The organism is Paraburkholderia fungorum (genome assembly GCF_900099835.1).
GTDB classification, from domain to species: Bacteria; Pseudomonadota; Gammaproteobacteria; order Burkholderiales; family Burkholderiaceae; genus Paraburkholderia; species Paraburkholderia fungorum_A.
Map to the genome: position 1 here is coordinate 2,238,724 of NZ_FNKP01000002.1, position 772,377 is coordinate 3,011,100.

Annotated in this window: 719 protein-coding genes, 6 pseudogenes and 1 riboswitch (1 of these 726 only partly in view); of the genes and pseudogenes, 340 read left to right on the forward strand and 385 right to left on the reverse strand. The window is 60.9% G+C overall.

The features are described from left to right. The 13 genes from BLS41_RS25865 to BLS41_RS39165 all read left to right on the forward strand — a co-directional run. Window positions 1-350, forward strand: the final stretch of a protein-coding gene (locus BLS41_RS25865) for a hypothetical protein (RefSeq protein WP_074770012.1). 1,639 nt of this gene lie to the left of the window's left edge; the window shows 350 of its 1,989 coding nt (coding positions 1,640-1,989); the start codon falls outside the window, past its left edge; its stop codon occupies window positions 348-350. Window positions 351-392: 42 nt separating this feature from the next. After that, window positions 393-839 carry a hypothetical protein gene (locus BLS41_RS25870; protein ID WP_074770014.1) on the forward strand — a complete coding sequence of 149 codons (447 nt, stop codon included), beginning with the start codon at window positions 393-395 and terminating at the stop codon, window positions 837-839. 3 nt (window positions 840-842) lie between these two features. Next, complete coding sequence (locus BLS41_RS25875) at window positions 843-1,226, forward strand: hypothetical protein (protein WP_074770016.1); 384 nt, start codon at window positions 843-845, stop codon at window positions 1,224-1,226. 169 nt (window positions 1,227-1,395) lie between these two features. Beyond that, on the forward strand, window positions 1,396-1,872 hold the full coding sequence (locus BLS41_RS25880) for a phage virion morphogenesis protein (RefSeq protein ID WP_074770018.1): 477 nt from the start codon (window positions 1,396-1,398) through the stop codon (window positions 1,870-1,872). Window positions 1,873-2,140: 268 nt separating this feature from the next. Next, window positions 2,141-4,042 carry a hypothetical protein gene (locus BLS41_RS25890; RefSeq protein WP_074770023.1) on the forward strand — a complete coding sequence of 634 codons (1,902 nt, stop codon included), beginning with the start codon at window positions 2,141-2,143 and terminating at the stop codon, window positions 4,040-4,042. Then, the gene (locus BLS41_RS25895) at window positions 4,039-5,007 is read left to right on the forward strand and encodes a LysM peptidoglycan-binding domain-containing protein (RefSeq protein WP_074770025.1); all 969 of its coding nucleotides are present in this window, start codon (window positions 4,039-4,041) and stop codon (window positions 5,005-5,007) included. The genes BLS41_RS25890 and BLS41_RS25895 overlap by 4 nt, the downstream gene beginning before the upstream one ends. 3 nt (window positions 5,008-5,010) lie before the next feature. Beyond that, window positions 5,011-6,129: a hypothetical protein gene (locus BLS41_RS25900; protein ID WP_074770027.1), complete on the forward strand. Its 1,119-nt coding sequence runs from the start codon at window positions 5,011-5,013 to the stop codon at window positions 6,127-6,129. 41 nt (window positions 6,130-6,170) lie between these two features. Next, on the forward strand, window positions 6,171-6,824 hold the full coding sequence (locus BLS41_RS25905; protein WP_143026364.1) for a phage baseplate assembly protein V: 654 nt from the start codon (window positions 6,171-6,173) through the stop codon (window positions 6,822-6,824). After that, complete coding sequence (locus tag BLS41_RS25910; protein ID WP_074770031.1) at window positions 6,824-7,225, forward strand: phage tail protein; 402 nt, start codon at window positions 6,824-6,826, stop codon at window positions 7,223-7,225. The genes BLS41_RS25905 and BLS41_RS25910 overlap by 1 nt, the downstream gene beginning before the upstream one ends. Window positions 7,226-7,228: 3 nt before the next feature. Beyond that, on the forward strand, window positions 7,229-8,362 hold the full coding sequence (locus tag BLS41_RS25915; protein WP_074770033.1) for a baseplate J/gp47 family protein: 1,134 nt from the start codon (window positions 7,229-7,231) through the stop codon (window positions 8,360-8,362). Between the two features lies 1 nt (window position 8,363). Next, window positions 8,364-9,050 (forward strand): hypothetical protein, encoded by a 687-nt coding sequence (locus BLS41_RS25920; protein WP_074770035.1) that lies wholly within the window; start codon window positions 8,364-8,366, stop codon window positions 9,048-9,050. A gap of 95 nt (window positions 9,051-9,145) precedes the next feature. Then, window positions 9,146-10,927 carry a hypothetical protein gene (locus BLS41_RS25925; protein WP_143026365.1) on the forward strand — a complete coding sequence of 594 codons (1,782 nt, stop codon included), beginning with the start codon at window positions 9,146-9,148 and terminating at the stop codon, window positions 10,925-10,927. Between the two features lie 2 nt (window positions 10,928-10,929). Then, window positions 10,930-11,106, forward strand: a complete 177-nt coding sequence (locus BLS41_RS39165; protein ID WP_171910311.1) for a hypothetical protein — start codon at window positions 10,930-10,932, stop codon at window positions 11,104-11,106. On the opposite strand, the gene BLS41_RS25930 is transcribed toward BLS41_RS39165, so the two are convergent. From BLS41_RS25930 to BLS41_RS25945, 4 genes are all read right to left on the reverse strand, one after another. After that, complete coding sequence (locus BLS41_RS25930) at window positions 11,082-12,146, reverse strand: acyltransferase family protein (RefSeq protein ID WP_074770039.1); 1,065 nt, start codon at window positions 12,144-12,146, stop codon at window positions 11,082-11,084. The genes BLS41_RS39165 and BLS41_RS25930 overlap by 25 nt on opposite strands. A 160-nt stretch (window positions 12,147-12,306) precedes the next feature. Then, complete coding sequence (locus tag BLS41_RS25935; protein ID WP_074770041.1) at window positions 12,307-13,149, reverse strand: phytanoyl-CoA dioxygenase family protein; 843 nt, start codon at window positions 13,147-13,149, stop codon at window positions 12,307-12,309. Window positions 13,150-13,334: 185 nt separating this feature from the next. Next, on the reverse strand, window positions 13,335-14,054 hold the full coding sequence (locus BLS41_RS25940; RefSeq protein ID WP_074770043.1) for a hypothetical protein: 720 nt from the start codon (window positions 14,052-14,054) through the stop codon (window positions 13,335-13,337). 2 nt (window positions 14,055-14,056) lie between these two features. Continuing rightward, window positions 14,057-14,359, reverse strand: coding sequence for an XRE family transcriptional regulator (locus BLS41_RS25945; RefSeq protein ID WP_253189762.1), 303 nt, complete (start codon window positions 14,357-14,359; stop codon window positions 14,057-14,059). Window positions 14,360-14,382: 23 nt separating this feature from the next. Here BLS41_RS25945 and BLS41_RS25950 point away from each other — a divergent pair, with 23 nt between their 5' ends. Together BLS41_RS25950 and BLS41_RS25955 are read left to right on the forward strand one after the other, a co-directional pair. Continuing rightward, window positions 14,383-14,742, forward strand: coding sequence for a hypothetical protein (locus BLS41_RS25950; RefSeq protein ID WP_074770045.1), 360 nt, complete (start codon window positions 14,383-14,385; stop codon window positions 14,740-14,742). A gap of 9 nt (window positions 14,743-14,751) precedes the next feature. Further along, a complete protein-coding gene (locus tag BLS41_RS25955; RefSeq protein ID WP_074770047.1) occupies window positions 14,752-15,237 on the forward strand; it encodes a glycoside hydrolase family protein in 486 nt (161 codons plus the stop codon). Between the two features lie 5 nt (window positions 15,238-15,242). On the opposite strand, the gene BLS41_RS25960 is transcribed toward BLS41_RS25955, so the two are convergent. After that, window positions 15,243-15,449, reverse strand: coding sequence for a hypothetical protein (locus tag BLS41_RS25960; protein WP_074770049.1), 207 nt, complete (start codon window positions 15,447-15,449; stop codon window positions 15,243-15,245). A gap of 79 nt (window positions 15,450-15,528) precedes the next feature. Here BLS41_RS25960 and BLS41_RS25965 point away from each other — a divergent pair, with 79 nt between their 5' ends. Genes BLS41_RS25965 through BLS41_RS25985 form a run of 5 tightly spaced genes read left to right on the forward strand, consistent with a single transcriptional unit; the run spans window position 15,529 to window position 17,424 of the window. Then, window positions 15,529-15,960: a hypothetical protein gene (locus BLS41_RS25965; RefSeq protein WP_074770051.1), complete on the forward strand. Its 432-nt coding sequence runs from the start codon at window positions 15,529-15,531 to the stop codon at window positions 15,958-15,960. Beyond that, window positions 15,957-16,166 (forward strand): hypothetical protein, encoded by a 210-nt coding sequence (locus tag BLS41_RS25970; protein ID WP_074770052.1) that lies wholly within the window; start codon window positions 15,957-15,959, stop codon window positions 16,164-16,166. The genes BLS41_RS25965 and BLS41_RS25970 overlap by 4 nt, the downstream gene beginning before the upstream one ends. After that, window positions 16,163-16,363: a hypothetical protein gene (locus tag BLS41_RS25975; RefSeq protein ID WP_074770054.1), complete on the forward strand. Its 201-nt coding sequence runs from the start codon at window positions 16,163-16,165 to the stop codon at window positions 16,361-16,363. Before BLS41_RS25970 ends, BLS41_RS25975 begins: the two co-directional genes overlap by 4 nt. Window positions 16,364-16,384: 21 nt before the next feature. Beyond that, window positions 16,385-16,828: a hypothetical protein gene (locus BLS41_RS25980; RefSeq protein ID WP_074770056.1), complete on the forward strand. Its 444-nt coding sequence runs from the start codon at window positions 16,385-16,387 to the stop codon at window positions 16,826-16,828. Further along, the gene (locus tag BLS41_RS25985; RefSeq protein ID WP_074770058.1) at window positions 16,828-17,424 is read left to right on the forward strand and encodes an alpha/beta fold hydrolase; all 597 of its coding nucleotides are present in this window, start codon (window positions 16,828-16,830) and stop codon (window positions 17,422-17,424) included. The genes BLS41_RS25980 and BLS41_RS25985 overlap by 1 nt, the downstream gene beginning before the upstream one ends. Window positions 17,425-17,885: 461 nt before the next feature. Here the strand turns inward: BLS41_RS25985 and BLS41_RS25995 are convergent, their stop codons facing one another. Continuing rightward, window positions 17,886-18,179 carry a hypothetical protein gene (locus BLS41_RS25995; protein WP_074771184.1) on the reverse strand — a complete coding sequence of 98 codons (294 nt, stop codon included), beginning with the start codon at window positions 18,177-18,179 and terminating at the stop codon, window positions 17,886-17,888. 217 nt (window positions 18,180-18,396) lie between these two features. After that, window positions 18,397-18,666 (reverse strand): hypothetical protein, encoded by a 270-nt coding sequence (locus tag BLS41_RS26000; protein WP_143026366.1) that lies wholly within the window; start codon window positions 18,664-18,666, stop codon window positions 18,397-18,399. An 87-nt stretch (window positions 18,667-18,753) separates the two neighbouring features. Here BLS41_RS26000 and BLS41_RS26005 point away from each other — a divergent pair, with 87 nt between their 5' ends. Next, window positions 18,754-19,416 (forward strand): SOS response-associated peptidase, encoded by a 663-nt coding sequence (locus BLS41_RS26005; RefSeq protein WP_074770065.1) that lies wholly within the window; start codon window positions 18,754-18,756, stop codon window positions 19,414-19,416. A gap of 299 nt (window positions 19,417-19,715) precedes the next feature. Here BLS41_RS26005 and BLS41_RS26010 read toward each other — a convergent pair whose 3' ends face one another. From BLS41_RS26010 to BLS41_RS26035, 6 genes are all read right to left on the reverse strand, one after another. Continuing rightward, window positions 19,716-20,543, reverse strand: coding sequence for a transglutaminase family protein (locus tag BLS41_RS26010; RefSeq protein WP_074770067.1), 828 nt, complete (start codon window positions 20,541-20,543; stop codon window positions 19,716-19,718). Between the two features lie 11 nt (window positions 20,544-20,554). Then, on the reverse strand, window positions 20,555-21,505 hold the full coding sequence (locus tag BLS41_RS26015; RefSeq protein WP_074770069.1) for an alpha-E domain-containing protein: 951 nt from the start codon (window positions 21,503-21,505) through the stop codon (window positions 20,555-20,557). Between the two features lie 193 nt (window positions 21,506-21,698). Beyond that, window positions 21,699-23,108, reverse strand: coding sequence for a circularly permuted type 2 ATP-grasp protein (locus BLS41_RS26020; protein ID WP_074770071.1), 1,410 nt, complete (start codon window positions 23,106-23,108; stop codon window positions 21,699-21,701). 384 nt (window positions 23,109-23,492) lie between these two features. Further along, window positions 23,493-23,945 carry an HU family DNA-binding protein gene (locus BLS41_RS26025; protein WP_074770073.1) on the reverse strand — a complete coding sequence of 151 codons (453 nt, stop codon included), beginning with the start codon at window positions 23,943-23,945 and terminating at the stop codon, window positions 23,493-23,495. Window positions 23,946-24,450: 505 nt separating this feature from the next. Then, window positions 24,451-25,929, reverse strand: a complete 1,479-nt coding sequence (locus BLS41_RS26030; protein WP_074770075.1) for a MocR-like pyridoxine biosynthesis transcription factor PdxR — start codon at window positions 25,927-25,929, stop codon at window positions 24,451-24,453. A gap of 252 nt (window positions 25,930-26,181) precedes the next feature. Continuing rightward, entirely contained in the window at window positions 26,182-27,723 is a 1,542-nt protein-coding gene (locus tag BLS41_RS26035; RefSeq protein ID WP_074770077.1) for a peptide MFS transporter, read from the reverse strand. A 929-nt stretch (window positions 27,724-28,652) separates the two neighbouring features. On the opposite strand from BLS41_RS26035, the gene BLS41_RS26040 reads away from it, so the two are divergent. After that, entirely contained in the window at window positions 28,653-29,225 is a 573-nt protein-coding gene (locus BLS41_RS26040; RefSeq protein ID WP_074770079.1) for a cupin domain-containing protein, read from the forward strand. Between the two features lie 56 nt (window positions 29,226-29,281). Here the strand turns inward: BLS41_RS26040 and BLS41_RS26045 are convergent, their stop codons facing one another. The 8 genes from BLS41_RS26045 to BLS41_RS26080 all read right to left on the reverse strand — a co-directional run bounded on the left by BLS41_RS26045 (window position 29,282) and on the right by BLS41_RS26080 (window position 36,249). Then, window positions 29,282-29,581 (reverse strand): hypothetical protein, encoded by a 300-nt coding sequence (locus tag BLS41_RS26045; protein WP_074770081.1) that lies wholly within the window; start codon window positions 29,579-29,581, stop codon window positions 29,282-29,284. Between the two features lie 98 nt (window positions 29,582-29,679). Further along, complete coding sequence (panE, locus tag BLS41_RS26050) at window positions 29,680-30,615, reverse strand: 2-dehydropantoate 2-reductase (RefSeq protein ID WP_074770083.1); 936 nt, start codon at window positions 30,613-30,615, stop codon at window positions 29,680-29,682. 247 nt (window positions 30,616-30,862) lie between these two features. Then, on the reverse strand, window positions 30,863-31,834 hold the full coding sequence (locus tag BLS41_RS26055) for a nucleoside hydrolase (protein ID WP_074770085.1): 972 nt from the start codon (window positions 31,832-31,834) through the stop codon (window positions 30,863-30,865). Then, window positions 31,831-32,220: a cytidine deaminase gene (locus BLS41_RS26060; RefSeq protein ID WP_074770087.1), complete on the reverse strand. Its 390-nt coding sequence runs from the start codon at window positions 32,218-32,220 to the stop codon at window positions 31,831-31,833. Before BLS41_RS26060 ends, BLS41_RS26055 begins: the two co-directional genes overlap by 4 nt. Window positions 32,221-32,235: 15 nt before the next feature. Further along, complete coding sequence (locus BLS41_RS26065; protein ID WP_074770090.1) at window positions 32,236-33,513, reverse strand: NupC/NupG family nucleoside CNT transporter; 1,278 nt, start codon at window positions 33,511-33,513, stop codon at window positions 32,236-32,238. 223 nt (window positions 33,514-33,736) lie between these two features. Further along, window positions 33,737-34,495, reverse strand: a complete 759-nt coding sequence (locus tag BLS41_RS26070; RefSeq protein ID WP_074770092.1) for an SDR family oxidoreductase — start codon at window positions 34,493-34,495, stop codon at window positions 33,737-33,739. A 103-nt stretch (window positions 34,496-34,598) separates the two neighbouring features. Then, on the reverse strand, window positions 34,599-35,402 hold the full coding sequence (locus BLS41_RS26075) for a shikimate dehydrogenase family protein (protein ID WP_074770094.1): 804 nt from the start codon (window positions 35,400-35,402) through the stop codon (window positions 34,599-34,601). A 49-nt stretch (window positions 35,403-35,451) separates the two neighbouring features. Further along, on the reverse strand, window positions 35,452-36,249 hold the full coding sequence (locus BLS41_RS26080; protein WP_143026367.1) for a carboxymuconolactone decarboxylase family protein: 798 nt from the start codon (window positions 36,247-36,249) through the stop codon (window positions 35,452-35,454). Between the two features lie 125 nt (window positions 36,250-36,374). Between BLS41_RS26080 and BLS41_RS26085 the strand changes: the two genes are divergently transcribed. From BLS41_RS26085 to BLS41_RS26095, 3 genes are all read left to right on the forward strand, one after another. Beyond that, a complete protein-coding gene (locus BLS41_RS26085) occupies window positions 36,375-37,283 on the forward strand; it encodes a LysR family transcriptional regulator (RefSeq protein ID WP_074770096.1) in 909 nt (302 codons plus the stop codon). A 162-nt stretch (window positions 37,284-37,445) separates the two neighbouring features. Next, window positions 37,446-38,459 carry an aldo/keto reductase gene (locus BLS41_RS26090; RefSeq protein ID WP_074770098.1) on the forward strand — a complete coding sequence of 338 codons (1,014 nt, stop codon included), beginning with the start codon at window positions 37,446-37,448 and terminating at the stop codon, window positions 38,457-38,459. A 277-nt stretch (window positions 38,460-38,736) separates the two neighbouring features. Beyond that, entirely contained in the window at window positions 38,737-38,928 is a 192-nt protein-coding gene (locus tag BLS41_RS26095) for a hypothetical protein (RefSeq protein WP_074770100.1), read from the forward strand. Between the two features lie 115 nt (window positions 38,929-39,043). Here the strand turns inward: BLS41_RS26095 and BLS41_RS26100 are convergent, their stop codons facing one another. The 6 genes from BLS41_RS26100 to BLS41_RS26125 all read right to left on the reverse strand — a co-directional run bounded on the left by BLS41_RS26100 (window position 39,044) and on the right by BLS41_RS26125 (window position 44,681). Next, on the reverse strand, window positions 39,044-39,439 hold the full coding sequence (locus tag BLS41_RS26100) for a VOC family protein (protein ID WP_074770104.1): 396 nt from the start codon (window positions 39,437-39,439) through the stop codon (window positions 39,044-39,046). A gap of 100 nt (window positions 39,440-39,539) precedes the next feature. Then, entirely contained in the window at window positions 39,540-40,973 is a 1,434-nt protein-coding gene (locus tag BLS41_RS26105) for an efflux transporter outer membrane subunit (protein WP_074770108.1), read from the reverse strand. 10 nt (window positions 40,974-40,983) lie between these two features. Further along, a complete protein-coding gene (locus BLS41_RS26110; RefSeq protein WP_074771186.1) occupies window positions 40,984-42,555 on the reverse strand; it encodes a DHA2 family efflux MFS transporter permease subunit in 1,572 nt (523 codons plus the stop codon). Window positions 42,556-42,562: 7 nt separating this feature from the next. Then, entirely contained in the window at window positions 42,563-43,672 is a 1,110-nt protein-coding gene (locus BLS41_RS26115) for an HlyD family secretion protein (protein WP_171910312.1), read from the reverse strand. 82 nt (window positions 43,673-43,754) lie between these two features. Then, window positions 43,755-44,177 (reverse strand): MarR family winged helix-turn-helix transcriptional regulator, encoded by a 423-nt coding sequence (locus BLS41_RS26120; RefSeq protein ID WP_074770112.1) that lies wholly within the window; start codon window positions 44,175-44,177, stop codon window positions 43,755-43,757. Between the two features lie 81 nt (window positions 44,178-44,258). After that, a complete protein-coding gene (locus BLS41_RS26125; protein ID WP_074770114.1) occupies window positions 44,259-44,681 on the reverse strand; it encodes a MarR family winged helix-turn-helix transcriptional regulator in 423 nt (140 codons plus the stop codon). A 665-nt stretch (window positions 44,682-45,346) separates the two neighbouring features. Between BLS41_RS26125 and BLS41_RS26130 the strand changes: the two genes are divergently transcribed. Beyond that, on the forward strand, window positions 45,347-46,972 hold the full coding sequence (locus BLS41_RS26130; RefSeq protein ID WP_074770116.1) for a DUF2957 domain-containing protein: 1,626 nt from the start codon (window positions 45,347-45,349) through the stop codon (window positions 46,970-46,972). Window positions 46,973-47,048: 76 nt separating this feature from the next. Here the strand turns inward: BLS41_RS26130 and BLS41_RS26135 are convergent, their stop codons facing one another. Genes BLS41_RS26135 through BLS41_RS26145 form a run of 3 tightly spaced genes read right to left on the reverse strand, consistent with a single transcriptional unit; the run spans window position 47,049 to window position 54,129 of the window. Beyond that, window positions 47,049-47,939: a transglutaminase family protein gene (locus tag BLS41_RS26135; RefSeq protein WP_074771187.1), complete on the reverse strand. Its 891-nt coding sequence runs from the start codon at window positions 47,937-47,939 to the stop codon at window positions 47,049-47,051. Continuing rightward, window positions 47,936-50,614 carry a circularly permuted type 2 ATP-grasp protein gene (locus BLS41_RS26140; protein WP_074770118.1) on the reverse strand — a complete coding sequence of 893 codons (2,679 nt, stop codon included), beginning with the start codon at window positions 50,612-50,614 and terminating at the stop codon, window positions 47,936-47,938. Before BLS41_RS26140 ends, BLS41_RS26135 begins: the two co-directional genes overlap by 4 nt. Before the next feature lie 29 nt (window positions 50,615-50,643). Further along, complete coding sequence (locus tag BLS41_RS26145) at window positions 50,644-54,129, reverse strand: transglutaminase family protein (protein ID WP_074770120.1); 3,486 nt, start codon at window positions 54,127-54,129, stop codon at window positions 50,644-50,646. A gap of 428 nt (window positions 54,130-54,557) precedes the next feature. Here BLS41_RS26145 and BLS41_RS26150 point away from each other — a divergent pair. After that, window positions 54,558-55,622, forward strand: a pseudogene (locus tag BLS41_RS26150) (zinc-binding metallopeptidase family protein); the annotation flags it as partial. Window positions 55,623-56,074: 452 nt separating this feature from the next. Here BLS41_RS26150 and BLS41_RS26155 read toward each other — a convergent pair. The 3 genes from BLS41_RS26155 to BLS41_RS26165 form a co-directional block, all read right to left on the reverse strand. After that, a complete protein-coding gene (locus BLS41_RS26155; protein ID WP_074770124.1) occupies window positions 56,075-57,352 on the reverse strand; it encodes a DUF3443 domain-containing protein in 1,278 nt (425 codons plus the stop codon). A gap of 11 nt (window positions 57,353-57,363) precedes the next feature. Further along, complete coding sequence (locus tag BLS41_RS26160; RefSeq protein WP_171910338.1) at window positions 57,364-57,813, reverse strand: DUF2844 domain-containing protein; 450 nt, start codon at window positions 57,811-57,813, stop codon at window positions 57,364-57,366. A 598-nt stretch (window positions 57,814-58,411) separates the two neighbouring features. Beyond that, a complete protein-coding gene (locus BLS41_RS26165; RefSeq protein WP_074770128.1) occupies window positions 58,412-58,837 on the reverse strand; it encodes a phasin family protein in 426 nt (141 codons plus the stop codon). A 349-nt stretch (window positions 58,838-59,186) separates the two neighbouring features. Between BLS41_RS26165 and BLS41_RS26170 the strand changes: the two genes are divergently transcribed. Next, the gene (locus BLS41_RS26170; RefSeq protein WP_074770130.1) at window positions 59,187-59,639 is read left to right on the forward strand and encodes a hypothetical protein; all 453 of its coding nucleotides are present in this window, start codon (window positions 59,187-59,189) and stop codon (window positions 59,637-59,639) included. 354 nt (window positions 59,640-59,993) lie between these two features. Here BLS41_RS26170 and BLS41_RS39395 read toward each other — a convergent pair whose 3' ends face one another. Beyond that, the gene (locus BLS41_RS39395; protein WP_216350619.1) at window positions 59,994-60,134 is read right to left on the reverse strand and encodes a hypothetical protein; all 141 of its coding nucleotides are present in this window, start codon (window positions 60,132-60,134) and stop codon (window positions 59,994-59,996) included. Window positions 60,135-60,389: 255 nt separating this feature from the next. Here BLS41_RS39395 and BLS41_RS26175 point away from each other — a divergent pair, with 255 nt between their 5' ends. Next, entirely contained in the window at window positions 60,390-61,166 is a 777-nt protein-coding gene (locus BLS41_RS26175) for a DUF4410 domain-containing protein (protein ID WP_074770132.1), read from the forward strand. 73 nt (window positions 61,167-61,239) lie between these two features. On the opposite strand, the gene BLS41_RS26180 is transcribed toward BLS41_RS26175, so the two are convergent. The 4 genes from BLS41_RS26180 to BLS41_RS26195 all read right to left on the reverse strand — a co-directional run bounded on the left by BLS41_RS26180 (window position 61,240) and on the right by BLS41_RS26195 (window position 64,534). After that, window positions 61,240-61,917, reverse strand: coding sequence for a RibD family protein (locus tag BLS41_RS26180; protein WP_074770134.1), 678 nt, complete (start codon window positions 61,915-61,917; stop codon window positions 61,240-61,242). 113 nt (window positions 61,918-62,030) lie between these two features. Further along, on the reverse strand, window positions 62,031-62,654 hold the full coding sequence (locus tag BLS41_RS26185; RefSeq protein ID WP_083380082.1) for an RNA polymerase sigma factor: 624 nt from the start codon (window positions 62,652-62,654) through the stop codon (window positions 62,031-62,033). A 25-nt stretch (window positions 62,655-62,679) separates the two neighbouring features. Next, a complete protein-coding gene (locus tag BLS41_RS26190; RefSeq protein ID WP_074771189.1) occupies window positions 62,680-63,717 on the reverse strand; it encodes a MerR family transcriptional regulator in 1,038 nt (345 codons plus the stop codon). Window positions 63,718-64,102: 385 nt separating this feature from the next. Next, window positions 64,103-64,534, reverse strand: coding sequence for a response regulator (locus BLS41_RS26195; protein WP_074770136.1), 432 nt, complete (start codon window positions 64,532-64,534; stop codon window positions 64,103-64,105). A 339-nt stretch (window positions 64,535-64,873) separates the two neighbouring features. Here BLS41_RS26195 and BLS41_RS26200 point away from each other — a divergent pair, with 339 nt between their 5' ends. Then, window positions 64,874-67,084, forward strand: a complete 2,211-nt coding sequence (locus BLS41_RS26200; RefSeq protein ID WP_074770138.1) for a TonB-dependent receptor — start codon at window positions 64,874-64,876, stop codon at window positions 67,082-67,084. Window positions 67,085-67,347: 263 nt separating this feature from the next. Here BLS41_RS26200 and BLS41_RS26205 read toward each other — a convergent pair whose 3' ends face one another. From BLS41_RS26205 to BLS41_RS26235, 7 genes are all read right to left on the reverse strand, one after another. After that, window positions 67,348-69,033: a PepSY-associated TM helix domain-containing protein gene (locus BLS41_RS26205; RefSeq protein WP_366486738.1), complete on the reverse strand. Its 1,686-nt coding sequence runs from the start codon at window positions 69,031-69,033 to the stop codon at window positions 67,348-67,350. Window positions 69,034-69,080: 47 nt separating this feature from the next. After that, window positions 69,081-69,395 carry a hypothetical protein gene (locus BLS41_RS26210; protein ID WP_074770142.1) on the reverse strand — a complete coding sequence of 105 codons (315 nt, stop codon included), beginning with the start codon at window positions 69,393-69,395 and terminating at the stop codon, window positions 69,081-69,083. Further along, window positions 69,392-69,670 carry a hypothetical protein gene (locus tag BLS41_RS26215; RefSeq protein ID WP_074770144.1) on the reverse strand — a complete coding sequence of 93 codons (279 nt, stop codon included), beginning with the start codon at window positions 69,668-69,670 and terminating at the stop codon, window positions 69,392-69,394. Before BLS41_RS26215 ends, BLS41_RS26210 begins: the two co-directional genes overlap by 4 nt. 254 nt (window positions 69,671-69,924) lie before the next feature. Next, window positions 69,925-71,079 carry a porin gene (locus BLS41_RS26220; protein WP_074770146.1) on the reverse strand — a complete coding sequence of 385 codons (1,155 nt, stop codon included), beginning with the start codon at window positions 71,077-71,079 and terminating at the stop codon, window positions 69,925-69,927. Window positions 71,080-71,210: 131 nt separating this feature from the next. Continuing rightward, on the reverse strand, window positions 71,211-72,056 hold the full coding sequence (locus tag BLS41_RS26225) for an ABC transporter ATP-binding protein (RefSeq protein WP_074770148.1): 846 nt from the start codon (window positions 72,054-72,056) through the stop codon (window positions 71,211-71,213). After that, window positions 72,053-73,096 (reverse strand): FecCD family ABC transporter permease, encoded by a 1,044-nt coding sequence (locus tag BLS41_RS26230; protein WP_429251915.1) that lies wholly within the window; start codon window positions 73,094-73,096, stop codon window positions 72,053-72,055. The genes BLS41_RS26225 and BLS41_RS26230 overlap by 4 nt, the downstream gene beginning before the upstream one ends. Before the next feature lie 38 nt (window positions 73,097-73,134). Beyond that, window positions 73,135-74,355, reverse strand: coding sequence for an ABC transporter substrate-binding protein (locus BLS41_RS26235; RefSeq protein WP_074770152.1), 1,221 nt, complete (start codon window positions 74,353-74,355; stop codon window positions 73,135-73,137). A gap of 194 nt (window positions 74,356-74,549) precedes the next feature. Here BLS41_RS26235 and BLS41_RS26240 point away from each other — a divergent pair, with 194 nt between their 5' ends. Next, window positions 74,550-75,263, forward strand: a complete 714-nt coding sequence (locus BLS41_RS26240) for a response regulator (protein ID WP_074771190.1) — start codon at window positions 74,550-74,552, stop codon at window positions 75,261-75,263. 13 nt (window positions 75,264-75,276) lie between these two features. Then, a complete protein-coding gene (locus BLS41_RS26245) occupies window positions 75,277-76,695 on the forward strand; it encodes an ATP-binding protein (RefSeq protein WP_083380140.1) in 1,419 nt (472 codons plus the stop codon). Between the two features lie 18 nt (window positions 76,696-76,713). Here the strand turns inward: BLS41_RS26245 and BLS41_RS26250 are convergent, their stop codons facing one another. The 12 genes from BLS41_RS26250 to BLS41_RS26305 form a co-directional block, all read right to left on the reverse strand. Beyond that, window positions 76,714-77,157, reverse strand: coding sequence for a DUF3331 domain-containing protein (locus tag BLS41_RS26250; RefSeq protein ID WP_074770154.1), 444 nt, complete (start codon window positions 77,155-77,157; stop codon window positions 76,714-76,716). Between the two features lie 44 nt (window positions 77,158-77,201). Next, a complete protein-coding gene (locus BLS41_RS26255) occupies window positions 77,202-78,191 on the reverse strand; it encodes an MBL fold metallo-hydrolase (RefSeq protein WP_083380084.1) in 990 nt (329 codons plus the stop codon). 78 nt (window positions 78,192-78,269) lie between these two features. Beyond that, a complete protein-coding gene (locus BLS41_RS26260; protein ID WP_074770156.1) occupies window positions 78,270-79,997 on the reverse strand; it encodes an FAD-dependent oxidoreductase in 1,728 nt (575 codons plus the stop codon). Between the two features lie 57 nt (window positions 79,998-80,054). Continuing rightward, on the reverse strand, window positions 80,055-81,539 hold the full coding sequence (locus tag BLS41_RS26265) for an alginate export family protein (protein ID WP_074771193.1): 1,485 nt from the start codon (window positions 81,537-81,539) through the stop codon (window positions 80,055-80,057). 7 nt (window positions 81,540-81,546) lie between these two features. Next, on the reverse strand, window positions 81,547-82,497 hold the full coding sequence (locus BLS41_RS26270) for a glyoxalase (RefSeq protein WP_074770158.1): 951 nt from the start codon (window positions 82,495-82,497) through the stop codon (window positions 81,547-81,549). A gap of 70 nt (window positions 82,498-82,567) precedes the next feature. After that, window positions 82,568-83,311: a YoaK family protein gene (locus BLS41_RS26275; protein WP_083380085.1), complete on the reverse strand. Its 744-nt coding sequence runs from the start codon at window positions 83,309-83,311 to the stop codon at window positions 82,568-82,570. After that, window positions 83,292-83,561 (reverse strand): DUF1427 family protein, encoded by a 270-nt coding sequence (locus BLS41_RS26280; protein WP_074770162.1) that lies wholly within the window; start codon window positions 83,559-83,561, stop codon window positions 83,292-83,294. The genes BLS41_RS26275 and BLS41_RS26280 overlap by 20 nt, the downstream gene beginning before the upstream one ends. 59 nt (window positions 83,562-83,620) lie before the next feature. Next, a complete protein-coding gene (locus BLS41_RS26285) occupies window positions 83,621-84,262 on the reverse strand; it encodes an HD domain-containing protein (protein WP_074770164.1) in 642 nt (213 codons plus the stop codon). A gap of 60 nt (window positions 84,263-84,322) precedes the next feature. Beyond that, the gene (locus BLS41_RS26290) at window positions 84,323-85,144 is read right to left on the reverse strand and encodes an alpha/beta fold hydrolase (RefSeq protein ID WP_074770166.1); all 822 of its coding nucleotides are present in this window, start codon (window positions 85,142-85,144) and stop codon (window positions 84,323-84,325) included. 121 nt (window positions 85,145-85,265) lie between these two features. Then, window positions 85,266-86,735 (reverse strand): mechanosensitive ion channel domain-containing protein, encoded by a 1,470-nt coding sequence (locus BLS41_RS26295; protein ID WP_074770168.1) that lies wholly within the window; start codon window positions 86,733-86,735, stop codon window positions 85,266-85,268. A 54-nt stretch (window positions 86,736-86,789) separates the two neighbouring features. Next, window positions 86,790-88,658: an amidohydrolase gene (locus BLS41_RS26300; protein ID WP_074771194.1), complete on the reverse strand. Its 1,869-nt coding sequence runs from the start codon at window positions 88,656-88,658 to the stop codon at window positions 86,790-86,792. Between the two features lie 179 nt (window positions 88,659-88,837). After that, window positions 88,838-89,473 carry a hydrolase gene (locus tag BLS41_RS26305; protein WP_074770170.1) on the reverse strand — a complete coding sequence of 212 codons (636 nt, stop codon included), beginning with the start codon at window positions 89,471-89,473 and terminating at the stop codon, window positions 88,838-88,840. Window positions 89,474-89,781: 308 nt separating this feature from the next. Between BLS41_RS26305 and BLS41_RS26310 the strand changes: the two genes are divergently transcribed. Both BLS41_RS26310 and BLS41_RS26315 read left to right on the forward strand, forming a co-directional pair. Next, window positions 89,782-90,300, forward strand: a complete 519-nt coding sequence (locus tag BLS41_RS26310) for a Dps family protein (RefSeq protein WP_074771195.1) — start codon at window positions 89,782-89,784, stop codon at window positions 90,298-90,300. A gap of 1,030 nt (window positions 90,301-91,330) precedes the next feature. Then, window positions 91,331-94,258, forward strand: coding sequence for an ATP-binding protein (locus tag BLS41_RS26315; RefSeq protein WP_171910313.1), 2,928 nt, complete (start codon window positions 91,331-91,333; stop codon window positions 94,256-94,258). 87 nt (window positions 94,259-94,345) lie between these two features. On the opposite strand, the gene BLS41_RS26320 is transcribed toward BLS41_RS26315, so the two are convergent. After that, window positions 94,346-94,816, reverse strand: coding sequence for a ribonuclease (locus tag BLS41_RS26320; RefSeq protein WP_074770172.1), 471 nt, complete (start codon window positions 94,814-94,816; stop codon window positions 94,346-94,348). A 278-nt stretch (window positions 94,817-95,094) separates the two neighbouring features. Here BLS41_RS26320 and BLS41_RS26325 point away from each other — a divergent pair, with 278 nt between their 5' ends. Further along, window positions 95,095-96,285, forward strand: a complete 1,191-nt coding sequence (locus BLS41_RS26325) for an Ig-like domain-containing protein (protein WP_074770174.1) — start codon at window positions 95,095-95,097, stop codon at window positions 96,283-96,285. 109 nt (window positions 96,286-96,394) lie between these two features. Further along, the gene (locus BLS41_RS39170; protein WP_171910314.1) at window positions 96,395-96,550 is read left to right on the forward strand and encodes a hypothetical protein; all 156 of its coding nucleotides are present in this window, start codon (window positions 96,395-96,397) and stop codon (window positions 96,548-96,550) included. A 100-nt stretch (window positions 96,551-96,650) separates the two neighbouring features. On the opposite strand, the gene BLS41_RS26330 is transcribed toward BLS41_RS39170, so the two are convergent. From BLS41_RS26330 to BLS41_RS26360, 7 genes are all read right to left on the reverse strand, one after another. Next, window positions 96,651-98,966 (reverse strand): xanthine dehydrogenase family protein molybdopterin-binding subunit, encoded by a 2,316-nt coding sequence (locus BLS41_RS26330; RefSeq protein ID WP_074770176.1) that lies wholly within the window; start codon window positions 98,964-98,966, stop codon window positions 96,651-96,653. Next, the gene (locus BLS41_RS26335; RefSeq protein WP_074770178.1) at window positions 98,966-99,952 is read right to left on the reverse strand and encodes an FAD binding domain-containing protein; all 987 of its coding nucleotides are present in this window, start codon (window positions 99,950-99,952) and stop codon (window positions 98,966-98,968) included. Before BLS41_RS26335 ends, BLS41_RS26330 begins: the two co-directional genes overlap by 1 nt. Continuing rightward, entirely contained in the window at window positions 99,952-100,482 is a 531-nt protein-coding gene (locus tag BLS41_RS39400; protein WP_074770180.1) for a 2Fe-2S iron-sulfur cluster-binding protein, read from the reverse strand. Before BLS41_RS39400 ends, BLS41_RS26335 begins: the two co-directional genes overlap by 1 nt. A gap of 480 nt (window positions 100,483-100,962) precedes the next feature. Continuing rightward, on the reverse strand, window positions 100,963-101,883 hold the full coding sequence (locus BLS41_RS26345) for a class I SAM-dependent methyltransferase (protein WP_074770182.1): 921 nt from the start codon (window positions 101,881-101,883) through the stop codon (window positions 100,963-100,965). Between the two features lie 333 nt (window positions 101,884-102,216). Further along, entirely contained in the window at window positions 102,217-103,080 is an 864-nt protein-coding gene (locus BLS41_RS26350) for an ABC transporter permease (protein ID WP_074770184.1), read from the reverse strand. Between the two features lie 16 nt (window positions 103,081-103,096). After that, on the reverse strand, window positions 103,097-103,891 hold the full coding sequence (locus BLS41_RS26355; protein ID WP_007178237.1) for an ABC transporter ATP-binding protein: 795 nt from the start codon (window positions 103,889-103,891) through the stop codon (window positions 103,097-103,099). 39 nt (window positions 103,892-103,930) lie between these two features. After that, window positions 103,931-104,950 (reverse strand): ABC transporter substrate-binding protein, encoded by a 1,020-nt coding sequence (locus BLS41_RS26360; RefSeq protein WP_074770186.1) that lies wholly within the window; start codon window positions 104,948-104,950, stop codon window positions 103,931-103,933. A 249-nt stretch (window positions 104,951-105,199) separates the two neighbouring features. On the opposite strand from BLS41_RS26360, the gene BLS41_RS26365 reads away from it, so the two are divergent. The 8 genes from BLS41_RS26365 (at window position 105,200) to BLS41_RS26400 (ending at window position 113,444) form a co-directional block, all read left to right on the forward strand. Continuing rightward, window positions 105,200-105,877, forward strand: a complete 678-nt coding sequence (locus tag BLS41_RS26365) for a response regulator (RefSeq protein ID WP_074771196.1) — start codon at window positions 105,200-105,202, stop codon at window positions 105,875-105,877. Continuing rightward, a complete protein-coding gene (locus BLS41_RS26370; RefSeq protein ID WP_074770188.1) occupies window positions 105,867-107,261 on the forward strand; it encodes a sensor histidine kinase in 1,395 nt (464 codons plus the stop codon). The genes BLS41_RS26365 and BLS41_RS26370 overlap by 11 nt, the downstream gene beginning before the upstream one ends. 159 nt (window positions 107,262-107,420) lie before the next feature. Continuing rightward, window positions 107,421-108,461 (forward strand): ABC transporter substrate-binding protein, encoded by a 1,041-nt coding sequence (locus tag BLS41_RS26375; RefSeq protein ID WP_083380086.1) that lies wholly within the window; start codon window positions 107,421-107,423, stop codon window positions 108,459-108,461. A 47-nt stretch (window positions 108,462-108,508) separates the two neighbouring features. Continuing rightward, the gene (locus BLS41_RS26380; RefSeq protein WP_074770190.1) at window positions 108,509-109,891 is read left to right on the forward strand and encodes a sensor histidine kinase; all 1,383 of its coding nucleotides are present in this window, start codon (window positions 108,509-108,511) and stop codon (window positions 109,889-109,891) included. A 33-nt stretch (window positions 109,892-109,924) separates the two neighbouring features. Then, window positions 109,925-110,620 carry a response regulator transcription factor gene (locus tag BLS41_RS26385; protein WP_074770192.1) on the forward strand — a complete coding sequence of 232 codons (696 nt, stop codon included), beginning with the start codon at window positions 109,925-109,927 and terminating at the stop codon, window positions 110,618-110,620. A gap of 182 nt (window positions 110,621-110,802) precedes the next feature. Beyond that, complete coding sequence (locus BLS41_RS26390; protein ID WP_171910315.1) at window positions 110,803-111,930, forward strand: porin; 1,128 nt, start codon at window positions 110,803-110,805, stop codon at window positions 111,928-111,930. A gap of 287 nt (window positions 111,931-112,217) precedes the next feature. Next, on the forward strand, window positions 112,218-112,973 hold the full coding sequence (locus BLS41_RS26395) for a COG4705 family protein (protein WP_074771199.1): 756 nt from the start codon (window positions 112,218-112,220) through the stop codon (window positions 112,971-112,973). A 51-nt stretch (window positions 112,974-113,024) separates the two neighbouring features. Further along, window positions 113,025-113,444, forward strand: a complete 420-nt coding sequence (locus BLS41_RS26400; RefSeq protein ID WP_074770194.1) for a histidine kinase — start codon at window positions 113,025-113,027, stop codon at window positions 113,442-113,444. Between the two features lie 75 nt (window positions 113,445-113,519). Here the strand turns inward: BLS41_RS26400 and BLS41_RS26405 are convergent, their stop codons facing one another. Beyond that, window positions 113,520-114,308, reverse strand: coding sequence for a metallophosphoesterase (locus BLS41_RS26405; RefSeq protein ID WP_074770196.1), 789 nt, complete (start codon window positions 114,306-114,308; stop codon window positions 113,520-113,522). Between the two features lie 319 nt (window positions 114,309-114,627). Between BLS41_RS26405 and BLS41_RS26410 the strand changes: the two genes are divergently transcribed. Next, the gene (locus BLS41_RS26410) at window positions 114,628-115,251 is read left to right on the forward strand and encodes a LysE family translocator (protein WP_074770198.1); all 624 of its coding nucleotides are present in this window, start codon (window positions 114,628-114,630) and stop codon (window positions 115,249-115,251) included. Between the two features lie 15 nt (window positions 115,252-115,266). Here the strand turns inward: BLS41_RS26410 and BLS41_RS26415 are convergent, their stop codons facing one another. Beyond that, the gene (locus BLS41_RS26415; RefSeq protein ID WP_074770200.1) at window positions 115,267-116,682 is read right to left on the reverse strand and encodes an aminotransferase-like domain-containing protein; all 1,416 of its coding nucleotides are present in this window, start codon (window positions 116,680-116,682) and stop codon (window positions 115,267-115,269) included. Window positions 116,683-116,866: 184 nt separating this feature from the next. Here BLS41_RS26415 and BLS41_RS26420 point away from each other — a divergent pair, with 184 nt between their 5' ends. Then, window positions 116,867-118,195: an omega-aminotransferase AptA gene (locus tag BLS41_RS26420; RefSeq protein ID WP_074770202.1), complete on the forward strand. Its 1,329-nt coding sequence runs from the start codon at window positions 116,867-116,869 to the stop codon at window positions 118,193-118,195. Window positions 118,196-118,377: 182 nt separating this feature from the next. On the opposite strand, the gene BLS41_RS26425 is transcribed toward BLS41_RS26420, so the two are convergent. After that, entirely contained in the window at window positions 118,378-118,902 is a 525-nt protein-coding gene (locus BLS41_RS26425; RefSeq protein ID WP_074770204.1) for a DUF6496 domain-containing protein, read from the reverse strand. A 314-nt stretch (window positions 118,903-119,216) separates the two neighbouring features. Between BLS41_RS26425 and BLS41_RS26430 the strand changes: the two genes are divergently transcribed. Continuing rightward, on the forward strand, window positions 119,217-119,468 hold the full coding sequence (locus tag BLS41_RS26430; RefSeq protein ID WP_007178046.1) for a hypothetical protein: 252 nt from the start codon (window positions 119,217-119,219) through the stop codon (window positions 119,466-119,468). Window positions 119,469-119,579: 111 nt separating this feature from the next. On the opposite strand, the gene BLS41_RS26435 is transcribed toward BLS41_RS26430, so the two are convergent. The 11 genes from BLS41_RS26435 to BLS41_RS26485 all read right to left on the reverse strand — a co-directional run bounded on the left by BLS41_RS26435 (window position 119,580) and on the right by BLS41_RS26485 (window position 133,747). After that, window positions 119,580-120,788: an ABC transporter substrate-binding protein gene (locus BLS41_RS26435; RefSeq protein WP_074770206.1), complete on the reverse strand. Its 1,209-nt coding sequence runs from the start codon at window positions 120,786-120,788 to the stop codon at window positions 119,580-119,582. Window positions 120,789-120,895: 107 nt separating this feature from the next. Beyond that, window positions 120,896-124,516 carry a molybdopterin cofactor-binding domain-containing protein gene (locus BLS41_RS26440; RefSeq protein WP_074770208.1) on the reverse strand — a complete coding sequence of 1,207 codons (3,621 nt, stop codon included), beginning with the start codon at window positions 124,514-124,516 and terminating at the stop codon, window positions 120,896-120,898. Continuing rightward, the gene (locus BLS41_RS26445) at window positions 124,513-125,037 is read right to left on the reverse strand and encodes a (2Fe-2S)-binding protein (protein WP_074771200.1); all 525 of its coding nucleotides are present in this window, start codon (window positions 125,035-125,037) and stop codon (window positions 124,513-124,515) included. Before BLS41_RS26445 ends, BLS41_RS26440 begins: the two co-directional genes overlap by 4 nt. A 31-nt stretch (window positions 125,038-125,068) precedes the next feature. Then, complete coding sequence (locus BLS41_RS26450) at window positions 125,069-126,268, reverse strand: amidohydrolase family protein (RefSeq protein WP_074770210.1); 1,200 nt, start codon at window positions 126,266-126,268, stop codon at window positions 125,069-125,071. 76 nt (window positions 126,269-126,344) lie between these two features. Further along, window positions 126,345-127,058: an ABC transporter ATP-binding protein gene (locus tag BLS41_RS26455; RefSeq protein ID WP_074770212.1), complete on the reverse strand. Its 714-nt coding sequence runs from the start codon at window positions 127,056-127,058 to the stop codon at window positions 126,345-126,347. After that, a complete protein-coding gene (locus tag BLS41_RS26460) occupies window positions 127,055-127,864 on the reverse strand; it encodes an ABC transporter ATP-binding protein (RefSeq protein ID WP_074770214.1) in 810 nt (269 codons plus the stop codon). The genes BLS41_RS26455 and BLS41_RS26460 overlap by 4 nt, the downstream gene beginning before the upstream one ends. Then, window positions 127,861-129,813, reverse strand: coding sequence for an ABC transporter permease (locus BLS41_RS26465; protein ID WP_074771201.1), 1,953 nt, complete (start codon window positions 129,811-129,813; stop codon window positions 127,861-127,863). Before BLS41_RS26465 ends, BLS41_RS26460 begins: the two co-directional genes overlap by 4 nt. A gap of 170 nt (window positions 129,814-129,983) precedes the next feature. Then, window positions 129,984-130,568, reverse strand: coding sequence for an amino acid synthesis family protein (locus BLS41_RS26470; RefSeq protein ID WP_074770216.1), 585 nt, complete (start codon window positions 130,566-130,568; stop codon window positions 129,984-129,986). 48 nt (window positions 130,569-130,616) lie between these two features. After that, the gene (locus BLS41_RS26475; protein WP_074770218.1) at window positions 130,617-131,207 is read right to left on the reverse strand and encodes an amino acid synthesis family protein; all 591 of its coding nucleotides are present in this window, start codon (window positions 131,205-131,207) and stop codon (window positions 130,617-130,619) included. Next, window positions 131,183-132,109, reverse strand: coding sequence for a UPF0280 family protein (locus BLS41_RS26480; protein ID WP_074770220.1), 927 nt, complete (start codon window positions 132,107-132,109; stop codon window positions 131,183-131,185). Before BLS41_RS26480 ends, BLS41_RS26475 begins: the two co-directional genes overlap by 25 nt. Before the next feature lie 27 nt (window positions 132,110-132,136). After that, window positions 132,137-133,747, reverse strand: a complete 1,611-nt coding sequence (locus BLS41_RS26485; RefSeq protein ID WP_074770222.1) for a 6-hydroxynicotinate reductase — start codon at window positions 133,745-133,747, stop codon at window positions 132,137-132,139. A 399-nt stretch (window positions 133,748-134,146) separates the two neighbouring features. On the opposite strand from BLS41_RS26485, the gene BLS41_RS26490 reads away from it, so the two are divergent. Then, window positions 134,147-134,884: a TetR family transcriptional regulator gene (locus tag BLS41_RS26490; RefSeq protein WP_074770224.1), complete on the forward strand. Its 738-nt coding sequence runs from the start codon at window positions 134,147-134,149 to the stop codon at window positions 134,882-134,884. Between the two features lie 57 nt (window positions 134,885-134,941). Here BLS41_RS26490 and pcaC read toward each other — a convergent pair whose 3' ends face one another. From pcaC to BLS41_RS26515, 5 genes are all read right to left on the reverse strand, one after another. After that, window positions 134,942-135,346 (reverse strand): 4-carboxymuconolactone decarboxylase, encoded by a 405-nt coding sequence (gene pcaC / locus BLS41_RS26495; RefSeq protein WP_074770226.1) that lies wholly within the window; start codon window positions 135,344-135,346, stop codon window positions 134,942-134,944. After that, a complete protein-coding gene (pcaD, locus tag BLS41_RS26500; RefSeq protein WP_074770228.1) occupies window positions 135,343-136,134 on the reverse strand; it encodes a 3-oxoadipate enol-lactonase in 792 nt (263 codons plus the stop codon). Before pcaD ends, pcaC begins: the two co-directional genes overlap by 4 nt. 5 nt (window positions 136,135-136,139) lie before the next feature. Beyond that, the gene (locus tag BLS41_RS26505) at window positions 136,140-137,519 is read right to left on the reverse strand and encodes a 3-carboxy-cis,cis-muconate cycloisomerase (RefSeq protein WP_074770230.1); all 1,380 of its coding nucleotides are present in this window, start codon (window positions 137,517-137,519) and stop codon (window positions 136,140-136,142) included. A gap of 306 nt (window positions 137,520-137,825) precedes the next feature. Then, window positions 137,826-138,485 carry a 3-oxoacid CoA-transferase subunit B gene (locus BLS41_RS26510; RefSeq protein ID WP_074770232.1) on the reverse strand — a complete coding sequence of 220 codons (660 nt, stop codon included), beginning with the start codon at window positions 138,483-138,485 and terminating at the stop codon, window positions 137,826-137,828. Window positions 138,486-138,499: 14 nt separating this feature from the next. Further along, complete coding sequence (locus BLS41_RS26515; protein ID WP_074770234.1) at window positions 138,500-139,207, reverse strand: 3-oxoacid CoA-transferase subunit A; 708 nt, start codon at window positions 139,205-139,207, stop codon at window positions 138,500-138,502. A 454-nt stretch (window positions 139,208-139,661) separates the two neighbouring features. On the opposite strand from BLS41_RS26515, the gene BLS41_RS26520 reads away from it, so the two are divergent. From BLS41_RS26520 to BLS41_RS26530, 3 genes are all read left to right on the forward strand, one after another. Further along, window positions 139,662-140,591, forward strand: a complete 930-nt coding sequence (locus tag BLS41_RS26520) for a LysR family transcriptional regulator (protein ID WP_074770236.1) — start codon at window positions 139,662-139,664, stop codon at window positions 140,589-140,591. A 133-nt stretch (window positions 140,592-140,724) separates the two neighbouring features. Continuing rightward, entirely contained in the window at window positions 140,725-141,360 is a 636-nt protein-coding gene (gene folE / locus BLS41_RS26525) for a GTP cyclohydrolase I FolE (RefSeq protein WP_074770238.1), read from the forward strand. 322 nt (window positions 141,361-141,682) lie between these two features. Continuing rightward, complete coding sequence (locus BLS41_RS26530) at window positions 141,683-142,732, forward strand: VTT domain-containing protein (RefSeq protein WP_074770240.1); 1,050 nt, start codon at window positions 141,683-141,685, stop codon at window positions 142,730-142,732. Window positions 142,733-142,795: 63 nt separating this feature from the next. On the opposite strand, the gene BLS41_RS26535 is transcribed toward BLS41_RS26530, so the two are convergent. Both BLS41_RS26535 and BLS41_RS26540 read right to left on the reverse strand, forming a co-directional pair. After that, window positions 142,796-144,370 (reverse strand): sensor domain-containing diguanylate cyclase, encoded by a 1,575-nt coding sequence (locus BLS41_RS26535; protein ID WP_074771202.1) that lies wholly within the window; start codon window positions 144,368-144,370, stop codon window positions 142,796-142,798. A 210-nt stretch (window positions 144,371-144,580) separates the two neighbouring features. After that, window positions 144,581-145,462, reverse strand: a complete 882-nt coding sequence (locus tag BLS41_RS26540) for a CHAD domain-containing protein (RefSeq protein WP_074770242.1) — start codon at window positions 145,460-145,462, stop codon at window positions 144,581-144,583. Between the two features lie 353 nt (window positions 145,463-145,815). On the opposite strand from BLS41_RS26540, the gene BLS41_RS26545 reads away from it, so the two are divergent. Beyond that, on the forward strand, window positions 145,816-147,402 hold the full coding sequence (locus BLS41_RS26545; RefSeq protein WP_074770244.1) for an inorganic phosphate transporter: 1,587 nt from the start codon (window positions 145,816-145,818) through the stop codon (window positions 147,400-147,402). A 116-nt stretch (window positions 147,403-147,518) separates the two neighbouring features. On the opposite strand, the gene ppk2 is transcribed toward BLS41_RS26545, so the two are convergent. Both ppk2 and BLS41_RS26555 read right to left on the reverse strand, forming a co-directional pair. Next, a complete protein-coding gene (gene ppk2 / locus BLS41_RS26550; RefSeq protein WP_074770246.1) occupies window positions 147,519-148,445 on the reverse strand; it encodes a polyphosphate kinase 2 in 927 nt (308 codons plus the stop codon). Between the two features lie 291 nt (window positions 148,446-148,736). After that, on the reverse strand, window positions 148,737-149,144 hold the full coding sequence (locus BLS41_RS26555; protein ID WP_074770248.1) for a VOC family protein: 408 nt from the start codon (window positions 149,142-149,144) through the stop codon (window positions 148,737-148,739). A 318-nt stretch (window positions 149,145-149,462) separates the two neighbouring features. Between BLS41_RS26555 and BLS41_RS26560 the strand changes: the two genes are divergently transcribed. Then, entirely contained in the window at window positions 149,463-150,524 is a 1,062-nt protein-coding gene (locus BLS41_RS26560) for a S1C family serine protease (RefSeq protein WP_074770250.1), read from the forward strand. A 143-nt stretch (window positions 150,525-150,667) separates the two neighbouring features. On the opposite strand, the gene ggt is transcribed toward BLS41_RS26560, so the two are convergent. The 6 genes from ggt to BLS41_RS26590 all read right to left on the reverse strand — a co-directional run bounded on the left by ggt (window position 150,668) and on the right by BLS41_RS26590 (window position 157,683). Further along, entirely contained in the window at window positions 150,668-152,401 is a 1,734-nt protein-coding gene (gene ggt / locus BLS41_RS26565) for a gamma-glutamyltransferase (protein ID WP_074770252.1), read from the reverse strand. A gap of 314 nt (window positions 152,402-152,715) precedes the next feature. Next, window positions 152,716-154,119 carry an MFS transporter gene (locus BLS41_RS26570; RefSeq protein ID WP_074770254.1) on the reverse strand — a complete coding sequence of 468 codons (1,404 nt, stop codon included), beginning with the start codon at window positions 154,117-154,119 and terminating at the stop codon, window positions 152,716-152,718. 218 nt (window positions 154,120-154,337) lie between these two features. Further along, a complete protein-coding gene (locus tag BLS41_RS26575) occupies window positions 154,338-155,102 on the reverse strand; it encodes a phosphocholine cytidylyltransferase family protein (RefSeq protein ID WP_074770256.1) in 765 nt (254 codons plus the stop codon). 27 nt (window positions 155,103-155,129) lie between these two features. Further along, window positions 155,130-156,149, reverse strand: a complete 1,020-nt coding sequence (locus BLS41_RS26580) for a flippase-like domain-containing protein (RefSeq protein ID WP_074770258.1) — start codon at window positions 156,147-156,149, stop codon at window positions 155,130-155,132. Further along, window positions 156,146-156,973, reverse strand: a complete 828-nt coding sequence (locus BLS41_RS26585) for a HalD/BesD family halogenase (RefSeq protein WP_074770260.1) — start codon at window positions 156,971-156,973, stop codon at window positions 156,146-156,148. Before BLS41_RS26585 ends, BLS41_RS26580 begins: the two co-directional genes overlap by 4 nt. Further along, window positions 156,970-157,683 (reverse strand): CDP-alcohol phosphatidyltransferase family protein, encoded by a 714-nt coding sequence (locus BLS41_RS26590; protein ID WP_074770262.1) that lies wholly within the window; start codon window positions 157,681-157,683, stop codon window positions 156,970-156,972. The genes BLS41_RS26585 and BLS41_RS26590 overlap by 4 nt, the downstream gene beginning before the upstream one ends. A 239-nt stretch (window positions 157,684-157,922) precedes the next feature. Here BLS41_RS26590 and BLS41_RS26595 point away from each other — a divergent pair, with 239 nt between their 5' ends. Next, window positions 157,923-158,357: a hypothetical protein gene (locus BLS41_RS26595; RefSeq protein WP_074770264.1), complete on the forward strand. Its 435-nt coding sequence runs from the start codon at window positions 157,923-157,925 to the stop codon at window positions 158,355-158,357. A gap of 280 nt (window positions 158,358-158,637) precedes the next feature. Here the strand turns inward: BLS41_RS26595 and BLS41_RS26600 are convergent, their stop codons facing one another. Next, window positions 158,638-159,174: a hypothetical protein gene (locus BLS41_RS26600; protein WP_074770266.1), complete on the reverse strand. Its 537-nt coding sequence runs from the start codon at window positions 159,172-159,174 to the stop codon at window positions 158,638-158,640. A gap of 672 nt (window positions 159,175-159,846) precedes the next feature. Between BLS41_RS26600 and BLS41_RS26605 the strand changes: the two genes are divergently transcribed. From BLS41_RS26605 to BLS41_RS26615, 3 genes are all read left to right on the forward strand, one after another. Further along, a complete protein-coding gene (locus BLS41_RS26605; RefSeq protein WP_074770268.1) occupies window positions 159,847-160,998 on the forward strand; it encodes a porin in 1,152 nt (383 codons plus the stop codon). A 198-nt stretch (window positions 160,999-161,196) separates the two neighbouring features. Further along, on the forward strand, window positions 161,197-161,694 hold the full coding sequence (locus BLS41_RS26610) for a hypothetical protein (protein WP_074770270.1): 498 nt from the start codon (window positions 161,197-161,199) through the stop codon (window positions 161,692-161,694). A 178-nt stretch (window positions 161,695-161,872) separates the two neighbouring features. Beyond that, window positions 161,873-162,388 (forward strand): metal-dependent hydrolase, encoded by a 516-nt coding sequence (locus BLS41_RS26615; protein WP_074770272.1) that lies wholly within the window; start codon window positions 161,873-161,875, stop codon window positions 162,386-162,388. Window positions 162,389-162,545: 157 nt separating this feature from the next. Here the strand turns inward: BLS41_RS26615 and epsC are convergent, their stop codons facing one another. Both epsC and BLS41_RS26625 read right to left on the reverse strand, forming a co-directional pair. Further along, window positions 162,546-163,472: a serine O-acetyltransferase EpsC gene (epsC, locus tag BLS41_RS26620; RefSeq protein ID WP_074771203.1), complete on the reverse strand. Its 927-nt coding sequence runs from the start codon at window positions 163,470-163,472 to the stop codon at window positions 162,546-162,548. A gap of 211 nt (window positions 163,473-163,683) precedes the next feature. Then, window positions 163,684-163,917 carry a hypothetical protein gene (locus BLS41_RS26625; RefSeq protein WP_074770274.1) on the reverse strand — a complete coding sequence of 78 codons (234 nt, stop codon included), beginning with the start codon at window positions 163,915-163,917 and terminating at the stop codon, window positions 163,684-163,686. Between the two features lie 335 nt (window positions 163,918-164,252). On the opposite strand from BLS41_RS26625, the gene BLS41_RS26630 reads away from it, so the two are divergent. Both BLS41_RS26630 and BLS41_RS26635 read left to right on the forward strand, forming a co-directional pair. Continuing rightward, on the forward strand, window positions 164,253-164,705 hold the full coding sequence (locus BLS41_RS26630) for a DUF3005 domain-containing protein (protein ID WP_074771204.1): 453 nt from the start codon (window positions 164,253-164,255) through the stop codon (window positions 164,703-164,705). 247 nt (window positions 164,706-164,952) lie between these two features. Continuing rightward, the gene (locus tag BLS41_RS26635; RefSeq protein WP_074770276.1) at window positions 164,953-165,558 is read left to right on the forward strand and encodes a short chain dehydrogenase; all 606 of its coding nucleotides are present in this window, start codon (window positions 164,953-164,955) and stop codon (window positions 165,556-165,558) included. A gap of 123 nt (window positions 165,559-165,681) precedes the next feature. Here BLS41_RS26635 and araD read toward each other — a convergent pair whose 3' ends face one another. The 6 genes from araD to BLS41_RS26665 all read right to left on the reverse strand — a co-directional run bounded on the left by araD (window position 165,682) and on the right by BLS41_RS26665 (window position 172,853). After that, window positions 165,682-167,457 carry an L-arabinonate dehydratase gene (gene araD, locus BLS41_RS26640; protein WP_074770278.1) on the reverse strand — a complete coding sequence of 592 codons (1,776 nt, stop codon included), beginning with the start codon at window positions 167,455-167,457 and terminating at the stop codon, window positions 165,682-165,684. Between the two features lie 60 nt (window positions 167,458-167,517). Further along, window positions 167,518-168,444: an ABC transporter permease gene (locus BLS41_RS26645; protein ID WP_074770280.1), complete on the reverse strand. Its 927-nt coding sequence runs from the start codon at window positions 168,442-168,444 to the stop codon at window positions 167,518-167,520. Further along, the gene (locus BLS41_RS26650) at window positions 168,444-169,322 is read right to left on the reverse strand and encodes an ABC transporter permease (RefSeq protein WP_074770282.1); all 879 of its coding nucleotides are present in this window, start codon (window positions 169,320-169,322) and stop codon (window positions 168,444-168,446) included. Before BLS41_RS26650 ends, BLS41_RS26645 begins: the two co-directional genes overlap by 1 nt. Continuing rightward, a complete protein-coding gene (locus tag BLS41_RS26655) occupies window positions 169,319-170,401 on the reverse strand; it encodes an ABC transporter ATP-binding protein (protein ID WP_074770284.1) in 1,083 nt (360 codons plus the stop codon). The genes BLS41_RS26650 and BLS41_RS26655 overlap by 4 nt, the downstream gene beginning before the upstream one ends. Before the next feature lie 75 nt (window positions 170,402-170,476). After that, window positions 170,477-171,646 carry an extracellular solute-binding protein gene (locus BLS41_RS26660; RefSeq protein ID WP_074770286.1) on the reverse strand — a complete coding sequence of 390 codons (1,170 nt, stop codon included), beginning with the start codon at window positions 171,644-171,646 and terminating at the stop codon, window positions 170,477-170,479. Window positions 171,647-171,914: 268 nt separating this feature from the next. Next, window positions 171,915-172,853 carry an SMP-30/gluconolactonase/LRE family protein gene (locus tag BLS41_RS26665; protein WP_074770289.1) on the reverse strand — a complete coding sequence of 313 codons (939 nt, stop codon included), beginning with the start codon at window positions 172,851-172,853 and terminating at the stop codon, window positions 171,915-171,917. 836 nt (window positions 172,854-173,689) lie between these two features. Here BLS41_RS26665 and BLS41_RS26670 point away from each other — a divergent pair. Continuing rightward, window positions 173,690-174,394 carry a helix-turn-helix transcriptional regulator gene (locus tag BLS41_RS26670; protein WP_074770291.1) on the forward strand — a complete coding sequence of 235 codons (705 nt, stop codon included), beginning with the start codon at window positions 173,690-173,692 and terminating at the stop codon, window positions 174,392-174,394. Here the strand turns inward: BLS41_RS26670 and BLS41_RS26675 are convergent. After that, a complete protein-coding gene (locus BLS41_RS26675) occupies window positions 174,378-174,695 on the reverse strand; it encodes a helix-turn-helix domain-containing protein (protein ID WP_074770293.1) in 318 nt (105 codons plus the stop codon). The genes BLS41_RS26670 and BLS41_RS26675 overlap by 17 nt on opposite strands. A 149-nt stretch (window positions 174,696-174,844) precedes the next feature. Between BLS41_RS26675 and BLS41_RS26680 the strand changes: the two genes are divergently transcribed. Beyond that, the gene (locus BLS41_RS26680) at window positions 174,845-175,438 is read left to right on the forward strand and encodes an acyl-homoserine-lactone synthase (RefSeq protein ID WP_074770295.1); all 594 of its coding nucleotides are present in this window, start codon (window positions 174,845-174,847) and stop codon (window positions 175,436-175,438) included. A 230-nt stretch (window positions 175,439-175,668) separates the two neighbouring features. On the opposite strand, the gene BLS41_RS26685 is transcribed toward BLS41_RS26680, so the two are convergent. Further along, a complete protein-coding gene (locus tag BLS41_RS26685; protein WP_074770297.1) occupies window positions 175,669-176,358 on the reverse strand; it encodes a FadR/GntR family transcriptional regulator in 690 nt (229 codons plus the stop codon). A gap of 316 nt (window positions 176,359-176,674) precedes the next feature. Between BLS41_RS26685 and BLS41_RS26690 the strand changes: the two genes are divergently transcribed. From BLS41_RS26690 to BLS41_RS26705, 4 genes are all read left to right on the forward strand, one after another. Next, entirely contained in the window at window positions 176,675-177,154 is a 480-nt protein-coding gene (locus tag BLS41_RS26690) for a universal stress protein (RefSeq protein WP_074770299.1), read from the forward strand. A gap of 562 nt (window positions 177,155-177,716) precedes the next feature. Continuing rightward, window positions 177,717-178,919 (forward strand): efflux RND transporter periplasmic adaptor subunit, encoded by a 1,203-nt coding sequence (locus tag BLS41_RS26695; RefSeq protein WP_074770301.1) that lies wholly within the window; start codon window positions 177,717-177,719, stop codon window positions 178,917-178,919. A 10-nt stretch (window positions 178,920-178,929) separates the two neighbouring features. Then, on the forward strand, window positions 178,930-182,130 hold the full coding sequence (locus BLS41_RS26700) for a multidrug efflux RND transporter permease subunit (RefSeq protein WP_074770303.1): 3,201 nt from the start codon (window positions 178,930-178,932) through the stop codon (window positions 182,128-182,130). After that, entirely contained in the window at window positions 182,123-183,541 is a 1,419-nt protein-coding gene (locus BLS41_RS26705; RefSeq protein WP_074770305.1) for an efflux transporter outer membrane subunit, read from the forward strand. The genes BLS41_RS26700 and BLS41_RS26705 overlap by 8 nt, the downstream gene beginning before the upstream one ends. A 51-nt stretch (window positions 183,542-183,592) precedes the next feature. Here BLS41_RS26705 and BLS41_RS26710 read toward each other — a convergent pair whose 3' ends face one another. Next, window positions 183,593-185,023 (reverse strand): Do family serine endopeptidase, encoded by a 1,431-nt coding sequence (locus tag BLS41_RS26710; protein ID WP_074770308.1) that lies wholly within the window; start codon window positions 185,021-185,023, stop codon window positions 183,593-183,595. A gap of 728 nt (window positions 185,024-185,751) precedes the next feature. Between BLS41_RS26710 and BLS41_RS26715 the strand changes: the two genes are divergently transcribed. Together BLS41_RS26715 and BLS41_RS38610 are read left to right on the forward strand one after the other, a co-directional pair. After that, window positions 185,752-187,071, forward strand: coding sequence for a phospholipase A (locus tag BLS41_RS26715; protein WP_083380088.1), 1,320 nt, complete (start codon window positions 185,752-185,754; stop codon window positions 187,069-187,071). Between the two features lie 200 nt (window positions 187,072-187,271). Then, the gene (locus BLS41_RS38610) at window positions 187,272-187,454 is read left to right on the forward strand and encodes a hypothetical protein (protein ID WP_143026368.1); all 183 of its coding nucleotides are present in this window, start codon (window positions 187,272-187,274) and stop codon (window positions 187,452-187,454) included. A gap of 37 nt (window positions 187,455-187,491) precedes the next feature. On the opposite strand, the gene BLS41_RS26720 is transcribed toward BLS41_RS38610, so the two are convergent. Beyond that, entirely contained in the window at window positions 187,492-188,823 is a 1,332-nt protein-coding gene (locus tag BLS41_RS26720; protein WP_074771205.1) for a sensor histidine kinase, read from the reverse strand. 193 nt (window positions 188,824-189,016) lie between these two features. Here BLS41_RS26720 and BLS41_RS26725 point away from each other — a divergent pair, with 193 nt between their 5' ends. Then, window positions 189,017-189,700 carry a response regulator transcription factor gene (locus BLS41_RS26725; protein WP_074771206.1) on the forward strand — a complete coding sequence of 228 codons (684 nt, stop codon included), beginning with the start codon at window positions 189,017-189,019 and terminating at the stop codon, window positions 189,698-189,700. Window positions 189,701-189,797: 97 nt separating this feature from the next. Here BLS41_RS26725 and BLS41_RS26730 read toward each other — a convergent pair whose 3' ends face one another. Beyond that, window positions 189,798-190,097, reverse strand: a complete 300-nt coding sequence (locus tag BLS41_RS26730) for a hypothetical protein (RefSeq protein WP_074770312.1) — start codon at window positions 190,095-190,097, stop codon at window positions 189,798-189,800. Between the two features lie 301 nt (window positions 190,098-190,398). On the opposite strand from BLS41_RS26730, the gene BLS41_RS39175 reads away from it, so the two are divergent. From BLS41_RS39175 to BLS41_RS26745, 3 genes are all read left to right on the forward strand, one after another. Further along, entirely contained in the window at window positions 190,399-190,587 is a 189-nt protein-coding gene (locus tag BLS41_RS39175; protein WP_171910317.1) for a DUF3563 family protein, read from the forward strand. Window positions 190,588-191,271: 684 nt separating this feature from the next. After that, window positions 191,272-191,928 carry a helix-turn-helix domain-containing protein gene (locus BLS41_RS26740; protein WP_074770316.1) on the forward strand — a complete coding sequence of 219 codons (657 nt, stop codon included), beginning with the start codon at window positions 191,272-191,274 and terminating at the stop codon, window positions 191,926-191,928. A gap of 119 nt (window positions 191,929-192,047) precedes the next feature. Then, the gene (locus BLS41_RS26745; protein WP_074770318.1) at window positions 192,048-193,343 is read left to right on the forward strand and encodes an SUMF1/EgtB/PvdO family nonheme iron enzyme; all 1,296 of its coding nucleotides are present in this window, start codon (window positions 192,048-192,050) and stop codon (window positions 193,341-193,343) included. A 248-nt stretch (window positions 193,344-193,591) separates the two neighbouring features. Here BLS41_RS26745 and BLS41_RS26750 read toward each other — a convergent pair whose 3' ends face one another. Together BLS41_RS26750 and BLS41_RS26755 are read right to left on the reverse strand one after the other, a co-directional pair. Beyond that, window positions 193,592-194,563 carry a DMT family transporter gene (locus BLS41_RS26750; RefSeq protein ID WP_074770320.1) on the reverse strand — a complete coding sequence of 324 codons (972 nt, stop codon included), beginning with the start codon at window positions 194,561-194,563 and terminating at the stop codon, window positions 193,592-193,594. Between the two features lie 84 nt (window positions 194,564-194,647). Continuing rightward, on the reverse strand, window positions 194,648-195,277 hold the full coding sequence (locus BLS41_RS26755; RefSeq protein ID WP_074770323.1) for a TetR/AcrR family transcriptional regulator: 630 nt from the start codon (window positions 195,275-195,277) through the stop codon (window positions 194,648-194,650). 316 nt (window positions 195,278-195,593) lie between these two features. Then, a riboswitch (Fluoride riboswitch) is annotated at window positions 195,594-195,664 on the forward strand. 80 nt (window positions 195,665-195,744) lie between these two features. Here BLS41_RS26755 and BLS41_RS26760 point away from each other — a divergent pair. Both BLS41_RS26760 and BLS41_RS26765 read left to right on the forward strand, forming a co-directional pair. Further along, window positions 195,745-197,121 (forward strand): voltage-gated chloride channel family protein, encoded by a 1,377-nt coding sequence (locus BLS41_RS26760; protein ID WP_074770326.1) that lies wholly within the window; start codon window positions 195,745-195,747, stop codon window positions 197,119-197,121. Next, a complete protein-coding gene (locus BLS41_RS26765; RefSeq protein ID WP_074770329.1) occupies window positions 197,118-197,519 on the forward strand; it encodes a putative PII-like signaling protein in 402 nt (133 codons plus the stop codon). The genes BLS41_RS26760 and BLS41_RS26765 overlap by 4 nt, the downstream gene beginning before the upstream one ends. Window positions 197,520-197,739: 220 nt before the next feature. Here the strand turns inward: BLS41_RS26765 and BLS41_RS39180 are convergent, their stop codons facing one another. The 3 genes from BLS41_RS39180 to BLS41_RS26775 all read right to left on the reverse strand — a co-directional run bounded on the left by BLS41_RS39180 (window position 197,740) and on the right by BLS41_RS26775 (window position 199,307). Further along, the gene (locus tag BLS41_RS39180) at window positions 197,740-197,916 is read right to left on the reverse strand and encodes a hypothetical protein (RefSeq protein WP_171910318.1); all 177 of its coding nucleotides are present in this window, start codon (window positions 197,914-197,916) and stop codon (window positions 197,740-197,742) included. After that, window positions 197,913-198,746, reverse strand: coding sequence for a class I SAM-dependent methyltransferase (locus BLS41_RS26770; RefSeq protein ID WP_074770332.1), 834 nt, complete (start codon window positions 198,744-198,746; stop codon window positions 197,913-197,915). The genes BLS41_RS39180 and BLS41_RS26770 overlap by 4 nt, the downstream gene beginning before the upstream one ends. 126 nt (window positions 198,747-198,872) lie before the next feature. Then, window positions 198,873-199,307, reverse strand: a complete 435-nt coding sequence (locus BLS41_RS26775; protein WP_074770334.1) for a GFA family protein — start codon at window positions 199,305-199,307, stop codon at window positions 198,873-198,875. A 149-nt stretch (window positions 199,308-199,456) separates the two neighbouring features. Here BLS41_RS26775 and BLS41_RS26780 point away from each other — a divergent pair, with 149 nt between their 5' ends. Then, window positions 199,457-200,590: an AraC family transcriptional regulator gene (locus BLS41_RS26780; protein WP_083380090.1), complete on the forward strand. Its 1,134-nt coding sequence runs from the start codon at window positions 199,457-199,459 to the stop codon at window positions 200,588-200,590. 197 nt (window positions 200,591-200,787) lie between these two features. Here the strand turns inward: BLS41_RS26780 and BLS41_RS26785 are convergent, their stop codons facing one another. Then, the gene (locus tag BLS41_RS26785; protein WP_074771207.1) at window positions 200,788-202,461 is read right to left on the reverse strand and encodes an electron transfer flavoprotein-ubiquinone oxidoreductase; all 1,674 of its coding nucleotides are present in this window, start codon (window positions 202,459-202,461) and stop codon (window positions 200,788-200,790) included. Window positions 202,462-202,700: 239 nt separating this feature from the next. Here BLS41_RS26785 and BLS41_RS26790 point away from each other — a divergent pair, with 239 nt between their 5' ends. Then, window positions 202,701-203,705: a LysR family transcriptional regulator gene (locus tag BLS41_RS26790; RefSeq protein ID WP_074770336.1), complete on the forward strand. Its 1,005-nt coding sequence runs from the start codon at window positions 202,701-202,703 to the stop codon at window positions 203,703-203,705. 72 nt (window positions 203,706-203,777) lie between these two features. Here BLS41_RS26790 and BLS41_RS26795 read toward each other — a convergent pair whose 3' ends face one another. The 3 genes from BLS41_RS26795 to BLS41_RS26805 are packed head-to-tail and all read right to left on the reverse strand — an operon-like array spanning window position 203,778 to window position 207,566. Further along, entirely contained in the window at window positions 203,778-205,349 is a 1,572-nt protein-coding gene (locus tag BLS41_RS26795; RefSeq protein ID WP_074770338.1) for an AMP-binding protein, read from the reverse strand. 12 nt (window positions 205,350-205,361) lie between these two features. Then, window positions 205,362-206,432: a hypothetical protein gene (locus BLS41_RS26800; RefSeq protein WP_074770340.1), complete on the reverse strand. Its 1,071-nt coding sequence runs from the start codon at window positions 206,430-206,432 to the stop codon at window positions 205,362-205,364. Window positions 206,433-206,489: 57 nt separating this feature from the next. After that, on the reverse strand, window positions 206,490-207,566 hold the full coding sequence (locus BLS41_RS26805; RefSeq protein WP_074770342.1) for an ABC transporter substrate-binding protein: 1,077 nt from the start codon (window positions 207,564-207,566) through the stop codon (window positions 206,490-206,492). 372 nt (window positions 207,567-207,938) lie between these two features. Between BLS41_RS26805 and BLS41_RS26810 the strand changes: the two genes are divergently transcribed. From BLS41_RS26810 to BLS41_RS26825, 4 genes are read left to right on the forward strand one after another with little or no spacing between them, the layout of a single operon-like run. After that, window positions 207,939-209,126 carry an NAD(P)/FAD-dependent oxidoreductase gene (locus tag BLS41_RS26810; protein ID WP_074770344.1) on the forward strand — a complete coding sequence of 396 codons (1,188 nt, stop codon included), beginning with the start codon at window positions 207,939-207,941 and terminating at the stop codon, window positions 209,124-209,126. Between the two features lie 10 nt (window positions 209,127-209,136). Further along, the gene (locus BLS41_RS26815; RefSeq protein WP_074770346.1) at window positions 209,137-209,736 is read left to right on the forward strand and encodes a HutD/Ves family protein; all 600 of its coding nucleotides are present in this window, start codon (window positions 209,137-209,139) and stop codon (window positions 209,734-209,736) included. Window positions 209,737-209,754: 18 nt separating this feature from the next. Then, complete coding sequence (locus BLS41_RS26820) at window positions 209,755-210,504, forward strand: electron transfer flavoprotein subunit beta/FixA family protein (protein ID WP_074770348.1); 750 nt, start codon at window positions 209,755-209,757, stop codon at window positions 210,502-210,504. Then, window positions 210,505-211,434 carry an electron transfer flavoprotein subunit alpha/FixB family protein gene (locus BLS41_RS26825; RefSeq protein ID WP_074770350.1) on the forward strand — a complete coding sequence of 310 codons (930 nt, stop codon included), beginning with the start codon at window positions 210,505-210,507 and terminating at the stop codon, window positions 211,432-211,434. A gap of 170 nt (window positions 211,435-211,604) precedes the next feature. On the opposite strand, the gene hutG is transcribed toward BLS41_RS26825, so the two are convergent. From hutG to dapA, 8 genes are all read right to left on the reverse strand, one after another. Then, window positions 211,605-212,408: an N-formylglutamate deformylase gene (hutG, locus tag BLS41_RS26830; protein WP_074770352.1), complete on the reverse strand. Its 804-nt coding sequence runs from the start codon at window positions 212,406-212,408 to the stop codon at window positions 211,605-211,607. Beyond that, on the reverse strand, window positions 212,405-213,601 hold the full coding sequence (locus BLS41_RS26835) for an alpha-hydroxy acid oxidase (RefSeq protein ID WP_074770354.1): 1,197 nt from the start codon (window positions 213,599-213,601) through the stop codon (window positions 212,405-212,407). The genes hutG and BLS41_RS26835 overlap by 4 nt, the downstream gene beginning before the upstream one ends. Then, entirely contained in the window at window positions 213,602-215,050 is a 1,449-nt protein-coding gene (locus tag BLS41_RS26840; RefSeq protein WP_074770356.1) for an FAD-binding oxidoreductase, read from the reverse strand. A 7-nt stretch (window positions 215,051-215,057) separates the two neighbouring features. Next, window positions 215,058-216,161 (reverse strand): ABC transporter ATP-binding protein, encoded by a 1,104-nt coding sequence (locus BLS41_RS26845; RefSeq protein WP_253189763.1) that lies wholly within the window; start codon window positions 216,159-216,161, stop codon window positions 215,058-215,060. A gap of 92 nt (window positions 216,162-216,253) precedes the next feature. Further along, window positions 216,254-217,108, reverse strand: a complete 855-nt coding sequence (locus BLS41_RS26850; protein WP_074770358.1) for an ABC transporter permease — start codon at window positions 217,106-217,108, stop codon at window positions 216,254-216,256. Next, on the reverse strand, window positions 217,105-217,941 hold the full coding sequence (locus BLS41_RS26855; RefSeq protein ID WP_074770360.1) for an ABC transporter permease: 837 nt from the start codon (window positions 217,939-217,941) through the stop codon (window positions 217,105-217,107). Before BLS41_RS26855 ends, BLS41_RS26850 begins: the two co-directional genes overlap by 4 nt. Before the next feature lie 60 nt (window positions 217,942-218,001). Then, window positions 218,002-219,072, reverse strand: coding sequence for an ABC transporter substrate-binding protein (locus tag BLS41_RS26860; protein WP_074770362.1), 1,071 nt, complete (start codon window positions 219,070-219,072; stop codon window positions 218,002-218,004). 28 nt (window positions 219,073-219,100) lie between these two features. Further along, window positions 219,101-220,000, reverse strand: coding sequence for a 4-hydroxy-tetrahydrodipicolinate synthase (gene dapA / locus BLS41_RS26865; RefSeq protein WP_074770364.1), 900 nt, complete (start codon window positions 219,998-220,000; stop codon window positions 219,101-219,103). Window positions 220,001-220,279: 279 nt separating this feature from the next. On the opposite strand from dapA, the gene BLS41_RS26870 reads away from it, so the two are divergent. Then, the gene (locus BLS41_RS26870; protein ID WP_074770366.1) at window positions 220,280-221,623 is read left to right on the forward strand and encodes an MFS transporter; all 1,344 of its coding nucleotides are present in this window, start codon (window positions 220,280-220,282) and stop codon (window positions 221,621-221,623) included. 95 nt (window positions 221,624-221,718) lie between these two features. Here the strand turns inward: BLS41_RS26870 and pruA are convergent, their stop codons facing one another. The 11 genes from pruA to BLS41_RS26925 form a co-directional block, all read right to left on the reverse strand. Continuing rightward, window positions 221,719-223,329, reverse strand: a complete 1,611-nt coding sequence (pruA, locus tag BLS41_RS26875; RefSeq protein WP_074770368.1) for an L-glutamate gamma-semialdehyde dehydrogenase — start codon at window positions 223,327-223,329, stop codon at window positions 221,719-221,721. 234 nt (window positions 223,330-223,563) lie between these two features. Then, the gene (locus tag BLS41_RS26880) at window positions 223,564-224,565 is read right to left on the reverse strand and encodes a LysR family transcriptional regulator (protein ID WP_074770370.1); all 1,002 of its coding nucleotides are present in this window, start codon (window positions 224,563-224,565) and stop codon (window positions 223,564-223,566) included. A gap of 95 nt (window positions 224,566-224,660) precedes the next feature. Next, complete coding sequence (locus tag BLS41_RS26885) at window positions 224,661-225,515, reverse strand: N-formylglutamate amidohydrolase (RefSeq protein ID WP_074770372.1); 855 nt, start codon at window positions 225,513-225,515, stop codon at window positions 224,661-224,663. Between the two features lie 250 nt (window positions 225,516-225,765). After that, the gene (locus tag BLS41_RS26890; RefSeq protein WP_074770374.1) at window positions 225,766-226,920 is read right to left on the reverse strand and encodes a porin; all 1,155 of its coding nucleotides are present in this window, start codon (window positions 226,918-226,920) and stop codon (window positions 225,766-225,768) included. A gap of 325 nt (window positions 226,921-227,245) precedes the next feature. Further along, window positions 227,246-228,496 (reverse strand): NAD(P)/FAD-dependent oxidoreductase, encoded by a 1,251-nt coding sequence (locus BLS41_RS26895; protein ID WP_074770376.1) that lies wholly within the window; start codon window positions 228,494-228,496, stop codon window positions 227,246-227,248. 45 nt (window positions 228,497-228,541) lie between these two features. Then, window positions 228,542-229,798, reverse strand: a complete 1,257-nt coding sequence (locus BLS41_RS26900) for an FAD-dependent oxidoreductase (RefSeq protein WP_074770378.1) — start codon at window positions 229,796-229,798, stop codon at window positions 228,542-228,544. After that, a complete protein-coding gene (locus BLS41_RS26905) occupies window positions 229,798-230,178 on the reverse strand; it encodes a RidA family protein (protein WP_074770380.1) in 381 nt (126 codons plus the stop codon). Before BLS41_RS26905 ends, BLS41_RS26900 begins: the two co-directional genes overlap by 1 nt. Before the next feature lie 53 nt (window positions 230,179-230,231). After that, window positions 230,232-230,885, reverse strand: a complete 654-nt coding sequence (locus BLS41_RS26910; protein WP_074770382.1) for an amino acid ABC transporter permease — start codon at window positions 230,883-230,885, stop codon at window positions 230,232-230,234. After that, on the reverse strand, window positions 230,882-231,568 hold the full coding sequence (locus tag BLS41_RS26915) for an amino acid ABC transporter permease (protein ID WP_074770384.1): 687 nt from the start codon (window positions 231,566-231,568) through the stop codon (window positions 230,882-230,884). The genes BLS41_RS26910 and BLS41_RS26915 overlap by 4 nt, the downstream gene beginning before the upstream one ends. 1 nt (window position 231,569) lies before the next feature. Then, window positions 231,570-232,373 (reverse strand): amino acid ABC transporter ATP-binding protein, encoded by an 804-nt coding sequence (locus BLS41_RS26920; RefSeq protein ID WP_074771209.1) that lies wholly within the window; start codon window positions 232,371-232,373, stop codon window positions 231,570-231,572. Between the two features lie 24 nt (window positions 232,374-232,397). Beyond that, entirely contained in the window at window positions 232,398-233,417 is a 1,020-nt protein-coding gene (locus BLS41_RS26925) for a transporter substrate-binding domain-containing protein (protein ID WP_143026370.1), read from the reverse strand. Between the two features lie 177 nt (window positions 233,418-233,594). Here BLS41_RS26925 and BLS41_RS26930 point away from each other — a divergent pair, with 177 nt between their 5' ends. Then, window positions 233,595-234,308 carry a helix-turn-helix domain-containing protein gene (locus BLS41_RS26930; RefSeq protein WP_074770386.1) on the forward strand — a complete coding sequence of 238 codons (714 nt, stop codon included), beginning with the start codon at window positions 233,595-233,597 and terminating at the stop codon, window positions 234,306-234,308. 31 nt (window positions 234,309-234,339) lie between these two features. Here the strand turns inward: BLS41_RS26930 and BLS41_RS26935 are convergent, their stop codons facing one another. The 5 genes from BLS41_RS26935 to BLS41_RS26955 are packed head-to-tail and all read right to left on the reverse strand — an operon-like array spanning window position 234,340 to window position 240,975. Beyond that, on the reverse strand, window positions 234,340-235,689 hold the full coding sequence (locus tag BLS41_RS26935; protein WP_074770388.1) for a neutral/alkaline non-lysosomal ceramidase N-terminal domain-containing protein: 1,350 nt from the start codon (window positions 235,687-235,689) through the stop codon (window positions 234,340-234,342). Continuing rightward, window positions 235,686-237,338 carry a tannase/feruloyl esterase family alpha/beta hydrolase gene (locus BLS41_RS26940; protein WP_074770390.1) on the reverse strand — a complete coding sequence of 551 codons (1,653 nt, stop codon included), beginning with the start codon at window positions 237,336-237,338 and terminating at the stop codon, window positions 235,686-235,688. The genes BLS41_RS26935 and BLS41_RS26940 overlap by 4 nt, the downstream gene beginning before the upstream one ends. Window positions 237,339-237,353: 15 nt before the next feature. Continuing rightward, window positions 237,354-238,901, reverse strand: a complete 1,548-nt coding sequence (locus BLS41_RS26945) for an MDR family MFS transporter (protein ID WP_074770392.1) — start codon at window positions 238,899-238,901, stop codon at window positions 237,354-237,356. A gap of 56 nt (window positions 238,902-238,957) precedes the next feature. Continuing rightward, window positions 238,958-240,253 carry an ATP-binding protein gene (locus tag BLS41_RS26950; RefSeq protein WP_074770394.1) on the reverse strand — a complete coding sequence of 432 codons (1,296 nt, stop codon included), beginning with the start codon at window positions 240,251-240,253 and terminating at the stop codon, window positions 238,958-238,960. Continuing rightward, a complete protein-coding gene (locus BLS41_RS26955; protein WP_074771211.1) occupies window positions 240,253-240,975 on the reverse strand; it encodes a response regulator in 723 nt (240 codons plus the stop codon). Before BLS41_RS26955 ends, BLS41_RS26950 begins: the two co-directional genes overlap by 1 nt. A 473-nt stretch (window positions 240,976-241,448) precedes the next feature. Here BLS41_RS26955 and BLS41_RS26960 point away from each other — a divergent pair, with 473 nt between their 5' ends. Further along, a complete protein-coding gene (locus BLS41_RS26960; RefSeq protein WP_253189764.1) occupies window positions 241,449-242,399 on the forward strand; it encodes a helix-turn-helix domain-containing protein in 951 nt (316 codons plus the stop codon). A 170-nt stretch (window positions 242,400-242,569) separates the two neighbouring features. Here the strand turns inward: BLS41_RS26960 and BLS41_RS26965 are convergent, their stop codons facing one another. After that, a complete protein-coding gene (locus tag BLS41_RS26965; protein WP_074770399.1) occupies window positions 242,570-244,339 on the reverse strand; it encodes a hypothetical protein in 1,770 nt (589 codons plus the stop codon). A 412-nt stretch (window positions 244,340-244,751) separates the two neighbouring features. On the opposite strand from BLS41_RS26965, the gene BLS41_RS26970 reads away from it, so the two are divergent. The 3 genes and pseudogenes from BLS41_RS26970 (at window position 244,752) to BLS41_RS26980 (ending at window position 251,258) form a co-directional block, all read left to right on the forward strand. Beyond that, a complete protein-coding gene (locus BLS41_RS26970) occupies window positions 244,752-245,549 on the forward strand; it encodes an SGNH/GDSL hydrolase family protein (protein WP_074770401.1) in 798 nt (265 codons plus the stop codon). Between the two features lie 619 nt (window positions 245,550-246,168). Next, window positions 246,169-248,487 (forward strand): annotated as a pseudogene (locus BLS41_RS26975) (GH92 family glycosyl hydrolase); the annotation flags it as partial. A gap of 110 nt (window positions 248,488-248,597) precedes the next feature. Beyond that, on the forward strand, window positions 248,598-251,258 hold the full coding sequence (locus tag BLS41_RS26980; protein WP_074770405.1) for a GH92 family glycosyl hydrolase: 2,661 nt from the start codon (window positions 248,598-248,600) through the stop codon (window positions 251,256-251,258). Window positions 251,259-251,330: 72 nt separating this feature from the next. Here the strand turns inward: BLS41_RS26980 and BLS41_RS26985 are convergent, their stop codons facing one another. Further along, window positions 251,331-252,281 (reverse strand): TetR/AcrR family transcriptional regulator, encoded by a 951-nt coding sequence (locus BLS41_RS26985; RefSeq protein ID WP_253189765.1) that lies wholly within the window; start codon window positions 252,279-252,281, stop codon window positions 251,331-251,333. Here BLS41_RS26985 and BLS41_RS26990 point away from each other — a divergent pair. The 3 genes from BLS41_RS26990 (at window position 252,201) to BLS41_RS27000 (ending at window position 255,853) form a co-directional block, all read left to right on the forward strand. Then, window positions 252,201-253,049, forward strand: a complete 849-nt coding sequence (locus BLS41_RS26990) for a fumarylacetoacetate hydrolase family protein (protein WP_074770409.1) — start codon at window positions 252,201-252,203, stop codon at window positions 253,047-253,049. The two genes, BLS41_RS26985 and BLS41_RS26990, sit on opposite strands and share 81 nt — an antisense overlap. A gap of 84 nt (window positions 253,050-253,133) precedes the next feature. After that, window positions 253,134-254,078, forward strand: coding sequence for a VOC family protein (locus tag BLS41_RS26995; RefSeq protein ID WP_143026371.1), 945 nt, complete (start codon window positions 253,134-253,136; stop codon window positions 254,076-254,078). 140 nt (window positions 254,079-254,218) lie between these two features. Next, window positions 254,219-255,853 carry a bifunctional 3-(3-hydroxy-phenyl)propionate/3-hydroxycinnamic acid hydroxylase MhpA gene (locus BLS41_RS27000; RefSeq protein ID WP_074770413.1) on the forward strand — a complete coding sequence of 545 codons (1,635 nt, stop codon included), beginning with the start codon at window positions 254,219-254,221 and terminating at the stop codon, window positions 255,851-255,853. A 99-nt stretch (window positions 255,854-255,952) separates the two neighbouring features. Here BLS41_RS27000 and BLS41_RS27005 read toward each other — a convergent pair whose 3' ends face one another. Then, window positions 255,953-256,525: a nuclear transport factor 2 family protein gene (locus BLS41_RS27005; RefSeq protein WP_074770416.1), complete on the reverse strand. Its 573-nt coding sequence runs from the start codon at window positions 256,523-256,525 to the stop codon at window positions 255,953-255,955. 128 nt (window positions 256,526-256,653) lie between these two features. On the opposite strand from BLS41_RS27005, the gene BLS41_RS27010 reads away from it, so the two are divergent. The 4 genes from BLS41_RS27010 (at window position 256,654) to BLS41_RS27025 (ending at window position 259,845) form a co-directional block, all read left to right on the forward strand. Continuing rightward, window positions 256,654-257,556 (forward strand): LysR substrate-binding domain-containing protein, encoded by a 903-nt coding sequence (locus BLS41_RS27010; RefSeq protein WP_074770418.1) that lies wholly within the window; start codon window positions 256,654-256,656, stop codon window positions 257,554-257,556. A 160-nt stretch (window positions 257,557-257,716) separates the two neighbouring features. Next, entirely contained in the window at window positions 257,717-258,052 is a 336-nt protein-coding gene (locus BLS41_RS27015) for an ArsR/SmtB family transcription factor (RefSeq protein ID WP_074770420.1), read from the forward strand. Continuing rightward, window positions 258,049-258,510 (forward strand): SRPBCC family protein, encoded by a 462-nt coding sequence (locus tag BLS41_RS27020; RefSeq protein WP_074770422.1) that lies wholly within the window; start codon window positions 258,049-258,051, stop codon window positions 258,508-258,510. The genes BLS41_RS27015 and BLS41_RS27020 overlap by 4 nt, the downstream gene beginning before the upstream one ends. A gap of 285 nt (window positions 258,511-258,795) precedes the next feature. Further along, window positions 258,796-259,845 carry a DUF2278 family protein gene (locus tag BLS41_RS27025; RefSeq protein ID WP_074770424.1) on the forward strand — a complete coding sequence of 350 codons (1,050 nt, stop codon included), beginning with the start codon at window positions 258,796-258,798 and terminating at the stop codon, window positions 259,843-259,845. A gap of 14 nt (window positions 259,846-259,859) precedes the next feature. Here BLS41_RS27025 and BLS41_RS27030 read toward each other — a convergent pair whose 3' ends face one another. After that, the gene (locus tag BLS41_RS27030; RefSeq protein ID WP_074770426.1) at window positions 259,860-261,665 is read right to left on the reverse strand and encodes a cytochrome P450; all 1,806 of its coding nucleotides are present in this window, start codon (window positions 261,663-261,665) and stop codon (window positions 259,860-259,862) included. A gap of 407 nt (window positions 261,666-262,072) precedes the next feature. Between BLS41_RS27030 and BLS41_RS27035 the strand changes: the two genes are divergently transcribed. The 5 genes from BLS41_RS27035 (at window position 262,073) to BLS41_RS27055 (ending at window position 265,986) form a co-directional block, all read left to right on the forward strand. Further along, window positions 262,073-263,068 (forward strand): fatty acid desaturase family protein, encoded by a 996-nt coding sequence (locus tag BLS41_RS27035; protein WP_074770428.1) that lies wholly within the window; start codon window positions 262,073-262,075, stop codon window positions 263,066-263,068. 163 nt (window positions 263,069-263,231) lie between these two features. Further along, window positions 263,232-263,612 (forward strand): NUDIX hydrolase, encoded by a 381-nt coding sequence (locus tag BLS41_RS27040; RefSeq protein ID WP_074770430.1) that lies wholly within the window; start codon window positions 263,232-263,234, stop codon window positions 263,610-263,612. 92 nt (window positions 263,613-263,704) lie between these two features. Then, window positions 263,705-263,893, forward strand: a complete 189-nt coding sequence (locus BLS41_RS27045) for a hypothetical protein (RefSeq protein WP_074770432.1) — start codon at window positions 263,705-263,707, stop codon at window positions 263,891-263,893. Window positions 263,894-264,013: 120 nt separating this feature from the next. After that, window positions 264,014-265,162, forward strand: coding sequence for an FAD binding domain-containing protein (locus BLS41_RS27050; RefSeq protein ID WP_074770434.1), 1,149 nt, complete (start codon window positions 264,014-264,016; stop codon window positions 265,160-265,162). 161 nt (window positions 265,163-265,323) lie between these two features. Next, on the forward strand, window positions 265,324-265,986 hold the full coding sequence (locus BLS41_RS27055; RefSeq protein ID WP_074770437.1) for an acyltransferase: 663 nt from the start codon (window positions 265,324-265,326) through the stop codon (window positions 265,984-265,986). A gap of 139 nt (window positions 265,987-266,125) precedes the next feature. On the opposite strand, the gene BLS41_RS27060 is transcribed toward BLS41_RS27055, so the two are convergent. The 4 genes from BLS41_RS27060 to BLS41_RS27075 form a co-directional block, all read right to left on the reverse strand. Further along, entirely contained in the window at window positions 266,126-266,782 is a 657-nt protein-coding gene (locus BLS41_RS27060) for a TetR family transcriptional regulator (RefSeq protein WP_074771212.1), read from the reverse strand. Between the two features lie 61 nt (window positions 266,783-266,843). Then, window positions 266,844-270,224 (reverse strand): efflux RND transporter permease subunit, encoded by a 3,381-nt coding sequence (locus tag BLS41_RS27065; protein ID WP_074770439.1) that lies wholly within the window; start codon window positions 270,222-270,224, stop codon window positions 266,844-266,846. A gap of 9 nt (window positions 270,225-270,233) precedes the next feature. After that, complete coding sequence (locus tag BLS41_RS27070; protein ID WP_074770441.1) at window positions 270,234-271,490, reverse strand: efflux RND transporter periplasmic adaptor subunit; 1,257 nt, start codon at window positions 271,488-271,490, stop codon at window positions 270,234-270,236. 75 nt (window positions 271,491-271,565) lie between these two features. After that, complete coding sequence (locus BLS41_RS27075; protein WP_253189766.1) at window positions 271,566-273,050, reverse strand: efflux transporter outer membrane subunit; 1,485 nt, start codon at window positions 273,048-273,050, stop codon at window positions 271,566-271,568. A 330-nt stretch (window positions 273,051-273,380) separates the two neighbouring features. Here BLS41_RS27075 and BLS41_RS27080 point away from each other — a divergent pair, with 330 nt between their 5' ends. After that, entirely contained in the window at window positions 273,381-274,025 is a 645-nt protein-coding gene (locus BLS41_RS27080; RefSeq protein WP_074770445.1) for a glutathione S-transferase family protein, read from the forward strand. A gap of 451 nt (window positions 274,026-274,476) precedes the next feature. Here BLS41_RS27080 and BLS41_RS27085 read toward each other — a convergent pair whose 3' ends face one another. After that, window positions 274,477-274,893 carry a DUF6632 domain-containing protein gene (locus BLS41_RS27085; protein ID WP_074770447.1) on the reverse strand — a complete coding sequence of 139 codons (417 nt, stop codon included), beginning with the start codon at window positions 274,891-274,893 and terminating at the stop codon, window positions 274,477-274,479. 434 nt (window positions 274,894-275,327) lie between these two features. Here BLS41_RS27085 and BLS41_RS27090 point away from each other — a divergent pair, with 434 nt between their 5' ends. After that, complete coding sequence (locus BLS41_RS27090) at window positions 275,328-276,524, forward strand: GGDEF domain-containing protein (protein WP_074771213.1); 1,197 nt, start codon at window positions 275,328-275,330, stop codon at window positions 276,522-276,524. Window positions 276,525-276,550: 26 nt separating this feature from the next. Here BLS41_RS27090 and BLS41_RS38615 read toward each other — a convergent pair whose 3' ends face one another. Then, window positions 276,551-277,009, reverse strand: a complete 459-nt coding sequence (locus BLS41_RS38615) for an FAD-dependent monooxygenase (protein ID WP_143026373.1) — start codon at window positions 277,007-277,009, stop codon at window positions 276,551-276,553. A 64-nt stretch (window positions 277,010-277,073) separates the two neighbouring features. After that, complete coding sequence (locus BLS41_RS27100) at window positions 277,074-277,964, reverse strand: AraC family transcriptional regulator (RefSeq protein ID WP_074770449.1); 891 nt, start codon at window positions 277,962-277,964, stop codon at window positions 277,074-277,076. A 141-nt stretch (window positions 277,965-278,105) separates the two neighbouring features. Here BLS41_RS27100 and BLS41_RS27105 point away from each other — a divergent pair, with 141 nt between their 5' ends. Beyond that, window positions 278,106-278,885: an SDR family NAD(P)-dependent oxidoreductase gene (locus BLS41_RS27105; RefSeq protein WP_074770451.1), complete on the forward strand. Its 780-nt coding sequence runs from the start codon at window positions 278,106-278,108 to the stop codon at window positions 278,883-278,885. A gap of 89 nt (window positions 278,886-278,974) precedes the next feature. Here BLS41_RS27105 and BLS41_RS27110 read toward each other — a convergent pair whose 3' ends face one another. Continuing rightward, window positions 278,975-279,379: a VOC family protein gene (locus BLS41_RS27110; protein ID WP_074770453.1), complete on the reverse strand. Its 405-nt coding sequence runs from the start codon at window positions 279,377-279,379 to the stop codon at window positions 278,975-278,977. A 260-nt stretch (window positions 279,380-279,639) separates the two neighbouring features. Here BLS41_RS27110 and BLS41_RS27115 point away from each other — a divergent pair, with 260 nt between their 5' ends. Beyond that, on the forward strand, window positions 279,640-280,635 hold the full coding sequence (locus tag BLS41_RS27115) for a TauD/TfdA dioxygenase family protein (RefSeq protein WP_074770455.1): 996 nt from the start codon (window positions 279,640-279,642) through the stop codon (window positions 280,633-280,635). A gap of 152 nt (window positions 280,636-280,787) precedes the next feature. On the opposite strand, the gene BLS41_RS27120 is transcribed toward BLS41_RS27115, so the two are convergent. The 3 genes from BLS41_RS27120 to BLS41_RS27130 all read right to left on the reverse strand — a co-directional run bounded on the left by BLS41_RS27120 (window position 280,788) and on the right by BLS41_RS27130 (window position 282,880). Further along, on the reverse strand, window positions 280,788-281,195 hold the full coding sequence (locus BLS41_RS27120; RefSeq protein WP_074770458.1) for an RcnB family protein: 408 nt from the start codon (window positions 281,193-281,195) through the stop codon (window positions 280,788-280,790). A gap of 70 nt (window positions 281,196-281,265) precedes the next feature. After that, window positions 281,266-281,850, reverse strand: coding sequence for a glutathione binding-like protein (locus tag BLS41_RS27125; RefSeq protein ID WP_074770460.1), 585 nt, complete (start codon window positions 281,848-281,850; stop codon window positions 281,266-281,268). Window positions 281,851-281,941: 91 nt separating this feature from the next. After that, window positions 281,942-282,880 carry a LysR family transcriptional regulator gene (locus BLS41_RS27130; protein ID WP_074770462.1) on the reverse strand — a complete coding sequence of 313 codons (939 nt, stop codon included), beginning with the start codon at window positions 282,878-282,880 and terminating at the stop codon, window positions 281,942-281,944. Between the two features lie 130 nt (window positions 282,881-283,010). Here BLS41_RS27130 and BLS41_RS38620 point away from each other — a divergent pair, with 130 nt between their 5' ends. The 4 genes from BLS41_RS38620 to BLS41_RS27145 all read left to right on the forward strand — a co-directional run bounded on the left by BLS41_RS38620 (window position 283,011) and on the right by BLS41_RS27145 (window position 286,087). Further along, window positions 283,011-283,232, forward strand: a complete 222-nt coding sequence (locus tag BLS41_RS38620) for a hypothetical protein (protein ID WP_143026374.1) — start codon at window positions 283,011-283,013, stop codon at window positions 283,230-283,232. 68 nt (window positions 283,233-283,300) lie between these two features. Continuing rightward, window positions 283,301-284,737 (forward strand): NAD-dependent succinate-semialdehyde dehydrogenase, encoded by a 1,437-nt coding sequence (locus BLS41_RS27135; protein ID WP_074770464.1) that lies wholly within the window; start codon window positions 283,301-283,303, stop codon window positions 284,735-284,737. Between the two features lie 13 nt (window positions 284,738-284,750). Further along, on the forward strand, window positions 284,751-285,089 hold the full coding sequence (locus tag BLS41_RS27140) for a carboxymuconolactone decarboxylase family protein (protein WP_074770466.1): 339 nt from the start codon (window positions 284,751-284,753) through the stop codon (window positions 285,087-285,089). Further along, on the forward strand, window positions 285,086-286,087 hold the full coding sequence (locus BLS41_RS27145; RefSeq protein WP_074770468.1) for an NAD(P)H-quinone oxidoreductase: 1,002 nt from the start codon (window positions 285,086-285,088) through the stop codon (window positions 286,085-286,087). Before BLS41_RS27140 ends, BLS41_RS27145 begins: the two co-directional genes overlap by 4 nt. A gap of 43 nt (window positions 286,088-286,130) precedes the next feature. Here the strand turns inward: BLS41_RS27145 and BLS41_RS27150 are convergent, their stop codons facing one another. From BLS41_RS27150 to BLS41_RS27200, 11 genes are all read right to left on the reverse strand, one after another. Then, on the reverse strand, window positions 286,131-286,961 hold the full coding sequence (locus tag BLS41_RS27150) for a heme ABC transporter ATP-binding protein (protein WP_074770470.1): 831 nt from the start codon (window positions 286,959-286,961) through the stop codon (window positions 286,131-286,133). 39 nt (window positions 286,962-287,000) lie between these two features. Continuing rightward, window positions 287,001-288,101: a FecCD family ABC transporter permease gene (locus tag BLS41_RS27155; protein WP_143026415.1), complete on the reverse strand. Its 1,101-nt coding sequence runs from the start codon at window positions 288,099-288,101 to the stop codon at window positions 287,001-287,003. 115 nt (window positions 288,102-288,216) lie between these two features. After that, on the reverse strand, window positions 288,217-289,128 hold the full coding sequence (locus tag BLS41_RS27160) for a heme/hemin ABC transporter substrate-binding protein (RefSeq protein WP_074770474.1): 912 nt from the start codon (window positions 289,126-289,128) through the stop codon (window positions 288,217-288,219). Further along, the gene (locus BLS41_RS27165) at window positions 289,125-290,219 is read right to left on the reverse strand and encodes a hemin-degrading factor (protein ID WP_074770475.1); all 1,095 of its coding nucleotides are present in this window, start codon (window positions 290,217-290,219) and stop codon (window positions 289,125-289,127) included. Before BLS41_RS27165 ends, BLS41_RS27160 begins: the two co-directional genes overlap by 4 nt. Window positions 290,220-290,372: 153 nt before the next feature. Further along, window positions 290,373-292,709, reverse strand: a complete 2,337-nt coding sequence (locus BLS41_RS27170; protein ID WP_074770476.1) for a TonB-dependent hemoglobin/transferrin/lactoferrin family receptor — start codon at window positions 292,707-292,709, stop codon at window positions 290,373-290,375. Between the two features lie 449 nt (window positions 292,710-293,158). Then, window positions 293,159-294,781 carry a sulfite reductase subunit alpha gene (locus BLS41_RS27175; protein ID WP_253189820.1) on the reverse strand — a complete coding sequence of 541 codons (1,623 nt, stop codon included), beginning with the start codon at window positions 294,779-294,781 and terminating at the stop codon, window positions 293,159-293,161. A gap of 8 nt (window positions 294,782-294,789) precedes the next feature. Then, window positions 294,790-295,914 carry an FAD:protein FMN transferase gene (locus tag BLS41_RS27180; RefSeq protein ID WP_083380143.1) on the reverse strand — a complete coding sequence of 375 codons (1,125 nt, stop codon included), beginning with the start codon at window positions 295,912-295,914 and terminating at the stop codon, window positions 294,790-294,792. A 15-nt stretch (window positions 295,915-295,929) separates the two neighbouring features. Further along, window positions 295,930-296,751 (reverse strand): DUF4198 domain-containing protein, encoded by an 822-nt coding sequence (locus BLS41_RS27185; RefSeq protein ID WP_074771216.1) that lies wholly within the window; start codon window positions 296,749-296,751, stop codon window positions 295,930-295,932. A 121-nt stretch (window positions 296,752-296,872) separates the two neighbouring features. Next, window positions 296,873-297,397: a DUF2271 domain-containing protein gene (locus tag BLS41_RS27190; RefSeq protein WP_074770477.1), complete on the reverse strand. Its 525-nt coding sequence runs from the start codon at window positions 297,395-297,397 to the stop codon at window positions 296,873-296,875. A gap of 25 nt (window positions 297,398-297,422) precedes the next feature. After that, complete coding sequence (locus tag BLS41_RS27195) at window positions 297,423-298,073, reverse strand: PepSY-associated TM helix domain-containing protein (RefSeq protein WP_253189767.1); 651 nt, start codon at window positions 298,071-298,073, stop codon at window positions 297,423-297,425. A 147-nt stretch (window positions 298,074-298,220) separates the two neighbouring features. After that, window positions 298,221-298,721: a MarR family winged helix-turn-helix transcriptional regulator gene (locus BLS41_RS27200; protein ID WP_171910319.1), complete on the reverse strand. Its 501-nt coding sequence runs from the start codon at window positions 298,719-298,721 to the stop codon at window positions 298,221-298,223. Between the two features lie 227 nt (window positions 298,722-298,948). Between BLS41_RS27200 and BLS41_RS27205 the strand changes: the two genes are divergently transcribed. Continuing rightward, entirely contained in the window at window positions 298,949-300,103 is a 1,155-nt protein-coding gene (locus BLS41_RS27205) for a M20 aminoacylase family protein (RefSeq protein ID WP_074770479.1), read from the forward strand. Window positions 300,104-300,136: 33 nt separating this feature from the next. Then, complete coding sequence (locus BLS41_RS27210; protein ID WP_074770480.1) at window positions 300,137-301,456, forward strand: MFS transporter; 1,320 nt, start codon at window positions 300,137-300,139, stop codon at window positions 301,454-301,456. 14 nt (window positions 301,457-301,470) lie between these two features. On the opposite strand, the gene BLS41_RS27215 is transcribed toward BLS41_RS27210, so the two are convergent. Beyond that, the gene (locus BLS41_RS27215; RefSeq protein ID WP_074770481.1) at window positions 301,471-302,103 is read right to left on the reverse strand and encodes a LysE family translocator; all 633 of its coding nucleotides are present in this window, start codon (window positions 302,101-302,103) and stop codon (window positions 301,471-301,473) included. A 151-nt stretch (window positions 302,104-302,254) separates the two neighbouring features. Here BLS41_RS27215 and BLS41_RS27220 point away from each other — a divergent pair, with 151 nt between their 5' ends. Then, window positions 302,255-302,743 (forward strand): BON domain-containing protein, encoded by a 489-nt coding sequence (locus tag BLS41_RS27220; protein WP_253189768.1) that lies wholly within the window; start codon window positions 302,255-302,257, stop codon window positions 302,741-302,743. A 75-nt stretch (window positions 302,744-302,818) separates the two neighbouring features. Here BLS41_RS27220 and BLS41_RS27225 read toward each other — a convergent pair whose 3' ends face one another. Further along, a complete protein-coding gene (locus tag BLS41_RS27225) occupies window positions 302,819-303,298 on the reverse strand; it encodes a carboxymuconolactone decarboxylase family protein (protein ID WP_074770482.1) in 480 nt (159 codons plus the stop codon). Between the two features lie 65 nt (window positions 303,299-303,363). On the opposite strand from BLS41_RS27225, the gene BLS41_RS27230 reads away from it, so the two are divergent. The 3 genes from BLS41_RS27230 to BLS41_RS27240 all read left to right on the forward strand — a co-directional run bounded on the left by BLS41_RS27230 (window position 303,364) and on the right by BLS41_RS27240 (window position 305,734). Beyond that, entirely contained in the window at window positions 303,364-303,846 is a 483-nt protein-coding gene (locus BLS41_RS27230; RefSeq protein ID WP_074770483.1) for a MarR family winged helix-turn-helix transcriptional regulator, read from the forward strand. Window positions 303,847-304,355: 509 nt separating this feature from the next. Next, window positions 304,356-305,195: a metallophosphoesterase gene (locus BLS41_RS27235; protein ID WP_171910320.1), complete on the forward strand. Its 840-nt coding sequence runs from the start codon at window positions 304,356-304,358 to the stop codon at window positions 305,193-305,195. 107 nt (window positions 305,196-305,302) lie between these two features. Then, on the forward strand, window positions 305,303-305,734 hold the full coding sequence (locus tag BLS41_RS27240; protein ID WP_074770485.1) for a PRC-barrel domain-containing protein: 432 nt from the start codon (window positions 305,303-305,305) through the stop codon (window positions 305,732-305,734). Between the two features lie 37 nt (window positions 305,735-305,771). On the opposite strand, the gene BLS41_RS27245 is transcribed toward BLS41_RS27240, so the two are convergent. Together BLS41_RS27245 and BLS41_RS27250 are read right to left on the reverse strand one after the other, a co-directional pair. Beyond that, complete coding sequence (locus BLS41_RS27245) at window positions 305,772-306,734, reverse strand: substrate-binding domain-containing protein (RefSeq protein ID WP_074770486.1); 963 nt, start codon at window positions 306,732-306,734, stop codon at window positions 305,772-305,774. Further along, complete coding sequence (locus BLS41_RS27250; protein ID WP_074770487.1) at window positions 306,731-308,122, reverse strand: leucine-rich repeat-containing protein kinase family protein; 1,392 nt, start codon at window positions 308,120-308,122, stop codon at window positions 306,731-306,733. Before BLS41_RS27250 ends, BLS41_RS27245 begins: the two co-directional genes overlap by 4 nt. A gap of 302 nt (window positions 308,123-308,424) precedes the next feature. Here BLS41_RS27250 and BLS41_RS27255 point away from each other — a divergent pair, with 302 nt between their 5' ends. Beyond that, a complete protein-coding gene (locus BLS41_RS27255; protein WP_074770488.1) occupies window positions 308,425-309,039 on the forward strand; it encodes a methylated-DNA--[protein]-cysteine S-methyltransferase in 615 nt (204 codons plus the stop codon). Between the two features lie 75 nt (window positions 309,040-309,114). On the opposite strand, the gene BLS41_RS27260 is transcribed toward BLS41_RS27255, so the two are convergent. Then, a complete protein-coding gene (locus BLS41_RS27260) occupies window positions 309,115-309,993 on the reverse strand; it encodes a LysR substrate-binding domain-containing protein (protein WP_074770489.1) in 879 nt (292 codons plus the stop codon). A 200-nt stretch (window positions 309,994-310,193) separates the two neighbouring features. Here BLS41_RS27260 and BLS41_RS27265 point away from each other — a divergent pair, with 200 nt between their 5' ends. Both BLS41_RS27265 and BLS41_RS27270 read left to right on the forward strand, forming a co-directional pair. Next, window positions 310,194-311,081 carry an alpha/beta fold hydrolase gene (locus BLS41_RS27265; RefSeq protein ID WP_074771219.1) on the forward strand — a complete coding sequence of 296 codons (888 nt, stop codon included), beginning with the start codon at window positions 310,194-310,196 and terminating at the stop codon, window positions 311,079-311,081. A gap of 54 nt (window positions 311,082-311,135) precedes the next feature. Continuing rightward, on the forward strand, window positions 311,136-311,882 hold the full coding sequence (locus BLS41_RS27270) for an SDR family NAD(P)-dependent oxidoreductase (protein WP_074770490.1): 747 nt from the start codon (window positions 311,136-311,138) through the stop codon (window positions 311,880-311,882). A 117-nt stretch (window positions 311,883-311,999) separates the two neighbouring features. On the opposite strand, the gene BLS41_RS27275 is transcribed toward BLS41_RS27270, so the two are convergent. From BLS41_RS27275 to BLS41_RS27290, 4 genes are all read right to left on the reverse strand, one after another. Next, window positions 312,000-312,707 carry a dienelactone hydrolase family protein gene (locus BLS41_RS27275; RefSeq protein ID WP_074770491.1) on the reverse strand — a complete coding sequence of 236 codons (708 nt, stop codon included), beginning with the start codon at window positions 312,705-312,707 and terminating at the stop codon, window positions 312,000-312,002. 88 nt (window positions 312,708-312,795) lie between these two features. Beyond that, window positions 312,796-313,239, reverse strand: coding sequence for a cyanase (gene cynS, locus BLS41_RS27280; RefSeq protein ID WP_074771220.1), 444 nt, complete (start codon window positions 313,237-313,239; stop codon window positions 312,796-312,798). An 803-nt stretch (window positions 313,240-314,042) separates the two neighbouring features. Next, window positions 314,043-315,107 carry a porin gene (locus tag BLS41_RS27285; protein ID WP_074771221.1) on the reverse strand — a complete coding sequence of 355 codons (1,065 nt, stop codon included), beginning with the start codon at window positions 315,105-315,107 and terminating at the stop codon, window positions 314,043-314,045. Window positions 315,108-315,320: 213 nt separating this feature from the next. Further along, window positions 315,321-316,214, reverse strand: a complete 894-nt coding sequence (locus tag BLS41_RS27290) for a LysR substrate-binding domain-containing protein (protein WP_074770492.1) — start codon at window positions 316,212-316,214, stop codon at window positions 315,321-315,323. 116 nt (window positions 316,215-316,330) lie between these two features. Between BLS41_RS27290 and BLS41_RS27295 the strand changes: the two genes are divergently transcribed. Both BLS41_RS27295 and BLS41_RS27300 read left to right on the forward strand, forming a co-directional pair. After that, window positions 316,331-317,209 (forward strand): NmrA/HSCARG family protein, encoded by an 879-nt coding sequence (locus BLS41_RS27295; protein ID WP_074770493.1) that lies wholly within the window; start codon window positions 316,331-316,333, stop codon window positions 317,207-317,209. Window positions 317,210-317,496: 287 nt separating this feature from the next. Next, window positions 317,497-318,564, forward strand: a complete 1,068-nt coding sequence (locus tag BLS41_RS27300) for an SDR family oxidoreductase (RefSeq protein ID WP_074770494.1) — start codon at window positions 317,497-317,499, stop codon at window positions 318,562-318,564. 14 nt (window positions 318,565-318,578) lie between these two features. On the opposite strand, the gene BLS41_RS27305 is transcribed toward BLS41_RS27300, so the two are convergent. Further along, window positions 318,579-319,358: an IclR family transcriptional regulator gene (locus BLS41_RS27305; protein WP_074770495.1), complete on the reverse strand. Its 780-nt coding sequence runs from the start codon at window positions 319,356-319,358 to the stop codon at window positions 318,579-318,581. A gap of 336 nt (window positions 319,359-319,694) precedes the next feature. On the opposite strand from BLS41_RS27305, the gene BLS41_RS27310 reads away from it, so the two are divergent. The 3 genes from BLS41_RS27310 (at window position 319,695) to BLS41_RS27320 (ending at window position 323,423) form a co-directional block, all read left to right on the forward strand. Further along, window positions 319,695-321,071 carry an MFS transporter gene (locus BLS41_RS27310; protein WP_074770496.1) on the forward strand — a complete coding sequence of 459 codons (1,377 nt, stop codon included), beginning with the start codon at window positions 319,695-319,697 and terminating at the stop codon, window positions 321,069-321,071. A 57-nt stretch (window positions 321,072-321,128) separates the two neighbouring features. Next, window positions 321,129-321,584: a type II 3-dehydroquinate dehydratase gene (locus BLS41_RS27315; protein ID WP_074770497.1), complete on the forward strand. Its 456-nt coding sequence runs from the start codon at window positions 321,129-321,131 to the stop codon at window positions 321,582-321,584. 330 nt (window positions 321,585-321,914) lie between these two features. Beyond that, window positions 321,915-323,423: an MFS transporter gene (locus tag BLS41_RS27320; protein ID WP_074770498.1), complete on the forward strand. Its 1,509-nt coding sequence runs from the start codon at window positions 321,915-321,917 to the stop codon at window positions 323,421-323,423. Between the two features lie 111 nt (window positions 323,424-323,534). On the opposite strand, the gene kdgD is transcribed toward BLS41_RS27320, so the two are convergent. The 3 genes from kdgD to BLS41_RS27335 all read right to left on the reverse strand — a co-directional run bounded on the left by kdgD (window position 323,535) and on the right by BLS41_RS27335 (window position 327,400). Next, window positions 323,535-324,452, reverse strand: coding sequence for a 5-dehydro-4-deoxyglucarate dehydratase (gene kdgD / locus BLS41_RS27325; protein ID WP_074771222.1), 918 nt, complete (start codon window positions 324,450-324,452; stop codon window positions 323,535-323,537). Between the two features lie 100 nt (window positions 324,453-324,552). Then, complete coding sequence (gudD, locus tag BLS41_RS27330; protein WP_074770499.1) at window positions 324,553-325,905, reverse strand: glucarate dehydratase; 1,353 nt, start codon at window positions 325,903-325,905, stop codon at window positions 324,553-324,555. Window positions 325,906-326,056: 151 nt separating this feature from the next. After that, the gene (locus BLS41_RS27335) at window positions 326,057-327,400 is read right to left on the reverse strand and encodes an MFS transporter (protein WP_074770500.1); all 1,344 of its coding nucleotides are present in this window, start codon (window positions 327,398-327,400) and stop codon (window positions 326,057-326,059) included. A 481-nt stretch (window positions 327,401-327,881) separates the two neighbouring features. On the opposite strand from BLS41_RS27335, the gene BLS41_RS27340 reads away from it, so the two are divergent. The 5 genes from BLS41_RS27340 (at window position 327,882) to BLS41_RS27360 (ending at window position 332,632) form a co-directional block, all read left to right on the forward strand. After that, window positions 327,882-328,592, forward strand: coding sequence for a FadR/GntR family transcriptional regulator (locus BLS41_RS27340; RefSeq protein ID WP_074770501.1), 711 nt, complete (start codon window positions 327,882-327,884; stop codon window positions 328,590-328,592). Between the two features lie 329 nt (window positions 328,593-328,921). Continuing rightward, window positions 328,922-329,668 (forward strand): SDR family oxidoreductase, encoded by a 747-nt coding sequence (locus BLS41_RS27345; RefSeq protein ID WP_074770502.1) that lies wholly within the window; start codon window positions 328,922-328,924, stop codon window positions 329,666-329,668. A gap of 78 nt (window positions 329,669-329,746) precedes the next feature. Then, window positions 329,747-330,868, forward strand: a complete 1,122-nt coding sequence (locus BLS41_RS27350; RefSeq protein WP_074770503.1) for a Gfo/Idh/MocA family protein — start codon at window positions 329,747-329,749, stop codon at window positions 330,866-330,868. A 132-nt stretch (window positions 330,869-331,000) separates the two neighbouring features. Beyond that, a complete protein-coding gene (locus tag BLS41_RS27355) occupies window positions 331,001-331,585 on the forward strand; it encodes a TetR/AcrR family transcriptional regulator (RefSeq protein ID WP_074771223.1) in 585 nt (194 codons plus the stop codon). A gap of 15 nt (window positions 331,586-331,600) precedes the next feature. Continuing rightward, the gene (locus BLS41_RS27360) at window positions 331,601-332,632 is read left to right on the forward strand and encodes a LysR family transcriptional regulator (RefSeq protein ID WP_074770504.1); all 1,032 of its coding nucleotides are present in this window, start codon (window positions 331,601-331,603) and stop codon (window positions 332,630-332,632) included. On the opposite strand, the gene BLS41_RS27365 is transcribed toward BLS41_RS27360, so the two are convergent. Further along, complete coding sequence (locus tag BLS41_RS27365) at window positions 332,629-333,768, reverse strand: alkene reductase (RefSeq protein WP_074770505.1); 1,140 nt, start codon at window positions 333,766-333,768, stop codon at window positions 332,629-332,631. The two genes, BLS41_RS27360 and BLS41_RS27365, sit on opposite strands and share 4 nt — an antisense overlap. A 238-nt stretch (window positions 333,769-334,006) precedes the next feature. Further along, window positions 334,007-335,266: an MFS transporter gene (locus tag BLS41_RS27370; RefSeq protein ID WP_074770506.1), complete on the reverse strand. Its 1,260-nt coding sequence runs from the start codon at window positions 335,264-335,266 to the stop codon at window positions 334,007-334,009. A gap of 238 nt (window positions 335,267-335,504) precedes the next feature. Here BLS41_RS27370 and BLS41_RS27375 point away from each other — a divergent pair, with 238 nt between their 5' ends. The 4 genes from BLS41_RS27375 to BLS41_RS27390 all read left to right on the forward strand — a co-directional run bounded on the left by BLS41_RS27375 (window position 335,505) and on the right by BLS41_RS27390 (window position 339,666). Then, window positions 335,505-336,425, forward strand: coding sequence for a LysR family transcriptional regulator (locus tag BLS41_RS27375; RefSeq protein WP_074770507.1), 921 nt, complete (start codon window positions 335,505-335,507; stop codon window positions 336,423-336,425). Between the two features lie 222 nt (window positions 336,426-336,647). Then, window positions 336,648-338,150: a DASS family sodium-coupled anion symporter gene (locus BLS41_RS27380; RefSeq protein ID WP_074770508.1), complete on the forward strand. Its 1,503-nt coding sequence runs from the start codon at window positions 336,648-336,650 to the stop codon at window positions 338,148-338,150. 42 nt (window positions 338,151-338,192) lie between these two features. Next, on the forward strand, window positions 338,193-339,014 hold the full coding sequence (locus BLS41_RS27385) for an alpha/beta fold hydrolase (RefSeq protein WP_074770509.1): 822 nt from the start codon (window positions 338,193-338,195) through the stop codon (window positions 339,012-339,014). Between the two features lie 421 nt (window positions 339,015-339,435). Continuing rightward, window positions 339,436-339,666, forward strand: a complete 231-nt coding sequence (locus BLS41_RS27390; protein WP_074770510.1) for a hypothetical protein — start codon at window positions 339,436-339,438, stop codon at window positions 339,664-339,666. Window positions 339,667-339,835: 169 nt separating this feature from the next. On the opposite strand, the gene BLS41_RS27395 is transcribed toward BLS41_RS27390, so the two are convergent. Further along, a complete protein-coding gene (locus tag BLS41_RS27395) occupies window positions 339,836-342,064 on the reverse strand; it encodes an NADP-dependent isocitrate dehydrogenase (RefSeq protein WP_074770511.1) in 2,229 nt (742 codons plus the stop codon). A 410-nt stretch (window positions 342,065-342,474) separates the two neighbouring features. After that, complete coding sequence (locus BLS41_RS27400) at window positions 342,475-343,386, reverse strand: LysR family transcriptional regulator (protein ID WP_074770512.1); 912 nt, start codon at window positions 343,384-343,386, stop codon at window positions 342,475-342,477. A gap of 349 nt (window positions 343,387-343,735) precedes the next feature. Here BLS41_RS27400 and BLS41_RS27405 point away from each other — a divergent pair, with 349 nt between their 5' ends. Further along, window positions 343,736-345,241, forward strand: coding sequence for an MFS transporter (locus BLS41_RS27405; RefSeq protein ID WP_253189822.1), 1,506 nt, complete (start codon window positions 343,736-343,738; stop codon window positions 345,239-345,241). A gap of 97 nt (window positions 345,242-345,338) precedes the next feature. On the opposite strand, the gene BLS41_RS27410 is transcribed toward BLS41_RS27405, so the two are convergent. Beyond that, window positions 345,339-346,010, reverse strand: a complete 672-nt coding sequence (locus tag BLS41_RS27410; RefSeq protein ID WP_074770513.1) for an RNA polymerase factor sigma-70 — start codon at window positions 346,008-346,010, stop codon at window positions 345,339-345,341. A 480-nt stretch (window positions 346,011-346,490) separates the two neighbouring features. On the opposite strand from BLS41_RS27410, the gene BLS41_RS27415 reads away from it, so the two are divergent. Further along, on the forward strand, window positions 346,491-346,799 hold the full coding sequence (locus BLS41_RS27415) for a putative quinol monooxygenase (RefSeq protein WP_074770514.1): 309 nt from the start codon (window positions 346,491-346,493) through the stop codon (window positions 346,797-346,799). After that, window positions 346,799-347,959 (forward strand): iron-containing alcohol dehydrogenase, encoded by a 1,161-nt coding sequence (locus tag BLS41_RS27420; protein ID WP_074771225.1) that lies wholly within the window; start codon window positions 346,799-346,801, stop codon window positions 347,957-347,959. The genes BLS41_RS27415 and BLS41_RS27420 overlap by 1 nt, the downstream gene beginning before the upstream one ends. A gap of 357 nt (window positions 347,960-348,316) precedes the next feature. Here the strand turns inward: BLS41_RS27420 and BLS41_RS39690 are convergent, their stop codons facing one another. Next, a complete protein-coding gene (locus BLS41_RS39690; RefSeq protein ID WP_253189769.1) occupies window positions 348,317-349,219 on the reverse strand; it encodes a highly repetitive protein in 903 nt (300 codons plus the stop codon). Between BLS41_RS39690 and BLS41_RS39695 the strand changes: the two genes are divergently transcribed. Together BLS41_RS39695 and BLS41_RS27430 are read left to right on the forward strand one after the other, a co-directional pair. After that, on the forward strand, window positions 349,131-350,264 hold the full coding sequence (locus BLS41_RS39695; RefSeq protein ID WP_253189770.1) for a collagen-like triple helix repeat-containing protein: 1,134 nt from the start codon (window positions 349,131-349,133) through the stop codon (window positions 350,262-350,264). The genes BLS41_RS39690 and BLS41_RS39695 overlap by 89 nt on opposite strands. 90 nt (window positions 350,265-350,354) lie before the next feature. Then, on the forward strand, window positions 350,355-351,620 hold the full coding sequence (locus BLS41_RS27430) for an isoprenylcysteine carboxylmethyltransferase family protein (RefSeq protein ID WP_074770516.1): 1,266 nt from the start codon (window positions 350,355-350,357) through the stop codon (window positions 351,618-351,620). A 174-nt stretch (window positions 351,621-351,794) separates the two neighbouring features. Here the strand turns inward: BLS41_RS27430 and BLS41_RS27435 are convergent, their stop codons facing one another. Then, window positions 351,795-352,658, reverse strand: a complete 864-nt coding sequence (locus BLS41_RS27435) for an EAL domain-containing protein (RefSeq protein ID WP_074770517.1) — start codon at window positions 352,656-352,658, stop codon at window positions 351,795-351,797. 401 nt (window positions 352,659-353,059) lie between these two features. On the opposite strand from BLS41_RS27435, the gene BLS41_RS27440 reads away from it, so the two are divergent. Together BLS41_RS27440 and BLS41_RS27445 are read left to right on the forward strand one after the other, a co-directional pair. Next, window positions 353,060-353,338, forward strand: a complete 279-nt coding sequence (locus BLS41_RS27440) for a transposase (protein ID WP_143026377.1) — start codon at window positions 353,060-353,062, stop codon at window positions 353,336-353,338. A gap of 325 nt (window positions 353,339-353,663) precedes the next feature. Next, window positions 353,664-353,981: a DUF4148 domain-containing protein gene (locus tag BLS41_RS27445; protein ID WP_074770518.1), complete on the forward strand. Its 318-nt coding sequence runs from the start codon at window positions 353,664-353,666 to the stop codon at window positions 353,979-353,981. 347 nt (window positions 353,982-354,328) lie between these two features. Here BLS41_RS27445 and BLS41_RS27450 read toward each other — a convergent pair whose 3' ends face one another. Beyond that, complete coding sequence (locus BLS41_RS27450) at window positions 354,329-354,577, reverse strand: hypothetical protein (protein ID WP_074770519.1); 249 nt, start codon at window positions 354,575-354,577, stop codon at window positions 354,329-354,331. A gap of 268 nt (window positions 354,578-354,845) precedes the next feature. Next, on the reverse strand, window positions 354,846-355,892 hold the full coding sequence (locus tag BLS41_RS27455; RefSeq protein WP_074770520.1) for a phytoene/squalene synthase family protein: 1,047 nt from the start codon (window positions 355,890-355,892) through the stop codon (window positions 354,846-354,848). A 370-nt stretch (window positions 355,893-356,262) separates the two neighbouring features. Between BLS41_RS27455 and BLS41_RS27460 the strand changes: the two genes are divergently transcribed. From BLS41_RS27460 to tehA, 3 genes are all read left to right on the forward strand, one after another. Beyond that, complete coding sequence (locus BLS41_RS27460) at window positions 356,263-357,783, forward strand: ATPase domain-containing protein (RefSeq protein ID WP_436972035.1); 1,521 nt, start codon at window positions 356,263-356,265, stop codon at window positions 357,781-357,783. Between the two features lie 6 nt (window positions 357,784-357,789). Then, entirely contained in the window at window positions 357,790-358,140 is a 351-nt protein-coding gene (locus tag BLS41_RS27465; protein WP_074770522.1) for a response regulator, read from the forward strand. 300 nt (window positions 358,141-358,440) lie between these two features. Then, window positions 358,441-359,448 carry a dicarboxylate transporter/tellurite-resistance protein TehA gene (gene tehA / locus BLS41_RS27470; RefSeq protein WP_074770523.1) on the forward strand — a complete coding sequence of 336 codons (1,008 nt, stop codon included), beginning with the start codon at window positions 358,441-358,443 and terminating at the stop codon, window positions 359,446-359,448. A gap of 127 nt (window positions 359,449-359,575) precedes the next feature. Here the strand turns inward: tehA and BLS41_RS27475 are convergent, their stop codons facing one another. After that, on the reverse strand, window positions 359,576-360,067 hold the full coding sequence (locus BLS41_RS27475) for a DUF4126 domain-containing protein (RefSeq protein WP_074770524.1): 492 nt from the start codon (window positions 360,065-360,067) through the stop codon (window positions 359,576-359,578). 322 nt (window positions 360,068-360,389) lie between these two features. Here BLS41_RS27475 and BLS41_RS27480 point away from each other — a divergent pair, with 322 nt between their 5' ends. After that, window positions 360,390-361,268 (forward strand): LysR family transcriptional regulator, encoded by an 879-nt coding sequence (locus BLS41_RS27480; protein ID WP_074770525.1) that lies wholly within the window; start codon window positions 360,390-360,392, stop codon window positions 361,266-361,268. On the opposite strand, the gene BLS41_RS27485 is transcribed toward BLS41_RS27480, so the two are convergent. Together BLS41_RS27485 and BLS41_RS27490 are read right to left on the reverse strand one after the other, a co-directional pair. Beyond that, entirely contained in the window at window positions 361,265-361,519 is a 255-nt protein-coding gene (locus BLS41_RS27485) for a hypothetical protein (protein WP_074771227.1), read from the reverse strand. The genes BLS41_RS27480 and BLS41_RS27485 overlap by 4 nt on opposite strands. Before the next feature lie 26 nt (window positions 361,520-361,545). Further along, the gene (locus BLS41_RS27490) at window positions 361,546-362,040 is read right to left on the reverse strand and encodes a lecithin retinol acyltransferase family protein (protein WP_074770526.1); all 495 of its coding nucleotides are present in this window, start codon (window positions 362,038-362,040) and stop codon (window positions 361,546-361,548) included. 481 nt (window positions 362,041-362,521) lie between these two features. Between BLS41_RS27490 and BLS41_RS27495 the strand changes: the two genes are divergently transcribed. Continuing rightward, the gene (locus BLS41_RS27495) at window positions 362,522-362,809 is read left to right on the forward strand and encodes a hypothetical protein (protein WP_074770527.1); all 288 of its coding nucleotides are present in this window, start codon (window positions 362,522-362,524) and stop codon (window positions 362,807-362,809) included. A 5-nt stretch (window positions 362,810-362,814) separates the two neighbouring features. Continuing rightward, on the forward strand, window positions 362,815-363,585 hold the full coding sequence (locus BLS41_RS27500) for a PP2C family protein-serine/threonine phosphatase (protein ID WP_074770528.1): 771 nt from the start codon (window positions 362,815-362,817) through the stop codon (window positions 363,583-363,585). A 16-nt stretch (window positions 363,586-363,601) separates the two neighbouring features. Here the strand turns inward: BLS41_RS27500 and BLS41_RS27505 are convergent, their stop codons facing one another. The 9 genes from BLS41_RS27505 to BLS41_RS27545 form a co-directional block, all read right to left on the reverse strand. Continuing rightward, the gene (locus tag BLS41_RS27505) at window positions 363,602-364,957 is read right to left on the reverse strand and encodes a sigma-54 interaction domain-containing protein (protein WP_074770529.1); all 1,356 of its coding nucleotides are present in this window, start codon (window positions 364,955-364,957) and stop codon (window positions 363,602-363,604) included. A 2-nt stretch (window positions 364,958-364,959) separates the two neighbouring features. Continuing rightward, on the reverse strand, window positions 364,960-368,016 hold the full coding sequence (locus BLS41_RS27510) for a peptidase domain-containing ABC transporter (RefSeq protein ID WP_074770530.1): 3,057 nt from the start codon (window positions 368,014-368,016) through the stop codon (window positions 364,960-364,962). A 1-nt stretch (window position 368,017) separates the two neighbouring features. Further along, a complete protein-coding gene (locus BLS41_RS27515; RefSeq protein WP_074770531.1) occupies window positions 368,018-368,770 on the reverse strand; it encodes a peptidylprolyl isomerase in 753 nt (250 codons plus the stop codon). Between the two features lie 48 nt (window positions 368,771-368,818). Continuing rightward, window positions 368,819-370,192 carry a beta-barrel domain-containing protein gene (locus BLS41_RS27520; RefSeq protein ID WP_074770532.1) on the reverse strand — a complete coding sequence of 458 codons (1,374 nt, stop codon included), beginning with the start codon at window positions 370,190-370,192 and terminating at the stop codon, window positions 368,819-368,821. After that, window positions 370,170-372,761: an FHA domain-containing protein gene (locus BLS41_RS27525; protein ID WP_074770533.1), complete on the reverse strand. Its 2,592-nt coding sequence runs from the start codon at window positions 372,759-372,761 to the stop codon at window positions 370,170-370,172. Before BLS41_RS27525 ends, BLS41_RS27520 begins: the two co-directional genes overlap by 23 nt. A 228-nt stretch (window positions 372,762-372,989) precedes the next feature. Further along, on the reverse strand, window positions 372,990-374,402 hold the full coding sequence (locus tag BLS41_RS27530; protein ID WP_074771228.1) for an efflux transporter outer membrane subunit: 1,413 nt from the start codon (window positions 374,400-374,402) through the stop codon (window positions 372,990-372,992). A gap of 290 nt (window positions 374,403-374,692) precedes the next feature. After that, window positions 374,693-374,974: a hypothetical protein gene (locus tag BLS41_RS27535; protein WP_074770534.1), complete on the reverse strand. Its 282-nt coding sequence runs from the start codon at window positions 374,972-374,974 to the stop codon at window positions 374,693-374,695. Between the two features lie 267 nt (window positions 374,975-375,241). After that, window positions 375,242-375,676, reverse strand: a complete 435-nt coding sequence (locus BLS41_RS27540; RefSeq protein WP_074770535.1) for a DUF4399 domain-containing protein — start codon at window positions 375,674-375,676, stop codon at window positions 375,242-375,244. 46 nt (window positions 375,677-375,722) lie between these two features. Next, window positions 375,723-376,208 (reverse strand): DUF4399 domain-containing protein, encoded by a 486-nt coding sequence (locus BLS41_RS27545; RefSeq protein ID WP_074770536.1) that lies wholly within the window; start codon window positions 376,206-376,208, stop codon window positions 375,723-375,725. A 392-nt stretch (window positions 376,209-376,600) separates the two neighbouring features. Between BLS41_RS27545 and BLS41_RS40310 the strand changes: the two are divergent. Continuing rightward, window positions 376,601-377,299, forward strand: a pseudogene (locus tag BLS41_RS40310) (caspase family protein); the annotation flags it as partial. 18 nt (window positions 377,300-377,317) lie between these two features. Then, the gene (locus BLS41_RS40315; RefSeq protein ID WP_436972044.1) at window positions 377,318-378,517 is read left to right on the forward strand and encodes a formylglycine-generating enzyme family protein; all 1,200 of its coding nucleotides are present in this window, start codon (window positions 377,318-377,320) and stop codon (window positions 378,515-378,517) included. A gap of 45 nt (window positions 378,518-378,562) precedes the next feature. Here BLS41_RS40315 and BLS41_RS27555 read toward each other — a convergent pair whose 3' ends face one another. Continuing rightward, window positions 378,563-380,740, reverse strand: coding sequence for a serine/threonine protein kinase (locus BLS41_RS27555; protein WP_074770538.1), 2,178 nt, complete (start codon window positions 380,738-380,740; stop codon window positions 378,563-378,565). Between the two features lie 415 nt (window positions 380,741-381,155). Here BLS41_RS27555 and BLS41_RS27560 point away from each other — a divergent pair, with 415 nt between their 5' ends. From BLS41_RS27560 to BLS41_RS27600, 9 genes are all read left to right on the forward strand, one after another. Next, the gene (locus BLS41_RS27560; protein WP_074770539.1) at window positions 381,156-381,434 is read left to right on the forward strand and encodes a hypothetical protein; all 279 of its coding nucleotides are present in this window, start codon (window positions 381,156-381,158) and stop codon (window positions 381,432-381,434) included. 88 nt (window positions 381,435-381,522) lie between these two features. Continuing rightward, a complete protein-coding gene (locus tag BLS41_RS27565) occupies window positions 381,523-381,807 on the forward strand; it encodes a hypothetical protein (protein WP_074770540.1) in 285 nt (94 codons plus the stop codon). 183 nt (window positions 381,808-381,990) lie between these two features. Then, window positions 381,991-382,209, forward strand: a complete 219-nt coding sequence (locus tag BLS41_RS27570) for a hypothetical protein (RefSeq protein WP_074770541.1) — start codon at window positions 381,991-381,993, stop codon at window positions 382,207-382,209. A 316-nt stretch (window positions 382,210-382,525) separates the two neighbouring features. After that, complete coding sequence (locus BLS41_RS27575; RefSeq protein ID WP_074770542.1) at window positions 382,526-382,738, forward strand: hypothetical protein; 213 nt, start codon at window positions 382,526-382,528, stop codon at window positions 382,736-382,738. Between the two features lie 209 nt (window positions 382,739-382,947). Continuing rightward, entirely contained in the window at window positions 382,948-383,562 is a 615-nt protein-coding gene (locus BLS41_RS27580; RefSeq protein WP_074770543.1) for a TetR/AcrR family transcriptional regulator, read from the forward strand. Window positions 383,563-383,650: 88 nt separating this feature from the next. After that, window positions 383,651-384,892 carry a YbfB/YjiJ family MFS transporter gene (locus tag BLS41_RS27585; RefSeq protein ID WP_074770544.1) on the forward strand — a complete coding sequence of 414 codons (1,242 nt, stop codon included), beginning with the start codon at window positions 383,651-383,653 and terminating at the stop codon, window positions 384,890-384,892. A 155-nt stretch (window positions 384,893-385,047) separates the two neighbouring features. Beyond that, entirely contained in the window at window positions 385,048-385,203 is a 156-nt protein-coding gene (locus tag BLS41_RS27590) for a DUF3309 family protein (RefSeq protein WP_074771229.1), read from the forward strand. A gap of 184 nt (window positions 385,204-385,387) precedes the next feature. After that, window positions 385,388-386,188, forward strand: a complete 801-nt coding sequence (locus BLS41_RS27595; RefSeq protein WP_074770545.1) for an SDR family oxidoreductase — start codon at window positions 385,388-385,390, stop codon at window positions 386,186-386,188. Window positions 386,189-386,851: 663 nt separating this feature from the next. After that, on the forward strand, window positions 386,852-387,199 hold the full coding sequence (locus BLS41_RS27600) for a hypothetical protein (RefSeq protein WP_253189771.1): 348 nt from the start codon (window positions 386,852-386,854) through the stop codon (window positions 387,197-387,199). Between the two features lie 81 nt (window positions 387,200-387,280). Here BLS41_RS27600 and BLS41_RS27605 read toward each other — a convergent pair whose 3' ends face one another. After that, a complete protein-coding gene (locus tag BLS41_RS27605) occupies window positions 387,281-387,901 on the reverse strand; it encodes a LysE family translocator (protein WP_074770547.1) in 621 nt (206 codons plus the stop codon). A 390-nt stretch (window positions 387,902-388,291) separates the two neighbouring features. On the opposite strand from BLS41_RS27605, the gene BLS41_RS27610 reads away from it, so the two are divergent. Beyond that, entirely contained in the window at window positions 388,292-388,765 is a 474-nt protein-coding gene (locus BLS41_RS27610; RefSeq protein ID WP_074770549.1) for an Lrp/AsnC family transcriptional regulator, read from the forward strand. A 306-nt stretch (window positions 388,766-389,071) separates the two neighbouring features. Here BLS41_RS27610 and BLS41_RS27615 read toward each other — a convergent pair whose 3' ends face one another. Beyond that, the gene (locus tag BLS41_RS27615) at window positions 389,072-390,325 is read right to left on the reverse strand and encodes a YbfB/YjiJ family MFS transporter (RefSeq protein WP_074770551.1); all 1,254 of its coding nucleotides are present in this window, start codon (window positions 390,323-390,325) and stop codon (window positions 389,072-389,074) included. A gap of 336 nt (window positions 390,326-390,661) precedes the next feature. Here BLS41_RS27615 and BLS41_RS27620 point away from each other — a divergent pair, with 336 nt between their 5' ends. From BLS41_RS27620 to BLS41_RS27630, 3 genes are all read left to right on the forward strand, one after another. Then, window positions 390,662-391,321 carry a nitroreductase family protein gene (locus BLS41_RS27620; protein ID WP_083380096.1) on the forward strand — a complete coding sequence of 220 codons (660 nt, stop codon included), beginning with the start codon at window positions 390,662-390,664 and terminating at the stop codon, window positions 391,319-391,321. A gap of 171 nt (window positions 391,322-391,492) precedes the next feature. Further along, window positions 391,493-391,972 carry a hypothetical protein gene (locus BLS41_RS27625; protein ID WP_074770553.1) on the forward strand — a complete coding sequence of 160 codons (480 nt, stop codon included), beginning with the start codon at window positions 391,493-391,495 and terminating at the stop codon, window positions 391,970-391,972. A 12-nt stretch (window positions 391,973-391,984) separates the two neighbouring features. Further along, window positions 391,985-392,806 carry a hypothetical protein gene (locus BLS41_RS27630; protein WP_074770555.1) on the forward strand — a complete coding sequence of 274 codons (822 nt, stop codon included), beginning with the start codon at window positions 391,985-391,987 and terminating at the stop codon, window positions 392,804-392,806. A gap of 16 nt (window positions 392,807-392,822) precedes the next feature. On the opposite strand, the gene BLS41_RS27635 is transcribed toward BLS41_RS27630, so the two are convergent. Both BLS41_RS27635 and BLS41_RS27640 read right to left on the reverse strand, forming a co-directional pair. After that, window positions 392,823-393,521 carry a 4'-phosphopantetheinyl transferase family protein gene (locus BLS41_RS27635; protein ID WP_074770557.1) on the reverse strand — a complete coding sequence of 233 codons (699 nt, stop codon included), beginning with the start codon at window positions 393,519-393,521 and terminating at the stop codon, window positions 392,823-392,825. Between the two features lie 83 nt (window positions 393,522-393,604). Beyond that, window positions 393,605-394,504 (reverse strand): annotated as a pseudogene (locus BLS41_RS27640) (MFS transporter); the annotation flags it as partial. Between the two features lie 124 nt (window positions 394,505-394,628). Between BLS41_RS27640 and BLS41_RS40000 the strand changes: the two are divergent. From BLS41_RS40000 to BLS41_RS38630, 7 genes are all read left to right on the forward strand, one after another. Then, the gene (locus BLS41_RS40000) at window positions 394,629-394,760 is read left to right on the forward strand and encodes a hypothetical protein (RefSeq protein WP_290439534.1); all 132 of its coding nucleotides are present in this window, start codon (window positions 394,629-394,631) and stop codon (window positions 394,758-394,760) included. Window positions 394,761-395,347: 587 nt separating this feature from the next. Further along, window positions 395,348-396,019, forward strand: a complete 672-nt coding sequence (locus tag BLS41_RS27645; RefSeq protein ID WP_143026378.1) for a PAAR domain-containing protein — start codon at window positions 395,348-395,350, stop codon at window positions 396,017-396,019. 202 nt (window positions 396,020-396,221) lie between these two features. Continuing rightward, complete coding sequence (locus BLS41_RS39700) at window positions 396,222-396,746, forward strand: PAAR domain-containing protein (protein WP_074770561.1); 525 nt, start codon at window positions 396,222-396,224, stop codon at window positions 396,744-396,746. Then, a complete protein-coding gene (locus BLS41_RS27660; protein WP_074770563.1) occupies window positions 396,747-397,307 on the forward strand; it encodes a PAAR domain-containing protein in 561 nt (186 codons plus the stop codon). Window positions 397,308-397,309: 2 nt separating this feature from the next. Beyond that, on the forward strand, window positions 397,310-398,116 hold the full coding sequence (locus BLS41_RS27665; protein WP_074770565.1) for a hypothetical protein: 807 nt from the start codon (window positions 397,310-397,312) through the stop codon (window positions 398,114-398,116). A gap of 12 nt (window positions 398,117-398,128) precedes the next feature. Further along, window positions 398,129-398,407 (forward strand): glycoside hydrolase family protein, encoded by a 279-nt coding sequence (locus BLS41_RS40145; protein WP_083380097.1) that lies wholly within the window; start codon window positions 398,129-398,131, stop codon window positions 398,405-398,407. Between the two features lie 16 nt (window positions 398,408-398,423). After that, window positions 398,424-398,834, forward strand: coding sequence for a hypothetical protein (locus BLS41_RS38630; RefSeq protein ID WP_143026379.1), 411 nt, complete (start codon window positions 398,424-398,426; stop codon window positions 398,832-398,834). Here the strand turns inward: BLS41_RS38630 and BLS41_RS39185 are convergent. The 4 genes from BLS41_RS39185 to BLS41_RS27685 all read right to left on the reverse strand — a co-directional run bounded on the left by BLS41_RS39185 (window position 398,831) and on the right by BLS41_RS27685 (window position 402,151). Continuing rightward, window positions 398,831-398,998, reverse strand: coding sequence for a hypothetical protein (locus BLS41_RS39185; protein ID WP_171910252.1), 168 nt, complete (start codon window positions 398,996-398,998; stop codon window positions 398,831-398,833). The genes BLS41_RS38630 and BLS41_RS39185 overlap by 4 nt on opposite strands. A 142-nt stretch (window positions 398,999-399,140) precedes the next feature. Continuing rightward, window positions 399,141-399,377 (reverse strand): DUF2783 domain-containing protein, encoded by a 237-nt coding sequence (locus tag BLS41_RS27675; protein WP_074770569.1) that lies wholly within the window; start codon window positions 399,375-399,377, stop codon window positions 399,141-399,143. Window positions 399,378-399,431: 54 nt separating this feature from the next. After that, the gene (locus BLS41_RS27680) at window positions 399,432-401,144 is read right to left on the reverse strand and encodes an FAD-dependent oxidoreductase (RefSeq protein WP_074770571.1); all 1,713 of its coding nucleotides are present in this window, start codon (window positions 401,142-401,144) and stop codon (window positions 399,432-399,434) included. Window positions 401,145-401,191: 47 nt separating this feature from the next. Further along, window positions 401,192-402,151: an MBL fold metallo-hydrolase gene (locus BLS41_RS27685; RefSeq protein ID WP_074770573.1), complete on the reverse strand. Its 960-nt coding sequence runs from the start codon at window positions 402,149-402,151 to the stop codon at window positions 401,192-401,194. A gap of 266 nt (window positions 402,152-402,417) precedes the next feature. On the opposite strand from BLS41_RS27685, the gene BLS41_RS27690 reads away from it, so the two are divergent. Beyond that, on the forward strand, window positions 402,418-403,278 hold the full coding sequence (locus BLS41_RS27690; RefSeq protein ID WP_074770575.1) for an IclR family transcriptional regulator: 861 nt from the start codon (window positions 402,418-402,420) through the stop codon (window positions 403,276-403,278). After that, entirely contained in the window at window positions 403,275-404,195 is a 921-nt protein-coding gene (locus BLS41_RS27695; protein ID WP_074770577.1) for an IclR family transcriptional regulator, read from the forward strand. The genes BLS41_RS27690 and BLS41_RS27695 overlap by 4 nt, the downstream gene beginning before the upstream one ends. On the opposite strand, the gene BLS41_RS27700 is transcribed toward BLS41_RS27695, so the two are convergent. The 3 genes from BLS41_RS27700 to BLS41_RS27710 all read right to left on the reverse strand — a co-directional run bounded on the left by BLS41_RS27700 (window position 404,192) and on the right by BLS41_RS27710 (window position 407,046). Next, complete coding sequence (locus BLS41_RS27700; protein WP_074770580.1) at window positions 404,192-405,055, reverse strand: MurR/RpiR family transcriptional regulator; 864 nt, start codon at window positions 405,053-405,055, stop codon at window positions 404,192-404,194. The two genes, BLS41_RS27695 and BLS41_RS27700, sit on opposite strands and share 4 nt — an antisense overlap. A gap of 63 nt (window positions 405,056-405,118) precedes the next feature. After that, entirely contained in the window at window positions 405,119-406,201 is a 1,083-nt protein-coding gene (locus tag BLS41_RS27705) for an ABC transporter ATP-binding protein (RefSeq protein WP_074770582.1), read from the reverse strand. A gap of 71 nt (window positions 406,202-406,272) precedes the next feature. After that, the gene (locus BLS41_RS27710; protein ID WP_074770584.1) at window positions 406,273-407,046 is read right to left on the reverse strand and encodes an SDR family oxidoreductase; all 774 of its coding nucleotides are present in this window, start codon (window positions 407,044-407,046) and stop codon (window positions 406,273-406,275) included. A 341-nt stretch (window positions 407,047-407,387) separates the two neighbouring features. Here BLS41_RS27710 and BLS41_RS27715 point away from each other — a divergent pair, with 341 nt between their 5' ends. From BLS41_RS27715 to BLS41_RS27725, 3 genes are all read left to right on the forward strand, one after another. After that, on the forward strand, window positions 407,388-408,620 hold the full coding sequence (locus tag BLS41_RS27715) for an ABC transporter substrate-binding protein (protein ID WP_074770586.1): 1,233 nt from the start codon (window positions 407,388-407,390) through the stop codon (window positions 408,618-408,620). 178 nt (window positions 408,621-408,798) lie between these two features. After that, the gene (locus BLS41_RS27720) at window positions 408,799-409,689 is read left to right on the forward strand and encodes a carbohydrate ABC transporter permease (protein ID WP_074770588.1); all 891 of its coding nucleotides are present in this window, start codon (window positions 408,799-408,801) and stop codon (window positions 409,687-409,689) included. Beyond that, window positions 409,686-410,537, forward strand: coding sequence for a carbohydrate ABC transporter permease (locus BLS41_RS27725; protein ID WP_074770590.1), 852 nt, complete (start codon window positions 409,686-409,688; stop codon window positions 410,535-410,537). Before BLS41_RS27720 ends, BLS41_RS27725 begins: the two co-directional genes overlap by 4 nt. A gap of 105 nt (window positions 410,538-410,642) precedes the next feature. On the opposite strand, the gene BLS41_RS27730 is transcribed toward BLS41_RS27725, so the two are convergent. Then, window positions 410,643-410,936 (reverse strand): DUF1330 domain-containing protein, encoded by a 294-nt coding sequence (locus BLS41_RS27730; protein WP_074770592.1) that lies wholly within the window; start codon window positions 410,934-410,936, stop codon window positions 410,643-410,645. A 737-nt stretch (window positions 410,937-411,673) separates the two neighbouring features. On the opposite strand from BLS41_RS27730, the gene BLS41_RS27735 reads away from it, so the two are divergent. After that, window positions 411,674-412,024 carry a DUF4148 domain-containing protein gene (locus tag BLS41_RS27735; RefSeq protein ID WP_074770594.1) on the forward strand — a complete coding sequence of 117 codons (351 nt, stop codon included), beginning with the start codon at window positions 411,674-411,676 and terminating at the stop codon, window positions 412,022-412,024. 243 nt (window positions 412,025-412,267) lie between these two features. Beyond that, complete coding sequence (locus tag BLS41_RS27740; protein WP_074770596.1) at window positions 412,268-413,269, forward strand: flippase-like domain-containing protein; 1,002 nt, start codon at window positions 412,268-412,270, stop codon at window positions 413,267-413,269. A 5-nt stretch (window positions 413,270-413,274) separates the two neighbouring features. Here the strand turns inward: BLS41_RS27740 and BLS41_RS27745 are convergent, their stop codons facing one another. After that, window positions 413,275-414,036, reverse strand: a complete 762-nt coding sequence (locus BLS41_RS27745) for a glycosyltransferase family 2 protein (protein WP_074770598.1) — start codon at window positions 414,034-414,036, stop codon at window positions 413,275-413,277. Between the two features lie 324 nt (window positions 414,037-414,360). Here BLS41_RS27745 and BLS41_RS27750 point away from each other — a divergent pair, with 324 nt between their 5' ends. Next, window positions 414,361-415,509, forward strand: a complete 1,149-nt coding sequence (locus BLS41_RS27750; RefSeq protein WP_074770600.1) for a peptidyl-alpha-hydroxyglycine alpha-amidating lyase family protein — start codon at window positions 414,361-414,363, stop codon at window positions 415,507-415,509. Between the two features lie 12 nt (window positions 415,510-415,521). Here the strand turns inward: BLS41_RS27750 and BLS41_RS27755 are convergent, their stop codons facing one another. The 6 genes from BLS41_RS27755 to BLS41_RS27780 form a co-directional block, all read right to left on the reverse strand. Further along, a complete protein-coding gene (locus tag BLS41_RS27755) occupies window positions 415,522-415,962 on the reverse strand; it encodes a hypothetical protein (RefSeq protein WP_074770602.1) in 441 nt (146 codons plus the stop codon). 208 nt (window positions 415,963-416,170) lie between these two features. Then, window positions 416,171-417,868, reverse strand: coding sequence for a fibronectin type III domain-containing protein (locus BLS41_RS27760; RefSeq protein ID WP_074770604.1), 1,698 nt, complete (start codon window positions 417,866-417,868; stop codon window positions 416,171-416,173). Window positions 417,869-418,224: 356 nt separating this feature from the next. Next, complete coding sequence (locus BLS41_RS27765) at window positions 418,225-418,449, reverse strand: hypothetical protein (RefSeq protein ID WP_074770607.1); 225 nt, start codon at window positions 418,447-418,449, stop codon at window positions 418,225-418,227. A gap of 177 nt (window positions 418,450-418,626) precedes the next feature. Continuing rightward, window positions 418,627-419,046 (reverse strand): hypothetical protein, encoded by a 420-nt coding sequence (locus BLS41_RS27770; RefSeq protein ID WP_074770610.1) that lies wholly within the window; start codon window positions 419,044-419,046, stop codon window positions 418,627-418,629. 21 nt (window positions 419,047-419,067) lie between these two features. Beyond that, window positions 419,068-421,017 (reverse strand): putative bifunctional diguanylate cyclase/phosphodiesterase, encoded by a 1,950-nt coding sequence (locus BLS41_RS27775; protein ID WP_074770612.1) that lies wholly within the window; start codon window positions 421,015-421,017, stop codon window positions 419,068-419,070. Between the two features lie 240 nt (window positions 421,018-421,257). Continuing rightward, a complete protein-coding gene (locus BLS41_RS27780) occupies window positions 421,258-422,232 on the reverse strand; it encodes a hypothetical protein (protein WP_074770614.1) in 975 nt (324 codons plus the stop codon). A 507-nt stretch (window positions 422,233-422,739) separates the two neighbouring features. Here BLS41_RS27780 and BLS41_RS27785 point away from each other — a divergent pair. Together BLS41_RS27785 and BLS41_RS27790 are read left to right on the forward strand one after the other, a co-directional pair. Continuing rightward, window positions 422,740-423,060: a pyrimidine/purine nucleoside phosphorylase gene (locus BLS41_RS27785; RefSeq protein WP_074770616.1), complete on the forward strand. Its 321-nt coding sequence runs from the start codon at window positions 422,740-422,742 to the stop codon at window positions 423,058-423,060. 394 nt (window positions 423,061-423,454) lie between these two features. Further along, on the forward strand, window positions 423,455-423,952 hold the full coding sequence (locus tag BLS41_RS27790; protein WP_143026380.1) for a hypothetical protein: 498 nt from the start codon (window positions 423,455-423,457) through the stop codon (window positions 423,950-423,952). An 80-nt stretch (window positions 423,953-424,032) separates the two neighbouring features. Here the strand turns inward: BLS41_RS27790 and BLS41_RS27795 are convergent, their stop codons facing one another. Then, on the reverse strand, window positions 424,033-424,362 hold the full coding sequence (locus tag BLS41_RS27795; protein WP_074770620.1) for a hypothetical protein: 330 nt from the start codon (window positions 424,360-424,362) through the stop codon (window positions 424,033-424,035). Between the two features lie 138 nt (window positions 424,363-424,500). Here BLS41_RS27795 and BLS41_RS27800 point away from each other — a divergent pair, with 138 nt between their 5' ends. Both BLS41_RS27800 and BLS41_RS27805 read left to right on the forward strand, forming a co-directional pair. Continuing rightward, entirely contained in the window at window positions 424,501-424,929 is a 429-nt protein-coding gene (locus BLS41_RS27800) for a MarR family winged helix-turn-helix transcriptional regulator (protein WP_074770622.1), read from the forward strand. Beyond that, the gene (locus BLS41_RS27805) at window positions 424,926-426,317 is read left to right on the forward strand and encodes a DHA2 family efflux MFS transporter permease subunit (protein ID WP_074770624.1); all 1,392 of its coding nucleotides are present in this window, start codon (window positions 424,926-424,928) and stop codon (window positions 426,315-426,317) included. Before BLS41_RS27800 ends, BLS41_RS27805 begins: the two co-directional genes overlap by 4 nt. Before the next feature lie 43 nt (window positions 426,318-426,360). On the opposite strand, the gene BLS41_RS27810 is transcribed toward BLS41_RS27805, so the two are convergent. Further along, entirely contained in the window at window positions 426,361-426,816 is a 456-nt protein-coding gene (locus BLS41_RS27810) for a hypothetical protein (protein ID WP_074771232.1), read from the reverse strand. Between the two features lie 153 nt (window positions 426,817-426,969). Further along, the gene (locus BLS41_RS40005; protein WP_074770626.1) at window positions 426,970-428,502 is read right to left on the reverse strand and encodes a methyl-accepting chemotaxis protein; all 1,533 of its coding nucleotides are present in this window, start codon (window positions 428,500-428,502) and stop codon (window positions 426,970-426,972) included. Window positions 428,503-429,967: 1,465 nt separating this feature from the next. Here BLS41_RS40005 and BLS41_RS27820 point away from each other — a divergent pair. Continuing rightward, window positions 429,968-430,597 carry an aspartate/glutamate racemase family protein gene (locus tag BLS41_RS27820; RefSeq protein ID WP_253189772.1) on the forward strand — a complete coding sequence of 210 codons (630 nt, stop codon included), beginning with the start codon at window positions 429,968-429,970 and terminating at the stop codon, window positions 430,595-430,597. A gap of 130 nt (window positions 430,598-430,727) precedes the next feature. After that, entirely contained in the window at window positions 430,728-431,069 is a 342-nt protein-coding gene (locus BLS41_RS27825) for a HigA family addiction module antitoxin (RefSeq protein WP_253189773.1), read from the forward strand. Window positions 431,070-431,241: 172 nt separating this feature from the next. On the opposite strand, the gene BLS41_RS27830 is transcribed toward BLS41_RS27825, so the two are convergent. From BLS41_RS27830 to BLS41_RS40010, 3 genes are all read right to left on the reverse strand, one after another. Further along, window positions 431,242-432,714 (reverse strand): chitinase, encoded by a 1,473-nt coding sequence (locus tag BLS41_RS27830; RefSeq protein ID WP_083380146.1) that lies wholly within the window; start codon window positions 432,712-432,714, stop codon window positions 431,242-431,244. 262 nt (window positions 432,715-432,976) lie between these two features. Continuing rightward, on the reverse strand, window positions 432,977-433,201 hold the full coding sequence (locus tag BLS41_RS39710) for a cupin domain-containing protein (RefSeq protein WP_290439539.1): 225 nt from the start codon (window positions 433,199-433,201) through the stop codon (window positions 432,977-432,979). Between the two features lie 3 nt (window positions 433,202-433,204). Next, entirely contained in the window at window positions 433,205-433,330 is a 126-nt protein-coding gene (locus tag BLS41_RS40010; RefSeq protein ID WP_290439535.1) for a hypothetical protein, read from the reverse strand. Between the two features lie 278 nt (window positions 433,331-433,608). Between BLS41_RS40010 and BLS41_RS27840 the strand changes: the two genes are divergently transcribed. Continuing rightward, window positions 433,609-434,373 (forward strand): hypothetical protein, encoded by a 765-nt coding sequence (locus BLS41_RS27840; protein ID WP_074770632.1) that lies wholly within the window; start codon window positions 433,609-433,611, stop codon window positions 434,371-434,373. A gap of 4 nt (window positions 434,374-434,377) precedes the next feature. Here the strand turns inward: BLS41_RS27840 and BLS41_RS27845 are convergent, their stop codons facing one another. The 3 genes from BLS41_RS27845 to BLS41_RS27855 form a co-directional block, all read right to left on the reverse strand. Then, complete coding sequence (locus tag BLS41_RS27845) at window positions 434,378-435,550, reverse strand: lactonase family protein (protein ID WP_253189775.1); 1,173 nt, start codon at window positions 435,548-435,550, stop codon at window positions 434,378-434,380. Between the two features lie 333 nt (window positions 435,551-435,883). Then, complete coding sequence (locus tag BLS41_RS27850; protein WP_253189776.1) at window positions 435,884-436,879, reverse strand: helix-turn-helix domain-containing protein; 996 nt, start codon at window positions 436,877-436,879, stop codon at window positions 435,884-435,886. Between the two features lie 1,247 nt (window positions 436,880-438,126). After that, window positions 438,127-439,152 (reverse strand): porin, encoded by a 1,026-nt coding sequence (locus BLS41_RS27855; RefSeq protein ID WP_074770638.1) that lies wholly within the window; start codon window positions 439,150-439,152, stop codon window positions 438,127-438,129. A 1,228-nt stretch (window positions 439,153-440,380) separates the two neighbouring features. Here BLS41_RS27855 and BLS41_RS27860 point away from each other — a divergent pair. The 4 genes from BLS41_RS27860 (at window position 440,381) to BLS41_RS27875 (ending at window position 445,809) form a co-directional block, all read left to right on the forward strand. Continuing rightward, the gene (locus tag BLS41_RS27860) at window positions 440,381-441,319 is read left to right on the forward strand and encodes a helix-turn-helix domain-containing protein (protein WP_083380099.1); all 939 of its coding nucleotides are present in this window, start codon (window positions 440,381-440,383) and stop codon (window positions 441,317-441,319) included. Window positions 441,320-441,881: 562 nt separating this feature from the next. Beyond that, a complete protein-coding gene (locus BLS41_RS27865) occupies window positions 441,882-442,865 on the forward strand; it encodes a hypothetical protein (RefSeq protein WP_074770640.1) in 984 nt (327 codons plus the stop codon). 268 nt (window positions 442,866-443,133) lie between these two features. Then, window positions 443,134-444,276 (forward strand): MFS transporter, encoded by a 1,143-nt coding sequence (locus tag BLS41_RS27870; protein ID WP_253189777.1) that lies wholly within the window; start codon window positions 443,134-443,136, stop codon window positions 444,274-444,276. A 96-nt stretch (window positions 444,277-444,372) separates the two neighbouring features. Next, on the forward strand, window positions 444,373-445,809 hold the full coding sequence (locus tag BLS41_RS27875) for an aldehyde dehydrogenase (NADP(+)) (RefSeq protein ID WP_074770644.1): 1,437 nt from the start codon (window positions 444,373-444,375) through the stop codon (window positions 445,807-445,809). A gap of 168 nt (window positions 445,810-445,977) precedes the next feature. On the opposite strand, the gene BLS41_RS27880 is transcribed toward BLS41_RS27875, so the two are convergent. From BLS41_RS27880 to BLS41_RS27920, 9 genes are all read right to left on the reverse strand, one after another. Then, window positions 445,978-447,882 carry a hypothetical protein gene (locus BLS41_RS27880; RefSeq protein ID WP_253189778.1) on the reverse strand — a complete coding sequence of 635 codons (1,905 nt, stop codon included), beginning with the start codon at window positions 447,880-447,882 and terminating at the stop codon, window positions 445,978-445,980. Between the two features lie 180 nt (window positions 447,883-448,062). Then, window positions 448,063-448,956, reverse strand: coding sequence for a substrate-binding domain-containing protein (locus BLS41_RS27885; RefSeq protein WP_074770648.1), 894 nt, complete (start codon window positions 448,954-448,956; stop codon window positions 448,063-448,065). A 27-nt stretch (window positions 448,957-448,983) separates the two neighbouring features. After that, the gene (locus BLS41_RS27890; protein ID WP_074770650.1) at window positions 448,984-450,534 is read right to left on the reverse strand and encodes an acetolactate synthase large subunit; all 1,551 of its coding nucleotides are present in this window, start codon (window positions 450,532-450,534) and stop codon (window positions 448,984-448,986) included. Beyond that, the gene (locus tag BLS41_RS27895) at window positions 450,535-451,392 is read right to left on the reverse strand and encodes an HpcH/HpaI aldolase family protein (RefSeq protein ID WP_074770652.1); all 858 of its coding nucleotides are present in this window, start codon (window positions 451,390-451,392) and stop codon (window positions 450,535-450,537) included. Between the two features lie 47 nt (window positions 451,393-451,439). Beyond that, a complete protein-coding gene (locus BLS41_RS27900) occupies window positions 451,440-452,426 on the reverse strand; it encodes a DODA-type extradiol aromatic ring-opening family dioxygenase (protein ID WP_074770654.1) in 987 nt (328 codons plus the stop codon). Between the two features lie 80 nt (window positions 452,427-452,506). Then, a complete protein-coding gene (locus tag BLS41_RS27905) occupies window positions 452,507-453,757 on the reverse strand; it encodes an MFS transporter (RefSeq protein ID WP_253189779.1) in 1,251 nt (416 codons plus the stop codon). Between the two features lie 131 nt (window positions 453,758-453,888). Beyond that, window positions 453,889-454,734: an amidohydrolase family protein gene (locus BLS41_RS27910; protein ID WP_074770658.1), complete on the reverse strand. Its 846-nt coding sequence runs from the start codon at window positions 454,732-454,734 to the stop codon at window positions 453,889-453,891. A gap of 83 nt (window positions 454,735-454,817) precedes the next feature. Further along, entirely contained in the window at window positions 454,818-455,843 is a 1,026-nt protein-coding gene (locus BLS41_RS27915; protein WP_074770660.1) for an amidohydrolase family protein, read from the reverse strand. A 133-nt stretch (window positions 455,844-455,976) separates the two neighbouring features. Continuing rightward, window positions 455,977-456,954, reverse strand: a complete 978-nt coding sequence (locus tag BLS41_RS27920) for a PhnD/SsuA/transferrin family substrate-binding protein (RefSeq protein ID WP_074770663.1) — start codon at window positions 456,952-456,954, stop codon at window positions 455,977-455,979. Between the two features lie 742 nt (window positions 456,955-457,696). On the opposite strand from BLS41_RS27920, the gene BLS41_RS27925 reads away from it, so the two are divergent. Further along, window positions 457,697-457,951 carry a hypothetical protein gene (locus BLS41_RS27925; RefSeq protein ID WP_074770665.1) on the forward strand — a complete coding sequence of 85 codons (255 nt, stop codon included), beginning with the start codon at window positions 457,697-457,699 and terminating at the stop codon, window positions 457,949-457,951. Here BLS41_RS27925 and BLS41_RS27930 read toward each other — a convergent pair whose 3' ends face one another. Then, window positions 457,952-458,584: a glutathione binding-like protein gene (locus BLS41_RS27930; RefSeq protein ID WP_074770667.1), complete on the reverse strand. Its 633-nt coding sequence runs from the start codon at window positions 458,582-458,584 to the stop codon at window positions 457,952-457,954. A 143-nt stretch (window positions 458,585-458,727) separates the two neighbouring features. Here BLS41_RS27930 and BLS41_RS27935 point away from each other — a divergent pair, with 143 nt between their 5' ends. From BLS41_RS27935 to BLS41_RS27955, 5 genes are all read left to right on the forward strand, one after another. Next, a complete protein-coding gene (locus tag BLS41_RS27935; protein ID WP_074770669.1) occupies window positions 458,728-459,090 on the forward strand; it encodes a winged helix-turn-helix transcriptional regulator in 363 nt (120 codons plus the stop codon). A 172-nt stretch (window positions 459,091-459,262) separates the two neighbouring features. After that, window positions 459,263-459,520, forward strand: a complete 258-nt coding sequence (locus BLS41_RS40320; RefSeq protein ID WP_216350621.1) for a hypothetical protein — start codon at window positions 459,263-459,265, stop codon at window positions 459,518-459,520. Window positions 459,521-459,541: 21 nt separating this feature from the next. Further along, window positions 459,542-459,781 carry a hypothetical protein gene (locus BLS41_RS40325; protein WP_074770671.1) on the forward strand — a complete coding sequence of 80 codons (240 nt, stop codon included), beginning with the start codon at window positions 459,542-459,544 and terminating at the stop codon, window positions 459,779-459,781. 277 nt (window positions 459,782-460,058) lie between these two features. Then, window positions 460,059-460,451, forward strand: coding sequence for a tlde1 domain-containing protein (locus BLS41_RS27950; protein WP_083380147.1), 393 nt, complete (start codon window positions 460,059-460,061; stop codon window positions 460,449-460,451). A 1-nt stretch (window position 460,452) separates the two neighbouring features. Next, window positions 460,453-460,686 (forward strand): hypothetical protein, encoded by a 234-nt coding sequence (locus BLS41_RS27955; protein WP_074770673.1) that lies wholly within the window; start codon window positions 460,453-460,455, stop codon window positions 460,684-460,686. Window positions 460,687-460,861: 175 nt separating this feature from the next. On the opposite strand, the pseudogene BLS41_RS27960 reads toward BLS41_RS27955, so the two are convergent. Next, window positions 460,862-461,185, reverse strand: a pseudogene (locus BLS41_RS27960) (glutathione S-transferase C-terminal domain-containing protein); the annotation flags it as partial. A gap of 187 nt (window positions 461,186-461,372) precedes the next feature. Between BLS41_RS27960 and BLS41_RS27965 the strand changes: the two are divergent. From BLS41_RS27965 to BLS41_RS27975, 3 genes are all read left to right on the forward strand, one after another. Then, window positions 461,373-462,083, forward strand: a complete 711-nt coding sequence (locus BLS41_RS27965) for an SDR family NAD(P)-dependent oxidoreductase (RefSeq protein ID WP_074770675.1) — start codon at window positions 461,373-461,375, stop codon at window positions 462,081-462,083. Between the two features lie 47 nt (window positions 462,084-462,130). After that, window positions 462,131-462,367, forward strand: a complete 237-nt coding sequence (locus BLS41_RS27970; protein ID WP_074770677.1) for a tautomerase family protein — start codon at window positions 462,131-462,133, stop codon at window positions 462,365-462,367. Window positions 462,368-462,660: 293 nt separating this feature from the next. Then, window positions 462,661-463,572, forward strand: coding sequence for a LysR family transcriptional regulator (locus tag BLS41_RS27975; protein ID WP_074771236.1), 912 nt, complete (start codon window positions 462,661-462,663; stop codon window positions 463,570-463,572). Between the two features lie 38 nt (window positions 463,573-463,610). On the opposite strand, the gene BLS41_RS27980 is transcribed toward BLS41_RS27975, so the two are convergent. Continuing rightward, window positions 463,611-464,225, reverse strand: coding sequence for a TetR/AcrR family transcriptional regulator (locus BLS41_RS27980; protein ID WP_074770679.1), 615 nt, complete (start codon window positions 464,223-464,225; stop codon window positions 463,611-463,613). 81 nt (window positions 464,226-464,306) lie between these two features. Here BLS41_RS27980 and BLS41_RS27985 point away from each other — a divergent pair, with 81 nt between their 5' ends. Further along, a complete protein-coding gene (locus BLS41_RS27985; RefSeq protein ID WP_074770681.1) occupies window positions 464,307-465,431 on the forward strand; it encodes an MBL fold metallo-hydrolase in 1,125 nt (374 codons plus the stop codon). Window positions 465,432-465,497: 66 nt separating this feature from the next. Here the strand turns inward: BLS41_RS27985 and BLS41_RS27990 are convergent, their stop codons facing one another. Next, on the reverse strand, window positions 465,498-465,929 hold the full coding sequence (locus BLS41_RS27990; RefSeq protein ID WP_074770683.1) for a CBS domain-containing protein: 432 nt from the start codon (window positions 465,927-465,929) through the stop codon (window positions 465,498-465,500). A gap of 658 nt (window positions 465,930-466,587) precedes the next feature. Here BLS41_RS27990 and BLS41_RS28000 point away from each other — a divergent pair. The 5 genes from BLS41_RS28000 to BLS41_RS28020 all read left to right on the forward strand — a co-directional run bounded on the left by BLS41_RS28000 (window position 466,588) and on the right by BLS41_RS28020 (window position 471,824). Beyond that, window positions 466,588-467,604 (forward strand): alcohol dehydrogenase, encoded by a 1,017-nt coding sequence (locus BLS41_RS28000; protein ID WP_074771238.1) that lies wholly within the window; start codon window positions 466,588-466,590, stop codon window positions 467,602-467,604. Window positions 467,605-467,819: 215 nt separating this feature from the next. Beyond that, window positions 467,820-468,098 (forward strand): hypothetical protein, encoded by a 279-nt coding sequence (locus BLS41_RS28005; protein WP_074770685.1) that lies wholly within the window; start codon window positions 467,820-467,822, stop codon window positions 468,096-468,098. 42 nt (window positions 468,099-468,140) lie between these two features. Further along, window positions 468,141-468,500, forward strand: a complete 360-nt coding sequence (locus tag BLS41_RS28010; protein WP_074770687.1) for a superinfection immunity protein — start codon at window positions 468,141-468,143, stop codon at window positions 468,498-468,500. Window positions 468,501-469,103: 603 nt separating this feature from the next. Then, complete coding sequence (locus BLS41_RS28015; protein ID WP_074770689.1) at window positions 469,104-469,982, forward strand: ATP-grasp fold amidoligase family protein; 879 nt, start codon at window positions 469,104-469,106, stop codon at window positions 469,980-469,982. A gap of 216 nt (window positions 469,983-470,198) precedes the next feature. Beyond that, window positions 470,199-471,824 carry a methyl-accepting chemotaxis protein gene (locus tag BLS41_RS28020; RefSeq protein WP_074770691.1) on the forward strand — a complete coding sequence of 542 codons (1,626 nt, stop codon included), beginning with the start codon at window positions 470,199-470,201 and terminating at the stop codon, window positions 471,822-471,824. A gap of 19 nt (window positions 471,825-471,843) precedes the next feature. On the opposite strand, the gene BLS41_RS28025 is transcribed toward BLS41_RS28020, so the two are convergent. The 4 genes from BLS41_RS28025 to BLS41_RS28040 all read right to left on the reverse strand — a co-directional run bounded on the left by BLS41_RS28025 (window position 471,844) and on the right by BLS41_RS28040 (window position 476,201). Beyond that, window positions 471,844-472,806 carry an AraC family transcriptional regulator gene (locus BLS41_RS28025; protein WP_074770693.1) on the reverse strand — a complete coding sequence of 321 codons (963 nt, stop codon included), beginning with the start codon at window positions 472,804-472,806 and terminating at the stop codon, window positions 471,844-471,846. Window positions 472,807-472,881: 75 nt separating this feature from the next. Further along, a complete protein-coding gene (locus BLS41_RS28030) occupies window positions 472,882-473,976 on the reverse strand; it encodes a porin (protein ID WP_074770695.1) in 1,095 nt (364 codons plus the stop codon). Window positions 473,977-474,262: 286 nt separating this feature from the next. Next, window positions 474,263-475,039 (reverse strand): IclR family transcriptional regulator, encoded by a 777-nt coding sequence (locus BLS41_RS28035; RefSeq protein ID WP_074770697.1) that lies wholly within the window; start codon window positions 475,037-475,039, stop codon window positions 474,263-474,265. Window positions 475,040-475,079: 40 nt separating this feature from the next. After that, the gene (locus tag BLS41_RS28040; protein ID WP_074770699.1) at window positions 475,080-476,201 is read right to left on the reverse strand and encodes an FAD-dependent monooxygenase; all 1,122 of its coding nucleotides are present in this window, start codon (window positions 476,199-476,201) and stop codon (window positions 475,080-475,082) included. 291 nt (window positions 476,202-476,492) lie between these two features. Between BLS41_RS28040 and BLS41_RS28045 the strand changes: the two genes are divergently transcribed. The 3 genes from BLS41_RS28045 to BLS41_RS28055 are packed head-to-tail and all read left to right on the forward strand — an operon-like array spanning window position 476,493 to window position 480,299. Continuing rightward, window positions 476,493-477,809 (forward strand): aromatic ring-hydroxylating oxygenase subunit alpha, encoded by a 1,317-nt coding sequence (locus BLS41_RS28045; RefSeq protein ID WP_074770701.1) that lies wholly within the window; start codon window positions 476,493-476,495, stop codon window positions 477,807-477,809. Window positions 477,810-477,845: 36 nt separating this feature from the next. Then, on the forward strand, window positions 477,846-478,835 hold the full coding sequence (locus tag BLS41_RS28050; protein ID WP_074770703.1) for a PDR/VanB family oxidoreductase: 990 nt from the start codon (window positions 477,846-477,848) through the stop codon (window positions 478,833-478,835). A 51-nt stretch (window positions 478,836-478,886) separates the two neighbouring features. Continuing rightward, on the forward strand, window positions 478,887-480,299 hold the full coding sequence (locus BLS41_RS28055; RefSeq protein ID WP_074770705.1) for an MFS transporter: 1,413 nt from the start codon (window positions 478,887-478,889) through the stop codon (window positions 480,297-480,299). Between the two features lie 56 nt (window positions 480,300-480,355). Here BLS41_RS28055 and BLS41_RS28060 read toward each other — a convergent pair whose 3' ends face one another. After that, complete coding sequence (locus tag BLS41_RS28060; RefSeq protein WP_074770707.1) at window positions 480,356-481,252, reverse strand: helix-turn-helix transcriptional regulator; 897 nt, start codon at window positions 481,250-481,252, stop codon at window positions 480,356-480,358. A gap of 98 nt (window positions 481,253-481,350) precedes the next feature. Between BLS41_RS28060 and BLS41_RS28065 the strand changes: the two genes are divergently transcribed. After that, on the forward strand, window positions 481,351-482,241 hold the full coding sequence (locus BLS41_RS28065; protein ID WP_074770709.1) for an SDR family oxidoreductase: 891 nt from the start codon (window positions 481,351-481,353) through the stop codon (window positions 482,239-482,241). Between the two features lie 181 nt (window positions 482,242-482,422). Beyond that, window positions 482,423-482,794 (forward strand): MmcQ/YjbR family DNA-binding protein, encoded by a 372-nt coding sequence (locus BLS41_RS28070; RefSeq protein WP_074770711.1) that lies wholly within the window; start codon window positions 482,423-482,425, stop codon window positions 482,792-482,794. Here the strand turns inward: BLS41_RS28070 and BLS41_RS28075 are convergent. Continuing rightward, window positions 482,776-483,648 carry an AraC family transcriptional regulator gene (locus BLS41_RS28075; protein ID WP_074770713.1) on the reverse strand — a complete coding sequence of 291 codons (873 nt, stop codon included), beginning with the start codon at window positions 483,646-483,648 and terminating at the stop codon, window positions 482,776-482,778. The two genes, BLS41_RS28070 and BLS41_RS28075, sit on opposite strands and share 19 nt — an antisense overlap. Window positions 483,649-483,847: 199 nt before the next feature. On the opposite strand from BLS41_RS28075, the gene BLS41_RS28080 reads away from it, so the two are divergent. The 3 genes from BLS41_RS28080 to BLS41_RS28090 all read left to right on the forward strand — a co-directional run bounded on the left by BLS41_RS28080 (window position 483,848) and on the right by BLS41_RS28090 (window position 485,737). Continuing rightward, on the forward strand, window positions 483,848-484,504 hold the full coding sequence (locus BLS41_RS28080) for a DUF429 domain-containing protein (RefSeq protein ID WP_074770715.1): 657 nt from the start codon (window positions 483,848-483,850) through the stop codon (window positions 484,502-484,504). Window positions 484,505-484,526: 22 nt separating this feature from the next. Next, entirely contained in the window at window positions 484,527-485,174 is a 648-nt protein-coding gene (locus BLS41_RS28085; RefSeq protein WP_074770722.1) for a hypothetical protein, read from the forward strand. 134 nt (window positions 485,175-485,308) lie between these two features. Next, window positions 485,309-485,737, forward strand: a complete 429-nt coding sequence (locus BLS41_RS28090) for a YciI family protein (RefSeq protein WP_074770724.1) — start codon at window positions 485,309-485,311, stop codon at window positions 485,735-485,737. An 87-nt stretch (window positions 485,738-485,824) separates the two neighbouring features. On the opposite strand, the gene BLS41_RS28095 is transcribed toward BLS41_RS28090, so the two are convergent. The 3 genes from BLS41_RS28095 to BLS41_RS28105 all read right to left on the reverse strand — a co-directional run bounded on the left by BLS41_RS28095 (window position 485,825) and on the right by BLS41_RS28105 (window position 488,589). Continuing rightward, the gene (locus tag BLS41_RS28095; RefSeq protein WP_074770726.1) at window positions 485,825-486,817 is read right to left on the reverse strand and encodes a TRAP transporter substrate-binding protein; all 993 of its coding nucleotides are present in this window, start codon (window positions 486,815-486,817) and stop codon (window positions 485,825-485,827) included. A 415-nt stretch (window positions 486,818-487,232) separates the two neighbouring features. After that, a complete protein-coding gene (locus tag BLS41_RS28100; RefSeq protein WP_074770728.1) occupies window positions 487,233-487,616 on the reverse strand; it encodes a nuclear transport factor 2 family protein in 384 nt (127 codons plus the stop codon). Between the two features lie 31 nt (window positions 487,617-487,647). Further along, complete coding sequence (locus BLS41_RS28105; RefSeq protein ID WP_074770730.1) at window positions 487,648-488,589, reverse strand: aldo/keto reductase; 942 nt, start codon at window positions 488,587-488,589, stop codon at window positions 487,648-487,650. A gap of 576 nt (window positions 488,590-489,165) precedes the next feature. Between BLS41_RS28105 and BLS41_RS28110 the strand changes: the two genes are divergently transcribed. Both BLS41_RS28110 and BLS41_RS28115 read left to right on the forward strand, forming a co-directional pair. Next, a complete protein-coding gene (locus BLS41_RS28110; protein WP_253189781.1) occupies window positions 489,166-490,848 on the forward strand; it encodes a glycoside hydrolase family 43 protein in 1,683 nt (560 codons plus the stop codon). Window positions 490,849-491,072: 224 nt separating this feature from the next. Further along, a complete protein-coding gene (locus BLS41_RS28115; RefSeq protein WP_074771239.1) occupies window positions 491,073-492,329 on the forward strand; it encodes an MFS transporter in 1,257 nt (418 codons plus the stop codon). A gap of 141 nt (window positions 492,330-492,470) precedes the next feature. On the opposite strand, the gene BLS41_RS28120 is transcribed toward BLS41_RS28115, so the two are convergent. The 12 genes from BLS41_RS28120 to BLS41_RS28175 all read right to left on the reverse strand — a co-directional run bounded on the left by BLS41_RS28120 (window position 492,471) and on the right by BLS41_RS28175 (window position 503,777). Continuing rightward, the gene (locus BLS41_RS28120; protein ID WP_083380102.1) at window positions 492,471-493,787 is read right to left on the reverse strand and encodes a pilus assembly protein TadG-related protein; all 1,317 of its coding nucleotides are present in this window, start codon (window positions 493,785-493,787) and stop codon (window positions 492,471-492,473) included. Window positions 493,788-493,821: 34 nt separating this feature from the next. Further along, window positions 493,822-494,277, reverse strand: coding sequence for a TadE/TadG family type IV pilus assembly protein (locus BLS41_RS28125; protein WP_074770736.1), 456 nt, complete (start codon window positions 494,275-494,277; stop codon window positions 493,822-493,824). 76 nt (window positions 494,278-494,353) lie between these two features. Then, complete coding sequence (locus BLS41_RS28130) at window positions 494,354-494,806, reverse strand: TadE/TadG family type IV pilus assembly protein (protein WP_074770738.1); 453 nt, start codon at window positions 494,804-494,806, stop codon at window positions 494,354-494,356. A 90-nt stretch (window positions 494,807-494,896) separates the two neighbouring features. Beyond that, entirely contained in the window at window positions 494,897-495,868 is a 972-nt protein-coding gene (locus BLS41_RS28135) for a type II secretion system F family protein (RefSeq protein ID WP_074770740.1), read from the reverse strand. A gap of 46 nt (window positions 495,869-495,914) precedes the next feature. Continuing rightward, window positions 495,915-496,892 (reverse strand): type II secretion system F family protein, encoded by a 978-nt coding sequence (locus BLS41_RS28140; RefSeq protein ID WP_074770741.1) that lies wholly within the window; start codon window positions 496,890-496,892, stop codon window positions 495,915-495,917. Between the two features lie 52 nt (window positions 496,893-496,944). After that, the gene (locus tag BLS41_RS28145) at window positions 496,945-498,312 is read right to left on the reverse strand and encodes a TadA family conjugal transfer-associated ATPase (protein WP_074770742.1); all 1,368 of its coding nucleotides are present in this window, start codon (window positions 498,310-498,312) and stop codon (window positions 496,945-496,947) included. 17 nt (window positions 498,313-498,329) lie between these two features. Beyond that, on the reverse strand, window positions 498,330-499,538 hold the full coding sequence (locus tag BLS41_RS28150; protein ID WP_074770743.1) for a CpaE/TadZ family protein: 1,209 nt from the start codon (window positions 499,536-499,538) through the stop codon (window positions 498,330-498,332). Between the two features lie 82 nt (window positions 499,539-499,620). Continuing rightward, window positions 499,621-499,935, reverse strand: a complete 315-nt coding sequence (locus BLS41_RS28155) for a hypothetical protein (protein ID WP_074770744.1) — start codon at window positions 499,933-499,935, stop codon at window positions 499,621-499,623. A gap of 20 nt (window positions 499,936-499,955) precedes the next feature. Then, window positions 499,956-501,863, reverse strand: coding sequence for a type II and III secretion system protein family protein (locus BLS41_RS28160; RefSeq protein ID WP_074770745.1), 1,908 nt, complete (start codon window positions 501,861-501,863; stop codon window positions 499,956-499,958). Between the two features lie 79 nt (window positions 501,864-501,942). Further along, window positions 501,943-502,767, reverse strand: coding sequence for a Flp pilus assembly protein CpaB (gene cpaB / locus BLS41_RS28165; RefSeq protein WP_074770746.1), 825 nt, complete (start codon window positions 502,765-502,767; stop codon window positions 501,943-501,945). Between the two features lie 113 nt (window positions 502,768-502,880). Next, window positions 502,881-503,408, reverse strand: coding sequence for an A24 family peptidase (locus tag BLS41_RS28170; protein WP_074770747.1), 528 nt, complete (start codon window positions 503,406-503,408; stop codon window positions 502,881-502,883). Between the two features lie 198 nt (window positions 503,409-503,606). Next, entirely contained in the window at window positions 503,607-503,777 is a 171-nt protein-coding gene (locus BLS41_RS28175) for a Flp family type IVb pilin (RefSeq protein ID WP_074770748.1), read from the reverse strand. Between the two features lie 1,005 nt (window positions 503,778-504,782). Here BLS41_RS28175 and BLS41_RS28180 point away from each other — a divergent pair. The 7 genes and pseudogenes from BLS41_RS28180 to BLS41_RS39720 all read left to right on the forward strand — a co-directional run bounded on the left by BLS41_RS28180 (window position 504,783) and on the right by BLS41_RS39720 (window position 511,311). Further along, window positions 504,783-506,021: a glycosyltransferase family 87 protein gene (locus BLS41_RS28180; protein WP_253189783.1), complete on the forward strand. Its 1,239-nt coding sequence runs from the start codon at window positions 504,783-504,785 to the stop codon at window positions 506,019-506,021. 41 nt (window positions 506,022-506,062) lie between these two features. Beyond that, window positions 506,063-507,304 carry a glycosyltransferase family 87 protein gene (locus BLS41_RS28185; protein ID WP_171910321.1) on the forward strand — a complete coding sequence of 414 codons (1,242 nt, stop codon included), beginning with the start codon at window positions 506,063-506,065 and terminating at the stop codon, window positions 507,302-507,304. Window positions 507,305-507,317: 13 nt separating this feature from the next. Then, window positions 507,318-508,379 (forward strand): glycosyltransferase family 2 protein, encoded by a 1,062-nt coding sequence (locus BLS41_RS28190; RefSeq protein ID WP_074770750.1) that lies wholly within the window; start codon window positions 507,318-507,320, stop codon window positions 508,377-508,379. Between the two features lie 27 nt (window positions 508,380-508,406). Further along, window positions 508,407-509,168, forward strand: a complete 762-nt coding sequence (locus BLS41_RS28195; RefSeq protein ID WP_074770751.1) for a class I SAM-dependent methyltransferase — start codon at window positions 508,407-508,409, stop codon at window positions 509,166-509,168. A gap of 18 nt (window positions 509,169-509,186) precedes the next feature. Continuing rightward, window positions 509,187-509,291, forward strand: a pseudogene (locus BLS41_RS38635) (IS6 family transposase); the annotation flags it as partial. Between the two features lie 400 nt (window positions 509,292-509,691). Further along, window positions 509,692-510,642, forward strand: coding sequence for a bifunctional helix-turn-helix transcriptional regulator/GNAT family N-acetyltransferase (locus tag BLS41_RS28205; RefSeq protein ID WP_074770752.1), 951 nt, complete (start codon window positions 509,692-509,694; stop codon window positions 510,640-510,642). Window positions 510,643-510,900: 258 nt separating this feature from the next. Further along, window positions 510,901-511,311 (forward strand): DMT family transporter, encoded by a 411-nt coding sequence (locus BLS41_RS39720; protein WP_253189824.1) that lies wholly within the window; start codon window positions 510,901-510,903, stop codon window positions 511,309-511,311. Window positions 511,312-511,432: 121 nt separating this feature from the next. On the opposite strand, the gene BLS41_RS28215 is transcribed toward BLS41_RS39720, so the two are convergent. Next, the gene (locus BLS41_RS28215) at window positions 511,433-512,179 is read right to left on the reverse strand and encodes a response regulator (RefSeq protein WP_074770754.1); all 747 of its coding nucleotides are present in this window, start codon (window positions 512,177-512,179) and stop codon (window positions 511,433-511,435) included. Window positions 512,180-514,329: 2,150 nt separating this feature from the next. Between BLS41_RS28215 and BLS41_RS28230 the strand changes: the two genes are divergently transcribed. The 16 genes from BLS41_RS28230 to BLS41_RS28305 all read left to right on the forward strand — a co-directional run bounded on the left by BLS41_RS28230 (window position 514,330) and on the right by BLS41_RS28305 (window position 530,514). Further along, entirely contained in the window at window positions 514,330-516,702 is a 2,373-nt protein-coding gene (locus tag BLS41_RS28230) for a bifunctional salicylyl-CoA 5-hydroxylase/oxidoreductase (protein ID WP_074770758.1), read from the forward strand. Continuing rightward, entirely contained in the window at window positions 516,699-517,475 is a 777-nt protein-coding gene (locus tag BLS41_RS28235; protein ID WP_074770759.1) for an SDR family NAD(P)-dependent oxidoreductase, read from the forward strand. The genes BLS41_RS28230 and BLS41_RS28235 overlap by 4 nt, the downstream gene beginning before the upstream one ends. Continuing rightward, entirely contained in the window at window positions 517,472-518,032 is a 561-nt protein-coding gene (locus BLS41_RS28240; RefSeq protein WP_074770760.1) for a MarR family winged helix-turn-helix transcriptional regulator, read from the forward strand. Before BLS41_RS28235 ends, BLS41_RS28240 begins: the two co-directional genes overlap by 4 nt. Before the next feature lie 25 nt (window positions 518,033-518,057). Then, entirely contained in the window at window positions 518,058-518,909 is an 852-nt protein-coding gene (locus BLS41_RS28245) for an enoyl-CoA hydratase family protein (RefSeq protein ID WP_074770767.1), read from the forward strand. 1 nt (window position 518,910) lies between these two features. Continuing rightward, window positions 518,911-520,119 carry an acyl-CoA dehydrogenase family protein gene (locus BLS41_RS28250; protein ID WP_074770768.1) on the forward strand — a complete coding sequence of 403 codons (1,209 nt, stop codon included), beginning with the start codon at window positions 518,911-518,913 and terminating at the stop codon, window positions 520,117-520,119. Then, window positions 520,116-520,559 carry an acyl-CoA thioesterase gene (locus BLS41_RS28255; protein ID WP_074770771.1) on the forward strand — a complete coding sequence of 148 codons (444 nt, stop codon included), beginning with the start codon at window positions 520,116-520,118 and terminating at the stop codon, window positions 520,557-520,559. The genes BLS41_RS28250 and BLS41_RS28255 overlap by 4 nt, the downstream gene beginning before the upstream one ends. Then, window positions 520,556-520,951: a RidA family protein gene (locus BLS41_RS28260; RefSeq protein ID WP_074770773.1), complete on the forward strand. Its 396-nt coding sequence runs from the start codon at window positions 520,556-520,558 to the stop codon at window positions 520,949-520,951. Before BLS41_RS28255 ends, BLS41_RS28260 begins: the two co-directional genes overlap by 4 nt. A gap of 86 nt (window positions 520,952-521,037) precedes the next feature. Continuing rightward, a complete protein-coding gene (locus BLS41_RS28265; protein WP_074770775.1) occupies window positions 521,038-522,678 on the forward strand; it encodes an AMP-binding protein in 1,641 nt (546 codons plus the stop codon). Window positions 522,679-522,702: 24 nt separating this feature from the next. After that, window positions 522,703-523,926, forward strand: coding sequence for a dienelactone hydrolase family protein (locus BLS41_RS28270; protein WP_074770777.1), 1,224 nt, complete (start codon window positions 522,703-522,705; stop codon window positions 523,924-523,926). 113 nt (window positions 523,927-524,039) lie between these two features. Further along, a complete protein-coding gene (locus tag BLS41_RS28275; RefSeq protein ID WP_074770779.1) occupies window positions 524,040-524,717 on the forward strand; it encodes a glutathione S-transferase in 678 nt (225 codons plus the stop codon). A 169-nt stretch (window positions 524,718-524,886) separates the two neighbouring features. Next, window positions 524,887-526,377: a DHA2 family efflux MFS transporter permease subunit gene (locus BLS41_RS28280; protein WP_074770780.1), complete on the forward strand. Its 1,491-nt coding sequence runs from the start codon at window positions 524,887-524,889 to the stop codon at window positions 526,375-526,377. 80 nt (window positions 526,378-526,457) lie between these two features. Beyond that, window positions 526,458-527,291 carry an AraC family transcriptional regulator gene (locus BLS41_RS28285; RefSeq protein ID WP_074770781.1) on the forward strand — a complete coding sequence of 278 codons (834 nt, stop codon included), beginning with the start codon at window positions 526,458-526,460 and terminating at the stop codon, window positions 527,289-527,291. A 353-nt stretch (window positions 527,292-527,644) separates the two neighbouring features. After that, the gene (locus BLS41_RS28290; protein WP_074770783.1) at window positions 527,645-528,760 is read left to right on the forward strand and encodes a SpoIIE family protein phosphatase; all 1,116 of its coding nucleotides are present in this window, start codon (window positions 527,645-527,647) and stop codon (window positions 528,758-528,760) included. A 14-nt stretch (window positions 528,761-528,774) separates the two neighbouring features. Next, the gene (locus BLS41_RS28295; protein WP_074771241.1) at window positions 528,775-529,338 is read left to right on the forward strand and encodes a SiaB family protein kinase; all 564 of its coding nucleotides are present in this window, start codon (window positions 528,775-528,777) and stop codon (window positions 529,336-529,338) included. An 18-nt stretch (window positions 529,339-529,356) separates the two neighbouring features. Beyond that, the gene (locus tag BLS41_RS28300; protein ID WP_074770784.1) at window positions 529,357-529,743 is read left to right on the forward strand and encodes a DUF1987 domain-containing protein; all 387 of its coding nucleotides are present in this window, start codon (window positions 529,357-529,359) and stop codon (window positions 529,741-529,743) included. Window positions 529,744-529,755: 12 nt separating this feature from the next. Continuing rightward, on the forward strand, window positions 529,756-530,514 hold the full coding sequence (locus BLS41_RS28305; RefSeq protein WP_074770786.1) for a GGDEF domain-containing protein: 759 nt from the start codon (window positions 529,756-529,758) through the stop codon (window positions 530,512-530,514). Between the two features lie 213 nt (window positions 530,515-530,727). Here BLS41_RS28305 and thrS read toward each other — a convergent pair whose 3' ends face one another. Next, complete coding sequence (gene thrS / locus BLS41_RS28315; RefSeq protein WP_074771242.1) at window positions 530,728-531,942, reverse strand: threonine--tRNA ligase; 1,215 nt, start codon at window positions 531,940-531,942, stop codon at window positions 530,728-530,730. A gap of 373 nt (window positions 531,943-532,315) precedes the next feature. Between thrS and BLS41_RS28320 the strand changes: the two genes are divergently transcribed. Further along, window positions 532,316-532,801 (forward strand): GNAT family N-acetyltransferase, encoded by a 486-nt coding sequence (locus BLS41_RS28320; RefSeq protein ID WP_074771243.1) that lies wholly within the window; start codon window positions 532,316-532,318, stop codon window positions 532,799-532,801. A gap of 60 nt (window positions 532,802-532,861) precedes the next feature. Here BLS41_RS28320 and BLS41_RS28325 read toward each other — a convergent pair whose 3' ends face one another. From BLS41_RS28325 to BLS41_RS28335, 3 genes are all read right to left on the reverse strand, one after another. Then, window positions 532,862-533,443: a flavin reductase family protein gene (locus BLS41_RS28325; protein WP_074770788.1), complete on the reverse strand. Its 582-nt coding sequence runs from the start codon at window positions 533,441-533,443 to the stop codon at window positions 532,862-532,864. A gap of 131 nt (window positions 533,444-533,574) precedes the next feature. Beyond that, window positions 533,575-533,907: a hypothetical protein gene (locus tag BLS41_RS28330; RefSeq protein WP_074770789.1), complete on the reverse strand. Its 333-nt coding sequence runs from the start codon at window positions 533,905-533,907 to the stop codon at window positions 533,575-533,577. Between the two features lie 267 nt (window positions 533,908-534,174). Then, complete coding sequence (locus BLS41_RS28335; protein ID WP_074770790.1) at window positions 534,175-535,707, reverse strand: MocR-like pyridoxine biosynthesis transcription factor PdxR; 1,533 nt, start codon at window positions 535,705-535,707, stop codon at window positions 534,175-534,177. Window positions 535,708-535,828: 121 nt separating this feature from the next. Between BLS41_RS28335 and BLS41_RS28340 the strand changes: the two genes are divergently transcribed. Then, complete coding sequence (locus BLS41_RS28340) at window positions 535,829-536,560, forward strand: GNAT family N-acetyltransferase (protein WP_074770791.1); 732 nt, start codon at window positions 535,829-535,831, stop codon at window positions 536,558-536,560. 25 nt (window positions 536,561-536,585) lie between these two features. Here BLS41_RS28340 and BLS41_RS28345 read toward each other — a convergent pair whose 3' ends face one another. Continuing rightward, window positions 536,586-537,122 (reverse strand): GNAT family N-acetyltransferase, encoded by a 537-nt coding sequence (locus BLS41_RS28345; protein WP_074770792.1) that lies wholly within the window; start codon window positions 537,120-537,122, stop codon window positions 536,586-536,588. 213 nt (window positions 537,123-537,335) lie between these two features. Here BLS41_RS28345 and BLS41_RS28350 point away from each other — a divergent pair, with 213 nt between their 5' ends. Further along, window positions 537,336-537,986, forward strand: coding sequence for a VC0807 family protein (locus tag BLS41_RS28350; protein ID WP_074770793.1), 651 nt, complete (start codon window positions 537,336-537,338; stop codon window positions 537,984-537,986). Window positions 537,987-537,993: 7 nt separating this feature from the next. Here the strand turns inward: BLS41_RS28350 and BLS41_RS28355 are convergent, their stop codons facing one another. After that, complete coding sequence (locus BLS41_RS28355; protein ID WP_074770794.1) at window positions 537,994-538,860, reverse strand: LysR family transcriptional regulator; 867 nt, start codon at window positions 538,858-538,860, stop codon at window positions 537,994-537,996. 122 nt (window positions 538,861-538,982) lie between these two features. On the opposite strand from BLS41_RS28355, the gene BLS41_RS28360 reads away from it, so the two are divergent. The 6 genes from BLS41_RS28360 (at window position 538,983) to BLS41_RS28385 (ending at window position 543,690) form a co-directional block, all read left to right on the forward strand. Further along, the gene (locus tag BLS41_RS28360; RefSeq protein WP_074770795.1) at window positions 538,983-539,927 is read left to right on the forward strand and encodes an AEC family transporter; all 945 of its coding nucleotides are present in this window, start codon (window positions 538,983-538,985) and stop codon (window positions 539,925-539,927) included. Between the two features lie 118 nt (window positions 539,928-540,045). Continuing rightward, window positions 540,046-540,855, forward strand: a complete 810-nt coding sequence (locus BLS41_RS28365; protein ID WP_074770796.1) for an AraC family transcriptional regulator — start codon at window positions 540,046-540,048, stop codon at window positions 540,853-540,855. Window positions 540,856-541,002: 147 nt separating this feature from the next. Continuing rightward, window positions 541,003-541,968: a quinone oxidoreductase family protein gene (locus BLS41_RS28370; protein ID WP_074770797.1), complete on the forward strand. Its 966-nt coding sequence runs from the start codon at window positions 541,003-541,005 to the stop codon at window positions 541,966-541,968. A 63-nt stretch (window positions 541,969-542,031) separates the two neighbouring features. Further along, on the forward strand, window positions 542,032-542,208 hold the full coding sequence (locus tag BLS41_RS28375) for a DUF1427 family protein (protein WP_074770798.1): 177 nt from the start codon (window positions 542,032-542,034) through the stop codon (window positions 542,206-542,208). 209 nt (window positions 542,209-542,417) lie between these two features. After that, the gene (locus BLS41_RS28380) at window positions 542,418-542,996 is read left to right on the forward strand and encodes a DUF4337 domain-containing protein (protein WP_074770799.1); all 579 of its coding nucleotides are present in this window, start codon (window positions 542,418-542,420) and stop codon (window positions 542,994-542,996) included. 76 nt (window positions 542,997-543,072) lie between these two features. After that, window positions 543,073-543,690: a LysE family translocator gene (locus BLS41_RS28385; protein WP_074770800.1), complete on the forward strand. Its 618-nt coding sequence runs from the start codon at window positions 543,073-543,075 to the stop codon at window positions 543,688-543,690. Window positions 543,691-543,726: 36 nt separating this feature from the next. Here BLS41_RS28385 and BLS41_RS28390 read toward each other — a convergent pair whose 3' ends face one another. The 4 genes from BLS41_RS28390 to BLS41_RS28405 form a co-directional block, all read right to left on the reverse strand. Continuing rightward, entirely contained in the window at window positions 543,727-545,001 is a 1,275-nt protein-coding gene (locus BLS41_RS28390; RefSeq protein ID WP_074770801.1) for an RNA polymerase sigma factor, read from the reverse strand. Between the two features lie 3 nt (window positions 545,002-545,004). Continuing rightward, the gene (locus BLS41_RS28395; protein ID WP_074770802.1) at window positions 545,005-545,436 is read right to left on the reverse strand and encodes a VOC family protein; all 432 of its coding nucleotides are present in this window, start codon (window positions 545,434-545,436) and stop codon (window positions 545,005-545,007) included. 51 nt (window positions 545,437-545,487) lie between these two features. Continuing rightward, window positions 545,488-545,904, reverse strand: a complete 417-nt coding sequence (locus tag BLS41_RS28400) for a YciI family protein (RefSeq protein ID WP_074770803.1) — start codon at window positions 545,902-545,904, stop codon at window positions 545,488-545,490. 147 nt (window positions 545,905-546,051) lie between these two features. Then, a complete protein-coding gene (locus tag BLS41_RS28405) occupies window positions 546,052-546,405 on the reverse strand; it encodes a YciI family protein (protein ID WP_074770804.1) in 354 nt (117 codons plus the stop codon). A gap of 430 nt (window positions 546,406-546,835) precedes the next feature. Here BLS41_RS28405 and BLS41_RS28410 point away from each other — a divergent pair, with 430 nt between their 5' ends. Next, on the forward strand, window positions 546,836-548,788 hold the full coding sequence (locus BLS41_RS28410) for a hypothetical protein (protein ID WP_074770805.1): 1,953 nt from the start codon (window positions 546,836-546,838) through the stop codon (window positions 548,786-548,788). Window positions 548,789-548,898: 110 nt separating this feature from the next. Here BLS41_RS28410 and BLS41_RS28415 read toward each other — a convergent pair whose 3' ends face one another. The 3 genes from BLS41_RS28415 to BLS41_RS28425 form a co-directional block, all read right to left on the reverse strand. After that, window positions 548,899-549,372, reverse strand: a complete 474-nt coding sequence (locus tag BLS41_RS28415) for a hypothetical protein (RefSeq protein WP_074770806.1) — start codon at window positions 549,370-549,372, stop codon at window positions 548,899-548,901. A gap of 1,004 nt (window positions 549,373-550,376) precedes the next feature. Further along, window positions 550,377-550,646, reverse strand: a complete 270-nt coding sequence (locus tag BLS41_RS28420; RefSeq protein ID WP_074770807.1) for a DUF1488 family protein — start codon at window positions 550,644-550,646, stop codon at window positions 550,377-550,379. 123 nt (window positions 550,647-550,769) lie between these two features. Next, window positions 550,770-551,177 carry a hypothetical protein gene (locus BLS41_RS28425; RefSeq protein WP_074770808.1) on the reverse strand — a complete coding sequence of 136 codons (408 nt, stop codon included), beginning with the start codon at window positions 551,175-551,177 and terminating at the stop codon, window positions 550,770-550,772. 410 nt (window positions 551,178-551,587) lie between these two features. Between BLS41_RS28425 and BLS41_RS28430 the strand changes: the two genes are divergently transcribed. Both BLS41_RS28430 and BLS41_RS28435 read left to right on the forward strand, forming a co-directional pair. Next, window positions 551,588-552,061, forward strand: coding sequence for a GNAT family N-acetyltransferase (locus BLS41_RS28430; RefSeq protein WP_074770809.1), 474 nt, complete (start codon window positions 551,588-551,590; stop codon window positions 552,059-552,061). A 35-nt stretch (window positions 552,062-552,096) separates the two neighbouring features. Then, entirely contained in the window at window positions 552,097-552,447 is a 351-nt protein-coding gene (locus tag BLS41_RS28435) for a DOPA 4,5-dioxygenase family protein (protein ID WP_074770810.1), read from the forward strand. 28 nt (window positions 552,448-552,475) lie between these two features. Here BLS41_RS28435 and BLS41_RS28440 read toward each other — a convergent pair whose 3' ends face one another. The 6 genes from BLS41_RS28440 to BLS41_RS28465 all read right to left on the reverse strand — a co-directional run bounded on the left by BLS41_RS28440 (window position 552,476) and on the right by BLS41_RS28465 (window position 562,694). Continuing rightward, a complete protein-coding gene (locus tag BLS41_RS28440) occupies window positions 552,476-552,787 on the reverse strand; it encodes a high-potential iron-sulfur protein (protein WP_074771244.1) in 312 nt (103 codons plus the stop codon). 54 nt (window positions 552,788-552,841) lie between these two features. Further along, entirely contained in the window at window positions 552,842-553,531 is a 690-nt protein-coding gene (locus BLS41_RS28445) for a nitroreductase (RefSeq protein ID WP_074770811.1), read from the reverse strand. 104 nt (window positions 553,532-553,635) lie between these two features. Beyond that, window positions 553,636-558,573, reverse strand: a complete 4,938-nt coding sequence (locus BLS41_RS28450) for a response regulator (protein WP_253189784.1) — start codon at window positions 558,571-558,573, stop codon at window positions 553,636-553,638. Window positions 558,574-558,933: 360 nt separating this feature from the next. Beyond that, a complete protein-coding gene (locus BLS41_RS28455; protein ID WP_074770812.1) occupies window positions 558,934-559,656 on the reverse strand; it encodes a PepSY-associated TM helix domain-containing protein in 723 nt (240 codons plus the stop codon). Then, window positions 559,653-560,336, reverse strand: a complete 684-nt coding sequence (locus tag BLS41_RS28460) for a Fe2+-dependent dioxygenase (RefSeq protein ID WP_074770813.1) — start codon at window positions 560,334-560,336, stop codon at window positions 559,653-559,655. The genes BLS41_RS28455 and BLS41_RS28460 overlap by 4 nt, the downstream gene beginning before the upstream one ends. Before the next feature lie 108 nt (window positions 560,337-560,444). Then, complete coding sequence (locus BLS41_RS28465; protein WP_074770814.1) at window positions 560,445-562,694, reverse strand: TonB-dependent receptor; 2,250 nt, start codon at window positions 562,692-562,694, stop codon at window positions 560,445-560,447. Between the two features lie 454 nt (window positions 562,695-563,148). Here BLS41_RS28465 and BLS41_RS28470 point away from each other — a divergent pair, with 454 nt between their 5' ends. Beyond that, window positions 563,149-564,144, forward strand: coding sequence for an aldo/keto reductase (locus BLS41_RS28470; RefSeq protein WP_074770815.1), 996 nt, complete (start codon window positions 563,149-563,151; stop codon window positions 564,142-564,144). 41 nt (window positions 564,145-564,185) lie between these two features. Here BLS41_RS28470 and BLS41_RS28475 read toward each other — a convergent pair whose 3' ends face one another. The 4 genes from BLS41_RS28475 to BLS41_RS28490 all read right to left on the reverse strand — a co-directional run bounded on the left by BLS41_RS28475 (window position 564,186) and on the right by BLS41_RS28490 (window position 571,761). Continuing rightward, window positions 564,186-564,944 (reverse strand): ROK family protein, encoded by a 759-nt coding sequence (locus tag BLS41_RS28475; RefSeq protein WP_074771246.1) that lies wholly within the window; start codon window positions 564,942-564,944, stop codon window positions 564,186-564,188. 138 nt (window positions 564,945-565,082) lie between these two features. Beyond that, window positions 565,083-566,696 carry a glucose-6-phosphate dehydrogenase gene (gene zwf, locus BLS41_RS28480; RefSeq protein WP_074770816.1) on the reverse strand — a complete coding sequence of 538 codons (1,614 nt, stop codon included), beginning with the start codon at window positions 566,694-566,696 and terminating at the stop codon, window positions 565,083-565,085. Window positions 566,697-566,911: 215 nt separating this feature from the next. Continuing rightward, on the reverse strand, window positions 566,912-569,722 hold the full coding sequence (locus BLS41_RS28485) for an MGH1-like glycoside hydrolase domain-containing protein (RefSeq protein WP_074770817.1): 2,811 nt from the start codon (window positions 569,720-569,722) through the stop codon (window positions 566,912-566,914). A gap of 50 nt (window positions 569,723-569,772) precedes the next feature. Further along, a complete protein-coding gene (locus tag BLS41_RS28490; RefSeq protein ID WP_074770818.1) occupies window positions 569,773-571,761 on the reverse strand; it encodes an amylo-alpha-1,6-glucosidase in 1,989 nt (662 codons plus the stop codon). 220 nt (window positions 571,762-571,981) lie between these two features. Here BLS41_RS28490 and BLS41_RS28495 point away from each other — a divergent pair, with 220 nt between their 5' ends. From BLS41_RS28495 to BLS41_RS28505, 3 genes are all read left to right on the forward strand, one after another. Further along, window positions 571,982-572,347, forward strand: a complete 366-nt coding sequence (locus tag BLS41_RS28495) for a hypothetical protein (protein ID WP_074770819.1) — start codon at window positions 571,982-571,984, stop codon at window positions 572,345-572,347. A 76-nt stretch (window positions 572,348-572,423) separates the two neighbouring features. Beyond that, window positions 572,424-574,574, forward strand: a complete 2,151-nt coding sequence (locus BLS41_RS28500) for a phosphocholine-specific phospholipase C (RefSeq protein ID WP_074770820.1) — start codon at window positions 572,424-572,426, stop codon at window positions 574,572-574,574. A 132-nt stretch (window positions 574,575-574,706) separates the two neighbouring features. Beyond that, window positions 574,707-574,973, forward strand: a complete 267-nt coding sequence (locus tag BLS41_RS28505; RefSeq protein WP_074770821.1) for a cupin domain-containing protein — start codon at window positions 574,707-574,709, stop codon at window positions 574,971-574,973. Window positions 574,974-575,054: 81 nt separating this feature from the next. On the opposite strand, the gene BLS41_RS28510 is transcribed toward BLS41_RS28505, so the two are convergent. Together BLS41_RS28510 and BLS41_RS28515 are read right to left on the reverse strand one after the other, a co-directional pair. Beyond that, a complete protein-coding gene (locus BLS41_RS28510; RefSeq protein WP_074770822.1) occupies window positions 575,055-576,170 on the reverse strand; it encodes a succinylglutamate desuccinylase/aspartoacylase family protein in 1,116 nt (371 codons plus the stop codon). A 40-nt stretch (window positions 576,171-576,210) separates the two neighbouring features. Then, the gene (locus BLS41_RS28515) at window positions 576,211-576,978 is read right to left on the reverse strand and encodes a transporter substrate-binding domain-containing protein (RefSeq protein WP_074770823.1); all 768 of its coding nucleotides are present in this window, start codon (window positions 576,976-576,978) and stop codon (window positions 576,211-576,213) included. Window positions 576,979-577,096: 118 nt separating this feature from the next. Between BLS41_RS28515 and BLS41_RS28520 the strand changes: the two genes are divergently transcribed. Further along, a complete protein-coding gene (locus BLS41_RS28520) occupies window positions 577,097-578,017 on the forward strand; it encodes a LysR family transcriptional regulator (protein ID WP_074770824.1) in 921 nt (306 codons plus the stop codon). 20 nt (window positions 578,018-578,037) lie between these two features. Here the strand turns inward: BLS41_RS28520 and lysA are convergent, their stop codons facing one another. Then, on the reverse strand, window positions 578,038-579,279 hold the full coding sequence (lysA, locus tag BLS41_RS28525; RefSeq protein WP_074770825.1) for a diaminopimelate decarboxylase: 1,242 nt from the start codon (window positions 579,277-579,279) through the stop codon (window positions 578,038-578,040). Window positions 579,280-579,386: 107 nt separating this feature from the next. On the opposite strand from lysA, the gene BLS41_RS28530 reads away from it, so the two are divergent. Together BLS41_RS28530 and BLS41_RS28535 are read left to right on the forward strand one after the other, a co-directional pair. Continuing rightward, complete coding sequence (locus tag BLS41_RS28530) at window positions 579,387-580,322, forward strand: LysR family transcriptional regulator (protein ID WP_074770826.1); 936 nt, start codon at window positions 579,387-579,389, stop codon at window positions 580,320-580,322. A 215-nt stretch (window positions 580,323-580,537) separates the two neighbouring features. After that, window positions 580,538-581,392, forward strand: coding sequence for an oxidoreductase (locus BLS41_RS28535; protein ID WP_074770827.1), 855 nt, complete (start codon window positions 580,538-580,540; stop codon window positions 581,390-581,392). 31 nt (window positions 581,393-581,423) lie between these two features. Here BLS41_RS28535 and BLS41_RS40015 read toward each other — a convergent pair whose 3' ends face one another. From BLS41_RS40015 to BLS41_RS28580, 9 genes are all read right to left on the reverse strand, one after another. Next, entirely contained in the window at window positions 581,424-581,840 is a 417-nt protein-coding gene (locus BLS41_RS40015) for a rubredoxin (RefSeq protein WP_074771247.1), read from the reverse strand. 79 nt (window positions 581,841-581,919) lie between these two features. After that, the gene (locus BLS41_RS28545; protein WP_253189785.1) at window positions 581,920-582,129 is read right to left on the reverse strand and encodes a hypothetical protein; all 210 of its coding nucleotides are present in this window, start codon (window positions 582,127-582,129) and stop codon (window positions 581,920-581,922) included. Next, a complete protein-coding gene (locus BLS41_RS28550; RefSeq protein WP_074770828.1) occupies window positions 582,129-583,199 on the reverse strand; it encodes an alpha/beta hydrolase in 1,071 nt (356 codons plus the stop codon). Before BLS41_RS28550 ends, BLS41_RS28545 begins: the two co-directional genes overlap by 1 nt. A gap of 189 nt (window positions 583,200-583,388) precedes the next feature. After that, window positions 583,389-584,627, reverse strand: coding sequence for an aromatic ring-hydroxylating oxygenase subunit alpha (locus BLS41_RS28555; protein WP_074770829.1), 1,239 nt, complete (start codon window positions 584,625-584,627; stop codon window positions 583,389-583,391). 306 nt (window positions 584,628-584,933) lie between these two features. Continuing rightward, the gene (locus tag BLS41_RS28560; protein ID WP_074770830.1) at window positions 584,934-586,385 is read right to left on the reverse strand and encodes a glycosyltransferase family 2 protein; all 1,452 of its coding nucleotides are present in this window, start codon (window positions 586,383-586,385) and stop codon (window positions 584,934-584,936) included. A 61-nt stretch (window positions 586,386-586,446) separates the two neighbouring features. Then, window positions 586,447-587,046 (reverse strand): cytochrome b, encoded by a 600-nt coding sequence (locus BLS41_RS28565; RefSeq protein ID WP_074770831.1) that lies wholly within the window; start codon window positions 587,044-587,046, stop codon window positions 586,447-586,449. Between the two features lie 351 nt (window positions 587,047-587,397). Further along, complete coding sequence (locus BLS41_RS28570; RefSeq protein ID WP_074770832.1) at window positions 587,398-588,501, reverse strand: SAM-dependent methyltransferase; 1,104 nt, start codon at window positions 588,499-588,501, stop codon at window positions 587,398-587,400. Between the two features lie 54 nt (window positions 588,502-588,555). Next, entirely contained in the window at window positions 588,556-589,332 is a 777-nt protein-coding gene (locus BLS41_RS28575; RefSeq protein ID WP_074770833.1) for a DUF1295 domain-containing protein, read from the reverse strand. 99 nt (window positions 589,333-589,431) lie between these two features. Next, entirely contained in the window at window positions 589,432-590,049 is a 618-nt protein-coding gene (locus BLS41_RS28580; RefSeq protein ID WP_074770834.1) for a lipocalin family protein, read from the reverse strand. 182 nt (window positions 590,050-590,231) lie between these two features. Between BLS41_RS28580 and BLS41_RS28585 the strand changes: the two genes are divergently transcribed. Then, the gene (locus BLS41_RS28585) at window positions 590,232-591,125 is read left to right on the forward strand and encodes a LysR family transcriptional regulator (RefSeq protein WP_074770835.1); all 894 of its coding nucleotides are present in this window, start codon (window positions 590,232-590,234) and stop codon (window positions 591,123-591,125) included. A gap of 28 nt (window positions 591,126-591,153) precedes the next feature. On the opposite strand, the gene BLS41_RS28590 is transcribed toward BLS41_RS28585, so the two are convergent. Beyond that, complete coding sequence (locus BLS41_RS28590) at window positions 591,154-591,996, reverse strand: DMT family transporter (RefSeq protein ID WP_074770836.1); 843 nt, start codon at window positions 591,994-591,996, stop codon at window positions 591,154-591,156. Window positions 591,997-592,099: 103 nt separating this feature from the next. On the opposite strand from BLS41_RS28590, the gene gcvA reads away from it, so the two are divergent. From gcvA to BLS41_RS28610, 4 genes are all read left to right on the forward strand, one after another. Beyond that, entirely contained in the window at window positions 592,100-593,020 is a 921-nt protein-coding gene (gene gcvA, locus BLS41_RS28595) for a transcriptional regulator GcvA (protein ID WP_074770837.1), read from the forward strand. Between the two features lie 295 nt (window positions 593,021-593,315). Further along, a complete protein-coding gene (locus BLS41_RS28600; RefSeq protein ID WP_074770838.1) occupies window positions 593,316-593,519 on the forward strand; it encodes a DUF3562 domain-containing protein in 204 nt (67 codons plus the stop codon). 154 nt (window positions 593,520-593,673) lie between these two features. Then, window positions 593,674-594,777, forward strand: a complete 1,104-nt coding sequence (locus BLS41_RS28605; RefSeq protein WP_074770839.1) for an NAD(P)/FAD-dependent oxidoreductase — start codon at window positions 593,674-593,676, stop codon at window positions 594,775-594,777. Between the two features lie 27 nt (window positions 594,778-594,804). Next, on the forward strand, window positions 594,805-595,266 hold the full coding sequence (locus tag BLS41_RS28610; RefSeq protein WP_074770840.1) for a GNAT family N-acetyltransferase: 462 nt from the start codon (window positions 594,805-594,807) through the stop codon (window positions 595,264-595,266). A 125-nt stretch (window positions 595,267-595,391) separates the two neighbouring features. On the opposite strand, the gene BLS41_RS28615 is transcribed toward BLS41_RS28610, so the two are convergent. Genes BLS41_RS28615 through BLS41_RS28680 form a run of 14 tightly spaced genes read right to left on the reverse strand, consistent with a single transcriptional unit; the run spans window position 595,392 to window position 608,805 of the window. Continuing rightward, window positions 595,392-596,795, reverse strand: a complete 1,404-nt coding sequence (locus BLS41_RS28615) for an MFS transporter (protein ID WP_074770841.1) — start codon at window positions 596,793-596,795, stop codon at window positions 595,392-595,394. Between the two features lie 25 nt (window positions 596,796-596,820). Continuing rightward, window positions 596,821-598,086, reverse strand: coding sequence for an NAD(P)/FAD-dependent oxidoreductase (locus tag BLS41_RS28620; RefSeq protein WP_074770842.1), 1,266 nt, complete (start codon window positions 598,084-598,086; stop codon window positions 596,821-596,823). Next, window positions 598,079-599,044 (reverse strand): VOC family protein, encoded by a 966-nt coding sequence (locus BLS41_RS28625; protein WP_074770843.1) that lies wholly within the window; start codon window positions 599,042-599,044, stop codon window positions 598,079-598,081. The genes BLS41_RS28620 and BLS41_RS28625 overlap by 8 nt, the downstream gene beginning before the upstream one ends. 18 nt (window positions 599,045-599,062) lie before the next feature. Beyond that, window positions 599,063-600,553: an aldehyde dehydrogenase gene (locus BLS41_RS28630; protein WP_074770844.1), complete on the reverse strand. Its 1,491-nt coding sequence runs from the start codon at window positions 600,551-600,553 to the stop codon at window positions 599,063-599,065. A 44-nt stretch (window positions 600,554-600,597) separates the two neighbouring features. Next, window positions 600,598-601,428 carry an aspartate dehydrogenase gene (locus BLS41_RS28635; protein WP_074770845.1) on the reverse strand — a complete coding sequence of 277 codons (831 nt, stop codon included), beginning with the start codon at window positions 601,426-601,428 and terminating at the stop codon, window positions 600,598-600,600. Continuing rightward, window positions 601,421-603,079 carry a thiamine pyrophosphate-binding protein gene (locus tag BLS41_RS28640; RefSeq protein WP_074771248.1) on the reverse strand — a complete coding sequence of 553 codons (1,659 nt, stop codon included), beginning with the start codon at window positions 603,077-603,079 and terminating at the stop codon, window positions 601,421-601,423. Before BLS41_RS28640 ends, BLS41_RS28635 begins: the two co-directional genes overlap by 8 nt. Further along, the gene (locus BLS41_RS28645) at window positions 603,072-603,878 is read right to left on the reverse strand and encodes an SDR family oxidoreductase (RefSeq protein ID WP_074770846.1); all 807 of its coding nucleotides are present in this window, start codon (window positions 603,876-603,878) and stop codon (window positions 603,072-603,074) included. The genes BLS41_RS28640 and BLS41_RS28645 overlap by 8 nt, the downstream gene beginning before the upstream one ends. Further along, window positions 603,878-604,762, reverse strand: a complete 885-nt coding sequence (locus BLS41_RS28650) for an IclR family transcriptional regulator (protein ID WP_074770847.1) — start codon at window positions 604,760-604,762, stop codon at window positions 603,878-603,880. Before BLS41_RS28650 ends, BLS41_RS28645 begins: the two co-directional genes overlap by 1 nt. Beyond that, complete coding sequence (locus BLS41_RS28655) at window positions 604,763-605,653, reverse strand: alpha/beta fold hydrolase (RefSeq protein WP_074770848.1); 891 nt, start codon at window positions 605,651-605,653, stop codon at window positions 604,763-604,765. It abuts the gene before it with no gap. Between the two features lie 53 nt (window positions 605,654-605,706). Further along, window positions 605,707-606,234: a cupin domain-containing protein gene (locus tag BLS41_RS28660; RefSeq protein WP_074770849.1), complete on the reverse strand. Its 528-nt coding sequence runs from the start codon at window positions 606,232-606,234 to the stop codon at window positions 605,707-605,709. Window positions 606,235-606,260: 26 nt separating this feature from the next. Beyond that, on the reverse strand, window positions 606,261-607,028 hold the full coding sequence (locus tag BLS41_RS28665) for an SDR family oxidoreductase (RefSeq protein ID WP_074770850.1): 768 nt from the start codon (window positions 607,026-607,028) through the stop codon (window positions 606,261-606,263). Beyond that, window positions 607,021-608,118, reverse strand: coding sequence for an aromatic ring-hydroxylating oxygenase subunit alpha (locus BLS41_RS28670; RefSeq protein WP_074770851.1), 1,098 nt, complete (start codon window positions 608,116-608,118; stop codon window positions 607,021-607,023). The genes BLS41_RS28665 and BLS41_RS28670 overlap by 8 nt, the downstream gene beginning before the upstream one ends. Before the next feature lie 59 nt (window positions 608,119-608,177). Next, on the reverse strand, window positions 608,178-608,489 hold the full coding sequence (locus BLS41_RS28675; RefSeq protein WP_074770852.1) for a recombinase-like helix-turn-helix domain-containing protein: 312 nt from the start codon (window positions 608,487-608,489) through the stop codon (window positions 608,178-608,180). 1 nt (window position 608,490) lies between these two features. Further along, window positions 608,491-608,805 carry a non-heme iron oxygenase ferredoxin subunit gene (locus tag BLS41_RS28680; RefSeq protein ID WP_074770853.1) on the reverse strand — a complete coding sequence of 105 codons (315 nt, stop codon included), beginning with the start codon at window positions 608,803-608,805 and terminating at the stop codon, window positions 608,491-608,493. 440 nt (window positions 608,806-609,245) lie between these two features. On the opposite strand from BLS41_RS28680, the gene BLS41_RS28685 reads away from it, so the two are divergent. Beyond that, window positions 609,246-610,319, forward strand: a complete 1,074-nt coding sequence (locus BLS41_RS28685) for a porin (RefSeq protein ID WP_074770854.1) — start codon at window positions 609,246-609,248, stop codon at window positions 610,317-610,319. Between the two features lie 100 nt (window positions 610,320-610,419). Here the strand turns inward: BLS41_RS28685 and BLS41_RS28690 are convergent, their stop codons facing one another. Next, the gene (locus BLS41_RS28690; RefSeq protein ID WP_074770855.1) at window positions 610,420-611,388 is read right to left on the reverse strand and encodes an IclR family transcriptional regulator; all 969 of its coding nucleotides are present in this window, start codon (window positions 611,386-611,388) and stop codon (window positions 610,420-610,422) included. Window positions 611,389-611,745: 357 nt separating this feature from the next. Between BLS41_RS28690 and BLS41_RS28695 the strand changes: the two genes are divergently transcribed. Beyond that, complete coding sequence (locus tag BLS41_RS28695) at window positions 611,746-612,033, forward strand: hypothetical protein (protein WP_074770856.1); 288 nt, start codon at window positions 611,746-611,748, stop codon at window positions 612,031-612,033. 67 nt (window positions 612,034-612,100) lie between these two features. Here the strand turns inward: BLS41_RS28695 and BLS41_RS28700 are convergent, their stop codons facing one another. Beyond that, the gene (locus tag BLS41_RS28700; RefSeq protein WP_253189786.1) at window positions 612,101-612,724 is read right to left on the reverse strand and encodes a DUF4410 domain-containing protein; all 624 of its coding nucleotides are present in this window, start codon (window positions 612,722-612,724) and stop codon (window positions 612,101-612,103) included. Between the two features lie 222 nt (window positions 612,725-612,946). Between BLS41_RS28700 and BLS41_RS28705 the strand changes: the two genes are divergently transcribed. The 5 genes from BLS41_RS28705 (at window position 612,947) to BLS41_RS28725 (ending at window position 615,883) form a co-directional block, all read left to right on the forward strand. Continuing rightward, window positions 612,947-613,306, forward strand: coding sequence for a DUF3564 domain-containing protein (locus BLS41_RS28705; protein WP_074770858.1), 360 nt, complete (start codon window positions 612,947-612,949; stop codon window positions 613,304-613,306). Window positions 613,307-613,676: 370 nt separating this feature from the next. Continuing rightward, the gene (locus tag BLS41_RS28710) at window positions 613,677-614,426 is read left to right on the forward strand and encodes a DNA/RNA non-specific endonuclease (protein WP_074770859.1); all 750 of its coding nucleotides are present in this window, start codon (window positions 613,677-613,679) and stop codon (window positions 614,424-614,426) included. After that, window positions 614,419-614,679, forward strand: a complete 261-nt coding sequence (locus tag BLS41_RS28715) for a hypothetical protein (protein WP_074770860.1) — start codon at window positions 614,419-614,421, stop codon at window positions 614,677-614,679. Before BLS41_RS28710 ends, BLS41_RS28715 begins: the two co-directional genes overlap by 8 nt. Window positions 614,680-614,930: 251 nt before the next feature. Next, window positions 614,931-615,308: a hypothetical protein gene (locus tag BLS41_RS28720; RefSeq protein ID WP_074770861.1), complete on the forward strand. Its 378-nt coding sequence runs from the start codon at window positions 614,931-614,933 to the stop codon at window positions 615,306-615,308. A 212-nt stretch (window positions 615,309-615,520) separates the two neighbouring features. Then, window positions 615,521-615,883: a hypothetical protein gene (locus BLS41_RS28725; RefSeq protein ID WP_074770862.1), complete on the forward strand. Its 363-nt coding sequence runs from the start codon at window positions 615,521-615,523 to the stop codon at window positions 615,881-615,883. Here the strand turns inward: BLS41_RS28725 and BLS41_RS28730 are convergent. Further along, a complete protein-coding gene (locus BLS41_RS28730; RefSeq protein WP_074770863.1) occupies window positions 615,880-616,605 on the reverse strand; it encodes a Crp/Fnr family transcriptional regulator in 726 nt (241 codons plus the stop codon). The genes BLS41_RS28725 and BLS41_RS28730 overlap by 4 nt on opposite strands. Before the next feature lie 91 nt (window positions 616,606-616,696). On the opposite strand from BLS41_RS28730, the gene BLS41_RS28735 reads away from it, so the two are divergent. Beyond that, window positions 616,697-617,236, forward strand: a complete 540-nt coding sequence (locus tag BLS41_RS28735; protein WP_074770864.1) for an Mpo1 family 2-hydroxy fatty acid dioxygenase — start codon at window positions 616,697-616,699, stop codon at window positions 617,234-617,236. 31 nt (window positions 617,237-617,267) lie between these two features. Here the strand turns inward: BLS41_RS28735 and rarD are convergent, their stop codons facing one another. Beyond that, complete coding sequence (gene rarD / locus BLS41_RS28740; RefSeq protein ID WP_074770865.1) at window positions 617,268-618,164, reverse strand: EamA family transporter RarD; 897 nt, start codon at window positions 618,162-618,164, stop codon at window positions 617,268-617,270. Window positions 618,165-618,768: 604 nt separating this feature from the next. Between rarD and egtD the strand changes: the two genes are divergently transcribed. Beyond that, a complete protein-coding gene (egtD, locus tag BLS41_RS28745) occupies window positions 618,769-619,749 on the forward strand; it encodes an L-histidine N(alpha)-methyltransferase (RefSeq protein ID WP_074770866.1) in 981 nt (326 codons plus the stop codon). 108 nt (window positions 619,750-619,857) lie between these two features. Here the strand turns inward: egtD and BLS41_RS28750 are convergent, their stop codons facing one another. Continuing rightward, window positions 619,858-620,151: an acylphosphatase gene (locus tag BLS41_RS28750; RefSeq protein WP_074770867.1), complete on the reverse strand. Its 294-nt coding sequence runs from the start codon at window positions 620,149-620,151 to the stop codon at window positions 619,858-619,860. Window positions 620,152-620,327: 176 nt separating this feature from the next. Here BLS41_RS28750 and hpnA point away from each other — a divergent pair, with 176 nt between their 5' ends. Together hpnA and BLS41_RS28760 are read left to right on the forward strand one after the other, a co-directional pair. Beyond that, window positions 620,328-621,347 carry a hopanoid-associated sugar epimerase gene (hpnA, locus tag BLS41_RS28755; protein ID WP_074770868.1) on the forward strand — a complete coding sequence of 340 codons (1,020 nt, stop codon included), beginning with the start codon at window positions 620,328-620,330 and terminating at the stop codon, window positions 621,345-621,347. A gap of 126 nt (window positions 621,348-621,473) precedes the next feature. Then, window positions 621,474-622,037, forward strand: a complete 564-nt coding sequence (locus BLS41_RS28760) for a hypothetical protein (protein WP_074770869.1) — start codon at window positions 621,474-621,476, stop codon at window positions 622,035-622,037. A gap of 66 nt (window positions 622,038-622,103) precedes the next feature. On the opposite strand, the gene BLS41_RS28765 is transcribed toward BLS41_RS28760, so the two are convergent. Together BLS41_RS28765 and hpnC are read right to left on the reverse strand one after the other, a co-directional pair. Next, the gene (locus tag BLS41_RS28765) at window positions 622,104-623,276 is read right to left on the reverse strand and encodes a glycosyltransferase (RefSeq protein WP_074770870.1); all 1,173 of its coding nucleotides are present in this window, start codon (window positions 623,274-623,276) and stop codon (window positions 622,104-622,106) included. Then, window positions 623,276-624,142, reverse strand: coding sequence for a squalene synthase HpnC (gene hpnC / locus BLS41_RS28770; protein ID WP_074770871.1), 867 nt, complete (start codon window positions 624,140-624,142; stop codon window positions 623,276-623,278). Before hpnC ends, BLS41_RS28765 begins: the two co-directional genes overlap by 1 nt. A gap of 332 nt (window positions 624,143-624,474) precedes the next feature. On the opposite strand from hpnC, the gene ispH reads away from it, so the two are divergent. Next, entirely contained in the window at window positions 624,475-625,419 is a 945-nt protein-coding gene (gene ispH, locus BLS41_RS28775; RefSeq protein ID WP_074770872.1) for a 4-hydroxy-3-methylbut-2-enyl diphosphate reductase, read from the forward strand. Window positions 625,420-625,546: 127 nt separating this feature from the next. Here the strand turns inward: ispH and BLS41_RS28780 are convergent, their stop codons facing one another. Continuing rightward, entirely contained in the window at window positions 625,547-626,152 is a 606-nt protein-coding gene (locus BLS41_RS28780; protein WP_074770873.1) for an MlaC/ttg2D family ABC transporter substrate-binding protein, read from the reverse strand. 210 nt (window positions 626,153-626,362) lie between these two features. Here BLS41_RS28780 and BLS41_RS28785 point away from each other — a divergent pair, with 210 nt between their 5' ends. Both BLS41_RS28785 and BLS41_RS28790 read left to right on the forward strand, forming a co-directional pair. Continuing rightward, window positions 626,363-628,978 (forward strand): hopanoid transporter HpnN, encoded by a 2,616-nt coding sequence (locus tag BLS41_RS28785; RefSeq protein ID WP_074770874.1) that lies wholly within the window; start codon window positions 626,363-626,365, stop codon window positions 628,976-628,978. A 2-nt stretch (window positions 628,979-628,980) separates the two neighbouring features. Continuing rightward, window positions 628,981-629,958, forward strand: coding sequence for an MlaA family lipoprotein (locus tag BLS41_RS28790; protein WP_074770875.1), 978 nt, complete (start codon window positions 628,981-628,983; stop codon window positions 629,956-629,958). Between the two features lie 201 nt (window positions 629,959-630,159). Here BLS41_RS28790 and BLS41_RS28795 read toward each other — a convergent pair whose 3' ends face one another. Then, on the reverse strand, window positions 630,160-630,645 hold the full coding sequence (locus BLS41_RS28795; protein WP_074770876.1) for an acyl-CoA thioesterase: 486 nt from the start codon (window positions 630,643-630,645) through the stop codon (window positions 630,160-630,162). A gap of 162 nt (window positions 630,646-630,807) precedes the next feature. Here BLS41_RS28795 and BLS41_RS28800 point away from each other — a divergent pair, with 162 nt between their 5' ends. From BLS41_RS28800 to BLS41_RS28815, 4 genes are all read left to right on the forward strand, one after another. Then, window positions 630,808-632,058: a tyrosine-type recombinase/integrase gene (locus BLS41_RS28800; protein ID WP_074770877.1), complete on the forward strand. Its 1,251-nt coding sequence runs from the start codon at window positions 630,808-630,810 to the stop codon at window positions 632,056-632,058. 103 nt (window positions 632,059-632,161) lie between these two features. Beyond that, window positions 632,162-632,440, forward strand: a complete 279-nt coding sequence (locus BLS41_RS28805; protein WP_074770878.1) for a helix-turn-helix transcriptional regulator — start codon at window positions 632,162-632,164, stop codon at window positions 632,438-632,440. Window positions 632,441-632,548: 108 nt separating this feature from the next. Beyond that, window positions 632,549-632,968, forward strand: coding sequence for a hypothetical protein (locus tag BLS41_RS38650; protein ID WP_143026381.1), 420 nt, complete (start codon window positions 632,549-632,551; stop codon window positions 632,966-632,968). A gap of 3 nt (window positions 632,969-632,971) precedes the next feature. Then, window positions 632,972-634,999, forward strand: a complete 2,028-nt coding sequence (locus BLS41_RS28815; RefSeq protein ID WP_074770880.1) for a hypothetical protein — start codon at window positions 632,972-632,974, stop codon at window positions 634,997-634,999. Window positions 635,000-636,447: 1,448 nt separating this feature from the next. Here the strand turns inward: BLS41_RS28815 and BLS41_RS39190 are convergent. From BLS41_RS39190 to BLS41_RS28885, 19 genes are all read right to left on the reverse strand, one after another. Further along, window positions 636,448-636,624 (reverse strand): hypothetical protein, encoded by a 177-nt coding sequence (locus BLS41_RS39190; protein WP_171910323.1) that lies wholly within the window; start codon window positions 636,622-636,624, stop codon window positions 636,448-636,450. A gap of 175 nt (window positions 636,625-636,799) precedes the next feature. Further along, window positions 636,800-636,967 carry a hypothetical protein gene (locus BLS41_RS39195; RefSeq protein ID WP_171910324.1) on the reverse strand — a complete coding sequence of 56 codons (168 nt, stop codon included), beginning with the start codon at window positions 636,965-636,967 and terminating at the stop codon, window positions 636,800-636,802. A 39-nt stretch (window positions 636,968-637,006) separates the two neighbouring features. Next, window positions 637,007-638,299: a hypothetical protein gene (locus BLS41_RS39730; protein WP_074770881.1), complete on the reverse strand. Its 1,293-nt coding sequence runs from the start codon at window positions 638,297-638,299 to the stop codon at window positions 637,007-637,009. Further along, entirely contained in the window at window positions 638,286-638,849 is a 564-nt protein-coding gene (locus BLS41_RS28825; protein ID WP_074770882.1) for a FecR/PupR family sigma factor regulator, read from the reverse strand. Before BLS41_RS28825 ends, BLS41_RS39730 begins: the two co-directional genes overlap by 14 nt. Before the next feature lie 93 nt (window positions 638,850-638,942). Further along, the gene (locus BLS41_RS28830) at window positions 638,943-639,200 is read right to left on the reverse strand and encodes a hypothetical protein (RefSeq protein WP_074770883.1); all 258 of its coding nucleotides are present in this window, start codon (window positions 639,198-639,200) and stop codon (window positions 638,943-638,945) included. 63 nt (window positions 639,201-639,263) lie between these two features. Continuing rightward, on the reverse strand, window positions 639,264-640,490 hold the full coding sequence (locus tag BLS41_RS28835) for a hypothetical protein (protein ID WP_074770884.1): 1,227 nt from the start codon (window positions 640,488-640,490) through the stop codon (window positions 639,264-639,266). Continuing rightward, window positions 640,487-642,442: a lytic transglycosylase domain-containing protein gene (locus BLS41_RS39410; protein ID WP_074770885.1), complete on the reverse strand. Its 1,956-nt coding sequence runs from the start codon at window positions 642,440-642,442 to the stop codon at window positions 640,487-640,489. The genes BLS41_RS28835 and BLS41_RS39410 overlap by 4 nt, the downstream gene beginning before the upstream one ends. A 61-nt stretch (window positions 642,443-642,503) precedes the next feature. Then, entirely contained in the window at window positions 642,504-642,770 is a 267-nt protein-coding gene (locus BLS41_RS28845; RefSeq protein WP_143026382.1) for a hypothetical protein, read from the reverse strand. Window positions 642,771-642,780: 10 nt separating this feature from the next. After that, window positions 642,781-643,275 carry a hypothetical protein gene (locus tag BLS41_RS28850; protein ID WP_074770887.1) on the reverse strand — a complete coding sequence of 165 codons (495 nt, stop codon included), beginning with the start codon at window positions 643,273-643,275 and terminating at the stop codon, window positions 642,781-642,783. Continuing rightward, entirely contained in the window at window positions 643,272-643,442 is a 171-nt protein-coding gene (locus BLS41_RS39200; RefSeq protein WP_171910325.1) for a hypothetical protein, read from the reverse strand. The genes BLS41_RS28850 and BLS41_RS39200 overlap by 4 nt, the downstream gene beginning before the upstream one ends. Before the next feature lie 18 nt (window positions 643,443-643,460). Next, the gene (locus BLS41_RS28855; protein WP_143026383.1) at window positions 643,461-643,859 is read right to left on the reverse strand and encodes a hypothetical protein; all 399 of its coding nucleotides are present in this window, start codon (window positions 643,857-643,859) and stop codon (window positions 643,461-643,463) included. A 119-nt stretch (window positions 643,860-643,978) separates the two neighbouring features. Beyond that, entirely contained in the window at window positions 643,979-644,398 is a 420-nt protein-coding gene (locus tag BLS41_RS28860) for a hypothetical protein (protein ID WP_074770889.1), read from the reverse strand. Between the two features lie 21 nt (window positions 644,399-644,419). Further along, complete coding sequence (locus tag BLS41_RS28865; RefSeq protein WP_074770890.1) at window positions 644,420-644,683, reverse strand: hypothetical protein; 264 nt, start codon at window positions 644,681-644,683, stop codon at window positions 644,420-644,422. A 12-nt stretch (window positions 644,684-644,695) separates the two neighbouring features. Next, a complete protein-coding gene (locus BLS41_RS28870; RefSeq protein WP_074770891.1) occupies window positions 644,696-644,938 on the reverse strand; it encodes a hypothetical protein in 243 nt (80 codons plus the stop codon). Window positions 644,939-644,948: 10 nt separating this feature from the next. Beyond that, complete coding sequence (locus BLS41_RS28875) at window positions 644,949-645,275, reverse strand: hypothetical protein (protein ID WP_074770892.1); 327 nt, start codon at window positions 645,273-645,275, stop codon at window positions 644,949-644,951. 10 nt (window positions 645,276-645,285) lie between these two features. Continuing rightward, window positions 645,286-645,513, reverse strand: coding sequence for a terminase small subunit-like protein (locus BLS41_RS38660; protein WP_143026384.1), 228 nt, complete (start codon window positions 645,511-645,513; stop codon window positions 645,286-645,288). A 220-nt stretch (window positions 645,514-645,733) separates the two neighbouring features. Beyond that, entirely contained in the window at window positions 645,734-645,883 is a 150-nt protein-coding gene (locus BLS41_RS39205; protein WP_171910326.1) for a hypothetical protein, read from the reverse strand. A gap of 10 nt (window positions 645,884-645,893) precedes the next feature. Continuing rightward, entirely contained in the window at window positions 645,894-647,096 is a 1,203-nt protein-coding gene (locus BLS41_RS28880; RefSeq protein ID WP_143026385.1) for a hypothetical protein, read from the reverse strand. Window positions 647,097-647,257: 161 nt separating this feature from the next. Then, a complete protein-coding gene (locus BLS41_RS28885) occupies window positions 647,258-647,446 on the reverse strand; it encodes a ribbon-helix-helix domain-containing protein (RefSeq protein ID WP_074770894.1) in 189 nt (62 codons plus the stop codon). A 366-nt stretch (window positions 647,447-647,812) separates the two neighbouring features. On the opposite strand from BLS41_RS28885, the gene BLS41_RS28890 reads away from it, so the two are divergent. Next, window positions 647,813-648,568 carry a hypothetical protein gene (locus BLS41_RS28890; RefSeq protein ID WP_143026387.1) on the forward strand — a complete coding sequence of 252 codons (756 nt, stop codon included), beginning with the start codon at window positions 647,813-647,815 and terminating at the stop codon, window positions 648,566-648,568. A 596-nt stretch (window positions 648,569-649,164) separates the two neighbouring features. Here BLS41_RS28890 and BLS41_RS28895 read toward each other — a convergent pair. From BLS41_RS28895 to BLS41_RS28925, 7 genes are all read right to left on the reverse strand, one after another. Further along, a complete protein-coding gene (locus BLS41_RS28895; RefSeq protein WP_074770896.1) occupies window positions 649,165-649,896 on the reverse strand; it encodes a phosphorylase in 732 nt (243 codons plus the stop codon). Between the two features lie 3 nt (window positions 649,897-649,899). Beyond that, the gene (gene shc / locus BLS41_RS28900) at window positions 649,900-651,945 is read right to left on the reverse strand and encodes a squalene--hopene cyclase (RefSeq protein WP_074770897.1); all 2,046 of its coding nucleotides are present in this window, start codon (window positions 651,943-651,945) and stop codon (window positions 649,900-649,902) included. Next, window positions 651,942-653,210 (reverse strand): hydroxysqualene dehydroxylase HpnE, encoded by a 1,269-nt coding sequence (gene hpnE / locus BLS41_RS28905; protein ID WP_074770898.1) that lies wholly within the window; start codon window positions 653,208-653,210, stop codon window positions 651,942-651,944. The genes shc and hpnE overlap by 4 nt, the downstream gene beginning before the upstream one ends. Window positions 653,211-653,214: 4 nt before the next feature. Next, complete coding sequence (gene hpnD / locus BLS41_RS28910; protein WP_074770899.1) at window positions 653,215-654,066, reverse strand: presqualene diphosphate synthase HpnD; 852 nt, start codon at window positions 654,064-654,066, stop codon at window positions 653,215-653,217. A 215-nt stretch (window positions 654,067-654,281) separates the two neighbouring features. Next, window positions 654,282-655,220 carry a sensor domain-containing diguanylate cyclase gene (locus BLS41_RS28915; protein WP_074770900.1) on the reverse strand — a complete coding sequence of 313 codons (939 nt, stop codon included), beginning with the start codon at window positions 655,218-655,220 and terminating at the stop codon, window positions 654,282-654,284. Next, on the reverse strand, window positions 655,217-655,840 hold the full coding sequence (locus BLS41_RS28920; RefSeq protein WP_074770901.1) for a chemotaxis protein CheC: 624 nt from the start codon (window positions 655,838-655,840) through the stop codon (window positions 655,217-655,219). Before BLS41_RS28920 ends, BLS41_RS28915 begins: the two co-directional genes overlap by 4 nt. Further along, entirely contained in the window at window positions 655,833-656,201 is a 369-nt protein-coding gene (locus BLS41_RS28925; RefSeq protein ID WP_074770902.1) for a response regulator, read from the reverse strand. The genes BLS41_RS28920 and BLS41_RS28925 overlap by 8 nt, the downstream gene beginning before the upstream one ends. A 537-nt stretch (window positions 656,202-656,738) precedes the next feature. On the opposite strand from BLS41_RS28925, the gene BLS41_RS28930 reads away from it, so the two are divergent. Together BLS41_RS28930 and BLS41_RS28935 are read left to right on the forward strand one after the other, a co-directional pair. Beyond that, window positions 656,739-659,021 carry a hybrid sensor histidine kinase/response regulator gene (locus BLS41_RS28930; RefSeq protein WP_074770903.1) on the forward strand — a complete coding sequence of 761 codons (2,283 nt, stop codon included), beginning with the start codon at window positions 656,739-656,741 and terminating at the stop codon, window positions 659,019-659,021. A gap of 275 nt (window positions 659,022-659,296) precedes the next feature. After that, window positions 659,297-660,316, forward strand: coding sequence for a hypothetical protein (locus tag BLS41_RS28935; protein ID WP_074770904.1), 1,020 nt, complete (start codon window positions 659,297-659,299; stop codon window positions 660,314-660,316). 71 nt (window positions 660,317-660,387) lie between these two features. On the opposite strand, the gene BLS41_RS28940 is transcribed toward BLS41_RS28935, so the two are convergent. Then, a complete protein-coding gene (locus BLS41_RS28940) occupies window positions 660,388-660,942 on the reverse strand; it encodes an NADPH-dependent FMN reductase (protein WP_074770905.1) in 555 nt (184 codons plus the stop codon). A 384-nt stretch (window positions 660,943-661,326) separates the two neighbouring features. On the opposite strand from BLS41_RS28940, the gene BLS41_RS28945 reads away from it, so the two are divergent. Beyond that, window positions 661,327-661,533 carry a hypothetical protein gene (locus BLS41_RS28945; RefSeq protein ID WP_074770906.1) on the forward strand — a complete coding sequence of 69 codons (207 nt, stop codon included), beginning with the start codon at window positions 661,327-661,329 and terminating at the stop codon, window positions 661,531-661,533. Window positions 661,534-661,672: 139 nt separating this feature from the next. Here the strand turns inward: BLS41_RS28945 and BLS41_RS40150 are convergent, their stop codons facing one another. The 4 genes from BLS41_RS40150 to BLS41_RS28960 all read right to left on the reverse strand — a co-directional run bounded on the left by BLS41_RS40150 (window position 661,673) and on the right by BLS41_RS28960 (window position 664,939). Next, the gene (locus tag BLS41_RS40150) at window positions 661,673-661,957 is read right to left on the reverse strand and encodes a DUF6723 family protein (protein WP_074770907.1); all 285 of its coding nucleotides are present in this window, start codon (window positions 661,955-661,957) and stop codon (window positions 661,673-661,675) included. A gap of 515 nt (window positions 661,958-662,472) precedes the next feature. After that, window positions 662,473-662,604 (reverse strand): hypothetical protein, encoded by a 132-nt coding sequence (locus tag BLS41_RS40020; protein WP_268960526.1) that lies wholly within the window; start codon window positions 662,602-662,604, stop codon window positions 662,473-662,475. A 451-nt stretch (window positions 662,605-663,055) separates the two neighbouring features. Continuing rightward, window positions 663,056-663,346 (reverse strand): DUF1272 domain-containing protein, encoded by a 291-nt coding sequence (locus BLS41_RS28955; protein ID WP_074770908.1) that lies wholly within the window; start codon window positions 663,344-663,346, stop codon window positions 663,056-663,058. Window positions 663,347-663,562: 216 nt separating this feature from the next. Then, window positions 663,563-664,939 (reverse strand): GntP family permease, encoded by a 1,377-nt coding sequence (locus tag BLS41_RS28960; RefSeq protein ID WP_074770909.1) that lies wholly within the window; start codon window positions 664,937-664,939, stop codon window positions 663,563-663,565. Between the two features lie 226 nt (window positions 664,940-665,165). Between BLS41_RS28960 and BLS41_RS28965 the strand changes: the two genes are divergently transcribed. Next, a complete protein-coding gene (locus BLS41_RS28965) occupies window positions 665,166-666,149 on the forward strand; it encodes a sulfonate ABC transporter substrate-binding protein (RefSeq protein ID WP_074770910.1) in 984 nt (327 codons plus the stop codon). Between the two features lie 91 nt (window positions 666,150-666,240). Here the strand turns inward: BLS41_RS28965 and arsC are convergent, their stop codons facing one another. Further along, entirely contained in the window at window positions 666,241-666,600 is a 360-nt protein-coding gene (gene arsC, locus BLS41_RS28970) for an arsenate reductase (glutaredoxin) (protein ID WP_074770911.1), read from the reverse strand. A 298-nt stretch (window positions 666,601-666,898) separates the two neighbouring features. Continuing rightward, window positions 666,899-667,096: a hypothetical protein gene (locus tag BLS41_RS28975; protein WP_143026388.1), complete on the reverse strand. Its 198-nt coding sequence runs from the start codon at window positions 667,094-667,096 to the stop codon at window positions 666,899-666,901. A 549-nt stretch (window positions 667,097-667,645) separates the two neighbouring features. Between BLS41_RS28975 and parA the strand changes: the two genes are divergently transcribed. Then, on the forward strand, window positions 667,646-668,308 hold the full coding sequence (parA, locus tag BLS41_RS28980; RefSeq protein WP_042326592.1) for a ParA family partition ATPase: 663 nt from the start codon (window positions 667,646-667,648) through the stop codon (window positions 668,306-668,308). Between the two features lie 25 nt (window positions 668,309-668,333). After that, window positions 668,334-669,389 carry a ParB/RepB/Spo0J family partition protein gene (locus BLS41_RS28985; RefSeq protein ID WP_074770913.1) on the forward strand — a complete coding sequence of 352 codons (1,056 nt, stop codon included), beginning with the start codon at window positions 668,334-668,336 and terminating at the stop codon, window positions 669,387-669,389. Window positions 669,390-669,462: 73 nt separating this feature from the next. Here BLS41_RS28985 and BLS41_RS28990 read toward each other — a convergent pair whose 3' ends face one another. After that, entirely contained in the window at window positions 669,463-670,815 is a 1,353-nt protein-coding gene (locus BLS41_RS28990) for a replication initiation protein (RefSeq protein WP_074770914.1), read from the reverse strand. A gap of 2,028 nt (window positions 670,816-672,843) precedes the next feature. Between BLS41_RS28990 and BLS41_RS28995 the strand changes: the two genes are divergently transcribed. Then, the gene (locus BLS41_RS28995; protein ID WP_074770915.1) at window positions 672,844-674,070 is read left to right on the forward strand and encodes a DNA-binding protein; all 1,227 of its coding nucleotides are present in this window, start codon (window positions 672,844-672,846) and stop codon (window positions 674,068-674,070) included. Window positions 674,071-674,121: 51 nt separating this feature from the next. Here BLS41_RS28995 and BLS41_RS29000 read toward each other — a convergent pair whose 3' ends face one another. The 3 genes from BLS41_RS29000 to BLS41_RS29010 all read right to left on the reverse strand — a co-directional run bounded on the left by BLS41_RS29000 (window position 674,122) and on the right by BLS41_RS29010 (window position 676,417). Next, on the reverse strand, window positions 674,122-675,204 hold the full coding sequence (locus tag BLS41_RS29000) for a tyrosine-type recombinase/integrase (protein ID WP_074770916.1): 1,083 nt from the start codon (window positions 675,202-675,204) through the stop codon (window positions 674,122-674,124). Between the two features lie 70 nt (window positions 675,205-675,274). Next, a complete protein-coding gene (locus tag BLS41_RS29005; protein ID WP_074770917.1) occupies window positions 675,275-675,673 on the reverse strand; it encodes a DUF2471 domain-containing protein in 399 nt (132 codons plus the stop codon). A gap of 105 nt (window positions 675,674-675,778) precedes the next feature. Then, window positions 675,779-676,417, reverse strand: coding sequence for a helix-turn-helix domain-containing protein (locus BLS41_RS29010; RefSeq protein ID WP_074770918.1), 639 nt, complete (start codon window positions 676,415-676,417; stop codon window positions 675,779-675,781). A gap of 189 nt (window positions 676,418-676,606) precedes the next feature. On the opposite strand from BLS41_RS29010, the gene BLS41_RS29015 reads away from it, so the two are divergent. After that, window positions 676,607-677,806 (forward strand): glycine C-acetyltransferase, encoded by a 1,200-nt coding sequence (locus tag BLS41_RS29015; RefSeq protein WP_074770919.1) that lies wholly within the window; start codon window positions 676,607-676,609, stop codon window positions 677,804-677,806. Between the two features lie 12 nt (window positions 677,807-677,818). Next, on the forward strand, window positions 677,819-678,850 hold the full coding sequence (gene tdh, locus BLS41_RS29020; RefSeq protein WP_074770920.1) for an L-threonine 3-dehydrogenase: 1,032 nt from the start codon (window positions 677,819-677,821) through the stop codon (window positions 678,848-678,850). Window positions 678,851-678,896: 46 nt separating this feature from the next. Here tdh and BLS41_RS29025 read toward each other — a convergent pair whose 3' ends face one another. After that, a complete protein-coding gene (locus BLS41_RS29025; protein ID WP_074770921.1) occupies window positions 678,897-679,547 on the reverse strand; it encodes a YceI family protein in 651 nt (216 codons plus the stop codon). A gap of 121 nt (window positions 679,548-679,668) precedes the next feature. On the opposite strand from BLS41_RS29025, the gene BLS41_RS29030 reads away from it, so the two are divergent. The 3 genes from BLS41_RS29030 to BLS41_RS29040 all read left to right on the forward strand — a co-directional run bounded on the left by BLS41_RS29030 (window position 679,669) and on the right by BLS41_RS29040 (window position 681,602). Continuing rightward, a complete protein-coding gene (locus BLS41_RS29030; RefSeq protein WP_074770922.1) occupies window positions 679,669-680,364 on the forward strand; it encodes a TetR/AcrR family transcriptional regulator in 696 nt (231 codons plus the stop codon). A 14-nt stretch (window positions 680,365-680,378) separates the two neighbouring features. After that, window positions 680,379-680,858, forward strand: a complete 480-nt coding sequence (locus BLS41_RS29035; RefSeq protein ID WP_074770923.1) for a nuclear transport factor 2 family protein — start codon at window positions 680,379-680,381, stop codon at window positions 680,856-680,858. A gap of 225 nt (window positions 680,859-681,083) precedes the next feature. Then, window positions 681,084-681,602, forward strand: a complete 519-nt coding sequence (locus tag BLS41_RS29040; RefSeq protein ID WP_074770924.1) for a hypothetical protein — start codon at window positions 681,084-681,086, stop codon at window positions 681,600-681,602. 411 nt (window positions 681,603-682,013) lie between these two features. Here BLS41_RS29040 and BLS41_RS29045 read toward each other — a convergent pair whose 3' ends face one another. Then, window positions 682,014-683,696, reverse strand: a complete 1,683-nt coding sequence (locus BLS41_RS29045; protein ID WP_074771249.1) for a Na/Pi cotransporter family protein — start codon at window positions 683,694-683,696, stop codon at window positions 682,014-682,016. An 878-nt stretch (window positions 683,697-684,574) separates the two neighbouring features. Between BLS41_RS29045 and BLS41_RS29050 the strand changes: the two genes are divergently transcribed. After that, on the forward strand, window positions 684,575-684,769 hold the full coding sequence (locus BLS41_RS29050; protein ID WP_074770925.1) for a hypothetical protein: 195 nt from the start codon (window positions 684,575-684,577) through the stop codon (window positions 684,767-684,769). A gap of 78 nt (window positions 684,770-684,847) precedes the next feature. Here the strand turns inward: BLS41_RS29050 and BLS41_RS29055 are convergent, their stop codons facing one another. After that, window positions 684,848-686,095 carry an ATP-binding protein gene (locus tag BLS41_RS29055; protein ID WP_074770926.1) on the reverse strand — a complete coding sequence of 416 codons (1,248 nt, stop codon included), beginning with the start codon at window positions 686,093-686,095 and terminating at the stop codon, window positions 684,848-684,850. Then, window positions 686,079-686,816, reverse strand: a complete 738-nt coding sequence (locus BLS41_RS29060) for a response regulator (protein ID WP_074770927.1) — start codon at window positions 686,814-686,816, stop codon at window positions 686,079-686,081. Before BLS41_RS29060 ends, BLS41_RS29055 begins: the two co-directional genes overlap by 17 nt. Before the next feature lie 797 nt (window positions 686,817-687,613). Between BLS41_RS29060 and BLS41_RS29065 the strand changes: the two genes are divergently transcribed. The 7 genes from BLS41_RS29065 (at window position 687,614) to BLS41_RS29095 (ending at window position 695,125) form a co-directional block, all read left to right on the forward strand. Next, on the forward strand, window positions 687,614-690,004 hold the full coding sequence (locus tag BLS41_RS29065) for an ATP-binding protein (RefSeq protein ID WP_074770928.1): 2,391 nt from the start codon (window positions 687,614-687,616) through the stop codon (window positions 690,002-690,004). 32 nt (window positions 690,005-690,036) lie between these two features. Beyond that, entirely contained in the window at window positions 690,037-690,771 is a 735-nt protein-coding gene (locus tag BLS41_RS39735) for a methyl-accepting chemotaxis protein (RefSeq protein ID WP_074770929.1), read from the forward strand. Then, window positions 690,768-691,307 carry a hypothetical protein gene (locus tag BLS41_RS29075; protein WP_074770930.1) on the forward strand — a complete coding sequence of 180 codons (540 nt, stop codon included), beginning with the start codon at window positions 690,768-690,770 and terminating at the stop codon, window positions 691,305-691,307. Before BLS41_RS39735 ends, BLS41_RS29075 begins: the two co-directional genes overlap by 4 nt. A gap of 17 nt (window positions 691,308-691,324) precedes the next feature. After that, window positions 691,325-692,296 carry a chemotaxis protein CheX gene (locus tag BLS41_RS29080; protein ID WP_074771250.1) on the forward strand — a complete coding sequence of 324 codons (972 nt, stop codon included), beginning with the start codon at window positions 691,325-691,327 and terminating at the stop codon, window positions 692,294-692,296. 34 nt (window positions 692,297-692,330) lie between these two features. Next, window positions 692,331-692,696 (forward strand): response regulator, encoded by a 366-nt coding sequence (locus BLS41_RS29085; RefSeq protein ID WP_074770931.1) that lies wholly within the window; start codon window positions 692,331-692,333, stop codon window positions 692,694-692,696. A 258-nt stretch (window positions 692,697-692,954) separates the two neighbouring features. After that, on the forward strand, window positions 692,955-693,812 hold the full coding sequence (locus tag BLS41_RS29090) for a class II glutamine amidotransferase (RefSeq protein ID WP_074770932.1): 858 nt from the start codon (window positions 692,955-692,957) through the stop codon (window positions 693,810-693,812). Window positions 693,813-693,958: 146 nt separating this feature from the next. After that, the gene (locus BLS41_RS29095) at window positions 693,959-695,125 is read left to right on the forward strand and encodes a porin (RefSeq protein WP_074770933.1); all 1,167 of its coding nucleotides are present in this window, start codon (window positions 693,959-693,961) and stop codon (window positions 695,123-695,125) included. 637 nt (window positions 695,126-695,762) lie between these two features. Here the strand turns inward: BLS41_RS29095 and BLS41_RS29100 are convergent. Together BLS41_RS29100 and BLS41_RS29105 are read right to left on the reverse strand one after the other, a co-directional pair. Next, window positions 695,763-696,530: an SDR family oxidoreductase gene (locus tag BLS41_RS29100; RefSeq protein ID WP_074770934.1), complete on the reverse strand. Its 768-nt coding sequence runs from the start codon at window positions 696,528-696,530 to the stop codon at window positions 695,763-695,765. Between the two features lie 93 nt (window positions 696,531-696,623). After that, window positions 696,624-697,586 (reverse strand): GlxA family transcriptional regulator, encoded by a 963-nt coding sequence (locus tag BLS41_RS29105; protein ID WP_074770935.1) that lies wholly within the window; start codon window positions 697,584-697,586, stop codon window positions 696,624-696,626. A gap of 260 nt (window positions 697,587-697,846) precedes the next feature. Between BLS41_RS29105 and BLS41_RS29110 the strand changes: the two genes are divergently transcribed. The 7 genes from BLS41_RS29110 (at window position 697,847) to BLS41_RS29140 (ending at window position 703,805) form a co-directional block, all read left to right on the forward strand. Beyond that, window positions 697,847-698,485 carry an HD domain-containing protein gene (locus tag BLS41_RS29110; protein ID WP_074770936.1) on the forward strand — a complete coding sequence of 213 codons (639 nt, stop codon included), beginning with the start codon at window positions 697,847-697,849 and terminating at the stop codon, window positions 698,483-698,485. Window positions 698,486-698,552: 67 nt separating this feature from the next. After that, window positions 698,553-698,840 carry a YlcI/YnfO family protein gene (locus BLS41_RS29115; protein ID WP_074770937.1) on the forward strand — a complete coding sequence of 96 codons (288 nt, stop codon included), beginning with the start codon at window positions 698,553-698,555 and terminating at the stop codon, window positions 698,838-698,840. Beyond that, entirely contained in the window at window positions 698,837-699,145 is a 309-nt protein-coding gene (locus BLS41_RS29120) for a type II toxin-antitoxin system RelE/ParE family toxin (RefSeq protein ID WP_074770938.1), read from the forward strand. The genes BLS41_RS29115 and BLS41_RS29120 overlap by 4 nt, the downstream gene beginning before the upstream one ends. 21 nt (window positions 699,146-699,166) lie before the next feature. Then, window positions 699,167-700,117, forward strand: coding sequence for a LysR family transcriptional regulator (locus BLS41_RS29125; RefSeq protein ID WP_074770939.1), 951 nt, complete (start codon window positions 699,167-699,169; stop codon window positions 700,115-700,117). Between the two features lie 128 nt (window positions 700,118-700,245). Beyond that, complete coding sequence (locus tag BLS41_RS29130; protein ID WP_074770940.1) at window positions 700,246-701,439, forward strand: CaiB/BaiF CoA transferase family protein; 1,194 nt, start codon at window positions 700,246-700,248, stop codon at window positions 701,437-701,439. Continuing rightward, window positions 701,436-702,386, forward strand: coding sequence for a hydroxymethylglutaryl-CoA lyase (locus BLS41_RS29135; protein ID WP_074770941.1), 951 nt, complete (start codon window positions 701,436-701,438; stop codon window positions 702,384-702,386). The genes BLS41_RS29130 and BLS41_RS29135 overlap by 4 nt, the downstream gene beginning before the upstream one ends. Window positions 702,387-702,464: 78 nt before the next feature. After that, window positions 702,465-703,805 (forward strand): MFS transporter, encoded by a 1,341-nt coding sequence (locus BLS41_RS29140; protein WP_074770942.1) that lies wholly within the window; start codon window positions 702,465-702,467, stop codon window positions 703,803-703,805. Window positions 703,806-704,256: 451 nt separating this feature from the next. On the opposite strand, the gene BLS41_RS29145 is transcribed toward BLS41_RS29140, so the two are convergent. Further along, entirely contained in the window at window positions 704,257-704,982 is a 726-nt protein-coding gene (locus BLS41_RS29145; protein ID WP_074770943.1) for a GntR family transcriptional regulator, read from the reverse strand. Between the two features lie 162 nt (window positions 704,983-705,144). Here BLS41_RS29145 and BLS41_RS29150 point away from each other — a divergent pair, with 162 nt between their 5' ends. From BLS41_RS29150 to BLS41_RS29165, 4 genes are all read left to right on the forward strand, one after another. Then, on the forward strand, window positions 705,145-706,365 hold the full coding sequence (locus tag BLS41_RS29150) for a pyridoxal-phosphate-dependent aminotransferase family protein (protein WP_074770944.1): 1,221 nt from the start codon (window positions 705,145-705,147) through the stop codon (window positions 706,363-706,365). Window positions 706,366-706,628: 263 nt separating this feature from the next. After that, window positions 706,629-707,915 (forward strand): MFS transporter, encoded by a 1,287-nt coding sequence (locus BLS41_RS29155; protein ID WP_074770945.1) that lies wholly within the window; start codon window positions 706,629-706,631, stop codon window positions 707,913-707,915. Window positions 707,916-707,954: 39 nt separating this feature from the next. Next, entirely contained in the window at window positions 707,955-708,704 is a 750-nt protein-coding gene (locus tag BLS41_RS29160; RefSeq protein ID WP_074770946.1) for a 2-keto-4-pentenoate hydratase, read from the forward strand. A 46-nt stretch (window positions 708,705-708,750) separates the two neighbouring features. Further along, window positions 708,751-711,771 carry an FAD-binding and (Fe-S)-binding domain-containing protein gene (locus BLS41_RS29165; RefSeq protein WP_074770947.1) on the forward strand — a complete coding sequence of 1,007 codons (3,021 nt, stop codon included), beginning with the start codon at window positions 708,751-708,753 and terminating at the stop codon, window positions 711,769-711,771. A 6-nt stretch (window positions 711,772-711,777) separates the two neighbouring features. On the opposite strand, the gene BLS41_RS29170 is transcribed toward BLS41_RS29165, so the two are convergent. After that, window positions 711,778-712,671 carry an AraC family transcriptional regulator gene (locus BLS41_RS29170; RefSeq protein WP_083380107.1) on the reverse strand — a complete coding sequence of 298 codons (894 nt, stop codon included), beginning with the start codon at window positions 712,669-712,671 and terminating at the stop codon, window positions 711,778-711,780. A 185-nt stretch (window positions 712,672-712,856) separates the two neighbouring features. Between BLS41_RS29170 and BLS41_RS29175 the strand changes: the two genes are divergently transcribed. The 7 genes from BLS41_RS29175 (at window position 712,857) to BLS41_RS29205 (ending at window position 720,726) form a co-directional block, all read left to right on the forward strand. Beyond that, window positions 712,857-713,759, forward strand: coding sequence for a DMT family transporter (locus BLS41_RS29175; protein WP_074770949.1), 903 nt, complete (start codon window positions 712,857-712,859; stop codon window positions 713,757-713,759). A gap of 597 nt (window positions 713,760-714,356) precedes the next feature. Further along, window positions 714,357-715,073 (forward strand): ABC transporter permease, encoded by a 717-nt coding sequence (locus BLS41_RS29180; protein WP_074770950.1) that lies wholly within the window; start codon window positions 714,357-714,359, stop codon window positions 715,071-715,073. Window positions 715,074-715,114: 41 nt separating this feature from the next. Next, window positions 715,115-715,966: a glycine betaine ABC transporter substrate-binding protein gene (locus BLS41_RS29185; protein WP_253189826.1), complete on the forward strand. Its 852-nt coding sequence runs from the start codon at window positions 715,115-715,117 to the stop codon at window positions 715,964-715,966. Between the two features lie 14 nt (window positions 715,967-715,980). Next, on the forward strand, window positions 715,981-716,634 hold the full coding sequence (locus tag BLS41_RS29190; protein ID WP_074770951.1) for an ABC transporter permease: 654 nt from the start codon (window positions 715,981-715,983) through the stop codon (window positions 716,632-716,634). Beyond that, a complete protein-coding gene (locus tag BLS41_RS29195; protein WP_074770952.1) occupies window positions 716,631-717,818 on the forward strand; it encodes an osmoprotectant ABC transporter ATP-binding protein OsmV in 1,188 nt (395 codons plus the stop codon). Before BLS41_RS29190 ends, BLS41_RS29195 begins: the two co-directional genes overlap by 4 nt. Window positions 717,819-718,133: 315 nt before the next feature. Beyond that, entirely contained in the window at window positions 718,134-720,317 is a 2,184-nt protein-coding gene (locus tag BLS41_RS29200; protein WP_074770953.1) for an NHL repeat-containing protein, read from the forward strand. A gap of 151 nt (window positions 720,318-720,468) precedes the next feature. After that, on the forward strand, window positions 720,469-720,726 hold the full coding sequence (locus BLS41_RS29205; RefSeq protein ID WP_074770954.1) for a hypothetical protein: 258 nt from the start codon (window positions 720,469-720,471) through the stop codon (window positions 720,724-720,726). A 50-nt stretch (window positions 720,727-720,776) separates the two neighbouring features. Here BLS41_RS29205 and BLS41_RS29210 read toward each other — a convergent pair whose 3' ends face one another. The 6 genes from BLS41_RS29210 to BLS41_RS29235 all read right to left on the reverse strand — a co-directional run bounded on the left by BLS41_RS29210 (window position 720,777) and on the right by BLS41_RS29235 (window position 728,550). Beyond that, complete coding sequence (locus BLS41_RS29210; RefSeq protein ID WP_074770955.1) at window positions 720,777-722,000, reverse strand: winged helix-turn-helix domain-containing protein; 1,224 nt, start codon at window positions 721,998-722,000, stop codon at window positions 720,777-720,779. 283 nt (window positions 722,001-722,283) lie between these two features. Beyond that, window positions 722,284-722,562, reverse strand: coding sequence for a hypothetical protein (locus BLS41_RS29215; protein WP_074770956.1), 279 nt, complete (start codon window positions 722,560-722,562; stop codon window positions 722,284-722,286). Between the two features lie 175 nt (window positions 722,563-722,737). Next, a complete protein-coding gene (locus tag BLS41_RS29220) occupies window positions 722,738-724,468 on the reverse strand; it encodes an FAD-dependent oxidoreductase (protein WP_074770957.1) in 1,731 nt (576 codons plus the stop codon). A gap of 90 nt (window positions 724,469-724,558) precedes the next feature. Next, window positions 724,559-725,551 (reverse strand): DedA family protein/thiosulfate sulfurtransferase GlpE, encoded by a 993-nt coding sequence (locus BLS41_RS29225; RefSeq protein WP_074770958.1) that lies wholly within the window; start codon window positions 725,549-725,551, stop codon window positions 724,559-724,561. A 407-nt stretch (window positions 725,552-725,958) separates the two neighbouring features. Next, window positions 725,959-726,210, reverse strand: a complete 252-nt coding sequence (locus BLS41_RS29230) for a hypothetical protein (protein ID WP_074770959.1) — start codon at window positions 726,208-726,210, stop codon at window positions 725,959-725,961. 627 nt (window positions 726,211-726,837) lie between these two features. Continuing rightward, window positions 726,838-728,550, reverse strand: coding sequence for a methyl-accepting chemotaxis protein (locus BLS41_RS29235; RefSeq protein ID WP_253189787.1), 1,713 nt, complete (start codon window positions 728,548-728,550; stop codon window positions 726,838-726,840). A gap of 259 nt (window positions 728,551-728,809) precedes the next feature. On the opposite strand from BLS41_RS29235, the gene gltS reads away from it, so the two are divergent. Continuing rightward, window positions 728,810-730,015: a sodium/glutamate symporter gene (gene gltS / locus BLS41_RS29240; RefSeq protein WP_074770960.1), complete on the forward strand. Its 1,206-nt coding sequence runs from the start codon at window positions 728,810-728,812 to the stop codon at window positions 730,013-730,015. Between the two features lie 13 nt (window positions 730,016-730,028). Here the strand turns inward: gltS and BLS41_RS29245 are convergent, their stop codons facing one another. Both BLS41_RS29245 and BLS41_RS29250 read right to left on the reverse strand, forming a co-directional pair. Further along, window positions 730,029-731,222, reverse strand: coding sequence for a phytanoyl-CoA dioxygenase family protein (locus tag BLS41_RS29245; RefSeq protein ID WP_074770961.1), 1,194 nt, complete (start codon window positions 731,220-731,222; stop codon window positions 730,029-730,031). Between the two features lie 328 nt (window positions 731,223-731,550). Further along, window positions 731,551-732,951, reverse strand: coding sequence for a GntP family permease (locus tag BLS41_RS29250; RefSeq protein WP_074770962.1), 1,401 nt, complete (start codon window positions 732,949-732,951; stop codon window positions 731,551-731,553). 310 nt (window positions 732,952-733,261) lie between these two features. Here BLS41_RS29250 and BLS41_RS29255 point away from each other — a divergent pair, with 310 nt between their 5' ends. From BLS41_RS29255 to BLS41_RS29320, 14 genes are all read left to right on the forward strand, one after another. Further along, a complete protein-coding gene (locus BLS41_RS29255) occupies window positions 733,262-734,731 on the forward strand; it encodes a sigma-54 interaction domain-containing protein (protein ID WP_074770963.1) in 1,470 nt (489 codons plus the stop codon). 92 nt (window positions 734,732-734,823) lie between these two features. Beyond that, window positions 734,824-735,090: a hypothetical protein gene (locus BLS41_RS29260; protein WP_074771252.1), complete on the forward strand. Its 267-nt coding sequence runs from the start codon at window positions 734,824-734,826 to the stop codon at window positions 735,088-735,090. A gap of 517 nt (window positions 735,091-735,607) precedes the next feature. After that, window positions 735,608-735,811 (forward strand): hypothetical protein, encoded by a 204-nt coding sequence (locus BLS41_RS29265; protein ID WP_074770964.1) that lies wholly within the window; start codon window positions 735,608-735,610, stop codon window positions 735,809-735,811. Between the two features lie 155 nt (window positions 735,812-735,966). Then, complete coding sequence (locus BLS41_RS29270) at window positions 735,967-737,166, forward strand: serine hydrolase domain-containing protein (protein WP_074770965.1); 1,200 nt, start codon at window positions 735,967-735,969, stop codon at window positions 737,164-737,166. Between the two features lie 122 nt (window positions 737,167-737,288). Continuing rightward, entirely contained in the window at window positions 737,289-737,585 is a 297-nt protein-coding gene (locus tag BLS41_RS29275; protein ID WP_074770966.1) for an H-NS histone family protein, read from the forward strand. 628 nt (window positions 737,586-738,213) lie between these two features. After that, a complete protein-coding gene (gene fae, locus BLS41_RS29280; RefSeq protein ID WP_074770967.1) occupies window positions 738,214-738,738 on the forward strand; it encodes a formaldehyde-activating enzyme in 525 nt (174 codons plus the stop codon). Window positions 738,739-738,809: 71 nt separating this feature from the next. Then, complete coding sequence (locus tag BLS41_RS29285) at window positions 738,810-739,847, forward strand: aldo/keto reductase (protein WP_074770968.1); 1,038 nt, start codon at window positions 738,810-738,812, stop codon at window positions 739,845-739,847. After that, complete coding sequence (locus BLS41_RS29290) at window positions 739,844-741,283, forward strand: NAD-dependent succinate-semialdehyde dehydrogenase (protein ID WP_074770969.1); 1,440 nt, start codon at window positions 739,844-739,846, stop codon at window positions 741,281-741,283. The genes BLS41_RS29285 and BLS41_RS29290 overlap by 4 nt, the downstream gene beginning before the upstream one ends. A 122-nt stretch (window positions 741,284-741,405) precedes the next feature. Beyond that, entirely contained in the window at window positions 741,406-742,788 is a 1,383-nt protein-coding gene (locus BLS41_RS29295; protein WP_074770970.1) for an MFS transporter, read from the forward strand. 326 nt (window positions 742,789-743,114) lie between these two features. Further along, window positions 743,115-744,716 carry a peptide chain release factor 3 gene (locus tag BLS41_RS29300; protein ID WP_074770971.1) on the forward strand — a complete coding sequence of 534 codons (1,602 nt, stop codon included), beginning with the start codon at window positions 743,115-743,117 and terminating at the stop codon, window positions 744,714-744,716. 864 nt (window positions 744,717-745,580) lie between these two features. Further along, window positions 745,581-746,126 (forward strand): fimbrial protein, encoded by a 546-nt coding sequence (locus BLS41_RS29305; RefSeq protein ID WP_074770972.1) that lies wholly within the window; start codon window positions 745,581-745,583, stop codon window positions 746,124-746,126. Between the two features lie 6 nt (window positions 746,127-746,132). Then, on the forward strand, window positions 746,133-746,930 hold the full coding sequence (locus BLS41_RS29310; protein ID WP_366486865.1) for a fimbria/pilus periplasmic chaperone: 798 nt from the start codon (window positions 746,133-746,135) through the stop codon (window positions 746,928-746,930). Between the two features lie 164 nt (window positions 746,931-747,094). Further along, window positions 747,095-749,647, forward strand: a complete 2,553-nt coding sequence (locus BLS41_RS29315) for a fimbria/pilus outer membrane usher protein (protein WP_074770974.1) — start codon at window positions 747,095-747,097, stop codon at window positions 749,645-749,647. A 182-nt stretch (window positions 749,648-749,829) separates the two neighbouring features. Then, entirely contained in the window at window positions 749,830-750,816 is a 987-nt protein-coding gene (locus tag BLS41_RS29320; protein WP_074770975.1) for a fimbrial protein, read from the forward strand. Between the two features lie 188 nt (window positions 750,817-751,004). Here BLS41_RS29320 and BLS41_RS29325 read toward each other — a convergent pair whose 3' ends face one another. Then, window positions 751,005-751,886, reverse strand: coding sequence for a LysR family transcriptional regulator (locus BLS41_RS29325; protein ID WP_074770976.1), 882 nt, complete (start codon window positions 751,884-751,886; stop codon window positions 751,005-751,007). Continuing rightward, a complete protein-coding gene (locus tag BLS41_RS38665) occupies window positions 751,865-752,161 on the reverse strand; it encodes a hypothetical protein (RefSeq protein WP_143026390.1) in 297 nt (98 codons plus the stop codon). Before BLS41_RS38665 ends, BLS41_RS29325 begins: the two co-directional genes overlap by 22 nt. A 111-nt stretch (window positions 752,162-752,272) precedes the next feature. Between BLS41_RS38665 and BLS41_RS29330 the strand changes: the two genes are divergently transcribed. Then, on the forward strand, window positions 752,273-754,774 hold the full coding sequence (locus BLS41_RS29330) for a bifunctional acetate--CoA ligase family protein/GNAT family N-acetyltransferase (RefSeq protein WP_074770977.1): 2,502 nt from the start codon (window positions 752,273-752,275) through the stop codon (window positions 754,772-754,774). A 161-nt stretch (window positions 754,775-754,935) separates the two neighbouring features. Here BLS41_RS29330 and BLS41_RS29335 read toward each other — a convergent pair whose 3' ends face one another. Next, window positions 754,936-755,481, reverse strand: a complete 546-nt coding sequence (locus BLS41_RS29335) for a hypothetical protein (protein ID WP_074770978.1) — start codon at window positions 755,479-755,481, stop codon at window positions 754,936-754,938. A gap of 132 nt (window positions 755,482-755,613) precedes the next feature. Further along, entirely contained in the window at window positions 755,614-756,402 is a 789-nt protein-coding gene (locus tag BLS41_RS29340) for an IclR family transcriptional regulator (RefSeq protein WP_074770979.1), read from the reverse strand. Window positions 756,403-756,674: 272 nt separating this feature from the next. Here BLS41_RS29340 and BLS41_RS29345 point away from each other — a divergent pair, with 272 nt between their 5' ends. The 9 genes from BLS41_RS29345 (at window position 756,675) to BLS41_RS29385 (ending at window position 765,824) form a co-directional block, all read left to right on the forward strand. Further along, complete coding sequence (locus BLS41_RS29345) at window positions 756,675-757,733, forward strand: sugar ABC transporter substrate-binding protein (protein ID WP_074770980.1); 1,059 nt, start codon at window positions 756,675-756,677, stop codon at window positions 757,731-757,733. Further along, a complete protein-coding gene (locus BLS41_RS29350; protein WP_074770981.1) occupies window positions 757,730-759,253 on the forward strand; it encodes a sugar ABC transporter ATP-binding protein in 1,524 nt (507 codons plus the stop codon). Before BLS41_RS29345 ends, BLS41_RS29350 begins: the two co-directional genes overlap by 4 nt. Continuing rightward, window positions 759,243-760,298, forward strand: coding sequence for an ABC transporter permease (locus BLS41_RS29355; RefSeq protein WP_074770982.1), 1,056 nt, complete (start codon window positions 759,243-759,245; stop codon window positions 760,296-760,298). Before BLS41_RS29350 ends, BLS41_RS29355 begins: the two co-directional genes overlap by 11 nt. Before the next feature lie 31 nt (window positions 760,299-760,329). After that, complete coding sequence (locus BLS41_RS29360) at window positions 760,330-760,656, forward strand: UxaA family hydrolase (protein ID WP_074770983.1); 327 nt, start codon at window positions 760,330-760,332, stop codon at window positions 760,654-760,656. 42 nt (window positions 760,657-760,698) lie between these two features. After that, on the forward strand, window positions 760,699-762,033 hold the full coding sequence (locus tag BLS41_RS29365; protein WP_074770984.1) for a UxaA family hydrolase: 1,335 nt from the start codon (window positions 760,699-760,701) through the stop codon (window positions 762,031-762,033). Window positions 762,034-762,212: 179 nt separating this feature from the next. Further along, window positions 762,213-763,253: an aldo/keto reductase gene (locus BLS41_RS29370; RefSeq protein WP_074770985.1), complete on the forward strand. Its 1,041-nt coding sequence runs from the start codon at window positions 762,213-762,215 to the stop codon at window positions 763,251-763,253. Window positions 763,254-763,263: 10 nt separating this feature from the next. After that, the gene (locus BLS41_RS29375; protein WP_074770986.1) at window positions 763,264-764,094 is read left to right on the forward strand and encodes an amidohydrolase family protein; all 831 of its coding nucleotides are present in this window, start codon (window positions 763,264-763,266) and stop codon (window positions 764,092-764,094) included. A gap of 86 nt (window positions 764,095-764,180) precedes the next feature. Next, a complete protein-coding gene (locus BLS41_RS29380; RefSeq protein ID WP_074770987.1) occupies window positions 764,181-764,924 on the forward strand; it encodes an SDR family oxidoreductase in 744 nt (247 codons plus the stop codon). A gap of 51 nt (window positions 764,925-764,975) precedes the next feature. Beyond that, window positions 764,976-765,824, forward strand: coding sequence for an ureidoglycolate lyase (locus BLS41_RS29385; protein ID WP_074770988.1), 849 nt, complete (start codon window positions 764,976-764,978; stop codon window positions 765,822-765,824). A 107-nt stretch (window positions 765,825-765,931) separates the two neighbouring features. Here the strand turns inward: BLS41_RS29385 and BLS41_RS29390 are convergent, their stop codons facing one another. Continuing rightward, window positions 765,932-766,366 (reverse strand): PaaI family thioesterase, encoded by a 435-nt coding sequence (locus BLS41_RS29390; protein WP_074770989.1) that lies wholly within the window; start codon window positions 766,364-766,366, stop codon window positions 765,932-765,934. A 267-nt stretch (window positions 766,367-766,633) separates the two neighbouring features. On the opposite strand from BLS41_RS29390, the gene BLS41_RS29395 reads away from it, so the two are divergent. Continuing rightward, window positions 766,634-768,256: a methyl-accepting chemotaxis protein gene (locus BLS41_RS29395; RefSeq protein ID WP_074770990.1), complete on the forward strand. Its 1,623-nt coding sequence runs from the start codon at window positions 766,634-766,636 to the stop codon at window positions 768,254-768,256. A gap of 121 nt (window positions 768,257-768,377) precedes the next feature. Here the strand turns inward: BLS41_RS29395 and BLS41_RS29400 are convergent, their stop codons facing one another. Then, window positions 768,378-768,581: a cold-shock protein gene (locus BLS41_RS29400; RefSeq protein ID WP_007178724.1), complete on the reverse strand. Its 204-nt coding sequence runs from the start codon at window positions 768,579-768,581 to the stop codon at window positions 768,378-768,380. Window positions 768,582-768,800: 219 nt separating this feature from the next. On the opposite strand from BLS41_RS29400, the gene BLS41_RS29405 reads away from it, so the two are divergent. Continuing rightward, on the forward strand, window positions 768,801-769,076 hold the full coding sequence (locus tag BLS41_RS29405) for a hypothetical protein (protein ID WP_074770991.1): 276 nt from the start codon (window positions 768,801-768,803) through the stop codon (window positions 769,074-769,076). Window positions 769,077-769,191: 115 nt separating this feature from the next. Here the strand turns inward: BLS41_RS29405 and BLS41_RS29410 are convergent, their stop codons facing one another. Together BLS41_RS29410 and BLS41_RS29415 are read right to left on the reverse strand one after the other, a co-directional pair. After that, window positions 769,192-769,515: an HNH endonuclease gene (locus tag BLS41_RS29410; RefSeq protein ID WP_074770992.1), complete on the reverse strand. Its 324-nt coding sequence runs from the start codon at window positions 769,513-769,515 to the stop codon at window positions 769,192-769,194. 51 nt (window positions 769,516-769,566) lie between these two features. Then, on the reverse strand, window positions 769,567-770,673 hold the full coding sequence (locus BLS41_RS29415; protein ID WP_074770993.1) for an AGE family epimerase/isomerase: 1,107 nt from the start codon (window positions 770,671-770,673) through the stop codon (window positions 769,567-769,569). A gap of 249 nt (window positions 770,674-770,922) precedes the next feature. Here BLS41_RS29415 and BLS41_RS29420 point away from each other — a divergent pair, with 249 nt between their 5' ends. Then, entirely contained in the window at window positions 770,923-771,609 is a 687-nt protein-coding gene (locus tag BLS41_RS29420) for an MgtC/SapB family protein (RefSeq protein WP_074770994.1), read from the forward strand. 415 nt (window positions 771,610-772,024) lie between these two features. Continuing rightward, on the forward strand, window positions 772,025-772,246 hold the full coding sequence (locus BLS41_RS29425; RefSeq protein WP_253189788.1) for a hypothetical protein: 222 nt from the start codon (window positions 772,025-772,027) through the stop codon (window positions 772,244-772,246). The last annotated feature ends 131 nt before the right edge of the window (window positions 772,247-772,377 follow it).

Here is a 772,377-nt window from a genome sequence, read left to right on the forward strand (position 1 = left end):
ACTCGGAAGCGTACACGTCGATGACGAACTTCCTCGCGCTTACGCTGGCGTCGAATTTCGGCTGGGTTGTCGGCAATCCGCAGACGACCGATCTGCGGCAGGAAGTGAACGACGCGATCACCGGCTTCCTGTCGAATCTCTGGCTGAATCTCGGATACATCGGCAATGTTAATGCGCCGACGCAGATTCCGTTTTCGGTGCAGACGAACGCTGCCAACAACCCAACGGCACAGGTCGCAACCGGCTTGATGCAGACGCTGGTCAAGGTCACGTACTTGTCGATCGTCCGCGTGTTCGTGATCTCGCTGCAAGGCGGCTCGACCGTGCAGGTCACAGTCAGCAACGCTTAACCCGTCGCCCCGCAAGGGGCTTCTTTCATTTAGGAGCGCCGCATGGGTGCTAGTAGTTTCAATATCGGCCGCGACGGGTCGCAGATCACGATCTTCGATTCTGTCGCTGGTCAGGTCACGTTCGGTGGGATGACCTCATTCGATTCACGCGCTCGCACGAAGGAGTTGGAATCGGAGCAGATCACTGGCAACACGATCTTCCGCAATGTTCCCAATGGGCATGAAGGAACGTTCGAATTCGACCGGCAGGACTCGAGCATCGAAGCGTACTTCGCCCAGCTCGAAGCCAATTTTTACGCCGGGTTGCCCCCTCCGGTTGCAGTCATTACGCAAACCATCCAGGAATTGAGCGGTGGCCTGACCCAGTTTCAGTACACCGGTGTCCAATTGAAACTGGATGACGCTGGGGCATGGAAGGGGTTGGATAAGGTCAATCCGAAAGTGGGTTGGAAAGCTTCGAAAAAAATTCCGCTGAGTGTGGGCTTCTAAACAATGTCAAAAGTTACCATCAAGCCGCACACCGAGGCACCCACGCCGACGCAGGAAGTGCTGCGCGCCACGAGTGAGGAGTTTTCAGTAACCGACTCGCTTGGCCGTGTCATCGTTCTGAAGAAGCCCGGCGTTTTAGCCCAGTTCGATCTGATCGAGGCGCTGGGCGATCTGGCCAAGAACGACGTCTACCGGGTGATGTGCATCCCTGCCATCTACGTGATGTCGATCGATGGCGCATTTGCCCCGCCGCCGAGCAACAAAACGCAGATGCGTGCCCTCATCGCGCGCCTTGGCGAAGAGGGTTTTGAGGCGATCAACAAGGGAATCAGGGAGCGTTTCCCGCAGGAAGCAGAAAGCGAAGGAGACGAAGTAGTAAAAAAATAGTCGGCGCCACACCCATCCGGCAATGCCTATGGCTTGTGAAAAATGGCATTCCGTTTGATGTGGCGTTTGCTGTGGATGACGCGAAGCGTACCGCCTGGTCGATCATCTTCTCTGAGATGGAGAGTGGAAAGACCTACAACTTTGACTCTCATGCCTACGAGGTGCGGCCATGAGGGAGTTCAGAAGTTTTGGTGCCTTTGCTCAACATCTCGAGATGCTGGCAGTTCGTGGCCCGGAAATCACTCACCTGATGGTCGAGGCTGGCGCGGAGGAGATCAAGGAAACTGCGCAAGGCGAGATCGGGTTTTACCAGCATGACATCGCGCCCTTTCCAGACTGGGCGGAATTAAGCCCGGAATACGAAAAGTCCAAGGTCGCCGCCGGCTTTGAGCCCGATGCGCCACTGTTGCGTACCGGCGAAATGAAGAAAAGCATTGGCATGTCGGTCGAAGGTCACGAGGCAGTCGTTGGCTCGAACGACAAGGTGCTTGAGTATCACGAATTTGGCACCGACAAGATGCCGCCGCGGCCGGTTCTTGGGCCTGCCGCGCACTTCAGCAAGCCGCGCATTTTCTCGATGATGGCAAAAACCACCTTCGCATGGCTGGCCGGCGTCCGGCTAAGAAAAGTTCAGCGCTTGAAATAGGCGAACAGAAAGATCACAGCGCCGATCGACAGAAAGATGCCTATATACGGGATAAACAGGCACATCGTCGGTAAGCACAGCGCAAACGCTTTGTTCATAGGCGGTCGTGCCTCCCACTGCGCACGCCAACCGTACGAATGTCCGCTCACGCTTCTGACGCGCGGTTTCGGATACTGAATCCACGAAAACCGGTCGGCTAGCCATTCCTGCGCACGAAAACGCCAGTCCATATTGATCCCTCCCGTTAAGCCATTGAGTTTAAACCAGAATGATTGACGTCTACTCGATCGGCACGACGCTGAGACTGCACGATCTCGTCACGCCACAACTGCTGAAGCTGTCCGAGCAGTTCGCGAAGGTTGATGCGTTGGCCCTGCAGGTCAATAAGCGCCTCAAGGCAATGGGCGCCGAAGTCGTCGGCATGAAGAATCTCGCGGCAGCGGCAGGAAAACTCGATCTCGGCCTGAAGGGCGTCAAGGATCAGGCTCTAATCGCCGAAAAGGCTATGGGATCCCTTAAGGGGTCTTTGCCTTCGGGCATTGGCATCGAGAGGGAGTTGATAGCCGCCAATGCTGAAGCCGTCCGTCTTGAGGCGCGGCTTGCGGGCATGCGGTGGAATCGCGTTCCGGGTGGTGGCGGCATGTTTCCGCCTCTTCCTCCAGGTCCCGGCGGTGGTGGCGGCGCAGGCGGTGGTGGTCGCAGGCACGGTCCTCATGGCGGCAATCTGCACGTTGGATCCGGCGGATTTGGTGTCGGCGGCGTCGGCATGGGTCTCGCCGATAGCGCGATGATCCCTCTGGCCGCTGGATTCGCCGCTGCCTACGTTGGGCACGCCTTTTACGAAAGCGCCAAGGAGTATCAGGACGAGTTCATGCGATTCAAGTCGCTGAATCTGGGCGATAAGGTCAATGACGAAGCTGACAAATTCGTCAAGGCTACGAAGACCTTCGGCGTTTCGCAGTCCGAGTTGATGAAGGCGATGGCCGAATCGGTCGGCTTGTTTGGATCGTTTGACGAAGCCTCGAAATACACGCCCGCTCTGGTGTCGCTCGGCAAGGCAAATGCTGGCATTTTTGGCGACAAACTTGGCGCAATGGATGAAGAAGGTCTTAAGAATCTTCTGAAATTCATCGATCGACGTGGCGGCTTCAAGAATGAGGAAACATTTCAACGTAACCTCAATCTCGCCGAGAAGATGGTCACTGGGTCCGGTGGCTTTCTAAAGTTTCAGGATCTGGGCACTTTTTCCCAGAATGCCGGAACCGCCTTCCGCAGCCTGTCAGACGAAGGCCTCTTGCACATGGAAGGCCTGATGATTGAGCAAGGCGGCCAGAAGGCTGGTACAGCGCTCATGAGCCTGTATCAGAACCTCGTTGCAGGTCGTACGCCGATCAAGACGATGCACCTGCTCGAGGATCTGGGCATCGGTCGCACAGTCGAACACGTGACCGGGACCGTTGGCGGCAAGAAGTCGACAAGCACATCGTTTGAGCTTTCCCCTGAGTACGCGCCAATGATTCAGGCAGATCCCGCTCAATTCTTTGGCGCTGTACTTCCAGGACTGTTGGCCAAGAAAGGAATCAAATCTGAGTCAGGCATCCTGAAGGCCGTCAACGACATTCTGTCGAACCGAAACGCGTCGAACCAAGGCTCCATCATGACGGCACAGGAATTCCAGGTGCTGCGTGACTACAAGCTGGCCAAAGGTGCGATGGGCGCGAATGATGTGATGAAGATGTATGAGGGATCAGCGTCCGGTGCTGAAAAGGATTTTGCGGCAGCTTGGGCTGATTTCAAGAACCAGTTTGGCAAGACAATGCTTCCGACCATCACCAACATGCTGAAGGTCGGAACCGCCGCATTGCGGTCAATAGGTCAACCAGTCGACGAAGCGAAGCTCGACAAGGCCATCAAAAACGATCCCTCGGTGCAGAGCGGCAGATGGGGCAAGCTTGGCGACATGCTCGGCTGGAATGGCAATTCGCATTCTTCATCTTCCGTGCCGTCCGGTTCCAGCAAGGATAGTGGGGTGGTCCATACGACGATCAACATTGATGGTCGTAAAGTGGCTCAAGCCGTCACCCCTTATATATCCGGCCCGCTCGGCTCTGGCCTCTACGCGGGAGGCGTCGATAACACAGTTAGCCTCCCAATGCCGGGCCTGAAATGAGCGATATCAAACTGATTCTCGGCGACTTCACGTTTCAGGACATGGAGATTCCTGAGTCGATAGGGTTTGGCGGTGATCAGCGGCTGTCGATCAAGAAGCTGGTCGGCGGTGTACGAGTCATCGACGCGATGGGCGGTGATGCGCGTCCATTGGAATGGTCGGGTGTCTTCTTCCCAACGCAGAGTGGCCAATCTGCGCTTGATCGCGCAGAAGCTGTTCAGTCAATGCTTCTGACTGCGCAGCCTATCACGCTGAGTTGGGACAGGCTGCAGTTCTCGGTTTTTATCAGAACTTTCGAGCCCGATTACCGCTTCGCCCGCATCCCATACAAGATCGTCTGCGAAGTTTTGCAGGATCTGACACTGCCGAACGATATTGCCGCTGGTCCGAACGCGGATGACCTTATCAACGGCGATCTGAACTCAGCTAACACGCTGACGTCCGCAACGGGCGACAGTACTCTCTCAGGCCTGATGAGTTCCGTTTCTACTGCGGTATCGAACGTCAAAACATTCGTAGGCGCATCACTCAGCACAGTGGCGTCCGTGCTCGGCCCGATTCACCAGGCGGTTTCCTACGTAACGTCGTCTATCGGGACGGTCGACAACATCCTCGCCAGTGTCGGCGTTCCGGCGGGCGTGCTGCCGTCCGTTTCAGTCCTGCAAAACGTCGGTGTTTTCTCGTCTATCGTGAATGCGACCACGCTTCAAGTTCAGTATTCGCAGATCGGTGCCCTGCTCGGCCGCATGCAGACCAATCTCGGTCAGATCAACTCCAGTGGCCGGGTGATCACGGTCGGCGGCGGAAATCTGTTTGACGTCGCCTCGAAACAGTATGGCGATCCGAGTGCGTGGACGCAGATTGCGCAAGCTAACAACCTCAGCGATCCGACGCTTGTCGGTGTTTCGACTCTCATCATCCCGCCGTATAACAACGGCGCCAGTGGCGGCATTCTCTCCTCGTGATCTATGACAGCATTCCTTTCTCCGTCCGGGCGGCAACCGCGGGGCGCAGTGAAGGTCAACGGGGAACTGATTACGGGTTGGCTCGACTTTGAGCTGGACAACAACACGTACTATGCCGCTGACACGTTCCGTTGCAAATTCGCTGGCGCGCTTCTCCCTGTCGACCGGAACGCCATCTGGTTCTCAAACCAGCAGGACATGTTTGTCGAGTTGTTCATCGGCTTTCCCAAAGACGTCAACTCCTTTAGCCCAAGCGACCTCACCAGTTGGATATATGGGCAGGTCGATCACATCGAGATTGATCCGGTTACCAACACAATCGACGTCGACGGCCGGGATCTTACGAGAGTATTTATTGACGAAAAGACCACGCAGAAGTGGCCGAATCAGACCTCCAGTCAGATCGCTACGGCACTTGCCAAGAAGCACGGTCTTACGCCAGTCGTTACCGCGACGACCACGACTGTCGGAAAGTACTACGAGATCGATCACGTCAATATGACGGATGAGCGGTCGGAGTGGGACATCCTCAACTATCTGGCAGACCTGGAGGGGTTCAAGGTTTGGGTACGCGGCCAATCGCTGTACTTTCAGCCCGCGCCAGATCCGACGAAAGCAACGCCCTACCCGATCGTTTGGCAGCCTGCCAGCACAAGTTCGGGGCCGAAAGCTAACTTCGAAGCGATCAAGTTGCAGCGGGCGCTTACAGTCTCCCGCGGCATACAGGTCAAGATCCGCTCGTGGAACAAGAAGTACGCAAAGGGCTTCACAGTCAACTACCCCTCGTCCGTTAAAACGATCAAGGTCGGCTCGTCGTCGATCGGAAGCGGCGGCCAGATTTACTCCAAGACAGTTGCCAACTTGACTCAGGACCAGGCGCTTCAGTACGCACAAAACTGGTACAAGCAGCTCGTCGCGCACGAGATGAAGATCGAAGGGCTGACGATGCCGGGCGATAACGATCTGGACATCACGTCGATCATTCAGTTTGACGGGACAGGAACAGCTTTCGATCAGCAGTATTTTCCTGACAACATAAATCGCTCGATGAGCTTTGACGGCGGCTATTCAATGACCGTTAGCGCAAAGAACCATGCGCCTAATTCAGAGGTAGTTGTATGAGCGGTGCACGCCTGGCCAATGCCATTCGTCAGCAGGCCCGCATGTCGACGAATGACTTCGCCTTACCTCGCCTCGCGACGATCAGTAGTTACGACGCGTCGAATCACGCTGTCAAGGTGCAGCTTCAGCCGGAAGATCCCGAAATTGGACCGCAGGAATCCAACTGGATGCCCCTCGGAGCGATCGGTATCGGCAATGGTTGGGGCTTCGCTGTTGGACCGCAGATCGACGATCAGGTGCTAGTCGTCTATGAAAACGGCGACTTCAGCAGCGGGACGATTGTCGCGCGTGTCTTCTCAGTTGCTCAAAAGGCAATAGCGGTGCCATCTGGAGAGATATGGGCAGTTCATCAGACCGGCTCATTCGTGAAGATGGTAACCAATGGCGACATCGATGTAAGCACTGCGGGAAATCTTAACGCGAATGTCGCTGGAAACATGACGGCCAACGTGACTGGGAATGCCAGCACTAGCGCGACCAACGCCTCTGTGACCGCCACTGGCACCGCATCCGTGACCGCTCCATCGATCAGTTTAGGTGCGACGGGTCAAAGCCTGATGAGTTTTGTCACGTCAGCAATGGTTGCGTTCTTCAACGCGCACACGCACACGTCAACGACACCCGGCACACCGACCAGCACGCCCAATCAGACGATGGGAAGTGGGCAACTCACGAGCACTGTTAAAGGCGGCTGATGGTGGACATCAATCATTACTGGGGCGGCGATCTTTCGGTCTCCGCCTCTGGCGACCTATTGCTCGCCGATCAGCCGACTACTGGCACGCAGCGCGTCTATCGGCGCCTTCTAACCAATCCGGCTCTTTCGGATGCCTCCGGCAACCCGATCGCATCGCCCGACTACACCTGGCATCCGACTTATGGCGCTGGCGTGCCGCGCAAAGTCGGCTCACCCGGCAATGTGCCTGTTACACGTGCCCTGATACGCGGGCAGATGTTGCTTGAGTCGGCTGTCGCTCAATCGCCTTCACCCACGATCGAGCTGACGCAGGTCAACAACGCCGTAAGCGCCAGTATCAAGTACACCGACGCCAACACGGCGACGCCGCAGTTTCTTGAATTCGACGTCAATACCTGATCGATGGCAAATCTCAATACACAATCGTTCTCATCGATCGTATCGAACTTCGCGGCAGCCGTTCAAGGTTCCGCGACATCGCTGATCGACTTCACTATTGGTTCGGTGCTACGTGCGATTGCGGAAGCCATGGGTGGCGTCGCTCTGTGGTTGCAAGGCCTGATTCTGCAAGTTGCTGCGCTCACGCGGGCAGCTACGTCGAACGGTACAGATCTTGATTCATGGTTTGCGCAGTTCAATTTCGCACGCCTGCCAGCAGTCTCCGCCAGCACACAGGAGACCTTCGCCCGCTACACGCCAACCAACCAGGCAGTCATCCCGGTTGGTGCAGTTGTGCAGACGAACGATGGCGCGGTGATGTTCGAGGTGATCGTCGACACGACGAATGCGGCTTATAGCGCGTCCAGCAACGGGTACATCCTGCCAGCCGGTCAGGCAAGTGTGAACGTTACGGTCCAATGCACGACCGCGGGAACGACAGGAAATGTCGCAGCCGCTGCGCTCAACACGCTCGGGACTGCCATTTCGGGCGTCGATTACGTCACCAACAGTGCTGCGGTCATCAATGGCGAGGCTGCCGAAACCGATGCTGCTGCGCGCGCCCGATTCGTGCTCTACATCGCGAGTCTCGAGGCCGCAACATTGCTCGCAGTGATGAACGCCATAGCGAGCGTCCAGAGCAACATGACCGGCATCATTGCCGAGAACACGCAGTACAACGGATCGACGCAATACGGGTACTTCACGACCATCATTAACGATGGCAGCGGCTCGGCCACCTCGACCGAACTGGAGAATGCATCGAATGCCATCGAGGCAGTCAGGCCATTGACTGTGACCTACGGCGTACATGCGCCAATCCCGGTTACGGTCACGGTTTCGCTCACCATCACCACGTCCAGCAGCTACACGCACTCGACCGTGGCCGCAGCGGTGCAGTCTGCGATCAACACCTATATCGAAAGCATCGACACCACGTCATCTGGCGCGACGCTGCCGTACACAAGCATCGCGGCGCAGGCCTACGCCGTTGCGGGCGTCACCAATGTGACGGCCGTTCTTGTCAATGGGGGAACGTCCGATCTGACGATCACGTATCAACAGTCCTTCGCGCCTGGCGCAATTGTGGTGACTTGATATGGCTACAGGCGATCAGTCTGACATTCTTTCTCGCCTCCAGTCTTACCTGCCGCGCGGCTGGTTTGGCGACTGGAGCGAGTCGCCCATCATTACAGGGCTGCTGACCGGCATTTCGTCTGTTTTCGCGACGATGTACCTGCTGGTGATGTTCTTCTGGGCACAGACCCGGCTGGATACGTCGACAGGTGGCTGGATCGATATTTGGGCATCTGACTTTCTCGGCACATCACTGCCGCGCAAGCCCAACGAGACCGACGCCAGCTACATCGCGCGTATCAAGCTCGCGATCTTCGGTGCGAAGGGCACCCGACCGGCAATGGTTACGGCGCTCACGAACCTGACGGGACGCGCGCCGATCATCTTCGAGCCGGCGCGACCTTTAGACAGCGGGTGCATGGGTGCAAATACAGGCGTGGCGAGTTTCTGCGGCGTCTCGCGCATGGGCTCGATTGCATGCCCTTTTGGCGCACTAATCACCGCTTTCCGGCCGCTCGTCAGTGGCGGCTCCGCCGGCGCTGCGTATGCGAATGCGCCAATGTGGTCTGCAATGGCCGCACCCCTGTCGCATGGGTACACCGGGTCGCTCGCCGACGAAACAACGGCCGCTACTGACGCGGACATTCTGGCGCTGATCAACATCATTCGGCCGATCGCCACGAACATCGGCGTCGCGATCACCAACTGATACACAGCAATTCATGACTAGGCCGCCATAGAGCGGCCTTTTTTCTTTTCATTTGCCAAGCCCGCCATCGTGCGGGCTTTTTTTATGGGTGAGCCATGCGGCGCATTGAAACTTACGTAGGGCAGCAAGTTTATGAGTGGGCCTTCTCTGCCCCCTCACAGTATGCGATGACGGCAATGGCGAAGGTGTGCGCCGCCATGATGGGCACGAGCGGCACCATCAATGGTCTGGCTTGCACTCCGACGAGCCCTGCGACTATGACGGTACAGATCGGTGCCGGTGAGTTGTATCAAAACGCTCCGCTTGAGGCGACGGCGTGCGGAACTTTGCCGGCCGACACCAGCCACACGATTCTGAAGCAGGGGATCCAGCTCAATACCTACACCACGTCGACCTTCGCGGCCCCGACGACCAGCGGCCAGTCGATCAACTATCTGATCGAAGCTCAATATCAGGATTCGGACATCAGTCTTGATCCGACAACCGGCAATACGCCCGTTGTGCTCCAGTTCTACAACGCTAACACCCCAGCCAGCCCTTGGTCGGGACCGAACAATAGCGGTGCTACGAGCAACACGTTCCGCGATGGCATCGTTGCGTATCAGATCAAGGCAGGCGTAGCTGCAACGACTGGATCGCAGGCAACTCCATCGCCGGACACTGGATGGATTGGCCTTTGGGTGGTGACCGTGCCGTTCGGCGCCACGTCGCTGACGTCGTCGAATATCAGCCAATACTCCGCGGCGCCAATCCTGCCGACCGGCATGTTGCAGTCGATCATGAGCGGCAACCTCGCTTATGGCGTCGACGGCGGGTCTGCCAACACAATTCAGGCATCGTTCCCGATCCCCGTCACTACGGTGACGGAAAACATGGATCTGTGGGTCAAGATCAAGGCCGCTAATACCGGCGCTACCACGTTCACGCCTAACCCCGGCACCATCAGCGCATCGCCTGTTGTCGGAGCCGCCCACGCTGCGCTCCAGGGGGGCGAACTAGTCGCAAGTGGCCGAGCTAACCTGATCTGGCGTCAGGACATCACTTCGTGGGTGTTGGTTGAGTGTACTGGCGCAGCGATTCAGGTTGCTCCTGCCACGCAGAGCGCACACGCGGTTCAGTTTTCTCAGATTCCCGCGATCGTTGGGCAATTCTCGAATTTGAAGGCATCCGCTGCTAGCGGAGCAACGTCTGTCACTTTCACGGCTGACACGATCGTCGTGGGGACTGCGTTGAATGGGTTGACGTATCGACTTACCGGCTTTAGTCAAACATTCACGCCCAGCACAGCAGGCGCAGGCGGGATGGACACGGGAAGTGCGACAGCCGGAACCATCGTTGCTGTTTATGCTGGATACAATCCGTCGACAGGCGCAACGACGATTTTCGGTACGCTCGAAGGATCGGCCGCAGCCCCTACCGTATATGCAAAGGCAAACGCACCGTCAGGCTATACCGCGACGTCGCTGCTCGCAGTCGTACCAATTAGCACGACAGTCAACGCATTTGCGCCGTTCAATGTGACTAATCGCGCAACCGCAGCCGCATCGACGCTGTTCCTGAACGGAACAACTTCTGCCACCAGCCTCACTAGCTACACATCGTTCACGACGGCGTCGGTTCCGAAGACTGCGGCATTCATGACGGGTAGCATTTCCGTCACCAACTCTATTTCGTCAAATAGTCATGTGCTGCTAGCCTCTTCGACAGCAGGTACGGGGGCGTATGACATAGCCTGCAACAGCAATGGCGTCGGTGGCACCAGTAGCGCGTTCCGTTTGGCGCTTAGCACGCCGCAAACCATTGCATACGCGGCGTACGGAAGCTCGGCGAGCAACGTTGTTACCTACGGGCTGCTGGTGAACGGATGGGAGATTTAACGATGATCTACGTTCAATTCGCAGACAGCACCGACGCCGTCATCATTGCGTACTTCAGCAACGCGCAGGACGCTTCGGCGTTTCCGAATCAAGGCACGGTGGCGGCCAGCGACGCTCGCTGGAAGACGTTCTACAGCGCATCGCCGTTACAGAGTTACTTGCCGGCCCCGACCGCATAATGCTTTCTCTTGATGCGCGGCAGTCGGTTCTTGAGCGTCAAGGCCGGCTTCTCGAGCAGGTGCCACGAAGCGAAGGAGATCACCAGCACGATCGGCAGGCTGATCATTGATATGGTTGCCGCCTCCGGGTGTGGTCCCAGAGCATGCGCGACAGTCTGCTGCACGGGAAAGGCGTAAAGGTAGACGCCATAGGATACGTCGCCTACCTTACTGATCGCTGCGGAGACCTTTGAATGCATCTGGGCTGTGATTAGCGAGATCAAAGGCAAGGTGATGATGGCCACTACCTCGGCGATCGATGATTGAGCGAAAAATGCGAACGCCAGAATCGATACGAACAGCACTTCCTTGTTCTTGACCCAATGATCTGGGGCGAATGCGAAAGCTGCGCCGATGAAGTACAAAATGCCCAGTCGCATCAACTGGGAATACAGCATGACCCGAAGGACGACGCCGTTATCCGTGAAAACCGTCGACGGGACGGCGAAGTGCAGCCATGCGAATGTCAGCGCTATCAGCACGCAGCCGCGAAAATTCAGGCATCTCGTTATGCCTGCGACCGCGACCAGAAGGTACATGAACGCCTCTAGCGGGAGCGTCCAGAGCGATCCGTTCACAACGTTCGGAATGGGGTTTGTCGCAAAAACACCAGGCAGCTCGTACCTGATGTCCAGAAGCAGGGTTCGCAGATAATCGGCCGTCTTCGCGTGGGTAAAGTATTGATGCAAAGACAGCGGCGTCAGAATCGGGCCCAGCACAAATACGCTGAGCAGGACCACGCAGAAAAGCGCTGGGAAAAGCCTGAGCAATCGCTTGACGATAAATTCGACCGCCCCGGAACTGCGATAGTAAGACCCAGCAATGAGATAGCCGCTGATGACAAAGAAAACGTCGACAGCAAGTTCTCCGCCTGATCCGTAACGCGTAAAAGCAGCGACAGGTTCTGATGGGGCGGTGGCAGACAGCGGGAAACTGTGGCTCAGAAGGACCGCGATGGCTGCAATGAGGCGTATCAGGTCGAAGCTATTTTTTCTGTTCATGGTGGGTCTCTAGAACCGTAAATCTTACACCACGTTTCCCCATGAAACGGTCGCCAATACCGAGTAAGTATTGCCCCTGGATTGACAGGGGCGTTACTTTACTTCCTGGCCAATCACTATCCGGACTTGCTCCGCTCAAGCAGCCGTTGCAAATTGACGATTAAACCAGTTCAACGGCTTGTGAAGCTTTGATCGAATTGATTTGTTCGACGACTTCTGGCGGGATTGTGTGGTGTGCTCGATCAATCCAGAAACCGCATCCGCTCGGAACCAGCGACCGGCCTGAAGTGATGACGTCGGGTTCTGAGTAGTAGTGGAAAACCAGCGATTTTCTTGTTTTCGACTTGTCGTTGATCGGGCTGCCACCGTGAAGCAAGTGGGCATGCCAAATCAGCACGTCGCCCTTCTTGGCGGAGAAGCGAGTTTTTGTCAGCGCAGCTTCAGCTACAGAGCGGTCCATATAGGCATGCCACTCGCCCATCTCCGCCGGCACGCTGGCAATGCTACCGGTACTGAAGCGCATTTGTTCGATCTTGTGGCTGCCCGGATAGTACTCGAGTTGGCCAGCATCTTCATGCGCATCTTCCAGGGCGACCCAGATGGCAATTAGATGGCCATGGGTGATGGGCGTGAGATACAGGGTGTCGACGTGGGCCGGCTGGGCGCTTCCCTGCTCAAAATACAAGCTGCCTTCTAGGGCGGGGGCGAAGCCTAGCAAATCGCGCAAAACCGGGAGAATTCGGTCGTCAAGAGCCAAGCCTCTGACTTCTTCCATCTCGAGATGCAGGTCGTTTATCTTGACGCGACCGTTTCGGAGTTCGTCATCGGATATAAGTCCGAGAACGGTTCGCTTCCCGTGTTCGACCACATCGACCGGAATTGAAAGAGGACGCTCCTCAACCTTTGCCCGGATTGAGGCCAATACCGCGTCAACTTCTTCACTGGAAAATACAGAAGGCAGGACGGCAAAGCCGTCTCTATGAAATTGATCTTTTGGGTCCATTTTCTGGGGTTTTTTAAAAGGCGGTTGATTTTATTTAGTAAAAACTCGCGCCAAGTCATTCCCGCATAAACGGGGTTCCCGACCAGACTTGGTCGACCGCGATTATGGCATGTCTTTCCGGCACTTCAATCAACCGGTAACAATGACGTGGCGTCACAGACACGCTAGGTCCATCGGCGAGATTTTCAGAATGTATAGTTCGCCGACAGCATGAATTCGCCCTTGATGCCCGCCGGCACGTTCTTTCCCTGCCATGCTCCGATCGGTGCATAGAGATAGTTTGCGCGCACCGAGAATGGACCTTTGGCGATGGACGCGCCGAACAGCGCTCCGAGCTGAATTCGCGGCGGGTGCGTGAGCGTTTCCTGAGTCCCTGCAGGCCCGAAAATGCCGTCCGACTGAGCGGTGGCAATTGCCGTCCACGTGCTCTTGTAGAGCGCCGGCCCAGCTTCGACGCCGATCTGCCATCCAGAGCCGAGATCCCAATATGGCTCAAACGTCAATGAGATGGCTTGCATGCCGCCGGTGCTGTCGAACTTGCGAAAGTCGCCGCAATTATTATCGACGCAAGACTGAGTGACGACGCTGTAGCCACCCTGCTGGCCGACATTTGAGAAGTCTGCCGCGTCCTGCGGGTTCATCGATGACCATTTGACCTTGCCGAAGTTGGAGTAAGTCAGGTGGAAGCGCAGCCCCGGCTTCCATGAGCGCGGCGGTGCTTCGATGGCATTGAGGACGATGCCAGCGCGGCCGCCGTAGCTGCCGTTAGGCGTCGAGTGGCTGAAGCCTTTAGAGAAGTAGACGCCGTCGCCAACGGGTGTGGCTGAAGTGACGCCAAGCCCTGCCTCAAAGCCGAACCAGCTTTGTTCGGCGTGCGCGCTTGCTGCGGCACAGCCGAGCGACATCGCTATGGCTGCGGCTCTCCATTTGTATCCAGGTCGATCGTGGCTCCGGCCTGGCGCATACGTTCCAAAACGCGGTCGATAGCCTCTGCGCCCAGCTCGATGCGTGCGAGGCCGAAGAACAGCGTCTGCGCTCCGATGTCCCTCCGCTTCTCCCCCGCTTCCGTGTATCCCCGCCAATGACGTCCGCTCGACAGTCCGAACAGTTTTGCCATCTGCGCGCTCGACAGGCCGAGTTCGTCCTTGAGGCGCTGAAGCTCTTCCGCAGAAGGTGCCTTGTACTTCATGTCGAAGTGATCCAGTGCCATTAAAGGCGCGAAAAAATCGGTTCATGTTTTTCCTCTCGGAGATGGTGGCCGCGCCAAGTGCGCTTCCAGTAGTTCTCAGGGTAGGCGCAATGCGCCTACTTGTCAATCATCAAATCACACGACCAGTAGCCGCCATCGAGCGGCTTTTTCTTTTTCATCCGGGGTTTCTCCACATGTCCATTGGCGAACAACTCGCAGACATCAGCCGCAGCGACGTCATTGCGAGCGCGGCAAAAGTCACGCCTCCCGTTTCAGTCGCCAGCCTGACCCTCTTGGGTTATCCGATTGCCGATTGGGTCTTGTTGCTAACGGCTCTTTACACAGGTCTACAGATTTGGGTCCTTGTTCGCGACAAGTTTCTTTTGAGGCACCGCAAGCATTAGGAGTTATCCATGAACCTCGTCTTGCTCGAAGCCGAGCTGCGCCGCGATGAGGGTGTGCGGTACACGCCATACCTCGATACTGCAAAGCCACCGAAGCACACGGTCGGCGTCGGCCACAACATCGACGTCTCCCCCCTTCCTACTGACTGGACGTTCCCGCTCAGCGATGCGCAAGTGAATCAACTTCTCGCGCGCGACATATCAACCAGCGTGGCCAAGCTCAACGCGGCGCTGCCGTGGTGGCAACATCTGGATGATGTCCGTCAACGGGTCGTAGCCAACATGTGTTTCAACATGGGTATTGGTAACTCTGCGACTGGGACTGGCTTGCTCGGCTTCAAGAGTGCTTTGGGCGCAATGCAGCGCGGTTCATATGCAATCGCTGCTGCTGCCATGAAAAACAGCGCGTGGTACGGCCAGGTGGGCGCCCGCGCACAACGTCTCTGTCAGGCGATGGAGACCGGAATAATGCCGATCATTGCCGGCGTCGCCTGACGCCCTCACCACATCCCCGCCTTGAACTCTTCCTCATCCCATCCGTATTTCCAAGCGGCGTGCCGCGGCGTTCCTGCTGAGAACGGGTTCTTCTTGTCGCCTCGGGCATGCGCCTCACGGCCTAACTGAACGGCCCGCTCCTCTTCGTCAGTGAATGAGAGGGTTGGTGGATCGACATCGCCAAAAATCAAATTCCTGAGACGTTTCAACACGCTTGCCTCCGGCGTTTGTAATCCCGGGAGTATGCCACTTTGAATAACACAGCCGCCTACGGGCGGTTTTTTTACGCCTATGAAAATCGCACACGAACACGAACAGAAGGAAACGTTGGCGTTCTCGGTCTTCTACCCGGACCACCCGCCTCGCACCGAGTCAGCGCTGTTCCGAAAGACAAAGCATCACCTTGTCGCGGTGCTTGACACCCCATGTTGGGTATGCGGCACGAAGGAGAAACGCGAGGTCCATCACTGGCACGCCGAATGGGCAGACAGCGAAGGAATCGACTGGGACAAGATGCGGGCGCTTCATCCGGCCTTCCCATGGTCGACGTTTAACGAGCCGTCCGACTTCATCGACAGTGAATACAACATGCGCATTCTCTGCGAAAAGCATCACCGCGGAGTCGGTCACGGCATCCACATGGTTCCGCTACCCATCTGGGAAATGCAGCGCATCAAGCGCGACGATTTCATTTTCAGCGAAGACGAAAAGGAGCAAGCATGAACCCCACATCAAGCATCCAAACCGGCGCGATCACAATGACCGCCGCCTCGCTTGTGCCGATCATCGATTGGATCGCTCAGGCTATGCACGTTGTCATTCCGATGGAAGCGCAGCTGCAGATTTCGGCATTGGTCATCACGGCTGGCCACGCGGCGTACAACTACGCGATCGCGCGTGCTGCCGCGAAGTCTGCTCCCGCCGCATGATCCGCCTCGCGCTCTGCCTGCTGCTGGGCGGCTGCACGTCGATTCAAATCCTTCCGTCGCTCAATACCACCACCTATGACGTCAACGGTGCGCTGATCTATATCGAGCCCGATCCGATGACCAACTACTCCGCTGCCGTCACCTATTCCACTACGACCGGCTACAAGTTGAAGCTGGGCGCGAAGTGGAAATTCTGAATCCCACCTGAAGGAACCACCATGAAGAAGATCATCGCCGCTTTTGCGGCTGGCATCGTTGCGCTCGCTCTTGGCGCATGCTCGACGTCGCAACTCTCGACCGCTCAGCAACTCTTCGCATCCGATTGCTCGGTTGTGAATGCTGACCTGCAAGCGCTCTCGACGTCGACGCTTTTGAATGCCGATCAGCAAGGCAAGATCACCCAACTACTGACCGCGAACAAAGCGGTGTGCTCGGCAGTCGCATCTGCTGACGTGTCGACGTTGAAGAACATCAATGACTCGTTGCTGCCGGCCGCGATCATCGTCGTGTCTGCTGTCCCGGCGATTCCGAATCAGCCGGCGATCCTGCTTGCACTCAACACGATTGGACCGGTCCTGCAGCAGCTCGTAGACCAAGCAATCACAGCGTCGACTGCCTCGAGCGCTACTGCCGCATCGGCTCCGGTTGCTGCGAGTCAGTAATGACTCCGCGCGACTTCGCGCTGTTGGCCCAAGAAGCGTACGCAGCGACTCCAGATATTGGCGTCGCCGATAGCGCCTCGCGGGCTATCGTGCGCCATACGGCTGATGGACTTTGCATCGCGTTTCCGGGCACTGACAACCTCGACTGCTGGGGAGCTGATTTCGACGTCGCGCCGATCACGGTTCCGGGCATCGGTGTCGTGCATCGCGGCTTCTGGCAGTCGTGGCAGGCGATTGCCGCACAGGTCATCACGACAATCGGCGATCAACCGGTGACACTCGTCGGGCACTCCCTCGGCGCCGCTATCGCAATCCTCGCGGCAGCATCAATGACTGTCGCTGGCAACCCGCCAGTGGCCGTCTATGCGTTCGAGCCTCCGCGCATCAGCCCTGACCTTGCCGTCAGAACGCTGCTCGTCAAAGTGCCGTTGCATCTCTACAAGAATGGCAATGATCTGGTCACGGATGTTCCGCCTGGTTGGCAGCATGCAGGGCTGTTGACTCACATCGGTACGCCAGCGTTGCCCTTCTCGAACATCCGCGACCATGCAATCAGTCGCGTCATTAACGCATTTCCGTCTGGAGCGCCAGTCTAGTCCAGTCGTAATTTCAGTAGGAATCCTATTGATTTTATCTATGACGACAGGCGAACGGCTGTAAACCCGCTTAACAAGCGGTATGTTGTACGTGGAGTGAATGCCTAGGAGACGTCCTAGGCAAGATAGGTAGGCGATGCCATAGGACTAGCATCGCTCGCCGGTTCGAATCCAGCCACTCTGCATCTGTTGCATCCCGTCCGAGGCATTGCGCTTCGGACGGCACCCCTCTCTAGCTCGCTTCGTGCGACGCGCCAATTTCCATAAGTCGAGCCATCACCCGCCCACGATAGTCAATATCCGCCTCGTCTGTTCGACGCTTGATATTGACCATGGACAAACACCCAATTCCATCCAGAGCGTAGCCGCTCACAATCGCGGCCATACCAATCAAGTCCCTGTCGTGCCAATCCTTTTCGCCGCACGTGAACATCCCGCCTCCCGCGCATAGTGCACATCAATCAGCCCGCCTCATGCGGCGGCGCATCCTTCAGCCATTCCAAAACTTCTGGGTTCACAGAAAACACAGGCTCCGTCGCCCAAGTCTCGAGCGCATCTGCCCACTGCTCAAACTCATGCTCAGTGAAGTCGAATTCGCCCTCAATTCGTCCGCATCCTTCGTCACGCAGAAACGCATATCGCACCCGCTGGCCGTCCCAGTAGGCAACGGCAAAGTCAGTGAGATTGGCGACGGTGCCGAGTGGCTTGTCGCGCAATTGCTCGGCTAGTTGTTTGTGGAGCTGGTCGGGTGTCATCGTATCCTCCCTATCTATCTGCGAAGCCGTCCTGTTCGTCATCGGACCCTGTTGCCCTGACCCAGTGAACACAACCTTGATCCGGCATCGCCTGAACATACTTCCGATCACTGCGCATACAAAGGCAGCACGCACCGCCTGCGAGTTCGGATGCCCAATGCTCGCATCCTCGGCATGGTCTGGGTGTCCCATATGGATTGGCTAGTGCCATGGCGCGTCATTCCTTCGGCCGCTCATCCATCGTACCGTCTCGCCAGCCTTCCTCAAGCAACAGCACTCGCAACTCTTCCAGCGCAACCAGATTGCCGCCACCCTTCTCTTTCCAGCACTTGTCGATCACCCGATGCAACTCCTGGATCGCCCGGATACGACGGCGCGTGCGCTCAATCTCGAGAATCAGGTTGCGGACTTCTCGGTCCCCTTTGCGTTCAACCCATAGTCGGCGCAAGTCATAAAGCGTCGGGAATTCGAAGTCTGGAAGCGGCATGGCAAAACACTGTATAAAAACACAGTATAGCCAGGATTCTCGGCATTGCATCTGACACTATCATGGGAGTGTTCCTAGGAGGCTCCCATGTGCACCAGCTATGAACCCGCTCAAGGCGATCTGTTCGAGGCATTCACCGATTTCCCGGTCCCGAGGTTCGAATACAAGCGCGAGACGTACAAAGACTACGTGGCCCCAATCCTCAGGCTGAGCGAAGGCGAGCGGCGCACCGATCCCGCCACCTTCGGCATGGTGCCGAGGAAACACATTCCGCCTGGCGTGAAGGTGTTCGACACGATGAATGCGCGCGCGGAGACGATCGGCGAAAAACGTAGCTTCAGCGGCGCATGGAAAAAGCTGCAGCTTTGCCTGATTCCTTGCGCGTGGTTCTACGAGCCGAACTACGAGACTGGCAAGCCGGTGCGCTGGAGGATCGGACTGGACAACAGGCCGCTGGCGATTGCCGGGCTGTGGCGAACATGGGATGAGCCGGAAGGCCTAGCCATGTCATTCACGATGCTGACAGTCAACGCCGATGATCATCCGCTGATGAAGCGCTTCCACCGGCCCGGTGCCGAGAAACGTTCGGTCGTCATCTTGCGGCCCGAAGAATACGACGATTGGCTGGGCGCTCGGTCGACCGATGAAGCGCGGTCATTCCTAAACCTGTTCCCGGCTGATGAGATGAAGGCAGAGGCTTATCCGTTGCCGCCGCGAACGTCTAAAGAGACGCTAGACCTATCTATATAGTAGGGGCCAATTTCCAGTGGCCTACGCTACGGTAGCTAGGGTGGTAGCTAAATACGAAAATCGCGACATGGATCCGCTGAAATCGTTGCCAGATATACCGCCAATTGGTTTAACCACCTACCGACACAGTAAGTCATAGGAAAGTCCCGCAAAAAACCACTGAACGGCGCTATTGTAATGCGGCGCGCATGCGCCTCTGTTCCGTATTACGGCCTTTGCGGACTCAATCTGAAGAGATGTGAGCGCTGCCGCTCGCCAGAGTGGACGGCGGCACGCTCACGTGCAGCTCAAATAACCGCCTACTGCGTCTGTTGGGCGCTAACGGTCACCGACACCTTCAGTTCCTCTTCCAACCCGCCTATGCGTCGCCCACGCACCGGCGCAGCCGCTTCATAGTCGCGAGCGACCGCCAGACGGCAATAAATCTCGCTGGCAAACGCGGCGTGCGTGACGTCGATGGAAATCCAGCCCTTACCCTCGAGCCACACATCCACCCACGCATGGCTCGCGCCGTGAGGCGCCTCGACCGATGCCGCAGCCGGAGAAATCTCGCCCGGTTCGATATAGCCGCTCACGTAGCGCGCCGGAATTCCGCGCGCGCGGCAGCAGGCCAGCATCAGATGCGCATGGTCCTGACACACGCCGTTGCCCAACGCCAGCGCCTGCGCGGCCGTGCTGGTGACTTCGGTAATGCCCGAGTTGTACTTCACGCGCTGCACGATCTGCTCGGACAGCGCGATCAGGCTGCTCGAACTGTCGAGAGCCGGCACCGCTTGAGCGAGTTCGCGGATCGCCGCGTCGGCCTCGGTCAGCCGCGTTGCGCAGGTGAAATGTTCGAGCGGAATCGGGCCGACCGCGTCGCGCAAAAGCCCGTCGACGAGAGGAATCGTCTCCACTTCGCCCGACACATGCAGGCGGATCTCGTTATGCGGCTTGTTGATCACCAGCGTGTGCAGCACGTTGCCGTACGCGTCGAAGGTCGCGTCGAGCTTGCCCGGCGCGTCGATGTGCCAGCGCCGCACCACCTGCGCGGCGCCGCTTGCAGGCGTCAGACGCAGTTGCTGGATCGAATAGTGAACGGTCGCTTCATAGCGATAGGAAGTGTCGTGGCGGATCGTCAGGTACATAAAAAACTCCGTCAGGCGACTGGCAGCATCAGATACGTACGCGCCACCATATTGCCCAGCTCGAACACGCGAGCCAGGAACTGTGTCAGATAGGCGTGCAGGCCGGCTTCGAAAATCTGCCGGATGTCGGAATACACGAGTTCGGCGCGCAGCTTGCCGGCGAAACGTTCGCACTGATTCGAGCCCGAAGTGCGCAGCATCGCCAGGTTCGCGCAGACGCCTTCAAGCGACGCAAGCAGCGAACGCGGCATCTGCTGGTTCAGGATCATCAGTTCGACCACGCGCGCGGGCGTGACCACATCGCGATACACCTTGCGATAAATTTCCAGCGCGGACACCGAACTCAGGATCGAGGTCCAGTAATAGAAATCTTCGAGCTGACGCGCGGCGTCGCGTGAATTCGGTTCGACGTCGGCGAAACGCACGTCGAGAATCCGCGCGGTGTTGTCGGCCCGTTCGAGGTAGGTGCCGAGCTGCGTGAAGAAGAACGCGTCGTCCTGCAACGCAGTGCCGATCGTCACGCCGCGCGACAGATGCGAGCGGAACTTGACCCACTCGAACAGCGCGCCCGGATTACTCGCCGCCTGCCCCGACGAAATGCGCTCGTTGAATTCGAGCCACGTATCGTTGATGGTCTCCCACCATTCGGTCGTCAACGTGCCGCGCACGGCCCGGGCGTTTTCGCGCGCGGCCTGCAGACACGAATGAATGCTCGACGGGTTGGTCGAATCCGCGACCATGAAATGCAGCACGTGTTCGTGCGTCGGTTCGTCGTAGCGCTGCGCGAACGCGGTTTCGAGTTCGGAGATGCGCAGCACCGAACGTTGCGCGCGCGCTTCCTGTTCGGTCGTCTGCGGCAACAGCAGTGCCTTCAGATTGATGTCGAGCATGCGGGCGGTGTTCTCCGCGCGCTCCATGTAGCGGGCCATCCAGAAAAGATGATCGGCAGTGCGGCTTAGCATGACGGCGTTCCGTATCTGATGACGCGAGGCCTTAAGTCGAAGTAAGAAGGCTCGCGCTGGTTATCCGTGTGCGCCGGCGGCGTGCTGCATGTTGCGTGTCGCATCGTGCGAGCTACCCCGGCGCGCTGGGTTGGCGAAGCGCCAGCCTGGCCGCCCGGCTGCGGACGGCATGGCGAGCGCATCGGCAACTGCGTCAGTCGACCATCCACGTATCTTTGGTGCCGCCCCCCTGCGACGAATTGACGACCAGCGAGCCCTCCTGCAACGCCACGCGCGTGAGTCCTCCGGCCACCATCGTGACGGTCTTGCCGGACAGCACGAACGGCCGCAGATCGATATGGCGCGGCGCGATGCCCGCTTCGACAAACGTCGGACACGCGGACAACGCCAGCGTAGGCTGCGCGATATAACCGGCCGGACGCGCGATCAGACGTTCGCGGAACGACTCGATTTCAGCCTTCGTCGAGGCCGGCCCGACCAGCATTCCGTAGCCGCCCGCGCCGTGCACTTCCTTGACGACCAGTTCCGGCAGATGCGCGAGCGTGTACGCGAGGTCTTCAGGCTTGCGGCACTGGAACGTGGGCACGTTATTCAGGATCGGTTTCTCACCGAGGTAAAACTCGATCATTTCCGGCACGTACGGATAGATCGATTTGTCGTCGGCGATACCGGTGCCCATTGCATTCGCGAGCGCCACGCGGCCCGCGCGATACGCAGTGAGCAGACCCGGCACGCCGAGCGCCGAGTCGGCGCGGAACGCGAGCGGGTCGAGAAAGTCATCGTCCACGCGACGGTAGATCACGTCGACGCGCTTGGGCCCCTGCGTCGTGCGCATGAACACATAGTTGTCGTCGACGAACAGGTCTTTGCCTTCCACCAGTTCCACGCCCATCTGCTGCGCGAGGAAGGTGTGCTCGAAATACGCGGAGTTGTACATGCCCGGCGTGAGCACGACGACCACCGGATCGTCGACGCCTTCGGGCGCGACCGAACGCAACGTATCGAGCAGCAGATCGGGATAATGCGCGACCGGCGCAATGCGGTTCTGCACGAACAGCTCGGGAAAAAGCCGCATCATCATCTTGCGGTTTTCGAGCATATAGGAGACGCCCGACGGCACGCGCAGATTGTCTTCGAGCACGTAGAACTCGCCCTCGTCGCCGGCCCGCACCACGTCGACCCCGGCAATATGCGCGTAAACACCGAGCGGCACATTCACGCCCTGCATCTCGGGCCGGTACTGCGCATTGGTATAGACCTGCTCGTCCGGAACGATGCCCGCGCGCACGATATTGCGATCGTGATAGACGTCGTGGATGAACAGATTGAGCGCCTGCACCCGCTGGCGCAGGCCGGCTTCCAGCGTGGACCATTCGCCGCGCGGAATGATGCGCGGAATCAGGTCGAATGGAATCAGCCGCTCGGTGCCGGACAGATCGCCGTTCACTGCGAACGTGATTCCGACCCGGCGAAACAGCAGATCGGCTTCCGCACGCTTGCGTGCGATCGCCTCGTTGCCCTGCTGGACCAACCATCGCTCGAAGCGCGAATAGTGTGGCCGCACGGCATCGTCATGATGACGCATCTCGTCATAGCATCGCATGTCACGCCCCGCTCTTGTTGTCGGATAGAAGGCGAATGCGCTGCGCATTCGGTGTTCGACAATCGATCAAGCAAGCGCTATGCCATTGAGCTTTTAGCGTGTTGAAACACGTTGCATGCACGCTAACGGCGCATCCCGACCGGCACGGCTTCGCCGCCATCGTACTGCGGCGGATCACGATGCGCTAGTACGGTGCATACGTAGCACCGCGGTGCGCATTCGCACAACGCGCACGACGCATAAAACATGACGCTTCTGTGAACGGACATAAAAAAATCCCCGTGGATTTTCACCCACGGGGATTCAGACTACTTGCACTGCGGATCTGCTCAAACGTCAAACGCGATTGAAGAAAACTTCGAAGCGCGCCAACGGATGAAACGATCAGCCTGCTGCAGCGTCTTTCAGCTTCTTCAGCGGACGTGCCTTGATGCGCACGCTAGCCGGCTTGGCCGGGAACCAGCGCTCTTCACCCGAGAACGGGTCTTTGCCGAAGCGCTTCTTCTTCGCCGGAACAGCTTGCACGACGATCTTCAGAAGACCCGACAGCGTGAATTCGCCAGCGCCCTTCTTGTGCACTGCGCCGAGGATGGTGTCTTCGAGCGCGGCCAGAACAGCCTTGGCGGTCTTCGGTTCCACAGCGGCTTTTTCAGCGACGTGAGCAGCCAGCGAGGCCTTCGTGAAGGTGTCCTTGATCGGCGACAGTGCGCTGGAAGCCTTCACGGCGACCTTCTTAGCTGCGACGGCTTTCTTCGCAGGAACTTTCTTTGCAGCAACCTTCTTGGTCGGTACCGGGGCAGCAGCCTTCTTGGCCACCTTTTTTGCGGAAGTCGGCATGTTTCTCCTACCTGTAGTGGTCAGTGAATTGCACGAAGCGCATACGGTATGTGCACGCTTCAACGCCGGATTCTACAAGCGCTAATGCGATTTGCGCGACTCTTTTGTGTATCAGCGCGAAGGTTTGTTGCGCGGCGCTGACTCCGCAACACATTTTGAGCCTTGTTTTAGCGGGTAAACGTGCGTTGTGCGAGCTGGCAACACGAACACGTAACGCTCGTTACAGATCGTTTCGATGCATGAATAAAGACACTTTTCGTCTTCGGGATAGGTTCGACAGAAGTCGGAAGATCGTCAAAAGATGGCTGCTTGTCAGCTTTCGGGTGGCCGATGAGAGACGCATGAATCGCGCTCGGGCGACTGATGTTTCAGCCGCCGTGTCGTGGCGTTTCCGTCGCGGCCCGCGCCCGCTGCATTCACAATCACGCTTCATACAGCGGAGAAAATACGGTCGCAGCAGCGCGACGCGGGCGATCGTCGGCACCATTCTCGCATCGGCCAAACGCTATTTCACGAGGCGCGGCAGAAGCCCGGCGAGCTTCGCGAGCGCCGCGTCGATATGCTCGACCGCGATGCTGCCGTAACCGAACATCAAGCCCGGCTGCGGTTTCATCTCCCGATGAAACGGCGCCAGCCCGTACAGTCCGATCGATGCCGAACGCGCCGCGTTGACGACCGCGTCCTCCATCAACGGCGCTTTCAGATACGCCGCCAGGTGAATGCCCGCAGTCGGCACGATCGGCTCGAACCATGCGGCGAGATCGCCTTGCAGATGGTCGAGCAGCGTCGCCCGGCGCGCCGCGTAGGTCTTGTGCATGCGTCGCAGGTGCTTGGCGAAGTCGCCGTTGAGCATGAACGATGCAAGCGCGGTTTGCGTCAGCGTGCAGCCGTGACAGTCGGCAATCTGGCGTGCCTTGAGCAGCGGACCGTAAAGCGACGCCGGCGGCACAACGTAACCCATCCGCAATTCCGGGAAGATGGTTTTGGAAAACGTCCCCACGTAGGCGACGAGCCCCGCGCGATCCAGGCTTTTCAGCGGCTCCATGGGCCGTCCTTCGAAGCGGTATTCGCAGTCGTAGTCGTCCTCGATAATCACCGCGCCGCGCTTTTGCGCCCATTCGAGCAGTTCGACGCGACGCTCGAGACTCATCGGCATGCCGAGCGGAAACTGGTGCGAAGGCGTCACGTAGACGAGCCGCGCCTTGTCCGGCAGCTGGCCGACGATCAGTCCTTCGCGATCCACCGGCACCGGCACGACCCGCGCGCCGGTCGCCGTAAAACATGCATGCGCAGGCGGATAACCGGGGTCTTCGATCGCGGCGATCTCACCTGGGCGCAACGTGATACGCGCCATCAGGTCGAGCGCATGCTGAGCGCCTTGCGTGACGATGACGTCCTCCCAATTGCTCGTCACGGCCCGGTTGAACGCCAGGTAGCGCGAAATCGCGAGGCGCAACTCCTGCTCGCCCGCCACCTCGCGATACATGCCCGTACCGCGCGCCTGCGTACGCAACGCGTGATTCACACAGCGGCGCCACACGTCGAACGGAAACAGCGACTTGTCGGTTGCACCGCCCACGAAGTCTTGCGGCGACGGCACCGACGGACGCGGCAACGGGAAGCTCTCGGGCATCTGCTCCCACAGCGGCTGCGGACGCGCGGCAGCGTCCCGCGCCTTCTTCGTGCGCTCACGCGACGACTCGGCCGCCTTCGCATGCGACGAGCGCTCCAGCGGCAAACGCTGCAAACCATCGGCAACGAAGGTGCCCGACCCGGCGCGCGTGCTCAGATAGCCTTCAGAAAGCAGGCGCTCGAAAACGTCGAGCGTGGTTTTGCGCGACACGCCCAGTTGCGTGGCGAGATCGCGCGTGGACGGCAATCGCGTGCCGCCCGCAAGACGTCCTTCGAGGATACCGGCGCGCAACTGGCGATAAATCTGTCCGGACAGATCGTGATGCCCTTCGACAGCGATATGAATGTCCATGCGAGTGGCTACCTCGACGATCGGGAAAGGAGTTTTTCTGATGACCAGATTGAAGGCGTTAGCTTAACGCCGGTCGATGCCGTCCGGCGGACTTTTACGATCTGCGCTATTCCCATGCGGAAGTACGCGTGAAAAGCGATGTCGTTCACGAATCGATGCAGACGTATAGACAAAAGTCCGGCCGCCAGAATGCAAAATGGCGCGCCTCAAATGAAGAGGCGCGCCATTTTTTTAAGCCGACTATCTGTCGAGTTACTCCGCTACAGCGGCATGCGAAGCGGCATTTTGCCGCTCGTCCTCACGCGCCTGCGCGGAGCAACGCTGATGCTCACGCGAGAGTTTGCCCATCAGCGGCAACAGCAGAATCGCCACCAGTGCGCCCGCCGCCGCCAGCCAGCCGAGGCCGGTGAACAGCTTCGTATAGAGCGGCAGCGATTCGAGCGGATCGAGATCGCCGGCCGGCATCTGCGCGAAATTCGCCACCACGCTGCCCAGATACTGCGACACGCCGGTCGCCACGAGGTACGCGCCCATCATGAAACCGCTCATTCGCGCGGGGACGTAGCGCGCGATCATCGCGAGACCCAGGCCGCTCACCAGCAGTTCGCCGAGCGAGTACAAACCGTAGCCGCCGACCATGAACCACGACGACACGCGGCCGTTCACCGCGTATTTGCCGCTCGCTGCATAAACGAAGAAGCCCGCCGCGACGACCGCGAAACCGAACGCATATTTCACCGCGACCGGCACGTCCTTGCCGCTGTTCGCGAGTTTCGTATAGAGCATCGCGAGCAACGGGCTCAGCAGCATGATCCAGATCGGATTGAGCGCCTGAAACTGCGCGGCGCTCCACGTGAACCAGGTCTGCCCGAACAGCACGAAACGCGGATCGACATTGCGCAGCGCGAACAGCGTGAGCGACGTCGACATCTGCTGATAGAACACGAAGAACAGGATGACCTGGGCGGTCAGGATCAGCGCGGCGGCGAGACCCGAACGCTCCGAGCGCTCCGCTTTCATCAGCATGTAGCCGAAGATCGCCAGAATCGCGACGCCCGCCGTGTACACGCAGGCCACGGCGATCGCCTTGTGCTGCAGCACGAACATCGTGCCCGCGCCAACCGCGATGCCGCCCAGCGCCACCGCGCCGACGCGCGTCCAGCGCACCGGTTGCTCGTCCGGCGCCGAGCCGATGTGCGCGAGCGTGCGGAACATGATGAAGTAGTTCACCACTGCCAGCAGCATGCCCGCGCAGCACACGGCGAACGCGGCGTGCCAGCCCCAGTGATCCTTGATCCACGGCGTCGCGAGCATCGACACGGTCGAGCCGACGTTGACCGCCATGTAATAGATCGTGAACGCGCTGTCGATGCGCGCGTCGTCGCCTTCGTAAATGCGGCGCACGAGGTTCGCGGCGTTCGCCTTGAAGAGGCCGTTGCCGACCACGATCACGCCGAGCGACGCGTACATGAACGACAGTTGGTCGTTCGGCAACGCCAGCATCAGATAACCCGCCGACAGCACGATCGCGCCGAAAATCATCGTGCGGCGCGCGCCCAGAACCTTGTCGCCGATCCAGCCGCCGATCGACGGCGCCGCGTACACGAGCGCGGTGAACGCGCCCCATGTCAGCGTCGCCTGGCTGTCGGCGAACTTCAGCTTGTCGATCATGAACAGCACGAGCAGCGCAGCCATGCCGTAGTAGCCGAAACGCTCCCACATCTCGATCAGGAAGACCGTCGAAAACGAACGGGTCTGCGAGACGCGTGCGCCCGGCGGATGGGATGAAATCATCGTGTACCTCTAGTTCAAACGGTTACGGCGTCGCACGGTCTGGCCGCGCGGCGCGAAATACGGGATCTGGAAAAACAGTCGGCGAAGATTGCGCCGTTCGGCTGGCAAGTCGGCGCTGTCCGGCACGTCGTCATCGACGCAACGGTCACGCGCTAATTCGCCAAGGCCAGCGGAAAAACCAGAAGATGGGGTATGGAGGCCCGCCTCGCGGCAAGCTGCGCCGGATTGGACTCAGGCGCGGGTTCAAGCTCGGCCTCAGGCTCCGGCCAGCGGAGCGGGCTCAATGATAAAGCATCGCGGAAAACCGGGCTCCGGCGAGGGCTTTGGCGGGCTGTACGCCCGCGCGGGGAAGTGTCGGCAGTAATGATCGTGTCCTTACGCCCGGCACCGTTCGGATGGAACGTGCCGGACAACGCTCCGCCCCGCAGGATCGCTGCGGGCGGAATGATAAACAGCGGTCGGATAGCCGTGCGATTCGACAGGCAATTTTGCCTCCGCTTTGCTCGCCGGCATCGTTCCGCAAACGGCGCCAATTCTGCAAATAAGACCCCGCTGACGTCACTCAGGGAATCCACTGATTTGGAGTTCATTACTTGTCGTTTCATTCGCACACGTAGCCGAAGCGTGGGCTTGCCTTTGAAAAAATCTCTTTTGCATCAATCCGTTAGGCCGATTTATATTCACGCCTCTTAAATCGGACTTACACGGCGGATACTCCCGCTTTTACCGAATGCCCTTACGACGACCTGAAAGCCGCCGGTCAATTCGTCTGATGCGAGTTTCAATTCTGGCAACATAAGCGTATTGCTTCAAAATAATGCGTTGTTTGCATCACCGGAGCCAGCCGGCCGACCGGCTCAAAACCGTCACCGTATCAAAACATATTTACCTTTACCAAACAAATTTTGACGGGCTCACTTCCACTCGCTATGGCTACGACAATTCAAACAAGCAATCCCGCACTCGAAATCGGCAGCAAGATTCGCGCGCTGCGGCAACGGCTCAAGCGCACGCTGGACGACACCGCGACTGCGGCAGGCATTTCCAAACCGTTTTTGTCGCAGGTCGAGCGCGGGCTGGCGTCGCCTTCTCTCACGTCGCTGGCGGGAATCGCGCACGCGCTCGGCGTCAACGTCCAGTATTTCGTCGACACCCCGAGCGAAGAACGCAGCGTGAGCCGGGGCGATCATTTGAAGTTCTTCGGCTTTGCCGATTCGGCGAATCTGTTTGCGCGCCTCACCAACCTGACAGGCGGCCGTCAGCTCGAAGCGATCCTCGTCAAGATGCCGCCGGGGCAGAAGCGTTCGGAGGTCACCACGCACGCGGGCGAAGAATTCCTTTACGTGCTGGACGGAGAGATTTCGCTGACGCTCGAAGGCAAGACGTTCGTGCTGGCAGCGGGCGACACCGCGCACTATGAATCGACGGTGCCGCACAGCTGGGCGAACACGGCGCGCAAGGAGTCGGTGGTGGTGTGGGTAGGAACGCCGCGCCTGTTTTAACGGGCAGTTGAAAACCGCTGGGCACGTTCCACGCGTTCAGCGGATAACCGCGCCGTTCAGAAGATCACCGACAGCGCCACCGCGAGCCAGAGCGCTATCACGCCCGACAGAAACAGATGTCGCGCAATGCGAACGCGCGAATCGCTGGTTTCCGGCTCGACCGGACTCGTGGCCATCCAGGGCACGAGTCCGAGACAGGCGAAGCCGATCAGCGCAAACACGAAAACGAAAATGTCGATGACGCGCCAGCGTGTCGGCTCATACATGCCCCAGTAGCCGAGAAACACGATACCAATCGAGAAGATGGTTGCCGACGCCCCACTGAGTGCGGGCACGGATCCGGCTGGACTCGGCATGCTTCACCTCCGGTGATTAAGCTGTGACAAGCTTCCTTCTCCGCTTTGCTCGTGCTTTCCTCGTGCTTCCGTCATGCTTCCCGCGCTACCTCACCCGCTCAGGACGTGCGGGTCTGCCGCGCTTCATACGTCTTCAGATGACTATAGGCGATACGCAGCAACGACACGCCATGCTCGCCCTTTTGCGCATCGCCGCCGCGCGAGATCAGGTCGCCGAGAATGTGATCCGCCTCGGTATGCGAGTGATTTTCGACGTCGCGCAGCATCGACGCAGTGAGCGGCGTCGGCGTAAAGAGCGTTTGCGTGGCGCGGGTGTCGAAATCCGGGCCCATCGTGAAGCCCTGATGCTCGGCCACCGCGCGGCACTCGCCCAGCAGATTTTCTATCACGCGCTTGCCGTCGGGCGCAGCCAGAATATCGCCGATCGAACCACGCATCAGGCACGTGCTCGCCGCGAGCGTCGCGAGGAACACCCACTTTTCCCACATGCGCAGCAAAATATTGTCGCTGACCGACACGTCGAAATTCGCGCCGGCCATCGCGTCGGCAATCGCCTGAACGCGTTCGGACGTGCCGCCCGTCAGTTCGCCGAATGTGACGGCCTGCATGTCGTTCAGATGCACGATCTGCTGCTGCGCGTTCAGCGTCGCGGCAATCACGCACTGGCCGCCGAGCACGCGCGACGCGCCGAACTTCTCCTTGAGCACGTCGATATGGCGCATGCCGTTGAGCATCGGCAGAATCAGCGTCGACTCGCCGACCAGCGGCGCGAACGAATCAATTGCGTCGTCGAGGCTATAGGCTTTGCAACTCAGCAGCACGAGATCGAAAGGCTCGGCATTGACGCCCGCGAGAATGGTTTTGACGCCGTGCAGCGTGAGATCGCCGCGCACGCTTTTGATGACCAGTCCATCGCGCTGCAGCTTTTCCGCACGGCCGGGGCGCACGAGAAACGTCACGTCTTCACCCGCCGCCGCGAGACGTCCGCCGAAGTAACCGCCTACCGCGCCCGCCCCAACTACTAGAATTCGCATCTTTGGCCTCTTGATAGATTTCAGTCACGCGCGCTGCGGCGATGATCTCCTGCTGGCCGCGCGCGCAGTGCGTGTGCTGAAATGTAGCAAAGAATGACGCAGGGCATCGCGCACGATTGCGGGCTTCGACATGCTGCAATGCACTGTTGCGAAAGGCGGCTTAAATCAGATCAATCGTGCGATTGTGCTGCGCGGCACGTTGCAGCGATCGCCGCGCGCGAAACGGGCCGTGTGCAGTTCCAGCGCATCAAGCCGGAAGCGTGCCGCAGATCGTGTCTTCGTAGAGCGCGAGCATGCCGGGCACGTCCACCGCGATACACACTTTGCAGTCGGGCCGGCTGTCCCACTCCGGCGCGGGAACGGGCAGGGTCGACGGCTTCTGGATGGTCTGCCCGACCGCGATGCCGTCGGTCAGCACGCGCACCGGACCGCTGCGCGTCGTATAGAGATGCGGTGCGATGACATACGCAACCGCTGACGAATCGTGCACGTAAATGCCTTGCAGTTGCGCGCTCTGTTCGTGAAAAGCCTCATAGTGCCGCGACACTTGCCACACGAACTCACCGGGCACGCCGCCGCGATCGCGCAACGAAGCGAGATACTCGCGACTCATGATGGTGGGTTGCGTGACATCGAGCCCGACGATCGCAACCGGCCACGCTGCGCCGAGCACGATATCGGCCGCATCGGGATCGCCGAGAATATTGGCCTCCGCTGCAGGCGACACGTTGCCGAGCACGCCGTCGATGCCGAATGCGCCGCCCATGATCACCACCTGCTTGACGAGCGGCGCTATCTGCGGATCGTCGGCGAGCGCAAGCGCGAGATTCGTGAGCGGCCCCACCGCGAGCAAGGTCACCTCGCCCGGATGCGCGCGTACGGTGTCGATGATGAAGCGATGCGCGGGACGGGCGTCGAGCGGCGCTTCGTCCGTTGTATCCAGTTCGATATTGCCCAGACCGTTGTCGCCGTGAATCCATGCGAGCGGTTCGGGCGCTACGCGCCTGAGCGGCGCAGCGGCGCCCTGCGCAACCGGCACGCCCTGTGCGAAACGTCCGGCCAGAAAACGCGCATTACGTGTGGTCGTTTCGATCGTGGCGTTGCCGAATACGCTCGTCAGCCCCAGCAATTCGACATCGGGATGCAACGCCTGAAACACGAGCGCCATTGCATCGTCCACGCCGGGGTCGGTGTCGTAGATGATCTTGTGCTTGCTCATAGATAGAACGCGTCCGGTAATTGCTCGCGCGCGGTGGTGTCGCGTGTCGCGCCGTGCAGATTGCCGAGGCGGATCGGCAGATCGGGGCCGCCCAGTTCGATGATCACCTGACGGCACGCGCCACAAGGCGAAATCGGGCCGTCCGTATCGCCGATAACAGCCAGTGCCGCAAACTGGTCACGCTGATACCCCGCCGCAATTGCGCTGAAAAACGCGGTACGTTCCGCGCAATTGCACAAACCGTACGACGCATTCTCGACATTGCAGCCGTCGAATACCTTGCCGTCTTTAGTCAGCAGCGCAGCACCGACCTTGAATTTCGAATAAGGCGCATAGGCCTTTTCTCGCGCGACGCCCGCGCGTTCCAGCAATTGTTCCATCTTCATACAGCGATCCTCGATTCAGTTCAGCGTCAGGAACATGCCCGCAATCGTCGCGCTCATCAGGTTCGAGAGCGTCGCGGCGAGCACGACACGCAGTCCGTAGCGCGCGACTTCGGCGCGGCGTTCGGGCGCGACGGCGCTAAAGCCGCCCGTCAGCACCGCGATCGACGCGAAGTTCGCGAAGCCGCACAGCGCGAACGACAGGATAGCAATGGTACGCGGATCGAGCACCTGCAAACCGGCCGCCGTCACGCTCGCGGCGTCTTTCAGATACGGCGACAGCGACGCATATGCGACGAACTCGTTGAGAATCAGCTTCTGCCCAAGAAAATTACCGGCAATCGCGGCCTCGTTCCACGGCACGCCGATCAGATAAGCGAGCGGCGCGAACACGGTGCCGAGGATCGATTGCATCGACAGTTGCGGATGGCCGAACCAGCCGCCGATGCCGCCCACGATGCCGTTCACCAACGCAATCAGCCCGACGAACGCAATCAGCATCGCGCCGACCATCACAGCGATTTTCAGGCCGACCGTCGCGCCGGAACTCGCTGCTTCGATCACGTTGGCCGGGCGCTTCTCGTCGAAGCTGAGGTTCTCCAGATGCACGCGGCTCGGCTCGGTGGTCGGGTGAATGATCTTTGCGAACAGCAAGCCGCCGGGCACCGCCATGAACGACGCGGCGAGCAGGTACTGGATCGGTACGCCAAGGCCCGCATAACCGGCCAGCACCGAACCGGCGACCGCCGCCATACCGCTCGACATCACCGTGAACAGTTCGGCGCCGGTCATGTCGCGCGCAAACGGCTTGACCACGGCGGGCATTTCGCTTTGACCGAGGAAGATGGTTGTGACCGCCGAAAACGATTCGAGCTTCGATACACCCAGCAGTTTCTGAAACACCGTGCCGAGTACGATCACGATCCAGCGCATGATACCGATGTAGTACAGCACCGAAATCAGCGCGGTGACGAAGATGATGGCCGGCAGCACGCGCACCGCGAAAACGAAACCGCCGTCGCCGAATACCTCGAACATTTTCGATTGAACGAGTCCGCCGAACAGGAACTCGATACCGGCATTGCCGTAGCCGAGTACATCGTTGACGCCGGACGCGGCGGCCGAAAGAATCGTCTTGCCCACCGGCACAAAAAGAATGAATGCGCCGATGCCGATTTGCGCAAGCAGCGCACTGATTACAGTTCGTAAGCGAATCGCCCGGCGATTGGTGGAGAAGAGGTAGGCAATGAATAGCAATACGACTATAGCCAGAAGGTTTCGCGCGATAAGTGCCATGTCTCGTGATCTTTTCTTGTTTGTTTAAGTGGCACTGATGCTAAACGAAACCGGCGCGGATTAAAAAACTTTATCCAGATCTTTTGGCTCTATTCGACTCTATCTGGCAGAGAATTTTTACGGTTGATGCGTAGCGAATTTTCGACTGAGGTGTTTGAGGTTTCAGGGCGTGGCACGAACCGGAAGCCTGCAATGGAGCCTCCGGCCGCGCAGTTCCAAAACCTCAGTGTGCGACGAAGCCGCCATCCACGGGCAACGCTACGCCGACAATCAGACTGGCACCGGGGCTGCATAACCAGAGCACGGCCGCCGCAACCTCTTCGGACCTCCCCATCCGACCGATAGGCTGATCCTTGAGGAACACTTTCATCGCCTCTGGATCGATCTCGCCGCCCATCGGCGTGTCGATGCAACCCGGGCAGATTGCGTTCACGCGTATGCCCTGCGCCGCGACGTCGAGAGCGGCGCTCTTGGTTAGACCGATCACGCCGTGCTTACTGGCGTGATACGCCGCGCGACCCGCGAGGCCGACCAGGCCGCCGAGCGACGAGCAGTTCACGATTGCGCCGCTACCCTGCTTCTTCATCTGCAGCAGTTCGTGTTTCATGAAGGTCCAGATGCCGCGCAGATTGACGGCCAGCACTTCGTCATAACCGTCGGCGGGTTCCGCTGACATCTCGCACATCGGGCCGAGGATGCCGGCGTTGTTATAGGCCATGTCGAGGCGGCCGAACTCCGCGACGGTGCGATCGACTGCGGCCTTGGCCTGCGCTTCATCGGTGACGTCGCACACAATGCCGATGGCCCGGTGTCCGGCGGCTGTCAACATCCCGGTTGCCGTGTTGAGTTTTTCCGCGTCGCGGTCGACGAGTGCAACGGCAGCGCCTGCTTCGGCGAAAGCCTTGGCCGTTTCCAAACCCATTCCCGAGCTGGCGCCCGTCACTAGCGCGACCTGACCTCTGAAATCGTAGGTGGGATTCATATCAATAGTCCTGGAGGTTGATGTTGTCGTCAGCGCATGGGCTGACGTTCCCCCAATTGAATTGGGGCTGATTAGATATGGCGCGAAGCGGTTTGGCCGGCTCTTACCCGGCCCGCTTGCACAGCAGAAAATCCAGCATCATTTGCTGGACCGCATCGACCATCTGCGCGCCGTTCGCTGTCTTGCAGCCTGCCGACTGAGCCGCTTTCAGAAACGGCGTCACGCCGTGCCCGGCAATCACGTCGCCGACGAACATGGATGAATCCAGCAGATCCGCGCCAACAGGAAGAGGATCGGTGTCGGCGAATCCCATTGGAGTCGCGTTGAATACCAGCGTGCATCCTGTTGGATCGGCGGGGCCGACACGCACACGCCCCTCGCTAACACGCGACACGATCTCCGTCAGATGTATTGCCCGGGATTCATCTGTATCGCTAATGATCAGTTCGTGCACACCCGCTTTGAGCAATGCGATTGCTATCGCGCTACCCGCCGCACCGGCGCCGACCAGCAATGCGCGGCCATCCTTCACGTGAGCGCCGTGGTCCGTTTGCGCTTTCACGAACGCGAGACCGTCGAGCATGTCGCCATGCCATGTACCGTCCACGTTGCGGCGCATGACACTGACACAACCCAGCAGCCGTGCGGTATCGGAAGTGGTGGCGCAGTAGGCGAACGCCGCGGATTTGTGCGGCATCGTGACCAACAGTCCGTCGACGTTCGCTGTCAGCGTCAGTGCCTGCATGGCCGTTTGCAGATCGGCCTTCGCGACCTGCATCGGCACGCATAAACCGTTGTAGTTGCGAGCTGCGAAACCACGGCTCAACTGCTGCGGTGATTTCACGAACCTGATCGGATCGCCGATGATCGGAAACAGACGCGTCGCGCCATCGAGCTTTTCAGGCATCCGGTTTCTCTCTGGTCGAGCATTGCAAGCCGTGTTCGCTTCAAGCGGATCAACCGGGTCTCTTTTCAAGCACGTCCTTCACCACAGGAAGCGCAGTGAAAACATTCGGCCAACCCGTATAGAACGCCAGTTGCGTCATGACTTCAGCGGCCTGTTCTTTGGTCAGTCCGTTATCCATTGCCCGGTTCAAATGGTAAGTCAGTTGCGCGACCTGCCCGCTTGCAACCAGCGCGCTGACCGTCACCAGGCTACGGTCGCGCGGCGCAAGTCCCGGTCGCAGCCACAGGTCGTTGAACAGCGCGTCTCGCGTGAATTGAACGACACCTGGCGACACCGCGCCGAAGTTGTTTTGCACCGTGCTCTCACGTTGTGCTTCTGCGGCCTTGTCGAGGGGAAGAAATTCAACGGACGCCTGCGGAAGCTGCGCCGTCGTAATTCCACGCCTTTCGAATACGGTGCTCGTTACCTTCACAGCCGCAGTCGCATTGGCCCAACCGGAATAGAACGCGAGGTGCGTGACGATCTCTGAAATCTCGCTGGGCTTGAGACCGCTGTCGAGTGCGAGATCGAGGTAGAACGGCAACTCCGTGCTCTGATTGCGCGCGATCAGCACCGACAGCGTGACCACGCTTCGATCCCGTGCCGAAAGTTGCGGCCGCTTCCAGAGGTCGCCCAACACTATGTCAGTCGTATAGCGCTCGAGAGCGGGGGAAACGGCGCGCATTCCTTCGAATGCGTTCGCGGAGGTGGAGCGGTTCGAATTATCCATATCAGTCTTCCTATCGATTTGCGAACAGGCGGCGACGCCGAGCGCGAGCGTCAGCATCGTTACAACGAGTGATTTCATGAGTCGGCTCCTCATTGGTGCTCGCGCGTCCCTGCGATTCACCGCCTACCCTTGCAAATGTAATGTACTCACTCATGTACGACTAGGCGCTAGAATCGGCAAACACCTATGAAGTGAGTTCATCAATGCGTCGCGAAAGTTATAACGATCTGCTGGCTCTCATCGTCGTCGCGCGGGAGCGCAGTTTTACGCGGGCCGCCGCGCAACTCGGCGTATCGCAATCAGCGCTGAGTCACACCATTCGTTCGCTCGAAACCCGTCTCGGGCTGAGGTTGCTGACCCGAACTACACGCAGCGTCGCGCCGACCGAAGCGGGCGAGCGCCTTCTTCAAACCATCGCGCCCCGGTTTGAAGAGATCGATGCGGAACTGGCGGCCGTCACCGAGTTCCGGGACAAACCGGCGGGCACGATCCGCATTACCGCGACTGACTACGCGACCGAAACGGTCCTGTGGCCGAGATTGTCGAAAGTCCTGCACGACTACCCGGATATCAAGGTCGAGATTACGACGGACTATGGTCTCTCCGATATCGTCGCGGATCGCTATGACATAGGCGTTCGCCATGGCGATCAGGTCGCCAGGGACATGATCGCGGTACGCCTCGCGCCGGAAATGCGTATGGCCATCGTGGGCACGCCGGAATACCTCGCGAAACATGCGCGGCCGAAGAAGCCGCAGGACCTGACGCGACACCAATGCATCAATTTGCGTTTGCCGACGCTGGGCGGGTTCTATCCATGGGAACTCAAAAAGGGCAGCCGGGAAGTGCAGGTCCGGGTCGATGGACAACTCGCGTTTAACGGGACCTACCAGATGCTGGCGGCTGCGCTGTCGGGATATGGCCTCGCCTATATCCCGGCCGACCTGGCCCAGGAACACGTCGAAGCGGGTCGTCTCGTCAAGGTACTCGAAGAATGGTGTCCGGTCTTCCCCGGCTTGCATGCCTGCTATGCAACCCGGCGCGAATTCTCGCGGGCGATGACAGTAGTGATCGACGCAATCCGTTATCGCCATGACGAATCGAAAACATGAAATACGATTCATGAACTCAATTCATGGGAGCTTGCAGTTTTAGGGGCTTTATCGCTAGATATAGGCTCTCTATCATCTCTCTCTAACGACGAACGGGCGCTCACGGCATCGAGCACGAAGCGCTCTCGCAACCGCAGGCCCACCCTGCATGGAGAGATGATGATGGACTATGGATATCTGGGTCGCAGCGCCCTCAAGGTTTCGCCGCTCTGCCTGGGCGCGATGATGTTCGGCGGCGAAACGGATGAAGCCACCTCGCGCCGGATTATCGACAAGGCGTTCGATCAGGGCGTGAATTTTATCGACACCGCCGACGTGTATCACGCCGGCCGGTCTGAAGAAATCGTCGGACGCGCGATTGCGCAGCGACGCGACGATTGGGTCGTGGCGACCAAGTTTGGTTATCCGGCTTCCGCTACTGCTCGTCCCAACGAACAGGGACAGTCGCGCAAATGGATTTGCCAGACAGTCGATGCGAGCCTGAAGCGTCTGGGCACCGACTACATCGACGTACTTTATTTTCACCGCTCGCTGAACGATGCGCCTCTCGAAGAGGGATTGCGCGCGATTAGCGACCTGATTCGCCAGGGCAAGGTGCGTTACTTCGGATTGTCCAATTTCCGCGCGTGGCGTATTGCGGAAGTCGTGCGTCTCGCCGATCAGCTCGGCATTGATCGCCCTGTTGCACTCGAACCGGTGTACAACATGGTCGACCGCACGGCCGAGGTCGAGCTGATGCCTGCTGCGGGACACTACGGCATTGGCGTCGTGCCCTACAGCCCGCTCGCGCGCGGGGTGCTGACCGGCAAATACGCGCCCGACGGCGCGCCGCCTGCCGATTCGCGCGCGGGTCGCGGTGACAAGCGTATTCAGCAGACGGAGTGGCGTCCCGAATCGCTCGCTATTGCGCAGAAAGTCGCGGCACACGCTGCTGAACGCGGAACGACTTCGATCGCGTTCGCTATTGCCTGGGTGTTGAAGAACAAGCTTGTGAGTTCCGCTATTGCCGGTCCGCGCACGGAAGCGCATTGGGACAGCTATATGGATGCACTGACACTGCAACTCGGTCCTGACGATGAGAAGTTTGTGGACAGTCTGGTGCCTCCGGGTCATGCGTCGACGCCGGGATATACGGATCCCAACTATCCGGTTGAAGGCCGACAAGTGACGGGTTGATCTGCTGGTTTGCGCAAACCGTAGCAGCCTGGTACAGCAAAGATGTGATTGTGCGTTGCTGCTACGAGGACTTAATGCGTGGCTTTTTTTGGCAATTCATACTTGAAATCATCGAATAACTCGATGTACCAAGGAATTTGTTACCGCATTAATCCAGGTCGTGTATTGCACAATTGAATCAATGCAATTAGCGACGGAAAAATCGTGCCTGCACCGCTGTATGGGTATACAGTCCAAGCATGGATCGCACCCGGTGGTCCTCATTTCTGGAGACATCATGCGACCATCGACTAAAGGTATTGCACATACGGCGGATAAAGTGAGCGAGTTTGCTCTGTCGCGACAGGCCCAGGCGCAAGCGCTCGACAAGGCCGACCGCGCAAGAGCAGAACAACGAAGCGCCAACGATGCGCGTATCGATTCCAATGCGAGCAAATGGCGCTATGCGGTAGCAGAAGAGAAGGCTTGATGTTGCGAAGCCGAAGCTCATGTCCTGAATGATGTGGGCACCTCTTCGGTTCGCCGGTAAATAACATCGCACCATTGAACCCTGTCGACAGCGGCTCTACACGTGCCGATTCGCCTTAACGCTGCGGATCGTGGCAGCAAACGCAAATCTTGTTTCCTTCCGGATCGCGGAAATACGCGCCATAGTAATCGGGGTGGTACTCGGTTCGTAGACCGGGTGCCCCTTCACAAGCACCCTCGTTATCCAGCGCGCTAGCGTATGTGCGGTCCACCGTTCGTCGATCGGGCGCGAGCAACGCCACCATTTGCCCGTTTCCATGTTCTGCCGCATTGCAGTCGTGTGGCCTGCCAATCAGAAACAGTGGGCGAGTTGCCCCATCGGCCACCCAGCCTGCCCATGGTCTACCGGGCTCGCAGAACTTCAGCTTGTGCCCGAGCGAATTCATGATGCTCGAATAGAATTTGAAGGCACGATCAAAATCGTTCACGCCGATAAAAACATGTGAAATCATCGTGTACGTCTCCAGAGCAGGCAGTGATGTTGATCCACATTACCACGGCGGAACTGGAGTCGACTTCCATCATCGTTCCTGCGCTCCGCGCGCTATTCCCTCACTGACCTGTCGATGCCGTGGCCACCGTTTCCGCCGCATCCCACCCGCCTCCGAGCGACCGATACAAAGCAACCGCCGCAAGTGCGTGTTCGCGCTTCGCCTGGTTTAGCGACTCCGAGTCACGCAAAAACGCCTCCTGTGCAGCGAGAACATCGAGGAAACTGGATGCACCATTCTTGTATAGTTCCGTCGACAACTTCAGCGCATGATTCGATGCATCCAATGCGCCACCCAGCCGTTGCACCTGAACTCCACCACTCACCAGATCGCTACGGTTGTCCTCGATTTCCTTTAGCGCCTGCAACATCGTCTGTTGCAAACCGAGTTGCGATTCGCGCATGCGACTCTCGCTTGCGTCGATGTTAGCGGTAATTCGACCGGCGTTGAAAATCGGACTCGCTGCATTCAATGCGGCGCTAAAGAGATTGTCGGTCAGCGTCGGCATGCCGAGATACGACGAAGCAAGCAGGCCGTCCACGAGATTGATCTTGAACTGCGGATAGCGCTGCGCTTTCGAAACCCCCACTTCCGCCGCACGCTGTTCGACCGTCGCATATGCGGTGCGCACATCGGGGCGCTGCAATAGCGCGTCGGACGGCAGCACCTGAGGCGCGCTCTGCGCGGGCACGGGAATATCGCGGGCATTGGCGAGCAGCAAACTGTCGATGCTCTCGGGCGTACGCCCCGAATACACCGCAATCAAACTCAATTGATGTTGCACGGCAGACTGAATCCGCGGAATCTGCGATTGCAAATCTTCGAGTTGATTCTGCGCACGCGCGACGTCGAGTTGCGTCGACAGTCCGTAGTGCAGCCGCTCCTGCGTGAGCTTCAGCGCGCGAGCGCGAATCTGCTCGTTGTCGCTGAGAATCTGCAATTGCGATTGCGCCCAGCGCAGATCGATATAAGCTGCTGCGGTGTTGGCCGCGAGAGCAAGCCTCACCTGATTCAACCCGGCCTGACGTCCCGACACTTGCGCCTGAGCCGCGAGAACCGCGAGACGTTCGCCGCCGAACACATCAGGCGTCCAGCTCGCCGTCAGTCCAATACCCGCCTGACGCACATAGCCGAGCGGTGGCGGCGTGTTCTGCCGTGTGTTCGACGCGGTGGCGTTCGCATTCAATTCGGGCAGCAATGCCGAGCGATTCTGCGTGACCAGATCCTGTGCCTGCTTCACGCGCTCCACTGCCGCTTGCACATCGAGATTACCCGTCAATACCGACTCGACCAGTTGATGCATCACGGGGTCGCCGAATTGCTCCCACCATGTATTGGCATTCACACTGTCTTGCGGCGCATCGACACTCCACGCGGCCGGCGCGATGGTCTTCACGGTTTGCGGCAAATCCGCGTGCGTTGCCGGTTGCACCGCGCACGCAGCGAGCGTCAACAATGCAGCGCTCGCCAGTACTTTCATCAGAATGGGCTTCATGTCGATTTCCTCAGTGAGCTTCCGGCGGCGGCGCGGTATTGCCGAATGGGCGAGAGAACAGCACGCTCAACAAACCCACCACGAAACAAAGTGCTACGGCGAGAAACGCGTCGGAGAAAGTGAGCACGAGTGCTTCGCGCATCAGTACCGAATGCAATTCGCCGAGTCCCGCGTTGGCCGCATTCAACACGTTTCCGCCAACCGATGCGAGATAGTCGGCCTGCTTCTGCAAGATGGATTCGACTACGGGGCGTCCCGCGTTCAGATGTTCATCGAGACGTTCATAGTGAAAGTTCAGGCGATCGTTGAGCATCGTGCTACTCACTGCAATGCCAATCGCGCCGCCCAGATTACGCATCAGATTGAAGAGACCGCTCGCGGAGCGCAGCCTCGACGGCGGCAATGCGCCGAGCGCCATCGTCACAATCGGCGGAATACAGAATTGCTGGCCGATACCGCGCAATGCTTGCGGGATCAGCAACTGTTGCCAGCCCCAGTCACTCGTCAACGGTACATACAGGTAGCAGCCGATGCCGAACAGCGCGAGTCCGAACACCATCAGCAGGCGCATATCGACAAAGCGCGCCAGCATCGAATAAGCTCCCAACGCCAGCAACTGAAAACAGCCGACCGATAACAACGCGAGGCCAATCTGCAACGAATCGAAGCCACGTACCCGCGCTAAAAACACCGGCGTCAGAAACACCGTGCAGAAAATTCCAATGCCAGTAATGAACGACAGCAAACTGCCAATGCCAAAATTGCGGACCGCGAGTGCGCGCAAATCGACAATCGGCTCTTTAGCGGTGAACGCATGCACGAGAAAAAGAAAGCCGCATATCGCCGACACCCACGCACAGAAAACGATCACGTCGTCGCCGAACCAGTTCTTGCGCGGCCCTTCTTCGAGCACGTATTCCAGGCAACCGAGAAAGCCCGACATCAGCAGAATGCCGAGATAGTCGCCTCTTTTCAGCAGTGAAAGATCGACCCTGTCGATGTGGACATACTTCGGCACCAGTACCGTGACGGCAATACCCGGCAGCAGGTTCAGATAGAAAAGCCAATGCCACGACCATTGCGACGTAATCCATCCACCGATCACAGGCCCGATAGTCGGCGCGAGCGACGCCAGTGCGCCGATCGTGGTCGACGCAATCAGACGCTGTTTGCCGGGGAAAAGAACGAACGCTGTCGTGAACACGGTAGGAATCATCGCGGCGCCGAGCGCGCCTTGCAAACCGCGAAACAGGATCATCGAATTGATGTCCCACGCGAGGCCGCACAACATGCTGGTAATCGTGAAACCGAGTGCGGAAAACGTAAATAACCAGCGCGTCGAGAACACACGGGTGAGCCACCCGGACATCGGAATCACGATGATTTCCGCGATCAGATACGACGTCTGCACCCACGAGAGTTCATCCTGACTCGCGGACAAACCGCCGCCAATATCTCTGAGCGATGACGCGACGATCTGGATATCGAGTGTCGCCATGAAAAAGCCGACGCACATCAGCGCAAACGCCAGTACTTTGGTGCGCGTCGGTTGGTCGGCGGGATTGTCGAGAACCTGAGTCATGATCGTGTTATCCATGAGCGGGGGCATTGCTGGAATCGCCGGCACCGAGGTGGACTTTCACCGTGGCCGAGAGGCCGGGCCGCAACACGCCTTGCATGTCTTTCGGAACATCGAGACGCACTCGCACCGGCACGCGCTGCACGATCTTCGTGAAGTTGCCGGTGGCGTTTTCGGCGGGCAGCACGCTGAAAGTTGCACCGGTCGCGGGAGCCAGGCTTTCGACCACGCCGTGAATCCGCTTGCTCGATGCATCGAGATCTACATCAACCCCATCACCGACACGCATTTTCTTCAACTGGTCTTCCTTGAAGTTCGCGTCGATCCACAACCCGCTCGACGGAACCACCGTGAGCAGCGAAACGCCCGTATTCGCCAGCAGGCCCACGCGCGCGGTGCGATTGCCTACATAACCATCGATTGGGGAGCGGATCGTGGTGTACTCGACATTCAGCGCTGCAACGCGCTGAGCGGCCTGCGCGGTGGCGATGCGCGCCTCGGCGTCGCCGATCTGCGCATCGAGCACCGCGATCTGCCGCTGCGCTGCGATCAATGCCGCGCTGCTGCGATCCACGGCGGCGTGCGCCTTGGTCAGATCGGCGTCGGCCCGCTCGACCACCTGGCTCGATACCGCGTCGTCTTTCACGAGTTCGCGATAACGCGTCTGATCGGCGGCGCTGCGGGTCAATTCCGCGCCCGACGCGCGAACCTCGGCGGCCTGTTCGTTGATCGTCGCAAGCTGCAGCGATTTCTTCGCCTGCAACTCGGTGACGGCCGCCTGCGCGCTCTGAACTTCCGCGCTGGCTTGTGCGAGGCGGGCATCGTAATCGCGTGCATCGAGCCGGATCAGCACCTGGTTCGCGTGCACGAACTGGTTGTCCTGCACCAGCACGTCCGTGACGAAACCGTTCACCTTCGGTGCCATCACGGTGACGTCGCCCCCTACGTACGCATCGTCGGTGGTTTCGACGAAGCGGCCGACGAAGAACCAGTACGACACGGCCAGCGCCAGCGCGATCAGGACCGTGATGACCGAGAGCAGCATCCACGGAATGCGTCTTGCCTGTCTGGCGGTCTGAGCCGCGTTGGGCGGCGCGATAGTCGAAGGTGTAGTGGACATGATGTCGATATGTGCGTATGCACTCGGTGCGTTGAAAAAAACGGCGCAATGCGCCGGCCTTCTTTAACTCTTCATTCGTGCTTCAAACTGAATCGCGCGTGATCGCGAACAATTCCCCGCGCAACGCCGCCGCGCGCTGCTCGCCGAAGCGGTTTTCAAACTCGGCTTGCGCGGCATACCAATGCGTGCGCCCCGCTTTCAGGCGCTCCTCGCCTGCCGCCGTGAGCACGATTGAAAGCGTACGTCCGTCTGCGCCGAGGGTCTCGCCCGAGATCAGGCCATTGCGGCGCAGCGGCTGAATCGTGCGGACCAGCGTGGTGCGTTGCATCCGCATCGCTTCGGCCATTTGCTTCATCGTCATCGGACCTGTGCGTTTCAGGCGGCCTAGCAACGAAAACTGCGTGATGGTCAGCCCAACATTCGCCAGATGCCGGTCGTAAAGCTGCGAGACGTAACGCGCGGCCTGACGTATCGCAAAGCAGTCGTCGTCGAATAGACCTTCCATTGCCGTGCTTCCCGGTTCATGAGTGCGTATGCACATAACAGCGCGAAATAAAGCCCGCCGGAACGGGCATATACGTGCCGACTAACCTGTGATGCTGAACAACTCAGCGCGCAGTGTTTTAGCGCGCCCCTGTCCGAACTTCTGCTCAAACTCGTCCTGCGCCGCGCGCCATGCAATCGCGGCCTGATCGAAGGTCGCTTCGCCTTTCTCCGTGAGACTGAACAGAAACGTACGACCGTCATGTTCCGCCGATTCAGTCGACACCAGGCCATCGCGCTGCAACGGTTTCATTGCGCGGACCAGCGTGGTGCGTTCCATCACCATCGCGTCGGCGAGATCCACCATGGCGAGGTTCGGCGTGCGCGCGAGCTTGGCGAGAATCGTGAACTGCGCAGCCGTCAGCCCGACCACGCCGAGATGGCGCTCGTAGATTTGCGTGACGTGCCGCGCCGCCTGGCGCAGCGCGAAACAGTTGCATTCGTCGTAAGAGATGGGACGTGTCATGAAAAGCAGTGTATGTGTGCATACGCACAGAGTCAAGTTTCTTTTGAATCTCGACGCTGACTGCTGACCTGCGAACCCACGGCCTACCCGCGCATCAAAAACGGCTCTTCATACATACGTCCGTTTGAAATTTCGCCGCAAGCCGCACCGCGCGTAGCGACAACGCACGCCCGGAGTTTGGATTAACGCCACTATATACAATTGCTCAGTAGCGGCTTAATGTTCAGCCCGCCAACATTAAAAATTAAAAACAGATCAAGGAGACGTTAATGTCATCCCACGCCGCATCATCGAGGACCGCAATCCAGGTGGCATATGCCGATGCGGATTTCCGTATTAATACCGCTTCAACCGCATTGATCCCCCACTGGTTTACCTGAGAAAGGCGTAATCACCGGTATTGCCGGTGGCCATTGGTGCGTAGGGTTCATCACGCCCGCCAGTCATGGCTCCGCGTATTTGAGAACTGCAAACCGTGCCGATCCGGCCAGCACTCACGGTAATCGTTTCGCGCGCATTTTCAGCCGATTATCCCGCGACTCGCCCGCCAATCCGCGCACGTCGCCACTTGGGCAATTAGCATTCGCCGAATAACCAGAAGTATTCGCATGGTTCAGATATTCCATGCGCATTAATAACGAAAGACAGCATCGAGGAGACACACCATGACATTCAGACTGCGGAAAGCGTTATCCGCTCCAACTGTGCTCAGCGCACTCGCGCTGTCCGTATTGCTAGCAGCTTGCGGCGGCGGCAAACCCGACGATCCGGCCGCTGTCGCGGTCCCGCAATGTTCGGGCAGCACCTGTCCGGCCCAAGGCCAGCCGCCGAGCACGCCGGCAGTCGCCGCGAAGCTGTGCCCCGACACGCTCGACTACTCGACCACCTATACCGGCGGCTCGGGCAGCGGCGAATATGTGAAGGTGAAATTCGACTCGACGAAGAAGCAATACCAGATGACCTTCATCGATTCCGCCGTGCCGACCTCGGCGGGACAGGTGAACACCACGCGCGCGGGCCTGACGATCACCGGCGACTACGACAACCCCAGCGGCGCGCTCGCATTGCCGACCGCCGAACAGAATCGCTGCGCGATCGTGCTGAAAAACGGCGCGACCGCCGACGGCAGCTATAGCGTCACGATCAATCCGCAAGATCCGCCGATGCTGTTCGTCGGCCAGGGGATTCTCGGCGGCGGCATTCCAGGCGCGACGATCCAGTTCGACGGCATCAGCACACTCGGCTTCCCGATTGGCCTGGTGCCGTCGCGCACCTTCGACTCATATCCGTTCCTCGGCTTCAGCGAGACCGTCACCGATTTCACGCAGGTTGCCGGCACCTATAACGAAGTCGGCTTCCGGGTGAATCCCGAAGGCTCGACCGTGCAGAGCACGGACGGCGGCATCACCATGACCGGCTGGGCGCCGACCGCCATTCAGACCACCGAGACGCTCAACGCTGACGGCACCTGCACGTCGAGTTCATCGCTCTACTCGTGCTCGCTGACCGGCACGCCGTGGACCTTGCGCACCAATGCCGACGGCACGCCGGACAATGTTTTCATCAGCAATACGCCAGCCACTTCGCCGACCCTCGGCTACCCGGCAGTCGGCGTGGGCACCGAGCAGGTGCTGTTCGCGCAGAGCCTTGCGCACGGCATCATGATTGTCGGCAAAGTGAACAACCAGCTTGTGCCGGTGATGATCCGCGTCGGTTACGCGCACACCGATGCCGGTACCGATATCGCCAGCATCTTCAACAACGCGCTCGACGATCAACTCGGCATATCGCTGCTGGCACCCGCGACCACGGTCGATCAGACCACGCTGACGGGCGGCTATATCGGCGCGAATAGTGCGTCGGCGTGCGGCGCGGTGACCACGATCGGCCAGAATCCGTCGACCATTTACGACAACGGTACCTACGTCTATGCGGCGACGGGTTCGTGCAGCGACGGCAGCGCGTCGTTCAATGCGGGCGTGAACTACGGCGCCACGTTGTTCCAGAATCCGACGGCGGCGTTGCTGAATCCGTTCACGTCATCGGTATCGAGCAATCTCGCGCTCGATTACACGCAGACGCAACCGGGCTTCATCAACGTGACCGCGAACAAAGACCTGATGTCCGGCAGCACGTCCATCTTCAAGGCGGGCGATACCGGCGTGATGGTCAAGGTCGGTCCGGTGTACGGGCTGCTGATGAACGGCATCAACCCAACGTACCTGACCAACGACCCGAGCAACGTCTACCACGTCAACCCGTTCCTCGCGATCGGCGCGTTTGTCGAGTAAGTCCGCATCGGCCTACTCGAAATGAAAACGGCTCGTCGGGATAAACCGGCGAGCCGTTTTTTCATTCACGCCAAACTCAAAGCGCGAGTACCGTCACCCCTACTTCCACGCGATGCGCGCCGCCGCCGAGAATCATCCCGCGCAATAGAGACACGTCGCTGTAATCGCGGCCGATGGCGAGCGTCACATGATCGAGGTCGGCGAGCACGTCGTTGGTCGGATCGAGATCGATCCAGCCGCTGCCGGGACAATACACCGAGACCCACGCATGCGACGCGTCCGCACCAATCAGGCGTGGCTGCCCCGGCGGCGGATCGTTACGCAGATAACCGCTCACGTAACGCGCGGGCAACCCTAGCGAACGCAGACAGCCGATCATCACCTGCGCGAAATCCTGACACACGCCGCTCTTCAATTCGAAAGCGCGCTCGGCCGGCGTATCGAACATCGTGGCCGACGGCTTATACGCGAAGTCTTCGTGAATGCGATGCATCAGATCGATCGCGCCCGCCGCCACCGGCTGGCCGGGCGGAAAACTCGGCAACGCATAGTCGCGCAGCGACGCACGCAGCGCGATATTCGGCGACGCGAAACAGAACTCGACCTCCGCCCGAAACTGACCGCCGACACGAAACCGCAATGCGTCGGCCACTTCGTCCCAGGCGGGCGTCGCGTCGGGATCGAGATCGGTCCAGCGCGGCGTGAGCGCCACCGTCGTTTCGCTGACGAGTTGCAGGCGCTCGTGCGGCGTATCGAGTGCGAAGTACAGCACGTCGTTGCCGAATGCATCGATACGGCTATTCAGATACGACGGCTCCGGCTCGATCCGCTCGTCGTGCGAGACGACACGCTGCCACGAACACGCAATCGGACGGATCGTCGCGAGATGCTGCGCGGTCTCGACATACGTGGAATAACGATAAGTAGTGCGGTGCGAAACCGACAGGACGACGGGTGCGTTTTTCATGACCATACCTGTGACGCCACCGTGCTCGCGTGACTGAAATAGCGCGCGCTGATTTCATGCGCGGCCGCGCCGACGAAGCCGCCGATCAGATCGCACACGCCGGTCAGACGCTCGTACGAACCGTTTTCGTCGACGCTGCACAGCGATTCGAGCGACGGCAACGACGAAGCCGGCGGCATCAATTCCGCAAACGGGCGATGCCGCGTGCTGCCCGCCGCCACGGCGATCTCATCGAGCTTCTTGCGCAAACGGTCGTACACACCGTAGATGCCGCGCGGATTGGTCGGCTCGATCACCAGCAGGTCGAGCAACGCCGGCACTTCGAAACGGCCCGGATACAGCGAGCGATACGTCAGCGTGCTGTCGAACAATTGCAGCAGCAGGTCGAAACCGGCGGGCGTCGCGAGCTGACCTTTGTCGGCGATGACGCGCAGAAACGATGCCATCGACGAAACGCGCTCGATGTGACGTCCGACGAACAGCAAACGCCATGCTTCGTCGCGTGTCATGCGGTCGCCCTGCGCGCCGCTGATCGCCGATAGCTGCACCGACAGGTGTTCGAGCGCATTCACCAGCGTGACGCGGTCGTAGCGGTCGTGACGCTCGCCGCGGCCATTGCTCTGCGATTGAGATTGGGATTGAGACTGCGCCTGCGCTTGCGACAAACCACCGCCGTTCAACCCGGCAGCCACCGGCATCAACGTCTGCAACGCATCGCGAAAATCGTTACGCGCGGCGAGAATCGTGCGCCAGTGATCGTTCGACAGCCGCCCGCGCACTTCGCCGTTCGAGCGTGCCTGACAATTCAGGTTCTGGCCGATGCTGGCCATCCCCGCGCTTTCGCTCAGATTCGCGATCAGCGCGCGTTCGAAGTGTTGGGGCGAATGCGGTGAAAACAGGTCGCCGGATTGCACCAGCCCGCACTGCATTGCAAGTTCGACCAGGGTCGGGAACATCGCGTCGGCGTCGTTGCCTTCCAGCGAGCCGAGAATCAGCCGCAGCAGGCGCACGTTGTTTTCCGCGCGTTCGCCATAACGTCCGGCCCAGAACAGATTTTCCGCCGCGCGGCTCGACACGGTGCGATGCTTGCGCGCGAGGTCGGCGGGTTGCATCGGCGAAGGCAGCAGCGTGAAGGTCGAAGTCGGCTGGCTCGACAGCACCCATGTATCGACGCTGCTGCCGCCGTACTGCATCGATACCGTGGTCTGCCGCTCGGCGGCCATCCGCGTGAAGCCGCCTGGCATCACATGCCAGCCGCCGTTGGCGTCGGCGATTGCATAGACGCGCAGCACACTCGGACGACGCCCAATAGTGCCCTCTTCGTAACGCGGCGTGCACGAAAAGCGCTGCGGCTGCTGGATGGTGAACGTATCGGGCAGCGCTTCGATCCGCTCTCGCCATGCGTCCAGCTTCTGCCGGCCCTGCTCGATGCCCGGCGGTGCATCGCGCCCGCTGACCGGCCATGTCGGCACGATGAACGCCTCGTCCAGCCGCGCGAACGCGTGCTCGCGCGCCGCCGTTTCGCCGCACCACCAGGTCGCGACGCTCGGCAATACGAGGTCTTCGCCAAGCAGCGTTTCGGCGATGCCGGGCAAAAACCCATGCAACGCGGGCGACTCGACAAAACCCGACCCCGGCACGTTCGATACGATCACGTTACCCGCGCGCATCACCTGCAACAAACCGGGCACGCCGATGCTCGAATCGGCGCGCAATTCGACCGGATCGCAGAACGCGTCGTCAAGACGGCGCAGCACCACATGCACGCGCTCCAACCCCGCCAGCGTCTTCAGATACAGCTTGTCGTCGCGCACGGTCAGGTCCTTGCCTTCGACCAGCGTGACGCCCAGATAGCGCGCCAGAAACACGTGCTCGAAATACGTTTCGCTATACGGCCCTGGCGTGAGCAACGCGATATGCGGCGACGTATCGGCGCGGCTGCCCTCGGCGCTGTCGTCGTGCCGCATCGTGGCCTGGGCCGCCTGCGCGAGCGTCGCGATCAGTTGCGAATAGGTTGGCGCGAGACGGCTCACGCGCATCGAACGGAACGGATCGGCGAACAGCGACGACACGATGAGCCGGTTTTCCAGCGCATAACCGAGACCGGACGGCGCTTCGGTGCGATGCTGCATCACCGTCCAGTCGCCGCCGGGCGTACGCGCGAGATCGACCGCGACGACCTGCAGATACTGGCCGCCCGGCGGCGTATAACCTTTCACCGGGCGCAGATAGCCGGGATGCCCGAACACCAGCGCGGGTGGCAACTGCCCGCGTTCGAGCAGGGTCTGCGGCCCGTAAATATCGGCGACGATTGCATTGAGCAGATGCGCGCGCTGCATCACGCCCTGCTCGATATGCGCCCACTCGTCCTCGCTGATCAGGAACGGCAGCAGGTCGAGCGCCCATGGACGCGACTCGCCGTTATCCGCGTAGACGTTGTAGCTGATGTCGTTATCGCGGATCTGCTGCGCGACCGACGCGACGTGATCCTCCAGCCGCGCCACGCCATCTTCGCCGAGCCGCTCGAAGAACTGACGCCACGGTTCGCGCAGTGCGCCCGTGGCGTCGCGCAACTCGTCCCAATGTCCCTCGTAGCCCGGCAACAGGCGTAACAGGGACGAAGCGTCCGCGTGGGCCGCGGACGTTTCGAAGGGAAAAGTCGATTGAAAAGCCAAGATGGTGTCGTTTTAAGAGTGGTTGGATTTCACCAGTAGCGCAGATCGAGCGTGAACGGAAACTCGAGACTGCGATGCGGCGCATCGGCCCTGAGCGGTCCCGGCGTATGACCCGACGCAAAGAAACGCGAGCGCCGCCGGCTTTCCGCCTCGTAGGCGTTCACCGGGAAGGTCTCGTAGTTGCGCCCGCCCGGATGAGCGACATGATACTGGCAACCGCCCACCGAGCGGCCAGTCCAATTGTCAACCAGGTCGAAGGTGAGCGGCGCGTCGACCCCGATCGTCGGATGCAGCGCCGAAGGCTGCGCCCACGCCCTGAAGCGCACGCCCGCCACATACTCGCTGACGCGGCCGGTCGGCTGCAACGGCACCGGCACACCGTTCACCGTCAGCACATGACGGTTCCCGTTCAGCCCGAGCGCGTGTACTTCGAGCCGCTCCACCGACGAATCCACATAGCGCACCGTGCCGCCCGGCGAGCCCTCTTCGCCCATCACATGCCAGGGTTCGAGCGCATTGCGGATCGTCAGCGACACGCCGTTCACCGTGGTCTCGCCGACCAGCGGAAAGCGGAATTCGAAGTGCGGCGCGAACCAGCTGCTGTCGAACGCGAAACCGGCGCGGTTCAGTTCACCGATCACATCGTCGAAATCCATCTTGACGAAGGTGCCGAGCAGGAAGCGGTCGTGCAGCTCGGTGCCCCAGCGCGTGAGCCGCTGCGTGTACGGTGTGTGCCAGAAACGCGCCACCAGCGCGCGCAGCAGCAGTTGCTGGACGAGGCTCATGCGCGCGTGCGGCGGCATTTCAAAACCGCGCAATTCGAGCAGGCCGAGGCGGCCGGTCGGGCCGTCGGGCGAATACAGCTTGTCGATGCAGAATTCGGCGCGGTGCGTGTTGCCGGTCACGTCGATCAGGATGTTGCGCAGCGAGCGGTCGATCATCCACGAAGGCAGGTTCGCGCTGTCGCGTCCGCCGAGCAGGTCGATCTGGCGCTGCAATTCGCGGAACGCGACTTCGAGTTCATACACCTGGTCGTTGCGTGCTTCGTCGACGCGCGGCGCCTGGCTGGTCGGCCCGATAAACAGCCCCGAAAACAGATACGACAGCGACGGATGGTTGTGCCAGTAAGCAATCAAACTCGCGAGCAGATCGGGGCGTCGCAGGAACGGACTGTCCGCGGGCGTCGCGCCGCCGAGCACGAAGTGGTTGCCGCCGCCGGTGCCGGTGTGCCGGCCGTCGGTCATGAACTTTTCGCTGCTCAGATAGGTTTCGGACGCCGACTGGTACAGATACTCCGTGTGATCGACCAGCTGCTCCCAGTTCGCGGCCGGATGAATGTTCACCTCGATCACGCCCGGGTCCGGCGTCACCTGCAGCACTTTCAGACGCGCATCGCGCGGCGGCGGATAGCCTTCGAGCACGACCTGCATCTTCAGATCGGCGGCTGTGGCTTCGATCGCGGCGAGCAGGTCGAGGTAATCGTCGAGTTCGGTCAGCGGCGGCATGAACACGTGCAGCAGCGTGCGACCGCTGCCGAAGGTCTTCTCCTCGGCCTTCGGACCGGCTGCGCGCTTCGGATCGCGCGCCTCGACGCAAATGGCCGTGCGCAACGTTTCCTTCGACGACACGCCGCGCGCCGGCGGCTGTTCGCCCGGCTGACGGGCATAAGCCAGCACGCTGCTGCCGGGCATCCCGCTCAGCAGATCCCCCGCGGACAACGACAACGCGGCGGCCCGGCGCGCGTTTTCCGTAGTGAGCGCGGGGCGCTGACCGGCGGCTTCGGTGCCGTCGTATTGCAGACGCAACTGTGAGGCGGCGCGCAACGGCACCGGCGGCGCGAACGGATCGTGCGCGTGCTGATACGGATAATCGGTCTTCGACACCCACGGCAGCGAGTCGAGCGGCAGGCGGTAGCCCATCGGCGAATCGCCGGGAATCAGGTACATGCGTTCGTCGCGGAAAAACCAGCGGCCGCTCACCCACTTCGGCGCTTCGCCCGGGATATCGCGCTCGCGTCCGAGCGGCAGCACATAGCCGGTCACGCCGCTCAAACCCGCATCGAACACGCGACGCAGGCGCAGGCGCTCCAGTTCGTCGTCGAGTTTGGTGTCGAACGGATCGACGTTGACCGGCAGACGGCGCTCGCGCCACAGGTAGTACCAGGTGTCCTCGTAGCCGGGCTGGATGGTGTCCGTTTCGAGCGACAGCTTGCCTGCCAGATGCGCGAGGAAACGCTGCGCGTCGGCGGCGGTGTAGCGGCCCGGCTCGCGTTCGTCGGCGAACAGCGACGGGTCGTGCCAGCACGGCTCGCCGTCCGCGCGCCAGTAAAGCGACATCGCCCAGCGCGGCAATTGCTCGCCCGGATACCACTTGCCCTGGCCGATATGCAGGAAGCCGTTCGCGCCGTAGCGCGCGCGCAGCTTTTCCATCAGCGCGACCGCGTAGCCGCGCTTGGTCGGCCCGAGCGCGTCGGTGTTCCATTCGGCGGCGTCGCGGTCGCGCACCGACACGAAGGTCGGCTCGCCGCCCATCGTCAGGCGCACGTCCATATTGGCGAGTTGCCGGTCGACCTCGGCGCCCATCTTCAGCACGTCGCCCCACACTTCTTCCGTGTACGGCCTGGTGACGCGGGGCGTTTCCAGCACCCGCTCGATCGACATCTCGTGGCTGAATTCGACCTCGGACTCATCGACCGCGCCCGAAATCGGCGCCGCGCTGCCCGGCTCCGGCGTACACGCGACCGGAATATGCCCTTCGCCCGCCAGCAGCCCCGAGGTCGGATCGAAACCGATCCAGCCCGCGCCCGGCAGATACACCTCGCACCACGCGTGCAGGTCGGTGAAGTCGACTTCGGTGCCGCTCGGGCCGTCGATCGATTTGACGTCGGGCGCAAGTTGCAGCAGGTAACCGGACACGAAACGCGCGGCCAGTCCCAGTTGCCGCAACGTCTCGACCAGCAGCCAGCCCGAGTCGCGGCACGAACCCGCCGCGCTCACCAGCGTTTCCTCCGGCGTCTGCACGCCAGGCTCCATTCGGATCAGATAGCGGATTTCACGTTGCAGCCGCTGGTTCAGCGCGACGAGGAAGTCGGCGGTCACGGTCGGCGTCAGGTCGATACTCGCGACGAACTCGGCGAAACGCGGCGTCATCGGACGCTTGATGCGGTACGGCGCCAGTTCGACGGCGAGCCCTTCCGAATACTCGAACGGGAACTGCTCGGCCGACGGCTCCAGGAAGAAGTCGAACGGGTTGTAGACCGCCATCTCGGCGATCAGGTCGACGGTGATCTTGAACTCGCGCGTCTTCTCGGGAAAGACCAATCGCGCCTGATAGTTGGCGAATGCGTCCTGTTGCCAGTTGATAAAGTGTTCGGCCGGTTCGACTCGCAGCGAATACGAGAGGATCGGAGTACGGCAATGCGGCGCAGGCCTGAGACGCACGACCTGGGGCGACAGCGCGACCAGCCTGTCGTAGCGGTAATGTGTGACGTGATGCAACGCGACGCGTATGGACACACCGGACTCCTGGATGAAGGATGGCAGCCCGCCAAAAAGCAAGCTTCATGCCGTTGATCGAAAACCGCGTGAACTGTGATGAACTGTCGTACCGCTTCTAGCTTGCCTTATCTGCCCGGATCACCGCCTGTTGCGAAGTGTGCCGCATGCCATGCGCGCCCGGTCGGACGATTAACGCAGCTTTTCCCCGCCTTTTGCGCCACTGCGGCGACACTGATGCAAGACCGCCGCGAGCCCGCCTCGGGACTTCTGCAAGACCGCCGCCGCGCCACGCACCAAAGCGGCGCAGCGCCCGTGCACGATCATGCACGTAATGTGCGTTAAACGAGTGACGGATGGCAAACGCGGCATGAAGATTGCGGCCTCATCGGCTCGTTCACGTTATTCATCCCACTTACGACTGCCACCCATCACCCCGGGCCCGATCGATGAAAACTTTCCACTGCAATCATTGCTCGCACCTCGTTTTCTACGAAAACGTCCGCTGCGAACGCTGTGAGTCATTGCTCGGCTATGTGCCTGAATGCGAGGAAATCAGCGCCTTCGAAGATGCCGGCGAAGGCCGCTGGCGCAGCCTGCATCCAGCCGCCGAGGGCGCGCTGTTCCGCCAGTGCCACAACTACGCGGTCGAGAACGTCTGCAACTGGATGATTCCCGCCGATTCGCCCGACACATTGTGCCGTGCGTGCCAGTTGACCCGCACGATTCCGAACCTGAGCGCGCCGGATAACCGGCTCTATTGGTATCGGCTGGAAATGGCAAAGCGGCGCCTGCTTTACACGCTCGCGGAACTCGGTCTCGATGTGAAATCGCGTCAGGCGGACCCGGAGCACGGCCTCGCGTTCGAGTTTCTCGAAGACGGCGGCGACGGCGCGCACGTGATGACCGGTCACGACAACGGGCTGATCACGCTGAACATCGCCGAGGCCGACGACGCTTACCGCGAAAAGGTGCGCACCGCGATGGGCGAACCGTATCGCACGCTGCTCGGCCATTTTCGTCATGAGACAGGGCACTACTATTTCAGCCAGCTGGTGGAGAACAATCCGCGCTGGCTCGAACCGTACCGCAAGCTGTTCGGCGACGAAAGCGCCGACTATGGCGAGGCGCTGAACGCGTACTACCGCGACGGCGCGCCGGCCGACTGGCAGGCGTCGTATATCAGCGCGTATGCGACGATGCATCCGTGGGAAGACTGGGCGGAGACGTGGGCGCACTACATGCTGATCGTCGACGTGCTGGATACGTCTACTTCTTACGGCGTCGCCCTGCTGCCGGACGATCCGAGCGAGCCGACGCTGACGGACCGTACGCCGGTCGAAGACGCGAGCTTCGAGAATCTGATGAAGCGCTGGTTTCCGCTCACTTATGCATTGAACAGCCTGAACCGCAGTCTCGGCATGGCGGACGGATATCCGTTCACGCTGGCGGTTCCGGTGGTGGAAAAGCTGCGTTTCGTGCATCGCGTGATTGCGGGTGCGGGGGACAAGTCGCAGCCAAGGGAAGCGGCGACGCCTGCGGGTGAGGTGGCGCAGGGGAAGGTTCAGCTCGACGCTGCGGCTGCGGTTGCGCCGGTTGCGGTCGCGGCGCCGAACGCAGGGCAAGCAGATGCTCAATCCGGCGCACAGGCTGTCGTGCCGCCATCGCCACCACCGGCGCCCGCGCCCGCAACCAATTCAGCGCCGGTCGCTCCTGTTCAGCCTCCGGTTGACCCAGCTGCACCGGTCGCGCCATCGGCATCGGAGCAAACCGGCGCACAACCCCAAACGACACCGCCCGCCACCGGCGAAGCTCCTGTGCCGCAGAGTCAATGACGCAAAGGCATAGCTTCTGCCGAGGCTTTTATCGAAGCCTCCATCAAGCCGCCATGCCAACAAGAAAGCCCGCCGCCGGATCAACCGGCAGCGGGCTTTCGTCATCAGGATGAACGCTTGACAACCATCAATCAGTAAGCCACGTATGGCCCCGTTCCACCGGGCGTCGGCTGCTGCTCGACGGCGGCGTAGACGGTGCGGCCATAAAAGAACGGTAGCCCCCAATCGAATACCGACGACGTCACGAAAGCCGGACCGGCCAGCAAAGGCAGCGCCGAGTCGCCCGCATAAGTCTGCGCGATCGACGTCGCATTGCCCACCGAGAAGCTCACCGCGCTCGTCACGCCGTTCACGCCTTCGATCGTCGCGCCCAACTGCACCGTCGACAACGGACAGTAATACGCGCTGTTCGGGCTGGCACACGCAGGCATCTGACTGGTCTGGAAGAACAGCCCGGTCGAGCCGCTGTCGAGGATACTGCGCAAATACGTCGTGCCGTTCTGCACCGTTGTGAACGTGCCATTCGACGCACTGACGCCGATCACCTGCGCACCGCCCAACGTGTTGTTGCTCTGCGTGCCGATGCCGAATATGAGTTGACCGCTGACCGATTGCGCGCCGCCCGAAACCGTCGGCAGGCTCAGCAACGAGCCGTTGTTGTCGGTCGCAAAGTACGGGATCGGATTGGCGACCTGATATTTCTCGGCGAGCGGAATCGACGTACAGGCGGTGCCGGTGCAACCGTAGTACGTACCCGCGAGTGCCTGCTGCACGCAGTTCGCGCCGCAGTCGTGCTTGAATACGCCGATGCCGAGAATCCCGTTGGCCTGCAACGTGGACGGCGTATTACGCGACGCGCCGACGCTCGCGCAATCGGAAGGCACCGACGCGTAGCTCGGGTCGATCACCTGAATCGGCAACGACGCGGCAGTTTCGCCCGCAATCTGCACGTCGGCGAGCTTCACCGAACCCCACGTGTAGCCGTCGAAAAACTGCATGCACTCGGCCACCAGATTGCCGGACGCGTCCTGCTGCTGCGGCAGGGTCATCGACGCGGGCAACTGATTGGCGAACACCCGCACTCCCCACGAACCGGTATCGACCAGCATATGGTCGATGGTCTGACAGGTGCTCGTGCCGGGCGCGCAAATCGTCACGCTGACAAACGGCATGTTGGGCACGTTGCTGACGCCGGAATCGACCGTCACGCGCACCGCATTGGCCGCGAGCACCTGAGACGAAGGCGCCGCGCTGGTCACGCTGGACGTCGTCGACGAACCGGTCGAGTTGCTGGAATTAGCCGTGGTGCTGGCGCCGCTGGAACCACCGCCTCCGCCGCCGCAAGCGCTGACCACCAGCGCGAGCAGTGCCGCGCCGACCAGGGTAATGAACGAAGAGCTATGACGCATGATCTGCTCCGTTATTGAATGACGCTGACGTCGACGCCAGCGGGCACGGCTTGCGGCAGATACGCGTGGCCGGAAAACGCCCGCAGATGTCCGCTGGAGAAAATCACCAGGTCGCTGTTCGACACCGCGAGCGGGGTGCCGCGCCGGGTCGCGGTAGCCGCGACGTAGGTGTCGAACGAAGCGCCGAGCATCGACTTCAGATCGGGCAGCGTCGGGCCGTCCCACGCGACCCCGAACACGATCCCGTTCGACGCGACGTATTCGCGAACCTCGGTGCCGGACGGCATCGTGATCAGATGCACCGAATACGCGCTTTGCGTAATTGCCGAATGAGCGACGGCGCGCAGGCGCGTCTGGTCGCTATCGACGGTGCTGACGTTCTGGCCAAGCGTGGCGTGCGCGGCAAACGACAGCGCACAACCCGCCCCGAGCATTGCGCGAGCAATGCAGGTAAGGAGCATCGGTTTCAAGAGATTTCCTTCGACGTGAAACGCTCGCGGCCCTGGCGATAAAAACGGATCGCGAGCGTGAATTCAGGGGCGCTCGACTGACCGGGAATACCGTGACTGCTGTCGGGTCAGTCGAGCTGCGTGAATGCGTCTACGGAGTGGCGGCGCGAAACTTTAGTGGGTGTGAGCGCCTCGGGCAATCGTTTGCGGGACGATTCAAACCTTTGCAGGTTGCCGCACCGTTCGAACACGTGCGGTCGCACGGGTCGTAACCAGCCGGGGCTGGCGATGCAGCGGTTTTTGATGCGTTTCGTGGCGTTTGAACCAAACAGCCGTTAGGTATGGCGAGGGCACATCAGAAATAATTCCATCCGTCCCGCATAAGTTGCAATTTGTAAATATATATTTAAAAGATAGGCCGAAAACACGGTTTTCCTCTGACAATACGCGGCATTCAAAAGGGTTTTGTGTGAAGAGAAACTAGCCCCATGAGCATCTCTTTCTACACGCAAAAAAATGCCGCGAATGACCTGGCGGTCATTCGCGGCTGGCATCTTTTTGTAACGACACTCGCCGTGCTCGAATCACCGATTCGAGCACGGCAGGCGCACTACTTCTTCTGCTGCTGCAAAAGCGATTTCAGCTCCTGCACATTCTCTTCTACGCGTTTTGCGATCACCGCATACGACTCCGCCTGCGTCTGATACGCCGCTTGCGCGAGTTGCTGCATGTCGGCGAGCGACTTGTGCAGGCTTTGCTGAATCAACTCCGCCGTTTTCGTCGAAGGCGATGCGCCGCCGGCCGACAACTGCCCGGTGAGCGACTGCAATTCGCCGAGCGTCGAGCGCAACATGTCGGCCTGCTTCTGCGCGAGCGACTGCATGCCCTGAAAAGCCGTCTGATTCGCCTGAACCAGCGCTTCCATGTCCTTGCGTCGCGCTTCCATGATGGCGGGTACGTCGAAGCCGGGGAGCTTGAACTGCTCCAGCATTTTGGTGAAATCGCCAAACGGATTGGCGGCGTCAGGTCGGTCCATGCGAAATCCTCCTTAACGGTTAAATACTCGCTGCCCGTACATCGTCGTGACATGTTTCTGTGACGTACACGTGGCCGCGACGTGTGCCGCGCGACCCGCAAAGCCTTGCCGGTTCTGGGGTCGGACGGCACATCGGGTCAATCATGCGCTATCCGGAATTATTGCGCCAGCGGACTCTCCCTGGCTCGCCCGCGTCATTGCGCCGGGCCGGTCCGCGCAAGATGCGGCACATGCAAGGCTTGGTAAGTTACATAACGGCTTCAGTAACCCTACGAATCCGCAGGTCGTCTATCGTTGCTCATGTGTTGGCGCACTGTGGCGCCGACGTTGTCCCGAAGGGAGCGACATCATGAAAAAAGCAATTTTCGGCGCGGCAGTAGCCGCCTTTCTGAGCATGGCCGCGACGGCCGCATTCGCGCAGGATGCGTCCGCGCCTCCTGCTCCGCCTCAAATGCACGGCGGTCCCGAACACGGCGACGGCCCGCATGAACAACATGGTCCGATGGGTCCGATGATGGGACCGCGCGGCCCCGGTTTTGCGGTCATCAACGATCTGGAACAACTGCGCCGCCTGTACGCAATGAGCGGACATGAAGGCGAGATCATCGCGGTATATCACGACGTGTTGAGCAAAACGCAGGACCCGATGCTGCGTCACTACGTCTACGATTCGCTGGCTCGCGAGCAGCTGAAGCCGGCCAATCCCGAACAGGCGATTGCCACGCTGCGTACCAGTCTCGCCGAAGACCTGACGGCGGCGAACAAGCCGCCTCATGGCGCGCCGCCGGCTCAGCCTCAGTAAGCAAAAAAGCGCTGTACAGAAGAGGTGCGCCGTTCGTGCGCGCCTCTCTCGCTTCAGTTGCAAGCGCTCGTTGTGACGACGCTCGACCGCATCAAAATCCCCACCCGATGCGCGCCCTTTTTCCCCTGCAACCTCTCGCTGTTCAGTCCTTCTTTTCCGTTTTGCGAAACAGGAAACGGCAATTCCGATCCAACAACCGTTTGATCTGAAGCGCCCCGCCGACTCGCGCGAAGAACATTGGGTTAATGCGTTAGCTGCCCCACACTACCGATTACTGGCGACTTTTCATCTTCGTTCAGCTGGCTAGGATAAGAGCACTGCAACGTGAGTGCCTGGTGAAGAATGCGCTATCCGCTAAATCTGATCGTCGCTGCCGTGCTGCTTGTTTTTGTCCTTGGATGCATCGTCAAGCTCGCATTGAACTGATCGTCGAACCCGCTCGCCAACCTCCTCCCGATTCACGACCGCATCCAGCGCCTGGCTGAAGGCGGTCAATCCAAACTCCCCTGTTTTCGCCTTTACGTCCGTTCGTTTTTCGTCGCGACATCGCGCGAAATAATTGTTGAATGGAGTTCGGCAAGCGGCTCGCCCATACTTCGTTTCGCTGCCGGTGCGCGAGAAACAACGCGCATGAGATCAAGAGTGCTTCACGTGCGAATCGCTTCGCCGATGATCAACGATCCTACGGTTGCCCGATCATCGGCGAGTGCGTTCGAACTACCGGCATTGCGTGCCGAGCCAGGAATGACCATGTTTAATTCAGTGAATTTCATCAGAAAAAATGCCGCACGTTTTGTTGGCGTGACGATGGTTTGTTGCAGCGCGCTGCTCACCGGTTGCGCCGGCAGCGCGATCACGAATGCGAGCACGGCAAGTTCGGCGAGTGTGCAAGCACCCGTGCGCCCCGACACCATTTACGTCTACACGTTCGACGCCAATCCCGATCAGGTGAAACTTGACGGTGGCATGTTGCAGAAACTGAAAACGCAACTCGAAGGTTCTTCTGCCGCGCAAAAACAGGTCGCCGATGCGGACCAGGTGCGTGAACAGGTCGCGAACGAAATCGTGAACCAGTTGCAGTCGATGGGCCTGCAAGCGATTCGCTCGGACGTCCCCGCTCCCGCCGATCAGAACGTGCTGCTGGTGCAAGGCAGCTTCGACACGATCGACTCTGGCAATCGCCGTCGCCGCATGTTGATCGGCCTCGGCGCGGGCAAGAGCCAGGTCAGCAGTTCCGTGCAGATTCTGTACAAACCGGCGGGCGGCGCAGCGCGTCTGGTGCAAAGCTTCACCGCCGATGCCGACAGCGGCAAGGCGCCCGGCATGGTGGAGACCGCGGGCGTGGGTGCCGCAGCGGGTGTTGTCGCGACATCGGCGGCAGTGGGTGGCAGCTTGCACGCCGTATCGGAAACGAAACGCGCGGGGGTGTCGGCGGATGCAAAACGTCTCGGCGATGCCGTCGCGAAACAGATCGCGCAGATTGGCGTCGCCGGTGGATGGCTTTCTACCTCACGTATGAAGGGCTGATCGCGGCGAATCGCATCACACACAAGCGCGCGTTGGGCAATGCAGCACTCGCCCAGGCGCGCTTCATTCAATTTCAAGCCTTCGTATAGCGCAGCCACACAGCATCGTGTTGCTGCTTCTCGACCGAGGTCAGCTTCAGATAAGCGGGTTTCTGCCACTTCTCCATCGCCACCTCGAACGACGATGGATGCTCGCTTCGACCATCCACCAACGGCACGATCAGCACGCTGACTTCGTCGACGAGACCGGCGTTCACGAACGCACCGCTCACATGCGCGCCGCCCTCGACAATCAGCTTCTTCACGCCGAGTTCGCTGGCCAGCGTTTGCACCACCTTGCCGAGATCGATCTCGCTCTTGCCGCCGAACACGTAAGACACGCCGATCGATTGCAGGTACGCGAGGAAGTCGTCGGGAACCTGCTCGGTCAGCACTTCGATCACATGCGATTTCAGCGCCGTGTTGCTCTTCCACGCGACACGTCCCTGCGGATCGATCGAAATCGCGTATTGCGACGCGTCGCGTTCAACGAAATGATCGGTGCGCGGAATCGCGCATTTTGCGAGGCCCCTGGGATAATCGGTGCCGTGCGAAATCTCCTGCATCGTCACGCGACCGCAGATCCAGCCATCGGCTTCGAAGGTGGCGGCGGTGGTTTCGTAGAGATCGCTGGCGAAGTCGAGGTTCCAGCCGTCAGTCAGACTGCGACCGTCGAGCGAGGACATCATGTGAGCGATGATATAGGGTTTCATGCGGGAGCCTCCGTGTAAGGTCGACGCGCGGGTTTGCGCGCAAGTCGATGAAAAGACCTTGCAGCAAGGGCTGTTCCGCGATCGACCGGCTACCCGGAAGCACAGCGTTTAACTCAGTACGACCCGCCATGATGCGGCGCGGGCCGTGCGTCGATCATCACGCGCAACGATTCGAGCCCACGACTGATCCAGCTTTTGACGGTGCCGATCGGCGCATCGAGCGCGTAGGCGATTTCCGATTGCGATTGCCCCCGAAAATACGCGAGCGCAATCGCCTGCCGCTGAACCGGCGTCAGACGGCCGAGATAGAGCGACAGCCGTTCGGCGTCCACGGAAAACTGCAGCGCAAAATCGTCGTCGGGATCGACCGGTGCGAGGTGCTCGTCGATATCTTCGACATAGAAACCGGAATACGCGTTGCGCCGCAAATAATCGAGCGCCTGATTCTTGACGATGGCCGACATCCACGTAGACGGCGACGACATCGCGCAATCGTACGTGCCGGCAAAGCGCCAGATTTTGATAAAGCCATCCTGCACCACTTCTTCCGCAGATTCGGTGGTGCGCGTCACCCGCAACGCGAGCCCGAACAGCGATTTCGCGGAGACGCGGTACAACGCCTCGAACGCGCCCGCATCGTGCTTCGCGACGCGCCTGAGCAGCGCCGCGAGATACGCGTTCTTTTCCTGCAGCCCGAGCGCGCCCGCGGCCGCATCCTGCGAAGCATCATGTTGCATGGCGCCTCCTGTGCGACGGTGCGTGCTACTCGTGAGCGTCGTGAGCGGACTGCGGCGGCTGCGGTTCGGCGAACCCGAACCAGCCTTCTTCGCGCGCGACCCGTTCGAGCGCGGCTTCGACCATCGCGCAGGCCCGATTGCTGACGTCGCCGAGGTAGCGATGCAGCGCGGCGTCCTGAGCGGAGCGCGATGTGCATGTGTCGCTATAGCGTTCGAACGCCGACAGCTTCATCACCAGTTCTACGAGGTGGCGCGGACATTCGCATGCAATCGTCGACGAGCGGGTTGCCATGGATTCGAGTTCGCTGTCTTCGTAACGGCGGCCGACGCGCGACCACACGACGTCGTCGCCACTACGTTCCTGAAGATGGACGCGCTCGCACAGGTCGGCCAGCATCTGGCGGAATTCGGTGCGGCTTTCCGCCTCGCGATGCAGACGCACACCCGCCGCGCGCAATATTTCCGCTGCCGGGCCGGTGCCGAAGCCGTAGACCACGGCGATCGCCTTCGCGCGAACCACGCCGCCGAGCGCGATGATCTGCGTGGCCACGTCTTCCTGCAGCGAGTCGACGCTCACCAGCAGCGCGTCGAGCGCCCCCGGGCGTTCGCCGTTGTCGTTTGCGGCGGTGGCTTCAGCGAGATCGTCAAAGGTGGTCAGCGTGGTTACGCCGTATTGCTGCAAGTCGACACCCGCACTTTGCAGATGCTGCGCAAGCTGACTACCGACGAAGGCCATGCGGATTTCGCCCGGCACGCCGTGGTCCACGTGCGCAGAAGCGCCGTCACCCGGATTACGCGATGCGAGCATTTGCAACTGTTCACGGTCGAGCCGCGCAATCGCGCCGATTGCGTGACCCCGGTTGACCAGCAATTTGATCAACGTGAGTCGCCGGACGTCGTCTTCCGAATACAGACGCTGACCTGATGCGGTCTTGGCCGGCCCGACCACTCCGTAACGACGCTCCCAGATGCGCAGAGTCGTGACCGGCATTTTTGCCAGACGGGCTGCTTCGCCGCTTCGGTAGCTGTGCTTATCGGAATTACGCTCGATATTTGAAGTCATGATGAAACGTCCCATAATTCGTTTTTCGATTCAAGAATACGCGAATTAGCGGTCTTTTGAAACGTTTTATCGATTCAATATCGATATTGAAACGGGGTTTTGATGCACCGGTGTTTCGAAGGCTGTTCTGCTTAAGACGCGCAGGCGCAGCCAGCCGGGATGGTCGCGCGGAGCAAGAGACCGCGCGGTCAGATTGGGCTACCTGGAGGGCTTTAGATTTCGTAACGCCGCCGCGAGGAGTGGCGAGCAAATGAAGGTCAGGCGGCCGAGCGCGTTGCGTCCGCAATCTCAAAATCGCCACCGAAAGCGATTCAGCGAAACAATTACGAGTCATGACGAAACGCATTACGAGACACAGCGACCACACTCATATCAAAACAATTTTTTAACCCCGCCAGAGATTCCGCATCAACGCCAGCAACGCAGTCGGCGCCGTGCCTTTTTGACAATAACCATCGAAATTGTGGCGCGCCTTACCGGTCTCCTTGACGTGATCCTCGTCGAGCGACGTAAACGCGACGATCCCCAGACTGGGCGTCGGCAGATAACTGCGTAGCGCACTCGCGGTTTCGTAACCGTCGCGCTCCGGCATCATGATGTCGAGCACCACCACGTCGGGCACCCAGTCTTTCACGCAGCGCAGCGCCGCCGCGCAGCCATTGGCCGAGCGGGCCTCCACGCCTTCATAGGACAGATAGGTGGCGAGCGCCTCGGCCGCACCCGCGTTGTCGTCGACGACAAGAACGCGCGGCACTTCGTGTAACAACCGGACCTCGCGGGCGCTCCATCTTTTGCAGGTAGACGGTGTTCGGGACATGCAGGCAACTCGCGATCAAAAAACGTCTGTTGCAACCAGCAAACCACGTGCCAACTTGTCTTCCCCGCAGGCCCCGACACGCTCTCCGCCCACCAGCGCAGCGCACCGGAAGCGCTTCCAGACTAGCCATGTTGCATAGCCGCAACATAAGCGACGTCAACGTTATTTTCAATAATAATGATTCGCATTTGCACTATAATTCTCGCCGACCACGAGTTGTAAGCGTGTACAGAATCGCGCGAAAGCCGTGCCAGTACGCGTAAGCAGCCAGAAAAATGCCGCCCGGATTCCACACGCGCCCCGGGACGGAAGATCGACGACCACCCAAATTTCCACTTCATGTCAGCTTCACGTTTGCACGAACCGCAGGTTGCGCCTGCCAAAACGGCCGCCAGCCGCGCCGCTATCCTCGCCGCCATCGCAGTCGCGTTCAGCATGCCGGCAGTGGCATTTGCCCAGTCGACCGACACGACTTCCGCTCCTAACAGCACGTTGCCCGCCGTCAAGGTTCAGGCTGCTAAAGACACGCTCCCCGGCGATCTGTCGCGTGCGCTGCCAGGTGGACAGGTTGCGAGTGGCGCGCAAATCGGCGTGTTGGGTCAGCAGAAGCTGATTGACGTGCCGTTCTCGGTCACAAGCTATACATCCAAGCTTATTCAGGACCAGCAGGCGCACACGATTGCCGACATCGTCGCCAATGACCCTGCCGTCCGCACTGCGTTGGGTTACGGCAACTTCGCCGAGACTTACATCATTCGTGGCTTCGAAGTCTATTCGGACGACATCGGCCTTAACGGCATGTACGGCCTGACACCGCGCCAGATGCTCAACACGGGCGCAATCGAACGTGTCGACGTCTTCAAGGGCGCCAACGCTTTCGTCAACGGCGCAGCGCCCGGCGGTTCGAACGTCGGGGGAAGCATCAACGTTCAGACGAAGGTGGCTGACGACAAGCCGCTGACTCAGGTCACGGTCGAGGGCAGCGCATCCGGCGAGCTTGGCACGCATGTGGACGTGGGTCGCCGCTTCGGCTCGAATGACCAGTTCGGCATTCGCGTCAATCAAACCGTCGAAGGCGGCGACACGGCCGTGGACCGCGAAAGCCGCAACGATCAGCAGACCGCCATTTCGCTCGACTACCGCGGCGACAAGCTGCGTCTGTATGCCGACTTCCTTTATCAGAAGGAGCACATCACAGAAGGCCGGCCTGGCGTCTTCGTGACGGGTGACGAGGTCCCGTCCACCCCCTCCGCGAGCTATAACTACGCGCAGCCGTGGACCTACTCGACGATGGAAGACACCGTCGGCATGCTGCGTGGCGAATACGACATCGCCCCGAACTGGACCTTTTACGCAGGCCTTGGCACGCGCCACACCACTGAAAATGGTGACTACTCGACGGTGGCCTACGACGAAGGCAGCGCGCTCGGCTATCGCATGGGCACGATTCACAAGGAGTACTCGCTGGCGGCGCAAACCGGCGTGCGCGGCAAGTTCGACACGGGTCCGGTCACGCACGCCGTGAACTTCGGCTGGCAGATCAATCGTCTCGCGGCATATAACGCGTACAACTTCTCCGATTTCGGCGCCGAGTTCCCGACCAGCCTGTACAACACGCCGATGGTTCCGCGTCCGGAAACCGCATCGGGCGCGGGCGATTTCGCGGACCCGGGACTGACCAGCACGACGCTGATGCGCAGCTTCGTCGTGTCGGACACGATGGGCTTCTTCGGCAACCGCTTCCTGTTCACAGTGGGCGCGCGTCATCAGAACATCGTCCAGAACGGTTACGACTACGGCACCGAAGTACAGAACGCAGCGTACAACCAGTCGGCCACCACGCCGATTCTCGGCGCGGTCTACAAGATCCAGCCGAATCTGTCGGTCTACGCGAACCGCAGCGAAAGTCTCGTGCAGGGCGGCACCGCGCCGAGCACCGCGATCAACGTCGGCGCGATCACGTCGCCGTTCCGCGCGAAGCAATATGAAGCCGGTATCAAGTACGACGCCAATCATTTCGGCGGAGCCTTCGCGATCTACCAGATCAAGCAGCAGGTTGCTTACACGGACAGCGCGACGGGCATCTACGGCGCCAACGGCGAGCAGCGTCATCGCGGCATCGAGTTTTCGATGTACGGCGAACCGCTCAAGGGCTTGCGCCTGATCGGCGGTGTGTCGTATATCAACGCGACGCTGCAGGACACGGACGGCGGCACGGAAAACGGCAATCGCCCGATCGGCGTACCGGCATGGACGTTCAATGCCAACGTCGAGTACGACATTCCCCACGTCAACGGTCTGACGCTGATGGGACGCGCGCTCTGGACGAGCACGCAATATCTCGATCAGGCAAACACCCAGCAGGTGCCGTCGTGGACGCGCTTTGATGTCGGTGCGCGCTACCAGACCAGCGTGTTCAAACACAACACCAGTTTCAAGGTCATGGTGACCAACCTCGCCAACCGATCGTACTGGTCGTCGGCCCTGGGCGGCTATCTGACGCAGGCTGAGCCTCGTACGGCCTGGTTCTCGGTCACGACGGACTTCTGATGCAATTGATGCCAGGGGGCAGCATTGCCCCCTGGCATCAGCCGCGTACCGTACCTGAACATCGGTCCACGGTTCGCGGTTTCAGCCCGAACCAAAGGCTTTAGTTTTGTTCGCGTGAAGACCGGGTCCGGTCCGCGCATTGTTTCTTTTCTGTGCTTTCACGAATCGCGCAATGAGTTGCGAGTCACTCGCGTCGCTCACGTTCGTATGATTCGACCGCCGGCCCAAACGTCGAGCAGTCACAGCAGTCTGCCGAATATCGCTCACCGCCCTTGGCGCGTTTCAAGAGCTTCCTGCACGTCGCTTCTCTCCGCCTCATCCAGCACTGCGCCCCTCCCCCGCACCGACCACACACTATCCCCCCGACCCTCCCCAACCCGCTGCCGCGTCTTCCACCCCATCCACGCGAAACACAGCGCGCCGATTGCCGCGCCGAGATCGACACCAAGCGGCCCGGCATTCGCGGAAAACCATAATCCGCTCGACGGCGCCAGCGCACCGATCACGCTCAGCAGAGGAATCGCCGCCGTCGAAACAGTCGCCAGCGCGAGCAATTCCACCGAGCCGCGCGCCGCGCCGCGCACCATCGCCCAGACGATCGCGGCGATGAACGTCGTGTAGTAAATCCACACATGCCACGCGTGCAGCGTGTCCACGCGTCCGGCGAGCAGCTTGCCCGCCGCCAGCGTCAGCGAGATTCCGCAGATGCAGCCGAGCGCCACGCCCACGGTCAGCGAGGCCATCACGAACGTCGCGCGACGCTGCGTGACCGGCACGCCGTCGCGCCGCATCGCCTTGCGCCGGCTTTCGATCCACAACAGGTTGCCCGAGTAGAACAGGAACGCGCCCGCGAGCCCGAGCGCGAAATAGCCCCATTGCACCGGCGCGCCGCCATAGGTGCCGAAATGCAGCGCGTAAAACGCGCTCGTCGCCGACGACCAGTTCGTGCCGCCGCCTCCGTCGGGCAGGAATTGCGCATTCAGGAACTTGCCGCTGAACGGGTCCATCAGCGCAAAGCCGCCGTCGCGCGCAAGAAAACGCGCATCGTCTCCCGCGACGAACACGGTTGCGCCCGCCTCGCCCGCGCGGCGATAACGCAGCGCCGTGGGTTCGAAACGCGGCGCGCGTTCACGCACGCGGGCGAGCAGTTGCGCCGGCGGCAGCATCGACGGAGCGGGTTCGGACGCGGCATGCGTCGCGACCGGCGCCTTCGCGAAGTACGGGTTTTGCGCGACCATCATCGGCTGGAGTGCGCCTTCGTAGATCAGCTTGTCCTGCACGTCAAAGATATAGTCGCTCAGCCCGAACGCGACCACCGAGAGCGCCATCACCAGATGAAACGGCAGGCTCAGAATGCCGACCGCGTTGTGCGCGTCGAGCCACATCCGCTTCAGATTTTTGCCGATGCGCAGCGCGAACAGATCCTTCACCAGCGTCGGCAGCAGCACGATCACGCCGGACACCAGCGCCAGCCCGTACAGCAGCGACACCACGCCCATCACGCCGACGCCGACGTTGTAGCCGCCCGGCACGCCGCCCGTCATGTGGATGAGGTCGATAAAACTCGCCGCGTCGGATGGACGGCTGGGTGTCGTCTGCAATTGCCCCTGGTCGTCGAGCCACGCATCCTGGCGTTGCCCGGACGCGGACTGCCACGACATCCGCACACGCCCGCCGTCGACGAGCGCCAGCGTGAACAGCTTGCGCGCGGCCGGATACGCGTTGAGCGTGCGGTCGATCAGAACATCCGCGCGATCGAGCGGCACCGACGGCGCGGCACTGACGGCGGGCGGCGTCGTCCAGTCGGTCAGCGAATCCTTGAACATCGTGATCGCGCCTGCGTAGAACGCGATGAAAAGCAGCAGGCCGGCAACGATGCCGGTCCACGTATGAACGGTCTTATAAACGCGGAGAATATCGCTGCGCATGCTGAACGGAAGGTGAGACAAGCGGCGCGCCGCTCGAAGAATGGAGGGCTAAAGCACGAAAAAAACGTTCAGAGCGGCACGCGCTGAACGAGCAGAACCAGCGCAAACGCGACCAGGTTGGCTAACCCGAGCCAGCCGAACGCGCGCGCGCCGCTGCGAAACATGAACGAGGCGGAAGCGAGCGCAATCCACAGCGGCGGCACGAGCCACATGGCGACGTGAAATTTGCTCGCCGCAGTCAGGCCGCCCGGCGACAGACGCACGAACAGCGCACTCGCCGCCAGCGCCAGCCCAAAGCCGCCGATCACACCGGCGACGAATTTCATCATCAGATCGCGTTCGATCGATCCTGCCGCGCGGCGGGAAGTGGATGCGCGCGTCATGATGCGGCGCGCTTTGAACGGCTGCGGTCGATCAGCGCGCCGATGAACGGCGCAGCGGTCAGACACGCCATCAGCACGGTCACGACGACCGACAGCGACGTCGCCGGTTGCAACGCGCGAGCCGCGCAAACCAGCGATATCGCGACGCACACTAGCGCGGCCAGACGTGCGGACCTGGCGGGCCACGGCGCGCGCAGCCAGCGCTGCGCGGGCGAGCTGACGTACAACAGCAAAGCGCCGGCAAAAGCCGGCGCGACGATCAAAACAGTGCCCATGATTCAACGAAACGCGTGCGTGGCGGCGAAGCCATATTAATGAGAATGATTATCATACACGCAAGCGAGTCGTTCGGCTGAGTGGCCGATGGGCGTGGGACCGCCTAACCTGGGCTCATTCGCGGTTAAACCCGCGTCGATCCGGTTCTGGAAGTACAACGTTTACAAACCGTGGCGCAGTCTCCCAACACCACGGCGACCGGCAACAGCGGCCCGAACCGGCACCGCCATCCCTATCAGCAACATCAAAAGCATCAGAAGCGGTGACGCATCCCCGCTGCCACCACCACCTGCTGATTGGTCGACGACGCGGTTTGTCCGCTGACATCGGCGGTCAGGCCCGAGCCATCCGCGCTGATGTGCTGGTAGCTGCCTTGCAGATACACGTCGGTCCGCTTGGACAACGAGTAGTCGGCCATCAGCGACACCTCATGCCACTTCGGATGATGCGCGCCGGTATCCGTCGACATCGCGCCCGACGTGTACGTGTACTCGCCCTGCAGGCTCAACGCGGAAGTCAGTGCATAGCTCGCGTTCGCTTCGTAGTTGTTGAAGCTCATGCCCTGCCCGTTCGCCGCGATACCCAGGCTGTTCGCACCATTGATCGTATCGAGGCCGCCGAGTTGCGTACGCGTCCACACGAAACCGAGCGTCGCCGCGCCGATCGTGTAGTTCGCGCCCGCGCCGAAGGTGCGCTGACGCGCCGCGATGAAGGTCCGGTCGGTCAGCGTGATCGCGCCGCTGGTGTTGGTCGTGCTGCCGCCGTTGTTCGCCTGCAGATAACCCGCGCCGAGGCTCAACGGGCCGTTGTTATACGACGCACCGAAGCTGTACAGACGGTTGTCCGAGAAACCGCCCGCTTCGTTCGAGAAGCCGTACAACGAGCCGAAATGCAGGCCGTGATAGTCGTTGCTCGCAAACTTCACCGAGTTGTTCACGCGGAACGAGTTGTTCAGGTTGTCGTTGTCGAACGGATGCGCGGACAGGTTGTTGCCGCCAGGATGGTGCCCTGTGAAGCTCAGCGGTGCGAGATAGTCCACCACCGAGTCATACTGCCGGCCGAGCGTGATCGTGCCGAAGCGGTCGTTCGTCAAACCCGCGTACGCCTGATAGCCGAACATCCGGCCGCCCTGGCGCAGCGTACCGTTCATCACGCTGAAGCCGCTTTCGAGCTGGAAAATCGCGGCGGTGCCGCCACCCAGATCTTCACGTCCACGAAAGCCCCAGTGACTGCCCGTCACCGTGCCGCTGCCCGCCTGCACGTTGCTGCTACCGCCCTGGTTATTCGTGTACGACAGCCCCGCATCGATAATCCCGTACAGCGTCACGCTCGACTGCGCATGCGCCGCCGTCGCGAAACTCGCGGCATACCCCGCCGCGCATGCGGCAATCACAAGAACCTTCTTCATCTTTTTCCTGGTCTGTTAATCGTCTATGAGATCGAGATTGCAGTTCGCGCGCGAACACGCAGCGCCCTGTTTAAAGGGCGCCACGAGAAGCACGGCAAACGGCTTGAGAAGTGGGCTGGCTGGCCGCGTGGTTATGGGCTGACGGCGCCCATGCGGTTGGCGATGCCCGTGCGATCGGCGAGACCGTCGATCAGCACTTGATGGTGTCCGCGCGAGCACGGCTCGATTCGCGCGAGAACACCGAAAACGCGTGCGAGGCTCGCCGCCGTGACGACGTCTTGCGGCGGCCCGAAATGCACGATATGTCCGTCATGCAGCAGCATCGCGCGGTCGCACGCACGCATCGCGACGTTGATGTCGTGCAGCACGACGACCGTCACGATGCCGCGCTCGCGTGTAACCTCGCGCAGCACCTGCATCACGTGAAACTGATGGTTCAGATCGAGCGCCGACAGCGGCTCGTCCAGCAGCAGCACTTGCGGGTCGCGGATCAAGGCCTGGGCGATGCCGACCAGCTGTCGCTGTCCGCCGGACAATTCGTCGAGCGAACGGGCGGCGAGTGCTTCGATGCCGAGGCGTTGCAGCACCGCGTGCGCTTTTGCGGCGTATTCGCCATTGCTTGCATGCTGTCTGCCACGTGCCTGAAGTGACCCGTCCCGCGTCGCGCGAGCGGCCACCAGCACCGACTCCAGCACCTGCAGACGCACGCCCGCAGGCAGCGCTTGCGGCAGGTACACGACGCTATGCGAACGCGCGCTGACGGCCGACAGCGCGAGCGTCTCGCCATCGAGCGACAACGACCCGCCGTTCGCCTTCGTGAGACCGGCCAGCGTGCGCAACAACGTCGACTTGCCGCTGCCGTTCGGGCCGAGCAACGCGGTGATCTGTCCGCGCGGCAACGGGCCGGCATCGAGCGAAACGAGGACCGGGCGCTTGCCGTAATTCACGCTCAGATCGTGGATGTGCAGGCCGCTCAATTGAGTTGCCCCTGCGAACGCACGACGATGCCGAGAAACAGCGGAATGCCGACCAGCGCCGTGACGATGCCGACCGGAATCAGCACGCCTGGAATGATCAGCTTCGATGCAATCGACGCGAGCGACAACATCAGTGCGCCGATCAGCGCACTGCCCGGCAGGTAGAAGCGATGATCTTCGCCGAACAGCGTACGCGCGATATGCGGCGCGATCAGCCCGACAAAACCAATCGTGCCGACGAACGACACCGCCAGCGCCGACAAAACCGACACGCGCAGCAAGGTGCCGAGGCGCAAACGGCGCACGTCAATCCCGAAGCTCGCCGCGCGGTCTTCGCCGAGGCGCAGCGCGGTGAGCGTCCACGCGTTGCGCATCGACAGCGGCAGCGCGATCGCGAGCGCCGCGCTCAATACGCCGATCTTGGTCCAGTCGGCGCGCGCCAGCGAACCGAGCGTCCAGAACACGAGACCCTGCAAAGCATCGGCGGACGCGATGAACTGCATCAGCTCGACCAGTGCATGAAACGCGAACACCAGCGCAATGCCCATCAACACGACGCCCGCCGTGCTCATGCCGCGCCAGCGCGCGACGCCGTCCAGCACCAATGCCGACAGCAACGCGAACACGAATGCGTTAGCCGACACGATCCACGTTTGCGACACGCCGGGAATCGCGATGTCGAGCACGATCGCCAGCGACGCGCCGAATGCAGCCGCCGCCGACACGCCCAGCGTATAAGGACTCGCGAGCGGATTGTTGAGGATGGTCTGCATTTCCGCGCCCGACAGCCCCAGCGACGCACCGACGATCAGCGCCATCACCGCGTACGGCAAGCGGATCTGCCACACGATCACGCTGGTCGCGGGATCGGCGGAACCTCGCTCGAACACCGTGCGCAACAGCGTCGCGACAGGCAGCCCCGAAGGCCCGGAGCGCAGATCGAACAGCAGCGAGCCGAGGATCAACAGGGCCACCACCAGCAGCCACACGACGCGCCGCTGCACGAGCCGCCGGTAATCGCGGACTACGGCGCCGTGCATCGACGCGGAAGGTTCAAGCGTGGACATCGGCGAATCTCTTAGCGTGCGGCCAGCGGAGCGGCTTTGGCCGGGCTGTCGACCCAGTACGCGCCATCAGGCGGCACTGCGAGGAAGCGGCGGTACAACTCGGTTTGCGTCGCGTGCACGTCGAGGTCCTTGAACTGCTGCGGATAGAACCACTTCGCGAACGCTTCGATTGCGACGATGTTGTACGGCGAGTCGTAATAGTTGTGCGAGATGCCATGCACGCGGCCGTCGTGGATCGCCTTGATCGTGTCGAAGCCCGGACGCGACACCAGCGTGCCGAGGCTCGCGCGCGCATCGGCGTCGCTCGTCAGCGCGCCCACGCGCAGCGACGCGAGACCCGGCTTCGTGCGGCTGCCCGTTGCGACGTACACGTCCGGTTGCGACGCGATCACCTGTTCCATGCTGATGTCGCCGAGCACGCCGGGCACGAGGCCCGCAGCGATATTGCGGCCACCCGCCGCGGTGATGAACTCGCCGAAATTGCCGTTGCCCGCGGTGTGGCAGCAGCCCGCATCCCACACGCCCGCGAGCAGATCGACGAACACCTTCGGACGTTGCGACTGCGGCACCGCGTTCACAACGCTCTCCACCCGCGCCAGATGCTGCTGATAGAACTGCGCGTACGCATCGGCCTCTTTCTCGCGATGCATCACCGCGCCGAGCAGCTTGATGCTCGGAATGGTGTTCTGCATCGGATGCAGACGGAAGTCGACGAACACCACCGTCGTGCCGGTCGCTTCCAGTTGCTTGACCAGTGCGCTATAACGGCTCGGACCGTGGCCGGCGAGGCTGAAAATCGCCAGGTCCGGCTTCAGGCTCAGCGCTTTTTCGTCGCTGATGCTGTCTTCGGTCGCCTTGCCGATCAGCGGAATCTGTTTGATGCCGGGGAATTCTTCCGCGTACGCGTTGAAGGTCTGCGGGTCCATCGCCGGCAGATCGCCCTGCCAGCCGACAATGCGCGCGAGCGGCTGCTTGCCTTCGAGCAGCGCAGTCGCCATCAGCAGACGGCTTTCGCCCAGCAGGATGCGGTGCGGATTCGCGGGAATCCTGACGGTGCGGCCCGCCAGATCGGTGACGGCGCCTGCTGCGGACGCAGCGGCCGTCGTATCCGTGGCGGTCGCGGCGAACGCGTCGGCCCCGGCGAAACCGAGCGTGAACACCGCGCAAACCGCGACGGCGCTTGCCAGCCGGGCAAAAGCGGGCCGGCTCGAAGATGTCTTAAAAATCGACATGATATAGTTAGTTAATGAGAATGATTGGCATTTGGCGTCACTTTAGCCGCGCAATGTAATGGCGATGTGTTGAAAACACGCTGTTTTGTAATGGAATGTGTTGGAGCGGCCTGGCCGCGTCCGACGCCCTGCTGCCCCGCCTGGAAACACCACCCGGCACCGGGCACCAGGGGCAAAAAAACAAGAGCCTGAAGATGGACCACATATTGATCGTCGATGACGATCCCAACATCCGCCAACTGCTGCGCGACTATCTGCGCGAGATGGGTTATGACGCGAGCACGGCGGGCAACGGCGCCGAAATGACGCGGATCATCGGTTCGTCGCAAGTGGATCTGGTCGTGCTCGATCTGATGCTCGACGGCGAAGACGGACTCGATATCACCCGCGAATTGCGGCGCGAACACAGCGTGCCGATCATTATCCTGAGCGCGCGCGGCGGGCTGCTCGACCGCATTCTCGGACTCGAAATGGGCGCGGACGATTACCTGCCCAAGCCGTTCGATCCGCGTGAACTGGTCGCCAAGATCAAGGCCGTGCTCAAGCGCACGCGCGCCATGCCCGTCACGCCGCGCGCGGACGCGAGCACCTATGTCAGCTTTGCCGGATGGCGGCTCGATACGCGTATGAAGCAGATGCTGTCGCCCGATGGCGTGATCGTGTCGCTCGGCGGCTCCGATTACCGGACGCTGCGCACGCTGCTCGATCATCCGAACCGGCCGCTGTCGCGCGAGTTTCTGCTCGACCAGGTCTTCGGCAAGGAACGCACGCCACTCGACCGTTCAATCGATGTGTGCGTCAGCCGGTTGCGTCAGCATCTGAAAGATCAGGCGCGGCAGGCGGCGCTGATCCGCACCGTGCGCAACGAGGGCTACATGCTGGTCGCCGATGTCGGTTATGAAGCGTGAAGCGCGCTCTGTGATGAAACTGCGCCTGTGGCCCGACACGCTTTACGGACGGCTCGTGCTGATTCTGGTGGTCGGCATGTTCGGCGGCCAGTTGTTCACCAGCACGATCTGGTTCGAGACGCACGACAACCGCACGCTGGAAATTCCCGCGCGACTCTTCGCCAGCCGTCTCGCGGACACAGTGCGGCTGCTGCAGCACGCACCCGACGACGCCATGCGCCACACAATCATCGATCAGCTTGGCGATGCGCGCTACCGGCTACGCCCGATCGACACACCCGCCGATCTGCCCGACGCGCCGGACAGCGGTTCGGTCGCGCGGCACACGGTGAGCAATCTGGTGTCTGGCGTGATCGCGCGGCGGCTCGGCGAACCGGTCGAGGTACGCCTGCTCGACGCGCATCTGCGTGACGAATCCGGCCACCATAAGGGCATTTTCAGCTTGTTCGATTCGCGTATGCCAACCGGCGATTTTCACGTTCAGCTAAAAGTACCGGACGGTCCCTGGCTCGATGTCGAGGCCAATGAAGGACAGGCGGGTATGCAGACGCAGCCGTGGTCGCTGGTGCTCGACTATCTGGTGCGAATCTATTTCGTCCGACTGACCGCCGTCTTCCTGATCGCGCTCGTCGCGGTGCGTTTCGCCGTGCGGCCGTTGAAACAGCTTGCAAAAGCCGCCGAGGCTTTAGGCCGGAATATCTACCGTTCGCCGTTGCCCGTAGTGGGGCCGCTCGAAGTGCGCACCGCCGCGCAGTCGTTCAACCGGATGCAGGAACAGTTGACCGAAGGCATCGCCGCACGCACGCGTTTTCTGACCGCCGTATCGCACGATTTGCGGTCGCCGCTGACGCGCCTGCGTCTGCGCGCGGAGATGCTGCCCGATCCCGAATGGCGCGAGCGCCTGCGCGGCGACCTCGACGAAATGGAAGCGATGGTGCGCGCGACGCTGCACGCCGTGCAAGGCGCGGAGATTACCGAAGCGCGTCACGACATCGATCTCGCGTCGATGCTCGACAGCCTCGCCGAAGATGCACGCGAGGCCGGGCACTCGGTGACGGTCGAAGGAAAGGTATTGAAGCCGTTTCCGGGGTATCCACGCAATCTGAAGCGATGTCTGCAAAATCTCGTCGACAACGCGATCCGTTATGGTGGAGACGCGGCGATAAAGGTGAGCGATATAGGCCAAGTCGTGACGATTGTTATCAGCGACAACGGTCCCGGTATTGCTGACGAAGCGATGCTCGAACGGGTTTTCGAAGCTTATTTCAGGCTCGAAACGACGCACGCGGAACAGGCGCACGCACAGACCGGCACCGGACTCGGCCTGACGATTGCACGAAGCATCGCCGCCGCGCATGGCGGCACGCTGATCCTGCGAAACCGCCCGGGTGGTGGTCTCGATGCGGTATTGACACTTCAGCGCGACAGCTAGACGCGCGGCCTTGCAAACTCACGTCAATGCAGGCACCCGCTCAACCAGTGAAGCGAGAATCATCGCATTGGCATTCGCGGGCACGACACTGCGCGTGCGCGGCTTATAGACGAAATCGTGCCGGCGGATCGTCGTGCCGCTCAACGCGCAACGGCCACCGCTGCGCGCGCGGCAACTGATCCAGATCTGATCGTCATAGCGGCAACGCGTGGCATCGCGCCATCGAACGGACACCGACGTATCCGACAAACGTTCGATCACGTTCACCTGTACGTGCGGCGACAGAACGTACGGCCGTTTGCAGTCCGCGCGCGGCTCCAGGTACCGCGCACCCTCGCCCGCGTTGCCGAAGCCGCCCACTAGCGCGTCGATCACGTGACTCCACACGGCAACCCCGCTCGCGTGAAATGCGGCGGGCGCAGCCGGTGCAATCTGAGTAATCGCGATCCTGTCTGTATCCATTTATCGTTTCCTCCAAATCATGAGAGGACTGGCATGCGCAGGAATCATCGACCTGGCGCGGATTCGTAGTTGACCGGCACCCAGTCGTACGTGCGGCCGTTTTTCCGGATGTGCCCCAGGCCCGGAAACGCGATATGCGCGGCGCCCACCAGATAGTGTTTATCCGCCGCGAGTTGAAGCGCGTAACGGCGCGAACGTTGCGCGGATGCCGCGTCGGTGTCGTATTCGACCGATGCCTTCGGGTTCTGCAACTGGATCGCCGCAACGTGGACGATATCGCCCCAGACCAGCAGATCCTGCTTGCCGCTGTCGATCAGATAAGCGACGTGCCCCGGCGTATGGCCCGGCACTGGAATCACGCGAATGCCAGGTTCGAGTTCGAATTCGCTATCGGCGTTGAACGGTTTAAAGCGTCCAGCAGCGACATAAGGCGCAACCGACGCAATCGCCGAATCGAAAAAAGTACTCAGGAACGCAGGCGCTTTGATCTTGTTCGCCGGATTCAGCCAGTAGTCTGCCTCGGTCTGACTCGTGCGCACTACCGCATTCGGAAAGACCATCGCGCCATTCGAGATCACACCGCCGACATGATCTTTATGCAGATGCGTCAGCAGTACTTCATCGACCTGTTCGGGTTGATAACCCGCTGCGCGCAGATTCGCGAGCAGTCGTCCGCAGCAATCGCCGTACAGCACGCCTGCACCGCTGTCGATCAGCACGAGCTTCGAACCGGTATTGATCAGAAACGCGTTGATCGACCCCTGCACGGGCGCCTGAAGAAAGTCGCGCTGAAGATCGCGGGCGATTTCAGCTTTCGGCACGTCCTGAACCACCGTGTCGATGGGAAACGGATGCGTGCCATCGCTTAACGCAGTGACTTCGACATCGCCGAGCATCACGCGATAAAAACCCGGTGCCTGGGTTTTGACCTGCGGAGCCGCAGCCGATGCAAGCTCGGGTAAAAACGCCGCGCCGCAGAATACCGCTGCAATCAGGCACGCGCTCCACCGTACAGACCATTTCTGGCGATTCATGACTGACTTTCTCCCGGCACCCTGATTTCCGTCGAACAAGCATAACGGCGGCGACCAGCAGCCGTTATTAATCTTCTATTAATTGTCCTGAACCGGCGTCGCCATTCGACTCAGGTACGCATGAATCTGGCTGACAACAGCCGCGCCATCGCCCACTGCCGACGCCACGCGCTTGGCCGATTCCGAGCGCACATCACCGACCGCGAACATGCCGGGCAAACTGGTCTCAAGCGGGAAACGCACACCGGTATCGGGCGATTCATGCGCGCTTCTGGCGAAACCGGTCACGACAAAGCCGCGATTATCGAGTTCGACGCCGCTCGGACTCAGCCAGTCCGTCTTCGGATCCGCGCCGATAAAGAGGAACAGGTGCCGCGATTCCAGCACTTCCACTTCGCTTTCATCTTCATGACGTACGTGGATTTGCGTGAGCCCCGCATCGTCGCCGTCGAGTTCTAGCAGGCTACAACCCGTGCAAAGCGTGACATTAGGCAACGAGCCGATCCGGTCGATCAGATACTTGGACATGCTCGCGTTCAGATCCTTGCCGCGAATCAGCATGCGGATACTGCGCGCGAAGTTGGCAAGAAACACCACCGCCTGGCCCGCGGAATTGCCGCCGCCCACCAGAACAATGTCTTGCCCTTTCACCAGTTTCGCTTCGATCGTGGATGCCCAATAGTAGGTGCCGCGCCCTTCGTAACGCTCGAAGCCGGGCACAGTCGGCTTGCGATACGCCGCGCCGCTCGCAATCACGACCGTGCGCGCGTTCACGCGTTGTCCATCGAGTAGCGTCAGCGCGAACGCATTGTTCTGTCTTTTGACTTCGGTCACCTTGCCGGGAATCGCCAGATGCGCGCCGAATTTCAACGCCTGCTGGAACGCGCGCGCGGCCAATGCGTGGCCTGAAATTCCCGTGGGAAAGCCGAGATAGTTCTCGATTCTCGAACTCGCCCCCGCCTGGCCACCCGGCGCACGCTGATCGAATACGGCGACCGACAACCCTTCAGTCGCGGCATAGACAGATGCGGCGAGCCCTGCCGGCCCCGCACCGATAATCGCGACGTCGTACACATGCGAAGGCTCGAAGGTCGGCACGAGCCCCAGGCACGAAGCCAGTTGCACTTCGTCAGGCGCGCGCAGCACATTGCCGTTCGGGCAGAACACCAGTGGAAAATCGTCTGGGCCGGCCGTCATGCCGCTTAAAAGCGTGATCGCTTCCGGGTCGTTGCGTGCGTCGATGACCGTCGCCGGATAAGCATTGCGGCGCAAGAAACCTTGCAAGCTGACCAGTCGCGCATCGTCGCCATTGCCGACGATGATCGGGCCGAGCCCCTGTTCAATCAGACCGAGCCGCCGCAAGATCAACGCGCGCATGATGTGCTCGCCGAGTTGCGCATCGGCGACGATCAACGCCCTGAGCTTGTCCGGCTCGATCACCAGCGTCTCGACATCGGTCAACGCAATACCGTCGATCAACGCGGGCTTGCCCGACAGTTGCGCCATCTCGGCCATGAAGTGGCCGTCTTCATGTTCGGTGACGAGCGTGGACCGGCCGAAACTATCGCGCGAATAGATGCGAACGCGCCCGCGCAACAGGACAAACAGCCCTATCGCGACACGTCCGGTTTCGAAAATCAACTCGCCTTCGTTGAACGACATCGGCCGCGCAAAACGACGCACGCTTTGAATCTCCGCCGCCGACAAGCGTGGAAACATCTGATGCTGGCGATATTCCAGCGACGAAAAAGGCAGTTCGAGTTCGGACGGTGCAAACGCGTCAGAAGACAAATCCGGGGTGCTCATAGTGTCGACCTCGTGTCGCCCATCGCGCTCGCCATGGGCTCATCTGTAAAGCTATTGCTACCAGCTGAATTTCAATTCGGCGCCGACGTAGTCGGCATTTTTTGCGCCCACGTCGCGCAGCGAAGGTCCCACCTGGAAATGCACGGCTTCGAGCGCAGCGGCGAGATTCGCATTGATCGCGTAATCGGCCCGAAGTTGCGTGTAGAACCCGGTCCAGCGATTACCCGTTCCCGCCGTGCCCGGCACGACCGACGACCCTTGCCCATACACTGCATCCGCCGTCGTCTCACGCCATTGCAGACCCACGCCTGCCAGCAAGGTCAGCTTGCTGCTCGGCTTGACGATCAGCGACGGCTTGACGTGAATCACGTTCGTGTAGCCGGTATAACCCGCCAACGCAAAGTAATAGCCGTTCGGGAACAGCGGATTGAATGTGCCGATCCTGCCATCGCCGGGATGAGTGTCACCGGAAGCCGCGTCGACCTGGAGACCGAAACGCGGTGTCCACGGCACGCTCGCCAGCGTGTAGCCGGCCAGCGATCCCACCGCCCACGCGCCGATCGTTTTGCTACCGACATGTCCTGACTGATACATCGCTTCCACATCCCAGTCGATGTGGTTCACGTTGCCCGCGTAACGCGCGTCGAAAACATCGCGGTGCTCATTGCCGGTCGCATCGAGAAACTTCGCGTTGCTGCGGTTATATCGCGAGTAATACGCCGACAGGTCGCCCGGCCCCACACTCTTGCGCTCGACGCGTACGCCGCTGAACGTCAGATCGCGATTCGAAACGTCGTCGAAATCGGACTGGTCGCGGTATTGAACCGGCTGCGTGGCATAAGCGATCCAACGCCATGGACCCGTTTCATAGTCGGCCCAGATCGCGTCGAAAGCCTGACGGACATTCGGGCCGTCGCGCACCGATACGAAACGCTGCAAGTCGAATGCCATCTCCTGGCGGCCCACGCGGAACTTGAATTCGCCCGGCCCGAGCGGCTCGGTAATCGCGACAAACGCCTGGCGCAAATCGAGTGGATTCCTGTCGACCGGCGTGACGTTGTCCTTGCCGAACGGCCGCGCGTCTTCGAATTGCGTGAAGATCTGCACATGCGAGTTGAGATGCACGTCCGCGTGAACTTCGAGACGTTGCAGCACGTACGTGTCGTCGCGTCCCGAGCCGAGGCCGAACAGCGGTGCGTCGTTCATTTCAAGCCGCTCGCGAAGCACCATCCCGAGCGAGATATACGCGTCGGGATTACCGAATAGCGGAATGTACTTCAGCGAGTCGAATGGGCGCTTCGGCACGCACGGGTTCGCCAGTGCCGACCAGTTCTCCTGCCAGCGATTGAACATCACCGTGGGACGCGCGCACGATTTGTCCGACGCAGCGGCTGCACTCGCGGTGGTGGCCGCGCTGCCTGTCGTGGTGTCGTCGGCGCTGCCCACGGCCATATCTGCCGCCGAGGCGGGCAGCGCCGCCGCCAGCCCCGAGCTGATCAGCAGCACGCGGACCGCGTGCAGCGGCCCGCGCTTTTTTCTCATGACGGCATTACTGGCCATCGTGAACTTCAGCAATATAGCCACCCGGGAATTCGAGCATTGCCGTCTTGCCCGACGCGCTGCCGTACGCCGGATACAGCACCTTCGCGCCCGCCGCTTGCGCCTTGTCCAGCGTCTGTGCAACGTCCGCGACTGCGTAGCCGGTCGTTTCGCGTCCGAACGGGAACGGCAGCTTGCCGTCCGTGACGAACACCACCATCTTGCCGAAGCCCGAATCGATACGAATCTCGCGCACAGTCTCGCCCGGACGACCGATCACACCAGCGTCTGCATGCGCGTTGTCCGACACAACCTTGCCGTGCGAGAAGTGCAGCCAGCGACGCACGAAGTTCTTCGCCTCATAGCGCGACACATACACGCGGTTATCCGGCACGCTTTGCAACGGCGCATAGTTCGGCGCCTTCGTGTGCCAGTAGAGTTGCATCGTCAGACCGCCCGGCCATTGAATGATCGCGTCCTTGCCGATGGGATCGTCGAACGAATCGACCAGCACGTCGGCGCCCGACGCACGTGCCGCTTTCAACGCCTGATCGATATTGGTGACGAGATAGCCGGTGCGCTCATTACCGAACGGATACGGCACCGGCGTTTCGAAGCCGAATACCGACAGCATGCCGACCGGCGTCTGCACATATTGCGATGCGGTTTTGCTCGGCGTCGGCGTGACCGTAAATACTGCGCGCGGCGACGCCTTGCCGCCAAACGTCGCGAGAAAGCTGCTGACGAACGCGTCCAGATCAGCGGAAGCAACATACACGTGCGTGGTGTCGTATTGCGGACCAACCGCCACATTCGGCTGTTGCGCGGCCATTGCGCTCGACGCATTCGCGACGTCGCGCGAATCCGCATCGGCAAATGCGGAGGAGAACGGCGCGAGGCCAATGACGAGAGCGGCCGACAGAACGCTAACGGAACGGAGTCGATAAAGCGATTTGAGCATTGAATTACCCAGTAGTGTTGGCAATGGTTGAACCGGCAGCGCTCACACGGAACGCCGCTGTAAAAGAAACTTATTGGCTGTTTTTCAGCGCTCTTCTGCTCCAGGCCAGCAACAGCAATAGGCAAACTGGCAACACGATGGCGATAAACGAAATGCGCACGAAAGCCAATGCGCCGCAAATCGCTCCGACGGCAAACCCCGCCATCGCCGCGAGCGTCGACATGAGCCGTTCACGCACTTGCTGCCCATGTCCGCCGCGCGCACCACGATGAATCAGTTCGATGACATCCAGTACAACCTGGGTGACATTGCCGGTCATCACCGTGTTCGGTAGTCCCGCGCTCTGTAGCAGTCGACCGCGCGCGTTCTGCACGCCCATTGCCATCGTTCCCACTACACCGCTGAGCAACACCGCCGACGCAGTGGAATTCTCGATAGGCATTGCGGCCCAGCCTGCGATCATGAACGCGATCAGCAATACCGCCTGGAGCAGATAAAGCGCACTTGCAGCATGTTCCGCGTGACGCCGCTCAAGAAATTTGAACATCACGCTACTCAGGGCAATGCCGACAATGAACGACGGAAACGCCAGCAACTTGAGCAGTACGCCTTGCCCGACGCCTGCGACTTCCGCGCCGATCAGCACGAAGTTTCCCGTGACGTGCGCAGTGAACAATCCGAACAACGCGATAAAGCCAAGCGTGTCGACGTACCCTGCGATCCACGCAAGAATGGTGTCCTCGTGCTTGTTCACGCGAACACCTCCGATGAGCGGCGATGGATTTGCCCGTGCATTAACTACGGCCTTTTGCATTGGATGCGTTGGCCGGGTTCGCTGATAACCTCGCTTCAGATACTGTCGCGCTTGTGGCTTCCCCGGCGACCTGAACCTCAGCAGCCTGCGCAAAGAACTGCGCCTTCACGACCGGAATCGCGTGCTCTCCCAGCACCATGCCAAGCAATCCGGCAAGCGCGATCAGCGGCGGCGCTGGCGACTGTACTTTCAGCAGCCAGTAAAGGAGCCCGACGCCAAATCCGACACAGAGTGAAATGATGTAACCCATGCTGTTGCCCTCAAAGTTTCCCGTATAGCGCTGCCGCGTTCAGCGCATCTTGCTGACGGTCAGTCAGGCCAGTCCGATCCCAGTACCAGCCCACAAAAATTCAGCCGCCGATAGGTCGGATCCCAGCGATCCAGAACATCGGCGTTGACCGTGCCGAAAGTTGTTTCAGGCCGCTGTTCCATACCACGCGCATACGCTTCGATAATCGACTTCTTGAAACCCGTCTCGCGCGGATAAGCCCGCACGATCTCGTCGCGCTGCTGCGCACTGAGATCGTCATAGCGGGCACCCCGCACATCCATCTGCACGCCGGCGCTAACCAGCGCCACCAGCGGCGACATGTACTCGGTTATGCCCGGGGTGGTATGCAGTGCAATCGCATCCCACACCTCCTTGATCGCCGCTTGCGCCACGCCGTACTGCAGTAAAAAGTCGCGCGCTGCATTCGCGCTGTCTACTTCATATCTGAACGGCGACCGGTAATACTGCGAGTTCAAACCGATGTTGTGAAACATCGCCGCGACATACAGCAGGCCCGGATTAAACGCCAGTTCGTCGCTGTATCCGATGAGTGCGCCGAACAGAAACGTCCTCAGCGAATGATGAAACATCGACTCCGATTGCATCGCGCAGACGTGACTGGTCGCTGCCTGCGCCATTGCACTGTCGGGAATGTCGACCCCCGCAATGTTTTTTTTCATGTCAACTCATCCGTGTCAGACACGCGGTCAATCGCTCCCCCCAACTCTGGCGGGCAACGATCAGGACCGCGCGAATGCCAGAAGATCCTGATTGAGCCGGTCCTTATGGGTGACGTACAGCGCATGCGGTGCGTGTTCGTACACGAGCAGCGTCGCGTCCTTGATCAAAGCCGCAGCGGCCTTGCCCGTTATGTCGAAGTTCACCACGGCGTCGCCATCGCCGTGCACGACCAGAGTGGGTACATCGAATCTGGCGAGATCAGGCCGGAAATCGGTTTCAGAAAAAGCCGCTACGCAGTCATGCGAGCCCTTCAGTCCGCCTTGAAGTCCTAGCGATAACGTCCAGTCCAGCATCTGCTGCGTGACGTTGGTGCCCTCCTGATCGGAGCCCATGAAGAGCGGGCCGAACTCGTCGAGAAACTTCGGACGATCGCTCAACAGTCCCGCACGAATGCCGTCGAAAATCGCCGGGTCCATGCCCTGAGGATGATCCTCGCGACGGATCATCAAAGGCGTCACCGCGCTTAGCAACACCGCCTTGGCGATTCGCCCCGTACCGTATCGCCCGATATAGCGGGCCACTTCGCCGCCGCCCATCGAAAAGCCGCCGAGAATCACGTCCTTCAGATCCAGCGCTTCGATGAGTTCGTGGACGTCGCGCGCGAACGTGTCGTAGTCGTAACCCGACCACGGCTGATCCGACCGGCCGAAACCGCGACGGTCATGCGCAATCACGCGAAAGCCGTTATCCGCGAGAAACTTCATCTGGTATTCCCACATGTCGGCATTCAGCGGCCAGCCGTGAACCAGAACAATTGGCTGACCGGTTCCCCAATCCTTGTAGTAGAGCTGGACGCCGTCCGATGTGGTGAAAGTACTCACGTGAAAAACTCCCTGGTCGATTGTGTGATTTCATGCCCGAATGCAGCGTAACGAATTATTCGGATAAAGACCTTGGCGCACTATTAAAAAGCCTTAAGACCTGCTGCATTTTTTTCACAGCTCATTGCGTGAGTTGGTGGAACCGCCTCATGCCGTCGCGAAACCAGCCGAATAGCCCACCGGCTTCGTCAACGACGCTTTCAGCCGATGCCAGCAACAGCTTCTCGGTTGCGTGATGCTCCGATAACAGCCGGCACATTTCTCTTGCGATTTCGGGGCGTCGATCGAGAATCGGCGTCAATGCCGTTTTGTCCAGCCGGAATACCGTTGCGCGGGTCATCGCGCGAACCATCACATCCGTTCTGATACCGGTGAGAATGCCCGATTGCCCGATCGAGTCGCCGGGCGCAAGTCTGCGCAATTCGATCTCGCCATCGCTCCTGGGCGCACTCACCTTCGCCACGCCGCGCGCCAGGATATGAAGCTCGTGACCGCCTTCATCGGCGGCGTCGTAGATGGTCTGTCCGGTGTCGAACTCGTGCGTCGTGAGCTTCGCTTCGAGTTCTGCGATCTCATCGTCGCCGAGCGTCTGGAAGATCGCGACATTACGCAACAGGCGACGCTTTTCGTCCACGGTATTCAACTGCGTTTCAGGCACGGACAATGATCGCAATAGAACGCCACGTGAAGCCAGGTGACGGTGCGCCAGATCGAACAGATCGTTTCTCACGGCATTCTTTTTACTCAATTCGCCGACATAGCAAACGATCTCGTACTCGATCGAATCGTTCGTTGCGCGGCGCACGCTCACCATTGGCGTGGGATCGTCCAGTACATCGTCGGCACTGGCGGCGGCGTCTTCAAGCGCCGCAAGCACCAACGCGGGGCGAATAGACGGCTTGACCGGCAACACCACACTAATGCCATGCGTATGCGACGGCTGATTGGCATTGATGATGTTGGTCCGCGCGGCCACGCTATTCGGAATGACGACGAGATTGCCCTGAGCATTCAACAACGTGGTTGCACGCCAGTTGGTTTCGACGATCTTGCCCTCCACCTCGCCTATCGTCACCCAGTCGCCGAGCGCAAAAGGTTGTGTTGCATTGAGCACAACGCCCGAAAAAACGTCGTTCAGCGTGCTCTGAATTGCGAGTCCGAGTACCACGGCGAGCGCACCCGACGTCGCGAGCAAACCTCGCACCGGCAATTCGAGTACATAGGCAATGGCTCCGACTGCCGCGGCGAGAAACACCAGAGCGCCCAGCACATCCTGAAACAGCCGCTCTCTATGCCACGCTTCGGGCAACACCAGCCGATCCAGCAGAACTGTCAACAAGCGCGCGCCCTGTAACCACCAGACGAGTTCCAGCATCTGCGCGAGCAGATGCCGCAACGGCTCATTCGACCACGGCGCCGCCCGCAGCGGGTTCATCCCCGAACTGAACAGCACGTAAGACGACAGGCCGAACATCAGTGCGCGAAACGCGAGACGCAATTGCTGGCTCTGGCGTCCCATGAAACGCCATGCGAGAAAGTCGAGGACCAGTATGCCGATTCCAAACAGCACACCGTCGTTCAAGGTCGGCATCGTGGCCCTCTATCCTTCGTTCTCGCTAGTCGGCTAGTCGCGGATTCGTATTGGTCAGAACGCGAAACAGCTACAGCCCAACGCGCCCCAGAAACCGTTCGAATCGCTGACCGGCACGTTTTTACGCCATGCCCAACCATGTGCATGCGCATGTACCCCGCACAGGTTCACGCAGCCATCCACGCAGGCCACCGCTGTCGGCTTGTAGCGGCTATAGCCGCCAAACTCCGCAACCGGCGACCACGACGGACTGACCGGCAAATCGGGCGGTGCGAGCGGCGCAAATTCGTCGTCGGCATAAACGACCTTGCCGCCCACCACCGTCAGATTCGACGTGAGGAACTTGATGCGATCTTCTTCGATAGAAAAGTAGTCTTCGCTGAGCACGGCAAAGTCTGCGAACTGGCCCGGAACGAGTGCGCCCTTGCGCTCTTCTTCATTCGAGAACCACGCACTGCCGACCGTGTAACGGCGCAAGGCTTCCATACGATCGAGCCGGTTTGCGCTGCCATACATGGCAGTACCGCCGACGGTCTTACCCGACACCATCCAGTACAGCGACACGAACGGATTGAAACTTGCGACTCGCGTGGCGTCCGTACCGGCGCCTACCGGCAACCCGGCATCGAGCATCAGACGCATCGGCGGCGTGTGCTTGACCGCCTCTTCGCCGTATTGCTGAATGAAGTACTCGCCCTGATACGCCATCCGATGCTGAATCGCAATACCGCCGCCGAGTGCCCGAACACGGTCGATATTCTTCTGCGTAATCGTTTCGCAGTGGTCGAAGAACCAGCGCAGCCCATTGAACGGAATTTGCGCATTCACCCGTTCGAACACATTGAGGAAGCGATTGATCGATTCATCGTAGGTTGCATGCAGGCGGAACGGCCAGCGGTTCGCGACCAGCAGCTTGACGACCGCTTCGAGTTCTTCTTCCAGCGAATCGGGCAGATCTGGCCGCGGTTCGAGAAAGTCTTCGAAGTCGGCGGCGGAGAACACCAGCATTTCTCCCGCGCCATTCATGCGCAGGAAATCGTCGCCCTCGCCGGGCTTCGTCAGCTTCACCCACTTCGCGAAATCTTCGATTTCTTTTTTCGCGTTCTGCGTGAACAGGTTGTAGGCGATCCGCACAGTCAGTTCGTTGTGCTTTGCCATGTCCATGATGACCGCGTAGTCGTCGGGATAAGCCTGATAGCCGCCGCCCGCGTCGATCGCACTCGTTACGCCGAGCCGGTTCAATTCGCGCATGAAATGGCGCGTGGAATTGCGCTGATCGTCCGGCGCGAGCTTCGGCCCTTTAGCGAGCGTGGCATACAGCAAGCCCGCATTCGGGCGCGCGATCAGCATGCCGGTCGGATTGCCGCGCTTGTCGCGCTGAATCTCGCCGCCCGGCGGATTCGGCGTGTCTTTCGTATAACCGACTGCACGCAATGCAGCCCCGTTCAACAACGCGCTGTCATAAAGATGCAGAATGAAAACCGGCGTATCCGGTGCAATTGCATTGATCTCTTCCAGCGTCGGACCACGGCGCTCGGCAAACTGGAATTCGTTCCAGCCGCCCACCACGCGCACCCATTGCGGCGCCGGAGTTCTTGCCACCTGCTTGCGCAACATGTCCAATGCGTCGGCTAGCGACGGTACGCCGTCCCAACGCAACTCCATGTTGAAATTCAATCCGCCTCGAATCACGTGCAAATGCGAGTCGTTGAGGCCGGGAATAACGGTGCGCCCTTTGAGGTCGACCTGCTGGGTACGCTGCGTCGCGTGGCGCATCACGATGTCGCGCGCTCCCGCTGCGATAACGCGGCCGTTCGCCACTGCTACCGCGTCGGCAAACGAGCGCTTGTCGTCCTGAGTGGCAATCTTGCCGTTGAAGAAGACGACGTCGGCTGGCGTCGGCTCGTGAGTATTCGAAGTCATGGCGATCCTCATAGGGAGCGCTCCGCGTTTTCAACGCGCGAGCTATTCCAGGAAGACAAAGCCCTCACGGACTGCCTCCCTTGCTGCATTCAGAAACTGGTTGTTGGCGGTGGCAAACGTCGAACCTGCTTTTCGTTTGCCACCGCATCGATCGGGACGGGTACGCCGATCGACGCAGATCAGCCCGCTTCGCTCGCGTGCTCGCCGAGAATCGACTTCGCGTAGCGCACGCCAATGCCATACGCGCTGTGCGCCTTCAGAATGTCCATGCAGCCTTCGTACGTCTCCGAGCGCGCCCAGTCACGTTGCAATTCGAACATGTACTGGAACGAGGTCATCGGGACTGCGCCCGCCTGGATGATGCGTTGCACTGCGCGCTCGTGAGCTTCGGTGCTGACGTCGCCGCATGCATCGGTCGGCACGTAGATTTCGTAGCCTTCGTTGATCATCTGGATGGTCGGGAACGACACGCACACTTCCGTCCACAGACCCGCAATCACGATCTTCTTGCGACCCGTTGCTTCGATGGCCTTGCGGAAGTTGGAGTCTTCCCACGAGTTCATCGACGTGCGGTCGATCGGCGTGTATTCCGGGAATACCGATTGCACTTCCGGCACCATGTCGCCGCTAAACGACTTGGCGGCCACGGTCGTCAGGATCGTCGGCACCTTGAAGAGCTTCGATGCCTTCGCGATAGCCTGCACGTTATGCAGGATCGTGGTGCGTTCATGCGACATCGTGCCGAAGAACATCTGCGGCTGATAGTCGATGAGTGCAACGGCGCATGAATCGGGGGTCAAGAGTTCTTTCGGCATTACGGGCTCCGTATTAGATGGATATGGCAGTCGCTGAACGATCTGCCTCACTCGCTTGAGTAGCGATAAAAACTGAGAGCGATTCTAGCGACGGATTTTTGCGCGGTCCTTGTCCAGAGCCCTTAATAGTTCTTAAACAGAATGAGTACGAAGATTGGCCTATCGAAGCAGAATTCGAAATTGATGCATGAAACTCGAATCAGAAGAATTCATATTTTTTGAGGGACTTTATCGAGGTTGCGTTCCTACACTTGTCTTTGCCAGATTCGGAAATTGACCGCATTCCATCCACACTTCAAAGGACAATGATGAAAGACGAACTCAAGGCCATCGCGCATCGTTCGGCGCCGCTGAAAACCACAACCCGTCTAAGTGAAGACGCAACCCGCGACATCTCAGCGGCATTGACCACGCTGCTCGCCGACATGTTCGCGCTCTATATGAAGACGAAGAACTTTCACTGGCACATATCCGGGCCGAACTTCCGCGACTACCACCTTCTACTCGACGATCAATCCAGCCAGATCTTCGCGACGACTGATCCACTCGCAGAACGTGCACGCAAAATTGGCGGAAGAGCGCTCCATTCCATCGGTCAGATTGCAAAGCTGCAACGCATTGCCGATAACGATGCGGGATTCGTCACGCCGTCGGACATGCTGGCGGAATTGCGTGAAGACAATCTCGCGTTGCGCGGCTATATGAGCGAGACCCACGCGCTATGCGACGAATATGGCGACGTCGCTACGGCCAGCCTGCTCGAAGAATGGATCGACGAAGCAGAACAGCGCGTCTGGTTCCTGTTCGAATCCGGGCGCAATACCTGAATGTTATTCGAGGCGGCCGCCGCGACTGCGTCGTTTCATAAGAATTAATCGTTCTGAAGTTCGTGACTGGTATTGATGCAGTACGATTCGAGCCCACGAACCGTATATCAACAACAACACAAGAGTGGAGAAAGTTAGCTGAACCTGCTTCTGGAGTTCCGTCGGCTAATCGCGGTCAACTCCGGATTGCGGGCGCGGGTACGACTGGTGCGGGTGCGACCGCACCAGTCGCACTGGCCGTCGCGTCCGCGATCGGGAACCCCGCACCCATATATCGCATTGCCATGTCATTCGCAATCTTCTCCAATGGTTTTATTTCAGATAAATTTCGGCTAGCCTTTACACCTTTGCGCATGCCAGCGCAAAGATGCAGTCGCCGCCCATCTTTATCATCGCCCGGCACTTACCTGATTGAGAAGTTCCGGTGCGCGGCCGCAATTCGGGAAGAGTAGAAGAGTCGCCGGCTTCGCCACTGCACAAAGTACATGCATAAGACATGCTTCCCTGCAAAGCACAAAACAAGATTTCAATAGAAAAATTTGCACAATGCATGCAATCTGTCGCGCGGCTATCTCGTTCGCGCATATCGGCAAATTGATTTCACGGCAATGCGCCGCCTGGCACGAATACTCGGGATGGACTTTCTTACAAAGCACCGCACTAACATTCAAGACGTACAGATTCTGCCAGGGTAAGTTCAATCATGTTGGTAATGTTCTGAAAGGCTCACTCCGGCGTGCGAGATAATCTTGCATCGCCCACACGTCAATAAACGACGCGCCTTCAGAAATTCGCTGAATCACCGTCTTTATCGACATCTTATCGACATCCCGCGACCGGCCTTGATGCTTCATCGGCCAGTAGCAATTAGTGCAATCGGCATTGGCGGATACTACCCATTATCCGTATGAGGATAGCAGGCAAAAAAGAGCCCATGCGCGATGCGGTTCGTCACACGACGACACCCGCATAGCCATGGCTTCGCCATTCCTTTTGTTGGCATGCTCCTTTTTCTGAATCTGAAATTGACATGATCGAAATAGGCCGCTTCACAATCGATCTGGAAATGCGCACTTTGCAGCAGGACGGCAAAGTCGTGCCTCTTGGATCTCGCGCCTTCGACATCCTCGCCACGGTCGCGTCGGCCGGTGGACGTCTCGTCACGAAAGACGAGTTGATGAATACAGTGTGGCCCGAAACGATCGTCGAAGAAAACAACATTCAGGTTCACTTATCCGCGTTGCGGAAAATACTCGGCCCGGATCGCGATCTGATTCTGACCGTGCCCGGGCGCGGTTATCAGTTATTGCAACGGAAGAAAGAATCCGCGCCGGACACGCAGGCAGCGGCCAATGCGCAACTGTTGGGAACAGGTCGTTTGCCACGCCCCAACGCGCAGCTTGTCGGACGCGACATCGAGGTCGCGCAAATCCGCGCGATATTGAAAAACACCCGTGTTCTGACGCTGGCCGGTGCAGGCGGCATCGGCAAAACCAGTCTCGCGATCGAGGTCGCGCGCCAGTCGGCGCAGGACTTCCCCACCCCGGTCTGTTTCGTCGAACTGGCTGCATTGACGAGTAAAGAGGCGATCGTGCGCGCAATTGTCGACGGCTGGGGACTGCCGTCATCGCCCAATTGCGGAAGCGAAGCCGAGCAACTCGGGTTTGCACTGCCCGAAGCACACCGGTTACTGCTGCTCGACAATGCCGAACATGTCGCCGACCACGTCGCGGAAATCGTCGAGTTGCTTGTCGCGGACAATGAAGCGTTGCGCGTGCTCGTCACGAGTAGAGAACCGCTGCGCATCATGCCGGAGACGGTGTTCAGAGTCGATCCGCTCGACGTGCCGCCGCCGCACGCCACGGATGCGGAAATTCTCGCGCGCTCGTCGGTCAATCTGTTCCTGCTGCGCGCTCATTCGATGCAGAGAGAGACTGGCCCCGAAAGCACGGAGATTCAACTGGTTGGCGAAATCTGCCGGCGACTCGACGGCATTCCGCTGGCTATCGAACTGGCTGCGGCGCGCGTGCTCACACTCGGCGTAGAGGGCGTGCATCAGCGGCTCGACGACCGCATGGCGATCCTCGCTGGCGGCTACCGGACTGCATTACCGCGTCATCAAACCCTGCGCGCCACGTTCGACTGGAGCTTTGCGCTGCTCGATTCGAGTACTCAGGCGTTGTTCCGGCGACTCTCGACATTCGGCGGCGTTTTCACTTTCGAGGCGATGTGCGCGGTCGCCTGCGATATCGAGTTGACGGTCGGCAATTCTATCCACGGTATTAGCGAGCTGGTTTCGAAGTCGCTTGTGAATGTCGAGTTCGACGGACCGGTTGCCAAATACCGGCTTGCCGAATGCACGCGCGCGTACGCGTTGGAGAAGTTGCAGGCAGAAGGAGAAGCGCGCAGGATCGCCGCACTTCATGCGCGGTATCTGTCCAACTGTTTCGAGGCGCAATCGGCGGAAACGCGTCAGGCCGCTTCAGGCAGTCCGTCAGACGTTCAACAGACATTCGACGACGCGCGCAGTGCTTTCGACTGGGCTCTCTCTTCCGATGGCGACATGCAACTCGGCATCGAACTCGCGTCGAATCTGGCTGGCGCGTTGCTCGACCGGGGCTTGATGGAAGAGTGCTGCGCACTCGCCGAACGCGCTGTAGAAGCGATCGAACAGCTTCCCGCCTGTACTGTCGACGTCACCGGTGCACTACGCGTTCGCGCGGCACTGGCGGCCGCGCTTACGCATGTACGCGGCCCTGTGCGGAGGTCGCTCGAACTTTGGCGTAAGGTGCTCGACCTGGCCACCCAGGCGGGCGACGCCGAGTTTCACGCGCGTGCATTGTGGGGCATGTGGAACGCGCTGCTTTCGAGCGGACGCGTCAATGAATCGATGCAGGTCGCCACGCAATTCCAGGCATGGGCGCAGTCGCACGGCACGGCGTGGCAGCAGATTCTCGCGGACCAACTGGCGGCCATTTCGATGCACTGCCTCGGTCAGCATGCGGAGGCTCGCGACGGGTTGATGAATGTGCTGGAACGCTCAGCGTCGCTGCGTGACGACGCGCGGCCGGGCGGCCGTTTTGCAGTCGATCCGCTCGTGTTCTGCAATGGCACGCTGGCGCGCATCGTTCTGCTTCAGGGCGATCCCGAGAAGGCCATGATGATCGTCGACAAAACGGTCGATCTGGTCGGCGCGGAAACCATGGAGCCGTCGCTCACGCATGTGCTCGGCACGGTGGCGGTGCCGCTTGCGCTGATCTCGGGCGATGTTCGGCGCGGTCGGCACTATCTTGAGATCATGCGCTCGCAAGCCGCGCTGCATCGCTTCGACACGTGGAACGACTGCTGCGAATGCCTGGCCGGTTGCAGCGACATTCTCGACGGTCAGATCGAAACCGGTTTACCGCGCCTCGAAGCCGGTCTCGACGCGCTGCTCGCACGCGGCTTCAGACGACTCGTCACGCCGTTTATCGTCGCGAGCGCGGAAGCACTCGTTGCTATCGGACGGTTGGCGCAAGCCTCCGCGCGACTGCGCGACACGCTCGAATTCTGCAGAAACAACGGCGAGCTGTTTTTCTTGCCCGAGGTTTGGCGGGCACTCGGCATCGTGGCGCAGGCTCAGGCGAACGAGCACGTTCGCGGAGATAAGGCATTCGTCGAGAAGATCGAGCATGCGTCCGCGTGTTTTCGCGAATCGATTGAATTGGCGCGAGAGCAAGGTGCACGACTTTGGGAGTTGCGATCGTTGATTGCGATGGCGAAGTTGCTGCACGAACAGGGCCGCAATGGCGAAGCGCTCGACCTTCTCGACGCGCTGGCGCCGTGCTTCAGGCGCACATCCACGGCGAGCGATGTTCAGGCGCTATTCGACTTGATCGATTCGTTGCATGCGCGCACTTGCGATGCGTGTGCGTCGGGTGGAATAAAAACGGTGCTGGCGATGCATGCCGTAGCATAGCGCGGCACAGTTTTCGATTTCTGAAAATACAGCGCCCCGTTGTCCACTTATGAACGTGTCGGGGCGTTGTCGTCAATTCTGTTTAAGCTATCCCGCGATGCGTTTGAAGCTGGTGTAGTAATCCTCGGTGTAATAGCAATCGCCGGTCTGTTTGCGTGGTCCGCCACACACGATGCGGCGCTGCCCACGATCCGCCGCGCCCGGCGTGCGAACCGTGTAAGCGTGGTAATAGCCGCGTGGATGTTCCGGCAGCAATGCCGCGCTATTGCGAAACAGCACACCGTCCTCACCGAAAGGGTAAGGACCGCCAGCCTTGATCAGACGCAGTGTTTCGGCGGCTTCGCCCGGCAACTGCGCCTGAGTGACGGCAGGCAGCGCACCCGGCACCTTGGCGCCCGATGCGGCCGCTGCGTCGCTCGCGGTTTGCCCAGGCTGGCTCGCCGCCTGACTCGCGGACGCGCCCGCGTCCTGAGTCGCATTTTGCGATCCGCCTTTGCCGCATCCACCGAGGATCGCGCTCAAGGCAAGGATGCAGGAAAAAACCCATGCTCGTTTCACGAAACGGTGCCCCCGGGTTGACCAGCACTCGACAACTACGACCGGTTTCAGGGTATCGCTAATCGGCGGGTGAATCAACGTGCCGTAGCACCAGAGGCGCTTTACGCAATGTGCGGACCCAACCGCTCTTCCGGGCTTCAGCGAACTACCCAAATCACGCAGGTTTCAAGCCCGTCGTAAATCTCCGCCCGCACGTCGACGTCCAACGCGAGCGGCGCTGCACGATCTCCGCCGTTGGGCGATACTTGCGCCCCTTCAAAGAACCCGGAGCAAGTTAATTGTCGAAGTTTCTGGATTTTCGCCGCGAGATGTTAGGGATCGCGCTTCTTACGCTTCTGGCAGGTTGCGGCGGCGGGAGTAGTGATGCCACGACATCGTCGACTGCGATTGCCGTCACTAACGTATCCGTCGCCCCCACGTCGGTTACTTTGGCGCTGGGTAACAGCGGCACCTTCGCAGCAACCGTCACGCCCGCCGACGCAACAGACGCGGCCGTCACGTGGACAAGCAGCGACGCAACAGTCGCGACCGTTTCCGGTAGCGGAGTAGCGACGTGCGTCGCGCAGGGATCATCGACGATCAAGGCATCGACGGCAAACGGGCAGGAAGGCGATGGAACGCTCACCTGCGAAAAACCGTTTTCCGTGCTGGAGTTTCTCAAGCTGAAGTCGTATCAGGACTCGACGGGCGTGCACTCGATCACCGACGCCTGGTTCGGGACGCTCGGCATCTCGCCGCTGAATCTGATCTACTCGAGCAACCTGGTCACGTGCCCGCTCACGACTTGCACTGACGAATACGAGGTCGATGCGACGAAGGTCGCTGCGGAGGCGGCGAGCGCGGATTCCACCGGCAGCACTCCGGTGTCGCTCGATCTGGAAGTGTGGGATTCGGACCGCTTCACGCCGACGGTGGCAACCGGAAACGGCAAGACGATCGTACAGAATCTGAGCGATGCCGTGTCGGCGTTCAAGGCCGACAATCCCGGCGCCGTGGTGGGCCTCTACGCCGAGGTCCCGCAGAACACGTTCACCTGGAGCGCGACGTCGGAACAAACCTATGACAGTCTGAATCCGCAATACGCATCGGTGGCGGCGCTGGTGGACTACTACAGTCCCTCGCTTTACAACTACGGGTATGACGGAACCGCGAGTGGCGACGCAACCTGGAATTCAGCGGCGGTGTATGCCGTTGACCAGTCGCGCGCGTTCGACACCCTCAATGGCACGAGCAAGAAAGTCCTTCCGTATATCACGCCGGTCTGGACCGACAGTACCGGAACGACCCACATTCTGACCTACGATCAGATGATGTACCGGCTGAACGCGCTGAAGGCGGCCGGCGCGGACGGCTGCATTCTGTGGATATCGAGTGAGCAGATCGACCCGTCAACGGGCGTGCTGCTGATTATCGACACCACGGCAGGATGGTTCAAGGCGGTCATCGATTTCAAGGCGGCGAATCTTTGAAGGCAGGCAGCTTTGAACGCAGGTTGACACGCGGACGATGCCTGCGTGAGAACCCGCCTGGGATCGGCGCTTGCTCCTCCAGTAGACATCAACTCAAGGAGGACGAATCATGTCGACCACACCCAACAAAGACGAAAATCCGATCCGGCCGGATCAGTCGGATGTCGTGCAAACGGATCTGCCTGATATAGGGCCGTCTGCCGATCCAGATGATCCGCCACTCGATCCGTCTATCGACCCCGACGTCGAGGACGATCAACCGTAGGCGGCGCCGACGCCCTAAAGCACTTCGGCCCCTGGGCGTCGGCCATGCCATCTCTGCTTGCGGTCGGCCTTACCGCCGCCGTTCGTCCATCGCTGCCGTGCTAGCCAATCATCTTGTCCAACGTGATGGGCAAATCGCGAATGCGCTTGCCGGTCGCATTGAAAACCGCGTTCGCAACGGCGGCGCCCACGCCCGTGATGCCGATTTCACCGACGCCACGCGCGCCCATCGGCGTATGCGGGTCCGCTTCGTCGTTCCAGATGATGTCGATCTGCGGGACGTCAAGATGAACCGGCACGTGATAGTCCGCCAGCGATGGGTTCATCACGCGGCCCGTTCTCTCGTCGAACAAGGTCTCCTCCATCAGCGCGAGACCGAGACCCATGATGATCCCGCCGCGAAACTGGCTCGCAGCAGTTTTCGCATTGATGATCCGGCCGCAATCGAACGAGCCGAGAAAGCGGCTCACGCGAATCTCGCCGATAATCGCATTCACCCGCACCTCGCAGAACAGCGCGCTGTGGCTGTGCATCGACCAGTGCTGCAACTCGAAGGGCATCGGCGCCTCGGCCTCGACACTGAGTTCCTGCTGCCTCGCCCGCGCCAATAAGGTGACGTAGCTCTCGAACCGGCTTTCGTCCTGAAGCGCGCAGAGACCGCCGTCGCGGCCGCCCACCTCGTCCGCCAGCAGGCCGGACAGCGGCGACGTATTGCCGGCGAACTGCAGCAGTTTGCCGACCAGCTTGTGATGCGCCGCGATCACGGCCGCGCCTATCGCGGCAGTCTGCTGCGAGCCCCCCGCGAGCACGACGCCCGGCAACGTGGAGTCGGCGTAGTCGAAGTCGATGTCGTCCATCGTCAGGCCAAGACGCTCGGCGATCACCTGCGTTTGGGCGGTCGAGGTCCCCATCCCCATTTCGTGCGCAGCAATGCTGACTTTCGCCCGACCTGCGTTCGTCAGCGTGATCCGCGCGGCGCCGCCCGGCATCCGGTAGTAAGGATAGGTGCCCGTGGCGCAGCCCATGCCGGACAGCCAGTCGCCGTCGCGCCGCGCACCTGGCAGCGCGCGCGAGGCCCAGCCGAATCGCTCACGGCCTGCCTTCCATGCATCGACGATACCGCGCTGCGAAAACGGCAGGCCCGAGGTTGGGTCCTTGTCGGGCTCGTTCGCGATACGTAAGTCGATGGGGTCCATGCCCATCGCGTGGGCCAGTTCATCGATCGCCGATTCGAGCCCGAACGTGCCAACTGCCTCGCCGGGCGCACGCATGAACGTGTTGGCCGTCATGTTCATTTTGACGGTCTCCACGTCGAGCAGGAAACTGCGGGACGCATAGGCGCTCTTCGCCGGAAGGATGAACGGCTCCGGCATGTTGTTGTGCGGCGTCATCGCGACCGTCCCCGTGTGGATCAGCGCATCCAGCGTGCCGTCGGCCTGAGCGCCCAAAGCGACGCGCTGCTCCGTGAGCGTACGACCGCCGACGATACGGTAAACACCCTCACGCGACAGCATGATCCGCACGGGGCGCTGCGCGAGCCTCGCCGCCGCTGCCGCAAGCACCTGATGCTGCCACAGCGTCTTGGAACCAAAGCCTCCGCCGACATACGGCGAAGTCACATGCACCTGCTTCTCGTCGATGCCGAAAACATGCGCGATGGTCCACGCTTCGTGCGCGACCGCCTGAACCGTATCGTGGATACGCAACGTGTCGCCTTCCCACGCGAGCGTCGCCGCATGCAGTTCGATCGGATTGTGATTGTGGCGCGGGGTCGTGTAGCGAGCATCGATTCTGTGCGGCGCAGCAGCCAGCATCGCCTCGGCATCGTTGATTTCGAGCTTGAGCGGCTCGCCCTGAAACACGCCCGGCTCCGAACCCTTCGCTTTCGCCGCCTCGAGCGACGTAACGGCGTCGCTATCCTCCTCGTAGCCGATCCTGATCAGCGACTGCGCATAGTCGGCCTGCTCCTGCGTGTCGGCGAGGACCAGCGCGACGGGCTGGCCATTCCAGTGAACCTGGTCATCCTGCATGATCGGCAGATCGTCACCGCCCGCCGCTTTAGGCTGCGTCATGAATGCCGGCATCGGCTTCAGACGCGGGGCGTTACGGTAGGTCATCACCAGTACGACACCTGGCGCGGCCTGCGCATCATCGGTGTCCATCTGGACGATGCGGCCACGGGGAATGGACGAGTACCTGAGCGCGGCGTAAGTCATTCCCTCCAGCGGAAACTCCGCAGCGAACGCTGCGCGGCCCGACACCTTCAACGGTCCATCGATCCGGCTAATCGACGCACCGATCAGACCGTGCTTGTGATTGATCAGCGGATCAGGCCGGCCGCCGGGGATAAAGCTGTCAGGGGCGAGAGCAATGGCCTTTTTCATCACCGCCTGCATGGCGTCCTTGAGGATAGGCATCAGCGAGTCTCCTGGAGAGCAGTCAACTTCACCAGCATGTCCGTGATGACGCGCTGGGCCAGTTCGATCTTGAACGCGTTGTCGCGCAGGCCTCGCGCGGAAGCGAGTTCTGCCTGGGCGGCCGCGCGGAAAGCGGCTTCGGTCGCCGGAGCGCCCTTGAGCGCCGCCTCCGCGATAGCGGCCCGCCACGGTTTGTGAGCGACGCCGCCCAGGGCGATCCGCACTTCACGCACTATGCCGCCCTGCACGTCCAGAACCGCCGCGACCGAAATCAGCGCGAACGCGTATGAGGCCCGATCGCGCACCTTGCGATAGCTGGAACGTCCCGGGAGACCAGCCGGCAGAGTCACCGAGGTGATCAACTCGCCTTCGTCGAGTACTGTTTCCCTGTGCGGCGTTTCGCCGGGCAACAGATGAAAATCGACCAGCGGAATGATGCGTTCGCCATGGCGGCCCTCGACGGTGACTTGTGCGTCGAGGGCGGCAAGTGCAACAGCCATGTCGGACGGATGCGTGGCAACGCAGGCAGCGGAAGCGCCGAGAATCGCGTGCATGCGATTGAAGCCTTCCAATGCGTCGCAGCCCGTGCCGGGTTCGCGTTTGTTGCAGTGTGCGGCGTCGTCATAGAAATAGCCGCAACGCGTGCGCTGCAGGAGGTTGCCGCCCACCGTCGCCATATTGCGGATTTGCGCCGACGCCCCTGCCAGGACAGCTTCCGATAACGCCGGATAGCTCTCGCGCACGCGCCGGTCGGATGCCAGCGCAGTGTTCCTGACCCCGGCGCCGATACGCAGGCCGCCGTCATCGGTCGCCTCGATGGCGCACGACAGGCGCGTGACGTCGACGAGCACCACCGGATGTTCGATGGTTTCGCGCATCAGGTCGACCAGATTGGTGCCGCCGCCGAGGTATTTGGCGCCCGGTTGCGCGCCGAGCTTAAGCGCTTCCTGCCGGTCGGAAGCGCGTTCGTAGGTGAATGGATTCATCAGGCGGCCTCGCGCTTGTTGGGGTCGCTGCCGGACGTGCCGAAAGTGTCCTGGATTGCATCGACGATGCCGTTGTACGCACCGCAGCGGCACAGGTTGCCGCTCATTCGCTCGCGCAGTTCTGTGTCGGTCAGCGAGAAGCTTTCCGCCGCGACGTCTTCGCTGACATAGCTCGGCACGCCGCACTTCAACTCTTCGGCCATCCCGACTGCCGAACATATCTGTCCGGGTGTGCAGTAACCGCACTGGAAGCCGTCGTGCTCGACGAATGCCTGTTGCAACGGATGCAGTCTGCCCGGCTCGCCCAGTCCTTCGATAGTGGTGATCTCGCAGTCCTGATGCTGCACGGCGAGCGCGAGGCAACTGTTGATGCGCGCTCCATTCACCAGCACGGTGCACGCGCCGCAAGCGCCTTGATTGCAGCCCTTTTTTGCGCCGAACAGATGACGTTGCTCCCGCAGCAGATCGAGCAGCGACGTCCTCGGATCGAAATCGAGTTCGAGCTCGCTGCCGTTTATGACGAAATGCATGATTGCACTCCCTGTAAATTCGGGCATGCGTCGCGTACGGTGACGCGTCCCGGTTCGTGCGGCAAATACACCGGAAATGACCGGCGGTGTTTGGCTGCAGTTCCTTGCTGGACTTGCTTCGATGGGGAATGGAATGTCCGCGCGGAGCGAGACCGAATGTGCAATTCGGGTTGGTGGGACCAGTTGCCGCCCGGGTCGCGCAGCCCCAGTTTGCGATTGGAGCAATTCGCGGGCCTTGCGACGGGTATGGCGAAAGCGGACTCGTTTTGCGGACGAGATTGGCGAGCGCTTCATTCGACTGATGAATGGCTGCGCGCGTTTGAGGAGAGTTCTGTTGATAAGCGGCCAGGCGGGCGCTCGGCCTATGTCACCGGCCGCTACAACGAGTGCGAGGAAGTTATCGGTCGAGAAATGCGTTGTGGCATCCGTCGCTCATATCGTCCAACGCGCCCGCTGCCAAAAAATCTATTCCAGCAACGTTCACTTTCCCGGCTTGATTGCGCTGAGATAAGCGGTTCGTTCCGGCCCGAAAAGTTGACCCGAATCGACACGAGGCCGGAATATTTTCTCGAACAGCATGCGATCGTCATCTGAACACGCCTGTTCCAGAAACGCCCCTAGCGGCGGTGCCCACGGAAACGGCGTGCTCTTCAGAAGAAGGTCCCACGAGCGGATCAGCGAACGGACAACGTCAATATGAAACTCCATGTGGATATCGGCGAAACCGCTGTCCAATGCATGACGAACCAGATCGCGCTCGTTGAAGTTGGTCATCGGATTGGCGGCAATATCCTCTTCGGTATCGGGAAGCTGGGTAGCCTTCCAGCGATGCAGCAGCCGGAAAAAACGATCGTCCGAAACCGCCGGTCCTGCATCGATGAATTTGCGCAGGGCAAGTGTCTCGAAGGCCTCGTCGCGGCGAATAGGCTCAGCGATGGAGATTCGGCCACCGGGCTTCAATATGCGATGAAACTCGCGCAGTACTTTCGCCTTATCTGGAAGATAGGCGATCACCGCGCGCGTGGTGACAGCATCGACAGTCGCATCCGGTATCTCTTTCAGATCATCAGCGGAACATTGAAGGAACGTGCATTGATCCGCAATGTTTCGTTCTGTCGCAACGGCATGGCAGTCCTCCAGCAACAGTGGAGAAACATCGGCTAGATACACGCCAAGAGTTGCGCCAATTCGCGCAATTGCCCGAAACGCCAGCAGGCCGTCGCCGGTTCCCACATCCACTAGCGTTGTACCGGGCGCAAGTTTCGCTGCATCCAGCACGCGGTCTGCAATTCTGGCGACTTCCGCGCGCAATTGCCGCTCGTGCTCATGGTCGGCAGCAAAACGGTCGCATAGCAACCACTGTCGCCACAAGTCGGGGTTTGCGTGCAGCGGAATGTTCATTGATCGTTTTTCGAAGATTGGTTAGATCGCCAGCGCGTCCTGGAGAGAATGCTCGCGTCAACCGGGGATTCACGCGATTCGTGAATATAGTGAATGGACCTTAAGAAAGCCTGAGGTTAAAGGCGACTCTGTGGAAAGCCGGCTTGAGGATGAATCTTCTCTGCCATTGTTTCGAGTACCCGGATGCGAATGTCGTCGATGCTGAAGTTTCAACGCACGGGTTTCAGTTAAACAACGCGCGTCCATAAAAAAATGTCGCCAGGTCTCGGACCGGGCGACATTCTCAATTACCACTCTCTCTACTGCGATAGCGTTATCAACGCCCAAGCCTGTTTAAACCGCCGCCGGACGCCACTTCAACAGCCGTTGTTCGACGGCAGTCAACAGATAGTCCGCAGCGAGTGCGACCACCGCCAGCACGATCATCGCGGCGAACACGCCGCTGGCATTGAACGCACCTTGTGCGGTCGAAATCAGCAGGCCGATGCCCTGCTTCGAACCGAGAAATTCGCCGACTACCGCACCGACCAGCGCGAAACCGAAGCTCACATGCAGGCTCGCGAGAATCCAGCTCAGCGCCGACGGAATCACCACGGATGTGGTCACCTGGCGACGCGATGCACCGAGAATCTGCGCATTGGCGATCATGTAGCGATCGGCCTCACGCACGCCCTGAAACGCGTTGGCGAATACGACGAAGAACACCATCACCACCGCCAGCGCCACCTTCGATGCCATGCCGAGTCCTAGTGCAATCACAAACACCGAGCCGAGCACCACTCGCGGGATCGAGTTGGCGATCTTGATGTAGAGGCTGAATACGTCGGAGAGAAGTTTATTGCGGCCCAGCACGATGCCGCAAAACACACCTGCAACCGAGCCGATAATGAAGCCGAGCCCGGTTTCTTCGAGCGTGACCCACACTTGCGTCAGCAACGGACCCTGCGACGTGCCGTTCACGAACCAGTCGACGATCTGTTCGAAAATCGCGCTAGGCATCGAGAAGAAAAATGGATCGATCCACTTAAGCCGCGCGGACAGTTCCCAGCCGCCAAGAACGATTACGAGAACGAGAACGCGTAGCGAAATCACTAAAGCATGACGCTGACGGATACGCTTCTGCGCAACCCGTTCGACCTGAGCGAGCGACGTGGGATCGATACCGGAAGGCATCATCTGTTGAGGGGTAGTAGACATGTTTGCCGTTCCTTGATTAACCGATCTGCACTTCTTCGCGCAGGTCATGCCAGATATCGCGCGAAATCTCGATGAAACGCGGGTCGTAGCGAACCTCCGATGTGACGCGCGGACGCGGCAGATCGATTTCGTACACCTTCTTCAACGTGGCGGGACGCGCCGTCAACACGAACACACGATCGGCGAGCGCAATGGCTTCTTCGAGATCGTGCGTGACGAACACGACAGAACCGGCACCGCCCCACAATTGCAGCAGTTCATCCTGCATCAGCGTGCGGGTCTGCATGTCGAGCGCGGAAAACGGTTCGTCCATCAGCAGGATTTCCGGCTTGTTGATGAACGTCTGCGCCAGCGCCACCCGCTTGCGCATACCGCCCGACAATTGATGCGGATAGTGCTTGCCGAACTTGTCGAGGCCCACGCGGCGCAGCCATTCGTTGGCTTCGTCATAAGCGGCCGATTTCGAGCGGCCGCGATACAGCGGGCCCGCTGCCACGTTGTCGAGCACCGAGCGCCACGGGAACACCGCGTCGGCCTGAAACACGAAGCCGATGCGCGGATCGATGCCGTCCACCGGTGCGCCCATGACGCGCACTTCGCCGGTGGTCGGCTTCAGCAAGCCGGTAATCATGCTGAGGGTGGTGGACTTTCCGCAACCCGTCGGCCCGACCACGGCGACGAACTCGCCGCGTGCCACCGACATGCTGAAGTCGCGCAATGCGATTGTCGCCTTGCCGTCGGGCGAGATGAAACGGCACGATACGTTGCGCATTTCAATGGCGGGCGTATCGCGTGACATAGGTTGATTCATCGGCTGATGCCTCGCTGTTTTCGTGATGTTGAATGGGCGTTATTTCGCCGCCGTCCTGACTGGGGCCGACAGGTAGTCGTTGGTGTACGTCTTCGCCAGATCGATATGCTTGCCCTTCACCGAAGGATTGAACGCCGACAGTACTTTCAGCACGGTATCCGGGCCATCGGCGGGCATCTTGCCGTCCTTCGTGAACATCGGCAGCGACGCCTTCAGCGCGCCGACGTACAGGTCCCGGTTGCTGCCGTAGTAGTCCTTCGGCATCTTGTCGGCGATCTCTTCCGCGCTGTGGGTCGCGATGAAGTTCAACGTTTTTGCGAAAGCGTGCGAGAGCTTCGTCGCGTCGTCCTTATGCGACTCGGCCCATGCGCGCTGAACATAGAAGCTCGACGCCGGATAAGTGCCGCCCAGCGCGGCCCGTGTGCCATCGAGCGTGCGCATGTCGACCAGCACCTTCGCGTCACCCGTTTTCAGCAGCTGGGAGACGGTCGGCTCAGTGGTCATACCCGCATCGATACGGTTCTGCTTGATGGCCGCGATAAAGCTGTTATCGGCGCCCACCGGCAACAATGTGTATTGAGTCGACGGCACGCCCGCGCGCTGCGCGAGGTATTGCGTGAGGAAGCTGGTCGACGAACCGAGTCCGGTCACGCCAAGCGTCTTGCCCTTTGTGTCGGCCATGCTTTTGAGCGTGTCGGCGGATTTGGTCGCGACCATTTCCACTTCACCCGGCACCTGGCCGAAAATCACGAGTGCCTGAATCTCCTTGCCCTTGCTTTGCAGATCGATGGTGTGGTCGTAAAAGCCCACCACGCCTTGCACCGCGCCCGCCAGCAGTTCGTTTTCCGCATCGACGCCCGCCGGTTGCGAGAGAATTTCGACGTCGAGCCCTTCGTCCTTGAAATAGCCGAGCTGTTCGGTGAGCTTGGCCGGCAGGTAGATGATCTTGGTGGCGCCGCCGACCATGATCGTGAGTTTTTCGGCGTGAGCGACGGCCGACGCAGCAGCAAGAGCAAACGCAACACCTGACACAGCAGCGATCTGGCGCAAGTTACGCATGATGCAGTCTCCTTAGGTTTGGTCGCCGCTGGGCAGTGCACGCGGCGCTTTCTGAATAGATGACGGCGATTATAGAAATGCGAAACCTTCTGCCAGCTTTCTGGGGAGTACCCAATTCATGGGTGTTAACCCGCAACGCCGCGACAGGTCACCGGGATGCGCGAGCATGTGTACTCCCAACCACACGTAAAGCGCGCAAAGCCCTTGTTTTACGGCACAATCGACGACCTGACTTTTGCCGTGTCCGTGATGAAACTGCTGCTCATAGAAGACAATCCGACCCTGGCGCACTGGCTCGCGAAGATGCTGGAGCAGGAAGCGTTCGCGCTCGACACCGTGCAGGACGGCGACGCCGCCGACCGTTTGCTGAGCACCAGTCGCTACGATGTGATCCTGCTCGACCTGAATCTGCCGAAGCTGTCGGGCAAGAACGTGCTGCGCCGTTTGCGTCAGCGCGGCGATGCGACACCTGTGCTGATTCTGACCGCGAGCGGGTCGATCGACGAAAAGGTGGAACTGCTCGGCGCGGGCGCCGACGACTACCTGGTCAAACCGTTCGAAGTGCGCGAGTTGATTGCGCGAATCAAGGTTGCGATCCGTCGGCAGTCGCCGTCGAAAGCGAGCGAGGTGATCTGCGGCGATCTCGCATTTCACATCGACACACGCCAGTTCACGCTGAAAGGCGCGCCGCTCAATGTCACGCCGCGCGAACGCTCGGTGCTCGAAGCGCTGATTCTGCGGCTCGGTAAAACGGTGACGAAACCGGCGCTGGTCGACGCGATCTTCACGCTCGCCGACGAGCCGAGCGAGGACGCGGTCGAGATCTACATTTCGCGTCTGCGCAAGAAGCTCGACGGCAGTTCGGCCGCGATCGTGACGTTACGCGGGCTCGGTTATCTGCTGCGCAAGAAAGACGATGACCAATAGCCTGCGCATGCGCCTGCTGTGGTGGCTGCTGGTGCCGCTCGCGTTATATGTGTTCGTCACCGGCAAGGCCGAATACGACAACGCCAGGCGCACCGCAGATCTGGTGCAGGACAATCAGCTGATTTCGTCGGCGCGCATGATCGCGGGCGAAGTGGAATGGCTGGACGGTTTTCTGCGTGTCGATGTGCCGCCCGCCGCGCTCGAAATATTCGTATCGCCGTATCGCGATCAGGTTTTTTACAGCGTGCGCGTCGAAGACAGAGCCTTGCTCGCGGGTACGCCGGATTTCCCGCAGCGTCCCGCGCAGGCGCCCGACACGCCCGATCACTACGATACCGCGCTGCAAGGCAAGCCAGTGCGCGCAGTCGGCCTCGTGCGTCTGATGTACGACAATGGCGTGACGCGCCGCGTGCGGGTGACGGTCGGCAAAACTGTCCGCTCGCGCGATGCGATGGCCCAGCAGCTATGGCAACCGCAACTCGTGCGGCAGATCGAGATGATCGTGCTGGCAGTGGCGCTGGTTTGCATCGGGCTGACTTTCGAATTGCGGCCGCTGATGAAGGTGAAAGACGATGTCGCCGACCGCGATCCGATGCAACTCGAACCGATTCGGGTCGAACGGCTGCATACCGAATTGCGGCCTATCGTCGAAGCGATCAATCAGTGCATTGCGCGGCTCGGCGTGCAGGTGGCCGCGCAACGCCGCTTCATCGCCGATGCCGCGCACCAGTTGCGCACGCCGCTCACGTTGCTCGGCACGCAGTTGCAGTTCGCGCGACAGCAGGACGGGCTGAATCCCGCGCTCGACGAAGCGCTCGCTGCGATGCATCGTAGCAATCGTTCGATGGTCGGGCTCACCAACAAACTCCTGCTGCTGGCGCAAGCCGAAGCGGCCGACACGACGCAACTCGCGGTAGAGAGCGTCGACCTCGTGCCGCTTGCGATGGAGGTCGTGGAAGACCTCGCGCTCCTCGCGCAGGCGCGTGGTATCGACCTGGGCGCCGAACTGACCGGCGTTGCACCGGTGGCGGGTCATCGGGGCTTGCTGCAGGCGCTGATCCAGAACCTCGCGGAGAACGCGATCCGCTATACCGGCAGCGGCGGTCACGTCACTGTCGCCGTCAATGCCACCGCGCATACCGTCGCCGTCAGTGTGCTCGACGACGGTCCGGGTATTCCAGCCGAGTCGCGCAGCCGGGTGTTCGAACCGTTTTTCCGGGCCTCGACAGATACCGACGGCACAGGTTTGGGCCTTGCGATCGTGCGTGAAATCGCCGACGCGCATCAAGGCGAGATCAGCCTGAAGCCGGGCGACGGAGGCAAAGGCGTCGACATCAGCGTCACGTTTCCGCGCGCCAATGCCCTTCACGCGTCGACCGGCTGAATCCGCCGCCTCAAATAAAAGTACTCGGGATAAACCCGCAATCAGAAAGAAACGCGCACTGGCGAAAGCATTGCGAAGGATTTGAGCCGCTAGAATTTCTGGCAGCACGCCATCGAATGCCACTCGACGACGCGCGATATAACGGAGACAAAACTCACAATGACTCGTCCTTCGACGCGACTTTCGCGCGCCGCCCACGCCACGGCTGCGACGTTAGTCACGCTCTGTCTGCTCGCGCAACCGGCTTCGCCGGCGCGCGCAGACGTGCCGGAAAAGATCGTTGTCATGGTAGGCGGTATCTCCAAGCTCATCTATTTGCCGGTGCAACTCACCGAGCGGCTGGGGTACTTCAAGGCCGAAGGACTCGACGTCGAATTGCAGTCTCAACCGGCCGGTATCGACGCAGAAACCGAGTTGCTGGCGGGCAGCGTTCAGGCGGTGGCCGGCTTCTATGACCACGCTATCGATCTGCAAACCCGAGGCAAGGAAGTGAAGGCGATTGTCGTATTCGGCCAGGTGCCAGGCGAAGTGATGATGGTTGCCAGGAATGCCGCCGGCTCGATTAAAAGCATGGCGGACGTCAAGGGTAAAACACTCGGCGTAACCGGCCTCGGGTCATCGACCAATTTTCTGACGCAATATCTGGCGAAACTTAACGGTGTGCCGGCTTCGCAGTACAACGTGCTGCCGGTCGGCGCGGACCATAGTTTTATCGCAGCAATCAGGCAGGGACATATCGACGCCGGCATGACCACTGAGCCGACCGTCTCGCAGTTGCTGAAGACCGGCGACGCACAGGTTCTCGTGGATATGCGCAATGTCGAAGGAACCCGCGCGGCCCTCGGTGGCACGTATCCGGCTTCGAGCCTCTACGTGCAAAGCACGTGGCTCGACAAACATCCCGCCGAAGCTACCGCACTCGCGCGTGCCTTCGTGAAGACGCTGCAATATCTGCATACGCACAGCGCCGAAGAAATCGCCGCGCAAATGCCGAAGGATTATGCCGGCAACGACAAGGCGCTTTATTTGAGCGCGCTAAAGGCTTCGCTGCCGATGTTCACAGTGGACGGCAAGATGCCTGCCGACGGACCGGAAACTGTGCTGAAAGTGCTGTCGGCGTTCAAACCATCAGTGAAGAGCCGGCATATCGATCTGTCGCGGACATTCACCAATCAGTTCGTCAACGGCGTCAAGCCGTGAACGGATCGCATGACGCGCCGGCTTGAAATAACAAGGGACAATCCATCGTGTTTTCAGGCAGTTTGCGCGGACGATTGCTGTGGTGGCTTCTGCTGCCTCTCGCGGCATTCGTTTCCATTTCCGGCGCGATTTCATACCGCTTCGCGCAGACCACGGCCGATCTCGTGCAGGACAATGCGCTGCTGTCGTCGATGCGGATCATTGGCGAGGATATCGATTGGGATAACGGCTCGGTGTCGATCCAGGTGCCGCCTGCCGCACTCGAACTGTTCGAGTCGCCGGAGCAGGACAGTGTCTTCTATCGCGTCGAGGCGAGCGGCCACCGGCTGCTGGCAGGTAATCCCGAGTTACCGTTGCCGCCGCACGCAGGCGACGCGCCCACGCTCTATTCCACCCGTCTCGAAGACGGACGCGCGCTGCGCGCCGTCGCGTATGTGAGGCAGCTTTACGATTCAGGACGCACCGAGGAAGTCGTGGTTGCAGTCGCGAAGACCGAAGGCTCACGTGACGCGATGGTGTGGCATCTGCTGCGTCCGCAATTGTTCAGCGAAGTGCTCACGCTAGTGCTCGCGATGGTATTCGTGTACCTCGGGCTGACCTTCGAACTGCTGCCGTTGATGAAAGTAAAAGACGATGTCGCCGATCGCAAACCATCCCAACTCGAACCTATCCGCGTCACACGTTTGCACGTCGAATTGAGGCCGATTGTCGACACCATCAATCAGTGCATTGCGCGAATGGGGCAACAGACCGCCACCCAGCGGCAATTCATCTCCGACGCTGCGCACCAGTTGCGCACGCCGCTCGCACTGCTGGTGGCGCAAATCCAGTTCGCACGACAGCGCGACAACCGTGATGTACCGCTCGCCGAAGCGCTGGCGGGCATGCACAAAAGCAGCCGCAAGCTGACCACGTTGACCAACAAACTGCTGTTGCTCGCGCAGGCCGAATCGGCGGCGCCGTCCGGTGCGCGCGAACGGGTCGATCTACACGCTTTAACCGCCGGTGTACTGGAGGAGTTGATTGCTTTCGCGCAATCCCGCGACATCGATCTGGGTGCCGAGCTTGACGACGATCTGTTCGTCACCGGCGACGAAGCATTGACCGCCGCCCTCGTGACGAATCTGGTCGACAACGCGTTGCGATATACGCAACCGGGCGGACGCGTCACCGTCCAGACGCAGCGTTGCCGCGACATGGCAATCGTGCGCGTGATCGACAACGGACCCGGTATCGAAGCCGAAGCGCAAGCGCGTGTTTTCGAACGATTCTATCGTGCGTCGAGTCACGCGGAAGGAACGGGACTCGGCCTTCCTATCGTGAGGGAAATTGCACACCGACAGGGTGGAACCGTCACGCTTGAATCGAATGCCGACGGCGTCGGCCTTGTCGCGACAGTCGAAATGCGCGTATGGGCGGGCGCAACGTAAAGCGCCACACAACTCGCCGAATGAGGGAGAACCATGAAACTGCTGCTCGTTGAAGATGACGCCGATCTCGCGCGCTGGGTCATGAACCTGATGCAGGTCGAACAATTTTCGATCGACTGGGCGCAGACCGGAGAACGCGCCGAAACGCTGCTCAGCCTTCAGTGCTACGACGCCGTGCTGCTCGATCTGCGCCTGCCCGGCATCAGCGGCAAGGCCGTGCTTGCGCGTCTGCGACGCAAACGCGATAACGTGCCGGTGCTGATGCTCACCGCGAACGGCTCGACCGATGACAAAGTGGCCTGCTTCTCTGCTGGCGCGGACGACTATGTCGTCAAACCGTTCGATGCACGCGAACTGGTGGCACGCATCAAGGCATTGATTCGCCGTCAGGCGACGGGGGACAAAGGGCAGTCCATCGAATGCGGCAATTTGCGTTATCTGTTCGACTCGCGTGAATTCGTGTTGCGAAACGAGCCACTGCCTTTGCGCCGCCGCGAACATGCGATTCTTGAAACGCTGATGCTAAAGCAGGGCAAGACCGTTTCCAAATCCACGCTCATCGACAAAGTCTTTGCTCTCGACGATGAACCGAGTGCAGACGCGATCGACATTTACATTCACCGCCTGCGCAAGCATCTTGCCGATTCGACGGCAAAGATCATGACACTGCGCGGACTCGGCTACATCTTGCGCGAAGAAGAACCGCGCGAGGTGTTTGCCGCCGCGTGACCATTCTCGGCATCGTTAATCGGCTCGCTTGACCCTACTCTGTCAACCGTATTGTTTCTGGTGTTTTCACTGACATTCGTCGCACTTCCGCGAAAGAGGCGTGAAGGGTTGGTCTGACTATCCTTGGCTCTGCTACTCAATGGATTTCAAATCAATTCAACATAGCTGCATTGGAGGAGACGATGGTGAAAAAAACCAGGCTGTTGCTGGTGGCAAGCAGCAGTGCATTGGCAGTGGGCAGTGTTCATGCTCAATCGAGCGTACAGCTTTACGGTTTGATGGATCTCAGCGCAGTGTCGTATCAAACCAATGCGAACGCAGATGGACGGCATGCCATTTCAATGGGGATCAACGGCGAGCCCTGGTTTAGCGGCAGCCGCTTCGGTATGAAAGGCTCGGAAGATCTCGGCGGCGGCCTGAAAGCGATCTTCCGTCTCGAAGCGGAATACCGCGTGAGCGACGGCGGCATGGAAGACCCCGGTCAGCTATTCGACCGCGACGCGTGGGTCGGCGTCGAGAGCAAGACCTTCGGCAAATTCACAGCGGGCTTCCAGAACACCGTGGCACGCGATGCAGCCGCCATTTACGGCGACCCCTACACCAGCGCGTCGCTGAGCACCGAAGAAGGCGGCTGGACCAACACCAATAACTTCAAGCAACTGATCTTCTACGCGGGCAGTGCAACCGGCACACGCTATGAAAACGGCCTGGTGTGGAAAAAGCTCTTTACGAACGGCATCTTCGCCGCCGCAGGTTATGCGTTCGGCAACAAGACAAGCTTCGGCAACAACGCGACCTACACAGGAGCACTGGGATATAACGGAGGGCCGTTCAACCTCTCCACGTTCTACAACCACGTGAACAACAATGGCTTCACGAACAAAGCCTATTCGATCGGCGGCAACTACACGTACAGCATTTTTCGCGTGAACGCCGGCTATTTCCACTACACCGGCGATCAGGGCGCACTCGGTCAGCGTCGTGACAATGCATGGACAGTCTCGTTCAAACTGTCGCCGAAAGGACCGCTCGACTACGCAATCGGCTATCAGCAGATGCACGCTTCCAATGCCGCATTCGACGACAACGGTGGTACGGCCAATGCCAACCTCGGTTTCAATCCCGATACCGGCACGGGCAGCGGCTACAAGGAAACGTTATACGCGTCGGTGTTCTATCACCTGTCGCGACGCACTGAACTCTATGTTGCCGGTGACTACATGAAACTGCACAACGGTTACGTCGTCGCAACGACGTTCGGCGCAAAGAACCAGTTGGAGCTGACCACGGGTATTCGTACCCGCTTCTAACCCGCTCCACTTTTCCCTCCAGATGGGCTGCCGCCACTCCAGCGCGGCGGCCCCCTCCTCCGTTAAGCATCCCCTAAGGTTCTTCGCAAAATTCAAGAACTCCCGCAAAAGAAACCTCTGTCGCAATCACAATTCAACCCATTCCTTCCATAAGCCTTACTTAAGGTTCTCGAATGCATAGTCGGTTCATTAATTGAGTTGCAAATGCATTGATCGGCATACCGCATCCGGTACTTATCGACAGGAGAATCAAGTTGCTCGAAACCTCGACATATCGCGCTGCTCTGATGAGCAATAAAGTACCCGAGGCGACACTCGTTTTCTGGGCGATCAAGATCATGGCAACGACAGTCGGCGAAACCGGTGCGGACTATCTCGCTGTCCACGCGGGCCTGGGTGTCGCATTGACCGACGGCATCATGGTGACGCTTTTATTGACGGCGCTCGCGCTTCAGCTTCGACAGCGCAAATACGTACCGTGGATCTACTGGCTCACGGTAGTCCTCGTGAGTGTCGTCGGAACCCAAATCACCGATGCACTGACCGACAAACTCGACATCAGCCTTTACGTCAGCACAATTGTTTTCGCTCTCGCGCTGATTGTCGTATTTGCGCTCTGGTATCGCCGCGAGGGAACGCTCTCCATTCACACCATTTTCACGACGCGCAGAGAACTTTTCTATTGGGCCGCCGTGCTTTTCACTTTCGCGTTGGGTACTGCCGCCGGCGATCTCGCTACTGAAGCACTCGGACTCGGCTTCATGATCGGTGTCGTGGCATTCAGCGCGCTGATCGCGTTGATTAGCGCGATCTACTATGCAGGCGGCAACCCGGTTCTGACATTCTGGCTCGCGTACATCCTGACACGACCGCTCGGCGCATCGTTCGGCGATCTGCTGTCGCAGTCCCGTACGTACGGCGGAATGGGATTGGGCACGATCAACACGAGCGTGGTCTTTCTTCTTGCCATCGTCGTTCTGGTTCTGCTCGCCACCTTCACCGGACGTCGACCCGATCAGCCTGATACCGCGCGCGAGTCCTGAACCAGAAACACCTCGATCATTCTCCCGTCAACTTTAAGAGCACGACCTATCATGAACCAACGAACCCTCAGCCAAACCATCATCGGCTCGTTCATCGCATTGTCCGCCATCAGCTTTGGACATATCGATAGAAATGGCATCGCTGTGTTATCCGCGAATGCCGCCGAGTCGGTCAGTGCGTCGAAGCTCGGCGACCTGTCGCCGTTCCGCAAGATCGCCGCGGATACGGCGGCGCTGGTCGACAAAGGCGACCTGAAGGGCGGCAAGGCGCGAATCAAAGATCTCGAACTGGCGTGGGACGATGCCGAGGCTTCGCTCAAGCCGCGCGCGGCATCGGACTGGCACGTCGTCGACAAGGCAATCGACCGGTCGTTGAGTGCGTTGCGCGCGAGCACGCCCGACGCGGCGCAATGCAAGCAGTCGCTCAGTGAATTGCTCGCAACCATGGACCGGATGAACGGAGCCCGCTGAAGCGCTCTGCCTGGCCTGCGGGGAAAAGTTCGGTTGCCTTGGCGGCAACGCACGTATTTCGCAACAGAAAGCAGATCAGATATCGACGACCTTCGTCGCGCAGAACGCGTCGTTTTCCCAGCGAATCTGCTTCGATACGCCGCCGCAATCAACCGCTAACGGATAGCCGCGCGGATTCGCAACGACGCGCGCTTTACCGTGACGATAGTCGAAAGAGTCGTGTACGTGCCCATGAATCCATAAATCCGCCTGATCGAGCAGATCACGACGATCGCTGAGAAATCCTGCATTAACCGGATGGTCGAGAAAGCGAGGGTGGATCGAATCCGGGGAAACACCATGGTGCGTCACCACAACCGTCTTGCCATCGAAAGGCACCGCCAGTTCACGAGTCAGCCAGTCAATCGATGTGCGATGCTCGACCAATGCGTGCTCAGGCGCAAAGCGTTCGTGATGCGTCATCCAGATCAACGAATGGTCGGACATATGCTGCCGCGCGTAGTCCATCGACAGTGCGCTGTCTCCATACAGTTCGTAATCGGTCCAGAGACAACTGCCGAGAAACCGCACACCGTTTATCACGATCGCCTCACGCTCGACGTATCTGACCTGTGTGTTTGCTGCTTTTGCGCGAAGTCCGTCCACGAGCGCGGAGTAGCGTGATCCGTATGCCTCGTGATTCCCCGATACGTAGACCACAGGGACCGGCCAATTCGCGAAGGCTTCGACCGCACCGGTGCCGCGATGAATGTCGCCCGCAAGTACGAGGACGTCGGCATCGGTTGCAACGTCCAGCGGCGATATGTCGATGCATCTGCTCTCCACGACATCGAGATGCAGATCTGAAGCAATCTGTATGCGCATTTATTCTGATCGGGTGATGGGCCGGAATGGCCGACAACGCAGGCATCGTTTGCCGGCGGCCACAACTGATGTAAGTCACTTGCGCCACGGCGGTACGATCAACGGCCTGCAGCAAGGCTCCGTTCTACAGCAAACAGCTTAAGAAGCGCTTATTCCGCCGATGCGAGGCAGCACCGCGGCTTTCCAGCCAGGCACGAGCCTCCAGACAATGCATACGGCGAAACCCGTACCGGACACCATCTCACAAACCGTACAGGTACTGTACCGGGCGGTGTCGCTAGAATGACTTCACCGTTCTATCGCCGACCCCGGAGCTTCAATGTCTTACTTAAGCCTCAGCGCGCTGCCCGCCGGAATCCTGTTCGCGCTCGTCACCTCCGTCACGCCCGGTCCAAACAATACGATGCTGCTGGCCTCGGGCGTGAATTTCGGTTTTCGCCGCACCTTGCCGCATCTGTCCGGCATTAGCGCCGGCGTTGTCCTGTTGATGCTGTCGGTCGGTATCGGCCTCGGTGAAGCTTTTGTCCATTTTCCCGTGCTGTACACGGTGCTCGAAGTCGCGAGCGTCGCGTATCTGCTGTATCTCGCGTGGAAAATCGGCACGTCGGGCGAGTTGAAAGTGAAAAACGGCGAGCGCCGCCCGATGAAATTCCACGAGGCCATCGCGTTCCAATGGGTGAATCCGAAGGCATGGATGATGGTGCTGACCGCCGCCACGACCGTCCACCTCAGCGAGAGCTACAGCATGAACGCGGTCGCGATGGCGGTCGTGTTCTACGTGATCGGCTTTCCGTGCATCTGCCTGTGGGCCGGTTTCGGCACGGCCATGCGCGAGGTCCTGTCGGACCCGAAGCGGCTGCGCATTTTCAACATCGTGATGGCGCTGCTGCTGGTGTTCTCGCTCTATCCGATCGCGCTGAAACTGCTGGGCCACGGCGGCTGAACGCGGCCCTCGCCGTCATAATTTTCCCTGCCCGACTCGCTCGATGAAGCGCCACAACGCGTCGTCGGTCGAGTACGGGGCATTGAAGCGGAACCACGCGCTCGGGGCGTCGTCTGGACGGAAGTAGGAGCCGGGCGCAAGCCAGATGCCGTGCGTCAGCGCCGCCGTCGCGACTTCGCCTGCACGCTCCGGCTCGATCGGCAAACGTGCCCACAGGAACAACCCCGCGCGCGGCCGGTGAAACACTTCCAGCCCCAGCGAATCGAGCCGCTCCTCGACCGTCGAGTGCGCCAGTTTGAGACGCTCGTTGACGGTTTCGACGTGACGCGCGTAGCGCCCTTCCAGCAACACCTTGTCGACGATCCGCTCGATCGCCTCCGACGACGTCAAACCCACCGCCATCTTCGTGCGCGCCAGTTCGCGCAGCACCGCCTGCTCGGCGACCACGTAGCCGCAACGCAACCCCGGCGTCACCGTTTTCGAAAATCCGCCGACATACAGCACGCGCTGCAAGCCTTCCATCGCGGCGAAAAGCGGCGCACCGGACGGCGCGAGTTCGCGGCTCACGTCGTCCTCGATCACCCACATACGCTGACGTTCGGCGATCTGCAGCAGACGGAACGCGGCGGACATGCCGAACGTCGCGCCAGTCGGATTCTGCAAGGTCGTGTTGACGAAGATCGCCTTCGGTTTGTGCTGTGCGACCAGCGCTTCGAGCACCTCCGTATCGATGCCCGACGGCGTACGCGGCACGCCATGCACCACCAGTCCGGCGAGCTTCAGAATCTGCAGCAGGTTGCAATAACCGGGATCTTCGACGATCACGGCATCGCCCGCGCGCAGCAACGTACGCACGATCAGATCGAGCCCCTGAGTCGCGCCTTGCGTGAGCAGCACGTTGGAAACGTCCACGGGCAAGCCGCGCCGGTCGAGCTGTTCCGCGATCCGCTCACGCAGCGGCGCGAAACCGTACGGGTGCCCGTAATCGCCGAGACGCGCCGCCGGCACCCGGCTGGTCGCGCGCAATGCATGCTGCAAGCCGGTCTCGTTGATCCACTCGTTCGGCAGCCAGCCGCCGCCGGCCTTGATCGGCACCGAATGATCGGCGAATACGTCGGATAGCAGCCAGGTCGCGGTGAGGCTCGGCGGCTGCCAGTGGGTCGCGGCCGGACGCACCGGCTGCGAGCGCGCCGCCACGCGATAACCGGAGCCGCGCCGCGCGATCACGAGGCCCATCGACACCAGACGGTTGTAAGCCTCGGTCACCGTAAAGGTGCTCAGTTCGTGGCTCTGCGCCAGTTGCCGCACCGACGGCAGCAACGCGCCCGCGCGCAGCGACTGCGCCTCGATGGCGCTCGCAAAGCCTTGTACGACCTGCTCGACAAGCGTGGGGGCCGCGCGCCGGTCGCGCTCAAGTTCTAGTTCGATCATGGATTCAGGCGAAGTCGGAAACGAAAACTGCGGGCTGCATCGATCGACACAGTTGGCAGCAATCCACCAATACAGTTAGCACCACACTACGTCAACTGTTTATGCCGCCATTAAACCGCGGACGCTACAGTTTCGCCATGCCCCGACGCAGGTTCCCATGGGGCGCCACTTTCCGGAGATACCCATGACTTCGCGCCCCGTGATCGACGACCTGTCCTCGTTCTGGATGCCCTTCACCGCCAACCGTCAGTTCAAGGCCGCGCCGCGCCTGCTGGAATCGGCCAAGGGCATGTATTACCGCAGCACGGACGGGCGCGAAGTGCTCGACGGCTGCGCGGGTTTGTGGTGCGTGAACGCGGGCCACGGCCGCGAGGAAATCGTCGCTGCGATCACCCAGCAACTGTCGACGCTCGACTTCGCGCCGACGTTCCAGATGGGCCACCCGCTCGCGTTCGAAGCGGCCACCAAGGTCGCGGAACTGATGCCGGAAGGGCTGGACCGCATCTTCTTCACCAACTCGGGTTCCGAATCGGTCGATACCGCGCTGAAAATCGCGCTGGCTTATCACCGTTCGCGCGGCGAAGGCCAGCGCACACGGCTGATCGGCCGCGAGCGCGGCTATCACGGCGTGGGTTTCGGCGGCATTTCGGTGGGCGGAATTGCGCCGAATCGCAAGACGTTTTCGGGCGCGCTGCTGCCGGCGGTCGATCATCTGCCGCACACGCATAACCTCGAACACAACGCGTTTTCGAAGGGACAGCCCGCTTGGGGTGCGCATCTCGCCGACGAGCTGGAGCGCATCGTCACGCTGCACGATGCATCGACGATTGCCGCCGTGATCGTCGAGCCGGTGGCCGGTTCGACCGGCGTGCTGATTCCGCCGCAAGGCTATCTGCAGAAGCTGCGCGAAATCTGCACGAAACACGGCATCCTGCTGATTTTCGACGAAGTGATTACCGGTTTCGGCCGCGTCGGCAAGGCAACGGCGAGCGAGTATTTCGGCGTGACGCCGGACCTGATCACGATGGCGAAGGCGATCAACAACGCGTCGATCCCGATGGGCGCAGTGGCAGCGAGCCGCACGATTCACGACACGGTCGTCAATAACGGCGCGCCTGGCGCGATCGAACTGTTCCATGGCTATACGTATTCGGCGCATCCGGCGGCGGCTGCCGCTGCGGTGGCGACACTGGATCTGTATCAGCGCGAAGGTCTGTTCGAGCGCGCGGCCACGCTCGCGCCGACGTTCGAAGCCGCCGCGCATTCGCTGCGCGGCGCGAAGCATGTGAAGGACGTGCGCAACCTCGGGATGATCGCGGGCGTGGAGGTCGAATCGCGCGACGGCGCACCGGGCGCGCGGGCTTACGAGGCGTTCGTCAAGTGCTTCGAGGCGGGTGTGCTGGTGCGATTCACCGGCGATATCCTCGCGTTTTCACCACCGCTGATCATCAACGAAGAGCAGATCGCGCACATCTTCAAGACGGTCGGGGACGTGCTGGCGACGGTGCAATAACGCAGGTCGGTAGAAGGACCGCATGCGGTCCTTCTACGTTCGCCGGGACGGGTTCCAGAATCGCCCTACCCGCTTTTTCCCCACGCCGAAAGTCGGCAATGAGTGCGCTGCGAAGTCCACATGGGCGCCTCGCTTCACCCGATGCGCGGCAAACTCCACGCCGCGCACCCTCCTCCCTCCGCCTAATGATGCGCACGCGAAGCCCGCGTATGCGCTGCCTTCTTCGCAGCGGCTGATCGTCCCGCAGCTCCCTTCGTCGCAGCCGCCTTCTTCGCCGCCGCCGAGCGGCTAGCGGCCGGACGTCTGGCCGCCGCAGCCCGGGTCTGCTTCGCCATCGCCGCAGGCGACGCGCCCGCCGTGCTCTCGCGCTTCAGCGCATCGGTCGCGGCGCGTGAGCGCTTCGCAGTCGATTCGGTACTCGCGCTCTTTCTCGCCGTACTTTTGTGCTGTCCGGCGGCGTTGTCCTTGTCCGCTTTCTTGCGGGTCGCTTCGCTCGCGGTCCCCTTCTTTGGCGACTTCACCGCGACGCCCGCGCGACGCGCTTCCGACAGACCAATCGCAATCGCCTGTTTCGCCGACCGGACACCGTGTTTGCCGGCGCGAACCTTATCGACCTGTTCCTTGACGAACTCTCCCGCCTGGGTGCTCGGTGCCTTGCCGGCACGCTTGTCGGCCTGGGCACGCTTGAGGGTTTTCTGCTCGGGCATGACGGTCCTCCAGTTTGGCTAAGGTGTTTTGTCATGCAGCAACGGCTGTGCCGCGCGATCTGAACGCCCGCAACGTGTGCCCAGATTGAGAGCGGCGGATTGGAAACCCACGCTCAACGCGAAGCCCGGCAAGTTTCAAAGTCACTCGCCATCAATTCAAAAGAATCCAATTACTTTCGACAGAAATTCGCCAATCGATTCGAATCGCAGCCGGATTCGCGCGAATTGCCGCGCAGCACTCGCGCACGCCGGAAGGACGGCGTATGGTGTCAGCAAGGGTTGGCGCCGTGGTCCGGCCCGACGGGAGACGTCACATGAAGATACCGACCGTTCGCGCAGGTGCGCACATCGAAGGCGTGCACTGGATCGCCGAATACGCCGAAGACGTTCACGAGATTCGCGTGTTTCGCGAAGGCCAGGAGGTGGATGTGCACAACGCGCCGTCCACATTGTTCGGCGACGAAGAGAATGCGGGGTCCAAAAGCACCGCGGATCACCGCGCTGTCGAGGCGGCCGTGCTGGCTTATCTGAAGCGCTTCGTGATCGAGCACGACGCGGAAGAGTGAGCAGGCGGCACTGCGCTTTTTCATGGAGCCTGAGACGCTCCTTCAATACAGCCTGCGGCGTCACGCGCCGCAGGCCTTCAAACACGAAGCATCGTTACATCGGCGGCCGCTTCAGTCCGCCGGCCGCAGCTTCTTCACTTCGGCATCCGATGGCTGCACGCTCGCGCCATCGATATAGCGGTACGACGTCATCACGCCCTTGCCGTCCTTCACCGCCGTCACGCCGACATACGCACCCATCGTCGACTGGTTGTCCTGCGCGCGGTACATGATCGGCCCGAACGGCGTATCGACATTCAAGCCCTTGAACGCAGCGGCGAGTTTGTCCGGATCGGTCGAACCCGCTTTTTTGATGCCGTCCGCAATCGACATCAGCGCCGAATAGCCGACCACCGAACCCAGTCGCGGATAGTCGTGATACTTCGCCTGATACGCGTCGACGAACTTTTTGTTCGCGGCCGTATCGATCGAATACCACGGGTAGCCGGTGACGATCCAGCCGGTCGGCGCTTCAGCGCCTAGCGGGTCGAGATAGTCCGGCTCGCCGGTCAGCAACGACACCACGCTGGTGTTCTTGAAGAGACCGCGCGTATTGCCTTCACGCACGAACTTGCCGAGATCCGCGCCGAACAGCACGTTGAAAATCGCGTCCGGCTTCGCATCGGCAATCGCCTGAGTGACCGCGCCCGCATCCACCTTGCCGAGCGGTGTTGCCTGTTCGACGACGAACTGCACGTCGGGCTGCGCCGCCGTCAGCAGCTTCTTGAACGTCGCGACCGCCGACTGCCCGTACTCGTAGTTCGGATACACCAGCGCCCAGCGCTTCTTGTGCAGCTTCGCCGCTTCGGGCACCAGCATCGCCACCTGCATATACGTCGAAGGACGCAGACGGTACGTGTATTTGTTGCCATCGGCCCAGACGATCTTGTCGGTCAACGGCTCGGCGGCGAGGAAGAAAATCTTCTTCTGCTTCGCGAAGTCGCTCAACGCAAGGCCCGTGTTCGACAGGAAGCCGCCGAACAGCAACTGCACCTGCTCGCCCGCGATCAACTCCTGTGCGGCGCGAATCGTGTCGCCGGGGTTGCCGTTGTCATCGCGCGACACGACTTCGAGTTGTTTGCCGAGCACGCCGCCCGCTGCATTCACCTGCTCGAGCGCCAGATTCCAGCCGTTCTTGTAAGGCCCGAGAAAGGCGGGCTGCGCCTTGTAGCTGTTGATCTCGCCGATCTTGATGGTCTGCTGTGCGCTCGCGCCCAAGGCGGCAAACGAGAACACCGTCGACACCGTGAGGCGAGAGATCCATCCTGCGCGCGTGGTCATGCGTTTCTCCGTTATCAGAAGGATTGCGTGAAAGCTGTTCGTTGTTGTTGCGCTCGCTGTTCCGCGCGCTTTTCCGCTTTATATCAGGCGAAAAAACGGCCGGCGTTTCATTCCGCTGGCGACGTCGCGCGAATTCTGGCGACGCTTGCCGTGACGTCCTGCCACGCGGGTTTGCCACCGGCGAATTGCTGACGCAGGTACGACACGAGTTCGGCCACCTGGGCGTCGTTGAAACTGTCGCGATAAGCCGGCATCGTACCGAGTTCGGGGCGCGCAGGCGAGCCGATGCCGTCGAGAATCACGCGGATCAGGTTATCGGGTGTCGCGCTGTGCAGATTCGTGTTAAGCGCGAGCGACGGATGCGCGCCGAACAGTTGCGGCCCGCTGCCCGTGTGATGACACGCGGCGCAAGCACCGTCAAAGAGACGCGCGCCGGGCGTGGACGGCGCGCCGCTAATCGCGCTGGCCTGCTCGTATTGACGCGCGACCGCCTGCGGATCGGCGTTCGCCTCGAGCGGACTGAGCGACGCGAGATACGTCGCCATCGCGCGAATATCGCTGTCGGGCAGCGCCGCCAGATCGCCGACGACGGGCGCCATCGGCCCCGCTGCAACGCCGTGCAACGGCGCGTGACCGTGACGCAGATAGCTGAACAGTTCGTCCTCGCTCCACGGAACGGGCGCGTTCGAAAGCGTGGATAAAGCGGGCGCTTCCCAGCCGTCCGCAACACCGCCGCCCATGAAAGCCGCACCGGTTTTCTCGGCGCCGAACGCGTTGCGCGGCGAGTGACACGCGCTGCAATGGCCGAGGCCGTTCACGAGATACGCGCCGCGATTCCATTGCGCGCTTTGGGCCGCGTCCGCGCTGAACGTGGTGCGTCCGAGGAACAGGCCGTTCCATGCCGCCATCAGCGGACGCACGCTGAACGGGAACGCGAGCTTCGTTTCGGGCGGCCGTGAGCGCACCGGCGTTTGCGACATCAGATACGCGTACAGCGCCTTGAGGTCGTCGTCGGAAGTGTTCCTGAACGACGTGTACGGGAACGCCGGATAAAGCCGGTGACCGTCACGACTGATGCCCTGCCGCATCGCGCGCACGAAGGCTTCCAACGACCAGTTGCCGATTCCGGTCTGGCCGTCCGGCGTGATGTTGGTGCTATAGACGGTGCCGAACGGCGTCGCGAGCGGTTTGCCGCCCGCGTTCGGCACGCCGTTCTGCGCGGTATGGCAAACCGCGCAATTCCCGAGCGACGCAAGCACCTTGCCGCGTGCCACCAGATCGGGGGCGAACGCGCTGGCAAGCGGCGGCGTGATCGGTGCGATCGCGTGCGGCGTGAGCGACAACGCACCGAGCCAGCCCGCCGCGCCCGCTGCGAATGCGCCGAGAAAACCCAGTCGCCAGCGCTTTTTCCTGCGGGCTGCGGCGTCTTCGGCCTGCGCGTCGGCAAGCGCCGCGCGGATCGTTTCCGGCGTGAACGGAGGTCGACGAAAACGCACACCTGTCGCGTCGAAAAGCGCGTTGGCGATTGCCGCCGCGCCTGGCAGCGACGCGGATTCGCCCGCGCCCATCGGCGGCTCGCCGTGACGCGGCATCATCACCACGTCGATCACCGGCACTTCGCGGAACGTCAGGATCGGATACGCGCCCCACTCCTGGCTCGTCACCGCGTTTTCACCGAACGTCACGCGCTCTTTCAACGCACGGCTGGTCGCCTGAATCACGTTGCCGTGTATCTGATGACGCACGCCGTCTGGATTCACCATCGTGCCGGTGTCCTGGCCGACCACCACGCGCGTCACCGCGAGTTCGCCGCTTTTGCGGTTGACTTCGACGTCGGCGATCCACGCGGACCACGCCGCGCCGAAGCCGGGAAATTTGCTATGCACGTAGCGGGCGTACGCGATGCCCCTGCCCCGTGCAATATCGCCTTCCTGCTCCCGCGTTGCCGATGGATCGCGCGGCTCCCAACCCGCTCTTTCAGCGACCGCCTTGACCAGATCGACCGCGCGCGGATCGGTCAGATGCCTCAGCCGGAATTCGACGGGATCGACGCCCGCCTCGGCCGCGAGTTCGTCGATGAACGACTCGTGCGCGAACGTGTTCGGCAACGCGGACACGCCGCGCAACCAGGCAGCACGCACGATCGGCGGCGTATCGTCGCAAACGATCCGCATGCTGCGATAGTCGTACGGCGGCACGGCCGTGCGGTCGCCCATTTCGAACACCTGCGGCTGCGCGGGGATCGTGCCGGTCAATAGCAGCGCCAGCGTAGGCGCATCGTTCGACGGATAACGCGTCGCGAAATCGTACGCGGCCAGTTCGCCTTCGGCGCTCAACGCGCCGCGCACATCCATCAATTGCGCGGCGCCTTTCGGCTCCCACGTGTGTTCGTCTTCGCGCGACAGTTGCACGCGCACCGGCGCGCCGGTTGCACGCGAGAGCAACGCGGCGTCGGCGGCGACGTCGTCCGCGCAATTGCGGCCGTAGCATCCTGCGGCATCCATTCGCACGATCTCGATGTGCGCCTCGTCCATTGCCATCAGCAATGCGAGATCGGCGCGTAGCGAATGCGGATTCTGCGTGCCCGACCAGACCTTCAACGCGCCTTCACGATAATCGGCGACCGCGCACGACGGCCCAATCGACGCGTGCATCTGGAACGGCCATACATACGTACGCTCCAGAGTGCGCACAGGGTCTTGCGCGAGCGTGGCATCCACATCGCCGTCGATCAAAAGATCACGACGTGTAGCAGGATTCGCGCGCAACGCGGCTTCCACCTCCTCGCTCGTTTCAAGCGATGGCAAACCCTCAACCGTTTTCCACTGCACGTCCAGTCGTTTTACCGCTTGCTGCGCGACTTCTTCTCGCTCGGCGACGATGCCGACGAAATCGCGAATCACCACGACCTTGACGATGCCGGGCAACTCGCTGACGGAGTTTTCGTCGACGTGCAGCAGGCTATTGCCCATGAAGTCGCCCTGCGCAATGCCCGCATAAGGCGGCCTCACCACGCGGCCATGCAACATGCCGGGCACGCGTACATCGTGCACGAAAATCAGTTCGCCCGTTGCCTTCGCGGGGATGTCGACGCGCGGCGTGCTCCTGCCCACGACTTTGTACTGGTCGGGCGACTTCAACGGTGCATCGGCGGAGAGTTTCAGTTCGACGCGCCGTCCGCTGACCAGCTCCCCATAGGGAATGCTTTTCGCGGCGACGCCTTCGCTTTTTGCATCACGCAGAAATACTTTGCCATCCTGCACATCCAGTTGGTCTGCATCAGCGCCCAGACGCGCCGCCGCTTCGGCGAGCAAATATTGACGCGCTTGCGCCGCCGCCTGCCGCAAGGGCACCGCCGAAATCTGAATCGTCGCGCTGGCAATCGTCGGCCCCTGATTCGGCGCTTCACCCGTGTGGCCGAGCACGATCGATACGCGCGTGAGCGGTACATCCAGTTCTTCCGCGACGATCTGCGCGAGCGCCGTGCCGATACCCGTCCCGAGATCGACGTGACCGTTGAATGCAACCACACTGCCGTCATCACGCACGACGAGAAACAGATCCGCCTCGGTCGGCACGAACGACGAACGCGAACCCGGCTGTCCGATCGCGGCCTTCACCGGACCTTGCGGCGGCCGCGTCACGATCAGCACGCTCTGCGCGTCATACAGCTGTTTGCGCGACGGCGGCGGCGTGCGTCGATCGACGCTGAAGTCCGGGCCGGTCATGTGCGCGCTCCTTCATGCACGAGCGGCGCAGTGGTTGGCGCAACTTGCGCGGCCAGCAATTGCGCAGCGCGTTGCACCGCTCGCACGATTTCGACATGCGTGCCGCAGCGGCACAGATTGCGCGACAACTCACGCTGGATCGTCGCGACGCTCGGCTGTGGATCGCGATCGAGCAATGCTTTGGCCGTCATGATCATGCCGTTCAGACAGTAGCCGCATTGCGCGGCCTGTTCTTCGATAAACGCCTGTTGTACGGGGTGCAACGCGGCGCGCGTGCCGAGTCCTTCGAGCGTCGTGATGTCGCGGCCCAGTGCGACCTTTGCGGTCGTCACACAGGCGCGCGTCGGCACGCCGTCGAGCAACACCGTGCACGCGCCGCACTCGCCCAAACCGCAGCCGAATTTCGGCCCGTTCAACGCGAGGTCGTTGCGCAACAGGTAGAGCAAGGGCGTGTCGGCATCGGCGTGGACGAGATGCGTCGCGCCGTTCACGTTCAGCACCAGTGGCGCGGGGCGTGTCATCGCGATGCCGCCCACGCGTGTCGGCGCGTACTCACAGCACGACCGGCACTTCAGTGGCCGGCGGCGTGTTGCGGCTGCGGCGACAGCGGATCAGACCGTCGATCATCACCATGCCCACACCGGGAATATCGCCAAGCTGGACGCTTTCGAGCAGCGTATCGGCGGCCGTGTGTTGCGCGCGGTCCATGAAGACGAGGTCAGCGGGACGGCCCACTTCGATCAACCCCTGGCGCAGATTGCGTTGACGCGCGGTGTTGCCGGTGGCGAAGCAGAACGCGATTTCAGCGGGCACGTCGGCGAGGCTGGAAATCAGCGCGATCATTCGCAGGATGCCGAGCGGTTGCACGCCGGACCCTGCCGGACTGTCGGTGCCGAGAATGATCCGGTGCGGGCACTTCAATTCGATTGCATGACGCGCAGTCAGCAATGCGATCCGCTCGTTGCCGTTGTGAACGATCTCCAATGCGCGGCTCGATTGCTCGCACAAATCGCACACATGCTTATACGACAACGATGTATGCCCACCGTTGATATGGCCGATCACGTCGGCGTCCGCCGCGAGCACCACGTCGCGATCGATCAGCCCCGAACCCGGAATCGACGGACCGCCCGTGTGAATCGTGCTTTGAATGCCGTACTTGCGCGCCCACGCGACCATCTGCGCGGCTTCCTCGCCGCCCTTCACGCTGCCGAGCCCGACTTCGCCCAGCAGCTTCACGCCCGCCTCGGACAGCTCCTTGAAGTCCTCTTCGACCATGCCCTTCTCGATGACCGGCGCACCCGCCATCACCTTGACGCCGCCGCCGACACCCGCGCCGCGCATCCCTTCGAACGAACGTTGCGCGGTAATCGCCAGCGCCTTCACGCCAAGCACGTCTTTCGGGCGGCCAGGCAGATGCACTTCACCGGCCGAGATCATTGTCGTCACGCCGCCGTTCAGATTCGATTCGATCCAGCCCATCTGATTCTGGCGCGGCGTCCAGTCGCCGAATACAGGATGCACATGCGAGTCGATCAGGCCGGGCGCAACCGTCGTGCCCTTGCAATCGATCGTGGTCTTCGCGCCTTCGAGGTCGCAATCCTTTTCCCGGCCGACCGCGACGATCACGCCGTCGTCGATCACCAGCGTGGTCGCGTCGAGAATCGGCCGGTCGATATCGCCCGATAACAGCAGCCCGATGTTCGTGATAGCGACCTTGCCCGACAAACCCGTCAACGTCTCTGCTGCCATCTGCCTCTCCTTTCGCAACGACTGCCCGGCTACGCGTTACATGCGTCGAGGATGCACGCCACGCCCGCCAACGGAATCACACGCTCAGATAAGCGCGCCTGACTGTTTCGTTCTGTGCGAGTTCGCCGATCGTGCCGCTGAAGCGGATCTGCCCTTTTTCGAGCACATACGCGCGGTCGCTGACCAGCTCGGCGAAGTGCAGATTCTGTTCGGATAACAGAATCGACAGCCCTTCGCGCTTGAGTTCGAGAATCATGTTGGCCATCTGTTCGACGATCACCGGCGCCACGCCTTCTGACGGTTCGTCGAGCAACACGAGATACGGATTGCCCATCAGCGTGCGCGAGACGGTCAGCATCTGCTGCTCGCCGCCACTCATCTGTCCGCCGGGACGCGTCGGCATTTCGCCGAGATTCGGGAAGAGCCGGAACAGCTTTTCCGGCGTCCATCGCGGCGCGCCTTCGCGCGGTGGCTGACGGCCGGTGTCGAGGTTTTCCATCACGGTCAGATCCGCGAACACGCGGCGATCTTCGGGGACGAAACCCATACCCATCCGCGAGATTTTGTACGGCGGCAATGCCGTGATGTTCTGTCCGCGAAACGTGACTTCGCCCTGGCGGCGCGGCAGCAGTCCCATCACGGCTTTCATCGTCGTCGATTTGCCTGCGCCGTTGCGGCCCATCAGCGCGACCACTTCTCCGCGTCCGACTTCGAGGCCGACATCGAACAGAATATGCGCGCGGCCATAAAACGCGTTGAGGCCGGAGACTTTCAGCATCGGCTCGCTCATTGCAGCGCTCCCTGTCCCTGATGACCGCCCGCCGTGTCATGCAACGGCGCACGCGGCTGGAAGGTCTTGCCGGTGCCGAAATACACTTCCTGCACGCGCGGGTCGTTACGGATCGTCTCGGCATCGCCCTCGGCAATCAGCTTGCCGCGCGCCAGCACGATCATGCGATCGGCGTACGCGAATACGACGTCCATGCTGTGCTCGGTGAACAGCACGCCGATCTTGTGCTCGGTGACGAGCCGCTTGGTCAGCGCCATCAATTCGTTGCGCTCCTTCGGCGCCATGCCGGCGGTGGGTTCGTCCATCAGCAGCAGCTTCGGACGATTGGCGAGCGCGATAGCGAGTTCGACGCGCTTCACGTCGCCATAAGCGAGCACGCCGCACGCACGATTCGCGTCGGCGGCCATGCCGACCTGTTCGAGCAGCGCGATCGCTTCATCGGCATAGCGCGAGCCTGCGGGCTTCCAGAGTCCGAAGGTTTTGCGTTCGCGCGACACCAGCGCCATTTGCACGTTCTCAAGCACGGTCATCGAATTGAAGGTTGCAGCGATCTGGAAAGTGCGGCCGACGCCGAGCCGCCAGATATCGCGCGGACGCATGCCGACCAATTCATGATCGTTCAGCCTGATCGAGCCGGACGACGGCGACAGTTGACCGTTGACCATGTTGAAGCAGGTGGATTTGCCCGCACCGTTCGGTCCGAGCAGCGCCAATAGCTGACCTGCTTCGAGATCGAAGGAAACATTGTCTACCGCTTTCAAGCCGCCAAATGATTTGCACAACGAGGAGACGCGCAGCAAACTCATAGCCCCTCCTTGATCGCAGCCGCGCGTTGCGAAGGCGTCGCCGCGCTACTGTCGCGCTGATCGGCGGTATCGTCACCGGGGTCGCCGAAACGTTCGCGGATAAAGCCGACGATACCCTGCGGAAACGCAATCACCAGCAGCAGGATCGCGAGGCCGAGCAGCGCCTGCCAATAGTCTGTTTGTCGCGCGACGGTGTCCTGCAGCCACGTGAAGACAGCCGCGCCGACAATCGGCCCGCTGAGCGTCTGCAAACCGCCGAGCAGCACCATCACAAGGCCGTCGACGGAGCGGCTGACGCTGATCACCTCCGGCGAAATCGTGCCCTTGGAGAACGCATACAGCGATCCGGCGAGCCCGCAGAACAGCGACGCGATCACGAACGCCGCCCACTGCACGCGCTTCACGTCGATCCCGATCGCCTCGGCGCGCAGCACGGAATCGCGCGACGCGCGCATTGCATAGCCCAGCGGCGAGAACAACATTCTGCGCAACAGCCATACGCCGATCACCGCGCAAACCAGCGTGAGGTAATAAAACGCCACCGGCGACGCCAGCCAGTTCGACGGCCACAGCCCGAGCAGCCCGTTGCTGCCGCCCGTCACGTCGTCCCACTGGAACACGACGGACCAGACGATCTGCGCGAACGCGAGCGTCAGCATCGCGAGATAGACGCCGGAGAGCCGCACGCAGAACCAGCCGAAGACGAGCGCGCCGGCTACCGCCAATAACGGGCCGAGCAGCAACGCAGCTTCCATCGGCAGATTCAGGACTTTGAGGAACAGCGCCGCACCGTACGCGCCCAATCCGAAGTAAGCGGCGTGGCCGAACGAATGCATGCCGCCCGGTCCCATGATGAAATGCAGGCTCGTTGCAAACAGCACCGCGATCAATATTTCAACCAGCAGCACCGGCATGTACGGGAACGCGCCCGCTGCGAGCGGCGCGAGCACCAGAACCAGCAGCACGATCGCCGCAAGCCACTTCACGCGCTTTCCTGCGGGACGTAATGGCGTTTCCGGCGCAGCCATGCCGCGCACGGCGGCACTCGCGCGGCCGAGCAGTCCCCAGGGCCGCACCACGAGAACAATCGCCATCACCACGAATTCGGCGACCAGCGTGAAGCGGCTCAGCGACAGATCGACGCCGAACAGCGACACGTGTCCGATGCCGATGCACAGCGCCTTGATCTCCGCGATGATCAGCGCGGCAACGAACGCGCCCGGAATCGACCCCATGCCGCCGACCACGACCACGACGAACGCATTGCCAATCGTCTCGAGATCGAGCGACAGGTTCGCCGACATGCGCGGCCCTTGCAACGCGCCGCCCAACCCCGCGAGAAACGCGCCGACGAAAAACACACCGGTAAACAGCCACGCCTGATTGATGCCGAGCGCGCCGAGCATCTCCCGATCCTGGGTCGCGGCGCGCACGAGCGTGCCCCAGCGTGTGCGCGTCAGCGCGTACCAGAGGATGAGCAGAACCACCGGGCCGATCACGATCAAAGCGATGTCGTAGGTCGGCAATTGATGACCGAGGAATTCCACTGCGCCGGTCAGATGCGGCGCGCGTGGGCCGAACAGATCGTCGGGGCCCCACAGCCATAATGCGGCGTCGCGAAAGATCAGTACCAGTGCAAAAGTGGCTAACAGGTGGAACAATTCGGGCGCCTGGTAGATACGCCGCAACACGATCATTTCGACCAGCGCGCCCAGTACCGCAACGACCAGCGCTGCGGCCAGCACCGACAACCAGAATCCCCCCACCGTGTGCCCGAACCGGCTGGCGATGCTGTACGCGACATAGATGCCGAACATGTAGAACGAGCCGTGCGCAAAGTTGACGATGCGCGTCACGCCGAAGATCAGCGACAAGCCGGCGGCGACGAGAAACAGCGTCGACGCATCGGCGAGTCCGTTGACCAGCTGTACCAGCAAATTCGAAAGCATCACGCCCCTCGGCAGATTGCCGAACGGCACATGCGCGGCGTAGCGCATGCTGCACGATCGGCAGATATTGCAGCGCGTGGGGCGACATGCACGCACGCGTCAACGGTAAAACAGCCTGTCCGGTTTGGGACTGGATTCAGCGGGCCTGCAAATGCAAACAGCCGGGCGATTCAGCGCAAACCGTCTTCGCCCTTGATCTCGCTCACCTGCAAGCCGCCGATACGCGGCAACGGTCGGCCCGAAGCCGTCACGGCCACCGCCACGACAATTTCGTTCGCACGCGGCGCATCGGCAACGCGTGCTTCGATTGCATCGAAGTGACTGCGCACGAAGGCGGCGTCTTTATGACCGAGCGGCACGTCGATCGCGGTGCCGAGCGTCCCCATTTTTTTCGCCGACGGCACCAGCGCCGCGCCCTTTTCAACCGCGACCCGCAACGGCGCACCCAGCTTCGGATGCAGGATCGCGGCGGCGTGCTCCAGTTCGCCCGCCTCGCCGACAATCGCCGCCTTGCCGTAACTTTGCGCGTCGCCTGGCTCGATGCCGAGCGCTTCCACGCATTTGTTGCCAAGCAACGCGCCTAATTCTTCACCGGCTTCGATCAGCGCGTCGAGCTTCGCTTCATAGCGGCCCGCATACGGATTGTCGATCACCGCAATCGCCACCGCGCGACGGGTCGGCGGATCGATAGTCTGCCCCATTTCAATGCGCGTTTCATCCACCTGCACGATCAGCTTGCGAAGCTTGATTGCCATTTCACTCTCCGGGTTTCGATGCTCGTTCCGAGTTTCCACGCCAACGTGTCAGCGCAAGCCGTCCTTGCCGACAATCGCTTCTTTCGCCAGCCCGCCGACGCGCGCATGCACTCGCTGCCCCGTACTCATCACGAGGATGTACACGAGTTCATCGGCGGCGGGCGCGCCTGGCACGCGCACTTCGATCGCGTCGAAATGACTGCGCACGTAGCTCGCGTTCACGTGCGTGAGCGGCACGTCGAGCGCGGTGGACGGTGCGCCGACCTTCTTCGTCGACGGCACGATCGCGTTGGTCGGCACGCCGTTTTTCTCCAGCAATTCGCGCATCGCATAACCGCCGGGCACGTGCCACAACGCGCCGTGTTCGAGTTCGCCTCGCGAGCCGATAATCGCGCCCTTCCCGTAACTTTCAATCGATGCATGCGGCACGTTCATCGCCGCCAGCAGCCGCTGCGCCATGTCGAAGCCGATGGGCTTCAGCGCTTCCATCGCGGGTTCGATTTTCGCTTCGTAGCGGCCAGCGAACGGATTCGTCATCACCGCGGCGATTGCACCGCGTCTCAATGGTTGCGCGGGCGGGGGACCGAACTCATGAAAGATATCTTCGACGTGCGTCAGCACGCGGCGTATTTCGAACACGTTGCCTCCGTTGTTGTATCGGCGCGAGGTGTTGGCAACGCGCCATTGCGATCCATGCCGACGACGCGAACCCGCCCTTGCAGGAACAACGCGGCGCATTCTATCAAGCCAATTTCCCGCAGATGCTGCGCGGCCTGTGCGCCGCGAGACAATGCGAAATCGACGAGCGGTTGCGGTAAAGATGGGACGTCGACGGTGACGGGCAGGTCGCCGAGATCGCTATCGTCTTTCAGCGACGACGCCGGACGGCGCACGATTGCCGCGTGGTCCAGATCGACCGCGTTGGCGATGATCGTCGCGGCGGCGTCGGCGATGGCAGCCGTGCGTGCGAGCACGGTCACGCTGTCAGCAATGCCAAGGCTGAAACTTCGGCCGCGCCAGCCGCTGGTCGCAACGCCGCGAATGGGGCGACTGGCGTCGAGCGTGAAGTTGGCGTCGAGCGCGAGGTTTTCGTCGGCCGCGCGTTTGCCGGCGTACTGCGCCAGATCGGCGAATACGCCAATGCGGTATTGCCGCCCTTCCGCCAGATACAGCGCAATATCGCCGCCGTTGTTGATGTAAGCGCGCTCGATGCCTTTACGATTGAAAGCCGCGATCAGTTCATCGGCGACACTGCCTGCGACTGCTGCCATCGGTGTGATGTAGCGCGCACGGTGCGGATGGCACGCGGACCACATGCGTCGCGCAACCGGACCTTTCAATGCGGTTTCCATTTGTACAGGCTGCCGCAACAGCTTCAACTCGCTGACCAGTTCGGGCAACACTTCGGTGAAACGCACCCAGCAGGCGTCATACGCGGCCTGCAATGCGGCAGGCTCGCCGTCCGCGCTAAGAATCAGATCGATCGGCCCGTGTTGCCAGTGCCAACGGCTTGCATCGAGTCGGGTGCGGGTGGGGTTCATGACGTTTTGTGTTGATCCGGGAAGCGGTTAGCCGAGCATTGGCGGCATCGAGGGCGGCCACGGATTGTCCGGATTGCGCGCCAAGGTTCGACGCGCGAGCGGCGCCCCTTCCGTATGTTCCGGCCCATTTGCCAGCACGCTTTCCAGCGAGCGCACCGCGTCGAGATGACCGCCGAGATCGCGATACGCGTCATACGTCATGGTGAATTCGATCGGCGCGACAATCGCGGGCGTCGGCACCGTGCCGAACGAACGATCGGGCATACGCGACACATCGACCATGACCGTAATGCCGCCGCCCGGCCACACATAAGCCGGCGCACCACCGCACGTGACGTTGACCAGCTTCTGTTTGATCGCGCGCGTGAGCAGCACGGGGTTCTCCGTGGCGCCGGCCCGCAGACTGCCGCCCGCGCCGCCGAGAAACAGCACGGTAGCCAGTGAAGGCTCACAGTTCTCACCAATCCGCTCGACCGTTCGACGCACCGCGTCAGGCATCTCGGCAATACGCGGCACGAGATCCTGATCCAGCTCATACCATTGCGCATGCTCGCCGGTGGTCGACACCATCAGCAAACGCATGCCCGGTTTTGCGACGCCAGGATCGAAACCTTCGACAATCGCGAGCGGGTCCTGAATGTCGGTGCCGCCCCAACCGGTGCCCGGATTCGCCACCTGAAAATAGCGGCCGGGCGTCGATTTACGTCCGCGAATTTTCAGACCCGAACGCGTCATGCCGAGGCATCGGCCCGCCTGGTGTTCGGTGAGCACGCCGGTAATGTGATCGTCGACGACGACCACTTCGTCGGCATGACCGAACCATTGCTTCGCGAAGATGCCGATGGTCGCGGAACCGCAACCCACACGCATGCGCTGCTCTTCCACCCCGTCGACAACCGGTGCGGCGCCCGCGCGAATCACGAGGCTTGCGCCGCCGTCGATGCTCAACTCCACCGGCTCCTTATTGCCGAGCGCGAGCATCATGTCGCAGGTCACGCGGCCTTCTTTCTTGCTGCCGCCCGTGAGGTGATGCACGCCGCCCAGGCTCAGCATCTGCGAGCCGTATTCCGCAGTGGTGACGTGGCCAACAATCTCGCCATGACAGCGCACGTTCGATTGCTCCGGCCCGAGGAAGCGGTCGGTGTCGATCTTCACCTTGAAACTGCAATAACTGAAAATGCCCTCGGTGACGACCGTGATCATGTCGACATCGTCGAGCTTCGAAGCGACGATAAAAGGTGCAGGCTTATAGTCGGGATAGGTAGAGGATGCACCGACGCCGGTGACGAATAGCCCCTGTTCAGCGGCATATTCCTGCTCTTTCGCTTCGGACGAAGCATCGAATTCGACTAGTGTGTCGGTCGGCTTTGCGCCCGCTTCAGCAGAAGCCGCACGCGACAAAAACACCACGGGATCGACGCGAATCAGCCGCCCCTCCGCATTCGCATAACGATCGCACGCGCCGGTGCGCCCCTCTGATATCTGGCACAGCACAGGACACGCATTGCATTCGATCTTGTTCGACGCCATCCGCTCGCTGCGCGGAGCCGCCTTTTCGAGCACGGTCGGTCCAGGCGTCGACGCGGTTTCGCCGTCGACACTGTCCGCACCGAAATCGACCTTCGTGTGTTCTGTCATGGTGGGGTTCCCATACGACATTACAAGCGACGACATCACAAGCGGTCCTGAGCGGCTGACGAATAGCCCTTATTTCAAGGCACTTTCGCGTGACCTTTCTATTTTCATGTTGCGGTCACTCACCGTTCATGTAGTATCTTCTACACCAAACTTGAATTAAATCTACCCGATCAAAATAGACTGTGCAACGGGTTTCCCGATGTGCAACGTAATGGTGCAACGCGGCATCGCCAGATGAATCGCGGTTCGGCCAGCGCTTCAATCTACGCCTGTGCGATGAATCGCGCAGCGCCTGCCGCAAGCGCCAATGCGGGCTGTATGATGAAGACGCGCTAGTGCGTGACCGGCCAGCGCGCATGTCGTTTTAATCTGACGCTAACAAAGCAATTCGAGGCCGCCATGAGTTCCACCGTCGCCCGCAAGCCGGGTGCTACCGGCATCCGTGCGAAACAGGCGCAGGATACGCGCGCCAAGATTCTGAAAGCGGCCATCAAGGTCTTCGCCAAGCAAGGCTATGCGAGTGGACGTGTCGAAAGCATTTCGAAGGCCGCGCGCTCGCACGACCGCATGATCTATTACTACTTCGGCAGCAAGGAGCAATTGTTCGTCGAAGTACTCGAAACGATCTACACGCAATTCAACGAAGCGGAAAGCAAACTCGATCTCGATCTGAACGACCCTGTGCATGGCCTGGAGCAGATGGTCGAATTCGTCTGGCAGTATTACCTCGATCACCCCGAGTTCGTCACGCTACTGTCGAGCGAGAATCTGCATCAGGGCAAGCACGCGAAAAAGTCCGTTAAATTGAAGGAGATTTCGGGCTACGCAATTTCGGTCGTGCAGAAGTTGCTGGATGCGGGGCAAGCGCAGCAGGTTTTTCGCACTGACGTAAAAGCGCGCGATGTGTATCTGATGATCGCGTCGCTCGGTTATTTCTATAACGCCAATCAGTACACGCTGGGGGCTTTTCTCGGCGAGCCGTTAATGGACAAAGCCGCGCTGGCGCATTGGCTCGATGTCATCAAGGACACGGTGTTGCGCGCAGTGCGTTTGCAAACGCCCGTAGCTGCGAGTGCAGCGCCGACGCAAACCGGCAATAGAGAACAGCAGAAGGAAAGCGCCCACGGCGCGGTATAAAAAAACGCGCACCGTTTTACCGGCGCGCGTTTTTTCAAAGCAACCCGGCAGTTCGCGTTACGGCTTCGCAGCGCTCGCCGCCGCAGCGTCGTCTTCACGGAACAGCTTGTCGGCCAGGTGAAACGCCGAATTCGCCGCAGGCACGCCGGCATAAATCGCGGTTTGCAACAGCACTTCCTTGATCTGCTCGCGCGTCACGCCATTGTTCTTTGCAGCACGCAAATGCAGCGCGAGTTCTTCGCTGCGGTTGAGCGCGACCATCATCGCAATGGTGATCAGGCTGCGCGTGTGACGCGGCAACCCTTCGCGCGTCCAGATTTCGCCCCACGCGTAACGCGTTATCAGGTTCTGGAATTCGTCGGTCAATTCGGTGCGGTTCGCGAGCGACCGGTCGACGTGCGCGCTGCCGAGCACCGCGCGACGCACGGTCATTCCGGCTTCGTAACGGTCTTCGTCGTTCATTTCTTCTCCGTCAGGAAATCGAGCACGGCCTTGTTGAAAGCGTCGGTCTTCTCGATGTTGGAAATATGCGAGGCGTCCAGTTCGACATAGCGCGCGCCGGGAATCGACTGCGCGAGTTCGCGGCCTTGCGCGGGCGTCGCGGCGAGATCGTGCGTGCCGCTGATCACCAGCGCCGGCACCTTGATGCCCGCCGTTTCGGGGCGCAGGTCGGTGGCGTCGATCGCGTCGCAATTCGATGCATAGCCTTCCTTGTCGGTATGCACGAACACGTCGCGAATCATCGACAACACCACCGGCTCGCGTTCGAAATAGTCAGCGGTGAACCAGCGCGGCAGAACCGCGTCGGCCAGTGCGAGCATCCCTTCGCTGCGGGCTTTCGCGGCGCGCGGCACCCACACTTCCGGCGAACCGATACGCGCCGCCGTGTTGCACAGCACGACGCGATCGAAGCGATCGCCATGACGCGCGGCCAATGCGACGCCCGTGAGGCCGCCCATCGACAGTCCGCAGAAATTCGCGCGGGCGATTTTCAGCGTGTCCATCAGGCCGAGCACGTCGCCGGTCAGTTGTTCGATCGTGTACGGCCCCTTCGGCGCTTCCGAATGACCGTGACCGCGCGTGTCGTAACGCAGCACGCGGAAATGTTTCGACAGCGCCGCGACTTGCGGCGTCCACATGGACAGATCGCTGCCGAGCGAATTCGACAGCACGATCCACGGTGCGTTGCCGTGACGGTCACCGTCGATTCGATAGTGAAGCTCGGTACCGTTGACTGCGGCGTAGGGCATGCCGGTTACTCCTTGGAATGGGCGCGCTCGATGCGCGCGGTGTGAAGTGCCAGCGCGGCGTCCACATAAGCGTGGGCCTGGCCGACATATTGAGCGGGATCGAGCAACTGCTTCAGACGCTCGAGCGGAAGATGTTCGGTGACGGCCGCGTCGGCGGCGAGCACTTCAAAAAGCGTTTTGCCGTCGCGAATCGCAGCCTTCGACGCACGCTCGACCAGATGGTGCGCGTCGAGCCGGCCGATGCTGTCGCCGAGCGCGAGCATCACCGCTTCGCCGAGAATCAGCCCGTGCGTGATGTCGAGATTGGCGGCGAGGCGCGGCACGTTCACGTTCAGGCCCGACGCGATCTGCTCGATGTTGGCGAGCGCGCCGCCCGCGAGTCGCGCGAGATCGGGCAATGCGTCCCACTCGGCTTGCCAGCCGCCGAGCGCGCGTTCGTGCTCCTGCACCATCCCGGCGAAGACCGTGGCCACCAGCCCCGGCGCGCGCGTCGCGGCGGTCAGCACGGCGGCACAGCCAACCGGATTGCGCTTGTGCGGCATCGTCGACGAACCGCCCTTGCCTGCCGCGGCGGGCTCGGCGAGTTCGTCGATTTCGGTTTGCATCTGCAGCGAGATATCGCGCGCGATCTTGCCGAGCGTGCCGATCAGCATGCCGAACAGCGACGCGGTTTCGGCCATGCGGTCACGCTGCGTGTGCCACGGCAACGTGGGAACGGCCAGGCCGAGTTCACGCGCCAGCGCTTGCGTGACTTGCGGCGCGGCGTCACGCAGACTCGCGAGCGTGCCCGCCGCTCCGCCGAACTGCAGCACCAGCACGCGAGCGCGCAGCGCATCGAGCCGCTCGCGATGACGCAGCAACGCGTCGAGCCATTGCGCGAACTTCAGACCGAGCGTGATCGGCAGCGCCTGTTGCAACCAGGTGCGGCCGATCATCGGCGTCGCGCGATGGGCGGTGGCGAGTGTCGCGACCGCGTCGCAAGTGGCTTGCAGACCGCTGTCGAGCAGGTCGAAGGTGTCGCGCAGTTGCAGCACCGTCGCCGTGTCGATGATGTCCTGGCTCGTCGCGCCCCAATGCACGTATTTCGACGCTTCGGCGTCGGCCGCCTTGACGCGCGCGGTGAGTTGCTTGACGAGCGGAATCGCGAGATTGCCGCCGAGCGCAGCGTCACGTGCGAGCGCGTCGGCGTCGAGTTGATCGGCGTGGCAGGCGGCTTCGATCGCGGGTACGGCGGAAGCGGGAATGACCTGGTGCGCCGCCGAAGCGCGCGCGAGAGCGGCTTCGACGTCGAGCATCCGTTGCAGCGTGGCGCGCGGCGCCCAGATGTCGTTCATCGGCTGTGTGCCGCAGAGAAGGCCGGTCAGACGGGCACTGGAGTCGAGCATGGTGACGTCGATGATCGAGAGAATCGGAAGTGATGGAGTCGCGCGGCGAGCGGTCCGATGTGTGCGACGAGATACCCGCGATCAATCTCGGGCATCCGACGCAAAACACCGCTCATACCGCACGAATCGTGAACGGCGCGGCGAGCGCGAAGTAGCGACGTATTGTGCGCCAAACGCGGCGGCGCCGTCGCTGAAGCTGACACGCCAGCACGAAGGAGGCTTACCTCGATGCGTGCTGGCGTGACGGTGAAACGCGCGCGTCGCCACGTGCGGCAATGCACCTGGCGATTGACGCCGAGCGCCGCGTTAAGCCGCGCGAGCCGCCTGCGTACCGTCGATCAGAGGCACGCCGGTCAACTTGTGCAGCGCATCGAAATCGATGTCCGAGAAAATCTCGCGCACCACCAGACCCTTGTCGGTCACGTCGATCATCGCGAGGTCCGTATAGATACGGTCGACGCAGGCCACACCCGTCACCGGATACGAACATTCAGCGGCGATCTTGCTTTCGCCCTGCTTGGTCAGGTGTTCCATCATCACGTAGACCTGCTTCGCGCCGATCGCCAGATCCATCGCGCCGCCCACAGCCGGAATCGCGTCGGGCGCGCCGGTGTGCCAGTTCGCCAGATCGCCCTTCGCCGACACCTGGAACGCGCCGAGCACGCAGAAGTCGAGGTGGCCGCCGCGCATCATCGCGAACGAATCCGAGTGATGGAAATACGCGCCGCCCGTCAGCAACGTGACGTGCTGCTTGCCGGCGTTGATCAGTTCGTCGTCTTCCTCGCCTTTGGCGGGCGCCGGGCCCATGCCCAGCAGACCGTTTTCGCTGTGCAGGAAGATTTCCTTGTCGGCGGCGAGGTGGTTCGCCACCAGCGTCGGCACGCCGATGCCGAGGTTCACATAAGCGCCTTCAGGGATGTCCTGTGCAACGCGCTTGGCCATTTCATCGCGGGTCAGTTTTTTCATGTCGGGTCTCCGGTTCAGGCGGCAGCGTCGTGAGGATTGGGCATCGGGGCGTGAGCCGCTTGCGGCACTTCGATCACGCGTTGCACGAAAATGCCCGGCGTCACGATGTTTTCCGGGTCGAGCGCGCCAAGCGGCACGACTTGCGACACCTGCACGATCGCGGTTTTTGCCGCGCTCGCCATGATCGGGCCGAAATTGCGCGCCGTCTTGCGATACACGAGGTTGCCCCAGCGGTCGCCCTTGTACGCCTTGATCAGCGCGAAGTCCGCATGCAGCGGCGATTCCAGCACGTAATGCTTGCCGTCGATCAAACGGGTTTCCTTGCCTTCGGCGAGCTTGGTGCCGTAAGCGGTCGGCGTAAAGAAGCCGCCGATGCCCGCGCCCGCTGCGCGGATACGCTCCGCGAGGTTGCCCTGCGGCACGAGTTCCAGTTCGATTTCGCCGGCGCGGTAGAGCGCGTCGAACACATACGAATCGGTCTGACGGGGGAACGAGCAGATGATCTTGCGCACGCGCTTCGCTTTCAGCAGCGCAGCCAGGCCGATGTCGCCGTTGCCTGCATTGTTGTTGACGATGGTGAGATCGCGCGAACCCTGCTCGATGAGCGCGTCGATCAATTCCGACGGCATGCCGGCCGTGCCGAAGCCGCCGATCATGACGGTCGCGCCGTCCTGGACATCGGCAACCGCCGACTGAAGTGACTCGAAAATCTTGTTGATCATGTCGAATTTCCTTGTGGGGCGCTGCGTGCCGCGAGGCTGACTGCCGTGGCCGGCAGGGCTTCTACGGGACGGTCTCCGGGCCAATGCTGGCGGCGGCTCGCCGGTGGGAGATGCAAGCTGGCGCCTTCGGTTTGTCCGCTGCCGGCCGGCTCAATATTTGTTCGATATATGAACATGGATTCGGTTAGCGAACGCTCAGGCGATTATGGTTGTCCTTCGGGCGGCTTGTCAAGGCAGGGAAATCCCCTTAATCATAGGTTCTTGCGCGCAAAAATGGCGGCTTGCGTGCATTGCCAGGGCGCGCGAGGCGGGGTTAAGCACAGGCTTCGAAAGCCCGGCAAGGTGCCACCTGCAGGCCAGGAAAAATTGAACTCCACTATCCTCCGGGCATATTTTTAGACTACCCTCTATGCGGATAACAAATAGACCCACCCCGCTTCGCAGGCGATAAAGCATGTCCGAGACACAACTGGATCTGAATCTGATCCCCTATCTGGTCGCGATGGAAGACACCCGCAATGTCAGCCGCGCCGCCGAACAGCTTGGCGTCAGCCAGCCTCGCGTGAGCACCGCGCTGGGCCGTTTGCGCGAATATTTCGACGACCCGCTATTCGTGCGCACGTCGAAAGGCATGGAGCCGACGCCGCGTGCGCTCGCGATCCTGCCCGCCGCGCGCGACGCGCTTCTGCGTATCGAGAAAGGCATGCTCGACGTGCAGGACTTCGAGCCGGCCACCAGCACCCACACGTTTTCGATTGCGCTGTCCGATGTCGGCGAAATCGTCTTCCTGCCGCGTCTGCTGCAGCTTTTCTCCGAGCGCGCGCCATTCGCGAATCTGCGCTCGGTGACGCTGTCGCCATTGCAGGTGGAACGCGGCCTCGAATCGGGCGATGTCGATCTGGCGGTCGGCTACTTCCCCGATCTGGCGGGGAATAACTTCTTTCAGCAACGGCTGTTCACTCACCGGTTCATCTGCCTGATGCGCTCGGGGCATCCACTCGCGAAAGCGCCGCTCACGCTCGCGCAATATGTGGCGGCGGGGCATGCCGTCGTACGCTCCGAGGGACGCAGCCAGGAAGTCCTCGAACAGTATCTGGAGAAGAAGCGCATCAAGCGTCGCGCGGTGCTGGAAACGCCGCACTTCATGAGCCTGCCGTTCATCCTCGCGCACACCGATCTGCTCGCGACCGTGCCGCACGCCATCGGCTTCGCGTACGTGTCGGAGCATGCGTCGATCATGCTGGTCGAACCGCCGCTGCCGTTGCCGCGTTTCGATCTGCGGCAGCACTGGCATCGCAAGTTTCACAACGATCCGCGCGCGAGCTGGCTGCGCGGCGTGGTCGCCGAACTGTTCAACGACGCGATGGACGAGTGGCCGAAGTGATCGGGATGAATCAGCGCCCCGACAGCAACAAGGGACATCGGCACGATGGACCGCAAAACATGGAACAATGGCCGCACTCATTGAACCCGCGCGCTCCGTACGGCGTCGACGCGCGATCCCAGAGGAGCGACGCATGACCAGCAGCAAGGCAAAGAAGAAAACTCAACCCGCAGCGGAGCGTCCGAGCCGCGATGAAGCCGAAGCCGCCGTGCGCGTGCTGTTGCGCTGGGCTGGCGACGATCCGGCGCGCGAAGGTCTGATCGATACACCCGCACGCGTCGTGCGCTCGTACGAGGAGTTCTACGCGGGATATCAGGTCGATCCGCGCGAGATTCTGGCCCGCACCTTTTCCGAAGTGGACGGCTACGACGAAATGATCGTGCTGAAAGATATCCGCTTCGAAAGCTATTGCGAGCACCACATGGTGCCGATCATCGGGCGCGCGCATGTGGCGTATCTACCGCAGCATCGGGTGGTCGGCATCTCGAAGCTGGCGCGTCTGGTCGATGCATTCGCCAAACGTCTGCAGATCCAGGAAAAGATGACCGTGCAGATCGCCGATACGTTGAACGATGTACTGCAACCGGCGGGCGTCGGCGTGATTCTCGAAGCCGCGCACCAATGCATGTCGACGCGTGGCGTGCATAAGGCCGGCGTCACAATGGTGACGTCGCGGATGCTGGGCACGTTCCGCACCGATCCGTCGACACGACGCGAGTTTCTGTCGATCGTGGGTAATCCTGGCGTGGTGGCGGTGGCGAATACCTGACAGGTTGGGAGGGGGGCAGCGAGGCGGGCTGGTGGTTTGCTGCGCCTGCCGCCGCTTGAACCGCGTTGTTCATCGTTGGTGCTCACGCCAGGTGCGCCACCGCCCTCCTTCCAGCAACACACATCACGTCTTAGCTCCAACCCCTCCAGAACTCCCGCCTCTCCGCCGCCCGCTACCGCCTCATCCATCGGTTATTCTCACCAGACAAAGCGCCTGCCGATCTGAAAACGCGCCCGATTCGCGCCGTCAGGAACGCACTTTGCGTGCCGTTGAACCATCCACGAAACCAGCCCGCCCAACCGCAATAACAGGAGCGTCTCAATTGCTAGAGATTCCGACTTCGGCGGTGGTCACCTGGGGCGGCGCGGTCGTCTTCGTCAACGTGCTATTGACGCGCCTCGGCGTGCCGATCCCCGCCGTCCCGGTTCTGCTGTTCGCCGGCTCGGCCATCGCGGCCGGCACGCTGTCGTTCTGGCCGGTGCTTGGCTCAGCCGTGCTGGCCGCCGCTATCGGCGACGGCGCGTGGTTCGCCGCCGGTCGTCTCTATGGCCGCAAGCTGCTGGCCGCGCTCGGCCGCCTGTCTCCCGCCGTCGATTCCAAAGTCGAAACCGCCCGCTCGCTATTCGAGCGCTTCGGCGTGCCGCTCGTGTCCATCTCGAAATTCGTGCCGGGGCTCGGCCTCATCACCCCGCCGCTGATGGGCACGACCGCCGTCGATATCCGCATCTACGCGCTGTGGGATATCGGCGGGGCCGTCGCGTGGGCCACATTCTGGCTGCTTGGCGGCGCGGCGGCGGAACGGGAACTGCACATGCTGCTCGCGTTCGTCACGTCGCGCGGCGGCACGGTGTTCGACATTCTGGTGATCTCGGCGGCCGCCTTTCTGGTCTACCGACTGTATCAGCGACGCCGCGAGCGGCGCCTGTTTGCCAATGCGGCGTCGGCCGAAGCGGCGGCGCGGGCGGCCGGCGGCAGATGGCGGCGCGTCGCGCCGTCGCGGATACTCGATGCCCGCCCCGACGAACCCGCCTCCGGCGCGCAGTCGCGCATTCCCGGCGCGCTCGCGCTCGATCCGCACTCGCCTGAACAGATCGACGGCGCACTTCGTGCGTACGACATGGTGATTTACTGCATCTGCCCGGACAGCGCGACCGCTGTCGAACTGACGCAGCGTATGCGCAGCAACGGCTACACGCGGATTCGCGCGCTGCGCGGCGGCCTCGATGCGTGGCAGCGGCGCGGCTTTCCGGTGGAACCACTCGCTCCCGCCGACGACGTGACCACCGGCAAACGCGCACCCGCTACTCGCGGCAATGCGCAAGGCGCGATCACCTTGCGCGGCTTCGCGCCACGCAGCAGCCAAAGCACTTGATTTCGCGACCCGCGCGAACATCGCGCTGTGCAGGTGGCCACGAAGCGCGAATAAAGCGCGCATTCACGACGACGAGTTCTGCTCGACCGACTGCGCCGCCTGCAACTCCGAGCAAACCCGGTTGCGGCCAGCTGCTTTAGCGGCATAGAGCTGACGATCGGCGGCAGCCAGCAGATCGAGCGCGTGGGCGCCGTCAATCGGAACAAAGGTCGCGCAACCGATACTCACCGTCACCGGAACCGTCTTGCAGTCGCTTTGCACGACGGTCTGCGCCTGCACTTTGCGACGGATTTTTTCCGCGACGACGAGCGTGCCTTCCGCCGAGGTCTCCGGCAACAGCACCGCGAATTCCTCGCCGCCGTAGCGCGCGGCCACGTCGACGGAACGCCGTACGGTCGCCGAAATGCATTCGGCCACGGCGATCAGCGCTTCATCGCCCGCTGCGTGGCCGTAGGCATCGTTGAACTGCTTGAAGTGATCGATGTCGATGAAGAGCGCCGACAGCGGCTGCTTCGTGCGCCGCGCGCGCCGCCACTCTTCGTCGAGCCGGTTGTCGAGCACCCGGCGATTGCTGAGACCGGTCAGCGGATCGGTCGCGGCGAGGCGAACTAGCGCCGCCTGCGCGCGCTGCCGGTCGCGCAGCGCGAACGCCAGCGCCCACGACACCATCACAAACGCCGCGCCGAGAGTCAGTGTGAGCAGACCCGCTACCCGGCTGCGATGCCACCACGGCGCGAGCACTTCGTCCACGGCGGGCGCGACCGACGCGATCCACGGCGTGCCCGGCACGCGCGCATACGTGTACATGCGGCGCACGCCGTCCACCGCCGAGACCGCCACGTACGAGCCGGTGGCATGCGCGGCCATCATCTGGAAGGTCGGCGACTTCGCGATGCTCGAGCCGATATCGCGCCCAATCAGCGGTTTGCGTGCGAGCAGGGTGCCGTCGTCCATCACGATGAATACCGCGCCGAGCTGTCCGGTGTCGATCCGCTCCAGCAAATGCTGAAAGTATTCGATGCGAATCGCAAGCAGCGCGACGCCGGCAAATTCCCCTTTGGCATCGTCGATACGGCGCGTCAGGCCGATCGATAGTTTTCCGTCGCGTAGTCGCGAATGGAATGGATGCGAGAAGTACAGTCCCACGACAGGGCTGCGTTGATGCGCCAGGAAATAATCGCGATCGGCGAGGCGAACGGCGGTATTGATGTCGGCATTCTGCGATGCGCTCACCTCGCCCGCCAGGCCGATCACATACGCGCCGCCCAGATAGGCAGCGGTGGTCGCGCGGTCGAACAGCACGGAGCGCCGCAGATCGTCCGGCAGAGCGTTGACGACTGGATCGCGCGCGCCATCCACCATCGACTGCAATGACAGGTCGTAGATTTCGACGTTGCGCGCGAGATCGCTGGAGATGATCGAGACGAGATTCTGCGAAGTCTGACGCGCGTGATCGAGCGCGTCGGCGCGGCCCATCTGAAGGGTAAGCAGCGTCAGTCCTGCCATCGCCGTCGCGATCAACGTGCCCGCCACGCCTGCAACCATCGGATGGTTGCCCACATTTCGCGTCACGCTGTCGCGGGTTCTGCGCAGCAATCTGCGCCACCGGCGACGCCGCGAAAGCGTTTGATGTACCACGTGCGCGTCGCCTCCTTCGCAATGGGTTTGCATCGCCGGATGGCGGGATGCGTGGTTTACGTCGTTGCCGGACTGTCCTGCGCGCGGCTTCACGCGGGCTTCGTACAGGCTTCGTATGGCGGAGGGCAGGTGCGAACGCAAGGGCTACCGTCTTTCCCGCATCGACCCAAAAGCGCTCACGCCTTCACAGCCCATCTCTTTCCGCCTTTATCAAAGCTTGTGCAGCAGCCGGACCGCCGAGCGTATGCGGCGTTTGCGCTCCGTCCTGAGCCAATCGAGCGCGGCGCTGGGATCGGCTGAGCCGGGAATCGACGTGGCATTGTCACGCAACAACTGTTCGCTGGCGACGACATCGTTCAGCGCACCGAAGCGTTTCTGGATCTGCTTCAGCCGCTTGAGCGTGCGTTTGTGCGCGCCCTTCAAAACCGGCTCGAAAAATTCGAGCAGATAACGCACTTTTTTGCCCGCTTTCCTGACGTTGTGAAAGGCGATGTAGTTGGACTTTTTGGCGCCGCGCGCACGCTTCATCCGTTTTTTCAGCGAGCGCTCGGCAGCCGCCACGCGTTTTTCGGCGAATTTGCGCAGCAGCACCCGATCGTGCGAAGTGTTCAGTTCTCTGGCGGTAATCGACAACGCGTCGTGCAGCAAATGTTTGACGTCGGCATTTGACAGCGTTTCGCGACTCGTGGCGAGCGCCGCGCCGCGCGCGTCGTGGAGCCGGGGCGTGAGTTCGCCAGCGCCGCTTTTTTTATTCGCGAGCAGTTCGATCAGGATGTCCCAATCGCGCGTTTTGCCGGCTGCAGTTGCCAGAAATTTGTAGACAGCCCGTTCGCGCGACGCCTCGGCCTGGTCCTCGCTTTTTTCCAGCAGCGGCTCGAATGCCCACCACAGCGACCGCAGGCGACGCAGCGAAACGCGTAATTTGTGCAGCGCTTCCGGCGATGGATCATCGCGCAACGCACCGGCGAACTCGACCGCGTGATCGACGAGCGGCGCGGCATACGACACGAACGCCGCCTGCGCCGAGGTGTCCCGCTGGGCGGGCTCGCTGACGGCAGACTGCTTTGTCTCCTTCCCGTGGTCCCGCTTCATCGATCCTCCTTTGAATGGGCCTTTCAGGAAAGGTAGCAAAAAAGAGACCCTGCCGGTGTTTGCGACGCATGGGTCGCGCTTGTCGGTGTTTGTCGGCGTTCGTCCGCGTGCGAAAGATGCTGTTTCGCCTGCATCGACTTATCTCCAAACCCGCGTCGCAAGCCAGCTCTTTTCGGACCGCCGCCCGCCCGTATCCGCCACTCGCAAACTCCTCCGGCGAATCGGCGCGAAGCCTTGCTGCAAGCCGCTCCCCGCGCGATGCGGCTCTCCCGGCGTGTCACCTCGCTGTCATCATTACGACACACGGCGCACGCAGGATCGGAAGTTCCGCGACAAACTTTGGGGCTCACGTCATGCCGGAACTTTCGTACCCGCAGCCAGGCGCAGCAAGCGGTAAAGGTCGCAATATCGGCCTCTTCGTCTTTATCGTAGTCATCCTCGCGGGCGCCATTTACTGCGCGGTCCATTTGCTGGACGATCTCGCGCCAGTCCGCGAATCCTCGTTCATGCCGTACCTGCTGCTCGGAGTGGCGCTGCTGATTGCGCTCGGCTTCGAATTCGTGAACGGTTTCCATGACACCGCCAACGCGGTCGCCACCGTGATCTACACCCATTCGCTCACGCCAAACCTCGCGGTGGTGTGGTCCGGCGCGTGGAATTTCCTCGGCGTGCTGACGTCGAGCGGCGCAGTCGCGTTCGGCATCCTGCAACTGCTGCCGGTCGAGCTGATCCTGCAAGTGGGCAGCAGCGCCGGTTTCGCGATGGTCTTCGCGCTGCTGATCGCCGCGATCATCTGGAATCTCGGCACGTGGTACTTCGGCCTGCCGTCGTCGAGTTCGCATACGCTGATCGGCTCGATCATCGGCGTGGGTCTGATGAACCAGTTGATGCACGGCACCAACGGCACCAGCGGCGTGGACTGGAACCAGGCGCTCGGCGTCGGCAAATCGCTGCTGTTTTCGCCGCTGGTCGGCTTTCTCGCCGCCGGTTTGCTGCTGCTGATCCTGAAGGCCGTGGTGCGGGTTCCCGCGCTGTATGCCGAGCCGAAGGGCAAGGAGCCGCCGCCGTTCTGGATTCGCAGCCTGCTGATCCTGACCTGCACGGGCGTGTCGTTCGCGCACGGTTCGAACGACGGCCAGAAAGGCATGGGCCTCATCATGCTGATCCTGATCGGCACGGTGCCGACCGCGTACGCGCTGAACAAGGCGGTCACGCCGTCGGAAACGCTGAACTTCGTGGCTGTGGCGCAGCAAACCGCCACCGCGCTCGGCAACTACACGCAAGGCGTGGCGGCTCCGGCCAATCCGCGCGCGGAAGTCGAGACGTTCGTGCGCACGCATCAGCTGACACCCACCACGGTGCCGGCGCTGCAGCAACTGACGCTGCTGATCGGCAAGCAGGTCGGCGACTCGGGCTCGATGGCCGCCGTGCCGCAAAACATCGTCGATAACGTGCGCAATAACATGTACGTGGCGTCCGAAGCGATCCGTCTGATGAACAAGGCCCAACAGCCAGCGTTTTCGCCCGAAAACGCGAAGATCATCAACAACTTCAAGGCGCAAACGGATCACGCGACGAAGTTCATCCCGACCTGGGTCAAGGTGGCGGTGGCGATTGCGCTCGGCCTCGGCACGATGGTCGGATGGAAGCGGATCGTCGTGACGGTCGGCGAGAAAATCGGCAAGCAGCATCTGACGTATGGGCAAGGGGCATCGGCCGAAGTGGTGGCGATGCTGACGATCGGCGCCGCCGACATGTACGGTCTGCCGGTCTCGACGACCCACGTGCTGTCGTCGGGCGTGGCGGGCACGATGGCGGCCAACGGCTCCGGGCTGCAATGGGGCACGGTGCGCAGCCTGATCATGGCGTGGGTGCTGACGCTGCCGGTGTCGATTGCGCTGGCTGCGGGCTTGTACTGGGTGTTCCGCGCGGTGTTCTGACGATGTATTGCAGGCGAGGCCGGTCGTCAGTGACGATCGGCCTCAGCATGAAAAAAAGCGCGGCCCGAATGGGCCGCGCTTTTTTATGGTCGACTGCTGGCTGAAAACGACGCGTGTCAGAACACCTCGGGCACGATCATCGACGCCGGCACCGGTTGACGGCTGTATTCGTCGTGATAGACGCGGTCCGGCAATTCGATGGTCGGATGCTCGATCTCGTGATACGGCACCTGACTCAGCAGATGCTGGATGCAGTTCAGGCGCGCGCGCTTCTTGTCCACCGCCTGCACGACCCACCACGGCGCTTCGGGAATATGCGAGCGCTGCAGCATCACTTCCTTGGCCTGCGTATAGGCTTCCCAGCGACGCCGGCTCTCCAGATCCATCGGGCTGAGCTTCCACTGTTTCAGCGGATCGTGAATGCGGTTCTGGAAGCGGATTTCCTGCTCTTCGTCGGTGATCGAGAACCAGTACTTGAGAATCTGCACGCCGCTGCGCGCCAGCATCTTTTCAAATTCCGGCACCGAGCGGAAAAACTCTTCGTACTCTTCATCGCTGCAAAAATTCATCACGCGTTCGACGCCCGCGCGGTTGTACCAGCTGCGGTCGAACAGCACCATTTCGCCGCCCGCCGGCAGATGCGACACGTAGCGCTGGAAATACCATTGCGTGCGCTCGCGGTTATTCGGCGCAGGCAGCGCCGCGACCCGGCACACGCGCGGATTGAGCCGCTGCGTGATACGTTTGATCGCACCGCCCTTGCCCGCCGCATCGCGTCCTTCGAAGATCACGACCAGCCGGTGGCCGGTCTGCACGATCCAGTCCTGCAGTTTCACGAGCTCGCCCTGCAGGCGGAACAACTCGCGAAAATACATCTTGCGGGATTCGCGGTTCTCCGCCGTCATTGCATCCGCGCCGTCGATGATGCGGTCATCGACCTCCATCTCGAGTTCCTCGTCGTACGCATCGATGAGGTCTTCCTCGAAACGGCGTTGCCGCTCCGCGAGCCATTCGGCTTCAGGTCTCGGATCCTGCTCTTTCATTGCGGCTCTCCTGGCAACAGAAATGGTTAGGCGCGCGGCGATATGCGCGACGCGAACGCGTTCGATTATCGAAGCGCCAGGTGTCAGCCGTGTTACCGCGACGGCTACGTTCGCGGCCATTAACGGCGAGTTTTCCGGCTACTTCGCGGTTTCCTGCTGGAATTGACGGCTGGCGCCATGCGCCGGCGCCTGTACGCTATCCGCTATCAACTATCAGCGACCACGTGGATGCGGGGCGTCAGTGGGCGGGCCATCAACCATGATAGCGAGTTTTACACAGGACGCCCGGCACTAACGCAATGGCCGCGCGAAGCTGATCTCGTGGCCGTCCGGATCGGTGAGGTGGAAATAACGCTCGCCCCAAGGGGCGTCGGATGGCTCCAGCGACGGTTTCAATCCCGCTGCCAGTGCCTTGCGATAGAGCGCATCGACGTCGGACACGTAGATGATCACGCGGCCCCACCAGTTGACCGGCGCGCGCGTATCGACGATCAGGTTCAGATACGAGCCGCCGAATTCGAACGAAGTGAAGGCCTCCTGCGGGCCGCCGAATTTCATCGGAAAGCCGAGCGCCCCGTAGAAGGCCACGGCGCGCGACATGTCGCGCGTGGCAAGTGTGATGGCGCTCAGGGACTGGATTTGCGGGTCGTCGGAGGCGGCTGGTTCGCCCGATGAAGAGAATGGCTTGGCGGAGTTCATCGCGGGGGCTCCTTGGCTTGGTGAGGGCGGTTGAGGTTTGATGCGGCATTTGCGGATTCGGTTCTGGCTCCGAGCGTGGGCAACGCCCGGGTTCAGCTTCTGGTCGACGCTATAGAGCCAGCCGGGAGGTGCCTCCGATCCGGCCACAGCGGTTTGCCGATACATAACACTTTGCCATTCGCAGAACGCGTGCCCGTAAAAAACATCTCACCGCCGCCGCGCCGCCCATCGCGGCGGCTGCCGACCGCGCCGCTCAATCACCCTTGAAAACGCCTGCCGCGCCCCGCATCTGCGGGTCCGTTTATCCGGAGCATCGCCATGGGAAGCCGTCCACGCTTCATCGATGACCTGTCGCGCGCCGCATCCGACGCCCCCGGGCCAAATCCGCTCAACCCCTTAACCGACGACGCCCTGCTCGACGCCTATTCCCGCACCGTAATCGGCGCTTTGGAACGCGTGCAGCAGGCGGTCGCCTTCATTTCCGTCGAACGCCGGCTGCCCGGCGAATTGTCCGGCCGCGTGCCCGAGCGCGACCGTGGTCGAGGCGGTCGCGGCGGCACCGGCTCCGGCTTCATCTTCACGCCCGACGGCTACCTGCTGACCAACAGCCACGTCGTTCACGGCGCGACGCACATTCAGGTAACGCTCGCCGACGGCGCGAAGTTCGACGCGGATCTGGTCGGCGACGACCCCGGCAGCGATCTCGCCGTGCTGCGTATCGGCTCGCCGGAACCGCTGCCGCACGTCGAACTCGGCGAGTCGTCGAAACTTCGCGTCGGGCAGATTGCGATTGCCGTCGGCAATCCGCTCGGCCTCGCGCAAACCGTCACGACCGGTGTGGTGTCGGCGCTCGGCCGCTCGCTGCGTTCGAACTCCGGCCGGATGATCTACGACGTGATCCAGACCGACGCCGCGCTCAATCCCGGCAATTCCGGCGGTCCGCTGATCAACTCGGCAGGCCAGGTGATCGGCGTGAATACCGCGATCATCCCCGGCGCGCAGGCAATCTGTTTCGCGACCGCGATCGACACGGCCAAGTGGGTCATCATGCAGATCTTCGCGCATGGCCGCGTGCGGCGAGCCTATATCGGCGTGGCCGGCACGACGACGCCGCTGTCGCGTCGGGTGCAGCGTTATTTCGGCCTGAATTCGGAAAGCGGCGTGCATGTGATGGAGATAGTCAAAGGCAGCCCGGCCGCGCTCGCGGGCGTGCGCACCGACGACACCATCGTCGCAATCGACGCGCTGCCGGTGCAGGACGTCGACAGCCTGCAACGCACGCTCGATGTTTCGCGTATCGACAAACCGGTCAACGTGACGGTGCTGCGTGGCGCGCAACGGCTCGAATTGACGCTGACGCCGGTCGAGCAGACCGCCTGACGCAACCCGGTTTTTGTCTTTCATCGGCCGGCTCGTTGCACAGTAAAAAAACCTCGCGCTTTACTTAGCCGCGAGGTTTTTTGTTTGCGTGCAGCGAATCTGCCGCGGTCGCAAAAGACGCTCCATGCGTGCGACCAGAAGCGTTACGGAATCACCCGCGTCACGCCTCGCCCACGCGGATCGGCAGCGGCCTCGGGCGTATCCCCGTTCACCTTGATCGCCTGGATATCGCCGCTGAAATCCTGCCCTTCGAGCTTGTAACCCTTGGCTTCGATCTGCTGCGCAAGCTCGCCTTCAATCGGCTTGTACGGCTCCCAGAAAATCGTGTTCGGCGGCAACAGTTGATGGTGGAAGCGCATCGCGCCGACCGCGTCCTGCAGCGGCATGTTGTAGTCGTACACGTTGTTGATCACCTGGAAGATCGACGTGAAAATGCGCGAGCCGCCCGGCGTGCCGATCACGAGCGACACCTTGCCGTCCTTCGTCAGAATGGTCGGGGTCATCGAAGAAAGCGGGCGCTTTTTCGGCTCGATCGAATTCGCGTCCTTGCCCACCACACCGAACTCGTTCGCGACACCAGGCTTCGCCGAGAAGTCGTCCATCTCGTCGTTGAGCACGATGCCGGTCTGATCCACCACCACGCCCGAGCCGAAATAACCGTTGATGGTGTACGTATTCGACACCGCGTTGCCCCATTTATCGATCACCGAGAAGTGCGTGGTTTCCGCTTTCTCCGGCATGTTCGTGCCGAGACCCGGTTGCACGCTCTTCGTGTCCGACGGCGTAGTCGGGTTGACTTCAGCGGCACGCTTCGCGTTGTACGAGTCGTCGATCAACTGCGAAACAGGTACCTTGTAGAAGTCTGGATCGCCGAGATATTGCGCGCGATCGGCAAACACGCGCTTCTCGATTTCGGCGATCAGATGCACGTATTGCGCGGAATTGAGCGGGACGTCCTTGAAGTCGGGCGCAATATCGGCCTTCATTTTCAGCAGTTGCACGAGGCCGACGCCGCCCGAACTCGGAGGCGGCGCGGTGATCACGCGATAGCCGTTCCAGTTGGCCTGAACCGGCTCACGCCAGACGGCTTTGTACTGCTGCAAATCATCCTTCGTGATGAGGCCGTGACCTCGCATGGACGCCGCGATCAGATCCGCCGTCCTGCCCGAGTAGAAGTCCTTCGCGCCCTGATCGGAAATGCGTTGCAGCACGGCGGCGAGATCCGCCTGCTTGAAGTTGACGCCCTGTTTCAGATTGCCGAAGTAAGTGTCGAAGTTGGTCTTGCCCGCGAAGTCTTTGGCAGCATCGTCACGGCGCTCCTGCAATTGCTGGCTCACTTCGAAACCATCGCGTGCATAGTGAATGGCCGGGGCGAGCACCTGCTTCCACTTGAGCTTGCCGAAGCGGCGCTGTGCCTGCCACATGCCGTCAACGGTGCCCGGCACACCCACCGCGCGATAGCCGATCACGCTCATGCCTTTGATGACCGCGCCCTTGTCGTCGAGGTACATGTTTTTCGTCGCGGCCAGCGGTGCGCGTTCGCGATAATCGAGGAAGTACGGTTTGCCGTCCACGTACAGCGTCATGAACCCGCCGCCGCCGATGTTGCCCGCTTCCGGATAGGTCACGGCCAGCGTGAAGGCAATCGCCACAGCCGCGTCAACGGCATTGCCGCCTTCCTTGAAAATCTGCTCGGCGGCGTCGGCGCTGTATTTGTCGGCGACCGCAATGGCAGAGGCCGAGAGAACGGCCGGCGGGGTTTTGGCGGGCGCCTTGGCTACGGCGGGCGAGGCTTCGAGAAAGCCAGTCGAAACGGAGACGAGTGCGACCAGCGTGAGACCGCTGGCTGAAGACTTGGCGCTGCGGAACAACCTCATTGAAAATCCCCCAGAACAACGATTCGTCAGACGATAAGCGATTCGCGTTTTTCTTACAACGTGCAAGTGGATAGTCGGGCGCGAGGTGCATCGCGCGTGACGCGCTCACGAAAGAGTGCGCGGTGGCACGACAACGCGCGCAGCAACAAACGTGCCGCGCGGATTCGGAACAATGGGAATCAGCAGGAACAGGAAGGGGAAATGTGCAGGCGAACGGAGCCGCTCGTCTACATCAAACCGCGGCGCAGCGGCTGACCTGACGTAGCAACGGAGGCGTGAAGGGAGGCGCAGCTAAACCCACGCCCCCGCACTACTCATGCGGTGCCGCGACTACCGCGCGAGAGTTCGTCGCCTGCGTTGTGCGGCAAGCGCGCGGTGACCGGAATCGACAGGAACGAGAACAGACCGACTACGAGAAACGCCGGCCAGAAATCGGTGAACACGATCTTCGGATGGCCCTGCAGGTTGTGCGAAATCTGCAGCACGATGCCGGCAATCGTCACGCCGAGTCCCAGCGATATCTGCTGGATCACGCTCGCAACACTCGTTGCACGGCCGACTTCGCTGCTCGGAATATCCGCATACGCCAGCGAGTTCAGCGACGTGAACTGCAACGAAGGGAAGAACCCGCCGACCAGCACGACACACCAGATCAGCCAATGCGGTGTACCGGGAAAGAACAGCCCATAGCCCGCGATGACAAGACCCGCGCACGCCGCGTTGAACAACAGCACGGTGCGAAAGCCGAAGCGCCGCAGAATGCGCATGGCCGCCGTCTTCATGAAGATCGCGCCGAACGCGGACGCACACGTGATCGAACCTGCCTTGAACGCCGTCATGCCGAGACCTTCCTGCAACGCAAGCGGCAACAGAAACGGCACAGCGCCAAGCCCGATCCGGAACAGCGAGCCGCCCACCACGCTCGCGTGAAAACTGGGGATGCGCAGAAGCCGCAGATCGAGCACAGGCAGTTCGACGCGACTTGCGTAGAGCACATAAAGCAGCAGCAACACGACGCCGCTCAGGCACATGATGACCGACACGCTCGTCGTCACAAGCTCGCCGCCGATCAGCGAAAGCCCCAGCATGAACAGCGACGCTCCACCCGCCGACAACACGAAGCCGGTCCAGTCGAGCCGTCCGGGATGCGCCTCGCGCACATTGGCAATGTGCTTGTTGGCAAGCCAGATACCGAGCAGACCAATCGGAATATTGATGAAGAAAATCAGACGCCAGTGCAGATACGTCGTGATGAAACCACCGAGCGGCGGCCCGACAACCGGCCCAAGCAGCGCGGGCACCGTCAGATAATTGACCGCGCGAATGAAGTCCGATTTCGGCACCGAGCGGAAGATGATGATGCGGCCCACCGGCACCATCATCGCGCCGCCGATGCCTTGCACGAAGCGCGCAACCACGAATGTGCCGAGCGACGTGGAGGCCGCGCACATCAGCGAGCCGGCCATGAAAATGCCGATGGCCGTGCGAAACACCGTGCGTGAACCGAAGCGGTCGGCGACCCAGCCGCAGATCGGAATGAACACGCCGAGGCCGATCACGTAGGCCGTGACGGCAAGCTTCAGCGTGATGGGGTCCTGACCGAGATCGCGCGCCAGAACAGGCAGCGAGGTCACGATGACCGTGCCGTCCACATTCTCCATGAACATCGCGCACGCGACGATCAGCGGAACGATGAAAGTGCCTAAAGCGAGAGGCATTGGCATGACGACGGGGTGCTAGGCCGTCGGTGTAAAGCGTCGATTATGGCATCGCAGCGGCAACAAATGTTGTTGCTCTGGCGCTTTTAGTGAACTTGCATTTCCCAGGCACGTAAGCCGCGGCGTGAGTTATGCCCATCGACAGCGCACGAAAAAAATGGCGAGCCGGCATCACGCCGGCTCGCCACATCATGCGGGGAAATACGCCTGAAAGCCGCTTAGCGCGACGCGCTGACCAGCGGTTGCAGTTGCGGCAGGATCTCGGTGCTTGCCCGCGCAACGTCGTTCGGGAAGTCGATTTCGATCCACGGAGCGCCGGTCACGTCGGCGGTATCGAACACCTGGCTGCGCTCCAGCAGCAGGTCGCGCACCGCTTCTTCGTGCGGCAGATTCGCGCGGCCGCTGTCGATATAACCGGCGACGATCTGCGCGAAACGTTGCGCCGCTTCTTCGCGGAAACGGAAGAAGCCGACAGATTCGCCAATCGTGTCGTACTCGAGATTGACGGCCAGCTGCTTGCGCAACTCGACCGGCACGCCGTCTTTCAGACACAGCTTGACGGGCTCGTCGCCCGCTTCGAAATCACGGTCGATCAGCAGACGGTTGACCGTCTCGCCCGCCACCAACGCGCTGAGAATGCGCTCGTCATACAGCACGTCGGCGTCCATCAGCAGCACGTCGCCGCCGCGCGTAAGCGCGTCTGCAACGGTGTGCACCGTCAGCACGCTGCCCAGGTCGTAACGCGTGTTGAGCACGGTCTCGACCTGATGCGGCCAGTTGATGCGCTCCAGTTCCGCCTGCACCGATTCCGGCTGGAAACCGAGCGCGAGAACGACGTCGGTCACGCCTGCGGTTTCGAGCATTTGCAGATGCCGTTCGAGCAGGCTCATACCGTCGAACTGCAACAGGCACTTCGGGAACTGGGCTTGCGGCGGTTGCTGAAGACGCAGGCCGAGGCCCGCAGCGAGGATGATGGCACGCATGCGCGGTCCTTTGAAAAAATACGGAGATTAATCGATAACCGGCACGCGCCCCAGGGCGCGCCGCCGTTGCCAGCTTCTTTCGCTGAAGTGCAAAACCAGCAAACCCGGCAAGCCTAGCAGGATTTCGCGTGCGCGCTTGGCGAGCGACAGCGCCAACGCCGCGTCGGGCGGCAACCCCACGAGCTGTGCGAGCAGCAGATAACCGCCTTCCTGCACGCCGAGCGAGCCCGGAATCATGAACGCAGCGCCGCGAATGGCCTGCCCGATACTTTCGAGCAACAGCGCGTCGACCCAATCCACCGGATGACCGAGAAAGCGCAGCGCGAGCCACACCTCGACCGTACCGACGATCCAGCCCACGAGACTCAACGCGAAGCTCGCCGCAACGCGGCCGCGTTCGCGGTACATGGCCTGCACGGCGGCATCGACGGCTTCCGCGCGATTCATCAGCGAGGACCAGTCGCGCTTGCCGAATACTTTCGACACCACGCCGAGCAGCCGGCCAAACAGGCCGCGCCGCTGCGCATAGTAGAAGCCGACGATCATCGCGCCGAGCACGCCGGTTGCGATCAGCGTTGCGGTTTGCAGATCGTGCAGCGCGCCGTGCGCCGCGTACGCGCCGAACAGCATCAGGCCGCCGAGCGCAAAGACGATTTGTGCGAGCGCCTGCAAGGTCGTGCTGACCGTGATCGCCGCAGCGGCGTCGCGCATGCGCATGCCGCGCTGCGAAAGCTGCCGCACCATCACGACGGGACCGCCGATCTGCCCCGCAGGCAACAGGCTATTCACCGATTCGCCAACCCAGCGCGCGAACAGCGCATCGCGCAGCGACAGATCGTGATGCACGCCGTCGCGGCGAGGATGGAACAACACGGAGATCGCGCCCGCATCGAGCACGAGCGGCACGACGTGGAACGCCGCGACGAGCGCGAGCCCCCAACCGGCCGCAAGCAGCGTCGACGCAACCGAACCGAAGCCTTGCCAGGCGAGCAGGCCGACAAACAGCGCCGTCCCGATCGACAGCAGAAGCAGGGCCGCGCGACTCATGCGCGGCCCTTGCCGGCGGTCTTGCCGCGCGAAGTCATCTGACGGAACACCTGGCGGAAACCGAAGTACGCGATCGCGTCCTTCATGTTCGAGATGAAACGGCGCCACGGCCGCATGTTGGGGTCGGTGACGTATTCGAACGTGAGCGACACGCGCATCTCGTTCGCGCCGGCCGGCGTGATGCGATGACGCAATTTGTCGCCGTCGAAAAATACGAGGCTGCCGGGCGGATATTGCACCGAGCCGGGTTGATCCGGCACATCGGGATTGCGGGTATGCAACTCGTATTCGAGGCGGCACGACGAATCGTCGATCACGCCGAGCAGCAGCGTGTAGCGGCGGCCGTCGTAATACGAAGTGTCGTAGTGCCAGCCGATGTGATCGCCCGGCCGCGTGTAGTAATACAGCGCGTACGCATGCGGGTCGTCGGCGGGAGAGACCTGCAGTTTGTCGCCGCTAAGCTGTTCGAGCCAGCCGATCAGTTCCTTCGAGCGATACAACTCGGCGATGAACGGCGCGAGCGTGTCGATGGTATGGCGGCTCACACTGCCGCCCTGCTTGTGACCCGGCAGATAGTTGCGGTTCACCTCGTCGAGCAGCGACCGCGCGCTGTGCGCGAGTTGCGCGGTGACTTCAGGCGCGAGGAAATCTTCCAGATACAGGAACGCGCCCTGGTCGGCGAAGTCCTTGCGCAAGCGCGGCGTGTCGAGCTCGCGCGTCTTGCCCGCGACCGCACGGTCGGCGTTCGGCGCGGCCTGCGCCGCCATGGAGGAAGGTTGAATCGATGCTGGCGCGACCACGTCATCTTCGGCGTGTGTACTCATTCACTGGCCCACATTTGACTGTTTTCAGAAGCACTGCCGACTGCAACCGCAGGGCGAGCGGCACGGCGCGACACGCGCCAGTAATCCACCACGACCCACGCGGCAAAAAGCGGCGCGCCGATCGAAGCGACCACGACGAAAGGCAGCACGACGCTCGTCAGCGTGACAATGGGTAGCAGGTACAACACGTCTTCGGTTTCGAAGCCGCCCACTGCGGCCTGCTTCGTGCCCGCCTTGCCCGCCATTTCCTCGATGCGCATGCGCAGGAAAAAGATCAGCGCAATCGCCACACCGGCCACTGCGCCGAGCACGCCCGGCATCACCTTCAATCCGCCGACATGAGTTGCACCGGCTGCGGTTCCTGCCCCAACGCCCATGCCGATAAACAACATGATGGTGACGATCGCGTCACATGCGAGGTCGTAAAAATGACCGATCCGGCTCGACTTGCCGCCGATGCGCGCAAGCTCGCCGTCGGTGTGGTCGACGAAGTTCGACAGCACGATCAGCAGAGCACCTGCATTGGTCCACGCGAAATCGCCATGAGCGAGGCACAGCGCGCCTGCAAGCCCGATCAGCAGACGCAGCGTAGTGAGGTGATTCGGCGTGACCCAGGTATTCACCAGCGGAGTCACAAGCCGGCGAGCGAGCCGGGCGTCCCAGGTACGGGGCGGCGGAACATTAATTGGAGTTTGGGGTCGCGAAGTCATAACCCGGAAATATATACGGGATCGAAAAAGATTGCTTTCTTCCTGCTCGTTTCTTTGAGGTCCGTCCGTGACCTGGATGTGCTAGCAGCAAAGCAAGATTTGCCGAATCGCGATAAAGTGCAAACCCAGTTGCGCCCGTAATGCGGAATTCCTTCGATGCGCAACGTCTTTTGGGTCACGGCCACTCGCCGCCGCCCGTTGCGAAACCACTACATCGATCGAGGTCGCCGACTGCACTTATGAAACGCCTTTTTTCATCTGTACTCCTTCTTCTGGCAACTGCCGCACTGCCCCAAATAAGTTTCGCCGCGGCCCTCGACACGCCGCTCACCTGCAACGAAAGCGGCCATCAGTTCATCGCCGATCTGCTCGACCAGCAGATGATCGAGCCGAAGCCGATGCGCGTCGAAAGTAACTCGATCAATGCGTTCTCGCCCGCGTCCGGCGCCGATCTGACGGCGTTTGGTTTTCACGTGTTCGCGGTGGTCGGCTATGAAAAAGACGACCCGATGTTCCGCGTCGGCGACGGCGAACCGGTCGCGAGTTCGGCCTACGGCGTCGTGGTGCTCGGCAGCGAATCGAAGGTGCGCCACGCGATTGCCGGGAGCGGCAGCACGGCGATCGTGCATCACGTCGCGCCGCTCGTTACGGCGATTTTCTGCAAGCGGAGTTAGGCCGACGCGGGTGTTTGCACGGCGGCTCGTTTCTATAGGCTTCTATAAAAGAGTGGTCGTTCGTGCGTAGGTCGAAGACCTTTCGACAACCCTATTCCGCCATACCGTGCAGCAGAGCGCGATTCGATTGGATCACGCGTTGCAACGGAGTTTCTCAATCGCCGACACGCTGAATTGAATTTTCGTGGTCCCGAAACCACTCTCGCGCAACCTGAACGGCAACGCCGGGGAAACGCGAAAGTCTTTCGTAATACCGCACCAGGCGGTCGGTCGGCGTCGCCTAGCCCGGACGCCTGAATTCGTTCTCGACCCACGCCGACGCGCTCGCCTTGCTCAGATTGAAATTCGGCGCGACCTGCACCTGTGCGATCTGTTCGCCAAAAAGATCCAGCGCGGTCAGCAACGCGTAGGGTTCGATTTCGTCGGGGATGATGTCTAGCGTGATGTCGAGTTCGTCGTTGCCGTCCGCGCTCGCGACCCGCACTTCCTTATGCAGCTGCGCGCGAAGTTGCTGCTCGTGACGGCGCAGCACTTCCGACGCGGTTTTCACCAGCGTGTTGAACGCCGACGTGTCGAGCGGCTTCGGGTCCTTCTTGTTGCGGCCCATGGTCCACGGACCGACGAGCGCGGGTTCGGCCTCGCCGTCCTTGATCATCGCGACGGCCCAGCCTTCGTCGTCTTCGTTCTTGATGACGCGCGCGGTCCAGCCGTCGTCGCGCCACAGACGCGGTTCATGCACGCTTTCGTCCAGCTCGGACGAACCTTCCGTCGTGAAATCTTCAGCGCTGTCGGACGATGGAAGGGGTGTATCGGTCATTACAGGTTTACTCACGTTCGCGGGGCGGAAACACATCTCAAGCCCGCAATTCTACCTGCCCCGGGCGTGCCGGCCCTCGCCCCCTGACGAACGGACAAGCCTCATTGCGCCTGACCCGGCTCCCATGCAATCGCACGCGCAATCGAACATCAATCAATCTTGCGCTGAAATTCTCTATTTCGGCTTTTTCAGGAACTTATTTGTTTATTACAGAAAACCCATAAAAAAACGCGGCCCGAAAGCCGCGTATAAAGAATGAAAAAGACACCCTCGGTCAAAGGGTGACGCGAATTGTAAAGCCGCCATTCCCTCGAATAACCACTGTTATTCGTAAAATTGCGTTGCGAAAAACACAATGAATCGAAGGATTCGACGTAATTCTCCGTAACCCCCGTCTCGCAAGGCCCGACAAGGATCGTCGCGATTGAGCAACACGCCGATCATTGACAGCACGCCGCGTTGACCATTTTCAAATACATTTTCCGTTTATTTATCTGCACTTATCTAATTCGAATTCACTTTTACAGATTCAAAAACACATTGTTGCGTCAGACGGGATTAAAGATTCGAATGGCCGAAATACACTTCGCAGCGAATCGCCGGACTGCCGGCGCAATAAACGGTAAGCACTGGCTTGCGATTCTCCATGCACTGTCCCGGAGTTATCTGAATATGAAAAAAATCCTCTTTGCCGCAGGCATCCTGAGCGCGTTGGCCATCAACGCTCACGCACAAAGCAGCGTCACGCTGTACGGCACGCTCGACGCGGGCCTCGTCTACTCGAACAACCAGGGCGGCCACAGCAACTGGCAACAGGGCAGCGGCTCGGTGTCGAACACGTACTTCGGCCTGCGCGGTAGCGAAGACCTCGGCGCGGGTCTGCACGCGATCTTCACGTTGGAAAGCGGCTTCAACATCAACAACGGTCAGAATTCGGAAAGCAGCACGTTGTTCAACCGTCAGGCTTTCGTCGGACTGAAGAGCGACCAGTACGGCGCGCTGACGCTCGGCCGTCAATATGACTCCGTGGTCGACTATCTGGCGCCGTTGTCCGAAGCGGGCGCGGGCTACGGCAACAACCTCGCGGCTCATCCGTTCGACAACGACAACCTCGACAACTCGTTCTCCGTGCGCAACGCGGTGAAGTACTCGAGCGCGAACTATGCGGGCCTGAAGTTCGGCGGCTTGTACGGCTTCAGCAACTCGGCCGGCGAGTTCTCGAACAATCGTGCATGGAGCGCGGGCGCTTCGTACGACAACGGTCCGTTGAGCGTCGCGGCCGCTTACCTGCAACTGAACCAGTCGGGCAGCTCGAACCTGAGCGGCGCGGTGACGCAAGGCGACGGCACCGCGCAGATCGCGGCGAACCTGCAGCGCACGTTCGGCGCTGGCATCAACTACACGTACGGTCCGGCTACGGCGGGCTTCGTGTACACGCACACGCAACTGGACGGCATCACGGGTATCGATGTCGGCGGCGCGACGCTGCCGGGCATCTCGGGCACGAACCTGCATCTGGATAACTATGAGTTGAACGGCCGCTACGCATTGACGCCGGCGCTGAGCCTCGCGGCGTCGTACACGTTCACCGATGGCAAGATGAGCGGCTCGAACGGTTCGGGCGATCCGAAGTGGCATACGGTGTCGCTGCAAAGCGACTACTCGCTGAGCAAGCGTACCGACGTGTACGTGGAAGGTGTGTATCAGCATGCTACGGGCGAGCTCGGCAACTTCGGCGCGAACGTTGCGTCGATCAACTCGCTGGCTCCGTCGAGCACGGGCAACCAGGTGGCGGCGGCTGTCGGTCTGCGTCACCGCTTCTAAGCTTTTTCGATGTGGTATCGGCAGCGCGGATTGATGAGTCTGCGCTGCGTCGAACCCGCGCGTGACACGATCACGTCGCGGGTTTTTTATACGCTCAACCCGTTCGATATGAACATAACGATGCGTCGCGATGATCGCGGATAGTGACTACGCGTACCTGCGGTGGGTATACTCACTTCGGCTATCTCGCTTGCCTTCATGCTTGCATGTCGGTTGCAAGTGAATGACAGCTTCGTCGCGAAGCATGACGCCGAGTCGGGTTTCGAGTTGAACCGCGTCGCGCTTCGCCCGCGCACCACGTTTCCATGCATCATCGGAAACGCCGACGATCGGACCATGAAAAGACTTCTCCTGCTCGCCCCTGCTGTTGCCCTCACCGCCGTCACTGCCTGCCTCACCGCTTGCGGTTCTTCCGGCCCTACGCGCGATGCGTCTATCCCGCTCGTGTACGTGTCCTCGCAACGCGCGCCCGCCGATATCGCCAACTGCCTCGAAGGACGTTTGTCGCGCGTACGCACGTCGCACGCCGGCATCGCCACGCAACTCGCGGTCGGCTCGGATTCGAACAACTCGTACTTCGTCACGCTGACGCCAACCAATACCGGCTCGGTCATCAAGGTCATGCATCCCGCTAATGCGCCGGACGATCCACCGGAACCGGAAATGCGCTTCGATATTGCACGCTGCGCGACCTGAGTTTCGGCCTCGTGTGATTGCAATGTGAGTGCGATGCCGCTGCAACGTCATCGCATTCAGAAGACCCTGCCGCTGTGCGAATTTTTTATCTCGCACAGCGGCTATTTTTTTATCGGCTCATCTGCGAACATAGCCGCCCTTCCGGTTTCAGGCGACGTAGTGCGCCGCAAGTCTTTCGATGGCATCCAGCAAAGCACATCACGCAACCGGTTTCGCAGCCGGCGTCATCGCAGCGGCAGTCGTCGCCCGCGTCAGCGGCAGCAATGCATTTCATCTCGACGTACTGTTGAGTTTCCTCACGGGCATCTGGGGCAGCACCGCGCCCGACTGGCTCGAAGTCGCGTGGTGGTCACGCGCGCGACGTTTGTGGATCACGCATCGCACGTTGACTCATTGGGGTGTGGGATGGCTCGCGTTGCTCGCCGGGTCGTATCACTGGCTCGGGCATTCGCTGTATGCCGCGCCTGCTTTCGGATTCGCGTGCGGCGGCCTGATGCATCTGTTCGCGGACTGGCCGAATCCGCTAGGCGTGCCGTGGATCGCCGGACGTCATTCGCTGAATCTGTGGAAGAGCGGCAGTTGCGATCTGATCGTCGTGGCCGCGTCGTGGGCGGCGGCGTTTTTTATCGGCGAGCATGTGTGGTTGCACGGCGTTCACGAGATGCCTTTGCTGCGGTATCTGCGAAACGGCTGACGCCGGGTGTGTAGCGCCTGATGCGAAGGTCACGGCGTTTATATACATGAGTGGTGCATGCTGGCGGCCGCGCTCAACTGCATGAAGAAGCAGATGAACGTAGCCGCACCCAAAGCAACTTATTCGCCCTGCGGCAACGAGGCGAATAACGCCCGCATCATTTCCCGCCCGCGTCGGTGCGCTCGCCTTCGCGAACCTTCCCCTGCGACACGCTGCTGCCCGGCGGCACGCTGTGCGTGAGCCACACATTGCCGCCGATCACCGAGCCGCGCCCGATCGTCACACGTCCGAGAATCGTCGCGCCCGCATAAATGACGACGTGGTCCTCGACGATAGGATGCCGCGCGTTGCCCTTGATCAGCGTGCCGTCGTTATCGGCGGCAAAGCTCTTCGCGCCGAGCGTCACCGCCTGATACACACGCACGTGCTCGCCGATGATCGCCGTCTCGCCGATCACGACACCCGTGCCGTGGTCGATGAAGAAGCTCGGCCCGATCGTCGCGCCAGGGTGAATGTCGATGCCCGTCGCCGAGTGCGCGATCTCGTTGATGAAACGCGCGAGCAACGGCACGCCAAGGCGATGCAGCGCGTGCGCGAGCCGATGATGCGTCATCGCCCAGACGCCCGGATAGCAGAGCAGAATTTCGGTGATGTGCTGCGCGGCGGGGTCGCCGGTGAACGCAGCCTGAATGTCGCTGACCAGCAGCGCGCGAATCCCCGGTAACTGCGTACCGAATTCGCGCGCGACATCGAACGCACGTTGCTTCAGCTCGGCCTCGGATGTCGCACCGAACTCCGGCAGAAACCGCAACGCGCGGCGAATCTGTTCCGCGAGCAGCCGCAATGTACTTTCGAGCGTATGGCCGACGTAGTAGTCGACGGTTTCGTCGGTCAGATCGGGCGCGCCGTAATGCGTGGGAAAGAGCGCCGCGCGCAAACCGGCGACGATATTGACCACCGCTTCGCGCGAAGGCAACTCGCGAATACCAAGCGGATGCCGCGTGCGATGCAACTCTTCACGCGACGCCCGCAAGTCGGCGACGATCTGTTCGAGACCCCAGTTATGGTCGGGCACATTAGGCATAAAGACAGCACCGTGCATGAACACGGTTCGAAGTGAAATATGCCAAGAGATTACCGCGTTTTCCCGCGGTTCGCGCGACACCGGCCAGAACTGGCATGCCGCTCGCGTACATGCGGCATGGCACGACGACTGCACGGGACACTAAGAGGCAACGATGGACTTGAGGGCCGCTTCACGATCTGCGGCGTTCGGAATGAAGACGGATAACGCTTCAGATAGTCACGCTGCTAGCGTCGATCCAGCGCACCGCCCAGTCACGCGCATGAGCGATGGCTCCGGCTTCATCGGGAAAGCGCAGCTCTGAGGGGAAGAAGCGGTTGGCGACCAGTTCGCCGTCGCTCGAGCGTGAGATGACTACATAAGGTTGCCATGTTCCATCGCCCGCGCGCGCCGGCGCGCAATTCAACAAATAGCCGCGATGTGTGAATGCAGCATCGAAGTGCATGTGTCACCCGCCCTGACGGCCCCGTAAAAATGTTTTGAGTAGCGCGGCCTTTCGTTGGCCTTTTCGTTGTTTCCGACCATGATGAATTAGTCGGGGCCATGTCGTCAATTTAACCGTGCTTCACTCGTCGGAGTAAGATCATACTCTGTAGAAAATACGCGTCCATTAAAAAAAACGAAAAGAATTCACGACGCAATCACCGGATGAAATGACACGCTGCGCACCGCGTTGCAGGCGCATTGCAGGTCCTTCAGGCAAGCGTATGCGTGAGCCTGACATCAGGCGGAACGGGTTTTGCTGCACTTCAACCATGTCCTCTTCAAGGAGATTGCATGATGAACAGCGATATCGACAAGCAAGCAGACACCGGCACTCAACCGCGCACCAGCGGGCCGAATTCGACCGAGTTGCATAACGACCGCACGCACGACAGCACGGTCGACACCGACGGCAAGAACCTCGAAGCCGCACGCATAGCGGGCCACAGCCCGATTGCAGCCGACGAGATCACCACCACTAACGCGACGCACGTCAACAGCGTGCCCGAGTCGCGCGACGGCATGGCAGGCTTCGACAGCCGGGTCGGCGGCAATCACTTGCTGCTCGCGCTCGAACCGGGATACACGGTGATCGACAAGGGCATGGTCGAGCCGCAAGCCCCTTATTCGCAGGATCACCAATTCGACGACTCGCGTCCAGCTGGCAGTTGGCGCGATCGTGGACGCATTCATTACGCCCTTAATCATTTGCGGCCTACTCGCGTGATCGAATTACATCGCGTGAAATAGGTTTTGAAGCGGGCGCCGATGTTTGAATTCCGGCGTCTCGTCTTATTAATCAGCGAATAACGCTGCGCGCACCGTTTGAATAATGGTGCGCGTATTGTTTTGTCCGCGCTTTGCGTTCGTCATTGCGTTTGTTTCACCCCCTTCGATTGGAAACCCACGGTTTAAGGACCTGCGCGCGGCAACGACTTTTTCTTTCGACCCTGCACCAGGACAATCGTCGGCAAGTCAACCCAAGATGGAGCAGCAGATGAAAAAGATCGTCGTGATCGGCGCCACCGGCACGCTCGGCCAGGCAGTCAGTGCGGAATTGAAGGCGCGTCATGAAGTGATCGAAGTGGGCGCGACACGTGGCGCGCATCGCGTCGACAGCACCGACCCCGCGAGCATCGAGCGGCTCTTTCGCGAGATCGGCAAGGTGGATGGCGTGGTCACTACCACGGGCAAATTGCACTTCGGTCCGTTGACGGAAATGAGCATCGAACAGTTCTGGATCGGCCTGCGCGACAAGCTGATGGGCCAGATCAACGTCGTGCTGGCCGCGCAGTCGTATGTGAACGACGGCGGCTCGTTCACGCTGACGAGCGGCATCGTCGCCGACGAGCCGATTCGCGAGGGCGCGAACGCGACGACCGTCAATCTCGCGCTCGAAGGTTTCGTGCGCGGCGCGGCGATCGAATTGCCGCGCGGCATCCGTATCAATCTCGTGAGCCCGACTGTGCTGACCGAATCGATGGAAGCTTATGCGCCTTACTTTCGCGGCTTCGAACCGGTGAGCGCGCAGCGTGCAGCGCAGGCGTATCTGCGTAGCTTGGAAGGGGCGCAAACGGGGCGCGTGTATCGCGTGGGGTACTGAGTTGTAGCAATTGCAATGCTGAAGGGAATCACGCGATGCAGCGCCGCCGCATCGCGCTCCCCCTCTCGACGTGTCGCCGCTCTCCGGCAGTTCCACGGCACTGGCAACGGCCCCCAGGTGAACTCAGTGAATTTCCGGCTCGCCAGGCTTCTCCCCGTCCTGCGGCGAAACCGGAGCCAGGGCCGAGGCCGCGTGCGCGCCGCCTCGCTGCAAAAAATCGAAGTCGCAACCCTGATTTGCCTGCATCACATGCTGCTGATGCAGTGCGCCATAGCCTCGCGTGAAACGCGGCGCGGGTTTGATCCACGCTGCCATGCGGCGCGCGAGCTCCTCGTCGGATACCAGCAGGTTGAGCCTGCGCCGGGGCACGTCGAGTTCGATCATGTCGCCGCTTTGCACCAGCGCAAACGGACCGCCCACGAAAGATTCCGGCGCGACATGCAGCACGCACGCGCCATAACTCGTGCCACTCATGCGGGCATCCGAGATGCGCACCATATCGCGCACGCCCTTCTGCAGCAGTTTGCGCGGTATCGGCAGTTGCCCCCATTCGGGCATGCCGGGCGCACCGACCGGACCGGCGTGCTGAAGCACGATCACGCAGGTCTCGTCGATATCGAGCGCTTCGTCGTCGATCCGCGCGGCCATCTCGTTGTAGTCGGCGAACACCACCGCGCGGCCGGTATGCACCAGTAAGCGTGGCTCGGCTGCTCCGGGTTTGATCACGGCGCCGTCGGGCGCGATATTGCCGCGCAGCACTGCAAGACTGCTGTCCGGCAGCAGCGGCTTGTCGCGGCGGCGAATCACGTCGTCGTTGAAAATCTGCGCACCTTCGAGGTTCTCGCCCAGCGTATGGCCGTTGACGGTCTGCTGCGAGCGGTCGATCAGATCGCCCAGTTCGGCGAGCATCGCGCGCAAACCGCCTGCATAGAAAAAATCCTCCATCAGATACGCACCGGTCGGCCGGATGTTCGCGAGCACCGGCGTACGGCGCGAAAGCTCGTCGTAACGATCGAGCGTCAACTCGATACCGGCACGCCGGGCCAGCGCGATCATATGCACGATGGCGTTGGTCGAACCGGATAGCGCCAGACAGGTGATCACGGCGTTATCCACCGATTTCGCCGTGATCAGGTCCGACGGCTTCAGGTCTTCCCACACCATCTCGACGATGCGCATGCCGGTTTTCGCCGCCATCTGCGCGTGACGCGAATCGGCGGCGGGAGTCGACGCGAAACCGGGCAGCGTGAAGCCGAGCGCTTCGGCGGCGCTCGTCATCGTCGACGCGGTGCCCATCGTCATGCAATGGCCCGGCGAGCGCGCGATGCCGCCCTCGATGCCCTGCCAGTCCTCCTGCGTGATTTTTCCCGCCCGCAATTCGGCCCAGTATTTCCACGAATCGGAGCCAGAGCCGAGCGTGACGCCGTTCCAGTTGCCGCGCAGCATCGGACCGGCAGGCAGAAAGATCGCGGGCAGATCCATCGAAATCGCCCCCATCAGCAGACCCGGCGTGGTCTTGTCGCAACCGCCCATCAGCACGACGCCGTCGGCGGGATACGAGCGCAGCGTTTCCTCGGCTTCCATCGCGAGAAAATTGCGGTACAGCATGGTGGTTGGTTTCTGGAACGGCTCGGAGAGCGTCTGCACCGGCAGTTCGATCGGAAAGCCGCCGGCCTGCCAGATGCCGCGCTTCACCTCTTCGACACGCTGCTTGAAATGCGTATGGCACGCGTTGATCTCGCTCCATGTGTTGAGGATCGCGATCACCGGTTTGCCTGCGTACTCGTCGCGGTTGTAGCCCATTTGCGCGGTGCGCGAACGATGGCCGAACGAGCGCAGATCGTTCACGCCGTACCAGCGATGGCTGCGCAATTCGTCGGGGGTCTTTCGCTTCGTCAACGTGTGCTCCACGATTGGCCTGCATGATCCGGCGTTTGAGCGCCTGAACGCCCGAGCGCTTTAGCGCCGCTGCTCCTTCACGCGCGACACGATCTGCGTCGGGCTGACGAATTGCAACGCGATCAGCACCCAGATCAGCGTGATCGCCATATAGATCATCGCCATCGCGTCGATCGATTGCGGCGCGCGCACGCCGGTTGAAAATACAGCGTAGTACAACGCGACCACGAGCGTTTGCGTCGACGGCCCCGCAGTGAAGAAGGTCAGTTCGAACATGCCGATGGTACGCACCAGCACCAGCAGCCCGGCCGCGAGCATGCCGGGCACCAGCAGCGGCAACAGCACGTAGCGGAAATAGCGGAACGTATTCGCGCCGAAAATGCGCGCCGCCGCTTCGAGATTTGGATCGATCTGTTCGATGAACGGCGTCATCACCAGAATCACGAACGGGAGCGCGGGCACCAGGTTCGCGAGAATCACACCGGCGAGCGTGCCCGCGAGGCCGACCTTGTACATCACGGTCGCCATCGGAATGCCGTATGTGACGGGCGGCACCATCAGCGGCAACAGGAACACGAGCATCGCGATGCGCTTGCCGGGAAACTGCACGCGCGCGAGCGCATACGCGGCGGGCACGCCGAGCAGCACCGACAGCACCACCACCGCGCCGACCACTTCGACGGTGACCCACAACACGCTCGACAACTGGAAATCGCTCCACGCCTGCACGTACCAGTGCAGCGTGAAGCCTTGCGGCAACAGCGTGCCGAACCAGCGCGTCGCGATCGAATTGACCGCGACGGTCGCGATCAGCAGCACCACGTTGACGAGGAAAAACACCATCACGCCCCATACCAGCGCTTTCCAGAGGCGGCCTGCCACACTGCTGCGCTGCCGGTAGCGCTTGACGGGTTCGCGCGCGCCGTCGTCCTTCGAACCGGATGACGCGGACCACCCATGCTGCGCAGTACGATGCTCGGTTGTCATCAGCCTTTGCCTCCGCTCACCGGTCCGCTGTAGAAGAAGCGGCGCGCGCCGAGCAACGCAGCGACGACCAGCAGTTGCACGAAGCCCATCACCATCGCAATCGCAGACGCGAGCGAGTAGTCGTAGCTTTCGAACGCGGCTTCGGCGGCGGCGATCGACATCACGCGGGTCGGACCGGCAGGCGCGCCGAGCAGCACGGCCGACGGAAACACCGAGAACGCCTGCACGAACGACAGGCATGCGGCCATCGTCAAACCCGGCGCCAGCAGCGGCAGATAGATACGCCGGAACTGCTGCCACGGATTCGCGCCGAGCGTGGCCGCCGCGCTCGCCAGCGTCGGATCGATGCCGGTCACGTACGACAGCGTCAGCAAAAACGCGAACGGGAAACCCGACACGATCAGCGAGATCAGTACGCCCCAATAGTTATGCGTGAGACGCACCTCGCGTGTGTACAGATGCAGGCCGTGCAACGCCTGTGGGAACCAGCCGTTGGGGCCGAAATAGGTCAGCATGCCGTCGGCGATCAGCACGGTGCCGAGCGTCACCGGAATCACCAGCAGGGTCGTGACGAGCTTCTGATACGGCGAGTGCCGGCGCAATGCAAACGCCACCGGCACCGACACGCCGACGTTGATCAGCGTGGCCGGCACCGCGAGTTTCAGCGTGACGAAGATCGTCGGCCACATCGACGTATCGGTGAAGAACGTCAGATAGTTGGCCCACAGGCCGCCGCCGTTCATCGGCCGGAACGACAGCACCAGACCGTATGCAAACGGATAGATGAAAACCGCGACGATGAAGAGAAACGCCGGCGCGATGAGCCAGGCTTTGGCGTCGCGCGGGGCGAGCTGCGGCGATAGCGTGGGCGTGTTCATGACGCGTCCGTGGCGTCATACACGAGCACACGCGACGGCTGCACCCGCAGGCGGATATGCTCGCCCTCGATATAGTCGCCGGCCACCCGCGCCCATACATCGCCGAATGCGGTCTTCACGCGCAAGAGCGAATCGTGGCCGCCGTATTCGACCGTGGTGACGTGCGCATCGAACGCATTCTCCGAGCCCGGCGCGGCACGTTCCATATCCTCGGGACGCAGCGCTACATTCACGCGTTTGCTGTTGAACCCTGCCATCGGCGTGCCGATCAGACGCACGCCGTTAGCGTTGACCGCGACGCCTTCGCCTTGCGTGCCTTCGAGCGTGAATTCGGCCACGTTGCGATACCCCATGAAACGCGCAACATGCAGATTGCGCGGCCGCGTATAGACCTCCTGCGGCGACGCCACCTGCTGCACCACGCCCTCTTTCATCACGACGATGCGGTCGGCCATCGACAACGCTTCGTCCTGATCGTGCGTCACGTACAGCGTCGCGCGTTCGAGCTGACTATGAATACGGCGAATTTCCGCGCGCATTTCAATGCGCAGTTTCGTATCGAGATTCGACAGCGGTTCGTCCATCAGAATCAGCGGCGGCTCGATCACGATAGCGCGCGCAATCGCTACGCGCTGCTGCTGTCCGCCAGACAGTTGTCCGGGCAGTTTGTGCTCATGCCCGATCAGTTGCACGAGCTGCAAAGCTTCGCGCGCGCGCCGCGCGATATCGATCTTCGCGATACCGCGCATCTTCAGGCCGAAGCCGACGTTATCCAGCACGCTCATATGCGGAAACAGCGCGTAGTTCTGGAACACCATGCCGAAGCCGCGCTTTTCAGGCGGCAATACGTCGATGCGTTTTTCGTCGAGCCAGATACCGCCGCCGGTCAGCGGCTGCAATCCGGCGATGCAATTGAGCGCGGTGGATTTGCCGCAACCGGACGGCCCCAGCAACGCGATGAACTCGCCACGCCGGATCGTCAGATCGAGTCCCTGCAATGCCGCGACCGCCTGGCCTTCCGCGTTCGTGAAACTGCGGCTCACCGAGTCGAGCCGCAACTGCTCAAAGTGATGCTTCATGGCGGTTTCCTGATACGCGTGACGGGTCAGGCGCTGCACGATAGGAGCCACGGCATGGCATGGCTCTCGCGCGGCTTACTTGGTCTTCTGTGCGCCGACTTCGGTGTCCCACTTTTTGAACGCCGCGACCATCGCGGTCGCATTCAACGGCAACGCATGCGGACGATCGGCCAGCAGCTTCGCGTATTCCGGGCGGCCGTACTTCTTCAGCACGTCCTGGCTGTGCGCGGGCGCCTGATCGACGGTCACGCCCTTGATCGCCGGACCGGGGTAGAAGTAGCCGTCGTCATAGGTCAACGCCTGCTGCGCCGGCTCCAGCATGAAGTTCATCAGCTTGTAGATGACGTCGAGCTTTTCCTTCGGCACGCCCTTCGGAATCACCATGTAGTGCGCGTCGTTCACCCACGTCATGTTGTCGAATGCCTGCACGCGAAATTCCGCCGGCACGATGCCGAGCGCGCGCGGATTGATGTCCCAGCCCGTCACGGTGACGGTCATGTCGCGCGTGCCTTCGCCGAGTTCCTTCATGACCGCCGACGTGCCGCCCGGATAATAAGGAATGCAGTCGTTCAACTGCTTGAGAAAGGCCCACGTCTTGTCCCAGCCGTGAATCGGGTCCTGCGGGTCTTTATCGCCGAGTACATACGGCAAGCCCATCAGGAACGTGCGGCCCGGGCCGGAATTCGCCGGACGCGCGTAGATCAGTTTGTCGGGGTGCGCCTTGCACCACTGCAACAACTGCTCGGGCGTTTTCGGCGGATCGCTGACCTTCGCGGGGTTGTATTCGAGCAGCGGACCGGCCGGCATATACGCGACCTCCAGCCCGTAACCTTGCGCGAGATCCTGCATCTTGCGCGGACCCGGCGCGTATTTGTCGAGCACGCCGGGGAATTGCGCGGCGTTGTCCGGCAGCAGCTTGATCCACAGATTCTGTTCGATGCCCGCGGCGAGCGCGTCAGTGCCGGTCAGCACGAGATCGATGTCGGAGCGGCCCGCGCCCTGCATCGCCTTGATCTTGCCTGGCAGCTGCGGAGCCGGTGCGTTGGTGTACGTGATGTTGGCGACGAGGTTCGGGTATTTCGCCTTGAAGGCCTCGAAGCCTTTTTGCGTGAGCTGGAGATTGCCGGCCACGTCGACGATGTTGAGCGTGACCGGATCGGCCGCGTGCGCCGCCGACGTGAAAGCGGCGCTAGCCGCGAGAAATACCGACACCAGCCCGAGCGACAACCTGTCTGAAACAGTCATTGCGTCTCCTCGCTTCTTGGTATGGAAGTCGCCGCTCAGTCGCGTTGCGCACACGCTGCGGGCGATGTCTTTCTACTTCTACCAATGGAACATAGCGAAGCGGAACAGCCGGTGTCAAGCAAATGCTTTTTGCGCGTTTGCCCCGGGAAAATACGGGGTTTTCTCGCTAGCCGTTGTCGCGCAACGGCTAGCGAGTTGTATCGAGGGCAAACCCGGAGTCATTCGGGAGATTGGGCGCAGCCGGTCCGGTCAGCCCGCCCTTCTGCACTCAACCGCCCTGCACGCCTTGCGTGTTGACATACAGCGAGTAGAGGCCGTGACTCGCCGCCATGAACAGGCGGTTGCGGTGACGTCCGCCGAAGCAAACGTTCGCGCAACGCTCAGGCAGTGCAATGTGGCCGAGCACTTCGCCTTGCGGATTGAACACGCGCACGCCGTCGAGTTCGTCCGTGCCCATGCCCCAGCCGCACCACAGGTTGCCGTGGATATCGACACGGAAGCCATCCGGCGTGCCCGGACCTGCGTCGATCAACACGCGGTTGTTCGACAGCGTGGCGCCGTTGCTGCTGACGTCGAACGCGCGGATCTTGCGCGGCTCGCCACGCGATTCGACGATGTACAGCACCGACTCGTCCGGCGAGAACGCGAGGCCGTTCGGGCCGAGCACGTCGTCGGCAACCATCGACACCTCGCCCGACTGCGCGTCGATGCGGTACACACACGCCGTCAGTTCCGACTCCTGCTGCTCGCCCTCGTAGAAGCCGGCGATGCCGAAGGTGGGATCGGTGAACCAGATCGAGCCGTCCGATTTCACGATCACGTCGTTCGGCGAATTGAAGCGCTTGCCCTGATAACGATCGGCCAGCACGGTGATCGAGCCGTCGTATTCAGTGCGAGTGACGCGCCGCGTCAGATGCTCGCAACTGACGAGCCGCCCTTGACGATCGCGCGTATGGCCGTTCGCGTTATTCGACGATTGACGGAACGTGCTGACATTGCCGGTGGTTTCGTCCCAGCGCAGGATGCGGTCGTTCGGAATGTCGCTCCACAGCAGATAACGACCGTCGCCGAACCAGACCGGCCCTTCCGACCAGCGCGCGCCCTGGTACAGACACTCGACGGAGGCGGAAGCCAGGATCAGCGACTTGAAGCGCGGATCGAACACGCGGATGGAGGGGTCGGGATAGCGTCGGCTGTTGTCGGTCATGCTTGGGTATCGATTGGATGGTGTTTCAGGTTGATGGATCGGCCCGCGCGAAGTCGCGGTTCAGCGCGAGCAACTCACACACGCGGCACGCGCGATCTTCGCACGATGTTCCGGCGGCGTCGAACCGGGCAGCGGCGGATGCGGAGCCATGTCGGCGATTCTGGAGACGTGACGGCATCGTGCAGCACGTGGACCAGCGAGATGTCGTCGCGCACGATTTCGAGCGGCCTGGAGGTTTCGCTTAGAGCCTGGGCGGTTGAGCCGTTGCCTTATCTGAGCGAGTGCAGCAGTGTCACGACGCGGCGCGGTGAACTCTCCATCGCTGAACGGGGATTCGCTCAAAACGCCCTCGAATCGGCCAAAGACCGGGCGATCGAAGTCGCATCGGCGTCGCGATGTTGTCAAACAACTACAAAGTGGGCACGTCTCGCAGGATTTAATGTGACGCTCACCGAGCCACACAAGTGTGAATCGTCATTTTTGTATGACAATATGGGCAACGTGACTTGGGCCGCCATCCACGGAAGCGGTTCACGCCAGGGAATTTAAAATAAATACTGTCGATTGAATAACAGCCACAAGAAAATTATCCGTTTCAGCGCTTTGTGAATCTCAATTGCGCCACGAAGCGGATATCGATAGTAATTCGTTCTTTTCCTGAGGGAGCCGTTGGCGTCGCCCTGCCGTCAGGGCGTACCTCTGGCGCAGCGGAAAAATTTTTAGTGATAAATTGTGGAGCTAAAAGCGGCCGGATGAACGGCTGCCACAATTAACCGCAACGGGATGTTTGCGAGCCTGAGAGAGTCAAAAAATTGTCGCTACATTTTATCGAGCAGATGGCACCGCTGCTGGACGCCGCCGACGAAGCGGAATGGTTTGGTGCCATCACGGGCCTTGCCGAGACATGGGGATTCGACAGGCTGTTGGTCGCCATGCTGCCGCGTCCGACCATGCGTCTGGAAGACGCCTATATCCGCAGCACCTACGCACCGAACTGGCGCAAGACGTATGACAAGGACGGCCTGGTTCATATCGACCCCACCGTCGATCACTGCATGTCACGCACTGCACCGCTGATCTGGTCGCCGGATATTTTCTCGACCAGACCACAGCAATCGATGTATGAAGAGGCGCGCTCTTACGGTTTGCGCGCCGGGGTAACGGTGCCGATTCACGGACCGAACCAGGAAGCCGGAATGATGTGCTTCGTCAACGATAGCGCGCCGACGGACGCATTCCGCCGTCACGTGAACGCTACGTTGCCGAATCTGGTGCTATTACGCGACCTGGTGGTAGATACCAGCCAGCGTCATCTGGATACGCACGCGCAAACACTGCTGCCCAAGCTCACGCCGCGCGAACGAGAGTGTCTGAAATGGACCGCACGCGGCAAATCCACCTGGGAAATCTCCCAGATCCTGAATTGTTCGGAAGCCGTGGTGAACTTCCACATGAAGAACATCAGGACCAAATTCGGGGTGAATTCGCGGCGGGCGGCCGCCGTGATAGCCGCCCAGCTCGGACTTATTGACCCGGGTTGAGGAAGGCTGCCGCGTCGCGGCTGTACAGCACGCGCTCGGCACGGCCCAGGTCGGCGTCGGAAACGGTCTTGGTGAAATACAGGCCGAGCAGAATCGACACCGGCGCCGGAATCTCAGCGCCCGATTCGAAGCGGCTGCCACGCGACTGCGTGACGCCAAAGCGCGCCCAGAAGCGGCGTTGGCTTTCTTTTTTCTTCTTGCGATAAGCGATGATCAGCACGCGATCCACCGCCGAGGATGCCTCCGCCGGGCGCGTTTGGAGGCCGGTTTGCGGTTGCCAATGATTTTCGAGAAGTTCCATTTTCGAGCCCTGTCGGTTAAGTACGCTGCTGGTTCGAATTCTGCGATATCCGAAAAGCATGCGCACCTATCCAGGTAGGTAGGTGGCAGATCGATTCAAAATGCATAAGTTTTCCTGACATTGGCCCCCCACTCGTTCAGGAGAACGTCATGCAAACAGCAATCCGGATTGGAATGCGTCAGGAATTCGATAACTCGGACATCAACGAGATGTACCGGCTACGGGCCCGGGTGTTTCACGGGCGGCTCGGCTGGGAAATCCCGACCATCGCGGGCATGGAAATCGACGGATATGACGCGCTCGGCCCCTATTACATGCTGATACAGGGCGAAGGCGGAAAGTTACGCGGATGTTGGCGCCTGATGCCGACAGAAGGCCCAAACATGCTGAAGGACACGTTTCCGCAATTGCTGCATGGCGCGCAGGCCCCGGTCGGGCGGCACATCTGGGAATTGAGCCGTTTTGCGATCGAAACGGGCGGCGAGGAACAGTCTTTCGGCTTCACGGACATGACGATTCACGCGATCCAGGAAGTCATGTTGTTCGCAAAGCGTATGGGCATCACCGACTACGTCACCGTGACGACCACGCCGATCGAACGATTGCTGCGTAGAACCGGCATCGACATCAGCCGCCTCGGAGCGCCGTTGCAGATCGGCGTCGAGCGGGCGGTTGCGCTAAATGTCGCGGTGAGTCCGAAGACGATGACCTCGTTGTTCGGACCGATAGCAGTCGCAGCTTAATTGCCGTTAGTTGCACATTAGGCATCAATCAACGTGCGAGCTTGACCTCGCTGCGCTTAATTGCCAGTTAGTTGCATTGCACTACGGGTCGCCAGAATTGCCGCTTTATGGCGATGCGTAGTGCACTAGAACACTGATGTTTTGTCGCGAAACGCCAAATCAGTATGTTGGCGGAATTGTCACCGAACCGAATTACACGTCACACCGCATCCAGTCGGGAAGCGAAAAAATCACGAGCCGAACATACGTTCAAGCGCATTTTCCAGGTGCGTCCGCATCGCCGCCGAAGCTGCCGGCGCATCCCCGCGACGGATCGCGTCGAGCACCGCCCAATGCTCGGCCTGAACGAGCCGCTGCCGCTCCACCGTCTTGACCAGCGACAGGTTGCGCGACAAATTCATGCTGAAGAGAATCTGCTCTTCGATAAACGACATCATCGTGATGAAGAACGGATTCTTCGACGCGCGCGCCACCGCGAGGTGGAACATGAAGTCGTCCTTCGTGCCGATGCCTTGCGTTTCGATGATCTGCTCAAGCTCGTGCCACGCGTGCTGGATCGCGGCGATGTCGTCGGAATCGGCTTTGAGCGCGGCCTGCCCCGCCGCGCCCGCCTCGGTCACCATGCGGAATTCGTAGCAACGACGAATATCCGACAGCGTCTCCAGCGGCGCGAAGCGGCGCACGTCAGGGTCGGGCCGGCGCGCGACGGTCGTGCCCGAACCGTGGCGCGTCATGATGATGCCGTCCGCCCGCAGACGCGCCAACGCTTCCCGCACAGTGGGCCGCGACGTCGCAAAACGCTCGGCCAGCGCGTGCTCGGTCGGCAGTCGCTCGCCCTCCTTGTACTCGCCTTCGAGAATGCGATTGAGGATGTCGCCGTAAATCTTCTCGGGCAGGCCCGTGGTTCTGCGCTCGTTCATCAGCGGGCTAAAACTTGTCTGGGTAGAGCTTAATTGTAAGGCCAACCCATTGCCGGTTTCATCAGAGATATGCACTATGGATTCCACGATATCTCGTAGACGCCGGTGGACTGGGCATGCCGGGCAATGGTGTGTCGTCCACGAATTTGACAAGAGTTTGATTGACATCCCGCCGAATGCATCTTTTCCGGCAATCATCTAAGCTTCGCTGGTATAAAAGTTCAATGGGCCTGGTCGCCGGAAAGCGTTGAGCGCACGGAACGACCCAGCGCACAAAGCGGCCACGGCATCCGGTTTTTCCAGACGCGGAGTTGATATGTACACACGCATTCTTGTAGCGGTCGACGGCAGCAATACCTCACGGCGCGCATTCGACGCGGCGCTCGATCTCGCGAAGTCCAACAACGCTGTACTCCAGCCGTTCTATGTCGTCGAAAACACGCCGATGTATTTTGAAGCGCCGGGCTACGATCCGTCCGTGCTGCGCAACCGTCTGATCGAACAAGGCAAGGAGTTGGGCGCGGAGTTCGCGAAAGCCATGATCGAGCAAGGCGTGAAAGGCGAACTCGCGGTTGGCGAAGCGTCGTCGCTCGACGACGTGTCGGCGGTCGTGCTCAATGCAGCGACCGACTTCAAGGCCGACTTGCTGGTAATGGGCACGCATGGCCGGCGCGGCTTTCAGCGCCTGATTCTCGGCAGCGTCGCCGAACGTTGCGTGCGCCAGGCGACTCTGCCCGTGCTGCTGATTCCTGCTGCCGCGACTCAGCCGCAGTCGCCGAGCGAGCCTAAAGCGTAGGCTCATTGCGCCAGGTTGTGAGCGCCACCTGAAATCCGGGTGGCCGCTTTCTGGCTGAATACCTGCATTGCGCACCCGGTCTCGCACGCTCAGCCATGCGAGACCGCACATGCTTTGCAGCGAAGCACTCCCGCTGTTTATAACCGCGCTCAACGAGCGACTTAATTAGGATTACAAATGTCGCTTTTAATCGCTAGCGGTAAATCGTGCCCATTATGAAAGCGTAAGATTCGGCCCGTTCACTTATGACAAAAAGACTCGCCATCCAGATCAATGCCCACTATCTGGCACCATCGGCGAAAACAAAAGAGACAAGCCGAAGCGACTTGCCGCCCCGCCTCCGTATACCGCACTTCAATCATTTCGATTAGACTTGATCCGCCAACTTCCCGCTTCTCGCCTGCTCATTCGCAGCAGCGGCCGGGATTTTGACAAACGGGTTAAATGTCCAGCGTCGCAAGATGCTTTGCAAACCCGCACGACAAACGTTAAATACCGCCGACCGTAAGACCGTAGCCGATTTGAAGCGCAAAAAAAGAGTGCCTTGACCAAGGAGTTTCTCTTGCCCTGCCCTGCATCCAGCCTGCGTAGTCGTGTCGTTTCGTTTCTGATCCTCGGCTTGTCGCTTACGGCCGCCGCATGCGGTGACAAGCAGGACACACCCGCGGCCATACCGCCGGTTCCTGTCACGGTCGTGACCGTCGTGGCCTCATCGATTGCCGATGTCGTCGAGTTGCCTGGCCGGATCGAAGCGGTCCGTTCGGCGGAGATCCGGGCTCGCGTCGACGGAATTGTCGAGCGCAGGCTGTATCAGGAAGGCACCGACCTGCCGGCGGGCACGCCCTTATTTCAGATCGATCCTCGCGACTATCGCGCGCAGTTGCAGCAGGCCCAGGCCGCGCTGACGCGCGCCAAAGCCGTCAGCGACAACGCGGCGTCAGTGGTGGCGCGCTTCCAGCCGCTGGTCGGTCGCCATGCGGTCAGCGCGCAGGAATACGACGCGGCGCTTGCGACCATGCAGCAGGCGCAGGCGAGCGTCGCCGATGCCAATGCGGCGGTCACACTGGCCAAATTGCGGCTCGACCGCTGCACGGTCACCACGCCGATTGCCGGCCGCGTGGGCCGCGCGCAAGTCACCGAGGGCGCGCTCGTCAGCGCGGGCGCGGCAACACTTCTGACCGAGGTCAACCAGCTCACGCCGATCAACGCGGTGTTCACGCAGTCCAACACTGCCCTGCTCGACGTCGAGCAGCAGATCCAGTCCGGCGCGCGTCAGGCCGTCGACATGAAGCACGTCAAGGTGCAGCTCGTGCTCGCCAACGGTCAGATCTATGACGAATTCGGCTATCTGGATTTCGCCGACCTGGTCGTCGATCCCTCTACCGGCACGCAGACTGTGCGGGCCCGCTTCGCCAATCCGTCGCGCACGCTGCTGCCAGGCCAGTTCGTCCGGGGACGCATCATCACGACGGGCAATCATCAGGGCATTCGCATCCCCGAACGCGCGGTGCAGCTGGACGGCGGCGTGGCCAGCGTCTCGCTGGTCGCGGAAGACGGCACGGTCGTTCATCGCAACATCGATCTCGGCGAACAGGGCGAAGCACAGTGGGCCGTCCGCGATGGTTTGAAGCCAGGCGAGCGCGTGATCGTCGACGGGTGGCAGAAGGTCCAGCCAGGCCAGCGTGTCGAGGCGCGCCCCGCGCCGACGCCTGGAGCGGCCACGGCGCCAGCCACGGCCCCGGCTCCCGCTTCTGCCGCCAGCTGAGGGCGGCTCGATGAATCGATTCTTCGTTTCCCGCCCCGTCTTCGCGTGGGTCATCGCACTCTTCACGGTGCTGTTCGGCGGCATTGCGGTGCTGCTTCTGCCGGTCGAACAGTATCCCGATGTCGCGCCACCCTCCCTCAACATTTCGGCCGTGTTCAGCGGTGCCGACGCGCGCACGCTCGAGCGCAGCGTCACGTCGATCATCGAAGACGAGATGAACGGCATCGAAAACTTTCTGTACATGTCGTCGATCAGCCGCTCGAACGGCACCGCGCAGATCACCGTGGTGCTGAAACCCGGCACCAACCTCGACATCGCGCGGACCCAGGTTCAGGACCGCCTGAGCCGGGTCGAACCACGGCTGCCGCTCGAAGTGCGGCAGCTTGGCGTGACCGTCACGAAAGCGTCGACCGGCTTCCTGATGCTACTCGCGCTACAGACCACCGACGGCGCGACCAACGCGGTCGCGATGGGCAACTTCGCGTCGAATAACATCGTCAACGAATTGCGCCGGATCGACGGGGTCGGCGACGTGCAGCTATTCGGCTCGTCGTACGCGATGCGGATCTGGCTCGACCAGCGCAAGCTGACCGGCTTCGGGCTGTCGGCGAGCGAGGTTTTGTCGGCGGTGCAGGAGCAGAACAGTCAGACGGCGGGCGGCGGACTCGGCGACCAGCCCAACGCCGCCGGGTCCGAATTCACCGCACAAATCGTCACGCAAAGCCGCTTCTCGACGCCGGAGCAATTCCGCGAAATCATCGTGCGCGCGAATCCCGACGGCTCGACGGTGCGGCTCGGCGACGTCGCGCGAGTCGAACTCGGCAACGACAGCTACGGCAACCGGCTGACCGTCAACGGCAAGGAGTCGGCGGGTATCGCGATCCAGCTCGCGAGCGGCGCGAACGCGCTGGCCGTCGCCAACGCCGTGCGCGCGCGCATGACCCAACTGCAGCCGACATTCCCGCGCGGCGTCGTCTGGACCGTGCCGTTCGACACCACGCCGTTCATCAACACGTCGGTTCACAGCGTGATCCGCACGATGATCGAAGCGCTGCTGCTCGTCACCGTGGTCGTGTTCCTGTTCCTGCAGGACTGGCGCGCCACGCTGATCCCGACGCTGGTCGTGCCGGTCGCGCTGATCGGCACCTGCGCGGGCTTGTACCTGTTCGGCCTGTCGATCAACATCCTGTCGCTGTTCGGGATGGTGGTCGCGATCGGTATCCTCAACGACGACGCGATCGTCGTGGTCGAAAACGTCGCGCGGATCATGCGCGAAGAGGGGCTCAGTGCGCCGCGCGCGACCGTGAAGGCGGTCGGCCAGATTACCGGCCCGGTGATCGCGAGCACACTGGTGCTGGTCGCGGTGTTCATTCCGATGGCTTTTTTTCCGGGCTCGGTCGGCGGCATTTACCGGCAGTTTTCCGTCACGCTGGCCGTGTCGATCATCCTGTCGACCGTGCTCGCGCTCACGCTCGGCGCAGCGTTATGCGCGGCGCTGCTGCGCAACGAAACGGCTGATCGCGCGGCGCCGAAGAATCTGGCGTCACGAATGCTGCATCGTGTATTCGACGGATTCAATCACGGCCTCGGCGCGAGCACCGACCGCTATATTCGCGGCGTCGATTCGATGCTGAAGCGGCCGCTGCGATGGCTACTCGTTTTTGTCGTCGCGTGCGTGATCACCGGCTTTCTTTTCGTGCGCCTGCCCGGCGGATTTCTGCCGACCGAAGATCAGGGCCACATATTCATCACTTACACCGGCGCGCCTGGGTCCACCGAGGAACGCACACGGCAGGCCGTCGATCAGGTCGAAGCGTTCCTGCGAACCCAGCCGCAGGTTCGCAACGTGGCCTCGGTGACGGGCTTCAGCTTCTTCGGCCAGGGACAATCGGCGGCCTTGTCGTTTGTCGATCTGACGCCGTGGGGCGAGCGTACCGGCGAAGATAACTCGGCGAGCGCGCTGGTTCGCCGTGTCAACGGCGCGGTCCGCCAGATTCCTGAAGCGATCATCTTCGCGCTCGATCCGCCGCCTATTCCGTCCCTCGGCACCGCAACCGGCTTCACGATGAAGATTCAGGATCGCAGCGGCGTGGGCGGCGACGCACTGCAACTGGCCGCGCGGCGAATCATGATCGAGGCATCGCAGAGCAGTATTCTGGCCGGCGTGCGGCCGGAAGGCATGCCCGAGGCGCCGCAACTCTATGTAGAAATCGACCGGGTGAAGGCGCGTGCGCTGGGGCTGCAGATTGGGCAGGTGAACCAGGCGCTGGCGCTGTCGTTCGGCTCGAACTACGTGAACGACTTCGTTTTCGAAGGGAACGTGCTGCGAGTATTCATCCAGGCCGACGCCGCGCAACGAATGCGCGCGGAAGACGTAAGCGCGCTGCGGCTTCGCAATAATCGCGGCGAGATGGTGCCGTTTTCGGCGTTCTCCCGCATTCGCTGGATCTCCGGTCCGCAGCAGCTCGAACGCTATAACGGCTTCCCTTCCGCCACGCTGTCGGGTCAGGCTGCGCCGGGACGGTCGAGCGGCGCGGCGATCGCCGAAATGGAACGCATCGCGTCGCACATATTGACCGGCAATCTCACCTACGAATGGACCGGCACCGCGCTCGAAGAGAAACAGGCGGGCGGCCAGATCGGCTTGCTGCTCGGCTTGTCGCTGGTGGTCGTGTTCCTGCTGCTGGCCGCGCTGTATGAAAGCTGGGCGATTCCGGCCGCGGTGCTGCTGATCATTCCGTTCGGCGTGATCGGCGCGGTATTGCTGACCATGATGCGCGGGCTGTCCGCCGACGTGTACTTCAACATCGGGCTGGTGACCATCATCGGGCTCGCCGCGAAGAACGCGATTCTGATCGTCGAGTTCGCGATCAAGGAGGAATCCGAAGGAACTGACGCGATCACGGCCGCGAAAAACGGCGCGCAACAGCGTCTGCGTCCAATTCTGATGACGAGCGTCACCTTCGTGCTCGGCATGATGCCGCTCGTGCTCGCCACCGGTGCTGGCGCAGCGAGCCGGCGCGCGGTCGGCACCGGCGTGATGGGCAGCATGCTCACCGCGACGCTGTTCGGTATCTTCTTTACACCGCTGTTTTATGTGGCCGCTCGCCGCTGGCTGAGTCGCAAGAAACGCAATCGGGAACCCGACGACGATCTGTCCGCGCCCGAAGTGGGTAACGAAGAACCAGGCGGAGGGCCACGCGATGCGTAAGCGTCTGCTGATTCCGCTCGTCTGCGGCATGCTGGCCGCGTGCAATTTCGCGCCGCCGTATCGTCAGCCCGATCTGCCGGTGGCCGATCATTTCGACACGTTTCCTACCGGGAGTCTCGAACAGGCGCATCTCGCGAAAGAGGTCGACTGGGACACGTTTTTCGCGGATCCACAACTGAAGTTGCTGATCTCGACAGCATTACAACGCAACCGCGATCTCGTGGCATCGACGGCGCGTATCGAACAGGCCCGCGCGTTTTATCGCATCCAGAATGCTGCACGCCTGCCGCAAGTGAACGTGAACGGCAGCGCTACGCGCACGAAAGCGCCGCTCGGCTCGATCGATCCCGAATTCGACAATACCGACGTGTCGGTTCAATTCAATCAGTACAACGTGCAGGCTGCCGTCGCCACATTCGAGCTGGATTTCTGGGGACGTGTCCGCAATCTGAGCGAAAGCGCGCGCCGTCAATATCTGGCTACGGTAGAAGCCCAGCGTGCATTCCGCTTATCGCTGATCGGCAATGTGGCCGCGACCTACTACGCGATCCGGTCGGGAGAAGAAGGCATCGAGCTGGCCGAGCGGACCGTTGCAAGCCGCCAGTACGCGCTGGATGTCGCGAAGCTTCGTCTCGATGCGGGCGTCACGTCGTCGGTCGATTATGAGCAGGCCGCCATTCTCGTCACGCAGGCGCAGACCCAGCTTGCGGAATTGCAGAGAACCACCGCGCAGCAGAGGAATCAACTGACGGTTCTTATCGGCGGCCCGTTGGACAATGAATTGCCGCACGCGTCGTCGATTGCGGATGCCGCGCAATTCGGTGCATTGGACGCTGGCCTGCCCTCCGCGCTACTCGTCAATCGGCCGGACATTCTGCAGGCCGAACAGCAACTGCGTGCCGCCGACGCCGACATCGGTGCTGCGCGCGCCGACTTCTTTCCGCGCATTTCGCTGACGGGCAGCTTCGGCTATGTGTCGTCGGAACTCAGCGACTTTTTTGTGCCGGGAAAACAGGCATGGTCGATGGGCGCAATTATCGGCATGCCGATTTTCGATGCGGGTCAGCGTTCGGCTCAACTCGCTCAGGCACGCGCGCGCCACGACGAACTGGTGGCGACTTATCAGCGCACCGTGCAGACGGCGTTTCGCGAAGTATCCGATGCTCTGGTTGCACGGCAGCGCTATACGGAACAGATTGCCGCGCAGGAGCACGCTATCGAAGCGCAGCGTTTGCTCGCGGAAACCGCCGAGCTGCGCTACGAAAATGGCATCTCGATCTACCTGGAAGTCGTCGATGCACGCCGCAGTCTTTTCGCCGCCGAACAGCAATTGATCCAGCTTCGCGCGACGGCATTGCAGAACGGCGTATCGCTTTACGTCGCGCTAGGCGGTGGACCCGATTCGCCGTAAACGACAAACGGCGCGCCCGAATCGGAGCGCGCCGCATGAATCGACTATATGTCAGCCGAGATTGACGGAGACCGAGGCTTGCTCGCCATCACGAACCACGGTGACGGATACGCTGTCGTCGGCCTGCGAAATGATCTGCTTCAGTTGCTGGACGTTGCGAATCACGGTGCCGTCGACTGCGACGATGATGTCGCCAGCCTGAATGCCTGCTGCTGCAGCAGGACCGGTGGCCTGTTGCACGACCACGCCGCCGGGCAGCGACGCTTCCTGCCGTTCGTCCGCCGTCAGCGGCCGTACCGCGACGCCGAGGCGCGGGCGCGACTGGTCCTGGCTTCGGCCCTGGCCTTGATCCGGGTTCCGCTGCATACGCGGCTCGGCGGACGCGACCTGAGCAGACTGCTCACCCACCGTCACCGCAAGCTTATGCTCGCCGCCGTTACGCCATACGTTGATCGTCGCGGTCGTTCCGGGCGCGAGTTGCGAAACCTGCGCAATGAGATCGCGCGTGCTGTCGATCCGCACGCCATTCACGCCGACGATCACATCGCCCTGGTGCAACCCGCCCGCCTGTGCGGGACCGCTCGGGTCAATCGAGCCGACCAGCGCCCCACGCGTCGTATCAAGGCCGAGCGACTTCGCCCGTTCTTCGGTAACGGGCTGCACGCCCACGCCGATCCGGCCACGGCTCACGTGCCCGGTGCTGACGAGCTGGTCTTTCACGTGCATCGCCGCATCGATCGGGATGGCGAACGACAGCCCCTGGAAACCACCCGTGCGCGAATAGATCATCGAATTAATGCCGATGACTTCGCCGTTCAGATTGAACAGCGGGCCGCCCGAATTGCCCGGATTGACGGGCACGTCCGTTTGAATGAACGGGATCGGGCTATCGTCCGAAAACGTGCGGGACTTCGCGCTGATGATGCCGGACGTCACCGTGTTGTCGAAGCCGTACGGCGAGCCGATTGCGACCACCCACTCGCCGACCTTGCTATTGGCAGGATCGCCGATCTTCACGGTCGGCAGATTCGACGCGCCGATTTTCAGCACCGCGACGTCGGACGTTTTGTCCGTGCCGATCACCTGGGCGCGGAATTCACGGCCATCCGTCAGCTTGACGGTCACTTTGTCGGCGCCATCGACAACGTGATTGTTCGTCAGGACATACCCGTCCTGGCTAATGATGAACCCCGAGCCGAGAGCCTCTCCGCCGCCGCTGCTTTCGCCGTTTTCGTCGCGGGAAGCCGCATGGCTTGCGCCGATGTGCACCACCGCAGCCCCATAGGTAGACACAATGCCGGAGAAGTCCGGGGTGGACGCGCGCGCGCCAGCGGTTGCGGTGGGGGCGCTCACGGCGACGTGATCGCTGTGAACATCGCTCGCCGATGCTTCGGCGCCGCGGTGGCTAATCGCATAGCCACCTGCGAGCGCGAGCACGACGCAAGCGGCAGCGCTACCGCGCCATTGTTTTTTAGTGGCCATATGTGGGTACTGTTGCGGTGTTTGACGTGAAGGAAGCGTAATGTAGTTGCCTCCACTTAAAGGAATCTTAAAAAACGGCGACGCCTCGAAACACCCGCACGAGGCGGCTCCCGCGAGAATTTTGAGCAATGGAAAACACTGAGAAGACCGAACAGAATTTCTCATTTCGAAGGGGAAAAACAGCTATTTCCGCGCGTGTAACTACCAGAGCCGCAGCTTCATTTGCAAGCTTTTTTTAATCCTGGATTGCCTGAAATTCGTGCGTTCGCATGAATGAAATGAGGGAAGTGGAACATCACAAAGCCATTCATCGTAATGACAAAACGCCTGGACATAGTGCGGATAAACAAGTTTTTGTACGGTGAGTTACCCGTTGCAGAAATGCAACGGGTAACTCACCGTTTCGCTTTTTTTGCGCGTTGCACCGGTCGAATTTTCAGGGGTGGGGTTTAACAATCAACCATCGCGATTAGCGGGTTCGATACGCGTAAAAACCTTGAGAGGATTTCAATCGATAGCCAGGCCGTTCTTTGCGGACCACAACCTGCCGCTAACGCCTTCAGCAACGTCCTCGCATTCATCCGCTGATTCAGCGTTGTCAAGCTTTGCTTCCGTTTCCGCCCCTGCGTGTGCCCTAATTTTTTTCACCCAATATCGCGCTTTGACGTTATCGTTTCACAGCGACTTAATTCGTAGACCAATGGGAGTTCCGCGTGGGGAATCAATTGATGTCTCGGTTAAAGAAGGACAGCATTCCGGTAGTCAGCGAACGCGGCTCGCGTTTATCCCGGTTATCTATAAGCCTTGGCGTTCTGATGCTTTGCGCGGGTTATCCCGTCTATGGTGTCGCGGGCGTTTCGGTATTGCGTCCGCCGCGCGAAGCGGTCTCCAGCAAACCGCTTGAAGTGACAATCGTTTATTCCGGCGATCAACCGGACGGCACCGAAGTCAACGTTCCTGCAGAGCTGAACGTCGCAATCAGTAATACTGACATCACGCCCAAACCATTGGCGCTCACACGCGAAAGCGGCGCGCCAGATCACCTCAAGCTGGCAAACGGCGAACTCAAAGCGATCCGCTACAGCGGTCAATGGCCCGACTGGGCGCGCGGCGCGATGAAAATCGATGTGCCCGGACTCGACGTGTCACCGTCTTTTGTCCTGCTCACGCGGCCGCCCCACTCCGCGAAACCAGAAGCACTGGCTTCTGCGGGAAGCACGCAGGGCGATGTGTCGGCCGCAACAACAGTGCCTCAGGCGCCGGTCACAGCGGCTTCGCTTTCCGCCGGTTCCGCTGCGGCGAAATCGTCGGGACCGGACCTGAACAGCTTCCTCGTCAGCCGTCTCTCTACTTTCGAACCCATGTATTTTGCCGATGGCTCGAATGGAGAAAATCTCGCGAAATTCCAGTTGAGCTTCAAATTCCGGATGGTCATACCGGATGATCCGAGATCGCGTGGCTTCGTCGACAACCTGTATTTTGGTTATACGCAGACCTCTTTGTGGGATCTCGGCGAGTACTCCGCGCCTTTCCGCGACACGAGCTACATGCCTCAGTTGTTCTACTACCTGTCAGACACTGGCTGGAAGAGTTCGTGGTTCAGCAAGATGGGAATCATGGCCGGTTACGAGCACGAATCGAACGGCCGCGATGGTCCCGAATCGCGCGGTATCGACATATTTTTTGTGCGCCCGACATGGGACTTCGGCGATGTGGATACGTACCATCTGACTGTCTCGCCGAAGGTCTACTTCTATGCTCACATCGCCGGCGAGAATCACGACATTGCCGACTATCGCGGCTATATGGACCTGCTGATCAAGTACGGCAGCAACGACGGCTGGCAACTCGCTACGACCTTGAGAAAGGGGATGAAGTCCACGTACGGCAGTGTCGACACGCAATTCACCTATCCATTGTCGAAGCTGATCAACAGCCGGTGGGGCGGCTTCCTGTGGGTCGGGTTCTTTACCGGCTACGGCGAAGACATTCTCGATTACAACCAGCACCGCTGGATCGCGCGAATCGGTTATAGCGTTGCACGTTAAATCGCCCTGTTTCATGGGCTAAAAGAACATCCCGGCTTCCCGCGTGAAGCCGGTTTGAGCGATGCAAAATCTACGTCTCAGTAAAACTGCTGGCCGTAATTTCCCGCTAATTCCCAAGCATCAGGATTGCATTGCACCGCACGGAACCGTCCTCGACGACCTCCGCAGATGCAGTGCAAACCTGATGAGGATTAGCAATCGTGGCCGCCCAGATCACCCTTCCTGTCACGTGCGAATACATCGCCGCTAGCGTTACCGACAAAGCCTCCGTCGACATCGTCAAAACTGCAACGAACACCGGAACAGCTGCAGAACAGCAAGACCCGCTATCGGACGAAGATTTAATGCCGTTTTATTTTCTCTCGATGGCTGGAAGCTATTGAACCGAATGACACGCCGGCGATGGCATCGCGTGAGCGCTCAAGGACTCGGACGCGCAAGTGGAAATTCAGCCCGCGCGACGAGTCCCGAGTGTCCATCGGTTCGGCTCGACACGCTGGAATGGCCGCCATATTTGGCCAGCGTCGCGCGCACGATAGCGAGTCCGAGCCCCGTGCCCTCTACGTCGGTCGCACCCACGCGGACGAAGCGCTCGAATACGCGCTCCTGCAATTCCGGCGCGATCCCCGGACCATCGTCGATCACTTCGATGACAACAGTCGCGTTGTCAGTCGTCACGCGCAGGTCGACCGTGCCCCCTTCGGGTCCGTAGCGCAGTGCGTTTTCGACCAGATTCTTAACGACAACCCGCACGTCGGTTTTCGTCGCCCGCACGACCGCGGCATCGAGTTGATCCACGCCGAGGTCGATATTGCGCGCCATCGCAATCGGCAGATTGGCGGCGATCACCTCGGTGACGACCTCTCGCACGTCGACGTCTTCAAGTTGCGTAGTGCTGGCGCGCGTATCAGCGCGCGCGAGGCTCAGCATCTGGCTCACCAGATACGCGCTTCTGACAATGCCGCCGCGCAATTCTTCAAAACGCTCTGCATTTACGGGGTAAATCGAATGCCGCAGATTGTCCGCCTGCAACTGCAACGCGGTAATCGGCGAACGCAGTTCATGCGCGGCATCGGCGATAAACTTCTTCTCCGACTCGATCATGCGGCCGAGCCGCGCAGTCAGCGAATTGATCGAGTCGACAAACGGCAGCAGATCGGCCGGCACTTCGTCCGTCGAAATCGGCGTCAAATGGTTTACGTCGAGCGCTTTTACTTCGTTCGCCAGTCGGTCGACACGACGCATCGTCGCGCGAACCACGATGATCACCGCGACCCACATCAGCGGCATCAATAAAACCGTCGGCCAGAGCGTGGTGAGCGCCGCATCGCGCACTACGGCCTCACGCACCTTTACACGTTGGCCGACTTCGACGATGCGGTTCGCACTGTGCACGGTGAACACTCGCCACGCGTCGCCGCCGGCTTCCTGCTGAGAAAAGCCCGGCTGCGCGTTGCGATTGAAAAGAATAGAGGGGTCGGTGGCGCGAGATGGAGTGATTTCGTCGCCGCTCCAGATCTGGATCTGCAAGTCTTGCGGGCGCTGCACGCCGGGTTCGGGCGCCTTGCTGATGATGTCGGCCATGCCGGCGGCAAGGCGAATCGCCACGTCGCTCAGACGCGTGTCGAGCAGCGCATTGGTCGCGGCGCTCGACACCACATAGGAACCGGCCGCATGAACCATGCCGACCACGATGACGACTGCACTCAGTGCAATCACCAACTGCGTGCCAAGCGAGCCTCTTTTTTTCATATCGATGTCTGAATAGAGTCGAAACTGGGCATTTCGCGCGACCACGGAACGCTGCAAACCGGCCGCTCCAGACGCGCGGGAGTACATGGCGGCAACGCGTGCGTCGGCTATTATTCTATCGCCCGGGCGTGGTTCTGCTGCGAAGCGCGCGCCGCCAATCAGGCGCTACCGGATTATTGCCAACAGGACGATCATGAGAGTTCTCCTCGTTGAAGACGACCTGCAGATTGGCCAAAGCCTGCTGCGTGCGCTGAAAGACGCCGACTACAGCGTCGATTGGGTGAGAGACGGCATGGCCGGACGCGACGCGCTGGCCAATACCGAATACACCGTTGTACTACTCGATCTCGGCCTGCCCGGCTTGGGCGGCATCGAACTGCTGAGAGCGTCGCGCGCAGCGGGAAATGCGGTGCCGGTGCTGATCCTCACGGCCCGCGACGATCTCGATTCGCGTGTACAGGGACTCGATGTCGGCGCGGACGACTATCTTCTGAAGCCATTCGACGTCCCCGAACTGCTGGCGCGAATTCGTGCGGTATTGAGGCGCAAGGCCGGTTACGCATCGTCGCGTCTCGGCGACGAATCGCTCGCACTCGACCTCGACAAACGCACGTTGACCTGCAATGGCGCGACCACGGTCCTCTCCGCACGCGAGTTCGCGTTGATGCTCGCTTTTCTCGAACGTCCTGGCACGATCCTGTCGCGCGAACAACTCGAAGACCGTTTGTACGGCTGGGGAAAAGAGGTCGAAAGCAATGCCGTCGATGTGCTGATCCATTCGGTGCGCAAGAAATTCGGCTTATCGGTTATTCGCAATGTGCGAGGTCTCGGCTGGACGGTGATGCTCGGCGATGCGACGAAAGGACCGGCGTCGTGAATGTGGCCGTCTCCTCTACGGCTGCACGCGTATTAATCCGCCCAGCCCGCGCAGATCGATATACGCGCCAGCCATAGCGCGCGGGCATCGGGGGGCATCAACGGCGCCAGTAGCCGTACGCGTAGCCGGAATGCCAACCGCCGTAGTAATGCGGATACCACTGCGGATGACCGTAGTACCCGACCACGACCGGCGCGCTATAGACAGGCGGCGGAGGCGGCGCGTAATAGACCGGCTGCGGTGCATAAACCGGCACAGCAGGCACCACGGGCGCGACCGGCAGCACCGCAACCGCTGGCGCTGAAAAGCCCACTCCGACGAACACATGCGCTTCAGCGCAACTCACGAAGCCCGCGCCGAGCACTGCGGCAACAACCAGATGGCGAACGACTTTCATCTCTCACTCCTTGTCGGACGATGCGAATCTGTTGACCGCATCGAATGACTGCATTGTGAACACGCAAAGTGAGCAGAGAATTAGCGCCTCGTTTCAAGCCGTTTTTCGTGTACCGCCTGTCGAAATCTGCACGCATGCCGTGCTCATTCCTGGCTCATTCTTCGTCTCTACGATTCGGTTCATCGACGGACGGCGTTGGGGTCCAGCAGCCGGATCTGAACGCCCGTCGCCAACGTTGCGATCAGTCAAGCCGGTCGCAACACTCGTGAAGATGGAATCGAAACGGAAACTGGAGCACATCATGTTTGCTGAATTCGCCCGCAAAATCAGCGCACTTTTAGTCACGACCGAAGAATACGAACGGGATACGTATCTGGCGTCGTCGGTCGATTTCGCCGATCTCGAACACCGGATGCATATCGTCGAAACCAATCGTTATCCGGTGCGTTGCTATTCGTCGGCGGCGTCTCGCGACGTTAGCGCTTTCTGAGCATGGAACGCAATCGGTGTCCGGCGGAACAGGGTTTCAGCCGGACGATCCGCCGATTGACGAAGGAACCGCCGCAGTACGCGACTCGAACGAATGCTGCGAGAAGGCGACTCACGGGTTGCCCCCTACCCCGCAATAACACCTTTAATTACAAAAATCTTTCAGAAACTTCGCCCGCTACGCAGTCGCCCTGTCACCTATGACGCCAAAACTTGATATCGATCAATAAATTACGCCCCCGCGCTCCAAGCGCACCCCGTCGCTACGGCTATGATCCATTGGTCGGGTCGCGCAGATTCTTGATCTCGATCAGGACTCGCCCGGGTTCGTTGAGCATCTGCCACGGCGGTTTTCCGTAGAAATGTTGCGGATAAGTCACAGCACCACCGAACCTCCCGATCATGAAATGCACAGCAGTCCATTACCCGGCAGGGCCGCCACGGCGTGACATCGGGATGCGAGTCAGAGGCACGCGTCACTTTGTCATCACGGTCAGGCGTTGCGGGTGGGACAATCCGTCAACCCTCAGGCACCCGCCCGCAGACCATGCTTACTTCCTACGCTGATACCCGCTCCGCCGGCACCGATGATTCCGCCGACAGCTCCCTGCCGGCGCGCCGCGTTCGCAAAGCGGCGCCCGCGCGGGCCGCCACGCGAACCGCCGCCCGCTGCTCGAGCTGTTCCATGCGGCAACTCTGCATGCCGCAAGGGCTGTCGCAGGATGAACTGTCGAAGCTCGAAATGCTGATCTGCTCGGCACGCTCGGTGCAGCGCGGCGAGGCCCTGTATCGCAGTGGCGATCAATTCGACAACATCTACGCCGTACGCTCCGGCTCGATGAAAACCGTCATGGCGCACCGCGACGGCCGCGAGCAGGTGACCGGCCTGCGCCTTGCCGGCGAAGCGCTCGGCCTTGACGGCATCAGCGAGGACATTCACGCATGCAGCGCCGTCGCGCTCGAAGACAGCACCGTTTGCATCGTTCCGTATAGCGCGCTGAAACTTCTGTGCCGCGAAATCAGCTCGATGCAGGAGCGTCTGCATAAGTTGCTCGGTGAGCAGATCGTCCGCGAAGCAGCGCAGATGATGGTGCTCGGCTCGCTGTCCGCCGACGAACGCGTCGCCGCGTTCCTGCTCGACGTGTCGGCGAGAAATGCGCAGCGCGGTTATTCGTCGGCGGAATTCAATCTGCGCATGACGCGCGAAGATATGGGCAGCTACCTCGGCATGACGCTCGAAACCGTGAGCCGCACCCTGTCAAGATTTCAAAAACGCGGTCTGATCGACACGCAGGGCAAGCACATCCGCATCGTCGATCTGGAAGGCTTACGGCAAGTCTGAGCCCGCCCTGAGCCAGCTTGAGGGCGCGTGCCTGCGCCCTTTTAGCGCGCGTCACCTTGGCATGGCTCCTGCGAGCGGGTACAGTCTTTAGTCCCTCCCCCGCAAGGAGACCCGGCGAAATGAATCGCGACCGCGCCCCGCATCACCCGCTTATCCAGCGTCTGATCGACGCGCGTCAGGTCACTGACGCGCTATTTGCCATCGTCAAACCCGAATTTCTTTATGAACGGCCCATCCGTGAACGTCACCGGATCGTGTTTTACGTCGGCCATCTCGAAGCGTTCGACCGCAATCTGTTCGACCAGCGCGTGTGCGATCTGCCCGCGTTCAGTGCCGAACTCGACCAGCTTTTTGCGTTCGGCATCGATCCCGTGGATGGCGGCTTTCCCACCGATCAACCTGGCGACTGGCCGTCGCTCGTTATCGTCCGCGACTATGCGCTGCGCGCCCGTGAGCAGATCGATCGGGCGTTCAACGGTCTTTCCGGCCATGACGTGGCACAGTCTGACGCATCGCGGCAGTTGCTGAACGTCGCGATCGAGCACCGGTTGATGCATGCTGAAACGCTGGCGTACATGCTGCATCAATTGCCTCTGGCGCAGAAGGTCGCCGGGTTGCGCGAGCCGGCAATAACTCGCACGGAACATCGGGACGCGTTGTCGTCGATGGTGAGCGTGCCAGCCGGCGCGACCGTGCTCGGCATGTCGCGCGAAGCGGGCCGTTTTGGCTGGGACAACGAGTTCGGCGAATTGCGGGTCGACGTGCCGGCGTTCGAAATCGACCGGCATATGGTGACGAACGGCGCGTTTCGCGAGTTCATCGACGCGGGCGGTTATCGCGAACCCAACTGGTGGACCGGGAAGGATTGGGCGTGGAAAGAGGCTGAGCAGATCGAACACCCGGCATGCTGGTCGCGGAGTGAGGTGAACGGCGAAAACCGCTGGCTGCTGCGCACCATGTTCGATGAAGTGCCGCTGCCGGCCGACTGGCCTGTGTACGTCAGTCATGCTGAAGCGAGCGCATACGCGCGCTGGGCCGGCAAGGCGTTGCCAACCGAAGCGCAATGGCAGCGCGCGGCGCACGGCGCGCCGCATGCCGCGTCGGGGAATTTCGATTTTCGTAGCTGGGACCCGACGCCGGTGGATGCGCATCCCGACAATGTCAGCGCATTCGGCGCGGAAGGCCAGTTTGGAAATGGCTGGGAGTGGACATCGACGTTATTCGACGCGTTGCCCGGCTTTGAAGCGTTTCCGTTTTATCTCGGCTACTCTGCGAATTTCTTCGACGGACAGCACTACGTGCTGAAAGGCGGCTCCGCACGTACTGCGCAGTGCATGTTGCGGCCGGAATTTCGCAACTGGTTCCAACCGCGATATCAGTATGTTTATGCGGGGTTCCGGTGCGTGAGGAATTGATGACTGAAGCATGAGTTGAAGCGGAGAGTCGAATTAAGGCCTGTCGAAAAAGTTTTCAACTTCGAGACAGCCTTGCCGACATTCGCAACATGATTCTCGCGAATGAATATCCGCTTCCGTTTTTGGCGAATGAAAATTTTCAACCGGCGGACCGTTTTCAGCCGGTCCGAAAATCAATTTCCGTTGGCCAAGACAAAGCTGCCGACGATCGTTCGCGCGGGCCTGATCGGAGACAGCCTCCCTTAGCGTCAGGTCGTGGCAGCTACCGCTAATCGGGCGCGTTGCCGCAAATACAGATTGTTGAGAACCAGCGCAGACGCAGTCATCACCGCGCCGAATATCTGTGCTCCGCCGGGCACAACGCCTGTCAATGCCGACACCGCAAACGTCGTGACCGGCACCACGTCCATGAACAGCACGCCATTCATCGGCCCGAGAGTCTTGTTGCCGAAAATCCAGCAGAGAATTGCCGCGAAACCCGCGACCGGGCCCATGTAGATCAGATGCGGCGCAATCGTCCACAGTACTGCGAGTTTGGGGGCAGATATTGCGTGGGTCACGACGAGCAGCACGTTCACGCCGACAATCGTGGTCAGGCCTAGCCATGTCGTCATTGTCGTGTACTTCAGCGCTGACCATCGCGTGAAGTACGACGCGCCGAATGTGTAGACAACCCAGCAGATTGCGCCCAGAACGATAAGGCCACTTGCCGCGTAGTGCTGTGGCGCGAGCAGCGCAGCCCGCAGATCACCCCGCGTGATGACCAGCGCGACGCCCGCGAACGAGACGGCAACGAACAGCAGTGAAGGAAGCGGCGGCGCGGATCTTCGCACTGCCGCGTTGACCAGCATCCCCATCATCGGCTGCGTGGCCATCATGATCGATGCGTTAAACGCGCCTTGTTCACCGGCCAACTGCTGCCCCAGAAAGACAAACGAACCAAACCCGCAGAAACCGATCGATCCGAGCAACCAGGCGATAAGTAATGACTTGCTGTCCGCTCGCAACGCACCGGCGCCTTCCCGGTGAAGCAACAGGGCCACGAAGCCCACGCCTGCGATCAGGTACCGGAACGACGTAAACGTAAAAGGATCGATGTAACGCAGGGCGTCGGTCATGACAGGAAACATCGCACCAAACAGGATTGTCGCGACGAGGCACGCAGCAATCCCCTTCCAGTAGTTGGCGGACGATAAAGCCGGATCGGTCGATGAATTCATGAATGAACGTTCTCAAAATAGGCAAAAAATTTGGCAGCCACTTTCGCGGCATGCCGCCGATCCGCTAAAGCAATTGAGCATGCATTACGTCAGGGCGCGCAACGCCATATCGACGATCGATGTGAGCGCGGCCTCGTTCATGTCCACCTTACCGAGCACGCGTATGCCTTGAACCATGCAGAGCAGAAAGCGTCCGACCTCCTCGGCGTCGAGACGGCGATCGTATTCGCCTGCCTGCTGACCTCTGGCTATCGCGAGACTGAACTGCATCGCGATGCGCTGTAAAGTCGATTCGATATGTGGCCGCAGAGCATGATCGCCCGGCAGAAGCTCGATTACCGTATTGGTGATAAAGCAGCCGTGCCGCGCGGACAGGTTAGCGCTCACCTTCGTATAGTGCAGAAGCGCTTCGCGGAGTGCCTGTCGTGGGGGCAAGTCGGCGGCCAACCTCTCCTTCAGCCGCGCAACGGCCCCTTCTGCGTAACGATCGAACGCCGCGACGAGCAAGCCATGCTTATCGCCAAATGTTCTATACAGGCTGCCGCGAAAGACTCCGGTCGCTTCGCATAGCACGTCGACGGGAGTCGCATAGTAGCCGTGCTCCCAAAATACTCGCGCGGCGGCATCGACCGCGTGGTCGATGTCGAATTCTCGCGGTCGCCCGCGCTCGGCGGCACGCCCTCCACGAGAGCGGTGTGTGTCAGATCTGGTCATGCAACCGATATTAGGACTATTCAGTCTCAAAATCAACGTCCCACGAGGGTTGGCCTATGAGAGGATGTTTGGCATGAGCGATCACACAGGGGACAACCCGCTTCTGGTTCGCGCATCAGCGCGGTTTTCAGGCTCGCTTTGCACCGCAGTCGACACTGAAGCTACCGTTCGCCGAACATCCAATGCAACAACCGCTAGCGGATTTCAGCCGCCTTTCAAAAAGGCCCATTCCGTTACCGCCCAGCGCATCCAGCAACCCCAAAGCCAGATCAGGACGGACGGGCCAGTTGTTCGCCACGACCGGATGCGATATAGTCCGCTTTCAGGAGATGGCGTTCCTCCTTTAACCACCGCACTTATCTCGCGGTTAATGACGCCTACAGTTACCTGACTTTCGTTGGGGCTGTAGGCGCTCGCGTCCACAAGCTTCCCGTTGGTCAGGCCATGCAACATCGGCACAATGACCAATGCACAAACTCCATCGCTTCGAACAACTCGAACTGCTGCCTTATCTGGGCAAGTGGTTTCTGATCGCCTGCGTCGCCGCGGCTCTCGCGGGCAGCGCGTCGGCTTTCTTCCTCATTGCTCTCGATCATGCGACCGCATGGCGCGAGGCGCACCGCTGGATTATCTGGCTGCTGCCCGTAGCCGGTTTCGCGGTCGGCTATACGTACTATCTGCTGGGCAAACCGGTCGATGCGGGCAACAACCTGCTCATCGATGAAATTCACGACCCGAAGAAAGTCGTGCCGCTGCGCATGGTGCCGCTCGTGCTTGGCGGCACGATCGTCTCGCATCTGTTCGGCGCGTCGGTTGGGCGTGAAGGCACGGCCGTGCAGATGGGCGGCGCGCTGGCGGATCAGCTTACCCACGTGTTTCGCCTCGGACACGAGGACCGCCGTATCCTGCTGATGATCGGTATGAGCGCGGGATTCGCTTCCGTATTCGGCACGCCGCTCGCCGGGGCGGTGTTCGGCCTGGAAGTGCTCGCCATCGGCCGGATGCGCTATGACGCGCTGTTTCCCTGCATCGTGGCGGGTATCGTCGCCGATCAGGTCTGCCTGGCCTGGGGCGTTCATCACGTGCACTATGCGATCGGTGCGATCTCGCCGATCAACGCATGGAGCGTCGTCGCGGTGGTAATCGCGGGCATCGTATTCGGTCTGGTCGGCATGGCTTTCGCCACCACGGTCCACAAGCTCGGCACGCTGGTGAAAAGCACCATCACCTATGCGCCGTTGCGTCCGTTCGTAGGCGGGATCGTCATCGCGATTGCGGTATGGGCCCTGGATGCTTATCACTACATCGGCCTGGGCATCCCCGACATCGTCCGCTCGTTTCAGCAGCCGATGCAGCCTTGGGACTTTCTCGGCAAGTTCGGCTTTACCGTTGCGTCGCTCGGGACCGGCTTCAAGGGCGGCGAGGTCACGCCGCTGTTCTATATCGGCGCGACCCTCGGCAATGCACTCGCGCCTCTGTTGCACATGCCGTTCGCGCTAATGGCCGGCATCGGCTTCGTTGCAGTGTTTTCGGGCGCGGCCAACACGCCGCTCGCCACCACGATCATGGCGATGGAATTGTTCGGCACCGGCATCGGTCCGCTTGCTGCGATCGGTTGCGTGACCGCCTATCTGTTCTCCGGCCACACCGGCATCTATCACGCGCAGCGCGTCGGACACAGCAAGCATCGCAAGCACCGGCTCCTCGTACCAGACGGAACACGGATCGCCGAGCTGGGTGGATTCCGCCGGCAGAAAGCCGCGGCGGACGCATCGGCCGCGAATCAGAAGCAATCGGGCATGCCTGCTGATATCGCTGCGACAACAGAGGAACGCGGTCAATGATCCAGGAAAGCAACGATCAGCGCATTGCAGCGCTGCGGCTTTACTTCCCGCTCGCGACCCGTGCACGAGCAACGCGATTCTGGCATCACCTCAGCGCGCCTGCGCTCGCGCATCACCTTATCGCCGTCGCGAAGCGTGCCAATATCCTGCAGGCGATGTCGCATCACATCAGTGCAGGGTATCTGCCAGGCGAGCGGCTTTCTCATCACCATCCAGAAATCAGCGGGATGCGGCATCCGCAGTGTCTGGAACTGGTGGACACCGAAGCGCGCTTGCGTCAGTTCATGCGCGACCATGCGGATGAATTGCGCAAGGTTCACGCGGTGCTGCTGCTCGGTGAATTGCCGCTGACGCAGAGCCGCACACCTCATGCACAATCGGCCTCAAGCGCCGGGTGAGTCATGGCTTCGGTGTGCGAGCTTGTCGCCATCAGCATCGGCTCGTTCATCGTGACGCCCGCTATGCGCTGAGCTTCACGATGAACGCGCTCGCGCCGGACATTCCGGGTGGGAACGCTCGCGTGCAATCTGATCGCCGCCTATATGGTCGGCGCGCCTACGGTCAAATCACTTCGCCGCGAATCCGACGCGGCGAAGTGACCGGCTTATATCCACCCAATTAGACCGAGATACCAAGCGTCGACAGAACAAACCTGACACTGAAAAAGCACACCGATGAACACAACGGCAATGCGACAAGCAGCGGGCGATGCTGCAAACTCATCAGCCACGCCATCGTCCACAGGCGCACGCCAACGCTGATCAGCGCCCGGACCGTGCGCCTGATTGCGTTCATGATCGCTCCACCACGACTTCGAGATAGTCGCTCGGCAGAACAAGCGTTGCGTCGCCCGACCGGTTGCGGCTGCTTATTAGCGTCATCAGCTCGGCGAAGAGCGAAGCCTGCTGATTTTCGTCGAGCGCGGCGAACGCTTTGTTCACCGGTCCGTAGTACGCACGAAATATCTCCATGAAGTGCGCCGGGGAACGGTAACGAAACGTGAAGTAGCGGCTCGTCGTCACAATCTTGCTGGCATTCCCTTGAAACAGCGTTTCCAGTCGCGCCTTCGTCCCCCATAGTGCAGGCGACACCACGCCCGCCGCCGGAGGAATGTACTTTGCGATCGTCTTGAATACCTGTCCGATGAAGCTCTCCGGAGTCCAGTTCGCAAGACCAATCCGGCCGCCCGGTTTGCAAACGCGCGCGAGTTCGGCTGCAGCCCTTTCCTGATCGGGCGTGAACATGACACCGAACGTCGACATGACGACGTCGAAAGAGCCGTCTGCATAAGGCAATGCTTCGGCATCCGCTTCCTCGAATACCACGGGAAGCCCTTCTGCTGACGCACGTGCACGTCCCGACTCCAGCAGCGATGCCACGTAATCAGTCGACACGACATCGCACCAGCGGCGCGCGGCAGCAAGCGTCGCATTGCCGTTACCGGCCGCCACGTCGAGCACGCGACTTCCGGCGCGCAAGTCGAGCGCTTCGCAAAGATGTTCTCCGACGATCTGCAGCGTCGTGCCGACCACAGCGTAATTACCCGTCGACCACGCAGCTTGCTGACGACGCTTGACAGCGGTGAAGTCGATAACAGGTGAGAGAGAGGAATCAACAGCGGACATGAAACACTCCTGAGAAAAAATGGGCGGCGCGTTGCAGCCCATTTCCGATCGCGCCGCGAAATTGCCTTGTGCACACACCCGCGCGACGATCGGGCGACGTGCGATATCTTCTAATGGACCCGACGGCTATTCCACGACGCCGATGCCCGATCCACCCATTTCCCGCGGCAGATCCTTCAGTTTCGGCAAGCCGTCCTTCATACGAAATATGGCCTCGGAATAGTGGACATGTACGCAGGCTTCATAAGGAAAGTCCTCCAGAACGGCTGCGTACACATCGATAAGACCAAGACCCGGATGCTCCGTAAAGAGATGTCCACCGCACACCTGACACCATTTTCGATAGCTGTTAAAGGTCTTGTTGTAAGTGCCAACCTCGTTAGCGCCACGTGTGACGCGCAACGCCTCCGGCCTCCACAACGTGAACGCATTGATGGGGCTACCCGACCAATGGCGACACGACTCGCAATGGCAATAGCCCATGCCTGCTGGCGTCCCCGTCACATCAAACTGCACAGCTCCGCAAAAGCATTGCCCTTTAAACGTCTTCGCCTGATTCACGTCGGCCTCCTGGTCGCGGTTTGCGGATCGTCTTGACGTTCCGTTGTTGCTCGTTTCCTTGAGTGCTAGTATCGGGACGCAAGACGTATTGATGAATGACCAGGCGTCCAGATGTTTTGCGCAGGACGCCGAAATGGATGAGCGAGTCTATGGATGCTCTTTCTGATGTACTGCGCTTCGTTCGTCTGGGTGGGGCGGTTTATCTAAACGGCGACTTCACAGCGCCGTGGTGCGTGGTCGGCAACGTCACTCAGGCGTTATGTGCCACCTTCCTGCCGCGTGCCGAGCGCATCGTCTCGTATCACCTCATCACCGAAGGAAGCTGTCGTGCCCGGCTTGTCGACGATCCTGCTTCGACAATCCATCTGGACGCGGGCGAACTGCTTGTCGTGCCGCAAGGGGAAGCCCATCTGATGGGTAGCTCGCTCGAACTGACGCCCGCACCCGCAGACACGATGCTGTCCCATTACATGAAAACGACGCCCGGTGAGGTGATGGAATTGAGCTACGGGGGTGGCGGCACCCGCACACGTCTGATTTGCGGCTTTCTTGCCTGCGACGACTCGTTGACCAATCCTGTCCTCTCAGCGCTGCCGCGTATTTTCAAAGTCGATATGCGCAATGATCCGCAATCGGCGTGGCTCGAGTCGTCGCTCAAGCTCGCGGCGGCCGAAGCGGCGGAATGGCGTGTGGGTAGCGCGATCGTGCTCGCGCGGCTCTCGGAACTGCTTTTCGTCGAGGCCGTACGACGTTGTATCGACGCGCTGCCCGATGACCGCAAGGGCTGGCTCGCAGGCGTCAGCGACCGCTTCGTGGGACGCGCCCTCGCGCTGCTGCATGCGCAGTCTGCTCACAATTGGACGGTCGACGAACTTGCGCGCAAGGTGGGACTCTCGCGTTCGGCTTTGGCGCAACGGTTCACTCAACTGCTCGGCCAGCCGCCAATGCAATATCTGGCGAGATGGCGCCTGCAGGTCGCGGCCCAGGAGTTGCGCACCGGAACGCGGTCGATTGCGGCGGTAGGACAGCACGTCGGCTATGAATCCGAGGCAGCGTTCAATCGCGCATTCAAGCGAGAATTTGGCACACCGCCGGCAAGCTGGCGACGCAATCAAAGACTGGCGGAAGGCGTCGATGCGTTGTCAGACGTTACCGACCCTGAAGATTTCTGTTCCGCGCGTGATGCAGCGAATCTGGAGGACCGACCTCAGGTTGGCTCCGCCGCTGCCGCGGTTTGCGGTGTCGACCCATCCGCCATCGCGTCTAAAAATCAAAGCGCCTAGCGCTGTCCTGTTGCAGTTCGGAGGCTATCGCGCGCGGGGGCAACTGACAGGTGGCGTCGGCGCAGGTCGGTCCTGAATCAAAAATTTCGAAAACGTCAGCGAACCGTGCAGAAACACCACCCCGTTTGATGAACAGTCCGCCGATAACCTCGGCATCTTCGCACAGCGCGAATCGAAACCCGCACCGCGCACCCCCATCACATATTCGGATAATTCGGCCCGCCGCCGCCCTCCGGCGTCACCCACACGATGTTCTGCGTCGGGTCTTTAATATCGCATGTTTTGCAATGCACACAGTTCTGCGCATTGATCACGAGCGCTTCTTTCCCGTCCCCGTTCGTCGCAAATTCATAAACACCGGCCGGACAGAACCTCGCCTCCGGGCCAGCATACTTTGATAAATTCACATCAATCGGTACAGACGAATTCTTCAACGTCAAATGCGCCGGCTGATTTTCCTCGTGATTCGTATTCGAAAGAAACACCGATGACAACCGATCGAAAGTCAGCTTCCCATCGGGCTTCGGATAGACAATCGGTTTGCATTCGGCGGCGGGCTTCAGGGTCTCGTTATCCGAATGCCGATGATGCAGCGTCCACGGCACACGTCCACCCAACAGCTTCTGTTCGAGCCCGACCATGAACGTTCCGGCCAGCAGCCCCTTGCTCATCCACTGTTTGAAATTGCGGGCACGATGCAGTTCCTGCTTCAACCAGGACCGGTCGAAAGCCTCCGGGTACTCGACCAGCACATCACGCTGACGTCCCGCTTGCAGCGCATCGAACGCCGCCTCCGCCGCCAGCATGCCGCTCGAAATAGCCGCGTGGCTACCCTTGATTCTCGACGCATTGAGAAAGCCGGCTTCGCATCCGATCAATGCGCCACCGGGAAATGCCAGCTTCGGCAGCGACATGAGTCCGCCGGCCGCGATCGCGCGAGCGCCATACGAAACGCGCTTGCCACCTTCGAGAAACTTGCGGATCGCCGGATGCGTCTTGTAGCGTTGGAACTCCTCGAACGGCGACAGAAACGGATTCGTATATCCAAGTCCCACGACGAAGCCGACCACCACCTGATTGTTATCGAGGTGATAGAGAAAAGAGCCGCCATAGGTGTCGTTTTCGAGCGGCCAGCCCGCCGTGTGAATGACGAGACCTGGCTTGTGCATCGCCGGATTGATCTCCCACAATTCCTTGATGCCCAGACCGTAGACCTGCGGATCGGCGTCTTCATCCAGCCTGAATCGTTCGATCAACTGACGGCCGAGGTGTCCGCGTGCGCCTTCGGCGAACAACGTGTACCTGGCGTGCAGCTCCATGCCGAGCTGGAACGCGTCGGTCGGCTCACCGTCTTTTCCGAGGCCCATGTTGCCCGTCGCGACGCCGAGAACTTCTCCTCGCTCGCCATACAGCACTTCGGCCGCGGGAAATCCCGCAAAAATCTCGACGCCCAGTTCTTCGGCACGCGCACCCAGCCAGCGCGTCACGTTGCCAAGACTCACGACATAGTTGCCATGGTTCATGAAATTGTCGGGCAGCAGCCAGTTCGGCACCTGCCGCGCCCCTTTCTCCGACAGAAACAGAAAGCGGTCTTCGGTGACTTCGACATTCAACGGCGCGCCCTGCTCTTTCCAGTCGGGAATGAGTTCGTTGAGCGCGCGTGGGTCCATCACCGCGCCGGAGAGCGTGTGCGCCCCTACCTCAGAACCCTTTTCAAGCACGCAGACACTGATTTCGGCGTTGCGCTGCGCGGCCATCTGCTTGAGCCGTATCGCAGCGGAGAGTCCGGCCGGACCGCCGCCAACGATAACAACGTCGTATTCCATCGATTCGCGCGGACCAAATTTCTCGACAAGAGTCTGTGTGTTCATGTGAAAGAGGCGTTTCATTGCAGGGTTTTTCTGGCCGTCGGCGCAACGTGCGTCGTCATCGTCGCCGTGCGCCGTTCGACACTGAGTGCAGCCATGAGCGCATCTCAGGCCGGGCCATCGTAAAACTCCAGAAACACCCGCTTCGCGACATAAGGATTTCTTATGCTCCACACAATCGCGGCTTGCTTTGCCGTCGAACTTTTATCGCGGCCGCAGCATGGCATGCGGAGGAAAAAAGCATGCGAAATTCGATCAATGGCGTCGATTTAAGGGCACTTCAGGCATTCGTCGCGGTCTGCGAAACGAAGTCGATGACGGAGGCCGCGCGCGTCCTCGGCGTCACTCAAAGTGCGGTCAGTCAGCTGATTGCCAGCCTCGAACGCGAACAGGGCGTGTCGTTGTTCGACCGCGACTTCCGGCCTGTACGCCCGAATGCTGCGGGAAAAATTTTGTTCGAACAGGCGGGCGCGCTGCTGGAACACGCGCAAGCGGTTGCGCTGAATGTACGCGCCGCGGCCAAAACCGGCGTCGCGAATCTGCGCATTGGCTGTGTCGACTCTTATGCGGCCACGGTCGGCCCGCATCTCGTTCGGCGCTTGCCCGAGAAAGCGCAGGACTTCTCGATGTGGTCGGGTCTCACACCCGCACTCAGCGAGCAACTGGTGAATCGCGAACTCGATCTGGCCATTTGCACCGAAGCCACACTCGATCCCAAACGGGTCGAACTGAGGCCGCTTTTCTCCGAATGCCTGGTCGCGGTTGCGCCTAAAAACAGGCGCAATTCGAGCGCGCCCGTCGAGTTTCAGCAGATACTGCGCGAACTGCCGTTGCTGCGATACACGGCGAGATCGGTGATCGGGCAGCAGATCGAACGTTTCATCACCCACATGAATTTCTACGCGCCCCGTCGCTATGAATTCGACGATACCGATCCGATTCTGAGCCTGGTGGCTGCCGGTTTCGGTTGCGCGATTACGTCGCCGCTCTGCCTGTGGCAGTCGCGGGTGCATCTCGGCGACATCAGCATCGTTCCATTGCCGCAAACGCGACTCGGGCACCGGCACTTTTATCTGCTAACGCGCCGCGCCGAGTGGTCCGATGTCGCCGAGTCGGTGACACGCGAGTCGATTGCTATCGTTCGCGACGTGATTGCGCCTTCTTTACGATCGGCGCTGCCGAAGCTGCCGCCCGGGATTTTTGATTCGTATGCCGCGAAGCTCGATGAAACACATGTAGCCGTGTAACGCGAACAGAACTTCAAGAGCGCTTCGATGCTATCGACAAACGGCAATAATGCCGCCTGTCGATTCATACCGTTATGCGGACGTTACGACGCGCTGCGCGCCGCCGTCCCAGCAATCGTCCATCTTCGCCGACAACGTCTGCTTCTGGATTCTCTGCGTCGGCGTCTTCGAAAAGCTTTCGACGATCGCAATGAAACGCGGCACCTGGAAGCGCGCCATCCGTTCTTCGCACCACGCGACGAACGCGATGTGATCGAAAGCAGCAGGTTCGCATTTCAGCTTCAGGAAGATTTTCAGGTCTTCGTCCGAGAACTCGTTGACCACGCCGATCAGCGCGCTTTCTTCCACATCGGGATGCGAGTTCACGACGTTCTCCACTTCCCACGCAGAGACGTTTTCACCGCGCCGCCGCAAGCTGTCTTTCTTGCGGCCGAGAAAGAATAAATATCCTTCTTCGTCCTCGCGTCCGAGATCGCCGGTATAAAGCCAGCCGTCGCGAATCGCCTCGGCGGTCTTGTCGTCGCTCCTGAAGTACCCGCGCGTCAGCGTTCCCGGCTCCCGTTCGGCCACACGTATTTCGCCGATCTGACCGGCAGGCAGCCGACGACTGTTGTCATCGACGATCTCCACGTCGAAATAATCGACCGCCTTGCCGATCGAGCCAAGCTTGCCGTCGATATTGATCACGCTGAAGCTCGACGTCTCCGTCATCCCATAGCCTTCACGGACCGGCACGCCGAAACGCCGCTGAAATTCGGCCCACACGTCGACCGGCGCACCGCCGCCCCATGCCACCTTCAGACCGTGTGTCGTGTCCGCATCCGATGGCGGCTGCTTCAGCAGCAATTGCATCACGCCGCCCACAAAGTGCAGATGCGTGGCCTGATACCGGGCCACTTCGTCCCAGAACTTCGACGCGCTGAACTTCGGCACGAACGCGAGCGTAACCGGTTGCATCAACGCCATCACCAGCACTTCACTGCCGAACACGTGATAAATCGGGTCCCAGAAATGCAGCACACTGCCTGGCGTAATCGAGCCGATCCACGATGAACCGAGCGCGGCCGCGCGGTACATGCGGTCGGTCATCTGCACGCCTTTCGCCGGACCCGTCGTGCCGGAGGTGTAGAGAATGGCCCGCAGGTCCGCGTCTTTGGCGTCGTATGGCGGCTCGTCCGCGTTGCCGTGCGCGGCCAGCGTTTCGAACGTTTCGGCATCCGGCGACCACGACGGACGGGCGCCGCGCCACACTGTTTTCAAGCTGGACGTTGCGCTCAGAATCGGTTTGAGGACATCTGCGTAGATATCGTCCGCAATCGCGAAGCGCGGGTCCGAGTGCGTGACGACGTGTTCGAGTCCGGCGCCTTTGAGATGCGTATTCACCGGCACCTGCACCGCGCCCAATTTCATCAGCGCAAAAAACGCCAGCGCGTGATCGATGTGATGCGCAAGCATCACCGCAACCCGGTCGCCAGCCGCGACGCCGACACTCGCCAGGCCGTTGGCAAGCCGGTTGACGCGCTCATTGAGTTGCGCGTAGGTCAACGCGAAGTCATCGGACCGGCAGAAAACATGCGCGGGATTGTCCCGCGCGCATTCACGTAACAGGCCCGGAATACTCTCATCCGCCGAGAAGTAGTTCATTTCGGTATCCCGTTACCAGAGCCATGTGTGAGTATCGACGAATGTCCATCGCTCGATGCCGGTACTGCTGTCGAATTCGCGCTCCAGTTTGATGTGGCCGTTGAGCGTACGCACGCCGATATCGAAGAACGCGAAGACAGCGCGGCGCATCTGGTCCGATCGCTGGAACGGGAACGGCTCGAACGTATCGAATATCAATTCCGCAGAATCGTCTCCGGTACTTTTCCACTGCGGTGCATTTTTGAACGCACCCATCATCGTCGCGTACATCTGCGCCAGCGCCGCAGGGCGATTGCCTTCCACACCAGAAAGTGCCTTCAGCGAAGGCGTAAATTGCACGGCAAGCAGTCTCATCGCCGATTCGACGATCTGACAGGCCGCGTTAATTCCGAACAGTTGAACGACGGCCTCGATCACATGCGTGACGTAATCCGATGCGTAGTTCGCACTGCCCTTCAGAACACGCGCTTCGGGCCAGGCAACCGGGTCAAGTTTCGGCGCCTTCGACGCATCGAATTCCGGTGTCTTCTCGACGTGCTGTACTCGGAAACGCTCCTCCGGTTTCAGATCGTGGTCGTATTCGAGGAAATAACCTTCGTCGTACGGATGACCTTCCGCGACGAACTTGGTCGCCACCCAACCCAGGCGCGGGCAACCGAGCAATTCGCCATTGCGGGGATGCCACGTCGACAGAATCGTTCGGCGCACCGACGTCGGCACGGTCAGCGCCGAGATGCCCGGAAACGATCCCCATGGCGGCAGATAGCGTATCCACACTTTTTTGGGCGACTCCTCCATGTACTGCATGTTGATGCCGCCAATCGAATTGCTGAAATAGTGATACTTGGCCGCCGTCACGGCAGGCGTATCGCCGACGATGCCCAGTTTGTCGAGCGCCTCGACAAAGCGCTGCGACTGCTCGGCCGTCATCAAGGTTCGCCAGACGTTGTTCAGCGCAGCTTCGCCCTTCTCACGCAACACGATCGCGGTGATACCGGAAACCATCGACCAGCCAAATGTCCCCGCCATATCGACGCGTCGCTTGAGTTGAGCAAGGTCGTCGTTGTTTGTTCTCGTCTGCATCTCAATTCCTTAACTGAATGTCTCGGTGAAAAACATCTACAGGCTGCCGTGTTCGACTCACGACATTGCCCACTCCTTGAAGCGCCGCGTCACGTCGTCGAAGTTCTTCGCCCACCAGCCGTCGTCCATCAGCACGCTGTTGGCGGACTGCAGATCGGGGATCCATTTGCGGCTGTCCGCGCTCATCAGCGTGAGGGCTTTCTTGCTGCTCGGCGTATTGCCGATGAGTTCCATGAACGCCGCCTGCCGGTCGGGACGTGCGGCGAAGGCGAGGAATTTGGTCGCGGCTATTTTGTTCGGCGCGTTCTTGACGATGGCGAGATATTCGAAACCGTTCACCGTCTGGTCGAACGAGAAATCGACCGACTGGCCACCCGCCTTTGCGGGTCGCACGCGCGACGCATACGTGTAAGTGAAATCCGCCTCGCCGGTCTGAAGCAGGGTCAAGGTCTGCGGCGTCTGGTCGATCCACTTGACCACGTCCGGCTTGATGCGCTCCAGCGATCTGAACGCGCGGTCGATATCGAGCGGATAAAGATGTTTCGGCGACACGCCGTCGGCCAGCAACGCGGCTTCGAAGGTCTCGCTGGGACGATTGCGAAACGTGCGTCGACCGGGAAACGCCTTCGTGTCGAAATATTCGGCGAAATTCTTCGGATGCTTTCCCGCCGGATATTTCTTCGGGTCCCACGCCACGCCGCCGACAAACACATACCAGGGCAAAAGATTGTTCTTGATGTCGATGATCAGATCACCACGGTCGAACATCGCGGGGTCCAGCGGCTCCCACAAACCCGCATTCGCGCCGGCCACACCGAGCGCGCCGGGCGCGTCGAACACGTCCCACTGCACATTGTTCGTCTGGACCTGCGCACGGAGCTTGGCCATGTCAGGCGTATCGACGATCGTCACCTGAATGCCGGTCTCCTTGCTGAACGGCTTGACCACCGACTCTTCCAGCGCCTGCCGGTACGCACCGCCCCAGGTGACCAGCGTCATCTGCTGATCGGCGGCAAACGCGCGTTTCGAATGAAGTAGCAATGGCGAGGTGGCGGCGGCGACTGCAATGCCCGCGACTCCCGTCAGGAACTGCCGCCGCTCCGGAGACTGGGCGGGATGATTCGACTTCGACATGACTGGCCTCTCACACGTAGTGGTGAAACCCGATCGGCGAGGTGAAGCGACTGCGAAAGCTCCCTCGCCTGAGGGCGTTTCCGGCTGAACCGCATACCGTCGACACACAGGCTATGCACGCAAAAAACCCACGGCATCTTTCACGACACTTTCTTATTCTTTGGATAAGCACACTTGATGTGCCGCCGCAGTCTTTCATCCGCCTGACGCCTGCGGGAGCGGCGTGGCCGGGTCGATTCACCCCGAAGCTGCGCGCCGCCGATCCGCATCCTGACGGGCGCTTTTGCTAAAAATCGAATCCGCTTATATTTCTGGACCCTTGTTTTTGCCGCATCACACTTCGCTCACACCTTGCTCAAAAGGAAGCGGAACGTGAATACATATGATGTGGTGGTGATCGGAGCGGGCGTTATCGGCAGTTCGGTAGCGTTCCAGCTTGCGAAACTCGGCGCGAAGAACGTGCTCGTGCTCGACCGGGGCACGATTGGGGCTGGAACGACATCGCAGTCGTCGGGCATTTTGCGCACCCACTACTCGGTGAAGGAAAATGTGGAGCTGGCGCGTAAATCGTGGGACGTGTTCAACAATTTCTCGTCCTATCTCGGCGACGACGAAGCATCGTGCGGCCTGGTCAAATGCGGCTACATGATCGTCGCCGGTGAAGGCGACAAGCTCGAACCGTTGCGCGCGTCACTGGATCAACAGAAAGAACAGGGCATTCCGCTCGAACTGCTCGATGCAAAGCAGGCCAGCGAACTGCTGCCCATCGCCCGCTTCGGCGATGCCGCGCTGATCGGCTACGAGCCCGAAGCAGGTTTCGCCGACGCCTACCTGGTGGCCACCAGCTTTGCCCGCGCGGCCCGTCGCGGCGGCGTGACGATTCGCGAGAACGCGTCGGTCAACCGGATCCTGATCGAGAACGGCAAGGTGGTCGGCGTGTCGACCAGCATCGGCGACTTCAAGACCTCGATGGTGATCAGCACGCAGAACATCTGGACCCCCGAACTCGCGGGATGGACCGGCAAGACACTGCCGGTCATGCCCGAACGTCACGCGGTGCTCGCGCTCGAATGCGACGCGGCCAAATACACGTTCTCGATGCCGGTGTTCAAGGATCTGGCGTCGCCGGGCATGCTCTACTACCGCAGCTACGGCGGCAGCCAGATGCTGGTGAGCGAAGGCATCGTCGGCGAAAAACTCAATACGGCGGAAGTCGAGCAAGGCGACATTCCGATGGACTACATCGTCGAAGTCGGTGCGCAGGTTGCCGAACGCTTCCCGGAATACGAGACCGCCGGGATCGCGTCGTCGTGGACGGGCGTCTATGACGTGACGCCGGACTGGAATCCCGTACTCGGCAAATTGCCCGGCATCGAAGGCCTGGTAGTCGGATACGGTTTCTCTGGCCACGGCTTCAAACTTTCGCCGACTGTAGGGCGCGTACTCGCGCAGGAAGCCCTCGGCCTGCCGACCGACGTCTCGCTGAAGCCGTACTCGATCGAACGCTTTGCGACTGGCGAACTGCTGACCGGCAAGTACGGTCTCGGCGCGGTGTCCTGAGGCCAACATCATGTCTGCAATCGATGTGCGCCCCCTCGCATCGGTTCCCGGCGAGCCCTGGCGCAACGGCGGCGGGGTCACCCGAACCCTGGCGACGGGCAGCGATCAATGGCGCATCAGTCTGGCCGAGGTCGAGCGCGACGGCCCGTACTCGCGCTTCGAAGGCATCTCGCGGATCTCGCTGGTGATGCGCGGCGGCGGAGTCGCGCTGCGCGACGCCCACGCGACCGTCATGCTCAAGCCGTTCGAAGCCGTCGAGTTCGACGGCGGCCCTGCATGGAATGCGTCGCTGATCGACGGACCGGTCACCGTACTCAATGTCATGAGCGCCCGAGGCCGCTACCGGGCCCGGGTTCGCGCGATCGTCGACCGGATGACCGTGCCGCTGAACTGCGCGGCCGTCGTCGTCGCGCTCGATAGCCGCTGCTCGTTCCGCGAGGACGGCACCGGGCGCGCGGGCCATGTCGAGTCCGGCGAAGTGCTGATCGTCAACGACGTGACGCGTCCCCTCGAACTGAACGCCGCAAAGGCGGTCGCGGCGTCGGGCGAACCGCCGCGACTCGCCGTGCTCGTGACCATCGAGCCGTCCCGCATCCGCATAAACGACTGAATTGATGAGGAAGATGAGATGAAAATTGTTACCGCGGTAAAGCGTGTGGTCGACTACAACGTCAAGGTCCGCGTGAAAGCGGATCAAAGCGGCGTGGACATCGGCAACGTGAAAATGTCGATGAACCCGTTCGACGAAATCGCCGTCGAAGCGGCCACGCGCCTGAAAGAAGCCGGCCACGCGAGCGAGGTCATCGCCGTGTCGTGCGGTCTGACGCAGAGCCAGGAAACGCTGCGCACCGCATTGGCGATCGGCGCGGATCGCGGCGTGCTGGTGGAGACCGACGCCGAGTTGCAACCGCTCGCCGTCGCCAAATTGCTGAAGGCCGTCGTCGACAAAGAGCAGCCGCAACTGGTGATTCTCGGCAAGCAGGCCATCGACGACGACGCGGGCCAGACCGGCCAGTTGCTCGCCGCGCTGCTCGACTGGCCGCAGGCCACCTTCGCAAGCAACATCGACATCGTCGACGGTATGGCCACGGTCACCCGCGAAGTGGACGGCGGCGTGGAAATCGTATCGCTGCGTTTGCCCGCGATTATCACCACGGACCTGCGTCTGAACGAGCCGCGCTACGTGACGTTGCCGAGCATCATGAGGGCGAAGAAGAAGCCTATTGACGTGGTCAAGCCGTCCGACTTCGGCATCGATCCGGCGCCGCGCCTGAAGACATTGAAGGTGGTCGAGCCCGCCGCGCGCAAGGCCGGCGTGATGGTGCCGGACGTCGCTGCGCTGGTCGAAAAACTGAAAACTGAAGCCAAGGTGATTTAAATGACGACGCTCGTTATTGCCGAACACGACAACGCTCAAATCAGAAGCGCGACGCTTCACACTATCGCCGCTGCGACGCAGCTTGCAAACGGCGTCCATGTTCTCGTGGCGGGTAGCCATGCACAAGGCGTCGCCGATGCGGTGAGCAAGGTCGCGGGCGTCGACAAGGTCATCCTCGCCGATGCACCCCAGTTGGCCGAAGGCCTGGCCGAGAACATCGCCGCTCAGGTATTGGCGCTGGCAAAGGACTACTCGCACATCCTCTTCTGCGCGACGGCCGCCGGTAAAAACACCGCGCCGCGCGTCGCGGCAAAGCTCGACGCGTCGCAGATTTCCGACGTGATCGCGATCGAATCGGCCGACACGTTCCAGCGTCCCGTGTATGCGGGCAACGCGATCGCCACGGTGCAGTCGGGCGATCCGGTCAAGGTCGCGACGATCCGCACGACAGCCTTCGATGCAGCCCGCGCGGAAGGCGGCAATGCGGCGATTGAAACCGTGCCTGCGGTTGCGGATTCGGGTCTGTCGACTTTTGTCCGCCGTGAGGTCGCAACGAGTGATCGCCCTGAACTGACCGCCGCGCGTGTCGTCGTATCGGGCGGCCGTGGTCTGGGCAGCAAGGAAAACTTCGCGTTGCTGGACCCGCTGGCCGAGAAGCTCGGGGCGGCTGTCGGTGCGTCGCGCGCGGCGGTCGACTCCGGCTATGCACCGAACGACTGGCAGGTCGGCCAGACCGGCAAGATCGTCGCGCCCGAACTCTATGTCGCGGTCGGCATTTCCGGCGCGATCCAGCATCTGGCGGGTATGAAAGACTCGAAGGTGATCGTGGCGGTCAACAAGGATGCCGATGCGCCTATCTTCAGCGTCGCCGATTACGGTCTGGTCGGCGATCTGTTCGAGGTGGTGCCGTCGTTGACGCGATCGTTGTAAGTGCTCGGGTATCTCATGCGGCTGCTGTGCCGCATGGGTTTATTCGAAGTGGAAATGCGAAGCCGTCTCTGCAATCGCTGATGCAGAGACGGCTTTTTTCGTGGCGATCACGGCAATAAAAAAGCACGTCGTATACGACGTGCTTTGAGCTGCTCGAACTGCCCGCTGAATCAGTCAGGCAGCGCGAGCATCGTATCCACTGCCGCCATGACCATGCGCTCGACCACCGGCGCCACCTGCGCGGCCAGATCCGGGCGATACGCAAACGGAACCGTTTCGTTCATATACGTCGATTGGCACATCTCCAGCTGGATCGCGTGAATGCCCTGCTCGGGACAACCGTATTCGCGCGTGATATGGCCGCCCTTGAAGCGCCCGTTCGTCACCCACGTGAACGGCTGGCCTTCGAGACTCTGCGTGACGGCGTCGAGAATGCGGCTATCGCAACTCTTGCCCGAGTTCGTGCCGAGGTTCAGATCCGGCAGCTTGCCGTCGAACAGACGCGGCAGCACGCTGGCAATCGAATGCGCTTCCCACAGCAGCACGGCACCAAACTGTGCCTTCAGACGATCAAGCTCTTCACGCAATTTCGCGTGATAGGGGCTCCAGTAGTCTTGCAGCCGCGCCGCGAGTTCATCTTTGTCCGGCCCCTTCCCTGAAAGGTAAAGAGGTTCGCCGCGAAACGTTTCGGTCGGGCAGAGTCCCGTCGTTGTCTGTCCCGGATAAAGACTCTCGCCGCTCGACGGGCGATTCAGATCGATCACGTAGCGCGAGTATCGGGCGCCGAGTACCGACGCACCCGACAGCCTCGCGAAGTCGTACAGCGTGTCGAGGTGCCAGTCCGTATCGGCGACCTGCGACGCGACATCGGTCAGTTGGCTGCGGATCGGGTCCGGGATGTCGGTACCCAGATGCGGGATCGAAATCAGCAAGGGCAGCGTGCCCTGGTGAAAGCGGAAAACAGATTCAGTCACAACAATTTCTCCGTCAAGTCGGCGGCTTCCGACAAGGCGTGCCGTACATACGGATCGCGCAGGCTCGCGATGTAACTCGCGTCGAGCGATCCGATGTCGGGGCAGCCGAGAAGCCGCATGCAAATCTCGAGTTCCTTTTTGAGCATCGACAGAACGTCGCCGACTCCGCGCGAGCCATCGGCGGCCAGGCCGTACAGCGGCGCGCGACCCAGCAAAACGCCGTCGGCGCCTAGCGCCACGGCTTTGGCAATGTCGCTGCCGCGCCGGATGCCGCCGTCGATCAGCACAATGAATTCGTCGGGAGTCGCCGATACGGTGTCGACCAGGATTTCAAGCGAACTGGGCGCGCCGTCGAGTTGACGGCCGCCATGGTTGGACAGCACGACGCCGTCGACATCGTGGCGCGACGCGTTGACGGCATCGGCGGCCGTCTGGATGCCTTTCACGAGAACCTTGCCGGGCCAGTGACGGCGCACCCACGCCAGGTCGCTCCAGTTAAGCGACGTGTCCATCTGACGGCTCAGCGCGGCGGCCTGTGCTTCGATCCCCGGACCTAGCCGCGCACTGCGCGCGAGGTTGACCAGTTCCGGCACGCCATGCACGCCGACCATGGCGGTCCAGCGCGGATGCGTGGCGATGTCCCACAGCAGTGTCGGCGACCAGCGTAGAGGCAGCGTGAAGCCCGTTCTGGCGTAGTGATCGCGCTGGCCGGTGACAGGCGTATCGACCGTCAGCAGAAGCGTCGAGAAACCGGCGGCTCGCGCGCGCGCCATCATGTCCTCGGCGATACGCCGGTCCTGCTGCACATAGAGTTGTAGCCAGAGATCGCCGTCCGATGCACGACGGACGTCTTCGAGCAGGCTCGTCGACGCGGTGGACAGCACGAACGGCAGACCCGCCGCGTTCGCGGAACGGGCCAGCGTCTCCTCCGCCTCGCGCCGGTAGAGACCGTTCAGACCCGTCGGGCCGACCACGGCAGGCCACGCGGCGTCGGAACCCGCCAGCGTGACCCCGGTATTCACCGAAGTCACGTCGACCAGCACACGCGGCGCCAGCGTGACCCGCTCGAACGCGGCTCGGTTGCGGCGCATGGTGACTTCGTCTTCCGCTCCGCCTTCCAGATAACTGAATGCGAAATCCGGCAGAAATCGCTTCGCCGCCCGACGATAATCGGCAACGCTGGAGAGTGCCATTCAATGGTCCTGAGCGGCCACCTGGTTCGGCAGCACGCGGCCCGGATTCATCGTGTCCTTCGGGTCGAGTAGTTGCTTGAACTGTTGCATCAGCGCGATCTCGGCTGCATCTTTGTAGATGCCCATTTCCGAAACATGCAGCGAGCCGATGCCATGTTCCGCGCTGAAGGTGCCGCCCATTCCGGCAGCGATGTCGTAGAGCAGATGGCTCAGCTTCAATTGAACGGCCGCCTTGTCCGCGACATTCGCCCAGTACTCGTGGGTGAACATCGCGATGTAGTGGAGATTGCCGTCGCCCATGTGGCCCACCACGACCGGCACCGCCGCCGGATAGTGTTCGGCCAGCGCCTGCCCGGCGAGTTCGACGAAGTCGGGAATGCGATACGTGGGCACGGCGATGTCGTGCGTCAGCCCCATCCCTTCGCGGCCGTTCGCCTCGGTGACGTGATGCCGGATGCCCCAAAGCTCCGCGCGTTGCTGTTCGTTCGACGCAATCAGCGCGTCCTGCACGACGCCGTTGTCGAACGAGCCGCTGAGGGCGTCGGTCAACCGTTCCGCGAGTGCTTCGCTCGTGCCCGTTGCAGCGGCGAGTTCGACCAGCACGGTCCAGTTGGGCGTTTTCTGGAACGGGTTGCGCGCGTTGTCGGCATGCCGCAGCGAGATGTCGAACTCGCTTTGCGAGATCAGTTCGAGACCGACCAGTTCGCCCGGAAACGCGGCCTGCAACTTCAGGCCTTCATCGACGGCGGCGGACACGGTGTCCACGCCGAGCATCGCGGTCGCGATGGCGTGCGGTTTCGGAAACAGCTTCAGCGTGGCCGCCGTCACCACACCCAGCGTTCCCTCCGACCCGATAAAGAGGTTCTTCAGATCGTAGCCGCTGTTGTTTTTTCTCAGCGAGCGCAGGCCGTTCCAGATACGGCCGTCCGCGAGCACCACCTCGATCCCGAGAATCAGGTCGCGAGTATTGCCGAAGCGCAGCACGTTCGTGCCGCCCGCATTGGTCGCAATATTTCCGCCGATCTGGCACGAGCCTTCGGCACCGAGCGTCAGCGGAAACAGACGGTCGACTTCGAGCGCGGCCGACTGAATGTCGGCGAGCACGCAACCGGCCTCGACCGTCATCGAGTTATTGCGCGGATTCAGCTCGACGATACGGTTCATCTTGCGCATGTTCAGCAGCACGCTCTGGCCGCTGTGATCCGGCACCGAACCGCCGCACACGCTGGTATTGCCGCCCTGCGGAAACACCTTGACGCCGTTGTCGTTGCAGAACGCGAGCACTTTCGACACCTGCTCCGTGGTTCGCGGAAACACCACGCACGCGGCTTTTCCCGAATGACGCTTGCGCCAGTCGATCAGATGCGGCTCCATGTCGGACGGCGCGTCGATCACGTTGGCGTCGCCCACCAACTCCATCATTGCTGCAATAAGGCTGGATGAATTCATAGCGGATTTATTTTTTCAGAACAGCGCTGTCGCGAGCCGACCAGCGGACCGTCAGCGGGCGGCCCAGCGGCGAGCGCTCGGCGGCGCGTGCGGAGATGGTCTTGACCAGCAGCGTCGGGCCATCGGTTGTCGTCAATTCGAAGCGGGTCATGCCGCCCACGAACGAAATCTGCGAGATGACACCGGTGCATTCGTTCGCGCCGCCGGCACCTGCGACTTCGGTTTCGTTGTCGTCGAGCACCGAGATTTTCTCCGGCCGGACCAGCACTTTCACCTTCGAACCGATCGAGTGCCCTTCCGTGCTCCGCACCTTGATCGACCATTTCGCGTTGATCGCCACCGTGTCGTCGGACACGACGACGCCTTCCAGCAGATTCGATTCGCCGACGAAGTCCGCGACGAATTCGCTTACCGGCTCGAAGTAAAGCTCATCGGGCGTGCCGAGTTGCGCAATGCGTCCGCCGTTCATCAGACACACGCGGTCGGACAGATTCAGCGCTTCTTCCTGGTCGTGCGTCACGTAGACGAGCGTCGTTCCCAGGTCGCGGTGCAGGCGTTTGATCTCGCCCTGAAGCTGGTCGCGCAGTTTCTTGTCGAGTGCGCCGAGCGGTTCGTCCATCAGAATGACCGACGGCGAATAAACGATGCAACGCGCGATACCGACGCGCTGCTGCTGTCCGCCGGACATCTCGCGCGGCTTGCGGTTTTCGTAGCCGGTCAGGCCGACCCGTTCCAGCGCATTGCGCACGCGCTGCTGGATCTCCGACTTCGCCACGCCGCGAATTCGCAACGGAAACGCGACGTTGTCGAATACGTTCAGATGCGGCAGCAATGCGTAGTTCTGAAACACCATGCCCAGACCACGCTCGCGCGGCGGCACCGTCGATACGTCCTTGCCGTCCAGCAGGATGCTTCCCGTGGACGGCGCGACCGCGCCGGCGATGATGTTGAGGATCGTGCTTTTGCCCGATCCGCTCGGACCCAGCAGGCTCAGGAATTCGCCTTTACGCACGGTGAAATCGGTGGTGTGCAACGCGACCGAATTGCCATAACTCTTGCTGATGCCGTTGAACACGATCATGTTGTCCCCGGCGTTGATTGAGGTCGACATGGTGTCCAGGTTTCCGTTGACCGATGAATTCGTACGGGCCGAAGGCCGCCCATTTTTCTCGAGCAGTACGTGTGACATGCTTTTCTCCGACCTCAATGTGACGATTCAGATGCTGCTGGCTGCAGAAATACCGAGAGACAGCAGAACACGAGTGACAGCACCGTCAGCAATGCCGAGACGGCGGCAATCACCGGCGATATATCCCACTGGATACTGCTGTACATCTTGACGGGTAGCGTGGTTGTCGTCGGGCTCGTCAGGAACCAGGCGATCACGACTTCGTCGAACGACACGAGGAACGCGAACAACGCGCCCGCGAACATCGACGGCCGCAACTGCGGCAATACCACCTTGAAGAACACGGTTCTGCGATTCGCGCCCATGATGGTCGTCGCGAACTCCAGTGCCGGGTCGAGCTTTTTGACGCCCGCCATCACCGTCATCATCATGAACGGTGTGACGTACGCGACGTGACTCGCGACCAGCCCCGCCGTCGTGCCCACCAGATGCAACCGCGACAGATACAGATACAGGCCGAGCGAAATCACGATGACCGGTACCAGAATCGGGCTCATCAGCAGCAACATCACCCAGCGCTTGCCGGGAAAATCGAAGCGCACGAGGCCATACGAAGCCGGCACGCCGATCAGGATCGACACGACCATCGTCAAACCGGCCACCTTGAGACTCTGAAGTATCGGCCCGACCCACGCCGACGAACTGAACAACTGCTCGTACAACTCGAGCGACCACACGCGCGGCGGAAACGTCAGTTCACCGTTGCCGCCGAACGAGATCGGAATCACGATCAGCGTCGGCACGAGAATGAATGCATACACCGCAAACGCAATGACATTGCGAAGCCTCGCGTAGCGCCGCTCCTGCCTGTCGATCACCACGCCCGGCGCTGTCGCCGTGCGGAGATCCATATCGATCGATGTTGTCATGCCATCACCTTTTTCTTCGCGTCGTGCCGCTGAAACTGTTCCGCGCCCATTGCCGCCAATGTGACGATAGCAAGCAGGATCACGCCGATTGCCGAGGCCATGTTCCAGTCCATCGTCTCGCGGGTATAGAAGTCGACGAGGTTGGACATCATCGCGTCCTTGCGTCCGCCCAGCAGCGCCGGTATGACGAAGAAGCCCATCGACATCACGGTGGTGCTCAACGTCGCGGCGGCGATCCCCGGAAGGCTCAGCGGCAACGTAATGCGGAAGAAGATACGCGGCGGTTTCGCGCCCATGATTTCGGACGCGCGGTACAGCGATTTGTCGATCGACAGAAGGCTGGCCAGCACCGGAAATACGATGAACGGAATCAGGTAGTTCGTCATCCCCACCATCACGCCGAAGCGGTTGAACAGCATCGGCAGTTGCACCCGCGTATGAAATGCCGCCGACAGCAACTGGTTCACGAGTCCATCGCGGCCCAGCAGCACCGTGAACGCATAGCTCTTGACGAGAATGCTGGTCCAGAACGGCACGAGCACGAGAACCATGTACAGCGCGCGCTTGCGCGGCGTCTGCTTCGCAAGATGCATCGCGATCGGATAACCCAGCAACAGGCTCGCCACCGAAGCCGTAATGCTGATCTGGAACGTCGACCAAAGCGTGCGCAGAAACAGGTCGCTTCCGAGCAACCGCTGATACGCGGACAAGGAGGGGCTGCCCCCAATCCAGAAACTCGTATAGACGACGTAGGCGAGCGGAACAAACAGGACGAAAAACAGGAATACGGTGGCTGGCCCGACGTATAACAGTCCGTCAACACGTGATTTCATAACCCCTCCTTAACCATGACTCCCGATGCCCCGACTGCGGGCATCGGGACCACAACACGTTCAGCCGAGCGCCCATTCCTTGAACCGCAACGTCAGTTCGTCGTAGTGATCGGCCCACCATGCGTCGTTGCTGATCACGTTCATCTTGTTGAACGGGTCGGACATCCACTTGCGCACTTCCGGCTTCAACATCGGCATCGCGCTGCGGCTGGCCGGCGTATTGCCGAGCGCATTCATCAGCGCGGCCTGACGGTCCGGGCGCAGGGCGAATTGCACGAACTTCATCGCGTTCGCCTTGTTCGGCGAGTTCTTCAGAACCACCAGGTATTCGAGACCGATCAGGTTCTGCTTGAACGAGAAGTCGATCGGCTTGCTGGCTTCCTGCGCCGCCTTCACGCGTGTCGAGTACGTGTAGCTGAAATCGACCTGACCGGTTTCCACCAGCGTGACGGTTTGCGGCGTCTGATCCACCCAGTTGCCGACGAACGGCTTGATGCGGTCGAGCGCTTTAAAAGCACGGTCGACATCGAGCGGATACAGCTTGTCCGGCGCGACGCCGTCGGCGAGCAACGCGATTTCCAGCGTCTCGCTCGCGCGATTGCGCAGCGTGCGTTGGCCCGGAAACTTCTTCACGTCGAAGTATTCGGCGAACGTCTGCGGATGCTTGCCATCCGGGAACTTGCTGTTGTCCCAGCAGATGCCGCCCGTGAAGCCGTACAACGGCACCGCGTATTTCGTCATCGGCGCGATCAGGTCGCTGCGATTGAAGAGCGCCGGATCGAGCGGTTCCCAGTAGCCGTTCTTCGCGCCGGTCATCGCCATCGGGCCGACGGCGTCGAAAACGTCCCACTGGACGTTGTTCGTCATCACCTGGGCCTTGACCTTCGCGAGGTCGGGCGTATCGACGAGGGTCACGTGAACGCCGAACTCTTTCTCGAACGGCTTCGCCAGCGCTTCTTCGACGCCCGCGTGATAGTTGCCGCCCCAGCTCACCACCGTCAGGTTGCTGGCCGCCATGGCCTTGCGCGAGGTGATGACCATCGGCGCAGCGATGGCGGTCGAGAGGAGAGTCGTGCCCGCCGCCTGCAAGAACCGGCGACGGGGCATGATGATTTTCGAAGCAGCTGACATGGCGTTGGCCTTTTATTGGGTGAGTGGTCTACTCGGATTCGCGCGCGACGATCGGCGCGACGACGCTCGCCAGACGGGCACGGAGCGCGTCGGAGGCGGGCAACATGGGAAGCAGCACGTCGCCGAAGTCATAACCCTGCAGCGCGAGCGCGGCCTTGATCGGGGCCGGGTTCGGCTCGGCGAAAATGGCGTCGATCAGCGGACGCAACGTTGCATGCAGCGCAACGGCTTCCTGAAGCTTGCCGCTGGATGCGAGCGACAGGACCTTCGCCCATTGCTTCGGAATCAGATTCGAACTCGAGATGATCCCGCCGACCGCGCCCATTGCAACATGCAGCGGCAGCACGTCTTCTTCGCCGCTCAGAATGGCGATCTTCGACGCGCTCAGTTCGGCCGCGCGCATTTGCTGCGCGAGATCCGGGTTGCATGCCTTGATGCCGACCACGCGCGTCAGTTCGGCCAGCCGCGCCACTGTTTCGTAGTGCAGCGATACGCCGGTACGGTACGGAATTTCATAGAGGATGATGTCCGCGTCGACCTGATCGGAGAACTTCTTGTAGTAGTCGACAATGCCGTCCTGGGTCGGGCGGAAATAGTACGGCGTGACGACCATCAGCGCCTTGGCGCCCGCGGCGACGAACGCCTTTGCGTTGTCCACCGCATCGCCGATACCCGGCGACAGGATGCCCGGCACCACATGAAGCTTGCCCGCGCCTGCCTCGATCGAGGTCTCGACCACGCGCAGCCGTTCCTTTGCCGACAGCGACGTGTATTCACCGGTGCCGCCCAACGGCACCACACCGTCGGTCCCGGCCGACGCGAGACGCTGGATGTGCTGATACAACGGTGCTGGCTGGAACTGTCCCGCCTTGTCCAGCGAGGTGGGGACCGCGGTCAGAATGCCCGCGTATTTGTGTTTCATGCTCATCTGTACACCCTTATCTGATGAAAATTCGCTTCGTCATCGCTGGTCACTGAACTGCGCATAGTTGACACGATAGGAAGTCAAAAACAAGGGTGTTGCACCATCACAGACCGTTACCATCTTCATAAGACGCCGTTATCTAATCGCTTTCGAAGCTCGTGCGAGAGATTCTGTAACTGGGACAAACCCTTGTCCGGCGGCCTGCCGGAAGACTCCGGGGGCGTGCCGTCAGAGCGGCCAGAGCCGACCTTCCCCAGCGAATGCGGAACCTCGAAGAGTGTCATGTCAAAAACAAACGAAGAATCCGTTCAAAAAAGCCACGACCCTGCATTACCCGCAGAACCCATCAATCTGGAGACGCCACGCACCGGCCCGCTGTCGGAAGCCAAGCTGCTGGGAAGAAAAACGCCGCCGCTAACGTTAGACGTTCAGACGCCTGCGGGTTCGCCGCCGCCAAGCGAATATCGCGCGTTAATGGGCCTGCTGGGCGGCTATGCGCTGCTGACGCTCGGCAATGGTCTGTTCCAGACGCTGATCCCGCTGCGACTGCTGAATGCGGGCGCGGCGATGTTTGCGGTTGGTCTGATTCAATCGTGCTACTACGCGGGCTTCATGGTCGGGGCCGTGTTCAACCGGCGGCTGATCGACCGGATCGGCCAGCATCGGACCTTCGTCGCGTTTTCATCGGTCGTCGCGATTCTGGCGCTGGCGTTCGGACGCTTCGAATCGCTGCCGGCGCTGGCGCTGATCCGCTTCATGACGGGATTCGCGTTCATGGGCCTGTACACGTCCATCGAGAGCTGGCTGAACGGCGTGGTCAGAAACGAGCGGCGCGGCCAGGTTTTCGGCTCCTATGCGGCGATCAACTATCTCGCCGTGGGCTCCGGCCAGTTCCTGCTCAATACCGGCGACGCGTCCGGCACCGCGCAGCTATCCATCGTCGCCGCGCTGTTCGCCGCCGCGATCCTGCCGGTGACGCTGCTCGAAGGCTGGCCGCTGCGCGTGTCCGATGCGGCGCTGACGCGCATGCCGACGCAAACGTGGAAGGACAGCGTACTGGCGATGAAAGCCTCGACGCCGCTCGCGATTCCCGGCTGCGTGCTCGCCGGTTTTCTCTACAGCAGTTTTTATTCGATGACGCCGGTTTATCTGACGCGCACCGGTTTCTCGACTGCGGAGCTATCCGCGTTCATGGGCACGGCGCTGTTTTCGGCGCTGCTGCCGCAATGGCCGATGGGGCGTTTGTCCGACACCATCGACAGGCGTCGGCTGGTGTATCGCATTGCGCTGACTTCGACGCTGCTGAGCGCCGCGCTCGCGGTGCTGCACGAGCGTAGCTTCGTGTGGATCGCGACGCTCGCCTACGTGGCGGTCACCTTTACGCAATACGGGCTGATCGTGTCGCACGTGAACGACCGGACCGAGCCGCACCGCCGTGTGGCGATCACGGCCACGTTGCTGCTGATGTTTTCGTTCGGCGGAATGGTCGGCCCGGCGCTGGCGTCGCTGCTGATGAGCGTGATCGGGCCCAGCGGGCTGTTCGTCTTCAACGCGATGGCGTCGGCGATGCTCGCTTTTTTCGCCGCGCGCGCGATGAACAGCAGCCGCGACTTACGCACGGCCTGACGGGAAAAACACGGAGGGATAAAAAAAAGGCCAGGCGGAAAGCCTGGCCTTGTCGTCTGTTTCAATCTTCCGATTGAAACACCGTGCGCTTACGCTTACGCGCCGAACTTCCAGTCGCGCGTCGGCAGGTAAGTTTCCTTGACCGTGCGCGGCGACGCCCAGCGCAGCAGGTTCAGATACGAGCCTGCCTTGTCGTTGGTGCCGCTTGCACGACCGCCGCCGAACGGCTGCTGGCCGATCATCGCGCCGGTCGGCTTGTCGTTCAGATACAGGTTGCCGGCTGCGTTGACCAGCGCCGCTTCCGCCTGATGCAGCGCGAAACGGTCGGTGCAGAAGATCGAACCGGTCAGCGCGTACGGGCTCGTTGCGTCGATCAGTTCGAGCGTCTCTTCCCACGCGCCGTCTTCGTAGACGAACAGCGACAGGATCGGGCCGAACAGTTCCTCAGTCATCAGCGCATGCTTCGGATCGGACACCTGTAGCACGGTCGGCTCGACGAAGTAGCCCGGCTCGGACCACACCTTGCCGCCCGAGACCAGCTTGACCGCCGTGTCTTCCTTCGCCGCCGCGAGAACGCGGCTGAGCTTCTGATGCGAAGCCTGCGAGATCACTGCGCCCATGAACGTGCTGAAATCGGCGACGTCGCCCACTTTCAGTTGCGCGAGACGGTCGCGCAGTTCCTGTTCGACCGCGCCCCACAGAGATTTCGGAATGTACGCGCGCGACGCCGCGCTGCACTTCTGGCCTTGATAGCCGAACGCGCCGCGAATCAGCGCGATCGCAACCTCGGCGGCGTTCGCGGACGGATGCGCGAGCACGAAGTCCTTGCCGCCCGTCTCGCCGACCAGACGCGGAATCGTGCGGAACGAGTCCACCTTCGACGCCACGCCCTTCCACAGCGACTGGAACACCGCCGACGAGCCAGTGAAGTGAATCCCCGCGAGGTCCTGCGACTCCAGCGCGACGCGCGTGGTCAGTTCGGCTTCGCCCGGCACAAAGTTGATGACGCCCGGCGGCAAACCGGCTTCTTCGAGTGCTTCGAAGAAGATGTAGTTGGCCAGCGCCGATTTCTCCGACGGCTTCCACAACACCGTATTGCCCATGATGGCCGGCGCGGTGGTCAGGTTCGCGCCGATCGCCGTGAAGTTAAACGGCGACACGGCGTACACGAAGCCTTCCAGCGGACGCCAGTCGATGCGGTTCGCCGCGCTCGCGACCGACATCGGCTGCTCTGCATACACGCGCTGCGCGTTGTACGCGTTAAAGCGCAGGAAGTCGATCAGTTCGCAGGCGCTGTCCGGCTCGGCTTCTTCGACCGTCTTGCTCTGGCCGAGCATGGTCGCGGCGTTGATCTTCATGCGCGAGCGGGTGGCGACGATTTCGGCGGCACGGTGCAGGATGGTCGCGCGGCTCGCGTGCGTCAGGTTCGCCCAGTCGCGCGCAACCGACTTCGAGCTGGCGATCGCTTCGCCGATCTGCGCTTCGGTCGGGCGATGAATGCGGGCGAGCAGTCGTTGATGGTCGTGCGGTGCACGCACTTCCACCACATCGTTCGAGAAATAGCGCTTACCGCCGATCACGGTCGGGATTTCAACGACGTCGCGTTGTTCGAGTGCTTTGGTCAGCTCATTGGCAGCCGACGTTCCGCGGCCGAAATGCACTTCCGGCTCGTTAGCCGGCAACGGAAATTGTGGACCTGAAATCACGCCTACTCCTTAAGAAAAGCCGTTAATTGAACCGATTGCAGCATTGGGCCGCGGCGTCCGGCGCAAGGTTTTGCGCGCTACGCCGCCGCGTCGCTGCGACGGTTGACTGCAGTTTCGAGAGTAGTCGTTGCAAAAAGAAGCGGTGCTTGCTAAACCGGCGGTTATGAATTGAATCGGACGCAGTTATGGAAAACGCGTCGGCGGCCCGCTGCAACGGCTGCGGTATCGCCGGTTTCAATCCGCTTCCGGCAGGCACACGTCTTCGGGATTCAGCGCCAGCGCCTTGGCGATGTCGCGCGAAACCTGCCGTTCATACGCGCGGCGCAGCAGGTCGTATAGATCGGAGGGAAGCTGGCCCAGTTCGTTTTCCCGGAACGCCAGATAGAACGACCGGCTAAGCGCGGTGTGCGGCCTGCCATTGCGTGAGAACGCCGACAGCGGAACCACGCGCAAGTCCGGCACGTAATGACGCGATTGCCACACGCACAGCGGCGTGGTGATCGCGAAGCCGAGGCCGGCGGCGACGAGACTCAGCATCGGGTCGGTGGCATCGAATTCGCAGGTGCGTTCGACGTTTTCGGAATTCGACGCGAGATAGGCGTCGACATGCTGGCCGATCACCGATCGCGCGCTATAGCGGATCAGTTGCAGATGACGACTCAGGTCGGCCAGCGTGGTCAGGCGATCGACCTCGAAGCTCTTCGGCAGCACCACGAAATACGGCTCGGAAAACAGCTTCTGGCGACGGATACCAGGTGCCTGCGCGAGACCCGTGGTGGTCACCGCCATGTCCAGCTGACGCGCTTCGAGCTGGCCGTCGAGCGTCGGCGTAATGCCGGACCACAAACGGATCTGATGCGACGTACCGGCCAGCGCCTTGATGATGATCGGGCCGATGGTGGCCGCAAACGAATCCACGCATCCCAGCCGAACGACGACACGTTTCGCCCGGGTGACGTTGCGCACGCTCTCGACCATCTGGTCCGCGCCCTGCAGCAACACGGTGGCATGCTCGAACAGACGTTGACCTGCGGCGGTGGGACGGGCGGGCCGGGTCGCGCGATCGAGCAGGGTGGTGTCGAGAATCGTCTCCAGCGCCTTGATGCGCTGCGAGACGCCGGCTTGTGAAATGGCGAGGCGGCTCGCCGCGTCCGAGATGGAACCGGCTTCGACCACGGCGACCCAACTGGCTAGCAGGTCCCAGTCTGGATACTGTTCGGGTACGCTCTCTTTCATGGTCGGCAATGGAATGGCAGTGGAGTCCAATTATATTGCCGCCCGCGCGAACAGACGGTTGTTACGCACTTTGCGCCGCTATGCCCTTACGCGCGTTACGCGCGCCCGTCTGGTTCGATACCGGCGTGCACCGCTTGCCGGCTTCCTTCCATTCGTTTCAGCACGGCCTCCAGCGCATCAAGTGCGACTCCGAGCGCCGCACCTGCTTCACCTGAATCGAATTCGGGTTGCGCCGTGCTCCGCTGTTCGCAATCCAGACGCCAACGGCCCGCCACTTCGACTTCGATCGCGTGAACGCCGCTAACCGGCAAACCGTAGTGCTGCGCGGTGAAGGCATCCGCGAGCTTGCCGTTGACCACCCACGACCGGTTGAACGCCTGCACCGATTCCGTGAGCGCGGTCACCAGACGCCGGTCGCAAGCGGTGCCGCGATTGGTGCCGATGTTGCAGTCTGCGGCACCCGGCTGTTCGCGATACGGCGAGAGCCACGAGCTTGCGTGCGAGACGAGCAGCAGGACGTTTTCATGCGTGTTCCGCAGCCGCACCACCTCTCTCGCGACCGCCGCGTGAAACGGCTTCCAGTACATGTCCGCCCGCTCGCTCACCTCCGCTTCCGACGGCTCCTGGCCCTCTGGGTATAACGCTTCGCCTCGGGACGTGTGCGTCCTGCACAGACCCACGCGATTGAGCCGGGGCGATAACGGCCGGCTATCCAGAGCCACGTTGTAGTCGATGACGCACGGATGGTAGAGCGCCGACACACACGTCACCCCCCTGCCGATCGCGACCGATTGCAGCAACGCGCCGAAAGGATCGGCGAGCCGTCCCTCGACGGGACCCCATGCGGAATTGGACTGCAACGGCGCCGGCACGGACGTTCCGATATGCGGAGTGACGACCAGCACTGGCGAGTCGCCTGGAAAAATCTGGCCGTACGGCAGGTTCTGCATGTTAATACCCTCGGGTTCGCATCGACGTGCGTTGGCGCGCGCGTGCGTGACCGGACGTGACGTGATACCTGCGACGTTAACCGAACAGAATTCCGAGGCATGGTTCGTAAGCCGCGGTTTATCTGTTTATAAGCGCGTCTTACGAAGTTGGGGCACGGCGCGCGTGAACGCCGTGCCCCGATAAATTGCCGACAGTCAGCTGCGCATCGCCCGGAGTGCCCGACTGATCCCCGGGCCGATGCGAGTGCGCTTAGAACTTGTGCCGCATGCCGACGATGGCGAGCACCTGGTTCTGCGTCGTCGATGCAGACAGGAAGTTGATGTTGGCTACCGCGCGGCCGCCGGTCGAATCCGTGCCGGAAGCGTGCTGATATACGCCGTCGATATAGACGTCGGTCCGCTTCGACAGGAAGTAATCGAGGCCAAGCACGCCCTGGTGGTACGTCGCATCGTTGACGCCGTAGCCCTTCGTGTAGTCATACGCCGCGCCCGCGAGGAAAGACGGCGTGATCTGATACTTGAAGTTGACTTCGACGTTGTGGAATTTCGCGTTGCCGCCCGACCCCGTTGCAGGCAGGCCGGTTTCCGCGCCGATGTCCTTGAACTGCGTGTTGCTATAGGTTGCACCGAAGGTCGCCGCGCCAAACGTATATGCACCGCCAGCCGTGAAAATCTGCTGCGTCTTCGCGGACGCATAGCCCGAATACACGCGGCTCGCCGTCATGTTCGACGCAGTCGTGCTCGACGTCGAGTTATTGCCGAAGTACGAATAGTTAGGATCTTTAACGTTGACGTAGGCGACGCCAAGCGCGAGCGGCCCATTCAGGTAACCCGCTCCCAGCGACCAGATCTGGTTGCGGCTGAACTGCCCTGCCACGCCGCCCAGGCTATACATGCCGCCGAACGAAAAGCCGTTGTAATTCAGGCTCTTGTATTTGATCGCGTTGTTGACGCGGTTCGTATTGTTCATGTTGTCGAGGTCGCCCGGATGCGCGCCGAAGTACGGCGACCACTGGTCGGCCACTTCGAAAACACCGGTGAAATCGGCGATCGAATCGTATTGGCGACCGAACGTCACCGTACCCGCGCTGGCCGAAGACAAACCGACATAGGCCTGACGTCCGAATTCGTCACCGCCTTGTCCCAGCTTGCCGGTCGCCACGCTAAAGCCGTTCTCGAGGACGAACAGGGCCTTCAGTCCGCTACCCAGGTCTTCGGTACCACGCAGCCCCCAGCGGCTGCCCTGAATGTTTCCGCTGCTCATCTGGTACTGGCTGTGACCGCCAGCGTTATTGGCATAGGTAATGCCGACGTCGATGAGACCATACAGGGTCACGCTGCTTTGCGCGTGGGCGACCGTGGACAGCGCGCTAAAGGAAGCGAGCACGAGAAGCGACTTTTTCATTAGTATCTGACCGGGTTGAAGGTTGCGAAGACGCCGCGCGTTGGCCCTGGAGGGGGAGCGCCGTCCCTACGTCACAATGACGAAACAACTTGGTGTTAACGACCGCAGCCAGATTAGGGGTCGCAAAATTGTGACGTGACTTCAATTCCAATCTTTTATGTTTTACAGAAACAATGCTAATGATGAGTCGATGCACGGCATCGCCCGGCGCACGTTTGGCGCTACCACCGTTTCGCCAAAGGTCTGATTGATCGATTAATCCGGCAATGGAAAGGTGCGACCGCCGACCCAGCCTGCTCACAGCCATGTCAGCGTCACGCACCGCTCATTTAAAGCGGGCGACGGAAAATTGCTCCAGCTCCTTCGGTTTTTTTCCTTCGATCAGCCGCGCGACCATGTCGCCGGTCGTTCCCGCGAGTGTCATGCCGAGGTGCTGATGGCCGAAGGCGTAGATCACCCGTTCGTCTGCGCTCGAGTGCCCCATTACCGGCAGATAATCCGGCATGGTCGGCCTGATGCCCAGCCAACTGCTCGTCACTGGCGCATCCAGCCGTATATTCCTGCGGATATTTCGCTCGATAAAATCGGTACGCGCCGGATTCAACGGCAAACGCAATCCACTGAGTTCGACGGTGCCGGCCGCGCGCAGTCGCAGGTCGCGCAACGGCGTCATATAAAAGCTGGATTCCGCGATACAGGTTGGGCGCGTGAACAACGGTTCCTTCAACTGAAACTCGACGTGATAGCCGCGTTCGGCGCCTAGTGGAATACGGTCGCCCAACTGCGCCGCGAGTTTCGCCGACCATGCGCCGCCGGCGATCACCACCCGGTCAGCGCGTATCTCTTCTCCTTTCGCCGAGCGCAGGCTGACGCCCGCCGCACTGGTCGCGATCGTGCTCACATCCATCCGTACATGACGCTGCTCCGCAATCAGCGGCTTTGCCAACTCCCACACAAAGCTTTGCGGATCGACCAGATGGGACGCCGACGGGAACAGCACCGCACCCACCGCGCGCTGATGAAGCGCAGGCTCTAATTGCGCGAGTTCACTCGCACTCAACATCTCCTGACGAACACCCAGTTCGGCGCGAAGCTTGATGTCATCGGTGGCACGCCTGAACGCGGCTTCCGTCTGATATGCGTACAGACAACCTTCGCGCCGGACCAGCGCCGCCGCGTTGGGCGCGTCATCGAGCAGCGGCGCGTAACCGTCATGCGTGCCGCGCAGCAACGCTGCCAGCGCGCCGGTATTGGACAGATACGCTCGCCGGTTGCATTGGGCAAGAAACGCGGCAAGCCACGTCGCAAAGTTTCCCAGCCGCGACCAGCGAATCGACAGCGGCGACTCCACGCCGAACAACAAGCCCGGCAGATCGCGCCAGATCTTCGGCTGTGGAATGGGCGTACACGCATAGTCCGCAATCGTGGCCGCATTGCCGAACGACGCGGCACCCGCGATGTCGCCCCTGTCGACCAGCAACACGTCGAAACCTTTGCGCCGTAACCACAGCGCGCACGAAACGCCCACCGCTCCCGCACCGATCACGACGACTTCGCGCTTCTCGTTACCCTGCATGATGTGCTCTCGCGTTGATGAGCTGATTGAAAAATACCCTGACGGTTACCAGAAGCTGCGTCCGAGATCGAACGGCGTGTCCCGTGTGTTGGCTTTGCCCGTCACCAACGATGTGACGAGGTCGGCGGAACCGCATGCGAGCGTCCAGCCCAGCGCGCCGTGTCCCGTATTGACGAACAGTCGCGGCACAGCGGTGGATGAGATGATCGGCAGGCCGTCCGCAGCCATCGGACGAAGACCGCACCACGGACGTACCTCGTCGGGCATCCGCATGCAAGGGAACAGTCGCTTCAGCGCGTGCTTGAGGTTTTCGACTCGCGCCGGTCTCAGCGTCGTGTCGAAGCCGTCGAACTCGACCGTGCCCGCCACGCGCAATCTGTCGCCGAGCGGCGTGACGCCGATATGCTCGTAGTCGTCAACAATCGGCCGCTTCGGCAGGAAGCCGAGTTCATCGGCGGAGAGGGTCAACGAGTAGCCCTTGACCGGCGCCATCGGCAGGCGTATGCCGAGCGGACCGACCAGCGACGGCGAGAGTGCTCCCGCGCACACCACCACGCTATCAGCGCTGAGATAGTCGTCTTCCAGACGGACGCCGCGAATCGCACCGCCCTGCACGTCGATGCCGCGCACTTTGGCATTCCAGCGAAACGTCACGCCGTCACGCTGCGCTGCCGCCGCGGCCGCCACGCTGAACTGGTGCGCGTCGCCCCAAGCATCGGATTCCAGCAGCAGAGCCGTGCCGATCGTGTGAGCAACCGGAGCGAGCGACGGTTCGAGCGCGACGCTCTGCGCTGCATCGAGGCGCTGCACCTTCGCGCCCATCCGTTCGAGCATCCGCGCAAACGACTCCGCGCGGCCTTCCGCGCCTTTGCCGCGAATCAGTTCGAGCAGACCGCCGCGCTGGATGCCCGCATCGATTCTGTTCTGGCCGAGCAGACGCTCCATAGCCGCCAGGCTTTGCTGACCGAACGCGGTCAAGGTCGCGGCGGTTCTGTGGTATTTCGCGGCGCGGCAGTTCGCGAGAAAGCGCACGCCCCACATGCCGAGACCGGGAATCGCGCGCGGTCTCAGCAGAAGGGGGGCATCTTCGCGGCCGAGCCATTTGAACAATTGTGTCGGGGTGCCAGGCGATGACCAGGGCAACGCGCTATTGGCGGCCAGCAAGCCGCCGTTGGCAAAACTGGTGCCCTTTCCCGCCTCCGGCTGACTGTCGATCACTGTGACGCGAATGCCCGCGCCCGCAAGCGCGAGCGCGGTCGTCGTCCCGATGATGCCTGCACCGATGACGATCACATGCTTCATCAGGCAACACCGCTCACGTCGGCATGCGCAAGAATTTCGATCTTGCCGCCCGCGACCATCAGATCCGCGATGATGGTCGCGCGGTTCGGATAAGGCTTCGTGAAGAAACGGCGGTACACCTCGTTCATCCCGTCAAAATAGCTCTTGTCGGTCAGGAAGACCTGCACCTGGGTGACGTCGTCCATCGTTGCGCCCGCCGATTCCACGATCTGCTTGAGATTCGCAAAGGTCAACTCGGCTTGCGTCGTGATATCGCCGTCTTCGATGGAACCGTCTGCGCGAATCGGAATGCTGGCCGTGTACAACGTACCGTTCGACACAGTCGCCCATTCGACGGGCGCGGTTCCGTTCGGCAGACCGGTTTCGATTACCTTTCTCACAAAAGTACTCCTTATGATTTGAGTGATTCAGCTTGAGTTGAAAACCCCGCCCGTCACCCGTGCGATGGGTGACGTCGCTCGATATGACGCATCAGTTGCGACAGCGGGTAGCACAGCACGAAATAGAACGCACCCACGGTGACGTAGATTTCGAACGGCATGAAGTACTGCGAACTCAGATCCTGAGCACGCAGCATGAGATCGGGCGCGGCGATCAGCGAGGCGACCGATGTGTCCTTCAGCAGCGAGATCGCAATGTTGCCCGACGGTGCGAGCACGAGGCGAATCGCTTGCGGCAGCACGACCCAGCGCATCGCCGCGCCGCCGGTCATACCTATGCTCCACGCGGCTTCGCTTTGTCCGCGAGGCACGGCTTCGATGCCCGCGCGAAAGATTTCGGCGAAATAGGCGGCGGCGTTCATGCCGAGTCCCAACACCGCCGCCTGATACGAATCGAAACGCACGCCGATCGATACCAGCCCGAAATACACGAGAAAGAGTTGCACGAGCGCGGGCGTGCCGCGAAACAGTTCGATATAGATGCGGGCGATGCGCGCCGCCACGCGATGACCGCTTATCCTGACGACTGCGAGCAGCAGGCCGAGCACGATGCCAATGGCAATCGCGCCGAGCGCGAGACGCAACGTCGCCCAGGCTGCCTGGAACAGTTCGACGTGCATCGACGACCACAGTTCGGAATAGCTCATGACAGCGCCGTCCTCGATTTGTGAAGTCCACGTTCGGTCGCCGTCGACAACCGTGCGAGCGCGAGACTCAGCAGCAGATAAATGATCGCCACGATGAAATAGATGAGGTTGCTCTGATAGGTCTCGCTGACCAGCGCCCTCGCATGAAACACCAGTTCAGGCACCGCGACGGCGGACGCGAGCGACGTATCTTTCAGCAAGCCAATCGCGAAGTTGGCGAGCGCGGGCAGCGCGAGGCGCATCGACTGCGGCAGCACGACCGTGGTGAGTGCCATCGGCCAGGTCATGCCGATCGCGAGCGCCGCTTCACGCTGACCCCGATCGATTCCGTTGATCGACGAACGGAAAATCTCCGAGAGAATCGCCGCGCCGTTCAGTCCGAAGCCGAGCGTCGCCGCGACGAACGCGGGCAACATAATGCCGATCCGCTCGAGCCCAAAGTACAGAACGAACAATTGCGTCAACAAAGGGATATTGCGAAAAACTTCCAGATAAACATTCGCCACCGCTTTCAGAACGGCATTGCGCGACAGCCGCATCAGCGCGATCACGAAGCCCAATACGAACGCGACGCAGAAGGCGCTTGCGGTCAGCGCCACCGTCGTCAGCGCGCTGACACACAGCACGCGAACGAAATACGGGAGAAAGTGCAAGCTGTGAGCCCACGCGTTCAGTAGCGCCATGTCAGTGCTCCAGCACCGCGCGCAGGAACGCGCGGGTGCGTTCGACCTTCGCTTCGTGAAAGATCTGCCGCGGCGGTCCTTCTTCGACAATCCTGCCGTCGGCCATGAACACGACTTTGTCCGAGACGCTTTCGGCAAAGCGCATTTCATGCGTCACGATGATCATCGTCATGCCCTCTTCAGCGAGCTTGCGCATCACGCCCAACACCTCGCCGACCAGTTCGGGATCGAGTGCGGAAGTCGCTTCGTCGAACAACATGAGGCGCGGCTTCATGGCGAGCGCGCGGGCAATCGCCACACGTTGCTGCTGACCGCCGGACAACTGATCGGGAAACGCGTCGCGCTTTGCATCCATGCCGACCTTGGTCAGCAACGCGCGCGCTTCGTCGATCAGATCGCTGCCTGTGCGTTTCTGCACCTTGCGCGGGCCGAGCAACACGTTGTCGATCACGCTGAGGTGCGGAAACAGATTGAAGCGCTGGAACACCATGCCGATGTTGGCACGCATCGCGGCAAGCTCGCGCGCCGACATCGGCAGAAAGGTGTCTTCCCGGCGGCGCTCGCCAATCGGCGTGCCGTCGATAAAAACATGGCCCGCGCTCGGCGTTTCGAGGAAGTTCACGCAACGCAGCAGCGTCGTCTTTCCCGAGCCGCTTGGTCCGATCAGCGATACCTTCTGCCCCGGCATCACGTCGAGGTCGATTCCCTTGAGCACCTCGTGCGCGCCAAAGGACTTGCGTAGCCCGTCGATGCGCACCAGTTGCCGCGTATCGACTGGGGGAATGGCAGTTAGCGTGGCAGACATATCGCTGTGTCCCATGATCTCGTTTCAGGCAAAGGCTTTGCTGAAATCGCGCGACTCGTGCGCGAACGGGCCAATCAGCGCACCCTTGGCGTCGCGATCCACGCCGAGGCGCGGATCGGTGGGCAGAGGCACCAGATAATCGGGATTGGTGATGCCGTATTTAGCGAGGATCGGCTTGATCTGGTTGGTACGCCATAGCCAGCTAATGCCTTCGTTGATGCCGTCGAACAGATCCTTCTTGTCCGGGCTCACGCCCCAGATCGACGCGAATTTCCCCGTCAGGCTCGGATAGCTCGCATCGAATGCGATGGGGATCTGCTTGAGACCCCACGACGGGTTCTGCTGGATCATGTAGTCGACCGTCGGTGCGTCGAGCACGGCAAAGTCCAGCCGTCCGGCTACCACGTCGCGCAGACACGAATCGCTGCCGTCATACAGCTTCACGTCGACAATGCCGGGCACCCGCTTCATGTCCGGCACCACCGAATAGCCGGTGGCCGTGCCGATGGTGTGGCCGCTCAGGTCTGCGATGGTGAGCGAGCTTTTTGACGTCTGGCCCTGCCGCATGATCACGTAGGCGCCCGTATAGAACACGGGGTTGGTCAGCAACAACAGCTTCGCGCGGATCGGCGTCCACGCGAAATTGCCGCCGAACCAGTCCACCCGTCCCGACTTCACCGCTTCGATCACGGCGGAAAAACTCATCTGCTGGACGTCGATCTTGAGTTGCAGTCGTTCGGCGATCAACTGGAGCATCTCGAAGTCCGTTCCGACCAGCTTGCCGTCGCGCACCGACGCGATCGGCATGTCGCCGAGACACGCGGCCGTCAGGTAGCCGGGGCGCACGGTCTTGATCGGCGACGCGGGCGAGGCCGCCCATGCAGACTGCCCAAGCAGGCTTGCGCCGACGCCTGTGAGGACCCCGCAGCCTGCCGTCTTGAGGAAACTCCGGCGGGACGGTTTGGCGGCATCGGGCGCGTTGTTGAAGAATTCGTCGAACATGGTGGTCAGCCCTTCCTGAGTGGATTGAATGGGTAACTGCATAACGTCGGCGGGTTTTGCATTTGTGCAAAACCATGCAAACCATCGTATGGAGCTAAAAACTCAGGGTCAAGAAAAAAATTTGCATATCTGCAAACTTTGCAAAAGGGCATCGTCCTGTGTCACTATCCGAATGTGACGCGTCCCCCGTCGCGTACCAGATGAACGATAAGAGACAGCATGCAAACAGAGGAATCGCCGAAGAAGGCGCGACAGAAGGCTGGCCGGCAGCCGGTGGCCGGTGCGGCGTCGAAAGTCGCAACGAGGCGCGACAAGGAAGTGCCGATCGATCCGGCGGCTGCAAATGCGGATGCCGTTGCAGTTGCGGAACCTGTGGAGCACGCCGGTGAAGCAAGCCCCGGCGAGACGATCGCGCGCCATCGTCACGCGCGCGGTATGACGCTCACGGCACTATCGGCGTTGTCGTCGGTGTCGATCTCGACCATTTCGCGAATCGAGAATGGCCGCATTTCGCCGACGTATTCGGTGCTGTCGCGGCTGGCCAAGGCGCTCGATATCCGCTGGCCGGATATGGTCGGGGGCAACGAGAAGTCGTTTGCGCAGGGTTGCCGCGCGGTGAGTCGCGCGGGTCACGGCGTGAAGCATCCCACGTCGACGGGTATCTTCGAATGGCTCGGCGCGGAACTCGTGACCAAGTCGATGGAGCCCACGCTGATCGAAGCCATTGCCGACACCGGCAAGCATGTGCTCGCCGCGCACGATGGCCAGGAGTTCATCTTCGTGACCGAAGGCTCGCTCATCTTCATGATGCGCGACTATGCTCCGCTCACGCTCGAAAAGGGCGACAGCGTCTATTTCGATGCGGGCACGCCGCACGCCTGTTATGGCGTGCAGATGCCCGCGCGTTATCTATCGATCGTGGCGAAGCCCTGAGGGTTGAGTCGAGGTAGGAGCATGAATCGATTTAACGAGCGTTCAGAAGACGCCCGGCAGACTCGATAACGGCATCCCGGACCTCTTCAGCTGAGCCCTTGAAATACGGTGCGCTCATCGCTTCATAAGTGATCCGGTCGTAGCTGCCTGCATCGGGCAGGTACTTGGCCGCGCCGTTCACCATCGTCGCGACCAGCGTGTGCGCGAACGGCGAATGAGCTTTCATATCGACGGCGGTCTGACTCGACAACTCCGCCTGAAACCCGAACACGGCAATTGCGCCGAGCCTGACAATCCAGAACGGCACATCGACCGGTTTGCCGGCCTCGAACCGATAGGTCGTGGACGGCCGCTTGGAAGCCGCATTCGGCGAAAACGCCTGGCTCTGCACGCGCACCTTGCCGCTTGTCACCGCGAGCACGGGAGCGTTCGTGTTGTCGTCCGCGATATTTTGCGCAACGCGATACGCTTCACCGCCGAGTCGCTCGCCCAGCAGATCGACGAGTAAAAAGCCTGCTTCGTGGATATCGACGGTGCTCGAATGTCCGTCACGGTCCAACCGGTTTCGCTTCGCCGTCAGATAAGGCGCCTGGTCGCCGGCTGCGCCAACCAGAAATAACGCGACCGTGCCGTCGCCATATTGCTGCTCGACGTAACGGGTCGCCGCGCCCGCGAGGTCGGCGCTGATCTGCATGCCGCCACCTTGCAGCGTCGACTCGTTCATGATCGACGACTGCACCGCGTAATTCACAACGATAGCGATAGGGTGACGGTCGCTGCCTTCCAGACGGATGACGTTCACGCTTTTATCCGAGAACCCCGCGTCGTTCGCACCGAGCCACCAGCCGTCGGCTGTCCGCACATCCCGATTCACGTTGACGTTGCTCGTGCCGCTGCCGAAGCCGATGCTCGCGGGCTGCATGTCTTGCATCGCGATCGTCGCGGCCTGTGTCACCGACGTTTCGATCGCCTGCACGATCTGCTGCTTGCGCCGCTGTTCGGCGGGGTCCGGCGCGGGGCCTTGCACATGCGGCACGGAGAACGTATGGCTTGCTGATACGACGACATCGGCGGCTCGCATCTGCGCCGCGCGGCCGACAATATCTTTCACCTGAGCGACCAGTGTGTCGGGCATCGAAGTGAGATCGACGGTGACCAGCGCAATTCGATTCGTGCCGTTATCGAGCACGATCACTCGCGACTGCAGCGGATCGTGCACGCTCACGTAACCGTCGACGGGCAAATCCGCTTGCCCGATTTCGATAGCCGCCCTGCCTGCTCCTGCGCGAAGGCTTGCCGCCACCGCGCCTTCGCATGCCGATGCGAACGCGAGCGCGACCGTCACGAGCAGCAAATTTTTATAGCGCCGCAGAAGCGTCATTCGGATTCCGCTCCTGCGTTGAGCGACGCCTTCACGTGCACCCCTTCATGGGGCGCAACGCACGCAAAGCTCGCCGCCTTGCCGATATCACCATGCCCGGTATAGCGCGCCACTTCGGGATACGCGCACAGCGGACGCGTGCGCACGACCTTGCCGCCATCGACTTTCGACGCCACCACGCGCTGCGGTGCGACACCGTGCGCGACCCATTTATCAATGGTGCCCAGCTTGTCGAAGGTATCGCAACCTGCACCGCCAAAGCAGTGACCCATGCCCGGAATCGTGAACAGCCGCGCCGACGCCCGCGTCGTATCGCCGGCATTGCGCATCAGGGTCCGGTAGTAGCCGATCAACTCCTGCGGATTGTGATAGTCGTTCCAGCCGATATACATCAGCAGCTTGCCGCCGCGCGCGAAGAACGGCTTCAGGTCTGCATCCACGTGAAGCAACGGCCCGACGTTGGCGATGGCCTTGTCAATGTCCTTGTCCCAGTCGATGCCCGACCAGTCCCAGTCGGGATTCTGAAACGCGGTATAGCGGAAAATATCGAGCGCGACCGGAAATGGCTTGCCGTCGGCAAAACCCGCGAGTTGCGATTCGCTACCCTTCGCCGGCCCCGGAAAAATCACTTCGTGCGTGCGCGGATTGACCGGCCCCGCGTAAATCTGCTCCAGCAGATGCACCTGCGGCGCGGTCAGACAGTCGGGCGCGTCGGCGCCTTTGCACAGCAGTTGCCGCGGCTCGAACAGGCACCGGTCGGGTTCGTCGACAAAACCCTGCTTGCGCCCGGCAGGCGACGCGCAGGCTTCGATCACGGCCTTGTTGACCATGTCGAACTTTTCCTTGGGAATCGCGAGGCTCGGGTCGTGATGGACGAGCCAGCTCGGCCACAACTGCGCCGCGTTGAAATTCACGATGGGGTTGGGCGGAGCACCGGCGACGATGCCGTCGTAGTCATCCGGGAAACGCTTTGCTTCGATCAGCCCTTCCAGACCGCCGAGCGAACAGCCCACCCAATACGATTTGAGCGGTGGCTTGCCGTAGTACGCGCGAATGATCATCTTGGCGTTCACGGTCATCAGATGGTCGGCGCGCCACGCGTAGTCGGTCAGCTTCTCCGGATGACCCAGCGTGAATCGTCCGCCGTTACCTTCGGGAGTCGAGCCGTCGTGTCCCGTGTCCGTCGTGGCGGCCGCATAGCCCTGCTCGATTCCCGTCAACATGCCGGGCAGCATCAACGCGCCGGCCCAGCCGAAGCTGCCCACGCCGAGGAATTTGCCGTTCCATCCGTTCAGCGGTAGCCAGACTTCGATCTTGATGTCGGAATCGCTGCTGGGTTTCAGCGTGGCTGCAATCCGGCAGAACGCGGGATTGGGGTCATTGGCCGTCTTACCAGCGACGTTCATACCCGAGAGACCACCCAGCCGTGTCAGCGGATTCTCGGGCATTTTGTACTGGCCCGCCGCGACGGTTTCAGCAGCGGTGATCGTCGCGTCGGGCAATGCGAGCGATGCGAGTTTGCTGCATGAGTCGGTGGCATCCGCCGCATGGGCGCCGGTGGAAACACACGTTGCGAACAGCGCCAGCAATCCCGCCATCAACCTGCGGACAATCCACCCAGCGTGGCTGCCGCTTCGAATCAATTTCATGTTTCTATCCTTCATTCAGGGCTTGTTCGTCACTGCGCGCTCGACTGGCCGTCTCGTCAGACTCAGAACCAGCACAAACCCGATGAACATCACAATGCCACCGGCGATCAGGCTCGAACCGATCGCGGTTCGATAAATCGACACGATTTGCGTCTGCTGATCCGTGGGCAACTGCCCAATCGCAGCCATGCCGCGATCGAGCATGGCGCTGCTATCGAACGACGCGGGCAAGTCGGCAATCTGCTTCTTCAGCACGAAACTCATGATGCCGCCCGAGAGCGCCGCGCCGAGCGATCCGCCCAACGAACGCACGAACGACATGGTGGCCGTCGCGGTGCCGAGCACGGCCTGAGGCACGGCGTTCTGCACGATCACCGTGGCATTGGGCATGCCGATGCCCATGCCCGCGCCGAGTATCGCCATCGAGACGAGGAACAGCCCGATGCTCGCGCCGATGTGCGCAAACAGCGCAAGCAGAACCAGGCCGAGGCATTCGAGGCCGACGCCGACCGAAAGCAGTATCGAGATGCGCCGCGCGCCGGCCGAAAAGCGCCCCGCTGTGACCGACGTCACCAGCATCATCAACACTTGCGGCAACATCATCGCGCCGGATTCTTCGGGCGTCTGATGCAACACCAGCTGGTAATAGAGCGGCATGAACACGAGCGAGCCCATCATCGCAAACGACATGACGCCCGATGCGGCCACACACGTCGCATACGGAATGATCCTGAAGAGTTTCAGATCGATTACCGGTTCCGCGGCCGAACGTTCGACCCGCACCAGCAATGCGTAACTCGCGAGCGCGACGACCAGCAGGATCAGCATGGCCTCGGTACCCGACAACAACGTCGACGTATTCGCGTTGAACAGCAGTAGCAACGCGGAAGTGCCGATGCACACCAGTATCGCGCCCGCGTAATCGATGGTATGACCGCTGCCGCGCGCCACTTTCGGCAGCGACGACAGCACCAGCGCAAGCGCGGCCGCGCCGACCGGCAAGTTGATATAGAAGATCCAGCGCCACGACGCATGACTCGTGATGAAGCCGCCCAATAGCGGCCCGGCCACGCTGCTAATCGCGAACGCGCCCGTCACGAGGCCCTGGTAGCGGCCCCGTTCGCGCATCGGCACGATGCTGCCGACCAGCGTCTGCGACAAGGTCATCAGGCCGCCTGCGCCGAGGCCCTGCAACGCACGGAACAGAATCAGCGCGAGCATCGATTGAGCGGCCCCGCACAGCATCGACGCGACCACGAACAACGAAATGCTCGCGACGAAAAACGGCTTGCGTCCGTACATATCGGAGAGCTTGCCGTACAGCGGCGCGCTGATCGTCGAGGTCAGCATGAACGCCGTGACGGCCCACGTCAGATGGCTCAAGCCGCCCAGATCGCCCGATATGACCGGCAGTGCGGTCGATACGATGCTTTGATCGAGCGCGGCCAGAATCATCGCGAGCATCAGGCCCGCGAAAACGCGCCGTCGTTGTGACAGTGGAATAGCCTGGCTGGCTTCGGCGGCGTCGGGCGTTGGCGTGCTTCTCGCAGAGGGAGATGACATCGATAAAGAACTCTCGCAGTAGTCGGGATAAAAATAGCGGCAACACCACGCGGCGCTTAGTCGAACGTGATGCGCGCGGTGAGACCCGACGGCTTGTGGTTGAACAGCACCAGCTTGCCGCCATGCGTGCGAACAATATCGTTCACGATCGACAAACCCAACCCGACACTTCCCGGCTGACCTGTGCGCGCCGCATCGAGGCGAACAAACGGTTCGATAACGTCCTTAAGCCGCTCTTCGGGTATGCCGGGACCGTCGTCGGTCACATCGATCATGATGTGTTTGCCGCGCACCGACGCAATCACCACCACGATTCCACCAAAGCGCAACGCGTTCTCGATGAGGTTGCTCATCACGCGCTGCATCGCGTCGGGGCGGCATAGAAACGGAATCTGGTCCGGTCCTTCGTAGTGGATTCGCGCGCCGGAATCTTCATATTCGTCGCACAGCGTAGCAAGCAGCGCACCTAGATCGAGCCACTCCTTCTTCTCGGCTTCCGCATTCGAAGTACTCAGAAAAGCCAGCGCCGACGAGACCATTTTCTGCATCAGGTTGATGTCCCTGAGCAGCTTCTCGCGCACGATCTCCTTGCCGGTATCGACCTGCAAACGCATCCGCGTGAGCGGCGTGCGCAGATCGTGACTGATTGCCGCCAGCATGCGCGTCCGGCCTTCGATCGATGCGGTAATACGCTCCTGCATCAGGTTGAATGCGTGCGCGGCGCGGCGGATTTCAAGCGGCCCTTCCTCTTCGATCGGTGCAATCACAATGTCGCGCCCGAATGCTTCAGCGCGGTCACACAGGCGACGCAACGGCCGGATCACGCGCGACACGGCCCACGCGGACAAACCGGCGACACCGACGCACAGGAAAGCCAGCGCGCCGAAGAACGGGAACGTCAGCCGGGGCGGCTCGTAACCCACCCGGTTGATGTGCACTTCGAGGGTGTCGTGGCCGATCGGCACGAGCACCTGAATATCCGGCGTGTCGTCATCGCTACTGCACGAACGCGCGGTCAGGCCAGGAAGGTCGGGAAGCTGGTATCGCAACGCCGATTCGAGGTCGCGCGAATTGAGCGTTCGATGCTCGCAGGGCAGATTCACCGATGTGAGCTTGAGTGAGAAATCCGCCCGCTGCGATGCGGCGATCACGCTTTCCCGATCGCGCTCGGGCACACCGCGGAGTATCTGCACGACACTGGCGATACGGTACGTGGGCTGCCAGGGCCACGGCGGAGTCGGCGGGCTGCCCGTGACGAACAGCAACACGATGAAGATCGCGAAGGTCACGATTGACGAGCCCGCGACAATCGTCAGAATCTGCCCGAGCGTCGTACTGAAATAACGTCGCATCAGGCAACCGTCACGTCGAGCTGGAACGCGTATCCATCTGCGCGCACGGTGCGAATGGGATCTTCGAGGCGATTATCGCCGGACAGTTTGCGGCGCAGCCGGCTGATCAGAAGATCGACCGAGCGCTCGGCAATCGGGAAATTTTTGCCTCGCGTCAGATTGATGAGTTCTTCACGCGACAGTACCCGCCGTGGGTTCTGGCACAGCACGAGCAGCAGATCGGTTTCCGCGCCCGTTAGCGGCACGCGCAAGCCGGTTCCTGAGCGCAACAGGCGCCGATATGGGTAAAAGGTGAACTCGGAAAACTTCAGCACAAGCTCGGCGGAAGACTGATTTCGCGGAGTATCGACCGCGTCGGGCCGACGCAGCACCGCGCGGATTCGCGCGAGCAGTTCGCGCAGATCGAAAGGCTTGGACACGTAGTCGTCCGCACCCAGTTCGAGACCTACCACCTTGTCGGTCGGCTCGGACAACGCCGTGAGCATGATGACGCGCGGTCCATTTGACGAAGAACGGATGCGGCGGCAGATCTCGAAGCCGTCCTCGCCAGGCAGCATCACATCGAGTAGCACCAGGTCGATCGGGCTGCGTTTCAGAATGTCGTCGGCGGCCTGTGCGTCTCCCGCGATTCGAACCAGGTAGCCCTTCTCGGCCAGATAGTCCGCTAGTGGCCCGGCAATGTCAGGGTCGTCCTCGACGAGGAGGATATGTGTGTCGGTCAATTCAATCCGCCTCGGCAAATGTTGCTTGATGTTGGCGACGCTGTGCGGCCGATGCAGTTCGCTGCGATGCGTCAGGCCATCGACGTCGAACCTGTGATTTTCCCGCAAAACGTTTTCGCTGGGAGCGGGATTCGTATGTCAATCCCGACACAATTATGAAATATACATATAAATCAGTAGCTTAATCGATTCCCCGAAAGACGCGATTTCATGAAAAGACCGCGGATCAAACGCATGTTCACCATCGCGGGATTTATGTCTACCTCGACACAATGTGTGAATGTCGACTCAAACCTAATAGCCGGTTGATGCTTTTCGGACGCTCCCCTATCGTGGACTCTGCCGCAGCCCGACATGACGCTTACGTGTAGAGGAAAGACATCACACTCATCTTCCAATATTCAGAGGAATGCCAACAGCCTTTTTATTGTGCTTCTGTATTTGCTGTAAAGGTTTGGTAGAACGGACACGGCATGAATATGACTCTCGTATCCCCATCAGCAACTCCACGCAACCCACACCCGATCTCACCGGCGGCTCCAGTTCCCAAGGTCCGGCTTTACGTCGACCGGCCTCAGGGAGATAACTGGTTTGTGCACGTGGGCTATATCAAGGATCGGGGACGATGGCGAACCGAACCCCATGCTCACCCCGCATACGGTCAGGTGATATTCGTGCGTACCGGCCGTGGGACGATCAATCTGGAAGGAAGAGGCGTTCCATTCGAGGGACCCTGCGCGTTGCTATTGCCGCCTGATTGCGTTCACGGTCTCGACTACGAGATCGATGTCGAACGATGGGTCGTCACGATCGAACTGGGATATCTGGCGAGGATCAATACCCGGCTTCACGAGTTCATCGCACTGTGGAGAACGCCGCGCATGATTCCTCTGCCGGATCATGACGAGGCGGCTGCCGGGCTCTACCGCAACATCTCGGCTCTGAAACAGGAAGCCGAGTCCGACGCGATGGGTCACTGGATCGGAGCCGAAGCGCGGTTGACGAATTTGCAACTCATGCTTGTCCGGCAGACACGTCTTGAGGAAGATTTAGTCGAAAACGCAAAGGGGAGCGATGTCCGCAAAGCGGAGCGATTTCGCAAGCTGATCGACGAACATTTTCGGGAAAATCTGTCGCTGAAAGACTACGCGTCAAAAATGGGGATGTCTTTGACTCAACTCCGGGCGGTGTGCGCGGCAGTCTCAGAACAGAGTCCAAGAAAAATGATTCATGCGCGCATCATGACGGAGGCAAAGCGGGATCTCATTTTTGGAGACATGTCGGTTTCGCAGATTGCATTCCGTCTTGGTTTTGCAGATGCCGCCTATTTCACGCATTTTTTCCGTCGGGAAACAGGTCAGGCACCGTCCGAGTTTCGTCTCGCATCGCGACGGCAGACATCTTCTGATCTACTTGTCACGTAGAAGCAATGGCATTTCTCTAGACCAGAAAAGTAGCTTGCCGGATGTGGTGGCGCCGCGCCACAGTACTTTTGGAAACAAAAAGCGGCGTCCAAAATCCACACTGGACTTGAACGCCGCTAATTTTTTACTTCTTCCTGGTTGGTGACTTTTACAACGTTACAGTAATCAGCTTAGTAACTGATGCTGTTGTAACCATCGGTGCCGAGTCCGTTCGCATACGATCCGCTGAGATTCAGCTTGCCGCGAGCCACCTCGCTTTGCCTCGTCTGACTCAGCAGCCAGTCGTAGCTGGAAGTAATGCCGTTGGCGTACACCCACGTCATTTTATGGCTGCCGTTAGCCAGCGCATCCCAGTAGATGCCCAATTTCGTGGACGTCGCCAACAGATTGCTCAGCAGCGTGTTTTCTTCCGTTTCGGACGTGGTCGTCGGGTCCCAGCTTGCATACGGAATGGTGACGCCGGCAAGACTGGTGAAGAGCGTTTGTGTCTGATTCCAGTAGCCGGTGGCTGTGGCGTCGCCGGTCATGTTGGTGGCGAGAATGTTGTCGTCGGAAATCGAGTAGTACCAGTTCTGCCAGTTCGGGTTGGTGATAATCGTTCCGTCAGTTGGGTACGTGAAGTACGATTTGCCGTTATAGCTGGCGCTCTTGTTGTAGTTGTTGCCCCATTGCGACGCGATTGCCCAGATGCCCGCGAAGTAGTTGTCGCGCTGGGCTGCCATATCCAGTAACTGCATGCCGCCCATCGACTGACCGGACGCGTAGATGCGATTGGTGTCGATGTTATAGGTGGACGTAATGTAGTCCATCAGTTGCCAGGTGGCGGGGAGATATTCGTTGCCCGTCAGGTTATCGGCCACGCTTTGACCCGAGTTAGGTATCTGCGGAATGACGACGATCAGTCCCGCGTAACCTTGAGCCTTGGCCAGTGCCTGCACTCTGTCTGAAGCATAGTTCGCCGCTTCCTGCGCTTCGGTCAGGCTGATAAGCGGATCGTCGCCCAGGCCGCCCGCATCTTCGATATGCAGTACAACCATGTACTTCTTGCTTGCATCGTAATCGGCGGGAACGAAGAGGCTGTACTTCAGACTGACGTCATGGTACTGGCCGTCATACTCGCTGAAGCAATGAGTAGCCTGAAACGGAGTTCCCGCCACCATCGAAAGTATGGTTGCATTGGGATAAGTGATGGCAACGCCATTAGACGTCGTACCCGAATAGGAAGGCGTCACCGCGTCTGTATAAAGCTTATATCCCGTGATGCCGTTTATCACGTAAGACGTGTCGTCCAGAACCGTGTCCAGGTACACGGAGTTATCGCTGCCGTCGGGAGCGAAGTTATAGTAATAGTCTGACACGTAGTTACTTTTCACCGTCGTGCTGGGGCTAATGGTCACGTCGTCGGCGAGTGTGATGGCTGCTTTCTGTTCTATTCCTCCAGCCACGCCGGCTCTCCAGTAAGGAACAGCGTCCGCCAGCAGATAATTGGTGTTGAGTTCGATGATCACGTAATTGCCGCTTGCGGCACCCGTGTGATTCGTCGAATCAATCGTCGGCGTGGAGTTCACATAGACGTAGGCAGGCGCGCCGGGCGTACCGGTTTGTTGTGCAAAGGCCGGATACGCGCCATTCAAACCATTCCGGGTGGCCGCGGCGGAATCATCGTAGTTCTGCGCAAGATTGGCGTAGCTGTAGGCGTTGTAGGTGTTCAGGTTCACCGAGCCTGCTGTCAGCGTGTCCTTGTATTTGACGACGATTGCCTGAACCTTGGGGCCGTCGAGATCGACGAACGAAATCGTGGAAACACTCGATATGTCGTCGTCGGCTTTAATCGTTGAAGGTGTCAGCGAGTGACTGTCACCGCAGCCGGAAAGTGCGATTCCGGAAATCATGCATGCGGCCAGATATCTATACTTCTTCACGTCCAGTGCAACTTTCATTGAGATCATCTCCAGAATTATTTTAATGAACCATCGCCCGCGACCCGCTATCGTCGAAGGATTTTTATTTCTACGTGAATACTAGCTTCGAGATAACTTTCTTCGCGTTACGAAAAAGTCATCTTCGCTGGCACTTTTTGTTGGGCTGATGGTTTTCCCGAACGCTCGGGGTCGCGCAAAAAACGAAGTGACCAATAGCCCGGTCGCGTGGCAGACTGGGCGTCAATCAGCTGGAGATGAAGCAGGAATTCTGGAGATGGTTCGACCGTCCGCAAGCCGCTTGTTCGTCAACATGGCGCACCAACCTGGCGAATTGCCGACGCCAGGCCACAACTTTCGTTGAATACCCAATTCCCGGTTAACTGCACAGATCTACATTCATGAACTATCTATTCCATAAGGCCAGTGCAGCATGAAGCTTTCGCAACAAAATGCTTACTACGTTGCCCTTGGCAGTTCATTCGCGGCTGGTCTCGGACTCGGTCCTCGCGCGCCAGGAAGTCCGATAGTTTCGCAGCGCAGCCAGAACGGTTACCCACAGCAACTCGCTCGCCTTCTCGATGTGTCGTCGTTTGCCGATATGACTTCTTCCGGCTCGACCGTTCATCAGGTGTTGAACGGCGGCCAGTGGTATATAGGCCCGCAGGTGGATGCACTCGGTCCCGACACCCGTCTCGTCACGCTCACTGCCGGCGGCAACGATGTCGGATATATCGGCGATCTCATGTTTTCGGCTTACCGGAATCGTAGAGGTGTACTTGGCTTTCTATGCCGGCTTCTCTGGAAAGGCCCGAAGTCTCTTGACCAGCGAGACTTCGACGCGCTCGATACAAACATGCGTGCAACCCTTGCCGAGATACGTCGCAGGTCGCCGAACGCACTGATCATCGTCGCGACGTATCCAACCCTGCTCTCAACCAATGCGCGGTGCCAGGAACTCGGGCTGACCGATGATCAGATCAAACTCATGTTGCCCGTCGGCGAGAAGCTGGCCGAAATAACCCGTATTGCCGCCGTCGATGCCGGGGCGACGATCGTGGACATGGCTGCATTGTCGGCTGATCACGATGTATGCGGAAACGAACCGTGGGTGAACGGCGCCTTTCCGAAAATCGGGACCGCATTCCATCCGACATTCGCTGGCGCGCAGGCAATGGCGCAGGCTATTTTCAGTCGAATTCAAGAGGTTAGCGGCGCACTGGTCTCTTGATGTTCACGGAAGTTTGCGGAAACACAGTGCATTCGAATTCCGAGGCAAATTCAAAACGATCCGATGGTCTCGAAGGCTGCCGCTTGTCCATTCACCCGCCAATCCGCATAAATATTTCAATACGACAACGGCATTTAAACCTATAAAAGTCAATAAATTTAAAACACATTTACAAATATCATTTGCCAAATCATAATTTTATAAATTAAAAAATCTCAGTCCATTTGTTTAGCAAATTGAATAAACATAACCTGATGCCACGACACCGTTGACACAGGATATTTCATCCGTCTAGACTCGCAGCACATCTTCAGTTGATCGGAAATTCATAAGAAATGTTTAGGATATTTACTAAACAATGCCGATAAAAACCGGACATGCAATAAATCAGTCCGTTTAGAAATATGCGCAATATATACCGTTCTCATTTCCATCCTGGTTAATCGGATGTGACATGACACGCGCGTTGCACTGAAGCCCGTCACTGAATTATCCCTAAGCGACATTGAAAAATTCGACAGCTTCAAAGGCGTGGAGATTGTTCGGACAAACAGCAGCGGCATCGAATAGGGAGCGCACAGACGCCCCCGCATAGCCGTATGCACAGGAGACGAAGACAGTGAAAACAGTTCGTGCACAGGCACTGTGTGCGTTCGTCGCGGCGCTGCTGACAGCATGTGGCGGCGGCACGGATAGCCACGGTACAGGCAGCGAAAATAGCAATACGGCCTCGGCCGGCGCCGCCGCACCGGCCACACCGCCATCGCCTGCCTCGGCCGCCCAGGACCTGCCGCTCACACAGTACGTCGATCCGTTGATCGGCACGCTCGCCAGCACCTCGCCCAACCCGGTGCCGGCGGGCCAGGCCGGTAGCGTGATCCCCGCTGCGGGTTTGCCGGACGGAATGGTGCAATGGTCGCCCGACACGAACACGACGCCCGCCCCATCGACCAGTCAGGAACCGGGATCGCCCGCAGGCTACTACTACGACCTGAACACGATCCAGGGTTTCAGCCTGATGCACATGAGTGGCGCGGGCTGCGGCGGCAACGGCGGCGAATTCCCCATCATGCCGACCACCGACGCGGCGCAACGGGTCCCGAGCTTCAGTCACGCGAATGAGCACGCGGCCCCCGGCTACTACTCCGTCGCGCTCGACAATGGCATCAAGGTCGAATTGACGGCGACACTGCGCACCGGCTTCGGCCAGTTCACCTACCCCGCCGGGCAACCGTCGATTCTCGTGCTGGACACGACCCGAACCAACACGAGATCCAGCACGACCGGCACAGTCTCCCGCGTGTCGGCAACGGAGCTGTCAGGCTCGACGATCAGCCAGGGCTTCTGCAATCACACCACCCCGGTCACGGTCTATTTCGATGCAGTGTTCGACCAGCCGTTTGCGTCGGCATCGTCGATTGGCAACGGCGTCGCGCAGTTGAAATTCGCGACCGGTGCAACCGTGCGGATGAAGATCGGCATCTCGTTCGTGAGCGCGGCGAATGCGAAGCTCAATCTCACCGCCGAGAACGACGCATGGGATTTCGACGCGACCCGCAAAGCCGCCGACGCCGCGTGGAACCAGCGCCTGAACGCAATCCAGGTGAACGGCGGCAGCCACGACGATAAGGTCAAGTTCTACACGGCGCTCTATCACACTCAGTGGTCGCCCAGTGTGTTTAGCGACGTCAACGGACAGTACATCGGGTTCGACAACACGACCCATAGCGTGGCGGCCGGGCAAGGCGCCCAGTACACGAACTTCTCAGGCTGGGACATCTACCGGTCGCTGATTCCGATGAAGGCGCTGCTATTTCCGCAGCAAACAAGCGACATGATGCAGTCGCTGATCAACGACGCCGATCAGTGCGGCGCGATTCCGCGCTGGGTCAACTACAACGTCGAGACGGGTGTGATGCCCGGCGATTCGGGCTCCCTGATGGTGGCCGGCGCGTATGCATTCGGCGCCAGGAACTTCGACACGCAGAGCGCGCTCGCGCACATGATGACCGTCGCCAATGTCCCCGGCACGAAATGTCAGATCGATACGACAGCCGAAGGGCGCGGCAGCTATCTGAAGTACCACTACATGACGGCCGACGAAAACGGTTGGGGACCGGCATCGTCCACACTCGAATACGCGAGCACCGACTTCGCGATGTCGCAATTCGCCGCTGCGCTCGGCAACACGGCCTTTCAGCAAGTGGAACTGGGGCGTTCCGCGTACTGGGAAAATCTGCTCGACACCGCCTCCACGCCGCCATTTATCACCGCGCGCGACGACAGCGGCAACTGGCTGTCGGCGGCCGATAACAGCGAATACGTCGAAGGCAACGCCGAACAGTACACGTGGATGGTCCCGCACGACGTCGGCGGCCTCTTCACGAAACTGGGCGGAAACACCGTCGTGCTGAAGCGGCTCGACACGTTTTTCTCGCAACTGAATGCGGGCACGACGCTGCCGAACTTCTACATGGGCAACGAGCCGACGTTCACCGTGCCCTGGCTCTACAACTGGGCGGGCTCGCCGTCAGGCACGCAGAACATTGTCCAGAAGATCATGACGACCGTCTTCAGCACGAAGCCCGACGGCTTGCCGGGTAACGACGATCTCGGCGCAGTGTCCGGCTGGTATGTGTGGGGCGCATTGGGTCTGTACCCGGAGATTCCGGGTGTCGGCGGACTCACGATCGGCAGCCCGCAATTCGAGTCCATCACCGTGCGGCTCGGACACGGCAAGACCTTGCAGATCAATGCGCCGGGCGCGCCGGCGTCGAACTATGTGCAGAGCCTCAGCGTGAACGGCACCGATCAGCCGGGCACATGGCTTTCGCTCGATGCGCTCGCGAACGGCGCAACGATGAATTTCACCATGGGTCGCGCGCCCTCCACGTGGGGAACGCAAACCTCGAACGCGCCACCGTCCTTTGATGCCCCTGCGGGTTCGTTGTAAAGCATGCCGTCGGGATGATGAGGAGCCCGACGGTTGCAGTCCAGGTTTCATGATGACATCGCTCGATGCATCCAATAAAAAAGAAGGAGATACGCATGAAGAATCTGCTGAAGCTCGCCGTGGTCCTGACGAGCGTCGCGGCGCTCGCGGGCTGTGGTGGCGACGATCATCCATCGCAAAGTACGCAGGCGGGAGGCGATTCGGCCACGACGCCGGGCGATACCGGTACGTCTGGCACCACGCCGCCTGTGGTCGAGCAGCGCGTGAACCTGCCGTTGACGCGCTACGTCAATATTTTCATCGGCACGCAGGTGGCGACGACAGGCGGCGGCTTTTCGGGTAACACGACACCCGGCGCGCAGACGCCGTTCGGCATGGTCAGCTTCGGTCCCGACACGGCATCTGCGCCGCCCGGCGGATATGCGTACACCGACTCGACGATCAGCTTCTTCAGCCTGACCCACCTGAGCGGCCCGGGATGCGGCGGCCAGGGCGGCGGCGGCGGCCTGCTCCCCTCCATTTCGTCCGCTCAGATCGATCCGGCTAATCAGGGTAAAAATATCGTCATCGGCGACGGCTCCGGCGACTTCGATCACGCGAACGAATCCGCGCAACCCGGCTATTACAAGGTCACGAGCAACGCCGGCGTCACGAGCGAACTGACGGCTACGGCTCGCACCGGCATGGCACGCTTCACCTATCCTGCGAGCGCCCGATCCAATGCCGTGCTCGTCGTCGATGCAACGGTGTCCACCGACCAGCACAGCAGCGGAACCCGCCCTGGCTCGATCACGCTGGACGCCGCCAACCGGACCGTTTCAGGCACGAGCATCGTCGGGGCATTTTGCGGCGGCACGTGGAACAAGCCGGTCTATTTCTACGCGCAATTCGACACGCCTCTGACGTCGGCATCGTCGGGCAAGAACGGTGTGGCGATTCTGCAATTCGACCTGTCGGCGAGTAAAACGAACGCTGTTCTGTATAAGGTCGGCATCTCTTCCGTCAGCGTGGCCAATGCGAAGGCCAATCTCATCGCCGAGAACTCGGGGTGGGATTTCGATGCAGCGAAGGCCGCTGCGGATAGCACGTGGGAAAACAGTTTGAACGCCATCCAGGTGGATCTCGCCGATCCGCAGAAGATGGCCGGACTGAGCGCGTCACAGCAAACCGTCGCGCAAAAAAATCTGACGCTGTTTTATTCGGCCTTCTATCGCTCCTTCAGCGGGCCGACGATCTACAGCGACGTGAACGGCGACTATCGCAGCATGAAGCAGACCGCGCTGAGCGAGAACGACGGCAATTCGTTCCCGGCCAGAGCCACAGCAAACATCGCCAGCGACGACGCGTTCCAGGACGGCAACGGCAAGACCGTCGTGCCTGCCGCGCACTATTCCGGCTTTTCGATCTGGGACACGTACCGTTCTCTCACGCAACTGCAGGCGCTGCTCTTCCCCACCATTTCCAGCGATACGGTGCAGTCGCTGATTGCCGATGCGAAGCAATGCGGCGCGCTTCCTCATTGGGTCGACGGCAGCGACGATACGAAGCCGATGGAAGGCAATCACGCGCCAAGTCTCGTTGCAGGCGCTTATGCGTTTGGCGCGCGGAACTTCGATACGGCAACGGCGCGAACTTATATGATCAGTAGTCAGACAGATCCGGTCAGCAGTTGCAACAATATGCTGAGCGTCGGACGCGTATCGACCAGCAACGACGCGAGCGTGATTCCCAACTGGCTCGATAAGGGATATATCGCAACGGCCACGCCGTCGAGCAGTCCGTTCCATACCTCGTCGGTGACGATTGAAATGACCACGGCGGATCGTTCGGTCGGCGCGTTTCTGTCTTACCTGCCTACCGCGAGTTCGGACCAGACGGCAATCAACGGTTTCTTCCAGCGATCCGGCAACTGGAAAAATATCCTCAACTCACAAACGAAGACGCTTCAGGCGCTGAATTCGGCGGGCAGCTTCACGACCAATGCCGATCTGGGCTGCAACTCCGCGTGTCCTGGCACGCTGTTTCACGAAGGCACGGAGCCGCAGTACTTCTGGAATCTCGATCATGACTATACGGCGCTGATTGCGGCGATCGGCGGTAATAGTGCCGCTACCGCACGCCTGGACACCCTGTTCGGTATCGACAGAAGCGCAGGCTTTCCGCCGTCGTCGGCGCCGCCGGTCAGCGCGTTGAACGGCGGCATGAACAGCAACCAGTTTTATATCGGCAACGAACCCGGGCTGGTGGACCCGTGGGCTTATAACTGGACCGGGTCGCCGCAATCGACGCAGTACATCATTCCGCAGATCATGCAGCAGACGTTCCTGGTTTCGCCAGGAGGCCTGCCGGGCAATGACGATCTGGGTGCGACATCGACGTGGTATGTGTGGGCATCGCTGGGACTTTATCCGGTGGTGCCATCCGCACCGGGCCTGGCGATTTCGACACCGCAGTTTTCCGGAATCACGGTATGGCTCGGCAACGGCAAGAAGCTGCGTATCGAGAGCGATCGGCAGGCGATGCTGGACAACGTTCCTTATGTGAAGGAACTCAAGCTGAACGGTCAAACGTATAACGGCTCGTGGCTGCCGGTCGCCCAGATCGCCAATGGCGGCACGCTCTCCTACACGCTGTCTACCGCACCGACTACGTGGGGCGCATCCGCCGATCTCACGCCGCCTTCGGGACCCAACGCGGATTACACCCGAAGTGTTGCGGCTCTCCCCAGCTCTTCGGCGGCAGCGTCGGCCCAGTAGTGTCGATAGCCTCCCCGGCCGTGTTGCCGGGGAGGCAACTTCAAAAAAATGGGCTTACTCTCACCCCACGCGCTAATCCAGCGCACCCACCTCACGCCCACGACCAATCCGCTCGAAGATCGCGCCGCGCGGTTCCGGACAATCGGCAATCGGCGCATAGGCGAGCGCGCGCGCTTCTTCCGCGGGAATGCCGAACGCCTGCATCAGAGCGCACATCGACTGCTCGGTGTAATCGGCCGGGGCATCTTCGGATAGCAGGGTTTCAATGCCATAGCGGATCGAACCCAGTGCGATATCACGGGCCACGACCACGTCGGCGACCTTGAAACGCCCCTCTTCCAATCCGAGTTGCAGATCTCGCGTCAGGTATTCGTCGAGCAGACGCCCGCGCGATCCGCGCTTGGTGCCGACGCGCGTAATGAACGCCCCCCACAGCGGATAGCGCGACGCCATGCGCATATACAACCGCGAGCCGATCACGACGCGCTGAGCTGGATCTGCGATTCCGCGCACCAGCGGATCGATGACCGCCAGCACCTCGTCGCTGCTCTCGCCGGCCACCGCCGACAGCAGGTCCGCGGTCGTGCGGAAGTAGTTGTAGAACGTGCCCCGCGCGACTCCGGCAGCAGCGATGAAGTCGTCGATCATCGGCGCGTCCGGGCCCTTCTCCGCGAACACCACGAGCGCGCTTTCAAGCAGGCGGTTACGCGTCTTCTCCCGACGCATGGCGCCGACACGCGTGCGATGGTCTTCGACCGGTGGTAGCTCTTCCATTGTGTTTTCCATTGATTCAACCCGAATTTTACCAGCAGCCGCATGCGGGTTTATCCCGAGCTTTTTCACGTTGACGAATGTGTCAACTCTACTAGAATACGAAATGACAAATTCGTCATTTTGATTGTGGTGCGTTGAATCAGGCACGAAAATCTTCAGGAGACAGCTATGCGGTTCATCAGTTTCGAGCAGGATGGAAAAGCGGTACTCGGTATCCGCGACGGTGAGCAGGTGCGCGTAATCGGCCATGAAACGCTCGAATCGCTGCTTGCACGGGGTGTGAATCTGCGCGACTACGCAGCACAGCACGCCAGTGACGAGAAAGTCGCGGTCAAGGATCTGAAGTTCCTGCCGCCGTTGCAACGGCCGCCGAAGATCATCTGCGTCGGCCTGAACTTCGCGGATCACACGTCGGAAAGCAAGTATGCGCAGCCCGACTATCCCACGCTGTTTTTCCGCGTCAACACGAGCCTGATTGCTCACGATCAGCCGATGGTGCGTCCGGCCGTGGCTGACTCCGAAGGCCTCGATTTCGAAGGCGAAATCGCGGTGGTGATCGGCAAGGGCGGCCGGCATATTTCGAAGGAAAACGCGCTTTCTCACGTGGCCGGCTACTCGGTGTTCAATGACGGTTCGGTGCGCGAGTATCAATTCAAAACGCCGCAATGGACAGTCGGCAAAAACTTCGACGGCACCGGCGCATTCGGCCCCGACCTTGTCACCGCAGACGAGTTGCCGCCGGGGGTAAAAGGCTTGCGCCTTGAAACGCGTCTGAACGGCGAAGTCGTGCAATCGGCCAGCACCGACGAAATGGTCTTCGACGTGGAGAGCCTGATCAGCATCATCAGCGAAGCGATCACCCTGGAAGCGGGCGACGTCATCGTGTCCGGCACGCCGTCGGGTATCGGCTGGGCGCGCACGCCGAAACTGCTGATGAAAGCCGGCGACGTGTGCGAAGTGAGCGTCGAAAAAATCGGCACGTTGAAGAACGTGATCGTAGACGAAGTCAAAGCGTAAATAACGTCCGTTGTATCTGCCCGGGAATACCGGGCAGGCAAGCGGCCTCAGAGCCCGCGCAACACATCATCAATGGAGACGACCATGGCTGATCCAGCAAATGTGCGTACCGTCGCAAGTGTTCATTCAATCGATCACTTCGCGCTGAACGTTCCTTCCCTCGACGAGGCCGAACGCTTCTTCGGCGCATTCGGACTCGACGTGACCTCGTGCGGCAACGAAGCGCGCGAACTCGAACTGCGGGCCGCCGACGGCCATCGTTGGGCGCGAGTGCTGCCCGCGTCCAGAAAATCGCTCGCCTATCTGAGCTTCAACTGCTTCGAAGCAGACTTCGCCGCCATCGCGGCTCAGGTGCGGGCAAGCGCGGCGCAGATCGTCGACGGCCCTGCAGGCAATCGCGCCGGACTCTGGTTTCACGATCCCGATGGCAACCTGATTCAGGTAAAGATCGGCCCCAAAACCAGTCCGTCGGCAAAGACGCCCTGCGTCGTCACCGGCAGCGCCGCCGACCAACGCGGCTCGCATACGCGATCCTCTGCAACGCAGGTCAAACCACGCCGCCTTTCGCATGTTCTGCTGTTCACGCCCGATGTGCTCCGCGCGCTCGATTTCTACGCGAACGCCATCGGCTTGCGTCTGTCGGACAAGTCGATCGACATCATTGCGTTCACGCACGCGCCGCACGGCAGCGACCACCATCTGGTCGCCTTTGCGAAGAGCAACGCGCGCGGCTGGCATCACGCCGCGTGGGACGTGGAGAACGTCAACATGGTCGGCGAAGGCGCGTCGCAAATGCAGGCGGCCGGCTTCGGCAAGGGCTGGGGCACCGGCCGCCACGTGCTGGGATCGAACTACTTCCACTACGTCCAGGACCCGTGGGGTTCGTTCTGTGAATACTCGGCGGATATCGATTTCGTCTCGGCCGGGCACGCATGGCCAGCAGGTGATTTTCCGCCGGAAGACTCGCTCTATCTGTGGGGGCCGCAGGTACCGGATGACTTCGTGCACAACTACGAAGCGTCGCGCTGATTTACCGTCCCGACCGGTCATCCGGTCGATGAAGTAAGGCCCAAGGGCCAAGTGTCCTTTCGTTCGTTTTCTTGATCGCATGGCAGCCAGATCGACTGGCGCCAGGGAAAAACTCGCTCTCTTTTAGCAGGTGAACTCAAATGACTGACCAGAATATTCTTGATGTCGTCATCGTCGGATACGGACCTGTCGGTCAATCACTGGCGATTCATCTCGGCGAACGCGGCTACCGCGTCGCGGTGTTCGATCGCTGGCCCGCGCTGTATCCGTTGCCGCGCGCCGTGTTCCACGATCACGAAATCCGCCGCGTCTTTCACGCGATGGGTATCGGTCAAGAAGTCGAAAAGATCTCGCAACCTTCAGCGATGTATCAATGGTTCAACGCGGACTGGAAGACACTGGTCGAAATCGACTGGTCGGCGGAATCGATCAGCGATGGCCCGGTCGGCTACCTGTTCAACCAGCCGTCGCTCGAAGCGCTGTTCGACAGCAAGGCGAAGTCGCTGCCCAGCGTCTGCGTGCAACAGGGTTGGGAAGCGACGGCGCTGCATCAGCACGCCGACTGCTGCGAAGTGACGTTGCGCCAGGGATCGATGATCGAAAGCGTGTGGACGCCGACCGGCGAAACGCAAACCGTACGCGCGCGCTACGTGATCGGCGCGGACGGCGCGAACAGCTTCGTGCGCAAATCGGCGGGCATCGCTTTCGAAGACCTGGGCTTTCAGGAAGACTGGCTCGTGATCGATCTGAAGCCGAATGAGGGCGTCAAACTCGATGTGCCGGACATCGGCCAATGGTGCAATCCCGCGAGGCCGACGACGATGGTGCCCGGCGGCCCCGGCTATCGGCGCTGGGAATTCATGCGCCTGCCGCACGAAACGCTCGACGAATTGCAGAAGCCGGAGAAGGTCTGGGAGCTACTGAAGCCGTGGGTCACGCCCGACGATGCGACGCTGGTGCGCTACGCGGTCTACACATTCCGCTCCCTGCTTGCGCAGAACTGGCATAGCGGCCGCGTCGTGCTCGCCGGCGATGCAGCACATCAGATGCCGCCGTTCATGGGCCAGGGCATGTGTTCCGGCCTGCGCGACGCATGGAATCTCGCGTGGCGTCTTGATCTGATCCTGAAGGGAATCGCGCCATCGGGTCTGCTGGAAAGCTATACGCCGGAGCGTCGGCCGCAAGTGCGTGCGGTGATCGATGCGTCGATTGCAATGGGCCAGGTGGTGTGCATTTCCGATCCTGAAGAAGCCGCGCGCCGCGACGCCGCGTATCTCGCGGGCAATGTGCCGCCGCTGCCGCCCTTCCCCGGCCTCGCCGATGGCGTGATCTGCAGGCAGAAGAATTTTTCCGTCGATACCGTTGCCGGGTTGCTGAGCGTGCACAGCCAGATCGAGAACGACGGCGAGGAAATGCGCTTCGACAATGTACTGCCGAACGGCTTTCACGTCATCGCAATCGATGCGGACCCCGAGTCGCATCTGGACGCCGTTGCGCAGGCGTCGCTCGCACGCATCGGGGCGCGGACTATCGGCATCACTACGGACATCGGCAAGGCGGTGGCGGGCCGCGTGCTGCTGGACAGGCGCGCCAAATATCAGCGCTTCTTCAACGAGCACGGTGTGAAGGCCGTGATCGTGCGGCCCGATTACTATGTGTTCGGTGCGGTGAAAAAGCTTGCCGACTTGCCCGCTCTCGTCGCGGATCTCGCGTCGCAATTGGGCGTCGAAGTCGAAGTTGAAATCGACGCAGGGCAAGAAGCCGCCACGGCTTGATGCAAGCCCTGGTCACTCGAGCGACAGCACAATCGTTGTCGCTCGAGCTGCTTGAGCCGCTTTAAAAGCGGCATCGCACCATGCGGATGAATCAGCCTCTTACGCGGCAAGCCAACGTTGTCCGCCCGCTTTCATTTCGCGCTCCAGCTCGCTCCCGCGAGTCGCGAAGACACGCTGCACAGGAAAGCCGCCTTTTTCCAGCAGATAGGCCAATGCAGCGTATTCACGCGGATATTTCGCTACCACGTCCCGGTCGATTTCCACGGGACCGCGAGGGAAAGTAAACGTCCCCATGTCATAAACGCTCTGCCGTTTAACCAGTTTCCACAAGCCGTCGCGTTTTTCGACCAGATCGTAAAAACGGTTGTGCGTCTCGCAGCCCAGATCCAGCCGAACGTTATCCGCGATGATCACTGCGTTCGTTTCCACGATCGCCTTGCTGCCGTTGAAACTCACCACAGGCGTGCCGATCAGATGCTTGGTTCGGAGATCCGACGCACCCATCTTGATGGACCCCGCGATGAAATCGGCAAATGGTCCTTCGAACCACGTCACCTCGATCACGCCGTCGGGATGAAACAGGCCGCGTAGCTGATCCCACTCGCCGAGGTCGCGATGCATCCAGCCCGTGATCAGGTCGGTAATCTGCATACGGTCTTCAAGGGTTTGCATGATGAATTTTCCTTTCGTGGTTAGGGCGCGAAGCGTGCGCATGGCTTCAAGAATCGTCCACAATGACTGCTAAATCAAATAGATTGAAATGAACGATTGATCATAAAAACTGATTGCCGAGGTCGATGATGGATTTACGCCACCTGCGCTACTTTCTTGCAGTTGCCGAAGAGGGCCATTTCGGACGCGCCGCGCGCCGCCTGAACATCGTCCAGCCCGCGTTGAGCATGCAGATTCGCGCGCTGGAAGAAGAGTTGGGCGGCCCGCTGTTCCTGCGCACCAGCCGCCGGGTCGAACTCACGGAAGCCGGCTTGCTGCTGCGTGAAGAGGCGCGTCGCACGCTCGATCAGGCGGAACACACGCGGCTCACCGTACAGCGCGCGATACGCGGCGAGACTGGCAGCGTCAGGGTGGGCTTCGCGGGCAACGCCGTGTTCAGCGGCAAACTGATCCACGATTTGCGGGCGTTTCATCGCACGTATCCTGACGCGGATCTGATCGTGCGGGAAATGGCCCCGCAATTGCAGGCGAACGCCGTCGTCGCGGGTCAGCTGGATATCGGCTACACGCCCGATCCGGGCATCGCTCGCGACGAGCGCCTGATCTACGAGTCGATCGGCGCATGGCGAATTCTGGTCGCGCTGCCGGGGGATCATCCACTGGTCGGCAGGAAACGCCTGACTGCCCGCATGCTGAAAGCCGCGCCCCTGATTGTCTATGCCGCTCAGGACGCCGATGAAAGCCTCGTTCACGCGTTGCGCCAGGTGCTCGACGGCCCGCCAGAGGTCACCTATCAGGCTGCCAGCACGCTGAGCGTCCTCGCGCTCGTGGCGTCGGGACTCGGCATTGCGCTCGTGCCCGAACCGATCGCGCAGATAACGCTCCCGGGCGTGGTCTACAAACCGCTCGATCTGCCTGGATTGTCGATGGACCTGATGAGAATCAGTCGCGTGGATGAAAGCTCGGGGGCGGTGCGCGCTTTTTTGACGTTAGCCCGTCAACGCGGCAAACGCAGCCGGGCCGATGAGTAGACGGTGATTGGCGGTGTGTTCATCGTTGGGTCTGTTTGATGATCGCTTCGCCGCCGGGCCAGCGGAGCTGGACTAGCCGGCCTTGCGAGAGCGCTGCGACGCATCTCCCTATCCACACAAAAACTTGACGCCGCTCATCGAGCGCCCTACTGTTCACCATATGGCGAAGTCTCCAGTCAGTCAACTCGATCGTACGTTTTCCGCCCTCGTGGACCCCACGCGGCGGGCCATTCTCGCGCGGCTGGAGCGTGAGCCCGGCCTGTCGGTGACGGATATCGCGCGTCCGCTGCCGCTCAAGCTGCCGGCGGTGATGAAGCATCTCGACGTGCTCAGCGATGCCGGCCTGATCGCGCGCACGAAGAGCGGCCGGACCGTATCGGTCGAACTCGTCGCCGCTCCGATGCAGGAGGCAATGGCGTGGCTCACGCGCTATGAGCGCTTCTGGTCCGCGAGTCTCGACCGGCTCGCCGACTTTGTCGAAGGAGAAGACGAATGAGCGAAAGCAAGCCCAGTCTGACGATCGTGCGGTATTTGAAGGCGTCCCCAGCGAAGGTCTACGCGGCCTGGACGCGTCCCGAGTTGATGACGCGCTGGTGGGGTCCCGATGCCGGACCGGTGCTGAGCGCCGAAGCCGATCCGCGCGTGGGCGGCAGTTTTCGCGTGGTGTTCCAGACTCTGGACGGCGAAACGCACGACTGCCGCGGCGAATACCGGCAGGTCGAGGCTGATCGCAAACTCGTCTTTACATGGGAGTGGGTCACGCTGCCGGAGCGGCGCTCTCTCGTGACGATCCAGTTGCGCCCGATCGATACAGGCACCGAGATGACATTCACGCATGCGCAGTTTTTCGACGAGGCGGCTCGCGATGGTCATCGGGTTGGCTGGAGCGGCGCGTTCGAAAAGCTGGAGGCTTTTGTTGCCGGGTGGGAAAGCAATGATGGGCTGGTGAACTGAACGACCCAGGCGGCAACCTGTTTCGAGCGTGGCGTCAGTCGTCAAATATACCAGGCAGTACCAATATCATATCGACGAGTATAAAAAAATCGCTGACCCTTCCCGCAAGATCAGGCCGTCCGCGTGTCGCCACGCTGGGCACCGACGAAAAACGCGACGCAAAACGGCGCGTTGAGCGCCGCGTGGCACGCGTCCACACGCGAGCTACGCGGCATATATGTCGTCAGTTGGACATCTGCCGCCGCTAAAGTAGTTCGATCACGACATCCACCACGGAGTGAGACGATGGGACAGATCAACTACAGTTGCCTGAAAGGAAAAATCGACCGTTTCAAGCCCGCGCCAGCCGGTAATCCTCATCTGTGGATGCTGATCGACGCAGGCTCCGACTCGTTCTTCGCCACGGTCAATATCCAGTCGTCGAAAGACGCGCCGGGTTCGCCCGTCGCCGAGACCTATCTCAACTTTCTCGTCGACGACGATTATCGTCACCCGATCGTCGATCATCTGCGCGAATTGCAGCCGGGTCTGAAGCAGCAGCAACGAACCTATGCGGCAGGCGCGCTCGACTACATCAAAGGCAATCTGTTCGATCCGCGCAAAATGCGTGTTCTGCCGAGTCAGAGTGCGGGTAGCGACAGCCTGATCGGCCGCTTGCAGGCGTTGTTCGGTCTCGCACGGGATCAGAACGACGACATCGTCATCGTCGGCAGTCAGTTCGCTACTTCACACGGTCAGACCAACGCCGTGTTCGGCGAGACGCCAGCATTCGGCATCGACAACACGCATATGGCCCAGGGCGATCCGCCCGACATCGACGCGAAGCTCCACGAAAACGGCACGTGGCATGACGGCGCGATTTTTCTTTTCAGCACCACCACCGACCGCGTCACCGCGATCTTTCTCGCGTTCCAGACGCAGGCCTGGCAGACCGATGCCCACGGCCAGGCGCTGGACGGCACCACCGGTTTCGAAGCGCCACGCTACGACCTGACGGGCGGCAAATTGGGCAATCCGCTTCCCGCGCCCGCGCCGCTTGCCGAGTTGACCTCGCTCAACCGTCTCGCCGACGGCAGCAGCCAGCTCGTTGTCGCGAACATGTCGACACAGCCGCTGGATCTTTCCGGCTGGAAGGTCACGACGCCCGACGCGTCACTCGATCTGTCCGCAACAACCATCGCGCCGGGCCAGCCGCTGTCGGTCACGCTGCAAAGCGGGTTCGTTGTCGATACGGGCGGCATTCTCTCGCTACTCGATGCGCGTGGATTGCGGGTCGACGGAGTGGCATACCCTGGCGGTCCCGCTACCGGATGGAGTACGAGCTTCGCGACGTGAACGAGCGATATCGCTCAATGCCGCGCGGTGAAATCGACACGCAGATTGCGCGGCATCATCGAAAACGAGAACACCTCCTCCACCGGGCTCGCGCCTGCGGATTCCGACAGATGGAAGTTCCGGCAGATCATCGCAACGGCGGAGCGTATTTCGAGCAGCGCAAGGCTGCGCCCGGGGCACAGGCGAGGCCCGGACCCGAACGGCACGAAACCGGCACGATGGCGCGCGGCGGCATCGTCGCCGGAGAGCCAGCGTTCGGGAGCGAACGAGTCGCCCCCGGCAGCGGCAGCGCTTGCGTCCACCAGCGCCGAATGACGCATCAGCAGCATGATGACGGTCCCCACCGGCACCTCGACGTCGCCGATCATCACGTCGCGATTGCCTTCGAGAGCCAGAAGCGGAGCAACCGGCTTGAGCCGCATGGTTTCGTTGGCGACGGCGTCGAGAAACGCAAGCCGGTCGGTATCGCCGAATTCTTCGACGAAGGCCGCCTGCCCCAACAGCGAGTCGACCTCGTCCTGCATGCGCCGCTGGACCGCGGGGTAGCGGCACATGAAATCGGTCATCCAGGCGATCGTGTTCGCCGTCGTATCTTCTCCGGCCAGAAGTATCGTAAATACGTTAGCAAACACCTCGTCGTCGGTTAATGGCGCCACGCCGTCTTCCTGAGCGACGATCAGGGCTTCCAGAAAGTTGGCCGGACGCAATGCCAGTTCGTGTGAGCGCGCCATACGCGCACGACTGTCGCTAATGAATCCGCCGACGATCTCGCGAAGCGCCTTCACTGCGCGATCGAGTTCCCTGTCGTCGGAGAGCTTGAAATAGTGCCAATAGGGAAACGGCGAATTGATCCGGCGGTTGAGCATTGGAAACATCCATTCGAGATGCCGCTGGATCACATCGCCTTCGCACTCCAGTGTGTTCATGTCGTAGCCGAGGGCGATATTCGTCGTCACGTCGACGGTATAGCGCATCAGGTCCTTCTGGATATCCACCGTCCGGTGTTCACGCGCCGCTTTGTCGAGGCGTGCTTTGAGGCGCGCGGTCACTTTGCACATCGTCGGAAAAAAGCTTCGCAGATGAGCCGGGTTCAACGCCTGCGCGACCAGCGAGCGCTGCCTGCGCCACGCGTCGCCTTCGGCTGAGAACACGCCGTTCATCCCGACCTCCTTCGAGATATTTTCGATCGCGTTCCAGCGCCTGTAGGTTTTCGGCCGGTCACGCAGGATCTGATTCACCAGCTCGGGATCGGCGATCACGACGAACGGGCGATGCATCAGCTTGTACGTATAAATTGGCCCGAACTCGCGGCACCACTCCTCCAGCGTGAGATGCAATTTCGTGGGATGCAGTTGAAGCAGGTTGCCCAGAAGCGGAATTCCCTTGGGGCCGGGAAGCTGTTCCAGCGAACGGACCGCGTGCGGCGCGGTCGGCGGCGGCGTACCTGCGCTTGCGTGCGTGGCTTTCCACTTAAGCAACTCATCCCTATCGACCCGCACGTCGGCGCCGTCGAGCAGCGTACCGAACTTTTGCAGACGCATACCGCCATGACCCTGCGTGCAACCCGACCCGCATTCGAACTGCCAGCCATGTCCCCGACAGGTCAGCACGCCATCGCGGATCGATCCTTCCGACAACAGCGTGCCCTGGTGAGGACACCGGCCTTCGAAAACGGTGATTGCATCCGCGTGCCTGATCACGACGAGTTCGACGCCTTCGGCCTGCGCCGCGGTGACGCTGTCTTCGACAAGCTCGGGCATCCGGGCCACGACGATTGTTTCGTGGTGACGCGGATTGCCTATACCAGTGCTTACTTCCATTGCCCGCTCCTTCGCGCGTGCATCCTCGGCCACAGACGTTACGCGTCAGAAAATGTCGGTTCAGGAACAGCGGTACGACCAGGTACGATCGCGCGTCACGTGCCATGCCGCAACGAGATTCAACGAACAATGATAGGTGCTATGGCGTCGCCGACAAGCTCTGCGTCGAGCGGCCGGGTGGCCGTTCATAGTCATTCTCGGCCGCATCGAAAAACAGCATGCGGGCAAGCAGGGAAAGTTGCGGAAAGGTTCGGGTGAGCGCAGCGGTTTGGCGGTGCAACAACCGCGGCACAGGGTTGTGCGCGTCTGCGCCTGTCTGTGCCGTGGCGTATGGCGGAATCAGCCGTCACATTGTCACGATGCGTTGCTAATGTCTGCGGCGAAAAATCATTCTCGACGGGACCACGATGGACTTACAGACATCCGCGAAGACGTTTTCAAACACGCCGAACGCGGAGCACGCGCCACACATCCGGCAGCGCATCGCGATTGATCTAAGGGCTAACCTGATCCTGTTGTGTGCGGTCGCAGTTTCCATTGTGCTGCTGTTCATCGTATGGCCGTATCTGCTGACACGCTACGGCGCCGCGGCTCTATGGCTCGCGTTACCTCTGGTTCTATCCGCGCCGACTCACTGGGGCCTGATCCACGAGGCGATTCATGGCCAGTTGCTCGGCACACGACGACTCAATGAGTTGCTTGGCCGCTCGCTCGCCATCGCCTACTGGCTGCCTTTCGATGCAGTGCGTTTCGGTCATCTGATGCATCATCGATTTACGCGTGAACCGTACGATCAACCGGATGTGCACCACCTCGCAACGAACCGGATCGCGGCGCGACTGGCCTACACCTTGCGTCTGCTGGGCGGACTCTATGTAGCGGAACTTGCCATTCCGCTTCTGGCTTTTCTGCCACCCGCATTCGCGGCGCGAATAGTCGCGCGGAGCATCGGCGCCGATGGTCCGTCGGGTAGCGATGTGCAACGTCTGTTCGTCGGCTTCGCGACTAACGTGGATCGGCGTCGCCGTATCCGGCGCGACTGGATACTTTCGCTTTGCGTGCACGTGCTGGCGTTGCATCTTTATGGCAAGTGGTGGCCCGCGCTTGTCGCGACGATGTATCTGCGGGGCGTGTGGCTTTCGCTCGCCGACAACCTGCCACACTACGACGTCTCGCTCGACGAACCTCAACGCGCGCGGAATTTCAGTGTTCCTGCCCTCTGGCGCCCGATATTGATGAATCATCATTTGCATCAGTTGCATCACCGTTATCCGACGCTGCCCTGGACTGCGCTTCCAGCGCTCTCACGCGATAACGCGCAGCCGCCATCGTCAGCAGATTCGGGGGCGTCGTACTTTGGCGCGGCACTCCGGCAATTTCTACGCTTCGGCAAGGTGCGTTAACCGGACTTCAGGTACGCGATAAAAAACCGTTCAAACCCGTGGAAAAGACGCGACGAACAGGCTCTTTTTCTTCCCCGTCAAAATTCGCATTCGGTACACTACGAACCACAACCAGGGCACCCCCGCCTCTCAAATCGTATAGAGAAAGATTACCGGAGCGCACTTGAGGAAACGAGCCACTGTTATCTGTCGACGAGGCCAGCGAATTCTGCTGGTCGCAAGACGTCAATCGAAATGGGCGTTGCCGGGTGGCATCCTCAAGCACGGTGAGCATCTGTCGGCGGCCGCGCTGCGCGAGCTTAAAGAGGAGACACGCCTTTCGGGCAAGTCGGCGAAATATCTCTTCCAATATCGCGGTGCGCAGAAACACCATCACGTTTTTTCCTGCGATGTCTCGAAGCGGGCCAAAGCTCGTGCGAGCAACGAAATTGCAAGATGCCGCTGGGTTCATCTCGAGGACATCGCCCGCCTGACGACCAGCGCGCCGACGAAAGTCATCGTCAAGGCGCTCAGCGAAAAACGCTCCGGTTCCCGGGGGAAGTAACGCGGCAATGCAACGACCGGCTTCGATAATTAACTACGAGATCCGTAGCCGGTCGATCTGAACAGCGGGCAACGCGCCTCGCGCATCGTCGGATGCAATTCGAGCAGCAGCACGACGAAGCACCGCAAATGGCCGCGCTATATCCCGTCGTCTACTCCGCCTGGTTCCCCGCAAGCCGCGACATCGGCGCGCTCGACACACCGATTGCGATCGCGACGAAACAGGGTTTTAATGGGGACGCGGTTCGCGCCTCACTGTTTTCCACCGACGACAAGACATAGACAAGCTCGACGCAGCCCGTGAGCGGGCGGCCACGCTCGTCGACGACAAGCCGATCAGCGGCGTGCAAACGCCAGTGGTCTTCTTCCATGCGCTGCGTTCAGCAGCATTGAGGAGCCAGCATGAGCACTCTGAAGAAACCTCGCGCCGTCGTGATCGGCGGCTCGCTGGGCGGCCTGGTCACCGCCGCCACGATGCGAGCGGCCGGCTGGCAGGTCGACGTGTTCGAAGCTTCGCCGAACCAGCTTGAAAGCCGCGGCGGCGGTGTCGTGCTGCAACCGGACGTGCTAGGCGCATTGCAGTTTGCCGGTGTCGCGCTGCCCGATCCGCCGGGCGTGCCATCGGGCGATCGCATCTATCTGGACCGCGAGGACAATCGCGTGCAGGAAATGTACATGCCGCAAACGCAGACTTCGTGGAGCCTGCTTTACCGCGCGATGAAAAACGCGCTGCCGCAACAGCACCTGCATGCAGGCGAAACCTTCGTCGATTTTCGCGTGGATGGCGAGCAGATCGTCGCGCTGTTCGAAAGCGGACGCAGCGAGCAGGCGGATCTGCTGATCGGCGCCGACGGCATCCGCTCGACGCTGCGGGAGCGTCTGCTGCCCGGCATCTTCCCCGTCTACGCGGGCTACGTAGCGTGGCGCGGACTTGTCGACGAACCCGCTTTGCCGATGCACGCGGCCGACACCTTGCGCGAGCGCTTTTCGTTTCAGGAAGGCGACGGCCATTCGGGACTCGCCTATCTGATTCCGGGCGAAGACGACTCGACCGTAGCCGGTGAGCGTCGCTGGAACTGGGTCTGGTATCGCAAATACAGCCGCGAGGCAGTCGGTCAGTTACTGGTTGACCGGGATGGCGTTCAGCGCTCGTTCTCGTTGCCGCCAGGCTCGACTAAAAGCGCCGATATCGCGCAGCTTCGCGACGACGCAACGACTATGATGGGGCCGACATTCCGCGCACTGGTCGATGCCACCGTCGAGCCGTTCATGCAGCCCATTGTCGATCTGCTCGTACCGAAGATGGTGTTTGGCCGGGCGCTGCTGCTCGGCGACGCGGCTTCGGTTCCGCGTCCGCACACGGCGGGCAGCACGGCCAAGGCGGCGGCCAATGCGCACGCGTTGGCGCTCGCGTTGCTGTCGGCGCAAAGAAACGGCGAAACAATCGACTCTGCGCTCGCTGAATGGGAAACCCGTCAACTGCTGCGCGGAAAACAGATGACCGCTCTGGGCATTTTGCTCGGCGACCGGATGATGAAGATCGTCCGCTGATTCACGCGCGCCTGTTTTCAACCCGGACAAGTCGCCACCGGGCTTCTGCAAGGATGGTCCGTATAATTATCGAACGAAGCGCCCGTCAAACAGCGCGCGGTGGCGGTGCATTGTACGAATGGCCGCCATCGGCAGATAACAATTTAATAACGTATCAAACCATGAATCGCATCGAGAAAGCCTGGTTGAGATTTCGCAGCATCCCCAAGACCCTCTATTTCAATTTTCGCTATTTGCCCTTCTCACAGGCGATAAAGTTGCCGTTTGCTGTCTCCAGCAATACGTACCTGCTCTTGACGAAAGGCAAGGTGCACATCAATGCGCCGCTGACACGCGGCATGATCCAGATCGGTTTCGGCGAGGTCTACACATTCGATCAACATCGTTCACGGACAATGTGGTGTGTCGATGGAGAAGTCACCTTTGAAGGAACCGCCCATATCGGCCACGGCTCCCGGATACACGTGGGAGGCGAACTCGTATTGGGCAATAACTTTGTGATGACAGCCGAGAGCCAGATTATCTGTAATCGTCAGATAAAGTTTGGATCGGACGTACTGATTTCGTGGGAGTGCATGTTCATGGACAACGACTTCCACAAGATCATGGTCGATCGGCAAGTCGTGAACGATGCCCGGCCGATACTAGTCGGAAATCACGTGTGGTTCGGATGCCGCTGCACCGTCCTTAAAGGCTCTGAAATTGGCGACAACATCGTCGTGGCGGCGACTAGCACGGTGACAGGAAAACACCGTCAGCCGAACACAATCATTGGGGGGATGCCATTGGCGGTGCTCAAGGAATCGATTGAGTGGGAAGCGTGAAGCGATCGGGCAGTGAACATATGCAAGATCAATGTTGGGTGAAGACTTGCAAGGTCGATGGCCTGCCCCCTAATTGAACTACCCGCGAATCCAGATCAGGCATCGCAACCTTGATTGACGGTAACGCAACCCAAACGAATCACTCAACCGGATGAACGTCGTCACACCGCTGCCGCAACGAAGGCGAATGCCGCAGCATGCCGAGGCATGCATCCGCGAGATATTCCGCGTCTCTTGGAAGGACGATCGCCCCCTCGTCAAGCAGCCAGTCCCGCAGCACGCCGCCGATAAAAGCAGGCACCACCCCTGACGCCCGCACCGTGTCCAGGTCAGGCGGCAATTGCCCTCTCGCAATCGCGTTACGCAATGCAAGTTCCAGTTGCTCCCGTCCGTTGCGCGCGGCGTTTCGTTGCCGATCGAAGACGAGATCCATGTCGCGGGTGTGCTCGCACTTCGTGAACAGCACGTCGAACACGCGTCGGCTGTGCGGCTCGACCACCGCCTTGCCGAGGCAGAAAACCAGAAGCCGCCGGATCGTACCAAGCGGGTCCGGCTCGACGGGATCGACCGATGCCGCGACCAGCATCTCCATCGGCAGCATCACGCGATTCGTCACCGCGATAAACAGTTGGCCCTTGTTGCGGAAATGCCCGTAAATCGCGCCGCGCGTGAAGCCCGCGCGCGCCGCCACATCTTCCAGCGACGTGTGCGCGACGCCACGCTCGGCGAATACCCGCTCGGCCGCGTCGAGAATCTGATTGCGCGTTTCCTGCGCCTGTTGCCGTGTTTTTCTCATCTGTCGCTGCGCCGCTGCGTGACTCGCCGACCACGCGCCGCGTCCGGCGCGCTCCGGTTCGTCAGGCCGGTGTGCCCTCCCCAGCAGGGCTTGCGCTGCCCGCGCCGCCGCTCGCGCTGCCGCCTGGACCGCCGCTGTGTCCACCATCGCCGCCAGGTTTGCCACCGTCGTGCGGATCGTGACCGCCATCGCCGTCGTCATCGTGATGCGGCATCTTCTTCGATACCTCGTCGAGCTTGTCGCCCAGCAGTTGCCGCACGACCACATAGAACACAGGAATCAGCAGCAAACCGAACGCAGTCGCAAACAGCATCCCGCCGATCACACCGGTGCCGATTTCATGACGCGACGCCGCGCCCGCCCCCGAAGAAATCACCAGCGGAAAAACGCCAAGGATAAAAGCCGCCGACGTCATCAAAATTGGACGCAATCTCAGCCGTGCAGCAGTCATTACCGCATCGCGTAACGTCATGCCTTTTTGCTGCCCCTCGACGGCGAACTCGACGATCAGAATCGCGTTCTTCGCCGCAAGACCGATCACAGTGACAAGACCGATCTTGAAGTAGATATCGTTAGGCACACTGAACGACAGACAGAACACCAGCATGCCGAGCATCCCAAGCGGCACCACCAGCAGCACCGCAGCGGGAATCGACCAGCTTTCATAAAGTGCGGCGAGGCACAGGAACACCACGACGATCGACAGCATCAGCAAGGTCGTCGCCGATGAACCCGACAGCAACTCCTGGAACGACTGCCCGGTCCAGTCCGCCGCGAAACCGGTCGGCAACTGCCGGTCGACGATGTTCTGCAACACGTCGATCGCCTGTCCGGTCGAATATCCCGCCGCAGAGTTGCCGACAATTTCAATCGCCGAATAGCCGTTGTAGCGCGGCAGCACAGTCGGCCCGAAGGTCCAGTTGGCATTCACCACGCTGGAAAGCGGCACCATGTTGTACGGGCTGATCGAGGTATTCGCGGGAGATGGGTCCACGGGCGTCGTGAAGCCGTTCGCCGAGGTCGTGGTGGCCGACGACTGGCTCGCGGTCGTACCGGTGCCAGTGCCGGTGCTGTTGGTGAAGAGGCTCGGTGTGTACAGATGCTGGAACGCGTTGATATCCATGCGGAAGGGGGCGTCCGCCTGAATATAAACACGCTTGACCCGACCGCCGTAAGTGAACTGGTTCACATAAAACGGCGCAAGCTGCATCTGCAGCGTGTCGTACACATCGGTCAGCGACAGGCCCATCGCCTCGGCCTGCGCACGATCCACGGCGACGTCCAGTTGCGGCGCGCTCGGCAGCGAGTTAGGGCGAATCCCGAACAGCGCGGGACTCTTCGCCGCCGCCATCAATAACGTGCCCTGTGCCTGGGCGAGTTCCTCGCGTGTCTGTCCGGCGCGCGCCTGCAGATACATGTCGATGCCGCCGAACTGGCTAAGACCGCGAATGGTCGGCAGATTCACCGCGAAAATCTGCGCATCGGAAATGCCGTGCAAGATGCCATTGATCTGCGGAATCAACTGCATCGCGGTGCGGGATCGTTTGTCCCAGTCCGCGAGTTTGATGAACGACATACCCACGTTTTCGCTGGTGCCGACGAAGCTGAAGCCCTCCGGCTGGAAAATGCCCACGATGTCCTTGCCGACCGCGCTGTTCAGCAGCGTGGTGCGCACTTCCTCCATGACGTGATTGGTCCGTTGCAGTGTCGAGCCGGGCGGCAGGTTGATCAGCGCGAGCACGAAGCCCTGATCTTCGTCAGGCACGAAGCTGGTCGGCAGTTTGGTGTAGAGGAAGCCGGTCAGCACCACGACCAGCACGAAGACCACCATCCAGCGCGGCGCGTGAGTCACGGCTTTGGCCGCATGTCCGAGATATTTTTTCGAAGTCCAGTCAAAGGTCCGGTCGAACCAGCGATAGATCACATTCTTCTTTTTCTCGTGCTCGGGCTTGAGGATCGCCGCGCACAGCGAAGGCGTGAACGACATCGCGAGGAATGCGGAAAAGCCCATCGACACCGCGATCGTCAGCGCAAACTGCGCGTAGATGATGCCGGTCGCGCCCGGCTGCAGCGCGGACGGAATGAACACCGCCGACAACACCACCGTGATCGCGATGATGGCGCCCGTAATCTGCCCCATCGCCTTGCGCGTCGCCGCGCGCGGCTCAAGGTGCTCTTCGGACATGATCCGTTCGACGTTTTCGATCACCACGATGGCGTCGTCGACCACGATACCGATGGCCAGCACCATGCCGAACAGCGTCAACTGATTGAGCGTGTAATGCAGCGCCGAAAGGCCGATGAAAGTCCCCAGCAGCGCGACCGGAATCACCAGGGTCGGAATGATCGTGGCTCGCAGGTTCTGCAGGAAAATCAGCATGACAAAGAACACCAGCACAATTGCTTCGACGAGCGTGCGGATCACGTCGATGATCGACGCGGTGATGAACGGCGTGGTGTCGTAAGGCACGCTCCACGTGACGCCTTGCGGCAGGTCGCGCGCGAGGATCGCCATCTCCGCCTTGACCGCCTTCGCAACCGACAACGCGTTCGCCCCCGGCAGCAGGAACACCGCCATGCCGCCCGCCGGCTTGCCGTTATAGACCGGCGCAAAACCATACGTCTGCGAGCCGAACGAAATGCGCGCCACGTCGCTCAGCTTGACCACGGTGCCGTTGCTGTTCGCGACGAGAATGATGTCCTGGAACTGCTTGAGCGACGAGAAAAGGCGGTCGCCGGTCACCGTCGCCGTGAACACCTGGCCTTTGATCGCGGGGTCCGCCCCGAGCGAACCGGCTGCGAATTGCGCATTCTGCCCGCTCACCGCATTGAGCACCTGGGTGGTCGACAGCCCGTAGCTTTGCAGCTTGTCGGGGTCGAGCCAGATACGCATCGCGTATTCCGAGCCGAGCAGCGTCGTATTGCCGACCCCGCTCACGCGGCCGATGTTCGGCTGGATCTGCGACGCGAGAATGTCGCTCAGACGGCCTGCATCGATCGCGGGATTGCTGGATTGCAGCGCGACGAACATCAGGATGTCCGGGCTCGCCTTCGCCACCACCACGCCCTGCTGCGTGACCTGCGTCGGCAACAGCGGCTCGGCCAGCGTGACCTTGTTCTGCACCTGCACCTGCGCGATGTCGGGGTTCGTGCCCGTCGAGAACGTGAGGGTGATCGTCGTCTGGCCGTTCGAACTCGACGACGAGCTGAAGTACAGCAGATTGTCGATGCCGGTGAGTTGCTGCTCGATCACCTGGGTCACCGTCGATTCCATCGTCTGCGCGCTCGCCCCCGGATAGTTCGCGGTGACGGTCACCTCCGGTGGCGCAATGTCCGGGTACGAGTCGATCCCCATGCTGTGCACCGAGATGATGCCGAACAGACAGATCAGGATCGCGATGACCCACGCGAAGACGGGACGGTTGATGAAAAAATTCGGCATGGCGGTCCCCTACTCCGCCTTGCTGGCCGGAGCCGGGGTTGAGGCTTGAGCCGGTGCCGATACCGATGCAGCCGAATCCGCTGCTGCCGCTGGACTCGACGCGGCCGCCGCATCCGAAGCCGCCCCCGGCGGCTGCCACGCGACGGTTTTCACCGGCGCGCCTTCCTTCGCCATCTGCACGCCCGTCACGATGATTTCATCGCCGTCCGCGAGTCCGTGCGTCACGATCCAGTTGTTGCCCAGGCTGTCGTGCGTCTCGACGTCCTTGCGCGCGACCTTGCCGTCCGCACCGACCACGTACACAAATCCGCCGACGGTATCGCGCTGCAACGCCTGTTGCGGCACCAGGAACACATTGTTCTGACGACCGAAATCGACGATCAGGGTCACGTACATGCCGGGCAGCAGACGCCGCTGCGCGTTCACGATGAGCGCCCGCATATTGATCGCGCCGGTCGCCGCATTCACCGACACGTCGGAGAAATCGAGCGTGCCCGCCGTGCCGTATTGCGTATTGTTGGGCAGCCTGATCCGCACCGCCGTCTGCTTCTGCTGCTGCAATTCGACCGCGCCGTTGCTCTGCAACTGTTGCAGCGTCGCCAGATCGGACGAGCTGATCGTGAAGTTCACGTACATCCGGTCGATCTGCTGGACCGTGGTCAGCAACGTACCGTTGCCGCCGGTGTCGGTGGTGCTAGTGCCGACCACCGCGCCCGCCGTCGCCTGCTGCTGTCCGGCGATGCCGCTGATCGGCGAGGTCACGCGCGTGTAGTTCAGCGCGATCCGCGCGGTCTCGACTGCCGCCTGGTCGGCCTTCACTTTCGCTGCGGCGCTGCGCTCGGCGGCATCGGAGTTGTCGACGGTCTGTTGCGACACCGAGCCGACCGGCAGCAACTTGCGGTTGCGGGCGGCAGTGATGCGGTCGTTGGTGTAAGTAGCCTGGTCTTGCGCTAGCAGCGCGAGGTCGTTATCGAGTTGCGCGCGATAAAACGCCGGATCGATCTCGAACAGCAACTGACCCGCTTTCACCTGCGAGCCTTCGGTGTAGGTCCGTCGCAGCAGCACGCCCGACACGCGCGCCGTGACGTTCGCGCTGTAGTACGCCGACAGCCGGCCGGCGAACTGGCGTTCCAACGGCGCCGACTGCGACTGCACCTTGAACGTCGCGACCTGCGGCGGCGGAGGCGGCGGCGCACTTTTCGAGCAGGCGGCGAGCGCGATCAGACACAGGTACGACAGCGACGCGCGCTGAAGGCGTGACTTCATGAGAACTCCGTTCTTGCTTGAGGCCGGCGTCCGCAGACTACGCGTTTTGCCGGATCGTACGAAACTGCATGCGAGTCAGTCCGCGGACGGCTGCGCGGCGGGCTGGGCGACTGCGCCCGGAGCGGGCGTTGAAGCAGGCATGGAGGCGGCAGACGGCGCCGATGCCACGGCGTCATCGCGTTGCCATCCACCGCCCAGATTCTTGACGAGAAGCACGTTGCTTTCGGCGAGCTGCGCCTGCGTGTCGCGCAGACTTTCCTCGGCCTGGATCAACGTCAACCGTTGCGTCAGCACGTTCTGCTCGCTGGCCGCACCGGCGTTGAATTGCGCCTGCTGGCTGGCGAACAGCCGGTTGCTGCTGTCGTACACGCTGGCGAATGCGCTGGCCTGCGCGCGCAGATGATTCATCGACGAGAGGCTGTCTTCCACGCTCTGGAATGCGGTCAGCACCGTGTTCCGGTAGTTCGCGACGTCTTCGTCGTAAGTTGCGCGCGCTCCGTGTACCGCCGCCGTGCGCTCGCCGCCGTCGAACAGCGTGGCCGCGAGATCGGGGCCGAGGGTCCAGAAGCGGCTCGGTAACGAAAAGAGATGCGCGAACGTGTTGTGCGCGAAGCCGCCCTCGGCGGATAGCGTCAGGGTCGGGAAATACGCGGCTTCGGCGACGCCGATGCTCGCGTTGGCCGCCGCCGCCGTGCGTTCGGCGCTCACCACGTCGTAGCGCCGTTCCAGCAGTTGCGACGGCAGTGCCGACGGCACATCGGGCGAAACGAACTGGTAGTTCGGATCGGGCGCGATGGCGAACGACTCCGGCGGCGTGCCGGTCAGCACCGCGATTGCGTGTTCGTTCTGCTCGCGCGAGATTTCGCTTGTCTGCAGATCGGCGATCACGATCTGCAGATTCTCCTGCGCGTTGAGCACGTCGTCGCCGGATGCGAAGCCTTCCTTGAAGCCGGTCTGCGTCATCGCGAGAATGCGGCCGTAGAGGTCCTGCTGCTCCTTCAGCATGCGGATGTTGACGTCCGCCTGACGCAACTGGAAATAGTCGGTCGCAACGCTCGCCGCAATCGAAATGCGCTCGCCCGCGAGTTGCGCATCCGATGCCTGGGCGTTCGCTTGCGACGCCTGAATCTGGCGCCGTATCTGTCCCCACAGGTCCAGCTCCCAACTGACGGTGCCACTGGCAATCACGCTGTTGCTCGGCGGGCTGGACGTGCCCGAGCTGATGCCTTCGAGTCCCGCGAGATTGCCGCCCGAGCGTGCCCCGGACAACCCGGCCGTGACGACGGGGAACAGGCCCGCGCGATTCGATTCGACGGTGGCGAGCGCGACCCGGTAGGCGGCTTCGGCGGCGGCAATCGACTGGTTGGCCTGCAATGCCTGCTCGACGAGACCGTTGAGCTTGTCGTCGCCGTACATGCGCCACCAGGTGCTGGAGATCGCGGCTTGCGGATTCGCCTGCGCGCGCTGCCAGTCCACCCCCTCCTTGAATCCTTCGGGTATCTGGACTTCGGGCTTGCGATAGTCCGGCCCGACCATGCATGCAGCCAGCGAAGTGGCCATGACGAGCGCCATTGCACACCTGATCACGCGCCGCGATTGAGAGCGTGTATTACCTTCGTAAGCGAGTTCCAAGGTCTGCGAATTACTCTGCACGCAATTCCCCTGTTCACCGGAACGGTAGTACGGCACGAGAGACGAAAAATACCCTGTATATTTAACTACCTTAAAAATAAATATCAATCTCGATTGTGATTACAAACCATAACCGGTCAGGCCATTTCCGCCACACCTGCCGATAAGTGATCAGAATCACCTATTTATTTATGGCATTACTACAACGAGCCGGGTACCACGTTACGCAAACCCGCCTTTCAAAATGGAACGCACTGAATGACAATTAGCCTTCATACATGGAATACGCCTAACGGCCGGAAGATCAGCGTCGCGCTCGAAGAAATGAATCTGCCGTACACCGTCAAGCCGGTGAACATCTCGAAGGGCGAACAGCACGAAGCCGATTTTCTGCGCATCAGCCCGAACAACCGCATTCCGGCCATCGTCGATTCCGATGGACCCGACGGCCGTCCGATCAGCGTGTTCGAATCGGGCGCGATTCTGCTCTACCTCGGCGAAAAAACCGGCAGGTTTTTGCCGACGAATTTGCGCGAGCGGGTGCCGGTCATCGAATGGCTGATGTGGCAAATGGGCGGCTTCGGCCCGATGCCGGGACAAGTGCATCACTTCCGCACGGTCGAGCCCGAGGCTGACCGGCGTTACGGGCTCAAGCGCTATTCGGACGAAACGCGGCGCCTTTATGGCGTGCTGGATCGGCGGCTCGCCGATGTCGAATTTGTCGCCGGCGAGCTATCCGTCGCGGATTTTGCGATTCTCGGCTGGGCGTGGCGGCACGAGCGCCATCAGGTTTCGCTCGACGACTTCCCGAACGTCAAGCGATGGTATGCGACCCTGTTCGAGCGCCCCGGCGTGCAACGCGGGTTTTCGGTTGCGCTGGACAATAAGGGACCCGCGGTGTGAAATCCGCAGATGGCCGGTGCGATATTGGACCGTGTTCGTCGTCACCGGCATCGTTTTCTTCACAACCGACCCCTTGCCAATCCGATCAAGACCGGGAATCCGGGAAAACCGGTTCTAATGAAATAGCAATCGACAATTCCCGGGTTCAACGGGAAAACGATATAAATCAGGTGAATTTTTTTATATCACCCCGCGAGAATGCAATGCTGTCAATGCAAGAGCAAACGGAATTCGTGCTCTCGCATCCGTATAGGGTTTGGTATCTACTGATAGCTTCCAGCAACATATATCGGATCGGTATATCTACTGCGCGGCAAACAATATGTGGTGTTTCTGTCAATGGCCTTATGAGCAGCATATCCCGTCGGCGCTGAATCAGTTAAAGAGCAAATATGTGCCATTACCAGCGATCAAATCTGTCAGGGCGGCGGTCTTTTCAATCACTCGCCGTCTACCCCGTCATGCGAGCCAGCGTGCGCGCCTTTTCGCCGCGCGGTGTGAAGAAGGCCAGCGCGGCCGCCGCGATGAACAACGCGGGCACGTCGCCTGCCAGATGGCCGACGTGACTCGCGCCGTCCATCTCCACGCCGAACGACTGCACGGCCATGATCGCGCCATGCACGATGCTCGACCACACAGTGAACCAGATCAGGCTCAGATGCCGCAGCGGATCGCGCGACGCCATCAGCAGGAATACGCCAAGCGTCGCGTAGATGCCCACGATCATCAACGGATAGTCGGAATGACCGCTGTGCCACGCCCAGCCGGACGGCCACAGGATCATCAGCGGCCAGAACCCGAACACGGCGATCAGTCCCACAACGATCAGAACGATGCGCAAGGCGGCGAGTCGCCGGGTGTCGTTCATGGCAGTCTCCCTGGAGGGCAGGCGTGTCGCATACAACACGATTTTCCGCATGATGCAGCCATTATCCGTACTTTCGATCACGGAGATCCAACGGCATGGGCCGCGCTATAACGTGCGCTAACCCCATGTGCACGCGCCGTTAAATTTCCGTCAGCTGGATCTGAGCTTCTGGCCCAATCGGGGGGGGCGTCGCGCGAACACCACTGATTGTTAAAGACCTCAAAGCCGACCCCGCTGACGTATTCGGCCCAGCACGAAGCCTGCTAAACTCGGGCAATGGATGTCAAGGCATCCAGATAATGGCGGCGTGGCAGTGTATTCGGGGGAAAACGCTGACCCAACCGCACCGCACCATAGCGGATGTGGACCGCCTCCTTGCTTGTCGTCGCCTCGAGATCAGGCGCGGGCGTTGGCCCGCAAATAAGGTGTTGCTCGTGCCAAGTACTAAAAAAATCTACTCTTTGCCGCGTGGCCGACTGGCCCAATGGCTGGCGGCTCCTGGACAGGAAACACCGTTCGAGATTCGCGTCGCACTGGTCGGCACGCTGTTCGGCACACTACCCATTTTCTTCGGCGGCGTATTCAACACGATCGCGGTTGCGTGGGTTCTCGCGCACCGGCATCCCACCTGGCCGTTCCGTTTATGGCTCGGCGCGGAAATCGCGGTCTGCGTGGTGCGCCTGTGTGTGCTCGCCATCGCCCGGAACCGCGCGGCGCAGGCCAGAACGACGCCCACCGACCTCTACATCCTGCTGGCTCCGCTGTGGGGCATCACGGTCGGCTATGGCGCATTTGTCAGCGCGGTCAGCGGCGACTGGGTTGCCGCGACGCTGTCGTTCCTGTCGGCGGCCGCGATGGTCGGCGGCATCTGTTTCCGCAATTTCGCTGCGCCGCGCCTCGTCGCGGTGATGATCTTCTGTTCGCTCGGGCCGTGCTGTCTCGGCGCGTTGCTCGCGGGCGAACCCGTGCTTCTTCTCACGCTTTTGCAGATTCCGTTCTACATGTTTGCAATGAGCGTCGCCGCGAAGCGCCTTAACGGCATGCTCATTTCGACGATGAAAGCCGAGCGCGAGAACAGTCACCGTGCACGCCACGACGCGCTCACCGGACTGCTCAACCGTGAGGGGCTGTTCAAGGCAACAGGGCCGCACGACGTGCCGCCTGTCCGCGCGGGGATGACGCTTCTCTATCTCGATCTCGACGGCTTCAAGCCGGTCAACGATGCTCACGGCCACGAAGCGGGCGACAAGCTGCTGATTCAGGTCGCGAGACGTTTGCGGGCGCTCGCGAGTGAACACGCGCTGGTCGCACGAATGGGCGGCGACGAATTCGTGATCGTCGACCGTATCGGGGAAGGCCAAGCTCCGCAAGATCTGGCAGCGGCGATTGCGCGCACGATCGAGCAGCCTTTCGAGCTGTCGCCGGGTCTCGTCGTAACCATCGGGGCAAGCGTCGGCATTGCAAACGTAAGCGCGGAGGACACGAATATCGACGCCGTGCTGCGCCTGGCCGATACCGCGATGTACGACGCGAAGCGCAACAAGAAGAACGGGCAGAAGCGCGATCAGCGAAAGCCGGAGTCCGACAGTGTCGCCGACGACGTGGGCTTATCGTCGCAAGAAGCCGGTTGAGCGCACAGGCTTGCGCTGCGTATCGTCTAATCCACCTCTTTCAACAGGTCACGCAGATCGATGCCGTTCTTCGCATGGGTCAGCAACTCGTCCGGCACCGGGCCCTGGCGCGTCAGATCGACAAGCGCCTGATTAAGGTTCACGTGCGGTCTCATTAGCGCTTCATAGGTGGCGAACGCTTGCGCCGGCTTCTGCCAATGCCGGACCAGTTCGCGAGTGCGCTCCTCGGTGCGTTCGATTTCGTTGCCGTCGTCGTCAAGCATCGACATCCCCTTTAGACGCGTGCGTAATGCGCGGGCGTCGTCGAGCAATCCCATCGCCTGTACCACGTCCAGCGCGACACCGCGAATGTCGCCAACCTGGCCGCCCCGGCGAAATTCGGAAGCACGTTCGACCAGTGTCACGCCGAATCCCGCTCGATCCAGCCAATAGGCCAGAGCAAGCCCGGCGACACCAGCACCTGAAATCAGGACGTTTCCATTCATGCGTGGCCTCGTCGAGGATTACCGGTGGGAGACAGAGACGTAACTAAAGACGCGGCGCTTCCACTCACGACGCGACGCGCTTCAGTGCTACCACCTCACGTCGCGGCGGCGCGCCGAACATGCGCGAGTACTCGCGGCTAAACTGCGATGCGCTTTCATAACCGACCTGAAACGCGGCTGTTTCCACGTTCGTCGAATCAGCCGTCATCAAGCGGCGCGCTTCAATCAGGCGAAGCTGCTTCTGGTATTGCAGCGGCGTCATCGACGTAATCGCCTTGAATTCCCGATGAAATGCCGAAGCGCTCATCTGCGCCGTGCGCGCCAGATCTTCAATACTCACCGATTCGGTGAAGCGCTCACGTAGCGAGTGAATCGCATTCATCACGCGCTGCGAATGACTGCCTGCCAGCGCGAGACGCGCAATCTCGCCGCCGCTCGGGCCGCTCAGAAGCCAATAGCTGATCTCGCGCATCAGCAACGGATAGATCATCGGAATAGCTTGCGGCGTATCGACGAGCCGCACCATGCGCAGCGCGCAATCGGCCAATGGCCCGTCGAAATTGGCAACGAATACCGCCGAACGCGCGGCCATGTCCGGGTCGGGCAGCGTCTTCAAGGCTTCCACAACTTCACGCATGATCGACAGATTCAATTCGATGACGATGCCGAGAAATGGCTTATCCGGACTAGCCTCGATAACACGGCCAAACGCAGGCGTCTCGATACTCACAACGAGTGCCTGCCCCGCCTTGTAATCGAAACGTCGATTGCCGAAGGTCGTGGCTTTTGCCCCTTGTACGACGATGCAGAGCGCAGGTTTGTGAATCAGGTGATTCGGCCGCGTCTCCAGACTCGAACGAAGAATCGTCAGACCTTCAACCGTTGTGACATACGGGTTGTCGCCGCTCTGCGCGTCGGTATAGCGGGTGACGGCATCGATTAGCGCGTCGAGCATGGCTTGGCCTCAAGTGTGGATCGCGTGGACGTTATAGGTCAGCGGACAGGATTAGGCAAGAAACAGGCGAGTTCCGGCATTCACTCCCCATGACGCAAAAGCTATCTTTTCTTCACGCCAAACTAACTCATGGAGCACGCAATGCCTACCGATATCACATCAACGTCAAGCCCGAAAATTGCAATCGTTACCGGCGGTAGCCGCGGCCTTGGCCGCAATACCGTGCTGAATCTCGCTAAACGCGGAGTCGACAGCATTATCACGTACCACTCGAATCGTGCCGAAGCCGATCAGGTCATTGCGTCGGTCGAAGCAGCGGGACGCCGCGCAGTCGCGCTTCGTCTGGACGTCGGCGATACCGCCTCCTTCGATCAGTTCGTGCAAGATGTGCAGCGCGCGCTGGGCGAGCTGGGCGCCTCGCGCTTCGACTACCTCGTCAACAATGCAGGCACGTCGCTGCACAATGCATTCGACAGTACAACCGAAGACGAACTTGACACCGTCTATCGGGTTCATTTCAAAGGCGTGTTCTTCGTCACGCAGAAGCTGTTGCCATTCATCAACGATGGCGGCCGGATCGTCAATATTTCGTCGGGGCTGGCGCGCTTTGCGTTTCCGGGGTCATCCGCGTATGCATCGATGAAAGGTGCTGTCGAAGTGCTGACCCGTTACATGGCGAAGGAACTCGGTGCACGAGGCATCGCCGTGAATACGGTTGCGCCAGGGGCAATCGCTACCGATTTCAGCGGCGGTATGGTGCGCGACAACCCGGAGGTGAACAAACGTGTAGCGGACATGACAGCGCTTGGCCGCGTTGGCGAGCCGGACGATATTGGACCAATGATTGCCGCATTGCTGTCGGACGATAACCGGTGGATCAACGGGCAACGCATTGAAGTATCGGGTGGAATGGTTCTTTAAAGACGTTTGCGAGCAGTAGAAAAAATGCAGTGAACAGTGGGCGCTTTTGATTCACAAGAAGCGCCCACTGCTTTTTCAGGTCGATATCTTTACAGGTCGAAGGTACCGCGATATTGCTCGTCGGCATCCGAGCGCGTATTGATTTCGACCAGAACGCCACCCGGCACTTCACAGAAAAATCGCGAGCCACGTTCGTGTTTGAATACGTCGGTTTTCATTGCGACGCCAGCCGCGAACATCTTTTGATAAAGCGCGCGAACCTCGTCGAGAGATTGCAGTTCGAAACCAATGTGGAAATTGTGCGGCCATTCGACCGGGTGAGCCGCAGCGTCATCGATCACGATGTCGAAGCCAGGGCGCTTCAGAAACCAGCTTGTGCCGCGTCCCGCAACAGTGCAGCCAAGGTGCTGTTCGAAGAACGTGGCGGTGGCGCTCACATCGGACGAGGGGAAACTCAGGTGATTGAGCTTCATGGTCGTGGTGATTTCAGTCATGTCGATCTCCGTTGATGCGGATCGCTCCTTGCGTTCCGTCCAGAGAATGTTACGAGTAAACGCTCATATTCAATACTCGCATCAAGGTGATGACGTTAGGCGGCTTCAGCGCCCGTGGAGTGGGCGCTATAGCGCGGTCGGCTTTTTTTCGCGCATGGCTTGCTCGCATTTGACGGCGATGGAATCGATATTCCGATTCGTTGGTTTGAACGCCGCGCTCAGTTTCCTACACTTTTAGCTCTTCCTATAGGAGCGAGACCGTGAGTTCTTCCGCCGAAACGAATCTGGACACGTCATTTGAAAACCTTCGTATCCGGCGCGTTGCTGGATTGATTGGCGGAGAAGTTCAGGACATCAGGCTCTCTCCCAATCTGGACGATGCCGCCATCGACACGCTGCATCGCGCGCTGGTGAAATACAAGGTACTGTTCTTTCGCGATCAGTCGCATCTGGACGACGCAGCGCATCAGGCCTTTGGCGCACGTTTCGGCGATACGATCGCGCACCCTACCGTACCCTCGCCGGAAGGCACAAAGCTGTTTGAACTGGATGCATCCAAAGGTGGCGGCCGTGCGGATTCGTGGCATACAGACGTCACCTTTATCGATGCGTTTCCGAAGATCTCCATTCTGCGTGGCGTCAAGATTCCGGCATATGGCGGCGATACGGTCTGGGCGAATACGGCTGTCGCGTACGAGCGCCTGCCCGACGATCTGAAGCGCCTCGCAGAGTCGCTCTGGGCCGTGCACACCAACGATTACGACTACGGTGCCGAACGCGTTGCGGGCACGGATTCGCAATCCGCCGCGTCACGTCTGTCGCATCATCAGAACGTGTTTGTTTCGGCCGTCTATGAAGCGGAACACCCGCTCGTCCACGTGCATCCGGTATCGGGTGAAAAAGCCCTGTTGCTCGGCCATTTCATCAAACGCATCGTGGGTCTGTCGAGCTCGGAGTCGGCTCGCATCTTCGAGATTCTGCAAAACCGCGTGATTCGCCTTGAAAACACGGTGCGTTGGCAATGGCGTCAGAACGATGTCGCGATCTGGGACAATCGCGCTACCCAGCACTACGCGGTCAACGATTACGGCACGCAGGAGCGTCTTGTACGTCGCGTCACCATTGCGGGAGAGCGCGCGGTTTCCGTCGATGGGCAACGCAGCCGCACGCTTCGTCATCCGCAACAGCAGCCTCAAGCGGATTCGAACGAGCGGTCGCAACCGGCTCTTCGTGAAGCTATTGCTTCTGCTGCGTGAACCTGTGGGCGATGACAAACAGCCGCGCACGACTTGATAGCGCGTGCAGAAAACGCGCATCTATTCGATGCAACAAGTGGTATTCGTTTGAATTGATTCGACTGGCGATGGTGGTTGAGCTTTCGCTCACCACCATCGCGTGAGAATTCCGGTTAATGACCGGAAAGCAGAACGTTTGCGATGACGCCAGTTGCAATGGCGGCGAGAACGTAATCGCCATTCACGCCGACCCACTGGTAACCACGCGGCGGCTGATGCAACCCATGTCCGCGCCAGTCGTCGACCACGTAATTGCGGTCGCGATATTCTTGCGGCAGCCGCTCGCCTTTATGCCAGTCGTTGTGAGGAACGGGCCCACCCGGGCGGTCGATCGATGCTTCGCGAGGCGCAGGTCCGTGACCGCCTCCATGCTGCGGGCCGCCGTGACTCGGGCCAGGCCCTCCGTGCGACTGCGGACCGCCATGCCCGCCATGGTTATCGTCGTGCTGTTGCGCGAATGCGGCAACAGAGGTGCCCAGTAATGAAACGACCAGAAGCGGTACGATGTTCCTCGACTTCATGTGTGTATCCCATGAAAAATGATGCGGTAACAGTGAGGAGGTTGGCGATCCATGCCAAGCCTCCACTCGATCATGCCAGTCCTTCGTGCTTCAAAGCAAGTTGAACGGCCGGCCTTGCCCGCATACGCTGCGCGAAATCAACGAGTACCTGCGGTGCGTCGAGTCCGACCTTATCGGCCCAGAGTAACATGGTGAACAGATAAGCATCCGCCACGCTTACATCGTTGCCGAATAGATAGTCGCCCTTCATCTGGCTGCCAATCAGTTTGAAACGTTGGCCGATTTTCTCGCGCGCCGCTGCCGCTTCCGCGTCGGAACTCGGTTTGAAAATCCGCCCAAACTGTTTGTGTATTTCAGTCGAGATGAACGCGAGCATTTCAAGCAATCTCAATCTGCCCGACTCGCCATGCGGCGCGAGCGATGCACCGTGTTGCGCAATCCACGAAAGAATCGCCACGTTTTCCGTCAGTATCTGGCCATCGTCCATTTCGAGCGTCGGAACATAGCCCTTCGGATTGATTTCCTCAAACTTTTGCCCGGTCTCGGTCAGTTTCGTCTTCAGGTCGACGCGAACCCGGTCGAACGTCATACCGGCTTCATGCATGGCGATATGGTCGGCGAGACTGCACGCGCCCGGTGAATAAAAGAGCTTCATGACAGGTGTCTCCTTTCGTTCAGGTGGATAACCCATTCATTGCAGCAAGGGCTATGCCGAGACGCGAACAGCGTTGCTTTCAGTGTCTTCCTTATGCTGCAACGTGAATGTGAAGTTCTCGCGCGTAAGCGTCGAGCTTCGTTCCAACGTGAGTCTTCAATGTTTCGACGAAGTGTTTGATCTTTGCATCTACGAATTGCCGCGATAAATACACCGCGTACACATTCCGCGCGTAAGTGTGGAAATCCGGCAGCACCCGAACCAGTCTGCCCGCGCGCAATTCCTCGACGGCGGAAAAGCCCGCCAGCAGACCAATGCCGGCACCCGCGCGCAAAGCAACGGACATCGCCTCCATGTCGTTCACGCCAAAGTGCGGACCTGTGGGGCGAAATGTGACACTTTCTGCCGCACTCTGAAGATGCCATTCGTCAGGTGCATAGTCGACGGTGGCTAGCAACACGCAGTTGTGGTCGACGAGTTCTTCCGGTCGCGTGGGTGCGGGATGTTCGGCGAGATAGTCGGGCGAAGCAACCAGCACACACTGGCTCGCGCCTATTTTCTGGCTCACGTAGGCCGAATCCGGCAGCGTGCGAGCGATAACGACCGACAGGTCGAGCTGATCTTCGAGCAGATTCGGCATGCGTTGCGACAACATCAGGTCGACGGTGACTTCCGGAAATTCCTTGCGATACGCGAGCACCGCTTCAGTCAGATGCGTGCGTCCGAGACCGGGCACCGAATGCACTCTGAGCCTGCCGCGCGGCTCCAGCATCGCATCGCGCGCCTCGGCTTCGGCATGTTCAAGATCGGCGAGAATCTCCGTGCAACGATCATAGAAACGCCTGCCCGCATCCGTGACCGACAAACGCCGGGTAGACCGTTGCAGCAGACGCGTATTGAGCGCCTCTTCCAGTGTCGACACAGCGCGTGAAACGTTTCCAACGGTCGAATCCAGATGATTCGCGACCGCGGTGAAACTGCCCATCTCGACCACTCGCGCGAATACCGACATGTTGTAAAACTTGTCCATTGCAACGCTCCCGTCGTTCTTTCATTTTTCTTTCATTCGCGTGACACGTCTGCGGAAGCACTGCTTCCGTATGACGGCGCCCTTTCGACCGCCGCCCGGCTCGAGCCTGCATTGCCAATGCGGATGATGCGTGGAAAGCCTGCATGATGAATCTGACAGTTTCCTGTCGTCAAGCATTCAACATGAACGGCGCGGCGGAAGCCAGATTTTTGCCACCGGCAAGCGCGGGCCGCTGGATTTTACTGTTCAGAAGAAAAATGATTTGCAGTGGTCCGTCTTAAACGGCTTGCCGTTCCTCCCTAGACTTCGTTCCGTAGCCCGGCACCCAGTGCAGAACGGCAACCGGCAGTGATCGAAGTACCTGTCACCCGCCGATTCACCGAGCCGAATCAATCGGATAACTAATGGAGGCAAACAGTCATGAACGCAACTTACGACAAGCTCTATCTTTTCATCGACGGCGAGTGGATCGGCGGCGACGCCCGCGAAACGGTGCCGGTCATCAATCCGGCGACACAGGTCGAACTCGGCCGCGTGCCTCTCGCCACCGCCGCCGATCTCGATCACGCGCTCAACGTTTCGCAACGGGCATTCGACGTGTGGCGCAACACCGTCCCCAACGAACGTGCGCGCATCCTCAAACGCGCAGCCGATCTGATGCGCGAACGCGCCGAGCGCACGGCCACCCTGATGACCCTCGAAGAAGGCAAGCCGCTTGCCGAGAGCCGCGACGAAGTCCTGCGCGCCGCCGATTATTTCGAATGGTTCGCAGAAGAAGCACGCCGTATCGACGGTCGCGTAGTGCCTTCGAATCGCCCTGGCGTGCAGCAACTCGTCAAACGTCAGGCAATCGGCCCGGTCGCGGCATTCACCCCGTGGAACTTCCCCGCCATCACGCCGGCACGCAAGCTATCCGCCGCGCTCGCGGCAGGCTGCAGCGTCATCATCAAACCGGGCGAGGAAAGCCCCGCCACGGCCCTCGCACTGGCCCGGGCTCTCGATGATGCCGGATTGCCGAAGGGCGTCCTGCAAGTGGTCTTCGGCGTGCCCGATGCGGTCTCCCGACAACTGATCGCGTCGCCGGTCATTCGCAAGGTCACATTCACCGGTTCGGTGCCTATCGGACGCCTGCTGTCCGCACGTGCCGCCGAAGGCGTGAAGCCGATCACCCTCGAACTGGGCGGCCACGGTCCGGTGCTCGTATTCGAAGACGCCGATGTCGAAAAAGCCGCCGTCGATGGCGCGGCGAATCGCTTTCGCGGCACCGGCCAGGTTTGCATTTCGTCGACCCGCTTCCTGATTCAACGCGGCGTATATGACGAATTCGTGGAGCGTTTCGTCAGCGCTGCCGAAGCACTCGTTGTTGGAGACGGCATGCAGCCTGGCACGCAGGTCGGCCCGCTCGCCAATCCGCGGCAACTTGCAAAGATGGAAGAACTCGTCGCCGACGCTGTGGCTCACGGCGCACGCGTACTGACAGGCGGCAAACGTATCGAAGGTCAGGGTTATTTTTTCGAGCCGACCGTGCTTGCCGACGTGCCGATGGACGCCCGCGTCATGCACGAAGAACCGTTCGGCCCGATCGCGATCCTGATGCCATTCGACACGCTCAAGGATGGTCTCGCCGAAGCCAACCGCCTGCCGTACGGGTTATCCGCGTATGCGTTCACCAGCAATGCGCGCACGGCGATTGACGTGGCCGACGGCCTGGAAGCCGGCATGATCGGCATCAACCAGTACCGCATCATCGCTACCGAGCTGCCGTTCGGCGGAATGAAAGAAAGCGGCCATGGTTCGGAAGGCGGCGCTGAAGGCATCGAGTACTACCTCACCCACAAATTCATCAGCCAGGTTTAACAGGAACGCCATCATGTCCCACTCCGAATTTCACAGCCCGCGCGAAGCCGCGCGCGCTTTTACGCCGAAACTTTCCGAGTTCGTCGACACGGTTCTGTTTCCGCAAATCTGGGCCGACGCCGATCTGTCGTTACGTGATCGCAGTCTGATTACTGTCGCCACACTGGTCGCGCTTGGCAAGACTGATGAACTGCCCGCACATCTGCGTCGCGCGATCGACAACGGAGTCACACGCGTCGAGCTTAGCGGCCTGATCACCCACCTCGCGTTTTATGCAGGATTTCCAGCAGCAATTTCAGCGTCGGCCGTTGCCAACACAACGCTCGGCGAAACGAAGGAGCAGTCAGTATGAAAGCAATTACATTCAACTCGTTTGGCGAAGCCGATGTACTCGAACTTCACGATGCGCCAGCGCCGGAGTTGCGTCCCGCCGACCTGCTCGTCTGCGTTCATGCCGCCGGCGTGAACCGGGCGGATCTCACGCACCGGCGAGGCGGCTACGGGCGGCCGAACTTCGGCGACTCGACGATCATGGGACTCGAAATCGCGGGCGAAGTTATCGAAACCGGCAGTGAAACTCAAGGCTTCAAGGTGGGCGACCGCGTGATGGGCGTCGTCGGCGGCGGAGCCTACGCGGAAATCGCGCGCATCGATTACAGAATGGCGATGCCGGTTCCTGAATCGCTCGACTACGTGCATGCCGCCGCGATACCCGAAGTATTCGTCACCGCACATGAGGCGATGATGCATCTCGGCCGATTGAAACGCGGCGACTCGGTGCTGATTCACGCGGCTGCGGGCGGCGTCGGTTCGGCCGCCGTTCAGCTTGCTTATGCAACCGGCGCGTCGATTTTCGCCACGGCCGACGGCAACAAGCTGGAGCGTGTAGTGCAATTGGGAGCAGACGTGGTGATTGATTATCGCAAGCAGGATTTCGCGGAAGTGATCGCCAAAGCGACCGATGGGCGAGGCGTGGACGTGGTCATCGATTTTGTCGGCGCCCCGTATTTCAAGAGCAATATTGCATCGCTCGCGAATGGCGGCCGACTCGTTCAGGTCGGCATTCTTGGCGGTGGAGGCACCGTCAGCGTCGAGTTGGAACAGATTCTGTACAAGCACCTGCAGATTCTCGGCACGGTGATGAAATCACGGCCGCAAGCGGAAAAGCACGACATGGTGAAGCGTTTTCGCGAACATTGGCTGGAACGCTTTGATGGTGGCGCGCGTCTTGAGCCGGTGGTCGATTCCACGTACCCGCTCGCGCGTGCCGCCGATGCTCATCGACGGATGGAGTCGGCGGCGAATGTCGGCAAGATCATTCTGACGATGGATGTAGCGAGCGTGTCGTAGCGGACTGAACGATGCGAAGCGGACCGCGCCGATATCCGCTTCGCTATCGGGATGCCGGAATCAGATACGGCGTCCCGTCCAGATCGTCATGGACTACTCGCACCGCAAGCCCGAAACACTGCTCGATTACCGTTTCGCTGACTACTTCTTGCGGCGCACCTTCCGCGATCAGCCTGCCGTCTGCAAGAAAAATCATCCGGTCTGCGTAACGCGCTGCCAGGTTGCAATCGTGTGCAATCGCCAATGCACCGATGCCCCAGCTATGCGTCAACTCCTTCACCGTCGCGAACAGTTTGTGCTGATGAACGAGATCGAGCGCAGCGGTCGGCTCGTCGAGCAGTAGAAATCGCGTGGATCTCTCTTGCGAATCGGCATCGTCGGAAAGCCACAGTTGCGCGAGCGTCCTGGCGAATTGTGCCCGCGCCAGTTCGCCGCCGGATAGCGTTGTTATATCGCGTGTTTTAAGGTGCGTGATGCCGGCCAAACCCAGCACGTCGTCAATAACGATCTGCTCGCCTACGCTGCTGCGTACACGTGATAAATGCGGATACCGTCCAATCGAAACGAGCTCTTCGACACGAATCGGAAAACTATTCTGGAACGTTTGCGACAGCACCGCGCGAGTCCGGGCAAGCTGGTCAGAGCTGATGACATTGATCGGCTTGTCGTTCAGCAGCGTGGTCCCGCTGTAGCCGAAAAAATTTCGCACCGACGGCGCGTTGAAATCGCCTGCGAGCGCCTTGAGCAACGTGCTTTTGCCCGCGCCGTTACGGCCCAGCACCACGGTGAATTCGCCGGGTCGGACGGCAAGCGACACATTGTCGATCACCGTGCGATCGCCGTATCTGACGTACACATTCTTTACTTCGAGCATTCGCGTTCTCTCAACAAAATCCCGTTCGATTCGAGCACGTCACGCACCAAGCCTCTCGCGATTGCGAAGAATCAGCGCGAGGAAAAACGGACCGCCTATCAATGCAGTGAGGATGCCGAGCGGCACTTCGGCGGGCGCGGCAATCGTACGCGCGGCCAGATCGGACAGAACGGTTAGCGATGCGCCGAACAACATCGATCCTGGTAGAACCCAGCGTTGATCCGGGCCGCAAACGAGGCGCACACAATGCGGCGCAACGAGACCGATAAAGCCGATCTGTCCGGTACACGAGACGATCGCGCCGACGCTCAACGCAGCCGCAATCAACACGACGCGTTTGACTCGCTGCACAGGCACGCCGAGATGATGCGCTTCCATTTCGCCAAGCTGCATCACATTGAGCGCGCGACTGCATTTTCCGATCAGCGCCGCGCTCAGTGCGACCAGCGGCAGCAGAATCAGGATCGTGCGCCACTGCACGCCCGCGAGACTGCCGAGGCTCCAGAACGTCAGCGAACGCAGTTGCGAATCCGATGCGACATACGTCATTACGCCGATCGTTGCACCTGCAAGCGCGTTCAGCGCGATGCCCGACAACAACAGCACGGGCAAGCTCAAGCGCCCTCGCCGCGCGGACAAACGGTAGACCAGTGCGGTAACGACGAGCGCCCCAGCAAATGCAGCGAACGCGGTCACGCCATCGCCCGCGAATCCATAGCGCGACAATAGCCACGGCGCACAGACGATCGCGAGCGATGCCCCGAGCGCGGCCCCACTCGATATGCCGATCAAACCCGGATCGGCGAGCGGATTGCGCAGCAGTGCCTGCAACGCGCTGCCCGCCGCGCCGAACCCGGCGCCGACGATCAGCGCGAGCACGACGCGCGGCAGGCGGATCGACAGTAGAACGGCACGCGCCTGGTCGAGTATCGTCGGGTCCACGCCGAGTGCGCCGGGCCGCCACAGGGCCGCTAATAGCGTCGTGGGCGCTATCCGGTACGCACCGAGACAGATTGCGGCAACGCTCGACACGCATAGCAGCGCGCCCAGCGCAATCATCACGCTAAGCGGATTGCGTGCGCCGTTCGATCTGAAACCGGCGAACAGCGTGAAAACAGCCCGTGGTCTACGCGATTTCATGATGCCCGGCGATGGTCCGCCTCCGACACGCGAGATTTTTTCGATGCTCATGGCACTTCGCAAATAAAGGTTCGTCGCGAGCAGCTTGCATGCGGCGATGTGCAGACCAAGGCGTTCACGCCGCCGACACGAGTTGCCGGTTCAGCGCCATAACAGCCTCCGGTAAGCGCGGACCGAAGCCGAGCAGGAACAATGTGTCGAGCGAGACGATTCGCGAATTTCTGCCTGCGGGTGTCGATGCGAAACCCGGCGTGCCGAGAATCGCCGCCGCTCCGCCCGATACGGCGAGGGTGTCGTCGGTGGTCAGCACGACATCGGGCGCGGCGGCGATCAACGCTTCCGGCGAGAGGCTGCGATAACCATCGAAACCCTGAATGGCATTGCGCGCTCCGGCGTAACTGATCATCGCGTCGGCGGCGGTGTGTTGCCCCGCGACCATCGGTTGACTACCCGAAGGATTCAGCAGAAACAGCACACGCAGCGGTTGCGCGCGGCTCGCAAGCGGTGAGGCGGCGACGTTTTTTATCGCGTTGTCCCACTCGGCATCGACACGTTTGCGCAATGCCGCGCCATCTTCCATCGCGCCGAGTTCGCGCGCGACGCCGTCGATTTTTTTCCGCAGCGAATCCACGTTATGTGTTTCCGTGAACGACACGACGTTGACGCCTGTTTGCCGGATCTGCTGCAGCACACCTGGCGGCCCCGCTTCGGCGGAGGTCAGAATCAGATCGGGATGCATCGACAGCACACCTTCCGCCGATAACGTTCGCTGATAGCCGACCTTCGGCAGTTTCAGCACGGCAGCGGGAAACGTGCACGATGTATCGGTGGCGACGAGCATCGTGCTTTTGTCGAGCGCATACACGATCTCGGCCAGCGCACCGCCGATCACGATCACACGATTTGGCGCAGCGGTCTTTGTTATTGCCATCGCCATTCGCGAATTCAGCCCGGCCATACCGACTACCGCCGCGACGCCGCCGACCACGATGCGGCGTCGATGAATGTCGAAGCCGCGCCGGCTCATGCGGTCACCTCGGCAATGTTCTCCATAACCGGCGCGATGTTTGCAATCAGTTCTCGCCATCCTGCGAGTTCCGGCGAACCCGGTTTGCGCGCGCCGAACAGCATCGCAATGCTATCGCCTTTGCAGTCGAATAATTCAAGCGACGTCACGATGCCATCGCTGGTCGGCTTGCGGACCACCCACGCGCTATCGATCAGATCGGTGCGCAAATGCAGATTGAAACCGGGGTCGAGCACATTGAGCCACGGACCCATCGCCTGGATCGTCTTCACAGGTCCAGTATGAATCTGGATCATGCCGTGATTGCCAACGAACACCATGATCGGCAATTCAGTTTGCGCGGCCTGATTCAATACCGTTGCGATCGCGTCGTTCGCGACGCGCTGCGCGTAACGCGACTCGGCAAGACGCAGCGCCTGAGTACGTGCAAGCCTGAACTTGCGCAACAAGCCGAAGAACTGATGCGTGTCGGTCATTGCATGCCATGCGGCGTGAAACGCTTGCACGTCGATGTCCTCGTCGGGCGTCGGCACCGGCGCAGCAGGCGCGGCGGTCACCGTCATTCCCGCCGTCTGCTCCACATGTGCCCAGCGTTCGACAAATGCCGCGTAGGCTGCGTGATCGCTGTGCTCGCGCAGATAAACCTTGTGGGTAGCGTGGCCTTGCGCGTCGAAGAACTGCAAACTCTTCAGCGTGCCGCGCGGCGTGACGTCGGTGACAGCAAAACCGGCTGCCCATTTGCTGTAGAAAATCCGCAGATCGATCGGATCGCCGAGTGCAATGCCGGTCGGCCCCTCATGGCTCATATTGGCGAACTGGCCATCTTTCTCGTGCACGGCGGCGTCGTTGCGCGTCAGCGCCATCACCGAGCCGAGCATCGGCACCTCTTCAAACAGCTCGATAAAACGCGTGTCGAGTCGCACGACGTGTTCGCCGACAAATGCGGCAAGCACCTCGCCTTCGCTGATACCGAGCGCAAACGCGGCTTCGCGGTTACGCAGTTTCTGCTCGGCCTTGATACGCACAAAATCGTTGCGCAATTGTTCGAGCGATTCCGGTTGGGTCGTATAGCTGTTCTTCACGATTGTCATTGGATTGGATAGCTTCATGCTGAAAGTTGGGAAAGTCCGGCACGCTGTCACTAATGCGTCGTGCCGGACTCGCGAATCATCCGGATTCGATTCGTCAATCACGCGATGCAGGGCGATGCACTCGCGCTGAGATTGCGAAGAACCCGACGCCGGTCAGAAGTCGATCTTCATACCGACGTTGAAGTTACGGCCCGGCGCGGTGAGAGCCGAAATCTTCGCGTAGCCGTCGCTATCGGCAAGGCCTCGCACGTCATTCCAGATCCAGTACTTGCGATCGAACAGGTTATCGATACCGGCTGTCACGCTGACGTGTTTGGTGATTTTGTAGCCTGCGTGCAGGTCGAAAATCGTGTACGACGGGGTCGAGTAGTACGACGCGCTCGACATCTGGTCCTTGTCTTTGCGCGAGTTGTACGTCATGTCCACGCCCGCAAACCAACGGTCGCCGCCGGTGTAACGAATGCCCAACACCACCGCCAGCGGCGGAATCGTATCGAGTCCGGTCGTCTTGCCGTCTTCGGTTTCCGTGCCTTTGATATAGGCAAAACCGCCCTTCACTTCGATCGAATCGCTGACGATCCAGTCGGCCTTGCCTTCAAAGCCATGAATCGACGCCTTCGTGAAGTTCACGTACTGAACCGTGTACGGATTCGTCGCGGACGACGTGCTGCCGCCGATAACCTTGGTGTCGATGAAGTTGTTGTAGCGCCCAGCGAACGCAGCTCCGCTGTAGTTCAGGATGCCGGTACCAACTCCGAGTTGGCCGCGAAAACCTGCTTCAATCGAATTACTGGTTTCCGGCTTCAGATTCGGATTGCCTACCTGCTGATAGTAGAGACCGTACGAGCCCGCAGGGTTATAGAAGCTGTTGACCTGATACGCGCTAGGCGCACGGAAACCTCGTGCATATTGCACATACGGAATGAATGCCGGCGACACCTGATACAGCAACGCCAGTCGCGGCGAAATTGCATTGCCGTTCGAGCCGGTCGTCGGCTTGGTCGAACTTGCGCTCACTTCCTCGTACGTTGCGTCGGGATGCGGCGTCATCTTGTAGTAATCGAAGCGCACGCCCGGCACGAAACTCAGCTTGTTCCAACGGATTTCATCCTGGGTGTACACGCCGAGGTTGATTTGCGAGGTCTTCGGGAATGCTTCCGGATAACCGTCTGTCGGCGTGCTCCACTCCGAGCCCGCTGAACTGCTGGTGCTGTAGTGCGACAGGCTGGCATCGAAGCCATATGTCACGCTATGCGACAACGGACCGGTCCTGAACGCGCTCTCCGCGACGACGCTGCCGCCGAAGATGTTGTCGCCGTATTCGTTGGTTCGAGTTCGGCTGCTTTCCGCGCCAGCCGAATTTACGCCATCGATCAACAGAGACTGACGTGTCTGCGCATTACGGTAGTACACCGAAGCTTTAAGTTGCTGCATCCACGGATTGGTGTCGTCGTGATGATCGTATTCGAGCTTCACGCGGTTGCTGGTCACCTGGTTGACGGTGTTGTACACGTCCGCCGAGTAGCCGCTCCACGTATAGCCGCCGTTCAATTGCGTGAGGCCGTCACTTGAATTGGCGTTATTCAGCGTTTCCGCAGTCAATTTCAGCTGATCGCGTGGCGTGAGGTTGAACACCAGTTTGCCGAGCGCACTGCGATTGTTGTACGTCAGCGGATCAGGGGTCGAACGGTTCGCGCCCAGCACGTTGCTGTCGCCCTTGTTGTCGGTCTCGTGACCGTGACGGCCGCTCAGCACGAGCATGCCTTGAATCCGGTCGTTGCCGAACGCGGCAGTCGCGGTAGATCCCCAACTACGGTCCGTTGAATCGTAGCCCGCTTTCACCGAAAAATAGGTGGGCTTGTTGTAGATCGACAGCAGATCGGCCGGGTCTTTGGTGACGAAATTGACCGCGCCGGTCAGGCCGTCGCTGCCATATAGCACCGACGCAGGTCCACGCAGCACTTCGATACGTTGATAGAGATCGGTGTTCAGATAGTCGCCACGACCGGCCGAACCTGAGCCGAATGCATACGATTGCGGCAAAGGAATGCCGTCTTCCAGCATCAGAACCTGATTGCCTTCGAGGCCGCGAATGTTGATGCCTTCGTTACCCGCGCGTCCCGACGAGCCGGTAATGCCCGCCGGACGATACGCCTGGCGACGCACTTCGACGCCCGGCTCATAGCGCAACGCGTCCTTGATGTCCTTCGCGTTGTTATCGTCGATGTCGTCGCTGGTAATCACCGAGACCGTTGCCGCCGTGCGATTCAGATCGACTTTGCCAACCCGGTTCGCGGTCATGCTGATCGTTTTCAACTGACGGTCCGCCTGGATCGCGGTCGGTGCCGATGCGGCGGGCGCGCTCGCCGCGACCGGTGCGTCGGCTTTAGCCTGTAACTCCGCTGCGTACGCGCCGCCGTTTTGCGCTACACAAATATCCGCCAGCAACGCCGGCACGACAATCTTGAACAAACATCTGTTTATGTACATTTATTCTTTCCCCGTCCGCGGTGTCATGCGCCCTTCGCATGACTCACCTGCGCAATCTAGAGTCGAATTGTAATGTTTGAATGCGAATCATTGCTATTTGCGTTTACTGAATTAGATTACGGATTGTTTCAATCGGGCTTTCTAAATGATTGGAAGATGTTGATATGACGGCGAAAAATGGCCGACGAGGACCAGATCGCGCCGGCAAGAAAGGGACTTCCCGGCATCACTTGTAACTAGTTTTTTGGCGCGCGCTGTAAGCAAGATACGCAGAGAGTGCGGTCTGGGGCATGACGTGGACGTGCATGAGACTGACCGTTAGTTGCGCATTTGTACGAAACTCGCACTGGATTTATTCATCACGAGGCGATCCTGCGGGACCGCCAAAGAAATCGATTTCGACGAAACGGTTGCGCGACATATAAATTCGCGGTCGCCAACCGCCCTGGTCAATAAACATCGCGCCGATATCGCCCCGCCTCGCGCAGTGAGTCCACTCGCGCTTCGCCGATAACATCGACCAAAGCAGCCTGCACCGTCTGCGCCATTCGTTGCGCGCTACCACATACGTAGATCGATGCGCCGCCCTCAACCCATTGCTGCACATGCCCGGCCGCACCGCGGATTGCATCGTGCACGTAGCGATATTCACCGCCATCGCGCGACCACACCTGGTCCAGTCGCTCAAGCACACCAGCAGCCCTCCAATGCGCAATTTCGTCCGCGTGAAACGTATCGTGCGCGGCGCTGCGTTCACCAAAAATCAGCCAGTTTCGACGATGACCACACTCGGCCCGATGCTTCAGATGCGCACGCAAACCCGCGAGTCCCGTCCCCGCACCGATGAGGATCAGCGGACGATCATCCGATGGCGCGTGAAAGCCACGATTCGTGCGCACGCGCACGCTGATCGATGCGTCGGGTGGAGCATGCCGCGTCAGCCAGCCCGAAGCGAGTCCGAGACCGATACCTTCACTGGACGACGCATCGGGATAACGCGCCTGCCTCACAAGCAATTCGAGCCGACCATCAGCCGGCAATGACGAGATCGAGTACTTTCGCGAAGGTAACGGCTCGCATGAATCGACGATGACCTGAGGCGACTGCCCGCGCAACACGTCGACTTTTACCGGCAACGTGCGTGTTGAAATTGCTTCGGATAGCTTGATTATTTTTCTATCGCAATCGACAGCCGTGTCGCCGTCCAGACACAGCATGCGCAGCCATGCCGCTACAACAGCTTCTGGATGTTGCGGACGAATTTCTGCGATATCACCAGGTTGCCAGTTCAGTGCGGCTGGATCGTCGGGTTTGAGACAGACATGAAACGCCGGATTGCCGGCGCTACCGGGATTAAGCAAATTTCGCTGATCAAGAATCCAGCGCGTGCCCGAAAGGGGCGTAAGTACTTCGTCGCCACCTTCAAACGCCGACGAGGAGAGACGCTCATGCCACAACCGCAATGCGGCCGGGTCGCCATTATTCACTTCGATCAGGTCGAACAGCGACTGCGCGCGACGATCGCGCAGCCAACGATCAACCATGTGACCGAACGCGCAAAAATCGCGATAATTCCGGTCGCCTAATGCAAGCACCGCATAATGCAACGTCTGCAGCGACTGCGCCGCGCCAGCGCTCATCACCTTGCGCACGAAGCTCACGGCGTTGTCGGGCGCATCGCCCTCTCCAGTCGTGCTGACAATGAACAAGGCCTGGTTATATCGCATGAGCGCATCGAAGCCGAGTGTGTCGAGCGATTCCAACTGAACGACACGGCCTGCGCGCCGAAACAGTTGCGCAGTCTGTACGGCGAGTTGTTCGGCGAACCCGGTCTGGCTCGCGTATGCGACCAATACAACCGTGTTGTCAGCATTGCCGCGCACGGTGTTCGCCCCAACCTGACGCGAACGTCGACGATGGGCACGGAGCACGCCAACGCACATCGCCAGATAAGCGACGATCACGCCGCCCGCCATCGCAAGTCGCGTCTCGCCGAAATACGCCATGCCCGCGCCGATCAAACTCAACGCGGACCAGATTAATGTGGATCGGAAACCGTCCGGACGGAACACACGCAACGTCACTCGAGCATCGCCGCATAGGCGGGACTGACGGCCTCGCCGAAACCATCGGCGGTGCGCGTCACACAGCGTGCGGCAATCCGTTCCCGATGCGCGAGCGCCATACCCGCATCCGGGCCGAGCACCATCAAGGCGGTCGATAACGCGTCGGCAAGCATGCATTCGCGATGCACCACCGTGACGGACGCCAACGCATGGTTCGCCGGATGGCCGGTGCGTGGATCGATGGTATGCGCGTAATGACGCTGTGCATCGCGGTCGACGAAATAACGGCGGTAGTCGCCCGACGTCGCCACGGAAAGACCATGCAGTGCGATCAGATCATGCGTCGGCAGTGTATTACGAGAGTCATGAAGCACGTCGACATGCAGCGGCGTTTCAATTTCGACCCACCACGGCATGCCGTCCGGCTTCACGCCTTCACCGCGCAATTCGCCACCAATTTCGACCAGATGATGACCGATGCCGACGTGCGTCAATGCTTCGCTAACGGCATCGACCGCATAACCTTTGGCGATCGCACACAAATCGAGCGACGCGTGACCGGGTTGCAGAACGCGCAGTGTCGAGCGATCCAGTTCGATGCGCGACCACCCGCAATAGCGCCGGATCGCCTCTACTTCAGCCGCAGATGGAGCGTATTCACGTCGCCCTGCCGGACCGAATCCCCACAAATTGATTAGTGGTCCAGCGCAAGGATCAAATGCACCACCGGTGAGACGTGCAACCTTCAACGCCGTTTCGACGACATCGAAGCATGCGTCAGACAACGTCACCCAGCTTCCCGCTGGGGCGCAATTGAAACGACTTATGTCAGAGTCATCGCGCCAGTTGCTCATCCCGGCGATGACCGAGTCGAGCACCGCGCGGATCGTCGCATCAATCGCTTCATCATGATTGCGTTGCAGGTCAATTGCCGCGACCCCGGATTCGCCCGCAGGAACCACGCATTGCACGCTCCACGTCGTGCCCATTGTGTCACCGCACAATCCTGCCACACGCCCTGTCACGCCTGCGGTGATCCCGGCGCACAACAGTTGCGAAGGTACGAGAACGCGTCGCGCGACTTCGGCAGCAATGAATTTTGCACCTTCGGTACGTGAAGTCGCGGGACTCGTGGTCATGCTTTCGTCCGGCAATTACTGCGGCAGAACTTCAAACGTCGCGGCGTAATTCACGCGACGCGACTTCGCATTTTTTATCGTGGTCTGCGAGTCTTGCACGCTGGCTTCCATCCAGTACATTCCCGCCGACGGCCATTTCACGTTGAAGCGTCCATCGGCATCGGTCGTCACAGTCGTCTCGCCGACCTGATCGCGATAACGAACGCCACCCGGCACAACTTCAACCTTCACGTTAGACGCGGGCTTGCCATCCAGCAGCAAACGAAAGCTCGCGTCGCCGTTTGCCACGAGATCGTTCGGATGCGTGACAGGCGTCATTTCAAGGCCGCGCCCCGTAGTTTTCAGCGCAGTCGTGGTCGGCTTGCCGCGCGTCACAAACGATTCGACACGCGCTTCCGTCTGCGTAATCTGAAGATCCTGCGCGTCTGCGGGCACTTCTTTCGCCAGGCTCTGTTCGTTGCCACGCCAGCGACGTGTCTCACCATTGAGCTTGTAACTCGCGACCAGTCCGTGATTCTCGACGGCAATCTTGTACGTACCCTCCTGCGTCAGATGCACGTCGAACACGCTGCGATAGCGGCCCGTATTTGCGTTATCGACCTTCACCGGGTTGCCGTCCGGCCCAGTGACGACGAGGCCGTCGAGACGCAGTGGAAAGTGATCGAAGTAGAACAGATCGTTGGAGACAGCCGCATCCACGGTGACCCACGGATCGTTGCCCGACATAACCGTCGCCGACGGCAGCAACCACATGCGATGAGCGTGAGCGGCGAGCGGGGCAAGCGCCGAGATCGCCAATACGGACACGACCGACAGTTTCTTCAGGGAGAGTTTCATCATGGCACCTATACAGCGATAAGAATCTGGCGAAATCGCACCGGGGCACATGCACGCGGCGAAAAAAGCGCGGCCGATGCGGCTTGCGCACTACGCGCACGTTGTCCGGTTCGAATCGGAATCAGGGTTTGACGGTCAGCATCACGGAACCGAGTTCGTGATCGCCCTTCGCCTGCAATGTTTTCGCCGATGCAGGCGGCCATGTGAACGGCACGCGCACGAGTTCACGACCGCCGACTTCGCGCGCGGTCTCCACCACCAGTTGATATTCGCCGGCCGGCAACTTGCCGAGCGGCGCTTTGCCATCGGCGAAAGTGATTGCCTGTTCGCCGGGCGCGCGTGTCGCACCCGACACGCCGTCAGCGGGCATCGTCATATCGCGGCCTGCCTTACGCCACCATTGACGCATGTCCTTCAGCCATTTCGCGCCCTCGCCGTCTTTCTTCTTCTGGTCGTACCACACCGCCAGCGTCGTCACGGGTGTCTGATCCGCCTTCTCGATCCACATCGATAGATAAGGCTTGTGGTACTCCGCGACGTCGAGGTGCGGAATGTCGACCGTAACGTTCATTTCAGCCGCGGCAGCAGCACCGGCCAGCGGCGCTGTAACCAGGCCCGTCAGCGTGACGGCGAGCAATCGACGCATTGCAAACCTTTCAGAGATTGAATAGTTAGTGAATGAAGATGATCGCGAGCAACAGCGGTATGACGATCCCCAATCCAACGAGTGGCCAGGTTGCGCCGCGATTGCGCGCGTGCAGTTTCAGAAGAAACAGCCCGGTGATGCTGAAAACAAGGCATGCGAGCGCGAACACGTCGAGAAAGAGACTCCATGCACCGCCCGTGTTGCGTCCTTTGTGCAAATCGTTCAGATAGGAAATCCAGCCGCGCGTGGTCAGTTCGTATTGCATGTCGCCCTTCGAAAGATCCACGCTGACCCAGCCATCGCCGCCTGGCCTGGGAAGCGCGATATAGACTTCGTCGCCCGACCATTCGGCTGTGCGGCCCTGCGTATCGATACCAAGTTGACGGTCCAGAAACGTGCTTAATTCAGCGGGAATCCCGGCTTTCTCCCGATTAGGAATCCGACTTATTGCATGCGCCATTCCGTCCGGAAGATGCACGCTATGCCGCTTGACGACCGGATGCGCCTCGATGCTGCCCGCGTGATTCAACGTGAGGCCCGTGACCGCGAACAGCATCATGCCGATCAGGCAGACTGCCGAGCTGATCCAGTGCCACCGGTGTAGATGCCGAAGCCAGAATGCCCGGCGCTGCGGTGCTTTGGCAGGCGCCATGCCCCCGTTGAGTTGAGTTTCCATTGTCCCGTTGCTTATACGACCTGCCTGCCGCGAATGTCTTTGCTTAGCGGTGAATGATAATTGTTATCATTTTCACGGACAAGATTGTAAGGTTACGGAATGTTTCAACCAAGTAATTTGTAGGGAAACTGCCAACGCCGGCGTACTTCAGTCCGAAGACTTGACACCTTCGCGCTGCGCCGACGCACGAAATGCGTCGACGAGTTTGTCGACGATATGGTTGAGCGCCGTATGTTCGTCGTGACTGAGCACCGATAACAATTCGGCTTCCAGCGCCTGCCCGAGTTCGTCGCTGGCCGCGCGCGTGCGCTTGCCTGCCGGCGTAGGCCACAACTGGAAATGACGCGCGTCGTCGGGATGAATGGTCCGGCGCACCTGTTTGCGCTCGATCAGATCCGCCATCACCTTGGACAGCAGCGTCTTTTCAATCAGCGTTTGCTCCTTCACAGCCGTCGCCGTAATTCCGGGCGCGTCGCAAATGATCCTCAGCACACGCAGCGAGCGCACATCGAGACCGCACGCCGGCTTGTACACAGCATTGGCGCGGCTGATCATCTCGGTCCTGATCAGGTCCAGCTTGAACGTCAGGAAATGCGCAAACTTCATGTCTTCGGTGACAACGCTGCTTTTCGGCTTGGCTGGTGACATACCGGCTCGTATTTCCCAGATCGGAAGAGGTGACTAGAGTCGCCCACACACCTCACGACGAGGTGTTCGGGACAGAACAGATGATAGACGAAACTTTTTTGTCGCACTAACGTGTCCGTAAAATCACTAGTTGAAACTTGCAACTATTGAAGTATCTTCCTGAAACTGAATCGCCCCGCTCCCGCGAACGACGGTTCTATTTTCATCATGATTCGAAGGATGCCGGCATGCAGACAAATGTGGAATGGAATGCGCTCGCGGAATCGATGCGCACATGGCGACGCAATATTCATCAGCATCCCGAGTTGGGTTTTCACGAACACCGCACCGCCGAAATGGTCGCGAATCTTCTGACTGGTTGGGATATCGAAGTGCAGACGGGTGTCGGCGGCACGGGCGTGGTCGGCACTATTCGCGGCACGCAGGGCGCGGGTTTGTCGATCGGACTGCGCGCGGACATGGACGCGTTGCCGATGCAGGAAAAGGGCACCGTTGCGCATCGTTCGAAACATGACAACGTTTTCCACGGCTGCGGCCACGACGGCCATACGTCCATTCTGCTCGGCGTTGCGAAGCAATTGTCGGAGCATCGCGCGTTTCGCGGCACTGTCCACCTGATCTTTCAACCGGCTGAAGAAACGCTGCGCGGCGGGTCCGAGATGATTCGCGATGGTCTCTTCGAGCGTTTTCATTGCGACGAAATCTACGCGCTGCACAACAACAACGCGCTGCCCGCCGGCAAAGTCGGCGTACGTAGCGGCGCGATTCTTTCGGCGTGCGATCTCTTCAGGATTACCGTTCAGGGCGTCGGCAGCCACGCCGCGATGCCACACCGTTCAGTCGATCCGTTGATGATCGGCGCGGCGATCGTGCAATCCATTCAGAGCATTGTCAGCCGCAATATCGATCCACTCGACACCGCCGTGGTCAGCGTCTGCAAGTTCATAGCAGGCACCGCGATCAACGTGATCCCCGACACGGCGCTACTGGAAGGGACAGTGCGCACACTGTCCGTCGCCGCGCAGGAACTGACGCTGAAACGTCTGCGCGATATCTGCGACGGCGCTGCCCGGATGTATGGATGCAGGGTCGAATTCGAACATCTTCAGAGTTCACCGCCAACCGTCAACACACCCGAACAGACTGAAATCGTTCGCGCCGCAGCGGAACACGTATTGGGCGTCGACAACGTGATTCCCGACGTGGCGCCGCTCATGGCATCAGAAGACTTCGCTTTCATGTTGCAGCAGCGGCCCGGCTCATACTTTTTCCTCGGACACGACGGCTTGACCTGCCATCATCCAGAATTCGATTTCGACGACGACACTGCACCTGCCGGCGCGGCCGTGTTCCTCGAAATCGTGCGCAGCCGGTTGGGTTGAACGCACGCTCACCACCTCTCAAGGAGAACAGGAATGTCCGCTAACCCCACGCCGTCACCGGCAATGGTGAGAAAGGTGGTGATTGCCTCCATTCTCGGCAATGCGTTCGAGTGGTTCGACTTCGCCATTTACGGGCTTTTCGCGGTGACGATCGCGAGGCTGTATTTTCCCGCCGACAACGCGCTCGCCTCGCTGATGCTCACGCTGGCGACTTTCGGCATTGGCTTCGCGGTACGTCCGCTCGGTGGCGTCTTGCTGGGGTTATACGGCGACCGGGTCGGCCGCAAGAAGGCGCTGTCGGTCACCATCGTGCTGATGGCGGTCGGCACCGGCATGATCGGTTTGCTGCCTACCTACGCCGCGATTGGCGTCGCCGCACCGATCCTGATGGTGCTCGCGCGAATGATCCAGGGCATGTCTGCGGGTGGCGAATTCAGCGGCGCGACTACGATGCTGGTGGAATTCGCTCCGGCTCATCGCCGCGGCTTTTTCGGCAGTTTTCAGATGTGCTCGCAGGCGCTGGCGTTTTCGCTAGGTGCAGCCGTCGCGTATTTGCTCACCACGCATCTCGACCCGGTGCAACTCGAAACCTGGGGGTGGCGTCTGCCGTTTCTGTTCGGCATCCTGATCGGACCAGTGGGCTGGCTGATTCGCTCAAAGGTCGACGAATCGCCGGAGTTTCTGGCCTATCGCCGTTCGGCTGCGAATGCGTCGGAGCAGGCCACACGAACGCCGTTACGCGACATTCTGCGAAAGTACCCGCGCGAGTTGATTTCGAGCACCGGCATTTGTGTGGTGGGCACTGTTTCTGCGTACGTCTTTGTGTTCTTCCTGCCGATCTTCGCTAAACAGCGCCTGGGAATTGCGACAGCCGATGCGAATCTTTCGACATTCGTCGGCACTGCGGTCATTCTGGTGTTCTGTCCGTTGGCCGGTTATCTGTCGGATCGTTACGGACGCAAGGCGATATTGCTACCCGGCATGCTGGGATATGGCGTCGCAGCCTGGTTTCTCTTTCATCACTTCATCAGCGCACCGTCGTTTCAGTCGCTACTGATGCTGCAAATCGGCGTGTCGTTCTTCATGAGCTTTATCTGGGCGCCCGTACCGATCGTGTTGACAGAAGTGTTCCCGGTTGGCGTGCGTTCGACTGGCGCAGCGCTGACCTACAATCTGGCAGTGTTGTTATTCGGCGGACTCGCGCCGTTCATCAACACCTGGCTGGTCAAGGTAACAGGTAGCAATGCCGCGCCGTTGTACTACGTGATGTTCAGTCTTCTGATCGGCGTGGTAAGTACGGTGCTACTGCCTGAAGCGAGTCGCGGCAGCCTGCGTGCGCGAGCGGCGTCGTAACGAGGCGCGCCGGATCACACCCGCCTGGTCGTCAGAAGCTTGATGCCCAGCACGACAAAGATCAGGCCACTGCACCGTTTCACGGCGGATAGCCAGCGGCTTGCACCGAGACGGTTGTGAATGCCACGCACGCTGAGTGAGTAAATGGTATGCACGATCGCGACAATTTCGGCCACCGTCAGATACATGATGATGAACTGCTCCGGCAATCCGCGATCGTGTGCAATGAATTGCGGCATGAATGCGGACAGGAAAATCAATGTCTTCGGATTGCTGCCCGACACCAGTAGCGCTTCGCGGAACACTTTCCTTCTGTCCAGCGTGTACACGGGCAAGGTAGCGGGCGGCTGGCCGGTGCGCGCCTTGCCGCCTTGCAATTGCTTCACGCCGAGGTACATGAGATACGCCGCGCCGGTCACCTTCATGCCGACAAAGAGTACCGGCAATGCCGCCAGAATCGCGCCAACTCCTAACGCAACTAGCGCGACAACGACGAACTGCGCCAGCAGATTCCCCGCAATGGTCGAGGCCGTTCCGCTGCTTCCATAACGCACCGTATTGCGGATCACGAGTAGAACATTCGGACCTGGTGAGATCGTCGTAATGAGATATGCGGTAGCGAAGAGAAGCCAGGTGTGAAATGACATTGCGCGCTCAGAGGGTTTATTTTGAAGGCTGTCGCCAATACCTCGGGATAATGCCATGAATAAAATCCCCCGGTCCCACCCTGAAGTATAAGGTCAGCAGATTCACACAATTGCCCCATGATCGCGGCCTATAATCCGATCAGTTAGACTCATGGCACTCTTTGTACGGCATCGCGTTTCGCTGCCTCGCCGCCGCCGACATCACGCGACGGAGAAGCGGATTCAGAAAAACGGCAATGGAGGCATTGTGAAAACGAGTGGCGCAAATAGAATAACCGGCGCGTTGGCCGCCCTGGCCATCAGCATTTGCGCGCTGGGCGCGAGTTCGGCGCAAGCGCAGACACCCAACGATGCGCCGAACGGCGCAGCTGTGTCGGGCCAGTCGATCACCACCTCATCGGTACACCGTAGAAGCGACAACGACATTGTTCGCGACGTGCGCCGCGCGCTCTCGCGAACGCCGGGACTGAATCCGTCGGGTATTCATGTGCGTTCGCGCAACGCCGCCGTGACGCTAACAGGCCGAGTACCGCAACGCTCACAGATCGCAAGAGCTAGCAGTGCCGCACGATCGGTGCGTGGCGTCAGGTCCGTTTCCAACCGGCTGACGGTGGTCACGCGAGGCGGCAACGTGCATTAACGGCACCGCGCGCACGTCGTTTCATTCATCGACTGCGCGCAATACGGCGGGTGCAGCCGTTCATCGCGACGGCCCTCAATCGAGTCGATCAGCAGGTATAGGCGGCGAGAAACGCAACGCGCCCGCGATACGGTTCCACGCATTGATTGCGCCGATCGCCGTCGTCAGGAACGCAATCTCCGTTTTCGAAAATTGCGTCTGCACTTCCGCGTGGTCGGCGTCGGCAACATGCCGCGAAGGCATCAAGGTCAGCGCCTCCGTCCACGCCAGCGCCGCGCGCTCGCGCGCCGAAAACAAACCGACTTCACGCCATGTCGCGACAAGATCGAGTTTGGCAGGCGTGACTCTCAGCTTGCGCGCGTAATTCAGATGATATTGAAGACAGAACGCACAGCCGTTCAGTTGCGAAGCGCGCACCTTGATCAACTCCGTCAACGATTTTTCGAGTCCTGAGTTGTCCACCGCCTTTCCCAGCGCGGCAAGCGCGGCCAGCACATCGGGGGCTTCACGTTCGAAATCCGGCATGTCGATCAAGGCATGATGTTCCTGCGTCATTCGCTTCTCCTTCTCAGGTAATATAAGAATTCGTACATCTTCAATAATATTCGAATTCTTACATCATGAGCAAGAAGCCACTGACGTCCCCGACGATTCCCGCAATCGGCGAAGGAAAGCGCGGAGAGCAAGGCCATATCGGTTATCTGTTGCGGCAAGCTTCCGCAGCTCATCGTATCCGCATGGAACAGGCGCTGCGGGACACGGGCATGACCGTCCCCCAGTTCCTCGTGCTGACGATGATCGCGGCCTACCCCGGTGTGTCCGGGGCCGATCTCGCACGGCTGTCGCTGCTGACGCCGCAAACCATGAGTGTCATCGTCGCGAATCTGGAACGGGACGGCATGGTGTTCCGTCAACCGCACGCGGAGCATGGACGTATTCAGCTCATCGGTATTACCGAGTCAGGCAAGAAATTCCTGTCGGGTTGTAAGGCTGCAGTCGCCGAGGCGGAGGCTGGGTTGCTCGACGGATTGTCGGCGGCCGAAGAGCGGGCGGTCCGAAAATGGCTTGTTCTGATTGCGCTTAAAACGGAGCAGATGGACTGATCGGCTTGGTATTTCAGTCGTCGCCAGACGAACATCGGGAATCCAACGGCATCACTTGTAACCGAGGGTAAGCAATCCCGCACCGCCTCAGCGGGGTTATTGCGTCCCACCTCCCCGCAGCGCCAAGCCGCTCAAGCCGCATCGAACCCGGAACACCGTTCCAGGCATGCGCCTTCTCTTTACGCGAACACACCTCGTTACAAATCGATACCGCTCGCCGTCGATTGGCAATCCACACTCCATCGCGAGCCGAAGATTCATACATGTGCTGAACCCAAAGTCGTGCATGCACGGTATCCGACTCAGTCCGCAAAGCCGTCCGTCAAGCCAGTCGTCAAGCTGATCAGCAAGAAATACAAGGCTGCTGCAAGGCCATTGCAAGCTCGCGTACCGCGTCGCCGCGCGGCAAGTTTTCCGCCTCAGATCAAACCGCCTGTATCTCCTGGACCCATCGTTATTTGTCCGGTCGCGTTCGCCGTATTCACGCTAACTTTATGTCGGTAAAAAACATGCAGAATACTTTCCTACCCGTCCGACGCTTCAAAAAGAACACCACCGGCCGTGACTTCGTCGTAGGCGATCTGCACGGTTGTTTCGCCCAGCTTCGCCAGGAACTCGAATCGCGCCAGTACGACCCGTCGCGCGACAGGTTGTTCGCTGTCGGCGATCTCGTGGACCGAGGCCATGAATCGCCGTTCGTGCTGGACGTCGTGCGCCGCTACGGCATTCAGTCGGTGCGAGGCAATCACGAGGATGTGATCGTCCGCTGGCACCGGCATGGCGGCAAGGATTCGTCGATCCGTTGCAACGGCGGCGAGTGGCTGCTCGACATGGCGGACGATACGCAGGCGGTGGACGACATCGTTGCGTACATGGCCGACCTTCCTTACGCAATCGAAATTGAAACAGACGACGGCCTGGTCGGGATCGTCCACGCGAATGTGCCGATGCCGTCGTGGGCGCAAATGGTCCAGGCGCTCGAACGGGAAAACCGCGACGGCCCGATTCGCCGCAAAGTGATCTGGGACAGGTCGCGATGGAAGTCACGCAGGTCGGCGGGATTCGCTTCGGTCCGGCACGTGGTGGCACAACTGTTCCGGCGGTGCGCGCCCGGATGGTGCGATCCGTCCCGCCCCGTCGAAGGCGTCGCTGCCGTGATCGTGGGACACACGCCGACACGTAAGCCCATCGTCCGCGCGAACGTCATCAACGTCGATACAGGACTCGTCTACGGCGGCAACCTGACACTGCTCGCGCTCGATGAAATACCCATGCTTCTAAGCCGCGCGTCGCGTGGAAAGCCCGCGCCTGCCGGTTCGAAAAACTATCCGGCGGAGTCGGGTGTGTGAGTGGCTTGCGCCCATGGCGGGCACGTCGCGTGCTTCCTGTTTCCGCGGAATGAACCCGGCTATTCGACAGATAGCCACGCAAACCAACGACATCCAGGGAGCCGAAAATGAAAGCAAAAACACTGATCTGCGCGACTGTTCTCGCCACCGTTTGTGCGTCACAAGGGGCGTTCGCGCAAGTTGCCGGATTGCAGCCGCTCGGCGGCACAGTCGAACAGACCAACGCGCTGCTCAAGGGCTGGAGCGTGCGCCGCGCACTCGTCGACGAACCGGTTTATAACGACCTCAACGACAAGATCGGCAGCATCTACGACGTGATCATTTCACCGGATCGCAAGGCGACGTATGCGGTCGTGTCGGTGGGCGGCTTCCTCGGCATGGGCAAGCACTATGTCGCGATTCCGGTCGATCACTTCGAGATTCGCGACGGCAATCTGTTCCTCGCGGGCGCGACGAAGGATGCACTGAAGTCCGTGCCGGAATTCGAGTATAACAAGCTCGAAAAGGCAACCAAACCGCACAAGGTCAAGACGGATTAACCGCAGCCTGAAACTCCGACCGGCAGTCGCCACCATTTCAATGATTGTCAGCAGTGACCAGTTGCAGCGGCGTTTCGATCACCCTCGACAATTCGCTCTGCTTTCTCTGCTCGGTCACTGCCTTCAACGCTATATCCATTCCGAAGATGGCTTGCCGGTCGGCAAACTGATTCATGCTCGCGAGCACTCGGCCATCGGCGAGTAACGGCTTGATGGCGTCGATCGCGTTATATCCGGTGACATACACTCCGCCGCTGCGGCCCGCGTCGCGAATCGCATCGACGGCACCCATCGCCATGTTGTCGTTGCCGCACAGCAACCCGCGAATCTGCGGATGGTCGTTGAGCATCTTCGACGCGACGTCACGGCCCTTTCCATATTCCCAATTGCCCGCCTCGACGGCGACTACCTTGATGCCCGCTGCGTTCATCGCGTCCGTTGCACCGGCCGTGCGTTGCTGCGCGTTCCGATCGACGGGAATGCCTTCGATGATCCCAACCTGATCGCCCGCTTTCAGATGCGTGGCGAGATATTGGCCGACCTGTGCCGCGCCGCTGCGATTATTCGGACCGACGAACGGCACCGAAATATGAGCCGCCGCCTGCGCCGCGTCGTCGAGCGGATTGTCGATCGTGATCATGATGATGCCTGCCCTGACCCCACGCGCCACGACAGCAGCGAGCGCGTGCGAGTCGGTTGGCGCGACGACGATGGCGTTCATCTTCGCCTTGATCATCGAGTCGACCATCTGGATTTGCGCGGCGGTGTCGGTCTCTTTCGCGGTGCCTCGAATGGTCAGCCCGAATTGCGATGCGTAATGCTGTTGATAATTCTGCGCGGCGTCGGCCATCGCCACCGTGAACGGATCGACTAGCGATTTCAGCACGAGCGCGATCTTCAGCTTGCCGGGTTGCGCAGCCTCGACACGTGCCGACCCGGTCAAACCGGCCGCGGCCAGCGCACCGGCAAACAGCACGCGACGGCGCATCGTCTGGATCATGGATTCTCTCCTCGCGGGTCTGGCTGGCTATTAGCCGCAACATGTTCCGAAGAATGTCCTTTCAGTGCCAGCAAACTTGCAGCGATCCCGGCGAATAACGGACGACTGCCGATATCGTCGTTCAAACAATCTTCCTTCAACGCAATCAGCTTCGTCGCGATGTTCGGTTGCGAACCCAAACCATCACATCGTTCGATCAATTCTTCGAGCAGGCAGCCGAATGCTCTGACTTCAATCCGTTGCAACGCGCCGCCGATTTCGCGATCGTCCGGCGAATAGAAAGACGCTGCGCCGAAGTCGCCCAACAGTGCATGCGCGTGTCCGTCATGCAAAATATTGTGCGCGTACAGATCGCCATGCATCACACCGCGTAGATGCAAATGATCCGCCGCTGCCGCGATGCCATGCGCGATGCTCAATGCGGAGGCCGGATCGAAGCGCGTGCCGTCGGCGTATATATCGCGCGTACATGAAGCGAGACTCGGCGGACCAGCGAGGTTGCCGAATTGCGGATCGATCAATTCCATCACGAGGCCGTGCGTTCCCGCCGGATGATCCGTTACTTTTCCGGTCACCGGAATCAGGTTCGCATGGTCGCCGGCCTGAATGCAAGCGGCCATCTCGCAGTCGGGCAGACCGTCGCTGGTCACTGCACCCTTGAACAGTTTGACGGCGACCGGCCGTGCTGCCTCAGAGCCATTCTGCCGAAGCGCCGCGCGATAAATGACCCCCGACGCGCCTTCGCCCAACGGCTGTTCGAGCGTCAACCGATCCCATTGAATTTCAGCGATAGGTGTGTCAATCAGCGCCGCTATCTCGCGCGTTTCGCTAAACGGATTGCCCGCAAAAGCGAGCCACGAAAGTCGCGGCAAACGCAGCAGCCAGCGCGGCAATTCTTCGAGCCGATTCGCGGCGAGCCGCAGCAGTTCGAGCCGCGAGCAGGCCGCCAGTTCTTCCGGCAGTTCGCGCAGGCGATTGCCCGCCAGCATCAGCTTCTGCAATTGCGAACAGGCGCCAATTTCCGCGGGCAGTGTTTCAATTTCGTTGTCGGTCAGAATCAGCCAGCGCAGTTGCGCAGCGAGCGCGTTGCCGGAAACCTGGCGGATGCGGTTGGCCTTGAAGCCCACCATGTTCAATTGCGGACACTCGCCCAACACTTCCGGCAACTCGGTGAACGGATTGTTCGACGCGAAGAAAATGCGCAATTTGCGCAGGCGGTGCAGATCGTCGGGCAACTTCGTCAGCGCATTGCCCGATAGATCGAGCACTTCGAGCGTGTCGGCGAGATCGAAAATTTCGCGCGGAAATTCGCTCAGTCCGCACGCCAGTTTGAGCTGGCGCGCGCCTGCGAGTTGTCCGTTACGCAGTTGTTCTAGTGTCGTCGTCACAGTGGCGAATGGGGTCTCTGAATGGCAGCGTGGGTCGTACTGAAGCGTACTGAAGATATCGATTCTACTGAGTCGCGAGTGAAACGTCGTACAGCATGCGCTGCATCTGATGAACAGAATCGAAAAGGGCGGTACAGTGACAGGTCAGCCATCTTCACGGCGAATTAGATAGCAAGATCTGGAGCGACGTCAGCGGGCGCGAAGTTCACACTGCCGAATATCGGTGCACTTCAGGCGATTCATCCAGCCGCCTCACCTCGCCTCGCGGCATCTGTGCCTCCAACCAGTCAGGAGCAGGACAAGTGAAGTACGCATACAAGTTGATGGATTCTCCAGTCGGTCAATTGACCCTCGTCGCCAATGGCGACAGCCTCGCCGCCATTCTCTGGGAAAACGACAAGCCGAATCGCGTGCGCGTCGGCGACATGGTCGAAGCCAACGATCGTCCCGTGCTGGTCGAAACCGCGCGGCAGTTGACCGAATACTTCGCCGGCACGCGGCACGAATTCGACCTCCCGCTCGACTTCCATGGCACCGAATTCCAGAAGCAGGTGTGGCACGCGCTGCTGACCATTCCGTTCGGCCAGACCCGCAGCTACTCGGAAATCGCGGCGCAAATCGGCAATGTGAATGCGGTGCGCGCGGTCGGTGCGGCGAATGGCCGGAATCCGATTTCGATCGTAGCGCCGTGTCATCGCGTGATCGGTGCGTCGGGCGAGTTGACCGGCTTTGCCGGCGGTCTCGCCAACAAGATGCTTCTGCTGTCGCTGGAGGCGGGGCAGACTTCGCTGGAAGCAGCGGCTGACAGGCAGATGCCAACTCAACCGCGAGCAGTGGAAGTGAAGCCGCGCACCAGGCCAGCGCGTGCTGCGACGACGCCGGACTACGGCGTGCAGGCTTCACTGTTCGGCAACTGAAAGGCGCGCACGCGTCGGAGCGACGTCACGCCTTGCACAAGGATCGGCGTCGCTTTGACTGGATGCCATCGCGCATCAAAACACCAACTCTTCCGCCTTCGACAAAAACAGCTTCAATACCGGCGACGTATTCGCCCGGCTATAACCCACCACCAGATCGACGGTAGGCGTGTCACCCTCCAGCGGCCGGCTGACCACCGACCACGGCAGCAGATTGTTCGCATACTCCGGCATCAGCGCCAGCCCGCGCGTGGACGCCACCAGCGACATGGCCATCGCCAGATTGTCGACGCCGTGCGTGGACGTGACGCTTACCCCATGCTCGCGCAAATACTGCTCGATCACCTCGTGCAGCACCCGCGCCTTGTTCGACGCCATGATGAACGTCTCTCCGGCAAAGTCCTCCGGGCGGATCGAGGTTCGCTGGGTCAGACGGTGATCGCTCGGCATCAGCACGACAAGCTTCTCGCGGCTCACCACGCGATAGTCGAGATCGAAACCCGGCTCGGCGCGCAGAAACGCTAAATCGAGCTTGCCGCGCGCGAGCGAGTCGGCGAGATCCGGCGAATAGTGGCTCGACACCGTGACGTCGATATTCGGCAGTTCGTCGCGCAGCACCTGCATCGCGCGCGGCAGCCACGTCATTTCCTGCCCGGTCAGAAACCCTAAAGCGAAAACCGGCTTGGCCGGACGCGCCGCCCGGCGTGCGGCTTCGGTGGCGGCGTCGACCTGCGTCAACGCCAGTCGCGCGTGATCGAGGAAAGCCTTGCCCGCCGCCGTCAGTTCGACACCGCGCGCGCTGCGGCTGAACAGCTCCGCCCCCACTTCGTCTTCCAGATCGCGAATCTGTCTGCTTAGCGACGGCTGCGACGTATGCAAACGCCGTTCCGCCGCGACAGTCAGGCTGCCCGTTTCGGCGACGGCCACGAAATAACGCAAATGTCGAAGCTCCATACATCCTCTTGATTCGGTCGGCGGGGTAGGCGGTGGTATGCCTCATAGGCATGCCTTCCAGCCTACAAAGTCTTTTTCCTTTGCGCAAGGTCTGGCTACATTACACATCAGGCAGCGACGCGAAGAGAATTCACCGCAGAACACCCGCCGTAAAGCGCCGCCGCACCATGCCTTTCATCTATATCGCAGAGGAACCGGAAATGAACCAGCCCATCGATTCGAATGAAATTGCCGCAACCCGCCATACCCATCAAACGGCCCCGACGCAGTACGTCGACGCCAACGGCATTCGCTTTGCGTATCGCCGCTTCGGCAAGGCGGGCGGCGTGCCGCTGGTGTTCAACATCCACTTCACCGGCACGATGGATCACTGGGATCCGGCCGTGACCGACGGCTTCGCCCAGCATCGCGAAGTGATCCTGTTCAACAACGCGGGTATTTCGAGCACGTCCGGCGACGTGTCGGAATCGATCGAGGAAATGGCGGCCAACGCCGCCGCGTTCATCAAGGCACTGGGCCTGACAAAGGTCGACGTGCTCGGCTTTTCGATGGGCGGTCTGATTGCACAAACGCTCGCACTCGCCGAGCCGCAGCTGGTGCGACGTCTGATTCTGGTCGGCACCGGCCCGCGCAGCGGCGAAGCGATGAATTCGCTGACGCCCGAAGCGCAGGACATCTTCGGCGCCACGTATGCGCAACCGGACGATTTGTGGCTGCGCGTGCACTTCTCGCCGTCGGCGGCGAGCCAGGCGGCAGGCCGCATGTTCGTGCAGCGCTTTCGTCTGCGCAGCGAAGGGCGCGACCCGGATGCCAACGAGAAAGTCGCGCCGGCTCAACTGGCGGCGCTCGCCAAATGGGGCGCACCGCGCGAAAACCCGTTCGACTATCTGCACGCGCTTCAGCAGCCGACGCTCGTGATCAACGGCGATAACGACGTGATCATCTACTCGATCAACTCGTGGATTCTTCAGCAAAACATTCCGAATGCGCAGCTGATCATTTATCCCGATGCGAATCACGGCTCGCTTTATCAGTACCCGGAACGCTTTGTCACGCACGTCGAGCAGTTTCTAAGCGACGGCGAATGAGCGGCCCAGACACGCCAACCGCAACCTTTTCAATCGATCCAACGGAGTCTAATCATGAACAATCTCGCCGGTAAAACCGCACTCGTCACTGGTGCATCACGCGGCATCGGCCGCGCCACGGCACTCGCCCTCGCCAGCGCGGGCGCGCAGGTTCTCGTCCACTACAGCAGCGCGGAGAAAGAAGCCGATGCCGTTGTCGCGGAAATTCGCGCGGCGGGCGGCAATGCGCAAAAGGTCGCCGCCGATCTGCGCAACGCGGACGGCCCGCATGCGCTGGCGAAACAGGTCCGCGCCGTCATCGGACAGCGCCTCGATATCCTGGTCGCGAACGCAGGCATTTCAAAAGCGGCCACGATCGAGGACACGACCGTCGCCGATTTCGACGACCTGTTCGCGGTGAACGTGCGTGCGCCCTACTTTCTCGTCCAGCAGTTGTTGCCGGTAATGTGCGAGGGCAGCAGCGTGGTGTTGCTGTCGTCGCTCGCGGCACGCACGGCTGTCGGCACGCTGCCGGCCTACGCGGCCACCAAGGGCGCGGTGAGCACGCTCGTCACGCACTTCGCGTCCGCACTCGGCGAACGTGGCATTCGCGTGAATGCGGTCGCACCGGGCGTCGTCGAAACGGATATGTCGAACTTCACGAAGACGGACGCGGGACGCGCCGTGACGTTAGGCATGCAGGCGTTGAAACGCGTCGCGCAACCGGACGACATTGCTGGCGCGGTGACCTTTCTCGCGTCGGATGCAGCACGCTGGATCACGGGCGAAACGCTGCATGTGGATGGCGGCTCAAAGCTTTAAGCCTGCCGCGTAGGCTGAAGCGGTGATTGCAGTTGCGGAAGATGGACAGGAAAACGCTCCGGCGTGCCGCGCAGATTCAGATTTCACGCACGCACGCCGGACATTCTTAAACCCCGCTCACTTCCACAACGTGCGGCCGAAGAACGTCAGCACACGATCCCACGCCTGCTGCGCCCAAACCGGATCGTATTGCGTCTTCGCAATGCGGCCCGGACCGACCGCCGTTTCATTCGCGAACGCGTGATGCGCGAGATAGCGATGAAACTCGACATCGACATTGGCTTCGTTGAGCTTCTTCTCCAGCGCGTCGACCGTCTCGGCGGGGAAGAACTCATCCTGCAGCGCCCACTGACCGATCACCGGCACCTTGATTTTCGATGCATCGATGTAGTCCAGCGGAGGGAAGCCGTACCACACCGCACCCGCCGCCACTTCGGGGATGTTGCACAGCGCGAGCAACGTGAGCGCGCCGCCCATGCAGTAGCCGGTCACGGCCACCTTGTCCGCCTGCTGCTTCAGATACTGGACCGCGCCGCGCACGTCCTGGGTGGCTGTGTCGCCGAAATCGAGCCCGCTCATCAGGTGGTGCGCTTCTTCCTCTTCGACTGTCGATTTGCCGCGATAAAGATCGGGCACCAGCGCCAGATAGCCCGCCGCCGCGAGCCGGTCGGCCACGCCGCGAATCTGGTCGTTCAAGCCCCACCACTCCTGAATCACGACGATCGCGGGCGCGCCTTCCGTTTTCTCCGGCTTGGCCAGATAGCCCTGAAGCTGCTGACCATCGGGGCGGCTGAACGTGACCATCGAACCTGCTGACTGTTTCATCGATTGCTCCTTGGGGTGGACGAAACCGCTAGCATAGCTTCACTGCGATGGATTCTGCTGACGCCCGCACGGCAGGCGTTCCGCGTATTCAATACGACTTGTACGGAAGGAATTTGCCGCTCAGCACGACCTGAACGCGGTCGCCGTTTGCATTGGGTTCGCGCTGGATATCCATCGAAAAATCGATCGCGCTCATGATGCCGTCGCCGAACTCTTCGTGGATCAGTTCCTTGATCGTGGTCCCATACACGTTGACGATTTCATACCAGCGATAAATCAGCGGATCGGTCGGTACCGCGCTCTCCAGTGAACCTTTGTAGGGGACGATTTGCAGCCACGCGGTTTCTTCGTCGGTCAGATCGAACAACTCCCGCGCAACCGCCGCCTGCTTCACGTCGAGCGTCATCTGGCCGAGCAGCGCGGCGGTCGTCCACTCCTTGCTCTTGCCGATCTTCGCGGCAATTTCGCTCCACGTCATCTTGCCCGCGACTTTGGCGGCGACGATTTTCTTCGTGACTTCATTGCGATCCATGATTGCGTCCTTTTGAATGGGCGGGATACACATTTCAGATGAGGCAAGCCGATAGTAACCGGCGGCGAGGCGCGTCAAAAAGCGCATTGACGGTTCGCTATGCGCGTTATATCCGGATACACCTGCGCAGCGTGAAATTCACGAATGCCCAAAATGTGGGTTGATCGAAATAGGTATTGGTCCTCCGAGAAATGCCGATCTGATTCAGTGAGTAATTACTATCAGTGTACTGAACAAAAATTCGCCTAGATCAGGGAAAACCCTATGTATTTATCAGATGTAGCGCCAGATTAATTAAGACCGGTCTCAACGACAAAATTTATCGACATCCATATAATCACGTTGATGCGTTTTGGTTTAAGATCACGCCCAGCAGAGCCGCTGTGCTGCCATGCAGGCCGCCTCAGCGTTTCAAAAGCGCCACCCATCGAAACCAAACCGCTGCAATTTTTCGATATCAACTTAACGTCCCGTCATATCGCCGCGGCAAATTGTTAAATCGTCGGGAAATTGCTGATTACCGTCTCTCAGGTTCTGGCAAGCATCCCTCGGACGCCAGAATCTTTTGGCCGACACTCTGTGTCGGCCATTTTTTTTGTTAATTTAATTTTACAAAATAATACAAAGCGGATTGCCAGCGTGATTAGATGGCAATCCTGTCATCTTTCTCGAACTCGCCGAAAGCGGATCGACAAAATTCAATCGATTTTTCAATCGCGCGGATATCCGGCGACGCAATGAATCCGTGCATGTAAATTGGCGTGGCCGATGTTTCCGCTGACCCTCACGCGTGGCCGGAAGCATTAAAACCGTTGCACCACGCCGAGTTGCACGCCCGCGACCGGCGCGCCCGGATACGCAACCGGCAACCCGGTCACATTGACGCCTCGCAACGTAAAGCGCGCGTCGTCGTGATTCGACAGATAGGCGGCGCTGAAGTAGACCAGCAACGTCCGCGAAAACTCATATTCGAATGCCGCGCTGAACTGGTCGGCGCTCGCGCTCCCGGTTGAATAATCGCGCACGTGCGCGTAGCCGAGCGACGCCCGCGCGCGCGGGGAAAAACTGTATTGCGCGGACACCGACCCGCCCGCGCCGTGATAGAGCGGCGTGCCGCCATCGCCGTTGAAGAACGCGAGCCACACGCGGATCTTGTCGAACGCGTAGCTCGCGCCGCCGAGATTCGCCCGCAATGCCCCCGCGCCATGTGTCTGCTGACGCGCGTAAAGCAGTTTCAGCCGATCGAACCGATAGCCGGCAGTCACGTAGTAGCCGTCGATCCCGTTGCCGTCGTCCTCCGATGGATCGCGCGTCGCCATCATCACGGTGGCGTCGAAGCCGCCGACCACGGGCGACAGATACGTCAGCGCGTTACTCGCGTACGGCGTGATCTTCGACAGGTTGTTGAGGCCGGACGCGATCGTGCCTGCGCCGAAAGCATCGAGATCGCCTTTGAACGGGATGTAGATCGGCGAATACTGGCGACCGAAACGCACCTCGCCCCACGGGCCGCGTGCGCCGATCCAGGCCTGGCGGTTGAACAGCACGCCGGGGCTTTGAAACGTGCCGTCGGTTGAGCCGAAACCGTTTTCCAGCGTGAACACAATCGCGGTGTCGTCGCCGATCGGCTCCGAACCGCGCAGGCCGACGCGTGATCCGCGATAGGCGCCTGAGTCCATGCGCGGCGTCCACCCGGAGCCCGGATCGGTGATTTCGATGCTGGTGTCGAGCACGCCGTATAGCGACACGAAGCCGCCGTTTCCGTCAGGCGCCGCGACGCTGGATGTGCAAAAGAGCAGCGCCACGCCGCCGACGACACCCACACACAGCCGCAAACGCGCGCGGGGCTGTCCGGCGTGCGTCTGCATCGCGGTGTGCCCACGCGGGGTGATTGCGCGAAAGCGTGTCGGAGCGCGATACAGATCGAATCCTCCGGGAGCATTGGAACGAATGCGGCGTCGCGACGGGCGAAGCAAAACGCCGCCCATGGTTACGCGGCGCGCAGATTCGCAGCGGCGGCTCGCGCGCGGACCGCTCATTGTGTCGGCCGGACAATGAGCAGCGATGTGCGTTCGCGCACGTCACGCCGCCCCGCACTCCCATCCCTGCAAATCGTCCAGCAGATTCATGAACGCCCGCACCTTGACGCTCAGCAAGCGGCGCGAGTTGTACAGCGCCCAGATTTCAACCGGCGGCTCTTCGGGCTTGCCCCAGCAAACCAGCCGTCCGGCGGACACATCCCGCTCGACCAGCAGTCGCGGCAACAGCGCCGCGCCCACGCCTTCGAGCACGGCTTCGCGCACCATCAGCAGCGACGAGAGCCGCAGTACGGGCATCGGCGCGAGTGAACCCAGCGAGCCGTCGGCGGCTCGCATCGTCCAGATCGAGCCGCCGGCCGCCGCCGACAGCACGACAGCGGGCACCGGCAACGCAGTGGTATCGGCGGGCGATTGCGGCGGACGCGCCATCGCCGGCGCGGCGACCACCATCCGTTCGTCGCTGTAAATGCGCCGCCCAATCAGCAACTCGTCTCGCGGAGGATTGATGCGGATCACGAGGTCGTAACCATCCTCCACCGGATCGGCCCGGCGATCTTCCGCGACGACTTCCAGTTCGACCTGCGGATAAGCCAACGCAAAGCGCGTCGCGATCCGGCACAGCACCACGTGCGCGAACACGATTGGCGCGCTGATTCGCAAGCGTCCGCGCGGCACCGGCGCACTCGACGCGACGTCTTCGCCCGCCTCCTGAATCTCGGTCATCGGGCCGCGCGTGCGCTCGTGCAGAACCCGGCCTTCCTCGGTCAGACGCAGCGTGCGCGAGCCGCGCTCGATCAGGCGCACGCCGAGTTGCTCCTCCAGTTCCGCCACGCGCCGCGACAGCGTGGCCTTCGGACGATTCAGCGCCCGGCCCGCAGGCCCAAAGCCTCCATGCAGCGCGACCGCATTGAAATCGGCTAGTGAAGTCAGATCCATAATCGTTCCATAAATGAGACGGTTCGTCTGAATTCTGGCACTTTCGGTGCGCGAGTGGAACGCCTATTGTTCTCCCTGACGGACTGATTCCAGTCCCACCATCCAGGGAGAAAGTCATGGCCATTCTCGTAACCGGTAGCACAGGCGTCATCGGCAAGCAGGTTCTCGATCATCTGAACGGCAGCGGCGTGGAGATTCGCGCGCTCACGCGTTCGCCGGAAAAAGCGCAGTTTCCCGCAGGCGTCGTGGCGGTACAGGGCGATCTGTCCGACGTGGACGGCTTGCGTCGCGCGATGAACGGCGTCAGCACGCTGTTCCTGCTTGCCCCGAATGCCGCCGACGAACTCACGCAAGCGCTTCAGGCTCTGAGCGTGGCCCGCGAAACCGGCGTGAAAGGCGTGGTGTATCTGTCGGTGTTCAAAGGTGCGGAATATGTCGACGTGCCGCACTTCACCAGCAAATACACGGTCGAGCGGATGATCGAGCATTGCGATCTTCCGGCCACCGTGTTGCGCCCGGCATACTTCATCCAGAACGACGTGCGGCAGAAAGATCCGCTGCTCGCGCACGGTGTGTACGGGATGCCCATCGGCTCGAAGGGAATTTCGATGGTCGACGTCCGCGATATCGGCGATGCCGCCGCGCGCGAACTGTTGCGCCGCGAACGCGCCGCCGGCCCGCTGCCGCGCGAGACCTACGAACTTGTCGGCCCTGACGCAATCGATGCGCAAACCGTGGCGTCGATCTGGGCCGAAGCACTGGGACGGACGGTGCGCTACGGCGGCGACGATCTCGACTTGCTCGAACAACGTCTGAAGGCAGCCGCGCCGCCGTGGCTCGCTTATGACATGCGTCTGATGATGAGCCGCTATCAGCAGGACGGCGCGGCGGCATCGGCGGCCGAGGTCGAACGGCTGACGAGCTTGCTGGGGCGAGCGCCGCGCTCGTATCGGGACTTCGCGCGGGAGATGGCCACGGCATGGGCCAAGGGCTGAGGGCTACCCAGCCACCCGGCTGGCGGGCTGGCGGGCGGGCTGGCTGGCGGGCTGGCGGGCCGGCCCGCTCACCCCCTTCCAATAAAAGCGTCCGCCGGCAGCGACCGGACGCTCATCGTCAAACAGGCCGATAATCGCGGCACCGGACCTCGCGTTGCCCCGGCCTCCCGCTGAACCGGTCGCCCTAACGCAGGTCCCTTCTGATGCTGGAGACATTTAGCTCGCGGTTCAACCCGGTCGCAGAACCTCACCGTGTCCACAAGCCTTCATTCGACGACATCACTCTCATGGAAAAACGAGCACTCATCATTGGCGCGAGCGGCATTGTCGGCGGTAATCTCGCCGATCGGCTGGTCGCCAACGGCTGGCACGTCAGCGGACTGTCGCGCGGCCGCACGCCCGTCTCGCCGTCGATCGAATCGATCACCGCCGATCTGAATTCCGCCGATTCCGTCACCGCGGCGCTGGCCGGCAAGTCGTTCACCCACGTGTTTTTTACCGCCTGGTCGCGGCAGGCCACGGAAAAGGAAAACATTCGCGTGAACGGCGCGATGGTGCAGAACGTGATGGACGCCATCGGGCCGTCCGGCACGCTCGTGCATGCCGCGCTCGTGACCGGTCTGAAGCACTATCTCGGACCGTTCGAAGCCTATGCGACCGGCGCGGTGCCGATCACGCCGTTTCGCGAGGAACAGGGCCGGCAGCCGGTCGACAACTTTTACTACGAGCAGGAAGACCGGCTGTTCGACGCGGCAAAGCGTTACGGCTTCAGCTGGAGCGTGCATCGTCCGCATACGATCATCGGCTACGCGCTCGGCAATGCGATGAACATGGGCGTGACGCTCGCGGTCTATGCATCGTTGTGCAAGGCGACCGGTCAGCCGTTTGTCTTTCCGGGGTCGGCGGCGCAATGGAACAGTCTCACCGACATGACCGACGCGACGCTGCTCGCGCGACATCTCGAATGGGCCGCGACATCCCCGAATGCACGCAACGAAGATTTCAACGTGGTCAACGGCGACGTGTTCCGCTGGCAATGGATGTGGTCGCAGATCGCTGCGTATTTCGGCATTGAAGCGGCGCCGTTCGACGGCGAAACGCGTCCGCTCGAAGGCCGTATGCAGGACGCGGGAACGACGTGGGCCGAGATCGCCGCGCGCTTCGATCTGAAGGAAGCGGACATCGGCAAGCTCGCGTCGTGGTGGCATACCGACGCCGACCTCGGCCGTCCGATGGAAGTGCTCACCGATATGACGAAGAGCCGCAAAGCCGGCTTCCTCGATTATCAAGGCACGCCGGATGCGTTCTTCGCGTTGTTCGATCGCCTGAAAGCCGAGCGGATCATCCCGCAATAAACCCGCGCGGTTGATTACCGCCGGCTGAACAGCGGCGACGCGTGGCTCGCCGCCGCCAGTTCCGACGCGGCGGCCAGCAGCGTCGGGCCCAGCTTCTCCATGCGCTTTTCATCGAGCCGGACCAGCGGCCCGGCAATGCTGATCACGCCCATCGCCGCATAGCCGCGCCGCTGCACCGGCGCGGCCATCGCCGTCATGCCGGGCGCGAACACCTCGTTGATCGTCGCGTAGCCTCGCTCCCTCGCGGCGTGGACGAACGTCAGCAATCCTGCAATCGTGGTCGGCGCGTTCGGCCCGTACTGTTTCGGCTGACCGAAGCCTTGGCGCGACACGAGTTCGAGCGCGCGTTCGTCGGTCATCGTCATCATCCATGCGTGACCCGTGGCGCTGCACGACAGGATCGTGTCCATGCCCATGTCGGGGTCGTAGCGCAATCCCTTCAGCGCGCCTTGCGCCTTCGCGACCCACGTCAACCGGTCGCCGTCGACGATGGCGAGCCGCACCAGTTCGCCCGATGTTTCCGCCAGCCGGTCGAGCATGGTTTGCGCGATGTCGACGATGCCGGACGTCGCGAGAAAGCCGAGTCCGAGGCCGACGAGTTTCGTGGTGAGCACGTAATCGCCGTGCTCGCGCAATTGCCGCACATAACCGCATTGCTTCAGATCGACCAGCAGCCGGTGACACGCGCTTCTCGGAATATCGAGTTCGTCGGCGATCATTGCGAGCGGCGTGCCCTCCATCTGCGTGGCGAGAAATTCGAGGACGGCGAGGGTGCGTTCGGTGACGCCGGGCATGTCTGTCTCCGTGTTTTCGTTTGATGTGGCGTGTGTTGTCGCGCGCATTCCTGCGTGCGTTTGCGTCGCTTGAACGCGATCTGGCGAAAGGCAGTTTTGCACATTATGAGATCGAATTCCACCCTGGAATGGCATCCCACCTAGGGGTGCTAAGCTGTTTTCAAGGTCGCGATTCTGGTTTGAGACGGCTTTTGACGCAGCTTGTAAAGCCGCTTTCGAAGCCGCGAAAACGCGCCGGTTTTATCGAACGAAACAAACAGACAAAAGCGCGGAAGCAGGTGAACGGCGATGACTCTTCACCCGACATTCCGTGCAGCCCAAGGTCAAGGAGACGACATGATTCAGGACGCACAACCCGGCACGCACGCCGCGATGCGCACGCGAGCGGTGACCGCCGCCGCGATCGGCACCGCGCTCGAGTGGTTCGACTTCACGCTGTACGGCGCGCTCGCCGCAACGATTTTGCCCAGGCTCTTTTTCCCGTCGATGGACCCCACGTCCGCGCTGCTCGCGTCGCTCGCGACCTTCGGCGTCGGGCTTGCCGCTCGGCCGCTCGGCGCGATCATCTGCGGCCACCTCGGCGACAAACTCGGCCGGCGCAATCTGATGCTCGGCACCGTCACCGTGATGGGCGTGGCGTCGATGGCGATGGGCTTGTTGCCGACTTACGCGAGCATCGGCGTATGGGCGCCGGTCCTGCTCGTGCTGCTGCGGATTCTGCAAGGCTTCGCGCTGGGCGGCGAATCGACCGGCGCGCAATTGATGGCGATCGAACACGCCAGCCCCGACCGGCGCGGCAAATACTCGGGACTGCTCGGCCTGTGCTCGCCGCTGAGCCAGATCATGGCGAACGGCGTGCTCTTGCTGCTGTCGTCGACATTGCCGGCGCAGGCGTTCGAATCGTACGGCTGGCGCATTCCGTTCGTGCTGAGCTTCATTCTCGTGATCGTCGGCCTGTACATCCGGCTGAAAGTGAGCGAGACGCCCGCGTTCGTCGCGCTGCGCAAAACCGACGTCGTGCACGTCGGCAGTCCGTTGCGCGACGCGCTGCGGCTTCACTGGCGCACCGTTCTGCGCTGGATGCTGTTCTTCTGCGGCCCGGCGGCGATCTTCTACCTGATCGTCGTGTTCTCGCTGAGCTACATCACGAAGACGCTGGCGATTCCGAAGCAAACTGGCTTTCTGCTGCTGATGGGCGCGAACGTCTGCGCGATCGTCGGCGCGCTGGCCGGCGGGATGCTGAGCGACCGGATCGGCCGCAAGAAGGCGCTCGCGATCGGCTCGACCGCGACGCTGCTGATGCTCTTCGTGTACTTCCAGATTCTCGACACCCGCAGCTTCCTGCCGATGCTCGCCGCAATGGGCTTCTTCCTCGGCTTCACGCAGTTCCAGAGCGGCATTCAGCCGGTCGCGTTCGCCGAAGCTTTTCCGACCAACGTGCGCTATTCCGGCTCGGCGCTCGCTTATACCGGCGCCAATCTGGTGGCGGGCGGTCCGATGCCGGTGCTGGCCGTGTGGCTCTTTTCCGTCTGCAACGGCTCGCCGTGGGGCGTCGTCGCGGTATGCGTGGTCTTCAACGTGATTTCGCTCGTGATGATCCTGACCGCTCGCGAAACGCTCGGCATCGATATGAATCGCACCGACTCGGCAGCGGCCGTCACGGGCGACGCGGATTTTGCAACGGCGGGCGTGAGCAACAGCCACCGCATGTAACGCCCCGCATCGGGCCGTCCCGCATCACACTGAATTTTGCAAACAGGCGACTGAATAATGACTGAACTCGTTTATGTACTGAATGGCTCGAACCTGAACATGCTGGGCAAGCGCGAGCCGCATCTCTATGGCACGACCACGCTCGCGCAGATCCAGCAGCAGGTGGAAGCGCTCGCGAACCGGCTCGAACTCCAATGCGAATTCCGCCAGACCAACAGCGAAGCGACGATGGTCGACTGGCTGCAGGAAGCGTTCGAGCGCGATGCGGCGGTCATCATCAATCCGGCGGGATTTTCGTTTGCGTCGGTGCCGGTGCTGGACGCGGTCAAGCTGATCGAGCGTCCGTTGATCGAGCTGCACATCACCAATATTCATAAGCGCGACGAAACCTACCGCCATTCGCTGATCTCGCGCGCGGCGACCGGCGTGATCTGCGGACTCGGCGCGAGCGGTTATCTCGTCGCGATGCAGGCCATGGCGATGGCGCTGGGCAAAAGTCCGAGCTTCGGCTGAGCGGCCGAGCGGCTGACGTAAAACCAACACTCGCCTTAGCGGACGACATCGTATAACCATCCCGCTTCACCAAGCCGTGCGCGCGCCGCACGGCTTTTTTGCGTCCAATTTTCGCTCGGCGGCGCGAGAAAATAATTTCGACTAAGGGAAAACCCGTATAATTCCCTACCAAGAGGTCAGACAACTTCACGATATAGTCGTCATGATCCTTGGCCTGCCGCCCCTTCCACGCCGCGCAGCGCCCAACCTGAACCGCCCCCGGCCCGCTCCGTGAACTCGACCCCGACCAGCACTACGACCGCCCTTCCGTTTCGAAACGCCCTGTTCGCGATGCTTGGCATCGGCCTCGTCAACATGCTGGTCGCGCTCGACCAGACCGTGGTCAGCACCGCGTTGCCGTCGATCGTCGCCGAACTGCACGGCTTCGAGTACTACGCATGGATCGCCAGCGCCTACCTGCTGGCGTCGGTCGTGACGGTGCCGGTGTTCGGGCGTCTCGGCGACTACTTCGGCCGCAAGCGCTTCGTGATTGCCGCAGTGATCGTGTTCACAGTGGCCTCCGTGCTTTGCGGCGTCGCCAACGACATGCTGTTTCTGGTGATCGCGCGCGGCTTGCAGGGCGTCGGCGGCGGGATGATGGTCGGCACCGCGTTCGCGTCGATTCCCGATCTGTTCCCCGATCCGCGTGCGCGGGTTCGCTGGCAGGTGGTGATGGCCGCCGCGTACGGCATCGGCACGGCCGCCGGTCCGTCGCTCGGCGGCTGGATGAGCGAGCACTGGGGCTGGCGCTCGACTTTCCTGATCAACCTGCCGGTCGGCGCGGCGGCGCTGTACTTCATCTGGGCGCATCTGCCGGCTTTCCGTCGCCCGCATGACGGCGAGGTGAAGATCGACTGGCTCGGTGCGGCGCTGGTCGCCGGTGTGCTCGGCGGCTTGCAGGCGTTTATCGAAGGTGTGCCCAAACATGGTCTGACCGTGGGCATGCTCATCCTCGGCGTATGCGTGATTGCGGGCACCGTCGCGTTGCTGATCTGCGAAAAGCGCGCCACGCATCCCATCATTCCGCTCGATCTGTTCAAAGACCCGCAACTCGTCACGCTGTTCACGCTCGGCATGCTGTCCGGCTTCACGATGTTTTCGCTGATCTTCTTCGCGCCGTTGCTGTTGCAGGGCGGCTTCGGCTTGTCGCCGCAACAGGCCGGCTTGCTCGCCACGCCGATTGCCGCATGCATCGCGCTCGGCAGCCTGCTGAATACGCGCATCGTGGTTCACATGAAAAAGCCCACGCAGATTCTGTCGATCGGCTTCGTCCTGCTGCTGTTCGCATCGATCGGCATCGCGTTCGCGAATCCCGATACGCCGACCTTCCGGATCGAATTGCCGATGGCGGCGGTCGGCATCGGCCTCGGCTTCATCCTCAACAATCTGAACGTGTTCGCCCAGGAGATTGCCGGCCGCGAGCGCTTCGGCATCACGACCGCGTTGCTGCAATCCACGCGGATGGTGGGCGGCATGCTCGGCACGAGCATCGTCGCGACTGTCGTGTCGCATCACTACAGCAACGTCGTCACGCGGACGATGAGCGTGCTCGGCGAGCCTGCGGCGTCGCAATGGCGGCCGCGTTTTGTCGACCTGCGTATTCTTATCGACGACGCTTCGCGCACGCAGTTGATCGCGGATATGAAAACCTCAGGGCTGGACACGTTGGCGCTGATCGACTCCGCACGCGATGCGCTGGTGCAGTCGATTCATATCGGCGTGTGGCTGACTGCGGTGGCTTCGCTGGTCGCCGCGTTGCTGGTGCAGCGCATCTCGCATGTGGTGTTTCGCAAGAGCTAGCCACAACATCCGCTCGAATAAAAAACGCCCGGCGACACAATTGTCCCGGGCGTTTTTTCATGGTCTTCAAATTCGCACGGCCGCGATGTTGCCGCGACCGTGGCGGCTGCATTACTGCGCGCCGAGCTTCTTGATCAGCACGTCGAGCATGCCGACTTCTTCTTCGGTCAGATTGGTCAGCGGTGCGCGGACCGGGCCTGCGTCGTGGCCGACCAGCTTCGCGCCGGCCTTGACGATGCTGACTGCGTAGCCAGCACGACGGTTGCGGATCTTCAGGTACGGCAGGAAGAAGTCGTCGATCAGCTTGCCGACCGTTGCGTGGTCGTCGGCGGCAATCGCGCGGTAGAAGTCCATCGCCGTCTTCGGGATGAAGTTGAACACTGCCGACGAGTACACCGGCACGCCCAGCGCCTTGTATGCCGCTGCGTAGACTTCCGCGGTCGGCAGGCCGCCGAGGTAAGAGAAGCGGTCGCCCAGACGGCGGCGGATCGTCACCATGTTTTCGATCTCGCCCACGCCGTCCTTGAAGCCGATCAGGTTCGGGCAGCGTTCCGCCAGGCCTTCGAGCATGTCCGCGTTGAGCTTCGAATTGGCGCGGTTGTAGATGATCACGCCCATGTTCGGCACGGCTTTACACACTTCTTCAGCGTGCGCGGCGATACCTTCCTGGCAGGCTTCGGTCAGGTAATGCGGCATCAGCAGAATGCCGTTGGCGCCGTGACGCTCGGCTTCCTTCGCGTAGTCGATCGCGACGCGCGTCGGGCCGCCTGCACCCGCCAGGATCGGCACCTTGCCCTTGCAGACTTCGGTGGCGGTCTTCACGACCTTCGAGTAATCGTCATGCGTCAGCGAGAAGAATTCGCCCGTGCCGCCCGCCACGAACAGCGCCGATGCGCCGTACGGAGCGAGCCAGTCGAGGCGCTCAGCGTACGTGTCGGCGCGGAAGTTGCCTTGTGCGTCGAAGTCGGTGACGGGGAAGGACAGCAGACCTTCCGAAACGATTGCTTTGAGTTCTTGAGGTGTAGTCATGGCGTGAATCGTGTGAATTGCGTGAATGGCTTCGGGGTTGGGCGGCACGATCCAGCTTGGCGTGCCGCCGCCCGGATCGTCGAAATCAGCGTCGACAGTCTTAGCGCACGAGGCACGGGCGCTTGTTGTCGAACTTCCAGTTCGGAATCAGGTATTGCATCGCGACGCCGTCGTCGCGCGCACCCAGGCCGTGTTGCTGATACAGCGCGTGCGCCTTCTCGAGTTCGTCCATATCGAGTTCGACACCGAGGCCGGACTTTTCCGGAACCTTCACCTTGCCGCCGACGATCTGCAACGGATCACGCGTCAAACGCTGGCCGTCCTGCCAGATCCAGTGCGTATCGATCGCGGTGATCTTGCCGGGAGCCGCAGCCGCGACGTGCGTGAACATCGCGAGCGAGATATCGAAATGGTTGTTCGAATGCGAACCCCACGTCAAGCCCCACTCGTTGCACATCTGCGCGACGCGCACCGAGCCTTGCATCGTCCAGAAATGCGGATCGGCGAGCGGAATGTCGACCGACTGCAACTGGATCGCGTGCCCCATCTGACGCCAGTCGGTCGCGATCATGTTGGTCGCCGTCGGCAAACCGGTTGCGCGGCGGAATTCGGCCATCACTTCGCGGCCCGAATAGCCGTTTTCGGCGCCGCACGGGTCTTCCGCGTAGGCCAGCACGTCGTGCTGGTCGCGGCACAGGCGCACCGCTTCGGCCAGCGACCATGCGCCGTTCGGGTCGAGCGTGACGCGCGCGTCCGGGAAGCGTTCGGCGAGCGCGGTGACCGCTTCGATTTCGGCGTCGCCGGGCAGCACGCCGCCCTTCAGCTTGAAGTCGTTGAAACCGTAGCGCGCCTGCGCGGCTTCGGCGAGACGCACGACCGCTTCGGGCGTCATCGCTTCTTCGGTGCGCACGCGATCCCAGTCATCGCGGCCATCGGCGCCGCTCGCGTACGGCAGGTCGGTCTTCTTGCGATCGCCGATGTAGAACAGGTAACCGAGCATTTCGACTTCGTCGCGTTGCTGGCCTTCGCCGAGCAGCGCCGCAACCGGCACGCCGAGGTGCTGGCCGAGCAGATCGAGCAGCGCGGCTTCGAGCGCGGTAACCGCGTGGATGGTGGTCCGCAGATCGAAGGTTTGCAGACCGCGGCCGCCAGCGTCGCGATCGGCGAACTGGGTGCGCGCCTTGTTCAGGATGGCTTGCAGATTGCCGATCGACTGACCGACGACGAACGGCCGCGCGTCGTCGATCGTCTTGCGGATGCTCTCGCCGCCCGGCACTTCGCCGACGCCGGTGTTGCCCGCGCTGTCGCGCAGGATCACGACGTTGCGCGTGAAGAACGGGCCATGCGCGCCGCTCAGATTCATCAGCATGCTGTCCCGGCCGGCGACGGGCACGACGCGCAGTTCGGTGACGACGGGCGTGGCGTTCTTCGATTCGGAGAGGTTCGATGACATGAGAATAGGTTCTGTAGAGTGAAAAATCCGGTGGGCGAAACGCAGGGCGATATGGTTGCTCGTCGCGCTCGACACCCGCTCCGGGTGGAAATCAGTCAGTGCTTATCGGTCGATTAACGGTAATGAAAAACGGTCGTGAAAATCAGTGTAGTCAATGCGCTTTGCTGTGCAGCGAATCCGGCAGCGCGTTGTTGTCGTTGCCGCTATCGCCACGACGGTTGCGGGTGAGGAAACCTGCCGCCGCCGCGATCAGCGACGCGACGCCCAATCCGTACAGGCCGCCGGTAATCGAACCGGTGTGCTGCTGCAGATAACCGAAGGTGGCCGGCGCAAAGAAGCCGCCGAGGTTGCCCACCGAATTGATCAGCGCGAGCACGCCGGCCGCGACCCGGGCGTCGAGATAGCCTTGCGGAATCGGCCAGAACAGCGACGAAGCCGCCTTGAAACCGATCGCCGAAAAACAGATCGCCACGAACGACCACACCGGATTGCCCGACGTCGACGCAAACAGTCCGCACGCCGCGATCACCAGCGCCACGGCCATCCACGCCTGCTGGAAGCGCCATTTCGCCGACAGCACCGCGAAGCCGTACATCCCGGCCATCGCGATCAACCACGGAATCGCGTTGAACATGCCGACCTGGAAATCGGTGAGACCGCCCATCTTGCGGATGATGGTCGGCAACCAGAACGTGGCCGCGTAAATCGTCAACTGGATCGCGAAGTAGAGGAAGCAGAACAACAGGATTTGCGGGTCCTTCAGCAACTTCATGGTGGGCAGATGCGCGCCGCCGCGTGCGTCACGCTCGGCCTGCTCCATCGCAATCGACCTTGAGAGCACGGTCTGCTCTTCGCTGGTCAGCCAGTGTGCATCGCGGATATGCGACTTCAGCAGCATCCAGCTCACCGCGCACAACACGATCGAAAACGCGCCTTCGATCAGGAACATCCACTGCCAGCCTTGCAGGCCGAGTCCGCGAATGGACAGCAGCGAACCGGTGATCGGACCGGACAGCACCGACGCAAGCGCCGAGCCCGACAGAAAAACCGCGACCGCCTTGCCGCGCTCTTTCTGCGGCAGCCACTGCGTGAAGTAAAACACCACGCCGGGGAAAAACCCGGCTTCGGCCACGCCGAGCAGAAACCGCAGCACATAGAACGACGTGTCGTTCCACACGAAGGCCATCGCGCCCGCCACCAGCCCCCACGTGCCCATGATCCGCGTCAGCCATGCACGCGCGCCGTACTTCTGCATCAACACGTTCGACGGCACTTCGAAAAGCGCATAGCCGATGAAGAACAGTCCGCTTCCCAGGCCGTACGCCGCCGCGCCGATGCCGAGATCCGTCTGCATGTGCGAATTGACGAAGCCGATGTTCACGCGGTCGATGTAGTTGGCGATGAACATGATCAGGAACAGCGGCAACACGTGCCGCTTGACCTTCGATACTGCGGATTCAAGCGGGTCGGCCGCCGGGTTGAGAGCAGAGGTCAAGGTTGTCTCCAGTATCGGCCACGTGGGCGCGTCGGATCGGGTGCAACGCGGCGCGGCTGGTCGGAACTGACTACGTCAGTTTCAGCAATCGTGATACGTTGTCTGACGACAGTCTACTATTTTTTGAAGATCGATTCCAATGTGGTGTTTACCCTGTAAATCACGATGTAATACAGTGTCCGTGCTGCATCACATAACGAAAAATCGACTTTTCATCACGAACTAAGACGTCTGATGACTTAGATTTTATCCTGCCTTCGTTGTGCAGCGGGAAGGCGTGGGTCAATCCATTCCTTTACTGCAATCAGCGCCCTTCACATAGGACTCGGAAAACGTCCTGTGCCATACTTTAAGAGGAGCCGGGCCACGGCATCGCCTGCGATGTCGACCGGAGTCACGATGGCCAGGCCGTTGCGGCCCGTGCCGTCGCCCCTGCAATAACGCGTGCATTCACCGTCGATTAGTCAAACAAGCCACAAAAATGAGCAGCCTAACTGAGAAGGTGGTGGCCACCCTTTCCGATGAAATTCGCCGCGGCGTCCTGAGGCCAGGCGACCGTATCCCCACCGAAGTCGCGATGATGAAGCAGCTCTCCGTGAGCCGCTCCGTGGTTCGCGAAGCGATTTCGCGGCTGCAGGCGGCCAATGTGGTCGAGACGCGTCACGGCATCGGCACTTTCGTGCTGGCGCCCGCGTCCGAAAAGCCGATGCAGTTGCCGACCGCCGATCTGTCCAACATGCTCGACGTGATGGCGATCATCGAATTCCGGATCGATGTCGAGGCCGCGTCGGCCGCGCTCGCCGCGACGCGCCGCACGGAACAGAACCTCAAGCTGATCCGCGCTGCGCTGACGCGCTTCGAGTCCGAACTCGAACGCGGCAGCACGGACACGGTTGCGCACGACATCGAGTTTCATTTGCAGATCGCGCGCGCGAGCGGCAATCGCTATTTCTTCGACGTGCTCAGCCAGTTGGGCCGCGCGGTGAGTCCGCGCACCCGGCTCGGGTCCGCCGAGATCGCGGAACTCGACCATGTGGAGCATCTGCGCAATGTGCTGGGCGAGCATCAGACGATTTATCGCGCGATCGAGCGCCAGGATGCCGACGATGCACGTGCGGCGATGCGCATGCATTTGAGCAATAGCCGCGAGAGGCTGCGGCGCGCGCATGAGATGAGTAAAGTTGGCGGGTGAGGTGGCGCGCGCGGCTGGGCGCCGTTATTACCTGGCTACGCGCAGTGGCTACCATCGCCACATAAAAATACAATCGTACTGATTTCCGCCTGATCCACCTTCCGAACCGGTCTGCGCAGCCGGACCGGCTGCCTTTCCCCGCCAATACCGGCTGATTCGCGAGCCACCGCCGTAAGCGGGCAGCCGGTAATTTCATTGTTCTCCCCGTCCGAATTGTCCATTCGCCCCGGGCTTCTTGATGCGTCCAATACGTTCGTCCATATTCCACACATCGCCTGACGGCGACATTCACTGGTACGCGAACCTTCAATCCCCTCAAGAGACACATCATGAAACTCACAGGCAACACGATCTTCATTACCGGCGGCGGCTCGGGCATCGGCCGGGCACTTGCTGAAGCATTCCATCGACTCGGCAATCAGGTGATCATCGCCGGACGGCGCAAGGCCAATCTCGACGAGACGATTGCCGCCAACCCAGGCATGCAGGCGGTCGAACTCGACATCACCGATCCGCAAAACATCGCTGCGGTCGCGCGCGAGCTGATCGCGAAATATCCGTCGCTGAACGTGCTGATCAACAACGCCGGCATCATGCAGATCGACGACCTCAGCAAGCCCGTCGACGATGCGCTGATCGTCGCCACGCTGACCACCAACCTGATGGGCCCGATCCGCCTCACGGGCGAACTGGTCGACCATCTGCAACAGCAGGACGATGCGACGATCATCAACGTGTCGTCGGTACTCGGCTTCGTGCCGCTGGCGATTTCCGGCGTCTACTCGTCGACCAAGGCCGCGATCCATTCGTACACGCAATCGCTGCGCTACAAGCTCAAGGACACGTCGGTTCGCGTCGTCGAAATCGCGCCGCCGTGGGTGCAGACCGATTTGCTCGACAGCAGGAACGAACCGCGCGCCATGCCGCTCGCGCCGTTCATCGAACAGACCATGCGCGAACTCGGCACCGATGCCGACGAAGCGATCGTCGACATCGCGCGTCCGCTGCGCAACAACGCGGGGCCAAACGAAGCCGCTTTCGTCACGCAATTCAACGACCAGTTCACCGGCGTATAACGTCTGTCGGCGGACCTCGCAGCCGCAACGGATTGCGGTTTGCGAGCCGCCCTGTCGCGCGTCAGCGCGAGGTATCCCATGACTCGAATTTCCCTGACTACCGGCGACGCTCCGATCCGGGTCGGCATCGTCGGCGTCGGCAACTGGGCGCGGCACGGCCATGTGCGCGTGTTGAGCCTGCTGCCGCAATACGAATTGACCGCCGTGTTCAGCCAGCGCCGCGAGGCGGCCAACGAGGTCGCCCAACGTTACGGCTTCAAATACGTCGCCGATTCGCTCGACGACCTCGTCAATCATCCCGAAGTCGATCTGGTGATCGTGCTGACCACCGCGCCGCAACACGCGGAAGGCGTGCGCGCCGCAATCGCGGCTGGCAAGGATGTGTATTGCGAATGGCCGTTGACGCCCAGCGTCGACACTTCGCGAGAGCTGGTCGAACTCGCCCGGCAAAAAAACGTGCGCCATGTAGTCGGCTTGCAGCGGCGGCTCGCGCCGCACAACCGCTACGTCCGCGATCTGCTCGAGCAGGGTTACGTCGGCCGGCTGCGCTCGGTACGCATTCACGTGAGCATGAATTACTTCCAGGCGCTGCGTTCGAACGCATTGCGCTGGACCGTGCCGCCGGAAAACTTCTCCAGCGTGATCGCCATCTACGCCGGCCATTTTCTCGACATGCTGTTCGAAGCGACCGGCTGGCCGCTGTCGATCAGCGCGCTCAGCGTCAATCAGTTCGATCAGGTGACGATCAGGGAAACCGGCGAGGTCTTGCCGACCACGACGCCCGATCAGCTCGTTCTCGCAGGACGTCTCGCGGACGGCGCGGTGGTATCGGTGCATATCGAAGGCGGCAAGCGCAACGGCTCGGGCGTGCAGATCGACATCACGGGCACCGAAGGCGATTTACGCATCACCAACCGGTCGGCGTTCGGCAATCTCGGCGACGACTACGTGGTGGAAGGCGCACACGGCGATAACCTGCCGCTTGCACCGTTACCGGTGCCCGCTTCGTATGACCGCCTGCCTGAATCCGACCTGCCGTCCGCCGTGCTGGAACTCGCGCAACTCTACGCAGCCTTCGCCGACGACGTCCGCACCGGCAGCCGCACGGCGCCGACTTTCGAGCACGCGGTGCGGCTGCATGAGCTGCTCGACGCCGCCGTAGAATCGTCGGAAAGCGGGCGGCATATCGCGCTGGGCTAAAGCGAACACGGCAGAATCAAGCCGCCGCACACCGCCTGCCCGCAACCTCGCCCCGCCTTGTGCATGACACAATGCGGGGCGTTCGCACAACGCAAACCGCCATCGCCTGACAACGCCCACGACATTCCGACCATGCCGAAACCTTCACACAAAGACACGCTGATTACCGAAGGCATGCGTGTCATCCACGAATTCGGCTTCAACGGCGCGAGCGTGCGGGACATCGTGAAGGCGGCGGGCGTACCGCACGGGTCCTTCACGAACCACTTCGCGTCAAAAGAAGCCTTTGGTCTCGAAGTGATCGATCTGTACGCCGAACGTGCGCGCGGCGACCTGCGCGACACGCTCCTGAACGACGACTTGAAGCCGCTGCATCGTCTGGGCAAATATGTCGATGTGCATATCCGCCTGATCGGCCTGAACGATGCGCGCAACGGCTGCCTGCTCGGCAATTTCGCCGCCGATTCGAGCGACAACGACACCATCCGCGCGCGTCTGAACGAGATCTTCGCCGAACTGGAAAGATGCGTTCTATATTGCCTGGAAGCCGCCGTCGCCGCGCGCGAATTGCGGGCCGACACGAATTGCGAACAACTGGCCACGTTCATCGTTTCGTCGATGCAAGGCGCGTTTCTGCTCGCGCGCACGCAACGCGATCCTGCGCCGGTCGTCAATCTGAAGGAAGTGCTGTTCTCGAAGGTCTTGCAACGCGCCTGAACCCAAGGAGTTCTCATGACGACGCCCGATCGGGCCAGCCGCTCCGCCGTTTCCGCCACCGCGCGGCTCGCGCCGGCAGCGCCTGCTGCAGTCGGCGAAACTGGCGCATCGTCGCCGGGGGCCATGGACCGGTTCGGCTCGCTCAACGTGTTCGTGCGCGCCGCCGAAACCCGCAGCTTCACCGAGGCGGGCCGGCAGTTGGGCATTTCGTCGTCGGCGGTGGGCAAGGCCATCTCGCGACTCGAAGGACGGCTCGGCGTACGCCTCTTTCATCGCAGCACGCGCAGCATTGCGTTGACACCCGAGGGGGCGATTTTCCTGACGCGGTGTCAGCGGATCATCGGTGAAATCGAGGCTGCCGAAACCGAACTGGCGCTCGCGAATGCCGAGCCGCGCGGACGCCTGCGCGTGAGCATGCCCATGGTGAGCACGCTGATGATGCCGGTGATCGGCGCATTCATGACCGCGTACCCGGACATCACGCTCGACATCGATTTCTCCGACCGGATGGTCGACGTGATCGAAGAGGGTTTCGACGTGGCGACCCGCACCGGCGATGTCGCCGATTCCACGCTGATCACGCGCACGATGGGCGCGTTCCGGCAGGTGATTGTCGGCTCGCCCGCGTACTTCGCGCGGCGCGGCGTGCCGACCGAACCGGAGCAGTTGCGCGAGCATGCGTGCCTTCAGCATCGCTTTCCGACCACCGGTAAATTGCGGCGCTGGCCGTTGAGCCGCGACGGCGAGACGCTCGATATCGACCTGCCGACCGTGGCGATCGTCACCGCCGTCGAGCCGCTTATCCTGCTCGCGGAACAGGGGCTCGGCCTCGTCTGCGCGCCCGACTTCACCGTGCGCGCGCGGTTGGCCGAAGGTTCGCTCGTGGCGGTGCTGGAGCCGTTTCTGGACAGCCCCAGCGCGTTTCGCGCGCTGTGGCCGTCGGGCCGGCAGATGTCGCCGAAGGCGCGGGTCTTCATCGACTATCTGACCGAACATCTGTTTCCGGCTCAGGCTTCGGCGACGGCGGTTAAGGCGCAGCTGCCTTAAACGATGGCGGCTTCGACTTCGGCTTCAGCTTCAGCTTCAGCTTCTTCGCGATAGAACGGATAGTCGGTATAGCCGACTTCCGTGCCGCCGAAGAACGTCGGACGGTCGTAGCGGTTGAGCGGCAGCTTCAAACGCAGACGCTCCGGCAAATCCGGATTCGCAATAAAGTCACGGCCGAACGCGACGAGGTCGGCGTCTCCCGCGACAAGAATCGCTTCCGCCGAGTCGCCTTTGAAACCGCCTGCCGCGATGATCGTCCCCGGATAGTGCTTGCGGATCGTCTGCGCGGCGACCGGCGCCTGGTTGCGGCTTTCGTCCTCGACATTGCCCGCGATGCGCGGCTCGATCAGATGCAGATACGCGAGATCGAGCTTCGCGAGTTCCGCCGCGACGTACGTGAACAGCGCGACCGGATCGCTATCGGACATATCGCCCCACGATCCGCTCGGCCCCAGGCGCACCGCCACCTTGTCGCTGCCCCACACGGACATCACCGCGCGGGTCGCTTCCATCAGCAGACGCGCGCGATTTTCGAACGAGCCGCCGTAAGCGTCCGTGCGTTTATTGCTGCCGTCCTGAAGGAACTGGTCGAACAGATAACCGTTCGCGCCGTGCAATTCCACGCCGTCGAAGCCCGCTTTCACGCCGCGTTCGGCGGCGCTGCGGAAACTCTCGACAATCGCGGCGATCTCGTCGGTCTGCAACGCGCGGTTCGGCGTGTTCGGAACCCAGCCGGCTTCCGTATAGGCGACACCGCCGTGCAACACTTCCGACGGCCCCACCGGCTGACCGCCATCGGGCTGCAACTGTGCATTCGACTGACGTCCCGCGTGATAAAGCTGCAGGAAGATGCGGCCGCCCTTCGCATGCACGGCGTCGGTGACTTCGCGCCAGCCGGCGATCTGGCTGTCGTCGTACAGGCCCGGCGCACCGAGATAGCCGTTGCCGTTGGGGGCCGCGATGGTCGCCTCGCCGATCAGCAACGCGCCGGGCGACGTGCGCTGCGCGTAGTACTCGGCCATCAGACGGCCGGGGCGCGCGCCGTCTTCGGCACGCATCCGCGTCAACGGGGCGAGCACGACGCGGTGCGCGAATTCATAAGGTCCTACTTTGACGGTCGTGAAAAGCTTGCTCATGATGGTTTCTCGTCTCTCGAAAGTTATCCGGTGAATGACTGCCGCCAGGCGCGCGATGCGTTCTCCGGCGTTGATGACAATCTATAGGCGCGGCCCGTCGGGAAAAACGGGCCGCGCCTCCGAAGACTTCGGACCGCGTGGTCCGCAATGCGCTGGAAGCCTTCTGGTGCTGCGATGCGCGGCATACAGAGATTGTTGCGATGGCGGAGCCTGAGTGTTTCAACGCGCGCCGCCTCGCCTACTTGCCGAGCGCATCCTTGAGACTCGCGTGACGCGTGCCGAACGTCAGGATCACGAACAGGCTGAGCACGGCGAGAATGCCGCCGAGATGCATCGTCGATGCAATGCCGAGGTGGTCGACCACCGCGCCGCCAGCAAGCGAGCCGAGCGCGATCGAGGTCTGCACCGTGCTGACGAACAGCGACGATCCCGCTTCCGGCCGATCCGGAGAAGTCCATTGCATCCAGATGCTCAGGCTCAGCGGAATCGCCCCGTAGGCGATGCCCCACAGCATCACCGCCGCGATCACCGCAGCAGGCGAGGCGTGCAACATCGGCAACGCGAATAGCGCGAGCGCCAGCAACGCGCCCAACGTCAATAACGACGCCTTCAGATGCCGCGTCACGAGCGCCGAGACCGCGAAATTCGCGCCGAATCCGACGACGCCGAAGCCAAGCAGCACAGCTGTCATCCACGACGCACCGAACGACGCATCGCGTTCGAGAAACGGTGCGATGTACGTATAAGCCGCGAAGTGCGCGCCGAACAGCAAGCCGACCAGCAACAGACTGCGGCGCACGGCCGGGCGAGCCAGCATCGCGCGGAAATCGTCGGGACGCATCGCCGCTCTGGGCGGCAGCGACGGCAGGAACACGGCCTGCGCCGCCAGCGCGAGCGCGGCGAGCACGGCGGTCGCGAAGAACGACACGCGCCAGGAACTCAGATCGGCGATCAGGGTGCCGAGCGGCACGCCGACCACCGTCGCCAGTGTGATGCCCATGAAGATCGTCGCGCCGGCGCGAGCCGCCTGGTCTTCCCGCACGAGTTGTCCCGACGCGCCGAGCGCGACCGTCCAGAAGCCGCCGAGGCTCGCGCCCAGCAGCGCGCGGCCCGCGAGCATCGCGGCAAAGCCCGGTGCGAGCGCCGATATCACATTCGACGCCAGTAACAGCGCGGCCAGCAGCAACAGGATCAGCCGACGGTTGATCCGCCCCGCCGCCAGAAGCAACGCGGGCGCGGAGATCGCGGCGATCACGCCCGGGGTCGTCACCATCAGCCCGGCGGTGCCCGGCGTCACGCCGAGATCGTGCGCGATCTGCGGCAACAGGCCGACCGGCATGTATTCGGTTGCCACGAACGCGAACGACCCGATCGCGACCGATAAAACCGCCAGCCACGATGGTCCGCGTGCGGAGGCATCGAGTGTCGATAAAAGTGCTGCGCCTTCGCCCGCGGCCACCTGTGGCGCGGATGGGCAGGCTAGTTGATTGGCATCCATGGAAATTCTCCGGTTCGAAAAATAAGGAACCGGCGGACCGTCGCACTACGCTGACGTGACCGCCGGTCAATACGGCTTTCTGAAACGGAGAGTAGAAGGATCGATGGGGAATGTGGCTCCCCATCAACGCGACAGATGGGCCTTGGGGATATCATCGGGACGCGCACCTGCCGACAGCAACGGCTCGATTCACGCGTTTCCCTCGCTTGGCAGACATCCACCCCGGAGGGCTCCGATTTTGGCGCTCGGCAATATCAACGACATCGCAACTTTCGTCACCGTGGTCAAAGCCGGCAGTTTCACGGCGGCGGCGCAGCAACTCGGACTCACGCGTTCGGCGGTCGGCAAAATCATTGCGCGGCTCGAAGCGCGTTTGCAGGTGCGGCTGTTGCATCGCACTCCGCACAGTCTCGGTCTCACCGACGACGGCTCCGTTTTCTTCGCCCGCTGCACGCAGATTCTGGACGACCTCGAAGAGACCGAAACTGCGATGGCCGTGCGCAGTGCAACGCCGGTCGGCACCTTGCGCCTCAGCCTGCCCATCGGACTAGGGCATCGGCAGGTCCTGCCCGTCATCGAAACGTTTCTCGAACGGTGGCCGGCGGTGTCGGCCGAAGTCAGCTTCACCGACCGCTTCGTCGATCTCGTCGATGAAAGTTTCGACGTCGCGATCCGGGTCGGCGAACCGAAGCCGGACTCGCGGCTGATCGCCCGCACGGTGGCGACGCAACGGCTGATCACCTGCGCGTCGCCCGCTTATCTGGATCGCCGGGGAATACCGGCGACGCCGCCCGATCTGACGCAGCACGAATGCCTTCACTTCGTCAGCGCAGGGCGGCCGCAGCCGTGGCTGTTTAACGGTTTCGAGCAACCGCCGGTGGAAACCGTCGGCAGATTGAAAATGGACAGCGCCGAGGCATTGATCGGCGCAGCCGTGCGCGGCGCGGGCATCGTTACGCTGCCCTCGTATCTGCTCGACGCCGAAATCAGACAGGACCGCTTGCGGCCGTTGCTGCAATCGTTCGCGATGGACGGCCTGCCGATTCGCGCGGTCTATCCGACGCGGCGGCATCTGACGCCGAAGGTGCGTCTCTTCATCGATCACCTCGTTGACGCATGGCAGCCGCTGCCGCCGTGGGAAGACCCGTCGCGCCAATAACAATGCGCAGCGCATGAAAAGCGCACATCTGCCAGGCGTGAGATGAACGCAACGCCCCCCGCAATTGACCCCTACGACGATTCGGTGATCCAATCGTCCGGCGCATCGCCTACGCTTCGTACTTCAGGCGGAAGCCGCCTGAAACGCGGCGGGAAAGCGCACCGAACGACGCAAGCCAGTGAAGCCCCAAGGTCGACCACGACCAACGACGGAGCGACAAGCATGAGCGCATCGAAACCCGAAGCTCAATCCGGCGCGGCGCCTGCTCCGGCCAAACGCGGTCTGCCCATTGGCCTGATCGCGAGTGTCGTCGCGATGATCGTCGTCCTGTTGCTCCCGTTACCCGCTTCGCTGCCGCCCGCCGGACACCGCATGCTCGCGATTCTCGCGTTCGCCGTGGTCGTCTGGTTGACCGAAGCCGTGTCGTACGAGGCCAGCGCGATCATCATCACGTCGCTGATGGCGTTCCTGATCGGCACCGCGCCCACCATCAAGGACCCGTCGGTTCTATATGGCACGTCGGCGGCGATCAGCATGGCGCTCGCCGGCTTTTCGAATTCGGCGCTCGCGCTGGTCGCGGGTGCGTTGTTCATCTCCGCAGCCATGACGATCACCGGGCTCGACCGGCGCATCGCGCTCGTCACGCTGTCGCTGATCGGCACGACCACGCGGCGCATCCTGATCGGCTCGATTGCGGTGACCATCGTTCTGTCGCTGGTGGTGCCGAGCGCGACCGCGCGCAGCGCCTGCGTCGTGCCGATCATGATCGGCGTGATCTCAGCGTTCGGCGTCGACAAACGCTCGAACATCGCGGCCGGCATCATGATCGTGGTCGCGCAGGCCACCAGCATCTGGAACGTCGGCATTCTGACCGCCGCCGCGCAGAATCTGCTAACCGTGGGCTTCATGGACAAGATGCTCGGCGCACGCGTCACATGGCTCGACTGGCTGATCGCCGGGGCGCCGTGGGCGATCGTGATGTCGGCGGTGCTGCTGGTCGTCGTGCTGAAGATGCTGCCGCCCGAAACCGACAGCATCGCCGGAGGAAAAGAGGCGGTCGCGCGCTCGCTACGGGAGTTGGGTCCGATGACGGGGCCGCAGAAGCGGCTGCTTGCGGTGGCGATCGGCCTGCTGTTTTTCTGGGCCACCGAAGGCAAGCTGCATCCGTTCGACACCACGTCCGTCACTTATGTGGGGCTGGTGATCCTGATGCTGCCGCGCGTCGGCGTGATGGACTGGAAGACGGTGCAAAACCGCATTCCGTGGGGAACGGTGATCGTGTTCGGGGTCGGCATCAGCCTCGGCACCGCGCTGCTGACGACCACGGCCGGGCAGTGGCTCGGCGATCTCGTCGCGCATCACAGCGGCCTCGATCACGCGAGCGCGTTCACCGCGTTTGCGATTTTGTCGGCGTTCCTGATCGTCATCCATTTGGGGTTTGCCAGCGCGACCGCGTTGACCTCCGCGATGCTGCCGATCCTGATCGCCGTGCTGCAATCGATGCAAGGCGAGTTCAACCGGCTCGGCATGACAATGCTGCTCGGCTATGTGGTCAGCTTCGGCTTCGTGCTGCCGATCAACGCGCCGCAAAACATGGTCTGCCTCGCCACGGACACCTTCACCGCGCGCCAGTTCTCGCGCGTCGGCATCGTGATGACGATCGTCGGATATCTGCTGCTTCTGCTATTCGCCGCGACCTGGTGGCGCTGGCTGGGGTGGCTGTGAACGCCGACTACAAAACCTGAAAGCCTGCAAAGGAGACTGCCCATGGAATCCGCCAAGCAATCCAGCGACGACGACACCCTCGAAAACTTCGATGCAAGCGGCGCGGCACCGCTGCCCGAAGCGAATGACAGCGGCCATATCGAGCACGACGCCGCACGCATCTGGTACGCGGCCTACGGCGCGGGTGCACCGGTGATCCTGCTGCATGGCGGCCTCGGCAATAGCGGCAACTGGGGCTACCAGGTGCCGGCGCTGGTGGACGCCGGTTATCGGGTGATCGCGATCGACAGCCGCGGCCACGGCCGCAGCACGCGCGACGCCCGTCCGTACAGCTACGAGTTGATGGCGTCCGACGTACTCGCCGTGATGGACGCGCTACAGATAGAGCGCGCCGCAATGGTCGGCTGGAGCGACGGCGCGTGCGTCGCGCTGATTCTCGGCGCGAGCGCGCCCGAGCGCGTGGCAGGGGTGTTCTACTTCGGCTGCAACATGGACCCGAGCGGCACGAAGGAATTCGTGCTGACGCCGGTCATCGAGCGATGTTTCAGCCGGCATACGAAAGACTACCGCCAGCTCTCAGCGACGCCGGATGACTTCGACGCCTTCGTCGCCGCCGTCAGCCACATGCAGAAAACGCAGCCCGATTACTCCGCCGACGATCTCGCGCGGATCGACGTGCCGGTCGTGGTGGCCCAGAGCGAGCACGACGAATTCATCAAACCGGAGCACGCCGAGCACATCGCCCGCAGCATTCCGGGGGCGCAGTTGGTCGCGCTGCCCGGCGTTAGCCACTTCGCGCCGCTGCAAAGGCCGGCGCTGTTCAATCGCACGGTGCTCGATTTTCTGCGGCGTATTCTTCCCTGAGATGTGGTGAGTTGCCGGGCGGCTCTCGCTTGAGTGAGCCGCCCCACTGCGTCACATCGACGCCCGTCTGCGGCAAAACCGCGCGCCGGACCTCCAAAATTTCACGATGTGATAAGAACGCGCGCTTCGTAAAAAATCGTGGTGCGTGGCACAAACGCGGCATTTCACGATGTCGCCTAGCGTTGCACATCGCGAAATGAATATCATAACCCATTATTTTTTAACGATATTTTTTTGCAAAACGAAGCTTCCAACACCCACTTGCACCGCCGGACGCTGACGTAGACTCTTTTACAAGAGCCGACGCTTTACACGGTTGAGTCGAACGGAACGGCAGCAACAGCGCCTGACCGGTCCCACAACCTGGGCAACAGGCAGCCTCGGCACCGCGGTTTTTAAATGGCAATTGGGAGATAGAAAAATGAAAGGCTTTCGCTTTGGATCGACCCAGGGAGCGTTCTACATTTTGCCGGGCCAGGATGGTTGGGAGGCCACTTACGGCAATGAGACGCTTGGTGAATTCAACAGCCCGCAACAGGCTGCCGACGACCTCGCACGCGGTTTGACGTGCCCGCATCTGTCGGAAGGCGACGATACGTCGATGCTTGAAATCCCCGAGAAGCTCGCGGATTGGGAAATCGTTCACGTCTGATGCTGATGGCGAGCACGACGACTGGCCTCATCGATGTGAATCTGAACGCAGATGTAAAAACGACGATGGCGCTCTAGAGCGCCATCGTCGTGTTGACTGCTTACGTCAGTGCGAATTACGTCGCGGCTTCAGTCGCAGTTGTTGCCAGCTTGAGCTTCGCCTGAGCTTGTTAAGCTACCGAATCAACGATCTGATTCAGCGTTGCGCTCGGGCGCATTGCCTTGCTCGTCAATTCCGTGTTCGGACGGTAGTAACCGCCGATATCCACCGGCTTGCCCTGCGCTGCGCCGAGTTCAGCGACGATCTTCGCTTCGTTCTCAGCCATGGCCTTCGCCACGCCCGCGAACTGCGCCTGCAGCGCCGCGTCTTCGGTTTGCGCGGCCAGTGCTTCGGCCCAGTACAGCGCGAGGTAGAAGTGGCTGCCGCGATTGTCGATACCGCCAATCTTGCGCGCCGGCGACTTGTCGTTGTCGAGGAACTTGCCCGTAGCCTGATCCAGCGTCCTGGCCAGAATCTGCGCCTTCGGATTGTGGTACGCGTTGCTCAGGTGTTCGAGCGATGCAGCCAGCGCCAGGAATTCACCCAGCGAGTCCCAACGCAGGAAACCTTCTTCGACCAGTTGCTGAACGTGCTTCGGAGCCGAACCGCCCGCGCCCGTTTCGAACAGACCGCCGCCTTCCATCAGCGGGACGATGGAGAGCATCTTCGCGCTGGTGCCGAGTTCCATGATCGGGAACAGGTCGGTCAGGTAGTCGCGCAGCACGTTGCCGGTGACCGAAATCGTGTCCTTGCCTGCACGGATACGTTCGACCGAGAACTTCGTGGCTTCGACCGGCGTCAGGACACGGATGTCGAGACCGTTCGTGTCGTGGTTCTTCAGGTACTGCTCGACCTTCCTGATGATCTGCGCGTCGTGTGCACGAGCCGCGTCCAGCCAGAAAACGGCCGGCGTGTTCGAAGCGCGGGCACGGTTGACGGCCAGCTTGACCCAGTCCTGGATCGGCGCGTCTTTGGTCTGGCACATACGGAAGATGTCGCCTGCTTCGACCGGTTGCTCGATCAGCACCGCGCCGCTTGCGTCGGTCACGCGGACCACGCCGTTCGCCGGGATCTGGAACGTCTTGTCGTGTGAACCGTATTCTTCGGCAGCTTGCGCCATCAGGCCGACGTTCGGCACCGTGCCCATCGTGACCGGGTCGAATGCGCCGTGCTTCTTGCAGTCTTCGATCACAGCCTGGTACACGTCGGCGTAGCAACGGTCCGGAATCACAGCCTTCGCGTCGTGCAGTGCGCCGTCGGCGCCCCACATCTTGCCCGACTCGCGGATCATGGCCGGCATCGACGCGTCGACGATCACGTCGCTCGGCACGTGCAGGCTGGTGATGCCCTTGTCCGAGTTGACCATCGCCAGATGCGGACGCTGCTCGTATTGCGCCTTGATGTCGGCTTCGATTTGAGCAACCGTCTCTGCCGGCAGGTCTTTCAGACGCGCGTACAGATCGCCGATACCGTTGTTCGGGTTGAAGCCGACCTTGGCCAGCGCTTCAGCGTGCTTGGTCAGCACGTCTTTGTAGAACACCGACACCACGTGACCGAAGATGATCGGGTCGGAGACCTTCATCATCGTGGCCTTCAGGTGAACCGAGAACAGCACGCCGTTCGCTTTCGCGTCGGCGATTTCCGCTTCGATGAAGCTGCGCAGCGCGTTCTTGCTCAGCACCGACGCGTCGATGATCTCGCCCGCCTGCACTGCGGTCTTTTCTTTCAGGACCGTCTTCGAGCCGTCGGCGGCCGTCAGTTCGATCTTCACGGCGCCGGCCGCTGCGATCAGCGCCGATTTTTCGCTGCCGTAGAAATCGCCGCCGCTCATGTGCGCGACGTGCGACTTCGAGTCCGCGCTCCACGCGCCCATCTTGTGCGGGTGCTTGCGTGCGTAGTTCTTCACCGACAGCGGCGCGCGGCGATCCGAATTGCCTTCGCGCAACACCGGGTTCACGGCGCTGCCCTTGATCTTGTCGTAGCGGGCCTTGACGTCCTTTTCTTCGTCGGTCGAGGCGACGTCCGGGTAAGCCGGCAGCTTGTAACCCTGGTCGCGCAGTTCGGCGATCGCGGCCTTCAGTTGCGGCACCGAAGCGCTGATGTTCGGCAGCTTGACGATGTTCGCTTCCGGACGCGTGGTCAGCCCACCCAGTTCAGCCAGATCGTCCGGGCCTTTCTGCTCGGCGGTGAGGTAGTCGGGAAATGCAGCAATGATCCGGCCGGCCAGCGAGATATCGCGCGTTTCAACGATCACGTCGGACGAGCGCGTGAACGCCTTAACGATCGGCAGCAGCGAATAGGTAGCCAGTGCAGGCGCTTCATCGGTCAGGGTGTAGATGATCTTCGGCGATGTGGACATGTTTGATGCTTTGCTAAGTGAGGTGATAGACAGAGCGTTGGTCGCGCTGAGCCGGCGTTTTGCGACGGAACATACAACCCGGCGAAACGTAGCAAAAACGCAGCACAAACGCCGCGCGACCCACGGCACCACTTTTTACGGCCAGACCGTGAGTATATGCGTGTTTTCCTCTATTCGCTGCTAAACAAACATATCCGCGAAACGCGCTGGATGGGGTCGAGCCCCGCCAGATAAGGCTTACAGCGAAATACACCCTCTTTTAAGACTTGTGTCTTATAGATGACTTGAAGCAACATTCCGGTGCTGCGGTGCCGCATATTTAGCCTGATTGCGCTAAATATTTTTCCATCTGAGATAATCCACACCTGACCTCGAGGAAGCACGCTGCCTGCGGCGCGGGCAAATCCGTGTCAGACCGCCGTTCCAAGCATCGCGGGAATCTCGGCGACCAGCGCGTCGATCGCGCAGCGCGTCTTCAGCGCGAGGTAGCGGCTCGCCGGCCACACCGCGTGAATGTCCTGCGACGGCCGGAAACAGTTGTCCATCACCGTCACGAGTTCGCCGCGTGTTGCGTGGCGCGCTAGCAGCCAGCTAGGCAGCCACGCCAGCCCGAACCCGGCAAGCGCGGCGTCCACGATGCCCTGCATGTCGTCGAAACCCAGTTGCGGCTGAACTTGCGCGCGGCGAATCTGCCCGTCGGAATCGACCACGTCCCACGGTTGGGCCGTTCCGGCGCGCAAGTAGGCGATCACCGCGTGTCCGCGCAATTCGTCGACGTTACGCGGTGTGCCATGCCGCGCCAGATACGCGGGCGACGCGCCGATGCTCGCGTGCTGCATGCCGAGCTTGCGGGCCGCGAGGCTCGCGCTGTCGGCGAGCGGCCCGACACGCACGGCCAGATCGAAACCTTCTTCGATCACATCGACAAAGCGGTCGGTAATCGAAATGTCGATCTTCAATTGCGGATGTTTGCGCGCGAGTTCGAGCAGCACCGGCGCGACGCAATGATGACCAAAGGCCTGCGGCACGCTGACCCGCAAGCGCCCTCGGGGCTCGCGCCGCCCCGAATCGAGATCGGCTTCGGCGGCTTCGAGTTCGGCCAGCGCGCGCACGCAGCGATCGTAATAAGCCTGACCGTCTTCGGTGAGGCTCTGGCTGCGCGTCGTGCGGTTCAGCAGACGCACGCCGAGCCGCTTTTCGAGCCGCACGATCACCTTGCCGACCGCCGAACGCGTCAGGTTCATGCGTTCGGCCGCCAGCGCAAAGCTGCCGGTTTCGACGACGCGAACGAAGGTCGTCACTCCATCAAGGATGTCGCTCATATTTCTCGCCAGATTTCTTCATTATTGGTTCCTCATGAGACGCATTAACAGGATTTACATGCGCCAATGGGGACTTGGATTCCCTCTATATTACTCATTCACGAATGGCCAAGGCCATCGACCATTGAGGTGAGAATCCATGTCCAGTCATCTGAACGCGCCGCCGCGGCGTGACGAATCCGCACGTCAGGCAACCGACCCGACAGCGTCGGAAATTCCGCCAGCGCGCGGCCCGGCAACAACCCGGAACGAGCAACAGAACGCCGCAGACAACGTCGCTCCGTCGACGCACGTGTTCGGCCTTCACCGCAACCTCCTCGCACTCGGCGCGATCTGCCTAGCGTCGCTGATGTTCGGCCTCGAAATCTCCAGCGTGCCGGTGATTCTCCCGACGCTCGAACGCGTGCTGCACGGCGACTTCAAAGGCATGCAGTGGATCATGAACGCCTACACGCTCGCCGTGACGACCGTCCTGATGGCAACCGGCACGCTCGCGGACCGGTTCGGCCGCCGCAAGATTTTCGTGATCGGCATTGCGTTGTTCGGCGTGACGTCGCTGATCTGCGGCCTCGCGCAGAGCGTGCCGACGCTGATCGCCGCGCGCCTGCTGCAAGGCGCGAGCGGCGGCGCGATGCTGATCTGCCAGGTCGCCGTGCTCTCGCATCAGTTCAGCAGCGGCCCCGAACGCGCCCGCGCGTTCAGCGCGTGGGGGATCATCTTCGGCATCGGGCTGGGTTTCGGACCGATCATCGGCGCGATGATCGTCGCGGTGTCGGGCTGGCAATGGGTGTTCTGGGTACACGCGCTGCTGGCCGTCGTCACGTTGCTGCTCGTGTTCGGCGGCGTGCAGGAATCACGCGATCCACACGCTCATACGCTCGATGTCGCGGGCATCGTCACGTTGTCGCTCGCGGTTTTCGGCCTGGTGTATTTCATCACTCAGGTGCCGGATCTCGGCTTCGCGAACCCGCGCGCGCTCGCCATTCTCGCGGCGACCGCGCTCGCGTTCGCGGCCTTTCTGTGCGCGGAGAAATTCAGCGCGCGCCCGATGTTCGATTTCTCCGTGTTCCGGATTCCGCAGTTCTCCGGCGCGTTGATGGGCTCTGCCGGGATGAACTTCAGCTTCTGGCCGTTCATGATCTATCTGCCGATCTACTTCCAGATCGGTCTCGGCTACGACAGCGTCGACGCGGGTCTCGCGCTACTCGCCTACACGCTGCCGACGCTGCTGTTCCCGCCGCTCGGCGAACGGCTGATCGTGCGATACGGTTCGGGAATCGCGATCCCTGCCGGGCTGTTGACGATCGCCGCCGGCTTCCTGTTGATGCGATACGGCAGTAGCGCGGCGCATCCGGGCGTGGTGAGCATGTTGCCCGGTTGCATCGTCGCGGGTGCGGGCCTCGGACTCACCAACACGCCCGTCACCAATGCAACGACCGCCGCCGTTCCCGCGCAGCGAGCCGGGATGGCGTCCGGCATCGACATGAGCGCGCGCATGATCACGCTCGCGATCAACATTGCGTTGATGGGCGCGATTCTGGTCGGCGGGATTCTGTTTCATCTGAAAGCTAATCTGCCGTCAACGTTCGACGCAGCGCAACTCGGCGGACTCGCGCAAAAAATTGCCGCTGGCAATGTCGGTGGAATCGGGACGGAGATGCCTGGGCTGGCGCGGATCGATCCGTCTGGAGAGATCGTGCACGCCGCGTTGATGCGTGGATTCGGCTGGGTGATGCTGTACGGCGGGATCGGCGTCGCCGTGCTTGCAGCGTTGAGTTTTGCGATCTCAGGAGGTTCTTCCAGACGGCTGAATAAAGCGCAGCCGCAGCAGGCCGCACGCTGCGATTCCTGCTGACGCTAAGCTAAAACTGAAACTGAAGCGCCCGGCGGGCCGATTTCAGCGGCTTGCCGCGCGCTTCGTTCCGCAACGGCGCCCGGCAAGCGCTCGCGCCTCACCGCCGACGCACGCGCCCTCCGCAATACTCCGGGCCGGTCACTCCGCGATTACTCGCGTCGAGACAATCGACGCAATGTCTCTCCGCGTCGCGCACCATGAAATGCACCTGCGTTTGCGACACATCGAGCGCGCGCGCCGTGTGTTCCAGCGTTTCCTCGCGCACGCGCACCATTTCGAATGCGGTGCGGCTGCGCGGCGGCAATTGCTCCAGCGCGTTGAAGACTTGCCGCAACGCGTCCCGCGCGAGGATTGCGTCTTCCGGCGATGGCGCGTGCAACTCGTTTTCTTCGGCGCAACAGGTTGGCTCATCGCAGCCCTCCTGACTCTGGCGACGGCAAACATCGATCGCCGCGTTATGCACCATGCGGGTCACGTACGCGACCGGCTGACGCACGGCGTCCTGTTGCCGGAAGTCGACAAGCTTGATGAAGACATCGTGGACCACGTCCTCGGCGAGACTCGCGCAACCGATCAGGTCGTGAGCCAGTTGAACCAGCGCCGGACGATTGTCGATCAGCACGTCGAGCAGGGTGCCCTTCTCCCATGCCACGCCATCGGACGCACCGCGCGTGCGACGCGCCACTGACGTGCAGGCGCTCCCCGCGCTGAGAACCGGCTTCCTTGGTAATGCTGTTGAAGGCTCCTGCCGGACCAGCACCTCAGCCATGAATTCGCTCCCGCTGTTTTCAAAGGACAGAACGTCAATTTATCGTAAACGCGAATCATTCTCAAACACGAATTCAATTGGCATGGGTTTCGTGGACTTCGATCCCCTCTCGACAGGTGCCGTTGAGCGTGCCAACCGGACGGTTAGTCAGTGGCAAGTGCAGACTCTTTCGCAACCTTATTCGCGGCGCATTGGCTTGTGGCGCGAGTCAGCCCGGCGCGTGGAGCAAATCGACCCGAATCTGGTACAACTGAAGGCTGTACCGAAATTGTGGATATTCCTGCATCGATTGGAGCAAGCGAGCAGGAGCGTGCCTCCGCCGACGCCACACGCGCCGCCTGCGTCGTATTCGGCAGAGCGCCCAGTTTCGACACGCATAAAAATGCAGTCGCCGCGCCCGGCCCCGCGACGACAAACCGTATGGATAACCCGGGTGCCGGACGTCCAAACGCCGGCCGGCCCGCCTTGATGGAGTGATAGATGGCTGATGCTTACCTGCAGGTGATCGCGCATTACTACGCCAAGCCCGGCAACGGCGACGCGCTCGTGGCACCGCTCACGGAACTGGCGGTGGCTACCCGCACCGAGCCCGCCAACCTGTACTACGAATTTTTCCGCTCGCCGCTCGATCCCGATCACTTCGTGATCCTGGAGGAGTACAGCGACGCCAACGGTCTCTCCGCGCATCGCGAGACCGAGCATTTTCAGCGCCTGGGATTCGGCACCATCATTCCGCTGCTCGACCGGCGCGAAGTGTCGAGCCACATGGTGCCGGGAGACCCGGCATGATGAACACGTTCAGGTTTCAAACCGTTCCGACGATGGTCGTCGAGTTCGGCGCTGCTCGCCGGCTCGGCGCGTTGCTGCGCGGACAATTTCCGGCGCTCACGCGCGTCTGCGTGGTCACCGATGGTTTCCTGCACAAGAGCGGCCTGCTGAACCCCGCGCTCGCCGATCTTGCCGCGCACGGCTGGGACGCGATCGTCATCGATGACGTCATCGCCGATCCGCCCGAACACATCGTGCTCGACGCAACGTCGCGCGCGCGGCACGCCGGCGCGGAGATCGTGCTGGGCCTTGGCGGCGGATCGTCGATGGACGTCGCAAAGCTGATCGCCGTGCTCGCGCCGCAGCAACAGCAGGCGCTCAGCGAAATGTATGGCGTGAACAAGGTCAGCGTGTCGCGTCTGCCGCTCGTGCAGATGCCGACGACCGCTGGCACCGGCTCCGAAGTGACCGCCGTGTCGATTGTCACGGTCGGCGAGGCGAAGAAGATGGGCGTGGTCGCGCCGCAACTGATCGCCGATCTCGCGATTCTCGACGCGGAACTCACGCTCGGCCTGCCGGTGGCGGCGACTGCGGCGACCGGCGTCGATGCGATGGTCCATGCGATCGAGGCGTACACGTCCGCGCATCTGAAGAATCCGATTTCCGACCTGCTCGCGGTGAAGGCGCTCGATCTGCTGTCGCGCAATCTGCTGCGTGCGTGCGAGGACGGCCAGAATCGCAACGCGCGCGAAGCGATGTTGCTCGGCGCGACCTTTGCGGGCCAGGCGTTCGCCAATTCGCCGGTTGCCGCCGTGCATGCGCTGGCTTATCCGATCGGCGGCATTTATCACGTGCCGCATGGTCTTTCGAATGCGCTGGTGCTGCCGCACGTGCTGCGCTTCAACGCCGACGCGGCGGCACATCTTTACGCCGAACTCGCCGATGTGGTGGTGCCGGGCGTGACGGGCAGTGTCGAGAGCAAGACGGCGGCGCTAATTGAGCGGCTCGAACAGATGATCGCGGCAACCGCGATTCCGGCGCGGCTGCGCGATGTCGGGATCGAACGTGACGGCCTCGAACGAATGGCCGCCGATGCGATGTTGCAGACGCGGCTGCTGGTGAACAATCCGCGGCCGGTTAGCGAGCAGGATGCGTTGGAGATTTATCTCGCGGCGTTTTGATCGCGGCGTTTTCATTGCAACGTTTAGTTGCCGGGTTTCGTTGCTGCGTTTCTGGATGGGAGCCGCTAACCGGGGGATGGCGGCTTTACACCGTTACGCATAACTCGAACGTTACGTAGCACGGCGTGGAACATGGCATCACCGCCACTCGCGAAAAGCGGTTTTCCACGCTGAATATTCCTTACTTTTTATTACTCTCCGAATATCTGTTTGCCGATCGCTAAATCGACGCGATAAAACACGTTTGGCGTGCAATTTGCGTTGATGTCCCCATCAACAGTCGTTCAACGGGGACATCATGCAAAAATTTGCCGGTCGGACAGCCATCGCGGTGGCGACATCTACGTTACTCGCGCTCTATGGCTGCGGGTCCACGCTTACGACGCCGAGTAGCGGGCTTGGTGGGAGTAATTTGTCGGGTACTTCTGGCACCTCGGGCACCTCAGGTACTTCGGGCACTTCGGGTACTTCGGGTACTTCGGGTACTTCGGGTACTTCGGGTACTTCGGGTACTTCCGGTACTTCCGGTACTTCCGGTACTTCGGGCACTTCGGGTACTTCGGGTACTTCGGGCACTTCGGGCACTTCGGGCACTTCGGGCACTTCGGGCACTTCGGGTACTTCGGGTACGTCGGGCACTTCGGGTACGTCGGGCACTTCGGGTACGTCGGGCACGTCGGGTACGTCGGGCACGTCGGGCACGTCGGGCACGTCGGGCACGTCGGGCACCTCGGGCACTTCGGGCACCTCGGGCACTTCGGGCACTTCGGGCACCTCGGGTACCTCGGGTACCTCGGGTACCTCGGGTACCTCGGGTACCTCGGGTACCTCGGGTACGTCAGGTACTTCGGGTACGTCAGGTACCTCGGGTACCTCGGGTACCTCGGGTACGTCAGGCACTTCGGGCACCTCGGGCACTTCGGGCACTTCGGGCACTTCGGGCACTTCGGGCACTTCGGGCACTTCGGGCACCTCGGGCACTTCGGGCACCTCGGGCACTTCGGGCACCTCGGGCACCTCGGGTACTTCGGGTACTTCGGGTACTTCGGGTACTTCGGGTACTTCGGGTACTTCGGGTACTTCGGGTACTTCGGGCACTTCAGGCACCTCAGGCACCTCCTCCACCCCACTCGGCAACATCCTCACCAACGCCAGCAATCTCATCACCGCCGTGGGCACCACCGTCTCCGATACCGGCACGAAGGTCACCGGCACATCGGTCCCCGGCCTCAACGGCGCGACGACGGCCAACCTCGGCACCGCCGTCACCGATCTCGGCAACGGCGTGAAAGCCTTGGGCGCAGGTACAGTTGCCGGTCTCGGCACGCTCGGCAGCTCGGCCAATCCGCTCGGACCCACGCTGACGTCCACCTCCACCGTCGTCTCGGATGCCGGCTCTGCGGTCAAGGCCGTCGGCGGCGTCGTGACGAGCCTCGGCAGCGGCCCCCTCGCCCCGCTCGCACCGGTGACATCGACCTTGGGCAGCGTCGTCGGCGGAGTCGGCTCGGGTGTCATCGCGGTCGGCTCGGGGCTGAACAAAGCGCTCTCCAGCGGCTCCGTTCAGCAGATCGAGACGCAACTCAGTTCGGCGATCAACCCGATCACCCTCACCGTCTCCAATACGACGCAAACGATCGGTAACGCCACCGGACTGGGCGCGCCGCTCAACAACCTGCTCGGCACGCTCGGCAACGGACTCAGTTCGGCTGGCGCGAAGGTGTCCGGCGCGACAGGTAATCAGCTCGGCAAGGATGTCGGGGGAATCGTGAGCCAGTTGGGGAATACGGTCACCAGCACGGGCGGCCTGCTCACCGGCGCGACGACCAACCCGCTCGCGCCGCTCACGGGCGTACTCGGCGGACTGGGCGGCAGCGGCACCGGCGGCGCGATCTCCATTCCGCCGTTGACCGGCCTGCTCGGCAATCTCGGTAATCTCGGCTCGCTCGGCGGAACGGGCGGCACCGGCGGCGCAACCGGCCTCGGCGGCCTGCTCAGCCCGATCACGGGCCTGCTCGGCAAGGGCGGCGCCACAGGCACGACCAACCCGCTCGCGCCGGTCGTCAATCTGGTCGGCTCGCTGACGGTGACCGTCACCGGCGGTATCAGCGCAACCGCAGGCAGCGGCACCACGACGACCACGACGCAAAACGGCTCGACGTCCAATCCGCTGACCACGCTCATCAGCGGCCTCACGGGTGGCACCGCTAGCGGCACCGGCAACACGTCGACCAGCAAGAACCCGCTCGCGCCGGTGACGAACCTGGTCGGCGGATTGCTCGGCGGCGTCACGGCAGCGGGCAAATAGGCATCACATCAAAGCGTTACTTCGATAAAGCGGCCGGGCGTCAAAAAATCAACAGCCCGGCCGCCTCAGTGTCATGACTACGAGGATGACATGAACTCCACTTTCGAAACCGTCGCGCCCATCCACGACCCACGGCCGCGTTCGGCCACGCCGTTTCCGGTCGGCCTGCTCGGCATCGCAGCCGGCCTGCTCTCACTCTGGCTGCTGCGCGACACGCCTGCACTGAACGGTGCGACTCGCGGCACGATCGCCAGTCTCGCGATCATCGCGACCATCGCCGCCTATGAGCTTTTTGTCGCGCGCGTCTATCTGCGCCCGAGCGCCGGGCTCGCGAGCACCGCGCTGCGCCCGCTGAGCATTGCGCGCGTCGGTTTGCGGCTGGGCGCACTGGCTTCGATCTATGCCGGCATCGGCCTGCTCTACTGGCTATTGCCCGAATATCACGGCGCGTTCTACGACCCGTTCTGGTCGCTGATCCGCACGCTTGCACCGTACGTCGCCGTCGCCGCGCCGTTTTACTTTGCGTGGATGGACCGGCGTCAGCGGGAAACCGACGACGCGTATCTCGTATGGGCGCGCCTGCTGTTTCGCGGAGAGCGCCCGTCGAACTGGAAGCCGGTGCGCGAAATGCTGGCGGGCTGGATGGTGAAGGCGTTCTTCCTGCCGCTGATGACCGTCTACCTGTCGACCAACGCGGATCATCTCAATGCATCGCTGACAACCGCGCTCGACGCGCCGTTCTCGCTCGCGTCGTTCCGCTTCATGTACGACCTGTCGTTTGCAATGGACCTGATGTTCGGCACCGTCGGCTATCTATGCACCTTTCGTATTCTCGACAGCCACGTACGCAGCGCGGAACCGACCACGCTCGGCTGGCTGGTTGCGCTTATCTGTTATCAGCCGTTCTGGTCGCTGATTTCAAACCAGTACATTCACTACGAAGGCTCGGTGTTCTGGGACAACTGGCTGATCTCGCTGCCGCTCGTGCGGATCGCGTGGGGCGCGGTGATCGTCGCGCTGCTGCTGTGCTATGCGCTCGCCACGATCTCGTTCGGCTTGCGGTTTTCCAACCTGACCAATCGCGGGATTATTACTTCGGGACCCTATCGATTTACGAAGCACCCGGCGTATATCACGAAGAATCTGGCGTACTGGATGATCTCGGTGCCGTTCATCGAACCATTGGGATGGAAGGTGGCGATCATGCATTGCGCGTCGCTGGTGGCGGTGAATCTGCTGTATCTGGTACGCGCGAAAACCGAGGAAAAGCACTTGATGAACGACCCGGACTATCGCGCGTACGCAGAGTGGATTGCGCGTAATGGGTTGATAGCGAAGCTGTCGCGCGTCTTTTGAGCAGCACGCGGGCTTATCGAATGATGTAGCCCGATTCAACGCCCGCGTTATTTTCCTGCGCCTGCAAACAGCGATTCGCATTCGACTGCGGTACACCTGAAAACAAAAAGCTCGATGCAGAGGAATGCATCGAGCTACCACGCCTTCAGGCGACGTTACGTAACGGACTATGGCTTACGCCACCGCCTTCCTCAACCCCGCCTGCGGACGCGAAAACACAAATCCCTGCGCCAGCGCATCGGGCCACTTGCTCAACCACTGCAACTGGTCCTTCGTATCCACACCGTCGACCACTACCCGCATTCCCAGCGAATGCAGCAGGTCCAGCAACGATGCCATCACCGCACACGCGCGCCTGTCGCGCGGCACCGCGCTCATCAATTCGCGCGCAATCGTGATGGTGTCCACATCGAGCGCGCCCAGCAGCGCCAGCGACGACGCCCCACTCCCCCACTTGCCCAGCGACAAGCCGACGCCCGCATCGCGAAGACCCTCAGTCAGCGTGCGCAAGGTCAGCAATTTTGCCGCTTCAGCGCTATCGGTCACTTCAATTTCAAACAGATCGAGCGGTACGCCGTAAGACTCAGCCACGCGCGCGAGATCGTCGGCGAACGAATCGAGCAACGCGATTTGCGCGGGCACTGTGATCGCAACCGGCTGCATCGGCAGGTTTGCGTCGAGGCATGCACGCAATTCACGGCATACGCTATCGACGACGAAAGCCGCCATTTCACGCGCAACCTGCGGGTTCTCAAGCGGCATATTGACGATGCCGGGAAGCAGCAGCCCATAGTCGGGATGCGCCCAGCGAACCTGCGCTTCGAGCCGTGCCAGTGCGCCATCATTCGTACGATAAGCACCTTGAAACACGAGATGAAATTCGCCCGCGCGCAAGCCGTCGCATACCCGGCTTTCGAGTTCGCTGAGTCCCATCGACGGATCGCTGGAGATTTGTGGATCGTTGGCAACGCTTTCGACGGTCGGCATGGTGAACGAGCGTGCGAGCGAGACGTGTCTGGAATAGTCGAGCGTGTGCATGGCAAATGGCGATTTCTTTTAACCCGGCCAACCTACGCACATGTCGTGCCAGTCGGCGCAATTTAGCCACGGAGCGCACGCTTAATTCGCTGAAAGTGCCGTCTACATTGCGGTTCACGACTTATTCGCGAATCGGTTGCTGCGTTACCCTTTCTCGCCAAACGTTTGCGTTTCGCTCACGTTACGTAGCGCCACGTCGTGACGTAACGGAACATCTCAAAGTTGAGACGGGAACGCTCACTGTTACCCAAAAAACGCGCCATATCGCACAGGATTTTTTACCTGATAACGCCGCACAATTGCATTTGACCGTTTAAAAAAGATTGACTAGTATCCGCAAAACGCAGCAACAACGACTGCAAATTTCTTCAATAGTCACCAAAACAGTCACGATTCAGCCGATGCTAGAAATTCCTCTCTCCGACACTGACTGGGCTCGCGTTGAAGGCCTTTTTCCCGAATTACCGTCCACTCGCGGACGACCTCGACGTAGCAATCGTGAGATTCTCAACGCGATACTTTGGGTGCAACAACAAAAGGAAAAATGGCACCGGCTTCCCGCAACGTTCCCGCCGCAACAAACCTGCTACCTGCGGTATACCGAATGGAAAAAGACCGGTGTTTTAGAACGGGTAAATGAACTTCTCTTCGCTGTGGAACCTGAATTATCCGGCTGCTGATCCAACTCGAATCGCTCCGCTTGCCGCATGAACGCGCGAACGCCCGACGGCATGCGGAGCAGACAGAATGCTTAGCGATCCTTTTCTATTCGAGCGACCACCTGACAAAACTGCTGCACCGCAAATGCTGGCGATAAATTCGCTACGGCCCTGAATTTCCCCAAGCGCCCGCTTTTTTCCCCCAGCGCCTTTGTCTCAAATTTAACAACAAACCTTCCCTGAATAGGTCATTACTCTCTCCAGTTTGCAAAACTACAATGCAATCACTGACTACGAACAACAACGTTCGCAGCAAGACAAAAAATCGAACTGGAGGTAGTTCAAAATGAAATCGCTTCTTCAAGCTGTTGTTATCGCTGCCGTGCTGGCCGCTCCTGTTGCATCGTTCGCTCAATCGAACCAGCCGGTGACCCGCGCACAAGTTCGCGCAGAACTGGTTCAACTCGAGAAAGCCGGTTATCACCCGGGCATTTCCAGCCCGCATTACCCCGCTGACATTCAAGCAGCGCAAGCTCGTGTGAACGTTCAGAACGGTACTGCACAAGCAGCCGAAAGCGGCTTCGGCGGTGTGGCAAGTGGTTCGTCGCAATCCGGCCATGCCGTCCAGGCGAACGGTCAGAAGTCGATTTACTTCGGCCAGTAAATAGTCGCGAAAGCTAATTGCACTGCAACTAGCGTTCAAGCGGTAAGAACCGCAAGCACGAAGCGCCGGAAGTGAAGCGCGAATGTGCGTCTCAGCGCGTCGACAGACGCGCGACCAGACATAAAACAAACTGGCCCGCGACCGGGTTTCTCCGATCGCGGGCCAGTTGTGTATTGCTTACCTCCGTCATCGGCTACCGATGACTTCGCCCGGGCCTTCGCGGTCCGGGCGCTTTTTCACAGCGCTCGTTAGCGCCGGATAATTTTTTTCGGCCCTGATTTGCAGCCCTGATAATCCTGCTCGCTGCGCTCTACTGCGGCGCCCTTGTTAGCGAGCCCGTCACCGCATCAATCGCGCGCGACCAGTTCGCCCACCTGACCACGGCCTGTGACAAGGCAGTTCGACAGGAAATTTTCTCCTTGACTGCTGGCCCCGACGTCCCCAAAACCTTTCTTCAACGCGTCCGACTTCACCATCTTCGCGCCCTGGTGGCAGGTTATCGTCCCTACTTCGCCAGCCTGCGCGCGCATCAAGGCTCGATCAGCCATCAGATAACCGAGCAACAGCACAACGGCAATATTGAACGCTTGTCTCATGGTTCGCCTCCTCTTTAGAAGAGACTAACGCGAACCGGAGATGCCTGGTCCTAGGGGTTTCCCGATTAATAGTTAGGCAGTGATGCGGATCAAATCGCCTCAAGTGCGGCGCGATTCGCTCTGCGACGTATGGATCAGGTTTTACCCGTAGTACGCCGAAATCGATACGAATCTGCTTGCACGTGCATCGTTTTCTGCCCGAACAGCCAATTTCGATACACAGCGCGAGTCATTAAAACAGCGCGCGCCTCGGTGCTCAAAACCACGCTTAAAAGCGCGCTTCGATCTGCGCGATCTTCTTCTCGATCGCGTTGCGCACCACTGCATTCGACGGCACCATCAGCAGTGACGCCCCGATAATTCCATACACGCGATTGCGCCGTACCTTCGACACTTTCTGTGGATCGAGCCACGCGTCGTTATCCACGAGCAGCAAAAGCGTTTCAAGACCAATCAGAATCGGCCACAAACAGGCGAGCCGCAAGCGGATGGAAAACGCCGGAATCGCGAGCGTATAGTCCAGCGCTTCGCGGAAATGATCGAGCGTCCCGCGCAAAAGTTCGACCATCAGCGGCCGCGCGCGCATCGAGTTTGCGGGCAGCAACAGATCCTGCGCGCTCAGGCCGGCCCGATCCAGCATGCTCTGCGGCAGATAGCAGCGGCCGATCCGCAGATCCTTGCCGCAATCCCGCAGCACGTTGGTCATCTGCAGCGCCTTGCCAAAACGCACCCCTCGACGCGACATCGTGTCGGGTACTTCTTTCAACGTTCCCGGCATATGCGCGTAAGTCATCGTGGTCCAGAACTCGCCGACGCAGCCCGCGACCAGATACGTGTACCGATCCAGTTCGTCGTACTCGTGCAGCGCGGCGATCTGGCCGGAGCGCTCATCGGGGAAAGTGCGCAGATCGAACTCCATGCCTTCGGTCAGCGTCGACACGATTTCCCGCACTGCCTGGCGATCCGGTTCGCTGAGCTGCATCAACACGTCAAGCGCGGGTCCGAGCGATTCGAGCAGGACTTTCTCGTCCGACTGATTCTGCTGACCCGCCACTTCGGCGGCCATGCGTTGAAACAGCGCGTCGTCGTCCGTCGCGCCGTTCACCCGATCGCGCAGCGACAGCAGCAACGCGAGACGTTGTTCGGGCGGGATCAGCGAGGTATCGGCGATCGTGTCGGCCGCGCGCGCGAGCAGGTACGCGAGGCCGATCGGGTCGCGCATGCCCGCGGGCAATACGCGCAGCGTGAGATAGAAGGAGCGTGAAACGCCTTTCAGGAGCGGGCCGAGAAGGAAGGCCCGGGTCGGATTCGGCATGGAATGGTTCAGGTCGATGTTAGGCAGGAGCCAGCACAAAAATGGCTCGAAATCAGGCGCAGCCGAATTGTATACGGCGAAACGTTTTCACCCCACGATGACCGCCAGTCCGCGCTACCGCCCGTCGGCAGGGTTTCAACGCGTCGCGCGCCGCCGCTGATTCAAGCGCCAGCCCAGCCCCGCACGATCACGCCCGCCAACGCCGCCGGATCGCCAAGCGCCGTCTGCCCGGATAAAATCTCCCGCATCCGGTCACGGCGAGCGCCGCCGCTCCATCGCGGGAACGCCAATTGCTATCGTAGTTTGTTTTAGCACCAGACGGCTTGTGGCCAGGCCGTCGTCTTCCGGCACTTTGAATGACATATCTACAATGACGAACCACGAATCCCAGACGTCTTCCCGGCCTGGCGCAATGCGGTCTGACGCGGCTCGGTCTGACGCGGCGCGCTCCAACGTGGAGACGGGTGTACCTGGTTTCGACGAGATCCTGGGCGGAGGGCTGGTGCGCGGCGGCGTCTATCTGCTCGAAGGGATGGCCGGCGCGGGCAAGACAATCCTGTCGAGCCAGATCGGTTTTCATCGTGTAAGCCAGGGCGAGAAGGTGCTGTACATGACCTTGATCGCGGAATCGCACGACAAGCTGCTGGGGCATCTGAAAGGCCTCAGCTTCTTCGACGAGAAAGCGGTCGCGCAGCAAATGCTGTTCGTGTCCGGCTATCACGAGCTGATGCAGGACGGTCTCGACGGCTTCCTGAAGCTGATCGCGTCGAGCATTTACGACTATCGCCCGAGCCTGATGATCATCGACGGCTTTCGCAGTGCACGCGAGTTCAGCGAAACCGAACTGTCGCTATCGAAGTTCATCCACGAGTTGAATGCGCTGGTCGCCGCGATGGATTGCACCACGCTGCTGCTCGCGCCGCTCTCCGGCAACGAGCCGCATCCCGAACACACGCTCGTCGACGGCCTGATCGAGCTGAACCGTTACAACGACGGCATGCGCCGCGCCCGCGAGATCGAAGTGCATAAGATGCGCGCGCGCAACCATCTGATGGGCAAGCATTTTTTCCGTATCGCCGAAACCGGCCTGCTGATGTTCCCGCGCCTCGAAGCGCAAGGCGCGGTGCCGCAGGGTCCGGTCGATCTGAAGACGCGTCTGGGCTTCGGCCTGCCGCATCTCGACAATCTGCTGGGCGGCGGTTTTGCGCAAGGATCGACGACCACGTTGATCGGGCCGTCCGGCGTCGGCAAAACCCTGCTCTGCCTGCAATTTCTCGCGGCGGGCGTGGCGCGTGGCGAGCGCTGCCTGTACCTCGGTTTTTACGAAGGACCGCAGCGGCTGATCGGCAAAGCGGAAGCGGTCTCGATCGGCTTGACCGATGCTTACGAGGACGGCCGCCTCGTCATCCAATGGCAGCCGGCGATCGAACTGGCTGTCGACGAACTCGCGGCTACCGCGCTCGCCACGGTCAAGCGCATCGGCGCGTCGCGGATCGTGATCGACGGCGTGGAAGGTTTTCGCGACTCCGCATTGCGCACCGAGCGCTTCGGCCTGTTCCTGAACGCGCTGCTGCACCAGTTGCGCGAGGCTGCCGTCACCACGTTGCTGACCGAAGAGTTGCCGCTTTACGCCGACCCCGGCCATGCGAAGAGCGTGCGGGTTTCCGCGTTGACCGAAAACCTCGTGTTGCTGCGCTATGCCGAATCGGATGCGGGTTTGCGGCGGATGATCTCCGTCGTCAAGCAACGCGAAAGTGCTCACGACACCTCGCTGCGGGAGCTGGTGATTTCGTCCGACGGTCTCGACGTGATCGAAGGTCCGGGCAGCGCTGCCGGTACGCATCTGGCGCTGGGCCTGTCGGCCACGCTGCCGGCGCGACGGACGACGTAGCCCCTCATGAAAACCATTCTGGTTGTGGACGACGAGTTCGACATACTCACCGTATGGCGGCTGCTGCTGGAGCGGCACGGCTATACGGTGCTGACGGCGTCGAACGGGGCCGCCGCGCTTGAACAGATACGCAAGACCCGGCCCGACGTCATCGTGTCGGATTGCATGATGCCGATCATGTCGGGGCTGCAACTGTGCGCGGCGCTGTACGCCGATCCCGATCTGCGCGCCATTCCGATCATCCTGTGCAGCGCGGCTTCGGACATTCCCGTGCAGCCGAATCCTCATATCGCTTACGCGCGCAAGCCGCTTTCATTCGACGAACTGCTCGCCATGCTTCAGCGCATGGAAGCTTGACGAAGCACGCGACAGCCGTGCCGGTCTCCTTCATTGCAGACCGGCATGGTTGATGAACATCTTCTTATTGAAGTCGTGCCGGAAATCGGCGCATCCCTCGCTTTCCTGCATCCCGCTTCACGAATCGCGAATCCCACCGCCTGCGAACGCGGCCAACCTCGGCGCTCTCACGTTGAGACGATCGCGCCATTTCCCGAGCTTTTCCAGCGTTCTCCGATTAGCTGCCGGCTTTTAAAGTAGCTCATCGATCGCGCACGGCCAGAACTTCGGAGCGCGTCGCAACTTTCGGAGGACTCGGTGATGAACAGCAATCGTGGCTCGATTCCAGTTGCTTTCTTCGGGATCGCGGTGGGCGCTTTGGCGTTCGCCAACTTGTGGCGGGTGGCGATCAGGGTATGGCACCTGCCCGCCGAGGTGGGAACCCTGTTGACGGTCGCGTCGCTCGCCGTGTGGCTCGTCGTTCTGGCCGCGTACGGGCACAAGTGGCTGACCGACGCCGCCACGGCCCGCGCGGAAATGCAGCATCCGGTGCAATCGTCGTTTGCGGCGCTCGGCCCGGTGTCGAGCATGCTGGCCGCGCAACTTCTGCAACCGTATGCCCGGACTGCCGCGCTCACGTTATTCGTCGTCTCCGTGATCGCGCAACTGGCGCTCGGCGCGTATCTGCACGGACGGCTCTGGCAAGGCGGACGCAAGCCCGAAATGACCACCCCGGCCATTTATCTGCCGACAGTCGCGCCGAGCTTTGTCGCGGGAACGGCGGCGGCTGCGTTCGGATTCCATCAACTGGGCGAACTGTTTTTCGGGGCCGGGCTGTTGTCGTGGCTCGCTATCGAATCGATGGTGCTGCATCGCGCGGCCGTTCATGAACCGCTGCCCGCCGCACTGCGCCCGATTCTCGGCGTGCAACTCGCACCGCCCGTAGTGGGCGGCGTGACCTACCTGAGCCTGACCACCGGCACCCCTGATCTGTTCGCGATGATCCTGCTCGGCTATGGTCTGTATCAGGCGCTGATGCTGTTGCGTTTGCTGCCGTGGATTCGCGAGCAGGCTTTCGTGCCTGGCTACTGGGCCTTCAGTTTCGGCGTAGCCGCATTGCCGACAATGGCTCTGCGGATGGTCGAACGAGGCGCGACGGGTCCGGTGGAATGGGCCGCGCCGACTCTGTTCATCGCGGCGAATGTGATTGTCGGTATCCTGGTGGTGAAGACGTTGAGTCTGCTGGTGCAAGGCAAGCTGGTTCCCGCTGCCGGTGGAGCGGCAGCCGCGGCGAGCCAGGCCGTCATCAAGCAGGCGACCGCCCACTGACGCATCACAAGGGCCAGTCAGTCAATCGATGCAGCGAGACGCATGGCGCTTCGCTGCATCGCCACATCAGCCCGGCGGGCGCGGCACCCGCAGCGGCGCAAAGCGACAACTGTGTCGCCGACAAGCTTCAGAACCCGTGCAGCGACACCACGATCAACGCCGCGCCGACCACCGCCACCACGTCTTCGATCAGCGCGGCGGGCGCATCCCGACCGAAGGTTCGCGCCATTGCAGCCCGCACGCTCGCACCACCGAGCGTGCCGATCACCGCGCCGACGATACCCACCACCGCGCCGAGCGCGCCGACAATCCAGCCGCCGGCAAGCCCGCCGTGAGCGCCGCTGATCGCCGCGCCGCTCAAGCCACCGAGAATCACGCGCGCGCCGAATTGCATCGGCACTTTGCGGCTCGGCGTCTCCGGCAATTGATCCGTAATCAGTTCGACGACAGCGAGGACGGTGAAGATATAAGGCGTGGCCTTGAAACCGAGAAATGCGAGCGAGGTGCCCGCCAGCGGCAACCATCCGAGATAAGCCGCCCAACTGACGGCGGCGGGAGCGGTCATCGCGCGAAGGCCGGCGATGATGCCGATGAACAATGCCAGGACATACACGGACATAGTGGACTCCGAATCGGGGCAATGATGCGCGGTTGGACAAGCCGACGGCTTACCTGGACGAACGTCGGCAGAACGTGTCGAGCATTTCACCTGGACAGTCAACTTCTCACCGCATCAATCGGGACGATCCGCAGTTGATCGCGCGGTTGCCCCATTTCGGTGTGGCCCTAGTGTCGCACAATTCGACGGACGAAATGCAGCGGGTGTGCCCGCATGTGGCGGCGGTTTTGCATCGCGCATCGCTTTGCGTTGAGCCGCTCTCGCACATCCCTTTCAAACGGTGATAAGTTAGCCGGCTCACAAGAAAATCTAATGCATTTCCATGAGACCGAATCTTCCGTTGAATGCGCTGCGCGCGTTCGAATCGTCCGCGCGGCATTTGAGTTTCACGCGCGCCGCGCTTGAGTTGAATGTGACGCAGGCCGCCGTCAGCCAGCAGGTTCGATCGCTGGAGGAGCGGCTGGGCACGATGCTGTTCAAGCGCCTGCCACGCGGTCTTGCGATGACCGACGAAGGACTCGCGCTACGCCCCGTGCTGACCGATGCATTCGACCGCATCGAGGCAGTGCTCCGGCAATTCGAAAACGGCCATTTTCACGAGGTATTGACGATCGGCGTGGTCGGCACGTTCGCGGTCGGCTGGCTGATGCCTCGGTTGAAATCGTTTCGCCACGCGCACCCATTCGTCGAATTGCGATTGCTGACCAACAATAATCTGGTCGACCTCGCCACCGAGGGACTCGATTTCGCGATCCGTTTTGGTGACGGCACATGGCCCGGCTCGCTAGCCACCCGTTTGCTCGACGCGCCGCTCGCCTTGCTGTGCACGCCGGAGATTGCCGCGCGTCTTTCAAAACCCGACGACCTCGCCGACGAGACCCTGCTGCGTTCCTATCGCGCCGACGACTGGACAAGCTGGTTCAACGCCGCGGACATCACGCCGCGCCCGATTCGCGGACCGGTTTTCGATTCGTCGCGATTGATGGTGGAAGCGGCAATGCAAGGCGCAGGAATCGCACTCGCGCCCGCGCTGATGTTCGATCACGAGATCAACACGGGCCGTCTCGTCCGTCCATTCGATGTGGAGGTTCATGCGGGCAGTTACTGGCTGACGAGCCTGAAGGGCAAACCGATGACGCCCGCGATGGTGCTGTTCAGCCAATGGATACTCAAGGAAGCGGCGCAATACGCACCGGCTTAGCAGAGCGACACGCGGCGGTGACCGTTCATCGCGGGCCGCTCGATTTGCGGCGGAAATACGTTCCACGAGCCGTCGTCGTGGCGGAAGAAAAAGATCGACAGCAGGCCGCCGGGGCGCAGCGCTTCGACGCAAACGTAGCGCTGGTGTTGCGACGCGCGGTGGCAAAACTGCACCACGCGTGCGGGCATCGACGGAGTGGGAGCGAGCCATTTGTCGACGGCCCAGTGCAAGGTTTTCTCTGCGGCGACCATGATGTTCTCCTCGAATTTCGACGTGCTCACACGAGTTGCGCGGCAACCTCGTCGCCCTTCGCATTGCTCTCGACAAAGGCCTTCACGAGACACACCAGCGCATGCACGCCGGTACGCGGATGACGCAGACAGCAATGCACCTGTTCGCTGCGGCTTTCGCCGAACAGACACCATGCGCAAAAGTGCTCGCAATTGTTGGTCAGCAGGCGATAGCGGTTTTCGCCGAGACGGGAGCGCGCGCGGCGCACCGCTTCATCGCCGGCGTAGCGGGCACTCGGTGTCGTGCGGATCGACAGCGGATGGCCGGCGGCGAAGTGCGACAACTCCACTTCTTCCACCGGTCCGCGATGCGTTGAACCCGCAAAGCCCGCGTAATGGACGACGCGACCATTGCCTACGTAAATGCCGTGGTGTTCGTAACCGCGCCGTTGAATGACGAGATGCGCACCGATCGGCAAATCGATCGTGGACGATGTTGCGGGGCAAACTTCGCTGCCTGTTTGAAGAGAGAGAGTGTTCATCGCTGGCCTCGTTTCGAATTCCAACACTGTTGCGAGGTCTTTTGCATGTTCCGGGCCATGTGCTGAAAAGCCCTTGGTTAAAGGGGTTTTCACGTTTTCAGCCGATAGCCGGTCCGAAATGTGTCAGCTATGAGCCGACAGATTTCGTGTTGAAGTGTTGGTGTGTGACGCTCTGTATGCGTCACGCAGTACAGCAGAAGAGTGGCAATTTGAGGCGCGATCGAACAACGCGAAATGCAGGCTAAATGTGTTGGACCTCACACCGGTTTCGATTCGCGCCTGTTGGTTTAAAGCCGACCTATGATGCGGCGTATGCGCCCTCCTTCCGTGCGCAACCGCACGGAATCACCGCACAATCAAGACGTTGCGACCGTCTATGATTTAAAGCCATAAATTGGCATGGCATTTGCACCATCACGTTCAAATTCCTTTAAACCGCGCGCGTTTTATATAAGTCGCGCGAGGCCAACCGGAGAACGACATGGCTCATATCACAGTGAACGATCTTTCGCTGAATCTCGCGCTCGACCGCAAAGCAATGGCAGCGATTCGCGGCGGCGGCGGTGCGCCGTGGGTATACGGCTGGATCCAGCCGTATGTTCGCGACACGCCGAGCATTGGACCCGTCGTCAACCTGTACGAGGTGTCCAACAACTTCTATGCTAACCAGATGATCAACCAGTTCCAGTCGGTGGACGTGCGCAATACCGGCGCGAACTCGAACATCGCAGTCGCACCCGACGCCCTCAGCAAAAACAATTCGGTGTAAATCTTGTGACCTGTAAGAGCCAATTTCGCTGGACGTCGTCCGCGCGCTCCGACGCCGGACGTGTTCGCGAGATCAACGAAGACGCCTGCCTCGACCAGCCCGGCACCGGACGCTGGGCCGTCGCCGACGGCATGGGCGGACATGCGGTCGGCGATCTGGCGAGCCGCCTGGTGATCGACGCGCTAAGCCGGATCGCATCACCTGTCAGCATGAAAACGCTGATCGCCGATGCCCGCGCGCGACTGCAAACCGCCAATCGTCAACTGAGGGACGAAGCCGCGCGTCGTCAGGTGCAGCGCATTGGCAGCACGGTCGTCGTGTTGCTCGCTTGCGACCGGTTCTGCGGCTATGTGTGGGCAGGCGACAGCCGCATCTACCTGTATCGCGGCGGCCAGTTGCAGCAACTCACGCGCGATCACAGCCAGGTGGAACAACTGAAATCGCTCGGCGTCATTACCGATGAAGAGGCGCGACATCATCCGGCACAACACATGATTACGCGCGCGGTCGGCGCCACGGACATGCTGGATCTCGACGACGACGCAATCGAAGTCGTCGACGGCGATGTGTTCGTGCTATGCAGCGACGGCCTGAGTAACGAACTCAGCGACGACGAGATAATTGCGGTATTGACTTCCGCGGAACGGGAGAACGCGTCTGAAGAACTGGTTGAACTGGCACTGGCGAAAGGTGGCCGGGACAACATCACCGCGGTCGTCGTTCAGGCGGAAGACCCCAATGCCACGGACAAAACACTGCTGAATCCGGCACCCTGAAGCAGGCCGTTTAATACTACGCGTCCCCTTCTTCTTCGTCGTGCTCATCGGCGCCATTCCGGTTTGCAGGCGACATTGCGCGATTGCGAAAGTCTTTCGAGTGCAAGCCGTGTTTCTTCAAAAGCATCTGCAAATGCGAGCGATTCATGTCGATCCGCCTCGCCAGTTCAGCGACGGTACCGTGCACTTCGCGAAGTCCGCGTTCGAGAAAGGCTTTTTCTGCGTCGTCACTGGCGGCCCGTTTTGCATCGCTCAGCGACATCAGATTCGCGACGCTGATCGGCTCCTGCCCGCTTACCGATGTCATGACATTTGCGGAGGCCGACGAACCCGGCGACGCCGGACGCATGTCCACCGGCAAATGATCGATGTCCGCCATATCTCCCGCGAGACACGACACCCGATACATCACATTACGTAACTCGCGAATATTTCCCGGATACGCGTAGTTCAGAAGAAAGTCCCTTAAACGCGGGGTCAATCTGACGGGCCTGCGCTTTAAGGTTCCGGCGGCCTCGTCGCCGAACCACGCGATCAGCAACGGTATTTCATCGCGACGCTCGCGCAACGGTGGCAGCGTGACGTGAATCACACTGAGCCGATAGAACAGGTCCTCGCGAAACTTGCCCTCTTCGCTGAGTTGCCGCAAGTTGCGATTCGTCGCCGCGACAATACGCGTGTCGACTGCAATCGTTTCATCCGATCCGACTCGTTGAATCTCGTGCGCTTCGAGCACGCGCAACAGTTTCACCTGCCCTGCCAGCGGCAACTCACCGATTTCGTCGAGAAAGATCGTACCCGTATGCGCGCTTTCGAATTTCCCCTTGCGGTCGTTCGACGCCCCGGTGAATGCCCCTTTGCGATGCCCGAACAATTCCGACTCCAGCAGATTGTCCGGAATCGCGCCGCAGTTCACGGAGATAAACGGTTTGTCCGCGCGCGAGCCGTTCGCGTGAATCACTTTCGCCATCAGTTCCTTGCCGGTGCCGCTCTCACCATCGATCAACACGGGCAGGTCGGTCGGCGCCGCCTTCTCGGCAATTTCAAGCGATTCGAGCAAACGCGCATTATCGCCAAACGTGCCCTCGAAAATGAAGCTGCGTTCGAGCAACGCCTTGCGCCTTGCACCGCGCGATTGATCGGCGCGCTCCTGCGGCTCGGCCGAAGTCGCCGCCTGTACAAAGCGCTCCTTATGCGATAACTGCATCACCTCGTCGCGTAACGATGTGGCCTGCCGCAATAGTTTGTCGATATCGGCACGCTCGAGTCGCGTCGACCAGCGCAGCGTCGAGCGCAGAATCTCGATTCGTTCGATCAGTCCCGCGTACGAGATTGCGGGGCTGGCCTCTTCAATCTGGTCGAGTATTTTCATCTTCACGCACTCAACTGTTTCTGGACCAGCTGATAGTACATGCCGCCGCGCTGGATCAGTTCATCGTGACGGCCCTGTTCGACAATCGCGCCCTCATACAGCACGAGAATCTTGTCCGCTCGCATGATGGTGCTCAGCCGATGAGCGATGATCACCGCAGTGCGGCCCTTCAGGATGTCGTGCATGTTGCCAAGAATATTGCTTTCCGATTGCGAATCGAGCGCTGACGTGGCCTCGTCGAATACGAGAAAACGCGGATCGTGATAAAGCGCGCGTGCAATGCATAACCGCTGAATCTGCCCGCCAGAAAGGCCTATTCCACGTTCGCCGACAATCTGCTCGTAGCCGAGCGGCATCTTGCTGATGAATGCATGCGCGTCGGCCATCTTCGCGACCTCTTCAATACGCCGCCGATCGGGCACGTCGTCGCCACTCGCAATGTTCTCCGCAATCGTGCCGGAGAACAGCAGATTGCTCTGCATCACATACCCGATTTGCGCACGGTAATACGCTTTATCGACGACACCGAGGTCATAGCCGTCTATCGTCATCTTGCCTTCGCTCGGGGCATAAAATCCCACCAGCAGTTTTGCCAGCGTGGTTTTACCGGACCCGCTGCGGCCTACTATAGCCACCAGTTCTCCCGGCTTGATATCGAAACTGATGTTTTCCAGCACGTACGCCGAGTCGTTTTCGCCGTAGCGGAAGTACACCCCGCTCAGGCTGATATCGCCTTGCAACTCGGGCAGCATGACGCGAGACGGTAAATCCTGCGGCTTCTGTTCTGGTTCGATATCGAGTACATCGCCGAGACGTTCCATTGCAACGCCCGCGTCGTTCAGCATGCTCCATAGACCGACGAGTCCCATTAACGGACTCAATACGCTGCCCATGAAAGCGTTGAATGCAATCAACTGACCAATCGTCATTTCACGCGCCAACACCAGGTTCGCACCCACCCACAGAATGGCGATTGTCGTCGCCGCGTTGAGCAACTGACTGCCAAGTCCGACGAGAATATTGAATGCATGCGCGCGGTACTGCACTTCGAGCGCTTTCGCGTACTTCTTCTCCCAGCGCAAACGCACTGGCCGCTCGATGCCCATGCCTTTGATCGTCTCCACGCCCGCGAGTGCTTCCATCAAAAACGACTTCGATTCCGTCGATGCAGTGAACACCTCGCGCGCGTAGCTTTTTATTTTTGGCGTGGCCAACGCGGTTAACGCCATGATTGGAATGACGAATGCAATTAGTACAAGCGTCATCTTCACGTTGTAGACGAACATGATGGTGAAGTAGATGAACACCATCAGCAGGTTGAGTGCAGTCGTGACGGTCGACTCGGTCAGAAACGCGCGGATAGTTTGATTCTCCTGGAAGCGCGCGAAAATATCGCCGGTTTTCCGTTTGGCGAAAAACGAAAACGGCAGCGACAGCGTGTGTTTGAAGAACTGCGACATCATCGCGAAGTCCATGTTGCGAACCATGAAATTGGCGAGATATGCGCGAATCGACGACATCAGTTGCGAAAAGACATTGGCGATAATCAGGCCGCCTATCAGCAGATGCAGCAGGCTCACGTTCTGATGCACGATCACGCCGTCGAGAATGTTCTGGATAATCAGAGGCGGAATGACGCCCAGCACCTGAATCACAAAGGTAGCCAGAAACAAATGACCGAGAATCTTTTTATAAGGTTTGAGGTAGCCGACAAAACGTATCCACGGCGAACGCGCTGCTGACATCTGCAGCAGATGCGGACCACCGGTAAATAACAGACAAGTACCGCTCCAGCCACGCTCGAAATCTTCGACCGTCAATTTCCTGAACCCGAGCGCGGGATCGGCGACCCATACGTAGTCTTTCGACAGACCATACACCACCACGTAGTGATAACCCTCCCAGTGCACGATGAACGGCAGATCAAACCCACGTAGCGAATCGAAAGTGCATTGCACGCCGCGCGCAGTGAAGCCGAGCGCTTCGCCCGCACGCGCAAGGCTATCAAGCGTGGCGCCCTGGGTGGTGACGTTGGCTAGTTCGCGCAATTTGCCCAGCGTCATCGGAATACTGTAGTGACGGCAAACCATCGCGAGACACGCCGCGCCGCAATCCATTTCTTCAGCCTGCTCGACCAGTGCAAAGCGCTTGATAAGCCTCTCGCCGAATTCAGGCTTGCTCTGCAAATCAAGCATCAACGGCAATTTTCGACGCTGCTCGAGTCGCTTTTGCCGTTGCAATTCGCGGTCGCCGTAGCGAATCCGTTCGTCGAGAACTTCACGCAATTTCGGATTGCGTTCAAGAATGAAGTGGACCGTCCGCTCCGGTATGACCAATAGCCGCGTGTCGATGCTCGCCACGACCGAAGCCATCTGTTCCTGCCGCATCAAACACGCTTTCTCGCCAAATATCTCGCCTTCGCCAAGCGTCGCGAGCGTGTAGTCGTGGCCTTCTTCATGTCTGACAATGCGAACTTCGCCTTGGCGCACCACGTAAAGCCGTCGGTCGTCGCGACCGTCCTGCTTGAGAATTTCCTTGCCCGCAGCGACCCGTTTCACGCCGACGCTGCGCACATACTCTTCGAGTTCCGCCTTATTCAGTTTGCCGCGCAGGTCGAACAATTGTGCGACGAAGCCGCCTGCCGAATTGATCGCGACATAGCTCGCGACAAATGCCAATGCGGCCTGATTGCCGGCCATCACCGGCTCGATCGCGCTGCGGGGAATAAACAGCAATTCGGTTTTCGCCGACGAGCGTACCGATGCTTCATGCACATACGTACGCAGCATCGCTATGTCGGCAAAAATCTCGCCGGCCTTGCGCACGCCCATGCTGGTTTCCTTACCGTGCTCCTCGGTGAAAATACGTACCGAGCCTGAGCGCACGACATAAAGCCCTTCGGCCACCTCTCCCGTCGAGCAGACCGTTTCGCCAAACGAATAGAAGCGCGCTTGCGCATAGTCGGCAAGACGCTCGATCTCGTCGCGTGAAAACGGCGAGAGAATCTCCACCGAAGCTAGAAACTCGGCGGCGGATGGCGCGGTCTGGGGTGCATCCATGTTATCGGGCCTCGATAACGTGCTCCTGCGCACGCGCAATCAGCCAGCTTTCACGCAGCAGGCGCCGCACTTCGGCGGCCACATCCGCGTCGAGCGTGGCGGGATACTTCGCCGTTACGGCGAAAATCTCATAGCACGATCGATCCGCCGAAGGAAATGGACCGAGCAGATCGCCCACTGCCGCATTGAATATCTTGGCCTCGATATCCGGCTTCAGCGATCCACGCAGCACTTTTCCGATCACACCGCCGGCCTCGCGGGTGTCCGCAATTGAATGCTCGCGCGCCATGTCGGCGAAACTGTCGGGGTCGTCGTGCAGATACGAGATCATTTCCTTCGCTTTACCCTCGCTGTCGAGCACGATATGGCTCACTTCGATCGAGTCGAACTTCGGTGAATTCAATGCGAAGTAGTCTTTTATCGCCGACTCGTTGCCGACCTCGTCGAGCATCTTCTCCTGATACAAACCATCGGTGACGAAGGCCTCAAATTCGTCGAGGCTCACACGGAGAACATCGAGATACTGATTCATATCCGTCGCGCGATGCAGCCCGCGCACGCGGCGGAACTGATCGGCGCGCTGCTGGATTTCATCGGCGGTCACGACAATGCCCTGCTTTTTCGCAGCGTGCACTGTGAGCTTGTCGCGCACGATCTGCTCGATCAAACTTTCGAACTGACCAGTCAGTTTCAGAAGACGGATGAACTCAGCCACATCCACGACTTCATCATCGATACGCACTATCGCGGTCATTTCATCGGCTCCTTTAATTGACGTGTAATCGGCGTGCTCAAGCGGTACTCAACCCGCTACCTGCCTGAACGGATCGAGACCGAGATCGATCAGGCGCCGCTCGCGCACCACGATCTCCGCGTTGGCCGTCATGCCGTAGCGCAGTGGATAACGCGTATCGGCGATCTGGTAGTAATTTCTGTCGAGCGTCACACGGCCTTCGTAGACCGGCTGCTTATCCTGTAACGACGGCTTCGTGGCCGGTGAGATATAAGCCAGCGTGCCGCTGATTAGCCCATAGCGCTGATACGGAAACGCGTTGAATTTCAGCTTGACCGGCAAGCCTTCATGCAGAAAAGCACGATCATGCTCGGCGATTTCTATCTTGAGCACAGGCCGCGCATCTTTCGGCGCGATGCCGCCGAGTGGGGCGTTTGCCTGGATCTTGTCGCCGCGCTGGGTCGACGTCACGTCCGTGATGACACCCGAAACGGGCGCCAGAATCAGCAGGAAATTGTCCTTGTCGATGTTCTCGAAGCGGATTCGCGCAGCAGCTTCGGACACGAGTCGCGCGGTCTGCAATTGCAAACGCAGTTTGTCTTCGGCGTCGGTGATATCGCGCACTGCGGAATCGTATTGAAGCTGAAGGTCGGTAGTTTGCTGGCCACTGGTTTCGAGTTGTGCGTTGGCCTGCGCGTATTCGTGACTGAGGCGGAAGTCCAGTTCCGCGAGCTTCGATTGCGCGACACGGTACGCGTTATCGGCTTCCATCGCAGCGGTGCGCTTCTGCTCGACCTGCAATTCGGCAATCCCGCCGCCGCCGGGTTGTGCGAAGAGTTTCGAATAGCGGTCCAATTCCTGACGCGCTGCCTCGCGCGTGCGACGAGCGTTGTCGAGCACACTGCGCGCTTCGTCCAGTTCGGCCTTCTGTCCTTCCGCAAGCTTGGTTGTACCTTCGGATACGCGGTTTTCGTGCTGCCGCGCCTCCACTTCCATTTGCGCCTTGAGCGCCGCCGCTTTGCGCTCCATTAACGCCTTCTTCTCGGGGAACTGCTTCCAGTCACGTTCGGCGTCTTCGAGTTTGAGTTGCGCCTGTAGCGCATTGCTTGCGGCTTCGATTGCGCCACGAGCGTTCAATCGTGCGAGCACGTCGCCCTTCGACACCGGCTGTCCCTCGGCGATATACAGATCGGCAAGCTCGCCGTCGATCGGCGCATAGATGCGGCGCACTTCCGATTCCGGCGACAGCGTTCCTTGCGCGGACACGATCACATCGGCGCGGCCCACGAACGACCACAACAGCCCGGCGACCACCAGCGCGACCATCGCCCAGATCAGGGCCCGCGCGATCTTCACTGGCTCGGCGGTCAGAATGGCGATGCCTTCGACGCTGTGATCCTCCAGCGCCTCAGACAACGGCCTAGGGTGATTCTCGCGCTTCACTCTGCTCGCCTCCGATCAGACTCAGTTTTGCTTTCAGCAACCCGGGGTCCAGCACCATGCGCAATTCCGTCAGCGAGCGGCGCTGTAAATCAGCTTCGGCTTCGATATCCGCGAGAAGGCGGTCAAAATCCGCGGGGTGATCGGCCTTCAATTGAGTGTAGATGCGCATGCCCTGTTGCGCCGACGTCTGTGCGTCGGAGAGCAATCGCGCCTCGCTGCGGAATCCCGGCGATATGCCCGCCTCCAGCCGTTGCGTTCCGCCAATCGGGCCACTCGCGCGATACTGCTTCCACAGGCTCTGTGCGCGCAGCAGCAGATCTTGTGCGCGCGCCAATGCCTTGTCGTGTAATGCGGCCACGTCTTTCTGAATCGATTGCACGAACCAGGAATCCGCTGCGGGGTCGAGACTCGCGTAGAACGACAGCAGGCGCTGGTCGTAATCCTTGCTGCCGCGCGCTTTCTGTAAATCGCCGAATTGATCGAGCAGGGCTTTCTTGTGTGCAAGTTCTGCGGCGAGTACGTCTGACCATGGCCCCGCAGGCATGGCCTGCAAACCGGCCAGCGCCTGTTGCGCATCGCCGCGCTGCCATGCGGCGTTCACCGCGTCCTGACGCTGGATCACGTCAGATGAAGGCAGTCGGCTCGCTGCGAGTTGCTGGAATTGCGACTGAAACGGCGGCGTGCTGAAATGCGCCGATTTCAGCATCGCAAGCAAAGGGGTCAATTGACGACCGAGCGCGGCATTCAAGAGTGCGGTGTACTCCCGCAAATCCGCCCGCACCTGATCGAGGCCGGCAAGACGTGGATAACGCTGCGCGTAATCATCGAGTACCGGCGGCAACGCGTCGGGTTTATCGTGCGCCAGTTCGGTGCGTATTGTGCCGTTCAACCGGTCTATCGCCGCGACATACACCGAATCGTCGCTCTCCAGTTTTCGCAGATGACTTAGCGCCTGCGCATACGGCTCGGCAAATACCGGCACATACGAAGCGATCCGGTCGAGTGCACGCTGATGACCCTTCGCGTCGTCGTCCCAGCGCTGCAGCAGATTGTTGATCGTGGCTTCGTCCGCGTACAGATGAATCGGCGCATCGACGCCGCCGCGCGCGGCCACGAAACGCTCCAGATCTCCAACCCACTGCAATTCTCCGACCAGCGCAGTTGCATCGACATTGTTTTCGCTCAACGATTTCATCTCCTTGAGCAGCGCGTCGGCCTGATCGAATTGGGCTTTTTCCAGCGCATTCAGCCAGCCAGGAAGCTTCGCCTTTAATAACGCCTCGCTCGCCAGCGCACTGACTTTCGTGTCCGTGGGATGACTCGACAGATAGCCTTTCGCGGCCACGACCGCGCTGCTGTAATCGCCGCTCGCGAGCAGGTTCTTCAATTCACGCTCCGACGAACCATGCAGATAAAGCGCTACGGATATTGCACCTAGCAGGACAATGCCCGCACCGCCCCAGCCCGCAATCCGCTTCATTCCAACGCGATCGCCGTCCGCAAAAGCATTGCCGAGTTCGCCCGCAAGCAAACGCCAGCGTCGCGATTTCCCTTTCGCGCTGGCCGCGTTTCCCGAGCCGTTCACGCCACTTCCATGGCTCGCTTTATGCAGCCCGTTTGTGCCGTTCGTGCTATTCGCGGTCACGGCCTGTGCGGTGACCGGCTGCGATGCTTCGTTGATTTCGTCCTCGCGTTGCAGCGCCGGATCGACACAAAAAATATCGAGGAACGAATGCGCGGCACCGACGAATGTGGTCTTGTCGGAATCGGCCGCGTCATCGACGGCAGGATTGAGGAATAGCTGGGTCACGGTGGGCTCGACTTCAGGGGGCGTTTGCAGCGACACCCTGTAGACGAAGTGGTCGCCGCCAAATGCAACGAGGTCGCCCTCTACAAGCGGTATCGCCGATTCGTCCAGGCGCTTTCCGCCGACGAATGTTCCATTCGTGCTGCCGAGATCTTCGACATGGAGATCGCCGCCCTTCAAATAGATATGAGCGTGACGGCGTGAAATGTAATTCACCTGATGCGGATAACGCTCCTTGTAGCGCGAAAAAACGTCGTCCGCCTTGCTGACGAGGAATGGGAAAGCGTGCACCTCGATGGGTTGCAAGTCCAGGTCGTCGCGCTCCGGTATCAACAGAAGACCCGGTGCAGACGGCGCACTCGCTGCCGCAACGATGCGAGCACGCGGTTCTATGCTCACGCGATAACAAAGCTCGCCGCCAAAGCACAATTCGTCGCCGGCTCTGACGCGCGACGGGGTTTGCCGGACGGCGACGCCATTCACCGTCGTGCCGTTCTTACTCCCGAGATCGGCGACATACACCGCGCCGTGTTCCGTGAAAACCCGCGCATGACGGCGCGATAATCGCGCGATGCGCTCGCTGGAGTAGTCGGTGAAAGGTGCTTCGCTGCGTCCGATGGCGAACAGGTTGTCGACAATCCGGATCGCGTCGAGCGCGGGACGTTGCGCAGATGCAGCGGATGCAACCGGCGACAATACGACGTCGAATGCGGCTTCCACGGTCTCACGCATTTCAGCAATCGGAGCTTCGCCTGTGGCCATTTTTTATCTGGATCACTAAGCGTTTACCCGCTGCGTCGAGAACGCAACGGAAACGGAAAGAACGACTACGGCGAGACGACGTTGTTCTGAAGAGCTGCATGCTTGCTGGCTCCTTAAAGAGTTTAAGTCACGCATGGCGTGTGTCAATTTTCAGATCATCGGTTAAGAACGCAATCGGCGCGTCACCTGCGGCCTAAATATCCGCGCGTTACGCCATTGTTGATTAGCTCAGTGTTCCTTTACTTGCGCCTGTACGTCGACGCTCGGCCAGCCGCCGCCCAGCGCCTTGTAAAGCAGAACGGTGTCCGACAGAATCAGTTGATGATTGGAGAGCAACGCCTGCTGCGCTTCCAATAACGTGCGCTCGGTTTCGAAGACTTCCAGTTGCGACACCACGCCGAGGCGCAATTGAGACTGAATCTGATCGGCCACTATTTGCAAACGCTCTACCTGCTGCTGCAATTCCACGCGCTGTGCCTTATGCGAATTCAGATTGACCAGCGCATTCTCCACTTCTTCGAAAGCACCCATCACGGCCACGCGATACTGCTGCTCGGCCACCGTCGATTGCGCCTGCGTGACCTTGACGTGAGCCCGCACACCGGGATCAAGCAACGGAATATTGATGCTCGGCATAAACCCGTAAGTGAACGATTTCAGCAGATCGGTCAGCGCGAAACTTGCAGTGCCGGCATGTCCGGTAAGGCTGATAGTCGGCAATTGCGCGAGTTTGGCCTGGCCGACGAGGTCGTACGCTTCGAGTACCCTGAACTCGGCCGCGACGACATCGGGACGCCTCGCCAGCAATTGCGCGGGCAGTCCGTCCGGCACGGCAGGCAACTGGACGCGCTGCTGCAAATGTCCTTTTGGTAAATCGAATTCGCCGGCCGGAACGCCGATCAGCGTACACAACGCGTTATTGGCAATAGCTCGCGACCGCCGCAATTCAAGCAATTCCTTCGTCAGGCGGTTGATTTCAGCCTGCTGGCGCAACACCTGGGTTTGCGGCACGAGGCCGTTACTGCGCTGCCCTTCGTAGATCGTGAGAATCTGCCGGTTCGTGACGAGGGTTTTCTGCTGCTGATCTATCTGGTCGTCGAATTGCAGAATCTGGAAGTACGTGCTGGATACGTTCGACACCAGTTCGAGATAACCCGCGCGCCAGTCCGCCTCGCTCGCATGAAATTCCGCCTTCTGCGCCTGCACGCCTTTTTCGACTTTGCCCCAGATATCGATGTCCCAATTCACCTGGGTCGCCACGTTGTACTGTTTGGCGAAAGTTTGTCCGGTGGTCTTTTCGAAATCGGCGCCCATGCCGAAATCCATTGTCGGCAATGCGCCTGCTTTGGCTTCGCCGATCTGCGTGCCGGCCACATCGAGACGCGCGGCCAATACCTTGATATCGAAGTTGCCGCCAATCGCCTTGCTAATCAGCGTGTCCAGATACGGGTCCTGGAAGCCTTTCCACCAGTCGGGCTGAATCGTCTCGACAGCGGATACCGGCGCACCTTTCTTGTCCGACCACGACGCTTTAGCCGGAGTATCGGGCCGCTTGTAGTCGGGCATGCTGACATCGATGCATGCGCACAGCGGCAGTGCACACACCAATACCGCGCAAAGGCTGTGTAGCGTATTCGTCACGCGAATGGCACGCTGCCGGGATCGCGTGAAGAAGAAGCGCTGGCGTACCGATGAATCAAGCGACGCTGACACGATGTGTCTCCGATAACACCCTTTTCACTGCGAAATCAAATGCCCTTTTAAGTAAAGCATCGCCCGCGCAGCTTCAGTATCGAAGCGGAGCAAAAAATCAGCATGGGGATCGGGCAGTGAAGCAGAGGGTGTGTGGAAAGAACGATTGAATAACAGACGTTTTTGACGGGTCAGCCGCGCGAAGGTGAAGTGCCAGGCCTTCGCGCGGCCAATGCCGCTCAGGACACGTAGATGTTGTTGTTCGAGCTCATGTGCGGAGTGATCGTGGTCGTGACGCCCGCCACGAACGCTGCGTTGTTGCCGGTGGCGTTCTGGATGTTCATCGTCGAGCTGATCAGTTGAGTGGCGTCCACCGTCTTGCTGTTGTTCGGCGCGTACACCGGCGTGAAATTGAAGTACGACGACGACGGGCCCCAACCATTTCCACCGCGTACGGCGCTCATTGCGCGGCTGTCGAGTTGTTCGGTGATGGACAGGTCTTTGATCATCAGCGTGTTCATGGTAAATCTCCTGAGAAGGGAAACTGCACGGTGTTGCGCAGGTTTTGCGGTTAGGTTCGAGCAACTTGTCTGCTCGAGTGTCACTAATGCATGGGCTGTGCCAGGGTGAGCTTCCACTCTTCAAAAACTTGCCGGATGCCTTCATTTAAAGGACTTCCTGAGTATCACCTCTTAAAACGCGCGTCGATATCGATTAAAGAACAACCTGTGAATGGTGGATCGAAGCCAACATACGAAGCCATGTAGTTGGCCCGCTTGCGACACCGCTCATCGCGCAATAACCGTGATCTTCTTCGAGTACACCGGCGGGTTATGCGGCATGTGCATGTCGTCGCCCATCAGCAACTGCAACGTGTGCTTTCCCGGCGGCAATTGAATCGTGGTTTCCGTTTCACCCGCGCCGAAATGCAGATGATTGCGGTCCGATGGAATCTCCTGATCCATCGGCGGCAAGTCGGTATCGATCAATAGATGATGGTGGCCGGTATTCGGATATTTGACGCCTTTCGGCGCAACGCCCATATAGCGCAGGCCGAACCACACTTTGAACGGCTTGTTGGCGGCCACGACCTGGCCGTCGTTCGGATAGCCGATATAGGCAAAAGCGGAAGCCGGCGCAGGTGTCGCTCCTGCGAAAACAAAACCGGGCAACGCCAATGCCGCCGACGTCACAAGCGTCGCGACTGCGATGATCCTGTACATGAGGTCTCTCCGTCCTGAAGGGCCCGCTTTGAGCGAACGGATCGCGCTAGTTCTTTAGCACGGTGATGGTGATCTTCTTCGAATACACGGGCGGCACGTGCGGTACATGATTGTGGTCGCCGAGAATCAGTTGCAGCGTGTGCTTGCCCGGCGGCAGTTCGATGCGCGCGTCCGTTTCGCCTGCCCCGAAGTGCAGATGACTGCGATCCGACGGAATTTCCTGGTCGAGCGCGGGCAGATCGGTATCGATCAGCAGATGATGATGACCCGTGTTGGGAAACGCGACGCCCTTCGGGCAAATGCCCATATTGCGCAACCCCATTCGCACCCAGAGTTTGCCGCCGTGAATGACCGCGCCGTCCGACGGCCAGATGATGTATTCCTCCGCGCCGGGCGGCGACGGTGTCTGCTCCGCTTGCGCCACAGTTCCGGCGACCACCAACGTCGCGCAAAGCATCACGCGCAATGCAGCAAGGCGTGTTTTGATTTCATCACGTCTGTTGGACACAACGGGAATCAGGCTTATTCGCATAGCGCACTCTCCTGAAGAGTGGTCACGGTCACCTCGGTTGCACGGGGCAAACCGAACGTTCCGGCTGAATATCGCGGGCGCGAATGACTGGACGACCACCTCGGTAAAACGGCCGTGCTGCGCTACTTTGTGAATTAGCTTAGGACGTAACTTGCCAAAAAGATACGCCACACTCGTTATCCGTATATCTCATTGAGAATACGCGGACAGTGGTGATGCACAAAGCGCGTGCTATGGTTATTAACAGGTTGCAGATGGATGATCGATAGCGGCATCGATGCCTCGCGCCGGGTACTTCAGTAATCGCTGCGGGCAAGGCGGTCCTCGAATGCCTAGGTTCTGTCCGGGACAAACAGGATGTGAAGATGTGGCGAATATTCATGCTGCTGTGCATGGCTGGGGCAATCCACACCTATTGCGGCAATGCCAATGCCGCGACGCAACGTGAGGATACGAACTGGAGCGCGACTCCATCCGGCACACACGCCCCACACGCCCCACGTCTTGCACTTGTGATCGGCAACGGCGAGTACGGTGGCCTCCCCCGTTCTCTGCGAGACAATGCGCCGCGCGATGCCGAAGCAATAAGCGACACATTGCGAGCACTCGGATTCGAAGTCATCACGCGTACGAATGCCAGTCCGCGCGGCATGCAGCAGGCGCTCGGCGAATTCCGCCAGCGTCTGGGGGCAGGTGGCGTCGGCCTCTTCTATTTCGCGGGACACGGCATGCAAATTGGCCGACAGACTCTGCTTGTTCCCGCAGGGCTTGATATGCACGCACCCGCTTCGTTGATCAATGACAGCATCGATCTAAACGCCGTATTGCATGCGATGCAGAAGCCGCGCGCCGGTCAATTGAATCTCGTGATTCTCGATACGTGCCTGAACAATCCGTTTTCTTCCGGCACGACAAGCGGCGCGGCAAGCGGCACATCGGCGCTTCCCGCCAATACTGTGGTCGCGTATGCAACGGCAAACGGCAGCTTCGCCGCAGACGGCAGGTACCACGGCATTTACACGAGCGCTTTGCTGAATGCGCTAAACGACGCGCCATCGCGGCAAAATCTCACCACGCTGTTTCGGCGCGTCACTGCGGAAGTTGTCGAGATCACGAAGGGAGAGCAAAGGCCGTGGATCGCTACATCTCTGGCCATGCCCTTGACGCCCCCCGCCAGCGTGCAGGGCGACGCGATTGCGCCGCCCGCCTATGCCTATGCAAATACCGACATCGTCGTCATCCCGCATAGCCGGGGCATTCTTCCGAAAGACAGCAGCGAGCAGTACGAAATCACGTTCTGGAATTCAATCAAGGACAGTAATTATCCGGCTGATTACGAGGCGTATCTGAAGGCCTATCCTAACGGCAGGTTTGTCACGCTGGCACACGCTCGAATCGACCGTCTTCGTGCGGCGGCGTCGAATCCACCGGCTGTTGCGGTATCCCCACCAGTAGCACCACCCCAGGTTACGCGACCCGCTACGCCGGCAAGCGCCGCAGCGCAAGAACACCCGCATGTGACAGCCGCGCCACCCGCCAGTGCTCCCGCCACTTCATTGGCCGCGCCGAAGCCCGCCACGCACCCGCCAGTGGCCGGAGAACAGCGGGACTGCGCCACCTGCCCGATCATGATCGCCGTGCCCGCAGGCTCGTTCCCGATGGGCAGCAACACCGACGACCCATCCGAGAAACCTGTTCATCACGTGACTATTGCCGCGCCGTTTGCGATCGGCAAATACGCGGTGACGGTCGAACAATGGAACGCGTGCGTCGCGGCCAACGCGTGTCAGAATTTGACGCCCGAAAGCAACACCAACAAGACCGCACCAGCGCGCGATATCAGTTGGGACGACGCGCAGCAGTACGTGAAATGGCTCAGCAAGATAACCGGCAAACCGTATCGCTTGCCCACCGAAGCCGAATGGGAATATGCGGACCGTGGCGGCACGACCACTGCCTACTGGTGGGGCGATCAGATGCGCAAAGGCAACGCGAACTGCAAGGACTGCGGAGATCCGTGGCACAAGGAAGGGCCCGAATCCGTCGGCTCGTTCGCGCCGAATCCGCTCGGCCTGTACGACATGAACGGCAGCGTCTGGGAATGGACCGCCGACTGCTGGCACAACAGTTACCAGGGCGCGCCTGTGGACGGACACTCATGGGACAGCCCCGGCTGCGATATGCGCGTCATTCGTGGCGGCTCATGGCGCGAGAACGGCAGCTACATGCTCAGTGCAACCCGCTTCAAATACAGCGCAGGCGTGCGTCAATCGCAGGATGGGTTACGAGTCGTCAAAGACCTTAAGTGAGTGCATAACGTAGGTGACGACGTTATGCATGTTATTGCGGGGTACTCAAGGCGCACGCGGTTTCGTCGTGATCGGCGCAAAGTCGGCAACGAGATGATCCTGCCCATACTTGCCGCCGATTTGCGCGAGCCGCGTATTAAGTGCGCGTAGATAATCGGCACGTGATTCGCTTTCCACGCGCGGTTTGTCGAATAGCGGCACGGGCGTGATCAGCAGCACCACCATCTCCGAACCGAATGGTTTTGAAATGATCCAGTCGCCCGCGCTGCCGATCGTGGCCGAATAATGCGACGGCGCCTGATTATCTTTCGCGCGCGGACTCGGCACCATATGCACGACGCTGCCGTCCAGCTGGTAGTAGTCGAGATTCACATACGAGTCGTAACCCGGCGTGCTCACATCGACCACTAGCGGATCGCCGTCGCTCAACTGACCATTCGACTGACCGCCTGGCGGCCGCACATGCAACTCGGCCACACGGCCCGCCTGCCAGTTGCGGACCCAATAGGGCGCCAGTGCTTTAACGGTGTCGCATTTGTCGTCGGCGAGCGGTTCGACTCCGAGCGTGAGTGCATCGACACCGGGCAAAGCCGTCAGCGTTTCCTTCAGATGCGCCACGCCGTAACGCTGCGAGACGTAGCCGCGCACCGTCAGCGAATGATCCTGCACGGCCGCGGATAGTGCGGAACACGGCACCTGCGCGAGGACGGGCATGACGGCCGCGAGAGTCAGCGCGGGTCTGGGCGCGGGCGATGGCGGTGGTACAGGTGGCGCTTGAATCGCCGTTGAAGCCGCAGAAGCAGGCGCTGAAGCGTCCGGTGTTTTCGCCGTCGTCGTGTCAGACACCGCAAGAGCAGTTGCCGCCATTTTTGCGGCCGGGGGTGAACTCGCCTCTGCCGCCGCCTGCGACGTGCCAGCGTCGGCCTGAGAGCCTCCCTGCCGCCCTGGTCCAGAGCGCAACGCAAATACCCCTACCGCCGCCGCGCAGACCACGGCAAAGCTCGCAAGCCCCACTTTCGCCAGCGTGCCCGACTTCTCAGCGCGCGCCTCGTTGTCGAATTCGGCGATAAAACGCGTCACGCTCGGCATCCGCGTGGCGCGATCGAAAGACAGCGCCGCGCGTAACGCGCGCCACTGCCTGGCATCGAGATTCGCAGGCCGCTGCGGTTTGAAATCCGCGTTGCGTGCCTGAGTCGCCGACAACCGGTCGAACGGATGATGCCCGGTCAACAGTTCATACGTGATGCAACCAAGCGCATAGATATCGTCACGCGGATCGGGCTCGCGATGCTCGATCATCTCCGGGCTCGCATACGCGGGCGTTAACGCGCCGAGACTGCCGGGATCGAAAACAGTGGCGTCGCTCTCTTCTTCCGGACGCTGAAACACGCGCGCAATGCCGAAATCGATCACCTTCACTTCGGCGCCCGTCGTCAGAAACACGTTGGCGGGTTTGAAATCGCAATGGACGAAACCGCGCTCATGCGCATACGCGAGCGCGGCACACATGCCGCGCACGATCGGCAGCGCCGCGCGCACGGGCATGCCCTGATAACCGGGCGTACGCAGTAACTGGCTGAGCGGTTTGCCGCTCAGATACTCCATCGTCAGATAAACAATCGGGCCGTCGCGGTCGAAATCGTAGACCGTGATGATGTTGCGATGCGCGAGCACCTGCGCCTTGCGCGCCTCGCGCTGCAACGCGACCAGCGAATTCGGATTGCCGCGGAACTGAACGTTGAGAACCTTGATCGCGAGATACGGCTTGCGATCCGACGCTTCGAGTTTGCGCAGATCGAGCGCCTTATACACCGTACCCATGCCGCCCACGCCGAGGCACTCTTCGAGCACGAAGCGGTTATTCAGGGTGTCGCCGGTGCCTTTGATCTGATCGTGCCCGACGATGTCGGCTGATCCTGCCGCACTGCCCAGGCTGCCCGCACTGGCGGAGCGCACGGACGGAATTTCCACCGTGGTCTGAATGCCGGTTTCCTCGCCACCGGCCGCGACGTTGGACACGCGTAACTGTTCGATGCGTCGGCGGACTTCAACGTAGAGATCGTCGGGTAAAGGTGTTTTTCGATGCGCGGTGCCGAGCATCTCCAGCAACTGCGTGGGCGCGAGTCCTTCTGTTGTCAACGTGCTGTCGAGTTGAGCCACGAACTCGTCACGGGACAGCTCGCCGTTCTGAAAGTCGTGAATCACACGCGCAAGGCTAGCCATTTGTGTGAAGCGCCGCCGCTGCCGTTGGGCCGGATCGCATGCGACCGAAGCCACGCAGGCCGATAGAAAAGCTTCCGTAACCAGTTACATGTGCCGCTTCGATACTAGCTCCCGGTCCGTGCTTTCGCAAACCAGGATTGGCCCGCGATACGCGTTGCAGGCAGGTGTCGTTCGGTATCCAACAGCATCCGATCAAGTGTCGGACGCAGACCATCGGTTCGCTCGCGCGCGGATACGCTGCGTGACTTCTCCGTTGATCCGCAAACGGCCCGAAAGCCTTGAATATCAAGCCTTCCGAAAATTTATCAGGATCCTTGAATAAAACTGGCACAGCCCATGCATTAGTGACACTCGAGCAGACAAGTTGCTCGAACCCAATCGAAAGACTCAAATTTTTTCTTCCAGGAGATTCACCATGAACGCACTGATGATCAAAGATCTGTCCATCACCGAAGAACTCGACAGCCGTGCAATGAGCGCCGTGCGCGGCGGCAATGGCTTCGGCCCCTCGTCGTCCTATTACAACTTCAGCCCGATCTACGCGCCGAACAACAGCAAAAACGTCAACGGCACGCAACTCATCAGCACCGAGTTGAACATGCAGAACGCCACCGGCAACAACGTCGCATTCGCCGCCGGTCTCAACTCGACGCTCGCGCCCTGCATCAGCTCGGGCAACAACATCCACGTGTAAAGCGCGACGAGGCGAAGCACCCGCAGTTGCGGCCCGCTTCGCCTCGCGCCGGTCACGCCCGTCTTCCGCGCACCTTTGGAGATTCACCATGTCATCCCTCATGATTCGCGATCTGTCCCGCACCCGCGAGCTCGACCGCCACGCAATGTCGGCGGTGTCCGGCGGCACGGGTAGCAGCGTGCCCGGCCTGCCCTCGGCGTCCGGTCTCAGCGGCATTGCCAACGTCAACGTGTCTATCAACCAGAACCTCACTCAGATGCAGTACACCAACGTTGCGGCACTCAACAACGTCGGCGTGATCGGCGCCGGTTTCGTGCCGCTGCATCTGAATGTCAGCCCCTCGTTGTGGGGCGGCAATTACGCTACGGTGTGACGACGCGCAGTAGACGGGATACGGGGATTTCCCGACTGCTGCAACCTCATCGCCGAGCCACAAGCTGCACACATTTTTCCTATACTGATAGTGCGACGAGACCACTGCACACAGAACAAAACCCTCGAGCGGCGACCGGCCCATCGCACCGGCCAGCCGCTCGATTTCTTTTGTGGAGCCGCTATGGCAAAGCTCATCATTAAAGACCTTGCTGACAGTGTCGAACTCGATCGCGAGGCGATGGCCGCGATTGTCGGCGGTGCGCGAGTCGGCGCGCGTTCGAGCCTGGCCGCGCCTCTGGTGCCCGCATCGACACGCGTTGTCAACTATCCGCCGGGCTTCCCTGGCGCGCATCGGCAAATTGCGATTGCAGCGATGCGGCGTATCCGGCAAGGCGGCTGATTTCACCTTCGTACAGGCATCGCAATTAAAACGGCACGCGCCGACTGCGCGTGCCGTTTTGCTTTTCTCGATGCATGCGTACGCCGCATGCCAACTTCCCGAACGCGATTCGTGGGATACGTCCCGACACTTTCGTGCGATTCCGCATGCTCCCTGCGAGCCTGATGAGCGACACGCAACGCAATCGCCCGCCTGGTCTGGTATCGCAGAGAGACTTTGCCTCGCGGCTCGAAGCTCGCGAAAATTGGCATAGCTCTTGCAGAAATAGAAGCGAGCACCGCCCCGTGCTCGCCAATCCACTGTCAGGAGTACCGCCATGAAATCCACTGTCATTATCAAAGACCTGCCGCGTTCCACGGACCACGCACACGACGAAGCAACGCTCTCGGCCGACCAGATGAAGATGCTGCGCGGCGGCCGCTCGGTGGTCGTCTCCGTCGGCGGCGCCGGCGGCGCAGTCGGTCATGTCGACGACTGGGAAATCAACACCGCCATCTTCGAAGGCCGTATCGGCGGGACCTATTTATAGGACGCACGAGCGCGCCGAAAATAGAAAACCGGCACCTGTCTCTCGCTCCAGTGGAACCTGGGTGCCGGTTTATTAGCCTGATGAATGCGACGAATCGGCCGCCAGTCAGCACCGAGATCTCCCTTGCTTTTTGTATCAGTCGATATATAATCCGTTTCTATATCGACTGATACAGAATCAGTTTCAAGCGACGCAAGAGGGATTTCCACATGGCACGACCCCGCGGATTCGACGAAAACGAAGTGCTCGAAGCAGCCAGCGCCGCATTCTGGAACAAGGGCTACGAGGCCACTTCCACGCGCGACCTGGTGAGGTCGACCGGTCTCACGCAGCCCAGTCTCTACAACGCATTCGGCGACAAACGCGGGCTGTACCTGCGCGCGCTCGAACACTATCTCGAACACACACTGCGCGAGCGGATTGGCCGGCTGGAACGCACTGTGACGCCGGCGCAATGCATCACACTGTTCTTCCACGAGATCATCGAGCGCGCAATCGAAGACCCCGACAAGCGTGGTTGCATGCTGGTCAATTCGGCACTTGAAACGTCGTCGGAAGACGAGTCGTTTCGCGAAACCGTCGCCGTGGAACTCGCTGAAATTCGTGCGTTTTTCCAGCGGAATCTGGTTGACGCAATGGATCGCGGCGAGATTGCCGCCGTCGTTCCAGCGGAAGACGCCGCCTCGCATCTGCTCGCCACGTTGATCGGCATTCGCGTTCTCGCGCGAGTCACGCCGCAATACGCGCTGCTTGCCGGCGCTGTGTCGCCTGCGCTGGCTTTGCTCGGCTTACCTGCCCTACCGGCACACGACCAGGACGTCTGAGCCGCGCGCCCGACGAGGCGCTCCACCCCGCTTTCCATCGACATCCGGCAGCGCCGCCATCGGCGGGCGCACCGGTAAAGGACTCGTCATGTCTGCTACACCTGCTACGTCATTAGATACTGCCCGTCCCACTTCACTCGACGCTCGCGCAATCTTCGCGACTTTCGCGGGACTGTGCGGCAGTCTCGTCGCCATCGGTCTTGCACGCTTCGCCTACACGCCGCTGATTCCGTCGTTGATCCAGGCGCACTGGTTCACGTCGTCGCAAGCGGTAACGCTCGGCGCCGCGAATTTTGCGGGCTACCTGGTAGGGGCGATGATCGGCCGCCCGCTCGCATCCGCATTGTCGAACCGCAGCGCGCTGCGTGTGTTGATGGCAGTCGTCACGGCGGCCTTCTTCGCGTGCGCATTTCCGCTTTCGATTAGCTGGTTCTTCACATGGCGTCTGCTGTCCGGCATTTCCGGCGGCGCAATCATGGTGCTCGTGGCGACCTCGATTCTTCCGCACATTCCCGCGGCACGTCGCGGCTTTGTCAGCGGCATGATTTTTCTTGGACTGGGTTTGGGGATTGCCGCATCCGGCACGTTGATTCCAAGGTTGTTGCATCACGGCTTGCAAGTCACGTGGATTGGACTCGGCGTGCTTGCGCTGGTGTTGACTGCTGCTAGCTGGTTCGGCTGGCCGTCGACGAATCCACCCGCTCCTGCCGCCTCTTCCACTACGCATCGCGTTGCACAACCGCATGGTCTGACGTTACGCGTGCTGTACGCACAGTACGCAGCGAACGCGCTCGGCCTCGTTCCCGCGATGGTGCTGCTGGTCGACTTTATTGCTCGCGGTCTCGGACATGGTGCAGCAACGGGCGCCAATTACTGGGTACTGTATGGCGTCGCCGCGATTGCAGGACCGCTGATCTGTGGAAACGTGGCCGATCGAATCGGGTTCGGCAACGCCTATCGCATCGCGCTGTTTTTACAGTCGACGGCAGTAGCGATGCTCGCGTTTTCGCACAGCACAGTAGCGCTGGTTGTATCGACTGTCATTCTGGGTATCTTCACGCCTGGAATCGTGCCGCTCGTGCTCGGTCGCATTCACGAACTCGTGCCGCACGATCACACCGAGCAACGTGCCGCATGGAGTCGCGCAACGACAGCCTTTGCTCTCTTCCAGGCGCTGGGCGGATACGGGTATTCGTTTCTCTTTTCGCACACGAATAACAATTACGCGCTGATTTTTGCTCTCGGTGCGGTGGCGCTGGTACTTGCGTTCATTGCTGACTTTGTGGCTTCCCGTCTTGCTGTTGTGCGGCGGGTTGGTGCGACCGGATAAGTATCGGCGAATAAGATTCCGACATGTTTTTCCGCCTGGGCACGGGGCTTGCTCAATAGAAATATCGATACTGCCTTTAGCAAGTCGGCGTTCGACGTAGGCATTGCGTGGCTGTCGTGAAGGCAGGTCCAATCAACCAGGCGGAGGTCATTTATATGTTGGGAACTATTCTTCTGATCGTGCTGATTCTTCTCCTCATCGGTGCGTTGCCTTCGTGGCCGCACAGCCGGGCATGGGGCTATGGCCCGACGGGCGGGATCGGCGTCGTGCTGATTGTCGTCATCGTGTTGCTGGTTGTCGGAGTGATATAACCGGCGCAGGTTGAAGCGCTTTCGTACGCGCGCGTTAGCTACTCCGACGCTCGCCAAGCAGGCCGCCGGATATCGATGCAGTTCGCTGCACCGATATCCGGCGGCTTCGTTATGTCGATTGGCGGAATATCGTCATACGGTGTCACGTCCGGGAAACGCCCGGCAACGAAAAACGGAGAACGCGATGGAAAATTTACTCGCCAATCAGGTTGCGCTGGTTACAGGCGCCAGTTCCGGTATCGGCTTTGGCGTCGCCAAGGCGCTAGCGAAAGCAGGCGCGGCGGTGGCATTGAATTATCATTCGCATCCCGAATCAGCAGAACAGCTTGCCGACGAAATCGAAAAAGACGGCGGCTCGGCGTTCGCGGTTCGTGCTGACGTATCCGATCCGTCGCAAGTCGAGAAGATGTTCGACGCGTGCCGCGCACGCTTCGACACTGTCGATATCGTGGTCGCGAACTCCGGTCTGCAAAAAGACAGCGCGTTTGGCGACATGACATTGGAAGATTGGCAAACGGTGTTAGCGACCAATCTGACCGGACAGTTTCTGACGACCCAGGCTGCCGTTAAAGAATTCCGCCGACGCGGCCAGAGAAACAATTCCAGAGCGCTCGGCAAGATCATTTGTATGAGTTCGGTTCACGAGGTCATTCCATGGGCCGGGCATGTGAATTACGCGGCATCCAAAGGCGGAATTCAGATGTTCATGAAATCGCTCGCACAGGAAGTCGCGCCGGAGGGCATTCGAGTGAATTCAATTGCGCCGGGAGCAATCCGCACGCCGATCAACAAGGATGCGTGGAATACAGAAGCCGCGTTGAAAAAACTATTGCAACTGATTCCGTATGGTCGCGTGGGTGAGGTAGAAGACATCGGCGAGGCCGCTGTGTGGCTGGCTTCAGATGAAAGCGACTACGTGGTTGGCACCACCCTGTTCGTCGATGGCGGCATGACCTTGTATCCCGGTTTTGCAGATAACGGATAAGCGTGACTTCCCGATTTACTCGCCGCGTTGAAGCGCGAAAGCAATGACACATTAGCGAATACTGCAATGCGCAAGGCTGCCGATCACCGATACATCGGCGATCGGGCACAGTACGTAGAGACGTGTTGTGCAATGCCCATACACGCCACACACGCGGCGCGAATCACCAGTCTAATCAGGCACGCCTAATGCTCTATTCCCTTCGTACTCAAACTACGACACGAAAGGAGTTCACATCATGCCTTATCTTCTCGGTTGGCTTCTCGGCGTTCCGTTGATCGTGCTGGTCATTCTGTATCTGATTTTCCATTAAGCCCGCAGCACCTGCGTCGTTAATCAAACCAGACGATCGATTGACGACGGGCTTATTGACCCGTCACTTACTGCTCTCTTACTCTCTCGCGACCCTCGCTGGTTGCATGAAAGGCGACGCCCGCATTCGCGCGTCGCCTTTCGCATTCTGAATCGGATCGCGAACTGCGAAGCGTGGCGCGCGCGCATCGGTGCAGACATCTTTTCTTCTTGCACTGCGGAAAATAGAAGGTAAAACTAGCTTCACTTGTCCGGGAAAATGCCATATCTGCACACGTGCGCCGACACGGCGTCACGCGGAAGGAGGGACCGATGGCACATAACGAGTACGCGCTTTCGCATCAGGAAGTGGTGAAGGCCATCATCATCGACCAGCATATTCACGAAGGTTTATGGACGCTCAACATCAACTTCAACGTCGAAGCTAGTCACGCTCCGCGAGTACACGATCCCACTCTAACGGTGACGATCAAGAATGTCGGCATCATGCGCGCGCCGCCGACCGACCCTTTCGCTGTCGATGCCGCGCTCATCAATCCAGTCCCTGCGGAGCCGGTTGCAGAAACGGCACAAACAGCGACTCACGCGAACGGTGCAAACTCAACTCATCTACCCGACGGCAGTATGCAATTTTGCCGCGATGTGTACCGGAGTATCGCCGTGCAAAGTGCAATAAAGCCGCGCTCCAAAACAAGCTGACTGGCGGAACCGAAAACGATTTTTCAGGCGCGGGAGATGTCTGCCGAAACGGCGGTCAACGCGAAACGCCGGCTGACTAACTCAGCGGACCGCCGCCATCACCGCGCCCATTCCGACCAGCAACGTGCCCATTAGACGGTTCACCGCGCGCATGCGCGTCGGCCGTTGCAAGACCGTACGCAGCCGATGAGAAAAAATCGCCGTCGACGCCACGCCCAATGCGAACACCACTGCAAACGTAGCGGCCAGCAACAGGTATTGCTGATTCGCCGACCAGCGCCCATCGCCCGACGGCGTGCTGATGAACTGCGGAAAGAACGACGGAAAGAACAGCAAGGTTTTCGGATTGAGCCCGGAGGTCGCGAAGCCGCGCCAGAACATGCCGCGTTGCCGCGTGCCATCGACGGGAACGGTAAGAGCACCGCTGCGCCATTGTTTGAAGCCGAGATAAACCAGATACACCGCGCCGCCCCAGCGAAGCGCAATCAATGCGCGCTCGTCGATCAGCAGCAGCGAGTTCAGGCATAACGCGGTGAAGATCAGTTGCACGAGCACGGCACAGGTGCCGCCCCACACACCGGGCAATGCGGCACGCCAGCCGGCGCTGAGCGCCTGGCTCATCGTCAGCACGTTGACGGGGCCAGGGGAATAAACGAGAACGAGTGAAGCGAGAAGAAACGAGACGTACAACTGGATCGACATCGGCGGGCATCGGTTACGGCATTGCCGACGCGCGACATCCGTAAGCGCGCAAATCGAGGACTCGTGCGCAAGGATATTCGCCGGCAAGCATTCGGTTGGGAACATGCGCCCATGCCCGGCGAGCGCGTCTCCCGGCGATCGTGACGCCGGAATTCGCCCGCGTGCCACCCTCCTGTTAGGGCAGCGACACACCATCGGGCAGCTTGTGGCTGAAATGGACCGTAGGCGAGGAAACCCGCGGCCCGGATGGTGATGCCGGGCATGAATGCATGGTGAAAATATACCCGGATTGTGGCTGGATAGGCTTCTGAATGTCCTGCATTCTCGATACCAAATCGGTAGTTTGTTCCGTTAAACTGGCATTCATCAAAACAATCTTCCGACACCGCTATGACCACCCGAAATCGTCCGATCGACAATCAGGATCGCAAGATCATGCGCGAGTTGCAGAAGAACGCCCGGCTGACGAATGCCGAACTCGCCGACCTCGTTGGAATGTCCACCACTGCTTGCTGGAACAGGACGCGGCAGCTCGAAGAGTCGGGCCTGATTCGCGGATACGTCGCGCTCATCGATCAGGAAAAGCTCGGCCTCTCGGACACGGTCCTGATCGAAGTCACGCTCGACCGTCATGAAGAGGAAACCTTGCATCGCTTCGGCGAAGAGTTGGCGCTGCTGCCCGAGGTGCTCGACGCCTATCTGATTTCCGGCGAATACGATTACCTGATCAAGGTCGCGGTGCAGGGCACCGCCGGATACGAGCGTTTTTTGCGCGAAAAGCTTTATCGGATCGCGGGTATCCGACATAGCCGTTCGATGTTTGCGCTTCGATGCATGAAGAGCATTCCGTCGGTTGCGGTGTGAACCTTTGCGCCGACGTTTTTAGCGCAATTCGTGGTAGTGAATGACGTCGGCTACGCGAGCGGCAGATATGGTCTGCGTGGCGGGTTGGCAGCGACGTCGCGGTATGCTGCCCGGTCGGCTCCCGATCTACGGAAGGAAGTGCGGCTCACCCAGGCGCAATGCTGAGCAGCGAAGCCGGTTGTGCTGCGATACGCATTCGGCGGCGGTCCTTCCTGAAAATGAGTTCGCCGTGACAGCCTCAGACTAACCACGCGCTCAACGTCGAACGATGGCGGTGAGGCATCCGGCCATCTCGCGCACACGACCTCACTCGTCGCGTAACGGCTTCTGAAAAAAGGCCAACAGCGCCCCCGCCGCCAGCAGCAACGCCGAATACACCAGCCCGCGCGCAAGCCCCGCGCCGTCCGACACCCAGCCGATCACCATCGGTCCGACGATCTGTCCGAACGCGAACACGATCGTGAACGCGCTGATTCCCCTCGCCCAATGGCTCGCCGAAAAATTGTGGCGCACGAAAGCCGTGGTCGACGCCACCGCCGACAGAAACGTCGCGCCGAACAGCACGCCGGACACGAACGCCACCCACGGCTGTGTGAACAGCGCGGGCAGCAGCGTCGCAATCGCGAGCAACGCGTTGAGCACCGCGAGCGCGCGACCGCCGCGCATCCGGTCGAGCAAGCCGGACCACACGCGCGCTGACACCACCGTCGCCAGTCCGAGCAGCAGATAGAAGCCCGTCACGACCGTTGCGCTCATGCCCGCGTTGCGCAGCAGCGCGACGATGAACGTCATGTAGCCGATATAGCCGACGCCGAACAGGCCGTAGCCCGTCAGCATGATGCCGAAACGCGACCAGCGAGGTGAGTCGATTGCACCGGAAACCGGAGCCGCCGACGCTGATCCCGATACCGATCCCGCGCTCGCATGCGTACTCTCGATCCTGCGCGCCGCGCCGATCGCGACCGCCGCGAACACCACGCACGCCACCGCCAGCGCGAACCACGCGAATTGCCAGCCGTGCGCGACATTGAAGATAGTCAACGGCACCAGTACCGACGACGCCACGATCCCCCATCCCGTGCCGCCGTAATAGAGGCCGAGGACAAGCCCCGCATCGCGCGGTCTCGCCGACGCCAGGCGCGCGGCCAGCACGCCGCCGCTGATGAAGATCGCCGCGCTGGTCGCGCCGGTGACGACGCGCAGCACGAGCAGCGAATGTGTGTCGGCGAGCAGGCCGCTGCCCGCCATCAAGATCGCCGTCGATACGCAACCGGCGCCGAACAGCATGCCCGCCGACCAGCGGCGCGCGAGCCGAGGGAAGGCCAGCGCGCCGAGCAGATAGCCGAGCGCATTGGCGGTATTCATCGCGCCCGCCTGGGCGAAGCTCCAGCCGAGGTCGAGTTTCATCGACGGCAACAGCAGCGCGTAGGCGAAGCGGGCGAGCCCGAGCGCGATTGCGCTGCCCAGCGATAGCGCCGCGGCCAGCATCAAGGTGGGGGCGCGTTGGCTGTCGTCGGCGGAAGTCTGGGGTGAGGCGACGTCGAATGAAGTGCGTGACATGGGGCGGGTGTATGTGGGCAAAAATGCTGCGGGCCGTGACGGCGAAAAGTTTTTTATGTGCCGCTTCGCCATCATAGCCGGGGGTGGCGGGCTGGCTTGACCGTTAGTTGCGCTAGTGAGGGTGCCGCTGCAACGACCGTGAGAATTCGGGTTTCTGCTCGATCCGATGCGCAAATAGGTTTGACTCGCGCCGCGAGAGACACCTCCGCACCCGCCGCTGGACAACCTCCCGACAACCATCACGCACCGAACAGGTGCCTTGCAAATGCGAATGATTTGCATTTACCTAAAAATTGAGCGATGATTCATCCCACGACATCTTCCGAACAAGCAACCATGACCACGCTCGACCTCAGCCGCGCCGATACCGACACGTCACCGCCCGCCACGGCCCCCGCCGTCGGCGCCGCGACGCCTGAAGCGTCGGCGGTACTCGACGTGCTGCTGTCGCGCCAGTCGCATTGGCCGCTCACGGAACCCGGTCCGGCCGATGCCGAGCTGGACCTGATCGTCGACGCCGCGTTGCGCGCGCCCGATCACGGCAATCTGCGGCCTTGGCGCTTCGTCACGATTCGCGGCGAGGCTCGCGGCGCGCTCGGCGATCTGCTGGTCGACCTCGCCTGCGCACGCGCGCCGGGCGAGCCGCGTTCGGCGCACGCGCATCGTCGGCAGAAGGCTTTTGCCGCGCCCCTGGTGATCGCGCTCGGCGCGGCGCTTTCGGCTCATCCGAAAGTGCCCGAAGTCGAGCAGTTGCTCGCGGCCGGCGCGGCGGCGATGAACATGCTGAATGCGATCCACGCACTCGGTTATGGCGGCTTCTGGGCCACCGGACCGGACAGCTACGAAACGCGTCTGCACGATGCCTTGGGGTTCGCGCCGAACGAACGTCTGCTCGGTTTCCTGTTCGTCGGCACGCCGAAAAACCCGGGACAACCGCCGCAGCGTCCGGCCCGCAGCGCACACGTGCGCGAATGGCTGCCTCCGCAGCTGGCCTAAGTGTCAAGCGAAGTGGGCACTCGCCAGCGTTGGTTTCGACCGATGCCGGCACCCGACGCAAGCCCGGCGTCACCGCCTGTCCGTCGCACGCGTTCTAGCGCTGGCCTGCGACGCGGCTTCCGTTCAACCCGGCCGGCGCGACTCATGGACCGTGTCCAGACAGGAGCATCGATGAACTTCCGCTCTCAATTCAGCAGCCGTCCCGAACTGATCGACGATCATCCGGTCGACCCAGCCGATGCACCCGATCGCACGGTCCTCACCGCCGTGCGCACCTGGTTGCGTCCGGCGTGCGAGACCGCGCGCGGCGGCGTCCACTGGCGCGACATTCTGAGCGGCGTCGGCTTGCGACAGGACGGCATCGAACATTTCGATCTGCTGATGCGCTCGCTGAGACACGTGTCGTATCGTCCGCTCGACATGCGCTGCCGTTGCGCCAGCGATCTCGGCAAGGACGAGGCCGTGATCCTGCAAACCATCGCGCTACTGCAAAAAACGCATAGCGGCGCCGCGTTGCGCATGTTGAGCGAATGGCTGCCCGCGCCCGCCGTGAGCGGTGTGCTGAAGCTGATCCGCTGGTTCGCGATCGATCTGCTCGACGCGGGCGTGGAACTCGATGTGCAGGCGCGCCGCGTCACGTACATGCATTGAGGACGTCAGCCCATGCCCATGGAAGTGGATCTGGCGCCGCTGGCGCCTCCATCCGACGCAGTTATCGCCGATAGCGCCGACTCGCCCCCCGCACCGCTACCACTGGCCAGGACCGCACACGCGATCGCATCGACGCCGGTCCCCGCTTTCCACTCGCATCCGCTGACGCGGCGCTATCCGGGCGGCGTCGCCGCGCCGCGCGCAAACGAGTTGCACCTTTGGCGATTCCGTTGCGAATGGCTGCCGGTGCCGGTTCAGGAAGGCGACACATGGTTATCGAAAACCGAGCGCGAACGCGCGCGGCTTCATCCGAACGCCGCGCTGCGCAAGCGCTTCGTCAGCGCACGCGTGGTGGTGCGATGGATCGTCGGCAATCTGTTCGACTGCGAGCCGCAGCGCGTCGAATTGCAGGACGACGGCAACGAGAAATTGCGTGCGCGTCATCCTCGCGACGGTCGCGGCATCACCATCGATATTGCGTATGGCGGCATCTGGATCGTGATCGGAGTGGCATCGGCCACGCTCGGGTTGAGCGTCGTCACGCCGTCGCCCGGCAGCGAACCTGACGAGTCATCCGAAACATCGCGGCGACGCGCGCGTTACAGCAGCCTTTGCAATGCGTTGCGCTACGCGCCGGTGGATATCGACGGCGCGCTGCTGTCGGACGATGTATCGAACAGCCTGCTCGAACTCGGTGAGCATGGCGATTGGCACCTGCTCGATCTGCCGATGGGCGGAAAGATTCGCGCTGCGGTCGCGATTGCCGAGCAGGTGATGGCGGTGCACACATTCGGCTGGCCGAAGGGAACCGTGTTTGATCGGCCTTGCAGATGAACAAACTGCGCAGCTTCTAGCTTGAGAACGGCGTCTCCGACCACGCGAGACACGCCGCATACGCATTTGGCGCGGCAAGCCAGTGTGCGGAGATAACGCGCATGTCGTGTGGAATCCGGTTGCGCAAAATCACGCGTGATGCGTCGCGCGGCAGCACGGTCAAATGCTGCAATCCTTCGATAATGCCTACGCCCGTTGTTTTGACCAGCGCTTCTTTCGCGACCCAGGCGTCATAAAACGCCACGTTCTGCTGCGCGATCTCGAGTCCTTCGATCCACGCTTTTTCGGCAGGATCGAGCGTCAGCGGCGCGACCGAACGCCAATCGAATTGAGCACGCCGGTGTTCGATATCCACGCCCACGCGACGCACCGGCGACATCGCGATCAACCCATACGAACCCGCATGCGATACGTTGAAATCGACATGGTTCGAATCTGCCAATCGGGGACGGCGGTCTGCGTCGTGTGTAAAACGAACGGCGTGTGGCGCGATGCCGAGACGTCGCGCAAGTTGCTCACGCAACGCGACGCGGACGGTAGCAAAACGCAACGTATCTTCATGACGAAGATATTTGCGCGCGCGAACGCGTTCGTCGTCGCTGAGCGATGAGAAAGCGTCTTCGTCCAGCGACACATGAAAAGCCAGATCGACCCGCCACAACGAAATGTCGGACGGGCCTTCATGAGATAGCGAAATAGGCTCGATGGAATACATCGCAGAAGTTCGGTTGTGAAACGCGCGCTAAAGAATAAACGCGACTCTAACCTGGATCACGTCCGAACCGGCAATGCCCCTGATCAAATCCGCTGCGCCTCTTTCGGCACGCCGCGCAGCAGCGCGATACCGCTCACGAACAACAATGCGGTCAACAGATACAGCGCGTTATCCATACTGCCCGTATGCGTCTTGATCAGACCGATCACCCAGGGGCTCACGATGCCGCTCGTCATGCCGATGCTGCTGATCAACGCAATGCCCGCCGCAGCCGCTGTTCCCGACAGATAACCCGAAGGAACAGTCCAGAAAATAGGCAATGCGGCGAATATCAACATGGCCGCTACCGACAGAATGGCAAGCATCGCGGGAAAGCTGGTCAGATGCAGCGTGAGCAATGACAGCGCTATGCCGCCGCCAATCGTGCAAACCGCAAAATGCCGGCGACGCTCGCCCTGTCGATCCGAATGACGCGCGATCAGAATCAGTCCGACTGCGCCGACCGCATTCGGAATCACGGTATAGAGGCTGATGGCGAGAACATCGTGAATGCCGAAATCGCGGATCATCAGCGGCATCCAGAAGTTGAGCGTCAACGATGCGCAGGTCAGCGAGAAATAGATAAACGCAAAGAGATAAACCCGTGGATTGCGCAATGCCTGCATGAACGAACGCGACGAATGCGCGTGCTCCGGCGAGCCGTGCCGGCGATCTTCATCACGTTGCGCGATCAGCCGCGCTTTTTCATCCGATGTGAGCCAGCTGGCGTGCTGCGGGCCATCCACGAGATAGAACGCCGCGAGCAGGCCAAGCACGATCGCGGGCGCGCCTTCGATCACGAACATCCACTGCCAGCCGTACAGGCCCAGCACGCCGCCCATGTCGCGCATGATCCAGCCGGATACCAGGCCGCCGAGCACACCCGCCACCGCGACGCCCGCGAAGAAGATCGACAGCACGGCTGCGCGCCGCCGCGCCGGATACTAGAGATCCGTGACAAGCCCGCGTGGCATCTATTGAACAACGTCTATCGGACGATGTAGTTGGTACAGAGAAAGTGCATGAATACTGCCAAACAACTCGTGAGTTACGGGAGTGCAGCCGTTGATGAAGAAAACCGAGAAGCCGAACGGCTACGCGTTCGACACCGGAACGACAATGCACGTTGAACAGTATGCGCGTATCGCCCACTTCGAATTGATGCGGATTGGAGTGATAGCGCAATTTCAAAAATATTGAAGCGTTGCGGGATATCGAGGCCATCGCAAAAACTGCACAAATGATGGCACTAGGGAAAAAATTTCCCACAGAAAAAGGAGAATTAAACATCGAAAAATAGAACCGCTTTCACTAATGCGATCCATCTGGTCTGTCTGGCCACATGTGTGTTCTAGGCCCGATCTCACGCCGTTTTTTTGAGTCACTCGATCATCACGATACTTTTTTGCGAATAGGTAGAAAGCATAAAGTAATTCATAAGTGTCACAAATTGACAAGCAGCGTAGAACTACGTTGTGGATAGTGATAGCGTTGGCCGATTCACATCGCGCTATATAGATATCGATTTCCAAAAATGATTTCTTCCACTTGCAACAGTACTCACTACTCCAAGTTCAACCAGATATCACCCAAGCATGAACGCGATGCGATGCGTGAGGACGATTGTCAAATTGCACGCGACAAGGCATTGCTGCCAGGTAAATCCTCTCTTACGTAATCCATAGCGATTTCCAGGCCTGTCGGGTTGTGGACACGCATTGAATACCCGTTTCGTCGTAATTGCCTAACCCGCGCCATTGGCGCATTTACTGTTGAGGGACACTGTAATGCCGGAACAGGAACGTAAAGGAACGCATTACCACTTCGCTACAACTGCCGCGCTTACCGAGCGCGGTGGCCGGGTTACTACGGCTTCGAAATTTACGCTGTGCGGCTTGGGTATTGCCCGCGTTGGCGACGTCGTGACATACCCCAATGGAAGCGAAGCGGTCATCGTGGACGGAGCGGGATACGCTTCCACCCTTGACAACCGGGCCGCCGCTCTAGTCGGTTCTCACCTGAGCAACGGCGACTGGATTATCGAAACGCCATGGGGACACCTTGCAAAAGGGTTGTTCATTGAAAATGGAAAAGACGTGCCCGGCTTGTTCGATGCAAACTGGACACCCCCGCCGAAAGAGTCGGTCGCCCGCTTTGCGGTTTTCGGCGCGACTACCGCTAAGGGTGGCATGGTGCGCGAAGTATCGAGCGAATGGGCTATCGACGGAACGCATCGCAAGGCCGCGAGCATTGGCGATTTTGTCGAGTACGAAGATGGAACCCGTGCACGCATTATTACGGGCATTGGCATTCCCGGCGATAAGCGTAACCGCTATGCGGTCGTCGGCAGTCTCCTGGATAACGGTGACACGATTACCGATAGCCCGCATCGCGATCCGCGCACGTCCACCATTTTTGTGCCCATCAATGAACGTGGCGTCGCGTTGATTCGCCACTAAAGTGGCGAATCATGGTGCGTCGTATTGCGGTAGTCGCGGACCAACTCGATACGGATGGTCCGATTAACCCCTATAAGGTTCCGATATGCGCGTTTGGCTATAGCGCATCAATCGGTGGCCACGTCTACTGTGAACCCTGCAAGAGCGTCGGCACGAGCGACGCAAACCGTTTGATGATTTATCTCGGACACAAGGAGGGCTAATGCGAGTTCCAGTGGTCAGATTCGGCGATCCCACCACCACGGGCGGGAAAGTGAATGCACTGCACAACGATATGACAGACGGCGGAAAAGCCATTGCGCTGCACGGAGAGCGTGCAACGTGCGGTAATTGCAAAGGCACATGGCCCATCTTCGGCAGTGCACACGCGATGCGAAATGGTGGGCGGGCCGCTGTACTGCATGGCGATAACGTTCTATGCCCCTGCGGCCAGAATCGAGTTATCTCGATGTCCGACAGCTGCTTTTACCATCGCCGCCCAGGTGAAGATGGAAGCGTGGCTAACACTCGTTCGTCCGCAAGCGTTGACCCGCAATCGGTCCAGCATGACGAGCAATTCACTCTTCAGGATGCAACCGGCCGCGCGCTGCCAGACACGTATTACACGGTCCGGTTGCCATCCGGCCAGCTTGTTCATGGCGTCACTGACGGCATTGGTCGCACAGAGCGATGCGCAACCGAAGGCGCGCGACGCCTCCATATCTATCTAGGGCACCGGGAGGAGTAAATGTCCGGCATCTACCATGCAGCGGTCGAAGATGATCCGTTGACAAGCGGCAACGGAAGCTGTGTTTATTCCTATAAGCAGTACCGCACGATTACAGGTGCAGATGGCAACCGCCACCGCCTTGCTTTTAGCGGCGATGGCGCGCATTGCCCCAGATGCGATAGCACGGGCCTGATTACCTACGGTTCCAGTCCCGGCACTCGGCATCCCCTGATTGATCATGTGAATGGCGGGCGCCGTCAGGCTGTCGGCGGCGATATCGTTCTGTGCAAGTGCGCCGATCCGCCCCGGATCATTGCGGAATATCGGCGCATGGTTAATCGCAACCGAGGCGAAGAAAGAGCGGCGTCGATCGCCAGAACGTCCGCGCGGAACTTCGGCCAAGACAAACAATTCATGCTGACCGATGGCGAGCGTAAGGCCCTCGCGGATACCTATTACACCGTTCGAACGACTACCGGCGAACTCCAGCCTGACGTTACCGGCTCATTCGGCAGAACGACTCGCTACACGACGAAAGACGCGCAACGCCTGCATGTATGCATCGGCCGCAGGGAATAAAAATGTCTGATCGACTGGCGGCAGATGGAGACCGCACCTCAACAGGCGGGGAGGTGACAGGCCACAGCGGCATCTATAACGAAGTCGGAAAAATGCATGCACACAAGGAGAATCTGGCGACGTGTGGAAACTGGAAAGGAGGATGGCCGATACATGGCATCGTCAGCGGCTGGATGGATGACGACTATCCCATGGTCATCGATGGCGACCGCGTGTTGTCTCCGTGCGGAAAGAATCTTGTCGTCGCGTCGAGCGCATCGAACGCGTTCTATTCGGAAGGCAGAGGTGCAGCACAGGCCGAGTGCCCGCCGGAGTTCCTCAAGACTGACAGATACGACGAACAGTTCACCCTTGTTGATGCCAACGAAACGCCACTCCCTGACACCTATGACACGGCTCGCAGGCCTTCGGGTGAACTGCGACTCGCACAACCGATTCACGGGACGAACTGGACGCTATCGAACGGAATCGGCTCAATCAATCAAGAGTTATCTTGTTCACAAACAGGGAGGCCAATGCCTGACGCACTTGCAACCGCTTTAACGAACACCAACCCGAATTCCAGCGTTAGCGCCCAGACGGAAAGACTCAGTAAACCCTGGAAGCTGTCGGATGACGGCGTTGCTTTCATGGCCGTATGTGAAAGTGGCGTCATGAACGGCACCTATATGGGACTGCCTGTTATTGATGGAATGATTCTAAAAGTTTATCTGGATAGCAAGGGATTTCCTACGGTCGGCTTCGGCCACAAGGTTATTCCTTCGGATCATCTGCATGTGGGTGACACGATTTCGGTAGAGCGAGCATGACAGCTCTCAAAAATAAATTTTTCAGAAGCGGAGTCCGCAATCAATCGTCGGATACGCGTCCCGTTGCATCAATACGAATATGATGCACTAGTAAGCATGGCTTTTAACGCAGGATCGGGACAGGGGATCGCATCATTAGTTGGCAAGGTAAATTCAGGTCAATACGATGACCTACCATCTTATATTCGCGGGTATCGCGCCGGTGGAATTGAGTGGCGTCGCGCGCTAGAAGCACGACTTTTTAAAACAGGGAACTATGATGCGAGACACGGGAGAGGCATTGTTATATAAATCGGGAAAATCGGTCATGATGGTGCTGGCTTTAGTTGTATTTCAGCCGGTATATGCTGATGAAATTATTGATGATGCCAATTGCATGCAACACCTCGGCGGTGGTGGATTTGGGGATTTCGATTGTTACGAACATCATGCTAAAAGTCTTGGAGCCGATAGCAAGAAAGTCGCGGCTGCAATTAAAGCGACTCACGGAATTACCGGCGCAAACAGGGCAAAGCTTGCGCAGTATATGACTGCACAAGATCAAGTAGCAAAGGCTTGTGATTTATCTAACAAACTTGCATTCGATTGGAATATTGAATCTTCTCCTAAAACCCACGTCGATTTATATGATGTTATTGGAGCTCGTTGTCAATACTCTTTACGAAAACAGCAGAATGACTTTTTACATGATCTCTATTCGATAAAAACGGGTAACTAGCTGCAGATTTGGTGCACAACGCGTGCGATGGCGTCGGCGACTGGAAGCGCGGCTTTTTCAAACAGAAACGGAATAATCCGCGTCGAAACCTTGCGATACAGCAGGTCGTCGTGCGCAGCAGCTGATACGCCCGGCTCTAGCGCGGGGGCGAAAGATTGGCTCATCGGTTATCTCCAAACGTGCGGGTCCAGCGGACCCATTGAGTCCGGCGTCTTGATGCGCCGCTTTCGTGCTTTGGTGCTTCCTTGATTTCGTGCTGCGTGCTTGATTGCACGTGACGCGAATGGTCACGCGCGTGCCGCCGCTTCAGGCGGCCAGCGAATGCGACTCCGCGTTCTGAACCACCTTATCGATCACCCCTTCACGCGCATGCTGCAATGCCTCGATCAGCGTCGCGTAATCGCCGATATGATTCGCGAGCAACAGAATCAATTGCGCATTGGCCGACTGACTCTGCGCATCGTCGAGGTCGCGGTGCATATCGATCAGCGCCTCGTAGAAGTCGTCCGGGCGGGCGAGATTCGGTTGAATATTGAGTGCCATGTGTTTGTCTCCTGCTATTTTTCGCTATTGCGCAGTGCCTGCGTGCGCAGCTCTTCAGGCCGTTCCTTCGACACACAACGCGCGCTTCAATGCGTGCTCGACGGCACGCGTATCGAGTTGCCGCCACCGTGCGCAAACGTGCTGGTCCGGCCGGATCAGATAGAACGTGCCGTGTGGTGCGTCGTAACGCGAGCTTGCGAGACCGTCGGCGTCGTGCGCGACCTGCACGTCTTCCGGCAACATGGAACCAACCTGCGCATCGCCGCACATCACGACAACGAGCTTCAACGGTATCGATCCGGTCCGCAGTGAATTCAATGAAGCGAGCGCCGCCTGATCGACACCCTGATCGCTGCAAAACAGCACGCCGGTAAATTGCTGACCGAGTTGCTGCAACAGCCACGCCGGTTGTTCATTCACCTGCACGGGCGCGTCGACGCACGATGCACCCGGCACCAACGAACCGCCAAAGTTCTCGCGGTCCGCTGTATTCAATGGAGAATCACGCAACACCGCAGGCACGGACAACCGCCCGCTATTCGCCAACGGACGCGCGAACGGATGATGCCGCGCGAGCTTCAGCACAGCATCACGGAAAACGCGGCTCACAGGACTCTTCGGCGTGATGAAATCGGTGGAACGCGTGGAGTTGCGGATGTTTTCGTCAGCGGCAAATTCGCGTTCGCTTGCATACGTATCGAGCAACGCGTCCGACGCCCGGCCGTCGAGCACCATCGCCAGTTTCCATGCGAGGTTCTCGGCGTCCTGCATGCCGCTATTCGCGCCGCGCGCGCCGAACGGCGACACGCCGTGCGCGGAATCGCCCGCGAACAATACGTTGCCGTGCCGGAAGCGCTCCATCCGCAAACACGAAAACGTATAGACGCTGACCCATTCCAGCTCGAACTTCGCATCGGCGCCCAGCAATGCGCGCACGCGTGGAATGACGCGCTCCGGGGTTTTTTCCAGCACGGGATCGGCATCCCATCCCAGTTGAAAATCGATCCGCCATACGTTGTCCGGCTGACGATGCAACAGCACCGACTGATTCGGATGAAACGGCGGGTCGAACCAGAACCAACGCTCGGTCGGAAAATCCGCTTCCATTTTGACGTCGGCAATCAGGAAGCGGTCCTTGAACGTCACGCCTTTGCTATCGAGTCCCATCAGCCGACGCATTGGACTGCGCGAGCCATCGGCAGCGACGACATAACGGCCGCGCAACGGATACGCACCGTCCGGCGTTTCGACGGTCAGCGTGACGCCGGCATCGCACGAACCCGGTGTGCCGTTCTGCTGCACGCCCACTACTTTGCTCTTCCAGCGAATCTCCAGATTCGGCATTTCCTGCGCACGTTCGAGCAGAAAACCTTCGACGTAGTACTGCTGCAAGTTGATGAACGCGGGCCGGTTATGACCCGCCTCAGGTTGCAGATTGAACGTGTACACGAGTTCGTTTTTCAGGAACACCTTGCCGACATTCCAGCTGATGCCCTTATCCACCATCCGTTGACCGCAGCCGAGCCGATCGAAGATATCGAGCGAGCGCTTCGAAAAACAGATCGCCCGCGAACCGGTGGACAACGAACAATCGTCGTCGACCAGTACGACCGGCACGCCCTGCTGCGCGAGATCGATGGCGGTCGCGAGACCGACCGGTCCTGCGCCAACCACGATCACGGGATAGGCCGCCTGTTCGTCGCCTTGCGCGCTTTGCTCACGGCAAGGCTGGTAGTCGAACGACAGCGCCTGGTAGTTGATGCTCATCTTGTGTCTCCATCCGTCTCTGCGTCGCTTTGCGCTTATCGTTGCTGTCAGCCTTGCAGCGCGTCCCACATTTCCTTGTCGCGCTGCGCGGTCCAGATGCGCGGATGCGTGATGCCGCTGGCTTCATCGAAAGCACGCGACACATCGAACGGCAGGCAATGCTCGTAGATGAAAACGTGGCCGAACTTCGGGTCCATCGCCTTGCGCGTGTGCGCCATCGCGGCCTTCAGATCGAGCTTGTCCTTGAACGCTTCACGGCCTGCCTGCAGCAGCGTGGTGACGAAGTCTTTGGTGTAGTCGAGACCTTTGTTCACATCGGCCGGAGTCAGCAGCGCGGGGCCACGCCCCGGCACCAGCTTCTCCGCATTCAGCGCACGCAGCGCTTCGAGCGTGGCAGGCCACTGTTCGAGTTGCGCGTCGCCGCAGTAGCACGCTGCGTCATATTCGACGAGGTCGCCGGAAAACAGCACCTTTTGCGACGGCAGCCACACGACCGTATCGCCCTTTGTATGACCCGCGCCGAGATGCGCGATGCGCACTTCGAGCTTGCCGAGAAACAGCGTCATTTCCTTGTCGAACACGAGCGTCGGCCACGTCAGACCGGGCACGGTTTCGACACCGGCAAACAGACGCGGAAAGCGTTCGATTTCCGATTTCATATCGGCCTCGCCGCGCTCGACGATCATCTCGTACGTGCCGCGGCTCGCGATCACCTGCTGCGCGCCTTCGTCGAAATAGGCCGATGCGCCGAGCACGCGCACTGCGTGATAGTGCGACAGCACGACGTATTTGATCGGCTTGTCGGTGACGCTGCGGATCTTCGCGATCAGATCCTGCGCCATGGCGGGCGTGGCGGTGGTGTCGACGATCAGCACGCCGTCGTCGCCGATGATCACGCCTGAGTTCGGATCGCCCTCGGCGGTGTACGCGTACGCGTTCTCGGACAACTGGGACCACGTGACTTTCTTGACTTCCAGGTCGGCCTGGGATGCGAATGCCTTTGCCATGCTTGTCTCCGTCGAAGTTGGACGTGAGGCGAGACGGCCGGCGGCGCACCGGTGGTGCGGGCTGACGGTATGGGAGGACTTGTCTCGCCCCGTTTCTGCTCTGTGAATGCGCCGGTGTGTCGGGGTGAATGCATCTTATGGCTGGCCCAGTTTATTTGTCAATAGCGAAATGTATCGCTATACGCAAATTGCGCGAAGCCTAAGATGGAGACGGAACTGGATGGCCATTCGGTTAACATGGACCCTTTTTACGGACGGGCGCGGGTGTGGGCAAAGCAGCGAAACCGGCCACCGGCCAAGGCGCGGGCGGCAGCGAGACGACGGACGGCGGTAAGACGCAACGCGGCATCCAGAGCGTGGAAGTGGGCGGCCGCGTCCTGCTTGCGCTCGCGCAGGCGCGCGCACCGCTGGCTTTATCCGATCTCGCCAGCGCCGCGCAGATCGCGCCGGGGCAAGCCCATGCGTATCTGGTGAGTCTGAGCCGCCTGGGCCTCATCAAGCGTGACGAGTTGTCGGGGCGCTATGAACCGGGGCCGCTGTCGCTGCGGCTCGGCTTGCTGCATCTGGAGAATCAGCCCGCGTTTCGCGCCGCCGTGCCGCGCGTGGCGGCGCTGGCCGAGGCAATTAGCTTTAGCGTCGCGATCTGTATTGCCGGGCCGCAGGGGCCGACCATCGTCCGCTACGAGCACGCGGGGTTTCCGCTGCACGTCAATCTGCATGTGGGCACGTTGATGTCGCTTCCGGCGACATCGACGGGACGGGTGTTTTGCGCCTATTTGCCCGCCGACGTGCTGGCCCGGATGTGGGCGAATCAATCGGGCGGCCCGGCAGGCAGCGCGATGATTCCGCCCGACCAGAGCGCTGCATTCCAGGCCACGCTGAACGCGATCCGCACGCGCGGCCTGGAATCCAGCGTGGATGCGCCGAGCCCCGGCATCAGCAGTCTGAGCGCGCCCGTGCTGGATAGCGACGGCCGCCTGCTGCTCGCGTTGACCGTGATCGGCTCGACCGGTTCGATCGACGTCGCCGCCGACAGCGCCACAGCCCGCGCATTGCTTGCCACCGCCCGCGATATCGGCATCGAACTGGCCGCCGCGCCTTCCCTGTTAGCGTCTTCCGCATCGTGACCGATTCTCCCGACCTCTCCCCCCTTTCGTCCGCCGATGCGAAACCGCAGCGCGGCATCCAGTCGCTCGACAACACCGGCGAGTTGCTCGGTGCACTGGTCGCCGCGGCGCGGCCCTTGAGCCTGCGCGATCTCGCCACCGCTGCCGGCATGCCGCCCGCGAAGGCGTTTCCGCATCTGGTGAGTCTGCTGAAAATCGGCTTGCTCGACCGCGACGCGTCCGGTTGTTTCGCGGCGGGGCCGCTCGCACTGGAGCTGGGTTTGATCGGCTTGCAGCGTCTTTCGCCGACGCGCGAAGCGGAGCCTGAAGTGGTCGAACTGGCGGCATCGACGGGGATGAGTGTCGCGATGGCCGTGCTCGGTCCGCTAGGGCCGACTGTCGTGCGCCTGGAAGAATCGGCGCGGCCGTTGCATGTGAGCTTGCGGGTCGGCACGGTGATGTCGCTGGTGAATACCGCGATTGGCCGCGTGTTTTCCGCCTATGTCGCGGACGACGTGCGTGTGGGTCTGCTGATGCAGGATCATCTGCGGCTCGCGGGTGCCGATGCCACGGAGGTGTTTGCGGGAAAGACCGCAGCTTCGAAAGCAGGTGGCGGCGTCGTAGCAAACTCGCTCGCACCGCTGACTCAAGCCTACGCGCAGCGCCTCGCGCAGATCCGCGCGGACGGCATCGACACAGCCTTGAGCCGGCCCGTGCCTGGCATCAGCACGTTGGCCGCGCCGGTGCTCGATCACACGGGCAGCATCTGCCTCGTGCTTGCGTTGATGGGTCCAAGTGGGAGCTTCGACAGCGAAACGGCGGGCGGCCCGGCGCAGACCTTGCGCGCGGCGACATCGCGGTTGTCGCGCAGATTCGGCTGGATTGCGGCGATAGGCGAACATCCCCGCGAACAGCGCGGCGCAGAGAAAAACGCCTAATTCCCGGTCGCTTCCGGCTCGTGCGACGCGAGACGCGCCTTCGCATGCCGCATCTTTTCAAGCGTCTTCGGACCGGCTTTAAGCGCGACGCCGATAGCGAGCGCATCCATGATGCACAGATGCACGAGCCGCGAGACGCCTGGCGTATTCGGATCGATCGGACTCGGTACGCGCAGCAGCAAGGGAATATCGACCAGCCACGCCAGCCGCGAGCCGACATTGGTCAACGCGATGGTCGTAGCACCTCGTTCCTTCGCAATCTGGATGCTCTCGTTCACTTCGACGCTGCGTCCCGAATGCGAGATCGCAAACGCGACATCGCCGGGCTCCATCAAACCGGCGTAAAGCCGTTGCAGATGACCGTCGGTAAAAGCCGTCGATGCGATATCGAGCCGTAAAAACCGCAGCGCCGCATCTTGCGCGACCAGTCCCGACCCCGATCCCACGCCAAAGAAAAACACTCGCCCCGCGCTCGATAAAGCCGCAATCGCGCTCTCCACGACCGTAGGATCGAGCGCGCCGCGCGCATGCGTAATGCCGTCGATCGCCGCTTCGCCCACCTTGTCCATCAAGGTCTGCACGTCGTCGTCGCGCGCGACCGCCGTCGACGCATACGGCAGTCCGCCCGCCACGCTTTGCGCCAGCAACATCTTGAAGTCACGCAGACCATGCGCGCCGATCGCGCGGCAAAAGCGCGTGACCGAGGGCTCGGACACCTCCGCGCGCTGCGCGAGTTCGGTGATGCTCGCGCGCATCGCGAAATCGACGTCGCTCAGCACCATCTCGGCGACCTTGCGCTCGGCGGGCCGCAAGCTGACCAATGCGTTGCGGATGTGGGGAATCAAGTTCGGTGCGGACACCCGGTGTTCCTTAAGGGTTAAATGAATCCGCGTGGTGCGCAGCCTTTATCGGCAACACGCGGTTCAGACCAGCCTGCGTCCGCTCTCCGTATCGAACAGATGAATATGCTGAGCCGGAAAACGCAGCGTGACACGCTGGCCCGGCTCGACGCTCGAGCGCTGGCGAGTCGTCACGCACCACGTATTGCCGCCAATTTTTCCATACAGATGCGTTTCCGCGCCGGTCGGCTCGACCACGTCGACATCCATGGCCGCGTCCGGCGCGGCCGTCATGGTCTCGATGTGTTCGGGCCGCACGCCGAGCGTCACCTTCGCGCCGACTTTCGCCGAGGCAGGCGTGCTTTCCAGCACGATCTCGCCACCATCTGCGAGTTTCAGCGCGAGACCTTGTCCTTGCGCGCGATTCACGATCACGCCTTCGGCGAAATTCATCGACGGCGAGCCGAGAAAACTCGCGACAAACAGGTTCGCAGGACGATCGTAAAGCTCCAGCGGACGACCCATCTGCTCGATGCGCCCCGCGTTCATCACGACGATGCGGTCGGCCATCGTCATCGCTTCGATCTGATCGTGCGTGACGTAAATCACCGTGTTTTTAAGCCGCTGATGCAGCGCCTTGATCTCGGTACGCATCTGCACGCGCAGCTTCGCGTCGAGATTGGACAGCGGTTCGTCGAACAGGAACAGCGACGGCTCGCGCACCACCGCACGCCCCATTGCCACCCGTTGCCGTTGACCACCCGACAAAGCACGCGGTAAACGATCCAGGTAGCCGCCCAGGTTCAGCATCTTCGCCGCAGCTTCGATACGCGGCTTGAAACTCTCCGAGGATTCCTTACGAATGCGTGGCCCGAAGGCAATGTTCTCGTAGACCGACAGATGGGGATAAAGCGCGTAGCTCTGGAACACCATCGAGATATTGCGCTGCTGCGGCGCGAGCGTATTCGCGCGCGTGCCGCCGATCATCAGATCGCCGCCGCTAATCTCTTCGAGCCCCGCCACCATGCGCATCAGCGTGCTTTTACCGCAGCCGGACGGCCCGACCAGCACGACGAACTCGCCGTCGTCGATGTCGAGATCGATGCCGTGCACCACCTGCGTGTCGCCATAGCGTTTGAAGATGCCGCTCAGTTGCACTGCTGCCATGCTGTCCTCATCGTCTTGCTGCGTTTGCGTTGCGTGGTTCGTGTATCAGGCGAAATTCGCGTGATACCGGTTCAAAGCGATTCGAGTGTCAGTTCTTCGGCCATCAACCGGTTGCCCGCCATCAGGCCGCCGTCGACAGGCAACATGACACCGGTGATGACGCGCGCCATTGGCGAGGCGAGAAACAGCACGGCGTCGGCAATGTCGTCGGGCGTGGCGAAATCGCGTAACGGGTACCACTTTTTCAGATCCTCGAACACCTTCGGATTCTTGTCGACACGGGCCTGCCACGCCTGCGTCTTCACCGTGCCCGGACAGACGATGTTCGCGCGAATGCCGTAACGGCCCAGCTCGATGGCCAGCGCTTTCGTGTAGCTGATCAGCCCCGCTTTCGCCGCGCTATATGCGGGATGACCGAGCGCGGCGAGTCCGTTCACCGAGCCGATCAACACCAGCGCGCCGCGCTGCCGTTCGATCATCGACGCGCGCACCGCTTCGACCGTGTGATACGTGCCGTTCAGATTCAGATGAACGTCGCGCTGCCAGGTGGCGGCGTCGGTCGTGGCGAGCGTCAGCCCTTGTGCCGCGCCCGCGTTGGCAACCAGCACATCCACCGGGCCGCGCAACTTCACCGCTTCGGCCACCGCGTGCTGCACCGCGGCGGCATCGCCGAGATCGGCGACGACCGGTGTGACATGTGCGTCGCCCAGTTGTGCGGCCAACGCATTCAGCGCGGCCGCGTCGACGTCGAGCGCCAGCACCGTGTCGCCCTGCTCGACGAAACGTTTGCACAACACACTGCCGATGCCACCGCAAGCGCCCGTTACCAACACCACACGATTCATGTCCGCCTCGCTCCTCGACCTTCGCCAACCGGCGCCGGATTAGCGTGTAAATTTCCTACAAACGCGAAGTTCACTGCTTGTCTAGTCATCCCGAAGTTTGGGTATGCGTGACATTGCGTTATGCAGAATACCCCTGCTTTACAGCATCTTATGCACAAAACGGGCTGAGAAAAAATATGGCAGACCCTACGTGACAAGCAATTTTGCGTCATGTAGGATTTTTTCAAACAATTCACCCCAAGCGGCCGGCGACGGCAGCAGACCACCCCACCATCGTTGAGTTGATGGGACCGGAAAAAAGCGCTCAAGCGCCGACTCCGGCCGACACAGGAGAGAGAGAAATGTCGTTGCATGCCCGTGCTTCCCTCGCGCTAGGCAAAGTCGCCGTCGCGCTCGCGTTTGCAGGTATCGCCGTCGCGGCTCACGCCGACACGGTTCGCGTGACCGTCGCCCACTACAGCGATGCGACCGCACCGTACTTCGAAAAAATGGCCCGCAATTTCGAAAAGGCCAACCCCGGCACGACGATCAAGATCGAAGACGTGAACTGGGACACGCTGCAACAGAAGCTGCAAACGGACATTTCAGGTAACGCCAACGCCGACCTCGCGATTGTCGGCACGCGCTGGCTGCTCGACTTCGTGAAGGACGACGTGGCCGAACCGCTCGACGGCTACATGGACGCGAGCTTCAAGAACCGCTTCATCGGTCCGTTCCTGGCTCCTGGTCAGATCAACGGCAAGACCTACGGTCTGCCGATCGCCGCTTCGGCACGCGCGCTTTACTACAACAAGGATCTGCTCGCGAAAGTCGGTTACCCCGACGGCCCGAAAACGTGGAACGACGTGATCGACGCGTCGAAGAAACTGAAGGCGCAGGGTATTGCGGGCTTCGGTCTGCAAGGCAAGGAAATCGAAACCGACGTCTACTATTACTACGCGCTGTGGACCAATGGCGGCGACGTGGTCGGCAAGGACGGCAAGGCAGCGTTCAATTCGCCGGCCGGCATCAAGGCGGCCACGCTGTACAAGTCGATGATCGATCAGGGTCTGACGCAACCGGGCGTGACCGGCTACAGCCGTGAAGACGTGCAGAACCTGTTCAAGCAGGGCCGCGTCGCGATGATGATCTCGGCACCGTTCCTCGCGAAGCAGATCAAGAAGGAAGCGCCGAATCTGAAGTACGGTATCGATCCGATTCCAATGGGCACGACGCACGCCACGTACGCCGTGACGGATTCGATCGTGATGTTCAAGAACTCGAAGGTGAAGAAGTCGGCGTGGAAGTTCCTCGACTATCTGTTCACCAAGGAACCGCGTGTCGAGTTCACGACGACCGAAGGCTTCCTGCCGACCACCAAGGCTGAAGCAACGGACCCGGCGTTCAACGACCCGGACACCAAGGCGTTCGTCGCGTTGCTGCCGACTGCCCACTTCGCACCGACCGTCACGGGCTGGGAAGACACCGCGAAGGCCGTGACGGATTCAATGCAGTCGATTTACCTCGGCAAGGCACAACCGGCTGACGCGTTGAATGCAGCGGCTACGCAGGCGAACAAGTCGTTGGGTCATTGAACCCTGCGGTGATCTATTCGTGATTGTGTTTGTCTTTGTCTGAATACGGAACGCGCGCCGCCATAGACCAGGGCGGTGCGCGTTTCGGTCGTAATGCACTAGCTGCACTCGTTGCACTATCCGGCCCATCCCGTCGCGCCCACTGACTAACGCGGACGCGTCTTACGATCGAGCACGCATGAGCCGTTCCGCTTCTTCGCGCCTGCAAGCGCCCTGGTTGCTGATTGCGCCGAGTTTGATACTGGCGCTGTTCATCATCAGCTATCCGATTTTCAACATCGTGTGGCAATCGCTGCATGAGGTATCGCGTTTCGGCGCGATTCGCGACTTCACCGGTCTGCAGAATTTCCAGACGATTTTCGACGACCCCATATTCCTCGCTTCCGCCCGGCGAACGATTGTCTGGACCGTCAGCGTCGTGGGCGGCACAGTGCTGATTTCCGTGCCGGTAGCCCTGGTGCTGAACCAGGATTTCTATGGACGCGGCGTAGCACGCACCATCGTGATGCTGCCGTGGTCCGTCTCGCTGACCATGACCGCCGTGGTCTGGCGCTGGGCCTTCAACGACGACTACGGGATGGTCAACGTCACGTTGCAGAGACTCGGGCTGATTAGCGGCCCGATTCACTGGCTCGCCACGCCCGAACTCGCGTTTCCGGTCGAGATCGCCGTCGGCATTCTGGTGTCGATTCCCTTTACGGTGACGATTCTGCTCGGCGGTTTGTCGTCGGTGCCGGGCGATATTTACGAAGCCGCGCGCATGGACGGCGCGAGCGCGTGGCAGCAGTTCCGCAAGCTGACCATGCCGTTGTTGAAGCCGTTCATCAACATGACGATTCTGCTGAACGTGATCTACGTGTTCAACTCGTTCCCGATTATCTGGGTGATGACGCAAGGCGGTCCCGACAACAGCACGCACATTCTCGTCACGTATCTCTATGAGCTTGGCTTCCGGCTGGGGCGTCCCGGCGAAGCAGCCGCCGTCTCGCTGATCATGCTCGTCATGCTGTTCGTTTTCTCGATCGCCTATCTGCGCCTGCAGCCCGCGAAAGAAGGAGATCCGTCATGAGTCTCAGCGTCAAGATGAAGCGCTCGTTGTGGTGCTGGCTCGCGTTGTCGCCACTCGTAGTGGTCGTATTGTTTCCGTTCGCGGTGATGTTGTTCACCGCGTTGAAACCGGCTTCGGAAATCTTCGTCTACCCGGCGCGCTGGTTGCCCGTGCATTGGCAATGGCGCAATTTCGTCGATATGTGGGAAGCCGCCAACTTCGGCGTGGCGCTGCGTAACAGCACGATCATCAGCTTGCTGTCCACGGCGCTCGCGCTCGCGGTGAGCCTGCCGGCCGCTTATGCACTAGCCCGCTTTCCATTTCGCGGACGCGGTTTGTATCGCCAGTTTCTACTCGTCACGCAGATGCTGTCGCCGATTCTGCTGGTGGTCGGTCTGTTCAGGCTTGCCGCAATGATTCCGTTTGGGGACGGCAATCTGGTCGACTCGAAGATCGGCGTGATCGTGTCTTACGCGGCGTTCAATATCGCGTTTGCCGTATGGATGGTGTCGTCGTACTTTCAGACCGTGCCACGAGATCTCGAAGAGTCGGCGTGGCTCGAAGGATGCGGGCGCACCCGGGCGGTGTTCAAGGTATTCCTGCCGCTGGCGGTGCCGGCAATTGTCGTGACCGCGATCTTCACGTTCATCAATGCATGGAATGAATTTGCCGTTGTCTATACGCTGATCCGTTCGCCGGAAAACAAGACGCTCACGGTGCAGGTGACGGATATGGTCGCGGGGAAATACGTCGTCGAATGGCATCTGGTGATGGCCGCTACGCTTTGCGCCACCTTGCCGGTTTCGATTGTGTTCGCCTGGCTGCAGAGGTATCTGGTGAAGGGCCTGGCTTTGGGAGCAGTTAAGTAAAACTTGCGTAGCGCGCGGCAAACAGGTTTTGTTCTGCCGCGCGCTTTGCATTCATCCGAGGGCGCCCGCTATCACCCGGGGCGCCCTTATTCCGATAGCGCCGCGTTATTCCGTGCCGCGCACAATCCGCAGATCGCGCTCCACACCGTCGCCCAGCGCTTCGAGCGCCTTCTTGTACGCGTCGCTTTCGTAAGCGGCGACCGCCTGTTCGTAGGTCGCAAACTCGATGACGACCGTCCGCTCCTTCAAACCCTGCTCACGCGCTTCATCCGCCACACCGCGCACGATGAATTTGCCACCGGCAGCGGCCACTGCCGGCGCGGCGAGTTGCGCATAGGCGGCGAGTTTCGCCGCGTCGTTCGTCTTGCGATAGCTGGTTACCCAATACCCTTTGCTCATTTGAATCTCCTTGTTCTTCGGTTCGGAAGCTGACGCTGCCGACATAGTAGCAAAGAGAGATGGTGCGGTTCGGTGGCGCGGGCATTCGTGCCTGAGCGGAGACGATCGTACTTTTTCGGTCTCGATGCGCGAGGTTTCTGCAATCGCTCCCTTCATAGCTGTTCGGGCAAACGCCCCTTGTTCCGTCGCGCGACGTAGGCCTGTATCGACCGCCTGGCCGGGGGAGGCCGCAATAAGCACGTACCTTCTACCCCATGTTGTCAGCCGTTTGTATGGCTGCTCGCCCGAGGCATCACGCTGACGCTGTCAAAAAAAATTCACGGCATCGAAAAAATTGGGAATAAAAGGAAGCTTCATCGTGTTTGACCATACGTAGACAGCAGCAAACATCCGGCTTGCCGATTCAGGCAAAAGCCTTCGAATGCCGCTCCAGTCTCAGACGGACCGTATCCAGGCGCACGAACAGCTTCACCTTGCACTCACGCGTACGGTGATCTTCATCATTAATTAGTTAGGCATCCGCAATGAAACTCAAATTTCTCACCTTCGCGGCAATGGCGCTCTTTGCTTCGATTGGCGTCGCGACTCAGGCTTCAGCAAAAGAACACAAGCCGACGAACACGCAACAGTGCGTGGGCCCCGCCGGTTATTGCACGCCATATTTCGGTAGCTAAACACGCCGCATTGTCTCGGCTATTTCTACCAGTCAACTCATCCCGTTTAAAGGAATTTCCATCATGAAAAAATCTCTCGTTTGTTTCGCTCTCGCTGCCGGCGCATTGGCTGTTCCCGCTCTCAGCTTCGCTCAATCGAATGCACCGCTCACACGCGCTGAAGTGCGCGCCGATCTGATCCGCGTCGAACAGGCGGGCTACAACCCTTCGACGAGCGACGACGCCAACTATCCCGCCGATATCCAGGCTGCCGAAGCAAAGATCGCCGCGCAGGATAGCTCGCAAACCACTCAGTCCGAATACGGCGGCATGCCCCAGAATGGCAACTCTTCTTCCGGCAAGCCCGAACGCATGCAGATGACGCCGGAATGCGTAGGCCCGGTAAGTTTTTGCAATCCTTTCTTCGGTAGCTAATCGATGCATATATAGAATCCTGCTTCGCTTGCTCCACAAGCAGGATTCCTACTAATTTGTTGAGCAATAGTCCCGCAAGCAGATTATCGCCCTCCTTGCACTAACCGCTCATCACACGACCCCAGTGCGATCAAGCCCAAAAATTTCCTGACACACACCCCGGACACCGCCCCGACACTTTTCCGACACACGTATGTCGTAACGTTCGAGGTTTGCTCCGACGGACCTGCTCAGGACACTCCTTTGACGAAACCGCTTGCACTCGGTGCGACCATTTTGCTGGCCATCATCGGCGTCGGCTTTGCCATCGGTGCGCCGTTTCTGTTGGGCTCTGATGCCATCGTGGCCGGACTGCAGGCTGCGTCGCCTCATCTCATCGTCATGCTGGCCGCGAGTGCGCTCGTCAGTGCAATGGCCAAAGCAGGCAAGCAGCAATTGATGCAGACCGCGTTGGGCCTGCACATACGGTTTCCGCGCACGCTTGCGATCACCTTCGTCACCGATGCGGCGTTTCTGGGCTCACCGTTCGGCGCAGCGGGATATGGCGTGAATCTCGGGCTATTGCAACGCGCCGGCGCGTCGTGGACCCAGGCGACCACCGTCGTCAGCGGCGACCAGGCGCTCGATCTCGCCTTCTTTGCAATAGCAGTGCCGGTTTCGATCGTCTCTTGTATCGGTTTGGTGAGCGGGCTGATTGCGCCGATGTCGCTGCAAGTCGCGGCCTGCGTTTCGCTCGGCGTTATCGCGCTAGCATTCGGCATCTGGCGATACCGGCGACAACTCGGTGCGAGTGTTCACCGCGTGCTCGAACGTGTCGGCATAAAAAATGAGCGCCCCGCGCAGTGGCGCGCGTTCGTCGTCAACGTGCGCCAGCAATGGACGCATCTACTCACCGGACCACGCTGGCAACTCGCCGTGCTGCTTCTGCTGACCACGACCCAATGGCTGCTCCGCTATGGCGCGTTGTGGTTCATTCTGCTTCAGTTGGGTTATGCGCTGCCGCCGGGCTTTGTCGTGGCCGTCCAGGCGCTGGTCCTGCACGCTGCGCTGTGGACCGGCATTCCCGCTGGCGGTGGTGGCGGCGACCTCGGGCTTGCCGCCGCATTCGGCTCATGGGTACCGCGAGCGACAGTCGGAACCGCCCTCATACTCTGGCGATTCGCAACACTATTCTGTCCGCTGGCGTTGGGAGCCTTCGGCATTGCGGCTTTGGCGCTCGTTCGCGTCGGCACCAAACGCGCGTAAGCGGATTATTGCGGCGTGTCTGGAACGCCCCTCATGCGAGTCGCAAAAGACACGCGCCCATGCGCGACCCTCAGGCGCGATAACCGTACCGTCTGCGAGATCAATGCAAGCGGATAGACCACCCGCAGCAGGTCGGCAATCATCCGCCATTCCGCGCGAACGCCGCGCCAATAGCCGAGCTTTTCGGTCTTGCGTGCCTGGGTGACATGCGGCCAATGCGTGACAGCAATTCGCAGGCGTCGATCGATGATCAGGCGGTTCATAAACACTTCGATGCCGAAGCGTGGCAGCGCGCGAATCTGCACGACCGACTCCTGCAACAACGCCTTCCTGACCACGCGCTCGCCCGAAACGAAGTCGAGGCCGATAGCACGAAAAATCGCGAGACTGTTCTGCCGCAGGCTGATGCTGACATCCGCGCGGCCTGTAATCACGGGGGCCGCGAGCGCACTAATATGCTCTGTAGCAAGCCCTTTGAGGTCGGCGTCCAGCAGCATCAGCAGATCACCGCGTGCGGCGGCGATGCCATCCATCATCGCTGCGCTTTTGCCGCCGTTCGTGGCGCGCGCGATCAGACGTACCGAAGGAAACTGTTTGACGATATCGACCGTGCCGTCGGTGGACCCGTCGTCGACGACAATGACTTCGCCCAACGCCGCATGCATGGCGGCGACGGCGAGTACTTGCCCGATGCGAGGCGCTTCGTTATATGCGCAGATGATGCACGAGATGAATTGCGAACCGTATGCAGAGGAGCTGGCGGTCATAGGCAAATGAAAGGTGTGCATTGAACGCTATAACTGTTACGTCATGCGCAATGAAAGGGTATTAGAGTCGCTGCCCATCATACGCGAGCGTACCCACTACTTTTGTGACCCGGCGTGAATCGCAAAGACGGTTCGCAAAGATCGTGCCGCCACTCGGTCCGCTTGAACATGATCATGCAAACATGGTCGCCTCACTTCGAAACCTCTCATACATCCACGCGAAAACCAGCTTAGCTATTAAGCGTTTTGTGCACTACGATTGCCTTTGCATGTGACGAGCCCGTGTACGCCGATCACGTCACAGCCCACAAAAGGAGACATCGAATGAGCGAACACTATGGGTCGTTTTGTCCGTGTTGTGGAAGTACAGAGCATCGGGCAATGAGCCGCCGCATGTTCATGAGTCTGATCGCCGGCTCCGCTGCCGCACTCGCCATGCCCACCGCTTTTGCCGATGCACAGGACGTGCCGTCGATTGCTTACGACTCCGTTGCCAACCCCGTTCTTTTGCCGAAAGACACCTATCTGGGCGAATGTTCCGGTGTAGCGCTCAATTCGCGCGGCCACATCTTCGTACTGTCTCGCGGCAACACCAACGGGCCTGCCTATGGCGCAGCTGCCGCACAGCTTCTGGAGTTCTCGCCCGACGGACGCTTTATCCGCGAGATCGGCCACAACCTGTACGCGTGGTCGTTCGCGCATACCGTCAAGGTGGATCGGCAGGACAACATCTGGGTGACGGACAAGGGCTCCGACATGGTGATCAAGTTCACCCCGGATGGACGCGTCGCGATGGTATTCGGCCGCAAGCAGGAGGCCGCTGATGAAGAAACCGGGCCGCTCAAGCATCCCAATCCGCCGCTGCCTTCCGAACCCGGCCGCTTCCGTCAGGTGACGGACGTAGCGTGGGACGCCGCAGGCAACACGTACATCAGCGACGGCTATATCAACTCGCGCGTCGCCAAAGTGGATCGCGACGGCAACTGGATCAAGTCATGGGGCGACCGTGGCACGGGTCCGGGACAATTTCATACGCCGCACAGTATTGCGCTCGATGCGCACGACAACATCTACGTCGCGGATCGCAGCAACCGGCGCATTCAGGTGTTCGACACCGAAGGTAATTTCAAACGGCAGTTCACGATCGACGTGCCCGTGCCGCCCGACGCGCGTCCGGCAATCGGCAACATGCCCGACGAAGCGGCCATTGCAGCGGGCACGTTTGCGCCGGGCTCACCGTGGGCCATCTGCATTTCACCGGGACCGAACCAGGTGCTCTACAGCGCCGACGCATTTCCAGGGCGCATCTACAGGATGACGCTCGACGGCAAGGTACTCGGCGTACTCGGCAAAGCAGGCAAGCAGCCGAAACAGTTCGGCTGGATTCATCAGATGGCGTGCCCATCGGAGAATGTTTTATTCGTCGCCGAGCTGTTGAACTGGCGCGTGCAGAAGCTGATTCTGCACGCGTGATTCACTCGCCGCTCAGTCGTAATGACGTGGCTTGTGATGACGGTTGCGGGAGCGGTATCCACGAGAATAATCGTTCGAATACGAGTTGGAACGCGAGATGTTGCCGCCCAGCGCCGAGCCCGCGCCGCCGCCCAATGCCGCCCCGACGAGACCGCCTCCGCGACCGCCCATGGCATTGCCGGCCGCCGTGCCCGCACCGCCGCCCAGCGCGCCGCCGATGATCGCACCCGTGCGCTCGCGCCGGTTCGACGTGACCGCGCCGCCTGCGCCGCCGCCGACCGCACCGCCGATCACCGCGCCGGTGCTGCCGCCCACCGCGCCGCCCAGGGCCGCGCCCGCGACGCCGCCGAGCGCGCCGCCGAGCATGTTGTTCATATCGCCGGCCATTGCCGACAACGACGCTGCTGCGGTGAGTGCCGCCACAGCGACCATCCGGATGAATCTGTTCGACATATCGAGGTAGTTTTGTTTTTGAGACGGCGCGAGTATAGCGACGTTTTTGAAAGCCCGTTGTAACCGTCTCGCAGGACCTCGGTAAGACGTGTAACAAAATGAAGCGACTCGACGCCAGGGGATTGACGCGCCGCGCGAAAAGCAAAATCGCGGGTCATCGAATGACGATGGCCCGCGATTGATTGCTTATTTGACGCGTATTACGTGTTTATCCGCGGCGTTTCTTTTTCAGCTCGATCGTTTCGAACAGTTCATAGTTCGGCGTTGGTGTCTGATCGGCGCCGGGTGCGTGGTAGTAGTTCATCGTGATGCTCGTCTCGCCGCCCGGATGGCCCGGATCGTGATCGAACACCGCAATGCCGTAGCCCGTGCCGGTGTCGCGCTGCGCCGACCAGATTGCATCTTCGACGGCATCCGCACCGGCTCGCACGAACGTGCCTGCGGTCGTTGTCGATGCAACGGGGCGGTTGGGCCGCGTGAAGATGCGTGCTTGCGGCAAACCCGTGCCCGCATCGACGCCATACACGTCGAGCGGCGCACTCGTGCCGCCGCCGCCGAGGATCAGGTGAATCGTGCCGTGGCTCGTGTCGAATGTCGATGCCCCCGCCGATACCGCCGACATCACCGGCTTCGGCTGCAACGTATCGACCGGACGCCCGGAGGCGATGTCGGTGCCCTTGTTGTGATTGCAACCGCGCACGGGATAGCTGCGCTCGTAGTCGTGATCGTGCCCGCAGAGCACGAGGTCGACGCCGTAACGGTCGAACAGCGGCAGCCACGCTTCGCGCAGGCCCTTGTCCGAGCCGTTGCCCGTCTGCGACGAACTCAGCGCGTCCTGATGCATCTGCACGACGATCCAGTCGATGTCGTCGTCCTTCGATGCACGGCTCAGCACGTTTTCCAGCCAACGCGTCTGCTCGCCGCCGCTATATCCGCGCACATAGAGCGAGGTTCCCGGTTGAATCGGCGGATTGCCCGTGCTCGCGGCAGGCACCAGCGGTGCGGGACCGGCGACGAAAGCGGCCGCGTCCTGATAGACGACGTCGTCGGCATCGAGCGAGACGAAGAGCACCGAGCTCACGCGGAAGGTGTACCAGCGCCCCTGAAAACGCGTGTGATTATCCGGCAGCGTATAGCGCGCGAGATACGACGCCAGGCCCTGTTCGCCGTTATTGAATTCGAGTTCGTGATTGCCGGGACACGGCATCCACGGACGATTCGCCGCCGACGTCTGTGCGTTATTGCCGAAGTCGCGCCACACTTCAGGCTGTTGCGTCGGGTTCAGATTGGCGTAGCAGAGGTCACCGTTGAGCAGGTGAAACAGCGGCTGAAAACGCTCGACTGCCTGCACCGCGAAGCGGCTTTGCGGCGACGACAGAACCCAACCGGTATTCGGCGTGGCGAGATCGCCGTAGCTCGTCCAGCGAAACGGCTTGCGGCCGTGCGGCGCGGTGCGGAAGCTCGCGGTGAAAGGTTGACCCGCGTTGCTGTCGTTCTCGGCGGTCACTTCGTACTGGTAATTCGTGTCCGGCTTCAGATCACGCAGACGCGCGTGATAGGTGAACACGACCTCGCCGTTGAGGCCGTCGGTATAGGTGCTTTGAATCGCGTGCACCGTTTGCCGACCGCTGTCTCCTCCGCTGATGCGCACCAGCGGCTTTACGGCCGGCGCCAGCGATGCCCACGACACAATAACCTCGCTGGCCGGGTCGTTGCCCCAGGTCAGGTGGATTTGCTCGGGCGTGCCGTCAGGCGTACTGCTGCCCGCCCGCGCCGCCGATGCAAGCGTGCCCGCCGCCGTTGCCAGACTGGACGCGCCGGCGAACTTCAAAAACCCTCGACGCGAGACAATGGATGCGCCCTGATCATCAGTTGCAGAAGGACTGGTGACTTTTCTGTTCGACATGTCTTGTGTTCTTGTAGTGGGGTGGAAGAACGCCAGGACCTGAGCGGCGTGCATCGTGCACGGCCGGACGAGTGCGTGACGAAGGTTTCCAGCGATCCTAGCTGCGAAGCTATGACATCCAGATGAAAGAAACGGATACGCCAGGGCTCAGGATCACAGACAACAGAACAGAAAGAGCATTGCTTGAGTGGCAGGCAAAGGCTGCCGGATTGACAGAAACGTGCGGGTATTCAGAATTTTTTGCAGCGACGAGACCGACAGGGAATCGCAAGGAGGCCGCTGTTTAGCGTTTTCAAATTCACGCTTATACGACTCAACGGCCAACCTTGCGTGTACTACGCGTACCCGGCTCTTTTTCAGGTCTGCGGATTGGTGTTGTCGTCCGACGCCTGGACGTTGTCGGCTTGCTGCGTGTCGTCGTCTTTCTTCTCGATCATCGATTCGAGCTTGCCCGCGCCTTCAAAGCCGGCAATCGCGGCGATGCCTTTGGTCAGAAGACCGGCTTCCGGGTCCACTTTTTCAGCGGCTTCAACGGCAGCGATTGCTCCCGCGATCTTTCCTGCTTCGTCCAAAAGTCCCATGTCGCTCTCCGTGAAAATAGTGAATTTGCATCCTCTCACGAAGTCGACGCGATGTCGCGGAAAGTAAAACCGAATTAATGATGTGATGTAGCCGCGAGGGTTCGCGCTTCGAACGAAGTCTGTAAGCACGGCGAAAGTGTGAGCGTGATCCCGAAGCTCTTAAGATGCTCGATCCGGCTAACGCGCGGGCGGCTGTGGATTATTCGCCGGATTGGTATCGAATCTGGAAACGCGCGTAATACCATTGGCGGCGACCAGCTTCAGTAGCTCCTCTTCCAATGCATCCGTCACGCTCTTTTCATACACCTCCGCGCCGTTCACATAGACCGTGAACGATTGCAGATACTTCGCTTTCTTCTCCGGGTTCTCAATGGTTTCGCGAGTCCACTGATAAAGCGGATAGTGTTCCGTTCCGAGCCTCTCTGCCTCGCTAACGTAGTCGGCGAATGCATCGAATTGACACTTCAGTGAAGCGTTGTGCCGGAGCAAAATATCCTGGAGCGCGGGACGGATCGTGGCAGTCGCATCTGCACGCAAGGCTTCTGCGAGTTCGGGCGAAACAGTCAGCCTCAACTGAAATTGCAAAGCGGCGTTCATGCTTGTCCTTCGTAGCGAAATTCAGTGGCGGGCATTCGCGGCTGTGTCTTCGGAACTCGTCGCAAGCAACTCGTCGATCTGCGCAATCTCTTCGCCCCTCACCGGTTTGCCTAGTAGAAAGCCCTGGGCGTGTGTGCAGCCGCACACACGCACGAAATTCAACTGCTCCTGTGTCTCGATGCCTTCCGCCGTGGTCGGCATGCCGATTTCCCGTGCCAGCGCCACGATTCCGCGAACCACCGCTGCGGATTCGCGCCCGTGCACAGACTCTCGCACGAACGAACTGTCGATCTTCAGCTTGTCGAACGAGAAGCGTACGAGGGTAGACATGGTGGAAAAGCCGGTACCGAAATCGTCGAGCGCCAGTCCGATTCCCAACGCGCGCAGCCTCGCGACATTGCGCCGGGTAACCACGTCGTCGCTCAACAACACAGTTTCCGTGACCTCGATATTAAGGCGCACAGGTGGCAGCTTCGTTCTGCGGAGAATGGCCGAGACCGTCGATGCAAATGATTCTTCGCGCAACTGAACCGGCGACACGTTCACGGCGACGATGGCTTTATCGCGCCATTTCACGGCTTCCGTGCAGGACTGCAGCAGCACCCATTCGCCCAATGCGAGGATCAGGCCGGTGCGTTCCGCGGTCGGAATAAATGCGGACGGTGGCAACTCGCCTCGCGTGGGATGCGTCCAGCGCAACAGCGCTTCACGACCCGTCACCGCACCGCTGCCGAGGTCGACAATCGGCTGATACTCCATGCGCAAACCGCTGAACGATTTGAGCGCCCCTTCCAGATCGCTGCGCAAAAGACTCAGGCTTTCATCCGATACGTGCTTGTCGGCGTCGAACACCGCGAACGCGCTTTTACCGCTGCGTTTGACCGCATACAACGCCCGGTCGGCGCAAATCAGCAATTGCGGTCCTGTTTTCGCGTGCTCCGGGTAGAGCGCGACGCCGACGCTCGCGCCGATATGCACGAGCGCCTCGCTCAGCGCGAATGGCCGCGCGAGTGTCTTGACGATATGGTCGGCCAGAACGCGGGCGTCCCGCACCTCTCGCGAGCAGTCGGAAATCGCGACGAATTCGTCGCCCGCGAGACGTCCAACCAGATCGCCGCCGGGCAGAACTTCACGCAGACGAGTCGCCGCTTCCTGAAGAATCTGGTCGCCGGCAGCGTGGCCCAGGCTGTCGTTGATGGCCTTGAAACCATCAAGGTCGATCAGCAGAACGGCAAACGACTGATCCTGCCGGAACGCGCCTAACTCGGTGCGCTCCAGCAGAAGTTCGCTGATACGCGCGCGGTTTGGCAAACCGGTGAGGCTGTCCTGATGGGCGAGACGGTGGCTGTTTTCGCGCGCCAGCAACAACGCGACCGTGTCGCGATTGCTGCGCAGCGCCACCGTGAAGAAGCCAGCCGCGCAGAACGGCGCCTGAAACAGCAGCACGAGCTTGCCGTTACCAGGCGACAGCACCGCGCCGATGCCGAGCAGCGTGAGAATAAACGTGATCTGCAAAAGCGCGAGCCGCGGCGTGCCGGCGTTGCGCCCCGCCAGTCCGCCGATCACCCCGACCGCACAAACGTTTCCAAGCAGGAAGAGCGTCTGGCTTCCGCTAATGTTGCATAACAGAGTGCCGAATCCGAACAGCACGCTCCACAGCAGACTCGCCAGCAGAAACGCGGAAGTCGGCGTCGGCCGGTTTTGGGCGCTGCGCACGCGGGACAGCCAGATCAACGCAAGCCGGACCATGAGCAACGCGATGACGGCGCCGCCCCACGCTGCATAGAGGGGAATGGGATAGAGGTAATACGCGGTGGCGCAAACGCTGATTTCGCAGATCGACGCGAATACGATCGATAAGGTACGCGTGAACAGATTTGCAAGCAGGATCTGCCGATTGTCCGCGCTCAGGTTTTGAGCGGAAGACACGACCCACTTGAAAAATGGAGACCTTGGTTCGCTAAAAGCCATGACCTGCGCATTTCTGATGGTTGGTGGACTCAAACGGTCGTGCGCAGCAATTATTACGTAAACTTAATTCGTCAGGTTATTCGGGGAGGAGGTGTTGTCAAAAGTGTCGCATTTCGACATGAAGCGCCGGTGTCTGCGCGCCTGCGAGCGGGCAAATTTCACGCGTGTTGTGTGGGACTGACCACAGGCTACGTTGTCGTTACCGCTCTGAACTTTGCCGCGCTGGACCGTTGCGCGCGTTCAGAACCGGTAACCGATACCGCCCAGAATCACATCAGTGTCGCGGCTATAGCGGGTCATCACGCGATTCCACGTGACGCGCGCCGACCAGTTGCGTGTGACGCGATACGACGCCGACATCGACACGAGGCCGGACAGGATGCCGTCACCGCTCGTTCTGGTGTCGCCCGAATCGCCATGATGGATCGCCGCGTAAGCGCCCGCGCCGACGCCGAGCGACAGGCGCTCGTCGAGGAACGCGCGGGTCAGCCACAGTTGCGCGGTCGCGCCGTCCCGACGCGCGGTCAGGCCGCTGCCTTCGTGCAGATAGCCGACCGTGGCGTCGAGATAGTTCGTCAATCCACGCCGGTACTCGATCGCTTCAGCCCACGAAGTCTGCGATTCGAGACTGTTCAGGATCGTCGTGCCGGCCATCAACGTGATTTCGTTGTTCGTGACCTTGCTCGTGCGCGGCAGTGCGAAATCGCGCGGGCCCGGCGTGTCGGGTGCGTCCAGTTGATAGCCGATGCCGAGCATGACCGCCGTAGTCGACTCCCCGCCCGCCACCTGCACGTGATTGAGTTGCAGATTGCCGGTCCAGCGGTGCGACGAATACCACGTGGCACGCGCGCTATAAACGACGCCCCAGCCATGAGTGTTCGAATAGCCCGCGCCTTGCGAAGCGGCTTCGGTATCGAAGTAGCGATAAGGGCCGACGCCGAGCGAAAAGACCAGGCGTCGCTGCATCAGCGGAAGTCGTCCCCACAATTGGGCGACCGGTCCATCGCGGTGATGATCGGGGATATGGCCTTCATTGAGCCACGTGAGACTGCCTGCGAAATACTGGTTAATACCTTCGGTGTAATCGAGTGCCCACGAATAGGAGTGGGCGTGCCCGCCGGTTAACGGGCCAGCGTAGAAAGAAATCTCCTGAGCAGACGCACCGCGCGCGCACAGGGCGGCAGCGGCGCAGGCAAGGATCCTCGTGAATTGCATCGTCGTGGTAGATGTCGGTTCGTAGTGGGAAGCACAGCGGCTAACAGCTAACGAATCCAGTCGTTGCCTGTGGAAATTGTGGCACGACCTCGCTCATTCAATATGAATTACGCTAACAATCGGCATTCGCATTACGCGAATAAATGCCTGAAAAAACATTACTATTTATGACGATGAAATTATTCGAATTTCGAGAGCTTTGATTTAAGGCGATTTTTTTGTATTCCGCCATTAAGCGTAGTCTATTTTCACGAGTACCGGAGTTGTCATGGAGCGTAAAATACGGAAATAAAACGATATGTGGCTGCTGAATAATTTGCGCTGAATGCCGCCCGGTTTTCACGCTTCTGGGCGCCTCTTGTCGGCCGCCCGTGCGGGGACTTTCGGTATGATGGCGGACTCGCGCCGCAACGAAAGTTCGCGCAGGCGGGCTGCGCAGATCGCGCAGCGATTCGCCGCAAGGCGCCGCTCATTCATCCATTCACGACAATTCAGAGGAAGACAGCCATGTCGGCAGCAACCCAATTCGATCAGGTTTCCGTTATCAAACGTGCCAACGTTTATTTCGACGGCAAGTGCGTGTCCCATACAGTTCTGTTTGCCGACGGCACGCGCAAGACGCTCGGCATCATCCTGCCGGGCACGCTCAACTTCGGCACAGACGCGCCGGAACTGATGGAAGTTCAGGCCGGCCAATGCCGCATCCGTCTCGAAGGCAGCGAAGAATGGAAGACGTATGGCGCTGGCGAATCGTTTTCGGTCCCGGGCAAGAGCCGCTTCGATATCGACGTGACTGAAACGCTCGATTACATTTGCAGCTATCTGTAAGAACCGCGCATGAAGGCACAGGCGACCTTCGTCTGTGCCGGAGAAGAACCTGATCACCCTGTTCGCAATGCTTTCTGACGCGTTGCAGAGCGCGCACACAGCGCTCAAATCCATACATCCAATCAGCGTTTCGTAATGCACCGTAAGGACTCGCGGTAACAACGCGCGCCTGTCGGATATTCCATTGAACTATCCCGTCGACAGTCGATCCGTTAGAAGATGAAGTGAACACTTCAGGCACTCGTGCAGGAACACTGCATCCACCAACTCGCAATTGGGAGTGCCTGAAATCCATCTCAGGGAATGATGCAATCAATAGCAGTCCGATGCTGCGGCTCGCATTGTTCGAGTGATTCGCGCCGCCCTGTTCCTGTCATCTACTGCGTATCGGTCCATGCGCGCCAACGGAGATACTCCCTTGCGAATCCCCAAAATTACCGTCCTCTTTCTGATCACTCTGCTGTCGGGTTGTGCAACTTACCGGATGCACGAAGCGCGAGAACAAACCGGCGAACTCGTCGGGTCAAATATTCTCGATCTGGTGCAATCGGTCGGTATTCCCGACAAGACAATGAAAGTGATTAGCACGGGAGGCCCGACTGACCGGATGACCGCTCAGTGGAATTTCTCCAATTCGGACTCTGCGTTAGATATGACCCTCGTCCTGCTCGACGTGAAAGTGGGCGGCGCAGGCAAATGCAGCATGACAGCGACCGTGGATCGCTGGGGCGGCAAGGTACTCGCCGTCAACTTTCCGCAGGCGCATAGCGACAGCATCGGATCGGATTACAGCGCCTGTGAGCCTCTGGTAGAAGAAGCAATTACGCACATGCCGCATACGCCAATCAATCCAAAATACGATGCGTTCGCTCTGGTCGGCGCGGCGAAGTAATACTGTTCTCCGTTCGCGACAACACAGCATAAATAACAGTACTTTCGTATTGCCGACATAGCCTGCGTCGGCAATACGAATTACTTGCCCTCGGGCAGGCCTCCGTGAAAAGGCCCGAATAAATGCGCCGCCATCACTGCCATCAGCAACGCGCCGAGACCGGCCGAAGTGGCATCCGCCGTGATGCGAATATCGAAATCGCCGACACGACAAATCAGCAGATAACCCACCACAAAATTAAACGCTCCCCACAGCACATTGACCATGGCTGAGGACAGGCCTTTACCTGGCGGCTTCGCAAACGGACTCTGAAAAGACCGGCCCATCATTCCACTGACAAAGTGCGGAATGGCATTGGCGACAAACGCTCCGCCAAAGAAGTACGAAAGGTAATGGTGATACGGCGGCATCTGAACGCTCTCCCATCGTCACAACGACGTGTGAGCCAAGATTCTCACTATTCAGCCAAACTTGCAAGTTTACCTTGCAAGTTTGGCTGAATAAATTCATGCTTGATACCTGCTCAATCTGAATACGCTCCGAAGCACATGCCCAGTAAAACTTTCCAGCAATCCGTCCTCGATCTGATGCAGGCGGTCGGACTGCTGCTGCGCCGCGCCCGCAATGAAGGCGGCACCAGCGAGCTTTCAATGACCGAATCGGTGGTCATGTCGCGACTGGCGAATGACGGTCCGGCCACCACCGCAGCACTCGCACGCGCCGAAGGCATGAAGCCGCAGTCGATGGGCACGACCGTCAATTCGCTCGAAGAAATGGGCATCGTGAAGCGCAAACCGCATGCAACAGACGGCCGGCAAATGCTGATCGAGCTCACGCCAAAAGGCGTTCAGCTGCGCAAGCAGAATCGCGAGGCCAAGCAGATGTGGCTCTCGCAGGCTATCGCCGAACTCGACGCCGATGAGCGCGATACCTTGTTCAGAGCCGCCGACATCATCAGAAAGCTGGCGGGGAAATGAGCAGCAAAAGCGGCAGCAATAGCGTCGACGCGCTGGTCTGGAAAGTGGCGATCGTCGCCGTGATCGGACCGTTCATGACGCAGATCGATTCGACCGTCGTCAATGTCTCGCTGTCGGCGATAAGCCACGCACTCGATTCGTCGATAGCGACTGCGCAATGGATCGTCAGCGGCTATTTGCTGGCTATGGCGTTAATGCTTCCGCTCAATGGCTGGCTCGTCGACCGGATTGGCGCGAAGCGTCTCTATCTGATCGGCTTTGCGAGCTTTACATTGGCGTCGGTTCTATGCGGCGCGGCGCAAACAATGACGGAGTTGATCTGCGCACGCGTATTTCAGGGGCTGATAGGCGGTGTGCTCGCGCCCATGACGCAAATGATGATTGCGCGCGTAGCAGGAAAAAACATGGCGCGTGTGATGGGCTACGCCACGTTGCCCATTCTGCTCGGCCCCATTCTCGGTCCGGTATTGGCGGGTGCGGTTCTCGCCCACTCCACGTGGTCGTGGCTGTTCTATCTCAACGTGCCGGTCGGCATTCTCGGCGTCGCACTGGCCGCGTTGCTGCTTCCCGGCGACACTCTGGCCTCACAGAAGCGCCCATTCGATTTCGTCGGCTTTGCGCTTATTTCACCGGGACTCGTGGCTGTTATCTACGGGCTGCAGAACGCTTCGCGTAACGACGGACGCTGGCTTCTACTGGCGGGCTGCCTCTGTCTGGCGGGCTTTCTGCTGCACTCGGCACGCAAGGGCAATTCCGCATTGATCGACGTGCGGATTTTTGCGAACCGCACGTTCTCCGTCGCCGCCATTACGCAGTTTTTCGCCAATGGCGTGATGTTTGGCCGGCAACTCGTGGTGCCTTTATACCTGATCGCGGGCTGCGGGTTGTCGGCCGCACATGCGGGCTGGCTCGTCGCGTCGACCGGCGTCGGCATGATGTGCTCGTTTCCGCTAATGGGATTTCTGACAGAGAGATTCGGCTGCCGCAAAGTCGCGGCTGGAGGCGCGTTGCTGGCCTTCCTGAGCACACTGGCGTTCCTGTGGATGACAGCGCACCAATTCTCGGCCACATGGGCCGTCATCAGCCTGTTTCTGGCCGGCGCCGGGCAGGGAACGATCAGCATTCCATCGATATCGGCCGCCTATTCGTCGATTCCGAAAGCGAGGTTGCCCGTCGCCAATACGGCGCTCAATATCGCGCAAAGAATCAGCGGCCCGATAGCGACGACGCTCCTCGCCGTGGTCATCTCGTTGACCACACAGAGCCCTGCTAGTGCCGAACCCCGGCAATTCCTCGTGGCCTTTGCGGCACTCAGCGCTCTGCATTTGCTGGCTTTCGCAGCGGCGCTTTTACTTCCGCTACGAATTCAACGCGCCGCCGAAGCCTGACTTACCTTGGCAATTCAGGCCCGGCGATCTGCTCTTGATACGCTTATTGAGTCGACGCGTGCGTCCTGAGGAAGGGCACAAAACCATTCTGCGTCTTGAGGATTTTCTCTGCGCACTCGTCGTAATCCGAACCCTTCGCACCGTCGGGCCCGTACATACCGCGGCATTGCGCGAACAGGGTGAGCGTCGCGCCGCTACCCTTCGCGTCGCGGCTCGCTGAAAATGCGGCTTCGCCCGAGTCGTAAGGCGCGTCGGTTTCGATAGCGACCGCGTCGGCTCGCGTCACCTTCGTCTCGGAGTGTTGTTCGATATAGCGTTTGGTCAGCGCCCAGGCCGCGTCGCAATTCGCCGGAACGCAATCGACCGCCGCGTTACGTTGCGCGTCGGCGAGACCGCTTTCGTTGTGGAGGAATTGCTGCGCCTTCGTCTCCTGCTTCTCAGGCGATGAGCAACCAGCCAATGCAAGCGCAACCAGCGCAAAAGCAGCGATCTTCTTCACGGATAACACCTCTATAGCCACGTTCGAGCGCGATTATAGCTGTGCGCAGCGGGCTTTCGCAGAATTGGCGTCCGTGGTCTCACGTGCATTCGCGCGCCGGAATGCCTGGCGCGAATCAATGTGAAGACAAATGTCAGCGTGGCGCCTGCAACGTTAAAGCTGGAACTGCGCGACCGAATCAACCAGCCGCGCGGCCTGCTGCCTCAGGCTCTCGGCGGCCGCCGCACTCTGTTCGACCAGCGCGGCGTTCTGCTGCGTGGTCTGATCCATCTGACCCACCGCTGCGCCCACCTGCTCGACGCCGCTACTCTGCTCTGCACTTGCCCGGCTGATCTCGCTCACGATGACCGTCACGCGTTGAATCGCGCCGACGATCTGCGCCATCGTCGCGCCCGCTTCGTCGACCAGCGCGTTGCCGTGATCGACCCGCGCGACGCTCGCCGAGATCAGCGACTGGATCTCGCGTGCCGCCTGGGCGCTGCGCTGCGCGAGGCTGCGCACCTCGGTTGCGACGACCGCGAAGCCGCGGCCCTGCTCGCCCGCGCGCGCCGCTTCGACGGCCGCGTTGAGCGCGAGAATATTGGTCTGGGCCGCAATACCGTCGATGATGCCGATGATGTCCGCGATCTTGCGCGAACTCTCGTTGATGCCCTTCATGGTCTCGACGACCTGGCTCACCACGTTGCCGCCCTTCAGCGCAACCGACGAAGCGCCCGACGCCAGGTTGCTCGCTTCACGTGCATTTTCGGCGTTCTGCCTGACAGTGGCGCTGAGTTGTTCCATCGACGCCGCCGTCTGCTGAAGCGCGCTCGCCTGTTCCTCGGTTCGCTGGCTCAGGTCCGCGTTGCCGGACGCGATCTGCGCCGAGCCGGTCGCGATGGAGTCGCTACTGTTGCGCACCTGGCCGACGATATCCGCGAGCGAGACGGTCATCGCCTTCATCGCGGCCATCAGGCTCTCGGTGTCGCCCGGTTGCACGTGCAGGTCGACATCGAGCTTGCCCTGAGCGATCTGGCGCGCCGCTTCGCGTGCGTCGTCGGGCTCGCCGCCGAGCTTGCGCGTCATCGCACGCGAAAACATCACGGCGCCTGCAATACCGGCCAGCACCGTCAGCGCCAACGCGCCGAAGCTCACGAAGATTGCGCGCGTCTGCTTCGCCCTGGCCAATGCGCCCGCCGCAGCGGCCCGCTGGACAATCTTGACACCGGACTCGCGCAGCAGGATTACCGGCTCCCGGTCGATGCCGTCCATCGCCTGATCGCCGACGGCGATATCGAAGCCCGACGCCTTCAACTGGTCGAGTGCCTTGCGATACGCCTGCCCCATCTCCTTGTGCAGAACATTGAATCGTTCGATCTTCGTGCGCGCTTCGCCGGGCGGCAATTCGACCGCGAGCTTTTCGGTGGCGGACTGCACAGCCTGCTCGTATTTCTGGAACGCGCTCCAGTACTTGTCGAGTTGCTGAGGATTCTTGCCGCGCAGCACGATGTCCTTGCCGTTCTGCACCTGGTTCTTGAAAGCGATCAGCGCATCGGACACCTGGCGGGCTTGAGCACCATCTACCTCGATGATCCGTTCGTATGCGCTGGCGGCATCGTTCATCTGGAAAACCCCGAACAACCCCGCCACCGATGCCACCAGCAACGCAGCCCCCAACGCCAGGGGAAGTTGATGGACCAGTTTCATGTATCAGCCTCTTAAGTAAAGCCCACGCTCTGAACGCGGGCTATGCCGACACGCTTTGCCATGTAGCTGATGGCGAGATCGAAAGCGTGTCGGGTCTCCGTTAATTTTTTTGGCGAGGCATCTTACGGAATCGCTTTCTGGTCTTGATTGTTGACGCGATTGCCGAGGTTTCGACGATGACCCGATTTTTTATCGATACGCGGGCCGGGTGGCCAGGGGCCGGACTTATCGCCTCGATTCGCTAACGATATTGGAGGATAGGGCACACGTCTCTGCATAAAAGTGAGTTTCAATGGCACTTTTGTTAGCTGACGTCATGCGGCCAACTTCAGATAGACGGATGCGGCGAGGGCGTCGCCTGTCGAACACAAGAAAAACCAGGCGACCGAATTGGCAGGGATGGACTGCGGAGACGCTCGCGGCTCTGGTGAGCCGTCGAGGTACGGGTGATGCAATGGGTGTTTGCCGCGCCAAAGCTGGCTCGACAGAAGGTCACGAGCGCGACAAGCCACCGTTAATTAGCGTGGCCGTCGCGCCTCTTCTCTACCTGCACCATCTATTCGGTTAAAGGCGTTTGCGCAGCCTTCAAACAAACACATCGATGATGCTGCCTAGCAACCCGAGTACCGGCACCACACTCGAGGCGGCAGAGGAAACATCGCTGGCGAAACGCGCAACGGACTGAATAGGATTAGAACTCGCCGACGACGTTGTCGACTGACTGGCCGATTGATATGCCGACTGATACATCGGTGAGTAAAGGGCACTTGCCACGGAACTGATACTCACGCACACCTCCAGTAAGAAACGAGTGTCGTGACCGGTTTTCATTCAGGCAACAATCGCCAACGCTTAACGAGCCGTAATACCGGTCACTTCCAGTAAGTTTTTCGTAGCACGATGCCGCTCATGTACTCAATGAAGAAATTCAGCGACGCAGCCGCGTTGAATTTCATTGAATACAGCGCTAAAACCAGCCTGGCTTCTCGACCTTTGCTGTCGGAGTCACCACTCCAATTTCTGCAAATCTTCTTGAGGTTCTCGGCACATGCAGGAAACGTTGAAATAATATGGAACATTCTCCTTACCTGCAAGCGTGTTTGGGTATTGAGTGGAAAAGTTTTGTGTTATTTCGTGAGAAAGCCGAAACACTGTGTGCACCAGTACTTTTTATTCGTGACTAGCCGACATATTTCCCGGTAAAACAACTTGCAATTGAAATAGTCCTTACAAGAAATTACCTGAAGCGTATTGCGTCTTTAACGGATGTATATCGACCGTATTTCAATCAGTCCTTTCAGTGCGCGACCCGCCAGATCATTCGAATGCGGGTACTGGGAATACCGGTATTCGCAGTTGCCTTGTCCGGCGAATCGGCTACTGCAACAATCCATTCCGACATGTCGCTGGCAACCGGCCCGCCCCCGATAACCGCACGGAGCAAAAGACAATGCACATCTCTTTCTTGCACACGCTGGAAGGCAACAGGAAAATTTTCGACGACGCGGCAAAGGACCTGGGCTTGTCGAGCGAACAGCTTCGTCACGAAATACGGACTGACCTCCGCTTAGCCATCCAGCAGACTGGAATGGTCACTGCGGAGATCACGGAGCAGATTAAGCATTGCCTCGTGGAGTTATCGACCGGCGCCGACGCAGTAGTCGTCACGTGTGCCACATTGAGTTCGGTCGCGGCGGCCATTGATGATTTGCCAGTCCCAATCGTGCGGGCGGACGCCGCATTAGCTGCGACCGCCGCGCGTATCGGCGGACACATCGTTGTGTTGTGCGCGCTCGAATCTTCCGTCGAGCCCACTCGTCGTCTTTTCGCGGAGTATGTGAACGAGAAAGTCGATTCAATAAAAGTAGTCAACGTCGCCGGAATCTGGGATCTGTTTACCGGCGGCAATCTCGATGCATGCCTCGCCAAAGTCGCGCGCGCCGCAAATCAAGCGTATGACGCGGGCGCTAGTGTTGTGGCATTCGCTCATCCGTGGATGGCGCAGGCCGCGCCTCTGGTTCATGCGGGACGTGTTGTACTCGATAGTCCGCATGCCGCGTTGCAGGCGATTGCGAATAGCAATGCGGCTCGGTAGTTCAGGAGCGTCGCTGCTTTAGTGCAGTCCGAGCAGGCCGGAATAAGAAGCCGCACGGTAATGCATTCGTAATGCACCTGCTCGTGCGGCGACTTTGCAACAGCCAGACCAGACAACAGGCGCTTGTCAGTTGACAGCTATCGTCATCGCTTATATTGTTCGGGCCATGGCAGATTCCGACTTTTCTCATCCTGGCGCTTTGATTCGACAGACCTGTCTCGCCCGATTCAACCTGAGCGTCACCGATGGCGCAGCAGCGTTGGGCATCAGCAGGCAGGCACTCACCAATCTTTTGAGCGGCAAAGCCGGCATTTCACCCGAAATGGCCTTGCGACTCGACAAGGCATTCGGCATCAGTGCCGAAATCTGGCTGCAACGACAGTTGCTTCACGATCTTGCAAGAGCACGTTTGCGATTCGACGAACTCAACGTCATGCGAATCGTCCCCGAGCAACAGCAGGCATTGTTCTAACGTTATTCGAGCTTCTCCCGCGGGCATCGTCGAGTTATCGGCGATGCCCGCAGTCTTTTCTACCTCTCACAATCGTATTGCGACAATTCTTCGATGCCGCTCGAAGACGTCGTGCATCGCCATTTCAGGCTTGCGTCCGCGACACATCAAACCCGCAATACGTGAGAAGCAATCAGTTCGACTGCACCCACACCCCGCCCTTGCTCGGCGTATCGCCCTGGGTCCACCACTGCGCGCAATATTTCGCGTTGAGGTAGGTCACGCATGTGCCGCCCGAATAAGCCATCGTCGACGACCACGTCGCAAGCGGACCCGACAACTGCGTCCACACTGCGGCCTGCCCGGGCACATCTCCTTGCGTCCACCATTGCGCCTTGTAAGTGGCGCCTTGATAAGTCACCGTCATACCGGCCGTATAAACCTGCGCGGACGACCATGCCGCGCCGTTCGCCGGCGTAGTCGTGCCTGAGCTTCCCGTGCTACCGGTTCCTGTCGATCCCGACGACCCGCTGCTAGCTGAACCGCTGCTCCCCGAGCCACTGCTGGAGCTGCTTCCCGACGAGCTGCCCGAGCTGCTGCTACCCGCGCTGCCGGTGGCCGCCGAGCCGCTATACGACGCGTCCTGCGTCACGCCCGTGCCCCAGTGACCATTGATCTGTCTGAAGATCGCGGCGAACGCATACGGCGTCTGTGTAATGCCCGAGCAACTCGACGACGTGTATGCGCCATTGCCCGGACACGACTGATCGCGTCCCACCGACCAGTTGCTCAACATGCCGACATCGTCAGTGCGCGCAACATTCAACACCGTCTGCGCATCGGCGAGCGTGAATGTTTCGCCCTGCACGTCGTTCATCCCGATCATCGGCGTGATGCCGACCATCTGCCAGAGTTGCGCATCCGTCTTCGTCTGACCGACTGCCTTGTACGCCGTGTCGAGTTGCGAGTACAGCGACGTGGCAGCCTGTGTCGCCGCCGAACCCATCTCGATCGACGCGCTGCCGTAATCCATCGCCATCACATTGATGGCGTCGAACGTCACGCTGTTGGCAATCGCGGAGTTAAGAATATTGACACCGTCCTGCGTCAAACCCGTCGGCATGACCGGCAATGTGAGCGTGACGTGCAACGTCGAGCCCTTCGCCGTCATCGCAGACTGCAGCGCCTTGACCGCCTGGAAATTGCGCGTGATCGCCGCCGTGTCTTCCTGCGCGCCGCCTTCAATATCGAAGTCGATGTGCGTCGCCGCGTAGCTGTCGATCACCGTCTGATACGCGCTCTGCAACGTGGCCGCAGTCGTACAGGCCTGCATTAGCGGCTCGCCGTTGGCGCCGCCGAACGACACCGACACTTCGCCGCCCTTCGCGCGGTAGTTGGTCAGCGACGTGGAGAGGGACGTAAGCAGGTCTGATGTATTGCCGGCGCCGATGTTCTGCACGCCGCCCCACGATGGAACGCACTGGTTATTGCCGGCGACCACGAAGGCCATGGTGAACTGCTGGATACCTTGCTGGACGCCGATCACGTCGAACGCGGGCGTAGGCCAGGCGGTGACGTCGACATACGGTGCATACACTCCGGTAGCGAACGCACTACTGGCGGCACCCACGCTGAGGGCCGATGCAAGCAGAATCCTCGATGACATTTTTTTCATTTCTTCTCCGTTTTTTAAGGAGACGCTGAGCCAAACCGACACGCTCGACGTCCCCGGTATGAATGCGGAGAGTATTATTGGCAAACGTTTGCCTATTTGATAGACGATTCAGCATATAACAATGAATTTATACGCTTTATGAATATAAAAATGATATTTAAATGCGTATTGATTGGCTATTAACTTTATTCAAAATTGTCATGAAACAGATGGACGGATGTCTGCGTAAGCGCATGGTCGCCCGAGATGCGGATCATGGACCCGTCCAATGCGGCGGCGCATCACATCGGAAGGTAGTCGCGTCGGTCCTCTCAACCGTGAGATTGACCGAACGTGCAGTCACCGGCCTCGTTCGATGACGCACGCCCGCCGGCACGGTCAGCATCTGCCCTCTTTGCAGATTGACGGTTCCGTCGTCCATATCGACCGCGAGCGTGCCTTTGACAACAACAAATGTCTCATCTGAATCGGGATGCAGGTGCTAGAAGTAAGGCGCCTGCATGATGCTGAGATGAACGTCATGGTCGTTCACGCTGGTCAGCACCTGGTTCGAATACGGCTGAATGTCGCCGCGGGCGATTGCTTCGATATCGATTGGCTGGATCATGTCATGCACCTGGCTTATTGCCTTCCCGACATACCCAGACTAACCCTCATTTATAGATAAAACAAATCAACAAATTTCACAAACATGCGAATAGAATTCACCTGATATATTTTTCACACTGAGCCTTAAAAATTATGAGACTTTTTATTCACTAAATTTTATCGTCTGCATTTTCCTCAGTGAAACCGGTCGCATCGATGAGCCATGCCCCAACGCTTCGTTTGTAGTCTATTGCCGCTGTCCGGCTTGCATCGAAACGGTTTCTGGGAATCGCTACAATGCGCTGGATGAACTCCTCCCAGCACCCCTCGCAAGACGTAGTGACGTCTTATTTCCAGAGCGGCGACGCGATCCGCAGTCGCCGCGTGAGCGATATCGTGGTGACAGGCACCGTCGACATACCCGCACCGTCAGCACGTCTGCTAGCAGACTGGGAAAGAGAAATATCGTCGCAGGTGATTCTGGAACCCGGCGATGTCGAGGTCATGCCCCTGGCCCGAGCGTTGATGCGATGGCCGGACTATAAGCACTGCGTGCAGGCTGCGTCGGATTGGACAGCCGCGCTTGGCATGCCTGAAGTACTCGCGTCCAGCGACGTGGCGCTCATGGCCTGCCGGGGCGCGAGATATCACCATGACGGCGCGCAGTACGGGGGAGCCGCCTTCTGCAACCTCTTTCTGTGCGACGACAGCGGCCAGGACCTGCACTTTCCGTCTATAGGTCTGCGTATTCCCATCATCAGAGGCACGGTTGTCGTGTTCGATACCGGCCAGCCTCACGGCGTCATCCAGCGCGGCAGCAGCGGTTTTAGTGCGACCGACTTCACGCAGAACATGGACAGCGTGCAGATCTTCCTGACCTGGGAATTGCCAATCGAAGACGCCCGCGTCGCGCGGGCGCTGAACATCGCATTCGATGTCGTGTCTTCGGCCTCGTTGCAACTGGCCCACGAACAGATTCTGGTGAACGGGACACCTGCGGAATTGTGCCCTGATTCAGGTCGCTGGCGCCCCGTCGATTCATCGAGCGAGGGCGTCACATAGCACGTTACTTCACAAACGCAACACTGGTCGGCGACGTAACGGCAGCCGACTTGCCTGTGTCCGACACCATGCCGGACGCAGTATCGACGCTGAACACATTCACTTTGCCGCTACGTTGATTCGCGACCAGCAGCCATTTTCCCGACGCATCGATACCGAATCCCCATGGCTTGTCACCACCGGACGAAATGCGCTGAAGGAGCGACAGCTCCCCCGATTCCGGGCTAATTCGATAAACGACGATCGAATTCTCTCCGCGGTCTTCGACGTACGCGAAGCGCCCATCGTGACTGACCGCAATCTCGGCTCCGCTCTTCACGCCCTGAAAGTTCTGAGTGCTGGTGGGCAGCGATTGCACCAGCGCCAAATGACCTTGTACTGCGTTCCAACGCAGCACCATGATCTCCGCGCTCATCTCCGTCAGCAGATAAACGTATTGACCGCTCGACCCGAACGCGAGATGACGAGGACCGCTTCCCGCCGGCGCAACGAACTCATGCTGACCGGCGCCGTCATCTTTTGACAGAGCGCGCGTTGCGCGATCAAAGCGATAGATGAACACGCGATCCGCGCCCAGATCGGGAACGAGCGCGTAGCGCCCGGTCGGATCGATTGCAATGCTGTGCGCGTGCGCGCTCGTCTGCCGGCGACTTGGCCCGGACCCTGTTTCCGTTACCGTAGACACGAGAGGTCCCATGCTGCCGTCGGCATTGACTGCGACACTCGACACGGACCCACTGTTGTAATTGGCACCGAGCAGCGTATTCGAGGGGACATCGAAACGCAAAAACGTCGTGCCGTGGCCGCCCGTGTGCGTCGCGTTGATCGGGTTGAGCGTACCCGTATCGCGATTCACCGAGTAGGCAGTGATACTGCCTTCCTTGGCGCTGTCATCGTCGACGCCATAAAGAATCGGCAACTCGGGATGCGCGGTCACCCACGTCGATTTGAGGCCTTGAGCAACGGTGCCGATTGCCGTTAATTCGCCAGTGGAAGTGTCGAGGCGCAGTCCGCTTATCTGGCTCTGCAACGTGCCGATGTAGACGAATTCGGAGTGCGCCGACGCCGACGAAGTTGCGGCAGCGCCAGCAGGTTTGTCGAGCGTGCAAGCGGACAGGGTAAGCACGGAAAGTGCAGCCAGCACGCCGAAGCGCGCCAGGCTATTTCTCTGGAACAACCGGGTCATATTCGAGTAATGTTGAGACACAGAGGGTGTGAGAGAAATGAATACTGCTCGCGCTCAAGTACCGATAGCCGCGAGAAAGTAGTCATCCATTGTTCTCTTTCCGGCATGCCGCTGATCTGTCTCCATGCAAATGACCAGAGCTTTGAGTGCCATCGGGCGAGAACAATCGGTTTAAGGGTATTCGATTAACCAGCGAGCGTCCCTGCACAAAAGTCTGATTCGCTGGCATTTTTTCTGTTCGACCAGATACGTTGACATCGCTTACTCCGACGCCAGGATCGAGCTTCTCCATTTCATCGATAAAGACTTGGCGAGCGCAGCTTACTACGACAAAACCTTTCGTTCAGGCTGTTGCCGCGCGGCGACGCGAAACTGACTCGGCGCCTGGCCCACTTCTCGCCGGAAGAAGCGCGTGAAGTACGCAGCGTCGGCGAAGCCGAGCCAGAAGGCAATCTGTTCCACCGACATATCGCCGAATATAAGGTTACGCTTCGCTTCAGTGATGATGCGCGCGTGAATCATCTTCGTCGGGCTTTGTTCCGACGCTGACGCACACGCCGCGCGCAATTGCACCAGGGACACCGCCATCATCGACGCATAGTCTTGCAGCGGCAGGTTCTCCCGGTAGTGTTCATCAATCAGCTTGCGGAATCGGTCTACCTGACGAATGTCGTTTCGAATTGCGCCTTCGTTGCTGGTCTGATCCAGACGTGTTTCACGAACCAGCATCAGCAGAAGACTCGTGAGCAATGCCTGAGTGCCGACCACATGGCCTACCGCCTCCGACTCGACTTCCTGTTTGAGGCTGTTAATCAGGCTATAGAACTCCATTCCGGCTTCAGCGGAATAGGACAGCGGAATCATTCGGGCCAGTGACCAGAGCGAGATGAACTCGCGAAGCTTCGCATTGACCTGCGTCAGATAGGAGACTTCGATTGTCACCACCCATCGGTCGACATCGATTTCGTAGTCGAGACCATGAACGCATTCGGTCGGCAACAGCAATGCACAAGGGCCTTCAAACGGCACGCTGCTACCTTCGAGGTTCATCACCCCGCGCCCACTGCGAACAAAAATAACCTGACCGTACGCGGGATGCGCATGGGGCTCGGTGCGCCAGCGGCCCCGCTCGGTGACATGCCCGACATGCACGAACCAGTTCTTCGTTTCAGGCTTCTCGACGTACAGGCGAACTTTTGGAACGGTGGCCCGTTTCGTTTTGGGAACGGACTTGGGCTGATACTTTGCCACGGCACTATGTGTCATAAAGTCTCCTTGGCGGCCACATCGCACTCGACGGCGGCTGCCATTGAAATGCAATGGCTCACGCGGAAAGGTTCTCTGTCTGATTCCGCATGGGTCGCAATCTTTTTAGTCGAGCGATCGCCAATCTTCATCGCGCGATTGCCAGCCGGTTTGCTGAGTGAACTGTCGATCACCGGCGCCGCTTCAATGCAGCCTTCTCGCACGACCGGTTTGGAAGAATGTTCCGGGGATATCGCCGCGACACTTGCAGCAGATACGGATATGGCGGAACTTATAGAACAAACCGCCCGGCGATGCTTGCCGGGGACGCCGCTGTACTCGGCGCGAAGTGCTATGGGCTTTTTGAGTGATCGACCTTGAAGCTCTTGCGATGCGGAGGTCGTGTCAGGCTGATGTGGCAGTTGCGTGCCATCGTAAAGGTGCGCGCCAATCGTGGCGGCAGGAATATCGCTGGCGCCGGGAGCGACAGCACGCCTGAAACCGTATGGTGCTCGGGCAGTAGAATCTGGCCTGATCTGCTGGCCGCCTCCGTTGCGTGAGCCGGCGACGACTCGAACACTATCTGCCCCAGGCCAATCTGGGCGACCACGCTCAACGGGTTTGGAAAGACCGTCAGCAACCAGCCCCAAACGCCAACTTCTATTCGGCTCGTCCGATCTCTTCCGGCCGCGCCCAAACCATAACCTGTTCCACTGAGGAGGCCGCGCGCGAGTCAGTCTATTGTCAGCACGAACGGAGTGCTCGCAAGCGCGGCCGGGTGCGGCGCCAGCTTGTGCCCAACATGCCAGATGCAAATGTGCACCAAGGGCGGCAACTACGGTTCGATACGTGACCACAATTCTTCATCCAGAATCGGCTTACACCTCGCCTCGCGCCATCGTCGTACGATAGAAGAGGTTCACTGCTCGGCACAGAAATTTAACAGCCCCGTGGGCCTCGATCAAATCGCCTCTGCGTTGGCTCACCGACGTTGAAAAAGGTTCAGCGTTGGCGAACATTCTGACGAATACTTCTGCGTTCCGTCTTCAATAATGAATACGACAACAGCAGATCAAGACAGTGTTTACCCTCGATCAAGCTTTGAAGGAAAGCCTCATCGACCTTCTATCGAGAACCGGATAAGCACACTTTTTATAGCGGATAACCTTTCAAAAAACTAAAGCCGCCCGGCGAAGCGATGCCATCCTAACACTGCTGACATATCACGGAAACAGCTCATATTTTTCCATACATTTCCGTGAGACAAACCTGTCATTTACCCGAACGCCGGCACCGCTTTCACAGTACCGGCGTGCTCTGCATCAGAAGCGATGCATGATCCCCAAAGCTACGCCGCGTGTATTCGCACCCGGTGCACCCTTAAGACCCTGATAGTTAGTACCATTGAGACTGAATTGCGCGAGGCCGCGGTTCTGAATAAAGCCCGCCGATGCATACAGTGTCGTCCTCTTCGAAAGAAGATGCTCGTAAGTCAGACCGATTTGCTGTGCGTTATTGCCCGCGCCCGTGCGGTCATGTGCGTAACCGTACATTACCGAGAGATCGTCGGCGGGAGTGAACGAGTATGACGTCGATGCGGCGTACACGTCCCGCTTCACGCTGTTGTCGGTTTGACGTTCGTTGTGATACGCCAGATAGAACTGCGCATTCCCCACGGTAATCGACGAACCGACGTTCAACACTTTCAGCGTCGAAGTTCCAGTTGCATTGTCGGCCTGCTCGTAACCGGCAGCGAGATGGAATGGGCCGTTGACGTAGCGGACCACCGCGTTATAGAACTGGAACCCGTTGGACGGCTTGGTCGTCGAATCGCGCATCGCGACCATGAACTGTGCTGTCAAACCATAGATCGTCGGCGTGAAGTACGAGATCGCGTTATTCACGCGAACAGTCAAGGTGTTGAAGTTGTTCATCGGCGACCCGATACTCATGACCGCCAGAGGATCTAGTTCGGGATTCAGGAAGATGTACTGCGGCGTATTCTGCAGACCGATCCGTGTCTCGCCGAAATCACCCGACAACCCCACCCACGCCTGACGATTAAACGCTGCCGTTGCACTCGCGGCCGCGCCAGTCGCACCGCTGAATCCTTGCTCCAACTGAAAATTGACGTGCAGTCCATTGCCAATGTCTTCACTGCCCTTCAGCCCGTACCGGCTTGCGAACAGGCCGCCCGACGTGGCGCGAACCGCTCCGCCGCTGCCTGCATTCTGATACTCGATGCCGTTGTCGATGACGCCATAGAGCGTCACCGACGACTGCGCATAAGCCGCGTTAAACGCACACGCCGATGCAACGCCCGACACGAGAGTGAGCCACTTTTTCATCTAGTCTCCGAATCAATGTGTGTTCTTTAAAATTCATCATTCAGCGGTCTGTTGCGCCGAATTGAGAATTTATGATTTCGTTCGTATTTCTAATTTCCAGAAAACATCGTGCCTTTGAAAGTAACCAGAATGAAGTTGGCGGCTAAGCCACAAGAAATGCCGTGAGTGTCTCGCCGGTGCGCAGTTCGCACGTAGCAGCGTGAGCAGAAGAGGGTTGGGGCTTAAGTAGCCGGAGTGGGATCGGTATCCCTTTGTCGAATTGAAAAAGCGCGGTGCTGCAAGTTGAACGTGGAGTGCGAATCGCGCTGTAGAAGCACTGGTGCAAGATGTCGAAGCCAAAGCAGTCGAAGATGCTGGCTGTCAGAACAGAAGAAGAGGTGGCGAGAAGACGCCAGAGGTAGAACGAGGAACTCTCGTCAACCGAACGGCCAATGGCGACGCTGCACGATTCGCGGCGAACCTTCGCACACGCATGGTCCGTGCGGCCCGTTCTTTCCGGCGTCGAGTTGCAATGTCGCGTCCGTCTCGCGGCAATGACTCGTATGGCGCCGAACAGGCTACGAGGTGTCCCTTCCCGCATGTGCGTCTCCATTGCATTTTTATTGGAATTGAACGGCTACTGCATCGCGCCGCCTTAGCCTGCTTGCAGGCATTCAGGCGACGCGAAAAAATAGCGATGCCAGCCGCCCGTCTCCGGCGGCTTTCACTTTGTTGCCTGCATTTTTTTGCATGGTCATGTAGGCGGTGTTTGGTGTCTCATCAGCGCTCTCTGAGCGAGCCTCATCGCTGGGGACCTGTCTCTGTTGTAAGAATATTTGATGCCCGATCGATAGTCCTTACACAAAACGTAGATTCACTGGCATTTTTTTCTGTCGGTTAGATAGGGCACGATCGCTCCTGGAGCCTTACTCGTCCGGCTCAGCGAGACCCAAATCCAGCGCTCAGTGCAAGCTGGACAGCAACCTTGTCGCGACATATGTCATGCTTGCGGTTTTGGCGCTCACGTTTTCCTGAAACAAACCCACCGCTCGTCGCGTCAAAGTTTGCGACCCGGTTCTTGATCAGAGTCAGCCGCCGCTCATAGCGTCGCGAGAACGACTTGCCGCGGTTTGACCGGTGAGATAGGGTTTTAAAGGGGACAGTGCCGGAAAATCTTTCTGCGCAAGCGCCGTGATGCGACGACCGGCCTTCATCAGATCGACCCGTTGATCTTCGCCAAGGAGACTTTATGACACACAGTGCGATGACAAAATATCAACGCCAACCGAACAACAAAGTAGCGCTGAAAACGGTACCGAAGGTCCGTTTGTATGTCGACCGCCCTGAAGAAGAAGAGAAGTGGTTTGTGAATATCGGCCACGTGACCGAGCGGGGCCGTTGGCGAACCGAACCTCATGCGCACCCGGAATACGGCCAGGTGATCTTCGTTCGCAGCGGTCGTGGCGTAATGAATCTAGAAGGTTCGAGCGTCCCGTTCGAGGGGCCCTGCGTATTGCTGCTGCCAACAGAGTGCGTGCACGGACTCGATTACGAAATCGATGTAGACAGATGGGTCGTGACAATCGAGGTGTCTTATCTGACCCAGGTCAACGCCAGACTCCACGAGTTCATCCAGTTGTGGTCGCTGCCCCGAATGATCGCGCTGTCTTCGGCAGCCGGGTCCGCCGCTGAGTTCTTCGGCCTGGTCACGCGGCTCGCACAGGAACTCGAATCGAAGACGTTCGGTCATGTGGTCGGAACAGAGGCCCTGTTGACCCAGATCTTCCTGATGCTGGTTCGCGGAACCCAACTCGACCAGCCCGACAATGGCGGTGCATCACGCAACGAGATCCGCCTGGCCGACCGCTTTCGTGAACTGATCGATCAACATTACCGGCAGAACCTGCCGTTGCAGGCCTACGCGTCGAAGATGGCGGTGTCTCTGGTTCAGTTGCGTGCGGCCTGCGCGGCTGCCACCGGGCAAAGTCCGACCAAGATGATCCACGCGCGCATCATCACCGAGGCGAAGCGGAATCTGATTTTCGGCGAGATGTCGGTAGAACAGATCGCCTTCGGGCTCGGCTTCTCGGATGCCGCGTACTTCACGCGCTTCTTCCGCAGAGAGGTCGGCGAAGCGCCGAGTCAGTTCCGGGTGACTGCCAGAGAGCAGTCCCAACGCACGAAATAAATCGCCACTGCGCAAGAGGCTTCGCATTCGTCTTTCTTATTGGCGGCGAAGCCTCCCCCTCTTTCCCGGCCTTCTTTCTCTTCTCGATTCTTCTCCGACTCCCAGCTCTGTCTTCAAGCTGAAGCGCCCCGTTTCGCACTAACTCCACCGGTGCAAATCAGTCCGCAATCGCGGACTACATCCTCCTCCGGACGTGCAGCAAAAAATGCCAGCGAATCTCACTTTTGTGTAAAGGCAGACGCGCGGCCATCCAATACTATTCCCTCCAACCACCGCGACAGAACTGTCCAGTGCCGGATTGATCAGCTAGTTGCCCACGGTGCGGCGAATCAAGAGTCGAAAACGGCCACGCCTCGCCAATAAACAAAAGTCCAATTTCGACGGAGACAGAAAGCACATTCAAATAAAACGCACAGCGTCGAGTTGGCACATCGCCAGCCTTTTGCTGAAACGGTACGTCGACCGGCTTTGACAGCTGCGCCTCGGGTATCTGGCTCCCATTACGTCATCAACAGAGTTGAGCGGAACCGGAGCCGATAAAAAAATCTATATGGACGGAGACATGAAAAAAATTTCTAAAGCTTTGCGCAAGCCGCTTCTCGGCGTGGCCATGTTCTGCTGTTTGAGCGAGTTCGGTTTCGCCGAAGAGGTCACGGCTCCCACCGAGTCCGCACCGTCGCAGGCGCAGTCGACCCAGCAGACTCCGGCGAACGCTAACGCGCCTCTCACCTTTCCGGATCTGAAGTCGGGCGAGCAGACCGGTGTGCCGCCGGTGTCGTGGAACGATACATTTATCGGCTATCGCGTCGGCAGCAACTTCCACTACCCGGGCGTTGCCGACAAGGTTACGCAGAACATCGGCTACCTGACGACGACCGGCGGTTTCCGCTTCGGTAGCTACGCATTCAACGTCGACTATCTCGTGTCGAACTCCGCGAATCCCGAGGTTGGCGGCCCGAATACGAGTGGCGCGCAGGAAGTGTATAGCGTGGGCCGCGTCACGCTGAGCGCCAGCAAGATCTTCGGCAAGCAGATCGGTATCGGCGTGATTCGCGACGTGGGCCTGACCGGCGGTTATGAGTTCGGTGCAAAGAACGACGCCTACGCACAACGTGCCCGCATGCTCGTTCTCGGTCCGACTATCGAATTCGCGCTGCCGCGAGGCTTCTGGAACCTGACCGCAGGTGTGCGGACCGAAAGCAACCACAACGGTATCGTCGGCGTGGACGTGCACTACAACGCTGCATGGCACATCGAAAGCTCGTGGCTGTATCCGTTCCGCGTGGGTCCTGTGCCGCTGATGTTCCGTGGCTTCGCCAGCATGACCGGTCCGAAGGGCAAGGACGGCTTCGGCGTTCAGACGAAGACCGAATTCCTCACCCGCGCTTCGTTGCTCGCAGACCTCGGCTCATTCATCGGTCATCCGCGAACGGTTTATGCGGGCTTCGGTTACGAGTACTGGTACCACATGTACGGTTCACCGACTAGCGAAACGGTCGGCACGATTACATCGGTTCCGATGTTCCAGGCTGAAATCCATTTCTAATCGGCGTCTGTAGTGAACCTGCCTATTGGCGACTCCTTGATCGGGTCGCCAATAGTCGTTTGAGAAACAGGTTTGATGTTCTGTTGCTGTTCAGTTTGAGTGCTTTTCTGGTCGCATTGTCGAAACGTCCGCGTCGTTTTTTACGCGGTTCTGAATGTCGTGCGCAGTGTGTTGTGCAGTTCTCTATCAGTCTATTTTTTTCATGAAGAACCCGGTTCTCGAGATTTCATCTTTCCGATACTTCTTTCTGAGCCGCGTTGCGACGACCATGTCCAATCAGATGCTCATGGTGATCGTCGCCTGGCAGATGTATGACATCACGCACAGCGCGTATGACCTCGGCATGGTCGGCCTGGCGCAGTTTGTTCCTGCACTCGCGCTCTGTCTGATCGTGGGTCAGGTCGCGGATCGGTATGATCGCCGCTTCATTCTGATGGCTTGCCTGATAGGACAGTTCAGCGTAGCCATGCTCCTGATTGCGGGCACGTTGGGAGGCTGGCTGGGGCGCGAAGTCATCCTGCTCGCGTCGATCGGACTAGGTATGGCGAAAGCCTTCCAGTTGCCTACGCAGCAGGCGCTTCTGCCCACGCTCGTGCCGCTGCCCGCATTACCGCAGGCGCTCGCCATCAATTCCGCCGGATCGCAATGCGCCACCATCATCGGGCCGGCGATTGGCGGCTTTATCTATGTGGCAGGTGCATCTGTCGTGTATGGCGTGTGCGCGGGAATGTGCCTGTTCGCGGCCGTGATGGTCTACCTGATCCGTCATCAACATGTACGTCCGCCTCGCGAGCAGGTGACACTCCAAAGCCTGTTCGCGGGCATCAACCTTATCTGGATGCGCAAAGAAGTACTCGGCGCGATTTCACTCGATCTATTCGCGGTTCTTTTCGGCGGCGCAACCGCGCTATTGCCGATCTTTGCGCGTGATGTTCTGCATATCGGCTCGTGGGGATTGGGGCTCTTGCGTTCGGCGCCTGCAGTAGGCGCGTTACTAGTCTCTCTCTACCTCGCACGCTATCCGATCCAGCGGCGTGTCGGAAAAATGATGTTCGGCTCGGTCGCGCTATACGGCCTTTCGACGCTGGTTTTCGCGCTCTCCCACTCATTCATGTTGTCGCTGGTCGCGCTGATGCTAACCGGCGCATTCGATATGGTCAGCGTCGTCGTGCGGCAATCGCTGGTGCAACTGGAAACGCCTAACGAGATGCGCGGCCGTGTGAGCGCCGTCAATTCGATCTTCATTGGCGCATCGAATCAACTGGGCGAATTCGAGTCCGGCATAACGGCCGGCTGGCTCGGCGCGGTTCCTTCCGTGCTGGTCGGCGGAGCGAGCACGGTGTTGATCGTGGCGCTCTGGATGAGGCTGTTTCCGTCGCTGGCTCAGCGGGCGAAATTGACGACTTCGTAGAGCGACACGCTCCGAACTCAATGCGGATAACACCAACCGCCGCGGCCAACGCCCATCCGTATACGAGATTTATCTTCCATCCTTTTTGGAGTAGTCATGCAGATTCAGGAATACACCGCCGCGCAGATTCAGGCTGCCGTCACGGCGGCGGCGAGCGCAGCCGACGATTGGGCTCAGTCATCCGCGCAAACGCGCGCAGAACTTCTGCGTGGACTGGGCGCTGTGCTGGTCGCCAATCGCGAAGAACTGGTCCGCCTCGCCGATGAAGAAAGCTCACTGGGCGCCGCACGACTGAATGGCGAACTCGACCGCACCGCGTTCCAGCTAAACGGATTCGCCGACCATATCGAAGCAGGCAGCGCCTTCTCGCTGACCGACGACGAAGCCATCGCAGGCGCACCGCCCGTAGGACGTCCGCATCTGACTCGCGTGCGCATTCCGCTCGGACCGGTCGCGATGTTCTCGGCTAGCAACTTCCCGCTGGCGTTTTCAGTTCTGGGCGGCGATACCGCGTCCGCCCTTGCCGCCGGCTGCCCGGTCGTCGTGAAGGCGCATCCGGGTCATCCGAAACTGTCGCGCCGCGTTTTCGAACTCGCGCAATCGGTACTGGCCAGGCAGGAATTGTCTGCCGGTGTGATCGGCTTCGTCGAAGGTGCGAGCATCGACGTGGGCGTCGCGCTAGTGCGCAATCCCGCCATCGCGGCCGTTGCTTTCACCGGCTCGTACAAAGGCGGTTCGGCATTGTGGGCAGAAGCGAATGCGCGTCCGCGGCCTATTCCGTTCTATGGCGAACTCGGCTCGATCAACCCGATGATCGCACTGCCGCCTGCACTCGCCGCACAGGCCGAAGAACTGGCGCAAGCGTTGGCGTCATCGATCGAATTCGGTTCTGGGCAGATTTGCACGAGTCCTGGTGTTGTCGTTCTGTTCGAAGGCGCGGACGCCGACCGGTTCGAGAACGCGCTGCGTGATGCGCTGCAAACAAAAAAGACCCACACGATGCTGACGCCCGGCATGAAGCGCAACTTCGATGCAGGCGTTGCGCGTCTGACTGGCACGCCAGGTGTGCAAACTGTTCTGCCATCAGACTCGAATGGCGACGACACTGCGCCGCCACGTCCGTTGCTCGCGCGAACCAGCGCGGAGAACTTCATCGCCGATCACGCGTTGCGCGAAGAAGTTTTTGGTCCCGCCTGCCTGGTCGTGCGCGTGAAGTCGGCAGATGAAGTCGTCAAGGTTCTCAACGCTGTCGGCGGAAGCTTGACGGTCACCTTGTGGGGCGCAGAAAACGATTCCGCCGACGTGCGCCGTATCACGCGCTGCGCGACGCAAATTGCCGGACGCGTTCTGTTCAGCGGCGTGCCTACCGGCGTGGCCGTGACGCGCAGCCAGCAGCACGGCGGCCCGTGGCCTGCATCGACGGAACCATTCACGACCTCGGTCGGCTATGCGGCGATGGATCGTTTCCTGCGGCCTGTCGCGCTTCAAAGCGCACCGGCGTGGCTGGCTGAACGCGCGGGACGTCCCTGCTGATATCGGTGAATAAATAGCTTGTTCGACGTACCCGGATGCCCGCGACGAGTCCCACTCTCGCGGGCATTTTTGTTTGTCGTCGCCTGCGTGTTAAGCGAGACTGAAGCGCCATAAAAAAAGCGCCGTGCTCTCGCACGGCGCTTCGACTACATCACATCACAAACCAACTTACTGATTCGGCACGTACAGCGGCATCGAATCTTCCCACAGCGTATCGGTGATCGCGTGCTGATCCGAGCCATCGGCATTCATCACCCAGTTCTGGCCGTCGGGCTGGAACGTGTTGTCGTACAGCGCGAGTTCGTCGCGGAAACCGTAGACACCCGAGCTATAGCCAATCCGACCATCATAAAGCCACACAGCGTGACCCTGGTTTGCACCCGGCGTGGTCAGACGCGTCACGTCCGAGCCATCCGGCTTGATCGTGTACACGTCGTAGTGGAACTTGTTCGGATCGGTCGGGTTGATTTCCTTGCGCGTGAACACGATCTTGCTGCCGTCCGGCGACCAGCCCGGCAGGTTGTCCGCTTCGGTCGTCAGCACCTTCGTCTCGCGCGTGTCGAGATCCAGAACGCGCAGACCCTGAACCTTCGGGCTCCACACGCGGTACACGATCTTCTTGCCGTCCGGCGAGTAGCTCGGGAAACCGGCATTGATCGAACCGTCGGTCAGGATCTCCGGCTTGTTGTCCATGCTGCCGTCCGCCTTGATCCGTGCGATACGGCCCGGGCCCATGCCACGCGTGAAGAACCAGTCGCCGATACCGAACGCCACCCACTCGCGATTCGGCGACCACGTCGGCTGGAATGCACCCGCGAGGCCCTTCTTGATCATGTCCGGATCCAGACCGCTGCTGGCCGGATCGTAGATGCGCTGATAGCCGGTGAAGTCCGGATTGATGACGGCAATCGACGAGCCCATCGCCTTTTCCGTGTACACCAGCTTCTTGTGATCCGCCGACAATTGCGGGAACACGTCGATATAACGGTAGTTCCATGCGGGGTCGAAGCTGAACATCGGCGTGCCGTTCGGATGCGCCGGACGCATCGTGATCTTTTCGTAAACCACCTTGCTGCCGTCCGCCGAATAATGCGGCGAGCGGATACCCGAGTTCGCGGTCGAACGGAATGCGCCAGCGGTCGTGTACAGACCTTCGGTTTCGCCGCCCTTCACGTGATAAGCAACGTTGGTGTCCGAGATATATTGCGGGAACACCTTGAAGCCCGGCGTCGACGTCAACTGGGTCCGCGACAGGTCCGACAGATTGACCGAAACGATTTGCGAGCTGACCTTGTTGATCAACTCAGGACGGTGCGCACCCCAGGTCGATTCGACCGGCGTTTCATAGAACGCGACGCGCTTGCCATCGGGCGACCACGACGGCGAACCTTCGTCGAAGCCGGGGTTGCTGGCCACTTTCTTCCAGCCCGAGCCATCGGGATGAATGATGTAGATGCTGCTTTCCTGCGTACGCTCCCAGCCGACCGGCAGATTGTGACCGCGCCACTCGGAGCCGATGTCGGAAGACAGCGCGATCCACTTGCCATCCGGCGACCACGACGGACGGAAGAAGCTATGCGGCTTGCTCGGATCGAATTTGATATCGCCGGTGACGTTTTTCAGTGCGCCGGTCGCGATGTTCAGCGTCCAGATGTTGGTCGTGCCGAACTTGTCTTCACCGCGACGCGACGAAACAAAGGCGATGACATTAGGATCGGTGGGGGAAACAACGGCCGCGTCGTCGATGGCGATGTGATCGGTCAGACGCTTCAGATCGGTGCCGTCCACTTTCACGCGATACAGATTCGCTTCGCCGTAACCGTCGCGCTCCGACGTAAAGACGATCCACTGACCGTCTTTCGAGAAAGAAGCGTGGTAGTCGAAGCCGGGAGTTTGCAGCAGTTTGTGTTCGTCGCTACCGTCGGCATTCGCCACATACAGATCGGAAGTCACCGGGCCCAGGCGGTCGAGCAATGCCGTGCCTTGGGTAGCAGTTTGCGTCGCGGCCTGCGCGCCTGCCGAGATGACAATCCACGTGCCCCCGATGGCCGAATAAGCCAGGAGCTTTTTCAAAGACGAGTTTAAATACACAGCGAAATGCCTCCGTTAATTATGCTTGGTTGAGCGGCGGACTACACCGCTCAACGGCCTCCTGCGTCGCTATTCTAGTCAACGCGTTATGGTTTTCTTCCTTACTTCGACTTCTTGCGTATTACCACTTTTTTCCTGCATTTCTCTGGACGGCAGCGGCATTTAGCCGAGACTTCCGGTTACATCGTCGAACAGTTCATCGACCGAAAGACGATGCGGAATGATCTTCTGATCCAGCGCCCAATCAATCGCAAGCTGCAATCCCTTGCGGTTCGCTTCAAGCCCGATCGGCGGGAACACGGCCGGCACGCCTTCAGCGAGATTGCGGCTCTCGACCACCATCCGGTACAACTCGCGCACCACATCCGGGCGCTGCTTCGACACGTCTTCGTGCACGACGAACATGTGATTGATCGGCACCACGTTTTCACGCGCGAACCAGTCTTTCGCCGCCGCCTGCGCGTTCGGCACCAGCGTGCGCACGCGCTCGTCCTTCGGCATGTCTTCGCCGAGCAGCGCAGCGGCCAGTTCACCCTTGAGCATCATCTCCGGGATCGACGAACCGGCCGGCAGACGCTCGCAGTTATTCGGATCGCGGTACTCGGCGAGGTGACCGTCGCCGAGCGTCATCCATTGCACCTTGTCGAGATCGACGCCATATTCGTGACGCAGAATGCCGCGAATCCACAGCGCCGTGGTCTGCGTGTACGTGCGCACACCGACCTTCCTGCCTTCGATATCTTTCGGATCGAGGTGACCGAAGTCGAGGTTGTGGCCCGCACAGTGATGCTGGAAGCGGCCCGAGATCGGCGTCGGCAGCAGCACGTACGGCTTGCCGTACGCCTTCGCCTGCAGGAACGTGACGATCGCGAGTTCGCCCGCGTCGAATTTATTCTCGCGCACCATCGCCTTGAAGCCGTTGTGCGCGGGCGTCGGGCCGCAGAAATCGAGGTTCACGATATCCGAGCTGACGCGGCCGTCTTTCATCGCTTTCGTGACCGCGTAGTCGGCCAGGTTCGTGCGCAGCGTCGGCACGCCGGTGAAGTTCGTTGTCATTGATGGGGTCCTTATGCTTGATTGGATTTACAGCCTGACCTCGATCAGGCACGGGCCCGACTCGTTCACCGAGTTCGCCATGGCCTGGTGGAATGCTTCGGCGGTATCGACGGAAACAGCGGGCACGCCCATGCTTTTCGCCATCGCGAGCCAGTCGATGCGCGGACGGTCGATGTCGATCATCGCCAGCGCGCGCTCGCCCGGCGCACCCGCGCCCATGTTCGCGTACTCGGCCTTCAGGATCGCGTAGCTGTTGTTCGCGAAGATGATCGTCGTGATGTTCAGGTTCTCGCGCGCCTGGGTCCACAGCGACTGGATCGTGTACATCGCGCTGCCGTCGCCGACCATGCAGAACACGCGCCGGTCCGGACACGCGAGCGCCGCGCCGGTGGCCACCGGTGTGCCGTAGCCGATCGAGCCGCCCATGTTGTTGATCAGATCGTGCGGCGCCGCGCCGACTGTCAAGCCCATCGTTTCGCGGCCCGTGGTCAGCGATTCGTCGACGAGAATGCAGTTTTCGGGCAGCGCGGCGGCGAGTGCCTGCGCGATGCTGGCAGGTCCGAGTGCGCCGGTCGGCGGCGTGGAATCCGCGCGTTGCTGAAGCACCGCTTTCGCATTCGATGCGCCCACGGCTTCGACCAGCATCTCCAGTCCTGCAACACCGTCCTCGCCGATTTCGACCAGTTCATGCACGCTGGTGCCCGGCGATTTCAGCAGGCTCGGTTTGTCCGGATAACTGAAGAATGCGATCGGCTCGGTGGTTTCCACCGTGATGATGTGTTTGAAGCCCTTCAGATAGTCGACCGCCTGATTGACTGCATACGGAATGCGTTCGAGCGTCACGCGCCCTGCGCCGCGCTCGATCCGCGCGCTGAAGAACTGCGTCGCGATGCGGCAGCCGGTGGCCGCCTTCAGCTTGCCCGCGAGTTCGACCGCACGGCCTTTGGTCGAATGACCGGCGAGCACGATCAGCGTCGGCTCGCCCGAGTGCAGCACCTTCGCGATGTGCTCGACGCGTGCGACGTCAGGCGCTTTTGCTTTTTCAGACGTCACCGCACGCGAAGGTACGACCGCTTCACCCGCTTCCTGCCACGATGCATCGCCCGGCAGGATCAGCGTCGCGATCTGGCCGACATGTTCGCTCGCCTTCGACACCGCAGCGGCCACATCCCACGCGACCGTATGCGACGACTCCACACGACGCACCCAGTGACTCAACGGACGCGCAAGCCCCTCGATATCGGACGTGAGCGGCGGATCGTACTTCAGGTGCGAAGCCGAATGCTCGCCCACGATGTTGACCATCCCCGACGATGCACGCTTCGCATTGTGGATGTTGGCCAGCCCGTTCGCGAGGCCCGGCCCCAGGTGCAGCAGCGTGGACGCGGGCGTGCCCTTCATCCGGTAGTAGCCGTCCGCTGCGCCCGTGCAGACGCCTTCGAACAGGCACAGCACGCTGCGCATCGCCGGATTCTCCAGCGCCTTCAGGAAGTGCATCTCCGACGTGCCGGGATTCGCGAAACAGATATCGACGCCCTGCGCTGTCAGCGTCTGGACCAGGCTTTCGGCTCCGTTCATTTAATACCCCGCCAGCTCGCGTGCGGCACCGACCACGCCATAGCTGCGTTGCGGCGCGGACATCAGGAAGCGGTAGCCTTCCTTGACCAGACGGTCGTGATTCTTCGCGGTCGTGTGCGGATTGCCGACCACCACGTTGTGCTTGTGGCAGGTCTCGACGATCTGGCGCATCGCGTCGAGCACTTCAGGATGTTCGTACTGACGCGGCAGGCCAAGTTGCTGGCTGAGGTCGCCCTCGCCGATCAGGATGAAGCCGATGCCCGGCACGTTCGACAGGATGTCGTCGAGGTTGTCGATGGCTTCGGTGCTTTCGCACATCAGGCCGACGAGGATTTCGCCTTCGGGGGCGAGCGGCCACACGTCGGCCTTTTTGTAGTAGTCGGCCATGCTCAAGCCCCAGTAACGCGCGGCCGTCGCGGGACCGTCACCGCGTGCGCCCTTCGGCTCATACAGCGGCGCATTTTTCGGACGTGCATAGCGGCACGATGCGACCGCGTTATACGCCTGCTCGACGGTCGCGACGTGCGGCCACACGACACCGTAAGCACCGCGATCGAGCACCTGCTTCGCAAACGCCTGATTCATCTCGACACCGTTCGCAGGGATGCGCGCAATCGGCGTCACACGCGGAGCCACCGAACCGGATTCGGCGATCTGCTTGCGGTTCAGCATGTACTGCAACGCATCGCCGAGAGCGGACACGTCGTACGGGTTGTGCTCCATTTCGAATACGATGCCGTCGTACGGCGCATCGCTCATTTCGATTGCGTTCTGCTTGTCCAGTTTCGAAAACGCGGTGTACGCAGTCTTGCCCGATTCGAAGGCGCGAATGATGCTGTTGAGGCGGGTGTCGCTCATGGTCTTTCTCTCTCGTAAATTTGGTGCGTAGGGTCAGCGTGGCGCGATCAGTCGGCCGCTTTCCAATACATGAAACCCATACCTTCGCCAGTGCCCGCGGCCGTGCGCCAGCAGGGCACGTAGTCAACCAGCGTCATTTCCGCGCCGGTTTCCTGCACCGCTTTCATCACGCTCACGTAGAGCTTGATTTCGGACGTGCCCGACTGGTACGAGCGGTTGTCCACTGCGGCAAGGCCGTCGTAGTCGTAGTCGCCCAGCATCTTCATGATGCTGTGGTCGAACTCTTCGTCGTTGACGAAGTGCGACAGGCCGCCCGACGCGAAGATGCCGACGCGCACATCGTCCGGCCATGCATTGATCGCATCGCGCAACACGCGGCCGAAATCGATACAACGCGCCATCGACGGCTGGGTCGGCGGATAGAAGCAGTTCATGATGATCGGCACGTGCGGCGGTGGGTTGTCGCCCATGATCTGGTGATACACGAAGCTGTATGCGTGCGGCACGACCGGATATTCCGGCAGCGGTTTCATCCACACGTTATCGGGCCATGCAAACAGATCGGTCAGATCGAAGTTTTCGCGCTGGAAATGATCGATCAGGTACGTCGCCAGCTTCGGATGACACTGGTGCGTGACGTGATGGTCCGGCGCGTACACCGAGCGTTGCGGCGGACCGTTGTGTACTTCCTGGCCGGTGTAGATCGCGATCGACGGCGAGAAGTCGGTGAAGATTTCCTTCTGGTCCTTGCCCAGAATAATCGCGACATCCACGTCCGCTGCGCGATACGCTTCGGCCATCTTGTCGAGTGCGGTACGGCAGCGCGCAGCGCGTGCAGTGCGTTCCTCGATGGTCAGGAATTTTTCGAATGCGGCGCCACGGTGCGCTTCAAGTTCGGGATACGTCCATGTCCGGTTACGGAACCACAGTTCCGGATTGTTGCGGTCACGTTCCCCGTTCTTGAGCCAGTCCTCAGGTGCTTGCCCCAGCATGCCGCTGTGCGGCACGGCCATCCCGAATACGATCTTCGCCATTTACGTTTCTCAATGAATTAGTGTGTTCAACAAGGCCGGTATGTCAGCCATCCAGGCTATGCCGGCCAGGCCGTGATTACTCAGGCTCGCCGCAGCGATCCGTGGGACTCGGTCACCTTGGGGGCCCATTCGGGGCGGTACAGAATTGCCGTGGCCAGTGCGCCGACAACGAGGAATCCGAGGATCACCATCATCGGCAGGTCGTAGCTCCCGCTCACATGCAGCAGCCAGCCCGAGAGGCTCGCCGCCACACCACCGGCAAGGCTGGTGGCAAGTTGCTGCACACCGGTCACGAGACCGATGGTCTGCTTCGGGATCAGCGTGAGACGTGACAACACCAGGTTGTTCGCGGTCACGAAGCCGAGCAGCGACAGCGACAGCACATTCCAGAACAGCGCCATCTGCAGCGTCGGCGCGTAGGCACCGAACAGCACCGTGCATCCGCCGATAAAGCCCGCGATCGTGAATACTTTGCGCACCGTGATCGGGTTATGGCCGCGCGCGATGATCCGGTCGGCCGCCCAGCCCGCGAGCGCCGCCACGATGGCGATACCGGCGAAGCTGAAGAACGTGAAGAGCCCGGAGCGCGTAATCGACAGACCACGTTGCTCGACCAGATACGACGGCATCCAGGTCATGCAATAGAACGTGAAGTAGCCGTAGCAGAAGTTGGTGACCATGCCGCCCCACACCACCGGGCTCGACAGAATGCTGCCGAACGTCACCGTGCGGGCGCTGCGGTTGGCCTGCGTGAGGACAGCTTTGGTCGGCAGGTCGTTGCGCACCATCAGCAGCCAGGGGATGAGCCAGAGCAGACCGGCGAGGCCGGTTGCGATGAACATCATTTTCCACGAGTAGTTGACGATGAACCACGCGCCGACCGGTGCGCCGATCGCCGGACCGAACTTGTTGCCCATCGCGAGAATGCCGACGGCGAGGCCGTTCTGGCTTTCGTCGAAGTTGTTGCGGATCCAGCGATAGCTCGCGGGAATCACAATCGCTTCGGCCATGCCGATGATCAACCGCATCACGACGAGGCTCGCGAGCGCCGTCACTGCGCCCATCAACGCGGTGGCGATACACCACAGCGCGAAGCTGATCGCGTACGGCCATTTCACGCCGTAGCGGTCGGCCACCCAGCCCATCGGAACCTGAAATACGCCGTATGACCAGAAGAACGCCGCGTTGATCCAGCCGCGGTCGATGTCGGTCAGCGCGAAATGTTGAACGAAGCCTGGGTCCGCCAGCGTCGACGAAATACTGGTTCGGTCGACGAAGGAAATCAGCACGCCAAGCGCAAGGAGCGCGAGTACGGCCCAGCGGCTTGCCATCCCGGGTCGCACAGAATTGCTTGTCTCCATCTGCTTGTTTCTCTTAAGTTTGTTTGAACTCTGCGTGCCGGCCAATTCTGCAAAACGCCTGCTTCAGCGCCTCGAATGGCCGGCCCGGATACAGCGGTAAATCAGGCCAGAGCCGGGTACAGCTTCTGTGCCGTCTTGCCGAAGATCCACGCGCGATCTTCTTCGCTCAGGCTGGCGAGACCTGCCTGAGCGGTCGCGAGAATCTCAGCAAGCGTTCCCGGCGACGTCGGATAGTTCGAACCCCACGCCATGCGTTGCGCGCCGAAGGCTTCGACCACACGCGGGAAAAACGTTTCCGCGCTGGCCTTTTCCTTCTTCACGTCGCCGAAAATGCGCGGCGTGAGCTTCATGTAGATGTTTTCCAGCGGAGCCAGATCGAACAGGCTTTGTGCCTTCGCGTACGGCGCACCATCGGCGACTTCCGGACGACCCAGGTGATCCAGAACGATCGCGACGTTCGGGAAGCGCTTCGCGAGCGCGGTCACTTGCGGCAAGCCGATCGGGCCGGTCTGGATACACATCGGCAGGCCGAGTTCGCCGCACAATTCCCATGCTTCGAACGAGCGCGGATCGTCGAGTTCGCTCGGATCGAATTCCTTCGTGCTGCCGCCGGTGAACAGGCGCAGGCCCGCGAGGCCGCGCTTGACCCATTCGCGGATCTTTTCCGGTGCGTCAGGTTGCAGCACGTCGACCGAACCGACTGCCACCAGGCGATCGGCGTATTGACCGCAACCATCGACGACGTAGCTGTTATCGAAGCCGTAGGTGGTCGACGAATGCACGACGGCGGCCTTCGCGACACCGGCTGCGTCCATCGATTCGATCAGCGTCTCGACGGTAGTCGGGCGCTCCTTCGACCAGTCCGAACGCTTGCCGAACAACGGTGCCGGCGGATACAGCGATTCGTTGTCGGAGATGATGTGCGGGTGAATATCAACGATTGTCATGAGTGTCTCTGTGCTTGTCGGGTTGACAGGCGGCCCTCGCGGACCGCTTTATGAGCCGCATTGCTAGCCGCCTGTTCTCGCGCTTACCTGCCCTGCGCCTTCAGGCGTGCATCGAGTCGCGGATACACGCGACGTGCATTGCCCTCGAAAATCTTGTAGCGATCTTCTTCCGACAGCGCCTCGCACGCGTCGATATAACGCTTCGTGTCGTCGAAGTACTGGCCCGTTGCCGGATCCTTACCGCGAACCGCACCGATCATTTCCGAGCCGAACAGCACGTTGTCCGACGGAATCACCTTGGTCAGCAGTTCGACACCCGGCTTGTGATACACGCACGAGTCGAAGAAGATGTTGTTCAGCAGACCTTCGAGCGGACGGTCGCGCATTTCGAGCGACATGCCGCGATAACGGCCCCAGTGATAAGGCACTGCGCCGCCGCCGTGCGGAATCACCAGACGCAGCGTCGGGAAATCCTTGAACAGATCCGATTGCAGGATCTGCATGAACACCGACGTATCCGCGTTCAGATAATGCGCACCTGTACCGTGGAAACACGGATTGCACGATGCCGCGACGTGGATCATCGCGGGCACGTCGAGGTCGACGAGCGCTTCGTACATCGGATACCACTCGCGGTCCGTCACCGGCGTGCCGGTCCAGTAGCCGCCGCTCGGGTCCGGGTTCAGGTTGCAACCGACGAAGCCCAGTTCCTCGACGCAACGGCGCAATTCGGCGACGCTGTTGCCCGGCGCGACGCCCGGCGATTGCGGCAACTGGCAGACCGGCGCAAAGTTGTCCGGATACAGTTCGGTCACGCGATGCACGAGGTCGTTCGATACGCGGGCCCATTCGAGGCTGGTGCGTTCGTTGCCGAGGTGATGGCTCATCAGGCCGGCGATCGGCGAGAACAGCGTGAGGTCGCTGCCGCGTTCGCGTTGCAGCTTCAGTTGACCATTGCCGATAGCTTCGCGGATTTCGTCGTCGCTGACACGTGCTCCGTCGAGCGAAGGAGCGTTGGCGGGGTCGTTGGCAAATTCAACCTGCTTCGCGCGCCAGGCGCGGAACGAAGCGGGAACGGTCGTGAAGTGACCGTGGCAATCGATAATCATGGTGTCTCCTGTCGACCGGTGTTAGCGCTCCCGCGCTGACTCCGGTCCTATGCAGCTTGTCTCATTTGACCGGCGCTGAAGGCATCCACCCTCGCTCCGGCCCAGTGCATCTTGTTGCGTTCGAATCGGCGGCTTACTTCGCCAGCGGATCAACGAACAGTTCGTCGATCGCCATGCGGCGCGGCGTCAGACCTTGCTTGAATGCGGTCGCTTCCAGCGTCTCGATGGTCTTCAGGTTTTCCTGCAGACCATACGGCAGCGGGTCGTGTCCGACGATCTTGCGCAGTTCCAGATACTTCTTGTCGCTGGCCGCCGTCGCTTCGCCTGCATCCAGACGAACCAGCCATTCCTTCTTCGCCTGCGCGAACGCGTCGTAAATCGATTTCGCGATCCACGGATGCTCGGCCAGCACCGAGTCCTTCACGACGATCGTGCCGTGCATCGGATAAACGCCGGTGCGTGCGTAGTATTCGGCTTCGAGTTCGGTCGCGTTCGGCAGCAGGTCCGGGTAGTCGGCTTCGACTTCCTTCCAGCCGCCCGTCGGCGCACCCGTGCGGCCGATACCGGCTGCAGCGGCAAAACCTGCCGACAGTTCGCCCGACGCCATCATTTCGGCAAGCGAGCTGCCTTCCGGCGCATGAATCACGTTTTCCGGCAGCTTCAGTTGCTGAACGTGTTCTTCGTCGTCGACCACCCAGGTGACCTTCGACGAATCCAGACCGAACTCGTCGATCAGCACCTGACGGGTCCACACGCCGGTCGTAACCGAGTACGCACGCACGCCAACTTTCTTGCCTTCGAGGTCTTTCGGATGCTTGATGCCGGCGTCCGGGCGAACCAGCAGGCCGCCGTGGTGGAAGCGGCGAACCACGAAAATCGGCAGACCGACGAACGGCGCGCCATAAGCGCGGGCGATGATATAGGTCGTCGGAGCCAGCTCGCAGACGTCGAATTCGACGTCGCGCACCATCCGGCGAAACGCGCCGATTTGCGGCTGAACGGTCACGAATTCGGCGTCGACGCCCTCAATGGGGATGGAACCGTTACGGATGGCAGACGTATGCGGATGCTCAGCGATTGCAATTTTGAGCGGGACTTTCTTGGTCAACATCCTCTCCTGTGGATTAGTCGTCGCCAGCAACCGGTTGAAGACACCAGCGCCGGACGTATCGTCTCGATAGGGTAAGAATATTGGAGGACGAGTCGCGCGTCCCTACACAAAAGTTACATTCAATGGCACTTTTGTGGATTGGCCCGCAAGCCACGCCGAGCGGGGGCTACGGGCTTGCGTGCTGCGGTTTTGAGCAGCGGCTGCGACCAACGGCGAGCAGCGCTTGCCGGGGCGAAACAAGCGGGTGTGGTCGGGTTGGTGATGCCGGAATAGTGTGGCGCGTCTTCGCCATCGCCGGCGAAAAAATGCGGACGTGGCCCTTTTATTTCGTCAGATTACCGAGCGCAGCGCGGTTCGCCGACGTCAGGGATTCTGACGTCGGCTACACCCAGGTTGCTCGATCTAAAACAGCATCGGGAAAACCGGTTCGCGCTGCGTGGCCCAAGAGTTGGGCAAGCGCTCGCAACACGAAACGGTGTTTGCAGCCTGAGGGTTCTGCTTCGGGATGCCAATCGACAGGAGCGATTGCGCTACGTCGTTGCAGACGTTGCATCGAAAATTAGACGGACGATTAAAAACTCCCGCATTTTTCCGTGCAGCAACACCCATAGATTTCGTTTTTCCCGCTTGAATATTTAAAGCGCAACGGTCGTGATTATTAGAGCAATCTCTCTTTCAATCGAAAATTGACTTATTTTTCTCGGACCTATGATGGTTCCATCAACCCACGGAGGGGTACGCGATGGCTGTCGGTTATTTTGTCAATGGAGTGCGGGTGAATCCGCATGCGCCGGGCAACCTTTTGTCGGCCAATGCGTTGACTCATCTGCATGGCGACGATTTCATACGGGAATTTGGGGCCGACATGTTCAGACGCCTCCCGCTTGAACAACAGGCGGCGGTGATCGGTGCATGGTCGAAAGCGAATTCGGACAAAGCCAAAGAGCGAAGCGAAGTCTTCGAAGCGTTGCTGGCGGGAATTCTTTGCTCTGACTGATTAGCCCAGCATTCCCTCGACCGCCAGCACACGTTGCACTGCCGCCCGACTTCTTATCCGCTCATACCAGGTTTGCAGGTTACGGAGATGCGTCAGATCGATGTCCGCGTTATAAACGGATTTCATCCAGTCAGCCCGGCCCCAACCCGTTAGCGAAAAAAGATAGGCATCGGCAATCGTGAACTTGCCGCCCATCAGAAACTCCTTTCCCGCTAACTGCCGGTCGACCCATGCGAATCGGCTTTCGAGCTTCGGCCTGGCTGTATCGACATACTTGCCGGCGGCGACGGCATACAGCAATGGAATAAAGCCCTTGTGAATTTCAGAGGTCAGGAAATTCAACCATTCGAGAAGCCGGTAGCGATCCATCGTGCCAGGCGCGGGTGCCAACTCCAACTCGGGCCGCTGATCGGCAAGGTACTGCGCAATCACAGGTCCCTCGCGCAATTGCGCGCCGTCGTCCAATTCAAGCAACGGCACATAACCTAGCGCGTTGACGTCGTAATAGTTCGAACCGTCTTCTACCAGATGCTTGCGTGCATCCACCTTGATCAATTGCGCTTCTATTCCCGCTTCTTCCAGGACGATTCGAATTGCTTGTGAGCAACTGCCCGGTGCGTGATACAGCTTCATGTGTTCTCTCCTGTGCATGACGATTGGCATTTGCCACGCGCTTTCGTGGCAACGCGGCTAATATGGCGTGGCAGGAACAAAAAGAGAAGAAGGCAGAAGTTTGTGCGGTAGGCACAAAAAATATACTGGGTGAAGGTGGATCGATGAAAAGAAGTGCAACCGGCTGTTCCGTTGAAGAAGCGATGCGCCTGCTCGGCGGACGTTGGCGCTTATTGCTTGTTTCGTATCTTCTGGACGGGCCGAAACGTTTCAACGATTTGCGCAGAGACGTCGACGGCATATCGCAGCGCATGCTCACACTGGATCTTCGCGCACTCGAACAGGCCGGGCTTATCCAGCGGACCGTATTTCCGGAAGTGCCGGTGAAAGTCGAATATCAACTCACCGACGACGGTCAACGTCTGAGGCCCGTCGTCGAAGTCATGCGGGATTTCGGTCTGTGGCTCAAGGCGCGTCCCGGATATGAGCTAACGGAAGAACCCGACGAGGATCAGGCAGCGGCCTGATCGAAAGATCGTCAGGCACTCGTCCCCGCCCATTTCACGAAGACCTGACCGGCTTCGCGCAACACGGTCTCGCGAAGCTCCATGCTGACGCCAGGTGCATCGTAATACGTAGCGACAAGAAGCGGCGCACGATCTGGCAGGCAACCATCCACGCTTCCAGTTGACGACGCGATTGAACGCTCAGTACATCGCCCAGAAGAATACGGCTGGCAGAAGTGGCAATGGCTCGTGGTGTAACGGCGTGCCGGCGAACGGCCAGACATTCGGTACGGCTGTCACAGAGCCGACGGTCAACCTGCTACGCATCGAGGAAAGTCTCTCTGCTGCGCATCTGAGGCTTGCTGGCGTGCAGATCGAGAATCTGCCGTGGCGCGAATGCATGGCACGTTACGACCGGCCGCATACGTTCTTCTATTGCGACCCACCCTAATGGCAGACTGGTGACTACCGCGTGCCGTTTCCGTTCGAAGAATACGAGCGCATGGCGGCAATGATGCGCGTCAGCAAGGGTAAGGTTATGGTCAGCATTAACGACCACATCGATATTCGGCGAGTTTTTGACGACTTTCCAAGGCTTGGGCTGTCAATCACTTACACCGTCAATAACACAGTGCCCACTGGCACGGTGACGGGCCGCGAACTGGTGATAGCAAACTGGGAGCTGGGCACGCAGACGACCGGCCTTTTTTGAGAATGGCGCACAGACTGACGGACTCCCTGACACTTCGTAATACTTTCACACTTGGTGTTACCCGTTGCATGCACCTGTTGTGATTGTGGCACTACCAACGCATTGGAGACGGCCGGGGCGAAGCGGCTATGGATTGACAAAGTTCCTGTAATGTATGTCCGCCATACAAATGAGAGGGTTTGTCATGCCAGATAGCTATGCTGCAGAACGCGGTATCCCATCTATTCCTCCCTGTCGACAATCAGATATCTACCTTCGCTTTAACGGTCGCTTCCTGATGGTGGGTGGACCGCAGGGACATGACTATGCCGCTGTCTCAGGCCGACCAAAAGTCTCAGGGGGGTTCGACTACTCCCCAGCTCGCCAACACGAAAGCAGCGAAGGCCCGATTCCCCCTGGGCGCTATTGGATTGAGCCCTCACAAATGTGGACCAATCACTGGTACAACATCGCGCCGCGTGGTGCATGGGGCGATCACCGCATCACGATTCACGTATTTCCAGGTACTGCGACCTTCGGGCGCGGCGGATTCTTTATTCATGGAGGCAGCCACGCTGGGAGCGCGGGATGCATCAACCTCCATAGTCGGATGGAAGACTTTGTCCGCGATTTGGAAGCCGCGACCGCAGGATCTCCGGACTGCTATATCCCGCTAACTGTCTCGTACTGACATGGCGAAGATTCTGCGTATCGCCTTGGGCGTCGCCTTGCTCGCTCTGGTGGCGCTGATAGTTGTATTTAACGTGCTCAATTTTGGCGAGGCGTTCGGTAGTGGGCCACCGTACTACGGACGGACGACGAACATGGACAAATGGTCCAACCCGTTACCCGTGCTTGCGGCGGTCGATGCCCTCGGCATTCTGGCCATTGCCGCTTATATGTACTTTATGAAGCGGAAAGGATGAGCGGCAGGACGTTAATGACGCTGCTGACGGTTATCCGTGTGCCCCCCCACAGCTTATTCGCCGAAGGGACACTTCGCGGTATTGCTGCACTTCTTTGCATAATCGCGACTGCTGCAGTGGGCGACATCTGTGTCAAAACCCGCGCGAGATTGGGTCAAAACGCCCGCTAGGCTACAGTCACGGTGAACAAATACGCGTCGGCCGCCGAGAACTCGTCGCCGAGCAACCACGGCTGTTCGGCGAGGCGCTGCTCCAGCAACGAATAGTGCTTGTGCAAAGCCTCTTTCCGTTCCGCGCGCACGGCTTCCGGCGTCGCGGGGTTGAACAGCGGCGAGTAGCCCTTGTGCAACTCGGAGTTGATGAAGCCCAGCAATTCCTGAAGACGGTAACGCGCAAGCGTGCCGTTTGCGGGCGCCAGTCCGCTTTCGGGATTGAGGTCGGCGAGGTACTGCACGATTGCCGGTCCTTCAGTCAGCAACTCGCCGTTGTCCAGCTGCAGAGAGTACGCATCAATGAGGCCGCGCCGCTCTGCTCCTCAACTCACTTGTACCTGGTACGAAAGACTGTTTGTCCATGGCGGGTATTCGAAACCAGCGCCAATGCGCCTAGATTTCATACCTATCGGAGCCGATGGCCCGATCCGCATCTGATCCCAAGTACTCGTCTACCCGTCTGGAGCATTCATCATGAGCACATCACACAAAGTCGTTGTCGTTACCGGCGCATCGCAAGGCATCGGCGCAGAACTGGTCAGCGCGTTCCGCAAGCTCGATTACCACGTTGTCGCCACCGCGCGGTCGGTGAAGCCGTCGGACGATCCCGGCATCCTGAGCATCGCGGGCGATATCGCCGATCCGGCCACCGCGCGTCGCGTGATCTCGGAAGCGGTCGCCCGCTTTGGCCGTATCGATACGCTGGTCAACAACGCGGGCATCTTCATCGCGAAGCCTTTTACGCAGTACACCGCCGAGGATTACGCAGCCGCTATCGGCGTCAACGTGTCCGGCTTCTTCCACATCACGCAACTGGCCATCGCCGAGATGGAGAAGAACGCGAGCGGCCATGTGGTCACGATCACGACCACGCTGGCCGACCAGGCGATCGACGGCGTACCGTCGGTGCTGGCGTCGCTGACCAAGGGCGGATTGAACGCGGCCACGCGGTCGCTCGCCATCGAGTATGCAAAGCGGGGGATTCGCGCCAACGCGGTGTCGCCTGGCATCATCAAGTCGCCGATGCACGCGCAGGAGACTCACGCGGCGCTGGGCGCGCTGCATCCGATGGGACATATGGGCGAAATGAGCGATATCGTGAACGCGGTGCTGTATCTCGATGCCGCGCCCTTCGTGACAGGCGAAATCCTGCATGTGGACGGCGGCCAGAGCGCGGGCCACTGATCGACTTCGACATCAGATTCCATCAACCGACGGCACAGGAGAACGACATGCCTATCGTCACCATTCAGGTGACCCGCGAAGGGTCCCAACCCGGCAACGATTCCGTCACTGCGGACGAAAAAGCCAGGTTGATCGCAGGCGTCAGCCAGGTGCTGCTCGATGTGCTGAACAAGCCGCTCGAAGCGACGTTCGTCGTCATTCAGGAAGTGGAGATGGAGAACTGGGGCTGGGGCGGCCTGCCGGTCGAGGCGTATCGCAAGCAGCGCAATTCGACGCCTGGCTGATCCGGCCATCCGATCGGCGTTGAATGGGAACAGGGCGCCCCGCAACACCGCGTGGCGCCCTCTCCGGCGTGGCGGGCCATGAAGCCAGGCCCGCGATGCTCGATTCCGCCATGTCGCCCGATTGCACGCGACGCTGCACGCATAGCGTTCGCTCGGCCAGCGTCCTGATATTCTGTCCGGACCCTCGTTACGCAGCGAAGCGACCCGCGCCGCCCGTTGCGTTCGTCTCGTGGCCGTACCTGGCGCCATCTGCCGAGGCCGGACCAGCGCGCTACCGCAGATCGCCCGAATCCATGCAGCGTCAATTTGAAGATGTTCTTCTGGGCAGCATCGAACTGTTCTGCCTTGCCGCCGAACTCGAAAGTTTCACCGTCGCCGCGAATGCAGCCAGCGTCACGCCCGCTGCCGTGAGCCGTTCGGTCGCGCGGCTCGAGGAGCGGCTCGGCGTACGCCTGTTTGTGCGGACCACCCGCCAGATCCGCCTGACCGACGCAGGACGGCGGTACTTCGAGCAATGCCGGCAGGCACTGAGCCTGCTCACCGACGCCGAGCGCGAAGCGACCGGCCAGCAAACCGCCGCCAGCGGTGTTTTGCGGATCAGCATGCCGACACCGTACGGCCACTATCGCGTGCTACCGCTGCTGGCGGAATTTCGCGCGCGTTTTCCTGGCGTCACGGTCGAGACGCACCTCAGCAACCGCAATATCGATTTCGCCGACGAAGGTTTTGATCTCGCCATCCGCGGAAGCGCCCCAAGCGACTCAGGTCTGATCGCGCGCACGATCGAGGATGCGGAACTGGTGGTGGTTGCATCGCCCGCTTATCTGCGGCGTGCGGGAAAACCAAAAACACCGGACGATCTGGCGAATCACGACTGCATTCAATACGCGTTACCGAGTACCGGGCGCAATCTGCCGTGGCTGTTCAAACTGAACGACGAAGTGACCGAGTTGACGACACGCGGCGGTTGCTCGGCGTCGGGCGACGTGCTGGCGGGCGTGACGCTCGCGCGCCACGGTGCGGGCCTTTTCCAGACCTATCGTTTTATCGTCGACAAGGACATCGCGGAAGGCTCGCTCAAGGAATTGCTGATTCCCTATGGAGGCTGTTCGCGGCCATTCGTGTTGCTGTATCCGCATGCGCGGCATCTGTCGTCGCGGGTGCGCAGTTTTGTCGACTTTCTGATGGAAAAGCTCGGACCGTAGTCACGCAATCCACCGTTGCAAGCCGACCTGCCACGCGCTCACTCGTAGCGCGCGAGAAACATGTCCGCCGCCGATTCGGCAACCTTCTTCTGCTCCGCTTTGCTGAGAGCGGGTTGCCCCATGGTCACCTGCGGCCAGAAAGCGAACGACTTCACCAGCCCCTGCAACTGCTGCGACGCGAACACCGGATCGGCTGCCTTCAGCCGTCCATCGGCAGCGGCTGCGCGAATCCACACGGTCAGGTCTTCTTCGCGCTCGCCCATTCGCGCGACCATGTCCCGCGCGCGTTCAGGCGAATGGATGCCCGCCGCGATCGCCACGCGCGCAAGCGAAAGAAACGCCTCGTCATTCATCAGCCTCAGCTTGCGCGACAGCAATTCGAGCAACTGCGCGCGCAACGGCTGATCCGCGCGATAAGACTGCGCATCGCCCATGTGGCTTGCGTCCCACAACTGCTGCAGGATTGCCGCGAACAACGCTTCCTTGCTCGGAAAGTGGTTATAGACCGTACGTTTCGAGACGTTCGCCCGCGCGGCGATGCGATCCATGCTGGTCGCGTCGAAGCCAGCGGCGAGAAATTCCTCGGTGGCCGCGCCGATCACCGCAAGGCGCTTGCGATCGGTCAGCCGTTGATGGGGGAGAGTCGGTTCCATCGTTAAATTTTACACCAGGCAGTTTACTTTTCTCGACGATAAACTACACTACCAAGTCTACTTTCCGCTTTGGGACGTTTCATGACTTCGTTCAGCGATTTCCTCGGCCGTACTCTGGGTTTTACCGCAGCGAAACGCGGGCGCGCGTTGTCGCACACGTCGGCGCAACATGACGGCGAGCGCTTTCGCAACGTCCGGGCGCGTCCGGTCGAAGGTTTCGGCAAGACCTTGCGCATCATGTGGAACATGCTGTTCAGGAAGCCGTCCGGCACCGTGCCGACAGGCGCGCTCCCGGTCGACGCATTGACCCGTGAGCAACTCGAAGCCGCGCCCGACCGCAGCCTGTACCGGCTCGGACATTCCACCCTGCTGCTCAAGCTGCGCGGAGAATTCTGGCTGACCGATCCGGTGTTCGCCGAACGCGCGTCGCCGTTCCGGCGGCTCGGTCCCAAGCGCTTTCACGCGCCGCCCATCGCGCTGGCCGACTTGCCGCCGCTGCGCGGCGTGATTCTGTCGCACGATCATTACGACCATCTCGATCGCGACACGGTGCTCGCGCTCGCCGCCACGACGGGCGTGTTTCTGACGCCGCTCGGCGTCGGCGACCGGCTGATCGAATGGGGCATCGACGCGAAAAAAGTGCGTCAGTTCGACTGGTGGCAGAGCGCGGAAATCGACGGACTGACGTTCACCGCGACGCCCGCCCAACACTTCTCCGGCCGCAGTCTGTTCGACGGCAACAGCACGTTGTGGGCGTCATGGGTGATCGTCGATCAGGACTTGCGGGTGTTTTTCAGCGGCGACACGGGCTATTTCGACGGCTTCAAGGCGATCGGCGAGCGTCTCGGTCCGTTCGACGTCACGCTCGTCGAGACCGGCGCTTACGACGCCCAATGGCCGTACGTCCACATGCAGCCTGACGACACCGTGCAGGCGCACGTCGATCTTCGTGGCCGCTGGCTGGTGCCGATTCATAACGGCACATTCGATCTGGCGATGCATCGCTGGTACGAGCCGTTTGAGCGCGTGATCGGCCTCGCGGCGGCACGCGGCATCACGCTGTCGACGCCGCGCATGGGCGAGCGGCTGGATCTCGCCGCGCCGCATCGGGGCGAGCGCTGGTGGCGCAACGTGGTCGAGGTCGAGGACACGCCGAAGGCGTCCCGCCGTCGATTTTCGTGCCGCGCCGGGCAGGCGAATTCCTGAAGCGAATGGTTGTCCGGGCGATATCGACGCATCGATATCGCCCGTTGTGGAATGAGTGTCGCTTTCTTAAGCTACATCCGCCGGGGCGCTATTGGCTTCACCGCCCATGGTTCGCAGAATGTCGCGCCAACTCACAATACCCACAGGCCGAAACTTCTCATCAACCACAGGAATGCACGAAATCTCGTGCGCAAGAAAAAGCCTGACCGCGTCTTCCACACTCGCATCGGGCCGCAACGTTACCGGCTTGCGGCTCATTATCTGATGCACCCTCTTACCGAGGGTTCCAACATCCCTCTGAGTCTCTACGACACTTCCGATAAACGGGCTCATCGCCCGGAGCAAATCGCGATCGGACACGACGCCCTGAAGTTCACCATCTTCAACAACCAGCAGATGATGAAACTTCACGGCATCGAAGATCTCCTTCACTGACGCCAACGTGTCGTCGAATCCGACAGTGACGACTCGCGGCGTCATGATTTCTTCTATGCGCATGGTATTTTTACTTTCCGATTCAGTGGTGAGTTGACGCATCGCGCGCCTTTTTCTGACCCGTTTCGAACGAGGACGTATATATTGCACCAACCTGCAAATCTGGTCGGCAACGGCCGCAATTACTGGCAATCTGATGATGGACCTCTGGATTCAACCTTGCGCCAAGTGCGCCGACCTCTACGGACAACCTTCCACTGACGCTCCGCACCCGGAGCTTTCACTCAACGGCATGGGCGCTGCGGGGGAGACGCGAGTCGAAGAGCATTACACCTGCGTTCGATGCCGCGGCGCCTTCGTGCGAGTGCTCGCCGGCCCGCCCACGCGGCAAATCTGGATGCTGCTGAACGCGGGTCAGCACTGACTCGCCGTTGCGCCGGATTGCCTGCATGCAAACGCACGGCAACCAGCGATGAGCCACATCCCGCCTCCCACTTCGCGTTTCGTCATTAGCGCGATGCACCGGCGCGACTGAGCCCATCGGCCGCGATTCGACAGGTTGGATTCCGTCTGTTTATCAACTATGGTCAACAGGCGACATCGACGCGCGTGAAGCGCGGCGCTGCATTTGCGCGTGTTCAATCAACGCTGCGGGATGGCGAAGCAACCGGTCCATCCCTTCAGAATGCCGATCATGACGACGACCAGCGAGGTGAAGTCCATGGCCAGAATGAAGGCGGTACAGGTAGCGGAAGCGGGAGGTCCGTTAAAGCTCGTCGAACTGGATGTTCCCGAACCCGGCGAGGGGCAGGTTCGCATCAAGGTTCAGGCGTGCGGAATATGCCATAGCGATTCGCTGACCAAAGAGGGCCAATGGCCGGGTCTGCAATTTCCACGCGTACCGGGCCATGAAATAGCCGGTGTCATCGACACGATCGGCGCGGGCGTGGAAGGCTGGAAAGTGGGACAGCGCGTCGGCGTGGGCTGGCACGGCGGCCATTGCGGACGATGCGCCCGTTGCCGTCAAGGCGACTTCGTTCTCTGCGAAAAAGCCCAGGTGCCCGGCATCAGCTACGACGGCGGCTATGCGGAATTCGTCGTCGCCCCGGTCGAAGCGCTTGCGAGTATTCCTGACGATCTGTCCGACGCGGATGCAGCGCCGTTGTTGTGCGCAGGGATCACCACGTTTAACGCGTTGCGCAATAGCGGCGCTCGCGCGGGCGATGTGGTCGCGATTCTCGGTATCGGCGGACTCGGACACCTCGGCGTGCAGTTCGCGCGCAAGATGGGCTTCAACACCGTGGCTATCGCTCGTGGACAGGACAAGGCCGCGTTGGCGAAACAACTCGGCGCACACCACTACATCGACAGTAAAACGCAGAGTATTCCCGAAGAACTCGCGAAGCTCGGTGGCGCCAGGGTGATTCTCGCGACGGTCACGAGCGGCAAGGCCATGAGCGCGGCGGTCGGCGGCCTGGGACTGAACGGGAAGCTGATCATGGTCGGCATTTCAGAAGAACCCGTCGAGGTTCCGATCGCGCAGTTCATCATGGGCCGCAACTCGATTCAGGGATGGCCGTCAGGCACGTCCGCCGATTCGCAGGACACGCTCGCGTTCAGCGCGTTGTCCGGCGTCAAGCCGATGATCGAAGAGTTTCCGCTCGACCGCGCGCCCGAAGCGTACGACCGGATGATGAGCGGCGCGGCTCGGTTCCGGGTGGTGTTGAAGGTTGCGTGAACGGCGGCTTGCCCGGCTGGGCGGGAGGGGGTCGTAATATCGGCCCCTTTTTTTGCCCTTACGCCAACCGTCATCAGCATTGTTCGATTCACAGCAATTGTGATTTCAACCTATCGGTATAGAAAAAAGATAGGCAACATCTAAACTCCAATCCATCAGCCGCGTACGTCTCACCCGACTCGCGGCACCCTTTCAAACTGGATTGGAGAGTCATCATGAAGAACAAACTTCTTGCAGCATTGCTCGTCGCAGCAGCCACGTCGATCGCCGCGCCGGCATTTGCCAGCGGTTATGGTCCGGCTCCTTCATATCGCCCTTCGGTCGGTGCGCCTGCATCGCAACGAGGCCAGAGCGCGCAAACCGTCGCTGTGGAACACAACAACAGCGCAGTGGGTTCGGTGAACGATTCGTATGGCGGCGTGGTCGCGTCGTCGTCGGAATCCGGTAGCCGCGAAACGGTTGGGTCGTCTGGTCGCCTGTACTCGAAACACTAATCTGAAATGGTTCGTTGACCAGGGTTGTAGCGAGGTGTCGACATGTTGAAAATTATCGAAGGTGCAGTGTTCCTCGGCGCAGTGATGCTTTACCTCGCGCCGTCGATCATCGCCGATGCAAGAGAACGCGAAGATGCGTTCGCGGTGACCATGGTGAACATCCTGCTCGGATGGACGGTGATCGGCTGGTTCGCTGCGCTGGTGTGGGCGCGCCACCCTGTCAGCGATCGTCGCATGAGGCACTTCGCGAAACGGGCACAACGCGCGGTCGCCCGCGTCACGATCGATGCAATCGTGGCCCGCGCATCAAGCCGGAAAAGCTCGATTCCGATGTTTAATCCGCGTCTGGTGCCGATCGTGGCACGCATTGCGGCGAACACTAATCGGCAGGAAAGGTTTTAGGAATAGAGCGGACGTCCTGGCACTTCAGGACGTCCGTTTCCAAATATGGCTGGATTTACGCAGGAAAATCATCTCATCGTGGCAAGTGCGTAGTACCCGCATGCGCCCGCAATTGTTGAATTCGCATCATTGCGCGCAGCCGCACTAATTTCGGGCACGCTTGCGAGCTCCCTCTGCTTCCCCAATCCGGTTCATTTCGCAGATACCTTCTGCAATATCGCGACGCGCCAACTTCCAAGTCGCATCTGGCGATGCGGTCACATTTCTACCTGGCACTTCTCTCGCACCTCCATAGAGTCAAAACGTACAACCTAATCAGCCGATATCTCTTCGTTTTGTGCCACCCGCTTCCAATCGCTTTTCTCGCGCCTATGCTTCAGCGCAACAAGGCTGTATTCGTCTGCTGAAGACTTGTGCACGCGCATGGTGCGCGACATTTCGAAAGACGCTCAGGCGAAATTTGCGGCGCCGTAGCAACACGACAATCTCGCTGCTAGAACGATGTGAAAGCAGCCCGACAGTCGAATCCGGAAGACAAAATCAGGTTATCTGCGAACCTGCCTGACGACTCACGAATGACAGGTCATTGTTGGGAGACTCACCATGCCCCGCTCACCCGACGCGCTGGTTCGACGGATGAAGGACAGTGCGAAGCAGCTTCTTCCCGATGCAATTTTCCTGAGTCTTCTGCACCGGAAGCACGTTGGCCGCTTCCCAAAACTATTTCGACCGACGACCTTCAACGAGAAGATCCTGCAACGCAGTTTGCGGCCTGATCCGCGGTACGGCGCATTGTCCGACAAGCTTGCGGTACGCGAATATGTCAGGTCCAAGGTCGGCGAAAAACATCTCGTCCCGCTTATCTCTGCGCCGAATGTATTCACGCAAGCAGTCTTCGATACGTTGCCGGACTCTTTCGTGATGAAGGCGAATCACGGGAGCAGCTTTGTCGAAGTGGTCAGGGACAAGAAGCAGATCACGTTTGAAAATTTGCAGCGTCTCGCGAGTCAATGGATGTCTACCGACTTCTACAAGATCGCGCGCGAACGTCACTACCGGCAGATCCAGCCACGCATTTTCTTCGAAGATCTGCTGCTCGACGCACGGGGCCGGATTCCCGCCGACTACAAGGTACATTGCTTCGGTGGCGAAGCAGGCAGGCCGAGAATGTTCATCGTCGTGATCTCGGATCGCTTCGGAGACGATACCCGAGGCGATGTTTACGACGCGCAGTGGAATCATCTCGAGGTCGGCATCGGACCCTACGCTCGCAGTGCGACGCCCTCGCCGCCGCCCGACAATCTCGAGTTGATGCTGGAAACCGCAGCCGTGCTCTCCGCGGATTTCAATTACGTGCGCGTCGACCTGTATGCGCCGAACAATGATGTGTATTTTGGCGAGCTAACCTTCACCCCCGGCGCGGGCGTAGTTCCGATGCGGCCCGACTGCGTCGATTTCGAGTGGGGGCAGTTTTTGACGTGACACGCGACTATGCACACAGCCATGCGTTCGCGTTCTTAAAGGGTCAATGCGGGGGCGTGCATCGCACGCATATCACTTCGCTTTTCGCGTAGTTTTCACGCGATTTTCTCCGTAATAAAACGAAAGCCGAAATCACCTTCAGTTTCTCGCCGCCAGGCCGATAAACTGCGGTCCGCTCGCGCGTCCGCCGCGACCCATCGTTCCGAGAAATCCTCAGTGAAACTCAGCATTAAAATCCCTCTCGCCTTCGCCGTCGCCCTGTTGCTGATGTTCGCGGGCGCGTTGTACGGCATCTTCGCCCTCAATCAATCGATCGACGCGTACAGCGTCACCGTGCAGGACAACGTCGCCAACGAGCGCATGGTGTCCGCCACGCTCGTCGCGTTCAAGCTCCAGGTGCAGGAGTGGAAAGACACCTTGCTGCGCGGCAAGGACCCCGCACAACTCGACAAATACTGGACGGCCTTTCAGAAACGCGAGAGAACTGTCGACGCGCTCGCCGCCCAATTGAACGCGAAGCTGCCCGACGGCGAAAGCCGCGCGTTGATCGAGAAGTTCTCGGCGGCGCACACGTCGATGGGCGACGGATATCGCAAGGGCTTCGAGGCGTTCAAGTCGGCGGGATTCGATCCGGTTGCCGGCGACACCGCCGTGGCCGGCGTGGACCGCGAACCCTCGACACTTCTCGAACAGGCCGTCAAGAAAATTTCCGACGACAGCGCGCAGGTATCCGCCCAGGCCGCCATCGACGCGCGTCACGCAACGCAAATCAGCGTCGTGCTGATGCTTGTCGTGCTCGCGCTGTCGATGATCGGCGGCTTTCTGTTCAGCCGCACCGTCTCGCGGCCGCTCGGCCGTGCGCTGGATTGCGCCCGCGCTGTCGCGACGGGCGACCTGTCGATGGACCTGTATTCCAGCGGCAAAGACGAGATTGCCCAACTGCTCGGCGCGTTGAAGGAGATGCAGGCGAGCCTGTCGAACGTCGTCGCGCGAGTGCGCCTGAATGCCGAAGGCGTCGCGACGGCCAGCGCTGAAATCGCAGCAGGCAATCTGAATCTGTCGACCCGTACCGAAGAGCAGGCGGCGTCGCTCGAAGAAACGGCGGCGAGCATGGAAGAACTCACGTCCACCGTCCGCCAGAACGCGGGCAATGCGCAGCAGGCTTCCGCACTTGCCGGCACGGCATCGCAGACCGCGTCGCGCGGCGGCGCCATGATGGGCCAGGTGGTCGAGACCATGCAGGGCATTACCGACAGTTCGAACAAGGTCGCGGAAATCATTTCGGTGATCGACGCGATCGCCTTCCAGACCAACATTCTCGCGCTCAACGCGGCGGTCGAAGCGGCGCGCGCGGGCGAACAGGGACGCGGCTTCGCAGTGGTCGCGGGCGAAGTCCGCACGCTTGCGCAACGCAGCGCGACGGCGGCGAGAGAGATCAAGGAGCTGATCGCGCAATCGGGCGAGCGGGTGAACTCGGGCTCGGCACTCGTCGGCGACGCGGGACAGATCATTGCCGATATCGTCGGATCGGTGCAGCGCGTGAACGATATCGTCGAGGAGATTTCATCGGCGTCGCAGGAACAGAGCACGGGCATCGATCAGGTCAACATCGCCGTCATGCAGATGGACGAAGTCACGCAACAGAATGCGGCGCTCGTGGAGCAGGCGTCCGCCGCGGCGCAGGCGCTTTCCGAGCAGGCCAATTCGCTGCGTGATGCGGTGGCGGTGTTCAAGTTGCGCGATGAGTCGATGTTGGGCGCGAGTGCGAATGCGGTGGCGTTTCGTCCGTCCGCCTCGCCGCGGAGCAAGGCCGAGCCCGGCATGGACTGGCAGACTTTCTGACCGGTGCCTTGATGCGGCCTCAGGTGTGCGCGCCGAGGTCGTCCAGAGGCCGCACACTGCGCGCATATCGCCTCGGCGCCATACCGGCCCAACGGTGAAACGCCCGCGCGAATGCTTTCTCCGATGTATACCCGACGTTCTCCGCAATCTCGATCAGCGTGCGTCTGCCGCGCGTCAGCTCACCGCTCGCGAGATACATCCGGTACGCGGTCAGATGACCGATGGGTGTATCGCCGACCAGCTCGGTGAAGCGCGCGCTGAATCGCGAACGCGACATGCCCGCCGCCGCCGCGAGTCCCGCGACACTCCAGTCGCGACGCGGCTCGCGGTGAATCAGCGCCACCGCGCGGCCAATCTGCGGATCGGCGAGACCGCGCAGCCAGCCGGAATTGTCCGCGGTCGATTGCAAATGCGCGCGCAATAGCTGCACGAACAGCACATCCGCGAGCCGTGATGCGGCGATCGCCCAGCCGGGCTGGCACGTCATCGATTCCTGAATGAAGCTTTGCAGCGTGCTGACCAGCCACGGCGCGACGGCGGGGTCATTGGCGCGCACGTGGATCAGTGTCTGCAATACCGAGAACAGCGGACTGCGCATGATGTCGCGATACACGACGATGCCGGTGTAAAGCTCGCTGGTTTCGCCGCCGCCACCCGCCGTAAATTCGAGCGGCGTGTCGAAACGCGGGTGAATGCCTTTGTCGGCCATCAGCGAATCGAAAGGCACCGGCCGCACATCGAGCGACGACGCCATGATGTGCTCATGCCCGTGCGGCAACAACACGAAATCGCCGGGTTTGACATACACCGGCGGCTCGCCTGCCACGATGAGATAAAAGGGACTGCCGGTACACATCCGAAATGACGCACCGGATACAGCGGGCTTGCGGATCGCCCACGGCGCGCTCAACGTGAAGCGCCCGGTCACGACAGCGTCCGCCCGCAGATCGGCCAGAATATCGCTCAGAAGATCTGTTGCCATTGTGAGTCTCCGTGGATCTTCCTGTCGTGGTGCCGGTCCTGACTGAGTGCATTCAGAAGACGCGCGCCGCCGATGCTAGAAGCGCTGCTGGATGCCCGCCATCACACCGAGCTGGTTTTCTCCGGTGCCGACCGACCCACCCGCCGCCACCGCCGCCGCACCGCGCGAACTGTTGGACATGTAGCCGACCGACGTATAAACCATCGTACGTTTGGACAACAGGTAATTCGCGCGCGCGACGAACAGCGTCGAGTCCGACGTCTCGCGCAACAGATAGCGCAACGCCTGTGCATCGAATGATAGCGCCGGCGTTGCGTGGTACGTGGCGCCGAGAAAATAGATGTCGGACTGGCTATGCACGGCCGCCGACGTATTGCGGCGAATCCAGCCGCCGCCAACTTTTGCTGAGCCGAACGTGGCGTAACCATCGACGATCGTCCGGGTGTCGGTGTAAGCCGGGTTCGACAGCGGCGCGGATGCGCCCGTGCCGCCGCGCATCACATCGTACGAAGCGGCGACGCCGAATTGCGACGCGTCGTACGCAAGCATCATCGTGTATTGACGGCACGCGACGAAATCACCGGCGACGTTGCCGCCACAATTTGTCGCGGATGGTCCCGCCGGGCCCGCTGCGTCGCGTCCGGTGCTGTACGTGCCGCCTACCGTGAAGCCGCTGAACTTGCCCATGTAGCCGGCGGCGTTGTCGCTGCGCGCGTTGGGCAGATAGCTGTCGAAGCTCGCCATCGAGTGAATCGACGGCCCGATCACGTCGGCGTTCGTCAGCACGTACATCGACATGTTCATCTGACGGCCGAGTGTCAGCGAGCCATACGGAGAACTCACGCCGACATTCGCCTGGCGGCCGAACAGGCGTCCGCCGTAATTCAGCGCGCCGCTATTCATCGCGAAGCCGTTTTCCAGTACGAAGAATGTCTTGTAGCCACCGCCGAGATCTTCGATGCCGCGCAGCCCGAAGCGCGACGGCACTTCGCCGGTCAACGTGGGCATGCCGACGAGCGAGCCGCCTCCTGCCGCGTTGTTGTAGTACTGCACGCCCGTATCGACAATCCCGTACAGCGTCACGCTGCTTTGCGCGTGAGCGTAGCCGGTTGCGAGCACGGAGACTGCTGCCATCAATGAAGCGGAAAAAGCCGTTCTTGTCACCTTCATGTTTCACCAAACCTTTGCGCAGCAATGCTTATCATTGTGGGTTTGGAGGCAATCGACGCCGATCGACCTCCCCAAAGCGCGGTGCAAGAAGAAGCTGCGTTCCTTTGATGCACATCGCGCATCGCTCGCCGGTCTTTCTGCACATCATGGCAAGCAGATGCGAAGATTCTTGGTGACGCAAAAATATGCGCCAAGGACCTTGGCTCCCGGAAAAGTATCCGATCGTCCCGTTTTTGATTCGGCGACGTCAGAACGGCGGGCGACTCACCAAGGGCGAAACAGCGGGTTAGAGACTCGAACGCGACAGCGCATCGGCAGCGGCTTTCACGCTGATCTCGACGGTGTCGCGCAACGATTCATCCGATGAAAAAGCGGTGTTCGGACCCGCGACGCTCAGTGCCGCCAACACGCTCCCCTGGCTGTTCCTGACCGCAGCGGCACAGGAATCGATGCCCGCTTCGAGGCCGGAAAAACTCCATGCGCAGCCGTTTTTTCGAACCGTTTCGAGTGCCTGATCGAGCGCGTTCCAGTCGGGTTTGGCGTTGTCGCTGGAATCGTCGGCGTAGAGCGCGTTGAGTGCCGCCGGTTGCAGATTCGCTAGCATCGCGAGTCCTGGCGTTGCTCGATGCGCGGGAATCCGGCTGCCCACGCGGATCCGGCTCACGAGCGGCGTGTCCGGTGTCTCGCATAGCAGGTAGATGATCTCGGCCCCTTCGAGCACAGCCAGATACGCGGACAACCCCGTCCGTTCGACCAGCCCCGGCAGCACCTGACGCGCGCGCGCCATCAGATCGGACGACCCGAGCGCGCTCGCCGCGAGCGTCAGAAACGACATGCCCAGCCGATGCGATCCACCCTGTGGATTGGCCTCGATCAATTCGGCCGCTTTCAGCGAGTCGAGCAGACGCATGACCGTTACGCGGTTCACGTTGATCTGCCGCGCGACGTCGCTGAGATTCGCGGTCGAACCGCCCTCGGCAATGAAGCGCAGCAGGCGGAACGCGCGTTCCACCGGCGATGCCGAGTTGTCACCAGTCTTCGGATTGTCGGATGGTTCTGTCATCTATACGCGTTCATGTGTTAGCGCGGTTTTGCACGGCTGGTCACGCCAGCGGCACGGACCACGCATCGTAACCGTAGACCCAATCGGCGTTACCGCCGGTCTTGAGCCAGTTGTTGCCGCGCGAACCGATCTGGATTTTCGCCGTGCGTTCCTGACGCGCGCGTTCGTAGTGAGACAACGCGACGCCGAGGCCGTCCGGTGAAACATCGGTCAAAGCACGCGACAGCACGACCGCATCTTCGATCGCCATGCCTGCGCCTTGCGCCATGAACGGCATCATCGGATGGCAGGCGTCGCCGAGCAGCGCCATGCGTTCGCCGGTCCATTTCGGCAGCGGATCGCGAATATACAACGCCGACGCGAGCACCGTGTCGCACGCGGCGAGCAATGCCTTTGCTTCAGGATGAAACGCGGCGTACGCGCTTCTCAGTGCGTCGGGGTCGCCCGGCGCGGTCCACGATTCGTTGGTCCAGTCGCTCTGCGACGTGGTCGCGAAGATGAACACGTCGCGACCACGGTTCAGCGGGAACGTGACGATCTGCAGATCGTCGGTCGGCCCCCACCATTTGACGAACGCGCCGAGATCGCCGCCGCTCAGCCGTTCCGCCGGCACCACCGCGCGATACGACACGATGCCGGTGAACTGCGGACGCTCGTCGCCGAACAGGAATTTGCGCACGCCGGAGTGGATGCCGTCCGCGCCGAGCAGCAGGTCGAACGCGTTCGTCGAGCCGTCGGCGAGCGTAACGGTCGCGCTGTCTTTGGTCTGGTCGAACGAGACGGTGCGCTTGCCGAGTTGAAGCTCGCCGGGCTGAAGCGAGTGCTCAAGCGCCGTCATCACGTCCGCGCGATGCATCGTCAATTGCGGCGCGCCGTATTTGCGCTCCGCTTCGTCCGACATCGCGAGACGCGAGGTCTCCTCGCCGGTGTCCCACATCCGGCTGATGCGCGCGTTGGGCCGCGCCGCCGTCTCGCGCAATTGCGCGCCGACGCCGAGCCCGTCGAGCGCGCGGACCGCATTCGGCGTCAGGTTGATATCCGCCCCGACGCGCCCGAAGCGCTCCGCCTGCTCGAACACGGTGACCCGATGCCCCGCCTTGCGCAAAGCGATTGCCGCCGCCAGCCCGCCAATCCCGCCACCGATGATTCCGATCTTCAGCATGTCTTTTCTCACTTTGTGTCACGTCAGCGCGCTCTATCTGTTCATTTTTGAACATATAGAACATAAATGAACATGCATTCTGGGCAAGATTATTTTTGACGGCAAGCAGAAAAAAACCAGGAAAAACCCGCCCCATCGGGCGAACGAAGCGCAGCAGCGCGTGAGACGAACGGCAACCTTTTTGGATTTTGAGGAGGTTGTGCGAACCAGGGGCGTCGCCAAGAATTTGCTCATCGCTGGCAGTGCGCGACTACGGCGCCGCCAGGTTTTCAACCTTCGAGGACACAAAACATGTTGAGTCACGAAAAGAACAAGCTGCTGACCGAAGTGGGTCCGGGCACACCGATGGGCGACTATCTGCGCCGCTACTGGCACCCGGTCGCGGGAGTCAGCGAATTCGACCAGAAATCCGTACGGCCGATTCGCCTGTTCGGCGAGGACCTCGTGCTGTTCAAGGATCTGGGCGGCAAATTCGGCCTGGTGCAACGGCGTTGCCCGCATCGCAATGCGGACCTCGCGTTCGGCTTCGTCGAACAATGTGGTCTGCGTTGCGCGTATCACGGCTGGGAGTTCGATGCGAAAGGCCAGTGCACGCATCAGCCGTATGAAGAGATTGTCGATGTCGACGCACGGCTTCGTCAGAAGACGAAGATCACCGCGTATGAAGTGCGCGCGAAGGCCGGCATGATCTGGGCGTATATGGGTCCCGCGCCCGCACCGGAATTGCCGGATTGGGAGCCCTTCAACTATACGAACGGCTTCGCGCAGGTCGTGATGGCGGAGATTCCGTGCAACTGGTTTCAATGCCAGGAAAACTCGATCGATCCGATCCACTTCGAGTGGACGCATAACAACTGGACCGAGCGTCAGCAGGACAGTCACTCCGAACATGTGCCGACGCACCTGAGCACGAAGTACGAGGAGTTCGACTACGGCTTCGTCTACAAGCGTCTGCGCGCGCATGAAACCGAACAGAACCCGATGTGGACCACCGGACGCGTGACGTTGTGGCCGAATGCGTTTTATCTCGGACACCACTTCGAATGGCGCGTGCCTATTGACGATGAAAACACGCTGAGTCTGCTGTGGGTATTCAACAAGGTGCCGAAGGAACAGGAGCCGTACGTGCAGGAGAAGATTCCCTCCTGGTACGGACCCATACGCGATGAAAACGGCGACTGGATCACGAGCCACGTCGCGAATCAGGACTTCGCTGCATGGGTCGGCCAGGGTGCCATTACCGATCGCACGAAAGAGACACTCGGTGCGAGCGATCGCGGCATCGTGATGCTGCGTCGACGCTTCTTCGAAGAACTCGAAGCCGTCGCGGAAGGCAAGACGCCGAAGGGTTTGATCACGGATAGCGCGGCGAATCACAACGTCTTTCTGCCGTCGGCATGTCGCGACGAAATGCTCGGCGGCATGACGCGTGAGGCGTTATCGGCGCATCCGCTGCTCGGTGCGTATCTGCGCGATTTCATCGGGCAATACGGACAGCCCGACCATGTTCGCGACGCGTATGAAGCGGCGATTGGGCAGAAGGTGAACCGCGCGCGGTTCTTCTCCGTACACGGTGCGCGTCAGAAAGAAGAAGCCGAGTCGACCTGACGGCGTGTCGAAGCAATCTATCGAGAGTCTGAACATATGGACGAGCAAACAGCCGGCGGCACGACAGCGCGAACCGCGAGCCTCAGCGCGCGGATTCGCACGATACGTCACGAAGCAGAGCGGGTTCTCAGTATCGAACTCGTGCCGGTAAATGGAGACGTATTACCGCCGTTCGCGCCAGGCGCGCATATCGACCTGCATCTGTCGAATGGCATCACGCGCAGTTATTCGCTGGTCAATTCGCCGGATGACACCGGCCGCTATGTGATCGGCGTGCTGAACGACGAGAAGAGCCGCGGCGGTTCACGCTACGTGCACGAGCAATTGCGCTGCGGGTCGATCGTCGCGATCGGCCAGCCGCGCAACAACTTCGCGCTCGATGAAAACGCTGCGTCGACTGTCTTGATCGCGGGCGGCATCGGCATCACGCCGATGCTGTGCATGTACCGTCGCCTGCGTGAAGCCGGGCGTGACGTGCGGCTGGTGTATTGCTCACGCAGCCGGAAACAGGCTGCGTTTCTCGATGAACTGTCCGCGCTCGGCGGCGACATCCAGTTGCATTTCGACGACGAACACGATGGTCGGCCATTCGATCTCACCGCCTTCCTCGCGCAGCAAAACGAGAACGTTCACGCGTACTGCTGCGGTCCGAACGCGATGTTGAACGGCTTCGAAACGGCGTGCGCAGCGGCCGGTATCGGCAACGTTCATATCGAGCGCTTTGCCGCGAGCGTACCCGTCGCCGACGTACCGCAAACCGGCTTCACCGTCGAACTCGCCCGCAGCGGCCGAACGCTCGACGTGCCCGCAGGCAAACCGCTGCTGGACGCTCTGCTGGAAGCGAATGTCGACGTCGACTATAGCTGTCGCGAAGGGTTATGCGGCGCCTGTGAAACGCGCGTGCTGGGCGGCTGCCCCGAGCATCGCGATTCAGTGCTGACGCAATCCGAACGAAACGCAGGCAACGTGATGATGATTTGCGTATCCGGCGCGAAGAGCGGAACGCTGGTCCTCGATCTCGCATGAGCTTCATCTAAAGCTGCGCACCTCCCCGCAATTCCCCCCTTTGAGGACATGATGGAACTCTCGAGTACGGTTAAAGAGTACGACGCGGAAATTAGCGCGCGCACCGGCGATCACCACGACGCGGCGGCAATCTCGGCGCGCATCGAACGGCTGCCGTTCACGCGCTGGCATGCGCGGGTATTGGGGGTCGTCGGCTTTGTTCACATGACCGACGCCTTCGACGCGTTGACCATCGCCTTTGTTCTGCCGGTATTGATCGGCCTGTGGCATCTGAGCCCGGCCAATGCGGGCTGGCTGGTCGCGGGCGGCTACGTCGGCCAGTTCATCGGCGCGCTGGCCTTCAGCGCGGCGGCTGAGCGCTTTGGCCGGTTGCGCGTGTTGCGCTGGCTGCTGGTGATTCTCGCGTTGGGCAGCCTCGCGTCCGCGTTCGCACCGAGCTACGCGGTGTTCATCGCGCTGCGCTTCTTTCAGGGGATCGGACTCGGCGGCGAGTCACCGGTGTCGGCGACCTACATGAACGAACTGTGCCCTGCGAAGCTGCGCGGCAGGCTGATCTTCATCCTTCAATCGACGTTCGCGGTCGGCAATCTGATCGCCGCCGTGGCCGCGATGTGGCTGATTCCCGCGTACGGCTGGCAAGTGATGTTTCTGGTCGGGGCGTTCCCCATCGTGCTCGCCGCGATTCTGCCGCGCGCCGCGCCGGAGTCGCCGCGCTGGCTCGCCATCAACGGACGCACTGACGAAGCACGCCGGATTGTCGAACGAATCGAGCAATCGATGCCCCCAGCCGAGTATGCAAAGCTGGGTGCGCTGAAGATGGTGGAATCGAAGGCAACCGAAAAGAAGCAATCGTTTCGCGCGCTATTCACGCGCGGGTTCGCGAGCCGGACGATGGTGGTCTGGGTGCTCGCCTGCTGTGCGAGCCTGACGACCTACGGCATTCTGGTGTGGCTGCCGTCGCTGTACCGCACGGTCTATCACCTGCCGCTGGACGTCGCGTTGCGCTACGGAATGGTCAGCATGATCGCGACGCTGATCGGCACGATCATCGGTATCTTCGTGATCGACTATCTCGGTCGCAAGAAAACTTTTTCGATCGCGTTTCTCGGCGCGGCGGTTCCGATGCTTTACCTCGCGTTCAGCGGCACGCGTGTGCCTGCCGAACAGGTGCTGGTGCTCGCGTCGATCAGCGTGGCGATGATCGCGATCGTGCAATGCGGCGTCTATGTCTACGCGCCCGAGGTGTATCCGACGCGAATTCGCGCGAGCGGCGCCGGGGCTGCATCGGCGATTACGCGGCTGGCGTCGGTGGTGGGTCCGGTGATTATCGGTGCGCTGCTGACGTATCTGAACGTCGAGGCGGTGTTCGGCTACTTCGGCATCGTGTCGCTGTTCGGCGCCGTCGTGATGGGTGCGTTTGCGCTGGAGACTGGCGGCCGGACGCTCGACGAGATCGCCAGCTAACAACGTGAAAGCGTGACAGCGGCCACGACGCTTTCAGACGGTCGTGGCCGCTGACGTCATTGCGCCCCGATGCCGACTTCCGGGCTATTCGTGCCGGGCGCTTCTGGCAACGTGGAAGTCGCCAACGAAGCACTCGCGGCAAGCTCCCTGATTCGCTGCGCGACTTCGCGATCGAGCGGCGTATAGACGATCATGCCGAGATCCGGCCGGCCATCGACGGAAAAAGCCGAGTACTCCAGTTCGATCAGCCCGAGCTTCGGATGCGTCAGGCGCTTCACGCCGTCTCCATCTTCGTGACTGTGCACTTCGTTGTCGCGCCAAAGCGCGTCGAACTCCGGGCTGATCCGGCTCAGTTCGTCCACCAGTTCACCGGCTTCCGACATCAGACCCGCCCGCGCCACATCCGCCCTGAACGCACCCACCACGAAACGGGCGACGGTTTCCCAGTCGTGCTGCTTTGCACGCACGCGAGGATTGCGGAACAGGAACTGCAAAATATTGCGCTGATCGGGCGGCAACGCGCCGTAGTCGGTCAGCACGACCGCCGCCGCGCGATTCCACGCGACCACATCCCAGGTCGGCGTCTTGATGATCGCCGGGCTGGCGTCGAGCGAATCGAGCAGACGCTGCATGCGCGGATTGACGCCTTCGGCCGATTTGTAGCGCACCTCCGGCGGCCGCCCCAGCCCGAGCATGAACAGGTGTTCGCGCTCCGCGTCGGTCAGCATCAGCGCGCTGCAAATCCGCTCCAGCACTTCCGCCGATGGCGCGCCGCCGCGTCCCTGTTCGAGCCACGTGTACCAGGTCGGGCTGATATGCGCGCGCTGCGCAACCTCCTCCCGGCGCAAACCCGGCGTGCGGCGGCGCCCGGAAAAGCCGAAGCTCGCCGGATCGAGGCGCGTGCGGCGGCTTTTCAGAAAATCTCCCAGCGATCGGGGGGTGTTCACCGACATGATGAGCCTGTTAGTCGTTTTACTATGATGAGGTCACTACTTTAACGGGATAACAAATGGCCGGATAGTGAACCTGTCATGACCAAGGAGGCTTCATCATGCGAATTTTTGTTACCGGCGCGACCGGTTTTGTCGGTTCCGCAATTGTTCCCGAGTTGCTCAAGGCCGGTCATCAGGTGATCGGCATGACGCGTTCCGACGCGGGCGCACAGGCGCTTGTCGACGCGGGCGCCGAAGTGCATCGGGGCACGCTGGAGGACGTGGAGAGCCTGCGCAGCGGCGCGGCGAAAGCGGATGGCGAGATCCACACGGCGTTCGATCACGATTTCTCCCGATTCGTCGAGAACTGCGAGAAGGACAGGCGTGCCATCGCGGCGCTCGGCTCCGCGCTCGCGGGCTCCGACCGTCCGCTGATCATCACGTCGGGGACTGGCATGGGCCTCGGCAAGCACGGCGAGCCGGCCACCGAAGACGTGTTCAATATCGATCATCCGAATCCGCGTATCGCGTCGGAACTGGCGGGGAATGAACTGCTGGACGCCGGGCTCAACGTGTCGGTCGTGCGGCTGCCGCAAGTCCACAATCCGTTCCGGCAGGGCCTCATCACGCCGCTGATCGGCATGATTCGAGAAAAGGGTGTCGCCGCTTATGTCGGCGATGGCCGCAACCGCTGGGCGGCGGGTCATTTGTCCGATGTCGCGCGTCTATACCGGCTCGCCCTGGAAGCCGGCGAGCGCGGCGCGCGCTATCACGCGGTCGGCGAGGAAGGTGTCAGCAGCCGGGAAATCGCCGAGGCGCTGGGCCGTGGCTTGAAACTGCCAGTCGTTTCGATCGCGCCCGAGGAAGCCGCCGCCCATTTCGGCTGGATGGCGATGTTCGTCGGACTGGACATGCCCGCTTCCAGCGCGTGGACGCAGGCGCGGCTGGACTGGCATCCCTCGGGCCCGACGCTGATCGCCGATCTCGACGAAGCGCGTTACGACGCCTGATCGTTCAACGCGACGCACGGCAACCTGATAAATCGGGCGTCGGATCCTGCTGCGATCCGACGCCCGATCTGCGTAAGACCGCCGAGGATCGCCGCCCCGGATCGCAGCCCCGCATGGCAACCCCGACCATGGCAAACTGCCACTAGCCGAATCAAAGTGGACCTTTAAAAGGACCTTGCCGATGGCCACCCTCACCTTCGAAACGGTGCGAAAACTCGGGCTAAGTCTGCCGGGTGTCACCGACGGCACCGCGTACGGAGCGCCCGCGCTCAAGTTCGATCGCAAAATCCTCGCGTGTGTGCCGACCAACAAATCGGCGGAGCCGGATTGCATCGTCGTGCGTATCGATTTCGATCATCGCGCGCGGCTGCTGGAGCAGCACCCCGAGACTTACTACATCACCGGGCACTATGAGCGTTATCCGTCCGTGCTCGTGCGTCTGTCGGCCATCACGCAGGCCGGGTTGAGTGAACTGTTGACGCAGGCTTGCGCGGCTGTTTCCGCGCCGCGCGCCTCGCAGGCGGTCAAATCCCGTCACAGCAAAGGAATGTAGATATCCGTTTGCCACTGATCCTGCGGCGTGTCCTGGGACACGCTCAGGTAGTGGAAGAACAACGGATGATCCCTTAGCTCCTCTCCACTCGACGGAAGCCAGTCGCGGTAGATCGGATAGATCGTCTCGCCGACATGGTCGGTCGATCCCGTATGCCGAACTACCGCGCATCGGCCAGCCGGAATAACGACCTCGCGCACGCCATAGACATTCGGCGCAACCGCTTCGTCAATTTCTCCGCAGATATCGAAGCGAAATTCATCTTCAGGCGTCGTATCCGGGTTGTTGTGCGGGATGCCGAAGGTCCTGCTCGACGGCAGCGGCGATTGCCCGCTCTGCTTGCGCCAGTCGATGAATTTCCGCACGCTCTCGTTGACGAGCCCAGCGGCTCCACGGTGTTCGAGCGCGGCCACCCGCGTTTCCGAAAAATCGATGATTCGCACTTGCATGGTCAGTTTCCTTGAAAGATAGGGGACAACGAAAGTCGCACTCCAGACCTGCCATTTCGGCTGCCGCCGGAAGCCGCTCGGCGTCGTGCCGAACGCGCGTCTGAACGCCCGGCTGAACGATTCGGGGCTGTCGAACCCCGCATCGAACGCGGCATCGAGTACCGTGCAGGGCGGCTGCGATGCCAGCCGGCGAGCGGCTCCTCGCAGGCGCATCAGTTGCACATAACGTGCGACGGGCACGCCCACATACGCGGCAAACTGCCGGTGAAAATGGAACTTCGAGAAGTTCGCTATACGGCCGAGTGCATCCACCGACAGGTCGCCGTCGAGGTTCGCATCGATATAGGCGAGGACGGCTTCGAAGCGTTTGGCGTAGGCAGTGGTGGCGTCGGTATGAGCTTGCATGGTCTGGATCGTGCGATTTCCGTTATGGTCCCGCATCGCGCGGACATCGTGCCTAGCCGCGCTTGCTCGATCGGCCCGGTGGTGATCCGGGCACGAATCATGTTAAGCAAGGTAAATAAAAGTAAGCAGAGTTTGCCGCCGGGCCTCGGCCCGACATACTTTACGACTGGCGCGAATTCAGCCGGGAGGCAATTGCATCATGAAGTCCCCACGGGCAGTAGCGGGAATCGATATTGGCGGAAGCAGCAAGGGAAATAACCTCGTTATCCTGCGTGGCGCCGAAATCCTCTGCAACGTCCGCAAGGAAACGCCTGAGCAGATGCTCGAAAAATGCATGCAGTTCGACGTAGCGGCAGTGGGAATCGATGCGCCTTGTCGATGGCGAACCGGCGAGGCCGGAAGGCAAGCCGAGAGAGCGCTCGCGCAGCTGGGAATTTCTCTGTTTGCGACGCCGACCCGCGAACTCGCTCTCGCCAGCAAAAGCGGTTTCTACGGATGGATGTTCAACGGCGAGCGCATCTACGACGTGTTCGCCCCGCACTTTCCGCTTTACACGAATGCAGCGAAACCTATCGACCGTGTGTGCTTCGAAACGTTTCCTCACGCGATAACCTGCGCGCTTCTGAAGAACGAAGCGGTATCGGCGAAGCAGAAGCGAACGCAGCGGCGGCAAGTTCTCGAAGAGGCTGGCATTCAGACGATATCGCTAAAGTCTATCGACGAGGTGGATGCGGCGCTTTGCGCGCTGACCGCGAATCTGTTGCTTGAAGGAAGCGTCGTGGCCCACGGCGACGAGTCGGGGGGATTCATCGTGGTCCCCGCGCAGCACAATCTGGCATTGGCGAACCAGTCATAGCAATCACATACCAGGAGTACAGGTGCATTTACGACACTATCTGATTTTGCTGCTCTCGATCGCAGCGTTCGGGTCGACCTCCGCAATGGCGAGCGATCTTCAATGTGCGTCGACCCAGCAACCGGCTGAGCGTGTCATCTGTGACCACGCCATTCTGAACAACGAATACGACGATATCTTCGCGCAGCAACAAGCGTTGTTGAACGCCGGAAGGATATCCGCGGCACAGATCGCGCAGTGGCGGCAATCGCGTAATGCCTGCACGGACGTGCATTGCATCGACGTGGCATTCGCCCAGTGGACGGCGATGACGCGGTCCGTCACCGCCACGCCGCAAGCTGCGCAGGCTCCGGCGATTGCGTCGTCGACCGACTCGGCGCCAGTCGGACCCGCACCAGATGCGGTGCCGTCCGTTGCCCCTCAAGTTGCAGTGGCGACGTCGGAGGCCTCGCTCGTTCACCAGGGCAGTGCCGCCGGGGTCGCGCTCCCGCAACCGGTTGCGCCACAGGCGTCGTCGGCTGCGGCAGCGCCAGCTGCGTCCGCGCCAGTGGACTCCCGTGGCATGACCGGCATGAGCATCGGCCTGATCGTCGCGTTGCTTCTGGTGGCCGGATTCGGCATTCTCTTCGTGCGTCGGCAGCGAAATGGCCGCGGCAAAAGCGGGCGCTGATCGAAACGCAACAAAAATCGCGAACGGCGCGCGGCACATGTCGATTTTCTGGATCGTCGTCCGTCGTAGTGGTAGAGGCGGCGATTGCCTCTCGACACCACCCGACACCGAACGTTTTCTCAGGAGAAATTCAAATGCGCGTCATGGTCATCATCAAGGCGACACCCGAATCCGAAGCCGGGCAGATGCCGAGCATGGAACTCATCGCGGCGATGGGCAAGTTCAACGAAGAACTGGTCAGCGCCGGCATCATGCAAAGCGGCGACGGGCTGAAGCCAAGCTCGCAAGGGGTGCGGGTGAGGTTTTCCGGCAAGGACCGAACCGTTCACGACGGCCCGTTTGCGGAAACCAAGGAGTTGATTGCCGGATTCTGGATCTGGCAGGTTCAATCGATGGATGAAGCGATCGACTGGGTGCGCCGCTGCCCGAATCCGATGATGAGCGATTCGGACGTCGAAATTCGACCGTTTTATGAAGCGGCGGATTTCGGCGAAGCTTTTACACCGGAGCTTCAGGAACAGGAGAAGCGGTTGCGGCAGCAAATCGACGCGCAGAATCGCTGATCACATTTTGCTTATTGCGACGCAGCGTTCGCTGCGTCGCAATACTTTCATCGTGCTGTGTGTTTTTGCACGACGTTATATCCCAGCTTATCGGACTGCCTGGATTTCATCCGCGAGTTGCTTCATTTGCGGGGTCTTTTCGTACTTCGCCCACACCGGCTGCATCGCCTTCACGAAAGCAGGACGGTCGATTTGCGCTGCGGTGACGATCGTCGCGCCGCCATTCGTGACCGTCTTCGCCGCATCGTTTTCGCGCGCGGTCCACAGCTTCTGGTAGTACGGCACCGAATCGGCCGCCGCCTTCTTGATGATCTGCTGCTCCTGCGGCGACAGCGTGTCCCATACCTTCTTCGAGAACACCAGCACTTCCGGCGTCATCGAGTGCTGCGTTTCCGAATAGACCTTTGCGACTTCGAAGTGCTTGCCTTCGTCATACGTGGGCAGATTGTTCTCCGCGGCGTCCACCAGCCCCGTCTTCAGACCCGTGTAGACCTCGGCGGTGGGCATCGGCGTCGGCGTGCCGCCCATCGCCCTGATTTCGTCGACCATCAGGTCCGAAGGCTGAACGCGCACTTTCAGGCCTTTCATGTCGGCGGGCGAATGAATCGCTTTTTTCGCGTACATCGAACGCGCGCCGCTCTCGTAGAACGTCAGCGCAATCATGCCCTTCGCCTGGAACGCGTCGAGAATCTTCTGGCCTTCCGGGCCGTACATGACCTTGCGGAAATGATCGATGTCGCGGAACAGGAACGGCAGCGACGGAATCATCGATTCGGGAACGATCTCGTTGAACGCCGCGCCGTTAGCGCGGGTCATGTCGAGCGCGCCGATGCGTACCTGGTCGATCGTGTCGTTTTCCGAACCCAATGCGCTATTGCCGAAGACCTTCACCGAATCCTTGCCGCCAGTCGCCTTGTTGATCTCTTCGCCCATGAACTTCACGGCCATATTGGTCGGATAGGTATCGCCATGCACATCGGCGACGCGGAACGTCCGCGCGTGCGCCGAGACTGCGCTAAACGCCAGCAACGAGGCCGCGATAATTGTCGGAAGATGGGCAGAGGCAAATTTCTTTTTCATCGTGATTTCTTCAAAAATAGCGCGTCTGATGGATTGCGGCGGTGCTTTCCAGCGTGCGGGCCGTGTTTAATCGCCGCGAGTGCGTTAATGGATTGACCTAACCGCTGCGTGCGCAAATAGCCAACACGTTGTATGACAACGTACAAATTGTATTAAGCTCGATGTAAGTTGTATATACGGTGTTTACCCGTGAAAGAGGGGCAATCCAGATGAGTTCGCAGGGAGAATCTGGCGATTATTCTCCATGCTGTCGGCAACAAAGTGCTGACGCGCTCGCGTGAAGATCGTCTACGCGTGTGAGAGAGATTCGAGCGGGATAAGCGGCAAGAAAACCTGCTTATGTTGTACGACGAGCGAAGTCTCCTCAATCATTCTTTTCATGCTCCGACTCCCCTGATTATCGTTACATCTCCGATCAGGGAATCTTCTGAACCCACTGACTCCGCCAATCCGGCGCCTCGAACGGCTCCGAGAAATATTGCGTCTCGTGAACGACTTTGCCGTTGCGAAACTCCATGACGCTGATCGTGAAGGCCGCGCGCCCGTTATAGGTAATGGTGTATTCGGTGACCCACAGATGACCCTCGCCCTGAATTCGCCGGACCCCGAATCCCGACGGTTTGCCCGGATGATGACCACGCAACGCCTGCAAATTAATTCGCCCCACGATTCGCTCACCCGATTGCGGATAGTCACTAATGACATCGTCATCGTAGATATCGTGTTCCGCTTCGAGGTCGCCGGCCGCCGACGCCTGCCAATGCGCAATTAGCGCGTCGCGTATGTTCTCTTCGTGCATGGAATGTCTCCATATAACCGGTCACATCGATCTACTGCGTACGTCGCGGAATAAATCCGGGACTACCGGTTTTGACGACTTCGTTATACCTCTGCCGCGTCTCGATTCGATTGATCTCGTCGAACGCTTCTGCCGGAAGCGCGGAGATATCGAAGTTCTCTCGCGAGCGAGCGGCTGTTTTCGGCGTGGTGAGCAAAGCTCCGCCACGCTGAATGGCCCACGCGAGCAGAACTTGTGCGGGCGTTCTGCCAAGTTGCGCGGCAATTCGCAAGATGACGGGGTCTTCGAGCGGCCCTGGTCTGATTCCGTGACCCAAAGGCGCGAAGGCCAAAAATGCAATTCCGTTCTCTTTGCAGAACTCCAGCAACTCCGTTTCCGGAAGATAAGGATGCGCTTCGACCTGCACGACGGCCGGCTTGATTCGCGCCGATTCGTATAACGGCTGCAATTCCTTCAGCCCAATATCGGAGAGCCCTATGGCACCGCACTTTCCGTTGTCGACGAGAGATTCCATCGCTTGCCAGGTCTCCAGCAAAGTCACGCCTTCGTCGTAGATGACCTGGCCGTTTTCATCGCGCGGGTCCTGCTCGTCGCCGGGTTGAAATGCGAACGGCGTGTGAATCAAATAGAGATCGAGATAGTCGAGGCCAAACCTTTCGAGACTTGCATGGAAAGCAGGCCCGACACGCTCCGGCCGATGATTGGAGTTCCACAATTTCGTCGTCACGAAGATGTCTTCGCGCGCAATTCCTTCGGCAGCAAGTTCTACGCGAAGAGCCTCCCCTACTTCGCGCTCGTTGCGATATCGCTCGGCGCAATCGAAGTGGCGATAGCCTGCTTTCAGCGCATCTCGCGTTGCGCTGACGGTCGTGGCGGCATCGGCGATCAGCGTGCCGAATCCGAGCGCGGGCATACGGCCGCGTCCGTGTTCAAGCACGATCTCTTTGCTCCGGAAATCGGCAGACTCATTCATGGAGACACCCCGGCACTATTTCGTGCGTTGGAGTAAAAGACGGAAGCGCGGAACTGTAAGGGTGGCGAAAGGCCCTTCTTTTCAGCACGCAGCGAGCGGGAGATGCGGAAGTTTGCAGTGTCGAATCAGGCGTCGAAAGGGCCTGGTCGTCGATCAAGTGTAGCAAATGAATGACGGGGCGGTAGCGTGCATTCTTCGGTAATTCCGCGATATTCGAGGCGCTCGCTCCCTGTACGTTTGAGGCTTGCTTCGCGCTCCATTTACTTCCAGGAAAGCGATTCGAGTCGATTGCGAAACTTGCGATGCATCGATTGCGATTAACTACTTGCCGCGCAAAAAGCGGATCGGGGCAACATGGCACACTCAAGCTGATTCCGATTGCAAAAAATAAAACGCTAAAAGAAAACGTGTGGCGCTTCGCAGTTCGTCGCCTGCAAGTCCCGCCAGCAACCCGCACAAGTGAGGGAATACCCTCCCACCATCTGGCTTGAACGTCTTCAAAGCCGTGTGCTACATTCGAAATTGTTACCGGTAACTTAATTCGGCAAATCAAAGATCCAGTTCGTCCACCCGCTGATGAAAGTGGACCAGGCCGATCAGACCGCACTCCCCGATTCCCCCAAGAAAACCCCTTCTCTAATGAGCATTGTTCAAAACCCAGTTCTGCGCGGCTTCAATCCTGACCCCTGTATATGTCGCGGTAACGACGCGTGGTACATCGCCGTATCGACGTTCGAATGGTATCCAGGCGTTCTTATTTATGAATCGAAAGACTTCGTCAACTGGGAGCTGAAGGCCACGCCACTGGACCGTCTTTCGCAGTTGAACCTCATTGGGGAACAACCTTCCGGCGGCATCTGGGCGCCCGCGCTGTCGTATCACGATGGTCTCTACTGGCTCGTCTACACCGACACGAAGGCATGGAAAGGCGAACAGAAGATTTCGCCGCTGCGCGACATGCACAACTATCTCGTGACAGCCCCGGACATTACCGGCCCGTGGTCGGAGCCAGTACATCTCGTGTCAGGCGGATACGACCCGTCGCTATTCCACGACGAAACGGGCAAGAAGTGGCTGGCATATATTCGCCGCGATTTCAGGGGCATCCACGCAGATCCTTTCGCGGGCATCATTCTGCGCGAATACTCGGTCGAGGAGAAAAGGCTGGTTGGCGAAGAGCGCGTTATCTATAAAGGCGCGAATCTGAGAACCGATTACTTCATGAAGTGCCAGATCTACGAAGCGCCGCATTTAATGAAGAAAGGTGACTGGTACTACCTCATCACGGCAGAAGGTGGGACGGGCTACACCCATGCGACCTGCGTATCGAGATCGCGCGATATTTTTGGGCCTTACGAGTTTCATCCGGAAACGCCGATGCTGACTTCGCGCGATGCAAGCGGACGAATCCAGCGCACCGGCCACGGCAATCTGGTCGAAGGTCCGCAAGGACAGTGGTATATGACGTACCTCGGTTCCCGGCCAATTGATCCGCAGACGAAACGTTCACCATTGGGCCGCGAGACCTGTCTTGCGTCGATTGAATGGCGAAACGACTGGCCCTGTCTCAGCGACGCAGGTGTGATTCCACCGGAGTCATTCTCCGTGCATTCCGATGTGAAGCAAAACCTCGATAGCAGTTGGCATGTCGATTTCAGCCACTGCTCCACGCTGCCTCTCGAACTGCAAAGTCTGCGAGTACCGAAGGACGACGCATGGTGCAATCTGAAAGAGCGCCCCGGCTTTCTTCGAATACGCGGCCAGGAGTCGCCGACGTCGCGTTTCCATCAAAGCCTGTTGGCGTGCCGCGTGCGTGACTGGCAATTCGAAGTCGAAACGACGCTGGAGTTCTCGCCGGGTTCGTATCTGCACATGGCCGGACTCATGGCGCGATACGACGAGAACACGTTCTACTACCTGTTCATCACTTGCGACGACGACGGCACGAAGATCCTCTCATACATGGAAATGGACGCGGGCAGTTTTGCCTATGAAAACCGTCTCGCTGTACTGCCGGAAGGCGGCGAGACCAGCCTGCGGGTCCGCGTGGAGAACACAAAACTGCGCTTCTCCTATCGTTCGAACGACGGCGCCTGGGTAGACGTCGGTCTGGAAAAGGATTTCACTAAACTGAGCGATGAATACGCGACCCCGATTGGTTTCACAGGGGCTTTCGTAGGGATCACGGTCAACGACATGCTCGGCTTCCGCGAGCCGGCCGACTTCAAACTTTTCTCTTATCACCCGTTGCCTGCGTAAAGCGAAACCCTCGCAAGTTAATGATAAAGCGGTGAACCTTGCATCAGCGGCCTGGTGCCGATCTGCGAGGTTATGCCCAGAACCTTTGCATCCCCGGTGATCGCCAACGGCCCATTGCAGGCTTCGCTTTTTATTCGGCGATCACGCATTAGCGTTCTAAAAAAAAAGGAGACGAAGTGACATACAAAATCCGCGGTCTGAGATGGTGGATCATCGGCACCATCATGCTTGCGTCATGCCTGAATTTCCTGACGAGAAGCACGCTTGCGGTCACTGCTCCAACGCTCACCACGCAGTTGCATCTAACCGCGCAGCAGTACTCGTATGTGCTGAGCGCCTTTACGATCACAAACGCACTACAGCCGATCACCGGTTATGTCATCGATGTCATTGGGCTGAAGGTCGGCTTTGCGCTGTTCTGCGTCGCGTGGTCGGTCATCACCATGTCTCATGGCCTGGTCCACTCCTGGCAAGGCCTGGCGGTGGCACGAGGGCTCATGGGATTGCCCGAGGGCGCCGTCCATCCGGCGGGGATGAAGGCCACGTCGCAATGGTTTCCCGCGAAGGAACGAGGTCTCGCGGGCGGCATCTACAACATCGGTGCGTCGTTGGGTTCGATGCTCGCGCCGCCGCTCGTCGTCTGGGCAACGCTGTTCTATAACTGGCAGTTCGCGTTCGTGTTCACGGGCGGGCTCGGCTTTATATGGCTGGCTCTCTGGCTGTGGCTCTATGACTCGCCGGAGAAACACCGCGCCATTTCATCGCGCGAGAAGGAATACATACTTTCCGGTCAGGAAAAGCATTTGCAGGCGAGCGCTGCGCGACCGTCCATTTATTCGATCATCCGGCAACGCAATTTCTGGGGTATCGCCTTGCCGCGATTTCTCGCTGACCCAACGTGGATCACGCTCAGCTTCTGGCTGCCGCTTTATCTGAGTACCGTGCGACATATGGATCTCAAGCAAATTGCCTTGTTTGCATGGCTACCATTTCTCGCGGCAGATATCGGCAGCGTCTTCGGTGGAGCGCTCGTCGGAGCACTGCTTAAATATACGAAGATGAGCGTGGTCAACGCCCGACGATGTGCGTTTACCTTCGGTGCCTTGATGATGTTGCCCGTACCGCTCGTCGGCTTTGTTGCGCATCCTTTGACGGCGATTGCACTGCTATGTTTGGGCGGCTTTGCTCATCAGACGTTATCGGTGACGGTTATCACCATGTCGAGTGACCTGTTCCGCAAAAACGAGGTTGCGACTGTGACGGGATGCGTGGGGACCATTAGCGCTATTGGTCAATTCTGCTTTACGTTGATCGTCGGAGCGGTGGTTGGCCACGTTGGATACACACCGATTTTCATTCTTCTGGCGGTATTCGATCTGATCGGCGCGGCTGTGCTATGGACGTTCGTTCGCGTCAAGCTCGACGCGATCATTCCGACCGCTCATGTGGCGGAAACGTGTCCGACGCTGCTGGAACAGTAGGCGTGGTTTTCCCGTGAAAGCCGAGTGAAATAGCGATCGCCTTGCACGAGGATTGAAACTGGCTTTGCAAAAGGAAGAACAATAGCAAACGCACAAAAAAATAGCGGGATGGTTTGACTGGCACGTCCATCCCGCTCCTCATCACGAAGCATTCAGTGGAATCAACCGTGGCTTTGTCAGACTATAGGCAATCTGCGTAAACAAGGAATTCAGACTATTGGTTCCACCAGCGGCATTCGAACACGTATCGGAATAGAAATACGACGAGTTCGTCGCGATGGCGGCCATCGTATTGCAGGCGGTGAGTTTGTCGTTACCATCGCCACAACCCGGCGCCGACGCTGCCTCGCCACCGAGATAAGCAACGGTATAGATCAAGGTTCCCGTATTGCTCTTGACGGCAGAAGCCGCGTTGATAGCCGCCTGGCACTCACTTCCATAGGTGCTGCTGTACGTGCTGCCCAGTTGAGCGATCGAAGACTCCGCTATTCCGTCGCTCAGCAGAATGATCACGTTCTGTCCGGGCGGGTTTTCCGTCGATGCAGTTGCGGCCAGCGATGTTTGCGCCGCCGTAATCGCCTGAGCGTAAAACGTGCCGAGGCCGCCCGGCGCCGGCAACCCGGAGCAACTCCCGCCACCCAGCGCCTGAACGATCGCGGAGCTGGTATTCGCCTGCATGTTGGAGCCGAGATAGCCCGTGCTCGCGGATGCGATCTGGTAACTGGCACCCGTAGCCGAATAACTGCTGGCGATGGTGGCCGCCTTGCCCGAGCACGAGAAGTTATAGGTCGACGAGGTTTGCGGCGGAAACGCCATCAATCCGACCTTGTCGCCGGCATTGGTCAAGCCGGTCAGCAATTGCAGCGCGCCAGCCTGCGCGCACTGCAGTCTTGTCTGCGCGACGCCTTTTGAATTCTTGCAATTGCTGTCGGTGGTGGTACTCATCGATTTCGTGGTGTCGAGAATGATCATCACGTTATAGAGAGCGGGTTCGGAACCGCCCCCCGCGGCGGCCTGCGAGGTGGCGCTGATCGTCTGCGATTTCAAGCCCAACGCCTTGGCGAAAAACATCGGCACAGTCGCCTGTTGCGTCACCTTAATGCCGTTGTATCCCGATACCGCCTGTTTGTACGGCAACGTCACGCTGGACAACGTCAGCCCGGTGATCGTCGCGGTCGCTGCGTTGACGCCGCCTGGAATGGTGTTGCCCTGCCCCGCCGTGAACGCCTGTGCGTTAGTGACGACCGTCGTCCACGGTTGCGTCCAGAGGTCGACGGCTCCTGCCAGCGCGGCGGCATCCGTCGCGCTCTGCAAGCGTTTTTGGCTATAAGCCAGATAACCGTAATCGACGGCAAGCGCGGCAAAACCCAACAGAACAACCATCGATAAAGCCACCACCACGGTGACGGCGCCCCGTTGCTTCGCCGGCGTAGCACGACACTTCAGATTTCTTCTCATGATGCACGCCTCCCAAACTGTCGAACCGGTTGGTCTATTGCACGCGCTCGACTGCCGTCGCGACGAGCGCCGATGGCATCATCGAATAGAGACCGGACAAAGAGCCCTTGAATAAAGGCGAAAAATTGCTATACGTAACCGTCACGACCGCGTTCGCAACGGCGGCTCCGCTTGCGGCACTCGTCAGATCGGCGGCGCACGCTGCATCGCTCGTGCAGTTGCCGCCATTGACCGACGCCGTGATCGACAGGTTGCTGCTGTTCAACACCGCCGCCGACGTTTGCACCTGGGCCTGCGTACCGGTATAGGGATTCGTCGTGCCGCGCTGCGCAGCGAAATAGCGAGCGCCCGCCGATGCGGCATTCGAGACCATCACGTAGTTGCTGAGCATCCAGCCGAATTGCGCGAGCCCCAGCACGATCAGCAGAAGCACAGGGAGCGTGATGGCAAGCTCGACGGCAGCGATGCCCTTCTGTTTCTGTAACGTCATGATCGGCTCCTGCTCACGTAAACGCAGCAGTGTTCGACATCAACGGCGCATTGCCGACGAATGTGCAGGTCGATATTCATTGCACGATCTCGGACATATTCGCGCTCAGGCTGGTCGGCATGATCGACTTGAGGTTGAATAAAGTGCCGCTGAAAATGGGCGAAAACGAGTATCCGAGCGATATCTTCGCCTGTGTTCCAGCGGTCGGCGCAACGGTCGATGTTCCTAACGCGGCCGCGCAAGTGCTGTCGCTCGAACAGGTGCTGCCGCCCACGCTCATCGTGATGGTCAGCGCGCTTGTCAACGAGGCCGTGGAACTCAGGATTGCCTGTTGCGTATCGGTATAGGGCTTGGCGTAGCCGCGCTCCGAGGCCAGCAAGCGTGCACCAAGCGAGGCCGCATTCGTCAACGTCAGATAGTTGTTCACCAGCCAGCCGAATTGCACCGTGCCGAACAGCAACGCAAGCAGGATGGGGAGCACAAGAGCGAACTCCACCGCCGCTCCGCCGTGCTGATTTTTCCGTTTCATTGGCCCCTCCCCGTGCGTCGATGAGTACGTCAGTCAATTGTCCAGTGAGCGTTTATTTCGTTACTCCGACAGCGCGCAAAAGCACCGTCCTCAAAACGAGACGACGCCCATACTCGGAAACACTTCACGGACGATATGAATCATCGCCGGCCCCAGCAACACCGCGAGTAGCGCCGGGAAAATGCAGAAAATAAGCGGGAACAGCAGTTTCACCGCGATTTTGGCGGCCTTCTCTTCCGCGCGCATACGCCGCCGTGTACGCAGCGTGTCGGACAACACTCTCAGCGACGCCCCCACGCTCGTGCCGAAACGCTCCGCCTGAACCAGCATCGCGCTAAACGAATCGATATCTTCCACGCCTGTGCGAAGCGAAAAATTGCGCAACGCTTTTTCCTTCGAGAACCCCGAACGCATTTCCAGCAGCATCAGTTCAAGCTCGCTTGCCACCACCGGACTGCTCAGTCTGATTTCATCGCTCACTCGCATCAGCGATGCATCCAGGCCCAGACCGGATTCGACGCAAACCGTCATCAGATCGAGCGCATCGGGAAAGTCTTCGACCAGAACCCGCTTGCGCCACGCAATGCGCCGGGTCAGCACGATGTTCGGCAGATAAAAACCCAGCGCGCCCACAATCGTCAGGATCACCAGGCGTTCATTGGTCGTTGCATCGATCGATGCGCCGAGCAGCCAGAGCAACCCCAGCATCGGCAACACGACGGCCAGCGCGGTCTTGGCGGCGAAGTAGACCGGCGCAGCGCTGGGCGATCGCCAGCCCGCGTTCATCAGATGCAGCCGCAGCGCGGATTTCTCCCAGCCGTCTTTCGGAAGGGACAATCTGGATAGCGGCTGTGAAATCTCCGCGAGCCTTTCAAACCAGGGAATATCCGGCGACTCCAGTGTCTCGCCGCCTCCTGCCGCAACCTGCGCGCCGCCCGCCTGCTCGATCCGCCGACGCAGGTCGCGTGGCGCGAAAAAGTGCATCACGCCGAATGCGGCGGCGAACACAACGGCGAAGACCGCAGCGAGCAGCAGCATCTGCGTCACGTTGAGCGTTTGCATGACCTCTCCTCGATTAAATTCGTGCGCATGATTCCGCGCGGCGTCCCTACACCCGGATCCTGACGATGTGCCGCATCCAGAGCATCCCGAACACCATCGACGTAAAGACGACCCCAACCATCCTGATCCCCACCGGGTCTTCCCACAGCACGTCCATAAAGCCCGGATTGACCAGCATCAACAGGACCGCCGTGACGAACGGCAGCAGGCTCAGCACCCAGGCCGACATCCTGCCTTCGGCAGAGAGAACGCGAACCTTGTCGAACAGCCTTGCCCGTTCGCGGATCAGCGCGGCAATGCTGTCGAGCACTTCGGAAAGATTGCCGCCCGTCTCGCGCTGGATCAGCACGGCGATCACGAAGTAGCGCAAATCGCGAATCGGCACGCGTGTCGCGAGATTCGTCAACGCTTCGCTGATCGACACGCCGTAATTGATTTCATCGAACGTAATGCGGAATTCGCCGCTCATCGGCTCCGGGAACTCGGTGCTCACCATGTCGATCGCACCAGTAAATGCGTGCCCCGAGCGCAATGCGCGGGCCAGCATGTCGCAGACATCCGGCAGTTGCCGTTCGAGTTGGCGGATGCGCCTGTTGCGGTGGCGCTTCACATACAGCACCGGCAGCATCGCGCAGAACGCGGCGGCGCCCGCCGTCAGAACCAGCGGCGCGGCGACCAGGCTGCCCAGCAGCAGCACGAGCGGCGGCATGACCGCACATGTACCGATGAGCCGCGCCACCGTCCACGTCAGTCCCGACTGCTGCAGAAACAGATCGATGGCATGCACGCGCGGCACGCGCAACATGAGGCTTTCCGACCACGACGAACCGGCCAGCATGCGCGTCTTCAGAATCGAGAGGCGCTCCCGGCTGACCTGTCCGCCCGCCGATACCGCGCGAATCCGCGAATCGACGCGGCGTGCGGCCGGTCCATGCCGGCTGTTCCAGTATTCGTAGACGCCTTCCATTGCCAGCGCCACGGCAACGAACAACAAAACGATCGATGCGTAGAAAATCGGCTTCATGCGAGTCTCCTCAGACAGCGGTCCGCCCGCTCACGCGCGAAAGTGCGACCCGTCATGTCGTTTCGAACCGACGGGCCGGATCGTAGATCTGATCCGATGGCGCGACACCGAATGCCTGCAAACGCTCGGCGAACTTCGGCCGCACGCCGGTCGCGCAGAAGTGTCCGCGAACCGTGCCTTTCGAATCGACACCGGAGCGTTTGAAAACGAAGATCTCCTGCATGTTGATCATGTCGCCTTCGAGTCCGGTCAGCTCAGAGATGCTGACGATCTTGCGGCGGCCATCGGTCAGTCTGACGGCCTGCACGACCACCGAGATCGCCGAAGCAATCTGCTGACGCATGGTTTTGGTCGGCAGCGACAGGCCGCCGAGACTGATCATGTTTTCGAGCCGCGTGAGCGCATCGCGCGGCGTATTGGCGTGGATCGTGGACAGCGAGCCTTCGTGGCCGGTGTTCATTGCGTTGAGCATGTCGAGCGCCTCGGCGCCGCGCACTTCGCCGAGAATGATCCGGTCGGGCCGCATCCGCAGCGCGTTGCGCACCAGTGTGCGCTGCGTGATCTCGCCGCGTCCTTCGATGTTCGCCGAGCGCGTCTCCAGCCGCAGCACGTGCGGCTGGCGCAATTGCAGTTCGGCCGCATCTTCGATCGTGACGATGCGTTCGTCGGCGGGAATGAAACCCGAGAGAACGTTGAGCAGTGTGGTCTTGCCGCTGCCCGTGCCGCCCGACACCAGAATGTTGACCTTGGCGCGTGCGAGCGCATCGAGCACTTCTGCCATCGGCGGCGTCAGGCTCTGCAATTCGACGAGGTCGAACACCTCGAGCGGTTTGACCGCGAAGCGGCGGATCGACAGCAGCGGGCCGTCGATCGCGCATGGCCGGATGATCGCGTTCACGCGCGAGCCGTCCGGCAGACGCGCATCGACCATCGGGCTCGATTCGTCGATATGCCGCCCGACGCCGGAGACGATTTTCTCGATCACCTTCATCAGATGCGCGTCGTCGTAGAACGTCACGTCAGTCGCTTCGAGACGCCCGCGCCGTTCGACATAGGTATGTCGGTGCGTATTGACCAGAATGTCCGACACGGTCGGGTCGCGCAACAGGACTTCGAGCGGTCCGAAGCCGAACATCTCGTCGTGTACGTCGACGACGAGTTGCCTGCGTTCGAGATCATTAGCGGGCGCCTTCTGATCTTCGAGAATGCGGCCGATCAGCGCGGCGATTTCCTGCCGGACCTGATCGGCGGGCAGGCGCGACAGACGCTCCAGTTCGACGCGTTCGAGCACGGCCTGATGAACCTCGCGCTTGAGCTTCTGATACGCTGCGCGCATCATGCCCGCACCCGGATCGGCCTGGTCCGGTAAAGCGCCCAACGGCGGGTTGCGTTGCGCGGAAAGCTGTTGACGAAGCGACATGATGATCCCCTCTGGCGTTACATCGTTTCGAGTTTCGGCGACGCCGGACGGCTAACCAGCCGCGACAACAACGACGTGCGTCCCGCGGGCTGCCGCCCCGATGCCGGCACGCCGCCCACAATGTTTTGCGCGAGCGTTTGCAGGCTGCGCGCGACGTCGCTTTTACGAGCGGTCGTCAGAACCGGCAAGCCCTGATTCATCGCGTCCGATACGACTGCCGCATCTTCTGGAATGACCTGCCACGCCTGCATGCCCAGCACCTGTTCGAGCGCCGCGCGCGGACGCTCGGCATGGCGCGTGTAGCGGTTCAGCAGGAGCCGCATCTGATCGGATGCATAGCCGAGCGAACCGAGAATCTCCTGCAGCCTGCGGCCGGCCCGCACATGCGGCATGCTCGCCTGCAGCACGATATGGATCTGCTCGCTGCTGTCGAGCGCGAGCATCGACAGTTGATTGATGGTCTGGCCGAGGTCGAACAGCACGAAGTCGTAACGCGGCACCGCCACGCCGAGAATCCATTCGAGCCGGTCGTCCTGCAGTTCGGCCGCCTTGATCGGGTCGCCCGCGCCCGCCAGGATGTGAAAGTGCTCGCTGACATGCACGAGGCTCGCATCGAAAAACGCGAGATCCATGCGCTCTATCTGAGAACAGATTTGCGGCAATGTCGAAGGCGGCGTTTCATCGGACACGAGAAAAGCGGCGTCGGCGAATTGCTGGTTGAGATCGATCAGCAATACGCGCTTTTGCGCGCTGCTCGCAATCGCGTGCGCCACGTTGCTGGCGATAAAGCTGGTGCCCGCGCCGCCCTTGCACGACATGAACGAAAGGATCCGCGTGTCGTGCGCGTGGCCGGGCGCGCATTGGGCCTGCGCGCGGCGCAGCGCTTCGCTCAGCGGCCGTGAATCGAGCGGCCAGCCGAGCACGTCGCGAAAACCCGCGCGCATGGCGGCGATCAGGGTTGGCGACGACGTGTCGGGCGTCACCAGAATGCAGGTGAGCCGCGCATGCGCGTGATGCAGACTCTCGACGACGGCAAGTTCGGCGTCGGTGAGCGACTCCGCGTCGACCATCAGCACATCGAACGCATCGAGACTGTCGCCCCGTTCGCTCAGACGCGACGGCTTGCCGGTCGCGCGGGTGGTCCGGCAACCGCCGCATTCGCCGATCAGACGCACGATCTGCGCGAGCCGGGTGCTGTCTTCAGAGAGGGCCAGGACATTGATCATGATGTTCTCACCGCAACGAACCAGATGGACCGACGGAGGTTGCCGTCAGCGAAATGCGCAAGACGCGGGGCGGTCACAGGTATCACTGCCCGCCGGTGCCAGCGCCGTTGCCATTGCCGATGCCGATCACGAACGCATTCGACGTGGACGGCGGCGTCTGGAACGATTTGTCGTAGGCGTTCTGTGCCGCCACTGCCGCCTTGCCGTCGACGCCCGGCGTGGACGGCGTGTGCTCGCCCGCGTGCGGATCGATGATCTGCATCTGGCTGACGGTACGCACGGCGTCGCCGAAATGCGCGTCCCACGTCGGCGTGCTCGTCATGCAACCGCCAAGCGCTGCGCCCAGCGTCAGCACGAGTGCCGCGCGGCCAGCCAAAACAAGATGTTCGAGTGTCATGAGATTCTCCTGGCCACGCTTTAACGTGCATCTGCGGGAGGGGTTGCGCCCGCTTTGGCGAGTACCTGCTGATCGCCCGTTGCGGACCGCTGCTGCGTCGCATCGGGATTCGGTGCGGCGCCGCTGACGGAAGGTGCGTTAGCGGGTGACAGCGGTGTCGCCATCGACGCCCCCGCACTCTCCGGCGAGCCGACTGCCACCGCAGGCTCCCGGCCGACCTGCGTATCGCGCGGCGACAACGCAGCCGGCGTGTTCGACTCCGGTACCGGTGCAGGTGCCGGCGCTTGCGGCGCATTCGGCGCAGCGGATGCCGGGGCAGCCGGTCGCGGCTGACGGCCTTCCATGTTGCCGGTGGCGTAGACGGCAGCGTCGGAGGTCGGGTGGAAACTGTCGGTCGGCAGCGGATAATCGCCGCTCGGCAGAGGCTTCACGAGATGCACGGTGATGATGAAAACGAGTTCCGTGCGGTCCTGCTGGAACGACGTGCTGCGAAACAGCGCGCCCAGCACCGGTACTTCACCGATACCCGGAACCGCCTTGAGCGAGCCCGTAATGTTGTTCTGGATCAGCCCACCGATCGCGAAGCTTTCGCCGTCGTTCATCTGTACGGTGGTCGCCGCGCGCCGGGTCGTGATGAGCGGCAGGATCGCCGAGCCGCTGGTGCCGGATGAGGTCACGGTGACCCCGGTCGGCGACAGTTCGGAGACCTCAGGCGCGACCTTCAGATTGATGCGGCTGCCCGCCAGCACGGTCGGTGTGAATTTCAGACCTACGCCGAATTCTTCTTCCTGCAGCGTGATGGTCGAGCCGCCGGTGCCGTTGCTTTGCGGCACCGGAATGAAGACCCTGCCACCGGCGAGGAACGACGCTTCCTGACCGCTGAGCGTCACGAGATTGGGCTCTGCGAGAATCTTGCCGAGGCTGTCGCTCTTCTGCGCATCGACGGCGATGTTGAACGGCCGGTTGTTCGCCTTGCTGACGGCGATGCCGTTACCCACGCCCGCGAGCAGGCTGCTCACCAGCGCGCCGGTCCACGACCCGAAGCCGCCCTGGATATTGACCGCCGCGCCCAACTGGTTGAGCAGGGTCTTCGAGACTTCGGCGACCTTGACTTCGAGCATCACCTGCTGGGGCGAACCAACCGTCATCATGTTGATGATCTCTGATGGCTTGCTGACGCTCGAACTCTGCTGACTCAGGCTGGCGGCCGCGCCGGCGAAGTTCGTGGTGCTCGCCTGCTGTTGCTGGGTCGGTTGCGCGCCCGCGAATGCGTTGGCGATCTCCACCGCCTGCTGCGCGGCCTGCGGATTCGACACATTGCCCGCCAGCACGAAATTGCCGGCGGCGGACGAAACGCGAATGTTGTGCTCGGACGGCAACAGTTGCTGCAAGGTTCGCTGCAGTCCGTCCGAATCGACATTGACGATGACGTCGATGATCTGGCAGCGGCCGCTGCGTCCCTGCACGATCATGTTGGTCGTGCCGACCGTCATGCCAACGACGTAGAGCGTGCGCGCGGACACCAGCGTGGCCTGCGCGACGATCGGGTTGCCGAGCGTGCGGTTGCGTGCCGGTTCGGCAAGCGGCACGAGCGCCGACTTGCCGACCGGGACCGCGACGCTCGATTCATCGGTGATCTCGCCTGTGCAGCTTGGGCCACTCAACGGCGCATTGCCGATCGACTTGCCGCCGGCCGACGGTGCGGCCGACATCGGCGCCATGCTGATCATCATCGGCACGGGACCGCGCCCAACCGGCAACGGCGCATTCGCCGCGCCCTGACCGGGCCCAGGTGCTCCGTTCATCACCTGCGCTGCGCCGTTTTGCGCCATGCCCATTGCAGCGCACAGCGCTGCAGCGAGCACTGTCCCGCTCAGCGCGCGACGACGCGTGCGGCTGCCGGATGAGAACCCCAGTTCTGTTTTCATGTTCTTATGCCCCCGTTGCTCGATGCCGATGCGCCGAGACCGTCGTTTTTGAATGTGTCGTGCCGAACGCCGCGCCGGATTAAAAACACTCGACACTGCCCGTCGCGCCCGACAGCACACCGATGCAGTCGCGCTTCGGCGCCGGCCGCGCCGCGTAGTGCGCACGCACCGGATGAACCGGCTCGACCGCTGGCGCCGATGCCGGCATATCGAGCAAGGTGAGTTTGGTCGCGCCGTCCGTCGAGGGTGTCTGCTTGTCGATCTGATTGCGCAAGACGAGCGACAGCGTGCCGACGCTGCGCGCGAGGTCGAGCTTCTCGGCCTGCTCGGGCGTCACTTCGAGCGTGACTGCGTTGACCACTTTCGGCGCGGTGTCGTCGCGGCTCACCTGCTGCGCTACCGCGAGCACGAGAATCTGTTCGAGTACGATCTTCGAGATGCTTTGTTGCGTGTCGACGCTGGCGGGTCGCTGCGTATTCACGATCACGTCGACGTAATTGCCGGGCAACGCAAAACCGGCCACGCCGACCACGTCGTTGACGCGCACCGTGATCGCCCGGCGGCCCGAACCGATCACCGCCGAGAGTCCACCTTTCGTACCGACCGGCGCGAGCTTCGATTCGAGCACCGGCTCGCCGGGTGCGAGACTCGTCAGTACGACGCGTCCCTGGAGCGCTTTGTCGTCGACGAAAGCACCGGGCGGAACGCTGCCCGTGGGCCAGTTGATCGTGTGGACGAGCGCGGGCGTGATCGGCTCGCCGAGGTTGACGACGCCCGCAGCCACAACCACCGGCGTCACGGCGCTCGACGAGGTCTGCAACAGCCAGCGCGACGCCAGCACCACGGCGGCGAGGCCGGCCAGCACGGCAAAAGCAAGCATGACTAAAGCGCGACTGTTTTTCATGGCAACACTCCTGCATGGTTCATCACAACGTCCGGTCCCGCCGGATGTCCGCTTTCGATACGATTGCCTCAGGCGGTTCTCGCCGGCGGCAGGATTGTTTCAACCTCGTTGCGTTACGGGAACGTCGCCGCGAACAACATGCCGAGCGTGCCGGCCGCGATCGCGACACCGTACGGAATGCTGCCCACCGATGCCGTTAATCTCCCGCCGCTCGACGACGTTTGCGGCGTCAGGATCTGCCGCAAATTGATCAGCAATTGCGCGACGCGACGGCGGCCCACCACCAGCCCAACCGACCACACTCCGCCGATCACGAGCGTGACCAGCGCGATATGAAACGTCATGACGGGGCCAACCCATGCGCCGACCGTCAGCAGCAACTTGACGTCGCCAGCGGCCATGCCGCGTACCAGATAGAACGGCAATAGCAACGCGAAGCCACACGCGGCGCCCGCCAGCCACGCGAGCGCTCCGTTCGCCAGTCCATGTAACCAGAGCTGCACGCCAAGCGCCGCCACCAGGCCGATCGCGATCACGCGATTCGGAATCCGGCGCGTGACGATGTCGGTGCTGGCCGCCACGATGACCAGCACGATCACGCACAAAGGCACAGGTTGCGGCGGCAGGGGCAGCGGTGTCATGAAAGGTCTCGCTCCGTCGGACTGGTTGTTCACGCTACGGCTGCAGCAACGCTTCACTGCAGCCGGAAAGAATTCGTTCGCCGGATAGCCGGCGTGCTGGCCGCACCGTTGGCAGCGCCTGGGAAGGCGCGCCATCGACGGCTGACTCAACCCGGTACGGACGAACCGGAAGCTCCCGTTCGCCCGCCCGTGGGCGCATTAAAGAGCGGTGGCGATATTGTCGAAAGTCGTTTTGATGGCCGTCGCCAGCGAGGTCATTGCTGTGCCGATGACAATGGCGATCAGCGAGCCGAGCAGCGCATATTCGATGGCCGAAATGCCGTCTTCGTCGCGGACAAAACGGGAAGCTTGAGCGATGATGTTCTTCATGACAGACTCCTATGGATGTCTAAATAAATGCCCTTGACCAGGATTGGCCCGAGGGTACGCACTACCGGCACTGCAGGAAAAAATAGATGAAGCGAGATTACGTTCGACGAAGATTCGCCTGTGTGCAGGTATTGATCCGCACTGGGGCAGGCTTCAGCGAAACGGAATAAATAGAGGCCGGTGGGCAGAGCAGCGTGGCCGCTTCGCAGGTCAGGCGTTGCAGCCGGCGGGCGAACAGAGATGCGCCGGCTGCAAGCCATTGGTGGCGTGTGAGCGTGTGGTTCGCCCTGCACTTGCGATGGTCAGTCAGTCTTTTCGACTTGATTGTCATGTTCTACCCCGTATTGCGTCATTTCCGGCTGCCGGTCCAAGCCGGCGCTCTCTTTAAGCAGTCGCGACTTCAAAAACTCGCGGTCTGCTTCTGGGGCGCTTCGTTGTCGAGCTGGTCGGGTCGTCAACTTGGCGCATCCCCTTTAGAGCAAGCGGGATGCCAGCTCGACCAAGAGATTGAAAACACAAGGGTTTCGCATTGACGCCCCACGCGGTCCCTCCCGCTTGCGCACGAAACGTCTCACCCCTGCGACAGTTTCCGGTGTCGCTGATCCACGGCGAAATTCCTGTAGAGGCCCACCGGCTGTGGGCTCCAAACGATTTACCTGGGACATACCCTGGTACAGCGATGCTCCCGATTCACCAGAAAAACAGTGTTCTGAAAACATTCGCTTTGCATAACCCGTCTCAGCGCTGAGAACGGTTTGAGTGGTAGCGCACATAAGGGTGTCCGCTTTCCTCGCCAGAAGAGGTCTCTGATACCTCTCACCCTTGAGGAAGAAAATTAGGCGCTTGCAAGTCGGTTAATTTTCTTCACACAATGAATCAATCGGCAACGCAAAAACAACGCTTATCAAACGAAGCCGATTGAATACGATTAGTAATCTGAAACAAAAAATAGAGCATCTGGATGGATCCACGGGATCACATCCGGACAACAGAACGGCGGGGATCATGGACCTTCTACAACCCGGTTTGCGCAGCCGCGCAAAACCCATTCGCAATGTTCTCATTGCTGAACGCGTGGCCGTGTATAGCGGCGCGATGCTGATCCTGTACGCCGTTTTCTTTGTGCTCTGGGCGCAGGTAAGCGACGGGTTCACTGCTGGCGATCTCCCGAAACCGGGTGTCGATTTCTCGGTTTTCTGGTCGGCTTCGAACGCGATGCTGCACGGCCCCGCGTGGCAAGTCTACGACTACACCTACTTCGAAAAAATCCAGAAGGCGCTGTTCCAGTATCCACGGGGCGGCTTTCTTCCCTGGTTGTATCCGCCCACGTTTCTGCTGCTCGTCAGACCATTCGCGCTGATACCGCCTGTCGTCGCCTACTTTCTTTTTATCGGACTCAGCACGCTGCTCTTCGTATTCGCGACGCTCGGCGTCTCCCGACTCGCTTCCAGCATGAGCCGTTCAGGCCATGCGTGGCTGTTCGTTGCTGCCTCTCCGTGCGTGTTCGTGGCCGCCGTGGTTGGGCAGAATTCACTGCTGACCGCCGGCTTGGCCGCATTAGCCGTTCACTGGCTGATTCGCCACCCGGCTCGCGCCGGTGCGTGCATCGGCTTGCTGGCAATGAAACCGCAAATGGCGTTGCTATTCCCGTTCGTGTTGATCGCCGCGCGGGCATGGCGCACGCTGGGCTTCGCCGCATTGAGCGCATCGCTGTTCGGCATTCTGGGCATCATCACCAGTGGCGCCCAATCGTTGCCGATGTTTCTGGCGGGCACGAAGCTCGCTCGAGAAGTCGTGCTGGAACATCGTCGTGACTACTGGCTCGCCTCGCCCACTCCGTTCGCCGTGCTGCGCGAAGGCGGCGCTCCGCTCGCATTGGCGTATGCGGGGCAGGCGTGCGTGGCATTGATCGCCATTGCGGCGGCCTGCCATGTCTGGATCCACACACGCGACACCCGCCTGCGCGCCGCTGCGCTGGGCGTCGCCACCCTCGTCGTCAATCCCTACGTTTGGGGCTACGAGCTGGCCTGGTCCGGTATCGCTGTTGCCTGCCTGATGGCAACCGGCTTCGACAACGGATGGCGTCGCGCTGAACAGTCTGTTCTGGTGCTCGCGTGGCTGTTGCCGCTTTATGAGTACTTCAACCGGCTGATTCAAGGCCCGCAGATCGGCCCGCTCATCCTGCTGTCGATGCTGCTGTTGATCCTCCGCCGCGTGCGGATCGCCGGTGAGATGACGTCATGAGCCTGCCCTCCTCGCGCAAACTGCCGATAAGCAGCGTGGCGATGCGTGACACCACCGCGATCACCGGCGCGCATTGGCTCGACAGCAAACGTATGTCGATCTATGCGTCCGTGGTGCTGGTCTGCTACGTCGCCGTCTTCATCATCTATCTCTATCGCGTGGTGTGGCAGCAGCTTGCCGGTTTTCCGCCGATAGCAATGGATATCCTGCCCTTCTGGAGCGCCTCGTTTCTTGCGCTTCACGGCCATGCCGTGGATGCCTACAACATCAACGCGTTGACCAGCGTCGAAGCGAGTGCGTCGCCGTACTTCCGCACCATGGGCGGCATGCTGCCGTGGCTGTATCCGCCCAACACCCTGGTGATCATGTCGCCGCTCGCCCTGCTGCCATTGCACGCTGCCGCGGTGACATTCATTGCCGGCACGACGGCGCTGTTCGTCAAAACCATTCACTCGATCGTGCCGCACCGTGTAACGATTCTGGTCGCGCTCGCTTTCCCTGGCGTCGCGGTGGTGGCAGTCGCGGGGCAAAACGGCATGCTGACCGCAGCACTCGCCGCCGCCGGACTATTTGCGCTGCCTCGCCGGCCTGTCGTTGCCGGAATATGCTTTGGATTGCTATGCATGAAACCGCATCTTGTCGTGCTGTTTCCGCTGGCTCTGCTTTTCGCACGTTCATGGCGCGCATTGCTGGCGTTCATGCTGACCACCTTAACGACGCTCGCGCTCGCAGCAATATGGTTCGGCCCAGCTACATTCGTCGCATTCATGCACAACGCGGGTATGGCAGCCGGTTTCGTTGAATCGGGCCGGGCCTTCCTGGCGCGCATGCCGACCGCCCTCGCGCTGATGAAGCTGGCCCACGCGCCGTTGACGGCCGGTTACGCGGCTCAGGCAATCAGCGCGTCGCTGGCGACTGCCGCCGTCTGGTATGCGTGGCGTAACGCGTGCAGCCATGCGCTGCGCGCAGCGACGCTCGTTTGCGCAAGCCTGCTTGTCAGCCCTTATCTGTACGACTACGACCTTGCGTGGTACGGCGTGCTCATCGCCTGGTATTGCAATGACGGCTTACGCCGTGGATGGCTGCGCGGCGAACGCGAATGGCTGATCGTGCTGTGGCTCGCGCCTCTCGCCGGCATGGTGATCGTCACCCGGTTGCCGTTCCAGTTTTTGCCGCTTCTCACCATGACTACACTCGGCATGCTGGTGCGACGCATTGCGCTCGAACGCAACGGCATGGCAATACGTGCGATGTCCACTCATTACATAGACCAACAAAAATAGATCGGGGAAAAACATGTCCACTCCTGTCAACAAGCCATTGATCTCGCTCGTTGTGCCGTTCTACAACGAAGAACAGGCGGTAGAGCGCTTCTTTACCGCCGTCGTGCCGATTCTCGAATCGATCGAACACACACGTTTCGAAATCGTCTGCGTCAACGACGGCAGTAGCGACGGTACGCTCGACCAGTTGATCGCCGCCAGCACGAACGACAAGCGCATCCGTGTCATCGACCTGACGCGCAACTTCGGCAAGGAAGCGGCGTTGACCGCCGGTATCGACGAAGCGGTGGGCGACGCCGTCATTCCAATCGACGCGGATCTGCAGGACCCGCCGGGCCTGATCCCCGTGATGGTGAAGCACTGGCGCGCGGGCGCCGAGGTTGTGGCCGCCAAACGGACCAATCGCGCCTGTGATTCCTTCGCAAAACGCACGGCGGCAGGACTTTATTACCGCGTCCATAACGCGCTATCCGAAGTGAAGCTGCCGGAAAACGTCGGCGACTTTCGGCTGATCGATCGCCAGGTCGTCAATGCCCTGCGCAGCCTGCCCGAACGCCGCCGCTTCATGAAGGGACTCTTTGCGTGGGTCGGCTACCGGACTGTCATCGTCGAATACGAACGCGAACCGCGCAGCGCCGGGCACTCGAAATTCTCGGGATGGAAGCTGTGGAATTTCGCGCTCGAAGGCATCACCAGCTTCAGTACGGTGCCGTTGCGCAGCTGGACCTACATTGGTCTCTCGATTGCAACGCTGGCGTTCTGCTACGGCGGGTACATCGTCGCGCGTACGCTGTGGTCGGGAAACCCGGTGCCTGGCTACGCGTCCACGATTTCGCTGATGCTGTTCATGAGCGGCATCGAGCTGATCGGCATCGGCGTGGTGGGTGAATACGTCGGACGCATTTACTACGAATCGAAAAAGCGCCCGGTCTATCTCGTGCGACGCCGATATCAGGCGAAGACCAAAGTGACCGTGCTGCATCGGGACCGCCAGCCGGTACGGCCAGTTCATGTGGCGCGCCCCGAGGTCGTTCGCAGGCGCGTTGCGCCCAGCGTCCGCGTGGTCGGTCAATAAGCCGGATTCACTGCCAAGGAGCCGACGATGTCCCCTGACGCCTATCTGGAAATGGCCGAAACCGAAGCCGACCACTGGTGGTTCCGCGGCCGGCGCAAGGTGTTGCAAGCGGTGCTGCGCAGCCTCGCCTTGCCACCCAATGCGCGAGTGCTGGAAGTGGGTTCCGGCACCGGCGGCAACCTCGACATGCTGGCCGGATTCGGGACGGTAAGCGGTCTCGAGATGGACCGCACCGCGCGTGCACTGTGCGCGCGAAAAACCGGTGGCCGCTTTGATATCCGGGCCGGTCGCTGCCCGGATGACGTGCCTTTCGGCACGGCAACCGGCGAGCGCTTCGACCTCATCTGTTTCTTCGACTGCCTCGAACATATCGTCGACGACGTTGGATCGCTCGCGCGCATGCAATCGTTGCTGGCCCCAGGCGGCGTGATCGTGTTGACGGTGCCAGCGTGCCCGAGTCTGTGGAGCGCTCACGACGTATTCCTGCGGCACCACCGACGCTACAGCCGGGCAACGCTCACGCGATGCATCGAGGCGGCCGGGTACGACATCGAGCGCATCAGCTATTTCAATACGCTGCTATTTCCTCTTGCGGCGGCCGCGCGATGGTTGTCGCGCCTGACGGGTTTCAACGCCGCGACGGGCGCTCCGGTTCCAGCGCAACCGTTTAATGCGGCGCTTTATGGTCTGTTTAGTGTCGAGCGGCACTGGCTTGCGCACGGTGCGCTGCCTTTCGGCTTGTCGTTGCTCGCTGTGTTGCGGAAGCCTACCGGGGACGTGGGCGAATGAGGTCGCGCGAAGCAGGCCGCTCTTCGGCACCAGGAAGAGATAAAGACGGAACACGGAATTCCGGTCGACCATTCAACGGTGCATCGCCGGGCTATCAGGATGCTACCGGTTCTGGAGAAGGCTAAAGGAGCGAGTCCCCCGCTTGTCCGATCCAACTGTGAAGATCAATCTCGCCGCCCGAGAGTCAACTCACTGCTGCCGAGTACGAGCCCCGTCGGCCGCGCTTTTGCCGGACGCGTTGACATAACCTCGCGAAGAAGTTGGATGCGGGTAGAGAGTGATCTTCCGGTTTCGGGCCATGAAGAGACGTTCGCGCCAAGGTCTAACGGACCTGCTTTGTGGCTCGTGCTTGATCGACAGCGGACGTTCGTCCGAAACCGGCTTTTCGCAGTTCGATTGTTGTTTGCTATTGCATCCCTCGCTGTTCTGCCTGATTCAGGCACGACGGTCACGCCAAATCAACTGGTTGTATTATGCAACTTTATTGTTGTATAGTGCAACCATGTTGATCTGGAGCCTACCCATGAACGCCTGTCCGTCCCTCATTGATGAAATCCGCGCCGCGTCACGCACCATGGTTCGAGAGCTTGGATTCATGCAGACTACTTTGGCCGGTACTCATTACTCCCCATCGGCGGTCCACGCTTTGCTGGAAATCGGTACCAACGGTGCCTCAACGGCCGCGCAACTTGTCCAGGCCCTCAGCCTGGAGAAATCCAGTGTCAGCCGAATGGTGGCTAAGCTCATCGAAGCCGGTGAACTTGAGGAGGCCGTTGGTGACAATGACGGCCGCGTTAAACAGCTTTTCCTGACCAAGAAAGGCAAGCGCACCCTCGACAAGATTCATTCCTACGGCAGAATGCAGGTGACGTCTGCACTTGAAAACCTTAATCCTTCACGACAGCAAGCTATCGCTGACGGACTTAACGCATACGCCCACGCGTTGACGGCGCGCCGTGAGGGGACGGTAACGTCGACGCGAAGCAACATACAAATCGATACCGGGTATCGTCCTGGCATTATCGGCCGCGTCGCTGAAATGCATGCTGCGTTCTATTCACGTCACTCAGGCTTTGGGCAGTTCTTTGAAAGTCAGGTCGCGACTGGCGTGGCCGAATTCGCAGGCCGACTTGGTGAGCAGCGCAACCAAATCTGGACCGCAATTCAAAACGACAGCATCGTCGGTTCAATCGCCATTGATGGACAGGACCTTGGCAACAATCAAGCGCATTTGCGCTGGTTCATCCTCGACGAAGGCTGTCGCGGCGGCGGTGCGGGCCGGCAATTGCTGTCTGCGGCCGTGAATTTTTGCGACCAGCAAGGCTTCGATGCAACCCAGCTCTGGACATTCAAAGGGTTGGATGCGGCAAGGCGTCTCTATGAGTCCTTTGGGTTCGAACTAACGAATGAGGAACCGGGCGGCCAATGGGGAATCAAGGTGATCGAGCAGCAGTTCGTTCGACCCGGAAAATAATCCTGAACTGCATTGGCTCGAAATGACCATCAACGTAAGAGCGACACTTGCGGCCGCAACGTCCGGTGCTTTGGTTGGTGCGGTCATGGTATCCACGAGAGCGGTCGCCGGTGAACTTTCGCCAGCCACGCTCGCCTTTTTGCGGTATCTGATCGGTATTGCGGTACTGGTCGGACCGACACGTCGTCTCACGTAACCAGTCTTTTTGGGTTTTGCGCTCTGTTGGGCGCCAAGCTTGTCGGCGCAGTTGCCAGTAACTTGTATCGCCCCTTTCTTCGTCGCTATCCGGCATTAACAACCTGTTCACTGGCGATGGGAGCCGCCGTTTTGTTGTTGAGCGGATATTGCTTACTAACGCGACAGCCGCTCATGCCGTCCCTCACGGGTTTGCAATGGGCCAATATTTTATTCATCGGTCTTTCAAGCGGACCAGGATATTTTTGTTGGTTGTGGGCGCTGGCAAAAATGGATGCAAGTCGCGTCGTAGCATTTCAGGCATTGGGTCCGGTTACCGCCGCGATCATTGAACTAGTGAAAGCGGGCCGCTTGCCGTCATTCGCATTGGTGACGTCGCTTGTCATGGTCACGGCCGGACTAGTTTTGGCTACGTGTCAAAAACAACGCCACGCAGACAATGACGCAACCGCGAAGTCTGCAACGCGACCGTAGGCATGACTCACCAAGGGCAAAACCAGCGCGAACGCGCAACCCTGATGGCCGCTTCTTGGCACAATCGGACACTGACAAGCGAAATGACGGATCTCCTCGCCCCTCGATTTCGACCGTCAAATCAGTGATTCGCCGGAGCATCTCGGCTTTCTGGCCATCCGCGGCACACCACTGGAGTGAACATATATCCGCCTCCGCGGACTGTTCGAATGACGGATTCGCCGCTCACGTGCGTGTCGAGCTTGCGGCGAAGGCGGCCGACCTGAACATCGATGCTTTGACCGTAGGCTTCACAGGTTGAACCGCGAGCCATATCCAGTAACTGTTCACGGCTCAGTATCCGTTGCGGATGCTCGGCAAATACAAGCAGGATATCGAACTCATTACTCGACAGGATCGTCAACGTATTGTCTGTCGATCGAAGTTCACGTTTGGCGATGTCAAATCGCCAGTCAGCGAAAAGAAAGACTGGTCTTGTTGATGTGCTTCCTGCCGTGTATTCCGCATCTCTCGTCCTGCGCAAAACAGCCTTCACTCGCGCCAATAGCTTCCTCGCGTCGAAGGGCTTGACCAGGTAGTCGTCGGCGCCAATCTCAAGCCCCATGACTCTGTCGACGTGATCGGCAACCGCGGTGAGCATGATGACAGGTATCTTCGATGTGGCGCGCAGTTGCCGGCAGAGGCTGAACGCGTCCTCGCCCTCTAGCATGACGTCGAGGATAACGAGATCGACCGGCTGGCGTTCTATTGCAGCGAACAGCGTCTCTCCGTTGATCGCCGCGCTGACCTCATGGCCGTGCTTGCGGAAAAAGGCGGTCAGCAAGGACCTGATTTCCTCTTCGACATCAACTATTAGAATGTGCGGCATAAAAGTCATTTCCCAACGCTAGCCTGGATGGTGGCTTCCCTGATTTCGTCTGCCCATCGAGATTGGGGCCGGGGCGACATATTATGTCGGGGGTGAAATAAACAGCACGTCATACGTCGATTCCTGATCGTGCTTTGGTGCTGTTGAGAGTTGATCGCTGGACTCGAGCGGATTCAGCGCAGCAAGCAGACAACCGAAAGATTATCGGCAGCCGCGAGAAGCTACTTTCCACTAAGTGAGCGGTATGCTTCGTACGCACAGTGCTTCTACTATCCGAATCCCTCGTTCGACATCGATCTGGAAAACAATAGACGACCTCCCACGCCTGATCTGCGCTTAAGCGGATCGCAATCAGCGCAGCGCGAGAAAAGAAATGGACGTGGGCGGCCGACGCTCGATCAGACGAAGATGTCGATGATACTGCCCAGCAGGCCAACCACTGGCGCTACCGCTATCGCGACAGTAACGATGTCACAAGCGACGCTTACCAATGGATCGAGTGGATCCCAATCCGATGACTGGGCAACTGGCTGGTAGGACGGCCTGGTCCATTGGGTGTTAGTCACAGAGCCAATATTCAAGATAACCTCCCGGTAAACAAAAAATTGCCGACTTCGATCCAAGAGATCCCTCCAGAAGGAAGGACGCTTAAGAATATTTAAAAAGAAGGATTCAGAGATGTTCAGCGCAATCAACAATCATGTGTAGCCGGTCATAACAGTTCCGCGAACACCCGTTGAGTGTCGGCGACGGCATGTTGGGTGTGTCGGCAGCAAATGCCCGCGTGCCGTTTCGTGTTCGTCATCGGAATCTGGCAGCTTGCAAATAAGCGACGTTGTCGACGGGACGGACTCGCGTTTCGGCGACCGGTCGATAAGGCGTAACTTCAGATTCAATAAATTCTGCCGATAAATCGTGCGTCGATGAATTGCAGATTACGCTGGAAATTTACCGAAATGATGAGCGCTTTGTTTCGTTGGGGCGCGCATTGTTTCCGCACTGCAATAATCGAAGCGAATAGCTGAAATCAAACGCAATGCCTGTTCAGATAACATCCATCTGCGTGACTGAGCACTCAATTCCATCTCTCACGATCAACGTGCGATCGATTTTTGGGCGATGCCACTAGCCGCTCTGTTGGCTTCGATTTGAGCGCTGCCGCCGGAAGTGATCTCAATTACTTGTAGAACGATTCAACAATGGGAAATATTTGATGTTGAACAGGACTGTTGTGTGCTTGACGTTAAGTTGCATTCTTGCTGCATGCACGTCAGTCGACGCAGCTAGATATGCACCGTCCGTTGACAACCTTCAGACCTTAAAGTCTTTGGGTCCAGTCGAAGGACGTATCGAACCGTTTGACGCACCGGAGACTCACGATAACCCTTATCCAGTCTTCTTACGCGCGGCCCGGATGCACTCGCCAGTCGGTGGATCGTTTGGTACCTACCTGTCAAACGCAATGGAGCAGGAATTTGCCGTTGCAGGGGACTTGTCGTCGCACGCGAAGTTCGAAGTAAGTGGAGTGCTACTGAAGAATGACATCGACGCACTAGGTTTTTCGCAGGGGCAGGGGATTATCTCGGCACGGTTTGTCGTGCGTCGCGGGTCGGACATTGTCTACGACAGCGTTAAGACCGCTATCGGCAATTGGGACTCGTCGCTTTTAGGTTTTGTGGCTGTTACTAATGCAACCCAGGCTTACCCACAGATCGTACAGACATTGTTGGCGAAACTTTATGCCGATCCTGTCTTCAGGAGCGCTATCCACTAGATGAGTGTTGATTTGCGCTGAATCCTGACGTACCTATGCAGTAATTTTGAGTGAACCCTGAGGCTGGACCGGACAAGGGCCGGAAAGCGATACGTTTGTTGGGCCTTCACTTGCAATCGCGCTAACGAGCTTCGCCCTCCGAATCCACCATCACCAACTTCGCCAGATTCCGCCGAATCTCCACTTCGTCCACTCAGGCGCCCCTTGAGCCTCGGACCACGAGGCGCCATGAATGACTTAATTCTCTAATGACGGACTTTATTCTCCCGGATCAACACAAGACATCTCCCCCCGTCGGCCACCCCATTTTACTTGACATCTAAACTATCAAAGCCTAAATTAATCCCCACAGCAGAGTCCACATTGGGGAACAAGCATGCGCATTGTCTGTATCGGCGGCGGTCCGGCGGGGTTGTATTTCGGCCTTTTGATGAAGCGCCGCAACCCGGACTACGAGGTCACGGTCGTCGAGCGCAACCGTCCGTATGACACCTTCGGCTGGGGCGTCGTGTTCTCCGACCAGACGCTCGGCAACCTGCGCGCCGCCGACGCCCCTAGCGCCGATGCGATCCTCCAGGCATTCAACCACTGGGACGACATCGAAATAAATTTTCGCGGTGAGAAACTCCGCTCGTCCGGCCACGGCTTTTGCGGCATCGGGCGCAAACGTCTGCTGAATATCCTGCAGGCACGCTGCGAAGAACTCGGCGTCAAACTTGTTTTCGAAACCCAGGTCACAGACGACAGCGTCTACGAAGCCGATCTGATCATCGCGTGCGACGGCCTGAACAGCGCGGTCCGCCAGAAATACGCCACCACCTATCAACCCGATATCGATCTGCGCGACTGCCGCTTTGTGTGGCTCGGCACGAAAAAGCTTTTCGACGCCTTCACCTTCGCTTTCGAAGAAACCGAATTCGGCTGGTTCCAGGCACACGCTTATCGCTTCGACGACGAGACATCCACCTTCATCGTCGAAACACCGGAGCGCGTGTGGCGCGCCGCCGGTCTCGACGAAATGAGCAAGGAAGACAGCATCGCGTTCTGCGAGAAGCTGTTCGCGAAGTATCTCGACGGCAACGCGTTGTTATCGAACGCGGCGCACTTACGCGGCTCGTCACAATGGATCCGCTTTCCGCGCGTAGTCAATGGCGAGTGGGTGCACTGGCGCGACAACGCCGACGGCTCGCAAACACCGGTTGTCCTCATGGGCGACGCCGCGCACACAGCCCACTTCTCGATCGGCTCGGGCACCAAGCTCGCACTCGAAGACGCCATTGAACTCGCGAACAGCATCGGCGCGCATCCCGGTGATTTAGCCGCCGCGCTGAAGCACTACACGGACGTGCGCAGCATCGGCGTATTGCGCATTCAGAACGCCGCGCGCAATTCGACCGAATGGTTCGAGCATGTCGATCGCTATACGTCATTCGAGCCGGAACAGTTTGCGTATTCGCTTCTCACTCGCTCGCAGCGCATCTCGCACGAAAACCTGCGTGAACGCGACGCGCATTATCTGTCCGGCTTCGAAGACTGGCTCGCAAAACGTTCAGGTGTCGAGCGCGCCCCGCAAAAGCATTCGGTCCCGCCGATGTTCACGCCGTTCAAACTGCGCGGCGTCACGCTGAAAAACCGCGTTGTCGTGTCGCCAATGGCGCAGTATTCAGCCGTCGACGGGATCGCCGGCGACTATCACCTGATGCACCTCGGCGCGCGCGCGATGGGCGGCGCCGCGCTGGTGATGACGGAGATGACCTGCGTGTCGCCCGAAGCGCGCATCACGCCGGCGTGCCCTGGCATGTACGCACCCGAACATCTCACTGCATGGAAGCGCATCGTCGATCTCGTACACGCGCAGTCGGATGCGAAGATCGGCATTCAGCTCGGCCATTCCGGCGCTAAAGGGTCGACGCGTGTCGCGTGGGAAGGCATCGATCAACCGCTCACCGAGGGTAACTGGCCACTCGTGTCGGCCTCGCCGCAACAGTATCTGCGGGACGTCAGCCAGCTTTCGCACGAAGCCACTCAGGGAGAGTTGCGTGAAATCGAGGCGCAATTCGTCAGCGCTACGCAAATGTCGGCAGAGGCCGGTTTCGACTGGCTCGAATTGCACTGCGCGCACGGCTATTTCCTGTCAAGCTTCCTGTCGCCGCTGACCAATCATCGCACCGACGAATACGGCGGTTCACTCGACAACCGTCTGCGTTATCCACTGCAGGTGTTCAACGCGATTCGCGCAGTGTGGCCGCAAGACAAGCCGATTTCCGTGCGTATTTCTGCGAACGATTGGGTCGAAGGCGGCACGACACCCGACGACGCCGTGCAGATCGCGCGCGCATTCAAGGCCGCTGGTGCGGACATGATCGACGTGTCGTCGGGTCAGGTCAGCAAGGCGGAAAAGCCGGTGTATGGCCGCATGTTCCAGACGCCGTTCGCCGATCGCGTGCGTAACGAAGCAGGCATCGCGACCATCGCAGTCGGCGCGATTTCGGAAGCGGATCACGTGAACAGCATCATCGCTGCGGGTCGCGCCGATCTCTGCGCGATTGCGCGTCCGCATCTGGCGAATCCGTCGTGGACGCTGAATGAGGCCGCAAAAATCGGCTATTTCGATGTGATGTGGCCGAAGCCCTACACCGCCGCGAAGTCGCAACTCGAACGCAATCTGGAACGCGAGCGCGCGCAAGCTGCCGCGAATGCCGGGCTGTCTGCACAGGAACGCGCGCAACGCGCCGAGGGAACTACGTGAACACACCCACTCAATCGACGCTCGCAGGACAACACGCCGTCGTCACTGGCGGCGGCAGCGGCATTGGCGCGGCCATCGCCGAAGCACTGCTGCGCGCAGGCGCGCGTGTCACGTTGATGGGTCGCAACGTGCAACGCCTCGATACGCAGCGCGAGAAATGCAGCGCGCTCGGCGACGTCGCGTGTATCGGTGTCGACGTCACGCAGGAGGAGTCGGTTGCCGATGCGTTCGCGCAGGCGGGTGCCGTCGACATCCTCGTCAACAACGCGGGTCAGGCGCAAGCCGCGCCTTTCACGCACACCGACGTGGCGTTGTGGCGGCGCATGCTCGACGTGAACCTCACCGGTGTGTTTCTCGGCACGCGAGCGGTGCTGCCCGGCATGCTCGAACGCGGTCACGGCCGCATCGTCAATGTCGCCAGCACGGCGGGGCAAACCGGTTACGCGTACGTCGCCGCATACTGTGCCGCGAAACATGGCGTGATCGGACTCACCCGATCGCTCGCGCTCGAAGTCGCGACCAAAGGCATCACCGTCAACGCAGTTTGCCCCGGCTATACGGAAACCGAACTGCTGCAGGCATCGCTCGAACAGATCACCAGCAAAACCTCGCGCACCGAACAGCAGGCGCGCGAAACCTTGCTGCGCTCGAATCCCCAACATCGCTTCGTTAGTCCCGAACAGGTCGCCAACAGCGTCCTCTGGTTGTGCCAGCCCGGTTCGGACGCTATCACGGGGCAATCCATTTCCATCTCTGGTGGAGAAGTCATGTGACCAAGTCATCGAATGTAAAAAAGGCCGCGGGTGCGGCCGAAACGAAACCGCCGCGCAAAGGCATCGCCAAACCTGCGGAGAATGTCGTGGACCTCGAAATGAGTACGGGCGCGGACAGTCATATGGGTCTGCGTTTGTGGCTGCGCATGCTAACCACCACCAACCTCGTACAGGCCGAATTGCGCAAACGTCTGCGTAACGAATTCGACACCACGTTGCCGCGATTCGATCTGATGGCGCAACTCGAACGTCAGCCTGAAGGTTTGAAGATGACCGAGTTGTCGCGCCGTTTGATGGTGACCGGCGGCAACATCACCGGCATTACGGATCAGCTTGAAAAGGAAGGCCTGGTTTCGCGCGACACCGATCCGAACGACCGTCGTTCGATCAGCGTATGCCTGACCCCGGCCGGCCGCAAAGCGTTCGACAAAATGGCGGTCGCGCACGAGCAGTGGGTCGTCGAATTGTTCGGCGGCCTGAGCCTCGACGAAAAGTCGCGCACGCATCAGCGCCTTGGCAAGCTCAAAAAACATCTGCTCGACAGTCTGAAAGACTGACGCGCACGGAACCGGAGGAGACACCATGACACGATCCAACGCCGACGCGCTGCTGGCCGGCAACCGCCTGACGCTCGCGAATTACGAGGCGCAGCACTTCGGCTGGTCGGTGACGGGCAAGGTCGCGACGATCACGCTGAACCGCCCGGAGCGCAAGAACCCGCTGACGTTCGAATCGTATGCGGAGTTGCGCGACCTGTTCCGCAATCTCGCTTATGCGACCGACGTCAAGGCCGTGGTGATCCACGGCGCGGGCGAGAATTTCTGTTCCGGCGGCGACGTGCACGACATCATCGCGCCGTTGATCGATCTGCCGATGCCGGAACTGCTGCTCTTTACGCGCATGACCGGCGACCTCGTCAAGGCCATGCGCCATTGCCCGCAACCGGTCATCGCCGCAGTCGATGGCGTTTGCACGGGCGCTGGTGCAATTCTCGCGATGTCGTCCGACATGCGCCTCGGCACTGCACGCAGCAAGCTTGCGTTCCTGTTCTCACGCGTCGGCCTCGCCGGTTGCGATATGGGCGCATGCGCGATCCTGCCGCGCATCATCGGCCAGGGACGTGCTGCCGAATTGCTGTTCACCGGCCGTTCGGCGAGTGGCGACGAAGGTCATGCATGGGGCTTCTACAACCGCCTTTGCGAACCGTCGGCGCTCGTCGACGAGGCGCAGAAACTCGCCGCCGATCTCGCCGCCGGACCGACGTTCGCGCACGGCATCACGAAGAAAATGCTGCATCAGGAATGGAGCATGAGCATCGACGAAGCGATCGAATCGGAAGCGCAGGCACAGGCCATCTGCATGAGCACACGCGATTTCGAGCGCGCATATAGCGCGTTCGCGGCGAAGTCGCGTCCCGTATTCGAGGGAGACTGACTTGAGCGCCAACCACAACATCGATCTGCATAGCGCGCTGGCGTGGCCGTTTTTCGAGCCGCGTCATCGCGAACTCGCGCAGGGCATCGAAGCATGGTGTAGCAAGAATCTCACGCACGAAGATCACACAGACGTGGACGCAACCTGCCGTCATCTGGTACGCGAACTTGGCGCTGCGGGCTGGCTGAAATATGGCGTGGGCGGCGTCGCCTACGGCGGTCACGGCGACACGATCGACACGCGCGCCGTCTGTCTGTTGCGGGAAACGCTCGCCAAACATTCGGGTCTCGCCGATTTCGCCCTGGCCATGCAAGGCCTCGGCTCGGGTGCGATCTCGCTCGGCGGCACGCACGAACAGAAGTCGCGCTATCTGCCGCGCGTCGCAAACGGCACCGCGCTCGCCGCGTTCGCCTTGTCGGAGCCGGAAGCGGGATCGGATGTCGCCGCGATGGCTTTGTCCGCGAGAGAGGACGGCGACGCGTACGTGCTCGACGGCGATAAAACGTGGATTTCGAACGGCGGCATCGCCGATTTCTACGTCGTATTCGCACGAACCGGCGAAGCGCCCGGCGCGCGCGGCATCAGCGCATTCATTGTCGACGCCGATACGCCGGGGCTTGAAATCGCTGAACGTATCGACGTCATCGCGCCGCATCCGCTCGCACGACTGCATTTCGCCGGCGCTCGCGTGCCGCGCAGCCAGATGCTTGGCGCACCCGGCGAAGGCTTCAAACTCGCCATGCGGACGCTGGATATTTTTCGCACGTCGGTGGCGGCGGCATCGCTGGGTTTCGCGCGTCATGCGATGGCCGAAGGTCTTGCGCGTGCGTCGTCGCGCAAGATGTTCGGGCAGACGCTCGGCGATTTTCAACTGACGCAGGCCAAGCTCGCGCAAATGGCGTTGACCATCGACAGCAGCGCGTTGCTCGTCTATCGCGCCGCGTGGTTGCGCGATCAGGGCGAAAACGTCACCCGTGAAGCCGCGATGGCGAAGTGGCACGCGAGCGAAGGCGCGCAGCAGGTGATCGACGCGGCCGTGCAACTCTTTGGCGGCATGGGCGTGCAGAGTGGTACCGCTGTCGAGATGCTGTACCGCGAGATTCGCGCGCTGCGCATTTACGAAGGCGCGACCGAAGTGCAGCAACTGATTATCGGCCGTGATCTGTTGAAGGCGCACGCTGCCGTTGCCGCGAAGGAAAACACGCAATGAGCGCGTCGTTCGAAAGGCCCGTGCAAATCCGCTTCTCGCATTGCGATCCGGCGGGCATCGTGTTCTTTCCGCAATATCTGGTGATGACCAACGCGCTGGTCGAAGACTGGTTCAACGAAGGCCTTCACATCGACTACGCGAACCTGATCGCTCGGCGACGCGTCGGTCTGCCCATCGTCAAACTCGACTGCGAGTTTTCGCGGCCGAGCCAGATGGGCGAAACGATCCTGCTGACCTTGCGCGTGACCGCGATTGGCCGCCGCTCGATCAGCATCGATATCGTCGGCCATTGCAATGGCGAGACACGCTTCAGCGCGAAGCAGGTACTCGTCACCACGTCGCTCGAAGCCGGCAAGTCGATCGATATTCCCGCCGACATCGCGAGCGCACTCGCGACGTTTGCTCCACAGCCCGATTCCACCGAGGCGCATCGTTCATGAAAAAAGCTCTCCTTCCCGAAGGCTGGATCAAGCCGCGCGGCTACGCGAACGGCGTCGCCGCCACCGGCACGCAGGTTTTTATCGCCGGGCAGATTGGCTGGGATGAACAGGCCCGCTTCCAGACCACCGACTTCGCCGCGCAAGCCATTCAGGCGCTCAAAAACGTCGTCGCCGTGCTGCACGAAGCAGGCGGCAAACCAGAGCACCTGGTGCGGCTGACGTGGTACGTCACCGACAAACGCGAATATCTCGCGTCGCTGAAAGACATTGGCCGCGCGTTTCGCGAGTTGATCGGCAACTACGACATTGCGATGAGCGCGGTCCAGGTCGTCGCGCTCATCGAAGACGAAGCGAAGGTCGAGATCGAAGCAACCGCCGTGATCCCGCAGTAAGCGGCCCCGAAGAACCCGCAGGACCGAACGCAGCCCACTACGCCAACCGAAGCGCATTCAGCCGGCTCAACGCCCGGAGACCCATGATGGAACCGTCAGCACACGTCGATACTTTCGCGCGCGACAATCTTCCGCCGCAGGATCAATGGCCCGTTTTTCTGCTCGACAACCCGGACGTGGCCTACCCCGCGCGTCTGAATTGCGCAACCGAACTGCTCGACGGAACGATCGACGCGGGTCATCGTGACCGCCCTGCGATCTGGTCGCTGGTGGACGACAAGCCTTGCGTCACCACATACGGCGAGTTGCTCGCACTGGTGAACCGCACCGCGCACGTGCTGGTCGACGAAATGGGATTGCGGCCCGGCAACCGCGTTTTGCTGCGCGGGCCGAATACGTTGCAGATGGCTGTCGCCGCGCTCGCCGCGCTGAAAGCCGGTCTCGTCGCGGTGCCGACCATGCCGTTGCTGCGCGCGAAAGAATTGAAGCAGATCATCGACAAGGCACAGGTTAGCGCGGCACTCTGCGACGCGCGCCTGACCGACGAACTCGCGCGTTGCACCGACCCAGCCGACGAGTTTCATTGCCCGACGCTAAAGCAAACGCGCCTGTTCCACGACGACGCCGCCGATTCGCTCGATACGCTCGCGGTCAACAAGCCCTCTGATTTCACCGCATGCGACACCGCGGCCGACGACGTCTGCCTGATCGCGTTCACCAGCGGCACGACCGGCGCACCGAAAGGCTGCATGCATTTTCATCGCGACGTACTGATGATGTGCGACCTGTTCCCGCGTCACGTGCTCAAGCCTTCGTCGAACGATATTTTTTGCGGCACGCCGCCGCTCGCCTTTACGTTCGGCCTGGGCGGGTTATTGTGCTTTCCGTTGCGCGTGGGGGCGTCCACGGTGCTGATCGAGAAGCTCTCGCCCGAGACGTTGCTGCAAACCGTCGAACGCTTTCAAGCAACCATCATGTTCACCGCGCCGACCTTCTACCGGCAAATGGCACCGCTCGTTTCTCACCACGACGTGTCGAGCCTGAAGAAAACCGTGTCGGCGGGCGAGGCGTTGCCCGACTCGACGCGGCTGCTGTGGCACAACGCGACCGGCATCGACATGATCGACGGAATTGGCGGCACCGAGCTGATCCACATTTTCATTTCGGCGCAGGGCGACGCGATCCGACCGCATGCGATTGGCCGTGCAGTGCCGGGCTACGTGGTGCGGGCCGTCGACGACGCGATGCAGCCCGTGCCGCCCGGCACGGTCGGCAAACTCGCGGTACGCGGCCCGACCGGCTGCCGCTATCTCGCCGATGAAAGGCAGTTGAACTTCGTGCGCGACGGCTGGAATCTGCCGGGCGATTCGGTCTATCTCGACGAAGACGGCTACGTGTTCTACCAGGCCCGCGCCGACGACATGATCGTCTCCGCCGGCTACAACATCTCCGGTCCCGAAGTGGAAAGCGTGCTGCTGCAGCACGATGCGGTGTCCGAATGCGGCGTGGTGGGCGTCGCAGACGAAACCCGAGGGCAGATCGTCAAGGCATTCGTCGTGCTCAACCCAGGTTTTGGAGCCGACGACAAACTGGTCGCGCAACTGCAGGATTTCGTGAAAAATAGCGTGGCGCCGTATAAATACCCACGCGTGATCTCTTTCGTCGATGCCTTGCCGCGCACCGAAACCGGCAAGCTCAAACGCTTCGAGTTGCGCAAGATGACATAAACCACTCACCCCACGAGGCATCGCATGGCTGGCTCTTTCATCGAAGTCGTCGCGCAGGATGGCGGCCGTTTCAACGCTTATGTCGCGCGCCCCGCGCAAGGTTCGGGTCCGGGACTCGTGCTGTTGCAGGAGATTTTCGGCGTCAACGATACGATGAAGGCGACCGCCGACCGCTATGCCGAAGAAGGCTATGTGGTGCTCGTGCCGGACCTGTTCTGGCGCATCAAACCTGGCATCGACCTCGGCTACGGCGAAGCCGACATGCAGCAGGCGCTTGGCTATCTCGGCAAATTCAATACCGATCTCGCCGTCGACGATATCGCAGCCACCGTCGCCGCGTTGCGCGCACTGCCCGAGCAGGCGGGCAAGGTCGGCGCGGTCGGCTATTGCCTCGGCGGCAAGCTCGCGTTTCTGAGCGCGGCGCGCACCGACGTGGACTGCGCGGTCAGCTATTACGGCGTCGGCCTCGAAGCTTACCTCGACGAAGTGTCCGCGATTCGCTGCCCGATGGTGTTCCACTTCCCCGAAAACGACGCGCATTGTCCGCCGGAAACGCGCGAGCGAATCAGCGCGGCGCTGCGCACGCGTCCGCAAATCGAGCAATACGTGTACGCCGGTTGCGATCACGCGTTCGCTGCGCCCGCCCGTGCGCAATACGACAAACCGGCTGCCATGATGGCGTATTCGCGCACGCTCGCGTTGCTGCGCAAAGTGCTCGGCCCGGTCTACGATCTGAACGCGTTGTGGGAAGCGCATTGCTATCACGAGTTCGCCACGCGCGACGTCGATGCAGTCATGCCGACCATGGTCGCGCAACCGTACGTCAACCATGTTCCGACGATGACCGGCGGTGTCGGCCATGACCGACTCAAGAGCTTCTATACGCATCACTTCGTCAACTCGAATCCGGTCGACACGAAGCTGATTCCGATTTCGCGCACCATCGGTTCCGACCGTATCGTCGACGAATTCATTTTTAGCTGCACGCATACCTGCGAAATCGACTGGCTGCTGCCGGGCGTCGCGCCCACCGGCAAGTATTTCGAAGTGCCGATGCTGGCCGTCGTCTGTTTCCGCGGCGACAAGCTTTATAACGAGCACATCTACTGGGATCAGGCTTCGGTGCTCGTCCAGGTCGGCTTGCTGAACCCTGAGGGATTGCCGGTAGCGGGCATTGAAAGCGCCCGCAAGCTGCTCGATGAAACGCTGCCTTCGAACGCGCTGATGGGCAGCAAGGCGCGGGCCTGAACGAAGACTCGGCATAGGTAAGGCTTCGGGAGACCGGGGTGGTGCAACTAGAGCCCCGCCTCGGCACATCATCCCTATGATGTGACACTTCACAGGCCAACCTCCTTCGACCCATGCTGACTGTCCATCATCTGAATAACTCCCGCTCGCAACGCGTGTTGTGGCTGCTCGAAGAACTCGGCGTGCCATACGAGATCAAGCGTTATCAGCGCGATCCAAAAACGATGCTCGCGCCGCCTGAGTTGCGCGCGGTGCATCCGCTCGGCAAGTCGCCCGTTATTACCGACGACGGACAGACCATCGCGGAATCGGGCGCGATCATCGAATATCTGATCGGTAAATATGGACAGGGGCGCTTCGCTCCGGCAGCGGGCACGCCCGAGCATCTGCGTTACACGTACTGGCTGCATTACGCGGAAGGCTCCGCGATGCCGCCGCTCCTGCTGAAACTGGTCGCGTTGCGCATTGCGGGTGCGCCGATGCCGTTCTTCGCCAAACCGATTGCGCGCAAGATCGCGGCCACCTTGCAATCCAGTTTCATCGATCCGCAATTGAAGCTGCACCTCGGCTATATCAATACGGAATTGAGCAGGACCGGCTGGTTCGTCGGCGACGATTTCACGGCCGCCGACGTGCAGATGAGCTTCCCGCTCGAAGCCGCGACCGCGCGCGGCGGCATGGAAGGCCAGATTCCCGCGATAACCGCGTTCCTGAAACGCATTCACGCGCGGCCGGCGTACCAGCGCGCGCTCGAGCGCGGCGGCAAGTACGAAATCGTCGGCGGCGATTGAAACGCGCGCCGCGCGCCACGCGCCGCCCAGGATTTCGTAGTTGTGACGTAAAACTGGCCGGTGCTAGACTGAAAAATTCCCTGTTCCCAATCTCAATCGATTGCCGACGCGTCGCCGCGCGGCGGCATGTCCTGAACCCTCTTCAGGCGCGCGGCCAAGGAGCGTCTGCATGACCCATCATTCCATCCACGGCAGGCAGCGCTGGCTAGCACTGATCGTGCTGTGTCTCGGCGTGCTGATGATCGTGCTCGACACGACCATCGTCAACGTTGCGTTGCCGTCCATCGCGGCGGATCTCGGCTTCACCGAAACCTCGCTGGTCTGGGTCGTCAACGCATACATGCTGACCTTCGGCGGCTGCCTGCTGCTCGGCGGGCGGCTCGGCGATCTGTACGGCCACCGCAAGCTGTTCCTCGGCGGCATCACGTTGTTCACGCTGGCGTCGCTCGCTTGCGGCATGGCGAACTCGCAGATCCTGCTGGTGGCCGCACGGGCCGTGCAGGGGTTGGGCGGTGCGATCGTCTCCGCGGTGTCGCTGTCGCTGATCATGAATCTGTTCACCGAATCCGGCGAGCGCGCGAAAGCAATGGGCGTGTACGGCTTCGTTTGCGCGGGCGGCGGCAGCATCGGCGTGCTGCTCGGCGGCTTGCTGACCAACCTGCTTAGCTGGCACTGGATTTTTCTAGTCAATCTGCCCATCGGCATCGCTGTCTACGCGCTATGTGTCGCGCTGCTGCCGTCCGCGCGCGGCCACGCTCACGGCGAGCGGCTCGACGTGGCCGGCGCGGTCACGGTCACGGCCTCGCTGATGCTGGCGGTCTACGCGGTCGTGAATGGCAACGAAGCAGGCTGGACGTCCGTGCAGACGCTTGGCCTGCTGTTCGTCGCGCTCGCGCTGCTCGCCGCGTTTCTGGTCATCGAGGCACGCGTCCAGCATCCGTTGATGCCGCTCGGCCTGTTCCGCCTGCGCAATGTCGCCACCGCGAACGTGGTCGGCGTGCTGTGGGCCGCGGCGATGTTCGCGTGGTTCTTCATCTCCGCGCTGTATCTGCAACGCGTGCTCGGTTACCGGCCGTTGCAGGTCGGGCTGGCGTTCCTGCCCGCCAATCTGATCATGGGATTCTTCTCGCTCGGGCTGTCGGCGCGGGTGGTCATGCGCTTTGGCCTGCGCCGTCCGCTAGCGGTCGGTCTGCTGGTGGCGGCGTGCGGTCTCGCGCTGTTCGCGCGCGCACCGGTCGGCGGCAGCTTTGTGCCCGACGTGTTGCCCGGCATGATCCTGCTCGGCTTCGGCGCGGGCATCGCGTTCAATCCGATGCTGCTTGCGGCCATGAGCGATGTCGATCCGGCCGATTCGGGGCTCGCGTCCGGCATCGTCAATACATCGTTCATGATGGGCGGTGCGTTGGGTCTTGCTGTGCTGGCCAGTCTTGCCGCTGCGCGCAGTGATGCGATGCTGGCGTCGGCGGGCGCGACGGCGGCGCTCAATAGCGGCTATCACCTGGCCTTCCTGTGCGGCGCGATTTTCGCGGCGGCTGCGGGCGTGCTGGGCGGCTTGCTATTGCGGCCAGGTCAAGCCAGTGGCGCGGACGCTCACGGTACGCCTGCAGCGTCGGAACCATCCCGCGCGGCCGGCAACGAAAGGGCAGCGGAGAACTATTGAGCGCTGCAAAACCGCAAGCGCGATCAAATGCGTGAAGCGGTCATTGGCTAAGCTGGTTCCATGCAGACACGAGAGTCGCCATGAACCCGGTTGGAAAAGCGCTGTGGTTTATCGAAAGTCACTTTGCGCAAACGTTGACGCTCGACGACATTGCTAGTTGCGGATGCGTGTCGCGCTTTCACCTCGCGCGCGCTTTCGAAGCGGCGACCGGGTTTCCGGTCATGCGCTACGTCCGCGCGCGCCGTCTGAGCGAAGCCGCACGGCGGCTCGCAGACGGTGCGCCGGATATCCTGGCTGTCGCGCTCGACGCCGGTTACGGCTCTCACGAAGCATTCACGCGCGCGTTTCGCGAGCAGTTCGGGCTGACGCCTGAAGCGCTGCGCGCGCGAGGCCATCTCGACAATCTCGTCATCGTGGAGCCGATCAAAATGGACCAAACTCTTCTTTCTCATCTGGAGCCGCCTCGTTTCGAAGACGGCAAGCCGTTTCTCGTCGCCGGTTTGAACGAGCGCTATTCGTGCGACACCAGCATGGCGATTCCATCGCAATGGCAGCGCTTCGGGCCGTACTTCGGCAAGGTGCCGACGCAAGTGGGCAACGTGGCCTACGGCGTGTGCTACAACGCGGACGATGCCGGCAACTTCGACTACCTGTGCGGTGTCGAGGTCAGCGATTTTTCGACGCTGCCGGCGGAGCTGAACCGTTTGCGGATTGCCGCGCAAAGGTACGTCGTGTTCACGCATCGCGATCATATTTCGACGATACGCCGCACGATGAACACGATCTGGAATCAGTGGCTGCCTGCGTCGGGTCATGTGCCAGCCGATGCGCCGATGTTCGAGCGATACGACGAGAAGTTCGATCCGGTCAGCGGGATGGGCGGGTTGGAAATATGGTTGCCGCTCAGGAGCTGAGTCAGCCGTCGCGCCATCAAAACAACACCCTCACCACCGACGCTGCAACCACCGGACACGCGCGTTGACGGCCGATTCGCGGTTGTAATCAAACCGAAAACGTTTGCCGGGCACTTTTGCGCGCAGCCGCCCAATACAGCGTCATTTTGATTAATTCCTCTAATCATCATATTTAACAAAAACGACATAAAGAGCGATTAGCGTGCTGGTTTCCTTGTCCAACGGGTAGCCCTGCCATGCATCCCGCGCTCGCGCATTTTGGTCGCTCTGGTGTCTCCGGAAGCCCGCGTTGCGCAGGCGATCTATGCCAGGAATTTCCCGCTATCGACGCAGCTGATACGAACGCATCGGCGATGGAAATTTTCTACTCGCGGCGGGACATGATCAGCCTCGCGGTGCTGGAAAGCGGCCGCCCGATCGGACTGATCAACCGGGATATCCTGCTGTCGCAGATGAGCAAGCCGTTTCACCGCGAGCTTTACGACAAGAAGAGTTGTATCGCGTTCATGGACAAGGAGCCGCTCATCGTCGACGCGGACATGAGCATCGAGGCGCTCACGTTCAAGACAGTCGAAGTGGGTGAAAAGGCGCTGTCCGACGGCTTCATCGTGACCCGCGCAGGGCACTTCGTCGGACTGGCCAGCGGCGTTCAGCTATTGGGCGCGGTGGCGGAAATCCAGGCGGAGAAGAATCGCCAGATCATGCAGAGCATCGAATATGCGAGCGTGATCCAGCAAGCCATGTTGCGGGCGTCGCGCGACATGCTGTCGACGACGCTGCCGGATGCGGCGCTGGTCTGGGAACCGCGCGATGTCGTCGGTGGCGACTTCTACCACTTCGCTTCATTTGCCGACGGCTGGTTCGGCGCCGCCGCCGACTGCACGGGGCACGGCGTGCCCGGCGCGTTCATGACGCTGCTGGCGTCGGCTTCGTTGTCGCAGGCGCTCGAAAAACTCGGCCCGCGCGATCCGGCCGCGCTGCTCGCGGCCGTGAATCGCAATGTCAAGGGATTGCTGGGCCAGGTGCATGGAGAAGGTGAATCGCCGCAGTCGAACGACGGCCTCGACGCCGCTTTCTTCTGGTTCGACGCCGCCCATCGGCAACTGTATTTCGCCGGCGCACGCATCGCGCTACACGTTTTGCGGCCGGATGCCGACCACTTCGAGAGCATGGCATGCGACCGCATGGGCGTCGGTTATGTCGACAGTCTCGCGGACTATACGTGGGCCTTGAGCCACGTTTCGCTGCCGCCGGGAAGCCTGCTGTTCGTGTCGACAGACGGGCTGATCGACCAGATCGGCGGTCCGCGAAAGATTTCTTTTGGACGGCGCCGCGCGCTCGATTACATCGTCGCGCACCGTACCCAACCGCTAGCCGCGCTATGCGAAGGACTGCAACGCGCATTGGCTGACTGGCAAGGCGCGCAGACGCGCCGCGACGATGTCATGCTTTTCTTTGCACGCGTTTAAGGTAGTTAATGAAAATGTTCGAACTTTCCGACCAGGATCGCGCGTTTTTCGATCTCGCTCAAAGACGTAATCTGATTTTTTATCACAAGGGCTACTTCTCCCACAGCATCGTCGCGGCAATGAGCGAGGTTGTGAAGCTGCAACTGGAAGTAGCGGGAATCAGCGCGCCTATCCGGCGAAAACTGTTTTCGTCCTTTATCGAAATCGCGCAGAATATCGTTCACTATTCGTCCGACGCCCTCGTCGAAGGATTGGACAACGGTGGCGCGATTCGCGAGGGCGCGGTGTGCATCAGCTACGACGGCGAGCGCCATCTGATGCTGTGCATGAATCCCGTTGCGACAACCGCCGTGGACGATCTGCGCAAGCGGCTCGAGCCGCTGCGCAATATGTCGCTCGAAGAAATCAAGCAGGCATACAAACAGACGCTGCGCGCCGACACGCCGGAAGAAAGCAAAGGCGCCGGGCTCGGCTTCCTGACGATGGCTCGCGACGCGAGCGCGCCGCTGGAATTCGCTTTTCATCCGCGCGCCGATGCTCCCGACACCACACTGTTTTGCCTGAAGACCATCATCTGATTACGATGAACAAGCGCCATGGATAACTTTTATATTGCGGCCACGTCGACGTCGCCGGAAGTCGATTTCAGATTCGACCAGAACGTGCTGACGCTCAGAGGCGAGTCGTATCCCGAGAATGCGGCGGCGTTTTACGCGCCGGTCATCGAGCAGCTTCGCACTTACCTCGCAGGCTGCAACGATAGCTCGATCACCGTGGACGTCACGCTGACCTACTTCAACAGTTCGAGCACGAAGATGCTGTTCAGCGTGTTCGATGCGCTGGACGAAGCGGCATCGTCGGGAAATCGCGTGCTGGTGAACTGGTTCCGCGATGCCGAGGACGAAACCATTCTCGAATTCGGCGAGGAATTGCAAGCCGACTTCACGGCGATCCAGTTCACCGATTGTCCGGTTGCGACGTAAGGAAGGTAAACGGTGCCTTCAACTGTCTCTTTGAACTCCGCTTCGAACGACGCCCCTGATCTGTTCCAGAACGAGAGCGAGGCGCTGGAGAAGGCACGCGAAATTTACGCGGACGCCAGCGCCGACCCTCACGCATGCCACCAGGCGCTGGGCGAGCTGATCGGGCATTACGAGCGTCTGATGCGCGAGACGCGCCGTTTGATCGGCCGCAGCGACCGCGCCGAGCGCGAGATGCATGCGCTCACGCAACAACTGCAATATCGCGCGACCCACGACGCGTTGACCGACGTGCTGAACCGCAGCGCGGTGATCGAGCGCACGAGCAAGGCGCTGCGCATCGACCGCGCGGTGATGATCCTGCTCGACATCGACGACTTCAAAAAGGTCAACGACGATTTCGGGCATCCGGTCGGCGATGCGGTGATTCTCGGCATCGTCGATTGTCTGCGGCGGATCGTCGGCGAGCGGGGCCTCATTGGCCGGGTGGGCGGCGAAGAGTTCACGGTGCTGTTGCCGGGCCACGATCTCGCCGATGCACTCGATCTGACCGATGAAATGCGTGTGGCCATTCGCAATCACGTCTTTGAGCCGCCGGTGAATCGCCGCATAACGGCCAGTTTCGGCGTGAGCGCCAACGAGGCGCGGACCGACTTCGATACCGCGTACGGGCTCGCGGATTCCGCGCTGTACAAGGCCAAGCGAGGCGGGCGGGACCGGGTGGAATTCGCCGATCCGCTATCGGCGTCGCCCGTCACGCCGCAAGCGGAGTGACGGGCCTGCACTTGCTCTACCTCTGAACCGCCACTGGCTGCTGAGCGGTCCGCCTGAATCTCTGCGCGACGATCACACCGACCAGCGCGGTGCCGCCGCCCAGCAGGTGATAGGGATGCAAGGTCTCGCCGAGCCGCTCGACTACCGCGCCGGTTCTAGCGTCCGCTTCGAACCGGAACGACGAGGAACCAGACTCGAAGCGAACGCCGTGCTTCAAGGCCGAGGAGGAACGGCCGGCGCCAACGCGGCCAGCCGCAAATACTCGACACCCTCCGCAAAAGCAAACGTCAACTGCTTTCCATCGCGCAGCCGCACGCTGATCGTCCGCTCACGCTGATCGCGCGAACCTAGCGCAACCAGAATCGGTATCTGCTTCTCGCGTGCATCGACGATCTTCTTTTCCAGCCGCTCGGGCCGGCTGTCGAGGCTTGCCCTGATACCTGCGTCGTCGAGTGCCTGCATCAACTCCTGCGCGTAGTCCACGTTCGCGTCGCTGATCGTGGCGACGACAACCTGATCGGGCGCGAGCCATACCGGCAACCATCCTTCGTGATGCTCGAGCAGCATTGCGATAAACCGCTCCATGCTGCCGAGTACCGCGTGATGAATCATCACGGGACGCTCGCGTTCATTGCGTTCGTTGACGAACTCCGCGTCGAGCCGCTCGGGCAGCACGAAGTCGAGTTGGACCGTGCCGCATTGCCAACTGCGCTCGCGGCTGTCGAGCAAATGAAATTCGAGTTTGGGCCCGTAAAAAGCGCCCTCTCCTTCGAGAATCTCGAACTCCAGACCGGCGGCACGCGCGGCGTTGGCCAATGCCTCTTCCGCGCGATCCCACATTTCGTCGCTGCCCGCTCGCAGCGCCGGACGCGCAGCAAGCGCGACCTTGAACGCGGGAAAACCGAGGTCCGCGTAGATCGTGCGCAGCAGCGAACAGAAGCGGCCCACTTCGGCTTCGATATGCGCATGCGCGCAAAACACGTGGGCGTCGTCCTGCACAAAAGCGCGCGTGCGCTTCAAACCTTCGAGCGATCCCGACGGTTCATCGCGATGACATGCGCCGAATTCGCTATACCGCACCGGCAACTCGCGATACGAACGCACACGCTGATTGAACACCTGCACATGACACGGACAACTCATCGGTTTCAGACAAAGCGCGCGGCCTTCTTCGGCATCCGCGAGCGAGTACATGGCCGCACCGAACTTGTCCCAGTGACCGCTCTTTTCCCATAGCGAACGCGCCAGCAATTGCGGCGTGCGAATTTCGCGGAAGCCCGCGCGACGCATGCGCACCCGCACATAATCCTCGAGCACGCGATACAGCTCCCAGCCTCTCGGATGCCAGAAGACCATGCCCGCGCCTTCTTCCTGCTGATGAAAAAGATCCAGCTTATTGCCTAGAACACGATGATCGATGTTGTCCACGGTGACGCTCCATTTGAACGGATAGTGCGGTTGATGCAAAGAGATGCCGCAAACGGAGGTCCAGAAACGACAAAGGCCCCGTCCGTTTCCGGCGGGGCCTTGGGTGGTTTGCCACAGCTTCGTGCTTCTAGCGTGTGCAACCTCCAGACGACCCGCCGGTGAAGGTGGTCGTCGTGGTGGTGACAGCAGCGAAGGGAATCGAGTGGAAGTCCATGGATCGACGATAAACGATCGGACCGTGCGGCGTCAATCTTCAATCGTGGAACTCGCTGCCACGATGTTGCGATAAGCGCTACGATAGATGCCCGATCCGAAGCAGAGAGACGTGTTTCTGCGACTTCGATCCGCCACGCCAATTACCGGGTACCTTGCCTTGACTATTCACATCCGCCCCGCCAATACGTCCGACGCTGCGTTGATTCTTCGCTTTATCACCGAACTCGCGGTGTACGAAAAAGCGGAGCACGAAGTCGTCGCAACCGTCAAAGATATCGAAGCGAGTCTGTTCTCCGCGAGCTCGTCGGCGAAATCGCTGATCTGCGAGATGAACGGCGAGCCCGTCGGCTTTTGCGTGTACTTCTTTTCGTATTCGACGTGGCTCGGCAAACAGGGGTTGTATCTGGAAGACCTGTACGTGTCCCCGCAATCGCGTGGCAGCGGCGCGGGCAAACAGATGCTGCGCCACCTCGCGCGCATTGCCTGCGAAACCGGCTGCGGCCGCTTCGAGTGGAGCGTGCTCGACTGGAACGAGCCCGCCATCGGCTTCTATGAATCGATCGGCGCAAGCGCGCAAAGCGAGTGGGTGCGCTATCGCCTCGCTGGGGACGCGTTGACGGCGTTTGCCGAAGGCGCTAACTGAGCGGGTCTGCGCATCAGGTGGATATCAAGCGGCCCGGTCGGTGAGCCGCTTGCACAAAAATCATTCCGCCGACGCACTCACCGGTGTCACTTCGAAAGCCTCACCGGTTGCAAAGAAACTGCCGCCCGCCACGTAATGGCAGGTGCGCAATTCGGGATCGTCGCCGAAGTGCCAGCGGTTGTTCGAATACACGCGGCTGTCCGCATACGCGGCGACCACCTCGCCGATGATCATGTCGTGCCGCTGGCTATCGTCCGGAATCACCTTGCATTCCATCCACGTGATGCAGCCGGCCAGCATCGGCACGTCGATCTCCTGGGCCGGGAATGTTTCGAGCCCGAATGCGGAGAACTTGTCGAGTTCCGCGCCCGCGTTGGTGCCCACGGCGAGCGTTTGTGCGGCGAATCCGCGGCTCGGCAGTTGCAGGCCGAATACGCCGCTGCCCTCGATCAATTGCCGCGTCAGCGTGCGGCTGTCGACGATCACGACGACCTTGGGCGGATTGAAATCGAGCGGCATCGCCCACGACGCCGCCATCACGTTGGTGCGACCGCCGTGCGCGCTGGTGATGATCGTGACCGGCCCATGATTCAGCAATTGCGTAGCCCGCGACAACGCCACGGGTTCTCGGGTGACTTTCATACGTCCTTGTTTGCGTGAGACGGTAAGAGGGTAAAACGGCGACAGCGATCACGAAGATGGTAGCGGGACCGCGCCCGGAGGGCGGGAGAGCGCTCAGGGCGGCGACCCGCGAGCCGCCGCCCGGGGATCACTCAATCTGGGGCTTTACCGTTGGGCACGGCGTCCAGCGGCTTGTGCTGTTCTTCGCCGAGTCCGGGGAAGAATGCGTTCCATGCGGCGCGCACGCCCTGGGCCGCGGTGGCCTCTGCGCTAATCGATTCGGCCTCGCCCTCGGCGGCTTTCGATGGGTCTGCGGACAATCCGCGCCAGTGCGTGAACACCAGCAACGGTTTCTCGGTCCACACGCCCTCGCCGAATTTCGCAAACGCCGTGTCCCCGCTCGTCAATTGCACCTCGTACCAGCCTTCGTGAACAGGCGTGTGGGCGTCAAGCTCAAACCACGGGGTCGGTTCGATTTCCTTCATGTCGTCTCCGGTCAGATAAATCGTCAAGGTAGCTACAACAAAGGTTTGCTTCATGGCCCGCGCACCGGGCCGGCAACGTGACCGGCCTGACGCCTGTCATGCGATGTTGCGGTGCGGTATGCAGGGCATGATCTGCGCGACGTTCCGGCGAAAATCGGTTTCCCGGAACCGGCGCGCATAAGCGACACGATAGCGCGACATGGGGCGCGCGGACAAATTCAAAAGTGCAAGCAACGCCGCGGGGCGCTAGGGCGGCGCTCTGCGCGGTCAGCGTAGCCGGCGGGTTCGTACTTTCGACGCGCTTTGCGAGCGCGCTTCCTTCCTGCTCATATCGCGCGCCAGCGAGGCTAACGTGTGAACAGCAGGCGCAAGTTGTTCGGCGGCGGTATTGCCGTAGCCGATCACCAGCCCGTTCGTCGCCGGACCGGGATGCAACGCGAAGCTCGACAGCGCGCGCGGATTCAGCCCCTCAGCGCGCGCCCGTTCGACGAGGGTTCGATCGTCCAGAGCCGGCGGCAGCCGAAGCGTCAGATGCATCCCGCAGTCGCCGCCGAGAATCTGCGCCGGCGCGAAATGCGCGGCGAGCGCGTCGCGCAGCGCCTGCTGACGCTCGCGATACAGCCGTCGCATGCGCCCGAGGTGCCGCCCGAATTCGCCGCTTTCGATGAACCTCGCCAGCGCCAGTTGCTCCAGCCGATGCCCGCCGCGCAGCATCTCCTGCAACGCGACGGCAGTCCGTCCGGCAACCGCGCGCGGCAGCACCACGAAGCCGATCCGCAGCGCCGGAAACATCGTCTTGCTGAACGAGCCGACGTACAGAACCGGCGCATCGTCGACGAGACCCTGCATGCTGGCGATCGGCTCACCGGTATGACGAAACTCGCCGTCGTAGTCGTCCTCGATCAGCCACGCGCCGCTGCGCCGCGCCTGCTCGATCAACGCGAGACGACGCGCGACCGACAACACCGCGCCGGTCGGATACTGATGCGCGGGCGACGTGTAGATCAGCTTCGGCGGATGCGCAAGCCATGCGTCGGGCGCCACGGCCATGCCCTCGGCGTCGACGGGAACCGGCAGCATGCGCAGATCGCCGAGATTGAACGCCGCCTTCGCGCCGCGATAACCGGGATCCTCGACCCACGCGGTATCGCCGGGATTCGTGAAGAGCCGCACGCACAGGTTCAGCGCCTCCTGCGCGCCCTCGGTGATCACCACCTGCGCTCCTTCGCAACGCACGCCGCGCGCCATCCGCAGATGCGCGGCAATCGCGTCGCGCAACGCCGGTTCGCCCGTCGGCTCACCGTAGCCGAGCGCGAGGGGCAACGCGTGCTCCATCGAACGTTCGAGCGCGCGCCGCCAAGCGGTCAGCGGAAAGCGATCGAGCGCGGGCATACCGGGCGTCAGCGGGAACGTGTTGTCGGCGTGCGTACGGGTCGCCGCGAACTGGCCGACCCGCGTCGCGTACGCGACCTCCGGCGCGACGGCCTGCCCGGTCATCTCGCCATCGCGCACGCTGGAACCCGACAGCGGATTCACGCGCGTGCCTTGCTGATCGGCGATGACATAACCGACCGCCGCCAGGTGCTCGTACGCGATCACCACGGTGTTGCGCGACACGCCCATCTCGACCGCGAGCAACCTCGACGAGGGCAGCAGCGAGCCTGCCGGCAGGCGGCCGGTGAGAATCGCCTGCTGAAGCCGCTCGATCAACTGCTTTTGCAGCGGTGCGGGTTTTTGAGTGCTGCTGCCTAGGTTCGCTGCGTCGGCGGAACGGAGCAGCGGGCCGATGATCTCGATCATACTTGTGGACCTATCAAATCGATCATTCGTGGATCTTTTGAACATACCACGTTTGACGTATCGTTCTGTCATCGACGAATCGCCAACGGCCCTTTGCGGCCGACACGACAGGAGAGCAGTCATGGAAGTCAGACGTAACGAGTTCGACCAGCCGATCGGCACAGCCCTGCCAGGCTGGCACGGCGCACAGGCACCCGGCCGCGAGCCGCTGACGGGCCGCTATTGCCGGATCGAACCGGTGGACGTCGCGCGCCACGCCGAAGACCTCTACGACGCGTATCGCTCAGCCGCCGATGCTCGCGACTGGACCTATCTGGCGGTCGGTCCGTTCGACAGCCTCGCCGCCTATCGCGAACATCTGACGCGTATGGCGGCGTCGGCGGACCCGTTGCATCACGCGGTGATCGATCTCGCGACCGGCAAGGCGGTCGGCACGCTGGCGCTGATGCGTATCGATCGCGCGAACGGCGTGATCGAAGTCGGGCATGTCACGTACTCGCCGCGCCTGAAGCGCACGCGCATCGCCACCGACGCCATGTTTCTGCTGATGACGCAGGTGTTCGATCAATGGGGCTACCGTCGATTCGAATGGAAATGCGATTCGCTGAACGGGCCGTCGCGCACCGCCGCGCTGCGTTACGGCTTCACGTTCGAAGGCATCTTCCGGCAGGCGATCGTGTATCGCGAACGCAATCGCGATACCGCGTGGTTTTCGATTATCGACAGCGAATGGCCGGCGCTGCGTGCGAGCTACGCGCAGTGGCTCGATGCGGCGAACTTCGATGCGCAGGGCCAGCAGGTGGAAAAGCTGGTGGATCTGATTGCGCGTGAGCGCGGGGCCGCCGCTCGATAAAACGGAGCCACCGTCACGCGGATGGTCACTTCGCGTTGGCCGTCCGCCGCAGCAGGACGGTCGGCTTGCCTTTGTACGTCGTGTGACACTGCTCGCGGTATCCGCACTTGTGTGCGACGCGAATCGACGGCAGATTGTCCGGTGCAATGATGCAGGCCGTTTCGCCGCCCGGCCAGTTCGCGTCGGCCCAATCGAGCGCGGCGCGCACGGCTTCGGTCGCGTAGCCGCGTCCGTGCACCGACGGGTTGAGCGCCCAGCCGACTTCGGGCGTGCCCTGCAACGACGGCTCGATCTCGCGATGGTAGTCGGCGAAACCGACTTCGCCGAGGAAGCGCCCGCTCTGCGTTTCGCGCACCACCCAGTAGCCGAAGCCGAGCATCGCCCAATGTCCGGCATAGCGCAGCAGACGCGCCCACACCTCCTCGCGCGTAAACGGCTGGCCGCCGATATAGCGGATCACTTCGGGATCGGACCACATCGCATAGCTTTCGAGGAAGTCGTCGCGTGTGTGGGGGCGCAGGGTCAGGCGGGGCGTGGTGAGGGTGGTGGGCTGGGCGGGCATTGGCTGACGGACGGATGGTTAGCTGGATGGCTCAGAACGGCGCGGGATCGATGATCGCAGATTTCGTGCACGCCAGGCGTTTGTCGGCGGTGGCGGCTTGTTATTTGCGTGGCCGCCCCATGACAAGCCACCAGACTTCGCCCTACACTGCCAGCAGATGTCTGCGCGACCGGCTTCACATCGCCACGCCTGCCAACTCACCAACTCCCGCCGATGAAACCCCGCCTGCGCTACCTCAGCGCACTGCTCGTCAACGTCGCCCTCCCCTGGCTCGCTTACCGGCTCGCGTTCCCGCACTGGGGCTTGCAAGGCGGCCTGGTCGCATCGGCCCTCCCGCCGGTCGCGTGGATGACTTTGGACCTCGCGCGCTACCGTCATTTCGACGCGCTCAGCGCGCTCGTGCTGGCCGGCATCGCGCTATCGCTGATCGCACTGGCCGCAGGCGGCGATGTTCGGCTGAAGTCGCTCGAAGACCCGATGGTGTCGGGCATGATCGGCGCGTCGTTTCTGGTGTCGCTCGCGCTGCCGCGCCCGCTGGCGTTCTACCTCGCGCGCTCGACGATGTCGCGCGAAGATCCCCACAGCGCTCATCTGTTCGAGCGACGCTGGCGCGAGCGCCCCACGCTCGCCGCCTACATCCGCCTGATGACGCTCGTCTGGGGCATCGGCATGCTGGGCGAAAACATTCTGCGCAGCGCGATTGTCTGGCACTGGCCGAACGATCCGCGCTCGGCGCTCGCTTCCCGGCTTCTGAGTTACGCAGTCTACGGCGGGCTGACGCTCTGGACCTTCTGGTGCCGCAGGCTGATAAGACGCGACGCGTTGCGCTATCCGCCTGACGACGATCCCCCCGTGACGGGATAACGCACCCTCACGCCAGTTCAAGAAACCGCGCGAGACAAGGATTACGATTCGCCGGCGACCACGCCAGCACCTGCTCGATCAACGGCGCATCGACCAGCGGCCGGAACACCACGCCCGCGAGTTGCGCCTTGCGCATCGACGACGGCACCAGCGCAACGCCCACACCTTCATCGACGAGACTCAGCACGGTCTGCTGCAATTGCACTTCAAAGCGGATGTCCGGCTCGAAACCGCCCGAGCGGCAGTGTTCGAGAATGGTCGCGCGCAGGATCGGCGCGACTTCTTCCGATGCAAGCACGAACGGTTCGCCTGCCAGCTGGCCGATCTTCAAGCGCCGCGCACGCGCTCGCGGATGGTTGCGCGACAACGCCACGCACAGCGGCTCGGTGACGATGGTGCGGGTGGCGAGGCTCCGGTCGGGCACATTCGGAAACATGATGGCCGCGTCGATCTGACCGGCGAGCAGTTGCGCGGCCAGATCGTTCGAGACGACCTCGCGCAGATTCAACGCGACCTCGGGATAGGCGGCCCCGAACGCGCGCGCATAGCCGGGCACGACGTTGTACGCGGAGCACATCGTGAAGCCGATTGCGAGCTTGCCCGCGTCGCCGTGCGCGGCGGCTTGCGCGTTGCTACACGCCTGTTCGACCGACGCGAGAATTGCTTTCGCGTCGGCATAAAAACGCTCGCCCGCCGCTGTCAACGTCACGCTGCGCGGACTGCGCTCGATCAGCGTGACACCCAGATTCGACTCCAGCGCCGCGAGTTGCCGGCTCAACGGCGGCTGCGACAGATTCAGACGTGCCGCCGCCCGCCCGAAATGACGCGTCTCGGCAAGCGTCACGAAGTAACGCAGCGGCTTGATGTCGATCACTCAACCCCTCCCGGAATGACGATGCAAAAAAGGTATTGTCGAAGCCTTTAAACGGTATTTGATTGTATCAACGTAAGCCACTACGCTGGCGGCTCGCCAATCCGCTCACATTTTCTGCACCGATGTTCGCCACTCTCGAGATTCTGCTCCCCGTTTTCGGCCTGATTCTGGCGGGCTTTGCGTGCCGCCGCAGCGGCGTGCTCGGCCCGAATTCCGCGTCGGAGCTGAACCGGTTCGTGGTCTGGCTGGCGCTGCCCGCGTTGCTGTTCGACACGATGGCGCATGCCACCTGGCAGCAGTTGTATCAACCGGCGTTCGTCGCGGCGTTTTCGATTGGATGTGTAGTCGTATTCGCGCTGATTCTCGCGGCGCGCCTGATCAGCGGCCGCCATCTCGCCGACGCCAGCGTCGATGCGATTGCCGCGTCGTATCCGAACACCGGCTATATCGGCTTTCCGCTCGGTCTGATCGCGTTCGGCCCCGCGAGCCTCACGCCGAGCACGATCGCCACGATCATCGTCGCGTGCGTGCTGTTTGCGTTGGCCATCGTGCTGATTGAAATCGGCTTGCAGACCGAGCGCAGGCCGCACAAGCTCGGTCTGAAAGTGCTGGCCTCACTCGCGCGCAATCCGCTGATCGTATCGCCGATTGCAGGCGTGCTGTTCGCCAGCCTGCACGTCGCGCTGCCGGCGAGCGCGGAGACATTTCTGAAGCTGCTGATGGGCGCGGCGAGTCCGTGCGCGCTGGTGAGCCTCGGCCTGTTCCTCGCGGAAAAGCGACCGGCCGAACCAGGTGCGGGCGGCATCTCGCTGCTGCTGACCGGCGTCAAGCTGGTCGTGCAACCCGCGCTGACATGGTGGCTCGCAGCGCGCGTGTTCGGGCTGCCGTCGACGATGGTCGAGATGGCCGTCGTGCTCGCCGCGCTGCCCACCGGCACCGGCCCGTTCATGCTCGCGGAGTTCTACCGGCGCGAAGCGCACATCACGTCGCGCGTGATTTTGCTGTCGACGATCGGCTCGGTCATCACCATCTCGCTGCTCCTGATCGTGTTGGGCCATCACACCTGAACCCGCCGTTCACCGCCGTGCGCGGACATAGCGAAGGCTTCCCGCATCGCGCTATGCTTCGCTCACGGACCGCCCGGGTCCGCGTCCCTCTGATACGCGAAGCGCGTTCCGACCCGCCGTGCCCAAAGCCCGCCCTCCCCAACTCGACGACGACGCCGATGCCCGCTCGCTAGCGCGGCATTATTCGCGCGGGCTGCGCATCGATCCTCACTCGCATACGTGGGCGCAGGTGCTGTACGCGGTGTCGGGGGTGATGTGGGTCGAGGTCGGCCGCGAAGCGCTGGTCGTGCCGCCGCAGCGCGCGGTATGGCTGCCCGCGGGCACGCTCCATTCGATCCACATGATGAGCGACGTGGAGATGCGCAACATCTATTTCCACGAGCGCACAGTCGGACACCTGAGCCGGCGCAGCGACGTGTTCGAGGTCAACGGCCTGCTGCGCGAGCTGATTACGTCGATCGCGGAACACGAGGACAGTTGTGCCCGCGATCAGGTCTATCTCGACGCCGCCTACCGCCTTGCAATGCTGGAGCTCGCGCACGCACCGCGCTCGTCGCTGCGCATCGCGCTGCCCGACGCGTCGGACCGGCGACTCGAAGCGCTATGCCGGGCGGTGATCGGGAATCCGTCGATTGAAATCAGCTTCGAGCAACACGCGGCCTCCGCTGGCGCGAGCGTGCGGACGTTGGCGCGGCTCTTCACGCGCGAGCTGGGCATCGGTTTCGCGGAATGGCGGCGGCAGGTGCAACTGGCGGTAGCCGTGTCGTGGCTCGCGGAAGGACGGTCGGTGAGCAGCATCGCGCGGTCGCTGGGTTTTCAGCCGAGCAGTTTCAGCGACATGTTCCGGCGTGAACTCGGTGCGCCGCCGACCGGCTTCGATCCGGGCGGCACGTTGAGCGAGGCGGCTTCGGCCGGGCTGGCCGACTAGCCATTCCTTCCGTCCGCTTTGTCCGAAAATCGAAAGTCTTTGTCCTGATACCTTTTCGCCGGTCACCTAGACTGACGCTTAATTCACCGCACAAACACAGTCAATGCGGTCATTGCATCCAGCCAATTCCATCAGGAGCCACGCACGATGAAAGCGATTCAGTTCAAGTCTTCTGGCAGCCCCGACGTACTCGATTACGTCGATCTGCCCACTCCCCAGGCCGACGCGGACAGCGCGGTCGTCCGCATCGTGGCGGCATCGGTCAATCCGAGCGACGTAAAAAACGTATCCGGTCATTTCGAGCACACCACGTTGCCGCGCGTGCCGGGCCGCGACTTCAGCGGCGTGGTCGTGGACGGCCCGCAAGCATGGCTCGGCGCAGAAGTGTGGGGCACGGGCGGCGACATCGGCTTCACCCGCGACGGCACGCACGCCGAGTTCATCAAGATTCCGCTCACGGCGCTGTCGCGCAAACCGGCCACGCTGAGCCACGCCGCCGCGTCCGCGATTGGCGTGAACTTCGTGGTCGCGTGGCTCGGCACGGTCGAGTACGCGCATCTGCAAGCGGGCGAAACCATCGCGGTGATCGGCGCGGGCGGCGGCGTCGGCGGGGCGGTCGTGCAGATTGCGAAAGCGCGCGGCGCGCGCGTGATTGCCGTCGACCGTCATCCGCTCGATGCGGCTACCCCGGCAGGCAGGTTGATCGACGACTACGTTCCGTTCGACGAAAACGTCACCGACAAGCTGCGTGCGCTGACCCATGGCGAAGGCGCGGACGTGGTGTACGACACCGTCGGCGGGGTCGCCTTCGAGACCGCGCTGAGTCTCGTCAAACGCCGTGGCCGCGTGCTGGAGATCAGCGGAACGGGTAAGCGCCGTGTCGAGTTCGACCTGATCGATTTCTATCACAACGAGACACAGTTGCTCGGCGTGGACAGCGCGAAACTCGGCGTCGCCGAATCGGCCCCGCTGATGACGGCGCTGGTCGAAGGCTTCGAAAGCGGCAAGCTGACCGGGCCGGCGATCGCGCAGGAATTCCCGCTCGAACGGGCCCGCGACGCGTATCAGGCCGTGGCCGCCGGCACGCGCGGACGCGTCGTCATCCGTATGTAATGGCCAAAGCGAACGGCGGGCGTTACCTGTAACGAACCGCCTTCTCAAAGGGATACAACGAACATGAAAGCGTATCTGGTTTCGCTGGCTGCGGGCGTCGTGGTCGGCCTGATTTACAGCGTGATGGAAGTAAAGTCGCCCGCGCCGCCGACCGTCGCGCTGGTCGGGCTGCTCGGCATGCTCGCCGGGGAGCATCTGATTCCGTTCGTGCGGACGTGGTTCGCGACGGGCCTTCATTGAACACGGCGACGATGCCGCGTTGCATGCCCGCCCGCTGAAACCCGCCGTCGATCGCACTGAACCTCGGCGGCGATCCGCTCTCCAAACTCGCGGCTTTTCCATCCACGGTGCTCACACGCTAAGATTGAGCCCCGCCGGTTCGCTCACCTTGCGCGCTACGCACAGGTGCCCAGCCCGGCCACAAGAAAAGCATTGCCTCGGAGAATCGGATGTCTGAAGAATACGAAGTGCACGGTCTGCACGACCATGCGGTTGAACACGCCGGTCATCACGACGCGGACCCGTTTGCGAGCCGCATGGCCGTGATGACGGCGATCCTCGCGACGATCGGCGCGCTGTGTGCGTACCAGAGCGGCAACGCCGAAAATCTGGCGCTGTTCTACAAGAACGAAGCCGCGATCAAGAAGACCGAAGCGTCGAACCAGTGGAACTACTATCAGGCCAAGGGCGAGAAGGAAAACCTCGCGGAACTCGGCGCGGCATTGTCGGCGAACAACAGCGACGCGCACACCAAATTTCTCGCCGACGTCGATAAATACAAGCAGCAGAAAGCGCCGATCCGCGCGAAGGCCGAGGAGATCGAGAAGGAAGTGCTCGATAACGACGCCCACAGCGAAGCGCTGCTGCACGGCCACCATCGCTGGGCGCAGGCCACGCTGCTGATCCAGGTCGCGATTGCGCTGTGCGCGATCACGCTGCTGACGCGCAAGAACTGGATGCGCAACCTGTCGTTCGGTGTGGCGGCAGCGGGCGTGGTCACCGCCGCCGTTGCGTTTTTCGGCCTGTGACGCGTCACGCGGATAACGACGTGCGCGCGCCGCTGCTTTCCGCGTGGCGTCATAGGTCCGACATAAGGAGTGTGCTGTGATCGATGGTTCCGCCGTTCTAGGCGTTTTCTCCGTGTACATCGCCGGTGTCGTGATTCCCGGTCCGAACTTCGTCGCGGTCGCGCACAAGGCGGCGTCGGCGACGCGACTCGAAGCGCTCGCCGTGGTCGCGGGCATCGTGCTGGTCAATCTGTTCTGGGCGAGTTGCGCGATTCTCGGCGTGGGCATCGTATTCGCCGCGTTTCCGTGGCTCGCGCTGGCGGTGAAAGTGGCCGGCGCCGCTTACCTGATCTGGTTCGGCGGACGGTTGATCTTCAACGCGTCGGCGGGAAAACCGGCGCCGAGCGTTGACGCGCCCGCAGGCGGCTTCCGTCAGTCGTTCGCTCAAGGCTTCGCGACCAATATCGCGAACCCGAAATCGATGGCGTTTTTCGCCGCCGTGTTCTCGTCGGCTGCACCGGCGCATGTGAGCGTCGGCACGTTTGCCGCGATGCTCGGCATGGTCTGCGTGACGGCGGGTAGCTGGTACGGCTTTGTCGCGCTGACGCTGTCGCATTCGCGAATCGCATCGGCGTACCGGCGCAGCAAGGCGTGGGTCGACCGGATATGCGGCGGGTTGATCGTCGCGTTGGGCGTGCGTCAACTGATCCGCTAGTTGACGCTACGCGGCTGCTTCAGATGCGGCCGCGTTTCAATGCTCGAGGTCGCCCACGCGTTCGAGCAGCAACTCGCGCTCGCGAGCGTTGCGCGTCATCGATGCGGCGCGCTCGAACTCGGCGCGCGCTTCGTCCAGCCGGCCCAGCTTGACCAGCAGATCGCCGCGCACGCTCGGCAACCAGTGGTAGTTGGCGAGCGCGGCATCGTCGGCGAGCGCATCGGCGATGTCCAGACCGGCTGCCGGGCCGAACGCCATCCCCACCGCCACCGCGCGATTCAACGCGACCACCGGCGACGGTGTGACTTGCAACAGCGCGTCGTATAACGCGACGATCTGCACCCAGTCGGTATCTTCGGCACGGCGGGCGCGCGCATGACACGCGGCCAGCGCGGCCTGCAACGCATACGGACCACCCGCGCCGCCTAGCGCATACGCGTTGCCGAGTGCGGCGAGACCGCGACGAATCAGCAGCGGGTCCCAGCGGCTGCGGTCCTGATCGAGCAGCAGCACCGGACGCCCCTGCGCGTCGGTCCTCGCACGCGTGCGCGACGCCTGAATCTCCATCAGCGCGACGAGGCCGTACGCTTCGCTCTCGTCCGGCACCAGACCGCTGAGCACGCGCCCCAGCCGCAGCGCCTCCTCGCAGAGCGCGGGACGCATCCAGTCGTCGCCGGCGGTCGCCGAATAACCTTCGTTGAAAATCAGATAGATCACCTGCAGAACCGACGCGAGACGCGGCGCGCGCGCGTCCGCCTGCGGCACATCGAACGGCACTTTCGCCGCCGACAACGTGCGTTTGGCGCGCACGATTCGTTGCGCGATGGTCGGCTCGGGCACCAGGAATGCGCGGGCGATTTCATCGGTGGTGAGGCCGCCGAGCAGGCGCAGCGTCAGCGCGACCCGCGCATCCGTCGACAGCACGGGGTGACACGCGGTGAACACCAGCCGCAGCAGATCGTCGCCGATGTCGTCGGCCCGCGCGGCATCGAGCGCATCGACGAAATCGGGGACGAGATGCGCCTCCTGCGCGTCGAGATCGTGACCCAGCTCTTCGCGTTTGCGCGCATGCAGCGCTTCCTGGCGCAAGCGGTCGAGCGCGCGGTTCTTCGCGGTCGCCATTAGCCATGCTCCCGGATTGTCGGGCACGCCCGCGTCCGGCCAATGTTCGAGCGCGGACACCAGCGCGTCCTGCGCCAGTTCCTCGGCAAGCCCGACATCGCGCACGATCCGCGCGACGTGGGCGATGACCTTGGCGGATTCGATCCGCCAGACTGCCTCGATGGCACGATGGGTGGCCAGTACCGTCACAGCCTAGCCTGTCACCTGAGCGGCCGCCTGAGCCGCTGCGTGCGCGTCCGGGTCCATATGGATCAACTCCCAGATGTGGCCGTCGATGTCCTCGAAACCGTGCCCGTACATGAAGCCGAAATCCTGCGGCGCGCGCGGCACGGAACCACCGGCGGCGAGCGCCTTCGCGACCAGCGCATCCACCTCGCCACGGCTTTCGCACGACAAACCCACCAGCGCCTCGGTGCTCTCACGCGGATCGCAGAGCGCCTTGCGCGTGAACGACCCAAACAGATGCTTGACCAGCAGCATCGCGTAAATGTTGTCGCCGAGGATCAGACACGCGGCCTGCGCATTGGTGAATTGCGGATCGAAGCGGAAGCCGATCGCGCTGAAAAACGCTTTCGAGCGGTCGAGATTGTCGACGGCGAGATTGACGTAAATCTGCTTGTGCATGATGGAGTCCTTTGAGCGCGTGCTGAATCGGGGCACCGTTTGCTGGCAACGCTATTCGCGTCGCGTCGCTTCAAGATCGCGAAACCGTTCGATCTCCGGGCCGGACTCGAAGTCGTCGAGCTCAAACAACTGACGCACCTCGATCTCCCCATCGGCGCCTTCGCCGAACGGCGCAGGAAAGCGCCGCGCCCACTCCATGGCCTCCTCGCGTGAGCGCACCTGAATCAGCGTGTAACCGGCGAGCAGTTCCTGGGTCTCCGGGAACGGCCCGTCGACCACCGTGCGCTGGCCGCCGCTGTAGCGAATGCGCCAGCCCTTCGAACTCGGCTGCAATCCGGTGGCGTCGAGTAGCACGCCGGCGTTCGCCAGTTGCTGGTGATACGCGCCCATTGCCGCAATCAGCGAGACGTCGGGCATTTCGCCGGCTTCACTGGCGGCCGTCGCTTTTACGAGGATCATGAAACGCATCGCCACTTCTCCTTGTCGTCGTGAGGTGAGGAGCCGCGTTCTCTGGCTGGCCCCTTACTCACACGACGAGCGGCGCGCAGCCGGATCGACACCCAAATCGGCCGACCAGGCAAAACCCTTAAACCGATCGCCCTTTAAAGCGCGACTTCAGATGAAGCATGGCCCGACCTTGCGAACTTCGACGGTGCACCATGACGCCGCAGGACACGCCTGCGCGATCTCGACCGCTTCTTGCCGGGTTTCGCAATCGAGCAGGAAAAACCCGCCGATCATTTCCTTGGCCTCGGCGAAGGGTCCATCGAGCAATTTCGGCTGACCGTCGCGAACCTGCACGCGCACGGCGTCATTCTGGGAAACGAGCGATTCGACCGCCAGCAGCTTGCCGCGCTCCTTCAGACCGGCGGCAAAGTCGGCCATCTGGGCGTAGACCTCGCGGCCTTTCGCCTCGCCGCGTTCGATCCGTTGATTCGGGGGTTCGACGATGAGCAGCAGATAAGACATGGCGTCTCCAAATTGATCGCGCCGCTAAAGCGGACGTCGTGCAGGAGCCGGGCTATCTGTCGCCAATACGCCAACGACGGCGCCAAAAAAGACAACGACAGCGGCCAGGCGAAAGGCAGTCTAGCAAGCGCTTCTGGCTGCGGCAAACCTCGTTCAGCGGTTAATGGCGTTTTCTTACGGAGACTCGTCAGCGCCATTTAGAGCGCGCATTAACATTTGTCGTCCGACACATTAACGCCGCTTTGAAGTATTCTCCGAACTCGCTAAAGCTCGCCGTGAAATTGCCGTTTTATCTTTTAGTCACACTGGATAATCCGCATTAGCGCCGACCACGCCACGCGGCATAGCCAGGCATCCTTATTCGGCAAAATCTGCCGGTATTGCACGCAATCAGCACGCGAATCAAATAATCCGGGTATCGGGGAAATTCATGCATCGAACGTCAGTGCGCACCGGCATCGCAGCCGCCGTGGCTTTTGCCTTCCTGCAACTCAGCGCCTGTAGCGGCGACAGTTCCGACCCGTCGTCGGGTTCGTCGTCGACGGTTACCACGACCTCGGTCGGCGGCACGGTGGCGACAGGCGGCCCACTGGCCGGCGCGACTGTCACGCTGACCGATGCCACCGGCACCCAGGCCACCGCGACCACCGACGCCCAGGGCGCGTACACGATGTCGGTGAAGGGCATGACCGCGCCGCTCCTGTTCGTCGCCACCGATGCGCGCGGCATCTCGGCGCCGTTGTCGGCGGTGCTGGCGCAGTTGCCGAGCAAGGCGACCGCCACCGTCAACGTCACGACGTTGACCACCGCGCTCGCCGCCATGCTGACCACTTCCGGCAATCCGGCCGATCTCGCGACCACGTCCAAACTTGCGGCGGTGACCGTGCCGTCCGTGCAACTTGCGACCATCACGCTCGACACGATCCTCGCCAATATTTTCACGCAGAACGGCGTGACGTCGGCGGGCTTCGATCCGGTCGGTACGGCGTTCACGCCTAACCACACGGGCGTGGACGCGGTCATCGACACGGTGTCGGTTGTTGCGGCGGCCAACGGCGGCTCGATGCTGGTATCGAACGCCGCGCCCGGCACCACCATCGCGTTGAACACGAAAACCACCTCGTCGACGACGCTGGTCGCGCCCACGGTCGCGGCCAACTACCTCGAACCGCTCGCTTCGCTGCTGACTGCCTGCGCGGCAAACGGCGCGCTCAATACGTCGTGCTCGCCCGCGATCGATTCCGCGTTTCTCGAAAACGGTTCCGCCGATCTCGCCATCGGGCACGCGTCGACGGAAGCGGCCTTCACCGGCGCGGTCTTCGGTTCGCCGAAAACGCTGGCTTTCTTCACGCGCAACGGCAAGCAACTCGCGCTCGTGCAGTTGCCGTTCACGCTCGCAAGCGGCGTCGGCGGTGCGCTTTTCAGCATCGCGCAACCGCTCGCCACGCCGGTGACGCTCGCGAGCGGCTCGCAACTCACGTGGGATCTGATCGGCAACCAGTCGCAATTCGCCGCCGCGATCAACTCGCAGATCCAGCGCCGCACGTTCCTCGACACGCGCCTCGCCGACGTGAACCGCTACGAGTCGGGTCTCGCGATCTCAATTCCGACGGCGCTGAATCCGACGGTCTATTCGGCTTCGGTGACGGGTCCGGGCCTCGCGTCGCCGGTCTGGCTGATGCCGCGCGTTGCACTGGGCAGCAGCAAGCTGGGGCTGTCGGACGCGGTCTTGAGCGCCGCGCCTGTCACCCCGGCCACGACCACGAGCAATACGGAGTCGTATAACTGGTCATGGAAGTCGCTGTCGTCGTCGGCGAGTTTCACGGCGCCGACCACGAGCGGCTCCTACGCGGCAACATCGGTCGACGCGAGCACCGTGCCGCTCTATTCGACCTACACGGTCACCTTCTACGACCAGAACGGTGCGCAACTGGGCCAGTCGTCGATCGTCAATCCGGGCAGTCCGCTGAATGCGGCGGCGGGCAGCACGGTCGAATGGCCGACGCTGCTGTCGGACATCGCCACCGAGTTCCTGACGCCGAGCGGTTCGCTGGCCGGCACGCAATACGCGATGAGCCTCACGTGGTCGAGTCTCGTGAATGGCGCGGATGTCGCGTATCCGGTGACGTCGGTGCAGATTCAGGCAGCCGCTGTCGCGAGCGGTTCGACTTCGCAGGTCGATGGCTTCTTTGTCGGCGTGCCGGCCAACACCACGACCGGCCAGTATCAGGCGACGGTGAGTGCGGGCGTCAATCAACAGGGCGTGCAGAGCTGCACGAATTGCCCGTTCCCGGCGCTGACCACGGGCGGCTCGCGAGCGGTTCAGTTGGGAGGTGGGCAGAGCGGCGTCGAGTACTACGATGTGACGCAGTACAACGATTGATCGCCGCATAAAAAAAACGCCCCTCGGGGCGTTTTTCAATTGCGCGCTTGAAACGGTGTTTGCGGTGTCAGGCTTGCGGCACCCACGTCACGGCACACACGCCGTGCGACTCACACCGCCGCTTCGGCAATCGCATGGACTTTCGCGGACCTCATCAAGCCCTCGATCATCCTCGCCTCCGCGCTCGCGATCTCGCTCAGCGACGCAATGGACAACTGGCCGTCGAGAATCGCCAATCCGGTGCACAGACGCGCGTAGTCGCTGTCTTCCAGACTCCAGAGGCCGCCGTCGTGCTCATGCTTGTCGAGTCGAACCATCGCCGCATGCGCGCTCTCGATGTCGGCGAGAAATTCGTCGCCCAGGCCGAGTCGCGCGAGTTCTTGGGACACCAGCAAATGCCGGCTCAACGTGGTGTGCAGATTCCGCGATCCGTGGCCGCGCCGGAATGCGTCGAGGGCGCTGTAGCTCTGCATCAGCATCGCCGACGTGACCGGCTCGTGCGACGTGCTGCTGTAGGTCAACGCGCGCAGCAGCGGCGACATGGCCGGCTGATGGGGCTTACGGACTCGCGATTTACTGGACATATTGTTTCAGACTCCTTCTCTAACTCTCAGCTTTATCAGCGGATTCCGGCGCTTTTCCGGTGGTTTCCGATGACAAACGCCGCCGATGCACCGGCGACTCTGGCCTCTAATGTGAGTCCACAAAGCCGTCGAGGCAAGCAACTTTTAATACCGGCGTGAACTATCGAACCTTCGTTGCTCTGTTTTCACGCGTGGCACGTTGCGGTTCGCGGGCCGAACGAAGTGCGTCCATCCGCGAAGTGCAATGACTGTATATCGGCACGATTCTGCCGAATGCAAGCTATCCGCCGCATTCTGAACGAAAAAAAACCCTGTTCCGGTGAGGGAACAGGGTCTGACAGGATGGAACAGTCGTACTCGCGCGTGGATGCTTGCCGACCTATAACCACCAAAACTAAACAAAGCTGTTGCAACGTGAAACTACGAATGCAAAAACATTTACTTGCTGCACTGTCAAAGCGGTACTGCCTGACCGATTCATACTGTTACTGCTTTTCACTGCTATTGCTACTGTTACTGCGACCCCTACTGCATAAAGCTTTATTACCGGAGCTAACTGACTTACTGCTGTGCTTCGTATTAAAACCAGGTCCTTCGCCTTCAACCACCTTTGCTACAACCCCCAGCTGATCTCGCGCCTATTGCATGAACGACGCGTTATTTACCTTGCTTCTACTTCCTACTGCATTATTGCCCTGCCGCTCGACAACCGCGGCAAACTGCCATCAACGGTACGGTTCAAAACAACGCGGGGGGAGACCGCGCCGATGGAGCTCGGTGATTTGTCGCGCCATGGAAAACAGTTTATGCGCGACCGCGCGAATGCAATTGGGCGAAACGAGGGAGTTTGGCAGGCTAATTTGACGAATGGGTGTAACAGCACTATTTCGTCAGATGTGAATGAAACGGGCGCCCCGATTGCGGGGTCGCCCGTTTCATTCAGAGCGCTTGTATCGGCAAGAAACTTCGCCGGAAACACGCGCGAAATAAGCGTTCAATCGATCTCAACGCGCCGCGAAATCGCTGATGGTCAGCAAAACTTTTTCGCCGGGACGCGCCAGCATCTTTCTTTCGGCAACCGCGGTAATGCGCTTGCGGCCATCCACGAACGCCTTGAGGATGCGCGCCTCGCCCGCGCCGCGTTGCAACCAGAAGTGTTGTTCCAACGCCTCGCGCGTGACCGCGCATTCGAGGTCCCGTCCGCGCGTCGAAAGCTGGAAAACGACTGCGCGTCCATCTGCCGAGACGCTAGGCTCAAGCTCGATTACTTCCATGGCCCACCTCGCTAGATCACAAAAAAACTGCCCGCCGTGTAAAACGAAACGTCGTCGGGAAAACTGAATATAACCGCAGACACGTTCATCGAATCGTATCGGTCGACGCGCCAAGCGCGACCGTTACGCCGTGGCACGAATACGCAAATCGGCGAACTGGCCTGCGGCATCGCGCGTCGCTTCGCGAACCGCTTGCTGCGCAGTGCCGTAATCTCGCTCGTAAGCGGATTCACGAGCAGGCTCGAAAGCAGCCTCATCAGCCGACACACGTTCCGGGCCGCTCAACCAGCGCGGACGCTTCGCGCAAAAGTCTTCCAATAGCATGCTCAAACCGTGGGTCACCGCCTGCGCGTCACGGCATTTTCCGCGCGCGGCGGCCGACATCGCGAGCCATGAATGCGGCGGCCGCAATTCATGGCAGACGCCTCGGGCACCCGCAAAACGCAGACACCCGGTATCAGGGTAAAAGACGAGCGTGACGGCTTCGCCATCGACTACGCGCGTGACAGTGTGTGGTTTCGTGTTCAGCATTTTTCGTTTTTATGCAGGGTTGGCCCCGTTCCTCGGAGGTACGACGTTTCGCGTACGACATCTCTAACCTGCGCGTGCCGGCACTGCGCGAGTGAGGCAAAAGCAAAGCGCATGCCAACGAGTACGAACCGTATCGCGCCTGATATCGTGATCTGAACTCAAGCGCCGGTCGCGCTCTGTCTGATACCGCGCAAACACACACCGCGCCTGACGCGCCGCATGCCGATACCGGCCGACGGCCCGTGAAAACGACCTTCTGCGCGGGAAACACACAGGCGCGTCGGGTGCCCTGATCGAGAGAGCGAAACATGAGCCCGTGGTAAAAAAGCGCTGCCAACACGACAATTCACGACCATTCTTACTAACCGGCCTGGTAGCCGGATCAACCACCCGCGCAGAACATCACCGACATGTCCGACCCGAAGCCCAACCTCACGCTGCGCCAGGCACTTCCCGCCGACGAAGCCTTCCTGTTCGCATTGCGCAAAGCCACGATGACCGGCCACCTGAAGCGCGTCGGCGAACCGGCTGACGACGCCGCGCATCGCGCGCGTCTGCTGCATCGTTACGACGCAGCGCAGGTGATATGTCTCGACGGCGTGCCCGCCGGTTTGCTGAAAGCGCATCGCACGGACGCCGAATGGGTCGTCGTGCAAATCCAGATTTCGCCTGCGCTGCAAGGACGCGGCATTGGCGAACGCGCGCTACGGGTTGTGCTGCGTGCCGCCGAAGCCGACGCATTGCCCGTCACCTTGAAGGTGCTCAAGGGCAATCCCGCGAAACGGCTGTACGATCGGCTCGGCTTCGAGATCGTCGGCGAAGATGAGACACAGTTTCACATGAGGCGCGCGGCGCGCACGTCGGCGGAAACTGAAGCAGAATGAATGTCGGATAAAGCCAGATAGACAATGGACCTGTAATGACTCTTCGCGACACCTCTGCCATCTCAAGCTGGCATGCTCACATCTATTTCGATTCGACCAGCCGCGACGCCGCATGGGCATTCCGCGAACAGATCGAAGCCTTCTGGAACGACAAGCTGCAGATCGGCCGCTTCCATGAGCGACCGGTCGGGCCGCATCCCATGTGGTCGTTTCAGCTCGAATTCACGCAAACGCAATTTGCGGACGTGGTGGGTTGGCTCACGCTGAACCACGGCGCGCTCGATATTTTCATGCATCCGAATACCGGCAACGCATTGCGCGATCATCGCGATGCGGCCGTCTGGATCGGCCGCTCGCACGAGCTTGTGCTGAAGGTGTTTGGCTAGCCTGTCAGAGGCCGCACGCGCTGTGGCGTCACATTGTCGAGTACGAACTGCACCAGCCGCGCGCCGCGACCTGCTTGGTGCCGAACAACGTGCAGCCGCCATATGCGTCCGTGGCCTTGCCCTGGAACAGCGAGCAACTTGCGCACGTTTGTCCGGCCGCATAGGTAGGGAACTTCGCCTTATTGACCTTCGATGCGTCTTCCGTATAGCCGACTGCCTGCGCAGCCGGGTCGGATTCGCTGAGCGTGCTGGCCGCGTCGGCGAATGCCGTGCCATTTAAAACGAGCGATGAGCCGAGGCCCGCACCCAGCATCAGAAATTGACGGCGCGATGTTTTCATCATAGTGGTCCGGGTAAGGTGGGGGCGCGCTGTTCGCGCGCGCAATGGTTATGGTTATTCGATGAAACGCACGAACCGTTCGACCGGTTCGCGTTCGGTGCGCAATGTGTTGACCAGCGCGTGTTCGTCGGCGTAACCGAGCGACATGCCGCACACCAGTTGCTCGTTTTCGTCCAGCTTGAGGTGCTCGCCAATCACCCGATGAAACTGCGTGAACGCGGCCTGCGGGCACGTATCGAGTCCGCGTCCGCGCGCCGCCGTCATGATCGACTGCAGGAACATGCCGTAGTCGAGCCAGCTGCCGCGCTCCAGCACGCGGTCGATGGTGAAGAACAGACCCACCGGCGCACCGAAGAAACGGTAGTTCTGCGCGTGCTGTTGATGCATGCGCGCCTTGTCGCCCTTTTCGATACCGAGCAGCCCATACAGGTCCCAGCCGATCTTGCGCCGCCGGTCGAGATACGGCGACACCCAGCGCTGCGGATAGTACGGATATTCCTCGTGATACAGCGCGTCGCGTTGCGGATCGTCGTAAGCGGCGAGCAGATCGCGCGAAAGACCCGCGAGCGATTCACCCGTCACCACATAGACTTTCCACGGCTGCGTGTTGGTGCCGGACGGCGCGCGGCCGGCGGCTTCGAGAATGGCCTCGATCTCGGCGCGCGGCACCGGCGTGGGAAGAAACGCGCGGATCGAACGCCGCGTGATAAGCGCAGCGTCGACGGGATTGGCAGGGGTGGTCATCGGCGGATTCCGGCAGAGCCTGCAAATTGAAGGTTGCGAGAATTCTAGCGCGAGCGGGCGAGGTTCCGCTCGCAGCCCTGCACGCTCCGGTGCGGCCGCGAATCTCAGCTCTGCGGCGCGTTCAGTGCGTCGATCAGATGCGTCAGTTCGTAAGGTTTGCGCAGCGAGATAGCGTGCGGCAAAACCTCACGTTGCTCCGGCGTCAGCACGAGGTCATAGCCGGTCAGAAAGATCACTCGCAGATCCGGCCGCTCACGGCATACGTCCATTGCCAGATCGACGCCCGACTTACCCGCCAGCCCTACGTCGGTCAGCATCACGTTGATCGCGTGCTCGCTGAGTATTCGCTTCGCGTCTTCCTCGCCTTCGGCTTCGAGAATGTCGAAGTCGAAGGTGCGTAGCAATTCGGCCGTGCTGACACGGATCAGTTCATCGTCTTCAACCAGCAAAATTCGCATGCGTACCTCAGGGGTAAAGCTGTCGGCACTCGCCGACGTAACCGGTGGATCGATCTGCAAACGCTCCTGCTCGAGTTCGGCAAGCTCCACTGCCTGCGGATTCTGCGTCTGCAATACATAGCGGACCTTGCGCGCCAACGCTTCGTGCGTGTACGGCTTGCTGAGCAACTCGATGCCTTCGTCGAGCCGCCCCGAATGCACGATCGCGTTGTCGGTATAGCCCGACGTGAACAGCACTGCGATCGACGGCAAACGCTCGCGGGCCTTGCGCGCGAGTTCGGTACTGCGCAACGGGCCGGGCATCACCACGTCGGTGAATAGAATGTCGATCGGCACGCCGCTTTCCACAATTGCCAGCGCACTTTGCGCATCCTTCGCTTTCAGCACGCGATAACCGAGGTCGGACAGCATCTCGACCACCGTCGTGCGCACTTCTTCGTCATCCTCGGCGACGAGGATCGTTTCCCTGCCGCCCTTCGCGGGACCGGCGTCGATATTCGTTTCGAGATCTTCTTCCTCGCGCACGCGCGGTAAATACACGCGGATCGTGGTGCCGTGCCCCCGTTCGCTGTAGATCTTCACGTGGCCGCCCGACTGCTTGACGAAGCCGTACACCATGCTCAATCCGAGCCCGGTGCCCTGTCCTTCCGGCTTGGTCGTGAAGAACGGTTCGAATACACGCTCACGCACTTCCGGCGACATGCCCGCGCCCGTATCCGTGACCGCCAGCATCACGTACTGACCCGGCGTGACTTCGGCGTTGCGTTTGGCGTAGGCGTCGTCGAGCGCGGCATTGCCGGCTTCGATCGTGAGCCGGCCGTGTCCGTTCATCGCGTCGCGCGAATTGATCGCCAGATTCAGCAGTGCGTTTTCGACCTGGAATGGATCGACCAGCGTATTCCACAACCCACCCGACACGATGGTTTCGATTTCGACGCCGTCGCCCAGCGCGCGCCGCAGCATGTCGTCGAGACCGCGCACGAAGCGGCCGAGGTTGACGACCTTCGGCGCGAGCGGCTGACGCCGCCCGAACGCGAGCAATTGCGACGCGAGATTCGCGCCGCGCGCGACGCCGGCGAGCGCATTGCGCACCCGTTGCTCGGGTTTCTCGGAACCGGCCACGTCTTTTGCCAGCAGTTGCAGATTGCCGCCGATCACTTGCAGCAGGTTGTTGAAGTCGTGCGCGACGCCGCCCGTGAGCTTGCCGATCGCTTCCATTTTCTGCGCCATGCGTAACGCTTCTTCGGCGTGATACAGCGCCTCGGTCGTTTCCTTGTCGGCCGTGACGTCGCGGCCCACGCCGTGAATGCGCTCGGTGTCGGGGTCGAGCGCGAGCGTCCACGCGACCCAACGCCACGTGCCGTCGATCCGCCTGAAGCGGTTTTCGTAGCGCACCGGCACGCCCGTGCGGCGCAGTTCGGCCAGATGCATGCCGACAATGCCGATGTCGTCGGGATGCACCAGATCGACATACGAACGCGATTTCAGCCAGTGCAGGTTGTGGCCGAGCATGCTGCTCCACGACGGACTCACGCGCTGCAGGCGCCCTTCGATATCGGCCACCACGAGCAGGTCTTCGCTCAGTTCCCACAAACGGTCGCGGTCGGTCACTGCTTCGATCACGCGACGCTCCAGCGTTTCGTTCAGATCGCGCAACGCGTTCTGCGCCCGGGTGCGCTCGGCGATTTCGCGTTGCGCGGCTTCGTAGAGGCGCGCATTGTCGATAGCGATCGCGGCCTGCGCGGCGATCCCGGCGACGATCCGCTCGGCGCGTTCGGTAAACACACCCGATTCCGGGTGGCCGAAAAACAGCCCGCCCACCACTTCGCCATTGCGCGACTGCACCGGTGCCGCGAGATAGCTGCGCACTTTCAGATGCCCCTCGGGCATGCCGCGATGCGGCGCGTTGTGGCCGTAGCGCGGGTCTTTCGTGATGTCGTCGGAACGAACGATACCTTCGCCGCCGAAGGTCGGCGCGAACACGCCCGTGTTGCGCGGCATCGGAAACTTTTCGAACGTGTCTTGCGGCACGCCGGACAGCGTGTACAGCATGTAGCTGCCGCCCTGCTCGTCGAGCACGTTGTAGAAGAACGAGCCGAACGCGGCACCGGTGAGTTCGGTGGCGGCGTCGGTGACGATCTGCACAGCGCGCTTCAGATCGAGTTCGGCGGCCACGGTCGAGCCGACGCGATTGAGAATTTCGAGTGTGCGCGATTCCTCGCGCAGCTTCATTTCGGTCTCGCGGCGCAAGCGCGCGAGTTGCAGATTGCCCGCCACGCGCGCCAGCAGTTCGCGCGACGAAAACGGCTTGGTCAGATAGTCGTCGGCACCCTGCTCGATGCCGTCGACCCTGGCTTCTTCGCCCGCACGCGCCGACAGCATCACCACCGGCGTTTCGCGCAAGACCGGATCGGCGCGCAGTTCGCGCAGCAGCCCGAAGCCGTCGAGGCGCGGCATCATCACGTCCGACAGCACCAGATCGGGCGGGTCAGCGCGCGCGGCCGCGAGTGCCGCTTCACCGTCGGTGGCGAGGTGCACGTCGTAGCCCGCTGCGCGCAGAATGCGGCTCATGTATTCGCGCAAATCGGCGTTATCGTCGACGACCAGCAGATGCGCGGGCGTGGCGGACGCGTGTCCAGAACTTGTCGATCCGGCCGTCACAGTCGGGTTTTGCGGCACGTCCTCGGCGAGAATTTCGTTCTCGGGACTCCAGCGCAAAGCGGCGTCGACATAGGTTCGCGCGTTCGGGCTCATCGCGGCGCGCACCGCCTCGTCGCCGGTTGGCGGCAGCATAGCGACGCGCGGCAACGCGACGGTAAAGCAAGCGCCCTTACCCAATTCACTGTCGACCCGCACGGTGCCGCCATGCAGCTTCACGAGTTCCTGGACCATCGCGAGTCCGATGCCGCTGCCTTCGACGGAACGGCCCGGCGCACCCGCCACACGATGAAAACGCTCGAACAGGCGCGGCACTTCTTCCTGTGCAATGCCGATCCCGCTGTCCGCCACGCTGACCTCGACACCACCGTCTTCCGTAGCCTGCACGGCCACACGAATCGTGCCGAAGAACGTGAACTTGTACGCGTTCGACAGCAGGTTCATCACGACCTTTTCCCACATCTCGCGATCGAGCCGCGCAATAACGGGCCGCGACGGAATCTGCAATTCGAGCCGCAAGCCCGCCGCCTGAATCGCCGACTCGAACAGCGACGCGAGTTCGGCGGTGAACGACGCGATATCGGTAGGCTGCGGGTGAATCTGCATGCGCCCGGCTTCGATCCGCGAAAAATCGAGCAGTGCATTGACGAGCTTCAGCAAACGCAAGCCATTGCGATGCGTGATTTCGATCAGCGCGCGGTCGTCGGGGTTAGCGTGTTGCGCGTCGTTGTCCATGCTGACGGGCAACGGCGGCCTGGCCAGCAACTCCTCCAGCGGGCCGAGCATCAGCGTTAACGGCGTGCGGAATTCGTGGCTGATATTGGAGAAGAACGTTGTCTTCGCGCGATCGATTTCGGCCAGCGCTTCCGCGCGCCGCCGCTCCTCTTCATACGCCTGCGCGTAGCCGATTGCCGCGCCGATCTGACCGGCCGTCAGGTTCAGGAAACTGCGGTACTCGTCGTTGAAAAGACGGCACGGGTTCAGACCCGCGACCAGCACCACCGTATGCGCCGTTTCGCTCCCCGCCGACACCGGCAGAATCACTGCCTGCTCCGGCGCGAGATGCCACGGGCCACCTGGTAACGCCGCACCAAAACGCTCGATCAGACCGCGCACCATTTGCGGCGCCTGAATCCTGACCACGTCGGCAACCGGCCATGACGGCGCGTCATTACCGTCGCCGTCGAGCCGCATCGACTCGGGCGCGCCGGGCTGCCCGGGCACAATGCCGCTCGCCCCGACCAGCGTGACCGTATCGCTGCCGGGAGCGCCCGCGTAGAGCAGCGCGAACGGCAGGTCTTGCGGATTGGTGCGCAGCGCCGCCGCGCTCAGTTGACACGCCTCGCGCCAGTCGCGTCCATCGGGACTCGCCGCCGCGAGTTCCTTCAGCAGCGCAAGTTGCCGCTCGCCGACCACCCGCGCGGTGTCGTCGCTATTCGCGCAGATGATGCCGCCGGGCTCGCCGTCATCGCCGGGAATCGGGCTGTACGAGAACGTGTAATACGTTTCTTCGGGAAAGCCGTTGCGCTCCATGATGAGCAGCTTCTGCTCGACGAAAATGCCTTCGGCACCCGCGAGCGCAGTGTTCAGCAGCGGCTCGATGTCGGACCAGATTTCACGCCACACGACGTGCGTCGGCTGACCAAGCGCAACCGGATGCTTGCCACCGATGATCGATTTATACGGGTCGTTGTAGAAGTAGAGCAGCTCCTTGCCCCAGCCGATCCAGATCGGCTGCCGCGACGTGAGCATGATGCGGATCGCGATCTTCAGTCCTTGCGGCCAGGTGTCGGGATCGCCGAGTTCGGTGCGGCTCCAGTCATAAGCACGGATCAATGCGCCCAGTTCGCCGCCGCCCGCGAGAAACGACGGCGCGGCAACTTCGGCGGGGGGTGCATCAGGCAGGAAACGGTCCGGCTCTTTCAACGCGATCTCCTTCACGCGGCGGCATTCGATTCATGCGGACCGGCGTCGCAAAAGCGGTGCCCGGGTCCGACGGACCACTAACGAGAACGACGCCATAGATATAGCGCGATTCTCGCATGGAGCGGCATCGCGGAGGAAGGAGAGACGGCGCGTGAACGCCCGATACGGCGGGGATTTGCGAGGTTTTGCGCGTTTTCGGCCAGGTCGCGTTGGCCGCGTCGGAGAACGACGCGGCGCAGACGGAAAATCGCGGTAAAACATACCTCGACGAAGAGAGCGTACGAGGCGAACTTCCCGATCGGGTTTTCATGAGGCAACTCATGCGCCGACCGGTTTCGCCGCCTTAAAAACAGGCTTTTCTTACATCGTGGCCATGCAAACGGCGGCCGCGATCGACCCTAGCACCAGCACCACGCCAACCGTCTTGCGCTTATTCAACTCGGTCCACAGCAGAACGCCGGTGAGCGACAGAAGAATCAGACTGCCTGCAAGCGTATCGATCAGCAGCACCCAGCCGACGCTCAGGCCGACGCCTTTGTGCAGGTTCGTCAGCATTGCGAGGAAGGTGTTCTCGCTGCGCTTGACCGTCACAAAGCCATTGCCGACCCAGTATTCAACCGACGTATTCTCACGCGGCGACGCGAAATTCAATTGCCAGTGTTCAGGCTGAACGACGCTGCGGTCGCCCCACGCAACGGGATGTGCCGGCTCTTTCTGCACGCGGCCCGGATTACCCGTCAGCTTGAGTTCGTGCTTGAGCCATTTGCCGAGTTCGCGCGGCGTGTCCGGCGCGGGTTGCGGCACCGGCACCTGCATCGACGACACTTGCGGCTCGCCGGTCGACACTCTGAGCGGGCCGCCCCGATGATTCAGAAAGAACCCGGTCGTGCCGAACAGCAGGCCTAAAACCGCGCCCCACAAACCGACCCAGCCGTGCACCTTGCGCAGCCACTTGACGAAGGTCGCGCGCCGCGAGCGCTTCTGGCGCGACTTCAGCTCGTCGCTGTCGAGTCGGTGCGGCTCGCGCGCCGCGCGCTCCATGCCAGCAGGCGGTTGAAGGTCGATAGTCTCGGGTACGCTCACGTTTCACTCCAGGTACGCAATAGATTGTGATAACAGCCGACCAGGCTGCGGCGTGCAGCATCGTCGGCGTGGGTTGCATTCAGACGTTGAATGGCGGTGTCCATATCGAACAGCAACGCGCGCTGCGTGTCGCTGCGCACGAGGCTCTGCACCCAGAAGAAACTGGCGACGCGAACTCCGCGCGTGACCGGCGTGATCTGATGCAGGCTGGTGGCCGGGTAGACGATCATGTCGCCCGCCGGCAGCTTCACCTGCTGCACGCCGTAGGTGTCTTCGATGACGAGTTCGCCGCCGTCGTAATCGGCCGGATCGGAAATGAACAGCGTCGCCGATACGTCGGTGCGCAGTTTCACGCCGTTGGGCAAGACCCGCACCGCACCGTCGACGTGACTGCCGAAATGCATGCCGTCTTCGTAACGATTGAACAGCGGCGGATACACCTGATTCGGCAGCACCGCGCTGATGAACAGCGGGTTGCGTTCGATCGACGCGACAACCACGTCGCCGAGTTCGCGCGCCACCGGCGAGTACTCGGCGATCTGCTGGTTGCGCTTGACTGGCGCACCTTGATAACCGGCAGTCGCGCGGCCATCCACCCAGGCGTCGCCCGCCTGGTCGAGCCGCTCGCGTACGAAGCGCAACTGCTCTGTATCCAGTACGTTCGGAATATGCAGCAACATTGTGTTTCCTTTGTGTCGGCTTGCCGGCTGGCCGGCGTTTTCGTGCTTGTTCGTGTTACCGAAGTTAACAGACCGGCAAGCCCGACGCATCCGATTCGCGTGAATCGATCAGAAGCGGTAATCGAACGTCGCCAGCAACGTGCGGCCGATGCCCGGCACCGAACGGCCGCCGTCAGACGGAATCAGCGCGTCGAAGTATTCCTTGTTGGTCAGGTTCAGCAGATTCAGGCGCACATCGTACTTCTTCGCGTGATACGCAGCCGTCGCGTCCCAACGCGTATAGCCCGGCACGCGCACGTAGTTCGTGTTCGACGCGTAACGCGGCGACATGTAGGTCGGACCGCCGCCGATCTCCCAATGCGGCGTGATCGCGTAGGTCGACCACAACGTCAGCGTATTGCGCGGCGTGTTGGCCGGTACGTGACCCTGCGTGCCGTCGGCGGCCTTCAGGATGATCGCGTCCATGTACGTATAGCCGCCGAAAATCTGCCACTTGTCGGTGATGTGACCCGTCACGCCGGCCTGAAAACCGTCCACGCGGATGTCGCCGTCAAGCTCGTATTCGGTCGTCGACACCTGGGTGCGCGCGTTGTCCATTTCCTCGCGGAAGAACGCGGAATTCACCGACAGATTGCCGCCCAGCAGATCCCACTTGCCGCCCACTTCATACGATTTGGTCGACTCCGGCGCGAGGTTCTGCGTCAGGTTGGTCAGCGTCAACGCTTCGAGCGACGGGTCGAACGACGTGCCGTACGACACGTAGTACGACTGCCAGTCGCTCGGCTGATAAATCACGCCGGCGCGGACGCTGGTGAAGAAGTTAGTCTGTGTCGCGTAGGACGGCAGGCTGACCGTGTTGTGGATCTGCGCCTGAAAGCGATCCCAGCGCAGGCCGCCAATCACCTTCCAGTGCTGATTCAGCGAGACGGTGTCGTTCAAATACGCGGCGATTTCGTTCGACCCCGAATCGGCGAAGTTGCCGACCGTGGTCGTCACTCCGGCTGGCGACGACATGATCGCCGGGTCGACCATCGTCACGACCGGCAGGTTGTTACGCGTGTAGGCCTGGTTCGTGTAGCTGTCGTGGCCGAGTTCGATACCGGCGATCATGTCGTGCTTGATCGGGCCGGTGTCGAATTTGTATTCGACCATCGTGTCGTTGTAGATCGAGTGGTTCTCGATCACACGATCGTGGCTCTGCAACTTGATGAACAGTTCCGACGGCGGCAGCGTCGTGAAATTGCCGTTGGTCAACGCCGTGCTCGTCGAGAGCGGACCGGTCAACACCGCTTGCGGCGCGGTTTCGCGCGCATCGGTCATCGAGTGCGAGAGCTGCGTCTGGTTGGTGAACGTGAGCGCGTCCGAGAACTTGTGCTTGATCGACGCGTTGAAGGTCTGCACGTCCTGGATCGTGCGGTCGCTGGTCAGGCCGTAGAACGTGTTGCGCGACACCGGCGCAGGGCGGCCGTTCAACGCCTGGATGCCGTAGTCCGGCTGGTCGTGGTTGTGCTGGATCAGCGCGGACAGCGTGACTTCGGTCGGCGTGCCGATGCCGAAGCGCACTTCCGGCGCAATGCCGAAGTCCTTGTTCTTCATCACGTCCCGCGTCGAACCGATGCTCTGGCCGAACGCGTTCAGGCGGATCGCCGACGTGTCGGTGAGCTTGTGATTCACGTCGACCGAGGTGCGATAGTGGTCGTCGGTGCCGACCGTCGTCGAGATTTCCGCGGAGTCTTTCAGGTTCGCTTTCTTGCTGACCTGATTGATCACGCCGCCCGTCGAGCCACGACCGAACAGCATCGACGAAGGACCGTACAGCACTTCGATTTCTTCGAGGTCGAAGGTGTCGCGATAGTACTGATTGCGATCGCGGAAGCCGTCCAGGTAAATGTCGTTCTGCGCCGTGAAGCCGCGCAGGTTGATGTTGTTGCCGATCTGCCCGCCTTCCGCGCCGCCGATCGTCACGCCCGGCGCATTGCGCAGCGCGTCCTGAAACGACGTCGCGCCTTGCGACGCGAGCACGTCCTTGTTGATGACCGTCACGGTCTGCGGGATGTCGCGCAGCGCCGTCGGCGTCTTCGCGCCGACGTTCGAGCGCTCGGCCTGGAAGTCCTGTTGCTCGACTTGCGCGGCGACGCCGATGGTCGGCAAGGTGCCGCTGTCGGCGGCAGTGGTTGTTTTCGTTGCGGTTGTTGCTGTGTTCGTCGCTGCGTTCGCGTTTGCGTTTGCGCCGGTCGCTGCGTTGTCGGTCGCGGATTGCGATGTAGCCTGGGGCGCGGTCTGCGCCACTGCGGGTGTTGCAAATGGAATGGCAAAAGCTAGCGCTAACGCAGTCGCGAGCGGCGTGTGGTTGAACATGGAAATCCCGTCAGATGTGCGCGTGCCAAATTCGCATGAATGTCATGGAATCGATGACAAAAACGCAAGTGGCTGGCTGCCGTTCGCGCTCGTCGAGCACGCGATGACGGGGTGGCTGGCTGGTTTTTAAATGAGAATCGCTATCATTCCACACGCCTTACAACCCTACAATCGCGACTTATCTAACCGGATGTAATGAAATTGTTTCGGAATTTTACGAGCGAATGGCGTTTGTAAAGATCAGCCTATGCCTCATCGCGTTTTATTACTTATTTGTAATATCAGACGATTTAAAAGCCAATCAGCATAGGGATTCTGGATATTTAAAGCGTCTCTTTATTCTTTCAAATAAATAACGTCAGATTGCCGTTGTGAAGCACACTAAATTGCGACTCCGTTTATCCTTTTTGCAACACTGCATCGCGCTAGTGCCCCGTCCATCCCGGAGTGAGTCATGCAATACCGCAAATTCGGCCATACCGGCCTGAACGTTTCGCGCCTGTGTCTCGGCACGATGACTTTTGGCCTGCAAACTGAGGAAGACGTCTCACATCGCATTCTTGATACGGCGGCGGATGCCGGCGTGAATTTCATCGATACCGCCAATGTGTATCCGCTCGGCGGCGGCGAAAATATTGCCGGGCGCACGGAGGAAATCGTCGGGCGCTGGCTGAAGGGCAAACGCGAGCGCTTCATTCTGGCGACCAAGGCGGTCGGCAAAATGGGACCGGCGGACTGGGATCAGGGCGCGTCGCGCAAACATCTGCTGGACGCAATCGACGCGTCGCTGCGCCGCCTCGGCACCGATTACGTCGACCTCTACCAGCTTCATTCCGACGACGCGAACACGCCGCTCGACGAAACTCTCGAAGCGCTCGACGTGATCGTGCGCTCGGGTAAGGCGCGCTATATCGGCGTGTCGAACTTCCTCGCTTACCGGCTCGCGCGCGCCTTAGGACGCGCAGATGTGTTGCGCACGGCGCGTTTCGTGTCGGTGCAGCCGCGCTACAACCTGCTGTTCCGTCAGATCGAGCGGGAATTGCTGCCGTTGGCGAGCGAGGAAGGGTTGGCCGTGATGCCCTACAACCCGCTTGCGGGCGGCTTGCTGACCGGCAAGCATCGACTCGATGCGACACCTGCGACCGGGCGCTTCACCGAGACCGTCGGCAAGGCGGGCGCGATGTATCAGGAGCGCTACTGGCATCAGCGCGAGTTCGAGACCATCGAGCAACTGAAGGCGATTGCCGCAACGACCGGCGAGTCGTTGACACGCGTGTCGCTCGCGTGGGTGCTCGCCAATCCGCTGATTACATCGGCGATTATCGGCGCAAGCCGCGCGGAACAATTGAGCGATACGCTCGCGGCCTGCGAACTCGTGCTCGATCCGCAGATCAAGACGCAACTCGACGAAGCCAGCGTGCAGTATCGCTGGGGAGATGCCGCGCGCTAGTCACAGGCGCGGCAGGTCTTGCTGAAGGCCTGAACCCGCGCCTACTTGAAATGCCCGCTGCGCTGATTGGCTTCCGGCAACTGCCGCGTCTCGCGGAAAGATTTCGGATGCCACAGACGCGCGCCGCCTTCAATACCGGCGTCGTTCGAAACGGTCGCCACGTTGGCCGGCAAGTCGAACTTCAGACGCGCCGCATTGCCGCCGCCAATCCACAATTTGTCGTAATTCACGAGCGAATCGAGAATGCCGATCACTTTCTCGACCCGCTTGTTCCAGCGCTTGTTGCCCACTTTGTCGCGCGCGGCGTCGCCAATGTATTCGTCGTATGCGACGCCTTTCTTGCTCACCGGATGATGCGCGAGTTCGAGATGCGGCATCAGCTCGCCGTCGCGGAACATCGCGGTGCCCGCGCCCGTGCCGAGCGTCAGCACGAATTCGAGGCCGTGTCCTTCGATCGCGGCGAAGCCCTGCATTTCAGCATCGTTGATCATGCGCACCGGCAAGCCGCCCAGCCGCTGCGCCAGCGAATCCGCAAGCGCAATGTCGTGCCAGCCTTCCACGCCGAAATGCGGCGCGGTCAGAATGCGGTTGTCACGCACCACGCCGGGAAAGCCGATCGACATCAGCGTGGGCGGTTGCTGCTCGACCAGCGGCGTCACTAACGCGAACAACGCGTCCACCAGTTGCGCGGGCGTGCACGGGTGCGGCGTCGCCACACGCACGCGTTCGGTTTTCATCTGTCCGTCAGCGTCGATGATCGCGGCTTTCAGGCCGGTGCCGCCCACGTCGATCGCGAGAATACGTTCGGTGCTGGCCGTCGCTTTCGCATTGCGCGTTGCGCCGCTCGTGGTCTTGCCGGCTGTCTTACTGACTGTCTTGCCTGCGGTTTTACGTGTTGCCAAGGTGTCCCCCGATTATGTTGATCGCGGATGCTGGAATTACTTCTTCTCGACCGGTTCCTGTTTCAACGGACGCCATGCGTGCCCGTCGCGCGCGAGCAACGCATCTGCCTGCGCCGGTCCTTCGCTGCCGGATGCGTAACCATGCACCGGCACCGCGCCGCCGGTTTTCGGATGCAGCACGTCGTCGACCGCGCTCCAACTCGTCTCGATACTGTCCGCGCGTTGAAACAGCGTTTCGTCGCCGAGCATGCAGTCGTACAGCAGCGTCTCGTAGCCGACATTCGCGCGCTCGGTAAAGAAGTCGTTGTAATCGAACGATGACTGCACCGCGCCAACCTGCATCACCGGCCCCGGTGTTTTCACGTTGAAGTCGAAGCTCGTGCCGTGCGCGGGATCGATGCGCAAGGTCAGCACGTTCGGCGTGAGCGCATCGACCGGCGTGTCGCGGAACAGACGGAACGGCACCGGCTTGAGCTGCACCGAAATCTCCGTGCGACGCGCGGCGAGCCGCTTGCCCGTGCGCAGATAAAACGGCACGCCAGCCCAACGCCAGTTCTCGACGAACACGCGCGCGGCGGCATAGGTCTCGGTCGTGCTGTCCGGCGCGACGTCCGGTTCTTCACGATAGCCCACGCCAGAAGGGCCTTTTTCGTATTGACCGAAGACCACGTCGTCGGGCGTCAGCGGTTTGATCGCGTCGAAGATATCGGCTTTCTTGTCGCGCACGGCTTCGGCGTCGAACGAATTGGGCGGCTCCATCGCGACCATACCGAGCAACTGGAACAGGTGGTTCGGCAGCATGTCGCGAAACGCACCGGTCTGCTCGTAGAATTTGCCGCGCCCTTCCACGCCGATCGTTTCCGCTGCCGTGATCTGCACGCTGTCGATATATTCGCGCCGCCATACCGGCTCGAACAGCGCATTCGCGAAACGCACCGCGAGAATGCTCTGCACGGTGTCCTTGCCGAGAAAGTGATCGATGCGATACACCTGCTCTTCTTTCGCGTACGACAGGATGTGCGCGTTCAGATCGCGCGCCGAAGCGAGGTCGGTGCCGAACGGTTTCTCGATGACGATGCGGCGGAAACCGCCTTTATCGCCGTCGCCTTCTTTCAGCAATCCGGCTTTGCCGAGATGCTCGACGATCGGTTTGAAAAAGCGCGACGTGACCGCGAGATAAAAAATCACGTTACCGCCCGACGATTGATCGAGCTTCTGCTTGAGCTTCGCAAACGTGTCGTCGCTTTCGAACTCGCCTGCCATGTATTCGAGGCGTTGCGCGACCCAGTCCCATGCTTTGTCGTCGAGCTTGCCCGCGTGGAAGGTGCTGGCTTTGTCGGCGGCAAACTGTTCGAGCGACTTGTGCAGGTCGTCGACCCACTCCGTCGTTTCGCGCTCGCCATGATTGACGCCGATGATCTTCATGCCATTGTCGAGCAGGCCATCGACGGCGAGGTTGTAGAGCGCGGGCATCAGAAGACGCTTGGTCAGGTCGCCGCCCGCGCCGAAGATCACCAGCGTGCAGGGTGGCGCGGGCCGCTTGCCGGCCGGCGACGCAGGCGCCTCCTGCGGGCTTGCGCTGACCTTGCAGCTAGGCGTTTGACTGGCGGCGGATTGATCGGAAGCTTGAGCGTTCGGTGTAGTCGGCATGGGATTCACTTGAGGAAGCCAATGGAACAACGTGGCGGTACATGAAAGACCATGCACGAACCCGCACAGTTCAAAAACGATTCTGACGATTTGCGCGGCACGCGAGGTTGTAGGGCTTATGTAACCCCATGTGCCGCACTTTGACGCTGGTGTTTCACGCGCAGTGCCGGTGCGCCCGGTTCGAAACGCGCTACTCGTTACCTGAGTTAATTGAGTTACTTGATCGCCGAGCCGGCTTCGACAGCGGCCGGCTCCGGCACCGACTCCTGCGCATGAACAGGCGCAGACGCAGCAGCAGGCGGCGCAGCGGCAGCAGCCGCTTCCGGCTCGCCCGTCACCGGCACATTGCCCGATGCGGCCATCACACGCGGTTGCAGCAGCAGCGCGACCAGTCCGGTCCAGCCAGTCTGATGCGAAGCGCCGACGCCGCGCCCATTGTCGCCGTGAAAATACTCGTGGAACAGGATCAGATCACGCGAGCGCGGGTCGGCCTGCAACAGCGGATAAGCGCCCATCACAGGCCGCTCGCCGTCCTTGTTCTTCAGAAACAGAGTGGTCGCACGGCGTGCCAGTTCGTCGGCGATTTCGCTAAGCGAGAACTTTTGGCCCGAGCCGGTCGGATACTCGACACGGAAATTCTCGCCGTAATAGCGGTGAAATTCGTACAACGATTCGATCAGCAGATAATTCACCGGCATCCACACCGGACCGCGCCAGTTGGAATTACCGCCGAACACGCGCGTGTCGGATTCAGCCGGCAAATACTTCACCGTGAAGCTGTCGCCATTGTGATTGAACACGAACGGGTGGTCGCGATGGTATCGGGACAGCGCGCGCACGCCGTGATCGGAGAGGAATTCGCTTTCGTCGAGTGCGCGCCGCAACAATGCTTTCATCCGATGCCCGCGCAGCAGCGACAGCAGCAGCGCGTTGCCTTTGCCCGGCTCGTTCCAGCGCGACACCAGCTTCGCCAGATCGGGACGATGTTCGAGGAACCACACGAGCCGCTCGCGCAGACACGGCAGGCCGCCGTGCAGACGTTCTTCGAGCACGTGCACGGCGAACAGCGGAATCAGGCCGACGATGGACCGCACGCGCATCGGAATATTGCTGCCGTCGGGCAGGCGCAGCTTGTCGTAGAAGAACTCGTCTTCGCTGTCCCACAGGCCGGTATCGCAACCGTCGTCGCAACTCACCGCTTCGGCGATATACAGGAAGTGCTCAAAAAACTTCACGCCGATATCGACGAACACATGGTTCGCGTACGCGAGTTCGAGCGCGATACGCATCAGGTCGAGCGCGTACGCGGCCATCCATGCGGTGCCGTCGGCCTGATCGATGTGACCGCCGGTCGGCAGCGGCGACGAGCGGTCGAAGATACCGACGTTGTCGAGTCCGAGAAAACCACCCTGGAAAATATTGTGGCCGTCGGCGTCCTTGCGGTTCACCCACCACGAGAAATTCAGCAGCAGCTTATGAAAGACGAGTTCGAGGAAATCGCGATCCGCCTTGCCGGTCATCGCGCGGTCGATCTCGTAGACGCGCCACGCGGCCCACGCATGCACCGGCGGATTGGCGTCGCCGAGCGCCCATTCGTATGCCGGTAGCTGGCCGTTCGGATGCTGATAGCGGTCCTTCACCAGCAACAGCAACTGACGCTTCGCAAACGCCGGGTCGATCAGCGCGAATGCCGCGGCATGAAACGCGAGATCCCACGATGCGTACCACGGGTACTCCCACTTGTCGGGCATCGACACGATGTCGGCATTGCACAGATGCCGCCAGTCCGCATTACGGCCGTGTTTGCGCCCGGCAGGCGGCGCAGGTTGCAGCGGATCGCCTTCGAGCCAGCGTTGCACGTCGTACTGGTAATACTGCTTCGACCACAGCATGCCCGCGAGCGCCTGCCGCTGCACGAGCCGTGCATCAGGATCGGCTATTTCGTGCTGCAACGCGCCATAGAATTCGTCGGCTTCCGCGATACGCCGCGCGAAAACGGCCTCGGCGTCGAACTGCACATCGTCGGGAGCCGACTGCGGACGCCAGCGCATGTAGACGACAGCGCGTGCATGTGGCGCGAGTTCCAGCGCCGCGTGCGCGCCGGCCTTGGTGCCCGCGTCGTCGCGGATGGCATGCTGGTCGCCCTGCACGAGGTAGTCGTTGAAGCCGTCCTTGAACGGACCCGCGCCGTCCATGTTGAAAAGACGCTTGACGTTCGTATCGTTTTCGCAGAACAGCCATTTGATTTGCGGCGCGTCGTTCGACCAGGCGGTCACGACGATCGGCTCATGACCATGCTGACGACCCACCAGATGAACGCCGCCGTCGTGATCGGTTCCGGCAACCAGCGATGGCTTGTCTTTGTTCTCTTTCCACGACCACGAATTGCGCGCCCAGATTTGCGGCAGCACATCGAGCGACGCCGCCTGATCCGCGCGATTTTCGATGGTCACGCGCATCACGATGTCGTCGGGCGCGTGCTTCGCATATTCGACCTGCACGTCGAAATAACGCAGATCGTCGAACACGCCGGTATCGAGAATTTCGTACTCCGGCATGTCGCCGCCACGGCGCGCGTTTTCCTGCACGAGGTCGTTATACGGAAAAGCCGCGTGCGGATACTTGTAAAGCATGCGCATGTACGAATGCGTCGGCGTGCCGTCGACGTAGAAGTACAACTCCTTCACGTCCTCGCCGTGATTGCCTTGCGAATTCGTGACGCCGAACAAACGCTCTTTCAGGATCGGGTCCTTACGATTCCACAGCGCGAGCGATACGCACCAGCTCAGCTTGTCGTCGCCGAAACCGGCAATACCGTCTTCGCCCCAGCGATACGCGCGGCTGCGCGCATGATCGTGCGGGAACGAGTCCCACGCGGTGCCGTCTGCGCTGTAGTCCTCGCGCACCGTGCCCCACTGACGCTCGCTCAAATACGGCCCCCAGCGTTGCCAGTGGGCGCAGTCGGCGGAGTGCAGTCGGGAACCTTCGATGGTGGCGAGCAGATTGGCAGCGCGCAGCGGTGGCATGACAACGTCCTTGCATCGGGCTTGCGGTGGGACACACATCGTAGCGCGGTTTACGCGGACGTGGGCTTCAACCCGGCAAGCAGGCTTTCAATGCGCAGCAACTCGCCGAGCGACCAGGCCTGAAACGGCGTACCCGCAGGCGCGTGAGGCGCGTCGCCATCCGCGATTTCAGACAGATGATCAAGGCCCGCGTGATCGAGATGCGCGTACAGCGGCGCGAGAAAACGCTGTTCGGCTTCGGCGCGCGCGTCGGTTGTGTTGCCGCGAACCCGCAGCCACGCCTCGACGAACGGCCCGAGCAGCCACGGCCACACCGTGCCTTGATGATAGGCGCCGTCGCGTGCGAGTGGCGAGCCGCCGTAACGGCCGCGATACGCGGGGTCGGATGCCGCGAGCGTTCTCAAACCCATTGGCGTGAGTAACTGCGCCTCGACCTGATCGACCACCGCGCGCGCCGCCGCGCCATCGAGTAATTGAAACGGCAGACCGCCTACCGCGAAAATCTGGTTCGGACGAATCGAGCGATCCGTCGCGCCCTTTACATGATCGACGTCGACGTTATCGAACAACATCTGCGTGGACGGGTCGATGAAATGTTCATGAAACGCTTGCAACGCTCGCGCGGCAGCCTGCTGCCACTGCGGATTCCAGCTTGCTGCAATGCGCAAAGCGTTGATCCACAGCGCCTGCACCTCGACCGGTTTGCCGATGCGCGGCGTGACCACCCAATCGCCGACCTTTGCGTCCATCCACGTGAGTTGCACGCCGGGAACGCCTGCGCTCAGAAGGCCGTCTTCAGTGCTCGCGTGGATGTTGAAGCGCGTGCCGTTCGTGTAGCCGGTGATGATTGCTTCAACCGCCTGCTGAAGACGCGCTCGCGTTTCAGCGCTTGCATGAGGGGTCGCTAGATAGTCGTGGACGGCGACGACGAACCACAACGATGCATCGACGGAGTTGTATTCGGGTGTATCGCCGTAATCGGGGAAGCGATTGGGCAGCATGTCTTCGGACAGCGTGCCTGACCATTCGAGCAGAATCGCCTCGGCGTCGTCGAGCCGGTTCGACGCGATCAGCAAGCCGCGCATGGCAATGAACGTGTCGCGGCCCCAGTCGGTGAACCACGGGAAGCCCGCGAGAATCGTGCGGCCTCCGTTGCGCGAGACCACATAGGCATCGGCGGAACGTTGCAGGCGCGAGCCTAGTTTCGCGCGGCGCTGCTGCTCGGCGCTCATGAGTTCGGCGGAATGACCGGCGGCCGTCTGCGCGCTCACGCAGGAAGACGCCGACGCCACCGCCGCGCTCGTCGCGCTGAGAATCATCACCGCATCGGCGTCGGCGAGATTGAAGCTGAACACGCCGGGCGTCGCGAGATCTTCGGTGAAATCGAGACCTCGCTCCCGCTCGCGGACATAGCAGAAGTTTCGATACCAGTCGGGCGCGTGCGTATAAGCGCCATTCGTTGCGGCGTGAATGACCGGTAAATCGCCATAGGGTTGCCAATTCACGCACGCGCTGTCGTCGCTGATTTTCGCATTGAAATTAAACGCGGAATTCTCATGATGAAGCGAGTGGTAATCGCGACCCGACAGCAATAGCCTCACCTTCAATACAGGCGCAATCATTTCTGCAGATTTTTCGGCGTTTTCAATACGCCAGCGCAATACCGTTTCGCAGGTCGCCTTGCTCACCAGCACTTCGGCCACGACCGACGTTTGCGTATTCAACTGGAAGCGCCACGTGGGCCACGGCTCGGTATCGAACGCGACGAGACTCGCGCTGAGGTCCGGGTAGATCACATCCGGCGCATAACGCTGCATGCTCAGCGGATACCGCTGCCCGCCCGCCTCGAGCCATGCTTCGACGCCATTGACGAGCACCGTGCGCCCGCCAGGCGGACGCGTCGCCGTGAGCAGCAGCGCGTGATAGCGCCGCGTACGAAGGGTGCCCACCGTGCCCGACGCGAAGCCGCCGAAGCCATCCGCTTCCAGCCATTCGTCCTCGAATCGGGCCATGTCGAAAGCTCGCTCTATGCGTGTCATGGAATTAGCCGTTATGCAAAACCATTAGATTTTCCGAATTGCTGCGAATTGCTATATGTCAGGCAAATGGCGCTTCAGTGACCATTGTCCTTCCTGTTACTTTCCATTTCCTTTCGAAAAACCGACGAATTAGAGAAAGTTTTACTACTCGCAAACGTTTCACAATTATTTCTTGAAAGGATTGGAGACTGCACGCGCTTTCACAAAAACGGATGCAGAGATGAAAAGAGACAAACATCTGGGCCGCACTGCACGGGTTGCCATGGCGACGATCGCATCGAGCATCGCGCTGAGCGCAGCGTTGAGCGGTTGCGGCGCGGACGATTCCGCACCGCCCACGACCTCTTCGGCCACGTCGTCATCTTCATCGCAGGGCAAGGTTGCTAACGATGCCGCGCAGCAAAGCATGCCCGCCTCGATTGCAGCATTCGCACCTAGCGCGTCCGCACCGTCCGCCCCTTTCGCCGCCGACCCCGCCGCCTCCGATCCGGTCGCAGAGACCATGCAGGCCAATCTCGCTGCCGACAACCAGCAGATTGCCCCCGTCATGCGCTACGCACCTGGCGACGGCAGGAGCAGCAACTGAACGGCCTCGGTAGTCGACCCAATTCCACCGGTGCGCACGACGCGCCATTCTTTCCCCCCGCAGAAGGTGATATTCGATGACATCAAATAGCCGTCGCCGTTTCCTGCAGACCGTGGCTTCGTCGGCGGGCGCTGCTGCCGCCATGACCGCGCTGCCCGAGTCGATCCGTAACGCACTTGCCGTGCCTGCATTCTCGCGCACCGGCACGATCCGCGATGTCGAGCACATCGTCGTGTTCATGCAGGAAAACCGCTCGTTCGACCACTACTTCGGCCACCTGCGTGGCGTGCGTGGCTACAACGACCGCTTCCCGATTCCGCTGCCGAACGGCAAGACGGTGTGGAACCAGCCGTCGAAGGAAGACCCGACCCAGCCGGTGCTGCCGTTCCATCTGAACACGGCCACCACCAGCGCGCAATGCGTCGGCGATCTGGATCACTCGTGGTACAAGACTCAGTATGCGATCGACGGCGGCCGTTACGATCAGTGGCCGGCCAACAAGACCGACATGACGATGGGCTACCACCTGCGCAGCGACATTCCGTTCCACTATGCGCTGGCCGATGCATTCACCATCTGCGATGCGTATTTCTGCTCGCTGCCCGGACCGACGCACCCGAACCGCGCGTATCTGATGACCGGCATGGTCGATCCGAGCGGCACGATGGGCGGCCCGCTGCTCGACAACAACGACTGGGTGGACGGCGACGGTCCGCCGAATTATCAGTTGCTTTCGTGGACGACGTATCCGGAGCGCCTGCAGGCTGCTGGCATTTCGTGGCAGATCTATCAGCAGGGGCTGACGGGCGCCGATCCGCTGAACGGCAACTACGGCACCAACATCCTGCAGAACTTCACGAACTACATCAACGCGCAGCCGGGCACGCCGCTGTACGAGCGCGCGCAAACCGTGCGCACGATCGACGACCTGAAGGCCGACGTGCTCGCGAACAAGCTGCCGCAAGTGTCGTGGTTGTGTCCGCCGGCTGCATACTCAGAGCATCCGCAATATACGCCCGCATACGGCGCGGAATACACGTCGCAGATTCTCGACGCGCTGACGTCGAATCCCGAGGTGTGGAGCAAGACCGTGCTGTTCATCATGTACGACGAGAACGACGGCTTCTTCGATCACCTCGTGCCGCCGCAACCGGCGACCACCGCCGCGCAAGGCAAGTCGACGGTCAGCACCGAGGGCGAGATTCACAATGTGGTCAATCCGCAGCGCGGCGGCAGCTATACCGCCGACGGCTATCCGTACGGCCTCGGCCCGCGCGTGCCGATGACGATCGTGTCGCCGTGGACCAAGGGCGGCTTCGTGTGCTCGCAAGTGTTCGATCACACGTCAGTGATCCGCTTTATCGAAACGCGTTTTGGCGTGCACGAGCCGAACATCACCGCATGGCGTCGCGCGGTGTGCGGCGACCTGACCACCGCATTCGACTTCCGCACGCCGGACTCGAAAGTGCCGCCACTGCCGGACACCAGCAACTACAAGAGCATCGCCGACAACCAGTGCGCAACGCAGCCGAAGCCGACCGTTCCGGCGACGCCTGGCACGATTGATCCGCAGGAAAGCGGGATTCGTTTCGCGCGTGCGTTGCCGTACGAACTGCATGTGAACGGCTCGGCGAACGTGTCGAAGAATACGTTCTCGATCACGATCGCCAACACCGGCGATCAGGGCGCGCATTTCTACGTGTACGCGACGAATCGCACGGACGGTCCGTGGCGCTATACGGTCGAAGCGGGCAAGTCGCTCAGCGAGACCTTCGATCTGACGACGACGAACGGCGTGTACACGTTCGAAGTGTTCGGGCCGAACGGCTTCGTGCGCAAGTACGCGGGCAATACGCAGGCGACTTCGCAAACGACGCAGCTTGCGGGCCTGCATATCGGCAACAAGCCGGCTCAGCCCGAAGTGATCGTTCAATACGACGTCGCGAACGGCAACGTGTTCCTGAAGTTCAGCAATAGCGGCGGCGGAATCGCCCGTCTGACGGTGACCGATAACGCGTACGGCGCACGTGCGCGTCCTGTTCTGGTGCCGGCCGGTATCGCCATCGAAGAAGCCTGGGTGCTGGCGTCGAGTCATCACTGGTACGACCTGACGGTAACGAGCAACGATGACTCGAGCTTCTCGCGCCGTCTCGCCGGGCACGTCGAGAACGGTCGGCCGAGTATCAGCGATCCGGCAGCGGTGGCGCCGGTGCTGGTGGTGAGTTAAGCGCGTGTCACGGCGGGCTTCGGTTGAGTGGCTGCGTTACGCAAGACCACTTGATCGAAGCCCGGCACGGTCCTGCACGATCGGGCGGAAAGCGTTAAAGTCGTCGTCACTATTTCCCCCGATGGTGACCTCATGGATCGCGACACATTCACCGAAAGCCTGACGAAAGATGGCTTCCCCGAGGCCGTTTTAGTGACCCGCGAAGCCAACTCGGCGATGGATGTTCATCAGCATCCGTTCGAAGCGAAGGCACTCATTGTCGAAGGCGACCTGCACATTCGCGTCGGCGATCAGGAACGCGCGTACAAGGTCGGCGATGTTTTCCACTTGCAGGCCAACGAAGCGCATTCGGAACGCTACGGTCCAAATGGCGTGACGTATCTGGTCGGACGAAAATAGCCACACGAACAGGCAATAGAAAACGGGAGCGTTTCTGACTTGCAGAAAACGCTCCCGTTCTTTTTTCAGGCAAATGAAAAGTTACGCGCCCAGCAAGACGCCGGTTCTGAATGCGCGCGTTCCGGTCACACGTCCCAGCGGCGCGCCCGTTGTGACGAAACGGATCGCGCGTCGCATATAGAGCACGCCTTCCGTGTTGCTGCAGATGGTCGTGGTCTCGTCGGTCAGCGGATCGACGATATCGAACAGCGCCTGGCCGACGCGAATCGTGTCGCCGATTGTCGCGCGATGCACGAGAATCCCGCTGACAGGCGCGTAAAACTGCTCGCTCCCGGCCAGCGGCGTAGCGGGCGACAGCAACTCCGGCAACGGCTTCGCGTCGAGCCGGATCGCCTTGCGCCACACGAGGTAATCGACGATCGCATCGGCGTCCTGCTGCGCCACTTCGTACGAAACATCCCGCTGTCCGCGACACTCCACCGTCACCGCAATCGCGCCGTTCGGCACCGGTTTGTCCGCGGGCAATTGCTGCTGCAGCGTCCACCACAACAGGCTGTGCGTTTCATCGAACGACTCGCCGCCCGAATTGGTCGCGAGCAACGACGCCTGCGCGCCGAGATAGCGCGACAACGGCTCGAACTCGGGCCACGCAGCCTCGCTGGTGTAGAGGTGCATCGCGGCTTCGAGCGAGCAATGCAGATCGATCACGACGTCGGCGTCGAACGAGAGCTTCAGCATCGCCAGTTGCAGCGATTCGAATTCGGTCAGCGGCTTTTGCTCCGCGAGTTCCGCCGCGATCAACTCGCGAACGATCCGGCGGTTCTCCTTGATGTCGGAACCTAACGCCTCTTTCGCGCGCGCGACGAGTTTCGAGAATTGCAGGAAGTGCCGGTTGAAGTTCTTGCCGCTGCCCAGATCGAAACGTCCGAGAAACTGACCGAGCACGTACTGACCGAGACCGACCGGATTCGCCACCGGCACCAGCACGATTTCCGCATCCAGCAGACCCTGCTTCTCCAGTTCGATCAGACGACGCTTGAGCAGCACGGTCGTGAGCATCGCGGGCGTTTCGTCCGCGTGCAACGACGACTGGATATAAATCTTTTGACCGCTATTTTCAGGGCCGAAATGAAACGACACCAGTTCGCGGTGCGTGCCGATAGCCGGCGATAGAAGCGGAATCGATTGCCTGTTCATGAGCGGAAAGCCTGCGCAATAAAAGTAAGAAGTAAGAGAATCAATTACCGTACGGATCGAAGTCGAAGTACTTCTTCGCGATCTGCGCGTACGTGCCGTCCTTGAGCATCGACGCGATGGCCGCGTTGATCGACGCCTGCACCGCCGTTTCATCCTTGCGCAGACCGATACCGACGCCACGGTCGCCCATCGAAAGCGGCTCGCCGACAAACGCAAAGCCCTTGCCTGCGGGCGTGCGCAAAAAGCCGATGTCCGCTTCGACCGAGCCGAGCAACGCGCCGTCCAGGCGGCCGTTCTGCAAGTCCGCGAACACTTCGTCCTGCCCCTTGTACGCGATCACGTGCGCGCCGAGCGGCGCCCAGTTCTTCAACGCATACGCCTCGAACTGCGTGCCCGATTGCACGCCGATCTGCTTGCCCGCCAGCGCGTTCGCACCGCCCGCGAGCGGCGAACCTTGCCGCGCGACCAGACGCGACTTGAACTGGAAGATCTTCGACGAAAACAGAATCTGCTGCTCGCGCTTTTCGGTGATCGCCATCGACGAGAGAATCGCGTCGATCTTGCGCGCCTGAAGCGCCGGGATCATCCCCGAAAATTCGAGTTCGACCCACTGGCAGCGCGCGTGGATGCGCCGGCAGATTTCGTTGCCGAGATCCACGTCGAAGCCCTTGAAGCTGCCGTCGGGCGCTTTGGCGTCCATCGGCGGATAGCTCGGGTCGATGCCCAGACGCAAGGTGGTCGACTCAGCGGCAAACGCGCCGCTGCTGAAAGTCAGCGCGGCGCTCAGGATCATCAGCGGAATTTTCATGGGGGCGAGGTGTGGTTTTGGGCGGATTGCACGCATCGTAAGGTGTTGCCGCGCTTCAAAGAAGTCCCATTCGGACTATCATGATCACTTTTACCGATCACCAGAACCGGAAGACTGCATGGCATTGACGATCTCGCAGTTGCGCGCATTCACCGCCGTCGCCGAGCACGGCAGCATTCGTGCGGCGTCGCGGGCGCTAGGCATCGCGCAGAGCGGGATCACGCAGCAATTGCAGAACCTCGAATCGATGCTCGGCGCGACGCTGTTCACGCGTACGAATCGCGGTATTGCGCTGACTGCGCTGGGGCAGCGGCTGTTGCAGCGGGCCGGGGCGATCATCGGCGAATGCGAGCGGGCTGAGCAGGAAGTGCAGCAATTGCGCGGCGATTATGTCGGCGAGGTCACGTTCGGGATGACCACCGAACCGCTCGTCGACGCATTCGCGCCGGTGCTGATGGAATTTCGCACGCGCTTCGAGCGGGTTGCCGTGCATCTGCGCACCGGCACGTCGCGCATGATGATCTCGTGGATCCGCGAAGGCACGCTCGATTTCGCGGCGGCGCTGGTGTCGAAACATACGGACACGGCGGATCTATCGGTGACGCCGCTGTATCCGTCCGATCCGGTGATCGTGTGCCGGCAGGGTCATCCGAAAGCGGGCGCGACGTCGCTGGCCGAACTCGCCGATTGCACCTGGGTCGCGACGCGCTCGCCGAATCTCACTGACGATCCGCAGATGAATCGCCTGAATCATCTGTTCGAGAGTCACGCTTTGCCGCCGCCGAAAATCATCGCGACGGTCGAAGGTTTGTACGAAACGCTGCATCTGGTCGGCGCGACAGATTGTCTGTCGCTGGAGTCGTCGGTCGTGGTGAAGCGCGGGCCGTTTGCGAACACGCTCACCGCAATTGCCGTGCGCGAGCGGGCGGTCGAGCAGAACGTTTGCCTGCTGCAACGCGCGGCGATTCCGCTCACGCCCGCCGCGCAGGAACTGGCGACGATGATCGCTTCGTACACGCGCACGGTGCGCGCGCGGTGACACTTCGCCGAGGTGCAGCGTCAGGCGAACGCTTCGAGCGCGATCAGTTCGTCGATCGTTTGCCGACGCCGGATCAGCCGTGGCTTGCCCGCCTCCAGCAGCACCTCGGGCGCAAGCGGCCGGCTGTTGTAGTTCGATGACATCGACGCCCCGTAAGCGCCCGCGTCATGAAACACGATGAAGTCGCCCACTTCCGGCGCGGGTATCGATCGTTCGATAACGACACCGCCTTCAGCTTGCGTGAATACATCGCCGGCTTCGCACAATGGACCCGCTACCGCATGCGGTTCAACGGGCGCATCGCTGGGAACGCCGCTGCTTTTCAGCACACTGATCTCGTGGTGGCTGCCGTAAAGCGACGGCCGCGTCAGATCGTTGAATCCGGCATCGACTAAAGCAAATTGCCGCGTGGGCCGACGGTTCAGCGCATGCACCTCCGCGACGAGCGCACCGGCCTGCGCCACCAGAAAACGCCCGGGCTCGATTTCCAGTCTCACGCGATGCCCGACATGCGCTTCGATCCGCCGACGCGCGGCGTCCCACAGCGTGAAGTAGTGGCCGGTGTCGATACGCAGCTCGCCTTCGCGATACGGCACCGACAAACCACCGCCCGCCGAGATGGCCTCGATATCGTGGCCGAGAGCGGTCACGGCATCGACCATCGCATCACACACGCGCGACAGGTGCGCATAATCGACGCCCGAGCCGATATGCATGTGCAACCCGACCAGCTTCAACCGATAACGCCGCACGATCTCCAGTGCGCGCGGCACGTCATCGAGCCAGATGCCGTGCTTGCTATGCTCGCCGCCCGTGTTGGTCTTATTGCTGTGCCCGTGACCGAAACCCGGATTGATCCGCAGCCACACGCGATGACCTTCGGGGGCGTGCCGTGCTATCCGTTCGAGCATATCGAGCGATCCTGCGTTGACGGTGATGCGCCTGTCGAGCACGGTGGATAGCGTCGCGTGGTCGATCAGATCGGCGGTGAAAACCACTTCATCGCGCTCGCCACCCGGCACGAAACCCGCAACAAGACTCCGCGCGATTTCCCCGAGCGAAACCGCGTCGACCAATACGCCTTCGTCACGCATCAACTTCAGAAGGTGCACGTTCGAACACGCTTTCTGCGCGTAGCGGATCACGTCGAAACTGCGTAGCTCTCCGATACGTTCACGAATCGTATCGGCGTCATAGACCCAAAGCGGCGTGCCGTGCTGCTGGGCAAGTTCCACGAGTTGCTGCGAATTGAATGGCGTCACGGTTCTCTCGATGTCGAAGCGGAAATGTGATCGACATCATGATGAAAACGGCGCATTCAGTAAAATACCAATTGTTCGACTATCCATTCACTTCTGATATACCCACTATGGCGCTCACTCACCGGCACATCGAAGTCTTTCGCGCGTTGATGACGGCGGGCAGCGTCACCAAAGCAGCCGAAATGCTGTTCACGTCGCAGCCCACTGTCAGTCGCGAACTCTCGCGCATGGAGCAGAGCATCGGCTTTGCGCTGTTCGAGCGTGCGCATGGACGGCTGCGTCCCACGATGTCCGCGCTCACTTTGTTCGACGAAATCAAGCGCGCGTATGTCGGGCTCGAACGGATCGCCTCGACCGCAGCCAGCCTGCGTGAATTTCAGGGCGGCCGGCTTTCCATCATCGCGCTGCCCGCGTTCTCTCATTCGATCTTGCCAGGCGCGTCAAAGCGCTTTCACGATGCACAGCCTGGCGTAAGCGTTTCGATCGCCACGCAGGAGTCGCCGTTTCTCGAAGAATGGCTGACCGCGCAACGCTACGATCTCGGCTTGACGGAACACGACGCGCCGCCGCCCGGCACGCGTCTGACGCCGTTGCTCGAAGTAGACGAAGTGTGCGTGTTGCCGGACGGGCATCCGTTGCTCGCGAGGCGCACGATCGAGTTGAAAGATTTCGCGGATCAGGCCTTCATCAGCCTCTCGTCGAGTGATCCGTACCGGTTGCAGATCGACGAAGCATTTGCGCAAGCTGGCATAGCGCGCCGCCAACTCATCGAAACGCCAACTGCGGTTTCCGTATGCAGTTTCGTGCGGCATGGGCTCGGCATCGCGATCGTCAATCCGCTTACCGCTGTCGATTTCGCCGGACGCCATCTGCATATCCGGCCGCTCGCGGTGTCGCTGCCGTTTCGCGTGAGCGTGGTTCATCCCGAGCATCGTCCGGGGCATCCGCTGGCCGGTGCGTTTGTCAAAGCGCTGCAAAGCGAAGCGGCGGCGCTGCGACTACAATTAAAAACTCACGTTGGAACAGGGCGCAAACAGCGATAACGCCCGGTTCATATCGGTCATTCACACACGCCCTGCGCAACACGCTCCTGCCGACGCCAATTCGGTTTTCGCGCGGCGCGAACATCCGCACACGCGCCGCGCTACCAGGAGCGGGCACGCTTCGAGCTAAACCAGCACACAGGCAATTGATTCGCGGACGCGAGCGATGCCACGCGTCCTCACACGTCGTAGACCATCAACAGGAGTTTTCCCAAATGATGAATCGAGACAATCCCGTCTGGCTGATTACAGGTTGTTCCACCGGCTTCGGCCGTGAACTGGCAAAGCTGGTGCTGGAGCGTGGCTGGCGCGCCGTCGTGACCGCGCGCGACCCGTCGAAAGTGAAAGATATCGCCGAGGGCCACGGCGACCGCGCGCTGGTTCTACCGCTCGACGTCACGAACCGCGCGCAGATCGAGCAGACGGTCGCGCAGGCCAAACAGCATTTCGGCCGAATCGACGCGCTCGTCAACAATGCGGGCTACGGCTATCTGGCCGCGATCGAGGAAGGTGAGGACGACGCAGTGCGCGCGATGTTCGAGACCAATGTGTTCGGTCTCGTCGACATGACCAAGGCCGTTCTGCCAGTCATGCGCGAGCAGCACAGCGGGTTGATCGTCAACGTGTCGTCGATTGGGGGCATTACGAGTTTTGCCGCAACCGGCTACTACCACGCGACCAAATACGCAGTGGAAGGTCTGTCGGAATCGCTCGCGCAAGAGGTGAAGCCGCTCGGCATCGGCGTGCTGATCGTCGAACCCGGCCCGTTCCGCACGAACTGGGCGGGGCCGTCGATCAAGCAGTCGTCGACGGTGATCGACGATTACGCGGACACCGCCGGCGTGCGCCGCAAGCAGACCGGCGAACGTAGCGGCAAGCAGGCGGGCGATCCGGTGCGCGCGGCGCAGGCGATCATCGACGCTGCGCTGTCGGACCAGCCGCCGTTGCGTCTGCTGCTCGGCAAGATGGCGCTCGATCTCGCGTACAAAAAGCTGGACTTCATGCGCGGCGACTTCGATACGTGGAAAGCCGCGACCGAGGGCGCGGACTATCCGGAAGGGTCAGCCTGAAGAAACCCGCGGCGAACCCCGGCGCAGGCCGTTAAAACTCGACTAGCGCGAAGTCTTCCTTGCCCACGTCGCAAAGCGGGCAGCGCCAGTCGGCCGGGACGTCTGCCCAGCGCGTGCCCGGCGCGATACCTTCGTCCGGCAGTCCGGTGGCTTCGTCGTACACCCAGCCGCAGATCACGCAGACCCACTGCTTGAAGTCGTCCGCGGAAACGGTGCTGGCGGCCGCCGGGCCGGCCGGGCTGACGTCCTGCGACGGCGGCGTCTCGTCGAGACTCACTACCAGCGGCGCGTCGTTGCCGCCTGCGCCGCCCGCAAGACGCGCTTGCAGGCTTTCCAGCAGGCTTTGCGCCTCGGCCTGCGTCAGATCGATCCAGTAAGGATCGCCCGCGCCGTCGTTGAGTCGCTCGGGAGAAAACTGGAGTTCTACGGCTACGCCCTTCTTGTACATGGCAATCGGAATATCGATGAAGCCGGCAACGTCTGCCGGCATAAGGCCCCGAGCGCGATACGACGGCCCGGCGGCGTAATTAGACGAACTGATTCAGCACGATGGCGGCGATCAGACCTGCAGCGCCGATAAGGCCCAGCAATTGAAGCAAAGTCAGCGATTTTTTCGGTGCGGTGGCGATTTGTTGCGTGTTCACGGGCGTTCTTGGAAATGGAAAAAAACGAAATGGTACACGGGTGTGAGGGTCGCGCATCCCGATTGGCGCAAACCCGCGTGCATTCGTTGCCATTATCGCCGCTCGAGCGCGCCGGATTGCCTACCCTGCGGAGATGATCTAATTCTCCGCCGGGGGGATCGATCGTCGATGAACACGGCCTCGCTCGCGCGTTCGGACACCACCGCCACGATGGTCGCCACCGCGACCGGCTCCAGCGTCAGGCCAATGTGCCCGACTCCCGGCACGATCGTGACCGGCACCACCCGCCCCGCTTCCTCGAAGACTCCGGCAAACGCATCGGCGTAAAACGCTTCGTCGTTTGCGCCGACCAGCACTTCGAGCGGCCGGCGCGTCGCGCGAATATCGGCGCGGTAGTTGCTGTGCGGCCGGAAATTCTGCGCGAGGTTGTACGAGTATCGCGGCGTGAGTCGCGCGGCGGCCTCGGGGGCCAGCGCATACGCAATGACCGGCAGATGGTTGAAGAACCTGATGCGCATCGTGTTGAGGATCGTCAGCACAACCGTTCGCGCGATGCCCACGTTCACCCATCCGCCGACCGAAGGCGGTGTGGTTGGCGCGCTCTGGTGGATGAACGGTGCGAGCAGCACGTAGCGGTCGAACGCGAGTTGCCGTGCATCGCCCGCGAAGCGCAGTGCGAAGCCGCCGCCCGCTGAGAAGCCCACCAGCGTGCGCGGGCCTGCCGGCTGAACCGCGTCGAGGAAATCGCCGAGGTCGTCTTCGAGCTGGCCGATGTACGCGATCGTGCCTTTTTTGCCCGATTCGCCGTGACCGCGCATGTCAGGCACGTAGACGTCATAGCCGGAAGCCGCGAGCGCTTTCGCCAGCGTGTGCATGCTGACACCGCTCGCCGACGAGCCGTGAATCAGTACCGCGCTGCCGCGCGGCTTTGCCGGAGAACGCCCTGCATAGCGACGGTACGCAAGCGCCGTGTTATCGCGCGCGGTGAAGTGTCTGGTGGGGGGTAAATCGGAAGTATCGACGGATTTGAAAGGCTCGTTGATCGACGCGAGCGGTGGCGGCTGCTTCGGGCCGCCCTTCACGAGCGCGACGGCAAGCGCCACGATGACCAGACCCACAAGAAACGCGACAACAGGCACGACTGCAAGCAGTTCGGTACTCATCGAATGGGCCTCTCTCTCAGGCGTTAATTATTTTCGCGGATGTTCCGCTCGATGAGTCTGCGCGTGGCGCTTATTGTTTTCGGACTTCAGACCCGAAAACCACTGAGTGATCTCGGGTCGCCGCTTGGGCACGCCGCTCATCGTCGCCGATGATTGTACGGTCCTTCGCGGCTTCGACAAACCCAAATGTCAGGTTTTCGCCAACGGGTTGCCCTGGCGCGAATCCCAGAAACGGATCACCGACGTATCGCCGGTTCCTGCACCGACTACGAGGTCCGGCGCGCCGCCCTCGCGCAACAATGCACGCAGCTGGTTGATCACCGGAAACACCTCGTGATTCCAGTCCGCGCCCTGCGAATCGTGCGCGCGCTGTTCGGCTTCGACGATCTCGCGATCTTCCTTGAAGATCCGTTCCGTGAACCACACAAGCAACGGCCACGCGAGATTCAACACACCGGGAATGCCTGGCTTGCGGATCGACAGCAAGCCGAACGTACGGTTGGTACGCTGCTCGCGGTCGAGCGGCACGTAGACGATCCACAGGTCCATCACCAGTGTCTGCTCCGACGTGCGGATTTTCAGCGTCTGATACGGATACTCGGTGCGGATCGTCATCACGTCCTTGTCGTTGTCGCCGCCGGTTTTACGGCTTTGACCGAACACGATCGCTTCGCCAATCGGCTGCTGCCCGGCCATACGCGCAAACGTGTAATCGACTTCGACCCAGCCTTCGCCGTGCCGCCGACCCAGCGAGCGCGCGCGCATCTGCCCCATCTGCTTGCGGTGCAGGAACTGATGGTTCATGTCCATCAGGTTCTCGTGCATGAACGAGTAGTGGCAATTCACAGGACGGCCGAAGCGGCGCGTCTTGTACTTCTTGTCCGCGACCGAGCCGAGGTTCGGGAGCGGGCGCTGTTCGGCAAGCGCGGCATCGCCGGGGAATACGAAGATCAGGCCTTCGAGTTCCTGGCACGGGTAAGAGCGCACGCCGTTCGGCAGACGCTCGCGGCCCAGATACGGCACGTCGATACATTTGCCCGAGCAGTCGTAGGTCCAGCCGTGGTAGCCGCAACGAATCGACTCGCCATCGACGACACCCTGATGCAACGGCACCTGGCGATGCGCGCAGCGATCTTCGAGCGCGAACACCTTGCCGGACTCCGTACGCGCCAGCACGATCGGATCGCCCGCGAACGTGACACCGTGGGTCTTGCCCGCCTTGACTTCATGCGACCACGCGAGCGGATACCAGTAATCAGGATGAATGCCGACGCGGCGCAGATCGCGGACCGGCGCGTCGTTAGCGGCCACGTCTGGCGCATGGGCGTGGGCCGTGGCGTGAGCGGTGTTTTGCGGAGCGGTCTCGGCAGGCGACGCATCGACGGTTATATCGACCGTGTCTTGTTCGAGCGGTGGAACAGCATGCATACGTGAAGTCTCCGTGCACGGGCGGATAGAAGGTCGCCGCCCTGCAAATGGAGGGCGGCATCGTCGCCAGTCTACTAGAAGCCGCTGCCGCACGGGTCCGATGGCGGCATGGCAAGCCGGTCCGGCGAGGCTTGCTGGAGACTGTGCACGCGCCGTGCCTGTGGGTCGCGGAGACGTCCGCGAAATGCTTTAAAGTTGACTGAGGTCAAACCTGAGCATCACCTGAGTGGACTCACGTGATGCTCAGGCGTGATTCGAATAGTGCGGGGAATGCCGTCACGCGCTTTAAAAAACCGCCGCGCGCCGTTATTGCTCGTCGGGCGCGACCAGGCCGGAGCGCCGTTGCACGCCCCACACCCGGCCGCCGCGCAGGAACTGCAACCAGCCGAGTGCCGCGCCGACATGGCGTACCAACTGGAAAGTGAAAGGCTCGGCCACGGCCGCGAGCATCGCCATGCCCAGGCTGTTGCCGCTGCGCTCGCCCGTCCAGCGTCGATACAGATGGATGCTCCACAGGTAAAACGCGAGGTCGATCGCCGTTTTCAGGCCGATGACGCTGAAGATCGACACCACGATCGCGCCGTGTCCGCCGAACAGAAAGCCGAGCAGCAGCACGAACGCGGTCAGGCCGTAGATGGGCTGCATGGTGTCGACCGCCTTGACCGGCAGCATCAGCATGCCGAGCGTGCCGTAGCGCGGGTTGCCGGTCATGTCGCGATTCCAGTATTGCGTTTGCAGGAAACCCGCGAACCAGCGGCGGCGTTGCCGCAGGAAGCTGCCGAGGTTATCCGGCGCGTCGGTGTGTGCATGCGCTTCGCCGACCACGCGCACGTCCCAGCCCAAACCGTGGTCGACGGAATAGCGGCGCAAGCGGTGAATCAGTTCGTAATCTTCGACCAGGCATTGCGGATCGAAGCCGCCCACGTCGACTAGCGCATCGCGCCGGAACGACGCAAACGCGCCCGAGATCAGCAGCAGACTATCGGCGCGCATCCACGCAAAACGGGCGATGAAATTGCGCATGTATTCGTAAGTCTGGAACCACTGGAACACGCGCCCCGACACCGTTTTACCGCAGACCGGCACCAGAATGCCCGCCGCGGCCACCAGCTTCGGCTCGCTCGCGAAAGCCGCGCGCATCGCATAGGTGGCGTCGTCGTCGAGCAGCGTGTCGGCGTCGACGGTCATCACGGTTTCCGTGGTCATCAGCGTGATCGCCGCGTTCAGTGCGCGGGCCTTGCCGCCATGCGGCACGCGCAGCCAGAACAGGTTCGGATACAGCGAGCTGGCCGCGCTCAGCACGCCGTCGGCGGCGGGCGTGAGGCCGAAGCGTGCGGTGAGAAGTTCGCGGGTGGCATCGGTGGAGCCGTCGTCGGCAATCACGATCTGCGCGGGGCCGTACGTTTGCCGCAGCAACGCCGCGAGCGTGACCGGCAACACGGCCGCTTCGTTATGCGACGCGACGATCACGCCCATTTCCGGCAAGCGGCGCTGATCGGTATCGGCATCGAGCGGCGGCGTGCGGCGCATCAACGGCAGCGATTTCCACGTGACGAACGCAAGCAGCAGCGTGTCGTACACCACGTACGCAATCCCGGTCGACCATGCCAGAGCGCCCTGCAGAAAAAACGCGCGTGCGAACAGCAGCAGCCACAACGCGACGACGCTGAAGTGAATCAGCGTGCTCGACAGTGTCGTGCGACGCGGCAGGATGCGCGGCGATGCGAGAGCGAGCGCCTGTTCAAGGGTTTTCTTCAAAGTGGCTGCCGGTTTCGTTGATAGTGCAACGGGAGAACTGACTGAAAAAGGAACACGCCGCTCACGGCACCATGCGCTTCAGAACCGACTTGCGGTCGATCCACTGATGCTTCAGCGCGCCGCCGATATGCATGGCCAGCAATGCATAGAGCGCGTAACCGAGCCACGTATGCAACGCACCGAAGCGGTCGTGCAGGCTCTCCTTCAGCGTCGGATCGAGGTTCATCACATAGCCGATACGCGGCCACGGAAACAGATTGAACAGACGCATAGGGTGCGTAGCCGCATCTTTCCACGCGGAATCGTGCAGCCAGCCTGAAAGCGGCAGCGCAATCATCAGCAGATACAGCAGAAAGTGCGCGACATGCGCGGCAATTTTTTCCCACGATGGAAACTCGCGCGGCAACGGCGGCGGCTTGTGCGACACGCGCCACAAGATGCGCAGCAGCGCGAGACCGAGCACCGTGATGCCGATCGACTTGTGCGTATCCACCACCGGCCGCACCCAGTCGTCGGGCAACGAATCGGCGCTCAGGCCGAGTACGACGTTGCCGATCATCAGCAGCGCGATCAGCCAGTGCAGCGTCATGGCCGTGCGGGTATAGCGCGTCGGCACGGGTGCGCCGGTTGAATCGGCCAGAGAGTCGGCGTGAGAGTTCATGATGGTTTCGTCCGCGAATTCAATGCTGCGAAAGCTGTTTGAAAATACGGCTCCTGAGGAGCAGGTCCGGATGCACCGCCGGTATCAGGCTAACGCCCAAGTTTGCCGTTTTATTCCGCTACGCGCTTAAATGTATGTTTCAGTTTATTTCGATTGCGCGTTTGAAGGCTTGTGCGGTGTATGTGGCGCGGTGGATTGTTGCGCATCCAACCGCAGGAAGCAGCAGGAAATAGACCGCTATTGTCGTTGCTTTGGCGCGGCTATGTTCGGGACGGCGCGAGAAACGCGCAATCGAAACCTCATTGAAAGACAGCCGCTCGCGGCTGTCTTCCGGCAATGCTCTTTATCGGGTCACCGCTTCACAAACCGGTAATGCCCGACGCCCCACTCGTTGCCGTTCGCGTAACCGAACAGTTCGGCGACCGCCATATAGAACATGCGCCAGCGTTGCAACCACACGGCGGCATCGCGCGCGCCGTAGGTGTCGGCGAGCATCGGCATGACCCGATCACGCGCGGCGTCGAGCGCGGCAAGCCAGTGATTCGCGGTCCGCTCGTAATGCGTGCCGCTCACCCACCACTGCCGCTCCATGCGCATATCGTCCTGAAAGTTCAGCAGCAACGCTTCGGACGGCATCGTGCCGCCGGTGAAAAAATACTTCGACATCCAGTCGCTGCCGTCCTGCACTTCGAAGTGATACGCGAGCGTGCGATGCACGAAGATATGCACGAACAGCTTTGCGTCATCGCGCATCCAGCGTGAAATTTTCGCAAGCAGCAGGCCGTAGTTCTTCATATGCTCGAACATTTCAATCGACACCACGCGATCGAAGCCGCCTTGAAGCTGCGCGTCGTCGAATTCGAAATCGACGATATTGCCGGTCACTACCGTCAGATTGTGCAGACCTGACTCCGCCGCGCGCGCTTCGATAAACGCGCGCTGCCCATGCGAATTCGACAACGCGACAATGCGCGAGCGCGGATAGCGCGCCGCCAGCCACAACGACAGCGATCCCCAACCGCAACCGAGATCGAGAACGCACTGACCGTCGGTCAGTTCCGCGCGCTCGGCATAGCGTTCGAGCATCGCCGTTTCGGCTTGCGCAAGCGTCTCGTTACCGGTCGGATAAAGACAGCACGAGTACTTCAGATGCGGTCCGAGATGCGCATGAAAAAACGCAGCGGGCACCTCGTAGTGCTGCGTATTGGCGGCTTGCGTTTCGATTGCAATGGGACTCGCGCGCAGATCGTCCAGAAGACGGTTGAGCCGCTGCGCGCGCAACTCGCCGTTGTCGATCGCTTCGTCGCGTAGGCGCTGCCGCATCAACTGCCGCATACCGAAGCGGATCACGCCATCCGGCAGCCAGCCGCGTTCGCAACTGTGGATCAGCCAGCCGTCGCGGGTTTTGTCGGGCGATGGCGGCGGCATCGTGCGATCGGTCGTGGAAAGGCTCATGTGGCTGACTCCCGTTGTCGTTGTTGTCGGTTTATTCGTGAACGCGCTCGCGTTTCAATGCCGCGGTGGCCATGGAATCAGCGCGCTGGTGGTGCGCATGTAATCGGCGTAACCCGGACGCCGTTTCGCCATGCTTTCTTCGAGCAGCGGAATACCAGATAGCTTCAGCAGCAAAAACGCCATCAGCAGTGGCGGCAGCAGCGTGAACCATCCCCACGGCGTGCCGACCGACAGCGCGATATACGCGAGCCAATGCACGCACTCGAAGAAATAATTCGGATGCCGCGAGTAGCGCCACAAGCCAGCGCGGCACACCGTTTCGCGATTGGCGGGATCGGACTTGAAGCGCCGCAGTTGCCGGTCGGCGATCGCTTCGCCCGCCACCGACGCGGTCCACAGCGCAACCGCCAGCACCATCCAGCTGCCGGACACCGGCGTCGTGCGGTACGACGGCACGAGGAACGCAATCGACAGCAGCATCGATATCACGACCTGCAACTGGAAGAACCAGAACATCTTGCTGGCCGCCTGAGCGCCCCATTGTTCGCGAAAGCGGTGATAACGCGCGTCTTCCGGTTTGCCGAAGTTGCGCTTCCACAGATGCGTGCCGAGCCGCATCCCCCATACGAGGCCGCCGATCGCGGTCAGCGCGCGGCTCGATGGATCGCCTGTGCCGAGCACCGCATAGAGCACCGCGACCAAGCCGAGCGAATACGCCCAGATGGGATCGACCATGCCGGCGTTTTCGGTTTTCAATTGCCATGCCCACGTGGCGCTGAAAATCACGACCAGCGCGACCAGGGCAATCACGACGGCGGCAAGTGGCGACATGCGGCTCTCACTTTCTCACTCAGGGGCGATGCGGGTTATACGCGATAACGCTGGAATCGGATGCGGCGGATGCGCTGCGGTTTGCTTCCAGTTCCCCAGCTAATCCTTGTCGCCGGGCGATGCAAAGCCTTCCTTACCCAACTGATCCGGCCGCTGCGGCACGCGCCTGAAACGCGACGTGTCGTAGCCCATCGCGTCGAGCCTGGCGAGTAGCGAGCGGTACATGTCGTCGCTGATATCGGGCGCGCGCGCAAAGATCCAGCCGAGGTTTTTGCCCGGATAACCGAGGATCGTGTACTGGTAATCAGGGTCCACATACAGCGTCAGTTGCGTGACGTGCACCGGCCAGAACAACTGCACGCTCCACTCGCCGCCGTCCTTACCCGGCACAGGCGTATCGAGGAACTGATAGTGCTTTTCCGGCGCATCGAAGCTCTTTTTCCGGGCGTAATACGAATCGTCGATCTTGCCGTCGTCGCGCAATTTCCATTCCGCGCGGCTGCCCACCATGTCGCGCTCGGCGAAATACGGAATGTTCGCGATGATGTACCAGCGCCCCATATAGCGCGGCAAATCGACCGGCACCGTGGCAAGCGGCTGGCTCGCACGAGGATTCGGATTCGGCGGATCGTTGGAGCAACCGGTCATCGACAGCAGCAATGCAGCCGCCGCGGTGGCGGCAGCTGTGACGGCAACGGCATAAACAATACGGCGCATGACGATGGCCTCGAACGTAGCGGTATTAACAGGTATTACGTTCGGCTTAGCCAGATGGATGCGCCGGCGATATGAAACACGGTGTGCGAAGGCATCCGCAAACCCATCGCCCATAGAGGAATCAAAGCCGCGAATGATGCTACATTGCCCTCACTCTGGACTTTGATTCCCGAATCGACAGCATGGAAAATCTGAGCGGAATTGTCGCCTTCGTCCACACGGCAGAGGCGGCCAGCTTCGTTGGCGCTTCGCAGCGGCTGGGATTGTCGTCTTCGGCTGTAGGCAAAAGCGTCGCGCGGCTCGAACAGCATCTCGGCGTGCGGCTGTTGCAGCGGAGCACCCGGCGCGTCAGCCTGACCGACGACGGCGAGCGCTTCTACGAGCGTTGCCGGCAGATTCTCGACGCGCTGAGCGAAGCCGAAACGATGATGCTGCAGGCCAATGCCGCGCCGCGCGGCCGCCTGCGCGTGAGCCTGCCGACCATCGGCTACCGCTTTCTGCTGCCGATCCTGCCGGAATTCGCCGAGCGTTACCCGGAAATCGATCTCGAACTGGATTTCAACGACCGTATCGTCGATGTGATCGAAGGCGGATTCGACGCGGCGATCCGCAGCGGCGATCTGCCCGATTCGCAGTTGATGGCAAGGCGGCTCGGCCCGTTCCGCTTCGTGTTGTGCGCGGCGCCGGTTTATCTGCGAAAGCATGGCGTGCCGCTCGCGCCTGCGGATCTAGCCCTGCATGCGTGCCTGCGGTTCCGCTTTCCGACTTCGGGAAAATTGCAGCACTGGGCGTTTCGCGGATTGCCGGAAGAGGCCGCCGCGCGCTTCCCGACAGCGTTGACGTGCAACAACATGGAAGCGTTGCGGGCAGCGGCCGAACTCGGGCTCGGTATCGCTTATATGCCCGATTTCCTCGCGCGCGACGCGATTCGGGCGGGCACGCTGCAAAGCATTCTCAGCGAGCATCTGCTGCACGCGGGGCAGTTTTCGGTGCTGTGGCCGTCGAGCCGTCAACTGTCGCCGAAGCTGCGCGCGTTCGTCGATTTTTTGTCGGAGCGATTGTTCAGCGAAGCGTAGGCAAGCGCGGGCGCAACATCCGGCGGAATTAAAGCCCCAGACACACCGCGCCCGCCGCCACGACCACGCACGCCATCCAGCGCCTCGCGCTCACGGCTTCCCGCAAAAACACCCGCCCGATCAGCACCGCGAACACCACGCTCGTCTCGCGTAACGCCGACACCGTGCCCATCGCGCCCGACTGCATCGCCCAGATCACGATGCCGTACGCGCCAATCGAAACCAACCCGCCGGCCAGCGACGACGCCACCGCGAACGGCGCGGTTCGCACCGGCGTCCACAAGGCGGCGAGTCCGCGCGACGCGATGAACAGCAACGGCATCAGCCAGTAGAACAGGAACATCCACGCGGTGTAGGCAAGCGCCTGGCCATCCGACAAGCGCACACCGATCCCGTCGATCACCGTATAAAGCGCGATCGTCGCGCCGGTCGTCAACGCGGCGAGCGCACCCGCGCGCGACACGTGGCTGCCTTGCAACGCGATCGCGATAATGCCGCCCGAAATCATCGCGATGCCCAACGCGTGCAACGCACCAATCGACTCGTGCGCGAAAAACGCCGCGCCGAGCGTGACCAGCAGCGGCGACGAGCCGCGCGCGATCGGATACGCGAGCGCCAGGTCATTGCGTCGATACGAGCGCACGAGACTCACGTTGTAGACGATATGCACGAGTCCCGACGCGATGATGTACGGCCAAGCCGCGCGCGCCGGAAGCGGCACGAAGACGATGACGAGCGTGGCAACTGTCGCGATGGCGACGCTCATCCACGTCATCGACAGAAAGCGGTCGCGGTTGCCGTGCAGCATCGCGTTCCAGCTTGCGTGAAGCACAGCGGCCACGAGGACAAGACCGCCGGTATAGCTAAGCATGCAGATCCTGGCGAAAGGGGTTGTAAAGCGAGAAGAATAACTATCTTGTGACAGCTCAACAAACCAGATAAATTCGTCTTTCGCGTTAGATAACCTCACTCGAATGAAACGGACTCTACCCCCGCTCAATGCGTTGCGCGCCTTCGAGGCCGCCGGCCGGCTCGGCAGCTTCAAGGAAGCCGCCGCCGAATTGCACGTGACTCACGGCGCGGTGAGCCAACATGTGCGTCTGCTGGAAGATTGGCTCGGCGCGCCGCTGTTCGAGCGCCATAACCGGCGGGTGGCGCTGACGCCGGCAGCGCGGGCGTATCTGGCGGAAATCGGGCCGCTTTTCGAGCGGCTCTCGCAGGCAACCGGCAAATACGGCTCCCCGGACGCGGTTTCGCGCACGCTCTCGGTGAATGCGCCTGCCAGCTTCACGTTGCGCTGGCTGATCCCGCGACTGGCGAATTTCCGCGCAGAGCATGCCGATGTGGACATCCACGTGGAGACGTCGAACCAGCATCTGGAAAGTTTGAAAGGGAGCTACGACCTGATCGTCCGCGGTGGCCCGGATACGTTTTATGGCTACTCGATGCGGCCGTTTCTGTCCGAAGAAAGGCTGCCGGTCTGCAGCCCCGCGCTCCTGCAGCGATTGCCGTTGCGCACACCGGACGATCTGCGGCACCACACGTTGCTACATACGGCGAGCCTGCCGCGACTTTGGCCTGACTGGCTGGCGAGCGTCTCGATCCCCGCACTCAGGCCTGCTGCCACGTTGACCTTCGATCACTTTTATCTGACGCTGCAAGCCGCGATCGACGGAATCGGCGTTGCGATGGGACCGACCGCGCTTGCCGCCGACGATCTCGCCTCTGGCCGGCTCGTCGCGCCGTTCGCCGGTCCTCGCCTGCAGACGCGGAGTTACTGCACTTACGTTCCAGACGGAAAATCCGCTGATGAACTGGTCGCACAGTTCCGTTCATGGCTCGAACACGAAGGCATGCGCTCGCAAATCAATGCGGCGCTTCCTGAAGACTTGTAGTCGGCGACGGGGCCACCGCCGTGGTGGTCTTCGATAAGAGCGAATAAATCGTCGCACCCTCGTGCAACAACCCCGCGCTTTAACGTCCGTTTTTCTGCCTTCGATCAAAGCCGCACGCATTGATTTCCCGTACCGGCCCGCAGCGCGCGGCCCCGCCGCAGCGCAAGAAAATAATCTCTGTGAATCAGATCGCGCGATAGGTCAATTCAATTGGTATGCCGCCGGTTCGCATCCTGTAATGGACACCTGTTGCCCGCGTTCCATCCCGCCCAACCCGGCTCATCCGGAGATATTCATGTCGCAGCCTGAACCCGATATAGACGAAGTCGTCAGAAGCATCGCTGAAGAAACGGATACGCCCGCGGAAACGGTGTCGCGCATGTACGCGGACACGTTGGCCACTTATCGGCACGAAGCGCGCGTATTCGATTACGTGCCGCTGTTCGCGGCGAAAAAAGTTCGCAACCAACTTCGTCATACGGTGAATCGCAAGCACTGAACGCAGCGGCGCCCGGAGACCACTCGCTGCCCGACACCACTTCTTACGCCGCGGCCCATTCGCGCGCCGCGACGTACTCACCCGCGCGCAAACGCGTACCCGTTATTTTCTCGCTGCTAGACTTTGACCCTGAGCCATCGGCCGGGGGGATCGAATGCGGGTGACAATCGTAGGCGCGGGCATCGCCGGTTTGAGTACCGCATGGTCGCTCATCAAGCTGGGACACCACATCACGTTGATCGAGCAGGGCTCGATACCGAATCCGCTCGCGGCGTCGGGCGACCGTCATCGAATGATTCGCCGTGCTTATGGCGACGCCGACGGCTACGCGCGCACCATCGCCGAAGCGTTCGATAGTTGGGATCTGCTGTGGAACGACCTCGGCGTTTCCCACTATGCGAATTGCGGCGTGCTAGGCATTTCGCAATATCCGGGCGACGGCGCGGAGCAATTCCGCATCGGCCTCGACCGGATGGGCTTCGACTACGAGCGGCTCGACGCACGCGAAGCAGCCGCGCGTTACCCGTTCCTCGATCCCGGCACGTTTCGCTACGCTTATCTCGACCAGGACGGCGGCGCGCTGTTCAGCGAGCGTATTGCTCGCGACGTCAAGGCGTGGCTCAAAATGCGCGGCGCCGACATCCGCATGAACACTAAAGCGCTCGCGGTCGATCCGCACGCAGCCACCGCGCAACTCGACGACGACACGATCGTGCGCGGCGACCGGCTCGTCGTCACCGCCGGTGCGTGGACGCTGCGGCTGTTTCCCGCGCTCGCCGGGAAATTGACGACGTATCGCAACGCCGTCGCGTACATGGAACCGCCCGCCGATCTCGAAGACGCATGGTCGAGCGCTCCCGCGATTGTCGATATCGGCGGACCGAGCGACGGCTACGTGTTACCGCCTCTCGACGGCATCGGCCTGAAGTTCGGCTCGGGAACACAAAAGGTGCGCGCGCCGGACCCCGACGCCGATCGCGTTGCCGCATCCGGCGAAGGCGACTCGCTGCGCAGATTGTTTTCGCCGCCGTTTGGCCGCATCGACGAATATCGGGTGACGGAAGTCAAAACGTGCGCGTACACCTTCACCGCCGACCGGCGCTTCTTCTCGGAACGTATCGGCAACACGCTGGTGGTGTCCGCCTGTTCGGGGCACGGTTATAAATTCGGCGCGGCGGTCGGCCGGCGCATCGCACAATCGCTTGATACCGACGACCATCTGACGCTCGCGCGCTGGCTTAGAGCCGAGACCGTTTGATCTTACATTTACCAAGGAATCCAGAACATGTCGGAATCGATCGTGATCCGCGCCGCTACCCCTGAAGACTTCGATGCGTGGCTGCCGCTGTGGGACGCCTATAACGCGTTCTATGGCCGCTCCGGCGAAACGGTTTTGCCGCGCGACATTACGCACATCACGTGGGGACGATTCTTCGACGGCTACGAGCCGATGCATGCAATGGTCGCCGAACGCAACGGCCAGTTGCTTGGCCTGGTGCACTTCCTGTACCACCGTCATACAACGATGGCCGGGCCGATCTGCTATCTGCAAGACCTGTACACGCTCGACACCGAACGCGGCAAAGGCGTGGGCCGCGCGTTGATCGAAGCGGTGTACGCGCGGGCCAAAGCCGATGGTTCGCAACGTGTCTATTGGCAGACTCACGAGACCAATCAAACCGCGATGAAGCTTTACGACAACGTGGCCGATCGATCGGGTTTCGTCGTGTACCGGAAGGCGTTGTGACGCGCTGAACATTTTCATCGCGTCTTCCAGAAAGCGGCGACGCAAAAACAAAGGGCGCACCACCCAGTGCGCCCTTCGTCTTCCTGCTATTGCGGCACTTCAACATCGACCGCCCACCTGAACCTTCAAGCCTCCAGTTGCTCCAGCACCTTGCCCTTGGTTTCGATCCCCAGGAAATGCACCGCAAGCGCAGCGACAAACGGCACCGCTGCAAGAATATAAAACGCCACCTGCAGATTCCCGCCGATCATCGTCTTCGACACGATGGCCGGTGCGAAAATCGCCGCCACCTTGAGCCACGCGCCGCCGACTCCGCAACCCATAGCGCGGATGCTGGTCGGGTACAGTTCCGGCGTGTACACATAAGCCGTGATGAAGCCGCAAGCGAGGAAGCCGAGCGCAAACGCGCAGAACGTCGCGACAACATACACCGACGATTCGTGGAACACCCCAGCCAGCAGCAACGAAACAGCGCACGCCACGAACGACACGTTGATGATCGGCTTGCGTCCCACCTTATCGACCAGCAACGCGCAGGTCAGCGAACCGAGCACGCCGAGCACCGAAGCGGCCACCGCCAGATTCAGCGCGAGTTGCAGCGGCGCGTGATAAATCGTGCGATAGATGGTCGGCAGCCACGTCGACAGCCCGTACTGAATGAAGCCGCACGTGATCCACAACATCGCGACGGCCAGCGTGCGCTTCAGATACGCGGGACCGAACAGATCGGCCATCCGGCGCTTCGGATGACGATTCGCCATCGCGTCGAATTCGGCGGAATTCGTGACCGGCGGCAACGGACCTTTGGCTGCACGTTCGAATGCCTGAACCGCTGCATCGGCTTCGACCATCCGCTCACGTTCGGCGAGCCAGCGCGGCGATTCCGGCACGAGCTTGCGCAGCACGAAGAACAGAATCAACGGCATGCCGCCGATGAAATACATCGCCTGCCAGCCGAAGCGCGGCACGATCCACGCGCCCAGCGCATTCGACGCCAGCAGTCCAACCGGGAACACGATTTCATACAGCAGCACGAAACGCCCACGCCCATGCGCGCGGCTGATTTCGTTGATATACGTCGCGGCCACCGGCAATTCGCCGCCGAGCCCCAAACCCTGAATCACGCGCAGCGCGACGAATACGGCGAACGTCGGCGCAAAACCGCATGCAATACTCGTAATGCCGATAATCCCCGAGCTCAACGCAATCGCGCGCACGCGGCCCTTGCGTTCCGCGTACCAGGGGAACACGAACGCGCCGATCAACTGGCCGACCGAGCCGGAGCCGATCAGAAAGCCGATTTCCCACGGCGTCAGGTGCCACTTCGCGATCAGGATCGGCAGCGTGGCCGCGATCGCGATCACGTCGAAGCCGTCGAAGAACGTCGCGAGACCGATCAGGATACGCGCGCGCACCTGCATCGCATTCGCCGGCATCCGCTCGAGACGCGCGATGATCGAGCCCCGGGTCACGGGACCTGAGACACCGGCGCTGCTGCGGTCCCCCAATGTGTTGTCGATGGTTCTCATGCCGTGGTGCCGTCCGTAGATGTGGTTAGGCCAGTGCCGTCGAGGCGTCGGTCAGGGTGGCAAGGTCGATCGTGCGGCCCTGGTTCATCCACTTGCGCGACAGTTTCAGTTCGCGCGGCGTGTTGATAGCGATCACGCCGCGAATCGCGCCGTCTTCCAGATGGAACAGCGTCGCGCGTTTGCCGGGCAGGTCGCCGCGTACGGCGAGTTGCGCGTCGCCCGGAATGTCGCCGAGGATCTGCAGATTGACGTCGTATTGATCGGACCAGAACCACGGAATATCCGCATACGGTTCGAAGGTGCCGAGCAATGCCTTCGCTGCTGCAATCGCCTGGTTCTGCGCGTTGGCCCACGATTCGAGCCGCACGCGGCGCTTCAACCACGCGCTCGGATGATTCGCGACGTCGCCGCACGCGAAAATGCGCGGGTCGTCGGTGGCGCCGAAGTGATCGACGACGATGCCGTCGTCCACCTTCACGCCCGCCGCTTCAGCCAGCGCCGTATGCGGCGTGAGACCGATACCGGCCACCGCGAAATCGGCGTCCAGCGTCGAGTCGTCGGCGAAGGTGGCGCGAATGCGGCCGGCGTCGTTCGGGTGATCTTCGAGCTTGACGAGCGATGCGTTCAACCGCACATCCACGCCATTGCCGCGATGCAACTCCAGCAGGAAATCGGAGACCATCGGCGGCAACGAACGTGCGCACAGACGCGGTGCGCCTTCCACCACCGTTGCGTCGACGCCGAGCTTGCGCGCGGTCGCCGCCACTTCGAGACCGATCCAGCCGCCGCCGACCACCAGCACGCGCTGGCTCGAACGCAGACGTTCGCCGAGCGCGACCGCTTCATCGAGCGTACGCAGATAGGCGATATGCGAGGTCTTCACGAGCGACTCCGGCAGCTTGCGCGCCGCGCCGCCCGTGGCGATCACCAGACGGTCGTATTGCACTTCACGACCCGACTGCGTGCGCACGATGCGCTGCTCGCGATCGATCGAACTCGCGCAGTCCGGCTGCCACGCTTCGACATTCAGCGCGTCGAAATCGTCCGGCTTCACGAGCCGCACGGTGTCGATATCCGCTTCACCGGCGAGCACCGCTTTCGACAGCGGCGGCCGTTCGTACGGCAGATGCACTTCGTCGGCGATCATCACGAGACGGCCGTCGAAGCCTTCCTTGCGCAATGTCTTCACGACCCAACCCGCCGCCTGGCCGCCGCCGATCACGACGATCGTGCGCGGTGCTTCGAGTCCGGCATGCGCGGCTTGCGCCTTTTCAGTGGCAGCGTCAGTCATTTTTGCGCTCCGTCATGAACTTGCCTTCCGGCGCCTTCGCATTTTTCTGCCGACGCGTATTGCCGTCGATGCCGCCGTCGATCGCCCATTCGGCGAACACCGTCGGACCCGGCTCGAAATCGCGCGGTTGCCAGTCGGGCGTGAGCTGGTCTTCATCGGCGTAATACTCGATCAAACCGCCAGCCGGATTCTGGAAGTACCAGAAGTACGCCGACGACACCGGATGACGTCCCGGCCCGAGTTGCGTATCCCAGCCGCAGCGGCTGATATGCATGCCGCCGCCAAACACTTCGTGGATATCGCGCACGGTGAACGCGACGTGATTGAGACCGCGCTTTCCGTTGGGCAAAGCCAGCAGGAAAATGTCGTGGTGGCCACCGTGCGGCGCGCAGCGCATGAATGCGCCACGACCCGGATAGCGGTCCGACATTTCGAAGCCGAGCAGTTCCTGGTAGAACTTTTCCTGTTCGGCGAGCTTGTTCGTGAAGAACACGACGTGTCCCACTTCGACCGGCTCCGCGCGTTCGTAGATCGGCGAAGGCTGATCGACACGCAGCGTTTGACCCCACACGTTCGACGGCGAACCGTGCACGTCGAGCGCCCGCTTGCGGGTCACTTCGACGCGAATCGCCATACCGTTCGGGTCGATGCAGCCGACCGCGTTGTCGGTTTCGAAATGGCCCGGCTGACCGGCGAAGCGGCCGCGCAGTTCGTCGAGTTCGGCTTTCGTCGCGACGCCCCAGGTCACTTCGCGCAGCGTCGGACCTTCTTCGAACGCGGGCGGCAGCGACGGATCGTTCGCCTCGACGGCGAGAATCGTGCAGCCGTTCAGCGTTTCGAAGCGCGCGTGGGTTTCGTCGTGCGCGGTTTCTTTCAAGCCCCAGTCCGCGAAAAAGCGGCGGCAGGTGGCGAGATCCGTCACGCCGTAAATAATCTGTTCAATGCCGAGAATCGTCATAACGTGCCTCTTGCGTATTCAGTTCGCCCACGCCAGCGGCGCGTCGTTCAAGCCCCAGTAGAGGCTCTTTTGTTGCATGTATTCGCGGATGCCGAGCCGGCCTTTCTCGCGTCCCATGCCGCTCTCTTTCCAGCCGCTGAACGGCGTCGAGATCGAGAACAGCTTGTACGTATTGATCCAGATGGTGCCGGCTTCTAGCGCGCGGGCGATCCGGTAAGCGCGCTTGTAGTCGCGCGTCCAGATGCCGGCGGCGAGGCCAAACACGCTGTTGTTCGCGTCTTTCAGCAGCGACGCTTCGTCGTCGAACGGCATCGCGACCAGCACCGGCCCGAAGATTTCTTCCTGGCAGATGCGCGCGTCATTGGTCAGGCCTTCGAGAATCGTCGGCTGGAAATACGTGCCCTGCTCGCGGCCGTCGCCGACCGGACGCTCGCCGCCGCACAGCAGACGGCCACCCTCTTCGAGACCAAGGGCGACGTAACGCTCGACCGTTTCGCGATGCGCTGCGGTAATCAGCGGACCCATTTGCGTTTCCGCACGCGACGGATCGCCGACGCGCAGCTTGCGTGCGCCTTCAGCGAGGCGCTTCATGAACGTGTCGTAAATCGAGCGCTGCACGAACAGACGCGAGCCCGCGATGCACGCCTCGCCCGACGAACTGAAGATGCCGTACAGCACGCCGTTCACGGCGTGGTCGATATCGGCGTCGTCGAACACGATGGTCGGCGACTTGCCGCCGAGTTCGAGCGACACCGGCATCAGCTTGTCCGCCGCGATGCGCGCAATGCCGCGGCCCACTTCGGTGCCGCCCGTGAACGACACCTTCTTCACCAGCGGATGACGCACCAGCACGTCGCCGATCACCGAACCTTTGCCCGGCACCACGCTCACGACACCCTTCGGCACACCCGCCTCTTCGCAGATGCGCGCCAGCGCCAGCGAGATCAACGGCGTGACTTCAGCGGGCTTCAACACCACCGCGTTGCCGCCTGCGAGTGCGGGAGCGAGCTTCTGCGCGTCGGACGCGATCGGCGAATTCCACGGCACGATGGCCGCGATCACGCCGATCGGCTCGTAGATGCTCATCGTCAGATAGTCGCCGCGCGACGGCGTGACTTCTTCGTCCAGTGTTTCGAGGCAGGCTGCGAAATAGCGGAACGTGTTCGCCGCGCTCGCCACCAGCACGCGCGTCTCGCCGATCGGCTTGCCGTTGTCGCGGCGCTGCAATTGCGCGAGCGCTTCGTGACGCGCCATGATCAGATCGGCGATGCGGTACAGAATCAGCGCGCGTTGATGCGGCTTCAGACCTGACCAGTCCGCTTTACGCCACGCGATATCGGCGGCTTCAATGGCGTCGCGGGCGTCGTCGGCATTCGCCGTCGAGATTTCCATGTTGACCGACTGATCCGCCGGATACAGGCTTTTGTACGGGTTGCCACGCCCTTGCCGCCATTCGCCGCCGATAAAAATATCGCCGTTGGGCACGAGGCTGGTATCGAAGTGAGTCATGTCGGTCGTTCCGGTTTGCTTCAGCTAATGTCTTAACTCGGGTCTCAAATCACGCAGCGGGCTGCACGATTGCGCAACGCGCGAATCGCGCTGTACGCGGTCAACGCGGACGTCTTCGGGTTGTCCGGCAAAGGCTTGCCGCACATTTCCAGCGACATCTCGCCGAACACGCCGCGCGCCACGACGCGATGCACGTTGCGCGTCACGTTCGGATCGGCGATCAGGCGGACCGTGGTGTGGTCGAGGCCCAGACCGGCAAGCGCGATCGTCGCCGCCACGTTGGCGTTCTTCGGATAGAGCCGCGCCGCTTCGCGCGCGCTGCCTTCGAAGATCACCGTTTCTTCGGTGAGCGCGTTCAGATCGCACACCAGTTCGGCGGGTGAGCCGAGCCAGCCCGTGGGCGGCTTGCGGCCCGTGTACAGCACTTCGTCGAGGCCGCCGAGCTTGGCTGCGGCCAGCGCGTCCACGCCGCCAATCGCGCCGGACAACAGCGTGAGCGTCGCGTCGCCTTCGTCGGCGGCAGCGGAGAGTGCGTCGAGCAGCATCATGTCGGACAACGCACCGATCGATGCCACCGCGCAATCCGTGCCGCCCTTCAGCAACGGCACCACGTGATCGACCAGCGCGCTATGACCCGCGCATTCCAGCGCGAAATGCGGCTGGCTGCTCAACGCGGACACCGACGTGACCACGTCCACCGAGTCGCCTACCACTTCGCGCACCGACGCCATATGACGCTCCGACACGATCACGTGCGACACGCGCACGGTCGGATCGGCGGCAACCGAGCGATACACCGCCTGGCCGATCGCGCCGAAGCCGATCATCGCGACATCGACGGGAGCGTGGTGACCCGCGTAGCCGGCGTCACGCATGTTCCGGCTCCTGTTCCTTGACCGGCGGGCCTGCGAACGCGGTAGCGAACGAGCCGACCGACAGCATGTCCACTTCGACCAGCACCGGACCCGCCTTCGCGATGCCTTCGCGAATGATCGCGTCGGCCTGATCGAGCGACTTGATGCGGTAATGCGTGAGCTTCAGGCTCTCGCAGAACTGCGCGAAATCCGGCTGATGCAGATCGACGTAGCAACGACGGCCGCCGTATTGCGCGTCCTGAATGTTGCGGATCACGCCGTAGCACTGGTCGTTCATCAGCACGATCATCACGTTGGCGTTTTCCTGCACGGCCGTCGCCAGTTCGCCGACGTTGACCATCAGGCCGCCGTCGCCGACCAGGCACACCGTCTTCGCCGCGTTGCCCGCGAGCGCCGCACCGATGCCCATCTGCATGCCCTGGCCGATACCGCCGCCGAGTGCGTGGACGCCCGCGCGCGGCGAGAAAATCTTCAGCATGCGGTTGCCCCACGTGCTGTTCGAGATCGTGACGTCGCGCACCCAGTTGTAGTCGCGGCCCACTGCGGCTTGCAGCGCGTCGACGAGGCGCTTGTACGGGCCGAGACCCTTGCCCACGTCGGCGACCGCGCTTTCGCGAGCTGCCGCCAGGTCTTGCGCGAACTTCGGATCGACCTTGATGCGGCCTTCGAGCAGCGTCGCGAGTTCTTCGAGCACGGCCGATGCATCGCCGTGAATGAACATCTCGTTGCGATAGCCGCGGTTATCGGCGAGCGCGTCGGCGTCGATCCGATACAGCGGTTGCGGCAGCGCCAGCTTGTACTTCAGCGTCTCATTGCCACGCAGACGCGAACCGACCACCACCAGCGCGTCACACGTCTTGTAGAAGCTCTCGACCGCTGCATGCACGTTGAACGCGCCGAGCGTCGCCGGATGATCTTCCGGCAGCACGCCGCGGCCCTGCACGCTGGTCACCACGCCGAAGCCCAGCGCCACCAGACGCTCGACCGCCTTCGCAGCATGGCGCGTGCCGCCGCCGAGCCACAACAGCGGACGCTTCGCGTTGACCAGTTGCTCGGCCAGTTGCGCGACGCGCTGGCTGCAATGCGTGAGCGTCGTGACGTGCGGGGCGGCCAGATCGGCGGGCCACTCCACTTCCGCAGCCTGAATGTCGATTGGAATTTCGACGCTGACCGGACCGCTCGGTGCGGTTTGCGCTACGCGCACGGCTTCGCGGATCGTCGGCAGCGCGGTTTCGACCGAGCGCACACGGAACGCAGCCTTCGAAATCGACGACAGCATCGACAGTTGATCCGGTGCTTCGTGGATATACGCGAGGTCCTGATCCAGATATTCGGTTTCGATCTGACCGGTGACGTGCAGCAGCGCCGTGCCTGCCGTCAGCGCTTCGACCATTGCGCCCGCTGCGTTGCCCGCTGCGGTGCCGGTGCTGGTGAACGCCACACCGAGGCCGCCCGAGACACGCGCGAGGCCGTCGGCCATGTTGACCGCGCCGGCTTCGCCGCGCGCGCCGACATAGCGGATCTTGCCGCGGTTATGAATCGCGTCGAGGATCGGCATGTTGTGAATCGAGATCACGCCGAATGCGGTTTGAACGCCGCATTGCTCGAGGAAAGCGGCGATCAGTTCGCCAACGGTGGTTTTGTTAGACATGTCGTGCAACGCCTCCAGAAACATCGATGTGACTGCCCGTCGTGTACGACGACAGCGTGGTAGCCAGATAAAAGAGCGCTTGAGCGGCCTCTTCGGGTTTGCCGAAGCGACCCAGCGGAATGTTTTTCTTTTTCGCCAGTTCGGCGGTCCAGTCTTCCCAGCTCTGGCCCGGCTGCGCTTCCGCAGCGTGACGGCGGCGCCACTGACCCGATTCGACGATGCCGATCAGAATCGAGTTGACGCGAATATGCTGCGGCGCGAGTTCTACGGCGAGCGACTTGATGAGGTTCTGCACGCCCGCGCGCGCCGACGAAGTCGCGACCATGTGCGGCTCCGGCTGCAGCGCGAGCAGCGAGTTCACGCAGACGATCGCCGCGTTGCCGCCGCCAGCCGCATCGCGCAGCATCGGCAGAAACGCGCGGGTCGGGCGGATCACGCTGAAATACTTCAGGTCGAGTTCTTCGCGCCAGGCGTCGTCGGTCGTGCTGGCGAACGTCGAGACGCGACCCTGGCCGGCGTTGTTCACCAGCATGTCGGTGCGGCCGAAGCGCGTTTGCACGGCTTGCGCGAAGGCGTTGACGTCGTCGGCGTCGAGTACGTCGCAGGCTTGAGCGAGCAATTGCGCGGCGGGAAACTTCGCTTTCAGCGCGGCTTCCGCGTGCGCGAGACGCTCGGTGTTACGGCCGCAAATCGCAACCGATGCACCCGCCCGCAAAAAGAGTTCGGCAGTCGCGAGGCCGATGCCGGACGAACCGCCCGTCACCACCGCCACCTGTCCGGTCAAATCGATTTGAATCATCAGAGCCCCAGTGCCTTCATGTATTGGCTGCCCGCATTCGGCGCGTTCTTCGGCCGATAGTTGAGCCGCTGCGAAAGTTCATCGGCCGCGCGGCGGACCTTGTCGATCAGGCCGCTGTCGAGCAGCGACGCGTCGATCTCGTGGCGCGGAATCGTCGTCGTGATGACCGCGACGATGCGCCCCGTGTCGTTGCGAACCGGCACGCTGACCACCGAAATGCCACGTTCGAACGACGACTCGCTGATCGCAAAACCACGCAGTGCGTCGTCGCGCACACGCTCATAGAGGTCTTCGACGGTGGCGGGCGTCTGCTTCGTGAAACGCTCCAGTTCCGGCTCGGGATAGAGCTTCTTCAGATCGTCGAGCGTCATGTCGCCCATCAGCACCTGGCCGTGCGTCGTTGCATAAGCGGGCAGACGGGTGCCGACGTTGACCTTCACCGAACTGAAAATCGGCGCATGGCTTTGTGCTTTGGCAACGAAGACGACATCACGTCCGTCGCGAATCACGATGTGCGTCGTCAGGCCGGTTTCGGTGCGCAATGCTTCGATGATCGGCAGACCGAGGTCGGTCAATTCGAGCGAACTCAGATATTCGAAACCGAGCCGCAGCACGGCGACGCCGAGCCGATAGTTACGGTCTTTGTCGGCGCGTTCGAGAAAGCCGAGCGATTCGAGCGTTTGCAGCAGACGGAACACCGTCGTGCGCGGAATCTTCAGGCGGCGGGACAATTCCGGCGCGCCGAGGACGGGCTCGCGCGGCGAGAACTCCGTGAGAATCTTCAAACCACGTTCGAGACCCGGCACGCGGTAGCTGCTGTCGCTACCGGTGTCGTTGCGGTCGTCGTCCGCGTTGCGCTCGGCGTTGAGTGTGTCGGGCGTCATTCATTGGCTCCGTTGTCCACCGCTCGTGCGGCAGAACGTGTCGATGATCGCGGTGTACGCGGCGGGTGCTTCGATATAACCGGCGTGCCCCGCGCGCGGCACGACCTGCAATTGGGTGCCTGCGGCAAGGGCGATTCGCTCGCAGGCGGCGGGAGGCGTGATGGTGTCGTCCGCGCCGACGGCCACGTTGATGCGGCCTGTGAAGCGCGCGAGGTCGCTGGCGAGGTCGGCGTTGGCGAGCAGATGCGTCGCCTGCGCGTAGCCGCGCGGGATCACGCGCGACATGTTCCAGCGCACCCATACGCGGGCTTCGTCGTTTGCATTCGCGGACAACATATTGGTGCTGCGTTTTTCGGCGAGACCTTGCGGGCCGAGTTCGTTCAGCATCGCGAGGCGCTGGTCGCGTTTCGTTTCGCGCACTTCCGCAGATGCCGCGCCGTAGCCGCCAGCCGGCGACAACAGCAGCAAACCGGCCACGCGCTGCGGATTCGCCGCAGCAAACGCACCGGCGATGATCGCGCCGAGCGAGTGCCCGACCAGCACGCATCGTTCGATAGCGAGTGCGTCGAGCCAGTCCTTCAATACCGAGGCGTAGTGAGCGGCCACGGGCGACTCTGCGTCAACCGGCGTGGACGCGCCATAACCCGGCGCATCCCACGCCAGCACGCGACGGTTCGCGGCCAATACTTCGAACTGCTGCACCCACGACGCCGCGCCCGACCCGATACCGTGCAACAGCACGAGCGGCAACGCGCCGGTGTTGGCGCTCGCGGCTTCGCGATAGCTCAGCACACGTTGCGACGCCAACTCGACCTGCTGCGCCGGAAAGCGCGCGAGGCGCGTTTCGAGCGAGGCGTGTTGATCGGCGGTAACGGACGGGACTGCGGACATGATTTCCTTCGCGGGTGTTTTTGTACTGCTGCGAATCAGACTTCGATAAGGGCTTAGCGCTTGAGCTTCGCCAGCGGCGAATCCGGCGGATACGTCGGCGTGACCGGCTTTGGCGAACCGAGCATCACGCACATCAGCGCGTCTTCTTCGCCGATGTTGATTTCCGTGCGATACACGCCCGGCGGCACCGAGATCAGGTCACGCTCGCCGAGCACGGCTTCCCACGTTTCGCCGTCTTTCTCGCAGATCACTTTCATCTTGCCGCGCAGCACGAAGAAAATTTCTTCGACATCCATATGAATATGGCTCGGACCGATGTTGCCGGCCGGGATCACCATCGTCGAAAACGTGAAGCCGCCTGCGGGCACCGTGTTCATGTCCTTCGCGACGCCCGTGCCGCCCGTGCCGACATAGCGCATTTGCGCACGGCGATATTTCGGGTCGTAGTCCGCTTGGAACTTCAACGCGTCCCAGTCGTAGCGACGCGTTTCAAGGCGCGCGACGCGGCTGTCAAGCCATTGTCCAAAGCTCGCTTCCGCGGGTTGTTCCCACGATTTGCGTTCGATATCGGCATCCGCCATCTCTTTCTCCTTTCGATTCGACAAGATCAATTCATCACGAAGCCGCCGTTCACCGGCAGCAACTGGCCGGTTACGAAGCGCGCGGCATCGGACAACAGGAACAACACGGGCCCGGTCACATCGTCGGGCACCTGAGCGCGCGTCAAAGCGCGGCCTTGCAGGTAATACTGATGACGTTCGGCAGGCACGTAAGCGGTCGCTTCGACTTCGGTCAGGCCTGGCGCGATCGCGTTGACGGTCACCTGATGCGCGCCGAATTCACGCGCCAGCGAGCGGGTCATCGAGATCACGGCGCCCTTGCTCGCGACATACGCGAGCAGTTTCGGCGCGCCCCACATCGCCGTATCCGAAGCGATATTGACGATGCTGCCGCGGCCCGACTCGCGCAGAAACGGCAGCGCGGCTGTGCTCATCAACCAGACACCGCGCACGTTCACGTTCATCACGGCGTCCCACGTATCGACCGACAATTCGTCCGCGAACTTGCCGCCGGAGTTGGTGATCGCCGCGTTGTTGATCAGCGCGTCGAGGCCGCCGAGTTGCGCCGCGCCCTGCTCCGCGAATTGCTGGATGCTTTGCGGATTCGCCAGATCGAGCGGCAGATACGTCGCCGCATGTCCTTGCGCTGCGAGCGATGCCGCGAGTGCCTGACCTTCTTCATGCAGCACGTCGCCGAACACCACTTTCGCGCCGACCGCGACCAGCGCGCGGACAAACGCCGCGCCGAGACCGCGCGCGCCGCCCGTCACGAGGACGCGTCGGCCGTTGAGCGCTGCGAGCGCGTCGTTATGCATGGCTGTGGCCCGCTTCGGCGGTTTGACCGGCTCCCGCTTGCGCCTGAACTTGCGCGCGATGCGCGTCGAGATCGGCGAAATGCTGTTGCGCGCGCTGACGCAGCATGCGGCGCACGCGCGTCATGCCGACGTCGTGCTGATAAAGGAACTCGTGTTCGCGTGCATTCGGCGCGAGGCTTTCCAGCACGTAGCGGTCTTGCTCCAGCACGTCCCAATGCAGACCTTCCAGACGATTGCGATACAGGAAGCGCCATGCGTCGCGCTGCCAGCCCTGCACCTTGCGGGTACGCCAGAAATACACCTGGCAGTTGTCGCCGTCGGTCGGAACCGCGAAGCCGATGATCCCGAAGCTGCCGCCCGGGCCGAACTTCTTCTTGTACGGAATCGCGAGGCGCATCCACAGCGCGCCGGTTTCGCCGAGTTCCACCCAGTCGAAGTTCACGTCGCGCTGGCCGACCTTTTCGAACATCAGACCGGTTTCGGTCTTGCGCACGCGCATGTCGGCCTGCTTATCGCCTTCGGCCATCGAGTGCGACGTCGCGTGCAGATACGCGCCGTGCATCGGGTCCATCACGTTGTCGATGGCGTACTGATAGTTGCACTTCCAGTTCGACATGCACAGGAAGCTCGCGTATTCCTCGCCGACCAGCTCTTCCGGCAGCTTGAGCGGCGCGGGTTCCTTATGCGCTTCGTCGCCGAACCACAGGAAGATCGCGCCGGCGTGTTCTTCGACCGGATACGACTTCACGCACTTGGTGCCTTCGAGCGGGCACGCCGACACGGCCGGCACGCGCTGCACGGTGCCGGTGCCGTCGACTTCGATGCCGTGATACCAGCACGCGACGCTGCCGCCGAGGTTCCAGCCGAGCGACAGACGCGCACCGCGATGCGGGCAGCGGTCTTCGAGTGCGCGGACCTGGCCTTCCTTGTCGCGCCACAGCACGATCTGGTCGCCGAGCCGCGTGATGCCGACCGGCGCGTCGCCGACTTGCCAGCTCGGTGCAACGGGATACCAGTAGTTACGCAGGCCTTTGTCCAGGTAGGACTGGATCGGGTCGGCCGAGCCTTGAGTTGTAGTGGGGGACGTCATAAGGAGACTCCGGGTACGAAAGCGATGAAACGTGTTCGCGGGTGTTCGAGGGGGCGCGCCTAGTCGGCGAGCAGGCGGAATTCGGCGGCGAGGCGCTCGGCGTCCCACGGCTGGCCTTCCGGGGTGCGGAAGCCGACGCGGTTCAGACCGTCGACGACTTCCTGCAACTCCATCGCGCCGGCTTCGAAAACTTTTTCGAGCGCATCGCCGAAGTCGTTTTCGTACTGGGTCGGTTCGGCCTTGCGGTTCTGCCAGACCATGTTTTCCTGCTGGCCCGGTTTCTCGATCACGCCCTTGCCGGCGACGTTGTTCGGCTGCGGCGCGAGCCACGGCTTCAGGAAAGGATTGAAGTTCACGGCTACCTCTCGCATGTCATGCCACCTTGATCTGGATTTCTTCGCCCGCAAGACGTACCGAGTACATCTTCAGGTCGCGGCCGCCGGGCTCTTTCAGACATTTGCCGGTGGGGATATGGAACACGGCTTCGTGCAGCGGACATTCGACGGTGTCGCCGTCGACGAAGCCCTGCGTCAGCAACGCGTATGCGTGGGGGCAGACGTTTTCGAGTGCGTACAGCTCGTCGCCCACTTTGTAGATGCCGATTTCCGTGCCGTCGAGTTTGAACTCGAGCGGCGCGTCTTCGGACAGGTCGCCGGCATGGCCGGCGCAGCGCCATTGATCAGTCATTTCTCGCCTTCTCCTGAATCTCTATGTTCCACCTAAGGAACATCAGTTCGTGTATGGATAATTATAGGATTGGCTTGATGAGGAAAAAAATAAAAATCTGGAGCTGTAGGGGAAAACACCGACTGTCGTGTCCGCAACACAGCATTGCGCGGTGTGGCGGGAATCCGCTTATGCGTTTCAAAGCCTTTGGGGACTGGCTCCAGGCCCGTTCGGAGCCAGATCGACCGCCCCACATGCGGGTTTGTACGGGGTCCGAAAATTTATTTTGACCACTTTAAGACTCTCTATACTTTTCCATAGGCGATACAGAAGCCCATAGGTGGAACATAAAGCGGTGCGGTTTTGGCGCATTAAAACCAGAACGGCAATCAACCCCAATGCAAGGATCAGGGACGGCCCATTGGCGAGATCCAGGGTCGTATGATCAGGAGAACCAAACGGTGAAGCACATCATTGCAGCCGGCTTGACGGCAATCTGCGCAACGACGGGCGCGTGGGCGCAGAGCAGTGTGACGCTATACGGCAGCCTGGATGCCGGTATCGCGTATGTCAGCAACGTAGCAGGCAGTTCGAAATGGATGATGGAGCAGGGCAACACGCAGCCTGATCGCTGGGGCCTGAAGGGTGTCGAAGATCTGGGCGGCGGGCTGAAGGCGATTTTCCAGCTTGAAAACGGCTTCTATACGAACACGGGCGCATTCGCGAAATCGGGCACGCTGTTTAATCGCCAGGCTTTCGTGGGGTTGAGTTCGGACAAGGTCGGCACGGTCACACTCGGTCATCAGACGCCGTTCAGCTTCGACGTGCTCGGCCCGCTGAGCACCGCTTATCTGGCCGCCAGCTGGTACGCGTTCCACCCGGGCAACATCGACTCGCTCGCCGACACGGGCGTCGTGCCCTACGACAACTCGATGAAATTCCGCTCGACGAATTTCGGCGGCTTCACCGTCGGCGCGATGATGGGTCTCGGCAACACGACGAACTTCGCGACCGGCAAAAACCTGAGCTTCGCGCTGACCTATGCGAATGGCCCGTTCAAGGCCGGTGCCACGTATGCAGCGGAGAACGACCGCACGCCATCGCTCGTCACGACCGGTCTCGCCACGTTCCAGGGCGTAGCGTCGGCGAACTATGTCGCGGACAAGGTGCAGAACATGGGCGCGGGCGCGTCATACCAGTTCGGCAAGCTGCTGGTGCATGGTCTGTACACGCGCGTGAAGCTGGAATCGGCGGGGCATTCGGACACGTACCAAAGCTACGATGCGGGCGCGAACTATCAGTTCACGCCGTTCAACACCGTGGCCGGCGGCGCTGCGACGACGACGCTCGCGGGGCACCGCTGGACGCAGTTCATGATCGGCGACGTGTATTCGCTGTCGAAGTCGACGCAGTTGTATGCGAACGCGCTGTACATGCGCGCAGGATCGAACACGGACGCTGCTTTCTTTACCGCAGGGGTATCGAGCGGACGCAACCAGACGATTCTGCTGGCCGGTATTCACCACTCGTTCTGAACACGTTGTGATGTGACGCAATCGTGATGTGATGTGATTGACGCAGGTCCGTGCTGCGATTTTTCAGCCGGACCTGCAAGCGCACAAACCGCAAGCAGAATCAGTTCGCCGACACCGGTTTGCTGCGAGCCTGAACCACTGTCGGATCGTCCGGCCTCGGGCGATAGCTCAGACGCTCGGACAAGTCGAGCGCCGCCTGGCATACCTGCACGATGAGCGGTTCGCGCTCCTCCGCCTCGCCGATATCCGAACGCGGAATCGTCACCGTCAACGCCGCGACGATCTTGCCGCTCTGATCACGCACGGGCGCGCTCACCACCGAAATGCCCCGTTCGAACGACGCCTCGCTCAACGCGTAGCCGAGCAGCGCACTTTCGCGCACCCGTTCAGACAGTTCATCGACGGTAGCGGGCGTGCGCTCGGTGAATCGTTCGAGTTGCGGCTCGGGATACAACTGACGCAATTCATCGAAACTCAGATCGCCCATCAGCACCTGGCCATGCACGGTGGCGTGAGCGGGCAGGCGCGTGCCGACATGCACCTTCACCGAACTGAACATGGGCTCGTGGGTTTGCGCCTTGGCAACAAACACCACGTCGCGCTGATCGCGAATCAGCAGATGCGAACTGAGGCCGGTTGCATCGCGCAATTGTTCGAGGATCGGCGTGCCGACGTCGGTCAATTCGAGCGAACTCAGATATTCGAAGCCGAGCCGCAACACCGCGACGCTCAGCCGGAAATGACGGTCGCCGTTCACGCGCTCCAGAAAGCCGAGCGCTTCGAGGGTTTGCAGCAAACGGAAGGTGGTCGTGCGCGGAATGCCGATCCGCTTCGACAACTCGGGTGCGCCGAGTACCGGCTCGCGCGCGCTGAACTCAGCGAGAATCCGCAAGCCGCGTTCGAGGCCTGGTACGAGATAGGTCGAGCCGCCGCTGCTCTCGTCATCGGCGGGATCGGGGGTGTCGGGAATGTCGGCAGCAGGCGCCAGGGACAACGCGGTGTCGTCCTGCGCCGCGCCTCGTGATTTCGCCTGTTTGCGTCCCGCTCCGGTCTGTTCTTCTTTGGCCATCTTGGCTGCCGTTTCCGCTGTTCGTCGTGGTCAGATCAGCATGATAGCGCGAAGCATACAGCGAATATTTATCGGGGCGTACGGCGTAAGCAATGCTCGAGGGGGCGCAAAAAAAACGCGCTGCTGGTACCGCCCATCGCCGGGATGAAGCGGAAAGTGTCGACGGCTGCGCGGCTCGTGCCGACGTTGGGCCAATACATGTCGAAAAATGACGCACACGTACGGGTTGGTTAATGCAAATGCCGGGCTGATTTTGCTGCACTGCCACCGTTTCATGCGGTGCTATGCTTTGATCCGGTTTATCGCGCGAAACGGCGTTGCATGCCCGCTTCGCCCCAGCGTCCGGAGGGCTCGCTCATGTCCGAATCCGTTCAGATCCAGGTTGCCGACTCGCATCTTTACCCGGGCTGCGCGGTAAGCATCGCGCACTTGCCCGAGCCGGCCAGCGCGGCCGCTGCGATCGTCGAATTCGCGGACGGCTCCGGCGCACACGCCACCTGCCACCGGCGCGCGTTCGACGAGCTTGAGTTGACCGTCGACGGTTATGCGACCCGAAAACGTCATCCCGTCGATGCAAGGCATTGGCTGCTACTGGCCGTCGATTCCACGCACAGCAGCTGGCGCGTGAAGCGTCGATTGCCGTAGTTTTATCCGCTCGCGATTCAAACATGCCGACACTGCTGCGATGCGTCACGCGCAGTATTGCAACGCTCTACTTTGCATCAGCATGCAGCCTCGCGATTACCGCATCTGAAATCTGCTGCGCGGTCTTTTTGATGGTCTTTTTTTCGTCGCCGCTCGCCATGACGAACTTCGCCGCGATCACATAAGGGTTCAGTCTGACGACCGCGCCAGGCATGTTCCTGCTGTCCGCCTCTTCGACCGCCTGATAAAGCGGCGGCAAATCCGCCGCGCCGAGCCGGTCGCACGACACCGCCACCTGAATGTCGTTCTGCCCCGCGCCGAGACCGACGATTGCGCGACGCAGACGATTGCCGTCATCGACATTCAGAAACACGCCGCGCACTTGCCATCCTTCGGTGGGCAACGGTTGATCGCGCGCAATACGACGCGCGTCTACGCCGCCGCTTTTCAGGTCGTCGGTCAGCGCGTCGGCCATCTCGTTCACGATGTGCTTTGCGTGGTCTTGCGGATTCCTGTCCTGTGCGAGCGGCCCGGGTCCATCCGGCAGCAAGCCACGCAGACGACGCACCCGCTGGCCGGGTCCGCTATCGGGCGAAACGTTCGCCACGTCGAGATCGAAATCGGTGATGTAGACGATCGGCGCGGGCGCAGAAAAGGGCGTGCTGTCCGCAGCAAAAACGGCGGACGTCATCGCGCAAAACGATCCCGTCAGCAAAGTGATTTGCAAAAATCGGAGCCGCATCGCTCCTCCGCAAAACGTCGTCACGAGGACGATTATCGTAACGCCGCGTGTGCCACTAAAACGCATCGCGAGTCCGTTTTTTCGTACCGGATCATCAGACGTTTGCCTTGAATAACACGCATCGCGGCATAGACTGATAAAGCATCAATTCGCAATCTGTACGGAACTGACATGCGACTGACTATTCTGATCAACGGTTCCGATCCCACCGTCAGCCACGACTATGCGGTCTTATGGCTCGACACCGACGAACACCGGTGGTCGAGAGAAGCGCATCAAGGGATCGATCTGCCCCCGTGGGGCGAGTTGCACGACGACAATGGCGTGACCACGCTTTGCGCGCCCAGCACAGATGCGCCGCTATGTACGCTGCGCGGTTTGCACGTCGACCGCAAGCAGCGCGTGAGCGCCGCGCAAGGCGCCGCCGCGTGGACTGCATTGCCCACGCGCGCGCCGGCCAGTGGTTTCTGGCGGCTGCAAGCCGTTGATCGTCAGACGGTTCGTGCTGAAAACAGCGTGTTCGGTAATTAGGTTCCTTGCGCTATTTCTTTGCGCTTTAATCGGTCGAAAATTCCATGCGCGTTGTTAATGCGCTCATGCGGATGTGCACGCGTATTCGCGTGACGCCGCACAAGCGTGCGCCGACTCACATAACTATTCTCTGGTCGACGGATTTAAGACAACCTTAAGTTTGTGATCGTAGAGTTTGAATTCCACGCATTAGGGTCGCTGCAAAGCGGCCCATTTTTTTGTCCGCGCGACACGGCTCGTTCATCGAATCCGATTTGATCGCGACGCGTCATCTGCATTTCTCCGCTTGCTTCTGTTGCACGTTTTCCGGTCGCCCGATCCGGGTTCGCGACGCTATACTCTTGCGCCCTACCCCTCGACTGACCGACACATGAAGAAGTGGTTTGCCTGTCTGCTTTTTGCCGTTGCGGCTCACGCCAGCGCGGCGCCCTCCTGCACCCAGTTCACTCCGAATGCGCAATGGCCCACTCTGACCAATCAGAAGATGGCGCCGAAAACGCGCATGCTTTGCTATAGCGATTTCGCGGTTCTGCATTCGGGCATTACGCACGGTCCGCTTTGGTCCGCCGAACATCTGACGCGCGACCATATCGAAGCCGCGAAAGAGATGGTGCGCACCAACAAGTTCTTCGAAGACACGCGTTTGCCCGACGGTGAAGGCGCAACGCTCGCGGACTACAAACGCAGTGGCTTCGATCGCGGGCATATGAGCCCGGCGGGAAATCGCTGGAATCAGGAGGCGATGGCACAATCGTTCTCGCTGGCCAATATCGTTCCGCAAAACCGCGAGAACAATCAGCGGCTGTGGGCACGGATCGAATCGTCGGTGCGCAAGATCGCGATGTCGTACGACGATACTTATGTCGTCACCGGACCGATCTTCAACGGCCAGCAGTTGCAGACCATCGGGCCGACCCGCGTGTTCGTGCCGACGCAACTGTTCAAGGTCGTCTACGTGCCGTCGCGGCAGCTGGCGTTTGCCGTCGTGGTGGACAATGTATCGACTAACCGTTACGACATCAGGACGATTCACGAACTCGAAGCAGCATCGGGCATCCGCTTTCCGGGCATTCCGGAAAACCTCAAAGACCAGCGACCGGGAGGACTGAAAGGTGTTTAAACCCTATTCGAACGATGACGACGTGCTGAACATTCAGGGCGATGCGCTCACGCTGACCAACGGCACCACGCGCGTCGTACTGAACGGCACGCTGGAGTTGACGCAGGATCAGCGCGGACTGAAGGCGGCGCTTGCATTGAAGGAAGCGGTCGATGCGATCGTCGCGAGCTTGCAGGCGCAACCGTCGTTGCCGGCAAAAGTGAAAGACGAACCGGACGCAAAACCAGGCGTCATCGCGAATCCGTTTCAGTAACGCTTGAGCGGTTCGATCAAGCCTTAAACGCAGTAGCTTTCGTATGACGGCGAGAAATTCTCTCGCCGTCATACGCCCTCGCCTCACCCGCAATCTCTCCTCGCTGATTCAGCACCCCGATATGTATCGGCGGTTACGTTTTGTCACCATCGCGTCGTCAACTCCTGTCGTCTCGTCCGCGTTAAACCGGCAGCGCTGAAACAATTCAGACGCGACAAAAGAATCAACCGATTCCCAAAGGGAGTTACACCATGAAGACGCTTTTCGCCGCTCTCGCTTCCGCTCTGTTCGTGTCGGCCGCCTTTGCTCAAACGGCCGCGCCGTCCGCCACGCAATCCGCGCAGCCGATGCAGATGCAACCCGCCGGTCAGGCGAATCTGAAGGCGAGCACCGCCGCGCAAACCGGTTCCGCAGACCAGGGCGCTGCCGCGACCAAGGCGCCGGCGAAAGCCGCAACGAAAGCGCACATCAAGAAGACGTCCACCACTCATCCGGCGACCCACAAAAGCGTCAAGAAAGCCGCTGTCAAAACGAGCGCCGTGAAGACGAAAACGGAGAGCGCGAAAGAGGCCAGCAATGCCCCGGCTAAAGCCGACGGCGCACAAACCGACACGACGAAGACGCAATAACACGTGATCGGATTCGGCACGCACCAGCCATCTATGGTGTATTAATCGAAGCCAGGTCGTGCCGTTCAGGGAGGGCGAGTCTTGAATGACTCGCCTTTTTTTATTGTTTTCGTGTGGCAGAAATGCGCGTTAATTTTTGCACTACGTTTACTCAGGAACGTCTAACCTCTCATTGTCCTGATTAACCATGGCGTCGACGAACGCCTCATAACATGGCTCTCACGCAATCAATCGATAACCTTGCCGAAGCAGTGCACACGCAATCTCAAGCGCCCGGCAATTCACGGGTTCAACGCACCAACGTCATTCCCTTTCCGTCGACCCGCGCGCTGCTGCAAGTCACGTTGCCTCATCCATCGAACGATCCTGCTGGCGCGTCGTCGTTACGCGCATTGCTTCATTCGCCGCTCGGCGTCTATGTCGCCGGCACGTACCACGTTCGCGAAGAAGTTCGCGTGCAACTCGACATCGCGATTGAAGACCTGGACTTCACTCTGCACACGCTAATCTCAACACTGCCTGTCGCATTGATCGGCCCGCTGCAACGACATGGCGTAGTCGAAAAAGCGCATTAATCGCGTGATGTCGGCAAGCCGGGTTCCAGATCCGCCAATTCGCCGAGCTTGTGCGGGTCCGTAATTTCGATTTCGGCATAGCCGAGTTTCAACGCGCCCTGCGTTTCGAATTGCTTGAGTACCTGATTGATCGTCTGCCGCGACAATGCCAGCATCATCGCCAGATCTTCCTGCGGGACCTTGAGCACGCGACGCAATGCGCCGGGTTCGCCGTAACCGCCCGCCATCAATAACAATCGACGCGCCACTCGTTGTGCAGCAGGTAATAGCGCGGCTTCCTCGATCGCATCGAAAGCGAGACGCAGTTTTTGCGTCAACAGCAAACCGAATACATGCCAGTACGCAGGCGTGCGTTCGAGCAGCGCGGCGAGCGCCGCGCGCGGCACGTGAAACAGTTCGGAATCGCGTTCGGCATACGCATTGTGGGTTCGCGGCCGATTGTCGAACAACGCAATCTCGCCGAACCAGTTGACCGGTTCGATGACAGCGAGCAACGCTTCCTTCCCCGCCGAACTGGCAGCACCGATTCGCATCAGCCCGTCGAGCACGCAATAGAGGCCGTCGTCGGAATCGCCGCGCGTGAAAAGACGCTGGCCCGCGGCGAAGTGTTCGACACGCCCCATTTCAATCAACTCGGCCCGCAGCGCGGCAGGCGCCGAGCGAAACCAAGCGCTGCGCTCAAGCAGCCCGGCAAGCTCATTCGATGAAAAACTCGCAGTCATAGGACGGCATCCGTGCACGATTGTCGGCTACCCGATGGTTTGAAATTCCGCTGCCCGCGATTATGCTGACTTTGACCGAGGAGCGGCATCCATGAGAACGCTGACGCAGCAATTGACGCAATACGCGGCCTACCATCGCGACCGCCGCAACATCGCCACGCATTTCGTCGGCATTCCGATGATCGTGCTTGCGTTGGCGGTTCTGTTGAGCCGCCCTGCCTTCGCGGCCGGCTCGCTGCCATTCACGTTGTCCCCGGCGTGGGTGCTGTTCGTGGCGGCAACCGTCTACTACCTGGTGCTCGACGTGCCGCTCGGGCTGATGATGGTGTGCGTGTCGGCACTGTGTGTCGCGTTCGGCCAGTGGACTGCGGCGCAATCCACGGTGGTGTGGCTCGTGACGGGCGTCGGCCTTTTTGTGGTCGGCTGGGCGTTCCAGTTCATCGGGCACGTCGCTTACGAACATCGCAAGCCCGCTTTTGTCGACGATGTAATCGGCCTGTTGATCGGACCGCTGTTCGTGCTTGCGGAAGCGTTGTTCGGTTTCGGCTGGCGTCCCGCGCTGCGCGAAGCGATCGAGGCGGATGTGGGCCCGACGCGCATCAATCAGGATCACGCAACGGCGCAGCGCTGATTGGCGTCGCGCGGTGCAGTGAGTCAGCCAATCAGTTCGGCGCAAGCCGAACGAGCCGCACGCTATGCAGCGCCGTCAACGCGACCGCGATCCAGATCGGAATGTAAGTCACCAACTGCGACGCGCTCAGCGCTTCACCGAGCAACGTGATCGACACCAGCACGAGCAACGCTGGCTCGACATAACCGAGAATGCCGAACAGTGCGACCGGCAATAAGCGGCTCGCCTTCAGATACGAAGCGAGCGCGAGCGTGCTCAACGCACCAAGACCCGGCAGCAGCAGACACCACATGTCGACACGCCCGGCGATCTTCGTCAGCGAGCCGCCGCTGATCGCGAAGAAGATCGCCGGCGGTAACAGCAGCGCCATTTCCACGGTGAACATCGCGAGCGAATCCTGATTGATCTTGCGACGAAGCACGAAATACGGCGGATAACCGAGCGCCACCAGCAAGGTCGGCCACGAAAATGCGCCGGTCGCCCACAATTCATGGGCGACGCCAAGCGCCGCGCAGAACACCGCGAGCCACTGCAATCCGTCGAGCCGCTCGCGATAGTAAAAGCGGCCGACCAGCACCATCGTCAGCGGGAGCAGAAAGTAGCCGAGCGACACCTCGAGCATCCGGCCATGCAGCGGCGCCCACAGGAATACCCACAATTGAAGCCCGAGCAACACCGCGCTCGCGATCATTGCCATGCCGAGCATCGGCTCGGTCACCATGCGGTAAAGAAGTTGCCGGAGAATAGGCAGGCGCTTGCGCAATGCGACGAGTAACAGCGCGCCAGGCACGGTCCAGATCACGCGCCACGCGAAAATATCGAGGCCGCTCAGCGGCGCGAGCAAGGTGGCGTAAGCGGACAGCAACGCAAACATCGCCGACGCGCTCACAGACAACGCGATTCCGCGCTTTGGGTCATACTGGTTCATTGCGCAATCCTGGTCGCGATGGCGTCGACAGGCGGCGATCTGAAGGGAAACGCGAACACGAGTGTGCCGGTGTTTTTTCGCAGCGCAGCATGGGCTGGCGACGCATTCGTTGTTGTCATTGGCCGTGAAGTCTCACTGATGTCCCACTGAAGTACGCTGTCGTCCCACCAAGGTCTCGCGCTGAAGTAAGCATGCCGTCGGGAACAAGCGACGCAAGCCGGCATTCTAGACGGGTTATCCGTCAAAGGCTGATGAGCGCAGCGATCGCCAGGCCGTAATTATTTCGTGCGCATCGCGCGTCGATGCACTAGAACGTAACTTCATGTGCGGAGACAAAACCCCGTATTTTCAGCGGCAAATCTCGCGCAATTCATTTGGAAGCTTCGACGAAGCCGCTCAAGCGCGAATCTTGCTACTCAATCTCGCAACGCTGGTTGCCGCATTGGCGGTAACAGCAGAGAAAGCATCAACTAGCCGGGCCGGCACCGGGCAGTCCAACCGACTCGCCGCCCTTCTTCCCACGACATGCGTCAAATAGTTCAGGCCACGCATGTCGCCGCCCGGTCGGCAATCCCGCTCATCGAATGTGACTACTGGAGCCAGCATGACCCAGCCAGCCCTCTCGCTCGACGTCTCACCCGATTTCCACTCCGCCTTCGCCGCCGACGTGCGTGCGGGCCTCAGTCACACGCCGCAAAAAGAACTGCCGTCGAAATATCTGTACGACGAAGTCGGTTCGGCGCTGTTCGAAGTGATCACCGTATTGCCGGAATACGGCGTGACGCGGGCCGAAGAACGGCTGCTCGCGAAGCACGCGGTGGACATCGTCGAGCATCTTCCGCACGACGTGGTGGTGGCGGAACTCGGCAGCGGCAGCGGCCGTAAAACGCGGCGCATTCTGGAAGCGCTGTGTAAAAAGCGCCCCACTTCTTACTGCCCGATTGAAATTTCGCGCAGTGCGCTGCAGCTATGCAGACGCGAGCTCGGCGATATCGAACGGATTTCGATTGTCGGGTACGAACGCGATTACCTCGCCGGTCTCGCCGAAGTCAGCAAGAAGCGCGCGCCGGACGAACGGTTGCTGGTGCTGTTCCTCGGCAGCACGATCGGCAATTTCGGCCGGCTCGCGGCGACGCGTTTTCTGCGCGATATCCGCAACATGCTCGCGCCCGGCGACGCCCTGCTGCTCGGCACCGATCTGATCAAGCCGACGCCGGTGCTGGTTGCCGCGTACGACGACTCGGTCGGCGTCACCGCATCGTTCAATCTGAATCTGCTGGCGCGGATCAATCGCGAACTGGACGGCGATTTTCCGCTCGATGCGTTCGAGCATGTCGCGCGCTTCAACCCGGACGCGCGCAGTATCGAGATGCATCTGCGTGCGAAACGCGACATCACCGCGCACGTGCGCGCGGCGCAACTGACGGTGTCGCTGAAGGAAGGCGAAACGATCTGGACCGAAAGCAGCCACAAATATCGCGCCGAAGAAATGGGCGCGATTGCCGACGATGCGGGCTTCGTGTGCAGCCATCAGTGGATCGAAAAAGAGTGGGGATTCGCGGAGAGTCTGCTGCTGGCGAAGTAGGCGCTACGGCGTCACTTTCGCTCGCAGACGCGGGTAAAAAGATAAAAAGGCGGCGCGCCATCGCGATGATGGCGCGCCGCCTTTTTCATTAACGGGGATTCGCGTCGTTCAGTGCTGCTCGAAACGCTCGTAACGCTTTTCGGTCGCGCGTTCCTCGCCGGCCACTTCGGTCACGCGCGCCGCCGGCGGCCCGTGACGCAGCCACGACAGCATCCGGTCGACCTGATTGGCCGAGCCTTGCAACATTGCTTCGACCGAACCGTCGTCGAGATTCGCCACCCATCCCTTAATGCCAAGCGCGTGCGCCTGCCGCACGGTGGCGTGGCGAAAGCCGACGCCCTGCACGTGGCCGCGCACTCGCACGTAATACGTTTCGATCCGCTGATCCAGATCCGGGGCCATGCCGTCCTCTCCTCACAGTCTTTCAAGCGGGCATTCTAGTCAAGTCGCGGCGAGCCTGCTCGGCCGCGCGCGAGTCCGCTGCGGGTTCGACACGCGTCGCCAGTAGCGTTCACGCGACATAGGACAAGCCCGCCACGTACAATCCGTCGACTGTCACGCAGGAAAATGGATACAGAATGACCGAACAGAATCGCGATCTCGTACTCGTCACCGGGGCTTCCGGCTTCGTGGGCTCGTCGGTGGCGCGCATCGCGCAGCAGAAGGGTTTCAACGTACGCGTGCTGGTGCGCGCCACCAGTCCGCGGCAGAACGTCGAGTCGCTGAACGCGGAAATCGTCGTCGGCGACATGCGCGACGAGGCGTCGATGCGCAAGGCTCTGCGCGGCGTGCGCTACCTGCTGCACGTCGCCGCCGACTACCGGCTGTGGGCGCCGGACCCGGGCGAGATCGAGCGCTCGAACCTGGAAGGCACCGAGGCGACCATGCGCGCGGCGCTGAAGGAAGGCGTGGAGCGCATCGTCTACACGAGCAGCGTCGCGACGCTCAAGGTGACGAGTTCCGGGCAGTCCGCCGACGAAACTTCGCCGCTCAAGGCCGATCAGGCGATCGGCGTGTACAAGCGCAGCAAGGTGCTGGCCGAGCGCGCGGTCGAGCGGATGATCGCCGAAGATGGACTGCCGGCGGTGATCGTCAATCCGTCCACGCCGATCGGTCCGCGCGACGTGAAGCCGACGCCGACCGGGCGGATCATCGTCGAGGCAGCGACCGGCAAGATCCCCGCGTTCGTCGATACGGGCCTGAACCTCGTGCACGTAGACGACGTCGCGGCCGGCCATTTTCTCGCGCTCGAACGCGGCAAGATCGGCGAGCGCTACATTCTCGGCGGCGAAAATCTGCCGCTTCAGCAAATGCTCGCGGATATCGCCGCGCTGACCGGCCGCAAGGCGCCAACGCTCAGCCTGCCGCGCTGGCCGCTGTATCCACTGGCGATGGGCGCGGAAGCCGTCGCGAAGATCACGAAACGCGAACCGTTCGTTACCGTCGACGGTCTGAAAATGTCGAAGAACAAGATGTATTTCACGTCTGCGAAGGCGGAGCGTGAACTGGGTTATCGCGCGCGGCCTTATCGCGAGGGTTTGAGCGACGCGCTCGACTGGTTCAGGCAGGCGGGTTATCTCAAGGCGTCACGCGCATGAACACAGAACGTCGCCGGACACAACCTCTGGCGCGACCGTAAGCATTTTGTTACAAGTCCCGTGGTCGCGAGGGGTCAAAGCCTACGCGCAGCAGGTAAAATCGTGGGTCTTATCAGAGAAACTCGCATGAATCTTCACGAACAGCTCGGCGCGCTGGAAGTGAGCCTCGACCAGCTCATTCACGCTGTCGTGGCCCAGCAGGCCGAAAACATCTCCGAGACTTCAGCAGAACCCGCCATCGCGCAGCAGCAGGTGGCGGCGCAAGCGTCTGCGGCCGAATCGTCGGCAGAAGCGGTTGCGGTTGATCGCGACGTGGCATCGGCAGCGGCGGAACAGAAGTCTGATGAAAAACCGGCCGCGCAATTCCAGCCCACGCTCGAAATCGATCGTCCGGGGCAGAACGAGATCACGATGACGATCGGCGACCAGACGGTCGCGCTGCGTCCGGAACAGATCGGCAAGCTGATCGAGGAATTGTCGAACGCGCGCGCATCGATGACGCCAGAGCCGCCGCCCGGCATTCCGCCCGGCTGGCGTTTCGTATCGACGAAAAACCCGGTCATGGCCGTGCAGAAACAGTCGAACGGCGACCGTCTGCTAATCATGCGTCACACCGGTCACGGCTGGGTGCCGTTCACGTTCTCACCCGACATCGTGATCCAGATGTACATGATGCTCACCAACGCGTGATGCAAAAAACGGCGCCGAGGCGCCGTTTTTTATTGCATCGCTGCCATCAGTTGCGGCCGCGCAAGTTCAGCGCTCCTGCACTGGCGCCTGAACCCGCGCCTTCCACTGACCGCCTTTACCGCGCCAGTAACGCACCGCCGACGCAAACGTCGCGCCGACATAAAACAGCGCGATCAGCGGCAGAAACGGTGCCCACAGCGGCGAACGGCGGTAGTAGCTGAGCATCGGCGCATACGCGCAGCACATGGCCGCCCAGGCCAGCCATGCGGGCCAGCCCAGCGGACCCAACACCAGCGCGGCCATCGGCGGCATCAGGTAAATGATCGTCATGCCGGCCAGCGTGCCGGCCAGCAGCAACGGCGAGTAGTGCAGTTGCGTGAAGGCCGTGCGCGCGATCATGTTCCAGATCTCACGCCAGCTATCGTACGGACGCAGCGACACGCTGCGCGCCGCCACATCCAGCCGGATCGGATGACGTCCGGTGCCGCGATGCTTGATCCGCGCGGCGAGACTGCAATCGTCGATCAACTCGGCGCGGATCGACTCGATACCGCCCGCTTCTTCCAGCGCGCTACGGCGCACCAGCATGCAACCGCCCGCAGCCGCAGCCGTGCGATTGCGCGGATTGTTGACCCACGCGAACGGATACAGCTTCGCGAAGAAGAACACGAACGCCGGAATCAGCGCTTTTTCCCAGAACGAATCGCAGCGCAGACGAACCATCAGCGACACGAGATCGCGCTTTTCCGCGTCCGCACGCGCGACGAGTTGCACCAGCGCGTCGGCGGGATGGCCGATGTCGGCGTCGGTCAGCAAAAGATAGTCGGCGGGCAAGCCGTGCGTGCGCACGGCCTCGATACCCTGCGACTGCGCCCACACCTTGCCGGACCAGCCCGGCGGCAACGGCTTGGCGCTCAGCACCGTCAGACGGTCGGGACATTGCAGTTGCAACGCGGCTGCGCGGGCGGCGTCGGCGGTGCCGTCGGTGCTGTGATCGTCCACCACGATCACGTGGAAATCGCCGCGATAGTCCTGCTGGAGCAGCGTAGTGACCGCCTCGGCGATCACGTCGACTTCATTGCGCGCCGGCACCACGGCGACCACCACCGGCCACGTGACGCGCGGCGCGACCGTCAGCGGCGCGGCGGGACGCGAGCGCCAGAAACCGCCACGCGCGAACAGCAGCACGCCCCAGATCAACAGGGAAACACACGAAAGAACAAACAGAACCGCCGCCATTAAGCATTACCCTCGATTGAACGCGCCTCGACGCCGACGCGGCGCGAAAGCCACATCACCAGCGTGCGCGCCGCGACCACGCACCAGTCAAATGTGCTGAGCACCGGATGCTCGCGAAACACGTTGTAGTCCGCTCGCTCGATCCGTTCGAGAAAGCGCAAGCCGCCATGCACCGCGCCGCATAGCTCGATACCCAGCCGCCCCGGAATACGCAACGCGAGCGGCGCGCCGCGCACCAGCGTCTCGCGGACAAACGCCACCTCGTATTCCATCAGCGCGCGCCACTTTTCGTCGGACACGCCTTCGGCGATATACGCTTCGGTCACGCCGAAACGCTGCAGGTCTGCTTGCGGCAAGTACACGCGACCCTTTTTCCAGTCGGCCGCGACCTCCAGCCAGAAGCTGATCAACTGCGACGCCGTGCAGATCGCATCGGCGTCGGCGAGATTTTCGGGCGTGGCCGCGCCCACCAGGTGCAGCATCAGATGCCCGATCGGATTCGCCGAATGACGGCAGTAATCGAGCAGCGCCGCGCGGTCGGCGTAACGGCTGGTGTCGATATCCTGCGCACACGCGCGCAGCAAATCGTAAAACGGCGCGAGCGGCAACTTGTATTGCGCGACCACCCCGGCCAGTTTGCCGAACAGCAGCGGATGCACCGGCGCCGCGCGCCGTTCGGCCACCGCGTCCAGGCCTGCCTGGAAATCGGCGAGGCGGGCATGACGCTGAGCCGCGCTCCAGTCGCCTTCATCGGCGATGTCGGCCGCCGTGCGAACCACCTGATAGATAACGCCGATAGGCGCGCGCAGCGCCTTGGGCAGCAACACGCTCGCGACCGGAAAATTTTCGTACTGATCGACGTCCATCCAGCGAGCCTCGAAACCTTTCTGTAATGCAGGCGCGAATATGCGCCGCGGACTGCGTAGTTTAAGGGTTCCGTTAAACCGGTGCAGCGTGCAATCATTACTGCATGCGCCATCGGCAATAAGTGCAGACATTGGCCCCCATTGCGGCAAACGTCCAACACCGGCCACGCGCCCAAAAAGCAAAGCTCGCCTGATAGCGTTAGAATGCGCGTTTTGGTTTTGCTGTACCGGCCCCGCCGGGCCTCAAGACGTCAACTAATCAGATGGTCGCGGCGATAAAGTCAGTTTTACCGACTTCTTCGAAACCCGCGTCAGTCGGAGTTCGCCAACTTATGCGAGTCATCCTTGCTCAACCCCGCGGCTTTTGTGCGGGTGTTGTTCGTGCAATCGAAATCGTCGATCGCGCGTTACAGCAACACGGCGCCCCCGTGTATGTCCGTCACGAGATTGTTCACAATCGCCACGTGGTGGATAACCTGCGCCAGAAAGGCGCGCGCTTCGTCGAAGAACTCGATGAAGTGCCCCAAGGTGCGGTAGCCATTTTCAGCGCGCACGGTGTCGCGCAAACAGTCGAACGCGACGCGGAAGCGCGCGGTCTCGACGTGCTCGATGCAACCTGTCCGCTCGTCACCAAAGTGCATGTGCAGGGGCGTCAATACGTCGGCGCAGGCCGCACGCTGATCCTGATCGGCCACGCCGGTCACCCCGAAGTGGAAGGCACGATCGGCCAGATTCCGGGCAAGGTGCTGCTGGTGCAAAGCGAAGCCGAAGTCGCGCATCTCGACCTGCCGCTCGACACGCCGCTTGCGTATGTCACGCAGACCACGCTGTCGGTGGACGACACGCGCGGCATCATCGACGCATTGCTGCGCCGGTTCACCAATATCGTCGGTCCCGATACGCGCGACATCTGCTACGCGACGCAAAATCGTCAGGCGGCGGTGCGCGAACTGAGCAAGCAGGTCGAAGTGCTGCTGGTGGTGGGCGCAACGAATAGCTCGAATTCGAACCGGCTGCGCGAGATCGGCAGCGAAAGCGGCGTGGCGAGCTACCTCGTCGCCGATGGTTCGGAAGTGAAGCCGGAATGGTTTGCAAATGTGCAGACGGTCGGCGTCACAGCGGGCGCGTCGGCACCCGAAGAGATGGTGAAGAACGTGATCGCGGCGCTGAGCGCGCTGGGTCCCGTCGACGTCTCGACCATGGACGGCCGTGAAGAGAAGGTGGAGTTCAAATTGCCGTCGAAGCTGCTGCAGCCGCTTGCGGCACGCGAAGTTTAAGAAGGGGTCTCGCGCGTCTGAAGTATGGGCGCGTGAAAAAAAGCGTGGTGGGCTGGAAGCCCACCACGCTTTTTTCTTTGGCCGTAGCTGCGGAAGCCGCGAGACCGCTTTCGTCTCGCTCCTGGCTTTAACCCGCGCCGCGCGCGTTGTGCGCGGTCAGGAACTTGATCAACCCGTCGATCCCGCCCTTCGACATCTGATCGGCGAATTGCGTCTGATACACCTGGATCAGCCACGCGCCCATCATGTTGATGTCGTAAATTTTCCAGCCCGACGGACCTTTGGTAAGACGGTAGTCGATCGCATCGTCGCCGCCGTTGCTGATCACATGCGATTGCACGACGATGTCGCTGGCGCCGGCCGGTACGTTCACCGGCAGGAACTTGAACTTCACGTCCTGATCGCGCAATTGCGACAGCGAAGCAGCATAGGTTCGAACGAGGAGCAGCGTAAACTGCTCATAAAGCTGTTTTTGCTGCTCAGGCGTAGCGGTCGACCATGCCTTGCCGACCGCGATGCGCGTGGTGCGCTGAAAGTCGGTGGCGGGAACGAAGCGCGTCTGGACCAGTTGGGTGATCTTGGCCATGTCGCCGCCGCGCGCCTGAGGATCGGCCTTCATTGCAGCAACGGTGCCTTCGACGGCACTTTTTACAACCGCGTCGGGCGCGGTTTGCGCGTAAGCCGCTGTGGACACCACGGCAGCAGCCAGAAAAGCAGACAGATAACGTTTCATACGTTCGCCAGGATCGAAAGAAGTAAGCGCCAGTGAGCCAATAAAGCCCATTGCGAAAGCTGGATAGACCAGTATACCGAGAATGCGTTCCCGCCCTGGTTCGTCCCGGCAGGCGCTGCACTTGCTACCGAAGTCGGGTTGCAGCGCTCCGGCTCTGTATACTTGTGCACTTTCGTCTAAAACACTCGTGATAAGGCCACGTCCGCCTACATGCTGAAGTCATCTATTGTCCGTCTCGTCGCCTATTCGGTGCGCCACCCGCTGCGGGTCGTCGGCGCCTCGATCGTGCTCGCCATCCTGAGCTGCATCTATGTGGCGCATAACTTCAAGATCAACACGGACATCAGCCGTCTCATCGAAACCGACAAGCACTGGACGGGCCTCGAAAACGCGATGAGCCAGGCTTTCCCGGATCGCGGCGACACCGTGCTGGTAGTGGTCGAAGCGCGCGCCCCGGAATTCGCCGACGCCGCCGCCAACGCGCTGACCGCCGCGCTCAAGGCCGATCCCAAAGAATTCGTCGCGGTCTCGCAGCCCGCCGGCGGCCCGTTTTTCGAACACAACGGCCTGCTGTTTCCGTCCAACGACGAGGTGATGTCCACCACCTCGCAACTGGTCCAGTCGCGTCCGCTGGTCAATGCGCTCGCGCATGATCCGAGCCTGACGGGCCTGGCCGGCACGCTGACCACCAGCCTGCTGCTGCCGCTTCAGCTCGGTCAGGTGAAGCTCGCCGACATGAGCCATCTGCTGTCGCAAAGCGCGAACACGCTCGACCGCGTGCTGGCCAACCAGCCGGCGGCGTTCTCCTGGCGAGCGCTTGTCGACAAGACCACGGCCACCGACCCGGCGCGCGCGTTCGTCACCGTTCAGCCGGTCGTCAACTACGATGCGCTGGAGCCGGGCGCAACCGCGTCCAAAGCGATTCGCGATATCGCCGCCTCGCTGCACCTCGACGCGCGCTACGGCGCCACGATTCGTCTGACCGGCGAACAGCCGCTCGCGGACGAAGAGTTCGCGTCGGTGAAAGACGGCGCGGTGCTCAACGGCATCGGCACCTTCATTGTCGTGCTGGTCATTCTGTGGCTCGCGCTGCGCTCGGGACGCATGATCGCCGCCGTGTTCATCACGCTGTTCGTCGGGCTGGTCATTACCGCTGCGCTCGGCCTGATGATGGTCGGCGCGCTGAACATGATTTCGGTCGCGTTCATGGTGTTGTTCATCGGGCTCGGGGTCGATTTCGGCGTGCAGTTCGGCGTCAAATATCGCGAGGAACGCAATCGCGACGACCGCCTGTCCGCCGCGCTGATGCACACCGCGCACAGCATCGGCGTGCCGCTGACGCTCGCGGCGGTCGCGGTCGCGCTCAGCTTCTTCTCGTTCCTGCCGACCGCTTATCGCGGCGTATCGGAGTTGGGGCAGATCGCGGGCGTCGGCATGTTCGTCGCGTACTTCACGAACATGACCTTGCTGCCGGCGCTGCTGAAAATCTTCAATCCGCCGGGCGAAGCCGCTTCGCCGGGCTTCAAGCAACTCGCTCCCCTCGACGACTTCCTCGATCATCACCGCAAGCCGGTGCTGATCGGCACGCTGATCGTCGTGATCGGCGCGACGCCGATCCTCACGCATCTGCGCTTCGACTTCAATCCGCTGCATCTGAAGGACCCGCATACGGAGTCGATGGCGACGCTGCTGTCGCTGAAGGATTCGCCGGAAGCCGCGGTCAACAACGTGCATGTGCTAGCACCTTCGCTAACTGACGCCGACGCGATTGCCACGCGCCTGCGCGCGCTGCCGGAAGTCGGGCGCGTCACGACACTCAACACGTTCATTCCGGCTGATCAGCAGCAGAAGATGATGTTGATCGCGAGCGCCGCGCAGCAGTTGTTGCCCGCGCTGCAGCAACAACCGTCGCCGCAAGCCACCGACGCCGTGCGCGTCGACGCGCTCAAGCGCGCGTCGAACCAGCTGTCGCTGGCTGCTGACGATCACCCGGGCCCGGGCGCAGCCGAAGCAAAGCATCTATCGGCCACGCTGCAAAAGCTCGCCACCGCCGACGCCGCCACGCGCGACCGCGCAGAAGTCGCGATGTCCGACACGCTGCGCATCGCGCTGAAGCAACTGGAAAACCTGCTGCAACCCACCGAGATCACCCGCGACAACTTGCCAAAGGAAATCTCGTCGACGTGGTTGTCGAAAGACGGCCGCGCCCTCGTGGATATCGCGCCGAAGGTGAAACCCGGCACCGATCCGAACGACGACGCGATGCTCGCGCGCTTCGTCCACGCGGTACAGAAGGCGGAGCCGAACGCGATCGGCGGCCCGATTTCGATCCTGCATTCGGCCGACCTGATCATCAAGGCATTCCTGCAAGCCGCCGCTTACGCGCTGATCTCCATCGCGATCCTGCTGTGGATCGCGCTGCGGCGAGTCGGCGACGTGCTGCGTACGCTGGTGCCGTTGCTGGTGTCGGCGCTCGTCACGCTGGAACTGTGCGCGGCGTTCGGCATGCCGCTGAATTTCGCCAATATCATTGCGCTGCCGCTGATGCTCGGCGTCGGCGTAGCCTTCAAGATCTACTTCGTGATGGCGTGGCGCCACGGCCAGACTGGCCTGTTGCAGTCGAGTCTGACGCACGCCGTGCTGTTCAGCGCGGCAACCACGGCGACGGCATTCGGCAGCCTCTGGCTGTCGCATCATCCGGGCACGTCGAGCATGGGCCGACTGCTGGCGCTGTCGCTGTTCTGCACGCTGATCGGCGCGGTGGTGTTCCAACCGGTGTTGATGGGCAAGCCGCGCCAACGTCGCGCGAAGAATAAAGGAATATAAGCATGCAACTCCGTAACGCCGCGCTGACGCTGGCCGCCGCCGGCCTCATTTCAGGTTGTGCAACCGGTCCCGACCGCAAACCGGGCGACCCGTTCGAACCGGTGAATCGCGCCGTATTCAAATTCAACGATGGCCTGGACACGTACGTCGCGGTGCCGGTCGCCAAGGGTTATCAGAAGGTGACGCCGCAGCCGCTGCGCACCGCCGTCAGCAACTTCTTCTCGAACCTCGGCGACCTGACCAACGCGGCCAACGCGCTGCTGCAGTTGAAGATCACCGACGCGACCGAAGACATCATGCGCTTCGCGATGAACTCGGTGTTCGGCCTCGGCGGCCTGCTCGACTTCGCGACGCCGGCCGGTCTGCCGAAGCATCATCAGGATTTTGGGTTGACGCTGGGGCATTGGGGCATCCCGTCGGGTCCGTATCTCGTGCTGCCGCTGTTTGGGCCGAGCACGGTGCGCGACAGCATGGGGCTGATCGTCGACGTGAAGTTCAATCCGCTGAACTACATGGAACCGGCGGTGCGTAATCCGCTGTATGTGTTGCAGTTCGTGAGCGTGCGCTCCGATCTGCTGGGCGCGACCGATCTGCTGCAGCAAGCCGCGCTCGACAAATACTCGTTCGTGCGCGACGCCTATACGCAGCAGCGCCGGGCGCGTCTGCGTGGTACGAGCGACAACAATGCGCCGCTGCCGAACTACGACGATCAAAGCGGCGCGAGCGACGCGGCGCCTGCCGCAGGCGCCCCGGCTGCGGGCGCTCTGCCGAATTACGCGGACCCGGGCGATGCGGCGCAAGCGCCGAACGCGGCATCGGGCGCGGCGACGACCGCTCCGTCTGATCTGCCGAACTATTCCGATCCGGGCGACGCACCGGCGAGCGGCGCGGCGGGTACGACGCCGGCCACGGCTCCCGCAGCGGCGTCAGAGACAACAGCGCCCGCGCCTCAACCCGAGGCCGCACCGGCCACGCAATAAGGCTCAAGGAAGTTCGAAGCAATTCGAAGAAGGCAGGGCGCGCATCGCGCCTGAACTGAAGACGGGGACGCCGAAGCAAGGCGTCTCACGAAACGAGCTGGAACTCGTAGAAGGGAATCAGATGGAATACCGCTTCGGCACTTGATGCGCCGAAGCGGCAAAAGCAGGAGCGGGCGCACGAACCGGCGCCGCTCATTAGCCTCAATGCAGGCTGTCTACCTCGCTGCGCGAAGCTGCAGCCACTCTCTCTTCTTCCACCGCAGCGGTCGCTTGCGGTACCGGTCGCGAGTTCTCGCGATACTGAGCAAATGCTTCCTCTGCATAACGAATCTGCGTGCGGCCGTGCGGCGCCGACTCGCCTTTCTCGTCGAGATTCACGAACACCATCTTCTCGACGGTCAGGATGCTTTTGCGTGTGATCTTGTTGCGCACTTCGCAGCGCAGCGTGATCGACGTCCGGCCGAATTGAGTGGCGGTCATGCCGAGTTCGATGATGTCGCCCTGACGCGCCGAGCTGACAAAATTGATCTCGGACATGAACTTGGTGACGACGCGCTGGTTGTCCAGCTGGGTGATCGCATAGATCGCCGCTTCTTCGTCGATCCAACGCAGCAGGCTGCCGCCGAACAGCGTGCCGTTCGGGTTCAGATCTTCGGGCTTGACCCACTTTCTTGTATGGAAATTCATTATCAGTTAAACCTCGTAAAACCTAGTCTATACTAGACGCCTCAAACCTTTACCCAGCTTGGTTTTCAGCCATTTTCCAGTAAAAAACTGGAAAAAGTAGTAAAGCCTAGACAAGCTAATTTGTTGGGGTACATGTTGGGGTAGGAAGTGGAGATTTCAACCATGCCCAAGCTACACACAAAAACACTGCAAGCCCTCACGTCGTTTGATGCCGGTTCCATCGTCCGCGATGACGGCGGCCTATGGGGCAAGGTCACCATGACCTCCAAGGGGCCGTCCGTATCCTTCTCCTATCGCTACCGTGTCGGCGCAAAAACGCGTGACTTCGGGTGCGGTAGCTGGCCGGGTCGCTCGCTGGCGGATATCCGCGCTGCCCGCAATGCAGCCGCCGAACTGGTACGCCAAGGCCGCGATCCCATCGATGAACGCGCGGCCTCCAAGGCGGCGGAAAAGGCCAAGGCCAACGTGTTGACCGTGCGCGGCCTGTTCGATCTCTGGAAAGCCGCCGAACTGTCGAGCCGGAAGGATCAAGGCGCGGAACCCCTGCGGGCCTTCGAAAAGGACATTTTCCTGATCTTTGGCAAACAACCTGCCGCAAACGTCACTAAGGGTAAATACCTAGACCACCTCGATAGTATCAAAGTCCGCGCACCTTCGCTGGCGAACAAACTGGCCGGGTACTTGGTGACTATGTACGCGTGGGGCGTCAAACGTGAGCTAGTGCCCACTAACCCGATGTTCGGAATCACGAAAAAGGACGTGGGCGGCGCGGACGGGGAAGGTGACCGGGTGTTGCCAGATGCCGAACTCCGCACACTCCACCACGCGCTAGAAAATGCCGGTCTACAGGACGCCACCCGCACCGCCTTGCGCGTACTGCTCGGCACTGCGGCACGGTCGAATGAACTGCTGCGGGCACGTCGAGCGGATATCGATCTGGAGGCGCGGACGTGGTTTATACCTGCCGCCCACTCAAAGAACGGTAAGCCCCACCTGATCCACCTGAGTGACTGGGTGATACCGCACGTGGAGAAACTTCTGGCCTTCGCTGGTGGCTCTGCGTGGCTCATGCCCGACCAGACAGACCCGCTCCAGCACGTCCATAACAAGACGCTAGTCAACGCGGTGGCTGATCGTCAGTGCGGCATGTACGGGCGCAAGACGGAAGGCCGTAGCCTCAACTATCCGCACGCTCTGGAGGTCGGGAGCGAACGGTGGACGCCTCACGATCTGCGGCGCACTGCGGCCACGCTCATGGGTGACTTGGGTATCCCGCCCGATGTGATCGACAAGTGTCTGAATCACACAGAGCGCAATGTGGTCCGCCGCACATATCAACGGTCGATCAAGGCAGAGGAACAGGCCGCAGCGTGGCGCGTGCTGGGGGAGAAACTGGCCGTTCTCATGCCTTGAATAAAGACGGCATTGACGGCTTTTTACCGTTCCTGTCTACTTAAGCCTGTAACTATCGAATTCAACCTGCAATGGAGTGCGACTAACCCCGAAAGGAGGGGCTATGAGCATTTCCATTGCGCCAAAGTCTGCTAAACCTTCAGCAGAAATCCCAGCAGGCGAGAAGTCCCCCCGCCGCCATCAGCCGCCCGCCGTTGTCGATCTGAATCAGCCGGATATCCGTCTGTACATTCGGGACGTGCTGTATTTCCTCCGCATTTCCAAGCCCACGCTCTACGCCGGAATCAAGGCCGGTAGCCTACCCAAGCCTGACGGGCACGACCGCAAGCGCCCATTCTGGCTAACGCAGACCATCAAGGCCGCGAATGGGGGTGTGAAATGACCAACTTCGATAAGACGGTCCACGCCTTCCTCCTCACGGTTCAGCTATCTGTCTGCTTGATCGTGCTGGTTTTGATGTGCCTTGGTTATCCCAAGTGAGGAGGCGGCTATGGCTATCGTTATTCAGAAATTCCGCCGCTGTACTGCCTGCGGACAGATGAAAACCATGTCGAAGGATTTTAATCGTCGGGCCAGACAGCGCCATGGATATTCAACCGTGTGCAAGGCTTGCACTTCAATCGAGCAACGAAAATACCGGGAACGTAAAAAGGGAGACCCGGAACGCCTTGAACATGATCGGCAATACCAACGAGAGTATCAGCGGGCATGGCGAGCGAAAAACCCCGGCTACCACAAGCAGTATGACCAAGATTATTTCGAAAAGAATCGTGCCCGCATCAATGAAAAAAGAGCCGCATACCGGGAGAAAAACCGCGAAAAGCTGAATGCCCAAGCCCGGGATTATTACCATCGGAACAAAAAAAAGGAGATTGCAATTGAGTGCAATCAGACCAAGGCGGGGGACTGACGGATGGCAACCGTTATCTATCTCCTCGCTGGCACGGCATGGACGGTGCCCGCCGATTGGAACAGCAGTAACAACACTATCGAATGTATCGGCGGCGGTGCTGGAGGCGTCAACGGCGGGATTATTCTCAACGTCGCTTCCCGGTACGGCTTTGGAGGTGGTGGCGGTGCCTATGCCCTGATTAGTAACCTCGCCCTGACACCTGGGGCGAATGTCCCCTATACCGTGGGCGCTGCTGGGGCTGGGGGTGCGTCATCTACCGGCAACATGGTTGGCACTAACGGTGGGGCTACGCTGTTCGGTGGCTCAACCCTTGCCGCCGCCTATGTCGGTGCGGCTGGTGGCACGGCTGGCACTGCCATTAACAGCGGGACCGGGGGCACAGTCGCCAACTCCAAGGGCACGGTGGTTTATGCCGGGGGTAGCAGTGTTCCCGGAACTGGCTACAGCATCAGCGGCGGTGGCGGTGCGGCTGGCCCTAACGGCCCGGGGGCCAACTCCAGCGCCGGGACCGGTGTTTCAGTATTCCCGGCTGGCGGGTGCGGCGGTGGTGGCAACGGTGGTGGCAGTAATGCCGGTGCTATTCCCACCTCTACCACTGGCGCGGCTGGCGGTGCGTCTTGGGGTGGCACGCCCGGTGGAGCCGGTGGCACGTCTACCACGGTAGCCGGTGGGAATGGTTCTAACGGATCGGGCGGCGGTGGCGGTTTTGGTAACAGCGTCGGCGGTACAGCGGCGGGCAACGGTGGTGCCGGTATCGAGTGGGATACCTCGCATGGTTCCGGTGGTGGCGGCGGTGGTGCTGGCGGGACCAACTCCAGCGGCAATCACTCCACCCTCACTGGCGGGGCCGGGGGTCTGTATGGTGCTGGCGGCGGTGCCGGTACTTTTAGCCTTAGCGGTGCCCACGCTGCTGGCGGTGCCGGGGCACAAGGCATTATCGTTATCACGTACACCGCCAACTCTCCCGCGATTGCTTCCACTGCCTCTGAATCCTCTACCAGTACCGCCAGCCTCACCACGCCCAATAGCACGCTGGCCGCGTCGGTACTGGAGAACGGTCTGGCGGTAGCAAAACTGACTACTCCCAATTACGTGCTGGGAGCCGGTGGGGTAGAGCAAGGGCTGGCGACTGCCGGATTGGTGACGGCCATCAAACTAGCGGCCACGGCTACGGAAACCAGTAGCGCCAGCGCTGTTATGCCGTCCAATACCACTCTAGCCGCAACAGGATCGGAGTCCACCAGCGCCACGGCCAGCCTGACGACCGGATTGCAATCAATTGCAATTGCCAGCGAAGCCTCCACCGCTGGCGCTACGCTGATTACCTCCAGCCTGCTGGGTGCGGGAGCCAGTGAAGGCGCAACAGGAACAGCAAACCTCACCACCACTATCCGGTTGATGGCTAGTAACAGCGAAGCCAGCAACACCACTGGCGCTATCAGCACGGCTATCCGGCTCGCCTCCCTAGCAGTACAGCAGGCCACCACCACGGCCTCCCTGACAGTCATCAGCGGTCTGGCGGCGGGGGCCAGTGAAGGTGCCAGCAGTACAGCAAACCTGACTACCCATAACCTGCTGGGGGCCATCGCTAATGAAACCTCTACCGGTGGGGCAGGGTTAGAGCTAAACGACTCACTAACCGCCACCGCCCAAGAAACCACCACGGCGGGAGCCACATTAAAGACGGCAATCCCCTTATCGGCGGGAGCCAAGGAAAGCAACACCACCCAAGCAACCCTGACCACCGAATTGCAATTGATTGCAATCACTGGGGAAGCCTCCCAAGCCCTAGCCACTCTCAAGGCCACGCTACTGCTGGCGGCGGTTGCCAACGAATCAACCCAAGCCAGTGCAATCCTAGCAATCCCAGCCGGTGGAATGAATGCCAACGCCACCGAATCCTCCACCGCCACCACACGACCCGGAACCCTGATCGCCACCAGACAACCCATTCCCATCACCGCTGAAGAAAGATATTGGCCTCACTACGGTTACGCACAGGGCGGGGGCCGGGGTGGGGGTTGGTAACCCCATGGTGAGAAAAAGTCACTTTTTAAAAATACAAAAAAATTCCCAAGGTGGTTAGGGGGCCGCTGGCCGCGAAAACAAGGAATTGGGGATTTGGTCCACGGATTGCCCCCTAGCTGGCCCCACGCCTCCCTTGGCGGGCCTCCAGCCTTCCCACTGACACCGCGCCACCAGCAGGGAAGGTGACCGCCTCACAGGCCATACGCCACTTGGTGTAACGTGGTGTCACTAGTGATCTGGTGTCACGTGACGTTACGTCACTTCAGGTTACACCCCTCCATCCAGTAGACAACACGTCAGAATTACAACGATAAATCCCAATATCTAACACGACATTATCAGAATAATGTCGGCTACAGTTTCGCGGTTGCCTGACTGGTGGGCGTTTCAGAGGTCTATGGGGCCATCTGCGTGGACTAGGCGTGTAGGTTTTTCAATCGGATATACCATCCCAATGGATGGCGTGGCGTTCATTGCTTGGCCCGCTTTTGGCACGGAATCGCAGACGCTCGATTAGAGCCGCTTTGTGGGCTTTTTCCATCGTGTAGCGCGGCGGGCAACGTGGAGAAAAAACGGACGGCGGGAAAGGCCGCAGATGGGGCATTGGAGGCGTATTAACGCGTTTCTTCGCTCACTTGCCAAACAGCGCTCACCATTACACACGGCTACACAACATTTCCCGCCCTCCTCGCGCGCCCTCGGTGGCTGTCGTGCGGTTGTGAGGATGGCACGCCATGGGCGTGGGGGATTCACGTGTGGAAATGGACGTTAAACGGTGTCTGCGGTTTCAAGTGGTTGCGTAGCGTCTATAGCCATAACGTAGACACTCGTAGACTGTTCGCGGGTGGATTGTCTACGTATCACCTGTGCTGTTCTGGTGAATGGGTTTGTCGGCCATCCGCTTGGCTCCCTTCTGTCTTCTCTTATTGGTAGTTCTGTTAGCTGTGGGTTTCCTGAGTCTGAAACCTTGGCCCCCGCCTCGGCATGGGGTGAAACGATAGATAACTCCCCGTTTTCGAATGCCTGAATGCGGGTGCATACGCGGCATGTATCGCTGATACCAAAGAGTCCATTGGGGTCACGTTTGAACAGGGCTTCTCCCAGATACTGCCCGCACGTGTCGCAGTGCTTGAACTTCTCTGGTTGGTCTAGGCGTTCTGGGGTTGGTAGTCTTGCCTTGATACGTGGGCTTCTCTTTATTGTGTTTGTCTTTGTCTCAACCCCGGCCCCCGCCTCCCCCGGCTCTGCCGCCGCCTCATTCGTCTGATTGCAATCAATTGCAATTGCAGGCGCTGGGGTCGGTGCTGGCTTCGCTGGAGTGCGCCAAGCTGGTAAGCCTTCATTGATCGCAAGTCGTACCGGGTTCAGTGTGGAGACGATCTTTAGCTTGGCGTGCGCCCGCTCTGCTGCGCGGCGCTGCTGACGAGTGAGCATGATGCTCCCTTGGGCTAGGTGTGGTTTTGTAAAATCCAGCGGGCTTCGTGAAGGGAGATTAGCTCTCCATCAATTGCCCATAGCAATGCGCCGTCCACCCATAGAACGGCCAGCAGATGGGGGCCAATCTGTACCCCGACCGGCTGGCCTGATTCACAGGCGCGGCTTTCCATCCATTCCAGACTGATCATTTTTCCCTTGCGTTGGTGCCCTGAATGAAGCCGTAGACACTCGCCACCTTTGCGGATACGGAATTCCAAAGACGCCAGTTAGTAATCACACAATCGCGGCAGACGTGCTGATATCTGCCCACCCCAAAACTCTTGTGCGGCTTTAGCTCGGAACAGACACGGCACGCCCGCATGATTACTTTCCCGGTGTGCGATGCTTGATCAAGCTCTTTTCGCTGTACTTCGGCGGGTTGTCGCGCATGAGGTTGTTACCGCGTTCGTGCGGGGGACGCATATCGGTAACGCGCTCGCGTGGAACATTCTTGAAAGCTGCGTTGCTGTTCCTGTCGGTCGTCTTGCTCATTTCAATCTCCATCGTGGTTAGGACTACTACTGGTTTAGGTCAAAAAACATCGTTATTTCCGAGTGCTACCAGACAGCTATAGGTGAAACAGTCGGCCAAGTCGTCAGCGCGTTTTGCTGCGCCCTTGTCGCCAATCACATAGGAACAGACTTGGCTTATCAGGTGGTTCTTGTTCGTGTTCTTGAAGTCTCTGGTTAGCCGGTAGGCTTCCTCGGTGATCTTTACCTGTTCGGTGTGTATGAATCTGGAGGCCGCAACGGCTCTGCCGTCTTTGCCCGCCGATGTGATATTTCCTTCAATCGGGTGGGTGGGCCATCCCTTTTCTCTGCCCGCCTGTAACAGCACGATCCCAGACCCCTTGTCTTCGATCCAGCATCCAGCGCTGCCCACCTGCGCGCCGCATTGTCTGGCTAGTACATTCAGGCGCTCGAATACCGATGGCATCCAGTCCACCAATAGATACCCGTCGATCCCAACAATATCCCAATCGAGGATGGTTAGCGGTGGGCCACCAATGGATTTGTTACGGGCGCAAAAGATAACGCCAGTTCCGTCATGCTCGCTGCCAGTCTTGAATGCTGAGTCTATGACAGCGAAAACGTAATCACAGTAGGTTGGTGCTGCTACGCCCTTCCCATTCACCAGCAACTTTTCTTCATCAAAGATTGCCACGCCCGCCCAGTTGGTGAATTCGGCCAGGTACTCTTGCCGCCACACCATAGGATGATTGGATGCTTCAAATTCCTTTAGTGCTTCCGCTGTAATCGTAGGGTTGGCGTGGCATGGTGCGTAATGCTCGGTCCACTTCTGCGGTAACGTCTTGTCGGTACAGATTTTCCAGAAGTAATCCTGATCCGTCATCCCCAACGGCGTGCCCCCGATCCACGTATCGCCGTTAGACCTCAGCAACAGGGGGCGAATATTTTGCTGATACAGGCGTTCAAGATCGGGAACAAGACTAGCTTCATCAATGATGACGTGATCGTATTCTTTACCGCGTCCAACGCGGGGGTTTTCGAGAGACCAGAAATGAAGTACACCCTGTTTCCCTTGTCGGTTCTTACGCAACTTGATAATGAAGTCCGACTTGTTCGAGCTATGGATGACAGGATCAAGGGTATCCAGTGCCTTATCGAAGCTCTCCTTGAAGGTGGATTCTGTCGGAGTAAAGATGCCGGTTTTATCTCCGTTCAGTGCCCAGCACTGCATCAGCCAATCGAAGAAAGACGTTTTCCCAAACCGCCGCCCGCACCGCAAGACGTTGCTCTTGCCACGGTTCTGATAAATCTTTAGCTGCCCCGCGTGGGGCTGCATCAGTTCAATCCTTGCCATCGTCCCCGCCCTTCCGGGAGTCAACCGGCAAGCCATTGATAACCGTCACCACGTTATCGGCGGGTGCGGTGGTCTGAGTGCCGTACACCTTCGGATTGCGTTTTGACGCTACCCAGCGTCTATGCGCTCTAAGGTCCGCAAGGTACTTCTGGCGCATCTGCTCGGTGAGTGCCGCTTTCAGACGCGCTTCGATGCGCTCCTCAATATCGTCCAACTTGTCATGCGTCTGATCCGCCTGTGCATCAGCAAATGCCTGCTCATGGAGAGGATCGGCATTGCGCCACCGCATGAAAGTTTTCACTGGCACGCAATGGGGCTTCGCGCAAGCTGCGTTGATCGACAAGCCTTTAGCGATCCACCCCAACGTGTTGGCGTAGTCTTCATCGCTGTAGGTAGGTTTGCGGCCCCCTTGGGACTTAGGTTGGCGCACAAGCTGAACCACCCGCGCGTCTGCCTCTTTCTGTGCGGCTTCTACTTCCGCTACCGAACGTCCAGCACTAACCTTCACGTGTTGCCGGGTCGCACCCAGCGTTTTAAATTGGACTGCCATTTGGTCACCCGTAACTAGCTGAAATTTGAACGGGTGCAGGTGATTTGATCTTGTTGTGGCGGTGCATCTGTGGCCCGCTCGCTTGCTAAATATCTAGCTGACTTCTCTGTCTACGGCACGATAGCGCAAGCCAAGGCTATCTAGGAACGGCTCATGAATCAGGCCGTCCGCGAGGTCTCTTTCTGCGGCTCGCGCAACATCGGCCAGCCGTTTCAGATTCATCAATGCGATCTGGTGCCGTACCTTGCGTGTGGCTTCGTTTTCTTCGCCTTGCGGATCGGTCAACAGGTTGTCTACGCTATCCAGCATGCCGCGCAACACGTTGAGACTGTCCTGTAGGGTAACTTTCATGGCTGGCTCCAATTGCAATTGATTGCAATCCTAATAAATTGTTTGACGTGAATAGGTGTTGCGTTATGGCAGGTAAAAATTGTAGGCGTTGGTGTTTCGAGCCTGTACCACTGGCAAGGCCGGAACAGTCGCTGTCGATGATTGGACTGAATTGTTCAACAGGTCCAACGTAGTCACCCAAGACGTGCCCTGACCATCGCGGGAGCTACCTACGTGTCTCACGTTTGACACCAGAAACGTGCCGGTAAATGCCGTCTGATTCTTTAGCTGCGTATTGATACCTCCACTAGTGGGAGGCAAGAAAAAATTGCTTTGTGAGCCTTGCGTGATCGTCAGCGGACCATTGGGTAAGGTCACGTAATTTCCCGGGCTGATATCCCCACGCAAGATGCACGTGGCCTGAATCGTCACCGCATCAACCCAAGTTGGTTGCCCCAGCAAGTCAGTCACCAGCAATTGCTTGGGCGTGGTCGGCGTGGTGCCATCCTGAATGATGATCTGATTACCCTGAAGGCTGATCATCACGCCCGGGTATGCGCTGGTATCCGGTGCATAACCACCAATCAGGTTGATTGAAGCCTTGTTCACGTACTCAGCAAACTGGCTCAATTTCGTATAGAAGCCGGTTGCTGCCGTGCCGGTCCACACCAGATTTGGGCTAATGCTGCCGGAAATTGAATACTGCGGATAGACAATACTCAATGCCTGCACCATCGCATCCATCAGATGCTGGCCCGGTTGCCACTGAAACGTCAGATAACCGGGATTATCATTGGTGGTCGGGGCGGGCAACGTCGTATCGCCAGCCGGGAATCCCGTTGTGGTGTTGGCGTTAGCACTGCTGCCACCTGCCTGCACAAAGATATCAAGCGTTTGATTAGGTCCGATCCAGTTACCGAATGCCTGAAAAATCTGGCCTTTGCATAGCGGCCCGATCTGTGCCGGGACGGCCAGCGGCAATCCCTTGCTCATGCCAGCCTCAACGGCAATGTTCATCCGGTTGAGATTGGAGCCTTGAGCGATTTCCGCCAGACTGATCCCGTACACCCGAATGTATGAATTGCCAATAGGCTGGTGCATGAATCCGGCGGTAATATCCAACTCGATCTTCAGCGCTGCCGGATTCACTGAACCCAAGGCGTTGGGGTTGCCACCCGGATTCAAGCTGCAATACGTCCATACCCCCGCCCCCGGGTCCACCGTCGTGAATCCCAGCTTGCCGCCCACATTCGGCACGAACACCTTCCCTGTCTTTGGGTCTGAAATAGTTATCTTGTAGTAGCGACTCATTGCGGAACCCCGTTCAGTGCCACATTCGTGCTGGCTCCAGCAGGCGTGGAAACCTTCACGTTCAGATTCACATTTACGGGTTGCGGACTTGCTGGGTTAGCACGATCCGGGGAGCGGAATTGTGCGCCGCCGCCATCCTTTGCCATCGCAATGAGTTTCGAGAGGTTCGCCATTGACTCAAGGTAGGGGTCAACAGGTTGCGCTGGCTTACCTTTCGACGTGTCGATAATCTGAAAGTCGTTTTCGTTCAGCTTGTCTTGATCGGGCTTCAGCTTCAAATCGTCGCGTGCCTTGCTATGCGCCATCAAATATTTGACTTCCTCAGGGCTAAGGCCAAGGTCATAACCGGCATCCTGAAACGGTCGCAAGTAGTTGAGTGTTTCAGGCTTCGCACCCATCAGCCATGTCCTGTATTTCTTCTCGTCGGCTGAAATATGTGTGTCCCCATCATAGCCAGCCAGACCCTTGCCCATCGTTCCGTAAATTTTCCGGTATTGAGCAAGCAAACGCGCCCCGGCATCGATGCTCTGGGTAGGATCAAACGGATTTACGCCCATCGTCTTGGCGGTATCCGGCATGAGTTGCATCAAGCCCTTTGCATGCGTAACCGGGTTCTCTGCGTTCGGATTGCCACGGCTTTCCACCTGAATCTGTAGAGCCTGCAAACCAGCGGGCAAGGTGTATTTGTCGCGGGCACGCTTCAGCAACTCCGCATAGGGTCCGCTCTCAGAAGTCGAGGGAGTAACCGGCGTGGGAGCGTTCGGGTCGTACCCGCTCCAGTTGGTATCCGGGTGATCGGTTCCAAAATGTTTATCCAGCCAACTACGGGTTGATTCACCCGCCTTGTATGGGTCGGGCAGTGGATTGTTTTTATTGAAGTCCGACACCGCTTTAAAGAACGGCAAAATGCCCTTCAAACCATCGTCTAGCTGGTTGAGGTCATCTTTTACTTCAGGCGACTTCGCCAGACCGTCTACCAACTCACCAAAGGAGGTGCCAATCTTGGTGATAGCGGGCGTGATCGTCATGAACGAACTTTCGATACTGCGGCGGATACGCGTCCACGTGTCGTTCCATTCTTTTAGCTGATCGGTGGCGGCGTCTTCCGTTTTCTGTGCAATGGCAAACTTCGGGATATCGGACTTGAACTGTCCATATGCCTTGTCGTGGTCTTCATCGCTATAAGACGCGGCCAGCCGCAATTGATCCGAATTGAAAAGATCATTCAGGCCGTAGCTTTGCGCCATCGTGTCGAGCGGTTGCCCGTTGGCCTTCCATTCCCGCATCTTGCCGCCCGCCCACTTGTCGAGATAGGCGGTAAGCTCGGTGGGGTCCATGTTCTGTGCGTCTTGGGGATTCAATCCCGCCAGCGCGAATGCCTTCCATTTGTCGGGATTCGTTGCGGCATCCCGTACGCGTGCCACATCGGAATCTGACAGACCGAACTTTCGGAACCCGTTATTGAACGCGGGCACAGTCCCCGGCTCTACGCTCAATTCACGATTGCGCTGGTTGTCTTTCGCTATGTCGGATGCTGCCTTGGCGGCGGCTCCACCAATTGCGAGCGGGATACCCAGCAGACCCAAGCCCATCTTGCCTACCGACTTGAGCGCGGCCCAACGGCGATTGATTGCCAGCAGGCTCTTATCTGTTTTAGCCAGATTTTTATCAATCTCTTTCGTGTCGTTCGCAGCGTTATGAATGTTTTTTGCGAACTGAAACGAGAAAGACGAGTTGCCCGTCATCTTGGAACTGGCGGCGGCTCTGGCAAATGCAGCAAACGCAACACCCATTCCGTCCGTTGCTTTCTCTGCCGCTTCAGCAGACTTTGCCGCTCCCTCAAGCGGGTCTACACCTTCCGCCGCTTCCGTACGGAATTTCTCGAATTTCTCAACGAAAGCATCGAACTCGCTGCTATCGATGGGGATTTGTACGATAGGCTTATCGGCCATGGTCGGTTCTCGATTGCAATCAATTGCAGTAGTACTGACGAATTAGGGTGTAGTGATAAAACTAGTGGAGAGTCGATCCGCGCTGTAGTTCGCCCATCGCTTGGGCCTGCTCCATACATTGCGCCTGCAACGCTGCACACTGCTGAAGCAATTCCTTCAGGCGCGGATCGTTGGGGCGTTCAATCGACAACGTACCCAGACGACAACCCACAAAATGGAGCCACCCGCTCAGGTCGCACAGTTGATCAAGGGTGATCCCCTCGCCTACCGCCATAAACTTGCCGATCTCGCGCATCCCCTGATCGGTTTCGCGGACAAGTTCAACCATCCTCTGATCGTCAGTCGTCACGATTCACCCCGGCGCTGTAGTTTTTTCTCAGAAAATTGTGGTGGCGGCTGCGGTGTCGTGCGTCAGGGCTACCCGATGAACCTTGGCCCGCAACGGGCGTGGCGTTTTTGGTTGCTTCCTGTATCTGCTTTTCACGCTTATGCTGCAATTCGTTTTTCATTGCGGCCATGCCATCCACTACAGGCTTGGTAGTCTTGTGCTTGGCAATGTACTGTTCAATCCGCGCGTTGAGGTCGTCGGATTCGGGCATCAACACCAGCAACATGCCAAGACGCTCTCCGAGAAGTACGTCCGCATTAGCCAATGCCACCTGCACCCGAAACTTCATGTCCTCGTAGGTTCTTTGTTCGAGGCTCGGGGGGGCGTCTGGTTCTGGTTCTTTCACGCCGTCGAGAGTCGCCGCCGCATCCAGAATCTGTTCCTTCAGGCGCTCGTAGGCCAGCTTGTTATTGGTGAGGCAAAGGTGTTGCAAGGCGCGTGTCATTTCCGCTTCCCCTTCAGTGCGTCGGCGCGTGCTTCGTTCAATTCCTGCTGGTGAGTTTTCTTCTGCTGCTCTGGCTTGCCCGCTGCCCGCCGTTGAATACCCGCGAACAAATCATGTTCACGCGCCAATCGGCGGCGCTTGTCGTAAGGGTGTTCAAAGTCGGCCATGGCAATCTCCTGATCGATCTATCGGGCGGGCTGGGCTTCGTCTTGGATAACGATAGGGCCGCGCCAGCCGTGGTTAATCTTGAATTCATTCATCCAAGACGACATTGAACCCGCGTATTCGGTGACGACACGGCCTGTCTGATCCTTGTACTTGTACGGGGCCAGCGTGCCCTCCCTCGCGGGCTTCTCCATCGCTTCCGCCACAACCGTGCGTTGAATGTCGCGGAAAAGATCGGGAGCCAACTTATCGAGGCGGGCCATGGGCTGATACGAGGTGCAATGCGGCATCAGCTTCGCCGTCAAGCGGGCTTCGTATGTTGTCGGCGTCTCTCCGGCTTGCGGAACATCCACCGCCGTTTTCGTTACCTGCAAGACGCGATCAAGGCGGGTGCGTACCTGCTGATAGGGGCCATCCATTCTCAGCGCCAACGGCTCCGAACTCGGGTTCATGCCGGGGAGGTCTTTGTGTCCCGGGTGATCCCGTACAACCTCCATGGCGCTGCTTTCTTCGTAGGGCAAATCCCATGGGCGTGCCATCACACACCCCGCATGCGGTTAGCAACCGCCGCCAGATATTCATTTTTCAAGCGTTCTCCGCGCTGGAGAAATGCGCGTTGCGATTCGCCGTTAGGATTGAACACCGCAAGCTGTTTGAAGCCGGGGAGCATCCACTGGCCCATCCACTGACGCATTGATGCCCCCGGTTCTGCGCGGTATTCGGTGATTTCCCGGCCCGTCTGATCGCGGTGTTTCACGGCCTTAATCTGCGGTTGTGCTGCGTCGGCGCGGTAGTGGCTCATGTCTACTTTCCTTCCCTGCATTTCGGCGCTGGCGGCGTACCCAAAGCGGGCAATCTGTTCAGCGTCCAATCGTGCGGTTTGCTGGCGCGAAAATTCAGCCAGTTCGTTAGCGCTCATGGAGTTGAGTCTGGCAACAAGTCGTTCTGCGTCTGTCATGACTGGCTCCCACCTTGTTTATCAATGAAGTTGTCCGTTCGCCGCGCCAGACTCACCCAATAAAAGGAGAAACCCCATTACCTGTGACTCGTCTCCACGCGTTTCATGAAATTCTGATCGGCATTCCAACGCATCCCACTTAACCGTAACCGTATGGTCTGGATCCATTGCATCGCGGAAAATAACTATGTGGGAGTTGCCGCCACCTAGATTTCTAGTACGCACGTGCATCCAGTCCATATCAGCAAGTTGTGCCGCATCTACGTCGATGGTTTGCATTGTCATGACTGTCTCCGGTTACTTGGTGTTGGATGCTTCCGCCCCATCGGGAGCGTAAAGAATTTCCAAGACCCGCCGAATGTGTAGACGCGCATCAGTCAGGGCAGTCAGGGCTTCCCGCTTGCGTAAAGCATCGGCACACATAAAGGAATTGACGGGCAAGGTGTCGTCGTGGTGTTTGATTGCTTCATCAATCAATCTTTGCGCTTCGATAAGTCCCAGCGGCAAGCGATATTGAATACCGGCATCTTGGTTGCTCATGACTGGCTCCTTACTCTGCTGCCTTGGGTGCTTCAGGGTTCAGAGACTGGTTCAGCAGTTGGACCAATAGGCCAAAAGCGGTGCCTAGCGATGCTTCTGCATTGAGTAGCATGGCCGTGGGAGTACCGGGCAGATGGTAATGAACCATCGCATTTACTTTACGGATTGCGTCTCTCGCTTCCTTTGCATCGGAAATGATCTGGATAAGGGTCGTTTCGAATTGATCCTTTTCCTTCTGCCGTAGCATCCCGGTCATCGCTGCCCTGTGCTTCTCTCTAATGCGGTTTTCTAGTTCCTCATGCCTTTCCTGCTCCGTCATCTTGTCTTGCTCGCTCATGATGTTCTCCTCACTTGCAACGATAGGTGCGGGCGTCTACGCCCTTTTTGACTGCCTCGGTGTAGCGCTTCGAGAAAATCACATCGGAAGCAATCCACCTGTACCACGTAGGTTTGCTGGGGCATTCGGGGCGGCTTGCCAGAATGCTCTCCAGCGACTTGCCCGCCGCGATTTCCTCAAGGATTGAATCAACCAGTGCGGTAGGAAAGTGGCTGCGAGTCGGCGGGTCGATATCCATTTCGGTGGGTCCATGTAACGATCGTTACACCCATAGTCTCAAAACGGACTGCTAACGAGGAAGGGAAAATTGCTATTACTACTCAAAATCTTGTCAAATGCGCGCGGGGAGTTTGCTAAATGTTTAGCTGGAGCGGGAGGGGTCGGCGGGAGGTCGGAGAGGGAGCGGCCCTAGTCTGCAATTGCAATTGATTGCATAAAAGGGCCGGATCGATAAATGGTTACAGGAATTCTTCGCAAATAGCGTATTGACGCTGAAAGGTGCCGGTTTCTGTGCATTCTTCGGGGTTTTCTGGCCTCAATTCTTCTATCGGCTCCAGCGGCTGGCGGTAGTCCGTCCTGATCGGAAACGGGATAACGGTGGCATTCATGATGGTTCCCTTACTTGGTTTTAAGAGCCGCCGATTTCAACATCGCCATCACGGCGTGCTGCTTCGCAAGATCCGTTTCCGGGACGTGTACGGGCTTCGTCGGTGCCGGGGTATGCACTGATATTGCCGTGGGCCCGGGAGCCTGCTGGGGGGCCGGATTCGCGGCCAGTTCCGCACGTTTCGCCAAAATCAGGTTGATCAACACGTTGATATGTCTGTTCGTGCCGATGATCATCACATCGGGGTAGGGCTTGTAGGTGCCATCAAGGCGCTTCGCGTAGTTGTGCCACGCAGAATCCTTCAATAGCGCGGCCAACGCCTTCAATGGGTCAAGGTCGGCACGCAGCAACTTATCCCCAAAGTTCCTTAGCTTCCCTCGCTTTGCATCGTCTAGGGCAATGTGGCTATTGGTCCCTTTCTTCCAGACCGCCTCAAGTTGATCAACGTAATCAGCCGACAATTTCCCCAATTTGTTCCAAGGTGATTTTCCCGGTGTGGGGTTAGGGGTGGTTTTCGGGTCTGGGTCTTTGCTTTCCTTGGCTTCGCCTTGGCCAAGGGTGTGGGGTACGGGTTTTGGAGTCAGCGAAGCGGCTCCCAAAGTCTTTACGTCTTGGGTACTTCCTTGGGTACTTCCTGACGTAGCTAGGTTGCTGGCAACCGGGTCTAGGTTGCTGGCAACCCCCCCTTGGTTGCTGGCAACCGGGTTAGGCTGTTTGGCGCTGGGTGAAGTGGGGTTGCTGGCAACCCCCTTTTGTCCACCTCGCAGCTTGTAACCTGCCACGTCGAAACAGAGGCGGTAATGATAGGTGTCCCAGTTGCCGAACTCATGGGACTCTTTCACGACTGCCCCACTCGCCACCAGCGCCTTGATACCGGTCTTTACTTCCTGTTCTGAATACCCAAGCTGCTTGACCCAGAATTGGCGGGAGCGGGCAACCCAGAAATGGCCGTTGATCTGCTTGGTAGCTCGGCAATGGCCTTGCTCGTCTGGCTCCAGCCAGTAGCGAAGATCGCCCAGCATGTCCCGGGCACACAGATTGCCCCCGACCAAGGCGCGGTCACTGACGATAAAACCGCGTTTTTCGGATTGGGCTAGGCCCGGGATTTTTCGGGGAGTTTTGCGCGGCTTGTACAGCGGGGCAATCGCTGTGGAGGCCATACCAGCGTTGGCGCACATCGCCCCGGCAAGGTAGTGCTGTTCGGCATGGTTCATGATCATTCCCATACTTAAAGTTAATAATCCGCACAGGATTCGCCCTATAATGTATGGGCTTGTCCCGGGTTACTTGTCCTAACGTGGGCTTGCGTCAAAGGTGCGTCTCTCTTGGTAGATGAACGCTTTCGAACCCGGTCACGCGCCGGGTTTTTTTATGCCTATGCAGGCTCCATCAGTTCCGGCTGGCGAGCGTAGTACTCACGCAGCGCATTCCGCAGAATCTCCGACTTGGTAACGCTGCGCTTCTCTGCCAGCAGTTCCATGGGCCGAACGATGGCTTCAGGAATGCGGAAGTTTTCGCGGATATAGCGGGGCTTCGCGTCTTGGGTTTTCTCGTTCGTTGCCATTTCGTTCTCCGGTTGGTGAGTGCGTATGTACAGAGTACGTGTGACTTCGGGGTCAGAAAATGCCGTCATAATTAAAATCGCTGCAACCCCTTCTGGCATTGGGTTTCGAGCCGGTAAATGATTACATGCTGCGATGCACCATCTGTTAGCGCAACGCCCCTTCTCGTCAATCCAGTGCAACTGATTGCCGCGCCGTTTTTCCCCTCGCTCCGCTGCTTATTCCGCGCATATGCTTTTTTTCGTGCGGTTTACCACTTTTCTGTCTAGTTGCCCCACTTGTTTACCCGCGTTCTTTCCGACACTATCGGGTCTCGTTGCTGCTAAACGTTTAGCCGAACAACAGTTACCCCCTGAATGGAGTCAGACATGAACGCCCAAACTACCGCCGTAGAAGTCGTTACCACCTCCCCGGTCATCGCCAAGTACGAAACCATGACCCCGCGCGCCCTAATGAAAGCTGCTCACAAAGCGGCTGAAAATTGGACGCAATCCAGCTATGACCTCGGCGCGGTGCTGTCGCGTATCAAGACGCGCATTGATGGCGAGAAAGATAAGAATTTCGGTTATGACTCGTTTGGGGCGTTTGTAGACAAGGAACTCAAGATCAAGGTGGCGCAAGCGAACAATTTTGTTTATGTGTTTCGCACGCTGGAGAAGAAAGGTATTCCCTATGAGAAGGTGGGCAAGGTGTCCTTCTCAGTCCTGCGTGCTGCGGTGGACGCCTTGACCATTGAGAATATGGATGAAGTGGTGCCGCAACTTGAAACCTCCACTTACAAGGATGCAGTGGAGAATTTCAAGGTGGTGAAGGATCAAGCCAAGGCAGACGCGGGCAAAAAAAGCGCCGCCGCCAAAAAGGCCAAGGCCACGCCCGCCGCTGACGATGCTCAAGACGTGACTTTCACTGAAACCACCGCCTCTGGCCCCGGTTACTCGCAGTCCAATATTGATGCTTGGGCGGAACAGGTGACGGTGCCGGAACTGGCCGCAATGTTCAACGCGCTGAACGTCAACAAGTTGATCGCGGCGTTTAACGCCAGTGGCAAAAAGGAATACAAGCTGGTGAAGTTGGGCACACCCGGCCCCAAGAAGGGCTCCACCAAGACGGTCGCCGCTGCCTGATTGCAATCAATTGCAGCGGTGGGGTAGACGTTATGCCCCCAATTTTGTTGGGGTAGACGTTGGGGTAACTGGAGCGAAGGATTTATATTTTTTGGCTTAAATCGGCTTGTAACCCTTACCCAGTAAGGCTGTACACATTACGCGAATTTCATACCGTACTTTCTGGTATGGAAATTCATTTGGTACTCCGCGTTCGAGGCGCCTGGTTCGGGTCTTCTGGCCTACAAACCTAGGGTTAACACTGACATTGTACCAAACATAGGGGTTTTCCCTAGTATTTCAATGCCTGTTGAATTAAAAAGTGCAGAAAGGTATTGGCGGCGGATCGCGACGTATGTCGGGCCGGATATCTGCCGTCCATGAGCGCATTAGGCGTTAAAAAAACCCGCGCTGGGGCGGGTCGGTTGGCGGTTGAAGGGCTATTAGGATGGCTTGGTGCGATATGCGTCACCGGAATAGAAGCCGTGCTTCTGGACTGAAATCAGATATTCAGATTGATCCATCGAACAGCGACATTCCTGATTTTTTGGCAATCGCCCATCTATCGCCGAATTAACAGACGAAAAAAAACGGCCTTTACCGGCCGTTTTCGTTTCTCAGGCAATCGCCAGATCCAGCGCGCCTGCTTTTGTCATCGCCTGTCGCGCCTGAACCAGCGAGAGTCGCGCGGCGCGGGCGTCGCCGGCAAGCTGGATCAGTGCCCCCAGTTGCGACGGCTGCCGTATCAGTTCCCGCAGAATCGGGCCGAGCGCCGTGCTGCCATCGTCGCGCAAACCGGCCGTCGCGGCGGACGGCAACGTGCGCCACGACGGATCGACGATCGCGCGGCACACCGCGAACGGCACGCCGTGCGCGGCGGCGGTTGAGCCGGCAATGTGCGATTCCATGTCGACAGCCAGCGCGCCGGTCGAGCGATGCAGCGCGTGTTTGTCCGCGGCGGTGATCAGAGGGGCGGCGACCGCCGCCATCGCGCCGCGCTGCAGTCTCGCAGCCAGCGGCCCCGAAGCCATCGCAGCGGCGAGCCTGTCCGACCAGGACCGGTCGGTATCGATGCGCCCGGACGGTCCTTCGACGGCATCTGCGACGATCAGCGATCCTGGCTCCAGATCCGGCGCCAAACCGCCCGCCGTGCCGAAACTCACGATGCCGGAACACCCGCGCGCGACCGCCGCATCCAGCGCGCGTTGCAACAGATCGGAGCGCGCCGCGAACACGACCTCGACGCCGTTGCCCCGCGCGATCTTCGCTTCGAACGCCATGCCCGCCACCACGATCACCGGCAAGCTGCTGCCGCCGTTTCCGGCTAACGGCGTTATCGAAAGAGGCATGCGTTACATCCCGACCGCGACGCGCGTGAGCCCATTGCGCTTCAGATGACGGAACCGCGCCAGCGCCCACAACGGGAAGAACTTGCGATAACCGTGATAGCGCAGATAAAACACGCGCGGGAAACCCGTCGCCGTAAAGCGCGTTTCGTCCCACAGACCATGCTCTTGCTGCTCGCGCTGCAGATACTCGACGCCACGAGCCACGGCTTCGTGATTGACTTCGCCTGCGGCCATCAGCGCCATCAGCGCCCACGCGGTTTGCGAGGCCGTGCTCGGTGCACGTTCGTAGCCGCGATAGTCGAGCTTGTAGCTTTCGCCGCCTTCGCCCCAGCCGCCGTCCGGGTTCTGGATCGACAGAAGCCACTGCACGGCGCGCTTCATGCGCGGATCGTCGTGCGACATACCCGCCGCGTTCAGCGAGCACAGCGCGGTCCACGTCCCGTAGATGTAGTTCAGACCCCAGCGGCCATACCAGCTTCCGTCCGATTCCTGCTCCTGCAGCATGTAGGCGAACGCGCGCTGCGCCGGTTCACTGTTCTGCGGGAATTCGCCGATCTGCGCGAGCATCGACAGGCAGCGGCCCGACACGTCCGCAGTCGGCGGATCGAGGAGGGCGCCGTGGTCGGAGAACGGAATGTTGTTCAGGTAGTACTGGGTGTTTTCCGGCTCGAACGCGCCCCAGCCGCCGTCGCTGCTCTGCATGCCGACCACCCATTCGCGCGCGCGCGCAATGGCTTCGTCGTCCACGTTGGATTGCGTGAGCGCGGCCGAGCGATGCATAGCCATCGCGACCACCGCCGTATCGTCGACGTCGGGGTAGTGCGCGTTGTTGTACTGGAACGCCCAGCCACCCGGCCGCACATTCGGACGACGCGAAATCCAGTCGCCCCGCACGTCGAGAATCTGCAACGGACGCAGCCACGCCAGCCCGCGCTCGGCAGCCTGTTCGGCATGCGCCTCGCCGGTTTCGAGCAACGCGTGCGCCGCGAGCGACGTGTCCCAGACCGGCGACAGACACGGCTGGCAGTACGCTTCGTCGTCATGGATCACGAGCAGCTTGTCGATCGACTGACGGGCAATCGCGCGATTCGGATGATCGGCCGGATAGCCGAGCACGTCGTACATCATCACCGAGTTGGCCATCGCCGGGAAAATCGCGCCCAGGCCGTCTTCGCCATTCAGCCGTTCATCGACGAACGCCACCGCCGCACGCACCGCGCGCTCGCGCGTGGCTTTCGGGAACAGGCCGTCGACCGCGCGCAGCAACACGTCCACGCCACGGAACAGCCGGAACCAGCCCTCGTGCTGATGCGGCGCCCGCTCGTTCAGGCCAACGTTGACGGGCGCGCCGCGGAACACTTCGTCGATACGCACGCCGCGCGGATTGCGCGCGAGCGGCCGCTTCGCGTTGAGCACCAGCAGCGGCACGATCACGGTACGCGCCCAGTACGACACCTTCGACAGATGGAACGGGAACCACTCGGGCAACAGCATGATTTCGACGGGCATCATCGGCACTGCGCGCCACGACACGACGCCGAACAGCGCGAGCAGAATCCGCGTGAACACGTTGACGTTTTCCGCGCCGCCGTGAGCGAGAATCGCCTCGCGCGCGCGGACCATGTGCTCGGCATCGACCGGATCGCCGATCATCTTCAGCGCGAAGTAAGCCTTCACGCTGGCGCTGATGTCGAGCGCGCCGTCGGTGAACAGCGGCCAGCCGCCGTTGGGCAACTGAATGCGGCGCAGATACTTCGCGATCTTCTGCTCCAGTTCCACGTTCGGCGTTTCGCCGAGGTAGTGGACCAGCAGCGCGTATTCGGCGGGAATGGTCGCGTCGGCTTCGAGTTCGTAGACCCAGTGGCCGTCGGGCTTCTGCGCGGCGAGAATCGCGTCGGTGGCGCGCGTGATCGCGGCGTCGAGCGACACGGCGGACGCGGCGCTCGCTTGCGCTTCCGCAGGCGCTGCGTCGTGCACGGCGTCGGAATCGGCGTCGGCGAATTCAGGCAGGACGGTGTCCAGCGGCTGGGCTTGAGATAAGTCGTTCATCGGCGTTCCATCGGTTCATTCAGCAACGTATCCGCGGCCTTCTGGCCGGAGCGGATCGCGCCTTCAATCGTCGCGGGCAGGCCGGTGGCCGTCCAGTCGCCCGCGAGCATCAAATTGTTCCAGCGAGTGCGCGTGCCCGGACGCAGCGTTTCCTGGTCGGGCAGCGCGGCAAACGTCGCGCGTTTTTCCATCACGACCTGCCAGGCCGGCATCGGCGTGACGGGCAGATTGGCCGCTTGAGCCACTTCGGCCCAGGCGGTGGCGGCGAGCGCCTCGTGCGGCGTGTCGAGCAGACGCTCGGCGCCGTTGAGCGTCACCGAAAGACGCTCGTCGAACGCAAACAGCCATTCGCTCATCGAGTTCAGCAGGCCGGTGACCGGCGGCAAGCCGAACGGCGTCTCGACCGCAAAATGCACGTTGACCGTCGACGCAAAGCGGGTCGGCGCGCGCAGGCCCGGCACCAGAGTCGCCGCGCTTTCGGACGGCAGCGCGAGAATCACCGCGTGATTCGTATCCAGCGCGATGCTTTCGTCGACGAAATTCAGCGCCTGCACGCGGCCGCCACCGGCTGCAAACACGACTTCCCGCAGACGCGAACCCAGCCTGATGACCGCGCCGCCGTGCTGCAAAAGCCGCAGCGCCGGGTCGACGAAAGCGCTGCCGAGGCCGTTGCGCGCCACCAGCGGCCGGCACGCGAGACCGCCGGCCAGCAGGGTTTCGCGGACCATCGCGCCAGTCAGTTCCGCCGACGCGTCACGCGGCTCGATATTCAGCAGCGCATGAAACAGCGGCCTGAGCAGACGATCCCACAGCGGACCGTCGCAACGCATGGTCTGAGCGACGCTGCGGCCAGGCCTGGCGAGCAGCAGCGGCATTAGCGCGAGGTAATCGCCGGGACCGGTGTTCGGCACGCGTGCGTTGGAGTCGAAAATCCACCATGGCAGCGCGCCCGGCGACATCCGCACGGTCCAGCGCGCCCGCGTGGCCAGGTCGACGAACGGATATTCGGGCTGCGCCGGGCCGACCAGTTCATCGGCGGCGCCGATCGCCCGCGTGTAGTTGAGCGTCGCGGCATTGCCCGACAACACCATGTGGTTGCCGCTGTCGAGCGTCGCACCGAGCCGGGCGTCGTAGTACGAACGGCAGCGGCCGCCCGCGTACGCTTCGGCTTCATGCAGCACGACCTGCGCGCCGCGCCGCTGTAACTGCACTGCGGCGGCAAGGCCGGCGAGGCCCGCACCGACCACATGTACGAGCTTGGGCATCAGCTCAGAAAAGCGCGTAGCGCGCGACGATCCACAGCATGCGCAGCTTCGGTTTGCTGACCTTGGTGCGCGGAATGTCGAAGCCACGTTCGAGCGTGCGGTCGAGCAGCAGGCGATAAACGCCCGACATGATGCGCGGTGCGCGTACGTGGCTGCGCGACTCGCGGTCCATGATCGCATCGGACTCGGCGAAGTGCTGCAGCGCACGCTGGGCCAGCGTGGCGCAAACGCGCGGCAGCGACGGGTCGTCTGCGATCTGCTGCGGGCTTTTTACCGCGATGCCTTCGCGCGCCAGCAATTCGTGCGGCAGATAACAACGGTTCAGACCCGCATCTTCGTCGATATCGCGCAGGATGTTGGTCAGTTGCAGCGCGCGGCCCAAGTGGTGCGCGAGCAACCGGCCAGGCTCGTCCTGCATCCCGAATATCCTCACCGACAGGCGGCCCGCCGCGCTGGCAACACGGTCGCAATACAGGTCGAGTGTGGCCTCGTCGGGCGCGCAGATGTCGGCGGCGGCGTCCATGGCCATGCCGTCGATCATCGCGTGGAAATCTTCGCGTTGCAGATGAAACGTGTGAATGTGCCGCGTCAGCGCGCGCAAGGAAGCGCGCGGCGCACCGGCATAGCACGCGTCGATGTCGGCACGCCAGCGCTCGAGCGCGGCGGCGCGTTCGGCGCGCGGGGTGTCGTCGTTGTCGGCGATATCGTCGACAGCGCGGCAAAAGGCGTAGACCTGATACATCGCATCGCGTTGCGCAGCCGGCAGGATGCGCATGGCGAGATAGAACGAGCTGCCGGAAGTCGCGGCAGCGGCGTCGATTTCTGTATCGTCCACGACAAGATTGGAAACAGCCAAGACGATCTCCGCTGGAGGCGCCTGCTGAAAGGCGTTTAAAGAGGTTTTTATGCGTACTGCAGGACAGGGGGCACGCGCGTGGACACGCGCGAAACACCCGGCTGGGATGCCGGAAACGGCGAAAAGTATATCAATCTTTGTGAGAGGCCGCAGTTTTGCCAGCTAATCGGGGCCGGAAGGAAGCGCCGCCAGCGCGGCGCCCGGCCCGCGTCACGTCAATTCAGCGCCACCGTGCAGTTGCGCCCCTTGCGCTTCGCGGTGTACAGCGCCGCGTCGGCTTCGTTGATCAGCACCTCGTAGGACGGCGTGCCCGTCCGCGCGGCCGCGCCGCCGACGCTCGCCGTGACCTGCACGAGCGTGTCCTGAAACTCGACCGGCGTATCGGCGATCACGCAGCGGATCTTCTCCGCGACGATCATCGCGTCGGCGAGCGGGGTACACGGCAGCAGCAGCGCAAACTCCTCGCCGCCGAAGCGCCCGAACAAGTCCTGCGCGCGGAGCACGGCGGAGACGCGCTGCGCCATCAGCCGCAAAACCGTATCGCCGACGCCATGCCCGAACTGATCGTTGATCTTCTTGAAGTGGTCGAGATCGAACAGCAGCACCGACATGTCGCCGCCATACCGTTGCCAGCGCGTGAATTCATCGCGCAGGCGCGCCTCGAAGAAGCGCCGGTTGGCGATGCCCGTCAAACCGTCGCGATCCGCGTATTCCTGGAGTTTGGCGACCGCCTCTTCGCGCTCGCGCTGAACGATGCTCACGTGCGTGACATCCGAGATCGTCACGCACACAGCGACAACCTCACGCTCGCGCATCAGCGGCATGAACGTGCAGTCCTGCTGCATGAAATCGACTCCGCCGGTGATCGGACGGTCGTGATCGAATTTGAACAGGTAAGGGCGCTGCTCCCACGAGCTGAACGCGAACGTCCCGAGCTGGAACACGCTCTCGATCTTGCGCGACAGCCACACGCGCGGTAGTTCCGGGAAGTGCGTGTACAGCGACTTGCCCACCACCTGTTCCGCCGACAACCCGCTGTGGTCCTGCATGAAGCGGTTCCACATGAGCACGTTCATGTCACGGTCGATCACGAAAATGCCAAAGCCGACCCGCTCGACCACCAGGTCGCTCAATGAATCTGCAGACACCGTCATAGGCTGGACAGCAACTCGTCGAGTGCTCCGTTCATGTGGCGGATCGACTCTTCGGCCATCAGCATCACGAGATGGGCGCGGAAGCTCTGGTCTTCCAGCGCGAAATTGACTTCGACCAGCAACGCGACTTCCCATTGCAGGACGCCGGGCTGGAACACTTCGTCGAGCGTCATTGCGTCGCCGAGCAGACCCGGCGCGGAAAACACCGGCGTGCGGCCGAGCTGGTCGAGAATCGACGAGACGCACGCGCCCGTCAGCAGATTGGCGACGTCGAACATCAACTCGGTCTGACTCACCGACTCGTAGCTCGAACGCGCGTAGGGATCGTTGACGAGCGAGCACAACTGCTCGACGCCGTCGCTGCGGCAGATCACCAGCGCCTCGCCCTTGATGTCGGAGCGAAAGCCCTGACGCACCGCGCTCACGGTATCGTCGATACCGGTCATCTCGCGCAGCGAATTCGCCGCCTCGCTGACCGCCACCAGTTTCACGCGCGGCACCGACAATTCGATGAACGCATCGAGCAGCCGGGCGAGGCGAGTCGCAGCCTGGCCCATCGCCAGATTGGCAACCTCCTGGAGCGCGTCGCGCTGATCTTCGCTGAGGAATGGTTCAGGCATACAACCCGTACTCCTTGAGGGTGTGCAGAAGCGCCTCGGGCGTCACGGGCTTGGCGAGGAACGCAGCGGCGCCGAGTGAGCGCACGCGCGATTGGGCCATCGGCTGGACATCGGCGGAGACGACGATTACGAAGGTGTTCAGATCTTCGTGCTGCAAGGCTTCCAGCACCTGATAGCCGGTCATGTCGGGCATCGTCAGATCGAGAAACATGACCGACGCGCGACCTTCCCGGTATAAACCGAGCGCTTCGCGTCCGTTCGATGCGTACGACACGTCGACATCCCAGTCCGGCGGCAATGCCCGGGTGAGCACCTTGCGGGCAAGCAGCGAATCATCGGCGATCACAATGGGCAAAGACATGGGCAGGTAGAAAGCGAAATGGTCTCTTACGCGTTAACGGCACGTCGAAGCGAGTTCTTTAGCGCCGGACCGGTCGCCCAGCGGAAAAGTGCGGTGATGCCTGCGCAAATGCAGGTTGCGTGGAGCGAGCGGGGAGCGTGCGTGACCGGACGCGTGCAAAACGCGCGTGGTAAGCATGGCCTGATTCCTCGTGGCAAACGCGTCCGGGCATGGCAGACGGATTTTCTATCGCGGCAAGGATTTTCGAAGTAAAAGCTTGCAGAAGCAACTCGCCAAAACTGCATTCACTAATGATATTTACTCCTTATATCCTATTTGCAGAAACGTTTCATTCAGATGCGCAGCCATTCTTTTGTATTTACACTTTCGTGTTCGTTTGCGCTTCCTGATTTGTCGCTGTTTTCAAATATCAGACGATTAATCTGCGCGCGGTCCTGGCGTTCGTCGCAGTAACTTCTCGCTTGCTCCAACGTTATGCTTCTGTTGTGAAGCCGACTTCCGGCATTCCGGTCCCGAACGATTCTGGCCTTATCGACAATGACACAAGACCGGTTGGACCCGCCTCGCGCGGGTCGTCTTTCCGCTGCCCCGCAAGAGGGGGCGTCGTTTCCTGCCGTGCCGGAACAGAATTTCCACGTGCGGCGCATCACGCTGATCGCGTTGCTGGTCGCCGCCGTCGTGCTGCCTTGCGTGTACGTGGCCGCGATGTCGCTCAACGACTGGCGCGCGCGCGAAGCCGACGCCACCGACATGACGCTGCGCACCGTGCGCGTCGCCGAAGAACACGCGCTGAAAGTGTTCGACATGAACGAATCGCTCGATGCCCGCATCATCGAGCTGACCGATGGTCTCGACGACGACGGCATCCGCGAGCGCGAAGCCGTGATTCACGACAAGCTGCGCACCATGGGCGGCGGCTATCCACAAGTGGCCGCCGTGTCGATCTTCGGGCGCGAGGGCGTGCTGCTCGCCAGCAGCCGGTTCTATCCGGTGCCGATGGTGTCGATCGAAGGACGCGACGATTTCGTCGGCATTCGCAGCGGGCGCGATCTGGAACACGTGTCGAAAGTGATGACCGGGCACGTCGCGGGCGAGCAGGTGTTCAACATGGGCGTGCAGCGCGTGGCCACCGACGGCTCGTTCGCCGGAATGGTCTCAGTCGCCCTGCGGCCCAGCTATTTCGACGCGTTTTACCGCGAACTGCTGGTCGGCAACGACAGCACGCCGATGATCCTGAGCCTCGTGCGCACCGACGGCGCGATCCTCGCGCACTATCCGACCCGTCCGCGCAAGCCGGCGGTGATGGCGGCCAATACGCCGCTCGCAGAAGCCATCGCGCAAGGGCGGCGCTCCGGCGTTGTGCGGATGCGCTCGGACGTCGACGACGGCGATCTGATCGTCGCGTTCCGGCACGTCGGTGCGTATCCGGTGTACGTGCTGTGCGGCTATCGCACGTCGGCGATCTGGGCTGCGTGGTATCGCCACCTGAGCGTGCTGATTCTTTCGATGTTCATGCCGTCCATCGCGCTGTGGTGCGTGATCTGGCTGTCACTGCGGCGGCTCGGCGCGGAAGAGGAGGCGTGGGAGCGCTGGCAGGCCGAGGCGTCGATGCGTCGCTCGATCGAATCGGCGTATCGCCAGTCGCGCAAGATGGAGGCGCTCGGCACGCTGGTCGGCAGCGTCGCGCACGACTTCAACAACCTGCTGATGATCCTCTCCGCCAACGTGCAGATCGCGAGACGGCGCGGCGTGGCCGGAATCGACCGCGAATTATCGGCGATGGAACGCGCGCTCAAGAGCGGCCAGTCGCTCACGCGGCAATTGCTCGGCGTCGCGCGCAAGCAGCCGCTGCGCACCGAAACGCTGTTCCTCGACCGCTGGTTGCCGACCTGCCGCGAATTGCTGCGCGCGTCGCTCGGCGCGAAGGTTTCGCTGGTGATGGACATCGGCGCGCAGACCTGGCCGATCCGCGCGGATGTCGCCGAACTCGAACTGGCGCTGATCAACGTCGCGGTAAATGCGCGCGACGCGATGACCAACGGCGGGCGTTTCACCGTGCGGGGCAGCAATATCGTGTTCCGTCACGAAGACGGGTTTCCGCTGACGGGCGAGTTCGTGCAGTTGTCGCTGGAAGATACGGGCGTGGGCATGGCACCCGACGTGCTCGCGCGGGCGTTCGAACCGCTGTTCACGACCAAGCCGAAAGGGATGGGCACCGGTCTCGGCTTGCCGCAGGTTTTTGCGTTCTGCGAAAGTTCGGGCGGGCTGGCCGCGATCGACAGCGCAGTCGGTGCGGGTACGTCAGTCAGGCTTTATTTGCCCCGCGCAGCGGACGAACTGGAGACTCCTGCGCCAGTCGAGGCAAGCGCGGAAGAAAACGGCGGCCCGCAAGGTCTGCGCATTCTGCTGGTCGAGGACAACGAGGAAGTCGCCGCCGGCACCGAAGCGCTGCTGCAGATGATGGGCCACCAGATCACCTGCGTGTTCAACGCCGATGCCGCGCTGCGCCTGTTCGACGACGCGCACGCGAAGCAGGCTCGCACGGGCGAGCCGCTGCCGTTCGATCTGGTTCTGTCGGACATCCACATGCCGGGCACGCTGAACGGGATCGACCTGGCCGAGAGGGTGCTGGCGTTCGATACCAAACTGCCGGTCATCCTCGTCACCGGTTACGCGGAAGAACTCGACCGCGCGCGGAGCGTGGATGTGCGGGTGCTGTCCAAACCGTTCGATATCGGCCTGCTGGAAAAGCTGCTGGAGACGATCCAGCGCGATGTGGCGCAAAGCGGTGCCAGCCCGGCGGCGCAGTCTGCGCAGTGAGTCCCGGGTGATCGATCGGTGACGCGTGGCGCCGGCGTGATGCGGCTGCGTGATGCGGCCGTTATGCGGGCGTCACGCCGGTGTCATTTACCGATGCGTGTAAAAGCGCGGCGCATTGCGCCGCACTTTTTTGTCCGCTCTGTGCGCCGAAGTCAGGCGGGGCAGGGCGCACAGCTGTTCGCGATCACCCCGGCATGATCGTTGCGGCGGAAAAAGCATGGAGGGCGGCGTATTTCAGCGTCGTTCGTTCCGCCCAACTACGTCGGGAGACAGCCATGCAACACACCGTGATTGGTTTATTCGACACCTACACCCAGGCCGAAAGCGCCCGCGATACGCTCGTGCAAACTGGCTTCGCCCGCGAATCCATCGAATTGCAGGCAAATCCGCAACCCACGGTCGCTTCCGCCACCGACGAAGTCGCCGGCGCGGGCATGCTGGCGAACATCGAGCGTTTCCTGGCCAGTCTGTTTGCGAGCGGCCCCCGCGCGCCCGAAACTGCCCGCTATGTCGAAGCGATGCGGCGCGGCGCGGTGCTGGTCTGCGTGAATGCCACCAGCGAATCGCACGCGGAATTGGCGCGCAGCACGCTGACGCGGCTGGGCGCGACCGACATCGGCGACCGTCTGCCCACCTGGGAAGCGCAGCCGGAAGCGCGCCGTGAACATTCAGTGCTGGACGAATTAGGAATTGGCGCTGTCACAGCGGCCACTCCGCAAACGTCAAGTGCAGTGAGGCCAGGAGTGAGCGCGACGGACACAACGCGGGCCGCGTCGGCAGCGGAGCCGTACTACGCCATGCCTCCGGGAAGCACCGACGCCGAGCCTTTCGTGCCGCCGCCGCTCGCCGAACGGCCGCTGATCGATCCGGTGAATGAGCCAGTCGTCGATCCGCTAGTGGGCGACGCAGGGCGCAGCGCGATTGCTGCGGGTTCGGTCGCCGGTTCGGGCGCGGTAATGCAGCCGTCCGAGGTCGTCCCGAACACGACGCAACCTGCGGGCGCGGTTGGCGCCCAGATTCCGAACGAATATCTGGAATACGAAGAGGATTTCCGCTCGCACTATGACGAGCAATACGCGGCGGACAATGCGCGTTACGAAGACTACGTGCCCGCTTATCGCTACGGCGCGGAGATCGCCGCCGACACGCGTTTTCGCGATCGTCCGTGGGATGAGATCGAGCCGGAAGCTCGCGATCATTGGGAACGCACGTCGCCGGACAGCACGTGGGAACGCTTCAAGCTCGCTGTGCGTCACGGGTGGGAGCGGGTGACGGGACATCACCACCACGTCTGATGCAGGTCGGTGACGGCAGCGGTGCCGGTAGGACGGCGTCCGCTGCCAGTTTCGCCGGGTGGCTCGCCTGGTTAAGCCGCCGTGTGCCGTTTGACCCATGCAACGTAGCGGTCAACGAAAGTTTGTAAAAACTTGCGTGTGCCGTCGTTGAGAATTTCGCCTTTTTCGTTGATCACCGCTGCGTCGTGTTTGATGAACATTTCGGGTTGGCCGAGAGTCGCGACGTCGAGGTAAGCCAGCACATTCCGCAGATGCTGTTGCGACAGCGCCGTGCCGGTTGCACCAACGGAAGTGCCGAGTACGGCGCCGGGTTTGTTGCCCCACGAATTGGTGCCCCACGGCCGCGAACCCCAGTCGAGCGCGTTCTTCAGTACGCCGGGTATCGAGCGGTTGTATTCAGGGGTGACGAACAGCAGGCCGTCCGCGGCTTCGATCCGTTGCTTCAGCTGCTTGCCCGCTTCGGGATAGTCGGCATCGTAGTCCTGGCTGTAAAGCGGCAACGAACCGATATCGATGAATTCGAAGGTGAAGTCGGCAGGGGCAAGCGAAATCACCGCTTGTGCCAATTGCCGGTTAAACGACTCGCGACGCAGACTGCCGACAACAACCGCAATGTGATGAGCCATGATTCGTTTCCTTGACGTGAGGCGCACGAGGCGCGGGAAGGGTACGAACTGTCCATCATAGGCAAAAGCCTGGCGGACGGCGACGGAATAGCGGCTAGATAGCGCTGTCCCTCGAAGGAGTCGAGGGGTGTCGGTGGATAACTTGCAGCGCATCGAAGTTATCCACAGATTCACTGAATAACCTTGTGGATAACTGGTACTTTTGCCTTGTCAATCAAGCATGCTTTCGGCCTACGACGATTTGAGGCAAATGAGTGCTTAACTGCAAAGGCACTGGGCGAAGATTGTCGGATCTGGAAAATATGACCGATCCGGCGGGTCGTTTTCTTGGACGACGCCAGCGTCTGCGGTTAAGCGAATCGATCTCTTCTGGAGGAGCCGATTATGAGTCTCAACTATGCAGGTAAATCGCATGATGAAGCGGTCGCGGCCCGCAAGAAGCAAAAGCAGCCGGCACAGGAGCAGCCGGGCGGCGATATGGCCGTCGACGGCACCGAGGCGGACAAGGTGCATAGCAGCGGCGAGCTGTCCGAGCGCGGTAAGGATGTGTGGCGCAAAGGGAGTGGGATCGATGGGGGAGGGAAGATCTAGGCTGTTGCTGGCGGGACGGGGTTAGGGCTGTTCCGCTAGCGTCGGCCGCGCCCGGGTGTGGGGCGGCGCGCGCGGGGTGTTTTTTGCGGCCGTCCAGATCGCGTTTGATCGCGCGCCATCTCGTCACGTATTGCCTCTCTTACTCCGGTACTGCGATGTCCCCATCGACAAGTTGCCAACCGTACGTCTCCGCGTAGGCCTGCGCCGCGTCGGCATCTTCGCAAAAGGGGAGATCGGCGTGACCTTGAAACGGATAGATCACCCGTTCGTCGCTGAGCCTAATCACTTTCAATGTCGGCACCGTACCGCTCGAAGTCCTTCGTGACGATGCCATCACCTGATAATTGGCCCGCCCCGTGAGTACAGGAAGCGCGGCGCGCTGAGAGCGTCGGGAACCGTGATTTGCCATCGATGATTGCGTCATGGCGTGGTGAGCGACTGGCTTAAAGCCAGGTCGTCGGTCGGTCTTTCCAGACCTTGATGGCACGTGATGCTGATATTCATAATGATCGTCTCCAGTAAAGTCGTTTGTCGCACATTTGCCGACAAGGCGGCTCGTTGGCCGTCAATGCAGCCTACGGCAGCGTATGGATAACGCGGCTCGCGTTCCGCAACCATGGTCTATTCGCTTCGACACGACCGATAACACGCCGCAGAGTCACACGGGCAAACGGGAAACCCTGTTCGATACAAGGCGTTGAGATGACGACGTTTTGCGTCAGTGACCGCGGAAAATCAGGCGGGAGGAGGGCAAGCTGTCGACCCACTGTAACACGGTTAGCAACGTGAAAAATTTCCCGCACGGACGACCGGGGCGGCTGTTGGAGGGGAATGCAAAAAGGGCGCCGTTAGCTTCCGGCGCCCTTCTTTTTACATCGACGATCATCTTCGGAAACGGATTCGAACCACACTGGCGATCCGATCAAGTCTCCCGATTTTTTAGTTGCCGAAAAACACGTTGCAGTACGACGCCGGGCCGTTGCATTTCTCCGGAGCGGCGGCATGGGCTGCGCCCGAAGCTGCTGCAAACAGGGCGACGGAAGCGATCAAAGCGGAAAGAATACGTTTCATGGTGCTAGTCCTCAGCGTGGGTGTCGCGATCTGGTGCGATCGATTGAGCGAAGGATAGCGATTGAGTGTCCTCCGACAAATACCGAAGTCGATAAGACATTTTTTCAATTTTCGAAATAATCGAGGCAGGGCAGGGGCTTAATTGAAGCGGCCATTTGCGGCTGGCTGAATCGCTGCCTCTGCATTTCGGGACAGGTCTGCCGGACGGTCAAATAATTATTGATTTCAGATTTCGCAATAATTGATTTCGCCGGGCGAGGAGGGGACGTGCAGTCGTACTGGTCTTTGCGTCCCCGCACGGGAGGGAAGGGTGCATTCGAAGTAGAGGAAAATAGCCGCTACCTTTTTCTTAAGGTTTGCCGTGGGGCAATAGACAGCGACGTCGTAAAGTCCCACGGCAGGGCGGGGCTGTAACCAAGCCCTCCATATTCACGCTTATCTCGACAAGCCGCTAACGCTCACCAGCCGGCGTATCCCGATAACGCTCAAAAAATCGCGCATGCGCCTCTTCATCAATGGAAATGGGATGTGGCTCCGCACGAGCCGGGTGCTTCTCAAGCTGCGCGCGCGTGCGGATCGGCCGATGCTGAAAATTGCCGCCACAATTCGGACACACATTGCGCAGCGTACCCAGTGCGCATACCTCGCAGAATGTACATTCGTACGTGCAAATCATGGCGTCGGACGCATTCGGCGGCAGTGACTTGCCGCATCCTTCGCAAGAGGGTCTGAGTTCAAGCATGGCGACGATTTCCGTATTTGACTCGAAGTGCGGAAGGCACCTCACTTGCGAGCCAGTGTAAGCGGCGAGGACGGCTTGAAATAGACAGCGAGGCGGCAAATCCTGCCAACGTCGGTCACGTTTAGCGCTGCACCGGAGGCCACGCAATCCGGAAAAAGAACTAAAACCCCGGCCGAAGTTTTAATTTTTCCCGGATCAATTGCGAGACTTCCGCAATCAGGTCAACACGCCCCATAACACGAGCGTCAGCGCGAGACCCACGACAGAGACAATGGTCTGAAGCACCGACCAGACCAATACCGTCTGCTTCAATTGCAGCCCGAAGTACTCGCGCACCATCCAGAAACCGGCGTCGTTCACGTGGCAGAAGAACACCGAACCCGCGCCGATGGCGAGCGCCATCAACGAATTGTGCGTCGCGCTAAGACCCGCGACGACGGGGGCGACTATGCCCGCGGTTGTCGTCGTGGCGACCGTCGCCGAACCGGTGGCCTGGCGCAACGCGACCGCGATCAACCAGGCGAGCAAAATCAGCGGCATGTGCGCGCCGACCGCGATCTTGCCAATCGTCGTGCTGATGCCCGCGACGACGAGCGCCTGCTTCAAGCCGCCGCCCGCGCCGATGGTCAGCAGCAGCGCGGCGATCGGCGGCAAGCTTTTGCGCAGAATGCCGCCGACGCGTTCGCGTGCCATTCCGCGCGACCAGCCGAGCGCCACCACGGCGAACAGCACGGTGAGGCCAAGCGCGATCAACGGCTCGCCGAGGAAATTCAGCGCGTCGAACAGGAAGGTCTCCGGCTGAAGAAGCAGTTTGGCGACCGTGCGGCCCAGCATCAGTACGACGGGCAACAGGATCGTAATCAGCGAGATGGCGAAGCTCGGCGGTTCGCCAGTGTCTTGCTGCGCGGAAAAAAGCTTACCCATTTCCTCCGGCTCGGCGACGTGCATCCGTTTTGACAGCCACATCCCATACAGCGGCCCCGCAAGAATCACGGCCGGAATCGCGACGATCACACCAAGGCCGAGCGTCAGCCCGAGGTCGGCATGCAGCGCGCTCACCGCGATCAACGGACCCGGATGCGGCGGCAACAATGCGTGCAGGGTCGTCATGCCGGCCAGAGCCGGAATCGCAATGCGAAGAATCGGCTGCTGCGAGCGACGCGCCATCACGAAGATGATCGGCACCATCATCACCAGACCAACTTCGAAAAAGAGCGGCATGCCGATGATCAGCGCGACCAGCGCCATCATCCACGGCAGCGTGCGCGGCGTGGAGTGCTCGAGGATAGTCGACACAAGCCGGTCGGCGGCGCCCGATTCGGCCATCAACGCACCGAGCATCGCCCCCAGCGCAATGATGATGCCGACATCGCCCAGCAACGAGCCTGCACCTTTGCTGAAGGCGCTGGCGACGGCTTCGAGCGGCAGGCCGGCCGCAAAGCCCGCCGCGAACGTGCCGACAAGAATCGATAGAAACGGTGCAAGTTTTAGAACGCTGATAGCGATGATGATCAGTGCGAGTCCGAGTACGCACGACAAGATCAATTGAGTGTCGTGGGATGACCACGGCGCGAGTGTTGTCGTTAGATGCACGATGTCCCTTTGTTGATTAACGCAGCCGCGGCCACGCGCGGATGACGAATTGTAGCGGCGGCGGCTCGGCTTGATGCAGCGGAGGTGGGGCGCGCGTCATAGCAGTTGGCGCGTGGCTCGCGAGTGATTTGCTTATGCGAATTTATCGGTTCGTCCAGGCTTGCAGACGAATTATCGTCGGAGCCAATCGGTCCGTTTTGCGTCCGTCTTTTAAACGAGCACTTTTATGTCCCGTCATCCGCTGCTTACGCGCCGCGCGTTTCTCGCTGGCGTGGGTGCGTCGCTGGCCGCAGCCACCTTGCCCGGCGTGTTCTCATCCGCTTTTGCCGCCGATACACACGCAAAGGAATTTCGTATCGGCTATCAGAAAGCAGCCAGCACGCTCGTGTTGCTCAAGTCGCATGGCACGCTTGAAAAGCGACTTGCCTCGCAAGGCATTACCGTCAAATGGACCGAATTCCCCGCCGGGCCGCAATTGCTTGAAGGGCTGAATGTCGGTGCGATCGATTTCGGCTATGTCGGCGAGGCGCCGCCGGTGTTCGCGCAGGCGGCGGGCGCCAACTTCGTCTACACCGCCTATGAAATTCCGACGCCGCACGCCGAAGGCATCCTCGTGCACCCGGATTCGTCGATCAGAACGCTCGCCGATCTGAAGGGCAAAAAAATCGCCCTGAACAAGGGCTCGGACGTGCACTGGTTTCTGGTTGCGGCGCTCCAGAAGAGCGGGGTGAAGTACAGCGAGATTCAGCCTGTCTTCCTTGCACCCGCTGACGCGCGCGCGGCCTTTGAGCGCGGTGCGATCGATGCATGGGCGGTTTGGGATCCGTTCCTTGAAGCCGCGAAGCGTCAGTCGAATGCGCGCTTACTCGCCGACGCGGAAGGGATTGTGAGCCATCACCAGTTCTTCCTGAGCGCGCGACCGTTTGCGCAGCAAAACGGCGACGTGCTCGCAATCACGATGGATGAAGTCAGCAAGGAGGGAGCGTGGGTGCGGGCGCACTACGGCGAAGCAGCAGCACAACTCGCACCCATTCAGGGACTCGACGCTAGCGTGATCGAAGCGGGCTTGCGGCATTACGCGCATATCTATAAGCCCGTCGACGGGGAAGTGCTTGCCGAGCAGCAGCGGATTGCGGACACGTTCAGCGATCTTCGCATCATCCCGACGAAGATCGTCACGAAGGATGCGGCGCTGCCGGCTAAGGCTTAACGTGCGCCTTTGAGTCGGAGGGCGGAGCGGGCGCATAACGCGCATTGTGATTCGTATTCGGCGAAAAGGCTTTCTTGTCGGCAAACACTCGTCACTCAAATAGCGCCGCGACGTTTTCCGGCGGCCGGCCGATCACGGCTCGCCCATTCCGAACGACGATAGGTCTCTGTAGAAGGATGGGGTGTCTGGCGATTGCTTCGTATAGCTGGGAGTCGGTCAGGGATGCGTCGGACAGCTGAAGCTCTTTGTATTCGGCTTCAGTGTCTCGAAGGATGTCGCGGACGGTACAGCCCAGTTGTGCTTGGATCTGCTTGAGTTGCGCGACGGAAAGCGGATGCTTCAGATACTCGACGACTTCCGTTGCTTCATTGGCGAGGTTGTAAGTGCTGGTGATTAGCTCGCAGGTGGCTCGCGATTTGGAACAGCGTGGGTTGTGATAGATGGTGATCATGGGCGTGGATGGAGTGATGTAGGGGTGGTCCGGATTTTGGATGGATTCTAGCTGGTGGAGGGGAGGGGGTGACGGAGGAGGGGGGCTTTATGCGCATAAAGTGCGTAAGCGCCGATGTCCTACGCTGGCGGTCTGTCGACGCGGCTAAAAAGCCGCTCGTGTTTTGGAGTCGGGACGGGCTCAACTGCCCCCGTAATTGCTTGGTAGATCGACTCTGAGTCGGCTGCGCTCGATGACGGCCAGTTTTACGCTAACGCCGTTGCACTCATTCGCCTAGGCCAATGGCTTGGGCTACGTCTTAGTAGTCCAGATGCGAGATTATCTCAGCGGCTATCGCACCCTCGATCAGTGTCGTGTTGACCGCGAGCATCCGGTTCTGAACTTCGGCGGCCGCCATCGCGGCCATAGAGCAAGGCGCTCTGGCGACACACGCAGCAGTCGACGGCCGCTGCTTTGTTGTTCCGGTAGGTTTCTTCCACATAATCGGCATATCCATGCGTTTCATGCTTCATGAAATGCGCCGCCCAGAGGATCACGAATAGGTCGGCGGTAGGCGCCATAGCCGCCTGTAGCACACTAACCAATTGGTCACCGTCATCTAGCAGATGACTTTCCACCCTATTGGGGTGCGCATCGCCCATTCACGCGATGGACTTTATGCGCATAAAGTCCATGCGCGCCATCTACGTCCGCCCGCGAAAACTACAGGCACACCGCGAGTGTTATTGAATCGGACCTAGCGCTTAATCGAAGTAGCCGCATCGATCAAACAATCATGACGACACCTTCCAAGCCCAGTGCCCGGCACACCCCCGGCCCTAAGAGCAGGCTCTCCAACTCACCAATCTTCGGTTGCCGATAGCACAGACTTTCTCGCCATAGATGCATGCATTCGCGCCCCCCTCTCTGTCCGCGCATGCATCCACCTCTTTATGCGCATAAACCTAACCCGAACGGCTAATTCTTCTTTTGTTTACACAAAAACAATTGAAATGGAAATCCATCCAGGTAAAATCCATTTGCGTCTAAAAAGAGGAGGTGAATATTGGCAGCAGAAATCATCGCGGTAACTCAGCAGAAGGGTGGGGTCGGGAAGAGCACAATCGCGATGCACCTCGGCGCTGCGTTTCATGAGAAAGGCAAGCGCGTCCTGGTTGTCGACGCGGACGGACAGAACACCCTGATTCACTGGGCCAGTGCTTCATCAGACGGCGATACCGGCATTCCCTTTCCGGTCATCAATCTCTCTGAAGCGGGCAGCCAGATTCACCGCGAGATCAAGAAGTTTGTGGCCGACTACGACATCATCGTGGTCGATTGCCCTCCCTCCATCACAGAGAAAGTATCCGGCGTGGTTCTTCTCGCCGCGAGCGTCGCTGTGATTCCCACATCGTCTTCACCCGCCGACTACTGGTCGAGCATTGGTTTGGTCAAGCTCGTCCAGCAAGCTCAGGTCATGAACGAGGACCTGCGCGCCGTCTTCCTGCTCAATAAAACCGAAGAAAAGCGGATGCTGACGCGTGAACTGAAGCGCGCGCTGGAAGAGCTTGGTTTCCCGTTGCTCAAAACCCAGATTCCAACGCGCGAAGCCTACAAGCAGGCTATGGCACTAGGACAAACAGTGCTCCAGATGAATGACCGCGGCGCGAAGTTGGCCGCACTTGAAGTCCGGGCATGCGCGAACGAGATCGCCGCGCTGCTCCCGTGAAATTTATGCGCATAAAGGACCCTGAATGAAACCCTCCCAATTTGCCAAAGGCTTTCAAGCACGTCCTGATACGACCAGCAGTGAAAAGCGAACAGCACTCGATCGTCTGAATGCAATCGACGGTCTGGTTAAGAGTGGCTCCAGGAGCAACGAAGTAGCAGGGCGCGCCGTTGCAGCCGTTGTCCCGCAGTCGGAGCCAGAAGCTGATACGAGCGACGCAGCAAACGAATCGGCCGCATATCGTGCGTGGAGGCTTGAACACGGGTATCGCCCGAGCCAGGTCATCGAGTTGCCGCTTAAGACGATCAAGCCGAGCCCCTTCAATCCCCGGCACTTCTATCTGAAGTCGTCCATTGCTGAGCTCGCTGTCAATCTGGCGAAGCAGGGACAGCAACAGGCGATTCACGTTATTCCCGACTACGAGAACCCCGGGACCTACTTCGTCAGTGACGGTGGCAGGCGTGTGCGCGCGCTGAAAGAGGCGAACAAGGAGTTGGTGAAGGCGATCGTCATCGATCTGCCTATCGGCATTCAGAGCTACAAGCTCGGCTACGACCTCAATGTCCAGCGCGATTCGCAGACGGTGTTCGACAACGCAGTCGTCTGGAGGCGCTTCCTGGATGATCGGCATTTCCAGAGTCAGAAGGAACTGGCGGAACATCTCGGGCTGGACGAATCGACCGTCGCGGTCGCCTTGTCCATTGCAAAGCTGCCCGAACCTGTCATGCATGAGATGGTCGCGCGACCGGATAGATTCGGCTCGAACATGGCGTATCAGGTAGGCCGATATCACACCGCCCGCGGTGCCGATGCAACTCTGCGTCTGATCAACAAAATCCTCTCCGACGATCTGAGCACGCGGCAAGTCGCGGACATCGTGAAGGGAAGGGCGAGCGCTCAGGAAAGCGTCAAACCGGCGGGACGTCAACGCTACGCGCAGCGGATGGAAATCAAGCTCGACGGCGTACCGGTAGGGGATCTCAAATCATACGGAGATGATCGAATCGAACTACGTTTGAAGGGCCTCTCGCGTGAGAAGCGCGATGACATTCTTCGCCAGATTGAGAAGATGCTGAAGTAAGAAGGCGGAAATTACCGCCGAGACCAAAGACAGGGCAGGGCGGCTCGTCACTCGAGCCGCCACCCCAAGATGATCAAGCTGCGCGCGATTGGCTCAGCGTGAAGGCGAGCAGGTCGCCATCGGTCGGCTCACCCCAGGTCTTGCGGGCCAGCCAGTCGAAAAATGCAGTTTCGACAATCTTCGAATCCAGTCCACGACGACGCCAGTCGTCACGCATGTGTGTGCCGAGCCCCGGCAACTCATCTTCCTCGAACGATTGCCGCGCGACTTCCCGTTCGGAATCGCCCTGTTCGTTGTATAGCGCGTACGCTTCCTTGCGACGATATGCCGAATATTCGCCGAGCAATCGGGCTTTGAGATCGTCGGCCGGTGCAGCGATCGAGGCCTTCCCGGGTGTATTCCCCGAAGGCAGCGCTTCGACCGGCGGCGCATAACCTTTCTTCAACGCATCCTTGAACAGCGCGGGCGCGCTACGCACCGGCGGCAACGATGTGCTGCGCATGCGTTGTTCTGTCATCTGCAGAGCGGCGCGAATACGGTTTTCTTCGCTGTCGGCATACAGCGTTTGCGCTTCTTTCAGCGGGATGCCGATCTTCACCATCCGGTCGACCAGCGTGCTGTCGAACACATTGGGATGCTCGTCGAGCGCGAGCATAGGCTGCTTGCGTTCGGTCACACGGAACTGGATTTCGGCGACACGCCGTCCTTCGCGATGCTCGATCAGCTCGACAAAGATATTCGTGACCGCGTTGACTTCTGCGATCGCGGGGCGCAAGTAATCACGCTTGAAATACTTGTATTCGCGCTTCGCTTCGTCGCCGGCTTCCGTGTCGGGCGTGCCCGACAGAATCGGGCGCCACCATTCCCACGTCTCGCGCATCGTCAGGTGACTTGGGTTAGTCAGATAGCGGACGCAAATCTCGTAGAGCGCCAAACCCGCGCTGCTACGCAACTGACTCTGGAACTGAAGACTCAGGCGAGCGTACTGAACCGGATCGAGCAACTTCTTCTTGATCTTCGGCGCAAACGAAAATTCCACCCAGACACGCCGGGTGGTGGGATCTTCAAGAATTTCCGCGTCGGCAATCAGCGTGGAAATACCCCATTTGCGACCAGGCTTCTGACTGGACGTACCCGTACTCCACTCAACCTGAACCGACACCATGCGCCGCAGATGCTCCTTGACGAGCGCCGTGTCGTTGGAATCGAATGCGGAATTGGCCACGATGTCGGACAGCAGAGCCCGATAAGTGTCGCCGGATTCATCCGCTTGCTGAGCGACGGCGAGCAGCACGTTGAACAGCTTGCGGGTAAGCAGCGTGATTTTCCCGCTTTTCGGCTGAATAGCGATCGCCTCGACCGCCTTACGCAATTCGGCCGAGCTCGGGCTGACTACATCTGTCTTCTTCGCGCGCTTTGTGGCCATACGTCTGGTCGGAGAGGGATTTCGCGAGAGCATACCGGCTGTGGTGATACGCGTCTATAGCGTATATCTCACCGTTCCCGGTGAAGTGAGTTTACGAGGCGCGACTCACCTCGAGCAACTCCCGAAAACCCTCACCTCACCGGTTTACGCCAGGTTCGGGCGATCCTTGCAGATCGCGGCGCTTCGAATTTTGGGCTTTTGAGTGCCGCGCGCGATCGGGAGGAATTTGATCCCGAATATGCTCACCTTAAAAAATTTTGAGGATTTTTTGTGGCGACACCTGGTTTCGCGGGATGGGACGGCGACTTGGTCGGAAGGGGAGGGGGGCGGGGTATAGCGATGCCGGAACCTGCGCTCTCAAGCGCCTCGCGACCCACTATTTCCCGAACACCACCTAACGCAGCGCGGCCGAAAAGCGGGGGATCTCGCCGTTAACACCTGTCGGTAGACATCTCCATTGCCGCGCCTACGGTCGAGAGCCAGGAAACGGACTATAGGGCTGCAGCAAAGGAATTTGGGGCCGCCTTGCGCCCGTGCAGTCCCGTCAACACCGACCTACGGCGATTTTTACGCGACGGCGAAGCCAAAATGACTCGTTAACACTCGCCACTCCGAGGGACAAGTCAGGTTTACAGCGTCAAACATCCCCGAAAAAGCTCACCTTTGCATCAACCCGATTCCCGAAAAGACGCGGCTTTCGGCAAAGCAGCCCCCAAAATGCACCTAAAAATCCTCCTGAAAAGCCTCACCTTTCACCACCACCGTTAAATATTTGCACTTCCAGCGACAGCTCCTGAAAACGCTCACCTATGATGTCGAAGACAAAATAAATCAATCATTTCATGCACTTAAACAATTCTAAAAATGAATACTCCTGATAGCGGCCCCCGGATTTCCTCACCTTAAACCGTATTTTGGCGAAAGCCCGCGCCCCAAGTCACTATCTTGCATCCTCCCGAAAAACCTCACCGATAGAATTCAACACCGGCAGCTTGGGAGTTAACCAACCGCCATCTGCAGGGCTTTTCAGGCCCATGTCGACCGCTTTGCTCCTGCATTTCCTCACCTGTGCGGCTAAAACCCGTCTCAAAGCCTCCCGAAAAACCTCACCTTTAGCCAAAAACCGGGCGATTCAAACGACCACGACGTATACGAAGCGACATCTCCCGAATCTCCTCACCTTTCCAATTTCCATACCGCAGGCACCGATCGATGCTGTCGGCGAAACTTGCCGCAGACCAGATTCATACTCCCGAAAAAGCTCACCTAAGGTGTCCACTTGCCTGAAATTGATGCAAAAACGCGCTGCGGCCCCGTAAAGTCTCACCTTCGGTTCGCGTTTTCTCCCGACTTGACTCACCAATGAGGTTTACAGCCTCGGAATAGGGCTAAAAATCACGGTTCGAACCGGTCCCGAAAGCGCTCACCGTAGGTCCTACGAGCTTCAGGTCCGAGTTTTCCGTGTTAACGGGTGATTCACGGCCGTCAGGTCCCGCAAAATCTCACCTTTCGCCAAACCCCTTGTTGGCCCCGGCTCCTGAACCCGCTCACGTTCTGTCCCGGACCTGCTCACCGAGGCCCCCGAACCTCATCACTCCAGAATCCCGCAAGACCTCACCACGTCTCCCGCAAAGCTTCACCTTACCGGGCTAGAACCCCCACCAGGTAAGGCTTTGCCGTGGCGTTAACGTTTTTAACATGGGTTCAAAGGTGTTTACTTTTATTACTCTCTAGAATCGCAACCCCGCGAGCCCTCCGGATAACACCTCCCAACCGCATAGCCTCCATGAAACGTCCGTGAAACAGTGCGCGATCATGAAGAAACCCTTAAAAACTCTTTTTTTACAAGAACTTATTGGCTATTCTTCGTTTTGTTTCACGGAAAAATACAGCGAAGACAGGTTCATCAGTTAACCTGAAGCCTAAAAGCACAGCAATTCGTTCAAATCTACCTAGCGCAAACAAATAAGTAGCGAATACTACGTAAATTGTTATGATTCATCCAATTCGAGCGACATCGAGGTAGATATGAATCTGGACCAGGAACGGCAAGCTATTCGCGAAGAGCTTGAAACGATGAGAGCGCAAGGGGTCCGACGGCAGGACCTGTCCCTTCATGCGTGCAAGAGACTCTTCTTCGACTTGGGCATTCGGCCCTCCATGGCTGCAGTTCGTGACCTGACTCAGACTGGCAGTGCGAGCGATATCCCAAAAGACATCGATAATTTCTGGGAGCGCATTCGAAATGTGTCTCGCGTCAAAGTAGGCGCCGGGGCGATTCCAAAAGCGCTGGAGGATCGCGCGGGCGAACTGCTAGGTGCACTGTTCGAGGAAGCAGTCGGTCATGCCCGAGCGAGTCTCGAGGGGGAACGGGAAGAAATTCACGCCCAAATTGGGATCGCGGATCAGCGGGCAAGAGACGCGGAAATTCGCCGCGAAGCCTCCGACGATGCGATCAGGCGCACTGAAATAAGGGCAGAAGCGGCTTGGGAGCGGGTGCGCGTGCTCGAAGCCGAACTGTCTAGCGCCACCACGCACGGCAATGTTCACCAGGAAAGCTTGCAGGCAACAGTTCGCCGACTTGAACGCGAAAATGACGCACTGAGTCAGCGCCTGAACAGTGAACAGATCACAAATGCGACACTTCGCGATCGAATTGACGCATTACATGTTGAATTGCGCCAAAGCACCGAACACTATGCGCAGCAGATCAAGGACGCGGTTGCTGAAGCGGAGCGGCGCGTTAAGCCAATGCTGGTCGAACTCGACTCGTTGCGCAGCATGGCCGCGACTTATCAGTCGGGTGTTCGCGACGCGAGTCGCAAGGAATTTGAGTTTATTCAGCAAATCGCGGCCGCCAAGGCGCGCGGCGATCGACTCGACGCCCAACTGCGCGAGCAATCAGACGAAGTGGATGCGTTGACCAAGGAGGTTACCGTGTTGCGCGGCCAGCAAGGTATCGATCCGGCGATAGCGAGCCTGCTTTGTTCGCTGGTCGATGCGGGTCGGCTGACAAATGACGAGTTGAACATGATCGGCACTGCCGCGGACGGTCACGTCACGCTGCCGCCCCGTTGCCCAAAGTGTGACGAAGGTGAGCCGGAGTTATCGCAGGTCGATCACCGGTTTGAATTGCTCTGTCCGGAATGCGACCATTCGTCTGGACTCGGAGAATCAAGACTGGCGGCGGTCAGCCGGTTTTTATCGGCCGATTCGATTGCAAGTCCGGAGCGAGAGTTCGACGCGGTTCGGTGACGCGTCGAACGTCAAAGGTGAGGAAATTCGGGACCTGAAAGGTGAGGACTTTCAGGGCTCGCCAGCTCCCGCTTTTCTTGTCAAACGCCCGTCGCGTCTAGGTGCGGGCAAAGGCGGGGCTGACGGATCGGGTTGGTCGGCGGTGGGCGATTCCTGCTGATCCGCCCATGTTTGCCACGCCCGATACAGGCGATTCGCCGATACCGCTTGCACAAATCCCAACCATTGCCCAACCAGTTCCGCTTCGACTCCGCTCTCGAAAAGATCCGCAGCAAAGGTGTTTCGCAATGTTTGCGGACTGGCGCGCGATTTCCGGGATGCGGAAATTCCGGCGGACTCGACCAGCGCATCGACCGCGCGCAGCATCGTGGCTTTGTGCATCGGACGTCCAGACGGAGAGGCGGGGAAAACCAGATTTCCCGCCAATTCCGAAAGACGCCGTTCAGCAAGCCAGGCGTCGAGAATCGCCGCGGCAAAAGGTGCGAGCCGTGTGCGACGCGTCAACATCGGGTTGGTTGCCTCGATCGTCACCCATGGCGAACCCGCACTCACGCAACTAACCGTAAGCGAAGCTGCCTCTCCCGTCTTCAGACCACCCCCGAGAAAGACTGCAATCAACGCGCGATCGCGACGTTCTCTCCAGCGCTGTGCGACGGACAAATCCGGCAACGGCGCAAACAGTTGAGCGATCAACGCGGTTCGTTCTGCATGGTTGAGAAAACCGGTGGGTTCGTTGTCGCGTGCATTTCGCCACGCTGCTTCGCCATCCTGAGCAATGAAACGAGCCGGGTTGGTGGAAGCGGATTCGATTTCCCGCACGTGATCCAGAACCCGCTCGATTAGCCGCAAATAGCGTACTCGCTGTGGTTTCCGTATTTCCAGCCCGGCGACGAATTCGGCGATAGCAGCGGTATCGACGGAGACGAGAGTCTTCTGGCGCGCGCCAAGCCATTCGAGAAAAAGCCCCCACTGCGCCTGATAGACCTCAGCCGATGAACGTCGGAAGTGCTGCTTCGCGAGCCAGGCATCGAAAGCGATTTGCGGATCGCGACGCCAGTCTTCCCGTTGCTGATCGAAGAGATCGGTTGAAGGCGCAGGGCGTGGAACCGGGTCCGACAAGTGAGGAGGTGACATAAGCTATCTTTCCGTTAGTTGCGCATATTGTAGATGCCAACCGATGAAAATACAGCCTTCATCTGCCGCTTTAGCCGCCCCAGGGACGTGCGCGTTTCAAGCCAGAGCTTGCCGAAGTCGACTGCGCGGCGCGGCGGGCGGCTTCTTCATAAGCGCTGACAGCAAACGCAAACACCGCCGGCAACGCGGTGGACGTGCCGAAATCCACGCCTTCATCAGTTTCCGGGTAAGGCAGATCGGACGGCCGCTGGAACAGCCCCAGCATTAGTGCGTCGTGCCGGCTGGCAAAACCGAGGTCTGCGAGAGCTTCGGCTTCGATAGCGTGCAGCAAACGCCACGTGAGCGGCACCTGCTGAACGATGTAACGTGCAGCGATATTGCGCACGATACGTTCGAGATCGCGCGCCGCGGTTTGGTAGCGCAGCGCGGCCAGAGCGTGATCGGTAGGGTCGGAAATCAGGTTGTTCATTATCGGCTCCAGTCGATAACCAATACTGTACAAACATACAGTGTTAGATGCAACCTCGGCCAAACGGCCAATCCCGGCAACTTCCTGCAGCGGTGCGCCAGGACTTCAGCCGTGGATCACCACTAGCAGCGCCTTCGCCTCGCCCTTTCCCACATTGCGGATCGCGTGCGGCTCGTCGGCGACATAGCGCGCCGTGTCCGCAGCCTTGAGCCGCCTGGTCGTGCCGGCCGCTTCGATTTCAATCGATCCATTCAGCACCGTCAAATGCTCACGCGTACCCGGCTCGTGCGCGTTCGACACCAACGCGCCACCCGCTTGCAGCGTCAACTCGTACCACTCGAATTTGCCGGCCAGCTCAATAGGCCCCCACACACGCAACTGATATCTGGCGTCGTGCCCGCTCAACGTGGGAATGTCATGCGGACCCGAAACGGCAATGGCCTCCGGCGCTTTGGGCGGCGCAAACAGCGAATCGAGGCTGACGCCGAGCGCATTGGTCAACCGCCACGCGACCGCAATGGTCGGATTGGCCTTGTCGCGCTCGATCTCCGACAGCATCGATTTCGACACGCCGGCCGCGCGCGACAGATCGTCGAGCGTCATCCGCCGTTCGGCGCGCAAACGCTGAATCTGCTCGCCGACGCGCGGCGGTGCAGCAGTCGCCGGGACCGACGCTGTGCCTGAGGTGGCCGCCGCACTGCCCGCAGTGCGGCGAATTCCCGAACTTGCCATTTCCTGATCCATCGTTTAGAGTTGTTCGATATACCGGATTTTAGTTCGGAAAAACGAAAAAATCCGATAAAACTGACAGCCGACTATAACAGGCCGCTTCTTCCGCGCCCATGCCGAATGCACTCAAGCCGAAGCTACCGCTACCGCTAAGGCTGAAGCCGACGCAGATGCGGGCGCCCCCATTCATCAGGAGTCTGCTTCATGCGTGACCAATACCTCGCCCACCTGCGCGGCACCCTCGATCAGATCCGCGCCGACGGGTTCTACAAGAACGAGCGGGTGATCGACAGCCCGCAGTCGGCCGACATCCGCCTGGCCAACGGCGCGGCCGTGCTGAACTTCTGCGCGAACAATTACCTGGGCCTCGCCGACGACGCCCGCCTGATCGAAGCCGCCAGGCGCGGCCTCGACAACGACGGCTTCGGCATGGCGTCGGTGCGCTTTATCTGCGGCACGCAAACCGTACACAAACAGCTTGAGCACGCACTCGCCGCGTTCCTTCAAACCGACGATTGCATCCTCTATTCAAGCTGTTTCGACGCGAACGGCGGCCTGTTCGAAACCCTGCTCGACGACAACGACGCGATCATCAGCGACGAGTTGAACCATGCGAGCATTATCGACGGCGTGCGGCTTTCGAAGGCGAAGCGTTTTCGCTACAAGAACAACGACCTCGCCGATCTCGAAGCCAGACTGAAAGAGGCGGACGCCGCCGGCGCGCGCTTCAAACTGATCGCGACCGACGGCGTGTTCTCGATGGACGGCATCATCGCCGACCTCGCCGGCATCTGCGATCTCGCCGACCGCTACGGCGCGCTGGTCATGGTCGACGACTCGCATGCGGTGGGTTTTGTCGGCGAACACGGGCGCGGCACGCCGGAACATTGCGGTGTGCTGTCGCGCGTCGACATCATCACTGGCACGTTGGGTAAAGCATTGGGCGGTGCGTCGGGCGGTTATGTCGCGGCGCGCAAAGAGATCGTGGAATTGCTCCGCCAGCGCTCGCGTCCCTATCTGTTTTCGAACACGTTGACGCCGAGCATTGCCGCCGCGTCGCTGAAAGTGCTCGAACTTCTCGCGAGCGACGAAGGCGCGCAATTGCGCGCACGTGTCCGCGAAAACGGTGCGCACTTCCGCAGCAAAATGAGCGCGCTCGGCTTCACGCTCGTGCCCGGCGAACATCCGATCATCCCGGTGATGCTCGGCGACGCGCAGCTCGCGTCGAAGATGGCCGACGCGTTGCTGAAGGAAGGCGTGTACGTGATCGGCTTCTCGTTCCCCGTCGTGCCGAAAGGCCGCGCGCGAATCCGCACGCAGATGAGCGCCGCGCACACGCCCGAGCAGATCGACCGTGCGGTCGATGCATTCGCGCGCGTCGGCCGTGAACTCGGCGTGATCTGAACGGAGACGCAGATGAAAGCATTGGCAAAACTCGAACGCGCGCCGGGCCTCACGCTCACTGACGTCAAGAAGCCCGAAGTCGGACACAACGACGTGATGATCCGCATCACCCGTACCGCGATTTGCGGCACCGATATCCACATCTGGAAGTGGGACGATTGGGCGCAAAAAACCATTCCCGTACCGATGCATGTCGGGCATGAATACGTCGGCGAAATTGTCGAGATGGGACAGGAAGTGCGCGGATTTGCGATTGGCGACCGCGTGTCGGGCGAAGGGCATATCACCTGCGGTTTTTGCCGTAACTGTCGCGCGGGGCGCCGTCATTTGTGCCGCAATACGGTGGGCGTCGGCGTGAATCGTGAAGGCGCGTTCGCCGAATATCTGGTGATTCCCGCATTCAACGCGTTCAAGATTCCGCCCGAGATTTCCGACGACCTCGCCGCGATTTTCGACCCGTTCGGCAACGCGACGCATACGGCGCTGTCGTTCAATCTGGTCGGCGAAGATGTGTTGATTACGGGCGCGGGACCGATCGGCATCATGGCGGTCGCGATTGCGAAGCACGTCGGCGCGCGCAATGTCGTGATTACCGACGTCAACGATTACCGGCTCGAACTCGCACGCAAAATGGGCGCGACGCGCGCGGTGAACGTATCGCGTGAATCGTTGCGCGACGTGATGGCCGATTTGCACATGACCGAAGGGTTCGACGTCGGGCTGGAAATGTCCGGCGTGCCGAGCGCGTTCACGAGCATGCTCGAAGCGATGAATCACGGCGGCAAGATTGCGCTGCTCGGCATTCCGCCGGCGCAGACCGCCATCGACTGGACTCAGGTGATCTTCAAAGGTCTCGAAATCAAGGGCATTTACGGGCGGGAGATGTTCGAGACCTGGTACAAGATGGTGGCGATGCTGCAAAGCGGTTTGGATCTTTCGCCGATCCTCACGCACCATTTCAAGGTAGACGATTATCAGCAGGCGTTTGCCACGATGTTGTCCGGCGAAAGCGGCAAAGTGATTCTCGACTGGACCGACGCTTGAGTCAGCGCTAACAACCAATGCTGTATCTCGAACGCCCGCATCGCGCTTACGCGCCTGCGGGCGTTTTCACGAATTCGGCCTGAATTCGCACATGAATATCGTCGCCGACAGCGGGATACCACGTCGCCAGTCCAAATTTCGCGCGGCTGAAATGGCCGTCCGCTGAAAAACCGAGCGTGTCTTTTTTCGTGAGCGGATCGGGGGCAAAGCCGTTAAAAGTCACGTCGAGCGTGACAGGTTGCGTGACGCCGCGAATCGTCAGATCACCAGTCAACGTGCCGCGCGATTCGCCGGTGCGCTCGAAACGTGTGCTCGCAAAACGGATCTCCGGATAACGCGTCACGTCGAGCATGTTGTCGCCTTTCACCATCTTGTCGAGCAGCGGCACGTTCGTATCGATGCTCGCCGCGTCGATCGTGATCGCTGCCGTGCTTCGGTCCAGACCGCCGTCATTCCAGTCCAACTGACCCTGCTTGCGATCGAACCGTATCGTAAAGCGCGAGTATTTGAAGTGATCGATGTCGAAGGTAATGCTCGTGTGATCGGGATCGACTTCGTATCGTCCGGCGGGTACGCGCGCCTCGTTCTGGCTGACCGAATGCGTGAGCACCTGCACCGGTGTGCAGGCGATTGCCGTCAGCAACAGTGCGCCAGGCAGCGCGCGCGCCAGCATGACGCGAACAGAGAATGAGTTCATGACGCCCGTTCCGGTTGAACAACGTTGACCATCATCGCCGATCAAGATAGCAGCTAGCGTACCCACCTCGCCAGAACACAAACAACTTGACGAGGGAGAACGATCATTCTACCCTTCGCACATGGCTACAGAAACTCATGTTCAATCGGCCGCACCCGGCAGCGCGCGCGAGCGTCTGCTGGATGCCGCCGAAGCGTTGGTGTACGCGGGCGGCATCCATGCAACCGGCGTGGATGCGATCGTCAAGCAATCTGGCACTGCGCGCAAAAGCTTCTACACGCATTTCGAATCGAAAGATGCGTTGGTCGCGGCCGCACTCGACCGGCGCGACGAACGCTGGATGAACTGGTTTATCGCCGGTACGCAAAGTCGCGGCAAGACCGCACGAAAGCGGCTGCTAGGCATGTTCGAGGTACTGCGCGAATGGTTTGCGTCGGACGATTTTCACGGTTGTGCGTTTTTGAATGCGGCCGGGGAAATTGCGTCGGCGGAAGATCCGATCCGGCTGGTCGCGCGCAAACATAAGGAACGTCTTCTCGAATTCGTGCGAACCGAGTGCGATGCGTTTGCCGCAGAGGCCGACATCGACGCGCGGCGCGTTGCGCTGTTGTCGCGCCAGTGGTTGATTCTGCTCGACGGCGCGATTGCGGTTGCGCTGGTGAGTAGCGACGCCGATGCCGCACGTGACTCGCAAGCCGCCGGCGAAATCCTGCTCGATGCGCAAATCGCAGAAGAATCGGACAAGCACCGAAGAAGCAAACCCGCAAGCCCGTCCATCAACCGGCGCCCGTCATCCCGACGCACCGCAACTGACTGAGGAACTGAATCATCATGGCCGATTCGATCGAAACCCGCCCACCGCTGCCGCCATTCACGCGTGAAACCGCGATCCAGAAAGTGCGTGCCGCGGAAGACGGCTGGAATACCCGCGATCCCGAACGCGTGTCGCTCGCGTACACGGTCGATAGCGTGTGGCGCAACCGCGCCGAATTCACGAACGGGCGCGCGGAGATTGTCGGCCTGCTGCGCCGGAAATGGGCGAAGGAACTCGACTACCGGCTGATCAAGGAACTGTGGGCATTTACCGATAACCGCATCGCCGTACGTTTTGCTTACGAATGGCACGACGATTCGAACAACTGGTTTCGCTCATATGGCAACGAGAATTGGGAGTTCGACGAGCACGGACTGATGGCGCGCCGTCATGCGAGCATCAACGATCTGCCGATTCGCGAAGCGGACCGCCTGTACCACTGGCCGCTCGGCCGCCGTCCCGATGATCATCCGGGGCTGTCGGATCTCGGCCTCTAAACTTATCTTCCACTCCTGAAGGTGAATGCGCGTCGCGTATTCACCGCTTTGCCATCGGTTCTCCGTTATGGTTATGGTTCGAGGCTGCGGGCGCACGTAGTGTGCCCGCGCGTCCGAGTGCAACCTCAACATCGTCGGCGCGGGTTGAGGTACAGTGCGCGACGGACGGCACGCACATGGCCAGAACATAGATGACACCAGCGCTCGACTGGTGACGGAGAACACATGCACTTTCGGCAGATCAACAAGAACATCCGACGTACCGCAGTGGCGCTCGTGGCGAGCCTCGCGGCCGCATCCGCAGCGCACGCGGGCAACTGGTGCGAAGGCGGCGTTTGGGTCGACGCAATGCTCGGCTCGTATCACATCGACCCCGATCCGAATACCAACTTCAACGAGTTCAACCCGGGCCTCGGCGTCGAATGCTGGATCAACAATCAATGGGCGGTGACGGCGGGCGGCTTCCGCAATTCGCTGCGCCGGCCTTCTTACTATGGCGGCGGAGTGTGGGCGCCGGAGTTCGCGCACTGGGGCATCGTGCGGATCGCGGCGATGGGCGGGATTATCTCCGGCTATAACTACGGCAACTGGGGACTCGGCCGTAACCATACGATCGGACCGGTGGTCGCGCCAATCGTGATGCTCGAGTACAAGCGCGTCGGCGCGAACTTCATCGTGATTCCGCCGATTCCTTCGGACAATCTGCCGTTTACGATCGGGTTTCAGGTCAAGGTGAAGTTCTGACCGCGATAGGTGAGCTTTTTCGGGGGCTGGATTTATCGCCCTCGAATTGTGGCTGCCAGCCGGATTGAATGCCTCTGCGTAACACCATCGTCGATCGTATTTTCTCCGCGAAGAGGAGGCCTCCAAACAGAAATGTGCGTAACGGTACGCATATTCTGAATAGTGAGGATATCCAGGAGCACAAATCCGACGCGATCGGCCAGATCGCAAAGGTGAGGAATTCCAGGTAGCGGATCTGCGGGAAAATCGCTAGAGGTGAGCGATTGCGGGATGGTGAGGATATCCAGGGGTCCAGGCCGCACCTGAAAAATAGTCCTTCCCAGATGCCCTGGCGTTCAGTTTTCATGCAAATCAATGCGCCCGTGAAACCTGCATTGGCCGCGTAAACCAGGCCATAGAACCCGCCGCCATCTACCGGAACTCAGACGCAGTTCTGGCAATTGCCCGCGAGTAATGCGCGATCTGTCTGCCCTGCTCGATCAGATCCATGACCAGGCGGTAACTCAGCACATCCATCTTGTCGGCCAGTTGAAGTTTGGTCAGTACGGCCTGGCGAGCGGCCGTCGCCATCGTTTCGATTTCGGCCTTCGCTTCGACGACGGCGGCGGCTTCGTTGTCCTTTTCCTCGTCGATCGTTGCAATCGCACGTTCGAGGTTGAGCATCACGGTCGCCCCAAACTGGGTCGTCGCGTCGTCCCACAAGCGCGTGAGATCGACCTGATGCGTCAGCCTTTGCTGACTGACGGAAACCAGATTGGTCGCGACGATACTGCTGATGCTTTCCAGACTCGTCGCCACTTGCGCGAGCCCAACCAGTTGCTGACCTTCCGACTCGGAATGTTCGACCTGCGATAGCTCGCCGATATATTGGAGAATCTGCGGCGCCAGCCGCTCAACTTCCTTGTCCTGTTCGAGCAGCCGCCGGATATCTTCGATCGTGCCGGTGCCTACCATCGTCGAACCGTTGCGAACAATTTCCAGAACCAGTTGACCGAAACGCGTCAGCTCAAGGCGGACTCGCTGAAGTCCCAATGACGGCACCGTCAGCGACGATGTGTCGAGGTAGACCGCATCTCCCACGGGCTTTTCTTTTTTCTCGCGGCTTGGCGCGATCAATTGCGCGAGTTTGGCGATTGGTCCCGTGAACCAGATCAGGATCAACGTGCTGGCTACGCTGAATATCGTGTGAGTGTTGGCAACCTGGCGCGGCGTTTCGGCAGCGAGTTTCGCGAGACCGTGCAACTCCGGGTAGGACGGCGAGATATGCCGCACCAGATTCGCCATCTGCGGAATGAAGAAGACCCAGAACATCACGCCGACAAGATTGAAGATCAGATGCACGACGCCGACCTGGCGAGCCTCGGCCGGTTTGCCGATAGACGCGAGCAGCGCCGTTCCGCAGGTGCCCACGTTAGCGCCGAGGATCAACGCAATGCCCGCTTCCAGCGGCATCAGCCCTTGCGCGCCGAGTGCGATCACGATGGCGAGCGTCGCGGCGGAGCTTTGAACGATGGCGGTAAACACTGCGCCGACCACGATGCCTAGCACCGGGTTCTCCATATTCTGCATGGCGTCGATGAACGGCTGGAACGTGCGTAGCGGACGCGTCGCATCGCCCATCAACTGGATGCCGAGAAACAGCAGCCCAAGCCCCAGCACCACTCCGCCGATCTGCTGAAGCAGATCGCGCTTGCTGAACGCATGCAGCAGAAAGCCGAGCGCGAGCATGAATGGCGTCAGCTTCGAGACGTCGAACGCGACGAGTTGCGCGGTGATCGTCGAGCCGATATTAGCGCCCATGATCATCGGCACGGATTGACTGAGCGTCATCAAACCTGCGGAGACGAAGCCGACCATCAACACCGTGGTGATCGTCGACGAATTCAGCAGCGCGGTGACGAGCGCGCCGGCCAGCACGCCGCGAAAGCGGTTCGCGGTCAGCGTGCCTAGCAGCGACTCCAGCTTGGGGCCGGCGATGGATTTCAGACCCGCCGTCATGAATTCCAGACCGAGAAGGAACAGCGCAAGACCGCCGAGCAACAGTCCCGCGATTTCGACGAGATTCAGGCCGGCCGGTTCGATGCCAGGAGTCATATTGTTTTGCCTTTTGTCATGATGCGCATTCCTCAAATGAAGCATTGCGAACGGTTCGCGCAATGCCTTTCCGTATGCACTACTTCCGACTCGATGACGAATTGGACTGACTCAATGCAGTTAATACAACTTCACAATCAGGTTAAGGATACGAACTTTAAGGTTCGCGAATCAAAGACTCAAGATCTGCTGAAAGACGAATTGCGAACGCGGGATTTTGTCCGGCAACCGTTGGACATCATGATTCGATTGCCATTGTTCAGGCGATCTGGGTTATCTGAAATGCGGTTCGTCGAGCAGTCGCATCGGTACCCATGGACTGTCATTTCTATAATAGGCGCTCTGGATTCGAAAGCGCAACGTAGCGGATCGTGTGCGTGTGAGAGAACCGCCAGGCACGCACGTTGACGCGATTTGCTCAAAGGTGAGACGTTCCAGGAGGTCGATTCTCCATGTCGAAAGGTGAGTAATTCCAGGAGGTATCGGCAAAGGTGAGGAATTCCAGGAGGTGAGTCATGGCCTTCGTCAATCCGCACCGGCTGCAAGGTGAGGATTTCCAGGGAGTCCTCCCGCAACGTTCTGTGGTGACGCAAGAGGACTTGCCGAACTCACCCGTCGCTCGAACTAACGGCTACCCGACTCCTTACATCGTCTTCCATATACAAACAAAGCGTGAGCGTGCAAAGCGGCATCGCCCAGCATCGCAGGGTCGCTGTAAACAGGCTGCACGGCGACGCTCCCCGGTCCGCTGGATCGGCTTCGGCTGTCACGCTTTGCTGCGGTTGTAACGGCTTCGTAAAACATGATCTTCCGTCGATTGATAAGTTTTGGATAACGCAATGACTGTGCGTCGACATCAATCTATCGAAGGAGCAAGTATGAAGAAGCTATTGGCAATCGCGGTCGTGGCCGCGCTGAGCGCGACCTTGAGCGGATGTTTCTGGGGACCGCCTCCGGGCTGGGGCGGCGGTGGCCATGACCACGGTGGGCCTGGCGGCGGTGGCGGCCCCGGCGGCGGCGGCGATGGTCCGCATGGCGCGATCGTCGTTCCGGGCCACGTCGCTCAGGGCTGAGCGTCCGTCCAGTTCAGTGAGATACAGCGAGAAAGCCGCGTGAGCAGTCACGCGGCTTTTTTTACAGCGAGTCGTTTCCTAGGCGGGGAACGTCATCGACACGACGAAGCCGCCGTCGACAGCGTTATCCGCGTGAAAAGCGCCGCCGTTATAGCGCACGAGGCGTCGCACGATGGCGAGCCCCAGGCCGCAATGCGCGTCGCCGCTGCGGGCTTCGTCGAGGCGCACGAACGGTTGCAGCGCACGGTCGAGCTGGCTGCCGGGAATGCCGCTGCCGTGGTCTCGCACCTGAAGCGTGTAATGCCCGTTGTGTCGTGACGTGGATATCTCGACCGGTGGATCGCCATACGTCAGCGCGTTCTCGATCAGGTTCGTCAGAATCCGGTCGAGGTCGACGAGCGGCAAACCGAAGCCATCGCCGGCTTGCAGATCGAGGCGCACGAGGGCGTCGTCCGCGAGACTGTCGCCGTAATGGCGACGGCAATGGGCATCCACATTCGTATTGGGCGAAGCGTCCGCCGTCTCGCGCGCGAAATCCAGAAACTGCGTGACGATGCGCGACAACGACTCCACATCGCGCAGAAAGCCGCGACGGTTCGCTTCATCGGGCAGCAGATCGGCGCGTACCTGCATGCGCGTGATCGGTGCGCGCAGATCGTGCGCGACGCCCGCCAGCATGACTGCGCGCTCCTGGTCGGCTTGCGCAAGCTCATGCACCATCTGATTGAAGTCGCCGATCAACTCCTTCACTTCGCGCGGTCCGCTCGCCTTGACAACCGGCGCGCGATGGCCGATGCGAAACTCGCGCGCCGCAAGCGCCAGCCGATGCAAGGGCCGCTGCAAATGCCATGCGGCGAACAGCGCGACGATCACCGCAAACGCGAGCATGACCGCCTGCGCGCCAATGAATCGGCGCGCGGGCAAGATGCTGTTTTTCAACACGAGCCAGCCTGGGTGGCCCGCATATTGAACCCAGATCGTGCCGTTAGAAGGATCGGCCACCACGTGACTGCCGCTCGGCAGCTTCGCGCGCAAGTCTCTCTCGAACGGGCCGGAGGTGTTGTCGCACGGCGCGGAACAGCCCTGGCTGATCGCGTCGTTGCCGTTCACATACGTGATGCCGAGCGTCTCCGACACCAGCGATGCCGGGAGCGGCTTGCCCTGCTCCGATTCGAGCGCGAGCAGCAACGCGCGTTGCGCATGGCCGGTGTCGATCTGGCCGCGTTCGCTGTCGACGAGAACCACAGCGGTGATGTGCACCAGTACGATCAGGCTCACCGTCATCAACGAGAGCCTGCCAAACAGCGTGTTAAAGGGATTCTTCATCGTCACTGCCGCCGGGCACGAACATATAGCCGGTGCCGCGTATGGTCTGGATACGGCGAGGGTTGGCGGGATCGTCTTCGAGCAGACGGCGCAGGCGCCATACCGGTACGTCGATACCGCGCTCGGTCACTTCGGAGTAAGGGCCGTGCAGCAGATCGACAAGCCGCGAGCGCGACAGCGTTTCCATCGGATGCTGGGCGAGCACTTCGAGCAGCGCATATTCGCTGCCGGTCAGCTTGAGCGGCTCTTCGTCGCGAAACAGCGTGCGGCTCGCGAAATCGAGCCGGAAGCGGCCGAAGCGCAGCGCATCGCGTTTCTCGACCGGCGCGGGCGCGGCGGCGGGTTGTGCGTGCCGGCGCAGCACCGCGTGGATGCGCGCCAGCAGTTCCTGCGGCATGAACGGCTTGCCGAGATAGTCGTCGGCGCCGAGTTCGAGACCGACCACGCGATCCACGCCGTCGGCACGCGCCGTCAGCATGATCACGGGAATCGTGTCGCCGCTTGCGCGCAACTGGCGCAGCGCACTGAGGCCGTCGACGCCAGGCATCATCAGATCGAGCACGATGATCGACGGCCGCTCGCGTTCGAGCCGACGAGCCAGATGGTTGGCGTCATGCAGCACGGACATGTCGATGCCGCGTTGCTGGAAGAAGGTGCGGAGAAGGTCACGCAGGTCGGCGTCGTCGTCGACCAGTAAAACCTGGATGGGCGTGTCGGACATGGCTGGGCCCTGATCGATGAGGACAATTGATGGGCGGCGTCGCCGCTCCTGTCACACATCGCAATATAGCGAATCGCGTGGTAGCAGCGGTTTCGGGTTCTTATGCACGCTTACAGTTTATTACGGTGCGACGGCTTGTGACGCTTTGCGTCGATGCGGATGCGATTGACGATGCCTGAGGTCGAGAGGTGAGGATATTCGGGAGCCGACAAGGTGAAGATGTGCGTGCCTGTTGTCGCACTTCAGGCGCACTTTAGCCGATAAGGTGAGGGAATACGGGAGCGCGATTGATTAAGTCATTCGCAGTCTGCGGTCCAAACCGAACCGGACGGCATGTCGAAGAAATTTCTTCAAAGATAATAAACAAAAGCAATTTATACCGAATAAATTTTTGATTTTATACAGGTAAAATTGTCAATAAATTAAATAGAAAAATTTGTCTATTGTCAAAGATGGTTCTGCAGAATACGCGCTAATTTTGCCAGCTAGCCAGCCGCGGCAATGCGTTTAGCATTGCAAAACCACCATCAACACAGAGTTTTTTGCACAACGAACACTTTCGCGCCTTGTCGGCCCCGCGCGAATTGCCGCAATAAAAAGGCATTAAATAACGGCACTTCAAGACAAAACTTTAGCAAAAAATTTACGACTCTAATTGTCTGAGAAAATCCAATTCAGTCATCGCTTAGTAACATCCATCGGCAATACTCCGCGACGCTACAAGTCAGGCGATATTTCGCATAAAACGCGCGGCTCCGATCGAGGGCTGACGCCAAGGCCAGAAATCGGGGGTTCACATGACGATCCGTCATCGCATCACGCTATTGGTTGTTCTGATGTTCGTCGCCTTGTCGGCGATTGGTGGCTATGCGGTTTACCAGACGCGCGGCAGCGCCGCCGAAGTGCGCAAGGTGACCGAGGGTGTCGTGCCGAGCGCGCTTGCGTCCGCCGACCTCGTGTCGCAGGTCAAGGACGTGCAGCTCGCCACCATGACGCTGGTCTACGCGCCCGACGCCAACATGGTCGCGCAAGCGCAGGACGAGTTGAAGAAGAAAAAGGCGACGCTGCAACAGGCGCTAGCGTTGCAGGGCAAGGAAGCCGCGAGCCACGCGCAGCAGGGGCTCGTCACGCAGGCGACCGAGAGCCTCGCGAACTACTTCTCCGCGATCGACGACACGGCCAAAATGAAGGCCGACGGCAAGAACGAACTCGCGCAGGCATATCTGTTCGCCAACGTCGCGCAGTATCGCGATGAACTCGAAGGCATTGTCGAGACCTTGCGCGTCGAGAAAAACCGCGAGAAAGACGACGCAATCACGACATTGAACGCGACGCTCGCCACCACGACCACGGCAATCGCGGTCGTCACCGGCATCGCAATCATTCTGCTGACGTCGATCGGCTCGCTGCTGTATCGCCAGATCACGCGTCCGCTCAGCCGCATGCAGGGCATGATGAGCGAGATCGCGTCGAGCCAGGATTTCACGCGCCGCGTGCCGGTGGGCCGGCTCGATGAGATCGGCCACTCGATCGTCGCGTTCAACGGCATGATCGAGAAGATTCAGGAAAGCTCCGCGCAGCTCAAGCAGAAAACCGCCGACATCCAGGCGATGTTGCAGAACATGCAGCAGGGCATTCTGACCGTGGTCGACGGCGCGGTGATCCACTCGGAGTATTCGGCCTATCTGGAAGATATCTTTGAGACGAAGGACATTGCGGGCCGCGCGCTGATGGACCTCGTGTTCGGCGACACCGACCTCGGCGCCGACGCGCTGTCGCAAATCGAAGCCGCGACGCACGCGTGTCTGGGCGAAGACGGCATCAACTTTGTGTTTAACCAGCACCTGCTGGTCGGCGAGATTTCGCGGCGCATGCCCGATGGCCGCGCGAAGATTCTCGACCTGACGTGGTCGGCGATTACCGATGAAAACGACGTCATCGTGCGGCTGATGCTGTGTGTGCGCGACGTCACCGAATTGCGCAAGCTCGCAGCGGAGGCCAGCGAACAGCGTCGCCGTCTCGACATGATCGGCGAGATTCTCGCGGTCAGCGAAGAGAAGTTCCATCACTTCATCGAAAGCTCGGCCGGGTTTGTCAGCGAGAACGAGCGGATCATCCGCAAACATTCGGAAGCGGATCACGCGGCGATTGCCGAACTGTTCCGCAACATGCACACCATCAAGGGCAATGCGCGGACCTACAACCTGCAGCACCTGACCAACGTCGTGCACGAAACCGAGCGCAGCTATCACGAACTGCGTCAGCCGGATGCGGATCGCTCGTGGGATCAGGAGCATCTGATGCAGGAGTTGACGCGCGTGCGCGAGGCCATCGAGAGCTACGCGCGAATCAACGAACAGAGCCTGGGCCGCAAGGGCAAAAACCAGTCGGACGATGCGGGCAATGCAGGCCGCTACGTGATGATCGGCAAGGACGACCTTCAGCAGACGCTCAGCCTGCTCGACAAAACCAACGCCGACGAACTGCACGAACTGCAATCCATGCGCGATTCGCTGCGCCGCAAATTGCGCGCATTGGGCAGCGAAAGCGTGCGCGACGCACTCTCCGGCGTACTGGATTCGCTGCCCTCTCTCGCGAGCGAGTTGGGCAAGCCCGCGCCGGACGTGCGGATCGACGACAACGGTTATCGCTTGCGCGGTCAGGCAGGCGGCACGTTGAGCAACGTGTTCGTGCATCTGCTGCGCAATTCGATCGACCACGGTATCGAATCCGCCGACGCGCGTAGCGCGCAAGGCAAGAGCGCGGCCGGCACGATCGATATCGAAGTAGGCGTGGACAGCGGCGCATTGCAGATCACGCTCAGCGACGACGGCCGCGGCCTCGCGCTCGAACGGATTCGCGGAATCGCGATGGAGCGCGGCTGGATCGGCGCCGACGACACTTTGGGCGACGAAGCTATCGCCGACTTCATCTTCCGGCCCGGATTTTCGACGGCCGAAACGGTGACCGAAGTATCGGGCCGCGGCGTCGGCATGGACGCCGTGCGCGATTTCCTGCGGCGCGAAAACGGCAGCATCGAGTTGCGCTTTACCGACGATCGAAAGGGCGCGTCGTTCCGTCAGTTCCAGACGATTGTGAGTCTGCCGGACAGCTTCGCCGTGGACACCCTCGGTGCCGACGCGCGCGACGAAGCCGGCGATCTGAAACTCGACGCGATGGCCGGTTGAGCGTCGGCTGACGCACATCGCAAGGAAAGGTTGTGATCCAACAGTATGTATTGGGGGCGCTGGCAGGCGGCGCGGTGACCGCTGTGGCGGCATGGGTCGCGCACAGGCTGCACAGCGCGCAATTAACCGCGCGGCTGCTGGCCGAAGCGCGAGCACTGAGCGTCTCGCGCGAGGCCGAGCAGGCGGCGCATAGGCGCGCACTCGACGAACGCGAGCAGGCCGAACAGGACCTGCAGGCGCTGACCGTGCAATTGCGCGAGGAGTTGGCGCAGCAAGCCGCGAATGTCGAAGAACTGCGCGGCGCACTCGACGCCATGAGCGGGAACCGCGAACAGTGGACTCACCAGGCGCAGCAGATCGCGAGCGAAGCCGCGCGTCTGAAGGCCCTCGGCGCGACCTTCGAGCGCTGGCACGAGCAGATGATCTCGCTGATGACGCAGAACCACGACATGCACGCGAAGAATCAGGAGCTGTCGTCGATCGTGCGGCATGTGGTGATCGTGTCGCTGAACGCATCGATTGAGGCGGCGCGCGCGGGTCCGGCCGGACGCGGCTTCGCGGTGGTCGCGAGCGAAGTGCGCTCGCTCGCCGCGCGTTCCGAGGAGTTGTCGAAGAGCTATCGTGACAGCCTGCATCGCAACGATCTGACCACCACGTCCACGTTTCAGGATATTCAGGCGGGCGGCAAGATGATCGCGGCGTCGCTCGCCAGCGTCGAATCGCTGGCCCATCAGTTTCACGCGCGGCTCGACGAGGTGCCGGCGTGATTTCGGCCGACGCGAAAAGCAGTTTCGAGCGCATCTTCCGCAAGGCGGCGCAGGCTCGCCTGCCAAAAGACACAAGCGACTCGTGCGAGATCGAAGCGATTGCCGACGCCAGCATCGGCGCGACGAAAAACACCCAGGTGGTCGTGCTGACCATCTCGTCGATCGTGTTCCGGCTCCTGCTGATTCTGCATTTCGACGAAGACGACAGCACGCATCGCTACTACCTGAAAGAAGGCGACGAGAGGCCGTTCCAGGAAGTCTTTCTGGAAATCTGCAACCTGTGTTGCGGCGCGATGAACCAGGAACTGCTGAACTACTTTCCCGACCTCGGCATGTCCACGCCCTACGTGCTGAACGCGCAGTGCCTGCCGCATCTGCATGAGTTGAAGCCGGGGTTCCTGGCGTCGTATTCGGTCACGCTTAACGACGGCGTGCGGCTTGCCGCGACCGTCTGCGTGTGCGCGCATGCGCCAATCGATTTCGTCGCCGATACCAGCGCGATTGAAGAAACCAGCGGCGAGCTGGAACTGTTCTGAACAAGAGAATGGAAACGATGAATATCAACGAACCGGTCAGCAAGGTGCTGGTGCTGGACGACTGCCCGGTGCACAAGGAAACGCTGAAGCGCTTCTGCGACGAACACAATCTGGTCGGCGTGAAAGTCGGCAAGAACCGTTTGCAGTCGGTACTGCGCTCGAACATCGATCTCGGCGCGGTGCTGTTCGCGGAGAATTGCGCGGGCTCGCCCGAGGCCAGCGCTGAACTCGCGATCAGGATCAACGCAGTGCGCCCCGAGTTGCCGATCATCATGCGGCGCGACCACGACACCGGCATGGACGACCTGCCGGAGAGCCTGCGCCGCGTCGTCTGCGCAACCTATGTCGCGCGAGACATGGCGCCGCTGCGCCGCGTAATCGACGAATACATTTTCAGCCAGGATTATCCGAACGCGCTGGTGCGCGGCATCGCCGAAATGACCCAGGCGATTCTCGGCGACGTGTTCAAGGACCTGACCATCACGTGCGACACGCCGTACATCGTGCGCGACCGGATTATCTTCGGCGAAGTATTCAGCCTGATTCCGCTGGAAAGCCCCTGGTGTCGCGGCTATATGACGATGCAGGCCGAAGAGGCGCCGATTCTCGATCTGCTCGATCGCTACCGGATGATCGACGACGCGCCCGAAGGCGAGGCCGATTTCCGCGATCTGAATAGCGTGCTCGGCGAGGTGACGAATCTCGTGTGGGGCTCGTTCAAGAACCGTTATGTCGGCGACGCGGACGCGTGGCAGCGCAGCGAGGTGCAGGTGCCGCTGCTGGTCAATCACAAGCACAAGTACATCTCGTTCGGCAGCGGCAATCCGCAACTGTGCTTCATGTACTGGCTGAAAGACCCGCAAACGGGCCGCGCGGTCAGGCTGCATCAACGTTTCGTGTTCAGCCTGAGCTGGTCGCCGGAAGACTTCAGGGAAGTCACGCGCGATGTCGGCGAGATGGTCGAGGCGGGCGAGCTGGATCTGTTCTGAGTAGTGTCAAAGGTGAAAGGTCAAAGGAAACAACATGTCGAAAATTCTGGTGGTGGATGACTCGAGCACGGTGCGCGACGAAGTGGCCGGCTTTCTGAAGAAGAACGGTCTGGACGTCGATACGGCCGTGGACGGCAAGGACGGCCTTGCCAAGCTGAAGTCGAGCCCCGGCATCAAGCTGGTGATCAGCGACGTCAACATGCCGAATATGGACGGCCTGACGATGGTCGAAAAGATTCGCGGCGAACTGGCGAACAAGACCGTCAACGTGATCATGCTGACGACCGAAAGCAGCCCGGCGATGAAGGAGCGCGGCAAGGCGGCGGGCGTCAAGGGCTGGATCGTCAAGCCGTTCAAGGGCGACGCAGTGCTGGAAACGTTCCGCAAGCTGGCGAGCTGAAGCGCGGGCGGTTTCGGCGGAAATTCGGCGGAAATCGCCAAAGGTGAGGGTTTTCGGGAGCCGCGCGCGCCCGTCATTTGCAAAGCATGATTCGCTATAACGGCGGCGGTTGAAACACGTTAGTCTCCAGTGAAGATGAACGAACTGGGATGACCTGCAATGACCGCGAAGACTTTCGAAAGCACCGGCGCCGTAACGGCGGATGCGATCACGTCGATCATGCACGTCCCGGCACGAGCAGCTTGAGGCGGCCCGGACATGTGCCAGTTGCTCGCCCTTAGCTGCGCCGAACCCACCGACGTCAGTTTCTCGCTGACAGGCTTCGCCGCGCGCGGCGGCCTCACCGATCATCACGTCGACGGCTGGGGCGTGGCGTTTTACGAAGACCGCGCCTGCCGCGTTTTCGTCGACGAAAAGCCCGCGTATCAATCGCCGGTCGCCGAGTTTCTGAAGAGTTATCCGATCAAGTCACGCAATGTGGTCGCCCATATCCGCAAGGCGACGCAGGGCGGCGCGCGGGTCGAGAACTGCCATCCGTTCATGCGCGAGTTGCGCGGACAGCAATGGGTGTTCGCGCACAACGGCGACCTGCACGCGCTCGGTGAACACAGCGAGCCGGGGCCGTATGCGCCGGTTGGCTCGACCGATAGCGAAGAAGCGTTCTGCTTCATCATGAATCGGCTGCACGCGTATTTCGCCACGCACGCCGATGCCGACGTGGACGATATCGACGCACTTTTCGACGTGATCGAACAGGCGACGCGCACGTTGAACCCCTTTGGCATTTTCAATTTCGTGCTGTCGAACGGCAAAGCGCAGTTTGCGTTCTGCTCGACGCGTTTGTCGTACGTGATACGTCATTGGCCGTTTTCGAGCGCGCGTCTGGTCGATGGCGATCTGAGCGTGGACTTCGCCGAGCGCGGTACGCAAGCCGATCGCACAGCGGTGATCGCCACCACGCCGCTCACCGATGAAGTCTGGACCACCTGCCAACCCGGCGATCTGCTGATGTTCCGCAGCGGCGCGTTGCTGCGGCGCACACATGTGCCGGTTCCCGCCGAAGTCATCGCCCGCTCGAAATACGCGCTGTCCGAACTGTCCGCGATTCCCGCGTGACGTCATCTCCGCACGTCGCCTGAAAACGGCGACGCTGCCGGCACGTTGATATCTATCGAAGAATTAGTTAGTTTGCCGACACAAAACCTTCTCGTATCGTTGCAACGGTTTTAAACAACTACAGCATTGATACGGGAAACTAAATAATGAAGCGCCTCTCTCTCCTCGCATTGCCAGCTGGTCTTCTCCTCGCGGCGGGCGCTCACGCGCAAAGCAGCGTCACGCTCTATGGCATCGTCGATGCCGGTATCGCCTATGTACACAACGCACAAAGCACGAACGGCCAGAACCAGTCGACGCTGGTGAAGTTCAGCAGCGGCAATATGTCCGGTAGCCGTTGGGGGCTGAAGGGTACGGAAGACCTCGGTGGCGGCCTCGCAGCGGTATTCCAGTTGGAGAACGGCTTCAACGTGGGGACGGGCGCGCTCGGCCAGGGTAGCCGCGAGTTCGGCCGCAAGGCCGTGGTGGGTCTGTCGAGCAACACGTGGGGAACGGTCACGCTGGGACGTCAATACGATCCGATCGTCGACCTGGTTCAAGGTCTCACCGAAGACAACTACTTCGGCGGCGTGTTCGGCACGCCAGGCGACCTGGACAACTACGACAACAGCCTGCGCGTGAGCAACTCGGTCAAGTATGTGAGCCCGCTGTTCTCCGGCTTCCAGGTCGAAGCGCTGTACGGCGTGGGCGGCGTCGCCGGTGCGGGCGGCAGCGGACAGACCTATAGCTTCGGCGCTGCCTACGCGAACGGTCCGCTGTCGCTCGGTGCGGGCTATTTCTACGCGAATGGCGGCAACACGACCACGGCCAACGTGCGGACCTGGACCAGCAGCTCGGATTCGCTGTTCAACACGGTGATCAACGCGGGTTTTGCAAGCGCCAAGTCGATTCAGATCGTGCGCGTGGGCGGTCAGTATGTCGTTGGCTCGGCCACGATCGGCGCTGCGTATTCCAACACGCAGTACGGCAGCGACGCGTTCTCTGCCTTCCGCGAGACGGCGAAGTTCAACAACGGTTCGGTGTTCGTGAACTATCAGATCACTCCGGCGTTGCGCACCGGCGTGGCCTACAACTACACGTCGCTGACCGGGCCGTCGTCCGCGCATTACAACCAGATCAACCTCGGGGCGGATTACGCGCTCTCCAAACGCACCGATCTGTATGCGCTGACCGGCTATCAGAAAGCGAGCGGCAACACGCTTAACTCGAGCGGCAAGGTGGTGGGCGCGCAGGCGTCGATTGGCGACTTCGGCGTGAATTCCGGGACCGACAGCCAGGCGCTGGCGGTCGTCGGTATCCGTCACAAGTTCTGATCGACGAGGTGAAAGACCTCGCTGTGCGTACGCGGCGGGTCCTTCAAATTCGCTTTGAAGACACGAAAGGTGAGGATATTCAGGAGCCGGACGCAGTGCAGCGAACCGTGAGCCTGAGCGCCTGATTTTTCCTCACCCTTCGACATTCCGCTGTCGATTCGAGACTCAAAGCCCCGCCAGGCAAGGATGCGTCGCCTATCTTCCGCAGACAGGCGACGCCCGGTTCATGCCGCCAGTCCGATAAAAGCCGTGAAGCATCGGCGAAAAAAACGGCGGATTGCGGGCGGATAAGCGCATTTGCCCATTCCACGGGGCCTTGCGCGGCGTGAATGCACGCAAAAAACCCTGAATTCATGACGCCGGCCGTGTCAATGGCGGCGTTGACCCCGCGTATCGGCGCGACGCATCTTCCGAACCCATGCAGGCCATTCCACGGTTCCCAAAGGTGAGGGTTTGCGGGAGTGGCCTGTTTCGGACCTTGGGCACCTTGCCCAGCATGGCTTTGCGTCCTGCCCCCAAGCTCGAAAGGTGAGGGTTTTCGGGAGCAATTGGACAGGCACCCCACGTCAGTCCCGCGCCGCTCCGTACGAAAGGTGAGCTTTTTCGGGGGCTGGGACGGCGTTGGCCGTGCGGTTGATCAGGCCGCGCCCGCGATCTCGCGAATGTCAGCGACCGGCGTCTGGCCGAACGCGTCGCTGAGTGCGTAATCGACCAGTTGAGCCGCGCATTGCTCAGGCGACGTCAGTTGCCCGTTGCGCTTCAGATCCTCGAATTTCGGGCGCATCGGGAATTGCGCGTCTTTGCTGCCGCGAATCTCCGCCTGCATGTTCGTGTCGATTACGCCCGGCGCGAGCGAGCAGATCCGCAGCGCGCGATTGGCATCGAGCGCGACCGCGCGCGCGTGATGATCGAGCGCGGCTTTCGTCGCACAGTAGATGCTCCAGCCGGCGTACGCGTTGCGCGCCGCCCCGCTCGAAATGTGCACGATGCGCCGGTCGCTCGCGTCGACGGCGGCCGTGGCGAGCGCGCTGGCCAGCATCAGCGGCGTCGCGACGTTCAGGCTCACTGCGCTCGCGATCGCTGCTGCGTCCTGTGCTTCGAGCGTGCCGATCGGCTGCACCATGCCCGCGTTGTTGATCAGCAGAACCGTTTGCGCGCCGCTGACGAAGCTGCGCAATGCGTCGGTCGCGATCCATTGCGCCACGCGCGACGGGTCGGCGAGTTCCAATTCGATTTCTTCGAACTTCGCAGCGGAGTGCGCGTTGAGCGTGTCGGGCGCCGGATGACGCGAGCGCGACAGGCCCAGCACCGTGACGCCGCGTGCGAGCAGTTGTTCGGCGAGCGCCGCGCCGAGGCCACGGTTGTGACCGGTGACGATCGCGCGAATCGGAGTGGAGGAGGTCATGTCGTTCCTTGTGATCGATGGCATTGCCGGAGCAAAGACCGACATTTTCTCACGGCGAGTTCAGGCAGACGGCGTGGCTGCCGCCCACCGCACTCACACTGAACGGAAGCGCTCGCGGTACTGCATCGGCGTTACGCCGATGCGTTTGGTGAACACGATGCGCATCCGGTCCGCGGTGCCGAAACCGCAGTCGTACGCAATCGCTTTCAGCACCGTGCCGCTGCTTTCGAGCAGTTTGCGCGCCGCATCGACCCGCGCCCGTTCGATGAATTCGTGCGGCGTCACGCCGGTTTCCTGCACGAACACGCGCGCGAAGTTTCGTGCGCTCATGCCCGCGACATCCGCGAGTTGCTTCACCGTGAAGCTCTCGCTGATCTTTTGCATGACGTGCGCCTGGACTTTGGCGACGGGCGACGTGTCGTTGGCGGGAGCGGTCAGGTAGGGACTGAATTGCGATTGGCCGCCTTGCCGCTGCGCGAACACTACCAGCCGCTTGGCGACCGCCAGCGCCGTGTGCGGCCCGTGATCTTCCGCCACAAGCGCGAGCGACAGGTCGATGCCGGCGGTGACGCCCGCTGACGTGACCAACTCACCATCGCGCAGATAAATGCGGTCGAGATCGACGCGCGCGTCGGGAAATTGCGCGGCCAGTTGCGCTGCGTGCTGCCAGTGCGTCGTGACGTTGCGGTCGTCGAGCAATCCCGCATGGCCGAGTGCGAACGCGCCGGTGCAGATCGAGCCGTAGCGGCGGCAGCGCGTCGCGACGTGGCTCAGCCAGTGCAGCAGGCGCGGGTCGGGCACGCTGTTGTGAGGCAGCGCGGGGCCGCCTGCGACCAGCGCGAGATCGAACGGGCCCTGCGCCTGATCGAACGTGGTGTCGGCGACCAGCGTCATGCCGTTGGACGCGCGCAGCGGCGCCGGCTCCGCGCTCAGCAGTTTGACGTCGTAACGAACCTCGGGCGCGATGAACCCGTTGGCCTCGGAGAAAACGTCGACCGGACCGGCGACATCGAGCGCCTGCACGCCGGGAAAGATCGCGATCGCGACGGTGGGCATCGAAACAATTCCTTTGGACGGTGGACGGAACCGGCAGCCACGGCAGTCAACGCCGTACGCCTGGCAGTGTTCGACGGTGCCTGGCGATTGTCCGCGAGGGCGCGTTGACCAATACTGGACTTCATCGGACACGCAGCTTGAAACGCACGAAAAAAGCGCCGCGGATGAGCATACCAAAGGCGCTTCCATGCGACCAGGCCGCCACCGGCAACGCGCGTCCCGTTCACTCGAACCCTCGAACCAGTTACGGAGCAACTCAAATGGCAACGATTGCAGGCATTCAGATTCCCGACAGCATGATGGCGCGCGAAGCCACCCAACTCGTGCGCGATACCGAAACCGACCTGCTGTATCACCACTCGCGGCGCGTGTTTCTGTTCGGCTCGCTGGCCGGCGAGCGCAAGCAGTTGAAGTACGACCCGGAGCTGCTGTACATCGGCGCGATGTTTCACGATATGGGGCTCGTCGCGCCTTATAGCAGCGAGCACGACCGCTTCGAAGTGGACGGCGCGAATGCCGCGCGTGACTTTTTGCGCCGTCACGGCATCGGCGAGGATGACATCGATCAGGTATGGAATTCGATTGCGTTGCACACGACGCCTGGCATTCCGCAGCATATGAAGCCGGTGGTCGCGCTGGTGACGGCGGGTGTCGAAATGGACGTGCTGGGCCTCGCGTACAACGAGTTCAGCGAGGATCATCGGCATGAGGTGATTCATGCGCATCCGCGTGGCGCGCACTTCAAGGAAGGCATCATCGACGCGTTCGCGCACGGCACGATTCACAAGCCGGAGACGACGTTCGGCAACGTGAAGGCTGACGTGCTGGCGCTGAAGGACCCGCATTATCATCGCGAGAATTTTTGCACGATGATTCTTGGATCGGCGTGGAAGGATTGAGGGGCGGCTTGCATCGGGCAACGGTTAGCGCGATAATGCATCGCAAATGCGATGCATGGAGTGAAGTATGAAAAGCGCTAACTTTCCGTCGGTGCGGGTCGAGCCGGAACTACGGGCTGCGGCTGAAGAAGTCCTGCAGGACGGCGAAAGCATTTCCAGTTTCGTCGAACAGGCCATCCGCGACAACATTTCGCGGCGCTTGAACCAACGCGAGTTTGTCGCGCGTGGACTTGCATCGCGCGAGGAAGCGAAGCAAAGCGGCGACTACGTGCAGGCTGATGATCTGCTTGCGGAACTCGAAGAGCGGCTGGGGGAAGCGAAGGCCAAGGCCGCAAAAGTCAAGAAGAAACGATGACGTATCAAGTTCGTTTCACCCGCACTGCCGCAGTTGACCTTAAACGACTGTACGACTTCATCATCGAACGGGACGACACGGATATCGCACTCGCCGAGCGTGCGTTGCGATCAATCCGCGACGGTATCGCGACGCTCCGTACGTCGCCGTTCACTTGCCGCAAAGCGCAGCAAGACGCCCCGTTTCTGCGTGAGCTACTGATCCCGTTCGGCCGGTCCGGTTACGTCGCGCTGTTCGAAATCGAGAACAGCCAAACCCTCACCGTGCTAGCCGTGCGTCATCAGCTGGAGGATGATTACCACTGACAGAACTCCCGGCGTTCCGCGATGGTCCTCAAAAACCTGCTCCGAAGACTCGACCTCACTACGCTGCAACTTTTCCTCGCCGTCTACGAAGAAGGCACGCTCACGCGGGCCGCCGAGCGCGAGGCGATTGCCGTTTCCGCTGCCAGCAAACGTCTGCTCGAACTCGAGCAGGCGGTTGGCGCCACGCTGTTCCAGCGTAACGCGCGCGGCATGACGCTGACGCCGGCCGGCGAAACGCTGCTGCATCACGCGCGGCGCGTGATGCGCGACATCGAAAATATCGGCATCGAACTGGCGGGACATGCGAGCGGCGTACGCGGTTATGTGCGGATGATGGCCAATCTGTCGGCGATCGTCGAATTTCTCCCCGAAGATTTGCGCGCGTTCCAGTTGCAGCACGAGCGCGTGAAGCTCGATCTCGAAGAGCGCCCGAGCGGCGGCGTGGTCGAAGCCGTCGACGATAGCCTCGCCGATCTCGGCATCTGTTCCGGCGACGCCGACACGCACGATCTGCACGTCACGCATTACCGGCACGACTCGCTGGTGCTCGTGACGCGCGACGATCATCCGCTGGCGGCGCGCAACAGTGTGGCTTTCGCCGAGACGCTCGACGGCGATCATGTCGGCCTGCACGCCGCGAGTTCGATCAACGCGCGCACGCATATGGCCGCGCGTCAGGCGGGCAAGCCGCTGCGCTTGCGCATCCACGTGCCGGGGTTCGATGCGGTCTGCCGGATGGTGCAGGCCGGCATGGGCGTCGGCGTATTGCCGCAGAAGGTGTATCAACTGATGGGCGATCCGCTCGGATTGATCGGCATTCCACTCGAAGACGAATGGTCCGAGCGCAGCCTCGTGCTGGTCGTGCGCGATGTCGACGCGCTCTCGCCAGTAAGCCGCCTTCTGTTCGATCACCTGCGATCAGTCGAGGCATTGGAAGCGTCCGCGTCCACAGACTCCGTCAAGATCGACTAGAACAAACGCCAACCGCCGAGCGTTCGTCATTCGCGAACGGTCGTTGGCGAATTGCGGTTGGACGCCACCGCCGCGTGGCTCATAAGCTGTCTCCCAATACGAACCTTATATGGGAAGGAGACAGCACCATGAGTGGACCGCTCCAGGGTATCCGTGTCGTCGAGATCGGAACCCTCATCGCCGCGCCGTTTGCCGCGCGCCTCATGGCCGAATTCGGCGCCGATGTCATCAAGATCGAAGCCCCCGAAACCGGCGACCCCCTTCGCAAATGGCGCAAGCTGCATGAGGGCACCTCGCTCTGGTGGTATCTGCAATCGCGCAACAAGAAGTCGGTCTGCGTGAATCTGAAATCGGCGGAGGGTGTCGATATCGTCAAGCGGCTCGCCGCCGACGCCGATGTCGTGATAGAAAATCTGCGCCCCGGCGCGCTCGAAAAGCTCGGTCTCGGCTGGGACGTGCTGCACGCGATCAATCCGAAACTGACGATGGTCCGCATCTCCGGTTACGGCCAGTCGGGACCGTATCGCGACCGGCCAGGGTTCGGCGCAATCGGCGAGGCGATGGGCGGCATCCGCTACACGACCGGCGAAGTGGACGGCGCACCGGCGCGCGTCGGCGTGAGTCTCGGCGACTCGCTCGCGTCGCTGCACGGTGTGATCGGCGCGTTGATGTCGTTGCTGCGCGTGAAGACCGGACATGGCGAAGGCCAGGTGGTCGACGTATCGCTGGTCGAGAGCGTGTTCAATCTGATGGAAAGCCTCGTGCCCGAATACGACCTGCTCGGGCACGTGCGCGAACGCAGCGGCGGCGCGTTGCCGGGCATCGCGCCATCCAATACGTATCGCACTGAAGACGACGGCTACGTCGTGATTGCCGGCAATAGCGATCCGATTTTCAAACGGCTGATGCATCTGATCGGCCGCCCCGATCTCGCCGACGATCCCTCACTCGCGCGCAACGACGGTCGCGCGAAACAGTCGGCGATGCTCGATCAGGCGATTACCGCATGGACCTCGCACCACGCGACCGACGATGTGCTGGCCGCGCTCGAACGCGCGGAAGTGCCGGCGGGGCGCATCTATTCGGTGGCGGACATCGTCGCCGATCCGCACTACCAGGCGCGCGACATGTTGCTGCCGGCGCAATTGCCGGGCGGCATGGAAGTGAAGATGCCGGGCATCGTGCCGAAGCTCTCGGACACACCGGGCGAAGTGCGCTGGCAAGGGCCGTCGCTTGGCGCGCATACGGGCAGCGTGCTGAGCGAACTGGGCTTTGCCGACGAAGATATCGAGCGGCTGCGCCGCGAAGGAGCCGTGCAATGAGCGACCTCACCAACTTGCAATCCGACCGGCTGATCGTGCAGGAAGTCGCGCCGCGCGACGGCTTGCAGATCGAGCCCACCTGGGTCGGCACCGCCGACAAGATCGCGCTGATCGACGCGCTGTCCACCTTCGGCTTCACGCGGATCGAAGCCGGCTCGTTCGTGTCGCCGAAAGCGATCCCCGCGTTACGCGACGGCGAATCCGTTTTCCAGCAGATCAAACGGCAACCCGGCGTGATCTACGTCGCGCTGATCCCAAACCTGAAGGGCGCCGAGCGCGCACTCGCCGTGCGCGCCGATGAACTGAACCTGGTGATGTCCGCGAGTCAGACCCACAACCGCGCGAATATGCGCATGAGTTGCGAGTCGTCGCTGGCCGCGTTCGACGACATCGTGCGGCACGTTAAAGGATCGGGCGTGCTGTTGAACGCGTCGGTGGCGACGGCGTTCGGTTGCCCGTTCGAAGGCACGATCGACGAAGACCGGGTGATCGGCATTGTCGATACGTATCGCGAGATGGGCATCGAGGGCATCACGCTGGCCGACACGACGGGCATGGCGAATCCACGTCAGGTCAGGCGGCTCGTCACGCGTGTGCTCGAGCGGATTCCCGCGAGTGCGCTCACGCTGCACTTTCACAACACGCGCGGTCTGGGTCTCGCCAATGTGCTGGCCGCGTATGAAGCCGGTGCGCGACGCTTCGATGCCGCGTTGGGCGGCCTCGGCGGCTGTCCGTTTGCGCCGGGGGCGTCCGGCAACATCTGCACGGAAGACCTGGTGAATATGTGCGACGAGATGGGCATTGCCACCGGGGTCGATCTGCAAAAGGTGATTGCGCTGTCGCGTACTTTGCCCGCCTTGCTCGGCCACGACGTGCCAGGACAACTGGCGAAGGCGGGTCGTAATTGCGACCTGCATCCGGTGCCTGAATACGTTTTGCAGATTTGACACGAGCCTCACCGTCCAATCCGATAAACCCCATTAAACGACCGGACGGCATCGCCGAATCCGGCATTGGAGACAAGCATGAGTGACCTGAGCGCAGTCGCGAGTGACAAGAGTGGCCGCCGCGAATACGGCGTGGACGATGCCGCGGCGATCATCCGCAAAGTCGCGTGGCGGTTGATGCCGCTGATCATGATCTGCTATCTGTTTGCGTTCTTCGACCGCATCAACATCAGCTTCGCGAAGTTTCAGTTGCAGAGCGATCTCGGTTTGTCCGATACCGCGTATGGTCTCGGCGCGAGTCTGTTCGTGATCGGATACGTGCTGTTCGAAGTGCCAAGCAATCTCTTTCTGTACAAGGTAGGCGCGCGTCGCTGGATTGCGCGAATCATGATTTCGTGGGGACTCGCGACGGCTGCGATGGTGTTCGTCAGCAACGAGTGGCAGTTCTACGGATTGCGCTTCGTGATCGGCGCCATGGAAGCGGGCTTCGCACCCGGCGTGCTGTATTACCTGACGTTGTGGTTTCCGGCGAGCTATCGCGGACGTATCACATCGATGCTGTTTCTCGCGTCCGCTTTCTCCGGTCTGGTCGGCGCGCCGCTCGCGGGTCTCGTGATCGGACATATGAACGGCGTGCTCGGCATGCCGGGCTGGCACTGGCTGTTTCTGCTCGGCGGATTGCCCTGCGTCGTGCTTGGGATTCTGGTGTTGAAACTGCTGAAAGACCGGATCGAAGACGCGGCGTGGTTGTCGTCGGCGGAGAAGACTTTTCTGGCGGGGCAAATAGCGCAGCAGAGCCGTCACGCCGACACCGGCCATTCGTTGATGGGCGCGATCAGAACGCCGGGCTTTCTCACGTTGGGGCTCGTGTACTTCCTGATTCAGGTGGCGTCGTATGGATTGAATTTCTGGGCGCCGCATCTGATTCGCGTGGCGGGGACGAACAATCCGACCGTGATCGGATTGCTGACCGCGGTGCCTTATGTGTGCGGCGCGATCTGCATGGTCGTGGTGGGGCGTCTGTCCGATGCGAGCGGCGAGCGGCGCAAGTTCGTGTTCGGCTTGCTGGTGATGTCGGCGGTGGGGTTCTTCGCGGCCGGGTTCTTCGACAAGCAGACGGGTTTGCTGGTCGTCGCGCTGGCGGTCATGGGTGCGGGCATGGTGGCGTCGATTCCGGCGTTCTGGGCGCTGCCGCCGAAGCTGCTGACGGGCGCAGGCGCGGCGGGTGGCATCGCGTTGATCAATACGCTCGGACAACTCGGTGGCATTGTCAGCCCGGTCATGGTGGGGCGCGTGAAAGATCTGACGGGGAGCACGACACCGGCGTTGTATGTGATCGGCGCGATGTGCGTGGTGTGCGCGGTGATTATGTTGTTCGGGATGCCGGAGTCGCTGCGCCGGCGGGATGGGGTGAGGTGAGCCGCCAGGGATTCGAGCGGCGCAAGTCTGCTCCCGGCCGCACCTGCGTGAGATTGATCAGTCGTATCAACTACTTGGTAGTGCTGTGCGCGAGTTGTCCACAGGCTTGCCAACAAAATGTGTGGACAACTGGAGGGTGAGGGCGGCGCGGGTCGTAGGGCATCCTTGCTAAACAGCGATTCAGAGGAGGCCGGCTTCGCCGCATCACCCGCTGCCTACTCCGAAGCCGCCGCCCGATATTCCCGCTACATCAACTACTTAACCCTGCTGTGAGAAACTTGTCCACAGGCTTGCCAACATTTTAGGTGGACAAGTTTTCCCTTCAGCACAGGCGACTATCAGGACGTCGAACTCGACGTCTTCTTGAAGACAAACGTATTTCCCGCCGTTTGATCCGCTTTCGCGGTCGCGCCATAAAACGTCGAGGTCTTTACCTCGCGGCGCGCGTCGATCAGGTCTTCAACGACGACCCCGCTGCCGCTTCCTGCGACTGAACCTGCAAGACCGCATCGCGCTTATCAAGCAGATGCTGTCGCAGAATCGCGCTGAGTTTCTTGCCGTCGCGCGCTTCGAGCGCCTTCAGCATTTCATCGTGATCGTGAATGGCGCTGTCCCATTTCGGCGTCTGGAAATTCGAGCGAAATCGTAAAGCCTGCAAACGCCGGTTCACCGCCATATACGTTTGACGCAGCGCCGAGTTTCTCGCCGCTTCGTTGATCTTGTCGTGAATCGCCTGATTGCGGCTGTAGTAGCCAGGCAGATCGTTCTGCGTGCGGCAGGCGAGCATCGCGTAATGCAGCGCCTTGATTTCGGCGAGTTCTGCGGCGGTCATTCGTTCTGCGGCGAGTTCGCCGGAAAACGCTTCGAGACCACTCATCAATTCGAAGGTCTCGCGCAACTCCGCCTCCGACATCTTCGACACCGACGCGCCCCGGTTCGGCGAAATCTCGATCAGCCCTTCGGCGGCCAGCACTTTCAGCGCTTCACGCAACGGCGTGCGCGAAATGCCCAGCGTCTCGCATAACTCACGCTCATTCAGTTTCTTGCCAGGCTCCAGCGCGCCTTCGACGATAAAGCGGCGAATGTGCTCCACCACCGTGTCGTGCAAGCGCTGGCGCTCGACCTTCGGCATCAGCGGGACAGTCGTTAAGCCCGCATTGAAATCCGAATTTTGCATACAAAAGTCCTCAACATCGCGTGAGATCGGATTTTATCGGAACCTTGCAGATTAGTTAATAGCGCGGGTAAACACCGCCATCAACGCGCATTTTTCGCCTTGGGAGCGTCACAGTTCGTCTGATATAGTTTTTTGAATGCAAAATTCAATCGGAGGAGCCCAATGCTCAAGCTAGATTTCCATCCCGCCGGCCGTCACTTTCTGCAGATTCCGGGTCCGAGCCCGGTGCCCGACCGCATCCTCCGGGCGATGAGCTATCCGACCATCGACCATCGCGGCCCCGAGTTCGGCGAACTGGGTCTGAAGGTACTCGACGGCATCAAGAAAATCTTCAAGACTCAGCAGCCGGTGGTGATCTATCCGGCGTCGGGCACGGGCGCATGGGAAGCGGCGCTGTCCAACACGCTGAGCCCCGGCGATCACGTACTGATGTTCGAGACCGGCCACTTCGCGACGCTGTGGAAAAAGATGGCGGAGAGCCTCGGGCTGAAGCCTGAATTCCTCGGCTTGCCCGGTATCGAAGGATGGCGGAAGGGCGTTCAGCCGCAAATGATCGAGGAGCGTCTGCGCGCCGACACGCAACACACGATCAAGGCGGTGTGCGTCGTGCACAACGAAACATCCACGGGTGTGACGTCGGACATCGCCGCCGTGCGTCGCGCGATCGATGCAGCGGGCCACCCGGCGCTGCTGCTGGTCGACACGATTTCGGGCCTTGCCTGCGCCGATTATCGTCACGACGAGTGGGGCGTGGACGTCACCGTGTCGGGTTCGCAGAAGGGTTTGATGCTGCCGCCGGGCATCAGCTTCAACGCGATCTCGCCGAAAGCGCTGGCCGCCAGCAAGCACGCAAAACTGCCGCGTAGCTTCTGGGACTGGACTGACATCGTCGAGATGAACAAGACCGGGTACTGGCCGTACACGCCGAACACGAATCTGCTCTACGGCTTGTCCGAAGCGCTCGACATGATTCTCGGCGAAGGACTCGACAACGTGTTCGCGCGCCATGAGCGTCTCGCCGAAGCCACCCGCCGTGCGGTGCGTGCGTGGGGCCTGGAGATTCAGTGCGCCGATCCGTCCGTGTACAGCCCGGTGTTGACCGGCGTGATGATGCCCGAAGGCATCGATGCCGACGCGGTGCGCAAGCTCATCTACGAACGCTTCGACATGTCGCTCGGCACGGGCCTCGGCAAGATGAAAGGCCGCATGTTCCGCATCGGCCATCTCGGCGATTGCAACGACCTGATGCTGCTGGCCACGCTCGCGGGCTGCGAAATGGGCCTGAAGCTCGCGGGTGTCACGCTAAAGGAAAGCGGTTTGCCTGCCGCTATGGAGTGGTTGAGTGCGCCGACCAAGGCATCGGGTTTGAAAGCTGCCGCCTGAACGAGCCACTACGCATCCCTCCGAAGCACCGACACAAACTGAGATAAGCAGAACGCATCAATCAGTTCGCATCACGCACCACGCATCAAACAGCTCGAAGCAACTCGCAGTCAGGGAAGTGGAGACGCTTCCCTCACGAAGCCGCGCGAAGAACGCGGCCCGAACAACATGCAATGCGTCCGCAAACAGCGTGTGCCGCTGACGGGCGAGGACGTCGCACGCCACCTCCGGCGCGCCGTCGCCACATGCAATGGAGAGAGACGATGAAGCGGTTTCGTTTGACCAGTGCGACCAGTATCGTTCTAGTGATGCTCTGCATCATGTACTTCATCACCTACCTCGACCGCGTCAACGTCAGCACGGCGGCGGCTGGGTTCGGCAAGGAATTCCAGCTTTCGCATACGCAGATCGGCCTCGTGTTTTCGGCCTTCGCGTATCCGTATCTGATCTTTCAGGTGATGGGCGGCTGGGTCAGCGACCGCTTCGGCGCGCGGCGCACGCTGTTGCTGTGCGGCGCGATCTGGGGTGTCGCCACCTTGCTGACGGGATTTGCTGGCGGATTGACGTCGCTGCTGGCTGCGCGTCTGTTGCTCGGTTTCGGCGAAGGCGCGACGTTTCCCGCCGCGACGGCTGCGATGGCGCGCTGGGTCGCAAAAGAAAAGCGCGGCTTCGCGCAGGGCATCACGCATGCAGCGTCGCGTGTGGGCAATGCAATCGCGCCCGCCGTCATCGTGCTGGTGATGGCGAACTGGGGCTGGCGCGAATCGTTCTATATCTGCGGCGTGCTGAGTCTCGTGTGGGTCGCGGTGTGGGCGCTGACGTTCACCGAGCATCCGAAAGATCACCCGCGTATCACCGCCGAAGAACTCGCGGTGCTGCCCACGCCGAAGCCCAAAGTCACCGGCGTGCCTTGGGGCAAGCTGTTTCGCCGGATGGCGCCGGTCACGATCGTGTACTTCTGTTATGGCTGGACGCTGTGGCTGTTCCTGAGCTGGATTCCGCAGTACTTCCTGCATCGTCATCATCTGCAATTGCAGAAGTCGGCGATCTTCGCTTCGGTCGTGTTCTTCGCCGGGGTGATCGGCGACACGCTCGGCGGCATCGTCACCGACTGGATTTTCAAGCGCACCGGCAGCCTCAAACGCGCACGTAGCTGGATGGTGTCGATCTGCATGCTGTTCTGTCTGCTCTCGCTGATTCCGCTGATGTTCACGCACAACCTTTATCTGTCGATGGCGTGTCTCGCGTCGGGCTTCTTCTTCGCCGAAATGACGATTGGTCCGATGTGGGCGATTCCGATGGACATCGCGCCGGAATTCTCGGGCACCGCGAGCGGCATGATGAACACCGGCTCGGCGCTCGCCGCGATCATCTCGCCGGTCGTGGGCGGCTTTCTGATCGACTACTTCAACAACTGGGAGTTGCCGTTTGTCGGCAGCATGCTGCTGATGGGCGTCGGTGTCGTGCTCGCGTTTCGCATGCAGCCAGAAAGCAAATTCGCGCTCGATCCGGCGGATAACGCCCACGTCACGACCAGTTTGCGCGCGTGAGCAGCAACGCACAGCCTTTCAATCAACGTTCCTGAATACATGACTCAATCACTCAGCCAGCGGCTTGCCGACGCACGCCGCGACCGCGTCACGCTCGACGCGCTTTCGCCCGATCAACCCCCCGCCGACGCCAGTGCCGCGTACGCGATCCAGCACGAGATCCTGAGCCTCAACGGCGCGGGAATCGGCGGCTGGAAGATTGGCGCGAAAAGCGCTGACGGTCCCATTCAGGGCGCACCGTTGCCCGACGTGGACCTGCATCCCGACGGCGCGCGTCTGCCGCGCGAGGGCTTCGCGCCGCTCGGGCTCGAACTGGAAATCGCGTTCCGCTTCAACCGCAGATTCGAGCCGTCGACCACGCCTTATGGCGAAGACGAAGTGAAGGCGGCCATCGGCTGGATCGGCGCGACCATCGAGGTCGTCGCCAGCTGCTATGCCGCGTGGCCCGATGTCGACAAGCTCGCGCAACTCGCGGACTTGCAGAATCACGGCGCGTTGATCGTCGGCGAATTCACGCCGTATCGCGAGGATTTTCCGTTCGTCGCGCCGTCGTTGCGTTTCAATTTCGACGGACACGACGTGGTCGAATCCACGCCCGCGAATCCGGCCGGCGACCCGCGCCGCTTGCTGACGTGGCTCGTCAATCACGCGACATCGCGCGGCATTGCGGTGACGCCGGAGACGATCGTCACCGCCGGCTCCTACACCGGCATGTTCTTCCCGCGCCACGCGGGCACCGCCAGCGGACGCATCGAAGGACTCGCGCCGGTGAGCGTCACGCTGTACTAGCTGCGCGCTGCCTGACGCCACGCAGCCTTTTCCAAAGGGCGACGATATGACGAACCCCACCTCCGCTTTACTCGTCAAGCCGATCCATCTGGTCCCTTCCAGTGCGCGTCTGACGAGTCCGCTCGCGCAGCACCTGCGCAAATCGCTGCGCGGCGACGTGCTGTTCGACGCGGCCAGTCGCGGCCGCTATTCGACCGATGCGTCGATCTATCAGATCACGCCGGTCGGCATCGTGGTGCCGCGCGATCAGGACGATCTGCGCGTCGCGCTGGAGATCGCTCGCAGCGAAAAGGTGCCGCTGCTCGCGCGCGGCGCGGGGACGAGCCAGTGCGGTCAGACCGTCGGCGAAGCGCTGGTGATCGACACGAGCAAATGGCTGAACAACGTCGTCGCTTTCGACGCCGACGCGGGCACCGTGACGGTCGAGCCGGGCGTCGTGCTGGATCATCTGAATGCGTGGCTGAAGCCGCACGGGCTGTGGTTTCCGGTGGATGTATCGACGGCGGCGCAGTGCACGATCGGCGGCATGGCCGGCAATAACTCGTGCGGTTCGCGTTCGATCGAATACGGCAACATGGTGCACAACGTCGACGCGATCGATGCAATTCTCGCCGACGGCAGCGAAGCGCATTTCGCGTCGTTGCGCGACGCGCCGCAAGGCGAGCGCTTGCAGCAGATACTCGCGGGCGTCGCGCAAATCGCGCAGCGTGAGCGCGACGAAATCATCGAGCGCGTGCCGAAGGTTTTGCGCCGCGTGGCGGGCTACAACATCGACCTGTTCGAGTGCCAGAATCCGCGCGCTTATACCGACGACGGCCACGCGAATCTCGCGCATCTGCTGGTCGGCTCGGAAGGGACGCTTGCGTTCAGCCGTCAACTGACGCTGAAGCTCGCGCCGCTGCCCGCGCATAAAACGCTGGGCGTGGTCAACTTTCCGACCTTCCGGCAGTCGATGGCGTTGACCCAGCACATCGTCAAACTGAAGCCGGTGGCGGTGGAACTGGTCGATCGCACGATGATCGATCTCGCGATGAGCAACCCTGCGTTTCGTCCGGTAATCGGAAAGGCGCTGGTCGGCGAGCCGCAAGCGATTCTGCTGGTCGAATTCGCGGGCGAGAACCGCGATGCGCAGCTTGCGTCGCTCAAACAACTGACGGAATTGATGGCCGATCTCGGCCTGCCCGATTCGGTCGTCGAAATGCCGGACGCGGGCGAACAGAAGGCGTTGTGGGAGGTCCGCAAAGCCGGGCTGAACATCATGATGAGCATGAAGGGCGACGGCAAGCCGGTGTCCTTCATCGAGGATTGCGCGGTCCCGCTCGAGCATCTCGCCGATTACACGAGCCGCCTGACCGAGGTGTTCCATCGGCACGGCACCGAGGGCACGTGGTACGCGCATGCAAGCGTCGGCACGCTGCACGTACGGCCGATTCTCGACATGCGCCGCGACGGCGCGATCAAAATGCGCGCTATCGCCGACGAAGCCGCGGCACTCGTGCGCGAATACAAAGGCGCGTATTCGGGCGAACATGGCGACGGCCTGTGCCGCGGCGAATGGGTCGCGTGGCAATACGGACCCAGGCTGAACCAGGCGTTCAGCGAGATCAAGGCGCTGTTCGATCCGGATAACCGCTTCAATCCCGACAAGATCGTGCGTCCGCCGAAAATGGACGATGCGCGCAATTTCCGTTTTCCGCCGGGCTATCAGGAACGCCGGATTGAAACGGCGCTCGACTGGTCGGCGTGGAATGTGGAACGCGATCCGCTGACTGGCGCAGAGACTCAGCCGGGGAGCGGTAACGATCTGTCCGGCGGTCTCGCGAAGGCCGTCGAGATGTGCAATAACAACGGCCATTGCCGCAAGTTCGATGCAGGCACGATGTGCCCGAGTTATCGCGTGACGAAGGACGAACAGCACGTCACGCGTGGGCGCGCGAACACGTTGCGTCTCGCGATTTCGGGTCAACTCGGCGAAGCAGGACTCGCCAGCGACGACGTGAAAGACACGCTCGATCTCTGCGTATCGTGCAAGGGCTGCAAGCGCGATTGCCCGACCGGCGTCGACATGGCGAAGTTCAAGATCGAAGCGCGGGCGGCGCGTGTGAAGGTGCAGGGTTTGAGTCTGCGGGACAGGCTGGTCGCGTTCATGCCTCGTTATGCCGGTACCGCGAGCCGTGTGCCCGCGCTGATGGCGCTGGCGGACAACGTGCCGGTGTTGTCGGCGTGGTTCAAGCGTTCGGTAGGTTTCGCGCCTGAGCGGAGTTTGCCGCGCTTTACCAAGTCGTTTTTGTCGAACGCGGCGAAGCTAAAGAATCCGCGGGATGGCGCTTTAAAAGAAGTGCTGCTGTTCGTCGATACGTTCAACAATCACATGGAACCCGATAACGCGCGCGCCGCGCAGCAGGTGCTCGAAGCCGCCGGATACACGGTGCATTTCAACATGCGCCAGGGCGAGCGTCCGGTGTGCTGCGGGCGCACGTTCCTCGCGGCCGGTCTGGTCGATCAGGCGAAGCAGGAAGCGCGGCGCATGCTCGATCTGTTCAGGCCGTACGTGGAGCGTGGCGTGCCGGTTGTCGGTCTGGAACCGTCGTGCCTGCTGTCGTTGCGCGACGAGTTTCTGCATTACGGTTTCGGCGACGAAGCGCAGCGGCTTTCGCAGCACGCGTTTCTGTTCGAAGAGTTTCTGGTGCGCGAGGAAAAGGCGGGACGTATGAAGCTCGCGCTGAAGCCGCTGAGCAAGAAGCAGGCGCTCGTTCATGGCCACTGTCATCAGAAAGCGTTCGACGCGTTTACGCCTGTCCAGACCGTGCTGAAATGGATTCCTGAGTTGAAGGTGTCGACGGTGGAGTCGTCGTGCTGCGGAATGGCCGGCAGTTTCGGTTACGAAGCCGAGCATTACGCGACTTCGCGTGCCATGGCCGAGTTGTCGCTACTGCCCGCCGTGCGCAAGATGGACGGCGACATGCTGATGGTTGCCGACGGCACGAGTTGCCGCCATCAGATTCACGACGGCGCGGGTGTCGAAGCGATTCACGTCGCGCGCGTGCTGGCGATGGCGCTGCAATAACGGCGCTTAAACGCCGAGAATCTGCCGGTAAGCATTCGGCGCGACGCCGACATTCTCGCGAAAGCGATGGCTGAAGTGGCTGGCGTTCGCATAGCCGCATTGCTCGGCGACCTGCGCGAGCGGCATCGACGTGGTGCGCAACAACGTGCGAGCGCGTTCGATCCGCTGTTGCGCGATCCACGCGGCAGGCGGCAATCCGAACGACGCGTGGAACATCCGCGCGAGATGAAACTCCGACAGCGACGCGACGCCGGCAAGCTCGCCGAGCGTGAGCGTTTGCGACAGATGGCTGTCGATATAGTCCCGCAGACGCCGCCGCGTCGCGACCGACAAGCCGCCCTTGAACGACGTGTCGGTGCGACGCACGCCTTGCGCGCGCAGCAGCAGACTCAGCACGTCGTGCGCGGTTTCGTTGGTGCGCAGCAGGCCGTCAGGCGTCTCCCAGTCTTCGTTCACCAATGACTGGCACAAGCTGGCGATACGCGGATCTTCGAAATACGTGCGGTCGGCGAGCGTCAGTTCGCGCGGCTCCTGGTCGAGCTCCTGAACCGCACGCTGCGTGAAGTGCTCGGGCAGAAAGTACAGATGCATGAAGTGCATGTGACCGCGCACCCACCAGCGCGATTCGTGCTCGCCCGGCAGCGCGCACAACCGCGACGGCGCGCCGTAATGGCCCGGCATTTTCTGACGCTCGGTGCGATAGCCGCCATCCAGATAGCACGACAGCGTGTGATGGCCAGGGCGCTCGTAGATGGTTTCAGCTTCCTCGGTATCGCGTGTCCACTGCGCGATGGCGAGCCGGTCGCCGAGCCACGCGAAGCGGTGCAACTGAGCGTCGGCGCTGCCCAGCGTGTGACAGACCGACTGAAGGCCGAACGGCGTTTCGGTAGGGTTCAACATCGCGGGGACGGGCGGAGTGGCGTTCACGGAAAACGGGGAAGCAACGTTGGGTGGCTCGAATATCGCAAGTATACGGGGTGCCTGAAGACCCCGCTCGTCACGGCGAAAAAGTGCGCAATCCTGGACAAGTGCGGCGGCGCGCGTTGTCGCATAGTCGGACTCCCGTATTCGCTTGCAGGCTTGCCATGAATCTCGCGCTTTATGCCGTCACCGTTCTGATCTGGGGCACCACCTGGCTCGCGATCAAATGGCAACTCGGCTCCGTGCCGCCGCCGGTGTCGATTGCGTGGCGCTTCTGGATTGCGGCGCTGGTGCTGTTCGCGCTGCTGCGCATCATGCGCCGGCCGATCTGGCCGCCGCGAGCCGCCTGGCGATATCTGGCCGCGCAAGGTTTCACGCTGTTCTGCCTGAACTTCCTGTGCTTTTACTACGCCGAACAGACCGTACCGAGCGGCCTGGTGGCCGTAGTGTTTTCCATCGCGCCGCTGTTGAATTCGATCAACGGACGGATCTTCATGGGCCGTCCATTGCAGCCGACGGCGATCGCTGGCGCCATGCTCGGCCTCGTCGGCATCCTGTGTCTGTTCGTTCAGCAGATGGCAGGGCACCTCGGCGATCGCGCGGAATTGATCGGCCTTGGCATCGCGTTTCTCGGCACCCTGTGCTTCTCGACCGGCAGCCTGCTGTCGAGCCGCATGCAATCGATGGGCTTGCATCCGTTCGCAACCAACAGCTGGGCGATGCTGATCGGCGCGAGCATCCTGACGGTGGGCAGCGCGCTCGGCGGCCTGTCGTTCGCGGTGGAGCCTTCCGCGCGGTATCTCGGCGCACTCGCTTACCTCGCGATCTTCGGCTCGGTGATCGGTTTTACCGCGTACCTGATGCTGGTCGGACGCATGGGACCGGAGCGCGCCGCTTACTGCACGGTGCTGTTTCCGATTGTGGCGCTGGCGGCATCGACGGTATTCGAGGGGTATCGCTGGTCCGCGCTGGCAGTAGTCGGCTTGCTGCTGGTGGTGGCCGGCAACCTGGTCGCGTTCGATTTGACCAAACGTATTTTCGTGCGGCGTTCGCCTGCACGCTCCTGATCGATCGCACGCGCGCGACGCGTGTGCGATCTTCGCAACTCACTCCCGAGGCCACGCAAGGTGAGCCTTTTCGGGAGACGCGACAGCGCTTGAAAAAATTACCGGCGAGCTTTGACGGAAGGCGGGCACTTTTGCTGCGCCTGCCCAAACTCGCCGCGGATTTTTGACGTGGGTAGACGAAATTACCTCACGGTCTTATACTGCCCCTCGTCCTAACCGCGAAATCGCAGCTAAATAAGCTAAGTTAGAAGGGGTTGGATGCAAACTGCGCGCATATTGTCGCCAGTTTGAATTCGCTTCAATGCCGGCCAAAACCGGTTTCCCAATGGCCGTTCGACGGCCGCCGGACGCGTGCGCTAGCGCCGTTGTCCACCTTCTCGATGGATCTGGCACCGGTTTTGCTAACTGGTAAGCCACCGAGGGGCAAAAGCACCGCATCGCTCAATCCCCTCGCGCCGGGCAGAAAACACACCCCGGCATCACTCGGTTCACCTCGCGGCACCTGCCGCGTCTCGAACTTCCCATTCGCAGCGTCGTCACGACGCCTGTGCGGCGCGGCCGTTTTCGCGCGTCGCTCGAACCAGGAGGCGCCTCTTCATGATTCAACGTCCTGCCAGACTAATCGGCAGTCTTGTAGCCATCGGCATCGTCATCGCATTGCTGTGCCGTGCGATCGACCCCAGCGCCTTGCATCAGTACGCGCCCGATCTGGTCTACTACACGAAACGGCATCTGCTGCTGGTCGGCTATTCGATGGCGGCCGCGCTGCTCGTCGGCATTCCTGCGGGAGTTCTGCTGAGCCGCCCGTCGTTCGCGCGTCACGCCGAGCGGTTCATGCAGATCTTCAACATCGGCAATACGATTCCTTCGCTCGCCGTTCTCGCGATTGCGCTCGGTATCTTCGGTATCGGCGATATTCCGGCGTTGGTCGCTCTATTCCTCGCTTCGCTGCTGCCCATCACGCGTAATGCGTACGAGGGCATGAAAAACGTCTCGCCCGCGCTGCGTGAAGCGGCGCGCGGTCTCGGCATGACCGGCTGGCAGTCGTTGGTGCGCGTCGAGTTGCCGAATGCTATGCCGATCATCATCGGCGGCGTGCGCACCGCGCTCGCGATCAACGTGGGCAGTGCGCCGCTCGCGTATCTGATCGGCGCGGACAGTCTCGGCACGCTGATCTTCCCCGGTATTTATCTGAACAATCAGCAGCAACTGTTGCTCGGCGCGGCGGCGACCGCGATTCTCGCGCTGGTGCTCGACGCCATCGTCTCCAACGGCAGCCGCTACCTGCTCGCACGACGCGGGGTGACGGCATGATGAATCTGCTAAAACGGGTCCGCTGGCTTACAGCAGGCGCGATGCTGCTGACGAGCCTTCATGCAAGTGCGGCCACGCTCGTGCTGGGTGGAAAAAATTTCACCGAGCAGTACGTTCTTACCGAAATCACCGCGCAATACCTGCGTTCGAAGGGCTACACGATCGACGCGCGCACGGGTCTCGGCAGCACGCTGCTACGGAGTGCGCAGGAAAACGGTCAGGTTGATCTGGTGTGGGAATACACCGGCACGGCTGCAATCGTCTACAACAAGATCACCGAGAAGCTCGATCCGAAGACGATGTACGAGCGCGTGAAGGAACTCGACGCGAAACGCGGCCTTGTGTGGCTCGACGCGTCGCCGTTGAACAATACGTACGCGCTCGGCCTGCCGCAGGAAGAAGCGCAAAAAACCGGCATTCGCACGATTTCGCAACTCGCCGCGAAGCTCGCTGCGGAGCCGCATAAGAAGCACGTGTTCGCAATGGATGCGGAGTTCGCGAATCGTCCGGATGGTTTGAAGCCGCTCGAAGCCGCGTACGGCATGCAGTTCAGCCGCGCGGAAACGCGTCAGATGGACCCCGGCCTCGTGTACACCGCGCTGCATAACAACCAGGTGCCGATCGGCCTGATCTACACGACGGACGGCCGCGTGAAGGGCTTCAACATCATGCCGCTCGAAGACGACCGTCACTACTTCCCCGCGTACAACGCGACGCCGGTGGTGCGTAAGGTCACGCTCGACCAGAACCCGCAACTCGCGACGCAGTTGAATGCGCTATCTGCCGCGCTAAACAACGACATCATGCTGGAGATGAACAAGCAGGTCGACGTCGACGGTAAGGCGGTGCATGAAGTCGCGGCGGAATTTTTGCGCACGCACAAGCTGCCCTGAGCGGAGACCTATTTATGACTGTATTCGACTATCTGTCGGCCAACTGGCCTGAACTGCTGCAACTCACCGCGCAACACGTGTGGCTGGTGGGGATTGCGGTGGGATGCGCGATTATCGTCGGCGTTCCGTTGGGGATCCTGATCAATCGCCATGAATGGCTAGCCGCGCCGCTGCTGAGCGTGGCGACCGTGGTGCTGACGCTGCCGTCCATCGCGCTGTTCGGTCTGATGATTCCGGTGTTCTCGCGCTTCGGCCAGGGCATCGGCGCAGTGCCGGCGATCACTGCCGTGTTCCTCTATTCGTTGCTGCCGATCATGCGCAACACCTACCTCGCGCTGCGCAACGTCGACGCCGGCATCAAGGAAGCGGGTATCGGCATCGGCATGACGGTCTGGCAACGGCTACGCCTCGTCGATTTGCCGCTCGCGGTGCCGGTAATTCTCGGCGGCGTGCGCACGGCCGTCGTGATGAACATCGGCGTGATGACGATTGCCGCCGTGATCGGCGCGGGGGGACTCGGCACGCTGATCATCCGCGCAATCGGCCAGAGCAACATGATGAAACTACTGGTGGGCGCCGTGCTCGTGAGTCTGCTCGCGATCGTCGCCGACCTGCTGCTGCAGGCTTTGCAACGCCTGCTGACACCGAAGGGAGTACAAAAGACATGATCGAACTCGACAAACTGACCAAGACATTCACGCAGAAGGACGGCCAGCAGGTAAAGGCAGTTGACTCGGTGAGCCTGACGGTGGGCGAAGGCGAAATCTGCGTATTTCTCGGGCCGTCGGGCTGCGGCAAGACCACCACGCTGAAGATGATCAACCGGTTGATCGAGCCGACGTCGGGCCGTGTGCTGATCGGCGGCGAGGATACGTCGGGCTTGAACGAAATTGAACTGCGCCGCCGTATCGGTTACGTGATTCAGCAGATCGGGCTGTTCCCGAACATGACGATCGAAGAGAACATCACGGTCGTGCCGCGTCTGCTCGGCTGGGACAAGAAGCGCTGCCGCGAACGCGCGACCGAACTGATGTCGATGGTTGCGCTCGATCCTAAGCAGTATCTGAAGCGTTATCCGCGCGAATTGTCGGGCGGGCAGCAGCAGCGTATCGGCGTGATTCGCGCGCTGGCCGCCGATCCGCCGGTGCTGCTGATGGACGAGCCGTTCGGCGCGGTCGATCCGATCAACCGCGAGTCGATCCAGAACGAGTTCTTCCAGATGCAGCGTCAGTTGAACAAGACGGTGATCATGGTGAGCCACGATATCGACGAGGCGATCAAACTCGGCGACCGCGTGGCAGTGTTCCGCCGTGGGCAACTGGTGCAATACGATCACCCGGATACGCTGCTCGCGCATCCGCACGACGAGTTTGTCGGCGCATTTGTCGGTCAGGACAGCACGTTGAAGCGCCTGTTGCTGGTGAAGGCTGGCGACGCTGCCACCCAACCGGAAACCGCGAGCGCCGATATGCCGGTGGCGAAGGCGTTCCAGATGATGGACGACAGCGACAACCGCTACCTGACCATCGTCGACGACAACCGGCAGGCGCTCGGCTACGTGACGCGTCGTGCAGCGCGCGCGGGTCAGGGCGTGTGCGGCGACCATCTCACGCCGTTCAAGGCGACGGTGAGCGCCGACGAGCATCTGCGGATCGTACTGTCGAAGATGTACCAGTTCAACTCGTCGTGGATGCCGGTGCTGGATAGCGACGGCCGTTATGTCGGCGAAGTCACGCAGGATTCGATCGCGGACTATCTGAGTTCGGGTCGCTCGCGACGTCAGACGGGGCAGCCGGCGATCGTGTCGCCTGCGGTTGCTGCTGCTGAAGCTGCAGCCGCCGCGCATTCGTGATGCGCTGACGGCGGTCTGCAGGCCGGCCTTCGCTCCTCACTCTTCGAAGGAGCGAAGGCCGCTAGTCGAGGCGCTCGCCGCAGCCACTCGACAATCATTAAAAAATCCCATTCCGAATATAAATTAATGCCATTGGAATTAATTAAATGGGATATTTTTAATGCTCAATTATTAACCAATAAGTTTACGATTTTTCTATGCGAAGATAGCGCGCCTACTACTGCGTAGGCGTGATGGCTGGCCGCGCCGCCTATCCGTGAAAGCACGTTATTCCGCTGGAATATCGCTGATTCGCACCCGCAAGGAAATACCGTCGTGAAACTTGTCTCCCGCCTGGGCGCGGCTGTGGTTTTATTACACAGTCTTATTCCGCTGAATGCGTCCGCGCAATCGCAACTCAATTACACCACTTCATGGATCGGAAATAGCTTCGGATTCGGCGATGGTAAATGGATGCAGCAGGATATCCAGGCCATCAGCATCGGAGCCGACGGCACGGTTTATACGAATGCGCCCTGGGACGAAAGCGGCAGCGAAATTGCCGCGTACCGCGCGGGCGATAAAGTCGCCGTAGCCGGATCGACCCATGGCTGGGGCGCGGCGGGCGGCGACGCGGTCGCGGTGAACCACACGTACCTGTACGCGGCCATGTCGATCGGCAACGAAAGCAATGCGCTAGTCGGCGCGGATTATCCGGCGGCGAATCTGACGTGGTACGGCATCACGCGGCGCACGCTGGCTAAACTCGCGACGGGCGCGCCGTTCAGCGGCGGCATCGGCAACAGCGCGAACGCGACGAAAAACAGCTTTCTGCCGGTCGAAACAGTGGCAACCGGCAACGACGCCGGCATTCGCGGCCTCGCTGCGACCGACACCGAGCTATACGTGGCCGACACTTACGGCAACCAGATCGTCGTGTTCGACGCCAATTCGATGCAACGCCTGCGCTCATGGCCCGTGACGTCGCCGGGACGTATTGCGGTGGATACCGATTCGACACTCTGGGTGATGAGTGGAGTTTCATCCGGAAACCTAACTATCCTGCACTACGCCGCCAACGGCGCGTTGCTGTCCGGCGCGCTGCCGTTGCCCGCTGGAACTATTCCTACCGATATTTCGGTCACGCCGTCGGGCCAGATTCTGGTCGCCGATAACGGGCCGTTGCAACAGATCCTCGTCTTCACGAAAGACGCGAACGGTCAGCCGCAAGCCGCTCCGTCGATCGGCACACGCAACGGACTTTTCCATGCCGTGCGGGGTGCGCCGGGCAATGTGCGCTTCAACGGCGTGACCGGGGTCGGCGTCGATCCGGCGGGTAATCTGTATGTCGCGCAAAACGGCGAGGGGCCGCGGCCGCTGGGTTCGGCAACGGTCGGGCAGGGCGCGGTGCTGGAGAGCTACGTGTATAGCTCGCATGCTTTTCTCTGGCGTTTGTATGGCCTGACATTCGTCGATAGCGCGGCGTTCGATCCAGCCACGCCCAATTCCGTCTACACCGGTTCGAAGCGTTTCACACTCGATTACACGCAGCCGGTCGGGCACGAGTGGTCGTATGCAGCGTTTACGCTCGACCGTTTCGACTATCCCGGCGACCCCGCGTTTTACGAGCCGCGCGGCGTGCGAGGCGAGCCGATGGTGCGAAGAATCAACGGTCAGCCGTTTCTCTACACGCTCGATTCGGGCGCGCATTATCTGAACGTTTATCGCTTCGATACCGCGCACGGCGAGATGGCGATACCGTCCGGCATGCTCGCGCAGAATCCGCTGCCGGGCACGTTGCCGGTCGGCCAGCCCACCTACGGCGAGTGGCTGTGGCGTGACAGCAATGGCAACGGCGCGGTCGATGCGAGCGAGATCAGCAGCAACCCGTCGACCGGCAGCACGGTCGGCAATGGCTTCTGGTGGGTCGATACGCCCGGCAACGTGTGGCTCGCCACGCCGCTGAGCGGGATCCGCGAAATGCCGTTGCAGGGACTCGATTCCGCCGGCAATCCGATCTACACGTACGCCAGTTCGAAGATGTTCGCGATGCCGCAACCGTTCACGCGGATCGCGCGGATTGTCTACGAAGCGTCGAACGATACGATGTACATCTCGGGCTTCACGGACGCGATTCCGTGGGACGCGACGCACTGGAAGGAAGCCGGTCCCGTGCTCGCACGCTACGCGAACTGGAGCACGGGCACGCCGACCATGGTGTATTCGATCGCGCTGCCGTGGAATACGCAAACCGATCCGCAAACCACCACGGTGGGCGTCGCGCTGGCGGGCAACTACATCTTCGTCGCGGAGTTGTACACCAACAGGGTGGACGTCTACGACTCGCGCTCGGGCCAGCCGGTCGGCTACATGACGCCCGGCGCGAGTGTCGGCGGCACGAGCGGCTGGGTGGACGTTTATCTCGGCATTAGCGCGGTGCAGCGCGACACGGGCGAGTATGTGATCCTGCTGGAAGACGACGCGCGCGCAAAAATCCTGATGTATCGATGGACGCCTTGAGATGGCTCACCGTCACGCTGCATCGACCGGATGCGACCCCATCGCGAATGGACGGCGGCGTGCGATCGGTATATAAACAAAGTGAAAGCATCGCGTTTTCGCCGATGCCGAATCGATGGCCAACCGTGACTAACAGGAGCGATGTTCGATCATGACGCAAGACGTTTCGCCTCAGCCGCCTTCGGGCGACCGGCCCGAACTGGAACAACTCGATGCAGCGCTGAGTCACGTCGATCAGCAGGTCTCGTCCGGCAGCATTGCGTCGGGTGCCGCGAAGGGAATTCTGTATAGCCTGATAGAAACGCTCGGCGCGTTTGTCGGCGATCCCGATCTGCCGGAACATGCGCGTTCGGGTTACGAAGGGCTGCTCGAAGCCGCCCGCGAATTGCGCGCGAAGCTGGATCACTGAAGCAGAGGGTGACAGCGCCGTCTTGCAGGCGGCGCTGTGTTGAATCGAGGTCACGCTTCCACATTGCTATCGGCGATCAACGCGTCGAGCCAATCCGACGGACCCGACGTAATTTCCAGTTGCGGCGTGCCGTGCCAATCGGCGCAACGTTGCAGTGCGCGGCGCAGATCACCGGCAAGTCGCGCGCTCAGCCGTATGCCCGGTTCGATATGCAGCGACTTCAATTCGAAGATGCGCTGCGTCCGGTGCGCCTTCGCATCCACGCGACCCACCAGCTTGCCGCGGCTCAACAGAGGCAGCACGAAGTAACCGTATTTGCGTTTTGCCGCGGGCGTATAGCACTCGATCGCGTAATCGAAATCGAACAGCGCGGCGGCGCGTTTGCGGTCCCACACCACCGGGTCGAATGGCGACAAAACCGTCGTGACCGTCGATGCGAGCTTGCCGTTCGCCGCGTCGTCGATCATCGGTGCGAAGTCGCGATGGACGAACGTGTCCTGCTTCCAGCCTTCCACCTGCACTTGAACCAGTTCGCCCTGATCGGCCAGCGCATGCAGTTCGTCGCGATACGGGCGGCGCGGCAGCCGATAGTAATCGGCGACCCAATCGGCGCGCGCGACACCGAGCGCGCGACAGGTGCGCCGCAGCACTTGCGCGATGACGGCGTCGGCGGGTTGCAGATCGCGCGCGTCGTCCCAATCGGGCAACACGCGCTCCGTCAGATCGTACACGCGATGAAAATTGCGCCGCTCGGCGACCATCAGCTGACCGATGGCGAACAGTACTTCGAGGTGACGCTTCTCCGGCTTCCAGTCCCACCAGCCGTTACTCTTGCCCGCCTCGCGAGCGAAATCCGCCGAACGCACCGGACCGGTCGCCCGAATATGCGCGAGCAGCTTCTCGATGTCCTTGCGATATTTTTTGTGCCATTCGGCCGCGTATTTCCAGCCCATGCCGCTCGGGTCGAGCATCCGGTGACGCAGCAACCCGTAGTCTTCAGTCGGCACGAAACAGGCTTCATGCGACCAGTATTCGAACAGTTTGCCTTCGGCGAGATGCTCGTCGAGCCATTGCTGCGGATACGCGCCGAGCCGGCTGAACAGTACGAGATAAGGGCTACGCGCGACGACGTGAATCGTATCGATCTGCAACTGCGTCATGCGGCGGATCGTGTCGAGCACATCGGCTTTGACGGCCTTGCGGCGCGGCGGCGTCAGCAAACCTTGAGCGGCCAGATGGAGGGTGCGGGCTGCGGGGAGCGGCAGAGTCTTCACGCGAAAGTTTGGGTCCGTGAGTGACTGCGAAGGAGCGGGCGCGTGGCGCCACGCGGGTCGGATCAGCAGTCGCTACTTTAGCGTGAATGCGGCAGAGGGCTCGGGTGCGGACCGAGGGTGGTTGCAGGCTCACCGGTTACGCAACTCACGACAAATCGACCGTGAGCATGCGTAGGTGAAGGCGACCGCGATTGTGACGCCTTCGGCTCAAGTGGTTTGGCTAACCTCGCAAGGGACCGGTGAACCTCTCACGACTGCTTCCTCACCGCCGGTTCACCGAACATCACCACCCACGCCCATGATGCCGTTCCCATTCACGATGCCGCCAATGGTCGTGATGCCAGCCGCGCCGATAGTACCCATAGCCATAAGCAGGCTGCGGCGCATAAACCACGGGCGGCGGAGGCGGCGGTGCATAAACGACGGGCGGCGCGGCATACACGGGCCCCGGCGTGCCGACATACACGCCCACGTTGACCCGCGCGAAAGCGGCGGTCGAGACGCAGGCGGCGGCCAACCCGAAGGCGGCGAATCTGAGCGTGGCGATCCCGCGTTTGATCATGCTTGTCTCCTGTTCCGAAGTCGAAAGAGCTGGCCATTCGCTGTCGAACGGCTGACGTCGATCTTACGAAACGCAAAGACAGGCAGGTGCAACGAGTTGAATGCGTGTGTAACAGCAGGTTAGCTGGCCGGGTCCGGCGCGCGCCGACACGCGCGAGGACCGACGGCAGCTTTACTCAGGCACCGAGCGCGACGGCTTCTCCCGCCGACACCGCCAGCAATTGATGAATCTGCGCGACCACGGCGGCGCCTTCGCCGACCGCCGCCGCCACGCGTTTCGTCGATCCCGCGCGCGCGTCGCCGATCGCGTAAACGCCCTCGACCGTGGTCGCGAGATCGCAGACCGACGCGTTGTCCACGCTCGTGCCGGTCATCACGAAGCCCTTGCTGTCGAGCTGGACGCCGCAGGTGCGCAACCAGTCGGTATTCGGGTCTGCGCCGGTGAACAGGAACAGATGCCGCGTGTCGAAACGCTCGGTGCCGTCGGGTAACGGCTTCTTCAGGCCGACGGCGGCCAGGCCGCTGTCGTCGGCCTCCAGCCGGCCGATTTCCGAATTCGGATGCACGAACACATTCGGCAGCGAGCGGATCCGGTCGATCAGATAGCGCGACATGGTCGCCTCGAAGCCGCTGCGCCGGATCAGTACGTGGACCTTGGCCGCGTGCGTCGCCAGATAGACGATGGCCTGGCCGGCCGAGTTGCCGCCACCGACCAGCACGACTTCCTGTCGCTTGCACAGCTTGGCTTCGACTGGCGACGCCCAGTAGTAGACGCCGCGTCCGTCGAAACGGTCGAGGCCTTCGAGCGCCGGACGCCGGTACACCGCGCCGCTCGCAATCACGATTGCGCGGGCGCTGATATGCCCGCCGCACTTCAGTTCCAGCCGGTGCGGCGACTCCGCGCAGTGCAACGCCTTCACGTGGACCGGAATCGCGACGTGCGCGCCGAACTTCTGCGCCTGCACGAATGCGCGGCCAGCGAGCGCCTGGCCGGAGATGCCGGTCGGAAAGCCGAGATAGTTTTCGATCCGCGAGCTGGCGCCCGCCTGGCCGCCCGGCGCGCGGCTGTCGAGCACGATCACCGACAGACCTTCGGACGCCGCGTACACGGCCGTCGCCAGCCCCGCCGGCCCCGCGCCGACAATCGCGACGTCGTACACGTGCGAGTCGTCGAGATCGGGCAGCAAGCCCAGGCACGTCGCCAGCTCCGGCATGCTCGGATGACGCAGAACCGAGCCGTCCGGGCAGATCACGAGCGGCATGTCTTCCCGTTGCGCGGCGAATTGCTCGATCAGACGCAGCGCATCTTCGTCGCGTTCGTCGATCACCGAATGCGGATGGCCGTTGCGCGACAGGAAGCCTTGCAGCATCACGAGCCGTGCGTCGCTGCTATTGCCGATCAGGATCGGGCCGCCCGCGCCCTTTTCGATCAGCGACACGCGCCGCAGGATCAGCGCGCGCATGATGCGCTCGCCCAGTTCGGCCTCGGCGACCAGCAGCGCGCGCAGTTGGGTCGGCGGAATCAGTAGTGCTTTGACGCCGGTGAGCGCAAGGCCGTTGACCAGCGCGGGCCGTCCCGACAACTGGCCGACTTCGGCGAGAAAATGCCCGGCGCCGTGTTCGCCGATCACCACTTCGCGCCCGATCCCGTCGCGTTGATAAACCTTTACCCGCCCTTCGAGCAGCACGAACATGCCGGGGCCAGTGTGGCCGGTCTCGAACAGCAGGTCGCCTGCGTGCCATTCGCCGGTTTCGCCGAAGCGCCGCAAACGGTCGATTTCCGCGCACGTGAGCGACGGAAACATCTGGTGCATGCGCGTCGAGAGATTCGAAAACGGCGCGTCGGCGACCGGTCCAGATGGTTGTGCTTCAGCTTCTTGAGTCGGAACTTCCTGAGTCGAAAGCATTGAACCGCTCCTTCGGTGTTCATTGATCGATTGAACGGGGGCGAAGCGGCGCGGCGTGCAAGCACGCCGGTGCGGATGCGCTGCTTGCGCTTATACGGCCTTGGGCGCGACGTCGTCGACCGCGACTTCCGGCGGAGGCATGTCGGGTAGCGCCTCAACCGGCTTGCCCGAGTCGCGCCAGGCTTCCATGCCGCCGCGCAGCGGCAGCACATCGGAGAAGCCGGCTTCGTTCAGTTGCTTGGCCATCCATGCCGCGGAAATCTCATTCGGGCAGGAACAGTAAATCACCAGTTTCTGGTCATGCGGATACGTGGCGACGATCTCGTCCAGTTGCCGTTCGTCGGCGAATTTCGAGCCCGGAATCACGAACGGATCGAGCTTGCGCTTTTCCTGCGAACGAATGTCGAACAGCACCGGCGTGTGGCCCGCCTTGACCAGCGTCGCCAGTTCGTCGACCTCGATGCGCGCGGACGCCAGCTTCGCAATCAGTTGACGACGCCGCACCCACCGGTAAGCCGCGTACAACAGCAACAGCGCGACGGCCACCAGCGCGGCGGTGCGGCCGAGGCGTCCCGCGATGGCGAACAGCATGTCGATCTGCTTCGCGAACAACGCGCCGATGATCAGCCCGGTGCCGGACCACAGCGCCGCGCCGATGCTGTCGTAGGTGAGGAAGGTGCGGTATTTCGTACCCATTGCGCCGGCCATCGGAATCGACACGATCGACAGGCCCGGGACGAATTTCGCCACGGCCAGCACCCGCACACCCCAGCGGCCGAAAAAGCGTTCGGTCTTTTTAACGCAGGTGTCACGCGATAACGACAAACGGCAAATGGTTTTCAACGTATTGCCGCCGTATAAACGGCCGGCGAGATACCACGCGCTGTCGCCAATCAGCGTAGCGAATATCGACAGAATCAGAACCGGCAATAATTGCGTGCCCACCGAGCCGGGATGCATGGCGGCCATCGCGCCGAACAGGACGAGCGACGGCATCGCCGGCACCGGCAGCCCGAGCGAGCCCGCCAGCACGTTGGCGAAGATGAGCGCCGGACCATATTGTTCGACGAGATCATGTAGCATCGGCTTACATCCGCAGCCCTTTCGGGCGCAGCGCAGGAAAATAAAGCGAAGGAGAATGCAAGGATTATGGACGCATTTTCAAGACGTGCAAACGGCATGAAAATGTGTCCGAAATTCGGGTATTGAAAGTGCTAAAGCGCGATGCTCACTGCTCATGCCGCCGATTAGCAGCGTAGGCGGAACAAACAGAAAAAGAGTTGAAACCGGTGCGGTGCGTTTAACGTGGAAATGACGTCTGCCGAACCGGGGCTGGGTGCGTTCTATGTGCGGATTTTGTATCTGTATTCGCCGCCTTATCCAGCACTTATCGGACACCTCTTTCGCCGCCCGAGCCTTAGCTGGCACGGCGCAAAACACCACGCGGCATTCGCGCCGATGCGCAAATGCTGCGTGTCTGTTTCATCGAATCACTGACGATGATTGTGCTGTTCGCCCGGCAGCTCGGCACCGTGCGCACGGATTGCCGCGATCAGCTCGGCGGGCGTGATTTCGTAACGCACTTCGCGATGGATGCCTGGCTTGCGCTCATCGATCTCGACCAGAAGAATGCCTTTGCCGTCTTCTGTCGATTCGAGGCGTAGCGAGCGAAGTTCGCGCGCCGTTGCATCGTCGTATTCGGAGAGCAGGGCCATTGACCCGGAGGACCCGGTAGTGCGCATCGATTTGTCCTTGTACCGTTGTTGATCAAACCATTGTACGGGCAGGATGCCGCGCCGTCTGTCGCGCCGCCGTCACGGCCTGCATGTCGCCCAGTTGACTGACTGCCCGCCGGGATGCCGCAGCGCGTTACCTGGCGCGGGCCGCCGGGCAGCGAGGCCCGTGACGTCCGGGCGTGGCAACCAGTTTAACGCGACTCTCCGTCACGACGGCTGCATTTTTCGTGCCCCGTGGCGGTGCAGCCATTAACGGCTGGCTGTCATGTTGCTGACGCACAGGGCGGCTAGATGGCGCGTGAGTTTCAGGCGGCTTCGTCGCATGCGCAATGGATAAGCCGGCTCGTCGGAGTCCGCGTTTCTCGTTGCATCGGCTCCCGTATTACCTCACCTTTCGAGTCGCCAGGCTATTTGTCGACTATTTCGCCAGCATTGAGCGAACAGGCTTTTCCCGGTTTTTCCGGTTGCCAGTCAAACGAACTAATCGCGCAAAAAATAGCCCGTCCGGAATGGGACGGGCCGCTAAACGCCGTTGTTACTCGGGTCAGCCGGCCCTACCACTCGCGGGGCGCTGACGGGTTCCATCCTCACGCGCCAATACTGGGCTGTCGAGGTGGGAGTAATGCCGATCTATCAGATCAATGTGGCTTCTTCGTGCTCGACTTCGTGAACGCTGCGTTGTTCGTCACGGTCCTGGCCGTGACGTGAGAACTCGGGCGCGACGCGACTCACCTTATCGGAGGTGGACGCCGGCCGCTTCACGCTGCCGCCATGTCGCGCGGGTGTCGCTTCGGCGATGGTGAACAGGCGCACCGCTTCATCGAGTACATCGGCCTGCTGGGCGAGGCTTTGCGCCGTCGCTGCCGCCTGCTCGACGAGCGCCGCGTTTTGCTGCGTGGCGCCGTCCAGATGCGAGACCGCCTGGTTGACCTGGCGAATCCCTTCGGCCTGTTCGCTGCTCGCGTTCGCCACCTCGACGATGATCGACGACACGCGCTCCACGGCCTCGTCGATCACACGCATCTGCGAGGTCGTGCGCGCGACCAGTTCGGTGCCCGCGGCGACTTCGCTCGCGCTCGCTTCGACCACCGACTTGATCTCCTTCGACGACGCCGCGCAACGTTGCGCCAGCATCCGCACCTCGCCCGCGACGACCGCAAACGAGCGGCCCGCCTCGCCCGCGCGCGCCGCTTCGACGGCGGCGTTCAGCGCGAGGATGTTGGTCTGGAACGCAATGCCGTCGATTACGCCGGTGATGTCCGCGATGCGCCGCGAGGCTGCCGTGATACCCGCCATGGTCTGCTCGACCTGGCCGGCGATCTTGCCGCCGACCGCCGCCGCCGCTTGCGCGTCGCGCGCCAGATCGAGCGCGCGCACGCTGGCATCGGCGTTGGCCTGGACGGTGGTGGTCAACTGTTCCATCGTCGCGGCGGTTTCTTCGAGCGACGCCGCCTGCAACTCGGTGCGGCGCGCGAGATCGACGTTGCCGCTGGAAATTTCCCGCGCGTTGTCGAGCATGCCGGTGATCTGCGCGCGTACGTCGTAGACGATTGCCGCGAGATTCGCCTTCAACTGATTCATTGCTTGCAGCACGTCGCCGAGATCGTCGTGACGCGCGATGTGCAGATCGGCGGTCAGATCGCCCGCCGCCAGGCGCGTCGCGAAGCCCGACATATCCTGGATTGGCGCAGCGAGCTGGCGCGTCAGCATGCGCCACGACACGAAGCTGATCGCAGCGGTGACGCCGAAGCCGATCCAGAACGGCACGGGCGGCGCGCCTTCCCAACTGATCAGACCGGTGGCAAGCAGCGCCAGTGGCGTCAACGCGTAGCCGGAAGCCGCGCGCGTCGCCACCGGCAGACGCATCAACGCCTGCAGGCGGCCCGCCACGCCGGTGCGCACGACCGCGCCGCGCCGCAGCCTCAGGCCGCGCGCTTCACCGGCCCGCATGCGGGCGTACAAGGCTTCGGCGTCGCGCACGGCTTCGCGGTCCGGCTTGATCCGCACGCTCAGATAACCGACCACGGTGCCTTTCTCGACCACCGGCGTGACGTTCGCGTGAACCCAGTAGTGATCGCCGTTCTTGCGGCGATTCTTGACGAGCGCGGTCCATGGACGTCCATCGCGGATCGTCGTCCACATGTCTTCGAACGCTTCGCGCGGCATGTCGGGATGGCGGATCAGATTGTGCGGCTGGCCGATCAGCTCATCGCGCGTAAAGCCCGAAACGGCGATGAAGGCCGGATTGCAGTACTGGATGCGGCCGGTCAGATCGGTCGCGGAGACAAGCATGTGTGACGAAGGGAATTCGTACTCGTGCCCGGAAACAGGCTGGTTGTTGCGCATGGCTTTCCTTGCTGATGCAGATGCGCGTGAGCGCATGGTGCAAGGCATAACGGCAAATGACCCCGGAATCTTTAGGGCTTCCCAGTAAAACGCTCAGGTTTTGCCTGGACTTTGCCGTTACTGCAGGGTTGCCTCGAGACGATGCTGAAATCCGGATCGCCACGAGCAGGATTGTCTAAGATGGGATAGCAGTCACCGACCCTTATTAACCGCGATCGGCACTTACGTCGGCACCTACGCTCACCATTCGGGGTGATTCATGAATGTCGGAGTATTCGCAACCCTGGTCGCCACATCTTTCGTGCTGCTGCTCGGCGAAAAACTCGTCCAGTGGATCGCGGTCCTGCGGACCTACTCGATTCCCGCTCCGGTGGTCGGCGGCCTGCTCGTCGCGCTTGCTGTCCTGTTGATCAGGCTGGTTTCGAACGTGCCGGTGCGCTTCGATTCCGCGCTGCAAACGCCGCTGATGTTCGCGTTTTTTTCCACCATCGGTCTCAACGCGAATTTTTCCAGCCTGAAAGCGGGCGGTCCCGTGCTGGTCCGTTTTCTCGCGCTGGTCAGCGGGCTGCTGATTCTGCAGAACGTGCTGGGGTTGGGGCTGGCATTCGCGCTCGGCGTCGATCCGCTGTTCGGTTTGCTGGGCGGCTCGATCACGATGTCCGGCGGACATGGAACGGGCGCCGCGTGGAGCCAGATCTTCGCCGAACATCACGGATTGCAGTCCGCCAGCGAGATCGCCATCGGCTGCGCGACGTTCGGCCTGGTGGTCGGCGGCGTGCTCGGCGGTCCAATTGCGCGCTACCTGATGCGCAAACTCGGCGATAAGGAACGGCAGCGGCTCAGGCAGCAGGAAGCGGAACAAACGCTGGTCTTCGAAGAACCCAAGGCCGAGCAGCCGACCACGCCTGCCGCTTTCATCACCACGCTCGCGTTGATCTCGGTGTGTCTGACCTTGGGCGAGATCGTCGCCGACTGGCTGGCCGGAACGCCTTTCGAAATGCCGACCTTCGTTTGCGTGCTGTTTATCGGCGTGATTCTGAACAATGGGTTGCCGTTTGTCGGCGTGAAAATTCCGCAGCATGCGGTCGCGCTGCTGGGCAACGTCAGCCTCGCGCTTTTTCTGGCGATGGCGCTGATGAGGCTCGACCTCTGGGAACTCGCCGGACTGGCGCTCCCCGTGCTCACGATCCTCGCTGGACAAACCGTGCTCACGGCGGTCTATATCGTCTTCGTGACTTTTCCCGCGATGGGCCGCGACTACGACGCGGTCGTGCTGAGCACGGCGCAATGCGGGCTGGGGATGGGCGCGACGCCGACCGCCATCGCGAACATGCAGGCGGTGACGCATCGCTTCGGCCATTCCCATACGGCGTTTCTGATTGTGCCGATGGTCGGCGCGTTCTTCATGGATATCGTCAACGCGATCGTGATCAAGCTGTTTCTTATGCTGCCGTTTTTCCGTTGACGAAGCATCACGCTCAGGCTTCCCTTCGCGACGCCTGTTCGCGGATCGCCGCGCAAAATCTGTCGACGTTCCACGTTTCGTGAAGCGCGCGAGCAAACAGATCCTGCTGACTCTCGGGAGCGAGGCCGCCGAGCGGCGGGTCGCGGTCGAGATTCGTCGGAAACGGATAGCCTTCGGCACATGACGCCACCGCCGCATCGACTTCGGCTTGCGTCATGCTCGACGTCACTACGCATTCGCGTAAGACCGGATACAGCGCCTCACACATCTTCGCGCGATTCAGCGATTCCATCGCGCGGCCATACGCCGATGAAATCTGCAAAAGATTCGCCATGCGCTGCACCGACGTTGTCCTGTTCGTGCCGGCTGCGTGAAACAGCGCCGGGCTGAAAAAGATCGCATCGCCCTTTTCAAGCGGCAACTGCACGAAGTGCGTCTCGAAGTAATCGCGGAAATCCTCGCGACGCCACGCGAGATAACCCGGCGCATATCGCTGCGAAAACGGCAGCAGTTTCGTCGGGCCGCTTTCCACGGGCATGTCGCTGTGAGCAACCGCGCCCTGCAGCGTGAGAAAGGGCGACATTGTGTGAACGTGCGGCGGGTAGCGCTCGGCTTGCGCGACGGTCTGGAAACCGAGGTGATAGTCGCGATGTGCCTGTTGCGCCTGTCCGCCGGGGCGAACGACATTCACTTGCGACGTCACCTGAAAGTGCGGCCCGAGCCATGCCTCGGCGATGCCAGCCAGCACCGCGTTCGAATAGTAGCGGGCGAACACCGACGGAGCGCGTAGACACAGCTTCTCCTGCGCGTTCCAGATGCGATCGTTGGCACCCGCCTTGGCGAAATGATCGGCGGCTGCAGCACCGGCTTCGCGCTCTTCGCGGATGATCGATTCGAAGACCTGGGTGGCGTCGTCGACGGCTGCGGTGTCGGTATAAACGTGTTTGAGCACCAGCACGCCCGCGCCGCGATTCAACACGTCGGCCCACTCGGCCTGCAATTGCGCGCGATGCGGTGCGCTGTCGAGCGTGTCGCGGAGCGCGCGGCAGTCGTACAGCGGGATGTTCTCGCGTAGATCGGCCGCGAACTTCAGATTAGTGTCTTCGGGCTGCGACTGGAGTACGGCGACAAAGCCCTGAAGTGAGCAGTCACGCTCTCTGTACCAATGGGTCGGCGGCGTTTCGTGGCGCGAGTCGGTGCGGCTCATGGTGTCTCCCCATCGGTGGATTGTCTGGTGTCAACAATAGTCCTCCGACGCGCGGTTGCGTAAGCCTGAATCCCTCAGAAACACCTCGCATACCGAGTCACACCGGTTCGACGGCCAAAAAAAAGCCGCGGGCAGATTGCCGCGGCTTGAACACACACGCCGACCGATGAGGTGCCGACGTCCAATAAAATCCTAGCGATGCGTCAGCGTTGAAACAATCGGGTTTCTCGTCTGACGTTTTATCGCCGTGCGCAAAGGCTCATGTACACGGCGTGGCAAGAAAAATTTTCGCGCGGATGTTGTAAAAAACCAAGCGCGCGAGCCGCTGTTAAACCAGCCCGGTCATGTAATACACCGCGATGACGAAGAACACGGCCAAGGTCTTGATGACCGTCACCGCGAAGATGTCGCGATACGACTGACGATGCGTCAATCCCGTCACCGCCAGCAGCGTGATCACCGCGCCGTTGTGCGGCAGCGTGTCCATCCCGCCGCTCGCCATCGCGACCACGCGGTGCAGCACTTCCATCGGAATCTGCGCGGCTTGCGCGCCCTTGATGAACGTGTCGGACATCGCCGCGAGCGCGATGCTCATGCCGCCCGACGCCGAACCCGTGATCCCCGCCAGCGTGCTGACCGACACCGCCGCATTGACGAGCGGATTCGGAATGCTCTTGAGCGCATTGCTGACCACCAGGAAGCCCGGCAGAGCGGCAATCACGCCGCCAAAGCCGTATTCCGACGCGGTATTCAGCGACGCCAGCAGCGCACCCGCCACCGCAGCCTTGGTGCCGACCGCAAAACGCTGGCTCACGCGTCCGAACGCTGTGACCACGACCATGATGATGCCGAGCAGCAACGCGCCCTGCACGGCCCAGATTGCGACCAGGCTCTTGACCGTGGTTTCGACCGGCGCATGCAGACCCGGCAGGATGTCCGGCGTGATGGTGTACGTCGCGCCGTACCAGGAGGGAATCCAGCGCGTCAGCAGGAAGTTCGCGACGCCGACCACGATCAGCGGTGCAACCGCCAGCAGCGGATGCGGCAGTTGCTTCGATTCGACGCGTTCCGGCTCGTTGACCAGATCGGTGCCATAGCCTTCGCCGGTTGCCATCGCCGCACGACGACGCCATTCGAGATACGTCAGACCGACCACGATGATGAACAGCGAGCCGATCACGCCGAGTGCGGGCGCGGCCCATGACGTCGTCTTGAAGAACGTGGTCGGGATGATGTTCTGGATCTGCGGCGTACCCGGCAGCGAATCCATCGTGAACGAGAAGGCGCCGAGCGCGATTGCCCCGGGCATCAACCGCTTCGGAATATTGCTCTGGCGATACAGCTCGGCGGCGAACGGATAAACTGCGAACACCACCACGAACAGCGACACGCCGCCATAGGTGAGCAGCGCGCACACCGCGACGATCACCGCATTCGCGCGCGACCGGCCGATATAGCGGATCGCGGCGGCGACGATCGATTCCGAGAAGCCGGACAGTTCGATGACCTTGCCGAACACGGCGCCGAGCAGAAACACCGGGAAGTACAGCTTCACGAACCCGACCATCTTGTCCATGAAGATGCCGGTGAACACCGGCGCGACGGCGGCGGGTTCGGTCAGCAGAACGGCGGCGAGCGCCGCGATCGGCGCGAACAGAATGACGCTGTAGCCGCGATACGCGGCAAACATCAGAAACGCCAGTGCGGCGAGGACGATGACAAAGGACATTGGGTCTCCAAAGCTTGGTTGTTCTACGTGTAAGCCATCCTGATCATGCGACGGCCCGGCCCCTCAAGTGCTGGCTCCGTGCCGCGCAAGCCGCTTTGTCTAATGCGTTGATTGCACAGGCCAAAGCTGAAATACGAGATTCGGCCGATTGTACCCAAACGTCTCCAAAACGGGACGCAATTTAGCTGAACATAAGCTGAACTGAGGTTAAACCCCTATAAAACCGGCCTATTGACTGTCTCTCTAATGAGATAAGCTGTCTACAAAACGAGACAGCCTGATTAGAACAATATCTGGAGACCGCGACAGCATGATGAACGACTGGGCCGGCGTGCCTGCCAACTATGGCGATGTATTGCGCCGGGCGATGGACTCGCTTTTCCGCACATTCGAAAATTTCAGCGAAGGCACGTTTATCGTCGACGCCGACGCGCGCGTCGTCTGGATCAACAAGCGCTATGCGGCGCGATTCGGCTTTTCCGATCCGCAGCAGGCAGTGGGACGCGATTGCGAAGCGGTGATCCCCAACAGTCTGATGCGCGAAGTCGTGAACACCGGTAAGCCGATTCTGCTGGACATCATGGAGACGGATCGCGAGCCGCTCGTCGTTACCCGCTTGCCGCTGAAAGACGATGCGGGCGCGACGGTCGGCGCGGTCGGCTTTGCGCTGTTCGACGAACTGAAGGCGCTGACGCCGTTGTTTTCCCACTATTCGCGCGTGCAGGAAGAGTTGATCGCCACGCGCCAGTCGCTCGCTCAGGCGCGGCGGGCCAGATATACGTTCGGCAGTTTTGTCGGCACGAGCGCGGCGAGCCTCGAGGTGAAGCGCCAGGCGCGACGCGCGGCGCAACTCGAATCGCCGGTCTTGCTGCTGGGTGAAACCGGCACCGGCAAGGAGTTGCTCGCGCATGCGATCCACGGCGGCTCGGCGCGCGCGAATCAGCCGCTGGTGACAGTCAACGTCGCGGCGATTCCAGATACCCTGCTCGAAGCCGAATTCTTCGGCGCGGCGTCCGGCGGCGCGGATCAGAAAGGGCGGGTCGGCAAGTTCGAACTGGCGAACGGCGGCACGCTGTTTCTCGATGAAATCGGCGATATGCCGCTGTCCGTCCAGGGCAAATTGCTGCGAGTGCTTCAGGACAAGGAGTTCGAGCCGCTCGACTCGAACCGGATCGTCCACGCGGATGTGCGGATCATCGCCGCCACCTCCGCGGATCTGCCCGCGCTGGTCGCGGCGGGACGTTTTCGCGCGGATCTGTTTTATCGGCTGAACGTGCTGACGATCCACGCGCCCGCATTGCGCGAACGCACGTCCGACATCGAGGCGCTCGCCTACGCCATGCTGGAAGATCTGTCGACGCAAACGCGCGGCGGCAGTCACGTGGAGCTTCATGACGACGCGTTGCGGGTGCTGTGCGCCTATGCGTGGCCGGGCAATGTCCGCGAGTTGCGCAATACGCTGGAGCGGGTCGTCATGCTTTCGGACAGCGAGCGGATCGACGCGCAGGCGCTGGCGTCGTTTCTCGGGCCGGTGCAAGGCAGCACGCATGCGGGGCGGGTCGCCGCCATGCCTTCGCCGACGCCCGCGCCGACTATCGCGTCAGGCGTCGTCGCCGACGAACCCGCGTTGTGGAGCGACGCCATGGCTACCTTCGAAAAGCGCTTCCTGATCGACGCATTGCGCGCGAATGGCGGCCGCGTGATCGACACCGCCAGCCAGATCGGCATGGGCCGGGCTACGCTTTACAAGAAGATCGCGGCATACGGCATCGGCGTTTGAAAGTCCCGCCAGCCCGCGACGGCGAATGACGCAGCGCAATGTCCGCGTGGCACAATCGCGAGATCGAAAAACAAGACGTATCGGGGCATCAAATGAAACGCACTTTCTCCTCTTTTGCACGCCGCGCCTGCTGCGCCACGCTGGCTGCGGGCGCGCTCGCGTCTGCGCTGGGCGGTTGCAGCAGTAGCCCGCCGCTGTTTCTGTCCGACGGCAGGCAAACCACGCTGGTTCAGTGCCCCGCCGGTTCCGACAATTGCTCGCAGCAGGCCACCGCGAGCTGTGGCGGCGCGTTCGATGTCGTCCGCCAGACCACCGATAACGGCACGCTCAACTTGATTTACGCCTGCCGCACAAAATAACGAAACGCCAGCGCAATGCTGGCGTGGTGGATTAAGGTTAACCCGTATTTTCTCTATTCAGTCCGCTATAACGGCGGACCTGTCGATTCCTCCCCAGATTCCCCGTATCGCCCGCCCCAGCGCGTATTAATTCAAACGACGGCCATTGGCGCACGCGCATATCCGTCATAAATATCTGTGCGTAATATGCATCCGTACTACGGGTAGTATGCGTATCAGATACCAAGGCGGCTTTGGCTTTAAGTCACGAGCGTTGATGCGTATTAAATAATCAGCCGCTTTTTCGTCATTGCACGAGGGTCGGTGCGGAAACCAACGGAGCGCTGATTGTCCCGGCAGTAATCTCTATTTACGGGTTCGGGATCAAACATAAACGCAGGTTTTTCCGCTTTTTTTAGAGACGGAAAAACATTCAAGCATAATTTTCCGTTCCGGTAAGAGTGACATCCATTGCGGCACGTTTCATGCATAGAGAATTCGACTTTGCATTAATTCAATGAGAATGACGGGGATAGCAATGAATCATCATCAACTCGAAAAAGATATTCAGCACCTGGAACACGTGATTTCGCATATTTCCGCTGAAGACCGAATCCCGCTGTCCTACTGGCGTAGCCGTATCGAACTGGTGTCCGGCGCGGTGCGGGTGCCCGCGCAGGCCAGCCGGGTCAAACGTCTGACCGCCGCTCTTTCGGCTCTGGAGAATCGGCAGAAAGCCTGATTGCCGGCTTGAATGTGCAGGTTGCGGTGGCAGTGGAGTGCAGTCGTGTAACCTTCGGCGACGTAACGTTTTCTGCAAGAATGACGGAACGTAACGTGTGAGCGGGCAGTCGGGCCGCGTGTCGGGGGTCTCTCCATCCACTGAACAGGACAAACATGCAAGCAGCAGGATTTTCCGCGCTCCGTCTCACCACGTTGACCAACGCCATGCAGGGTTATGTGGAGCGCGGCGAAGTTGCGGGAGTGGTGTCACTGGTATGGCGGCGTGGCGAGATCGGCTATTTCGAGCCGCTCGGTTTGCGCGACGAAGCCGCGCAGTTGCCGATGGAGCGCGACACGCTGTTCCGCATCGCATCGATGACCAAACCGGTGACCAGCGTCGCGATCCTGATGCTGGTCGAAGAAGACCGGCTGGCGCTCGACACGCCGGTTTCGCTATGGCTGCCGGAGCTGTCCGGGCTCAGCGTGCTGCGGGACCCCGCCGGTGCGCTCGACGAAACCGATCCGCTGAAAGCGCCGATCACGGTGCTCGATCTGCTGACGCATCGCGCCGGCTTTGCCTATCACTTCACGGCAACCGGCCCGCTCGCCGACGCCTATGCGGCGACGTTCAACGGCTTCGAAGCGCACGGCGACCCGAGCGCCTGGCTGCGTCGCATCGCGCAATTGCCGTTGATGTTCCAGCCGGGCTCGCGCTGGCATTACGGCGTCGCCACCGACGTGCTAGGTGTGCTGATCGAACGGGTGAGCGGCATGTCGCTCGCCGATTTTTTCCGCACGCGTATTTTCGAGCCGCTCGGCATGCGCGATACCGCGTTCTGGGTCCCCGAGGCGCAGCTTTCCAGGCTGGCCGCCGCATATAACGTCGATCCGGCCACCGGACGGCGCGTGGTCGAAGATCACGCGGCGGACAGCCGCTGGGCTAATCCCGAACGCTTTCAGAGTGGCGGCGGCGGACTGGTGTCGACCGCGCAGGACTATCTGCAATTCGCACAACTGCTGCTCGGACGCGGGCGCCTCGATAGCACGCGTTTGCTGTCGCATCGCTCGGTCGATCTGATGCGCTCGAATTTCCTCACGCCCGAGCAACGCCGCGTGCTGGCGTTCGGGCGTCCGATCTGGGCTGGGCAGGGTTTTGGCCTGGGCCTCTCGGTGGTCGACGATCCGGCGCAGCAGTTGCCGCTCGGCTATCGCTCGACCGGTTCGTTCGGCTGGCCCGGCGCGTACGGCACCAGCTGGTTTGCCGACCCCGTCGAAAACCTGATCGGTTTGATGCTGATCCAGCGCCGTTCGATGGACGCATTTCCGATGTCCGTCGATTTCGAACGCCGCGTGTACGATGCCATTGACGACTAAATGCGTCAGCTGTTGCAACTGACAATCCAGCATCGCGCGCAGTTGCGTTTTTTTCTATCCGGCGGTTTATTCGTCTGATAGTGTCCGCACTGCAATTCGCCAAACCGATGGGAGCATCCGCCATGGCCTCGTACAAACAACTGACTGCGCAACTCGAAAAACTCCACAAGGAAGTCGCAGTGGCCCGCGAAAAGGAAATTGCGCAGGCGATTGCCGACATCAGGCAGAAAGTTGCCGAATACGATCTGACTGCCGAGGAATTGGGCTTTACGACCGAGCACAAACCGGCGCGTAAAGCGGCTTCGGCGTCGGTTGCGAAGTATCGCAATCCGAAAACTGGTGAAACGTGGAGTGGCCGGGGCCGCTCGCCGAGTTGGCTCGTCGGTAAAAATCGCGAGCGGTTTCTGATTGAAGCGTGAAAGCGCTTTATTGCGTACGGCGGGTTTATCAGGCTCGCGGCACCTGGCCTGTTGCATAACGGGCTGAATCAGAAGTGATGTTTTATGTGGTTTATTTCGCACCGCAACGTAGGTCCCGAAAACACTCACCTTTCGCGTGAGCGGGCATGCGGAATATCGGATTTTCCTGTCAACGGCACTCAGGCGCGTTTGTTTCGGTGAGCCTGGTTTTGTCGCGCGACGCACCGTCCCATTTGATACATACGCTTCGTGCTGCGGCGGCGCGCGTTCCCGACGGAATCCGCGTGAGCCCTTGCTGCAGGGCGTTTCAGCGCTTCGCAATAAAGCGCCGTCGGACCTTTTGACGGTTTCCGACCGACTTCCTCACGCTCAACGAATAAACAAAGCCCACGCGGCAGGTGCGTGTACGAAGGTCCTTTGCATTCACCTTTGGCGGCCGCCAGGAAGCCGATCACGGCGCGTCCCGAAAACCCTCACCTTTGCGATTTCTCCCTGACGCGCGTCGCTCTGCGCTCGGGGCAAACCCGGAGTTGAGTTCGCCTCATACCCCGGATCAAAACTCATCGATACATGGTCGCGGAGGTCGAACGCCACAATCGGTCATCCATTCAACTTCGACGGAAAGACCATGAGCGTATCGACGGACAAACAACTCTTTATCGGCGAAGGATTCGAAGGCCCGGGCGTCAACCTCGCGCATATCAACGTACTGGTCGGCCCGCGCAACGGCCCGGCAGGCCAGGCTTTCGCCACTGCGCTCGCGACCCCGTCGGCAGGCCACGCACCGTTCGTCGTGATCGCGCGACCCGGCGTGCCGACCAAGCCGCTGACGCTCTATGTGAACAAGGCGCAGATCGGCAGCGACTTCCACGGCAACGCGACGTGGGGTGCATCGCAGGCGGGCATCGCCAGGGCGGTGGCCGAGTCGCTGGAAAACGGCACGTTGCCGCCCGAAGCGGAAAACGATTGGGTGGTGGTGTCGGCGAACTGGGTCAACCCGTCGACCGACGATCTCGACGCCGTCTTCGACAACAACTACCGCGCGTGCAAGAACGCGATTCTCGCGGCGATGAAAGGCCTGCCGCATCGCGATGAAGTGTTCGCCGCCGCGCGCGACGTATCGAATCCGTTCTACACCCCGAAACAACGTTAATTGCGTGCCGCGCGGCGCGCTAGGTTGTGCCGTCCGCGCTGCTGGATGCGACCTGGAAGGAGACAAGCATCATGGAATACATTCGCCTCGGCCAGTCCGGTCTGAAGGTTTCGCGTCTGTGCCTCGGCACGATGAACATGGGCACGCCGCAATGGAAGCCCTGGATTTTCGACGAAGCGCAAAGCGAGCCGATCGTTCGCCATGCGCTCGACGCAGGCGTTAATTTCATCGACCTCGCCGATTTTTATTCGACCGGCGTCGGCGAAGAAGTGGTGGGCCGCATCCTGAAGCGCTCGGCGCGTCGTGAGGAAATCGTCGTGGCGACCAAGGTCGGCTACGACATGGGCACGTATCAGAACGCGGGCGGCCATTCACGCAAGCACATCATGGACGGCATCGACGGATCGCTGAAGCGGCTCGGCATGGATTACGTCGATCTGTACATGCTGCATTTCTTCGACGTGAATACGCCGGTGGAGGAGACCATGGGCGCGATGAACGACATCGTGCGCGCGGGCAAGGCCCGTTATATCGGCGTGTCGACGATGTACACGTGGCAGCTCGCGAAGATCATCCAGGTGTGCGAACGCAATGGCTGGCACAAGCCGGTCAACATGCAATTGCAGTTGAACCTCGCGTATCGCGAGGAAGAGCGCGAAATGATTCCGTATTGCCAGGATCAGGGCATCGGCGTGTCGGTGTTCAGCCCGCTCGCGCGCGGCCTGCTCACCTGCGACGCACACTCAACGCGCAATCAGACCGACTTCTTCACCGCGCAAATGTACGGCGATGTCGCGTCGCGTGAGATCGCGGCGTCGGTGGCGCGCGTGGCGGCGCGGCGCGGCGTGTCCGCTGCGCAGATCGCGCAGGCGTGGGTGCTCAATCATGGCGGCGTCGCGAGCATGCTGGTCGGCGCGGATACCCCCGCGCAATTCGACAGCGCGCTGGCCGCGCTCGGCACGACGCTTTCCGCCGACGAACTGTTCGAACTCGAACGCAACTACACGCCGTGCGATCTGATCAACGATTACACGGCCGGCCGCCGCGTGGCCCGCGAGCCGCGCGCCGCGCAAGGTACGTTCGACGAAACGCTGGAGAAAGCCGCATGAACGAATTTCTCCGCACAGGGCACTACATCGGCGGCGAGTGGTACGACAGCGCGAGCACGTACCCCGTGTTGAATCCGGCGACAGGCGAAGTCATCGCGCAAGTCGCGAAAGGCGGCGCGGATGAAACCGCGCAGGCCATCGCGTGCGCCGCGAAAGCGTTCCCCGCGTGGCGCGCGCTCACGGCGAAAGAGCGCAGCGTGCGCGTGAAACGCTGGGGCGAGTTGATGCTCGAGAATCGCGACGCGCTCGCCGAACTGTTGTCGCTCGAACAAGGCAAGCCGCTGGCCGAAGCGCGTGGTGAAGTCGGCTACGCGGCGAGCTTCTTCGAATGGTTCGCCGAAGAAGGCAAGCGCGCGTACGGCGACGTGATCCCGAGCCCGAATCCGAACGCGAAGATCATCGTGACGCGCGAGCCGGTCGGCGTGGTCGCGGCCATCACGCCGTGGAATTTCCCGCTCGCGATGATCACGCGCAAAGCCGGTCCCGCATTGGCGGCCGGTTGCACGATGGTGCTCAAGCCATCGGAGGAAACGCCGTTGTCGGCCTTCGCGCTGGCGGTACTGGCCGAGCGCGCGGGCATTCCGGCGGGCGTGCTCAACATCGTGTCCGGCGATGCCGTCGCGATCGGCGGCGTGCTGACCGCATCCGACGTGGTGCGCAAACTGTCGTTCACCGGCTCGACGCGCGTCGGCAAGCTGCTCGCGAAGCAGTCGGCGGATACGCTGAAGAAGCTGTCACTCGAACTCGGCGGCAATGCGCCGTTCATCGTATTCGACGACGCCGATCTCGACGCCGCCGTACAGGGCGCGATGGCCTCGAAATTTCGCAATACCGGGCAGACCTGCGTGTGCGTGAACCGCTTCTACGTGCAGGACGGCATTTACGACGCGTTCACGTCCGCGCTGACCCAGGCGGTGCGCAAGATGCGCGTCGGCAATGCGTTGCAGGGCGACGTCGAGCAGGGTCCGCTGATCAACCGGGCGGCGTTGAAGAAGGTCGAAACGCACGTCGCCGATGCGTTGCAGAAAGGCGCGAAGGTGTTGACCGGCGGCAAGCCGCACGCGCTCGGCGGCACGTTCTACGAGCCGACCGTTCTCGCCGATGCGTCGCGTTCGATGTTGATCGCCGAAGAGGAAACCTTCGGGCCGGTCGCCGCGTGCTTCCGCTTCGAAACGGAACAGGAGGTCATCGCTGCGGCGAACGACACGCCGTTCGGTTTGTCCGCGTATTTCTACACGCGCGATCTGGCGCGTGCATGGCGCGTCGGCGAGGCGTTGGAGAGCGGCATGGTCGGCATCAACGAAGGCATTCTGTCGACTGAGGTTGCGCCGTTCGGCGGCGTCAAACAGTCGGGCCTGGGCCGCGAAGGCTCGAAGTACGGGCTCGATGAATACACGGAACTGAAGTACATGATGATGGGCGGCCTCGGACGCTGATCTTCGACCTGTGCCGCCGTCGTCAGTGCTTGCAGTTGTGGGCAGCATTGGCGGCGGCACCACCAGACGTAGCGGCAACGCGCTCGCAACGCCCGGCGATTCATACCAAATATGGAGACAGCGTGAGCAATCAGGACATTCAGGTGGCCCTTCCTGGGCTCGCCCCTACCTTGCCGTCTGCGGCGGCGTCCGCGCACGGCCCCGTTCCGCTCGACGACGTTCCGCTGAACGCCTTCCACGTGAAAATCGCCGGGCTGACATTCGGCGCGCACCTGACCGAAGGTTTCGCGCTCGGCACGATCGGCTACGCGCTCGCGTCGATGAACCGGCAGATGCCGATCGACGCGTTCTGGATGGGCATGATCGGCAGTTCCGCGCTGATGGGCATCTTCCTCGGCAGCCTCGTATTCGGCTGGCTGTCGGATCGCATGGGTCGCCAGAAGATTTTCCTGCTGAGTTTCCTGATCATCACCGCCGCCGCGTTCGCGCAGTTCTATGTGCGATCGCCGGCGGAGTTGTGTTTGCTGCGCGTGCTGATCGGCTTCGGGATGGGCGGCGATTTCGCGGTCGGCCACGCGATTCTCGCTGAATTCTCGCCGCGCAAACATCGCGGGACACTGCTCGGCTCGTTCAGCGTGGTGTGGACCATCGGCTATGTCATGGCGAACGTGCTGGGCATGCATTACGCCGATGCTTCGCCGGATGCGTGGCGCTGGCTGCTCGCGTCGGCGGGCGTGCCGGCGGTGATCGTTCTGCTGCTGCGCATCGGTACGCCGGAGTCGCCGCGCTGGCTGCACGGCAAGGGCCGGGTTGCGGAGGCCAAGGCGATCTTGCTGAAGCATTTCGGCCCGAACGTCACGCTCGACGCCGGTCATGACGAGCATGCGCAAACCTCCGGCGGCTTCGCTCGTCTGTTCAGAAAAGACCTGATTCGCCGGACTATTTTCAATTGCGCGTTCTTCGTGTGTCTCGTGATCCCGTATTTCGCGATCTACACGTTTTTGCCGACGATCCTGAAGGCGATCCATCTGAATAACGATTCGGGAGCGGACTTCCTGCTGAACGGCTTCCTCGTACTCGGCGCGCTGATCGGCATCTGGCTGACGATTAAATTGCCGCGTCGCGTGTTTCTGATTGGCTCGTTCGCGGTGACGTGCGTATCGCTGGTCGCGCTGGGCTTCCTGCCGGAATCGGCGACCGTCGGCATGATCGTCGCGTTTGGCATTTTCACGTTGACCATGTCGGCGTTTTCCAACCTGGTTGGCGTATTTCCGCCCGAGTGCTTTCCGACCGAAGTGCGTGCCTGTGGCGTCGGACTCGCGATTGCATGCAGCCGGCTCGGCTCGGCGGTCGGGACGTTCCTGCTGCCGCTCGGCATCGTCCATCTGGGCTTTCACATCACGATTCTGGTGCTCGCGGCGGTGCTGCTGGTTGGCATGATCGTGTCGATTGCGTGGGCGCCTGAAACGAAGCATCTGACGTTGAACGAAGCAAGCGGCGTGTAGTCCGCCGATCGGGGCGCCGCGCACATCACCGCCCAGGCTTGTTCCGAAGCACTTTCCGGCCGCGCGCGACGGCGCCCGGCCGGGCTCCTTTCCCCCTGATGCCGCCCCAGGCGTGTATCATTCGTTCCCTGCGCTGTTCTGCGCTGGCGATTCCCGTAGTGCCGAACGCTCGTTCGTGACCTGTTTTGCGACGCGGCGAGTTTGCCAGTCGACGCGGGTCCCGGCCCAACTCCCGCAGCCCGACGCCGCCGCGCAAGGCGCGGCATACCGGTCGCCCCAGGCCGCCGGGAACCGCCCGAACCCCCTATCAGTGATCGCCAGACCCGATGTCAGTCTCCGAACTCAAACGCCGCCGCACGTTCGCGGTCATTTCCCACCCGGACGCGGGTAAGACCACGCTCACCGAAAAACTGCTGCTGTTCTCGGGCGCGATCCAGATCGCCGGTACCGTGAAGGGCCGCAAGAGCAACCGCTACGCGACGTCCGACTGGATGGAAATCGAGAAGCAGCGGGGCATTTCGGTGGCCAGCTCGGTGATGCAGTTCGAGTACGGCAATGCCGTCATCAATCTGCTCGACACGCCGGGCCACGAAGACTTCTCCGAAGACACGTACCGCGTGCTGACCGCAGTCGATGCCGCCGTGATGGTGATCGACGGTGCGAACGGTGTGGAAGCGCAAACGCTGAAGCTGCTCGAAGTCTGCCGCAGCCGCAAGACGCCGATCGTCACCTTCATCAACAAGCTCGACCGCGAAGTGCGCGAGCCGCTCGAACTGCTCGACGAGATCGAGCAGCATCTCGGCGTGGCGGCCGTGCCGTTCACGTGGCCGATCGGCATGGGCAAGGATTTCCAGGGCGTGTACGACATCCAGCGCGATCAGGTGCGCCTGTTCCGCGCAGGGCAGGACAAGGCGGGCGGCGAAGTCGAAACGCTGCACGCGCTAAGCGACGAAGAAGGCGAGCGCCGCTTCGGTCAGGCCTGGGTCAAGGCGAAGGAAGAGATCGACCTCATTACCGGTGCATCGCCCGATTTCGACCGCGAACAGTTCCTCGCCGGTCAGCAGTCGCCGGTGCTGTTCGGCTCGGCGATCAACAACTTCGGCGTGAAGGAAATTCTCGACGCGCTGGTCGATCTCGCGCCGCCGCCGTCGATGCGCATGACCGTGCAGCGCCCGGTGATGCCCGACGAGCCGAAATTCACCGGCGTCGTGTTCAAGGTGCAGGCGAACATGGATCTGGCGCACCGCGACCGCGTGGCGTTTATCCGCGTGTGTTCGGGGCATTTCGAGCGCGGCATGGCCGTGAAGGTCACGCGCACCAACAAGACGTTCCGCGCGAATAACGTGGTGACGTTCCTGTCGCAGCGTCGTGAGACGGTGAGCGAAGCCTATCCGGGCGACATCATCGGTATTCCGAATCACGGCACGCTGAGTCTCGGCGACACGCTGACCGAAGGCGAGCAACTGCAATTCGTCGGCCTGCCTTTCTTCGCACCGGAAATTTTCCAGACCGTTGAAGTGGTCGATCCGATGCGCGCGAAGCAACTCGGCGAAGCGCTGAAGCAACTCGGCGAAGAAGGCGCGATTCAGGTGTTCCGTCCGGAAGTGGGCGGTCTGACGATTCTCGGCGCGGTTGGCCAACTGCAGTTCGAAGTGGTATCGCACCGGTTGTCGACGGAATACAAGGTCGACGTGCGGATGGCGCCCGCGCGCTACCGGATGTCGCGCTGGGTGACCTGCGACGACGCCGCCGAACTGCGCCGCTTCACCGATTCGTACGCGGCGCGGATCGCGCTCGACGCTTCGGATGCGCCGACTTACCTGGCGTCGCACGTCGGCGAAATCGAGGTTGCGCAGAAGGCGTGGCCGAAGATCGTGTTCAACGAATTGCGCGAACACTCGGGCGCGCCGTTCCGGAAGTCGATGTGATTTGACGCTGCGGGATTGAAAGGCAGGCGGCGGTAAGAAGCGGGCGATTAAAATGACGAAATCGCTTTGTTACGGCCGCTGCTTTTCAACTACGTTGTCTATGGCGCGGTTGGCCGATATTTCCGGCTGACCGGCTTTTGCTGTGGGCAGGCACGCATTCATCAACGCAATGCGGTTGCACGCGTGATTTACCGTGCGGGAACAACCATCAACCTAACTGCAGGCGCGATCGAAATCGCTCGCATTTCTCCCGCATTTCCCTCGCATCGACCTGATCAGGCAGCGAATTGCGCTGCCCAGACATCCAGGACAAATGACGCGTCATCGAATCATTGCTCGATGAGCCGTTGCCGCGTATTTGATTCATCAATATCTAATTCGTCGAATTAACGATCCCCGAAGCGCTGGTGGCCCGAGCGTGGTTGTCTGCGATCGTTTGCGGGTTTGATTTGCGGTTCAATTTTCGTTTTCCTGCTTTAAAAATTCATGATGGTATTGGCTAAGTTTATTTTATTTAATCGTCGTGAGAGGCCGGGATTTAAGCATGGCCGTGCATGACGGATTTTAATGGCATGGCGCGATATGTGAAATTTTCGTCGATCAATGGGATTTGTCCTATTTTTCAAAGAAAACGTACCGTATCGAGTGGTATTTTATTTGCGATATCTAAATTTAATGGGAATTGTCTTAGATATTCTTGCGCGTAAGAAATTTAATATGGCTCGGCGGCTGCGCAAACGGCACAGCAAGTCGATTCAAAGACCGTTGATTCATTGCGGAGAACGTTGAAGTGCACAACGCAAGCGTCAAATCCATCAAATTGGTGTTAAACCAGAATATTTTTGGCTTATTGGAATTGTAACTATGAAGTCGATTTTCCCCGCTATTGTGATTGCAACTGGCAGCCTGTTGGGCTTTGCTTCGATGGGCGCTCACGCTTCGGACGGCATGCTCATTTTTAATGGCAACATCTCCGCCCAGACTTGCCAAATCAACGGCACCGTGCCTGGTAAAATGACAACGGTCACGCTGCCGACAGTTTCGGCCGCAGCGATGCCATCTGCCGGTCAATCCGCCGGTGCCACGCCCTTCAGCCTCACGCTGAGCAACTGCGCCGTAGACTCGGGCACCGCCCACACCTACTTCGAACCGAGCAGCAGCACAACTGACCCGGCGACCGGTAATCTCGTGAATACCGGCACCGCTTCAAACGTTCAGGTTCAGCTGTTGAATTCCGATTCATCGGTTATCGCATTGAACAAAGCTGATGCCGACCAGAATTCGAAGTCTGTCAACATTGACAGCGGCACCGCCACGCTGAATTACAACGCTCAATATATCGCCAACGGTGGCGCCGCTGGTGCAGGAACGGTGACTTCAGCCGTTACTTTCTCGATGATTTATCAATAATTGAGTTTGACGAGACTGGTTCCGGCCAGTCTTGTTTTCCTTTCCCTTAACCTTCTTATAATCGCCATGAACGTCAAGCGTGTTTTTGAATCGTTGCTAATCATTTTGGCGTTCGGCGTTGCTGTGCGTGTCGAGGCTTCGGTGGTGATTGACGCCACACGTGTTATTTATAACCAGAACGAATCGGAAGTAACTCTTAAACTAACCAATGCTGGGGAAAAGCCGGCGCTGCTGCAAGTGTGGATCGATAAGGGCGATCCGAAAGCCGCACCCTCTTCGATCAACGTACCTTTTACCATCACGCCGCCGGTTTCGAGAATCGACCCTGCAAAGAGCCAGACGCTGCGCATTATCTACACTGGCGAAGCTCTCCCTGCGGATCACGAATCGGTATTCTGGCTGAACGTGCTAGAAATTCCGTCCAAGGCAACAGGCGAAGAAGCGAGTGCAAACTCTTTGCAAATAGCCTTCCGTTCACGCATCAAGCTGTTTTATCGCCCTGCGGGGCTGAAGGGCGATGCTAATGGCGCGCCCGCCCTGGTCGGCTGGCACGTCGTGACCCAAGATGGTCACACGGCCCTTGAAGCGAGCAATCACAGTGCATTCAACGTGTCGTTCATCGAGGTGAAAGTCACGGACGGCGTTAACACGGCAAGCCTCGCCGACGGCGTGATGGTCGGGCCCGGTGAAACCGCGACCATGCCGCTGAAAGGCAACGTGTCAGGCGCGCCGGCTGCAAAGGTGCACTTTCGTACGCTTAACGATTTGGGCGGCTCGGTGGAGGGTGAAGCTCCACTCAAGTAAAAGTATGACCATGTGATGCCGTCTCGAAACGCACGGCGGCGTCGCAGGCGGCCTGTAGTTCATTTCGCCGCTACCCCGCTTCACTCTCTCCACTTCTTATTCGCGCCGAATTTGGCACCCGTTGGTGCGGGGATTCTTGCGCCCATGAAAAATCTGAAATTGTCATGCCCAAGAGAATCCAGCGGTATCACTTCAAGGCCGAGATACGCCCGCTTTACGCGCTTGCGATTCTCAGTTTGAGCGTAAGCGCGGCGAACGCCGCGTCGGGTGACGAACAGATCGCGCAGGTTCAGTTCAACGACGCGTTTCTCCAGCAGATGGGGACCTCGGGCGTTGATGTCAGACGCTTCGAAAAAGGTAACGTAGCCGAGCCCGGCGTGTACCGGGCCGATGTGTATGTGAATCAGCGATGGCTGGGTCTTACGCCAGTTACGCTCGAAGCGTCTGCATCGGGGCACGTCGAGCCATGCGTCGGCCTTGATTTGCTTGAGCGCATGGGCGTTGATCTGTCGAAGTTTTCGGCCGAGGCGACGGCGCTGCTCAACAGCAGGAAAGGCGTATGCGCTCCTCTGCCGCAGTTCATCGAGAGTGCGACAGCATCATTCGACAATGGTGAGCAACGTCTCGATATCACCATTCCGCAGGCGTCGCTAAGTAACAACGCACGCGGCTACGTTGACGCAAAATACTGGGACGAAGGCATTACCGCCGCGGTTCTCGCCTACAACGCGAACGTCTACCGGACGGATTCGGGCGGGAACTCGTTCACTCAGGGATATGTGGGGCTGAATGTGGGTGTCAACGTGGGGCCGTGGCGTTTCCGGCACCAAGGCAACCTGACGACCAGCACCGGTGTCGGCACACACTATCAGCAGATTCAGACGACCCTTGAGCGTTCCATCGCGCCGCTTAAGAGCAAATTGACGTTCGGAGATGGCTTCACGGACGGAGCGATGTTCGATAGTTTCGGCTTTCGCGGCGTGCAACTGGCCAGCGATGACCGCATGTATCCGGAGTCACAGCGTGGTTATGCGCCGACGATTCGCGGCGTTGCCCGCAGCAACGCACGCGTCCAGGTGACGCAGAACGGCAACACCATTTACGAAACGAACGTTGCTCCGGGCCCATTCGAGTTCAACGATCTGTATCCGACAGGATACGGCGGCAATCTGCAAGTGATTGTGACCGAAGCCGACGGTTCGCAAAGCATGTCGACCGTGCCGTTTGCTGCTGCACCGAATGCATTGCGTCCGGGTGTCACGCGTTTCAGCGCTACGGTGGGCCAATACCGTAGCGCAACGATCGACAGCAAGCCCATGCTGTTTCAGGGCACGGTTCAGCACGGCTTCACGAATCTGATTACGGGCTACGGCGGCATCACCGCCGCGCAGGGATACGTCGCTGGCGTGTTGGGCACTGCGCTCAACACGAAGGTCGGCGCATTTGGATTCGACGTAACGCAGGCCAACACCAGTTTTCCGGGGCATGGTTCGCACAACGGCCAGAGCTTGCGTCTTAGCTATAGCAAGTACTTCGAACCGACATCGACCAATATCGGTCTGGCTGCGTATCGCTTTTCGAGCGGCGGCTTTTACAACCTCGAAGATGCGATCGCGATGCGCGATCAGCGTGCGCAAAATATCGGCACACAGCGTAATGCGTTGCAGTTGACGCTTAACCAGACGCTTCCCGGCGGCTGGGGCTCGGTCTACCTGACCGGCACGGCTCAGAACTACTGGAATCAGCAAGGCACGAACACGCAGTTCCAGGCGGGCTATACCAATAACTTCAAACGGATCAACTACGGCGTATCGCTTTCGCGCCAGTATCAGGTAACGAACTCGAAATGGGACAACCGCGTGATGGTGACCGCTTCCATTCCGCTTGGCAACGGCTCCAATGCGCCGTTCTCGTCGACCAGCATTCAGCGTGATTCGGATGGTCTGACCAGCGTTCAGCAAACGCTTTCCGGCACGTTGGGCGAGGACAATGCGTTCGCTTACGGCGTCAACGCCGGGTACAACGGCGGCGGCAATATGAACAGTGCGACGAATGTCGGTGGCAATGTGTCGTACCTTTCGCCAATGGCTGCGCTTTCGGCCGGCGCATCGACCGGCAACGGATTCAACCAGTTCAACGGTGGCGTATCTGGCGGTGTCGTGGCCTACAAGGGTGGTGTCGTGTTCGCGCCTGTGATGGGCGAAACCATGGCTATTGTGGAAGCGAAGGACGCTGCGGGTGCGCGCATTACTTCGCAGTCCGGCTTGCGTGTCGACCCTTGGGGCCGTGCGCTCGTGTCGACTCTCCGGCCGTTTGCGAGCAATGAACTCGTCGTTGACCCGAAGGGGTTGCCCGTCAGTGTCGAACTTAAATCCACGTCGAAGCATATTGCGCCGACGGCCGGTGCGGTCTCGCTTGTGAAGTTCGAGACGGACAATCCAGGCGCTTCGCTCATCATCCGCTCAAAGATGGCTGACGGCGAGCCCGTTCCGTTTGGCGCCGACGTGTTCGACGCCGCAGGACAAACCGTCGGCACGGTTGCGCAAGGCGGACGCGTCATCGTGCGAGGCCTGAAGAGCGCGACGGGCGATCTGACCGTGGGCTGGGGCGACGGTACCAACCGTCAATCGTGTCGGGTCTCCTATTCGTTGCCGAACACGCCGGACGCCAGGGCGAAGGTGTGGACGACGATCGACGCCGACTGCGTGACGCCATAAGCGGCTGGTTTCAATACGGCGCATGCAGCCGAAACCGAAGCGGCAATGCAGCCAGAACCAGCTTGATATGAAGCGCTAGTCGACGTCCCGACAGGCGGATTGGGTTAATGGCAAACCTCCTTTTTACTATTTTGGCTGCGCTGCCAGCGAAGCCATTCACCTCTCTGTGAGGAGGGAATTTCATGTTCCGATTCTTGAAGATCAAGGTTCTGATGCGCCTGGCGTTGCTGCTTGTCTGCGTGTCGCCATTCGCCAGCGTGTGGGCCACTTGCAAGGCGTCAAATGTCACAGCGAATTTTCCGCCAATAGCTTCCATGCAGCGGGATGCTCCGAACGGAACCGTGCTGGCAACAGCGCAAACCACGATGACGATTACGTGCGATTCCACAGGCTCGGGTTCAGGCGACGGCTCATGGCTCGTCGGGCTCAGCGCGGCGAATGGCGATTTTGGCGCTGCGTCTGTCGCGAACACCCGGTTGACAAATTACAGCGGCGTCGGATTGCAGTGGGTGAATCTAAACTCGAACACGGGGACAAATTCATCGGTCTCAAGCGGTCAGCTAAATATTTCAAGCTGGCAACGCGGAATCAAGTTCGAAGGTACGACAACATTGACCGACACCTGGACGCTCGTAAAAGCCGACAACATCGCTTCAGGGACGTTAGCTTTGCCGGCTTTGTCTTACACATATAAGACCTCGACAACTATGAAAGAGATGGGGGCGTTGGCAACCATCAATTTCTCGAGCTTGGGCGTGGTCGCGCAGTCCTGCAGCCTGAACACGCCAACTGTTAATGTTCCGATGGGAGACTATTCTAAATCGGCGTTCCGCGGCATTGGTTCGACCACAAAGAGCGTTCCTGTCAAGATCGGGCTGTCCTGTTCGAATGGGGCGAGAATCAATGTGCAGTTGACCGTGACCGCTGATGCCAGTCAACCGGGCACCATAAAATTGACACCGGGTGCCGGCGCAGCATCAGGCGTCGGTATTCAGATGCTTGATGCGTGGAACAATCCGTTGCCGCTAAATACCAATTTCGTGGCTGGCACAGCAACGGCAGAAGGCGTCTACAACGTTGACTGGAGCGCGCAATATATCCAGACTGCGAGCCAAATATCAGCTGGTGCGGCAAACGCTACTGCGGTATTTACGCTGACATATCAATAGAATTGAGGTTAGCGTTGAATTTTTAAAAGCGCTTTGTAATCGGGACTGTGCAAGGTCATTTAGAAATGGCGGTGCAAAAGAGCAGTCCCGATTCTCTCTTCGAGCTCTCCAATTGCAGTCCTGAGATATGCGCCGGTAGAACAACGCGCAGGCTCAACGTCAGGCAAACGAGGTTGCTCCGCTGGTGACTAAACAGGCGCAGAGTCCAGCTTCAACGTCTCTTTCCGTATCCACCTCGCCAACGTCTGCACATCCTCTACCGCAATATTCCGCTGCGCTATGTCCAGCCAATAACCATAAGGCCCGGTCACTTCGATATCGGAAAACTGCGCAAGCTCGCCGTCGGCCAGCTCCTCGACGATCATGTTCCGGTCGACGATCGCCAGTCCCGCGCCCTTGCTGGCCGCGCGAATCGCCTGCTCCAGCGTCGAAAATTCGATGCCGTTGTCCGCATAGCGCGCGGGCAGTCCCGCCTTCGCGAGCCAGTTCGGCCAGAGCTCGAGGCGCGCGTCGTTGTGCAGCACATGCAGCGCGGGCATGCTGTCGAGCAGCGTGTCGAGAGGCTGCGCCAGCAGGCGCGGCGCGCCGACGAGCACGTGGCGCTCCATCGTCAGCAATTCGGAATGCGCGTCGGCTAACGCGTGGCGCGCGAAGCGGATGTGGCAGTGGCAATCGGCGCTCGGCTCGGTACGGATCGACAGTTCGACGTCGGGCAGTTCCACCGCCAGTGCGCCGAGCCGCAACGAGAACCACTGCGTGGCGAACGTCGGCGGGACGGCCACGACGAGACGCCGCCGGACCTTGGCCACCGTGAGCTGACGAAAACCGCGCTCGATCATGTCGAACGCGTCGCTCAGACAGGGCAGGAATTGCGAGCCCGCCTGCGTCAGACGAATTCCTTTGTGATCGCGTTCGAACAGTTTTGCGCCGATCGACTCCTCCAGCAGTTTGATCTGCCGGCTCACCGCGCCTTGCGTCACGCAGAGCGCCGTGGCCGCTCGGTTAAAGCTCATGTGACGGGCAGTCTCTTCGAAGAAGCGCAACGCGATCAGCGATGGCAGGCGCCGCATAAATCACCTTCTGTTTCTTTTTTAGTGATGCGAAATGGCTGGCCCGAGCGAGGCATGCCTCGCTCGCGCTTGCACGGTTCGCGTTGTGCTGCTTCGCCGGGCGCGTGTTGTCTCCTGAACGCGCTTTCGTCGCCATCGTGTCCGGCAATTTCCCGAGCTGAAACTCGTTCCCGATGGCCGGATGATTGTGACACCGGCGAGGCGATTTTAGCTTGATCAGGAGAAAAAATCGTGATGACGTGAGTTTTGTGCGCGCTTTTCTGGACCGGGGTCATCGGCGCGAATCGATGCGCCGCGCAACGTCCCAAGTTCGCCTATCCTGACGAAATCGAAATCGCGCGCCGGGCCACCAGGCCGGCTTGTCTTTCTCACTTCGCGGAGTGCCCGTGACCGTTCGCAATCTCGACGCGTTGTTCCGACCCAAATCCGTTGCCGTGATCGGCGCATCACAGCGGCCCGGCAGCACTGGCGCGATGGTCTGGGCGCGTGTGCTGGAAGGCGGCTTCGACGGACCGCTGTGGCCGGTCAATCCGAAGTACGAAAACGAAACGCTCGGCGGCCATGTGGTGATCGGCGATGTCGGCGATTTGCCGCAAGCGCCAACCGTCGCGTTGATCTGCACGCCGCCCGCGACATGGCCCGCGATCATCCACAAGCTCGGCGGGTTGGGCACGCGGGCGGCGATCATCGTCGGCGAGGTGCGCTCCGACGACGACCGGCTGGCGCTGCGGCACGCGCTGTCGGCGGCGCGTCCGAATCTGCTGCGGATCGTGGGGCCGGGCAGTCTCGGCGTGGTGTCGCCGGGGCTGCGCGCGCATCTGGGCGCGCCGTCGTGCACGGTCAAGCCGGGAGGAGTCGCGTGGGTCTCGCAGTCGAACGCGTTGACCAACGCGGTGCTCGGCTGGGCGCAGGCACGCGGGCTGGGTTTTTCGCATGCGGTGGCGCTCGGCGGCGAGGCCGATGTCGATGCCGGCGACGTGCTCGATTACCTCGCTAGCGACCCCGGCACACGCGCGATCCTGCTCGAACTCGATTCGGTGCGGGCGGCGCGCAAGTTCATGTCGGCGGCACGCGCGGCGGCCCGCAACAAGCCGGTGCTGGCGCTACGCTCGGGCCGCGCTGATCCCGCCGACGCGCTCTATACCGCCGCGTTTCGTCGCGCGGGCCTGGTGCGCGTGGATGCGCTCGACGATCTGCTCGACGAAGTGGAAACGCTGGGCGTCGGGCGGGTCGCGGCGGGCGGCACGGCGACGCTGATCACGAGCGACCAGGGTCTGGCTACGCTGGCTTGCGACGCGTTCGCCGCTGCGGGCACGACACTCGCGCCGTGGCCGGATGAGGCGTCGGACGGGTTGCGGCAGGCGCTGCCGCATGCGGTCGGCGGCAATCCGCTGCAACTCGGCGACGACGCGCGTGCCGAGCAGTTCGGCGCAGCGCTCAGTTTGCTCGCCGGGCATCCCGGCACGGGCACGGCTTTCGTGGTCCATGCATCGACACATAGCGCGCCGGTTGGAGAAGTCGCGCAGGCGCTGATCGAGAATCAGCGCTTCGCGTATCGCGGCCTGCTCGCGTGTTTTTTCGGCGGACTGGATGCGGCAACGCGCGACGCTTTGCACGCGCAAGGGATTCCGGTTCACACGACGCCGCAGCGGCTCGCGCGCGCGTTCGCCCGTCTGGTCGATTACCGGATGGGTCGTGAGTTGCTGATGCAAACGCCGGAGGGCTTGCCGGAGCGGATTCCCGACGCGATCGATGCGGCTCAGGCGCAGGCTTGCGCGGCGCTGGCATCGGGTGAGTCGCAACTCACCGGCGCGGCGGCGGCGCGGTTTCTGGGGCGCTTCGGGCTGCAGGTCGAAGCAAACGACGGCGATGCGGGTGAGAACGGTGAATCGCAACTAACCGGCACGGGGGCGGCGCGGGTGGTCGAACACGAACCGCGCGTAACCCAAGCCGCGCCCTGCGGCTCGGAGGACCGCCCCGAACCCATCGTCGACATCGCCATCGAACTGCACGACGACGACAACTTCGGCCCGGTATTCCGCTTCACCGCGCCATCGGCCGACGGCATGTCCGAACCGCTGCGCGTCTACGGCCTGCCGCCGCTCAATCCGATACTCGCGCGCGATATCGTCACGCGTTCGCGCTACGCGCGGCTCGTCGGGCCGGAACCGGCTTTGAGCGCATTGACAGCGCTCTCGCAGGCGGTCTGCGACGTCAAGGAGATCGTCGGTCTGACGTTGACGCTGCGGGTCTACAGCGATCGCGTGACGGTCGCCGATCCCACGCTGAAGCTGGCGGCTAAACGCAGCCGGCTCGCGATCGTGCCGTATCCGCGTCGCTTCGAAGAGACGCTCGACTGGCAAGGCCTGAGAGTGACCGTGCGGCCCATCCGTCCCGAAGACGAAGCGGCGCATCATGACTTCGTCGAAGCGATGACGCCGGAAGATTTGCGTCTGCGATTTTTTGGCTCGGTAGGCAGCTTCGACCACTCGCAACTCGCGCGGATGACGCAGATCGACTACGACCGCGAAATGGCGCTGATCGCGACGGTCACGAGCGACGAAGGCTTCACGCGGACGCTGGGCGTGGTGCGCGCCGTCGCCGATCCCGACAACGAAACAGCCGAATTTGCGGTGGCCGTGCGCTCGGACCAGAAAGGCCGGCACCTTGGTCAGTTGCTGATGGAGCGGATCATCAAATACGCGCGGATACGCGGCATCCATTGGCTGGTGGGCGAGGCGCTGCGCGAAAACACGCCGATGATCGCGCTTGCCAAAGCGAGCGGCTTCACGATTACCCGGACCGAAGATCCCGGCGTGGTGGGCTTTCGCATGGCGCTGGATGAAGCAGTGGAGGGAAACGAGGAGGGGCTGCGCAAGGGCAGCTAGGGCAGCTATTGCAGCGAGCGGGCGGGCGCTGGATTGGCCCGCGACGCCATGCGGCTTGCACAGACCCGCCGAACCCGACAGGCCAAAGCCGCAACACGAAATTCATCCAGGGCGGCGGCCAGACACCGCCAGCCGCCTTGATCAAGCTCAACTCAACTTTCTCAGGCCGGCAACTTCGCCGCCGCTTCGTCGACCTGCGCGCGCGTCACCGACAACTCTTCGAGCAACGCCTCGGCATACACCGCGCCGGTCTCGCGCTCCAGACGCGCGATCGTCAGCGCGCAACGGTTCGCGTCCTTCAGCGTCGCGATAAACGACTTCACGGATTCGCCCGCCTTGAATGCGTCGAACAGCGGCACGCGGATATCGTCCGGCAGCGGACGCGCCGTCCACTGATACGGCTTGCCGTTGAACGTGAACGACGGCGGCAGCACGCGTTCTTTCTTCGCTGCCGGGATCAGACCGAACGTGCGCGCAGCCTCGCCGATCTGTTCCGCCGAAAACAGCTCGTCCGGGCCGATGTCGAATTGCTGGATAAAGGTCTCGATGCTTTGCATCGCCGCCGCGCGGTCGTCGCGGCGCTTCTGCGCGTGAGCGACGATGTCGCGCAGTTCGTCGGCTTCTTCGGCGGTGATCGTGAAGCTCGACTGCTTCTGCTGGAGTTCGGAAAAACGCTGGAATTCGGAATCGGTCAGAAGTTTAGCCATTGCTTATCGATGGGCGCGCATGAGCGGACTCACGCGGCGTAATTTTGAGAGGGTCGCCATTCTAAACCATGCGCGCAGGCGGTCCGCTTTCGACGAACCGCCGCGTTGTTGCCCCCTTTTTCACGGCACGGCCTACGCGGCGTCCTCGTGAAACATCGACAAAGCCTGGACCGTATCGCGCAGCAAGCCGGTGGCCGCTTCGAGCGTCGGTGCGACGTATTCGTCGATCCGCCGCAGATAAGGGCAGGTCAGCGCCGCGATCGCCTGGCCGGCCGGGCCTTGGATCGGGAACGTGACATCGGTCACGCCGAAGGTCTGCTGGCTGTCTTTCTGCGAGAAGCCGGCCGCGCGAATCCGCTCGCACGCGAGTTCGAGCGCTTCGCGGTCGATCGTGACTTCGCCCTTCACCTTGGTGTGCTCGGCCAGCATCTGCTGACGCTGTTCGATGCTCTGAAACGCGAGCATCACGCGACCCGAACCGGTGTCGATCAAGCCGACCCGCGACCCAAGCCGCACCGACATGCCCCACGTGCCGGGGCCGTCCACCTGCGCGATCACCAGCAGGTTGCCGCGGTCATACACGACCAGATGGCACGACTGCTCGGCGGCGTCGGCGAAACGCTGCATTAGCGGCAACGCCTCGGCGATCAGACGGTTCATCGGCGGATGACGGTGCGCGAGCGCATATAGCTTCAGGCTCAGCGAATAGCGGTCGCCGCCCGCCGAACGCACGACGTATTGCCGCGCGACCAGGCGTTCGAGCATCCGGTACATCTCGCTCGCGTTGCGTCCGAGCAGCTTGGTGATTTCCGCGCGCGTCAGCCCTTCCTTCTGCTCGGCGAGCAATTCGAGGATGTCGAGGCCTTTGTCGAGTGCGGGCGCGCGATAACGGTCGGCGTCTTCTTTGTCTTCTGCGTCCATCGTCAGCAAGTGTCTGTGAGCGTTTCTCATTATGTGGCGCGAGAAGGTACATGCGGGGCGATTCTCGGGCAACCGGACCCCGTCCAGGGAAAATACGGACGCCGATGCAGCGCACATTCCTTGACTTCAGAAAGTCCGTATATGAATAATACGTTCATTGGTGAATAAACACACGACAAAGCTCGCCAATAACGATAAGAAAGCGCAGGACGAAGTGCCGGCATCCATGACCGGTTCACGCAGTTCAACAACGCATAGCTGGAGACAACCCCATGTCGTTCGTCACGTCCCTCAAGCGGCCGCACGCGGCCCGTCGTCTGATCCGTCGTTCACTCTTTTCCGTTGCGGCTGCCGCGTGTGTGGCCGGCGTCGCCGTGAGCCAGAGCGCGCAAGCCGCCGAATCCGGCAAGATCGGCCTCGATCTGCCGCTGCTCACGTCGCCGTTCTGGCAGTCGTACAACAACTACCTGCCCAAGTACGCGAAGGACATGAGCCTGACCATCCTGGCGCCAGTCAACTCGAACGGCGATCCGGCGCAGCAGATCACCGACATGAACAATCTGCTGAACCTCGACGCGAAGGGCATCGTGGTCGGTCCGCTGGATTCGGCGGCGATCAGCCGCGCGCTCGACGCCGCCGCCGCGAAGAACGTGCCGGTGGTCGCCGTGGACGTCGCGCCGACGCAAGGCAAGGTCGCGATGGTCGTGCGCGCGGACAACCACGCGTACGGCGAGAAGGCGTGCAAGTACATCGGCGAACACGTGAAGTCGGGCAAGGTCGTGCAGATCATGGGCGACCTCGCGTCGGTCAACGGACGCGACCGCTCCGAAGCGTTTCGCGCTTGCCTGAAGGGTTATCCGGCGTTGTCGTTGCTGGAAATTCCGGCGGCCTGGAAGGGCGATGTCGCGGCCACGGCGCTCGACAGCCTGCTGACCGCCAACCCGGACGTGAAGGCGATCTACATGCAGGCGGGCGGCGTGTATCTGTCGCCGACGCTGCAAACATTGCGCCGCAAGCAGATGCTGTTTCCGGCCGGCGATCCGAAGCACGTCGTGATCGTCAGTAACGACGGCATTCCGCAGGAATTCGAAGCAATTCGCCGTGGCGACATCGACGCCACCATCTCGCAGCCGGCGGATTCGTACGCGAAATACGGGCTGTTCTATATCAAGGCCGCGCTGGCCGGACAAACCTTCAAGCCGGGTCCGACCGATCACGGCAGCAACATCATTCAACTGGCGCCTGGCCTGCTCGAAGATCAGTTGCCCGCACCGCTCGTCACGAAGTCGAATGTCGACGACAAGGCGTTGTGGGGCAACACGGTCAAATGAACGCGCCCACGTCCTTCGTGCAGCCGGTCGTCGAGGCGCTCGACGTCACCAAACGCTATGGCTCGACGGCCGCGCTGAACAGCGTCGGCATCCGCGTGATGCCGGGCGAGTCGCACGCGCTCGTCGGGCGCAACGGCGCGGGGAAATCGACGCTGGTGTCGATCCTCACCGGCCTGCGCAAGCCCGACACCGGCGAGGTGCGCTTCGGCGGCGTGGCCGCGCCGTCCATCGCGGATCGCGACGCGTGGCGCGAGCGCGTCGCGTGCGTCTATCAGCATTCGACGATCATCCGCGACCTGAGCGTTGCCGAGAATCTGTTCATCAACCGGCAGCCGGTGCGCGGCGGCAAGATCGACTGGCAAGCGATGCGCCGCGACGCGCGCGGGTTGCTCGACCACTGGAAAATCGACGTGCGTGAAGATGCGCGCGCCGGAGATTTGAGCGTGGAAGCGCGGCAACTCGTGGAGATCGCGCGGGCGCTGTCGTACGGCGCGCGCTTCATCATCCTCGACGAACCGACTGCGCAACTCGACGGCGACGAAATCAAGCGGCTGTTCCGGCGTATCAGCGAGTTGCAGCGCGAGGGCGTGACGTTTCTGTTCATCTCGCACCACTTGCAGGAGGTGTACGAGATTTGCCAGGCGGTGACGGTGTTGCGCGATGCGCGGCATATCGTCAGCGCGCCGGTGTCCGCGTTGCCGCGCGAACAGTTGATCGAAGCGATGACCGGCGAACGCGGCGGCCTCGCCGTCGCCGATGCGGCGGCGCGCGACAAGCTGCCCGCCGATACGGCGGTCGCGCTGAAAGTGGCCGATCTCGCCGGCTCCGATTACGACGGCGTGTCGTTCGCCGTGAGGCGCGGCGAAGTGGTCGGCCTGACCGGCGCGACTAGCAGCGGACGCACCAGCGTCGCCGAAGCGATTGCCGGTTTGCGCGCGGCTAAACGCGGCACGATCAGCGTCGACGGCAAAGTGCTGCCGCCCGGCGACGTGCCCGCCGCGCTTGCGCACGGCATCGGCTGCGTGCCGAAGGACCGGCATCACGAAGGTCTGGTGCTCTCGCAGTCGATCGCGGAAAACGCGTCGATGACCATCACGCGTCTGCTCGGCAAATTCGGCATCGCGACGCCCGCGAAAAAGAATGCGTTCGGCCAGAAGATGATCGACGCGCTCGGCATCGTCTCGCAAGGTCCCGAGCATGTCGTGTCGGGGCTGTCGGGCGGCAATCAGCAGAAGGTGGTGATGGCGCGCGCGCTCGCCACCAACCCGAACGTGCTCGTGCTGATCGACCCCACGGCGGGCGTCGATGTGAAATCGAAAGAAGCATTGCTCTCCGTCGTGGATCGCGTGCGCGAGGAGGGCAAGGCCGTGCTGGTCGTGTCCGGCGAACTCGACGATCTGCGTACCTGTGACCGCGTCCTGGTCATGTTCCGTGGCCGCGTCGCGGCCGAGTTTCCGGCGGGTTGGCAGGACCACGACCTGATCGCATCCGTTGAAGGAGTCAGTCTCCATGAAGAATAGTGTGCCCAGCCCGGCCTTCGGTACGGCGCAAGGTAGCGCGCAGGTGCAGGCGGCAGCGCCTGTGTCGCGCGGCAAACGTGCCCGCACCGAGCTCGCGCGTCTGCGTGAACTGGCGTTGTTGCCCGCGCTCGCGTTGCTGCTCGTGATTGGCGCATTCGTCAGCCCAAGCTTTCTGACGAAAGCGAATCTGATCAGCGTGCTCGGCGCGTCCGCTGCCTTGGCGCTCGTCGTGCTCGCGGAATCGCTGATCGTGCTGACCGGCAAGTTCGATCTGTCGCTCGAATCGACGGTAGGCATCGCGCCCGCAGTCGGCGCGATGCTGGTGATGCCCGCCGCGTCCGCGGGATTCGGCATGCAGTGGCCCGCGTGGGCGGGGCTGCTGGCGATCGTCGCGGTCGGCGCGGTGATCGGCTTCATCAACGGCTTTCTGGTGGTGCGGCTGCGGCTGAACGCGTTCATCGTCACGCTGGCGATGCTGATCGTGCTGCGCGGCATGCTGGTCGGCGCGACCAAAGGCGGCACGCTGTTCGATATGCCGCCGTCGTTCTTCACGCTCGCGACCACCATCGTGCTCGGCTTGCCGTTGTCGGTGTGGCTCGCGGCCGTGGCGTTCGCGATTGCCGCGTTCGTGCTGCGTTATCACCGGGTGGGCCGCGCGCTTTACGCGATCGGCGGCAACCCGGAAGCGGCTCGCGCAGCGGGGATTCGAGTCGAACGCATCACGTGGGGCGTGTTCGTGCTCGGCAGCATGCTGGCCTCGCTGGGCGGTCTGATCGTGACCGGCTACGTCGGCGCGATCAACGCAAACCAGGGCAACGGGATGATTTTCACGGTGTTCGCGGCAGCGGTGATCGGCGGTATTTCGCTCGACGGCGGCAAGGGCACGATGCTCGGCGCACTCTCCGGCGTGCTGCTGCTCGGCGTCGTCCAGAACCTGCTGACGCTCGCCCAGGTGCCGTCGTTCTGGATCCAGGCGATTTACGGCGCAATCATTCTCGGCTCGCTGATGGTCGCGCGTCTTGCCAGCGGCGAAGGCCAGAACTGATGCGCAAACGTACGCGTTACGGAGAACTTACTTGACCAGCCATCCATTGCCAACCGACTCGCGCCTGATCCTGCTCAGTCCCGCCGACAACTGCCTGATCGCGGCAGCGCGGCTCGATGCGGGCACGCAGGTGGAGATCGAAGGCGAGCGCGTCACGCTCGTCAGAACCATCGAGCTGGGTCACAAGGTGGCGCGCCATGAACTCGCGAAAGACGACAAGGTGCTGCGCTACGGCGCGGTGATCGGCCACGTGACCGGGGCGGTGGCGCGCGGCGAGCATCTGCACACGCACAACCTCGAAAGCGACTATCTGCCGACCTACACCCACGACGCGGGCCACGAGTTCGTCCACCACTGACAGGCGCACAATGGCGCGGTTCGACGCCGCGCAGGAACGATCATGACCGACATTTCCGTAGCAACCGCCGCAGCAATGAACGCAGCATCGGGCGCCACGCAGCCGATGCTGCAAGGCTATCTTCGCAGCGACGGCCGTAAGGGTATCCGCAACGTGGTCGCGGTGGCGTATCTGGTCGAGTGCGCGCATCACGTGGCGCGCGAGATCGTCACGCACTTTCGCGAGCCGCTGGACGCCTTCGACGATCCGTCCGCCGAGCGCGCACCGCCCGTGCATCTGATCGGCTTTCCCGGCTGCTATCCGAACGGGTACGCCGAGAAGATGCTCGAACAACTGACCACGCATCCGAATGTGGGCGCGGTGCTGTTCGTGTCGCTCGGTTGCGAGAGCATGAACAAGCATTATCTCGTGGACGTGGTGCGCGCGACCGGCCGTCCCGTCGAAGTGCTGACGATCCAGGAAAAGGGCGGCACACGCAGCACGATTCAATACGGCGTCGACTGGATTCGCGGCGCGCGCGAGCAACTCGCGGCGCAGAAGAAGGTGCCGATGGCGCTGAGCGAACTGGTGATTGGCACGATTTGCGGCGGCTCGGACGGCACCAGCGGCATCACCGCGAATCCGGCGGTAGGGCGCGCGTTCGATCATCTGATCGACGCGGGCGCGACCTGCATCTTCGAGGAAACCGGCGAGCTGGTGGGCTGCGAATTTCACATGAAAACGCGCGCGGCACGGCCGGAACTCGGCGACGAAATCGTCGCGTGCGTGGCGAAGGCGGCGCGTTATTACTCGATTCTCGGACACGGCAGCTTCGCGGTCGGCAATGCGGACGGCGGCCTCACCACGCAGGAAGAAAAGTCGCTGGGTGCGTATGCGAAAAGCGGCGCGTCGCCGATCGTCGGCATTATCAAACCGGGCGATGTGCCGCCGACCGGCGGCCTTTATCTGCTCGATGTCGTGCCCGACGGCGAGCCGCGTTTCGGCTTTCCGAATATCAGCGACAACGCGGAGATCGGCGAGCTGATCGCCTGCGGCGCGCACGTGATCCTGTTCACGACCGGACGCGGTTCGGTGGTCGGCTCGGCAATCTCGCCGGTGATCAAGGTTTGCGCGAATCCGGCGACCTACCGCAATCTTTCCGGCGATATGGACGTGGACGCGGGCCGGATTCTCGAAGGACGCGGCACGCTGGACGAAGTCGGCCGCGAAGTGTTCGAGCGGACGGTGGCGGTGTCGCTGGGCGAGGCATCGAAGTCGGAGATGCTGGGGCATCAGGAGTTCATTCTGACTTACAAGACTTTCGAGCCGGTTGGGCCGGCGTGCTTGCCGTCGAACGTGGCGGTGATGCAGCGGGCGGTGGCGGTCGAGACGCATTGAGCTGGATTGGCGGGGCACCGCGTCGAAGGATTCGCAAGCTTGATTCGCGGTCCTTTCGCGTGGTTGCTTCGACAGGACAATCTGTCCATGTGGCGGGCACATCTCGCTCACGCGTGGTAAAAATACAAACGCACAAGTGCATGGGGCCGGAGTTGGGGCTTGCATGGGAGACGCATTCAATGACGGCAAGCACCGTTTCAAAAGTCACGCAACAGCGCCGCGTCGGTCGCGGCGAGTTGCAGGTGAGCGGATTGAGCCTCGGCACGGCGCCCTTAGGCGGCCTGTACCGCGATCTCTCCGACGAGGAAGCGCACGCGACCATCGCCTCCGCATGGGACGCCGGCGTGCGCTATTTCGATACCGCGCCGCACTACGGCAACACCAAGGCCGAACACCGGCTCGGGCACGCATTGCGTCACTATCCGCGCGACGATTACGTGCTGTCCACCAAGGTCGGCCGCCGTTTCGTGCCGCGCACTTCACCGTTCGACGACCGCGAAGGCTGGCAAAATCCGCTGCCCTTCGAAGCCATCTACGACTACACGCACGACGGCATTCTGCGTTCGTTCGAAGACAGCCAGCAGCGGCTCGGTATCGTCGATATCGACATTCTGCTGGTCCACGATATCGGCCGTGTCACGCACGGCGACAACCATCCGCATTACTGGCGGCAACTGACCGAAGGCGGCGGATTCCGCGCGCTGGACTCGCTGCGCTCGTCGGGCGCGGTCAAGGCAGTTGGGCTGGGCGTCAACGAAGGCGCGGTCATTCTCGACGCGATGGCGGAGTTCGATATCGATTGCGCGTTGCTCGCCGGCCGCTACACGCTGCTCGAACAGACCACGCTCGACGACCTGCTGCCCGCCTGCGAAGCACGCGGCGTCAGCATCCTGTTGGGCGGCGCGTTCAACTCGGGCATTCTGGCGCGCGGCGTCGCAGGCGATCTGAAGTTCAACTACGGCGATGCGCCGCCCGACGTGATCGAGCGCGTCGCGAAACTGGAGGCCGTGTGCCGCGCGCATGGCGTGCCGCTGGCCGCCGCCGCGTTGCAGTTTCCGTATGCGCATCCGGCGGTCGCCACCGTGCTGACCGGCGCGCGCAGCAGTGACGAATTGCGCGAGAACGTGGCATCGTTCGAACTGCCGATTCCCGCAGAATTGTGGGCTGCGTTGCGCGAAGAAAGCTTGATCGACCCGCGCGCGCCCGTACCGAATAAATGAACTGACAACCATGCCCATCGACGCTCACCAGCACTATTGGGACCCCGCTCGCGGCGATTACGGATGGCTCACGCCGGAGTTGAAAACGCTGTACCGCAAGTTCGGCCCCGACGATCTCAAGCCATTGCGCGAACGGGCGGGTATCGAAAGAACGGTGGTGGTGCAGGCCGCGCCGACGCTCGCCGAGACGCACTATCTGCTGGATCTCGCGCGCAACGAGCCGTCGATCGCGGGCGTGGTCGGCTGGGTGCCGCTGCTGCTGGACACGGCACCGGATCTGATCGAATCGTTGGCGCGCGATCCGAAGTTCAAGGGCGTGCGCCCGATGCTGCAGGACCTACCCGACGACACGTGGATCGCGAACCCCGATCTCGCGCCCGCCATCGAAGCGCTGATCGCGCACGACCTCGCGTTCGACGCGCTGATCTTCGCGCGCCACGTCGAGCACATCGAAACCTTCGCTGCGCGGTTTCCGGCACTGCGCATCGTCGTCGATCACGGCGCGAAGCCGCCTATCCGTGACGGCGACGCGGGCTACCAGGTCTGGGCCGATGCCGTCGCGCGCCTGGCGCAGTTTCCGCAAGTACATTGCAAGCTATCCGGCCTCGCCACCGAAGCCTCTCCCGGCTGGACCGAAGACACGCTGCGCCCGTACGTCGGGCATCTGCTGAAATCGTTCGGCCCCGCGCGTCTGATGTGGGGCAGCGACTGGCCCGTGCTCGATCTGAACGGCGACTACCTGCTCTGGCATTCCGTGGCGACCACCTTGCTCGCGTCGCTGAGCGACGACGAGCGCGAAGCCGTTTTCGGCGGCAATGCCGCCGCGTTTTATCGAATCTGAATCTGGATCAAGCTCATAGCGAAGTCCGAAGCGAATTGTTTAACGAGGCATCAACGCAACAGCAGTCCATTCAACTGGAGCCGTAGATGACACAAAGACTGGCCGGCAAGACGGCCCTGATTACCGCCGCGGGGCAAGGCATCGGCCTCGCCACCGCCGAACTGTTCGCCCGCGAAGGCGCGCGCGTGATTGCGACGGATATCCGCATCGACGGACTCGCCGGCAAGCCGGTCGACGCCCACCAGCTCGACGTGCTCGACAACGCCGCGATCAAGGCGCTGGCCGCTAAAGTCGGCCCGATCGACGTGCTGTTCAATTGCGCGGGCTTCGTGCACGCGGGCTCGATTCTCGAATGCACCGAAGAAGACTGGGATTTCGCGTTCGATCTGAACGCGAAGGCGATGTTCCACACGATCCGCGCGTTCCTGCCGGGCATGCTGGAGAAGGGCAGCGGCTCGATCATCAACATGTCGTCGGCGGCGTCGAGCGTGAAGGGCGTGCCGAACCGCTTTGCTTACGGCGCGTCGAAGGCCGCGGTGATCGGTCTGACGAAGGCTGTGGCTGCAGATTTCGTCACGCGTGGTGTACGCTGTAACGCGATCTGCCCGGGCACGGTGTCCTCGCCGTCGCTCGAACAGCGGATCGCCGCGCAGGCGCAGGCGCAGGGCGCGTCGGTGGATGCCGTGCAGGCGGCGTTTGTCGCGCGCCAGCCGATGGGCCGTATCGGCAAGCCGGAAGAAATCGCCGCACTGGCGCTGTATCTGGCGTCCGACGAATCGGCATTTACCACAGGCCAGGCGCATGTGATCGACGGCGGCTGGTCGAACTGACGCACACACTGACTGAACCGAACACTACTGAACGTAAAGGGAAGTGCAACGATGAAACTGCTTCGTTATGGGCCGAAAGGCCAGGAAAAGCCGGGCCTGCTGGACGCGCAAGGCAAGATTCGTGATCTGTCGAAAGTAGTCGGCGATATCGACGGCGCCGTTCTGAGCGACGAAAGTCTCGCCAAACTGCGCGCGCTCGACCCGGCTTCGCTGCCGGTTGTCGAAGGCAATCCGCGCCTGGGCCCGTGCGTCGGCAGGATCGGCAAGTTCATCTGTATCGGCCTGAATTACGCGGATCACGCGGCGGAATCGAACCTGCCGGTGCCGAGCGAGCCGGTCATCTTCAACAAGTGGACGAGCGCTATCGTCGGTCCGAACGACGATGTTGAAATTCCGCGCGGCTCGAAAAAGACCGACTGGGAAGTCGAACTCGGCGTGGTGATCGGCAAGCCGGCCAAGTACGTGGACGAAGCGAACGCGCTCGACTACGTCGCCGGCTACTGCGTGATCAACGACGTGTCGGAACGCGAATGGCAGATCGAGCGCGGCGGCACGTGGGACAAGGGCAAGGGCTTCGACACGTTCGGCCCGATCGGCCCGTGGGTCGTCACGCGCGATGAAGTCGCCGATCCGCAGAACCTGAGCCTGTGGCTCGAAGTGGACGGCCACCGTTATCAGAACGGCAGCACGAAGACGATGGTGTTCGGCGTCGCCAAGCTGGTGTCGTACGTGTCGCAGTGCATGAGCCTGCAACCGGGCGACGTGATCTCGACCGGCACGCCGCCGGGCGTCGGCATGGGCGTGAAGCCGAATCCGGTGTTCCTGAAGCCGGGTCAGACGATCCGCCTCGGCATCGAAGGTCTCGGCGAACAAACGCAGAAGACCTACGCGGCGGAGTAACTCGCGTGTGATTCAGGTGGCCCGGTTCTGGCCGCCTGACGTAGCAAAGCAAAAGGCCGTTCCTTGCGTAAAACGCAACGAACGGCCTTTTTGCATCGGCGTCCGCATCAACCTGCCGGTTCGTGCTCGCCGGTGTCGCTGATCCGGTTCACCGTGCCCTGCGCGACCGCGACGAGTTTCTCGCGATTGCCGTCCATCACATAGACGTTGCATTGACAGGTCGCCTGATGCTGACCCGCGTAGACCACCTTCGCGCGCGCGATCAGCGTCCCGTTCACGACCGGCCGCAAGTAGTTGATCTTGTACTCGCCCGTCACGACTTTCGGCCCGAGCGACAGCGCGCCGGCGAACGTCAGCGCATTGTCTGCAAGATAGCTGATGACACCGCCATGCACGAAGCCGTGCTGCTGCCGCAATTCGTCGCGGATCGGCAGGCTCAGCGTGAGTTCGCTGGTGCCCGTATGCATCAGCTCTGCGCCCAACAGCATGCTGAACGGCTGGGCATGCAGTGCGCCGCGCGCCCGGTCGAGGAGGTCGGTCATCGTGATTCCTTCGGGCAGGGCCCGCTGCGAGCGATTGTGCGGTTGCGAAATGCAACCCTTACCCACTCTAGGAAGCCCGGACGCGCGGCGTCAAGGTGAATCGGCGCAGAGAGGATTACATTGTTGCGCCAAACGTTGTCAATCGACGAATTGCGCGACGAAAAGGGTATGTAAGCAGATCTTTAATGAAATTGGCCTCAAGTTGGATGGTCGCTTGCCGTAAACCCTGATATAGCTCTCCGTCTCTCATGCTTTCAAGGTTTTACGATGTTCAGCAAGATCAAAGTCGCCTCCGGGCTGTTGTGTGTTCTGGTCGCTTTCTGCGTATTTCAGCTCGTCACGGTGGGGCTGGGTTTCTGGTCGCTCACGCGTACGCATGACGACGTGGGCGACCTGTCGAGCATCGCGTTGAAACAGGTGGACGCGGTCAACGACACGACCCAGCGTCTGATGGACGCGCGGATCAACCTCTCGCGCGCCGGCACGCGCATGGTGCGCGGCGGCGGGGAACCGGCCGACATCGTCCAGCATGCGCGCGAGCAACTGGCGGCCGCCGACCAGTCGTTCAACGCGTTCATGAACGTGCCGAAGACCAGCGACGAAAACAGCGCCCGCGCGACCGCGCTCGCCGCGCGCTACAAGCCGCTGCACGATGCGCTCGGCGAACTCGTCCAGTATCTCGACGCGAACAACATCCAGGCGTTTCTGGATCAGCCCACCCAGTCGTTCCAGGACGCGTACCTGAGCGAGTCGCGCAACTTCGTGCAATTCGGCGACGCCGCAAGCCATGCATCGCTCGATTCGATCGACGCGCGCATGGCGACGTTCCGAGTGGTCAGCATCGCGATCCTGCTGGTGCTGGTGGCCGGCACGGTCGCGGTCTATGCAGCGCTTCGGCGTGGCGTGGTGGCACCGCTGGAAGAAGCGGGCCGTCACTTCGACCGCATAGCACAAGGTCGTCTCGATCAGCCGATCGCCGCACGCGGCACCAACGAAATCGGCCGCCTGTTTTCGGGCCTCGCCAAAATGCAGGCGAGCGTCGCGCGCACCGTGCAGACCGTGCGCGAAGCCGCCGACTCGATCCACCTCGGCGCCGACGAAATCGCAACCGGCAATGCCGATCTGTCGGCTCGTACGGAAAATCAGGCCGCCTCGCTGGAAGAAACCGCATCGAGCATGGAGGAGCTGACCGCTACGGTCCGCCAGAACGCCGAGCATGCCCGTGAGGCCAACGCGCTCGCCGGGACCGCTCTGGACGCGACGTCGCGCGGCAGCGAGGTGGTCAACGAGGTGGTCGACAAGATGCGCGGCATTGCGCGAAGCTCGGACAAGATCGCCGAGATCATTTCGGTGATCGACGGAATCGCGTTCCAGACCAACATCCTGGCGCTGAATGCGGCCGTGGAGGCGGCGCGCGCGGGTGAGCAGGGCCGTGGCTTCGCGGTGGTGGCAGGCGAGGTGCGTGGGCTCGCACAGCGCAGCGCGCATTCGGCGAAGGAGATCAAGACGCTGATCAGCGAGTCGGTTGCCGAGATTCAGGGCGGCTCGACGCTGGTCGAGCATGCGGGCGCGGCGATGAACAACGTGTCCGAGTCGATTTCGCGCGTCACGCAGATGATGGCCGAGATCAGCGCCTCGTCGCTCGAACAGAGCACGGGCATCGAGCAGGTCAACCAGGCAGTCGTGCAGATGGATGAGATGACGCAGCAGAACGCGGCGCTTGTTGAAGAGGCGGCGGCAGCGGCAGCTTCACTGCATCAGCAAACGCAGCAATTGAAACAAGCTGTATCCGTCTTCGAAATTTCAGAAACTGTGTTGCGTACGCAACAGCTCGACGACGTGCGCGGAGCAAATGGGGAATTTGCGTTGTCAGGAATGCGGGCGATCTAGTTTCGCGAACGCTTAAAAAGCAGGCATTCCAAACGCGATTGACCAAAGAAAATGGCCCGCCAAAGCGGGCCATTTTGCATCAGACGCAAGCGCCTTAGCGTGCTAGAAGTACCTTAGGTACTTAAGCCGGCTGGATGTTTGCAGCTTGCTTGCCCTTCGGGCCTTGCTTGACTTCGAACGTCACTTTCTGGTTTTCCTGCAGGGACTTGAAGCCGCTGCCTTGAACTTCCGAAAAGTGCGCGAACAGGTCTTCGCCGCCGTCGTCCGGCGTGATGAAGCCAAAGCCCTTTGCATCGTTAAACCACTTCACAGTACCTGTTGCCATTTTTGATCCAGTAAATGTTGTGTGTTGCATTCGCGTCCGCTATTTCTCAACACGAGATCGAGCGCGAAGTGAGAGTTGTATCACGTCTTAATGTTCGACGCCAATCAACCCGTATTCGGGTATTCCCAGGTTTGTGCCTTTTTGAGGCCTTCGAAAGCATTTGGAAGGGTGTTCCCGCCGGTAGGGTAAACTGCTTGTATTACTCTTTCGGGAAATACATTGACACATTATCAGCAAGAAGAACTTACGTCGTTCTGGAGTCGTTTGACCCCCTATCTGGCGATATTGGAGTCTAAGTCACCTGAAGAAGGTGCTCCTGACCCGGTCGGCCGCATCACCGTCGATACCGAAGATCGTCAGGCTTTTGCCCTTCATACAACCGATCGTCAGCCGCATGGCGAAATATCGGACACACCCACCGGACAAAGCGCAACTTATATGCGTTTTAAATCCTCCGACACCGGTTGGGGACCCTGGCAACGCGAAGAGTATTGATCGACCGGCCTGTCGGTTTATGTTCCCGGCATCGGTTGTGAACGCGTTGTGAGATGGTGGCCGGCGCCTGCCGGTCACGCGATGACCCCACTTTCTGCCTGTCAAACTGTCCGCCTTAGCCTTTTCTCGCGCTGCGGCGGCTGCGTTCGTAAAAATCATTCGGCTTTGTGCGAACCCAGCGGACAAACGTACGGACCGCTTCATCGGTGAGTAGCGCTTCGACCGTCGAGTAGCGCTGCGCCAGTTCGGTTTCGGAGAACAGCGCATGCAACTGACGATGGCAAATGCGATGTAAGGCAGCGACTTCCTTACCGCCCTTCGTTTTCGGCACCCAATGATGCAGATCGCGTTGGCTCGGTGGAATCGGGCGCCCGCATAACGGGCAGATTTCCTCTGCTGGCGGCGCTTGATACCAGGGTTCGGCGACTTTTCTGGCCATGATCAGCGCCCGCAGGCCCAGAAGAAAGGCAGCTTCGCGGATCGACTCCGTTCAGCCCGGCAACGCCGCGTAAGCCGTAGCCAGGTGATACGGCGTGGTGGACGGCATGTCGGCCCGCGCGACTTCGCCAGCCGGCGTTTTGCACTCGAACCAGCCTTCGGGCCGCAAAAAACGCTGCTGGTACAGCTCGATTTGCCTCGGCAGCGCGGCAAGCACGGCGGAGTCGCCGTGACTCGCCAACGCGCGCAGATACTCGGTTTGGGCCCAGATTCGTTGCGTCGCGTCCTTGATGTTGCCGGTTTCATAGAGCGAGGCGTACACGCCGCCGGTTTCCCGATCCACGCCATATTGCTGCGCAAAGCTGAACGCACGCGTGAGCGCTTCGGCGAGACCTGAACCTTCGAACTGTGCTCCGGCCTGCTTGACCAGCCAGAACCACTCGAACTGATGCCCCGGCTCCAGCCGGTTGTGGCTCGCGCCAATCGGCAATTCGGCGACGCAACCCGTCGGCTCATGCACGAAGTGATGCGCGACGGCGTCCGCCAGGCGACGCAGCGCCGCGCCGAACACGTTGTCGCGCGTGACTTCGCAGGCGGCCAGCCACGCTTCGGTCAGATGCATCAGCGGATTCTGGATGGGCGTGCCGGTGACGCTGCCGAAGTCCGCGGACATGGCCGCGTTGAACAGGTCGCCGGGCGCGGCGAAGTGCGACTGGATCAGCGCCGATGTGCTGTGCACGAGTTTCAGCGCGTCGCGGTTGCCGGACTGGCGGCCGTATTCCGCGCACGCGAAAACGACGAACGCGTGCGTGTACAGGTCTTTGGTGGTGTCGAGCGGGGCGCCTTCCGCGTCCACGCTATAGAACCATCCGCCGTGATGCGTGTCCTGAAATGTACGTGTCAGCGATTCGAACAGCGTTTGGGCGTGGTCGGCATCGCCTGCTTGCGAGAAGACGAACAACTGGCGCGCGCAGGCCATTGCGCGATAGCGCTCGACAGGCAGCGGCTGATGGTCGGCGCCGATCGCCTCGTAAGGCAGTTTCAGCGCCGTGTTGAAACCCGCTTCGCGCCACATGGGCAGCACAACGCCCGTAAAGTGATCGCGCAGTGTGTTGGCGAGAGCGATCGGCGAAGCGGCGGGAGGGTTCATGCTCGGCATAGTCAGTTTGGTCAAACACGGTGATTCGAAGCGCCTGCATCGCGGCACGTTGGCTGGCAAAGCTGCTGGCGAGCGCGGATGTTATCCGGTCGCGCGCGCTTAAGCGTCAACAGGCCGACCGTCGTCGCAATATGCGTTGCGAATGCACCCCGGCGGCGTGCGGCTTAGCATAAAGCAAACGGGTCCCGCTGACACGTCGTCGCAGGACTCGACACTGCTACAAAGCCTTTCCAATCAGGAGGAAAAACAATGCTGGGAAATCTCGAACTCGTCTCCCGTCTGGTGCTCGCCGCCGCGCTTGGCAGCGTGATCGGATTTGAGCGGGAACGGCTCTCGTGGGCGGCGGGTTTGCGCACGCACATGCTGGTCTGCGTGGGTTCGGCGCTCATTATGATCGTGTCGGCTTATGGCTTTGCCGAAGTGCTGAGCGGGGAGCACGTCGTGCTCGATCCGTCGCGGATGGCCGCGCAGGTCGTGTCCGGCATCGGCTTTCTCGGCGCGGGCTCGATCCTGCTGCGCGGTGAAATCGTTCGCGGACTGACGACGGCGGCGAGTCTGTGGTCGGTGGCCGCGATCGGGCTGGCGGTGGGCGGCGGTTTATACACGGCGTCGATTGCGGCGACCATCATCATTCTGATCATCCTCGCCGGCATCAAGCCGCTGGAGCGCCGTTTCATCACGGTCAAGCAGCGGCGTCAACTGACGATGATCGTCGAGCGCGGCGCAATGACCTTTCACACGCTGCACGACGAACTCGGCGCCGCGAGTCCGCGCGTCAAGCAGTTCGTGATGCAGCAAAGCGACGACTCGCCCGAGTGCGACGAGGTGATGATCACGCTGCATCGCGTGTCGAATACGGAGTATCAGGCGATCTGTTCGCGCTTGCGTCAACTGACCGGCGTGAAGGAGTTCCGGCAGGACGATGCGTCGACTTGAATGTGGCAAACGTCGCCGGATGGTTCTGGCGACTGCGCGACAACGCGGCCTAAAAATTCCAGCGCATTGACGGGCGACGCCCTGCGGCTGCTCCCCGGAGGCGACCGCTTTTACTCCATGGCAGATTTCGCAGCATCCCGGCAATCCGTGCATGTCGGATGCCGCTTCAAAGAGGCGCCGCCATCGCGCCATCCCCGCCGCGCCTGATAGGCACTGTAAGGCTTCCACTGTCCTCGAGCCCGTCGCGACGTGATCCCCCCGCTTTAAACTTTCACGACTGCGGCGAGACCAGACCGGATACGCCAGCATTTTGTTAGCGGGGAGCCATATGTCGGCTAAGGATTACAAATATTCAGTTGAAGAATTGCTGTGCGCGCTTTTGCGTGATCGAGGCATACACGAAGGACACTGGGCGTTGAACATCGAATTCTCGGCCACCGGCGCATCAGTCAAACCCGCCGACGACGCCGCGCGCACTCTCCCGGGCCTGATCGTGTCGATGAACGCGGCGGCGCTGGTGCCCGCGGACAGCGCCGCAGCCGGCGCGGTCGATGCCGCCGTCGTCAATCCGCGCAAGCGCACGCCGGCCGCGAGGGCATCGCGAGCCCGCAAGGTTGTACCGACCACCCTGCAATAAGATCAGATCCGGCCCCGGATTGGCTAAAAAAGGGACGTTGTCATGGTGCAACGCAACATCGGTAAAAATGCGCGCGACATCCCACCACACTAAAAAATTGCTGCATTGCACTAGCTTTTGCCTAGGGAAAA

Bases quoted from the DNA above. Each gene is read 5' to 3' on its own strand.
- BLS41_RS26160 (WP_171910338.1), bottom strand. From the start codon at position 57,813: ATGCTCCTTACCTGCATTGCTCGCGCAATGCTCGGGGCGGGTTGTGCG.
- BLS41_RS28590 (WP_074770836.1), bottom strand. From the start codon at position 591,996: ATGCTTAGCTATACCGGCGGTCTTGTCCTCGTGGCCGCTGTGCTTCAC.
- BLS41_RS26440 (WP_074770208.1), bottom strand. From the start codon at position 124,516: ATGACCGGCCCGGACTTCAGCGTCGATCGACGCACGCCGCCGCCGTCG.
- BLS41_RS26280 (WP_074770162.1), bottom strand. From the start codon at position 83,561: ATGGGTTACATCATTTCACTCTGTGTCGGATTTGGCGTCGGGCTCCTT.
- BLS41_RS28380 (WP_074770799.1), top strand. From the start codon at position 542,418: ATGTCTGAAGAATACGAAGTGCACGGTCTGCACGACCATGCGGTTGAA.
- BLS41_RS27580 (WP_074770543.1), top strand. From the start codon at position 382,948: ATGGCACGACCCCGCGGATTCGACGAAAACGAAGTGCTCGAAGCAGCC.
- BLS41_RS27990 (WP_074770683.1), bottom strand. From the start codon at position 465,929: ATGCGCATAGAAGAAATCATGACGCCGCGAGTCGTCACTGTCGGATTC.
- BLS41_RS25905 (WP_143026364.1), top strand. From the start codon at position 6,171: ATGTCGACGAATGACTTCGCCTTACCTCGCCTCGCGACGATCAGTAGT.
- BLS41_RS28640 (WP_074771248.1), bottom strand. From the start codon at position 603,079: ATGTCTAACAAAACCACCGTTGGCGAACTGATCGCCGCTTTCCTCGAG.
- BLS41_RS28065 (WP_074770709.1), top strand. From the start codon at position 481,351: ATGCGAATTTTTGTTACCGGCGCGACCGGTTTTGTCGGTTCCGCAATT.
- BLS41_RS27920 (WP_074770663.1), bottom strand. From the start codon at position 456,954: ATGTTGACCAAGAAAGTCCCGCTCAAAATTGCAATCGCTGAGCATCCG.
- BLS41_RS28105 (WP_074770730.1), bottom strand. From the start codon at position 488,589: ATGAATGAGTCTGCCGATTTCCGGAGCAAAGAGATCGTGCTTGAACAC.
- BLS41_RS28765 (WP_074770870.1), bottom strand. From the start codon at position 623,276: ATGGCGGCGGTTCTGTTTGTTCTTTCGTGTGTTTCCCTGTTGATCTGG.
- BLS41_RS26855 (WP_074770360.1), bottom strand. From the start codon at position 217,941: ATGAAATCACGTGTTGACGGACTGTTATACGTCGGGCCAGCCACCGTA.
- BLS41_RS27050 (WP_074770434.1), top strand. From the start codon at position 264,014: ATGAGCACTCTGAAGAAACCTCGCGCCGTCGTGATCGGCGGCTCGCTG.
- BLS41_RS26790 (WP_074770336.1), top strand. From the start codon at position 202,701: ATGCGAAATTCGATCAATGGCGTCGATTTAAGGGCACTTCAGGCATTC.
- BLS41_RS29375 (WP_074770986.1), top strand. From the start codon at position 763,264: ATGCCCATCGACGCTCACCAGCACTATTGGGACCCCGCTCGCGGCGAT.
- BLS41_RS28825 (WP_074770882.1), bottom strand. From the start codon at position 638,849: ATGGCAGTCCAATTTAAAACGCTGGGTGCGACCCGGCAACACGTGAAG.
- BLS41_RS29365 (WP_074770984.1), top strand. From the start codon at position 760,699: ATGACCGACATTTCCGTAGCAACCGCCGCAGCAATGAACGCAGCATCG.
- BLS41_RS26885 (WP_074770372.1), bottom strand. From the start codon at position 225,515: ATGCAGAACCTGCCGTACGGCCAGATTTTTCCAGGCGACTCGCCAGTG.
- BLS41_RS26435 (WP_074770206.1), bottom strand. From the start codon at position 120,788: ATGACCACGCGCGCAGGATGGATCTCTCGCCTCACGGTGTCGACGGTG.
- BLS41_RS39400 (WP_074770180.1), bottom strand. From the start codon at position 100,482: ATGCATTTCGTCATAAACGGCAGCGAGCTCGAACTCGATTTCGATCCG.
- BLS41_RS27480 (WP_074770525.1), top strand. From the start codon at position 360,390: ATGAGACCGAATCTTCCGTTGAATGCGCTGCGCGCGTTCGAATCGTCC.
- BLS41_RS26900 (WP_074770378.1), bottom strand. From the start codon at position 229,798: ATGAAGCATGTGATCGTCATCGGTGCAGGCATCATCGGGACGACGACC.
- BLS41_RS28190 (WP_074770750.1), top strand. From the start codon at position 507,318: ATGTCCACTCCTGTCAACAAGCCATTGATCTCGCTCGTTGTGCCGTTC.
- BLS41_RS26835 (WP_074770354.1), bottom strand. From the start codon at position 213,601: ATGGCACTCTCCAGCGTTGCCGATTATCGTCGGGCGGCGAAGCGATTT.
- BLS41_RS26270 (WP_074770158.1), bottom strand. From the start codon at position 82,497: ATGCTCAAATCGCTTTATCGACTCCGTTCCGTTAGCGTTCTGTCGGCC.
- BLS41_RS27025 (WP_074770424.1), top strand. From the start codon at position 258,796: ATGGGACAGATCAACTACAGTTGCCTGAAAGGAAAAATCGACCGTTTC.
- BLS41_RS28945 (WP_074770906.1), top strand. From the start codon at position 661,327: ATGAGTCTCAACTATGCAGGTAAATCGCATGATGAAGCGGTCGCGGCC.
- BLS41_RS26190 (WP_074771189.1), bottom strand. From the start codon at position 63,717: ATGACTTCAAATATCGAGCGTAATTCCGATAAGCACAGCTACCGAAGC.
- BLS41_RS26465 (WP_074771201.1), bottom strand. From the start codon at position 129,813: ATGCTTTCGAATTTGCTGGTACAGCTGGTCAACGGACTCGCCGATGCG.
- BLS41_RS25900 (WP_074770027.1), top strand. From the start codon at position 5,011: ATGACAGCATTCCTTTCTCCGTCCGGGCGGCAACCGCGGGGCGCAGTG.
- ispH (WP_074770872.1), top strand. From the start codon at position 624,475: ATGCGAGTCATCCTTGCTCAACCCCGCGGCTTTTGTGCGGGTGTTGTT.
- BLS41_RS27545 (WP_074770536.1), bottom strand. From the start codon at position 376,208: ATGCGAATAAGCCTGATTCCCGTTGTGTCCAACAGACGTGATGAAATC.
- BLS41_RS27625 (WP_074770553.1), top strand. From the start codon at position 391,493: ATGAACTTCCGCTCTCAATTCAGCAGCCGTCCCGAACTGATCGACGAT.
- BLS41_RS28030 (WP_074770695.1), bottom strand. From the start codon at position 473,976: ATGAAGGTGACAAGAACGGCTTTTTCCGCTTCATTGATGGCAGCAGTC.
- BLS41_RS28055 (WP_074770705.1), top strand. From the start codon at position 478,887: ATGGAACTCTCGAGTACGGTTAAAGAGTACGACGCGGAAATTAGCGCG.
- BLS41_RS29045 (WP_074771249.1), bottom strand. From the start codon at position 683,696: ATGACTCCTGGCATCGAACCGGCCGGCCTGAATCTCGTCGAAATCGCG.
- BLS41_RS28880 (WP_143026385.1), bottom strand. From the start codon at position 647,096: ATGAACCATGCCGAACAGCACTACCTTGCCGGGGCGATGTGCGCCAAC.
- BLS41_RS27590 (WP_074771229.1), top strand. From the start codon at position 385,048: ATGTTGGGAACTATTCTTCTGATCGTGCTGATTCTTCTCCTCATCGGT.
- BLS41_RS26445 (WP_074771200.1), bottom strand. From the start codon at position 125,037: ATGACACGCCCCGCGCCACTGGTGCTGAACGTGAACGGCGCGACGCAT.
- BLS41_RS28935 (WP_074770904.1), top strand. From the start codon at position 659,297: ATGCAACACACCGTGATTGGTTTATTCGACACCTACACCCAGGCCGAA.
- BLS41_RS26980 (WP_074770405.1), top strand. From the start codon at position 248,598: ATGAAGAATCTGCTGAAGCTCGCCGTGGTCCTGACGAGCGTCGCGGCG.
- BLS41_RS29145 (WP_074770943.1), bottom strand. From the start codon at position 704,982: ATGCAAAATTCGGATTTCAATGCGGGCTTAACGACTGTCCCGCTGATG.
- BLS41_RS27575 (WP_074770542.1), top strand. From the start codon at position 382,526: ATGAAATCCACTGTCATTATCAAAGACCTGCCGCGTTCCACGGACCAC.
- BLS41_RS27765 (WP_074770607.1), bottom strand. From the start codon at position 418,449: ATGGGACTTTTGGACGAAGCAGGAAAGATCGCGGGAGCAATCGCTGCC.
- BLS41_RS39185 (WP_171910252.1), bottom strand. From the start codon at position 398,998: ATGAGCCAATCTTTCGCCCCCGCGCTAGAGCCGGGCGTATCAGCTGCT.
- BLS41_RS28290 (WP_074770783.1), top strand. From the start codon at position 527,645: ATGGAAATTTTCTACTCGCGGCGGGACATGATCAGCCTCGCGGTGCTG.
- BLS41_RS26415 (WP_074770200.1), bottom strand. From the start codon at position 116,682: ATGATCGAACTAGAACTTGAGCGCGACCGGCGCGCGGCCCCCACGCTT.
- BLS41_RS26170 (WP_074770130.1), top strand. From the start codon at position 59,187: ATGAAAAAAGCAATTTTCGGCGCGGCAGTAGCCGCCTTTCTGAGCATG.
- BLS41_RS28665 (WP_074770850.1), bottom strand. From the start codon at position 607,028: ATGCATAACGACGCGCTCGCAGCGCTCAACGGCCGACGCGTCCTCGTG.
- BLS41_RS29410 (WP_074770992.1), bottom strand. From the start codon at position 769,515: ATGGCCAGAAAAGTCGCCGAACCCTGGTATCAAGCGCCGCCAGCAGAG.
- arsC (WP_074770911.1), bottom strand. From the start codon at position 666,600: ATGATCACCATCTATCACAACCCACGCTGTTCCAAATCGCGAGCCACC.
- BLS41_RS27715 (WP_074770586.1), top strand. From the start codon at position 407,388: ATGTCGTTGCATGCCCGTGCTTCCCTCGCGCTAGGCAAAGTCGCCGTC.
- BLS41_RS40005 (WP_074770626.1), bottom strand. From the start codon at position 428,502: ATGAAACTGGTCCATCAACTTCCCCTGGCGTTGGGGGCTGCGTTGCTG.
- BLS41_RS26165 (WP_074770128.1), bottom strand. From the start codon at position 58,837: ATGGACCGACCTGACGCCGCCAATCCGTTTGGCGATTTCACCAAAATG.
- BLS41_RS28090 (WP_074770724.1), top strand. From the start codon at position 485,309: ATGCGCGTCATGGTCATCATCAAGGCGACACCCGAATCCGAAGCCGGG.
- BLS41_RS27905 (WP_253189779.1), bottom strand. From the start codon at position 453,757: ATGGCAAGCCGCTGGGCCGTACTCGCGCTCCTTGCGCTTGGCGTGCTG.
- BLS41_RS27800 (WP_074770622.1), top strand. From the start codon at position 424,501: ATGCCCAGTAAAACTTTCCAGCAATCCGTCCTCGATCTGATGCAGGCG.
- BLS41_RS26215 (WP_074770144.1), bottom strand. From the start codon at position 69,670: ATGGGCACTGTTTTGATCGTCGCGCCGGCTTTTGCCGGCGCTTTGCTG.
- BLS41_RS26800 (WP_074770340.1), bottom strand. From the start codon at position 206,432: ATGCAGACGAGAACAAACAACGACGACCTTGCTCAACTCAAGCGACGC.
- BLS41_RS27000 (WP_074770413.1), top strand. From the start codon at position 254,219: ATGACTGACCAGAATATTCTTGATGTCGTCATCGTCGGATACGGACCT.
- BLS41_RS26000 (WP_143026366.1), bottom strand. From the start codon at position 18,666: ATGCCGCTTCCAGACTTCGAATTCCCGACGCTTTATGACTTGCGCCGA.
- BLS41_RS28100 (WP_074770728.1), bottom strand. From the start codon at position 487,616: ATGCACGAAGAGAACATACGCGACGCGCTAATTGCGCATTGGCAGGCG.
- BLS41_RS26740 (WP_074770316.1), top strand. From the start codon at position 191,272: ATGCGGCAACTCTGCATGCCGCAAGGGCTGTCGCAGGATGAACTGTCG.
- BLS41_RS27885 (WP_074770648.1), bottom strand. From the start codon at position 448,956: ATGACAACGAACTTCACCGGCGTGCCGACGCTGCGCACGAACCTGGCC.
- BLS41_RS28130 (WP_074770738.1), bottom strand. From the start codon at position 494,806: ATGAAACGGAAAAATCAGCACGGCGGAGCGGCGGTGGAGTTCGCTCTT.
- BLS41_RS27360 (WP_074770504.1), top strand. From the start codon at position 331,601: ATGACGACGCCCGATCGGGCCAGCCGCTCCGCCGTTTCCGCCACCGCG.
- BLS41_RS27760 (WP_074770604.1), bottom strand. From the start codon at position 417,868: ATGTCGAACAGAAAAGTCACCAGTCCTTCTGCAACTGATGATCAGGGC.
- BLS41_RS27290 (WP_074770492.1), bottom strand. From the start codon at position 316,214: ATGGATCTGACTTCACTAGCCGATTTCAATGCGGTCGCGCTGCATGGA.
- BLS41_RS27120 (WP_074770458.1), bottom strand. From the start codon at position 281,195: ATGAAGTCGAGGAACATCGTACCGCTTCTGGTCGTTTCATTACTGGGC.
- BLS41_RS26115 (WP_171910312.1), bottom strand. From the start codon at position 43,672: ATGTCCACTACACCTTCGACTATCGCGCCGCCCAACGCGGCTCAGACC.
- BLS41_RS28050 (WP_074770703.1), top strand. From the start codon at position 477,846: ATGGACGAGCAAACAGCCGGCGGCACGACAGCGCGAACCGCGAGCCTC.
- BLS41_RS27565 (WP_074770540.1), top strand. From the start codon at position 381,523: ATGTCATCCCTCATGATTCGCGATCTGTCCCGCACCCGCGAGCTCGAC.
- BLS41_RS27285 (WP_074771221.1), bottom strand. From the start codon at position 315,107: ATGCAGACGCACGCCGGACAGCCCCGCGCGCGTTTGCGGCTGTGTGTG.
- BLS41_RS28470 (WP_074770815.1), top strand. From the start codon at position 563,149: ATGCAATACCGCAAATTCGGCCATACCGGCCTGAACGTTTCGCGCCTG.
- BLS41_RS26005 (WP_074770065.1), top strand. From the start codon at position 18,754: ATGTGCACCAGCTATGAACCCGCTCAAGGCGATCTGTTCGAGGCATTC.
- BLS41_RS26405 (WP_074770196.1), bottom strand. From the start codon at position 114,308: ATGCGCATACAGATTGCTTCAGATCTGCATCTCGATGTCGTGGAGAGC.
- BLS41_RS28830 (WP_074770883.1), bottom strand. From the start codon at position 639,200: ATGAAAGTTACCCTACAGGACAGTCTCAACGTGTTGCGCGGCATGCTG.
- BLS41_RS28215 (WP_074770754.1), bottom strand. From the start codon at position 512,179: ATGCCGCACATTCTAATAGTTGATGTCGAAGAGGAAATCAGGTCCTTG.
- BLS41_RS26700 (WP_074770303.1), top strand. From the start codon at position 178,930: ATGAATCGATTCTTCGTTTCCCGCCCCGTCTTCGCGTGGGTCATCGCA.
- BLS41_RS25895 (WP_074770025.1), top strand. From the start codon at position 4,039: ATGAGCGATATCAAACTGATTCTCGGCGACTTCACGTTTCAGGACATG.
- BLS41_RS28975 (WP_143026388.1), bottom strand. From the start codon at position 667,096: ATGGATATGCCGATTATGTGGAAGAAACCTACCGGAACAACAAAGCAG.
- BLS41_RS28660 (WP_074770849.1), bottom strand. From the start codon at position 606,234: ATGGCGGATGCCGATATCGAACGCAAATCGTGGGAACAACCCGCGGAA.
- BLS41_RS26210 (WP_074770142.1), bottom strand. From the start codon at position 69,395: ATGACGCGCGCATCCACTTCCCGCCGCGCGGCAGGATCGATCGAACGC.
- BLS41_RS26395 (WP_074771199.1), top strand. From the start codon at position 112,218: ATGAGCAATAAAGTACCCGAGGCGACACTCGTTTTCTGGGCGATCAAG.
- BLS41_RS29085 (WP_074770931.1), top strand. From the start codon at position 692,331: ATGTCGAAAATTCTGGTGGTGGATGACTCGAGCACGGTGCGCGACGAA.
- BLS41_RS28815 (WP_074770880.1), top strand. From the start codon at position 632,972: ATGGCAACCGTTATCTATCTCCTCGCTGGCACGGCATGGACGGTGCCC.
- BLS41_RS28795 (WP_074770876.1), bottom strand. From the start codon at position 630,645: ATGAATTTCCATACAAGAAAGTGGGTCAAGCCCGAAGATCTGAACCCG.
- BLS41_RS27645 (WP_143026378.1), top strand. From the start codon at position 395,348: ATGCCGGAACAGGAACGTAAAGGAACGCATTACCACTTCGCTACAACT.
- BLS41_RS28850 (WP_074770887.1), bottom strand. From the start codon at position 643,275: ATGACACGCGCCTTGCAACACCTTTGCCTCACCAATAACAAGCTGGCC.
- BLS41_RS29215 (WP_074770956.1), bottom strand. From the start codon at position 722,562: ATGATCAAACGCGGGATCGCCACGCTCAGATTCGCCGCCTTCGGGTTG.
- BLS41_RS26645 (WP_074770280.1), bottom strand. From the start codon at position 168,444: ATGACAACCGAGCATCGTACTGCGCAGCATGGGTGGTCCGCGTCATCC.
- BLS41_RS27680 (WP_074770571.1), bottom strand. From the start codon at position 401,144: ATGAGCATCAACTACCAGGCGCTGTCGTTCGACTACCAGCCTTGCCGT.
- BLS41_RS26850 (WP_074770358.1), bottom strand. From the start codon at position 217,108: ATGACAACATCGATCGATATGGATCTCCGCACGGCGACAGCGCCGGGC.
- BLS41_RS28120 (WP_083380102.1), bottom strand. From the start codon at position 493,787: ATGAGAAGAAATCTGAAGTGTCGTGCTACGCCGGCGAAGCAACGGGGC.
- BLS41_RS26890 (WP_074770374.1), bottom strand. From the start codon at position 226,920: ATGAAAAAGTCGCTTCTCGTGCTCGCTTCCTTTAGCGCGCTGTCCACG.
- BLS41_RS39195 (WP_171910324.1), bottom strand. From the start codon at position 636,967: ATGAGCAAGACGACCGACAGGAACAGCAACGCAGCTTTCAAGAATGTT.
- BLS41_RS26155 (WP_074770124.1), bottom strand. From the start codon at position 57,352: ATGCGTCATAGCTCTTCGTTCATTACCCTGGTCGGCGCGGCACTGCTC.
- BLS41_RS27985 (WP_074770681.1), top strand. From the start codon at position 464,307: ATGACTTCGTTCAGCGATTTCCTCGGCCGTACTCTGGGTTTTACCGCA.
- BLS41_RS28885 (WP_074770894.1), bottom strand. From the start codon at position 647,446: ATGGCAACGAACGAGAAAACCCAAGACGCGAAGCCCCGCTATATCCGC.
- BLS41_RS26485 (WP_074770222.1), bottom strand. From the start codon at position 133,747: ATGACAGAACACACGAAGGTCGATTTCGGTGCGGACAGTGTCGACGGC.
- BLS41_RS27210 (WP_074770480.1), top strand. From the start codon at position 300,137: ATGTCCGCTAACCCCACGCCGTCACCGGCAATGGTGAGAAAGGTGGTG.
- BLS41_RS29370 (WP_074770985.1), top strand. From the start codon at position 762,213: ATGACGGCAAGCACCGTTTCAAAAGTCACGCAACAGCGCCGCGTCGGT.
- BLS41_RS26555 (WP_074770248.1), bottom strand. From the start codon at position 149,144: ATGAACTCCGCCAAGCCATTCTCTTCATCGGGCGAACCAGCCGCCTCC.
- BLS41_RS27145 (WP_074770468.1), top strand. From the start codon at position 285,086: ATGAAAGCAATTACATTCAACTCGTTTGGCGAAGCCGATGTACTCGAA.
- BLS41_RS26295 (WP_074770168.1), bottom strand. From the start codon at position 86,735: ATGCCGACCTTGAACGACGGTGTGCTGTTTGGAATCGGCATACTGGTC.
- BLS41_RS27185 (WP_074771216.1), bottom strand. From the start codon at position 296,751: ATGAAACTCTCCCTGAAGAAACTGTCGGTCGTGTCCGTATTGGCGATC.
- BLS41_RS26820 (WP_074770348.1), top strand. From the start codon at position 209,755: ATGAAAATTGTTACCGCGGTAAAGCGTGTGGTCGACTACAACGTCAAG.
- BLS41_RS29190 (WP_074770951.1), top strand. From the start codon at position 715,981: ATGACTGTATTCGACTATCTGTCGGCCAACTGGCCTGAACTGCTGCAA.
- BLS41_RS27630 (WP_074770555.1), top strand. From the start codon at position 391,985: ATGCCCATGGAAGTGGATCTGGCGCCGCTGGCGCCTCCATCCGACGCA.
- BLS41_RS29110 (WP_074770936.1), top strand. From the start codon at position 697,847: ATGGCAACGATTGCAGGCATTCAGATTCCCGACAGCATGATGGCGCGC.
- BLS41_RS26305 (WP_074770170.1), bottom strand. From the start codon at position 89,473: ATGCCGAAAGAACTCTTGACCCCCGATTCATGCGCCGTTGCACTCATC.
- BLS41_RS25975 (WP_074770054.1), top strand. From the start codon at position 16,163: ATGATCCGCCTCGCGCTCTGCCTGCTGCTGGGCGGCTGCACGTCGATT.
- BLS41_RS29255 (WP_074770963.1), top strand. From the start codon at position 733,262: ATGATGAACGACTGGGCCGGCGTGCCTGCCAACTATGGCGATGTATTG.
- BLS41_RS27860 (WP_083380099.1), top strand. From the start codon at position 440,381: ATGACACACAGTGCGATGACAAAATATCAACGCCAACCGAACAACAAA.
- BLS41_RS29350 (WP_074770981.1), top strand. From the start codon at position 757,730: ATGAACGCGCCCACGTCCTTCGTGCAGCCGGTCGTCGAGGCGCTCGAC.
- BLS41_RS26260 (WP_074770156.1), bottom strand. From the start codon at position 79,997: ATGAGCACCCCGGATTTGTCTTCTGACGCGTTTGCACCGTCCGAACTC.
- BLS41_RS27100 (WP_074770449.1), bottom strand. From the start codon at position 277,964: ATGCTCGACGCGCTAATCGATGCCGTCACCCGCTATACCGACGCGCAG.
- BLS41_RS26785 (WP_074771207.1), bottom strand. From the start codon at position 202,461: ATGAACACACAGACTCTTGTCGAGAAATTTGGTCCGCGCGAATCGATG.
- BLS41_RS26725 (WP_074771206.1), top strand. From the start codon at position 189,017: ATGAGAGTTCTCCTCGTTGAAGACGACCTGCAGATTGGCCAAAGCCTG.
- BLS41_RS26335 (WP_074770178.1), bottom strand. From the start codon at position 99,952: ATGAATCCATTCACCTACGAACGCGCTTCCGACCGGCAGGAAGCGCTT.
- BLS41_RS25965 (WP_074770051.1), top strand. From the start codon at position 15,529: ATGAAAATCGCACACGAACACGAACAGAAGGAAACGTTGGCGTTCTCG.
- BLS41_RS29265 (WP_074770964.1), top strand. From the start codon at position 735,608: ATGAATCATCATCAACTCGAAAAAGATATTCAGCACCTGGAACACGTG.
- BLS41_RS38615 (WP_143026373.1), bottom strand. From the start codon at position 277,009: ATGAATGGAAACGTCCTGATTTCAGGTGCTGGTGTCGCCGGGCTTGCT.
- BLS41_RS26970 (WP_074770401.1), top strand. From the start codon at position 244,752: ATGAAGCTTTCGCAACAAAATGCTTACTACGTTGCCCTTGGCAGTTCA.
- BLS41_RS25915 (WP_074770033.1), top strand. From the start codon at position 7,229: ATGGCAAATCTCAATACACAATCGTTCTCATCGATCGTATCGAACTTC.
- BLS41_RS26895 (WP_074770376.1), bottom strand. From the start codon at position 228,496: ATGCAGGGTAACGAGAAGCGCGAAGTCGTCGTGATCGGTGCGGGAGCG.
- BLS41_RS27200 (WP_171910319.1), bottom strand. From the start codon at position 298,721: ATGTCACCAGCCAAGCCGAAAAGCAGCGTTGTCACCGAAGACATGAAG.
- BLS41_RS29290 (WP_074770969.1), top strand. From the start codon at position 739,844: ATGAACGAATTTCTCCGCACAGGGCACTACATCGGCGGCGAGTGGTAC.
- BLS41_RS27840 (WP_074770632.1), top strand. From the start codon at position 433,609: ATGCGCTGGATGAACTCCTCCCAGCACCCCTCGCAAGACGTAGTGACG.
- BLS41_RS27805 (WP_074770624.1), top strand. From the start codon at position 424,926: ATGAGCAGCAAAAGCGGCAGCAATAGCGTCGACGCGCTGGTCTGGAAA.
- BLS41_RS27865 (WP_074770640.1), top strand. From the start codon at position 441,882: ATGAAAAAAATTTCTAAAGCTTTGCGCAAGCCGCTTCTCGGCGTGGCC.
- BLS41_RS28630 (WP_074770844.1), bottom strand. From the start codon at position 600,553: ATGACTCACTTCGATACCAGCCTCGTGCCCAACGGCGATATTTTTATC.
- BLS41_RS28420 (WP_074770807.1), bottom strand. From the start codon at position 550,646: ATGGAAGTAATCGAGCTTGAGCCTAGCGTCTCGGCAGATGGACGCGCA.
- BLS41_RS39190 (WP_171910323.1), bottom strand. From the start codon at position 636,624: ATGATCAGTCTGGAATGGATGGAAAGCCGCGCCTGTGAATCAGGCCAG.
- BLS41_RS28330 (WP_074770789.1), bottom strand. From the start codon at position 533,907: ATGAAGGAAATCGAACCGACCCCGTGGTTTGAGCTTGACGCCCACACG.
- BLS41_RS29140 (WP_074770942.1), top strand. From the start codon at position 702,465: ATGAGTGACCTGAGCGCAGTCGCGAGTGACAAGAGTGGCCGCCGCGAA.
- BLS41_RS26930 (WP_074770386.1), top strand. From the start codon at position 233,595: ATGCAAACAGAGGAATCGCCGAAGAAGGCGCGACAGAAGGCTGGCCGG.
- BLS41_RS28920 (WP_074770901.1), bottom strand. From the start codon at position 655,840: ATGCCTGAACCATTCCTCAGCGAAGATCAGCGCGACGCGCTCCAGGAG.
- BLS41_RS27725 (WP_074770590.1), top strand. From the start codon at position 409,686: ATGAGTCTCAGCGTCAAGATGAAGCGCTCGTTGTGGTGCTGGCTCGCG.
- hpnC (WP_074770871.1), bottom strand. From the start codon at position 624,142: ATGGACGTCGATCAGTACGAAAATTTTCCGGTCGCGAGCGTGTTGCTG.
- BLS41_RS29010 (WP_074770918.1), bottom strand. From the start codon at position 676,417: ATGGATCAGGAAATGGCAAGTTCGGGAATTCGCCGCACTGCGGGCAGT.
- BLS41_RS28865 (WP_074770890.1), bottom strand. From the start codon at position 644,683: ATGACAATGCAAACCATCGACGTAGATGCGGCACAACTTGCTGATATG.
- BLS41_RS27620 (WP_083380096.1), top strand. From the start codon at position 390,662: ATGACCACGCTCGACCTCAGCCGCGCCGATACCGACACGTCACCGCCC.
- BLS41_RS26590 (WP_074770262.1), bottom strand. From the start codon at position 157,683: ATGACTTCGCGACCCCAAACTCCAATTAATGTTCCGCCGCCCCGTACC.
- BLS41_RS26355 (WP_007178237.1), bottom strand. From the start codon at position 103,891: ATGAATCAACCTATGTCACGCGATACGCCCGCCATTGAAATGCGCAAC.
- BLS41_RS25945 (WP_253189762.1), bottom strand. From the start codon at position 14,359: ATGGCACTGGATCACTTCGACATGAAGTACAAGGCACCTTCTGCGGAA.
- BLS41_RS29090 (WP_074770932.1), top strand. From the start codon at position 692,955: ATGTGCCAGTTGCTCGCCCTTAGCTGCGCCGAACCCACCGACGTCAGT.
- BLS41_RS26315 (WP_171910313.1), top strand. From the start codon at position 91,331: ATGATCGAAATAGGCCGCTTCACAATCGATCTGGAAATGCGCACTTTG.
- BLS41_RS26860 (WP_074770362.1), bottom strand. From the start codon at position 219,072: ATGTCAGCTGCTTCGAAAATCATCATGCCCCGTCGCCGGTTCTTGCAG.
- BLS41_RS26845 (WP_253189763.1), bottom strand. From the start codon at position 216,161: ATGTCGACCTCAATCAACGCCGGGGACAACATGATCGTGTTCAACGGC.
- BLS41_RS27195 (WP_253189767.1), bottom strand. From the start codon at position 298,073: ATGGAAACTCAACTCAACGGGGGCATGGCGCCTGCCAAAGCACCGCAG.
- BLS41_RS28070 (WP_074770711.1), top strand. From the start codon at position 482,423: ATGGCCACCCTCACCTTCGAAACGGTGCGAAAACTCGGGCTAAGTCTG.
- BLS41_RS26410 (WP_074770198.1), top strand. From the start codon at position 114,628: ATGTCTTACTTAAGCCTCAGCGCGCTGCCCGCCGGAATCCTGTTCGCG.
- BLS41_RS27415 (WP_074770514.1), top strand. From the start codon at position 346,491: ATGGCTGATGCTTACCTGCAGGTGATCGCGCATTACTACGCCAAGCCC.
- BLS41_RS28890 (WP_143026387.1), top strand. From the start codon at position 647,813: ATGAACGCCCAAACTACCGCCGTAGAAGTCGTTACCACCTCCCCGGTC.
- BLS41_RS27130 (WP_074770462.1), bottom strand. From the start codon at position 282,880: ATGGACAAGTTTTACAACATGTCGGTATTCGCGCGAGTGGTCGAGATG.
- BLS41_RS26235 (WP_074770152.1), bottom strand. From the start codon at position 74,355: ATGTCGATTTTTAAGACATCTTCGAGCCGGCCCGCTTTTGCCCGGCTG.
- BLS41_RS26105 (WP_074770108.1), bottom strand. From the start codon at position 40,973: ATGAAGCCCATTCTGATGAAAGTACTGGCGAGCGCTGCATTGTTGACG.
- BLS41_RS27610 (WP_074770549.1), top strand. From the start codon at position 388,292: ATGACCACCCGAAATCGTCCGATCGACAATCAGGATCGCAAGATCATG.
- BLS41_RS28060 (WP_074770707.1), bottom strand. From the start codon at position 481,252: ATGTCGGTGAACACCCCCCGATCGCTGGGAGATTTTCTGAAAAGCCGC.
- BLS41_RS26610 (WP_074770270.1), top strand. From the start codon at position 161,197: ATGCTTGCATGTCGGTTGCAAGTGAATGACAGCTTCGTCGCGAAGCAT.
- BLS41_RS27915 (WP_074770660.1), bottom strand. From the start codon at position 455,843: ATGATTATCGATTGCCACGGTCACTTCACGACCGTTCCCGCTTCGTTC.
- BLS41_RS28170 (WP_074770747.1), bottom strand. From the start codon at position 503,408: ATGACACCGCTGCCCCTGCCGCCGCAACCTGTGCCTTTGTGCGTGATC.
- BLS41_RS27240 (WP_074770485.1), top strand. From the start codon at position 305,303: ATGAAAGCAAAAACACTGATCTGCGCGACTGTTCTCGCCACCGTTTGT.
- BLS41_RS27775 (WP_074770612.1), bottom strand. From the start codon at position 421,017: ATGGCTTTTAGCGAACCAAGGTCTCCATTTTTCAAGTGGGTCGTGTCT.
- BLS41_RS28510 (WP_074770822.1), bottom strand. From the start codon at position 576,170: ATGAACAGGCAATCGATTCCGCTTCTATCGCCGGCTATCGGCACGCAC.
- BLS41_RS26920 (WP_074771209.1), bottom strand. From the start codon at position 232,373: ATGTCTGCCACGCTAACTGCCATTCCCCCAGTCGATACGCGGCAACTG.
- BLS41_RS28155 (WP_074770744.1), bottom strand. From the start codon at position 499,935: ATGACACTCGAACATCTTGTTTTGGCTGGCCGCGCGGCACTCGTGCTG.
- BLS41_RS26065 (WP_074770090.1), bottom strand. From the start codon at position 33,513: ATGGCACTTATCGCGCGAAACCTTCTGGCTATAGTCGTATTGCTATTC.
- BLS41_RS28790 (WP_074770875.1), top strand. From the start codon at position 628,981: ATGCAACTCCGTAACGCCGCGCTGACGCTGGCCGCCGCCGGCCTCATT.
- BLS41_RS28430 (WP_074770809.1), top strand. From the start codon at position 551,588: ATGTCCGACCCGAAGCCCAACCTCACGCTGCGCCAGGCACTTCCCGCC.
- BLS41_RS39180 (WP_171910318.1), bottom strand. From the start codon at position 197,916: ATGAACGCAATCAGGCGCACGGTCCGGGCGCTGATCAGCGTTGGCGTG.
- BLS41_RS27955 (WP_074770673.1), top strand. From the start codon at position 460,453: ATGGCGAAGATTCTGCGTATCGCCTTGGGCGTCGCCTTGCTCGCTCTG.
- BLS41_RS26360 (WP_074770186.1), bottom strand. From the start codon at position 104,950: ATGCGTAACTTGCGCCAGATCGCTGCTGTGTCAGGTGTTGCGTTTGCT.
- BLS41_RS27780 (WP_074770614.1), bottom strand. From the start codon at position 422,232: ATGCAATTCACGAGGATCCTTGCCTGCGCCGCTGCCGCCCTGTGCGCG.
- fae (WP_074770967.1), top strand. From the start codon at position 738,214: ATGAGCGTATCGACGGACAAACAACTCTTTATCGGCGAAGGATTCGAA.
- BLS41_RS29050 (WP_074770925.1), top strand. From the start codon at position 684,575: ATGAAGAAGCTATTGGCAATCGCGGTCGTGGCCGCGCTGAGCGCGACC.
- BLS41_RS27540 (WP_074770535.1), bottom strand. From the start codon at position 375,676: ATGTACAGGATCATCGCAGTCGCGACGCTTGTGACGTCGGCGGCATTG.
- BLS41_RS28860 (WP_074770889.1), bottom strand. From the start codon at position 644,398: ATGACAGACGCAGAACGACTTGTTGCCAGACTCAACTCCATGAGCGCT.
- BLS41_RS27035 (WP_074770428.1), top strand. From the start codon at position 262,073: ATGGACTTACAGACATCCGCGAAGACGTTTTCAAACACGCCGAACGCG.
- BLS41_RS28680 (WP_074770853.1), bottom strand. From the start codon at position 608,805: ATGACTGATCAATGGCGCTGCGCCGGCCATGCCGGCGACCTGTCCGAA.
- BLS41_RS26815 (WP_074770346.1), top strand. From the start codon at position 209,137: ATGTCTGCAATCGATGTGCGCCCCCTCGCATCGGTTCCCGGCGAGCCC.
- BLS41_RS29285 (WP_074770968.1), top strand. From the start codon at position 738,810: ATGGAATACATTCGCCTCGGCCAGTCCGGTCTGAAGGTTTCGCGTCTG.
- BLS41_RS27710 (WP_074770584.1), bottom strand. From the start codon at position 407,046: ATGAATCGTGTGGTGTTGGTAACGGGCGCTTGCGGTGGCATCGGCAGT.
- BLS41_RS28930 (WP_074770903.1), top strand. From the start codon at position 656,739: ATGACACAAGACCGGTTGGACCCGCCTCGCGCGGGTCGTCTTTCCGCT.
- BLS41_RS28035 (WP_074770697.1), bottom strand. From the start codon at position 475,039: ATGACAGAACCATCCGACAATCCGAAGACTGGTGACAACTCGGCATCG.
- cpaB (WP_074770746.1), bottom strand. From the start codon at position 502,767: ATGAAAAACAGTCGCGCTTTAGTCATGCTTGCTTTTGCCGTGCTGGCC.
- BLS41_RS27165 (WP_074770475.1), bottom strand. From the start codon at position 290,219: ATGACAATCGTGAAGAACAGCTATACGACCCAACCGGAATCGCTCGAA.
- BLS41_RS27300 (WP_074770494.1), top strand. From the start codon at position 317,497: ATGGAAAAACGAGCACTCATCATTGGCGCGAGCGGCATTGTCGGCGGT.
- BLS41_RS27910 (WP_074770658.1), bottom strand. From the start codon at position 454,734: ATGACAATCGTTGATATTCACCCGCACATCATCTCCGACAACGAATCG.
- BLS41_RS26750 (WP_074770320.1), bottom strand. From the start codon at position 194,563: ATGAATTCATCGACCGATCCGGCTTTATCGTCCGCCAACTACTGGAAG.
- BLS41_RS27490 (WP_074770526.1), bottom strand. From the start codon at position 362,040: ATGAACACTCTCTCTCTTCAAACAGGCAGCGAAGTTTGCCCCGCAACA.
- BLS41_RS27370 (WP_074770506.1), bottom strand. From the start codon at position 335,266: ATGGATGCCAATCAACTAGCCTGCCCATCCGCGCCACAGGTGGCCGCG.
- BLS41_RS26390 (WP_171910315.1), top strand. From the start codon at position 110,803: ATGGTGAAAAAAACCAGGCTGTTGCTGGTGGCAAGCAGCAGTGCATTG.
- BLS41_RS26265 (WP_074771193.1), bottom strand. From the start codon at position 81,539: ATGAGAAAAAAGCGCGGGCCGCTGCACGCGGTCCGCGTGCTGCTGATC.
- BLS41_RS28425 (WP_074770808.1), bottom strand. From the start codon at position 551,177: ATGCTGAACACGAAACCACACACTGTCACGCGCGTAGTCGATGGCGAA.
- BLS41_RS29220 (WP_074770957.1), bottom strand. From the start codon at position 724,468: ATGCTTTCGACTCAGGAAGTTCCGACTCAAGAAGCTGAAGCACAACCA.
- BLS41_RS25940 (WP_074770043.1), bottom strand. From the start codon at position 14,054: ATGTCGCTCGGCTGTGCCGCAGCAAGCGCGCACGCCGAACAAAGCTGG.
- BLS41_RS27435 (WP_074770517.1), bottom strand. From the start codon at position 352,658: ATGCACACGCTCGACTATTCCAGACACGTCTCGCTCGCACGCTCGTTC.
- BLS41_RS27235 (WP_171910320.1), top strand. From the start codon at position 304,356: ATGCAGAATACTTTCCTACCCGTCCGACGCTTCAAAAAGAACACCACC.
- BLS41_RS27685 (WP_074770573.1), bottom strand. From the start codon at position 402,151: ATGGCAAAGGCATTCGCATCCCAGGCCGACCTGGAAGTCAAGAAAGTC.
- BLS41_RS25910 (WP_074770031.1), top strand. From the start codon at position 6,824: ATGGTGGACATCAATCATTACTGGGGCGGCGATCTTTCGGTCTCCGCC.
- BLS41_RS27750 (WP_074770600.1), top strand. From the start codon at position 414,361: ATGAGCGAACACTATGGGTCGTTTTGTCCGTGTTGTGGAAGTACAGAG.
- BLS41_RS26030 (WP_074770075.1), bottom strand. From the start codon at position 25,929: ATGGACATTCATATCGCTGTCGAAGGGCATCACGATCTGTCCGGACAG.
- BLS41_RS27030 (WP_074770426.1), bottom strand. From the start codon at position 261,665: ATGGAAGTAAGCACTGGTATAGGCAATCCGCGTCACCACGAAACAATC.
- BLS41_RS28135 (WP_074770740.1), bottom strand. From the start codon at position 495,868: ATGCAAACGCTCAACGTGACGCAGATGCTGCTGCTCGCTGCGGTCTTC.
- BLS41_RS25870 (WP_074770014.1), top strand. From the start codon at position 393: ATGGGTGCTAGTAGTTTCAATATCGGCCGCGACGGGTCGCAGATCACG.
- BLS41_RS27830 (WP_083380146.1), bottom strand. From the start codon at position 432,714: ATGTCATCGAGGATTCTGCTTGCATCGGCCCTCAGCGTGGGTGCCGCC.
- BLS41_RS27475 (WP_074770524.1), bottom strand. From the start codon at position 360,067: ATGTCCGTGTATGTCCTGGCATTGTTCATCGGCATCATCGCCGGCCTT.
- BLS41_RS28110 (WP_253189781.1), top strand. From the start codon at position 489,166: ATGAAAGTGGACCAGGCCGATCAGACCGCACTCCCCGATTCCCCCAAG.
- BLS41_RS28335 (WP_074770790.1), bottom strand. From the start codon at position 535,707: ATGATCGAGATCATCGGCCCGCTGCTCCGTTCCGCCGACGCAGCGAAC.
- BLS41_RS25995 (WP_074771184.1), bottom strand. From the start codon at position 18,179: ATGACACCCGACCAGCTCCACAAACAACTAGCCGAGCAATTGCGCGAC.
- BLS41_RS28005 (WP_074770685.1), top strand. From the start codon at position 467,820: ATGAAGAACAAACTTCTTGCAGCATTGCTCGTCGCAGCAGCCACGTCG.
- BLS41_RS27245 (WP_074770486.1), bottom strand. From the start codon at position 306,734: ATGATCCAGACGATGCGCCGTCGCGTGCTGTTTGCCGGTGCGCTGGCC.
- BLS41_RS27930 (WP_074770667.1), bottom strand. From the start codon at position 458,584: ATGAAGCTGTATCACGCACCGGGCAGTTGCTCACAAGCAATTCGAATC.
- hpnA (WP_074770868.1), top strand. From the start codon at position 620,328: ATGACCGAACAGAATCGCGATCTCGTACTCGTCACCGGGGCTTCCGGC.
- BLS41_RS28760 (WP_074770869.1), top strand. From the start codon at position 621,474: ATGAATCTTCACGAACAGCTCGGCGCGCTGGAAGTGAGCCTCGACCAG.
- BLS41_RS28800 (WP_074770877.1), top strand. From the start codon at position 630,808: ATGCCCAAGCTACACACAAAAACACTGCAAGCCCTCACGTCGTTTGAT.
- BLS41_RS26020 (WP_074770071.1), bottom strand. From the start codon at position 23,108: ATGCGATGCTATGACGAGATGCGTCATCATGACGATGCCGTGCGGCCA.
- BLS41_RS27485 (WP_074771227.1), bottom strand. From the start codon at position 361,519: ATGGTCGCCGCAGAGAAAACCTTGCACTGGGCCGTCGACAAATGGCTC.
- BLS41_RS29245 (WP_074770961.1), bottom strand. From the start codon at position 731,222: ATGAGCCGCACCGACTCGCGCCACGAAACGCCGCCGACCCATTGGTAC.
- BLS41_RS28705 (WP_074770858.1), top strand. From the start codon at position 612,947: ATGCGACTGACTATTCTGATCAACGGTTCCGATCCCACCGTCAGCCAC.
- BLS41_RS28410 (WP_074770805.1), top strand. From the start codon at position 546,836: ATGCATCGAACGTCAGTGCGCACCGGCATCGCAGCCGCCGTGGCTTTT.
- BLS41_RS26985 (WP_253189765.1), bottom strand. From the start codon at position 252,281: ATGGCCGATTACGCGCACCTGCTCACCGTCGCGGATACCGAGTACCGC.
- BLS41_RS25955 (WP_074770047.1), top strand. From the start codon at position 14,752: ATGAACCTCGTCTTGCTCGAAGCCGAGCTGCGCCGCGATGAGGGTGTG.
- BLS41_RS28295 (WP_074771241.1), top strand. From the start codon at position 528,775: ATGTTCGAACTTTCCGACCAGGATCGCGCGTTTTTCGATCTCGCTCAA.
- BLS41_RS39730 (WP_074770881.1), bottom strand. From the start codon at position 638,299: ATGGCAAGGATTGAACTGATGCAGCCCCACGCGGGGCAGCTAAAGATT.
- BLS41_RS25985 (WP_074770058.1), top strand. From the start codon at position 16,828: ATGACTCCGCGCGACTTCGCGCTGTTGGCCCAAGAAGCGTACGCAGCG.
- BLS41_RS28620 (WP_074770842.1), bottom strand. From the start codon at position 598,086: ATGACTGACGCTGCCACTGAAAAGGCGCAAGCCGCGCATGCCGGACTC.
- BLS41_RS28545 (WP_253189785.1), bottom strand. From the start codon at position 582,129: ATGGCAACGAATGCACGCGGGTTTGCGCCAATCGGGATGCGCGACCCT.
- cynS (WP_074771220.1), bottom strand. From the start codon at position 313,239: ATGGATCGCAATGAAGTCACGAAGAAAATCGTCGCCGCCAAAGTCGCG.
- BLS41_RS26130 (WP_074770116.1), top strand. From the start codon at position 45,347: ATGACATTCAGACTGCGGAAAGCGTTATCCGCTCCAACTGTGCTCAGC.
- BLS41_RS26715 (WP_083380088.1), top strand. From the start codon at position 185,752: ATGTCTCGGTTAAAGAAGGACAGCATTCCGGTAGTCAGCGAACGCGGC.
- BLS41_RS29260 (WP_074771252.1), top strand. From the start codon at position 734,824: ATGAAACGCACTTTCTCCTCTTTTGCACGCCGCGCCTGCTGCGCCACG.
- BLS41_RS29340 (WP_074770979.1), bottom strand. From the start codon at position 756,402: ATGGACGCAGAAGACAAAGAAGACGCCGACCGTTATCGCGCGCCCGCA.
- BLS41_RS27445 (WP_074770518.1), top strand. From the start codon at position 353,664: ATGAAATCGCTTCTTCAAGCTGTTGTTATCGCTGCCGTGCTGGCCGCT.
- BLS41_RS25930 (WP_074770039.1), bottom strand. From the start codon at position 12,146: ATGAACAGAAAAAATAGCTTCGACCTGATACGCCTCATTGCAGCCATC.
- BLS41_RS28535 (WP_074770827.1), top strand. From the start codon at position 580,538: ATGATGAATCGAGACAATCCCGTCTGGCTGATTACAGGTTGTTCCACC.
- BLS41_RS28675 (WP_074770852.1), bottom strand. From the start codon at position 608,489: ATGCGAGAGGTAGCCGTGAACTTCAATCCTTTCCTGAAGCCGTGGCTC.
- BLS41_RS28275 (WP_074770779.1), top strand. From the start codon at position 524,040: ATGCTGACTGTCCATCATCTGAATAACTCCCGCTCGCAACGCGTGTTG.
- BLS41_RS27605 (WP_074770547.1), bottom strand. From the start codon at position 387,901: ATGTCGATCCAGTTGTACGTCTCGTTTCTTCTCGCTTCACTCGTTCTC.
- BLS41_RS28555 (WP_074770829.1), bottom strand. From the start codon at position 584,627: ATGCATGCTGTTCCACCGCTCGAACAAGACACGGTCGATATAACCGTC.
- BLS41_RS28985 (WP_074770913.1), top strand. From the start codon at position 668,334: ATGAAACCCTCCCAATTTGCCAAAGGCTTTCAAGCACGTCCTGATACG.
- BLS41_RS29095 (WP_074770933.1), top strand. From the start codon at position 693,959: ATGAAGCGCCTCTCTCTCCTCGCATTGCCAGCTGGTCTTCTCCTCGCG.
- BLS41_RS28605 (WP_074770839.1), top strand. From the start codon at position 593,674: ATGCGGGTGACAATCGTAGGCGCGGGCATCGCCGGTTTGAGTACCGCA.
- BLS41_RS26580 (WP_074770258.1), bottom strand. From the start codon at position 156,149: ATGAGTCGCGCGGCCCTGCTTCTGCTGTCGATCGGGACGGCGCTGTTT.
- shc (WP_074770897.1), bottom strand. From the start codon at position 651,945: ATGAACGACTTATCTCAAGCCCAGCCGCTGGACACCGTCCTGCCTGAA.
- BLS41_RS26685 (WP_074770297.1), bottom strand. From the start codon at position 176,358: ATGAACGAGCGCAGAACCACGGGCCTGCCCGAGAAGATTTACGGCGAC.
- BLS41_RS28180 (WP_253189783.1), top strand. From the start codon at position 504,783: ATGGACCTTCTACAACCCGGTTTGCGCAGCCGCGCAAAACCCATTCGC.
- BLS41_RS28490 (WP_074770818.1), bottom strand. From the start codon at position 571,761: ATGACACGCATAGAGCGAGCTTTCGACATGGCCCGATTCGAGGACGAA.
- BLS41_RS26135 (WP_074771187.1), bottom strand. From the start codon at position 47,939: ATGAAAAACGCACCCGTCGTCCTGTCGGTTTCGCACCGCACTACTTAT.
- BLS41_RS26400 (WP_074770194.1), top strand. From the start codon at position 113,025: ATGAACCAACGAACCCTCAGCCAAACCATCATCGGCTCGTTCATCGCA.
- BLS41_RS26470 (WP_074770216.1), bottom strand. From the start codon at position 130,568: ATGGCAATCAAGCTTCGCAAGCTGATCGTGCAGGTGGATGAAACGCGC.
- BLS41_RS29320 (WP_074770975.1), top strand. From the start codon at position 749,830: ATGTTCCGATTCTTGAAGATCAAGGTTCTGATGCGCCTGGCGTTGCTG.
- BLS41_RS28360 (WP_074770795.1), top strand. From the start codon at position 538,983: ATGTTCGCCACTCTCGAGATTCTGCTCCCCGTTTTCGGCCTGATTCTG.
- BLS41_RS26710 (WP_074770308.1), bottom strand. From the start codon at position 185,023: ATGGCCACTAAAAAACAATGGCGCGGTAGCGCTGCCGCTTGCGTCGTG.
- BLS41_RS28635 (WP_074770845.1), bottom strand. From the start codon at position 601,428: ATGCGTGACGCCGGCTACGCGGGTCACCACGCTCCCGTCGATGTCGCG.
- pcaD (WP_074770228.1), bottom strand. From the start codon at position 136,134: ATGCCCTACGCCGCAGTCAACGGTACCGAGCTTCACTATCGAATCGAC.
- BLS41_RS27450 (WP_074770519.1), bottom strand. From the start codon at position 354,577: ATGAGACAAGCGTTCAATATTGCCGTTGTGCTGTTGCTCGGTTATCTG.
- BLS41_RS28370 (WP_074770797.1), top strand. From the start codon at position 541,003: ATGAAAGCGATTCAGTTCAAGTCTTCTGGCAGCCCCGACGTACTCGAT.
- BLS41_RS29130 (WP_074770940.1), top strand. From the start codon at position 700,246: ATGAGTGGACCGCTCCAGGGTATCCGTGTCGTCGAGATCGGAACCCTC.
- BLS41_RS29305 (WP_074770972.1), top strand. From the start codon at position 745,581: ATGAAGTCGATTTTCCCCGCTATTGTGATTGCAACTGGCAGCCTGTTG.
- BLS41_RS27125 (WP_074770460.1), bottom strand. From the start codon at position 281,850: ATGAAGCTCTTTTATTCACCGGGCGCGTGCAGTCTCGCCGACCATATC.
- BLS41_RS26780 (WP_083380090.1), top strand. From the start codon at position 199,457: ATGGATGCTCTTTCTGATGTACTGCGCTTCGTTCGTCTGGGTGGGGCG.
- BLS41_RS29175 (WP_074770949.1), top strand. From the start codon at position 712,857: ATGAATCTCGCGCTTTATGCCGTCACCGTTCTGATCTGGGGCACCACC.
- BLS41_RS27260 (WP_074770489.1), bottom strand. From the start codon at position 309,993: ATGGAGCTTCGACATTTGCGTTATTTCGTGGCCGTCGCCGAAACGGGC.
- BLS41_RS27295 (WP_074770493.1), top strand. From the start codon at position 316,331: ATGGCCATTCTCGTAACCGGTAGCACAGGCGTCATCGGCAAGCAGGTT.
- BLS41_RS26285 (WP_074770164.1), bottom strand. From the start codon at position 84,262: ATGAAAAAAAACATTGCGGGGGTCGACATTCCCGACAGTGCAATGGCG.
- BLS41_RS26350 (WP_074770184.1), bottom strand. From the start codon at position 103,080: ATGTCTACTACCCCTCAACAGATGATGCCTTCCGGTATCGATCCCACG.
- BLS41_RS27015 (WP_074770420.1), top strand. From the start codon at position 257,717: ATGGCGAAGTCTCCAGTCAGTCAACTCGATCGTACGTTTTCCGCCCTC.
- BLS41_RS28285 (WP_074770781.1), top strand. From the start codon at position 526,458: ATGAACCCGGTTGGAAAAGCGCTGTGGTTTATCGAAAGTCACTTTGCG.
- BLS41_RS28400 (WP_074770803.1), bottom strand. From the start codon at position 545,904: ATGCGTTTCATGATCCTCGTAAAAGCGACGGCCGCCAGTGAAGCCGGC.
- BLS41_RS26125 (WP_074770114.1), bottom strand. From the start codon at position 44,681: ATGACACGTCCCATCTCTTACGACGAATGCAACTGTTTCGCGCTGCGC.
- BLS41_RS27935 (WP_074770669.1), top strand. From the start codon at position 458,728: ATGAAAAGAAGTGCAACCGGCTGTTCCGTTGAAGAAGCGATGCGCCTG.
- BLS41_RS26520 (WP_074770236.1), top strand. From the start codon at position 139,662: ATGTCCGAGACACAACTGGATCTGAATCTGATCCCCTATCTGGTCGCG.
- BLS41_RS27010 (WP_074770418.1), top strand. From the start codon at position 256,654: ATGGATTTACGCCACCTGCGCTACTTTCTTGCAGTTGCCGAAGAGGGC.
- BLS41_RS28230 (WP_074770758.1), top strand. From the start codon at position 514,330: ATGCGCATTGTCTGTATCGGCGGCGGTCCGGCGGGGTTGTATTTCGGC.
- BLS41_RS28505 (WP_074770821.1), top strand. From the start codon at position 574,707: ATGGATCGCGACACATTCACCGAAAGCCTGACGAAAGATGGCTTCCCC.
- BLS41_RS27720 (WP_074770588.1), top strand. From the start codon at position 408,799: ATGAGCCGTTCCGCTTCTTCGCGCCTGCAAGCGCCCTGGTTGCTGATT.
- BLS41_RS27365 (WP_074770505.1), bottom strand. From the start codon at position 333,768: ATGAGCAAGCTTTTCACGACCGTCAAAGTAGGACCTTATGAATTCGCG.
- BLS41_RS29315 (WP_074770974.1), top strand. From the start codon at position 747,095: ATGCCCAAGAGAATCCAGCGGTATCACTTCAAGGCCGAGATACGCCCG.
- BLS41_RS26990 (WP_074770409.1), top strand. From the start codon at position 252,201: ATGCGGTTCATCAGTTTCGAGCAGGATGGAAAAGCGGTACTCGGTATC.
- BLS41_RS27310 (WP_074770496.1), top strand. From the start codon at position 319,695: ATGATTCAGGACGCACAACCCGGCACGCACGCCGCGATGCGCACGCGA.
- BLS41_RS27510 (WP_074770530.1), bottom strand. From the start codon at position 368,016: ATGGATGCACCCCAGACCGCGCCATCCGCCGCCGAGTTTCTAGCTTCG.
- BLS41_RS28720 (WP_074770861.1), top strand. From the start codon at position 614,931: ATGAAGACGCTTTTCGCCGCTCTCGCTTCCGCTCTGTTCGTGTCGGCC.
- BLS41_RS26375 (WP_083380086.1), top strand. From the start codon at position 107,421: ATGACTCGTCCTTCGACGCGACTTTCGCGCGCCGCCCACGCCACGGCT.
- BLS41_RS26330 (WP_074770176.1), bottom strand. From the start codon at position 98,966: ATGCCTATCCTCAAGGACGCCATGCAGGCGGTGATGAAAAAGGCCATT.
- BLS41_RS29165 (WP_074770947.1), top strand. From the start codon at position 708,751: ATGACGAACCCCACCTCCGCTTTACTCGTCAAGCCGATCCATCTGGTC.
- BLS41_RS29235 (WP_253189787.1), bottom strand. From the start codon at position 728,550: ATGCGCAACAACCAGCCTGTTTCCGGGCACGAGTACGAATTCCCTTCG.
- BLS41_RS27410 (WP_074770513.1), bottom strand. From the start codon at position 346,010: ATGGCTGAGGTGCTGGTCCGGCAGGAGCCTTCAACAGCATTACCAAGG.
- BLS41_RS39410 (WP_074770885.1), bottom strand. From the start codon at position 642,442: ATGGCCGATAAGCCTATCGTACAAATCCCCATCGATAGCAGCGAGTTC.
- BLS41_RS29170 (WP_083380107.1), bottom strand. From the start codon at position 712,671: ATGTTGAACCCTACCGAAACGCCGTTCGGCCTTCAGTCGGTCTGTCAC.
- BLS41_RS28695 (WP_074770856.1), top strand. From the start codon at position 611,746: ATGTCCGAATCCGTTCAGATCCAGGTTGCCGACTCGCATCTTTACCCG.
- BLS41_RS26770 (WP_074770332.1), bottom strand. From the start codon at position 198,746: ATGTCCGCTGTTGATTCCTCTCTCTCACCTGTTATCGACTTCACCGCT.
- BLS41_RS26545 (WP_074770244.1), top strand. From the start codon at position 145,816: ATGCCGGAACTTTCGTACCCGCAGCCAGGCGCAGCAAGCGGTAAAGGT.
- BLS41_RS27900 (WP_074770654.1), bottom strand. From the start codon at position 452,426: ATGGCGAAGATCGTATTCGGGATGGCCGTGCCGCACAGCGGCATGCTG.
- BLS41_RS28260 (WP_074770773.1), top strand. From the start codon at position 520,556: ATGAAAAAAGCTCTCCTTCCCGAAGGCTGGATCAAGCCGCGCGGCTAC.
- folE (WP_074770238.1), top strand. From the start codon at position 140,725: ATGACCAGCAGCAAGGCAAAGAAGAAAACTCAACCCGCAGCGGAGCGT.
- BLS41_RS27615 (WP_074770551.1), bottom strand. From the start codon at position 390,325: ATGTCACGCACTTCATTCGACGTCGCCTCACCCCAGACTTCCGCCGAC.
- BLS41_RS40010 (WP_290439535.1), bottom strand. From the start codon at position 433,330: ATGATCCAGCCAATCGATATCGAAGCAATCGCCCGCGGCGACATTCAG.
- BLS41_RS26370 (WP_074770188.1), top strand. From the start codon at position 105,867: ATGACCAATAGCCTGCGCATGCGCCTGCTGTGGTGGCTGCTGGTGCCG.
- BLS41_RS28255 (WP_074770771.1), top strand. From the start codon at position 520,116: ATGAGCGCGTCGTTCGAAAGGCCCGTGCAAATCCGCTTCTCGCATTGC.
- BLS41_RS28955 (WP_074770908.1), bottom strand. From the start codon at position 663,346: ATGCTTGAACTCAGACCCTCTTGCGAAGGATGCGGCAAGTCACTGCCG.
- BLS41_RS28460 (WP_074770813.1), bottom strand. From the start codon at position 560,336: ATGTTGCTGCATATTCCGAACGTACTGGATACAGAGCAGTTGCGCTTC.
- BLS41_RS28895 (WP_074770896.1), bottom strand. From the start codon at position 649,896: ATGCCTCTTTCGATAACGCCGTTAGCCGGAAACGGCGGCAGCAGCTTG.
- BLS41_RS27390 (WP_074770510.1), top strand. From the start codon at position 339,436: ATGAAAGGCTTTCGCTTTGGATCGACCCAGGGAGCGTTCTACATTTTG.
- BLS41_RS26705 (WP_074770305.1), top strand. From the start codon at position 182,123: ATGCGTAAGCGTCTGCTGATTCCGCTCGTCTGCGGCATGCTGGCCGCG.
- BLS41_RS27595 (WP_074770545.1), top strand. From the start codon at position 385,388: ATGGAAAATTTACTCGCCAATCAGGTTGCGCTGGTTACAGGCGCCAGT.
- BLS41_RS28375 (WP_074770798.1), top strand. From the start codon at position 542,032: ATGAAAGCGTATCTGGTTTCGCTGGCTGCGGGCGTCGTGGTCGGCCTG.
- BLS41_RS27440 (WP_143026377.1), top strand. From the start codon at position 353,060: ATGCTAGAAATTCCTCTCTCCGACACTGACTGGGCTCGCGTTGAAGGC.
- BLS41_RS38660 (WP_143026384.1), bottom strand. From the start codon at position 645,513: ATGGATATCGACCCGCCGACTCGCAGCCACTTTCCTACCGCACTGGTT.
- BLS41_RS26965 (WP_074770399.1), bottom strand. From the start codon at position 244,339: ATGAAAGTTGCACTGGACGTGAAGAAGTATAGATATCTGGCCGCATGC.
- BLS41_RS26600 (WP_074770266.1), bottom strand. From the start codon at position 159,174: ATGACCGATACACCCCTTCCATCGTCCGACAGCGCTGAAGATTTCACG.
- BLS41_RS26675 (WP_074770293.1), bottom strand. From the start codon at position 174,695: ATGGAACTTCTCGAAAATCATTGGCAACCGCAAACCGGCCTCCAAACG.
- BLS41_RS29005 (WP_074770917.1), bottom strand. From the start codon at position 675,673: ATGAACAACCTGATTTCCGACCCTACCGATCACGCTCTGGCCGCGCTG.
- BLS41_RS27570 (WP_074770541.1), top strand. From the start codon at position 381,991: ATGGCAAAGCTCATCATTAAAGACCTTGCTGACAGTGTCGAACTCGAT.
- BLS41_RS28185 (WP_171910321.1), top strand. From the start codon at position 506,063: ATGCGTGACACCACCGCGATCACCGGCGCGCATTGGCTCGACAGCAAA.
- BLS41_RS26505 (WP_074770230.1), bottom strand. From the start codon at position 137,519: ATGCTCGACTCCAGTGCCCGTCTGACCGGCCTTCTCTGCGGCACACAG.
- BLS41_RS25925 (WP_143026365.1), top strand. From the start codon at position 9,146: ATGCGGCGCATTGAAACTTACGTAGGGCAGCAAGTTTATGAGTGGGCC.
- BLS41_RS27635 (WP_074770557.1), bottom strand. From the start codon at position 393,521: ATGTATTCCATCGAGCCTATTTCGCTATCTCATGAAGGCCCGTCCGAC.
- BLS41_RS28610 (WP_074770840.1), top strand. From the start codon at position 594,805: ATGTCGGAATCGATCGTGATCCGCGCCGCTACCCCTGAAGACTTCGAT.
- ppk2 (WP_074770246.1), bottom strand. From the start codon at position 148,445: ATGAAAGAGCAGGATCCGAGACCTGAAGCCGAATGGCTCGCGGAGCGG.
- BLS41_RS26595 (WP_074770264.1), top strand. From the start codon at position 157,923: ATGAAACGCCTTTTTTCATCTGTACTCCTTCTTCTGGCAACTGCCGCA.
- BLS41_RS28395 (WP_074770802.1), bottom strand. From the start codon at position 545,436: ATGCACAAGCAGATTTACGTCAATCTCGCCGTCGACAATCTCGACCGC.
- BLS41_RS27350 (WP_074770503.1), top strand. From the start codon at position 329,747: ATGACTCGAATTTCCCTGACTACCGGCGACGCTCCGATCCGGGTCGGC.
- BLS41_RS27085 (WP_074770447.1), bottom strand. From the start codon at position 274,893: ATGAACGACACCCGGCGACTCGCCGCCTTGCGCATCGTTCTGATCGTT.
- BLS41_RS27170 (WP_074770476.1), bottom strand. From the start codon at position 292,709: ATGTACATAAACAGATGTTTGTTCAAGATTGTCGTGCCGGCGTTGCTG.
- BLS41_RS29015 (WP_074770919.1), top strand. From the start codon at position 676,607: ATGCGTGACCAATACCTCGCCCACCTGCGCGGCACCCTCGATCAGATC.
- BLS41_RS26025 (WP_074770073.1), bottom strand. From the start codon at position 23,945: ATGCCGACTTCCGCAAAAAAGGTGGCCAAGAAGGCTGCTGCCCCGGTA.
- BLS41_RS27515 (WP_074770531.1), bottom strand. From the start codon at position 368,770: ATGACCGCGATAGTGCGTATCGATGATGAAGTCGTGGATGTGGCTGAG.
- BLS41_RS28805 (WP_074770878.1), top strand. From the start codon at position 632,162: ATGAGCATTTCCATTGCGCCAAAGTCTGCTAAACCTTCAGCAGAAATC.
- BLS41_RS26915 (WP_074770384.1), bottom strand. From the start codon at position 231,568: ATGGCGCTACTGAACGCGTGGGCTCACAGCTTGCACTTTCTCCCGTAT.
- BLS41_RS26075 (WP_074770094.1), bottom strand. From the start codon at position 35,402: ATGCCTGAAAAGCTCGATGGCGCGACGCGTCTGTTTCCGATCATCGGC.
- BLS41_RS28625 (WP_074770843.1), bottom strand. From the start codon at position 599,044: ATGACGATTCTCGGCATTGAACAGATTATTTACGGCGTGACGGATCTC.
- BLS41_RS26680 (WP_074770295.1), top strand. From the start codon at position 174,845: ATGCAAACAGCAATCCGGATTGGAATGCGTCAGGAATTCGATAACTCG.
- BLS41_RS26070 (WP_074770092.1), bottom strand. From the start codon at position 34,495: ATGAATCCCACCTACGATTTCAGAGGTCAGGTCGCGCTAGTGACGGGC.
- BLS41_RS26460 (WP_074770214.1), bottom strand. From the start codon at position 127,864: ATGAGTTTGCTGCGCGTCTCCTCGTTGTGCAAATCATTTGGCGGCTTG.
- BLS41_RS27675 (WP_074770569.1), bottom strand. From the start codon at position 399,377: ATGGCACTCAATATTCAACCGAATCTCGCCCGCCCGGACGACTTCTAC.
- gcvA (WP_074770837.1), top strand. From the start codon at position 592,100: ATGAAACGGACTCTACCCCCGCTCAATGCGTTGCGCGCCTTCGAGGCC.
- BLS41_RS28990 (WP_074770914.1), bottom strand. From the start codon at position 670,815: ATGGCCACAAAGCGCGCGAAGAAGACAGATGTAGTCAGCCCGAGCTCG.
- BLS41_RS26960 (WP_253189764.1), top strand. From the start codon at position 241,449: ATGAATATGACTCTCGTATCCCCATCAGCAACTCCACGCAACCCACAC.
- BLS41_RS25880 (WP_074770018.1), top strand. From the start codon at position 1,396: ATGAGGGAGTTCAGAAGTTTTGGTGCCTTTGCTCAACATCTCGAGATG.
- BLS41_RS27075 (WP_253189766.1), bottom strand. From the start codon at position 273,050: ATGGCCACTTCGCTGGCTGCATGCATGGTCGGGCCGGACTATCGCAAG.
- BLS41_RS28550 (WP_074770828.1), bottom strand. From the start codon at position 583,199: ATGAGTACCGAACTGCTTGCAGTCGTGCCTGTTGTCGCGTTTCTTGTG.
- BLS41_RS27730 (WP_074770592.1), bottom strand. From the start codon at position 410,936: ATGAGCAAAGGGTATTGGGTAACCAGCTATCGCAAGACGAACGACGCG.
- BLS41_RS26195 (WP_074770136.1), bottom strand. From the start codon at position 64,534: ATGTCCCGAACACCGTCTACCTGCAAAAGATGGAGCGCCCGCGAGGTC.
- BLS41_RS28245 (WP_074770767.1), top strand. From the start codon at position 518,058: ATGACACGATCCAACGCCGACGCGCTGCTGGCCGGCAACCGCCTGACG.
- BLS41_RS26665 (WP_074770289.1), bottom strand. From the start codon at position 172,853: ATGACCGACAACAGCCGACGCTATCCCGACCCCTCCATCCGCGTGTTC.
- BLS41_RS28915 (WP_074770900.1), bottom strand. From the start codon at position 655,220: ATGACGGTGTCTGCAGATTCATTGAGCGACCTGGTGGTCGAGCGGGTC.
- BLS41_RS26585 (WP_074770260.1), bottom strand. From the start codon at position 156,973: ATGAGTACACACGCCGAAGATGACGTGGTCGCGCCAGCATCGATTCAA.
- BLS41_RS27065 (WP_074770439.1), bottom strand. From the start codon at position 270,224: ATGCCGAATTTTTTCATCAACCGTCCCGTCTTCGCGTGGGTCATCGCG.
- BLS41_RS28115 (WP_074771239.1), top strand. From the start codon at position 491,073: ATGCTTGCGTCATGCCTGAATTTCCTGACGAGAAGCACGCTTGCGGTC.
- BLS41_RS27135 (WP_074770464.1), top strand. From the start codon at position 283,301: ATGAACGCAACTTACGACAAGCTCTATCTTTTCATCGACGGCGAGTGG.
- BLS41_RS26250 (WP_074770154.1), bottom strand. From the start codon at position 77,157: ATGGATACAGACAGGATCGCGATTACTCAGATTGCACCGGCTGCGCCC.
- BLS41_RS26245 (WP_083380140.1), top strand. From the start codon at position 75,277: ATGAAACTGCGCCTGTGGCCCGACACGCTTTACGGACGGCTCGTGCTG.
- BLS41_RS29275 (WP_074770966.1), top strand. From the start codon at position 737,289: ATGGCCTCGTACAAACAACTGACTGCGCAACTCGAAAAACTCCACAAG.
- BLS41_RS26480 (WP_074770220.1), bottom strand. From the start codon at position 132,109: ATGAACCCCACCCGCACCCGACTCGATGCAAGCCGTTGGCACTGGCAA.
- BLS41_RS28750 (WP_074770867.1), bottom strand. From the start codon at position 620,151: ATGGCCCCGGATCTGGATCAGCGGATCGAAACGTATTACGTGCGAGTG.
- BLS41_RS26935 (WP_074770388.1), bottom strand. From the start codon at position 235,689: ATGACGCTTCTGCGGCGCTATAAAAATTTGCTGCTCGTGACGGTCGCG.
- BLS41_RS28445 (WP_074770811.1), bottom strand. From the start codon at position 553,531: ATGACCACCCCTGCCAATCCCGTCGACGCTGCGCTTATCACGCGGCGT.
- BLS41_RS29030 (WP_074770922.1), top strand. From the start codon at position 679,669: ATGGCTACAGAAACTCATGTTCAATCGGCCGCACCCGGCAGCGCGCGC.
- BLS41_RS28340 (WP_074770791.1), top strand. From the start codon at position 535,829: ATGGAAGTCAGACGTAACGAGTTCGACCAGCCGATCGGCACAGCCCTG.
- BLS41_RS27080 (WP_074770445.1), top strand. From the start codon at position 273,381: ATGACAATTAGCCTTCATACATGGAATACGCCTAACGGCCGGAAGATC.
- BLS41_RS27705 (WP_074770582.1), bottom strand. From the start codon at position 406,201: ATGGCAGCAGTGCAACTGAGCGGCATCTTCAAACGCTATGGCGACACG.
- BLS41_RS28925 (WP_074770902.1), bottom strand. From the start codon at position 656,201: ATGTCTTTGCCCATTGTGATCGCCGATGATTCGCTGCTTGCCCGCAAG.
- BLS41_RS27525 (WP_074770533.1), bottom strand. From the start codon at position 372,761: ATGGCCACAGGCGAAGCTCCGATTGCTGAAATGCGTGAGACCGTGGAA.
- BLS41_RS28870 (WP_074770891.1), bottom strand. From the start codon at position 644,938: ATGAGCAACCAAGATGCCGGTATTCAATATCGCTTGCCGCTGGGACTT.
- BLS41_RS29150 (WP_074770944.1), top strand. From the start codon at position 705,145: ATGCTCAAGCTAGATTTCCATCCCGCCGGCCGTCACTTTCTGCAGATT.
- BLS41_RS26425 (WP_074770204.1), bottom strand. From the start codon at position 118,902: ATGCCCGAGCAGAAAACCCTCAAGCGTGCCCAGGCCGACAAGCGTGCC.
- BLS41_RS26615 (WP_074770272.1), top strand. From the start codon at position 161,873: ATGGCATCCAGCAAAGCACATCACGCAACCGGTTTCGCAGCCGGCGTC.
- BLS41_RS29225 (WP_074770958.1), bottom strand. From the start codon at position 725,551: ATGCTACATGATCTCGTCGAACAATATGGTCCGGCGCTCATCTTCGCC.
- BLS41_RS26080 (WP_143026367.1), bottom strand. From the start codon at position 36,249: ATGAAATCACTCGTTGTAACGATGCTGACGCTCGCGCTCGGCGTCGCC.
- BLS41_RS39200 (WP_171910325.1), bottom strand. From the start codon at position 643,442: ATGGCCGACTTTGAACACCCTTACGACAAGCGCCGCCGATTGGCGCGT.
- BLS41_RS29120 (WP_074770938.1), top strand. From the start codon at position 698,837: ATGACGTATCAAGTTCGTTTCACCCGCACTGCCGCAGTTGACCTTAAA.
- BLS41_RS27180 (WP_083380143.1), bottom strand. From the start codon at position 295,914: ATGACCACGAGTCCCGCGACTTCACGTACCGAAGGTGCAAAATTCATT.
- BLS41_RS28350 (WP_074770793.1), top strand. From the start codon at position 537,336: ATGAAACCCCGCCTGCGCTACCTCAGCGCACTGCTCGTCAACGTCGCC.
- BLS41_RS29160 (WP_074770946.1), top strand. From the start codon at position 707,955: ATGACTCAATCACTCAGCCAGCGGCTTGCCGACGCACGCCGCGACCGC.
- BLS41_RS27105 (WP_074770451.1), top strand. From the start codon at position 278,106: ATGCCTACCGATATCACATCAACGTCAAGCCCGAAAATTGCAATCGTT.
- BLS41_RS28195 (WP_074770751.1), top strand. From the start codon at position 508,407: ATGTCCCCTGACGCCTATCTGGAAATGGCCGAAACCGAAGCCGACCAC.
- gudD (WP_074770499.1), bottom strand. From the start codon at position 325,905: ATGTCATCGAACCTCTCCGAATCGAAGAACGCCACGCCCGTCGTCACC.
- BLS41_RS28495 (WP_074770819.1), top strand. From the start codon at position 571,982: ATGAAAAGAGACAAACATCTGGGCCGCACTGCACGGGTTGCCATGGCG.
- BLS41_RS27870 (WP_253189777.1), top strand. From the start codon at position 443,134: ATGTCCAATCAGATGCTCATGGTGATCGTCGCCTGGCAGATGTATGAC.
- BLS41_RS27230 (WP_074770483.1), top strand. From the start codon at position 303,364: ATGAGCAAGAAGCCACTGACGTCCCCGACGATTCCCGCAATCGGCGAA.
- BLS41_RS26185 (WP_083380082.1), bottom strand. From the start codon at position 62,654: ATGCAACATGATGCTTCGCAGGATGCGGCCGCGGGCGCGCTCGGGCTG.
- BLS41_RS27855 (WP_074770638.1), bottom strand. From the start codon at position 439,152: ATGAAAAAGTGGCTCACTCTCGTGTCGGGCGTTGCATCGGCGTGTGCG.
- BLS41_RS26420 (WP_074770202.1), top strand. From the start codon at position 116,867: ATGACTTCGCGCCCCGTGATCGACGACCTGTCCTCGTTCTGGATGCCC.
- BLS41_RS27505 (WP_074770529.1), bottom strand. From the start codon at position 364,957: ATGAAAATACTCGACCAGATTGAAGAGGCCAGCCCCGCAATCTCGTAC.
- BLS41_RS26635 (WP_074770276.1), top strand. From the start codon at position 164,953: ATGAAAAAGATCGTCGTGATCGGCGCCACCGGCACGCTCGGCCAGGCA.
- BLS41_RS25890 (WP_074770023.1), top strand. From the start codon at position 2,141: ATGATTGACGTCTACTCGATCGGCACGACGCTGAGACTGCACGATCTC.
- BLS41_RS27420 (WP_074771225.1), top strand. From the start codon at position 346,799: ATGAACACGTTCAGGTTTCAAACCGTTCCGACGATGGTCGTCGAGTTC.
- BLS41_RS25935 (WP_074770041.1), bottom strand. From the start codon at position 13,149: ATGGACCCAAAAGATCAATTTCATAGAGACGGCTTTGCCGTCCTGCCT.
- BLS41_RS26825 (WP_074770350.1), top strand. From the start codon at position 210,505: ATGACGACGCTCGTTATTGCCGAACACGACAACGCTCAAATCAGAAGC.
- BLS41_RS27950 (WP_083380147.1), top strand. From the start codon at position 460,059: ATGGTGGGTGGACCGCAGGGACATGACTATGCCGCTGTCTCAGGCCGA.
- BLS41_RS28015 (WP_074770689.1), top strand. From the start codon at position 469,104: ATGCCCCGCTCACCCGACGCGCTGGTTCGACGGATGAAGGACAGTGCG.
- BLS41_RS27875 (WP_074770644.1), top strand. From the start codon at position 444,373: ATGCAGATTCAGGAATACACCGCCGCGCAGATTCAGGCTGCCGTCACG.
- BLS41_RS38630 (WP_143026379.1), top strand. From the start codon at position 398,424: ATGATGGTGCTGGCTTTAGTTGTATTTCAGCCGGTATATGCTGATGAA.
- BLS41_RS26540 (WP_074770242.1), bottom strand. From the start codon at position 145,462: ATGAAGCGGGACCACGGGAAGGAGACAAAGCAGTCTGCCGTCAGCGAG.
- BLS41_RS26995 (WP_143026371.1), top strand. From the start codon at position 253,134: ATGGCTGATCCAGCAAATGTGCGTACCGTCGCAAGTGTTCATTCAATC.
- BLS41_RS28485 (WP_074770817.1), bottom strand. From the start codon at position 569,722: ATGCCACCGCTGCGCGCTGCCAATCTGCTCGCCACCATCGAAGGTTCC.
- epsC (WP_074771203.1), bottom strand. From the start codon at position 163,472: ATGCCTAATGTGCCCGACCATAACTGGGGTCTCGAACAGATCGTCGCC.
- BLS41_RS29105 (WP_074770935.1), bottom strand. From the start codon at position 697,586: ATGCCCACCGTCGCGATCGCGATCTTTCCCGGCGTGCAGGCGCTCGAT.
- BLS41_RS29060 (WP_074770927.1), bottom strand. From the start codon at position 686,816: ATGTCCGACACGCCCATCCAGGTTTTACTGGTCGACGACGACGCCGAC.
- BLS41_RS27430 (WP_074770516.1), top strand. From the start codon at position 350,355: ATGAACTCCACTTTCGAAACCGTCGCGCCCATCCACGACCCACGGCCG.
- panE (WP_074770083.1), bottom strand. From the start codon at position 30,615: ATGCGAATTCTAGTAGTTGGGGCGGGCGCGGTAGGCGGTTACTTCGGC.
- BLS41_RS28965 (WP_074770910.1), top strand. From the start codon at position 665,166: ATGTCCCGTCATCCGCTGCTTACGCGCCGCGCGTTTCTCGCTGGCGTG.
- BLS41_RS27380 (WP_074770508.1), top strand. From the start codon at position 336,648: ATGAGCGCATCGAAACCCGAAGCTCAATCCGGCGCGGCGCCTGCTCCG.
- BLS41_RS27560 (WP_074770539.1), top strand. From the start codon at position 381,156: ATGAACGCACTGATGATCAAAGATCTGTCCATCACCGAAGAACTCGAC.
- BLS41_RS28940 (WP_074770905.1), bottom strand. From the start codon at position 660,942: ATGGCTCATCACATTGCGGTTGTTGTCGGCAGTCTGCGTCGCGAGTCG.
- BLS41_RS26015 (WP_074770069.1), bottom strand. From the start codon at position 21,505: ATGCTAAGCCGCACTGCCGATCATCTTTTCTGGATGGCCCGCTACATG.
- BLS41_RS26755 (WP_074770323.1), bottom strand. From the start codon at position 195,277: ATGACCAGATCTGACACACACCGCTCTCGTGGAGGGCGTGCCGCCGAG.
- BLS41_RS27320 (WP_074770498.1), top strand. From the start codon at position 321,915: ATGCTTGGCATCGGCCTCGTCAACATGCTGGTCGCGCTCGACCAGACC.
- BLS41_RS27585 (WP_074770544.1), top strand. From the start codon at position 383,651: ATGTCTGCTACACCTGCTACGTCATTAGATACTGCCCGTCCCACTTCA.
- BLS41_RS27785 (WP_074770616.1), top strand. From the start codon at position 422,740: ATGTCGGCAGCAACCCAATTCGATCAGGTTTCCGTTATCAAACGTGCC.
- BLS41_RS28785 (WP_074770874.1), top strand. From the start codon at position 626,363: ATGCTGAAGTCATCTATTGTCCGTCTCGTCGCCTATTCGGTGCGCCAC.
- BLS41_RS28585 (WP_074770835.1), top strand. From the start codon at position 590,232: ATGGAAAATCTGAGCGGAATTGTCGCCTTCGTCCACACGGCAGAGGCG.
- BLS41_RS27070 (WP_074770441.1), bottom strand. From the start codon at position 271,490: ATGAAGTCACGCCTTCAGCGCGCGTCGCTGTCGTACCTGTGTCTGATC.
- BLS41_RS28280 (WP_074770780.1), top strand. From the start codon at position 524,887: ATGACCCATCATTCCATCCACGGCAGGCAGCGCTGGCTAGCACTGATC.
- BLS41_RS29000 (WP_074770916.1), bottom strand. From the start codon at position 675,204: ATGTCACCTCCTCACTTGTCGGACCCGGTTCCACGCCCTGCGCCTTCA.
- BLS41_RS27110 (WP_074770453.1), bottom strand. From the start codon at position 279,379: ATGACTGAAATCACCACGACCATGAAGCTCAATCACCTGAGTTTCCCC.
- BLS41_RS27220 (WP_253189768.1), top strand. From the start codon at position 302,255: ATGGCACTCTTTGTACGGCATCGCGTTTCGCTGCCTCGCCGCCGCCGA.
- BLS41_RS27405 (WP_253189822.1), top strand. From the start codon at position 343,736: ATGTTCGGCCTCGAAATCTCCAGCGTGCCGGTGATTCTCCCGACGCTC.
- BLS41_RS27925 (WP_074770665.1), top strand. From the start codon at position 457,697: ATGGCTGTCGGTTATTTTGTCAATGGAGTGCGGGTGAATCCGCATGCG.
- BLS41_RS26940 (WP_074770390.1), bottom strand. From the start codon at position 237,338: ATGAAATTGATTCGAAGCGGCAGCCACGCTGGGTGGATTGTCCGCAGG.
- BLS41_RS26095 (WP_074770100.1), top strand. From the start codon at position 38,737: ATGCGACCATCGACTAAAGGTATTGCACATACGGCGGATAAAGTGAGC.
- BLS41_RS29345 (WP_074770980.1), top strand. From the start codon at position 756,675: ATGTCGTTCGTCACGTCCCTCAAGCGGCCGCACGCGGCCCGTCGTCTG.
- BLS41_RS29335 (WP_074770978.1), bottom strand. From the start codon at position 755,481: ATGGCTAAACTTCTGACCGATTCCGAATTCCAGCGTTTTTCCGAACTC.
- BLS41_RS26575 (WP_074770256.1), bottom strand. From the start codon at position 155,102: ATGCGTGCCATCATCCTCGCTGCGGGCCTCGGCCTGCGTCTTCAGCAA.
- BLS41_RS28405 (WP_074770804.1), bottom strand. From the start codon at position 546,405: ATGTCTTATCTGCTGCTCATCGTCGAACCCCCGAATCAACGGATCGAA.
- BLS41_RS28645 (WP_074770846.1), bottom strand. From the start codon at position 603,878: ATGATTCAAATCGATTTGACCGGACAGGTGGCGGTGGTGACGGGCGGT.
- BLS41_RS27155 (WP_143026415.1), bottom strand. From the start codon at position 288,101: ATGAAATCGCGTAGACCACGGGCTGTTTTCACGCTGTTCGCCGGTTTC.
- BLS41_RS26010 (WP_074770067.1), bottom strand. From the start codon at position 20,543: ATGTACCTGACGATCCGCCACGACACTTCCTATCGCTATGAAGCGACC.
- BLS41_RS40000 (WP_290439534.1), top strand. From the start codon at position 394,629: ATGAAGAAAACCGAGAAGCCGAACGGCTACGCGTTCGACACCGGAACG.
- BLS41_RS29270 (WP_074770965.1), top strand. From the start codon at position 735,967: ATGCAAGCAGCAGGATTTTCCGCGCTCCGTCTCACCACGTTGACCAAC.
- egtD (WP_074770866.1), top strand. From the start codon at position 618,769: ATGACCCAGCCAGCCCTCTCGCTCGACGTCTCACCCGATTTCCACTCC.
- BLS41_RS28205 (WP_074770752.1), top strand. From the start codon at position 509,692: ATGAACGCCTGTCCGTCCCTCATTGATGAAATCCGCGCCGCGTCACGC.
- BLS41_RS28000 (WP_074771238.1), top strand. From the start codon at position 466,588: ATGGCCAGAATGAAGGCGGTACAGGTAGCGGAAGCGGGAGGTCCGTTA.
- BLS41_RS27535 (WP_074770534.1), bottom strand. From the start codon at position 374,974: ATGAACACGCTGATGATCAAAGACCTGTCCATCACCGAACAACTCGAC.
- BLS41_RS39170 (WP_171910314.1), top strand. From the start codon at position 96,395: ATGTCGACCACACCCAACAAAGACGAAAATCCGATCCGGCCGGATCAG.
- BLS41_RS25920 (WP_074770035.1), top strand. From the start codon at position 8,364: ATGGCTACAGGCGATCAGTCTGACATTCTTTCTCGCCTCCAGTCTTAC.
- BLS41_RS29080 (WP_074771250.1), top strand. From the start codon at position 691,325: ATGAATATCAACGAACCGGTCAGCAAGGTGCTGGTGCTGGACGACTGC.
- BLS41_RS26760 (WP_074770326.1), top strand. From the start codon at position 195,745: ATGCACAAACTCCATCGCTTCGAACAACTCGAACTGCTGCCTTATCTG.
- BLS41_RS26300 (WP_074771194.1), bottom strand. From the start codon at position 88,658: ATGACTTCGAATACTCACGAGCCGACGCCAGCCGACGTCGTCTTCTTC.
- BLS41_RS28150 (WP_074770743.1), bottom strand. From the start codon at position 499,538: ATGATCAATGTCCTGGCCCTCTCTGAAGACAGCACCCGGCTCGCGCAG.
- BLS41_RS27160 (WP_074770474.1), bottom strand. From the start codon at position 289,128: ATGAGCCGGCGCGGCTTCGACATTCATCGACGCCGCATCGTGGTCGGC.
- BLS41_RS26870 (WP_074770366.1), top strand. From the start codon at position 220,280: ATGTCAAAAACAAACGAAGAATCCGTTCAAAAAAGCCACGACCCTGCA.
- BLS41_RS39175 (WP_171910317.1), top strand. From the start codon at position 190,399: ATGTTTGCTGAATTCGCCCGCAAAATCAGCGCACTTTTAGTCACGACC.
- BLS41_RS26275 (WP_083380085.1), bottom strand. From the start codon at position 83,311: ATGCAAAAGGCCGTAGTTAATGCACGGGCAAATCCATCGCCGCTCATC.
- BLS41_RS27460 (WP_436972035.1), top strand. From the start codon at position 356,263: ATGACGAACCACGAATCCCAGACGTCTTCCCGGCCTGGCGCAATGCGG.
- BLS41_RS29390 (WP_074770989.1), bottom strand. From the start codon at position 766,366: ATGACCGACCTCCTCGACCGGGCGCGCGGCGCACTGCATGCCCAGCCG.
- BLS41_RS26805 (WP_074770342.1), bottom strand. From the start codon at position 207,566: ATGTCGAAGTCGAATCATCCCGCCCAGTCTCCGGAGCGGCGGCAGTTC.
- BLS41_RS27755 (WP_074770602.1), bottom strand. From the start codon at position 415,962: ATGTCGAACAGATTCATCCGGATGGTCGCTGTGGCGGCACTCACCGCA.
- BLS41_RS26670 (WP_074770291.1), top strand. From the start codon at position 173,690: ATGGCACCGCTGCTGGACGCCGCCGACGAAGCGGAATGGTTTGGTGCC.
- BLS41_RS27355 (WP_074771223.1), top strand. From the start codon at position 331,001: ATGCCGAAACCTTCACACAAAGACACGCTGATTACCGAAGGCATGCGT.
- BLS41_RS26625 (WP_074770274.1), bottom strand. From the start codon at position 163,917: ATGCACTTCGATGCTGCATTCACACATCGCGGCTATTTGTTGAATTGC.
- BLS41_RS27205 (WP_074770479.1), top strand. From the start codon at position 298,949: ATGCAGACAAATGTGGAATGGAATGCGCTCGCGGAATCGATGCGCACA.
- BLS41_RS26200 (WP_074770138.1), top strand. From the start codon at position 64,874: ATGTCAGCTTCACGTTTGCACGAACCGCAGGTTGCGCCTGCCAAAACG.
- BLS41_RS29420 (WP_074770994.1), top strand. From the start codon at position 770,923: ATGCTGGGAAATCTCGAACTCGTCTCCCGTCTGGTGCTCGCCGCCGCG.
- BLS41_RS28095 (WP_074770726.1), bottom strand. From the start codon at position 486,817: ATGAAAAAGAAATTTGCCTCTGCCCATCTTCCGACAATTATCGCGGCC.
- BLS41_RS26085 (WP_074770096.1), top strand. From the start codon at position 36,375: ATGCGTCGCGAAAGTTATAACGATCTGCTGGCTCTCATCGTCGTCGCG.
- BLS41_RS29205 (WP_074770954.1), top strand. From the start codon at position 720,469: ATGACGCAAGACGTTTCGCCTCAGCCGCCTTCGGGCGACCGGCCCGAA.
- BLS41_RS28710 (WP_074770859.1), top strand. From the start codon at position 613,677: ATGAAGAAGTGGTTTGCCTGTCTGCTTTTTGCCGTTGCGGCTCACGCC.
- BLS41_RS27345 (WP_074770502.1), top strand. From the start codon at position 328,922: ATGAAACTCACAGGCAACACGATCTTCATTACCGGCGGCGGCTCGGGC.
- BLS41_RS28125 (WP_074770736.1), bottom strand. From the start codon at position 494,277: ATGACGTTACAGAAACAGAAGGGCATCGCTGCCGTCGAGCTTGCCATC.
- BLS41_RS27340 (WP_074770501.1), top strand. From the start codon at position 327,882: ATGAGCAGCCTAACTGAGAAGGTGGTGGCCACCCTTTCCGATGAAATT.
- BLS41_RS27745 (WP_074770598.1), bottom strand. From the start codon at position 414,036: ATGACCGCCAGCTCCTCTGCATACGGTTCGCAATTCATCTCGTGCATC.
- BLS41_RS28345 (WP_074770792.1), bottom strand. From the start codon at position 537,122: ATGCCCGCCCAGCCCACCACCCTCACCACGCCCCGCCTGACCCTGCGC.
- BLS41_RS28265 (WP_074770775.1), top strand. From the start codon at position 521,038: ATGGAACCGTCAGCACACGTCGATACTTTCGCGCGCGACAATCTTCCG.
- BLS41_RS26605 (WP_074770268.1), top strand. From the start codon at position 159,847: ATGAAAAAAATCCTCTTTGCCGCAGGCATCCTGAGCGCGTTGGCCATC.
- BLS41_RS26365 (WP_074771196.1), top strand. From the start codon at position 105,200: ATGAAACTGCTGCTCATAGAAGACAATCCGACCCTGGCGCACTGGCTC.
- BLS41_RS39700 (WP_074770561.1), top strand. From the start codon at position 396,222: ATGCGAGTTCCAGTGGTCAGATTCGGCGATCCCACCACCACGGGCGGG.
- BLS41_RS28415 (WP_074770806.1), bottom strand. From the start codon at position 549,372: ATGTCCAGTAAATCGCGAGTCCGTAAGCCCCATCAGCCGGCCATGTCG.
- BLS41_RS26720 (WP_074771205.1), bottom strand. From the start codon at position 188,823: ATGAAAAAAAGAGGCTCGCTTGGCACGCAGTTGGTGATTGCACTGAGT.
- BLS41_RS28145 (WP_074770742.1), bottom strand. From the start codon at position 498,312: ATGTCGCTTCGTCAACAGCTTTCCGCGCAACGCAACCCGCCGTTGGGC.
- BLS41_RS26925 (WP_143026370.1), bottom strand. From the start codon at position 233,417: ATGCAGTTACCCATTCAATCCACTCAGGAAGGGCTGACCACCATGTTC.
- BLS41_RS26090 (WP_074770098.1), top strand. From the start codon at position 37,446: ATGGACTATGGATATCTGGGTCGCAGCGCCCTCAAGGTTTCGCCGCTC.
- BLS41_RS26730 (WP_074770312.1), bottom strand. From the start codon at position 190,097: ATGAAAGTCGTTCGCCATCTGGTTGTTGCCGCAGTGCTCGGCGCGGGC.
- BLS41_RS40020 (WP_268960526.1), bottom strand. From the start codon at position 662,604: ATGAAACGTATTCTTTCCGCTTTGATCGCTTCCGTCGCCCTGTTTGCA.
- BLS41_RS26795 (WP_074770338.1), bottom strand. From the start codon at position 205,349: ATGAACTACTTCTCGGCGGATGAGAGTATTCCGGGCCTGTTACGTGAA.
- tdh (WP_074770920.1), top strand. From the start codon at position 677,819: ATGAAAGCATTGGCAAAACTCGAACGCGCGCCGGGCCTCACGCTCACT.
- BLS41_RS27270 (WP_074770490.1), top strand. From the start codon at position 311,136: ATGAACAATCTCGCCGGTAAAACCGCACTCGTCACTGGTGCATCACGC.
- BLS41_RS28730 (WP_074770863.1), bottom strand. From the start codon at position 616,605: ATGACTGCGAGTTTTTCATCGAATGAGCTTGCCGGGCTGCTTGAGCGC.
- ggt (WP_074770252.1), bottom strand. From the start codon at position 152,401: ATGAGGTTGTTCCGCAGCGCCAAGTCTTCAGCCAGCGGTCTCACGCTG.
- BLS41_RS27660 (WP_074770563.1), top strand. From the start codon at position 396,747: ATGTCCGGCATCTACCATGCAGCGGTCGAAGATGATCCGTTGACAAGC.
- BLS41_RS27465 (WP_074770522.1), top strand. From the start codon at position 357,790: ATGAAAACCATTCTGGTTGTGGACGACGAGTTCGACATACTCACCGTA.
- BLS41_RS40150 (WP_074770907.1), bottom strand. From the start codon at position 661,957: ATGACGCAATCATCGATGGCAAATCACGGTTCCCGACGCTCTCAGCGC.
- BLS41_RS28835 (WP_074770884.1), bottom strand. From the start codon at position 640,490: ATGAGTCGCTACTACAAGATAACTATTTCAGACCCAAAGACAGGGAAG.
- BLS41_RS28010 (WP_074770687.1), top strand. From the start codon at position 468,141: ATGTTGAAAATTATCGAAGGTGCAGTGTTCCTCGGCGCAGTGATGCTT.
- BLS41_RS29125 (WP_074770939.1), top strand. From the start codon at position 699,167: ATGGTCCTCAAAAACCTGCTCCGAAGACTCGACCTCACTACGCTGCAA.
- pcaC (WP_074770226.1), bottom strand. From the start codon at position 135,346: ATGAACGACGAAGACCGTTACGAAGCCGGAATGACCGTGCGTCGCGCG.
- BLS41_RS27495 (WP_074770527.1), top strand. From the start codon at position 362,522: ATGGCTCATATCACAGTGAACGATCTTTCGCTGAATCTCGCGCTCGAC.
- BLS41_RS29065 (WP_074770928.1), top strand. From the start codon at position 687,614: ATGACGATCCGTCATCGCATCACGCTATTGGTTGTTCTGATGTTCGTC.
- BLS41_RS28025 (WP_074770693.1), bottom strand. From the start codon at position 472,806: ATGGCAACAGATCTTCTGAGCGATATTCTGGCCGATCTGCGGGCGGAC.
- BLS41_RS26950 (WP_074770394.1), bottom strand. From the start codon at position 240,253: ATGCGACGTTATTTCAGTACGACGCTCGGGCAGATTCTGACGATTGTC.
- BLS41_RS28325 (WP_074770788.1), bottom strand. From the start codon at position 533,443: ATGAAAGTCACCCGAGAACCCGTGGCGTTGTCGCGGGCTACGCAATTG.
- BLS41_RS40015 (WP_074771247.1), bottom strand. From the start codon at position 581,840: ATGTACAAGAAGGGCGTAGCCGTAGAACTCCAGTTTTCTCCCGAGCGA.
- BLS41_RS27150 (WP_074770470.1), bottom strand. From the start codon at position 286,961: ATGCTCGAAGTAAAGAATGTGTACGTCAGATACGGCGATCGCACGGTG.
- BLS41_RS26100 (WP_074770104.1), bottom strand. From the start codon at position 39,439: ATGATTTCACATGTTTTTATCGGCGTGAACGATTTTGATCGTGCCTTC.
- BLS41_RS29025 (WP_074770921.1), bottom strand. From the start codon at position 679,547: ATGAACTCATTCTCTGTTCGCGTCATGCTGGCGCGCGCGCTGCCTGGC.
- BLS41_RS28080 (WP_074770715.1), top strand. From the start codon at position 483,848: ATGAAGTCCCCACGGGCAGTAGCGGGAATCGATATTGGCGGAAGCAGC.
- BLS41_RS29100 (WP_074770934.1), bottom strand. From the start codon at position 696,530: ATGACCTCCTCCACTCCGATTCGCGCGATCGTCACCGGTCACAACCGT.
- BLS41_RS28045 (WP_074770701.1), top strand. From the start codon at position 476,493: ATGTTGAGTCACGAAAAGAACAAGCTGCTGACCGAAGTGGGTCCGGGC.
- BLS41_RS27385 (WP_074770509.1), top strand. From the start codon at position 338,193: ATGGAATCCGCCAAGCAATCCAGCGACGACGACACCCTCGAAAACTTC.
- BLS41_RS27555 (WP_074770538.1), bottom strand. From the start codon at position 380,740: ATGGCTAGCCTTGCGCGTGTGATTCACGACTTTCAGAACGGCGAGCTG.
- BLS41_RS39165 (WP_171910311.1), top strand. From the start codon at position 10,930: ATGATCTACGTTCAATTCGCAGACAGCACCGACGCCGTCATCATTGCG.
- BLS41_RS28040 (WP_074770699.1), bottom strand. From the start codon at position 476,201: ATGCTGAAGATCGGAATCATCGGTGGCGGGATTGGCGGGCTGGCGGCG.
- BLS41_RS28700 (WP_253189786.1), bottom strand. From the start codon at position 612,724: ATGACGTCCGCCGTTTTTGCTGCGGACAGCACGCCCTTTTCTGCGCCC.
- BLS41_RS26880 (WP_074770370.1), bottom strand. From the start codon at position 224,565: ATGAAAGAGAGCGTACCCGAACAGTATCCAGACTGGGACCTGCTAGCC.
- BLS41_RS26310 (WP_074771195.1), top strand. From the start codon at position 89,782: ATGAAAGACGAACTCAAGGCCATCGCGCATCGTTCGGCGCCGCTGAAA.
- dapA (WP_074770364.1), bottom strand. From the start codon at position 220,000: ATGAGCATGAAACACAAATACGCGGGCATTCTGACCGCGGTCCCCACC.
- rarD (WP_074770865.1), bottom strand. From the start codon at position 618,164: ATGAACCAGTATGACCCAAAGCGCGGAATCGCGTTGTCTGTGAGCGCG.
- BLS41_RS26510 (WP_074770232.1), bottom strand. From the start codon at position 138,485: ATGAAAAAACTGACCCGCGATGAAATGGCCAAGCGCGTTGCACAGGAC.
- BLS41_RS26840 (WP_074770356.1), bottom strand. From the start codon at position 215,050: ATGAATTCATCCAGCCTTATTGCAGCAATGATGGAGTTGGTGGGCGAC.
- BLS41_RS38650 (WP_143026381.1), top strand. From the start codon at position 632,549: ATGGCTATCGTTATTCAGAAATTCCGCCGCTGTACTGCCTGCGGACAG.
- BLS41_RS29040 (WP_074770924.1), top strand. From the start codon at position 681,084: ATGCACTTTCGGCAGATCAACAAGAACATCCGACGTACCGCAGTGGCG.
- BLS41_RS26180 (WP_074770134.1), bottom strand. From the start codon at position 61,917: ATGAAACCCTATATCATCGCTCACATGATGTCCTCGCTCGACGGTCGC.
- BLS41_RS27315 (WP_074770497.1), top strand. From the start codon at position 321,129: ATGACTGAACTCGTTTATGTACTGAATGGCTCGAACCTGAACATGCTG.
- BLS41_RS29250 (WP_074770962.1), bottom strand. From the start codon at position 732,951: ATGTCCTTTGTCATCGTCCTCGCCGCACTGGCGTTTCTGATGTTTGCC.
- BLS41_RS27455 (WP_074770520.1), bottom strand. From the start codon at position 355,892: ATGCCGAATCCGACCCGGGCCTTCCTTCTCGGCCCGCTCCTGAAAGGC.
- BLS41_RS26630 (WP_074771204.1), top strand. From the start codon at position 164,253: ATGAACAGCGATATCGACAAGCAAGCAGACACCGGCACTCAACCGCGC.
- BLS41_RS27795 (WP_074770620.1), bottom strand. From the start codon at position 424,362: ATGCCGCCGTATCACCATTACCTTTCGTACTTCTTTGGCGGAGCGTTT.
- BLS41_RS26650 (WP_074770282.1), bottom strand. From the start codon at position 169,322: ATGAACACGCCCACGCTATCGCCGCAGCTCGCCCCGCGCGACGCCAAA.
- BLS41_RS26430 (WP_007178046.1), top strand. From the start codon at position 119,217: ATGAAGATACCGACCGTTCGCGCAGGTGCGCACATCGAAGGCGTGCAC.
- BLS41_RS29395 (WP_074770990.1), top strand. From the start codon at position 766,634: ATGTTCAGCAAGATCAAAGTCGCCTCCGGGCTGTTGTGTGTTCTGGTC.
- BLS41_RS27665 (WP_074770565.1), top strand. From the start codon at position 397,310: ATGTCTGATCGACTGGCGGCAGATGGAGACCGCACCTCAACAGGCGGG.
- gltS (WP_074770960.1), top strand. From the start codon at position 728,810: ATGAATGTCGGAGTATTCGCAACCCTGGTCGCCACATCTTTCGTGCTG.
- BLS41_RS28520 (WP_074770824.1), top strand. From the start codon at position 577,097: ATGGCATTGACGATCTCGCAGTTGCGCGCATTCACCGCCGTCGCCGAG.
- tehA (WP_074770523.1), top strand. From the start codon at position 358,441: ATGAACAGCAATCGTGGCTCGATTCCAGTTGCTTTCTTCGGGATCGCG.
- BLS41_RS27215 (WP_074770481.1), bottom strand. From the start codon at position 302,103: ATGTCATTTCACACCTGGCTTCTCTTCGCTACCGCATATCTCATTACG.
- BLS41_RS28670 (WP_074770851.1), bottom strand. From the start codon at position 608,118: ATGACGTCCCCCACTACAACTCAAGGCTCGGCCGACCCGATCCAGTCC.
- BLS41_RS26385 (WP_074770192.1), top strand. From the start codon at position 109,925: ATGAAACTGCTGCTCGTTGAAGATGACGCCGATCTCGCGCGCTGGGTC.
- BLS41_RS28440 (WP_074771244.1), bottom strand. From the start codon at position 552,787: ATGAAAACATCGCGCCGTCAATTTCTGATGCTGGGTGCGGGCCTCGGC.
- BLS41_RS29380 (WP_074770987.1), top strand. From the start codon at position 764,181: ATGACACAAAGACTGGCCGGCAAGACGGCCCTGATTACCGCCGCGGGG.
- BLS41_RS28160 (WP_074770745.1), bottom strand. From the start codon at position 501,863: ATGAAAACAGAACTGGGGTTCTCATCCGGCAGCCGCACGCGTCGTCGC.
- BLS41_RS38665 (WP_143026390.1), bottom strand. From the start codon at position 752,161: ATGACCCCGGTCCAGAAAAGCGCGCACAAAACTCACGTCATCACGATT.
- BLS41_RS26945 (WP_074770392.1), bottom strand. From the start codon at position 238,901: ATGTCATCTCCCTCTGCGAGAAGCACGCCAACGCCCGACGCCGCCGAA.
- BLS41_RS28725 (WP_074770862.1), top strand. From the start codon at position 615,521: ATGGCTCTCACGCAATCAATCGATAACCTTGCCGAAGCAGTGCACACG.
- BLS41_RS28465 (WP_074770814.1), bottom strand. From the start codon at position 562,694: ATGTTCAACCACACGCCGCTCGCGACTGCGTTAGCGCTAGCTTTTGCC.
- BLS41_RS26450 (WP_074770210.1), bottom strand. From the start codon at position 126,268: ATGGCAGCAGAGACGTTGACGGGTTTGTCGGGCAAGGTCGCTATCACG.
- BLS41_RS27190 (WP_074770477.1), bottom strand. From the start codon at position 297,397: ATGCGTCGATTGCTCGCCGTCACGCTGACGGGCCTGGTTACAGCGCCG.
- BLS41_RS26910 (WP_074770382.1), bottom strand. From the start codon at position 230,885: ATGAGCTATTCCGAACTGTGGTCGTCGATGCACGTCGAACTGTTCCAG.
- BLS41_RS28175 (WP_074770748.1), bottom strand. From the start codon at position 503,777: ATGAAGAACATCATCGCTCAAGCTTCCCGTTTTGTCCGCGACGAAGAC.
- BLS41_RS29115 (WP_074770937.1), top strand. From the start codon at position 698,553: ATGAAAAGCGCTAACTTTCCGTCGGTGCGGGTCGAGCCGGAACTACGG.
- BLS41_RS27770 (WP_074770610.1), bottom strand. From the start codon at position 419,046: ATGAACGCCGCTTTGCAATTTCAGTTGAGGCTGACTGTTTCGCCCGAA.
- BLS41_RS26055 (WP_074770085.1), bottom strand. From the start codon at position 31,834: ATGAGCAAGCACAAGATCATCTACGACACCGACCCCGGCGTGGACGAT.
- BLS41_RS28735 (WP_074770864.1), top strand. From the start codon at position 616,697: ATGAGAACGCTGACGCAGCAATTGACGCAATACGCGGCCTACCATCGC.
- BLS41_RS39205 (WP_171910326.1), bottom strand. From the start codon at position 645,883: ATGAATGCCACCGTTATCCCGTTTCCGATCAGGACGGACTACCGCCAG.
- BLS41_RS26220 (WP_074770146.1), bottom strand. From the start codon at position 71,079: ATGAAGAAGGTTCTTGTGATTGCCGCATGCGCGGCGGGGTATGCCGCG.
- BLS41_RS28435 (WP_074770810.1), top strand. From the start codon at position 552,097: ATGACTCTTCGCGACACCTCTGCCATCTCAAGCTGGCATGCTCACATC.
- BLS41_RS28575 (WP_074770833.1), bottom strand. From the start codon at position 589,332: ATGTCGCCACTTGCCGCCGTCGTGATTGCCCTGGTCGCGCTGGTCGTG.
- BLS41_RS26570 (WP_074770254.1), bottom strand. From the start codon at position 154,119: ATGCCTCTCGCTTTAGGCACTTTCATCGTTCCGCTGATCGTCGCGTGC.
- BLS41_RS26655 (WP_074770284.1), bottom strand. From the start codon at position 170,401: ATGAAGCATCACTTTGAGCAGTTGCGGCTCGACTCGGTGAGCCGCAGT.
- BLS41_RS27790 (WP_143026380.1), top strand. From the start codon at position 423,455: ATGCGCGCCAACGGAGATACTCCCTTGCGAATCCCCAAAATTACCGTC.
- BLS41_RS29135 (WP_074770941.1), top strand. From the start codon at position 701,436: ATGAGCGACCTCACCAACTTGCAATCCGACCGGCTGATCGTGCAGGAA.
- BLS41_RS27060 (WP_074771212.1), bottom strand. From the start codon at position 266,782: ATGAGAAAAACACGGCAACAGGCGCAGGAAACGCGCAATCAGATTCTC.
- BLS41_RS27895 (WP_074770652.1), bottom strand. From the start codon at position 451,392: ATGAGCGACACCCGCCTCAACAGCATCATTCGCGCCTTCGAATCGGGC.
- zwf (WP_074770816.1), bottom strand. From the start codon at position 566,696: ATGCCGACTACACCGAACGCTCAAGCTTCCGATCAATCCGCCGCCAGT.
- kdgD (WP_074771222.1), bottom strand. From the start codon at position 324,452: ATGACTACACCTCAAGAACTCAAAGCAATCGTTTCGGAAGGTCTGCTG.
- BLS41_RS25950 (WP_074770045.1), top strand. From the start codon at position 14,383: ATGTTTTTCCTCTCGGAGATGGTGGCCGCGCCAAGTGCGCTTCCAGTA.
- BLS41_RS26240 (WP_074771190.1), top strand. From the start codon at position 74,550: ATGGACCACATATTGATCGTCGATGACGATCCCAACATCCGCCAACTG.
- BLS41_RS29400 (WP_007178724.1), bottom strand. From the start codon at position 768,581: ATGGCAACAGGTACTGTGAAGTGGTTTAACGATGCAAAGGGCTTTGGC.
- BLS41_RS26110 (WP_074771186.1), bottom strand. From the start codon at position 42,555: ATGACTCAGGTTCTCGACAATCCCGCCGACCAACCGACGCGCACCAAA.
- BLS41_RS27140 (WP_074770466.1), top strand. From the start codon at position 284,751: ATGTCCCACTCCGAATTTCACAGCCCGCGCGAAGCCGCGCGCGCTTTT.
- BLS41_RS28270 (WP_074770777.1), top strand. From the start codon at position 522,703: ATGGCTGGCTCTTTCATCGAAGTCGTCGCGCAGGATGGCGGCCGTTTC.
- BLS41_RS28875 (WP_074770892.1), bottom strand. From the start codon at position 645,275: ATGAGCGAGCAAGACAAGATGACGGAGCAGGAAAGGCATGAGGAACTA.
- BLS41_RS26515 (WP_074770234.1), bottom strand. From the start codon at position 139,207: ATGATCAACAAGATTTTCGAGTCACTTCAGTCGGCGGTTGCCGATGTC.
- BLS41_RS26060 (WP_074770087.1), bottom strand. From the start codon at position 32,220: ATGAAGATGGAACAATTGCTGGAACGCGCGGGCGTCGCGCGAGAAAAG.
- BLS41_RS27275 (WP_074770491.1), bottom strand. From the start codon at position 312,707: ATGAAACAGTCAGCAGGTTCGATGGTCACGTTCAGCCGCCCCGATGGT.
- BLS41_RS29035 (WP_074770923.1), top strand. From the start codon at position 680,379: ATGGCCGATTCGATCGAAACCCGCCCACCGCTGCCGCCATTCACGCGT.
- BLS41_RS28650 (WP_074770847.1), bottom strand. From the start codon at position 604,762: ATGACGCCCGACACACTCAACGCCGAGCGCAACGCGGACGACGACCGC.
- BLS41_RS29325 (WP_074770976.1), bottom strand. From the start codon at position 751,886: ATGCGGCGCCTGCCATCGCTGATCGCGTTGCGCTTCTTCGAAGAGACT.
- BLS41_RS27980 (WP_074770679.1), bottom strand. From the start codon at position 464,225: ATGGAACCGACTCTCCCCCATCAACGGCTGACCGATCGCAAGCGCCTT.
- BLS41_RS28855 (WP_143026383.1), bottom strand. From the start codon at position 643,859: ATGGATGGCCCCTATCAGCAGGTACGCACCCGCCTTGATCGCGTCTTG.
- BLS41_RS28530 (WP_074770826.1), top strand. From the start codon at position 579,387: ATGGCGCTCACTCACCGGCACATCGAAGTCTTTCGCGCGTTGATGACG.
- BLS41_RS26765 (WP_074770329.1), top strand. From the start codon at position 197,118: ATGATCCAGGAAAGCAACGATCAGCGCATTGCAGCGCTGCGGCTTTAC.
- BLS41_RS29415 (WP_074770993.1), bottom strand. From the start codon at position 770,673: ATGCCGAGCATGAACCCTCCCGCCGCTTCGCCGATCGCTCTCGCCAAC.
- BLS41_RS27400 (WP_074770512.1), bottom strand. From the start codon at position 343,386: ATGAGCGACATCCTTGATGGAGTGACGACCTTCGTTCGCGTCGTCGAA.
- BLS41_RS26490 (WP_074770224.1), top strand. From the start codon at position 134,147: ATGAGTTCCACCGTCGCCCGCAAGCCGGGTGCTACCGGCATCCGTGCG.
- BLS41_RS29195 (WP_074770952.1), top strand. From the start codon at position 716,631: ATGATCGAACTCGACAAACTGACCAAGACATTCACGCAGAAGGACGGC.
- BLS41_RS29355 (WP_074770982.1), top strand. From the start codon at position 759,243: ATGAAGAATAGTGTGCCCAGCCCGGCCTTCGGTACGGCGCAAGGTAGC.
- BLS41_RS26690 (WP_074770299.1), top strand. From the start codon at position 176,675: ATGTACACACGCATTCTTGTAGCGGTCGACGGCAGCAATACCTCACGG.
- hpnE (WP_074770898.1), bottom strand. From the start codon at position 653,210: ATGCCCAAGCTCGTACATGTGGTCGGTGCGGGCCTCGCCGGCCTTGCC.
- BLS41_RS29230 (WP_074770959.1), bottom strand. From the start codon at position 726,210: ATGCGCACTACCGGGTCCTCCGGGTCAATGGCCCTGCTCTCCGAATAC.
- BLS41_RS25970 (WP_074770052.1), top strand. From the start codon at position 15,957: ATGAACCCCACATCAAGCATCCAAACCGGCGCGATCACAATGACCGCC.
- BLS41_RS28690 (WP_074770855.1), bottom strand. From the start codon at position 611,388: ATGGCCAAAGAAGAACAGACCGGAGCGGGACGCAAACAGGCGAAATCA.
- BLS41_RS26345 (WP_074770182.1), bottom strand. From the start codon at position 101,883: ATGAACATTCCGCTGCACGCAAACCCCGACTTGTGGCGACAGTGGTTG.
- BLS41_RS27890 (WP_074770650.1), bottom strand. From the start codon at position 450,534: ATGAACGGAGCCGAAAGCCTGGTCCAGACGCTGACAGCGCAGGGCGTC.
- BLS41_RS28565 (WP_074770831.1), bottom strand. From the start codon at position 587,046: ATGAACTCTCACGCCGACTCTCTGGCCGATTCAACCGGCGCACCCGTG.
- BLS41_RS28615 (WP_074770841.1), bottom strand. From the start codon at position 596,795: ATGAGAACCATCGACAACACATTGGGGGACCGCAGCAGCGCCGGTGTC.
- BLS41_RS28300 (WP_074770784.1), top strand. From the start codon at position 529,357: ATGGATAACTTTTATATTGCGGCCACGTCGACGTCGCCGGAAGTCGAT.
- BLS41_RS25875 (WP_074770016.1), top strand. From the start codon at position 843: ATGTCAAAAGTTACCATCAAGCCGCACACCGAGGCACCCACGCCGACG.
- BLS41_RS28515 (WP_074770823.1), bottom strand. From the start codon at position 576,978: ATGAAAATTCCGCTGATGATCCTGAGCGCCGCGCTGACTTTCAGCAGC.
- BLS41_RS28995 (WP_074770915.1), top strand. From the start codon at position 672,844: ATGAATCTGGACCAGGAACGGCAAGCTATTCGCGAAGAGCTTGAAACG.
- BLS41_RS28600 (WP_074770838.1), top strand. From the start codon at position 593,316: ATGTCGCAGCCTGAACCCGATATAGACGAAGTCGTCAGAAGCATCGCT.
- BLS41_RS27305 (WP_074770495.1), bottom strand. From the start codon at position 319,358: ATGCCCGGCGTCACCGAACGCACCCTCGCCGTCCTCGAATTTCTCGCC.
- BLS41_RS27395 (WP_074770511.1), bottom strand. From the start codon at position 342,064: ATGTCCACATCGCCGAAGATCATCTACACCCTGACCGATGAAGCGCCT.
- BLS41_RS29180 (WP_074770950.1), top strand. From the start codon at position 714,357: ATGATTCAACGTCCTGCCAGACTAATCGGCAGTCTTGTAGCCATCGGC.
- BLS41_RS28570 (WP_074770832.1), bottom strand. From the start codon at position 588,501: ATGAGCCTTTCCACGACCGATCGCACGATGCCGCCGCCATCGCCCGAC.
- BLS41_RS26175 (WP_074770132.1), top strand. From the start codon at position 60,390: ATGTTTAATTCAGTGAATTTCATCAGAAAAAATGCCGCACGTTTTGTT.
- BLS41_RS27055 (WP_074770437.1), top strand. From the start codon at position 265,324: ATGAATCGCATCGAGAAAGCCTGGTTGAGATTTCGCAGCATCCCCAAG.
- BLS41_RS28580 (WP_074770834.1), bottom strand. From the start codon at position 590,049: ATGCGCCGTATTGTTTATGCCGTTGCCGTCACAGCTGCCGCCACCGCG.
- BLS41_RS29185 (WP_253189826.1), top strand. From the start codon at position 715,115: ATGCTGCTGACGAGCCTTCATGCAAGTGCGGCCACGCTCGTGCTGGGT.
- BLS41_RS27735 (WP_074770594.1), top strand. From the start codon at position 411,674: ATGAAAAAATCTCTCGTTTGTTTCGCTCTCGCTGCCGGCGCATTGGCT.
- BLS41_RS28500 (WP_074770820.1), top strand. From the start codon at position 572,424: ATGACATCAAATAGCCGTCGCCGTTTCCTGCAGACCGTGGCTTCGTCG.
- BLS41_RS27965 (WP_074770675.1), top strand. From the start codon at position 461,373: ATGAGCACATCACACAAAGTCGTTGTCGTTACCGGCGCATCGCAAGGC.
- BLS41_RS26455 (WP_074770212.1), bottom strand. From the start codon at position 127,058: ATGAGCGAGCCGATGCTGAAAGTCTCCGGCCTCAACGCGTTTTATGGC.
- BLS41_RS27045 (WP_074770432.1), top strand. From the start codon at position 263,705: ATGCAATTCGAGCAGCAGCACGACGAAGCACCGCAAATGGCCGCGCTA.
- BLS41_RS28140 (WP_074770741.1), bottom strand. From the start codon at position 496,892: ATGAAGCCGATTTTCTACGCATCGATCGTTTTGTTGTTCGTTGCCGTG.
- BLS41_RS26035 (WP_074770077.1), bottom strand. From the start codon at position 27,723: ATGATTTCATCCCATCCGCCGGGCGCACGCGTCTCGCAGACCCGTTCG.
- BLS41_RS29300 (WP_074770971.1), top strand. From the start codon at position 743,115: ATGTCAGTCTCCGAACTCAAACGCCGCCGCACGTTCGCGGTCATTTCC.
- BLS41_RS29385 (WP_074770988.1), top strand. From the start codon at position 764,976: ATGAAACTGCTTCGTTATGGGCCGAAAGGCCAGGAAAAGCCGGGCCTG.
- BLS41_RS27265 (WP_074771219.1), top strand. From the start codon at position 310,194: ATGAACCAGCCCATCGATTCGAATGAAATTGCCGCAACCCGCCATACC.
- BLS41_RS26660 (WP_074770286.1), bottom strand. From the start codon at position 171,646: ATGACTGTTTCAGACAGGTTGTCGCTCGGGCTGGTGTCGGTATTTCTC.
- BLS41_RS26255 (WP_083380084.1), bottom strand. From the start codon at position 78,191: ATGAATCGCCAGAAATGGTCTGTACGGTGGAGCGCGTGCCTGATTGCA.
- BLS41_RS28655 (WP_074770848.1), bottom strand. From the start codon at position 605,653: ATGTCCGCAGTCCCGTCCGTTACCGCCGATCAACACGCCTCGCTCGAA.
- BLS41_RS29155 (WP_074770945.1), top strand. From the start codon at position 706,629: ATGAAGCGGTTTCGTTTGACCAGTGCGACCAGTATCGTTCTAGTGATG.
- BLS41_RS26040 (WP_074770079.1), top strand. From the start codon at position 28,653: ATGGCTACGACAATTCAAACAAGCAATCCCGCACTCGAAATCGGCAGC.
- BLS41_RS26560 (WP_074770250.1), top strand. From the start codon at position 149,463: ATGGGAAGCCGTCCACGCTTCATCGATGACCTGTCGCGCGCCGCATCC.
- BLS41_RS29055 (WP_074770926.1), bottom strand. From the start codon at position 686,095: ATGAAGAATCCCTTTAACACGCTGTTTGGCAGGCTCTCGTTGATGACG.
- BLS41_RS27005 (WP_074770416.1), bottom strand. From the start codon at position 256,525: ATGCAAACCCTTGAAGACCGTATGCAGATTACCGACCTGATCACGGGC.
- BLS41_RS26120 (WP_074770112.1), bottom strand. From the start codon at position 44,177: ATGGAAGGTCTATTCGACGACGACTGCTTTGCGATACGTCAGGCCGCG.
- BLS41_RS25980 (WP_074770056.1), top strand. From the start codon at position 16,385: ATGAAGAAGATCATCGCCGCTTTTGCGGCTGGCATCGTTGCGCTCGCT.
- BLS41_RS26045 (WP_074770081.1), bottom strand. From the start codon at position 29,581: ATGCCGAGTCCAGCCGGATCCGTGCCCGCACTCAGTGGGGCGTCGGCA.
- BLS41_RS26745 (WP_074770318.1), top strand. From the start codon at position 192,048: ATGAATCGCGACCGCGCCCCGCATCACCCGCTTATCCAGCGTCTGATC.
- BLS41_RS27975 (WP_074771236.1), top strand. From the start codon at position 462,661: ATGCAGCGTCAATTTGAAGATGTTCTTCTGGGCAGCATCGAACTGTTC.
- BLS41_RS28075 (WP_074770713.1), bottom strand. From the start codon at position 483,648: ATGCAAGCTCATACCGACGCCACCACTGCCTACGCCAAACGCTTCGAA.
- BLS41_RS28780 (WP_074770873.1), bottom strand. From the start codon at position 626,152: ATGAAACGTTATCTGTCTGCTTTTCTGGCTGCTGCCGTGGTGTCCACA.
- BLS41_RS26230 (WP_429251915.1), bottom strand. From the start codon at position 73,096: ATGCACGGCGCCGTAGTCCGCGATTACCGGCGGCTCGTGCAGCGGCGC.
- BLS41_RS27225 (WP_074770482.1), bottom strand. From the start codon at position 303,298: ATGACGCAGGAACATCATGCCTTGATCGACATGCCGGATTTCGAACGT.
- BLS41_RS27970 (WP_074770677.1), top strand. From the start codon at position 462,131: ATGCCTATCGTCACCATTCAGGTGACCCGCGAAGGGTCCCAACCCGGC.
- BLS41_RS28845 (WP_143026382.1), bottom strand. From the start codon at position 642,770: ATGGTTGAACTTGTCCGCGAAACCGATCAGGGGATGCGCGAGATCGGC.
- BLS41_RS27020 (WP_074770422.1), top strand. From the start codon at position 258,049: ATGAGCGAAAGCAAGCCCAGTCTGACGATCGTGCGGTATTTGAAGGCG.